This is a genomic window from Pectobacterium cacticida (assembly GCF_036885195.1).
Lineage (GTDB): Bacteria > Pseudomonadota > Gammaproteobacteria > Enterobacterales > Enterobacteriaceae > Pectobacterium > Pectobacterium cacticida.
In genome coordinates this window covers 3,114,261-4,037,006 of sequence record NZ_CP133656.1, presented here as the reverse complement: position 1 = coordinate 4,037,006, position 922,746 = coordinate 3,114,261, and the positions used below count along the sequence as shown (strand labels likewise).

The 922,746-nt window shown below is 51.8% G+C and carries 784 protein-coding genes, 10 tRNA genes, 6 rRNA genes, 1 other RNA gene, 11 pseudogenes, 1 CRISPR repeat array, 4 riboswitches and 1 other annotated feature (1 of these 818 cut by a window edge); of the genes and pseudogenes, 446 read left to right on the top strand and 366 right to left on the bottom strand.

The genetic code is table 11. The features are described 5' to 3' along the window. Positions 1-95: 95 nt before the first annotated feature. From RFN81_RS18335 to rrf (RFN81_RS18280), 12 genes are all read left to right on the top strand, one after another. A complete protein-coding gene (locus RFN81_RS18335; protein WP_264497175.1) occupies positions 96-494 on the top strand; it encodes a YgiW/YdeI family stress tolerance OB fold protein in 399 nt (132 codons plus the stop codon). Positions 495-1,138: 644 nt separating this feature from the next. Continuing rightward, positions 1,139-1,975: a hypothetical protein gene (locus RFN81_RS18330; protein ID WP_264497174.1), complete on the top strand. Its 837-nt coding sequence runs from the start codon at positions 1,139-1,141 to the stop codon at positions 1,973-1,975. 359 nt (positions 1,976-2,334) lie between these two features. Then, the gene (gene rbsD, locus RFN81_RS18325; protein WP_264497173.1) at positions 2,335-2,754 is read left to right on the top strand and encodes a D-ribose pyranase; all 420 of its coding nucleotides are present in this window, start codon (positions 2,335-2,337) and stop codon (positions 2,752-2,754) included. Positions 2,755-2,761: 7 nt separating this feature from the next. Beyond that, entirely contained in the window at positions 2,762-4,267 is a 1,506-nt protein-coding gene (gene rbsA, locus RFN81_RS18320) for a ribose ABC transporter ATP-binding protein RbsA (RefSeq protein ID WP_264497172.1), read from the top strand. Positions 4,268-4,274: 7 nt separating this feature from the next. After that, positions 4,275-5,243, top strand: a complete 969-nt coding sequence (gene rbsC / locus RFN81_RS18315) for a ribose ABC transporter permease (protein ID WP_264497171.1) — start codon at positions 4,275-4,277, stop codon at positions 5,241-5,243. 25 nt (positions 5,244-5,268) lie between these two features. Next, complete coding sequence (gene rbsB / locus RFN81_RS18310; protein WP_264497170.1) at positions 5,269-6,156, top strand: ribose ABC transporter substrate-binding protein RbsB; 888 nt, start codon at positions 5,269-5,271, stop codon at positions 6,154-6,156. A 198-nt stretch (positions 6,157-6,354) separates the two neighbouring features. Further along, positions 6,355-7,281 (top strand): ribokinase, encoded by a 927-nt coding sequence (gene rbsK, locus RFN81_RS18305; RefSeq protein WP_264497169.1) that lies wholly within the window; start codon positions 6,355-6,357, stop codon positions 7,279-7,281. Between the two features lie 3 nt (positions 7,282-7,284). Further along, the gene (rbsR, locus tag RFN81_RS18300) at positions 7,285-8,280 is read left to right on the top strand and encodes a ribose operon transcriptional repressor RbsR (protein WP_264497168.1); all 996 of its coding nucleotides are present in this window, start codon (positions 7,285-7,287) and stop codon (positions 8,278-8,280) included. A gap of 428 nt (positions 8,281-8,708) precedes the next feature. After that, positions 8,709-10,248: ribosomal RNA gene (locus RFN81_RS18295) — 16S ribosomal RNA — on the top strand. A gap of 141 nt (positions 10,249-10,389) precedes the next feature. Further along, positions 10,390-10,465: transfer RNA gene (locus tag RFN81_RS18290), tRNA-Glu, on the top strand. Positions 10,466-10,706: 241 nt separating this feature from the next. Continuing rightward, positions 10,707-13,612: ribosomal RNA gene (locus tag RFN81_RS18285) — 23S ribosomal RNA — on the top strand. 215 nt (positions 13,613-13,827) lie between these two features. Then, a 5S ribosomal RNA gene (gene rrf, locus RFN81_RS18280) occupies positions 13,828-13,943 on the top strand. The 16S, 23S and 5S rRNA genes sit together here with 1 tRNA gene alongside, the layout of an rRNA operon. Positions 13,944-14,051: 108 nt before the next feature. Here the strand turns inward: rrf (RFN81_RS18280) and mobB are convergent. Next, positions 14,052-14,573: a molybdopterin-guanine dinucleotide biosynthesis protein MobB gene (gene mobB, locus RFN81_RS18275; protein ID WP_264497167.1), complete on the bottom strand. Its 522-nt coding sequence runs from the start codon at positions 14,571-14,573 to the stop codon at positions 14,052-14,054. Then, positions 14,563-15,141, bottom strand: coding sequence for a molybdenum cofactor guanylyltransferase MobA (gene mobA, locus RFN81_RS18270; RefSeq protein ID WP_264497166.1), 579 nt, complete (start codon positions 15,139-15,141; stop codon positions 14,563-14,565). Before mobA ends, mobB begins: the two co-directional genes overlap by 11 nt. A gap of 204 nt (positions 15,142-15,345) precedes the next feature. Here mobA and RFN81_RS18265 point away from each other — a divergent pair, with 204 nt between their 5' ends. The 4 genes from RFN81_RS18265 to polA all read left to right on the top strand — a co-directional run bounded on the left by RFN81_RS18265 (position 15,346) and on the right by polA (position 20,489). Then, positions 15,346-15,615 (top strand): YihD family protein, encoded by a 270-nt coding sequence (locus RFN81_RS18265; RefSeq protein ID WP_264497165.1) that lies wholly within the window; start codon positions 15,346-15,348, stop codon positions 15,613-15,615. Between the two features lie 78 nt (positions 15,616-15,693). Continuing rightward, on the top strand, positions 15,694-16,680 hold the full coding sequence (locus RFN81_RS18260) for a serine/threonine protein kinase (protein WP_264497164.1): 987 nt from the start codon (positions 15,694-15,696) through the stop codon (positions 16,678-16,680). A gap of 24 nt (positions 16,681-16,704) precedes the next feature. Further along, positions 16,705-17,328: a thiol:disulfide interchange protein DsbA gene (gene dsbA / locus RFN81_RS18255; RefSeq protein ID WP_264497163.1), complete on the top strand. Its 624-nt coding sequence runs from the start codon at positions 16,705-16,707 to the stop codon at positions 17,326-17,328. A gap of 371 nt (positions 17,329-17,699) precedes the next feature. Further along, the gene (gene polA, locus RFN81_RS18250) at positions 17,700-20,489 is read left to right on the top strand and encodes a DNA polymerase I (RefSeq protein WP_264497162.1); all 2,790 of its coding nucleotides are present in this window, start codon (positions 17,700-17,702) and stop codon (positions 20,487-20,489) included. 399 nt (positions 20,490-20,888) lie between these two features. Here polA and yihA read toward each other — a convergent pair whose 3' ends face one another. After that, entirely contained in the window at positions 20,889-21,524 is a 636-nt protein-coding gene (yihA, locus tag RFN81_RS18245; protein ID WP_264497161.1) for a ribosome biogenesis GTP-binding protein YihA/YsxC, read from the bottom strand. Positions 21,525-21,727: 203 nt separating this feature from the next. Between yihA and yihI the strand changes: the two genes are divergently transcribed. Both yihI and hemN read left to right on the top strand, forming a co-directional pair. Then, positions 21,728-22,267, top strand: a complete 540-nt coding sequence (gene yihI, locus RFN81_RS18240; protein ID WP_264497160.1) for a Der GTPase-activating protein YihI — start codon at positions 21,728-21,730, stop codon at positions 22,265-22,267. 241 nt (positions 22,268-22,508) lie between these two features. Next, positions 22,509-23,882 (top strand): oxygen-independent coproporphyrinogen III oxidase, encoded by a 1,374-nt coding sequence (hemN, locus tag RFN81_RS18235; RefSeq protein WP_264497159.1) that lies wholly within the window; start codon positions 22,509-22,511, stop codon positions 23,880-23,882. 56 nt (positions 23,883-23,938) lie between these two features. On the opposite strand, the gene RFN81_RS18230 is transcribed toward hemN, so the two are convergent. The 4 genes from RFN81_RS18230 to glnA form a co-directional block, all read right to left on the bottom strand. Further along, positions 23,939-24,076 (bottom strand): YshB family small membrane protein, encoded by a 138-nt coding sequence (locus RFN81_RS18230; RefSeq protein WP_010281646.1) that lies wholly within the window; start codon positions 24,074-24,076, stop codon positions 23,939-23,941. Between the two features lie 143 nt (positions 24,077-24,219). Beyond that, positions 24,220-25,632, bottom strand: coding sequence for a nitrogen regulation protein NR(I) (gene glnG, locus RFN81_RS18225; RefSeq protein WP_264497158.1), 1,413 nt, complete (start codon positions 25,630-25,632; stop codon positions 24,220-24,222). 8 nt (positions 25,633-25,640) lie between these two features. Further along, positions 25,641-26,690: a nitrogen regulation protein NR(II) gene (gene glnL / locus RFN81_RS18220; protein WP_264497157.1), complete on the bottom strand. Its 1,050-nt coding sequence runs from the start codon at positions 26,688-26,690 to the stop codon at positions 25,641-25,643. A gap of 214 nt (positions 26,691-26,904) precedes the next feature. Continuing rightward, positions 26,905-28,314 (bottom strand): glutamate--ammonia ligase, encoded by a 1,410-nt coding sequence (glnA, locus tag RFN81_RS18215; protein WP_264497156.1) that lies wholly within the window; start codon positions 28,312-28,314, stop codon positions 26,905-26,907. A gap of 369 nt (positions 28,315-28,683) precedes the next feature. Here glnA and typA point away from each other — a divergent pair, with 369 nt between their 5' ends. The 4 genes from typA (at position 28,684) to fabY (ending at position 32,829) form a co-directional block, all read left to right on the top strand. Continuing rightward, a complete protein-coding gene (typA, locus tag RFN81_RS18210; RefSeq protein WP_264497155.1) occupies positions 28,684-30,507 on the top strand; it encodes a ribosome-dependent GTPase TypA in 1,824 nt (607 codons plus the stop codon). A 161-nt stretch (positions 30,508-30,668) separates the two neighbouring features. Further along, entirely contained in the window at positions 30,669-31,277 is a 609-nt protein-coding gene (gene yihX, locus RFN81_RS18205) for a glucose-1-phosphatase (protein WP_264497154.1), read from the top strand. A gap of 64 nt (positions 31,278-31,341) precedes the next feature. Beyond that, positions 31,342-31,779, top strand: coding sequence for a D-aminoacyl-tRNA deacylase (gene dtd, locus RFN81_RS18200; protein WP_264497153.1), 438 nt, complete (start codon positions 31,342-31,344; stop codon positions 31,777-31,779). Between the two features lie 108 nt (positions 31,780-31,887). After that, positions 31,888-32,829: a fatty acid biosynthesis protein FabY gene (fabY, locus tag RFN81_RS18195; protein ID WP_264497152.1), complete on the top strand. Its 942-nt coding sequence runs from the start codon at positions 31,888-31,890 to the stop codon at positions 32,827-32,829. A gap of 115 nt (positions 32,830-32,944) precedes the next feature. On the opposite strand, the gene RFN81_RS18190 is transcribed toward fabY, so the two are convergent. From RFN81_RS18190 to gmk, 6 genes are all read right to left on the bottom strand, one after another. Continuing rightward, positions 32,945-34,636, bottom strand: a complete 1,692-nt coding sequence (locus tag RFN81_RS18190; protein ID WP_264497151.1) for an AsmA family protein — start codon at positions 34,634-34,636, stop codon at positions 32,945-32,947. A gap of 157 nt (positions 34,637-34,793) precedes the next feature. After that, positions 34,794-36,182: a uracil-xanthine permease family protein gene (locus RFN81_RS18185; RefSeq protein WP_264497150.1), complete on the bottom strand. Its 1,389-nt coding sequence runs from the start codon at positions 36,180-36,182 to the stop codon at positions 34,794-34,796. A 211-nt stretch (positions 36,183-36,393) separates the two neighbouring features. Next, on the bottom strand, positions 36,394-38,475 hold the full coding sequence (gene recG, locus RFN81_RS18180) for an ATP-dependent DNA helicase RecG (RefSeq protein WP_264497149.1): 2,082 nt from the start codon (positions 38,473-38,475) through the stop codon (positions 36,394-36,396). Positions 38,476-38,677: 202 nt separating this feature from the next. Beyond that, positions 38,678-40,777: a bifunctional GTP diphosphokinase/guanosine-3',5'-bis pyrophosphate 3'-pyrophosphohydrolase gene (spoT, locus tag RFN81_RS18175; protein ID WP_264497148.1), complete on the bottom strand. Its 2,100-nt coding sequence runs from the start codon at positions 40,775-40,777 to the stop codon at positions 38,678-38,680. A gap of 18 nt (positions 40,778-40,795) precedes the next feature. After that, positions 40,796-41,071: a DNA-directed RNA polymerase subunit omega gene (gene rpoZ, locus RFN81_RS18170; RefSeq protein ID WP_264497147.1), complete on the bottom strand. Its 276-nt coding sequence runs from the start codon at positions 41,069-41,071 to the stop codon at positions 40,796-40,798. Positions 41,072-41,124: 53 nt separating this feature from the next. Further along, positions 41,125-41,748: a guanylate kinase gene (gene gmk / locus RFN81_RS18165; protein WP_264497146.1), complete on the bottom strand. Its 624-nt coding sequence runs from the start codon at positions 41,746-41,748 to the stop codon at positions 41,125-41,127. 318 nt (positions 41,749-42,066) lie between these two features. On the opposite strand from gmk, the gene ligB reads away from it, so the two are divergent. The 3 genes from ligB (at position 42,067) to RFN81_RS18150 (ending at position 45,898) form a co-directional block, all read left to right on the top strand. Next, positions 42,067-43,755: an NAD-dependent DNA ligase LigB gene (ligB, locus tag RFN81_RS18160; protein ID WP_264497145.1), complete on the top strand. Its 1,689-nt coding sequence runs from the start codon at positions 42,067-42,069 to the stop codon at positions 43,753-43,755. Between the two features lie 245 nt (positions 43,756-44,000). Beyond that, complete coding sequence (gene eptB / locus RFN81_RS18155) at positions 44,001-45,674, top strand: kdo(2)-lipid A phosphoethanolamine 7''-transferase (RefSeq protein ID WP_264497144.1); 1,674 nt, start codon at positions 44,001-44,003, stop codon at positions 45,672-45,674. A 147-nt stretch (positions 45,675-45,821) separates the two neighbouring features. After that, a tRNA-Pro gene (locus RFN81_RS18150) sits at positions 45,822-45,898 on the top strand. Between the two features lie 294 nt (positions 45,899-46,192). On the opposite strand, the gene RFN81_RS18145 is transcribed toward RFN81_RS18150, so the two are convergent. Continuing rightward, a complete protein-coding gene (locus RFN81_RS18145) occupies positions 46,193-47,428 on the bottom strand; it encodes an NAD(P)/FAD-dependent oxidoreductase (RefSeq protein WP_264497143.1) in 1,236 nt (411 codons plus the stop codon). A gap of 268 nt (positions 47,429-47,696) precedes the next feature. Here RFN81_RS18145 and pitA point away from each other — a divergent pair, with 268 nt between their 5' ends. Next, a complete protein-coding gene (pitA, locus tag RFN81_RS18140) occupies positions 47,697-49,202 on the top strand; it encodes an inorganic phosphate transporter PitA (RefSeq protein ID WP_264497142.1) in 1,506 nt (501 codons plus the stop codon). 85 nt (positions 49,203-49,287) lie between these two features. On the opposite strand, the gene uspB is transcribed toward pitA, so the two are convergent. Next, positions 49,288-49,623 (bottom strand): universal stress protein UspB, encoded by a 336-nt coding sequence (gene uspB, locus RFN81_RS18135; protein ID WP_264497141.1) that lies wholly within the window; start codon positions 49,621-49,623, stop codon positions 49,288-49,290. A gap of 664 nt (positions 49,624-50,287) precedes the next feature. On the opposite strand from uspB, the gene uspA reads away from it, so the two are divergent. Then, positions 50,288-50,725 (top strand): universal stress protein UspA, encoded by a 438-nt coding sequence (gene uspA, locus RFN81_RS18130; protein WP_264497140.1) that lies wholly within the window; start codon positions 50,288-50,290, stop codon positions 50,723-50,725. Positions 50,726-51,015: 290 nt separating this feature from the next. Then, a complete protein-coding gene (gene gdhA / locus RFN81_RS18125) occupies positions 51,016-52,359 on the top strand; it encodes an NADP-specific glutamate dehydrogenase (protein ID WP_264497139.1) in 1,344 nt (447 codons plus the stop codon). A gap of 83 nt (positions 52,360-52,442) precedes the next feature. On the opposite strand, the gene rsmJ is transcribed toward gdhA, so the two are convergent. Then, a complete protein-coding gene (gene rsmJ / locus RFN81_RS18120) occupies positions 52,443-53,189 on the bottom strand; it encodes a 16S rRNA (guanine(1516)-N(2))-methyltransferase RsmJ (RefSeq protein WP_264497138.1) in 747 nt (248 codons plus the stop codon). Next, complete coding sequence (prlC, locus tag RFN81_RS18115) at positions 53,186-55,228, bottom strand: oligopeptidase A (protein WP_264497137.1); 2,043 nt, start codon at positions 55,226-55,228, stop codon at positions 53,186-53,188. Before prlC ends, rsmJ begins: the two co-directional genes overlap by 4 nt. A gap of 252 nt (positions 55,229-55,480) precedes the next feature. Here prlC and RFN81_RS18110 point away from each other — a divergent pair, with 252 nt between their 5' ends. The 12 genes from RFN81_RS18110 (at position 55,481) to mdcH (ending at position 68,077) form a co-directional block, all read left to right on the top strand. Then, positions 55,481-58,015, top strand: a complete 2,535-nt coding sequence (locus tag RFN81_RS18110; protein WP_264497136.1) for a TonB-dependent receptor — start codon at positions 55,481-55,483, stop codon at positions 58,013-58,015. A gap of 172 nt (positions 58,016-58,187) precedes the next feature. Then, complete coding sequence (locus tag RFN81_RS18105) at positions 58,188-58,700, top strand: sigma-70 family RNA polymerase sigma factor (protein WP_264497135.1); 513 nt, start codon at positions 58,188-58,190, stop codon at positions 58,698-58,700. Then, positions 58,697-59,689 carry a FecR domain-containing protein gene (locus tag RFN81_RS18100; RefSeq protein WP_264497134.1) on the top strand — a complete coding sequence of 331 codons (993 nt, stop codon included), beginning with the start codon at positions 58,697-58,699 and terminating at the stop codon, positions 59,687-59,689. The genes RFN81_RS18105 and RFN81_RS18100 overlap by 4 nt, the downstream gene beginning before the upstream one ends. 214 nt (positions 59,690-59,903) lie before the next feature. Beyond that, a complete protein-coding gene (locus RFN81_RS18095) occupies positions 59,904-60,731 on the top strand; it encodes an energy transducer TonB (RefSeq protein ID WP_338539434.1) in 828 nt (275 codons plus the stop codon). Positions 60,732-60,967: 236 nt separating this feature from the next. Then, a complete protein-coding gene (gene mdcA, locus RFN81_RS18090) occupies positions 60,968-62,623 on the top strand; it encodes a malonate decarboxylase subunit alpha (RefSeq protein WP_264497132.1) in 1,656 nt (551 codons plus the stop codon). Then, positions 62,623-63,507 carry a triphosphoribosyl-dephospho-CoA synthase gene (locus tag RFN81_RS18085; RefSeq protein ID WP_264497131.1) on the top strand — a complete coding sequence of 295 codons (885 nt, stop codon included), beginning with the start codon at positions 62,623-62,625 and terminating at the stop codon, positions 63,505-63,507. Before mdcA ends, RFN81_RS18085 begins: the two co-directional genes overlap by 1 nt. 9 nt (positions 63,508-63,516) lie before the next feature. Continuing rightward, positions 63,517-63,816, top strand: a complete 300-nt coding sequence (mdcC, locus tag RFN81_RS18080; RefSeq protein WP_264497130.1) for a malonate decarboxylase acyl carrier protein — start codon at positions 63,517-63,519, stop codon at positions 63,814-63,816. Continuing rightward, complete coding sequence (locus RFN81_RS18075) at positions 63,809-64,642, top strand: biotin-independent malonate decarboxylase subunit beta (protein ID WP_264497129.1); 834 nt, start codon at positions 63,809-63,811, stop codon at positions 64,640-64,642. The genes mdcC and RFN81_RS18075 overlap by 8 nt, the downstream gene beginning before the upstream one ends. Next, positions 64,639-65,439 (top strand): biotin-independent malonate decarboxylase subunit gamma, encoded by an 801-nt coding sequence (gene mdcE / locus RFN81_RS18070; RefSeq protein WP_264497128.1) that lies wholly within the window; start codon positions 64,639-64,641, stop codon positions 65,437-65,439. The genes RFN81_RS18075 and mdcE overlap by 4 nt, the downstream gene beginning before the upstream one ends. A gap of 151 nt (positions 65,440-65,590) precedes the next feature. Further along, positions 65,591-66,550 (top strand): AEC family transporter, encoded by a 960-nt coding sequence (locus RFN81_RS18065; RefSeq protein ID WP_264497127.1) that lies wholly within the window; start codon positions 65,591-65,593, stop codon positions 66,548-66,550. Between the two features lies 1 nt (position 66,551). Next, complete coding sequence (locus tag RFN81_RS18060) at positions 66,552-67,172, top strand: malonate decarboxylase holo-ACP synthase (RefSeq protein ID WP_264497126.1); 621 nt, start codon at positions 66,552-66,554, stop codon at positions 67,170-67,172. After that, positions 67,169-68,077: a malonate decarboxylase subunit epsilon gene (mdcH, locus tag RFN81_RS18055; RefSeq protein ID WP_264497125.1), complete on the top strand. Its 909-nt coding sequence runs from the start codon at positions 67,169-67,171 to the stop codon at positions 68,075-68,077. The genes RFN81_RS18060 and mdcH overlap by 4 nt, the downstream gene beginning before the upstream one ends. On the opposite strand, the gene RFN81_RS18050 is transcribed toward mdcH, so the two are convergent. Together RFN81_RS18050 and RFN81_RS18045 are read right to left on the bottom strand one after the other, a co-directional pair. Further along, positions 68,061-68,999, bottom strand: a complete 939-nt coding sequence (locus RFN81_RS18050) for a LysR family transcriptional regulator (RefSeq protein ID WP_264497124.1) — start codon at positions 68,997-68,999, stop codon at positions 68,061-68,063. The genes mdcH and RFN81_RS18050 overlap by 17 nt on opposite strands. A gap of 105 nt (positions 69,000-69,104) precedes the next feature. Beyond that, positions 69,105-69,407 carry a DUF2623 domain-containing protein gene (locus tag RFN81_RS18045; RefSeq protein ID WP_264497123.1) on the bottom strand — a complete coding sequence of 101 codons (303 nt, stop codon included), beginning with the start codon at positions 69,405-69,407 and terminating at the stop codon, positions 69,105-69,107. A 262-nt stretch (positions 69,408-69,669) separates the two neighbouring features. Here RFN81_RS18045 and RFN81_RS18040 point away from each other — a divergent pair, with 262 nt between their 5' ends. Continuing rightward, positions 69,670-71,361 carry a molecular chaperone HscC gene (locus RFN81_RS18040; RefSeq protein WP_264497122.1) on the top strand — a complete coding sequence of 564 codons (1,692 nt, stop codon included), beginning with the start codon at positions 69,670-69,672 and terminating at the stop codon, positions 71,359-71,361. A 39-nt stretch (positions 71,362-71,400) separates the two neighbouring features. Here the strand turns inward: RFN81_RS18040 and RFN81_RS18035 are convergent, their stop codons facing one another. The 9 genes from RFN81_RS18035 to fecI all read right to left on the bottom strand — a co-directional run bounded on the left by RFN81_RS18035 (position 71,401) and on the right by fecI (position 82,562). After that, positions 71,401-74,124 (bottom strand): J domain-containing protein, encoded by a 2,724-nt coding sequence (locus RFN81_RS18035; RefSeq protein ID WP_264497121.1) that lies wholly within the window; start codon positions 74,122-74,124, stop codon positions 71,401-71,403. Next, entirely contained in the window at positions 74,124-74,828 is a 705-nt protein-coding gene (locus RFN81_RS18030) for a DUF1266 domain-containing protein (protein ID WP_264497120.1), read from the bottom strand. The genes RFN81_RS18035 and RFN81_RS18030 overlap by 1 nt, the downstream gene beginning before the upstream one ends. A gap of 171 nt (positions 74,829-74,999) precedes the next feature. Continuing rightward, positions 75,000-75,767 (bottom strand): Fe(3+) dicitrate ABC transporter ATP-binding protein FecE, encoded by a 768-nt coding sequence (gene fecE, locus RFN81_RS18025; RefSeq protein WP_264497119.1) that lies wholly within the window; start codon positions 75,765-75,767, stop codon positions 75,000-75,002. Beyond that, positions 75,768-76,724, bottom strand: coding sequence for a Fe(3+) dicitrate ABC transporter permease subunit FecD (gene fecD / locus RFN81_RS18020; protein WP_264497118.1), 957 nt, complete (start codon positions 76,722-76,724; stop codon positions 75,768-75,770). Beyond that, positions 76,721-77,719 (bottom strand): iron-dicitrate ABC transporter permease FecC, encoded by a 999-nt coding sequence (fecC, locus tag RFN81_RS18015; RefSeq protein ID WP_264497117.1) that lies wholly within the window; start codon positions 77,717-77,719, stop codon positions 76,721-76,723. The genes fecD and fecC overlap by 4 nt, the downstream gene beginning before the upstream one ends. Beyond that, positions 77,716-78,618: a Fe(3+) dicitrate ABC transporter substrate-binding protein FecB gene (locus RFN81_RS18010; protein WP_264497116.1), complete on the bottom strand. Its 903-nt coding sequence runs from the start codon at positions 78,616-78,618 to the stop codon at positions 77,716-77,718. Before RFN81_RS18010 ends, fecC begins: the two co-directional genes overlap by 4 nt. Positions 78,619-78,679: 61 nt before the next feature. Continuing rightward, a complete protein-coding gene (gene fecA / locus RFN81_RS18005; protein ID WP_264497115.1) occupies positions 78,680-81,004 on the bottom strand; it encodes a TonB-dependent Fe(3+) dicitrate receptor FecA in 2,325 nt (774 codons plus the stop codon). An 86-nt stretch (positions 81,005-81,090) separates the two neighbouring features. Beyond that, a complete protein-coding gene (fecR, locus tag RFN81_RS18000) occupies positions 81,091-82,044 on the bottom strand; it encodes a ferric citrate uptake sigma factor regulator FecR (protein ID WP_264497114.1) in 954 nt (317 codons plus the stop codon). Continuing rightward, the gene (fecI, locus tag RFN81_RS17995; RefSeq protein WP_264497113.1) at positions 82,041-82,562 is read right to left on the bottom strand and encodes a ferric citrate uptake sigma factor FecI; all 522 of its coding nucleotides are present in this window, start codon (positions 82,560-82,562) and stop codon (positions 82,041-82,043) included. Before fecI ends, fecR begins: the two co-directional genes overlap by 4 nt. Before the next feature lie 347 nt (positions 82,563-82,909). Between fecI and RFN81_RS17990 the strand changes: the two genes are divergently transcribed. The 3 genes from RFN81_RS17990 to RFN81_RS17980 all read left to right on the top strand — a co-directional run bounded on the left by RFN81_RS17990 (position 82,910) and on the right by RFN81_RS17980 (position 86,078). Then, positions 82,910-83,752 (top strand): 23S rRNA (adenine(2030)-N(6))-methyltransferase RlmJ, encoded by an 843-nt coding sequence (locus RFN81_RS17990; RefSeq protein WP_264497112.1) that lies wholly within the window; start codon positions 82,910-82,912, stop codon positions 83,750-83,752. Positions 83,753-83,865: 113 nt separating this feature from the next. Continuing rightward, a complete protein-coding gene (gene gorA, locus RFN81_RS17985) occupies positions 83,866-85,218 on the top strand; it encodes a glutathione-disulfide reductase (protein WP_264497111.1) in 1,353 nt (450 codons plus the stop codon). A 470-nt stretch (positions 85,219-85,688) separates the two neighbouring features. Continuing rightward, a complete protein-coding gene (locus RFN81_RS17980; protein WP_264497110.1) occupies positions 85,689-86,078 on the top strand; it encodes a helix-turn-helix domain-containing protein in 390 nt (129 codons plus the stop codon). A gap of 72 nt (positions 86,079-86,150) precedes the next feature. Here RFN81_RS17980 and RFN81_RS17975 read toward each other — a convergent pair whose 3' ends face one another. From RFN81_RS17975 to RFN81_RS17965, 3 genes and pseudogenes are all read right to left on the bottom strand, one after another. After that, on the bottom strand, positions 86,151-86,390 hold the full coding sequence (locus tag RFN81_RS17975; protein ID WP_264497109.1) for a hypothetical protein: 240 nt from the start codon (positions 86,388-86,390) through the stop codon (positions 86,151-86,153). A 182-nt stretch (positions 86,391-86,572) separates the two neighbouring features. Next, positions 86,573-87,175, bottom strand: coding sequence for a RhiA (locus RFN81_RS17970; protein WP_264497108.1), 603 nt, complete (start codon positions 87,173-87,175; stop codon positions 86,573-86,575). Positions 87,176-87,668: 493 nt separating this feature from the next. After that, a pseudogene (locus tag RFN81_RS17965) lies at positions 87,669-87,785 on the bottom strand (AAA family ATPase); the annotation flags it as partial. Positions 87,786-87,894: 109 nt separating this feature from the next. Between RFN81_RS17965 and RFN81_RS17960 the strand changes: the two are divergent. Continuing rightward, complete coding sequence (locus RFN81_RS17960; RefSeq protein WP_264497107.1) at positions 87,895-88,800, top strand: siderophore-interacting protein; 906 nt, start codon at positions 87,895-87,897, stop codon at positions 88,798-88,800. A 178-nt stretch (positions 88,801-88,978) separates the two neighbouring features. Here RFN81_RS17960 and RFN81_RS17955 read toward each other — a convergent pair whose 3' ends face one another. The 3 genes and pseudogenes from RFN81_RS17955 to ghrB form a co-directional block, all read right to left on the bottom strand. Continuing rightward, positions 88,979-89,881 (bottom strand): ParB/Srx family N-terminal domain-containing protein, encoded by a 903-nt coding sequence (locus RFN81_RS17955; RefSeq protein WP_264497106.1) that lies wholly within the window; start codon positions 89,879-89,881, stop codon positions 88,979-88,981. Positions 89,882-89,890: 9 nt separating this feature from the next. After that, entirely contained in the window at positions 89,891-91,195 is a 1,305-nt protein-coding gene (locus tag RFN81_RS17950) for an OprO/OprP family phosphate-selective porin (protein ID WP_264497105.1), read from the bottom strand. A 476-nt stretch (positions 91,196-91,671) separates the two neighbouring features. Continuing rightward, positions 91,672-92,631: pseudogene (gene ghrB, locus RFN81_RS17945) on the bottom strand (glyoxylate/hydroxypyruvate reductase GhrB). 402 nt (positions 92,632-93,033) lie between these two features. Between ghrB and RFN81_RS17940 the strand changes: the two are divergent. Beyond that, on the top strand, positions 93,034-94,995 hold the full coding sequence (locus tag RFN81_RS17940; RefSeq protein ID WP_264497104.1) for a methyl-accepting chemotaxis protein: 1,962 nt from the start codon (positions 93,034-93,036) through the stop codon (positions 94,993-94,995). Positions 94,996-95,064: 69 nt separating this feature from the next. Here the strand turns inward: RFN81_RS17940 and RFN81_RS17935 are convergent, their stop codons facing one another. After that, positions 95,065-95,493, bottom strand: a complete 429-nt coding sequence (locus RFN81_RS17935) for an N-acetyltransferase (protein WP_264497103.1) — start codon at positions 95,491-95,493, stop codon at positions 95,065-95,067. Next, positions 95,490-96,053 carry a DNA-3-methyladenine glycosylase I gene (locus RFN81_RS17930; protein ID WP_264497102.1) on the bottom strand — a complete coding sequence of 188 codons (564 nt, stop codon included), beginning with the start codon at positions 96,051-96,053 and terminating at the stop codon, positions 95,490-95,492. The genes RFN81_RS17935 and RFN81_RS17930 overlap by 4 nt, the downstream gene beginning before the upstream one ends. 334 nt (positions 96,054-96,387) lie before the next feature. On the opposite strand from RFN81_RS17930, the gene glyQ reads away from it, so the two are divergent. Further along, complete coding sequence (gene glyQ / locus RFN81_RS17925) at positions 96,388-97,317, top strand: glycine--tRNA ligase subunit alpha (RefSeq protein WP_264497101.1); 930 nt, start codon at positions 96,388-96,390, stop codon at positions 97,315-97,317. 9 nt (positions 97,318-97,326) lie between these two features. Beyond that, entirely contained in the window at positions 97,327-99,396 is a 2,070-nt protein-coding gene (gene glyS, locus RFN81_RS17920) for a glycine--tRNA ligase subunit beta (protein ID WP_264497100.1), read from the top strand. A gap of 84 nt (positions 99,397-99,480) precedes the next feature. Here glyS and RFN81_RS17915 read toward each other — a convergent pair whose 3' ends face one another. From RFN81_RS17915 to RFN81_RS17875, 9 genes are all read right to left on the bottom strand, one after another. Continuing rightward, positions 99,481-100,926, bottom strand: coding sequence for an N-acyl-D-amino-acid deacylase family protein (locus RFN81_RS17915; RefSeq protein ID WP_264497099.1), 1,446 nt, complete (start codon positions 100,924-100,926; stop codon positions 99,481-99,483). A 14-nt stretch (positions 100,927-100,940) separates the two neighbouring features. After that, on the bottom strand, positions 100,941-101,726 hold the full coding sequence (locus RFN81_RS17910) for an SDR family oxidoreductase (RefSeq protein ID WP_264497098.1): 786 nt from the start codon (positions 101,724-101,726) through the stop codon (positions 100,941-100,943). Then, on the bottom strand, positions 101,726-102,664 hold the full coding sequence (locus tag RFN81_RS17905; RefSeq protein WP_264497097.1) for a dihydrodipicolinate synthase family protein: 939 nt from the start codon (positions 102,662-102,664) through the stop codon (positions 101,726-101,728). The genes RFN81_RS17910 and RFN81_RS17905 overlap by 1 nt, the downstream gene beginning before the upstream one ends. 15 nt (positions 102,665-102,679) lie before the next feature. Continuing rightward, positions 102,680-103,357 carry a GntR family transcriptional regulator gene (locus RFN81_RS17900; protein WP_264497096.1) on the bottom strand — a complete coding sequence of 226 codons (678 nt, stop codon included), beginning with the start codon at positions 103,355-103,357 and terminating at the stop codon, positions 102,680-102,682. Next, positions 103,354-104,313, bottom strand: coding sequence for a biotin-dependent carboxyltransferase family protein (locus tag RFN81_RS17895; protein WP_264497095.1), 960 nt, complete (start codon positions 104,311-104,313; stop codon positions 103,354-103,356). The genes RFN81_RS17900 and RFN81_RS17895 overlap by 4 nt, the downstream gene beginning before the upstream one ends. Then, positions 104,313-105,029: a 5-oxoprolinase subunit PxpB gene (gene pxpB / locus RFN81_RS17890; protein ID WP_264497094.1), complete on the bottom strand. Its 717-nt coding sequence runs from the start codon at positions 105,027-105,029 to the stop codon at positions 104,313-104,315. The genes RFN81_RS17895 and pxpB overlap by 1 nt, the downstream gene beginning before the upstream one ends. Beyond that, positions 105,026-106,027, bottom strand: a complete 1,002-nt coding sequence (locus RFN81_RS17885; protein WP_264497093.1) for an ABC transporter ATP-binding protein — start codon at positions 106,025-106,027, stop codon at positions 105,026-105,028. Before RFN81_RS17885 ends, pxpB begins: the two co-directional genes overlap by 4 nt. Further along, the gene (locus RFN81_RS17880) at positions 106,008-107,717 is read right to left on the bottom strand and encodes an ABC transporter permease (protein WP_264497092.1); all 1,710 of its coding nucleotides are present in this window, start codon (positions 107,715-107,717) and stop codon (positions 106,008-106,010) included. The genes RFN81_RS17885 and RFN81_RS17880 overlap by 20 nt, the downstream gene beginning before the upstream one ends. An 85-nt stretch (positions 107,718-107,802) precedes the next feature. Beyond that, on the bottom strand, positions 107,803-108,852 hold the full coding sequence (locus RFN81_RS17875) for an ABC transporter substrate-binding protein (RefSeq protein ID WP_264497091.1): 1,050 nt from the start codon (positions 108,850-108,852) through the stop codon (positions 107,803-107,805). A gap of 125 nt (positions 108,853-108,977) precedes the next feature. Between RFN81_RS17875 and RFN81_RS17870 the strand changes: the two genes are divergently transcribed. The 3 genes from RFN81_RS17870 to RFN81_RS17860 all read left to right on the top strand — a co-directional run bounded on the left by RFN81_RS17870 (position 108,978) and on the right by RFN81_RS17860 (position 112,078). Continuing rightward, complete coding sequence (locus RFN81_RS17870; protein ID WP_264497090.1) at positions 108,978-109,754, top strand: LamB/YcsF family protein; 777 nt, start codon at positions 108,978-108,980, stop codon at positions 109,752-109,754. Between the two features lie 129 nt (positions 109,755-109,883). Continuing rightward, positions 109,884-110,807 (top strand): dihydrodipicolinate synthase family protein, encoded by a 924-nt coding sequence (locus RFN81_RS17865; protein ID WP_264497089.1) that lies wholly within the window; start codon positions 109,884-109,886, stop codon positions 110,805-110,807. A 62-nt stretch (positions 110,808-110,869) separates the two neighbouring features. Next, positions 110,870-112,078: a pyridoxal phosphate-dependent aminotransferase gene (locus RFN81_RS17860; protein ID WP_264497088.1), complete on the top strand. Its 1,209-nt coding sequence runs from the start codon at positions 110,870-110,872 to the stop codon at positions 112,076-112,078. Between the two features lie 46 nt (positions 112,079-112,124). On the opposite strand, the pseudogene RFN81_RS17855 reads toward RFN81_RS17860, so the two are convergent. Continuing rightward, positions 112,125-112,394, bottom strand: a pseudogene (locus RFN81_RS17855) (hypothetical protein); the annotation flags it as partial. Between the two features lie 156 nt (positions 112,395-112,550). Here RFN81_RS17855 and RFN81_RS17850 point away from each other — a divergent pair. The 5 genes from RFN81_RS17850 (at position 112,551) to RFN81_RS17830 (ending at position 118,104) form a co-directional block, all read left to right on the top strand. Next, entirely contained in the window at positions 112,551-113,264 is a 714-nt protein-coding gene (locus RFN81_RS17850) for a DUF3053 domain-containing protein (protein ID WP_264497087.1), read from the top strand. A 534-nt stretch (positions 113,265-113,798) separates the two neighbouring features. Then, a complete protein-coding gene (locus RFN81_RS17845) occupies positions 113,799-115,706 on the top strand; it encodes a PTS mannitol transporter subunit IICBA (protein WP_264497086.1) in 1,908 nt (635 codons plus the stop codon). Positions 115,707-115,766: 60 nt separating this feature from the next. Continuing rightward, on the top strand, positions 115,767-116,915 hold the full coding sequence (locus tag RFN81_RS17840) for a mannitol-1-phosphate 5-dehydrogenase (RefSeq protein WP_264497085.1): 1,149 nt from the start codon (positions 115,767-115,769) through the stop codon (positions 116,913-116,915). A gap of 102 nt (positions 116,916-117,017) precedes the next feature. After that, positions 117,018-117,584, top strand: coding sequence for an MltR family transcriptional regulator (locus RFN81_RS17835; protein ID WP_264497084.1), 567 nt, complete (start codon positions 117,018-117,020; stop codon positions 117,582-117,584). A gap of 157 nt (positions 117,585-117,741) precedes the next feature. Beyond that, entirely contained in the window at positions 117,742-118,104 is a 363-nt protein-coding gene (locus RFN81_RS17830; RefSeq protein ID WP_264497083.1) for a YibL family ribosome-associated protein, read from the top strand. A 126-nt stretch (positions 118,105-118,230) separates the two neighbouring features. Here RFN81_RS17830 and RFN81_RS17825 read toward each other — a convergent pair whose 3' ends face one another. The 3 genes from RFN81_RS17825 to fdhD form a co-directional block, all read right to left on the bottom strand. Continuing rightward, the gene (locus RFN81_RS17825; protein WP_264497082.1) at positions 118,231-120,120 is read right to left on the bottom strand and encodes a methyl-accepting chemotaxis protein; all 1,890 of its coding nucleotides are present in this window, start codon (positions 120,118-120,120) and stop codon (positions 118,231-118,233) included. Between the two features lie 364 nt (positions 120,121-120,484). Next, entirely contained in the window at positions 120,485-121,111 is a 627-nt protein-coding gene (gene sodA / locus RFN81_RS17820; RefSeq protein ID WP_264497081.1) for a superoxide dismutase [Mn], read from the bottom strand. Between the two features lie 236 nt (positions 121,112-121,347). After that, positions 121,348-122,181 carry a formate dehydrogenase accessory sulfurtransferase FdhD gene (gene fdhD / locus RFN81_RS17815; RefSeq protein WP_264499038.1) on the bottom strand — a complete coding sequence of 278 codons (834 nt, stop codon included), beginning with the start codon at positions 122,179-122,181 and terminating at the stop codon, positions 121,348-121,350. Between the two features lie 80 nt (positions 122,182-122,261). Here fdhD and RFN81_RS17810 point away from each other — a divergent pair, with 80 nt between their 5' ends. After that, positions 122,262-123,254 carry an acyltransferase gene (locus tag RFN81_RS17810; protein ID WP_264497080.1) on the top strand — a complete coding sequence of 331 codons (993 nt, stop codon included), beginning with the start codon at positions 122,262-122,264 and terminating at the stop codon, positions 123,252-123,254. A gap of 143 nt (positions 123,255-123,397) precedes the next feature. Here the strand turns inward: RFN81_RS17810 and RFN81_RS17805 are convergent, their stop codons facing one another. After that, a complete protein-coding gene (locus tag RFN81_RS17805; protein WP_264497079.1) occupies positions 123,398-123,973 on the bottom strand; it encodes a DJ-1/PfpI family protein in 576 nt (191 codons plus the stop codon). A 412-nt stretch (positions 123,974-124,385) separates the two neighbouring features. Here RFN81_RS17805 and argG point away from each other — a divergent pair, with 412 nt between their 5' ends. Both argG and RFN81_RS17795 read left to right on the top strand, forming a co-directional pair. Next, on the top strand, positions 124,386-125,732 hold the full coding sequence (gene argG / locus RFN81_RS17800) for an argininosuccinate synthase (protein WP_264497078.1): 1,347 nt from the start codon (positions 124,386-124,388) through the stop codon (positions 125,730-125,732). Between the two features lie 266 nt (positions 125,733-125,998). Further along, positions 125,999-126,652, top strand: a complete 654-nt coding sequence (locus RFN81_RS17795) for an acyl-homoserine-lactone synthase (protein WP_264497077.1) — start codon at positions 125,999-126,001, stop codon at positions 126,650-126,652. Here RFN81_RS17795 and RFN81_RS17790 read toward each other — a convergent pair. Together RFN81_RS17790 and RFN81_RS17785 are read right to left on the bottom strand one after the other, a co-directional pair. Continuing rightward, positions 126,636-127,367 (bottom strand): helix-turn-helix transcriptional regulator, encoded by a 732-nt coding sequence (locus tag RFN81_RS17790; protein ID WP_264497076.1) that lies wholly within the window; start codon positions 127,365-127,367, stop codon positions 126,636-126,638. The two genes, RFN81_RS17795 and RFN81_RS17790, sit on opposite strands and share 17 nt — an antisense overlap. Positions 127,368-127,764: 397 nt before the next feature. Continuing rightward, positions 127,765-127,977 (bottom strand): hypothetical protein, encoded by a 213-nt coding sequence (locus tag RFN81_RS17785; protein ID WP_264497075.1) that lies wholly within the window; start codon positions 127,975-127,977, stop codon positions 127,765-127,767. Here RFN81_RS17785 and aldA point away from each other — a divergent pair. The 3 genes from aldA (at position 127,976) to RFN81_RS17770 (ending at position 132,042) form a co-directional block, all read left to right on the top strand. Continuing rightward, the gene (aldA, locus tag RFN81_RS17780) at positions 127,976-129,415 is read left to right on the top strand and encodes an aldehyde dehydrogenase (protein ID WP_264497074.1); all 1,440 of its coding nucleotides are present in this window, start codon (positions 127,976-127,978) and stop codon (positions 129,413-129,415) included. The two genes, RFN81_RS17785 and aldA, sit on opposite strands and share 2 nt — an antisense overlap. An 87-nt stretch (positions 129,416-129,502) precedes the next feature. Next, a complete protein-coding gene (lldD, locus tag RFN81_RS17775; protein ID WP_264497073.1) occupies positions 129,503-130,660 on the top strand; it encodes an FMN-dependent L-lactate dehydrogenase LldD in 1,158 nt (385 codons plus the stop codon). Between the two features lie 182 nt (positions 130,661-130,842). After that, the gene (locus RFN81_RS17770; protein WP_264497072.1) at positions 130,843-132,042 is read left to right on the top strand and encodes an AI-2E family transporter; all 1,200 of its coding nucleotides are present in this window, start codon (positions 130,843-130,845) and stop codon (positions 132,040-132,042) included. A 106-nt stretch (positions 132,043-132,148) separates the two neighbouring features. On the opposite strand, the gene zapB is transcribed toward RFN81_RS17770, so the two are convergent. Next, positions 132,149-132,391, bottom strand: a complete 243-nt coding sequence (gene zapB / locus RFN81_RS17765) for a cell division protein ZapB (protein WP_264497071.1) — start codon at positions 132,389-132,391, stop codon at positions 132,149-132,151. A gap of 523 nt (positions 132,392-132,914) precedes the next feature. On the opposite strand from zapB, the gene RFN81_RS17760 reads away from it, so the two are divergent. The 9 genes from RFN81_RS17760 to RFN81_RS17720 all read left to right on the top strand — a co-directional run bounded on the left by RFN81_RS17760 (position 132,915) and on the right by RFN81_RS17720 (position 143,431). After that, entirely contained in the window at positions 132,915-133,754 is an 840-nt protein-coding gene (locus tag RFN81_RS17760) for an MIP/aquaporin family protein (RefSeq protein WP_264497070.1), read from the top strand. Between the two features lie 53 nt (positions 133,755-133,807). After that, positions 133,808-135,319, top strand: coding sequence for a glycerol kinase GlpK (gene glpK / locus RFN81_RS17755; RefSeq protein WP_264497069.1), 1,512 nt, complete (start codon positions 133,808-133,810; stop codon positions 135,317-135,319). A 122-nt stretch (positions 135,320-135,441) separates the two neighbouring features. Further along, the gene (gene glpX, locus RFN81_RS17750) at positions 135,442-136,452 is read left to right on the top strand and encodes a class II fructose-bisphosphatase (RefSeq protein ID WP_264497068.1); all 1,011 of its coding nucleotides are present in this window, start codon (positions 135,442-135,444) and stop codon (positions 136,450-136,452) included. A gap of 104 nt (positions 136,453-136,556) precedes the next feature. Further along, a complete protein-coding gene (fpr, locus tag RFN81_RS17745) occupies positions 136,557-137,303 on the top strand; it encodes a ferredoxin--NADP(+) reductase (protein ID WP_264497067.1) in 747 nt (248 codons plus the stop codon). A 217-nt stretch (positions 137,304-137,520) separates the two neighbouring features. Continuing rightward, positions 137,521-138,117 carry a YiiQ family protein gene (locus RFN81_RS17740; RefSeq protein WP_264497066.1) on the top strand — a complete coding sequence of 199 codons (597 nt, stop codon included), beginning with the start codon at positions 137,521-137,523 and terminating at the stop codon, positions 138,115-138,117. Positions 138,118-138,296: 179 nt separating this feature from the next. After that, entirely contained in the window at positions 138,297-139,064 is a 768-nt protein-coding gene (gene tpiA, locus RFN81_RS17735) for a triose-phosphate isomerase (RefSeq protein WP_264497065.1), read from the top strand. A 266-nt stretch (positions 139,065-139,330) separates the two neighbouring features. Next, positions 139,331-140,716, top strand: coding sequence for a PTS transporter subunit EIIC (locus tag RFN81_RS17730; RefSeq protein ID WP_264497064.1), 1,386 nt, complete (start codon positions 139,331-139,333; stop codon positions 140,714-140,716). Between the two features lie 34 nt (positions 140,717-140,750). Then, complete coding sequence (locus RFN81_RS17725) at positions 140,751-142,193, top strand: 6-phospho-beta-glucosidase (protein ID WP_264497063.1); 1,443 nt, start codon at positions 140,751-140,753, stop codon at positions 142,191-142,193. Between the two features lie 224 nt (positions 142,194-142,417). Then, positions 142,418-143,431, top strand: coding sequence for a LacI family DNA-binding transcriptional regulator (locus tag RFN81_RS17720; protein WP_264497062.1), 1,014 nt, complete (start codon positions 142,418-142,420; stop codon positions 143,429-143,431). 47 nt (positions 143,432-143,478) lie between these two features. Here RFN81_RS17720 and aguA read toward each other — a convergent pair whose 3' ends face one another. The 7 genes from aguA to RFN81_RS17685 form a co-directional block, all read right to left on the bottom strand. Next, a complete protein-coding gene (gene aguA / locus RFN81_RS17715) occupies positions 143,479-144,597 on the bottom strand; it encodes an agmatine deiminase (protein ID WP_264497061.1) in 1,119 nt (372 codons plus the stop codon). A 3-nt stretch (positions 144,598-144,600) separates the two neighbouring features. Beyond that, positions 144,601-145,485 (bottom strand): N-carbamoylputrescine amidase, encoded by an 885-nt coding sequence (gene aguB / locus RFN81_RS17710; protein ID WP_264497060.1) that lies wholly within the window; start codon positions 145,483-145,485, stop codon positions 144,601-144,603. Between the two features lie 320 nt (positions 145,486-145,805). Further along, positions 145,806-146,564, bottom strand: coding sequence for an ABC transporter ATP-binding protein (locus RFN81_RS17705; protein WP_264497059.1), 759 nt, complete (start codon positions 146,562-146,564; stop codon positions 145,806-145,808). Positions 146,565-146,584: 20 nt separating this feature from the next. Then, a complete protein-coding gene (locus RFN81_RS17700) occupies positions 146,585-148,183 on the bottom strand; it encodes an ABC transporter permease (protein WP_264499037.1) in 1,599 nt (532 codons plus the stop codon). 18 nt (positions 148,184-148,201) lie between these two features. Next, positions 148,202-148,603, bottom strand: a complete 402-nt coding sequence (locus RFN81_RS17695) for an ExbD/TolR family protein (protein ID WP_264497058.1) — start codon at positions 148,601-148,603, stop codon at positions 148,202-148,204. Position 148,604: 1 nt separating this feature from the next. After that, positions 148,605-149,321: a MotA/TolQ/ExbB proton channel family protein gene (locus tag RFN81_RS17690; protein WP_264497057.1), complete on the bottom strand. Its 717-nt coding sequence runs from the start codon at positions 149,319-149,321 to the stop codon at positions 148,605-148,607. A gap of 10 nt (positions 149,322-149,331) precedes the next feature. Beyond that, positions 149,332-150,195: an energy transducer TonB gene (locus tag RFN81_RS17685; RefSeq protein ID WP_264497056.1), complete on the bottom strand. Its 864-nt coding sequence runs from the start codon at positions 150,193-150,195 to the stop codon at positions 149,332-149,334. A 450-nt stretch (positions 150,196-150,645) separates the two neighbouring features. Here RFN81_RS17685 and RFN81_RS17680 point away from each other — a divergent pair, with 450 nt between their 5' ends. From RFN81_RS17680 to RFN81_RS17665, 4 genes are all read left to right on the top strand, one after another. Further along, positions 150,646-151,653: an ABC transporter substrate-binding protein gene (locus RFN81_RS17680; RefSeq protein WP_264497055.1), complete on the top strand. Its 1,008-nt coding sequence runs from the start codon at positions 150,646-150,648 to the stop codon at positions 151,651-151,653. A gap of 84 nt (positions 151,654-151,737) precedes the next feature. Beyond that, positions 151,738-154,005 (top strand): TonB-dependent receptor, encoded by a 2,268-nt coding sequence (locus RFN81_RS17675; RefSeq protein ID WP_264497054.1) that lies wholly within the window; start codon positions 151,738-151,740, stop codon positions 154,003-154,005. A 4-nt stretch (positions 154,006-154,009) separates the two neighbouring features. Next, on the top strand, positions 154,010-156,778 hold the full coding sequence (locus RFN81_RS17670) for a Tat pathway signal sequence domain protein (protein WP_264497053.1): 2,769 nt from the start codon (positions 154,010-154,012) through the stop codon (positions 156,776-156,778). Next, complete coding sequence (locus tag RFN81_RS17665) at positions 156,778-157,506, top strand: DUF6250 domain-containing protein (protein ID WP_264497052.1); 729 nt, start codon at positions 156,778-156,780, stop codon at positions 157,504-157,506. Before RFN81_RS17670 ends, RFN81_RS17665 begins: the two co-directional genes overlap by 1 nt. Here the strand turns inward: RFN81_RS17665 and RFN81_RS17660 are convergent. The 5 genes from RFN81_RS17660 to cpxP all read right to left on the bottom strand — a co-directional run bounded on the left by RFN81_RS17660 (position 157,493) and on the right by cpxP (position 163,016). Next, the gene (locus RFN81_RS17660) at positions 157,493-158,422 is read right to left on the bottom strand and encodes a LysR family transcriptional regulator (protein WP_264497051.1); all 930 of its coding nucleotides are present in this window, start codon (positions 158,420-158,422) and stop codon (positions 157,493-157,495) included. The genes RFN81_RS17665 and RFN81_RS17660 overlap by 14 nt on opposite strands. A gap of 496 nt (positions 158,423-158,918) precedes the next feature. Next, the gene (gene pfkA / locus RFN81_RS17655; RefSeq protein ID WP_264497050.1) at positions 158,919-159,881 is read right to left on the bottom strand and encodes a 6-phosphofructokinase; all 963 of its coding nucleotides are present in this window, start codon (positions 159,879-159,881) and stop codon (positions 158,919-158,921) included. A 202-nt stretch (positions 159,882-160,083) separates the two neighbouring features. After that, the gene (fieF, locus tag RFN81_RS17650; protein WP_264497049.1) at positions 160,084-160,986 is read right to left on the bottom strand and encodes a CDF family cation-efflux transporter FieF; all 903 of its coding nucleotides are present in this window, start codon (positions 160,984-160,986) and stop codon (positions 160,084-160,086) included. Positions 160,987-161,020: 34 nt separating this feature from the next. Beyond that, entirely contained in the window at positions 161,021-162,208 is a 1,188-nt protein-coding gene (locus tag RFN81_RS17645) for a sugar transporter (RefSeq protein WP_264497048.1), read from the bottom strand. 286 nt (positions 162,209-162,494) lie between these two features. Next, entirely contained in the window at positions 162,495-163,016 is a 522-nt protein-coding gene (gene cpxP, locus RFN81_RS17640; protein WP_264497047.1) for a cell-envelope stress modulator CpxP, read from the bottom strand. Between the two features lie 152 nt (positions 163,017-163,168). Here cpxP and cpxR point away from each other — a divergent pair, with 152 nt between their 5' ends. Next, positions 163,169-163,867, top strand: a complete 699-nt coding sequence (gene cpxR / locus RFN81_RS17635; RefSeq protein WP_264497046.1) for an envelope stress response regulator transcription factor CpxR — start codon at positions 163,169-163,171, stop codon at positions 163,865-163,867. Next, positions 163,864-165,234: an envelope stress sensor histidine kinase CpxA gene (cpxA, locus tag RFN81_RS17630; protein WP_264497045.1), complete on the top strand. Its 1,371-nt coding sequence runs from the start codon at positions 163,864-163,866 to the stop codon at positions 165,232-165,234. The genes cpxR and cpxA overlap by 4 nt, the downstream gene beginning before the upstream one ends. Positions 165,235-165,244: 10 nt before the next feature. On the opposite strand, the gene RFN81_RS17625 is transcribed toward cpxA, so the two are convergent. Further along, positions 165,245-165,709: a tRNA (cytidine(34)-2'-O)-methyltransferase gene (locus RFN81_RS17625; protein WP_264497044.1), complete on the bottom strand. Its 465-nt coding sequence runs from the start codon at positions 165,707-165,709 to the stop codon at positions 165,245-165,247. A 196-nt stretch (positions 165,710-165,905) separates the two neighbouring features. Between RFN81_RS17625 and RFN81_RS17620 the strand changes: the two genes are divergently transcribed. Continuing rightward, positions 165,906-166,202, top strand: coding sequence for a hypothetical protein (locus tag RFN81_RS17620; RefSeq protein WP_264497043.1), 297 nt, complete (start codon positions 165,906-165,908; stop codon positions 166,200-166,202). A gap of 13 nt (positions 166,203-166,215) precedes the next feature. On the opposite strand, the gene RFN81_RS17615 is transcribed toward RFN81_RS17620, so the two are convergent. The 6 genes from RFN81_RS17615 to ugpB form a co-directional block, all read right to left on the bottom strand. Then, positions 166,216-167,172: an AEC family transporter gene (locus RFN81_RS17615; protein WP_264497042.1), complete on the bottom strand. Its 957-nt coding sequence runs from the start codon at positions 167,170-167,172 to the stop codon at positions 166,216-166,218. Positions 167,173-167,309: 137 nt separating this feature from the next. Continuing rightward, positions 167,310-168,059: a glycerophosphodiester phosphodiesterase gene (ugpQ, locus tag RFN81_RS17610; RefSeq protein WP_264497041.1), complete on the bottom strand. Its 750-nt coding sequence runs from the start codon at positions 168,057-168,059 to the stop codon at positions 167,310-167,312. Continuing rightward, the gene (locus tag RFN81_RS17605; RefSeq protein WP_264497040.1) at positions 168,059-169,132 is read right to left on the bottom strand and encodes a sn-glycerol-3-phosphate import ATP-binding protein UgpC; all 1,074 of its coding nucleotides are present in this window, start codon (positions 169,130-169,132) and stop codon (positions 168,059-168,061) included. The genes ugpQ and RFN81_RS17605 overlap by 1 nt, the downstream gene beginning before the upstream one ends. 25 nt (positions 169,133-169,157) lie before the next feature. Further along, entirely contained in the window at positions 169,158-170,003 is an 846-nt protein-coding gene (ugpE, locus tag RFN81_RS17600) for a sn-glycerol-3-phosphate ABC transporter permease UgpE (RefSeq protein ID WP_264499036.1), read from the bottom strand. A 26-nt stretch (positions 170,004-170,029) separates the two neighbouring features. Then, complete coding sequence (gene ugpA / locus RFN81_RS17595; protein ID WP_264497039.1) at positions 170,030-170,917, bottom strand: sn-glycerol-3-phosphate ABC transporter permease UgpA; 888 nt, start codon at positions 170,915-170,917, stop codon at positions 170,030-170,032. 72 nt (positions 170,918-170,989) lie between these two features. Next, a complete protein-coding gene (gene ugpB / locus RFN81_RS17590; protein ID WP_264497038.1) occupies positions 170,990-172,324 on the bottom strand; it encodes a sn-glycerol-3-phosphate ABC transporter substrate-binding protein UgpB in 1,335 nt (444 codons plus the stop codon). A gap of 197 nt (positions 172,325-172,521) precedes the next feature. On the opposite strand from ugpB, the gene RFN81_RS17585 reads away from it, so the two are divergent. Continuing rightward, positions 172,522-172,764, top strand: a complete 243-nt coding sequence (locus RFN81_RS17585) for a type II toxin-antitoxin system ParD family antitoxin (RefSeq protein WP_264497037.1) — start codon at positions 172,522-172,524, stop codon at positions 172,762-172,764. After that, positions 172,757-173,050, top strand: a complete 294-nt coding sequence (locus tag RFN81_RS17580) for a type II toxin-antitoxin system RelE/ParE family toxin (RefSeq protein WP_264497036.1) — start codon at positions 172,757-172,759, stop codon at positions 173,048-173,050. Before RFN81_RS17585 ends, RFN81_RS17580 begins: the two co-directional genes overlap by 8 nt. 75 nt (positions 173,051-173,125) lie before the next feature. On the opposite strand, the pseudogene RFN81_RS17575 reads toward RFN81_RS17580, so the two are convergent. The 4 genes and pseudogenes from RFN81_RS17575 to ygbI all read right to left on the bottom strand — a co-directional run bounded on the left by RFN81_RS17575 (position 173,126) and on the right by ygbI (position 175,481). Next, positions 173,126-173,391, bottom strand: a pseudogene (locus RFN81_RS17575) (DUF1778 domain-containing protein). Positions 173,392-173,493: 102 nt separating this feature from the next. Beyond that, the gene (locus tag RFN81_RS17570) at positions 173,494-173,910 is read right to left on the bottom strand and encodes a hypothetical protein (RefSeq protein ID WP_319800206.1); all 417 of its coding nucleotides are present in this window, start codon (positions 173,908-173,910) and stop codon (positions 173,494-173,496) included. A gap of 1 nt (position 173,911) precedes the next feature. After that, positions 173,912-174,607, bottom strand: a complete 696-nt coding sequence (locus RFN81_RS17565) for a hypothetical protein (RefSeq protein ID WP_264497034.1) — start codon at positions 174,605-174,607, stop codon at positions 173,912-173,914. Between the two features lie 115 nt (positions 174,608-174,722). Then, entirely contained in the window at positions 174,723-175,481 is a 759-nt protein-coding gene (ygbI, locus tag RFN81_RS17560; RefSeq protein ID WP_264497033.1) for a DNA-binding transcriptional repressor YgbI, read from the bottom strand. Between the two features lie 326 nt (positions 175,482-175,807). Here ygbI and ltnD point away from each other — a divergent pair, with 326 nt between their 5' ends. The 5 genes from ltnD to RFN81_RS17535 all read left to right on the top strand — a co-directional run bounded on the left by ltnD (position 175,808) and on the right by RFN81_RS17535 (position 181,136). Continuing rightward, entirely contained in the window at positions 175,808-176,722 is a 915-nt protein-coding gene (gene ltnD, locus RFN81_RS17555; RefSeq protein WP_264497032.1) for an L-threonate dehydrogenase, read from the top strand. After that, the gene (gene otnK / locus RFN81_RS17550; RefSeq protein ID WP_264497031.1) at positions 176,719-177,993 is read left to right on the top strand and encodes a 3-oxo-tetronate kinase; all 1,275 of its coding nucleotides are present in this window, start codon (positions 176,719-176,721) and stop codon (positions 177,991-177,993) included. The genes ltnD and otnK overlap by 4 nt, the downstream gene beginning before the upstream one ends. After that, the gene (otnC, locus tag RFN81_RS17545; RefSeq protein WP_264497030.1) at positions 177,990-178,646 is read left to right on the top strand and encodes a 3-oxo-tetronate 4-phosphate decarboxylase; all 657 of its coding nucleotides are present in this window, start codon (positions 177,990-177,992) and stop codon (positions 178,644-178,646) included. Before otnK ends, otnC begins: the two co-directional genes overlap by 4 nt. Before the next feature lie 33 nt (positions 178,647-178,679). After that, positions 178,680-179,462: a 2-oxo-tetronate isomerase gene (gene otnI, locus RFN81_RS17540; RefSeq protein WP_264497029.1), complete on the top strand. Its 783-nt coding sequence runs from the start codon at positions 178,680-178,682 to the stop codon at positions 179,460-179,462. A gap of 315 nt (positions 179,463-179,777) precedes the next feature. Further along, complete coding sequence (locus RFN81_RS17535) at positions 179,778-181,136, top strand: GntP family transporter (protein WP_264497028.1); 1,359 nt, start codon at positions 179,778-179,780, stop codon at positions 181,134-181,136. Positions 181,137-181,213: 77 nt separating this feature from the next. On the opposite strand, the gene RFN81_RS17530 is transcribed toward RFN81_RS17535, so the two are convergent. The 6 genes from RFN81_RS17530 to bioH all read right to left on the bottom strand — a co-directional run bounded on the left by RFN81_RS17530 (position 181,214) and on the right by bioH (position 189,845). Further along, the gene (locus RFN81_RS17530; RefSeq protein WP_264497027.1) at positions 181,214-182,692 is read right to left on the bottom strand and encodes an FtsX-like permease family protein; all 1,479 of its coding nucleotides are present in this window, start codon (positions 182,690-182,692) and stop codon (positions 181,214-181,216) included. Continuing rightward, positions 182,689-183,381: an ABC transporter ATP-binding protein gene (locus RFN81_RS17525; protein ID WP_264497026.1), complete on the bottom strand. Its 693-nt coding sequence runs from the start codon at positions 183,379-183,381 to the stop codon at positions 182,689-182,691. The genes RFN81_RS17530 and RFN81_RS17525 overlap by 4 nt, the downstream gene beginning before the upstream one ends. An 8-nt stretch (positions 183,382-183,389) precedes the next feature. Continuing rightward, positions 183,390-183,869 carry a hypothetical protein gene (locus tag RFN81_RS17520; protein WP_264497025.1) on the bottom strand — a complete coding sequence of 160 codons (480 nt, stop codon included), beginning with the start codon at positions 183,867-183,869 and terminating at the stop codon, positions 183,390-183,392. 12 nt (positions 183,870-183,881) lie between these two features. After that, entirely contained in the window at positions 183,882-185,627 is a 1,746-nt protein-coding gene (locus RFN81_RS17515) for an alkaline phosphatase (protein ID WP_264497024.1), read from the bottom strand. 114 nt (positions 185,628-185,741) lie between these two features. After that, complete coding sequence (acrD, locus tag RFN81_RS17510) at positions 185,742-188,855, bottom strand: multidrug efflux RND transporter permease AcrD (protein ID WP_264497023.1); 3,114 nt, start codon at positions 188,853-188,855, stop codon at positions 185,742-185,744. Between the two features lie 222 nt (positions 188,856-189,077). Beyond that, positions 189,078-189,845, bottom strand: a complete 768-nt coding sequence (gene bioH, locus RFN81_RS17505; protein ID WP_264497022.1) for a pimeloyl-ACP methyl ester esterase BioH — start codon at positions 189,843-189,845, stop codon at positions 189,078-189,080. 79 nt (positions 189,846-189,924) lie between these two features. On the opposite strand from bioH, the gene gntX reads away from it, so the two are divergent. Next, positions 189,925-190,626 carry a DNA utilization protein GntX gene (gene gntX, locus RFN81_RS17500; RefSeq protein WP_264497021.1) on the top strand — a complete coding sequence of 234 codons (702 nt, stop codon included), beginning with the start codon at positions 189,925-189,927 and terminating at the stop codon, positions 190,624-190,626. A gap of 60 nt (positions 190,627-190,686) precedes the next feature. Then, entirely contained in the window at positions 190,687-191,262 is a 576-nt protein-coding gene (gene nfuA / locus RFN81_RS17495) for a Fe-S biogenesis protein NfuA (RefSeq protein ID WP_264497020.1), read from the top strand. Between the two features lie 77 nt (positions 191,263-191,339). Here the strand turns inward: nfuA and malQ are convergent, their stop codons facing one another. From malQ to glpE, 5 genes and pseudogenes are all read right to left on the bottom strand, one after another. After that, positions 191,340-193,421: a 4-alpha-glucanotransferase gene (malQ, locus tag RFN81_RS17490; RefSeq protein ID WP_264497019.1), complete on the bottom strand. Its 2,082-nt coding sequence runs from the start codon at positions 193,419-193,421 to the stop codon at positions 191,340-191,342. Positions 193,422-193,521: 100 nt separating this feature from the next. After that, positions 193,522-193,898: pseudogene (locus RFN81_RS17485) on the bottom strand (glycogen/starch/alpha-glucan phosphorylase); the annotation flags it as partial. Between the two features lie 135 nt (positions 193,899-194,033). Next, complete coding sequence (locus tag RFN81_RS17480) at positions 194,034-194,792, bottom strand: DeoR/GlpR family transcriptional regulator (RefSeq protein ID WP_264497018.1); 759 nt, start codon at positions 194,790-194,792, stop codon at positions 194,034-194,036. A gap of 23 nt (positions 194,793-194,815) precedes the next feature. After that, a complete protein-coding gene (glpG, locus tag RFN81_RS17475) occupies positions 194,816-195,646 on the bottom strand; it encodes a rhomboid family intramembrane serine protease GlpG (protein ID WP_264497017.1) in 831 nt (276 codons plus the stop codon). 65 nt (positions 195,647-195,711) lie between these two features. Next, positions 195,712-196,035, bottom strand: a complete 324-nt coding sequence (gene glpE / locus RFN81_RS17470) for a thiosulfate sulfurtransferase GlpE (RefSeq protein WP_264497016.1) — start codon at positions 196,033-196,035, stop codon at positions 195,712-195,714. 284 nt (positions 196,036-196,319) lie between these two features. On the opposite strand from glpE, the gene glpD reads away from it, so the two are divergent. The 10 genes from glpD (at position 196,320) to RFN81_RS17420 (ending at position 207,778) form a co-directional block, all read left to right on the top strand. Beyond that, positions 196,320-197,822 (top strand): glycerol-3-phosphate dehydrogenase, encoded by a 1,503-nt coding sequence (gene glpD / locus RFN81_RS17465; protein WP_264497015.1) that lies wholly within the window; start codon positions 196,320-196,322, stop codon positions 197,820-197,822. A gap of 463 nt (positions 197,823-198,285) precedes the next feature. Next, positions 198,286-200,253 (top strand): type VI secretion system tip protein VgrG, encoded by a 1,968-nt coding sequence (locus tag RFN81_RS17460; RefSeq protein WP_264497014.1) that lies wholly within the window; start codon positions 198,286-198,288, stop codon positions 200,251-200,253. Position 200,254: 1 nt separating this feature from the next. Next, complete coding sequence (locus tag RFN81_RS17455; protein ID WP_264499035.1) at positions 200,255-201,142, top strand: DUF4123 domain-containing protein; 888 nt, start codon at positions 200,255-200,257, stop codon at positions 201,140-201,142. Positions 201,143-201,153: 11 nt separating this feature from the next. Further along, entirely contained in the window at positions 201,154-202,668 is a 1,515-nt protein-coding gene (locus RFN81_RS17450; RefSeq protein ID WP_264497013.1) for a hypothetical protein, read from the top strand. Between the two features lie 48 nt (positions 202,669-202,716). Continuing rightward, on the top strand, positions 202,717-203,739 hold the full coding sequence (locus tag RFN81_RS17445) for a hypothetical protein (RefSeq protein WP_264497012.1): 1,023 nt from the start codon (positions 202,717-202,719) through the stop codon (positions 203,737-203,739). 176 nt (positions 203,740-203,915) lie between these two features. Then, positions 203,916-204,944, top strand: coding sequence for a hypothetical protein (locus RFN81_RS17440; RefSeq protein ID WP_264497011.1), 1,029 nt, complete (start codon positions 203,916-203,918; stop codon positions 204,942-204,944). 15 nt (positions 204,945-204,959) lie between these two features. After that, on the top strand, positions 204,960-205,097 hold the full coding sequence (locus RFN81_RS17435) for a hypothetical protein (RefSeq protein ID WP_264497010.1): 138 nt from the start codon (positions 204,960-204,962) through the stop codon (positions 205,095-205,097). A 53-nt stretch (positions 205,098-205,150) separates the two neighbouring features. Continuing rightward, positions 205,151-206,164: a hypothetical protein gene (locus RFN81_RS17430; RefSeq protein WP_264497009.1), complete on the top strand. Its 1,014-nt coding sequence runs from the start codon at positions 205,151-205,153 to the stop codon at positions 206,162-206,164. A gap of 176 nt (positions 206,165-206,340) precedes the next feature. Beyond that, on the top strand, positions 206,341-207,363 hold the full coding sequence (locus RFN81_RS17425; RefSeq protein WP_264497008.1) for a hypothetical protein: 1,023 nt from the start codon (positions 206,341-206,343) through the stop codon (positions 207,361-207,363). Between the two features lie 148 nt (positions 207,364-207,511). Further along, positions 207,512-207,778, top strand: a complete 267-nt coding sequence (locus RFN81_RS17420; protein ID WP_264497007.1) for a type VI secretion system PAAR protein — start codon at positions 207,512-207,514, stop codon at positions 207,776-207,778. 73 nt (positions 207,779-207,851) lie between these two features. On the opposite strand, the gene glgP is transcribed toward RFN81_RS17420, so the two are convergent. The 5 genes from glgP to glgB form a co-directional block, all read right to left on the bottom strand. After that, positions 207,852-210,299, bottom strand: a complete 2,448-nt coding sequence (gene glgP, locus RFN81_RS17415) for a glycogen phosphorylase (protein ID WP_264497006.1) — start codon at positions 210,297-210,299, stop codon at positions 207,852-207,854. Positions 210,300-210,375: 76 nt separating this feature from the next. Next, positions 210,376-211,815 (bottom strand): glycogen synthase GlgA, encoded by a 1,440-nt coding sequence (glgA, locus tag RFN81_RS17410; RefSeq protein ID WP_264497005.1) that lies wholly within the window; start codon positions 211,813-211,815, stop codon positions 210,376-210,378. A 27-nt stretch (positions 211,816-211,842) separates the two neighbouring features. Beyond that, a complete protein-coding gene (gene glgC, locus RFN81_RS17405) occupies positions 211,843-213,120 on the bottom strand; it encodes a glucose-1-phosphate adenylyltransferase (protein WP_264497004.1) in 1,278 nt (425 codons plus the stop codon). Between the two features lie 35 nt (positions 213,121-213,155). Beyond that, positions 213,156-215,132, bottom strand: coding sequence for a glycogen debranching protein GlgX (gene glgX / locus RFN81_RS17400; protein ID WP_264497003.1), 1,977 nt, complete (start codon positions 215,130-215,132; stop codon positions 213,156-213,158). Beyond that, on the bottom strand, positions 215,133-217,310 hold the full coding sequence (gene glgB / locus RFN81_RS17395; protein WP_264497002.1) for a 1,4-alpha-glucan branching enzyme: 2,178 nt from the start codon (positions 217,308-217,310) through the stop codon (positions 215,133-215,135). A gap of 364 nt (positions 217,311-217,674) precedes the next feature. Between glgB and RFN81_RS17390 the strand changes: the two genes are divergently transcribed. Further along, positions 217,675-219,393, top strand: a complete 1,719-nt coding sequence (locus RFN81_RS17390; RefSeq protein ID WP_264497001.1) for a sensor histidine kinase — start codon at positions 217,675-217,677, stop codon at positions 219,391-219,393. Positions 219,394-219,491: 98 nt separating this feature from the next. On the opposite strand, the gene asd (RFN81_RS17385) is transcribed toward RFN81_RS17390, so the two are convergent. Beyond that, positions 219,492-220,595 carry an aspartate-semialdehyde dehydrogenase gene (gene asd, locus RFN81_RS17385; RefSeq protein WP_264497000.1) on the bottom strand — a complete coding sequence of 368 codons (1,104 nt, stop codon included), beginning with the start codon at positions 220,593-220,595 and terminating at the stop codon, positions 219,492-219,494. Between the two features lie 281 nt (positions 220,596-220,876). Between asd (RFN81_RS17385) and RFN81_RS17380 the strand changes: the two genes are divergently transcribed. Beyond that, a complete protein-coding gene (locus RFN81_RS17380; protein ID WP_264496999.1) occupies positions 220,877-221,470 on the top strand; it encodes a YhgN family NAAT transporter in 594 nt (197 codons plus the stop codon). 57 nt (positions 221,471-221,527) lie between these two features. Here RFN81_RS17380 and RFN81_RS17375 read toward each other — a convergent pair whose 3' ends face one another. Continuing rightward, the gene (locus RFN81_RS17375; protein ID WP_264499034.1) at positions 221,528-222,904 is read right to left on the bottom strand and encodes a GntP family permease; all 1,377 of its coding nucleotides are present in this window, start codon (positions 222,902-222,904) and stop codon (positions 221,528-221,530) included. A gap of 158 nt (positions 222,905-223,062) precedes the next feature. Here RFN81_RS17375 and RFN81_RS17370 point away from each other — a divergent pair, with 158 nt between their 5' ends. Then, positions 223,063-223,575, top strand: coding sequence for a gluconokinase (locus RFN81_RS17370; RefSeq protein WP_264496998.1), 513 nt, complete (start codon positions 223,063-223,065; stop codon positions 223,573-223,575). Between the two features lie 9 nt (positions 223,576-223,584). On the opposite strand, the gene gntR is transcribed toward RFN81_RS17370, so the two are convergent. The 5 genes from gntR to glpA all read right to left on the bottom strand — a co-directional run bounded on the left by gntR (position 223,585) and on the right by glpA (position 229,836). After that, the gene (gntR, locus tag RFN81_RS17365) at positions 223,585-224,580 is read right to left on the bottom strand and encodes a gluconate operon transcriptional repressor GntR (RefSeq protein ID WP_264496997.1); all 996 of its coding nucleotides are present in this window, start codon (positions 224,578-224,580) and stop codon (positions 223,585-223,587) included. Between the two features lie 58 nt (positions 224,581-224,638). After that, positions 224,639-225,334: a pirin family protein gene (locus RFN81_RS17360; protein ID WP_264496996.1), complete on the bottom strand. Its 696-nt coding sequence runs from the start codon at positions 225,332-225,334 to the stop codon at positions 224,639-224,641. Positions 225,335-225,706: 372 nt separating this feature from the next. Then, a complete protein-coding gene (gene glpC, locus RFN81_RS17355) occupies positions 225,707-226,918 on the bottom strand; it encodes an anaerobic glycerol-3-phosphate dehydrogenase subunit GlpC (RefSeq protein ID WP_264496995.1) in 1,212 nt (403 codons plus the stop codon). Then, a complete protein-coding gene (gene glpB, locus RFN81_RS17350; protein WP_264496994.1) occupies positions 226,905-228,176 on the bottom strand; it encodes a glycerol-3-phosphate dehydrogenase subunit GlpB in 1,272 nt (423 codons plus the stop codon). The genes glpC and glpB overlap by 14 nt, the downstream gene beginning before the upstream one ends. After that, a complete protein-coding gene (gene glpA, locus RFN81_RS17345) occupies positions 228,166-229,836 on the bottom strand; it encodes an anaerobic glycerol-3-phosphate dehydrogenase subunit A (protein WP_264496993.1) in 1,671 nt (556 codons plus the stop codon). Before glpA ends, glpB begins: the two co-directional genes overlap by 11 nt. A 308-nt stretch (positions 229,837-230,144) precedes the next feature. On the opposite strand from glpA, the gene glpT reads away from it, so the two are divergent. After that, a complete protein-coding gene (gene glpT, locus RFN81_RS17340; protein ID WP_264496992.1) occupies positions 230,145-231,494 on the top strand; it encodes a glycerol-3-phosphate transporter in 1,350 nt (449 codons plus the stop codon). A 78-nt stretch (positions 231,495-231,572) separates the two neighbouring features. On the opposite strand, the gene yigL is transcribed toward glpT, so the two are convergent. Both yigL and pldB read right to left on the bottom strand, forming a co-directional pair. Beyond that, positions 231,573-232,373, bottom strand: a complete 801-nt coding sequence (gene yigL / locus RFN81_RS17335; RefSeq protein ID WP_264496991.1) for a sugar/pyridoxal phosphate phosphatase YigL — start codon at positions 232,371-232,373, stop codon at positions 231,573-231,575. A 53-nt stretch (positions 232,374-232,426) separates the two neighbouring features. Further along, the gene (pldB, locus tag RFN81_RS17330; RefSeq protein WP_264496990.1) at positions 232,427-233,464 is read right to left on the bottom strand and encodes a lysophospholipase L2; all 1,038 of its coding nucleotides are present in this window, start codon (positions 233,462-233,464) and stop codon (positions 232,427-232,429) included. Between the two features lie 130 nt (positions 233,465-233,594). Between pldB and rhtB the strand changes: the two genes are divergently transcribed. Next, a complete protein-coding gene (gene rhtB / locus RFN81_RS17325; protein WP_264496989.1) occupies positions 233,595-234,215 on the top strand; it encodes a homoserine/homoserine lactone efflux protein in 621 nt (206 codons plus the stop codon). Here the strand turns inward: rhtB and recQ are convergent. Next, the gene (gene recQ / locus RFN81_RS17320) at positions 234,212-236,035 is read right to left on the bottom strand and encodes an ATP-dependent DNA helicase RecQ (protein WP_264496988.1); all 1,824 of its coding nucleotides are present in this window, start codon (positions 236,033-236,035) and stop codon (positions 234,212-234,214) included. The genes rhtB and recQ overlap by 4 nt on opposite strands. Before the next feature lie 245 nt (positions 236,036-236,280). Between recQ and rfaD the strand changes: the two genes are divergently transcribed. The 14 genes from rfaD (at position 236,281) to RFN81_RS17250 (ending at position 250,465) form a co-directional block, all read left to right on the top strand. Continuing rightward, entirely contained in the window at positions 236,281-237,213 is a 933-nt protein-coding gene (rfaD, locus tag RFN81_RS17315) for an ADP-glyceromanno-heptose 6-epimerase (RefSeq protein WP_264496987.1), read from the top strand. A gap of 23 nt (positions 237,214-237,236) precedes the next feature. Next, entirely contained in the window at positions 237,237-238,322 is a 1,086-nt protein-coding gene (gene rfaF, locus RFN81_RS17310) for an ADP-heptose--LPS heptosyltransferase RfaF (protein WP_264496986.1), read from the top strand. Beyond that, a complete protein-coding gene (gene rfaC, locus RFN81_RS17305; RefSeq protein WP_264496985.1) occupies positions 238,319-239,302 on the top strand; it encodes a lipopolysaccharide heptosyltransferase RfaC in 984 nt (327 codons plus the stop codon). The genes rfaF and rfaC overlap by 4 nt, the downstream gene beginning before the upstream one ends. Positions 239,303-239,388: 86 nt before the next feature. Next, entirely contained in the window at positions 239,389-240,582 is a 1,194-nt protein-coding gene (locus RFN81_RS17300) for an O-antigen ligase family protein (protein ID WP_264496984.1), read from the top strand. A gap of 212 nt (positions 240,583-240,794) precedes the next feature. Then, positions 240,795-241,874: a lipopolysaccharide core heptosyltransferase RfaQ gene (gene rfaQ, locus RFN81_RS17295; protein ID WP_264496983.1), complete on the top strand. Its 1,080-nt coding sequence runs from the start codon at positions 240,795-240,797 to the stop codon at positions 241,872-241,874. Continuing rightward, on the top strand, positions 241,874-242,995 hold the full coding sequence (locus tag RFN81_RS17290) for a glycosyltransferase family 4 protein (protein WP_264496982.1): 1,122 nt from the start codon (positions 241,874-241,876) through the stop codon (positions 242,993-242,995). The genes rfaQ and RFN81_RS17290 overlap by 1 nt, the downstream gene beginning before the upstream one ends. Continuing rightward, positions 242,992-243,792: a lipopolysaccharide core heptose(I) kinase RfaP gene (rfaP, locus tag RFN81_RS17285; protein ID WP_264496981.1), complete on the top strand. Its 801-nt coding sequence runs from the start codon at positions 242,992-242,994 to the stop codon at positions 243,790-243,792. The genes RFN81_RS17290 and rfaP overlap by 4 nt, the downstream gene beginning before the upstream one ends. Positions 243,793-243,808: 16 nt before the next feature. Next, on the top strand, positions 243,809-244,903 hold the full coding sequence (waaB, locus tag RFN81_RS17280) for a lipopolysaccharide 1,6-galactosyltransferase (protein WP_264496980.1): 1,095 nt from the start codon (positions 243,809-243,811) through the stop codon (positions 244,901-244,903). An 18-nt stretch (positions 244,904-244,921) separates the two neighbouring features. After that, entirely contained in the window at positions 244,922-245,968 is a 1,047-nt protein-coding gene (locus RFN81_RS17275) for a glycosyltransferase (protein ID WP_264496979.1), read from the top strand. Then, positions 245,947-246,867 carry a sugar glycosyltransferase gene (locus RFN81_RS17270; protein ID WP_264496978.1) on the top strand — a complete coding sequence of 307 codons (921 nt, stop codon included), beginning with the start codon at positions 245,947-245,949 and terminating at the stop codon, positions 246,865-246,867. The genes RFN81_RS17275 and RFN81_RS17270 overlap by 22 nt, the downstream gene beginning before the upstream one ends. 16 nt (positions 246,868-246,883) lie before the next feature. Continuing rightward, entirely contained in the window at positions 246,884-247,825 is a 942-nt protein-coding gene (locus RFN81_RS17265; RefSeq protein ID WP_264496977.1) for a lipopolysaccharide biosynthesis protein, read from the top strand. Between the two features lie 57 nt (positions 247,826-247,882). Beyond that, positions 247,883-249,160: a lipid IV(A) 3-deoxy-D-manno-octulosonic acid transferase gene (gene waaA, locus RFN81_RS17260; protein WP_264496976.1), complete on the top strand. Its 1,278-nt coding sequence runs from the start codon at positions 247,883-247,885 to the stop codon at positions 249,158-249,160. 38 nt (positions 249,161-249,198) lie between these two features. Then, on the top strand, positions 249,199-249,684 hold the full coding sequence (gene coaD / locus RFN81_RS17255) for a pantetheine-phosphate adenylyltransferase (RefSeq protein WP_264499033.1): 486 nt from the start codon (positions 249,199-249,201) through the stop codon (positions 249,682-249,684). Between the two features lie 79 nt (positions 249,685-249,763). After that, entirely contained in the window at positions 249,764-250,465 is a 702-nt protein-coding gene (locus RFN81_RS17250) for a lipopolysaccharide core heptose(II) kinase RfaY (protein WP_264496975.1), read from the top strand. Positions 250,466-250,477: 12 nt separating this feature from the next. Here the strand turns inward: RFN81_RS17250 and mutM are convergent, their stop codons facing one another. From mutM to radC, 4 genes are all read right to left on the bottom strand, one after another. After that, on the bottom strand, positions 250,478-251,287 hold the full coding sequence (gene mutM / locus RFN81_RS17245; protein ID WP_264496974.1) for a bifunctional DNA-formamidopyrimidine glycosylase/DNA-(apurinic or apyrimidinic site) lyase: 810 nt from the start codon (positions 251,285-251,287) through the stop codon (positions 250,478-250,480). Positions 251,288-251,507: 220 nt separating this feature from the next. Further along, positions 251,508-251,675, bottom strand: coding sequence for a 50S ribosomal protein L33 (gene rpmG, locus RFN81_RS17240; RefSeq protein WP_002442576.1), 168 nt, complete (start codon positions 251,673-251,675; stop codon positions 251,508-251,510). A gap of 11 nt (positions 251,676-251,686) precedes the next feature. Then, positions 251,687-251,923: a 50S ribosomal protein L28 gene (rpmB, locus tag RFN81_RS17235; RefSeq protein ID WP_264496973.1), complete on the bottom strand. Its 237-nt coding sequence runs from the start codon at positions 251,921-251,923 to the stop codon at positions 251,687-251,689. Between the two features lie 237 nt (positions 251,924-252,160). Beyond that, complete coding sequence (gene radC / locus RFN81_RS17230; protein ID WP_264496972.1) at positions 252,161-252,826, bottom strand: RadC family protein; 666 nt, start codon at positions 252,824-252,826, stop codon at positions 252,161-252,163. A gap of 153 nt (positions 252,827-252,979) precedes the next feature. Between radC and coaBC the strand changes: the two genes are divergently transcribed. The 3 genes from coaBC to slmA all read left to right on the top strand — a co-directional run bounded on the left by coaBC (position 252,980) and on the right by slmA (position 255,416). Then, entirely contained in the window at positions 252,980-254,257 is a 1,278-nt protein-coding gene (gene coaBC / locus RFN81_RS17225) for a bifunctional phosphopantothenoylcysteine decarboxylase/phosphopantothenate--cysteine ligase CoaBC (protein ID WP_378928762.1), read from the top strand. Next, positions 254,235-254,693: a dUTP diphosphatase gene (gene dut, locus RFN81_RS17220; protein ID WP_264496971.1), complete on the top strand. Its 459-nt coding sequence runs from the start codon at positions 254,235-254,237 to the stop codon at positions 254,691-254,693. Before coaBC ends, dut begins: the two co-directional genes overlap by 23 nt. 126 nt (positions 254,694-254,819) lie before the next feature. Further along, the gene (gene slmA, locus RFN81_RS17215; RefSeq protein WP_264496970.1) at positions 254,820-255,416 is read left to right on the top strand and encodes a nucleoid occlusion factor SlmA; all 597 of its coding nucleotides are present in this window, start codon (positions 254,820-254,822) and stop codon (positions 255,414-255,416) included. Positions 255,417-255,484: 68 nt separating this feature from the next. Here slmA and pyrE read toward each other — a convergent pair whose 3' ends face one another. Further along, positions 255,485-256,126 (bottom strand): orotate phosphoribosyltransferase, encoded by a 642-nt coding sequence (gene pyrE, locus RFN81_RS17210; RefSeq protein ID WP_264496969.1) that lies wholly within the window; start codon positions 256,124-256,126, stop codon positions 255,485-255,487. Positions 256,127-256,232: 106 nt separating this feature from the next. Then, the gene (gene rph, locus RFN81_RS17205) at positions 256,233-256,949 is read right to left on the bottom strand and encodes a ribonuclease PH (RefSeq protein ID WP_264496968.1); all 717 of its coding nucleotides are present in this window, start codon (positions 256,947-256,949) and stop codon (positions 256,233-256,235) included. Positions 256,950-257,216: 267 nt separating this feature from the next. Here rph and ycjG point away from each other — a divergent pair, with 267 nt between their 5' ends. From ycjG to RFN81_RS17140, 12 genes are all read left to right on the top strand, one after another. Continuing rightward, the gene (gene ycjG, locus RFN81_RS17200; protein ID WP_264499031.1) at positions 257,217-258,182 is read left to right on the top strand and encodes an L-Ala-D/L-Glu epimerase; all 966 of its coding nucleotides are present in this window, start codon (positions 257,217-257,219) and stop codon (positions 258,180-258,182) included. 44 nt (positions 258,183-258,226) lie between these two features. Next, positions 258,227-260,101, top strand: a complete 1,875-nt coding sequence (locus tag RFN81_RS17195) for an ABC transporter ATP-binding protein (protein WP_264496967.1) — start codon at positions 258,227-258,229, stop codon at positions 260,099-260,101. 100 nt (positions 260,102-260,201) lie between these two features. After that, positions 260,202-261,743 carry a glutathione ABC transporter substrate-binding protein gene (locus RFN81_RS17190; protein ID WP_264496966.1) on the top strand — a complete coding sequence of 514 codons (1,542 nt, stop codon included), beginning with the start codon at positions 260,202-260,204 and terminating at the stop codon, positions 261,741-261,743. An 18-nt stretch (positions 261,744-261,761) separates the two neighbouring features. Continuing rightward, positions 261,762-262,682, top strand: coding sequence for an ABC transporter permease (locus RFN81_RS17185; RefSeq protein ID WP_264496965.1), 921 nt, complete (start codon positions 261,762-261,764; stop codon positions 262,680-262,682). Positions 262,683-262,690: 8 nt separating this feature from the next. Further along, on the top strand, positions 262,691-263,590 hold the full coding sequence (locus RFN81_RS17180) for an ABC transporter permease subunit (RefSeq protein WP_264496964.1): 900 nt from the start codon (positions 262,691-262,693) through the stop codon (positions 263,588-263,590). A gap of 8 nt (positions 263,591-263,598) precedes the next feature. Continuing rightward, a complete protein-coding gene (locus RFN81_RS17175; protein ID WP_264496963.1) occupies positions 263,599-264,657 on the top strand; it encodes a P1 family peptidase in 1,059 nt (352 codons plus the stop codon). A 26-nt stretch (positions 264,658-264,683) separates the two neighbouring features. Continuing rightward, complete coding sequence (locus RFN81_RS17170) at positions 264,684-265,505, top strand: M55 family metallopeptidase (RefSeq protein WP_264496962.1); 822 nt, start codon at positions 264,684-264,686, stop codon at positions 265,503-265,505. Positions 265,506-265,564: 59 nt separating this feature from the next. Next, the gene (locus RFN81_RS17165; protein ID WP_264496961.1) at positions 265,565-266,512 is read left to right on the top strand and encodes an isoaspartyl peptidase/L-asparaginase family protein; all 948 of its coding nucleotides are present in this window, start codon (positions 265,565-265,567) and stop codon (positions 266,510-266,512) included. Positions 266,513-266,724: 212 nt separating this feature from the next. Continuing rightward, entirely contained in the window at positions 266,725-267,633 is a 909-nt protein-coding gene (locus RFN81_RS17160) for a LysR family transcriptional regulator (protein WP_264496960.1), read from the top strand. A 91-nt stretch (positions 267,634-267,724) separates the two neighbouring features. Further along, positions 267,725-268,588 carry a YicC/YloC family endoribonuclease gene (locus RFN81_RS17155; protein ID WP_264496959.1) on the top strand — a complete coding sequence of 288 codons (864 nt, stop codon included), beginning with the start codon at positions 267,725-267,727 and terminating at the stop codon, positions 268,586-268,588. A 269-nt stretch (positions 268,589-268,857) separates the two neighbouring features. Next, positions 268,858-269,544: a hypothetical protein gene (locus tag RFN81_RS17150; protein ID WP_264496958.1), complete on the top strand. Its 687-nt coding sequence runs from the start codon at positions 268,858-268,860 to the stop codon at positions 269,542-269,544. 463 nt (positions 269,545-270,007) lie between these two features. Further along, a complete protein-coding gene (locus RFN81_RS17140) occupies positions 270,008-270,694 on the top strand; it encodes a hypothetical protein (protein WP_264496957.1) in 687 nt (228 codons plus the stop codon). Positions 270,695-271,087: 393 nt separating this feature from the next. On the opposite strand, the pseudogene tssD reads toward RFN81_RS17140, so the two are convergent. The 7 genes and pseudogenes from tssD to RFN81_RS17105 form a co-directional block, all read right to left on the bottom strand. After that, a pseudogene (gene tssD / locus RFN81_RS17135) lies at positions 271,088-271,306 on the bottom strand (type VI secretion system tube protein TssD); the annotation flags it as partial. A 143-nt stretch (positions 271,307-271,449) separates the two neighbouring features. Beyond that, a complete protein-coding gene (locus RFN81_RS17130; protein WP_264496956.1) occupies positions 271,450-272,640 on the bottom strand; it encodes an MFS transporter in 1,191 nt (396 codons plus the stop codon). A 50-nt stretch (positions 272,641-272,690) separates the two neighbouring features. Continuing rightward, positions 272,691-274,052 (bottom strand): RidA family protein, encoded by a 1,362-nt coding sequence (locus RFN81_RS17125; protein ID WP_264496955.1) that lies wholly within the window; start codon positions 274,050-274,052, stop codon positions 272,691-272,693. A gap of 22 nt (positions 274,053-274,074) precedes the next feature. Next, a complete protein-coding gene (locus tag RFN81_RS17120) occupies positions 274,075-275,598 on the bottom strand; it encodes a sugar ABC transporter ATP-binding protein (protein WP_264496954.1) in 1,524 nt (507 codons plus the stop codon). A gap of 47 nt (positions 275,599-275,645) precedes the next feature. Further along, positions 275,646-276,695, bottom strand: a complete 1,050-nt coding sequence (locus RFN81_RS17115; protein WP_264496953.1) for a sugar ABC transporter substrate-binding protein — start codon at positions 276,693-276,695, stop codon at positions 275,646-275,648. A gap of 29 nt (positions 276,696-276,724) precedes the next feature. Further along, positions 276,725-277,750: an ABC transporter permease gene (locus RFN81_RS17110; RefSeq protein ID WP_264496952.1), complete on the bottom strand. Its 1,026-nt coding sequence runs from the start codon at positions 277,748-277,750 to the stop codon at positions 276,725-276,727. Positions 277,751-277,904: 154 nt separating this feature from the next. Continuing rightward, entirely contained in the window at positions 277,905-278,567 is a 663-nt protein-coding gene (locus tag RFN81_RS17105) for a TetR/AcrR family transcriptional regulator (RefSeq protein WP_264496951.1), read from the bottom strand. A 1,319-nt stretch (positions 278,568-279,886) separates the two neighbouring features. Between RFN81_RS17105 and RFN81_RS17095 the strand changes: the two genes are divergently transcribed. The 9 genes from RFN81_RS17095 (at position 279,887) to RFN81_RS17055 (ending at position 287,299) form a co-directional block, all read left to right on the top strand. Beyond that, on the top strand, positions 279,887-280,621 hold the full coding sequence (locus RFN81_RS17095; RefSeq protein ID WP_264496950.1) for a helix-turn-helix transcriptional regulator: 735 nt from the start codon (positions 279,887-279,889) through the stop codon (positions 280,619-280,621). Positions 280,622-280,799: 178 nt separating this feature from the next. Further along, the gene (carA, locus tag RFN81_RS17090) at positions 280,800-282,311 is read left to right on the top strand and encodes a carbapenam-3-carboxylate synthase (protein WP_264496949.1); all 1,512 of its coding nucleotides are present in this window, start codon (positions 280,800-280,802) and stop codon (positions 282,309-282,311) included. A gap of 2 nt (positions 282,312-282,313) precedes the next feature. Next, positions 282,314-283,066 (top strand): carboxymethylproline synthase, encoded by a 753-nt coding sequence (carB, locus tag RFN81_RS17085; protein WP_264496948.1) that lies wholly within the window; start codon positions 282,314-282,316, stop codon positions 283,064-283,066. Between the two features lie 14 nt (positions 283,067-283,080). Continuing rightward, positions 283,081-283,902, top strand: coding sequence for a TauD/TfdA dioxygenase family protein (locus RFN81_RS17080; RefSeq protein ID WP_264496947.1), 822 nt, complete (start codon positions 283,081-283,083; stop codon positions 283,900-283,902). 54 nt (positions 283,903-283,956) lie between these two features. Next, entirely contained in the window at positions 283,957-285,087 is a 1,131-nt protein-coding gene (gene carD / locus RFN81_RS17075; protein ID WP_264496946.1) for a carbapenem biosynthesis protein CarD, read from the top strand. Further along, complete coding sequence (locus RFN81_RS17070) at positions 285,087-285,365, top strand: 2Fe-2S iron-sulfur cluster-binding protein (protein WP_264496945.1); 279 nt, start codon at positions 285,087-285,089, stop codon at positions 285,363-285,365. The genes carD and RFN81_RS17070 overlap by 1 nt, the downstream gene beginning before the upstream one ends. Next, positions 285,359-286,225 (top strand): formylglycine-generating enzyme family protein, encoded by an 867-nt coding sequence (locus RFN81_RS17065; protein WP_264496944.1) that lies wholly within the window; start codon positions 285,359-285,361, stop codon positions 286,223-286,225. Before RFN81_RS17070 ends, RFN81_RS17065 begins: the two co-directional genes overlap by 7 nt. Next, entirely contained in the window at positions 286,215-286,748 is a 534-nt protein-coding gene (locus tag RFN81_RS17060) for a carbapenem self-resistance protein CarG family protein (RefSeq protein ID WP_264496943.1), read from the top strand. The genes RFN81_RS17065 and RFN81_RS17060 overlap by 11 nt, the downstream gene beginning before the upstream one ends. Then, positions 286,745-287,299, top strand: coding sequence for a carbapenem biosynthesis protein CpmH (locus tag RFN81_RS17055; RefSeq protein WP_264496942.1), 555 nt, complete (start codon positions 286,745-286,747; stop codon positions 287,297-287,299). Before RFN81_RS17060 ends, RFN81_RS17055 begins: the two co-directional genes overlap by 4 nt. Positions 287,300-287,455: 156 nt before the next feature. Here the strand turns inward: RFN81_RS17055 and kduI are convergent, their stop codons facing one another. The 4 genes from kduI to RFN81_RS17035 form a co-directional block, all read right to left on the bottom strand. Further along, positions 287,456-288,292 (bottom strand): 5-dehydro-4-deoxy-D-glucuronate isomerase, encoded by an 837-nt coding sequence (gene kduI / locus RFN81_RS17050; protein WP_264496941.1) that lies wholly within the window; start codon positions 288,290-288,292, stop codon positions 287,456-287,458. 12 nt (positions 288,293-288,304) lie between these two features. Continuing rightward, on the bottom strand, positions 288,305-289,261 hold the full coding sequence (gene kdgT, locus RFN81_RS17045) for a 2-keto-3-deoxygluconate transporter (RefSeq protein WP_264496940.1): 957 nt from the start codon (positions 289,259-289,261) through the stop codon (positions 288,305-288,307). 328 nt (positions 289,262-289,589) lie between these two features. After that, a complete protein-coding gene (locus RFN81_RS17040; protein ID WP_264496939.1) occupies positions 289,590-290,381 on the bottom strand; it encodes an IclR family transcriptional regulator in 792 nt (263 codons plus the stop codon). 229 nt (positions 290,382-290,610) lie between these two features. Then, on the bottom strand, positions 290,611-292,938 hold the full coding sequence (locus RFN81_RS17035) for a Tex family protein (RefSeq protein WP_264496938.1): 2,328 nt from the start codon (positions 292,936-292,938) through the stop codon (positions 290,611-290,613). Between the two features lie 290 nt (positions 292,939-293,228). Between RFN81_RS17035 and RFN81_RS17030 the strand changes: the two genes are divergently transcribed. Further along, a complete protein-coding gene (locus RFN81_RS17030) occupies positions 293,229-294,509 on the top strand; it encodes a citrate synthase (protein ID WP_264496937.1) in 1,281 nt (426 codons plus the stop codon). Between the two features lie 171 nt (positions 294,510-294,680). Here the strand turns inward: RFN81_RS17030 and RFN81_RS17025 are convergent, their stop codons facing one another. Both RFN81_RS17025 and RFN81_RS17020 read right to left on the bottom strand, forming a co-directional pair. Then, complete coding sequence (locus tag RFN81_RS17025; protein ID WP_264496936.1) at positions 294,681-296,348, bottom strand: methyl-accepting chemotaxis protein; 1,668 nt, start codon at positions 296,346-296,348, stop codon at positions 294,681-294,683. A gap of 321 nt (positions 296,349-296,669) precedes the next feature. Continuing rightward, the gene (locus tag RFN81_RS17020; RefSeq protein ID WP_264496935.1) at positions 296,670-298,385 is read right to left on the bottom strand and encodes a lysophospholipid acyltransferase family protein; all 1,716 of its coding nucleotides are present in this window, start codon (positions 298,383-298,385) and stop codon (positions 296,670-296,672) included. 180 nt (positions 298,386-298,565) lie between these two features. Here RFN81_RS17020 and greB point away from each other — a divergent pair, with 180 nt between their 5' ends. From greB to envZ, 3 genes are all read left to right on the top strand, one after another. Then, positions 298,566-299,057, top strand: a complete 492-nt coding sequence (gene greB, locus RFN81_RS17015) for a transcription elongation factor GreB (RefSeq protein WP_264499030.1) — start codon at positions 298,566-298,568, stop codon at positions 299,055-299,057. A 129-nt stretch (positions 299,058-299,186) separates the two neighbouring features. Further along, positions 299,187-299,906, top strand: a complete 720-nt coding sequence (ompR, locus tag RFN81_RS17010; protein ID WP_005969424.1) for a two-component system response regulator OmpR — start codon at positions 299,187-299,189, stop codon at positions 299,904-299,906. Then, complete coding sequence (envZ, locus tag RFN81_RS17005) at positions 299,903-301,267, top strand: two-component system sensor histidine kinase EnvZ (RefSeq protein ID WP_264496934.1); 1,365 nt, start codon at positions 299,903-299,905, stop codon at positions 301,265-301,267. Before ompR ends, envZ begins: the two co-directional genes overlap by 4 nt. A gap of 49 nt (positions 301,268-301,316) precedes the next feature. On the opposite strand, the gene pckA is transcribed toward envZ, so the two are convergent. From pckA to yrfG, 4 genes are all read right to left on the bottom strand, one after another. Further along, a complete protein-coding gene (gene pckA, locus RFN81_RS17000; protein ID WP_264496933.1) occupies positions 301,317-302,936 on the bottom strand; it encodes a phosphoenolpyruvate carboxykinase (ATP) in 1,620 nt (539 codons plus the stop codon). A gap of 194 nt (positions 302,937-303,130) precedes the next feature. Further along, positions 303,131-304,000, bottom strand: coding sequence for an Hsp33 family molecular chaperone HslO (gene hslO, locus RFN81_RS16995; RefSeq protein ID WP_264496932.1), 870 nt, complete (start codon positions 303,998-304,000; stop codon positions 303,131-303,133). 117 nt (positions 304,001-304,117) lie between these two features. Next, complete coding sequence (gene hslR, locus RFN81_RS16990) at positions 304,118-304,528, bottom strand: ribosome-associated heat shock protein Hsp15 (RefSeq protein ID WP_264496931.1); 411 nt, start codon at positions 304,526-304,528, stop codon at positions 304,118-304,120. Beyond that, on the bottom strand, positions 304,503-305,219 hold the full coding sequence (yrfG, locus tag RFN81_RS16985) for a GMP/IMP nucleotidase (RefSeq protein WP_264496930.1): 717 nt from the start codon (positions 305,217-305,219) through the stop codon (positions 304,503-304,505). Before yrfG ends, hslR begins: the two co-directional genes overlap by 26 nt. On the opposite strand from yrfG, the gene RFN81_RS16980 reads away from it, so the two are divergent. Further along, on the top strand, positions 305,170-305,349 hold the full coding sequence (locus RFN81_RS16980) for a hypothetical protein (protein WP_264499050.1): 180 nt from the start codon (positions 305,170-305,172) through the stop codon (positions 305,347-305,349). The genes yrfG and RFN81_RS16980 overlap by 50 nt on opposite strands. 8 nt (positions 305,350-305,357) lie before the next feature. Here RFN81_RS16980 and RFN81_RS16975 read toward each other — a convergent pair whose 3' ends face one another. After that, positions 305,358-307,499 carry an intracellular growth attenuator family protein gene (locus RFN81_RS16975; RefSeq protein ID WP_264496929.1) on the bottom strand — a complete coding sequence of 714 codons (2,142 nt, stop codon included), beginning with the start codon at positions 307,497-307,499 and terminating at the stop codon, positions 305,358-305,360. Between the two features lie 440 nt (positions 307,500-307,939). On the opposite strand from RFN81_RS16975, the gene nudE reads away from it, so the two are divergent. Next, a complete protein-coding gene (nudE, locus tag RFN81_RS16970; RefSeq protein WP_264496928.1) occupies positions 307,940-308,497 on the top strand; it encodes an ADP compounds hydrolase NudE in 558 nt (185 codons plus the stop codon). Positions 308,498-308,664: 167 nt separating this feature from the next. Here nudE and mrcA read toward each other — a convergent pair whose 3' ends face one another. Next, a complete protein-coding gene (gene mrcA, locus RFN81_RS16965) occupies positions 308,665-311,220 on the bottom strand; it encodes a peptidoglycan glycosyltransferase/peptidoglycan DD-transpeptidase MrcA (RefSeq protein ID WP_264496927.1) in 2,556 nt (851 codons plus the stop codon). Between the two features lie 110 nt (positions 311,221-311,330). Between mrcA and pilM the strand changes: the two genes are divergently transcribed. The 12 genes from pilM to trpS all read left to right on the top strand — a co-directional run bounded on the left by pilM (position 311,331) and on the right by trpS (position 321,603). Further along, the gene (gene pilM / locus RFN81_RS16960; protein ID WP_264496926.1) at positions 311,331-312,182 is read left to right on the top strand and encodes a type IV pilus biogenesis protein PilM; all 852 of its coding nucleotides are present in this window, start codon (positions 311,331-311,333) and stop codon (positions 312,180-312,182) included. Positions 312,183-312,184: 2 nt separating this feature from the next. Then, positions 312,185-312,751 carry a PilN domain-containing protein gene (locus RFN81_RS16955; protein ID WP_264496925.1) on the top strand — a complete coding sequence of 189 codons (567 nt, stop codon included), beginning with the start codon at positions 312,185-312,187 and terminating at the stop codon, positions 312,749-312,751. Further along, positions 312,744-313,349: a hypothetical protein gene (locus RFN81_RS16950; protein ID WP_264496924.1), complete on the top strand. Its 606-nt coding sequence runs from the start codon at positions 312,744-312,746 to the stop codon at positions 313,347-313,349. Before RFN81_RS16955 ends, RFN81_RS16950 begins: the two co-directional genes overlap by 8 nt. After that, on the top strand, positions 313,327-313,704 hold the full coding sequence (locus RFN81_RS16945) for a DUF2531 family protein (protein WP_264496923.1): 378 nt from the start codon (positions 313,327-313,329) through the stop codon (positions 313,702-313,704). Before RFN81_RS16950 ends, RFN81_RS16945 begins: the two co-directional genes overlap by 23 nt. Before the next feature lie 110 nt (positions 313,705-313,814). Next, the gene (gene hofQ / locus RFN81_RS16940) at positions 313,815-315,065 is read left to right on the top strand and encodes a DNA uptake porin HofQ (protein WP_264496922.1); all 1,251 of its coding nucleotides are present in this window, start codon (positions 313,815-313,817) and stop codon (positions 315,063-315,065) included. A 348-nt stretch (positions 315,066-315,413) separates the two neighbouring features. Further along, positions 315,414-315,935: a shikimate kinase AroK gene (aroK, locus tag RFN81_RS16935; RefSeq protein WP_264496921.1), complete on the top strand. Its 522-nt coding sequence runs from the start codon at positions 315,414-315,416 to the stop codon at positions 315,933-315,935. 52 nt (positions 315,936-315,987) lie between these two features. Next, positions 315,988-317,073 (top strand): 3-dehydroquinate synthase, encoded by a 1,086-nt coding sequence (aroB, locus tag RFN81_RS16930; protein ID WP_264496920.1) that lies wholly within the window; start codon positions 315,988-315,990, stop codon positions 317,071-317,073. 150 nt (positions 317,074-317,223) lie between these two features. Beyond that, a complete protein-coding gene (locus tag RFN81_RS16925) occupies positions 317,224-318,216 on the top strand; it encodes an SPOR domain-containing protein (RefSeq protein WP_264496919.1) in 993 nt (330 codons plus the stop codon). 79 nt (positions 318,217-318,295) lie between these two features. Beyond that, positions 318,296-319,108, top strand: coding sequence for an adenine-specific DNA-methyltransferase (gene dam, locus RFN81_RS16920; protein ID WP_264496918.1), 813 nt, complete (start codon positions 318,296-318,298; stop codon positions 319,106-319,108). A 119-nt stretch (positions 319,109-319,227) separates the two neighbouring features. Further along, positions 319,228-319,905 (top strand): ribulose-phosphate 3-epimerase, encoded by a 678-nt coding sequence (gene rpe, locus RFN81_RS16915; RefSeq protein WP_264496917.1) that lies wholly within the window; start codon positions 319,228-319,230, stop codon positions 319,903-319,905. Beyond that, a complete protein-coding gene (locus RFN81_RS16910; RefSeq protein WP_264496916.1) occupies positions 319,898-320,602 on the top strand; it encodes a phosphoglycolate phosphatase in 705 nt (234 codons plus the stop codon). The genes rpe and RFN81_RS16910 overlap by 8 nt, the downstream gene beginning before the upstream one ends. After that, positions 320,599-321,603, top strand: coding sequence for a tryptophan--tRNA ligase (gene trpS / locus RFN81_RS16905; protein WP_264496915.1), 1,005 nt, complete (start codon positions 320,599-320,601; stop codon positions 321,601-321,603). Before RFN81_RS16910 ends, trpS begins: the two co-directional genes overlap by 4 nt. A 95-nt stretch (positions 321,604-321,698) precedes the next feature. Here the strand turns inward: trpS and RFN81_RS16900 are convergent, their stop codons facing one another. From RFN81_RS16900 to nirB, 8 genes are all read right to left on the bottom strand, one after another. Next, a complete protein-coding gene (locus tag RFN81_RS16900; protein ID WP_264496914.1) occupies positions 321,699-323,156 on the bottom strand; it encodes a M20 family metallopeptidase in 1,458 nt (485 codons plus the stop codon). Positions 323,157-323,275: 119 nt separating this feature from the next. After that, positions 323,276-324,115 carry a transporter substrate-binding domain-containing protein gene (locus tag RFN81_RS16895; protein WP_264496913.1) on the bottom strand — a complete coding sequence of 280 codons (840 nt, stop codon included), beginning with the start codon at positions 324,113-324,115 and terminating at the stop codon, positions 323,276-323,278. A 105-nt stretch (positions 324,116-324,220) separates the two neighbouring features. Next, positions 324,221-324,985, bottom strand: a complete 765-nt coding sequence (locus RFN81_RS16890; protein WP_264496912.1) for an ABC transporter ATP-binding protein — start codon at positions 324,983-324,985, stop codon at positions 324,221-324,223. Next, entirely contained in the window at positions 324,982-325,716 is a 735-nt protein-coding gene (locus RFN81_RS16885; RefSeq protein WP_264496911.1) for an ABC transporter permease, read from the bottom strand. Before RFN81_RS16885 ends, RFN81_RS16890 begins: the two co-directional genes overlap by 4 nt. After that, positions 325,716-326,432, bottom strand: coding sequence for an ABC transporter permease (locus RFN81_RS16880; RefSeq protein ID WP_264496910.1), 717 nt, complete (start codon positions 326,430-326,432; stop codon positions 325,716-325,718). The genes RFN81_RS16885 and RFN81_RS16880 overlap by 1 nt, the downstream gene beginning before the upstream one ends. Positions 326,433-326,963: 531 nt before the next feature. Next, a complete protein-coding gene (cysG, locus tag RFN81_RS16875) occupies positions 326,964-328,343 on the bottom strand; it encodes a siroheme synthase CysG (RefSeq protein WP_264496909.1) in 1,380 nt (459 codons plus the stop codon). 83 nt (positions 328,344-328,426) lie between these two features. Then, positions 328,427-328,789 (bottom strand): nitrite reductase small subunit NirD, encoded by a 363-nt coding sequence (gene nirD, locus RFN81_RS16870; RefSeq protein ID WP_264496908.1) that lies wholly within the window; start codon positions 328,787-328,789, stop codon positions 328,427-328,429. After that, the gene (gene nirB, locus RFN81_RS16865; protein ID WP_264496907.1) at positions 328,786-331,338 is read right to left on the bottom strand and encodes a nitrite reductase large subunit NirB; all 2,553 of its coding nucleotides are present in this window, start codon (positions 331,336-331,338) and stop codon (positions 328,786-328,788) included. The genes nirD and nirB overlap by 4 nt, the downstream gene beginning before the upstream one ends. Positions 331,339-331,975: 637 nt before the next feature. On the opposite strand from nirB, the gene RFN81_RS16860 reads away from it, so the two are divergent. From RFN81_RS16860 to ppiA, 7 genes are all read left to right on the top strand, one after another. Beyond that, the gene (locus tag RFN81_RS16860) at positions 331,976-333,130 is read left to right on the top strand and encodes a mandelate racemase family protein (protein WP_264496906.1); all 1,155 of its coding nucleotides are present in this window, start codon (positions 331,976-331,978) and stop codon (positions 333,128-333,130) included. Positions 333,131-333,224: 94 nt separating this feature from the next. Next, a complete protein-coding gene (locus tag RFN81_RS16855; RefSeq protein ID WP_264496905.1) occupies positions 333,225-334,835 on the top strand; it encodes an ABC transporter substrate-binding protein in 1,611 nt (536 codons plus the stop codon). Positions 334,836-334,955: 120 nt separating this feature from the next. Next, positions 334,956-335,996: an ABC transporter permease gene (locus RFN81_RS16850; protein ID WP_264496904.1), complete on the top strand. Its 1,041-nt coding sequence runs from the start codon at positions 334,956-334,958 to the stop codon at positions 335,994-335,996. A 38-nt stretch (positions 335,997-336,034) separates the two neighbouring features. Next, on the top strand, positions 336,035-336,916 hold the full coding sequence (locus tag RFN81_RS16845) for an ABC transporter permease (protein WP_264499029.1): 882 nt from the start codon (positions 336,035-336,037) through the stop codon (positions 336,914-336,916). Continuing rightward, the gene (locus tag RFN81_RS16840; RefSeq protein ID WP_378928741.1) at positions 336,888-337,775 is read left to right on the top strand and encodes an ABC transporter ATP-binding protein; all 888 of its coding nucleotides are present in this window, start codon (positions 336,888-336,890) and stop codon (positions 337,773-337,775) included. Before RFN81_RS16845 ends, RFN81_RS16840 begins: the two co-directional genes overlap by 29 nt. Positions 337,776-337,818: 43 nt before the next feature. Next, positions 337,819-338,595 carry an ABC transporter ATP-binding protein gene (locus RFN81_RS16835; RefSeq protein ID WP_264499027.1) on the top strand — a complete coding sequence of 259 codons (777 nt, stop codon included), beginning with the start codon at positions 337,819-337,821 and terminating at the stop codon, positions 338,593-338,595. 238 nt (positions 338,596-338,833) lie between these two features. Beyond that, the gene (gene ppiA, locus RFN81_RS16830) at positions 338,834-339,406 is read left to right on the top strand and encodes a peptidylprolyl isomerase A (RefSeq protein WP_264496903.1); all 573 of its coding nucleotides are present in this window, start codon (positions 338,834-338,836) and stop codon (positions 339,404-339,406) included. A 169-nt stretch (positions 339,407-339,575) separates the two neighbouring features. Here the strand turns inward: ppiA and RFN81_RS16825 are convergent, their stop codons facing one another. Both RFN81_RS16825 and RFN81_RS16820 read right to left on the bottom strand, forming a co-directional pair. Then, a complete protein-coding gene (locus RFN81_RS16825; protein WP_264496902.1) occupies positions 339,576-340,703 on the bottom strand; it encodes a polysaccharide lyase in 1,128 nt (375 codons plus the stop codon). Between the two features lie 544 nt (positions 340,704-341,247). After that, positions 341,248-342,372 (bottom strand): polysaccharide lyase, encoded by a 1,125-nt coding sequence (locus tag RFN81_RS16820; protein WP_264496901.1) that lies wholly within the window; start codon positions 342,370-342,372, stop codon positions 341,248-341,250. Between the two features lie 827 nt (positions 342,373-343,199). Between RFN81_RS16820 and RFN81_RS16815 the strand changes: the two genes are divergently transcribed. The 4 genes from RFN81_RS16815 (at position 343,200) to birA (ending at position 347,283) form a co-directional block, all read left to right on the top strand. Next, entirely contained in the window at positions 343,200-343,775 is a 576-nt protein-coding gene (locus tag RFN81_RS16815) for an aminodeoxychorismate synthase component II (RefSeq protein WP_264496900.1), read from the top strand. A gap of 119 nt (positions 343,776-343,894) precedes the next feature. Continuing rightward, positions 343,895-345,121: a bifunctional acetylornithine/succinyldiaminopimelate transaminase gene (gene argD / locus RFN81_RS16810; protein ID WP_264496899.1), complete on the top strand. Its 1,227-nt coding sequence runs from the start codon at positions 343,895-343,897 to the stop codon at positions 345,119-345,121. A gap of 168 nt (positions 345,122-345,289) precedes the next feature. Beyond that, positions 345,290-346,327: a UDP-N-acetylmuramate dehydrogenase gene (murB, locus tag RFN81_RS16805; RefSeq protein WP_264496898.1), complete on the top strand. Its 1,038-nt coding sequence runs from the start codon at positions 345,290-345,292 to the stop codon at positions 346,325-346,327. Then, positions 346,324-347,283 carry a bifunctional biotin--[acetyl-CoA-carboxylase] ligase/biotin operon repressor BirA gene (gene birA / locus RFN81_RS16800; RefSeq protein ID WP_264496897.1) on the top strand — a complete coding sequence of 320 codons (960 nt, stop codon included), beginning with the start codon at positions 346,324-346,326 and terminating at the stop codon, positions 347,281-347,283. Before murB ends, birA begins: the two co-directional genes overlap by 4 nt. A gap of 32 nt (positions 347,284-347,315) precedes the next feature. On the opposite strand, the gene coaA is transcribed toward birA, so the two are convergent. After that, positions 347,316-348,257, bottom strand: a complete 942-nt coding sequence (coaA, locus tag RFN81_RS16795; RefSeq protein WP_264499026.1) for a type I pantothenate kinase — start codon at positions 348,255-348,257, stop codon at positions 347,316-347,318. Positions 348,258-348,913: 656 nt separating this feature from the next. On the opposite strand from coaA, the gene RFN81_RS16790 reads away from it, so the two are divergent. The 14 genes from RFN81_RS16790 to shiA all read left to right on the top strand — a co-directional run bounded on the left by RFN81_RS16790 (position 348,914) and on the right by shiA (position 364,666). Beyond that, positions 348,914-348,989 (top strand) — tRNA-Thr (locus RFN81_RS16790). 27 nt (positions 348,990-349,016) lie between these two features. Then, positions 349,017-349,101, top strand: a tRNA-Tyr gene (locus RFN81_RS16785). A 134-nt stretch (positions 349,102-349,235) separates the two neighbouring features. Next, positions 349,236-349,310 (top strand) — tRNA-Gly (locus RFN81_RS16780). Positions 349,311-349,316: 6 nt separating this feature from the next. Continuing rightward, a tRNA-Thr gene (locus RFN81_RS16775) sits at positions 349,317-349,392 on the top strand. Positions 349,393-349,499: 107 nt separating this feature from the next. Then, positions 349,500-350,684: an elongation factor Tu gene (gene tuf / locus RFN81_RS16770; protein WP_264496896.1), complete on the top strand. Its 1,185-nt coding sequence runs from the start codon at positions 349,500-349,502 to the stop codon at positions 350,682-350,684. 241 nt (positions 350,685-350,925) lie between these two features. Then, the gene (secE, locus tag RFN81_RS16765) at positions 350,926-351,309 is read left to right on the top strand and encodes a preprotein translocase subunit SecE (protein ID WP_264496895.1); all 384 of its coding nucleotides are present in this window, start codon (positions 350,926-350,928) and stop codon (positions 351,307-351,309) included. 1 nt (position 351,310) lies between these two features. Next, positions 351,311-351,856, top strand: coding sequence for a transcription termination/antitermination protein NusG (gene nusG, locus RFN81_RS16760; RefSeq protein ID WP_264496894.1), 546 nt, complete (start codon positions 351,311-351,313; stop codon positions 351,854-351,856). Between the two features lie 162 nt (positions 351,857-352,018). Beyond that, on the top strand, positions 352,019-352,447 hold the full coding sequence (gene rplK / locus RFN81_RS16755; protein ID WP_264496893.1) for a 50S ribosomal protein L11: 429 nt from the start codon (positions 352,019-352,021) through the stop codon (positions 352,445-352,447). Between the two features lie 3 nt (positions 352,448-352,450). Next, positions 352,451-353,155: a 50S ribosomal protein L1 gene (gene rplA, locus RFN81_RS16750; RefSeq protein WP_264496892.1), complete on the top strand. Its 705-nt coding sequence runs from the start codon at positions 352,451-352,453 to the stop codon at positions 353,153-353,155. 330 nt (positions 353,156-353,485) lie between these two features. Next, positions 353,486-353,983: a 50S ribosomal protein L10 gene (rplJ, locus tag RFN81_RS16745; protein ID WP_137714957.1), complete on the top strand. Its 498-nt coding sequence runs from the start codon at positions 353,486-353,488 to the stop codon at positions 353,981-353,983. Positions 353,984-354,049: 66 nt separating this feature from the next. Continuing rightward, positions 354,050-354,415, top strand: coding sequence for a 50S ribosomal protein L7/L12 (gene rplL, locus RFN81_RS16740; RefSeq protein WP_264496891.1), 366 nt, complete (start codon positions 354,050-354,052; stop codon positions 354,413-354,415). Between the two features lie 327 nt (positions 354,416-354,742). Then, on the top strand, positions 354,743-358,771 hold the full coding sequence (gene rpoB / locus RFN81_RS16735) for a DNA-directed RNA polymerase subunit beta (RefSeq protein ID WP_264496890.1): 4,029 nt from the start codon (positions 354,743-354,745) through the stop codon (positions 358,769-358,771). Between the two features lie 122 nt (positions 358,772-358,893). After that, on the top strand, positions 358,894-363,117 hold the full coding sequence (rpoC, locus tag RFN81_RS16730) for a DNA-directed RNA polymerase subunit beta' (RefSeq protein ID WP_264496889.1): 4,224 nt from the start codon (positions 358,894-358,896) through the stop codon (positions 363,115-363,117). Between the two features lie 151 nt (positions 363,118-363,268). After that, positions 363,269-364,666, top strand: a complete 1,398-nt coding sequence (gene shiA, locus RFN81_RS16725) for a shikimate transporter (RefSeq protein ID WP_264496888.1) — start codon at positions 363,269-363,271, stop codon at positions 364,664-364,666. 66 nt (positions 364,667-364,732) lie between these two features. Here shiA and RFN81_RS16720 read toward each other — a convergent pair whose 3' ends face one another. After that, on the bottom strand, positions 364,733-364,924 hold the full coding sequence (locus RFN81_RS16720; protein ID WP_264496887.1) for a DUF1127 domain-containing protein: 192 nt from the start codon (positions 364,922-364,924) through the stop codon (positions 364,733-364,735). A 168-nt stretch (positions 364,925-365,092) separates the two neighbouring features. Here RFN81_RS16720 and RFN81_RS16715 point away from each other — a divergent pair, with 168 nt between their 5' ends. The 10 genes from RFN81_RS16715 to argE all read left to right on the top strand — a co-directional run bounded on the left by RFN81_RS16715 (position 365,093) and on the right by argE (position 375,054). Continuing rightward, positions 365,093-366,511 (top strand): PLP-dependent aminotransferase family protein, encoded by a 1,419-nt coding sequence (locus tag RFN81_RS16715; RefSeq protein WP_264496886.1) that lies wholly within the window; start codon positions 365,093-365,095, stop codon positions 366,509-366,511. A 594-nt stretch (positions 366,512-367,105) separates the two neighbouring features. After that, the gene (locus RFN81_RS16710) at positions 367,106-367,981 is read left to right on the top strand and encodes a MurR/RpiR family transcriptional regulator (RefSeq protein ID WP_264496885.1); all 876 of its coding nucleotides are present in this window, start codon (positions 367,106-367,108) and stop codon (positions 367,979-367,981) included. 57 nt (positions 367,982-368,038) lie between these two features. Further along, positions 368,039-369,007 (top strand): agmatinase, encoded by a 969-nt coding sequence (locus RFN81_RS16705; RefSeq protein WP_264496884.1) that lies wholly within the window; start codon positions 368,039-368,041, stop codon positions 369,005-369,007. A 78-nt stretch (positions 369,008-369,085) separates the two neighbouring features. Then, positions 369,086-369,871, top strand: coding sequence for a transporter substrate-binding domain-containing protein (locus RFN81_RS16700; protein ID WP_264496883.1), 786 nt, complete (start codon positions 369,086-369,088; stop codon positions 369,869-369,871). A gap of 24 nt (positions 369,872-369,895) precedes the next feature. After that, positions 369,896-371,260, top strand: coding sequence for an MmgE/PrpD family protein (locus RFN81_RS16695; protein WP_264496882.1), 1,365 nt, complete (start codon positions 369,896-369,898; stop codon positions 371,258-371,260). A gap of 50 nt (positions 371,261-371,310) precedes the next feature. Continuing rightward, entirely contained in the window at positions 371,311-371,967 is a 657-nt protein-coding gene (locus RFN81_RS16690) for an amino acid ABC transporter permease (protein WP_264496881.1), read from the top strand. A 15-nt stretch (positions 371,968-371,982) separates the two neighbouring features. Then, complete coding sequence (locus RFN81_RS16685; protein WP_264496880.1) at positions 371,983-372,645, top strand: amino acid ABC transporter permease; 663 nt, start codon at positions 371,983-371,985, stop codon at positions 372,643-372,645. Further along, positions 372,638-373,390 (top strand): amino acid ABC transporter ATP-binding protein, encoded by a 753-nt coding sequence (locus RFN81_RS16680; protein WP_264496879.1) that lies wholly within the window; start codon positions 372,638-372,640, stop codon positions 373,388-373,390. Before RFN81_RS16685 ends, RFN81_RS16680 begins: the two co-directional genes overlap by 8 nt. Before the next feature lie 88 nt (positions 373,391-373,478). Continuing rightward, positions 373,479-373,889, top strand: coding sequence for a RidA family protein (locus RFN81_RS16675; RefSeq protein WP_264499025.1), 411 nt, complete (start codon positions 373,479-373,481; stop codon positions 373,887-373,889). A gap of 7 nt (positions 373,890-373,896) precedes the next feature. After that, on the top strand, positions 373,897-375,054 hold the full coding sequence (argE, locus tag RFN81_RS16670; RefSeq protein WP_264496878.1) for an acetylornithine deacetylase: 1,158 nt from the start codon (positions 373,897-373,899) through the stop codon (positions 375,052-375,054). Between the two features lie 65 nt (positions 375,055-375,119). Here argE and thiH read toward each other — a convergent pair whose 3' ends face one another. From thiH to rsd, 7 genes are all read right to left on the bottom strand, one after another. Continuing rightward, positions 375,120-376,256 (bottom strand): 2-iminoacetate synthase ThiH, encoded by a 1,137-nt coding sequence (gene thiH / locus RFN81_RS16665; RefSeq protein ID WP_264496877.1) that lies wholly within the window; start codon positions 376,254-376,256, stop codon positions 375,120-375,122. Further along, positions 376,253-377,038, bottom strand: a complete 786-nt coding sequence (locus RFN81_RS16660) for a thiazole synthase (RefSeq protein WP_264496876.1) — start codon at positions 377,036-377,038, stop codon at positions 376,253-376,255. Before RFN81_RS16660 ends, thiH begins: the two co-directional genes overlap by 4 nt. Before the next feature lies 1 nt (position 377,039). Then, on the bottom strand, positions 377,040-377,240 hold the full coding sequence (gene thiS, locus RFN81_RS16655) for a sulfur carrier protein ThiS (protein WP_264496875.1): 201 nt from the start codon (positions 377,238-377,240) through the stop codon (positions 377,040-377,042). Then, positions 377,225-378,016, bottom strand: a complete 792-nt coding sequence (locus tag RFN81_RS16650; RefSeq protein WP_264499024.1) for a HesA/MoeB/ThiF family protein — start codon at positions 378,014-378,016, stop codon at positions 377,225-377,227. Before RFN81_RS16650 ends, thiS begins: the two co-directional genes overlap by 16 nt. A 7-nt stretch (positions 378,017-378,023) precedes the next feature. After that, entirely contained in the window at positions 378,024-378,674 is a 651-nt protein-coding gene (gene thiE, locus RFN81_RS16645; RefSeq protein WP_264496874.1) for a thiamine phosphate synthase, read from the bottom strand. Then, entirely contained in the window at positions 378,671-380,614 is a 1,944-nt protein-coding gene (gene thiC, locus RFN81_RS16640; RefSeq protein ID WP_319800185.1) for a phosphomethylpyrimidine synthase ThiC, read from the bottom strand. Before thiC ends, thiE begins: the two co-directional genes overlap by 4 nt. A gap of 119 nt (positions 380,615-380,733) precedes the next feature. Then, a riboswitch (TPP riboswitch) is annotated at positions 380,734-380,867 on the bottom strand. A 109-nt stretch (positions 380,868-380,976) separates the two neighbouring features. Next, entirely contained in the window at positions 380,977-381,438 is a 462-nt protein-coding gene (gene rsd / locus RFN81_RS16635) for a sigma D regulator (protein WP_264496873.1), read from the bottom strand. A gap of 106 nt (positions 381,439-381,544) precedes the next feature. On the opposite strand from rsd, the gene nudC reads away from it, so the two are divergent. The 6 genes from nudC to RFN81_RS16605 all read left to right on the top strand — a co-directional run bounded on the left by nudC (position 381,545) and on the right by RFN81_RS16605 (position 386,061). After that, positions 381,545-382,327 carry an NAD(+) diphosphatase gene (gene nudC / locus RFN81_RS16630; RefSeq protein ID WP_264496872.1) on the top strand — a complete coding sequence of 261 codons (783 nt, stop codon included), beginning with the start codon at positions 381,545-381,547 and terminating at the stop codon, positions 382,325-382,327. A 132-nt stretch (positions 382,328-382,459) separates the two neighbouring features. Next, complete coding sequence (gene hemE / locus RFN81_RS16625; RefSeq protein WP_264496871.1) at positions 382,460-383,524, top strand: uroporphyrinogen decarboxylase; 1,065 nt, start codon at positions 382,460-382,462, stop codon at positions 383,522-383,524. A gap of 15 nt (positions 383,525-383,539) precedes the next feature. Beyond that, positions 383,540-384,229 (top strand): deoxyribonuclease V, encoded by a 690-nt coding sequence (nfi, locus tag RFN81_RS16620; protein ID WP_264496870.1) that lies wholly within the window; start codon positions 383,540-383,542, stop codon positions 384,227-384,229. A gap of 77 nt (positions 384,230-384,306) precedes the next feature. After that, the gene (locus RFN81_RS16615) at positions 384,307-384,897 is read left to right on the top strand and encodes a YjaG family protein (RefSeq protein WP_264496869.1); all 591 of its coding nucleotides are present in this window, start codon (positions 384,307-384,309) and stop codon (positions 384,895-384,897) included. Between the two features lie 204 nt (positions 384,898-385,101). After that, complete coding sequence (gene hupA, locus RFN81_RS16610) at positions 385,102-385,374, top strand: nucleoid-associated protein HU-alpha (protein WP_011091875.1); 273 nt, start codon at positions 385,102-385,104, stop codon at positions 385,372-385,374. A 6-nt stretch (positions 385,375-385,380) separates the two neighbouring features. Continuing rightward, positions 385,381-386,061, top strand: coding sequence for a DUF1481 domain-containing protein (locus tag RFN81_RS16605; RefSeq protein ID WP_264496868.1), 681 nt, complete (start codon positions 385,381-385,383; stop codon positions 386,059-386,061). A 69-nt stretch (positions 386,062-386,130) separates the two neighbouring features. Here the strand turns inward: RFN81_RS16605 and purD are convergent, their stop codons facing one another. Both purD and purH read right to left on the bottom strand, forming a co-directional pair. Beyond that, positions 386,131-387,417, bottom strand: coding sequence for a phosphoribosylamine--glycine ligase (gene purD / locus RFN81_RS16600; RefSeq protein ID WP_264496867.1), 1,287 nt, complete (start codon positions 387,415-387,417; stop codon positions 386,131-386,133). Between the two features lie 18 nt (positions 387,418-387,435). Beyond that, positions 387,436-389,025 (bottom strand): bifunctional phosphoribosylaminoimidazolecarboxamide formyltransferase/IMP cyclohydrolase, encoded by a 1,590-nt coding sequence (purH, locus tag RFN81_RS16595; protein WP_264496866.1) that lies wholly within the window; start codon positions 389,023-389,025, stop codon positions 387,436-387,438. A gap of 604 nt (positions 389,026-389,629) precedes the next feature. Here purH and RFN81_RS16590 point away from each other — a divergent pair. From RFN81_RS16590 to foxA, 9 genes are all read left to right on the top strand, one after another. After that, positions 389,630-391,169 (top strand): 16S ribosomal RNA (locus RFN81_RS16590). Between the two features lie 72 nt (positions 391,170-391,241). Continuing rightward, positions 391,242-391,318: transfer RNA gene (locus tag RFN81_RS16585), tRNA-Ile, on the top strand. Between the two features lie 42 nt (positions 391,319-391,360). Further along, positions 391,361-391,436 (top strand) — tRNA-Ala (locus RFN81_RS16580). Positions 391,437-391,654: 218 nt separating this feature from the next. Next, positions 391,655-394,560, top strand: a 23S ribosomal RNA gene (locus tag RFN81_RS16575). A gap of 214 nt (positions 394,561-394,774) precedes the next feature. Next, a 5S ribosomal RNA gene (gene rrf / locus RFN81_RS16570) occupies positions 394,775-394,890 on the top strand. A 355-nt stretch (positions 394,891-395,245) separates the two neighbouring features. Beyond that, a complete protein-coding gene (gene metA / locus RFN81_RS16565; RefSeq protein ID WP_264496865.1) occupies positions 395,246-396,175 on the top strand; it encodes a homoserine O-acetyltransferase MetA in 930 nt (309 codons plus the stop codon). Positions 396,176-396,444: 269 nt separating this feature from the next. Further along, positions 396,445-400,128 (top strand): methionine synthase, encoded by a 3,684-nt coding sequence (gene metH / locus RFN81_RS16560; RefSeq protein ID WP_264496864.1) that lies wholly within the window; start codon positions 396,445-396,447, stop codon positions 400,126-400,128. Between the two features lie 548 nt (positions 400,129-400,676). Further along, on the top strand, positions 400,677-401,633 hold the full coding sequence (locus RFN81_RS16555; protein WP_264499022.1) for an AraC family transcriptional regulator: 957 nt from the start codon (positions 400,677-400,679) through the stop codon (positions 401,631-401,633). Between the two features lie 190 nt (positions 401,634-401,823). Next, positions 401,824-403,935 carry a ferrioxamine B receptor FoxA gene (foxA, locus tag RFN81_RS16550; protein WP_264496863.1) on the top strand — a complete coding sequence of 704 codons (2,112 nt, stop codon included), beginning with the start codon at positions 401,824-401,826 and terminating at the stop codon, positions 403,933-403,935. Between the two features lie 135 nt (positions 403,936-404,070). Here the strand turns inward: foxA and lysC are convergent, their stop codons facing one another. Next, positions 404,071-405,447: a lysine-sensitive aspartokinase 3 gene (lysC, locus tag RFN81_RS16545; RefSeq protein ID WP_264496862.1), complete on the bottom strand. Its 1,377-nt coding sequence runs from the start codon at positions 405,445-405,447 to the stop codon at positions 404,071-404,073. 114 nt (positions 405,448-405,561) lie between these two features. Further along, positions 405,562-405,755: riboswitch (Lysine riboswitch) on the bottom strand. A 167-nt stretch (positions 405,756-405,922) separates the two neighbouring features. Between lysC and pgi the strand changes: the two genes are divergently transcribed. Then, positions 405,923-407,572, top strand: a complete 1,650-nt coding sequence (gene pgi, locus RFN81_RS16540) for a glucose-6-phosphate isomerase (RefSeq protein WP_264496861.1) — start codon at positions 405,923-405,925, stop codon at positions 407,570-407,572. Between the two features lie 81 nt (positions 407,573-407,653). Here pgi and RFN81_RS16535 read toward each other — a convergent pair whose 3' ends face one another. Further along, a complete protein-coding gene (locus RFN81_RS16535) occupies positions 407,654-409,084 on the bottom strand; it encodes a capsule assembly Wzi family protein (protein ID WP_264496860.1) in 1,431 nt (476 codons plus the stop codon). A 437-nt stretch (positions 409,085-409,521) separates the two neighbouring features. On the opposite strand from RFN81_RS16535, the gene RFN81_RS16530 reads away from it, so the two are divergent. Next, positions 409,522-409,866, top strand: coding sequence for a DUF4156 domain-containing protein (locus tag RFN81_RS16530; protein WP_264496859.1), 345 nt, complete (start codon positions 409,522-409,524; stop codon positions 409,864-409,866). An 84-nt stretch (positions 409,867-409,950) separates the two neighbouring features. Here the strand turns inward: RFN81_RS16530 and epmB are convergent, their stop codons facing one another. After that, complete coding sequence (epmB, locus tag RFN81_RS16525; protein WP_264496858.1) at positions 409,951-410,979, bottom strand: EF-P beta-lysylation protein EpmB; 1,029 nt, start codon at positions 410,977-410,979, stop codon at positions 409,951-409,953. Between the two features lie 40 nt (positions 410,980-411,019). Here epmB and efp point away from each other — a divergent pair, with 40 nt between their 5' ends. The 3 genes from efp to RFN81_RS16510 all read left to right on the top strand — a co-directional run bounded on the left by efp (position 411,020) and on the right by RFN81_RS16510 (position 412,364). Next, positions 411,020-411,586, top strand: coding sequence for an elongation factor P (efp, locus tag RFN81_RS16520; RefSeq protein WP_264496857.1), 567 nt, complete (start codon positions 411,020-411,022; stop codon positions 411,584-411,586). A gap of 174 nt (positions 411,587-411,760) precedes the next feature. After that, positions 411,761-411,892: an entericidin A/B family lipoprotein gene (locus RFN81_RS16515; RefSeq protein WP_264496856.1), complete on the top strand. Its 132-nt coding sequence runs from the start codon at positions 411,761-411,763 to the stop codon at positions 411,890-411,892. Positions 411,893-412,010: 118 nt separating this feature from the next. After that, positions 412,011-412,364: a DMT family protein gene (locus RFN81_RS16510; protein ID WP_264496855.1), complete on the top strand. Its 354-nt coding sequence runs from the start codon at positions 412,011-412,013 to the stop codon at positions 412,362-412,364. A gap of 54 nt (positions 412,365-412,418) precedes the next feature. On the opposite strand, the gene blc is transcribed toward RFN81_RS16510, so the two are convergent. From blc to frdA, 5 genes are all read right to left on the bottom strand, one after another. Further along, positions 412,419-412,943, bottom strand: a complete 525-nt coding sequence (gene blc, locus RFN81_RS16505; RefSeq protein ID WP_264499021.1) for an outer membrane lipoprotein Blc — start codon at positions 412,941-412,943, stop codon at positions 412,419-412,421. A gap of 139 nt (positions 412,944-413,082) precedes the next feature. Next, entirely contained in the window at positions 413,083-413,439 is a 357-nt protein-coding gene (gene frdD / locus RFN81_RS16500) for a fumarate reductase subunit FrdD (RefSeq protein ID WP_264496854.1), read from the bottom strand. Positions 413,440-413,453: 14 nt separating this feature from the next. Next, a complete protein-coding gene (gene frdC / locus RFN81_RS16495; protein WP_264499020.1) occupies positions 413,454-413,849 on the bottom strand; it encodes a fumarate reductase subunit FrdC in 396 nt (131 codons plus the stop codon). A gap of 13 nt (positions 413,850-413,862) precedes the next feature. Next, positions 413,863-414,597, bottom strand: a complete 735-nt coding sequence (locus RFN81_RS16490; RefSeq protein ID WP_264496853.1) for a succinate dehydrogenase/fumarate reductase iron-sulfur subunit — start codon at positions 414,595-414,597, stop codon at positions 413,863-413,865. Further along, the gene (frdA, locus tag RFN81_RS16485; RefSeq protein ID WP_264496852.1) at positions 414,590-416,386 is read right to left on the bottom strand and encodes a fumarate reductase (quinol) flavoprotein subunit; all 1,797 of its coding nucleotides are present in this window, start codon (positions 416,384-416,386) and stop codon (positions 414,590-414,592) included. Before frdA ends, RFN81_RS16490 begins: the two co-directional genes overlap by 8 nt. 447 nt (positions 416,387-416,833) lie before the next feature. On the opposite strand from frdA, the gene epmA reads away from it, so the two are divergent. Continuing rightward, the gene (gene epmA, locus RFN81_RS16480) at positions 416,834-417,811 is read left to right on the top strand and encodes an elongation factor P--(R)-beta-lysine ligase (protein ID WP_264496851.1); all 978 of its coding nucleotides are present in this window, start codon (positions 416,834-416,836) and stop codon (positions 417,809-417,811) included. A gap of 69 nt (positions 417,812-417,880) precedes the next feature. Here the strand turns inward: epmA and mscM are convergent, their stop codons facing one another. From mscM to rsgA, 3 genes are all read right to left on the bottom strand, one after another. Next, a complete protein-coding gene (mscM, locus tag RFN81_RS16475) occupies positions 417,881-421,204 on the bottom strand; it encodes a miniconductance mechanosensitive channel MscM (RefSeq protein WP_264496850.1) in 3,324 nt (1,107 codons plus the stop codon). Between the two features lie 56 nt (positions 421,205-421,260). Further along, positions 421,261-422,289: an archaetidylserine decarboxylase gene (asd, locus tag RFN81_RS16470; protein WP_264499019.1), complete on the bottom strand. Its 1,029-nt coding sequence runs from the start codon at positions 422,287-422,289 to the stop codon at positions 421,261-421,263. Positions 422,290-422,445: 156 nt separating this feature from the next. Next, entirely contained in the window at positions 422,446-423,495 is a 1,050-nt protein-coding gene (gene rsgA, locus RFN81_RS16465) for a small ribosomal subunit biogenesis GTPase RsgA (RefSeq protein WP_264496849.1), read from the bottom strand. Between the two features lie 185 nt (positions 423,496-423,680). On the opposite strand from rsgA, the gene orn reads away from it, so the two are divergent. From orn to RFN81_RS16450, 3 genes are all read left to right on the top strand, one after another. Next, positions 423,681-424,226, top strand: a complete 546-nt coding sequence (orn, locus tag RFN81_RS16460) for an oligoribonuclease (RefSeq protein ID WP_264496848.1) — start codon at positions 423,681-423,683, stop codon at positions 424,224-424,226. 213 nt (positions 424,227-424,439) lie between these two features. Next, positions 424,440-424,515: transfer RNA gene (locus tag RFN81_RS16455), tRNA-Gly, on the top strand. A gap of 72 nt (positions 424,516-424,587) precedes the next feature. Then, positions 424,588-424,663, top strand: a tRNA-Gly gene (locus RFN81_RS16450). A 341-nt stretch (positions 424,664-425,004) separates the two neighbouring features. Here the strand turns inward: RFN81_RS16450 and RFN81_RS16445 are convergent. Further along, the gene (locus RFN81_RS16445) at positions 425,005-425,307 is read right to left on the bottom strand and encodes a helix-turn-helix domain-containing protein (RefSeq protein WP_406626423.1); all 303 of its coding nucleotides are present in this window, start codon (positions 425,305-425,307) and stop codon (positions 425,005-425,007) included. 65 nt (positions 425,308-425,372) lie between these two features. Beyond that, positions 425,373-425,636, bottom strand: coding sequence for a helix-turn-helix domain-containing protein (locus tag RFN81_RS16440; protein ID WP_264496847.1), 264 nt, complete (start codon positions 425,634-425,636; stop codon positions 425,373-425,375). A gap of 105 nt (positions 425,637-425,741) precedes the next feature. Between RFN81_RS16440 and RFN81_RS16435 the strand changes: the two genes are divergently transcribed. After that, complete coding sequence (locus RFN81_RS16435) at positions 425,742-425,987, top strand: helix-turn-helix domain-containing protein (RefSeq protein WP_264496846.1); 246 nt, start codon at positions 425,742-425,744, stop codon at positions 425,985-425,987. Positions 425,988-426,319: 332 nt separating this feature from the next. Here the strand turns inward: RFN81_RS16435 and RFN81_RS16430 are convergent, their stop codons facing one another. Next, positions 426,320-427,306, bottom strand: a complete 987-nt coding sequence (locus tag RFN81_RS16430; RefSeq protein WP_334584197.1) for a GlxA family transcriptional regulator — start codon at positions 427,304-427,306, stop codon at positions 426,320-426,322. Positions 427,307-427,573: 267 nt separating this feature from the next. Here RFN81_RS16430 and RFN81_RS16425 point away from each other — a divergent pair, with 267 nt between their 5' ends. Further along, positions 427,574-428,410, top strand: coding sequence for an alpha/beta fold hydrolase (locus tag RFN81_RS16425; protein WP_264499017.1), 837 nt, complete (start codon positions 427,574-427,576; stop codon positions 428,408-428,410). A gap of 461 nt (positions 428,411-428,871) precedes the next feature. Here the strand turns inward: RFN81_RS16425 and RFN81_RS16420 are convergent, their stop codons facing one another. After that, on the bottom strand, positions 428,872-429,252 hold the full coding sequence (locus tag RFN81_RS16420) for a winged helix-turn-helix transcriptional regulator (protein ID WP_264496844.1): 381 nt from the start codon (positions 429,250-429,252) through the stop codon (positions 428,872-428,874). 154 nt (positions 429,253-429,406) lie between these two features. On the opposite strand from RFN81_RS16420, the gene RFN81_RS16415 reads away from it, so the two are divergent. From RFN81_RS16415 to RFN81_RS16395, 5 genes are all read left to right on the top strand, one after another. After that, positions 429,407-430,018 carry an NAD(P)-dependent oxidoreductase gene (locus RFN81_RS16415; protein WP_264496843.1) on the top strand — a complete coding sequence of 204 codons (612 nt, stop codon included), beginning with the start codon at positions 429,407-429,409 and terminating at the stop codon, positions 430,016-430,018. 498 nt (positions 430,019-430,516) lie between these two features. Then, positions 430,517-431,473, top strand: a complete 957-nt coding sequence (locus tag RFN81_RS16410; RefSeq protein ID WP_264496842.1) for a LysR family transcriptional regulator — start codon at positions 430,517-430,519, stop codon at positions 431,471-431,473. Between the two features lie 196 nt (positions 431,474-431,669). Next, positions 431,670-433,073, top strand: a complete 1,404-nt coding sequence (locus RFN81_RS16405; protein WP_264499016.1) for an amino acid permease — start codon at positions 431,670-431,672, stop codon at positions 433,071-433,073. A 19-nt stretch (positions 433,074-433,092) separates the two neighbouring features. After that, on the top strand, positions 433,093-434,739 hold the full coding sequence (locus RFN81_RS16400) for a thiamine pyrophosphate-dependent enzyme (RefSeq protein ID WP_264496841.1): 1,647 nt from the start codon (positions 433,093-433,095) through the stop codon (positions 434,737-434,739). Between the two features lie 14 nt (positions 434,740-434,753). After that, complete coding sequence (locus RFN81_RS16395) at positions 434,754-435,941, top strand: aromatic amino acid transaminase (protein ID WP_264496840.1); 1,188 nt, start codon at positions 434,754-434,756, stop codon at positions 435,939-435,941. A 161-nt stretch (positions 435,942-436,102) separates the two neighbouring features. Here the strand turns inward: RFN81_RS16395 and RFN81_RS16390 are convergent, their stop codons facing one another. Then, a complete protein-coding gene (locus tag RFN81_RS16390) occupies positions 436,103-437,413 on the bottom strand; it encodes an MFS transporter (RefSeq protein WP_264496839.1) in 1,311 nt (436 codons plus the stop codon). A 73-nt stretch (positions 437,414-437,486) separates the two neighbouring features. Beyond that, positions 437,487-438,683 (bottom strand): L-talarate/galactarate dehydratase, encoded by a 1,197-nt coding sequence (locus tag RFN81_RS16385; protein ID WP_264496838.1) that lies wholly within the window; start codon positions 438,681-438,683, stop codon positions 437,487-437,489. A 315-nt stretch (positions 438,684-438,998) separates the two neighbouring features. On the opposite strand from RFN81_RS16385, the gene RFN81_RS16380 reads away from it, so the two are divergent. Both RFN81_RS16380 and RFN81_RS16375 read left to right on the top strand, forming a co-directional pair. Continuing rightward, positions 438,999-440,003 (top strand): LacI family DNA-binding transcriptional regulator, encoded by a 1,005-nt coding sequence (locus RFN81_RS16380; protein ID WP_264496837.1) that lies wholly within the window; start codon positions 438,999-439,001, stop codon positions 440,001-440,003. Between the two features lie 532 nt (positions 440,004-440,535). Further along, on the top strand, positions 440,536-440,937 hold the full coding sequence (locus RFN81_RS16375) for an H-NS family nucleoid-associated regulatory protein (protein ID WP_264496836.1): 402 nt from the start codon (positions 440,536-440,538) through the stop codon (positions 440,935-440,937). Between the two features lie 230 nt (positions 440,938-441,167). Here the strand turns inward: RFN81_RS16375 and RFN81_RS16370 are convergent, their stop codons facing one another. After that, entirely contained in the window at positions 441,168-441,359 is a 192-nt protein-coding gene (locus RFN81_RS16370) for a hypothetical protein (protein WP_264496835.1), read from the bottom strand. 171 nt (positions 441,360-441,530) lie between these two features. Between RFN81_RS16370 and RFN81_RS16365 the strand changes: the two genes are divergently transcribed. The 5 genes from RFN81_RS16365 (at position 441,531) to RFN81_RS16345 (ending at position 446,776) form a co-directional block, all read left to right on the top strand. Next, positions 441,531-442,550 carry an ABC transporter substrate-binding protein gene (locus tag RFN81_RS16365; RefSeq protein WP_264496834.1) on the top strand — a complete coding sequence of 340 codons (1,020 nt, stop codon included), beginning with the start codon at positions 441,531-441,533 and terminating at the stop codon, positions 442,548-442,550. Between the two features lie 16 nt (positions 442,551-442,566). Further along, entirely contained in the window at positions 442,567-443,331 is a 765-nt protein-coding gene (locus RFN81_RS16360) for an ABC transporter permease (protein ID WP_264496833.1), read from the top strand. After that, positions 443,328-444,146 (top strand): ABC transporter ATP-binding protein, encoded by an 819-nt coding sequence (locus RFN81_RS16355; protein WP_378928721.1) that lies wholly within the window; start codon positions 443,328-443,330, stop codon positions 444,144-444,146. Before RFN81_RS16360 ends, RFN81_RS16355 begins: the two co-directional genes overlap by 4 nt. A gap of 260 nt (positions 444,147-444,406) precedes the next feature. After that, on the top strand, positions 444,407-445,456 hold the full coding sequence (locus RFN81_RS16350) for an NAD(P)-dependent alcohol dehydrogenase (protein ID WP_264496832.1): 1,050 nt from the start codon (positions 444,407-444,409) through the stop codon (positions 445,454-445,456). A 129-nt stretch (positions 445,457-445,585) separates the two neighbouring features. Continuing rightward, on the top strand, positions 445,586-446,776 hold the full coding sequence (locus RFN81_RS16345; protein ID WP_264496831.1) for a serine hydrolase domain-containing protein: 1,191 nt from the start codon (positions 445,586-445,588) through the stop codon (positions 446,774-446,776). Positions 446,777-446,943: 167 nt separating this feature from the next. On the opposite strand, the gene RFN81_RS16340 is transcribed toward RFN81_RS16345, so the two are convergent. The 6 genes from RFN81_RS16340 to rhaB form a co-directional block, all read right to left on the bottom strand. Then, positions 446,944-447,789, bottom strand: coding sequence for an MBL fold metallo-hydrolase (locus tag RFN81_RS16340; RefSeq protein WP_319800184.1), 846 nt, complete (start codon positions 447,787-447,789; stop codon positions 446,944-446,946). Positions 447,790-448,067: 278 nt separating this feature from the next. Continuing rightward, positions 448,068-450,017 (bottom strand): methyl-accepting chemotaxis protein, encoded by a 1,950-nt coding sequence (locus RFN81_RS16335; protein ID WP_264496830.1) that lies wholly within the window; start codon positions 450,015-450,017, stop codon positions 448,068-448,070. A gap of 525 nt (positions 450,018-450,542) precedes the next feature. Then, entirely contained in the window at positions 450,543-450,857 is a 315-nt protein-coding gene (gene rhaM, locus RFN81_RS16330; RefSeq protein WP_264496829.1) for an L-rhamnose mutarotase, read from the bottom strand. 78 nt (positions 450,858-450,935) lie between these two features. Further along, positions 450,936-451,760, bottom strand: coding sequence for a rhamnulose-1-phosphate aldolase (gene rhaD / locus RFN81_RS16325; protein ID WP_264496828.1), 825 nt, complete (start codon positions 451,758-451,760; stop codon positions 450,936-450,938). Between the two features lie 4 nt (positions 451,761-451,764). Continuing rightward, positions 451,765-453,027, bottom strand: a complete 1,263-nt coding sequence (locus RFN81_RS16320) for an L-rhamnose isomerase (RefSeq protein ID WP_264496827.1) — start codon at positions 453,025-453,027, stop codon at positions 451,765-451,767. Then, positions 453,024-454,514 carry a rhamnulokinase gene (gene rhaB / locus RFN81_RS16315; protein ID WP_264496826.1) on the bottom strand — a complete coding sequence of 497 codons (1,491 nt, stop codon included), beginning with the start codon at positions 454,512-454,514 and terminating at the stop codon, positions 453,024-453,026. Before rhaB ends, RFN81_RS16320 begins: the two co-directional genes overlap by 4 nt. Positions 454,515-454,848: 334 nt before the next feature. On the opposite strand from rhaB, the gene rhaS reads away from it, so the two are divergent. The 3 genes from rhaS (at position 454,849) to RFN81_RS16300 (ending at position 457,642) form a co-directional block, all read left to right on the top strand. Then, positions 454,849-455,688, top strand: a complete 840-nt coding sequence (gene rhaS, locus RFN81_RS16310; protein WP_264496825.1) for an HTH-type transcriptional activator RhaS — start codon at positions 454,849-454,851, stop codon at positions 455,686-455,688. Between the two features lie 23 nt (positions 455,689-455,711). Continuing rightward, on the top strand, positions 455,712-456,566 hold the full coding sequence (locus tag RFN81_RS16305; RefSeq protein ID WP_264496824.1) for a helix-turn-helix domain-containing protein: 855 nt from the start codon (positions 455,712-455,714) through the stop codon (positions 456,564-456,566). A gap of 461 nt (positions 456,567-457,027) precedes the next feature. Beyond that, the gene (locus tag RFN81_RS16300; protein ID WP_264496823.1) at positions 457,028-457,642 is read left to right on the top strand and encodes a YagU family protein; all 615 of its coding nucleotides are present in this window, start codon (positions 457,028-457,030) and stop codon (positions 457,640-457,642) included. Between the two features lie 248 nt (positions 457,643-457,890). On the opposite strand, the gene rhaT is transcribed toward RFN81_RS16300, so the two are convergent. Then, positions 457,891-458,925 carry an L-rhamnose/proton symporter RhaT gene (gene rhaT, locus RFN81_RS16295; protein WP_264496822.1) on the bottom strand — a complete coding sequence of 345 codons (1,035 nt, stop codon included), beginning with the start codon at positions 458,923-458,925 and terminating at the stop codon, positions 457,891-457,893. A gap of 324 nt (positions 458,926-459,249) precedes the next feature. Between rhaT and RFN81_RS16290 the strand changes: the two genes are divergently transcribed. Further along, complete coding sequence (locus RFN81_RS16290) at positions 459,250-459,756, top strand: TIGR00645 family protein (protein WP_264496821.1); 507 nt, start codon at positions 459,250-459,252, stop codon at positions 459,754-459,756. 94 nt (positions 459,757-459,850) lie between these two features. Then, a complete protein-coding gene (locus RFN81_RS16285) occupies positions 459,851-460,888 on the top strand; it encodes an NADP-dependent oxidoreductase (protein ID WP_264496820.1) in 1,038 nt (345 codons plus the stop codon). Between the two features lie 46 nt (positions 460,889-460,934). Here RFN81_RS16285 and ubiI read toward each other — a convergent pair whose 3' ends face one another. The 4 genes from ubiI to RFN81_RS16265 all read right to left on the bottom strand — a co-directional run bounded on the left by ubiI (position 460,935) and on the right by RFN81_RS16265 (position 465,404). Then, the gene (gene ubiI, locus RFN81_RS16280; RefSeq protein WP_264496819.1) at positions 460,935-462,152 is read right to left on the bottom strand and encodes an FAD-dependent 2-octaprenylphenol hydroxylase; all 1,218 of its coding nucleotides are present in this window, start codon (positions 462,150-462,152) and stop codon (positions 460,935-460,937) included. 28 nt (positions 462,153-462,180) lie between these two features. Next, positions 462,181-463,359 (bottom strand): 2-octaprenyl-6-methoxyphenyl hydroxylase, encoded by a 1,179-nt coding sequence (gene ubiH, locus RFN81_RS16275; protein WP_264496818.1) that lies wholly within the window; start codon positions 463,357-463,359, stop codon positions 462,181-462,183. 24 nt (positions 463,360-463,383) lie between these two features. Then, complete coding sequence (pepP, locus tag RFN81_RS16270; RefSeq protein WP_264496817.1) at positions 463,384-464,709, bottom strand: Xaa-Pro aminopeptidase; 1,326 nt, start codon at positions 464,707-464,709, stop codon at positions 463,384-463,386. Positions 464,710-464,816: 107 nt separating this feature from the next. Continuing rightward, on the bottom strand, positions 464,817-465,404 hold the full coding sequence (locus RFN81_RS16265) for a YecA family protein (RefSeq protein WP_264496816.1): 588 nt from the start codon (positions 465,402-465,404) through the stop codon (positions 464,817-464,819). 192 nt (positions 465,405-465,596) lie between these two features. On the opposite strand from RFN81_RS16265, the gene zapA reads away from it, so the two are divergent. The 3 genes from zapA (at position 465,597) to RFN81_RS16250 (ending at position 466,875) form a co-directional block, all read left to right on the top strand. After that, positions 465,597-465,926 (top strand): cell division protein ZapA, encoded by a 330-nt coding sequence (gene zapA / locus RFN81_RS16260; protein ID WP_010284667.1) that lies wholly within the window; start codon positions 465,597-465,599, stop codon positions 465,924-465,926. 74 nt (positions 465,927-466,000) lie between these two features. Continuing rightward, positions 466,001-466,184: non-coding RNA, 6S RNA (gene ssrS, locus RFN81_RS16255), on the top strand. Positions 466,185-466,224: 40 nt separating this feature from the next. Beyond that, positions 466,225-466,875 carry a 5-formyltetrahydrofolate cyclo-ligase gene (locus RFN81_RS16250; RefSeq protein WP_264496815.1) on the top strand — a complete coding sequence of 217 codons (651 nt, stop codon included), beginning with the start codon at positions 466,225-466,227 and terminating at the stop codon, positions 466,873-466,875. On the opposite strand, the gene nadR is transcribed toward RFN81_RS16250, so the two are convergent. From nadR to serB, 3 genes are read right to left on the bottom strand one after another with little or no spacing between them, the layout of a single operon-like run. Beyond that, positions 466,865-468,118, bottom strand: coding sequence for a multifunctional transcriptional regulator/nicotinamide-nucleotide adenylyltransferase/ribosylnicotinamide kinase NadR (nadR, locus tag RFN81_RS16245; protein WP_264496814.1), 1,254 nt, complete (start codon positions 468,116-468,118; stop codon positions 466,865-466,867). The genes RFN81_RS16250 and nadR overlap by 11 nt on opposite strands. Positions 468,119-468,134: 16 nt before the next feature. After that, entirely contained in the window at positions 468,135-469,517 is a 1,383-nt protein-coding gene (gene radA / locus RFN81_RS16240) for a DNA repair protein RadA (RefSeq protein ID WP_264496813.1), read from the bottom strand. Positions 469,518-469,534: 17 nt separating this feature from the next. Then, complete coding sequence (gene serB, locus RFN81_RS16235; RefSeq protein WP_264496812.1) at positions 469,535-470,512, bottom strand: phosphoserine phosphatase; 978 nt, start codon at positions 470,510-470,512, stop codon at positions 469,535-469,537. Between the two features lie 161 nt (positions 470,513-470,673). Here serB and RFN81_RS16230 point away from each other — a divergent pair, with 161 nt between their 5' ends. The 14 genes and pseudogenes from RFN81_RS16230 (at position 470,674) to ubiA (ending at position 488,350) form a co-directional block, all read left to right on the top strand. Continuing rightward, entirely contained in the window at positions 470,674-471,372 is a 699-nt protein-coding gene (locus RFN81_RS16230; protein WP_264496811.1) for a YtjB family periplasmic protein, read from the top strand. Between the two features lie 411 nt (positions 471,373-471,783). After that, positions 471,784-473,373, top strand: coding sequence for a peptide chain release factor 3 (gene prfC / locus RFN81_RS16225; protein ID WP_264496810.1), 1,590 nt, complete (start codon positions 471,784-471,786; stop codon positions 473,371-473,373). A 453-nt stretch (positions 473,374-473,826) separates the two neighbouring features. Continuing rightward, positions 473,827-474,435 (top strand): molecular chaperone OsmY, encoded by a 609-nt coding sequence (osmY, locus tag RFN81_RS16220; protein WP_264496809.1) that lies wholly within the window; start codon positions 473,827-473,829, stop codon positions 474,433-474,435. A gap of 115 nt (positions 474,436-474,550) precedes the next feature. Then, positions 474,551-474,712 carry a DUF1328 domain-containing protein gene (locus RFN81_RS16215; RefSeq protein ID WP_264496808.1) on the top strand — a complete coding sequence of 54 codons (162 nt, stop codon included), beginning with the start codon at positions 474,551-474,553 and terminating at the stop codon, positions 474,710-474,712. 139 nt (positions 474,713-474,851) lie between these two features. Then, entirely contained in the window at positions 474,852-475,040 is a 189-nt protein-coding gene (locus RFN81_RS16210) for a CsbD family protein (RefSeq protein ID WP_264499013.1), read from the top strand. Between the two features lie 114 nt (positions 475,041-475,154). Next, positions 475,155-475,952: a TatD family hydrolase gene (locus RFN81_RS16205; RefSeq protein WP_264496807.1), complete on the top strand. Its 798-nt coding sequence runs from the start codon at positions 475,155-475,157 to the stop codon at positions 475,950-475,952. Between the two features lie 408 nt (positions 475,953-476,360). Then, positions 476,361-477,638: a NupC/NupG family nucleoside CNT transporter gene (locus tag RFN81_RS16200; protein WP_264496806.1), complete on the top strand. Its 1,278-nt coding sequence runs from the start codon at positions 476,361-476,363 to the stop codon at positions 477,636-477,638. Between the two features lie 224 nt (positions 477,639-477,862). Continuing rightward, positions 477,863-480,115: a TonB-dependent receptor domain-containing protein gene (locus tag RFN81_RS16195; RefSeq protein WP_264496805.1), complete on the top strand. Its 2,253-nt coding sequence runs from the start codon at positions 477,863-477,865 to the stop codon at positions 480,113-480,115. 425 nt (positions 480,116-480,540) lie between these two features. After that, complete coding sequence (locus tag RFN81_RS16190; RefSeq protein WP_264496804.1) at positions 480,541-481,011, top strand: FxsA family protein; 471 nt, start codon at positions 480,541-480,543, stop codon at positions 481,009-481,011. Between the two features lie 275 nt (positions 481,012-481,286). After that, a complete protein-coding gene (locus RFN81_RS16185; RefSeq protein WP_039279307.1) occupies positions 481,287-481,580 on the top strand; it encodes a co-chaperone GroES in 294 nt (97 codons plus the stop codon). A gap of 45 nt (positions 481,581-481,625) precedes the next feature. Then, on the top strand, positions 481,626-483,272 hold the full coding sequence (gene groL / locus RFN81_RS16180) for a chaperonin GroEL (protein ID WP_264496803.1): 1,647 nt from the start codon (positions 481,626-481,628) through the stop codon (positions 483,270-483,272). A gap of 1,112 nt (positions 483,273-484,384) precedes the next feature. Continuing rightward, positions 484,385-486,044: pseudogene (gene ltrA / locus RFN81_RS16175) on the top strand (group II intron reverse transcriptase/maturase). Positions 486,045-486,942: 898 nt separating this feature from the next. Next, the gene (gene ubiC, locus RFN81_RS16170; RefSeq protein ID WP_264496802.1) at positions 486,943-487,452 is read left to right on the top strand and encodes a chorismate lyase; all 510 of its coding nucleotides are present in this window, start codon (positions 486,943-486,945) and stop codon (positions 487,450-487,452) included. A gap of 34 nt (positions 487,453-487,486) precedes the next feature. Further along, positions 487,487-488,350 carry a 4-hydroxybenzoate octaprenyltransferase gene (ubiA, locus tag RFN81_RS16165; protein ID WP_264496801.1) on the top strand — a complete coding sequence of 288 codons (864 nt, stop codon included), beginning with the start codon at positions 487,487-487,489 and terminating at the stop codon, positions 488,348-488,350. Between the two features lie 153 nt (positions 488,351-488,503). Here the strand turns inward: ubiA and plsB are convergent, their stop codons facing one another. Next, entirely contained in the window at positions 488,504-490,945 is a 2,442-nt protein-coding gene (gene plsB / locus RFN81_RS16160) for a glycerol-3-phosphate 1-O-acyltransferase PlsB (RefSeq protein WP_264496800.1), read from the bottom strand. A gap of 127 nt (positions 490,946-491,072) precedes the next feature. Between plsB and RFN81_RS16155 the strand changes: the two genes are divergently transcribed. Continuing rightward, positions 491,073-491,438, top strand: a complete 366-nt coding sequence (locus RFN81_RS16155) for a diacylglycerol kinase (RefSeq protein WP_264496799.1) — start codon at positions 491,073-491,075, stop codon at positions 491,436-491,438. A 109-nt stretch (positions 491,439-491,547) separates the two neighbouring features. Next, a complete protein-coding gene (lexA, locus tag RFN81_RS16150; RefSeq protein WP_264496798.1) occupies positions 491,548-492,156 on the top strand; it encodes a transcriptional repressor LexA in 609 nt (202 codons plus the stop codon). A gap of 49 nt (positions 492,157-492,205) precedes the next feature. Here the strand turns inward: lexA and zur are convergent, their stop codons facing one another. Continuing rightward, positions 492,206-492,715: a zinc uptake transcriptional repressor Zur gene (gene zur, locus RFN81_RS16145; protein ID WP_264496797.1), complete on the bottom strand. Its 510-nt coding sequence runs from the start codon at positions 492,713-492,715 to the stop codon at positions 492,206-492,208. Positions 492,716-492,811: 96 nt separating this feature from the next. Further along, a complete protein-coding gene (locus tag RFN81_RS16140; RefSeq protein WP_264496796.1) occupies positions 492,812-493,510 on the bottom strand; it encodes a pirin family protein in 699 nt (232 codons plus the stop codon). A 110-nt stretch (positions 493,511-493,620) separates the two neighbouring features. Here RFN81_RS16140 and RFN81_RS16135 point away from each other — a divergent pair, with 110 nt between their 5' ends. Next, entirely contained in the window at positions 493,621-494,517 is an 897-nt protein-coding gene (locus RFN81_RS16135; RefSeq protein ID WP_264496795.1) for a LysR family transcriptional regulator, read from the top strand. Positions 494,518-494,590: 73 nt separating this feature from the next. Here the strand turns inward: RFN81_RS16135 and RFN81_RS16130 are convergent, their stop codons facing one another. The 10 genes from RFN81_RS16130 to RFN81_RS16085 form a co-directional block, all read right to left on the bottom strand. Beyond that, on the bottom strand, positions 494,591-495,580 hold the full coding sequence (locus tag RFN81_RS16130) for a glutathione S-transferase family protein (protein ID WP_264496794.1): 990 nt from the start codon (positions 495,578-495,580) through the stop codon (positions 494,591-494,593). A gap of 97 nt (positions 495,581-495,677) precedes the next feature. Next, on the bottom strand, positions 495,678-496,073 hold the full coding sequence (locus RFN81_RS16125; RefSeq protein ID WP_264499012.1) for a DoxX family protein: 396 nt from the start codon (positions 496,071-496,073) through the stop codon (positions 495,678-495,680). Between the two features lie 260 nt (positions 496,074-496,333). Further along, a complete protein-coding gene (locus tag RFN81_RS16120; RefSeq protein ID WP_264496793.1) occupies positions 496,334-496,627 on the bottom strand; it encodes a YqjK-like family protein in 294 nt (97 codons plus the stop codon). After that, complete coding sequence (locus RFN81_RS16115; protein ID WP_264496792.1) at positions 496,624-497,016, bottom strand: phage holin family protein; 393 nt, start codon at positions 497,014-497,016, stop codon at positions 496,624-496,626. The genes RFN81_RS16120 and RFN81_RS16115 overlap by 4 nt, the downstream gene beginning before the upstream one ends. 12 nt (positions 497,017-497,028) lie before the next feature. Beyond that, positions 497,029-497,334: a DUF883 family protein gene (locus RFN81_RS16110; RefSeq protein WP_264496791.1), complete on the bottom strand. Its 306-nt coding sequence runs from the start codon at positions 497,332-497,334 to the stop codon at positions 497,029-497,031. A gap of 176 nt (positions 497,335-497,510) precedes the next feature. Then, positions 497,511-497,900: a DUF1090 domain-containing protein gene (locus tag RFN81_RS16105; protein WP_264496790.1), complete on the bottom strand. Its 390-nt coding sequence runs from the start codon at positions 497,898-497,900 to the stop codon at positions 497,511-497,513. A 5-nt stretch (positions 497,901-497,905) separates the two neighbouring features. Beyond that, entirely contained in the window at positions 497,906-498,250 is a 345-nt protein-coding gene (gene mzrA, locus RFN81_RS16100; RefSeq protein ID WP_378929242.1) for an EnvZ/OmpR regulon moderator MzrA, read from the bottom strand. Positions 498,251-498,303: 53 nt separating this feature from the next. Beyond that, entirely contained in the window at positions 498,304-498,987 is a 684-nt protein-coding gene (locus RFN81_RS16095; protein ID WP_264496788.1) for a DedA family protein, read from the bottom strand. 623 nt (positions 498,988-499,610) lie between these two features. After that, on the bottom strand, positions 499,611-500,387 hold the full coding sequence (gene exuR, locus RFN81_RS16090; RefSeq protein ID WP_264496787.1) for a transcriptional regulator ExuR: 777 nt from the start codon (positions 500,385-500,387) through the stop codon (positions 499,611-499,613). Between the two features lie 202 nt (positions 500,388-500,589). Continuing rightward, positions 500,590-501,891, bottom strand: a complete 1,302-nt coding sequence (locus RFN81_RS16085) for an MFS transporter (protein WP_264496786.1) — start codon at positions 501,889-501,891, stop codon at positions 500,590-500,592. 411 nt (positions 501,892-502,302) lie between these two features. Between RFN81_RS16085 and uxaC the strand changes: the two genes are divergently transcribed. The 4 genes from uxaC to RFN81_RS16065 all read left to right on the top strand — a co-directional run bounded on the left by uxaC (position 502,303) and on the right by RFN81_RS16065 (position 507,509). Further along, complete coding sequence (gene uxaC, locus RFN81_RS16080; RefSeq protein WP_264496785.1) at positions 502,303-503,712, top strand: glucuronate isomerase; 1,410 nt, start codon at positions 502,303-502,305, stop codon at positions 503,710-503,712. Between the two features lie 204 nt (positions 503,713-503,916). Next, complete coding sequence (locus tag RFN81_RS16075) at positions 503,917-505,383, top strand: tagaturonate reductase (RefSeq protein WP_264496784.1); 1,467 nt, start codon at positions 503,917-503,919, stop codon at positions 505,381-505,383. A gap of 19 nt (positions 505,384-505,402) precedes the next feature. Further along, positions 505,403-506,893 carry a UxaA family hydrolase gene (locus RFN81_RS16070; RefSeq protein ID WP_264496783.1) on the top strand — a complete coding sequence of 497 codons (1,491 nt, stop codon included), beginning with the start codon at positions 505,403-505,405 and terminating at the stop codon, positions 506,891-506,893. A gap of 85 nt (positions 506,894-506,978) precedes the next feature. Next, a complete protein-coding gene (locus tag RFN81_RS16065; RefSeq protein ID WP_264496782.1) occupies positions 506,979-507,509 on the top strand; it encodes a YgjV family protein in 531 nt (176 codons plus the stop codon). Positions 507,510-507,630: 121 nt separating this feature from the next. Here the strand turns inward: RFN81_RS16065 and sstT are convergent, their stop codons facing one another. Next, entirely contained in the window at positions 507,631-508,866 is a 1,236-nt protein-coding gene (sstT, locus tag RFN81_RS16060) for a serine/threonine transporter SstT (protein ID WP_264496781.1), read from the bottom strand. A 262-nt stretch (positions 508,867-509,128) separates the two neighbouring features. Continuing rightward, on the bottom strand, positions 509,129-510,082 hold the full coding sequence (locus tag RFN81_RS16055; RefSeq protein WP_264496780.1) for a TerC family protein: 954 nt from the start codon (positions 510,080-510,082) through the stop codon (positions 509,129-509,131). 426 nt (positions 510,083-510,508) lie between these two features. Between RFN81_RS16055 and rlmG the strand changes: the two genes are divergently transcribed. The 6 genes from rlmG to RFN81_RS16025 all read left to right on the top strand — a co-directional run bounded on the left by rlmG (position 510,509) and on the right by RFN81_RS16025 (position 519,110). Further along, on the top strand, positions 510,509-511,645 hold the full coding sequence (gene rlmG / locus RFN81_RS16050; protein ID WP_264496779.1) for a 23S rRNA (guanine(1835)-N(2))-methyltransferase RlmG: 1,137 nt from the start codon (positions 510,509-510,511) through the stop codon (positions 511,643-511,645). Positions 511,646-511,864: 219 nt separating this feature from the next. Beyond that, positions 511,865-512,149, top strand: a complete 285-nt coding sequence (locus RFN81_RS16045) for a hypothetical protein (RefSeq protein ID WP_264496778.1) — start codon at positions 511,865-511,867, stop codon at positions 512,147-512,149. Between the two features lie 436 nt (positions 512,150-512,585). Further along, positions 512,586-514,514, top strand: coding sequence for a beta-glucoside-specific PTS transporter subunit IIABC (locus RFN81_RS16040; protein WP_264496777.1), 1,929 nt, complete (start codon positions 512,586-512,588; stop codon positions 514,512-514,514). Positions 514,515-514,860: 346 nt separating this feature from the next. Next, positions 514,861-516,084, top strand: a complete 1,224-nt coding sequence (locus tag RFN81_RS16035; RefSeq protein WP_264496776.1) for an anaerobic sulfatase maturase — start codon at positions 514,861-514,863, stop codon at positions 516,082-516,084. Positions 516,085-516,263: 179 nt separating this feature from the next. Continuing rightward, positions 516,264-517,346, top strand: coding sequence for a porin (locus RFN81_RS16030; protein ID WP_264496775.1), 1,083 nt, complete (start codon positions 516,264-516,266; stop codon positions 517,344-517,346). Between the two features lie 84 nt (positions 517,347-517,430). Then, positions 517,431-519,110: a sulfatase family protein gene (locus RFN81_RS16025; RefSeq protein ID WP_264496774.1), complete on the top strand. Its 1,680-nt coding sequence runs from the start codon at positions 517,431-517,433 to the stop codon at positions 519,108-519,110. A gap of 173 nt (positions 519,111-519,283) precedes the next feature. Here RFN81_RS16025 and RFN81_RS16020 read toward each other — a convergent pair whose 3' ends face one another. The 6 genes from RFN81_RS16020 to RFN81_RS15995 all read right to left on the bottom strand — a co-directional run bounded on the left by RFN81_RS16020 (position 519,284) and on the right by RFN81_RS15995 (position 528,402). Beyond that, positions 519,284-520,774 carry a carbohydrate porin gene (locus tag RFN81_RS16020; RefSeq protein WP_264496773.1) on the bottom strand — a complete coding sequence of 497 codons (1,491 nt, stop codon included), beginning with the start codon at positions 520,772-520,774 and terminating at the stop codon, positions 519,284-519,286. Between the two features lie 66 nt (positions 520,775-520,840). Next, positions 520,841-521,512 carry a beta-phosphoglucomutase gene (gene pgmB, locus RFN81_RS16015; protein ID WP_264496772.1) on the bottom strand — a complete coding sequence of 224 codons (672 nt, stop codon included), beginning with the start codon at positions 521,510-521,512 and terminating at the stop codon, positions 520,841-520,843. After that, complete coding sequence (locus tag RFN81_RS16010) at positions 521,512-524,232, bottom strand: glycoside hydrolase family 65 protein (RefSeq protein ID WP_264496771.1); 2,721 nt, start codon at positions 524,230-524,232, stop codon at positions 521,512-521,514. The genes pgmB and RFN81_RS16010 overlap by 1 nt, the downstream gene beginning before the upstream one ends. 25 nt (positions 524,233-524,257) lie before the next feature. Beyond that, positions 524,258-525,682, bottom strand: coding sequence for a PTS trehalose transporter subunit IIBC (gene treB, locus RFN81_RS16005; RefSeq protein WP_264496770.1), 1,425 nt, complete (start codon positions 525,680-525,682; stop codon positions 524,258-524,260). A gap of 130 nt (positions 525,683-525,812) precedes the next feature. Further along, positions 525,813-526,754, bottom strand: coding sequence for a trehalose operon repressor TreR (gene treR, locus RFN81_RS16000; protein WP_264496769.1), 942 nt, complete (start codon positions 526,752-526,754; stop codon positions 525,813-525,815). A gap of 259 nt (positions 526,755-527,013) precedes the next feature. Next, a complete protein-coding gene (locus RFN81_RS15995; RefSeq protein WP_264496768.1) occupies positions 527,014-528,402 on the bottom strand; it encodes a glycoside hydrolase family 1 protein in 1,389 nt (462 codons plus the stop codon). Positions 528,403-528,998: 596 nt separating this feature from the next. Between RFN81_RS15995 and RFN81_RS15990 the strand changes: the two genes are divergently transcribed. Next, complete coding sequence (locus RFN81_RS15990; RefSeq protein ID WP_264496767.1) at positions 528,999-533,228, top strand: sulfite reductase subunit alpha; 4,230 nt, start codon at positions 528,999-529,001, stop codon at positions 533,226-533,228. Between the two features lie 12 nt (positions 533,229-533,240). On the opposite strand, the gene RFN81_RS15985 is transcribed toward RFN81_RS15990, so the two are convergent. Beyond that, positions 533,241-533,696: a YaiI/YqxD family protein gene (locus tag RFN81_RS15985; RefSeq protein ID WP_264496766.1), complete on the bottom strand. Its 456-nt coding sequence runs from the start codon at positions 533,694-533,696 to the stop codon at positions 533,241-533,243. Positions 533,697-533,699: 3 nt separating this feature from the next. Continuing rightward, positions 533,700-534,632 (bottom strand): oxygen-dependent coproporphyrinogen oxidase, encoded by a 933-nt coding sequence (gene hemF, locus RFN81_RS15980; RefSeq protein ID WP_264499011.1) that lies wholly within the window; start codon positions 534,630-534,632, stop codon positions 533,700-533,702. A gap of 180 nt (positions 534,633-534,812) precedes the next feature. Between hemF and RFN81_RS15975 the strand changes: the two genes are divergently transcribed. The 8 genes from RFN81_RS15975 (at position 534,813) to cysM (ending at position 546,587) form a co-directional block, all read left to right on the top strand. Then, complete coding sequence (locus tag RFN81_RS15975) at positions 534,813-535,238, top strand: GNAT family acetyltransferase (protein ID WP_264496765.1); 426 nt, start codon at positions 534,813-534,815, stop codon at positions 535,236-535,238. A gap of 353 nt (positions 535,239-535,591) precedes the next feature. After that, positions 535,592-536,500 (top strand): TonB family protein, encoded by a 909-nt coding sequence (locus RFN81_RS15970; protein WP_264496764.1) that lies wholly within the window; start codon positions 535,592-535,594, stop codon positions 536,498-536,500. 77 nt (positions 536,501-536,577) lie between these two features. Then, on the top strand, positions 536,578-539,175 hold the full coding sequence (locus tag RFN81_RS15965; protein ID WP_264496763.1) for a TonB-dependent receptor plug domain-containing protein: 2,598 nt from the start codon (positions 536,578-536,580) through the stop codon (positions 539,173-539,175). 103 nt (positions 539,176-539,278) lie between these two features. Continuing rightward, a complete protein-coding gene (locus RFN81_RS15960) occupies positions 539,279-542,053 on the top strand; it encodes a M16 family metallopeptidase (protein WP_264496762.1) in 2,775 nt (924 codons plus the stop codon). Beyond that, positions 542,050-543,723 carry an ABC transporter ATP-binding protein/permease gene (locus RFN81_RS15955; protein WP_264496761.1) on the top strand — a complete coding sequence of 558 codons (1,674 nt, stop codon included), beginning with the start codon at positions 542,050-542,052 and terminating at the stop codon, positions 543,721-543,723. The genes RFN81_RS15960 and RFN81_RS15955 overlap by 4 nt, the downstream gene beginning before the upstream one ends. A gap of 286 nt (positions 543,724-544,009) precedes the next feature. Continuing rightward, positions 544,010-544,609 carry an RpoE-regulated lipoprotein gene (locus RFN81_RS15950; protein WP_264496760.1) on the top strand — a complete coding sequence of 200 codons (600 nt, stop codon included), beginning with the start codon at positions 544,010-544,012 and terminating at the stop codon, positions 544,607-544,609. Positions 544,610-544,764: 155 nt separating this feature from the next. Beyond that, positions 544,765-545,664, top strand: a complete 900-nt coding sequence (locus RFN81_RS15945) for a Dyp-type peroxidase (protein WP_264496759.1) — start codon at positions 544,765-544,767, stop codon at positions 545,662-545,664. A 41-nt stretch (positions 545,665-545,705) separates the two neighbouring features. Beyond that, positions 545,706-546,587 (top strand): cysteine synthase CysM, encoded by an 882-nt coding sequence (gene cysM, locus RFN81_RS15940; RefSeq protein ID WP_264496758.1) that lies wholly within the window; start codon positions 545,706-545,708, stop codon positions 546,585-546,587. A gap of 141 nt (positions 546,588-546,728) precedes the next feature. Here the strand turns inward: cysM and crr are convergent, their stop codons facing one another. The 5 genes from crr to cysZ form a co-directional block, all read right to left on the bottom strand. Next, positions 546,729-547,238, bottom strand: a complete 510-nt coding sequence (gene crr / locus RFN81_RS15935) for a PTS glucose transporter subunit IIA (protein WP_264496757.1) — start codon at positions 547,236-547,238, stop codon at positions 546,729-546,731. Between the two features lie 145 nt (positions 547,239-547,383). Continuing rightward, positions 547,384-549,111: a phosphoenolpyruvate-protein phosphotransferase PtsI gene (gene ptsI, locus RFN81_RS15930; protein WP_264496756.1), complete on the bottom strand. Its 1,728-nt coding sequence runs from the start codon at positions 549,109-549,111 to the stop codon at positions 547,384-547,386. Positions 549,112-549,157: 46 nt separating this feature from the next. Further along, complete coding sequence (gene ptsH, locus RFN81_RS15925; protein ID WP_264496755.1) at positions 549,158-549,415, bottom strand: phosphocarrier protein Hpr; 258 nt, start codon at positions 549,413-549,415, stop codon at positions 549,158-549,160. A 428-nt stretch (positions 549,416-549,843) separates the two neighbouring features. Then, positions 549,844-550,812: a cysteine synthase A gene (cysK, locus tag RFN81_RS15920; protein WP_264496754.1), complete on the bottom strand. Its 969-nt coding sequence runs from the start codon at positions 550,810-550,812 to the stop codon at positions 549,844-549,846. A 161-nt stretch (positions 550,813-550,973) separates the two neighbouring features. After that, positions 550,974-551,765 (bottom strand): sulfate transporter CysZ, encoded by a 792-nt coding sequence (gene cysZ / locus RFN81_RS15915; RefSeq protein WP_264496753.1) that lies wholly within the window; start codon positions 551,763-551,765, stop codon positions 550,974-550,976. A 224-nt stretch (positions 551,766-551,989) separates the two neighbouring features. Between cysZ and zipA the strand changes: the two genes are divergently transcribed. Together zipA and yjeH are read left to right on the top strand one after the other, a co-directional pair. After that, on the top strand, positions 551,990-552,907 hold the full coding sequence (gene zipA, locus RFN81_RS15910) for a cell division protein ZipA (RefSeq protein WP_264496752.1): 918 nt from the start codon (positions 551,990-551,992) through the stop codon (positions 552,905-552,907). A gap of 129 nt (positions 552,908-553,036) precedes the next feature. Further along, positions 553,037-554,290 (top strand): annotated as a pseudogene (yjeH, locus tag RFN81_RS15905) (L-methionine/branched-chain amino acid transporter). A 64-nt stretch (positions 554,291-554,354) separates the two neighbouring features. Here the strand turns inward: yjeH and ubiK are convergent. Then, a complete protein-coding gene (gene ubiK, locus RFN81_RS15900; protein ID WP_264496751.1) occupies positions 554,355-554,636 on the bottom strand; it encodes a ubiquinone biosynthesis accessory factor UbiK in 282 nt (93 codons plus the stop codon). A 187-nt stretch (positions 554,637-554,823) separates the two neighbouring features. Next, a riboswitch (FMN riboswitch) is annotated at positions 554,824-555,022 on the top strand. Between the two features lie 127 nt (positions 555,023-555,149). On the opposite strand from ubiK, the gene ribB reads away from it, so the two are divergent. Further along, entirely contained in the window at positions 555,150-555,803 is a 654-nt protein-coding gene (gene ribB / locus RFN81_RS15895; RefSeq protein WP_264496750.1) for a 3,4-dihydroxy-2-butanone-4-phosphate synthase, read from the top strand. Positions 555,804-555,869: 66 nt separating this feature from the next. Here ribB and RFN81_RS15890 read toward each other — a convergent pair whose 3' ends face one another. The 6 genes and pseudogenes from RFN81_RS15890 to norV all read right to left on the bottom strand — a co-directional run bounded on the left by RFN81_RS15890 (position 555,870) and on the right by norV (position 562,286). Then, positions 555,870-557,135, bottom strand: a complete 1,266-nt coding sequence (locus tag RFN81_RS15890; RefSeq protein WP_264496749.1) for a glycosyltransferase — start codon at positions 557,133-557,135, stop codon at positions 555,870-555,872. A gap of 18 nt (positions 557,136-557,153) precedes the next feature. Then, complete coding sequence (locus tag RFN81_RS15885) at positions 557,154-557,975, bottom strand: alpha/beta fold hydrolase (RefSeq protein ID WP_264496748.1); 822 nt, start codon at positions 557,973-557,975, stop codon at positions 557,154-557,156. A gap of 106 nt (positions 557,976-558,081) precedes the next feature. Further along, positions 558,082-558,403, bottom strand: a pseudogene (locus tag RFN81_RS15880) (transposase); the annotation flags it as partial. Positions 558,404-558,644: 241 nt separating this feature from the next. Then, positions 558,645-559,505 carry an SAM-dependent methyltransferase TehB gene (gene tehB / locus RFN81_RS15875; protein ID WP_264496747.1) on the bottom strand — a complete coding sequence of 287 codons (861 nt, stop codon included), beginning with the start codon at positions 559,503-559,505 and terminating at the stop codon, positions 558,645-558,647. Positions 559,506-559,609: 104 nt separating this feature from the next. Then, entirely contained in the window at positions 559,610-560,749 is a 1,140-nt protein-coding gene (gene norW / locus RFN81_RS15870; RefSeq protein WP_264496746.1) for an NADH:flavorubredoxin reductase NorW, read from the bottom strand. A 7-nt stretch (positions 560,750-560,756) separates the two neighbouring features. Beyond that, positions 560,757-562,286 carry an anaerobic nitric oxide reductase flavorubredoxin gene (gene norV / locus RFN81_RS15865; protein ID WP_264496745.1) on the bottom strand — a complete coding sequence of 510 codons (1,530 nt, stop codon included), beginning with the start codon at positions 562,284-562,286 and terminating at the stop codon, positions 560,757-560,759. A 147-nt stretch (positions 562,287-562,433) separates the two neighbouring features. On the opposite strand from norV, the gene norR reads away from it, so the two are divergent. Further along, complete coding sequence (gene norR / locus RFN81_RS15860; RefSeq protein ID WP_264496744.1) at positions 562,434-563,990, top strand: nitric oxide reductase transcriptional regulator NorR; 1,557 nt, start codon at positions 562,434-562,436, stop codon at positions 563,988-563,990. Between the two features lie 143 nt (positions 563,991-564,133). On the opposite strand, the gene fumA is transcribed toward norR, so the two are convergent. Continuing rightward, positions 564,134-565,777 carry a class I fumarate hydratase FumA gene (fumA, locus tag RFN81_RS15855; RefSeq protein WP_264496743.1) on the bottom strand — a complete coding sequence of 548 codons (1,644 nt, stop codon included), beginning with the start codon at positions 565,775-565,777 and terminating at the stop codon, positions 564,134-564,136. A 240-nt stretch (positions 565,778-566,017) separates the two neighbouring features. Next, entirely contained in the window at positions 566,018-566,899 is an 882-nt protein-coding gene (locus RFN81_RS15850; RefSeq protein WP_264496742.1) for a LysR family transcriptional regulator, read from the bottom strand. 134 nt (positions 566,900-567,033) lie between these two features. Between RFN81_RS15850 and RFN81_RS15845 the strand changes: the two genes are divergently transcribed. Then, positions 567,034-567,504 (top strand): multidrug/biocide efflux PACE transporter, encoded by a 471-nt coding sequence (locus RFN81_RS15845; RefSeq protein WP_264496741.1) that lies wholly within the window; start codon positions 567,034-567,036, stop codon positions 567,502-567,504. A gap of 103 nt (positions 567,505-567,607) precedes the next feature. On the opposite strand, the gene RFN81_RS15840 is transcribed toward RFN81_RS15845, so the two are convergent. Beyond that, positions 567,608-568,819 (bottom strand): multidrug efflux MFS transporter, encoded by a 1,212-nt coding sequence (locus RFN81_RS15840; RefSeq protein WP_264496740.1) that lies wholly within the window; start codon positions 568,817-568,819, stop codon positions 567,608-567,610. 368 nt (positions 568,820-569,187) lie between these two features. On the opposite strand from RFN81_RS15840, the gene azuC reads away from it, so the two are divergent. Both azuC and lpxP read left to right on the top strand, forming a co-directional pair. Further along, positions 569,188-569,274 (top strand): stress response protein AzuC, encoded by an 87-nt coding sequence (gene azuC, locus RFN81_RS18785; RefSeq protein ID WP_349875164.1) that lies wholly within the window; start codon positions 569,188-569,190, stop codon positions 569,272-569,274. 347 nt (positions 569,275-569,621) lie between these two features. Beyond that, the gene (gene lpxP, locus RFN81_RS15835; protein ID WP_264496739.1) at positions 569,622-570,545 is read left to right on the top strand and encodes a kdo(2)-lipid IV(A) palmitoleoyltransferase; all 924 of its coding nucleotides are present in this window, start codon (positions 569,622-569,624) and stop codon (positions 570,543-570,545) included. A 39-nt stretch (positions 570,546-570,584) separates the two neighbouring features. On the opposite strand, the gene RFN81_RS15830 is transcribed toward lpxP, so the two are convergent. Continuing rightward, positions 570,585-572,069: an NCS1 family nucleobase:cation symporter-1 gene (locus tag RFN81_RS15830; protein ID WP_264496738.1), complete on the bottom strand. Its 1,485-nt coding sequence runs from the start codon at positions 572,067-572,069 to the stop codon at positions 570,585-570,587. A gap of 148 nt (positions 572,070-572,217) precedes the next feature. Between RFN81_RS15830 and RFN81_RS15825 the strand changes: the two genes are divergently transcribed. From RFN81_RS15825 to RFN81_RS15700, 26 genes are all read left to right on the top strand, one after another. Further along, positions 572,218-572,940, top strand: a complete 723-nt coding sequence (locus RFN81_RS15825; RefSeq protein WP_264496737.1) for a GntR family transcriptional regulator — start codon at positions 572,218-572,220, stop codon at positions 572,938-572,940. After that, positions 572,937-573,674, top strand: coding sequence for an aspartate/glutamate racemase family protein (locus RFN81_RS15820; RefSeq protein WP_264496736.1), 738 nt, complete (start codon positions 572,937-572,939; stop codon positions 573,672-573,674). Before RFN81_RS15825 ends, RFN81_RS15820 begins: the two co-directional genes overlap by 4 nt. 10 nt (positions 573,675-573,684) lie before the next feature. Further along, positions 573,685-574,641 carry an allantoinase PuuE gene (gene puuE / locus RFN81_RS15815; RefSeq protein ID WP_264496735.1) on the top strand — a complete coding sequence of 319 codons (957 nt, stop codon included), beginning with the start codon at positions 573,685-573,687 and terminating at the stop codon, positions 574,639-574,641. A gap of 791 nt (positions 574,642-575,432) precedes the next feature. Then, positions 575,433-576,788, top strand: coding sequence for an NCS2 family permease (locus tag RFN81_RS15810; protein WP_264496734.1), 1,356 nt, complete (start codon positions 575,433-575,435; stop codon positions 576,786-576,788). Positions 576,789-577,070: 282 nt separating this feature from the next. Beyond that, positions 577,071-578,717 carry a Na+/H+ antiporter gene (locus RFN81_RS15805; protein WP_264496733.1) on the top strand — a complete coding sequence of 549 codons (1,647 nt, stop codon included), beginning with the start codon at positions 577,071-577,073 and terminating at the stop codon, positions 578,715-578,717. Between the two features lie 353 nt (positions 578,718-579,070). Continuing rightward, a complete protein-coding gene (locus RFN81_RS15800) occupies positions 579,071-579,781 on the top strand; it encodes a response regulator transcription factor (protein ID WP_264496732.1) in 711 nt (236 codons plus the stop codon). After that, positions 579,759-581,297 carry a sensor histidine kinase gene (locus RFN81_RS15795; RefSeq protein WP_264496731.1) on the top strand — a complete coding sequence of 513 codons (1,539 nt, stop codon included), beginning with the start codon at positions 579,759-579,761 and terminating at the stop codon, positions 581,295-581,297. Before RFN81_RS15800 ends, RFN81_RS15795 begins: the two co-directional genes overlap by 23 nt. A gap of 382 nt (positions 581,298-581,679) precedes the next feature. After that, positions 581,680-581,907, top strand: a complete 228-nt coding sequence (locus RFN81_RS15790; RefSeq protein WP_264496730.1) for a Flp family type IVb pilin — start codon at positions 581,680-581,682, stop codon at positions 581,905-581,907. Between the two features lie 7 nt (positions 581,908-581,914). Continuing rightward, positions 581,915-582,466 carry an A24 family peptidase gene (locus RFN81_RS15785; protein ID WP_264496729.1) on the top strand — a complete coding sequence of 184 codons (552 nt, stop codon included), beginning with the start codon at positions 581,915-581,917 and terminating at the stop codon, positions 582,464-582,466. Between the two features lie 39 nt (positions 582,467-582,505). After that, complete coding sequence (gene cpaB / locus RFN81_RS15780; protein WP_264496728.1) at positions 582,506-583,540, top strand: Flp pilus assembly protein CpaB; 1,035 nt, start codon at positions 582,506-582,508, stop codon at positions 583,538-583,540. 84 nt (positions 583,541-583,624) lie between these two features. Beyond that, the gene (locus RFN81_RS15775; protein WP_264496727.1) at positions 583,625-585,067 is read left to right on the top strand and encodes a type II and III secretion system protein family protein; all 1,443 of its coding nucleotides are present in this window, start codon (positions 583,625-583,627) and stop codon (positions 585,065-585,067) included. Between the two features lie 21 nt (positions 585,068-585,088). Beyond that, positions 585,089-585,778, top strand: coding sequence for a CpaD family pilus assembly lipoprotein (locus RFN81_RS15770; protein WP_264496726.1), 690 nt, complete (start codon positions 585,089-585,091; stop codon positions 585,776-585,778). Positions 585,779-585,792: 14 nt separating this feature from the next. Next, complete coding sequence (locus RFN81_RS15765) at positions 585,793-587,004, top strand: AAA family ATPase (protein WP_264496725.1); 1,212 nt, start codon at positions 585,793-585,795, stop codon at positions 587,002-587,004. 67 nt (positions 587,005-587,071) lie between these two features. Beyond that, a complete protein-coding gene (locus tag RFN81_RS15760) occupies positions 587,072-588,469 on the top strand; it encodes a CpaF family protein (protein WP_264496724.1) in 1,398 nt (465 codons plus the stop codon). Between the two features lie 17 nt (positions 588,470-588,486). Further along, a complete protein-coding gene (locus RFN81_RS15755) occupies positions 588,487-589,467 on the top strand; it encodes a type II secretion system F family protein (protein ID WP_264496723.1) in 981 nt (326 codons plus the stop codon). Positions 589,468-589,477: 10 nt separating this feature from the next. Further along, a complete protein-coding gene (locus tag RFN81_RS15750; RefSeq protein ID WP_319800205.1) occupies positions 589,478-590,437 on the top strand; it encodes a type II secretion system F family protein in 960 nt (319 codons plus the stop codon). Between the two features lie 44 nt (positions 590,438-590,481). Then, positions 590,482-591,354, top strand: a complete 873-nt coding sequence (locus RFN81_RS15745; RefSeq protein ID WP_264496721.1) for a tetratricopeptide repeat protein — start codon at positions 590,482-590,484, stop codon at positions 591,352-591,354. Between the two features lie 11 nt (positions 591,355-591,365). Next, entirely contained in the window at positions 591,366-591,893 is a 528-nt protein-coding gene (locus RFN81_RS15740; RefSeq protein ID WP_264496720.1) for a TadE/TadG family type IV pilus assembly protein, read from the top strand. Beyond that, the gene (locus tag RFN81_RS15735; RefSeq protein WP_264496719.1) at positions 591,877-592,485 is read left to right on the top strand and encodes a TadE/TadG family type IV pilus assembly protein; all 609 of its coding nucleotides are present in this window, start codon (positions 591,877-591,879) and stop codon (positions 592,483-592,485) included. Before RFN81_RS15740 ends, RFN81_RS15735 begins: the two co-directional genes overlap by 17 nt. Continuing rightward, on the top strand, positions 592,466-594,082 hold the full coding sequence (locus RFN81_RS15730) for a TadE/TadG family type IV pilus assembly protein (protein WP_264496718.1): 1,617 nt from the start codon (positions 592,466-592,468) through the stop codon (positions 594,080-594,082). The genes RFN81_RS15735 and RFN81_RS15730 overlap by 20 nt, the downstream gene beginning before the upstream one ends. 68 nt (positions 594,083-594,150) lie before the next feature. Then, entirely contained in the window at positions 594,151-599,817 is a 5,667-nt protein-coding gene (locus RFN81_RS15725; protein WP_264496717.1) for a putative Ig domain-containing protein, read from the top strand. A 62-nt stretch (positions 599,818-599,879) separates the two neighbouring features. Beyond that, positions 599,880-601,604, top strand: coding sequence for a TolC family protein (locus tag RFN81_RS15720; RefSeq protein ID WP_378928686.1), 1,725 nt, complete (start codon positions 599,880-599,882; stop codon positions 601,602-601,604). After that, entirely contained in the window at positions 601,604-602,377 is a 774-nt protein-coding gene (locus RFN81_RS15715) for an efflux RND transporter periplasmic adaptor subunit (protein ID WP_264496716.1), read from the top strand. Before RFN81_RS15720 ends, RFN81_RS15715 begins: the two co-directional genes overlap by 1 nt. Next, the gene (locus tag RFN81_RS15710) at positions 602,374-603,729 is read left to right on the top strand and encodes an efflux RND transporter periplasmic adaptor subunit (protein ID WP_264496715.1); all 1,356 of its coding nucleotides are present in this window, start codon (positions 602,374-602,376) and stop codon (positions 603,727-603,729) included. The genes RFN81_RS15715 and RFN81_RS15710 overlap by 4 nt, the downstream gene beginning before the upstream one ends. A gap of 2 nt (positions 603,730-603,731) precedes the next feature. Continuing rightward, entirely contained in the window at positions 603,732-605,858 is a 2,127-nt protein-coding gene (locus RFN81_RS15705) for an HlyD family efflux transporter periplasmic adaptor subunit (protein WP_264496714.1), read from the top strand. A gap of 415 nt (positions 605,859-606,273) precedes the next feature. Further along, complete coding sequence (locus tag RFN81_RS15700) at positions 606,274-606,609, top strand: type I toxin-antitoxin system SymE family toxin (RefSeq protein ID WP_264496713.1); 336 nt, start codon at positions 606,274-606,276, stop codon at positions 606,607-606,609. Positions 606,610-606,634: 25 nt separating this feature from the next. On the opposite strand, the gene RFN81_RS15695 is transcribed toward RFN81_RS15700, so the two are convergent. The 6 genes from RFN81_RS15695 to RFN81_RS15670 form a co-directional block, all read right to left on the bottom strand. Beyond that, positions 606,635-607,843, bottom strand: coding sequence for an IS256 family transposase (locus RFN81_RS15695; protein WP_264496712.1), 1,209 nt, complete (start codon positions 607,841-607,843; stop codon positions 606,635-606,637). A 158-nt stretch (positions 607,844-608,001) separates the two neighbouring features. Next, a complete protein-coding gene (locus RFN81_RS15690) occupies positions 608,002-608,331 on the bottom strand; it encodes a hypothetical protein (protein ID WP_264496711.1) in 330 nt (109 codons plus the stop codon). After that, positions 608,328-608,708: a type IV secretion protein Rhs gene (locus RFN81_RS15685; protein WP_264496710.1), complete on the bottom strand. Its 381-nt coding sequence runs from the start codon at positions 608,706-608,708 to the stop codon at positions 608,328-608,330. Before RFN81_RS15685 ends, RFN81_RS15690 begins: the two co-directional genes overlap by 4 nt. A gap of 168 nt (positions 608,709-608,876) precedes the next feature. After that, positions 608,877-609,362, bottom strand: coding sequence for a hypothetical protein (locus RFN81_RS15680; protein ID WP_264496709.1), 486 nt, complete (start codon positions 609,360-609,362; stop codon positions 608,877-608,879). A 237-nt stretch (positions 609,363-609,599) separates the two neighbouring features. After that, positions 609,600-610,571 (bottom strand): site-specific tyrosine recombinase XerC, encoded by a 972-nt coding sequence (xerC, locus tag RFN81_RS15675; protein WP_378928683.1) that lies wholly within the window; start codon positions 610,569-610,571, stop codon positions 609,600-609,602. Between the two features lie 113 nt (positions 610,572-610,684). Then, positions 610,685-613,579 (bottom strand): DNA primase, encoded by a 2,895-nt coding sequence (locus RFN81_RS15670; protein WP_264496708.1) that lies wholly within the window; start codon positions 613,577-613,579, stop codon positions 610,685-610,687. 101 nt (positions 613,580-613,680) lie between these two features. On the opposite strand from RFN81_RS15670, the gene RFN81_RS15665 reads away from it, so the two are divergent. Together RFN81_RS15665 and RFN81_RS15660 are read left to right on the top strand one after the other, a co-directional pair. Further along, on the top strand, positions 613,681-614,079 hold the full coding sequence (locus tag RFN81_RS15665) for a helix-turn-helix domain-containing protein (protein WP_039552385.1): 399 nt from the start codon (positions 613,681-613,683) through the stop codon (positions 614,077-614,079). Between the two features lie 71 nt (positions 614,080-614,150). Continuing rightward, positions 614,151-614,375 (top strand): type I toxin-antitoxin system SymE family toxin, encoded by a 225-nt coding sequence (locus RFN81_RS15660; RefSeq protein ID WP_264496707.1) that lies wholly within the window; start codon positions 614,151-614,153, stop codon positions 614,373-614,375. A gap of 67 nt (positions 614,376-614,442) precedes the next feature. On the opposite strand, the gene RFN81_RS15655 is transcribed toward RFN81_RS15660, so the two are convergent. The 4 genes from RFN81_RS15655 to RFN81_RS15640 all read right to left on the bottom strand — a co-directional run bounded on the left by RFN81_RS15655 (position 614,443) and on the right by RFN81_RS15640 (position 620,179). Further along, positions 614,443-614,793, bottom strand: a complete 351-nt coding sequence (locus RFN81_RS15655; protein ID WP_264496706.1) for a hypothetical protein — start codon at positions 614,791-614,793, stop codon at positions 614,443-614,445. 4 nt (positions 614,794-614,797) lie between these two features. Further along, positions 614,798-615,133: a hypothetical protein gene (locus tag RFN81_RS15650; RefSeq protein ID WP_264496705.1), complete on the bottom strand. Its 336-nt coding sequence runs from the start codon at positions 615,131-615,133 to the stop codon at positions 614,798-614,800. Between the two features lie 1,059 nt (positions 615,134-616,192). Then, positions 616,193-617,236, bottom strand: coding sequence for a site-specific tyrosine recombinase XerC (xerC, locus tag RFN81_RS15645; RefSeq protein WP_264496704.1), 1,044 nt, complete (start codon positions 617,234-617,236; stop codon positions 616,193-616,195). A 45-nt stretch (positions 617,237-617,281) separates the two neighbouring features. Next, a complete protein-coding gene (locus tag RFN81_RS15640) occupies positions 617,282-620,179 on the bottom strand; it encodes a DNA primase (RefSeq protein WP_264496703.1) in 2,898 nt (965 codons plus the stop codon). A gap of 101 nt (positions 620,180-620,280) precedes the next feature. Between RFN81_RS15640 and RFN81_RS15635 the strand changes: the two genes are divergently transcribed. After that, positions 620,281-620,679 (top strand): helix-turn-helix domain-containing protein, encoded by a 399-nt coding sequence (locus RFN81_RS15635; protein WP_039552385.1) that lies wholly within the window; start codon positions 620,281-620,283, stop codon positions 620,677-620,679. 71 nt (positions 620,680-620,750) lie between these two features. Continuing rightward, positions 620,751-620,975, top strand: a complete 225-nt coding sequence (locus tag RFN81_RS15630; RefSeq protein WP_264496702.1) for a type I toxin-antitoxin system SymE family toxin — start codon at positions 620,751-620,753, stop codon at positions 620,973-620,975. A 62-nt stretch (positions 620,976-621,037) separates the two neighbouring features. On the opposite strand, the gene RFN81_RS15625 is transcribed toward RFN81_RS15630, so the two are convergent. From RFN81_RS15625 to RFN81_RS15580, 10 genes are all read right to left on the bottom strand, one after another. Next, on the bottom strand, positions 621,038-621,460 hold the full coding sequence (locus tag RFN81_RS15625; protein WP_264496701.1) for a hypothetical protein: 423 nt from the start codon (positions 621,458-621,460) through the stop codon (positions 621,038-621,040). Beyond that, positions 621,435-626,303: an RHS repeat-associated core domain-containing protein gene (locus tag RFN81_RS15620; RefSeq protein WP_264496700.1), complete on the bottom strand. Its 4,869-nt coding sequence runs from the start codon at positions 626,301-626,303 to the stop codon at positions 621,435-621,437. Before RFN81_RS15620 ends, RFN81_RS15625 begins: the two co-directional genes overlap by 26 nt. Positions 626,304-626,323: 20 nt before the next feature. Further along, positions 626,324-627,241: a DUF4123 domain-containing protein gene (locus RFN81_RS15615; RefSeq protein ID WP_264496699.1), complete on the bottom strand. Its 918-nt coding sequence runs from the start codon at positions 627,239-627,241 to the stop codon at positions 626,324-626,326. Beyond that, positions 627,238-628,194, bottom strand: coding sequence for a DUF4123 domain-containing protein (locus tag RFN81_RS15610; protein ID WP_264496698.1), 957 nt, complete (start codon positions 628,192-628,194; stop codon positions 627,238-627,240). The genes RFN81_RS15615 and RFN81_RS15610 overlap by 4 nt, the downstream gene beginning before the upstream one ends. 135 nt (positions 628,195-628,329) lie before the next feature. Next, positions 628,330-629,109: an ankyrin repeat domain-containing protein gene (locus RFN81_RS15605; protein ID WP_264496697.1), complete on the bottom strand. Its 780-nt coding sequence runs from the start codon at positions 629,107-629,109 to the stop codon at positions 628,330-628,332. Positions 629,110-629,235: 126 nt separating this feature from the next. Then, positions 629,236-630,015: an ankyrin repeat domain-containing protein gene (locus RFN81_RS15600; protein WP_264496696.1), complete on the bottom strand. Its 780-nt coding sequence runs from the start codon at positions 630,013-630,015 to the stop codon at positions 629,236-629,238. A gap of 126 nt (positions 630,016-630,141) precedes the next feature. Further along, positions 630,142-630,840 carry an ankyrin repeat domain-containing protein gene (locus tag RFN81_RS15595; RefSeq protein ID WP_264499008.1) on the bottom strand — a complete coding sequence of 233 codons (699 nt, stop codon included), beginning with the start codon at positions 630,838-630,840 and terminating at the stop codon, positions 630,142-630,144. A 77-nt stretch (positions 630,841-630,917) separates the two neighbouring features. Further along, a complete protein-coding gene (locus tag RFN81_RS15590; protein WP_264496695.1) occupies positions 630,918-632,291 on the bottom strand; it encodes a PAAR domain-containing protein in 1,374 nt (457 codons plus the stop codon). 9 nt (positions 632,292-632,300) lie between these two features. Further along, the gene (locus RFN81_RS15585) at positions 632,301-634,337 is read right to left on the bottom strand and encodes a type VI secretion system tip protein VgrG (RefSeq protein WP_264496694.1); all 2,037 of its coding nucleotides are present in this window, start codon (positions 634,335-634,337) and stop codon (positions 632,301-632,303) included. 188 nt (positions 634,338-634,525) lie between these two features. After that, a complete protein-coding gene (locus tag RFN81_RS15580; protein ID WP_264496693.1) occupies positions 634,526-635,044 on the bottom strand; it encodes an Hcp family type VI secretion system effector in 519 nt (172 codons plus the stop codon). Between the two features lie 784 nt (positions 635,045-635,828). Between RFN81_RS15580 and ahpC the strand changes: the two genes are divergently transcribed. Together ahpC and ahpF are read left to right on the top strand one after the other, a co-directional pair. Beyond that, positions 635,829-636,392 (top strand): alkyl hydroperoxide reductase subunit C, encoded by a 564-nt coding sequence (ahpC, locus tag RFN81_RS15575; protein ID WP_264496692.1) that lies wholly within the window; start codon positions 635,829-635,831, stop codon positions 636,390-636,392. Positions 636,393-636,485: 93 nt separating this feature from the next. Further along, on the top strand, positions 636,486-638,048 hold the full coding sequence (gene ahpF, locus RFN81_RS15570; RefSeq protein ID WP_264496691.1) for an alkyl hydroperoxide reductase subunit F: 1,563 nt from the start codon (positions 636,486-636,488) through the stop codon (positions 638,046-638,048). Positions 638,049-638,538: 490 nt separating this feature from the next. Here ahpF and queG read toward each other — a convergent pair whose 3' ends face one another. After that, positions 638,539-639,678, bottom strand: a complete 1,140-nt coding sequence (gene queG, locus RFN81_RS15565) for a tRNA epoxyqueuosine(34) reductase QueG (protein WP_264496690.1) — start codon at positions 639,676-639,678, stop codon at positions 638,539-638,541. Between the two features lie 166 nt (positions 639,679-639,844). Here queG and RFN81_RS15560 point away from each other — a divergent pair, with 166 nt between their 5' ends. The 12 genes and pseudogenes from RFN81_RS15560 (at position 639,845) to RFN81_RS15505 (ending at position 653,433) form a co-directional block, all read left to right on the top strand. Then, positions 639,845-640,735 (top strand): hypothetical protein, encoded by an 891-nt coding sequence (locus RFN81_RS15560; RefSeq protein WP_264496689.1) that lies wholly within the window; start codon positions 639,845-639,847, stop codon positions 640,733-640,735. Positions 640,736-640,832: 97 nt separating this feature from the next. After that, a pseudogene (gene nnr, locus RFN81_RS15555) lies at positions 640,833-642,378 on the top strand (bifunctional ADP-dependent NAD(P)H-hydrate dehydratase/NAD(P)H-hydrate epimerase). A gap of 40 nt (positions 642,379-642,418) precedes the next feature. Next, positions 642,419-642,901, top strand: coding sequence for a tRNA (adenosine(37)-N6)-threonylcarbamoyltransferase complex ATPase subunit type 1 TsaE (gene tsaE, locus RFN81_RS15550; protein WP_264496688.1), 483 nt, complete (start codon positions 642,419-642,421; stop codon positions 642,899-642,901). Then, positions 642,898-644,565 (top strand): N-acetylmuramoyl-L-alanine amidase AmiB, encoded by a 1,668-nt coding sequence (gene amiB, locus RFN81_RS15545; protein ID WP_264496687.1) that lies wholly within the window; start codon positions 642,898-642,900, stop codon positions 644,563-644,565. Before tsaE ends, amiB begins: the two co-directional genes overlap by 4 nt. A gap of 51 nt (positions 644,566-644,616) precedes the next feature. Beyond that, on the top strand, positions 644,617-646,584 hold the full coding sequence (mutL, locus tag RFN81_RS15540; protein WP_264496686.1) for a DNA mismatch repair endonuclease MutL: 1,968 nt from the start codon (positions 644,617-644,619) through the stop codon (positions 646,582-646,584). After that, complete coding sequence (gene miaA, locus RFN81_RS15535) at positions 646,577-647,557, top strand: tRNA (adenosine(37)-N6)-dimethylallyltransferase MiaA (protein ID WP_264496685.1); 981 nt, start codon at positions 646,577-646,579, stop codon at positions 647,555-647,557. The genes mutL and miaA overlap by 8 nt, the downstream gene beginning before the upstream one ends. A gap of 138 nt (positions 647,558-647,695) precedes the next feature. Continuing rightward, positions 647,696-647,995, top strand: a complete 300-nt coding sequence (gene hfq, locus RFN81_RS15530; protein ID WP_264496684.1) for an RNA chaperone Hfq — start codon at positions 647,696-647,698, stop codon at positions 647,993-647,995. A 94-nt stretch (positions 647,996-648,089) separates the two neighbouring features. Then, positions 648,090-649,370, top strand: a complete 1,281-nt coding sequence (gene hflX, locus RFN81_RS15525; protein WP_264496683.1) for a ribosome rescue GTPase HflX — start codon at positions 648,090-648,092, stop codon at positions 649,368-649,370. A gap of 93 nt (positions 649,371-649,463) precedes the next feature. Then, positions 649,464-650,723 (top strand): FtsH protease activity modulator HflK, encoded by a 1,260-nt coding sequence (gene hflK / locus RFN81_RS15520; protein WP_264496682.1) that lies wholly within the window; start codon positions 649,464-649,466, stop codon positions 650,721-650,723. 3 nt (positions 650,724-650,726) lie between these two features. Continuing rightward, complete coding sequence (gene hflC, locus RFN81_RS15515) at positions 650,727-651,722, top strand: protease modulator HflC (protein WP_264496681.1); 996 nt, start codon at positions 650,727-650,729, stop codon at positions 651,720-651,722. Between the two features lie 111 nt (positions 651,723-651,833). After that, positions 651,834-652,034: a DUF2065 domain-containing protein gene (locus tag RFN81_RS15510; protein WP_264496680.1), complete on the top strand. Its 201-nt coding sequence runs from the start codon at positions 651,834-651,836 to the stop codon at positions 652,032-652,034. A 100-nt stretch (positions 652,035-652,134) separates the two neighbouring features. Continuing rightward, positions 652,135-653,433 carry an adenylosuccinate synthase gene (locus RFN81_RS15505; RefSeq protein WP_264496679.1) on the top strand — a complete coding sequence of 433 codons (1,299 nt, stop codon included), beginning with the start codon at positions 652,135-652,137 and terminating at the stop codon, positions 653,431-653,433. A 93-nt stretch (positions 653,434-653,526) separates the two neighbouring features. Here RFN81_RS15505 and mpl read toward each other — a convergent pair whose 3' ends face one another. Further along, a complete protein-coding gene (mpl, locus tag RFN81_RS15500; protein ID WP_264496678.1) occupies positions 653,527-654,903 on the bottom strand; it encodes a UDP-N-acetylmuramate:L-alanyl-gamma-D-glutamyl-meso-diaminopimelate ligase in 1,377 nt (458 codons plus the stop codon). A gap of 168 nt (positions 654,904-655,071) precedes the next feature. Here mpl and fbp point away from each other — a divergent pair, with 168 nt between their 5' ends. After that, a complete protein-coding gene (gene fbp / locus RFN81_RS15495; protein ID WP_264496677.1) occupies positions 655,072-656,076 on the top strand; it encodes a class 1 fructose-bisphosphatase in 1,005 nt (334 codons plus the stop codon). Between the two features lie 138 nt (positions 656,077-656,214). On the opposite strand, the gene ruvX is transcribed toward fbp, so the two are convergent. From ruvX to metK, 7 genes are all read right to left on the bottom strand, one after another. Then, positions 656,215-656,634, bottom strand: a complete 420-nt coding sequence (gene ruvX / locus RFN81_RS15490; protein WP_264496676.1) for a Holliday junction resolvase RuvX — start codon at positions 656,632-656,634, stop codon at positions 656,215-656,217. Further along, on the bottom strand, positions 656,634-657,197 hold the full coding sequence (locus RFN81_RS15485; protein WP_264496675.1) for a YqgE/AlgH family protein: 564 nt from the start codon (positions 657,195-657,197) through the stop codon (positions 656,634-656,636). The genes ruvX and RFN81_RS15485 overlap by 1 nt, the downstream gene beginning before the upstream one ends. An 82-nt stretch (positions 657,198-657,279) precedes the next feature. Then, on the bottom strand, positions 657,280-658,239 hold the full coding sequence (gene gshB / locus RFN81_RS15480) for a glutathione synthase (protein WP_264496674.1): 960 nt from the start codon (positions 658,237-658,239) through the stop codon (positions 657,280-657,282). Positions 658,240-658,252: 13 nt separating this feature from the next. Continuing rightward, entirely contained in the window at positions 658,253-658,987 is a 735-nt protein-coding gene (rsmE, locus tag RFN81_RS15475) for a 16S rRNA (uracil(1498)-N(3))-methyltransferase (protein WP_334584120.1), read from the bottom strand. Between the two features lie 118 nt (positions 658,988-659,105). Beyond that, complete coding sequence (gene endA / locus RFN81_RS15470) at positions 659,106-659,804, bottom strand: deoxyribonuclease I (RefSeq protein WP_264496672.1); 699 nt, start codon at positions 659,802-659,804, stop codon at positions 659,106-659,108. Positions 659,805-659,899: 95 nt separating this feature from the next. After that, positions 659,900-660,412: a SprT family zinc-dependent metalloprotease gene (locus RFN81_RS15465; RefSeq protein WP_264496671.1), complete on the bottom strand. Its 513-nt coding sequence runs from the start codon at positions 660,410-660,412 to the stop codon at positions 659,900-659,902. A 121-nt stretch (positions 660,413-660,533) separates the two neighbouring features. Continuing rightward, positions 660,534-661,685, bottom strand: coding sequence for a methionine adenosyltransferase (gene metK / locus RFN81_RS15460; RefSeq protein ID WP_264496670.1), 1,152 nt, complete (start codon positions 661,683-661,685; stop codon positions 660,534-660,536). A 359-nt stretch (positions 661,686-662,044) separates the two neighbouring features. Here metK and RFN81_RS15455 point away from each other — a divergent pair, with 359 nt between their 5' ends. After that, the gene (locus RFN81_RS15455; protein ID WP_264496669.1) at positions 662,045-662,191 is read left to right on the top strand and encodes a hypothetical protein; all 147 of its coding nucleotides are present in this window, start codon (positions 662,045-662,047) and stop codon (positions 662,189-662,191) included. After that, the gene (gene speA, locus RFN81_RS15450) at positions 662,184-664,166 is read left to right on the top strand and encodes a biosynthetic arginine decarboxylase (RefSeq protein ID WP_264496668.1); all 1,983 of its coding nucleotides are present in this window, start codon (positions 662,184-662,186) and stop codon (positions 664,164-664,166) included. Before RFN81_RS15455 ends, speA begins: the two co-directional genes overlap by 8 nt. Before the next feature lie 58 nt (positions 664,167-664,224). On the opposite strand, the gene RFN81_RS15445 is transcribed toward speA, so the two are convergent. Then, positions 664,225-664,764 (bottom strand): helix-turn-helix transcriptional regulator, encoded by a 540-nt coding sequence (locus tag RFN81_RS15445; RefSeq protein ID WP_264499007.1) that lies wholly within the window; start codon positions 664,762-664,764, stop codon positions 664,225-664,227. A 671-nt stretch (positions 664,765-665,435) separates the two neighbouring features. Then, positions 665,436-666,188, bottom strand: coding sequence for a M48 family metallopeptidase (locus tag RFN81_RS15440; RefSeq protein ID WP_338539432.1), 753 nt, complete (start codon positions 666,186-666,188; stop codon positions 665,436-665,438). A 400-nt stretch (positions 666,189-666,588) separates the two neighbouring features. Between RFN81_RS15440 and tkt the strand changes: the two genes are divergently transcribed. The 7 genes from tkt (at position 666,589) to RFN81_RS15405 (ending at position 675,062) form a co-directional block, all read left to right on the top strand. Continuing rightward, positions 666,589-668,583: a transketolase gene (tkt, locus tag RFN81_RS15435; RefSeq protein ID WP_264496666.1), complete on the top strand. Its 1,995-nt coding sequence runs from the start codon at positions 666,589-666,591 to the stop codon at positions 668,581-668,583. 303 nt (positions 668,584-668,886) lie between these two features. Further along, positions 668,887-669,903 carry an erythrose-4-phosphate dehydrogenase gene (epd, locus tag RFN81_RS15430; protein ID WP_264496665.1) on the top strand — a complete coding sequence of 339 codons (1,017 nt, stop codon included), beginning with the start codon at positions 668,887-668,889 and terminating at the stop codon, positions 669,901-669,903. A gap of 72 nt (positions 669,904-669,975) precedes the next feature. Continuing rightward, positions 669,976-671,139: a phosphoglycerate kinase gene (gene pgk / locus RFN81_RS15425; protein WP_264496664.1), complete on the top strand. Its 1,164-nt coding sequence runs from the start codon at positions 669,976-669,978 to the stop codon at positions 671,137-671,139. Positions 671,140-671,260: 121 nt separating this feature from the next. Continuing rightward, positions 671,261-672,337, top strand: coding sequence for a class II fructose-bisphosphate aldolase (fbaA, locus tag RFN81_RS15420; protein ID WP_264496663.1), 1,077 nt, complete (start codon positions 671,261-671,263; stop codon positions 672,335-672,337). 133 nt (positions 672,338-672,470) lie between these two features. After that, the gene (mscS, locus tag RFN81_RS15415) at positions 672,471-673,331 is read left to right on the top strand and encodes a small-conductance mechanosensitive channel MscS (protein WP_264496662.1); all 861 of its coding nucleotides are present in this window, start codon (positions 672,471-672,473) and stop codon (positions 673,329-673,331) included. 203 nt (positions 673,332-673,534) lie between these two features. After that, positions 673,535-674,149, top strand: coding sequence for an arginine exporter ArgO (argO, locus tag RFN81_RS15410; RefSeq protein WP_264496661.1), 615 nt, complete (start codon positions 673,535-673,537; stop codon positions 674,147-674,149). Between the two features lie 187 nt (positions 674,150-674,336). Then, on the top strand, positions 674,337-675,062 hold the full coding sequence (locus tag RFN81_RS15405) for an oxidative stress defense protein (RefSeq protein WP_264499006.1): 726 nt from the start codon (positions 674,337-674,339) through the stop codon (positions 675,060-675,062). Between the two features lie 108 nt (positions 675,063-675,170). Here the strand turns inward: RFN81_RS15405 and RFN81_RS15400 are convergent, their stop codons facing one another. Beyond that, positions 675,171-676,064, bottom strand: a complete 894-nt coding sequence (locus RFN81_RS15400; protein WP_264496660.1) for a LysR family transcriptional regulator ArgP — start codon at positions 676,062-676,064, stop codon at positions 675,171-675,173. Between the two features lie 252 nt (positions 676,065-676,316). Between RFN81_RS15400 and rpiA the strand changes: the two genes are divergently transcribed. Together rpiA and serA are read left to right on the top strand one after the other, a co-directional pair. After that, complete coding sequence (gene rpiA, locus RFN81_RS15395; RefSeq protein ID WP_264499005.1) at positions 676,317-676,976, top strand: ribose-5-phosphate isomerase RpiA; 660 nt, start codon at positions 676,317-676,319, stop codon at positions 676,974-676,976. 292 nt (positions 676,977-677,268) lie between these two features. Then, positions 677,269-678,501, top strand: a complete 1,233-nt coding sequence (gene serA, locus RFN81_RS15390) for a phosphoglycerate dehydrogenase (RefSeq protein WP_264496659.1) — start codon at positions 677,269-677,271, stop codon at positions 678,499-678,501. Between the two features lie 54 nt (positions 678,502-678,555). Here serA and RFN81_RS15385 read toward each other — a convergent pair whose 3' ends face one another. After that, positions 678,556-679,557 (bottom strand): zinc-binding alcohol dehydrogenase family protein, encoded by a 1,002-nt coding sequence (locus tag RFN81_RS15385; RefSeq protein ID WP_264496658.1) that lies wholly within the window; start codon positions 679,555-679,557, stop codon positions 678,556-678,558. A 153-nt stretch (positions 679,558-679,710) separates the two neighbouring features. On the opposite strand from RFN81_RS15385, the gene RFN81_RS15380 reads away from it, so the two are divergent. Both RFN81_RS15380 and RFN81_RS15375 read left to right on the top strand, forming a co-directional pair. Further along, positions 679,711-680,622, top strand: a complete 912-nt coding sequence (locus RFN81_RS15380) for a LysR family transcriptional regulator (protein ID WP_264496657.1) — start codon at positions 679,711-679,713, stop codon at positions 680,620-680,622. Positions 680,623-680,870: 248 nt separating this feature from the next. Beyond that, positions 680,871-682,574 (top strand): methyl-accepting chemotaxis protein, encoded by a 1,704-nt coding sequence (locus RFN81_RS15375; protein WP_264496656.1) that lies wholly within the window; start codon positions 680,871-680,873, stop codon positions 682,572-682,574. A gap of 77 nt (positions 682,575-682,651) precedes the next feature. Here the strand turns inward: RFN81_RS15375 and ettA are convergent, their stop codons facing one another. Then, positions 682,652-684,319 carry an energy-dependent translational throttle protein EttA gene (gene ettA / locus RFN81_RS15370; RefSeq protein ID WP_264496655.1) on the bottom strand — a complete coding sequence of 556 codons (1,668 nt, stop codon included), beginning with the start codon at positions 684,317-684,319 and terminating at the stop codon, positions 682,652-682,654. Positions 684,320-684,682: 363 nt separating this feature from the next. Here ettA and sltY point away from each other — a divergent pair, with 363 nt between their 5' ends. Next, a complete protein-coding gene (gene sltY, locus RFN81_RS15365; protein WP_264496654.1) occupies positions 684,683-686,611 on the top strand; it encodes a murein transglycosylase in 1,929 nt (642 codons plus the stop codon). A 70-nt stretch (positions 686,612-686,681) separates the two neighbouring features. Further along, positions 686,682-687,029: a trp operon repressor gene (gene trpR, locus RFN81_RS15360; RefSeq protein ID WP_264496653.1), complete on the top strand. Its 348-nt coding sequence runs from the start codon at positions 686,682-686,684 to the stop codon at positions 687,027-687,029. Positions 687,030-687,032: 3 nt separating this feature from the next. On the opposite strand, the gene yjjX is transcribed toward trpR, so the two are convergent. Beyond that, positions 687,033-687,572, bottom strand: coding sequence for an inosine/xanthosine triphosphatase (gene yjjX, locus RFN81_RS15355; RefSeq protein ID WP_264496652.1), 540 nt, complete (start codon positions 687,570-687,572; stop codon positions 687,033-687,035). A 50-nt stretch (positions 687,573-687,622) separates the two neighbouring features. Here yjjX and gpmB point away from each other — a divergent pair, with 50 nt between their 5' ends. Continuing rightward, the gene (gpmB, locus tag RFN81_RS15350) at positions 687,623-688,273 is read left to right on the top strand and encodes a 2,3-diphosphoglycerate-dependent phosphoglycerate mutase GpmB (RefSeq protein ID WP_264496651.1); all 651 of its coding nucleotides are present in this window, start codon (positions 687,623-687,625) and stop codon (positions 688,271-688,273) included. Here gpmB and robA read toward each other — a convergent pair. After that, on the bottom strand, positions 688,262-689,149 hold the full coding sequence (gene robA, locus RFN81_RS15345; protein WP_264496650.1) for an MDR efflux pump AcrAB transcriptional activator RobA: 888 nt from the start codon (positions 689,147-689,149) through the stop codon (positions 688,262-688,264). The genes gpmB and robA overlap by 12 nt on opposite strands. Positions 689,150-689,360: 211 nt before the next feature. Between robA and creA the strand changes: the two genes are divergently transcribed. Further along, entirely contained in the window at positions 689,361-689,843 is a 483-nt protein-coding gene (creA, locus tag RFN81_RS15340) for a protein CreA (protein WP_264496649.1), read from the top strand. A 54-nt stretch (positions 689,844-689,897) separates the two neighbouring features. Here the strand turns inward: creA and arcA are convergent, their stop codons facing one another. Then, a complete protein-coding gene (gene arcA, locus RFN81_RS15335; protein ID WP_264496648.1) occupies positions 689,898-690,614 on the bottom strand; it encodes a two-component system response regulator ArcA in 717 nt (238 codons plus the stop codon). A gap of 749 nt (positions 690,615-691,363) precedes the next feature. Between arcA and RFN81_RS15330 the strand changes: the two genes are divergently transcribed. From RFN81_RS15330 to thrC, 4 genes are all read left to right on the top strand, one after another. After that, positions 691,364-692,050, top strand: a complete 687-nt coding sequence (locus RFN81_RS15330; RefSeq protein ID WP_264496647.1) for a tRNA/rRNA methyltransferase — start codon at positions 691,364-691,366, stop codon at positions 692,048-692,050. A 231-nt stretch (positions 692,051-692,281) separates the two neighbouring features. Further along, positions 692,282-692,397, top strand: a sequence feature (Thr leader region). A gap of 89 nt (positions 692,398-692,486) precedes the next feature. Further along, positions 692,487-694,946, top strand: coding sequence for a bifunctional aspartate kinase/homoserine dehydrogenase I (gene thrA, locus RFN81_RS15325; RefSeq protein WP_264496646.1), 2,460 nt, complete (start codon positions 692,487-692,489; stop codon positions 694,944-694,946). Between the two features lie 2 nt (positions 694,947-694,948). Next, positions 694,949-695,878 carry a homoserine kinase gene (thrB, locus tag RFN81_RS15320; RefSeq protein ID WP_264496645.1) on the top strand — a complete coding sequence of 310 codons (930 nt, stop codon included), beginning with the start codon at positions 694,949-694,951 and terminating at the stop codon, positions 695,876-695,878. 3 nt (positions 695,879-695,881) lie between these two features. Next, positions 695,882-697,171, top strand: a complete 1,290-nt coding sequence (gene thrC / locus RFN81_RS15315) for a threonine synthase (protein WP_264496644.1) — start codon at positions 695,882-695,884, stop codon at positions 697,169-697,171. Between the two features lie 71 nt (positions 697,172-697,242). Here thrC and yaaA read toward each other — a convergent pair whose 3' ends face one another. Then, a complete protein-coding gene (gene yaaA, locus RFN81_RS15310) occupies positions 697,243-698,016 on the bottom strand; it encodes a peroxide stress protein YaaA (RefSeq protein WP_264496643.1) in 774 nt (257 codons plus the stop codon). Between the two features lie 294 nt (positions 698,017-698,310). Here yaaA and tal point away from each other — a divergent pair, with 294 nt between their 5' ends. The 3 genes from tal (at position 698,311) to RFN81_RS15295 (ending at position 701,368) form a co-directional block, all read left to right on the top strand. Next, complete coding sequence (tal, locus tag RFN81_RS15305; protein ID WP_264496642.1) at positions 698,311-699,264, top strand: transaldolase; 954 nt, start codon at positions 698,311-698,313, stop codon at positions 699,262-699,264. Positions 699,265-699,323: 59 nt separating this feature from the next. After that, positions 699,324-699,911, top strand: coding sequence for a molybdopterin adenylyltransferase (mog, locus tag RFN81_RS15300; RefSeq protein WP_264496641.1), 588 nt, complete (start codon positions 699,324-699,326; stop codon positions 699,909-699,911). Positions 699,912-700,030: 119 nt separating this feature from the next. Beyond that, positions 700,031-701,368, top strand: a complete 1,338-nt coding sequence (locus tag RFN81_RS15295) for an MFS transporter (protein ID WP_264496640.1) — start codon at positions 700,031-700,033, stop codon at positions 701,366-701,368. 99 nt (positions 701,369-701,467) lie between these two features. Here RFN81_RS15295 and satP read toward each other — a convergent pair whose 3' ends face one another. After that, the gene (satP, locus tag RFN81_RS15290) at positions 701,468-702,043 is read right to left on the bottom strand and encodes an acetate uptake transporter (RefSeq protein ID WP_264496639.1); all 576 of its coding nucleotides are present in this window, start codon (positions 702,041-702,043) and stop codon (positions 701,468-701,470) included. 467 nt (positions 702,044-702,510) lie between these two features. On the opposite strand from satP, the gene dnaK reads away from it, so the two are divergent. From dnaK to nhaA, 3 genes are all read left to right on the top strand, one after another. Further along, positions 702,511-704,418 carry a molecular chaperone DnaK gene (gene dnaK / locus RFN81_RS15285; RefSeq protein ID WP_264496638.1) on the top strand — a complete coding sequence of 636 codons (1,908 nt, stop codon included), beginning with the start codon at positions 702,511-702,513 and terminating at the stop codon, positions 704,416-704,418. A gap of 107 nt (positions 704,419-704,525) precedes the next feature. Continuing rightward, complete coding sequence (gene dnaJ, locus RFN81_RS15280; RefSeq protein ID WP_264496637.1) at positions 704,526-705,662, top strand: molecular chaperone DnaJ; 1,137 nt, start codon at positions 704,526-704,528, stop codon at positions 705,660-705,662. A gap of 205 nt (positions 705,663-705,867) precedes the next feature. Then, positions 705,868-707,064 carry a Na+/H+ antiporter NhaA gene (nhaA, locus tag RFN81_RS15275; protein ID WP_264496636.1) on the top strand — a complete coding sequence of 399 codons (1,197 nt, stop codon included), beginning with the start codon at positions 705,868-705,870 and terminating at the stop codon, positions 707,062-707,064. Between the two features lie 248 nt (positions 707,065-707,312). Here the strand turns inward: nhaA and rpsT are convergent, their stop codons facing one another. Then, entirely contained in the window at positions 707,313-707,576 is a 264-nt protein-coding gene (rpsT, locus tag RFN81_RS15270; RefSeq protein ID WP_264496635.1) for a 30S ribosomal protein S20, read from the bottom strand. 421 nt (positions 707,577-707,997) lie between these two features. On the opposite strand from rpsT, the gene ribF reads away from it, so the two are divergent. The 9 genes from ribF (at position 707,998) to carB (RFN81_RS15225) (ending at position 719,684) form a co-directional block, all read left to right on the top strand. Next, positions 707,998-708,939: a bifunctional riboflavin kinase/FAD synthetase gene (gene ribF, locus RFN81_RS15265; RefSeq protein WP_264496634.1), complete on the top strand. Its 942-nt coding sequence runs from the start codon at positions 707,998-708,000 to the stop codon at positions 708,937-708,939. Positions 708,940-708,970: 31 nt separating this feature from the next. Further along, positions 708,971-711,784: an isoleucine--tRNA ligase gene (gene ileS, locus RFN81_RS15260; RefSeq protein ID WP_264496633.1), complete on the top strand. Its 2,814-nt coding sequence runs from the start codon at positions 708,971-708,973 to the stop codon at positions 711,782-711,784. Further along, entirely contained in the window at positions 711,781-712,293 is a 513-nt protein-coding gene (gene lspA, locus RFN81_RS15255) for a signal peptidase II (RefSeq protein WP_264499004.1), read from the top strand. Before ileS ends, lspA begins: the two co-directional genes overlap by 4 nt. Continuing rightward, entirely contained in the window at positions 712,293-712,766 is a 474-nt protein-coding gene (fkpB, locus tag RFN81_RS15250; RefSeq protein WP_264496632.1) for an FKBP-type peptidyl-prolyl cis-trans isomerase, read from the top strand. The genes lspA and fkpB overlap by 1 nt, the downstream gene beginning before the upstream one ends. Next, complete coding sequence (gene ispH, locus RFN81_RS15245; protein WP_264496631.1) at positions 712,747-713,697, top strand: 4-hydroxy-3-methylbut-2-enyl diphosphate reductase; 951 nt, start codon at positions 712,747-712,749, stop codon at positions 713,695-713,697. The genes fkpB and ispH overlap by 20 nt, the downstream gene beginning before the upstream one ends. Positions 713,698-713,801: 104 nt before the next feature. Beyond that, a complete protein-coding gene (locus RFN81_RS15240; protein WP_334511944.1) occupies positions 713,802-713,990 on the top strand; it encodes a hypothetical protein in 189 nt (62 codons plus the stop codon). 48 nt (positions 713,991-714,038) lie between these two features. Continuing rightward, complete coding sequence (dapB, locus tag RFN81_RS15235) at positions 714,039-714,860, top strand: 4-hydroxy-tetrahydrodipicolinate reductase (protein ID WP_264496630.1); 822 nt, start codon at positions 714,039-714,041, stop codon at positions 714,858-714,860. Positions 714,861-715,296: 436 nt separating this feature from the next. Next, positions 715,297-716,445, top strand: coding sequence for a glutamine-hydrolyzing carbamoyl-phosphate synthase small subunit (carA, locus tag RFN81_RS15230; RefSeq protein ID WP_264496629.1), 1,149 nt, complete (start codon positions 715,297-715,299; stop codon positions 716,443-716,445). 14 nt (positions 716,446-716,459) lie between these two features. Next, positions 716,460-719,684: a carbamoyl-phosphate synthase large subunit gene (gene carB, locus RFN81_RS15225; protein ID WP_264496628.1), complete on the top strand. Its 3,225-nt coding sequence runs from the start codon at positions 716,460-716,462 to the stop codon at positions 719,682-719,684. 86 nt (positions 719,685-719,770) lie between these two features. On the opposite strand, the gene RFN81_RS15220 is transcribed toward carB (RFN81_RS15225), so the two are convergent. Further along, positions 719,771-720,385: a LysE family translocator gene (locus tag RFN81_RS15220; protein WP_264496627.1), complete on the bottom strand. Its 615-nt coding sequence runs from the start codon at positions 720,383-720,385 to the stop codon at positions 719,771-719,773. Positions 720,386-720,604: 219 nt separating this feature from the next. On the opposite strand from RFN81_RS15220, the gene RFN81_RS15215 reads away from it, so the two are divergent. The 3 genes from RFN81_RS15215 to folA all read left to right on the top strand — a co-directional run bounded on the left by RFN81_RS15215 (position 720,605) and on the right by folA (position 722,420). Then, complete coding sequence (locus RFN81_RS15215) at positions 720,605-721,378, top strand: threonine/serine exporter family protein (RefSeq protein WP_264499003.1); 774 nt, start codon at positions 720,605-720,607, stop codon at positions 721,376-721,378. Beyond that, complete coding sequence (locus RFN81_RS15210; RefSeq protein WP_264496626.1) at positions 721,369-721,839, top strand: threonine/serine exporter; 471 nt, start codon at positions 721,369-721,371, stop codon at positions 721,837-721,839. Before RFN81_RS15215 ends, RFN81_RS15210 begins: the two co-directional genes overlap by 10 nt. 98 nt (positions 721,840-721,937) lie before the next feature. Next, positions 721,938-722,420: a type 3 dihydrofolate reductase gene (folA, locus tag RFN81_RS15205; RefSeq protein WP_264496625.1), complete on the top strand. Its 483-nt coding sequence runs from the start codon at positions 721,938-721,940 to the stop codon at positions 722,418-722,420. 21 nt (positions 722,421-722,441) lie between these two features. Here the strand turns inward: folA and apaH are convergent, their stop codons facing one another. From apaH to lptD, 6 genes are all read right to left on the bottom strand, one after another. Continuing rightward, a complete protein-coding gene (gene apaH, locus RFN81_RS15200) occupies positions 722,442-723,287 on the bottom strand; it encodes a bis(5'-nucleosyl)-tetraphosphatase (symmetrical) ApaH (RefSeq protein WP_264496624.1) in 846 nt (281 codons plus the stop codon). A 2-nt stretch (positions 723,288-723,289) separates the two neighbouring features. Continuing rightward, positions 723,290-723,667, bottom strand: a complete 378-nt coding sequence (gene apaG / locus RFN81_RS15195) for a Co2+/Mg2+ efflux protein ApaG (protein ID WP_264496623.1) — start codon at positions 723,665-723,667, stop codon at positions 723,290-723,292. Between the two features lie 12 nt (positions 723,668-723,679). Next, entirely contained in the window at positions 723,680-724,498 is an 819-nt protein-coding gene (gene rsmA, locus RFN81_RS15190; protein ID WP_264496622.1) for a 16S rRNA (adenine(1518)-N(6)/adenine(1519)-N(6))-dimethyltransferase RsmA, read from the bottom strand. Then, entirely contained in the window at positions 724,491-725,492 is a 1,002-nt protein-coding gene (gene pdxA, locus RFN81_RS15185; protein WP_264496621.1) for a 4-hydroxythreonine-4-phosphate dehydrogenase PdxA, read from the bottom strand. The genes rsmA and pdxA overlap by 8 nt, the downstream gene beginning before the upstream one ends. Next, positions 725,492-726,784: a peptidylprolyl isomerase SurA gene (gene surA, locus RFN81_RS15180; protein WP_264496620.1), complete on the bottom strand. Its 1,293-nt coding sequence runs from the start codon at positions 726,782-726,784 to the stop codon at positions 725,492-725,494. The genes pdxA and surA overlap by 1 nt, the downstream gene beginning before the upstream one ends. 102 nt (positions 726,785-726,886) lie before the next feature. Continuing rightward, positions 726,887-729,292, bottom strand: a complete 2,406-nt coding sequence (gene lptD / locus RFN81_RS15175; RefSeq protein WP_264496619.1) for an LPS assembly protein LptD — start codon at positions 729,290-729,292, stop codon at positions 726,887-726,889. Positions 729,293-729,441: 149 nt separating this feature from the next. Here lptD and djlA point away from each other — a divergent pair, with 149 nt between their 5' ends. Then, a complete protein-coding gene (djlA, locus tag RFN81_RS15170; RefSeq protein ID WP_264496618.1) occupies positions 729,442-730,317 on the top strand; it encodes a co-chaperone DjlA in 876 nt (291 codons plus the stop codon). A gap of 72 nt (positions 730,318-730,389) precedes the next feature. Here djlA and rluA read toward each other — a convergent pair whose 3' ends face one another. The 3 genes from rluA to RFN81_RS15155 form a co-directional block, all read right to left on the bottom strand. Further along, positions 730,390-731,043, bottom strand: a complete 654-nt coding sequence (gene rluA / locus RFN81_RS15165) for a bifunctional tRNA pseudouridine(32) synthase/23S rRNA pseudouridine(746) synthase RluA (protein ID WP_264496617.1) — start codon at positions 731,041-731,043, stop codon at positions 730,390-730,392. A gap of 168 nt (positions 731,044-731,211) precedes the next feature. Continuing rightward, positions 731,212-734,115, bottom strand: coding sequence for an RNA polymerase-associated protein RapA (gene rapA / locus RFN81_RS15160; protein WP_264496616.1), 2,904 nt, complete (start codon positions 734,113-734,115; stop codon positions 731,212-731,214). A gap of 185 nt (positions 734,116-734,300) precedes the next feature. After that, positions 734,301-736,667, bottom strand: a complete 2,367-nt coding sequence (locus RFN81_RS15155; RefSeq protein ID WP_264496615.1) for a DNA polymerase II — start codon at positions 736,665-736,667, stop codon at positions 734,301-734,303. A gap of 334 nt (positions 736,668-737,001) precedes the next feature. Here RFN81_RS15155 and RFN81_RS15150 point away from each other — a divergent pair, with 334 nt between their 5' ends. Next, entirely contained in the window at positions 737,002-737,772 is a 771-nt protein-coding gene (locus RFN81_RS15150; RefSeq protein ID WP_264496614.1) for a DedA family protein, read from the top strand. A gap of 34 nt (positions 737,773-737,806) precedes the next feature. On the opposite strand, the gene ilvN (RFN81_RS15145) is transcribed toward RFN81_RS15150, so the two are convergent. From ilvN (RFN81_RS15145) to sgrR, 7 genes are all read right to left on the bottom strand, one after another. Beyond that, positions 737,807-738,100: an acetolactate synthase small subunit gene (gene ilvN, locus RFN81_RS15145; protein WP_264499002.1), complete on the bottom strand. Its 294-nt coding sequence runs from the start codon at positions 738,098-738,100 to the stop codon at positions 737,807-737,809. Between the two features lie 5 nt (positions 738,101-738,105). After that, positions 738,106-739,770 carry an acetolactate synthase large subunit gene (gene ilvB, locus RFN81_RS15140; protein WP_264496613.1) on the bottom strand — a complete coding sequence of 555 codons (1,665 nt, stop codon included), beginning with the start codon at positions 739,768-739,770 and terminating at the stop codon, positions 738,106-738,108. A gap of 108 nt (positions 739,771-739,878) precedes the next feature. Further along, the gene (locus RFN81_RS15135; RefSeq protein ID WP_264496612.1) at positions 739,879-739,986 is read right to left on the bottom strand and encodes an ilvB operon leader peptide IvbL; all 108 of its coding nucleotides are present in this window, start codon (positions 739,984-739,986) and stop codon (positions 739,879-739,881) included. Between the two features lie 208 nt (positions 739,987-740,194). Then, positions 740,195-740,905, bottom strand: coding sequence for a thiamine ABC transporter ATP-binding protein ThiQ (thiQ, locus tag RFN81_RS15130; RefSeq protein ID WP_264496611.1), 711 nt, complete (start codon positions 740,903-740,905; stop codon positions 740,195-740,197). Further along, positions 740,892-742,499, bottom strand: a complete 1,608-nt coding sequence (thiP, locus tag RFN81_RS15125) for a thiamine/thiamine pyrophosphate ABC transporter permease ThiP (protein WP_264496610.1) — start codon at positions 742,497-742,499, stop codon at positions 740,892-740,894. The genes thiQ and thiP overlap by 14 nt, the downstream gene beginning before the upstream one ends. After that, on the bottom strand, positions 742,475-743,458 hold the full coding sequence (gene thiB, locus RFN81_RS15120; protein WP_264499001.1) for a thiamine ABC transporter substrate binding subunit: 984 nt from the start codon (positions 743,456-743,458) through the stop codon (positions 742,475-742,477). The genes thiP and thiB overlap by 25 nt, the downstream gene beginning before the upstream one ends. An 85-nt stretch (positions 743,459-743,543) precedes the next feature. Then, positions 743,544-743,640, bottom strand: a riboswitch (TPP riboswitch). A gap of 37 nt (positions 743,641-743,677) precedes the next feature. Beyond that, on the bottom strand, positions 743,678-745,336 hold the full coding sequence (sgrR, locus tag RFN81_RS15115) for an HTH-type transcriptional regulator SgrR (RefSeq protein ID WP_264496609.1): 1,659 nt from the start codon (positions 745,334-745,336) through the stop codon (positions 743,678-743,680). A gap of 90 nt (positions 745,337-745,426) precedes the next feature. On the opposite strand from sgrR, the gene sgrT reads away from it, so the two are divergent. Further along, positions 745,427-745,591 (top strand): glucose uptake inhibitor SgrT, encoded by a 165-nt coding sequence (gene sgrT, locus RFN81_RS15110; RefSeq protein ID WP_264496608.1) that lies wholly within the window; start codon positions 745,427-745,429, stop codon positions 745,589-745,591. Between the two features lie 132 nt (positions 745,592-745,723). Here sgrT and RFN81_RS15105 read toward each other — a convergent pair whose 3' ends face one another. From RFN81_RS15105 to hutI, 3 genes are all read right to left on the bottom strand, one after another. Further along, entirely contained in the window at positions 745,724-746,269 is a 546-nt protein-coding gene (locus tag RFN81_RS15105; RefSeq protein WP_264496607.1) for an NADPH-dependent FMN reductase, read from the bottom strand. A 9-nt stretch (positions 746,270-746,278) separates the two neighbouring features. Further along, positions 746,279-747,670 carry an NAD-dependent succinate-semialdehyde dehydrogenase gene (locus RFN81_RS15100; protein ID WP_264496606.1) on the bottom strand — a complete coding sequence of 464 codons (1,392 nt, stop codon included), beginning with the start codon at positions 747,668-747,670 and terminating at the stop codon, positions 746,279-746,281. 210 nt (positions 747,671-747,880) lie between these two features. After that, complete coding sequence (gene hutI / locus RFN81_RS15095; protein WP_264496605.1) at positions 747,881-749,110, bottom strand: imidazolonepropionase; 1,230 nt, start codon at positions 749,108-749,110, stop codon at positions 747,881-747,883. 256 nt (positions 749,111-749,366) lie between these two features. On the opposite strand from hutI, the gene RFN81_RS15090 reads away from it, so the two are divergent. Next, positions 749,367-749,945 carry a HutD family protein gene (locus tag RFN81_RS15090; RefSeq protein ID WP_264496604.1) on the top strand — a complete coding sequence of 193 codons (579 nt, stop codon included), beginning with the start codon at positions 749,367-749,369 and terminating at the stop codon, positions 749,943-749,945. Positions 749,946-749,951: 6 nt separating this feature from the next. On the opposite strand, the gene hutC is transcribed toward RFN81_RS15090, so the two are convergent. Continuing rightward, complete coding sequence (hutC, locus tag RFN81_RS15085; protein WP_378928654.1) at positions 749,952-750,707, bottom strand: histidine utilization repressor; 756 nt, start codon at positions 750,705-750,707, stop codon at positions 749,952-749,954. A 403-nt stretch (positions 750,708-751,110) separates the two neighbouring features. Here hutC and RFN81_RS15080 point away from each other — a divergent pair, with 403 nt between their 5' ends. From RFN81_RS15080 to RFN81_RS15050, 7 genes are all read left to right on the top strand, one after another. Continuing rightward, entirely contained in the window at positions 751,111-752,052 is a 942-nt protein-coding gene (locus tag RFN81_RS15080) for an ABC transporter substrate-binding protein (protein WP_264498999.1), read from the top strand. A 10-nt stretch (positions 752,053-752,062) separates the two neighbouring features. Beyond that, positions 752,063-752,926: an ABC transporter permease gene (locus RFN81_RS15075; RefSeq protein WP_378928651.1), complete on the top strand. Its 864-nt coding sequence runs from the start codon at positions 752,063-752,065 to the stop codon at positions 752,924-752,926. Continuing rightward, positions 752,923-753,708 carry an ABC transporter ATP-binding protein gene (locus RFN81_RS15070; protein ID WP_264496603.1) on the top strand — a complete coding sequence of 262 codons (786 nt, stop codon included), beginning with the start codon at positions 752,923-752,925 and terminating at the stop codon, positions 753,706-753,708. Before RFN81_RS15075 ends, RFN81_RS15070 begins: the two co-directional genes overlap by 4 nt. Before the next feature lie 82 nt (positions 753,709-753,790). Beyond that, positions 753,791-755,335, top strand: a complete 1,545-nt coding sequence (hutH, locus tag RFN81_RS15065) for a histidine ammonia-lyase (protein ID WP_264496602.1) — start codon at positions 753,791-753,793, stop codon at positions 755,333-755,335. Between the two features lie 45 nt (positions 755,336-755,380). Next, on the top strand, positions 755,381-757,069 hold the full coding sequence (gene hutU / locus RFN81_RS15060) for a urocanate hydratase (RefSeq protein ID WP_264496601.1): 1,689 nt from the start codon (positions 755,381-755,383) through the stop codon (positions 757,067-757,069). Between the two features lie 23 nt (positions 757,070-757,092). Further along, positions 757,093-758,205 carry a histidinol-phosphate transaminase gene (gene hisC / locus RFN81_RS15055; protein WP_264496600.1) on the top strand — a complete coding sequence of 371 codons (1,113 nt, stop codon included), beginning with the start codon at positions 757,093-757,095 and terminating at the stop codon, positions 758,203-758,205. Positions 758,206-758,245: 40 nt separating this feature from the next. Then, positions 758,246-759,322 carry an iron-containing alcohol dehydrogenase family protein gene (locus tag RFN81_RS15050; RefSeq protein ID WP_264496599.1) on the top strand — a complete coding sequence of 359 codons (1,077 nt, stop codon included), beginning with the start codon at positions 758,246-758,248 and terminating at the stop codon, positions 759,320-759,322. A gap of 111 nt (positions 759,323-759,433) precedes the next feature. Here the strand turns inward: RFN81_RS15050 and leuD are convergent, their stop codons facing one another. From leuD to leuA, 4 genes are read right to left on the bottom strand one after another with little or no spacing between them, the layout of a single operon-like run. After that, positions 759,434-760,036: a 3-isopropylmalate dehydratase small subunit gene (gene leuD / locus RFN81_RS15045; protein ID WP_264496598.1), complete on the bottom strand. Its 603-nt coding sequence runs from the start codon at positions 760,034-760,036 to the stop codon at positions 759,434-759,436. 13 nt (positions 760,037-760,049) lie between these two features. Further along, the gene (gene leuC / locus RFN81_RS15040) at positions 760,050-761,450 is read right to left on the bottom strand and encodes a 3-isopropylmalate dehydratase large subunit (protein WP_264496597.1); all 1,401 of its coding nucleotides are present in this window, start codon (positions 761,448-761,450) and stop codon (positions 760,050-760,052) included. A gap of 2 nt (positions 761,451-761,452) precedes the next feature. Beyond that, positions 761,453-762,544 (bottom strand): 3-isopropylmalate dehydrogenase, encoded by a 1,092-nt coding sequence (gene leuB, locus RFN81_RS15035; protein WP_264496596.1) that lies wholly within the window; start codon positions 762,542-762,544, stop codon positions 761,453-761,455. Next, the gene (leuA, locus tag RFN81_RS15030; RefSeq protein ID WP_264496595.1) at positions 762,544-764,142 is read right to left on the bottom strand and encodes a 2-isopropylmalate synthase; all 1,599 of its coding nucleotides are present in this window, start codon (positions 764,140-764,142) and stop codon (positions 762,544-762,546) included. Before leuA ends, leuB begins: the two co-directional genes overlap by 1 nt. 421 nt (positions 764,143-764,563) lie before the next feature. Between leuA and RFN81_RS15025 the strand changes: the two genes are divergently transcribed. The 4 genes from RFN81_RS15025 to cra all read left to right on the top strand — a co-directional run bounded on the left by RFN81_RS15025 (position 764,564) and on the right by cra (position 770,216). Next, positions 764,564-766,366 (top strand): AMP-dependent synthetase/ligase, encoded by a 1,803-nt coding sequence (locus RFN81_RS15025; RefSeq protein ID WP_264496594.1) that lies wholly within the window; start codon positions 764,564-764,566, stop codon positions 766,364-766,366. Positions 766,367-766,721: 355 nt separating this feature from the next. Next, entirely contained in the window at positions 766,722-768,446 is a 1,725-nt protein-coding gene (ilvI, locus tag RFN81_RS15020) for an acetolactate synthase 3 large subunit (RefSeq protein WP_264496593.1), read from the top strand. A gap of 2 nt (positions 768,447-768,448) precedes the next feature. After that, on the top strand, positions 768,449-768,940 hold the full coding sequence (gene ilvN / locus RFN81_RS15015) for an acetolactate synthase small subunit (protein WP_264496592.1): 492 nt from the start codon (positions 768,449-768,451) through the stop codon (positions 768,938-768,940). Between the two features lie 271 nt (positions 768,941-769,211). Then, the gene (cra, locus tag RFN81_RS15010; RefSeq protein ID WP_264496591.1) at positions 769,212-770,216 is read left to right on the top strand and encodes a catabolite repressor/activator; all 1,005 of its coding nucleotides are present in this window, start codon (positions 769,212-769,214) and stop codon (positions 770,214-770,216) included. 70 nt (positions 770,217-770,286) lie between these two features. Here cra and RFN81_RS15005 read toward each other — a convergent pair whose 3' ends face one another. Next, positions 770,287-770,724, bottom strand: coding sequence for an L-alanine exporter AlaE (locus RFN81_RS15005; RefSeq protein ID WP_264496590.1), 438 nt, complete (start codon positions 770,722-770,724; stop codon positions 770,287-770,289). 837 nt (positions 770,725-771,561) lie between these two features. On the opposite strand from RFN81_RS15005, the gene mraZ reads away from it, so the two are divergent. The 16 genes from mraZ to lpxC all read left to right on the top strand — a co-directional run bounded on the left by mraZ (position 771,562) and on the right by lpxC (position 789,419). Beyond that, positions 771,562-772,020 (top strand): division/cell wall cluster transcriptional repressor MraZ, encoded by a 459-nt coding sequence (gene mraZ / locus RFN81_RS15000; RefSeq protein ID WP_264496589.1) that lies wholly within the window; start codon positions 771,562-771,564, stop codon positions 772,018-772,020. Positions 772,021-772,022: 2 nt separating this feature from the next. Beyond that, the gene (gene rsmH, locus RFN81_RS14995; RefSeq protein WP_264496588.1) at positions 772,023-772,967 is read left to right on the top strand and encodes a 16S rRNA (cytosine(1402)-N(4))-methyltransferase RsmH; all 945 of its coding nucleotides are present in this window, start codon (positions 772,023-772,025) and stop codon (positions 772,965-772,967) included. Then, a complete protein-coding gene (gene ftsL, locus RFN81_RS14990) occupies positions 772,964-773,284 on the top strand; it encodes a cell division protein FtsL (protein WP_264496587.1) in 321 nt (106 codons plus the stop codon). Before rsmH ends, ftsL begins: the two co-directional genes overlap by 4 nt. Before the next feature lie 23 nt (positions 773,285-773,307). Continuing rightward, entirely contained in the window at positions 773,308-775,071 is a 1,764-nt protein-coding gene (locus RFN81_RS14985) for a peptidoglycan glycosyltransferase FtsI (protein WP_264496586.1), read from the top strand. Continuing rightward, the gene (gene murE / locus RFN81_RS14980) at positions 775,058-776,545 is read left to right on the top strand and encodes a UDP-N-acetylmuramoyl-L-alanyl-D-glutamate--2,6-diaminopimelate ligase (protein ID WP_264496585.1); all 1,488 of its coding nucleotides are present in this window, start codon (positions 775,058-775,060) and stop codon (positions 776,543-776,545) included. Before RFN81_RS14985 ends, murE begins: the two co-directional genes overlap by 14 nt. Continuing rightward, positions 776,542-777,903 carry a UDP-N-acetylmuramoyl-tripeptide--D-alanyl-D-alanine ligase gene (gene murF, locus RFN81_RS14975; RefSeq protein WP_264496584.1) on the top strand — a complete coding sequence of 454 codons (1,362 nt, stop codon included), beginning with the start codon at positions 776,542-776,544 and terminating at the stop codon, positions 777,901-777,903. Before murE ends, murF begins: the two co-directional genes overlap by 4 nt. Further along, positions 777,897-778,979, top strand: a complete 1,083-nt coding sequence (mraY, locus tag RFN81_RS14970; RefSeq protein ID WP_264496583.1) for a phospho-N-acetylmuramoyl-pentapeptide-transferase — start codon at positions 777,897-777,899, stop codon at positions 778,977-778,979. The genes murF and mraY overlap by 7 nt, the downstream gene beginning before the upstream one ends. Before the next feature lie 3 nt (positions 778,980-778,982). After that, positions 778,983-780,299, top strand: coding sequence for a UDP-N-acetylmuramoyl-L-alanine--D-glutamate ligase (gene murD, locus RFN81_RS14965; RefSeq protein WP_264496582.1), 1,317 nt, complete (start codon positions 778,983-778,985; stop codon positions 780,297-780,299). Further along, complete coding sequence (gene ftsW, locus RFN81_RS14960) at positions 780,299-781,501, top strand: cell division protein FtsW (protein WP_264496581.1); 1,203 nt, start codon at positions 780,299-780,301, stop codon at positions 781,499-781,501. Before murD ends, ftsW begins: the two co-directional genes overlap by 1 nt. Next, positions 781,498-782,589: an undecaprenyldiphospho-muramoylpentapeptide beta-N-acetylglucosaminyltransferase gene (gene murG, locus RFN81_RS14955; protein ID WP_264496580.1), complete on the top strand. Its 1,092-nt coding sequence runs from the start codon at positions 781,498-781,500 to the stop codon at positions 782,587-782,589. The genes ftsW and murG overlap by 4 nt, the downstream gene beginning before the upstream one ends. Positions 782,590-782,651: 62 nt before the next feature. Continuing rightward, complete coding sequence (murC, locus tag RFN81_RS14950) at positions 782,652-784,112, top strand: UDP-N-acetylmuramate--L-alanine ligase (RefSeq protein WP_264496579.1); 1,461 nt, start codon at positions 782,652-782,654, stop codon at positions 784,110-784,112. Positions 784,113-784,120: 8 nt separating this feature from the next. Next, positions 784,121-785,041, top strand: a complete 921-nt coding sequence (locus RFN81_RS14945; RefSeq protein ID WP_264496578.1) for a D-alanine--D-alanine ligase — start codon at positions 784,121-784,123, stop codon at positions 785,039-785,041. A gap of 1 nt (position 785,042) precedes the next feature. Beyond that, on the top strand, positions 785,043-785,867 hold the full coding sequence (gene ftsQ / locus RFN81_RS14940) for a cell division protein FtsQ (protein ID WP_264496577.1): 825 nt from the start codon (positions 785,043-785,045) through the stop codon (positions 785,865-785,867). A 53-nt stretch (positions 785,868-785,920) separates the two neighbouring features. Beyond that, positions 785,921-787,177: a cell division protein FtsA gene (ftsA, locus tag RFN81_RS14935; protein ID WP_264496576.1), complete on the top strand. Its 1,257-nt coding sequence runs from the start codon at positions 785,921-785,923 to the stop codon at positions 787,175-787,177. A gap of 68 nt (positions 787,178-787,245) precedes the next feature. Continuing rightward, positions 787,246-788,397, top strand: coding sequence for a cell division protein FtsZ (ftsZ, locus tag RFN81_RS14930; protein WP_264496575.1), 1,152 nt, complete (start codon positions 787,246-787,248; stop codon positions 788,395-788,397). 104 nt (positions 788,398-788,501) lie between these two features. Then, the gene (gene lpxC, locus RFN81_RS14925) at positions 788,502-789,419 is read left to right on the top strand and encodes a UDP-3-O-acyl-N-acetylglucosamine deacetylase (RefSeq protein WP_264498997.1); all 918 of its coding nucleotides are present in this window, start codon (positions 788,502-788,504) and stop codon (positions 789,417-789,419) included. A gap of 12 nt (positions 789,420-789,431) precedes the next feature. Here lpxC and RFN81_RS14920 read toward each other — a convergent pair whose 3' ends face one another. Continuing rightward, entirely contained in the window at positions 789,432-789,959 is a 528-nt protein-coding gene (locus RFN81_RS14920; RefSeq protein ID WP_264496574.1) for a DUF721 domain-containing protein, read from the bottom strand. A 27-nt stretch (positions 789,960-789,986) separates the two neighbouring features. Between RFN81_RS14920 and secM the strand changes: the two genes are divergently transcribed. The 3 genes from secM to mutT all read left to right on the top strand — a co-directional run bounded on the left by secM (position 789,987) and on the right by mutT (position 793,803). Further along, a complete protein-coding gene (secM, locus tag RFN81_RS14915; protein ID WP_264496573.1) occupies positions 789,987-790,502 on the top strand; it encodes a secA translation cis-regulator SecM in 516 nt (171 codons plus the stop codon). Between the two features lie 111 nt (positions 790,503-790,613). After that, a complete protein-coding gene (gene secA / locus RFN81_RS14910; RefSeq protein WP_264496572.1) occupies positions 790,614-793,316 on the top strand; it encodes a preprotein translocase subunit SecA in 2,703 nt (900 codons plus the stop codon). A 91-nt stretch (positions 793,317-793,407) separates the two neighbouring features. Then, the gene (gene mutT / locus RFN81_RS14905; protein ID WP_264496571.1) at positions 793,408-793,803 is read left to right on the top strand and encodes an 8-oxo-dGTP diphosphatase MutT; all 396 of its coding nucleotides are present in this window, start codon (positions 793,408-793,410) and stop codon (positions 793,801-793,803) included. Positions 793,804-793,844: 41 nt separating this feature from the next. On the opposite strand, the gene yacG is transcribed toward mutT, so the two are convergent. Genes yacG through coaE form a run of 3 tightly spaced genes read right to left on the bottom strand, consistent with a single transcriptional unit; the run spans position 793,845 to position 795,462 of the window. Next, positions 793,845-794,036, bottom strand: coding sequence for a DNA gyrase inhibitor YacG (gene yacG / locus RFN81_RS14900; RefSeq protein WP_264496570.1), 192 nt, complete (start codon positions 794,034-794,036; stop codon positions 793,845-793,847). Between the two features lie 54 nt (positions 794,037-794,090). Then, positions 794,091-794,843 carry a cell division protein ZapD gene (zapD, locus tag RFN81_RS14895; RefSeq protein ID WP_264496569.1) on the bottom strand — a complete coding sequence of 251 codons (753 nt, stop codon included), beginning with the start codon at positions 794,841-794,843 and terminating at the stop codon, positions 794,091-794,093. Continuing rightward, positions 794,836-795,462: a dephospho-CoA kinase gene (gene coaE, locus RFN81_RS14890; RefSeq protein WP_264496568.1), complete on the bottom strand. Its 627-nt coding sequence runs from the start codon at positions 795,460-795,462 to the stop codon at positions 794,836-794,838. Before coaE ends, zapD begins: the two co-directional genes overlap by 8 nt. A 296-nt stretch (positions 795,463-795,758) precedes the next feature. Here coaE and RFN81_RS14885 point away from each other — a divergent pair, with 296 nt between their 5' ends. Further along, entirely contained in the window at positions 795,759-796,799 is a 1,041-nt protein-coding gene (locus tag RFN81_RS14885; RefSeq protein ID WP_264496567.1) for a GMP reductase, read from the top strand. A gap of 233 nt (positions 796,800-797,032) precedes the next feature. Here RFN81_RS14885 and hofC read toward each other — a convergent pair whose 3' ends face one another. From hofC to nadC, 4 genes are all read right to left on the bottom strand, one after another. After that, entirely contained in the window at positions 797,033-798,238 is a 1,206-nt protein-coding gene (gene hofC, locus RFN81_RS14880; protein ID WP_264496566.1) for a protein transport protein HofC, read from the bottom strand. Beyond that, complete coding sequence (gene gspE / locus RFN81_RS14875) at positions 798,235-799,707, bottom strand: type II secretion system protein GspE (RefSeq protein ID WP_264496565.1); 1,473 nt, start codon at positions 799,705-799,707, stop codon at positions 798,235-798,237. Before gspE ends, hofC begins: the two co-directional genes overlap by 4 nt. Before the next feature lie 2 nt (positions 799,708-799,709). Further along, complete coding sequence (ppdD, locus tag RFN81_RS14870; RefSeq protein WP_264496564.1) at positions 799,710-800,156, bottom strand: prepilin peptidase-dependent pilin; 447 nt, start codon at positions 800,154-800,156, stop codon at positions 799,710-799,712. Between the two features lie 301 nt (positions 800,157-800,457). Next, positions 800,458-801,348, bottom strand: coding sequence for a carboxylating nicotinate-nucleotide diphosphorylase (nadC, locus tag RFN81_RS14865; RefSeq protein WP_264496563.1), 891 nt, complete (start codon positions 801,346-801,348; stop codon positions 800,458-800,460). 422 nt (positions 801,349-801,770) lie between these two features. Here nadC and ampD point away from each other — a divergent pair, with 422 nt between their 5' ends. Then, complete coding sequence (gene ampD, locus RFN81_RS14860) at positions 801,771-802,346, top strand: 1,6-anhydro-N-acetylmuramyl-L-alanine amidase AmpD (protein WP_264496562.1); 576 nt, start codon at positions 801,771-801,773, stop codon at positions 802,344-802,346. Then, positions 802,343-803,197: a beta-lactamase regulator AmpE gene (gene ampE, locus RFN81_RS14855; protein ID WP_264496561.1), complete on the top strand. Its 855-nt coding sequence runs from the start codon at positions 802,343-802,345 to the stop codon at positions 803,195-803,197. Before ampD ends, ampE begins: the two co-directional genes overlap by 4 nt. Positions 803,198-803,281: 84 nt before the next feature. On the opposite strand, the gene RFN81_RS14850 is transcribed toward ampE, so the two are convergent. After that, a complete protein-coding gene (locus tag RFN81_RS14850; RefSeq protein WP_264496560.1) occupies positions 803,282-804,640 on the bottom strand; it encodes an amino acid permease in 1,359 nt (452 codons plus the stop codon). 659 nt (positions 804,641-805,299) lie between these two features. Here RFN81_RS14850 and pdhR point away from each other — a divergent pair. The 8 genes from pdhR (at position 805,300) to RFN81_RS14810 (ending at position 818,752) form a co-directional block, all read left to right on the top strand. After that, a complete protein-coding gene (gene pdhR, locus RFN81_RS14845) occupies positions 805,300-806,064 on the top strand; it encodes a pyruvate dehydrogenase complex transcriptional repressor PdhR (protein WP_264496559.1) in 765 nt (254 codons plus the stop codon). Between the two features lie 144 nt (positions 806,065-806,208). Next, a complete protein-coding gene (aceE, locus tag RFN81_RS14840; protein ID WP_264496558.1) occupies positions 806,209-808,872 on the top strand; it encodes a pyruvate dehydrogenase (acetyl-transferring), homodimeric type in 2,664 nt (887 codons plus the stop codon). Between the two features lie 14 nt (positions 808,873-808,886). Next, positions 808,887-810,767, top strand: coding sequence for a pyruvate dehydrogenase complex dihydrolipoyllysine-residue acetyltransferase (gene aceF / locus RFN81_RS14835; protein WP_264496557.1), 1,881 nt, complete (start codon positions 808,887-808,889; stop codon positions 810,765-810,767). Between the two features lie 235 nt (positions 810,768-811,002). After that, positions 811,003-812,427 carry a dihydrolipoyl dehydrogenase gene (lpdA, locus tag RFN81_RS14830; RefSeq protein WP_264498996.1) on the top strand — a complete coding sequence of 475 codons (1,425 nt, stop codon included), beginning with the start codon at positions 811,003-811,005 and terminating at the stop codon, positions 812,425-812,427. A gap of 365 nt (positions 812,428-812,792) precedes the next feature. Next, positions 812,793-814,703, top strand: a complete 1,911-nt coding sequence (locus RFN81_RS14825) for a rhamnogalacturonan lyase (protein WP_319800183.1) — start codon at positions 812,793-812,795, stop codon at positions 814,701-814,703. A gap of 159 nt (positions 814,704-814,862) precedes the next feature. Beyond that, positions 814,863-816,041, top strand: a complete 1,179-nt coding sequence (locus RFN81_RS14820; protein ID WP_264496556.1) for a dienelactone hydrolase family protein — start codon at positions 814,863-814,865, stop codon at positions 816,039-816,041. Between the two features lie 148 nt (positions 816,042-816,189). Further along, on the top strand, positions 816,190-817,470 hold the full coding sequence (locus tag RFN81_RS14815) for a mandelate racemase/muconate lactonizing enzyme family protein (protein WP_264496555.1): 1,281 nt from the start codon (positions 816,190-816,192) through the stop codon (positions 817,468-817,470). Continuing rightward, on the top strand, positions 817,457-818,752 hold the full coding sequence (locus RFN81_RS14810) for an MFS transporter (RefSeq protein ID WP_264496554.1): 1,296 nt from the start codon (positions 817,457-817,459) through the stop codon (positions 818,750-818,752). The genes RFN81_RS14815 and RFN81_RS14810 overlap by 14 nt, the downstream gene beginning before the upstream one ends. Positions 818,753-818,837: 85 nt before the next feature. Here the strand turns inward: RFN81_RS14810 and RFN81_RS14805 are convergent, their stop codons facing one another. Beyond that, the gene (locus tag RFN81_RS14805; protein WP_264496553.1) at positions 818,838-820,169 is read right to left on the bottom strand and encodes an MmgE/PrpD family protein; all 1,332 of its coding nucleotides are present in this window, start codon (positions 820,167-820,169) and stop codon (positions 818,838-818,840) included. Positions 820,170-820,274: 105 nt separating this feature from the next. Next, positions 820,275-821,258, bottom strand: coding sequence for a helix-turn-helix transcriptional regulator (locus tag RFN81_RS14800; RefSeq protein WP_264498994.1), 984 nt, complete (start codon positions 821,256-821,258; stop codon positions 820,275-820,277). A 267-nt stretch (positions 821,259-821,525) separates the two neighbouring features. Between RFN81_RS14800 and RFN81_RS14795 the strand changes: the two genes are divergently transcribed. After that, positions 821,526-823,793 (top strand): TonB-dependent siderophore receptor, encoded by a 2,268-nt coding sequence (locus RFN81_RS14795; protein ID WP_264496552.1) that lies wholly within the window; start codon positions 821,526-821,528, stop codon positions 823,791-823,793. A gap of 471 nt (positions 823,794-824,264) precedes the next feature. Beyond that, entirely contained in the window at positions 824,265-826,862 is a 2,598-nt protein-coding gene (gene acnB / locus RFN81_RS14790; protein WP_264496551.1) for a bifunctional aconitate hydratase 2/2-methylisocitrate dehydratase, read from the top strand. A gap of 82 nt (positions 826,863-826,944) precedes the next feature. On the opposite strand, the gene RFN81_RS14785 is transcribed toward acnB, so the two are convergent. Continuing rightward, positions 826,945-827,886: an alpha/beta hydrolase family protein gene (locus RFN81_RS14785; RefSeq protein WP_264496550.1), complete on the bottom strand. Its 942-nt coding sequence runs from the start codon at positions 827,884-827,886 to the stop codon at positions 826,945-826,947. 108 nt (positions 827,887-827,994) lie between these two features. Between RFN81_RS14785 and RFN81_RS14780 the strand changes: the two genes are divergently transcribed. Next, entirely contained in the window at positions 827,995-828,903 is a 909-nt protein-coding gene (locus RFN81_RS14780; RefSeq protein ID WP_264496549.1) for a LysR family transcriptional regulator, read from the top strand. An 81-nt stretch (positions 828,904-828,984) separates the two neighbouring features. Here RFN81_RS14780 and RFN81_RS14775 read toward each other — a convergent pair whose 3' ends face one another. Beyond that, positions 828,985-829,764 (bottom strand): SDR family oxidoreductase, encoded by a 780-nt coding sequence (locus tag RFN81_RS14775; RefSeq protein WP_264496548.1) that lies wholly within the window; start codon positions 829,762-829,764, stop codon positions 828,985-828,987. A gap of 102 nt (positions 829,765-829,866) precedes the next feature. On the opposite strand from RFN81_RS14775, the gene RFN81_RS14770 reads away from it, so the two are divergent. Next, the gene (locus RFN81_RS14770) at positions 829,867-830,316 is read left to right on the top strand and encodes a winged helix-turn-helix transcriptional regulator (RefSeq protein ID WP_264496547.1); all 450 of its coding nucleotides are present in this window, start codon (positions 829,867-829,869) and stop codon (positions 830,314-830,316) included. Positions 830,317-830,463: 147 nt separating this feature from the next. On the opposite strand, the gene RFN81_RS14765 is transcribed toward RFN81_RS14770, so the two are convergent. Continuing rightward, the gene (locus RFN81_RS14765) at positions 830,464-830,910 is read right to left on the bottom strand and encodes an ester cyclase (RefSeq protein WP_264496546.1); all 447 of its coding nucleotides are present in this window, start codon (positions 830,908-830,910) and stop codon (positions 830,464-830,466) included. A 96-nt stretch (positions 830,911-831,006) separates the two neighbouring features. On the opposite strand from RFN81_RS14765, the gene RFN81_RS14760 reads away from it, so the two are divergent. Continuing rightward, positions 831,007-831,918 carry a LysR family transcriptional regulator gene (locus tag RFN81_RS14760; RefSeq protein ID WP_264496545.1) on the top strand — a complete coding sequence of 304 codons (912 nt, stop codon included), beginning with the start codon at positions 831,007-831,009 and terminating at the stop codon, positions 831,916-831,918. Between the two features lie 364 nt (positions 831,919-832,282). Next, on the top strand, positions 832,283-832,651 hold the full coding sequence (gene yacL / locus RFN81_RS14755; protein ID WP_264496544.1) for a protein YacL: 369 nt from the start codon (positions 832,283-832,285) through the stop codon (positions 832,649-832,651). 110 nt (positions 832,652-832,761) lie between these two features. Here yacL and RFN81_RS14750 read toward each other — a convergent pair whose 3' ends face one another. The 3 genes from RFN81_RS14750 to RFN81_RS14740 are packed head-to-tail and all read right to left on the bottom strand — an operon-like array spanning position 832,762 to position 834,787. Next, entirely contained in the window at positions 832,762-834,021 is a 1,260-nt protein-coding gene (locus RFN81_RS14750) for a PTS ascorbate transporter subunit IIC (protein WP_264496543.1), read from the bottom strand. Positions 834,022-834,035: 14 nt separating this feature from the next. Beyond that, entirely contained in the window at positions 834,036-834,323 is a 288-nt protein-coding gene (locus tag RFN81_RS14745) for a PTS sugar transporter subunit IIB (RefSeq protein WP_264498993.1), read from the bottom strand. Between the two features lie 20 nt (positions 834,324-834,343). Continuing rightward, positions 834,344-834,787 carry a PTS sugar transporter subunit IIA gene (locus tag RFN81_RS14740; protein ID WP_264496542.1) on the bottom strand — a complete coding sequence of 148 codons (444 nt, stop codon included), beginning with the start codon at positions 834,785-834,787 and terminating at the stop codon, positions 834,344-834,346. A 293-nt stretch (positions 834,788-835,080) separates the two neighbouring features. On the opposite strand from RFN81_RS14740, the gene RFN81_RS14735 reads away from it, so the two are divergent. Beyond that, complete coding sequence (locus RFN81_RS14735) at positions 835,081-836,271, top strand: LacI family DNA-binding transcriptional regulator (protein WP_264496541.1); 1,191 nt, start codon at positions 835,081-835,083, stop codon at positions 836,269-836,271. A gap of 73 nt (positions 836,272-836,344) precedes the next feature. Here the strand turns inward: RFN81_RS14735 and RFN81_RS14730 are convergent, their stop codons facing one another. From RFN81_RS14730 to RFN81_RS14705, 6 genes are all read right to left on the bottom strand, one after another. Next, the gene (locus tag RFN81_RS14730) at positions 836,345-837,034 is read right to left on the bottom strand and encodes an SDR family NAD(P)-dependent oxidoreductase (RefSeq protein ID WP_264496540.1); all 690 of its coding nucleotides are present in this window, start codon (positions 837,032-837,034) and stop codon (positions 836,345-836,347) included. 26 nt (positions 837,035-837,060) lie between these two features. Further along, a complete protein-coding gene (locus tag RFN81_RS14725) occupies positions 837,061-837,528 on the bottom strand; it encodes a YhcH/YjgK/YiaL family protein (RefSeq protein ID WP_264496539.1) in 468 nt (155 codons plus the stop codon). Between the two features lie 238 nt (positions 837,529-837,766). Beyond that, positions 837,767-838,954 (bottom strand): sialidase family protein, encoded by a 1,188-nt coding sequence (locus RFN81_RS14720; RefSeq protein ID WP_264496538.1) that lies wholly within the window; start codon positions 838,952-838,954, stop codon positions 837,767-837,769. 3 nt (positions 838,955-838,957) lie between these two features. Next, entirely contained in the window at positions 838,958-840,373 is a 1,416-nt protein-coding gene (locus tag RFN81_RS14715; protein ID WP_264496537.1) for a sodium:solute symporter family protein, read from the bottom strand. 38 nt (positions 840,374-840,411) lie between these two features. After that, entirely contained in the window at positions 840,412-841,296 is an 885-nt protein-coding gene (locus RFN81_RS14710) for a dihydrodipicolinate synthase family protein (RefSeq protein ID WP_264496536.1), read from the bottom strand. A gap of 51 nt (positions 841,297-841,347) precedes the next feature. Next, positions 841,348-842,484 (bottom strand): iron-containing alcohol dehydrogenase, encoded by a 1,137-nt coding sequence (locus tag RFN81_RS14705; RefSeq protein ID WP_264496535.1) that lies wholly within the window; start codon positions 842,482-842,484, stop codon positions 841,348-841,350. A gap of 228 nt (positions 842,485-842,712) precedes the next feature. Here RFN81_RS14705 and dtnK point away from each other — a divergent pair, with 228 nt between their 5' ends. Both dtnK and RFN81_RS14695 read left to right on the top strand, forming a co-directional pair. Then, entirely contained in the window at positions 842,713-844,029 is a 1,317-nt protein-coding gene (dtnK, locus tag RFN81_RS14700; RefSeq protein ID WP_264496534.1) for a D-threonate kinase, read from the top strand. After that, positions 844,022-845,002 (top strand): D-threonate 4-phosphate dehydrogenase, encoded by a 981-nt coding sequence (locus RFN81_RS14695; RefSeq protein WP_264496533.1) that lies wholly within the window; start codon positions 844,022-844,024, stop codon positions 845,000-845,002. The genes dtnK and RFN81_RS14695 overlap by 8 nt, the downstream gene beginning before the upstream one ends. Before the next feature lie 51 nt (positions 845,003-845,053). Here the strand turns inward: RFN81_RS14695 and RFN81_RS14690 are convergent, their stop codons facing one another. Then, positions 845,054-845,239 (bottom strand): hypothetical protein, encoded by a 186-nt coding sequence (locus RFN81_RS14690; RefSeq protein ID WP_264496532.1) that lies wholly within the window; start codon positions 845,237-845,239, stop codon positions 845,054-845,056. A gap of 260 nt (positions 845,240-845,499) precedes the next feature. On the opposite strand from RFN81_RS14690, the gene RFN81_RS14685 reads away from it, so the two are divergent. From RFN81_RS14685 to RFN81_RS14675, 3 genes are all read left to right on the top strand, one after another. After that, positions 845,500-846,417 carry a dihydrodipicolinate synthase family protein gene (locus tag RFN81_RS14685; protein ID WP_264496531.1) on the top strand — a complete coding sequence of 306 codons (918 nt, stop codon included), beginning with the start codon at positions 845,500-845,502 and terminating at the stop codon, positions 846,415-846,417. A gap of 136 nt (positions 846,418-846,553) precedes the next feature. Beyond that, positions 846,554-848,524, top strand: coding sequence for a YjhG/YagF family D-xylonate dehydratase (locus RFN81_RS14680; RefSeq protein WP_264496530.1), 1,971 nt, complete (start codon positions 846,554-846,556; stop codon positions 848,522-848,524). A 301-nt stretch (positions 848,525-848,825) separates the two neighbouring features. Beyond that, positions 848,826-850,172 (top strand): gluconate:H+ symporter, encoded by a 1,347-nt coding sequence (locus RFN81_RS14675; RefSeq protein WP_264496529.1) that lies wholly within the window; start codon positions 848,826-848,828, stop codon positions 850,170-850,172. Positions 850,173-850,196: 24 nt separating this feature from the next. On the opposite strand, the gene RFN81_RS14670 is transcribed toward RFN81_RS14675, so the two are convergent. Further along, positions 850,197-850,982 (bottom strand): IclR family transcriptional regulator, encoded by a 786-nt coding sequence (locus tag RFN81_RS14670; RefSeq protein WP_264496528.1) that lies wholly within the window; start codon positions 850,980-850,982, stop codon positions 850,197-850,199. A 337-nt stretch (positions 850,983-851,319) separates the two neighbouring features. On the opposite strand from RFN81_RS14670, the gene RFN81_RS14665 reads away from it, so the two are divergent. Then, positions 851,320-852,135: a DeoR/GlpR family DNA-binding transcription regulator gene (locus RFN81_RS14665; protein WP_264496527.1), complete on the top strand. Its 816-nt coding sequence runs from the start codon at positions 851,320-851,322 to the stop codon at positions 852,133-852,135. Between the two features lie 140 nt (positions 852,136-852,275). On the opposite strand, the gene panS is transcribed toward RFN81_RS14665, so the two are convergent. The 5 genes from panS to RFN81_RS14640 all read right to left on the bottom strand — a co-directional run bounded on the left by panS (position 852,276) and on the right by RFN81_RS14640 (position 857,137). Further along, on the bottom strand, positions 852,276-853,193 hold the full coding sequence (gene panS, locus RFN81_RS14660) for a ketopantoate/pantoate/pantothenate transporter PanS (protein WP_264496526.1): 918 nt from the start codon (positions 853,191-853,193) through the stop codon (positions 852,276-852,278). Between the two features lie 300 nt (positions 853,194-853,493). Next, the gene (locus RFN81_RS14655; RefSeq protein ID WP_264496525.1) at positions 853,494-854,372 is read right to left on the bottom strand and encodes a metal ABC transporter substrate-binding protein; all 879 of its coding nucleotides are present in this window, start codon (positions 854,370-854,372) and stop codon (positions 853,494-853,496) included. A 40-nt stretch (positions 854,373-854,412) separates the two neighbouring features. Then, positions 854,413-855,267, bottom strand: coding sequence for a metal ABC transporter permease (locus RFN81_RS14650; protein ID WP_264496524.1), 855 nt, complete (start codon positions 855,265-855,267; stop codon positions 854,413-854,415). Beyond that, on the bottom strand, positions 855,264-855,974 hold the full coding sequence (locus tag RFN81_RS14645) for a metal ABC transporter ATP-binding protein (protein ID WP_264498992.1): 711 nt from the start codon (positions 855,972-855,974) through the stop codon (positions 855,264-855,266). The genes RFN81_RS14650 and RFN81_RS14645 overlap by 4 nt, the downstream gene beginning before the upstream one ends. 251 nt (positions 855,975-856,225) lie before the next feature. Beyond that, entirely contained in the window at positions 856,226-857,137 is a 912-nt protein-coding gene (locus RFN81_RS14640) for a LysR family transcriptional regulator (protein ID WP_264496523.1), read from the bottom strand. Positions 857,138-857,252: 115 nt separating this feature from the next. Between RFN81_RS14640 and speB the strand changes: the two genes are divergently transcribed. From speB to RFN81_RS14605, 7 genes are read left to right on the top strand one after another with little or no spacing between them, the layout of a single operon-like run. Continuing rightward, positions 857,253-858,203: an agmatinase gene (gene speB / locus RFN81_RS14635; RefSeq protein ID WP_264496522.1), complete on the top strand. Its 951-nt coding sequence runs from the start codon at positions 857,253-857,255 to the stop codon at positions 858,201-858,203. 10 nt (positions 858,204-858,213) lie between these two features. After that, positions 858,214-859,062 (top strand): sugar phosphate isomerase/epimerase family protein, encoded by an 849-nt coding sequence (locus RFN81_RS14630; protein ID WP_264496521.1) that lies wholly within the window; start codon positions 858,214-858,216, stop codon positions 859,060-859,062. Between the two features lie 12 nt (positions 859,063-859,074). Beyond that, positions 859,075-860,151, top strand: coding sequence for an isopenicillin N synthase family dioxygenase (locus RFN81_RS14625; protein WP_264496520.1), 1,077 nt, complete (start codon positions 859,075-859,077; stop codon positions 860,149-860,151). Positions 860,152-860,160: 9 nt separating this feature from the next. Then, positions 860,161-860,964, top strand: coding sequence for an ABC transporter substrate-binding protein (locus tag RFN81_RS14620; protein ID WP_264498991.1), 804 nt, complete (start codon positions 860,161-860,163; stop codon positions 860,962-860,964). Between the two features lie 24 nt (positions 860,965-860,988). Next, positions 860,989-862,509, top strand: coding sequence for an amino acid ABC transporter permease/ATP-binding protein (locus RFN81_RS14615; RefSeq protein ID WP_264496519.1), 1,521 nt, complete (start codon positions 860,989-860,991; stop codon positions 862,507-862,509). After that, positions 862,510-863,238 carry a class II aldolase/adducin family protein gene (locus tag RFN81_RS14610; protein WP_264496518.1) on the top strand — a complete coding sequence of 243 codons (729 nt, stop codon included), beginning with the start codon at positions 862,510-862,512 and terminating at the stop codon, positions 863,236-863,238. A gap of 5 nt (positions 863,239-863,243) precedes the next feature. Further along, positions 863,244-864,176 carry a 2-hydroxyacid dehydrogenase gene (locus tag RFN81_RS14605; protein ID WP_264496517.1) on the top strand — a complete coding sequence of 311 codons (933 nt, stop codon included), beginning with the start codon at positions 863,244-863,246 and terminating at the stop codon, positions 864,174-864,176. Positions 864,177-864,289: 113 nt separating this feature from the next. Here the strand turns inward: RFN81_RS14605 and RFN81_RS14600 are convergent, their stop codons facing one another. Continuing rightward, the gene (locus RFN81_RS14600; protein WP_264496516.1) at positions 864,290-864,763 is read right to left on the bottom strand and encodes a MarR family winged helix-turn-helix transcriptional regulator; all 474 of its coding nucleotides are present in this window, start codon (positions 864,761-864,763) and stop codon (positions 864,290-864,292) included. A gap of 198 nt (positions 864,764-864,961) precedes the next feature. Here RFN81_RS14600 and RFN81_RS14595 point away from each other — a divergent pair, with 198 nt between their 5' ends. The 3 genes from RFN81_RS14595 to rarD are packed head-to-tail and all read left to right on the top strand — an operon-like array spanning position 864,962 to position 867,829. Continuing rightward, positions 864,962-866,311 carry a uracil-xanthine permease family protein gene (locus RFN81_RS14595; RefSeq protein WP_264496515.1) on the top strand — a complete coding sequence of 450 codons (1,350 nt, stop codon included), beginning with the start codon at positions 864,962-864,964 and terminating at the stop codon, positions 866,309-866,311. Further along, complete coding sequence (locus RFN81_RS14590; RefSeq protein ID WP_264496514.1) at positions 866,304-866,942, top strand: cysteine hydrolase family protein; 639 nt, start codon at positions 866,304-866,306, stop codon at positions 866,940-866,942. Before RFN81_RS14595 ends, RFN81_RS14590 begins: the two co-directional genes overlap by 8 nt. Next, positions 866,939-867,829 carry an EamA family transporter RarD gene (rarD, locus tag RFN81_RS14585; RefSeq protein WP_264496513.1) on the top strand — a complete coding sequence of 297 codons (891 nt, stop codon included), beginning with the start codon at positions 866,939-866,941 and terminating at the stop codon, positions 867,827-867,829. The genes RFN81_RS14590 and rarD overlap by 4 nt, the downstream gene beginning before the upstream one ends. Positions 867,830-868,174: 345 nt before the next feature. Here the strand turns inward: rarD and RFN81_RS14580 are convergent. Further along, positions 868,175-868,225, bottom strand: a pseudogene (locus RFN81_RS14580) (hypothetical protein); the annotation flags it as partial. Between the two features lie 102 nt (positions 868,226-868,327). Then, on the bottom strand, positions 868,328-868,873 hold the full coding sequence (gene ssb1 / locus RFN81_RS14575) for a single-stranded DNA-binding protein SSB1 (RefSeq protein ID WP_264496512.1): 546 nt from the start codon (positions 868,871-868,873) through the stop codon (positions 868,328-868,330). A gap of 321 nt (positions 868,874-869,194) precedes the next feature. Here ssb1 and uvrA point away from each other — a divergent pair, with 321 nt between their 5' ends. The 11 genes from uvrA to RFN81_RS14520 all read left to right on the top strand — a co-directional run bounded on the left by uvrA (position 869,195) and on the right by RFN81_RS14520 (position 886,053). Continuing rightward, a complete protein-coding gene (gene uvrA / locus RFN81_RS14570) occupies positions 869,195-872,029 on the top strand; it encodes an excinuclease ABC subunit UvrA (protein WP_264496511.1) in 2,835 nt (944 codons plus the stop codon). A gap of 65 nt (positions 872,030-872,094) precedes the next feature. After that, positions 872,095-872,514 carry a secondary thiamine-phosphate synthase enzyme YjbQ gene (locus RFN81_RS14565; protein WP_264496510.1) on the top strand — a complete coding sequence of 140 codons (420 nt, stop codon included), beginning with the start codon at positions 872,095-872,097 and terminating at the stop codon, positions 872,512-872,514. Between the two features lie 14 nt (positions 872,515-872,528). Continuing rightward, positions 872,529-875,496: direct repeats of the CRISPR family, unit length 28 nt; unit sequence TTTCTAAGCTGCCTATACGGCAGTGAAC. Between the two features lie 293 nt (positions 875,497-875,789). Next, positions 875,790-876,770, top strand: a complete 981-nt coding sequence (cas1f, locus tag RFN81_RS14560) for a type I-F CRISPR-associated endonuclease Cas1f (protein ID WP_264498990.1) — start codon at positions 875,790-875,792, stop codon at positions 876,768-876,770. Next, entirely contained in the window at positions 876,767-880,063 is a 3,297-nt protein-coding gene (gene cas3f / locus RFN81_RS14555) for a type I-F CRISPR-associated helicase Cas3f (protein WP_264496509.1), read from the top strand. The genes cas1f and cas3f overlap by 4 nt, the downstream gene beginning before the upstream one ends. A 24-nt stretch (positions 880,064-880,087) precedes the next feature. Then, entirely contained in the window at positions 880,088-881,422 is a 1,335-nt protein-coding gene (gene csy1 / locus RFN81_RS14550) for a type I-F CRISPR-associated protein Csy1 (protein WP_264496508.1), read from the top strand. Next, positions 881,419-882,351 (top strand): type I-F CRISPR-associated protein Csy2, encoded by a 933-nt coding sequence (gene csy2, locus RFN81_RS14545; protein WP_264496507.1) that lies wholly within the window; start codon positions 881,419-881,421, stop codon positions 882,349-882,351. Before csy1 ends, csy2 begins: the two co-directional genes overlap by 4 nt. A 13-nt stretch (positions 882,352-882,364) precedes the next feature. After that, positions 882,365-883,375: a type I-F CRISPR-associated protein Csy3 gene (gene csy3 / locus RFN81_RS14540; protein ID WP_264496506.1), complete on the top strand. Its 1,011-nt coding sequence runs from the start codon at positions 882,365-882,367 to the stop codon at positions 883,373-883,375. Positions 883,376-883,384: 9 nt separating this feature from the next. Next, entirely contained in the window at positions 883,385-883,939 is a 555-nt protein-coding gene (cas6f, locus tag RFN81_RS14535) for a type I-F CRISPR-associated endoribonuclease Cas6/Csy4 (protein WP_264496505.1), read from the top strand. A 404-nt stretch (positions 883,940-884,343) separates the two neighbouring features. Continuing rightward, complete coding sequence (locus RFN81_RS14530; protein WP_264496504.1) at positions 884,344-885,201, top strand: hypothetical protein; 858 nt, start codon at positions 884,344-884,346, stop codon at positions 885,199-885,201. Further along, positions 885,194-885,601, top strand: coding sequence for a DUF1240 domain-containing protein (locus RFN81_RS14525; RefSeq protein ID WP_264496503.1), 408 nt, complete (start codon positions 885,194-885,196; stop codon positions 885,599-885,601). The genes RFN81_RS14530 and RFN81_RS14525 overlap by 8 nt, the downstream gene beginning before the upstream one ends. A 44-nt stretch (positions 885,602-885,645) precedes the next feature. Next, a complete protein-coding gene (locus RFN81_RS14520) occupies positions 885,646-886,053 on the top strand; it encodes a DUF1240 domain-containing protein (protein ID WP_264496502.1) in 408 nt (135 codons plus the stop codon). A 48-nt stretch (positions 886,054-886,101) separates the two neighbouring features. On the opposite strand, the gene RFN81_RS14515 is transcribed toward RFN81_RS14520, so the two are convergent. The 8 genes from RFN81_RS14515 to RFN81_RS14480 all read right to left on the bottom strand — a co-directional run bounded on the left by RFN81_RS14515 (position 886,102) and on the right by RFN81_RS14480 (position 892,642). Beyond that, on the bottom strand, positions 886,102-886,581 hold the full coding sequence (locus tag RFN81_RS14515) for an Hcp family type VI secretion system effector (RefSeq protein WP_264496501.1): 480 nt from the start codon (positions 886,579-886,581) through the stop codon (positions 886,102-886,104). 124 nt (positions 886,582-886,705) lie between these two features. Next, complete coding sequence (locus RFN81_RS14510; protein WP_264496500.1) at positions 886,706-887,203, bottom strand: M48 family metallopeptidase; 498 nt, start codon at positions 887,201-887,203, stop codon at positions 886,706-886,708. 162 nt (positions 887,204-887,365) lie between these two features. Next, positions 887,366-888,559 (bottom strand): aromatic amino acid transaminase, encoded by a 1,194-nt coding sequence (locus RFN81_RS14505; RefSeq protein ID WP_264496499.1) that lies wholly within the window; start codon positions 888,557-888,559, stop codon positions 887,366-887,368. Between the two features lie 62 nt (positions 888,560-888,621). After that, a complete protein-coding gene (locus RFN81_RS14500; RefSeq protein WP_264496498.1) occupies positions 888,622-889,236 on the bottom strand; it encodes a YitT family protein in 615 nt (204 codons plus the stop codon). A gap of 249 nt (positions 889,237-889,485) precedes the next feature. Then, positions 889,486-889,965, bottom strand: a complete 480-nt coding sequence (locus tag RFN81_RS14495; protein WP_264496497.1) for an Lrp/AsnC family transcriptional regulator — start codon at positions 889,963-889,965, stop codon at positions 889,486-889,488. Positions 889,966-890,039: 74 nt separating this feature from the next. Continuing rightward, positions 890,040-891,158, bottom strand: coding sequence for an ABC1 kinase family protein (locus RFN81_RS14490; protein WP_264496496.1), 1,119 nt, complete (start codon positions 891,156-891,158; stop codon positions 890,040-890,042). 112 nt (positions 891,159-891,270) lie between these two features. Further along, positions 891,271-891,972 (bottom strand): protein mom, encoded by a 702-nt coding sequence (locus RFN81_RS14485; RefSeq protein WP_264496495.1) that lies wholly within the window; start codon positions 891,970-891,972, stop codon positions 891,271-891,273. A gap of 115 nt (positions 891,973-892,087) precedes the next feature. Continuing rightward, positions 892,088-892,642: a recombinase family protein gene (locus RFN81_RS14480; RefSeq protein ID WP_264496494.1), complete on the bottom strand. Its 555-nt coding sequence runs from the start codon at positions 892,640-892,642 to the stop codon at positions 892,088-892,090. A 36-nt stretch (positions 892,643-892,678) separates the two neighbouring features. On the opposite strand from RFN81_RS14480, the gene RFN81_RS18780 reads away from it, so the two are divergent. Further along, on the top strand, positions 892,679-893,014 hold the full coding sequence (locus RFN81_RS18780; RefSeq protein WP_406626417.1) for a gp53-like domain-containing protein: 336 nt from the start codon (positions 892,679-892,681) through the stop codon (positions 893,012-893,014). A 937-nt stretch (positions 893,015-893,951) separates the two neighbouring features. On the opposite strand, the gene RFN81_RS14475 is transcribed toward RFN81_RS18780, so the two are convergent. From RFN81_RS14475 to RFN81_RS14280, 40 genes are all read right to left on the bottom strand, one after another. Continuing rightward, complete coding sequence (locus RFN81_RS14475; RefSeq protein WP_264496493.1) at positions 893,952-895,454, bottom strand: gp53-like domain-containing protein; 1,503 nt, start codon at positions 895,452-895,454, stop codon at positions 893,952-893,954. 2 nt (positions 895,455-895,456) lie between these two features. Continuing rightward, on the bottom strand, positions 895,457-896,026 hold the full coding sequence (locus RFN81_RS14470) for a YmfQ family protein (protein WP_264496492.1): 570 nt from the start codon (positions 896,024-896,026) through the stop codon (positions 895,457-895,459). Then, a complete protein-coding gene (locus tag RFN81_RS14465; protein ID WP_264496491.1) occupies positions 896,023-897,084 on the bottom strand; it encodes a baseplate J/gp47 family protein in 1,062 nt (353 codons plus the stop codon). Before RFN81_RS14465 ends, RFN81_RS14470 begins: the two co-directional genes overlap by 4 nt. Further along, complete coding sequence (locus tag RFN81_RS14460; protein WP_264496490.1) at positions 897,084-897,434, bottom strand: phage GP46 family protein; 351 nt, start codon at positions 897,432-897,434, stop codon at positions 897,084-897,086. Before RFN81_RS14460 ends, RFN81_RS14465 begins: the two co-directional genes overlap by 1 nt. A 56-nt stretch (positions 897,435-897,490) precedes the next feature. Beyond that, entirely contained in the window at positions 897,491-898,141 is a 651-nt protein-coding gene (locus RFN81_RS14455; RefSeq protein ID WP_264498989.1) for a phage baseplate assembly protein V, read from the bottom strand. Next, positions 898,131-899,315, bottom strand: a complete 1,185-nt coding sequence (locus tag RFN81_RS14450) for a phage baseplate assembly protein (RefSeq protein WP_264496489.1) — start codon at positions 899,313-899,315, stop codon at positions 898,131-898,133. Before RFN81_RS14450 ends, RFN81_RS14455 begins: the two co-directional genes overlap by 11 nt. Continuing rightward, the gene (locus RFN81_RS14445) at positions 899,299-900,768 is read right to left on the bottom strand and encodes a DNA circularization protein (protein ID WP_264496488.1); all 1,470 of its coding nucleotides are present in this window, start codon (positions 900,766-900,768) and stop codon (positions 899,299-899,301) included. Before RFN81_RS14445 ends, RFN81_RS14450 begins: the two co-directional genes overlap by 17 nt. Further along, positions 900,768-903,185: a phage tail tape measure protein gene (locus RFN81_RS14440; RefSeq protein ID WP_264496487.1), complete on the bottom strand. Its 2,418-nt coding sequence runs from the start codon at positions 903,183-903,185 to the stop codon at positions 900,768-900,770. Before RFN81_RS14440 ends, RFN81_RS14445 begins: the two co-directional genes overlap by 1 nt. A 3-nt stretch (positions 903,186-903,188) precedes the next feature. Then, the gene (locus RFN81_RS14435) at positions 903,189-903,335 is read right to left on the bottom strand and encodes a hypothetical protein (RefSeq protein ID WP_264496486.1); all 147 of its coding nucleotides are present in this window, start codon (positions 903,333-903,335) and stop codon (positions 903,189-903,191) included. A gap of 5 nt (positions 903,336-903,340) precedes the next feature. After that, positions 903,341-903,727, bottom strand: a complete 387-nt coding sequence (locus RFN81_RS14430; RefSeq protein WP_264496485.1) for a hypothetical protein — start codon at positions 903,725-903,727, stop codon at positions 903,341-903,343. A gap of 5 nt (positions 903,728-903,732) precedes the next feature. Next, complete coding sequence (locus RFN81_RS14425; protein ID WP_264496484.1) at positions 903,733-904,110, bottom strand: phage tail protein; 378 nt, start codon at positions 904,108-904,110, stop codon at positions 903,733-903,735. A gap of 13 nt (positions 904,111-904,123) precedes the next feature. Then, positions 904,124-905,545 (bottom strand): phage tail sheath subtilisin-like domain-containing protein, encoded by a 1,422-nt coding sequence (locus tag RFN81_RS14420; protein WP_264496483.1) that lies wholly within the window; start codon positions 905,543-905,545, stop codon positions 904,124-904,126. Beyond that, entirely contained in the window at positions 905,532-905,747 is a 216-nt protein-coding gene (locus tag RFN81_RS14415) for a DUF2635 domain-containing protein (protein ID WP_264496482.1), read from the bottom strand. The genes RFN81_RS14420 and RFN81_RS14415 overlap by 14 nt, the downstream gene beginning before the upstream one ends. After that, the gene (locus RFN81_RS14410; protein WP_264496481.1) at positions 905,728-906,393 is read right to left on the bottom strand and encodes a DUF1834 family protein; all 666 of its coding nucleotides are present in this window, start codon (positions 906,391-906,393) and stop codon (positions 905,728-905,730) included. Before RFN81_RS14410 ends, RFN81_RS14415 begins: the two co-directional genes overlap by 20 nt. Further along, positions 906,390-906,821 (bottom strand): gp436 family protein, encoded by a 432-nt coding sequence (locus RFN81_RS14405; RefSeq protein WP_264496480.1) that lies wholly within the window; start codon positions 906,819-906,821, stop codon positions 906,390-906,392. Before RFN81_RS14405 ends, RFN81_RS14410 begins: the two co-directional genes overlap by 4 nt. Beyond that, positions 906,821-907,213: an HI1506-related protein gene (locus tag RFN81_RS14400; RefSeq protein WP_264496479.1), complete on the bottom strand. Its 393-nt coding sequence runs from the start codon at positions 907,211-907,213 to the stop codon at positions 906,821-906,823. Before RFN81_RS14400 ends, RFN81_RS14405 begins: the two co-directional genes overlap by 1 nt. Next, entirely contained in the window at positions 907,213-908,121 is a 909-nt protein-coding gene (locus RFN81_RS14395; RefSeq protein WP_264496478.1) for a Mu-like prophage major head subunit gpT family protein, read from the bottom strand. Before RFN81_RS14395 ends, RFN81_RS14400 begins: the two co-directional genes overlap by 1 nt. An 11-nt stretch (positions 908,122-908,132) precedes the next feature. Beyond that, positions 908,133-908,528, bottom strand: a complete 396-nt coding sequence (locus RFN81_RS14390; protein WP_264496477.1) for a hypothetical protein — start codon at positions 908,526-908,528, stop codon at positions 908,133-908,135. Then, positions 908,521-909,660, bottom strand: coding sequence for a phage protease (locus RFN81_RS14385; RefSeq protein WP_264496476.1), 1,140 nt, complete (start codon positions 909,658-909,660; stop codon positions 908,521-908,523). The genes RFN81_RS14390 and RFN81_RS14385 overlap by 8 nt, the downstream gene beginning before the upstream one ends. Positions 909,661-910,286: 626 nt before the next feature. Next, entirely contained in the window at positions 910,287-910,841 is a 555-nt protein-coding gene (locus RFN81_RS14380; RefSeq protein WP_264496475.1) for a phage virion morphogenesis protein, read from the bottom strand. Between the two features lie 220 nt (positions 910,842-911,061). Next, complete coding sequence (locus RFN81_RS14375) at positions 911,062-912,306, bottom strand: phage minor head protein (protein WP_264496474.1); 1,245 nt, start codon at positions 912,304-912,306, stop codon at positions 911,062-911,064. Further along, on the bottom strand, positions 912,293-913,858 hold the full coding sequence (locus RFN81_RS14370; RefSeq protein WP_264496473.1) for a DUF935 domain-containing protein: 1,566 nt from the start codon (positions 913,856-913,858) through the stop codon (positions 912,293-912,295). Before RFN81_RS14370 ends, RFN81_RS14375 begins: the two co-directional genes overlap by 14 nt. 3 nt (positions 913,859-913,861) lie before the next feature. Beyond that, complete coding sequence (terL, locus tag RFN81_RS14365) at positions 913,862-915,523, bottom strand: phage terminase large subunit (RefSeq protein WP_264496472.1); 1,662 nt, start codon at positions 915,521-915,523, stop codon at positions 913,862-913,864. Continuing rightward, entirely contained in the window at positions 915,524-915,727 is a 204-nt protein-coding gene (locus RFN81_RS14360) for a hypothetical protein (protein WP_264496471.1), read from the bottom strand. Continuing rightward, positions 915,720-916,220, bottom strand: coding sequence for a DUF1804 family protein (locus RFN81_RS14355; RefSeq protein ID WP_264496470.1), 501 nt, complete (start codon positions 916,218-916,220; stop codon positions 915,720-915,722). Before RFN81_RS14355 ends, RFN81_RS14360 begins: the two co-directional genes overlap by 8 nt. Beyond that, on the bottom strand, positions 916,220-916,513 hold the full coding sequence (locus RFN81_RS14350; RefSeq protein ID WP_264496469.1) for a hypothetical protein: 294 nt from the start codon (positions 916,511-916,513) through the stop codon (positions 916,220-916,222). The genes RFN81_RS14355 and RFN81_RS14350 overlap by 1 nt, the downstream gene beginning before the upstream one ends. Continuing rightward, the gene (locus tag RFN81_RS14345) at positions 916,510-916,752 is read right to left on the bottom strand and encodes a hypothetical protein (protein WP_264496468.1); all 243 of its coding nucleotides are present in this window, start codon (positions 916,750-916,752) and stop codon (positions 916,510-916,512) included. Before RFN81_RS14345 ends, RFN81_RS14350 begins: the two co-directional genes overlap by 4 nt. Next, a complete protein-coding gene (locus RFN81_RS14340) occupies positions 916,749-917,375 on the bottom strand; it encodes a hypothetical protein (protein WP_264496467.1) in 627 nt (208 codons plus the stop codon). The genes RFN81_RS14345 and RFN81_RS14340 overlap by 4 nt, the downstream gene beginning before the upstream one ends. Next, on the bottom strand, positions 917,359-917,991 hold the full coding sequence (locus RFN81_RS14335) for a transglycosylase SLT domain-containing protein (RefSeq protein WP_264496466.1): 633 nt from the start codon (positions 917,989-917,991) through the stop codon (positions 917,359-917,361). Before RFN81_RS14335 ends, RFN81_RS14340 begins: the two co-directional genes overlap by 17 nt. 2 nt (positions 917,992-917,993) lie before the next feature. Next, positions 917,994-918,347, bottom strand: a complete 354-nt coding sequence (locus RFN81_RS14330; protein WP_264496465.1) for a putative holin — start codon at positions 918,345-918,347, stop codon at positions 917,994-917,996. Between the two features lie 85 nt (positions 918,348-918,432). Continuing rightward, entirely contained in the window at positions 918,433-918,783 is a 351-nt protein-coding gene (locus RFN81_RS14325; RefSeq protein WP_264496464.1) for a hypothetical protein, read from the bottom strand. A gap of 9 nt (positions 918,784-918,792) precedes the next feature. Then, the gene (locus tag RFN81_RS14320) at positions 918,793-919,227 is read right to left on the bottom strand and encodes a Mor transcription activator family protein (protein ID WP_264496463.1); all 435 of its coding nucleotides are present in this window, start codon (positions 919,225-919,227) and stop codon (positions 918,793-918,795) included. Positions 919,228-919,229: 2 nt separating this feature from the next. Continuing rightward, complete coding sequence (locus tag RFN81_RS14315; protein WP_264496462.1) at positions 919,230-919,643, bottom strand: gp16 family protein; 414 nt, start codon at positions 919,641-919,643, stop codon at positions 919,230-919,232. Continuing rightward, complete coding sequence (locus tag RFN81_RS14310) at positions 919,640-920,038, bottom strand: hypothetical protein (protein WP_264496461.1); 399 nt, start codon at positions 920,036-920,038, stop codon at positions 919,640-919,642. The genes RFN81_RS14315 and RFN81_RS14310 overlap by 4 nt, the downstream gene beginning before the upstream one ends. Then, on the bottom strand, positions 920,035-920,490 hold the full coding sequence (locus tag RFN81_RS14305; RefSeq protein ID WP_264496460.1) for a hypothetical protein: 456 nt from the start codon (positions 920,488-920,490) through the stop codon (positions 920,035-920,037). Before RFN81_RS14305 ends, RFN81_RS14310 begins: the two co-directional genes overlap by 4 nt. Next, on the bottom strand, positions 920,487-920,936 hold the full coding sequence (locus tag RFN81_RS14300) for a hypothetical protein (RefSeq protein ID WP_264496459.1): 450 nt from the start codon (positions 920,934-920,936) through the stop codon (positions 920,487-920,489). The genes RFN81_RS14305 and RFN81_RS14300 overlap by 4 nt, the downstream gene beginning before the upstream one ends. Then, positions 920,933-921,148, bottom strand: coding sequence for a hypothetical protein (locus RFN81_RS14295; protein WP_264496458.1), 216 nt, complete (start codon positions 921,146-921,148; stop codon positions 920,933-920,935). Before RFN81_RS14295 ends, RFN81_RS14300 begins: the two co-directional genes overlap by 4 nt. Before the next feature lies 1 nt (position 921,149). Then, on the bottom strand, positions 921,150-921,470 hold the full coding sequence (locus RFN81_RS14290; RefSeq protein WP_264496457.1) for a hypothetical protein: 321 nt from the start codon (positions 921,468-921,470) through the stop codon (positions 921,150-921,152). Then, positions 921,470-921,931: a hypothetical protein gene (locus RFN81_RS14285; RefSeq protein ID WP_264496456.1), complete on the bottom strand. Its 462-nt coding sequence runs from the start codon at positions 921,929-921,931 to the stop codon at positions 921,470-921,472. The genes RFN81_RS14290 and RFN81_RS14285 overlap by 1 nt, the downstream gene beginning before the upstream one ends. A gap of 272 nt (positions 921,932-922,203) precedes the next feature. Then, positions 922,204-922,746, bottom strand: the 3' portion of a protein-coding gene (locus tag RFN81_RS14280; RefSeq protein ID WP_205541119.1) for a DUF3164 family protein. Its footprint extends 96 nt past the window's final position; the window shows 543 of its 639 coding nt (coding positions 97-639); the start codon falls outside the window, past its right edge — the gene reads right to left on this strand; the stop codon is at positions 922,204-922,206.

Below are 922,746 nucleotides of genomic sequence, written 5' to 3'. Positions count from 1 at the left end.
TGTTTTAATCCTACTCGAAGACCGATTACTTCCGCAGGTTGACTGCGAAATTGTTGACTGTGAAACGACAGGCAAAACATTAAGGAAGGTAAAACATGAAAAAAGTAGCTGCATTACTCGCTATTACCGCTCTGGTTTCTGCCCCCGCATTTGCCGCACAAAGTGGCGGTGGTTTCGTCAACCCAGAAATGCCAGCCGTTGGTACACATAAAGGAGGATTTGTGGATTCCCAGAATGCCCTCACCACGGTAGCTAAGGCTAAAGATTTGCGTGATGACAGTTGGGTTACATTAAGCGGTAATATAGAAAAACGGATCGGTGATGAGAACTACCTATTCCGCGATGCAACAGGTACGATGGAAGTCGAAATCGATCACAAGCGTTGGAATGGGCTGATGATTTCCCCCACCGATAAAGTGGAAATTCAGGGGGAACTAGATAAAGATTTCAATTCCGTCGAACTAGATGTGAAGCAGATTCGTAAACTCGATTGAACCATTATTTACTCTCTACTGGCGGGGGATTCCCCCGCCATTTTTGATCATATCGATGCCATTCTATTATTACCAATCATCAGATATATCTGAATAATAAAATCGTTGATGTTAACAAACCCAATAATAACCATTATCTTTCTGTTTGTTTTTTATTGAAATATAAGAAAAACAACATGGTCGTCAAATAATGTATATTATTGTTAATTATGTTTTTTTATTTTTATGCAAATATATGCTATGTATTTTATTTGGTGGTTATAGTTAAAACTTAACCATTTTTTAACAAAAATAAAACAATAATTAAGGTTCGTAAAAATTAGGAATATTTAAAAACGTAGGCTAAATTTTATTCGCATGACCACATCTATATGGCCATGATGGCTATTTTATATTTAGCTATAATTTTTAACTATCTATCTATTCTTATACCCTAAATAATTCGAGTTGCAGGACGGCGGAAGAAAAGAGAAAAATCTTCGTGAACGAATTCGTCCAGCTACGACTGGGCTCCGGTGAGAGGTAGGATATCTCTCATTTCACCCTGATGAGTTTACTAAAATAAGTGATTCGGGGGAGTGAACGCAGCCAACATACATGCAGTTTGAAGTATTACGGGTATATACCATATTGGAGATGTGTGTATGGGGATCTTAAACAATGCTTTTTCTTCTTTCGGAAATGCACTGAATTTTGTTGGTGAAGTTGAATCGAAAACCGTTACAACAGTAGCTAATGTTATCAGTTCTACGGCCACAGGTATCCATGACGTTGTTAGTGGAACGACTGAGTTTATTTCTGATCTCACTGAACCGATGCCCGTCATTAATGGCGTAGTCGATGGGGCAGCTACCATCATTGATGATGCTGTGCATGGTACTGAAATAGTGGTTCATCACTTTGCAATGTGGGGAGCTGAATCAGGGCAAGCTATTGGTACTGTAGTTGGTTCAACTGGAGATGCTATTGATAGCCTTGGAAATGGTGATATTAGTGGAGTGTTATGTTCAATAAAAGATTGTATTGGCGAGATAGTCGAAAGAGATCAGCAATATATAACGGCCCATCTTCAACATGATGCCGAATTGATTCAAATCCCCATCAAAGCATTAACTGAGGGAGTTATCGATATTTTGAAACCAATATTTGGTGATAATTGTATTACTAATATCCCCAGTATTATTGACGATATTCAACATGGACTTATCGATGGTGTGATTCTTGATAATATTGCGCAACCTTTACTTGATTGCTGGGCAAAATTCAATGAAGACGTCTTTGGCGATCTAGTTGGTAACCTGTCGTCAAGCGATATGGGGATGGGATTCGGATCTGATGGAGATCATGGACATCATTCAGGTGAATATGAAGGCCATGATGATAACTCATGCGGACATGAACATCATGTGGACACCCCATGTGGGTTTAACGTTGAGCTCGTTGGTGTTGCCGATACTGAATTATTGGCATTGAGTATATAAGCGTTTTGATTTTTTTCCTATCATCCCTCGACCTATAACGGGGGATGATTTTTACAGTCATAAAGAAATAAGTAGTAGAGTTGAAAAGAAACAGTTCGGTTTGTCCGTGTTCATTTATCATATATTCCCATCATTCTTCTGGCTGAAGGCGTTGTTGCTACACGATTAGAAGCACTTGCGTGTACTTTTCCTCATTAGGCCGCTTACTAGCAACAGTCAAATCCTCCTCCTCTTTACGATTTTTTTGTTAGCGAAACGTTTCGATAACGATCACATTTTCTCAGTTTCTTCATTGCCTTTCTCCCTTCTTTTTCTAGAATGCCACGAGCGAAACGTTTCGCTCGTAGGGTAATAAGAAAATGAAAAAAGCAGCGTTATTGAATTCAGATATTTCTTCCGTGATTGCTCGACTCGGACATACCGATACTCTGGCTATTGGCGATGCGGGTTTGCCGATTCCTGCAACGACGGCGCGTATTGATCTGGCATTAACACATAATGTGCCGACGTTTTTGCAGGTAGTGAGTGTTGTCACCAGTGAAATGCAGGTCGAAGCCGCTATTCTGGCGGAAGAGATGGTTGAAAAAAACCCCGCAATTCATGACGCCTTACTTGAGCAATTGAAGCAACTAGAACAACACCAGGGAAACTCAATTGCATTGCACTATGTTAGCCATGAAGAATTTAAAACCCAAAGCGGCAAAAGTCGGGCCATCATTCGCAGCGGAGAGTGCTCTCCGTATGCCAATGTCATCCTTTGCGCTGGCGTAACGTTCTGAGGCATCCATGCAACCTTTACTGCAACTGCAAGGCATCACGAAATCTTTTCCCGGCGTTAAGGCGCTGTCCGGTGCGGCGCTCAACGTCTATCCGGGAAAAGTGATGGCGCTGGTGGGCGAGAATGGTGCGGGTAAATCCACCATGATGAAAGTCCTGACCGGGATCTATCGAAAAGAGGCTGGCAGCATCCATTTTCTGGGGCAAGAGGTGGATTTCAACGGGCCGAAAGCATCTCAGGAAGCTGGTATCGGTATTATCCATCAGGAGCTTAACCTGATTCCCCAACTGACGATTGCCGAAAATATTTTTCTTGGGCGTGAGTTTACCAACCGTTTTGGCCGCCTCGACTGGAATAAGATGTATGCGGAAGCTGATAAGCTGCTGAAGCGCCTTAATCTACACTACGACAGCCGCCGTCTGGTTGGAGATTTGTCGATTGGCGATCAGCAAATGGTAGAAATTGCCAAGGTGCTGAGCTTTGAGTCAAAAGTCATCATCATGGATGAACCCACTGATGCCCTGACGGATACCGAAACCGCTTCGCTATTCAGCGTGATTAAAGAGCTGCAATCTCAAGGATGCGGCATTGTCTATATTTCCCACCGCCTCAAAGAAATCTTTCAAATCTGCGATGACATTACCGTTTTCCGCGATGGTCAGTTTATCGGTGAGCGCCCGGTCAGTGACTTACAGGAAGATACGCTGATTGAAATGATGGTGGGTCGCAAGCTGGAAGATCAATACCCGCGTTCGAGTAAAGCGCCGGGAGAGGTTCGCCTTAAGGTGCAAAACCTGTCAGGGCCGGGAATCGACAGTGTCAGTTTTACCGTGCGGAAAGGTGAGATTCTTGGCGTCGCTGGGTTGATGGGCGCGGGCCGTACTGAACTGATGAAAATTCTCTATGGTGCTTTACCACGCACGGGAGGCTGCGTGGAGCTTGATGGTCGCGACGTAGTGGCGCGCAATCCCCAGGAGGGTTTAGCTAACGGCATCGTTTACATTTCCGAAGATCGTAAGCGTGATGGTTTGGTTCTAGGCATGTCGGTCAAAGAAAACATGTCATTAACCGCACTGCGTTATTTCAGCACTACGGGAGGCCGCCTTAAACATACTGAAGAACAGGTGGCGGTCGCCGATTTTATTCGTTTGTTTAACGTTAAAACACCGTCAATGGAACAGCCTATCGGCCTACTTTCCGGCGGCAATCAGCAGAAAGTGGCGATTGCCCGTGGGCTGATGACACGTCCGAATGTCCTGATCCTCGATGAACCGACGCGGGGTGTCGATGTCGGGGCAAAGAAAGAAATTTATCAGTTAATCAATCAATTCAAAGAAGAAGGGCTGAGTATCATATTGGTGTCATCCGAAATGCCCGAAGTATTAGGCATGAGCGATCGCATCATCGTGATGCATGAAGGGCGCTTGAGCGGTGATTTCCCGATTGAGCAAGCAACCCAGGAAGCACTGATGGCTGCGGCCGTTGGTAAGCAATACGGCGCAAAGCAGGAGTAAGTCAGACATGAGTTCTCAATCTATCGCGACAAAACGCTGGTTTAGCAAAGCGTGGTTACTGGAGCAAAAATCACTGATCGCGCTCCTGATCCTGATCGCAGTTGTTTCCGCCATGAGTCCTAACTTTTTCACCCTGAATAACCTGTTCAATATTCTTCAGCAGACGTCAGTGAACGCTATTATGGCCGTCGGAATGACGTTGGTGATTCTGACCTCGGGCATCGATTTGTCTGTGGGGTCGCTGCTAGCGCTGACCGGCGCGGTAGCGGCCTCTATCGTCGGGCTTGAGATCAATGCGCTGGCGGCGGTGTTTGGCGCGTTGGCGCTGGGGGCGTTGATTGGTGCGGGCACTGGCGTCATTGTTTCGAAAGGTAAAGTGCAGGCATTTATTGCCACGCTGGTCATGATGCTGTTGCTGCGCGGTGTGACAATGGTTTATACCAACGGTAGCCCGATTAATACCGGCTTTTCTGATGTGGCAGATACTTTTGGCTGGTTCGGCATCGGCCGTCCGCTGGGGATTCCGACGCCAATCTGGATCATGGCTATCGTGTTCGCAGCGGCCTGGTACATGCTGCATCATACGCGTCTGGGGCGTTATATCTATGCGCTGGGTGGCAATGAATCCGCCACCCGCTTATCCGGCATCAGCGTTGATAAAATCAAAATTATTGTCTATTCCCTGTGCGGGCTGCTGTCCGCTCTGGCGGGAATTATCGAAGTCGCGCGTTTGTCCTCGGCACAGCCTACGGCAGGTACGGGGTATGAACTGGATGCTATCGCAGCGGTGGTATTGGGTGGCACTAGCCTGGCTGGAGGTAAGGGGCGTATCGTTGGCACGTTGATCGGCGCATTGATCCTTGGCTTCCTCAACAATGGACTGAATTTATTAGGTGTTTCCTCTTACTACCAAATGATCGTCAAGGCAGTCGTCATTTTGCTGGCGGTTTTGGTAGATAACAAAAGCAGTAAATAACCTTCATTCACACAGGAATTAAGCTATGAATATGAAAAAGCTGGCTACTCTGGTTTCCGCCGTTGCGCTGAGCGCGACCATCAGTACTAATGCCTTGGCTAAAGATACCGTTGCTCTGGTAGTTTCTACGCTGAATAATCCGTTTTTTGTTTCCATGAAAGAGGGTGCACAGAAAGAAGCCGACAAACTGGGTTATGACCTGATTGTGCTGGATTCCCAAAATAATCCTGCGAAAGAACTCGCCAATGTGCAGGATTTGACGGTACGTGGAACCAAAGTTTTGCTGATCAACCCGACCGATTCTGATGCGGTCGGTAATGCGATTAAAATGGCGAACCAGGCCAAGATCCCTGTTATTACGCTGGACCGCGTTGCCAGCAGTGGTGAGGTGGTGAGCCACGTTGCTTCTGATAACGCTTTCGGTGGTAAAGTGGCTGGTGACTTCATTGCCAAGAAATTGGGTGAAGGCGCGAAAGTGATTCAACTGGAAGGGATTGCCGGAACCTCTGCCGCACGCGAACGTGGTGCGGGTTTCATGAAATCGGCTGAGAAACACAAATTTGCCATGCTGGCTAGCCAACCAGCTGATTTTGATCGTACTAAAGGGCTGAACGTGATGCAGAATCTACTGACTGCGCACCCTGATGTTCAGGCCGTATTTGCTCAGAATGATGAAATGGCATTAGGCGCTCTACGCGCCCTGCAAACAGCGGGTAAGACAGATGTACTGGTCGTTGGCTTTGACGGTACGCAGGATGGCGTGAAGGCTGTTGAATCAGGCAAGTTGGCGGCGACGGTGGCTCAGCGTCCCGATCAGATCGGTGTGATCGGCATCGAGACGGCGGCGAAAGTGCTGAAAGGCGAAAAAACGCAGGCCATCATTCCGGTTGACCTGAAACTGGTAGCTAAATAAGTAGAAATATACCCTAAATAATTCGAGTTGCATGAAGGCGGTAACCGCGTGAATCCCTAGGAGCTTACACCAGTAAGCGACTGGGGTGAGTAAGGGCAACCAACGCACAAGCAACTTGAAGTATGACGTGTATAAAGCAGGGCTCGCGCCACCCGTTTGTGGTGGCGCATTATTAACGTAGTAGCGGGATTCGATATAATGAAAACGGGTAAGCTGGTGGTGCTGGGCAGTATTAATGCTGACCATATTCTCAACCTTGAGCAATTTCCCCGCCCGGGTGAAACGGTGATCGGTGAGCAATATAGTGTCGCTTTTGGTGGAAAAGGTGCCAATCAAGCCGTTGCCGCTGGTCGCAGCGGTGCAGACATCGCCTTTATCGCCTGTGTCGGCGACGATGATATCGGCTCCCGTATTTGCCAACAGTTATCCAAGGATAATATTGATGTTTCCGCTGTTGAGGCTATTTCAGGGGAAACGACCGGCGTTGCGTTAATTTTTGTTAACGCTGATGCCGAGAACATGATCGCCATTAACGCCGGTGCGAATGCTGCGGTAACGCCCGACTACCTTCGTCGTCATCAGCAACACATTATTGAAGCCGATGCGCTACTGATGCAACTTGAGTCGCCTTTGGAAACGGTTATAGCCGCCGCTAAATTGGCGCATGAACATCATACGAAAGTCATTCTTAACCCTGCCCCCGCTCGCGAGCTGCCTGATGAACTTTTGTCCCTGGTCGATATGATCACGCCCAATGAAACTGAAGCACAGTTCCTGACGGGAATTACCGTCGAGACGGAAGACGATGCGGCTCGCGCAGCACAGGTTCTTCACGATAAAGGTATTGAAATGGTTCTCATCACATTGGGTAGTCGTGGCGTATGGTTAAGTGAAAACGGTCAAGGGCTGCGTATACCGGGGTATCGTGTAAAAGCCGTGGATACTATCGCCGCCGGAGACACGTTTAATGGCGCGCTCGTTACCGCATTGCTGGAAAATAAACCCCTGTCTTCCGCCGTAAAATTTGCCCATGCGGCAGCGGCAATAGCGGTTACTCGCCGAGGTGCTCAGCCTTCTGTTCCGTGGCGTGAAGAGATCGACGAATTTTTGCAAACGCAGGGGTGATTTTTGGCGACTATGAAAGATGTCGCTCGCCTGGCGGGCGTTTCTACCTCTACCGTATCTCACGTCATCAATAATAATCGTTTTGTCAGTGACATCATTCGCGAAAAGGTAGTGAAGGCCGTTGAGGATCTCAACTATGCGCCGTCGGCGTTGGCTAGAAGTCTGAAAATCAATCAGACGAATACTATCGGAATGTTGCTTACAGCCAGTAGTAACCCGTTTTATGCCGAAGTAGTGCGTGGCGTTGAGCGATCCTGTTACGAACGGGGCTATAGCCTTATCTTGTGCAACACTGAAGGCGATCGCGATAGAATGAGTCATAGCCTCGAAACGCTGTTGCAAAAGCGAGTCGATGGCGTCTTGCTAATGTGTACCGAAAGTCATCGGCCTTTACCTGAAATGATGAGTCGTTATCCCTCTATCCCTATGGTTATGATGGATTGGGCTCCTTTTGACGGAGTCATGGACGTTATTAAAGATAACTCTCTGCTTGGGGGCGAAATCGCAACGAATTATCTCATCTCTCGTGGTTATAAAAAGATAGCCTGTATAGCGGGTCCTAAAGATAAGACGACAGCTTATAACCGGTTAGAAGGGTATCGCCGGGCAATGCAATCGGCTGGATTATCCGTTCCCGCTGATTATGAAATTTTCGGTGATTTTGAATTCGCCGCAGGTTATCGCGCGATGCTGCAACTATTAGCGTTACAGGATAAGCCCGAAGCCGTATTCACCAGTAACGATGCGATGGCTGTCGGTGTTTATCGCGCGCTTTATCAGGCTGGACTGTCAATTCCGCAAGACATGGCTGTTATTGGTTACGATGATATTGAGCTGGCTCGCTATATGTCTCCGCCACTCACTACAGTTCATCAACCGAAGGATGAGCTTGGCGAATTGGCGGTTGATACACTTCTGTATCGTCTAAAACATCCCAATACGGAGCCGAATGTGTTGGTGCTGACGCCGGAATTAATGGTTCGTCAGTCTGTACGATGAAGTTTTAGCTAATAAAACGCCGAAAAATCCCGCATAACGGTGACTTTCACTGCGTTTTGTTGAAAAAAAACTCACTCGGAAATTATTCTGCATTTAGCGCTTGTCAGGCGGCGAGAAGTCCCTATAATGCGCCACCACTGACACGGCAACAGCGACACGCGGTTGTGGTGGAAAGGGAAAAGATTCAACGAAGGCAGTCAGTAATGACTTGACTTCACAGCGGAAACGCATAACATATGCGCCCGCGCCGCAGTACGCTGCGGCACTGCTCTTTAACAATTCAATCAGACAATCTGTGTGGGCACTCACAAGACCGTATCTTAACGATATAAAAAGTCTTGAAGAGTGAACAACAGTAAATTCATTACGAATAAACAGTTTTAATTCTTTGAGCATGGCTGACGAGTTCAGCAAATCAAACAAATCTTAAATTGAAGAGTTTGATCATGGCTCAGATTGAACGCTGGCGGCAGGCCTAACACATGCAAGTCGAGCGGTAACACAGAGAGCTTGCTCTCGGGTGACGAGCGGCGGACGGGTGAGTAATGTCTGGGAAACTGCCTGATGGAGGGGGATAACTACTGGAAACGGTAGCTAATACCGCATAATGTCGCAAGACCAAAGAGGGGGACCTTAGGGCCTCTTGCCATCGGATGTGCCCAGATGGGATTAGCTAGTAGGTGAGGTAAAGGCTCACCTAGGCGACGATCCCTAGCTGGTCTGAGAGGATGACCAGCCACACTGGAACTGAGACACGGTCCAGACTCCTACGGGAGGCAGCAGTGGGGAATATTGCACAATGGGCGCAAGCCTGATGCAGCCATGCCGCGTGTGTGAAGAAGGCCTTCGGGTTGTAAAGCACTTTCAGCGGGGAGGAAGGCGTGAGAGCGAATACCTTTCATGATTGACGTTACCCGCAGAAGAAGCACCGGCTAACTCCGTGCCAGCAGCCGCGGTAATACGGAGGGTGCAAGCGTTAATCGGAATGACTGGGCGTAAAGCGCACGCAGGCGGTTTGTTAAGTTGGATGTGAAATCCCCGGGCTTAACCTGGGAACTGCATTCAAAACTGACAGGCTAGAGTCTTGTAGAGGGGGGTAGAATTCCAGGTGTAGCGGTGAAATGCGTAGAGATCTGGAGGAATACCGGTGGCGAAGGCGGCCCCCTGGACAAAGACTGACGCTCAGGTGCGAAAGCGTGGGGAGCAAACAGGATTAGATACCCTGGTAGTCCACGCTGTAAACGATGTCGACTTGGAGGTTGTGCCCTAGAGGCGTGGCTTCCGGAGCTAACGCGTTAAGTCGACCGCCTGGGGAGTACGGCCGCAAGGTTAAAACTCAAATGAATTGACGGGGGCCCGCACAAGCGGTGGAGCATGTGGTTTAATTCGATGCAACGCGAAGAACCTTACCTACTCTTGACATCCACAGAATTTGGTAGAGATACCTTAGTGCCTTCGGGAACTGTGAGACAGGTGCTGCATGGCTGTCGTCAGCTCGTGTTGTGAAATGTTGGGTTAAGTCCCGCAACGAGCGCAACCCTTATCCTTTGTTGCCAGCGATTAGGTCGGGAACTCAAAGGAGACTGCCGGTGATAAACCGGAGGAAGGTGGGGATGACGTCAAGTCATCATGGCCCTTACGAGTAGGGCTACACACGTGCTACAATGGCGTATACAAAGAGAAGCGAGCCTGCGAGGGTGAGCGGACCTCATAAAGTACGTCGTAGTCCGGATTGGAGTCTGCAACTCGACTCCATGAAGTCGGAATCGCTAGTAATCGTAGATCAGAATGCTACGGTGAATACGTTCCCGGGCCTTGTACACACCGCCCGTCACACCATGGGAGTGGGTTGCAAAAGAAGTAGGTAGCTTAACCTTCGGGGGGGCGCTTACCACTTTGTGATTCATGACTGGGGTGAAGTCGTAACAAGGTAACCGTAGGGGAACCTGCGGTTGGATCACCTCCTTACCAAGAAAGATGTGCGTTGAGTGAAGTGCTCACACAGATTGTCTGATGAAAAAAATGAGCAAGCGCACCTGTTGATGTAATGAGTGTTAACTCATGCTGATGCGAGCGTGCCGGATGTCTGATTCGGTACGGAGTTTTCGTGTCCCCATCGTCTAGAGGCCTAGGACACCGCCCTTTCACGGCGGTAACAGGGGTTCGAATCCCCTTGGGGACGCCAATCCGATAATGAGTGAAAGACATTATCCTGAATATCGTAAAGATGACTTTGATAAGTCGTGTTTACGATATTGCTCTTTAACAATCTGGAACAAGCTGAAAATTGAAACATGACAGCGGAATAATCGTGAATACCTTGGCTATTTATGGGTAAACACGGTGAATTTGTCTGTCAATGAGTCTCTCAAATAATCACAGCGCGATGATGACTTTGGTTTATCAAAGACACCTTCGGGTTGTGAGGTTAAGCGACTAAGCGTACACGGTGGATGCCTAGGCAGTCAGAGGCGATGAAGGGCGTGCTAATCTGCGAAAAGCGTCGGTAAGCTGATATGAAGCGTTATACCCGACGATACCCGAATGGGGAAACCCAGTGTGTTTAGACACACTATCATGACATGAATCCATAGTGTCATGAGGCGAACCGGGGGAACTGAAACATCTCAGTACCCCGAGGAAAAGAAATCAACCGAGATTCCCCCAGTAGCGGCGAGCGAACGGGGAAGAGCCCAGAACCTGAATCAGTGTGTGTATTAGTGGAAGCGTCTGGAAAGTCGCACAGTAAAGGGTGATAGTCCCGTACACAAAAATGCACAGGCTGTGAGTTCGATGAGTAGGGCGGGACACGTGATATCCTGTCTGAAGATGGGGGGACCATCCTCCAAGGCTAAATACTCCTGACTGACCGATAGTGAACCAGTACCGTGAGGGAAAGGCGAAAAGAACCCCGGCGAGGGGAGTGAAATAGAACCTGAAACCGTGTACGTACAAGCAGTGGAAGCCCACTAGTTGGGTGACTGCGTACCTTTTGTATAATGGGTCAGCGACTTATATTCTGTAGCAAGGTTAACCGAATAGGGGAGCCGGAGGGAAACCGAGTCTTAACTGGGCGTTAAGTTGCAGGGTATAGACCCGAAACCCGGTGATCTAGCCATGGGCAGGTTGAAGGTTGGGTAACACTAACTGGAGGACCGAACCGACTAATGTTGAAAAATTAGCGGATGACTTGTGGCTGGGGGTGAAAGGCCAATCAAACCGGGAGATAGCTGGTTCTCCCCGAAAGCTATTTAGGTAGCGCCTCGTGAATTCATCTTGGGGGGTAGAGCACTGTTTCGGCTAGGGGGTCATCCCGACTTACCAACCCGATGCAAACTACGAATACCGAAGAATGTTATCACGGGAGACACACGGCGGGTGCTAACGTTCGTCGTGAAGAGGGAAACAACCCAGACCGCCAGCTAAGGTCCCAAAGTCATGGTTAAGTGGGAAACGATGTGGGAAGGCCTAGACAGCCAGGATGTTGGCTTAGAAGCAGCCATCATTTAAAGAAAGCGTAATAGCTCACTGGTCGAGTCGGCCTGCGCGGAAGATGTAACGGGGCTAAACCATGCACCGAAGCTGCGGCAGCGACACTAAGGTGTTGTTGGGTAGGGGAGCGTTCTGTAAGCCTGCGAAGGTGGCCTGTGAGGGCTGCTGGAGGTATCAGAAGTGCGAATGCTGACATAAGTAACGATAATGCGGGTGAAAAACCCGCACGCCGGAAGACCAAGGGTTCCTGTCCAACGTTAATCGGGGCAGGGTGAGTCGACCCCTAAGGCGAGGCCGAAAGGCGTAGTCGATGGGAAACAGGTTAATATTCCTGTACTGGGTGTGACTGCGAAGGGGGGACGGAGAAAGCTAGGTTATCCGGGCGACGGTTGTCCCGGTTTAAGCGTGAAGGTGGATGACTTAGGAAAATCCGGGTCATTGTTAACACTGAGGCGTGATGACGAGTCACTACGGTGATGAAGTAACCGATGCTACGCTTCCAGGAAAAGCCTCTAAGCACCAGGTCACATCGAATCGTACCCCAAACCGACACAGGTGGTCAGGTAGAGAATACTCAGGCGCTTGAGAGAACTCGGGTGAAGGAACTAGGCAAAATGGTGCCGTAACTTCGGGAGAAGGCACGCTGGAGTTGGTGAAGTCCCTGGCGGATGGAGCTAAGACCAGTCGAAGATACCAGCTGGCTGCAACTGTTTATTAAAAACACAGCACTGTGCAAACACGAAAGTGGACGTATACGGTGTGACGCCTGCCCGGTGCCGGAAGGTTAATTGATGGGGTAAGCTGTAAGGCGAAGCTCTTGATCGAAGCCCCGGTAAACGGCGGCCGTAACTATAACGGTCCTAAGGTAGCGAAATTCCTTGTCGGGTAAGTTCCGACCTGCACGAATGGCGTAATGATGGCCAGGCTGTCTCCACCCGAGACTCAGTGAAATTGAACTCGCTGTGAAGATGCAGTGTACCCGCGGCAAGACGGAAAGACCCCGTGAACCTTTACTATAGCTTGACACTGAACCTTGAGCCTTGATGTGTAGGATAGGTGGGAGGCTTTGAAGCGTGGACGCCAGTCTGCGTGGAGCCAACCTTGAAATACCACCCTTTAATGTTTGATGTTCTAACGTGGGCCCCTGAGCGGGGTTGCGGACAGTGTCTGGTGGGTAGTTTGACTGGGGCGGTCTCCTCCCAAAGCGTAACGGAGGAGCACGAAGGTTAGCTAATCCTGGTCGGACATCAGGAGGTTAGTGCAAAGGCATAAGCTAGCTTGACTGCGAGAGTGACAGCTCGAGCAGGTGCGAAAGCAGGTCTTAGTGATCCGGTGGTTCTGAATGGAAGGGCCATCGCTCAACGGATAAAAGGTACTCCGGGGATAACAGGCTGATACCGCCCAAGAGTTCATATCGACGGCGGTGTTTGGCACCTCGATGTCGGCTCATCACATCCTGGGGCTGAAGTAGGTCCCAAGGGTATGGCTGTTCGCCATTTAAAGTGGTACGCGAGCTGGGTTTAGAACGTCGTGAGACAGTTCGGTCCCTATCTGCCGTGGGCGTAGGAAGATTGAGAGGGGTTGCTCCTAGTACGAGAGGACCGGAGTGAACGCACCGCTGGTGTACGGGTTGTGATGCCAATTGCATTGCCCGGTAGCTACGTGCGGAAGAGATAACCGCTGAAAGCATCTAAGCGGGAAACTTGCCTCGAGATGAGTCTTCCCTGGGCACAAGATGCCCCTGAAGGGCCGTTGAAGACGACGACGTAGATAGGCTGGGTGTGTAAGCGTAGCGATACGTTGAGCTGACCAGTACTAATGACCCGAGAGGCTTAACCTTACAACACCGAAGGTGTTTTGAGAGATGAAAGACGCATAGAGAACGATATTCAGCTTGTTCGAAGATTGAAGATTAAATGTTTACGCGATGGCGTGGACATAAAACAGCGCGGAGCGCTGGCCTGAGAAGGGAGGAGACAAAATCGTCGGGAACGATTTTGTACGTCGCAGAGCGACGACCCGAAGGGCGAGTCTCAGGAAGAGACGAGAAATTTGCCTGGCGGCGATAGCGCGGTGGTCCCACCTGACCCCATGCCGAACTCAGAAGTGAAACGCCGTAGCGCCGATGGTAGTGTGGGGTCTCCCCATGTGAGAGTAGGGAACTGCCAGGCATCAAATAAGTGGAAAGCCCCTGTCGCAAGACAAGGGCTTTTTGCTGTGCACGTTGCTAAAACTATTGATTTACGCGTATCCGTGAAGAAAGACCACCGATAAGCAGGTTATCGGTGGTCGTTGTAGAGCCATTGGTGAATAAAATTAGCAACCTGTTCCGGCTGATTGATATCAAGTACCGGAAGCACTGTGTTTATCTCAGTATCCGTTGCGATCGCAATGACATATTTATCGATCAAGTCACTTAATTCTCTGCCCAATGATTGGCGAAATAAGGCTATTTTAGCGATCTTTTCATGTTTAAAACCCTCAACCAGTACCAGGTCGAGGGTCGAGGCATCCATTTTCCCTACCAACTCATAAATATTTGGTTCTTCCTGTTCTGGCGTCTCCGTCATTAATGCCCATCTCTGATTGCTGACAACGATGGTTTGCGCCGCGCCCGCTTTACGCAGTTCGTAGCTGTCTTTGCCGGGCGTATCAATATCCATTTGGTGATGCGTATGTTTAATTAATCCGATTCTAACGCCACGATTAATCAGCAGGGGGATGACGTGTTTAAGTAATGTTGTTTTACCTGTACCGCTATAAGCCGCAACAGAAAGTAATGGGAGATGATTAGAATGCACCGCGTTGATCCTCCCAATGGGATAAATCTTCAGGTGAATTCAGATTACGAAAGGCCTCGGGTTGATCGTTAAATGAGACGGCGTTTGCTCCAACCTGTTCCATAAACAGCATCACCTTACGATTTCCGACATGCAGATAGGTTTCTAGAGGTTCAATAAGGTTTTTATTGATTAAGAGCAGTGTGGGATGTGGTCGAACTCCATCGGTAGCATAAACGGCATCGACCTCCCCTCGCGCATGCCACAGTCGGTGTACTAGGTCGAGAGGGAACACAGGCACATCGCAAGGGACACAAACAACCCATTTGGATGTAGATGCCCTTAAACCGCTTAGAATGCCCGCCAGCGGGCCAGGAAAGCTTGTATCAAAGTCGCTAATAATTTGGCATCCACTTTGTGCATAGATAGCCTGATTGCGGTTGGCACTGATAATAATCTCATCGACCTGTGCTTTAAGCCGAGAGAGAACGTGTTGGTATAGCGGCACGCCGTTCAGTGCTATCAGACCTTTATCATGTCCGCCCATTCGTGTTGCCCGTCCGCCCGCGAGAATAACACCCGTAATCATTTGATTTACCAATTATCTATGTCCATTTTCTCTGTACTAAAAGTTTGTCAGGGATAAACCTGACGTTATTCTCTAAAAACTTTAACAGAAGACCAAGTCCTTTCCTCATACACATAAGGCTGTTATTTTTATCGCTATAGCCCAACAAGATGTTTTCTACTTCTTGAAATTTATTGAGCACAAATCGTCTTTAAGGAGAAAAAAATGAAATGTCATCGCGTTAATGAACTGGTTGAACTCTTACATCCAGCCTGGCAAAAAGAACCCGATTTAAATCTGGTACAATTTTTACAAAAACTTGCACAAGAGGCGGGGTTTGAGGGGCGGTTAAATGAACTAACTGATGATATCCTTATTTACCATCTGAAAATGCGTGATTCAGATAAAGAACAAGCCATTCCCGGTCTGAAGAAAGACTACGAGGAAGATTTTAAAACAGCGTTACTTCGTGCCCGCGGGGTTATTAAAGACTAGTGCAGAGGAATAACTCGTTCTCAATGTCAGCTATTGCGCCTCGTTATCGTATCCCATCTCTAAGCATCCGTGGCTGCGATGAGTAGTTCGGCATTTAATTTTAAGACGCTTGTCCCCGAACTGATCGTGGATGCCTTGCTGGATGTCGGTTTACGCATTGATTCCGGTCTGACGGCATTGAATAGTTATGAAAATCGGGTTTATCAGTTTGCGGATGAAGATCGTAAACGATTTGTGGTGAAATTTTATCGCCCCGAGCGGTGGAGTACGGCGCAGATTCAGGAAGAGCATATTTTTGCTCAGCAATTAGCAGAAGATGAAGTCCCAATTGTCGCGCCCATTTTGCTTAATGGGCAGACTCTAAACGTCTACGAAGGATTTCATTTTGCCGTATTCCCTAGCGTAGGCGGTCGGCAGTATGAAATGGATAATGAGGACCAGCTAGAGTGGGTTGGTCGTTTTCTTGGCCGGATTCACCAGACGGGTCAGAAATCATTATTCACTGAGCGCCCAACGATTGGAACCAATGAGTATCTGCACGAACCTTACCGACTGTTGGAGACATGTCCCTTAGTACCGAAAACACATCGACATGATTTTTTACAGGCAATCCGTCAACTGATTGATACAGTAGAAATTTATTGGCATAGCGACTGGCGACCATTACGTCTTCATGGGGATTGTCATCCAGGGAATATTTTGTGGCGTGATGGCCCGCTATTTGTTGACTTGGATGATGCGCGCAATGGCCCAGCAATACAGGATTTATGGATGCTATTGCACGGCGATCGCCGTGAACAACGCATTCAATTGGATATCTTGCTCGAAGCCTATAGCGAATTTGCAGAGTTTCAGGAGAAAGAGCTCGCACTGATTGAACCACTTCGTGCAATGCGGCAGGTTTATTACCTTGCTTGGGTTGCACGTCGTTGGGAAGATCCTGCTTTTCCGAGAAGTTTTCCCTGGATGATGGATGCGGATTTCTGGTTAAAGCAAACGGCAATATTTATTGGACAAACCCAGCTGTTGCAGGAGCCTCCTCTACAGCTAATGCCAATGTACTGAAATTAAATGGAGAGAGTGAAATTTATGAAAAGATTATGGCTTGCGCTGATTGGCATGGTTCTGGCGTTTAGTGCTTCTGCTGCAGAGTTTTCTGACGGCAAACAATATGTAGAGTTGGATAAACCTGCGACGCAAGAACCTCAGGTTCTCGAGTTTTTCTCATTCTATTGCCCGCACTGCTATCAATTTGAACAGGTCTACCATATTCCAGATGCAGTAAAGAAAGCGTTGCCAGAAGGGACGAAGATCACACGTTATCACGTGGACTTTCTGGGCCCATTGGGTAAAAACCTGACTCAAGCTTGGGCTGTGGCTATGGCGCTGGGCGTAGAAGATAAAATTACTCCTCTGATGTTTGATGCTGTTCAGAAAACACAGACCGTACAGAAGCCGGAAGATATTCGTGACGTCTTTGTGAAAGCCGGCGTTAGTGCGGAAGAGTTTGATGGTGCATTGAATAGTTTTGTTGTGAAATCTTTAGTTGCTCAACAGGAAAAAGCAGCGGCGGATTTGCAGTTACGCGGCGTTCCAGCCATGTTCGTTAACGGTAAATATATGATCAAAAATGATGGTCTTGATACCAGCTCAATGGATGGATATGTAAAACAGTACGCAGAAGTAGTGAAATACCTCCTTACCAAAAAGTAATCACGTAATAAGCCATGCGGTGAAATCGCATGGCTTTAAACGTTCTTCCTGTTCACCCTTTTATCTTTTATATCTCACAACAATCTCAATTAATCTTTTTATTTATATCCACAAATTAGATGACGGTTTCCTGTTTCTATAAAACAAAGGTGTATATTATAACTTACTGAAAATAATGGATATTAAAAATCACGCCTTAATAATAGTAAGAGCTGGTAATTAACGTGATAAATCTATACACAAACTTATCCACAAGAGAATCTCGCAAAAATCTATGCAAATCTAGCTAATATCCTACGTTAAAGATCGTCTCTTTCTCTGGCCTATGGCATGCTTAGTGCTATGACAGACAACAACGATCACGGCAGGTTATGGCTCAGATTGCAGAAAACCCTTTAATACTGGTAGATGGTTCATCCTATTTGTATCGTGCTTATCACGCTTTTCCACCGTTAACCAACAGCGCAGGGGAAGCCACGGGTGCAATGTATGGCGTACTGAATATGCTACGCAGTTTGTTGCTGCAATATCATCCCAGTCACATTGCCGTTGTTTTTGATGCCAAAGGGAAAACCTTTCGTGACAAACTGTTCGAAAGCTATAAAGCCAATCGTCCACCGATGCCGGAAGATTTACGCGAACAGATAGACCCTTTGCATAATATGGTGAAAGCGATGGGGCTACCACTTTTGGCGGTTCCTGGCGTAGAAGCTGACGATGTGATCGGCACGCTCGCTATTCAGGCGGAAAAAGCGGGTAAATCGGTGCTCATTAGTACTGGTGATAAAGATATGGCGCAGTTGGTGACACCGAACGTGACGCTCATCAACACCATGAATAACACCATTCTTGGCCCACAGGAAGTGTGTGATAAATACGGTATTCCGCCTGAGCTGATTATCGATTTCCTCGCGCTGATGGGTGATGCATCGGATAACATTCCCGGCGTACCCGGCGTGGGTGAAAAAACGGCGCAGGCGCTGTTACAAGGGATCGGTGGGCTAGATTCGCTGTATGCCAACCTGGATAAAATTGCCGAGCTCTCTTTCCGTGGGGCAAAAACGCTGGCACCAAAACTAGAACAACATAAAGATGTCGCCTACCTCTCCTATCAACTGGCCACCATTAAAACGGATGTTGAACTGGATCTTAGCTGCGATCAACTTACGGTTAAAGAACCGAACGTGGATGAGTTGTACCGCCTCTTTTCCCGTTATGAATTTAAACGCTGGTTATCCGATGTTGAATCCGGTACCTGGCTGGAAAGTAAGAAGAGCAACCAGCCTGTTCCGGCTGTGAATAAAGCAGTGGTGGAATCGTCTACTGAAGAGAGCAACGCGCCAGCGCTTTCTGCCGACGGTTATGTCACGATCCTTGATGAAGAAACGCTGTTGGATTGGGTAGAGCGTATAAAACAAGCTGGGGTTTTCGCTTTTGATACGGAGACCGATGGGCTTGATACGCTCACCGCCAATCTTATTGGTTTGTCATTTGCGATTAAGCCAGGTGAGGCGGCTTATTTACCATTAGCGCATGACTATCTGGATGCACCGGAACAATTGGATCGCGCCAAGGTACTGGCCTTGTTCAAGCCGTTGCTGGAAGATGAGAAGCTGCTGAAGATTGGTCAGAATCTCAAATTTGATAAAGGTGTGATGCAGCGGTATGACATCGATTTACGCGGTATCGCATTTGACACCATGTTGGAATCCTACGTACTCGACAGCGTGGCGGGCCGCCACGATATGGACAGCCTGGCCGAACGCTATCTGAAGCATAAAACCATTACCTTTGAAGAAATCGCGGGTAAGGGGAAAAATCAACTGACGTTTAATCAGATTGCACTGGAACAGGCTGGGCCTTATGCGGCCGAGGATGCGGATGTTACGCTGCATCTGCATCAGAAACTGTGGGGAAAACTGCAGCCGCACACTGACTTGTGTCAGGTTTTTCAAACCATTGATATGCCGCTGGTGCCGGTCTTATCCCGTATCGAGCGTACAGGCGTGCTGATCGATCCTGTGATTTTGGCGGAACACTCAAAAGAGCTGACAACCCGTTTGGCGGAGCTGGAAACACAAGCGTATGCGCTGGCGGGCGAAGAGTTCAATCTCTCATCGACCAAGCAGCTACAGGGGATTCTGTATGAAAAGCAAAAGTTGCCGATTCTGAAGAAAACGCCAAAAGGCGCACCGTCAACCAATGAAGAAGTGCTAGCCGAACTGGCGCTGGATTACCCTCTGCCGAAGCTGATCCTGGAATATCGGGGCTTGGCCAAGCTGAAATCGACTTACACCGATAAGCTACCGCTGATGATTAACCCAGCGACGAAGCGTGTGCATACGTCTTATCACCAGGCTGTCACTGCGACCGGGCGTTTGTCTTCCAGCGATCCGAACCTGCAAAACATCCCGGTGCGTAATGACGAAGGGCGCCGTATTCGTCAGGCATTTATTGCGCCGAAGGGCTACAGCATTGTGGCGGCGGACTACTCGCAAATCGAGTTGCGTATCATGGCGCACTTATCCGGTGATAAAGGACTGTTAAACGCGTTCGCAAATGGGTTGGATATCCACCGAGCAACGGCGTCAGAAGTGTTTGGCATTGCGCTGGATAAGGTGACATCGGAACAGCGTCGCAGTGCGAAAGCGATCAACTTTGGTTTGATTTACGGCATGAGCGCGTTTGGGCTGTCGCGTCAGTTGAATATTCCCCGTAGCGAATCGCAGAAATACATGAACCTGTATTTTGAGCGCTACCCAGGCGTGCAGGATTACATGGAGCGTACGCGCCAACAGGCGGCGGAACAGGGCTATGTGTCTACATTGGATGGGCGCCGCCTCTACCTGCCAGACATCCATTCCCGTAACGCGATCGCGCGTAAAGGCGCAGAGCGTGCGGCGATAAATGCGCCAATGCAGGGCACCGCTGCGGATATTATCAAGAAAGCGATGATCGCGATTGATGACTGGCTACAGCAAGATGAACCTAAGGTGAAGATGATTATGCAGGTTCATGATGAGCTGGTTTTCGAGATCCATGATTCGGTTATTGAAGAATCCATTAGTAAAATCAAAGTATTAATGGAAGGGTGCATGGAATTGAATGTTCCGTTGCAGGTCGATATTGGCACTGGCATGAATTGGGATGAGGCGCATTAAGGACCGATCCTTACGCTATTTCTGTAATTAAATAACAGTATTGTGTGACCTGGTTTAACTTTGTGTAAGCAATAACCATTTTTTATGAAAGTAAACAACAAAAAATCCTTTTTTCCCGCGAAAAAATAGGGTAGAGTTAAAGACGTAGGGTACAGAGGTAAGATGTTCTATCTTTCAGACCTTTTACTTCACGTAATCGGATTTGGCTGAATATTAGCCGCCCCGCTCAGTTTTGAGTGGGGCGTTTTTTATGGGCATTATCTGGAGTTTTACCCAAAATCACAGTGAGTAAACACACACTAACGCTTACAAATATGCAACATATTTTATGTTGCTGGGAATCGCCGAAGGATTTTAGTGTGTGATGCGAGTAATGATGTTCTGCACCACGCAAAGGAATTATTCTGCTTCTTGTTCTTCTCCTGCGTACTCCAATGTGCTGAACCAGTTATCCAATTTCTGCTGTAGTTTATCGACGCCGAGTTTTTTCAGTGAAGAAAACGCTTCGACCTGAATATCGCCCATAAATGGCAAGATGGCCTCGCGAACCTTATTCAACTGTGTTTTACGTGCCCCTGAAGCGAGCTTGTCGGCTTTGGTCAGCAGCACTAAGACGGGAAGCTCGACATCGACCGCCCATTGGATCATTTGCTGATCGAGATCTTTCAGCGGATGGCGGATATCCATTAGCACCACCAAACCCTTCAGGCTATTACGCTTCTGTAGGTATTCACCGAGCGCGCGTTGCCATTTAATTTTCATTTGCTCTGGCACTTCGGCATAGCCATAGCCGGGAAGGTCAACCAAACGCACGTTTTCAGCTACTTCAAACAGGTTGATCAACTGGGTACGCCCTGGCGTTTTACTGGTTCGAGCCAGGTTCTTCTGGTTAGTTAGCGTATTAAGTGCGCTGGATTTTCCGGCGTTAGAGCGCCCAGCAAAGGCTACCTCAATACCGCTATCTGTTGCCAGATGATGAATATCCGGGGCGCTGATGATAAAACGCGTCATATGATAGTTAAAATGCTGGGTCACGATGGTTATCTCTATCTGGATCTCTGTCTGGTTGGGGATTATACCTGTAACTGACGATAAAGGCGGCTTTATCTATTTTAATGTGCGGTCGGATGATACGAAAAGAAAAGCGCCTCCTCCTGACGTAGATGCTTTTTTATTTTGGGGCTTTCTGCTAGATTTCGCCGCACTTCTCTTATATCTGTATACCCGAGAGCCATCTTATGAACCGACCTGTCAAAGGGGCTGCGAATCAGGCAGAAAAACCCAAATTAAAAAGAAAAACCCGCGAAGAGCTGGATCGTGAAGCGCGTGAGCGAAAAAAAGAGAAAAAGCGTCGTGGTAACGCGGCTGGTAGCCGGGCGCAGGATAAATCTTCTACCGATAAACTTAGCGGTCAACGTAACATCGCCGATCCGCGCATTGGCAGTAAAAAGCCTATTCCGCTTGGCGTGGGCGAGATAGTGAAATCGAAGAAGAAGCCTTCAACGTCGGTAGAAAACGTGGTTGCTGTTAAGCCAACGATGTCGCCGGAAGAAGAACTAGAAATGTTGGAAAACGATGCTCGTTTGGACGCCTTGTTAGATCGTTTGGAGGGGGGAGAAACGCTGAGCGCCAAAGATCAATTATGGGTTGATGAAACACTGGATCGTATTGATGCTCTGATGGAGGAACTCGGTATCGAATTAAGTGATGACGAGCAAGATGAGCCAGAAGATATGTTACAGCTTTTGAAACGTAATCATCCGAAAAATGCGAACTGAGCAATGAAATGGCTGTTTTTGCTCCTGGTGCTGTTGGTCGCATTTTATGGGTTGTGTCTGCTTGGTAAATTGTGGCGATTGTCGAAGCGTAAACGTCGGCTGCATTGTGCTCTGTTTCGTGGGCGGGCCTCAGAGATGAGACGAATCACAAATCGTCGGGAGCGTTTTTGAAACGTCATTTAAGCGATCTTAAGGAGCGAGAAGTCACCCACCGAGTAAAAACAGGAAGGAGTGAGCGAATATGTCGATGCAGTCCGTTGACTGGGATTTGGCCCTGATTCAAAAATATAATTATTCCGGGCCACGTTATACGTCTTATCCCACAGCGTTAGAATTCAGTGAAGCTTACGATGAGCCAGCGTTTCAGCAGGCCATCGCCCGTTATCCTCAGCGACCGCTGTCACTGTACATCCACATCCCTTTTTGCCATCGGCTGTGCTATTTCTGTGGCTGTAATAAGCTGGTTACGCGTCAGCAGCATAAAGCGGATGAATACCTTGATGTGCTTGAACTGGAGATTCGCCAGCGCGCGCCGCTCTTTACTGGACGCACGGTGACGCAATTGCATTGGGGCGGCGGTACGCCGACTTACCTGAATAAAGTACAAATCAGCCGACTAATATCATTATTGCGTGAGCAGTTCTCTTTCTCTGCACAGGCGGAGCTGTCTCTTGAAGTCGATCCGCGAGAAATTGAGCTGGACGTCCTCGATCATTTGCGTGCCGAAGGGTTTAACCGCCTGAGTATGGGCGTGCAGGATTTTAATAAAGATGTGCAAAAGTTGGTTAATCGCGAGCAGGATGAAGACTTTATTTTTGCTCTTATTGAACGAGCAAAGGCGCTGGGCTTCACCTCAACGAATATCGATTTGATTTACGGCCTGCCGAAGCAAACGCCGGAAAGCTTCGCCTTTACGCTACAACGCGTTGCGGAATTAAGTCCGCATCGGCTAAGCGTCTTTAACTATGCGCATTTACCCAGTCTGTTTGCGGCACAGCGTAAGATTAAAGAAGCGGACTTACCGAGCTCGGAACAAAAGCTGGCTATTTTGCAACAGACGATTGCGTCGCTAACGCAATCGGGCTACCAGTTTATCGGTATGGATCACTTTGCTCGTCCGGACGATGAACTGGCGGTAGCGCAGCGAGAAGGGAAACTGCATCGCAATTTCCAGGGCTATACGACGCAAGGCGATAGCGATCTGCTTGGAATGGGCGTTTCGGCGATTAGTATGATCGGTGATAGTTATGCGCAGAACCAGAAAGTGTTGAAGCAGTATTATGCGCAGGTCAAGGATACAGGGAATGCCCTGTGGCGCGGGTTACAGCTGACGCGTGATGATTGTCTCCGCCGCGATGTGATTAAGGGGCTGATTTGTAATTTCCGACTCAGTTATGCGTCTATCGAAGCAGAATATTCGATCGATTTTAAAACCTATTTCGCGCAGGATTTGGCATTATTGGCACCGCTGGCGGCTGATGGGCTGGTAGATAGTCAGGAAGACGGGCTGGTGGTAACGCCGAAAGGGCGTCTGCTGATCCGTAATATCTGCATGTGCTTTGATGTCTATCTGCGTAACAAGCTCAGAACGCGGCAGTTTTCCCGCGTGATTTAAATAAGAACAGCCAGTCGATGTTATCACCGACTGGCTGTTTTCGAGCTTTTATAGGATCAACTAAAGAAGTTAATCAGTGCGGCGCATAAAACGGCGGCAATAGCCGCCTGCGGCGAATGGCTCGCCGCGGAGCCAATTTCAGCGCCATGTGTTGCAACTGAAAGTGTTGCCGCGGAAATCAATGAATCCAGCATGGTGTTCCTCCCGAATCAGCGACACGATCATACTGCTGGTTCGAGGCAAGTAAAGGACAAATTAATGACAATTCCGTGCGCCAGATTGTATTTTTTATCACCAGTTTGTTTATTGACAATTGAGCAATAAAAAAGCAATCTTGCTACTCCATTCCTAGCTCTTTCAATTTACGTGTCAGCGTATTTCTCCCCCATCCCAGCAACCTTGCCGCTTCCTGTTTATGCCCTTGCGTATGGCGTAGCGCCGTTGTCAGTAGCGTCCTTTCCATTTCTGGCTGGGCTTCCGCCAACAGATTTTGATGACCGGAGCGCAGCGCGCGATCCGCCCATTGCGCTAACAACGTAGCCCAGCTGTCCGGCAGCGTATGCACGGTAGAATCCGGTGCGGTGCTCTCGAACAGTTCTGGCGGCAAATCCTGAATGAGCACTTCCTGACCCGCGGCCATAACGGTTAACCAACGGCAGGTATTTTCCAGTTGACGCACGTTGCCAGGCCACGGTAAACGGGTGAGCGCCGTTTCTGTTTCCGGGTGCAAATTCTTTGGTTCAACGCCTAGCTCTTTGGCGGTCGCCTGTAAGAAATAACGTGCCAGACGGGGAATGTCTTCCCGTCGTTCACGCAGAGGTGGTAAGTGAACACGGATCACATTCAGGCGGTGAAACAGATCTTCACGGAATTTGCCTTCCTGCACGCGCTGTTCAAGATTTTGGTGCGTTGCCGCGATAATACGAACATCCACTTTTACCGCCGCATAGCCGCCAACGCGATAAAACTGTCCGTCTGCCAATACGCGTAACAGGCGGGTTTGCACGTCTAACGGCATGTCGCCGATTTCATCCAGAAACAGCGTTCCGCCGTCGGCCTGCTCAAAGCGGCCCTGACGGATCTGGTTCGCCCCCGTAAATGCGCCTTTTTCATGGCCGAAAAGCTCTGATTCAATCAGATCCTTAGGAATCGCAGCCATATTAAGGGCGATAAATGGGGCTTTAGTGCGTGGACTATGCCGATGCAAGGCATGCGCTACCAGTTCTTTACCGGTCCCCGACTCGCCATTGATCAGCACGCTGATCGACGAGCGGGACAGGCGGCCAATAATGCGGAAAACATCCTGCATCGCAGGGGCTTCACCGATAATATCCGTTGTCGGGCCATTCAGTGGCTGGCTGCGTACCGGCTGTTGCTGCTCCAGATAATGACTGATCGCGCGTTCAACCAGTGCCACGGCTTCATCGATATCAAACGGTTTGGGTAAATAATCGAATGCGCCCTGTTGATAAGCGCTGACGGCAGCATCTAAATCGGAATGCGCCGTCATGATGATGACCGGAAGCATGGGATGGCGTTGTTTGATTTGCTGTAAGAGCGCTAAGCCGTCCATGCCTGGCATGCGGATATCGGACAGCAAAACATCGGGGGTTTGTGTCGCTAATGCATGCAATACCTGATTTCCGTTTTCAAACGTTGCGCAGGTTAAACCTGCACCAGCAAGCGCGCGCTCAAGCACCCAACGGATGGAGCTATCGTCATCGACAATCCAGACTATCCCTCGTTGCATTGTGAACCTCACTGGCGAATGGGCAGGTAGACCGAAAATTCGGTGTGTCCTGGCCAACTGTTGAATTCAATTTTACCGGAGTGCTGGTCGATAAGATTGCGGGCGATGGAAAGTCCTAAACCCGTTCCCCCTTCACGCCCGCTGACCATCGGGTAAAACAGTGTGTCTTGCAGTTGCGCCGGTACGCCGGGGCCGTCATCTTCCACGTCAATACGTGCAGCAAGACGATAGCGCACACCGTGTAAAGTGAGCTGAAAAGCGGTGCGGGTGCGTATCGTAATCGTGCCCCCCTCCTCACCCAGCGCCTGTAGCGCGTTGCGGGTAATATTCAGCAGTACCTGTTCAATCTGGTCTGGGTCGTGTGTTAATTCCGGTAGGCTAGGATCATAATCTTTTACTAACGTCACATTGTCTGACTTTTCCAGAGAGACGAGCTGGCAAACGCGTTCTGCGACCTGATGAATACTTTGGGTGACGTGCAGGCCGGGCTGCTGAGGCCCAAGCAGGCGATCGACCAGATTACGCAGGCGATCCGCCTGTTCAATGATAACCTTAGTATATTCTGTCAATGCTGGATCGGGCAGCGCTTTGGCGAGTAACTGCGCCGCGCCGCGCAATCCGCCGAGCGGATTTTTTATCTCATGCGCCAGGCCTCGAACCAAATCACGGGCTGCCTGCTGTTGCGCATGTTGAAGCTGTTCCTGACTGAGGCGCCGCTGATTATCCATCGGTGCCATTTCCAGCAGGATAAAATTGTTTTGTACTCGCTGCGCGGTGAGCGACATGATGTGCGCTTTACCATCTACGACGAGAGTGACTTCGTTGTCCGTAAAACCTTGCCCAGAATCCAGGCTTTCACGTAGTAAATCGATATTCAGGGAAAAGTATCCCAGCAAATCCGGCAACGGCGTGCCAGACAATTTACGTGAGCTTTGCGCCAATAATTGCTGCGCTGCCGGATTGGAATAGTGAATCGCCAGATCGTTATCCAGCAATAAGATGCTGTTTATCAGAGAATTTAGGATCTGCCCAGCATCGGGCAGCGTGCCTGTTGCCATAACGCAGACTCCCGCACCGTCGTGGTGCATTGTAGTTTGGATGATGGATGTTTTATCGTATCGGCTAACGCCGATAGTGAAAAAAACCCATCCGAAGATGGGATGAAGCGCTCCTCGACAACAAGAATAAGCTGCTAACTCTATTGCTGGTTACCGATTATGGTTGGGTATCAAGATACCCAACCACGCTGGCGTAGAAATTACATGTTTGAGTTTAGACGCTGTAGTACAGCTCGAATTCAACAGGGTGCGGCGTCATGCGAACGCGATTCAACTCTGCTTTACGCAATTCGATGTAAGCATCAATTGCATCGTCAGTGAACACACCGCCACGAGTCAGGAATTCGCGATCTTCATTCAATGCATCCAACGCTTCTTCCAAAGAACCGGCCACTTTTGGAATCTCTGCTTCTTCTTCTGGCGGCAGGTCATAGAGGTTTTTATCCATCGCATCGCCAGGGTGGATTTTGTTGATGATGCCGTCGAGGCCAGCCATCAGCAGCGCGGCGAAACACAGGTACGGGTTGGCTGCTGGATCCGGGAAGCGCGCTTCGATACGACGTGCTTTCGGGCTGGCAACAACCGGGATACGGATTGAAGCGGAACGGTTACGGGCAGAGTAAGCCAGCATAACTGGGGCTTCGTAGCCTGGGACCAGACGCTTGTAGGAATTGGTGGTCGGGTTCGCCAAGGCGTTGATGGCTTTAGCATGTTTGATGACGCCGCCGATGTAGAACAGCGCAGTTTCAGACAGGCCGCCGTATTTGTCGCCGGCGAACAGGTTAGTACCGTCTTTAGACAGCGACATGTGGCAGTGCATACCAGAGCCGTTATCACCAAATATCGGTTTTGGCATGAAAGTCGCGGTTTTGCCGTAAGCATTTGCGACGTTATGCACGACATATTTGTAGATCTGAATTTCGTCAGCTTTTTTGGTCATCGTGTTGAAGCGAGTGGCTACTTCGTTCTGACCGGCTGTCGCAACTTCGTGGTGGTGAGCTTCAACAACCAGACCCATTTGCTCCATGGTCAGACACATAGCAGAACGGATGTCCTGTGATGAATCGACAGGGGGAACCGGGAAGTAACCGCCTTTCACACCAGGACGGTGGCCTTTGTTGCCGCCTTCGTATTCTTTACTGGAGTTCCAGCAGGCTTCGATATCGTCAATTGCCACATGAGAACCGGAAATGCTGCTGCCGAAACGGATATCGTCAAACAGGAAAAACTCGGGTTCAGGCCCGAACAGGACAGTATCGGCAATGCCTGAAGAACGCAGGAAATCTTCCGCACGTTTAGAGATTGAACGCGGGTCGCGGTCATAGCCCTGCATGGTGCCTGGCTCAAGAATGTCACAACGGATGATCAGTGTAGTGTCTTCATAGAAGGGATCGATCATCGCGGTGCTGGCATCGGGCATCAGAACCATGTCTGATTCATTAATTCCTTTCCAGCCGCCAATCGAAGAACCATCAAACATCTTACCTTCTTCAAAAAAGTCGGCATTAACTTGATGAGCCGGAATGGTGACGTGCTGTTCTTTACCTTTGGTATCCGTGAAGCGTAGGTCAACAAACTTCACTTCATGCTCATTCAGCATCGTCAAAACATGTTCTGCGGACATACTGGGTTCTCCCGATTGGTCATTTATCGTCTTGGAACGAATATCGTTGTGGATTGATGTTGTTGCCATGAGTAGACTAAAGCTAAAAGTGTGCCAACTTTTTAAAAACGTGCAATGTGTTGCTACTTGGGACTTTCTAACAAAAACGCATTGCACCATTGTAGCTTAAAGCACCAAAATGGTGCTCTGTATGTGAATGTTTGCACTAAATTAGTGCGTCAGTGTTCGCTCGTAGCGCTATTGCACCGTGAAAGGGATCACAAAGCAGGCAGCTCTAGGTTGTTTACCATAGAGGCTTGTGATCTTGTTTAGTCCCTCGCTTAATACGTGTACAATAGCGCGCTATTTCTAAATGCCTGAGGCAAAGCTGTGATCGAAAATTTGCGTAACATCGCCATTATTGCGCACGTTGACCATGGGAAAACCACCCTGGTTGACAAACTGTTGCAACAATCCGGAACGTTCGGTGAACGTGTCGAAGCAACTGAGCGTGTAATGGACTCCAACGATTTGGAGAAAGAGCGTGGAATTACCATCCTCGCAAAAAATACCGCCATTAATTGGAAAGATTACCGTATTAATATCGTCGATACCCCGGGGCACGCCGATTTCGGCGGCGAGGTCGAACGTGTTATGTCGATGGTGGACTCGGTACTGCTGGTTGTGGATGCGATGGATGGCCCAATGCCGCAAACGCGTTTCGTGACCAAAAAAGCCTTTGCCAACGGTCTGAAACCGATTGTGGTTATCAACAAAGTTGACCGGCCTGGCGCACGTCCTGACTGGGTTGTCGATCAGGTATTTGACCTGTTTGTTAACCTGGATGCGACCGATGAACAATTAGATTTCCCGATCATTTATGCGTCTGCGTTGAATGGTATCGCCGGTCTTGACCATAACGATATGGCGGAAGACATGACGCCGTTGTATCAGGCGATCGTCGATCACGTGTCTCCGCCTCAGGTTGAGATAGATGCGCCGTTCCAGATGCAGATCTCACAGTTGGATTACAACAACTACGTTGGCGTTATCGGTATTGGCCGTATTAAGCGTGGTAAAGTTAAACCGAACCAACAAGTGACTATTGTTGATAGCGAAGGCAAAACACGCAACGGTAAAGTTGGTAAAGTTCTGACCCACCTAGGGTTAGAGCGTATTGATGCAGCGGAAGCGGAAGCGGGCGATATCATCGCAATCACCGGTCTGGGTGAGTTGAATATTTCCGATACCATCTGCGATCCGCAGAATGTCGAAGCGTTGCCCGCGCTAAGCGTTGATGAACCTACCGTTACCATGTTTTTCAACGTCAATACGTCGCCATTTTGTGGTAAAGAAGGCAAGTTCGTTACATCACGCCAGATTCTGGAACGTTTGAAAAAAGAGCTGGTACACAATGTGGCGTTGCGCGTTGAAGAAACAGAAGATGCCGATGCATTTCGCGTTTCCGGTCGTGGTGAACTGCACCTGTCGGTTTTGATCGAAAACATGCGTCGTGAAGGGTTTGAGCTGGCCGTATCACGTCCGAAGGTCATTAACCGCGTTATCGATGGTCGTAATCAAGAACCATTTGAAAACGTGACGCTGGACATCGAAGAACAGCACCAGGGTGCGGTGATGCAAGCGATGGGTGAGCGTAAAGGGGATGTGAAAGATATGATCCCTGATGGCAAGGGTCGTATTCGTCTGGATTACCTGATCCCTGCTCGCGGTCTCATCGGTTTCCGTACTGAATTCATGACCATGACGTCAGGAACCGGTTTACTGTACTCCACGTTCAGCCACTACGATGACGTGCGTCCAGGTGAAATTGGCCAGCGTCAGAATGGCGTTCTGATTTCCAATGGTCAGGGTAAAGCGGTCGCGTTTGCGCTGTTCAGCCTGCAAGATCGCGGTAAGTTGTTCATCGGACATGGTGCTGAAGTGTATGAAGGCCAGATCATTGGTATTCACTCACGCTCTAACGACCTGACAGTAAACTGTCTGACCGGTAAAAAGCTGACCAACATGCGTGCATCGGGTACTGATGAAGCCACGACACTGGTTCCGCCGATCAAAATGTCTTTGGAGCAAGCGTTGGAGTTCATTGATGACGATGAGCTCGTTGAGGTTACGCCGCAGTCTATTCGTATTCGTAAACGTCATCTAACCGAAAACGATCGTAAACGCGCTAGCCGCGGCAGCAAAGACGTCTAATGTCAGACGGATTGATTTTTTGATGCAACAGGGCACTTTGGGTGCCCTGAGTTGTATGTCATTTCCCTCGGTTTAATCTTTCCTTTTTATCAGAAACCTGTTCAGTTTTGCCATTTCCCGCTACAGTGAAAATCCTAGGAAGACTTCTGGAGGTCGCTGCCATGCTGTATATCTTTGATTTGGGAAACGTCGTCATTGATATTGATTTTAAAAGGGTATTAGGCGTCTGGAGTCATCTGAGCCGCGTACCGCTCGCAACGTTGCAAGCGCGCTTTGTTATGGGTGAAGCGTTTGAACAGCATGAAAGGGGGGAAATTAGCGATGAAGAATTCAGCGCAAGACTGTGTCAGGAAATGGATATCACTCTGAGTTTCGAGCAATTTTCCACAGGTTGGCAGGCTATTTTTGTGGGGTTGCGTCCTGAGGTTATCGACATTATGCTGCGCTTGCGTCAGGAAGGGCATCGTGTCGTCATTCTCTCGAATACCAATCAGCTTCACTGTTCACACTGGCCGTCGCTTTTCCCTGAAGTGGAAGCCGCGGCTGACCGGCTTTATCTGTCACAAGAGATAGGCTTACGTAAGCCAGAGCTGGCGATCTATCAACATGTGCTGACGCAGGAGGGTGTGACGCCTGCACAGGCGGTATTTTTCGACGACAATACTGCGAACATTGACGCGGCGCAGCGTTTAGGCATTCACAGTATTCTGGTGACCGATCGCCAGGTGGTGCCGAATTTTTTTGCTACACAGGCGGCGGTTAAAGCATGATTTATATTGCAAAGGGGGAGACGACCCCAATTGGGAATGATGACATCGGGAGTCGTTGGGTTTTATGATTGCGTTAATTCAGCGTGTATCCAGCGCCAGCGTTACAGTAGCAGGCAGTGTAGTTGGGGAAATAGATAAAGGCTTGCTGATCTTTCTAGGGGTCGAACGGGGCGATGACGAGCAAAAAGCCACACGACTCTGCAAGCGCGTATTGGGTTACCGGGTTTTCAGCGACGATGACGGAAAAATGAATCTCAATGTTCGTCAGGCCGGCGGCAATGTGCTAGTGGTTTCGCAGTTTACGCTGGTGGCGGATACGCAACGTGGCATGCGGCCCGGTTTTTCTCGAGGAGCGCTTCCCGCTGAGGCCGATCGTCTCTATCAGTATTTTATCGGCCAGTGTCGTGAACAAGGGGTTCACACACAAACCGGCCAGTTTGCAGCGGATATGAAAGTGGCGCTGGTGAATGACGGCCCGGTGACGTTTTGGCTACAGGCCTAATGACGTATTGGCAAGTTCTAGCGAGGTTGCTGCGTTATGCAGAAATCTGTCAGCGGTCCGCTCTTATGAACCGGGATTTGTTCATGGTGTCAGTATGGAGGGAGGAGTATGTATCATCTGAGAGTGCCTGAAAGCCCGGAGGAACTGGATGCGTACTATCAATTCCGCTGGGAAATGCTGCGTAAACCTCTGCGTCAACCGCTTGGTTCCGAGCGCGATGCCTACGATGCTCTGGCACATCACCAAACCGTAGTGAATGAACACGGAAATCTGGTCGCTATTGGGCGTCTTTCTATCAATGCCGATAATGAAGCGGCAATTCGTTTTTTAGCGGTTCACCCCGATGTGCGAGGGAAAGGGTTAGGAACGTTGCTAGCGATGACCCTGGAGTCCGTTGCGCGTCAGGAAGGTGTTAAACGCGTGGTATGTAGCGCCCGCGAAGACACTATTGGCTTCTTCGCCAAACTGGGGTTCATTAATCAGGGAGAGATCGCCGCACCACAAACAACGCCTGTGCGGCATTTCCTGATGATTAAACCCGTGGCGACACTGGATGATATTTTGCATCGCCCCGACTGGTGCGGGCAATTGCAGCAGGCTTGGTACGATCATATCCCGTTGAGTGAGAAGATGGGGGTGCGTATAAACCAGTACACTGGAAAAAAATTTATCACTACCATGCCTGAAACGGGAAACCAGAACCTACACCATACGCTTTTTGCTGGTAGCTTATTTTCTCTCGCGACGCTGACCGGATGGGGATTAATCTGGCTATTACTGCGAGAACGGCATCTCGGCGGAACGATTGTTCTGGCGGATGCTCATATTCGATACAGTATGCCGATGAGTGGCCGCCCTAGCGCTGTTGCCGATTTAGGGTCACTAAGTGGCGACTTGGACCGCCTTGCTCGTGGGCGCAAGGCGCGAGTACAGCTTAACGTTGAACTCTTCGGTGATGATAATAAGGGAGCGCTATTTGACGGCGTTTATATTGTGTTGCCAGTCAAACCAGATACGCCGTTGGAAGACGGTGGCTCCGAAGTGAATTAACAGCCACGCCGCGCGATCAAGGTTTCCCATTAATTATGTTCCACATACAAAGCCGATCAACGTGGCGGTGAGTTTAACGTTCGTAATCTAACACGACCTTGTGCCAACCTGACACCTATGGAGTTTCTGTCACGACCCCCTGGCGCATTTGTTGTCTGACGGTCTGGCCATTGCTATCTACGCCTTGCAACGTACCGTTTAGCGTTGGTTTTAGCGGTGTATCGGCGGCAAGCCTTCCGGTCAACTGTAATTGCAGATTCATGTTATCTGTCGGTGCGGTTGAAGAAACTGGCCACCCCCAACGTGTCAGAACCTCCAGCGGTACGGCACGTCCTGTCAGTGACAGGGAGAAATTGCGTGCTGGTTGCTGGCTAATAGTCGCTTTCGCTTCCAGCAGGCCATTTTGGGTAAAAGCGCTGAGTTCGTTAATCGCGATCTGATTATTATCGGCGGCTAGCGCAATTGAGGGTCGGCGAACATCAGCCTTATTAAAGGTCGCATCGCTGGCATTAAAATTCAGCGATCCTGCCCATATTCCCCACTGATGGTCACGGGCTAAGAGCAAATCACTTCCGTAGCCATCCAACGCCGTGAGCTGGAAGGGAAAGTTCGGATTGATATCGATCAGTAGGTTACGATTCGCCGTAAATTTTTGTACATTGATTTCAGCCAACCATGATGGCAGCGTTGTTTGCCAGCGCTGACGCCAGTCACTTGGTAAGGTGTACTCCATACCGGCAATAACCAATTCATCCAGTTGCAATCGTCGATGGCTACGCTGCCAACTGCCGTTGGTTCGCAGTAAACCGCCTTCCCAGCGAGTGGAAAACTGCTTGATGTCAACGCCCTCCGGTGACAAATCAAGATTTACGATAGGGTCAATAAGATGCATGTTGCCGTTGACGATATCGGTTGCATTAAATGATAACGACCCGCCTTCGCTCTGCCAGTCATTCTGCTTAAATGTGACGTTTTGCAACGCAACATCAAGATCAATAAATGCCCACCCTGGCCCTTCAATTCGGGCATCGATGAGATCAAAGCGATTAACCGTTACGGAAGGTAGTTCGGTAATCGGTTGCCAGAATGCTGCGGGTGTTTTTTGTGTTTGCAAGCGCACATTACTGAGTCGGAGATTATCAATATTCCAACTACCGTCTTCTGCGCGGCTCGCGTTGCCGGTGAGCTGCCCCTGAGCGACATCGGCGCCAAAATTACTCAGAATCAATCGGCTATGGTCGATCTCCCCTTGAACCAAAACCTGGCTGGCGGGGATACCATTGAGTTCGAGTGAGCGGGCGCTGAGCTGAAACTGCCCTTGTTTGCCTAAGAGATAACCAGCTTCAGGTTGCCAGGGTACGATTCCGCCGCTGATCTGTTGACCGTTAAGATGCAAATCGCCATCTTTAGCCTGCAATGCCATAGTGCGCAGTTGCAACACATCGGCTTCGATAGGTAGCGTGGCGGCTTGTGAGGACAGATTTAGCGTGCCGCCTTCCAGTTCCAAGCTGGCAAAGTGACGCGGATTGGTTATTTGGCGCGCGCTGAATCCGGCTGAGATACGCTTCGCCGTGAGTGTAGGTGGCTGGTTTTTCTGGCCGAAACTGACGTCGGTAAGTTGGATATGATCGATTGATGACCAGTCATGATTAATTTTCCCCAGTGACAACTGGTAATGGGTGTTCTGATTAACCCAGTGACTCATCCAGCCCGCGGCCCAACGGGTTTGGAGTAAGACATAGAGGACTACCAGCACCAAGAAGGCCAGCAGTAGTAGAGTCAGCAATAATTTTCCGATAAATTTCATCGTATCAGTCCATGCCAATCGTCAGGGAGAACTGTTCTTATGCCGTAATTTGTCTGAAGGCTCAATAGATAATGCGGTTACTGATAGTAAAAAGCGGGCGAAAACGCAACATCGCCCGCGTTTACATAAACCGAACAGAAATTATTGCGAACCCGCGCTATTTTTCTTCACGCGGGAAGATCAAATTCAGCACAATCGCCGTAATCCCACCCGCAGCGATGCCGGAAGAGAGTAAGGTTTTAATCCACTCTGGCGCAAATTGTAGAATCAATGGTTGCTGCGATACGCCAAGGCCAATAGCCAGAGATAGCGCGATGATCATAATTGCGCGACGATTCAGGGGCTCGCTGGAAACAATACGCACGCCAGAAGCGGCGATCGTACCAAACATCACGATAGTCGCGCCGCCCAAAACCGGCTCTGGGATATGCTGTACAAATCCACTAACGGCAGGGAATAACCCTAGGGCGATTAGCATCAGTGACACCACGAAGCCAACGTAGCGGCTGGCTACCCCGGTAAGCTGAATCACGCCGTTATTTTGACCAAAGCAGGAATTAGGAAAGGTGTTGAATATGGCGGAAATGCAGGAGTTCAAGCCGTTCGCCAGTACGCCGCCTTTCAAGCGTTTCATGTACAGCGGGCCCCTGACCGGTTGCTCTGAAACGTCGGAGGTGGCAGTAATATCACCGATGGTTTCTAGCGATGTCACCATGAAAACCAGCATCAGTGGGATCAGCAAGTTCCAGTCAAATCCCAAACCGTAATACAGCGGTGTAGGCACCATGATGGTAGCACTGTGCTGTACCGACGTCTTTTCTGGCAGCATTCCCATCAACCAGGCACCCAGATAGCCCACAGCCATGGCGATCACCAGCGAGGCGACGCGTAAGTAAGGGTTGCGCTGGCGGTTAAGCAGAATAATGACCAACAGCACCATGCCTGCTAAGAGTAAATTCTTGGGGGCGCCGAAAGTATTGTTCCCCATCGCGGCATAGCCGCCGCCGATAGACGTCAGGCCAACCTGAATCAGCGAAAGACCAATGATCATCACCACAATACCGGAAACCAGCGGGGTAATGATGCGGCGAGTCAAGTGCAGGAAGCGTGAAAGTATGATTTCGGTGAACGACGCGACCATCAATGTACCGAACAGCGCAGCCATCATTGTGGGAATATCCGCGCCCCCGTTTTTCAGCGCTAATCCGCCCATTATCAACGGTGTTACAAAGTTGAAGCTCGTGCCTTGAATAGACAACAGACCAGAACCAACGGGACCCCAGGTTTTGATTTGTAAAATAGAGGCCAGACCGGAAGCGAAAAGCGACATGCTGATAATATGTTGCGTATCCTGAGCGGGGAGACCTAACGCCTGACAGATCAGCAACGCGGGGGTAATCACGGCGACAAACATGGCTAATAGGTGCTGGCTTGCGGCGAACAGCGTTTGTGGCAGAGGAGGCCTGTCTTCGAGGCGATAGATGAGTTCACTGCGCTGAGGTGTGGTAGCGGCTTCTGTTTGGGGCGTTTCCGTGGTGGTAGTCATGATGTTAGTTGGCGTTCCTGAAACGACAAAGTGCGCATTTTAATGATCTCTTTGTCGAAAGCAAACGTTTGCTAATTCAGCGCGTCGTAGTAAATCGCGCTTTGTGCATAAAAATCACCAATTCAAACGGTTAGGGTAAGAATGTCGCAAGTTGTCGGGGCGCTGGAGGCATAGATTATCGGCGCCGAAAATAAGCGCATCGTTGTGAGTATCAGGCATTAGAGTAACGAGTGCGCTCGGGTAGCCAGCGTTCGATGAGCGCGCGGGCACGATCGGGATAGTGTTGATGCAGGTGACGAGCAACCCGCTGCACCTGTGGAATCAATGCCCGATCGCGTAGGAGATCGGCGACCTTGAACTCCGCGTTGCCCGTTTGCCGCGTACCTAATAATTCCCCAGGGCCACGAATTTCCAGATCGCGCTGGGCGATGATAAAACCATCATTACTATCGCGTAGAACCTGAAGCCGCTTTTGCGCTGTTTTGCTCATCGGGGTTTTGTAGAGCAGCACACAGTGAGAGGCTATGGCGCCGCGCCCGACGCGCCCACGTAATTGGTGTAATTGCGCCAGACCCAAACGCTCCGGGTTTTCAATGATCATCAGGCTGGCATTGGGTACATCCACACCGACTTCGATAACGGTTGTTGCCACTAACAGTTGCAATTCGCCCTGTTTGAAAGCCTGCATCACCGCCTGTTTTTCTTGTGCTTTCATACGTCCATGAACCAAACCCACCTTGAGATTGGGCAGTGCCGCTTTCAGCTCTTCACAGGTGGCTTCTGCCGCCTGCGCTTCCAGAAGTTCTGATTCTTCAATCAGCGTACATACCCAATAAGCCTGTCGGCCCTCTTGCTGACAGGCATGATCCACGCGCACAATAACGTCGTTGCGGCGTGAGTCCGGTATAGCAACCGTGGTGATAGGCGTTCTGCCCGGCGGTAGCTCATCAATGACGGAAGTATCCAGATCGGCATAGGCAGTCATCGCGAGCGTTCTTGGTATGGGAGTCGCTGTCATAATCAACTGGTGCGGATGAAAGCCCTGTTCTTCCCCTTTTTCCCATAACGCTAAACGTTGATGCACGCCAAAACGGTGTTGCTCATCGATAATGACTAATGCTAATCCGTTAAATTTTACCTGGTGCTGGAAAATTGCGTGTGTCCCGACAACCATCGAAACCTCACCGCCTGCGATAGCCTCCTGCTGCGCCTGGCGTGCTTTCCCTTTTTGTTTGCCAGCCAACCAGCCTACTTCTAGCCCTAGCGGTTCAAACCATTGACGGAAATTATGGGCATGCTGTTCCGCGAGTAACTCTGTTGGTGCCATGAGCGCGACCTGCTTACCGTTGGCTATCGCACGTAATGCAGCCAGCGCGGCGACCAACGTTTTCCCCGATCCCACATCGCCCTGCACAAGGCGCATCATCGGAAAATCTTGCGCCATATCGGCTTCGATTTCAGCCACGACGCGCCGTTGTGCCTGCGTGGGGGTGAACGGCAAGGCGGCGAGCAGTTGCTGCTTCAGGCCATCTTGCGCGGGTAGTGGGAACGCTTTATGCCGCTGCTCTCCAGCCCGCACGGCGAGCATACTCAGGTTATGCGCCAACAGCTCTTCCATGATCAGCCGCTGTTGCGCCGGGTGTGTCCCGTGTTCGAGTTCGCTGAGTTGCATATCCGGCGGTGGGCGATGTAACGTGCGTAGCGCATCGGGCAGACTCATGAGCGATTGGCTCAGGGATTCTGGCAGTAACTCATCAATGGGGTTAGCGTCGAGCAATGCCAGCGCCTGATCGGTGAGTTTGCGTAGCGTAGCCTGACGAATACCTTCGGTTGAGGGGTAGACTGGCGTGAGCGATTCCTGTAACTCAATCGCCGTATTGTCTCCCTGTACGCGATATTCAGGATGAATGATCTCTGCACCGATTTTCCCGCGCTTAATTTCACCATAAGCGGTAACGCGTTGACCTGGTGCGAGACTGTTTTTCATTCCTGCGTTGAAATTAAAGAAACGCAGGGTCAACATGCCGCTACCGTCACTGATTTGACAGGTCAGCATACGGCGGCGGCCAAAAGAAATGTCGTTACGTAGAATCTCGCCTTCTACGGTGGCATACATACCAGGAAGCAAGTCGCCAATCGGGTAAAGATGCGTGCGATCTTCGTAGCGTAAAGGGAGATGCAGCAGGAGATCCTGCACGGTTTCCAATCCGAGTCGTGCGAGCTTCGCTGCCTGGTTTGCACTGACGCCAGTAAGAGTGCTTAGCGGTTGGGCATTGAGCAGGAGGCCTTTCATCAGCACACCGTCGATTGCATCATGGCCCACCGCGTGGTATCTGCAATAATTGGGCCTTGGTCGTTAACACTGGCGGTATTCGCAGCGTGGGCAATGGCAGACATCTTATGGCGTTTATGCACCCGATTCATGCAAACCATCAGGTCAGGTTGATGGCCGACCAACATTTTTTTAAGGTGTGCATGTTGAGGCGTCATGGCGGCTAATTTCGATTACGGGTAACTTTGATGACATCCGGCATGACGCGAATCTTGCGCATAATATTAGCAAGATGAATGCGATCGACGGTAGTTAGGCGAATAAAGGCGCTGTAGACGCGGCCGTCTTTCTCTTCCGTGTTAATACTCTGAATATTGGAATTAGCGGCATTAATCGCTGCCGTTAGATTCGCCAGCGCGCCTTGGTGGTTAAACATATCCACTTTAATTTCGGCGATGAACTCCTGTTCTGTTACCTTGTCCCATTCGACCGCCATGAATTTTTCCGGTTCTTTCTGATAGCCACGGATATTGCGACAGGATTCATGGTGTATCACCAGCCCTTTACCGGGGCTGACGTGGGCGATAATTGGATCGCCAGGGATGGGACGGCAGCATTTGGCAAAGGAAATCATCACGCCATCCGCGCCTTTAATCGGCAGCTTGCGTATCCCTGTAGTGCCCAGTTCAGCGTGCTCATTTAGCAGGTTTTTCGCCACCACGACGCTCATGGCATTACCCATACCAATTTCCGCCATCAGGTCGTCCAACGTCGCGAGTTTCATGCGATCGAGCTCAAGCTGAATCGACTTTTCTGGAATGTCAGAAAGTTTGTGGCCATTACCTAACGCGTGGTTGAGAAGGCGACGACCAAGGCTCACGGAATCATCACGCTTGAGATTTTTCAGCATCTGACGGATCTTGGAACGTGCTCTGGAGCTAACGACAAAATTAAGCCATGCGGCATTCGGCCTGGCACCCGGCGCGGTAATAATTTCAACGGTTTGCCCACTAGAAAGCGACTGGGATAGCGGATAAGGCTGATGATCGACGCGTGCGCCGACACAGGCGTGACCGATATCGGTATGTACCGCATAGGCGAAATCAACAGCCGTTGCACCCGCGGGGAGTTCTACGATGCGCCCTTCCGGCGTAAAGACATACATCTCGTCAGGAAAGAGGTCTGACTTCACGCTTTCGATAAATTCGAATGAACTGCCGGCACTTTGCTGAAGTTCCAACAGGCTTTGCATCCAGCGTTGAGCACGGACCTGCGCGGTAGTACTACTCTCGCCTTCTTTATAGGCCCAGTGCGCCGCTACGCCCATTTCCGCCATTTGATCCATGTCGTCGGTGCGAATCTGAACTTCGACCGGCACGCCATGCGGTCCAATCAGCGAGGTGTGCAATGATTGATAGCCATTGGCTTTAGGGATGGCGATATAGTCTTTGACTCGACCTGGACGCGGTTTATACAGGCTGTGAACCTGACCAAGCACGCGATAGCAGGTATCGACTTCTTTTACGATCACCCGAAACGCATAAATATCCATAATGGAATGGAAACGCTGTTCTTTCAGGTGCATTTTGCAGTAAATAGAATAGAGATGTTTCTCACGTCCACTGACGCGACTGGCAATTCCGGCTTCCTTTAAACGCCCTTCAATTTCCGACAGGATTTTCTGAATCATTTCCTTACGGTTACCGCGTGCGGCCTTGACGACCTCTTTAATGACGCGATAGCGATTCGGATACAACGCTTCGAACCCCAGCTCTTCCAACTCGGTTTTGAGGTGGTGAATACCGAGTCGATGCGCCAATGGGCTGTATATTTCCAGCGTTTCGCGCGCGATACGGCGGCGCTTATCCGGGCGTAATGAACCCAGCGTGCGCATGTTGTGAGTTCTGTCTGCGAGTTTGATCAAGATAACGCGAATGTCTTGTACCATCGCCATGATCATTTTGCGAAAGTTTTCAGCCTGCGCTTCTTTCTTATCGCGGAACTTCAGCTTGTCCAACTTAGACACGCCTTCTACCAGTTCAGCAACGCTTTTACCAAAAAGTTGCTCCATGTCCTGATAGGTGGCGGGGGTATCTTCGATAACATCATGCAGCAGCGCCGCCATCAGCGTTTCGTAATCGAGACGCATCTCCGCCAAAATACAGGCGACGGCCACAGGATGCGTGATATAGGGTTCACCGCTGGAGCGAGTCTGCCCCTCGTGAGCATCACGTGCAACCAAGTAAGCCTGCTGCAACCGTTTAATCTGGTCTTCAGGCAGATAACGCTGGATCAGCAGATTAAGGCTTTCAAAAATATACAAGGGCGACTCGTGGCGTGATTAACGACGACCTTCAGCAATCGCGGTAACCGCCTGAATCTCTGCGGCTTCTTGCTCTTGCTGTTCCTGACGATCGCGGACATCCAGAATCTGGTTGTTGATCAACCCTTCTTCGATTTCACGCAATGCGATCACGGTGTACTTATCGTTTTCTTCAGGAACTAACGGATCTTTGCCGCCGATCTGGATTTGACGGGCGCGACGAGCAGCGACCAACACCAGGTCAAAACGATTACCAATTTTCTCTACAGCGTCTTGAACAGTTACGCGTGCCATAATGTGCTACTCCACAGGAAATAAAATGACTGGGCATCATACTGAAAGAGGCCTCAGTCTGCCAATAGTTTGGTGATTAATGCATCATGCCGAACCTTTTGCCGATTTAGGCGTAAACGTTCGGCGCGGATAATTGTTTTCAGATCGAGTAATGCCAAATCGAAATCATCATTGACAATTAAGTAATCATACTCGCCGTAGTGCGTCATTTCAGCCACTGCCTGAGACATACGGCGGGCGATCACTTCATCACTGTCTTGCCCGCGACCACGCAGGCGGCGCACCAACTCTTCCTTTGACGGCGGCAGTATGAAAATACTGCGTGCGTGTGGCATTTTGGCCCGAATTTGTTTGGCACCTTGCCAGTCAATATCGAGAAAAACATCAACGCCAGTCGCTAATACCTGCTCAATTGCCAATCGAGAGGTGCCGTAGTAATTGCCAAAAACTTCGGCGTACTCCAAGAATTCATTATCCCGAATCATACGCTTAAATTCATCTTCTTCGACGAAGAAATAGTGCTCGCCGTGGTTCTCCCCCGGCCGTTTAGCTCGGGTAGTATGCGAAATCGACACCTGAGTGTCGTACAGCGGCTGGGTTTTTAATAACGCCTGAATCAGGCTGGATTTCCCAGCCCCGCTGGGAGCAGAAACGATATATAACGTGCCTTGAGCCATAGTGAAGTTTTATTAATGGTTACGATGATGAATGGTGATATGCGGCAGAAAATGCGCATTTCCCTGTATTATACACGCCTATATCCCATCAGTCGCGCTGCGATAAATTCTCCGCAAACCCCTTTTGTTATGTCATTGGGAAAACGTTTTGCCAACGTTTCCTTTTTAGATTGTGAAGCGCATTCCTGTCTTTTTTAATGCTGCTGCAAACAATGAATTATCTTGCAGTGTGTTTGGCATTTCCCTTTTTTTCGTCTCGTATTTTTCCCTCTACTCCTGTGTACTGCGGCCATTCTCGCATGGATGGTTGGAGGAACTATGTGGTTGAGAAACAGCATATTATGGATTGTTATCGTTGCTAGCGGTATCAGCCATTTTGCGGCGTTTGGCGCGTGTCCTGATTGGGACAACACGCGATCCCATAAAGAAATTGAAGCATTGCGTCAGCAATTAGAACGCTGGGATGACGCGTATTACGCCAAAGGTACAAGCCCGGTCGCGGACGATATTTACGATCAACTGCGAGAACAATTAAATCAATGGGTGAGCTGTTTTCAACCCCAAACGACGATCCCCATACCCTTACCGATTAATGGCAAACAACTTCACCCCGTCGCCCATACCGGATTGAAAAAAATGTCCGATCGCAGGCTACTGAAGTTATGGATTGATGCGCGTAAGGATGTCTGGATTCAGCCGAAAGTAGACGGTGTGGCCGTCACGCTGTTTTATCGGCATGGCAAACTTGTCTCAGCGGTTAGCCGGGGTAATGGCTTGCAGGGCGAAGATTGGACGGAAAAAGTTCGTCTAATTCCGGGAATTCCCCATTTGTTAACGGAGGCTCCTCGCTCTCTCATCTTACAAGGCGAGCTTTTCCTGAAGATGACCGATCATCGACAGAAGACTCAAGGCGGTGTTAATGCACGTTCGGTTGTGGCTGGAGAATTGCGTCGCCATCAACCATCGCCAGTATTATCGCAGATAGGCCTATTTGTCTGGGAGTGGCCCGATGGCCCAACGACGATGCCTGAAAGACTTGAGAAATTGACGAAAATGGGGTTTGCCGCGACGGCGGCTTATACACATGCTATTGCGTCATTTACAGACGCTGAGAAATGGCGACAACACTGGTATCGCAGTCCGCTACCATTTGTTACGGACGGCGTGGTAATCCGACAGGCAAAAGAACCGCAAGGGCGCTATTGGCGTGCCACATCAGCTGACTGGGCGATCGCCTGGAAATACCCACCCGTACATCACGTTACGGAAGTAGCCGATGTCGCGTTTTCTGTTGGGCGCACAGGCAAGATTGCGGTAGTGCTGAAACTGACCCCTATGAAATTGGATGACAAGTTGATCCGTCGTGTGAGTGTCGGTTCCCTGTCTCGTTGGAAGCAATGGGATGTGCTGCCCGGCGATAGGGTTAGCGTCAGCTTGGCAGGGCAAGGGATCCCTCGGTTGGATAACGTGGTATGGCGTAGCGCTGAGCGGCCTGACATCGCTTCTCCTGATGAACGTGATTTCCATGCGTTGAGTTGTTTTCACTATAGTATGGTTTGCCACCAGCAATTTCTGGCGCGCTTGGTTTGGCTAAGTGGAGAGCACGGACTCAATCTGGCCGGTGTGAGTGAAGGCGTATGGTCGCGTTTGTTGCAACATAATTTACTGGAAAACGTATTGTCGTGGTTATCGCTGACTAAAGCGCAGATTAATGCAATCAATGGCATAGGCGATAGGCGGGCAGAAGATATTTATAAGCGCTTGCAGTCAACACGACAGGTGCCGCTGTCCCAGTGGCTACTTGCGCTAGGCGTTCCGATTCCTCGTTCGGCAATTAGTGCGTTGGATCAGGTAGATTGGCTGGCATTACAGCAGCGGACGGCGCAACAGTGGAGACAATTTTCTGGTATTGGAGAACGGCGTGCCGAAGAAATTATGGCATTCATCAGGCACCCTATTATTATAGAATTCATCGCTCGCTTAGCGCGCGAGGGTATATATAACTGAGGAATGCGGTTTTCAAAATGGGTTGAGTCTGTGCCTTTGTGTTTTACGCTCGTTATCGGAAGGCTTTTTTACTATTTGCGTAGCGCGGTAATAGCGTGAATTTATAATTAGTCGGTCTGGATTTATCCATTGCGTTGCCTATAGCAGTAGTAAGTATACGTGATTATTTTTGTGGAACTCTATTGGTTCGGATGATGTCGTATAGCTTCAGAAAATAAGAAAGGCTGTTTGGGATACTTATCATAATGAAGTTCATGACTTCTTTTTCACAAACCTGGTTATCATTTTTCCTGGCACTTTATATTGGCCTTTTTCTAAATGGCTCAGTCTATTACCGACGATTTGATTATTTTTCACTCTCTGCTGGAGATCAGGTTCCAACGATTATTCCCGCTCTGGTTGAACTGACGGCAAGTGTTTTATTTACCTTTTTCCTCATGCGGGTCATTTCACTCGGAGGGCGTCGTTTTTATCAGATTATCGCTTCTCTGTTGGTGTTGATCTCTGTTGCTGCCAGTTATTACATGACATTTTTTAATGTCGTAATCGGCTATGGCATCATTGCTTCGGTCATGACTACCGATATTGACCTCTCAAAAGAAGTCGTTGGTTTCCGTTTTATTCTCTGGATGCTGGTGGTAAGCGCCTTGCCCCTGTTTTTAATTTGGACAAATTCGCTGCGCTACACCTTGCTCGAACAGATTAAATCGCCGGGAAAGCGATTAACCCCCTTTTTAGCTCTTGTCGTCGTGGTGGCGCTGGTATGGATGCCGCTCCGCTATATGGACAACATTCAGTCGAAATCCGAACGAGAATCTACTGTGGATTTGCCCAGTTATGGCGGCGTAGTTGCCCACTCTTATCTTCCCTCTAATTGGTTATCCGCATTAGGACTATTTGCATACACCAAGTATGACGAGAGTCAGGATTCTTCTAATCTCTTCGATCCGGTTCAGCATTTTACTTATGTTGCGCCCAAAGGCATCGATGATACCTACGTGATTTTTATTATTGGTGAAACAACCCGCTGGGATCATATGGGGCTGTTAGGCTATGAACGGGATACGACGCCGAAATTATCGCAAGAAAAAAATCTGGTCGCTTTCCGTGGCCAATCTTGTGATACCTCGACCAAGCTTTCCATGCGCTGTATGTTTGTGCGCGAAGGGGGGACGGAAGACAACCCACAGCGAACGTTAAAAGAACAAAATGTCTTTGCCGTCATGAAAGCGCTGGGTTTTACCTCTGAACTGTTTGCTATGCAAAGTGAAGTCTGGTTTTACAACAGCATTGAGGCCGATGATTACGCTTTCCGTGAAATGATTGCATCAGAAAAACGCAATGACGGTAAACCGGTGCAGGACATGTTGCTGGTTGATGAAGTGAAAGACTCGCTGGCACGCTACCCTAAAGGTAAGCATTTAATTGTGTTGCATACAAAGGGCTCTCATTATCTGTACTCTATGCGTTATCCCCGTAGCTATGCGCGCTATCAGCCGGAATGTATGGGGGTCGATGCCTCTTGTACGCGTGAGCAACTCATTAACGCTTTCGATAATAGCGTTCTCTATACCGATAGCTTTATTGATAGCGTGATCGATCAGGTGCGCGATAAGAAAGCGCTCGTATTTTATGCTTCCGATCATGGTGAATCGATTGATGATAATTACCATTTTCACGGCACTCCACGCCAAATGGCTCCGCCTGAGCAATTCCGCTCACCGATGATGGTATGGGCTTCGGATAAATTTCTTTCTACAAACGAGAATCTACAGGCATTTGCACAGTTGAAAGCGCAGCAGCGTGTTGGCAAGACACATCGCCACGTAGAGTTGTTTGACTCAATCCTTGGATGTTTGGGATACACATCACCTGACGGCGGCATCATCCCTAAAAATAATTGGTGCTATAGAATGTGAATCTCAAGGAAGGGGGCAGATTTTGGTTGCTCGTATAGAGATTTTGGTAACTCGTATAGAGAGTAATAACGTGATTTTGTGGTCGAAATCCTTTTGCCAAAAAGGGATTGACGCTTCAATTGGGGCGCAGTAATATGCGCCCGCATTCGGTGAGTGGCGCAGCCTGGTAGCGCACTTCGTTCGGGACGAAGGGGTCGGAGGTTCGAATCCTCTCTCACCGACCAAATCGGCTTTCGGTAGGTATCGAACATTGCCGGAAAAGAAGCTGTAAATCCTCCATTCAAGTGTTTTTTTATCGTAACGACACCCATCATCATAAAATAAACCACGTCATATCTGGTCTTCTAACCTCAGTGATGTCGTACACTTTTTTAGCAATCTGGTGAAAATCGGATACGACAACTTTTAGTACCGTATTATCTTTCCTGTATCCGTTTTTCAGCGAAAAGCCTGACGTGTAGAAAGATGGACCGCAGACTGATATGGCGATTTCTATTGATGTTTTCTAAATCTGGTTTTTAAATTTGCTTTACTTTATTTAGGTTACCCAGCGGTAGCGCCTGTGCGCAGGCCCACGCTGAGCTCCACGCCCATTGAAAGTTATAGCCGCCAAGCCAGCCAGTGACATCGACCACTTCACCGATAAAATACAACCCCGGCACGGCGGTGGCTTCCATGGTCTTGGAGGACAGTGCGCGGGTGTCAACGCCGCCAAGGGTTACCTCGGCGGTGCGGTAGCCTTCTGTGCCATTGGGTTGTACACGCCATTGTTGCAGGCTGTGTTCAATCCGTGTTCGCTGCGCGCCATTAAGCTGTTTGAGCGTGATATCCGGTAGTTGCCCTAATGCTTGCAGGCATTCGATCAGCCGTTTGGGTAACCACTGTGCCAACGTGTTTTTCAAACTCTGGTTAGGATGAGCGCTGCGTTCGTCGTTGAGGATCTGGGTGATATTGTGGTCGGGTAAAAGGTTAATAGTGACAAATTCACCTGCCTGCCAGTAACTGGAAATTTGTAAAATTGCAGGGCCGGAAAGTCCACGATGAGTAAAGAGAATGTTCTCACGGAAAGTTGTGCCGTTTTCTGCGGTAACTATGGCAGGCACGGAGACGCCGGAAAGCGTTTGCAGTTGTTCCAGCAGAGGCTTGTGCAGCGTGAATGGCACCAGAGCCGCACGGGTCGGCAGGACGTTGATGCCAAACTGTGCCGCAAGCTGGTAACCAAAGGGTGTCGCACCCAGTCCGGGCATCGACAGTCCACCGCTAGCGACAACCAGCGAGGTGCAGTGGAATGATGCCCCGTTGCTTAATCGGATGGAGAACCGTTCGCCGGTTTTTTCCACTGAAGCGACATCGCTGCGCAGACGAACCGTGACGTTAGCGCGTTCGCATTCTGTCTCCAACATAGCCACAATTTGCTGCGCAGAATCATCGCAAAAGAGTTGGCCGAGCGTTTTCTCGTGGTAGGCGATGTGATAACTGTCTACCAGGTTGAGGAAATCCCATTGGGTATAACGCGCCAATGCTGACTTACAAAAGTGAGGGTTGTCAGATAGATATGCTGATGGTTCGACATACTTATTGGTAAAATTGCAGCGACCGCCGCCGGACATCAATATTTTCCGACCCGCTTTTTTGCCGTTATCAAGCAGCAAAACACGTAACCCGCGTTGCCCCGCCTGTGCCGCACAAAACAGGCCCGCTGCGCCGGCGCCAATAATGACGGCGTCAAACCGTTCCTCTCTGCATTGATCCACTATGCATCGCTCCAATAGGTGATTAAATAGCCGCTGCTTGATGAGCCATAGGGCGGCAGATTGTAGTGTTGCTTGTTGTTCGATACCAGCGTAACCATTTGCATGTTTTAGTAAAAATATATAATCATTTGATTTTTATAGGTTAAGTGTTTTTGAAGACTATCGGAGACCTACAGTAAGTCAAAAAAATGTCATATTTCGCTTTTCCCAACCCCTGCTTGTCACCGATAATGCGCCGCGTTCATGACCACTAAATGGCCTAACGTTTATGCTACATTTATTTGCCGGACTGGATTACTACACCGGCCTGATGTTGATATTGGCTTTGTTGTTTGTACTAATGTACGAAGCCATAAATGGTTTTCACGATACGGCGAATGCCGTTGCCACTGTTATTTATACCCGCGCCATGCGCGCAGAGTTCGCTGTTGTGATGGCAGGTATCTTTAACTTTCTCGGTGTATTGCTGGGCGGCCTGAGCGTGGCCTATGCGATTGTTCACCTACTCCCCACCGATTTATTACTGAATGTGAGTTCAGCACACGGTCTGGTCATGGTGTTTTCCATGCTGCTGGCCGCCATTATCTGGAACCTCGGTACGTGGTATTTCGGTATACCTGCTTCCAGTTCTCATACATTGATCGGTTCCATTATCGGTATTGGTTTGACCAATGCGTTACTGACAAATACCTCCGTTGTTGACGCGTTGAATATCCCGAAAATGGTTAGCATTTTCCTCTCGTTATTACTCTCGCCGATAGTGGGGATGGTGATCGCCGGTTTAATGTTATTGCTGATGCGCCGATTCTGGAACAACAGTAAAAAACGTAAACGCGTGCATCTGACGCCAGTCGATCGTGAGAAACAGGATGGTAAACGAAAGCCGCCTTTCTGGACGCGTACCGCGCTGATTTTGTCGGCGGTTGGCGTGAGTTTCTCTCACGGTGCCAACGACGGTCAGAAAGGTATTGGCTTGATTATGCTGGTGTTGATTGGCGTTGCGCCTGCCGGTTTTATTGTCAACATGAATGCATCGGGTTATGACATTAGCCGCACCCGCGATGCCGTAATCAACTTGCAGGACTATTACAAGCAGCATGGAGAGGCGCTGGCGCACGTTATTGACCTGTCTCCACCGGTTATCCCTGCGACGGAAAACACGATTCCTGGTAGCAATCAAACTGAGTTCCACTGCGATAGTTCACGCGTGATGATAGCGATTGAACGTGCGCAAAATATGCTAAATAACCTGAAAAGTTATGACCAGTTGAACCCGGACGATCGTAGTCGCGCGCGCCGCCTGCTGATGTGCATCGCAGACACGATGGATCGGGTAATTAAACTGCCTGAAACGTCCGGTGATGATAAAAGCTATCTGAGCAATCTGCGTAAGGACATGCTACAGACGGTGGAGTATGCGCCTCTTTGGATTATCGTAGCGGTCGCGCTAGCGCTATCGATGGGGACGATGGTGGGCTGGAGACGCGTGGCGGTCACCATTGGCGAGAAGATTGGTAAAAAAGGGATGACCTACGCGCAAGGTGTGTCGGCACAGGTAACCGCGGCGCTATCGATTGGCGTTGCCAGCTACACGGGAATGCCGGTTTCCACTACGCACGTCTTGTCCTCGGCGGTGGCCGGTACGATGATTGCGGACGGCGGCGGCGTACAAAGCAAAACGATTAAAAGTATTCTGCTGGCCTGGGTATTGACACTGCCTGTTTCGATGCTGATGTCTGGTACGTTGTATTGGCTGGCGTTAAAGCTGATTTAGCCTCTGCCCCATTAGCACTATTTTACTTGCCAAAGAAAGGCGATTCCGTGGGGATCGCCTTTTTACGTTAGGGGCTGTACATGCCTCAATACCCGATGGCCATGGCGACCAGACTAATGACAATCAGGCCAAACAGGGCGGTTGTGAGCAAGAATTGTCCCCGTACCCGCTCACAGCGGCGGATAAATTCCGGGTCATGATGGTCAAGATAGCGCTGTGTGTAGAGGTAGCGCATCAATCGCATTTGTTTACTTGGTTGGCCGTGTGACGTAAAGAACCCGCCGCCATCGACGTATTGATAAAGTAAAGGGTCGCAGTCACGTAAGATTAGCAGTAACACGCGTAACGAAGAGTAGTATCTCGCCATGTTAATGATGCAGACAATACATAGGGCCCAGAAAAGTGCAAATGTACTAATCATGCTTCCCTCCCGGTCATTCTATTTGTCAGATAGGATCGCCATTGATTATCGTCACCCACTGTTGACCAGTGATAAACATTACGATTATCGATGATGATTATCTGCGGATGATTATGCCACGCGCTTGCGCTTGATTTTATTGTCATTCGGGTAACCATAACGTCATGGCTAGCCCCGCCCTTGCAGGGCGTAATGGATGAACCCACCACTCCCTGATTAATAGTGTAGAAGAAGATTGTTCGTTTGTGTCGGAACGGCTAACGCAGCCGATGGAAAGGACAATATGCAACAAGACCATGCCCTTTCCAGAAGGCGAAATGACACCTTCGGGCCTGAAAGACGCGGTTTCAACTACACTTAATAAGAGAATTAACTGGTTGAGCCAGAGAATCAACAGGTTTGAAAACGGGTTGTGATCGACTGAACAGTCCGATGATGTTAACGGATGCTATCGTATCTCCGTGATACATGAGGTGGCTTGAGGTTGGCATTGCCTGGCTCATTTCCGAGCCTGACCCTGAAACGTTAGCGTGTCTCATGGCGCTAAGCGCTAACTTTGTCATGCAATCCGACGCACTTAGGGTATACCATTTTCTTTTGAATAGCTGATTGGCAAGAGAAATCGCTGCCGACCCTTAATTAGTCTTACGGAAGGAGTCTTATTATGGCTTACAAACACATCCTTATTGCTGTTGATCTTTCCCCAGAAAGCAAAGTGTTAGTGGAAAAAGCCGTTTCAATGGCAAAACCGTACAACGCGAAGGTCTCGTTAATTCATGTTGATGTCAATTACTCCGACCTCTATACGGGGCTTATTGATGTTAATCTGGGCGACATGCAACAGCGTATTTCCGAAGAGACGCAGAATGCATTGAAGGATCTATCACAAAACGCCGGCTATCCCATCAGTGAGACGCTGAGTGGTAGTGGTGATTTAGGTCAGGTACTGGTTGATGCGATCAGGAAATATGATGTCGATCTTGTGATGTGTGGCCACCATCAGGACTTCTGGAGCAAACTGATGTCTTCGGCGCGCCAACTGATTAATACCGTCCATATTGATATGCTCATCGTGCCATTGCGTGATGATGAAGACGAATAAAAATTAGTTTTTTTTGCATTTTTTTTCAATGACGCAGGCATCGCTTTTAGGCGATGCCTTTTGTTATATAACAAAAACTTATGGCAGAATTTCCTTCTTAATTCCGTAAAAAACCACTCCTATCTCATTGGATTATAACGTTTATCTAGAAATAAAACGCTTGCTTAAATGCCCGGCGACAATGTTATAGTCCAAAGGACACAACATCATTTTCCCTATCCCATAAGCTTTTGCGTGTCTAAAAATAAAGAAGCAAAAAGGGAGCTTGTTCATTCAATCAGGAGCTGTTCATGGCACAAATCGTATCCCTGGCGAGTTTTCTTAACGCGGTTCAACAACGCGATCCGCATCAGCCCGAATTTCTGCAAGCCGTAAACGAAGTTTTTTCCACTCTATGGCCTTTCTTAGAACAAAACCCCCACTATGCGGATTACAGCCTGCTGGAACGATTGGTCGAACCTGAACGCGCTATTCAGTTCCGCGTGGCGTGGACTGATGATAAAGGCCATGTACAGGTGAACCGCGCCTGGCGTGTCCAGTTCAGTTCCGCGATCGGGCCATATAAGGGCGGGATGCGTTTCCATCCGTCCGTTAATCTGTCGATACTGAAGTTCCTTGGGTTTGAGCAGACGTTTAAAAATGCGTTGACGACACTCCCCATGGGCGGCGGCAAAGGTGGCTCGGACTTTGATCCGAAAGGGAAAAGTCAGGGCGAAATCATGCGGTTTTGTCAGGCGCTAATGACGGAGCTGTATCGTCACCTGGGCGCGGATACCGATGTTCCGGCGGGCGACATTGGCGTGGGCGGGCGCGAAGTGGGTTTCATGACCGGGATGATGAAAAAACTCACGAATAACACTGCCTGCGTCTTCACCGGAAAAGGGCTGTCGTTTGGCGGTAGCCTGATTCGTCCGGAAGCGACAGGCTACGGTCTGGTTTACTTCGCCGATGCGATGCTGAAGCGCCACGGTCTGGGCTTTGAAGGAATGCGTGTGGCGGTGTCCGGCTCGGGTAATGTGGCGCAATATGCGATTGAAAAAGCGATGGCGCTGGGCGCGCGGGTGATCACCGCGTCCGATTCTAACGGTACGGTCGTGGATGAAAGCGGGTTTACCCCGGAAAAACTGGCGCTACTGGAAGAGATTAAAAATCAACGCTATGGCCGTGTGGAAGATTATGCGCGTGAAGCAAAGCTCGCCTACCTGGCGGGTAAAACACCGTGGGATGTGCCGGTAGATATCGCGCTGCCATGCGCCACGCAGAATGAGCTGGATTTACCCGCGGCGCAGACGCTGATCGCTAACGGAGTCAAAGCGGTGGCCGAAGGCGCCAATATGCCGACCACGATCCCGGCAACTGACGCGTTTCTGGATGCGGGCGTGCTGTTCGCACCGGGGAAAGCGGCTAACGCCGGTGGCGTGGCGACATCTGGGTTGGAAATGGCGCAAAATGCCGCCCGCTTAAGTTGGGCGGCGGATAAGGTCGATGAAAGTTTGCGCCACATCATGCTAGAAATTCACAATGCCTGCGTGCAGTACGGCGGTGAAGGCAAACAGACGCACTACGTGCGCGGCGCCAATATTGCGGGGTTTGTCAAAGTGGCTGACGCGATGCTGGCGCAAGGCGTTGTATAATTTCCGCCTGTAGCCCGTCACTCGGTATGAGGTATCCCTGTCGCGCTATGGCGGCAGGGGCATCAGTTGCGTGAGTGACTACGTCAGAGGGGAAGGTAGAAATCGAAGCGGTGGTTCTTCGTTGCTAACATCGATTGGGCGGGTACGCCCGCCAGCGGCGGTGCGTAGTCAGGGCGTTTAACCACGACACGTTTTTTCGCCAGTGCGCGCGCGGGTGCCAGCAAGGCGTCGGCATCATCATCCGCGCCCACCAGCGATTGAAAAACCCGCATCTCTTTCTTTACCAGCGCTCGCTTTTGCTTATGTGGGAACATGGGATCGAGATAAACCACATCTGGCGGCGGCGTAATCTCACGCAGCGCGGTCACGCTTGACGCGTGCAACAAAACCAGCCGCTCCCGTAACCACGTGCCGATTTCTGTGTCCCGGTAGCCGCGTTGCAGCCCATCGTCTAATAATGCCGCCACCACCGGATTGCGCTCCACCATCCGTACCTTGCAACCTAATGCCGCCAATATAAAGGCATCGCGCCCTAACCCGGCTGTCGCATCCACGACATCCGGTAGATACGTTTTTTTGATCCCGACGGCTTTAGCGACGGCCTCGCCGCGTCCGCCGCCAAAGCGACGGCGGTGCGCCATTGTCCCGGCAACAAAATCAACACAGATAGCGCCGAGTTTGGGTTCGTCTCGCTTACGCAGTTCCAGACGTTCCGCGGTGAGCACCAGCGCCATCACCGCGGCGGGATCGGAAACCAATCCCCAGCGCGCGGCCAGTAAAGATAAGGCGCTTTCATCGGCGCCTTCTTCTGCGATTAAGCAGATGCTCATCCTTTGATGCCGTAATGCGCCAACATGGCATCCAACCGCGGTTCGCGGCCACGGAACCGTTTGAACAGTTCCATCGGTGCTTCGGAACCGCCACGCGTCAGGATGTTATCCAGGAATGACTGACCTGTCTCACGATTGAAGATGCCCTCTTCTTCAAAACGGGAGTACGCATCGGCCGCCAGCACGTCGGCCCACAGATAGCTGTAGTAACCTGCGGCATAGCCGCCCGCGAAGATGTGGCTGAAAGCGTGCGGGAAGCGGCCCCAGCTAGGGCTTGGCACCACGGCCACCTGTGCTTTGACTTCGGCCAGCGTTGGCAGAATCTGAGCGCCTTTTGCCGGATCAAACTCGGCATGTAGACGGAAATCGAACAGCGCGAACTCTAATTGGCGCAGAATGAACAACGCCGCCTGATAATTCTTCGCCGCCAGCATCTTATTGAGCAGTTCCTGCGGTAATGGTTCGCCAGTTTCGTAGTGACCGGAAATAAAGGCCAGCGCTTCAGGCTCCCAGCACCAGTTTTCCATAAACTGGCTCGGTAGTTCGACCGCATCCCACGGCACGCCATTGATGCCCGCGACACCAGCGGTATCGATTTGGGTCAGCATGTGGTGTAGGCCATGACCGAATTCGTGGAACAGCGTTGTGACTTCATCATGGGTGAACAGGGCCGGTTTCCCGTTGACGGGACGGTTGAAATTACACACCAGATAGGCAACCGGTTTTTGCAATTCGCCGTTCCCTTTGCGCAGTTTTCCTACGCAATCGTCCATCCAGGCTCCGCCGCGTTTATGTTCGCGCGCATACAAATCGAGGTAGAAACTGCCACGCAGCTCGCCACTGTCATCGAATAGGTCGAAGAAGCGAACCTCGGGATGCCAGACATCAATGTCTTTACGCTCTTTAGCGGTAATACCATAGATACGGTTAACCACTTCGAACAGACCGTTGATCACACGGTTCTCAGGGAAGTACGGGCGCAGTTGTTCATCACTGATGGAGTACAGATGTTGCTTCTGCAGTTCGCTGTAGTAAGTGATATCCCAAGGCTGCAACTCCTCCACGCCGTAATGTGCTTTAGCGAAGGCACGGAGTTGAGAAAGTTCTTCTTGCGCCTGCGGGCGGGCGCGTTTGGCCAAATCGGTCAGGAAGTCGAGAACCTGTTGTGGGTTTTCCGCCATTTTGGTCGCCAGGGATTTGTGTGCATAGCTATCAAAGCCCAGTAGCTGTGCCAGCTCATGGCGCAGTGCCAGTGCTTCCGCCATGATCTCGCTGTTGTCCCACTTGCCGGCGTTCGGGCCCTGATCGGAGGCGCGTGTGCCGTAGGCGCGATACATTTCTTCGCGCAGCGCCTGATTCGCGCAGTACGTCATAACGGGCAGATAGCTCGGAATATCCAGCGTCAACAGCCAGCCTTCTTGCCCTTTGGCTTCGGCCTGTGCTTTGGCCGCCGCCAGCGCGCTTTCCGGCATACCTTCCAGTTCGGTGACGTCGGTAATCAGTTTGCTCCAGCCCATGGTGGCATCCAGCACGTTGTTGCTGAACTGCGATCCCAACTCGGATAGACGCGCGGAAATTTCCCCATAGCGTTGTTGTTTTTCCTGCGATAGGCCGATACCGGACAGTTCAAAGTCGCGCAGCGCATTATCAACGGATTTCTTCTGTGCCACGCTCAGCGCGGCGTAATGCTCACCGTCACGCAGGCTGCGGTAAGCCTGATACAGGCCGGCATGTTGACCTACCCAGGTGTTGTGTTCGGAGAGTAATGGCAGACACTGTTCATAAGCGCTGCGCAATTCCGGGCTGTTTTTCACGGCGTTCAAGTGGCCGATAGGCGAGAAGATGCGACTAAGTCTATCGTCGCTGTCTGCCAGCGGTTGGCACAGATTGTCCCAGGTAAACGGCCCCTGTTGCGCGACCACACGTTCTACCGTCTCGCGGCAATCATCCAGCGCCGCTTTCACAGCCGGAACGATATCTTCCGTTTTGATGCGAGAGAACGGGGGAAGGGTAAATGGGGCCAGTAATGGATTCGTCATGGTGCCGTCCTGATAAGTGTAGGTGAACGCGCCGCCGAGCGGCGGAGCCGATGAATAACCGACAAAGCGGAGATTGATTGCGGATCGATTTTAATAAGATGAGGTCAAGCGCCATGAAAATCAATGGTCGAAAGGAATGATCTCCATCGTCACCCCTGTGTTTTGTCAAAAAATTTAGCGATTCATCTGCCCGATTTTGTTGTTCGCGTGACCTCCCTGATGTGCCTTTTTCAATCCTCTGGGGGAATCTTTATGACAATAAATACGCATGAGAGCGTACATAAGCCCGTTTTGACAGCCGCGCGAGCGGTTCATTGGGCGCTTAGCGTGGGCTTAAGTCTTGGAACGGTGGGAATGACGTCGGCGGCGGAGATGGCGAGCGCGGCGTCAGCACCAACAATACCTTTTGCTATTCCCGCAGGGCCGCTAGGGAACACATTGCAGGCTATCGCCAGCCGTGCCAACGTCATTCTCACTTTTTCTCCCGATCAAACGCAGAATAAAACCAGCGCTAACGTGCAAGGAACCTATACCGTTCAGGGAGCCTTCGCCGCCGCACTGGCGGGAACGGGGCTCAGCGCGATACCGACGGCTACGGGCTATCGGCTTGAAGCCACGTTAGTCGCTGAAGGAAATGACGGCAGCCTAACGATCCCAACGCTTTCGGTGGTCGGCGGCACGTCAGACAGCGCCGCAGCGGGGCGTTCCGTGTTGCGTCAGCGCGATATCGATCGCGTACAGGCGGACAATATCGCCGGACTGCTTGATAAACTGCCCGGCGTGGCGATGGCGGGATCGCCGCGTCCTGGCGGTCAAAGCCTGAACATCTGGGGGATGGGCGATATGGAAGATGTCAACGTCGTGCTGGACGGCGCGCCCAAAGGTTTTGAGAAATACCGCCAGGGCTCGGTGTTTATCGAACCTGAGCTAATCAAACGTATAGATGTTGATAAAGGGCCGCATGATATTCGCAGCGGCAACGGCGGTTTCGGCGGGACTATTCAGGTGGAAACCAAAGACGCGAGTGATTTGCTGCTGCCGGGTGAAAATTTCGGCGGTATGGCAAAGTACAGTTATCACACCAACGATCGGCAAAATGTCTACAGCGGTGCGTTGTATGGGCGTACTGAAGGCGGGATGGCTGACGGGCTGCTCTACATGAGTAAACGCGATGGTGACAACATTGAACGCCCTGACGGCACGCGCTTTGCCTACTCAACCAGTGATATGGCGTCTTACCTATTAAAGACTAACGTCTATTTAACGGATGAGCAGATGTTGACGCTCTCCGCCATGCGTTCCGAATCCAACGGCTGGCAGCCGTTTGCCGCTAAACGCGACGATATGACCGCGCCGTCACAAAGTGATGTAGACCGCTACGGCTGGGAAGAGGCGTGGCGACGTAAGCTGGTTTATCGTGATCAGGTGGATAAGAATTACTCGTTGAAATGGAATATCGCGCCGCAAGATCAACCCTGGCTGAACCTGACGGCCTCGTTCGCCACTTCAAAGACCGAACAGCATGACCGCCGTTCTGATTTGGCATCTCAAAGCAGCTATTTGGGAACGCTGGGTAACGAAAGTTGGATTAGCTATAAAGATCGGTTGGCGGAAATCAGTAATGAAAGCCAATTCACTACCGGCCCGCTCGATCATAAATTGCTGGTGGGGATGCGCTGGCACCAGCATAAGCGTAATACGCTCATGTATTACCCAAGAGAACGTACCAACGCCGAATACCATTATGGTTATTTCCAACCTTACTATATGCCATCGGGCGATCAGGAAACGCGTAGCTTTTATGTGCAGGATGCCATGACGCTCGGCAGCGTGACGATTACGCCGGGCGTGCGTTATGACCACGTAACTAATTCGGCGCAACCCAACATCGCCCCGCGTTATAACAGTAGCAACCCGGCGGCAGGGCATGACTACCGCAGTGTGACCTACACCGGCTGGTCGCCGCGCATTGGCGCGTTATGGAAGGCGACGGAGAATCTGTCACTGTTTGCCGATGTTAGCCGAACCTGGCGCGCGCCGGTCGTCGATGAACAATATGAAGTGCAGTCCGCTACGTCAAGCGTGCCGGGAACCAGTCGAGATCTGCAAGTGGAAAGCATCAAAGGGGTGCGTCTGGGCGCTATCCTGGATTTCAATCAGCTGATGCTGGAAGACGATAGCCTGCAAATCCGCACCACGCTGTTCCGCAACCGTGGCAAAAATGAAATCTTCAAACGCACGGGGGTTTATTGCAAGGCATCTTCCCAAACGGGCAGCAATTCATCCTGCGCCGGGCCGTTGTCGGTTTATCGCAACCTGCCGGGATATACAATCGAAGGGGTTGAAATCGAATCTTTCTATGACAGCCGTTGGCTGTTTGGCAGCCTGTCATTCTCCTCAATGCGGGGCGAACGCGATGCATCGCCGCGTGACCCGTGGGGCAATAAAACCTGGCTAGCTGACATCCCGCCAACCACGGCGCACGCGACGCTGGGCACCAAAATTCCGCGTCTGGATATGGCGGTAGGTTGGACGGGCGACTTTGTACGCAAGCAGGATAGGTCGCCAACTGATGGCGACCCGAAAGCGTCAGGTTGGGCGTTGCCGAAAACGAAAGGCTATGTGTTGCATGGTCTATTCGCCAGTTGGCAACCACAGTCGATAAAAGGCTTTGAGGCACGGGTGACGGTCGATAACCTGCTGAACACCGATTATCACCCGTATCTGGGCGAATCTGTATCCGGTGTGGGGCGTAATGTAAAAATCAGTGTGTTGCAACGTTTTTGATGGTCGTTCACGGGGGGCGTCCCCCCGTGAGCCTGATGATGTTACACAAGCGTAATGTAAATTCAGCAAATTTGAATAATTTCCATTTCAGAACTTGACAGTCAGAGGGAAAAAACATAAATAAGAACGATTATCATTCTTATGTTTAGCGGGTGCTCTGGGGTAAAGTGTGATGGTGAGGAAAGCAACGGCCAGCGTGAATGACTTTGCCCAGCAACTCTATTTCGAGCATCACCGCTGGCTGTATAATTGGCTACGCCATAAACTGGGCTGCCCTCAGCACGCAGAGGATTTGGCGCAGGATACCTTCCTTAACGTGTTGATGAATCCGCAACTACTCACGATTCGCCAGCCGCGTCCGTTTCTGGCTACCGTGGCGCGCCGTTTGGTCGCTAATCATTACCGCCGTAAAAAGATTGAAGAGGCTTATCTGGATGTGCTGAGCGCACAGCCTGATGCCTGCATGCCCTCCCCAGAAACACGTCTGCTTACCCTCGAAATTCTTGAACAGCTTGATGCCGCGCTGGACGGCCTGCCCGCACCGGTTAGAGAAGCCTTCCTGCTCGCGCATTTGCACGGTATGCGCTACAGCGATATTGCTGAACGTTTACGCGTTTCCAGCAGTTCGGTGAAACAGTATTTGCAACGCGCCAACCTCCAATGTTTCTTTGCGCTGCCGCTATGAACGAGCGCACTTTTTATCGTGACAGGCAGGGGCAGTCGATTCAGCCAGATAGCGCGCGTGAAGCGGTAGCCTGGCTGACCCAGTTAATGTCTGACAACGTGACGGAACAGGATCGCCGCGAGTGGCTGTGTTGGCGGGAATCTTCGACAGATAACGAACAGGCGTGGCAGCACATCGAATCTGTGTGCGCCAATTTAGGGAAATTGAACGCGCGAGCAGCGCACCAGAGCCTCTCGACGCTTAATGACAACATACCGCGCCGTAGCGTGCTCAAGGCACTCGCTGTTCTCTGTGTGGTCGGAGGCGCTGGCGTGGCTGGCGCGCGCACCGATCTCTGGCAGTCATTGACGGCGGATTATCACACGCAAGTGGGTGAACAGCGGCAAGTGGCGCTAAACGATGGCACGTTGTTGCTACTAAATACCCAAACGGCACTGAACGTGGCCTATGGCGATGATCTACGTCAGCTTGCGTTGATTCGCGGTGAAGTGCTGATCGAAACCGGTCAGGCAGAGAAAGCGACAAAGCATCCACGTCCCTTTATGGTCATAACGCCGCAAGGAAAGGTTGAGGCGCTAGGCACGCGTTTCAGCCTACGCGTAGAGGATGACCATACTCAGGTCGCGGTATATGACGGCGCAGTAAGGCTGTATCCGCAGTTGGCCGATAAGGATGATCGCGTGGTAAAACGGGGGCAAACAGCGCTATTTACCGCGCAACGCTGTGGTCAGGTGGCAACGGTGCAGGCTGAGCCCGCGTGGGTGAAAGGGCAACTGCTGGCAGATAATCAACGTTTGGCGGATTTTGTTAATGAACTGAGCCGCTATCGTCATGGCGTGATTCATTGTCAGTCGGAGGTTGCAAACCTGCGATTTTCCGGCGTTTTCCCGCTGTCGGATACCGATAATATTTTAGCTGCGCTCGTAGAGGCGCTTCCTGTGCAAGTACGTTATTTTTCTCGCTACTGGGTTCAGATTGCTGCGCGATAAAATATCCTGTTAAAAACCAATAACACTACTATTTATGCCGTTTTGACTTTTTTCCTGCCCGATCCTCATAGACAAGTGACCTATCATTATCGGTAGCTTTTTATCGGCAACAATTTTATCGCTAACAGTGTGAAGAATAACGCATGATGATTTTCTCGGAATCCTATACATTGAAATGGCGGCGTCTTTCCCGGCAACGAGGGGAGTGATGTTAATGACAGCCCAGACGTCGAAATACGATACGATTAAACCCGCTACGTCAATGCGTTGGGGAAGCGCCTCACTGCTGGCGCTGGCGTTACACGCTGCTCTGGTTATCTGGATGAGTTACCGGACTCGGGATCCCTCAGTAGCGGCCCCACCGACTGCGATAATGTTAATGGTTGCGGATAGCGTGCAATCTACTCTCAATCATCAGGATGTGCCTGTTGGCCCGCAGCAGATGTTGTCTATGCCGCAGGACGCGGCGGTTCAACCGGAAAAAATGACACAAGATGCGCCGCCGCTTGCGCCCGCGCCGCGGCCGATTATTTCGGCGGCGCACAACGAAAAACCCCAGAAAAAAGTACCGAAAATAAAGCCGAAGGAAAGGCAAAAACCGGTGCAACAGGCGACGCCGCAGGAAGCGGTTGCGCCGTTGGAAAAACCGCCGGCTCCTGCCACCAGCGCTCCGTTATCGGGCAACAGCTCAAAAGTTGCCGCACCGTATAACAGCGATGCGGCGCAGATGCGTCACGGCGTCGCCGACTGGAGCAGTCAGCTACTGGCGCATCTGAGCCGCTATAAGCGCTACCCTGTACGGGCGATTCAGCAGAGATTGCAGGGCGTTGCTCAGGTTCGCGTGACGTTGGATCGCGCGGGGAATGTGCTAGCCGTCTCGTTAGCCAGCAGTAGCGGCGCGATGCCGTTGGATAAGGAGTCGGTCTCTTTGCCGCAACGCGCCCAACCTCTGCCTGCGCCGCCAGCAGAGGTGATAGGAGACAATGCGCAACTCACTCTCACCATTCCCATTCGTTTTGATTTACGCGACGTGCGTCGCTAATCGGTCTCCTCAGGTCTGGCGCCGATAATCGTTGACGTCAGCCTCATCCGTCCATTGCCCCCCACTAGCCCATCATGATTAATCTGCCTTCTACCTGGATCACAAAACGTTAAATTGATTGTTACCCTGAGGCTAATGAACCTGCTCCGAGCTTAATTGATGCCCTGGCGAGGCGAGCGCACAATTTAACCAGACTTAAGCGAATCAAAACGATTAGCTGAATCAGGAGGTTAATAATGAAGGCTAGCCAAACTCCAGCACCTGTCTGGAATAAGCGCCGCACAGAGAAACAGCGGCGCATGGCGTCTACCCAGCTACAAGGCAAAGTGATCCCCACCGATGACCTTGTTGAGATGCTTGAAAAGTTGATTGCGCCTGGCGACCGCGTGGTACTGGAAGGTAACAACCAGAAGCAGGCGGATTTTCTTTCCCGCATGCTTGCGCAAGTCCGCCCGGCAAAAATCCATGATTTGCATATGATTATGCCGAGCGTAGGGCGCAGTGAGCACCTGGATATCTTTGAAAAAGGTATCGCCCGTAAGCTCGATTTCTCCTTCTCTGGGACGCAAAGTCTGCGCATCTCCCAGTTGCTGGAAGATGGTCAGTTAGAGATCGGCGCTATCCACACCTATATTGAACTCTATTCTCGTCTCTATGTCGATCTGGCGCCGAACGTGGCGTTGATTGCCGGCTACAAAGCAGACCGTAACGGTAATCTTTACACCGGGCCGAGTACCGAAGATACCCCGGCGCTGGTTGAAGCCGCCGCGTTCCATGACGGTATTGTCATCGCGCAAGTCAATGAACTGGTGGATGAGGATAGCGACCTGCCGCGCGTAGATATTCCCGGTTCCTGGATCGACTATGTCGTGGTGGCCGACCAGCCGTTCTTTATCGAGCCGCTCTTTACCCGCGATCCGCGTCTGATCAAACAGGAACATATCCTGATGGCGATGATGGCGATTAAAGGCATTTACGCCGAGCATCAGGTTCAGTCTTTAAACCACGGTATCGGCTTTAATACCGCCGCCATCGAACTGTTACTGCCAACCTACGGCGAACAGCTTGGACTGAAAGGGAAAATCTGTAAACACTGGACGCTGAACCCGCACCCGACGCTGATTCCGGCGATTGAAAGCGGCTGGGTCGAGAGTGTTCACTGTTTTGGCGGCGAATTAGGGATGGAAGAATACATCCGCGCTCGCCCCGACGTCTTCTTTACCGGCGCAGACGGTTCGATGCGCTCAAACCGCGCATTCTGTCAGTTAGCCGGCCAGTATGCGGTAGATATGTTTATCGGTTCCACTTTGCAGGTTGATGGCCTGGCGAACTCCTCTACGGTGACGCGCGGTCGTCTGTCCGGTTTTGGCGGCGCGCCTAACATGGGCCATGACCCGCACGGTCGTCGTCATGCTACTGCCGCCTGGCTTGCCATGAAAAATCAGCCCGATCCGCTGGAGCGTGGCCGCAAGTTGGTTGTCCAGATGGTGGAAACCTTCCAGGCAGGCGTGAAACCGACTTTCGTTGAGAAACTTGATGCGGTTGATGTCGCGCAGGCCGCCGGAATGCCGTTGGCCCCTGTCATGATCTACGGCGATGATGTCACGCACGTGCTCACCGAAGAGGGGATCGCCTATCTCTATCGTGCGGAAAGTCTCGAAGAGCGTCGGGCAATGGTCGCCGCCGTAGCGGGGATTACCGATATCGGGCTGGGTGTGGATGCGAAGCGTGTCGCGCAACTGCGGCAGAGCGGCAAAGTGGTGTTCCCTGAAGATATCGGTATTCGCCGCAGCGATGCCACGCGATCCCTACTGGCCGCCAGCAGCGTGGCGGATCTGGTTGAATGGTCCGACGGTCTTTATAACCCACCCGCTAAATTCCGGAGCTGGTAATGAAATTACAGCCACAGATCGGTGAGGAAAGGGGCGCTCGATGGCTTGCCAGGGTCGCGACCCTCAGCCTGATCGAAGAAGCGTGCTTAAGCCCGAAACCCGGTCTGGTGGATAGCCGGGGAAACGGCGCGCATCACGACCTTACGCTAAGCCTGATGATCCGCTCCGCTCAAAGCCTCACCCCAACATTTCAGGCACTGGCATTACAAAGCTGGGGACGTCCGGCGGATATCGCGCTGCGTCAGACTATCGGACGTCTGGGTCGCGAGGGCGAGCGGCAGATGATGGCGGCCACCGGCGGAGTAAACACCCACCGTGGCGCTATTTGGGCGTTGGGGCTGCTAGTTTGCGCCGCCGCCATGCTGGCCAATTCTGGGGACAGCCTGGCGATTGCCGCCGAGGCCGCCCGACTCGCCAACTTGCCGGACAGCGCGGCGCCGAAGGTTTTTAGTAAGGGGTTACGCGCGACGCATCGCTACCGCGTTCCCGGTGCGCGGGAAGAGGCGCAACAAGGGTTCCCGCATGTGATGAAACTGGCGTTGCCGCAGCTTCGTCGTAGCCGCGAACGGGGCGCGACAGAAGCGCAGGCGAGGCTGGATGCGCTGATGGCTATCATGACCTCGCTCTCCGACACCTGCGTGTTATCCCGCGCCGGTCTGGAGGGGCTGGAGACGATGCAATACGGCGCCCGTAGCGTGCTGGACGCAGGCGGCACGGCTGAGGCGGCAGGTCGGGCAGCGCTGGCCGCACTCGATAAGCAGATGCTGGCGCTCAACGCCTCACCGGGTGGCGCGGCCGATCTGCTGGCGGCCACGCTATTGGTTGACTGCATCGCCTGCGACGCGCCGTCAGTTACCCCACTTATGCAACATACATTAATTTAAGAGGGCGTTATGGAACACATTACGTTGTCATTTCCGGCAACCCGTACCGTCAGCGGTAAATCGCTGGCCGGCGTGGTTGGTTCCGGCGATATGGAAGTGCTGTTTACCGCCGATGAAGGGAAGACGTTGGCTATCGATATCACCACCTCCGTCGATAATAGTCAGCGCCGCTGGCAGTCGCTTTTCGACCGACTAAGCGCGCTCAACGGCTTGCCTGCCGGGAAACTACAGATCCACGATTTCGGTGCGACGCCGGGCGTGGCGCGCATTCGTATTGAACAGGTGTTTGAGGAGGTGAGTCATGCGTGACGATCGTAGCTTTATCGAACTGAAAGCACGCGAACGTGCCCGCTGGTTACTGGATGACGGCAGCTACCGTGAACTGCTCGACCCCTTTGACGGCATTATTTCACCGTGGTTAGGGCCGCAGGGCATCGTCCCGCAGTCTGATGACGGCATGGTGGTCGCCAAAGGCACGATCAACGGTCAGCCTGCCGTTGTGATTGCGATCGAAGGCGCTTTTCAGGGCGGTAGCATGGGGGAAGTCTCCGGGGCGAAGATGGCCGCCGCGCTTGAACTGGCGGCTGAAGATAACCGCAACGGCATTCCGACTCAGGCGGTGCTCTGCCTGGAAACCGGCGGCGTGCGCTTGCAGGAAGCCAACCTCGGCCTGGCGGCCATCGCCGATATTCACGCCGCGATCGTCGATCTCCGGCGTTACACACCGGTGATTGGCGTTGTGGCAGGCACCGTCGGCTGCTTTGGCGGGATGTCCATCGCCGCCGCGCTGTGCAGCTACCTGATCGTAACCCGCGAAGCGCGCCTTGGCTTAAACGGCCCGCAGGTTATCGAACAGGAAGCAGGGGTTGAAGAGTATGACTCCCGCGATCGCCCCTTTATCTGGAGCATGACCGGCGGTGAAGTGCGTTATCAGAGTGGTCTGGTGGATGCGCTGGTGGGTGATGGCGTCAACGCCGTCAAACAAGCGGTCAATGCGGCGATCGCGCAAGGCGTACCGCACAAGCATCGTACCGATAACTACGCCTGGTATCTGGAACGACTGACTAGATTCGACACCAGCAAGCAGGCCGATGCCGAACAGATTAAACAACTTTTCGGGGAGGATCGCTCATGAGCCAGAAACTGAGCCGTGGTGCCGTATGGCTGGAAAAATTAACCGCAAATGCGCCACGTCTGCCGGGACTATGCCCGTCGGTGCAGGTGGCAGACGGGACTATTGAGGGTAAACCGGTACGATTTATCGCCGTGGTGCCGGATGAACACAACCACTACCCACGTGCCGCACGGGGCGAAGTCGGTTTGTTAGAAGGCTGGACGCTGGCAAAAGTGGTCAACGAAACCATCGCCGAAGATAGCGACAAGGCAGAGAAACGCGCCATTGTGGCGGTGATCGATGTGCCAAGTCAGGCCTATGGTCGGCGGGAAGAGGCTTTCGGTATTCATCAGTCGCTGGCGGGCGCGGTAGGCGCTTACGCCAACGCCCGCCTTGCTGGTCATCCGATTGTTGGTCTTATTGTCGGCAAGGCGATGTCCGGGGCGTTTCTGGCGCATGGCTACCAGGCTAACCGCTTGATCGCCTTTAACGATCGCGGCGTGACGATCCACGCAATGGGGAAAGCGTCCGCGGCACGTATCACCCTACGTTCCGTAGAAGCGCTAGAGAAACTGGCAGCCACCATTCCGCCGATGGCTTATGACGTCAGCAATTATGCAACGCTGGGCCTGCTTTCCGCCTTACTGGACATCGCTAACCCGGATGCGCCGGGCGATGATGATCTGAAGACCGTGAATGCGGCATTAGTGACGGCAATCCATGAGGCTCGTACCGATCCTTCGCTGAAAAGTCGGCTGAAAGCGCCAAATCGCCATAGTTCAGCCCTTGTTCGCGAACGTATGCGCGCCAGTTGGTAAAGAAAACAAACAGTCTGCCAGACGATATGGGCACAGGATTCTGTGCCCAATAATAATGCGCGTCCTAACAATAGGCGCCTGAAAATCATCCTCGCATCGGTACTGGCTCTCTTTTAACTACCAGTGATAACTACAAACTACAGGTGATGTTATGGCTTATGTCATTGTTCATGCTCTCGCGCCCATTTTCGTCATCATGCTGCTAGGCTTTTTCGCCGGCAAAGCGAAAATGGTCGACAACAACAATGTTGCGTTACTCAATATTTTCGTCATGGATTTCGCGCTGCCCGCTGCGCTATTCAGCGCCACGGTTCAAACACCGTGGGCAGGTATCGTCCAGCAGTCGCCGCTGATTGTGGTGCTGGTGCTGGCAATGTGGATTACCTATGCGGCCATCTACTTTATGGCGACCACCCTCTTTAAAAAATCGCCACAGGATGCCGCCGTGCTGACTTTAACGGTCGCCCTGCCAAACTATGCGGCGCTGGGCCTGCCGATTCTGGGCAGCGTTCTGGGGGAAGGCGCTTCGACTTCGCTTTCTGTCGCGGTTTCTATCGCCTGCGGCTCCGTACTCATGACCCCGTTCTGTCTCCTGATTCTAGAGCGTGAAAAAGCGCGGGCGGCGGGAGAAGCGACAGGGTCTACCCTGACGATGCTTCCGGTGCTGATGTGGCGTTCGGTGAAAAAACCGATTGTCTGGGGGCCGCTGTTAGGGGTTGTGCTGTCTGCGCTGGGTGTTCATATGCCGGATCTACTGCTGGCTTCGATCAAACCGCTGGGTCTGTCTGCTACCGCCACAGCCCTGTTCCTTACCGGCGTAATTTTGTCGGCGCGTAAATTGCAGATCAACACCATGGTGATCACGTCGACTATCACCAAGTTGCTGATTCAACCTTTTATCGCCTGGGGGATCGTACTGGCGCTGGGCCTAAGCGGCTCCGTGGCGATTACCGCTATTCTGATGATTGCGTTGGCCGCAGGCTTCTTTGGCGTGGTCTTTGGCAACCGTTTTGGTGTGCAATCTCCGGATGCAGAAGCGGTGTTGCTGCTGAGTTCCGTGCTCTCTATTCTGTCATTACCGCTATTTATCACACTGACGTCGGGGATCTGATATGAACATGCCGCGCCCACATGACCTGCTTTGGCTTACCGACCGCGAGGCGTTGGAAGGCATCAGCGAAACATGGGTCGCTAGCCTGTGGCAACCGACTTTACCGGTAGTGGTGCGGCGCGATACTTACCCCGACGGACGCGTTCCTGTTGGGGTACGAGGACGGCGGCGCGACCAGCGCGCGGCAGGTTGGGTACGCGTGGAACATATTACCCGCGTCATCACGCCGGAATCGCTGGCTCACCATAGCCTGCTGCTGCGCTCGCCGTTCGCCGCCATGTCGCCGGTTCAGGGGGCCATTCTCCTGGCGAATCGTGCGTGGCCCTGGGATTGGGGGATTACCGGCAGTGTAGGATACGCTTTGGCGACGGGCGTGCCGGTGCTCCATGCCGACAGCGATTTGGATCTCACTCTGCGCTGCCCTCGACCACTCGATCGTGAAGCGCTACAGGTGTGGCAGACGGCAGTCAGCCAACTCCCGTGCCGCGCCGATACGCAAGTTGACGTGCCCGGCGGTGCCTTTGCGCTGACGGAATGGCTGCGTGCCGGGCGCGTGTTGTTAAAAACTAACCACGGCCCACGACTCGTCCGCGATCCGTGGCATATCGAGGGGGCAGCATGAAAATTCTTTTTACCTTTCCTGGTCAGGGGACACAGCGGCCCGGTATGTTGCAGTCGTTACCTGCTGATAGCGATATTATGCGTCGGGCTCGCGCCATACTCGGTGATGAAGTCGATACGCTGGATGCGCCGGCAGCTTTGCAACACACCAGAGCGGTTCAGCTCTGCCTACTGATTAAAGGGGTTGCTGCCGCCTGTGAACTAGAGCAAAACGGCATCAAGCCGGATATGGTTAGCGGCCTTTCTATCGGGGCGTTTCCCGCCGCCGTCATCGCTGGCGCGCTGAGGTTTGAAGATGCGTTGCGTCTGGTCGCGCTACGTGGGGATCTCATGGAGCAGGCCTGGCCCCACGGCTATGGGTTGACGGCTATTACCGGCCTGCAACTGGGGCAGGTAGAGACGTTGATGGCGGGGAGCGGCACCTATATTGCCAATATTAACGCCGAGCAGCAGATAGTCATTGCGGGTCGGGATGAGGATATGGCTCAGGTGGCGTGTAAGGCGCTGGAGAAAGGGGCGCAAAAAGTGAAGCGGCTGGATGTGAGCGTGCCTTCCCACTGTGAACTACTCAATGAACCGGCTAAAGCGCTTTTTGCGGCGTTTAACGATGTCACGCTATCTCGCCCACAGTGTGCCTATCTCAGCGGCAGCACCGCTCGGGTACTCTGGCGACCTGAGCAGATTGCCGACGATCTGGCTTTCAACATGGCGCGAACCGTCCACTGGCATGATGCCATGCTCGCGGCCAACGAACGCGATGTGCGGCTGGCGATTGAAATGCCACCCGGCAGTGTGCTGACCGGGCTAACCCGACAGGCCTTCCGCGAAGGCGATATGCTCTGTGTCGAGCGCAATAGCGTGGCGGTCATCAAACGCCTGGCGGATCGTACTATAGCGGCGCGTTAGGGGTATCGATAAAAGTACGGGCGTACATGCGCCCCTCGGCGACCAGCGCCAGCAGATTAGGGTCGAGCTCGCGGTTGCGGGCAAAGACGATAGCGATGGTCTGCTTCATCTGGTATCGCTCCGCCAGCTTTAACAGTTGAACGGAATTTTCATAGACTTTCTTCATGCGTCCTGGCATCAACGATAATCCCACGCCCGCCTGTACCAGGCTTAACATCGAAAAAATGTCGTTCACGCGAGTCACAATCTCTGGCTCAAACCCGGCGATATGAAAGGCCTCTCGAAAGCCCGCATAGGTAGCGAAACCTTCCGCCAGCGAGACAAACTTCTCATGGCGAAAATCTCGCAGATCCGCACTACGGCTAGTGTCGAGTGGGAAGGTAGCGGGGGTAGCCAGAAAAATGTCATCCTGAAAAAGCGGTAAAACCTCAAGATGGGTGAGATCCACGTCGCTGTCGGAAACCGAAATCAGGATGGCATCAAGCACATCATCTTCCAGCATATTGAGCAGCATCTGGTTAGATCCCATTGTGAGATCCATCTCCAGTTCGGGCCGCCGAAGTTTCATTCCCATGATCAGGCGGGGCACGGTCTCAAGGGTAAGGGAGTACAGCGTGCCGATACGCAATCTGCCCTGACCGACCCCCGCCGCCTGCCGTGTCTCTTCGATGCCGCGTTCCATTAGCGTCACCGCCTCCTGACTGTATTCAAGCAGGGTCCAGGCGGACTGGAGCGGAACAAGATTGCGGCCTTTATGGATAAACAGTGGGCAGCGTACGCCCTCTTCAAGCGTGTGCAGCGCCCGGTGAACGCTCACGCCGCTAATTCCCAGTGCCTCGGCTGTACGGGCGATATTTCCCTTTTCCATAAACACGATAAATATTTCAAGTTTGCGGAAGGTGATCTCTGCATCTATTTTCATGGGCTGCCTGGCGATCCTGCTGCGGTAAGCGTTTCCAATAACTTACCCCAAAATGGCCCAATATCACATTTTCCGCTCGCGATTATGCCGCGCGTTTAATGCATCTCACGTTGATTGGCGCGACGTGTGTGCGTCAAAGCCGGCATAAAAGAACCGAATTGTGTAAGGGTTACCTTGTTCGGTAAAGAACTCGGCGACGCGCTCTCGCTCTAACCCATAACGGCGCGACAATAACCCGGCTTCAAAGGCTGCCTGCTGGCGGTCTCCCTTAGTTTCCGCCAAATTATGCGCATAGCCGCAAATATAGCCGCGCCGATAATCGTAACAGTAAGGATGGATATCATCGGTGGATTTGGGGTTAGCGGCTTGTAGGCCAGCGAGGACGCCGCGCGCGAAGTGGTTTCTCATGGCAATGCTCCGTAAATCAACGTTATGCATTTTATAATATAACGCTTATTTATCACTCACCAGATCGCGTGAAAAAAAATCTTGGCCTGCCAAGGGGCTTGCCTTAGGCGTGTTATCTGTCAAACCGCATGTAGGTTGGCTGCGCGGCCCAGTGGGTTTAGCGTAAGATATGTCTGCTCGCTGAAGGGGTTAGCGATCGACATCAGTTGAGCTTTGGGATTACTTTTTCGTTTGAAGGATATGATTAACAAGGAATAACAGCATGATGCATTCGCAACACGCATCCCCGGCAATTGGTATCGATCTGGGCACAACGAACAGCCTGATTAGCGTTTGGCAAAATGGCGAAGCGCACCTGATACCCAATGCGCTAAATGACAATTTCACGCCCTCTGCCATCAGTATTGATGACGACGGGAGTATTCTGGTAGGTAAACCCGCTATTTCCCGTCTGACGACGCACCCGGATAGATCAACATCGCTGTTTAAGCGCTACATGGGGAGCAAGAAAACGTTCAGACTCGGCGACAATACGTTCTCTCCTGCCGAATTATCGGCAATGGTGTTGAAATCACTCAAGGCCGATGCGGAGAGTTACCTTGGCCACGCTATCAAGGATGTGGTGATCTCCGTTCCCGCCTATTTTAGCGATGAACAGCGTAAACAGACGCGTTTTGCGGCAGAGCTGGCAGAGCTGAATGCGGTACGTTTAATCAATGAGCCCACGGCGGCCTCCATGGCTTATGGCTTACACACGCAGGCGCTGGGGCGTACGCTGGTTTTTGATTTAGGCGGCGGGACTTTCGATGTCAGCGTACTGGAATATGCGTTCCCGCTGATCGAAGTACACAGTTCGGCGGGTGACAACTATCTGGGAGGCGAAGATTTTACCCAGGCGATAGTGCAAGCCTGTTTGAAGGCGTGGAAGCTTGAAGATTCGGGGATCCCCGCGACGGATTTGGCGCGTCTTTATAGTCAGGCTGAAGGACTGAAATGTCGTCCCGGTTTTCCTGCTCAATCGAATGAGTTGATATGGCACTGGCGCGAGGAAGAGTGGCGTGTCGTACTGGATGCGGAAGAGATTGACGCGGCCTGGCTACCGTTGATGAACCGCATTCGTGCCCCGATAGAGCAGGCGCTACACGATGCTCGCTTGAGGCCGGAGCAGTTAGACCACGTGGTGCTGGTCGGCGGGGCATCTAAGATGTCGATCGTGCAGAAACTGGTGGTCAGGCTATTTGGCAAATTACCTTATCAGCATTTGGATGCGGATACTGTCGTCGCTAAAGGCGCAGCGGTACAAGCCGCTTGCCGGTTACGAGAACAGGATATTGAAGAAGTGATCCTAACCGATGTATGTCCTTATACACTTGGGATCAGAGTGGCTGATGATAAACGTGAAGGGCTTTTCTCTCCGATACTGGAACGCAATACGGTGGTGCCGACGTCGCGCGTAAAGGACTTCTCCACCGAGTCACCGGGGCAGGAGGGCATCTGCATTGCGATCTATCAGGGCGAAAGCCCTTATGTTGATAACAACGTGTTTATTGATGAATTCACCATGCCGATAAAAGCGAAACCGTATAAGCAATCTATCGAGGTGCGCTTTAGCTATGACATCAATGGGCTATTGGAAGTCGATGTTAACCTACCGGATAGCGGCGATAAGTTCACGAAAGTTATCGATCGCAGCCCGATGGGGCTGAGTGATGAGCAACAGCAAATAAGCCGTCAGAGATTACAAGCGTTGAAGATTCATCCCAGAGACAATCTGGTCAACCGTAATCTATTGGCGAGACTAGAAAAAGCCTGGGCGCAATCGCGTCTGGACACGCGCGAACAGGTGGGATTCTGGCTGCGTGATTTCGAACAGGCGCTGGCAGAACAACACGCGCCGACGATTGACGAAGTACGGCAACGTGTTGAGCAATATCTGGATGAACTGGCTTACTAATTATTGACAGCGCGGCGGTAGGTGCGCCGCGCTATCTCATCAGGCCAGTGGGGTGTCTGCTTTCTTATCGTGTGGCGGCGGCCCAAACTGATTCCAGCGGTTAATGCCCGGCGCCAACAGTGGGAGCAGCAGAAAGAGTGGGATGAGTAAGCTAAAGATGCTCATCCCCCACGGCGCATTCATGCCAATATCGTTATAACGCCGACGGGCGGCAATGAGCAGATTAAGCGCCAGCAGCGCGAGCAGCGCCCCCTCAACATAAGGAGGAGGCGATCCTAACCACTCACTTGCTCGGTAAAGGGCATAACTCCCCAGACCACCCTGCACCAGAAAGCCGAGACGACCCATACGCGCATTCGTGCGCCAAAATTGCCACCAGTAGCGCGTTTTCGGCGCGAGGCGCTTAAACTGGCGTTCACGTTGATCCATGCACTGCAGCAGCACCTTCGTCACTAATCGCAACGTAATATCCTCATGCGGGTAAGCAACCTGCTCGGTGAGGAAATCTTGATCGCTATTATTCAACAGGAACGCATCATTATTGGCACAGCTTTGGATCAGTCCACCGACAAGCGTGATCCGCTTGTCATCGGAGAACTGCTTTAGCTGTTTTTCCAACGCATCCGACCCTTCGATCAAGGCGTTGCGGACAGCGTCTTCCTGTTCCGTCTCGACGGGGAGCGAGGCCAGACGTTCGCGGTGTTGCTCAACCAGATCGTCGTCTCCCATAAGGGCATAGAACGCGTGGAAAAAGATCTGGTAGATCATAGGCGACGCCGCTAACGCCGTCTGCCAGCGCTCATCGGTCAGATAAAAATGACCCGCCGCGGACTCGCTGTAGATTTCGCCGCCGCTGAGATACTCATCAATAGTGACGGGAAAGTTCATCCAGCAGTGATAGTGCAGTGGGTCGGTGAGAACGAAACGTTTCTTGAGCGGTGTTACCGCATCACCCTGGTGGCATTCCGCTGTGCGAAAGCGCCGAGAGAGCAAATTGGCAGGGTGGGGTAAAGGTAATTCAGGCAGCACCGACTGGCGTGGTAAGCCCAGGCAAGAGGTGGGGTCGGTCATCATTAATGCGATCAGAATCGCCTGTCTTAGCTCCTCTTTGGCACTGATATGCTGCGGTTTCTCTTCCTCTGGCGAGGCCAGAGAGGCATCGAGGTCGTAGCGAGTAGACAGCATGATCAGACAATCATTGATTGGGTCGATTCCCTCTGCGTATACACCGCTGTTATACAGCTTATTTAACTGACTCAGCGACAGCGGGCGCCATTGCTGCAGCCAGGTTTGTGCTTGTCGCCCGGCGGCCGAATCAGTGTCAGTGAACGGACTGGGCAATGCTGTTTCTGATGGCGAATATAGCCACTCCGTGAAAGCCTGAATCGCGCTAGAGGTATTCAGCCAGGCCAGGCGCTGTGCCGCCTGAAACTGCAATCCCTGCAAGATCAACGCATTCAGCGGTTCGTTGGGCAACGGTTGCGCCAAAATATCCTGTAGTAGGCGCTCATTACCCACGGTTAACATGCAGGCGTGCCAATACAGACGATCCTGAATCGCATCGCCACAGTGCAGCAGTAAGTGCTGATAGACGGTTTGCAGATCCTGTTTGCCGAGTTTCCAACGGGCGTAGCTTTCCGCCATCGGCGACAGCGGCAGTTTCAGCGCCTCTCCCCAACGAATCAGCATCTGGGGATTGTGCTGTGAAATGAAGAACTGTTGGCGCGGGTCGTCCAGCGCTAACCCTGTTAAATCCGGCGCTGGCGTGTTGTTTATGGATTGAATCAGTAAAGGAAGCGCATCCGGCTGGTGCTGTTTACACCAATCGATCAGCCACTGTTCCGCCTGTGCATGGTGAGTCTGCTGATAAAGCGTGAGCCATAGCGTGAAGGCGCGTTCGTCCTCTCCTGTTAAGGAACAGAGGTTGGCGCTAAGCGTGAGCCATTCCACATCGTCCGGCGCTGTTTCTAACTGTTGCAGACAGTAATCACGCAATGTGGCGTTAGGTACGCCGGCGTGGCTGTGCCAGCGTGCCATTTTTTGCATTAATGTCGGGCTGTCGGGCCAGACAATAACCGTTGGGCTACTTAACAACGTGTTCAGCATGGACGCCGGACGGTTCCAGAAGGTCCAACTCACCTGTTGAAAATAAAAGAGAGTATCTAACTGCGCAGGCAGGCTAAGGTGTGATAGCAGCGAAAACTCAAACAGATCCTCATTGTCGAGTGAGTCTAGGAAGTGATGGACCTCTTCTAGGCCATCGCCAGACAATTCTCCTTGCCGCTGCTGCCAGCGTAAGCGATCGGCCAGCGTGCGAATACAGAGATTTGATAGGCCGGGTTCGCGCATTAAGCGTTGGAGTAGCGGCCAGCGAAGACGGTCGATGACATCGAAAGTATGCTCATTCAACCGCTGAATATAACGCTCCCAGTACAGCGGCACGACGCGTTCAGATGGCGTAGTGAGTAGCCGCTCAAACTCAGCGATAAGCGCCGCCATTTCGGGGTCTGCTGCTTCGGCAGACGCCGCCTCGCTTGCCGCGGTTGCGTGCCGCGATTCCGTAGCTGTAGCGGCGTTTTCACCCGAGAGCGTGCCGTTTTCCGCCAGCCTGCAAGCGGTATCGTACGCTTCACGCAGTTGCTTAAAACCTTCAGGGTCCGTTTCTGGGTGAAATTGCGGTATTTTCTGGCGGTAAGCTTGGCGGATGCTATCCAGATCTTGCGTCGGTTCAATGCCCAAATATTGCCAGCAACGTGTTTCCATTATATGTCCGCCTCTGCTAAGGAGTCCGGCTTAGCCATTGCTATGGGTTCGACATCCCAGTCAAGGTCATGAATAGGGCTTCTGGGGTGGGTATAGAGCGTGGCGATCTGGTGAATGTAATTGGGTTTTTCGCTACAGTGACTGAAAAGGTAGCGCTGGCATTCCGGATCTTCTTCATCCAGGGAAAGCCAATAGGTTCGACCGCTTAGAAAGGCGGCGTAATAATTTTCCCAACTACGATAATAATAACGTGCTCTGTCGGCGAGCCGGGTGTGGATCCATAGGCTCTCTTTTTCGCTGAACCAGCCGCGTAACACGCCGATACGGCTAAGGAATCCCATTCGCCCCAGATCCCAGGCGCGGATGCCGCCTTCTCCGCAGAGAGCCGCCGTTTCTGTTATCCACATCAACATACCTTGTCTTTCATCGGGCTGCGCCGCGCAGTAGCGTTGCCATTCTGCTATCGGTAGGTGATGCCAGAGGTGATAACCGTACGCTAAGCGTTCAGCGTGGCCGTCGTCCGTCATATCGTTAATCATCGAGATAAGTTCTTGCCGGGAGGTAATGCCCCAACTTTCTGTCAGGTCGAACGTCTCGCCGGGGTCGAGAAAGGTGTGTTGGTCAAAGTGGGCGCCGCAGCGGATATTCAGCGCGACCATCGGAGCGGAAAGCGCCATGAGCCAGCGCTGGTATTCAGGTTCCATCAGAATAACGTCCAAATCCATCATCAGTAGCGTGCGATCGTACTTTATCTCCCTGAATATCGGTAGCCTTCAATCGAGTAAAAAGCGGTCACATTCGACGATTTACTGATTTAAATCGATAAACATGGTCGACCTTAGTTTCCGCCAAATTATGCGCATAACCGCAACAATCTATAGCACCACACACATCGGTTTGCCAGATATTGGCTCTGGATGAATTTCTGCTTCCACATGAAACACTGTCCTCAGTAACTCCGGCTGCATGATCTTTTCCGGTGTGCCTTGTGCCATCACGCGCCCGTTAGCCAATATCACCAGATGATCACAATATCGGCTGGCTTGATTCAGGTCATGTAGCACTGCAACCACCGTTTTCCCCTGCGCTTTGAGTTTCCCTATGAGTTGCATCAGTTCAACCTGATGGTTGATATCAAGATAGGTCGTTGGTTCATCAAGAAGAACGATCGGAGTATCTTGTGCCAATACCATCGCCAGAAATACACGCTGTCGCTGACCTCCTGAAAGTTCGGTTAAGCGGCGGTCGGCTAGATAGTCAGTCTGGGTCTGATTCATTGCCAGCTCGACTTTCATGTTGTCTTCCTCGCAGAGCCGTCCCCAAAGCGATAGCCATGGGCTACGACCATAGGAAACCAGCTCACGCACCGTGATACCTTCTGGAATTAAATGATGTTGTGGCAGTAGCGACAGGCGGCGAGCCAACTGACGAGAGGTATAGCCAGCGATCGGTTTCTCGTTAAGCATCACCGCGCCTGCTTTTGGTGCCAACTGGCGTGAAAAACATTTTAGTAGCGTCGATTTCCCACAACCATTAGGGCCAAGTAAGGCAGTAATTTTTCCCACAGGTAGTGTGAGCGAAAGATCTTCCAGTACCGTTTGTGCACCGTAGCTGACGATTAGGTTTTCAGTTCGTAATGTCATTTATCGCATTCTCGCAAGTAACCAGACAAACCATGGAGCGCCGATAAGAGCGGTCATCACCCCTGCTGGAAGCTCCAACGGAGGATGAATAACTCGCGCTAGCAAATCGGCCGAGACCAATAGTAATGCCCCCGTAAGCGCTGAAACAGGCAGCAACCAGCGGTGACGTCCACCGATAATCTTGCGCACGATATGTGGTACGACCAAGCCGATAAAGCTTATTGGGCCGCAGACGGCTACGCCAATTGCTGTCATGGTAACGGCTAATAGCAAGCCTTGAAGCTGAGTACGTTTAACCGATACGCCCAGCGTTGCGGCACGTGCATCGCCAAGCGCCAGCAGGTCGAGATCGCGACAAAAGCGCAGGCTCAGCGGCAGGAACAAAATGAGCAGCGGCACGGCGATCTTCACAAAGGTCCAGTCCCGTCCCCATAAGCTGCCGGTCAGCCACAATAGGGCACTGTTTACATCCTGAGGACGTGAGAGCATCACATAATCCGTCAGGCTTGCCCAACAAGCGGAAAGCGCCACGCCAGTAAGCGCCAATTTCATTGGTTGCGTCGTATTCGCAAGTAACCTCAGTAACATTAAACCCGCCATTCCGCCCGCAAAAGCTAGCAGCGGTAGCACAATAACAGGCAGAGAAGGTAGCAGAAGTAGTGCGCCTACCGAGGCAAGACTCGCCGCATGATTTACGCCAAGAATATCCGGCGAGGCCAACGGATTACGCACGATCCCTTGGACTAATACGCCTGCCACCGCGAGTGCAGCACCGACAAACAGCGCCAGCAGTAGTCTTGGCAGGCGATAGTCCATCAGTACATAATAATGTTCGCTTCCAACCTGCCAATCGGTTAACAGGGCGCGCCACGGTACTGAAGTTACGCCCATGTGGAGCGATATTAGCGCTAGTAACGCGAGCGCGAGGATGATGAACATGACGATTGCGATTTTCATCCGCGCCTCCTGACCAGCCAGACGAAACAGGGGGCGCCAATCAGCGCCAGCACTGCACCAGCAGGCAGATCGCCGGGGAAGGCAAGCGCTCGCGCTAACACATCCGCCAGCAGCATCAGTGTGGCGCCCAGCAACATGCTCATTGGTAAAGCCTGCCGCTGATCGAACCCAATCCAGAAGCGTGCCAGGTGAGGCATCAGCAAGCCGATGAAGGCTACCGGACCCGCCACGCTGACGCAGGCACCTACCAGAACCAGCACCAGGAGGTTAATTCCCAAACGCAGTTTCGGCAAATTCACGCCCAGTGTGTGAGCGGTACTGTCACTGACATTAAGCAGGTTCAACTGATTTGCTAGTATTAACACGACTGGGGTCGCACCTATCACCACTGGGAAAAGCTGCCAGAATGCTTGCCACCCGACATTAGAAATGCCGCCCGCTAGCCAGTAAAAAATACCGTAAGCGTGATCTTCCGCCAGAAGTAGAACGATGCGGGTCAGCGCCATACAAAAGGCTGATAGGGCGATACCGGCAAGGATCAATTTGTTCCTCTCCTGGTTATGATGGAATCCGCCCCCTGCGCTCATCACCAAAAGCCAGCTTACACCGCCTCCGCAGGCAGCGATAAACGTAATGGAGTAACCCGCAATGGGCGTTGGGCTAAACGCGCTGGTCAACGCCATGGCGAGCGTTGCACCACTGTTGATGCCGAGTAAAGATGGGGAGGCCATCGGATTGTGGGTTAACGTTTGTAGCAGCGAGCCTGCCAGTGCCAGACTCGCGCCAATCAATATCGCAACCAAACTTCGTGGCAGACGGAGGTTTTGTACCAGCGCTTCGGGGAGCGTTGGCGTATGGCCTGGCAGTAAAGCATGAAATGCGTCAGCTCCGGAAATAGCAATGGCTGAATAGCAGAACAAGCTCAGCCAGAAGATGAGGAAAAGCGCAACGATAGGTAGTCCCCACAGCAGCGCCGGATGCCTGAGGTATCTCATTTCACATCGTTAATCGTCTGATGGTGAAATATGTTTACTGTGTCGCTGGCAATACGTTCAGCGGCAAAAATGCCGCGCATCCGCGCCCAGGCATTACTGTCGACGGAAGCCACTTGCTGTTTTTGCGCAGCGGTTAACATCTGCCACAGCGGGTCTTGTTGCCAACGCTTAACAATGCTTTCTTCGCGGTAGTGGGCAACCAGTAACCACGCCGGATTTAGCGCCAGTAGTTGCTCCAGACCAATGGACGGCATTGGCGTACCCGCCATTGCGGGTGGAACAGTCAGTCCCAGTGCTTGTAGTACGCCGCCAGTGTAAGTCTCTTGCGTATGCAGGTTGAACTGTTGTTCGCGAGACGTACCAAATGCCACTAGAGTGCCTTTTGGAAGCTGACTTGCCCACTGTGCCATTTTCTTTTTATGTTGTTCTAAACGCGCCTGCATTTGCGTTTTTTTACCAACCACTTCACCGATGATTGCCGCAGAATGCAGGTTCTCAGCGTATGTTTCGTTGCGGGACTTGAGCAGAAGCACTGGCGCGATTTGCCTCAATGCGTTGTAAATGCCGGCATGACGGCTACTGTCGGCAATAATCAGATCCGGATTTAACGCACTGATGGCTTCAAGACTTGGTTGGGCACGGGTGCCGACGCTGTGCCAGGGTTTCAGATGCGCGCGGACATCAGGCAAGATGCGCGTGGCATCGTTGTCGTCGGCAATCCCGACAGGGCTGACATCCACGGCGGCTAGCGCATCCGCGAATGACAGCTCCAGTACCACGATTCGTTGCGGCAGCGTATCAAGCGTAAATGTGCCATGTTCATCCTGAACTGTGATGGCAAAGGCGTGGCAAGCAACCAGTAGTAGGCCTGCGAAAAGAGCGCGGAAAAATGTGAACATAAATACTCCTGAAAGCCGGGTAGCGCAGTGCGTACCCGGCCTACAAATCGTTTGTCGTCGATCAGAACTTCAATGACCCCTGTATATACAGCGTGCGCGGCTGGCCCGCGTAGAGGCCTTTATTGTTATCGTCGTAAGAACGAGTAAAGTACTCTTGATCGAAGATATTTTTTACGCCGAATGCGAGGTTAAGATTTGCCATCTGCGGGCCGAAGTCATACGCCACGCGAGCACCCCATAACATGAAACCAGGAATGCGTCCGGTACTGCCGTCAGCGCTCTCTTTCACCGTGTTGGCATTATCCGCAAACTGGCTGGATTGAAATTCACTGTTCAGATTGAACGTCCAGTTGCCCGGTTTATAGTCTATGCCCAACGTGCCTTTGTGTTTCGGAGAGAATGGCACCTGGTTGCCGTAGGTATCGCCTTTTTCACGGATTTTTGCGTTCACATAGGCATAGCTGGCGTAAACAGAGACGTTATTGAACGTAGGCGTTAGCGTACCAAGATCATAACGTGCCTGTGTTTCCAGCCCGGTATGACGCGTTTTTCCCCGAGCGGTGACCGTGTCATTCGTCTGGTTGGAGTCGTACTGATTATTGAAGTTAATCAGGAATACCCCCATTTCCGCGGTCAGAGCGCCATCGTCGTATCGGGTTCCGAATTCCCAGGTTCGCGCTTTTTCCGGTTCCACATTGCCGCTTTGTACAGCCTTGCCAATTTGGCTGTACTGCACGGTGCCGAATGAACCTTCAGTGTTAGCATAAAGATTCCAACTGTCGGTCAGATGATAGAGCGCGCTCAACGCTGGAAGCGGGGCGTTATAGCTCAATTCTTCGTGCGTACCTTTGATGTTGTTATTCTGGTATGACTTGATATGTTCAAAACGCATACCGGGAGTGATGGTCCAGTTGCCAATATCGATTTTGTCATCCAAATACCATGCGTGAGCCTCGGTGCCGGAGCGGGTGTCGCGGTCATATGGGCTAGCGCTGGACGGCAATTGGCCACTGCTGGTGTCAGTGTAGTAACGTATTTCATGGGTTGATTCATTCACATAGCGGTAGCCAATGCCCACTTCATGCGCGGACGGGCCAATCATAAAGCTTTGGCTGTAGCGCGGTTCAATGCCGCGCACCCAGTATTTACGCGGAGAAAGAGTGGTTCGTTTCCCCTGTTCCAGGTATCCGCTACGCAGAGTTTCAGTGTAAAAACCCTGAATGTTAAATTTATGCTGGCTGTCCGGCTGAAATTGATAACCAAGGCTTGCTAGTTTGCGGCGGCCCCAGAAGCGGTCATAGGGTCGTGTGGACTGCCAGCGGTCGGCATTGTAATCGGCGCGGGACAGTCCGCCAGGCATATCGGCTTCTCCGTCGTAGTACTGCATCAGGCTGTTAAAGGTATGCACCTCGTTCGGCGCATATTTGCTTTTTAACATCAGATCGTCTATGCGGGTGGCGCTGTGCTCGCGCCAGTCGCTGCCACGAGTACCTGAATAGAGCAGCGCGGAGCCAAAACCATTATCTGCCGTACCGCCTACCATTAGGTTGTGAGTTTCTTTGGGATTGTTTTGCGAAGAGGTTGGGCTGAGCTGACCCTCAACTCCCGCGGCTATCCCAAAATCTTGTGGGATAGCGCGGGTGACGAAGTTTACCACGCCGCCCACACTCTGTGGCCCATAGCGTACTGCTCCGCCGCCGCGTACGACATCAATGGCGTCCATGTTGCCAAGCGACACCGGTGCAAGCGAGAGTTGGGGCTGGCCGTACGGCGCGAACGGTACCGGAATGCCGTCCATCAACACGGTAGAGCGGCTGGCGAGACGCGGGTTCAGGCCACGGATACCGAAGTTCATCGCCAGATCGTGGCTACCTGTACCGTTGTTTTCGGGCGCCAGAACGCCGGGAATGCGGTTAAGCACGTCACGCATTGTCGTTGCGCCGGTTTTGGCGAAATCCTCACGGCGGATCACGTCGCGGGCACCGGCATGTTCGAACACGTCGTTCTCACGCGCAGCGCCCAACCAGTCACCCACGACAGTCAAGGCATCTTCCTGCTGAGTTGGAACCGGTTCCAGCGTCCAACTATTCTTTCCCAATGGCTTGACCTGCAGGCCGCTACCATTCAGTAATTGTCGTAAGCCAGTTTCAACATCATAGTCGCCGTGCAGACCCTGACTTTGCTTGCCGCGCGTCAGGCTGGAATCCGCAGATAAAGTGATCCCACTGTGGGTGGCATACTGGTTGAGCGCTTTGTCTAGCGGGCCAGCAGCGATGTTCACTGTTTCCGCAACAGCGGATAACGAGAGACCAACTAACGGCAGCAGGCTCAGGCGAATGGCGTTAACCAAAGGCGTCGTTCTACGAAAAACGCGTAAACTCATCATACCTTCTCCATCATCATCTTTGTAACCTTCAGCTATGAGTCGAACGAGAGGGATAAAAGGGACAATAGAAATGAGAATTATTTTTCTTACAGCGGTAATATATTTATCCAGTACCGAGTAACTGATTGAATTTTCACAGGTAGAGTTTGGGCAATGACATTTAGGATTGCATCGATATTTTGCAGTGGGAAGGTTCCACTCAGGCGTAATTCCGCAACGGCCGGAGCGCAGCGCAGCACGCCGTTACGGTAACGACCAAGGGTTGCTATTATCTCTGACAGAGGTTTATCGCTAAAGCTTAGGACTCCCTGAGTCCAGCTTACACTCTCATCATCCAACGGTGTCACCGTGCCAAATGCAGAAGCGCTGAACTCCAGGCTTTCTCCGGCTTTTAGGATAAATTTTTGTAAGGGATCATCGGCCAGAATGATTTCAACGGCATGCTGCCGTACGGCAAGATGTGTGACGTTGTCTTGCTGTCGAACGGAAAATTCCGTCCCTAATGCGGTAAGCTGGCCCTGACGGGTAATAACGCGAAAAGGGCGTCGCTGTGCGTCTTTGGCTGTGGTAATGGCTATTTCGCCATAACATAGCTGAACAATGCGCTGGTGCGCATCAAAACGTACATTCACAGCACTTTGCGTATTAAGCGCCAGCAATGAACCATCTTCCAGACGCTGATGGCTGACCGCACCTTTCGCGGTACGGTAGTCTGCCCGTAGCCCTTCTCCGGATTCGGAACGCCAGAACTGCCATCCTCCTCCAACGCCAAGTAATAGTAGTAGCCCTTTCATCACATGGCGACGGGTGAGCCGCGAATCGTGCAGCGCTCGGCTAGCGATACCGCCGGGTACCTGGCTGAGCTGGCTGCGTAGGTTTTCAACCTGTTGCCAGGCCCACTGGTTATCCGGATCCTGTTCATACCACTGCTGCCAGCGTGCTTCCTGCTGCGGGCTGAGACGCTCCCCGCTTAGTACCGCGTACCAGTGCGACGCCGATCGTAGTGCCTGACGGCGGGCGTCGGTTAATAATGGATTCATAATCCGTGCTCCAGACGAAACAACAGACAATGCTCAACGGCTTTGGCGACATACTTTTTCACGGAACTAACAGAAACACAGAGATGCAAAGCGATCTCGCGATAAGTAAGACCTTCTAATTGTGAAAGCAGGAAAGCTTGGCGGGTTTTGTTATTTAACCCATCAAGCATGTTGTCGATAAGTTGCAAGGTTTCCAACTGGCTCTCGCGTTCTTCGGGGGAAGAGGCCAGTGCCTCGGGCATAAGTGTGAGCATCTCAAAGTACGCCTTTTCCAGCGCGTTGCGACGGAAAAGGTCAACCATCACCCGTTTGGCGATTGTACACAGAAAGGAACGAGGATCGTGAATGGTTGACAACGTATCGCTGCCCATCACCCTCAGGAAAGTGTCCTGAGCAATATCGTCGGCATCAAACGCCGACTGGAGCTTGTGAGTGAGCCAGTTCTTCAGCCAGCAATGATGTGCGCCGTAAAGCGATTCGAGCGTAAAAGAAGCTGTAATAGCGGCGCGGTCAGACATACGGAATGTATCAACAATTAATTATCACACCGCCATACTATTATGAGAATGGTTCTCATTACAATTAAAAATTGATGCTAATACACTCTTTTCAGCAGTTACAAGTGAGGAACGGATTTCTGTTTTTATTAAGATGCAAAATTAAGTATACCTCTAAGCAATAGGAAACGGTCGACTGCTCATGCGGCCTTTTTTATTCATCGCGTTTCTGCCGTATACTCTCCGTATTCGTTCCCAGGCTTTCATGACCGTGCAAAAAGCTGTGGGGTAATCTGTGGGGTAATCAATGCATTTTCATGAAATTATCACAGGTTAAAATCATTATAAATCAATATGGTATGTGAAATATGCTAAGTTACCGCCACAGTTTTCATGCCGGCAACCATGCCGACGTGCTGAAACACACCGTTCAGAGCCTGATCATCACCGCCCTGAAAGAAAAAGAGAAACCTTTCCTGTATCTGGATACCCACGCGGGGGCTGGCCGCTATCAACTGAGCGGTGAACATGCTGAGCGCACCGGTGAGTATCTGAGCGGTATCGCGAAAATTTGGCAGCGAGACGATATCCCGGCTGAACTCGCGCCCTATATGCAGGCTGTGCGGACCTATAACCATAATGGTCAGCTACGCTATTATCCCGGTTCCCCGCTGATTGCGCGTCAATTGCTGCGCGATCAGGACAAACTTCATCTGACCGAGCTGCACCCGAGTGATTTTCCGCTGCTGCGCAATGAATTCCAAAAAGATCCGCGTGCTAAAGTGCTGCGCGAAGATGGTTATCAGCAATTGAAGTCGCAGTTGCCCCCGCTTTCTCGGCGTGGTTTGGTATTGATCGACCCACCGTATGAGCTGAAGACAGACTATCAGGCGGTGGTGACAGGCATTCAGGAAGGGCATAAACGCTTCGCGACCGGTGTCTTTGCATTGTGGTATCCGGTAGTTCTGCGCCAGCATAGTAAACGTCTGCTGAAGGCGCTGGAGGCCACGGGCATTCGCAACATCCTGCAAATTGAGCTGGCGGTATTGCCGGACAGCGATCGCTACGGCATGACGGCGTCCGGTATGATCGTGATTAACCCGCCGTGGAAACTGGCGGCGCAAATGAAGGCGGTGCTGCCATGGCTGCACAGCGTCATGGTGCCAGAAGGCACGGGACATACGCTAGTAGAGCAGATCGTACCAGAGTGATGCATCGCTGCGGCCGGCTTCTGCTATCACAACCATAGGCGAAACCTTTATTAGGCATAAGGCTCTGGCGTTACACTCTAGGCAATTTCACTCATTTAAGCTGGGATATACCGATGACCAAACACTATGACTACCTTGCTATCGGCGGCGGCAGCGGCGGTATTGCGTCTATTAATCGCGCGGCGATGTATGGGCAAAAATGCGCGTTGATTGAGGCCAAATATCTGGGCGGCACTTGCGTTAATGTCGGTTGCGTGCCGAAGAAAGTAATGTGGCATGCGGCGCAGATTGCCGAAGCGATCCATCAGTATGGGCCGGACTACGGGTTCGATACCACGGTGAACCAGTTTGACTGGGGTACGCTGGTCAAGAACCGTAGCGCCTACATCGATCGTATCCACCAGTCGTACGATAACGTGCTGGGCAAAAATAAAGTCGACGTTATCCAGGGTTTTGCACGCTTTGTCGATGCGCACACGGTGGAAGTGAATGGCGAAAAAATTACGGCTGACCATATCCTGATCGCGACGGGCGGTCGTCCGGTTCATCCTGAGATTCCCGGTGCGGAGTACGGTATTGATTCCGATGGTTTCTTCGAACTGGATGCGCTGCCAAAACGCACTGCTATCGTTGGCGCAGGCTACATTGCGGTAGAGATTGCCGGCGTGCTGAATGCGTTAGGTTCTGAAACCCATCTGTTTGTCCGCAAACATGCGCCGTTGCGCAGCTTTGATCCGCTGATTGTGGAGACGCTGGTGGAGGTGATGAACACCGAAGGGCCGACGCTACACACCGAGTCGATCCCGCAATCGGTAGTAAAAAATGCAGACGGTAGCCTGACGCTGGCGCTGGAAAATGGTCAGTCATACACCGTCGATTGCCTGATTTGGGCGATTGGTCGCGAACCGGCGACCGATAACCTGAACCTGAGCGTCACCGGCGTGGCGTTGAACGACAAAGGTTACATCAATGTCGATAAATTCCAGAACACCTCTGTCCCGGGTATTTACGCGGTTGGCGATAATACTGGCGCTGTCGAACTGACGCCGGTAGCCGTCGCGGCGGGGCGTCGTTTGTCTGAACGGCTGTTTAACAATAAGCCGGACGAGCACCTGGATTACAGCAACATTCCCACCGTCGTCTTCAGCCATCCGCCGATTGGCACCGTTGGGCTGACCGAGCCACAGGCGCGTGAGCAGTACGGCGACGATCAGGTGAAAGTGTATAAGTCTGCCTTCACCGCGATGTACACCGCCGTGACGCAGCACCGTCAGCCGTGTCGTATGAAGCTGGTCTGCGTGGGCAAAGAAGAAAAAATCGTCGGCATCCACGGCATCGGTTTTGGTATGGACGAAATGCTGCAAGGCTTTGCCGTCGCTGTCAAAATGGGCGCGACCAAAAAAGACTTCGACAACACCGTCGCCATTCATCCGACTGCGGCGGAAGAGTTTGTGACGATGCGTTAATGGCGTAGGGAAGCGGGCCTGATGGCTTTTCTGACAATAAGCAAGCTGGCCAACGGGTGAACCCGTTGGTCAGCTTTTTTGTATGTGAGGAAACACATGGTCTAATTGATTTGTTCATATGTCACTTGCTCTGTTAGCGTAGTGAGCGGAGTGAGTCTTTGTTTTTTCTCAATAAATAGATAACACATTGTTCTAAAAGCGATTGAATGGAATTAAAAAAATACTTATCTAATAATTCATAGTATATTAATTTAATGCTAATAAAATTTTATCTCTAAGTAGTTTTTTTTCATTCATCGTTTTTTGCAGTAATAGTATGTTTTATCATTTTCTCGTCACTGAATAAGACTGTAGTGCGGTCTCTTGTCTTAAATCTAAAAGTAATCTATAGCATGAATTGTTTCCCCATCGTTTGATTGTTGTAAATGTGATGTCATCGAAATTACAGGAACAACACAAGGATTGATTCTATGAGCTATAAAGAAAGTTCAGCACTTAATGACTTTTTCTACGGACTTGATGTAAAGAAATTACCTGATCAATTTCAGATGTTAATTGATATCATGGGATTGGAGGATGCCTATATTTTTTCAAAATTATTTGGTGGTCAATGTAAATATATTCCGAAGTCACCAAAGTGTTTCTGTTTAGATCTCAATGAGGATTCTGTCGAGAAATTATGTCGTGAATTTGGTGGTTTAAGTATTGATGTCCCTCATGCAAAAAATATTGACAGACAGTTACGCAACCGTGAAATTATCAATTTATTAGATAGAGGAAAATCTCGAACGGAAGTTGCTAAAATATACAATCTTGGCGTAAGACAAGTGGCTAATATCAAGAAGGCAATGTGTAAATAAAACCCCATGAATATCATCGATAAATAAAAAGCATCCATCCCATATTGGATGCTTTTTATTTATTACTTCTTGTTAAAGACTAATGGTTTTACCGAATTCTAAATCTCCGGATTTTTGTCCAAAATCACTTAACAGATAAGTCCTTGCGATTATATGCTCTCCCATTGCGATCAAATAATCACCTGTATCGGTATGGTAGAAAAAGATACTTACGCTTTTTTGATTATTGCCAGAAGAGGCATGTAGCACGGAATGACCATCATAGACATAATTGCCCGTCGCTTTTCCTATTCCAGATGTAATATCATTCATTGCTTGCTTCATATTGGCGTAGCGGTTCTTTTCAAGATAGCCTTCTAATTATTTTCTGCCTGAGCCTGATTAAAAGGACCGCTTTGTACACCTTGATCAATGATATAAATATCAGACATATTATTTCTCCAAAAGATAGGGAATGAGGAAGGCAGGAATCTATCTGCCTTCCGATTTCTGGATCAGGAAATAGTCCAGGTGTTATTTTGCTGCAGTGTAGCGACAACATCGTAAATGTTGGGTTCGAACACTAATTCAACGGCATCGCTGATTTGCTCAATATCCAAAATTTCACCTTCTTCATAGTTACCAAATACAATCCAGTAAGAGGGGTGTGGGATAAACTCAATATGTAGATTTGGCTGTGCCGCCTGTACGAAAGTCCCTGCGTTACTCATTCCGATACCGACAGCGGCCTGCTTGAGAGGAACATTACCGCTTTCATCAATATAGAGTGAACCCGCTTGACCTGTGAATGATGTCGGGCCAAAGAAATATCCTCCATTATAGTCCAATGTGATGGTGTTAGCTGACTGAAGGTTGGCAGGAATTTCTTCACCTCCTTCAAAAATAACACCTGGTTTGACTTCCCCAGTATCTGACCAAACAAAAGAGTAATCAATGTTCCAACGGAAGGTTTCATGCACATTTGGATTCACGAACTTGCTGAACCACGCCAGTGAGAAAATATTTCTTGCCTTCTGGTCAGGCGCTTTTTGGAAGATTGCTACATTACCTGAATTACTTGAATGGTTGATGAATTCAACGCTGTATTGATTAGCCATAATGTATTCCTCTTTATTATGAACCCAGTATTAGGCTCAATTTCTATTATCCATGTGTCTATTTTTAAAATAACGGGGAAGTAAGTCCTGTTAATTTTTTTCATTTTTTTGATACTAAAATTTATTTCTTTTAATTAAAATAATTATGATGATCAGTAATCTTATAAGACATGAAATGATAAGTAATCGATATACCGTAGCTGTTTATTAAAAAAAATGTAGCTTAATGCTAACTCTCACACACTCGTACATATAAAGCGTAGTGAGTTACAAGCAGAAGTCAGAGGATGAGATTGGGTCGATAATACAGCGAGGACTAACGTAGAACCTATCCCATTAAAGCTATTTTACTTGCCATTTTGGCCCTGGGTAGTGTTCGAAATCTTCACGTACTCTGTATACGCGCCAGTTTCTGCGCGCTGGCCGTGACCACATTGACTGCGATAATGACGCCTGCTGGGATAGGTTCTAAAAACGGTTAAGGCACACATCCTAGCTGGCACTCCAGACGATTTTCCAGCTTTACTTTCATTAACGTCGCTACCCGCCTGTCCAGCGGCATGAACAACCCCCAATAGGCCGCATCCACTGCTTTTACTACGACAACCACCTACAGACTGATAATGATTATCGTTAATGTTTTTTTATGGTAAGTTGCAGCGTGTTGGGTGTGATCCCGCTGACCGATTTTTCCTTACAAAACATATGGCTTTCTCACTATGTCTTTAGTTAACCGCGCAACGTCTTCAGCCTATCGATTGTTTACCTTACGCCTGGAGAGTAAGACGTTACTCTCGCCTTCATTTGCCCGCTGTATCTTTACTGGCCCGGAAGTGCGCCAGATGAAACTGGATGCGCCGGATCAACGCATTAAGCTGCTGTTCGCCAGTGAAAGCGGGGAACTGACGCCGATGACCATGAGCGATAATTGGTATCAGGATTATCTGGCGTTGCCACGTGAACGTCGTCCGATTTTGCGTACCTATACGTTACGCTCAGTCTCACAGGAATCGCAGCAGGCCGTGATCGATTTTGTGCTGCACGGCGATAGCGGGCCTGCTTCAAGCTGGGCAAGCCATGCAAAGCCGGGTGATGCGCTACAGATTGTTGCGCCTAATGCGGAGGCGGATAGCGACAGCGGCGGCTATGAATGGGCGCCGCACGATGGCGTTGAGCAGGTGTTGCTGATTGCGGATGAAACGGCACTACCTGCGGCAATGGGCATTCTTGAACAGTTAGCGACCCAGCCTTCTCCGCCGTCGGTGCAGGCCTTTTTTGAAGTACCGAAAGCGGCTGATTGCGTAACCTCGGGCGATTTCCCGTTTGCACAGATTCACTGGCTACCGCGTGAGGATACCGACAGTAAAGTATGGGGTGAGCGCCTGCTGGCAGCGGTGCAACAGGGCGTGAAAATCCCCGCCAGCGCCTGTACTAACCGCAATGAAATCGCGCAGGAGACGCCGGAAGATGAGCTGCTGTGGGAGCGAGCAACGGCGCATCGCCCATTTTATGCCTGGGCGGCCGGGGAGTCTTCCGCCATCAAACGGCTGCGTCGTTACCTACTCGACGAGCGCCACCTCGATAAAGAGACGATCAACTTTATGGCGTACTGGTCGCATCGTTAGAAAAACGCCAGAAGGGCAAACTCCTTCTGGGACTACTTTTCCGTTACTGACTCAGCCAGTGGCCTTCCTGCTGATTTTCCTGCGAAGAGATTGACGCGCGATTGCCACGCGTCGATCATTTGATAATGAGGCTATATAGGACGTTTTTTCGGCGATGCTAGCCTCACTACGGCTCAACCTACTGTGCAAAAGCGTAAGTCAGCTTGCCTGTCGCGGAGACTAATTTACGCATTTCCTTTTTATTAACAGAGGGGAGTTTGCCCAATGCCTGTGCTGTTAAGGGGCCGGAACCAATCTGGGCAATTACCGTTTCTGCCGGGAGTTCTGTCATCTTGCTCGCTACTTTTTCCACCGCGTCAGCGTAATTGTGGCGATTGTTCAAATCGGAAGCGGAGAACGATATCTGAGTGGCTAGCCATTTACCCCAGTAAAATTCAAGGAAAGGAGGAGAATTACTACGTTTGGTGAAGCCAATCCCCCGTGCAAAATAGACCAGAGAACGATATTCATCATTTATCATATGATTGCGTCCTAATTCGCGGGGTAATGCGTCAGGCTGGATTTCACCTTTCGGTGTACCTAGCCAAACTAGATGCTCCTCTTTCATTTTATCCCAAAATGCGTCCATGGATTTTTGATCGCGAAAATCATCCGTAATACGGACATATACTTGTGTGTTAAGTCCGGCCAACGCAGCAAAATTCGTAAAGGTGTGGTGACCGTCCGTCAAATACAGATTGTTATCTGGGGCAATGACGGCCGTTTTCATCGCGCCAGGATCGCTGCCAACAGTCGCTTTGCAGGTAAAGCTGCTAGTGAGGTCGATACGAGATTGCGCATTATATGTTTTTACGCCTTTCTGTCCGGCACTTTCACAATAATCATCGAATAGCTTTTTTGGATCGGCTTTATAGCGATTGAGTTTGTAATCTAGCTGGCGATAGCCTATTGCTGCCTGGGTCGGGTGTAGTTGAGAAATCTCTACTTTTATACTCTGCCCGGCTCCTAAGTCAGCGGGTAAGGCGGCCAATGCTTGTTCTACCGACAATAATAAACCTAGAAGTATTAATGTCCTCTTCATCGTCCTTCCTTAAAATGCAAACTGCAAACGAGCAACAATGGCATTACTGTCATCTTTTACTTGTCGTCCATCAATTGATTCTGATGTATCAATATTGCTAATCTCGTAGGTAATATAGTTCAACGAGGCGCGAATGTTTTCATTTGGGAAGTAGTTCACCCCAAGGGTAAAGGCGTCGACATCATGTTTGTCGCCGCGGTTAAGCGCAAAAATGCCATCAATGTTGTTATTGATATTTTTCTTAGTAGCGGTCTTATTCGCGTCAATTACTGTATTTTCATAACGCGCAAAGATTTCCCAAGAATTAAAGTCGCGTGGTTTTTTCCATTTACCCTCTCCTGCGTCATAACCGCGAGAGGTGCCAAAGAGATAAGATAGTTGCGTATAAAAGCCATTGACATCGGCTTTAGCTGCTTCACCGTCATTATCGCCGCGAATTTGGCGTGCATAGTATTCGCTCTGCAAACGTAAGCTACCGAGTTGGTAAGCCGCCTCTAATGCGTATTCATGATCTTTGGTTGTATCGGTAATTTCCGCAAAGCGCATGCGGTCATCAGCATCGCTACGGATACCAAAACGTGAGCGGAGTTGTGTTTCATTGTGATCGGGATTGGCATCATGGTAGTTAGCGCCAAGATGTAAAATCTGGTTTGGTTGCAAGATCGGGGCCCAGGTGGCACGTAACGTATAGCCGTAAATATCGTTATTACCGTCGTTAGGTTTATCTCCCGCGGTAGCGACCTGAGCCATTAGGCTGTAATTATCACCTGCATGCGATATATTAATGCCAAAATCAGTATCGTCACTGCCCGAAAGGAAATCATACATCGCCGGGCGTTCCATTGCGGTAATCCATGATGAGCTAGTGGCATTATCCAAACCGTAGTTAACTTTATATTTCCCTATTGTTACCTTAGCGAAATCAAAAATATTGTCTCTTGCAACCCATACACGATCAACATCCGTATTTCCTTCAGTGCCGTCATAACTAAAACGAATACCGTAAAGCCAGTCTGTAAATGCGGCACCTTCTAGAGAAAGCTGCCCTCGGCGGACAAATGCGTCGCTACTCGAAGCAAAATGTTTATTCTGGCTAGCGGCGGATAACCCACGGAACGATGTTACATCATACTGAATTTTACCGCCGATGTTGAATTTGAATTCATCATCAACGGTTTTAATTTCTAGTCCACCTTTAGTATTAATGACCAGGTCTTCTCCTTCCGTAGTAACCGTGCCTGCCCATGCGCTACAGGTTGTAGATGCGACAATTAATACAAGAAGTTTGGGAGCCGTTGGCAATTTAAAAAACATATTTTTTCCTTTGAAAGCGGTAACACAGTTGTCGAAAGACTAGAGCGTCGGTAAAAAAAATTTAAAAGAGGCGGTAAATTAGCATGGCTTTATTAACGCATTATTACAGAGAGAATTTTATTTTAAAGGAAATAGCCTTTCGATATATTACCTATTGTCAAGCATTCAATACTTAAGCCATTCTTAATATAATTCGGAGTTTACTTTCTTAAATGATGAATTTTTATTCGAATATATTTAGCTAATTTTAAGTATGGTTTGTTTACACCGGTTATCATATAGTGTGCAGTTTCAAATATAGCTCAGCAGAGATACTAAATTAAGTATCCGAAGGATACCTGATATATTTACCCGGTAACGGTTAGCGTTTAGCACGACATGTCAAATATGTCGGCACAAGAATTCATGTAACATAGCGATATTGGGTAAACTGCACTGCGAACGTCTCTCGCAGTGCTAAGATCGGTTGAGAGCTACTATAAAACCTGTGGATTTACGCAGTTTTCTTTGACCTGGCCGCTCAGCGCGGCAATCAGATTGTCAACAGCGCAGGCGGCCATGCCGTAACGGGTTTCGTGCGTAGCAGAGCCGATATGCGGTAACGCTACCACATTAGGCAGCGCCAGAAGTGGCGAGTCTACGGGCAGTGGCTCTTTGGTAAAGACATCCAGCCCTGCGCCCTGAATGGTCCCCTTCGTCAGGGCATCCACCAGCGCTTCTTCGTCTACAACGGCACCACGACCGATATTGATCAAAATGGCGTTGGATTTCATTTGCGCCAGTTGCTTGCGCCCAATCAGGTGGTGAGTTTCCGCCGTGAGCGGCAGTGTGATACAGAGGAAATCGGACTCGGCTAATAGTGTATCCAGATCGCAGTAACGGGCATTAAAGCGTTGTTCCGCTTCGGCATGGTGGCGACGCGCGTTGTACAGAACGGGCATGCTGAAACCAAAATGCGCGCGTTGTGCGACGGCCAGACCGATACGACCCATCCCCAGAATGCCGATAGTTTTATGATGAACGTCGGTGCCAAACCAGTCGCTACCAATCCCCTCTTTTCATTCACCCGCTTTTACCCGTTCAGCCACTTCCACAACCCGTCGGGCGCTGGCGAGCATCAGTGCCAATACGGTATCCGCTACGGTTTCCGTCAACACCGTTGGAGTGTGCATAAGAATCACTCCTTTTTCATTCAGCGCATCGACGTTGAAGTTGTCGTAGCCGACAGAAATGGTGGATGCCGCACGTAAACGCGGTGCATGCTTCAGGAATTCGGCATCGACTTTCCCCCCAGAACCAATGATACCTTCAGCGGTCGCCAATGCCGGGTGGTCGAGAGCGGGAAAGGTATCGAGTTCAGTGACGGCGAAGTGTTGATCTAAACGCGCGCGTAGATCGTCAGCGATTTTTTTATACAGGATAACGCTAGGTTTCATTACAAACTCCAGCAGTAGTAAGGGACGTTAACATAGAGATAGCTCACTCAATAATTGCGTAGCAGGCGGGAGACTGCAAGCGATAACACCTGCGTATTTGCCCAAGGTTTTCCGCGCTTCATGGGGAATATGCACAAGCTATACGAGGGTAGCATTGTGGACGCGAGCATACTTTTATCGGGTACGCCGTAAAACCCCAGTCTTCAGGGTGATATCGGAATACGTTATGGTATTGATTGCCAATGAAGTATTACAGTTTGATTAAAATAATTCGTAATTAATCGTAATTACTCATTTTCTCATAAAGCATTACAGCTAAAAACCGATAAACCTCTTTACGGCGATATTTTTAGAAATCACGCCGTCATTTATAGAGACACGATGCGGTTAACAGGAGCGGAAATGCACTTTTTTACCAGGATTATGAGTAATTTTAAGGTTTCTCATAAATTATATGGCGGCTTTGGTATTGTCCTGCTGCTAGTGATGCTAGCGTCAGCCGTAGGCGCGATACGGTTTTTTATTATCCATGATCTGTACGTGAAAACGACCATTCTGAATGAAATGAATCACCAGGTCGATCAGTCGAAAATGGCGCGAGTCAAATATTCATTCACCTTTGCAGACGAACATATTACAAATCTAACCAAGTATATCGACCAAGCCAGAGCCGACAAGGAAAAGGCGAAAGCACTCTCATGGGAAGATGAATATCTATCTGATTTCAAAAAACTTGATGAGGATTTTACCGATTATGATACCGACCTTAACACGCTGAAAAGCGCTGTGAACTCTGTGGTTGCAACAACCAGTAAAATCGGTCAGATGGATGCCGACGACGCGCTAACGGCATTTATGAATCACTTCCCCGTCAGTGCGGATGAAAATACGCTGGCAACGCAGAAAGAAACGCTCTCGCTGTTGTTTCTAAAACTGGTTAATCGCACGTATATTTTACAAAAAGAGAATAGTGAAGCGGCGTTTAACGCACAGAAACAAACTTATGCCGAATCGCAAGCCGCCTACGCGGCACTATCATCATTACTCAACGACGAGCGTCGCCAGGCGGCGGATTCATTTTGGCAAAATTTTGCCAATTACCATCAAATAGCGGAGCAATATTACGCGCAATTGAGCCAGCTAAAAGCCGCTGATATTAAATTCCGAGCCACTGGCGACCAGATGACGAGTGATATCGGCAATATTGTGCAAAAGCTAAGCGCAAGAAATGATGACATCATCAACAGTTCGGTATTACAAACGCTCATGTTGGGGGCGATCGCTATCGTATTTGGATTACTGATCGCGTGGTCTGTTACCCGACAGGTTACCCGCCCCATTATTACTAACCTGCAGCTGGCGGAAAGGATTGCCGGTGGCGATCTGTCGGCGAATGTCACGGTAGAACGCCATGATGAGTTAGGGCAATTGACAACGGCTATGATGGTGATGACGGAGAAATTACGTCATTTAATGACCGATATTCGTCAAAGTGTACACAGTGTTGAGCGTGCCGCGTCCGATATCGCATCGGGCAATCATGATTTGTCATCGCGTACCGAGCAGCAATCAGCGGCAATTGTAGAAACGGCAGCCAGCATGGAAGAGTTAACAGCCACCGTGAAGAACAATGCGGATAACGCCCGACATGCTAGCAAAATCGCCGGAGAGGCTTCAAACAACGCCAATCGCGGTGGAGATATTATTCATCGCGTGGTCACCACGATGAGTGATATCTCCGGCAGCTCGAAGAAGATCTCCGATATTACGAGTGTCATTAATAGCATTGCGTTTCAGACCAATATTTTGGCATTGAATGCGGCAGTGGAAGCGGCGCGAGCAGGTGAACAAGGCCGCGGATTTGCGGTAGTTGCCAGCGAAGTTCGTAGCCTTGCCCAGCGTAGTTCACAGGCAGCAAAAGAGATCGAAAGCTTAATTTCAGAGTCGGTTTCTCGCGTGGATGCCGGAACAGAGCTGGTTTCTCAGGCAGGAACCACAATGGATGATATCGTGACATCCGTCAGTCGCGTGAATGACATCATGGGTGAAATCGCCTCGGCATCGGATGAACAGAGTCGAGGCATTGCGCAAATTGGCAATGCGGTCGCTGAAATGGACACCACTATTCAACAGAATGCCTCAATGGTGAGTGAATCGGCGGTGGCGGCGAGCGCGTTGCAAGAACAGGCGTCGAGGTTGGCAAAACTGATGTCGATCTTCCGCATCTCCGATGCAGATATCGCGGCTCGACCTGCATTATCTAGAGCAAGCGTCAATAATGAGAACGTAGGCAATAATCCAACTGCTCGTCTACCCACACTGGCATCACGTGATAACGGCAGCGATAACTGGACAACGTTCTGATATCTCGCGAGCTTCATCACATCTCGTAGGAAACGTTTAGTTTACCCGGGGGGCGTCACTGCCCCTCTACTATTTCGCCCACTGCATGATCAGCGCAGTCGCTTGTGTCTCCTGATTGAAGTTTTCCTCCACGACGACGAAACCCTGCCTCCGGTAGAAGCGGCAGGCGCGTGTATTCTGCTGGTATACCTCCAGACTAAGTAATGAAAACCGCGCCTGAACATGCTGAATCAGTGCCGCGCCAATCTGTTTGCCATAATAGTGTTGTTCAACAAATAACGCGCCGATAAACCGACCTTCCAGTATGCTGATGAAGCCGATAATGCTCCCTTGCTCTTCATAGACCCACGTTTGTGACTGAGGAATATAGCTGTTGCGTACCGTACTGACGCTTTCGCGCCAGTAATCTTCATGAATAAACGGATGAGCCAGAATGGTGCTCTCTAACCAGAGGCGCATAAGTGGGTCGAGATCGCTGTCGTAGTAGGGGCGGATCATGACGCATTTTCCTGATGACAAAAACAGTCGATGACATGGTCGTTGACCAACCCTCCCGCTTGCATAAAGGCATAACAGATGGTTGACCCGATAAATTTGAAGCCGCGTTTCTTCAGGGCTTTGGACATCGCATCTGAAATATCAGTTTTAGCGGGCACCTCTGCCAGAGACACCGGATGATTGAGGCGCGGCTGGTGCCCGACAAAAGACCAAATGAAATCCACAACGCTCTCACCCTGGCGCTCCATCGCCACCCATACTTTTGCGTTGGTGATAATGGCCTCGATTTTCCCACGATGGCGGATAATGCCGCTGTCCTGCACCAGCCGATCGACGTCAGCCGGCGTCATCTGCGCCACTTTTTCGGGGTTGAATTGGTGAAAGCAACGTCGATAGTGTTCGCGTTTTTTCAGTACGGTAATCCAGGAAAGACCGGCCTGCTGCCCTTCCAGACACAAGAGCTCAAACAGTTTATGGCTATCAGTACAAGGTTTTCCCCACTCATTATCATGGTAGTCCTGATATAACGTGTCTTGTGTTACCCAGCCGCAGCGTTGCATCCCCGTCTCCTCCGTTCAGCGTTCAGGCGTCTCCGCGTGTAGTGCGATCATGGCATCCTTGATGCTGTATAAGCAACCAGCGTTTTGCGAGCCTGCCCGCAGAGATGAAAATCCGTTTTCCGATGGGGCAGAAAACGGGGGCGTCAGGGGGCATAATCAATAACGGTCAGGTCGCCCAATTTTTGTGTCGGCAATGGGTTTCCGGCCGAAGCGGAAAGGTGAAAGAGAGCGGGCGGATTTGCACTTGTTGCCGCATTCTGGCTGTATATCTCGCAGTCAGAGGGTATACTGGCGCATTCCTTATTCATCCACTTGTATCGTGCGCGAATCCAACATGCAAAAGTTTGATACCAAGACCTTCCAGGGCCTGATCCTGACATTACAGGACTATTGGGCGCGCCAGGGCTGCACCATCGTTCAACCATTGGACATGGAAGTCGGCGCAGGCACCTCACATCCTATGACTTGTTTGCGAGCACTCGGGCCTGAGCCGATGGCTACCGCTTATGTTCAACCTTCTCGTCGCCCGACCGATGGGCGTTATGGCGAAAATCCCAATCGCTTACAGCACTATTACCAGTTTCAGGTCGTCATTAAGCCCTCGCCGGACAACATTCAAGAGCTCTATCTCGGTTCTCTGAAAGCGTTGGGTATGGATCCGACCATTCACGATATTCGTTTCGTGGAAGACAACTGGGAAAACCCGACGCTGGGCGCCTGGGGATTGGGTTGGGAAGTGTGGTTAAACGGAATGGAAGTCACGCAGTTTACCTACTTCCAGCAGGTTGGCGGGTTGGAGTGTAAACCGGTGACGGGTGAGATCACTTACGGCTTGGAACGCCTGGCGATGTACATTCAGGGCGTTGATAGCGTTTACGATCTGGTCTGGAGCGATGGGCCGCTGGGGAAAACCACCTATGGCGATGTGTTCCATCAAAACGAAGTCGAGCAATCGACCTACAATTTTGAATATGCGGATGTTGACTTCCTATTCCGTTGCTTCGAGCAATATGAGAAAGAAGCCCAGCACCTGCTGGCGTTGGAAAAACCGCTGCCTTTACCGGCTTATGAACGCATTTTGAAGGCGGCGCACAGCTTTAACCTGCTGGATGCGCGCAAAGCGATCTCAGTGACCGAGCGCCAGCGTTACATTCTGCGTATTCGCACCCTGACCAAAGCGGTGGCGGAAGCCTACTACGCCTCGCGCGAAGCGCTAGGCTTCCCCCTGTGTCACAAAAACGTGAGCAATAAGAAAGAGAGCTAAGAGGCAGCCATGACTGACAAGACTTTTCTGGTGGAAATTGGCACGGAAGAACTGCCGCCGAAGGCTCTCCGTAATCTGGCAGAATCCTTTGCCGCTAATTTTACGGCGGAACTGGATGCCGCTAATCTGGCGCACGGCGAGGTAAGCTGGTATGCCGCGCCGCGCCGTCTGGCGCTGAAAGTGGCGCGTTTACGCGCGGCTCAACCCGATCGCGAAGTAGAAAAACGCGGTCCGGCAATTGCACAAGCTTTTGATGCCGAAGGGAAACCGACCAAAGCGGCTGAAGGTTGGGCGCGTGGCTGCGGTATCACCGTCGAGCAGGCCGAACGCCTGACGACCGATAAAGGCGAGTGGTTGTTGTATCGCGCCCACGTGAAAGGCGCGCAGGCGCAGGCGTTGCTGGCCGATATGGTAAGCACGGCATTATCAAAACTTCCTATTCCAAAATTGATGCGCTGGGGTGATAAAGACACGCAGTTTGTGCGCCCGGTACACACCGTAACCTTGCTGTTGGGTGAAGAGTTGATTCCTGGACGGATATTAGGAATCGATTCCGCGCGTACCCTGCGTGGCCACCGTTTTATGGGTGAGGCTGAATTCACCATCGAGAACGCTGACCAGTACCCGCAGATTTTGTTGGAACGTGGCAAAGTCGTTGCCGACTATGAGGTGCGCAAGGCTAAAATTAAAGCCGATGCAGAGGCCGCCGCGCGTAAGATTGGCGGCAAGGCCGATCTGAGCGATAGCCTGTTAGAAGAAGTCACCTCGCTGGTGGAATGGCCTGTGGTGCTGACCGCGAAATTCGAAGAGAAATTCCTTGCGGTGCCCTCCGAAGCGCTGGTTTACACCATGAAAGGCGACCAGAAATATTTTCCGGTCTACGACAACAGCGGCAATCTGCTGCCGAACTTCATCTTTGTCGCCAACATCGACTCCAAGGATCCACAGCAGATTATTTCCGGTAATGAGAAAGTGGTGCGTCCGCGTCTGGCGGATGCCGAATTCTTCTTCAATACCGACCGCAAAAAGCGTCTGGAAGATCACTTGCCGCGTCTGGAAACCGTGTTGTTCCAGCAGCAGTTGGGGACGCTACGTGATAAAACCGACCGTATTCAGGCATTGGCGGGATGGGTGGCAGGTCAGATTGGCGCCGATGTGAATCACGCGACGCGTGCAGGTCTGCTGTCCAAGTGCGACCTGATGACCAACATGGTGTTCGAATTCACCGATACGCAGGGCGTGATGGGAATGCATTATGCGCGTCACGATGGTGAAGCGGAGGATGTCGCCATCGCGCTGAACGAACAGTATCAGCCGCGCTTTGCGGGTGACGCTCTGCCATCATCTGCGGTGTCTTGTGCGTTGGCAATTGCCGATAAGATGGACACGCTGGCTGGGATTTTTGGCATCGGCCAGCATCCCAAAGGCGACAAAGATCCGTTTGCGTTGCGCCGTGCTGCCCTCGGTGTGCTGCGTATCATTGTTGAAAGACGTCTGCCGCTGGATTTGCAGACGTTGACGGAAGAGGCCGTGCGTTTATATGGCGCTAAACTGACCAACGCCAAGGTTGTGGATGACGTGATTGATTTCATGCTCGGTCGCTTCCGCGCCTGGTATCAGGAAGAAGGTCACAGTGTCGATACCATTCAGGCGGTATTGGCGCGTCGCCCAACCCGCCCGGCGGATTTCGATGCCAGGGTAAAAGCCGTTAGCCACTTCCGTTCGCTGGATGCCGCTACGGCGCTGGCGGCGGCTAACAAACGGGTTTCCAACATTTTGGCGAAGTCTTCCGATGTGCTGAATGAGAGCGTCGATGCGTCCGTATTGAAAGAATCGGCGGAAATTACGCTGGCAACCCACCTTGTCGTGCTACGCGATAAACTGACGCCGCTGTTCGCGGAAGGCCGTTATCAGGAAGCGCTGGTGGAGCTGGCTTCATTGCGTGAGCCTGTCGATGCGTTCTTTGATCAGGTGATGGTCATGTCTGAAGACGCGTCAGTACGCGCAAACCGCTTAACGCTGCTAAGTCAACTACGTGAACTGTTCCTACAGGTTGCGGACATCTCTGTCTTGCAGTAACGGCGTCATGGTTTCCCTGGGCCGGTAGTCGGCTCAGGGAAAGCGTAGTCCGTTCGCGACGGGGGCATATTCGAGCGAATAATGTCAGCGCCGAATAACGTGTCCCGCTGTGGGGTGGCAGATATTGCCGTCGGCATAGGCCAGTTGACCGTTAACCCACACGTTTTTAATTCCCTCTGCTCGGGTACGCGGCTGCGCAAATGTGGCGCTGTCCTGCACCGTCTGTGGGTCAAATAGCACCAGATCGGCGTAATGACCGACGGTGATACGCCCTCGTCGCGCTATTCCCAATTCGTCAGCGGGTAGACCGCTCATCTTATGTACCGCCGTATGCAGCGGGAACAGCCCCAGGTCGCGGCTGTAATGGCCCAGCACGCGGGGGAACGTGCTCCATAAGCGCGGATGCGGATGCTCATCATGCGGCATGCCGTCCGAGCCAATCATCGTTGGCGGGAAAGCTAGAATGCGCTGAACATCATCCTCATCCATCATGAAGTAGATCGCCCCGGCGGGCATCAGCCGCTGTGCTGCTGCTTCATCGCTGATGCCCCAGTCGGCGGCAATATCGGCCAGTAACCGCCCGGCAAGCTGCGGATGCGGGGTTGACCAACTTATCAGTACTTTTGCCGCTCTGGCGATGAATGCCGGGTTCAAGGTCGTGGATGAGGCGTTATAAGGATAGCAATCCAGCGATACCGGTTGGCGGGCGCGAGCCGCCGCAATACTCGCCAGCGTTTCCCGTGAGCGCCCGTGATTTTTCACCCCGGCTAATTTATGGTGAGAAATCAGCACTCTTACGCCCAGTCGCCGACCAATTTCATAGGTTTCATCGAGCGAATGCAGTACCGCCTCCGCTTCATTACGCATATGTGTTGCGTAGATCGCCCCGTAGCGCGCTAACGGTTCAGCCACGGCGACAATCTCATCGATGGTGGCGGCTCGCGCGGGCGGATAGAACGTTCCGGTCGAAAAACCAAACGCCCCGGCGTCCAGAGACGCTTCAAGCTGTTCCCGCATCTGGGAACACTCATCCGCGCTGGCACGACGATCCAAAGCATCGCCCATTACGCTGGCGCGTAATGTGGTATGCCCCACCATACAGGCGGCGTTAACGGCAATACCACGGGCGGTTAATTCCGCCAGATAATCGGCAAAATGCGGGAAACGCAGCCACTCGGGCGTTGCGATCAGATCCAGCGGTGCAGGAACATGCTTCATTTGCGCAGGAGCCAGACTCAGTCCGCAGTTGCCGGTAATCACCGTTGTGACGCCCTGTGATAATTTGGCGGTCATCATCCCTGGTATCAATAACGCCCGGTCATCATGGGTATGGACATCAATAAACCCCGGCGCCAACGCGAGACCGCGTGCCTCAATAACCTGTTCGCCGACCAGCGAACCTGGCGCACCAATCGCCATAATCGCTTCACCCGCAATGGCTACATCCGCAGATATCGGCATGTCATCACTGCCATCAAAAACTAACGCGTCGCGAATGACAAGCGTTGCGCTGTGTGGAACGTTGTTCATCGACAATATCTTCGCTAGAGAGAGGGGATCATGCCGCCGTCAACCCGCAGCACGCTGCCGGTGATAAACGACGCCTGCTGGCTGGCGAGGAACGCTGCTGCCGCGCCATACTCTTCCGGGCGACCGTAACGCCCGACAGGGATTGTCTGCTGGCTATTGCGGCGCACGGTCTCAACGCTTACGCCTTCGCGTTTGGCGCGTGCGGTATCAAGCTGGCCGACACGATCGGTGGCGATACGCCCCGGCACAAGTACGTTCGCCGTAATCCCGCTGGCGGCGACTTCCGCTGCCAACGTTTTCGACCACCCTACCAACGCCATACGCAGGGTATTCGACACGCCTAAATTAGCAATCGGCGTCACTACGCCGGAAGACGTACTGGTAATAATGCGTCCCCAGCCCTCCGCACGCATATCGGGAAGTACCTTGTCAGTCAACTGAATCAACGAGCTAACCATGGCGCTAAACTGCTGTTGCCACACTATCGGCTCGACGCCGGAGGCACCAGATGGCGCAGGGCCACCCGAGTTATTCACCAGGATGGTAATGGCACCGAGGTACTGACGGATCTCGGCGAGGACGGCATCAAAGGTTTGTGGATTGGCCAGATCCAGCCGCCATGCTCGCGCTTTCCCCCCCGCCTGAGTAATGAGCGCTACGGTTTCCATCAGCTTCTCTTCGTTACGTCCGGTTACCGCCACATGTACGCCTTCAGCGGCCAGCGCCTGAGCAATGGCGCGCCCCAAGCCGCTCCCTGCGCCGCAAACCAGCGCCGTTTTCCCTTCAATCATTAGATCCATTAGTTCAGCCCCTTTTCTGTGAGTTTGCGTTCCAGCCGGGTCATCAACCCAGTTAGCTCTTGCTGGTCAATACGGTCCAGAACCGGCCCCGGTTGGCGAACCGTGGCGCTCTTTATCGCCCCGCGTCGACGCAGCGCCTCTTTACGTAGCCCCAGCCCAATGCCGTACTGAAATTCATGGCGCAATAGTGGCAGATAACAATCGAAAATATCCTCGCCGCGCGCCGGGTCGCCCTCGGCATAGGCCTGACATACCTGTACCAGCATTTCCGGCCAGGCGAAGCCGGTCATCGCGCCATCGGCCCCACGTGCCAGTTCCTGTGGTAAAAACAGTCCGCCATTCCCTACGAGCACGCTGATGCGCCGTAGTCCCAACGCTTCACTTTGGCTGCGGAGTTGGCTAAGTTTGCGCATCCCCGGCAGATCTTCATGCTTGAGCATTACGATTTGCGGCAGCGCTTCAATTAAGCGCAGCATGACCGGAACGGAGGTGTGAACTTTGGTCGATTGCGGGAAATCCTGTAGGCAAATGGGTATCTCATCGCCGAGCAGTTGCGCCACACTAAGAAAGTAATTTTCTACCTGTGGATCGGTAACCAGATTCGGGCCCGGTGCCAGCATGACACCAGCCGCGCCCTTATCCATCGCCGTTTTCGCCAGACGTACTACGTGGCGGTGAGAAGCATGGCTAACGCCAACCACCACCGGTACTCGTCCATTCACGCGCGCCAGTACCCGTTGCATAAAGCTTAGCGCTTCCTCCTCGGTGAGCTTGTGCGCTTCCCCCATCATGCCGAGGATAGTGATACCGCTGACGCCTTTTTCGAGATAGAAGTCGGTCAGGCTGTCCGCGCTGGCCAGATCCAGCTCACCGCTGTCGGTAAACGGTGTAGCGGAAATAATGTAAACGCCGTTCGCTTGTTCATTCAGTTTGTTCATTATTCTGGTTCCTACTTAGATTGCGGTAAATCGCGCCACGATGCCGGCCCGCGCCTGGCTCAGATGAAAGACCATCGCTTCCCTCGCGCCCGGTGCATCACCGGCGTGAATACGTTCCATTAGCGCAATATGTTCCTGGCAGCCGGGCTCAAAGCGAGCGACGGTGCCATTCTGGTCAAAAGTGCGTGCTTTGATGCGTAAATCGAAAATCATGCGCTCAAGCATGGCGTTACCGCCGTGGGCGGCAATGGTCTGGTGAACCAGATTATCGATACGGTGATTCTCGGCAGCGGAAAAATCCCGCGCCTGACGGTGAGCGTTGAGGGCGTTAATCACGGATTGCGCCTGTGCCGTCGGCATGCGGGTCGCGGCAGCGAATGCCGCTTCACCTTCAAGGAGAATGCGCAGTTGCAGGATTTCCAGATATTCGCGCAGCGTGGGTTCTTTCACGATAAGCTGTCCGCGCCCAACCCGCGTTGCGAAACCGCCGCCGACCAAACGGCTGAACGCTTCACGCAAAGGGGTGCGCGACACGCCTAACGCTGCCGCCAGCGTCCGTTCCTGTAGCGGCACATTGGTGGGGATCCGTCCCAGTTGGATCATTTCCAGTAGCTGCCGATAGGTCGCCTCTGTCAGATCTTCGCTGTCCGGCGTGAGGAAAATAGGATCTATATCATTCTGTGGTTCACTCATAACCAGCTCGCTTGCGTTGATTGAATATGCTGTAAACAGGCGGCGATGCCTTCTTGCAAACGCCGCCAGTGGGCAACGCCTTCTTGTGCTGTGACAGCGCGAAATGCCACACTCTGCCCTGGGCGCAGTTGCCCGACTCGCGGCAGATCCGCACCAATTAAGGTGGCAATTTTCGGATATCCTCCGGTAGTTTGGCGATCGTGAAGTGCAATAATCGGTTGACCGTTGCCCGGAACCTGAATGCTTCCCGGTACGACCGCATCGGAAACCATGTCGGCGCCGTGCGTATGCGCTAATGCCGGGCCTGCCATACGATATCCCATTCGGTCCGCATGGACGCTAACCCGATAGCGTTCATGCAAAAACGTGAGTAACGAGGCCGCGGTAAACGCCTCCTGTTGTGGCCCCATCACGACGGACAGCGGGCCGCAGCGATAGAGCGATGTCAGAAGCGCATGCGAACAGTGGCGGCGTCCGGTATCCGTTTGTTCCGCCAACGGTAAGCGGTCGCCTTTACGTAAAGCCCGTCCTTGCCAACCGCCCAGCGAGGCGCGCGTCAGCGTGGCGCGACTTCCCAGCACGGGTTGTGCCTCTATTCCGCCTGACAATGCCAGATAGGCGCGTAAGCCACGCTGTATGCGCCCAATAATCAGTTCGCTGCCCTCCGCCAATCGATGACCGACCCAGGGTTCCAGCTTGCGGCCTGCCACCTGCGCCTCAACCGCGCCGCCAAGGCACAGAATACACTCGCCGCCCATCACCCGATAACGTCCGCCCAGCGCGGTTAGCTCCAACGCGGCGCACTCCGGCCCGTTTCCGACAATGGCATTCGCTAACCGAAACGCAATCATGTCCATTGGCCCCGAAGCCGGTACGCCCAAATGCGCGTAGCCGTAGCGGCCTGCATCCTGTACGGTAGTGAATAATCCCGGCGAAATGACATCCAGCCAGCGCATTACGCTACCTCCGGCGCAGGATACCCATTCGCCGTGCGGCATTCGTCGCTTAGCCGAACGAATTCGGCGGGGGTAATCGGTGAAAAGCGGATTTCGTCTCCCGCCTGAAACAAAAATGGTCGTTGCCGCAGGGGGTCAAACGAGCGCCATGGCGTCCGGCCAATGAGGTGCCAGCCGCTGGGGCCGGCAACCGAACTGATAGCCGTTTGTTGCCCGCCAATGTTGATGCTGAATGCTGGCGTCATCGCACGTGGCGAGGCGCGACGTGGCGTGTGTAATATTTCAGGTAATCCGCCGAGGTAGGCGAACCCTGGCATAAATCCCACCATGTAAACGCGATAGCGCGCAGTACTGTGTAAATCAATCACTTGTTCTTGGCTCAGGCCGTGCGCTTGGGCCAGTGCAGACAGATCTTCGCCATATTCGCCGCCGTAGCACACTGGCACGTGCCAGCGACGACAGGGTGGCAGTGCGGCGGAACATTGACTGAGAGACTGCGCAACCTGTTGACTGAGCTCGGCATAGTTCACGATGAACGGGTCAAACATGATGGTCAGGGAACGATAAGTGGGAATGATTTCTCTGACGCCATGCAGCCCATTGAGCGCGGCCGCCAGCGCCAACACCTGAGCATTGATCCGGTCGTCGATGCTATCGCCAAATTCGACTAATAGCGCCTGTTCACCTACCGCAATAAAACGAGGGTAATGGTTCATGCGGATTCCCTGAACGTCATCGCCTGTTCCGGCTGAAAACCAAAACTGATGATTTGCCCTGACTGGCGTTCCTGCTCCGGGAGATCCACTGGCGCATAGGCCATGAGCACTTGCCCCTGATGTTTAATCAAGAGTTTCCAGTGCAGGCCGCAAAAAGTCGCCATGACGACATGGCCCTGATAGCGACAGGCCGCTTTCGCACTTTCCCGTCCAACCAGCATATGTTCAGGCCGTACGCCTAACGTATTGGCATCGTTGCCGGGAAGGAAGTTACATTCCCCCAGAAAACCGGCGACAAAGCGGCTCTTTGGCTGATGATAAAGGCCCTGTGGCGTGCCATCGCCGACAATCTCCCCCTTATCCATGATGATGATGCGATCGGAGAGGTTCATCGCTTCTTCCTGATCGTGGGTGACAAATACCACCGTCAGCCCTAATTCCTGGTGTAGTTGCTTAATTTGTATTTGAATCGACTGGCGTAGATTTTTATCTAGTGCGCCGAGTGGTTCGTCCATTAATAGAATATCTGGATTAAAGACCAGCGCACGGGCCAATGCCGCGCGCTGCTGCTGCCCGCCGGAAAGCTCGCCAGGGAGACGTTTGTCTAATGTCTGTAGGCTCACCAGCGCCAGCGCCTCGTTGACCCGACGCTCAATATCGACCTTCGCTAGACGGCGCATACGCAACGGAAACGCGACATTCTCGAAGACGGACATATGCGGAAAGAGCGCATAGTTCTGAAACACCATGCCGATGTTGCGGTTGGCAATCGGTTCGCGCGTCACATCTTTACCGGCAATCTGTACGCGACCACTGTCTGGCCGTTCAAATCCGGCAATCACTTTCAGCAACGTCGTTTTGCCGGAACCGGAGGCACCCAGTAGTGTACAGAACTCGCCACGCGCAACCTGTAGATCGATACACGGTAGCGCCGTTGTCGCACCATAGGTTTTGCGAATGCCATTAAGTGCCACATCTTTACCCTGCATTTGTCGCATGTTTGCCCCCGTTGCGTTTTATTAGGCTCTGGAAAATCAAGATCCCCGCTGTCGCTGCGATCAGTATGCAGGACGCTGAAATCACCGTTGGGTCGAAATCGAATGCCAGCCCTTCATACATCAGCTTCGGCAGGGTTCGATTACGGATAGTGGTGAGAAAGAGCGACATCACCACATCGTCAAACGAGGTGACAAAGGCAAACACCGCACCGCCCATCATGCCGGGGAGCAGCATCGGCAGCATCACCCGGCGAAACATCTGCCAGGGTTTCGCCCCGAGGCTGTAGGCTGCCAGTTCAAGGCTGGGATCGAACCCTTTGAGCGCCGCACGTAACGTAATGAAGGTATAAGGCGTGGCCAGTACGGTGTGCCCGAGGATCAGCGCGACCGAGTTGTTGATCAAACCCAAGGGGCCGCATAAATAATAAAGCGAGACGGCAGTAATGATAGCGGGCACCGACATCGGAACAATAAACAGCGTCTCCAACCAGCTTTTGCGTGGTGAACGCAGCTTATGAATGCCTATCGCGGCGGTAGCGCCCAACACCATCGACAGCACGGTGACGATCAGCCCAATGCGCACGCTTTCGCCCAGCGCCAGCATCCATTTACGGTCGGTAAAAAAGTTAATGTACCAACGCACGCCATACTCGGCGGGCGGAAAGGTAGGAAAACTGGTCGTGCCAAAACTCATCGGGATAACGATCACAATCGGTAGGATAAGGAACAGCGCCACCAGCACACCAGCGCCAGCGCTGATGCGCCCGCCGCCGCTGCGTTGCGCCACGATGGTCGACTGGCTACCTTTCCCGCTGGAACCTTCCATCAGTTTGTCCAGACCGAACAGGCGATTAAACAGCCACAGTGCGAGCAGGGTGGTGACCAGCAATACACAGGCCAGCGCGGCGGCGATGCCCCAGTTCAGTTCATCGGTAATATTGTGTGAAATTAGCTCTGCAATCATGCGTTGTGCCGGCCCGCCCATCAGCGATGGCGTGATGTAGTAACCTACGGCGTTCATGAACACGATAACCGCGCCTGCGACAACGCCGGGACGGGTCAGCGGCAGGATGATACGGGTAAAAACGCTGAGCGAATCCGCGCCTAAACTCTGTGCCGCTTGCAGTAATGTGCTGTCCAGTGAGCGAAATGAGGCGTACAACGGCAATACGACGAAAGGCATCAGGACGTGTACCATGCCAATCAGCACGCCGATAAAGTTATAGAGGAAAGCAACCGGCTGTGACGTTATCTGTAGGGTCATCAACAGGTTATTCAGGGGGCCATTTTGTTGCAGCAACGCAATCCATGCAGACGTTCGTACCAATGCGCTCGACCAGAATGGCAGTAAGACGGCAAAAAAGAGCAGTTTCGCCGTCGCAGGCCGCACCGAGGCCATTAGCCAGGCTAGCGGATAGCTCATGACAATGCAGCCCAGCGTCACCGCCACCGCAATAACAAAGGTATTTTCCAGCACGATGCGGTAAATAGGGGTATCCCACAGGTGGAGATAATTTTCGAGGCTAAAGTGCCCTTGCACTAGAAACCCCTGTTTCAGCAGCCCGGCAATCGGCCAGACAAAAAACAGCAGTAAAAACAGCAGCAACGGGAGCGTTGCTACCAGAGCCAGCCCAGGCCAGCGGATCCGCCGGGATGGGGTAAGATTGTCAGTCAATATCGTTGCCGCCATAACACACTCCGTTCTGGACGAGGCACCGTTGAAGGCACCTCGTCCGCCCAGTGACTCACTAAATCAACTTATGCTTCATATGTCGTTATTGCGCCCGCACCTGGTTGTAGCGCTCGATGATGGCCGGGCCATTTTTTTCCCACCATTCGGCATCCATAAATAAGGTGTGCTGCAACCGTTCCGGCGTAGACGGCAAACGTTGCTGGCGGGCGCTATCGATATACTGCATGGCCTCGCTGGTGGTTGGGCCATAGGCGATATACTTACTGAACTCCGCCTGATGCTGCGGCGAAATAATATAGTTAAGCAGCTTCAGCGCGGCGTCACGGTTATTTGCCCCTTTGACCAGTGCGAAGTACCCGACCTGTGCGACGGAATCGTCCCAGGACATTTTGATCGGTACGCCCGCGTCGATGCCCGACTGGAAGCGGCCATTCCAGCCCAGCGCCATCACGACCTCACCGCTGGAAAGCGCTTGTACCGGTTCCGCGCCGCTTTTCCACCATTTCGCCACGTAAGGCTTAATTTTCTTAATCTGATTCATCGCCCGATCGACCCCTTCCGGAGTACTTAACGTCTTATAGATATCTGCCGGTTTAACGCCGTCAGCCATCAGCGCCGCTTCAATCACCGTGGCGGGTTCGTCCTGCAAGGTACGTTGTCCGGGGAATTTCTTCACGTCCCAAAAGTCAGCGAAGGTTTTCGGCTGTGGTTTGCCTTCTGGAAAGGCCTGAGTTGAGAAACCAATTAGCGTGGAGAATATCTCGGACGGGACACCATAATCGTTACGGGCGCCGGGGATAACATGTTGTTGGTTGACCATGTCCGGGGTGATTTTTTCAAATACGCCCAGTTTAATGCCACGCGCCAGACGAGAGCTGTTTTCCGTCACGACATCCCATGACACGGTGTTGGTATCCAGCATTGCTTTCAGTTTGCTGACCTGCGGGTCGGTATCTTCAACGACACTAATACCGGTTTCTTTACTGAAGGGTTTTAACCAAGCCTCACGGATCGCATCCTGATAGGCGCCGCCCCAACTGGCAAAGTAAAGTTCTTCCGCATGGGTGGATAAGCTGTAGCTCATGGTCAACAGGCCCAATGTCAGACAGCCTGCTTTTATCGATGGTTTCATCTGCTCACTCTCTCCTGGTTAAACATTCTCTTATCGGCGCGTGCGCCAGCGGCGTAATGTGGGTTTTTATGCCTTGGCATTCTCATTGCATGCATTTGGTATACCAAGTGTGTCGAGGAGCAATCATGCAAGAAGTAGACCTGAATTCAGATCTGGGTGAAAGTTTTGGTCAATTCACCGTGGGTGATGATGAAGCGATGTTGGATGTCGTGACGTCGGCCAATGTCGCCTGCGGCTTTCACGCGGGGGATGCGTTAGTTATGCATCGCACCGTCACCCACGCGAAAGCGCGTGGGCTGGACGTCGGTGCGCATCCGGGTTTTCTTGATCTATGGGGGTTTGGCCGCCGGACTATTACCGGCGATAGCCCTGCGGATGTCGGCAAGATGGTGGTGTACCAGTTAGGCGCCATGCAGGCGGTGGCGCGGGTCTGCGGCCACGCAATGACCCACGTGAAGTTACATGGCGCAATGGCAACGCAGGCCTTTAACGATGACGCCTTATCGGAAGCCATCGTCAGTGCCATTCTTGCTGTGGATCGCCAGCTACTGCTGGTCACGACGCCGCACAATGCGACAGAGCGCGCGGCGCGCAAGGCCGGGCTGCGCGTCGCCTGCGAAGTGTTCGCCGACCGCAGCTACGGTGAAAACGGGCTGACGCTACCGCGCCATCTCCCAGATGCCGTCATTCACGATCCCGAACGTGCCGCCAGCCGTGCGCTGCAAATGATTGAAGAGCAAGCAATTCGGACGATTAGCGGAATCAAAATCCCAATGCCCATTCACACCATTTGTGTTCACGGTGATAACCCGCAGGGCGTGGCTATCGCGCGTACGCTACGCGAACGCCTGACCGATGCTGGCGTGGCTATTCGTCCACTCAGTCAGTTACATCATCTCTAGGCCGTTGCAACATGCGTGAACAAAGGATGCGCAATTATCGTGCGCGATTGCACCATCGGCAGGCAAATGCCCGAAGCAATACCCCAACATCGTCGTACCGGATCGGTGCGGCTTATAAAGGAGAGAAAGATGAAAGACACGATTGAATGTCGTGAAAGATTGCGCGGTATTTTTAATATCACCGTGACCCCTTTTACCGCGCAAGGCGATATTGATTTCGCCGGGCTAGCCGCCAATATCGAGCGGGTCATTGGGCTGGGCTATGACGGTATCCTGATTGGTGGAACCTATGGCGAATTCCCGGCGTTGAGTGTGGAAGAACGTGCCGCGATTTTCCGCCATGTCATGCAGGTGGTGGGCGATCGCGTTCCGGTCATGCTGTGCAGCGCGGGTTCGGATGTTCGCGTGGTGCGCGAACTCACCGTACTGGCTGGCGATCTCGGCGGCTTGCCGATGGTTACGCCGCCCTTTGTTTCTGAAGTTACCGATGCGCAAATCGTGAGCTTTTTCCAGCAAATGGCGCCGTTATCTAAAACCGGGATTCTGGTCTACAACGCGCCGGGCATCGGTATTACCTTACCCCCCGTGCTTCTGGAACAACTGGCGGATATCCCACAGGTGGTAGGGATCAAACAGGGCGACCTGAACCCTACCGTGATTGACCAAATCGCTAATCGGTTGTCCGGCCGTCTGCGCCTATTCTGCGCCTCCGATTTGGCATTTTTAGGGCCGATGATGTGTGGCTTCGATGGGATTAGCACCACCAACAGCGGAGCGTTACCGGAACTGGTATTAGCCAGCTTCCGCGCGCTTGAGCGCGGCGATGCCACCACAGCCAGAGAGCTACACCGCTTATGGTATGGATTCCGCGCCCTCGCGCGTCGCCACGGTCAACCGCAATTGGTGAAGGCCGCTATGAATCTGCGCGGCTTTAACGGCGGTCATGTCCGTTCGCCGCTGATTGACGTCACGCCAGCGGTGATGGCCGAAACCCAGGCAGAACTTCGCCGCATCGCCGCCGACGTGCGCAGCGGCATCACGTTAGCGGCCTGAATTCCCTGAAACAAACGGATACGCCGCTCAATTTAACGCGGCGTTTAACGCAAGAGAGCACTATGTCAGCACAATTTCTCGCGCCGCGTATGCAGCGCGTCCGCCCATCGCCAACGGCCGCCATTGCCGATCGGGTTCGAGCCCTACAGCAGCAGGGGGCCGACATTATTAGCCTTGGCTTAGGCGAACTAGACTTTGCCACGCCAGCGACGATTAATCAGGCGGGGATCGATGCCATCAAGCGAGGCGAAACAAAGTACACCGCGGTTGGCGGGACCGCCGCACTGAAGACGGCTATTATCAATAAATTCGCTGGCGACAATGGCCTAAACTTCACTCCCCAGGAGATTGTTGCCGGTACGGGGGCAAAACAACTGATTTTTAATGCACTCCAGGCCACATTAAGTCGTGGGTTGGAAGCGATTATTCCCGCTCCATATTGGGTTTCCTATCCTGATATGGTTGCGTTGGCCGAAGGTGAACCGGTAATCGTTTCAACGCAAGAAGACGATGGATGGAAGCTGACGCCGCAGTCACTGGCCGCCGCCATCACGCCGCGTACCCGCTGGCTGATCCTCAACTCGCCTTCCAACCCGACAGGCGCGCTGTACAGCCGTGAAGAATTACGGGCGCTGGCAGAAGTCCTTCTGACCGCCCCGCAGGTACTGGTGCTCGCAGACGATATCTATGAAAAGCTACGCTATGACGATGCGCCTTTCTACACGCTAGCGCAGATTGCCCCCGCGTTGCGTGAGCGCATCCTGACGGTGAATGGGTTCTCGAAAGGGTTTTCCATGACCGGCTGGCGTCTGGGCTATGCGGCCGGGCCAGCCTGGTTAATTTCGGCGATGACTATTCTTCAATCACAAAGCACATCCAACCCGTGTTCGCTGGCGCAGGCGGCGGGCGTTGCCGCGCTCACCCAACCCGCTGATTTCTTGCCGCAATGGCTGGCCAGCCTCGATAAACGTCGCCGTCGGGTGATGGCGCTGATCGAACAGGTCGATGGGTTAAGCGCCATATCGCCACAGGCGGCGTTTTATGTCTTCGCAAATTGTTCCGGCCTTATCGGTCAATCTACCCCCGAGGGGATTCGACTCAATGATGACGCTGCCGTTGCGAATTACCTGTTAACGGCGGCTCATGTCGCCACATTACCGGGAACGGCATTTGGCACGCCGGGCTACCTGCGTTTAGCCTATGCGCTGGATGATGCACGGTTGGCGTTAGCTTGCCAAAACATTGCCGAGGCCTGTAAGCGCCTTTGCTGACGTGAAGCAAGAGGGCACTTTCGACGTGAGGTTATCTTTGGTTGATTTATCGACAAAGTGGAATCTCGCCCTGATTCGTGGTGACCTTCACGCCCATAAACTGGCGGATACGTTGTAGCGCTGGGGCCTCATTATTTGCGCAAATCTCCTCTGGAGACGCGCTCGCCTGAATGCGGCCCTGTTCCATGAAGACTATCCGGTCGGAAACCGCCAGCGCGAACTCCATCTCATGGGTGACAATCAGCATCGTCATGCCTTCACGAGCCAGTTCCCCTATTACATTCAATACCTCGCCGACTAATTCCGGGTCGAGCGCGCGTTTTCGCGCGATGAATTAGCCTTTCCTGCACCGCAGGCCTGATTCGACTATGCTTATGGCGTAGAAAACTGTGTCATGGAAAATCCTTCACCAGCGTGCTTCTGTCCGAATAAAACGCGGTTGGCGGGGTAATAAATAGACTAGGAGTAGGGAATGAGAAAGTTGATGGCATTTCGTTCACGCTGGCTGCTGCCGGTGTTGGTTATTGTGGCGGCAATGCAGCTTGCTGCCTGTGGTGATAATGAGGCCGAGCAGCGAAAGGCATTCATCGCTTTTCTGCAAAATGTGCCGTCGCAGCAGGGTGTACTGCCCGCGTTAACGGAAGAGCAGAAGAAAAGTTTTGGCAATTTTTCCAATGATTACAATATATTAACGACTTTTTCTCAGCAGTTTAACCAGGCCGTTTCCGGTAGTTTGACGCCGTTGCTGGAGCAAATATCCCGTATTCGTATTCCACAAGACTATCTGACACAGCGTGATGCTCTGCAGCAATCTATCGGGACGATGAATCTGTTAAGCCAGCATGTGCAGGCGGCAAAGGCGCAGGCAGACAGCGCTTATCGACAGTTAAAACAGCCTGAAGAGGTGAAGATCCCGTATGCGCGACTATATGCACGCACGGTGACGCAGCCGACGAATGCCTTGTTGCCGGCGATTCCGAATGCTATCGCATTTACGCAACGTTTAATTCAGGTGGGCGATTTCCTTCAGGCCCAGGGCGATCAAGCCATATTCAATGGCGCATCAGTGCAATTTCGAACCTCGCAGCAGGTTGCGCACTATAACGGCATCGTGGCGGCATTACCGGTACAACAACAAAATCTCATGAACGCGCTCAGCGGAATAGAGGGTGTGAATCTCCCTTAATCGGGTGGTTCCCCATCGATTAGCGACGTGTGCTTATCGCCAGCTTTAGCAATAGGAACGTTGGACTGGCGGGAGAGTGAAAAATAAATTGTGATCATCATCACATAAATAAAACAAACCCTTAGTAATAAAATGTGATGAAAGTCACATATACGGGGCTGCTCTGGGTAAGAAATAGCGAGGCGTTTTCATTTTTGGTGTCTTTTTGTGAAGTAAATCACCTATTTGTATCGTTGATGTAGGGTAGTTGTGTGATTCTTGTCACGTTTATGCGGTGGAGTTGCGGTATGAAAACGGCGTGATAGAGTCCGCGCTGCATACAGTAATTCTGACGGACATATTGATGTGGTAATCAGTGTCTTAATGACCGAGCGCCGATAATAGCCGGGTGTCAGATTACCGCTGATATCTCGGTAAAAAGAAGGCGGTTTGTCGTTGCTGCTAATTCCTGCGGCTAACACAGGTTGCCACGCCGTCTCACGATAATGACCACGCGCTCTTATTGTCAGCGCGTTTCAATAGGGGTGTGTTTTTATGCTATCACCAGACATTAAGATCAAAGTGCAAAACTTTGGCCGCTTCCTCAGCAACATGGTAATGCCCAATATCGGCGCGTTTATCGCCTGGGGTATTATCACCGCGCTGTTTATTCCTACCGGCTGGGTTCCCAATGAGGCGTTGGCGAAACTCGTCGGCCCGATGATCTCCTATTTGCTGCCATTGCTGATTGGTTATACCGGTGGGCGCCTGGTATTTGGTGAGCGCGGCGGCGTGGTCGGCGCGATTACGACGATGGGCGTCATCGCCGGGGCCGATATCCCGATGTTCATGGGGGCGATGATTGTCGGCCCGTTGGGCGGCTGGGCGATTAAGCGTTTTGACCAGTTGGTGGACGGCAAAATCAAGAGCGGCTTTGAAATGCTGGTCAACAACTTCTCTGCCGGTATTATCGGTATGTTGTTGGCTATCCTGGCCTTCTTGGCGATTGGCCCGCTGGTTGAAATCTTCTCCCACGTGTTGGCCTCCGGCGTGAATCTCATGGTGCAGAATAATTTGCTGCCGTTGACGTCTATCTTCGTTGAGCCAGCAAAAATTCTGTTCCTGAACAACGCAATTAACCACGGTATCTTCTCGCCGCTGGGCATTCAGCAGGCGACGGAGACCGGTAAATCCATCTTCTTCCTGATTGAAGCGAATCCTGGACCGGGCATGGGCGTGCTGATGGCTTATATGTTCTTTGGCCGAGGCAACGCGAAAGAGTCTGCGCCTGGCGCGGCGATTATCCACTTCCTGGGCGGGATCCATGAAATCTACTTCCCGTATGTCCTGATGAATCCGCGTCTGATTATTGCGGTGATTTTGGGCGGGATGACGGGCGTGTTTACGCTGGGCTTATTGGGCGGCGGGTTGGTTTCCCCTGCGTCTCCTGGTTCCATTCTGGCGGTGTTGGCGATGACGCCAAAAGGCGCGTATTTCGCTAACCTGGCGGCGATTGCGGCAGCGTTTGCCGTGTCTTTCATCGTTTCGGCGATCCTACTCAAGAGTACGAAGCAAAAAGAAGACGATTTGAGCGACGCGACGCGTCGGGTGCAGGAAATGAAAGCCTCTGCCAAGGGCGTAGCGACTCACGCTGGCGTCAGTGGGGATATGAGCACCGTGCGTAAAATCATCGTCGCCTGTGATGCGGGAATGGGATCTAGCGCGATGGGCGCGGGCGTACTGCGCAAGAAAGTGCAGGATGCCGGGCTGAGCCAGATTTCGGTGACCAACTGTGCGATTAATAATCTGCCGGAAGATGTCGATCTGGTGATTACGCACCGCGATCTGACCGAGCGCGCGATGCGTCACGCGCCGCAGGCGCAGCACATTTCGTTGACTAATTTCCTTGATAGCGGACTCTACAGCGATCTGGTGGCTCGTCTGGCGGCGGCGCAGGAGGCGGTGAAGCCTGAAACCGTTGCGACACCCGCACCGGCTGTCGCCGATACCCAGACGAATCTGTTCCAGCTCGGCGCGGGCAATATCTTTTTGAATCAGCACGCGACAGACAAAGAACAGGCTATCCGTTTTGCCGGTGAGCAACTGGTGAAAGGCGGCTACGTCGAACCAGAGTATGTGGAAGCGATGCTGGAACGCGAAAAGCTCACGTCTACCTATCTGGGTGAATCGATCGCCGTACCTCATGGAACGATTGAGGCCAAAGATCGCGTGCTCAAGACGGGCGTGGTTTTTTGCCAATACCCTGAAGGCGTCCGTTTCGGCGATGAAGAGGATGAGGTAGCACGCCTGGTTATCGGTATCGCGGCGCGTAACAACGAACATATTCAGGTGATTACCAGCCTGACCAATGCGCTGGATGATGAGGCCGTCATCGAACGGTTGGCCCAGACTCAGGATGTTCAGGACGTGCTCGACTTACTTTCCGGTAAACCGCGTGCCTGATAGATCTGGCGAGTGCCGCCTGCGGGCGGCCCCTTTTTAGGTATTTTAAGGTTATGTCTCATGAAAGCATTACATTTTGGCGCAGGTAATATTGGACGTGGGTTTATTGGTAAATTATTGGCGGATGCCAATGTCGAATTGACATTCGCGGATGTCAATCAACCGTTATTGGATGCCCTGAACAGTCGTAAAGGTTATACGGTACGGATTGTAGGCGATGACACGCGGTTAGACACCGTCGCAGGCGTTAGCGCCGTTCATAGCGGCAGTCAGGAGGCGATTGCGTTGGTTGCCACTGTCGATCTGGTGACGACCGCGGTCGGGCCGCAGATTTTGGAAAAAATCGCCGGGACTCTCGCTCAGGGGTTGAGTCAACGCTATGACAACGGTAATACCCGTCCGCTAAACATTATTGCCTGTGAAAATATGGTGCGGGGCACCAGCCAATTGAAACAACATGTCTTGAAACTGTTGCCGGAAGGCCAGCAGGCATGGGTCGCCGAGCATGTGGGATTCGTCGATTCCGCCGTGGATCGTATCGTTCCGCCTGCCGAAGCCAATAGCGATGATGAGCTAGCGGTAACGGTTGAAACCTTTAGCGAATGGATCGTCGATCAAACCCAGTTCTGCGGCGCACCGCCAGCAATCCCCGGTATGGAACTCACGGACAACCTGATGGCGTTTGTTGAACGTAAGCTCTTTACGCTGAATACCGGCCATGCGATTACGGCTTATCTCGGCCAGCAGGCGCATCACCAAACGATTCGCGATGCGATTCTCGATCCGCAGGTGAGGGCCGTGGTTAAAGGCGCGATGGAAGAGAGCGGCGCGGTGCTCATTAAACGCTACGGTTTTGACGCTGAAAAGCACGCGGCCTATATCAATAAGATCCTTAGCCGCTTTGAAAACCCCCATCTGCACGATGACGTGGAGCGCGTCGGCCGCCAGCCGTTACGTAAATTGAGTGCTGGCGACCGACTGATCAAGCCGCTGCTGGGAACACTTGAGTACCAATTGCCGCATGACAACCTGATTACCGGCATTGCTGCCGCGATGCACTACCGCAGTGAACAGGATCCGCAGGCGCAGGAGTTGGCCGAGCTCATTCGTACGCAGGGACCACAGGCAGCGTTAGCGCAGATTTCTGGTCTGGATGTTAACAGCGCGGTTGTCGCGCAAGCAGTGAATGTGTATAACGCCATGCAGTAATCGGCGAGCCTTGTCACCGAAGCGATACACGGTAAGGACTATGGGCGGCGTCGTGAATAGGATGTCGCCACGCCCGTCGGTAAGCAGACTACCGAGCCAGGGATGCGGTGTGCGAGGCTAAAGGGTCGAGAAGTGACGATGTTAGAAACACAGGCGTTTGAAAATCGGGTTCTTGAAGCGCTGAACGCAGAAAATACGGTACGTGATTTTATGCTTTGTGCCGTGGAACTGTTGGTTGAAGCGGTCGATATCCTCATGTCGCAGGTGTTTCGTAAAGACGACTATGCGGTAAAGTATGCCGTTGAACCTTTGATGACGGGCACAGGCCCGTTGAGCGACCTCTCCGTGCGCCTGAAATTGATTTATGGCCTGGGGATGATCGACCGGGGTGAGTATGAAGACGCAGAACTGCTAATCGCGTTGGGTGAAGAACTGGCGCAGGATGAAAGGCAGTACTGTTTTACCGATGATGAAATTCTGGGGTCCGTCGGCGAACTGCACTGTGTCGCCGCTTTACCCGCCGATCCAGCTCTGCCGCCGGGCACCGATAGCGCCGATCCGCTTCTAGTGAGCATGAAGCAGCAGCGTTATCAGCAAATGGTGCGTTCTACGCTGGTGTTATCCCTGACGACATTGATTGCACAGATGAGTTTAAAAAAGGCATTCTAATCCCCGTCATTCGCATGATTCATGGTGTCAATCTGGCCTTGCTACCCGATAGACTCTCGATGATAGAGCGGTAGGCTGGCCTTCCCACGGCTCGAATTATTTCGCGTATCGTGTATGCTGTGCTGCGCATTATTCTTCCGTTTACGGGTTATCTGTTATGAAAGAGCAGGAAAAAGTAGAGATTAAACGTCTTAGCGACCAGTTGGATAAGCTGAAGCATAAGCAGGACGCCTTGTTGGCACAAGGTGATGCCGATGCGCTCGCCCTGAACACGGAGACATGTGAGAAGCTAGCGGCTGAAATTGAGCGTCTGCGTAACGTGAGAGAACATAAGCTCAGTAAAGAAGCGCAGAAACTGGCCAACCTGCCTTTTAGTCGCGCTATTACGAAAAAAGAGCAGGCCAATATGGGTGCATTAAAGAAAAGCGTGCGTGGTTTGGTGGTTGTGCATCCGATGACCGCATTAGGGCGTGAGATGCAATTAAACGTCATGACAGGTTACGCGCCGAAACCCTTCTGAGGTTTCCTAACGTGAGCCGTTGCCTGCGTCAGACACGTTAACGAGATAGGTTTTTGAGTGAAGCCCCTGTTGACCAGGGGCTTCGTCGTTTTTGGTAGCCGCAGCGCAGAGGCTAGCGTTGGGAGGTTATCGCGGGGCGCTAAGGCTAGGCGTTTGCTCGGTAAAGGCGATGCTGGCGGGTGTTTCCTCCTGCTGAGAGTTAGCCAGACGGAAAACAGAGACCGCCTGTTTTAACAGTTTCGCCTGTTCTTCCAGCGAATCAGCCGCGGCTGCCGATTGCTCAACCAACGCGGCATTTTGCTGCGTCGTGCTGTCCATTTCAACGATCGCCTGGCTAATCTGACTGATTCCCCGGCTTTGCTCATCTGATGCGCTGGCGATTTCGCCCATAATGTCATGGACCTGCGTGATTGAGGTGACGATATCATGCATGGTTTTACCTGCATTGCCGACCAATACCGCACCGTTAGAAACCTGATTAACCGATTCAGAGATCAGGCCCTCGATTTCCTTCGCGGCCTGGGAACTGCGCTGCGCCAGATTGCGGACTTCACTGGCGACAACGGCAAAGCCTCGGCCTTGTTCGCCCGCACGAGCGGCTTCCACCGCGGCGTTTAATGCCAGGATGTTGGTCTGGAAGGCGATACTATTAATAACGGAGGTAATTTCTGCGATACGCTTAGAACTGTTTTCAATTGCGGTCATGGTTTGCACCACGTCATTGACCTGTTCGCCGCCCTGTTTTGCTGTTTGAGATGCGCTGATTGCCAGCTTGTTGGCGTGGTGCGCGTTATCCGCATTTTGTTTCACCGTTGCGGTCAATTGTTCCATGCTGGCAGCGGTTTCTTCAACGGCGGCGGCCTGTTGTTCGGTACGTGATGAAAGGTCTGTATTACCGGCGACAATCTCGCTTGACGCGTTAGATATTTGGCTGACGCCGACGCGAATGTCATCGATCATATCGTGCAGGTTGCCATTCATTTTCGCCATGGCGCTCATCAACTTGCCCAGTTCATCCTTACGCGTGGTGTTGATGGACTGGGTGAGGTCGCCCGTCGCGATTCTTTCTGCCATACGCAGTGTATTACCGAGTGGGATGGTAATCTGGCGTGAAATAAGCCAGGAAATCAGCATACCGAGCAGTAACGTAATCAGCGCCGTAACGCTCATTTGCAATGTGGCTTTCTGAATTTCTGTCTGCGATTCGATTAACTGATCGTCGAGCAGGGATTTAATCACGCCGTTTAACTTATCGGCGACAACCTGCATTTGATCCGCTTGCGCCATCTCTTCCTGATAGGCGGGCGCATAGGCCAGAACCTGCTCTTCATAATTATTTACGATCGACAACACCGGAGCCAGCGTCTCACGCTGTTCGGCAGACAGGCTCTGGTACAGGAAGGTCAATGCCGTTTGTGCCGCATTGATCGCCTCCGTCAGGTTTTCTTCGGAAGCTTTAGTGGTAGAAAGCAATAATCCACGTGCGCTATGGCGGACGGCGGTCAGTTTTTGGTTCAGATCAGAGAGTAATAATTGAAGATTAGCGCTATTGTCTGTTTTTAATTGATCGTTAAGCGCTTGCAGATGCGTTTCCATTGCTGACATATTCCAGCTTTTTTTAACGTCATCTTTCTTCTTTACAGCGTTAACGTAATTATTTTGTTTTTCCTGATAGCTGGAAATTAATGAAGGGATACTGGCTATTTTCGTGGCATCTTTTTCCTGCCAGTGAAATGCTTTCGCTTTTTCCGCAAGCTTGCTTATATTGACGATGTGCTCAATATTCTTTTCCATATCACCCGGATTATAGGTGGTGCCATATAATGCACGATAATATTTAGCCTGATTAATTTCATCATTGATATTATTGCTTAAATTTATTTTATTAATATTATCTTGCAGCGCGCTAATATGCATGATGCCCGCCCCCGCAATCGCCAGGGTCATCAGCAGAATCAGGAAAAACCCCAGACCTAATTTTTTGCCGACGTTTAGATTGTCAAAATTCATTGCCATCACATTCCACCACCAAATTGTATTGAGTCAAATTCACTATCCTGATGCGCGCTTGAGGCGCGGTGTCAGCATCTCGGATTACCCCGCTTGCCAAGCCTATCCTTGCTAAATACATGATAAAAAGACGCGGTAGGTATCGGCACATGACTCTGAAACTTTATGAATGATCCATGGTTTTCGATTGAAGTTGCCGGAATGTGAATAAATATGGCTAAAGTGCACAGAATTGAATGGTGAAAATGGATAGTGGAAAGAGAGGCGAAATTCACAGAAAAAATGCAATAAAAAACTGGAATAGCCCAAGACTATTCCAGTTTCGATATCACTACAAACGGAGCCTAATAAGGATTAGCCACCGTCGGTTTTATTTTTTCGCACTAGCGAAGCGAGCCGCGGCTTCGTCCCAGTTAACGACATTCCAGAATGCTTTGGCATAATCTGGACGGCGGTTCTGATATTTCAGGTAGTAGGCGTGCTCCCACACGTCGAGACCGATAATAGGATAGCCAGAAACGCCGGAAATGGCTTCTCCCATCAGCGGGCTGTCCTGGTTTGCTGTAGAGACGACAGCCAGTTTGCCGTCATCCTTCAGTACCAGCCAGGCCCAACCAGAGCCAAAGCGGGTTGCCGCCGCTTGTTCGAATTTTTCTTTAAATGCTTCGACGCTGCCAAAATCACGCTCGATGGCGGCTTTCAGATCGCCCGTCAGCGTAGTACCTAATTTCAGGCCTTTCCAGAACAGGCTGTGGTTAGCGTGGCCACCCGCGTTGTTACGCAGCGCGGTTCTTTTCTCGGCAGGGACTTTATCCAATTGAGCGATCAGCTCTTCAACAGACAATTTTGCCAGCTCAGGCAGAGATTCCAGCGCGGCATTGGCATTGTTGACATACGCTTGATGGTGTTTTGAATGATGGATTTCCATCGTTTCTTTGTCGAAATGCGGTTCCAGTGCGTCATAAGCATATGGCAGCGATGGCAGTGAGTAACTCATGTTTTGCATCTCCATGGTAAAAAAAATGTTAAGGCACTGTTCTTATGAGTGCCGTCTAAGCAATACGTTCATTATAGTTAATTAAATGATATTGAAAATGATTATTCTCGGGCGGATGCCGATAATCATAAAGCTTCACCATATGATAACAAACGCTTATGCCATAAGCGCACGTCGTAGAAACAAATTAATCTATACACTCTCGGAGAAACCGCCGCGACGAATTACGGTCGTGCTCATTGATACAACCGTTGCGGATGTGTGTAGATTGTCGCCTGTCCTGGTCGGCAAAAACCGACCAGCGTCAGGTTGCAGCGTTGGGCGACTTCTATGGCGAGCGATGTGGCGGCTGACACGGCAAAGAGGATTTCCACGCCGCACATGGCCGATTTTTGCACCATTTCATAGCTAGCACGGCTGGACACCAGTGCGGCACCTTGTTGCCATCCCTGTTTTGCCCGTGCGCCAAGCAATTTATCTAGCGCGACGTGGCGGCCAACATCCTCGCTTCCGCCTGATAAGCCGCCGTCGGGTGTGATCCAGGCCGCAGCGTGCGTGCAGCCGGTTATCTGCCCTATCTGCTGCACATCACGCAAGCGCGTCAGCGCGTTTGCCAGTTTGCCGAGGGAGAAGGTTTGCGTAAAAGGGAGGGGCGTTATCGGTTTGCCAATTTCCGCGAGCTGTTCCACGCCACATACTCCGCAGCCCGTGCGGCCATCCATCGCCCGACGTTGCGCTTTTAACCCGGCAAAACGTCGGCTCGAAAGTTCAATTTGCACTTCGATGCCGTTGCAGACGGGCAGAACATCAATCCCGTAGATATCGGCCGGTGATTGAATAATGCCTTCCGACAAAGAAAACCCAAGCGCAAAGTATTCCAGTTCTTTCGGTGAGGCCATCATGACCACATGCGATATGCCGTTATAGACTAGCGCGACAGGCACCTCTTCCGCCAGCCAGTCAGGCTGTGACTGATGTAGCGAGTCAGGATGGTAAACCGGAAATTGTGTTGCGCCCTCTAGGGCGGCATTCGCGTCTACATGCACCTTTTCCACCTGAAATACCTGTATGTTAACGATCTGAGAAAGTAACAGTATTATTTCATCGCCGTAAAAGGGATGCGAATTTTTCTGGTGAGAAGAGGTTGTGCATGGCGGAGAAGATTGGTTGGATTGATAACCTACGGGCGTTGGCCTGCATAATGGTTGTCCTGATTCACAGTACAACTTACACGATTACGGCGGGCGGTGTGCCGGGCGATGTAGCCTGGGAGGTAGCGAATATTCTGAACGCGGCATCGCGCGCCTGTGTGCCGCTGTTTTTTATGATCTCTGGTTATTTATTCTTTGGTGAACGCCGTGCGCGGAAGAAACATTTTTTGCGTATTGGTGCCTGTGTGTTTTTTTACAGTGTGGTTGCGCTGATCTATATTGCGACGCTCACGCCGATTAACGGCCTGAATGCACTGCGCGACGCGCTGCAAAAGCCGATCTTTTATCATTTGTGGTTTTTCTACGCGCTTATGGTGATTTACCTGCTCTCTCCCCTGATGACCATCAAGCCGGTATCGGGCAAATATGTTGCGATTTTGATCGTCTTGCTGGGTGTTATCGCCAATCCGAATATGGGGCAGGTGGAATTCGGGGGAGTGACGTTATTACCGGTGAATCTCTATATTTATGGCGATACATTTTACTACATACTTTATGCCGTACTGGGGCGAGCGTTAGGTCAGCTGGTTATACCGAAGAAAGTCGCCTATGGCGCCACCCCCTTCTTTTTCGTCTGTGTCGCACTGATCGCACTAGGGACGAAGCGGCAAACATTATTGAATGATGCGTTTACCCAGACGTTTTACCTTTACAGCGGGCCATTGGTGTTTCTGGCGGCGGTCAGCCTCTTGTTGGTGTTCAAACATTACTTTAGCCAGCGGGTTTTGCCCGGTTTTGCCGCCATTTCACGTCATTCTCTGGCGATCTATGGGTTCCATGCGCCGATCGTCCACTTTCTGCGTACGCATGAGGTGATGCCGCCAGATCATCCGGTTCTAAGCCTATTTTTTATTTTTGCCATCGCGCTGGCGACCAGCTTGCTGCTTTCGATGGCGTTGCAGAAAATCGATACGCGGCGCTGGGTGAGTTGATGGATTCGCTGCGTAGCGTGCTGATAGCAATCTCACTAACGAGCGGTGAAATGCGCGAATAGGACGGTTGGCCACCCACCCAGACAGGCGTGGGCAGACGCGCTAGCCATTGCGGTTGTTACCATGTTGGCGCTGGTCCGTGGTTATGTCGGCACGCGCCAGTAATCGTAGTCGATGTGCTCAACCTGGAAATTGGCATTCTCTTTATCGCCAGTCAAACGAGTGGCAATGGTAAAGGCAAAATCGAATGACACGCCCAGCCCTTTACCGCTGATCAAATTGCCATCTTCTACGACCTTCTCATTGACATAAACACCATCGGTTACGTCCTGCCATAAATCGCCGGAGCAGACATAACGGCGGCCTTTTAGCAGTTTGTTTCCCCCCAGAACGCGGGCGGCGGCGGAGCACAGTGGACAGATGAGTTTCCCCGCCTCGTCATGGCGGCGGATAAACTCGACAACCATCGGGTTTGCGGCCAGATTTACCGTGCCCTGTGGGCCGCCGGGGATGACCACGGCATCAAATAATGTGTTTTGATTTCTTTCCAGAAGAGCATCGGCAAACAGTCGAATATGGTGATAACTACTCAGTTCCAGTCTGTCATGGCAGGACAACATGGTGACTTCTATCTTCATACGGTGCAGTACATCAATCACCATAATCGCTTCTGCTTCTTCAAATCCGGGAGCCAGCAGAACGGCGACTTTCTTAGACATAGCATCTCCAACGATAGGCAAGGAAAAACATTAACGGTAGAACAATAGCAAAGAAATAACATAAAAATGAAACGATGTTTTATTAATGTCGAGCGGGTCGCGTAAACGATGTTTACTGTTTAGCTTAAGAAGAAGATAGCGCTATAATCGTCGGCTTGGCTGTGAACCAGCTATGCATTTTTTTACACGAAAGCCTGTCTCTTCTCTTCCTGTACCGCTAAAAAGATGTTTAAATTATCACTCATTTATTTTGCATAAATATTCATTATGAGCGTGTTGATGAGTGGTCACTGATCGGTACGCTTGCCATGAGAGATGCACGGGTCACGGACGTTCATTAATATATGGCGTAACATAATGGTGTGAGCGACGACGCTCCTATCCATAGATCTTTCGAGCAGGGATTACATTTATGACAACGATTCTCAAGCACCTTCCGGTTGGTCAACGTATTGGTATTGCATTTTCCGGGGGGCTGGATACCAGCGCCGCGCTGCTTTGGATGCGTCAAAAGGGCGCGGTACCTTATGCTTATACCGCGAATCTGGGTCAGCCAGATGAAGATGACTACGAAGAAATCCCGCGTCGGGCTATGGAATATGGCGCGGAGAACGCTCGCCTGATTGATTGCCGTAAGCAACTCGTGGCTGAAGGTATCGCGGCGATCCAGTGCGGCGCCTTTCACAATACCACGGCGGGCGTGACCTATTTCAACACCACGCCGCTAGGCCGCGCGGTTACCGGGACGATGCTGGTTGCAGCGATGAAAGAAGATGGTGTGAACATCTGGGGCGATGGGAGTACTTACAAAGGCAACGATATTGAGCGTTTCTATCGCTACGGCCTGCTGACCAATGCTGAATTAAAGATTTACAAGCCGTGGCTGGATACCGATTTTATTGATGAATTGGGCGGCCGTCAGGAAATGTCCGAATTCATGGCGCAGGCCGGGTTCGGTTATAAAATGTCTGCCGAGAAAGCCTATTCTACTGATTCCAATATTTTGGGCGCGACGCATGAAGCGAAGGATTTGGAATTTCTGAATTCCAGCATCAAAATCGTTAACCCTATTATGGGGGTGAAGTTTTGGGACGAAAACGTTAGCGTTCCTGCCGAAGAGGTGACCATCCGTTTTGAGCGCGGCTACCCGGTTGCGCTGAATGGCAAGACCTTTACCGATGATGTCGAGCTAATGCTGGAAGCGAATCGCATTGGCGGCCGTCACGGGCTGGGTATGAGCGATCAGATCGAAAACCGTATTATCGAAGCGAAAAGTCGTGGCATTTATGAGGCGCCGGGTATGGCATTGCTGCATATTGCCTATGAGCGCCTGGTAACGGGTATCCACAATGAGGATACCATTGAGCAATACCATGCGAATGGTCGCCAATTGGGTCGTTTCCTGTATCAGGGACGCTGGTTTGATTCCCAGGCGCTGATGCTACGTGATGCGTCACAGCGCTGGATCGCCAGTGCTATCACCGGTGAGGTGACATTAGAATTACGGCGTGGCAATGATTATTCGATCATGAATACCGTGTCTGACAATCTGACCTACAAACCGGAGCGTCTGACCATGGAGAAAGGCGATTCTGTCTTCTCGCCAGATGACCGTATTGGTCAATTGACCATGCGCAATCTGGATATCACCGACACGCGCGAAAAACTGTTTAGCTATGTTGAAACGGGTTTACTGTCTTCCTCCGCCAGCACGGGTTTACCGCAGGTTGGTCAGCTACAGGATAAAGCAGAGAAATAATACCCAACCAAGTAATAAAGTCATCCGGAACCGTTCGCGCTTCCGGATTTTTTATATGTCACGTAACCCATCGGGAATGATTTACCTGCGATATTCCCTGGCATATGAACTCTTGCTGACAGTGTAGTTTGCATCTGTACAACGGTCGTAGAAAGCGACAGAATACAACAACAATACGCTGATAGTGTTACTCAAGGGCGAAAAGATGTAGTGGATGATGTATCTGTTTTTGTGATGTCTTGATAAAGATTTTTAATGGAGGAAAAATGTTAGAAATATTCGATGTAAGTTACGCTCAATTGTCAGAAAAAAAATCACAAGAGCTATTTACCCTAAGGAAAGAGACGTTTAAAGATAGACTTGATTGGGCAGTACAGTGTACTAACGGGATGGAGTTTGATCAGTATGATAATGAGAACGCAACCTATCTTTTTGGTGTCGAAGATAACAAGGTGATCTGTAGCTCTCGATTAATCGAAACAAGATTCCCTAATATGATTACAGGTACGTTTTTTTCCTATTTTAATAGAATTGATATCCCTGAGGGAAATTATATTGAGTCAAGTCGTTTTTTTGTTGATAAAGCACGATCTAAAACTATTCTAGGAAATTCTTATCCCATAAGTATGATGTTTTTTCTAGCGACGGTCAATTATTCAAGAAGTAAAGGTTATGATGGCGTTTACACGATTGTCAGTCATCCCATGTTTACCATATTGAAACGTTCTGGCTGGAAAATTTCTATTGCCGAGCAGGGACTGTCAGAAAAACAAGAAAAAATTTATCTATTGCATCTACCTGTCGACAAAGAAAGCCAGGATACACTAATCCATCGTATAAATCATAAACAAGAATTTGTAGAAAGTAACTTGCGAAAGTGGCCACTATCTTTCGAACCTGTGATTAAATCGGTCTTATAAGTTGTAATTCAATGCCAAGCCTAATTGCATGTTTGGCGTTTAACACTCCAAGTTTCTTTACAACATTACCAATATGGAATTTAACAGTACCTGTTTTAATTCCTAAGATTAGCCCTATTTCTTGATAAGTTTTTCCCATGCTGGCCCAGTAGAGGATTTCGTTTTCCCGTTGAGAAAATATATCTTTATTGTTCGATCTTTCGTCTTCTTTGTTCTTTACCATCTCTCTATGCAGAGAGATGGTTTCAGCATGAATATTCATTAGCATCATTTGTAATTTGTCTTTATTACTTTCTATAACTTCGTCGATATTAATTACATTAGACTCATCTATCATAATAGATAACATCACTAAATTATTAGTGTGATCATGGAGAACAAAGGTATAACCATTGGTAATGTTATGTTCTCTCGATAAACTGAATATCTTTGACATTTTCAGTTTTGAGCTGATCAGTAAATCTTCATTCCAAGGGAACGGGGTTATTTTATTGAGCGCGGCAATGACAACAGGATCAATGTGCTGATAGTTATTGGCACGGTATATTTCTCGCCACTTGTCATGATGATTAGAGATGATAAGTATCTCTGTGGGCTTCTTTTTGTTTAATACCATATAGGAGTATTTTATGTCGCCGTAGCGGCTTAATTCAGTATCAAATCTATTTTTTATTATCCTGCTTATAGTTTCATTGTTGGAAAATAATTGCGACATCTCATAACCTCAGCCTAAAAATTCAACGTCCTGTAATGGAAAAAGTATATACCTATCACTGTAAGCATATCTATAGGAACCTATATCGATAGTAATAACTATACCTTAGTATAGCTTTTATCTGGGCTGAAAAAACATACAATCACTTGACAACATTAAGAGCGTAAAGCAAGAAAATAAGCCAGCGCTTGAGTAAACGTGATGATTAGCTAACACCAGGGAATGCTAATTAAACGACTATTATCAATAGCATAATAATATTTATCTCCTTTACGGCCTGCGCAATGTTGCAGGCCGATTTGTTTCCAGTGGCGATCCTCGTATCAGGATAATGGATTCACCTGTCGTGGCCCCCCGGCCTTGTCTATCGTGCCTTCCCCCAGCATCCTACGCTTTTTCAATACCCCATACCGATTGCATCTTCCCACTGTTCAGCAATATTTTGCAAAACTGTTACATCCAATGTCCTCAGTATGATTTTTTTGCCATTTGCTAGACTGAATTGGCAATCATGAAAAGGTAAATGCGGCGCAGATCGCACAGCATGGTAAAATTCACAAAAAAGACGTGTTTTTTTAACAATTCGTTTATCTATGGAGACGCCTGCCATGAACACCCTACAGAAAAAGATGTACATCAACGGTGAATTTGTTGAAAACAGAAGCGGAAAGTGGATCGATGTCATTAACCCGGCGACGGAACAGGTTATTTCGCAAATCCCAGAAGGTTCCACTGACGATGCAAAGCGTGCAATTGATGCGGCGGAAGCAGCGCAGCCAGGTTGGGAGGCGCTGCCAGCCGTTGAGCGAGGCATCTGGCTGCACAAGATAGCTGATGGTATTCGCGCGCGGGAAGCCGAACTGACTGACACTATTATTGCGGAAGGTGGTAAGACGTATGGTTTAGCACGCACGGAGGTGCTTTTCACCGCAGACTACCTCGACTATATGGCGGAATGGGCGCGTCGTTATGAAGGCGAAATCATTCAAAGTGACCGCCCGAATGAAAATATTTTCGTCTTCCGTAAAGCCATTGGCGTTACGACCGGTATTTTGCCGTGGAACTTCCCCTTCTTTTTGATTGCGCGTAAAGCGGCTCCGGCGCTGATCACCGGTAATACCATCGTGATTAAGCCAAGCGAGATTACGCCCAATAATGCGGTGATTTTCGCCGAAATCATCCACCGTATTGGCCTGCCGAAAGGCGTGATCAACATTGTTACCGGTTACGGCCCGACGGTTGGGCAGGAGCTGGCGGCTAACCCGAAAGTTGGTATGGTCAGCCTGACCGGTAGTGTGGCGGCGGGGATCGCTACCATGACGGCAGCGGCGCAGAATATTACCAAAGTGTCACTCGAACTGGGCGGCAAGGCTCCGGCTATTGTGATGGACGACGCCGATCTCGATCTGGCGGTCAAAGCGATTGTCAGTTCCCGCGTGATCAATAGCGGGCAAGTCTGTAACTGTGCCGAGCGCGTCTATGTACAAAAAGGGATTTACGACGACTTTATCACCCGGATCAAAGCCGCGATGGAGCAGGTAACTTTTGGTAACACGGCGGAAGACGATGCACTGGATATGGGGCCGCTGATTAGCGCAGCGGCGCGCCAGCGTGTCGAAGATAAAGTGGCGAAGGCGGTCGCGCAGGGGGCCAAAGTACTGCTTGGCGGTCAGCGTACCAGCGGTACGGGGTATTTCTATCCGCCCACGCTGCTGGTGAACGTCAGGCAAGACATGCCGATTATGCACGAGGAAGTGTTTGGGCCAGTGCTGCCCGTCGCGACGTTCGACACGCTGGATGAAGCGATCGCGATGGCGAATGACAGCGACTATGGCCTGACATCGTCGATCTATACGCAAAATATTAATACCGCGATGAAGGCGCTAAAAGGATTGAAGTTCGGTGAAACCTACATCAACCGTGAGAACTTCGAGGCGATGCAGGGCTTCCATGCCGGGTGGCGTAAATCTGGCGTGGGCGGCGCCGATGGCAAACACGGTTTGCAGGAATATCTGCAAACACATGTGGCGTATCTTCAATTTCACTAAAGGCAGTTTGACTAAAAGGCAATGCGATTTGGCGGTCATTCGTTCGACCGTCAGTCGCACATACAAATAGAAGGATGGAAAAGGACAATGATCATCTCAGCTTCAACGGACTACCGGGCGGCGGCGCAGCGTAAGCTGCCGCCATTTCTTTTCCACTATATTGACGGCGGGGCGTACAACGAGCACACCCTCCGGCGCAATACCGCCGATCTGGCCGATATCGCGTTGCGCCAGCGTATTCTGAAAAATATGTCTGACCTCAGTCTGGAAACGACACTGTTTGGTGAGAAACTGGCGATGCCGGTGGCGCTGGCGCCTGTTGGTCTGACCGGGATGTATGCCCGGCGCGGCGAGGTGCAGGCTGCCCGTGCCGCGGCGCGGAAGGGGATCCCCTTTACGCTGTCTACGGTGTCGGTTTGCCCGATAGAGGAAGTCGCGCCGGCTATCGACCGCCCGATGTGGTTCCAACTCTATGTATTAAAAGATCGTGGCTTTATGCGCAACGTGTTAGAACGCGCACAGGCGGCTGGGGTTAAGACGCTGGTGTTTACCGTGGATATGCCGACGCCGGGGGCACGCTATCGCGATGCTCATTCCGGTATGAGCGGCCCTTATGCGTCGGTACGCCGTATTTTGCAGGCGATGGTGCATCCACAGTGGGCATGGGATGTCGGCCTGAATGGTAAGCCGCACGACTTAGGCAACGTGTCCGCCTATCGTGGTAAGCCAACAACGCTGGAGAATTACATCGGCTGGCTGGCGGAAAATTTTGATGCTTCTATTTCCTGGCAGGATCTGGCGTGGATCCGTGAGATGTGGAAAGGGTCGATGATTATTAAAGGTATCCTCGACCCGGAAGACGCCAAAGACGCGGTTAGGTTTGGCGCAGACGGCATTGTCGTTTCCAACCACGGTGGTCGCCAGTTGGATGGTGTACTGTCGACAGCGCATGCGCTGCCCGCTATCGCTGAGGCGGTGAAGGGCGATATCACCATTTTGGTCGATTCCGGCATACGCACCGGCCTGGATGTGGTACGGATGCTTGCGCTAGGCGCAGATAGTGTGTTGCTCGGGCGGGCATTTGTCTATGCACTGGCGGCCGCGGGTGAGGCAGGCGTGGTTAACCTGCTGGATCTGATCGAAAAAGAAATGCGCGTGGCGATGACGCTCACCGGGGCTAAATCGATTGCGGATATCACCACTGACTCACTGGTGCAAGCCACTCAGCAGCGCTTAGCTGGCTGATAACCGCAGATGGCGCGGCGGCAGGCGCTATTTATGTGCCGCTTTCCGTCGCGTATTCCCCGTCTACCGTCAACAGAGCGTCATTTCTTCACTTTATTCAGCGATCCGCGCTTTTTGCGTTATTGCAAATACCCCTCTTCGTTCTATATTTCTAGGGCTGATTAAACGAAGGGGAAATCGTTGTGAATAGTAAAGCGCTTACGAAGGGATTCTTTATCCTTATCTTGTTAGCCGTTACGCTGGCATTCTTTGGCATCTTGTCGCCGTATTATTCCGCCATTTTATGGGCGGCCGTGCTGGCGATTATCTTCCATCCGCTGAAAAGCAAAATTCGGCAAAAGTTGAACGATCGCAACGGTGTTGCTTCGTTACTGACTGTCGCAATTATCTTCCTTATCGTCTTCATTCCTTTAGGGGGAATTGTTTCCTCGCTGGTGGTTGAAATCAACGGGGTGTATACCCGATTACAAGATAACAACACGCAATTTCCCGTCGTAGTGGCCGATATGCTTCAGCATCTGCCAGGGTGGGCGCGGCATTTTCTGGCCGAGCACGGTTTAGATAACGCGGCCAAAATTCAGCAGGCGCTTTCTCAGGTTGCGCTGAGAGGCGGGCAATATCTGGCCGGGAGCGTGCTGTTAATTGGTAAAGGGACATTCACCTTTTTTATCGGTTTCGGGGTGATGCTTTATCTGCTTTTCTTCCTTCTGAAAGAAGGTTCCTATCTGGTGAACCTGATTCTGGAATCACTACCGCTTTCTACCCATGTGAAGCACCACCTGCTGGTTAAGTTTGCCGCAGTGTCGCGGGCGACGGTAAAGGGCACCGTGGTTGTCGCGCTGGTTCAGGGGACGCTAGGCGGTATTGCATTTTCCATCGCCGGAATAGAAGGCAGCCTGTTGTGGGGCGCTTTAATGGCCTTTCTGTCGCTCATCCCGGCGGTAGGATCGGCGATAATCTGGGTGCCAGCCGCCGCCTATCTGTTTGCCACGAATATGATCTGGCAGGCTATTTTCATCGTCGCCTTCTTCGTGTTGGTTGTGGGGCTGGTCGATAATATTCTGCGCCCGCTCTTGGTAGGAAAAGATACCAAAATGCCGGATTACCTGATTTTGATCGCAACGCTGGGCGGGATGGAAATCTACGGGATCAACGGTTTTGTCATCGGCCCGCTGATTGCGGCGCTGTTCATCGCCTGTTGGAACATCCTATCTGGACGGGATAATCAGGATAATATTGAAAGCATCGACGAGGATTTTATTGAGGAAGGCCGCCTGCATGCGAATGCCGTCAATGCCGAAGGTAGCGGAGCGACGGTAAACCAGACGGCGAAGTCGGCTGAGGGAAATCAGGAAGCGGAGGATAAACAGGAGAAGTGTTAGCGCCTAACCCATGTTATCCGTCAGGCTTCTGACCCGGTGCGCCGCGCAGGGGAGTCTCATTCCTGAAACTCCCCTGCGAAGTCGTCGGTCGTGACGTGCAAACCGTTTATTGAACTTCTTCCATTTTACCTAGCAGCGCGCGCAGGCGCTCTTGCCATACGACTTGTTCTTCTTTTAGCTGTTCGTTCTCGCGCACCAGCGCTTCACGTGCGGCCGCTGCCGCCTGAGCATCCTGCGACAGCGTGTTGTTCTGCTCTTTCAGCTCTTCAATTTCCATTTGCAACAGCGTGATAGTATCAATCGCCTGCTGAACTTTTGCTTCCAGCTTTTCAAACACTTCAAATGACATTCTGCAAACCCCTTTTAATCGCAACAAGGCAAAGATCGGTTAACGCTGGCTTTCAGACACTGTAACCAACACCCTACGCCACCCGCCCGTAATAAAATCCTGACAGCGGGACGGTTGGCAAGACAGACCATAGCGAAATTGTATGTAGCCAATGGTTCCCTGTCTAGCGTACATCCCCCATCAGACGAGTGTGGCAGCTTTTCTTACTTAACACTATCAATACAAACCGAAAAACCGTCAGGAAAAGCGAAAAACAGCCCCCATTCGCGTCTTCATGATACCGATCGTGTTAATAAATTTAACCCGGTTGTTACCTTCAATCGCGAGGGAAAAACGATTTCCAGTCATTTTATAAGCGAATTCGCGCATTTTTTTGACGAACAACACACATTTGTATTTCGATATTTCTCGTTTCCGCGCATTAACGATAAATTCACATCATAAATACATTTAAATCAGAGGATGCAACCAGACGGTATCCTTAATAACACCCACTCTGTTCCTTACCCAGCAGGAAAAAATTATGAGCCAAACAGAACGTTCAACGTTAAAAGGTCAGTGTATCGCCGAATTTCTTGGCACGGGCCTCTTGATCTTCTTCGGCGCTGGCTGTGTCGCCGCGTTGAAACTGGCAGGCGCCAGCTTCGGACAATGGGAAATCAGTATCATTTGGGGACTGGGCGTTGCGCTGGCCATCTACCTGACCGCCGCGATTTCTGGTGCTCATCTCAACCCGGCCGTCACAATTGCCCTCTGGCTGTTTGCCTGCTTCGAGAGGCGTAAAGTTGTGCCTTATATTCTGGCGCAAATTGCCGGGGCTTTTTGTACCGCCGCGCTGGTGTACGGTCTGTATTACAATCTGTTTGTGGATTTTGAACAGGCCAATAACGTGGTGCGTGGCAGTACGGAGAGCCTGAATTTAGCGAGTATTTTCTCAACGTATCCGAATCCGCATATTTCCGTTATACAGGCGCTGCTGGTGGAGACGGTAATCACCGCTATTCTCATGTGTCTGATTCTGGCGCTGACCGATGACGGTAATGGTATTCCGCGCGGGCCGCTTGCGCCGCTGCTCATCGGTATTCTAATTGCCGTGATTGGCGCGTCCATGGGGCCGTTGACGGGATTCGCGCTTAACCCGGCGCGTGATTTTGGCCCTAAACTCTTCGCCTCTCTGGCGGGTTGGGGCAGCATCGCCTTCACTGGCGCGCGGGAGATCCCTTATTTTCTGGTGCCTATTTTCGGCCCCATCATTGGCGCCTGCCTGGGCGCTTTCGGCTATCGCGCATTGATTGGTCGTCATCTGCCCTGCGATGTATGCGAGTCCGAGGCAGAAGCTAACACGCGTCGTGAAAGCCGTTAAACTTAACGCCACGACCCTCCTCTTTCACGGTTAATTATTTCAGGATGGGATTTATGACTCCGGATAAAAAATACATTGTCGCGCTTGATCAAGGCACCACCAGCTCTCGTGCTATCGTATTGGATCACGATGCCAACATCGTTAGCATTTCACAGCGTGAATTCACCCAGATCTATCCCAAGGCGGGCTGGGTGGAGCATGACCCAATGGAAATATGGGCCACCCAAAGCTCGACGCTGGTTGAGGTGCTGGCTAAGGCCGACATCAATTCAGATGAGGTCGCGGGCATTGGTATCACCAACCAGCGTGAAACCACCGTCGTATGGGAAAAAAAGAGCGGTAAGCCAATTTATAACGCCATCGTCTGGCAGTGTCGCCGTACGGCGGAAATCTGTGAGAAGCTGAAGAAAGACGGTCTGGAAGAGTACGTGCGTAATACCACCGGGTTGGTCGTCGATCCCTATTTCTCCGGCACTAAGGTGAAATGGATTCTGGATCATGTGGAGGGTGCGCGTGAGCGCGCTAAACGCGGTGAACTGCTGTTTGGCACTATCGATACCTGGCTGATCTGGAAAATGACGCAAGGGCGTGTTCACGTCACGGATTATACCAATGCGTCTCGCACCATGCTGTTTAACATTCATACGCTGGAATGGGATACCCGCATGCTGGACGTGCTGGATATTCCACGGGAGATGCTGCCGGATGTGCGCGCCTCTTCCGAAGTCTACGGTCAGACTAACATCGGTGGTAAAGGCGGCACCCGTATTCCGATCGCCGGTATCGCGGGTGACCAACAGGCGGCGCTGTATGGTCAGCTTTGCGTCAACCCCGGCATGGCGAAAAACACCTATGGCACCGGCTGCTTCTTATTAATGAATACGGGTAACGACGCCGTGCTGTCGAAACACGGTTTGCTGACGACCATAGCCTGCGGCCCGCGCGGCGAAGTGAATTACGCGCTGGAAGGTTCGGTGTTTGTTGGCGGCGCGTCTATCCAATGGCTGCGTGACGAATTGAAAATCATCGGCGATTCCATGGATTCCGAATACTTCGCGACGAAAGTGAAGGATTCAAATGGCGTCTATGTTGTCCCCGCCTTTACCGGATTGGGCGCCCCTTATTGGGATCCCTATGCGCGTGGCGCTATCTTTGGCTTGACCCGCGGCGTAAATGCCAACCACATCATTCGTGCGACGCTGGAATCCATCGCCTTCCAGACGCGTGATGTGCTGGATGCCATGCAGGCCGATGCGAATACGCGTCTGAAGGCGCTGCGTGTTGACGGCGGCGCCGTAGCCAACAACTTCCTGATGCAATTCCAGTCCGATATTCTCGGGACACGTGTGGAACGCCCGGAAGTCCGTGAATCCACCGCGCTGGGCGCCGCATTTCTGGCTGGTCTGGCGACGGGCTTTTGGGACAATCTGGATGAAGTGAAAAGTAAGGCCAGGATCGAGCGTGAATTCCACCCCAGCATCGAGACGGTGGAGCGCAACGTGCGTTATCGCGGCTGGCAGAAAGCGGTTGCCCGCGCCCGTAACTGGGAAGAGCACGACACCTGATCCTTCATTTTGGGCGCGTTTATCGCGCCCGTTTTCTCCTTCCGCCCAACCGCGTTCCTCGCTCGTTGTGATACTATTCCACGCCATATCATTCCCTCCCGATCGATAACAGACAGGTATTTATGAAACGTGAATTAGCCATCGAATTCTCGCGCGTGACCGAGGCTGCGGCGCTGGCCGGCTATAAATGGCTGGGCCGCGGCGACAAGAACGCCGCCGATAATGCCGCCGTACAGGCGATGCGGATTGTGTTGAATCAGGTCAATATCGACGGGCAGATTGTCATTGGCGAAGGGGAAATTGACGACGCGCCCATGCTGTTCATTGGCGAGCGAGTGGGCGCGGGGCAGGGCGAAACTGTGGACATTGCTGTTGACCCGATTGAAGGCACGCGGATGACGGCAATGGGGCAGGCGAATGCGCTGGCCGTACTGGCCGTCGGCGAAGAAGGCGCGTTTCTGCACGCGCCGGATATGTATATGGAAAAGCTGATCGTTGGGCCAGAGGCTAAAGGAGTGATTGATCTCAACCTTCCGCTGGCGGACAACCTGTCCAATATTGCGCAGAAACTGGGTAAGTCGCTTAGCGAGCTCACTGTCACTACGCTGGCTAAACCGCGCCATGAGGCCTGCATTGCGGAGATGCAGCGGTTAGGCGTAAAAGTGTTTGCCATTCCTGACGGCGATGTCGCCGCTTCCATTCTCACTTGTATGCCGGACAGCGAAGTTGACGTGCTATATGGTATTGGTGGGGCGCCAGAAGGCGTGATTTCGGCCGCCGTTATCCGCGCGCTGGATGGCGACATGCAGGGGCGCTTACTGGCTCGTCATCAGGTTAAAGGCGATAGTGCTGAGAATCGCCGTATCGGTGAAGAAGAACTGATCCGTTGCCGACAAATGGGGATCGATGCCGGTGTCGTGCTTAAACTCGATGATATGGCGCGTAATGACAATGTGGTGTTCTCTGCGACCGGAATTACTAAAGGCGATCTGCTGGACGGGATCGTGCGCAAGGGCAACATCGCCACCACGGAAACGCTGCTGATTCGCGGTAAATCACGCACGATCCGCCGGATTCGCTCGACGCACTATCTGGATCGTAAAGATCGCAAATTGCACGAGTTCCTCCTGTAGCAGGCCGCCGTTCGACCAACTGGTTGTTTCACAGTTGTTAATAAATGGCGTATCCTAGCGGCATAAAAATCGGCGTCAAACGCAAGTAATAGGAGCAGAAAATTATGGCTGAATGGGTGACTGGCAAGGTGGTTCACGTGGAGAACTGGACAGAAAATCTGTTTAGCATTCGAGTTCATGCTCCCACCGATACATTCACTGCCGGACAGTATGGCAAGCTGGCGCTGGAGATTGACGGTGAAAAAGTGCAGCGTGCCTATTCCTATGTGAATGCGCCCAGCGAACCTACGCTTGAGTTCTATCTGGTAACCGTGCCAGAGGGTAAACTCAGCCCCCATCTGCATGCGCTACAACCTGGCTCGGAAGTCCTGGTCGTTAAAGAAGCTGCCGGTTTCTTCGTGTTGGAAGAGATTCCTGATTGTGAAACCCTGTGGATGCTGGCGACAGGTACGGGCATTGGGCCTTATTTGTCTATCCTTCAGGAAGGTAAAGATCTGGATCGCTTCAGCAACATCGTGCTGGTACATGCTGCGCGGTTCTCCCGCGATCTGAGCTATCTTCCTTTGATGCAGCAATTACAGCAGCGCTATCAGGGTAAGCTACGTATTCAAACGGTTGTCAGCCGGGAAGAAGCCGCAGGTTCGCTAACCGGCCGTATTCCGCAGCTTATCAGCAACGGTGCGCTGGAAGCTGCGGTCGGTCTACCCATGGATGTCGCGACCAGCCATGTCATGCTGTGTGGCAACCCGCAAATGGTGCGTGACACCCAGCTATTGCTGAAGGAAGAACGGAAAATGGCCAAACATCTGCGCCGCAGGCCTGGCCATATGACAGCCGAAAACTATTGGTAAACGGCGGCCAATATCGGTCTGTGTTGAAAACGCCACCGCTGCATTGTCATTAACGATAATGTCCTGAACTGCCGCGCCAACGAGCCGTAGGGCGCGACATGTTATCGTCACTAATGTCACCACGATTTTTGACAATAGCCTATAAATACCGCTTTAATCGAAGGTATTCCGCCGTTATTGGCCTGGCTGTTTTCTTATGTGGCTGACCCGAATCCCTATGACACGAAAATGCATCGCTTTACTTTTTCTCTCCTCGCTCGCGCTGTACCAGGCCAGTGCAGGAGCCGATCCGACGTTCCCGCCTGATACGTCAGCCAATGCGCCGTATCTGCTGGCCGGCGCCCCCACCTTCGATCAAACCATTTCGCAATTTCGTTCCCGTTATAATTTGAGCAACCCGACGTTGCCCATTGGTGAGTTTCGGATTGTCGACAGCGGCAATATCGCCGATGCGTTGACCCGCGCCGCCAGCCGGATTAACGATTCTCTCTATGCCTCAACGGCGTTGGAAAAGGGCACCGGGAAAATCAAGACGCTGCAAATTACCTGGCTACCGCAGTCGCAGAACGAACAGGAAACGGCAGCAAGCCGTCAACAGGCCGTTAACTACATGGCGGCATTGGCGCGTGCGTTTGCGCCTTCACTGACGGAAGCGCAAAGCGTGAAGAAAGTGGCTGAACTGCTGGAAAAAGGCAAGGGGCAGCGTTTCTATCAGCAATCAGAGGGCGCCTTGCGCTTTGTGGTTGCAGATAATGGGGAAAAGGGGCTAACTTTTGCTGTTGAACCGATTAAGCTCACGCTATCTGAACCGTGATCGGGGCGGTAATTCATAACGAAAAACAGAGCCACGGTCATATTTCGTCTCTATACTGTGGGCAAGTTATTTTGACAGGCGGCGGTGAAAAGGGTACGGGAATTCACTAACGCCTTGTTTAAAATTTATTTTCAAATAAACCGAGTGATTTATTCGCGATTCCGTCTGGAGGAAAAAAGATGCGACATCCATTAGTTATGGGTAACTGGAAGTTGAACGGCAGCACTCACATGGTTAACGAACTGATTGCGGGTCTGCGTAACGAACTCAGCGCCGTTGACGGCTGTGGTGTAGCGATCGCCCCCCCGACAATTTACCTCGATCAGGCTCATCGCCAGCTGGCAGGTAGCCGTATTGCGCTGGGCGCGCAGAACGTTGACGTAAACCTTTCTGGCGCATTCACGGGGGAAACGTCTGCCGAAATGCTGAAAGATATCGGCGCGAAATACATCATCATCGGCCACTCTGAGCGCCGCACTTACCACAAAGAAAGTGACGAATTCATTGCGAAGAAATTTGGCGTGCTGAAAGACGCTGGCCTGATTCCGGTGTTGTGTATTGGTGAAAGCGAAGCCGAAAACGAAGCAGGTCAGACGGAAGCCGTCTGTGCTCGCCAATTGGACGCCGTGCTGAATACGCTCGGCGCGAAAGCGTTTGAAAACGCTGTCATCGCCTACGAACCTATTTGGGCTATCGGTACAGGTAAGTCCGCCACCCCAGCACAGGCGCAGGCCGTTCACAAATTCATCCGCGATCACATCGCTAAACAGGATGCGGCGGTTGCTGAGCAAGTGATCATCCAGTACGGCGGTTCGGTTAACGCGACGAATGCCGCAGAGTTGTTCACCCAGCCGGACATCGACGGCGCACTGGTTGGCGGCGCCTCACTGAAAGCCGACGCCTTTGCCGTTATCGTGAAGGCCGCTGCCGACGCCAAACGCGGCTAAGTTTGCATCGAAAATGGACGAACCCCGTGGTTCGTCTGATAAAAAACCGGTTTGCGCTATCACGCCAACCGGTTTTTTTGTTTTAGGCATAGCGTATTGCACTCCTCTGATTCTTCTCACGACGCCCGCCGCATCATCCCGATTTTGTGAATCACTACACACATCTATATGAAACCGGTTGCAGATAAAAGTTGTCTGACGGCATTCTGCAACCGGTTACAGATTGACGCTGACAATAAAAATAACGCGTAGATAGAGGTGGAAAGATGGCCGAAATCAGAGATTACACGAAGCTGGCGGGAGACATCCTGCGAGAAGTGGGCGGAGAACAGAACATCACCAATTTTTCGCGCTGCGCCACCCGGTTGCGGTTGGTATTGAACCAAACGCCGAGTGAGGCCAAGGCCAATATCCAGAAAATGCCGGGTGTTATTGCGGTGGTGGAGAGTAGCGGCCAGTTCCAGGTGGTCATTGGTACGCATGTATCGGAGGTGTTCAACGCCATGTCGTCGCTGATCAATAGCGGCAACTTGTCGAATGACACGCAGAAAACGCGTTGGCTGGACGCGGTGATCGCTACCATGTCAGCGGTGTTCGCGCCATTTGTCTATATTCTGGCGGCGGCCGGTATTCTGCAAGGGCTGCTGATCGTGCTCACGCTGCTCGCACCCGCGTTCAAGGAAACCGGCACCTATAGCGTGCTGAATTTTATGTCCTGGACGCCGTTCAGTTTCCTGCCCGTATTTATCGCCATTACCGCGGCTCGCCATTTCAAATGCAACACGTACATTGCAGTACTGTGCTGCTGTGCGTTGATTAACCCAGAGTGGGCGGCGCTCGCCGGCAAAATCGCGGCGGGCGAAAGCATTCGCTTCTTAGGGTTACCGCTGGCGGAAACCGTATATACCTCAACGGTACTACCGCCGCTGTTTCTGGTATGGGTGCTGTCCCTGGTGGAACGGCGGGTGGAGAACTGGGTGCCGCAGGTCGTTAGCGCGTTGTTTACCCCTCTGATTTGTTTCCTGATTATCGTGCCGTTGACGCTGATCGTCATCGGGCCAGTGACCAACGCGGTGGCGATGGCGGTCGCTGGCAGCTATAACGCGTTGTTCGATGCCGCGCCAGCGCTGGCGGCGGCTGTGATTGGCGGGCTATGGCAGGTGCTGGTGATCTTCGGCGTCCACTGGGGCATCACGCCAGTAGTGATGGCTAACTACGCCACCAACGGCTTCGATTCCTTTCAGGCTTACCAGACGATGGCGGTCGTGGCGCAGATGGCCGCGGTGTTTGGCTGTTTTTTGAAAAGCCGTAACACGAAACTGAAAGCGACCGCGCTGTCGGCAGGTGCGACGGCGATTTTCGGTATCACGGAGCCTGCGATTTATGGTGTGACACTGCGTTTTAAAAAGCCGTTCGTGTGTGGCTGCATCGGCGGGGCGATCGGTGCAGTGGTTGCGAGTTTTTTTGGCTCGCTGTATTACGCCTTCGCCGCGCTACCTGGTTTGTTCACGCTGGTGAACGCCATCAGCCCGCAAGCGCCGATGTCGTTTATTGGCGAGCTGGTGGGGTGCGGTGTAACGATTGTGGTAACGATTGCGCTGGTATGGGTGGTAGGTTTTGACGACCCCAAGCCTGACAACCACGCGCTATGATTAATTAATTTATTGAAATACAGGTGGAGAAAATATGAGTGGTCAGTTTCCGGATAATTTCCTTTGGGGCGGTGCAGTTGCGGCTCATCAGTTGGAAGGGGGATGGAATCAGGGAGGAAAAGGGGTGAGTGTGGCGGACGTGCTGACCGCCGGGGCGCACGGCGTGCAGCGCCGCATCACCGACGGGGTGATCGATGGGGTGTCCTATCCGAACCATGACGCTATCGATTTTTATCGTCGCTATCGAGAAGACATCAAACTGTTCGCGGAAATGGGCTTCAAATGCTTCCGTACCAGCATCAACTGGACGCGGATCTTCCCGTTGGGGGATGAAAGCGAACCGAATGAAGAGGGGTTGAAATTCTACGACGATCTGATCGATGAACTGCTGAAATACAACATCGAGCCGGTGCTGACCCTCAGCCATTTTGAAATGCCGTATCATCTGGCGAAAGAATATGACGGTTGGATGAACCGCAAGACTATCGACTTTTTCGTCAAGTTCTCGCTGACGGTCATTGAGCGCTATAAATACAAAGTGAAATACTGGATGACGTTCAATGAAATCAATAACCAGAAGAACGTTGACGCCGAAATTTTCGGCTGGATGAATTCCGGCGTGAAATTCCCGGAGAAGGAGAAACCGGAAGAGGCGATGTATCAGGCGGCGCATCACCAATTCGTCGCCAGCGCGCTGGTGGTGAAAAAGGCTCACGAGATAAATCCTGCATTAAAAGTAGGCTGTATGTGTTCCTTTGTGCCCTACTACCCTTATTCCTGCAATCCTGCCGATGTCATGCTGGCGGCGGAATCCATGCACGACCGTTTCTATTTCTCCGATGTACATATTCGCGGCCATTATCCTTCTTATGCCCGGCGGGAATGGGCAGCGAAGGGGTATCATATCCATATGGAACCGGAGGACGAGCGGATATTGCAAGAAGGTAAAGCCGACTACCTGGGGTTCAGCTACTACATGACCAACGTGGTGAAAGCGGACACGGCGCACACCAACACTGCGGAAAGCATGGATGGCAGTTCGCAACATTCGGTGAAAAATCCTTATTTGCAAGCCAGCGACTGGGGCTGGCAGATTGACCCTATCGGGCTGCGCTATGCGCTGGTAACACTCTACGAACGCTATGAAGTGCCGTTATTTATTGTGGAGAATGGCCTGGGAGCACGGGATGTGCCGGACGCCAGTGGCAACATTCAGGATGATTACCGCATTGATTATCTCCGTGCCCATATCCAGGAAATGAAGAAAGCGGTGACCATCGACGGCGTAGATTTAATGGGCTATACCCCGTGGGGCTGTATCGATCTGGTGTCGTTTACCACAGGGGAAATGGCGAAACGCTACGGCTTCATTTACGTAGATAAACACGACGACGGCACGGGGACGCTCAATCGTTCGCCAAAGAAATCCTTCTACTGGTATCAGCGGGTCATCGCCTCTAACGGCGAAGCATTATAGGTTTTACGCGTTTGCGCTCCGTCAGATGGCGGAGCGCGCCTATTTCAACTGGATTGCTGAGTGAAAGAAGAAACTGGCCGAACGTGGTAGCCGACAGCGTTGGCATCCCGCTAGGGCTCTCTGCTTTTGTCACGGGACTGTAGCGAGTAACGGCTCAAGGCTGTCAAAGGTGCGCTGATGAGATAGAATTCTTTGGTAACGGAGACTATCAGGAACAGCGAACTATGACGACCATGTTGGATGTGGCAAAAAAAGCGGGCGTGTCGAAAGCGACCGTGTCCCGCGTGCTGACGGGTAATAACTACGTCAGCCAAGCCACCCGTGAGCGGGTGTTCAGGGCGATAGCGGAAACTGATTATCACCCCAACCTACTGGCACGCAACCTGGCCACGCGCAAATCGCAGAGCATCGGCTTAGTCATCACCAATACGCTGTACAGCGGCCCCTACTTCAGCGAGCTATTGTTCCAGACCGCCACCATGACGGAACAGCATGGTCGCCAGTTGATCCTTGCCGACGGCAAGCATAGCGCGGAAGAAGAACGGCAGGCCATCCGCTTCCTGCTCGACCTGCGCTGCGATGCGCTTATCGTCTATCCCCGTTATCTCTCTACCGATGAACTGGAAAACATCATCGAACGTCATTCGCAGCCCATCATGGTGGTGAACCGTAGCCTGGCGCGTCACGAAGGCAACTGCGTCTGTACCGATCATCAGCGGCACTGTTTTACCGCGATGAACTACCTGATCGAGCAAGGCCATCGTGAGATCGCTTTTGTCAGTGGCGCTCACGGTTCCCCCACCGGTGAAAGTCGATTGGCAGGCTATCGGCAGGCGCTGGAGGCTAATGGTATCGCCTTCGATCCCGTGCGCGTGGCGCAGGGCGATTGGACTGCCGAAAGCGGATACCGCGCGGTGGCGATGCTGGCCGAACGCCACGCGTCTTTCAGTGCGCTGGTGGCCAGTAATGATGATATGGCGATTGGCGCAGCGGCGGCTTTCCGCGAGCGGGGTATGGCGATTCCCCATGACGTCTCGTTGCTGGGCTTCGACGATTTACCGATGGCGCGCTGGTTTAATCCGCCTTTGACCACCGTGCACGTTCCTGTCGCGGAGATGATCAAAGAGACGTTGGAAAAACTGTTGGGCCTTCTGGCTGGGGAGACGGTAACGCCGCAGGAACCTTGTGAAGGGCGGCTGATTATCCGTGAATCGGTTGCCAGAAGGCCGGTAGTGTAACCGGAGATGGCGTCTGCTTCCCCGCGACGCGCCTTGTCAGCCGCCGGTTAACGGCGTAACAGTGGCTTTACCGCCGGGATTTGCTGCGTGATGCAGTGGATATTTCCACCACCCAGCAGGATTTCCCGTGCGGGAACGCCGCTAATCAGGTAGTTGGGGAACATCTGTTGCAGCAGATCGCGTGCGGCGTCATCCGTTTTCTCATCTAGCAGCGGGAAAATGATTTGCTGATTGCTGATTAGAAAGTTCACATAAGACCCCGCCAGACGAGAACCGGCAAGGCGTTCAACCGCATCGCCGCTGTCCACGCCCTGCGCTTCCTCTTTGGTCGCATAAAGCGGGCCGGGGGCTGGCAACTTCCAGATTTTCAGCTCACGCCCTTGCGCATCCCGCGCGGCCGATAGCACCTCATAGGCCGCAACGGAGCGGGCATACTGCGGATCGTTTTCGTCATCCGTCCAGTGCAGCGCCACTTCGCCGGGACGCACGAAACAGCACATATTATCGATATGGCCGTCGGTTTCATCGTTGTACACGCCTTGTTCCAGCCAGATAATCGTCGAGACGCCAAGGTAATCACGCATCAGCCGTTCGATGTCTGCCTTACTGAGGTGTGGGTTACGGTTCGGATTGAGCAAACATTCCGCCGTAGTCAGCAATGTGCCTTCACCATCGACATGGATCGAACCGCCTTCCAGAATCAGCGGCGCGGCGTAACGCGCAGCCTGATGATAGTCCAGCACCTGGGCCGCGACTTTCTCATCCTGACGCCAATCTTCATACAGGCCGCCAAGTTTGCCGCCCCAGGCGTTGAACTGCCAGTCGATACCCCGACGTTCACCCGCCTGATTTAGCACGATGGTTGGGCCGGTATCGCGCATCCAGGCATCGTCGCTTTCCATTTCCACCAGCGTGACGTTCACCGGCATGATCTGTTGCGCATGCGCCATAAAGCGCGCAGGTACGCCCATGATAACCGGCGTATTTCGAGCAATGGCTTCGGCGACACGCGCGAAGGTTTTCTGTGCCGGAATACCCTGTTCGCGCCAGTTGTCAGTGCGATAGGGCCAGAGCATCCACACGGCGTCATGCGGCGCCCACTCGGCAGGCATCGCAAAACCATCCTGACGTGGCGTGGTAAGAGAAGGAGTGGCTGGCTGTGACATGACTTATCTCCAGGTCTTACCGTCAGAAGTGGCGAGGGCGCCGTACATGTCCGGGCGACGGTCGCGGAACAGGCCCCATGACGCACGCTGGGCAGCAATGGCTTCTAAATCAAATTGATGCACCAGAATCGCTTCATCCGTCTTATTGGCCTGTGCCAGCAACGCACCGGTTTGGTCGGCAATGAAGGACGAGCCGTAGAACGTCATTTCCAGACCGTCGATATATTTGCTGGCTTCTGTCCCAATACGGTTGGAGGCGATCACCGGCACCAGATTCGCCGCAGCATGCCCTTGCTGAACGCGAGTCCAGTGCGGCTGGCTGTCGATATCCGGGTAAGCTGGTTCGGAACCAATCGCGGTCGGATAGAAAATCAGCTCCGCACCCTGCAACGCCAGGCTGCGTGCGGTTTCCGGGAACCACTGATCCCAGCAAATACCCACGCCGACCTTCGCGTAGCGCGTCTGCCAGACTTTAAAGCCGGTATCGCCCGGAATGAAGAATTGCTTCTCCTGATACGCCGGACCATTCGGAATATGTGTTTTGCGGTAAACGTCCAGCACGGCACCGTCCGCATCAATCATCACCAGCGAGTTGTAATAGGCGTTATTGGCACGCTCAAAGAAGCTCAACGGCAGCACCACATTCAGTTCCGCCGCCAGCGCGGAAAAATGCTGAATCAGCGGGCTGGTTTCCAGCTCCTGCGCCAGCGCATAGTGTTCCGGGCTTTGATCGATACAGAAATAGGGCGTAGCAAACAGTTCCTGGATCAGGATAATCTGCGCGCCTTGTGCATGTGCTTGTCGCACCAATTTTTCGGCGTTGGCGATATTCTTGGGCAGATCCCAGGAACACGCCATTTGTGTTGCGGCAACGGTCACTTTTTTCATGTGGAAACCTCAGTAATAACGACAAATACCCGCCTATTTTCCGGCACGTATCGGTAAGACGTCTTCTCTTGGCTACAATGGTGCCTCGGTGCCAACCACGACGATCTTCACGAGTGTAGGCTAACACGCCAGCGCCTGCCCAATAGGAATATCCTGTTAACGTGTTGAGCGAGAATGGCATGCGCATTATGCCAGTTAATGACGAGACTTCACTATGCTGAAAATGCATGATCTCGCGTGACCAGCAGAAAAGAAAAACCGCCTTTTCATGGCGGTTGCTATCGATGATTAAGATTGAGAGAAAGCGGTAGGCAGCAGCATCAGGCTGCGACAGTATCCGCCTGATGTAGCGCCTGACTGACCACTTGTCGTTGTTCCAACAATGCAGTGCTGGTTCGGTCGCGAGGGTAAGTGAGTTTTATCGGCAAAATCCTGCTAATTCGACCGGGGCGAGGCGACATCACTACCACCCTGTCCGCCAGAAAAACGGCTTCTTCCACATCGTGCGTCACCAGTAGGATCGCCAAATCCGTTTGCTGGCGTATCTCTGCCAAGCGCGTCTGCAACTGCTGCTTAGTCAGCGCATCCAGTGCGCCGAAAGGTTCATCAAGCAAGAGAATACGCGGCGTCGACACCAGCCCACGGGCAATCGCCACCCGCTGCGCCATGCCGCCCGACAACTGATGCGGCCATGCGTCGGCAAAGCCTTCCAGCCCCATCATCTGGAGATAGTGCGTAATACGGCGCGCTACTTCAACAGGAGAAAGATTGAGGTTGAGCATACCGAGGCGAATATTGCCCGTCACGGTGAGCCACGGAAATAGGCGCGGTTCCTGAAACACCAGGCTGACATCGTCGGGAATACCGCGCACAGGCCGCTCGCCAATCAGAATGCGTCCACGTTCCGTGGTATCAATCCCGGCGGCCAAACGCAACAGCGTCGATTTACCACAGCCACTGGCACCGATGATGGCAACCAGTTCACCCGCATGCAGCGACAGATCGATGTCCTGCAACACGGTCAGTGGCGTGTCGTTGACGATAAAGTGTTTAGTAATATGTTGAAAATGCAGTGACATAGTTTCTCCGTTGTTAACGGTCACGCAAAGCGCCAGCGGGTCAACCGCCGCTCGGATAAGGTCATCAGTCGGGAAAATAGCGCGGCGACGACAGCAATTAACACCACGCCCGCCATGATGCGATCGGATTCAAGCAACTGCTGTGCGCGAATCATCATGCCGCCCAGTCCTTCTCCCGATGGCATGAAATACTCAGCGCCAATCGCGCCTGTCCACGCATGCATCAACGCCAGCCGCAGTCCGGAAAACAGCGGCGGCAATACGCTGGGCAGTATCAGTGTGCGGAGCGTCTGAACTGGCGTCAGACGCAGCACCTGCGCCACTTCCGACAGCGCAGGGGGAAGCTGGGCAATCCCCTGACGAGTTGCCAGCATCACGGGAAAGAATGCCGCCACGGCGATAAACACGATTTTGGCGCTCTCGCCTAAGCCGAACCAGGCGGTGATCAGCGGTAGCCAGGCGAATAGCGCCACGCAGCGCAACGCGGACAGTGCCGGATTAAATAGCCTGTCGACGAGTCGCCAGCCGCCAAGCAGGGCACCAACCAGCATCCCGACCGCACTCCCCAGCGTAAAGCCCTGTAGCGCCCGTAGCAGGCTGGCATGGAGATCGAGCAACAGGCTCCCCTGAATCAGCCCCGTCCACAGCGCGCCGATCACGTGGCTCGGCGCAGGAAGGAACGCCGCGTTCACCCACTCGTGCACGCTGCTCACCTGCCACAGCACAATCAGTACCAGTGGCACTAGCCAGGGCGTCAGCGACAGGCTCGGTAGTGCATAGCCCAAGCTATCGCGCCCCAGCACCGGTGCTGGCCAGTGAATCCAGCGACGCTCCAGCTTCAGCAGCACACGCTCTCCGGCGAATCCCAGGATGCCAATGGTCAGAATGCAGACGAACACGAAATCCAACATGAACAGCTGGCGACTCTGTACCAGCAGATAGCCCAACCCTTCGCTGGATGCCAGCAACTCGACCGCAATCAACGTGACCCATCCGGTAGAAAATGCCAGCCGCGCGCCGGTCATCACATACGGCAACATAGCGGGCAGAATTAAGTAGCGTAGGAAGGCCACCGGGGGTAAACGCAAGCTACGCGCCATTTCGTGTAGTTTTTGCGGCGTTTGTTGAATCCCGGCACAGGTGTAGAGCGTCATCGGTACGGTCACCGATTTCACCAGCACCACCAGCTTCAGTGCCTCGCCGATGCCCAGCGACAGCATCAAAAGCGGGATCCAGGCCAACGTCGGGATCTGCGCGATAACGGTGAACAACGGCATAAATAGCGCATTCAGCCGCCGATTCAGGCCGAACAGGCAGCCGAGCACCAGACCGAGCGCGATTCCTCCGCTAAAACCAATCGCCAGCCGCAGCAGGCTGATGGGCAACTGATGGACCAGTTCTTCGGGGATAAAAGCCCGTGCGCTATCGATGACCGTCAGTGGCGAAGGCAGGATTTGTTCAGACATCCAGCCGTGACGGCTGGCAAGCCACCAGCCTGCAAGCACGAGCAGTGGCACAACCAGAAACACAACTAAGGCAGAATATCCCGCCGACAGCGCGGCGGTAGTCAGCGAAGCATCAGGGGCGGCGTGTATCCGCAGTGGGGATTTTGGCATCATCATCGGTATCCGGCGAGGTTACTTTTGCGTCAGCAGGGACAGGCGAGTAATCCCCGCCTGCTCGACATCGGCCAGCAATGCGGCAACATCGCCATAACTCGCCTCTTTATCCGCCTGTACCTGCACGGTCAGATCCGCATTACCCGCTTTAGCCTGTTGCAGGCGCGGCACCAATTGTTCGCGCGCCAGATTTTCTTTGTTGATGAATACGCGTTGATCGCCATCGAGACTAATCACCAGCGGATCGACGCGATCGGCCGGAGCGACTGCTGCCGTCTTGGGGAGCTGAATTGGAATAGCATTAGTCAACATCGGCGCGGTTACAATAAACACCACCAGCAGCACTAGCATGACGTCTACAAGCGGTGTGATATTCATTTCACTCATGATGTCGTCATCATTACGCGAGGTAAACGCCATATCAGACTACCTCTCTCAGGTTCTTTACGGAGAAGGCGGCAGAGGATGATTCCGTTCTGGTATCAAGTATGGTGACCTGAAAATCGTGTGCCTGCATGACGCTGTAAACATCATGAGCGAAGTCATCCATGTCCGCGACGGCCAGCTTGAGGCGGCGTAAAAAGTAGTTGTAGATCAGCACGGCAGGCACTGCGACGGCAATCCCGATGCCGGTCGCAATCAGCGCGTTACCAATTGGCCCCGCAACGGTATCGAGACTGGCGGAACCCGAAAGCCCGATCTCCCGTAACGCCGCCATAATCCCCCACACGGTGCCGAACAGGCCGATAAACGGTGATGTACTGCCGATGCTGGCCAGCACCGCCAAACCGCTTTCCAGCGCCCGGCGTTCGCGCTGAATTTGCTGTTGCAGCGCACGCTCAACCCGATCGGGCAGATGAATCTTCAGCGCAAGCTGCCCACTCATCTGTTCCGGCGCTTTGACCGCCGCTAACGCCAGATTGGCAAGTGAACCAGGCTGTTGGGCGCTGGTTTCTGGCGTTTCGCTGACGTCATTCTGCTGCCAGAACGCCGCGCGAAAGCGCCGATCCCGCCGCTGCGCGCGCCAGAATTGAGCGAGCTTCAATAAACCTAGCCCCCATGTCACGAGAGAAAACAGCAGCAGTAACAGGATGACTGCGCCTTCAGCAGAAAAGAGTTCAATGTGTCCAAGCGTCATAATCAATACCTCATGAGTTCAGCGAAAAATCGACAGGCACAACCACCCAGCCGCTCACCGGTTGGGTGCCGCGGCGCGCCGGAACGAAAGACCAGTGCAACACCGTGTCTCTGGCGGCCTCATCAAGTGACGGATAACCGCTTGATTGTTTAATACGAATAGTCTGTACCTTACCGTCGGCGCGTACCTGCACGTTCAATAGCACGGTGCCTTCATAACCGCGGCTAATGGCCACGTCGGGATAAGACGGTGCCGGATTATGCAGGTAGTCCGCATTCGCCAGCGGGGGCGTTAATGGGGCGTCTACGGGTTGTGAGACGGCCCGTTGCGCCACCGGATTTGGTGTTGTCGGGGTGCTTGCCGATACTGTTTCAGCCTGCGGTTTTGGCGTCGGCGCGGGTGGGGTCTTTTTCACCGCGGCCTTTTTCGGCACTGGCTCAGGCTTCTTCTTGGACGCTTTTCTCTCCGGTGCTTTTTTTTCAGGTTCCGGCGGCAATAGCGCATTGTCATCTATCGGTTTTTCCACAACGGGCGGGGTGGGCTCTGGCGGAGAGGCGACGGCTTCAGGTTCAGCCGGTTGCGCTTGCACTACCGGATCGGCAACCGTCGCAACCAGTTCGACGCTGACAGGCTGTGGCCGGGCTGGCACCGTAACGGGCGGTGTCGACGCGCTGCTAAACAACGCCAGCACCGCCGCGTGCAACAGCAATGTCGCTATCACCGCCAGCCAGCGTTCCGATCTGGACGAAACCGTCATATTCAACGCCGGTACGCGCGGCTGCACGACGCCCTTCACCCGACTGGCGTGTGAAGGGGGTTCCGGCGAATAGGACCGGGAGCCTGACACGGTTCCCGCATAGAGTAATTCCGTCATGGTTAGTGCTCCTGACCGTGTTTATTGATACCCGCGATGCTTCAACGCGCAGGTAACATTGAGAGGTAACCTAAAATAGCGCTGGAATAAGTCATTTTTTCTGAGTGATTAATAAAGTCAACGTATGTATCTGCATATCGTTATTCATTTAAACTGATTTAATTTTTTCTTTCAGCGTAAGGTGATGAATCACCGTCTGCTGACAAATTAAAGGCAATAAACCTACATAATCTAATGCATAGTTGACATAGTTTTTTTTCATCTCTTGCATAGCGATGAAATAAGCGGTGAATGCTGATTTAGCGATTTATTAACAATAATAATGCTTTTTTTATATTAGCCAGTTTATTGCCGAGCCGTTAAATGTGGGGCTGCACACGATATGGCGTCTTTCGGAATAGGCGCAATAACATGATACTTATTCATCAATTTTATTTGGCAGGTAAAATAATGACGACATCTGGGCGAAAATGGTTAGTAACTGGCTTATTGGCAATGGGGATGGCCTGGTCAGGTATTGCATCAGCGATTACGGAAATTCGTATTGCCGCGCCAGACATCGGCGCAGGCACCAAACCCAGTGGCGGTGGTCTGCTCGACGTCATTCACAGCCAGAAGCTGCTGGAGCGCGAGTTTGGCAAAGACGGGATTGGTGTCCGCTGGATGTTTATTAAAGGCGCTGGCCCCGCCATTAACGAGGCGTTTGGCAACCATCAGGTTGACGTGGCCTATCTGGGGGATTTAGCCAGCATTATCGGTCGCTCACGCGGTCTGGATACGCGAGTGATCGCCGTGGCCTCACGCGGTATCAATCACTATCTGGCGGTAGCGAAAGGTTCCGGTATCAAGACGATCGCCGATTTGAAGGGCAAACGCGTCGGGCTCTTTCGTGGCACGGCGGCCGAGCTATCTTTCGTTAGCGCGCTTGATTCTCAAGGTCTGAAGCCCTCTGACGTTAAGCTGATTAACCTCGATTTCGCGGCGGCCAGCGCGGCATTAGCCGCCGGGCAGATTGATGCCACCTGGGGCGGCAGCAATACGCTTTCGCTGCGAGATAAAAATCTGGCGGACATCCCACTGTCTAGCCGTGATTTAAACGGGGCGGGTCAACTTAGCGGTTTCCTGTTGGTGGATGAGAAATTTGCCCAAGGTAACGAGGATATTCTGCGCCGGTTGGTCAAAGTACAACGGGAAGCCGCCGCATGGGCCAGCGACGATAAAAATAAAGATACGTTTATTCAGTTATTAGCGAGCCAATCGGGCTACCCGGAAAATATATTACGCGTCGAATGGGACACATTACCGCCATTAACCGAGCGCCTTTCGCCTAAATTAGATCCCGGCTTTGTGACCAAATTAAAACGCGCTGTCACGTTAGCTTATGAATCACGCCTTATTCGGCAACCTTTCGATGTCGATAAATGGCTGGATAATACATATTTAAAAGCCACTAAGTAATGTGTTCCTTTAAGAAATTATAACCTGGTAATTGCCACGAAATACGCGGCAATGATTGGCCTGTTGACGATATTGGGAAGACGTATGCCTTTAAAAAAACATCAAGCGTATTTAAAAAAACACCAACGCCAATTAACGTCGGGACTTTTAATGGGCTGCATTTTAACGTTCCCCACGTCGACTCGCGCCGCCGATCCACAAATCACCACGGATGATCGTCCCGGCGCTGAGACAACGGTTGCGCCCGTTCAGTTAAAACGTGTGAAAGTACGCGCCCAGCGGGAACCTGTTCAGCCGCCCACAACGCTAGCATCGGTGGTCGACGGCAAAACGCTCGAAGAAGAACGGGTATATCGCTTCGAAGATTTGTTACAATTGGTGACAGGGTTGGATGTCGATACCGTCGATGTGATGGATACCACCGTGACTATTCGCGGGATTGGCGATGGCGGCGAGAGCGGTACGAATATCGGTATGCCTGGCAGCGTGGGGCTATTTGTCGATGGTGTTTATTTGTCTCGCCCCGGTGTCATCTCAAACGATCTACTGGATATTGATAGTACACGCGTATTGAAAGGCCCGCAGGGGGCCGCCTACGGTTTTAATACCACCGGCGGGGCGATTGACATTCGCACCCGCAAACCCACCTTCACCCCCGAATATTCACTGGAACAATCATTCGCACAACGCGGTTATCTGCAATCCAAACTGATGGCCTCGGGGCCGCTTAGCGACCATTGGGCGGGACGTATCAATCTGTCGCGCACAGAACGCGGCGGCAATGTCACCAATATCGAAAACGGCCATAAGCTGGGAGGCAGCAAGAATAATGGCGTGCGCGGCCAGTTGCTGTATCAACCCAACGACAGCTTTAGCCTGAGAATCACCGGAGATTATAGCGATGCAACTCAACGCCCTGTATCGGTGTTGGTGAGCGCCACCGACGCATTTCGCACCCGCGCGGCGCAGACCGGCCTCAAGATCGTGGACGGTCGTCAGGTCGCTATGGATGACGAAAACGTTATTCGTGTGGCGCAAGGCGGTGGCTCGGTAGAGGCCAATTGGAAGCTGAAGAGCGGCTATAGCCTCAACTCTCTGTCATCACTGCGCTATTTCCGCGTGTTGCCGAGCACGGCCGATAACTGGAATATTCCTCTCTATCGCGACAGCGGCGCCGATGTGCGCGATCGCGTCTGGTCACAAAGCTTCTGGTTGGATTCGCCTAAAGGCAATACGTTCGATTATTCACTGGGAGTCGATTACTGGGGAGAAAACCTCGATACCGAAGCGAACAGTCGCTACTACGACGATAACCGCGTACTGACGTGGGTAGGGAAAAACTATCAGGGCATTAACGTTCAACGTTTCGGTACGTTGGACGACACCGTTTATTCCGTCTTTGGCCGCGGAACCTGGCACGCGACCGATAAACTGGATGTTATTGTCGGGCTGCGTCAGACCTATGAAAAAAAGGAAGGGACGTTCGTGCGTAAAAACCGCGCGGCTTTTGATTCTGGCCCACTCTCGCAAACCAACCGCCTGCCTTCGGGCTCCATCAGTCTGAACTGGTTCGCCACACCGAATATTACGCCTTACGCTACGCTGGGATACGGAGAAAAATCAGGGGGGCTAAATGTTTCAGCCGGGGCGGCCAAACAGTTAGGAATCGATTCGCTGTACGTCGATCCTGAGAAAACCCGTTCCGCGGAACTGGGGGTTAAAACCCACTGGCTACAGCGCAAAGTGGAATGGAATACCGCGCTATTCTGGAGCGTGGTGGAAGATTTTCAGAATAAGGCTTATGACGAGGAAACGGATACCAGCTATCTGATTAACGCCGGGAAATTCCGTTCGCGCGGCGGCGAAACGCAACTGACGTTGCGCCCGATTGACGGTCTGAGTGTCAGTCTGGCGGCTACCGTTCTCGATGTGCGCTACCTGAATTTCCCTAACGCTCGTTGCCCGGCTGACATCGCCGCCGTTACGTGCGACTTGTCTGGAAAGCGCGTCTTTAAGTCCCCGACGCTGAGCTATAACACGCGTGTGCGCTATCAATGGGATACACCGAATAATCTACAAGCCTCGGTTTCCGGGCAATGGTCATGGCGAAGCTGGGCTTACGGTACGCTCGATGATGCTGAGAGCAATCGTATTCCCGCCTATGGCGTCCTAAATCTGTCTAGCGGACTGAGCGGCAAGCAGGGCGATAACCGCTGGAACGTATCGCTGTGGGTGAAGAATGCGCTGGATAAAAACTACTATCGCTCCGTCCGTGGCTCTAGCGCCACAACGGGTGTGATTGGCGAACCGCGCATGGTCGGAATATCGGTCGGCTACGACTTCAAGGGCTAACGCTATGAACAAAATGCCTTATTCACGCCGACGGTTCCTGCGCGACAGCACACTGCTAGCGCTGTCGGCCCCGTTCTGGACATCGGCGCGCGCCACCGCGCCGCGTGCCGCTGCCTACGCAGGAGAATCCGCACCGCAGGTCAGCCTGCGCTGGTTGGACGGACAGCGGCCCCGTGCGTTCACTGGCGTGACCTGGGGCGTCCCCTGGCCGCAAGGCGCCGTGCGCAGCGGCAGCAGCTTCCAACTGCGTGATGCGCAACAGCGCGCTTATGACCTGCAAAGCTGGCCTCTGGCGCGCTGGCCGGACGGCTCGATTAAATGGTCGGCTCATGCGTTGGGGGGAGACACGCCGCCGGAAAACGGACTGACGCTGCGGCCGATTCCCGCGAAGGACAGCTCGACGAGTTCGGCAATGGTTCGCGAGCATGAGCACGGCTGGACGGTGGAGACGGGCCACCTTCGCTACGAGATCCCACACGCCGGCACCCGTTTGATCTCAGAAATATGGCGGGATAATCGGTTGGTGTTAACCAACGGCCGATTGGTGTTGCATATGCAACGGGGAGCCGAGACAGACAGTACCCTGACGCAGGATACCTATCAGGGAGAGATCGAGACAGTGACGGTCGAGCAAAACGGGCCGCAGCGGACGGTGATTGCGCTACGCGGTATGCACCATGCGCCGCTGCAAAGGGTTAAGCGTATACCCTTTATTATTCGGCTGTATAGCTATGCGAACACCGACTCGCTGCGCGTGGTACACACGCTGATCTATGACAACGACGATGAGCAACTCTGCCTGAAAGGACTTGGGCTAGCGTTCGACGTTCCGCTACAAGGGGAATTGCACGATCGCCATGTCCGTTTCGTCTCCGATCGGGGCGGGATATTCCGTGAGGCGGTACGCGGCCTTAGTGGTCTGCGTCGCGATCCCGGCGCGGCCGTTGTTGCGGCACAGTTGGCCGGGCAGGCCACGCCGCCGATCGCGGATTTTTCACCGGAGGTTGGCAAACGGCTGGATTACATTCCCGCGTTTGGCAGTTATCGCCTGACGCAGCACCATCCCGACGGGTTCCAGATCCATAAACGCACCGCGGCCGGACAGGGCTGGCTACTTTCCGCCACGGGTGAACGGGCGGCAGGGGTCGGCTATCTCGGTACGCCTAAAGGCGGCGTGGCGTTTGGGATACGCCATTTCTGGCAGAGTTACCCGGCCTGTCTGGAAATTGACAATGCTCATACCGACGTGGCGACCGTCACGCTCTGGTTATGGTCACCCTGGGCGGAACCGATGGATATGCGTTTCTATCACGACGGGCTAGGCCAGGATACCCATGAGAAACAGCGCGAAGGGCTGGCCATTACCTATGAAGATTACGAACCGGGCTTCGGTTCGGCGGTCGGCGTAGCACGTACCAGCGAACTGTTTATCGATGTCCTGCCCGCGACGCCAGACGCGGAAGATCTGGTAAATCGAGCTCGACGCATGCAGCAACCGCCACAACTGGTGGCGGATGCTCAGGACTTGCACCGTGCGCGCGTATTTGGATCGATGTGGGCTCCCGCCGCGACCACGACACCGGCTCGCTCTCGTCTGGAAAAGCAATTGGCGGCATATTTCGATGCCTATCGGCAGGAGGTTGAACAGCGAAAATGGTACGGCTTCTGGGATTTCGGCGACGTGATGCATACCTATGATAGCGACCGCCACGTCTGGCGCTACGATGTGGGCGGCTATGCGTGGGATAACTCGGAGCTCAGCACCGATCTGTGGCTCTGGTATTACTTTCTGCACTGCGGGCGCGCCGAGGCGTTTCGCATGGCGGAAGCCATGACGCGGCACACGGGCGAAGTGGACGTACACCATCTGGGACGCTTTAGCCCGTTAGGTTCGCGGCACAATGTCCGCCACTGGGGGGATAGCGCCAAACAGTTGCGTATTTCTACTGTCGCCAACCGCCGTTTTCTCTACTACCTCACCGCCGATGAGCGTATCGGTGAACTGATGGATGAACAGGTTGAGGCACTGCGTACGCTAAGCGTGGTACTGCCCGGTCGCAAAATCGGCCAGACGCATCCCGATAACCCAAACCATATTAGTCTGGGTTTCGGCACCGACTGGGGGGCGGTCGCGGCTGCCTGGCTAACTGCCTGGGAACGCTATGATGATCCAGCGATGCGCGACCGTTTACTTAACAGCATGCAGACGCTGGCCGCTCAACCGCACGGTTTTTTCACTGGCAGCGCCGCTATCGACCCCGATACCGGTAAATTTCTTCCAGCTCAGGCGGATCAGGTAGAAATTTCACATTTGAGTGCCGTTTTTGGCCTGACGGAAATCTGTAGCGAACTGGTTGAGGTTCTGCCCGATCCCGCCTTTAGACGCGCGTGGCTCGACTACTGTCGACTGTATAACGACCCTGTCGCGCTGAGCGCCGTGGTTGGCGTAAAGGTGAAAAAACTCAATCTGGCGCAGGGGCATGCCCGACTAACCGCCTTTGCCGCGAAGCAACTGAACGATCGCACGCTGGCGCAACGCGCCTGGGCAGAATTTATCGCGGGCAGCGGCGGCATTGTAAACCCAACGCTTGCGCAGCGACGGCTAATGCCTCCGGACGTCCTTTATCCCATTGATGAGCCGGTGATTGATTCCACCATTGATCAACATTCCGACAGCACCACGGGAACTAACCTGGCGACCAACGCCGTCGCCCAGTGGGGATTAACGGCCATCGCTCTACTGGCGTTGCTGGATGACATTCCCTCTTCTTAATGCCGCCGCCCGGCGGTACGCTACAGGACATTACCATGATTGACCCAGGCTGTACTGAGAACATGCTTCTTCTGTCGCCGCAGATAGACGGAACGTGTGACATTATTGATTCTCCTCACCGTTCAACGTTTATCTGGTCCACCGGTTATGCTGGCCAGTCGCTACATTGGCGGGTGGAGCAGGAAGAGCCCGATCGCACGGCGATCCAAACTACGTCTGAGCGCTTGACGCTGGAGAGCGCCGCTGGGCTAACGCTCTGGCTGGATGCTCCGCTATCAGGCACGTATCGCATCGCTTTCACGCGGGAGATTTTGGTTGCGGGTCGTCCCTATGACCGTGTATCCGATCTGAATCAATTCTGGGCTGCACGCGATCTGCACCACCCGAATCTGTTTACCCGCAATGGCAAACTCAGCGAATATGACAACCTGAACCTGTACTATGTTGGCATGGGCGGCAACTGGAACAGCACCACGCGCTTCCGCTATTACAATGGCCACGGTGAGCGCCTCCTGCTCGGCGAATACACCGATGCCGCGCATCTGCTGCGCCCTAATCGTCGCTATCGCATCGTGATTGAGGTGGATCGACGAGAAACGCGGTTTTGGGTCGATGATGTGCTCTATTTTCACGCCAGCTACCCGAACACGCCTGCCCCCGGCTATTTTGGCTTTCGGACGGTTTTTTCACGTCAGGATATCAGCGAGTTCAGCGTTACTCCGCTGTAGGCGATACGGGCGTGCCGTGCAGGTCGTTATCGACCTGCACGAAGGTGTCGATCAGCTTACGCGTCAGCAGAGGTAGACGGGCATCCGCCAAATAAATGATACCGTAGTGGGTATAAAACTCGTCGGTTTTGTCGTCCAGACCCCTAATCTTCAGCATATGAATACCGTGCCGCTCAGGTTCGGTGAAATGGTTGGTTGTTCCGATAGCATCCGAATGACGTATTACGTCCAGCAGGCTGTAGCCATTTTCACACTCAATGCTGGTACGAATATCCAGTTTACCGCTAAGTTGCACCAGCGCGCGGTGCAGGTTAGGAGGACGGATCGTTGCCGCCAGTGGATAGGAAAAGAATTGCTCGACGGTGATCTCTTCCTGCGCCGCCAGCGGGTGCCCGCTGCGACAGCAAAATCCCCAATGGTGCTGGCTTAGCGGCTGAACCCGATAGCGGGTATCAAATTCAAAGTTGCGCATGTCTGCCACGATGAAATCCAGCTCTTCTGCCATGAGCCGATGGCCTAGCGCCTGCCAGTTATCGACGCGAAAGACCATTCTCGCCTTTGGGTACTGTCGCGAGAAAGCCCCGATCACCTGCGGCATCAGCCAGGCCGCGGGGGCCGGGCCACAGCCAAAATTCACTTCGCCCGCTTCTTTCTCGTTGAATTGCTGGATATCGTTAAACAATTCATGTGTCTGATTAATCAAACGACGCGCGTGTTCCAGCACCACTAGCCCTTTAGGTGTCGGTTCCAACTGATTCATGCGATCGATCAGACGCGCGCCGATGGCCTGTTCCAACGACTGAATGCTACGGCTGAAGGCGGATTGGGACAGCTTCATCGCCTGCGCCGCCGACGTAAAATTTCGATGTTCAATCAGGGCAATAAAGTGGCGCAGTTGGCGAAGATCGATGTTCATAGCAACAATCAGCGTGTCATCAGGATGGAAGGAATAGGCAGGCTAGCAGGTCTATTCCTGCAGAAAAAATAATAAAACCGATTTTTATATTTCCACCGGTTATATACCTACAACGGTGGATATGATAGGGGAGAAACCCATCTCCACTTAATAGTTGTCTCCTGATCATAGATTTTATGTAATCCAGGAGATAGTTTCGTGCGCGGTAATGACGTTATTTTCATGCTACCTTGTAGCACGCGCCCGACACGGGACGGCTCAGACGCCGCTCGCCCCGTGACCCCAGGCTTTCGGCGGAAATTATGCCGCTGACGCGGTGCCTTCGTCGATATCTGGCTTAACGGACCGCTTGCGACACGCTCCAGGCGTGGCGCAAGCTTTCGCCGCGTCCATGCGGCTCATCCTAAGCTAGCTATCTCCTCAGCATAATTTTTTACGCCGAATAACGGCAAGATTGGTGTAGCCGTCAATTAGCGAAAGCATCAGCTTTAGGGAATCAGAACAATTTTTTCGCGGTTTCCAGCCAGTCGCCTTTGAATGGACGCTTCATGTTTTCAATGGCATCGATGATGTCATGGTGAACCATTTTTTCGTTCTGAATTCCCACGCAACGACCACCGTAGCCCTGCAAAAGTAGCTCAATCGCGTAGGCCCCCATGCGCGAAGCCAGGATACGGTCATAGGCTACCGGCGAGCCGCCGCGCTGAATGTGGCCGAGTACGGTAGCGCGGGTTTCGCGCCCCGTTTCTTTTTCAATGTATTTCGCCAATTCGCCGACATCGCACACGAGTTCGGTGATGGCCACAATGGCGTGTTTTTTCCCTTTTTCGATACCGGCTTTGATTTCGCTGACCAGATCTTCCGGGCTGAAGGGCACTTCCGGCAGGACGATAAATTCACAGCCGCCAGCAATCGCCGCCGCCAGCGTCAGATCGCCGCAGTGTCGCCCCATCACTTCAACAATGGAGATACGCTGGTGTGAAGAAGAGGTGTCGCGCAGGCGGTCAATCGCTTCCAGCACGGTTTCCAGCGCGGTGAAATAACCAATGGTGTAATCTGTTCCCGCGACATCGTTATCGATCGTACCTGGCAGCCCGATACACGGGAAACCCATTTCCGTCAAACGCATGGCCCCCATGTAGGAACCGTCACCGCCAATGACCACCAGTGCATCCAGGCCGCGTTTTTTCATGTTTTCCACACAGACCTGACGTATCGCTTCGTCGCGGAACTGCGGGAAACGCGCCGAACCCAGAAACGTACCGCCACGATTTATTACATCCGATACGCTGTAGCGATCCAACTGCTCCATGCGATCCTCGTACAAGCCCTGATAGCCATCATGAATGCCGTAAACTTCCAACCCTTCCGTTAATGCGCAGCGAACCACGCCACGAATTGCCGCATTCATACCTGGTGCATCGCCACCGCTCGTCAACACGCCGATTCTTCTAATCATGACAACCTCTGGACTTGTAGATGTAATATTGTAGGATTCTTCCGTAAATTCGCTGCCGCAGTTTACTGCAGCAACGTCTTGTTCTTTTACTAACATAGTATAACAAACACCCGAAGCTGAATTGATTCAGGTCAGGGTAAATTGTGCATATATTCTGACGATCTGGCGCATTCCTGACATAACATGCTAAAAACCTGGACAGCTATACGGTTAACCTGTCGCGCTGATCTTCCGGCACGGCGGAAACCGGGTCCTGGTGAATGATGATATCGGCACCAGGAAACTGTGTACGCAATGCTTGCTCCAACCCATCGGCGATGTGGTGTGCTTGCACCAGCGGCAGAGCGTCATCCATTTCCAGATGCAGTTGAATAAAGCGCGTAGGGCCAGCTCGCCGGGTACGTAGCGCATGCGCGCCCCGAATGCCCGGCCAGTGCACGATCGCGTTAGCGATCGCACGATGTTCGTCATCCGGCAACGCCCGATCTAATAGCGACTGTACTGCGTCATACCCCATTCGCAATGCGCTATATAAAATATACGCGCCGATACCCAACGCAAACAGCGCATCGGCGCGTGTAACGCCGTACCAACTGAGCGCTAGCGCCACCAGAATAGCGCCATTCATTAACAAGTCGGACTGATAATGCAGCATATCCGCCCGTACGGCCTGACTGTGCGTACGCTTGACGACCCAGCGCTGAAACGACACCAGCAGCAGGGTGGCGGCCAGCGCAATGAGTGTCACCCAGATGCCCACTTCCGGTGCGTGCAGTGTTTGCGGTGCCAGCGAATGCTGCAACCCGGTCAGAATAAGAAACAATGCCGAACCGGAGATAAACATACTCTGCGCCAGCGCGGCCAGCGATTCCGCCTTACCGTGGCCGAAGGCGTGTTCCGTATCCGCCGGCTGTAATGAATAGCGCACCACCAACAGGTTCACTAGCGATGCGGCGATATCGACTAAGGAGTCGACCAGCGATGCCAGCAGGCTCACGGAACCGGTATGCCACCAGGCAAACACCTTCATGATGAAGAGCCCCAGCGCTATGGCGGTTGCACATAGGGCGGCTAGCGTGACCAGACGTGCATAGTGTGGCGTCATGGTACCCCCAAATAGCCTGGGTTAAGGCTGATATTCAACTCGTTAAGGATGTTTTTAACACGCTGGCATAGCGGACAAACGTGAAAATACAGCACAATGTCGCCAGTATTGCCAGCGCTGATCCGATGAAACCGACGTCGGGCAGGCCAAGATAAACAATCACCTGATGACCCAGCAGCGCGCCGCCGCCGATCCCAACATTATAAATGCCAGAGTAGAGCGCCATTGCCACATCGGTGGCGTCTGATGCCAGCGTCAAGACCTTGACCTGCATCGCCAGACTTAGCGCCATAATCGCCATCCCCCAGACGATACATAGCGCTGCCAGGGTCCAGTCGCTGAATGACACGGGCAGCAGTAACAATAAACATGCCGCTAAAAATGCAAATGACGCAATCGGAAAACCCGCCGGATACCGGCTACTGTAGCGGCTGAATAGCATGCTGCCAATAATTCCGGCACCGCCGAAAATTAACAACAACAAGGTGGTGAAATTTTCACCTAATAATGCCACGTTCTGGATGAATGGTTCAATGTAACTGTAGGCGGTAAAATGCGCCGTCACTATCATTACCGTCAATCCATAAACGCACAACAATGCCGGGCGTTTCAGTAGCAGAGGTAAACTCTTCAGTGAACCCGAATTGCTGCTCGGTAATACTGGCAGCAATGTCATCAGCCCCAGCATAATCGCCACGGCTATCAGGCCAATAAGGCCAAATGTTACGCGCCAGCCCAAGTACTGGCCGACCAATCGGCCCAAAGGCAGCCCTAACACTAACGCCAGCGCCGTTCCGGTCGCCAGCAGGCTTAGTGCCTGGGCTTTTTTATCCGCAGGCGCCACGCGGACGACTAATGATGCCGTAATTGACCAGAACACCGCATGAGCCAGCGCGACGCCAATACGTGCAGCGACCAGTATCCAATAATTCCAGGCCAGAGCGGACAACAGGTTACTGGCAGCGAACAGAATAAAGAGTTTAATCAGCAGGCTACGCCGCTCCATATCACTGGATAACAGCATACAAGGGAGCGACATTAGGCCAACGACCCAGGCATAAATCGTAATGATCAGCCCAACCTGTGCGGCACTCATGGAAAAGCTGGCGGCGATATCTGACAGTAGCGCGACGGGAGCAAACTCAGCAGTATTAAAGATAAACGCCGCCAGAGATAGGCTGACAACACGTAACCAGGCGGTCGAACGGGGAGAACGAGTCATGGTATTAGTATCAAAAGTTAAAATAAAATTATGTGCGTCTGTGCCATACAGAGGCTAACGCGATAGGACAATGATACAGGGAAAGTATGACATCGGCACGCGTCGCGATCTCCCGCTCCGGCGTGTTTTCTATTGGTTCACGCTAACCTGCGATGAACCAAAAAAAAGCCCTCCGTCATGGAGGGCAAAAAGACAGGGATGGTGTCTATGGCAAGGAAAACAGGGTGTACCTACTACATATAACTACTCGGACTACACTACGCTTACTACATACTGCTTACTACAATCAGGGGGACAACTCGGAATGACCTGTTGCACCTGGAGATGGCGTGGCCATCTGGTTAAACATGGATATCTGCTGCTGAATCGCCTTTAAGCGCTGCTGGTGCTTTACTTCTAACGTCGCTTTTTGCTCTGGCGTCAGCAGGTTGTACATCTGGTTACGTACTCGAGCCATCTGAATCTGACGCTCAATTTGTACATTCATCATTCGCGTTATTTGCGCCCGTACTGCCGGTTCATCGAACGTTTTCGCCGTTACCAGCTTGTGCAGGGCTTTAACTTCTTCGGCATCAAATGCAGGTTTGTCCTGACGACTCAGTTGCATTAAATCCCGCATTTGTTGGCGCTGTTGCTCAGTCAGCCTTACGCCATTGAACATACCTTGCTGATTGGGTACGCCATTGATAACGGAATCATCAATAGGCCAACCGCTGGCCACCGGAGTCGCAACGCTCTCTGCTGCACAGGCCGTAAACGTGCCTAGCATGAGCAGTGACGCAAGAGATAAGGTTGCAAACGATGGCATCTATACTCTCCAGAGCAGTAGGTTATGTTGTCAATCAATGGTTAGGAGTCTACGCACCCTGCTGCAAACATGCGTCAGAGGATGTAAAACTACGTAAAGTCATGGAATAGCGGTAATCTATATCGTATTTTGCCTTTGGAGGTAGAGAAAACATGAATAAAATTCTACTGGTTGATGACGATAGAGAGCTAACGGCGTTACTAAAAGAATTGCTCGAAATGGAAGGTTTTGAAGTCGTTGTCGCCTACGATGGCGAACAGGCATTACAGGTGTTAGATAGCTCGATCGACCTGTTATTACTGGATGTGATGATGCCGAAGAAAAACGGTATCGATACCCTAAAAGAACTGCGGCAGCAGCATCAAACGCCAGTCATTATGTTGACCGCGCGCGGCAGTGAATTAGACCGCGTTCTCGGTCTGGAACTGGGTGCGGATGATTATCTGCCGAAGCCGTTTAACGACAGAGAATTAGTCGCACGTATTCGCGCTATTTTACGCCGATCTCATTGGACTGACCAACAACAGGCTGATGATAACGCTTCGCCAACGCTGGAAGTCGATGGGTTGCGTTTGAATCCGGGACGGCAGGAAGCGAGTTTTGACAATATCGTGCTGGACCTGACAGGCACTGAGTTTACGTTATTGTATCTTCTGGCCCAACGGTTGGGGCAGGTCGTCTCTCGCGAACATTTAAGCCTGGAAGTGCTGGGAAAACGATTAACGCCGTTTGACCGCGCGATCGATATGCATATCTCTAACCTACGGCGCAAATTGCCAGAACGTAAGGATGGCTTACCCTGGTTTAAAACGTTGCGCGGGCGAGGCTATCTGATGGTATCGGTGGCATGATCAACAGTTTGACCGCCCGTATTTTTGCCATATTCTGGCTAACGCTGGCGCTGGTACTCATGCTGGTTTTAATGTTACCTAAGCTGGATTCCCGTCAGCTTACAGGCCTGCTGGAAAATGAGCTACGGCAGGGGATTATACTGGAACAGCACATTGAAGCGGACCTCGCTAACACACCCGCAAATGATCTGCGCTGGTGGTTACGCTTGTTCTGGGTATTGGAGAAGTGGTCTCCGCCGGGGCAACGCCTTTTTCTGGTCACCAGCGAGGGGCGTATTTTCGGCATCGAGAAACATGAAACGCAGATTGTGCGTAATTTTATCGGGTTATCGGATAATGCCGACCACCCGCAAAAGAAAAATTATGGTCGTGTTGAGCTTTTAGGCCCTTTTGCGATCCGCGATGGTGATGACAATTACCAACTTTATATCATTCGTCCGGCCAACAGCCCGCAGTCGGATTTTATCAGCCTATTGTTTGATCGCCCATTGTTGCTGCTGATCGTTACTATGTTGATCAGCTCACCGTTATTGCTTTGGCTGGCCTGGAGTCTGGCAAAACCCGCCCGCAAGCTCAAATATGCCGCGGACGAAGTGGCTAAGGGCAACTTACGCCAACACCCGGAATTGGAATCCGGCCCACAAGAGTTTTTGGCCACCGGCGCCAGCTTCAACCAAATGGTTAGCGCATTAGAACGCATGGTTACCGCACAGCAACGTCTTCTATCGGATATCTCTCATGAATTACGCACACCGCTAACGCGTTTGCAACTTGCGACGGCGCTGTTGCGTCGACGCCAGGGCGAAGGTAATGAGCTGAATCGCATTGAGACGGAAACGCAGCGGCTTGACAGCATGATCAACGATTTGTTGGTGCTTTCACGTAACCAACATAAGAATGAATTGACGCGCGAGTTCCTGCGAGCCGATGAGCTATGGGGCAATGTACTGGATGACGCCGCTTTTGAAGCCGAGCAGATGGGAAAAACGCTGGAAGTCCCTTATCCGCCTGGGCCATGGACGATCTTCGGCAATCCGGCGTCGCTTGACAGTGCGCTGGAAAATATCGTGCGTAACGCGCTGCGCTACTCGCATAGCCATATCGAAGTCGCCTTTTCGGTGGATAATCGGGGAATCACCATCAAAGTGGACGATGATGGCCCCGGTGTGAGCCCGGAAGATCGCGAACAGATATTCCGCCCCTTCTATCGGACGGATGAAGCGCGCGATCGCGAATCCGGCGGCAGCGGTTTAGGGCTGGCTATCGTAGAAACCGCCATTACGCAACACAAAGGCTGGGTAAAAGCGGAAGACAGCCCACTAGGTGGGTTGCGTTTAGTTATCTGGCTGCCATTGCATCAACGGTAAAATCAGGCGGCTATCGGCAACCGCCGAAGCCGTTTTGCCGCCAGGCTTCATAGCTGATGATCGCTACCGCATTCGACAGGTTCAGGCTGCGATTGTTGGCTTGCATGGGAATGCGGATACGGAAGTCTGACGCAAAGCCATTACGAATTTCATCCGGTAACCCCGACGTTTCCGAGCCAAATAACAAGACATCACCTGGACGGTAGGCTGGCTGGTCATAAGGGCGACTGCCTTTAGTCGTACAGGCGAAGATGCGTTTGCCGGGAACGGCAGCCAGAAAATCCTGATAATTTTTATGACGGCTGACGCTCGCCAGATCGTGGTAATCCAGCCCCGCCCGGCGTAGTTTTTTCTCTTCAAAATCAAACCCCAATGGTTCAATCACATGAAGCGTACAGCCGTTGTTAGCCGCCAGTCGAATAATATTGCCGGTGTTTGGTGCAATTTGAGGCGCATAGAGCGCGATATGGAACATGAGATAGCGTCAACCACAAAGGAAAATTCCGCCGCAGTATAGCGCATTCCAACAGGGCAACCCAAAACCTGTGCATGTAGGATTGCGGATTACTCTGCACGACGTTTTCCTCTACAGCGATTACACTTAAGGAAAAACATTAGGCTAATGTACTGATGAGAACACGATGCAGGCATACAGCCTGTGTGGAGGTTTAATGAAACACCCTACGACATTATTGGCCTGTGCTGTGCTGCTCGGTCTGCCGCTTCTAGCAACCGCTAACACGCCGCCAGCGCCCACGCCTCAGCAGCAGTTTGAGAGCGGTATCAGCAGCCAGAAACAGTTGCAGCAGACTATGCAGCAGAGCCAGAAATTACAGCAACGGCAGTTGAATCAGCAGCTCCAGCAGCGCAACCAGCAGTTGCAGCAACAGCGCCAACAGCAGATCCAACAGGATTTACAACGGTCACAGAGTGCCACACCGCCGCCGCCGATTAAACAGAACCCCTGAGACTACTGCGGCCTTATAACCGCACACCCATCAGCGTCAGAATCAACGGCGTGGTTAGCGCCGCCAGCGCCGTTGATAGCAACAGGCTTGATGCCACCGGGCCACCCAGCACATCAAACTGGCGCGACATCAGATAGACGTTAACGCCCACCGCCATCGACCCCAGCAGCACAACCGCACGCGTTTCCATTTCCGGCAGGCCAAGTGCAATCGCAATCCCCCAGATCGCTAGCGGCTGTACCAGCAGCTTGATCGTGCAAATCGCCGTACTGATCTGCCAGCCGTCACGCACACGGTATTCCGCCAGCCCCATCCCCAGTGCTACCAGCGACAGCGGTGCGGCAATCTGCCCCAGCATGGCAAGCGGCTGATCGATATATGACGGCAGCGGCAAACCGGTCAGGCTAAACGCCGTACCGGACAAGATGCCGATAATCAGCGGGTTCTTCAGCACGCCCAGCGCGGTTTTGGTGAAACCCTGTAGCGACAACGCCCCGTTACGCGCCCACTCCACCGACACCGTCACCAGCGTCCACAAAATAAGCCCGTTAAACACGACGACCAGCGCGACAGACGGGATGGCCTCTTCACCCAGCATCAGCGTGGCAATCGGCAGCCCCAGCATCACGTTGTTGGAGAAGATGCCGCTCAGCGCAAACAGCGAGCCGGAGACACCATCGAGGTGAAAGACCTTACGTGCCACGATGCGGCCTAAGACAAACACCAGCAGGCAGCCGCCGAAAAAGGCGATCAGCAGCCGGGCATCCACCACCGGACGTTTGGAGAAATCAGCCATCAGGCGGAACAGCATGGCGGGCATGGCGACGGAGAAGACAAAGCGCGTCATGCCGTCGGTCACGGTGGTCGGCCATTTACCGTAGCGAATCAGGCTATAGCCGAGCGCAATCAGAACAAAGAGGGGTAACGACAGAAAAATCTGGTGCCAAAGCGAAACAATAAATGCGGGCATGAAGCTATTTCCTTGCCTTATTACCGGCACCAAGTCAGAAAGAAGGCCCCCCCGCATTATATTTTCTTGCGACGATATCAACATCGCCGCGGCGTGCTATGACAAGATAACGCAGGATGACGGGTGAAAGGCAGACTTCAGCCGGTCGCGAAGTCTGCCCCGATTAAATCTATCCGGTCAGTACAGATACAGTCAACGCCCCAATCCAGCAAAGTTTGTGCGCGATCGGGTTGGTTAACGGTATAAACCAGAATGCGTAAACCCGCGGCTTTCAGCGTCGCAACGCGTTCTGCCGTCAGCAATTGGTGATTCAGGTGGATAGACACGCACCCCAGACGCCGCGTTAGCGTCAGCCAGTTCTCGTTCCATTCATCCAGCAATAACCCACGCGGGAGTTCCGGTGCAGCCTGCTGAGCGGCTTCCAGCGCGTCGATAGAGAACGAAGATAGCAGCGGTGCAACCGGATGATCGGCCCACAGCTGACGCGCTGCCAGCGCAATCACCCGCCCAGTTTCGGTTTCATATCCGGTCGTGGGTTTAATTTCGATATTGGCCGCCATGCCGTACTGCATGCAGCGTTTTGCCACTTCCGATAGCAGCGGCAGGCGTTCACCCACAAATTGATGACCGTACCAGCCGCCGACATCCAGCCTGACCAGCGTGTCCCACGGCAGTTCACCAGCAATGCCCCAGCCATTGCTGGTGCGCTCAAGCGTGTCGTCGTGTAGGAGGAAAATCTGGCCGTCCTGCGACAGCTTGGCGTCAAATTCAATCATCTTGTGACCGAGACTGGCGCCGACATCAATCGCTGCCAGCGTGTTTTCCGGTGCCAGTGAACCCCCGCCGCGATGGGCGACAATGGGCGGGTAGGGCCAGGTTGTTTCCATTATTCCATCCGTAATCCGCTTTGCGAATCAAACAGGTGCCATGATGCCGTTGGTAAATGCAGCCAGAGCGTCGAACCGATAGCGGGGCAGTGCTCATAAGAGAGTCGCGCGATCACGTTTTGTCCGCCCCACTTACCGTGCGCTAGATTATCCGCGCCCAGCAGTTCGAGTGTGGACACGTGCAATGGGATGCCGCCGGTTTCGCGCGTCGCTAATTGAATATGCTCCGGTCGTACCCCCAGCGTCAATGCCTTGCCGCGCCACTGCGGCTTTGGTTCGGGCAGTGCCAGCGTGATGTCGTCGCCAATTTCAAAGCGGCAGCCATCATCGCTAATGCGGCCCGTCCACAGATTCATGGCCGGTGAGCCAATGAAACTGGCGACAAACAGCGATGCCGGGCGGCGATAAATATCAGCCGGCGCGCCGATTTGCTCGGCAATGCCTTTATTCATGACGATGACGCGCTGGGCCAGCGTCATCGCTTCGACCTGATCGTGCGTGACGTACAGGCTGGTAGTTTTCAGGCGTTGGTGCAGTTGCTGTAATTCCAGCCGCATCTGTACGCGCAGTTTGGCATCGAGATTTGATAGCGGCTCATCAAACAGGAACACCGCCGGTTCACGCACGATCGCTCGCCCCATCGCCACGCGCTGACGCTGTCCGCCTGATAGCTCACGCGGTTTGCGTTGCAGCAGCGGCATCAGCTCCAGAATTCGCGCCGCATCTTCCACGCGTTCACGAATCTGCGCCTTGCCGAAACCACGAATTTTCAGGCCGTAAGCCATATTGTCGAATACGTTCATATGGGGGTAAAGCGCATAATTCTGGAACACCATCGCAATTCCGCGATCTTTCGGTTCCAGATCGGTGACCCGCTGGTTATCAATATAGATATCGCCGCTGGTGGTGCGTTCGAGGCCTGCCACCATGCGCAGCAGCGTCGATTTACCGCAGCCCGATGGCCCCACCATCACCACGAATTCGCCGTCTGCGACATCCAGATCGATGGGGTGGATAACCTGCGTTTTGCCATCGTAAGACTTGGTGACGGCCTGAAGTTTTAAACTTGCCATAAGCGTTTCCGAAATTCGTCTCAAGTTATTTTTCGCTGTCCACCAGACCGCGCACGAACCAGCGCTGCATCAGTAACACCACCAGCAGCGGCGGCAGCATGGTCAGCAGCATCGCGGCCATCACCTGATTCCACTGGGTCGCTCCGTCACCGGAAGCAATCATGCTTTTAATCCCGGCGACCGCCGTACCCAGATTGGCATCGCTGATAATCAGCAGCGGCCACAGGTACTGGTTCCAGCCGTAGATGAATGTGATCACGAACAGCGCCGCCAGATTAGTTTTCGATAGCGGTAACACCATGTCGAAGAAGAAACGCATCGGGCTGGCGCCGTCGATACGCGCCGCTTCCATTAGCTCATCCGGCAGCGTCATAAAGAATTGGCGAAACAGGAAGGTTGCGGTCGCCGAGGCCATCAGCGGCAGCGTTAAACCGGTGTAACTGTCCATCATGTCCAGCCTGGCGATCACTTCCACCGTCGGGAAAATACGCACTTCCACCGGCAGCATCAGCGTCAGAAAAATCATCCAGAAGAACAGGCTGCGCAGCGGAAAACGGAAATAGACGATGGCGTAAGCGGACAGAATCGATACGGTGATTTTCCCCACCGTAATCGTCAGTGCCATGACGAAGCTGTTCAGTAGCATGAGCCCGAATGGCGTACCGTTGTTGCCCGCGCCGTGTAACCAAATGTGGCGCAGATTTTCCCATAGATGAGTACCGGGGATGAGCGTCATGGGGGCCTGAAAGACCTCCTGATTATCCAGCGTAGCGGCCACAAACCCCACGTACAGCGGAAATAAGACGGCGAGAATACCGACGATCAGCATGACGTGGCTGAAAATAGTTAACCCGCGACGATTCTCAATCATTGTCATTGGCCTTCATTGATTCACCTTCATTGATAATTCACTCTCCGTTCTACAAAACGGAACTGAATAACGGTCAACCCGATCACCAGCAGCATCAAGATCACCGATTGCGCCGCAGAGCTAGACAGATCAAGCCCGGCAAACCCTTCGCGATAGATTTTGTAGATCAGCGTGGTCGTCGACTGCACGGGGCCTCCGGCCGTCGCGGCATCGATAATGGGGAAGGTGTCGAAAAAGGCGTACACCAGATTGACGACTAGCAGGAAGAAGCTCACTGGCGAGATCATCGGCAGTACCAGATTGAAGAATCGTCGTACCGGCCCGGCACCATCAATCGCGCCCGCTTCCACCAGTGAACGAGGGATAGATTGCAGCGCCGCAAGGAAAAATAGGAAATTATAACTGATCTGCTTCCACACCGACGCCAGCACCACTAAAAACATCGCCTGACCGCTGTGCTGCGCGTGGTTCCACGTGTAGCCCATCAGCCCGAGAAAATGGGTAATCAGCCCCAGACCGGGGTTAAACAGGAACATCCACAATACGGCAGCGACGGCGGGGGCGACGGCATAGGGCAGGATAATCAACGTCTGGTACAGGCGGCTGGCGCGAATAACATGATCCACCAGTGCGGCCAGAAAGAGCGAAATTAACATGCCAAACCCGGCTACCATAAAGCTGAAGATCAGCGTGGTGTAAAATGAATCAAGGTAATAGGGGTTATTGAACAGTTGCTTGAAGTTTTCCATACCGACAAACTCGCTGGATAACCCAAACGGATCTAAGTTCTGTACCGAATACCACAGCGCCTGACCTGCGGGCCAGATAAAGAAAATCACGGTAATCAGCAATTGGGGTAACACCAGCACGTAAGGCAACCAACTGCTGCGAAAAACGGGGCGGGATGATGTCATGCGCTAACTCGTTGCAAACAGAAAAGAAACAGGCCGATTCCCTTCGGCCCGGTATTGCTCAACAGAAGCGTATTACTTCGTCGATTGCTCAAAGCGACGCAGCAGCGCGTTACCGCGTTCCACAGCGCTATCCAACGCCTGTTGCGGCGTCTTCTTACCTGTCCATACGCTTTCTAATTCTTCATCCACGACGGTACGAATTTGCGGCATGTTGCCCAAACGCAAGCCTTTGGTGAATGGCAACGGCGGCTTGTTCAGCATCTGACGCGTGGCGATATCCGCGCCGGGGTTTTTTTCATAGAAACCCTGCTTCTGCGTCAGTTCATACGCGGCGGTGGTGATTGGCAGATAACCGGTTTTCTGGTGCCATTCGGCGGCATTTTCCGGTTCGGCCAGGAACTTCATAAACTCAGCGACGCCTTTGTAGGTCGCGGCATCTTTTCCTCCCATCACCCACAGGCTGGCGCCGCCGATAATGGCGTTTTGCGGTGCGCCTTCCACATCGGCGTCATACGGCATCATGCCAACGCCGTAATTAAACTTGGCATGCTGACGAATATCCGCCAGCGATCCAGAAGATGCCGTCGTGATGGCGCAGTCGCCGTTATAGAATTTTTCGGTTGGCTCATCTTTACGGCCGAAATAGGTAAAGTCACCCTTCTTGTTCATGTCCTGCAATAGTTGGATATGCTTGACCTGCGTCGGCTTGTTGAATTCCAGCACCGCATCGGTGCCATCAAAGCCATTATTTTTACTCGCAACGGGCAAACCGTGCCAGGCGCTGAAGTTTTCAATCTGAATCCAACCCTGCCAGCCGCTGGCATAGCCGCACTTCATCCCGGCTGCACGCAATTTGGCGGTGTAGTCGGCCACTTGCTGCCAGGTTTTCGGGGGTTGTTCGGGATCTAATCCCGCCTTCTTGAAGGCATCTTTGTTGTAATACAGCACAGGGGTTGAGCTGTTAAACGGCTGCGACAGCAGGTGACCGCTCTTTGCATCGGTGTAATAACCGGAAACGGTCGGTACAAACACCGATTCGTCGAATTGAATGCCAGCGTCTTTGAACACTTCATAAACGGGCTTGATAGCTTTACTTGCCATCATGGTCGCCGTACCCACTTCATAAACCTGCAAAATGGCGGGCGCATTTCCCGCGCGGTAGGCCGCAATCCCGGCAGCCAGATTCTGTTCATAGTTGCCTTTGTAGACCGGCACAATTTTTACATCGCTGTGTGCCTTGTTAAAACGGTCAGCCAGAGAATTCACTTCTTTCCCTAGCTCGCCTTCCATAGAGTGCCAGAAAGGAATTTCTGTCGCGGCCTGCGCACTGGCGCTCATCAGCGCTAATGCCACACACGCCGCGGCGGTGCGAATAGCATGTGTTTTACGAATTGTGTTGTTGAACATGCCTGTCTCCTGCAATCAATTAGGATCGCCATCATCACGGCGTTTTTTATGCGAAGGTAAACATGACATGAGCACATGACAGAAAAATAACTGGAAGATGACGGGAAAGTGACAGAGGAAAGAAGGTCTTCTTATTGGCTACTAAGTAGGCTTTTCTGTGCTACCATTTGTGTTAATAGATAACACAGGAGGTTTTTATGCCTAGAACGACAAGTATTACGATCGGCGAACAACTGGATGATTTTGTCTCCAAATTAATAGATAGCGGTCGCTATAGTTCAACCAGTGAAGTCATCAGGTCAGCACTTCGTCTTCTTGAACAACAAGAATCCAAAACAGAGGCTCTGAAAAAAGCGATTTATGCGGGGGAGCAAAGTGGAGAAAGTTCGTTGACGCTGCGTGAAATTGCGGCAAAAAAGAAGCGCGAACTGAATGTATAAACTCTCTAATCTTGCAGTAGAAGATTTCGCAGGCATCTTTGAGTACACATTGATCAACTACGGCATCAGTCAGGCTGACAATTATACAGAGTCGCTAGAGAATACGCTGATTCTGCTAGCAGAATCCCCTTATATAGGCCAAGAGTACCCTGAAATTAGCCAAGGTGTGCGCCGATTCGATCATAGGCAACACGCTATTTTCTACCGCATACGAGAAGAAGATCTTCTTATCATCCGAATCCTGCATCAGCAAATGGAACCTATGTGCCACTTTTTTGATATTTAAAAAGTGGCTAAATAAGGATGTATTTAATCAATAGCATGCCACCAAGAGCAATTATCAGTAATGACTCTGGCGCAGTTATTCCCATGGCGATTTGCGGCTCATTAGATCGTTAATGCGAGCCTGACGCTCTGCGGTGATGCATCCAACTCGGCCAAAAATTCGCCAAACTGTTCGTTATCCAAAATCAACAAACGTTGATCCAACAAAATGTCCTGCGCCTCACGGCAGGTAGCTTCAAGCATAAAATCGGTACGCGATTTTGACACAAGGTTTGCAGCCATATCGATCAAATCCCGTTGGGAGGCTTTGGCCCGAATATTGATTGGCGCTTTCATCATCATGCCCGTGTAGTGAATCTCTATACAACTGTACATGACGTGTACAAAATGCTACGCACCGGAACATCACCATACATTCAAACGCGCTTGCTGCTTTATTCAGGGCTACTTTCGTATGACATCAACGATAACGATTTTAGGATCGTTGATGATTCCTATATGTATCGTTTTATCTGAATCCGTAGACTTCCAATACTCACCCGTCGTGTCTGTGTAGCTCGGCATAAAACCAAGCGACGCTAGATAGCTGCGTATGCTTGTCGCGTTATTGGTGTTTTGAAACGTAATATTGCTGACTTCCAATGCAGGGCCATCAACCGTGGCATAGCCAAAATCATAGATAGAAGAAATACGCGGGCAATTTTTAATAATATCGTCCGTCAGCATTTCATATCGTCGGGTGTCCTGTTCCGTGTAGCGAGAACTCCCCTCCGTCAGAATAACTATGGCAGGCCAATAATAGATAAGCGGCAAGACAATTAGGATCGATATGACGAGTGATATAATTATCTTTTTTTTCATGTTATTTAAAGAAATTTGTTGTGAGTTCAGTACCATCGTAGGATGCAATACCTACATTTCCTGACTCAAAGTCATTATAAGGATATATTGTTTGCATAAAAGATGGGAGAAACCCTAACCGAGGTTGAGCATAGGACCTGAGCTCAGGATCCGGAAATAAAATAGGTCGGAATCCTATATTTTTAAAATTTCCGATAGGGCCATAGAAATCCCATCGTTTTAATGCTTCTTCTTTACTCACTGGCCGTAATAAATAAAAAGGGTTAGGAGTAGAAACCACTCGGTAGAAACCTAATAAATCTGAAACAAGATCTTCCCCACTAAACCCACTATCTGTAACTAAATTGAATAGAAAAGAGGCCTGCATAGATTCAAACCGTTTCGCTACGGTGAGAATCATAGCAAGAGCAATGCTATGTCTTTCTTGAAGAGACCTTCCTTTTTTTATCCGCCATTTAATAAATCGGTTGATAGTGACGCTTCTTCTGAGTCCAATCATGCCTTGTTTATAGGTAACATCGTAGTATGGCATTCCGTCTTCAGTATTCTCTCCGACATACATTTGTTGAATAATATCCTTAATGTCGTCCCCTTTCGCATGGCCTAAATCAATCCAACCTAGCACCTCAGTATAAATCAAGCCATATGTCACACCAGAGGCTTGCCGGCCATCAATAATTTCACTACGCACACTCATTATTTACATTCCTTTTTTTCATGAGTTTATTTAATTAACGACATCGCGATAATACGTTTATTTCCACATTGGGCTCAAGGCGAGAGTTAGGCCGTCCCAGTTTGGCTATCCCCCCTCACGCCACCAGCACCTCTACCCCCATTTTGCTCAAGGCTTCTTTGGCGGCGGCAGGTAAGCCGTCGTCGGTGATAATACTGTCGAATACGCTGAGCGGCGTGGCAAGGTGGGTGGCGATGCGACCATATTTCGAGGTGTCGCATAGCAGGACGCGTTTTCTGCTGGCTTCTACCACCGCGCGTTTCACAACCACTTTGTCTTCGTTTGGCGTGGACAACCCGCGCAGGCTCCAGGAGGACGCGGAGATAAAGGCGATGTCGATAAACAGGTTGCGCAGCGCCTGCGCTACCGCCTCCCCAACGCAGGAGCGGTTTTCCCGACACAGCGTGCCGCCGGTGTGGATCATGCGGCACTGGCTGGAGTCAATCAGAAAGGCTGCGATAACAAAGTCGTTGGTGACAATCAGGAGATCGTCGCGTTCCGCCAACTCGCGCGCCAGCGATAGCGTCGTGGTGCCTGCATCCAGATAAATGCAGCTATTCAACGGAATGTGCTGCGCCGCCAGTTTGCCAATTGCTTCTTTCTGCTGGCTGAACATCACGGATTTAACCTGATGCGACGGCTCAATCGCCAGACGTTCGGGCGAGCGCACGCCGCCGGAGACACTCAGCAGCAGACCGTCCTGCTCCAGCTTTTGCACATCGCGCCGAACCGTCATGTGCGACACGCCCAGTCGCTCTGTCAATTCATTGATACTCACCACGCCGCGTTCGGCGATCAGCGCCAGAATTTGTTGATGACGTTCTACTGGAATCACGCTGTTCGTTCCCTGTTTGTTTGAGAGTGCTGGTTTGATAAATATTGTGAGAGATACCCCGTTTGATGACGATAATTATCATAAATTCACGTCATACACCACGCCAGACATGATGGTGTTCACCGTTACACAGCGCGAAATTATATTTAATTGCATGATATATAAAGAAAATTAAGACTATATCTTTCTCGGTGGTGTTCAGCGAGCCTGAGTCATTGCGATCTGAATGTTAATTTATGTGATAAAAATCACCATAATTTGTTCTGATAGTCCTTATATTTAACACCAGAGAACAAATAATCACTAATTTTAACAAGGCAACCACGATGAAAAAGACTTCTGATTATGCTGTCGCCGTTATCGGTCTGGGTTCCATGGGTTTTGGCGCTGCGGCATCTTGCATTAACGCTGGCCTGACGACATATGGTGTCGATATCAATCCGCAGGCGCTGGAACGCTTACGTCAGGCGGGGGCGGCGCAGGCCGACACGCGTATTGATGCTTTCGCTGACAAGCTGGATGCCGTGGTGCTGCTGGTCGTAAACGCCGCACAGGTGAACGGCATTTTGTTCGGTGAATCGCAGGTCGCCGCGAAACTCAAGCCCGGCACCGTGGTCATGGTGTCTTCCACCATCTCCGCGCAGGATGCCAAAAACATTGAACAGCGTCTGGCTGAGCATCAGTTGATCATGCTGGATGCGCCGGTGTCCGGCGGGGCGGCAAAAGCCGCCGCAGGCGACATGACGGTCATGGCCTCCGGTTCCGATCTGGCTTTTGAGAAACTGAAGCCCGTGCTGGATGCCGTCGCGGGCAAGGTCTACCGCATCGGTGCAGAAATCGGGCTGGGCGCAACGGTTAAAATTATTCACCAGTTGCTGGCAGGCGTACACATCGCCGCTGGCGCGGAAGCAATGGCGCTAGCCGCCCGTGCCGATATCCCGCTGGATATCATGTATGACGTGGTGACCAACGCTGCCGGGAATTCCTGGATGTTTGAAAACCGCATGCGTCACGTTGTCGATGGCGATTACACGCCAAAGTCCGCCGTTGATATTTTCGTGAAAGATCTGGGGCTGGTTACCGACACTGCCAAATCACTCCATTTCCCACTGCCGCTGGCCTCTACCGCGTTCAACATGTTTACCGCCGCCAGCAACGCCGGATTTGGTAAAGAAGACGACAGTGCGGTCATCAAGATATTTAACGGCATTACGCTACCGGAAAAGAAGGAGGCGCCATGATCAAGCTAGGTGTGATCGCCGATGATTTTACCGGCGCCACGGATATCGCCAGCTTTCTGGTCAACAACGGGCTGCCGACCGTACAACTCAACGGTGTACCGCCGTCCGATTTTAAAGTCGACACGCAGGCCGTGGTCATTAGCCTGAAATCGCGCTCCTGTCCGGCGGAACAGGCGGTGGCGGATTCGCTCAAGGCGCTGGCATGGCTGCAACAACAGGGCTGCCGGCAGTTCTACTTTAAATATTGTTCCACCTTCGACAGCACAGCAAAAGGCAACATCGGCCCGGTAACCGATGCGCTGTTGCAACAGCTCGGTGAAACGCAGACCATCATCTCTCCAGCGCTGCCGGTAAACGGCAGAACCGTCTATCAGGGTCACCTGTTCGTGATGGATCAACTGCTGTCCGAATCCGGGATGCGCCACCATCCGGTTACGCCGATGACAGACAGCAACCTGATGCGCGTCATGGAACAGCAGGCCGCCGGACACTGCGGGCTGGTGCCGTATGCCGTGATGGAGCAGGGCGCAGAGGCCGTCAAACAGCGGCTGGCGCAGTTGAAAGAACAGGGTATCCGCTATGTAGTGCTGGATACGTTGAACGAACAACACCTGCTAACACAGGGTGAAGCACTGCGCGACATGAAACTGGTCACCGGCGGTTCCGGCCTGGCGATGGGGCTGGCACGTCAGTTGGCAGACGCAACAAAACATACCGGTTCCGCCACCGAGGCAGGCAAGCCACAATCTGGCGCAGGCGTTGTGCTATCCGGTTCCTGCTCAGTGATGACCAACAGGCAGGTCGCTCACTACCTGAAACAGGCAGCGGGGCGCGCGATTGACGTCGCTCGCTGTCTGGAAAGCGATGAGGTTCTACAATCCTACGCGCAGGAACTGGCCGATTGGGTTAAAGCACATCGTGACGACGCACTTGCGCCACTGCTATATGCCACGTCATCACCCGACGAACTGGCGCAGATTCAGCAGCGCTGGGGCGCAGAGGCCAGTAGTCAGGCGGTGGAGAAACTGTTTGCCGCCGTCGCCCGCCAGCTTCAGCAGGACGGCTTCCAGCGTTTCATCATCGCGGGCGGGGAAACCTCCAGCATCGTGGTGCAAACGCTGGGCATTCACGCGTTCCATATCGGGCCGTCCATCTCTCCCGGCGTGCCGTGGGTACGTTCCACCAATCATCCGCTTTCGCTGGCGTTGAAATCCGGCAATTTCGGTGATGAAGACTTTTTTGCCCGCGCTCAAAAGGAGTTTGCCGCATGAGTGAAAAACACCACAACACCGAAGCCGCGCTGAGCAGCGAGCAGCGCGCACGCGCGGAAATGGTCAAACTGGGTGCGTCCTTTTTCCAGCGCGGCTACGCCACCGGCTCAGCGGGCAACCTGTCGTTACTATTAGATGATGGCACGCTGTTGGCAACGCCAACCGGCTCTTGTCTCGGCGATCTGGATGCCGAGCGGTTATCCAAGGTCAGCCTGAGCGGCGAATGGATCTCCGGGGATAAGCCGTCGAAAGAGGTCAGCTTTCACCTGTCGATTTACCGTAACGACCCCGAATGCAAAGCGATCGTCCACCTGCACAGCACCTACCTGACGGCGCTCTCATGTCTGGAAGGGCTGGATACGCGGGATGCCATCAGGCCGTTCACGCCCTATGTAGTGATGCGCGTCGGTAAAGTGCCCGTCGTCCCTTATTACCGTCCCGGCGATGCGCGGCTCGGTGAAGACCTGGCGAAGCTGGCCTCGCGCTACAAGGCGTTCTTATTGGCTAACCACGGCCCGGTTGTTACCGGCAAGGATCTGCGTGCGGCGGCGGACAACATGGAAGAGCTGGAAGAAACCGCCAAGCTGATTTTTATTCTCGGTGATCGAAAAATTCGCTACCTCACCGCAGACGATATTGCAGAGCTCTCTTGATGAGCCATTTTTTGCTGAACCGAGGAGTTAACCATGCCTAAGTTTGCTGCCAATCTTTCTATGCTGTTTACCGACTTACCATTTCTCGATCGTTTTAAAGCCGCTGCCGATGCGGGTTTTACCTCGGTCGAGTATCTGTTTCCTTATGAATATCCGGCACCGCTGCTGGCGGAAAAGCTGCGGGAAAATGGCCTGAAGCAAGTGTTGTTCAATACCGCGCCCGGCAATATCGCCGCAGGCGAATGGGGGGTCTCCGCGCTGCCAGACCGTATTGAGGATGCTCGCCGGGATATCGATAACGCGCTGGAATATGCGCTGGCGCTTAACTGCCCATCGGTACTGGTGATGGGCGGGGTCGTCCCGCCCGGTGAAGACCGCGCAGCCTATCAGCAAACCTTTATTGATAACCTGCGCTACGCCGCCGATAAATTTGCGCCGCACGGCATCAATATCATGATTGAAGCGCTGAGTGCGAAAGTGAAACCGAATTATCTGTTTGCCAGTCAGTATCAGGCACTGGAATTAGCCAATCTGATCGATCGGCCGAACGTCTATATCCAGCTGGATTTCTTCCACGCGCAGATTGTCGATGGCAACCTGACACAAATTATTCACGATTTGGCTGGACGCATCGGACATATTCAAATTGCCTCGGTGCCTGCACGGCATGAACCCGATGAAGGAGAAATTAATTATCCGTTTATCTTTGCTGAATTGGATCGCGTGAATTATGCCGGCTGGGTTGGCTGTGAATATAATCCGCGCGGCAAAACGGAAGACGGGCTGGAATGGGCTAAACCCTGGCTGAAGAAATAAATTATCGCCGTAATGCATGACTATACCCTAAATAATTCGAGTTTCAGGAAGGCGGCAAGAGAAGGAATCCCGATGAGCTTACTCAGGTAAGTGATTCGGGTGACTGAACGTAGCCAACGCACATGCAACTTGAAGTATGACGGGTATATTTTATAAAAAAATAAACACCAGAGACACCTTTATAAAATACGAGAAAAGGTCAGATTCCCGCATTATTTCACTGCGGGAGTCGGGTCACCCTTTTCTTCAAATAAAACCATAACCCAATACCGTTGCAGCCTCTGAATGGCAAAATGGGTCAATGAGGATAAGAACATGGCCACCTCGCTCTTACTCTGCATCGCTATCGCCGGGGTATTACTCCTGCTGCTGATGGTCATTAAATTTAAAATTCAGCCCTTTGTCGCCCTGCTGGTCGTCAGCTTACTCGTTGCATTGGCTACGGGTATTCCCACCGGCGACGTGATGAAAGTGATTACCTCCGGTATGGGCGGTATTCTCGGTTCAGTGGCAATTATTATCGGCCTCGGTGCCATGCTGGGCAGAATGATCGAAGTGTCCGGCGGCGCGGAATCCTTAGCGCACCGCTTTGCCCAATTGATGGGGCCAGGATTAATGGTGGCAGCATTAACCATTGCCGCTTTTATTCTGGGTATTCCGGTTTTTTTCGACGTCGGCTTTATTATCCTCGCCCCCATTATTTACGGCTTTGCGAAAGTCGCGAAAGTCTCCCCGATTAAATTCGGCTTGCCCGTCGCGGGCGTGATGCTGACGGTGCACGTCGCGCTGCCGCCCCACCCTGGCCCTGTCGCCGCCGCTGGCCTGCTAAATGCGGATATCGGCTGGCTGACCATCATTGGCCTGCTGGTATCGATTCCTGTCGGCATCATCAGCTACTGGGCTGCCAAGGCAATGAACCGCCGCAAGTATGCGCTTTCCGTCGAAGTATTAGAGCAGCTACAGCTGGCGAAGCCGGAAGATGCCACGCCGTATACGGCTCCCTTCACTGCCCCCTCGGCCGGGCTGATTGCCGCGTTGATTGCGATTCCGATTGCCATCATTATGCTCGGCACCGTCTCTGCGACCATTCTGCCTGCCGGACATCCGGTGTGTAATGTGATGTCGCTGGTCGGTTCCCCTGCCGTGGCGTTGCTGATTGCACTGGCCTTAGCGTTTTGGCTGATTGCTCTGCGTCGCGGCTGGTCGTTGGAGAAAGCCAGCGGTGTGATGGGCGATGCCATGCCTGCCGCGGCGATGGTCATTATGGTGACCGGTGCCGGTGGCGTGTTCGGTAAAGTGCTGGTGGAATCGGGCATCGGCAGAGCGCTGGCGGATACGCTGACCAGCATCCACCTGCCACTGGTGCCTGCCGCGTTCCTTCTGTCGCTAGCGCTGAGAGCCTCACAAGGTTCCGCCACTGTCGCCATTCTCACCACCTGCGGCCTGCTGAGCGAAGCCGTCAGCGGTCTGAATCAGATGCAGTTGGTGTTGGTGACGCTCTCTGCCTGCTTTGGTGGACTGGGTCTATCACACGTCAATGACTCGGGGTTCTGGATCGTCACCAAATATCTGGGGCTGTCCGTCGCTGATGGCCTGCGTACCTGGACGGTACTCACCACTCTCCTTGGGGTATCTGGATTCCTCTTCACTTGGGCGTTGTGGCTGGTGATGTAGATCCTTAAAACCGATGACAATATCGGGAGGGCGATTGCAGCCGGGCTGCGAAGGGGCGCTGCGGCGCCCCGTTACATTCACTCCCCACGCAGCGCCATAGCCGGAGATTGTCGGTAAGACAGCATGGCTGGGATCGTGAGGACGACAGCGGCGACCAACAGCAAGAGCAGGACAAAGTGGATGTCTTCCCATTCCAGCGTCACGGGCAGAACAAAACCACTTTTTTCGCTCATTATGACCGCAATCGCACGGGCAGCGAAGTAGCCGAGGCCAACGCCCAAGAGTACGCCGACGCTCACCAACGACATCAGCCCGCTCCAAATCAGGGTGAAAATACCGTAACGCGGCGCGCCAAATGCGCGTAGTGCGCCGATCTGCTTCTGCCGTTGCCGCAGGTGGATCACCGCTACCATCGCCACCGCGATGCCGACCAATCCCTGCGTGCCCAACGAGATATAGGACAGTAGTTCACGAATGTCGCCCAGAATCGAGTACAATTTCACCAATACTTCACCGGGGAATACCGCCAGTGTGGTGTTGCTGCGATACAGCGAGCGCAGTTGATAAGCGCCTGCAATGGTTTTCGGTTTCACGACAATTGCGGGTAATCCCGCCTGATGTGTGTGTCCGTGTGCTTCTTCCTGACCATGTTCATCGGCATGCGAGGCCGTTGCCGGTTGGGTGGCATCAGCATGACGATCATCACTTGCGACACCTTCCGTAGCATGGGCTTCATTGTGATGTTCATCAGCGTGCTGTTCGCCGTCCGCCTGCGTGGTTTCATCGTGTGCATGCCCATCATGTTCACCTTCGTGTTTATGAGTACGCTGCTCATGCTCATGCTCATGCTCATGCTCATGCTCATGCTCATGCTCATGCTCATGCTCATGCTCATGCTCATGCTCATGCTCATGGTGCGCATTCTCCGCGTCATGCGGTGGATGAATGCCATGCACTCGCCATACGGCGTTTACCGGCACCAGGATAGCTTTATCCCACGCGCTGCCGTCGGCAGGCAGCACACCGACCACGGTGTAGGTGACATCATCATGCGCGTGTGCGCCTTCCGTCCCCACCTGACCATGTACCGGGCTGAAGGTATCGCCTACCGTTAACCCGGTTTGCGCTCCGACGACCGCTTCAAAGCCATCGTGGAACATACGCCCGGTGGTCAGTTGCCGTTTGCCATCATCCGTGACCAGCGGCGGGGTAGTGCCGACAATTGGCATCCCTTGATAGAAATCGCCAAACGCCACCGGCGCTGCCCAGGCGACCAGCGGGTTCTTTTCCAAATCGGTTAATACTTGCGCGGGAATCAAGGTCAGCGCAGACGGTTGCAGGAAGACGGACGACAGCACCAGTTGCGTTTCGCTTCCCGGTGCGCCAATCACCAGATCGAAACGGTCGGCGGCTTTAGCGCTGCCCATGCGTAGCGCTCTTTCCTGCAAACTCACTGAAACACTTAGCGCGGTCGCCATTGCGATGAGCAATACCACAACCAACACTCCCGGCCAGAGCCGACGCCAGTCGACCCAGATAAGACGCCATGGAATCATTGTCGATCCTCTTGATAGGATTGGTCCGCCACGAGGCGACCTTTTTCCAACTGAATGCAGCGCGACATCTGCGAAGCCAGACGGGCATCGTGTGTAATCGCGATCAGCGTGGCGTGGCTGTCGCGCGCCAGCGTCACCAGCAGATCGGCGATCTGCTCACCGCTGCGCGCATCCAGACTTGCCGTCGGCTCATCGGCGACGATAATGTCCGGTCTGTTGAGTAAGGCTCTTGCCACCGCCACGCGCTGCTTCTCTCCGCGTGATAAGACGTCAATCGGGCGCGTCCCGGTTTCCAGCCCGACCTGCGCGAGCAGATCCGCCGCCCGTTGCCTGAGTGCTGCGGGGATGCGCCAATAGCGAAACTGCGCGGGTAATAGGACGTTCTCTATCGCATTAAGACCGGGAAAAAGGTGGAAATCTTGCATAACCAGCCCAATGTGTCGCGCTCGCCACCGATCTCGTTCGGCTTCGTTCATCTGCCAGATATCCTGCTTTTTCCATTGCACACAGCCTGTACCGCTGTGATCCATCCCGGTAATCGCGTTGACCAGCGTGGTTTTACCGGAACCGGAAGGCCCCATTACCGCTACCCGCTCGCCAGAACGGATCGACAACATGGGAATATCCAGCACCGGCTCTGACGTATCGGGGAAGGTCACACTCAGGTGTTGAATCAATAACTTTGCCATCAGCGCTCCTAAAGGGTATCGAACGTGGCTTCACGTAGCCGCAGCAGGCTGACAAAACCCGTTTCAGGATCGGTCCACGATCCATGCTCCAATATGCCTTCGACCTCAATCATGGTGTTGTTCTGTACGAAGGTCTGGCGTTTGGCCAGATAGACAACAACAATATCTTCCGGCCAATCGGCGTCGGATGAGCAGAACGGGCATAGCGCCATTGGCATTTTGGTGAGGACAAAGAATTGGGACTCAGCCTTGAGTGGGGGGGCCATAAAACCGCGCATTGTTACCCGTTGACCGGAAAACGCCTTGACGTCATCGGAAAATTCCAGGCCCAGCACGCTGTAAGACGCGTACAGTTTGTCGAATGAGAGTTCAGGCTGTGCTGCGTTAACGGATGTCCCCCCGGTGAGGAAGAACACCAGCAGCAGGCTATGCAGCCAAGAGAATAAAAGCGGGGTGGCCCCCGCTTTGCTACATGTCGCTTTATTCATCGCGTCGTAGAATTACTGTTTGTCTTGTGGTTTGACGGCCAGCGCATCAACAATCACGCGGAACAGTTCGGTGTTTTCCATGTAGCCACGAATGCGTTCAGCACCGGGGCCACTAGCCTGGATCACCATATCGTCAACGGCATGAACGCCGGTATCGGTAGAGCGTGGCAGGATCCCTTCACGGAAGACCGCGCCCGGTACGTTCTCGTAGGCCTTATTGGCAACATATTCGTCTTTTTCGTTCTTGATAGCCGGGACGAACTGGCCATCCAGTTTCGGACGGAAGGTTTCGTAGTAGTCAGGATAGTTGTTGAAGAACACCGCCAGACGCTTGGAGACGTTCAAATCATCTGGGTAGCCGTCATTATTGGCATCTTTATAGTTGGGATAGCCAGCATCTTCATAGACGCCAACCTTCTCACGCATGTCGGTGCCAGGCTTGTTGTCATCAACTGTACCGATGATCGACAGGCCGTGCGTATGGTCACCGGTCACGATGATCATAGTATCGGGATTTTTCTCCGCGAATTTCTTGGCGATAGCGACAGACTGATCCAGCATGATGGTATTGGTAAACGCACGCTCCCAATCCAGCGGGTGAGAGGCTTTGTCGATCAGTGCGGATTCGACCATCAGGAAGAAGCCGTCCTGATTTTTGGACAACACATCCAGCGCGGCCTGCGTCATGTCCGTGAGATCCGGTTGGTTAGGGAATTTCTTAGTCACATCGTTTTTCAGGAAGCGACGATCCATCACGCCATCCATATTACCGGTGTGGAACAGCCCCAACAGCTTGGTCGCTTGTGCCGCGTTCTTCTTCAGTGAATCTGCATCGGTCACCAGGGTGTAACCTGCCTGCTGGAATTTTTCGACGTAGTTGGTTTCATCTTTACGTTTCGAACCCGGCGTGCTTTTCGGCAGGAAGTAAGCCGAGCCGCCGCCCAGCATAACGGTGGGTTTCACGTTGTAGAACATCTCGACGATTTCGGCTTTGTCGGCGCGACGGCGAGTATGAGAAACCACGGCGGCCGGTGTGGCATCTTCCAGTTCAGCGTCGCTGACGACGCCAATCGACATCTTGGTCGAGCGGGTCAGCAACTCACCCAACGTTTCCTGCTTCGGGTGATCCAGCGAGTTTTTGCTACGGCTGACATACACGCCCAGCGCGTTCACCCCGGATTTGTGCCCGGTCATATAGGCGCTCATGGTATTGGCGCTGTCGGCGGCAATCGAATCGGTACTGGATGTCCCACCAAACGCCATGTATTGCAGGTCATCCATAGCCAGACGGCCATCCGCTTTCCCTTCCGTTATCCCTTTGGAAAGGATACGTGCGCCGGTACGGTGTGCGACAGATAAGCCATCGCCGATAAACAGAATGACGTTCTTGGCTTTACGTGTGCCAGTCGTCGAATAAACTTCCCAGTTTACCTGGGTCTTTTTGCCTTTGGCTTGCGCTTCTACCACGTACTTGCCTGCTTCTGGCAGTGTTACGTCGCGCACCCAAATCGTGGAGGCATTCCCGCCATCCTCACGTTCGACAAACGAAGCCGTTTTTCCCAGCACCTCTTGGTAATCTTTGCCGTTGATCAGGATACGGACATCTTGTGGCTTGAGCACTTCATCAAATTCAACTTTAAAATCGAATTTCCCACCTGCCAACATGGTTGCGCGATCAATGGGGTAAATAGCCTGAGCCTGCGCTATTCCCGGCAGCGCGGCTGAAATCAGTAAAGGTAGTAACCAGCGAGCGTTCATTGTTATGTCCTTGGTTGCGTAGTTTAGCAGAACATAACGTAGTTACCTTTTCTTACAGTTTGATGACCTTCATTCTAAATTATTGCATCTGTACATAGTTCTAGTGACATAGTTCTAGTGCGCCTTATCCTTCAACGGAAACCGGCGGCGTACCACGACAAAAAATAGCGGTACGAAGAAGATGGCGAGAAAGGTGGCGGCTAACATGCCGCCGATCACGCCCGTTCCCACCGCATGCTGGCTGGCAGAGCCGGCGCCGCTGCTGGTCGCCATCGGTAGCACGCCGAAAATAAAGGCCAGCGACGTCATTAAAATGGGTCGTAACCGCTGACGCGAGGCCTCCAGCGTGGCGTCAACCAGGTCTTTCCCTTTCTGGTTCATCTCGTTGGCGAATTCCACAATTAGAATGGCGTTCTTCGCCGAGAGCCCCACCACCGTCAATAGCCCAACCTGGAAATAGACATCGTTCTCTAACCCGCGCGCCAGAGTTGCCGCCAGCGCGCCCAGCACGCCCATAGGCACCACCAGCATGACGGAAAACGGCACCGTCCAGCTTTCATACAATGCCGCCAAACACAGGAACACCACCAGCAGCGAAATGGCATAGAGCGCTGGTGCTTGCGCTCCGCTCAAGCGTTCCTGCAACGACATCCCCGTCCACTCTAAACCAAAACCTTGTGGTAGCTTGGCCACCAGCGATTCCATCACCGCCATCGCCGTTCCGGTACTCACGCCCGGCATTGCTTCACCGACAATCTCCAGTGATGAATAACCGTTGTAACGCTCAAGACGCGGCGATCCGGTTTCCCAGTCGGTTTGTGCAAAGGCGCTAAACGGCACCATGCCGCCGCGGTTGTTACGCACGTACCACTTACTGATATCATCCGGCAGCATACGGAATTTCGCTGCCGCCTGAACATAGACTTTTTTCACACGACCACGATCCAGGAAATCATTGACATAGGTTGATCCCCATCCCGTTTTTAACGTGTTATTAATGTCATCCACCGAGACACCCAGCGCTTGAGCCTTGCGCTGATCGATATGAATCCGCAGTTGTGCGCCGTCATCCAGCCCATTGTGACGCACGCGTGTCAGTTCAGGGTTGCCGTCGGCCATGCTCAACAGTTGATCCCGTGCCGCCATCAGCGCATCGTGCCCCAACCCGCCGCGATCCTGCAATCGCATAGCAAAACCCGCCGCACTCCCTAGTCCATTAATGGACGGCGGGCTACTGGCGAATACGCGGGCTTCCTTAATATGGCGAAATGCTTTGGTGGCGCGTTCGATCACGGCAAACGACGAACTCTCTGGCGTGGTGCGTTCACTCCAGTCTTTGAGCCGCACGAACAGCCGCGCCACATTCTGCCCATTGCCCCCCGGCCCAGATCCAATGGTGGAGAACACCGATGTCACCGTGTCTTTTTCCTGCGTGAGATAGTACTGCTCAATCTTGTTGACCACCTGTAAGGTCTGCTGTTGTGTTGAACCGGGCGGTAGCTGGACTTGCGTGGTGAATATGCCCCGATCTTCCTGCGGCAGAAATGACGTCGGCAGGCGGAAAAATAAAAAAATCATTACGCCGATGATGCCCATGTACAACAGTAGCCAGCGCCCGCTATGAAGCAAAATCTTGCCTACACCGCGTTCGTATTTCAGCGATGTACGGGTGAAGCTTCGGTTAAACCAGCCGAAGAACCCCTTACGGTCATGGTGCTGTCCTTTAGCCAGCGGCTTGAGTAGTGTCGCGCACAGCGCAGGCGTCAGGATCATTGCAACCAGCACTGACAGAATCATCGATGTCACGATCGTGATGGAAAACTGGCGGTAAATGGCTCCCGTCGTGCCGCCAAAGAAGGCCATGGGCACAAATACAGCGGACAGCACCAGTGCAATCCCGATCAGCGCTCCCTGCACCTGGCCCATTGATTTGCGCGTTGCCTCTCGTGGCGAGAGCCCTTCCTCACTCATGACTCGCTCTACGTTCTCTACCACCACAATGGCGTCGTCCACTAGCAAGCCAATCGCCAGCACCATCGCGAACATGGTTAGCGTATTGAGGCTGAATCCGCAGAGGTATAGCACGGCAAATGTCCCGAGTAATACCACCGGTACGGCAATCGTAGGAATGAGTGTGGCGCGAAAATTCTGCAAAAACAGATACATCACTAAAAAGACTAACAGCACCGCTTCAAACAGCGTTTTCACGACATCCGTAATTGACGCTTTAACAAAGGGAGAGGTTTCGAAGGCGATTTTGGCTTCCAGCCCATGAGGAAAGAACGGCGCCAGTTCTGCAATACGCTCTCTGACGCGCGTATCGGTTTCCAGTTCATTCGCGCCGGATGCCAGTTTCACTCCCAGACCGGACGCAGGCTGACCGTTGAAACGGCTGAGAAAATCGTAACGTTCGGCGCCAAGTTCCACTTGTGCGACATTGCCCAGCGTGACGGCAGAGCCGTCTTGATTGACGCGCAGCGTGATATCACGAAACTGCTGCGGCGTTTGTAACAGCGATTGCGCGTTGATGGTGGCGTTAAGTGCCTGATTGTCTACCGAAGGTACACCGCCGACCTGCCCCACGGAAACCTGGCTGTTCTGTGATTCGATCGCCTGCACCACGTCGCTGGTCGTTAGCGCATATTCCATTAACTTGGCCGGATCCAGCCAGATGCGCATCGCATACTGCGAGCCGTAAGCATCTACTTCGCCCACACCGCTGATACGACTAATTGGTTCCTGAATATTCGTGGCGACATAATCGGCGATGTCCTGTTTATCCATGCTGCCATCGGTAGAGACAAACGCCACCATGAGGATATTGGTGTCGCCGGTTTTACTGACGGTGACGCCCTGCTGCTGCACGTCCTGCGGTAGTTTGCGGATGGCAGATTGAAGCTGATTCTGTACCTGCTGACGAGCTTCATCGGGATCGGTGCCCGCCTCGAAGGTGAGCATGATGCGGGCTTGCCCGTTATTGCTGCTGTTGGAGGACATGTACATCAGGTTATCCAGCCCGGTCATGCTCTGCTCGATAACCTGTGTCACGGTATTTTCTACCGTCTGCGCCGATGCGCCAGGGTAGTTTGCCGTGATCCGCACGCTCGGCGGCGCCAGGTCGGGATATTGTTCCAGCGGCAATGATGTAACCGCCAATATGCCGCCCAGGCTGAGAAGTATAGCCAGCACCCACGCAAAAATAGGACGGTCGACAAAGAAATTCGCCATCGCTTCTATACTCCTCAGCCATGTTTAGATGTAGCCGTTTTACGGACAGCCTACTTATTAATTAGGCGCGATCACAACAGATGTTCGATCGCAATAGGATGCGCTCGACCCAGAGATAGCCTGCATCCAGAGATTACCTGCATATAGGTTGCCAGATTACCTTACCTGCCAACGGCGGCTAAATCGTGGAGAAATTGAGGAGAAAATGTAAATTATCGTCGGCTATGCTGCTGCAAACGCGATGACCCGCTCGGTAAAAATATCGGGATGCGAAATAAACGGCGCATGCGCGGCCTTGGGCACGATGACCGATATCGAATTCGGCCATTGGACATCCAGCAATCCGGCGACCTTACGCGGCACCAGACCGTCTAAGGCACCATAGAGGCGCAGGAAGGGTATGGTCAGGTCGGTTAACGGCTGGCGTAAATCTGTTTCGCGCAAGATTGTCAGCCCACCGTTTAATACCGCGACGGTCGGCATCGGCTGCTCCAGCACCACGCTTTTTAAGCGTCGGGCATCCTGACGCGCACTCGCCGTTCCTAGCGTTTGCAGCGCCAGAAACCGCTCGATCGTGCGTTGAAAATCCTCGCTGAGCTGCTGCTGAAAGCCTTGTAATACGCTCGGTTTAATACCGGGCCAGCCGTCCTGCGCGCTAAAACAGGGCGATGATGCCACGGTAATCAGCTTTTGCACCCGCTCAGGTGCGCGCAGCGCAATCTGACTGGCAACGAGTCCACCCAGTGACCACCCCAGCCACACGGCGCATTCCGGCGCTGACCGCAGCACCTGCTCGGCCATATCACCCAGCGACATCGGCCCAAATCCCTGACTCCTGCCATACCCCGGCAAATCGACCCGATGCAGACGAAAATGCGGGGCGAGTCGCGGCACCAGGCTCTGCCATACTTGTGCATTCAGTCCCCATCCGTGCAGCAACACAAGATCTCTCTTTCCTGAACCTTCAGTCTGCCAATACAATGCTGCCATCCGCTATCTTCCTTTCTCAGCTCCTTGACGCTCGCATCCAGGAGAATATTTCAATGAAACCCCTATTGAGGGAAAAACTATGTTAACCATCGCCGCACGTTGCTGGCTATGCTTATTGCCGCTTCACCTCAGCCAACAGGGCATTTGTACCTATTGTCAGCGCCATTTACCGCGTGTTCCGCTTTGCTGCCCGCGCTGTGGCTTGCCCGCCGGCGATCCGACACGCCAATGCGGACGGTGTTTGCTCAATCCGCCGCCCTGGCAATCAATGACTTTTATCAGCGACTATGCGCCGCCGTTCAACACATTATTGAAGCAGTTTAAATTCCACGCGAGAACCGAACTGGCGGCGGTACTTGCGCGGCAACTGTTATTGCGCTGGCAGACGGCCTACCGCGAGCGAAAATGCGCCGTTCCCAATCTGCTGTTTCGCCCTGACCACCTGTTCACTGTCCCTTTGCACCGAGATCGCCAATGGCGGCGGGGCTTCAATCAGACCGAACTGCTCGCTCGTCCTCTTGCCCGGTGGTTACACTGTGCTTACGATCCACGTGAGTTGCGGCGTACCCGACGCACGCCGTTACAGCAAACGCTCAGCGCTGGTGCGCGGCGGCGCAACCTGCGAGGCGCTTTTTCTTGTGATGTTTCGCTGTCAGGGCAGCAGGTGGTTGTGGTGGATGATGTGGTCACGACAGGCAGCACCGTCGCAGAGATCAGCCGCCTGCTGCTGGCGCAGGGCGCGGCTGGCGTCCAAATCTGGTGCGTATGCCGCACCTTGTAGTCGAAGGGAGGATGGGCGTATTATAACCGACAAGTACAGTCAACTATTGAGCTTACTATTATGATCCATATTACCGATGCTGCTCAGGAGCATTTCCTGAAACTGTTGGCAAAACAGGAAGAAGGCACACAGATCCGCGTATTTGTGATCAACCCTGGTACGCCAAATGCCGAGTGCGGCGTCTCGTATTGCCCACCGGATGCCGTAGAGGCCAGCGATACCGAACTGAAGTTCGATAAGATCTCCGCTTACGTGGACGAACTCAGCGCGCCGTATCTGGAAGATGCTGAAATCGATTTCGTTACCGACCAATTAGGGTCTCAGCTTACGCTGAAAGCGCCGAACGCGAAAATGCGTAAAGTTGATGACGATGCGCCGCTGATTGAGCGCGTCGAGTATGTGTTGCAATCACAGATCAACCCGCAGTTAGCCGGTCACGGTGGCCGCGTTACGCTGATGGAGATTACCGATGACGGTTTGGCGATTCTGCAATTTGGCGGCGGTTGTAATGGCTGCTCTATGGTGGATTACACCCTGAAAGAGGGGATTGAGAAAGAATTGTTGGAAAAATTCCCTGAACTGAAAGGCGTGAGGGATCTCACCGAACATCAGCGCGGCGAACACTCCTACTATTAATCCTTTTCTCTTAATTTTTTCCTCAGTTGATTGACCTTGTTCCTCCCCGATGTCGGGGAGGCGTGGTACGTGATACTTTAGGTCTTCTGCGCTTTTAGCGGTACGCCACGACGCAAATCCACATCCCTCACCAACCGTTCAAGACAGCGATCGGTGAAGATCGACTCCAGTGGGCGCGTAAGTTTACGACGCCAGTTGGGGTATTCGCGGTGGGTGCCTGGTACATTGACTGGCGTAGCCATATCCAGCCAATCCTCCAACTGGAACGCCACTAATGCACTCGCGCTATCGGCAATATAGCGATGGACTCCGCGGCTCAACGGTGCGCCCATCGTCGTCAGCGCCGAGTTGCGACCAACGCGCTGCGGTAATAATCCGAACGCGTGTAAGGCGTCGAGCAGCCCCTGTTTTGCTTTTTCGCGTTGTTGCATCTGCTCCCGTAATAGCGCTTCCTCCGGGTATAGTCCTAATTCTCGTCCAAGCGATAAATCTACCGCCTGCCAGTAACCGCGTAGCGTCGGAAGATCGTGTGTCGTAATGGTTGCCATCGACTGACGCGGATAATCCTCCGGAGAGCGGAAATGGTTTTCTTCGTCCTTTTCAAAAAACAGTACTTTGTAGGAATAAATGCCGAAGTTCTGCAATTTGCGGACGAGTTCTGGCGGTACCGTGCCTAAATCCTCGCCGATAATCAGGCAACGATGGCGCTGGCTTTCCAACGCCAGTACCGCCAGGAGATCGTCGATTGGGTAATAAACATAAGCGCCATTATCCGCTGGCTCGGCCTTAGGTATCCACCACAGACGAAAAAGCGACATCACATGATCGAGGCGCAATGCGCCACAGTGCGCCATGTTGCTACGCAGAACGTCGATAAAAGGTTGATAGCCTCGGAGCTGCATCATCGTGGGGTTCATCGGAGCAAGCTGCCAATTTTGCCCCTGTGGCCCCAACGGATCCGGCGGCGCCCCGATAGAGGCGTCCAGACAGTATAACTGTCGCTCGTCCCAGGTTTCCGCCCCACCTTGTGAGACGCCTACGGCTAAATCACGATATAGCCCTAGCGGCAAGCCAAGCTGTTTACTGTGCGCATAGCAATCCGCTAATTGTTCATGGGCTACCCATTGCAACCAGCTATAAAAGGTAATCTCCTCGCTATGTGCACGCCGGAATGCGATGACCGTTTCGCTGTGAACGTCATGATAGCGGGCGGGCCACTGGTGCCAGTCCGCATAATTCTCGCCCTGTTTTTTCAGGTAAGCCTGTAGTGCATCGAATGTCGCCTGACGTTGCAGGCTCTGCCCGCCGCTCACCACAAATTGGCGAAAGGCGCTAATCCGCGGATCCAATGCACTGCGCGTCGAGAAATAGCGGTAAGCCAGCCGCAAGGCGGCTAACTTAAGCTCTGTTACCGGTCCATAATCGACCCAGCGCCCCGCCCGCAGCGTGGTAATCGCGCTTTGTGTCTCTTCACGACGCCACCATTCCTGTGCTTCCTCGCTCTGTTGAAAATCATCGACACGGTTAACATCGATATAGATCATGTTCAGCCAGTGGCGTGATGATGGGCTGTAAGGGCTAGCCGCATCTGGCAGCGCCGGATACAGTGAATGCAGCGGGTTTAGTCCCACAAATGCGCCACCGCGCCGGGCGACCTGTTCCACCAACTGACGCAGATCGCCAAAATCGCCCACGCCCCAGTTGTGCTGTGAGCGTAAGGTGTAAAGCTGGACGGTAACGCCCCACCAGCGTTTCCCCTGCTGCAAGGCTTCAGGCTCGTAGCAGCGGTGCGGTGCGACAATAATCCGACAGCTCCAACGCTGGTCGGCCTGCGTTAGCGTCAGATAGTGATAACCCAGTGGCAGCACACCCGGTAGTGCTAACGTTGAACCGCCTGTGATCTGCCCTTGAATTTGGCCGCCGTTTTCATACATCAGCGTCCAGAGGAATTCGCCATTACCAGCAAGCTCAATGAGTGCATCCCGGCCTTGTAAAAAGACGCAAACCGGCGGCAAAGGCGCACGGCCGCCGTCAACATCCATCATTGCCTGAATGCGGTTTCTGATCGCGGCTACAACAATGTGCTCTTTGCCATAGGCATCGGTATAGCTCTCCGCGATACCCGTCTGCTGGCTTGCCAGTTTATCCACCTTGAACACCCCCTCCTTACTCCTAACGATACGCATTGCCAAATGCGCGTCTGATAATCATGAATCGCCCTATCCGTGCTAAACATCCCCATTCAGGCGTTATTCAGCACAGCACCCCGTTCGGCGCCAGTTTCATATTGCCGGTGCCAGATGCTTTTGTATCCGCCGTTGAAATCTGCTTGGACATCGCTGCGGCAGGAATGATCTGCGCAGCCAGCGAGACGCGATAATCAGGTGGAAAATAACCTTCAGACGATCGTTCATACGACGATCTGGATTAATGACCGCTGTAACCCGATTCATGGCATTAATGCTGTTTTTCGCTAGTGCATCGCCCGGCACCGCTTTGTCGCCGAACAAAAAGACGTGCGGCACTATATCCAGATGCGGATTGTCGCGCAATTGACGATATAGCGTGGGGATATGAAGCAGATTCAAATGCTGGCGTTTATATTCATGACATCGCTCGATTTGCACATTAAAGACGATAAAGGAGGGAAGGGAGGAAATCAGCGACATGAGAGCGTCTGGCTTTTTCGCCGCTGATGAATAGGTTAACGACCCTGTTATTTTTGCAGAACCTGACATCGCGCCCTCCCCTTATAAAAAGGCACGCCGGGCTCAACATAACTCCAGCTGTACCTTATAGTGTTCGATAATTTTCAGTACGCTGGGTGGAGGTGATTGATCGGTAAACAGATAATCGATCAAATCCATGTTGCCCAGGTTCACCATTGCATTGCGGCCAAACTTGGAGTGATCCGTCACCAACATAACGCAGCGGGAATTTTCAATAATCGCCCGCTTTGTACGCACCTCGTGGTAATCAAACTCCAGTAATGACCCATCCATGTCAATACCACTAATCCCCAAAATGCCGTAATCCAGACGAAACTGGGAAATAAAATCCAGTGTTGCTTCTCCCATAATGCCGCCGTCCCTGGTACGTACTTCTCCGCCTGCCAGAATCAGCCGAAAGTCCTCTTTGGCGGTCAACAACGTAGCCACATTCAGGTTATTGGTGACCACACGCAGATCCTTATGCTGCATTAGCGCATAAGCCACCGCTTCTGGCGTGGTGCCAATGTCGATAAACAATGTGGCGCCGTCGGGAATCTGGCTGGCGACCTGCCGGGCAATACGCGCTTTCTCATCAGACCACATCATTTTACGGTCATGGTAAGCGGTGTTCACCGAGCTGGATGGCAAAGCGGCCCCCCCATGATGGCGATGGATTTTATTCTGTTCGGCCAAATCGTTCAGGTCGCGACGGATGGTCTGCGGGCTCACCGCAAAATGTTCCACCAACTCTTCAGTGCTGACATACCCCTGCCGACGCACCAGTTCAATAATGGCGTCATGCCGTTGTGTCTGTTTCACATTAATCCCCTAAGGCCCCCGATTTATCGGGGATTTTTATTATAGGTGTCCCAAAAGGCCATCAATAGCCCGGTCACCAGCCCAGCCACATGCGCCGCATTCGCGATCGACATGCCTAAAATATCGAAATATCCGGCGACCAGCCACAGTAACGCGAAAACCATCAGACTACGAGGCATCGATAGGATACCATCAGGCTCCCGCTCGCCTCGTAGCCAGACATATCCCATCAGGGCATAAACCACACCAGAAAGGCCGCCAAAATCCGCACCGCTAAACCAGGACTGCGCCCAGCCGCTGACCAGAGCAGACACCAACGTAATGGTCAGCAGTTTGCCGCTCCCCAGCCCTTTTTCAACTGGCCCGCCCAAATACCACCACCACATCAGATTGAACAAAATATGCAGTAAGGAAAAGTGCAACAAAGCATGACTAAACCAGCGCCACAACTCGAATTGCTGCCCTGCTGCCGGGAATGCCAGCCACGCCATCACTGGCCCATAGCCTGAAATTTGCATCAGGATGAATACCGCTATGGTGACGACCATCACGGACAAGGTCAGCGGCCCGGCCTTTTGTTTCAGCGTTTGCAGGTAAGAATAGCGTTGGTAACGAATACCCGTATCCATCGAACCAGTTTGCCAACTGGCGGCCTGATAACGCGGATGGGTCGGATCTTGTAAAAAAACCGCCAGCGCTTCCTGAACCTTGCCCAGTTGCGTTTCATCCTCCAGCCACAGCTCGGCGTCGTGTCCCTTGCGTTGCATTTCCAGGTGAATCTGCTGCGTATGCATATAATCGACAAATGCCTGCGCCACACGCGGGTTGGAAAGCGTAATCACACGAATCATCATAAGGAAAGCGCCAGTCAGTGGATTAAGTGAGGAACATAATAATAAAAAGACGAATCATTATGCGATCAAGTTTGTGTCTGTGTGTCTTGCGGATAGTGAGTTTGCCAAGCCTCGAAACCGCCATCGATACTGTACACGGAATCAAAACCCAGGCTAATCAGGTACTGCGCCGCATTGCGACTGCTAATGCCGTGGTAGCACATGACCATAATCGGTTCGTTAACGTCAGTGTTGTGCACAAAATCGGAGAGTGTCTCGTTGGTCAGATGCATGGCTCCGGGAACATGTGCCGTCGCAAAGCTCTGTGGATCGCGAATATCAACGATAACGGCACCCTCTTGCCAACGAGAACGGGCTTGCTCAATGCTAATCGCTTCAAATTGTTCCATTGAAAGTGACAACCTTGTTAATAATGGATAACTGGTCTCATTGTAACCCGCCTTATGCCGCATAAAACCCAGAGGATTATAAGGTTATTTATCCTATCAGTAGGCCGGTAAACGGGTAAAGCGCCGTAATACATCGGCTTTTCATGTAACAATTTCATTACATTGTTAACTCTATCACGCATAAATGTTTTTATCTGGTTAATCATTGGCTGGTTTGTTGGTTTTCGATTATCATAATGCTCGAAAACGAACATTATGATTTATTCGAGGCTGGAGGAAAAAGCGTGGAAACCAAAGATCTCATCGTTATCGGCGGCGGAATAAATGGGGCGGGTATCGCCGCAGATGCGGCTGGGCGTGGGTTGTCCGTTTTGCTGTTAGAGGCGCAGGATCTCGCTTGCGCTACCTCCTCTGCCAGCTCTAAGTTGATTCACGGCGGCCTGCGTTACCTTGAACACTATGAATTTCGTCTGGTCAGCGAAGCGCTATCCGAACGAGAAACGCTGCTGAAAATGGCCCCGCACATTATTTTCCCGATGCGTTTTCGTTTACCTCATCAGCCGCATCTGCGCCCGGCCTGGATGATTCGTATCGGCCTGTTCATGTACGATAACCTCGGCAAACGCGTTAGTCTGCCAGCCAGTAAAGGGCTGAAATTCGGCGCCGACTCCGTACTTAAACCTGAGTTAAAGCAAGGCTTCGAATATTCGGATTGCTGGGTAGACGATGCGCGTCTGGTGGTGTTAAACGCGCAGGAAGTCATAAAACGCGGCGGGGACGTTCGCACCCGCACCAAAGTCACCCGCGCTCGCCGAGAGCAGGGCGTCTGGGTTGTCGATGCCGTTGATTCATTGACCGGCGAAACGCTGACCTGGCGCGCGAAAGGGCTGGTCAATGCCACTGGCCCGTGGGTCAAAGAATTCTTTGATGATGGCCTGCAATTGAAATCACCGTATGGCATTCGGTTGATTAAGGGCAGCCACATTGTGGTGCCAAAAGTCCACAACCAGCCGCAGGCCTATATTCTGCAAAACAAAGATCATCGTATTGTCTTTGTGATTCCGTGGCAGGATGACTACTCAATCATCGGTACCACTGACGTCGAATATAAAGGCGACCCACGCGCAGTGAAGATCGATGACAGCGAAGTGAGCTACCTGCTGGATGTGTATAACGACCACTTCAAGCGGCAACTCACGCGTGACGATATCGTCTGGACATACTCCGGCGTGCGTCCGCTCTGTGATGATGAGTCCGACTCGCCGCAGGCGATCACCCGCGATTACACGTTATCGGTGGAGGATGAGCACGGCCAGGCTCCGCTGCTTTCCGTGTTTGGCGGCAAACTGACGACGTACCGTAAGCTGGCGGAACACGCGCTGGACAAGCTGCACAAATATTATCCGCAGGCGGGGAAAGCCTGGACCAAAAACGCCGTCTTGCCGGGCGGCGACATTGCCGGCACGCGTGACGACTACGCGGCTGCGTTACGCCGACGCTTCAATTTACCAGAATCCCTGGCGCGTCGTTATAGCCGCACCTATGGGTCAAACAGCGAATTGATCCTGGCAAACGCGCAAAGTGTCGGCGATCTGGGCGAGGATTTCGGTCATGGCCTGTACGAAGCGGAACTGCGTTATCTGGTCGAAAAAGAGTGGGCCTGTACGTTAGACGACATCATCTGGCGCCGCACCAAACTGGGTATGCGCCTCGATAGCGCGCAAAAACAACGTATTAGCGACTGGCTAACCCGCTACCGCCAGCCGCAAAAGGCAAACGCGGATTAACCCTCCTCGCCTTAACTTCTTCCCGATTAGGCCGACTGATTGGGAAGCCTCCATCTGCTTATCCTTACCTGTCTATCCACGATAGGATTTACGCTTTTCTCCCTTCAAATCATTACGCCATAATTTATCCACCAAATTAATAGCTAATTAATTATTTTATTATTAATCAATCGGTTTGCTTGTTTTTAGCCCTTTTTTTACGTTATTAACACCGGGAACCCCTTGCTATGCTTTCTTCCCACATAGACAGGTAGGCTCGCCGATCAGGCTCAATCCTCTACGCGTTTTTCCACGGCGGAATTTACCGAGGCTGGCGTGTCGGCAACTCGCGGCTTTATCAGAGCAATAGGATGAGCAAACCTACATAAACACGCCGATTTCATCATGACAATCAACGTGCCGCGCCGGAAAGCGCGGCACGTGCGGTAGCCATGGTTATAGCGAGGGGAAAAGGAGAGGACAGGTGGCAAACAGTACAGGATTACAGTTCACGGTTAAGGTCGGCGCCCTGCCCGAAAGCACGTTTGTCGTGGTGGATTTTCAGCTCAGCGAAGCGCTGAATCGCCCGTTCGGCCTGTCGCTTAGTCTGGCCAGCGCGTTACCGGATGTAGATTTCGGCGCGGTACTCGACCAGCCGTGCGAGTTGCTCATCTGGTATGAGGGCGAACTTAAACGCCGGGTCAGCGGTATCGTCAGCGGCTTTACGCAGGGTGATACCGGCTTTCGCCGCACCCGCTATCAGGCCGAGGTGCGCCCGGCGCTGTGGCGACTGGGGTTACGCACCAATGCCCGCATTTTTCAGGCGCACAAACCCGAAGCCATCATCGCCACATTGCTGGAAGAGTCCGGCATTACCGATTATGCCTTTGCCTTACGCCATGACCACGCCTCGCGTGAATACTGCGTGCAATACCGGGAAAGCGATTTAGCCTTTATCACCCGACTGGCCGCCGAGGAAGGGCTGTATTTCTTCCACGAATTTGAAGCGGGCAAGCACCGCGTGGTCTTTGCCGACGATGCCGGGGCGTTGGCCAAAGGCCCCGAACTGTTCTTCAACCTCGCCACGCAGGGCCTGAGCGAAGGCGAGTACGTCCGTCGCTTCCGCTACGCCGAGCAGGTCAGCACGGCAGAGGTGGCCCTCAAGGATTACAGCTTCAAAACCCCGGCCTACGGCCTGCTGCACCGTAAGATGAGCAACGACCTGGCGCATCAGCGGGAGAGCTATCAGCACTTCGACTACCCCGGCCGCTTCAAGCAAGACCCGAGTGGCAAGGCGTTTACCGGCTATCGGCTGGACGCGTTAAGGGCGGGCGCGATGGGCGGCGCGGGCGAATCCAATGCCGCCATGCTGATGCCGGGCAGCACCTTTCAACTGACCGAACACCCCAACCCGACACTCAATACCGGCTGGCAACTGGTCGCCATCACACACAGCGGGCAACAGCCGCAGGCGCTGGAAGAGGAAAGCGGCGGCGAACCGACCACCTACAGCAATAGCTTCGAGGTTATCAGCGCCAAACGCACCTGGCGCGCCGACCTGCCGTACAAGCCGATGGTGGATGGCCCGCAAATCGCCACCGTGGTCGGCCCGGCGGGAGAAGAAATCTACTGCGACGAACATGGGCGGGTGAAGCTGCAATTCCCGTGGGACCGCTACGGCGCCAGCAATGACCAAAGCTCCTGCTGGGTACGGGTCAGCCAGGGTTGGGCGGGCGGCCAGTACGGTCTGATCGCCATCCCGCGCATCGGCCACGAAGTCATCGTCAGCTTCCTGGAAGGCGACCCGGACCAGCCGATTGTGACAGGGTGCACCTTTCACGCCGCCAATAGGCCGCCGTACCCGCTGCCCGCCAACAAGACGCGCACCACGCTGCGCTCTCAAACGCATAAAGGGAAAGGTTTTAATGAACTGAGTTTTGAGGATGCGACCGACAACGAAGAAATCTTTCTTCATGCGCAGAAAAACATGGCGGTGCGGGTACTGAACTCCAAAGATGAACGGGTGGACTATAACCGGACGATAAGTATCGGACATGATGATGAACTGGTGGTGGCCCATGACCGTAAGATTACGGTGGAAGGCGATCAACACCATAAAATCACCGGTAATAGCCAGTCGCTAACGGAAGGGGATTGGGGAGTACAGGTTAAGGGCGATCTGGCGCAGAAAATCAGCGGCGTCTTCAGCGTGGATAGCAACGGCGATCTCACGTTGCAAAGCGGCAGCAAGTTAACGCTCAGAGTGGGAGGGAGTTTTGTCGTTGTTCATGCCGGCGGCGTTGATATCAAGGGGCCAGCAATCAACCTGAACTCAGGCGGTAGTCCGGGCGATGTCGCGCTTCCTGCCGACCCGGCGCTATTGAAAGCGGCGGCTGCCGCAGGGGCGATGTTTGTGGCGCACTGCCCGCCAAAGGAGCAACAAGGTGAGTGAGATGGTGCGATATGCCGTTATCGACGGGGCAATTGAAGAGCGGTTGTTGGATTTTCTAACCGAGCAGGATGCGCCGCACTGTTGTTTATATGCGGAACCCTTACAGCAGGAATTTATTCCATTAGCCCCTTATTTGGTGGAAGTCACCCATGAGGTTTCGTCCTGGCTGGGGACTAAAACATCCCCATGGGGAATCTATTTAGCGACCTCAGCCAGGATGAAAGATCTACGCCAACATTTACGTAAATATTTACAGGTCATCCTGCCTTCAGAAGAGAAGCCGGTATTTTTCCGCTTTTATGATCCCAGGAATATCTGGAATTTATGTCATGTTCTGAGTGAATGGGAACTGCATTGTTTTATGGGGCCGATCGAAAAAATAATGACCGTCCATAATGGCATCAGCCATGAAGAAAATTTTCATTCCATTCGCGCACAATTTCCGCCAACGGCGAAGAGTCGCGCGAAATTATTCAAAATTAACCAGTCACAGCTTGATCTACTGAATCAGTATGCGGAAGGGATTTATCTCGCGGAGTTAACAACGAAAATCGTGACGGAGTACGCGGAGAAAATACACTATACCGTACCGCATGTCCCTGAATGGAGGGCGCACCGATCGGAGAATATTTATCCTGAGTCAGAAGATACGCCAGTGCGCCTCATGGTCACAGAGACGGTTAGTGATTGTTATTATTTTTGTAAAGAGAAAGGTATCGAAGATGACCGCGCTATTCGCGGATTACTGCATTTATTAGTAAAAGAAAACAGATATTCAGTCAAAAAAATGCCGGCGCCATGGCTGGATTTATTAAGTAATGAAGATTTGCCCGGCCATTACCGGGTTGAACGTTTGCTTAAAAGCACGCTGGGATATATCCCTCGCTAAAGGAACAGCCGATGTCTGAAGGAAAAGTCTCATTGAGCGCAGGTAGTGCCTGCGCAACCTGCCACTATCCCGATCCCTGTACTTATGAAATCACCCTTGCCGCATTTGATGGAAACTCGCATCTCTGGCCTGCTGAGCAACACATTCATTTAGACGTCCTGGACGGCGGTACTGGGAGCCAGGGCACGATCGCTATAGAAGGAAAATGCGAGCAACCTACTTGCCCGCACGCCACGTTGGAAAGTGGCAATGAGATTATTGCATTAACCAACGGCGCGCCGAACGCCGTCACGCTCTATTATCGGCGGCCCGCGGAGGCCGCGCGGTATGATCCGCCCATCGAACCTATATGGTCTTATTTCAATCGTATTCACCAGCCTTCCGACGCCATCGCCTCCCCCCACCGTTATCAATTGGTCACGCAGGGTTGCACGGGGAAAGCAACGTATGCCGATATTGATGTCTATCCCGAGGTGGAATTACGCGCCGTTATCGGTTTTAGCTACCAGTTGACCGGCAGAGAAAGGACATGGAAAGAGCGGCGGGATGAACAGCGCGCCGCGCGGACAAAAATGGAGAACACCCAGCCTAAAAACGGCAATAAGTTACGGGCGGGCTGGACGTTGCAAACCGATCGGTTCCAAATCACGCAGGAGCAGAAACTGAATATTGAGTACGGGCTAAAAATCGGCGGTACAGAATATTCGGCGGAGTTCGCCAGGGTGACGCGTAATAACGTTAAAACGGTCAAAACTCTGGCGCAGATTGGTAAAGTGGAGCGCTTCCTATCGAATATCAATCAATATCTTCTGCCCGACCCCGATCCTAAGAAAAAGGGGGCGCGCGCCTATCGTGTATTCGATTACGCCGTCGCACCAATAACGATGGGGGTTTCGTACGCCTATCAGCGCACAGATAGCGTTGCTGACGCCACGCATTTCATGGGGCTTTATGCCGCGCCCTTCCTTAGCATGAGTATGAAAATAGACCTCATACAACTGTTGGCGACCTACTGCAAAGTAGAAAGCATCGCCGCGAAGTGTCGCGAATATATTGCGAAGGGCGGCAGCGCCCTTGAGTGCTATATACAACTGACAACAGCGCTACACTTTTCTATTGGCGCAGCCTATAAGCAGGCGCAATGGACCTTCGCCCCGGAGGATGAAAACAATAAGCTGGCTTTAGTTTTGGAAGGCGTGGTCAGCGCAGCCTTTGAAACCAAAGTATTATTTGTCGAAATCGCGTTAAAGGCGGAAGGGAAACTCAAAACAGAAGCGGGAATGAAGCTCGATCCGCATGATAATGGCATCGACCTGGTGGGATACCATGATGGGATTAAGGCCGAAGTGGCCTTGGTTGGTGACTTTAAATCATCACCAGGACGAGGTATGAAAAGTAATGGAGGTTACTCATATAAATCAACAATGGAATTGGCCGGGCCATTAAATGCAGATGAATCGGCCGTGAGAATTAACCTGTTTGGTCAGGAGCGCGTTATCGCTCAACCTGACGCGATCCCCGCCTAGTGGCGGATTGAGCGTCCAATCCGGAACGACGGGAACACAAGGAAAGAAATGATGGGAAAGATTGTTCAATGGAAATGCCTACTACTAGCAGGAGCACTGATGATGTCTACCGCTAACGCCGCCGAGGAACCGCTACGTATTCGCAACGTGTTTGATATTAATTCGGCGTTCTGTGCCATTAAAACCAACGGCGTTCTGGGGATGGACAACCGGGATTCGGCAGTGGCCGGAAGAGGTTTTGGCACCGCCAGCACCAATGCTCTAATGGTATTAGAAAATGGTGAAAACGAGATTACCGTTGAGATCGGCGCCCTGGACTGGTTCTTACCGGGCAACGATAGCGACAACGCTCACAAAGCCTTTGCGCCGGATGCCCGTTGTAAAGTGGCGCTCACCGCGTTTAAGGGGAAAGAGACGTCAGTGTTGACGCAGTTCACCATTGCTATCGGTCAGGACGGTATTCCTTACGTGCAATCGGGCGGGGAAGCCGAGCCCGGAAAAATGAGCAAGGTCACGGTAAAGAAAATTCGCGCGCAACAGGTTGAAAAAGGGCATTTCCCTTCAGATTATTTTATAGACAACTATTTCCCGGCGGGAATGGATCTCTACCAGTTTACGCAAAAAATCTACCTGAAGAATATTCCGGAATGGAAATGGACAACCGCGACGCCATTTACCGGCACGCCGGAGCAAGTGCATGCGTTACAAATGGCCTACCTTGAACTCTGGCATTATATTAAGAATAAGAATAAAACGGAGATAAGAAAGTATCTTAGTGAATCGTCGAAAGCATGGGCAATGGCTACTGGTGATAATGTTGATGATATTTACGAAAGTAATGCATTCTTAGAAGATTTGAATAAGACAGATTTCAAAATACTGGACGTCAACTGGAATAATTATGATCTTGAAGTGATGAATGATAATAGAATGGTGCGATTCATTAATAAATCAGATCCCACTTTTTCACCTATAACCTATTTAATCGCGGATGAAAGTGGGAATAAAGTTATTAGGGGGTACTCACCAATATTTTCTTTTATAAAAGGAAAGGTTATGCTAGTGATTTGATATCGCGATCATTTAATGATTTTTCTCTGGAGGAAAATTAACTCTAGAGAATTACTCTTCTAATAATGCGAATGTGTTACCCATAAAAACGTAATAACACAACGGCCGAATGGTGTTTTTTTAATCTTAAGTTGGCGGTGTTTATTACAATCGCCAACCACCATCAGGGAGAATAGATGAGTCAGTATTGGATCAAATGGACATCGCTCGTTTTCCTGGGCTTAGTTGCCATCGCTACCGCTAACGCTAACGCCGCCGAGGAACCGCTACGTATTCGCAGCGTGTTTGATGTTCATTCGGCGTTTTGCGCCATTAAAACCAACGGTGTTCTGGGGATGGACAACCGTCACTCAGCAGTGGCCGGAAGAGGTTTTGGCACCGCTAGCACCAATGCTCTAATGATGTTAGAAAACGGCGAAAACGAGATTACCGTTGAAATCGGCGCCCTGGACTGGTTCTTACCGGGCAACAATAGCGACAACGCTCACAAAGCCTTTGCGCCGGATGCCCGTTGTAAAGTGGCGCTCACCGCGTTTAAGGGGAAAGAGACGTCAGTGTTGACTCAGTTCACCATTGCTATCGGTCAAGACGGTATTCCTTACGTGCAATCGGGCGGGGAAGCCGAGCCCGGAAAAATGGGAAAGGTCACGGTAAAGAAAATCCGAGCACAACAGGTTGAAAAAGGGCATTTTCCTTCAGATTATTTTATCGACAACTATTTCCCGGCGGGAATGGAGCTCTACCAGTTTACGCAAAAAATCTACCTGAAGAATATTCCGGAATGGAAATGGACAACGGCGACGCCATTTACCGGCACGCCGGAGCAAGTTCATGCGTTACAAATGGCATACCTTGAGCTTTGGGGGCATTTTGCGAATAAAGATGATGTAAAAATAAAGAAATACATTAGTGAATCGTTGGAGCCATGGGCGAAAACAACCGGAAGTTCTATTGATGAGATATATAATGACAGTGGCTTCAAAAGATTTTTAAAAAGCAAATCATTTAAAATGCACCCAATTAACTGGAGTGATTACACAATCGAATCCATGAACAAGAACAGAATGGTCCGATTTGTTAATAAATCGGACCCCACTATATCCCCCCTCTCTTATTCGGTTAAGGATGAGGATGGAGATGATAGTTTAGGAGACTACGCCCCAATATTTTCCCTCATTAACGGAAAATTCATCCCTGTCATTTAAGGGATGATAATTAGCATGCTGGAGAATAAGAATAACGTACTCCAGTCTTATCGTCATCGTCATCGTCATCGTCATCGTCATCGTCATCGTCAAAATGACGATACTATTATCGATAAGCATGGAAACACCGCAATCGAACAGTGTATTTCTTAAATTTTGGGTTGGCGATATTCACTATAATCGCCAACCACCATCAGGGAGAATAGATGAGTCAGTATTGGTTCAAATGGACATCGCTCGTTTTTCTGGGCTTAGTTGCCATCGCTACCGCTAACGCCGCCGAAGAACCGCTACGTATTCGCAGCGTGTTTGATATTAATTCGGCGTTCTGTGCCATTAAAACCAATGGTGTTATCGGTCTAGACAACCGTCACTCAGCAGTGGCTGGAAGAGGTTTTGGTTCATCCAGTACCAACGCGCTATTATTTCTGGAAAATGGCGAAAACGAGATTACCGTTGAAATCGGCGCCCTGGACTGGTTCTTACCGGGCAACAATAGCGACAACGCTCACAAAGCCTTTGCGCCGGATGCCCGTTGTAAAGTGGCGCTCACCGCGTTTAAGGGGAAAGAGACGTCAGTGTTGACGCAGTTCACCATTGCTATCGGTCAAGACGGTATTCCTTACGTGCAATCGGGTGGGGAAGCCGAGCCCGGAAAAATGGGCAAGGTCACGGTAAAGAAAATCCTAGCTCAACAGGTTGAAAAAGGGCATATCCCTGACAACTACTTCAGGGAGAATGATTTCCCTGTGGGAATGGAACTCTACCAGTTTACGCAAAAAATCTACCTGAAAAGTATTCCGAAATGGAAATGGACAACCGCGACGCCATTTACCGGTACGCCGGAGCAGGTTCATGCGTTACAAATGGCTTACCTAGACCTGCGGTATATTTTAGCTAAAAAAAATGATGTGGAGATAAAAAAATTCTTTAATGAATCATTGCGAGCATGGTCAGTAACTACTGGCGAAAATGTTAATGATATATACTCCGATCTTTTCTTTGATCTAAAAAACTCGTCATTTGAAACAATACCTATTAAATGGGATGACTATAAAATAGAAACAATGAATGGTCGTAGAATAGTTCGGTTTGTCAATAAATCAGACCCTACCTTTTCACCTATTTCTTATTTCATTGATGAAGATGGAAAGACATTCATGGGATCTTTTTCTCCAATATTTTCCCTCATTAACGGGAAATTCATCCCTGTCATTTAAGGGATAATAATTAGCATGCTGGAGAATAATAATAACGTACTCCAGTCTTATCGTCATCGTCAAAGTGGCGATACTATTTTCGATAAGCATGGAAACACCGCAATCGAACAGTGTATTTCTTAAATTTTGGGTTGGCGATATTCACTATAATCGCCAACCACCATCAGGGAGAACAGATGAGTCAGTATTGGTTAAAATGGACATCGCTCGTTTTTCTGGGCTTAGTTGCCATCGCTACCGCTAACGCCGCCGAGGAACCGCTACGTATTCGCAGCGTGTTTGATATTCATTCGGCGTTTTGTGCCATTAAAACCAACGGTGTTCTGGGGATGGACAACCGTCACTCAGCAGTGGCCGGAAGAGGTTTTGGCACCGCCAGCACCAATGCTCTAATGATGTTAGAAAACGGCGAAAACGAAATTACCGTTGAAATCGGCGCCCTGGACTGGTTCTTACCGGGCAACGATAGCGACAACGCTCACAAAGCCTTTGCGCCGGATGCCCGTTGTAAAGTGGCGCTCACCGCGTTTAAGGGTAAAGAGACGTCAGTGTTGACTCAGTTCACCATTGCTATCGGTCAGGACGGCATTCCTTACGTGCAATCGGGCGGGGAAGCCGAGCCCGGAAAAATGGGCAAGGTTACGGTAAAGAAAATCCGCGCACAACAGGTTGAAAAAGGGCACATCCCTAGTGATTATTTTAGAGAAAATAATTTTCCGGCGGGAATGGAGCTCTACCAGTTTACGCAAAAAATCTACCTGAAAAGTATTCCGGAATGGAAATGGACAACGGCGACGCCATTTACCGGCACGCCGGAGCAAGTTCATGCGTTACAAATGGCCTATATTGAACTCTGGCAACTATTTGCTGAAAAAAATCAAGCGGCAATAAAAGCATATCTTAGAGAGTCTCTACAAGCGTGGTCGGTAACTACTGGCGAAAGTGTGGACGAAATATACCAAAATGAAGTTTTTTCCAATGCGCTAAAAGATCCCACATTTAAAATGATAGTGATTAATTGGAACGATTTTGAAATCGAAGAATTAAACAACGGGAAAATGGTACGATTCATCAACAAATCAAACCCCAAATATTCACCTATATCTTATTTTATTGGGGAAAGTGAAGATGTTAAAAGAATTGGATATTTTTCCCCAATATTTTCCCTCATTAACGGAAGATTCATCCCTGTCATTTAAGGGATAATAATTGGTATGCTGGAGAATAATAATAACGTACTCCAGTCTTATCGTTATCGTCAAAGTGGCGATACTATTATCGATAATCATGGAAACACCGCAATCGAACAGTGTATTTCTGAAATTTATTTGCTAACAAGGATAGAAAATGGGCAATGCCGTTAAATTGGGCGATAGCGACACCGGGCACGGTAGCTTTCCTCCCACGCCTGTCACTGCGGGCTCCTCCACCGTTAAGGCTGATGGCCTACCTATGGCGCGGCAGGGCGATCCGCTGGCGCCCCACGGCCATGAGCGGCGCATTAGCGGTGGCTCGGCCAGTGTTTTTATCGAAGGTCAACCCGCAGCACGAACGGGTGATGCGGTAAGCTGTGGTGGCGTGATGGTGGGCGGAGGCAGTGTCAACATAGGTTGAGATACATCGTGGCGCTCCGTTTACTGACACAGGCCATGAAGCTTACGACCTGTGTCACACCGGCAATGTGCGATTACAGCCGTATCGGTTTGATATTCCAGATATCTCTCGCGTATTCCGCGATAGTACGGTCAGATGAGAAATAACCCATGTTGGCGATATTCTGGATAGTACATCGCGCCCATTCATCCTGGTTTTGATACAACTCGTCAACCCGATCCTGCGTGTCGACATAGCTGCGATAATCTGCCAACAGTTGGTAGTGATCGCCAAGATTCACCAATGAATCAAAAAGATCGCTATAACGTCGGTTATCATCCGGGCTGAAATAACCCGTGGCGATTTGCGTCAATACGCGATGCAACTCGTCGTCTTGTTCGAAAAATTGCCGGGGGTTATAGCCATTTTGCCGTAATGCTTCCACCTGATCCGCCGTATTACCGAAGATAAACATATTTTCTTCGCCAATATGTTCCAGCATCTCGACATTCGCACCATCCAATGTGCCAATCGTCAGCGCGCCATTTAACGCAAATTTCATGTTACTGGTTCCAGAGGCTTCCGTCCCCGCCAGCGAGATCTGTTCCGAGAGGTCGGCGGCTGGGATAATGATCTGCGCCAGACTCACGCCGTAGTTAGGAATGAAAACCACCTTTAGCCGATCGTGCAACGCCGGATCGTGATTGATTACCTGCGCGACATCGTTGATCAAATGAATAATGTGCTTCGCCATGTAATAGGCCGAGGCGGCTTTGCCCGCGAAGATGGCGACTCGCGGGACGCGTTCCGTGTCCGGGTTATCCTTGAGACGGTTGTAGAGCGTGATGATGTGCAATACATTCAGCAATTGTCGTTTATATTCATGAATACGCTTGATTTGCACGTCAAACAGCGATGCAGGATTAACCACAATATTGAGGTTTTGCGCTATGTAATTGGCCAAACGCACCTTATTTTGCCGCTTCACCTTACGAATTTTCTCGACGAACGCCGGATAATCAATGTGCTGTTTCAATTCGCTCAATTGGCTCAGATCGGTACGCCATGTTTGCCCAATGGTGTCATCCAGAAGTTTAGAGAGCGGTGGATTGGCTAACGCCAGCCAGCGCCGTGGCGTTACGCCATTGGTTTTATTACAGAACCGGTTAGGAAAGAGACGAGCGAAGTCCGCAAACAGAGATTTCACCATGAGATCCGAGTGCAATTCCGATACGCCATTCACTTTATGGCTGGCGACCACGGCCAGCCACGCCATCCGTACTTTACGTTCATTGTTTTCATCGATCAGCGAAACCCGCGCCAGCAGCTCGCTGTCGCCAGGCACCTCCTTTTGAACGTATTCCAGAAAGTGGTCATTAATTTCGAAAATCAATTGCAAATGGCGCGGTAGGATTTTACCCAACATATCGACAGGCCAGGTTTCCAGCGCTTCCTGCATCAGCGTATGGTTGGTGTAGGAGAACACGTTTCTCACCACCTCCCATGCGTCATTCCACTGAAATTGATGCTCATCAATCAACAGCCGCATCAACTCAGGAATGGCTAGCACGGGGTGCGTATCATTGAGGTGGATAGCAAATTTTTCCGCGAGATTGGCGTAAGTTTTATGCATCATCCAATGACGATGCAGGATGTCCTGCACCGTGGCGGAAACCAGAAAGTATTCCTGTCGCAGGCGTAGCTCGCGCCCAGAGTAGGTGGAATCATCGGGATACAGCACGCGAGACACATTTTCCGAGTGGTTTTTATCCTCTACAGCGGCAAAATAGTCGCCCTGATTGAATTTACCCAGATTGATTTCGTTACTCGCCTGCGCGCCCCACAGACGTAGCGTATTGGTAGCATCGGTGTCGAAACCGGGAATAATTTGATCGTAAGCACAAGCGATAACCTCTTCGGTTTCCAGCCAGCGCATTTTGCTGCCTTCCTGCTGAATGCGGCCGCCAAAACGCACTTTGTAGCGCGTGCTATGGCGCGGGAATTCCCATACGTTACCGTATTCCAACCAGTAGTCCGGTGATTCCGCCTGTTTACCGTCAACGATATTCTGTTTAAACATACCGTATTCATAGCGGATCCCGTAGCCGCGCCCCGGTAGCGCCAGCGTCGCCAGCGAATCTAAAAAGCAGGCCGCCAAGCGTCCCAAACCGCCGTTCCCTAACCCTGGGTCATTTTCTTCCACGAGCAGATCGTCCAACTCCAGCCCCATCCCGTCCAGCGCCGCTTTCAAATCGTCATATAGCCCCATCGCCAGCAGCGCGTTTGATAGCGTCCGACCCAGCAAAAACTCCATCGACAGGTAATAGACCTGCCGTACATCTTGAGAAAGCTGGGCACGATTCGAGCGTAACCAGCGTTCCACCATGCGGTCACGCACGGCCAGCAATGTGGCATTCAGCCAGTCATGCTTATCCGCGATGGAAGGATCTTTGCCCACGGTAAACATGAGCTTGTAAGCGATAGAGTGTTTCAGCGCTTCCACACTGCGCGTCGGAGACGTATAGATAAACGGAGAGTTCATGATAGTCATTCCCAAGTGAGAGTTCATCGTACCCTGTCGTTTTCAGATTGCACGAGGGTGACGCGCAGCAGAAAAGCTAGTGGGTATACACGCGTTGATAGAGCGCGCCATAGGCCTGAGCTGACGCCTGCCAACCAAAGTCCATCGCCATCGCCTGACGCTGTACATAGCGCCATAGCGTGGGTCGGGACCACAACACAAACGCACGGCGGATCGCGCGGGACAGCGATCCTACACTGCAATCGTTAAAGACAAACCCGCTTGCCAGCCCGTCAGCCAGGTTCTCCAGCGAACAGTCTGCCACCGTATCCGCCAGCCCGCCCGTGCGGCGCACCAGCGGCAGTGTGCCGTATTTCAAACCATAAAGTTGCGTTAACCCGCAAGGCTCAAACCGACTGGGCACCATGATGACATCGGCGCCGCCAATGATGCGGTGCGAGAACGCTTCATGGTAGCCAATCTGCACGCCGACCTGACCATGATATTCCGCCGCCGCCGCCAGAAAACCCTGCTGCAAATCGGCATCTCCGGCGCCCAGCACAACTAATTGCCCGCCTTGCTCCAAGAGATCCGGGATGGCGGCTAACGCGATGTCGAGCCCTTTTTGGTGCGTTAGGCGACTGACGATGGCGAACACCGGTGCCTTATCGTTAATTTCCAGCCCCATCGCCGTTTGTAGCCGCCGTTTATTTTCTGCTTTGTTCGCCAGCGTTTCGCGGCTGTAATGGCGCGTGAGTAACGGATCATGTTCCGGATCCCAGATCGTGTCGTCCACGCCATTCAGGATGCCAGAGAGTCGCCCCTCATCGGCGCGAGTCTTCAACAAACCTTCCATGCCGTAGCCGTAAGCCGACAATGTAATCTCATGCGCATAGGTTGGACTCACGGTCGTGATATGATCAGCGTAGTACAATCCTGCCTTGAGATAGGAAATTTGACCGTAAAATTCCATCCCATAGACCTGAAAGAAATTGCCCGGTAGCTGGATTTCTGCCAGATGCTGGGCGTCAAATAGCCCCTGAAAGGCCAGGTTGTGGACGGTAAAAACCGATTTTGCCGGACGATGACGCGCCGCCAGATAGGCGCAGGTCAGCCCCGCGTGCCAGTCATGGGCATGAACAATATCGGGCCGCCAATAGGGGTCCAGGCCGCACGCCATTTCACATCCCATCCAGCCTAGCAACGCGAACCGCAGATAGTTATCGGCGTAGGCGTAAAGCGCCGGATCGTGATAAGGGCTGCCCGCGCGATCGAACAACGCTGGCACATCAATTAAGTAAATCCCAACGCCGTTAAAATGGCCAAACAGCAACGCCGCATGCCCGGCAAACGTGTCCAGCTCGCGCACGACCTGCACGTCGGCGATGCCGCTTTTCAGAGCGGGGAAAGCAGGCAGGATCACGCGGGCATCCATTCCTGCCGCGATCTGCGCGCCGGGCAACGCCCCTGCCACATCCGCCAGCCCGCCGGTTTTCAAGAGTGGAAATAGCTCTGAACAAACATGTAAGACCCGCATGATGACTCCCTTATGTTTCTATGGTATTTACTGCGTTTCCAACATTGAGCGCGTAACCAGCACGACGCCGTCCTCCGACCGATAAAAGCGGCGGCTATCCTCTTCCGCGTTTTCGCCAATCACCGTGCCTTCCGGCAAGTGGCAGGCGCGATCGATCACGCAGCGGCGTAAACGGCAGGAACGCCCCACGTTGACATCCGGCAAGATCACGGTGGAATCAATGCTGCAGAATGAATTGATCCGCACTCGTGGAAACAGTACCGAATGTGTGACGACGGAACCTGACACGATGCAGCCTCCCGATACCAGCGAGTTCATGGTCATGCCGTGGCTACCGGAACGATCCTGCACGAATTTGGCGGGCGGCAACGATTCGATTGCGGAACGTATCGGCCAGAGCCGATCGTAAACGTCCAATTCCGGCGTCACCGACGCCAGATCGAGATTAGCGCGCCAATAGGCATCCAGCGTGCCGACATCCCGCCAATAATGGCATTCATCTTCGCCGGAGGTCACACAGGACAAATTGAACGGGTGCGCCCAGGCCTGACGCTGCGAGACAATCTTTGGAATCAGATCCTGCCCGAAGTCATGGTTGGAATCTGGTGCATAGCGATCCTTCTCCAGTAACTGATAAAGATAGTCTGCATTAAATACATAAACCCCCATACTCACGAGTGCCAGGTCAGGGTTATCCGGTAGCGGTATCGGGTTATCCGGTTTTTCGGCGAAATCGAGGATACGATGCTGTTTGTCCACGCTCATGACGCCAAAGGCGCGCGCTTCTTCCCGTGGTACGGAGAGGCAAGCGACCGTACATTCGGCGCCCTTCTCCACGTGATCGATGAGCATACGGGAGTAATCCATCTTGTAGATGTGATCGCCCGCGAGGATCACTACATACTCCGCGCGATAGCGTCGAATAATGTCGAGATTCTGGCACACGGCGTCTGCCGTTCCCCGATACCAATCATCGGCGGCCTGGCGCTGCTGCGCAGGCAGCAAATCGACAAACTCGTTCATCTCCGCATTCAAAAATGACCAGCCGCGCTGGATATGCTGTACCAGCGTATGCGACTGATATTGGGTAATGACGCCAATACGATGGATGCCGGAATTCAGGCAGTTAGAAAGGGCGAAATCGATAATGCGAAATTTGCCGCCAAAATGAACGGCCGGCTTGGCGCGCAGCGCCGTCAACCCTTTTAACCGTGTGCCTCGTCCTCCAGCCAAAATAAGTGCCACGGATTTCAACGGGAGCTGTCTTGCCAACATCAGAGGATCATGTTTGTCATTATTCACCATGGCTATCTCCTGATTATTTTTTTAATGGCGTGCCCTTAGGTGCTCTGTTTGATTAAGACGCAGACTGCCTGTGGCGATCCGTGCCACACGCCGTCTTCCGGCGGATCCGTCTCACTAAATGGCGGAGAAAGTCGCCAGTGGCCTGCGGGTAACGTAAAGGCATCGGCATGCAGGCTGGCGTTGATCAACAGAAGCCAACGGTCGGAAAGTAAAATCTGTAATTGATGCTCTCCTTGTTCCCACTGTTGCGGTGTCAGCGGGTGTCCTTCTCTGTTGAGCCATTGCACCGTGCCGTCCCCTTCTTGCCACCACGTCTCCTGCTGCAATGCCGGGATAGAGCGGCGCAGTTGGATCAGCCCGGCGACAAAGTCATGCAACGCGCGATCCGCGTTTTCCCAGTGCAGCCAGGTCAATTCATTGTCCTGACAGTAGGCGTTATTGTTGCCCTGCTGGCTATGTCCCAACTCATCGCCAGCCAGTAGCATCGGCGTGCCCTGCGAGAGCAATAGCGTCGTGAGTAATGCTCTCTGGCTGGCTTGTCGGCGTTGGCGCGTGTCGTCATCCGCATCCAACCCTTCCGTACCATGATTATTGCTGAAATTACTGTCCGTACCGTCGCGATTGTCTTCACCGTTAGCGTCATTGTGCTTGTGGTTAAAGCTCACCAGATCGCGCAGCGTAAAGCCGTCGTGTGCCGTGAGCTTATTAATGGAGGCGTAGGGTAAGCGGTCGCCGTACTGGAAGATGTCACTCGAAGCGGCAAAGCGGCGTGCAAATACGCCGAGAGAGATATCGCCGTGTAGCCAAAAGCGGCGCATGTCATCACGATAGCGGTCACTCCACTCGGCGAACGGCGCCGGGAACTGACCTAACTGATAACCGCCATAACCGATGTCCCAGGGTTCGGCAATCAGCTTGCAGCCCTGTAAGCGACTATCGTTTTTCATCGCGCACAGCAACGGGGCGGCAGCGGTAAAATCTGGCGTGCGCCCCAGTACTGTCGCCAGATCGAAGCGGAAACCATCCACATGGCAGACGTTGCGCCAGAAGCGCAGGCAATCCATAACCCAATCCACCACGGCCGGATGATTCAGGCGCAATACGTTGCCGCAGCCGGTCCAGTTAGGGTAGTCGCCATTGTCATCCAGCCAGTAGTAGCTGCGGTTATCGATACCGCGCTGGCATAGCGTGGGGCCTGCGACACCCTGTTCGGCACTGTGGTTAAATACCACATCCAGAATGACCTCGATCCCTGCGCGGTGCAGCGCTTTTACCGCATCCCGAAATTCATTTAACGCCTCCTCTCCCGCAGACAGACTATTATCTACGGCAAACGGCAGTAGCACGTTATACCCCCAATAATTACGTAACCCCATCTGTTGAAGATGCGGTTCGTCGGCATGTTGCTGCACCGGCAACAGTTCCAATGCGGTAATCCCCAGCGATGTCAGATAGTCAATCATCACCGGATGCCCTAGCGCGGCATAACTACCGCGAATAGCTGTGGGAATAGCGGGGTGCAGTCGCGTTAATCCGCGCACGTGCGCTTCATAAATCACTGTCTGGTTCCAGGGTGTTTGCGGATACTCGTCACCCTGCCAGTCATACTCTTCTGCCGTGACCACGCACTTCGGCATGACATCGGCGCTGTCGCGTTCATCACGCTGATCAACACCACCTTGCAGACAGGCGTCATCCACCACCCAGCCGTCAAGCTGACGGGCGCACGGATCTAATAGCAGTTTATGCGGGTTGAAGCGTAACCCCTGCGACGGCACGAACGGCCCATCGACACGATAACCGTAGCGTAGCCCAGGTCGTGCATTCGGAAGATAGCCGTGCCAGATATCGCCACTGCGTGCGGTTAGTTCGATGCGCTGCTCCTGCTGGCGTGCATCAAACACACAGAGTTCGACGCGCTCGGCATGCGCTGAAAACAGCGCGAAATTTACCCCGTTGCCATCGAAACTGGCGCCCAGCGGCGTCGGCTTACCGGTCTGCAATTGCGCCATTTATACCTCCTTGATCAGGTACAGCGTGGCAAGCGGCGGAAGCGTCAGCGCCAGGGAATGCTGACGCTGATGGCTCTCCCATTCTTCGCTGTAAATCGTGCCCAGATTGCCGAGATTGCTACCGTGGTAATAGCTCGAATCGGTATTAATCACCTCCCGCCAGCCGCCGGGCTGATTAATCCCGATGCGATAGCCATAGCGTGGAATGGGCGTAAAGTTGCTGACCACCAGCACTTCATTGCCCTGTTCGTCGCGCCGCACAAAGGCAAAGACCGAATTTTCCCGGTCGTCCACCACCAGCCATTCAAAGCCCTGTGGCTGAAAATCCAACTGATACAACGGCGGTTGTTGGCGGTAGCAATGGTTGAGATCGCGCACCAGCGTCTGCACGCCGCGGTGCCATCCTTCCGGTTCATTCAATAAATGCCAATCCAGACTGGCGTCGTGGTTCCATTCACGCCCCTGCGCAAATTCCCCGCCCATAAACAGCAGCTTCTTACCGGGATAAGCCCACATAAAGCCGTAGTACGCGCGTAGATTGGCAAATTTCTGCCAGGTATCGCCGGGCATCCGATCCAATAATGAGCGCTTACCGTGCACTACCTCATCGTGGGACAACGGCAACACAAAATTCTCGCTATAGGCGTACAACATACCGAACGTCAGCAAATCATGATGGTATTGGCGATGGATGGGATCGAGTTGCATGTAGGCGAGCGTGTCGTGCATCCACCCCATATTCCACTTATAGTGAAACCCCAAGCCGTTGCAGTCCGGCGGTAGGGTGACGCCGGGATAATCGGTGGACTCTTCAGCCACGGTGATCGCCGCCGGCGCGGCATGGCCCAACATGTGGTTGGTATAGCGCAGAAATGTTAGTGCTTCGAGGTTCTCTTTACCGCCGTACTGGTTCGGCACCCACTCGCCCTCACGGCGACTGTAATCGCGGTAAATCATGGAAGCGACGGCATCAACCCGTAGCCCGTCGATGCCGTAGCGTTCCATCCAGAACAACGCATTACCCGCCAGGTAATTACGCACTTCATGACGGCCGTAGTTGTAAATTAGCGTGTTCCAGTCCTGATGATAGCCTTCCCGCGGGTCGGCGTATTCATACAGCGCGGTGCCGTCAAACTGCGCCAAACCATATTCATCGCTGGGGAAATGCCCCGGCACCCAGTCGAGCAGGACATTGATGCCAGCCTCATGGAGCGCATCAACAAACGCGCGAAATTCGAATGCCGTACCGAAACGTCGCGTTGGCGCATATAGCCCTAACGGTTGATAACCCCAGCTACCATCAAAGGGATGTTCATTAATTGGCATCAGTTCCACATGGGTGAAACCCATATACTGCACATAATCAATCAGTTGTTTTGCCAGTTCCTGATAACTTAACCAGAAATTGTTCTCGGTATGTCGCCGCCACGAACCGAGATGAACCTCATAGATAGCAATCGGGGAACGCAGGCCATTCGCCTCGCGTCGAACATCGCTGGTCGGCACTTTTTCCGGTAATGGCGTGATTAGCGAGGCGGTATCGGGGCGCATCTGCGCCTCAAAAGCATAGGGATCGGCCTTGAGCCGAAGGTTGCTATGGCTATCAATCACTTCATATTTGTAGAGCTGACCGGCTTTCACATCGGGCAGGAATAGCTCCCAAATGCCGTTTTCCTTGCGCAGCCGCATTGGGTGCCGCCGACCGTCCCAGAAGTTGAACTCCCCCACGACGGAAACGCGCTGGGCGTTTGGCGCCCAGACGGCAAAACGCGTGCCCTCAACGCCATCCAGCGTCGCCAGATGTGCGCCTAATTGTTCGTAAGGCCGCAGATGCGTTCCTTCGGAGAGTAGCCAAATATCCATATCCTGTAGCAGCGTGCCAAAACGATAAGGATCCTCAATCACTTTAGTTTCACCCTGCCAGGTGACGGCTAATTGATAACGCAGTGGTGTTTTGCGATGCGGCAGCAGACCACAAAAGAAACCGCGCTCGTCGATACGCGCGAGTTCGACGAGTTGACGTCCATTACTGGCATCTACCAGCCAGACAGACTGTGCATCCGGCAATAGCGCACGCACTTCAACGCCGTTGGCACCGCGATGCATACCTAACAGCGAAAACGGGTCGGCATAATGCCCGTTAATCAGTGAATTAATCGCCTCAGAAAACGCTGACATGGTATCCATCCTCTGATTCATCATTTGAATGAAATCATTAATATAAAAACGCACCGTGCGACGCTGATATTTTTCATTGTTACTTGCAAAATAAAATTCAGTTAAATAAATACGTTATTGTGTTATTAACGGTCGGCGGCACGATGTAAAAATAATGAAAATGCCTAAAATATTTTGAGTCCTATTGTTTAATTAAGGGTAGTCAAAGAACGGGACAATATCTGAGAAGTGATGCAATTTTCCCGTTTATATTGATATGAATAAGTGGTAAATCGGGATAGCCAGCATCTTTTACGTAAAGTTCGGTTCCTCCCCTGACGAAAAGCAGTACAATTTTCCGGATTGAATACGATGAGATATCCCTATGGTTAGCCAGATTGATCTGATTCTTTCCCTGCTACAGCAAATGTGTATTTATCTGGTCATTGCCTATTTGCTCAGTAAAACACCGCTGTTTATCCCATTGATGCAGGTCACCATTCGTCTGCCGCACAAGCTCGTGTGTTATTTGGTGTTCTCCATGTTTTGTATTATGGGAACCTATCTCGGCCTGCATATAGACGATTCTATCGCCAACACCCGTGCGACGGGTGCCGTGCTGGGGGGCATGCTGGGCGGCCCTTCTGTCGGGTTTCTCGTTGGATTAACGGGGGGATTGCATCGCTATTCTATGGGGGGTATGACCGCGCTGGCCTGTATGCTATCAACGATCGCCGAAGGGTTGATCGGCGGGCTGTTACACCGCTATTTGACACGCCGCAACCGTATCGATTTGCTCTTTCAACCGTTGGTTGTCGGCCTGACCGCACTGGTGGCGGAAGCCCTGCAAATGGCGATTATTCTGTTGGTGTCCCGCCCGTTTGATAATGCCCTCGAACTGGTCAGTGATATTGCGTTGCCGATGATGATCACCAATAGCGTCGGTTCCGCCATGTTTATGCGTATTCTGCTCGATAGGCGCGCCATTTTTGAAAAATATACCTCCGCGTTTTCCGCCAAGGCACTGCAAATCGCCGCCCGCGCCGAAGGGGCGCTGCGCCAAGGGTTCAACCCGCAGAACAGTATGCGCGTGGCCCGTATTTTGTATGAAGAACTGGGGGTCGGCGCCGTAGCGATTACCGATCGCGACAAGTTATTGGCTTTTATCGGATTGGGCGACGACCATCACATCGTCGGTTCGCCCATTACGTCGTCACATACGCACCGGGCGATAGACAATAATCAGGTGGTATATGCGGATGGGAACGAAGTGTCGTATACCTGTTCGGTGTCGCCACACTGTAAACTCGGTTCGACGCTGGTGATCCCGTTGCGTGGTGAAGATCAGCGCGTTGTCGGGACGATCAAACTGTATGAACCCAAGAATAAGCTGTTTTCCAGCATCAACCGCACGCTGGGGGAGGGGATCGCTCACTTGCTTTCCGCTCAGATTTTAACCGGGCGCTTTGAACAGCAAAAACAGCTACTGGCGCAGTCGGAAATCAAGCTATTGCACGCGCAGGTCAACCCACATTTTCTGTTCAATGCGTTGAATACGTTGTCCGCCGTCATTCGACGTAATCCCGATCACGCCCGCCAACTGGTGCTATCGCTGTCAACGTTTTTCCGCAAAAACCTCAAGCGCAGCAACGATGAAGTCTCGCTGAATGATGAGCTGGAGCATGTTAACGCCTATCTGGAAATTGAGAAGGCGCGCTTCGCCGATCACCTCACGGTCGACATCTCACTGCCGGAGGAATTGCTGGAGGCGAAATTACCGGCGTTTTCTCTACAACCTATTGTCGAGAATGCGATTAAGCATGGGACGTCGCAGATGATTGAACACGGACATATCCACATCAGCGGACGCCTGCATGCGAATACGCTGGAGCTGACAGTGGAAGATAACGCGGGGGCCTATCAACCCCGCAGCGGCGGCGATGGGCTTGGCATGAATTTGGTCGATCGGCGCATTAAGGCCCGCTACGGTAATCGCTACGGAATAACGGTAGTCAGTGAAGCCGATAAATTCACTCGGGTTGAAGTGCGCGTACCGCTCATTACCGCGCGTAAGGCACTGGAAAAACTGGATAGTGTGGCGTGACAGGGATGAGCGTTAAGCCGTTAGTAAGATCGTCACAACAACATGCTGGCCCTAACCCGACGCAACATCCATCGATGTTGCGTCAGAAAGCAGGATAATTACAGCAGGATGCGTAGCATACGGCGCAGCGGTTCAGCGGCTCCCCACAGCAACTGATCGCCGACCGTGAAGGCGGACAGGTATTCCGGCCCCATATTTAGCTTACGCAAACGACCAACCGGCGTGGCGAGTGTGCCCGTTACCGCCGCTGGCGTCAGCTCTCGCATAGTGATGTCACGATCGTTCGGCACCACTTTCACCCAGTCATTGTGGGTCGCCAGCAGTTGTTCAATTTCCGGCAGCGCGACGTCTTTTTTCAGTTTGATCGTGAATGCCTGGCTGTGGCAACGCAGCGCGCCAACGCGCACGCAGAGACCATCAACAGGAATAACGCTGCGAGTCGCCAGAATTTTGTTGGTTTCCGCCTGACCTTTCCACTCTTCACGGCTCTGACCATTGTCGAGCTGCTTGTCAATCCACGGAATCAGACTCCCCGCCAGCGGCACACCGAAGTTATCCGTCGGCAGCGAACCGCTACGCGTCAGCGCGGTAACTTTCCGCTCAATATCCAGGATTGCAGAAGCAGGATTCTCCAGCGCCGTCGCGACTTCACCGTACAGCGCACCCATCTGCGCCAGCAGTTCACGCATGTGACGTGCGCCACCGCCTGAAGCCGCCTGATAGGTAGCGACAGAAGCCCACTCCACCAGATTGTTGGCAAACAGGCCGCCCAATGACATTAGCATCAGGCTGACAGTGCAGTTACCGCCGACAAAGGTTTTGATACCGTTATTCAGACCCTGTTGAATCACCCCGTGATTCACCGGATCCAGAATAATAATCGCGTCATCCTTCATTCTCAGTGACGATGCGGCGTCGATCCAATAACCCTGCCAGCCACTTTCACGCAGCTTTGGATAAATTTCATTGGTGTAATCGCCGCCCTGACAGGTAATAATGATATCCAGCGCATGCAGGGCTTCAATATTATAGGCATCCTGCAATACGCCTTGATGACCGCCCAGCGCCGGAGCAGGGTCGCCGTGCTGAGAGGTGGAAAAGAATACCGGATGAATCACATCAAAGTCGTGCTCTTCCACCATGCGCTGCATGAGAACCGAGCCGACCATACCGCGCCAGCCAATAAAACCAACATTTTTCATGGTAACTGTCCTGCTTTGGGGGAAATAAAAAGAATTGCGGCTAACGTCGATAGCGCTGAATTATTGCTGCCGCAGAGGTCGCGCGCGTCGTGTCGTAAACCTGTCAATTATCGCATTGCTCAACCTTACAAAATGTACGTAAAGTCGCAAGTGAATTTATTCGATAGCGCGCCATTTTTCAGCAATCGTGCTTATAACGTCGGGTAGAGACAAATAATAGCGCGGATTGGTTCGCAAACGGTCTCCATCAGAAAATACGGTTTCAGGAGTAGAAAACCAACATGACAGAAATGATCTCCGCAACGGTGCTGCTGTTGCTCATTATGGATCCACTCGGTAACCTGCCGATCTTTATGTCCGTGCTTAAGCATCTCGATCCCAAGCGCCGCCGCGTGGTGCTGATCCGTGAAATGTTGATCGCGCTTGGGTTGATGCTGATTTTCCTGTTCGCGGGCGAACGTATTCTGGCGATCCTCAATTTACGCACTGAAACCGTCTCTATTTCTGGCGGTATTGTGTTGTTTCTCATCGCGATTCGTATGATTTTCCCCTCGCAGGAAGGCAACAGCAGCGGCCTCCCCGCTGGTGAGGAACCGTTTCTGGTGCCGATGGCCATCCCGCTGGTGGCAGGGCCATCGATCCTGGCGGCGCTGATGCTGCTTTCCCACCAATACCCGAATCAGTTGCCACAATTGACGCTTTCCCTCTTTATCGCCTGGACGATCTCCTTCGTCATCCTACTGATGTCAGATGTGTTTTTACGGATGCTGGGCGAGAAAGGCGTGAGTGCGCTGGAAAAATTGATGGGGCTGATTCTGGTGATGCTGTCGACGCAAATGTTCCTCGACGGTGTACGCGCTTATATGAAGTTATAGCCGCATCGTTGCTCTCAGTGTCTCATAGTCCCCCTCCGCAAGGAGGGGGTAAACACATCAGAGGAAAATACTTCCCACCAGTGCTATCAGAAACGCGATGGTGCCGAGTAGCGTTTCCATTACCGTCCAGGTTTTCAGCGTCGTTTTTTCATCCATTTCGAGGAAACGACCAACCAGCCAGAAGCCTGAATCGTTCACATGTGACAACACGGTCGCACCGCCCGCAATCGCCACCACGATGAAGCAGAGATCGAACTGACTCAGACCTGGGGTCGCCGCTACCGCCGGGGCCATCAGTGCCGCGGTTGTCGTTAGAGCTACCGTCGCTGACCCTTGAGCAACGCGCAGAGCGGCAGACACCACAAATGCCGCTACAATCACCGGCATGCCCGTATCGGCCAGGGCTCCCGCCAACGCGTTACCGATTCCGCTGGCGCGTAGTACACCGCCGAACATTCCGCCTGCGCCAGTGACCAAAATGATCGAGCACACTGGCCCTAGTGCACCCTCACATATTTTCTCCAGGTGTTTCCGGCTATGCTGGCCGCTAAACATAATCATGGCGAACAAAACCGTAATCAACAGCGCAATGGGCGTTTTCCCTAACATCCTCAGGAATTGCACCAGATCGCTATCGCCGCCGATGACTCCCATTACTGTTAGGGTATTCAACCCGGTATCAAGGAAGATCAAGATCAGTGGCAGTAGCAGCACCCACATGACGACACCAAATGTGGGCGGCGTATGCTGTTCGTCTGCTTTGACTTCCGTCAGGAAGGTTGACGGCAATGGTAAATGAAATTTTTTACCTGCCCACAGGCCAAACAGATAACCGCCAAGATACCAGGTGGGGTAAGCAATCACTGCGCCTACCAGCACCAATAGACCAATGTTGGCACCCAGCAATTCACTGGCCGCCACCGGACCAGGATGTGGCGGCAGCAAGGCGTGCATAACAGCAAAGGCACCTGCCGCAGGGAACGCATAGGTTAACGTGGAGCCGCCGAAACGCTTCGCCACGCTGAAAATAATCGGCAACATCACGATCAATCCAGCATCAAAAAAGATCGGGAAACCAAACAACAACGAGGCAAGCCCCAGCGCGAAAGGCGCTCGCTTCTCACCGAATTTATTGATGAGCGTATCGGCCAACACATTCGCCCCTCCGGTCACCTCCAGCAAGCGGCCGATCATCGCGCCCAGACCAACCAGCAAGGCGACGGATGCCAGCGTGCCGCCAAACCCGCTCAACAACGTGGGGACTATTTTTTCATAGGGCGTTTTCGTCACCAGCGCTGTGGCCAGACTGACCAACGTGAGGGCCAGAAAAGCGTGCACTTTAAAGCGCATAATCAACACCAGTAACAGTGCGACTGCGCCCACAGCGATGGTTAATAGCACACTGGCGCTATAGGCGGATGTTATTTCTATCATCATTAATCATCTCTTTTAGACACCGGGCCAGAATTGGCGGATTGTTTGTGAGGTGTATCACATCATGATTTGATACCGGTAACATGATACGGGTAACATGTTAAAATCTGGAACTATTAAGTATCATTTAATTTACAGTTTGGGATAGAGATCAAATTATGTCAGGTCGAAGCATTATTTTGATGGGCGTATCGGGCAGTGGGAAATCTTCGGTTGGCGCAGCACTTGCCCGCGCTATTCAGGCGAAATTTATTGATGGCGACGATCTGCATCCCCGCGCCAACATTCAGAAAATGGCCAGCGGCACGCCGCTTAACGATGATGACCGCGCACCGTGGCTGGAACGGCTCAGCGATGTCGCCTATAGTCTGGCGCACAAAAACGAGACTGGCATCATCGTCTGTTCCGCCCTGAAAAAGCGCTATCGCGACCGTCTGCGTGAAGGGAATGAAAAGATGGTGTTTCTCTATTTGAAAGGGAGTTTTGAGCTGGTTTTGGCTCGTCATCAAGCCAGAGCGGGCCATTTCATGCCGACGGAGCTGTTAAAAAGCCAGTTCGATACGCTGGAAGAACCAGGTCGTGATGAACCTGATGTTCTGAAGATCGATATCGATGGCACGCCGGAAGAGGTCGTGCAGCGCTGTGTTGACGCGCTGCGCACCGCTGGTTAATGCCGAGGATCAAAGGCTCTCACCGTCCAGTACGGTGAAGCCGACATCAATGATGTTCGGTTCTACCGACTCGCCCCGCAGTCGGGCCAGCAAGTGTTCGGTGCCGACGCGTCCCATATGCTCACGCGGCGTCAGGACGCTAGCCAGTTTCGGCACCATCGCCTGCCCGATGTCGTGCCCGTGGAAACCCGCAACGCCGATGTCTTCCGGCACCCGTAATCCCTGCCGCTGACATTCAAACATCGCGCCCACGGCCAGGTCATCATTGGTGCAGAATACGCTATCGACCAGTGGGTATTCCGCTTGCGCCTGTCGCAACAGTTCCCCTCCGAGCGAATAAGACGACGCCCGCGCACTCATCACGCAATAACTATCGAGGCCGCTTTCCCGCATCGCTTGCTCATAGCCGCGGCAGCGCATCAGGGTACGCTCATCCTGGCGCGCACCGAGATAGACGATATGACGATGCCCTAATGTGACCATACGTAGCGTCATCTGTCGGGCCGCATCAACGTTATCAAACCCAACGGCCATATCCAGACAAGGTGAGGCGGAATCCATGAGTTCTACGACCGGAATACCCGCGACATCCAGCATTTGGCGCGTTCGTGGCGTGTGGGCGCGTTCGGCGAGGATAAGTCCATCGATGTGATAGGACAGCAGTGAGGTTAAGCGTTGTTCTTCTTTGTCGGGGTGATAACCATAGTGGGCCAGCATGGTCTGATAGCCGTGCGCCTCAGCCGTGCGCTCTATCCCGCGCAGTACTTCGGCAAACACCTGATTCGTTAATGACGGCAGCAGCACGCCAATCGCCCGGCTGGTCGCACTCGCTAGCATATTGGGTGCGAGATTCGGGATATAGCCCAGCTCATCCAAGGCAACGGCAATTTTTTTCTGCAACGCGGCTGAAACCTGTGCGGGGTTACGTAAATAGCGGCTTACCGTCATTTTAGTCACCCCGACACGGTCGGCTACATCTTGGAGAACGGGTCTTTTTTTCTTCATCGTCAACTAAAAATGCCTGCAAAACAGTCGACTGAGTCTAGCAAAAAATGCGCCATTCTTATACTGGTGGCAAATCAAACAGCAGAATCTCGCTATCCTCGCTGGCGTGTACCGTCACCGCGGTTTCGTCCCAGATCGCAAGCGCATCGCTAGTGCCCGCATGTTGCCCGTTAACCTCGACCGTACCACGCACCACCTGAATCCAGATACGGCGTGCAGCCTGAATCTGATACACCGCGTGCTCCTGCGCCTTCAGCGCCCAACGCCACAGTGTCATGTCCTGAAAAACCTTCAGCGAGCCGTCACGCGCATCTGGTGACAACACCAACTGACGCCCTTGCTGCACATCAAAGCGCTTCTGCTCGTAGCGCGGCGTCAACCCGGTCTTTTCTGGAATAATCCAGATTTGATACAGATGCAGCGGCTCATGCTCGCTGGCATTGTATTCCGAATGACGGATTCCCGTTCCCGCACTCATGATCTGAAATTCACCCGCCGGCACCCGTTCTTTATTGCCCATGCTGTCCTGATGCTCAACCGTACCGGATAAAACATAGGTCAGAATTTCCATATCTTTGTGCGGATGCGTGCCAAAGCCCTGGCCGCCTGCGATAACGTCTTCATTGATCACGCGCAGCGCCGAAAACCCCATAAAGTCAGGATCGTAGTAATCGGCAAATGAAAACGTATGCCAACTATCGAGCCAACCGTGATTCGCATGCTCGCGTTCGTGCGCCTGACGTAAATAGATCATGTTATTTCCTCCCACGTTTTTGATAAGGAAAGTGTAATGGGCAGGGGAGAATAAGATAGCGGAAAAAACTCATCGCACTGTTCGAAAAATCAGAACAGGATAGGTAAAACGCAGGAAAAACAGATAAAAAAAAGCCAGCACCCGAGCTGGCTAAATAATACTGGAAGCAATGTGAGCAATGTCATGCCTTCACGGGGTAACGGGATAAACGCGAACACCATTGATAGCTAACACAGGTACACGGCACCGTTCCCCCAGAATGCATAGCAATAATAATCATTATCATTCGCGTCTGTAAAGTGATTTTTGCGATAAATTCTTATTCGCAATACGGGATGGAATTAGGCTCATTTCTCCCCTATTTTTTGTGGGTTACGGTGGCGATGCCAATGCGCTCGCCAGCAGCGTGATCGGATGTTCGCACGGTTTGCTGGTGGACATCTCGATCTGCCATTTACAGGTTTCGCAATCGGTGACGACGATATCGGCACCGCTCGCTTCAATCTGACGAAACAGCGGTGCGCCAATGCCTTGCGAGGTGGCGTAATTCTCTTTTTTGAAGCCGTAAGTGCCCGCGATACCGCAGCATTGGGAATCCAACATTATCAATTGTAGGCCGGGAATACGTTGTAGCAATGCCAGCGTGTAGGCCGTCCAGCCCATCCGTTCCAAATGGCAGGGCGTATGGTACGCCACCCGAAGTGGTACTTGACGCAACGCCAGCGTTTTCCCTTCGTCTTCCAACAGTCGATAGAGTTTACGCGTGACCAGTTCAACGCCATCGCGCACGTGGCCGTTATCCACGCCCAGCAGATGTGGATATTCGTCCCGTAATGTGAACGTACAGCTCGAAGACGTTGCAACGACCGCCAGCGATTTCTGATTGATCGCCTCATCCAGCGAGGCAATGTTGGCACGCGCCTGTTTTCTGGCTCTGTCATGAAAACCATTGGCGATCAGCGGCACACCGCAACATTTCTCTTTATTCAGCAACTGAACGCCAATACCTAGCGCGTTAAAAACCCGCACCAGATCTTTACCCAATTGTGGATGGTTATAATTCACATAGCAGCCGTGGAAATAAGCGATCTGTTCATCATAAGCGCGCTGCTTTGCCGCCTGTCGGCGATACCAGCGGCGAAAGGTGCCGAACGAATAGGTCGGTAATTGGCGACGATGGTCGATCTTTAACGCTTTATCCAGCAGTTGGCGCACGGGTTTAAGACCGGTCGCCGTATTAACCAGCGGCGCAAACGGCGTCGCCACCGACCCCATGAAATCGGTATGGCTCAGAATCGCGTCGCGCAGCGTTGGCTTATGGTTACTGTGCGCCGCTTTCGCACGCTGAATAATGTCGCCGATGTTGACGTCCGACGGGCAGGCGACCTCACAGCGTTTGCAGTTAGTACAATATTTCAGCGCCTCATCGTACAGCGCCGGATCTTTGCGCCGCAGACGTTCGCCATCCGGCCCAGCCTGTTTCGGGCCGGGATAAAGCGGGTTAACGCGCGACACCGGGCAATATGTGGTGCAAACCGTACATTTGATGCAATCTTCAAAGCGGTTATCGTCAAGCAGGTTCATGGGTTGCCCCCTTTAAAATCTGTTCGGCAACATGGATCGCGCTGAGTAAGGAAACACCCGCTCCGCATCCCTGCGCAATAGGGTCGAAGCCTTCCAGCACTGCGCCAATCGCGTACAGATTGTTGACCGTTTTTCCCCCGATACGCGGGTGCAGGCGTTCATCGACGATCGCCCCAAATTGCCTATAGGGCTGCGGCGCAAACACATCCTGCTGGCTCCAGCCTTCGCGTTGCTCTGCGAACCGAACATCCAGCCCAAAGACCGGTTCAGTCACCCGATCGAACTGCGCCACCAGCCCGCTACTGAAGAAGCTGCCGCTTGCCAGCACCACGTGCTGCGCGCGCAGTGGAATATCGCCGTGATGATGGCTATAGACCGCGATCTCCTGGGGGGAAAACGCGGCACGCGTCGCGCGATCGCCCGGCATCACCATGCCGCCTAGTTGGCAAAAGCGGCGCGCCAGCGCCTGATGCAAACGCAATCCGAGAACTGACGGCGGTAAGGTTGGCAGCAACTGCACCGGCTTACCCAACGCCACGGTGAGTTCACCGATGATCTCAGGGCGATCTAACCCCAAACAGGCGGGCATGATGATGGCGTCGTTACCGTTGGCCAAGCGCGTCAACTCTTCCACCAGCGCCGCGTAATTCTCTGGCCGATCGAGCACGCGGGCAATATTGACCGCACGGAATTCACTGGGGTTTTGGCGTAGCCGATCCAGCACCGGTAGCTTGAGTTCATCACTGCGTGCCGCGATACCCCGTGCCTGAAGCGTACCGGCAACAATACGGGACTGAAAATCCAGAAAGCCGTCGATACCGGCAATGAGCGGGTTGTCGCCAAAATGGGACTCCGGCAGGCCACGCGTTACGCCATCAGCCGGACTTAGCCAACATGCGCGAAACTGGCCTAATGGCGTCATACGCCAGTGATTCTGTTGATGATGGCCTAACAGAGCGATATTGCTGCGCTGCAACAGCGCCTCAACCTGCGGTAACAGTGCGGCGACCGTCGCCGCCCCGATCCGGGAATAGGGGTGACGAGGGGATTGATGCGCCAATGCCTCCAGCGCCTCCAGCGGATGGCTCACCGGCTGCCCATCAGGAAGATGAGAGAGTAAATCCAACGCGCCGGAAGAAAAATGCAGCGCATTCTGTCCGGCGCTAACCATTGCGCAGCGTTTTCCCTGTTCCGCCAGACGAATCCCACAGGTCAACCCTGCCAGCCCGCCGCCGATGATCACGACGTCATAGCGCATGGCGATCCTCCTGATTGTCGCTGGTCGTCAGGCCGCACAGCCCCTGATAAACCCAACTGGTAAATTCGCTTTCGCGCAGGGCGTTGCCCCACGCGATCGGGCGAATGCCTTTCCAGCGTTCATTTAAAAATTCGCTGAGCTGCGTGAGCGATTGCGCTGGCGTCGCGGTGCCCAGACGACACAACAGGCCCGCCGCACGACAGGCGCACAATTCTCCCTGGCAGGTGCCCATGCCCACACGCGTGCGCCGACGTAAATCAATCAGGTTATTCACCTGTAATGTTTCTACCGCGTAGCGCACTTCGCCCGCCGTCACGGCTTCACACTCGCACACCAGACTGCGATCCAGGCGGTCACCGGACAGCATTCTTCCGGCTCGTTCACCGTGACGGTAAATCGCTGAACCGCGCAGCGGCGCAGAGAGTGGTTTCGCTGCGGGGTAAGCTGACAGGGCGTGAGTCGCGGTTTTCATTTCATCCTGCGATTCAGAGCCGGGCAATGGCGTCTGCGCCGTCGAGCAGGCTACGTCATGGCCCAGTTTTTCGCAGATAGCGTCCGTCACCCACTCCGCCATTAGACGGTAGGTCATTAGTTTGCCGCCCGTAATGGTCAGAAACCCTTCCAGCCCGTCGCGGCTGGCATGGTCGAGCAGCACAATGCCGCGGCTCACGCTACGCCCACTCGGGTCACTATCGTTGGCGACCAAAGGACGGACACCGGCATAAGCACGCAGAATTCGCGTACTCGCGAGCGCAGGGGCTAGCATGGATCCTTCCCGCATCAGCGTTTCCACCTCGGCAGGCGTCACCTGCATTGCATCGATTTGATCGTAGTCGATGTGGGTCGACGTGGTGCCAATCAGCGAAATGGTATCGCCCGGCACCAGAATATCGGCATCCGCCGGTTTGCGGCAGCGGTTGATCACCATGTTGTTGATGCGATGCCCCAGAATCAGTAGCGCGCCTTTCGCCGGAAACATGCGTACGCATAAATCGGCATATTCTGCGATACGTTGTCCCCAGATTCCCCCCGCGTTGACCACCACTTGCGCGTATATTTCTGTCTCTCTTCCTTTTTTATGGTCGAAAACGCGCACGCCGGTGACTCGATCGCCTTGGCGAATCAACCCAATGACTTCGTGATAGGTCAGCACTTCAGCACCGTGCTCACAGGCGTCGATCATGTTAGCCGCCGTCAGGCGGAAAGGATCGACAGAGCCATCCGGCACTCGCACCGCGCCGATCAGCGCCGGATTGGCCGCGGGTTCCAGCCGCAGCGCCTCCTGCGGGTCCAGCGCTTGGGCGCGGATACCTGCCCGCTGGCAGGAGGCAATAAACTGCGCCTGCCAGCCAAGATCGTCTTCCGGCAAGGTGATAAACAGGCCGTCTGTCGGTTCTATGCAATGGCGGGCAATGCGACGGAGAATCTGGTTTTCTTGAATACATTCGCGGGCAGACTCGCCATCGGTTACCGCATAGCGGGCGCCGCTGTGTAATAAGCCGTGATTACGGCCGGTCGCGCCAGTCGCAATATCATAACGTTCCAGCAACAGGCAACGCAGTCCGCGCAGGGCGCAATCGCGTGCCGTTCCCGCGCCTGTCGCACCGCCGCCGATGACAACCACGTCAGTTTCGCGCCAGTTACCCGCATTTTGTCTCATCTTTTCGCTCCAGCGGAGGGATGTCTGCTGTTATAGAGGCACAAAAAGCAGAATAAATGTTTGATAGAGAGCAAAAACGAACAAAAAACGAAATTAAATTGGCGTGAAAACGCTCTTAACGTGATTTATCTCACCAAAATCCCGTCGGGAAATTTTCCAATTTTGCTAACATGAGCGCAAAAATCGTCACATGTTCATAAAAATGAAACATTATTGTCATGAGTCACACTCATCAACAGACGAACCCTTTACACTTGCCTTCGTAATAGAACAAAAATCTCTCGTTTTTTTTCGCATTGGAGATATCTATGCTGAGCATTTTTAAGCCTGCGGCCCACCAGGCGCGCGTATCATCGGATCGTGTGGACCCCCTCTATCGTCGTCTACGCTGGCAAATATTCATGGGGATTTTTTTTGGCTATGCCGCCTATTATCTGGTACGCAAAAATTTCACGCTGGCGATGCCTTACCTGATTGAACAAGGCTTCTCACGCGGCGATCTTGGTTTTGCGCTGTCTGGTATCTCCATCGCCTATGGCTTTTCCAAATTCATTATGGGTTCGGTCTCCGATCGTTCCAATCCACGCGTGTTTCTGCCTGCGGGCCTGATTCTGGCGGCTGCCGTCATGTTATTCATGGGTTTTGTGCCGTGGGCAACGTCTAGCATTGCCGTGATGTTTGTCTTGCTGTTTCTGTGCGGTTGGTTTCAGGGCATGGGATGGCCGCCGTGCGGGCGCACTATGGTTCACTGGTGGTCACAAAAAGAACGCGGCGGTATCGTGTCGATCTGGAATTGCGCCCATAACGTCGGTGGCGGTATTCCTCCTCTGCTGTTCCTGCTGGGCATGGCCTGGTTCAATGATTGGAAAGCCGCGCTTTATATGCCGGCGTTCGCCGCGATTCTGGTTGCCCTGATTGCGTTTGCGCTGATGCGAGACACCCCGCAATCCTGTGGCTTGCCGCCAATTGAAGAGTACAAAAATGATTATCCGGTTGATTATAACGAGAAACTAGAAGAAGAACTGACGGCTAAGCAGATTTTCATGCAGTACGTTTTCCCGAACAAACTGCTTTGGTACATCGCTATCGCTAACGTTTTCGTTTACCTGTTGCGTTACGGCATCCTCGACTGGTCACCGACTTACCTGAAGGAAGTGAAACACTTCGCACTGGATAAATCGTCCTGGGCCTACTTCTTATACGAGTACGCGGGCATTCCGGGCACGCTACTGTGCGGGTGGATGTCTGATAAGGTCTTCAAAGGTAACCGCGGTGCAACCGGCGTGTTCTTCATGACGCTAGTGACGTTGGCAACCCTCGTTTACTGGCTGAATCCGGCCGGTAATCCGGGGGTAGACATGGCCTGTATGATTATTATCGGCTTTCTAATTTATGGTCCGGTAATGCTGATTGGCCTGCACGCGCTGGAATTAGCACCGAAAAAGGCGGCGGGGACGGCGGCGGGGTTCACCGGACTGTTCGGTTACCTCGGCGGATCCGTCGCCGCCAGCGCCATCGTCGGCTATACCGTTGACTTCTTCGGTTGGGACGGCGGCTTTATGGTGATGATTGGCGGCAGTATTTTGGCGGTACTTCTGTTGATTATTGTGATGTTGAATGAGAAAAAACATAAAGCCGAATTAGCTAAGCGCGCGTAACGCGGGAGCTATGCCTGCTGTGCGGCGAGCGTGCAACGCCGCACAGCATCCCACCACATGACGGCACGCCAACAGAGATTATTGCAGAAACAGTTCGCGTAGGTAGCGTGGCACCGCGCCATCCGCGTTAGAACCGATTACCTCGCAATTCGGCAGCAAGTCTTTCAGCCGCTGATGTGCGTTTTGCATGATGCAGCCTTTTCCGGCCATCGACAACATTTCGTAGTCGTTCATGCCGTCGCCAAATGCCACGCATTCCTTAAGCGAAAAGCCGATGAGTTTGGCTACCTGCTCCAACGCATGCCCTTTAGACACGCCGCCGGCCATTACCTCCAGACAGGTGAGGGCTGAAAAGCTCACGTTGACGCGATCGCCCCAACGCGCGTTGATCGCGTCTTCAAGCGGCAGCAACTGTTCGTGGGAATCGCAGGTAAAGAACACCTTGCTGACGCCATCAGTCTCAAGCAACCCCGGCTCAAACAGGGAGTATTTAAAGATCGATTCTTTGAAAAATCGCTCTTCCTCTGGACGGGCGCGGTTCATAAACCACTCATCATCGCGGTAAACATGCGTCAGTATCGCGGGGTTATGATGTACGACACCGTAGAGGTCGCGAGCGATGTCCTGATCCAGATTGTGGCTAAAAATTAGCTCGCCTTGCGTGTTGTGCACGCGCGCCCCATTCGACGTAATCATAAATGCGCTGATATCGAGGTTATCGCGGATCTGCGCCACATCCAGGTGATGCCGTCCGGTAGCGAAAACGAAGTGGATCCCTTTTTCCGTCAGCAACTTGAGGGTGTCTTTTGCATAGGGAGAGAGCGTATGGTCAGGTGACAATAGGGTGCCGTCTAAATCGGAAGCAACAACATGATACATAACGATGAGATCTCACTTCTGGGATGTTGCCGCAGCGGGTGCCGCGGTAAAATTCAATGATAACGCGCAAAGTACGCCAGAATTAGCGCAAATGCCTGGGCACGGAGATTATCCGTTTCAAATAGGATCTCATGCCGTGCCCCGTGAATAATCTGTAAAACATGACTCAAATCTGTGTTATCTCGCTGTGCCAATGCCTGACAAAACGCTTTCTGGCTGTGATTATCCACCACGCAATCTTCTTCGGCCTGAAGTAGCAGCAGTGGCGTCGTCACGCGCGTCGCGTTAGCCAGTAACTGTTCTCCCACCTGTATCGCTTCACGTACCCAGTGGTAGGTGGGGCCGCCGATGCGCAAATCCGGCCAGTCCGCATAAAATCGGACACTACGCTGGTAGCGTTCACGACTGTGCGTCAGTACATTCATCCGATAAGGCAAGGGACGCCAGGGGCCGGTGCCGATAGCATAATAATCGCGTATTGCCGGGAATCGCTCTGCCACATCGACAATCCACTTAGCGATGCGGTGAGGCAGCGGTAAGTGAATGCCAAACATTGGCGCACACAACACCACCGCGTCAAACCGTGTCGGCTGGCGAATCAACAACTGGGTGAGGATCGCGCCTCCCATTGAATGCGCCAACGCAAAGCGGTGGGTATAGCGCGTTACATCCAGATATTGCTGGCATAACGTTTCGGCGTCATCGACATAATCACTAAAGCGCAGCACATGTCCACGGTGCCGATCTGGCAGCAGTCGACCAGAAAACCCTTGCCCACGGTGATCCATGATGAGCACATCATAGCCGCGATGAAAGAGGTCGTAAGCCACTTCGCTATATTTGACGTAGCTTTCGATGCGGCCTGAAAAGATGACGACAATCTTGTCGTGCTGTGGCGCGGTAAAACGAACGAACCGGATCGGCACCTCATCGACGCCCAGGTATTCGCCCTCTTCACGCTGGCGCCAGAAATCCAGTAATGCGCCGGTGGCAAACGCGGCATATTGCGCTTCTCGTGTTAACAGGTCCGACGTTAACCGTTTTGACGTTAACCGTTTTGACGTTAACAACGTCGTGTGGCGTTGAATCATCTGACTTCTCCGGTGACGCGGTAAAACAAAGCTAACGAGAAAACATGACAAGCCGTAGAGCACAAGCGTATTGTGACACAAAAAACAGACAGACTCTCGTTATACAACGGGTGATTCAGGAGCACGTTTCATGACATGGGATTGGTGGTTAACCTATCTGCTTACAACGCTTATTCTCAGCCTGTCGCCCGGTTCTGGCGCGATTAATACCATGAGCACCGGAATTAGCCACGGCTATCGTGGGGCGGTAGCGTCAATTTGTGGTTTACAAGTTGGGCTGACGATCCATATCGTATTGGTGGGTATTGGGCTAGGCGCATTGCTTAGCCAGTCGGTACTGGCTTTTGATGTGTTGAAATGGCTGGGCGCCGCCTACCTGATTTGGCTAGGGATTCAGCAGTGGCGCTCGGCGGGAGCGCTCGATCTCCAGGCCGTCGCCAATATCATGCCCCGTCGCAAACTCTTTAAACGCGCCATATTGGTGAACCTGACTAATCCGAAAAGCATCGTGTTTCTGGCGGCGCTATTCCCGCAGTTCATTATTCCTCACCAGCCGCAGGCCGCGCAGTATCTGGTGTTGGGGGCCACTACCGTGGTGGTGGATATTATCGTGATGATTGGCTACGCCACGTTGGCCACACGCATCGCCGGGTGGCTAAAAGGCCCGCGGCAGATGAAAACGCTCAACCGGACGTTCGGTTCACTGTTTGTGCTCGTTGGCGCGTTACTTGCCACGGCGAGAAAAGCCTAATCACCATTATCAACATGATCGCGGATCACGTTCATGAAGGGCGCGCCGAAGCGTTCGAGTTTACGGTGACCAACGCCGTTGATCGTCAGTAGCTCACCTGCGGTGATCGGCATTGATTCCGCCATCTCTAGCAACGTCGCGTCGCTGAACACCACGTAAGGTGGGATATTGTTATCATCCGCGATGGATTTGCGCAATTTACGCAATTTGGCAAACAGCTTACGGTCGTAATTGCCGCCGTAAGACTTCTGCATGATGCGGGGTTTTAAATTGATGACGCGCGGCACGGCCAGTTGCAGCGCGACCTCTCCCCGCAATACCGGACGCGCTGCTTCGGTCAGTTGTAAGGCGGAATGCAGGGTGATGTTCTGGCTCAGTAAACCCAGATGAATCAATTGGCGCAGCACGCTGACCCAATGCTCTTGCGATTTGTCTTTGCCTATACCGTAAACCGGCAACTTATCATGGCCAAATTCCCGAATACGTTGGTTATTCGCCCCGCGTAACACCTCGACAACATACCCTAAACCAAAACGCTGGCCGACGCGGTACACGCAGGAGAGCGCCTTTTGCGCCTCTATCAGCCCGTCATAACGTTTCGGTGGATCGAGACAAATATCGCAGTTACCGCAGGGTTGCTGGCGTCCTTCGCCGAAATAGTTGAGTAGCACCAGACGGCGACAGGTTTGCGCTTCGGCAAACGCGCCCATGGCATTGAGCTTATGGCGCTCGATCTCTAACTGCGGGCCGGCGGGTTTCTCTTCCAGGCAGCGACGTAGCCATGCCATATCCGCCGGATCGTAGAACAGCGCGGCTTCGGCGGCCAGGCCGTCACGCCCGGCGCGCCCCGTTTCCTGATAGTAGGACTCAATGTTACGCGGGATATCAAAATGCACCACAAATCGCACGTTTGGTTTGTTGATCCCCATACCAAAGGCCACGGTCGCCACCACTACCTGAAGATCGTCACGCAGAAACGCTTCTTGCACCTGCGCCCGCCGTTCGTTATCCAGCCCGGCGTGATACGCCCCGGCGCTCAGCCCGCGAGCCTGCAAACGTGCGCAAATGTCCTCCACGCGAGAGCGGCTGTTACAATAAATAATGCCGCTTTTCCCCCTCTGCCCTTGTACAAACATCCACAGTTGATCGAGCGGTTTGAACTTCTCCACCAGCGTATAGCGAATATTCGGGCGATCGAAACTGCTAATCTGAATCAGCGGCGATCGGAGATCCAACAGACGAACGATATCGTTACGCGTGGTTTCATCGGCCGTCGCCGTCAGTGCGATAAAAGGAAGATGGGGAAAACGCTGTTTAATCTGGCCTAACGCGCGATACTCGGGGCGGAAATCGTGCCCCCATTGGGAAATGCAGTGCGCTTCATCCACCGCAATCAGCGAAATCTGCCAGTGGGCGAGATGATCGAGAAAACTGTCCGTTGTCAGACGTTCCGGCGCAATATAAAGCAGCTTGATCTGACCGCTACGGCAGCCCGCCATCACCTCAAACTGCTGTTCGCGCGTCTGCGTAGAATTAAGACACGCCGCCGCAACACCGTAAGCCTGGAGTTGGTCGACCTGATCTTTCATCAGTGAAATCAGTGGGGACACCACCAGCGTCAGCCCATCCATCACCAACGCGGGAATTTGGTAGCACAGCGATTTACCGCCGCCCGTTGGCATAATCACCAGACAATCCTGCCCACTGAGCGTCGCGCTGATAATTTCCTGCTGGCCCGGTCGGAACTGCTGGTAGCCGAACGTGTCCCGTAGAACCTGAACCGCCAGCGTTTCCTTATTCACTACTTCCGCCGTAGACACGCCTTCCCCAATTCAATGAAATCAAACAGGCGCTATTTTCAGCGCCGCTGGCTAAAACTGCAATGGTTAGTTTGGTCATGTGGCAGATACGGCAGGGGTGTTGTCCCCGAAACCTGCCTGACAACGCAGCCGCCAGCGGGGTAGATGAAGCTCTGGCTGCTCGCGACAAAATGAAATGCTATTATAGCCGTCATAACAGTGTGGGGCGCGGTGCCTCACCATCAAGATGAACAAAGGTCGCGCCCATGATTATCGTTACTGGCGGTGCCGGTTTTATCGGCAGCAACATCGTAAAATCTCTGAATGATAGCGGTTATCGGGACATTCTGGTGGTTGATAACCTGAAAGACGGCACCAAATTCGCCAATTTGGTCGATCTGGATATCGCTGACTATATGGATAAGGAAGACTTCATCGCCAATATCGTTGCGGGCGATGATCTGGGCGATATCGATGCCATATTCCATGAAGGCGCCTGCTCTTCCACCACCGAGTGGGATGGTAAATACATGATGGATAACAACTATCAGTATTCCAAAGAGGTGCTGCATTATTGCCTCGATCGCAACATTCCTTTCCTGTATGCCTCTTCCGCCGCTACTTACGGCGGTCGCAGCGATAACTTCATCGAAGAACGGCAGTATGAACAACCGCTGAATGTCTATGGCTACTCCAAATTCCTGTTCGATCAATACGTGCGTGAAATTCTCCCAGAGGCGGAATCGCAGATCTGTGGTTTCCGCTACTTTAACGTTTATGGCCCGCGCGAAGGGCATAAAGGCAGTATGGCGAGCGTCGCGTTTCATCTGAACAAGCAGATTAATCAGGGCGAAAATCCGAAGCTGTTCTCCGGTAGCGAGAACTTCAAACGTGACTTCGTCTACGTCGGCGATGTTGCCGCAGTTAACCTGTGGTTCTGGCAGCACGGCGTTTCCGGCATCTTCAACTGCGGTACAGGCCGCGCCGAATCCTTCCAGGCGGTCGCTGATGCTACGCTGGCGTTCCATAAGAAAGGCAGCGTGGAATACATCGAATTTCCTGAAAAGCTGAAAGGCCGCTATCAGGCCTATACTCAGGCTGACCTTACCAAATTACGCGCCGCCGGTTATGACAAGCCGTTCAAAACCGTTGCCGAGGGCGTGGCGGAATACATGGCCTGGCTGAACCGTACCGTGTGATCGGATAAAGGTTGATAAGCGGTATGAAAATTTTGGTCATTGGCCCTTCCTGGGTCGGCGATATGATGATGTCGCACAGCCTGTATCGTACGCTGAAGGCTGAACACCCCGAAGCGGCCATTGACGTGATGGCGCCAGCCTGGTGCCGTCCACTGCTCGCCCGCATGCCAGAAGTCAATCAGGCGCTGGCGATGCCGCTGGGTCATGGCGCACTGGCGCTGGGCGAACGTCGTCGTCTGGGCCTGTCGTTGCGTGCGACGGGCTACGAACGTGCTTACGTGCTGCCTAACTCGTTTAAATCCGCGCTGGTGCCTTTCTTTGCCAACGTTCCGCAGCGCACAGGCTGGCGTGGTGAAATGCGTTATGGCTTACTGAATGACTTACGCGTGTTGGATAAGTCGGCATTTCCGCTGATGGTGCAGCGTTACGTCGCGCTAGCCTATGATCGTCATCATATTCATCGCGCCGACGATCTCCCGCAACCTCTCCTGTGGCCGCAGTTACGGGTCAATCCGACCGAAGTCGCGGAGATGAGCCGGGCCTTCAGTCTCAACGATGCGCGCCCCATCATCGGCTTTTGTCCCGGTGCCGAATTCGGCCCTGCCAAACGGTGGCCGCATTATCACTATGCTGCGCTGGCGCAATCGCTGATTGAGCGTGGCTACCAGATCGCGCTGTTTGGTTCCGCCAATGACCGTTCGGCCTGTGACGATATTTTGCACGGATTGACGGAAGACGCACGACAACATTGCGCCAATCTGGCGGGGAAAACCTCGCTGGAGCAGGCCGTGGTGCTGATTGCCGCCTGCCGCGCCGTCGTCAGCAATGACTCCGGGCTGATGCACGTTGCCGCGGCCTTGCATCGTCCGCTGGTGGCGCTTTATGGACCGAGTAGCCCCGATTTCACGCCGCCGCTGTCCCATCAGGCCGAGGTGATTCGGCTGATTACCGGCTATCATCGGGTGCGCAAAGGGGATGCCGAACAAGGCTATCATCAGAGTTTGATCGACATTCAGCCCGAGCGCGTGCTCAGTGCGCTCGACAACTTTTTCACGCAGAATGCAAACCATGTCGCTCAGAAAAACCCGCGGTCAGGGGCAGACGCATGAGGGTGCTGATCGTCAAAACATCATCTATGGGCGATGTGCTGCATACGCTGCCCGCCTTGACCGATGCGATGCGGATTATTCCCGGCATTCAATTCGATTGGGTGGTTGAAGAAGGTTTCGCACAGATCCCCAGTTGGCACCCGGCGGTTTCCCGCGTGATTCCGGTAGCGATACGCCGCTGGCGCAAAAGCTGGTTCAGCGCCCCGACACGCCAGGAACGAGCAGCATTTAAACGTCAGCTACGCCAGCACCGCTATGATGCCGTCATTGATGCACAAGGGCTGATTAAAAGCGCACTGCTGGTAACGCGGCTCGCCAATGGCAAGAAACACGGATTGGATTGCCAGAGTGCCCGTGAGCCGCTGGCAAGCTGGTTTTATAACTACCGCCACCCGATAAGCCGTCAACAACATGCCGTCGAGCGTATACGCGCGCTGTTCGCCGCTAGCCTAGGCTATCGCAGGCCAATTGAGCGTGGCGACTATGCCATTGCCTCACGCTTTCTTGCTCCGCCTATCGTTGACGATAGCCGCTATCTGGTGTTTCTCCACGCCACAACGCGCGATGAAAAACACTGGCCGGAAGAAAATTGGCGCGAATTGATTGCGCGACTGGCAGAGAGTGGATTACGCATTAAACTCCCCTGGGGAGCGGAACATGAGCGCCAGCGCGCATTGCGACTGGCTGACGGTTTCCCTTATGTTGATGTCTTACCGCGCCTCACGTTGCAACAGGTCGCCGAGGTTCTCGCTGGCGCCGAGGCTGTTATTTCCGTCGACACCGGGCTCAGCCATCTGGCAGCGGCGCTGGATCGTCCCAATATCACTTTATATGGGCCAACCGATCCTGGGCTGATTGGTGGCTACGGGATGAATCAGGTAGCGGAAATATCTGAAAACCAGCAAATGGCAGCCATTTCCGCAAGCCTCATCCATCAAAAACTGGAAAAGCTGATAGCATTGCCCGCCTCAGGCGAGTGATATCGCTCCCGACCGTGAACAATTACATGCTTAATGAATCAAGGTACGAACTGGGAAAAACACTTGGTATAAGTTCGGTCGCCGTGATGAATACCATTTTTCCTGGCTGTTTACTCACATTGGCCATCATGCCATTTAGCAGCATTCTTGCTGGCTGGATTTTTTATCTCACCGGTACATTATCGGTTTTCTATATCTCGACGCATTTAAGAACCGTCATTGCCGCTAAGCGATTATTGCTGTTGCCGCTCTGTCTGCTTGCCGTCGGCTTCACCAACCTCATGTGGTATCACCGCTATTATCAGCCCGATAGCCTTTTCCCTTATGTATATAACGCCTATAGAACCGCCGGCCACGCCAGCATCTTAGGCGCATTTATCCTGCTGGCCGTGTTGCATCTCGCGCGAGAAAAGCGCAACCAACCGCTGCTTAGCCTCATTACGCTCTGTGCGCTAACGCTGGGATACGTGTTTTATCAGGCGGGGTTCAGCGGTATGCACCGTATCGGGCTGGTATTCGGTACCGCCACCAGCGCAGCCTATTTTCTGACCTTTATTGGCGCGATAAGCGCACAGGCATTGCTGAAACTCGACGCCGCCTATAAATATTATCTCTATTTAGGGCACTTCCTGTTAGTCATGAGCGCGATTTTACTCACGGAAACCCGTGCCGCCATCGTCGTTTATCCCATTGTCGGCGCAACCATTTTATTGTCAGAAGTTAGGCATAACCCGCGTTTGTTTATCAAAGCGTTCATTGGAGCATCAGCCACGCTGCTGCTGTGTTTATGCCTTTTCCAAGACACCCTTCACCAGCGCGTTAACGATCTGATTAATGATGTACAAAGCTATAATATGAACAATAGCAGAACCTCGGTTGGCGCCCGCATCGCCATGTATCAGTCGGGGGTTGAAGCAGGAGAAGCGGCATTATTGGGGCAGTCCGCTGAACAGCGTGCAGACCGGATTGTGGCACAAGCGGCGCAACAGCCAAACTTGGCAGGCGCGGTTGAGTATTTGAACGTCCACCTGCATAACGAGCTGATTGACGCCTTTTCCCTTAAGGGCGTGCCAGGGGCAATATTGATCGTCGTATTCTATGCTTCGCTATTTTATTTTTCTTTTTTTGTACTACGTAGTCACCTGTCCGCGGCATTACTCTTCGCTTTGGTGATGTATGGGTTGAGCGACGTGATTCTTTACTCGCGGGATATGCTGATTGCCTGGCTAATGGCGTTTTGCCTCGGTACAACGTTGACGGGAAAATGGGTGAAGAATTAGCCCTGTTATAATTAGCATGTGGCAGTAGCATTTACCTCTGTGAGAGGGATGTGGGTTTTAGTACCATACCTCGTCTGGATACGTGCGCGATAAATTTGCGCACGCCAATTGCCGTGAAGTTTCGGGTCACCCAGTCCGCTGGTAGCTGTCGAGCCAGGGGCGGTAGCGTGCCTATAAAAATCATAAGTTTTTGATTACATTAAGGAAAATGAGTGAGTCAACGCATCATCTCTTATCGCCGGATTCTCGTGGTCAAGCTCAGATATCATGGCGATATGCTGCTAACCACTCCGCTTATCAGCACACTGAAAGCCAATTACCCTGACGCGAAGATCGATGTATTGCTGTATCAGGATACCATGCCGATTCTCTCCGCCAACCCAGAGATAAATGCGCTTTATGGGCTTAAAAGAAAGACTCGCACGCTTTGGGAAAAAATCCGTAATTTCAAAGAAATCGGGCAGAAACTGAAGAGAAATCATTACGACCTGATCGTTAATCTGGCTGACCAATGGCCTATCGCCCTATTGGTAAAATCATTAGGGGGACGTAGCATTGCCATCGATCGGGGCGATCGTCTGAAAGGAAAGATGTGGCGCTTATTTTTTAGCGATTGTGTGCGCCCTCTGGGGCAGCACGTCATTGAGCAAAATAGATCTTTACTCTCTCCGCTCCGGTTATCCGCGCAATCAGCCGATCGAATGTCGCTCTATTATCGCCTTGAAGATGCAGAACGCGTCTTCGGCGCACAACCGCAGCTTCGTGAACAACCTTATGTCGTCATCCAACCGACCGCCAGGCAATATTTTAAATGCTGGGACAATGATAAATTCGCCGCCGTCATTGATGCGTTGCATGATAAAGGGGTAGAGATTGTCCTCACCTGCGGCCCCTCGCCAGACGATCTACGCGATGTGCATGATATTTATGCTCAAAGCCACCATAAGCCGATTGTCTCGCTCGCCGGTAAAACCAGCTTTCTAGAGTTGGCGGCATTGATCGATAAGGCCGTGCTTTATATTGGCGTAGATTCTGCGCCGATGCACATGGCGGCCGCGCTGGGTACACCGCTAGTTTGCCTGTTTGGGCCAACCGACCATAAAAAATGGCGCCCCTGGTCTGGTAATAGCATCGTTATCTGGGCCGGGGACTACCAGCCGATGCCGGAAAGAACGTCTCTTGATAGAAATAAAAAATACCTATCTTGCATACCGTCGCGGGATGTCATTCAGGCGGCGGATTCCCTGTTGAAAGATCGGCTTAATGACAAAATGACAGGCAAGGAAGAATAATGAATATTGCTATCTGCCTGTATAAATATTTCCCCTTTGGCGGCTTACAGCGTGATTTTCTCAATATTGCGCAGGCGTGTGTCAAACGGGGTCATTCAGTGCGGGTTTATGTACTGTCGTGGCAGGGTGATAGGCCCGATAATATGGAGATTATTCTCGTTCCTACCTCCGGTCTGAGTAATCATACTCGCCATGCGCGCTACGTTGAGTGGGTGCAGTGCCATCTTGCAGCGCATCCCGTCGATCGGGTGGTCGGTTTTAATAAAATGCCGGGATTGGATTTCTATTACGCCGCTGACGTGTGTTATGCAGAAAAGGTTGAACGAGAGAAAGGTTTTTTTTATCGACTCACGCCACGCTATAAACACTATGCCGCATTTGAAACCGCGGTTTTCAAACCGACCAGCCAAACTCACATGCTAATGCTAACGCGGCGACAAATCGCGGATTTCAAAAAACATTATGGTACTCAAGACGATCGTTTCCACATCCTCCCGCCAGGCATTGCGTTAGATAGAAAATACGATCGCCATTCTCCTACGATCCGACAAACCTTTAGGCAGTCGCAGGGAATTGACCAGGATGCCATGGTTTTGCTCCAGGTGGGTTCTGATTTTAAACGCAAGGGAGTGGAACGCAGCATCATCGCGATTGCCAGTCTGCCCGCACGTTTACGCCATAATCTGATATTTCTGGTCGTCGGTCAGGATAAACCGCAATATTTCCACTCGGTCGCCGAAAAGCAAGGTATAGGGAAACAGGTGCGATTCTTCGCCGGTCGCAATGATATCGCCGATTTTATGGCCGCGGCGGATTTGCTCATGCATCCGGCACATCAGGAAGCGGCGGGCATTGTTTTGCTTGAAGCCATCGCGGCGGGGTTACCGGTATGTGTCACCGATGTCTGCGGTTATGCTTTTTATATTGATCAAGCGCAAGCCGGGCGTGTTATCCCGTCTCCTTTTAGCCAGGACGAACTAAATCTCGCTTTGCGTGATACGCTAAGTCAGCCGGATACGCTGGCGCACTGGGCGGAAAATGCCCGCCGTTTTGCCGACACGGCGGATATCTACAGCCTGCCGGAAAAGGCTGCCGCATTGATAACAGGTGAGCAAAGATGATCGAATTACGCGAACCTTTCGCCTCTCTGTGGAAGGATAAAGATCCTTTTGTTGAGGTCGAAAAATTGGATGGCGAGGTATTTCGCGCTCTGGAAAGCCGCCGCACGCTACGTTTTACGTTAGACGACCGTTCCTATTTTATCAAAATACATCGCGGCACGGCGTTGAAAGAAGCGCTAAAAAATATCGTGTCATTCAGGCTCCCTGTACTCGGTGCCGATCGGGAGTGGAAGGCTATTCATCGCCTGACTGAATTAGGGGTAAATACCATGCACGGCGTCGGCTTCGGACAACGCGGTATTAACCCCTTGCGCCGCCATTCTTTTATTATCACAGAAGATCTCAATCCAACGATCAGCCTGGAAGATTACTGTGCGACCTGGGCCAAAAATCCTCCAAGAGTAAAAGAGAAGCGGCGTCTTATCCGCCGGGTCGCGGAGATGGTGCGGGGGATGCATGCGGGTGGTATTAATCACCGCGATTGCTATATCTGCCATTTTTTATTGCATCTACCTTATGAACCGACCGATACCACATTTACGCTCTCGGTTATTGATCTACACCGCGCACAAATTCGCGATCGCGTTCCGCTGCGCTGGCGTAATAAAGATCTTATCGGACTTTATTTTTCATCATTAGACATCGGATTGACGAACAGAGATCGCTTATATTTTTTGCGGATTTATTTCGATCATCAGTCGTTACATACCACATTGCATCAGGAACAAGCATTATTCCGCGACGCCAATATTAAAGCAGAAAAAATTCGCGAGAGAACGCAACGCAAAGCGTTATAACCAGAGCCATACTATTATGAATATACTTTTTGTTGGTGAGGCGACCTCTGGGTTCGGTGGTATCGAGACCGTACTCAAAAAAGTAACCAGCTTTCTTGAAAACGATGCTGAAACGCCAAACGACTACACCTTGTATTTCTTATGTCGTGATGATCGTATGGATAAAGCCTGGCTGATGGGGAAAAAATTCGTTTGCCACCGTTCAGGTATAAAAATTTCATGTTTACGCCGCCGGTTTCATGCCAACGCGCTCGCGTCTTATATCAAAAGGAACCAGCCAGATGCTGTCATTGCCTTTGATGCCCCCACCTGTCGAGTTGCCGCACAAGCGATCCGATATAGTAAAAAAAAGCTGCCGTTAATATCCTGGCTGCATTATTCTCTCGATCATAAGAAACATGCCGAACAGGCATTGGTGGCAGATCATCATTTAGCAATCAGCTCAGGTATTAAGCAGCAATTAATCACGCGTGGCGTACCTCCCGAACGAATCTCTGTTATTTTCAATCCGGTTACTCCGCAAACGGCGGTTATTCCACGACCCACCGAAACAGAAAAGGCCGTGTTTATCTACGTCGGGCGGCTAAAATTTGAAGGGCAAAAACGTCTCAAAGATATGCTGGACGCGCTTTCCCGGCTAAAGGGTGAGTGGGAATGCCACTTTATTGGCGATGGTTCTGATTCCCAAGTCTGTCAGGACTATGCTAAAAAACTGGGCATTGCTGCGCAAGTCAATTGGCACGGTTGGCAGGCAACACCATGGGAATACATACAAAATAATATTAAGTATGTTTCAGCATTCATTATGAGTTCTGCCTTCGAAGGACTTCCCATGACATTACTTGAGGCTATGTCGTATGGTATATATTGCGTGAGTAGTGACTGTCCCTCTGGACCGGCAGATATCATCCAGAATGGCATCAATGGGCAACTGTATCCGATGGGAGATATCGATGCTCTGCGCATTGCGCTACAAGAAATTATCGATCAAGAATGCTTGCCGCCAACAGAACAGATAAAATCGTCGATACAAGCGTTTTATGATGATGTTTATTATCAGTCGATAAAGAACTGCATTAGCGCTGTCATCAAACATCAGATTATCTGCTAACTTTCGGCTGGGCCTACTATGTATTTTAAAAAAGATGAAGTGATTAAAAAGGTTGTTGAATTATCTTACTCATCTTCACATCACAGTAAGGATGCTCTGAATATTGCATTTGGTACGGATGAAAATTTTCTATTCGGCTGCGCAATTTCTATTACCTCAGTTTTACTAAAAAATCCCAACCAAGCATTGGCTTTTCATATTTTCACAGATACCCTTGATAGCGAGAATTATAATAGATTTAAGTCACTGGCTAAACAATATAATACGTCAATCACACTATATGTTGTTAATTGTCACTGGTTGAAATCACTACCAAATACTAAGAATTGGTCATACGCCATTTATTTTCGTTTTATCGCTATTGATTATTTCCATCACTATATTGATAGAATTATCTACCTTGACTCAGACATCGTTTGTAACGGTTCCTTGCAAGAGTTATCAGAGCTAAATCTAAAAGATTATATTATCGCTGCCGTCGCTGAAGGAGAAAGCCCCTGGTGGGAGAAATGCGCTAAACGGTTGGCTGTCTCTAAAATAAAGAATGGATATTTTAACTCTGGCGTTCTATTGATTAACTTAGAAAATTGGCATCGTAACAACATCACGACTAAAACAATGATGATGCTGATAGACAAGGATATTACAAACAGGATCTCATATCCTGACCAAGATATTCTTAATATGCTCTTACCAGAACACATCTTCTTCCTTGATAAGAAATACAATACACAATTCAGTATTAATTATGAACTAAAATGTAAGCGCGGCGAAACCTATCCACATCCGATCAATGATAAGACGGTTTTCATTCATTACATCGGACCAACAAAACCCTGGCACGAATGGGCCATCTACCCAAGTTCGGGTTATTTTTATGAAGCAAAAGCCAAATCTCCTTGGCGAGATGTACCCCTTGAGAAAGCCAATTCAGCCAATCAACTTCGTTATAGTTCCAAACATTTTTTTCATAAAGGAAAATCATTCCTGGCAATAATTAATCAAAATAAATATTTAATAAAAAAATTAAAGGAAATATGTAAATGGGAATTTTTGAGAAAATAAAAAAAGAATTCTATAAAGTTCTATACAAAGTCACACACTCAAAAAAATACCACCATAATAGAAAGCTATGGCCGGATGTAAAAATAACAAGAAATAAAGATCATGAAATCATCGAGTTATTATATAAAGGAGAGAAGATTCCGTTGTTAGGAATTGATAGAATAAAGAGAGGCCAAGGAGGTCCAATATTATTAATTGCATCAGGCCCATCTATTAATGATATTAAATTCGACAAAAAATTAGATATTCCTATCATGGGGGTAAATGGAGCATATTCCCTGAATGGCGTAATAAATTTCTCTTTTTATGTTATAACAGATATTTATTTTCCAGATCATCGTCCTAACATCATAAAAGAAATCATAAGCGATAAAAATTTAATTCTATTTACAACTGTCGGAGTTATTATAAAGATAATTAAAAAACATAGTATCGACTTTTTAAAGTGTTCAATATTTATAATAGAGGATGTCTACGAAAGAACCTATCTTCCGAAATATAACTTCCATGACTTATATATTAGTAATAAAGAGAATCTGAGTTTTCACTTTGATAAAATTAATAATATCGGTTTCTCGACCGACATAAACGAAGGATTATTTCCAGGGAAAACTGTCATATATTGGGCATTACAAATCATATCCTATCTTGGGTTTGAGAAAGTTTATATATTAGGCATGGATATGAATAATTTTGAAAAACCGAGATTTTATGAAAATAAAAATGACAAAGTTCATACTCAATTAGATATAGATATGGATTCTATAATGCTTTCTTTAAAACAGGCATCTTATGTCTTAGAACAAAAATTGGGAGTCAAAGTAATAAATCTTTCACCTAATAGTTCTGTTCCAGAAACCATTTTTAAAAAATCAGAGTTCAAAAAATATTTTAGTTAAAAATATTGGGGGCAATATGATATATTTTGCTGATTGGAATGATGATTATGAAAGGGTAATGATTACATATTTAAAAAGAGAATATGAAATTGCCGATATAAAAATAGCATCAAAGAGAATTTACTCGATTAATAAGAGAATAAAAAATAATGAGATGTTGAATTTTTTGGTTGGGAAATATATAAAATCTAAATATAAAAATCTATCAAATGACGATATTTTGATATTTAAAGAGTCCCTGTTCTATAAATATATCGACATAATAAAACATATTGAGTGCAGAAAAATACTTCTGCTACGAAGTAGTTTGGCAGAGAGCAAGGATGTATCTTTCTCTGTCGCGAAAAGAGTATTTGAAAGAATATATAGTTTCGACAAGCAAGACTGTAAAAAAGAAGACTTGTTCTATTTGAACCAGTTTTTCCCCTTCGGTTTTAAGGAAGTAGAAGAAATAAGGAAGGGAATCATAATACATCCCAAACAGTGTTTCTTTCTCGGAAGGGATAAAGGAAGGATAGAGGATATAGAATATATAGCTAAAAGATTGGAAGAAAATTCCCTGACAATAAATTTTCATGTGGTAAAAGATAAAACTTCGTTCAAAAAATCAAAATATTATGTGAGTGATTATTTAACTTATGATGATAATATAAAAAAATCATTAGAATCTGAGGTGTTATTGGAAATAAATAGAGAGGGGCAGTCGGGGCTGACTTTGAGAACGTTAGAAGCGATATTTTTTGATAAAAAAATAATAACCAATAACACGGATATTGAAAAATATGATTTTTACTCTCCTAATCAATTTTTTATTTTAGGAAGAGACTCTCTTAGTGAAATAAATTATTTTTTAGATGCGCCGGTTACTCCTGTAAAAAAATCTATATTATATCAGTATAGTCCTGATTGTATGTTAAATAATATCATTAGAGATTTTAACTATTCGGAAATAAAATAGCCATATCCCCACAAACCCGATAAAATCCCCCGGCGATAACCGATAACAGTAGATATTATGTTACAAACCCTCTACACCTTTATTCTGTACCTCATCCAGCCGTTGATTTGGTTGCGCCTGTGGCTTCGTGGCCGTAAGGCCCCAGCCTATCGTCGGCGTTGGGGTGAGCGTTATGGCTTTTGTGCGGAGAAGGTCAAGCCTGACGGTATCATGTTGCATTCCGTTTCCGTGGGTGAAACTCTCGCCGCCATTCCTTTAGTCAGAGCGCTGCGCCACCGTTACCCTCATCTGCCCATCACGGTGACAACGATGACGCCAACTGGCTCTGAGCGCGTGCGATCCGCTTTTGGCGATACGGTTTACCATGTTTATCTCCCTTACGATTTGCCCTGCGCGTTAAAACGTTTTTTCGATCAGGTGCGCCCCAAAATTGTCATCATTATGGAAACTGAACTGTGGCCAAACCTGATCGCGGAACTGCATAAGCGCGATATTCCATTGGTTGTCGCAAACGCCCGGCTCTCCGCGCGCTCTGCGGCGGGTTATAAGAAGATTGGGAAATTAATGCGTCATATGTTGCGGCAGGTTACGCTCGTCGCCGCACAGAATCAGGAAGATGGTGATCGATTTATCGAACTTGGCTTGAAGCGCTCAAGCTTAAAAGTCACCGGCAGCCTAAAATTCGATATCTCCGTAACGCCAGAATTGGCGGCCCGAGCCATTACTTTGCGTCGACAATGGGCACCGCATCGTCCGGTATGGATCGCCACCAGTACGCACGAAGGTGAGGAAGCGATCGTTCTGGCTGCTCACCGGCAGTTGCTTGGCACTTACCCAAACTTATTATTAATTTTGGTGCCCCGCCATCCGGAGCGTTTCTCCACGACTCAGGCATTGGCAGAAAATCTGGGGTTTGCTTATACGCTGCGTAGCAGTGGCGAAACACCTTCTCCGCACACGCAGGTCGTGATTGGCGATACCATGGGCGAACTCATGCTGTTATATGGCATCGCCGATCTTGCTTTCGTGGGAGGGAGTCTGGTTGAGCGAGGCGGGCATAACCCGCTAGAAGCTGCCGCCCATGCGATCCCGGTATTGATGGGGCCACACACGTTCAATTTCAAAGATATCTGCAATAAGCTAGAGCAGGCTGATGGCTTGATTACCGTCACTGATGCAGACTCACTTGGAAAAGAGGTTGGGAAACTGCTCGCTGATGAAGACTATCGTCTCTACTATGGTCGACATGCTGTGGAGGTATTACACCAAAATCAGGGCGCGTTACAGATGCTATTGACGTTATTGGAACCTTATTTACCTCAGCGGACGCAGTAAAGCAGTCGCTACCATACATTGAATGAAGGGCTGGCGTGATGACAACCAAAGCGATTTATCCTGGAACGTTCGATCCCTTAACCTATGGCCATTTGGATCTGTTAACGCGCGCAGCGCGACTGTTCGATCATGTTATACTGGCTATCGCCGCCAGCCCGAGCAAGCATACGCTTTTTACTCTGGATGAACGCGTCGCGCTGGCAAAGGGGGCGACACAACATTTATCAAATGTCGATGTTATCGGTTTTAGCGATCTCATGGCGCATTTTGCACAGCAGCAAAATGCGACTATTCTTGTCCGTGGTTTGCGAGCCGTAGCCGATTTCGAATATGAGCTCCAGCTCGCGAAAATGAATCACCATTTGATGCCTACGCTCGAAAGCGTATTCCTAATGCCATCAGAAAAATGGTCGTTTATTTCTTCTTCTCTAGTTAAAGAAGTGGCACGACATGGTGGCGATGTATCACATTTTTTACCTGCCGACATTTCAGCGGCGCTGAGAAAAAAACTGAGAATGTCTTAAATAAAGGTATCCCCGTAGCATGAAGCAACGGGCCATTAGTCACTTCAAAATGGAGTTGTAGATTTATCTGGACAGCGTCATGACAATAAAAAAAATAAATAGTGAAGGATTTTCAATTTATATCAAGGATGACGGCACTGACTATCTTGCGCTGTTGCATGCGTTTTTAGCCGGCAAACTTGATTACAAGCTGCTAAACAGTGGCAATGCAGATCGCTCGGTTGCATTGGTGCGATCTCAAGGGAAAAAATACGTCATTAAACGCGATCGGGAGATTGATAGCCGTATCGAAAAGAAAATTATGAATTTTATTTTCGGACCGTTCTTCTCGCGCCTAATTGTTGATATTGATCGTGCTATTGCTCGCGGTTGTACGGTAACGGCGGATCTTTATCTGGTGATGGAGAAAACGCATTTTCGGATGGTCACTGATGTATATACCATTCATGAATATATTGATGGCACGCCGCTTGCCAATCTTCGTCAATTGAAGAAATATATTCCTGCGATACGTTCTTGCGTCCTATCCTTACACGCGGCAGGTTTAGCGTCGAATGATATTCATGCCGGTAATTTTATTCTGACACCGCATGGCGATATCCGAATTATCGATCTTTCTGCCAAAGGCAGCCATAAGGTTTGTCAGGCGAATGATCTACTGGCATTGCACCGCCAATTTAATATTGACGTTGATTCGACAGGATGGGTTTATCATCTCATTCGGTTAAAAGAACAATTTCGTTTTTTTTCCCGCAAGCTACGACATCGCGACTGTCATTAACGGCAACGATAATTACTTCTGACATCGGCGGCAGAAAAACGTGCTGCGCTGCCCATGTTTTGCGATTTCGATCGGTGTTCCACATGTTCGGCAGGGTTCGCCGTTACGGCCATAAACGCGTAGTTCCTGCGCGAAATAGCCGGGCTTACCATCGGATTGCAAAAAGTCGCGCAGCGTCGTGCCGCCCTGTTCAATCGAAAGTAGTAGTACCTGTTTAATCACGCTCACCAACACAGCCGCCTCACTTTCCGTTAACGACCCGGCGGCCCTGTCAGGGTGGATACCCGCAGCAAACAGCGATTCGCTCGCGTAAATATTCCCTACGCCAACCACCACTTTGTTATCCATAATCCACTGTTTTATTGCCGTCCTTTTACCGCGAGACGCCTGATAGAGATAACTTGCCGAGAATTCTGCTTCTAGTGGTTCAGGCCCCAGATGCGCCAGGACCGAGCAGGTTTCTGGATTATCCGTCCATAGCCAGGCGCCAAAACGCCGAGGATCGGTGTAGCGCAGCACTTTGCCGCTGTCCATCACCAAATCAACGTGATCGTGCTTCGCTGGCTCGCTATATTCTGGCAATATCCGTAGGCTACCAGACATGCCAAGATGCACAATAATCCAGCCGTGTTTCAGTTCAATTAAGAGGTACTTTGCTCGCCGACTCACACTCCGTACCGGCTCATCACTCAGCGCAAGGATTTCAGGCGATACCGGCCAGCGCAGGCGCGGATTCCTGACTTCAGCGTAGAGAATGGTGTGATCGACAAGATACGGTAGAATCCCCCGACGACTGGTTTCGACCTCAGGCAATTCAGGCATGCGCGTCTCCTGATAAAGGTGGCTACATTAGCATAAACAACAGGATACCCTCTGTGACAATCCGCAAGACAGGGATACGATGGGAAACGGGATCTCTGCTGGCGTATTTTAATTTTACCCGCAGTATTTACCACATAACAGTTAAACCAAATCGACACGCTGGCTGGCACATGACGAAAAAAAACCCGACCAAAGCCGGGTTTTTATCAAGAAACCAAAATTATTTAATTTTGGCTTCTTTGTAGACAACGTGCTGACGGACAACCGGATCGAATTTCTTCAGTTCCAATTTTTCCGGTTTAGTACGCTTGTTCTTCGTGGTGGTATAAAAGTGACCAGTACCAGCAGAAGAAACCAGCTTGATCTTCTCGCGAACACCCTTAGCCATGATTCAGTTCCTTAGTACTTTTCGCCACGGGCACGCAGATCGGCCAGAACCGTCTCAATACCCTTTTTATCAATAACGCGCATACCTTTAGCAGATACACGCAGCGTTACAAAGCGCTTCTCGCCTTCAACCCAAAAACGGTGTGAATGCAGGTTCGGCAGAAAACGGCGTTTGGTCGCATTCAGTGCGTGGGAACGGTTATTACCGGTCACCGGACGCTTGCCAGTAACTTGGCAAATTCGGGACATGTCTATTCTCCAAAAATCAAATCAGCTCGAGCTTCGTATAGGGTTTGGCCGCCTCGTCAGGCTTTAGAGCCCATCTCAGCAACTTCACTGGAAAGACTCTGTCATCAGGATAAACCTGCTGAGATAGGCTCTTAACGCCACACCCAAGATTCTCAAAGGTGGCGTAGTATACGCTTTGAAGTCTAAGCGCTCAAGTCCCGAACAGCTAAAGATCCCCTTGGATCGCGGAAATCTCGGTCAAATCCAGCCGCGTTCGGCAAAAGAAACATATTCTCCTTGCCCGATAACCAAATGATCGAGCACACGGATTTCCATCAACTGGCACGCTTTGACAATCTGTTCGGTTATCGCGCGGTCAGCCTGACTCGGCTCCGCTTTCCCCGACGGATGATTATGCGCCAGTATTAGCGCTGCCGCATTCGCCTTTAGCGCTTCACGCACAATTTCACGTGGATGTACCTCTACGCTACTGATTGTCCCCACAAACATCTCCTGATGGCGAATAACGTGGTGCTGGTTATCTAAAAACAAGACGAGGAAGACTTCGCGTTCACGTCTCGATAGCAAGAGTTGCAAATATTGTCCCGTCGCTTCTGGGTTCCGCATCGCATCCTCTTTCGCCAAACGGGAGAAAAATAGCCGTCGCGATAGCTCCGCGATGGCCCTAAGCTGCGCATATTTTGCGAGCCCCACGCCTTTGGCCGCGTGGAAGGCTGTCTGGTCAGCCGTCATTAGCTGGTATAACGACCCAAACTGGGCCAACAATCCCTCGGCCAATTGCATCACATGCACGCCGGGTAACCCGGTACGTAAAAAAATCGCCAGCAATTCGGCATCCGTCAACGACTCCACACCAAGACGCACCAGCTTTTCACGCGGCGCCAAACCCTTTTCCCACCCCATTACACTCCCCCTGTACCGCTCGACAGCATCATGTCACGCCCGCAGAAATAGAACGACATCGGTGATAAAGAGCTGCGAAGCGTCCCGCAATCTGCTTAGGGAAATCGCACTGACAGCCTTAAGGTTCCTCTCTGAACGTGAGGTTATGGTAAAATGGCGGTTCTTCTGACTTTCACTCGGACCATGATGATGACGGAATTTTCCAGTCTGAACGCTCTCTCTGGCAAACGAATCTTGCTGGGCATCAGCGGTGGTATTGCCGCGTACAAGTGCCCGGAACTGGTGCGGCGTCTGCGCGATGCGGGAGCCGATGTGCGGGTAGTCATGACCCCTGCCGCCAAAGCGTTCATCACGCCACTGACGCTGCAAGCCGTCTCCGGCTATCCCGTATCCGATGACCTGTTTGACCCTGCGGCAGAGGCGTCAATGGGCCACATCGAGTTAGGGAAATGGGCGGATTTAGTCATTCTCGCGCCTGCCACCGCCGATCTCATTGCTCGTATCACCGCTGGCATGGCGAACGACCTACTGACCACGCTGTGTCTGGCGACACCCGCGCCTGTCGCTGTCGTCCCGGCAATGAATCAGCAGATGTACCGTGCCGTGCCCACACAAGACAACCTGCGCACGCTGGCGGCTCGCGGTTTACCTATTTGGGGGCCGGATAGCGGCAGCCAGGCATGTGGCGACGTTGGGCCGGGCCGTATGATCGACCCGCAGGAGATTGTCGGGTTAGCGCAGCGTCATTTTTCTGCCATCAACGATCTGCACCATCTGAACATTCTGGTCACCGCTGGGCCAACGAGAGAAGCGCTGGACCCGGTTCGCTTTATCTCCAATCATAGCTCCGGAAAAATGGGCTTTGCTATCGCGCAGGCCGCGGCAGCCCGTGGCGCGAATGTCACACTGGTCAGCGGCCCGGTTTCGCTCGCCACGCCGCAGGGCGTCACACGTATTGACGTCGGCAGCGCGCTGGAGATGGCGCAGGCGGTGATGGCACACGCGCCCCAGCAGCACATTGTGATCGGTTGCGCTGCGGTTGCCGACTATCGCGCCAAACAGATTGCCGATGAGAAAATTAAAAAACAGCACCAGCAAGGTGAAGAAATGACGCTCACTCTGGTCAAAAATCCGGATATTATCGCCGATGTTGCCGCGATGGTGAATAATCGTCCTTATGTTGTCGGGTTTGCCGCTGAAACCCAGAATGTGGAAGAATACGCCCGGCAGAAACTGGCGCGTAAAAAATTGGATCTGATTTGCGCGAACAACGTCTCGCTTTCCGGGCATGGTTTTAATAGTGAAACCAATGCATTACACCTTTTTTGGCAAGACGGGGACGCGGTGTTGCCGCAGTGCGACAAGCGTCTTCTTGGCCAAAGATTAATCGACGAGATTATCAGCCGTTATGATGAAAAAAATCGACGTTAAGATTGTTGACCCACGCGTTGGGCAGCAGTTCCCGCTACCGACCTATGCTACGCCGGGTTCTGCCGGGCTTGATCTACGCGCTTGCTTGGATCAGCCAGTAGAACTTAACGCAGGGGAGACGACGCTGATCCCCACCGGGCTGGCGATTCATATTGCCGATACCGGGCTGGCGGCGGTTATCCTTCCGCGTTCTGGGTTAGGTCATAAACATGGCGTGGTGCTGGGGAATTTGGTTGGACTGATTGATTCGGATTATCAGGGGCAACTGATGGTCTCCGTTTGGAATCGTGGTCAACAGGCGTTTACCATTGAACCGGGCGAGCGCATCGCGCAGATGGTTTTTGTCCCCGTCGTGCAGGCCGAATTCAACCTGGTCGACGATTTCGTTAGTAGCGAACGCGGAGAAGGCGGCTTCGGCCACTCAGGCCGCCGCTAACGCACGCCACCCACCTCGTCGTGTAACAATACCTATAAGCCACAGCGCCCGTTAATTCCTGGAAAATAGCGACTGTGGCGCCACGGGGTGCTTGTCAGCCACTATTTAGCAAGGGTCTTTTCAGACATGGCAGAAAAAGAAAGTACGAAGAGGAATCGCCGCGAGGAGATTTTGCAGGCGCTGGCGCAGATGCTGGAGTCCAGCGATGGCAGCCAACGTATCACCACGGCAAAACTGGCGGCAAACGTCGGCGTGTCTGAAGCGGCGCTCTACCGGCATTTCCCGAGTAAAACGCGGATGTTCGATAGCCTGATTGAATTTATTGAGGATAGTCTGACTACCCGCATTAATCTGATTCTGCAAGACGAGAAAGAAACATTTAATCGTCTTCGTCTGATTCTACTGCTAATTTTAGGATTCGCGGAGCGCAATCCAGGCCTGACTCGCATCATGACTGGTCATGCGCTGATGTTTGAACAAGATCGCCTGCAAGGGCGAATTAACCAACTGTTTGAGCGTATCGAATCACAGCTACGCCAAGTTTTACGCGAACATAAGCTACGCGACGGCAAAGGTTTCCAGCATGATGAAACGTTGTTAGCCAGCCAGTTGCTCGCATTTTGCGAAGGGATGTTGTCACGCTTTATTCGTTCGGAGTTTCGCTATCGGCCGACCCAGGAATTCGCTACCCGCTGGCCGCTGCTCGCCGCACAATTGAACTAAACAGCACTTTTCATTGAAATGGTGAGGATATCGCTAGCTATTTTGGGCGATATCCTGCCCCTATCACCTTAGATTCCGTACTGCTGGCGATAGGTTTCCACCGCCGCCAGATGCGTCGCCATCTCTGGTTTTTCCGCCAGATAAGCAATCAAATCCTTTAGCGTAATAATCGAAATCACCCTGCACTGATAATCCCGTTCCACTTCCTGAATCGCAGACAGATCGGCACGGCCACGTTCCTGACGATCTAACGCAATCATCACCCCCGCCAGCGTCGCGCTATGGGCACGAATGATCGCCATCGATTCCCGAATCGCCGTGCCCGCTGTAATCACGTCATCTACCAGCATCACGCGGCCCTGTAACGGACTACCGACCAGGCTGCCGCCTTCGCCGTGGTCTTTTGCCTCCTTACGGTTGAAGCAATAGGGAAGATCGCGATCGTGATGTTCAGCTAACGCTACCGCAGTGGTCGTGGCAATCGGAATGCCTTTGTACGCCGGCCCAAACAGCAGGTCGAACGCTACGCCGGAATCGACCAGCGCTTCCGCATAAAAACGCCCCAGTAAGGCCAGATCGCGCCCGGTATTAAACAATCCGGCATTGAAGAAATAGGGGCTGATACGCCCGGATTTCAAGGTAAACTCGCCGAACTTCAATACCTGCTTGCTGAGCGCAAACTCAATAAACTGGCGCTGGTAGGCTTTCATTACGGCATCTCCTCATATTACGGATTAATCAGGTGATTAATGGTTAATTAAAACGGAGGGTTAAACATAAAAAAAGCGACCATGTGGCCGCTCCTGCGCTAACAAATCAATCGATTAAGGCCGCTTTCTGCGCCTGAATAATCGTATCAATGCCCTCTCGGGCTAAGGCCAGCAGGGCAAGTAATTCTTCGTGGCTAAACGGCTCGCCCTCGGCGGTGCCTTGCACTTCAATCATGCGCCCGTCTTCGGTCATGACGACATTCATGTCGGTTTCTGCGGCGGAATCTTCCACGTATTCCAGATCGCACAGCGCTTCGCCGTTGACAATACCGACGGAAACCGCGGCGACCATGCCTTTCATCGGGTTCTTTTTCAGCTTGCCGCTGGCGACCATGTTATTTAACGCATCGGCTAACGCCACACAGGCGCCAGTGATGGAGGCGGTGCGCGTGCCGCCGTCGGCCTGCAATACATCGCAGTCGAGCGTAATGGTGTATTCGCCAAGCACTTTCAGGTCGATTGCCGCACGCAGCGAGCGCGCGATCAGGCGCTGGATCTCCAACGTCCGTCCGCCCTGTTTGCCTTTAGCCGCCTCACGGGCATTACGGCTATGCGTGGCGCGTGGCAGCATACCGTATTCAGCAGTAACCCATCCTTTCCCCTGGCCCTTCAGGAAACGCGGAACGCCTTCTTCCACGGTGGCATTGCATAGCACTTTGGTATCGCCAAATTCGACTAAAACGGAACCTTCAGCGTGTTTCGTATAATGGCGGGTCAATTTAAGGGGGCGTACTTGCTGTGCACTTCGGCCTGTTAGGCGCATGGCTCATCTCCGGCGGGTCAATGAAAACTGGCGCGCATTATACACGAAATCATTCGCATTGTTTGGTTGGGCTGGGCCAGGTTTGAGCGGCCCATGACGAATCTTTGGCGGGCGGCGGGATATCGCGTTTGCCAACGCATAACCAGTCATACCTTATGCTTATGCTATAACTTCAGGTTATACCCCACGGATGAAGAAGTATTCGTCAGTGCTGGTGCATCATGAAATAGTTTATTCATTCCCTGAGTGTGAATGAGAAGAATGATGATGCGGCATATGCAAATTGAAACCGTCAATCTGCCACTCGCCCGCCCTATGGCGACGGAGAACGGTAGGCGTCACGCGGTTACCGTTATTCGCGTCGCGTTAGAAGAGAAAGGATTTATTGGACAAGGTGAATGTACGCCGGTTGCCCAATATGGCGAGTCTGCCGCCAGCGTATGTCACCAGCTCGCGGTGATCCAAGAGGCGATAGAAACCGGCCTTAGCATCGAACAACTTCAACTGCATTTATCGCCGGGGGCCGCCAGAAATGCGTTGGACTGTGCGCTGTGGCGGTTGAACGCCGCCTTAGAAAAACAGACGCTGTGGCAACGCGTTGGGATCCATCCACCCCAATCCATGATCTGTGCGCAAACATTGGCGCTCGATAGCGTAGATAACATGGCGGCGGCGGCCTCCGACGCCGTTTCCCACGGCGCACTGCTGTTGAAAATCAAACTCGATCGCGAACTCATTCTGGAAAAAGTCGCCGCTATTCGTGCCGCCGCGCCCGACGCCAGATTAATTATTGATGCCAGAGCAAGCTGGAGCGGGCTGGATTTACAGAGTCTATCCACCGCGCTACTGCCTTACCAGGTCGCGATGATTGAGCAACCGCTGCCTGTCGATAAAGACGAGGATTTGCAGCGTTTCGCCCATCCGATTCCTATCTGCGCGGATGAAAGTTGTCGCCATCGCGGAGATATTATCGGGCTGCGTCGTCGTTACGACGTCATTAACGTCAAACTCGATAAATGCGGCGGGCTGACTGAGGCGTTGACCATGGTGCGTGAAGCGCAATTTCACGGCCTGCGTATCATGGTGGGGTGCAGGCTAGGCTCGTCGATGGCAATGGAAGCGGCTCTGCCGATCGCCGCCGATGCCGAGCATGTCGATCTCGATGGCCCGATTTGGCTGGCCGCCGACAGTTCGCCTTACCTCACTTATAACCTTGGACGAATTTGGCTATGACGCCTTCAAGCGCGGCCCTATTAACACATTCAACCGGAGTGACCATGACGGATATCATGCGCACGGGTGCCGCCACCGCACCTGGTAACGCCTCCCGACCTGTGCTGGAGATCGACGATCTGAGCATCAGTTTTCGTGGCCGTTCCGGCACGCATCAGGCGCTAAAGGGTATTTCCTTTACTGTGAACAAAGGTGAAGTGGTCGCCGTAGTCGGTGAAAGTGGCTCAGGAAAATCGGTCACGTCACTGGCCGTGATGGGATTGCTGGCGGAGTCGGCCAACATTGAACGTGGCGCGCTCCGTTTTACCGCCCACGACGGTCAGCAGCACGATCTGTTGAGCATGAAAACAGAAGCCCGACGCAAGCTGCGCGGTCGCGATCTCGCGATGATTTTTCAGGAACCGATGACCTCGCTCAATCCGGTGCTGAAAGTCGGCGACCAACTTACCGAAGCGCTGCTTGACCATAAAATCTGCGATGCCGCCAGCGCGGACAAAAAAGCCCGTGAACTACTCCATAAAGTGCGTATCGCCGATGTCGACCGTGTGATGAAGAGCTACCCGCACTCGCTGTCCGGCGGTATGCGTCAGCGCGTGATGATCGCTCAGGCGCTGGCCTGCGATCCGCAACTGTTGATCGCCGACGAACCGACTACCGCGCTGGATGTCACCGTGCAGGCACGCATTCTGCAAATCCTGCGCGATCTACAACAGCAGAGCGACATGGCGGTGCTGTTTATTACCCACGATATGGGGGTGGTGGCGGAAATCGCCGACCGCGTGGTGGTGATGTATCGCGGCGAAATCGTAGAGCAGGGCACCGTCGAACAGATTTTCGCCGCACCGCAACACCCGTATACCCAATCACTGCTGGCCGCCGTACCCAAACTGGGCGATATGCGCGATAGCCTGTGGCCAAAGCGCTTTCCATTATTGGGGCAAGAAGCGGGCGACTCGGAAGACAGTGAGCAGGTGACCGCCCGTTATGACACTGCGCCACTGCTGGATATTCGCGGGCTGAGCGTCTACTACCCGATGCGCAGCGGGATTTTGTCTACCGTCACCCACTATGTTCACGCGGTAGAACAAATCGATTTCAACGTTTGGCCGGGCGAAACGCTGGCTATTGTCGGCGAAAGCGGCTGCGGAAAATCCACCACCGGACGTGCGCTACTGCGCCTGGTACAGAGCGACGCGGAGAGCATTCGTTTTCAGGGCAACGAAATATCTCATATGAAAGAGCGTGATTTTCAGCCGCTGCGCCGAAAAATGCAGATGGTATTTCAAGATCCGTATGCTTCGCTCAACCCTCGTCTGACGGTTGGTTTTACCATCGCCGAACCGCTGATGCTCCACGGGCTGGTGAAATCGCTGGAAGAAGCGACGCCGCAGGTGCAGGCGTTGTTGAAAAGCGTTGGCCTGCTGCCTGAGCACGCGCGCCGTTATCCGCACGAGTTTTCCGGCGGACAGCGTCAGCGTATCGCCATCGCTCGCGCGATGGCGCTCCAACCACAGGTCATCATTGCTGATGAAGCGGTGTCGGCGCTGGATGTGTCGATTCAGGCGCAGGTGGTCAATCTGATGATGGATCTCCAGAAAAATACCGGTGTGTCGTGGATTTTCATCTCGCACGATATGGCCGTGGTCGAACGCATCGCCAACCGCGTCGCGGTGATGTATCTCGGCCAGATTGTGGAGATCGGCCCGCGCCAGTCAGTGTTTAACGATCCCCAGCATCCATATACCCGCCGTCTATTGGCTTCGGTGCCGATTGCCGACCCAACGCGCCGCGGTGCGCGCCAGTTTGACGACAGCGAAATCCCTTCACCTTTGCGTAAAGCCGGTGAGACCGTCGCCAAAACGCGCTATCGCGAGGTTGCGCCGCACCACTGGGTCGCCGACAACGAATCGGCCGCCTGAAACGTGACGTCATGACAAGAAAATAGCCATAAAACACCGTTTATTTATAAAAAACAACGTATTCACAACACACATTCATTACTGACCAAGAGAGATAACCATGAAGCCATTTGTTCGTCACTCTGCCGTTGCCCTCGGGCTTTCACTGTGTCTGGCGGCGGTTGCCCAGGCACAAGATCTTCGCATTTCTATCTATGCCGATATCACCGGGCTTGACCCGCATGACACGTCAGATACGCTGAGCTATTCCATTCAGAGTGGCATCTTCGAGCGCCTGTTCCAGTTCGATAACAAAATGAAGCTGGTGCCACGTCTGGCGACCGGTTATACCAGTAACGACACCGCCACCGAGTTTGTCGTGACGCTGCGTGAAGGTATCACCTTCCAGGATGGCGCGCCGTTCAACGCTGACGCCGTTAAGGCCAACCTTGATCGTCTGGCCGACCAAAGCAAAGGCCTGAAGCGCAACAGCCTGTTTAACATGGTGCAAAGCGTCACCGTGCTGTCGCCGACGCAGGTTAAAATTACGCTGAACAAATCCTTTGGCGCCTTTGTGAACACGCTGGCGCACCCATCTGCCGTCATGCACAGCCCGGAAGCGCTAAAAAAATACCCGGACGAAGCGCAATTACGCGTACACCCAGTCGGTACTGGCCCATTCAAATTCACCGAATGGCAGCAGGGTAAAGATGTGAAGCTGGTGAAATTCGACAATTACTGGCAGAAAGGGTGGCCCAAAGTCGACAGCGTCACCTTCTACCCGACGCCGGAAGACTCCACCCGCGTCGCATCACTGAAGTCCGGCCAGGTCGATGCCGTGTATCCGCTGCCTTCCGACCTGATCGGCACCGTACAAAACGACAGCAAGCTGGCGATTCAGCGTGACTCAAGTATTTATCAATTCTGGCTGGCGATGAATAACCTGCGTCCGCCGCTGAACGATGTCCGCGTGCGTCAGGCGCTTAACTACGCCATCAATCGCGACATTTGGCTGAAAGTCGGCTTTGCCGGCATGGGCGTTCCTGCGTCTTCGCCGATGGCGCCAGACGTGCAGTTCTTTGCCCGCCAAAGTTCACCTAACTACACTTACAACCCGGAAAAAGCCAAGGCATTGCTAAAAGAAGCGGGCTATGCCAATGGTCTGAACCTGAAGCTGTGGACAACGAACCGCACTGACTACATCCGTAGCGCGCAGTTCTTCAAACAACAGTTAGAACAGGTCGGCGTCAAGGTCACCGTTACTCCGATGGATTCCGGGATGCGTAACGCTAAGCTGTTCGGCGTCAAAGATCCTAAAAAAGCAGAGTTTGATCTGTTCTATAACGGCTGGTCACCGTCTACGGGTGACGCGGACTGGGCGCTGCGTCCTCTGTTCGCTACTGAATCCTGGGTTCCGGTTGCCTATAACGTCTCTTACTACAGCAATCCGCTCACGGATAAGGCGATTACCGCCGGGTTAGCCACTGCCGATACCAGCAAGCGTGCTGCCGCTTACGCCGATGCGCAGCGCCAGATTTGGCAGGATGCGCCCGTGGTCTTCCTGGGGTCGCCGGACAATATTGTCGGCAAAGTCAAGAACCTCGACGGCGTCTACATGCTGGCTGATGGCTCACTGATCTTCGATCAGGCTGAATTTAAGTAATCGATCAGGGAGAACGCCATGTTTGCTTATATCGTCCGACGTTTGCTGGAAATGATCCCGGTTCTGCTGGTGGTCTCCCTGTTAGTGTTCGGTTTTATCAAGCTGTTGCCGGGGGACCCGGCACGTATTTACGCCGGTGCCGACGCCACCATCGAGGCTGTAGAAGCCGCTCGCCAGCAATTAGGGCTGAATGACCCACTGCCGCAGCAGTATGTAAATTGGCTCGGCGGCTTGTTCAGCGGCGATCTGGGCGTGACATACCGTACGCAGCAACCGGTCCTCGACGTCATCAGTAAGAGTTTTATGCCTACCCTGTGGCTGGCGCTGGCGGGCTTCGTCTGGTCGGTACTGCTTGGCTTGTTAATTGGGGTAGTGTCAGCGCTAAAGCGGGGAAAATGGCAGGACTGGACGCTGATGAGTTTCGCCGTCGGCGGCATTTCTATGCCGCCATTCTGGCTCGGCTTGCTTCTGATCCAGTTTGTAGCCATGCCGTTCGGCGTCTTTTCCGTCAGCGGCTTTAACCAGCCCAGCGATATTATTTTGCCCGCGCTGACGCTTGGGGCATCGGTTGCCGCCGTTATGGCGCGCTTTACGCGATCTGCGTTTTTGGAAGTCGCACAGGAAGATTACGTACGTACCGCACGATCCAAGGGGCTACGCAATCGGCTAGTCACCTGGAAACACGTGATGCGTAACGCGCTGATTCCCGTCATCACCATGCTGGGGCTGCAATTCGGCTTCCTGCTTGGTGGCTCGATTGTGGTCGAGAGCGTGTTTAGCTGGCCAGGGCTGGGTTGGCTGCTGATTGAATCGATCAAGACGCAGGATCAGCCGGTCATTCAGGCGCTGGTCATGCTGTTTGTGTTTGAATTTATTGTCATTAATCTGTTGGTAGACCTGCTGTACGCGGTGGTCAATCCGGCGATTCGCCTACGTTAGGAGAAACGATGAACCTCCCTTCTGAACCCGCCGTGGCCGTTGCCACGCTTGATGAAGAAACGATACGTTCGCCGTGGCGCGATTTCGTTCAGGTCTTTATCCGTAACCCGATGGCGTTGGTTTCCAGCAGTTTCGTCCTGTTATTGGTATTAGTCGCTATTTTCGCGCCCTGGCTGGCACCGTGGGATCCGATGCAGCCTGACTGGATGGCGCTGGCTTCACCGCCTTCAGCGGCTCACTGGATGGGCACCGACGATCTGGGGCGTGATGTGATGAGCCGTATTATCTACGGCGCGCGCATCTCGTTATACATCGGTATCTTTTCCGTTACGCTCGGCATGCTAGTCGGTATCGCTCTCGGCCTGCTGGCGGGGTATTACGGCCGTTGGGTGGATACGCTGATCATGCGCGCTGCCGACGTGCTGTTCGCCTTCCCCGGCATGCTGCTGGCGATTGCGGTCGTCGCCATCCTCGGCCCAGGCCTGAATAATGTGATCATCGCCGTGGCGGTTTTCAGCGTGCCGGTCTTCGCGCGTATTGTACGCGCCTCCACGCTGTCGCTGAAACAGGCAGCCTATGTGGAAGCGGTACGCTGCGCTGGCGCGGCGGATCGCATCATACTGATGCGCCACATCCTGCCCGGCACGCTGCCTAACGTGATCGTCTATTTCACCATGCGTATCGGCACCAGTATCCTCACTGCGGCAGGGCTGAGTTTCATCGGCCTTGGCCCTGAACCGGACGTACCGGAATGGGGCAACATTCTGGCGATGAGTCGTAGCCTGATGATGGCGGGGGCGTGGCACGTCAGCGTGTTTCCTGGGCTAGCGATTTTCTTTACCGTGCTGGCGTTTAACCTGCTCGGGGATGCGCTGCGCGATACGCTCGATCCCAAATTAAAAAGCTGAGGAAAGCGATGCACGATTATCAACTGCAACAGCAAGCGCTGTTGCTTCAACGCTGGCAAACCACGCGGCAACTGGGTACGCCGCGCTCGGCCAGCGGGTCGCATAACAGCATTAGCGATGTGGCAGGCGTGCGCGTCGGTCACTACACGCTGGCGGCAGGGGAAGTGCAAACCGGCGTGACCGCAATTGTGCCGCCTGGCGACAACCTATTTACCCAACCGTTGCCCTGCGGCGCGGCGGTGCTAAACGGCTTCGCCAAACCCGTCGGATTGGTGCAGATTGACGAGTTGGGGCTACTGCAAACCCCGATATTGCTCAGTAATACATTGGCAACCGGCACGCTGTTTACCACGCTGGTGCGCGACGCTATCGCCCGTAATCCTGAACTGGGGCGCACGCTGCCGACGGTTAACCCGTTGGCGTTGGAGTGCAATGATGGCTGGCTAAACGACATTCAGGCGCTGGCTGTGACGGAAGCGATGGCATGGCAAGCGCTGGAGAATGCAACGGACAACGTTGCACGCGGTAGCGTCGGCGCTGGACGCGGGATGAGTTGCTTTAGCCTGAAAGGCGGCATCGGCACCTCATCACGCCTGATCCCCGAATTGAACGCCACGCTTGGCGTACTGGTGCTGGCAAACTTTGGCACGCTTGCCGCACTGACGCTGGACGGCGTGCAGATGGGAAGCGCCATTGCGCCCATTCTGCCGGAGCTCGCGCCGCAGCAGGACGCCGGTTCGATCATTATTATCATGGCCACAGATGCCCCGCTCGACGCCCGCCAGCTCAGACGCATCGCCAAACGTGCCGGCGCAGGGCTTGGGCGACTTGGCAGTTATTGGGGACACGGTTCCGGCGATATCGCCGTCGCGTTCTCTACCTGCCCGCAACCACAGCCGCCGGAGGATGCACAGCTAGAACCGCTGTTAAGCGCCGCCGCCGACGCCACCGAACACGCGGTACTCGACGCCATGCTTCAGGCTGACGCCGTGACCGGTTTTCGCGGTCATCATCGCCCGACGCTGCCACAGGCGCTGGATCGGCTGGCCGCAGCGCTTTATCCATAAGCCAAATTTTGCGTAGGGAACTGATTATGAAAGTGTTTATTTCTGCTGATATCGAAGGGATCGCGGGCGTCATGCGCCCAGAGCAATGCAGCCCTGGCACCGCGGAATACCAGTTGGCACGCGGCCTGATGGAGCAGGAGGTGAATGCCGCGATTGACGGTGCGTTCGCGGGTGGCGCAACAGACGTCGTCGTTGCCGACAGCCACGCGGCGATGGTCAACCTGCGCGCGGAGAATATCGATCCGCGTGCCCGGTTGGTACAGGGCAAACCGCGCGGCTATTCGATGGTTGAAGGGCTGGAACAGCAGCAATTCGACGGCCTGATGTTTATCGGTTATCACAGCGCGGCAGGTGAGTTTGGTGTGCTATCGCATACCATCAACGGCCGGGCCTTCTACCGCGTGCGCATCAACGGTGAAGTCATGGGCGAGAGCGATATCTACGCTGCCGCTGGTGTGGAACAAAAGACGCCGCTCTGGCTGGTTAGCGGTGATGACACACTGCAACGTTGGATCGCCCGCTACTATCCCGCTACCGGTTATGCCTGTGTCAAACGTGCGATCTCGCAGCACGCGGCTGAGTCTCTCAGCACCGAACAGGCGCGACAGGTCATTCGTGATGCGGCAAAAGCGGCGGTGGAAAAAGCCCACCGGACGTTGAATTCGCGGATTCAGGCCCCTTACCATCTCGAACTGATGGTGGCAAAACCGGTACTGGCCGATCTATTCTGTTTGCTGCCGAATGTGGAACGTGTGGATGCCATAACCGTAGGTTATACGGCGCAGAGCATGCGGGAAATCACTAGCCTGCTGGGTGCGTTTTCCTATCTGGCGACAACGCAAAACTGATTCCGGTCTATCCGTCTCGGTTAGAGAGGCGTAAACCGACTGAAAAGAGAATTTATCGCATGACGAAACCCGTGATTGTGATCCACGGTGGCGCTGGCGCGCTGACCCGCTCGGCCATGAGCCCTGAGAAAGAAAGGCGCTATTTGGCCGCGCTGACCGAGATTGTCTCCAGCGGACAACGCATTCTGGCCGAAAACGGCAGCGCGCTGGATGCCGTGACGGAGGCCGTCCGTCTACTGGAAGAGTGCCCGCTGTTCAACGCCGGACATGGCTCAGTCTTCACCCACGCGGAAACCCACGAACTGGACGCCAGCATCATGGATGGTCGTTCGCTGGATGCTGGGGCGGTAAGCTGCGTCAGCCATATCCGTAACCCGATTCTGGCAGCTCGCACCGTTCTCGAAGCAAGTCCGCACGTGATGTTTACCGCTGACGGCGCGGAAGCCTTTGCACAGCAGCATGGTTTGGAACGGGTCGATCCCGATTTTTTCTCCACCGACGAACGCCGCCAACAGTTGCATAACGCGCTGGCAGGTTCAGACGGTGCAATCCTCGATCATGATGGCCAGAGCGACCCGATCGATCCTGACCGCAAATTTGGTACTGTCGGCGCGGTCGCGCTCGACAGCGCAGGTAACCTTGCGGCCGCTACCTCAACGGGCGGCATGACCAACAAACAGGCTGGGCGCGTGGGTGATAGCCCGATTATCGGCGCAGGCTGCTACGCTAATAATCAGACAGTTGCGGTTTCCTGCACCGGCACGGGCGAAGTCTTTATGCGCGCCGTCGCCGCTTATGATGTTTCAGCGCTGATGGAATATGCCGGGCTAACGCTACAACAGGCCAGCGATCGCGTAGTGATGGAGAAACTGGTGCGGATGGACGGCAGTGGCGGGATGATTGCCGTCGATAAAGCGGGCAATATTGCTCTACCGTTTAACAGTGAAGGCATGTACCGCGGCTACGGCTACGTGGGAGAAGCCCCTATCGCCAGTATCTATCGTTAAGCGCATTCGGCAAAAAAGATCATGACGCCAACTCATGAAGCACAACAATAGTGCGGTAGCGCCATTGTCGTGCTTCATGGTGGTGCATATGTTGTCCTTACCTTATACCAAGTCTGTGAACCGTGGTCTTATTAGCTGGCGTAATAATTGCAAGTGATTTGGTTGTTTGTTATACGGTATTCACCAAACAGCATTCGCCGGAGCCTGCAATCATGCGATTACGCCATATTGAAATCTTTCAAGCCATTGTTCAGGCTGGCACCATCAGCGGCGCGGCCCGTTTACTCAACGTCTCACAACCTAATGTCAGCAGGGTGCTGAGTCACGCCGAGCAACAACTGGGATTTTCTTTGTTTGAACGGCGCACTCAGGGCATGGTCGCGACCGAAGAAGGACGACGCCTTATCCCCAAAGTCCAGGAACTTTTCAGCCATCTGCAAAGCATCAGTTCCCTCACAGAGCAAATCAAAACCAGTAAAGCGCTTTCGGTGCGGCTAGGTGCCGCGCACGCGTTCGGACAGATGATTGTGGCCCCGACGCTGGTAGAGTTTCATAAGCAGGCGGCATCGGTTAACGTCGAGCTTGTCACCGAACACTTCAGCACGCTGTGCCAGAACATCTTGCAAAACCAGCTCGACTTTGCCCTGATCTTTGGCCAGCAGGTGCCGTCCGAGCTGCTGGCGGAACCGTTATTCCAGTCTACGATGGTGGCGCTGCTGCCGAAAAATAGCACAGTGAACGCTCCGGTATCGCTGGAATGGCTATGTGAAAATAATCTGTTAATGATGCAGCATCAGGATCCGCTCGGTCAGGTTGTCCACCGGGCGTTACGTGATAAGGCATTGCAACCCGCGGCTTCGCTCTACATCAAAACTTACTCCGTCATTGCAGATATGGTGCTGGCGGGCGGCGGTGCGGGCATCGTCGATCTCTTCACCGCCTGTCGTTATGCCGACCAGCTCAAAATCGTCCCTATCGACCAGCCGTTGCCCTTTGAAGTCACGCTCATTAGCCGCCGTGATAACCCACAGTCACAGGCGACACTGCAACTAAAGCAAATGATGAAAAACCGCTGTCGGGAAATTGTCAGACAAAATGAGGCGTTGCTTAACGCGGCCTGATTCACGAAAGATGCCACGGACGGTTTTTTCTATCCCCTGCGGGAGCCCAACGCTATAATCCCTTCATCATTTGCTTTACAGGTATGCACCAATGATTCGCAGCATGACCGCTTACGCCCGCCGAGAAATCAAGGGCAACTGGGGAAGCGCAGCCTGGGAACTGCGCTCTGTTAACCAGCGCTATCTGGAAACCTATCTTCGTTTACCGGAGCAATTTCGCAGCCTCGAACCCGTTGCTCGTGAACGCATTCGCGCCCGTTTAACGCGTGGCAAAATTGAATGCAATCTGCGTTTCGAACTCGATCCGAGCGCGCAAAGTGCGTTGATCCTGAACGAAAAACTGGCGAAGCAACTGGTTACTGCCGCCAACTGGGTCAAAATGCAGAGCGATGAGGGGGAAATTAACCCGCTTGATATTCTTCGCTGGCCTGGCGTGATGCTGGCAGAGGAGCAGGATCTGGACACTATCAGTGCAGAACTGCTGAACGCGTTGGAAGGCGCTTTAGATGATTTCGTCGCCGCACGAGAAAGCGAAGGCAATGCGCTGAAAGCAATGATCGAACAGCGGCTAGCGGGGGTGAGCGCCGAAGTCGCCAAAGTCCGCGCCCAGATGCCGAATGTCCTGCAATGGCAGCGTGAACGCCTGCAAAGCAAGCTGGAAGAGGCGCAGGTACAGTTGGAGAATAACCGTCTGGAGCAGGAACTGGTATTGCTAGCACAGCGCGTCGACGTTGCAGAAGAACTCGACCGCCTAGACGCCCACGTCAAAGAAACCTACAAAATCCTGAAAAAAGAAGAAGCCGTCGGCCGCCGACTCGACTTCATGATGCAGGAATTCAACCGCGAATCGAACACGCTGGCCTCGAAATCCATCAACGCCGACATCACCGCCTCAGCCATTGAACTGAAAGTGCTGATCGAGCAAATGCGGGAGCAGATTCAGAATATTGAGTAGTGTTTCACGCGATCTCGCGTTGTCTCACTAAGTCTCGTCAGGATAAAAAGGCCATTATAAATAATGGCCTTTTTATCATCAAAATAAATAACCACGAAATTTCATTTATGTAAGGATATATTATTGTCTTTTCTAAAAAAACGATACTTTTACGCTTTAATGAGTGGGATATAAATTACCAGACCAGCAAATACATTGAACTGTTGTCAGTTGTTCGGATAAACTACCTGCATAAAGGGAGAAGAACAGTCTAATAAAAAGGATGTAATATGCGATTATCAGAATATTTAAAATACAAAATGGAATCTGATAGAGTTCTCTCTACCCACCTGGATAGTATGGCAGATAAAATTAAAGATAATACACTAAAAATCGGTGATGATTTATACAGTGATATAGAAAGAGCAACATTGTATTCATCCTGTTTTATAGAAAAATATAATTCTGACTGCCAACAACTAAAATCTGAAAATGAAAGAATGTATTTGGCTATCAAACAGATATACAAAAGGAAAGATGCAATAATAGATATGCTAATAGAGTATCTTAAAATACTGTTGAAAGATACTGATGAAAGAGAGCAAAAATTAATAGCTAAAGCCATATTAGGCGTATCGGTTGCATCAGAGTTCGCAACAAGCCGGGCAGTAAAAATGTCAGTTGCTTATCTGCTTGCAAAGCATATTGCAACTTCGTTGAATTTTTCATTATCTATTCGCAGAAATATTAATAAATACTCGCTGATAGGGCTGAGTGCTCTCACATTTCATGGGAAAGTTCAGAAGGCGGCAATGTCTGCACGACATCTGCACGACATCTGCATGACGTATGTCCAGAACTATACTGGTCTCTCTATGCTATGCAGGTTGAGATGTTATACTTCGTATTTGAAGATCGTCTGTCTCCCTACGTTCCCAAAAATCCCTATGACAAAATCGACATCACAGAAGCAATAAACGGAATTCTAAAAAAATGAGCTTAAAAAAAATAATGTCTTATGCCGTTAAGGAGTTTATTAACACCTATACCACGATGGCATTTATGATTGTTTTGGGGATTTTATTCTACGAATTCATCCCTGACCATTGGGGTAAGCTGACTATTCTTTCGATTGTTATTATCGTTTATGTAGACATAAAATTCCTTTCCAAAAAATCAGGCCGAAAGTAAATCGGCCTTTAGCCTAATATCAATAGGCTACATTTTGCCAAAGCATGTAAGCGCTTGTTCTTGCAATAACATGCTCTCATTCAATAGAAGCAAATTTGAATGATACGCTTTCCTGTGGCTGAACTTCATTGTGTGTCAGTGAGTTAGGGTAGAAAAACGGATATCAGCAAATACATTGAAATGTTGTCAGCTATTCGGATAAACTACCTGCATAAAGGGAAAAGAGCAGTCTAATAAAAAGGATATAATATGCGATTATCAGAATATTTAAAATACAAAATGGAATCTGATAGAGTTCTCGCTACCCATTTAGATGACATAACAAAAAAATTAAAGAGCAATACAATAAGCTTAACAACCGATCTCTTCAATGGTATTGAAAGAACAAGCTGGTATGCATCATGTCTCTTTGAGAAATATAACGATGTATGCGAAGAACTTAAATTTGAAGACCGGCGCATGTTCTTTGCAATAGTAGAAATATATAAAAGAGAGGATGTTATCCTTGACATGGTAAAGATATATGCTGATATCTTAATGAAGAACTTTGATGAACATCAGCAGTTGATGATTGCTAAATCTGTCTTGGGAACAACATCAGAGATGATAACGAATAGAGCAATAAAAGAGTCGATTTCCTATCTATTAGCAAAATCAATTGCGTATTCATTTAGTTTTGGAATTTTTGTTCGAAAAAAGATCAACAAATATTCTCTGCATGGCATGACTTTAACAGCATTCTATGGCAAAGTGCAGCAGGCTTCTATGTCTGCCCGCCATTTACGTGATATCAATCCACCACTTTACTGGACTTTTTATTCTATGAAGGTTGAAATGCTGTATTTTCTGATCGAACCAGCCTTACCAGCTTACATGCTAATTGTACAGAATAATGAGACAGAGGTTATCTATTTTATTAATGGAGTTATAAAATAATGAATTTCATTAAATATATAATAAAAGATTTTTTTTCCACCTGCATCGTGCTGGTTTTGATTGCCGGTCTGTGGTTCTTTTATCTCTTTTTTATTCCTGAACATAGCGTTAAGTTGATATTGATTTCTATCGTCACCATTATTTATATTGATGTGAAGTTCTTTTCAAAAAAATCCAGAAAAAATAAAGCAATAATGAAAAGCATAATGAAAACTCTCATAATCACTGAGGTTTTAGTTCTTATAACCATAGCATTATGGTTTTTTTATGTCTCATTTATTCCAGAGCACTGGATGAAACTGATGTTGCTTTCAATTGTAATAATCATATTTATCAACATAAAATATGGATTAAAAAAACCAGGCTAAAAATAATTCGGCCTTTAGCCTAATATCAATAGTCTACATTTTGCCAAAGCATGTAAGCGCTTGTTCTTGCAATAACATGCTCCCATTCAATAGAAGCAAATTTGAATGATACGCTTTCCTGTGGCTGAACTTCATTGTGTGTCTGTGAGTTAGGATAGAAAAAACGGATATTGCTGATAAGTGCATCCCGAAGTTTTATCTTAAAATAAAGTTCATTTCCACCAGACTGCGCCGTTCGGTAGAAAGAACGCACTCCAGTTTTGGCGAGTGAAAGAAGCTTTCTGCACACTCGTTATCGTAGCAGCATACTTTTGCGCCCATACTCCCATGCAGGTTATTCCGTTTAGCCTTGCCCAGTAACCAGAACAAACAACATGCTGCTGACAGTTACGATTGAGCAATATGACGTGGGAGCGCGATTTTGTGCCGTGGACGCGACCATTCCAGCGCTATCAGTATACATGCCAGAATAACGCCAAAACTACAGACGGCAAACCATCCCCAGTACATTAACAGGCGAGTTGCCACCAGGATTCCTACCGCCCCGCCAATAAAATAGCCACACATGTAAATACTGTTAATACGTCCCCGTGCCTGCGAATCCAGTGCAAAAGCTGCATTCTGGTTAGCAGAATGACTTAGCCCAGCCCCGCTATCTAATAATAAAAGTCCTATAACCATAAATATCAGGCTGTTATCTGCTGCGAATAGACATAAAAAACCGGCTAACATTAAAAGGCTGGCCAGTAATTGCGTTCGACGAAACTGTCCCCTGTCGATGGCCTTACCCGCCAATGATGCGGCAAAAGCACCTGCCATCCCAGCCAGGCCAAACAGCCCGGCAATATCCGGTCCGTAATGGAATTTTTGCTGCAACCAGACGGCATAGGTTCCCCAGAATGCCATAAACAGAGCAAAGGTGATCCCACCATTCATTGTATGGCGACGTAAAGCCGGTAATTGATAAGCCATGCGAATACTCGAAGCCAGCAAGGCCGGATAAGAGTAGGGGGATTCTTGTCGGCTTTTGGGCAATACCCAGCGTAGGTATATAGCCAGTAACACCATAAGTGTGGCCGCCGCGAAATAGAGAGTACGCCAGTCCGATGCCGTAGCAACCAGACCCGCGAGAACTTTTGATAATAATACACCGCTCAATACGCCCGACAACACCAGCCCGGAGGCTTGTCCTGCCCGACCAGCGGGTGCCAACAGAGAGGCAAAAGGGATTAACAACTGGGGCACCACTCCCCATAAGCCCAACAAAAAGCCGCCACTCAATAGCCAAAGTGGTGTGGCAGCAAGTCCTTGCAACAATAATGCGGCACTGACCAACAATAATAAAATAACGATGAGCCTGCGTCGTTCAAATCGATCGGAAAGCGGTAGTAGAAAGAAAATGCCCAAAGCAAAACCAATCTGTGTCAGTGCCGGGAGCCAGCCAATGTTAACCAGCGACACCTGGAGAGAGGCTGCAATGGACGGCAGCAGGGGCTGAGAATAGTGTAAATTTGCCGCCCCTAACCCTGCGGCAATAGCCATCATCCAGATCACAACGGGCATTTTTGTCGATGACATAACATCTCCATTAATAAACAGGCGTTGTTATAACAACGCCTGTAACGGAATTACGGTACCCAGGCGATCAGGTCAAGTAAGGTATGGGCCCCTGGGACAACCAATGGCCCACCTAATACCATCGTGGTTGAACAGGGTTTTAAACCAGGAAAGTGTGCAGCCCACTCTTCTATCGTTTCAGCAAAGTGTTTACCGTCATCATGGAAACAGGCACGGCGGACGATATTCTCCAGGGATGTCCCACCGGCTTCACAGATCGCCGCTACGTTCTTCATCATGTAGCGCATCTGATCCCGGGCTGGCATACCGTAGTATGGGAAGTCAGGATTACGCGCAAGACCCGGGGCAAGGACCCCATCACTGTCACATGGCAATTGCTGGCTAAAGAACAAGAAAGGTCCTGCTTTAACTGCCTGTGGCTCATGACCGAACGGTTTAGGTGCCTTATCGGTTTCAATCGTCTCAATGGTCAGTTCACTGTCATTAGCCAGTAGTGTCAGAGCAATTTCAATTCGACTCCCTTTCCCCCCCAGGCCCATATAGGGGATCACACAACGAGCGGGTGGATTTTCCGGGAACCAGCGTTTCCAGACTTTTTCCATACCTTCAAAATCGGAGGGGTCGCCAATATACACATCGGCTTTCACCACGCGGGACAGCGAGGTGCCTGCAGACTCCGCGGTTTTTTGTAGCTTCCACAACGTGTATTCGGTCTGTTTTTCAATCTCAGAGCCATACCAGACATAGGGGTTGACCCTTGCCTCTCTCGCCAGGGCGCTAGGTTCACCTAAATTAACACTGCTACCAAAGTCGCCCTGCCAGTCTACGGGGATCTCACCCGCGAGGAACACCCAGTCACCACGACGAATGGCTGGTGAATAGCCTGCCAGTGGTGCCGGAACGCCTTCCGGTACCGGATAACCTATATTTTTACCATCGTCATCAGCCAGGATAAGGTCTACTTCAATCAGCGTATCTTTTACCAGCAGTTCATGAACCCCCATCCCCGTTGATGCTGGGCGTGGCTCTTGAATAAATTTATCCCGTTCATCCAGATAAGGGGTAATCGTCATGCGCGGCCATGTGTTGCCTTGCTTAAACTCTTCCAGAGTCGGAAAAGGTGACACATACCATTGCCAGATACGCATGGCATCTTTATTAATATCACGTCCAGCCGCGGCAACGGTTTTAGCAATATTGCCGAGTAAATAGCGCGACTGAAGCGCCATATCATTACCCAGGTTGGGATTAGGTGATGTGGCTTCTGGTGCCAGTGCTGTTTTATAGTCACTGGCTAAATGACCAGAGACGAATAACCACCCCCCGGCTTTGATGGCTGGCGTGTAGGGCATTAGCGGTTTTGGCGTACCATCAGGCCAAACAGCTTCCGGTTTCTTTGTCATGTTCTTCATACAATTTCCTCACATTGGGGACTCAGGATAGGGCGTGTTCAAGAATCGTTTTATAGCTGGCCTCCTGGCCAGTTAACTCCTTCACTAGTCGGCCGGACTGCATCACATAGATGCGATCCGCCAGACCAATCAGCTCTTCGAACTCTGATGAAGCGATGACCAGTGTGCAGTCGTTATGCCAGGCGGCCTGACGCAATAATGCATGGATTTCAGCTTTGGCCCGTACATCCACGCCTTGTGTCGGTTCTTCAATGAGTAGTAGACGTGCCTTGCTCTCCAGGGCCCGGGCCAGAACGACTTTTTGCTGGTTCCCGCCGGATAGTGTGCCAATCGGTGTGTCAGCACTGCCCGGACGAATGGTTAAATCATCAACGTATTGCTGCGCCATGTTCCATTCAGCCTTATGCCAACGCAGGCCCCAGCGACGAACCTGTTGGCGAACACGGGCGCTAAGTGCAATATTGGCGCGAATAGAGAGATTCGGGATGATGGCTGCCCCACGCCGATCGGCGGGAACCAGAAGAATGCCCTGGTTCAGAGCATTCCTACTGGTCAGGGGAAACAGGGTACGGCTGTCTAACAGCACGTCCCCCTGATGATGGGGATCTGCTCCAGCGATAGTGCGTAACAGGTTGCCATGACCAGCCCCCTGTACCCCCGCAATACCCACAATTTCACCGGGTAAGGCGTACATCGACACGTCGCTAAACTGTTGACCAGAAAGTTGGGTGACTTTCAATCGCGGAAAAGTATTGCTATTAAGGGGTTTGGTGCGGGCTGGAACGTCGGCGACCGCGGTGCCGCCAGGTTTCGCCATGCACTCAACAATACCGGGTCGATCAATCTGATTACGTCGAAAATAGCCGACATTTTTTCCATCGCGCAGGATAGTAAAACAGTCTGCCATACGCATCACCTCCCCAAGGCGATGGGTGACATAGAGGATTGATTTACCCTGATCGCGCAGTTGCTCAAGGCGATCCAATAGTTGTTCAGCATCGTGTTCAGAGAGCACGGCTGTCGGTTCATCCAGGATCAAAAGATCTCCTGGATTCAGCAGCGCACGCGCGATTTGCGCCAGCCGTAAATGTGGAACGGATAATTCGCAGGTTAACGTATGTGGTGAAAAGGTCGCGCCAACACGACTCAGCGCTAGTGCTACTCTATCCGCTTCCTCTGCACTGAGACGATCTTTACGGGTATTGAGCCCCTCACTTCCTAGCAGGATATTGCGTCCGATAGAAAAGTTCGGCACCATCAGAATATCCTGCGGCACGAGGCTGACTCCTAGCCGCTGAGCCATTTGCGGATTTTCCATGCGAACGGCCTCGCCATTCAGCAAATAATTGCCGGAATCCGCACGATGAATACCCGTAAGAATTCGGATCAGCGTCGACTTCCCTGCACCATTCTCACCCAGTAAGGCATGGATTTCCCCCCGTCGAAGAGTGAGGTCGATATTGTCGAGTGCAATCACACCAGGAAAGCGTTTTCCCACACCCTCCAGGCGTAACAGGGCCGTGCCGTCAGTCTGTACATTCAGCATGAATCGCTCCGCAAGTCGATGGGCAGGTTTACTGCCCGGATAAAGAGTTAGTCGAGGGGTTTGAAGTCGCTGGGCAGGATGCTACTTTTTGACCAGACAGGATCGCTGAGGTCACTGACGGTCATGGCTGCGACAGGGGCACAGATACGTTTCAACGGCGGACGTTTTTCCAGAATATCGATGGCCATTTTTACGCCGTAGTAGCCGGTGGCTATGGGAAAGTCAGGTAACACTGCAGTAATTTTATTTTGTCTTAGGGCATCCTCGGTGACATTCGTCAATCCCCCGGCGACATACACGGCATTTTGATATTCAACAGGGATGGATTGTGGTGCCAACAGAAACGACCCTGTTGCGTAGATCCAACCGAATTGCGGGTTTGCTTGCGCGGCATTCACAAATTTGGTCAACCCCTGTTGCGGATCAATATCAGAGCTAACCACGGCGGCAATGTGCAGATTAGGGTACTTTTGCAGTGTATCCATAAAACCCGCGACACGGCGACGAGCCCAACTGGCATTCGCTGGCCCCCCCATAATAATCCCTTTACCATTAGCGAGATTCTGCTTTGCCAGTGCCTCTGCCGCCATGACGCCTTGTGTATAATCATCTTGTACCAGTTTCCAGGATTGCTCGCTGTTTGAGAGCGTGCCTACATCGATCACCGGTGTGCCATTTTCGATAATCTCATCAATTGTCTGCGCTAACCCATCAGGGTCTGATGGGTTGATCAAGACCGCATCAGGCCGGCGTGATAATGCATTTTCCAGTTGTGTGATTTGTGATGCGGGATCCATAAAACCCTTACCCGCCGTCACACTGAGTTTTACCCCGGCCTCATTGGCTGCCTGCTGAGCCCCATATAACAGCGCCTGAACATAAGGGTTAGCGTAAGAAGGAACAGAAAAGGCCAGAGTGTAAGGCTTACTGGATTTAGCTATTTTGGTCTGGGCAAGATGATTGACATCCAGTGTGATATCACAAGTCATCGGGGTATGTTCTTCCGGCGTCAGCGATAACTCATCAGCCAGCAATGGTGCAGAACTGATTAATAACACAGCGGGTATTAACAGTGATGGCAGGCTTACTTTTTTCATGTTTTTTTCTCCCGGTGAATAGCCAACCATCAAGGGCGGGCCGGCATAAAAAAGCGTTTAAAGGCAGCGAAACCCATCCCACGTGCACGGGAGATAATCACTGCAACCACGAGTACAGCGCCGGTAATCATCTGTTGAATAAAGGGGTTAACGCCGGCGATATCTAATCCGGTTGTTAGCAGTGTGATAAATACAACCCCAAGGACAACACCGGTAAAACGACCGATACCTCCACCAATAACGACGCCCCCAATGACAGCCGTTGCAATTGATAGCAAATCGTAACCTTGACCCAAACTTCCCTGAGCAACGGAAACACGGGAGGTCAGCATGATCCCCGCCATACCCGCAAAGGTACCGCACAATACATAAGCGAGCATTTCATAAGCTTTTACGGCGACGCCCGCCACGCGGGCCGTTTCACGGCTCCCACCAATCGCGTAGATATATAGACCAATGCGGGTTCGTTGCATTAAAAACCAGGCAACCAGTAGCACAATGATGGCAATCGCAGCGGCACTGGGAATACTTCCCCAGTTACTGCGTCCCAACATGGAAAGCGCACGAGGTAAACCGATAATCGTGCCGCCGTTAGCCAGCTGATTGGCCAGGCCACTTGTGATTGTCAGTACACCTAAAGTCATAACAAACGGGGTAACGCGGAATAAAGCAATACCGATACCATTAATTAGCCCCACAACTGTTCCCGCCAGCACCCCTAGCAAGGCGGCCATGGGGACATCAACACCTTGTTTCATCAGCAGCGCACCTACCACACTCGCTAACCCCATGATGGCGCCAACGGATATATCAAATCCCCCGACAATTAAGGCAAAACTTTGCCCAATGGAGACCACAGCAAGAATACCCGCAACGCGCGCCATATTATTGGCCGTCGTCATGGTGGCAAAACTCTCGGGAAACAACAGAGAAAATAAAATGGCTAAAAAAGCAATCGCGAACAAAATTTGTAATTCGGTCGTTGTCAGCCACTGATGCTGTGGCTTCAATGGATGCACTGTATTCACAGATGGAGCAGGTATACTTTTCGCCATAAACAACCTCTCAATAACCTGAATAACACGCTCTCTGGTTGGGATAGGATAAGTTAGAACGTTCGTACTAACTATGTCAATCGATCGCGTAATAGCATTTTTATATGATTAAGAAGGCGTTATTGGAGGGGCAGCCTGGCTGCCCTAAAAAGCGTTATTCAGCGATGGTAGTGGAGGGGGCGCGTAATGCGGCTGAAAAGGTATGAATCATATAGTGAATCGACTCTTCACTATTAACTGGTGAACAAATACCGCCGGAGCTTTCCTCAAGTTGGCCAAAATCTGACATGGTATAGATCATTGAACCAACTAAAAAATGGAATCGCCAATATATATCTTTTAGTGAAAGATGGGGCAGCGCACCTGCCAGCGCTTCAATAAATAATCGGTCGTTATCGTCATAGGCTTCGCGGAGTGTTGCATGGGAGTCAGGCGAAGCATCAGCCACTAGGCGGGCGCGCATCTTGTTAAAAAGATCATTCTTGTCGCCCGGTTGCACGTTAAAAACAGGGCGGATAAACGCCTCGATGATCGCTTCAATGTCTTTTTCGCGCCCCTCTCTCTTTAGCTGCTCAAGATAGGCCAAACGACGCTCTGTCTGGATACGGGCACGACGCAGAAAAATCTGGCGAAATAGTGCCTGTCGTGTGCCAAAATGGTAATTTATCGCAGATAGGCTGACTCCAGCGGCGCTGGCTAAATCACGGAAACTTACTAACTCGGGGTTTCGCTCGGCAAACAAGGGTTCGGCAGCTTCAAGTATGCGCTGGTAGGCTTCTCCTTGTGACAAGCGCTCACCTCTCTTTTTGACCATCATTCATCCTTATGTACGAACGTTCTTACTAAAATAAAAATACAGGAAACATGATGCGCCTTCGTGTGTACAGCGGTCACGACTGATATTAAGGTGCCCGTTTACGCTGAACCACCCCTGAACCGATATTGGTGAATAAATAAACCCGATACAGGTGTCGATATTTATACCACCATCCTGATATCTCAATGAATAGTGTTAGTGGCACTGGTGCTAAATATCTCCCTAGGTCCAAGCGTAGTGACAGTGATAATATCATTATCACTCAAGCCAGGCGCAGAATCGGAAGTGATTATACATCCACCTGACTCAATAAATCCTGCTTCATTCTCACGATTAATAACCAGAACCTATGACTAGACTTTTCGGGGAACCTTTAGGATTCTCTCTGAAAATGAATGGCTACTGTAATAAGGGGACAGCCGACCAGAGCAATGCCACTGATTTTGATAAAAAATAGTAATGCAATCTATGGGCTTCGGTGGGGAAGGAGCATGAGGTTAAAAAGCATACCAATTAGGCCCTTTCGTTAACAATAGCTGGACGTAACTCAATAGATATGGCACCAGGAATACACTCTCATTTGTGACCGTCACCCTAACGATAGCGGCGTTTTTCCCGCCTAAGATGCTTATCCGACTCGCCCGCAACGCTTATCCGTATAAATATGCTGGTAGATCCACGCATGGCTTACGGTAAGACCAATATGCGACCTACCGTACTTACTTGTTCAAGACTTCACTTTATTCTCCAGAGAAAACATAACGAAATCCACGGCGCATCAATATCGGGTATCGTTGCCCCTCGGCTGGTTGCTGGTAGAGCATGGTTACTCGCTCATCTTTGGTCGGAAAAGCTGGATAGCTTATTAGCAGCTAGCCGTACTCCCATCATTATGACCGACCGTTGCACTTAGACCCTATCCCATTAGGGTTATTTTACTTGCCATTTTGCCCTGGGCAGTGCTCGGAATTCTCACGTACTCCGTGTACGCTCCGGTTTCTGCGCGCTGTCCGTGACCAAACTGACTGCGCCAATGACGCCTACTGGAATAGGCTCTAAGCATAGTTATAAAGCTGAAATTCGGTGGTAATCAAAATTATTTTTCTACAAAATATTTGTAATAATTATAATTATAATTATACAGATTACCAAGGCTTCAGATAATGTATATAAAATGTTGACCGATTTTGTCTTAATTGATAACCTTCGATCTTGCTAAATATTATTTATTGTATTTTATATAACGTGAATGGTTATGTTTACTCTCTGGGGAAAAGTTGGTTTTTAAATCACTTAGCAATCCGGCAAGAGGGATTAATATGGATCACGAAATCCGTTCGTTTATAAAAAGGAAGTTAGAATGGGTTGGCGATGTCTGGTTTTCTTATTTTATGATAAGTAAAACTTCCACCAGCCAACCTTATATAATATCGAATTATCCAGAAGCATGGATGAATGAATATCTTAATAGACAAATGTGTCAGAATGACCCTGTAATTGTTGCTTCATTAGTGAGAATTACGCCGTTTTCCTGGGATGATAACGACTTGGTTACGCTTAGAGCCCAGAATCAGGACGTATTTATTTCTTCCATGCAGCATGACATAAGTTCAGGATATACTTTTGTTTTGCATGATCATAATAATAATGTGGCGACGCTGAGTATCGCAAACCATTTCGAAGATGCAAACTTTGAAGGATGTATGAAGAGTCATGAAAATGGTTTACAGATGTTGCTAGTGAACATACATGAAAAGGTAATGGCCTATCGCCGAGCCATTGAAAATAAAGAAAAAAATAACGGTAACTCAATGGAATCATTGCTTTCTCCGCGTGAGACCGAAGTGCTTTTCCTCGTTAGTAGTGGACGAACTTACAAAGAAATTTCTCGTATATTAGGTATTAGTGAGGTCACCGTCAAATTCCACATTAACAACTCAGTCCGTAAATTGGATGTTGTCAATTCCCGCCATGCTATAACTAAAGCATGTGAGTTAAATCTTTTTCGCTCTCATTGTGAGCCTGTAATGATGAAGCATATAGATGCTCGTTAGTCTGTATTAATCATTACCCATAGGGAGGAACCTGTCCAAAAGAATAGTTACTCCCTATCTAAAAGAAATTCTTTAGCTAAACTTTTTCATGGTTAATATTTGCCTTTGATTTTTCTATGATATGTAACGAGTTAAAACGTTATTTTATCATGTGGTTATTAAGGTAAGGATTATTACTGTGAGCAATAGTTTTTGCGTTGTTTATAAAGGTTCTTATGCCGACATAAATAATATTCAACACGACTTTGACGGAAAGGGCGAGGAATTATCTAACGGCTATCTTTTTATCGAACAGAATGGTCATTACCAGAAGTGTGAGATGGAAAGGGGGACGGCCTACTTGATGGGGTCGCTATATAATCGGACGTTTCTGATCGGATTAGCCGGAGTGTGGGAAGGCGGGGCTTATCTGGCGAATGATGCTGAGCTGCTGGCGTTGCTGTTTACTCGTCTGGGGGCGAATGCGCTGGCGTTAGCTGAAGGTGATTTTTGCTTTTTCATTGATGAACCCAACGGTGAATGGACAGTCATTACCGATTCGCGTGGTTTCTCGCCGGTTCATGTCGTTCAGGGTAAAAAAACCTGGTTCACTAACAGTTTAAAACTGGTGACTGCGGCAGAAGGTGAGAGTGCGCTGTGGTTTGAAAGTGAGGAGTCGGTGTGCCAGTCGCTGATGCGTGCGGATACGTATACGCCAGTGAAAAATGCGCAGCGCCTGAAGCCAGGGGCGGTACATGTCCTTACGCACGACAGTGAAGGTTATCCCTTTGTTGAAAGCCATACGCTGACCGCGCCTGCCAGCAACCAACTGCTAGCGCTCCCGCGTGAACCGCTGTTGGCGTTGATTGAGCGTTATCTGAATGCACCGCTTGAAGATTTAACGCCACGCTTTGATACGGTGGGGATTCCGCTGTCCGGCGGTCTGGATTCCAGCCTGGTAACGGCGCTCGCCAGTCGTCATTTCAAGCAACTGAATACGTACTCGATTGGTACGGAAATCAGCAATGAGTTTGAGTTTTCTCAGCAGGTTGCTGAGGCCCTCGGGACGCACCATCAAGTGAAAATTTTGTCCGAAACCGAGGTCATTAACGGCATCATCGAATCCATCTATTACAACGAAATATTTGACGGCCTATCTGCTGAAATCCAATCAGGGTTATTCAACGTCTATCGTCAGGCTGAGGGACAGGTGTCCTGTATGCTTACTGGCTACGGTTCCGATCTGCTCTTTGGCGGCATTCTGAAGCCGGGAGCGCACTATGACAATCCGAATCAGCTGCTTGCCGAGCAAGTATACCGTACACGTTGGACGGGGGAGTTTGCCACACATGGAGCTTCCCGCTATGGCATTGATATTCGTCACCCCTTCTGGAGCCATTCTTTAATCACGCTGTGTCATGCGCTACATCCGGATTACAAAATTTTCGACAACGAAGTCAAAAACATCCTGCGTGAATACGCCGATACGCTTCAACTGCTTCCGAAAGAGATTGTCTGGCGTAAGAAAATTGGCATTCATGAAGGTTCCTCTGTTAATCAAGCCTTCGCGAATGTTCTCGGCTCAACGGTTGATAACTACCAGACCAAAAGTCGCTTCACCTACCGTGTTTATCAAGCCTTTCTCCGTGGCCGTCTCTCGATTGCAAATGTAACGCCATCTCAGCTTAAAGGGCTGATTAAAAAGGACTAAATATGATTTTGGAAGAGAATGTCGGTGAGGTTAGGGTGATCACGCTGGATCATCCTAACAAGCATAACCCCTTTAGCCGCTCACTGGAAACCAGCGTGAAAGACGCATTAGCGCGTGCCAATGCTGACGACAGCGTACATGCTGTCGTGGTGTACGGAGGATCAGAGCGTTCCTTTTCCGCTGGCGGAGATTTCAACGAGGTGAAGCAGCTTTCACGCAGCGAAGACATCGAAGAGTGGATCGACCGCGTGATTGATCTGTATCAGGCCGTACTCAATGTAGATAAACCGACGATCGCCGCAGTAGATGGCTATGCGATCGGTATGGGATTTCAGTTTGCTCTCATGTTCGACCAACGGCTGATGGCCTCGACAGCAAATTTTGTGATGCCTGAACTCAAGCATGGCATTGGCTGCTCGGTCGGTGCAGCCATCCTGCGCTTCACCCACGGATTCAGCCTGATGCAGGAGATTATTTACCAATGCCAGTCGCTTGATGCCCCCCGCTGTATGGATTATCGGCTGGTTAATCAGGTGGTGGAGAGTACCTCGTTGTTGGATGCTGCCATCACACAGGCACACGTGATGGCCAGTTATCCGACTTCTGCATTTATCAATACGAAACGGGCGGTCAACAAGCCGTTTATCCAACTACTGGAACAAACCCGTGACGCTTCTAAAGCTGTCCATAAGGCCGCGTTTCAGACTCGCGACGCTCAGGGACATTTCAAAAATGTCCTTGGCAAAAAATACTGAGGATAAGGAAGAAAATGAGCGAAATAGTGAAGTTTAATCCGATCATGGCGTCGGGTTTTGGCGCGTATATCGATCGTCGGGACTTTCTCGAAGCCAAGACAGAAACGATTAAAAACTTACTGATGCGTCAGGGATTTGTCGTTGTTAAGCGTCTCGATATTGACGGCGACACCTTCCGTGATATCTACTCGGCGTACGGTAAGATCGTGGAGTATGCAGATGAAAAAATCGGCGTAGGTTTTGGCTACCGCGATACCTTAAAGCTGGAAGGGGAGAAAGGAAAAATAGTTACAGGCCGTGGTCAACTTCCTTTCCATGCTGACGGTGGTTTGCTGTTGTCTCAAGTAGATCAGGTTTTCCTCTACGCCGCTGAAATTAAAAACGTCAAATTTCGCGGAGCGACGACAATATGTGACCATGCTCTGGCCTGTCAGGAAATGCCTGCTCACCTGCTGCGCGTACTGGAAGAAGAGACATTTGAAGTCCGTGTACTGGAGAAGGGCTATTATGTTGATGTTTCTCCAGACGGCTGGTTCGAAGTGCCGGTCTTCACCGATCTGGGATGGGTCAGAAAGATGCTGATTTATTTCCCATTTGATGAGGGGCAACCAGCCAGTTGGGAACCACGGATTGTGGGGTTCACCGTTCGCGAGACCCATGCGTTCTTCCAGGAACTCGGGACGTTTTTGAAACAGCCTCGCTACTACTACAAACATTTCTGGGAAGATGGTGATCTACTGATTATGGACAATCGTCGTGTCATTCATGAACGTGAAGAGTTTAACGATGATGGCATCGTCCGTCGTCTGTATCGCGGACAAACCGCCGACATCTAACTTTCATGACTCCGGCGCGAAAACGTGCCGGATTGATATGGATCTGGAACCATCATGCCTAACGATCTTTACGCTATTTACAATCGTTATACGTCAAGAACTCTGTTTTTTAAATATTGCGCGACAGCAACGTTAACACACAGGCTGACACGTCGGCTGTCACTTTTTACGTTGAAAAAATGTCTTACTCGGCCACAGGGACGTATTTTTTCTCTGGTTAATAGCATTTATTTTGGCGGAGAAACGCTGGAGGAGGTAAAGAGTACGGTAACTTTTCTGGCGCGCTCTGGCATTGGTTGCGTACTGGACTATGCCGTGGAAGGGGAAAATGAAGAGGTGCAGTTCGATAAGGCGGTGGAAAATACGCTGCGCCTTATCGAGATGTCGCAACAAACGGATAGCCTGCCTTTTGTTGTGATCAAACCGTCATCGCTAGGTAGTGTTGCCGTATATGCTCGGCAAAGTGAAGAATCCCTGCTGGATGAGGCATCTGCCAGCGCGTGGTCACGTATTGTTGCGCGTTTCTCACATCTGTTCGACTATGCCTGCTCCCATGGCGTGCGTGTGATGGTCGACGCGGAGCAAACCGCGATTCAGCCTGCGGTAGATCGTTTGGTTCTGGACATGATGCGTGAATTTAACCGCGATAGCGCGGTGATTACGCTGACGCTTCAATTTTATCTGAAGGATCAACTGCGTTTTCTCGACGAGTGCTATCAGCGAGCCTGTCAGGATAACTTCGTGCTTGGCGTGAAAGTGGTGCGCGGGGCTTATCTGGAAGAAGAAAAAAGAGTGAACGGGGGTGAGCGCTGTTTTGCGACCAAGGAGGAAACAGATCGTAGTTATAACGCGGCGGTGGACTATATTGCGCAGCGTCTGGATCGAATCTCTCCGTTTTTCGCCACTCACAATGAGGAAAGTCTCGCTTTGATTATGAAGATTGAGTCGTTACGGGCGGGATGCACCTGGATAGGTCAGCTTTATGGGCTGGGCGATCATATTACTTATTCGCTGCTGCAAACCGGTTTTCGCGTTTGCAAATACCTGCCTTATGGTCCGCTCGACAAGTCGTTACCCTATTTACTCCGCAGGATTGAAGAGAATGCGATTGCTTCGGCAACCTTCAAAAAGGAAAATAAACTCCTGCAGAAGGAGTTGCTGCGTCGCCTTGTGGGAGGGCGGTAATGTCAAAATTTCACTGTCATATTCGCGATACTCATATCGATTTTCCTGTGTCGGAGAACGAAAGCGTGCTCAGTTCGGCCTACGAGGCTGGTGTAGAACTGCCTTATCGCTGCGCTTCCGGCTACTGCGGCGTATGTAAAGTGCGTCTGACGTCTGGCAACGTCAATATGGATCATTCGGGTGGGATCTCACGTAAAGATATTGCTGATGGTTACATTCTGCCTTGTTGTTCCGTACCACGCTCTAACCTCGAAATTGAACCGGTATCGCCATGTTGAAGAAGACGGTAATCGTTGGGCTGTGCTGTGTTTTTCCCATCTTGACGGCCCAAGGAGCGAATATTGTCCCCGATGAGGTAGTTGTCAACGGTGGCAATTTCTATGTTGGATCGGTCTTCGGCTCGGAGAACTATGCCGCCCATGCCAATACCTCTGTGGCATCTTTTGCTATGACGAAAACGGAAATCACCTATCAGCAGTACCATGCGCAGCAAGAGTGGGCGGAAGCGCATGGCTATCAGCTCAGCGGCGGTTGCAATGGCGCCACCTTCGAGGATTGCCTGTCGCCTGAACAGGATGGCGGCCTTCATCCCGCCACGAATGTGTCGTGGTGGGATGCGGTGATTTTTGCCAATGTGCTCAGTGAACGACAGAGGCTGCAACCCTATTATCTTACGATCGATGGTAAGACGTTGAAGCGTGTGCCGGAAGAAGATAATAGTAAACTCATACGCGAGAATCCGCAGGCATCGGGTTACCGTTTGCCTACGCTAGCTGAATGGCAAATTGCCGCCAGAGGCGGAAAGAAGGGACTGACGGAGGGGACTTACGGACAGCGCTATGCGGGTAGCGAACAGCCGGAGAGTGTGGCGCATTTCCCCTCTGATTCATCCTCGTTCGGTACGGTGCCAGTGGCATCCAAGCGCCCTAACGCGCTGGGGCTTTACGACATGAGTGGTAATGTATCCGAGTGGCTGAACGAGTCTTATGCTGTGGAGGGCGGCAAAACGATGTACTACTTTTGCGGCGGAAGTTATCTCGAACGAACGCACAGTCTGGCAAGCTGCGATCTGCACACGCCCGGTTTTTTCATGCCAGATATTGGTTTTCGATTAGTAAGGACACTTGATGCGGAATAAATTTATAGGGTGGTTGGCGCTCTGTGCTATCAGCAGTACGGCCGCTGCGTTATCTCCAGTGGCGTTGAAAGACGGCATCAATCGCGTGGATCTCAATCAGGACGGCGAGAAGGATTATGTCGTCGTTGCCCAGTTTGACAACAATACGTCTCACCCTAATCTTGGGATGACTTTTTTTGTCCGACGCCCAGACGGTGGGCATAGCATCATGCCGGTAGCCAACAGCAATACATTTACCTGGTTTGACTATCGACTATCCGCCGCGGCGGATTTTCTGGTGCAGGATAATCGACTGTTCCTATCTGGAAAGCATTACTTTCTGGTGACGGCAAGGAAGCAAGGGGAAAACGTCTTTGATGCAACAAAAGTTATTTTGACGATCTATGATTTTAAAGCCTCGCGTGACGATCCCGGTGTGCCGCTCTATGAATGGTCGGAACGCAAGCGTGTGGTAACGCAAAATGCCTACCAATCGGTCGATGCGGCCTACAAGGAAGTGGATGAGGCATTGCTTGCAAAATGAAAACATCGTTATTAATCGCCTTAGGACTATTGGCTCCCTTTGGTGCGTGGGCGCAGCTCAGTGAGCAGGATTATCAGCAGCGCATACAGGAATTTTTTGATGCGGAGCCGCCTCTGTGTCTGGGGGAGAAACAGTGGCCGGTTCACAGTCCTAAAGGTGATTCGCCCTGGAACAGTGGACGTTTATATGCACTGGTGGAGGCGGGGTTGGCACAGGGGGCGCCTAAAGGTGCTGGCACGGTATACCATTTATCGCCTGCCGGTGAGAAGAATTGGCGTCAATATGGCGACTTGTGTTACGGCCGCATGCAGGTGAGTCGCATTGAGAAAATCGATCGGGTAAATCAGGAATTGACGGTGGTGTATTTCACTTATCATCTGACACCGTTGGAAAAGTGGGCTCACAATCGTTCATTACGTTTTGCCTTCAGTGAGTTGGATAATCTCGTCGGTGGGATGGAAACCACGCGCTATTCCGCCACGATTCGCGAGACGTTAGGCGGGGCTGCTAAATTGCAGGATTACCCTATACCGGTAGATTTGGATTATTAACTCGGACCATATGAGTTCATTAGGGCGAGGCTATTTCGCCCTTTTTGCCGACGGTATTGGCGCTTTGCTCGCGGGTTTTTGACCTGAAATGATATCAAGAAGCAGGGTGAAGCAGATTCACCCTGTTGTGTTTACCGATCGTGATTAAGGTCTGGGTTAACGTAAATCCAGCATGGCGATATGGTCCATATCATCGAATGTCAGGTTCTCGCCAATCATGCCCCAAATAAAGGCATAGTTTTTGGTGCCAACCCCCGTATGAATCGACCAGCTTGGCGAGATGACTGCCTGCTCATTATGCAGCACCAGATGGCGCGTTTCGTGCGGTTCGCCCATCATATGGAAAATAATGGTGTCTTCCGCCATGTCGAAATAGAAGTAAACCTCCATTCTGCGTTCATGCGTATGTGTCGGCATGGAATTCCAGTTACTGCCTTCCGCCAGACGCGTTAACCCCATGCTTAATTGGCAGGTATCCACTACTTCAGGCACCAGGTATTTGCAAATGGTGCGTTTGTTGCAGGTCTTGCTATCTCCCAATGGCGCCTTGATCGCCTCATTCTGCGTGATAAGACGTGTTGGGTAAGTGGCATGCGCAGGGGCGCTGTTATAATACAATTTTGCGGGTTTCGTGCTGTCGAGGCTGCTAAATGTCAAGGCTCTGGCGCCTTTGCCGACGTAGAGCGCTTCCTCGTGGCCTACCTCATAGCGTGTTCCGTCGATAACGATGTTTGCCGGGCCGCCGATGTTGATCAGCCCCAGTTCACGCCGTTCAAGAAAGTAGTTCACGCCAAATTGCTTACCGATGTCGTCATCAAAGGTTATCTCGCCATCTATGGGCATGATCCCACCGACTACAATACGGTCGATGTGGCTATAAGTCATGGTATAGCGGTTTGGCGTAAATATTGTCTCAATGAGAAATTTCTTTCTCAGTTCGGTAGTATCCAGCGTTTTCGCATGTTCACTGTGCACACTTTGTCGTACGTCCATTTTGTTACCTTCTTATGCGTTGTTAGGTGAAAAGCGTTTTGCCCATAATGCCGTGATAATGGGCACCAGTATTGACGTCACGATGACACTTGTGGCGACCAACGCCGTCGCTTGTTGAGCGACGGGCGCGAACTCCGGGGCCATATTGGCGATCAGGAGCGGTGTAGCGACAGCGGCACCGGCGCTGCTGGAAGCGGCCACGCCAGCGGTGCCATTACCGCCACCGATGAATTTATCCGCTAATATCAATGGGATGCCTGTGACTACAATGACAAATATTCCGAGGAAGATACCCGCGAAGCCCGTTTGCAGGATCACCGATAGATTAATGGTATTACCCAGGGCGAAGGCGAAAAAAGGAATCAGAGTTTGTACCGCACCGCCGAACAACTTTCTCAGGTCAGGATCCAGGTTGCCTAATGCGAAACCGATCAGAAAAGGCAGCACCGCACCAAGGAACAACTGAGGTTCAAAGGTGGCGATACCGCTGGCTCCCAGAATCACCATTGTCATCAATGGGCCGGATTCCAGAGACATGAGTACGAATGCTCCCGCTTCTTCTTTTGAACCGTATTGATTCATGAGGGCAGCATACAAACCGCCATTGGTCATGTCCATTGCCGCAACCAGCGCCAGAACGGAAATACCAGCCAGCAACCCGTTTTGAATACCATCACCTGGTAAGAAAGCACCCACGAGCAGCGCCACGACCCAGGCGGTGGCGATCTTGGTCACTACCAGAACGCCTGATTTTCTCAACATGGTGCCTGTGGCTTTAAATTCAATGGATGCGCCCATACAGAAAAACCAGACTGCCAGAATTGGGATGGTTCCTGTAATTAACCCGTTGCTAAACGATCCTAAAAATTTTCCTGCTCCTGGCGTAAAGGTATTACAGAACGCACCCAGAAAGAGCGGAACCAGCATTAATCCCCCAGGGATTTTATCAATAGCATGTTTGATTTTCATAAAGACCTCGCTGTAAAAATAAAAATGTCTTCCGCCCCTTCTAATGTAGGAACGTCGTGTATTGGTATTCGTGCCCAATAAAGGGAAATTTAAATTAAAGACTATTACCTGATATCGTTAATATTTAGAGGCGGTTCGACTTATCGAAATTGATAATAAATAATCTTATCCACCGCGGCGGTTATATTGTTTTTTTTTGCCACAGGCGGACTCCCCATAATGCCGGTAAGGACTTATGGTTATTTTTCTGTTATATAAGTATCGCGCTTCGCACCGATTGTTAAATGCTGTTCACCAAGTTGTGAATTATCCTTTTTTAGGGTTAACGCTATAATCCAATAGTAATATCCCGGCTATGAATATGGGCGGTAATCGCTTTACTGGTTTTCAGTAAGCTCGCTAAATGCTTTTCTTTTTTTCCATTAGCATATTGTGATTGCATACCGTTAACGCCAATGGCGGCAATGACTTCGCCATTTTTATTGAATATCGGTGCCGCCATACAGCAAATCTCCGCTATGTCTTCGCCATCATCAATGGCCCAACCCTGTTCTTTGACGATCTTCAGATGTTGCAGGAAATCTTCCTTATTGGTAATGGTTCTGGGGGTGTAATAGTCAAAGGTACAATTAGCAATCAGCGCCTCAATTCTTTCCTGTGGTAGCCAGGCTAAGAGAACTTTCCCCAGAGACATCCGATTAAAAACAATTTTCTTCCCTTCCCAGGAGGTTTTTACGATGGCTTTTGGCGACTCTACTTTACTCAGGAAAAAACCATTATCGCCATCCAGAATACCCAGATGGCAGGTTAATTCCGTTTCTTTAACCAGTTCATGCATAAAGTTAATCGTATCTTTACGCAGGTCGATATTTTTTATTGCCAGACCGCCTAATTCGAATAGCCTTAACCCCAATACATAACGGCCGTCGGCACGCTGGCGTAATAACTGTGTTACCACCAACACCTCTAAAAGATGGTGTACGCTACTTTTGGGGATGGATAAATCGGTACAAATTTCAGTGAAACTCGCTTCATCACGTTGGGCGATATAATCAATAATCATCACTAAGCGGACTGCCGCTGGTGCTTTACTGTGTTCGAGTTGTCGAAATATAGTCATAATGGTGTTCTATATATAAAACTATTGTTTCCTATATAGAACAATAATAACGTAAGGGTAATTTATTTACCTAGAGCGAGATCACAAAAAAACCATAAACCGGTTGAATATTTCAATAAAAATAAAACGTAGTTTTATTGGTGAAACAAGAATGACGATTTTGCGCGGAAAATTGTCTGGCCTTGTTTTTACAAGACCAGATATTTTTTGCATCAGGGAAAAATAATAATTACCGTTTCTTTAATGCCGCGGCTAATGCATCGCCCATCGCGCTATTGCCGACGGTAGGGGCGGGAGTTGGACGGGCGCGTGGTTTACCCGTTGGCTGACGCGGCGAGGTGGAGCTATCGCTCCGCGCATTGCCACGGCGCGTGGCGGCATCGCCTGGTTGCTCATCAAGACGCATAGTGAGCGCGATGCGTTTGCGTTGCAGATCCACGTCCATCACTTTTACTTTAACGATATCGCCCGTTTTAACGACCTTATGCGGGTCATCGACGAAGTGGTCGGCGAGCGATGAAATGTGCACTAAACCGTCCTGGTGGACGCCGATATCCACAAAGGCGCCAAAGTTGGTGACATTAGTGACCGCCCCTTCCAGAATCATGCCCGGTAACAGATCGTTTAAGGTTTCTACGCCATCGGCGAAGCTCGCGGTTTTGAATTCAGGGCGCGGATCGCGCCCCGGCTTTTCCAGCTCTTTGATGATGTCACTCACGGTTGGCACGCCGAAACGGTCATCGGTGAAATCTGCCGGTCTCAGGTTACGCAGTGCGGTTGGGTTCCCCATGAGTTCCTGCAATGCCTGCTCGGTCGCTGCCAGAATGCGTTCCACGACCGGATAGGCTTCCGGGTGAACCGTGGAGGCATCCAGCGGATTGTCGCCGTGGTTGATGCGTAAGAAACCCGCACACTGTTCAAAGGCTTTTGGCCCCAGACGGCTGACTTTCAGCAACTGCTCGCGGTTGCGAAAGCGCCCATTCTCATCACGCCATGCCACGATATTTTGCGCCATCATGCGCGTCAGCCCGGCTACGCGCGTTAACAGCGCGACGGACGCCGTATTGAGGTCAACGCCGACAGCGTTTACGCAGTCTTCGACGACAGCATCCAATTTCTTCGCCAGCAGGTTTTGGCTAACATCATGCTGATACTGGCCGACGCCGATGGATTTCGGGTCGATCTTTACCAGCTCCGCCAGGGGATCCTGCAAACGGCGGGCGATAGACACCGCACCGCGTAGCGATACATCCAGATTAGGGAACTCCTGCGCGGCTAACTCGGACGCGGAGTACACCGATGCGCCGGCCTCGCTGACGATCACTTTCTGCGCTTTAATCTCCGGGTACTGTTTCTGTGCGTCGAGGAAGAAACGCTCGGTTTCACGCGAGGCGGTGCCATTGCCAATGGCAACCAGTTCAACCTGATATTTACGGCATAAGGCCGCTACAGCCGCAGCGGCTTTCGCTGCCTGACCGGTATGCGGATAAAGCGTGTCGGTCGCGACCAATTTGCCGGTGGCATCCACCACCGCGACTTTTACGCCGGTGCGCAGACCAGGATCGAGCCCCATGGTGGTGCGCATGCCCGCTGGAGCGGCCATCAACAGGTCGTGCATATTGCGGGCGAAAACGTTAATCGCCTCGTCTTCGGCCCGTTCGCGCACGCTGCCCATTAATTCGGTTTCGAGATGCAGTAGCACTTTAATGCGCCACGTCCAACTAATGACGGTGCGCCGCCAACCGTCGGCGGCGGCATTACCCAGACGGAGATTCAGGTGGTCGATAATAATCTGTTCGCAATAGCTCTCACGCGGTGTTTCTTCGTGCTGCGGATCGGCGTTAAGCGCCAATTGCAGGACGCCTTCATTACGGCCGCGGAACATCGCCAATGCACGATGTGAAGGCACGTGTGCAATCGGTTCGTGATGGTCGAAATAGTCGCGGAACTTTGCACCTTCTTCCTCTTTTCCTTCGACGACGCGCGAAACCAGGTGCGCGTTTTTCCAGAGGTAGTTACGCACTTTGGCCAGTAGCGCGGCATCTTCGGCAAAGCGTTCCATCAGAATGTAACGCGCGCCGTCCAGCGCGGCCTTCACGTCGGTCACCCCTTTATCGGCATCAATATAAGCCTGTGCCGCCAGTTCTGGTACCTGACTTGGATCTTGCCACAGGCTGTCGGCCAGCGGCGCCAGCCCGGCTTCGATCGCGATCTGCCCGCGCGTGCGGCGTTTGGGTTTATACGGCAGGTAGAGATCTTCCAGCTCGGTTTTGCTCAGCGTGCCGTTAATGGCGGAAGCAAGCTGCGGGGTTAATTTCCCCTGTTCATCAATAGATTTCAGGATAGTCTGGCGCCTATCCTCCAGTTCACGCAGGTAGCCGAGCCGGGTTTCGAGCTGGCGCAACTGGGTATCATCCAGCCCGCCGGTGACTTCTTTGCGGTATCGGGCGATAAAGGGGACGGTATTTCCCTCATCCAGCAGGCGGATTGCCGCGTCAACCTGTTCCGTGCGCGCCTGCAATTCGCTGGCGATAATATGGCTTAATGCATCATTCATGAGTCTGATATCAATCGTCATTAGGTGAGTGGGATAAATAAGTCAGGACAGTTATACGGATTGAGCGTGCAAAATACCAGCCGATGCCGTCTGGAAAACGCGCCCGGATCGCCATAACTGGATTTAACCAAATCACGATTCCGACAGAATTTTGCAACCCATTCGCGATGCTGCGGTATGACATAAACGGGACTAGTGTCGCAATAATCTGGCGGTGAGCACATAATGGCCTTTCCAGAAGCCCCTGGGCGGGCGAGAACAACCTTATCACTCAGGCAGGAGAAAGCTTCATGACAGTCAAAACGTTCACGTTGACGGCGGAAGGACAGGCGGACATTGTGCTGAAACGACATACCGGCGTGCTGGGAAAAGCGGCGGTAGATATCCGGCCACTCGCAGAACACCGGCTCTGTAGCTATGACCCCGGTTTTGCCAATACCGCAGGGTGTGAATCGTCGATTACCTATATTGATGCGGTGAATAGCGTATTACTGCATCGCGGCTTTCCGGTCGAACAACTTGCTGAGCAGTGCGATTTTACCGAAGTTTGTTACATCCTGCTGCATGGTGACGTGCCGTCGGCGCAGGCGTATGCGTCATTCGCCGACAATATTACCCGCCATACGCTGGTTCACGAGCAAATTACCCGCATGTTCAGCGGTTTTCGTCGCGATGCGCACCCGATGGCGCTGATGTGTGCGGTGGTGGGCGCGCTTGCGGCGTTTTATCATGATGTCTTGGATATTCATAACGCGGAGCACCGTGAATTGGCCGCAGTGCGGCTATTGTCGAAGATGCCGACGCTGGCGGCAATGTGCTACAAATATTCTATCGAACAGCCGTCGGTCTACCCGCGGAATGCGTTGTCCTATACCGGTAACTTCCTGCACATGCTGTTTTCAATTCCGGCCGAGGATTATGTCGTCAATCCGGTGCTGGAGCGGGCGATGAATCGCATCTTGATCCTGCACGCCGATCATGGGCAATGCCCGTCTACGATGGCGGTCAGAGCGGCGGGGTCTTCTGGCGCAAACCCATTTGCCTGTATTGCGGCAGGGTTGGCATCGATGTGGGGGCCGCTGCACGGCGGGGCGAATGAAGCCTGCATGCGTATGCTGGAAGAGATTAAAACGGTCGATCGCGTGCCTGAGTTCGTACGGCGCGCGAAGGATCGTCGCGATTCGTTCCGCCTGTTGGGGTTTGGTAACTCGGTCTACCAGCACTTCGATCCGCGAGCGGCCATCCTGCGTAAAACCTGCCATGAAGTGCTCAATGAGCTCGGCATGGAGGATAGCCTGTTGCAGGTAGCGATGGAATTGGAACATATCGCCATGACCGACACTTATTTTCTTGAGAATAGGCTTTACCCGAGCGTCGATTTCTATACGTCCGTCATTCTCAAAGCGATGGGGCTACCGCCGTCCATGTTCACCGTGATCTCCACCGTCGGCAGGACGGTCGGCTGGATTGCGCATTGGGATGAGATTCATAAGCAGCAGGAGATCACTATCTATCGTCCGCGCCAAATTTATACCGGTCAGCCGCGCCGAGACTATATTCCGCGTCAGTAGGATCGCGCACCAGCAGCGTTATTCATCACAAGATGAGGTTTCCTAAAAATAACGTAAAGTTTCCATAAGTGCCGTATTGGTTTCTTTATTTATTCCAAATAACCGCCCTGATACTATGTGTCCTTCGATGCCACCGCGATGGCATCGAAGGGAACATCGCGCAGGGTTACACTAGAATTTTTCCCAATTATCGTGTGTATCGCCAGCTGGCGCGAGTGCTAGACGAGTAGAAGAGGCTTCCTTTGCGCTCGGCGCCGGGCGGTCTGTCGGGGTATCCGGCAGATGGAAATGGCGCATGAGCGTCACCAGATTCGATGACTGTTCGCGCAAGCTGGCTGCCGCGCTGGCGGACTCTTCCACCAGCGCTGCGTTTTGCTGCGTGACCTGATCGAGTTGGTTGACCGCATCATGGATTTGAGAAATTCCAGATTCCTGCTCCTGCGTTGTCGTGCCGATCTCGCCGATGAGATTCGCTACGCTGCTGGCCTGATGTACCAGTTCTTCAATCGTACTGCCGGTCTCCTCGACCAGCCGATTACCTGCTTCGACTTTTTCGACGCTGGTGTTGATTAGCACGGCAATTTCTTTAGCCGCAGAGGCTGAACGCTGCGCCAGTGAGCGTACTTCCCCCGCGACGACGGCGAAGCCGCGGCCTTGTTCGCCCGCGCGTGCGGCTTCGACCGCCGCATTGAGCGCCAGGATGTTGGTTTGAAAGGCAATGCCGTCAATAACGCCAATAATATCGCGAATTTTGTGCGAGCTGTCGGAGATCTCTTTCATGGTGATCACCATGTTGTTGACCGCATCGCCGCCTTTCTTCGCCGTTTCGCTTGCCTCGCTGGCTAACTGAGTCACGCTACGCACGGTATGCGCATTCTGGCGGATCGCCTGACTCATCTGTTCCATTGAGGCCGCCGTTTGTTGCAAACTGGCGGCTTGTTCTTCCGTGCGTTGGCTCAGGTTTTCGCTACCGGCGGCAATTTGGCTGGAGCCAGAGGCGATAGCTTCGCTACTCTCCCTAACCTGCCCGACAATATGGCTCAGGTTATGGCTCATGTGACGCATGGCGGCCAACAGGCTGCGCTGGTCATTCGGCTTGATGTCGATATCAACGTCCAGTTGGCCCTCGGCGACGCGCTGGGCAATGGATGTCGCGTAGGTCGGTTCACCGCCCAGTTGGTTTTTCAAGGTGCGGGTAATCAGCCAGGCGACGATGGCGGCGACTACGGCAGCGGCTAGCGCGAGAATAAGCATGATCACGCTGCCGGACTGCGCCTGATGTTGGGCGTGGCTGACAATGTCGTTAGTGTCCCGCTGCTGTGACGCCATCATGGCATCCAGTACCTTAAACAGCGCATCTTGTGCCGTCTGCATCTCGTGGAGAATAATGGCGTTCCCCTGGAGACGCTGTTGGGGATCGGTGGATTGCACCAGTGCCATGGCTTTTAAAAAAGCGGAGAGATACGGTGGACGAGTATCCTGAAACTGTTGCAGTAGTGCACGGGTACCTTCGGTATCCAACTGTTGCTCCAGCTTTTTCAGATTGGCCGTGTTACGGGCGATTTGCTCATCGACGAACTGTTTTTCCTGCCTGATTTGCTCTGCATCGGTGCTGAGTGCAATATTGCGAATTAAGCGGGCGTTGGCGTCGAAACCAGCTTTCACTTCCTGAATCAGTAACATATTGGCTAATGTTGTGCCGGAAAGCCGGTCGATGTCGTTACCCAGTCCCACCAGTTGCAGTCGCCCGAAGAAGGCCACCATCAGGCTGATGACAATAACCAGAGAAAACCCCATACCCAGCATCTTGCTGAGTTTGAATCTATTCAGCATATTCATAAATATCCTTAATTTTTTGACATGCTATGAAGGCATAACGGCGTGGGCTTGCGAGTGTAATCGATGCAAGTAATGAGAAGGTGTTATCGCTACGTTTCGTTTTTTCGGGATACATCGGACACTCCCGTATTCAAAACATGATAGATAAGAATATCTTTAATATCGGCAGCGAAGGCGTTCAGTTGATCACGTAAATTAGGGCAAGTCGAATTTCGTATGAAAAATGTGATCGTATAGACAAAAACGCATTGTATTGATGCTTTCGGGGCAGAGGGGGCGTCCTGGTGCGTTAGTTTATGACGACGCTAACGCACCGAACCTTTAAAGGGCCTTATCGTTGACAAAGGGGGCGATGTAACGCTGGTAGCGCGATGCTTTCACCTGTTGTAAGTCAACCAGCACCAGACCATCAATACAATTATTAAAATCGGGGTCAATGCCGAAATCAACAAACCGCACACCTCCCGGCTCACATAGCTCAGAATATTGCTTGTAGAGCGTCGGGATGGCGCATCCCATATTGTTTAACATACTTTTCAACCGCGTGAGATCCTGCTGATAGTCTGTTCCCTCAAACTGTTTTAGCACATCGGGCAGCGACGCTGGATAAGGGCGACGTGACGTTGCCAGTGGTTGGGCAGGCGTAAAGTACAGGCGATAAAAGGCAACCAGTAAATCGCGAGCATGCGGCGGCAATGTATTGGAAAGTGACACCGGGCCGAACAGATAGCGGTGTTCTGGATAGCGAGCCAGATAGGCGCCGATGCCTAACCAGAGGTAATCCAGCCCGCGCTTCCCCCAATATTTAGGCTGAATGAAGCTGCGCCCCAGCTCGATACCGGACGCCAGAATCGGATCCATTTCGTCGCCGTATTGGAACAGGCTGTGGCTGTAGAGGCCGCTTTTCCCTTTCTCGGCGATCAGGCTGGCTGTTGAAACAAAGCGATAGGCGCCGACAATCTCCAGCTCGCGTTCATCCCATAGGATCAGGTGTAGATAATCATCATCATAGCTATCCAGATCGCGACGCTGGCCGGAGCCCTCGCCGACGGCGCGGAAGGCGATTTCGCGCAGGCGTCCAAGCTCACGTAGCAGCGGCACATAATCTTCTTCACCGCGCCGGTACAGATAGACGACTTTGCCATCTGGGGTCGTCCCCAGCGTTTCACACGCTGATAATGCCCGCTTAAGTAGCACGCGGTCTTCAGCCAACGCGATGGGTTTTTCGCCAGAAAAGCAGCCGGGCTTTCCCTGGCCTAACCGGTATACATGTCGCCGAAAGCGCGCCGCTAAATCATTCGCGTTCCATTCACCCTGACTCCAGGACGCATAGGGAATTCTGGCGCCAATGCGTAGTTTGAGCGTTTGCCCTTGTTGACCAAACATCTCTCTCACCAGTAAGAGGGTGGAGAGTGGGCGATAAATCATCGAGGAGAGGTAGAACAGCGTGCTGTTGCGTCCGCTGATATGGATGGGCACCACGGGCGCACGGGCTTTGCTTGCCATGCGGATAAATCCGTTGTGCCAGTGACCATCGCGAATCCCTTGTAGACTGACACGCGACACTTCGCCTGCCGGGAAGACAATAATCGCGCCGTCGCCTTCCAGATGCTGTTGAATGGCGTTGATTTGCTGACGCTTGGTACGGTTATTAAAGTTATCGACGGAAAAAAAGAGACTTTTGAGTGGCGCGACATAAGAAAGCAGTTGGCTGGCGACAATGCGAACATCGGGTCTGACGCTGGCAACGGTGCGCAACAATGCCAGACCGTCCAGGGAGCCGATGGGGTGGTTGGCTACCAGCACCACCGGCCCCTGGCTGGGGATATTCTCTAAATCCCCATCGACCATTTCACAATTGAGGTTAAAGTAATCGAGAATCTGTTCGACCAGATCCAATCCTTTCAAATGTGGATACCGTCGCGCAAATTGCTGCATTTCATTTTCAAACAACAGAGAGCGTAAAACCGTTTTCTGCCAGAGCGGCGTATGGCGGTGCGGGGCAAGATCTTGCAGAATGGCGTCTAAGCTAAACATAAATCATTCTCCGTAGCTTTCCGTGGCTAAAACTACGGGAGTGAAATGACAAATTTATGTCGATTGATATGTTTTTAGCAAAAACAGTAAATCGATGTAACCACAACCACGATGTGATTTTGAGTATGTGTGCGTCTTGAAGAACGATGAATGCACTACGAGCCTAACGGAGCGGCTGATGTGAAAACCAATCTGATTACCCGTGAAGGGTACGACAAACTGCGGGCGGAGCATGACCATCTCTGGAAGGTAAAGCGTCCGGAAATTACCAAAATTGTCGCCTGGGCGGCCAGTTTGGGCGATCGCTCGGAAAATGCGGACTATACCTACAATAAGCGTTTATTACGTCAGATCGATCGTCGTGTACGCTACCTAAGAAAATGTTTAACGGAATTGAAAATCGTCGATTATTCGCCGCAGCAGGATGGCTGCGTTTTTTTTGGCGCCTGGGTAGAGATCGAAAATGAACAGGGCGTGGTGAAACGCCTGCGTATTGTCGGCCCGGATGAGATCTACGGCGACAACAAGGACTACATCTCGATCGATTCCCCGATGGCGCGGGCGATGTTGAGAAAAACGGTGGATGAAGCGTTCACCGTGAACACGCCAGACGGCCCGCGCGAGTGGTTCGTCAATGCGATCGAGTATCAGCGGCGACCTGGTGATAATTGATTGATTTAATTGGTTTTAAAATGCTTTGTAACAATTTCGTCTAGAATATATACCAGAAACAACTGTCAGTGATTCGTGTGTTTCTGAACAATAGCAGCGTCGGCGCGATTACGCCTTTGGAGAAAGAGAATGCAAGAAAACTATAAAATTCTGGTTGTCGATGACGACATGCGTTTACGCGCGCTCTTAGAGCGTTATCTGACCGAACAGGGTTTTCAGGTACGTAGCGTAGCCAATGCAGAACAGATGGATCGTTTATTGACCCGCGAATCCTTTCATCTCATGGTGTTGGATCTTATGCTGCCGGGCGAAGATGGGCTCTCTATCTGCCGCCGTTTACGTAGTCAGAGCAACCCGATGCCGATCATCATGGTCACGGCGAAAGGGGAAGAGGTGGATCGTATTGTCGGGTTGGAAATCGGTGCGGATGATTACATCCCGAAACCGTTTAACCCGCGCGAATTGCTGGCTCGCATCCGCGCTGTGTTGCGCCGCCAGGCAAACGAATTGCCGGGCGCGCCGTCACAGGAAGAAGCCATTATTGCGTTTGGTAAGTTCAAGCTGAATTTGGGCACCCGCGAAATGTTCCGCGATGATGAACCGATGCCGCTGACCAGCGGCGAATTTGCCGTGCTTAAGGCGTTGGTGAGTCACCCACGGGAACCATTGTCTCGTGATAAATTGATGAACCTGGCGCGTGGTCGCGAATACAGCGCGATGGAACGCTCCATCGATGTACAGATTTCCCGCTTGCGCCGTATGGTGGAAGAAGATCCGGCGCACCCGCGTTACATTCAGACCGTATGGGGCCTTGGCTACGTGTTTGTTCCGGACGGCAGTAAGGCATGAGGCGATGGCGCTTTTCTCCGCGTAGCGCATTTGCACGGACGCTGCTGCTGATTGTCACGCTATTGTTTGTCAGTTTAGTCACTACTTATCTGGTCGTGCTTAATTTCGCTATTTTACCGAGTTTGCAGCAATTCAATAAAGTGCTGGCATACGAAGTGAGAATGCTGATGACAGACAGACTGCAATTGGAAGACGGTTCCACGCTTGAGGTGCCGCCCGCGTTCCGACGTGAAATTTATCGTGAGCTGGGCATTTCGCTGTACACCAATACGGCGGCGGAGGAGAGTGGCCTGCGCTGGGCGCAACACTATAAGTTTCTGAGCGACCAGATGGCGCAACAACTGGGCGGCCCAACGGATGTACGGGTTGAGGTCAGTAAAAATACGCCAGTGGTGTGGCTGAAAACCTGGTTGTCGCCGGATATCTGGGTACGTGTCCCTTTAACTGAAATTCACCAAGGCGATTTCTCGCCGCTCTTTCGCTATACGTTGGCCATCATGTTGCTGGTGATTGGCGGCGCGTGGCTATTTATCCGCGTGCAAAACCGGCCTTTGGTCGAGCTGGAGCACGCGGCTTTGCAGGTCGGTAAAGGCATTATTCCGCCGCCGCTACGCGAATATGGCGCCTCCGAGGTTCGCTCGGTGACACGTGCCTTTAATCAAATAGCCTCTGGCGTGAAGCTGTTGGCCGACGATCGCACGTTGTTAATGGCGGGCGTTAGTCACGATCTCCGTACACCGCTGACGCGTATTCGGCTGGCGACCGAGATGATGGGCAAGGAAGACGACTATTTAGCGGAGTCGATCAATAAGGATATTGAAGAGTGTAATGCGATTATTGAGCAGTTTCTCGACTACCTGCGCACCGGTCAGGAAATGCAGACGGAAGTGGCCGATTTGAACGCCATTATGGGCGAGGTCGTGGCATCGGAGAGCGGCTATGAGCGCCAGATAGACAGCGAGTTTGCAAGCGGTGAGCTGTGGGTGCGTGTCAGTTCCCTTTCGATAAAACGCGCAGCGCTCAATTTGGTCGTCAATGCGGCGCGTTACGGTAATGGCTGGATAAAAGTCAGTACGGGATGTGAACTACAGCGCGTCTGGTTTCAGGTGGAAGATGATGGCGAAGGTATTGCCCCCGATAAATTGCAGCACTTATTTCAACCGTTTGTGCGTGGCGACAGCGCACGAACCACCAGTGGAACCGGGTTGGGACTGGCGATTGTGCAACGTATTATTGATGCGCACAATGGTGTGCTGGATGTTGGCGTCAGCGAACGCGGCGGGCTTTGCGTGCGCGCCTATCTGCCGCTGTTAGCGGACGTCACCGCGATGGATAAAGAGGCGGTAAAAGGGTCAACATAATAAGGGGCGCGGGATTCGCGCCTTTTTTGTGATGTTGTTTCTCGATGTCTTAGCGCTTTGGCCCGGCGTTTACCAGCGCCGCGCCGGCTGGCGTATCGGTATATTGATCGAAGTTAGCAATGAAGCGCTGTGCCAAATTATCGGCTTTTTCTTGCCACTGCTCGACGCTGGCGTAAGTGGCGCGCGGGTCGAGAATGTCAGGATTTACCCCCGGCAGTGAGGTTGGCATCGCCAAATCGAAGATCGGTAGCGTCTGCATTTCCGCCTCCTCTATACTGCCGTTCAGGATCGCGTCAATAATGCCACGCGTATCCTTAATGGAGATGCGTTTACCGCTCCCATTCCAACCCGTATTCACCAGATAAGCCTGCGCCCCCGCCGCCTTCATGCGTTTTACCAGCACCTCAGCGTACTGTGTTGGGTGCAGCATCAGGAATGCCGCGCCGAAGCAGGCGGAGAAGGTCGGCGTCGGTTCCGTTATGCCGCGTTCCGTTCCTGCCAACTTTGCCGTAAAGCCGGACAGAAAGTGATACTGCGTCTGGTCGGATGTCAGACGGGCCACGGGGGGCAATACGCCGAAAGCATCGGCTGTCAGGAAGATCACTTTGCGCGCATGGCCTGCCTTAGAAACGGGTTTGACGATATTCTGAATGTGGTAGATCGGGTAAGAGACGCGGGTGTTCTCGGTCTTGGCGTTATCGCTGAAATCGACCGTCCCATCGGCCAACACGGTGACATTTTCCAACAGTGCGTCGCGTTTGATTGCGCCGTAGATATCCGGTTCTGCTTCTTGAGAAAGGTTAATGGTTTTGGCGTAGCAACCGCCTTCGAAGTTGAAGATGCCATCATCATCCCAACCGTGCTCGTCATCGCCAATCAACAGCCGTTTTGGATCGGTGGACAGCGTGGTTTTCCCCGTGCCTGACAGACCAAAGAAGACCGCCACATCGCCTTTTTCGCCGACGTTGGCCGAGCAATGCATTGACGCGATGCCTTTCAGCGGCAGCAGGTAGTTCATAATGGAGAACATCCCTTTTTTCATTTCGCCGCCGTACCAGGTGCCGCCAATCAGTTGAATTCGTTCTGTCAGGTTGAACGCGACAAAGTTCTCGGAGTGTAGCCCTTGTTCTTTCCAGTTAGGGTTTGTGCATTTTGCTCCGTTCATCACGACGAAATCCGGTGTAAAGCCCTGCAACTCTTCCTCGCTAGGGCGGATAAACATGTTTTTAACGAAATGCGCCTGCCAGGCCACTTCCGTGACAAAACGCACGCTGAGGCGGCTGTCTGGATTGGCGCCGCAGAAGGCATCGACAATGAACAGGCGTTTGCCGGACAGCTGCGTTGTCACGAGGCGCTTGAGGTGTGTCCAGATTTCCTGGCTCAGGGGGTGATTATCATTCTTCCCTTTGCCTTGGTCGGACCACCATACGGTGTCGCGGGTGACGTCATCGCGCACGATGTATTTGTCTTGCGGGGAACGGCCGGTAAAGATGCCGGTATCAACGGCTACCGCCCCAAATTGGGTTTCGACGCCACGTTCATAGCCCTGTAGGGTAGGCGAGATCTCTTCTTTAAAAAGCCGTTCATAGCTGGGGTTGTAGACAATATCGCGGACATCATGGATTCCATACGCGTCTAGCGCTTGCGGGGTAATACCGTTGATCTGCATGTCGCTACTCCTCAGGTTAGAGTCATACAACTACTCATTGTAGGGAGTGAGCTTTTTTTAACCGGGACAACAATCATAAAACGCAATAAATGCATTAATAACTTTACTTATTCAAGTGGGAAGAGACTCAGTCCACCGGTTGGTCGGGGGTGAATAAGCACAAGAAAATGGGCACTATCGTGCCCATAAAAGCGTTAATGTAGCTGATGAGCCGAGGCATCCTGGCGAATAGCGCGGATGTCCAGCGAATTAAACTGATAGTGCGAACCGCAATAGTCACAGTGCATATCGATCTCGCCGTCCTGCTCTATCATCTCATTGATTTCCTGCTCTGGCAGCGTCATTAAGGCATCTGCGCAGCGATCGCGCGAACAATGGCAGCGGAATTCGACAGCTTGCGGCTCATACACGGTCACCTCTTCCTGATGGTAGAGACGATACAGCACCTCGTTGGCTGGCAGGCTAAAGAGCTCTTCGGCCTTAACGGTAGCGGTAAGCTGTGCCAGGTGTTCAAAATCGTGACGATCGGCGTCCTGAGCAGGCAATATCTGGAGCAGCATACCGGCCGCAGCTGGCGCGCCCGCGTGTTGCCCGGTTCGGATAAACAACCGTGTCGGCAATTGCTCTGACTGTTGGAAATAGTTCTCCAGACACTCGGCAATGGTGTCACCTTCTAAACCGACGACGCCCTGATAGCGTTCGCCGTCGGTCGGCGTAATGGTAATCACCAGATAGCCATTGCCGACCATCTCTTTCAGCGAACTCCCCGGTACGATATCTCCTTGCAGACGGGCCACGCCGCGCATGTGCTGCTGGTGATCGCCATTAATCACCGCCAATTTCAATGGGCCATCGCCTTGAAGCTGTACGGTAATATCGCCACTGAATTTCAGCGTAGCCGTCAACAGGCTGGTGGCCACCAGCATTTCACCCAGTAGCGATTGAATTTCCGCTGGGTAATCATGGTGGGTCAGAATATGTTGATACGTTTCGCTAACGGTGACTAACTCACCGCGAACAGCATAATTTTCAAACAAATAGCGATGTAGCTGGTCATGAACCATAATATTTTCTCGTCGTTGTTCGGCGCTAGGGGGCGCGGCGGCTGCCGGGTTTCATCCCCATTGTCGGCAAGTTATCTGCCAATGCCGTGGCGTAATTTGCGAATAGTCTGCGGGGCGTTATTCCCGATCGCGGTATTTAAATTTAATGAGATCGCGTCGCTCTTTTTTATCAGGGCGGCGATCCGGGTGTGGCATCGTTAGCGCGTTCATTTTCCGCGCCTGCGCCAATTTTTCTCGTTTCTCAATGCTTTCTGCCGTTTCCTGATACAGCGCCTGCGCCTCTGCCGCGCTCCTGCGCTGCCCACTAACGGCCAGTACGATCACGGTGCGCTCATCATTTCCCTGGCGCAATTTTACCTCAGCATGCCGTTCCACGGGTTTGCTTGGCTTACCACGTTGCCCGTTATAATGCACTTTGCCGCCGTCGATCATCTCGCGCGCCATAGCTCGGGTTTTATAGAAACGGGCAGCCCACAACCATTTATCTAAACGGACGACCTCATCAGCTTGTTCGGTCGCTTTCATCATTAATCTCTCCTGATGCGGCTGCGTGACGTAATGCGGGTAGCAGCACAAGATAATCATTTATTGACGGATGTTGCAGAAAGACTTTCTCCTGTTGACCGGAATCGGGATTACGCACCCCCAGGCAGTCGTGAATGCCAAACGTTTTTGCCGCATTCAAAATCGGTTCACTATCATCCACAAATAATGTTCTGGTGGGGTCGAAGCCCGTTTGCTGTTGTACGGCCTGCCACAAGCACTGATTCTCTTTGGGATACCCATAAGTATGGGTGGAAAGCAATAAATCAAGGTGCCTGTCCAGCCCGGTATGGGCGATTTTCACTGACAGCCCATGCGGGTGCGCATTGGTCAATAGGATGGTGGCCTTGCCGCATTCGCGCAACGCCGTTAAAAACGGAATGGCATCATCACGCAATCGGGCACGGGGGCCGATATTTGTCGTCATTTGATAGATATCCAGATCGAGACGCGCGGACCAGTAATCGAAACAGTACCAGTTTAGCGTATGCTGAACTGCCTGGTACTCTTGGTCGATAAATCGGCGTGCCTGTTCCAGACTGATATGACGTTTTTCACTGAGCGATTGGGGCACCCATTGAAGCCAGAAATAGCGGTCAAACGCCAGATCGAGCAGCGTGCCATCCATGTCTAGTATCACCGTGTCGATATTGCGCCAGTTAATGTGGGGGATCAAAACGACTCCAGATATCGCATCGCGCCGTAGCGAGGATGAAGCAGGATACGCGCGATGCAATAGTGATGAGAAACCGATCGCGCTAGATTACCATAACCGCAGAATGGGGACGATGCCGTTAGCGGGATAATGGAGCCACTAGCGAGGCAATAAAGTACGGTTGTCCAGCAATGAATCGGTCATCATATTGAACCTAGCTGCGTAATAACGCTGGATGTCGGCGGCTCGCTTACGGCTCTTATGAATTTTAACGCCGGTTAGCACGGCATTAACGATAAATGTTGTGGAAAATAGCAACAGCAGTAGACAACTGCCGAGATAACGCCAGACGGTAATAACATCAGGTTCGCTGTGCAGGCTGATACGCTGTGTCCCATTGGCATCGGTGCTGAGCTGGGTAATAACGCCCGTGGCTGTAAAAGGGGTGTGCAACAGCATAGCCGAGAGTCGCTGGAGTTCTTGCCACTGCTCCGAGGGAAGGTACTCGTTGATTGGCCTAGGAGGAAGGGCGTGGTTCACTAACTGACGCCCTTCATCGCTGCGAATCAGGAACCCGCCGGGAGGCGGGCTGTTCAATAAATCTGCTGCGCTGTTGATTTCTTGATAGAAGAACTGATTGGCGGAACTATTGACCAATGACTCCAGCGCCTCGGCACTGACCGCGGGCAGCACGACGTTCATACCTTTTAGTGCGCCGGAATTGGCATTTCTGACCAGCGCTCTCCAGTTTTTGGCATTACTGAGGTTCACCAGCGCGTTCTTCAACCGGATGCAATCGTTTTCCTGTTGGCACAAATCTTGGGTTTTCAGGACGACATCAGCGAAATTTTTCATCAGAATTAACCCTGATTTCTGAATCGTCGTTGCTAGTTGAGCACTAATCTGTGCTTCCTGACCCGCTTGCGAATGGAGCTGGCGGTTGACTGAATTGAGTAGCGCGGTGGCTTTTTCGATCGTTTCAGATTCTGGTAACGGCAACGGTACGGCGTTGTTCCAATAAATCGCGGAACAGTCAAATGGACTGAATGCATAAGGCGATGGCGCCGAAACAGGGCGAATATCTGTCGGAATAGAACACATACCTTTGCCGCGAACGACGAGTGAATCGCCAATGTGAAGCGGTATTTTTTCCAACTCGCTGACCTGCGTGACCTGAATGTTCTGCGCCCCTTGGAGCCAGGCCAGGCTTAGCTTAAGTGGCAGTTCAAGCTGCACGTTTACGATAAGTAAAATCAGACTTAGCAATGAACCTAGAGCCAGAAGCAGATTTTTCCCCCAACGCTGTAACGGGAAATTTTTCACCTCATCGTGGAGGGATAAATGTTCCCCTTGGCGAATGACCTGACGGTTAAGATAGATATCTATGTTCGTTTTGCGCCCTAGCTCCTGTGTGATATAGGGCTGCCAATGAGGGGGGTAAATCAGGTCAATATTACCAAGTGAAATAGTGCCGAGCTGACCTTGATTCGATTCTCCGAACAAACCCAAGCCCTGAGGCGTACCGCTGAGGCAGTGTACATCTTGCAATTCTCTGGTGGAGGGCGAACGAAAAAGTTGCCACAGGCTCCAACCCGCTAATAATAAGGCGAGACCGATCAGCCAGGGGAGCAGGGCGATCGGGCTATTTAAGCTAACAAATAAGAGTAGGAAAGACAGGCAGAGTATGGCCGTTTCCTTCATGTTCCCGGAATGGTGTACGGCATGTTCTTCCCGCGTTTCCTTACGAATGGTAAGCAATTCGGCATGTTCACTGTTTTGCTGACGGATAGATGCAGGCGTGGCCGACGTCGTGCGCGGTAGTAGAGCTGGTGCTCTATCGTCGATGCACTCGGCAAGCGAATGTCCGTTCAGGGAAATCACTAACGGAATCGTTCGCGTCTTAATCAATTCGACGGTGTTATTTTCGGTAATGAACTGTTCCCAGCGAGGCGGCAGGTGGATCTCTTGGGTATCAATGTAGTAACGCCACTGATTTTGCGCATCGGTACTCAGGCCGTAGCGTGTAATCGTATGGGTGATGGAGTAAACCCGATTACTCAGTAGGGAGAAGGGTGGCCTTGACTGCGCAGTAGCAACATCATTCCGGCGCTCAATTTTTAGGTCGTTTCCCTGCGCCAGATAACGTTCAACCGCGATCCGTTCATCTTCCGTTAGCCGCCGAGGCTGTGCGGGTGAAACGGATAATGCCGGGGTGGAAAAGAAACGGTGACGCATACGATAACCGACAACACCGCACAGACAGGCAAGCAATATCGCCAATAGGGTAAATATTGTGCTCATGTCCTCTCCCTTACAAAACGCAAGGCTCCCTGTTTTCGTCGAAGTGTAACAAAATTATGCAATCGATAATAACCCGTATGATGCCGTATGGCATTGTTTTATCAGATTAATCACATAATCATGTGTCAAATCCGCCGCATAAGGCTGTGATGATAACAAGCAAAAAACATGGATTAAATGAGGATATTCTTATTTTTGCGCTCTTCATTTTCCGCGGCGTGATGTCATTGCGCTAGTATCCCTGTTTGTTGTTGCCAGGTAAATTCTCCGTTACGAGAGTTGCAGCAACGGTGGCTGTTAACGCACAATGTGATCTAAATCAAAAGAATAGTTACGATCCCTTCTTGTCCACCGTACGTTATTTTTAGGTTGCAACGCAGGTTGCTTTTCATGCACGTTGGATTAAGGCGCTGTGTGGGTCGTAAGTCTCTGGGGGATCAATGAGCCATATCCTGCAAAAACCTAAAATCCTCAAGGTAGAAACGGTTGCGCGTTCGCGTTTGTTTAATGTAGAAGCCGTCGATCTTGAGTTTAGCAATGGGGTACGTCGGGTCTATGAAAGGATGCGATCGAGTGGTCGGCAAGCGGTGATGATTGTTCCGATCTTAGAGGATGCACTGGTATTAATCCGTGAATATGCCGTCGGTATTGAAGAATACGAGTTAGGATTTCCCAAAGGCGTGATCGATCCCGGAGAAACGATTTTTTCAGCCGCCAACCGTGAGCTGATGGAGGAAGTCGGTTTTGGCGCACAGCGACTGGATCTGTTGGCGACGTTAACCATGGCGCCTTCCTATTTTTCCAGCCAAATGAATATTGTGGTGGCGCGTGATCTATATCCGCAAAGTCTGGAAGGGGATGAGCCGGAACCGATGCCACAAGTTCGCTGGCCGGTGGATAATATGATGTCGCTACTGCAAGAACCCGATTTCCGTGAAGCACGGAATGTTAGCGCATTGTTTCTCGCCCATGACTGGCTGCGCCGCACCTCTCGCTAACCGAGCCGACTAACCGCCATTTAGGTTATCGCTATCATATGTTGCCATGGTTTTTCGCAATAATGGGTAATAAACAACGGATAAGGATAATAAAAGTAAGGCGCCAATCGGCGCCTTACTTATCTCTGATAAATCATTGAGTTTTCATTTAACACAGCAAGCACTGGCTAGAATAACTCTTCGCTTTGTCCATTATCCATCAGCGTCGTGCCGACTTCATGCACCTCATATTCTTGCGGTTGCGTCCCCTCAATAAAGTACTCAGTGCGGCTATTTGGACCGCCGTTAGACAGTTTGCCCGTGCTGCGGTCGATAACCACGCTAACAATGCCCGGCGGCGGTGTCAGTGGCTGTTCCGGTACGCCCTCTAACGCGACTTTCATAAAGTCATCCCACGCGGGTTGCGCCGATTTTGCGCCGCCTTCATAACCGGAGATCTGATCTTTTATGACGCCGGACGCGCTGGTGGCCCCCAAATTGCGGCGATGATCGTCAAAGCCGATCCAAACCGTTGTTACCAGATTCGGCCCGTAGCCAGAGAACCAGGCGTCTTTGGCGCTATTGGTTGTGCCGGTTTTACCGCCAATATCACGACGTTTTAAATCACGTCCCGCACGCCAGCCCGTACCCATCCAGCCCGGTTCGCCAAAAATATTACTGTTCAATGCGTCTTTAATCAGAAACGCCAACGGTGTGCTGATAACGTGCGGCGCGTAGGGTTGTGTGGCGTTTTTCTGTACGGCCTCTGGCGTTATGGGCTCCAATTCAGGCTGTGGCAAACCTTGACGCGGCGCCTCTTGCGAGGTCGCGACATCCTCTACGTTAGTGGCTGCTAACACCGGAGAACGCGGCGTCTCACCATACACTAAGGGTAGATTACAGGTATCGCAGACCACTTTCGGTGTAGCCGTAAAGACTGTGCCACCGGTCTCGCTTTCAATCCTGGTGATTAAATAGGGATCGACCAGATAGCCGCCGTTGGCGATAACAGAATAACCTCGTACGACCTGTAGCGGTGTAAACGAGGCCGCTCCCAGCGCCAACGATTCGGTATGGACGATATTCTGTGCCGGGAAACCGAAACGTTGCAGATAATCCGCCGCATAATCGACTCCCATCGCTCGCATGGCCCGCACCATTACCACATTTTTGGACTGGCCGAGTCCTTGACGTAGGCGAATTGGACCGTCGTAAGTGGCGGGTGAATTTTTCGGCCGCCAGTCCGAGCCCGCACCGGCATCCCAGCGAGTGATCGGGACATCGTTGAGAATTGTGGCCAACGTTAAGCCTTTATCCAGTGCCGCGGTGTACAGGAAAGGCTTAATATTGGAACCAATTTGGCGTAGCGCCTGCGTCGCACGGTTGAATTTACTTTGGTTAAAGTCAAAACCGCCGACCAACGCCTCTATTGCGCCATCTTTCGGGTTGAGCGAAACGATAGCCGAGTTAACGTTTGGCACCTGCGCCAGCCACCAGTCGTTATTCACTTTACGTACCCAAATCTGCTGGCCGGTTTGCACCACATCCGTAACGCGCTTCGGGGTTGGCCCCTGGCGCGTATCGGAGAGATATGGACGCGCCCAGCGCATGCCCGCCATCGGCAAAGCAATGTTGCTGCCGTCAGACAGAATAGCGATCGCATTGTCTGCCGTCGTACTGGTGACGATGGCGGGATAGAGTGGGCCATAGACTGGCAATGCTTTCAGGGCAGCAAGCATTTTTGCTCGATCCCATACGCCTTCACCGATTTTCCATAGTACTTTGCCTGGGCCGCGATAGCCGTGGCGCATGTCGTAGGCCATGACGTTATTACGCAGGGCTTCCTGCGCGGCCATTTGTAATTTCTTGCTGACGGTCGTGTAAACTTTATAACCATCGTTATAAGCGTCTTCACCGTAACGTTTCACCATCTCTTGTCGAGCCATCTCCGCCACATAAGGCGCAGAGAATGAAATCTTCGGCGCGTGATAATTCGCGACCAGCGTTTCGTTACGGGCCGTATCGTATTGCGCCTGTGTGATGTAGTTTTCATCTCTCATCCGCGCAAGTACCACGTTGCGGCGAGCAACGGCGCGATCATGCGAATAGAGCGGGTTAAACGTTGATGGCGCTTTCGGCAAGCCAGCGATCATCGCCATTTCACTGAGGGTCAATTGGTCAACCGGGCGACCAAAATAAACCTGTGCCGCCGCGCCGACGCCATAGGCGCGATAGCCGAGATAAATCTTGTTCAAATAGAGTTCAAGGATTTCATCTTTAGTGAGCAATTGTTCAATGCGAATAGCCAAAAACACCTCTTTGACCTTCCGACTCAAGGTGCGCTCCGGGCTCAGGAAAAAGTTCCTGGCGAGTTGCTGCGTAATGGTGCTCGCACCCTGAGACGCGTGACCAGAGGTAAGCGCGATTGACGTAGCGCGGATAATCCCGATGGGATCGACACCGTGGTGTTCGTAAAAACGGCTATCTTCGGTCGCGATAAAAGCATGTACCAAATCAGGAGGAATTTGCGCCATCGTGAGCGGGATACGGCGTTTTTCACCAAATTGGGCGATCAGTTCACCATCGGCGCTGTAGACCTGCATAGGCGTTTGCAGTTGAACGTCTTTCAGCGCGGTGACATCGGGCAGTTGGGGTTCGATATAGCGGTACAAACCGTAAATCGAGGCAGCTCCCAGCAGAATGCAAGAGACTGCAAGGATAAATAAATACTTTACGAACTTCACCTGGGATTTTCCATTCAGTAGCGTTTGGACAGTTTATAAACACTCGACGCTAGTATAAAGGTAAGCCAGCACTGTGGATATGTTTATTGGATAAGGAAATAGGGTTGAACATGGCTTATCACATCTGGCGGATTGGATTAGATATACAAAATGGCTTCATGCATGCGCTGGCAGTTCAGCGTCGCCGCGATGGCTGGCGGCTGCGCCACTGGTGGCAGTGTCCGTTACCGGACGATACCTTACGCGCGGGTAGTCTACACCATACCGAGGCGCTTTGTGAGGCTTTGCGCACATGGCGTCGTTGGTTGCCAGAGCATATTTCGTTACGCGTCGGGTTTCCCGTTCAACGCATTTTACAGCAGCGCCTACCCATGCCGGATCCACGTTTGCGCGAGCCGGAGCGCAGTCTCTATATTGAAAACCAGGCGGCACGTAAGCTGCCGGTAAGTAGTGAATCGTTAGCGATAGACTATCGGGAAGACCCACGGGATCCGGGGGGATTACAGGTGACGGCAGCGCGCCGACAGGAAATCGATATCTTGCTGACGTGCTTGAATAGCGTGGGGCTGCGTCCCGATGTCATTGAGGTTTCAACCTGCGCGCTCCGCAGAATGGCGCATTTGGCCGGGCTTGAAGCACAGGGGCTGTTGTTGCATCGATTGTTAGAAGGGTGGCTATGGACGTCCCCATGGGATCACGCTTTTTGCTCAGGCGTTATACACCTTGATGAGATGAAGGATGAAATGGATGTCTTATCAGTAGTGAGGACTCGCTATCACTGTGATGACGATAAAGTAGTCTATTGTTCAAGCGTTTCGCCAGATTTATCCAGTCAGAACAGCGATCGACTACGACCATGGTCGCCATTAACGGCATTTAGCCATTGGCAGCCGCCGTTACCACGTTTCCCTTCTGCCTTTGCGATCGCCGGCGGGCTGGCATTACGCCCTGAGGATATCTGACGATGCTGATTAACCTTTTACCCTGGCGGGAAACGCAAATGCGTCGGCGGGCACACCGTTGGTTGCTGCTGCTGTGGCTACAGGCAGGCATGATGTTCTGCTTCATAGCGGCGCTCTATCTGCTTTGGTATGGCCGACAACAGCGTGCGCAGGAAACGCTTGATGCGGTTCAGATCCAGCAACAGCAACTGGTAGCACGCTACCAGCAGACGCACCTGGCACAAGAAACCTTACGTCGTCATCAAGTGCAGGAACACGCAGAGGCGATCGTCCGCCAGGACAATCGACGCAATCTGCGCTTATTCGAGCAACTTGCCAGCATTATGCCTGCACGTTTATGGCTGACGGAAATGGCCGACGGCGGATCGCACTTATTGCTTTCCGGCGTGGGAGAAAGCTATCACGATATTGTGATGCTACAGCATGCATTATTACGCCATATTTCTGTTGAGCGAGTGCGACTGTTGCATACGTTTCGCAATCGTGATGCGAACGCCTGGCTGCATTTTTCTTTTCAGGTCGACTGGCGTGACAGTATCGTATCCCCAGCAGGGGACGCCCATGATTAGCCACACGAGTGCCACTAATATCGTGCTGAATTGTCCGCGACTCATTAGTAAGCCGCTATGGCATCAGCTAGCGCTTCAATTGACATTTGTCACCACCGTTGGGTTGCTTTCGGCTTGGTTTCTCGTCGGAGACGTGCGGCGAACCGCTATTGATGACGAAGCGCGAACCGTTCAGACGCGTATGGATATCCAGTCAATACAACAAAAACTAGACGCGATGCCGTTATTGTCCATGTTACTTACGCAATTAGCGGAGAAAACTGCGTACGTTGCCCCCTTCAAGCCTGATAGGTTGGCACAGTTGATTGTTGCGCCGTTGTCACAAGCCAATGCCTCTTTACTGTCATGGAAACCCGTTTTACCCCACGCAGGTGAACCTCCTCAGGAACAGTGGCGATTGGCGTTTAGCGCCGATTACGCCAGCGTGCTGTTGGTGCTGCGCGAGTTGACCGAATTACCCTATGTATTGCGAATCGCGCAACTGACCGTAAAGCCAGATAGTGTCCAAACGGCGCTGCCATTAGAAACGCGACGTTTACAGGTTGAGCTATCACTCATCAGGCCGGGGGTGGGGCATGAACCACATTATGCTCAGTAGCACACTGCTATGGTTATCCCTCTTGACCAGCGCGCAGGCAGAAAGGCGCGCAGTGCGCACTGACCCCTTTCAACCGCTAGCGGCACCTCGCTGCTTGACGACGGCTATGCAATCCGCCTGGCGACTTAAGGGTGTGATTGGTACAGGCGATCGCTGGACGGGATGGCTGGCGCGCGCTGACGCTGAATGGCTCAAGTTGACAAGCGGTGAGACGATCCCTCCGGGGGATTGGTTAGTTAGCCAACTGGATAGATCGGGAGCCAAACTGGTACCCACGGTGCGTGAAACTGGCTGTGATGGCTCTTCCGAGGCGCTGTTGTTGGTTTCTCCATTTATCAATAAGCCAGCGAAATAGATGGAACCTACGCCGGTGAGGCGGGTTTAAATGCGATTAAGGATCGCTATTTTATGAAGAGACGTATTTCTCTAACAAGGAACGTGTTGAATATGAGGATGTTATGTCAAATGGCGGTGTGGTTCGGGCTGCTTTTATTTGTTGCGCCATACCAGGTCAGTGCGCAAAGCTCCGTCTCTATGGCTTTTGAAGATTCGCCGATACCTCGCGTGTTACAGGCTTTAGCCGATCATCAACAACTTAATATTGTCATTGCACCGGGAGTGGAAGGTAATCTGAGCTTAAGACTATCAGCGGTACCTTGGCAGCAAGCCTTGGATATTGTTTTACGCATGGGAAAACTTAGCGCAGAACGCCACGGTAACGTGCTGCTCGTGTTTCCAGCTGGTCATCTTGAATCCTTACAAAAGGAACGGGACGAGCGTGCGGCGGAGCAGGCGCAAAAATTGCCGTTACGCAATATTTCTGTGGCGTTGCAGTATGCTGACGCGTCGGACATGGCGACCAGCGTCCAGGCTCAGCGCGGGACTTTGCTCTCTTCACGCGGCAGCGTCACCGTCGATAAACGAACGAATACCTTACTGATTCGTGATACGGAAGATGCGTTGTCTCAGCTAGAACCTTGGGTAAACGCGCTCGATCTGCCGCTAGCTCAGGTGCAGTTGGCGGCACACATTGTCACCATCAGCAGTGAGCATTTACAGGCGTTGGGGGTGAACTGGGGGTTGGGTGGGGAGGATGTGGCGAATAAAGCGCTCAGGCTGAATAATTTTAATGTTGGCTTACCAGTGGATACGCCAGCGGTTAGTGCCGGATTCCATATCGCGCGATTGAATGGGCGTTTACTGGATCTGGAATTGATGGCTCTGGAGCAGGAACGTGAAGTCGAAATCATCGCCAGCCCGCGTTTATTTACCGCACACCAGCAAACCGCCAGTATTAAACAAGGCACAGAAATTCCATATCAGGTTTCCAGCGGCGCCAGCGGATCGACGTCTATCGAATTTAAAGAAGCGGTGCTCGGCATGGAAGTCACGCCTGCTATTTTGCGTGGCGGACGAATTACGCTGAATCTGAAAATTAGCCAGAATATGCCTGGGCAGGCAATCAAACAGGGAGATAACGGCGAAGCGTTAGCGATCGATAAGCAGGAGATCCAGACCCAGGTAACGGTCGCCGATGGCGAAACGATTGTGTTAGGGGGGATTTTCCAGCAGCAAAAGAATAACGCCGATAGGCAGGTGCCCATTTTGGGTGATGTCCCCCTATTGGGACATCTGTTCAGAAATCATACTCAGCAGCATACGCGACGGGAATTGGTCATTTTCATTACACCGACGTTGATTTCCGCTTCATCGTGAGTAAATCCGGTAACACGCTGATGCCACACAGTGTTTTTTTCTGACAGGGCGCAATATTTTGTCGTGTTCGCGCTTATGCGTTTGACGCTGCGACGGATTTAGCTTACAAGGGTTAGCGAATTGAGCACTAAGGCGTTGTTCCACCGAAAATGTTGATAAAACGTACAGCATCGACCACTCGTGGTTGGTGTGACATTTTATTCGGTTGCCAAACTACCCTGAGTCTTGAGATAATTTTTTGTCTGATTCTCGCACTATCGCTCATGAGGTTTCAGTTTAGGTCCCGCCGCTGGGTCGATTGGCGGGGCGGGTTATCATTAACGAATTGTCTTAGTAATACCAAAAAACATGGCAGAGAAACGCAATATCTTTCTGGTTGGGCCTATGGGTGCCGGCAAAAGTACTATTGGCCGTCAGTTAGCTCAGCAACTCAATATGGAGTTTTTCGACTCCGATCAAGAGATTGAGCGACGTACTGGCGCTGATGTGGGCTGGGTGTTCGATGTGGAAGGCGAAGAAGGCTTTCGCGATCGTGAAGAGAAAGTCATTAATGAATTGACGGAAAAACAGGGCATCGTACTGGCGACAGGCGGCGGCTCAGTCAAATCACGCGAGACGCGTAATCGTCTTTCCGCGCGTGGGGTTGTCGTTTATTTAGAAACGACAATTGAAAAGCAGCTGGCTCGCACGCAGCGTGACAAAAAGCGTCCGTTACTTCAGGTTGAAACCCCTCCGCGTGAAGTGTTGGAAGCGTTGGCGAAAGAGCGGAACCCGCTTTATGAAGAGATCGCCGACGTTACCATTCGTACTGACGAGCAAAGTGCTAAGGTTGTTGCTAACCAGATTATTGCGATGCTGGAAAACAACTAAGAGCATGCCTCAATCCGCCTTGGGCGGATCCTGAACGGGTTATTAAACGAGCATGGAAAGAATTACCGTAACACTCGGGAAGCGCAGCTATCCCATTACGATAGCCGCCGGATTATTCGATGATTCGGCTTCTTTTATGCCGTTGAGCGCCGGGGATCAGGCCATGTTGGTTACGAACCAAACGTTGGCGCCTCTGTATCTCGATCGCGTTCGTGGCGTGTTGGAAAACAATGGCATACATGTCGATCAGGTTATTCTTCCTGACGGTGAGCAGTACAAATCGCTGACGGTGTTGGATCAGGTTTTCACCGCGCTGTTGGCGAAACCGCATGGTCGTGATACGACGATCGTGGCCTTAGGGGGCGGTGTCATTGGCGATTTAGCCGGTTTTGCCGCCGCCAGCTATCAGCGTGGCGTCCGATTTATTCAGGTGCCTACGACGCTGTTAGCGCAGGTAGATTCCTCCGTTGGTGGTAAAACTGCCGTCAATCACCCGCTGGGTAAAAACATGATCGGCGCATTCTATCAGCCCGCGTCGGTGGTGATCGATCTGGACTGTCTGAAATCGTTACCGGCACGCGAATTGTCATCCGGATTAGCGGAAGTCATTAAATACGGCGTCATTCTGGATCGCGATTTCTTCGTTTGGCTTGAAGAAAACATTGAAGCGGTGCGTGGGCTACAGTCTGAAGCATTGGCTTATTGCATCCGACGTTGCTGCGAAATCAAGGCGGCAGTGGTCGCGGCAGATGAACATGAACGTGGTATGCGCGCATTGCTCAATTTGGGCCATACTTATGGACATGCGATTGAAACAGAAATGGGCTACGGCAACTGGCTCCATGGTGAAGCCGTTGCGGCAGGTATGGTAATGGCTGCGCATATGTCACGTCGTTTGGGGTTGCTCTCCATAGTAGACGTCGAGCGGATCAAATCTCTGCTGGTTCGTGCCGATCTACCCGTGAGGGGCCCGGCGCAAATGGCGCCTGAAGCCTATCTTCCCCATATGATGCGTGACAAAAAAGTGTTGGCGGGTGCGTTGCGTTTGGTACTGCCAACGGCAATTGGTCAGTCGGAAGTCCGTGGCGATATAGCGCATGACAAGGTACTGGCATCGATAGCCGATTGCTGTGCCTAACGTGACACGCTGTCGTGCGATGAAAAGCGAGTATTAACGACAGACAAGCCCCGATGGGTTATGGTTAATAAAATACAATGCGTTACGATTCAATGATTCGCTGTGACGGCTGCATGGCGAATTCGAGTTCTTTAGCGGGGGAGATGTTAAATGGATGAGTTTAAGCCGGAAGATGAGCTGAAGCCTGATACCAGTGACCGTCGACCTACTCGTCAGCAAAAAAGCCGCAATTTTACGGTACCTAAAATCGCAATTTCCAGACAACACCTGATGATAGGGACCGGGATCGCCGTTCTGGTGCTGTTGATTGTGGGCATTGGCTCGGCTTTGCAGGCACCGTCTCAACCGCAAACGCAAGGCCAAACCAGTGGCGAGAGGAGTATCGATCTTTCGTCCTCCGTGGCACAAAGCGTACCGGCCTCCTCGCCGAGTGGCGATGCGGCAACCGCTTCCGGCCAGGGTCAAATACCCGCTCCAACGACTTCTCAGATGCCGACGTCGCCTCAGACATTGAGTGCGCCGCCGGTTTCCGCTACGCCGACTGAGGCGCAGATTCAGCCGCCGGTGGCGGGCCAGCAGCGTATCGAGTTACCGGGTAATATCACCGATGCATTATCACAGCAGCAATCGCGCGTTAGTGAGTTTTCTCAACGCGCGACAGGCGATTCGACGTTGCCGACGGCACCTGCGACCGTTGCGCCAGTGAAAAAAACGCCCGTAGCGCCCTCTGCAAAAAATACGCACAATACGGCGCCGACGCAGGCTCATCAGGCCAAGCCTGCCGCGAATAACGCAGCAAAATCGTCAGTCGCCAGTAAGCCAGCAACTCACGCGAAAGCGACGCCGGCGCCGATAGGGCAGAATGTCTCTATACAAAACGCGCCTGCCAGCCATTTTACTCTGCAACTGAGCGGTGCGTCGCGCCCAGATACGCTGAGGGCCTACGCGAAACAACACAACCTCACGCATTCGTGGGTGTATGAAACCAAACGAGATGGGAAATCCTGGTATGTGTTAGTGAACGGAGTCTATGCTTCTTCGGCGCAAGCAAAGCGCGCGATTGCCGCGTTACCCGCCGACGTACAAGCGAAAAAACCCTGGGTTAAGCCGATCCGTCAGGTGAAGCAGGACTTGAATAAGTAACACTAATTTTAGCCCTGATGTGCTGTCTGACACAGAGTACAATCCGCGGCTCTGAAACGTATGAGTAACTAACGACGGCATGAAGAAGAACCGCGCTTTTTTAAAATGGGCAGGTGGCAAATATCCGCTGATAGAAGAGATTCGCCGCTATTTACCCGCGGGAGACTGTCTTATTGAGCCTTTTGTTGGTGCGGGTTCTGTATTCCTGAATACGGAGTACGAGCGCTACATTTTGGCGGATATTAATAGCGACCTGATTAATCTGTACAATATCGTCAAATCAAATGCCGATGAGTTTGTCATTGACGCCCGTAGGCTTTTTACGGATGAAGTTAATACATCTGAGGCATTTTATCTGCTACGTGATGAATTTAACCTGTGTAACGATGCCTATCGGCGTGCGTTGCTCTTTCTCTATTTGAATCGCCACTGCTATAACGGTTTGTGCCGTTACAACATGCGCGGTGAGTTCAATGTCCCTTTCGGACGCTACAAAAAGCCTTACTTTCCTGAAGAAGAGATTCGCTGGTTTGCTTACAAAGCGCAAAATGCCACTTTCGTATGCGAACATTATCAGGACACGCTGGAAAAAGCAGAGAAAGGGTCAGTGATCTATTGCGATCCACCTTATGCGCCGCTGTCTGCGACCGCCAATTTTACCGCTTATCACACCAATAATTTCAGTCGCGCCGATCAGCAAAGCCTGGCGCGACTGGCGCGGCGACTGTCGGCAGAAAACCAGATCCCGGTACTGATTTCCAATCATGACACATCGTTAACGCGGGAATGGTACCAGGAAGCCGTGCTGTATGTTGTTAAAGCGCGTAGAACGATTAGCCGTAACATTTTAGGGCGGAGTAAAGTCAACGAGCTATTGGCACTCTATCGGTGATCTCTCTTTGTCTACAGGGCAGGGCAAATAGAGCGTATAAATCGGCGAATGGCGTTAATCGTCATTCGCCGGAAATCAGTTGCCCGCAGGCATTCAGACTTTACCGTTTGGAGAAATGAATGAAACCATTTTTAATCGCGCCATCCATTTTATCGGCTGATTTCGCTCGTCTTGGTGAGGATACCGCCAACGCTTTGGCTGCGGGAGCCGATGTGGTTCATTTTGATGTCATGGATAACCACTATGTGCCCAATTTGACGATTGGCCCGTTGGTGCTGAAGTCTCTACGCGATTACGGTATTACCGCGCCGATTGACGTGCACCTGATGGTAAAACCCGTTGATCGCATCATCCCCGATTTCGCCAACGCGGGAGCCAGTTTTATCACTTTTCACCCTGAAGCGACCGATCATCTCGACCGTTCGCTGCAACTGATCAAAGATCACGGCTGTAAGGCTGGGCTGGTGTTTAACCCGGCTACCCCGCTAAGTTATCTTGATTACGTCATGGATAAGCTGGACATTATCCTGTTGATGTCGGTTAACCCTGGATTTGGCGGTCAGTCCTTTATTCCCAGCACGTTGGATAAGCTGCGTCAGGTGCGTCGTTTAATCGACGATGGCGGTTACGATATTCGGCTGGAAGTTGATGGCGGGGTAAAAGTCGAGAATATCGGCGCGATTGCGCAAGCCGGCGCGGATATGTTTGTGGCGGGATCGGCTATTTTTGGTCATCTTGATTACCGTGCCGTCATCGATCAAATGCGTAATGAAATTTCAAGGACGAAACATGACTGAATTAACCGCGATTCGCGGGGTAGCGTTTGATTTGGATGGTACGCTGATTCATAGCGCGCCAGGTTTAGCGGCGGCGATCGATCGCGCGTTAGTGGCGCAGTCATTGCCTGCGGCAGGAGAGGCGCGCGTCGCAACGTGGATTGGCAACGGGGCTGACGTCATGGTTGAGCGAGCGCTGCGCTGGGCGGGAATTGAACCCAGCGCGGAACGCCTGCAGGAAACCCGGAAGCAATTCGATAGCTATTATGCGCAGACGGTAGATAGCGGTAGTACACTGTTCCCACAGGTAAAAGAGACGCTGGCGCAGTTGGCTCAGCAGGGGGTTCCAATGGCGGTGGTGACCAATAAACCCACGCCGTTTGTTGCTCCGTTGCTGGCAGGGCTAGAGATTGGCGGCTATTTTTCACTCATCATCGGTGGCGATGATGTCGTTGTGAAAAAGCCGCACCCCGCGCCGCTCTATCTAGTGCTTGGTAAACTGGGGCTGCGAGCCAGCGAGCTTTTGTTTGTCGGCGATTCCCGTAATGATATTCAGGCGGCACGGGCGGCAGGCTGCCGTAGCGTCGGTATGACGTATGGTTATAATTACGGCGAAGCGATCGCGCTGAGTCAACCCGATATTGTTCTGGATCACTTTGCCGATATTCCGCCCCTCATCGGGCAATCTTTTTCACACAATCAGGAACCCTTAGCATGAGCAAGCCCATTGTATTTAGCGGTGCGCAACCGTCTGGCGAATTGACCATTGGTAACTACATGGGGGCGTTACGTCAGTGGGTCAACATGCAGGACGATTACGACTGCATCTATTGCATCGTAGATTTGCATGCCATCACGGTACGTCAGGATCCACAGGCGCTGAGAAAAGCGACGTTGGATACGTTGGCACTGTACCTGGCCTGCGGTATCGATCCGAAAAAGAGCACTATCTTCGTTCAATCCCATGTGCCGGAACATAGCCAACTGAGCTGGGTTCTGAACTGCTATTCCTATTTTGGTGAACTGAACCGTATGACGCAGTTTAAAGATAAGTCAGCGCGTTATGCCGATAATATTACGGCCGGATTGTTCGACTACCCGGTCCTAATGGTTGCTGACATCTTGTTATATCAAACTGCACAAGTACCCGTGGGCGAAGATCAGAAACAACATTTAGAACTGAGTCGAGACATTGCTCAGCGTTTCAATAATCTCTATGGCGATATCTTCAAGGTGCCGGAGCCGTTCATTCCGAAGTCGGGCGCGCGCGTGATGTCTTTGCTGGAACCGACTAAGAAAATGTCCAAATCTGACGATAACCGCAATAACGTCATCGGGTTGCTGGAAGATCCGGCGGCGGTGGTGAAGAAGATCAAGCGCGCGGTGACGGATTCTGACGAGCCGCCTGTCGTGCGTTATGATGTGGTGAATAAAGCCGGGGTATCGAATCTATTAGACATTTTGTCCGGCGTGACGGGAAAAAGCATTCCGGAACTTGAACAGGAATTCAGTGGCCAGATGTATGGTCATTTAAAAGGTGCCGTGGCGGAAGCGGTATCCGGCATGCTGTCTGAACTGCAAGCCCGCTATCATCGCTTCCGTAACGATGAAGCTTTTTTGCAACAGGTCATGCGGGAAGGCGCTGAGAATGCCAGTGTTCGCGCTCAGGAAACGCTGAAGAAGGTCTACGACGCCGTTGGCTTTGTTGCCCGTCCGTAGTTTTCATTACCGTCAGGAGAGTGCCTCCTGACGGTTTTGTCACGGCGTTTACTAATCGTTAAGATCGGGTTTTTACCAATCTTTAAGATCAATCGTTATCGCCGAGGGATTGGCGGGAGCACGCCGTCTGGAATTGGATTTTCAAACGGTGTCCGCTGCAATCTTTCCCGATGATCGTTTTTTGCCTGCGCCACCAACTCCGGCGTGACTAGCAGGTCAACAGCCAGCGATGCCATGGCTTTTGCCGCATACTCCATCCCTTTATGTGCCGCTGCCGTTTTCCCTTGGGCAACTAATTGCCATGAGTGCGCGGGTGTACCGATCGCATAGGTCGCACTACGGATCTGTACCGTCGGCACGACCCAACTCACCGTCCCCACATCGGTAGAACCGATGAAGGCTTCATTGGGGCTATAAAGCGGATAAATATCGTCGTGTAACGTTAAGCCAGGCTGCGGTTTTACGCCGAAACGGGCATAGGATTCCGCGATGTCATCCTCGCTTAGCGCCGTCTGAAACATCGCCGCTATTTTGCGGTCTTCATCATCGAAGGGGACTGGGCCGAGCGCTAGCAGATGTTCGTGCATACGCGCTTCCAGCGGCGGATTTGCCAGCAGATTGGCATCGCCGCTCAATACTTCGCTGTGGACTTCGGTTTCTGTCATCAACGCGGCGCCTTCGGCGATCTTTTTCACCCGTTTGACTAATTGGTGAAGCTCCGGTAACTCGCGCGCCCGCACAAGGTAACGCACGGTCGCGTTGGCCTGGACCACATTGGGTGCCTGACCGCCGCTGTCGGTGATCGCATAGTGAACACGCGCGGAAGAAGGCATGTGTTCGCGCATATAGTTCACGCCCACGTTCATCAGTTCGACGGCGTCGAGCGCGCTGCGGCCCAGATGTGGACTGGACGCCGCATGGGCGGCACGGCCTTTAAAATAAAAATTCAGTTCGTTACAGGCCAATGATACCGGGCTGTTGACGCCAGTGAAGGTCGCCGGATGCCAGCAGATGGCGATATCGACATCATCAAAGACGCCTTCCTTGACCATGAACCCTTTGGATGACCCGCCTTCTTCCGCGGGGCAGCCGTAAAAACGCACGGTTCCGGGGAGTGCGTGTTCTTGCAGATAATCTTTTACCGCCGTTGCCGCCTGTAGCGCCGCAGTGCCGAGGAGATTATGCCCGCAGCCGTGCCCATTTCCACCGTTTTCCAGTGGTTTGGGTTCTGCGACATTCGCTTGCTGGCTCAGTCCCGGCAGCGCGTCATATTCACCTAAAATGGCAATAATTGGCAAACCTTCGCCGAATTCTCCCAGCAGCGCGGTGGGCATACCAGCGATGCCTCTCGTCAGGCGGAAGCCTTCGGCTTTCAGGACGGCCTCATGCTGTGCGGCTGAACGATATTCTTCATAATTCAGTTCCGGCGTATCCCAGATACTGTCGCTTAAGGCACAGAACTGCTGCCGTTTGGCCGCAATTAAGCCGCAAATTTCCTCTACGGTGTGGCGATCGAGAGAAGGCAGGGTGCCTTCATTGTGTGTTGCATTCATGCGTGATGTGCTCGTTTGATGGCTCTGATACATTTGCGCGGGCGTGCCATGGCCAGATGACGATGGCACGTGATTCAACTAGGGCTTCACACTCAAAGTGGCGTAGTGTCCATGCCGAACTATTTTTCGCTCAGTTTCCTGATCGTACCGTCTTTTTTAGCCTGATCGATGGCTTTATCGAACATGGCTTTTAGCTCAGGATCGCTTTTTCGTAAACCAACGGAAGAGCCACTCCCTAAGATGCCACCGATGAACTGCGGCCCAGGCGTGACGATCTCATTACCCGATTTTTCCGCCACGCTTTTTAGGTAAGGCGCAGAAGCGATAACCAAATCAACACGCCCTGCCTTCAGATCCAGGTCGTGTTCCTGCATGGTTTTATATTCGCGTACTTTCATCACCCCTTTCAGATAGTTATCTAAAAAGGTACTGGCGATAGAAGCGGACTGCACACCGATGGTTTTGCCTTTCAGCAACGGTTTCAGTTTTTCAATCTCGGCCAATGCGCTAGCTTCATTGGCGGGATCGATAGAGAAACGCACGCCCGCATCAGGGAAATCTTTGGCCAGAGGGCTGGACTTTAGCACGGCGAAAGTCTGCCCTGCCTGTGTGTACGGTTGACTGAAATCAATCACCTGACGGCGTTTCTCCGTTGCGGACATCCCAGAAATGATCGCGTCGAACTTCCCTGCATTTAACGCAGGAATGGTACTGGTGAACGGCTGAACCATGATCTCACAGGTTACCTGCATGTTGTGACACAGGACCTTGTACAGATCGATCTCCATACCATCTAATGTGCCGTCTGGCTTAGTAAAGTTATACGGATAGTAAGCGCCTTCGGTGGCTACGCGAACCGTCGTCCATTTTTTCTCCTCCGCCGACGCGGTAAATGCCGTAGCCAGCGTTCCTGCGATACACAGCGAACAGGCAAGTAGTGTGAATTTTGCTTTGATCATCCTATTTCTCTCCCGGTATTCTCTATCGTTATGTGTTATTTATTTCCTGTGGATTTCACGCTGTAGCTGAAGATAGCCGGAAGCGTGAAATACGCAGGATGGCATTTACCAACTGGCAATAAACTGCCGAAAGCGCGCCGATTGGCTGGCGGTGAACACCTGCTCGGGCGTTCCCTGCTCTTCGATTTCCCCCTGATGCAGAAAGATGACGCGGTGAGAAACCTCACGGGCAAAGTCCATTTCGTGGGTCACGACCAGCATCGTCATCCCCTCGTCGGCCAGCGTGTGCATGACACGCAGCACTTCGCCGACCAATTCCGGGTCAAGAGCCGAAGTCGGTTCATCAAACAGCATGACTTTGGGTTCCATAGCCAGTGCGCGGGCAATGGCGGCGCGCTGTTGCTGGCCCCCTGACAAATGCGCGGGATAGTAGTGACGCTTATCGGCCAGACCAACTTTTTCTAATAACTGTTCGGCGTGTTCGACACAAGCCGCCTGGGGACGTTTTAAGACGTGTACGGGGGCTTCGATAATGTTTTCCAGCACGGTCTTATGTGACCAAAGGTTAAAATTCTGGAATACCATGCCCAGTTGGGTACGAATTCTGTCGATCTGTTTAGGGTTCGACGGTCGGTTCTGCCCTTTGCGATTCGGCTTCATTTCAATCGTCTCCCCGCCGACGATGATTTCGCCTCGATCGGGAAGTTCCAGTAGGTTACTGCAACGCAGCAGCGTCGATTTACCTGACCCGGACGAGCCTAAAATGGAGATCACTTCCCCTGGATTTGCTTCGATCGAAATCCCTTTCAGGACGTCCAATGAGCCGAAACTTTTGTGAATGTTGCGCAGGCTAATGGCGGATGTCGTCATTGCAGGTCTCCTAATTTTTTCATTTTTTTCGCGGGTGGTTGCGCACCCGGTGCTCGGAGATGCGGTGTTAGCGTAAATTCTGCCCACATCAACAAACGTGTCAAAATAAGATTAATAAATAAATAGATGGCGCCAGCCACTAAAAATACTTCGAGTGGACGGTATGTTTCTGCAATGAGTCGTGCGGCGATCCCGGTGATTTCCATCAGCGTGATGATGGAAGCCAGTGAAGTCGATTTCACCATCGAGATCAGCTCGTTGCCGTAAGCAGGGAGCGCCTGGCGAATCGCCAGCGGGAAAATGATGCGCTTGAAAATCATGAAGGAAGGCATGCCGCAGGCGCGCGCGGATTCGATTTGGCCTGTGGGAACCGACAGCAATCCGCCCCGAATAATTTCGCAAGCATAAGCGCCGGTACACAGGCTGAGCGACAGTAGGGCGCACCAGTGTGGTTCGCGCAGGAATGGCCACAGTACGCTTTCCCGAATCCATTGAAATTGCCCTAGCCCGTAGTAAATCAGGAACAGTTGCACCAGCAGCGGCGTACCGCGGAAAAACAGCACGTAGGTTCGTGAAATTGATCGCAGCACGGTAAACGAAGACTGTTGCATCAATGCCAGCCCTAGTGCCAGAAAGAAGCCCAGGAATACGGAGCTGGCGGCAAGTTGCAGCGTCAGCGGAATGCCGGGAATAATTTCCAGAAACGTGTCGTACAGAAAAGAGAGGTCCATCAGCGTTTCACACCTCGGGAATAATGAGACTCGGCACGGCGCATCACCCAGCCGGAAACGATAGAAATAAACAGATAGAGCAGCGCGGCCGCCATAAAGAAATCAAAGGGTTTTCCGGTCGAACCGGCCCCGGTTTGCGACTGCGTCATCAACTCGGCGACGCCAGTAACGGAAACCAACGCGGAGGTTTTCAATACCAATTGCCATACGTTGCCGAGCGGAGGGATCGCGTGGCGCAGCAGGAGCGGCATAATGATGCGGCGCAGACGTAGCAAGGTTGGCATACCGCAGGCTTTGGCGGCTTCTATTTCCCCTTTTGATACGGCGTAGAATGCGCCGCGATAGACTTCTGTTTGCTGCGCGCCGGAAGAAATTCCAACGGCTAGCACACCGGCGAGGAAGCCGGGAAAGCCAAAAAATGCATCACTGCCAAATAGTTTGGCGACCAGCGTTAACGCGGTGCTGCCGCCAAAGTAAAGCAGATAGATGATGAGCAGATCAGGAATTCCCCGGATGAGCGTGGTATAGCCATCGGCCAGATAACGTATGGGGCGATTGCCGCAGATTTTAGACCAGGCGCCAATGGCACCGATTGCGGCCCCCAGCAAGAAACCGCAGATAGCCAGCGCGATCGTCATGCCTGTCCCAATGAGTAATAATTTTCCCCAGCCATGTTCACCAAAACTGATGAGCTGCCAGAAAGTTAAGTCTTCCACAAATGGCTCCAAACTGCTTACTTAGTGTTCTGTCGTACAGAACAGTTTTTGTGATGAAAGCACGACAACATCAACCCCGTTCAGGGATGAGAGCGGAAAGGCGTAATGATGCGATGTATCACATCGTTAATGTGTACTTACATCAACGGTGTGCTGACGCGATGACGTACGGATTCGATGAAACACCGATTTTATGAACACGATGATTTGACGATGAAACGATCCGGTATGAACGGTTCTGAGATCGTGTTGTGAATCGTAAGAACGTAAAGCATTCGCCTATCCACGCTTTGCGAAAGCGGTGATTAGTTATTCATACATTTTACTTATTAATAGCCTGCTTATTAACTGGGTTGTTGCAGCCAAAATAAGCCAGATAGCGCCTGTGGTAAAGCATTAAAGTGATATTTTATTTGGAAGTGAGGATGAATTAGTGAATTGTTATGCTGATTTATAGAATATTACTTCATCGTAGTAAAAAACCTGCCATCTGACGTGAGATGACAGGTTAATAACGCGATGGGAAGAAGATTATGCTGTTTGCTCAGAGAACCAGCTTAATTTTTCCCGTAATTCGACGACATCGCCGATGATGATCAAACTCGGGCTGCTGGCCTGTTGCGCTAATTCACTCAATTGGCCAAGCTGACCACTCAGAACGCGTTGCTTCGTTGAGGTGCCGTTTTCGATAATGGCGACGGGCACGGTTTCCGGTAGTTGCTGTTCGATGAGTCGAGTTTGAATGTATTCCGCCTGTTGCAGCCCCATATAAAAAACCAGCGTTTGCTTTTCCGCCGCCAGACTCGACCAGTCTAAATCGGTGTCGTGTTTGACGTGCCCGGTGATCAACCTGACGCCCTGTGAGCGATCGCGATGCGTTAGCGGGATACCGCTGTAAGCCGAACAGCCCGATGCGGCAGTAATACCGGGCACCACAGAGAACGGGATCCCCGCCTGTTGCAGGTGCTCCAACTCTTCACCGCCACGCCCAAAGATAAAGGGATCGCCGCCTTTCAGCCTAACGACGCGATAGCCCGCTCGCGCTTTTTCTACCAGTAGTTGATTGATTTGTTCCTGGGGGACGCTGTGAAAGCCGGACGATTTGCCGACAAAGAGTCGTTCAGCGTCGCGACGGGCCAGATTGAGAACCTCCTTTGAGACCAAACGATCGTAAACAATAATGTCGGCCTGTTGGAGTTGTTGCAGGCCTTTCAACGTTAATAATCCGGCATCGCCCGGCCCGGCGCCGACCAGGGTCACCTCGCCCCGATCATCAAGCGGCGCGGAAAATAGCTGCTCCGTTAATTGTTGGATGCGTTGACTGTCCTCATTGGCTAACGCCTGTGCCAGCCGATCGTGTATGAAGAGTTTTTCCCAGAAGCGGCGGCGTGCGCTCATATTGCGGAACCGATTTTTCACTCGGTGACGCAATTCACCAGCAAATTTCGCTAATTTACCGAGGTGCTGCGGAAGAATACCTTCCAGCTTTTCTCGCAATAGTCGAGCCAAGACGGGGGCGGCGCCACCCGAAGACACGGCAACCATCAGTGGGGAACGGTCAATGATCGACGGCATAATGAAGCTGGCGCGCTCCGGTGAATCGACCACATTGCAGAAAATCTGTCGTTCGCTGGCATGGGCAAAGACCTGCCGGTTCACGTCCTCATCATCCGTTGCGGCAATCACCAGCCATACGCCGTCCAGTAATACCGGATCAAAAGCACCGTGCGCTAGCGTGAGCTGATTGTCCCGTGCCCATGCGCGGAATTGATCGTTAATGTCGAGCGCATTGACGGTAATATTTGCGCCCGCGTCCAGTAATAGACGGGCTTTACGTTCGGCTATTTCGCCACCCCCTACCAATAGACAAGATTTATCGCGGAGCTGACAGAATATTGGCAGGTAATCCATGTAACGCCTCTTAAAAACGTAGATTGTCTTGAGAAACCAGATCGTAGTGTCCCGCGTGGCACGCGGGACTCGGCCCGTAAAGGTTATGGTTGGGGATTAGCAACCGGCATATCCCGCGGCGTGAGGGAGACTTGCACATCACCGTTTATCACTCGCGCTTCATAGGCGGCAATCGAATAGGCGTCATCCTCCAGGCAGAAGCCATCATAAAGGCGGAAATGTTGTTTTTTCAATGGGCTGACTGCCCACAACTCCCCATGATGCTCTGCCAATATGCCACGACTTAATACGCTAGCCTGTGCGAAAGGATCGATATTACTGATGGCGTAAACCTGTTCGTCGTGACGCGGCCTAAATACGGCAACCTGCTGCTGCCCGACGAGCGCACACACGCCGGTGCCGGGCAGGATATCATCTAACTTACATACGGTCGTCCACTGGCTCATGCGTCTTCCTCCTCCAGAGCGATCTGTTTCACCGGAATGCGTTCAGCGGGGCGTGCTGGACGATGTTGTTGGCGTTCACTGACCATTTGTACATTCGGGTCGCGTTCCGGGCTGTTGATGAAGTGGGCAAAGCGGCGCTGTGCTTCCGGGTTTGCCAACGTCGCCTGCCATTCGCACACGTAACTTGCGCGCAGTTGCGCGATATCGGCTTCAAGCCGCTCGTTAATACCCAATTTATCTTTCACGATCACGCTACGCAGGTAGTCGATGCCGCCTTCGAGATTCTCCAGCCAGACGGAGGTGCGCTGAAGTTTATCGGCGGTGCGGATATAGAACATCATGAAGCGGTCCAGATAGCGGATTAAGGTGTCGCGATCTAAGTCGGCTTCCAGCAGGTCGGCGTGGCGTGGTTTCATCCCGCCGTTGCCGCAGACATAGAGATTCCAGCCTTTCTCGGTGGCGATGATTCCCACATCTTTCCCTTGTGCTTCGGCGCATTCCCGCGTACAGCCGGAGACGCCAAACTTCATTTTGTGCGGCGTGCGGATGCCTTTATAACGGTTTTCCAGTTCGACGCCCAAGCCTACGCTGTCGCCAACCCCAAAGCGGCACCAGCTACTGCCGACACAGGTTTTTGCCATGCGCAACGCCTTAGCGTAGGCGTGACCCGTCTCGAACCCGGCGTCGATAAGCTGCGCCCACACATCGGGCAGATCGTCTTTCTGCACGCCAAATAGCGCCATGCGTTGGGAACCGGTCATTTTGGTGTACAGGTTATATTGCTTCGCGATGCGACCAATAGCGATCAGACCATCCGGCGTGATTTCCCCGCCTGCGGAGCGCGGGATCACTGAGTATGTGCCGTCTTTTTGAATATTGCCGAGGAAGTTATCGTTGGAATCCTGTAGCGGCGTGTGCTGGGGTTTGAGCACGTATTCGTTCCAGCAGGAGGCCAGCAGGGATGCCACAGTCGGTTTACAGACTTCGCAGCCATAGCCCGAACCGTGCTTTTCCAATAGTTGATCGAAGGTTTTAATTTGTTCTATTTGAATCAGGTGAAACAGCTCCTGACGGGAATAGGCGAAGTGTTCGCATAGGTGGTTATTAACCTCAATTCCCTGTTTGCTGAGCTCTGCGTTCAGTACCTGGGTAATTAGCGGCACGCAGCCGCCGCAGCCCGTACCCGCTTTGGTGGCGTCTTTGATCGCTGCGACGGTGTGACAGCCGCTATTAATCGCCTTAATAATGTCGCCTTTGGAGACATCAAAACAGGAGCAAATTTGCGCGCTTTCCGGTAAGGCATCCACCCCTAATGCGGGTTTTGCGCTGCCTGCCGAGGCGGGAAGAATGAGTACCTCAGGAGAATCCGGCAACGGAATCTTATTCAGCATGAATTGCAGCAGATTGCCGTAATCCCGAGTGTCGCCGACCAAAACGGCGCCGAGCAGCGTTTTGTTGTCGGCGCTGACGATCAGGCGTTTGTAGGTTTCTTTGTTTTCATCCAACCACATGTAGCTACGGGAGCCAGGCGTGCGGCCATGCGCGTCGCCAATGCCGCCGACGTCGACGCCCATGAGTTTGAGCTTGGCGCTCATGTCGGCCCCCTGAAAGCGGTTTTCGCGACCTAACAGATGATCGGCGGCTACCTGCGCCATCTTGTAGCCGGGCGCGACCAGACCGAAGGGCCTGCCTTGCCAGGCGGCACATTCGCCGATGGCGTAGATATCCGGATCGGACGTCTGGCACATATCGTTGATGGCGATACCACCACGCGGGCCAATCTCCAACGCACACTGGCGGGCCAATTTGTCCTGGGCACGAATACCGGTCGAGAACACCACAAAGTCGACTTCCAACGTGCTGCCGTCGGCAAATACCATCGTCTTACGACTTTCCTGACCGATAGGCTGAATCGCCTGCGTATTCTTACGGGTATGCACATGCACACCGATATTTTCTATCTTGCGCTGTAGCAGCGCGCCGCCCTGTGCATCTAGCTGTTCAGCCATCAGCACTGGCGCGAATTCAATGACGTGCGTTTCTACGCCGAGGTGTTTTAGCGCCCCGGCCGCTTCCAGACCCAATAATCCTCCGCCAACGACCGCACCACGCTTACTTCTGCGCGCGCAACTTTCAATGGCGTTCAGATCTTCGATTGTGCGGTAGACGAAACAGTCTTGCCCGTTTGAGCCCTTAATCTCAGGGATCCATGGGTAGGAGCCGGTTGCCAGAATGAGTTTGTCATAATGCACGGAGCGACCGGTATTGGAGTGAATCACCTTTTCACTACGGTTAATCGTGATAGCACGCTCACCGAGCAGGATATTTACCCCATTTTTCTCATAATAGCCTTCGCGTACCAAAGAGAGCTCTTCTACCGTGTGATGGGCAAAGTAAGAAGACAAATGGACACGATCGTAGGCGACGCGGGGCTCTTCACAGAAAACGGTGATCTCGTAGGTGGATGCGGGGGCCTTTTCCAGCAACTCTTCGATAAAACGGTGGCCTACCATCCCGTTACCGATGACAGCGAGTCTGACTTTGTTCATTTTTGCCTCAAAATTGCTTCTTCCGAGGCTACCTTATCGCGCCACAGAGGGCGCTTATTGATGTACGTCAAATTGTCTTTTATATACTACTTTATGAGTATGTTCATGATTTTACTTGTTTTTTGTTAAGCCTTGGTTTTTGTTGGGATTTTACTTGCAGGTGAAAATGAGATCTATAGCACGCTTTTGGTCTAACGCGGAGTGATTAGCGCAATATCCGTTATCGCGGTCATTGTCACCTTATTCATTATTGAGTTTTTCCCAAACGGCTAAAAAATAAACCCAAGGGGTTATCCATTTATCCTATATAGATAGGGGGTTTTCTAGTGATAATGCTCACAATTTTATGTGCACTTGCACAGTTATCAGCAACATAATTTCTTTATATGAAAGAAATTGCCTAATGACTAACGGCATCACAACCTTAATAATTGAAAATAAAACGCCATTTTCTTTAAATTAACACGCTATTTCTATTATGTGACGCCGATCAACTTATTCGATCACCGCTAAAGGAAAGGCGTTTTGAGCCAACCCGTCACGTCGCCGTTAATGGCGTTATGCTTTAGTGCATTTGGGGAGGGCGATTCGCGAGGTTTGTGTATGAATTGTGTTAAACATCAAGGCAGGTAATAACGTGAAAATAGAATCAATTGATGTCACCGTCTTTACTTACCCCACTCGCCGGGTTTCCGACAGTGCGGGCCATTCCCACCCCGGCGCCGAGAACCAAGCCCGGATGGCGTTATTAACGATCGCGGCGGATGACGGCCAGAAAGGTTACGCCTTCGCGCCGCCGGAAGTGATTCGTCCCCATATCGTTAATGCGTTTTTCCGCAAGGTGCTAATCGGGCAAAATCCGTTTGACCGTGAGCGCCTTTGGCAGGATCTGGTGCACTGGCAACGCGGTAGCGCCAACCAGTTGACCGATCGCGCATTGTCAATTGTGGAATCCGCGCTATGGGATTTGCAGGGGCGCATACTAAATATGCCCGTGCATAAGCTGCTCGGCGGTTACCGTGAAAAGGTTCCTGCCTACGGCAGTACCATGTGCGGCGATGAACTGGCTGGGGGGCTATCCACGCCGGAAGAATATGGTCAGTTTGCAGAGAAACTGGTGCAACGCGGCTATAAGGCCATCAAATTGCACACCTGGATGCCACCGGTGTCGTTCGCGCCCAGTCCGAAGATGGATGTGAAGGCCTGTGCGGCGGTGCGTGAAGCGGTTGGCCCGGATATTTGCCTGATGCTAGATGGCTACCACTGGTACAGCCGCAGCGATGCGCTGTATATCGGCCGTGAGCTGCAAAAGCTTGGTTTCACCTGGTTCGAAGAGCCGATGGAAGAGCAGAGCATGGCATCTTATAGCTGGCTGACGAAGAATTTGGATATCGATGTTATTGGGCCGGAAAGTCTTTCAGGTAAATACTTCAGCCGCGCCGACTGGGTGAAGGAAGGCGCATGCGATATTTTACGTGCGGGCGTGCAGGGCGTTGGCGGTCTGTGGCCGTGCCTGAAAGTCGCGAGCCTGGCAGAATCCTTTGGCATGGATTGTGAAATCCACGGCAACGGCGCCCCCAATCTTAATGTGGTTGGCGCCATTAAGAACTGTCGCTGGTATGAGCGCGGCCTGCTGCACCCTTTCCTCAATTATGACGAACCTGCCGCCTATCTGAATGCTATCGTCGACCCGATGGATGACGACGGGTTTGTGCATCTACCGCAGCGCCCTGGGCTGGGAGAAGATATTAATTTTGACTGGATAGAGGAGCATACCCTAAGCAAAGAATAACGTTATAGACACCGTTTTTTATTCGATTCGAAAGATAGCCTTACCCAAAATAAAAAGTTGTCGTCTTCCATGTTCCCATATCTGGAGAATAATAATGAAAGCACGAGCAATACTCCGTACCCTACTGTTAAGTTCACTCTGTATGGTTGCCACACCGGCCATCCTCTCGGCCAAAACGCCTGACGATCAGCTGATCGTCGGGATGAATATGAATAACATGCTGTCACTCGATCCGGCCGCGATGACCGGTAACGAAGTGGTGGGCATTATCGTTAACCTTTATGACTCGCTGGTAGTGCTCGATCCGGCTAACCTGAGTCACATCCTGCCTTCTCTGGCGAAAAGCTGGAGCGTCAACGAAGCGGGCAACATCATTACCTTCAATCTGGTGGACAACGCCAAATTCCATTCCGGCAATCCCGTGACGGCGCAGGATTTCGCCTGGTCGATGGAACGGCTGCTTAACCTCAACATGGCGCAAGCCACCACTTGGAAGTCTTACGGTTTCACCGCGCAAAACGTGGGGAAAATGATCCGTGCCAAAGACGCTCACACCGTTGAAATCGAACTGCCGAAACCGAACGATCCCAAGCTGGTGATCTATTCTCTGGCGACATTGGGCAGCGGCTCGGTGCTGGACAGCAAAACCGTCATGCAGCATGAGAAAAACGGCGACTGGGGCAATGGCTGGCTGACCACCAACGAAGCGGGTTCCGGCCCGTTCAAGCTGGACGTGTGGCAGGCGAAAGACGTGCTACGCATCAGTAGAGCCGAAAATTATTGGCAGGGCGATGCGAAAATGCGGCGTGTCATTTTTCGTCATATGACCGAATCGCAGGCGCTACGTTTGATGATTGAAAAAGGCGACATTGATGTCGCTTCCGGGATGTCGGTGCCGGATATCAACGCATTGAAAAAAGACCCGGATGTTGTGGTCGACGAGGTGAAAAAAGGCACGCTGTACTACGTTGCCATGAGCTTGAAAAATGAGTACTTCGCCAAACCGAAAGTGCGCGAAGCGGTGCGTTACCTAATCGATTACGATGGCGTGAATAAAACGGTGATGCCGGGTTATGGCTTCTATCATCAGCGCCCTATTCAGCAAGGGATGGAGGCCACGTTGCCGAATCCTGGTTACAAGCTGGATGTGCCTCGCGCCAAAGCATTACTGGCCGAAGCGGGCTACCCGAATGGGTTTGAAACCACGCTGCGTGTTTTGTCCGATCAGCCGTTCCTGAATCTGGCAACGTCGGTGCAGTCCACGCTGGCGCAGGCGGGCATCAAAGCCAAAATCATCTCCGGCACCGGTAATCAGGTTTACGGCGCGATGCGCGATCGTAACTTCGATATGCTGGTTGGCCGTGGTGGTGGTGGTGTCGATCCGCACCCTCACTCTAGCCTGCGTTCTATTGCCTATAACCCAGATAACCGCGACGAAGCCAAATTGACAAACTTCCAAGGTTGGCGCACCTCTTTCTATGACAAACCGTTAAACGACCTGATCGATCAGGCGCTGTTAGAGAAAGATCCCCAGAAACAGAAGCAAATGTATATCACTATCCAGAATCGTTATGAGGAACTGTTCCCGGCCATTATTCCGGTGTCGCAGATGATCGATTCTGTGGTGTTGCGTAAGGATGTGAAAGGTTATGTGCCGCATCCATCCTCTACAACGCATCTGCGGGGCGTGTACAAACAGCGCTAGTGTCCATCCTTTCGCCGGATGAATCGCTGATGAAATCATCCGGACGGAGACGTCAAAAAGAGATAACCGCGTGAGTGGGGATTCATCGTCGCCGCACACCGGGATATCGGGAGAAAGAATATGGTTTTCTCTGATTGGATCAAACCGGGTGGGATAGTACGTCGTTTGGCAAAACGTTTGTTTCAAGTGATCGTCACGCTGTTCGGGTTGTTAATCCTGACCTTCGTGATCGGCCGCGTGATGCCCATCGATCCGGTTCTGGCTATTGTCGGACAGGATGCCGACCAAAGTACCTATCAACAGGTTTACCAACAGTTAGGGTTGGATAAACCCCTCTATGTGCAATTCTTTATTTATTTCACTTCACTGCTGCATGGCGATTTGGGCAATGCGCTCCTGACGGGGCGTCCGGTCGTGGATGACATTATCCGCGTCTTCCCCGCGACTATTGAGCTGGCGACGATGGCGATTATCGTCGGTGCCGGCCTGGGTGTGCCGCTGGGGGTGTTAGCCGCGGCGCGGCGCGGCAAGTGGGCCGATTATGTGGTGCGTTTTATCAGTCTGGCCGGTTATTCCACGCCAATATTTTGGGTCGGGATGATGGGGCTACTGGTGTTTTATGCCTGGCTGAACTGGGTTGGCGGCGCCGGACGGGTGGATATGGCTTACGATGGTCTGGTAGAGACCCGTACCGGCTTGCTATTAGTGGATTCACTATTGGCAGGTGAATGGGAGGTCTTCCGGAGCACATTGAATCATCTGGTCTTGCCCGCGACGATCCTCGGTTTTCACTCGCTAGCCTATATCAGCCGTATGACGCGCAGCTTCATGCTGGCGCAACTTTCGCAGGAATACATCATTACCGCACGCGTCAAGGGGCTGTCGGAGTTCCGTGTTGTCTGGGCGCACGCGTTCCGCAATATTCTGGTCCAGCTTCTGACGGTGGTGGCGTTGGCCTATGGCTCCCTGCTGGAAGGCGCCGTACTGATCGAAACCGTCTTCTCATGGCCGGGTTTTGGTTCCTATTTGACCGGTAGTTTGTTGCTGGGCGATATGAACGCGGTGATGGGCTGTGTGTTGTTAGTCGGATTAATCTTTGTGACGCTTAATCTGCTATCGGACATGTTGTATCAACTCTTTGATCCGAGGACGAACGCATGAATATTTCCTCTGAGCCGCCGGTCAGCCGCCTATCGGTAATGCGGACACCGCCGGAAAAACGGGTGAGCCGTCTGCGGTTGCGCATTGCGCGCGTGGGCGGATTTATTGTAACGATGCTGCGTAACCCGCTGACGGCGATTGGTTCAGCTATCGTGCTAATGTTGATGTTGATTGCTCTCTTTGCGCCGTGGATAGCCACGCACGATCCGCTGGTACAGGATTTGAGTAATGCGTTACAGGCACCGAGCGCGACGCACTATTTTGGCACCGACGAGTTCGGGCGCGATGTGTTTAGCCGCTTGGTTTATGGCTCGCGTATCACGCTATACATCGTTGCGCTGGTGTCGGTCACCGTGGGGCCTATCGGACTGGCACTGGGCGTGGTAGCGGGGTACTACGGCGGCATCGTCGATACTATTCTGATGCGTATTACCGACATTTTCATCTCCTTCCCTAGCCTGGTACTGGCGCTGGCGTTCGTCGCAGCGCTTGGCCCCGGTTTGGAACATGTGGTGATCGCGATTACCTTGACGGCCTGGCCGCCGATTGCCCGTCTGGCACGGGCGGAGACGCTATCGTTGCGTCACGCGGATTTTGTTTCCGCCGTGAAGTTACAAGGCGCGTCGTCGATCCGCATCATGCTGCATCATATTGTGCCGCTGTGCCTGCCATCGGTGATTATCCGTATCACTATGAATATGGCGGGCATCATTCTGACGGCGGCAGGCCTGGGATTCCTTGGGCTGGGCGCACAGCCGCCCGATCCCGAGTGGGGCGCGATGATCTCTGCGGGTCGTCGTTACATGATGGAATGCTGGTGGTTAGTAACTATTCCGGGGCTGGCGATTTTGATTAACAGCCTGGCGTTCAACTTCCTTGGAGACGGCCTACGTGACATCCTCGATCCCAGAACTGAATAAATCTTCTCGACGTGCAGCGGACCGTTCTCCGCTGATGGAAGTGGAGAACCTGCGCGTGAGCTTCGTGAACGGTGGCGCGGTGACCGATGCCGTGCGCGGCGTATCTTTTCGGCTTGGTTGTGAAAAGCTGGCCATTGTCGGTGAATCCGGTTCCGGCAAGTCGACGGTGGGGCGTGCATTGCTGCAACTGCATCCGCATAGCGCAAGAGTGACCGCCGACACGCTACGTTTCGGCGATATCGATCTGCTGAAGGCGGATGAGGCACGGATGCGCCAGATTCGCGGCAAACGGATTTCCATGATTATGCAGGACCCAAAATATTCGCTAAACCCGGTAGTTTGCGTCGGCGACCAGATTGCTGAAGCGTATCTGGCGCACCATAAGGTGTCGCATCGTGAAGCAAAGGAAAAGGTCATGGCGATGCTGGAGGTCGTGCGTATTCGTCAGCCGGAGCGCGTCTATCATTTATATCCTCATGAAATATCAGGCGGACAAGGGCAGCGTATCATGATCGCGATGATGCTGATCACTGAACCCGAAATTGTCATTGCCGATGAACCGACCTCGGCGCTGGATGTGTCCGTGCGTTTACAGGTGCTGGCAATGCTGGACGATCTGGTGAGCGAGCGCGGTTTGGGGCTGATTTTTATCAGTCATGACATCAATCTGGTACGCAGCTTTTGCGATCGCGTGCTGGTGATGTATGCCGGACGCGTGGTGGAGTCCATTGCCGCCGCCGATCTGGACAACGCGCAGCACCCGTATACGCGGGGTTTACTGAATTCGCTGCCGGATATCGACAATCGACGGCCACGCCTGCCGGTCATGCATCGCGATCCGGCCTGGATCAATGGGTAAGGAGGGCATCATGGTAAACGAAGCAAAGCGTCAACCTAAGCCGATGATCGAAATCAATAACCTGAATCTCTCTTTTGGTTATGGCAGCACGGCGAATCAGGTGTTGTACGATGTGAACCTGACGGTTAACGATGGTGATATCTTTGGTTTGGTGGGGGAATCCGGTTCGGGTAAAACCACGGTGCTTAAGTGTCTGGCTGGGTTGTTTAATCATTGGGAAGGGACGTTATCGATTGACGGGCAGAAGCTGGCTCATCGTATCGAACCGGCCCGCTGTCGGCAGGTGCAGATGGTGTTTCAGGATCCCTATGGGTCGCTGCATCCGCGTCATACGGTGGAATCCATTCTGGAAGAACCGCTGTCGATCCACCGTTTTGACGATCGCGACAATCGTATTGATAGTCTGCTGGAAAAAGTAGGATTAGGAACACACTTTCGTCGTCGCTACCCACATCAGCTTTCGGGCGGCCAGCGGCAGCGCGTGGCGATAGCTCGTGCGCTCATTCTGGAACCGAGGGTACTGCTGCTGGATGAGCCGACATCGGCGCTGGATGTCTCGGTACAAGCGGAGATCCTTAATCTGCTCGCAGAATTGCAGCAGCAGGAAAAGCTAACCTATCTGATGGTGACGCATGATTTAGGCGTGATATCCCATCTGTGCCATAACGTCGCGGTGATGCAATACGGCAAGATACTGGAGACGTTGGAAACCGACGATCTGACCCGCGATGTGCCGAAAAACGCTTATACCACGATGCTAGTGGACGCCAGCCGCCAGTACAGCCGCGATCTGGCGGTGCGTTCGGAGCGCATGGGGTAAGCCCCACGCTACAACAATCAACATGAGGGCCGGGCAATCGGCCTTTTTTTATATCAGGTGCGCCGTAAAACCCCATCCTTTAGGGCGGGGAGGATGTCAAATCCCTTCCGATTTTCGCTTACTGAAAGTGGTGAATAGACACCTCTACGTAAAAAAAAGTAAATGGGTAGCGTTGACGAGTGCGGATACATACAATCATTACGCTTTCTGTAGTCGGCCTCTTCAAAAAGGAATTCTCATGTTAAAACGTGCTCTGGTTGCTGCGGCAGCCTTGATTTCACTGACGGCATTTTCCCCCGCCTTTGCCGCTTCCAGCGCTACAACCCATGTGCTGTTGACGACGACCGCGGGCAATATCGAACTCTCTTTAGATAATCAAAAAGCGCCGGTGTCGGTAAAAAATTTCGTTGAGTACGTTAACAGCGGTTTTTATAACGGGACGACCTTTCATCGGGTCATTCCTGGATTCATGGTGCAGGGTGGCGGATTCACCGCCGAGATGAGCCAAAAAGCAACCAATGCGCCGATTAAGAATGAGGCCGATAACGGTCTGCGTAATCAGCGCGGTACGATCGCTATGGCGAGAACCTCAGACAAAGACAGTGCGACCAGCCAGTTCTTTATCAACGTGGCGGACAATGCGTTCCTCGATCACGGTCAGCGGGATTTTGGCTATGCCGTATTTGGTAAAGTGGTAAAAGGCATGGACGTCGTGGATAAGATATCCCATGTGCCAACGAAAAATTTCGGGCCTTACCAGAATGTGCCGACTACACCTATCGTGATTCAATCTGCCAAAGTGCTGCCCTGATAGGTCGGACAATGCAGAACCGAGAGCACGAGAAAGGCCACGAATGTGGCCTTAAACCTGGCTACGACTACAGGTGGGTGAGATATTGCTACGCGTGCTTACGGGCATAGAGCCGAAATGATTAAGCCATAACCGAAGTCACTTAGTAACATTCACTTATGACCCGTATCTACGCGTTACAATCTGCTGCTGTCAGCTCCGCAAGATTTTTATTCACGCCCGCGTAGTTCTCCAATTTGTCCTTCACGCACTGTGCCGAAACGGGAGAGTAGCGGTACGGGACAGCCGGGAACGTGCCGGTGCTTTTCCAATCTTCGGCGTTCACATAAGGCTTGGAATCCTTATTCCAAGTAATGTTGTATTTAGCGAAATCAGCCGGGCTCATAATATTGTTATTCCGGAGATCCCAAGTGCCGAAGTTGGAGCCGTCGTAACGCGAGGTGACCGGGTTTTTCGCATTTTCGAACCAGTTGCGTTCGATAAGCGCGATCCCCTTCTGACGCACGTTCAAACCAGAACTGGTGACCTCAGTATACAAGTTGTTGTAGGCATGGACTTTACCCCCTCGTTGCAGCGGAAGGCGGGCGTTAACATCGCGATAGACATTGTGGTGGTAAGTTAGGTCGCGTCCGGTATCGCTGCTACTGAATCCGCTTAACCCTACTTTCTTGATACCGTGAATGTAGTTATATGACACCGTGACATTGGTAGAGGCTTTCTTGATGTCAACGGCGGCTTCAAATGTAGTATCACCGTCTTTAGTACCTGGACATTCGAAATTTTTAGCAAAGATCTCGTTGTGGTCGATCCAGACGTTTGGCGTATTATCGATACGAATCGCGTCGCCATCTTGTGCGCCGCCAGGCATGTAACCAAAACGCATGTTACGAATGACGATATCGGAGGATTTTATCAGCCAAAGGCCAAAATTGGCGGATGAACCATTGGTGCCGATGATGGTAATCCCTTTGGTAAATTCTTTAATTTGTACACCACGGGCATCTTTCTTCCACTGGCTACAAATATCTTTCTCTGCGGCGTTAATCAGCGCATCTTCATTACCGTTATAGGTAATCACGAGCGGGTAAGCCCCGCCTTTAACTTTCTTACCTTTGGAATCCAGCCTCGCTTCCGCAATGATATCAATGATATCTTGCATAGATCGTGCTGTTTTATGTACGGCACCGGCGACATTACCTCCATCCGTAGTCGCATAACCGCCTGTGTATGCTGCCAGAGCTGGTTGCGTCGCAAGTAATAACAACCCAGCGGTTGCAGAAGGTAGTAGATATTTCATTCTGGTACTCTCCTTGAAATAGAATTATTGTCGGTTATTAATAATCCCCATAACCCAGTTGTAGTGCGAGTGGTTTCAATAAAATTGAAATTCAACCTTATCGGAATCACGATCAAGTGTTATCATAAAAAAAAGATAATTCAATATTTGTCAGGAAATATATCGTTAAATGGCGAGAGAACGGTTTAAATGTATAGCGTTCTATTCAAGGTATGATTGTTCCTGTTTTATAAAAAACAAGTGGCTGTTTTTTATGAAGGAGAGTTATATTTTTAGTTAAGATTTAATTGTGACTAATATCAAGTGAAATGGATTTTTATAGGCGTGATATAAATATTGGGATATGGAATTAATTAAATAATTAGCATGATTATTATTTATCCTTTTGGGGATTTTATTTATGCTATATCTACTCTCTTTTGGCGAAATGAGCGGGCCTTTAGCACCCGCTCGGATCGATTTTCTTGCTTAGTGATGAATCACCACTGGGATATTTCAGGTGAATGACTTCCTGTCGTCACCTGTAGGAAATGCCTGTAGGCATTTATTTGCAGCTGGCGGCGGTCAATACTGCCAGGTTTTTACCTACACCGGCATAGTTAGCCAGTTTATCTTTCACGCATTGTGCAGAAACCGGCGTGTATTTATATGGGATTGCAGGGAATTTACCGGTGCTCTTCCAGTCATCCGCATTAATGTGAGGAGAGGAAGGACGGCCCCAGGTGATGTTATATTTGGCGAAGTCGGCCGGTTTGGTGATATTGTTGTTACGCAATTCCCAGGTGCCGAAGTTGGAGCTGTCGTTGCGTGCCGTTACCGGGTTTTTCGCATTTTGGAACCAGTTGCTTTCGATCAGCGCGATCCCTTTCTGACGGACGTTAAAGCCTGAACCGGTGATGCCATCATACAAGTTGTTGTACGCGTGAACCTGGCCACCACGCTGTAGCGGCAGACGTGAGTTTACATCGCGATAGATATTGTGATGATAGGTAAGATTACGGCCCGTGTCTGAGTTGCTTGCGCCGCTTAACCCGACCTTTTTCACGCCATGAATATAGTTATATGACACCGTGACGTTAGTCGACCCTTTCTTGATATCAACGGCTGCTTCAAACGTAGTGTCATTATCCGGTGTACCTTCACACTCAAAATTCTTGGCGAAGATTTCATTATGGTCAATCCAGACGTTCGGTGAATTATCGATACGAATCGCATCACCGTCTTGCGCGCCGCCTGGCATATAGCCAAAACGCATATTACGTACGACAACATTAGATGAATTGATGACCCAGATACCGAAATTGGCAGACGAACCATTAGTGCCCTGAATCGTTATCCCTTTGGTAAATTCTTTAATTTGTACGCCGCGGGCATCCTTGCTCCACTGACCGCAGATATTCTTCTCGGCCGCTTTGATTAATGCATCCTCATTGCCGTTATAGGTAATAATGAGTGGATATGCGCCACCTTTAACCTTTTTACCTTTTGAATCCACTTTTGCGGCTTCAATAATATTGATAATGTCTTGCATTGAACGCGCGGTTTTTTTTACGGCACCGGAGATTTCACCACCATCCGTAGTAGCATAACCACCCGTGTTAGCAGCCATTACTGGCTGCGTTGAGAGTAATAACAATCCGACGGCGGTCGTAGGCAATAGGTATTTCATTATGACTGTCTCCTTGGAATAGCATCTCATAGGCATTTATTACTCCGTATGCCCGATGTAATAGGTACACGTCGTTTCCCAACAGAAATGAATCCCCGATTCCTGATGAAAAACCAAATAGAGTGTGATTAAAAAATAAGAACACTTCAAGGGTGAAATGTTAAATGTATTGAGCTTGAAACATTTTGTAATGTTGATGATTGAAAAATGGAAATTTATAAGAAACCGCTTTCTTTTAAAACCATGTTAGATCATGGAGTTGTTTTTTATTGGGTGAAAAACATGGTTTGGTTTCGCTATTATTAAAATTTATTTCTCTATTTTATATTATTACATGCGTAGCATGCGGAAAATTTTCCTTAAGTAAAAATAAAATATGCCGGGCATATTTACTATCTTTTTTACTTAAGGACAACACTATGTTGAGCTTACTCTTGTTTGATAAAATATTCTGCATAGGTATACCGAAAATTCCTGAAATGTCGCGATCGATGATGTGAGAGGCGCTAACGCCAGCTTGCCCCTACTTTAAACGTATGAGTGAAAAATGAGTGGTTCACAGTGGAGACGATGACGATCTTCAAAAGGGCGATAAGCATATGACGGCAATGGTGGCATGACGTATGGATTTTGCTTAGGCTTTTATTACCTATTGTCATCATCTCACTGATTATAAAAAGTATAAACGCCAAGCCATCCCTTGTGTGCCAAAGACGGGTACAATGGCTCGTGTCGCTTTGGTCCACAAGACGGTATCGGAACAATTGCGTGTATGAAAAGAAAAACCAAATAATATGTTTACTATATATCAATAAGTTAACTTATTTATGCTGCTAATTATCGATAACTATGATTCCTTTACCTACAACCTTTACCAGTACTTTTGTGAGCTTGGTGCACAGGTCGTGGTAAAGCGTAATGATGAATTGACGCTGCGTGAGATTGAACAGCTTGCGCCTGAGCGATTAGTCATTTCACCAGGCCCTTGTACGCCGGATGAGGCGGGGATTTCACTGGCCGCAATCCGGTATTTTGCTGATAAGTTGCCTATTTTGGGTGTGTGCCTTGGCCATCAGGCGATGGGTCAGGCGTTTGGCGCGCGCGTGGTGCGGGCGCGACAGGTGATGCATGGAAAAACTTCTGCGATTACGCACAGTAATATAGGCGTTTTTACGGGGCTAACTCGGCCCTTGACGGTGACTCGCTATCATTCACTCATTATTGACGATGCCTCACTACCCGATTGTTTTGAGATTACGGCCTGGAGTGAATATGAAGGAAAGCGGGACGAAATAATGGGGATTCGCCATCGTACATTACCGCTGGAAGGGGTGCAGTTTCATCCAGAAAGCATCCTCAGCCAACAAGGTCACCAACTTTTGGATAATTTCCTTAAGATTTAAAGAGATAGAAAGTTACTCACTCCAAGGGCTGATTTAATATTGCCTGTAATTGATTTTTTATGCATATTTATTGATTATATTTTCATTACGACATGATGAACGGTTGAGTGAGGCAGCAAATGGCAGCAGAGCAGAAAGCAGTAACACGGGATACTCACGATAAGGTGATTTTGCCGGTTTATGCCCCCGCAAAGTTTGTTCCTGTAAAAGGCAAAGGGAGCCGCGTCTGGGATCAGGACGGCCGAGAGTATATCGATTTTTCCGGCGGTATCGCGGTAACGGCGCTGGGCCACTGCCATCCTGCTCTGGTTCGCGCCTTGCAGCAACAGGGAGAAACGTTGTGGCATACCAGCAATATTTTTACTAATGAGCCTGCGCTGCGCCTCGCCAGTAAACTCATTAATGCCACGTTCGCCGATCGCGTGTTCTTTGTTAACTCTGGTGCGGAGGCTAATGAAGCCGCGTTTAAGCTGGCGCGTCACTATGCGGTTAAACGCCATAGTCCTTATAAAACCAAGATCATCGCCTTCTACAACGCGTTCCATGGCCGAACGTTATTTACCGTTTCCGTTGGCGGGCAGCCCAAATATGCTGATGGCTTCGGGCCTAAACCCGCGGATATCGTTCATGTTCCTTTTAACGATCTGGCGGCGGTAAAAGCGGTCATGGACGATCATACCTGTGCAGTTGTGTTGGAGCCGGTTCAGGGTGAGGGGGGGATCACACCTGCTACGCCTGAGTTCTTGCAAGGCGTTCGCGATCTGTGCGATCGGTTCAACGCGCTGCTGGTATTCGATGAAGTACAGTGCGGGATGGGGCGTACGGGTAAGTTATTCAGCTATATGCATTACGGTATCACGCCGGATATTCTCACTACGGCTAAAGCGCTGGGCGGTGGTTTTCCGATTAGCGCGATGCTGACGACGGAAGAGATCGCCTCTGTGATGACGGTTGGGGTTCATGGCACCACTTATGGTGGCAATCCACTGGCCTGTGCTGTAGCAGAAGCTGCGCTGGACATTATCAACACACCGGAAGTGCTGTCAGGCGTGGCTGAGCGTCACGAACACTTTGTGAGTGAGCTTGAGAAGATTAACCAACAGTACAATGTCTTTGAGCAAGTTCGCGGTATGGGGTTATTGCTGGGGGCCGAGTTAAAAGCGCAATGGCATGGTCGGGCAGGTGAGTTTTTGTCCGCGGCAGCGGCTGAAGGGCTTATGGTGTTGATGGCTGGGCCAAACGTGATTCGCTTTGTGCCATCGCTAATCATTGATGCAGAGGATATCAGATTGGGAATGGAAAAATTCGCCAGGGCAGTCGCGCAGGTTGTTAACGCCAAAAACTGATTAGCTACCTAAATAAAAAGTATGGTTTGAAAAACGGCGTGGGGTTAAGACCTCACGCTTTTTTTGTGCATAGCGCGTGGTTGTACACTTGCCATTGCGTAAGCGCCTCGGATATCTTGCCTGAATCGGGTAAACTAAGCGGCATCCGAATTAGTAGGCATGGTTATTATGGCGTCGAGCGTTATTTCATTAAGATCACACAACTCTTTCGCATTACCTGTTACTGCATCTTGTCTCCGTATTGCGGCAAATCAGGAGCAATTGATTGAAGGGTGGCGCGCTGCGAATGCCTCGCAAGAACCGGTCTTAATACTAGGCGAAGGGAGCAATGTCCTTTTCCTGGAAGATTTTTCCGGCATGATTTTGCTGAACCAACTCAAGGGTATCAGCGTTAGTGAAAAACACGACGGCTGGCATCTGCATGTCGGCGCGGGTGAAAATTGGCATCACTTAGTGGAGTATACGCTCAAGAAGGGTATCGCTGGATTAGAAAATCTGGCGTTAATTCCTGGCTGTGTAGGCTCAGCGCCGATACAGAATATCGGTGCCTACGGTAACGAATTTCAACACGTTTGTGATTATGTCGATTTATTGGATCTGACTACAGGTAACGTCATCCGTTTTAGCGCTGAAGAATGTCAGTTCGGGTACCGAGAAAGCATATTTAAACATCAATATCGCACTGGTTTCGTGATTATTGCTGTCGGGTTATTTTTAACTAAAGTATGGCGTCCGATACTAAGCTATGGCGAATTAGCCAAATTGGATCCTATCACCGTCACACCTCGGCAGATTTTTGATGCTGTTTGTCATCTGCGCCGAAGCAAACTTCCCGATCCTGCCGTAATCGGCAACGCGGGGAGTTTCTTCAAAAATCCAATTATTACTATGTTGCACGCCGAACAGATTTTACGGGAATATCCCAATGCGCCTCATTATATACAGGCGGATGACAGCGTTAAATTGGCAGCAGGGTGGCTGATAGACCAATGCAAACTTAAAGGGTTTCAACTGGGTGGCGCCGGCGTCCATGAAAAACAGGCATTGGTATTGATAAATAAGAATAATGCCAAAAGTTCAGATATTGTCGAATTAGCGCGTTATGTCCGTGATCGGGTGGCAAAAAAATTCAATCTCTATTTGGAGCCTGAAGTCCGTTTTATTGCAGCTCACGGAGAAGTTAATGCTAGCGAGATTTTATCATGAGGGATATTTCGGTTCCGCTTAAACTCATTAATATCCTCTCTGACGGTGAATTTTATTCCGGTGAGTTACTGGGTGAAATGATGGGGATGAGTCGGGCCGCCATTAATAAACATATTCAGACGATACGTGATTGGGGCATCGACGTTTTTACTGTAACAGGGAAGGGATATGCTTTACCTGCACCGATGCAGTTATTAGATGAAAGCGCAATTCTTGAGCACCTTCCGGAAGGGGGGGTCACGGTGTTACCGATCGTAGATTCTACGAATCAGTACCTTTTAGACCGTCTTGATACCTTATCCTCCGGTCATGCATGCCTTGCTGAATATCAGCAATCTGGACGTGGCCGCCGTGGTCGACAATGGTTTTCCCCCTTTGGCGCCAATCTTTATTTATCCTTATATTGGCGCCTGGAACAGGGGCCCGCCGCGGCTGTAGGTGTAAGTTTGGTCATTGGCATTGTTATGGCGGAAGTTTTACATCAACTAGGTGCTGATGGTGTGCGAGTAAAATGGCCCAATGACTTATACCTGAAGGATAGAAAACTCGCGGGTATTCTTGTGGAACTTACCGGAAAGACGGGCGATGCCGCGAACTTGGTCATTGGCGCGGGGATTAATTTACGGATGCGGGATCCGGCGCCAGATACAATTAGTCAAGGTTGGATAAACTTGCAAGAGGCGGGGATTAATATTAATCGTAATACGCTCGCTTCGACGCTTATTAGTGAATTGAGATCTGCATTGGCCGTTTTTGAATTACATGGTCTTACGCCTTTTGTTTCAAGATGGAAAGCATTAGATAATTATTATAACCGCACTGTCCGTTTGATTATCGGCAATCGTGAAATATATGGAATTGATCGAGGGATCGACCATCAGGGTGCCTTGTTATTAGAGAAAGATGGAAAAATCACGTCCTATATTGGTGGGGAGATCTCTCTACGTGGAGAATAAAAAGGGGCTGCTAGCCCCTTTCATTCCTTAATTTATTTTCTCAGCCTAACATATTCAACCGCATGGTCAGCACTTTTGGTTAAAATAAGGCTAGCTCTTTCTCTTGTGGGGAGAATATTTTCTTTTAGATTAAGCCCGTTAATCTCTTTCCATAGTTGAGAAGCGATACCGATGGCCTCTTCTTCAGACAATTTTGCGTAATTATGGAAATATGAGTGTGGATTTGAGAATGCACTCATTCTGAATTTCAGAAAACGATTAATATACCATGTCTGTAGTAGTGTTTCAGGTGCATCAACATAGATTGAGAAATCAACGAAATCGGAAACGAAGACCCGATGCGGATCGTGTGGATAGTCCATTCCACTCTGCAGAACATTCAGACCTTCTAATATTAGGATGTCAGGTTGTTCTAAAACCTTATTATTGCCAGGCACGATATCATATGTCAGATGAGAATAGGTCGGCGCAGTGACCCTTGGCGTCCCTGATTTGATATCAGAGACAAATTTCACCAGGCTACGCATATCATATGATTGCGGGAAACCTTTTTTCTTCATCAAATCACGTTCTTTTAACACCTTGTTAGGATGGAGAAATCCATCAGTTGTTATCAGTTCTACGCTACGATGTTCCGGCCAGCGGCTTAAAAGCGCCTGAAGTACTCGAGCTGTAGTACTTTTCCCCACGGCCACGCTGCCTGCAATACCGATGATGTAGGGGATTTTCTGACCATCGGTTCCTAGAAATTGCTCAAGCACAGCCTGCCGTCTCAAATTAGAGCTGATATAAAAATTGAGTAGACGGGATAGCGGCAGATAAATTTCTGCGACTTCGTCTAACGAAAGGTCTTCATTGATTCCTTTGAGCTTAGCGATTTCTTCTTCTGTTAGCGTTAATGGAACAGAATCGCGCAAGGCGGCCCATTGACTGCGGTTGAACTGTAGATATGGCGTCGTGGCTATTTTGCTCATAAGTTGTGTTCTGCCTGCTTCACAGGTAAGAAAAGGGACTATCAGCCAGCGAGTAAAACGAGCTGTGACGTAAGCCAACGTGATAATCGCGGCACCTTTCTTATGTAATAAATTTTTGATAAGGGGCAGGTTAACACTATGCCGATAGAAAAAAGAAGAGAAAATAGGTGCAGCATCTAAAGTGTAAACAATGAGGCATCGCGTACCTGCTAGCGGGTAATTCATATCTCACTGAATCGTATTTATCCGGGTTCTAATTTTAGGCGGGGCGCGTTTAACGTCACTCCGCTCAAGTAAAGCGGGCAAAAAAAGATTATGCTGGAGGCCGACATCATTTTTATGAAATCTTCAGAAATTGATTAATCAGGCTAAAGGCATGCCAAGCTTGCCTCCTATGAAAAATGAGCCGCCACTATTAGTCTTATTGCATACGTTACACCTGACGTGTTGAAGGCATCTCTGATACAGAGAATCAACGGTGTGTTGATGACGTTACCGCCTCTTTAATTGTGTTTTGCCGGTGGTTCTTTGCGCTAATTTTTTTTAACGTCCTGGATTTATGACTAAATTTGGATAAAATCTAAGCGATAGCGCGTTTTAGGCAATTTTTTTGTTGCATCGCGCGTTCTGTCTACCTAGAATGCGCAGCACTTGAGGCCGGCTTAGCTCAGTAGGTAGAGCAACTGACTTGTAATCAGTAGGTCACCAGTTCGATTCCGGTAGCCGGCACCATCAAGTAATTAGTAAACAAATAGTTAAGGTGGGGTTCCCGAGCGGCCAAAGGGAGCAGACTGTAAATCTGCCGTCACAGACTTCGAAGGTTCGAATCCTTCCCCCACCACCAAATTCAATCCTGGAAACAGGATATTCGATACGGTTAGTAACACTAAGCCGGATCGACGAAGGCGGGGTCAACAGTGAAGTCATGTTCCCCGACTTCAAAATCTACAGAAAAATTAGGTAGCCGAGTTCCAGGATGCGGGCATCGTATAATGGCTATTACCTCAGCCTTCCAAGCTGATGATGTGGGTTCGATTCCCACTGCCCGCTCCAAGATGTGCTGATATAGCTCAGTTGGTAGAGCGCACCCTTGGTAAGGGTGAGGTCGGCAGTTCGAATCTGCCTATCAGCACCACTTCCTTTTCCTCCTCCTGATTTTCTTTCTGTGAATAAATTCAGCAAGCTATTGCTTGGTTGATGTGGTGATACCACCGATTTATCCGTGTCTTAGAGGGACAATCGATGTCTAAAGAAAAATTTGAACGTACAAAACCGCACGTCAACGTCGGTACTATCGGCCACGTTGACCATGGTAAAACGACGCTGACCGCTGCAATCACTACCGTCCTGGCTAAAACTTACGGTGGTGCCGCCCGTGCATTCGATCAGATTGATAATGCGCCGGAAGAAAAAGCGCGTGGTATCACCATCAACACGTCTCACGTTGAATATGACACCCCGACACGCCACTACGCACACGTAGACTGCCCGGGACACGCCGACTATGTGAAAAACATGATCACCGGTGCGGCGCAGATGGATGGCGCAATCCTGGTTGTTGCCGCGACTGACGGCCCGATGCCGCAAACGCGTGAACACATCCTGTTGGGCCGTCAGGTAGGCGTTCCGTACATCATCGTGTTCCTGAACAAATGCGACATGGTTGATGACGAAGAGCTGCTGGAACTGGTTGAGATGGAAGTGCGTGAACTGCTGTCTCAATATGACTTCCCAGGCGATGACACGCCGATCGTGCGTGGCTCTGCATTGAAAGCGCTGGAAGGCGAAGCCCAGTGGGAAGAAAAAATCATTGAACTGGCTGGCTACCTGGATTCCTATATCCCAGAACCAGAACGTGCGATTGACAAACCTTTCCTGTTGCCAATCGAAGACGTTTTCTCCATTTCTGGTCGCGGTACTGTGGTAACGGGTCGTGTAGAGCGCGGTGTTATCAAAGTTGGCGAAGAAGTAGAGATCGTGGGTATCAAGGACACCGCGAAGTCTACCTGTACTGGCGTAGAAATGTTCCGCAAACTGCTGGACGAAGGCCGTGCTGGTGAGAACGTGGGTGTTCTGCTGCGTGGTATTAAACGTGAAGAAATCGAACGTGGTCAGGTACTGGCTAAGCCGGGTTCTATCAAGCCGCATACGCAGTTCGAATCAGAAGTGTATATCCTGAGCAAGGATGAAGGTGGTCGTCATACGCCGTTCTTCAAAGGCTATCGTCCGCAGTTCTACTTCCGTACCACTGACGTAACGGGCACCATCGAACTGCCAGAAGGCGTAGAGATGGTAATGCCGGGCGACAACATCAAAATGGTTGTTACTCTGATCCACCCAATCGCGATGGATGACGGTTTGCGTTTCGCCATCCGTGAAGGCGGTCGTACTGTAGGTGCGGGCGTTGTTTCTAAAGTTATCGCTTAATTGCTGATAACGTTTGACGCGCCACGCGATAAAAGGGCATCATTTGATGCCCTTTTTCTACGCTGCCATGATAGAACCTATCTTATCAGTGATTGTGAGAGGATAATCCTTGGTGAGATAGGCTCTGTAGATACGGCGTAAATACCGAATTATTCGTTTTACAGAACATCTTTCGGTTTGGTTGCCCCATAATAATGATGGGGCAAAGTTATTTGTCTGAATCATTGTGACAGGTTGGTTTATGAGTGCGAATACCGAAGCTCAGGATAGTGGGCGTGGCCTGGAAGTGATTAAGTGGCTGGTAGTAGGTGCTTTACTGATTATTGCAATTGTCGGTAATTATTATTACCGGGAATTTAGCCTCCCTCTGCGTGCATTGGCCGTTGTTATCCTGATCGCCGCCGCTGGCGGTGTGGCGCTGCTGACTACAAAAGGTAAAGCAACGGTAGCGTTTGCCCGTGAGGCGCGAACAGAAGTGCGCAAAGTCATTTGGCCGACTCGTCAGGAAACGTTGCACACCACGTTAATCGTTGCCGCAGTGACTGCCGTGATGTCGCTGATTTTGTGGGGGCTGGATGGTATTCTGGTCCGTTTGGTATCGTTTATCACTGGCCTGAGGTTCTAAGATGTCTGAAGCTCCAAAAAAACGTTGGTACGTCGTTCAGGCGTTTTCTGGTTTTGAAGGCCGCGTGGCGCAATCACTGCGTGAGCATATCAAACTTCACAATATGGAAGACCTGTTTGGCGAAGTTATGGTGCCGACTGAAGAAGTCGTTGAGATCCGTGGTGGGCAGCGCCGTAAGAGCGAACGCAAGTTTTTTCCCGGTTATGTTTTGGTACAAATGGTGATGGAGGATGCTAGCTGGCATCTTGTTCGCAGTGTGCCACGTGTTATGGGATTCATTGGCGGCACCTCTGATCGCCCTGCGCCAATCAGTGATAAAGAAGTGGATGCGATTATGAATCGTCTCCAGCAGGTCGGTGATAAACCTCGGCCGAAAACGTTGTTCGAACCAGGAGAAATGGTCCGCGTTAACGATGGTCCGTTTGCTGATTTTAATGGCGTTGTCGAAGAAGTTGACTATGAGAAAAGCCGTCTGAAGGTGTCCGTTTCTATTTTTGGTCGTGCAACACCTGTTGAGTTGGACTTTGCCCAAGTCGAAAAGGGCTAATCGCTAGCGCGATATTTACTGAAAATAGCGACTTGCCTATGGCGCGAAATTAACCTACAATTTCGCGCCTTTTGTTTTCAGTGGCCTTAATGGCGCCTGAAATGTAATACAAACCACGGGGAGCCTTTTACTAGGCGTTACTACCCGATAGAGGAAAGCTAAATGGCCAAGAAAGTACAAGCCTATGTCAAGCTGCAAGTTGCAGCGGGTATGGCTAACCCAAGTCCACCAGTCGGCCCGGCGCTGGGTCAGCAAGGTGTGAACATCATGGAATTTTGTAAGGCATTCAATGCTAAAACTGAAAGCGTTGAAAAAGGCTTACCAATCCCGGTTGTTATCACCGTTTATTCCGATCGCTCTTTTACCTTTGTTACCAAGACGCCTCCCGCAGCCGTTCTGCTGAAAAAAGCGGCCGGCATCAAGTCTGGTTCTGGCAAGCCGAACAAAGACAAGGTCGGTAAAATAACGAGCGCGCAGGTTCGTGAAATCGCAGAAACTAAAGCTGCGGATATGACGGGTGCTGATATAGACGCCATGGTGCGTTCTATTGCAGGTACTGCTCGTTCCATGGGCCTGGTAGTGGAGGATTAATAAATGGCTAAGCTGACCAAGCGCATGCGCGTGATCCGTGACAAAGTTGATGCAACTAAACAGTACGATATCAACGAAGCTGTTGCTCTGCTCAAAGAGCTAGCCACTGCTAAATTTGTAGAAAGTGTAGACGTAGCCGTTAATCTCGGCATCGATGCACGTAAGTCAGACCAAAACGTTCGTGGTGCAACCGTTCTGCCTCACGGCACTGGTCGTTCTGTTCGCGTAGCAGTCTTCACCCAGGGCGCAAATGCAGAAGCAGCTAAAGCGGCTGGCGCTGAATTTGTGGGTATGGAAGATCTGGCTGACCAGATTAAGAAAGGCGAAATGGGCTTTGACGTGGTTATTGCGTCTCCAGATGCAATGCGCGTTGTAGGTCAATTAGGTCAGGTTCTGGGGCCGCGTGGCCTGATGCCGAACCCGAAAGTGGGTACTGTAACCCCTAATGTTGCTGAAGCGGTTAATAATGCTAAGGCAGGCCAGGTTCGTTATCGTAACGACAAGAACGGGATCATCCATACCACCATCGGTAAGGTTGACTTCGATTCTAATAAATTGAGAGAAAACCTTGAAGCTCTGTTGGTTGCGTTGAAAAAAGCGAAACCGTCTCAGTCGAAGGGTGTCTATATCAAGAAAATTAGCCTGTCTACCACTATGGGCGCTGGCGTTGCCATCGACCAAAGCGGTTTGAACGCAAGTGCTAACTAATAGTGCCGTTTTGCTTTACTCGGGTGTGGGATTTACCTATAATCTTACGCCCGTTGTTCCGTTAGTGGAACGGACGAAGAATTTTCGGTTGGAGCCTGGCCTATCCAGGCCTCCGTCCAAGACCGCAGGTGTTTCGTCAGAGACTTAATCTTTCCTGCGTAGACGGTGACAGAGCCTGAAGAACATTTTTCTCTATAAAGAAGAATCGTCTTTATAAAAAATAGTCTTTGCTGGATTCTGCTCACCGTGTTTCAACGCCTATTTCCGTTTTGGCGATAGGTGAAGTGAGTTCCGGAGGTTTCCTCCGGCTAAATCCAGGAGCAAAAGCTAATGGCATTAAATCTTCAAGACAAACAAGCAATTGTTGCTGAAGTCAGCGAAGTAGCCAAAGGTGCGCTGTCTGCGGTAGTTGCGGATTCACGTGGCGTTACCGTAGATAAAATGACCGAACTGCGTAAAGCAGGTCGTGAAGCTGGCGTTTACATGCGTGTTGTCCGTAACACCTTGTTGCGCCGCGTCGTTGAAGGCACTCAATTCGAATGCCTGAAAGACACGTTTGTTGGTCCGACTCTGATTGCATACTCTTTAGAACATCCGGGCGCCGCTGCTCGTCTGTTTAAAGAATTCGCTAAGGCGAATGCAAAATTTGAAGTCAAAGCTGCAGCCTTTGAAGGTGAGCTGATCCCGGCGGCTCAAATTGACCGTCTGGCAACGCTGCCGACTTACGAAGAAGCACTGGCACGTTTGATGTCGACCATGAAAGAAGCTGCCGCAGGCAAATTGGTCCGCACTCTGGCTGCCGTACGCGATCAGAAAGAAGCGGCTTAATTGCCTCTTTCTCTCTAACGCACTTGCTAACGTATAAACTATTTCTGATTCTTAGGAACAATTGTTATGTCTATCACTAAAGATCAAATTTTGGAAGCCGTAGCAGCGATGTCTGTCATGGATGTTGTTGAACTGGTTTCTGCTATGGAAGAAAAATTCGGTGTTTCTGCTGCTGCTGCTGTCGCTGTTGCCGTTGGCCCGGTTGAAGCTGCTGAAGAAAAAACCGAATTTGACGTTGTACTGAAAGCTATCGGCGCTAACAAAGTTGCCGTAATCAAAGCCGTTCGTGGCGCAACTGGTCTGGGCCTGAAAGAAGCCAAGGATCTGGTTGAATCTGCTCCGGCGGCTCTGAAAGAAGGCATCAGCAAAGATGACGCTGAAGCCCTGAAGAAAGCACTGGAAGAAGCTGGCGCAGAAGTTGAAGTTAAATAAGCCAACCTTTCAGGTTGCAGCCTGAGTTATTGGGCTGATGGCTGGTGACTTAGTAGTCACCAGCCTTTTTGCGCTGTAGGATGTCAATGGTCTTTCGCACTATTTACCCATTGATATCGCAAATATTTTTTTCTATTGACGACTTAATATACTGCTTTCCAGAACGGGTTCCATGCCTGGGCAAAAGCAATGAAATGGTTTAAGAGTAATAGAAAGACGTATTACGGAAAGTTTCCCATTTTCCGACCGAAATAAAATAGTGTTGCATGAACTGTCCTTCTTAGGGCAGACAGAGTGGTTCGACTTGTCAGCTAGCTGAGGAACCCTATGGTTTACTCCTATACCGAGAAAAAACGCATTCGTAAGGATTTTGGCAAACGTCCACAGGTTTTGGATGTGCCTTATCTCCTTTCTATCCAACTTGACTCGTTCCAGAAATTTATCGAGCAAGATCCGGAAGGTCAGTACGGTTTGGAAGCTGCATTCCGTTCTGTTTTCCCCATAAAAAGCTATAGCGGTAATTCAGAGCTGCAATACGTTAGCTATCGCTTAGGCGAACCGGTATTTGACGTTAAAGAATGTCAGATCCGTGGTGTAACGTTTTCTGCGCCGCTACGCGTTAAATTGCGTCTGGTGATCTACGAGCGTGAAGCGCCGGAAGGCACCGTTAAAGACATTAAAGAACAAGAAGTTTACATGGGCGAAATTCCGCTCATGACTGACAACGGTACCTTCGTGATCAACGGCACTGAGCGCGTTATCGTTTCTCAGCTGCATCGTAGTCCGGGTGTGTTCTTCGATAGCGACAAAGGTAAAACTCACTCTTCTGGTAAGGTACTGTATAACGCACGTATTATTCCTTACCGTGGTTCCTGGTTGGATTTCGAGTTTGATCCGAAGGATAACTTGTTTGTCCGTATTGACCGTCGCCGCAAGTTGCCTGCAACCATCATCCTACGTGCGTTGGGTTACACTACCGAGCAGATCCTCGATCTTTTCTTCGATAAAATTGTCTATGAAATTAATGGCAATAAATTGCAGATGGATCTGATTCCCGAGCGCCTGCGTGGGGAAACGGCATCGTTTGATATTGAAGCAAACGGTAAAGTTTATATTGAAAAAGGGCGTCGTATCACCGCACGCCACATCCGTCAGTTAGAGAAAGACGGCATCGAGCGAATTGAAGTGCCCGTTGAATACATTGCTGGCAAGGTATTGGCCAGGGATTACATTGACGAGAGCACGGGTGAACTGATCGGCGCAGCCAATATGGAACTGTCGCTGGATCTGCTGGCGAAGTTGAGCCAGTCTGGTCACAAACGTATTGAGACATTGTTCACCAACGACCTTGACCACGGCGCCTACATGTCTGAAACCCTGCGCGTCGATCCGTCAAGCGATCGTTTGAGCGCGCTGGTTGAAATCTATCGCATGATGCGCCCTGGTGAACCGCCAACGCGTGAAGCCGCTGAAACCTTATTCGAAAATCTGTTCTTCTCTGAAGACCGCTACGACTTGTCTGCAGTTGGTCGTATGAAGTTCAACCGCTCTCTCCTGCGTGATGAGATCGAAGGTTCCGGTATCCTGAGCAAAGATGACATCATCGATGTGATGAAGAAGCTCATTGATATCCGTAACGGCAAAGGCGAGGTGGATGATATCGACCACCTTGGTAACCGACGTATCCGTTCCGTTGGCGAAATGGCGGAAAACCAGTTCCGTGTAGGGTTGGTGCGCGTTGAACGTGCAGTGAAAGAGCGCCTTTCGTTGGGCGATCTCGACACATTGATGCCGCAGGATATGATCAACGCCAAGCCGATTTCCGCAGCCGTGAAAGAGTTCTTCGGGTCGAGCCAACTGTCACAGTTTATGGACCAGAACAACCCGCTGTCTGAGATTACCCATAAGCGTCGTATCTCGGCATTGGGCCCAGGTGGTCTGACGCGTGAACGCGCTGGTTTTGAAGTCCGTGACGTACACCCAACGCACTACGGTCGTGTTTGTCCTATCGAGACGCCGGAAGGTCCGAACATCGGTCTGATCAACTCCCTGTCTGTTTATGCACAAACGAACGAGTATGGTTTCCTTGAAACCCCATATCGTCGTGTGCGTGACAACGTGGTGACGGATGAGATCCATTATCTGTCTGCAATCGAAGAAGGTAACTTCGTGATTGCGCAGGCGAACACCAATTTGGACGAAGAAGGCCGTTTCATCGACGAACTGGTTACCTGCCGTAACAAGGGCGAGTCCAGCTTGTTCAGCCGCGATCAGGTTGAATACATGGACGTTTCCACACAGCAGGTCGTTTCCGTCGGTGCGTCTCTGATTCCGTTCCTGGAGCACGATGATGCCAACCGCGCCTTGATGGGTGCGAACATGCAACGTCAGGCCGTCCCTACCCTGCGCGCTGATAAGCCGCTGGTGGGAACGGGTATGGAACGCGCTGTTGCGGTTGACTCCGGTGTTACTGCCGTAGCCAAACGCGGTGGTACCGTACAGTACGTCGATGCCTCACGTATTGTTATCCGTGTTAATGATGATGAGATGTATCCTGGTGAAGCAGGGATCGACATCTATAACCTGACCAAATATACCCGTTCGAACCAGAATACCTGCATCAACCAGATGCCGTGTGTCTCTCTGGGGGAACCGGTTGAGCGTGGCGATGTTTTGGCAGATGGTCCGTCCACCGATCTGGGTGAATTGGCGCTAGGTCAGAACATGCGCGTGGCGTTCATGCCATGGAATGGTTACAACTTTGAAGACTCCATTCTTGTTTCCGAGCGCGTGGTTCAGGAAGATCGGTTCACGACTATTCATATTCAGGAACTTGCCTGTGTGTCTCGTGATACCAAGTTAGGGCCTGAAGAGATTACTGCGGACATCCCGAACGTAGGTGAAGCTGCGCTTTCCAAATTGGATGAGTCCGGTATTGTTTACATCGGTGCGGAAGTGACCGGGGGCGACATTCTGGTTGGTAAGGTTACGCCGAAAGGTGAAACCCAACTGACGCCAGAAGAGAAGCTGCTGCGTGCGATCTTCGGTGAGAAAGCGTCTGACGTTAAAGACTCTTCTCTGCGTGTGCCAAATGGTGTTTCTGGTACGATTATTGATGTGCAGGTCTTTACCCGCGACGGCGTGGAAAAAGACAAACGCGCATTAGAAATCGAAGAGATGCAACTGAAGCAGGTGAAGAAAGACCTGACCGAAGAGTTGCAGATTCTGGAAGCGGGCCTGTTTGCACGTATCCACGCGGTGCTGGTTTCCGGCGGCGTAGAAGCTGAAAAGCTGGATAAACTGCCGCGTGAACGCTGGTTGGAACTAGGCCTGACCGATGAAGATAAACAGAATCAGTTGGAGCAGTTGGCCGAGCAGTATGATGAGCTGAAGCACGAGTTTGAGAAAAAACTCGACGCTAAGCGCCGTAAAATCACCCAGGGCGATGATCTGGCACCAGGCGTGCTGAAAATCGTCAAGGTATATCTGGCGGTTAAACGTCAGATCCAACCGGGTGATAAAATGGCCGGTCGTCACGGGAACAAAGGGGTCATCTCCAAGATTAACCCGATCGAAGATATGCCTTACGATGAGAACGGTACGCCGGTCGATATCGTACTAAACCCGCTTGGCGTACCTTCACGTATGAACATCGGTCAGATTCTGGAAACCCACCTGGGTATGGCGGCAAAGGGCATCGGCGAAAAAATCAACGCCATGCTCAAGCAGCACGAAGAAGTGACTAAGCTGCGTGAATTTATCCAGAAAGCCTACGATTTAGGCGACGATGTGCGTCAAAAAGTCGACCTGAATACTTTCTCCGACGAAGAAGTCTTGCGTTTGGCTGAAAACCTGAAGAAGGGGATGCCAATTGCGACGCCGGTATTCGACGGTGCCAAAGAGAAAGAAATCAAGGAACTGTTACAGATGGGCGGTATCCCCACCTCCGGTCAAATTACACTGTACGATGGACGTACCGGTGAGCAATTTGAGCGTCAGGTTACCGTGGGCTACATGTACATGCTGAAACTGAACCACTTGGTTGACGATAAGATGCATGCTCGTTCCACCGGTTCCTATAGTCTGGTTACTCAGCAGCCGCTGGGTGGTAAGGCGCAATTCGGTGGTCAGCGCTTCGGGGAGATGGAAGTATGGGCGCTGGAAGCTTATGGTGCTGCATATACCCTGCAAGAAATGTTGACCGTTAAATCTGATGACGTGAACGGCCGTACCAAGATGTATAAGAACATCGTGGATGGCAATCATCAGATGGAACCGGGCATGCCGGAATCCTTCAACGTATTGTTGAAAGAAATCCGCTCGCTGGGTATCAACATCGAGCTGGAAGAAGAGTAATCCCAGCTCGTTGTATCGCTGGCATTCGTCATAGGGACACCTGAGCGCCGTTTTGAACGGTACGCCGTTTTTAACAGAAGGTTCAGGTGTCTATCAGGTCTAACTCCGACAGGAGCCAATCCGTGAAAGACTTATTAAAGTTTCTGAAAGCGCAAACTAAAACCGAAGAGTTTGATGCGATCAAAATTGCGCTGGCCTCGCCAGACATGATCCGTTCCTGGTCTTTTGGTGAAGTCAAAAAACCAGAAACCATCAATTACCGTACGTTCAAGCCTGAACGTGACGGCCTTTTTTGCGCCCGTATCTTTGGGCCAGTAAAAGACTATGAGTGCCTGTGCGGTAAATACAAGCGCTTGAAACACCGCGGTGTCATTTGTGAAAAGTGCGGTGTTGAAGTTACCCAAACTAAAGTACGCCGTGAGCGTATGGGCCACATCGAACTGGCCTCCCCGACTGCGCACATCTGGTTCCTGAAGTCGCTGCCATCGCGTATCGGTTTACTGCTGGATATGCCGCTGCGTGATATCGAGCGGGTGCTGTATTTTGAATCTTATGTTGTGATTGAAGGCGGCATGACCAACCTTGAGCGCCGTCAGATCCTGACTGAAGAGCAGTATCTGGATGCGCTGGAAGAGTTCGGTGATGAATTCGACGCAAAAATGGGTGCCGAAGCCATCCAAGCCCTGCTGAAGAATATGGACCTGGAGCAGGAATGCGAGCAGTTGCGCGAGGAGCTGACCGAAACCAACTCCGAAACCAAACGTAAGAAGCTGACAAAGCGCATTAAGCTACTGGAAGCGTTCGTTCAATCTGGTAACAAGCCGGAATGGATGATCTTGACCGTTTTGCCAGTGCTGCCACCCGATCTGCGTCCATTAGTTCCGCTGGATGGTGGTCGTTTTGCAACGTCTGACCTGAACGATCTGTATCGTCGCGTAATTAACCGTAACAACCGTTTGAAACGTCTGCTGGATCTGGCGGCGCCGGATATCATTGTCCGTAACGAAAAGCGTATGTTGCAGGAAGCGGTTGATGCACTGTTAGATAATGGTCGTCGCGGTCGTGCGATCACCGGTTCTAACAAACGTCCCCTGAAATCCTTAGCCGATATGATTAAGGGTAAGCAGGGTCGTTTCCGTCAGAACCTGCTCGGTAAGCGTGTTGACTACTCCGGTCGTTCTGTCATCACCGTTGGTCCATACCTGCGTCTGCACCAGTGTGGTTTGCCGAAGAAAATGGCCCTGGAACTGTTCAAACCATTCATCTACGGCAAGCTGGAGCTGCGTGGTCTTGCTACCACGATTAAAGCCGCCAAGAAAATGGTTGAGCGTGAAGAAGCCGTCGTATGGGATATCCTGGACGAAGTCATCCGTGAACATCCAGTATTACTGAACCGTGCACCAACACTGCACCGTTTGGGTATTCAGGCATTTGAACCGGTACTGATCGAAGGTAAAGCTATCCAGTTGCACCCACTGGTTTGTGCGGCCTATAACGCCGACTTCGACGGTGACCAGATGGCTGTGCACGTACCGCTGACGTTGGAAGCCCAGTTGGAAGCGCGTGCGTTAATGATGTCGACCAACAACATCCTGTCTCCGGCGAATGGTGAGCCAATCATCGTTCCTTCTCAGGACGTAGTATTAGGTCTGTACTACATGACGCGTGACTGTGTTAACGCCAAGGGCGAAGGCATGGTGCTTACGGGGCCGAAGGAAGCTGAACGTGTCTATCGTGCTGGTCTGGCTTCACTGCATGCGCGCGTCAAAGTGCGAATCACCGAAGAAATCAAGACCATCGAAGGTGAGGTCACTCACCGTACATCGCTGATTGATACGACGGTCGGTCGCGCCATTCTCTGGATGATCGTGCCGAAGGGGTTGCCATTTTCAATCGTCAACCAGCCGCTGGGCAAGAAAGCGATCTCCAAAATGCTCAATACCTGTTACCGCATTTTGGGCTTGAAACCAACGGTTATCTTTGCCGACCAGATCATGTACACCGGCTTTGCTTACGCCGCGCGCTCTGGCGCTTCCGTCGGTATCGATGACATGGTTATCCCAGCTAAGAAGGCGGGGATCATCGAAGAAGCCGAAACCGAGGTCGCTGAGATCCAGGAGCAGTTCCAATCTGGTTTGGTGACGGCGGGTGAACGTTATAACAAAGTGATCGATATTTGGGCGGCGGCGAACGAACGTGTTGCTAAAGCGATGATGGAAAACCTGTCCGTTGAGGATGTGGTTAACCGTGATGGCGTTGTTGAGCAACAGGTGTCTTTCAACAGTATCTTTATGATGGCTGACTCCGGCGCGCGTGGTTCTGCGGCACAGATACGTCAGTTGGCCGGGATGCGTGGTTTGATGGCGAAACCCGATGGTTCCATCATCGAAACGCCGATTACCGCGAACTTCCGTGAAGGTCTGAACGTACTCCAGTACTTCATCTCGACGCACGGTGCGCGTAAAGGTTTGGCGGATACGGCACTGAAAACGGCGAACTCCGGTTATCTGACGCGCCGTCTGGTTGACGTTGCGCAGGATCTTGTCGTTACCGAAGACGATTGTGGTACCCACGAAGGTATTATGATGACGCCAGTGATCGAGGGTGGTGATGTTAAAGAACCACTGCGTGAGCGTGTTCTGGGGCGTGTGACGGCTGAAGACGTCATCAAACCGGGTACAGCGGACATTCTGGTGCCACGTAACACCTTGCTGAATGAACAGTGGTGTGACTTGCTGGAAGAGAATTCCGTTGACGCCGTCAAAGTGCGTTCAGTAGTGAGTTGCGAAACGGACTTCGGCGTTTGTGCCAAATGTTACGGGCGTGACCTGGCTCGTGGCCATATCATCAACAAGGGTGAGGCCATCGGGGTCATCGCGGCACAGTCCATCGGTGAACCGGGTACACAGTTAACCATGCGTACGTTCCACATCGGTGGTGCGGCATCGCGTGCGGCGGCTGAATCCAGCATTCAGGTGAAGAACAAGGGTAGCCTGAAACTGATAAACGCCAAATTCGTTATGAACAGCAACAATAAATTGGTGATTACTTCACGTAATACCGAATTGAAACTGATTGATGAATTTGGGCGTACGAAAGAAAGCTATAAAGTTCCTTACGGTGCGGTTATGGCCAAAGGCGATGGTGCCGAGGTTAACGGCGGTGAAACCGTCGCTAACTGGGATCCGCATACCATGCCTGTCATCACGGAAGTGAGCGGTAACATTCGTTTCACCGACATGATCGATGGCCAGACGATTACGCGTCAGACCGATGAACTGACCGGCTTGTCTTCTATCGTGGTTCTGGATAGCGCAGAGCGTACCGGTAGTGGTAAAGACCTGCGCCCGGCGCTGAAAATCGTTGATGATAAAGGCGAAGATGTTCTGATCCCTGGTACTGACATGCCAGCGCAGTACTTCCTGCCGGGTAAAGCGATCGTCCAATTGGAAGATGGCGTGAAAATCAGCAGCGGTGATACGTTGGCGCGTATTCCTCAGGAATCTGGCGGTACCAAGGATATTACCGGTGGTCTGCCACGCGTAGCCGATCTGTTCGAAGCGCGTCGTCCGAAAGAGCCGGCTATTCTGGCAGAGATCAGCGGTATCATTTCCTTCGGTAAGGAAACTAAGGGCAAACGTCGTCTGGTGATCACCCCGGTTGACGGTAGTGAGCCTTACGAAGAGATGATTCCAAAATGGCGTCAGCTCAACGTGTTCGAAGGTGAAATGGTCGAGCGCGGCGATGTGGTTTCCGATGGTCCAGAGTCTCCGCACGATATTCTGCGTCTGCGTGGTGTACATGCGGTTACGCGTTATATCACCAACGAAGTGCAGGAAGTCTACCGTCTGCAAGGCGTTAAGATTAACGATAAGCACATCGAGGTCATCGTTCGCCAGATGCTGCGTAAAGGGACTATCGTTAGCGCAGGCAGCACGGAATTCCTCGAAGGCGAACAGGCGGAAGTGTCTCGTATCAAGATCGCCAACCGTCAGTTGGAAGCGGAAGGTAAGATCCCGGCAACGTACAGTCGCGATCTGCTGGGGATTACCAAAGCGTCTCTGGCGACCGAGTCCTTCATTTCTGCGGCATCGTTCCAGGAAACCACGCGCGTATTGACCGAAGCGGCGGTAGCCGGTAAACGTGATGAGCTGAGAGGCTTGAAAGAGAACGTTATCGTAGGTCGTCTGATCCCTGCGGGTACGGGTTATGCGTATCATCAGGATCGCATGCGTCGTCGTCAGTCCGGGGAAACGCCAGTCGCACCTCAGGTGAGTGCCGATGAAGCGTCTGCTAACCTGGCTGAGCTGTTGAACGCAGGTTTTGGTAGCAGTGACGACAAGTAAGTGATTTGAGGTCGCGCGCTATGCGTTAAATCATCACCGTATGTGATAAGACATAAACCCCGGCTACCATAGTCGGGGTTTTTTTATAGCACAATGTCTTCCTGAGACTTTTTATTGTACAGTGGTGTAAAGTAAATAGAACGGAACCAACATGAACTCTTCAATTACGCCAGCATGCACTCAGCCCGATGGTTTATTACCGCATCAGGGTAACGCTGATATATCTAGTGAAATCAATAATAAACAGTTGGCTATAAATTTACGTCGTCGGGCGCGCCGCGCCGCATGGGGAAGTTTTGTTGGCGCAGTTGTTGATTGGTATGATTTTCTACTGTACGGAATTGTTGCCGCTCTGGTTTTTAATAGTGAATTTTTCCCTCAGGTTAGCCCAACAATGGGAACGCTAGCGGCATTTGCTACGTTCGGCGTCGGGTTTTTGTTCCGTCCGCTTGGTGGAATGGTATTTGGGCATTTCGGGGACAAACTGGGCCGTAAACGGATGTTGATGATTACGGTTTGGATGATGGGGATTTCCACTGCGCTGATTGGACTATTGCCGTCGTTTGATTCTATTGGCTGGTGGGCGCCAGTGCTGCTGGTCACGCTGCGAGCCATTCAGGGATTCGCGGTCGGCGGGGAATGGGGCGGAGCGGCGCTATTGGCGGTAGAAAGCGCGCCTAAGAAAAAAAAGGCCTTTTACAGCAGTGGCGTACAGGTGGGGTTTGGTGTCGGGCTATTGCTGGCTACCGGGTCGGTATCGGTAGTAAGCCATCTGACTACCAATGAGGAATTCATCCAATGGGGATGGCGTTTGCCGTTCTTATTTAGCCTGATATTGGTTGCCATCGCCTGGTGGGTGCGCAATGGGATGGATGAATCTCAGGAGTTTGAGGCGAATAAAACCCAGACAGAAAAGGCGCAAAAACGGCGTTCGCTTCCCATTATGGATGCACTGCGCCAGAATCCGAAAGCTTTCCTACTGATTATTGCGCTACGATTAGGCGAGTTGCTGACGATGTATATCGTTACCGCGTTTGCCCTCAATTATTCGACAACGCACCTTGGTCTATCGCGCGATATTTTTCTGAATATCGGGCTTCTGGTAGGGGCGATAAGCTGCGTGTCGATTCCTTTTTTTGCTTATTTGGCCGACAGCTTTGGCCGGCGTCGCATCTATGTAACGGGCGCGTTGATTGGCGCAATGAGTGCGGTGCCATTCTTTTTGGCGCTAGAAAGCCATAACACGCTCATGATTCTGTTCTTTGCCATCATGCTGGCGAATATAGCCCACGATATGATCGTAAGCGTACAACAGCCGATGTTTACCGAGCTATTTGGTACGGCGTATCGCTATAGTGGAGCGGGTGTGGGTTATCAGGTGGCCAGCGTGGTCGGCGGTGGATTTACGCCGTTTATCGCGGTTCTGCTGGTACAGTATATGGATGGGGCGTGGTATGCGGTAGCGGCGTATCTGACTGTTGGCTGCTTATTGTCGGCGATAGTCGGTATGCGGATGACGGTAAAATCGACGGATGCCTTGTCTGATTAACCTTTAAACGCCCTCCCTTTGTTATGCCGATACGGGCGCAATGTCCGTATCGGCGGCGTTGGCGCTCTACCTAAATTGGTCGAGATCGCTACGATTCAGGCCGATATCTTTTAGTCGTTCATCACTCATATTTCGTAGCATTTTTACTGTATGCATCCTTATTCGCCAGGCTTTCCACCGACGGAACGGAAAGGTAAGACTGCGCCAAAGTGCTGACTTGCGAAACGGTTTTTGTGATCGATTCTCGTGAGATTGCATATGTATCCCTCGCCAGTGAATGGGCGTTATGATGCGGCGAAAGCGGTTTGCAATACAGATTCAGAAAATTGATTTTTTTAGCATACAGAATAGGTAGTATTGCATCTGAATGGCGATTTTCAGTGGCATCTGTATGGGCTGTCGGCGAATCAGGGGGAGGAGGAAAGGATGACGCGTTATCAACATCTCGCTGAACTGCTGGCGCAGCGAATCGAGCAGGGGTTATACCGAAGCGGAGAGCGCCTGCCTTCCGTTCGGGCATTGAGCACAGAACATGGCGTGAGTATCAGTACCGTACAGCAAGCTTACCACCTGCTGGAAACCCGACGGTTGGTTATGCCACAGCCGCGTTCGGGGTATTTTGTCGCGCCGCGTAAAGCGACGCCGCCCGTGCCCGCGTTGACGCGTCCGGCTCAGCGGCCGGTTGAAGTCACTCATTGGGATTCGGTTTTGGAGCTGTTTAATTCTCGTCTCAGTCCCACGTTGTGTAATCTTGGCGGCGGGATGCCAGATGTGGATCAATCGTCACTTACGCCATTGTGGCGATCGATGAGTCGCTTATGCCAGCGTCGAGATCCACGCGTGCTGAGTTATGGTGATATGTATGGTGCGAGAGAGCTGCGTGAACAGGTAGCGAGAATGGCGGTGGACAGCGGCTGTCAATTAACCGAAGACGACATCGTAATGACAACCGGATGTCAGGAAGCGCTATTTGTTGCGGTGCGATCGATTTGTCAATCGGGTGATATCGTAGCGGTAGAATCGCCCACGTTTCCTGGGACTTTGCAGTTACTACGTGGTTTAGGGATCAAACTGATCGAGATTCCAACCGATGCCGTAACGGGGATCAGCTTAGAAGCACTGGCGCTGGCGCTGGAACAATGGCCGGTTAAAGCGCTGCTGCTCGTGCCGAACTGCAATAATCCGCTGGGTTTTATCATGCCAGAGACGCGTAAAAAGGCTTTGCTGACTCTGGCGCAACAATACGATTTAGCGATTATTGAGGATGATGCCTATGGTGAGCTAGTCTACGATTATCCACGCCCAAGGACGTTAAAATCATTCGATAACGAAGGCCGCGTACTGTTATGCAGCTCATTTTCCAAAACGATTGCACCTGGCTTGCGTGTCGGCTGGATAGCGCCAGGCCGTTATCTGGCTCGTGTTCTGCACATGAAATATACCAGCACGGGCTATGCCGTGACGCATACGCAATTGGCAGCCGCCGAGTTCCTCGCTCAAGGACATTATCAACCGCACCGGCGACGTATGTGCGCGGCCTATAAAGCCAACATGGAGATGTTTATCTGCCATATCAGGGAATATTTCCCGTGTGGCATTTGCGTCAGTCGCCCACAGGGGGGATTTTTACTGTGGGTAGAATTTCCTGAACCGTTTGATGCTTTACGTCTAAATGCTATCGTGCGCCAATCTGGGATTCAGGTTGCAGCGGGCTCACTCTTTTCGGCCGCGGGAAAATATCGCAACTGTATGCGTATGAATTATGCATTGCCGCTAACAGAAGAAAAGAAGCGTATTTTGTCGGTGGTTGGCTGTGCCGCGCAACAACTGCTCGACGAGGCATAAACCAAGCTGATTGAAGAGACGCGCATTTTGACTTCTCTGTGTATGAGGGGTAAGCATGGAAGGGCCGATACGGATAAGGATAAGTCCCGTATCGGCGGGGTGGCGTGCGGAGCCGATAAGTGGCAAATGGCTCCGATCGACAAGCGGCAAAATACGCGGGCTTGCCAACGACGCCACTGTATTCTTCACCTTAGGTCATGGCGATAGGCCGAATGACATATTGCGCGGCGCAACCCTGAGAATATTTCTTTATTTGTGATTCTCATCCCGACCTGTGAGCCGTCTCCCAAATCAGTCACATCTTCATCCTATCTGCTTATCATCAGAATGCACTCCATTGGAGCATGACTTGCACCTTCCGCGTGCGCCCTGTCAACGCCCTTTATCTGATCATTTTATCGCCACTGGTTGCCCGAAAAAATATTTGCGGCTGGATCTGAATCAGATGAATCAATTCATTTTCCTGTATCACGCTATCGGCCGCGCATAAAACGACCAGAGGTTGTGTAATTTGAATCAAATGAATCAGAGTGAATCGTTTCTGGCACGGTGGTTGCAATTTTGCAGATGTCACCTTCACTGTGGAATGTGTTTATGGATCATCTTGCGCTATGCCAGCAATTAAAGCAGACCTTCGATGCGTTACCGAAGCAGGAACGTCTGGCGGCGAGCTTTGTGCTGGATCATCCGCAAGAAGTCGCGGTGATGTCAATGCGTGAACAAGCACGGTTGGCAGGGATTCCGCCGTCGACGATGACCCGTCTGGCGAAACGGTTGGGGTTGTCGGGCTACGATGAAATTCGCCAGATTTTCGCCAACGCGATTCAGGTGAAAGGGTATGAATATGGCTCCCGTGTCCCTGCATTGGTGGAAATGAAGCGAAAGATGGGGGAAAGCTCTCTGGTGCTGGATTTAGCCAACGCCACAATATCGCATATTCAAACACTGTGTCAGGATGAGAATCTGGCGTCGATTGTGCGTGCAGCGAAGATTTTAGCAGAAGGACGAATTATTTATTGTCTTGGGTTGCGTTCATCTTTCGCCGTGGTATTTCATTTCACGCATATCTCTGCCTATTTTCAGGAAAATATTCATTTAATTGATGGTGCTGGAGAAAGTGGCGCCATGTCATTGATGAGAAATATTGGCGCTAAAGATGTTTTATTAGTCTGTAGCTTATCGCCCTATTCCCGTCGAGCGGTATCCATCAGTCGGTATTTAGCAAAACAAAAAGTTAAAATTATTGCCATTACTGATAATGCCAGTTCACCGGTAGCGCGCATTGCCAGCGAAACCATTTTAGTAAAAAAACAAACTACGTCATTTTTCGATACGATTACGCCTGCATTTTTAGTGAGTGAATTACTCGTGGCGTTATTAGCCGCTAGCGCAAAAGTGAATGTGCGAGAATCTGTTAATCGTACCGAAGATACATTATGGGAAATGGGTGAGTGGTGGAGTCTGAATTAATTACCGCCTTTTCCTGTTTACCACGTTGATTAAATAGAATTATCACCGGAGAACAATATGGTTGCCTATAAACCTGAATTAACGACACCGCCAAAACATGGTCATAAGAGTTTGCTGTATTCTGACGTAGTGACCGATTTATCGACGCTCGATAGCGTGGATATTGTTGTGCTGGGAATCCCGTATGGATCGCCCTATTCCATTGACGAGGTTAGCAATGATCAGAGCAATGGGCCAACGGCGGTTCGCCAGGCAACGGATCGCGCGGTTCGCAGCATTGAGCGTTATGACTTTGATATCGGCGGCCCACTTATGGATAACCAACCTATCCGTATGGTGGATGTGGGCGACATCGCAGGTGATGCCCGCGATTTAGGCCAGCATTATGCGGCGGCTGAAGCGGTCGTACGTAAAATCATCGCGCTGGGAGGAATGCCGTTAGTTATCGGCGGCGATCATGGTGTCCCGATTCCGGTACTGCGCGCGTTAGACACGCTTGGCCCGATCACCTTGATTCATATTGATGCACACCTTGACTGGCGTGAAGAGGTCAATGGCGTAACCGATGGGTATTCCAGCCCGATTCGACGGGCGTCGGAAATGGCGCATATCGGCGAAATTTTTCAGATTGGCCTTCGCGCCAATGGATCGGCTCGCCAGGAGGAAGTTGATGCGGCGCTGGCATATGGTGCGCATCTGATTCCGGCTCATCAGCTTCATGACGAAGGGGTAGAAGCGATTTTGAGTCGTATTCCCGATGGCGGAAATTATTACATTACCATGGATGCCGACGGTATCGACCCAACGATAATGCCTGCCGTTAATGGCCCGGCTTTAGGCGGCGTCACTTACGGAGAAGCGAGAAAAATAATCCATGGCCTGGTTAAAAAAGGTCGGGTTGTGGGTATGGATATTGTCGAAATTACACCTAAAAAAGATGTGAACAATATTACTGCGATTACCGCATGCCGTTTTTTCGTCAATTTAATTGGAATGGCAGTTCGCGCTGGATATTTCAAAAAATAATTTTTTCCAACACCAGGGTAATTTTCGCCGCGTGAAATCTGCGCATTGATTTATCATGAAATAATACAGGTGACCGTAATGAAAAAACACACGCTAGCAGCGATGTTTATTGGTGCCATAGCCACTTTCTCGGTAATAACGGCGAATGCCGCCAATGTTCTTGATACCATTTTGAGTCAGAAAAATCTTCGCGTAGCCGTGCCGGTTGATTACCCGCCATATGGCTATGTCGGCAGCGATATGAAACCACAAGGCGTGGATATCGATATTGCTAACCTAATAGGTGAAAAACTCGGCGTTAAAGTGACATTAATTCCCGTGACGGGCCCCAATCGGGTGCCTTATTTGCAAACGGGTAAAGCCGATATGACGATTTCATCACTGGGGAAAACGCCAGAACGCGCTAAGGTGATTGATTACAGTATCGCTTATGCCCCTTTTTTTGATGCGGTATTTGGTCGCAGCAATGTAAAAGCCAGCTCGCTTGATGAATTGAGTGGCAAAACCGTTTCCGTGACCCGTGGTTCCATGCAGGATGAAGAATTGACGCAACTGGCACCCAAGGCCATCGCCAAACGCTTCGAAGATAACAACAGCACCATTACTGCATTCCTTTCCGGCCAGACCGAGTTAGTCGCTATTGGTACGACCGTCGCGGGAGCGATGCGTCAGAAGAATCCGGCGCTGGATCTTGAACTGAAGGTGATCTTATCGAATTCACCCTGTTATGTCGGCATGCCAAAGGGGCAACCAGAATTGGTTAATCGGGTTAATGAAATCTTACGGGCCGCTAAAGCCGATGGGACGCTGGATAAAATTTCCCAAAAATGGTTGGGCGCTCCCGCGGGCGATCTGCCGGAGTAATTGAGGGCAAGGTGGAGAGCAATCATGACGGAACTTTACGGCACCCAAGTACTGGCTGACTGGACGGCCACGCTGACTCTTGACGTAGTGCCAGCAGCAGTACGGCAGGTCGCGGTACGCAGCCTGATCGATACGCTTGGTGTGATGTTGGCCGGTGTGAGCCAGCCTCCGGCCGTACAGGCGCGGGCGCTGGTGCGTATGACCGGGGGCACGGGGCGCGCTAACGTGGTCGGTAGCGCGTGGCGCAAGGCGGCGCCCGCCGCCACGTTTGCCAATGCCGTTGCCGCGCACGCCTGGGATTTTGACGATAACTGTTATGCCGGTTTCGTGCATGGTTCCGCAGTCATTGTTCCTGCCGCCTTAGCCGTTGCTCAGCAGAGCGGCGCGACAGGCGAACAGTTGCTTACCGCTTTGGTGGCCGGGGCGGAATGCCAGTACCGGCTTGGCATGGCGCTGGGCCAAACACTTTATGACCACGGGTGGTGGACGACCAGTGTTCTGGGAACCGTCGGTGCCTGCGCCGCCGCCGCTAGGTTGCTCGGACTCGATAGTACGGCAACGGCGAATGCGCTGGCGCTGGCGATCGGCGGCACTGGTGGAATGAAAAGTGTGTTTGGCTGTGACGCTAAACCGTTGCTGGCGGGCAAAGCAGCAGAAGCGGGTGTCCTTGCGGCGCTACTGGCGCAACACGGGGCGCGCGGGCCGCTGGATACGTTAGAGCATCGCTATGGTCTGGCAACGTTATATAACGAGGGAAAGCTCAGCCCCGCGTGGTTATCCGCGCCGCAGGATGACTGGTGCTTACTGTCTCCAGGCATCGATATCAAGCGTATCCCGGTATGCCTGTCGTCACATGCGGCGGTGGATGCCGTGATGGCGATAGTTATCGAGCATTGTCTCAGCCCCGAGGATATCGCTCACATCAGTTGTGATGTTCCACCGCTGGTGATTGCCAATTTGATTTATTCTCGGCCGCAAAATAGCCAACAGGCACAGTTCAGTATGCCCTTCGCCATTGCCGCGTCGCTGTGCTTTGGCGAACTGACATTGGCACACCTTGAGCGCGCGACGCTGAGCGATTCGCGGGTGATGGCAATCATGTCCACGGTATCCGTCTGTTCCGGTTCTCGCTGGCATGATGCCGATTTATTACGCCGAGCCCCGGAAGGGGCATGGGTGGAAGTCACCACGCGCGATGGCAGTACCTATCGTGATTTCAGGATTAAAGCGCATGGCTCTGCGCTATCTCCGCTGAGTGACGATGAACTCGGACGCAAATTTTTACAGTGCGCCGGGCGGGTGCTGGATGCGCGTTCTGTTTGCAAGGTATTGGACCGCTTGTGGAAGGTGTCGGCGCTACCTACGTTGGACGCCATACTCGATTGCTGAGCGGGTAAGGGTGAGTTAATGCTGATTCACATGAGTAAGGAGTCCTGAAAATGGTGTTTGATTTTATGACGGTGCTCCAGCAGTGGCCACTCTTGCTGTTTGGGACGCTAATGACGCTAGTAATGACGATTATTGCCACACTCTTCGGTTTGCTATTGGGGATCGCTGGCGGCTGGGCGCGGGCAAATGGCCCGCTCTGGTTAAGCATTGTGGTGGGTGGGTATGTGGAACTGTTTCGTAACACCCCCTATATCGTGCAACTGTTTTTTATTTTTTTTGGGTTGCCCGCTATTGGCCTGCAATTGTCAGCGGTCTCGGCCAGTGTATTGTCGCTGGTATTGAATCTGGGCGCTTATGCGGCAGAAATTACCCGCGCCGGTATCGAAACGACACCGCGAGGGCAAATTGAAGCCGCGCAGAGCCTGGCATTAAACCGTTGGCAGATCTTTACCCGAGTCATTCTGCCGCCGTCGCTGTCTCGCGTATGGCCGTCGCTGATCGGCCAGGTCATTATCATCATGCTGGGCTCTGCGGTATGCAGCCAGATTTCCACCGAGGAGTTGTCGTTCAGCGCCAATCTGATCGCCAGCCGGTCGTTTCGCAATTTTGAATCTTACATCATTGCGGCAGTGATCTACCTGGCTCTCGCCGTGGCGGTACGCCAATTTCTGAGCTGGTTAGGACCACGTTTTATTTTTGGCCGTTGATGGCAGGAATACGCTATGAGTGATTTTACGTTGTGGGATATCTACCGCAATTTGCTGTTGGCACTGCGCTGGACCGTGGGATTGTCGGCTATTGCCTTTATCGGCGGAGGCATCGTTGGCGGTATCTTACTGGTTTTACGCCTCTCTAAACGCGCCTGGTTACAGCGGTTTGTGGTGCTTTACATCAACCTCTTTCAGGGAACGCCGTTGCTACTGCAATTGTTCCTGACCTATTTCGGATTAGGGCTATTCGGCATTGAAACGTCACCGCTGTTTGCCGCCAGTATCTGTCTGACGCTGTATGCCAGCGCATTTTTGACCGAAATTTGGCGCGGTAGCGTCAACGCGATCGCTCGCCAACAATGGGAGGCGGCTGCCAGTCTGGCGTTGTCTTTCGGTGAACAATTACGTTATGTGATCCTGCCGCAGGCGCTGCGGATCGCTATCGCTCCCACCGTCGGGTTTATGGTGCAGGCCGTCAAGGCAACCGCGCTGGCCTCGGTGATTGGCTTTGTCGAACTCACGCGTTCCGGGCAAATTATTGCCAACGCAACATTTTCGCCTTTTTTGGTCTACGGCAGCGTGGCCATCTTGTATTTCATCTTGTGCTTTCCGCTCTCGTGGTGGAGTCGGCACTTAGAGAAACGGTTAAACCGGGGAGGTCAGCGCCATGACTGATATCAGCCAGACACCAGACAACTTTTCATTAGTACGTATTCACGGCCTGCATAAACGCTTTGGCGACAATGAAGTGTTGAAGGGGATCGACTTACAGGTGAAACGCCGTGAAGTGGTATGCATCATCGGTAAAAGCGGGTCGGGGAAAAGTACCCTACTACGCTGTATCAATGGGTTGGAGGCGTTTCAACAGGGAACGTTGACCGTTGATGGGCAGGCCATTCAGCAGGATAACCCGGCAGCCATGCGCGAATTACGTCAAAACGTCGGCATGATTTTCCAAAGCTTTAACTTATTTCCGCATCTGACGGTAAGTCGAAATATCATGCTGGCCCCCACGCTGGTGAAAAAAATGCAGACGGGGGAGGCGGAACGGATTACGCGTCAGCTTCTGGAGCGCGTTGGGCTAGCGGAGAAATTTGATTTCTGGCCGGATAGCCTTTCTGGCGGCCAGCAGCAGCGAGTGGCGATAGCACGGGCATTGGCGATGAATCCAGAGGTGTTGCTGTGTGACGAGATAACCTCGGCGCTGGATCCCGAATTGGTCGGCGAGGTACTGCAAGTCGTGGAGAAACTGGCACAGGAAGGCATGACGATCATTATGGTCACGCATGAGATGAACTTCGCCCGTAAGGTCAGCGATCGGGTGGTCTTTATGCATCAAGGCAAGGTGCATGAAGTCGGTTCGCCGGAGGATATATTCGATAACCCTCAAACCGATGAATTAAAACAGTTTTTATCCTAATTTCACGCAGTAAATATTCTTCTACCTCGTCGGGCGTACCCCGACGGTCATTCAGCGCAATTAAAGACAGGTTTACCAGGAGAGAAAGATCATGGTTCATACTCGCATTCGGCCGTTTAATACTCAAGAGACCTACCCAGAGCAAAACCTCAATAATGACCTCTGTCAGGCGGTTGTCGCCGGAAATATGGTCTTCCTACGTGGTCAGATTGGTCAGAATCTCGATACACGGGAATCGGTAGGAATTGGCGATGTTGCCGCACAGACCGAGCAGGCGATGTTTAACATTAATATGCTGTTGGAAGAATCAGGCAGCAAACTGGAAGATATCTGTAAAATTACGGTTTACCTGACGGATGTGCGTTATCGTGAAACGGTATACAACATCATGGGTCGTTGGCTGAAGGGCGTCTTTCCGGTATCCACTGGGTTGATGATCACCTCGCTGGCGCGCCCGGAATGGTGGGTTGAGATTGATGTGATCGCTGTTAAACCCTGAGGATAATATGATGCCTTCCGCCACGGATATTCTGGCGACCCTGGTGGGGTTCCCCACCCTGAGTCGCCAGTCTAATCTGCCACTAATTGATTATGTTGAATCCTATTTCGCCGACTACGCCATTCCGGTACGCCGGGTATATAGTGAGGATGGTCGATGCGCCAACCTTTATGCCACTATCGGGCCGCAGGATCGGGGCGGGATTTGTCTTTCCGGGCATTCGGATGTCGTGCCGGTGGCCGGACAACCCTGGACCAGCGATCCCTTCACGTTGACCCGTCGGGGCGATCGACTGTATGGGCGCGGTACGGCGGATATGAAAGGGTTTATCGCCTGCGTATTGGCTTCGGTTCCTGAGTTTATCCATGCTACACGCAAGCGTGATGCCTGTCCGGTGCATATCGCCATCAGTTATGATGAGGAAGTAGGGTGTGTCGGGGTCAGGGGATTGTTGTCGCAACTAAAGGAGGACGGCGCGCGGCCAACGGGGTGCATCATTGGTGAGCCGACCTTGATGCGGGTTGCCACCGCTCACAAGGGGAAAAGCGCCTGGCGTTGTCATATTCATGGTCAGGCGGCGCATTCTTCTCACCCGCAGGCCGGTGTTAATGCCATTGAATATGCTGCCGAACTGGTATTATTTTTACGACAACGCAGTCGCGACTGGCAACGCGGCGAACAGAATGCGTCATATCATCCATCGTGGTCGACCGTACAGGTTGGTGTGATGTCTGGTGGCACGGCAGTAAATGTGGTGCCGGATTATTGTCAGTTTGATTTTGAAATTCGTCCATTACCCGGTACTCATCACCACCTTCTCGCTGATGAACTGGCGGTTTTTGCGCAGGAACAACTGGTGCCGGAAATGCGCCGGGTGGCGGCGCAGGGCGATATCCATTTAGAACCACTCGCGGCTTATCCTGGGTTACAAGATGATGGTTCGTTACAGGCGTTAAAAGCACTATGCAGTGCGGCGCTTGGTCGGCATACTTCCTTTGATACGTTGTCGTTTGGTACGGAAGCGGGTTTGTTCCAGCAGGCGGGGATCCCGGCTATCGTTTGCGGCCCAGGGTCTATTACTGAGGCGCACAAAGCCGACGAGTTTATCGCGCTCGACCAGTTGGCCCAGTGCCAAACCTTCTTGCAGCGTGTCGTCGGCGGTTAAGTTATTGCCTTATGCGATGTGGCACGGTGACCCGGAAGGGGAGACGGCGGGTCACCGTGTGTTTCTTATATAGATTCGTTGACGCGTCCCAAATAGCCGTCCCAATCTTTCCACACCGGCTGTAAGCCCGCCTGAATAATTGCCTGCGCCACGTCGTCGGGGCGTCGGGCATCGTGCGGGGAAAACTGTTCCAGCTCGGGGTGGTCGTCGGCGTAGCCCCCCGGCTGGGTTTTGGAGAACGCGCTGACATTGTTGATTGCGATTGGAACCGCATGATCGCGGAAGTAAGGGGATTCGCGTGTGGACAGCGATAGTTCAATATCCGGTGCCAGCAAACGGAATGCGCAAATCACCTGCATAAGCTGCGCTTCATCCATGATTGATGCCGGTTCAATGCCGCCGGCACAAGGGCGTAAACGTGGAAACGAGATCGAATAACGGCTCTGCCAGTAGTGTTGCTGCAAGTGCAGCAGATGCTCCGCAACCATGTAGCAGTCGGTGCGCCAACTGTTGGACAGGCCGATTAACGCACCCAGTCCGATCTTATCGATCCCCGCTCGCCCCAGCCGATCGGGGGTCGCAAGCCGCCAGTGGAAATCCTGTTTTTGTCCTCTGAGATGGTGTAACTGATAGGTCGCCGGGTGATAGGTTTCCTGATAGACCATCACGCCATCCAGCCCTAGCGTTTTCAGCTCGGCGTAGTCCTCTTGCGACAAGGGTTGAACTTCGATCATCAACGAACTGAACAGTGGACGAATGAGTGGAAAGACGCGGCGAAAATAATCCATTCCCACTTTACGTTGGTGTTCGCCAGTCACCAAGAGCAGGTGCTCGAAACCGAGTTGCTTGATCGCGGCGCATTCACGGAGGATCTCGGCGTCGTCCAGCGTTTTGCGCTTAATGTGGTTGCTCATCGAAAAGCCACAATAGGTACAGTCGTTTGAGCACAGGTTGGACAAATACAGTGGCACATAGAAACCCACCGTATTGCCGAAACGCTGGCGGGTAAGCTGTTGCGCCCGCTGGGCGAGAGGTTCCAGATAGGCGCTCGCGGCAGGTGAAATGAGCGCCATGAAATCGTCACGCGTCAGGTGCGGCGTAGCTAGCGCGCGTTCAACATCGCGTGTGGTTTTTCCATTGATACGTAGCGTCAAATCATCCCAGTCGAGCTGCTGCCAGACGGTTGCAAAATCAACATTCATTGTGCTGCTCCTTCCGTCTGCTGGTGTAAAAAGCCGGTCAGTGGGCTGGTAGCGCTGGCGGCAAACTGTTTACTTCCCAAACCTGCCTGACGAGCAAGTGAACCAGCATCGACCGCCAGTCGGAAAGCGTTGGCCATTGCAACGGGATCGCGGGCAACGGCGATAGCCGTATTGACCAATACGGCGTCGGCCCCCATTTCCAGCGCCTCGGTGGCTTGACTGGGCGCACCAATGCCCGCATCGACAATCACCGGAATGCGAGCCTGCTCGATGATAATACGTAGAAAATCACGCGTTTGTAGCCCTTGATTGGAGCCAATAGGCGCACCGAGCGGCATCACCGCCGAGCAACCAACCTCTTCCAGTCGCTTGCACAGCACCGGGTCGGCGCCGCAATAGGGCAGTACCGTGAATCCCTCTTTGACTAACCGTTCGGCGGCTTTCAGTGTTTCAATGGGGTCGGGTAATAGGTATTTGACATCAGGGTGGATTTCCAGCTTCAACCAATGCGTACCCAAGGCTTCACGTGCCAGTCGAGCGGCAAAAATGGCCTCTTCCGCGGTTTTGGCCCCTGATGTATTGGGCAGCAATTGAATACCGAGCTGGCGTAACGGGGCGAGAATGGCGTCGTTGCCGCTATTCAGATCTACCCGTTTCATCGCCATGGTGACTAACTGCGAACCGGAGGCTTTCAGTGCCGCCAGCATTAGCGCTGGCGTAGCGAATTTCCCTGTGCCAGTGAGTAGCCGTGACGTAAATGATGTATCGGCAATGTGTAGCATGTCATCCTCCTGCTATTGCCTGAAAAAGCAAAATATCATCACCGTCCTGCACCTGATGTTGTGACCAGGTGTCACGCGGGATAATGGTTTGATTGATGGCCAGCGCGGTGCCTGGCTGGAGTCGGTCCATCTGATGTAATAGCGCCTCGACCGTGAGCGTTTCCGGGACGTCAAAGGGTTCATCATTCAGTGTGATGCGCACGGCGTCCCTCCACATACCGGGCAATGGGAGGCTCGCGTGAGCTGGAGCGTGTTCCAGCTCTGCTGTTTGCCGTTAAACATCTTTAGCTTACCGTCCAGCGCAGACGGCATGCCTGCCAGCAGTTTGATTGCTTCCAGCGCCTGAAGGGCGCCAATTACTCCGACGACCGGCCCGAGTACGCCAGCGGTACGACAGTTGCGTTGTATCTCGGTCGTATCAGGATACAGACAGGCGTAGCAGCCAGAGAGATAAGGCGGCATGAATACCGCAAGCTGGCCGCTGAAACCGACGGCGCTTCCGCTGATGAGCGGTTTACCTGCGTTCACGCAGGCAGCGTTAACCGCATGGCGCGTGGCCATGTTGTCGCTGCAATCCAGTACCAAGTCGACACGGCTAACGGCGCTATCTAATGCGGCGCCGCTGAGCCGTTCGGTCAGTGCGAGCGCTTGCGAATAGGGATTTAGCGCCTGTAGCTGACGCTGTGCTAACACGGCTTTGGGCGTATCGGTGTCACGGGTACGATATAAAATTTGGCGTTGCAGATTGCTGATATGCAGTGTGTCATCGTCGGCAAGCAACAGTGTGCCGACCCCAGCGGCGGACAGATAGAGCGCGGCTGGCGAGCCTAGTCCACCTAACCCCACCAGCAGAACACGGGCGGCTTTGAGTTTCCCTTGGCCTTCCGGGCCGATCTCTTCCAGCATGAGCTGACGGCTGTAACGCATGAATTCGCTGTCGCTTAACGTGTCTGGCGCAGGGAGAGGATTCATTACCATGACCATGTTATGCCTCCCGCCCTTCGATCATGTTGAGCAGCGTCGCGGTCGCCAGTCGCCAGTCGGGTGCTTGTGTGATGGCGCTGACGACGGCAATGCTGCCGACGCCCGTTGCCAGCACCGCGGGAACGCGATCGATGCCGATCCCGCCGATCGCCACCGTAGGAAAACGGCCCTGCAGCTCGGCGATATGTCGCGTCAGTTCGGCCAGCCCCTGTGGCGCGGAAGGCATCTCTTTCGTTTTTGTAGGGAAAATATGTCCAAGCGCGATGTAAGAGGGGGTTATCGCCACCGCGCGCGCTAATTCACGATCATCGTGTGTAGAAACGCCTAAGCGTAGGCCCGCGCGCTTAATCGCGGTCAGGTCGGCGGTATCCAGATCTTCCTGACCCAGATGAATGCCATAGGCTTGATGTTTAATGGCTAATTGCCAGTAATCGTTGATGAACAGCCGAGCCTCATAATGGCGACCTAACGCTATTGCCTGAACGATATCGTCTTCGACCTGTTCATCGGGTAGGTCCTTGATTCGTAGCTGAATTGTTTTTACCCCAACGCGCAATAAGCGCTCAATCCATTCCACGCTGTCCACAACAGGATAGAGGCCAAGCCGTTGTTCGGTTGGGGGAAAAGGCATCGCGGTGTGAGAGAAGGTCATTTATTGTCCTCCGTTTGCAGGCTGATGGCGCTGTGGTAGATCTCCCCGCCTCGGGAGCGGAATTCTCGCGACATCTGCGCCATGCCGACGTCAATCGGCTTAGCCTCCGCTTCCTGTTTCGCCGCGTAATCACGCACTTCCTGCGAGATTTTCATGGAACAGAATTTAGGGCCGCACATCGAGCAGAAATGGGCGATTTTACCGGATTCCTGCGGCAGGGTTTCATCGTGGTAGGCGCGCGCCGTTTGAGGATCGAGTGCCAGATTAAACTGATCTTCCCAACGGAATTCGAAACGCGCCTTGGACATCGCATTGTCGCGGATCTGCGCGCCGGGGTGCCCTTTCGCCAGGTCGGCCGCGTGGGCGGCGATCTTGTAGGTAATCAACCCCTGCTTGACATCTTCTTTATTTGGCAAACCGAGATGCTCTTTCGGTGTAACGTAGCAAAGCATGGCGCAACCGAACCAGCCGATCATCGCCGCGCCAATACCCGATGTAAAATGATCGTAACCCGGCGCGATATCGGTAGTCAGTGGGCCAAGCGTATAGAATGGCGCTTCGTGACAGTGCTCCAGCTCTTCCGTCATATTGTGGCGGATCATCTGCATCGGGACGTGGCCGGGGCCTTCGATCATGACCTGTACGTCGTATTCCCAGGCAATTTTGGTCAGTTCACCCAGCGTATGTAGCTCGGCAAATTGGGCTTCATCGTTGGCGTCCTGAATGGAGCCGGGACGCAATCCGTCTCCTAGCGATAGCGCGACGTCATAAGCGGCGCAGATTTCACAGATTTCACGGAAGTGTTCGTACAGGAAGCTCTCTTTGTGATGTGACAGACACCATTTCGCCATAATCGAGCCACCGCGTGAGACAATGCCGGTCAGGCGTTTGGCCGTCATCGGCACGTAGCGTAGCAATACGCCCGCATGGATGGTGAAATAGTCCACGCCCTGTTCCGCTTGCTCTAGCAACGTATCGCGAAACATCTCCCAGTTCAGGTTTTCCGCTACCCCATTCACTTTTTCCAGCGCCTGATAGATAGGGACTGTCCCAATAGGCACCGGGCTGTTACGTAGAATCCATTCGCGGGTTTCATGAATATAACGCCCGGTCGAGAGATCCATCACCGTATCCGCGCCCCAGCGGGTGGACCAGACCAGTTTTTCCACTTCCTCTTCAATGGAAGACGTGACGGCGGAGTTACCGATATTCGCGTTTACTTTCACCAGAAAGTTTCTGCCGATTATCATCGGTTCCGATTCCGGATGGTTGATGTTGCAAGGAATAATCGCACGTCCGGCGGCCACTTCCTGACGGACGAACTCCGGTGTAATGTTTTCCGGCAAATGAGCGCCAAAACTTTGTCCCGGATGTTGCTGGCGTAATACATCACCGTGAATGCGCTCACGCCCCATATTTTCACGAATGGCGATAAATTCCATTTCTGGCGTAATGATGCCCTGCCGCGCATAGTGGAGTTGTGTGACGCATTTACCCGCTTTGGCACGTAATGGTCGAGGTAGGTGCTCAAAGCGTAGATGATCCAGCCCGGCATCAGCCAGACGCTGTTGAGTGAAATTGGAACTGACGCTGGAGAGCGCTTCGGTGTCATGACGTTCGGCAATCCAACTAGCGCGTCGTTTTGTTAGGCCAACGCGGACATCAAGCTGGGCAGCGGGATCGCCATAAGGTCCTGATGTGTCGTAAACCGGAATAGGTTCATTGGCTTCGTACTGAGGATTATCTTTGTTGCCGCCAAGTAGCGTCGGGCTGAGCTGAATTTCTCGCATCGGTACGGCAATGTCGTCACGTGAGCCCGCAAGGTAAATGCGCTTGGAATTGGGGAAAGCCATTCCCTGCAACGTATCGATAAACTGCTGGGCGGCGGCGCGCCGCTCGCGGCGACCCGATGTTGGCAATGCGGTTGGTTCTGTAGACATAGCAAGTTCCTGTATACGTGATAGGGAAGATTGCTTGTCTGGAGTTCGGAGGGAGTAATTATGATTCGAACAGCAAGAGGAGTCAGTGGCGACTCGCCGTGCTGGCGTCGATCTCAATGAGGTGCATTACTCTTGTTCCCTTCGCAGGTATTAACCCGATCAGGTTCCGCGGATCCCGAATTAACGGTCTCAGCCTGTGTGCTCAAGGTTTCTAAAGGAAACACCAGCACGCTAGGCACTCCGACAAGATTGTCCGTCTATTAAACGGACGAATAAAACCCTCACACTGTATGACGGTAAAACGCGGATGTCAAAGCGAGCCTTGTTGTCAGCGCCGGTAATGAAACCCGTTTGGTTGGTGGCTAGCTGTCGTAAACCAGACGAATCATGTTGTCTTCTAACGTAAAGCGCGTTTCCAATGCTTCTCCGACGCAGGAGAGTGCCCGCTGGAATTCAAGATAGTTATCATGGTCGATAGAAGTCATTAGATGACTATCGTAAAACGTCATAATGTGCTGTGTGTTATTTTGCAGGGCAATATCGAGTTGGGTTGAATGTGCTAAAAGTGATTCGCTGTGGGTCGCTGCTTCATGCAGCATCTTTTCGTATAAATGGAAGTGTCCAGTGGAAAGATAATCCACCAAATTATGGCAAAAGTTATCCAATGCCGTGTCGTCCAGAGCAGACAATGCCTCTCTTTTCGGTTTGATACCGACCAGATGATAATAAGCCACGAGAAGCTGTTTCCGCGCTTGTAGCCATTGGTCGATTAACGCATTATTGCCACCAACGTGTTCAGTCAGACTTTGTAGCTGGTTTAGCATGGTTGACTCCGTGAAGGTAAGAATAACTGCAATTCCAGTTATATAACTTAGGTAATCACTCCAAATGTAAAATGCCAGTGAAGTGGCGGTGGAGCAATAAAAAGATATGGAACAGACGCTGAAAGGTGATGAAACCGGCTGGTGGGTCGTAAGCGACGCGGTACAGGTTTGGCTGCCTCAAGGGGAATTACCGTGCGGAACGGCGATGGCGTGGTCGTTGCAGGGGCAACGCGCCCGCCAAATCGGCGAATGGCATGCTCAGCCTGTCTGGCTGGTGTGTCAGGCGCGGGAGGCCGATATGGTATCGGTTCGCCAGTTACTCGATCAGGACGTGAATTTATTCCAGCTAGTGGGGCGAGGCGTACAGTTGGCAGAGTTCTACCGCTCTCATCGTTTTTGCGGTTACTGCGGTCATCAAATGGTGCGGAGCAACACGGAACTGGCCTGTTTATGCCGTCACTGTAAAGAACGCTATTATCCGCAGATTGCGCCTTGTGTCATCGTTGCGATTCGTCGTGGAGAGGAAATTTTGCTGGCGCAGCATCATCGGCATCGTGGAAATATGTATACCGTACTGGCTGGGTTTGTGGAAGTGGGCGAAACGCTGGAGCAAACGTTGGCGCGTGAGGTGATGGAAGAGAGCCAAATTCAGATAAAAAATCTGCGCTACGTGAGTTCGCAGCCCTGGCCATTTCCGCATTCATTAATGATGGCATTTATGGCTGATTATGCGGGAGGAGAGGTTAAGCACGATCCGAAAGAGCTGCGCGATGCTGCCTGGTTCCGTTATGACCAACTTCCCCTGCTGCCACCTCCGGGTACCGTAGCGCGTCGACTTATTGAGGACACGGTGGTGTTATGTCGTGCTCATCATGAAAACGCAGACTGAGGTGAGATTATCTGCCCCATAAATGATGTGGATACAGACTGTACTCACGTCATAAAACGTTGGCCTTATTGTGACGCTATTCCACCGCATCTTTAGGTGATGTGAACGGCATAAGGCTGAAAGGAAAAGAACATGACCTACCTGAAAAACGATCGCTATCTACGGGCGTTATTGCGCCAACCTGTGGATGTTACCCCCGTGTGGATGATGCGCCAGGCGGGGCGCTATCTGCCGGAGTACAAAGCAACCCGCGCACTGGCCGGGGATTTTATGGCGCTGTGTAAAAATGCAGAGCTAGCCTGTGAAGTCACGCTACAACCGTTACGACGCTATGCGCTGGATGCGGCCATTCTTTTTTCCGATATCCTGACTATTCCTGACGCGATGGGCTTAGGGTTGTACTTTGAAGCAGGGGAAGGCCCGCGTTTTCAATCTCCGATTACATCTCATGCCGCAGTGGTGAATCTGCCGATTCCCGATCCTGAGCAGGAGCTCGGTTATGTGATGAACGCAGTGCGGACGATCCGTAAAAACCTCGCTGGTGAAGTGCCGTTGATCGGTTTCTCGGGCAGCCCCTGGACGCTGGCGACCTATATGGTTGAAGGCGGCAGCAGTAAAGCCTTTACCGTCATCAAGAAAATGCTGTTCGCCGAGCCTAAAACATTACATCTGCTGCTCGATAAGTTGGCCGATAGCGTCATTCTTTATCTCAACGCACAGATTCGCGCAGGCGCGCAGGCGGTCATGGTTTTTGATACCTGGGGCGGTGTGTTGAGCGGGCGAGACTACCGTGAGTTCTCTCTGAATTATATGCGTAAGATTGTTGATGGGTTACAGCGCGAGAGTGAAGGCCGCCGCGTGCCAGTGACGCTCTTTACCAAAGGCGGCGGTCAGTGGCTGGAGGCAATGGCAGAAACGGGTTGTGACGCGCTGGGGCTGGACTGGACAAGCGATATGGCCGATGCGCGCCGTCGAGTCGGCGATAAAGTGGCCCTACAGGGAAATATGGATCCATCTATGCTCTATGCCGATCCTGCTCGGATCGAACAAGAAGTCGCATCGATCCTGGCCGAATTTGGGGCAGGTAGCGGGCATGTTTTTAACCTGGGTCACGGCATTCATCAGGACGTGCCGCCGGAGCACGCTGGCGTCTTTGTTGAAGCGGTGCACCGGTTGTCTCGTCCTTATCACGTATGATTCACTGGAGGTGAGGTGATTGATACACAACGATTACGAGCCGAACAACTGGCCCGCGCATCAGAAATCATCCGATACGATGATTTGCCTTTTGGGCAGCCTGCATTCATCGCCGGGGCCGATGTGGGTTTTGAGCAGGAAGGGGCGGTAACGCGCGCTGCAATCGCGGTAATGCGTTATCCTTCGTTGGAGCTGGTAGAATACAAGATTGCGCGTATCAGCACGACGATGCCCTACATCCCCGGTTTTCTTTCGTTTCGCGAATGCCCTGGGCTGTTAGCTGCATGGGCATTGCTTGAGCAAAAGCCCGATCTGTTGTTTGTCGATGGGCATGGGATTTCCCATCCCCGCCGTCTCGGTGTCGCCAGCCATTTTGGCCTATTGATTGATGTCCCCACGATTGGCGTAGCGAAAAGTCGGCTGTGTGGCCGTTTTGAACCGTTGGCGGAGAGCGTCGGCAGCCAGCAGCCGCTACTGGATAAAGGCGAGCAGATTGGCTGGGTATGGCGCAGCAAGGCGCGCTGTAATCCGCTATTTGTGGCGACGGGGCATCGAGTCAGTCAGGATAGTGCATTGCGCTGGGTACAATCCTGTATGCGCGGCTACCGTTTACCGGAGCCGACTCGTTGGGCAGATGCTGTCGCGTCAAATCGTCCCGCATTTGTGCGTTGGCAACGGCAGAAAGCCGCTAACGTGTTGTCGTAAAACTTTAGGAATTCAGGCATAGGGCGTCACTATGATTTCAGGTACACTGCCGTCCGTCGCCGTTAATGAGCATAAAAATGTTACGTAATCCCATTCATTTACGTCTGGAAAAGCTGACGAGCTGGCAGCATGTCACATTTATGGCATGCCTTTGTGAGCGTATGTATCCCAACTACCACGAGTTCTGTCGTCAAACGGGCTTTGGCGATGCGATGGTCTACCGTCGCATCCTCGATTTGATATGGGAAACACTGGTCGTTAAAGAGGCGAAGGTTAATTTCGATAGCCAGTTGGAAAAGTTGGAAGAAGCGGTTCCTACGGCTGAAGACTACGATATTTATGGCGTCTATCCCGCTATTGATGCCTGTATTGCGTTGGGTGAGCTCATTCATTCTCGTTTAAGTGGTGCTACACTCGAACATGCGATAGCAATTAGCGAAGTGTCTATTCGCACGGTTGCGATGTTGGAAATGACGCAAGCGGGCAAAGAAATGACAGACGATGAGCTCAAGGTTTTGCCTGCAGTTGAAGAAGAATGGGACATCCAATGGGAGATTTTTCGCCTATTGGCGGCTTGTGAAGAACGTGATATTGAGCTGATTAAAGGGCTCCGTTCCGATCTGCGCGAGGCAGGGAGTAGTAACATCGGGATAAATTTGCATCAATAACGTGATAAAACGTGATTTAAGGCCGTAAATGGCCTGTCTAAAGGCTTCACATTCGCACCCCGTCTGGTCTACATTTGGGGAGGCGTAAAAAAAAGTGGCTGTCGGTGCGTGTATGCAGGAGAGTGCTACCATACCCTAAATGGGAAGGGCATATCCCTCGCACTCGATGCTTAGCAAGCGATAAACACACTGTAAGGATAACTTATGAATAAGACTCAACTGATTGATGTAATTGCGGACAAAGCTGATCTGTCAAAAACTCAGGCTAAAGCAGCCTTGGAATCAACGCTGGCGGCAATTACCGAGTCTCTGAAAGAAGGTGATGCAGTACAATTAGTTGGTTTTGGTACGTTTAAGGTCAACCATCGCAATGAGCGCACGGGCCGCAATCCACAAACCGGTAAAGAAATCAAAATTGCTGCTGCCAATGTGCCAGCGTTTGTGTCTGGTAAAGCGTTGAAAGACGCTGTTAAATAAGCAGCCATGCTGGTTAAGCGTTTAGGGGCGTTATCGCCCCTTTTGTTTTTACGACGTTGGTGTGGGGCGGGCGTCGTGCTGGTCGCCGTGGTGGCATGTAGTAACCACACCCCACCGCCCGAATTTTTCGCCAGCGGTTACGTTGCCGATCGCGGTATTGTGCGGTTATGGCGTAAAGATGATGCGCAGAATACGACGTCGCTGACTACCGTGTATAGCCCCTTGCAGGGCAATGCCCTGGTGGTGACTCGCTACACGTTCCAACAGGATAAGCTACGTGAAATACAGCGTAATCAGCTCGGTACACAAAAGGAAGATATGCGTTTGCGCTTTGCTGAAGATGGAACCGTCAGCTTTATGCAGCGGCAACTGGCTGAAAGACGAGAGTCGCTTTCCGATGATGATGTTGCGCTCTATCAGTTCGATGCAAAACGGATGTTGGAATTGAGTGATGTCCTGCGTGCAGGCAAGGTAATACTGAAACAAGGGAAATGGCTGGAAGGGCAAGTTCAGTCTTGTGATGGTAAGGTCGTTCGCCCTGATTTCGACAGAGACTCGCGTGAATGGATTGCACAGCAAAAATCGCATACGGCGCGTCCGCTGAACGTTGCATGGCTAGAAGCACCCGAAGGGATTCAGCTATTGCTGGTGGTGGAAGATGACGTCTGCCAGTGGCAGCCTAAATAGCGATTAAAAAACCCGGATTTCTCCGGGCTTCAGTATTGATCAGATAATCGTTTATCGGAGCATCAGTTATCAGGCTTGCTCGCGCTCAATGGCACGGTAGCCGATGTCTTTGCGACAGAATACTCCTTGCCACTGAATACCTGCGGCTATTTCATAAGCGCGTTGCTGCGCTTCGGCCACGGTATTACCCAATGCGGTGACGCACAGTACGCGGCCGCCGTTGGTAACGACATTAACACCGTTCAGCTTAGTACCCGCATGAAAGACCTTGCCATCTTCGGCATCCTGCAGCGGTAAACCGGAAATCACATCGCCCGTGTTGTAGTCAGCCGGGTAGCCGCCTGCGGCCAAAACCACACCCAGAGACGGACGCTCATCCCAGACGGAATCTTTCTGATCCAGCGTTCCGTCACAGGCTGCCAGACACAGCTCCACCAGATCTGAGCGCAGGCGCAGCATAATTGGCTGTGTTTCAGGATCGCCAAAGCGACAGTTGAATTCGATCACTTTTGGCTGGCCATCGGCAGAAATCATCAGTCCTGCATACAGGAAACCGACGTAGGTATTTCCCTCTGCGGCCATGCCATTTACGGTCGGCCAAATCACCTGATCCATCACGCGCTGATGAATTTCGTCGGTCACGACTGGTGCAGGTGAATACGCGCCCATACCGCCAGTATTTGGGCCGGTATCTTTATCCCCCACACGCTTATGATCTTGGCTGGTTGCCATCGGCAATACATGTTTACCGTCCACCATAACGATGAAACTGGCTTCTTCGCCATCAAGAAACTCTTCCACCACGATACGGTGTCCGGCATCGCCAAATGCATTGCCCGCCAACATATCCTGAATGGCATTTTCTGCTTCTTGTAATGTCATGGCGACAATGACGCCTTTGCCCGCGGCTAATCCGTCCGCCTTGATAACAATAGGAGCCCCTTTACTGCGAACATAGGCTAGCGCGGGTTCAATTTCGGTAAAGTTCTGGTATTCCGCCGTTGGGATGTTATGGCGTGCCAGAAAATCTTTTGTAAAGGCTTTAGAACCTTCTAACTGGGCTGCGCTCTGTGTTGGGCCAAAGATTTTTAGGCCTGCACTCTGAAACGCATCTACAACACCAAGAACTAACGGTGTTTCTGGGCCAACGATGGTTAAATCGATGTGGTTTTCCTGTGCAAAGGCGACTAACGCAGGAATATCGGTTGCGGCGATATCGACGTTGGTCAGCGCCGGTTCAAGTGCGGTGCCCGCGTTGCCTGGAGCAACATAAACGCGCTTAGCCAGCGGCGATTGCGCCGTTTTCCAGGCCAACGCGTGTTCGCGTCCACCACTGCCAATGATTAAAATGTTCATTTCAGTCAAGCTCCAGAATTAATGGCGGAAATGGCGCATACCGGTAAAGATCATCGCAATGCCATGTTCGTTGGCGGCAGCAATAACTTCATCATCACGAATGGACCCCCCCGGTTGGATCACGCAAGTAATGCCAACGGCCGCGGCAGCATCAATGCCATCGCGGAATGGGAAGAAGGCATCAGAAGCCATTGCGGAACCTTTTACTTCCAGCCCTTCATCTTCCGCTTTTATTCCGGCTATTTTCGCAGAGTAAACGCGGCTCATCTGACCGGCGCCTATCCCGATAGTCATGTTGTCGCGGGCATAGACGATCGCGTTGGATTTAACGAATTTAGCCACTTTCCAACAGAAGAGTGCATCGCGTAATTCCTGCTCGTTCGGCTGGCGTTCAGTCACGACGCGCAGTTGAGACGCGTCAACCATACCCAAATCACGATCCTGTACCAGCAAACCGCCGTTGACACGTTTGAAATCCAGGCCAGGAATACGTTGCTGCCAGCTACCACTGGTCAGGACACGTACGTTTTGTTTGGCGGCTGTCACTTTCAATACCGCCTCACTGACGGATGGCGCAATAATCACTTCGACAAACTGGCGGCTGAGGATGGCTTGTGCAGTTTCTTCATCCAATTCTCGGTTGAAAGCGATAATGCCGCCGAATGCAGATGTCGGGTCGGTTTTATAGGCGCGTTCATAGGCATCAAGAATTGAGCCGCCAATGGCGACGCCACAAGGATTCGCGTGTTTAACGATAACGCAGGCGGGTTCGGCGAATTCTTTCACACACTCCAGCGCTGCATCGGTATCGGCGATGTTGTTATAAGACAGCGCCTTTCCTTGTAACTGTGTAGACGTGGCGACAGATGCCTCGTGAATATTCTCTTCTATATAGAAGGCAGCTTGCTGATGGCTGTTCTCGCCGTAGCGCATATCCTGCTTTTTGATGTAGTTCAGGTTCAATGTGCGTGGGAAGTGGCCAGATGGCTTATCGGTATCGCCGTGGTAAGGCGGAACCAGTGCGCCAAAGTAGTTGGCAATCATACTGTCGTACGCGGCAGTATGCTCGAAGGCTTTAATCGCTAAATCGAAACGGGTTTCGTAGGTTAGCGAACCCTCGTTGGCGTCGATTTCATTAATAATAGCGCTGTAGTCGCTGCTCTTGACCACAATAGCCACATCCTTATGGTTCTTAGCCGCGGAGCGAACCATAGTCGGGCCGCCGATATCGATGTTTTCAACGGCATCTTCTAATGTGCAGTTCTCACGCGCGACGGTCTGGGCAAACGGATACAGATTCACAACGACGATATCAATCGGCTTGATGTCGTGCTGCGCCATGATCGCATCATCTTGATCGCGTCGTCCCAGAATGCCGCCGTGTACTTTCGGGTGCAGGGTCTTTACTCGCCCATCCATCATTTCCGGGAAACCGGTATAGTCAGAGACTTCTGTCACCGCTAAGCCAGCATCGGCCAGCAAACGGGCGGTTCCTCCGGTTGAAAGGAGCTCGACGCCACGGTGGGACAGAGCTTGAGCAAATTCGACAATACCTGCTTTGTCAGAAACGCTGAGCAGAGCGCGGCGAATTGGACGGCGTTGTTGCATGATGATGTTATCCCCTGGATTTGGGTAGTCAGTAAAGAACGGTATGTGAATATCGTCTTTGTCAGAGCAATAATTGCGGAATAAAGAGAAATATTCAGTTAGCGTTCGCAAAAACACGACGATTTTGAACGGGGTGAATTGTAGCGAAAACGTTTGCGTGATGCTCGTCAATTTTTGAGTAGAATGCTTTCTGTGGATAAGTTTGTGCAGAAAAAGGTATAAGGCGGGGTTTTGCTGTGGAATGCAGCAAACAGTCATTTTTCTTTAAAATACTTATTGCGGCAGGGCGAGAAGTCCCTATAATGCGCCACCACTGACACGGCAACAGCGACACGCGGTTGTGGTGGAAAGGGAAAAGATTCAACGAAGGCAGTCAGTCATGACTTGACTTCACAGCGGAAACGCATAACATATGCGCCCGCGCCGCAGTACGCTGCGGCACTGCTCTTTAACAATTCAATCAGACAATCTGTGTGGGCACTCACAAGACCGTATCTTAACGATATAAAAAGTCTTGAAGAGTGAACAACAGTAAATTCATTACGAATAAACAGTTTTAATTCTTTGAGCATGGCTGACGAGTTCAGCAAATCAAACAAATCTTAAATTGAAGAGTTTGATCATGGCTCAGATTGAACGCTGGCGGCAGGCCTAACACATGCAAGTCGAGCGGTAACACAGAGAGCTTGCTCTCGGGTGACGAGCGGCGGACGGGTGAGTAATGTCTGGGAAACTGCCTGATGGAGGGGGATAACTACTGGAAACGGTAGCTAATACCGCATAATGTCGCAAGACCAAAGAGGGGGACCTTAGGGCCTCTTGCCATCGGATGTGCCCAGATGGGATTAGCTAGTAGGTGAGGTAAAGGCTCACCTAGGCGACGATCCCTAGCTGGTCTGAGAGGATGACCAGCCACACTGGAACTGAGACACGGTCCAGACTCCTACGGGAGGCAGCAGTGGGGAATATTGCACAATGGGCGCAAGCCTGATGCAGCCATGCCGCGTGTGTGAAGAAGGCCTTCGGGTTGTAAAGCACTTTCAGCGGGGAGGAAGGCGTGAGAGCGAATACCTTTCATGATTGACGTTACCCGCAGAAGAAGCACCGGCTAACTCCGTGCCAGCAGCCGCGGTAATACGGAGGGTGCAAGCGTTAATCGGAATGACTGGGCGTAAAGCGCACGCAGGCGGTTTGTTAAGTTGGATGTGAAATCCCCGGGCTTAACCTGGGAACTGCATTCAAAACTGACAGGCTAGAGTCTTGTAGAGGGGGGTAGAATTCCAGGTGTAGCGGTGAAATGCGTAGAGATCTGGAGGAATACCGGTGGCGAAGGCGGCCCCCTGGACAAAGACTGACGCTCAGGTGCGAAAGCGTGGGGAGCAAACAGGATTAGATACCCTGGTAGTCCACGCTGTAAACGATGTCGACTTGGAGGTTGTGCCCTAGAGGCGTGGCTTCCGGAGCTAACGCGTTAAGTCGACCGCCTGGGGAGTACGGCCGCAAGGTTAAAACTCAAATGAATTGACGGGGGCCCGCACAAGCGGTGGAGCATGTGGTTTAATTCGATGCAACGCGAAGAACCTTACCTACTCTTGACATCCACAGAATTTGGTAGAGATACCTTAGTGCCTTCGGGAACTGTGAGACAGGTGCTGCATGGCTGTCGTCAGCTCGTGTTGTGAAATGTTGGGTTAAGTCCCGCAACGAGCGCAACCCTTATCCTTTGTTGCCAGCGATTAGGTCGGGAACTCAAAGGAGACTGCCGGTGATAAACCGGAGGAAGGTGGGGATGACGTCAAGTCATCATGGCCCTTACGAGTAGGGCTACACACGTGCTACAATGGCGTATACAAAGAGAAGCGAGCCTGCGAGGGTGAGCGGACCTCATAAAGTACGTCGTAGTCCGGATTGGAGTCTGCAACTCGACTCCATGAAGTCGGAATCGCTAGTAATCGTAGATCAGAATGCTACGGTGAATACGTTCCCGGGCCTTGTACACACCGCCCGTCACACCATGGGAGTGGGTTGCAAAAGAAGTAGGTAGCTTAACCTTCGGGGGGGCGCTTACCACTTTGTGATTCATGACTGGGGTGAAGTCGTAACAAGGTAACCGTAGGGGAACCTGCGGTTGGATCACCTCCTTAGCAAGAAGATATGGATTGAGTGAAGTGCTCACACAGATTGTCTGATGAAGATAGCGAGCAGAATACCTTAATAGGCTTGTAGCTCAGGTGGTTAGAGCGCACCCCTGATAAGGGTGAGGTCGGTGGTTCAAGTCCACTCAGGCCTACCAACTCTTCCATGAGTGGTAATTAGGGTGACTGCGAGTAGCGATGGGGCTATAGCTCAGCTGGGAGAGCGCCTGCTTTGCACGCAGGAGGTCTGCGGTTCGATCCCGCATAGCTCCACCATTAAAAAGACTTCAGAGTGTATTGGAAACAGTATGCTGCGAAGTATTTTGCTCTTTAACAATCTGGAACAAGCTGAAAATTGAAACATGACAGCGGAATAATCGTGAATACCTTGGCTATTTATGGGTAAACACGGTGAATTTGTCTGTCAATGAGTCTCTCAAATAATCACAGCGCGATGATGACTTTGGTTTATCAAAGACACCTTCGGGTTGTGAGGTTAAGCGACTAAGCGTACACGGTGGATGCCTAGGCAGTCAGAGGCGATGAAGGGCGTGCTAATCTGCGAAAAGCGTCGGTAAGCTGATATGAAGCGTTATACCCGACGATACCCGAATGGGGAAACCCAGTGTGTTTAGACACACTATCATGACATGAATCCATAGTGTCATGAGGCGAACCGGGGGAACTGAAACATCTCAGTACCCCGAGGAAAAGAAATCAACCGAGATTCCCCCAGTAGCGGCGAGCGAACGGGGAAGAGCCCAGAACCTGAATCAGTGTGTGTATTAGTGGAAGCGTCTGGAAAGTCGCACAGTAAAGGGTGATAGTCCCGTACACAAAAATGCACAGGCTGTGAGTTCGATGAGTAGGGCGGGACACGTGATATCCTGTCTGAAGATGGGGGGACCATCCTCCAAGGCTAAATACTCCTGACTGACCGATAGTGAACCAGTACCGTGAGGGAAAGGCGAAAAGAACCCCGGCGAGGGGAGTGAAATAGAACCTGAAACCGTGTACGTACAAGCAGTGGAAGCCCACTAGTTGGGTGACTGCGTACCTTTTGTATAATGGGTCAGCGACTTATATTCTGTAGCAAGGTTAACCGAATAGGGGAGCCGGAGGGAAACCGAGTCTTAACTGGGCGTTAAGTTGCAGGGTATAGACCCGAAACCCGGTGATCTAGCCATGGGCAGGTTGAAGGTTGGGTAACACTAACTGGAGGACCGAACCGACTAATGTTGAAAAATTAGCGGATGACTTGTGGCTGGGGGTGAAAGGCCAATCAAACCGGGAGATAGCTGGTTCTCCCCGAAAGCTATTTAGGTAGCGCCTCGTGAATTCATCTTGGGGGGTAGAGCACTGTTTCGGCTAGGGGGTCATCCCGACTTACCAACCCGATGCAAACTACGAATACCGAAGAATGTTATCACGGGAGACACACGGCGGGTGCTAACGTTCGTCGTGAAGAGGGAAACAACCCAGACCGCCAGCTAAGGTCCCAAAGTCATGGTTAAGTGGGAAACGATGTGGGAAGGCCTAGACAGCCAGGATGTTGGCTTAGAAGCAGCCATCATTTAAAGAAAGCGTAATAGCTCACTGGTCGAGTCGGCCTGCGCGGAAGATGTAACGGGGCTAAACCATGCACCGAAGCTGCGGCAGCGACACTAAGGTGTTGTTGGGTAGGGGAGCGTTCTGTAAGCCTGCGAAGGTGGCCTGTGAGGGCTGCTGGAGGTATCAGAAGTGCGAATGCTGACATAAGTAACGATAATGCGGGTGAAAAACCCGCACGCCGGAAGACCAAGGGTTCCTGTCCAACGTTAATCGGGGCAGGGTGAGTCGACCCCTAAGGCGAGGCCGAAAGGCGTAGTCGATGGGAAACAGGTTAATATTCCTGTACTGGGTGTGACTGCGAAGGGGGGACGGAGAAAGCTAGGTTATCCGGGCGACGGTTGTCCCGGTTTAAGCGTGAAGGTGGATGACTTAGGAAAATCCGGGTCATTGTTAACACTGAGGCGTGATGACGAGTCACTACGGTGATGAAGTAACCGATGCTACGCTTCCAGGAAAAGCCTCTAAGCACCAGGTCACATCGAATCGTACCCCAAACCGACACAGGTGGTCAGGTAGAGAATACTCAGGCGCTTGAGAGAACTCGGGTGAAGGAACTAGGCAAAATGGTGCCGTAACTTCGGGAGAAGGCACGCTGGAGTTGGTGAAGTCCCTGGCGGATGGAGCTAAGACCAGTCGAAGATACCAGCTGGCTGCAACTGTTTATTAAAAACACAGCACTGTGCAAACACGAAAGTGGACGTATACGGTGTGACGCCTGCCCGGTGCCGGAAGGTTAATTGATGGGGTAAGCCGCAAGGCGAAGCTCTTGATCGAAGCCCCGGTAAACGGCGGCCGTAACTATAACGGTCCTAAGGTAGCGAAATTCCTTGTCGGGTAAGTTCCGACCTGCACGAATGGCGTAATGATGGCCAGGCTGTCTCCACCCGAGACTCAGTGAAATTGAACTCGCTGTGAAGATGCAGTGTACCCGCGGCAAGACGGAAAGACCCCGTGAACCTTTACTATAGCTTGACACTGAACCTTGAGCCTTGATGTGTAGGATAGGTGGGAGGCTTTGAAGCGTGGACGCCAGTCTGCGTGGAGCCAACCTTGAAATACCACCCTTTAATGTTTGATGTTCTAACGTGGGCCCCTGAGCGGGGTTGCGGACAGTGTCTGGTGGGTAGTTTGACTGGGGCGGTCTCCTCCCAAAGCGTAACGGAGGAGCACGAAGGTTAGCTAATCCTGGTCGGACATCAGGAGGTTAGTGCAAAGGCATAAGCTAGCTTGACTGCGAGAGTGACAGCTCGAGCAGGTGCGAAAGCAGGTCTTAGTGATCCGGTGGTTCTGAATGGAAGGGCCATCGCTCAACGGATAAAAGGTACTCCGGGGATAACAGGCTGATACCGCCCAAGAGTTCATATCGACGGCGGTGTTTGGCACCTCGATGTCGGCTCATCACATCCTGGGGCTGAAGTAGGTCCCAAGGGTATGGCTGTTCGCCATTTAAAGTGGTACGCGAGCTGGGTTTAGAACGTCGTGAGACAGTTCGGTCCCTATCTGCCGTGGGCGTAGGAAGATTGAGAGGGGTTGCTCCTAGTACGAGAGGACCGGAGTGAACGCACCGCTGGTGTACGGGTTGTGATGCCAATTGCATTGCCCGGTAGCTACGTGCGGAAGAGATAACCGCTGAAAGCATCTAAGCGGGAAACTTGCCTCGAGATGAGTCTTCCCTGGGCACAAGATGCCCCTGAAGGGCCGTTGAAGACGACGACGTAGATAGGCTGGGTGTGTAAGCGTAGCGATACGTTGAGCTGACCAGTACTAATGACCCGAGAGGCTTAACCTTACAACACCGAAGGTGTTTTGAGAGATGAAAGACGCATAGAGAACGATATTCAGCTTGTTCGAAGATTGAAGATTAAATGTTTGCGCGATGGCGTGGACATAAAACAGCGCGGAGCGCTGGCCTGAGAAGGGAGGAGACAAATCGTCTGGAACGATTTTGTGCGTCGCAAAGCGACGACCCGAAGGGCGAGTCTCAGGAAGAGACGAGAAATTTGCCTGGCGGCGATAGCGCGGTGGTCCCACCTGACCCCATGCCGAACTCAGAAGTGAAACGCCGTAGCGCCGATGGTAGTGTGGGGTCTCCCCATGTGAGAGTAGGGAACTGCCAGGCTTCAAATAAGTGGAAAGCCCCTGTCGCAAGACAGGGGCTTTTTGCTGTGCTGCGCCCAGCATGAGCACATTCCTGCGGGGGAAAGTCCTGCCATAAGTTGATCACAACGATGAAGCACGTGAGGGTGCCGTTTACGTTCGCGGTGGTCGGGCGAGCGGACGGGTGATGGGATCATTGCAGCGGCTTATCGTGCGCGTTGTTCCTTTCAAAATCAAAGTTGGATAGACAGCAAATACTGTGTTCGTGAAACATTTTCACCTTATGCGTTGCACTCTCGACATCAATACAAAAACTCGCTATCTTCAGGCATCTGGATGTCTAAACGTTTAAACGTATGCTTTGAGGATATAAGGTTATGCCAATTCGGGTTCCTGATGAGTTGCCAGCTGTTAATTTTCTGCGTAATGAAAATGTTTTTGTGATGACATCATCGCGCGCTAAAACTCAGGAAATTCGTCCGCTCAAGGTGCTGATTCTGAACCTGATGCCAAAAAAGATTGAGACTGAAAACCAGTTTCTCCGTTTGTTATCTAATTCCCCCTTGCAAATAGATATTCAATTACTGCGTATTGATAGCCGTGAATCAAAGAATACGCCATCCGAGCATTTGAATAACTTCTACTGCAATTTTGATGATATTCAGGATGAAAATTTTGATGGCTTAATTGTTACAGGTGCCCCACTGGGACTCGTTGATTTCTGTGATGTTGTTTATTGGCCGCAAATTGCTCGGGTCATTGAATGGGCAACAGAGCACGTTACATCCACTTTATTCGTGTGTTGGGCCGTACAGGCTGCTCTTAATATCCTCTACGGTATTCCCAAGATGACTAGAAAGGAGAAATTATCGGGAGTTTATATGCATCAAACGTTGCAGCCCCATGCTTTGCTGACTCGCGGCTTTGATGAAACGTTCCTGGCCCCACATTCACGCTATGCAGATTTTCCGGTCGATGTCATTCGGCAGCATACGGATTTAGAGATGTTGGTTGAGTCTGAAGAGGCTGGTGCCTATTTGTTTGCTAGTAAAGATAAACGTCTCGCGTTTGTTACCGGGCACCCGGAATATGATGCCTTGACGCTAGCAAATGAGTTCTTGCGCGATCGCGCTGCTGGACTAGGCCCTGCAATTCCCGTTAATTATTTTCCTGACGACAATCCTGAAGTGGTACCGAAGGCGACCTGGCGTAGCCACGGTCACCTGTTGTTCGTTAACTGGCTGAATTACTATGTTTACCAGATTACGCCTTATGATTTACGCCAGATGAATCCGACGTTGGACTAGCGCGAGCTGAAGTCAAATCTTGCAGTAGCTTTGGGAAACAAATCGAGTGACGGTTCCTGCTAACTTACTTTCAGCGGCTTCCAAGCGGTTTATGCGAGCCATTGCCGACTGTCACCATGCTTTTGCTATGCTGACGGACTCAGGTTGCTCGGAGAATTCGCTGGTCAAGTAACGACGTAACTTGACGGATTCTTAACTAAGCGCGTTCCTAACTTATGTTAGGGTAGACGCAATATATAGCGAATTTATCAGTGGATAATGGGGTTCACGTGAGTAATCGGGTAGACGGATTGAAGCGTCAGTTGGCGCAACGCATCATGGTGCTGGATGGTGGTATGGGTACCATGATCCAGGGTTATCGCCTGCAGGAAGCAGATTATCGCGGCGAGCGTTTTGCCGACTGGCCTAGCGATGTGAAGGGCAATAACGATCTACTGGTGCTCACAAAGCCACAGGTGATCAGCGAAATCCATGAGGCTTATCTGGAAGCCGGTGCCGACATTCTTGAAACCAACACCTTCAACGCCACCACGATTGCAATGGCCGACTATGGTATGGAATCGCTGTCGGCGGAAATTAATACCGTCGCCGCACAGCTTGCGCGTGCCTGTGCGGATAAATGGACGGCGTTAACGCCGGATAAACCGCGTTATGTTGCGGGTGTGCTTGGCCCGACGAACCGCACTGCCTCGATCTCTCCCGATGTTAACGATCCTGCGTTTCGCAACGTGAGTTTTGATCAACTGGTAGATGCGTATCGCGAATCGACACGTGCACTGATTGCGGGTGGTGTCGATCTGATTATGATCGAAACCATCTTCGATACCTTAAATGCTAAAGCGGCGAGCTTCGCGGTCGAAAGCGAATTTGAGGCACTAGGAATCGTCCTGCCAGTGATGATTTCCGGCACGATCACGGATGCGTCAGGGCGTACGCTATCCGGTCAGACAACCGAAGCGTTTTACAACTCTCTACGCCATTCTCGTCCGCTCTCGTTCGGTTTGAACTGTGCGCTGGGGCCGGATGAGCTGCGCCAGTATGTCGCCGAGTTATCACGTATTGCAGAATGCTATGTGAGCGCGCACCCCAATGCAGGGTTGCCCAATGCCTTCGGGGAGTATGATTTAGATCCGGCCGATATGGCGAAACATATTGGCGAATGGGCGCGATCTGGATTTCTGAATATCGTCGGCGGCTGCTGTGGGTCGACACCCGCGCATATTGCCGCGATAGCGAAAGTGGTTGAGGGTGTACCACCGCGTCAGCTGCCGGAGATCCCGGTCGCCTGCCGTTTATCCGGCCTGGAACCATTGAATATCGATGCCAATACCCTGTTTGTTAACGTCGGAGAGCGGACCAATGTTACCGGCTCTGCGCGTTTTAAGCGCCTGATTAAAGAAGAAAAATACAACGAAGCACTGGATGTCGCCCGTCAGCAGGTGGAAAGCGGCGCGCAGATTATCGATATCAACATGGATGAAGGCATGCTGGATGCGGAAGCGGCGATGATTCGTTTCCTGAACCTCATTGCTGGCGAACCGGATATCGCCCGTGTGCCGATCATGATCGACTCCTCAAAATGGAATGTAGTTGAGAAAGGGCTTAAATGCATTCAGGGCAAGGGGATTGTTAACTCGATCTCCATGAAGGAAGGCGTGGAAGCCTTTGTCCACCATGCCAAACTTGTGCGGCGCTACGGTGCCGCCGTGGTGGTCATGGCCTTTGATGAGGTCGGCCAGGCAGATACCCGCGCACGTAAAATTGAAATTTGTCGCCGAGCCTACCGTATCCTGACGGAAGAAGTCGGTTTTCCACCGGAAGATATTATCTTCGATCCGAACATTTTCGCTGTGGCAACGGGGATCGACGAGCATAACAACTATGCGGTGGATTTCATCGAGGCCTGTGCGGACATCAAGGCGCAACTGCCGCATGCGATGATTTCCGGCGGTGTGTCCAACGTGTCGTTCTCATTCCGTGGCAACGATCTGGTGCGTGAGGCGATCCATGCTGTCTTTCTCTATCACGCCATCCGTAACGGCATGGACATGGGGATTGTAAATGCCGGGCAATTGGCGATCTATGACGATCTCCCTGCGGAACTACGCGATGCAGTGGAGGATGTGATCCTGAACCGCCGCAGCGATGCCACCGAACGCATGCTTGAGTTGGCGGAAAAATATCGCGGCAGTAAAACGGAAGATGAAGGCAGTAAAACGCAGGCGGAATGGCGCGGCTGGGATGTGAAGAAGCGTCTGGAATATTCGCTGGTGAAAGGCATTACCGAATTTATTGAACTGGATACGGAAGAAGCGCGTCAGCAGGCCGCACGGCCAATAGAGGTGATTGAAGGCCCGTTGATGGATGGGATGAACGTTGTCGGCGACCTGTTCGGTGCAGGGAAAATGTTTTTGCCACAGGTTGTGAAATCCGCGCGTGTCATGAAGCAGGCAGTGGCCTACCTCGAACCCTACATTGAAGCCAGTAAAGCCAAAGGTACGTCAGCCGGAAAGATCCTGCTGGCGACGGTAAAAGGCGACGTTCACGATATTGGTAAAAATATCGTCGGCGTGGTGCTGCAATGTAACAACTACGAGATTATCGATCTGGGTGTGATGGTGCCGACGGACAAGATTCTGAAGACCGCGCGTGAAGAGAAAGTCGATATTATCGGGCTATCTGGGCTGATCACGCCGTCGCTGGATGAAATGGTCAATGTGGCGAAAGAGATGGAGCGTCAGGGCTTTACGCTGCCGTTGCTGATCGGTGGTGCGACGACCTCCAAAGCGCACACCGCCGTGAAGATTGAACAAAACTATAGCGGCCCGACGGTCTACGTACAGAATGCGTCCCGCTCTGTCGGCGTGGTCTCGGCGCTGCTGTCCAACACGCAATATGATGACTTTGTAGCGCGTACCCGTAAAGAGTACGAAACCGTGCGTATTCAGCACGCGCGTAAAAAGCCGAGAACGCCGCCAGTGACGTTAGACGCGGCGCGCGCTAATGCCTCAGTACTGGATTGGGAAAATTACTCGCCCCCGATTCCTCATCGTCTGGGTGTTCAGGAAGTGGTCGCCAGCATTGAAACGCTGCGCCACTACATCGACTGGACGCCGTTCTTTATGACCTGGTCGCTGGCGGGGAAATATCCCCACATTCTGGAAGATGAGGTGGTGGGAGAAGAAGCTCAGCGTCTGTTTGCCGATGCCAATGCGATGCTGGATGACCTATCCGCTCGTGGGGCGCTGAATCCTCGTGGGGTGGTGGGATTATTCCCGGCGAATCGCGTTGGGGATGACGTCGTGATTTATACCGATGAACGACGCGACACGGTGCTGTCAGTCAGTCACCATCTGCGCCAACAGACGGAGAAAACCGATTTTCCTAACTATTGCCTGTCCGACTTCGTGGCGCCGAAGTCCAGCGGTAAACCAGATTATCTCGGTGCCTTCGCGGTCACTGGCGGGCTGGAAGAAGATACGTTGGCTGACCAGTGGGAAGCCCAGCATGATGATTACAATAAGATCATGGTGAAGGCGATCTCTGACCGTCTGGCGGAAGCCTTTGCGGAATATCTGCATGAGCGTGTGCGTAAAGTCTACTGGGGCTATGCGCCGAATGAGAACCTCAGTAATGCGCTGTTGATTCGAGAAAATTATCAGGGGATTCGTCCTGCGCCGGGCTATCCTGCTTGCCCGGATCACACGGAGAAAGTGCAAATCTGGCAGTTGCTGGATGTGGAAAAGCATACCGGTATGAAGCTCACCGAGTCCTATGCCATGTGGCCGGGCGCATCGGTATCCGGTTGGTACTTCAGCCATCCCGACAGCAAATATTTCGCGGTCGCGCAAATCCAACGCGATCAGGTCGAGGATTACGCGGTGCGCAAAGGTATGAAAGTGAGTGACGTTGAGCGCTGGTTAGCGCCAAATTTGGGCTATGATGCGGACTAGGATGTGAGTAAAGAAATTAACATCTGTGGGTTAACACGTTTTGGTTTTCAGTTGGCGTCAAAAATTCTGCTGAGGTGGGCGTGACCACAGGGTGAGCCGCACGGACGCGGCGAAAGTCAGTGCCGCGTCTGGAACGCGTCACTGGCGGCCCTGACCGCGGGCACGAACGCCGAAGGCACCGCGTAGCGGCAGAATTTCCGCCAAAAAAGCCTGGGTTCTCAGGGCGGCGGCGATTGAGCGCCCTGAGTCGGGCGTGGTGCTGATGGCACAGAGAAATACTCGGCTTACCACGCACGAAACGTCTGCTTTTTTGCATAGATGTACTGGTTTCGTGATTGAGCCATGCAATACCTTCCCCCGCTGATGATCCTGTGTTACGCGAATACCATTTCAATGAGAATAGTTATCAGTCTTATTGATGCGTCTGTCTCGCAATGATAAGGTGATTAACAATCTCTGCGGCGAATATGTCGCGGCGTCTCACGCTATGTTCGTTAACTGCAGGCCTGATTCTGGGCGTTAAACAGGATGAAGGTATCTTCCCGCTCATGCTAAAACGACTCTTTTCCATTGAGGATTTCTTCGACATCGGTGAACGTTACGGGATTGATTACCACTTCCCGCAGCTGTCGTCTTGCCGTGACCGCGCGAAAGAAAAGCGTATCGTTGTGCAGGGGGATGTCGAAGAGATAACGTTATCTTCCGGTATTTGTCTGACGAATTCCAATGTGCGCGTGTTGCAACCTTACGAATCGACCTCTTTGCACTGCTGCCCGTTTTATACGCTGGTGGTGCTGGAAGGGTGCGTCGCGCTGCGCCTGAACGGTAAGGAATTTGTTGTGCGATCGGGCATGGCATTTAGTACCCGACTGGGTGACCCGTTAGTCATGAACGCCAGCCACCTTGCGGATTGTCATCTTCGCACCGTATCACTCGGTATTTTTCCTGCCACTTTCGCTTTGAATCCACTGCTAGGCTCGCTGCTGAGCGAGTGGGAACAAGGGGGAAATCCGACGTTTTTATGGCAGGTTCCCGGCTACTTATTATCTGGGTTGCAGAACGTGCTGGAAAACACCACGCTGGGGTTATCGCGTCAGATGATGTTGGAAGGCGTGATGCTACAACTGCTGGGACAAGGCCTGTCATTCGGGCAGCGTGGCGGAGAACGGCGCGTATTACCTCCGCCCGGTGAACAGGAGCGGCTGGAGAACGTTCGACGACGTCTGGCACAACAGCCTGAAAAAAATTACACCCTAAATGAACTGGCGCAGCTGGCCGCGATGAGCAGTAGCAGCCTGCGTACCAAGTTTCGTCAGGCATATGGTCATTCGGTCTTTGACTACCTGCGCGACTGCCGGCTGGAATTGGCCCGATGCTATCTGGCACAGGGATACAGCGTGCAGCAGGCGGCCTGGATGTCGGGTTACCAGCATGCAACCAACTTTGCTACGGCTTTCCGGCGACGCTATGGTATGGCACCGAGCGATGCACGCATCGTTAGCTAATGTTTTTCTTCATCACTCTCCTGCATTCTCCTGAACTTTATTTATGTCAGATGTTGTGCCCGTCTGACGTTTCTCCACTGAGTTCCCGTTTTGTCATTACGCATACGCAAACCGTCACTGCGCATAGCTACTGCAAGACTAAAAACGGTAATAATTCTTATTTACAAAAATAAGATCTGTGGAGATTCCCATGTTCAGAAAAACGCGGCTGGCGCTGGTGGTTGGCTGCCTTACCAGTGGATTTACGGTGTCGGCATTGGCACAGGACACGCCATCGTCTTCTTCTCAGGGTGATACACTCGTCGTGACGTCCCAAACGCAACGTGGCGCCACTAAGCTGGAGACGCCGGATATTGAGACGCCTCAAGCCGTTTCTATCATTACGCGCGATCAGATTCAGGAACAAGGTGCGATCAGCGTTCGGCAGGCGGTGGGATATACGCCGGGCGTATTCAATAACCAGATCGGCGCGTCTAATCGCTTTGATTACATGGTGTTGCGCGGTTTTTCCGACGGCAGTCTGGATAACGTCTATCTTGATGGTCTGAAAATGATGGGCGATACCAACTCCCACAGTTCACTGGTTATCGACCCCTGGTTTCTTGACAGTATCGAAGTCGTCAGAGGCCCGGCCTCTGTGCTCTATGGGCGCGCTTCTCCGGGCGGAATTGTGGCGCTGAATTCCCGTCAGCCGTCGTTCGATCGCAGCGGGCAGATCAAACTGTTTGCCGGCAATAATGCGCAGCGTGGTGCAGCCTTTGATGTCACCGGCCCGCTGGATGATGATGAGCGTTTGGCGTTCCGTCTGGGCGGAATTGTGCGTGAAGCCGATACGCAGTTCAAAAAGACCAAAGAAGAACGCTACGCGATTGCGCCGAGTCTACTATGGCGGATTTCCGATAAGACGCGTCTGGAGCTAATGGCTTACCTGCAACGCGATCCTGAAGGCGGTAGTCATTCAGGTTTGCCGTATGACGGTACTGTGGTGGCGCATAACGGGCGGAAAATCTCGAACACCTTCTATGAGGGGGAAGAGAATGATGAGAAATACGACCGTAAGCAAAACATGGTGGGCTACAACTTTGAGCATGGTTTCGATAACGGCTGGGCGGTGCGTCAAAAGCTACGTTATCTGCGAACCAAAGTGCATTTGGATCAGGTGTACGCCTACGGCTGGACGCAGCCGAGCGCCGATACGCTGACGCGTTATTACTCGGGTTCCCGTGAGTCGCTGTCCGCATTAACGTTAGATAACCAGCTTGATGGCAGCGTGGATACAGGGGCCGTGAACCATCGTCTGCTGGTGGGGATCGACTATCAGCAACGCCATAATGATGTGGATTGGCCTTCCGGGTCATTTCCAGCCATTGATGCCTTTAATCCTGTCTATGGTGCGCTGCCGTTAACAATGTCTTCCGGTGTGCTGGAAAAGCATAAGCTGCAACAGACCGGCATCTATCTACAAGATCAGATGAGCTGGGAGCGCTGGCGTTTAACGCTGGGCGGTCGCCACGATCGGGTGAAAATCACCAATATCAGTAAAAACAGCGGAAGCCGTGGTGAGCTGGATAAGAAAAATTTCAGCTCGCGTGCCGCGTTGCTCTACCTGTTTGATAATGGGATTGCACCTTATATGAGCTATTCCACGGCGTTCACACCAACCAGCTTTGCTGATGCGGATGGCAACATTCTTGAGCCGATGAAAGGCAAGCAGTGGGAAGCCGGGATGAAATATCAGCCAGAAGGCTCGCAAAACCAATATAGTCTGTCGGTATTCCGTATTAATCAGAAAAATGTTGCCACGAAGAACCAGCCCAGCGATCCATATCGTTCCATCGGCGAAATCGAGTCGGAAGGCGTGGAGCTAGAGGCCGTGAGCCACATTACTGACAACCTGCGTTTGCAAGCGGCGTATACCTATACGGATATCCGTTATAAGAAAAGCGATGACGTAAGCGAGCAGGGAAAACGGGCAGTGTACGCGCCACGTAATCAGGCTAGCGCCTGGGCCAGCTATGATGTGAAAAGCGGATTACTGAACGGTGTGACGCTGGGCGCCGGCGTGCGTTATGTGAACGGCATAACCTCCGATCGCGCGAATACTCACTCGTTGCCTTCCTATACGCTGGTGGATATGGCGCTAGGATACGATCTTTCAAAGATTGGGCTGAAGGGGCTAAGCGCACAGATAAATGTTAATAATTTGACCGATAAACGCTATGTTGCAGCCTGTAACTCGCTGGAGTACTGCTATTTCGGCGCCGAGCGTAGTGTAGTTGGTAGCGTCTCTTATTCGTTCTGATTACTGGCGTAAAAAGATAGCCGTGCAGTTGCTCGGCTATCTTATCCTGCTAATGATCGGCACTCATGCGGCTTTCACCAAAAGCCGCCACCTGCAAAGCGTGTGTGGGAATAAATTGCAGGCGCATTACCGAAATTACTCGAACAGGCTGCGGTGCAGCGTTTGCACCACTCGTTCGGCGTCGTCGCCGGGTACCAGAAAACAGAGATTATTGCTGCTGGCGCCGTAACAGATCAGGCGAATACGGAAGGGTTCGAGTACGCCAAACACTTCTTTCCCTACGCCACAGGCGTGAGACAGTTTATTACCGATCAGCGCGACTAGCGACAGATTCTCTTCAACCTCAACCCGACACAGTGATGAGAGTTCAGTGAGCAGAGCGCTGGAAATCAGACTACCACCTGTTGAGGTCGACCCCGTGGTGTCGAGCGTCAAGGCAACGTTGACTTCTGAAGTAGTAATCAGGTCAACGGATATGTTGTTACGCGCCAAAATACTGAACACCTCAGCCAGGAAGCCGCGGGTATGCAGCATATTAAGGCTATGCAAGGTAAGCAACGTTTGTTTACGGCGTAGAGCCAATGCGCGGAATAGCGGCGGATTCTCTGTTTTATTGCACACCAACGTACCGCCTGCGGCGGGATCTTTACTGGAGCCGACGAATACCGGAATGCCACTACGCACCGCGGGCACCAGCGTGGCAGGATGGAGAACTTTCGCGCCAAACGTCGCCATTTCAGCGGCTTCTTCAAACATGATATGGTCGATGCGTTTTGCTGTCGGCACTACGCGTGGATCGGTGGTATAGATGCCGGGAACATCGGTCCAGATATCAATCCGCCCGACGTTAAGCGCCTCGCCCAGCAACGCTGCGGTATAGTCGCTACCACCGCGACCTAACGTAGTCGTCCGGCCTTTTGCTTCACTGCCGATAAAACCTTGGGTAATCACTACACTTTTTTCAAGTCGTGGCTGCAACTGGCTGCGGGTCAGTTTGCCTAAAATGTCGCAGTCCGGTTGTGCCCGGCCAAAGTTATCGTCGGTGCGCATGATCTTACGTACATCGAACCATTCAGCGGGGACATCACGCTGGCGCAGGATCTCAACAAACAGCAGGGTAGACATGAGTTCGCCATGGCTGACCAACTCATCGGTCAGCGCGTTGGATGTGGCGAGCGCAGCCGCTTCCGACAGGGTGGTCACATTATCCAACATACGATCGATTTCATCGCGAATAACGCTGGGATCAGCCAACTTATCAATGATGGCATATTGGATCTGACGGATCTTTGCCAGATTTTCCGCCCGCGTTTCTGCCGTTTGGCCTTCAGCGAGTGCGACCAGCAAATTGGTGACGCCTGCCGATGCCGACAGTACGACGACGCTGACGTTAGGATGGGATAACACGATATCGGCGCTGCGATTCATGGCGTCAAAGTCCGCCACGCTGGTGCCGCCAAATTTGGCAATAACGATAGAACTCGCGTTTGCGGATACTTCAGTTGCAGACATGTCAAAAACCTCGTGTCAGGAAGCATGCTGTTTGCAGTGAGCAGCATTCCATTAATCAGCTTTGGCACAAGGGGGAGAGCATAAGTCAGGGCAGGCGTAGATCATCGCTACGATACACCCAGAAGCGCTCCACCTTGCTGAACGTCCAAAAGGACGCATCCGGTGACAACCCAGAGGATTCAGCCTCTGTAGTCGATAGGGTAAATACCGTGTTTCACCCGATCTCGGCGTCGCTCCCCCTCAGGATATCATCAGTGGATTACGGATCCTCCGATACCTTACCTGGGCGACGCGCCTCTTCTGGCTTACACACCGAGTGTGCAAGTACGGTGTTACAAATAACGGGTTATGCGGTCGCTGTCAATAAACAAAAGCGCGTGGACCGCTTTTCGCAAGAAAAGGGATCTCAATCGGGATTTTACGGGATACAATCGGGTCAGTCACTTTGAACTCATGCTTAGAGAGAAGTCTCGTTATGAAAAATATCAACCCAAGCCAAACTGCCGCCTGGCAGGCATTACAAACCCATTTCGACACCATGAAAGAGGTGAAAATTAGCGAGCTATTCGCGCAAGATAGCGACCGCTTCACCCATTTTTCAGCGACGTTCGATGATCTGATGCTGGTGGATTACTCCAAAAACCGTATCACGCTGGAAACCATGGACAAATTGTATGCGCTGGCCAGAGAAACCGACCTGCCCGCTGCGATCCGCGCCATGTTTGCCGGAGAGAAAATCAACCGTACAGAAGACCGCGCCGTTCTGCATGTCGCTCTGCGTAACCGCAGCAATACGCCGATTTTGGTGGATGGCAAGGATGTGATGCCAGATGTCAACGCGGTGCTGGCGAAGATGAAAGATTTTAGCGAGCGTGTGATTGGCGGTGAGTGGAAAGGTTATACCGGAAAGGCGATCACCGATGTCGTTAACATCGGGATCGGTGGCTCTGATCTGGGGCCATTCATGGTAACGGAAGCGCTGAAGCCTTATAAGAATCACTTGAATATGCACTTTGTCTCCAATGTCGACGGCACCCATATCGCTGAAACATTGAAGCCGCTGAACCCGGAAACGACGCTGTTCCTGGTCGCGTCGAAAACCTTTACCACGCAGGAAACCATGACCAATGCGCATAGCGCTCGCGACTGGTTCCTGAAAACGGCGCAAGACGAGAAACATGTCGCTAAGCACTTTGCTGCGTTGTCCACCAATGCGAAAGCCGTTGGCGAATTTGGTATTGATACTCGCAACATGTTTGAATTTTGGGACTGGGTCGGGGGGCGTTACTCTTTATGGTCGGCGATTGGGCTGTCGATCGTTCTTTCAGTAGGATTTGATAACTTCGAAAAACTGCTCAGCGGGGCGCATGCGATGGATAAGCACTTCGCTTCCACCCCCATAGAGCAAAACCTGCCCGTACAACTGGCGCTGATTGGCATTTGGTATAACAATTTCTTCGGTGCCGAAACTGAAGCGATCCTGCCATATGACCAGTATATGCACCGTTTCGCGGCCTATTTCCAGCAGGGTAATATGGAATCTAACGGGAAGTCGGTCGATCGCAACGGCAACCCGGTGGATTATCAAACCGGGCCGATTATCTGGGGTGAACCGGGAACGAACGGTCAACACGCGTTCTACCAGTTGATCCATCAGGGCACCAAGCTGGTTCCATGTGATTTCATTGCGCCAGCGATTAGCCATAATCCTTTGAGCGATCATCACAGCAAGCTGCTGTCGAACTTCTTTGCCCAGACAGAAGCGTTGGCGTTTGGTAAGCCCCGTAGTGTGGTTGAAGCGGAGTTTGCAGCGGCAGGCAAAAGCGCAAAAGAAGTAGAGCACATCGTGCCGTTTAAGGTTTTTGACGGTAACCGCCCGACGAACTCCATCCTGCTACGTGAAATCACGCCGTATAGCCTGGGAGCATTGATTGCGTTGTATGAGCATAAGATCTTTACGCAGGGCGCAATCCTGAACATCTTCACGTTCGATCAGTGGGGTGTTGAACTGGGTAAACAACTGGCTAACCGTATTCTGCCGGAGCTGGAAAATGACAGCACGATCGACAGCCATGACAGCTCGACAAATGGGCTGATCAACCGTTTCAAGGCATGGCGTCGTTGATTGTGAGTGAGAGATAAACGGCTCAACGTAAAAAAGTGAGGGAAATACACCTCACTTTTTTTTGGCATTTCTCGGTGACTGTTACAGGTTGATGGGAATTTCTACACCGATACCCGCGCCAACGTCATCATTGGCGCTATGGTTGCTGTCGGTATACCAGACAGAAGTATCCAGCTTAATGTGTGAAGAAAAGTCATATCCCCAGCCTATTTCAATGCCCTTTAAGGTATCTGCGCGTGGAAACGCCTTATTGATGCTCTGGCTGTTTGGGTTCACTTTGGCGTACATAACGCGGGTTTTCCAACGTTGTCCATCATCTAGCACCAGTTCCACTCGACCAGAAAGCACTTGGGCATCGCCGCCTGCAGCATAGGCTAGCGGATACCCTTGTTGATAATAGCCATCGCGGTAAATGTGATGGTTGTAAGTATAGTTTTTGGCGTCGCCATTGGTACGCGTATCTGAGTGTTCAATATTCCAATTGATCGTCGATGTCCCCCATTCCGGATGGCCTTCAATACCTAGCAAATAAAAGTTTTTCGATGGCAGCATCCCGGCTTCATCTTCGCCCACTAATTGACCATACAAACTGATGGGGACGTCGACAAGCGATGCCATCTTCAGTTTAAAATCAAACCCGGCAAGCTGGTTGCCCGGTTCGTTAGCCGTGCCTGTATTATCCCGTCCTGCTACGCCATCCCAAAATGAACCCCATGAACGCGGGCGTCCTTCTCCCCCCCACTGCATGATGCGAGAGGCGCCAAGTTCAAAAAACGCCGTTGGCTGGATTGACAGGCGGCCACCAATAATTTTGGCATCCGGCACGGCAGAATATTGATCCAATTGCCCGGCAGAGAGTTGGTATTGCCAGCGGCCCAGCCAAGATAGCCAGGGCGTGGCAAACGGTGATTGATCCGCACGTTGTAATAAGAACCCCGTTACCGGGCGGGCGGCGTCGGAGCGTATCAGGCTACCCTCGTAGCCCGGCCCCCACCATTGCGAGACTTTCCCGAACGATAACCACTGATTAAAAATTTTTACCGCGGCGTAAGAGCCGTCTACATTTCCATTGGAGCGATCTTGAATATTCTGATTACCTTCAAGCGTGCCTTTAAGGTTGATGTCCCAATAGTCGCCGCTGGTTGCGACACCGATTGACAAGGCATGATCGCTAGCGTGTCGACTTGCAAAGCCTTGCGGCAGGCCAGGGCGGTCAGTAGACGTATATCCTGTGATGCGTACGGGGGATTTGATTTGCTGAATTCGTTGCTTAACGCGCGTAATAACGGCTTCTTCAGTATTGCTGGTTGGTTTCGCCCGGCGCAGAGCGGACTCAATTTCCTCCTGGCTAAGTGGCCAGGTTGTCAGGCTGGTTTCAATCACGCCGCGATCGGATAGCCAAGTGAGATCGTGGCGAAGTGCGGTGTCCGGCGCGAGCAGTCCCGCGGCCTGACTGGTCGAGGCGCAGACAAAGAAACCGAGAAGGGCGACTACGCGTTGCTGGATGGACATACTTGTATTTCCTTTCCCTAATTACATTATATTAATTGTAGTTTCGCCTGCGGTTTTTGCGTCGTTTGACACCTCATCCGTTTCCGGTGGTGGAGACAGAAAACGTTAGCACCCTCGCGGCATATTGACTGTTGACTCATCATTACTGGCGGCGGCTCAGTGATCGGTAGCCTCTTGCGGAATGATCGAATGAATAATCTACTAAGGCGTGGGAAGCGTCATTCAGATAATACTGAATTTTTTCTTATTGATTTGGTGAAGAAAAATACCGTTATCGCTATTACCGTTATCACCATTACTGACAGGTGATTCCACTGTTAGTGATTTGTTATAGGTAAATATTGAGGTAAATAAGGTGCAATATTGGCCGCTAGCGTGATGAACATCGTATGATGTAGGGAAAATAGCGGCGTTTTTTCAATCACGAGGAGAAATACATGCACGTTCGTATTTTATTGGGGTTAACAGCGGTGGCATTGCTGGCAGGGTGCAGCAGCGGTAGTCAACTCAGTGCCGCAGGGGAAGCGGTGACGTTTACGGATACCAAGCCAGGAAGCGAATGCCAGCTCTTGGGGCAGGCCAGCGGTAGCCAATCTAATTGGCTGGCAGGCAACCATAGCGACGGTAGCGCCATGCGCGGTGCGGCGAACGATCTGCGTAATAAAGCAGCGGCGATGGGCGGGAATACGATCTATGGCGCGACGAGCCCCAGTGAAACTTTCTGGTCAAGCTTTGCGCCGCTCGACAGTAAAATGACCGGCAGCGTTTATAAATGCCCTTAGGCGAAGCCCGGTGGAGGCAGATATTCTGTCTTCACTTCCTTTTATTTATTCGCAGTAGCGTTCACGTAATGGCCCGGCGTCGTCTTAATATTGCTTCATCCCTAAATCCAACGGTGTTTTACTGGCTTCCCCACCAATTTCTCGTGCCAGACGCGGCACCAGATAACCAGAGATTTTCTTCATCAGCGCTTTAACCAAAAGACGGGCCTCATGGTCGCTCACCAGAAAATGCGCCGCGCCCTGAACTTTATCCAATACATGGAGATAATAAGGCAAGATCCCCGCGTCAAATAGCGCATTACTCAGCCGAGCAAGCGTCTCAACATTGTCGTTCACCCCGCGCAGCAGCACACTTTGGTTGAGTAGCGTCACACCGGCGTGGCGTAAACGCGCCATACTTTGTGTTACATCATGATCAATTTCCTGCGGGTGGTTAATATGCGTCACGAGTAACACTTGCAGTGGGCTGCGCGACAGGCGTTCGCACAGGGCGTCGGTAATCCTGGCGGGTATCACTACCGGTAGGCGGCTATGGATGCGCAAGCGCTGGATGTGTGGGATGAGCTCCAGTTCGGTGATCAACCAGTCAAGCTCATGATCTTTTGCCATTAACGGATCGCCGCCGGAAAAAATAATTTCATCCAGTTCGGGGTGCTGGCGAATGTAATCCAGCGCCTGACGCCAGTTTGCTTTGTTGCCCTGATTCTCCTGGTATGGGAAGTGGCGGCGAAAGCAATAGCGGCAGTTTACCGCACAGCCGCCCTTGACTAACAGCAGGGCGCGGTTGTGATATTTGTGCAGGAGTCCCGGCACCACGCTGTGCTGTTCATCGAGAGGATCATGGCTGAAACCTGGCGTGGCGATAAATTCCTCACGCGCGGTTAAGACCTGGCGTAACAATGGGTCGTCAGGATCGCCTTTTTGCATTCTTGCAGCGAAAACACGCGGTACGCGCAACGCAAAAAGTCGGCGTGCATCATGGCCTTGCCTGAGCGCTGTGCGATCGTCCAGGGCTAAAAGGCGCAGTAATTCCTCGGGATCGGTAATTACGTCCGCAAGTTGCTGCAACCAATCTTCTCTGGAAGGTATATTTAGGGTTACAATGTGTGCCATTTTTTGGCTTCGTATCAGTATCAAATTGTAGAGGGCCTTTATGGCGACTTATTCTAGCAACGATTTTCGTTCCGGTCTTAAAATCATGTTCGAAGGTGAGCCTTATGCCATCGAATCCAGTGAATTTGTGAAACCGGGTAAAGGTCAGGCTTTTGCCCGTGTAAAAATGCGCCGCCTGCTAACCGGGTCTCGCGTTGAAAAGACCTTTAAATCGACCGATTCCGCTGAAGGCGCAGATGTCGTCGACACGAATATGAACTACCTGTACAACGATGGCGAGTTCTACCATTTCATGCACCCTGAAACGTTTGAACAACATCAGGTCGAAGGGAAAACGGTTGGTGACGCCGCTAAATGGTTGCAGGATAACGCGGAATGTATCATTACGCTGTGGAACGGTAGCCCCATTGCCGTACAGCCGCCGAATTTCATTGAAGCTGAAATCGTCGATACCGATCCCGGCCTGAAAGGCGACACCGCTGGAACAGGGGGTAAACCTGCTACGCTGAGCACGGGCGCGGTCGTTAAAGTGCCGTTGTTTGTGCAGATTGGCGAAGTGGTGCGTGTTGACACGCGCTCCGGTGAATACGTCTCACGCGTGAAGTAATCCATTCTAGCAAGGCCGCCTTCCGTGAGGGCGGCTTTTTGCGGAATGTCATTTCCCCCATTCCCGTTTCCTCTCTGGTTCGAAAAAATCCCCACCACCATCAAAATTGGCTACGCTTAAAAAGCAGTGATTTTTCTATTGCTGATACCTGACATTCATAAAAAGGAACAGATTATGTTGAAAAAAACATTTGTTGCCATTTTCTCTCTGGTTATTCTCTCGGCCGTGGTTGGGTGTAATACCACCCGAGGCGTAGGGGAAGATGTGGAGGCAGGCGGTAAAGCTATACAGCGTAGCGTCCAATAATTTTACGCAGGAAGAGAAACAGATTTTAATCGCTTTTCCGAGTGGAAGAAAATACCGAGATGGTATTTTCTTCCCTGCGGCGAGATAATGCGAACGTCATTCACTCGGAGAAGTAATAATGTCGCCTATTTTCATCACTGTCGGCATGCTGACGTTAAGCAATATATTTATGACATTCGCCTGGTACGGGCATTTACGCTATTTCAGCGGGCGTGCCTGGATAATCGCTGCATTAGTCAGTTGGGGCATCGCGTTATTTGAATATCTCTTACAGGTGCCGGCAAATCGGATTGGCTATCAGGTGGCATCTGCTGGTCAATTGAAAATATTGCAGGAAGTCATCAGCCTGACGGTGTTTATCCCCTTCTCGATGATTATTTTAAAAGAACCTTTTCGTACCGATTATATCTGGGCCGGGTTATGTCTATTAGGCGCGGTATTTTTTATGTTTCGCGATAAAATTATGGGGTAATAAAGGCCACCCGCACGTTATCTTGTGGCCAACATCGTGGTTTTTTTTATCAAACTATTGCTTGACCCAAATAAGCGCTTCCGTCGGGAAACCGTAGCGTTTAGCCGTGGCGACCAGCCTGTCGCGGGTCGCTGCTTCTAACGTCGGCGTGCGTGAGAGAATCCACAGGTAATCTCTGTTTGGCCCACAAACCAGAGCGTAGCGATAGTTATCATCCAATGCAATAATGTTGTAACCGCCATAAAATGGCCCGAAAAACGATACTTTAAGTGCGCCTTGCTGCGGCGACCCTGTGAAATACGCTTTCCCGATACTTTCTTTCCATTCCTGTTTCTCGACGTTAAAGCCCCGGTTGATAACCTTGATACCACCATCCTCGCGCGGGCTATAGTTGGCCGTCACACGATCCATATTACGCTCAAACCGATGGTCGAGACGCGCAATCTCATACCATGTGCCGAGATATCGATTAACATCAAAATTATCCACGACCTTGACGCCGTTGGGTGGCGTTACGCTACAGGCGACGGAAAAGAGGGCAACGACAGCGGCAAGGCATGCCTTTACGCCTCGTTTCATCATGACTAACGACGTACTTGAGGAGCGAATCTGCATTTTGCGGTATCTCATCTTTTCAACTTCGTTTTAGTGTAGACGATGGGCGTGGTTGCGCGGGGAAAATAAAGCGGCCTGCGACATCGCACAGGCCGAAGCGGTATTACAGCGTAACGACACCGATCACGGTCACCACGCTCAGAATGGCTGCCAGTCCGTAGAACACCCATTTCCCGGCAGGAACGTGGACCTTCAGATCGTGCATTGCGTGGTGGATACGGTGCAGGCCACACCAGAGCGGCAGCACAATCATCAGCAGTAAAAAGATGCGCCCGATAACACTTTGACTAAATGCTGCGATGCGCTCATAGGTTAACGCGTCTGGAAACCAGCCGAGGGGGAGCATGATGCCGACTAACAGAATCATTACCGGCGCGAAAAATGCGCTCCACATCCCACCTGCACCGAATAGACCCCAGAAAGGGGGTTCGTCAGAGCGTTTTGGCGTTGGATTAATCACGTTTTTTCTCCTGTTCAAAATAGCAGAGCAATCGCCAGAATAGCCACGGTGACGACCACGGTGACAACCCAAAGCCCTTTAACGATTGGCTCTGGCCCCATTTTTTCATCTTTAATCACGATAATGCTGGCCTTTGGAGCCAGTTCGAACCAGGTTTTGGTATGCAGCGCGGCCGCCAGTAACGCCACGATATTGATCAGCAGTACCAGCGGATTTTGCAGAAAGCTAACGAAATTAGCCCAGCCTTCCGGCCCGTTTTTTAGCGCGAACACGCCATACAACAGTATGATGCTAAACCAAACGGCAGGGACGGCAGTGCCTTCTCGTAGCATATAAAAACGATAGAATCCTAGTTTTTTCCACCAGGTTGGCGACATGCTGCGAACATAGGCCTTACGTTTAGATGTCATCATTGTCCCTCCCTTATTGTGGTTTCAGCATGGCGATCATAAAGTCTTTGGCGCTTTCGACCTTACCTTGCTGGATGGCCGCCGCAGGATCGACATGCTTTGGACACACCTCTGAGCAGTAGCCCACGAATGTGCAGCTCCAAACGCCGTTATTACCGTTCAACTGTGGCATTCGCACTTTTTTACCGCGATCGCGACTATCCAGGTTATAGCGGTGCGCCAGCGTAATCGCTGCCGGGCCGATAAACTCTGGGTTCAGGCCGAACTGCGGACATGCCGCATAGCACAGGCCACAGTTAATACAGCCAGAAAACTGGTGATACTTCGCCATTTGTGCCGGCGTCTGTACGTTCGGCCCATCGGCGGGTTTACGATCGTTGCCGATGATGTATGGCTTGATGGCTTCCAGACTCTCGATAAAGTGCGTCATATCGACGACTAAATCACGTTCGATAGGGAAGTTGCCCAGCGCTTCTACCTTCAGGCCGCGTGTGTAATCACGCAAAAAAGTTTTGCAGGCTAATTTGGGGACGTTATTTACCATCATGCCGCAGGAGCCACAGATCGCCATGCGACAGGACCAACGGTAAGACAGATCCGGTGCCAGGTTATCCTTGATATAACCCAACGCATCCAGTAGGGAAGTCTGCGTGTTGTACGGGACATCGAATGTTTCAAAATAGGGTTCGCGGTCCCGTTCAGGGTTATAGCGCATGACGTCCATTTTCAGGGTTGTTGTCTCAGCCATTCGCCTGCTCCTTCTTGCTACCTTCCTGCGTGTCGCCTTCTGCGCCGTATACGCGCTTCGCGGGGGGAAGTTTGGTGATCTTCACATCGCTGTATTCAAGGTGGGGCGCGCCTTCCGGGTTATAGAATGCCAGCGTATGCTTCAGGAAGTTGACATCATCACGTTCGATGCACCCTTCATCCAGACGCTGGTGCGCACCACGGGATTCTTTACGGTTGAGCGCCGAGTGTGCCATACATTCCGCCACATCCAGGCTATGTCCCAGCTCAACGGCATAAAGCAGATCGGTGTTGAATACGCTGGAACGATCGGTGATTTTCACGCGCTTAAAGCGCTCTTTGAGTTCCGTCAGTTTATCGACGGTTTTTTGCATCAGTTCGGTGGTGCGGTAAATCCCACAGCCTTCTTCCATTGACATACCCAGCTCGTCGCGGATTTTCGCCCAGTTTTCAGTACCTTCTTGGTTCATCATCCCCTGTAAGCGTTGTTCGATGTCGCGCGTTTGTGCATCCAGCGCCGCGCCATTGGCTGGTGCCGCCGCCTGTGCGCGTTGTACCGCGAATTCACCCGCGACACGCCCAAAGACCACTAACTCAGCCAATGAATTAGAACCCAGTCGGTTCGCGCCATGCAGACCCACGGAAGAGCATTCCCCCACCGCAAACAGGCCTTTGATGCGAGTTTCGCAGTTTTGATCGGTTTCAATCCCCCCCATTGTGTAATGAGCGGTCGGGCGGATGGGAATTGGCTCTTTCACCGGGTCGACGCCAACATACGCTTTTGCCAGTTCGCAGATGAAAGGCAGACGTTCCTTGAGCTTTTTTTCGCCGAGGTGGCGCAGATCGAGGTACACCACATCGCCTAATGGGGTTGATACGGTGCGGCCTGCACGCCATTCGTGCCAGAATGCCTGTGACACTTTATCGCGCGGCCCCAGTTCCATGTACTTGTTCTTCGGCTGACCAAGTGGCGTTTCCGGGCCCATGCCGTAGTCCTGTAGATAACGGTAACCGTCTTTATTAACCATAATGCCGCCTTCGCCGCGACAGCCTTCGGTCATCAGAATACCGGAACCGGGCAAACCAGTCGGATGGTATTGCACAAATTCCATATCGCGCAGCGGCACGCCATGGCGGAACGCCATCCCCATTCCGTCACCGGTAACAATGCCACCGTTGGTGTTGTAGCGGTATACGCGGCCTGCGCCGCCCGTGGCCAGCACCACCGCGTTAGCGCGGATCTGGATCAGTGTCCCTTCCATCATATTGATGGCGACGAGACCACGCGCTTGGCCATCATCGACCAGAACGTCGAGGACAAAATGTTCATCGAAACGTTGGATTTGCGGGTATTTAAGCGACGTTTGAAACAGCGTATGCAGCATGTGGAAGCCCGTCTTATCGGCGGCAAACCAGGTACGTTCAATCTTCATCCCGCCAAAGCGGCGAACGTTGACTGAGCCATCCGGTTTGCGGCTCCACGGGCAACCCCATTGTTCCAGTTGAATCATCTCCGTCGGGCAGTGTTTAACAAAGTACTCAACCACATCTTGTTCACATAGCCAGTCGCCACCGGACACGGTGTCGTTGAAGTGATAATCGAAGCTATCGTGATCCTGAGTCACTGCTGCTGACCCACCCTCGGCGGCTACGGTATGGCTACGCATGGGGTAGACTTTTGAGATCAGAGCAATTTTCAGTTGAGGGTTGGCTTCTGCGGCAGCAATTGCCGCCCGAAGTCCAGCACCCCCGGCCCCGATAATGGCTAAATCGGCGTTAAAGGTTTGCAATGCATTCCCTCCAGTTATTTAAGTTAATTAAGTTAAAATAAAAAATAATCGTTATATGTTTCTAACTTTATATCCGGGCCTGATATTCATTTCGCTAAAATTAGGTGATAGCTATGTAATGAATCGATAAATCTATAATTTTTTTATTTGAATAATCATACCGAATTATAGGTAGGTGAAATTTGATGTAATCCCGTGTTTTGTCGTTTTTTCGGCAGGATGAGTATTTAATGATAAAAACGTGATCGAAAGACTTATTTAGCGTGGAATAATTTGCTTATTTTTTTAATACCCCGTCGTGTGGGATATAAGAAAATGATCCACAGGATATAATTTACCGATGCTATCCTGACGCCTTTCGGTACGGGGTACACCGATGTTTTTCCGCTGGAAATTTGGACGGATACGGGTAGACTGCACCCCCTGTTTGACATTGGAGTAAGAACCATGAGCGAGACGACAAGCTGGCAACCTAGTGCCTCCGTCGCTAATTTGTTAAAACGGGCGTCTATCATTGCTGCTGTCCGAGGTTTTTTCACCGATCGGGGGGTTTTAGAGGTCGAAACGCCAGCGATGAGCCAGGCCACGGTAACGGATGTTTTCTTATCTCCATTCCAGACTCGCTTCGTTGGTCCCGGCGCGGCGGATGGCATGACGCTCTATCTGATGACCAGCCCGGAATACCATATGAAACGCCTGCTGGCGGCGGGTAGCGGGCCAATCTTTCAGCTGTGCCGTAGTTTCCGCAATGAAGAAGCGGGCCGACATCACAACCCCGAATTTACTATGCTGGAATGGTATCGTCCTCACTACGATATGTATCGTCTGATGAATGAAGTCGATGATCTTCTACAGCAGATATTGGACTGTGAAGGCGCGGAGATGCTTTCTTATCAGCAGGCGTTCTTACGCCATTTGGAGATCGACCCGCTGTCTGTTGATAAAACGCAATTGCGTGAAGCGGCAGAAAAGCTGGGGTTGGGCGATATGGCCAACCGTGAAGACGATCGCGATGCGCTGGTGCAGATGTTATTTACCTTCGGCGTCGAGCCGAATATTGGGCGTGATAAGCCTGCTTTTGTTTACCACTTCCCGGCAACGCAGGCGTCGTTAGCTGAAATCAGTTCGGAAGATCATCGCGTTGCCGAGCGTTTTGAGGTCTATTTCAAAGGGATTGAACTGGCGAATGGTTTTCGCGAATTGACCGATGCCGATGAACAACGCCAGCGCTTTGAACAAGATAACCGTAAGCGTGCCGCGCGTGGTTTGCCCCAGCAGCCGATTGATGAAAACCTACTGGCGGCGCTAAGGCACGGTTTGCCGGAGTGCGCCGGCGTGGCGCTTGGCATCGATCGTTTGATCATGCTCGCACTGGGCGCTGAAACGTTGGGGGATGTGATAGCGTTCACTGTCGATCGTGCTTAGCGATCTCGATGCCACCGTAGCGCAATCCTTGTGATTACGCGTGGAGCACTGGCTCACCTATTGCTTTTCTTATAATCCCCCCGGCGTTCGATGCTGCGGCGCTAGCGTTTTGCCACGGCGTGACAGATTGTCCATTCTCACCTGGAAGGGGGGGAATGGCAGTTCCAGATGGTGTTTGCGGTAGTTTTCCAGAATCAACCGATGCAGTTCATGGCGCAACGGCATACGGTGCCCCATTTCGGCAGCGAAAACGCGTAACTCAAAAATTTGGATACCCTGTTGCAGATCAACCAGGAAAGCCTCGGGTTCAGGCGTATCCAGAATCAACGAACAGCCTTTCACCGCATCCATCAGCAATTCCGTCACCTCTTGGGTGTTCGCCTCCGCAGGCGCAGGCACCGTTAGCACGACGCGGGTAACCGAATCAGACAGCGACCAGTTGATAAACTGCTCGGTAATAAAGGCCTTGTTCGGCACGATAATTTCTTTGCGATCCCAGTCGGAAATCGTGGTGGCGCGCGTATTAATGCGCATGACGCTCCCCGTGAGATCGCGGATTGTCACCGTATCGCCAATACGGATTGGTTTTTCAAACAGAATGATTAGGCCAGAGATAAAGTTGGCGAAGATCTCCTGCAAGCCGAATCCAAGCCCGACGCCGAGTGCCGCGACCAGCCATTGCAACTTCGACCATTCGATCCCGATAAGTGAGAACCCCATCAGGCTGCCAATCAGCATCAAAATATATTTGCTGATGGTCGTTATGGCGTAACCACTGCCCGGCGACAGATCCAGATGCTGTAAAATTGCCAGTTCCAATAGCGCGGGCAGATTACGTACGAGCTGTGCGGTAATGATGAAGACCAGAATCGCGATTAGCACCGAGCCAAGGGTAATCGGCTGGACGCTTTCTACCCCTTGAACCGTGCTGGACACATCCCACAGGCTAATATTTTCCATGAAGGCGAAGGCGGAATGAATTTCAGACCACAGCGCGATAACGGAAACCAGTGCGACCAACGTCAGGAGCGAACGCACTAACTGCAATGATTTAGCGCTGATAGCGTCCAGATCGACAACGGGTTCTTCTACCGCGTCAGAACTACTTTCATGGGATGACGTAGACGGCGCATCATCCTCGCCTTTCGCACGCTGTGCCAAAATTTCAGAGCGCCGTTGTTTAGCGCGATCGAAGGCTATACGCCGTCGCTGAATTAGCATCCAGCGGCGAATAATGTGGTAAACCACTAACAGGAAAAACCAGATAGAAACGGACGTTTCCAGACGTGCCAGTAGCGCCTGAGCCGTCGTCAGATAGCCGATGCAGGAGGCGAGGGCGGCAACGAGCGGTACACCGATCAGAATGTTCCACATCGCGTGATTAATCGAATTTTCCCCAGAGCCAGATTTATCCAGATAGAGCGGAATACCGGCGCGTTTCAATCCGGTCGTCACCAGACTCAACGCCATACAGAGCAGAACGAAACAGAGTCGGCCCAGCGTGCTGGAGAATTCACGATCGTTAAGCTTATCGAAGGTAATCAGCGCCATAATCAGCGGCACGATAAAGGCGATAGAAAGACGGTAATAGCGCATTGCTCTGGCTACACGATCCGGCGACCAGCGGAAGTGTGCAATGAACAAGCCCTGCGGATGTGCAAATGAGGCACTGATCATCACCAGCCACATCAATGGCACGGTGGCGGTTACGCTGTCGCCGATAGCGACAGCGATTGGGTAAGGCCAGGCGTTTTGCAGCCCGTATCCTAGCGCTGCCCAGAGTACGGGCAGCGGTAGCGCGGCAAGGATAGACCAAAATACGGTGCGCAACGTCAGCATAAAATGGTCGAGCGTGACCTTGCCTACACGGCTGCTCGCACGTTCCATAAACGCATGATAATGGCGTCGCGAGCTGATGCTAAAACCTACCAGCAGCAAGGCACCCAGTAGCGGTAGAACGGTTTCCTGGCTGGTCACCATCATGACCAATGCGCTCCCCAACTGCGTCAGCGTATCTAACGACAATAGCCGCGTCAGATCCTGTACCAATTTGAGCGGATAAGCGAATGTCACTGGTTCAACATCGGCAACCCAGAACAGATCGCGATGGGCGGCTTCCCGCGTTTCTGTTAAGGCATCCGCCAATTGGTTGTTAGCCACCTTAAGTTTGGTTAATTCTAAAATTTGCGCGTCGCAACCGGAAATCAGCGATGTCAGCAAGTCACGCTGAGTTCGCATCTGGTCGGCTAAAATACGCTGTTGCGCGCTGGTTAGCGGTTCCCCGTTATCCTGTTTAGCGTTATCAATATCCTGTGATTTATTGATGAGGTCTTCGAAGTGCAGGCGCTGTACGCGCAATTTTGCCATGTCGCTGTCGAGCAACTGGGGTTTGGGCATGTCCGGCAGGCGCGCGATTTGCGCCCGTAATGTTTCACCTAATATTGGCGAGATACCAAGCCATTGTGCCTGTTCACGAATGGTACTGAGCGCCTGACGCACCTGAATCGTGTGCGTTGCGGCCTGACGCTGTTGCGAAGCGATAAGATCCATACGCTGCGCCTGTTGGTTCAAGGCTACGGATAGCTCACGGTTAACCTGGAGTTGTTTACTGATGACGCTAGGTAAATCCCCACTCTGTTCCGCCAACAATTCCGTACGCTCTAATGCTTTTTCAGCCTCGCGCTGGCGCAGATTATTGAGCCTACTGCGTAAATCCTGTTGCAGCAGATCCAGCCTGTCATGACGTTTTCTATACAGTTCGACACGCAGCCGAGATAATTCCTGGCGATTACTGGCTGAAAGCTGTGCCAACTCCAGTTCGTCTACCCGGCTTTTGCGCAGTGCGGATTCAGCCTGAAGCGCGACAAGCTGCGCTTGCCCCAGCGGTGTGGTCGGTGTGCCTAGCGACTGAATTCGGCGTTCCGCATCGTTTTGCATGCGGCTGGCTTCCGTTTGCTGTTGCGGAAGCTGACTGAGTGAATCACTGATTTCCCGCAGCCGATCCTGCTCTTGCTGAAGCTCACGAGCCTGCTCTAACAACTGGCTGCTCGTTTGTAGCAGTTGCTGTTCAAGATCGTTGCTGGAGAGGTTATCCGGTATTGGCGCAGGTTTACCGTCTTCGGCGCTAATCTGACGCCGCAGTTCCCGAACTAACTTGGGGAAATCATCGATGACACGTTGATACTGCGCCGCACGCTCCAGTGACGCTTTACGATCCTGTAGCGTGTTAAGCGCAGTTTGGTATTCTTCGACGATCCTGGCTTGGTCGGGCGAGCCGTTGGCCGCTTCCGCTAACTGTAGCTGCTGGCGAAGCTGTGCCTCATCAGGTACGGTAGCCGCCAACGCGGCCGTTGATAATAAACATCCCAAAAGAAAAGTCAGAATCAGACGCACGTTAGCCACCTTTATGACCAGCAACCCGTTCACCAACGACAAGAGTCAGACGCGATTTACGGCACGTCGGGTTTGTGGCCCGTTTGATCGGGAACATCAGCCGCAGGATATTGTTCTTCGGACTGAGCCGCTTCAGACACCGTTGTGACAGACGACACGCCGTCTCCGTTGGCTGCCAGCTCGGTTCCTTCCGCAAATACGATGGGCGTTGATTCACACTGACGGACCTCAACGAAAGGTTCACCAACTCGGGTCACACTTAGCGTGCTGAGGTGCGCGGCAAATTGAAGATTATTACCAGCGGCAAACAGGTTAATCACGGTTGAGCCTAGTTTGAAACGCCCCATCTCCTCGCCTTTCGCCAGTACAACGGCACCTTCCTGGCCCGCCGATGGGTAAGTCCAACGTTTAACGATACCTTCACGCGGCGGCGTCACCACGCCCGCCCATACAGTTTCGATGCTACCGACAATGGTTGCGCCGACCAGAATCTGTGCCAAGGGGCCGAATTCGGTATCAAACAGGCAAATGACGCGTTCGTTACGGGCAAACAGATTCGGCACGTTATCGGCTGTCAGCAGATTGACGGAGAACAAATCACCCGGTACGTAAATCATTTCGCGCAGCACGCCGTCACATGGCATGTGCAGCCGGTGATAATCACGCGGCGAGAGATAAATCGTGGCGAATAAACCATCACGGAATAACTCAGCCATCATATAGTTACCGGCAAGCAGCGCTTCCAGCGTGTAATCGTGACGCTTCGCCTGAATCAGCTTGCCGTCGGTAATTGCGCCAAACTGCGACAGCACACCGTCGGCGGGTTGCACTAGCCGGTGCACATGTGGATCGATCGGGCGAATATCAGGTCGCAGTGGGCGAACGAAAAATTCATTAAACGTGCGGTAGGAGGCGATATCCGGTTGCAATGCTTCCTGCATGTTGACCTTATAATGACGGACAAATAAAGCGATCACCCACTGAGTGAGTTTCCCCGCTTGCTTATTTGCTCCCCAACCCGCTAATCGGGTCAGCCAGATCTTAGGAAGCCAATACTGTAACTTGATTTTGAGATTATCCAGCACGGTGAGCCTCTTGAATGAATAGTGCGTAATATACTGCGTCATGAAATACGTTGTCTGCGGAACGCCCTTGGCGCTGCCAACGGCAGCTCAAAAAGAAAGCCAGTAAACCCACGTTCGCGTAAAGAGGGCGCATTGTAACGATGAGCATGCGCAATGTCAGTTATCTGTATCTGAAAAACCTTTTTGTGATTTTATTTGCGCCATGCTTTCCAGGATGCGGTGATAATTATCAAAGCGCTCAGCGGCTATCTCTCCACGTGCAAGCGCGGCGTTAATGGCGCAGCCGGGGTCATTTTCATGTTTACAGTCGCGGAACTTGCACGAGCCGATATATTTCCGCAACTCAATAAAACCACTGGTGATTTGTTCAGGCTCTAAATGCCATAAACCAAATTCCCGCACGCCCGGCGAGTCAATAACGTCGCCGCCATGTGGGAAATGGTAGAGCCGTGAAGCGGTCGTCGTATGCTGCCCCAGACCTGAGTTATCGGACACCTCATTCACCAGAATGCGTTCTTCGCCCAACGCGAGCAGCGTATTGAGCAGACTGGATTTTCCCACGCCCGACTGTCCGGCGAAGATACTAATACGGTCAGTGAGCGCTTGCTCCAATTCGAGGATGCCTTGCTGCGTATGGCTGGAAACCATTAAAACTCGATACTTGAGTGCACGGTAGATGTTCATCAATCCATCGACAAACTGGCGAGATTCCTCATCCAAAAGGTCAACTTTGTTCAGCACGATCAGTGGCTCAATCTCTAGCGTTTCGCAGGCAACCAAATAACGGTCGATAATATTCAGCGACAGTTCAGGCAGGATCGCGGAGACGATCACGATCTGATCGATATTGGCGGCGATCGGTTTAATGCCATCGTAATAGTCTGGACGAGTCAGAACGGAATGACGAGGATGAACGGCTTCTACAATGCCACTGATCCCCGCGAGTGATTCGTGGCCGGGTCGCCAGACAACACGGTCGCCGGTGACGAGTGATGAAATAGTCCGGCGAATGTTGCAGCGGTGTACCACGCCATCACTGGCTTCTACATCGGCGTGCATACCAAATCGGCTAATAATGATCCCCTCCTGCGCTTCGCCCAGTTGGCTATCTTCCCATTCGACTTTGCTTTCTGTTTTTCTCAGGCGGCGCTGGTGGTTTGCGCTAACCCGACGCTGCTGACCTTTCGACAGTTTCTTTTTGCTCACTAAGCCTCACTTAATACGAATGCAATGTATCGATCCTGGCAGTACGTTATGCCCGTCACGCTAGAAGCGGCTATAATACACGCTATTTGATTTTAATTAACCGGTAGCCCTATGCCGGTATCAGCCTTGGGTAAGATGCTGGTATCCTTGCATTGATGGCAGGACACATTGCAACAGGAAACCTCATGATGGTAGATGAAAATAACCTGATCTGGATCGATCTTGAAATGACCGGCCTGGATCCGGAGCGCGATCGCATTATTGAGATCGCAACGCTGGTGACGGATGCCAATTTAAATGTGTTGGCTGAAGGCCCGGTGCTGGCGGTGCACCAACCGGATAGTCAACTGGCGCTGATGGATGACTGGAATGTGCGCACGCACGGCGCCAGTGGCCTGACAGAGCGCGTTAAAGCCAGCACGATAGATGAGCGCGCAGCTGAACTTGAAACGTTAGCCTTTCTACGAAAATGGGTGCCACCAGGTAAATCGCCAATCTGCGGCAACAGCATTGGCCAGGATCGTCGCTTTCTGTTCCGCTATATGCCCGAGCTTGAAGCCTATTTCCACTATCGTTATCTCGATGTCAGCACGCTCAAAGAACTTGCGCGGCGCTGGAAGCCGGAAATTCTGGCTGGCTTCAAGAAGCAGGGTACGCATCAGGCGATGGATGATATTCGTGAGTCGCTAGCGGAGTTGGTTTATTATCGCGAAAACTTTCTGCGGCTATAGGTGAGGTGGTGTAAACGCTGGCGCGATGTGCCGTCAACAGCGTCGCTTTATGCCAGAATGTTTGTTTTGTCGGCGCATTGTTTTTTTTATCGGCAGTTAGATGATTTTTCATTTTTTGGGGCTTGCGGTTAAACGGATTTCTCGTATAATGCGCACCCCATAGCGGCGATGAATTTTAATTGAAAAACTTCATTGCGCATATAAGTTTTCCGGGCGGGAATAGCTCAGTTGGTAGAGCACGACCTTGCCAAGGTCGGGGTCGCGAGTTCGAGTCTCGTTTCCCGCTCCAAATTTGTTACTGTTCATGATGTTGTGAACAGAGTGTAGTTAAGACATAACGCCAGTTATCGTCTTTTGATATGCGGGAATAGCTCAGTTGGTAGAGCACGACCTTGCCAAGGTCGGGGTCGCGAGTTCGAGTCTCGTTTCCCGCTCCAATTCTTCATCTATAGACGTCCACCAACGTCTGTAGCTCTCCGATTAAACAGGCTAATTCTTCTGTTGAGCCTCCAGTAAAATCCACTGAAAACCACCGTCAACTACGCCGAAGTAGTGCATAAATTAGTACACGAAAATCGGGTGCGTTGCGGGTGCTGATTATCTGCTGAGTCGCTTCCCTGTGCGCGGTACACCTCTCTTCAACCTTGAAGGCGGCAAACCCTATGGCGGAAACCGCAGCGACGCAAGGCGTCGGCGCGTTTCACACGGCGGTGAACAGTCGGCTATGGCCTGCTGAGGGCGCGCCGTTGTTACGCGAGGTTATTTTGCGCTGAGCGGCTTATCCCTTTTCCCACTGAACGGCTTCGCCTTCATATAATTTCAGAATGAGTTCTGCGAAGCCGTCATCAACGGTGTAAAAGTAGCTTTCAGGCACATTAAGAACGCGGGCAAAGGCGCACATCATTTCGAAAGTCGGGCGGTGTGTGCCGCTTTCATACTGAGAAACGCGCGATCGTGCGGTCGCTTCTTCAATGCCCGCAAGCACGCCTAATTTTTCCTGCGTCATTTTGGCACGTAAACGGGCCACTTTAAGGCGAGTAGGTAACATACTGGCACCATTAATCATCCGTAGTGGTGCCATGTTTAGCATTGCTTTACATATGAGTTGCTTAGAGTCCCTGAACAGGCATGGTTTACCAAGAAAGATCAGAAGGTGTGCGTTTTATATTGGCGATAAATATCGAGTAGTATTTCCGCAAATTTGTCGTCGACGGTATAAAAATAGCCTTCCGGTACATTCAGCACTTTCGCAAAGGCGCACATCGTTTCAAATGTCGGGCGATGTATCCCGTTTTCATATTGCGAGACGCGCGAACGCGCAGTTTCCTCTTCGATTCCCGCCAGTATTCCCAGTTTTTCTTGAGTAAGGCGTGCATTAAGCCGCGCGGATTTAAGCCGTACAGGAAGCATAGTCAACACCGTGGCTGGATATTGACTTACTGTTTAGCATTACTTAACATCGTAGTTGTTTAGAGATACTGAACATTTGGCGATAACGGCATAGGGGAAGGGAAGATGGACGGTAATGACTGGCATCCGGCGGATATTATTGCGAGTTTAAGAAAGCAGGGAACAACATTGTCGGCGATTTCCCGAGAGGCGGGGCTGGCGTCGTCCACGTTAGCAAACGCACTGACGCGGCACTGGCCGAAGGGCGAGCGCCTGATCGCCGAAGCGCTGAATAAACGCCCGGAAGAGATCTGGCCTTCGCGCTACCCAAGTACCGGGCGTGGGCAGAGTGGGGCAGGGGAGTCGGAGTAAAAGCCCACCCGTCGTAAATTCACAAATGGTTATAATTTGCACGGGTGGATTTCAGCGCTCTCTAGCGGATTTCCATTCCATTGAAATCCGCTAGAGAGCCAACCAGCGCGGCGCGCTAGCCGCTTGATGCGGGAAAGCTGGCGCAACCGTCCGCTGCCTCATCAAGATTTATCCATGAGGCAGTGGCGTTACTTCAAACGGCGCAAAGCCGTTGCCAGTGACGCCGCTGTCGATTTCGTTCGGTACAGTATTTTGCGCCACTATAAACGGTAGGCGAACCTCGCCCAGTGGTTATCAGGCTGGCCGTCCTGGATTGAAACAAGAACATCAAATTATTCGGTACTAAAACGTTTGCGGTACTGGCTGGGCGTTACTCCCATAATTTTGCGGAAGATTTTGCGGAAGGCGGAAGGGTCTGCGTATCCGACTTCCCACGCAATTGCATCGATGGGACGCCCTGTAAGCTCCAGCGCGTCACGCGCTTTCATTATCCTGACCTGTTGCAAGTAATCCGTTGGCCTTAATCCGGTCGCTTTCTGGAAATGACGGAGAAAGGTCCGTGGTGACAGGGACACCCGTGCGGCCATTGTCTCAATACTGTGCTGCTCGGCATAGCAGGCATGTAGGTGGTGTTGGACAAGCAAAATCTTGCTGTCACCATGCTCAAAATTAGGGATAAATACGGAATAGGAACTTTGTTCACGCCTTGGGGGATCGACTAGCAAAAATCGGGCGGCGGCAAGCATTGTGCCCGTTCCTAATATTTTCTCGATCAACGTTAGCCCCAAATCTATCCACGCAAGAATGCCGCCGGCGGTAATAATATCGCCATCGTCGATAACCATTTTTTCCGCAACAACGTCTATCTTTGGAAAACGATCTGCTAACGTTTGTGCAAAGGCCCAGTGCGTTGTTGCACGGCGGTGGTTAATCAACCCGGTTTCGGCCAGAACAAATGCACCTGCGCAGACCGAACATAGAGTGACGCCCTCGTTGTAGCGTGTATTCATCCAGTCAGCAGGCACCTTCATTGAGGTCATCATTGCTGGCATCACCAAACTGGGCGGCGCAATCAGGTAGCTCATGCGATGGGGTTCATCTGGGTGACTGTCCCAGACACATTCCACCGTATCAGCTCCTTCATTTACCTGCCAATGCGAAACGCGTATTGCCAGTTTGCGCTCCTCTCCGGAAATGCTCATAGCCCAATCAGCGGCTATCCTGAACATGTCGCTCAGGCCATAAACGGCGGCGAGTTGGCAGTCCCGGTAAATCAACAGGCCAATCTCGGCGACGACCGTACTTTTAGCAGAATTCATATTTGTCATTTTTAACACACATAATGTCATATATGACAAGTGTATTCGCTTAGGTATTGCCTGACAATATGTTCAACAAGTCATCACTGCGATGGCCTGAAAAACTGTAAAGGAGCGCGTATGTCAGGCGCAGAAATTGAAAAGTTAACTATTTCAAGGCGTAACCTGTTGATCCTTGGCAGTACACTGTTGGCAAGTATTGGGCTCTCTCACTCATCCTTCGCCCAAGGTATAACATTATTATCATCATCTTCAGGAGATATCCCTATGAGTAACGGCATCATTACTACCAAAGATGGCACCCGGATTTTCTACAAAGACTGGGGCCCGAAGAGTGCACAACCTGTCGTCTTTCACCACGGCTGGCCGTTAAGTGCTGATGACTGGGACAATCAGATGTTGTTCTTCTTATCTGAGGGTTTTCGCGTGATCGCTCATGACCGTCGTGGTCACGGACGTTCCGATCAGACCGATACAGGTAACGATATGACGACTTACGCAGCTGACGTGGCGGAACTTGTCAAGGCGCTGAATTTGAAGGATGCCATTCATATCGGCCACTCTACCGGCGGCGGCGAAGTGGCTCGTTATGTCGCACATGCTGAGAAAGGCAGGGTAGCAAAGGCTGTTTTGATAGGGGCTGTACCCCCAATTATGCTTAGAACCCCCGCCAATCCGCAAGGTTTGCCATTAACAGTATTTGACGGGTTCCGTTCTGCTCTGGCAACTAACCGCGCACAATTTTACATCGACGTGCCAGCAGGGCCATTTTATGGCTTCAATCGCCCTGGCGCGAAAGTCATCCAGGGATTGATAAACAACTGGTGGCGGCAGGGCATGGCTGGCGGTGCCAAAGCGCATTATGACTGTATTGCTGCTTTTTCAGAAACTGACTTTACGGAAGACTTGAAAGCTATCACCGTGCCTGTATTGGTGATGCATGGCGAAGATGACCAGATCGTGCCCATTGATGATTCCGCGCATAAGTCAGTCAAATTGTTGAAGCATGGCACCCTGAAAACTTATCCGGGGTTGCCGCATGGAATGTTTGCGACCCATCCTGAAAAAATTAACCCTGATTTGCTGGCTTTCGCCAGGAGTTAACGCTCAGGACCGGTGAATAAGTGGCAATGACCTGATAGAACCAGCGGGTGATTCAACTGTTGCCGGTCATAAGGAATTCGAAAGTGCAGTTCGTTACCCAGGCATTGTGGTCAATGACGCATTGGAGATATCTGAGTCAATTGAACTCTGAGCTTCCAGGGCTGCAATAGCAGCCCTGTGGCAAAGCTGACATCGCCAATATCGGTGTGTTAATCAATAGGAAGAGGGTCACGAGTGTTCGTTTGGGAAAACGCGGAAATTGAACGGTTCGCAGATTCCTGGTTTCAACGGCCGCCAGAGGTTCAGATTTTTTCTCGTTAATGCCAATAATGTGAAGCCCCCCCGACAAAAATACTAAATTTCCCCAAGGGTAAAGGATCGCTCATGTGTCGTGAATTGCCGTGCGACTGCGCTCGGCGATGGTTTCTGTGACTCTACATGTCAGGGTTGCACTTACCAGTTCACGTATTGTTGTCTCGACTTGAACGTTGACGAGCCATGCAGATGGCGGGGTGATTATCTTTGGCCCACTGAACCAACGCCTGCATGGGATTGAGGAACGATCTGCCGAGTTCGGTCAATTCGTACTCAACTCGGGGCGGGACTTCCGCATAGACCGTTCGTCTGACATAACCATCGCTTTCGAGCCGCTTGAGCGTGCGGGATAGCGTCTGACGCGAGACATCACCGATCCCTCGATGAAGCTCATTGAAACGCATAATCCGTCGCGCCAGCGCGTTAAGAATTAACAAACTCCATTGATCGCCGATCCGGTCGAGAACATCGCGAATGGGGCAGGACTGTTTGGATGTAACGGTTTGTTCGGGGAGATTTGTCGACATGGGTTTCTCTCGTGTTCGTTCATGGTCACGTGTAGATGACTGGGTCATCATTAGGTGACTTCTTGTTTGAGATGCAAGACGACTGTAGCATTACAAATCTCAAGAGTCTATTTTTGAGACTGGGTTTGGTTATTCACTCAATAAGGAGTATTACATGGCACATATCGCATTAATTGGCGCTTCGGGGCGGGTCGGCTCGCGTATTGTTAAGGAGCTTTCCGATCGTGGACACACCGTCACGGCGATCGCGCGCCACCCGGAAAAAATCCTGGCACTTGCTGGCGTTACGGCCAAAGCTGGCGATGTCAACGATCGGGACACGCTGGTCAAACTGCTCGCCGGACATGATGCCGTGGTCAGCGCTGTTAATTTCCGCAACGCGGATCCTCACTCGCTGATCGAGACCGTGCGCGCGTCTGGCGTTAAACGTTATCTCGTGGTGGGCGGTGCCGGTGGCCTAAAAGTAGCCTCAGGCGAGCGCCTGTTCGATCAGCCCGATTTTCCTGATGCGTACCGGCCCGAAGCCAGCAAAGGCATCGAATTTTACGCAGCACTGCGTGAGGAAAAGGAACTGGACTGGGTGTTTCTATCGCCGTCGGCCGAATTCGTGCCGGGCGAACGCACCGGTAAATTCCGCGTAGGTAGTGACCAGTTGCTGACGAACGAGCAGGGTAGTCGCATCTCCTTCGAGGATTACGCCGTCGCTATGGTTGATGAAATCGAGAAACCCGCGCATTCGCGTCAGCGCTTCACGGTCGGCTACTAATAAACACCGTGATGAACCACTTTCTGAAAAACGCGCACTGATCCGATCGACGCGTTGCTGGTGTTAGGATCAGTCATGGTTGCGCACCGGTGTCATCATACGATCTGGCGGTCGTAGAAGCCCACAACTCACGGGTTGTCGACTTCTACGACCGCATCCCCGACGGCGATGAGTCTGTCCTGCTGACCCAATAAAATGCATGAAACAGGCCATCCTTTTATTCGAAATTCATATGTTAAGGTTGCCAGTTCCGCATAGCTATGCGGTTTGGACGAGTGATATAGTCGATCTGGCTTGCTTCAACGGCGCTTAATTCGCCTTCAGCAAGGAGCATTTATGAGCATGTTACCTACACCATTGGGATCTTCAGTCGACGGGTGCTGAAACCGTGTAATCCTCAGATATCAATCCGTTGTTGACCATAGCAACTACTGGTCTCTGCAGTACTCAATATTCAGCCGCCGATGATGACTATCTAGATGAGTTGAGTGTTTCCCCATGACTTCCGCTTTCAGTAACCTGAGCATCTCGCAGTTAGCAACGCTGGTTGCGGTTCTTGAAGCTCGCAATCAAAGCCATGCCGCCGCCCAACTTGGTACTAGCCAGCCAGCGCTGAGCCGACATCTGGCCCAGTTTCGTGAGGCGTTTGGCGATCCACTACTGGTACGACAAGGGCGCGAATATATTCTGACTGAACGTGGCGCTACATTGCTTGAGCCGATCAAGATGGTGCTCGAACAGTTGCAGAATATAAATACGCCTGAACAATTTTTACCCGCGACCTGTAAACGCCGCTTTTCAATGGCCGGTTCAGATCATGTTGCGCAGTACATTCTGCCGCAGCTGATTAACGATCTGGCGCGTATTGCGCCTGGTGTAAGTATCGATTTCCGTCCTTGGCAGGCAAACCGCTTTGACTGGTTGTCTAGCGGCGAGATTGATCTGGCCACCAGTATGATTGAGGACACGCCGGCCGATTATTATGGCCGTGTGATTGGCGAGGATATGGCCGTTTGCTGTATGCATTGTCATCATCCCTTAGCGAAGGAACAGGATCTGACAATAGACGAATTCATGCGCTGGCCGCATTTGAAGATAAGCAGCGGTGGAGATAAAGACAGCTTCGTGGATACCTATCTGCGTAAGCATAATTTGCAACGCAATATAAAACTTACCGTCCCTTATTATTCGGTTGCGTTTGGCATGATAAAAGGGGGCAGCGATATGCTCCTCATGCTGCCTGAACATATTGCGCGTAAATGGGCAGAGCAGGCTGACGTTTGCTGGCGGCCGCTTGCATTCATTCATCATCTATTTCGATACTGGGTGGTATGGCACAGTCGTACCCATCATTCCGCCGAACAAAAATGGTTCAGGCAGTTCGTCTATTCGCACTGTCGCGGTTCGCAATTTTTAAGTCCCGGCAACTATCCCCCACATTTACTCCCTGATTAATTCAATATTTGCATAGCTGCTATTCACTTCCCGTTACTGTGCATGAGTGCGGTGAGTGATAGTTTGTCAATGAAAGGCATCGGGCATATTCATCCGTATGCTTATAAAAATAACGATCACGCTGAATTGATATCTGCCAAACCCTCATCGAGTGTCGCGTAAATACAATGCTAGAAATAACATAGGGAGAGTAATGATGAGCAGAGCTAATGAGCCAGACCATGCGTTGGCGCGAGGTTTATCAAACCGCCATATCCAAATGATTGGTTTGGGCGGCGCGATTGGCACAGGGCTGTTTCTTGGAAGTGCTGGCGTGATGAAACTGGCGGGGCCCAGTCTTCTTATCGGCTATGCTCTGGCAGGCATTGTCGCCTTTCTTATTATGCGTCAGTTGGGGGAGATGCTGGTAGATGAACCTGTATCGGGATCGCTAAGTCATTTTGCTAATAAATACTGTGGGGGGTTTTTAGGTTATTTGACGGGCTGGAATTATACAGCTGTTTATATTCTGGTAGGCATGGCTGAACTTACCGCCGTCGGTAAATATATTCAGTTCTGGTGGCCGGATATTCCAAGCTGGGCCTGCGCTGGATTTTTCTTTCTGCTGATAAATGGTTTGAACTTACTCAACGTTAAGATGTTCGGTGAGGCGGAGTTTTGGTTTTCGACAATTAAAGTCGTGGCTGTCATCATGATGATTGGTCTTGGTGGTTGGTTACTTTTCGGCCCCCATCCCGCTGAAGGCGCGGCAGTCAGTAATCTTTGGCGCCACGGTGGTTTCTTCCCCAACGGCGTCAGTGGATTAGTCATGGCTATTCCACTCATTATGTTCGCATTCGGCGGGTTGGAAATGATCGGGTTTACTGCTGGCGAAGCAAAGGATCCAGAGAAGACCATCCCAGTAGCGATTAATCGAGTCCTCTATCGTATTGGTATTTTCTACATTGCGGCATTGGCTGTTCTCTTGGCGCTGAGCCCATGGGATACGCTCGTCGCGTCGATGTCTGCTGGCGGTGATCCATATAGCGTTAGCCCCTTTGTCATGATTTTACAGCAACTGGATGTCACCGTTGCGGCGCATCTTCTGAACGTTGTGGTCTTAACCGCCGCACTCTCTGTATATAACGGTAGCGTTTATTGTACCGTCAGGCAGCTACATGCGATGGCCAGCCAAAAGAACGCACCGTCTGCGCTCCTAAAGCTCAATGGTCACAATATGCCAGTGAATGCGCTGTTGGTGACGGCTGCTGTTACGGGAGTGGCGGTGTTGCTCAATTGGCTTTCGCCCAATGGCACGCTAGGTATGTTGATGTCTCTGGTTGTCGCAGCGACTGTGCTCAACTGGATGTTGACAAGTTACACTCACTTAAAATTCAGGCGCGCCAAGCAGGCTGCCCGTAAGTCGACAATCTACAAGTCGCCATTATTTCCTCTGACTAACTACTTATGCATCGTGTTTATTCTCGCGCTCCTCGCCGTGATGGCATTGACCCCTGAGATGCGTATTTCAGTCTGGTTGATTCCTCTTTGGTTATTGGTCATATACGCCGGCTATCAAAGAATTCAGACACGTAAGCTCGCCGCACTCAACGTTGAATAACGGATAAATGGGGATTTTTATGAAAACCGATTATGAGGCTGTCCAACAGCTTACGGGTGGAGACGCCGTGGTAAAAAGTCTCAGGGTACACGGCGTAGACACGGTTTTTGCGCTCCCCGGCGCGCAAATCTATGGCCTGACTGACGCGTTGGCGCGTCATAGCGAGGCTATTCGTACCCTTGGCGCTCGTCATGAGCAAACTACTGCCTATATGGCATTTGGGTATGCGCGCTCTACAGGTCGGCCGGGGGTTTTCACCGTCGTACCCGGTCCCGGTATTCTTAATGCGAGTGCGGCGATGCTAACAGCTCACGGCTGTAACACGCCGGTATTAGCGCTCACCGGCGATGTGATGAGCGGATTCAAAGACCGAGGCAGAGGGCAACTTCATGAGATGCCTCGGCAGTTGGACGTTCTTCAACATATCGGCAAGTGGGCTGCTCACATTGAACAGCCAACCGATGCGCCCTGGCAGATCGCGCAGGCATTCCAAAAAATGCAGTCCGGTCGACCCGGCGTAGTCTCTCTTCAAGCATCATGGGACTATTTCACACGTGTTTCCGCCGTCAGGTTGCAGCCGCCTCTGGCTTTACAGCCAACGCCACCTATCGACTGTGACGCCGTGGAACAGGCGGCAAAATTGCTGGCTAGCGCGCGGGCGCCGATGATTTTCGTCGGCTCCGGCGCGCTTGAGGCCAGTGCCGAAGTTAGCCAACTGGCGGAAGTACTCTGCGCGCCTGTAGTCAGCTTTCGCGGAGGTCGCGGCGTGGTCTCCGATGAGCATCCTCTTGGCTTTACTGTCGCGGCTGGCGCTAAATTATGGCCGCATACTGATGTGGCCGTCGTCATAGGCTCGCGTTTCGAGTTGCTGGATATTCGCTGGCGGTACGTGCCAGCAGGGCTCAAACTCATTCGCATCGATATTGATCCGGCTGAAGTGCGCCGTATCCCGGCGCAGATCAACGTGATCGCCGATGCCGCCGAAGGGGCTAATGCGCTAGTTGAAGCGGTTCTGCGTGTGGGTTCACCAAAGTGTCGTGACGCTGCGATCGCCGAGGCCAAGGCGGCGGCCGAACGTGAAATACAATCGGTACAACCACAACTTGATTACTTGCGGGTAATTCGCGACGTATTGCCACGCGACGGTTTTTTTATTGAGGAAATTTCCCAGGTTGGTTTTACCTCGATCTTCGGTTTTCCCGTATACAAGCCCCGCACGCTGGTGACGTCTGGACATCAGGGGACATTGGGCTTCGGTTTCCCGACCGCGCTGGGCGTTAAGGCCGCCCATCCCGATAAAGCGGTAGTATCGATCTGTGGGGATGGTGGTTTTATGTTTGCGGCTCAGGAGCTGGCGACTGCCGTACAGTACAAATTGAATTTGGTCACTATCGTTTTCAATAACAATGCGTTTGGCAACGTTTATCGCGATCAGCAGGAGAGCTTCGACGGGCGTTTTCTTGGATCGGAGCTGGTCAACCCTGATTTCGTGAAATTCGCTGAATCTTTTGGCGTGCAGGCCTCGCGGGTTAGTACCCCTGCGCAATTACGCCCTGTGATGGAACAAGCGTTGGCAGCCGATCGACCCGTGTTGATTGAAGTGACTATGCCGCGAGGTATCGAAGCGAGCCCCTGGAAATTCCTGCATCCGACCTTTCCCCATTGATAGAGACTACTTTCATGTTTGAACACGTCGAGAATTATCCCGGAGATCCGATCCTATCTTTAATGGATGACTATCAGCGCGATGAGCGCGCGCAAAAAGTTAACCTCAGTATCGGCTTCTACTACGACGAGCGGGGCCAGGTGCCCGTGCTCAATTCGGTCAGGCGAGCTAAAGCGCTGGTCGATATGCAGCCTGCCATGGCTAACTTGTACCTACCGATGGAGGGGCATCCAGGATTCCGTAAAGCCGTTCAGACCTATCTTTTCGGCGAACGAGAGGCGATGGATGACGCGCGTATCTGCACCATCCAATCTCTCGGAGGGTCTGGCGCATTACGTGTCGGGGCTGATTTTCTCAAACGCTACTATCCAACCTCTCAAGTTTGGGTCAGCGATCCAACATGGGATAACCACGTAGCCATCTTCGCCAATGCCGGTTTTCAGGTGAACCGTTATCCGTATTTAGATGAGTGTGGCAAAGACATTGATTTCGTGCGCATGATCAACGTTTTTGATTCCTTGCCCGCTAACAGTATCGTGCTGCTACACGCGTGTTGCCATAATCCAACGGGCATGGATCTTTCAGCACAGCAATGGGATACGCTTTACGCCTTGTTCCGTAAGCGTTCGATTATTCCATTTCTTGATGCCGCCTATCTGGGCCTCGGTAGTGGTTTACCCGAAGACGTTTATTCCATTCGCGCATTGGCGCGTTCCGGAATCGCCGGTCTTGTGAGCAATTCTTTTTCCAAGGTGTTTTCGCTATACGGCGAACGTGTTGGCTCACTTTCGGTCATTTGTGAAAGCGTGGACATCGCACAACGGGTTATGGGGCAGTTAAAAGGCACCGTGCGTGCAAACTATTCCAATCCGCCTCGACATGGGGCCGAGCTGGTAGCCACAATTTTTTCTAATGCCGACCTGAGCGCGTCCTGGCGCGAGGAGCTCGACGCTATGCGCACACGCATGCTTCAGATGCGGCAGGCATTGTTCGATAAGGTGAAAGCGCTAAATCCTACGCTAGACGTAGGTTATCTGCTGAAGCAAAAAGGCATGTTTAGTTACACTGGGCTACATGCAGAAGCGGTCGACCGTATTCGTGAGCGACATGGCGTGTACCTGATCCGCAGTGGGCGTATGTGCGTGGCGGGTTTGAACGACTCGAATCTGGAGGCCGTTGCCGAGGCGCTTTCCGATCTTTGAGGCCGACATTCAGGCGAACATCTCAAAACCGGTCATCAGGCAATTTAAATGACGGTTGTAACCCTGGATATCGGGTGAGGCACACACGAATTTTGTTATAAAAAAGCTGTTCCGAGGGAGTTCAAACCCGGAACAGCGAGGCGAATCGTGTTGCCAAATAATCAGGCCGCGGAAGGCGTTAGCGTGATACGCTCCAGCGGCCCAACGATAAACAGGTAAGAAATCAAGCCAGTCAGCCCCATTGCGCCAACGTATAGGATGGCAAAGTCAAAGGACTGCGTATTGGCCAGGATGATGCCAATGACCAACGGGGTAACAATACTTGCCATGTTGCCGCACATATTGAACACACCGCCAGCAATACCCAGAACCTCTTTGGGGGAGGTATCGCTCAATATGCACCAGCCCAAATTGCCAAAACCTTTAGCAAAGAAAGCCAGGCTCATCGCGGCAATGACAACAAATTCAGAAGAGGTGTAGTTGGCGATAATAATGATGCAAGAAAGTAACATGCCACAGATAACCGGCAATTTACGCGCGATGGTCAGGCTGTAGCCGCGTTTTAATAAAAAATCAGAGAACACGCCGCCAAGCAAGCCGCCGATGAATCCTGCAATCGCTGGGATACTGGCGACAAAGCCCACTTTAAGAATAGACATGCCCTTTGCCTGATAGAGATATGTCGGAAACCATGTCAGGAAGAACCAGGTGATGGAGGTGACGCAAAACTGGCCGATATAAACGCCAATCATCATTCGATTCAGACAAACACTCTTAAATTGTGAGAGCGTAATTTTCTGGGGTTCCTTTTTACTTCCCAGCGAGGGTTCACCGCCGCCGTCGCGAATATAATCAATTTCTTGCTGGTTGACCTTGGGGTGATGCATCGGATCTTTGACTTTAGTGAGCCAAAATATTCCAAGTACTATTCCAATCGCGCCAATATAATAAAAAACGAAGTGCCAACTTAGGTTATGAAGAATAATAGTCATCAGTGGCGTTACAATTCCCAGGGAAATATATTGCGCCGCCTGATAAACCGAAGTGACGAATCCACGTTCATTATTTGGAAACCATTGTACACTCAGCCGACTATTAGCGGGGAAAGCCGGTGCTTCGATTGCTCCCATTAGCAGACGCAGGATAACTAATACTAATAATGGGCTGGCATACAGATAAATAGTCCCCTGGAGCATGGTTATCAGCGACCAGCCAATGAGTGCGCAGCCATAAACCAACCGGGAGCCATACCTGTCTAGCAGCCAGCCTCCTGGCAGTTGCATGATAACGTATGCGATACCGAATGAAGAAAAGGCTAACCCCATTGCCTCTGGATCGAAGTTTAACTCTTTACTCATTATTGGCGCGACGACAGATAACGTTGCGCGGTCGGCATAATTAAATACGGTAGCAAGAAATAAAAATACGAGAATACTGTAGCGCACTTTAGTGCGCTTTATTATTGTGTTCATTATCTACTCCTGGAATAAGGGCAGAATGATTTCTGTAGGGTAAGAGGGCGGGAATAGATCCCGCCAACGATGATTAAGGTCGTTTGCCAAACTCACAGCTTAATTGCGTCCAGCTACGCGCCTGTTCACTAAGCGTGAATCCCAGGCCGTGGCGATCGGATACCCACATGCGGCCATTACGTAATTCAAGTTGCTCATTAAATAGCGGGTTCAGCCATTCGAAATGTTCCAGCCATGGCTCAAGCGGGTAAGCCGCTGCGAGATGCAGATGGACTTCCATCGCAAAATGCGGGGCTAGTTTGCGCCCATGTTTTGCGGCGAGATCCATAATTTTCAGGAAGGGAGAGATACCTCCGACGCGCGGCGCATCCGGTTGTACATAGTCGCTGGCGTTCCCCAGGATAAGCTGTTCGTGTTCACGAAAACTGGTCAGCATTTCGCCGGTTGCGATAGGGGTGTCGAGCGCTGCGGCAAGCTGGGCGTGCCCTTCAACGTCATAGGCGTCGAGCGGTTCTTCAATCCAGATCAGATTAAACTGTTCCATCTTACGCCCCATGCGAATGGCCGTTTCACGATCCCACTGCTGGTTGGCATCGACCATTAATGGGAAATCGTCACCCAGTGCTTCGCGAACCGCGGTGAGGCGGCGAATATCTTCGGCGCAGTTGGGTTGCCCCACTTTCAGTTTGATGCCGCCGATGCCGTTTTCGCGCGAAATCACGACATTCTTTAGCACCTGATCGAGCGGAGTATGCAGGAAACCGCCTGAGGTGTTGTAACACTGTACAGAATCGCGGTGAGCGCCTAGCAGTTTTGCCAGCGGCAGTCCCGCACGCTTGGCCTTCATATCCCAAAGTGCGATATCAATGGGGGAAATAGCCTGAACTGCCATGCCGCTACGCCCGACGGAAGCACCCGCCCAAAGCAGTTTTGTATAGATCTTGTCTATATCGTTCGGGTCTTCTCCGAGTAAATTGTCGGCAATTTCTTTCGCATGCGCATAAATACCTTGGCCACCGGCACGCTTGGAATAGCTGAAACCTACGCCTTCAAACCCGTCACGCGTGCGAATTTCCGCAATGATAATTGCCACTTCTGTTAACGGTTTTTGCCGTCCGGTTAATACTTTTGCGTCGCTGACCGGTGTACCAAGCGGTAAGAAAGCGAGTGATAGTTTTACCCACACGATACGGTCGCCTGTTTCGGCGGCGGTTTTGGCGTTTTCTACCTTGGCGTATGACACGGTTTCGGAATTAGCGCTTAAAGACATGATGCCTCCTAATAATTATTAAATGATTGCGCTAACATTAATATTTAAATGCACCTGTTTTTACTAGCTTTATGATGAAAAATTGAACGATGAGTCACAGATTCAGTGCGGTAATTCGCGGATTTTGTAAGATATCTCACGTTACAACGAATTTTGGGCAGATGTATATACCATAATGTTTGCGCAAACATTTATGCCGAGAGTTCACAAGAAAACGCCTAGTAATGAGAGGCTTAAATGGAGATAACTGGCAATAGCCCAAGGCATGATGAATAATGCACGGAAGGACAAGCTTCAATTTACAGGTAATTTACGGTGAAGAGCCCCAAACCGCCGCGCGCCCCTACGCTGGAAGATGTTGCCCGTAGTGCAGGGCTATCGCCTATGACGGTGAGCCGTGCGCTCAACACGCCACAGCTTGTACGGCCGAAGACCGTTGAGAAAGTGATGCTCGCCGTGCGCGCGACGGGCTATATTCCTAATGCGTTGGCGGGAGGGCTTGCTACCCGGCGCAGCAAGTTGATCGCGGTTGTTGTTCCTCAAATCAACAATAATATGTTTGTCGACACCATCCAGTCGCTTAGCGATGAGCTTGCCCTGCGTGGGTATCATATTTTGCTCTGCGTGGCGGGGTATACAGAACAAACGGAAGCAGAGCTGGTTGCCACCTTACTATCGCGTCGTCCTGATGGCGTGGTGCTGACGGGCATCCATCATTCGGCTGAACTTAAGAAAATCATTCTTAATGCGGCGATCCCGGTCATTGAAATTTGGGATCTTACGCCGACGCCCCTTGATATGTTAGTGGGTTTCTCTCATGAAAAGGTTGGGCAAACCATTGGGGAATTTATCTTGCGCAAAGGCTATCGTCGTCCCGGATTGATTTGGACGGGAGATCGGCGTGCAGCCCAACGTAAACAGGGATTATGCGGAGTGTTGACGCACCAAGGCATTAGCCTGGTTGCCCAAGTTGATGTTCCGCTACCGGCCTCGCTTTCTATGGGGCGAGAAGGGCTGGCGAAAATCTTTGCAGAAAGTGACGTTGATGTTGTTGTGTGTAGCTCAGATACCTTGGCGCAGGGCGCCATCATGGAAGCCGAAAGCCGAGGTTACCAGGTTCCAAAGCATGTGGCGGTAATTGGCTTTGGCGATCTTGATTTTTCAGCCAGTAACCGCCCGGCGATCACAACCGTCAATGTTGACCGACGCGCCATTGGGCAGCGAGCGGCAGCCCTATTAGCGGACAAGATCGAACACCTTACTAACAATGACGTGATTATCGATGTAGGTTTCCGTTTGATTGAACGGGAATCGACTTAGAACCTATCCCATTAGCCAATGGCAGCGCTGCCGTTTATTCATCAGAATGCCTCCGGGAAACCTCGGCCTTCAGGCCGGGGAACAGTCAATACGGCAGTGTTTAGTTCCTTATTACGCCAGAAACCGGTTCCGAAAAATGGTCGATATAGATTATTAGCCTGCGTTTCAACATATTTTTAGCCAACATATCGTTCAGCCAACGGCATTGCCAATGATCCATCAGGTTTATCAGAAACATGGTTTAGCGTTGGTTTCAGTATGGTAGCGCCAATGTGTGATAGGGAATATGTCAATAAATTACCGTCTACCGTAGCGCCTGAAAACGCCGTATGCTGATAGCGTTTTCCCTAAGAAGTAACCGCATTACTTTACTGCAAGGCATAATCTATCCTGAAATATTTATCTATATTTCGACGATAATTGACTTATTTCCTGCCCGTTGGCTGATATCGGGGATATTATTTTTAATGTTGCTAATTTAAGGTACGCATCTTATGATTAAACGGATAAATAACCACCAGGATAATAAACCATGAGCGAAGCGTTAAAAGTATTAAACAATATTCGGACTCTGCGTGCTCAGGCGCGTGAAACCGATCTGGCCACCTTAGAAGAAATGCTGGAAAAGCTCACTGCCGTTGTAGAAGATCGCCGTGAAGAAGAGGCCAGTGTACAGCAACAAAATGCTGCACGTCAGGCCAAGATTGAAGCGCTTCGTGCTCAGCTTCTTGAAGATGGTATCGATCCATCTGAATTGCTTGGCGCAGTCTCTACTGTCAAGTTAGGGAAATCTAAACGTGCGCCTCGTCCTGCGAAATATAAATATGTCGATGAAAACGGCAATGAAAAGTTTTGGACGGGCCAGGGCCGCACGCCGAAAGCGATTGCTGTTGCGATTGAGAACGGTAAAAAGCTGGAAGATTTCGAGATCTGACAGATATATAACTGGCAGCTTCCTCGGTTCTTAAGCTGCCAAAATTTAATATGTACCGTGTTATCCCCAAATTAGATTATCCGGCACCAGTTATTAAAATCGGCCAGGTTGAAAAATCTGGTATTAATGCGACAAACCACGCGTCGCACCCTAATATCCTAAAGCCATCGCCTCTACACGGGCCATGTACGATAATTAGGGACGATAGTTCCTGACATTCTCCCCTCTTATCAGAAAAACCGCTTTTTAAGAAATAGCGGCAAAGAAAGCGTCGTTCCCCCTTCTTTCGCCTGTTGCGTCAAATTCCCTTTCAGCGATTTTATTATCGGTAGCCATGTGGATTCGCGGGTAATCCCCACACCATTGACTTCTGCATCACACATAATGCAACGCTGCCCATATTTTGCTTTTTTTTGGTGCATTGATGTCCCGGCTCCGTTGATTTAGGCGGTTTTTAGCGGGCAACCAACCTGGCACGCCCTGTGCTTAGGCTTATATACCGTCTTGTGTACAAGATGGTTTGGCTTAGGCCACGATTTTTTCAGGCTGGCAATGATCGGCCGCCGCTCGGGTATCGTTGAAGGGGAAACATAATGAAAAACAACAATGACAAGATCGATCGTAAACGTCGGCAATTAATGGCGTGGTCAGCGGTTAGTGCCGGGGCGATAACGCTAAACAGTCTATTGCCCGGCATTGCTTTCGCCTCCGGGGAGGAGGAGATCCGAATTGGTTATTGGCCAATTGTCGGCGGTTTACCTCTCTATGTCGGCGTTGAGCGCGGCTTTTTCAAAGACGCGGGGTTGAACGTACGCGCCGTGAAATTCGCCAGCCCGCAGCAGATTGTAGAAGGGATGATTACCGGGCGGATACACGGCTGCGCCAATGGTACGGCTACAGGCGCATTAGGGTTAGGGGCGATAACGTCCCCTGACTTGTTCAAGATCATTTGCTCGAATCCGTCTAACCACCGGATGGTATTGGATGAATTTCTGGTGCCGCTAAATAGCGAGGTAAAAAGCATTGCCGAGCTGAAGGGGAAACGTATTGCTTGTGGGCCGGGTATTCAGAATGTGGTGATGACCAAAATCATTCTGGAGAAAAATGGTTTTACGGCAGATGAGCTGCGCGTAACAGAACTGCCAGTGGGCCAACATGTCGCGGCGCTGGCCGCCGGTCAGATTGATGGTGTTTACACGCTGGAACCTACCGGGACGGTCGGGCGGCTGAAAGGGCTATCACGCACGTTGGAGACGGGCGTCATCTCACGCTATGTGCTCGGCGATGCAGAAGCGCCATGGTTTGGGGGGGCGGCGGCGTTAAATAGTGGGTTCATCGAAAGCCGAGCGGCTGAGGCGAAGGCTTTCACACAGGCTTATGCCAAGTCGGTGCAATTTATTCAGCAAAATCCAGAAGCGGCGCGCGAGAACATTACCGGGTACACCAGTATTGAAGCCGATCTGAGTAAAGAGGTGCCGCTACCCGGGTTTGTGATGTATGACGAACTAAAAGGCGACAATCTGGCGTGGTTCCAGCGGTTTTATGATGTGTTCACCGAAAGAAAGATCTTCCGGCAGCCAGTAGATGTTAGCCGCCTGATTTATCAACCTTAAGAGAGGAGATGCGGTTATGCGTCAGCATTGGACGTCTAAATTATTACCCGCCGTCGGCCCGATTCTGCTTTTTCTCTTTTGGCAATTGGCGGTTAGCGCGAAATGGTTAAATCCCATTTTATTACCTTCACCAATCGACACGTTGAGCTATCTGTTCCAGTCCTTTGCCGATGCCAGCATGCGGACGGATATTGGCGCAACGCTCTACCGCACGCTGGCCGCTTTTGGCTTTGCTGCGCTGATCGGCGTGCCGCTGGGTGTTATTTTGGGCAGCAATGAAAAGATCTACCGTAGTCTGGAGTTTCTGATCGACTTCTTCCGATCTACGCCATCATCAGCGCTCATCCCGTTATTTTTGCTGATTTTTGGCATCACCGACGCAAATAAAATTGCCATCTCGGCCTTTGCCGCCGTTCTGGTGATTCTATTCAACAGCGCTTATGGTGTTATGAACGCCAAAAAAACCCGTCTGATGGCGGCCCAGGTGATGGGGATCTCCCGCTGGCATATTTTTAAGGACATCATGCTATTGGAAAGTCTGGCGCAAACCTTTGTCGGGTTGCGTACCGGCGTTTCAATGGCGCTGGTGATCGTGATCGTCGCAGAGATGTTTATCGGTTCCGAAACGGGGTTAGGGCACCGCATCATCGATGCTCAGCAGGTGTTCAATATTCGGGATATGTACGCGTCTATTCTGATTACTGGCGCACTGGGATATCTACTTAACGTGCTGTTTTTAATCGCAGAAAAACGCATTGTTCACTGGAGTGGCAAGGCATGATGACATCGCATAACGCGCCAGTGGAAAAACTGGCGATACCGTTGCCGCCTTACCCGGCACCGAACACTCACGTAACCATCCGTGGTTTAAACAAGTCGTTTGCAGGGCAGCCGCTCTATACCGACTTAAATCTGGATTTGCCACGCGGCAAGATCGTGTCGATCTTCGGGCCGAACGGTTGCGGTAAGTCGACGCTAATGAACATGATTGCCGGGCTGATCCCCGTTGATAGCGGCGATATCCTGTTCGATGGCAAAACGCTGGCAGAAACCAGAATTGGCTATGTGTTTCAGAATTATCGTGATGCGCTTTTTCCCTGGATGAGCGCCTGGAAGAATATTGCATACCCGCTGGTGCGCAGCGGCATGCGCAAACAGGATGTTCAGACACGGATGGACGAACTGACGGCGATGTTTGATATTCGTTTCGACCTGCAACGCTACCCTTATGAACTGTCGGGCGGACAGCAGCAGACGGTGTGTATTATGCGGGCGCTGGCAACGGGGCCGGAGGTGATGTTTCTGGATGAGCCATTCTCCGCGCTGGATTTTGAAATGACGTTGTTCATCCGCGACAAACTGCAAGAAGTGCAGTTGGCGACCGGTGTAACGATGGTTATTGTTTCGCACGATTTGGAAGACGCTGTGTTTCTGGCGGACGAAATTCTGCTGCTAACGCGCCGGCCCACGACGGTGTCGGAGATCGTGCCATTTAACTTAGCACGTCCACGCGGTGCGGAAGCGATGAGCGATCCTGAATTTATCCGCGTCAAGGCGCATACGCTGGAAGTCTTCAAACGCGAAATGGCCGGATAAAAAAGGATCAACCCGATCGTTCCAGAAAGAACATAGTGGTCATTACACGGGATATAACAAGCTGGGGTGGGTAATAGGATAGCGCGGGCAAGTAAAAATGGAGAATTGGGCAAGAAAACAGGGGAAATGTTATATCTGTTTACTCTGGCATTAAGGAAAATATCCTGTTTCTTCGCGTCATCGATTCTTCTACACGGTCGGTTACACAACGCGATCGCTGTTTTATACGATCGGTTTCTCAACAGAAAAGGAAAATAGCCATGCTTGTACACGCCTATGGAGCCCATGCGGGCGACAAACCTCTTGAGCCATTGCAGATCGTCCGACGTACGCCAGGCGCGCACGATGTTCAAATCGAGATTGCGTATTGCGGTATCTGTCATTCGGACCTGCATCAGGTGCGTGCTGAATGGGCAGGAACGCATTTTCCCTGCGTTCCCGGCCACGAAATTGTCGGACGGGTGTCTGCGGTAGGGCCACATGTGTCTGCCTTTAAGACCGGCGATCTGGTTGGCGTTGGCTGTATCGTGGACAGTTGTCGCCACTGTAAAGAGTGTGACGATGGTTTGGAAAACTATTGCGACGGGATGGTCGGCACGTATAACGGCCCGACAACCGATGAGCCTGGCTGGACGTTCGGCGGTTATTCTCAGCACATCGTCGTGCATGAACGCTATGTGTTACATGTCCGTCATCCCGAGGCGGACTTAGCCGCCGTCGCGCCGCTGTTGTGTGCGGGAATTACCACGTATTCACCACTGCGCCACTGGAATGCCGGGCCGGGTAAGAAAGTCGGCGTGGTGGGTATCGGTGGGTTAGGTCACATGGGAATCAAATTGGCGCATGCCATGGGGGCCTATGTTGTCGCGTTCACCACCTCTGAATCTAAACGCGAAGATGCAAAAGCGCTGGGCGCCAATGAGGTGGTGGTTTCTCGTAATGCGGAAGAAATGGCGGCGCATGCCGGCAGTTTTGACCTTATCCTCAACACCGTTGCCGCGCCGCACGACCTGGATGCGTTTTTAGTTCTGTTGAAGCGCGATGGCGCACTCACGCTGGTAGGCGCGCCTGCATCACCCCATCCTTCGCCTAATGTGTTCAACCTGATCATGAAGCGCCGTACGCTGGCTGGCTCGATGATTGGCGGTATTCCTGAGACGCAGGAGATGTTGGATTTCTGCGCCGAGCACGGGATCGTTGCAGATATCGAGCTGATTCGCGCGGATGAAATCAATCATGCCTACGAGCGGATGCTCAAGGGTGATGTGAAATACCGCTTTGTCATTGATAACGCGACGCTGAGCGCCTAATTGGCTTTTCCCTCACCGTACCGACGTTTGGTACGGTGTATCTTGGTTCAGGCGATGCGCAATTTTTATTTCAATAGAAAGCTCTCTATTATTTATTGAGGCGTGACTCATTAAATCGAGGTGTTTGCTATGGCGCGTTCCCTATTTCCGCTGCGTCGAGGTGCCCCACCTGCGCACTTGTCCGAACGTATCCAGGCCGTTGTGCAACAGGCGCTGGATGACCAGCGGTTGGTCGGTACTGTCATCCTCGTGGCGCGCGATGGCCACTTGATCCACCAGCAGGCGGCGGGTCTTGCCGATCGTGAAAGCAAACGACCGATGAGCGCTGAAACGGTGTTTCGCTTGGCTTCGGTAAGCAAGCCCATCGTTTCCACTGCGGCAATGATGCTGGTAGCGCAAGGGCGACTCGGTCTGGATGCGAGTATCGAACGCTGGCTACCAGAATTTCAGCCGCGGCTGGCGGATGGCAGCCCGGCGCGCATTACCGTACGGCAGTTGCTTAGCCATACGGCGGGTCTTGGCTACCGCTTCCTTACCGCCGACGATACCGACGCTTACGCCCGCGCTGGCGTGTCGGACGGCATAGATAAGTCTGATATCAGTTTGGCGGAAAATCTACGCCGCCTCGCCAGCGTACCGCTGTTGTATAAACCCGGCACGTCTTGGGCTTATTCACTGGCGACGGACGTGCTGGGCGCGCTCATCGCGCGCGTTCACGGCACGACGTTGGACGACGCCGTACGCCAACTCGTGACTGGCCCCCTGGGCATGATCGATACCGATTTTGTCGCTCGCGATCCCCAGCGCGTGGCGACGGCCTATGTCAACGACACGCCGCAGCCGCACCCGTTGGCCGAGGGGGAGACGGTTTCAGCTTCCGAGGACGCAATGGGGATAACTTACAGCCCGTCGCGTATCTTCGATCCGCAAGCCTTTCCTTCGGGTGGTGGGGGCATGGCGGGGACGGCGCCCGATTTTTTGCGTCTGCTGGAAGCTTTGCGTCAGGGGAATGGCGCGTTACTGCCCAACGCACTGATTGAGGAGATGGCGCGGGATCAGACAGCCGGACATGGCGTGCCTGATGCGCCGGGATTCGGTTTCGGGCTGGGATTCTCGGTCTTGCTCGATCCGACATTGGCCGCCTCTCCCGAATCGGTAGGCACCTGGCGCTGGGGCGGCGTCTACGGCCATTCCTGGTTTGTGGATCGAGCTCAAGCGCTGAGCGTCGTCGCCCTCACCAATACGCTGTATGAAGGCATGTCTGGACGCTTCGTCACCGACCTGCGCGATGCCATTTATGGCGCACTGGAGGCGCGATGATGAAGACTCTACCCGCACGCATGGCGGCTGTCGCGTGTCGCCGCGGTTCCTCGCTGGACGATCCCTCCTGACCCACATCGACACCGAATGCCTAGCACCCGAGAGGCACGCGACCTGTTGGCGGCGTTAATCGAACGACTGGCCTATTTGCGCCGGTTTTTGCCGATTTAAACCTCGTAAAGGATCTCGTAGCGCCCGCTCGTCCGGCCGATATGCGCGAATCCGAGTTCACCGAGGTGCATACCAGCAATCAGGATCTTGTCGGCACTCACGATATCCAACAGTTTCGATCGCGTAGCGACGGCAAGGGTTGGGTCTTGGTCGAAGGCGATCGATGCCGAGGGGTGAGCGATCTGGATTTGAGGGAAATGCACGATATCACCCCAAATTAATGCGCGATGACCATTCGATTCGAGGTGATAACCCGAATGTCCGGCGGTATGGCCTGGAAGCGGCATCGCGCTGATACCGGGTAGCACGTCACCTTGCGTATAGAGGCGGAGCCTTTCCCGATAGCCTGCAAACACCTGCCGGGCCAGTAGGAAGCTACCACGCGTGCGTTCGTTTGCCCGGCTGAGATGGGCGTCATCCTCCCAGAAGGAAACTTCATGCTGGTGGACGACCAACTCGGCATTGGGGAAGATAGCTTGCCCCGTTGAATCCAGTAAACCGCCGATATGATCGGGGTGCGCATGGGTCAGGAGGAGAGTATCAATGTCGGATGGGTGCACGCCTGCCGCCGCAAGATTGGCGATGAGTTTGCCGCTCAATGGCCTGGCGCTACCCGCGCCAGCATCAATAAGTATCGTGTGGCCGTTTCCTCTGATCAGATAACAGTTGATGTGGATTGCGGCGGGATCGCGGATCCCCGCGTCCTCTTGCAACCTGATCGCTTCCTGCGGATCTATGTTGGTCAGTAGGTCGAGGCTTGCGGAAAGGTATCCGTCACTGATAGCGGTGATCGACCATTCTCCGATCTGCTGGTAGGGAAGTTTCGCGTTGTTCATCATCATATTCCTGGGCAATCAGTGCTGAGTTCAGGGTGGTAAAGGGCACATGCATGAACGATGTGCGAATTAAGAGTAACCTACTGCAAAAAACAGAGAGAATGTTTATTCGTAAGAAAATCTTTACCCAGAATATCTAGGCTGATAATGGGTTTAGTGCGGCATGGGTAAATCTGTGCGGACAACATTGCGCGTGGCTGAAGGCGCCATCAGCCGCCTGGGAGGCGTAGATGGCGTCGTGATTTCATGGCGAAACGGTGGTTAGCGTGACTTCTTGGTTAATGCTATCTGGATAACAGCGCGTGCTGTGACGGCGACACGACCGCGCTGTCATCAACCTTGAAGCGGCTCACCAGTGACTCCATCTCAATCGCCTGTTCATCCAGTAGTTGACTGGCGACAGAAGCCTGCGAAACCAGCGTGGCATTTTGTTGAGTTACCATTTCCAGTTGGCTAAGCGCTTCGTTAATTTGCGCGATACCCAGCGATTGTTCATCAGCCGCGACGGCGATTTCATTAACCAGATCGCGTACTTTGCGTGTGCCATTGACGATCTCATTAATTCCCTGATTGGATTGGTTCACCAGCTTCGACCCTTCACTGACGCTAGCAATACTGTCGGCGATGAGCGTACGGATTTTACCCGCTTCGTCGGCGCTACGCTGCGATAACTGGCGAACTTCCGCGGCGACAACCGAAAATCCGCGACCATGTTGCCCCGCTCGCGCAGCCTCTACGGCGGCGTTTAGCGCCAGGAGGTTAGTCTGGAAGGCAATGGCGTCGATGGCGGTAACGACCGCCGTTACGCGTTGACTGGCATTTTGAATACTTTCCATCGCGGCGCTGGCCGCTTCGGTGATGGTTCCAACACGGCGAGCTTGATCGTCGACTTCCGTGGTCAATTGGCGCGCCTGCCCGGCAAAATCGGCGGTTTGTTTTACCGTGACGGTAATCTCCTCCATGCTGCTGGCCGTTTGTACCAGCGAGGCGGATTGTTCTTCGGTACGCTGGGCGAGATCCTGATTGCCGTTGGCGATCTCGCTGCTGGCGCGACCAATGGTTTGTGAACTCTGTTTAACACTCACCACCATGTTGGCGATATTTTCCAGCGCGGCGTTATAGGCCTGATTCAGTTGCGAAAGTTCGTCAGTTCCCGGCACGCGCAGGCGGCGCGTCAGATCGCCGCCCATTTCGCGAATGGTGATCAGTGTGTTCTGAAGTTGATCGCTGATACTGCGCATAATCATTGATGCTAAACCGAACGCCATGAGTAAAGAAATCAGGGCGCCCGCCAGATAGCTCATCCAGGAACGGCGTGCATCGGCGGATAAAGCGCTCACCTGAGTGGCCAGATCGAGGGCGGCAAGCTGCTCAATCTTTTTCAACTCATCGATTTTCGCCGTTTGCTGGTTAAACCACTCACTGGCGTCGATATTGAAATTGCCATCGGGAGAAGCGATGGCCTTATCGCGCATTTGGCGCGCGAGCTGGACGGAAGGAGTGGCCAGTGCTTGTTCAAACGCCTGACGCAGGTCGGGGTTGGCGAACATGTTGTAGGCGGCGGTATACGCTTCCCCTTTACCGACCATTTGGTTCAGCCGTTCAAACATGCCGTCAGTAAAACGATTGGCTGAGAATGCGTTGGAGAGCACGGCGCGTTCGAGGCCGGCCTGCTCCTTAACGTTCAACAAGCTGTAATAAGCGGCCAGCCGCTGGGCGATACCACCGTCGCTGACCAGGTGGGTCATATCCCCGACAATATTCAGCAGATAACTAACGGAATCGGAATAGTAGCCAAGCGCCTGTGTAACGGATATCGACAGGTTATCGACATTGCGGCGATATTCGTCAATTTGCTGCGCATTCTGCATGATGTTATCGAGATCTTTGCTAACCGCCGATCCCAGTTCATCCTGGGTCAGGCCTGCGGTAGTGCGCGCCAGTACCTGTTGCGCGCGATCGGTCTCCTGGCGCTGAGTGGTGAGTTCCGCACCAAAGTTTTTCCCCTGGCTGCCAAAATATCCGGCGCTTAATCCGCGCTCCCGCTGTAGCTGGTGGGCAAATTCGCCCGCATCACGCGCCAGCGCAATGAGTTTCGCCATACGGATCATCTCATTTTCGGTGTCGCGACGCTCCATAACGCCAGACAAGCTGAACCATAACAAGGCAAGGAGAGGAGGAAGAAGCGCAAGAATGAGCTTACTACGGATCGAGATGTGATGAAGGGATTTCATGAGCGTGCTCCATAAGCTGCAAACGGTCCGTTCCTGACAGGTGCAGTTTGTAAAAATAAACAGTGAGTTATTGTAGTTTCGGCTTCATGAAGCAATGGTTTAGCGCTGACTTCAGCATTCTCTGTAAAAAAAGTTCGCTTTATTTTGTCTACCACCTGGTAACTTAATAAATAAATTCAATTATTCAATGAGTTATAAGCGTATCAATCATTACTTTGCAATAACATTGTTAACGATTAATACACATTAAGAGGTATTAATTTTTACCTTCATGGAGACAACGTGCGGTGGCGCTAGACAGGATTCGGCGAGATCGGGGCAGTAAAATGTTGGCAGGGTGTCACTGCGTCGGCGCTCATAGATATGAATGCCGATGTTATGAATGCCGATCGCTTAGGGATCGCGAGGTCGGGGCTACCACGGCGTAAGGCATCTCTACGGGAACCTCATCGCCGTGTTCCCCTAGATCCATGCGTTAAGTGACGCCGACTTGTTCATTGAAACATGCGGCTCAAGGGGCCTTCTTCAATCAAGATAAAATACGGGTTCCAACGTATCACTGACCGGGCTGTTATCGGGGTTAGAGGGCATTACGTCGCTCATATGCTTCCACCAGCGCTGGCAGACTTCCGTTTGTGCAATAGCATCCCAGCGCGCTTCTGATTCGACTTCCACATAGGCGAATAGCAGATTACGCGACTTGTCCAGAAAAATGCTGTAGTGGTGTGCGCCGTGGCTTTTTAGCACTTCGGCCAATTCCGGCCAGATGGGGTTATGGCGCTGCTGATATTCGTCGTGGCAGTCGGGGAAAACCGACATTACAAAAGCCTTCCGCAGCATGGTTGAGCTCCTCTATTCTTCTATCGTCGTTAGCTGTGCGCCACGACACGCTTGTCGTGGCGATTTTAGCAGTATGCGCTATACGTGCAGCGCGGCTTCCAGCGGGGTGACGCCGAAACGTTTACCCAATGCAATCAGCTCTTCGGTTGAGATGGTTTGCTTCTTACCGCCCATCGATCTGACTTTTACCATCACTTCGGCGGATTTTTCTGCGGTATCGATCAAGCCAAAGGTTTCATCCAACGTCGGGCCAGAACCGAAGATACCGTGGAAGGGCCACAGCACCAGCGAATGGCGTTTCATTTGCTCCGCAGTGGCGTCGCCAATGGCATCGGTGCCCGGTACCATCCATGGCACTATTCCCACGCCGTCCGGGAAGACGACCAGGCACTCCGTGCTGCCTTCCCACAGTTCGCGGGTAAAGGCCGCGGTATTTAGCTCCAACACATAGCTCAACGCGATCAGATTGGTTGCATGGCAGTGCATGATGATGCGATCGCGCCCGTCGGTCACGCCCATGCGGACAATGTGCGACTGAAAATGCGAGGCCAGTTCAGAGGTCGGCAGGCCGCCGTTGGTCAGCCCCCAGAAGATGCGGTAGCCTTTGCCATCGTTATCGACCTGTAACACCACCAGTGAATCGGCCGGGTCCAGTTGGACATTGCGGAAGAATTTGCCGGAACCGGTGACGATGAACCAGCAGTTTGCCAGTTCTGGCATGGGCTGTGAGAGTGCCTCATGACGCGGCTGCGGGTAGAAATCGCTTTCATAGGGTGCCACATCCTCTGCCGTCAACCGCAGACTGACGTTGCCGCCATTACGTTCATCCCAGCCTTTGAGCCACATGTCGCTGGTGGCTTTAATCATTCCCTGTACAAACCAGGAAGCGTGAATTGCTTGCATAATCTTACCCTTGACGTTGAGTGAGGATGGTTTCTTCATACTGACGCACCTGTTGCAGCCATTCGCTGCCCGGTATCACGTCATGACGCTGGCAGTAATGCTCCCAGACGGCCTGCCACGGCAGTGATTTCTGTTCTTCCAGCAGGGCCAGACGCGCCGTGTAATCGCCGTTTTGTTCCAATTGGCGTAGCGTTTCCGTGGGCTCCAGCAGGGCGCGCAGCAAGGCTTTTTTCATATTACGGGTGCCGATGACCCAGGCGGCGATACGGTTGATCGAGGCATCAAAGAAATCGAGCCCGATATGCACGCGGTTAAGCAACTTATGCCGTACGATTTCGTGAGCGATAGCCTGCGTTTCATCATCCAGCAACACGACATGGTCGCTGTCCCAGCGTACCGGGCGGCTAACGTGCAGCAGTAGACGGGGGACGTACAGAATGGCACTGGAGATCTTGTCGGAAATCACTTCTGTCGGGTGGAAGTGACCCGCGTCCAAACAGAGCGCGGTGCCGCGACTGGCGGCATAGCCAAGATAGAATTCGTTGGAGCCGACGGTAAAGCTTTCTGCGCCGATCCCGAATAGCTTACTTTCCACCGCGTCAATATGGTGCGCCTGATCGAGTGGTTCAGCGATAATCTCATCCAGGGCGTTAAGCAGCCGCTGACGGAATGCCAAACGGTCGATAGTCAAATCTTTCATACCATCTGGTACCCAGATGTTCATCACGGAAGGCGTACCGAGCTCGCGGCCGAAGTAGGCTGAAATCCGGCGGCTGGCCTGGCAGTGCTCAATCCAGAAACGGCGTACCTTTTCGTCAGGATGCGATAGGGTAAAACCATCGGCGCTCAGCGGATGCGAGAAGCAGGTTGGGTTGAAATCCAGCCCTAGCTGGTGGCGTTTAGCCCAGGCAACCCACTGGCTGAAATGTTCAGGGGCAATTTCGTTGCGGGCGACAGGCTGCGCGGATTCGAGATAGATGGCGTGTAAGTTAAGCCGTTTAGGACCGGGAATCAGTGCAAAGGCCTGTTCCAGATCGGCGCGCAGTTCCTCTGGCGTGTTTGCCTTGCCTGGGTAGTTGCCCGTGGCTTGAATGCCGCCGGTTAATGGCCCGCCGGTTTGCTCAAACCCAGCCACATCGTCACCCTGCCAGCAGTGCATTGACACCGGTATCTGATCGAGCTGATTCAGCGCGGCCTCAACATCAACATTCAGGCTGGCATAGCGCGCTTTTGCCAACTGCCAGGCGGTTTCAATTGGTGTACTCATTGCGTAGTCTCCTTTTTGCCCTTTGGGGCGGTTTCTGGCTGGCTGAGCGCCTGAAAACGACGCCAGTGCCCGGCAAAATCACTCTCCGCACGGGGGGTAAAGCGTTGCAGAGGGAAGTTATGCGTTAGCAAACGGCGGAAGGCGGCAAGGTCGGTGACGGCGTCCAGCGCCATCAGTTGGCAACCGATGTTGCCAAGCGTTGAGGCTTCGACCGGCCCGGCCAGCACCGGAATCTGGCACACATCGGCGCACAGTTGGTTCAAAAACGTGTTCTGGCAACCGCCGCCGACAATGTGCAATTGGCGGATTGGCGCATGGCGCAGATCGCCCAACTCCAACACGACCTGGCGGTAAAGCAACGCGAGGCTGTCGAAAATGCAACGCGCCAGTTCGGCATCGGTTCGGGGAACAGGTTGGTTATGCTCGCGGCAATAGTCGCGGATCGCTTCCTGCATGGAGGGCGGATTGATAAAACGCTCGTCATTGGGATTAATCAAGCTGACGAAGCCGGGCAGGGCGGCGGCGGATTGAATGAGTGCGCTTAAATCCGTAATGTCGCGCTCCCGACAAAGGCGCTGTAGTAGCCACAGGCCCATAATATTCTTCAGCACCCGATAGGTGCCGTCCACGCCGCCTTCGTTAGTGATATTTGCCGCCAACGCCTGAGGGCCATTAAAGGGGATGTCGCTCTCAATACCCATCAGCGACCAGGTGCCGGAACTGAGGTAAGCGCTGTCGCGGTTCTGTAATGGCGTGCCGACCACCGCGCTGGCCGTGTCGTGCGTGGCAACGGCTGTGACGGGGATCTTGCGCCCGCTTGGTGCGATCCAGCTTCCCACGGTGTGCCCCGGCTGTACCGGTTCGCTTAACCAATGACGCGGGATATCCAGATAGCGCAGCAGTTCGCGATCCCAGCTTTTATTATGCAGATTAAGTAGTTGGGTCGTGCTGGCGTTGGTGTATTCGCAGACGATATTCCCGGTGAGACGATAGTGAAAATAGTCTGGGATCATCAGCAAATGCGCCACCTGCTGCCAATAATCGGGTTGTGCATCGCGTAAGGCTTTGAGCTGATACAGGGTGTTAAATGGCAGAAACTGAATGCCGGTACGCTGGTAGATGGCCTCACGCCCTAACTCTGCGGTCACCGTCGCCATTACGCCGTCAGTGCGATGGTCACGATAGGAATACGGTAGGCCGAGACGCCGACCATTTTTATCAAGCAACACATAATCCACCGCCCAACTATCAACCCCAATACTATCCGGGGCGATACCCATGGCATCGATTTGGTGTAACCCAATGAGGATGTCGCGCTCCAGCGCGGCAAGATCCCACTGGTGATGACCGTCCTGAAAAACCAGCGTATTGCTGAATCGGTGAATTTCTTTCAGCGTCAGATGCTGCGTCGCAGTGTGTAAGGTTGCCAGCATCACCCGACCGCTGGAAGCGCCTAAATCCACTGCCACGATATTTTTCACCGCCATAGCCACAACTCCTTATTGTTAGATGTGTTGCAGTGTAATGAGCGGTAATGCGGGCTGCCTTCCTATGAGTGCCATCTACGACTGGCGTCTGGCAAAATGACAAAGCTGACTGTGAAAGGGGTCACAGTCTGGCAAGTTTGCTCGATGGTAACCATGAAAAAGCAAGGGATAAGGCGGTGTGATCCTGACCACAGTTCAATCAATTGAGGGGCGGAATCTTAAAAAAAGAGCAATAAGGTAACGCGTGGGTGACGGTATTTTAAGGTCGATGGTGCCGCTTCTGGCTACTCTTTTTCAAAGACTCGTTTTGGCAAAAGCTGAATGGAGAACTGAAATGACGTTACTTCGTGCTGATGATTTTTTCACTTCGCGTGCTGTTACTGTCGCGGTAGAGCCGCGCACGCCACAAACGGCCTTTCCCGAACATTATCATGATTTCTGGGAAATCGTGCTGGTGGAACAGGGCGCGGGTGTCCACGTGTTCAACGATCAACCCTATGCGCTATGCAGTGGCTCGGTGTTCTTTGTCCGCGATAACGATCGGCATATGTTTGAAGACGTCGAGGGATTATGCCTGACGAACATGTTGTACCGCTCGCCGCGTGGGTTCCGCTTTCTTTCCGATATCGCCGCATTTTTACCCTATGGCCCCAATGGCGAGTGGCAAGGACAATGGCAAGTCAATGCGGTGGGGATGCAACAGCTAAAGCATTCGCTTAATAGCCTGGCGGAACTTTCCCAGAGCGACACACCGGAAGCGATTGCCGCTAGCGAGAGTCTGTTTCTACACATTCTGGTGCAATTGCGTCAGCATTGTTTTCAAACACAGGGCACGGGGTCCGAACGTCAGGGCGTGCAGGCCTTGCTGGGGTGGCTGCAAAATAACTATAGCGAAGAGGTGAACTGGGGCTGTTTGGCCGATCGGTTTGCGTTGCCGCTACGTACGTTGCACCGCCAGATCAAACAACACACGGGTATGACGCCACAACGTTATCTAAATCGGTTAAGATTATTAGAGGCTCGGCGGCGCTTGCAGCAAAGTGACGACTCTATCACGACCATTGCTCACGCTTGTGGATTTAGCGACAGCAATCATTTTTCGACGCAATTCCGTAAGGCATTCTCGCAAGCGCCCAAATCACTACGCCATCAGGCGTTTTCTCATGAAGAGTAAGTCATACCAGCACGGGTGAGGAAATGGCGGCAGTAATTCGGGGGTTGAAATTACAGACAGAAGATTATTTTCTGACTGAGAAAAATGCCGTTATGGTCGCCGATCGGCGACCGCAGTCGGCGTTTCCCCTACATCATCATGATTTTGAGGAACTGGTTATTGTCTGGCGCGGCAATGGCCTGCATCTTTGGAATGATGTGCCTTATCGTATTACTCGTGGTGATATGTTCTATGTCTCTGCGAACGATCGTCACAGCTATGAATCCGTTCATGGGCTTGAACTCGATAATATCCTTTATGTCCGCAATCGACTGACGCTCGCTGCGGACTGGCAAACATTACTACCGGGCGGCGAGCTCCCACAACGTCAGCGCCATTGGTGTTTAGGTTCCGAAGGTCTGGACACCCTGCGTGAGAAGGTCGATGCGTTAATGCAGGAGTGCATGAAATCGGATCCATTATCGTTGCAGTTGAGCGAAGCATTATTGTTGCAGATTGCCTTGCTGGCGGCGCGCTATCGCCACACGCCGGATAATCCCCAACTCGCCGATGCACATCAGTTAGATATGTTGATGAATGCGCTGCGTGCCAGCATTGCCGCGCCGTTTCGCTTTGAGGCCTTTTGCGAACAGCATCGCTTTAGCGCCCGCGGTTTGCGCTCGCGCTTTAAAGCGCAAACGGGCATGAGCGTGCCACATTATTTGCGCCAATTGCGGTTGTGCAAAGCGATGGAATTGTTGCGCTACGATCAGCAAACCATTGGTGATGTTGCCGCGCTATGTGGCTTTGAAGACAGCAATTACTTTTCCGTCGTGTTCCATCAGGCATTTGGCGTCTCGCCCAGCGCCTATCGCCAGCGTTTTGTTAATGTGGAGTGAACTTGCTCGTCAGTAAGGCGTTAAAGCATAGCTTGGTTATCATTACGTTGACGGGTGATGGTAATGTGAATGATTGTATTATGAATGATTGTATTGGGAATGATTGTATTGTGAATGATTGTATTGGGAATGATTGTATTGGGAATGATTGTATTGTGAATGATTGTATTGTGAATGATTGTATTGTGAATGATTGTATTGCGGATGCCGGGCGCTATTAACCACGCGTTATTTCTCTGCGTGAAGCGATGTTCTATTCATTAATTCAACGTGAATTCATTATTTTTTAAATAAAAATCCCACAAAAAATCAGTGAAATTACCATTATAAGCCGCAATGAAAAAACCGTATTTCACTAATAACAAAATAGACTAGAGCGACATTCCAATATAGCAATTAATCCGTTTATTGCTATTAGATGCCTATGTAGAATAGTTTTTTTATATACATGGTAGGTGAAAATGAACTTTTTTGAACAAACATCTCCATCCCGGAGACGCTATGGATTAGCGGCTTTTATTGGTTTGATTGCAGGAATTGTTTCCTCTTTCGTCAAATGGGGAGCAGAAAACCCGCTTCCTCCGCGCAGCCCTACGGATATTTTTAGTAGTGCTTGCGCACCTGAATCGCTAATTAGGGCCGCCGAGCATATTGATTGTTCACGTAATTTCCTTAACCCGCCCTATGTGTTCTTACGCGATTGGCTTGGGGTCGTTGATCCTAATGCGGCGGTTTATACCTTTGCGGGACATGTGTTTAATTGGGTAGGCGTAACGCATATTGTTTTTTCTATCGTGTTTGCCGTCGGTTATTGTGTTATTGCCGAGGTGTTTCCTAAAATCAAGTTATGGCAAGGTTTATTGGCCGGGGCACTGGCTCAGATTTTTGTCCATATGATTTCATTTCCCTTGATGGGGCTGACGCCTCCTCTTTTTGCTTTGCCGTGGTATGAGCATGTTTCTGAAATTTTTGGCCACCTTATTTGGTTCTGGTCAATTGAAATTATTCGCCGTGATTTACGTAATCGTATTACTCATGAACCGGATCCGGAAATTCCATTGAATGCTTCACGCTAGAGGGGGGGGGATATAAACTCCGCTTGTTTTATACCTTCTCGTGCTTATATCATTTTAGCGTGAACGGGGAATTTTCTATAAAAATAATTAGCAATAGAATAATATTTTTGTAGGCTTTGCGCTATTCCAAAATATCTCAATTTACTATCGAGGTGTTTGCTTTATCTGACAAATAAAAATCTATTTAACAAACTTTTATTATCGCGTTTGGTACGCATTCTGTCGCATCAAACGCGGTAATGAAATCTTTATACGGCCATGCCCAAGCCGACAATATTGGCCGCCAGAATGATCACCAAACAACCGAGAACCAGCGTCCGTACGGGCTTCTGGCCGACGGCTTTCCATTCTTTAAACAGTAAACCGACGATACCGCCGCACAATACATAGAAGCTCATGTGCAGCATCCAGCTCATATAGGTGTAATCGGCTGGAATGTTCGCATGCCCCCAGGCATAAAAGAAGAACTGAAAATACCACATTACGCCGCCCAGAATAGCGAACAGCGCATTAGCGATCAGTAATGGTTTCGCCTGTGCCAGATCGGCTTTTAGTGAAATGCCTTTGCAGGTAGCCAAACGAATGAAGCAGAAGCCCAGATTGACGATGGCGCCGCCGCCCATAATCACGACATAGCTGGGAAGCGCCACATAGAGCGCATTGATCCCCAGCGCCTGCGCGGCGGCGTGCATGGGTTTTGCCGCGTCCATGGCAAACGACATACCCGCGGAGAAGATCCCGCACATTACCGCCAGAATAAGCCCTTTTTTCAGGTTGAACTCCTCGGCGCGAATGCCGAGAGCGCGTTCTTTTAGCAAACCAGCATAGCTAACAATGGCAACGCCAATGACGGCAACCAGTACCCCCAGTAATGTCATCTGGCCCCCTGTCGAACTAAACAGGATGAAGAATTTGCCCTGTAAGACCGGTGTCATCAGCGTGCCAATAATTAGCGTCACGCCGATGGCGATGCCGATGCCCATCGACATGCCCAAGTAGCGCATCGTCAGGCCGTAGTTAATGTTGCCGATGCCCCACATGGCGCCAAAGAGAAAGACGGGAAGTAGGGTCGCCATATCGAATGAGGCGTAATAGCGCCAAAAATCTGGAAGTAGCCACCAACTGATACTCCAGGGCAGGATAATCCATGAAAAAAAACCGCCGAGTGACCACATGGTTTCCCACGACCAGTTTTTGACCTGCTTAAACGGCGCATAGAAGCAGGCGGCGCTGGCTGCGCCGATGAGATGCCAGAAAATACCAAGAAAGATAGGATTGCTCATGCGTAACCCCTTGTTTTTACTTTGAAGTAGGCCTGTTTCCGGCCTTGAACGTAGAGTGAGGTGTATTGAGGTTGCCAGACCTGCTGGCGCTAACCAGTGTAGGAAGGCGGAGAAATACGCACCTTCAGATGTGTGCCATGACGAACAGAAAAGCGGCATCGATTGGAAGGTTGATGCTGGCAGGATCACAAAATGGGGAATCGCTCTCTGAAGGCGCTTCTGCAGAGCAGTTTGCCTATCGGTATGACGAACAATAATTGATTAACACTGAAACAGAACTTTTCGCTATTATTTCCCTCTTTTCCCACCTGCATATAGTGAATTATGGAACGTTTTATTGAGAATCTGATGTATACCTCGCGCTGGCTGCTAGCCCCCGTTTACCTTGGACTATCACTGGGCTTGCTGGCGCTGGCGATCAAGTTTTTCCAGGAGGTGTTCCACGTCCTACCTGCTATCTTTGATATAGCGGAAGCGGATTTGATACTGGTATTGTTGTCGTTGATTGATATGACGTTGGTCGGCGGACTGCTAGTGATGGTCATGCTGTCCGGTTACGAAAACTTTGTGTCGGCATTAGATATTACCGAGGGCAGAGAAAAGTTGAGCTGGCTCGGTAAGATGGATTCAGGCTCGCTAAAAAATAAAGTTGCAGCTTCAATTGTCGCTATCTCGTCGATCCATCTGCTGCGAGTGTTCATGGATGCCCGTAATGTTCCAGATAACAAGCTGATGTGGTATGTGATTATCCATTTGACGTTTGTTCTGTCTGCGCTCGTTATGGGCTATCTGGATCGCATGTCGCGTTACGAAAAGAGTAAAGCCGCATAATCAATGCCGCACGGTTTGCATAGCTGGAAGAAAAAACTGATCCTATTGTTAACAAAGTGATTTCATCAATACGCTTTGTCTAATGGGGGATATTATGCCGCAAACCAATCGTATAAACCGCCGTGTGGTTTTGGCTCAACGCCCGCACGGCGCGCCGACGCAAGATAATTTTCGTCTGGAACAGCAGCCTGTTCCATCCATAAATGCGGGGCAAGTATTACTGCGCACCGTGTTTCTTTCCCTCGATCCCTACATGCGTGGCCGCATGAGCGACGCCCCTTCTTATGCTAAACCGATCGAACTGAACGACGTAATGGTGGGGGGAACCATTAGCCGCGTAGTTGAATCCGATCATCCAGATTATCAGGTAGGTGACTGGGTTTTGTCTTACAGTGGTTGGCAGGATTATGCGGTTTCTGACGGTAAAGGATTAACAACTTTGGGGCAATCGCCTGCCCACCCTTCCTACGCGCTGGGCGTGCTGGGGATGCCCGGTTTTACCGCGTACATGGGGCTGATGGATATCGGCCAACCGAAAGCGGGTGAAACGCTGGTGGTGGCCGCTGCGACCGGCCCGGTCGGCGCGACGGTCGGGCAAATTGGAAAATTGCAAGGTTGCCGCGTCGTTGGTGTCGCCGGTGGGGCGGAAAAATGCCGTTACGCCGTTGAGACACTAGGATTTGATGCTTGTCTCGATCACCGGGCGGATGATTTTGCCGAACAACTAAAACAGGCTTGTCCACAGGGCATCGATATCTATTTTGAAAACGTCGGCGGGAAAGTTTTTGATGCGGTATTGCCGTTGCTGAATACTTCAGCGCGTATTCCGGTGTGCGGATTAGTCTCTGGCTACAATGCGACTGGCTTGCCAGATGGCCCAGACCGCTTACCGCTACTGACGGGGACTATCCTGAAAAAACGTATTCGCATGCAGGGCTTCATCATCTTCGATGATTATGGCCATCGCTTTGATGAGTTCTGGAAGGCGGTTTCCCCGTGGGTGGCCGAAGGTAAGATCAAATATCGTGAAGACATTGTCGACGGCTTGGAAAATGCCCCAGAAGCCTTCATCGGCCTGCTACAAGGCCGCAATTTTGGCAAATTAGTGATCAGAGTCGGGCCGGATGCGTAGCGACAGACTCGCCATTACGGATATAACAAGGCTACGATTCTGAACGCTACGGTAATTTCTCTGTGCGAAGCCAGTCCGGCAGATCGTGTAACCCCATGGCCTGACGCACCAGCGTTGGCTTGATGCCGGGCAGCTTGTCGGCCAGCATCAGGCCAACGTCACGCAGTAATTTTTTCGCTGGATTGTCACCGTCAAACAATTCGCGGAAACCTTGCATGCTGGCAAGCATCACCGCAGCGCGATGTTTGCGACGACGTTCATAGCGCCGTAGATAAAGGTGTTGACCGATATCTTTCCCTTGTGATTGTAAGCGTTTTAATTCCGCAATGAGTTCGGCGACGTCCATAAAACCCAGATTAACGCCTTGTCCCGCCAGCGGGTGTACGGTGTGTGCGGCGTCGCCGACCAGCACCAGTCGATGTGCGGCAAAACTCCGCGCATAGCGTGCCATCAGCGGGAAAGTCTGGCGGTCGCTCTCCAGTTCACATAGCCCCAGGCGCATATCAAATGCTATCGCGACCTGACGATTGAATTCCTCCGCTGGCGCACTTTGCATCGCCAGAGCCTGCTCCGGCGGAAGTGACCAGACAATCGAACAGAGATGTGGATCGTCCAGCGGAAGGAAGGCCAGAATCCCGTCACCGTGAAACGCCTGACGCGCAATGGATTGGTGAGGCTGTACGGTACGAATGTTGGCAATCAGCGCGTGATGACCGTAATCCCAAAAGGTGAGTGGGATATCCGCATGTTGACGTAACCACGAATGCGCCCCATCCGCGCCAACCACTAAGCGAGCCGTCAGCATGCTGTCATCCTGCAAGGTGATAAAGGCGTCGTTTTCACCCCAGGCGACCTGCTTTAACGACGCTGAAGGGAGCAGGGTAATATCGCTAAGTTGGGCGGCGCGTTGCCATAGCGCCTGCTGAATCACCGCGTTTTCGATGATATGACCGAGGTGGGAAAAGCCAAACTCTTCGCCGCTGAAGCGGATTTTGCCAAAACTGTCGTTGTCCCAGACGAGCATGTCGTTATAAGGACTGACGCGTTGCGCGACGAGGTTATCCCAGACGCCGAGATGTCGCAGCAGGGATTCGCTGGCGGCATTAATCGCGGAGACCCGCAGTGCGCGGCTTTTTTCTGTGAGTTGAGGTTCGGCGGTCTGCTTCTCCAGCACGGCAATACGCAGGCCGTTACCTTGTAGACCACAGGCGAGCGCCAGACCGACCATACCGCCCCCGGTAATAACGACGTCGAATGATTGCATTTTTATATTTTCCTGTTGGCACGCCTAATTAACGTTCTACCCAACCTAATGTGCGACGGGCGAAAGCATCACGCAGCAGCGGTAGGTTATTCATGGCTATCAGGCCCAGATTACGACCGACCGCTAGTGCGGTATAGCGGTTAGCAAACAGCCTGACCAGTCCGTCGGTGATCGCGACGGTAGTCTGTTGGTCGTGTTCTCGTCGTTGCTGATAGCGACGGAGTACGCGGTAATGGCCGATATCTTGCTGGTTTTTTGCCGCTTCGACGAGCGTTTCCGCTAGCGACATCACATCGCGAATGCCTAGATTGAAGCCCTGCCCGGCAATCGGATGAAGGGTTTGGGCCGCGTTGCCGACTAACGCCAGTCGATGGCTAATGTGCTGGCTGGCGATGAGCAGGCGCAATGGATAGCGATGGCGTTCGCCGACGTGAGTGAATCGCCCTAGTCGCCAGCCAAAAGCTTGTTGTAGCTGGCGGCAGAATTCTGCTTCACCCCACCCATCGACCAGGTGTTGGTGGTGTTTATCGTGGCACCAGACCAGTGAGCTGCGGCCATGGCTCATTGGCAATAGCGCCAGCGGGCCGTGTGGAGTAAACCGCTCGAAGGCACGGCCACGATGGGGTTCGGCGGTGGTGACGTTCGCCACCGTTGCGATTTGTTCATACTCATGCTGTTGCCATTGAACTCCGCAGGCATGCGACAGCATGGAATGCGAACCATCGGCGGCCACCAGCAGTTGGCCGGTTAGCGTGGTGTTATCGTCCAGCGTGAGCGTCGCGTTTTCCTGCGTTCTTTCGACGGAAATCACGCTCGCGGGGCAATGCAACCGTACGCCTGGCGCCTGTTGTAGTAGGGAAAACAGACGTTGTCCTACGTCATACAGTTCAACCACATGGCCTAATGCCTGAACAGGGTAGTCTGAGGCGTTTAAATTCACCACGCTGGCATGGCCACGTTCGCTGACGTGAATATCGGTGATCGCCGTCGCATAATCTGACAGTGCTTGCCAAATGCCTAACGCCGCGAGTTGCTGACGTGTGCCATCCGCCAAGGCGATCGCCCGTGCGTCAAAACCTGGATGTTCCTTGTCGCACGGCGCGTGAGCTTCTATAAGGTCAACCGAAATAGTACCTTGTGAAAGCCGCGATATTGCCAGCGCCAGCGTCGCGCCTGCCATTCCGCCACCGACAATCATGACCGTCATGTTACTGTCCTTTGCGAGAATCGCTTAGTGTTGCCTGACATGCCGTTGCGCCATCAGCGCTTCGATGGCATCGGCGTCTTTAACGACGCCTGCTGTCAGGTTTTCATTGCCGTTTTCAGCGATCACGATGTTGTCTTCAATGCGGATACCGATTCCCCGATACTGCTGTGGCACATTCGCGTCGGGCGCGATGTAAATGCCGGGCTCGATGGTGAGTACCATACCGGGCTCAAGTAGACGGCCTCGATCGGTCGTACCGTAATCTCCCACGTCATGGACATCCAGCCCCAACCAGTGGCTGAGGCCGTGCATAAAGAACTCACGATGTGCTTGTTGGGCGATCAGTTCTTCGACTTGACCCTTCATCACACCCAGAGTGACAAGGCCATTCACCATGATTCTGACCACCTCATCGTTCACCTCACGAATGCTGCGACCAGGCCCGAAAAGTTCCAGCGCGCGCAGTTGCGAGCGTAACACGATGTCGTAAATGGCACGTTGTGGCGCGGTGAATTTACCATTAACAGGAAAGGTACGGGTAATATCGCCCGCGTAGTTTTGGTACTCACAACCCGCGTCGATCAGCACCAGGTCGCCGTCGCGCATTTGCGCTTCATTTTCGGTGTAATGCAGGATGCAGGCGTTGTCACCGCTGCCGACGATGGTGTTATAAGACGGATAGCGTGCGCCGTGACGAGTAAACTCGTGATGAATCTCGCCTTCAAGTTGGTATTCATACATGCCAGGGCGACACTTTTGCATTGCGCGCGTGTGCGCCTGTGCCGTTATGTCGCAGGCGCGGCGTATTACCCGGATTTCCTCTGGCGATTTGATCAGGCGCATCTCATGTACCCAAGGGCGCCAGTCGGTTAGCGTGGCAGGGGCGGAAAACCCCCGGCGAGCGCCGTTGCGCAGGGTATCCAGCGCGGTGAAGACGAGCTTATCGGCGTAATCGTATTGCCCCTGCGCGTGGTACACCACATCCAGACCATTTAACAATAGCGGTAGCTGTGTGCTGATTTCGTCGAACGGCAGAGCGCGGTCAACGCCGAGTTTAACCGGTGCCGCTTCCTGACCAAGACGCCGCCCAAACCATATTTCGGCGGTCAGATCGCGCACGCGGTTGAAGAGCACGCTGTGATGGTGTTTAGCATCACTTTTTACCAGCAGTAGAACGGCCTCTGGCTCATTAAAACCGGTGAAATACCAGAAATCGCTGTTTTGACGATAAGGGTAATCACAGTCAGCATTGCGCTGCGCTTCCGGCGCAGAAAAAATAATCGCTGCGCTCCCCGACGCCATTTTTCCTAATAATGTCTGGCGACGACGAAGAAATTCTTGTGGGTTCATCAGCTGCTCCTCAAAATGATCCGTGCGGTTGCTTTTTTCCTTCCGCCTGCATTAGCCCTGCTTTTTATAAGATAACGTTTCTCACCCGATCACCCCGCATAAAAAAATTAATGCAGTGTCGGATTTTGTTGCTCAGGGGCGCTAGCAATGCTTTGGTGAGTAAATTCGTTATGGCATAAAATGGCAGAAATGCGAACGTACTCAATCACTTCTTCCAGAGATTGTTCCAGCTCTTCCTGATCTTCCTCTTCGTCGTAGCCAAGCTGTGCGATATTGCGCAGATCTTCAATGGCTTCCTTGAGTTCGCCTTGTGCTTTGTTCAGCGTAGGCTGGACTACGCCTATGCCAAGTAAGAAGTGGTTGACCCAACCGGCCAGTGCATCGGCGCGATCGAAGACCGTGACGTTATCCTGCGCATCGTCAGGCAGAAAGAGCTGAAATAGGAAACCATCATCTTCCAGCATTTCACGCGTAGTCTGGTAGAGATTTTGCAGCGGCTGCGACAGCGTTTGGGTAAACGCCATGCCGTCATTCGTCAGCTCAAAAACCAGCGTTCTCCAACTGTCGTCATGGTTTCCACCACACAACATCCCACAGATCAAACCGTGCATCTCTGCTGCGGTTAACGCGACTTGTTGCCGATTAAGCAGTTGGTTAAGGTCTTCATAGGCGGGGAACGTGTTTTCTATAGACATGCGGATTCGTCATCGTTGACTGGATTGGTTCGTGCTATGCTACCACCAAGCTCCCATTCGATTCCAGAAAGGGCTTGTATCTTCGATCTCGGCTATATATAGTTGCGCCCGCTTTAACGAGCCCAATGTAACGGCTGATGCCCCTATCATGCGGGGCGCAGGCGCATGAATGACAAAAGGCAGGAAGGTGGTATGTCTGCACAACCAGTAGATATTCAGATTTTTGGTCGTTCGTTAAGAGTGAATTGCCCGCCAGAACAACAGGATGCGTTGAATCAGGCGGCGGAAGATCTTAACCAGCGGTTGCAAGATCTTAAGGTTCGCACGAGAGTCACCAACACCGAGCAACTGGTGTTTATTGCGGCGCTGAATGTGTGCCATGAATTAGCGCAGGAGCGGGGGAAAACCCGTGATTATGCGTCGAATATGGAACAGCGTATTCGTATGTTGCAGCAGACTATCGAACAGGCGTTGCTGGAACAGGGTAAAATTACTGAACGTCAGGGTGCGCAGTTTGAATAACGTCGTATTTTGACAAAAGTACGGTGTTTTTACGCGATAAGACGTGTTAAGGTTTATCGCAAGTAACGGATAAAATTTCTCTGGGATGTTTGTCAGCGGGCCAGTCCCCTGAGCCGATATTTCATACCAACAGAATGTAACGCTCCGTGGTCGGTGAGCATGCTCGGTTCGTCCGAGAAGCCTTAAGACTGCGACGCTACATTCACCTTGAACCAAGGGTTCAAGGGTTACAGCCTGCGGCGGCATCCTGGAGATCCCCTCTTTTTTATACTTTTCTTGACCTGTGGCGATGCGGCCGATGTCATTTTCTGATTCATCAACGATTCCTAATATCTCATCTCTTTCTACTGCGGCATTGCGTCAGCAGATCCGCCAGATTGTACGCCAAAAGCGGCGTTTACTGACGTCGGAGCAGCAGGCGTATTTTGCGCAGCGGGTATGCGATCGCGCCCTGACTCACCAGAAAATCATGCAGGCAGAGAATATAGCGGTATTTTTGTCATTTGATGGCGAGCTCGATACTTCTCCATTGATTCAGCAACTGTGGCAACAGGGAAAGCGTGTTTATTTACCGGTTTTGCATCCCTTTAGCGTCGGGCATCTGTTGTTCCTGCGCTATGCGCCGGAAACCGAGCTGGTGCGCAATCGCCTGAAGATCATGGAACCGCGTCTGGACGTGCGACAGATATTGCCGTTATCCCGGTTAGATATCTTGCTGACGCCGCTGGTGGCGTTTGATAGCCAGGGGCAGCGGTTGGGCATGGGGGGCGGCTTTTATGATCGAACGTTGCAGTATCGTCAATCGATGTCCCATGGGCCCTATCCGATTGGTCTGGCTCACGACTGTCAACGGGTTGATGCACTGCCAGTGGAAAGCTGGGATATTCCACTGCCGGAAATTATCACGCCCTCTTGCCACTGGCAGTGGGATGCGCCAGCTAGCTTTTAAGCGTTTCGAGGGCGCGATCGTGGCCCAGCATCTGTTGTACCAATTCCACACAGCGTAAAAAGCGCGAATCGTAGTCCGATTCTTTGATGTAAATATATTGGATGTGATTACTCGCCAACATCGTTTTCAACAGATTTTGAAACTCTGCACGGGCAGCGGCGCTGCCTAAACTTCGCAGTCCGTCGGCGACCCACGGCGTGTTATTTTCCAGCAAAATCACCAGATCGAAGCGATATTCATCAATGAGCGCCTGAACGAACGGATGTTCTCGGCCTTCGTATTGCTTGCAGAACGCCTGTGTAGTGACAAAATCAGTATCGATAAAAGCTACTTTATTCGCGTATTTGACAGCGAAATCGATGTACTGAGCCTGACCTAGCGCGATCTTGTCATAGTCGGAATATTGCAAAGCCATCTCATCGCCGCCCAGGTGAGAAAACACGTAGTCGCGGCCATATTCCCAGGCGCTGGTGGTATTGAAGATATTGGCCAGCTTGTTTACTAACGTCGATTTACCGCTGGATTCGCCACCCAAAATAGCAACGGTACGTACAAAAAACGGCTTCACTTCGGTAGGGATATAGTCCCAGTAACGAAAGGGATCATGGCGGATCTGCGAACCGCTGATGTTCATGAAAGATCGCTGCGGATCGATTAATACGGCCTCGATGCCCAGATGCTCACGATACTGTGGGGCATCTTGCTCTTCACTGGTGTAGACGAAATGAGGCGTGATACCTTTTTCCTGCATAAATGCCTGAATCCCTTTACTCCATACATCCCAGCCGTGCGGATAAGGTTCCATCCCTTGCTCATTAAAGGCATGAATATGAATATTCTTTTGGTACTTAAAGGTTTGCAATAACCAGCGCAGGCGATCGCTGACGGTAGGCTGCTGTGACATTGAGCTATTTTCAAACAGCAGACGATCGCGAGGTTCGTCGTAACCTAAAATGACATGCAGCTCATCGACCTGGCTGCACGCGCGCTGAATCAGATAAATATGACCCGTATGTAATGGATAGAACTTGCCGAAAACGACGCCAATACTTTTTTCGTCGTGTGGAAATTCCAGCCCAAGAAAGCGGTGCAAGGCTTCCAGCTTCTGTGCGCTGGGGCTTTTGATTTTGGCGTTCAGTAATTGACTAAGATAGCCTTTGGTCATACCGGTCGCATCGGCAACCTGCTGTAGAGTAAAGCCCTTCTGCCGGATGGCAGATTTCAAATAAGCAAATGATGACATGGCGCAGGAACCTTATTCAGAGATCGTCGAGGATCGACAAGGCGTCGGTCAGTTTTTTTACCCCAAATACCTGCATATTGGCTGGCGTTTTCTTCGGCATGTTGGCATAAGGAACGATGGCGCGTTTGAAGCCGTGCTTGGCGGCTTCGGCGATCCGCTCTTGTCCGCTGGGAACCGGGCGGATTTCACCTGCCAGACCGACTTCACCGAAAATAACGAGGTCCTGCGGTAATGGGCGATCGCGAAAGCTGGAGACCAGCGATAGCAGTAGCGCCAGATCGGCGCTGGTTTCGGTCACTTTGACGCCGCCGACGACATTCACAAACACATCCTGATCCGACATCTGCAAGCCGCCGTGGCGGTGCAGGACGGCCAGTAGAATGGCCAAGCGGTTTTGCTCCAGCCCAACCGCAACGCGACGCGGGTTTGACATCATCGATTGGTCTACCAACGCCTGAATTTCTACCAGTAACGGGCGCGTGCCTTCCCAGACCACCATGACGGAACTGCCTGACGTGATCTCGTCCCCGCGGCTGAGGAATATTGCCGACGGGTTACTGACTTCGCGTAGCCCTTGCTCCGTCATAGCGAAGACGCCCAACTCGTTAACGGCACCGAAGCGATTTTTATGACTGCGTAGGGTACGGAAGCGGGAATCCGCATCGCCATCCAGCAGCACAGAACAGTCAATACAGTGTTCTAACACTTTCGGCCCGGCGAGTGAGCCGTCTTTTGTAACGTGGCCCACCATAATGATGGCGACGCCGCGCGTTTTGGCAAAACGTGTCAGGTAGGCGGCGGTTTCTCGCACCTGCGCTACGCTTCCGGGAGAAGATTGAATATCGGCGAGATGCATGACCTGAATGGAGTCGATCACCATGAGCTGCGGCTGTTCCTGCTCGGCAATCAGGCAAATCTGTTCAATGCTGGTTTCCGACAGCATGTTGAGATTGTGAGCCGGTAAATTGAGGCGATGCGCTCGCATCGCCACCTGTTGTAATGATTCTTCCCCGGTGACATACAGGGTCTTCATTGTTTCTGACAGTTTGCAGAGCGTTTGCAGTAGTAGCGTGCTTTTCCCCGCGCCGGGGTTACCGCCGATCAATATCGCGCTGCCTGGAACGACGCCGCCGCCCAGAACGCGGTCAAACTCTTGAAAACCGGTAGAAAATCGGGGCAGCGCTTCAAGGCTGATGGCTGACAGTTTTTGTACCCGGCTGACGCCAGCGCTTTCGCCCGCATAACCGGTGAGCCTATCGGAACGTGATACTGACGCTGCCGCCAGACGTACTTCGGTAATGGTGTTCCAGGCATGGCAGGCGCTGCACTGCCCTTGCCAGCGCGGATAGTCCGCCCCGCATTCATTACATACAAACGCCCGTTTGACCGCTTTCGCCATGTATTACCTCCAGCAAATTAGCGTTTTTCGTGTCTCATGCTGCCGCTAAGAATGCACAATACGCCAGTAAGATCGGCGTGGCGGATGGTCACTGCAGATTGCTCATTAACTTTCGGCTTAGCGTGATAGGCAATGCCCAGGCCGGCAGCCTTGATCATTGGCAGATCGTTTGCACCGTCGCCAATCGCTACGGTTTGTTGCATTGGAATGCCGAATTTTTCTGCCAGTTTCCGCAATGTCGCCGCCTTATATTTTGCATCGACAATCGGCCCTACGACTTCACCCGTCAACTTGCCGTCTTTCATGCCTAATTCATTGGCAACGGCGGCGATCAGGTTTAGTTCGTCACGCAAATACTCAGCAAAGTAGGTAAACCCGCCGGATGCGATGGCAATGTGCCAACCGGCTTTCTGAAGCTGGCTCACCATATTACGTAGACCTGGCATTAGCGGCAGCGTTTTACGCACCGTCGGTAAAATCGCGGCGTCGGCGCCTTTTAGCGTGCCTACCCGTTGGCGCAGGCTGGCGGCGAAATCCAACTCGCCACGCATGGCGCGTTCGGTCACTGCAGCAACCTGCTCGCCTGTGCCAGCCAGTTTGGCGATTTCATCAATGCATTCGATCTGAATAGCGGTGGAATCCATGTCCATCACCAATAAACCTGGCGAGCGCAGCGTTGGCGAGTTACTCATGGCGGCGACATCAATTCCCAGATCGTGTGCCAGCTTGGTGGCGCGCGGCGTCAGCGCCCCGGCCAAACGCACGACCTGATAATCGCCTACGTTCCAGGCGCTGACGATCACCATCGCGCTTCCGAGCTTACGCTGGTAGAGCGAAATCAGATTTTTATCGAGTACGTCGCTATAAATCAGCCAGCCGGTATCACCAGCACGGTAGTCAAGCGGCATCACCTCGTCGCCGCTGAGCGATAGTGGCAGTCCCGGCCAACAGTTAATCTCGGTTGGGAGATCACAATAGGTCAGACTATTCGACATGGGGAAATCCTCTGCTGGCGGTGTGGTAAAAAATCAGTGATAAAAAATCAACAATGAAGCGGCATCGATTAAATCGCTGCCAGCTAAAAACTGGGCAACAAGCTATCCTATCGTCGGCGCTTCTGGCAACATGAAAGTCTCCAAATCGTATGAGGATGGTCATGGTTCGCGCCCATATGAAGTTTCGTCTGCACCGCACGGCAATTGTGCTGATTTGCCTTGCCTTACTGGTGGTTTTAATGCAAGGCGCATCCTATTTCACTTTAAGCCATCAGATGGCGCGATCTGAACAGGTTGACGAATTGGCGCGTACGTTGTCCCAGCAGGTAGCTTACCGCCTTTCGCCACTGATGGGCAGCGTGGATGATAATAGCCAAAAGATTAATATCACCCTGAAACAGCTTACCGAACACAGCCGTATTTTGGATGCCAGCGTATACCAGCAGGATGGTTCTCTGGTGGCGCATGCGGGTGAAGCGGTGCCGCTACGCGATCGGCTGGCGCTGGATGGAAACCGTGTCGGGAGCTATTTTAACCATCAACTGGTCCAGCCGATTGAGGGAAAAGACGGGCCTATCGGTTTCCTTCGTCTTACTTTAGATACCCACGTGTTGGCCACTGAAGCCCGGCAAGTGGATAACACCACAAATCTTCTGCGTCTGATGATGTTGCTTTCGCTGGCTATCGGCATCATTCTGGCTCGAACGTTGTTGCAAAACCGCCGTACTCACTGGCAACAGTCGCCTTACCTGCTTACCGCAAGTACGCCCGTGGAAGAGGAAGGAGATAGCGCGGCGAGCGACTCGCTGTCAGACGGCAGTGTGGTTGCGGAAAAAAACGGGGCAGAGAAACATCACTGACACACCCGCCGTTGTCCCCACAAACCTGAGTACAAATTTCGTTTAAGCGGCCTAAAGCGATGTTGCCAGAAAAGTTGGTGTTAGATGCCGTCAGGCCAACTGTGGCAGACTTCCATGAAGTATGGGCAAAAGAAAACGCTCACTAAATCAATGCGTGAAGCAAATTAGGCGCACTTGCGTAGCATACCACTTCGCTACATGTCGAGTGGGTAAAGCGCGACAACTGAGCATCGGCGCATGCTGAGGATAAAGGGTAACCGACTAGATAACCGTTGATTGTTTATCACATCAATATCGGTGAAAATAGCGGCCAATTTCGATTAACACGACGAGTTTGGCACGCGGAGCGCTGAAAAGAGAGTACTTCCACAAGTGTGTACAAATCCGTGAACAAACTAAAAGAATTTATACATGGCAAACCAAGATTTTCTAAATGAAATCAATAAACGGCGGACCTTCGCTATCATCTCGCACCCTGATGCGGGTAAAACCACGATTACTGAAAAAGTTCTGCTGTTCGGACAGGCGATCCAGACGGCCGGTACGGTGAAAGGACGAGGGTCGAGTCAGCATGCAAAATCCGACTGGATGGAGATGGAAAAACAGCGCGGTATTTCTATCACTACCTCCGTTATGCAGTTCCCCTACGGCGAGTGCCTGGTCAATCTGTTGGATACCCCAGGGCATGAAGATTTCTCCGAAGATACCTACCGTACGCTGACGGCCGTGGACTGCTGCCTGATGGTGATCGACGCCGCAAAAGGGGTTGAAGATCGTACCCGCAAGCTGATGGAAGTGACTCGCCTGCGCGACACGCCGATTCTGACGTTTATGAACAAGCTTGACCGTGATATTCGCGATCCGATGGAAGTGCTGGATGAGGTCGAGAATGAGCTTAAGATTGCCTGTGCGCCGATTACCTGGCCTATCGGCTGCGGTAAGTTGTTCAAAGGCGTGTATCACCTCTATAAAGATGAAATTTATCTGTATCAGAGTGGTAAAGGCCATACGATTCAGGAAGCGCGCATTGTTAAAGGGTTGAATAACCCAGAGTTGGACGGCGCAGTGGGCGAAGAACTGGCAGCGCAATTGCGTGAGGAATTAGAATTAGTGCAGGGTGCATCGCATGAATTCGAGCTCGATGCATTTCTATCCGGGGAACTGACTCCCGTCTTCTTTGGTACAGCGCTGGGCAATTTTGGCGTTGATCACATGCTGGATGGCTTAGTGGCTTGGGCGCCAGCGCCAATGCCGCGTAAAACAGACACCCGTGACGTTGCGGCAACGGAAGAAAAATTTACCGGCTTTGTGTTTAAAATTCAGGCGAACATGGATCCGAAACACCGTGACCGTGTGGCATTTATGCGCATTGTGTCAGGAAAATATGAAAAAGGCATGAAGCTGCGCCAGGTTCGAACCGGCAAGGATGTGGTGATTTCAGATGCGCTGACTTTTATGGCAGGCGATCGTTCCCATATTGAAGAAGCTTATGCTGGCGATATCATTGGGTTACACAATCACGGTACTATCCAGATCGGCGATACCTTTACGCAGGGTGAAGACATGAAATTCACTGGCATCCCTAACTTTGCGCCGGAGCTGTTCCGTCGTATCCGCTTGCGCGATCCGCTCAAGCAGAAGCAATTGCTGAAAGGGTTGGTACAGTTATCCGAAGAAGGTGCCGTGCAGGTCTTCCGACCACTAACAAACAACGATCTGATCGTGGGGGCTGTCGGGATTTTGCAGTTTGATGTTGTGGTCGCCCGTCTGAAAACGGAATACAACGTGGAGGCGATTTACGAATCGGTAAATGTGTCTACTGCGCGCTGGGTTGAATGCAGCGATGTGAAGAAGTTCGAGGAGTTTAAGCGTAAGAACGAACAACATCTGGCGTTGGATGGCGGGGACAATCTGGCTTATGTGGCTCCAACGATGGTAAACCTAAACCTGACGCGGGAACGCTATCCCGACGTGACATTCCACCAAACGCGCGAGCACTGATACTGATATTGATGACGCCGCACATCCACGTGAAACGGCGTGGCAGCGGCGGTGAAGTGATCAGAATGCCTCCAGGAAACCCCGTCCTTCAGGGCGGGGAGCAGTCAATACGGTGTAACAGACAAATCCGAATTACTGTGCTGCCCTCTATGTTTCCCGCCGATCGTCCATTCCGTACGCTATAGTTGACGGTACGTTAACTATTTTAGCTTGTTCAACTGCTAGCGGTGTTTAAATCGAATCATTGTTTTAATTTGTGTGAATTTATTAATTTAATATTCTGATTTTTACGTTAATCACTGCTGAGCGTTTATGGATCGAGATACCGGGCTACCACGGCGTGAGGTATCCCTATGGGAGGTTCATCACCGTGTTTCCCTCAACGCCACTCTTAAGTGACCATCATTCGGTTAATCGTCGGGTTTATAGAAGAGCATTAGAAGGAAGGGATCGATGAAAAAGAGCACATTGACACAATCGCTGATCGCCGTCGCTCTAGGCACCATGCTGGCTGGCGGCGCTTTGGCTGAAGAAACGTTAGGGCAGAAGGTTGAACGTATCGCGACGACTACGGGTGAAAAAATTGATCATTCAGCCAATAAAGCGTCCAGCTACATGAGTGACAGCGCCATCACGGCCAGAGTGAAAAGCGCTTTGCTGGCCGATAAATCGGTCACCAGCAGTGATATTTCTGTTGAAACCTCAAACGGTATTGTTACGTTGAGCGGTTTCGTCGGTAGTCAAGCGCTTAGCGCACACGCGGTGGACATCGCCACTCGGGTTGAAGGCGTGCGCTCCGTTAGCGATAAATTACAGGTGAAAGATACGCCGTCGCAATCCATAGGTGCCTATGCCGATGATGCTGTGATTACCAGTACGATTAAGGCCAAACTGCTGGCGGATGATATCGTTCCCTCGCGCAAAGTGAGCGTTGAAACGCAAGATGGGGTTGTGCTACTAAGTGGCGAGGTTGATAACAAGTCCCAGTCTGACCGCGCCGAAAGCATCGCGAAAGCCGTCGATGGCGTGAAAAGCGTCAAAAATAATCTGACAATTAAATAACCCACATATTTCTTATCGGGTTATCCGAACGGTGGATAACCCAATCTCATACCCTCTGTGATAGATCATCAGAGCGGCCGCCACGATTTTCACGCTTATCAGGAAAGGAGGACGTATGTTCCGTTGGGGAATTATATTCTTAGTTATTGCGCTTATTGCCGCAGCACTGGGCTTTGGTGGCCTAGCGGGTACAGCCGCAGGCGCAGCGAAAATCGTTTTTGTCGTCGGAATTATTCTGTTTCTGATTAGCTGGTTTGCGGGTAAAAAAAGACCTTAACGCCGTGCATGATAGTGGGACATGATATAAAGTAAAAGATGTCATGTAGAGCACACAGCCGCGCCATGCGGCTGTCACATTCTCTTGACACACTGTCCGCGTATTTACTGCATTTCGACAGTTTATCAGGAGGTTAATGATGAATAGCGATATCGTCGTTGGCAAATGGAAACAGTGGAAAGGGAATTTCCTGGCGCTGTGGGCCGATTGGTTTGACAGCGATTGCGCCTGGTTGGAAGGGAGTAACAATTACTTGTCTGGCGTTTTACAAGAGGGCTATGGTAAAGCGCATGAAGAAGTATCCTCGGAGAAAACCACGTTACACTGAGGCTCTCCATTAACGGCAAGCTCGGTTCTGCCAGCGTAATTTGGCGGGATGTCGTTTGTTTGGCGATTAGATTGCCTTATTCTGACGGGGTCAATCTTATCGGAGACGCGCGACATGCTGTCTGCACATTACCGTTTTATCGATACCCACTGTCATTTCGATTTTCCCTTGTTTTACGATGAATTACCCGAAAGTTTGAGGTTAGCACAGGCGGCCGGTGTTGAAAGCATCATTATTCCAGCCGTGGCATCATCGTATTTTGCGCGCGTATTGACGCTCGCTCGCACTACCCCTTCGCTGTATGCTGCGCTTGGCCTTCATCCGCTTTATATTGCTGAACATCATGAAAGCGATCTGTCCCGTCTGGAAGAGGCATTGCGTCGTTTACCGGCGAAGCTGGTGGCAGTTGGAGAGATAGGGTTGGATGGTTATATGGCTGAACCACAGTTAGAACGGCAGCTTACTTTCCTCACGGCACAACTTCGGCTGGCAAAAGAGCACGATCTCCCGGTAATCCTGCACTCGCGGCGCAGCCACGATAAACTTGCACAATTGCTTCGTCGCATGAATATGCCTCGCACTGGTGTCATTCATGGGTTTGCCGGTAGTCTGGCACAGGCGCAGGCCTTTATTCGATTGGGCTATTACATTGGCGTCGGCGGGACAATAACTTATGCCAGGGCGAACAAAACGCGTCGGGCCATCGCACAATTGCCGTTAGATCGCCTGCTTTTGGAAACTGATGCCCCTGACATGCCGATGTATGGCTATCAAGGTCAGCCCAATCGGCCTGAGCGTATTGCGTGTGTGTTTCACGCGCTATGTGAGTTGCGCCCAGAATCACCAGCGGAGATTGCAAAAGCACTTTGGCAGAATTCGTATCGCCTATTTGGACGGCTTACGCCGACGTAACGCGCGGATCACACCCGCCAATAAAAATATGTTTATGCCGTCTTCCTACTATTGTTGCCTGCATTGGTAGCCATATCTGCCACTCCGATTTGCCATATTGTGCCTGTAATTGTGATCTAGATCACTTTTTTGTGTGTTTGTGCATTCGACGTTGCCAATATTTGTGACATAAATTAGCGACCTTGATCGACCTATCTTTATACTCGGCATACTTCAAGTTGCATGTTTACTGGCTATGTCAGATATCCTCAATCATCTGTTGATACAAGCGTGTTGAGTTATCTCCCCGTCGTCTGCCTGAAACTTGAATTTATTAGCGTATAGGATTCGTTCGCCAGCGCGTAATAATTACCCAGGCAGAACAATCTTTTATTATGTTTTCTTCTTACGCATTATAGGGAACTGTACATGCAACTCGTGATGAGTCTTATCGGCATGCTTGTTCTGATCTTATGCGCGGTTACGCTGTCCAGTAATCGTAAAGCGATCAGATTACGCACCGTAGTAGGGGCTTTAATAATTCAGATTAGTATTGGTGCGTTGGTGCTATACGTGCCCGTTGGGCGTAATATTCTGGAAAGTATGACGAGCGGTGTCGCAAATGTTATCGCCTACGGAAATCAGGGGGTCTCTTTCATATTTGGCGGTCTGGTTTCTGACAAAATGTTTGACGTGTTCGGCGGCGGTGGGTTCGTTTTCGCATTCCGCGTCTTACCTATCATCGTCTTTTTCTCTTCACTTATCGCTGTGCTGTATTACATCGGCGTGATGCAGTGGGTCATCCGGTTATTAGGCGGCGGATTGCAAAAGCTGTTGGGGACGTCTCGTACCGAATCACTTTCTGCTACCGCGAATATCTTTGTAGGGCAAACAGAAGCGCCGCTGGTGGTGCGTCCGTATATCGCCAACATGACACGTTCAGAACTGTTTGCCGTGATGTGTGGCGGATTGGCCTCCATTGCGGGATCGGTGATGGCGGGCTATGCACAAATGGGCGTGCCGTTGGATTATCTGATAGCCGCTTCCTTTATGGCGGCGCCAGGCGGATTGCTATTCGCCAAACTGATGATGCCGGAAACAGAAATAACGCGCGACCATGATGAGGTGGTCGGCTTTGTTGGTGAAGATGATCGTCCGGCTAATGTTATTGATGCGGCGGCGAGCGGCGCAGCATCCGGTATGCAATTAGCATTGAATGTGGGGGCGATGCTACTGGCGTTTGTCGCCTTGATTGCTTTGCTTAATGGCATTTTGGGCGGTATCGGCGGGTGGTTTGACTATCCGAACCTGTCAATGGAACTCATCCTGGGGTGGATATTCGCACCTGTCGCGTTTTTAATTGGTGTACCGTGGAATGAAGCAGCCGTAGCAGGATCTTTTATTGGGCAAAAACTGATCGTCAATGAATTCGTGGCTTATATGAATTTTAGCCAATACCTAAAAGCGGACGATCTGGTTTCCGCTGCGGGGTTGCAGGTGCTGTCGGATCACACTAAAGCGGTGATTTCGTTTGCGCTATGCGGTTTTGCCAACCTTTCGTCTATTGCCATCCTCATTGGCGGCTTGGGTAGTATGGCACCGAGCCGACGCCAGGATATCGCCCGTCTGGGGTTAAAGGCGGTGGCGGCGGGTACGCTTTCTAATCTGATGAGCGCCTGCATTGCCGGATTCTTTCTGGCGCTGTAGTGCGCTGATACCTTCGCGTTAGTGAGAAAATGGGCGACTCAAGTGGCCCGTTTTCGTTTACATGACGTGCTTTAAGGGGTGGTGCCTGTTCTGGGCATACGCTGTCACCTCATCTCCTTGTTGCTAAAAGCACACGCCTTCGCCTGCGCAATTTATGAAATTGACTAAATAGCCATATATTTTACCGCTTCGAAACATTTAGATACTAAATATTGAAAATGGTAATGGTTGCTATTATCATTCTTATTTTTACGTTTCAAGGATGTAAAGTGAATCTCAAAAAATGTTCCATCGTAGCGGGCAAGGTGGCTTATTTACCTCTTTTGTTAGCGCCTGCAGTGAGTTTTGCCGCTCAAGATGACGCCTATGAAGATACAATGGTGGTCACCGCATCAGGTATTGAACAGACCATAAAAAATGCGCCGGCAAGTGTTTCTGTCATCACAGCGGAAGAATTACAGTCGAATGTCGCCAAGTCAGCCACCGATCTGGCTGATATTCTGTCGCAAGCGGCGGGGGTATCGAAAGCAATCGGTAATGACGTCGGATCGGGAATTCAGATTCGTGGTATGCCTGCGGCCTATACGTTGCTTCTTGTTGATGGAAAGCGTGTCGGTTCCAGCAACGGTATTAAAACCACGCAGCAAAACTATTTTGATGACATTAACTGGATTCCTATTGAATCCATCGAACGTATCGAAATTGTCCGTGGCCCAATGTCCTCACTGTATGGGTCTGATGCGATGGGCGGCGTGGTTAACATCATAACGAAAAAAAACGTTAAAGAATGGAATGGCTCTTTAACGATGGGAACGGAAATACCACAGGAATCTAAGCATGGTGAAACCAACACTTATACCGCGGTGTTGGGAGGGCCTTTAGGTAATGGATTCTCGGTCAAGATGAACGGCTCCTGGAGCAAAAGAGCCGCAGATGAAAGTAACGCTGCCGATTTTGATAACAAAGGCAATGCGATCAATGGGCTCCGTTGGGGAAGAGGGCGGGAAGGTAAAAAACGTACTAATTTTGGTGCGGATTTAGCCTGGCAAATGAACGATAACCATCGGATGACAATCGGGTTCATGCGCGGTAAAGAGGAAGGGCTTGAGGGGACAGTCTCTGAGAATGGTCGTAAATATAGCGTTCCTCTACGTGGTATTAGTGAGCTGGAACGTAAAAATTACTCCTTCGACTATCAGGGGCTTCTCAATTTCGGCACCGTAAAATTCGCCGCCTATCAAAATAAATATGAGAACTTCTCAGAAGGTATTCCTGTTATATCCAATAACGCTATTTCGGGCGAGCGTAGTGGGATGCTATGGAGCAAGGACACCGTTGTTGAGGGGGACATCAATATTCCCTTCGATCTTTTACTTCCTCATAGTCTGACGCTGGGGGCACAGTGGAAAAAGGAAGAACTGGATAACCCATCGTCCATGGGGGCAGAACCTAGATCGGGTACGCTCGGGCAGACCTATGGAAAGGTTAAAAGCCAAGGACTGTTCTTGGAGGACCAGATTAGCCTGCTTGATGATCTCACCTTGACGCTAGGCCTGCGTTATGACGATACGGACTATGGTGAAGCGACGACGCCGCGCGCTTATCTGGTGTATCAACCTACGGACAGCTGGACTTTCAAAGGCGGCTATTCCGAAGGCTTCAAAGTCCCTACCATTCGGCAAGCTAGCTTATCATTTGTCGAGACATCCAGAGGCACATCCTGCCAGCCGTTTGACGGTTACCTCGGGAAGTCTACTCCTGAGCGAGAAAACATTGTTGACTGTTTCACCCGAGGCAACGCCAATCTTAAACCGGAGAAATCTCAGAATTGGGAAATCGGCGGGTTATATGATAATAGCGGCTGGCAGGTCGGTCTGACGTTCTTTGACAGCCGTTTCAAAGACAAGATCGCCACATCCGCTTTGGGGTATCTGTATGGTCAGACGGGTAATGACCCTGATGATATCTTCTGGCTGCAAAGAACTAATTTGGATACCGCGCGTACGCAAGGGATCGAGGCGACGCTGAATATTCCCCTTATTCAAGAAAGACAAGGGCCTTGGCTGAATAAGCTGACATTACGTAATAACTTTACGCGCATGACGAAAGCGGAAGACTCTTCGGGGAATAACCTGACGACCAGCTCCAAATTCACGAGTTACTCGTCGCTTGATTGGGACATCAATGAAAAGGCCACTGCCTCGCTGAATGCTCAGTATTATGGAAGAATGCTGGGGGGCTGTGATGTCGTTGGGAGAAATACAGGAACGGCAAGGATCTGCAATCCTTATATGATTTGGGGGCTAAATGGTCAATATAAAGCAACCAAGAATGTAAGACTCAATGCAGGTATCGACAATTTATTCGATAAAAATCCGACTAAGACTACCTCTTCCGGAGGGTACAGCTCCACAACCGGTAACAACTATTTCGTACCAGGACGAACCTTCTTTGGTTCTGTAACGGTTTCTTTCTAATCCGGTTAGCGCGCACTCCTTTGTGAGTGCGCGTTTCACATAGACGTCGTAGCCGATCGTTATTACCTTGCATCAACGTCTTCCATTCCAATCGGTTGGCGTCAACGCACAATCGCTTCCGGTTCGCTCAAGATTTGGCTGATAGCGCCAGTGTCGTTACCCCATCGCAGACCACCGCGGTGAGCATGACACCGATACCGAGCCTTTCCTCTGCTAAAGTGAAATTTATTCAATCAAGCCTTGAAAATGAGCAATCCCGCGCCCATTTTATTCAGTTATGGTGTGCAGAATGGTTGGAATGTGCGAGCAATTTACTTACCCCATGGATAATGTCGCACATAACATTTTCAATCGCGTTGGCTTAACTCATTTTATTCACACGCGTTTTATTACAGGCAGTACGCATAAAAACAGAGGAGAACCGGGTGCGCTGGTTACCGTTATTACTGATTTTTCTTTTGGCATACATCGAGATATCGCTATTTATTCAGGTAGCCGAGGTGCTTGGTGTCGCCATGACTTTATTACTGGTTGTTTTCACGTCTTGCGTGGGGGTCTCCCTGGTACGTAATCAGGGAATGAAGACACTGATTCAGATGCAGCAAAAAATGGCCGCGGGTGAAAGTCCAGCGGCGGAAATGGTAAAAAGCGTGTCATTGGTGCTGGCCGGTTTTCTGTTACTGATACCGGGTTTCCTGACGGATTTTCTCGGGCTACTGCTGTTGTTACCGCCAGTGCAAAAGAGGCTGACGCTCAAATTGATGCCCCATCTGCATATTTGGCGCTCTGGTTCAAGTGCGTCGCCTTCTGGTGGTAACACTTTTGAAGGAGAGTATCAGCGTAAGGATGGCAATAGTAGGAATATTGAGCACCAGAATGACCGTGAAGATCGCTGATGCCAGAGGTGAATCGAAATGCAGTAAATGGTTATCTCATTGATAATTATTGTTTTTTTATCATTCCTCAGTGAGGCGCTATCCCCTAACGCAAAAAAAGTGAATTTCCTCCCTTGAAGGGCAGAAAAACGCCCCCACTTAGAACACCACAAGGCCGGTTATGAACGCATAGTGGTTATGAACGCGTAACGGTTGTTATGTAGGCAGAAGCATTATGAGGGTGTAGTCGGCGTTTAACCTAAACCGATATGGACTTTCTCAAAGGAGAGCTATCAATGAATATTCGTCCATTGCATGACCGCGTGATCGTCAAGCGCAAAGAAGTCGAGTCAAAATCTGCTGGCGGTATCGTACTGACTGGTTCCGCTGCTGGTAAGTCTACCCGTGGTGAAGTTCTGGCCGTAGGTCATGGACGTATCTTGGAAAATGGCGAAGTCAAACCGCTGGATGTGAAAATTGGCGATATCGTTATTTTCAATGATGGCTATGGCGTCAAGGCAGAGAAGATCGATAACGAAGAAGTGTTGATCATGTCTGAGAGCGATATTCTGGCAATTGTTGAAGCGTAATTGCGCGTAATCATCTGAACTGAACGAATTTAAGGGAAATACACCATGGCAGCTAAAGACGTAAAATTCGGTAATGACGCTCGCGTAAAAATGCTGCGCGGCGTAAATGTACTTGCTGATGCAGTAAAAGTGACTTTGGGCCCTAAAGGCCGTAACGTTGTTTTGGATAAGTCCTTTGGCGCACCAACGATTACTAAAGACGGTGTATCTGTTGCGCGTGAAATCGAACTGGAAGATAAGTTTGAAAACATGGGCGCGCAGATGGTGAAAGAAGTTGCCTCAAAAGCGAATGATGCAGCAGGCGACGGCACCACGACCGCTACCGTATTGGCGCAGGCTATTATCACTGAAGGCCTCAAAGCTGTTGCTGCTGGCATGAACCCTATGGATCTGAAGCGCGGTATCGATAAAGCGGTAATCGCCGCTGTTGAAGAACTGAAAGCGCTGTCTGTGCCATGCTCTGACTCTAAAGCTATCGCTCAGGTTGGTACCATCTCTGCTAACTCCGACGAAACCGTAGGTAAGATGATTGCCGAAGCAATGGATAAAGTCGGTAAAGAAGGCGTCATTACGGTTGAGGAAGGTACAGGCCTGCAAGATGAACTGGATGTGGTTGAAGGTATGCAGTTTGACCGTGGCTACCTGTCACCCTACTTCATCAATAAGCCAGAAACCGGTGTCGTTGAACTGGAAACACCGTTCATTCTGCTGGCTGACAAGAAAATCTCTAATATCCGCGAAATGCTGCCAGTATTGGAAGCCGTAGCGAAAGCCGGTAAACCACTGGTTATCATTGCTGAAGATGTTGAAGGCGAAGCGCTGGCGACGCTGGTGGTTAACACCATGCGCGGTATTGTGAAAGTTGCTGCGGTGAAAGCGCCGGGCTTCGGCGATCGTCGTAAAGCGATGCTGCAAGATATCGCCACGCTGACAGGGGGTACCGTTATCTCTGAAGAGATCGGCCTGGAGCTGGAAAAAACCACGCTGGAAGACCTGGGTCAGGCAAAACGCGTTGTGATCAACAAAGACACGACTACCATCATTGATGGTATGGGCGAAGAAGCCGCGATTCAGGGGCGTGTAGCTCAGATCCGTCAGCAGGTTGAAGAAGCCACCTCCGATTACGACCGCGAAAAACTGCAAGAGCGTGTTGCTAAACTGGCTGGCGGTGTTGCTGTCATCAAAGTTGGCGCAGCAACTGAAGTTGAAATGAAAGAGAAAAAAGCACGCGTTGAAGACGCTCTGGCCGCGACCCGCGCCGCAGTGGAAGAAGGTGTGGTTGCTGGTGGTGGCGTGGCGCTGGTTCGCGTGGCGGCCAAATTGGCTTCTCTGTCTGGTCAGAACGAAGAGCAGAATGTGGGCATCAAGGTTGCGCTGCGCGCAATGGAAGCACCGCTGCGTCAAATCGTTTCTAACGCAGGCGAAGAACCGTCAGTGGTTGCTAACAAGGTTAAGGCTGGCGAAGGTAACTACGGTTACAACGCGGCAACCGAAGAATACGGCAACATGCTTGACTTCGGTATCCTGGATCCAACCAAAGTAACGCGTTCTGCATTGCAATTCGCCGCTTCCGTTGCGGGTCTGATGATCACCACAGAATGTATGGTAACCGACCTGCCGAAAAGCGATGCGCCTGACTTAGGTGCTGCTGGCGGCATGGGCGGTATGGGTGGAATGGGCGGCATGATGTAATGCGACGAGAGTCGCGTAGGTAGCTAGCCTAGCGGGCTACGTCGATAGTGAACACTAACTTCGGTTGTGTTCACTATATCCCGCATTAAGTAGCATAAATGTAATAAATGTCCGATGTTCCGGACTTTAAATGCCTCCGGAACATCGGCGCTTCGCTTAGCGAAGCCCTAACTTCCGGATATGGCTTTAAAGTCAGAGTTCCTTAAAACTTACAAATGTATTAACTGTTATAACTATTTGAAATTTATCAAATATATTAACTTTTATAACTATTGTAACGTCTCAATAGATTCACGCTGAAGCAAGTTGCTGTTATGACTTGTGATGTAGCGGGGAAAACATCGTCTTTATTAATGTTATGTACGCTAGCACCTACCGGTGTGAAGCTGTACGCATGATTGTCTGACTGTATTGCTGTTTGATACAGAGCCAGACCTGTTATGTAACTAGCAGTAGCCTAGGAGCAGCGCGTCGCCAGTAATGGTGAGGTGTGAGAGCGCTCTGACAATGTACTCCCCGATGTTTGGGTGCTGTTTTATCGTGAGATAAGCAGTGGATTTTGCCAGTAGCAGGCAAATGAGAGGCTAGGCTGGATCATAGGGTTAACGTTAAGTGAACTGTCCGTAAGCACCGTCAGCCGCAAGCAGCAAAAGCTACTGATATGCTGTGACCAAAAGGTACAAGGTCGGTTATTCCTTTTACATCTGGGAATACGTTACCAACAGACCTTCGGTGTATAGGCAGAACCTAAGTGATTCGTGTCATGGGTACGGAACTCGGTAAGCCCGTATCTTCGCCACAATGTGGCAGGTGAGTCGCAAGACAAGCTGTTGAGGGTGCGGGTAGAGGAGGTTGGAGAAAGCGAATGCCATTCTGTAATGGAATGGATAGGGGGTTAAAGGTTCCTCCACCGGAAACGGGGCAGACTTCCGACTGGTCTTTAATTGTGTGCAGTACTGTAAAGCAATCTAACGTGGCAGAAAGCTGGCTAAGGTGGTTCATACCCACCCTAACCAGACCCTTGCGGGAGCATAAGATAACTCCCGTAAGGGGGTTGTCCGTCTGCTATTCGCTCGGGGCTTTCTAACCAAAGCACTGAGGAGGGTAGCAAGTTGAGTACGTTAATAAAAGTACCTGCGCTTTCCGGCAGGGCGGAAAATTGGCACCAGATTAACTGGCGTCAGGTACACCGTCAGGTCAGAGGGCTACAGATACGAATCGCAAAGGCAACGGAGCAGAAGCGCTGGCGTAGAGTGAAAGTCCTGCAAAGGATGCTGACGCGCTCGTTTGCAGCTAAAGCACTGGCTGTCAGGCGAGTTACCGAAAATCGAGGCAAAAAGACAGCCGGAGTGGATCGCCAGTTGTGGAACACTCCTGGAAGTAAGTGGCAGGCGATCGACCAGCTAAAACGGATGGGTTACAAACCGTCTCCGTTAAGGCGTATTTACATTCCTAAGAGCAACAGCAAACGTCGTCCTCTGGGCATACCGACGATGAAGGACAGAGCGATGCAGTCATTATATCTGCTGGCACTTGACCCCATCTCGGAAACTACGGCAGATCGCAACAGCTATGGATTCCGTCCGGCACGTTCGGTGGCAGATGCGATTGAGCAGTGTTTCGTTAATCTCAGTCGTAAAAGCTCTGCTGAATGGGTACTGGAAGGCGATATAAAAGGGTGTTTTGACAATATCAGCCATAACTGGTTACTTGCCAACATTCCGTTGGATAAACAGGTACTCGGGAAATGGCTTAAAGCGGGATTCATGGAGTCCGGTCGGTTACACCCAACGGAGGCTGGTACACCACAGGGAGGTATTATTTCCCCTGTACTGGCTAATATGGCACTGGATGGGCTGGAAGCGGTGTTAGAAACCCATTTTGGGAAGAAAAACACCAAAGCTAGTTACAAAACCAAGGTCAATTATGTGCGCTATGCAGATGATTTCATCATCACTGGCATCTCTCAGGAGTTGCTGGAAAATGAAGTCAAACCCCTTGTCGAGGCCTTTATGGCGGAGCGAGGGCTGCAATTATCACCCGAAAAAACAGTGATAACGCATATCTCCGGAGGGTTTGATTTTCTGGGGCAGAACGTGCGCAAGTACCATGGCAAAATGCTGATAAAGCCTGCTGCTAAGGGATTGCGTAACCACCTTCAGAAAGTCCGGCAAATAGTGAAACGCAATGCGGCATCAAAACAAGGGGATTTGATAAGGCAACTTAATCCGGTACTTCGGGGTTGGGCAAATTATCATCGTCATATTGTCGCCAAAGAGACGTTTAGCTATATCGACTATCGCGTCTGGAAGTTGCTCTGGCGCTGGTCATGCCGTCGGCACGGTAATCGCAACAAATACTGGGTGAAACATAAGTATTTTCACTCTGTAGGTCGCGAAAACTGGGTATTCCAGAGTGTCGATGCGGATAGATGCGGATAACGGCCTGCAAAGGCTGTTCTCCTGCAAAGATATCCCTATAAAACGCCACATTAAAATCAGGTCTGAGGCTAATCCATACGATCCGGTTGACGAGTTGTACTTCGAACAGCGGCAGGTTAAGCGTTGGAAAGAAGGTAAAATGCAGCGTGGAAAACTGAGATTAATTTGGGAGCGACAGGGCCATCGATGTCCGGTCTGCCACCAGATATTCAGAGATAATGATGATTGGGATATCCATCACATTATCAGACGAGTAGACGGCGGCGGTGATGAAATCGATAACTTAATGATGTTGCATCCTAACTGTCATCGGTTGGTGCACAGTAATTGATAGTAAATAGGATGTTTATTATGATGAGCATTCAACCCTTTACGGGAAATTCAAGGAGGTGTATTTTGACCAAACTTTTGAATTTCCCCAAATTGCACTTGGCGTAGGCGCGCTGAGGCTTGGTCGAGAGGGGAGAATACGAGAGCTAGCAGGAAAAGGTTGCCCAGAGGGCTGGCAAAGAAGAGAGTGATTCAAATCTTAGCTCAATCCTTTACCTTGAGCGCCTACTCAAGGTTAGACTGTGATGGAGTTGGAGTAAGACCAAGATAGCGTATTCCCCGCGTATGCGGGGACTAGCGTGAATGCAAAATCTTCGCTCCGCTCTCACCTCTATCAACATAGGATAGTTGTTAGATTCATCATATAGACTCGCGTTACTGGCACTAGCTAACTCTAACGTTGTCGGCCCAAACAATAGTGCGGGCTTATAAAGGCTTGAGCCGTATGCGGGGAAACTTGCATGTACGGTTCTTAGGGGGCGGCGGCGCAGTAATGCGCCGCTGCTACCCGACATGTGATGCGGTGGTCGCCGGAAGAGACTTCCGGCGATGAGCATCAGGTTACAAAAGCGCGTCTTTCTACACGCTAAAAAGCACCATTTGGTTACGATGCCAAATGGTGCTTTTTTATGCGCGCTACTCTCCTGATTGATGTCATAAGTGCTTGTTGTACTCTGAAATTTGCCTATTCTCTGCCTGGTTGTGTACCTGATTCGGAGTATAACCATCCTTGTCGTCATTGCCGTATCTCCAAGTACCTTATTGAAATAGGGTTACATCGGGGATGAATTGGCGTGTACATGTTTTCAGGGCAGGATTCTGCGCTACAATAGGAGCGCTTACTTTATTTACGAATGCTTCATCGTGATGATGGGGCAATCCAGTTCGGAGCAGGGGCTATGTCTGGCGATGCGGCTAAGTTATTGCGCACCATTACCTGGCGTACTGAACGTTCTTCGGTTATGCCCGTGCATATTGGCGACTGGATGATGGAAACGCAATCCATGACGCAGCGGCTTAAACATTATTGTACCCAATTGAAGGTAGTACTTTGCCATGAAGGGTTCATCACGCCGCAAGCGCTGGGGGAAGAGGGCGAGCAACTCCCCCCTGATGAGCGTTATTGGCTACGCGAAGTCGTGCTGTATGGCGACGGCCGCCCTTGGCTATTTGGCCGCAGTATTGTTCCGCAACGAACGCTTAACGCGACGGATTCGGCACTCATGAAAATTGGCGCTGAGCCACTGGGTCGTTATCTATTTGCACAGGAATCGCTAACGCGTGACTATATTCACATCGGATGCGGTGAAGGCGTGTGGGCGCGACGTTCCCGACTGTGTCTTTCCGGTTATCCATTACTGTTGACTGAGCTTTTCTTACCGGAATCGCCGGTATACATCAACCAGTAATGAAGATTAGCAGGCAATTTGAGGAGATGAATCCTTGGAAACAAGTGTGACAACAGGGAAATGGCTGGCCTATTGCCGCTTAATGCGAATTGATAAACCGGTAGGTTCTCTGTTGCTATTATGGCCAACGCTATGGGCGTTATGGCTGGCAGGGAGGGGCGCGCCGGCGCCATGGACACTATTTGTTTTTGTCGCTGGCGTTTTCTTAATGCGTGCGGCAGGGTGTGTCATTAATGATTATGCCGATCGTCATTTTGACGGCCATGTAAAACGCACGGCCTCTCGTCCGCTACCCAGTGGTGAAGTGAGTGAGCAAGCGGCTAAAGTATTGTTTGTCGCGCTGGTCTTGCTGGCATTTGGTTTGGTGCTAACGCTGAACAAGATGACGATCTTGCTGTCCGTGGCGGGGTTAATCCTGGCTTGGGTCTATCCGTTTATGAAACGGATCAGCCATCTTCCCCAGTTTGTACTGGGTGCCGCGTTTGGTTGGTCAATTCCTATGGCGTATGCCGCCGTCAGCGAAAGCCTTCCGGCAACTTGCTGGATGTTGTTTTTAGCATATATCTGTTGGACGGTCGCTTACGATACGCAATATGCGATGGTGGATCGTGATGACGATCTCAAGATTGGCGTAAAGTCTACGGCGATATTGTTTGGTCGTTTTGACAATATCATCATTGGTGGATTGCAGTTAGCCATGTTGATAATACTGTTGATTTTAGGAAACGTTGTTGGATTAGGCAAGACGTACTACATTGCTTTATTGGCCGCGGCTGGCATGTTTGTTTATCAGCAAAGACTCACGGCCGGGCGCGAGCGCGACGCCTGTTTTAAGGCGTTCCATAATAATAAATATGCCGGGATGGTCATATTTATTGGTGTGCTGTTGGGGCTGTAAGGCGTCTCGGCAGGGATAAAAAACAGCGAGCAATCGCTGTTTTTTGTCATGTAACCCGTGAGTTTATTCTGCGAAATGCCCATCTTGATAGCGATGTGTCATTCGCTATTTCACGGTTTCTCACGGGCTACTTTCCATAGCGCCGCCTACTGTCTAATTCTCGACGTCTATTTCAGAGGCGATACTGGCGCTTTCGATCGTCAGCCTCACTTCCGGGGTGATGAGATCGCTGAGGATAGTGTAGAGCGCGACGATATCATTTTGCACCGTTTCCACGCTATCAGTGATATACCCTTCTGTGCGTAAAGTGGCGACCAATGTTGAGAACACCGCCTTATCGAAAAATTCGGGCGCGTTGATGCCGTGCAGTACGGACAGGCGCTGCGCCATGTTGCGGCTTTCCTTCTCCAGCGCGCCACGGCTAATGTCTGGATTTGCGCATAACAGAGACAAGGTAATCGCATAGCGTTGTAACGTCTCTCGCACGCCTGCCGAGAGGAGTTGCAAGGTACGAATACGCGATGGATTAATCGTAAGTTCGCCGTCAAGACGGCACAGCAACTGCTGTCTCACCAGTTCGTTAGCCAACATTTCCAGTACATCCGGTAAGCGTTCCCGAGAATAATGTAGGAACAATTCAGATTGCAGGAGCGGATAGATCAACGTAATTTGTCGAACCGCTTCGGCAGGCGTAATCCGGCGATGGTGCATGACGATACTGGCAAGTAACGACGGCAAGACCAATAGGTGCTGAATGTTATTGCGATAGTATGTCATTAGAACCGCCTGCTCACGCGGTAGAATGATAATATCGCCAACGCTATCCTTCTCAACTTCGAATTTGCCCAGACTTAGCGCGTGTTCCAATAATTCATCCGCTGTTTTTTGGGGGACGGTAATATCTTCATGATAAGGAACTTGACGTAAGAGTTGCAGGTAGCACTCTAGTTGTTCGCGCATTTGTTCGCGCGTCAATGAACGCTGGCGCGATGCCAATAACGCGGTAGAACACAGGTTCATCGCGTTTGCCGCTGCAGAATTATTAATGCGTGCCATGACATCCATCGCAATATTCTGCACCGTCGGTGTCAACCAATTTGGCCGTGGCGTTTCGATCGGGTCAATAGCCTCACGCCACTGCGGCACATGTTGGTTTAGATAGCTCATCAACGGCAACGGTTCGCCGAAATTCACGTATCCCAGGCCGAGGTTACGCAGTTTGCGCAAACCGCGTACCATTTGCATAAAGCCTTCTTTTTCCTTCACCGCGCCGCGGAGCTCTTTCGCATAAGTACCGACCTCCATCACATGCTCGTAGCCGACATAAATCGGTACCAGCGTGATAGGCCGCGTACCGCCTCTAAGCATCGCCTGAATGGTCATCGCCAAGGTTCCGGTCTTGGGCTCCAGCAGGCGCCCCGTACGCGAGCGCCCGCCCTCCATGAAATATTCAACGGAATAGCCGCGGGCAAATAACTCCCCCAGATATTCGCGAAAAATGGTTGAATACAGTTTGTTGCCTTTAAAGGTTCGCCGAATGAAAAACGCACCAAGACGGCGGAATATCGGCCCCGCTGGCCAGAAGTTAAGATTGATTCCCGCGGCGATGTGCGGCGGCACCAGCCCCTGGTGATACAAGACATAAGACAGGAGCAGGTAGTCCATATGACTACGGTGACAAGGCACATAAACGATGCCGTGACCATCCTCTGCCAGTTGGCGAACACGCTCAGCGTTATGAACATTGATCCCCTGATAAAGGCGGTTCCATGTCCAACTTAATACGCGATCCGACAGACGCACCGCCTCGTAGGAAAAGTTGGCGGCGATCTCTTCCAGTAATTCAATGGCATTCTGTTGCGCTTTTTCATGAGAGATCTTCTTACTGCGTGCTTCGTCCTCGATGGCTTTCTTGATCGCTTTGGAGCCCAACAGTTTGTTAAACAGCTCCTGACGCACCGGCAAGCGCGGGCCAACAGCCGCCAAACGTTGGCGAGAGAAGTGCATACGTGCGACACGCGCCAGTTTGTGGGCTATCGTCTTATCGGTGCCATGCTCGGTCGCCATATAGCGCAGAGACACCGGGCTGGAGAAGCGGACAAAACTGTCACGACCTAGCCACAGGACGGCGAAAAATTTCTCAATGCCATTAAGTAACCGTAAATGAGGTGTTGATTGAGCGTGGCCTTCGCGTCCTGGAGAACGCCCAAACATGACGGAAACGGGAACCATCTGTACATCCAGATCTGGATTGGCACGATGCAAATCCAGATAGTCGTGGAACAGCTTGACGGATTCCTGTTTGGGAACGTAATAGTGAAAGACGCGTGGGCCGTCATTGATAAAAACGTAACTAGGGAGTTCGATGCCGTTAAAGTCGAATGATTGCAAAGGGTCGGGTAACCCCAATGCCAGACATTTCGCCTGTAGCGTCAACAGATCCGCCTGAGAGTTGTAGGGCAGAACATAGAGTATGGGACGTGAAGGATCTAACCCCAACTCAGCCACGGGATCTGCAGGAATTACTTTGCTTTTCACCAGCAGTTTCAGCGGGAAACTCAATAGCTTGTAGTAAATTTTACGCCAGCCTGACATAACAACTTGGAGCCTCTTGTTAGCGATGCGCGGCAAGGATACCAGAAACTGCGCCGGAGATCTGTGGTGATGAGACAACACCAGCGCGTTAAAATGCGAACTATTTTATATAAAAAGTGGAGGATAAATGAATAAAGCGACGGGAGTAACCCGGATTATTAAGGCGACTGGTTATTCCCTTAATGGGCTGAAACAGGCGTGGCGGCACGAAGCGGCATTTCGTCAGGAAACTCTACTGACGAGTGTCGGCATCATCGTTGCGTGTTTATTGCCCGTTACGCTAGTCGAAAAACTATTACTGATTGGATCTGTCGTCTTGATTATGCTCTTCGAGTTAGCCAATAGTGCCATTGAAGCGGTTGTCGATCGCATTGGCTGCGAACACCATGAATTATCGGGTCGAGCTAAAGATATGGGCTCCGCGGCCGTTTTCATCGCTTTCCTGTTTGCTGCTGTTGTCTGGGGAGGCATTCTCTGGCAGTGTTTTGCCTGACGTTACGCATAAGCAAATAAAAGTCAGGGCTTTGCCTACATCGGCATTCCCAATGTTGACTTACCTGTATATACTCACGGAAAGACTGTATAAACAACCAGGGGGCGGGATGAAAGTATTAACGGCAAGGCAGCAGCAGGTGTATGACTTAATCCGCGATCATATTGCGCAGACTGGAATGCCGCCAACGCGTGCGGAAATTGCTCAACAATTGGGGTTCCGCTCACCCAATGCGGCGGAAGAGCACCTAAAGGCATTGGCGCGTAAAGGCGTAATTGAAATTGTCTCAGGCGCTTCGCGTGGCATTCGCCTTCTGATGGAAGAAGAGACGGGGATCCCCTTGGTGGGGCGCGTCGCCGCAGGTGAGCCGCTGCTCGCGCAGGAACATATCGAATGTCATTATCAGGTCGATCCTGCAATGTTCAAACCCAGCGCTGATTTTTTGCTGCGAGTAAGCGGCATGTCGATGAAAAATATTGGCATTATGGATGGCGATTTACTCGCTGTGCACAAAACCGAAGATGTTCGCAACGGGCAAATCGTTGTCGCACGTATCGAAGATGAAGTGACGGTAAAACGCCTGAAGAAACAAGGTAATACGGTGTATTTGCTCGCTGAGAATGAAGAGTTTGCCCCCATTGTTGTCGATCTGCGCCAGCAAAATTTTTCGGTAGAAGGCTTAGCGGTTGGCATCATTCGTAACAGCGACTGGAGCTAACAGTTTGTGGCTACGCACGGCTAGTGGCTGGAAGTTGCGTCTTTAGGCATTAACGTTTTTTTATCGGCACGCTATGGTCATGATCGCAATGATCCGGCTGTTTGCATGATGCTATTTCCTGGCAGTCGCTGCATAGCCCGTGTGCTTCCACAACGCTGTGACGCAGCGTAAATCCTGACTGTTGCGCCAAATTGCGTAGCGTTTCCTCCACCCCTTCGGTTTGACGTTCTGTCACCTGCCCACAGCGATCGCAGATGAAGAGGGCGGAGGTATGGCTTTGGTCTTCGATATGGTGACACAGTACGTAACTGTTGTTGGATTCGACTCGATGAATGAAGCCCTGCTCCAGCAGAAAATCCAGCGCACGATAGACCGTCGGCGGTTTGGCCTGAGGCTCGGAAACCCGCAGCAGATCGAGCAGATCATATGCGCTGATCGCGCCGGGTTGTTGGGCCATAAGGCGTAAAACTTCTAACCGCTGGGGCGTGAGACGCACAGCGCGTTGCTGACAAATTTGTTCAGCCTGGGCAAGCAGTTTGTCCTGTTGGGTTGAATTCATTGCCATATCACCCTGACGCATTGAGAATTAAGGCGGATATCTTATCACGATTGCGTAAAAACGCCGAACTGGCGGCATTATCCTGCGATAATAGCGTTATACCACCAGATCGATAAGCAAGGCTCGTACCGGCGATCCAGCCCGTAGCGTCAGTGACGGTTCTTGTTTAATAAATGCGCCGTCTCCACAGTGTAAGACCTCGCTGTTATGGTCGCCCTTTACTATCATTGAACCACGGATCAGCTGCAGGTAGGCCTGGTTGCCCTGTAGGGTGATTGCGCTTTGCGCATCTTGCTGGAGATCGACATGATGGACCCAAACTTGCTGTCGCAGTTGCAGGCTCTGATCTTCACCTTCGGGCGAAGCAAGCAGCGTGTGACTTGATGAATTTAATGCCATACGCTGTAGCGGGCTGTTTTCCCGCGTCTGGCAAGCGTTCAGCCATAATTGCAGGCGAGTCAACGGAGCACTGGCGCTGGGGTTGTGTTCGCTATAACTGACGTTTGGCTGAGTGGCGAGCAACAATACCTCTCCAGCTTTAGCGTGAACATGTGCGCCGTTGCTGTCGCGATATTCGGCCTCACCCTGCAGAATAATATTCAGGATATCTACCCGTGGGTAGCTCCGTGGCTGGAACGATGCCCCCGGCGCTAGCACTTCCTGATTAAGCACGCGTAGAGAAGCATAGCCCAGCAACTGTGGATCAAAATAGTGACCGAAAGAGAAGGTATAGCGCGCCTGCAACCAGCCATAGTCGGCCTGACCGCATTGTCCTACCGCTCTTCGTGTGATCATAACCGTAATCCTCGGATAATTATTTATTAAACCGATAGTAATTGTGTGGACGTTGGATTGTTAGCTAGTTAATCTGGTGGGTATATTCAAAATTCCTGAATGAGAAAACGATGGCGAGAGAACGAGCACTGACGCTGGAAGCCTTGAGGGTGATGGATGCGATCGATCGCCGCGGCAGTTTTGCGGCGGCCGCTGACGAACTGGGCAGGGTGCCCTCCGCGCTGAGCTATACCATGCAAAAACTGGAAGAAGAGTTAGATGTGGTGTTGTTCGATCGTTCCGGGCATCGCACCAAATTCACTAACGTCGGGCGTATGCTGCTGGAGCGCGGTCGTATATTGCTGGAGGCGGCAGATAAACTGACCGCGGATGCGGAAGCACTGGCGCGCGGTTGGGAAACGCACCTGACGATTGTGACGGAAGCGCTGATTCCTACCCAGCGGCTTTTTCCCTTAATCGATAAACTGGCGCTCAAGGCGAACACGCAGGTATCGATTCTGACGGAAGTGCTGGCAGGCGCGTGGGAACGCCTTGAACAAGGGCGTGCCGATATCGTTATCGCGCCGGATATGCACTTTCGCGCGTCATCAGAAATGAATACTCGCAAACTGTACACAACGAATAATGTTTATGTCGCCAGCCCGGATCATCCTATCCATCAGGAGCCTGAGCCGCTGTCAGATGCAACTCGGGTAAAGTACCGTGGGATTGCCGTCGCCGATACCGCACGCGAACGCCCGGTGCTTACCGTGCAACTGCTTGATAAGCAGCAGCGTCTGACGGTGAGTTCGCTGGAGGATAAGCGTCTTGCGTTACTCGCAGGATTAGGCGTCGCCACGATGCCTTACCCCATGGTGGAGGAGGATATTGCCGAAGGGCGTTTACGGGTGGTTGGGCCGGAGTATCACATAGAAAGCCAGATAATTATGGCGTGGCGACGGGACAGCATGGGTGAGGCAAAATCCTGGTTCCTGCGCGAAATTCCAAAATTGCTGAACAAACCCTAGTGTTGTCGAGCCTCAAGTGTTGTGCCGTATAGCGGCAAGACGTCGCGCCTTGCCATCATGTTAACTTGCGCTATTAATGGGAAAATCTCTTATCACGCTGGTGAGGTTGATGCAGATCTTGCTCTGGACCTAGGGAGATTACACCGTGTGGATTAATGGTGCTGTGGCTACGGTAGTAGTGGTGACGGATATGCATCATATCAACGGTATCAGCGATGCCAGGCATCTGATAAATATCACGCAGAAAACCGAACAGATTGGGGTAATCGCTGAGACGATATTTATCACATTTAAAATGCGTGTGATAAACCGGATCGAAACGAATTAATGTTGTCCATAGCCGTAGATCGGCTTCGGTTAACCGAGCGCCAGTGAGGTAACGCTGCTGCGCAAGAATGGCTTCCAGATCGGATAATGCGGCAAAAACGGCCGTCGCCGCCTCATTGTAGGCTGTCTGGCTGGTCGCAAAACCTGCTTTGTAAACGCCATTATTGACGTTGTCATAAATCCAGCCGTTCAATTCATCAATTTGAGCGCGTAGCGCCTGCGGGTAATAATCTCCCTCCGAGGCGCCTACGCCATCAAACGCACTGTTCAGCATACGGATGATATCAGCGGATTCGTTGCTCACGATGGTATGCCGCTCGGTGTCCCACAGGACAGGCACGGTCACCCGCCCGCTGTAATCTGGTTTGGCGTGTAAATAGAGTTGATAAAGAAACTCATGCTGATAAAGCGAATCTCCTGTTGCACCCGGAAAATCTGTACTAAATGTCCAACCATGATCGAGCATGAGCGGATGTACCACCGATACCGCGATGTGATCGACTAATCCTTTCAACTGCCGCATGAGTAATGTGCGATGTGCCCAGGGGCAGGCGAGTGAGACGTAGAGATGATAACGGCCGGGCTGTGCGGGAAAACCGCTTTCGCCAGTGGGGCCGGGGGCGCCGTCGGGCGTTACCCAGTGGCGGAATGCGGATTCTGAGCGTGTGAAGCGCCCGCCGGTAGATTTTGTTTCATACCAGGTATCGTGCCATACGCCGTCAATCAGTTGTCCCATACATCTTCCCTCGAATGAATAATGATAGACTGACGGCAGGCCTTGTATTCCTGCCGTCTAATGCATTAAGTGTAGTACAGGCCGGAGGCGGCTCGTTTTACCACTTTTTACCCAACAGACGATCGACGCTGAAAGCACCTGGTCCGGTGACTGCCAGTAAGAGATAGCCGCCCGCGATGGTCAGATTTTTCATGAACATCAGTTGGTTCACCCCTTCGGCAAAATTAGAGTGGAAAATGATCGCCGTCAGCAGGGTAAAGCCAGCGGTAAACAGGGCGACGGTACGAGTCAATAATCCAAACAGTACGGCCAGGCCCCCGCCTAATTCCAGCAGAATGGTGAGCGGCAGAAGGAAGGTTGGTACGCCCATGGCTTGCATGTATTGCTGGGTTCCTGCGTAGGCATCGCCCAGCTTGCCGTAACCCGCGGTGATAAACAGAATTGGCATTAAAATTCGTGCGACCAACAGTGCGGTACTTTCTAAATTTTTCATCATCTTTTCCATTAATGTTAGTTATTGCTAGCAGCCCTATCGTGTTCGCGGTAGCAGGCGCTGTCTGAAACCTTGGCTGTTACGAGGTTATGGGCTGATAATATAGAGAGATGATTTGTGCTGCCAGCGAGTATAATTGTTGTTTTTTTTCAGAAAAATTGATGTTTTATGCGGTGGAAGAGAACGCGCTATATAGCCTTAGCGCGTTAAATAATACGGGTTGGTGACATGTGGAGGGGGAAGCCTGTGTGATAAAAGGGTTAGCGGCGGCGTGAAATAAACGTTTTGCGCACAAACCTAAATGCCCCCCAGAGTCCAACCAGACGACGCCCCCAGAGGATCATTCGTCGGGGATGGCGCACACCATAAAGCGCGATAAGGCCGGAACCAACGATCCAGAATTTACGCCACTGCATCAGGTTTCTCCAGCCACGATCGTAACGGGCAGTGGTTGCCAGCCAATGTCTTTTCGCCGCCGCCAGATCCAATCGCTGCTGTTGTATGTGGCGCAGTAACTGGGCTTTTTCTCGTTCGCGCGACTGGCGCTGGCTCATTTATCTTCCTCCAGCAGCACTTTATCAATTTCGAGCTCTTTACGTGTCGCCTTGAGCAAGGTGGAACGGCGCACTTTTATCAGCGTCCATATTCCCCCTATCACTGCCAGACCTAATAACACCACGGTTATCCAACCGACGGTATAGAGACGATACGCAGGATCTATGCCCAAAATGAGCAATGCCACCAGACTCATGATGCCGAACATCGTAAAGAGTAGCGTTAAGCCAACCAAAAGGAGTAGCTGGATAAGGTTGGCTTTTTCTTCCTCAAGTTCAATGACCACTAGCCGCAAACGGCTTTCGACCATCTTAACCAAGAGGGTCACGATGCGTTTGGCTGAGCCGATGACCCCGCTAGCGGGGCCTTGCTGATATTTATCCGTCATAACGATCAGCTATCAGCGGCGAGATAGCAGAACGCCAAGCACGACGCCGATAGCGGCACCAATACCAACGCCTGTCCATGGGTTATCACGAACATAATCGTCGGCGGATTCAACCGCGTCTTTGGTGTGAGAAGCGATACGCTCACCCGCTTCACTAAGGCGGCTACGCGTATCTTTGAGTGCGCTTTCTGCCTTGCTGCGGAGTTTATCCAATTCTTCTTTTGATTTTTCGCTCGATGAACTGAGAACTTCCTCTAGCGTATCAGCCAGTGTTTTGAGCTCGGTGCGCAGGTACTCAGAATTTTGATCTTTAGCCATTCTATTAACCCTTTTATGTTTATGTCGGAAACCTGGATTTAACTATAGCCGAAGATAAAAATTATGCTGCCTTTGTAAATGCGGACAATCGTGGATACGGATAATTCCGATAACGGGTTAGAAGTACGGCAATTTGTCTTCAGCGGAAGGATGTCGCATGCACAACAGAAGCGCCATTAATGCGATGCGCCGCCTTCCTCTGCCCGCAATGCCTGCTCGGCTTCAGCCAGTTTTCTCTCACGTTTAAGGATCTTGTCTGCGTCGTCGCCTTTTTGCCGACTCTCGTTAAGTTCTTGCTGCCGTTCGGCAACCTTTTGCCGTTTTTCCGCGAGGGATTCCTGATGTTTCTGCGCCAGGCCAACATCCGTACAATGGCTTTTGACACCGTCCAGCGCTTTCTCTAGCCCTCGGATGCGATGCTGATTTCCCTGTTTACGCGCTTCATCAAGCTGGTGCTGAATATTTTGTGCCTTCTGTTGGCAGGTTTCGACCTGATTGGCGTCATCGGCCAATGTGTGACCGGAAAATAGGAGCGTTAATGCAATAATACACGGAGATAATTTCATATTTATCACCCCAGTTTAGATTGTTTTTGGGTTAATTTATGCTGCCAGAAGGGCGTTGGAGCTGTCGTCAACTGCGCCGTAATGGAGACTTTAGGCAGGGACAGCCGCAAAATATCTCTGGCTGCGATACTTTGCTCTGGTGATACAAGACGAACGACCAGACTGTCTTGTTCTGGCGTAATACTTTTTATCTCGATCCCCTTTTCGTTTAGCCGCTGATAGACATAAAAGCCATCTGGCAATGCTGCGCCAGCATAAGGCTTAATGTGTAACATGGCATCATCATGGGCATGACGTGGTGATAGGGACTGCGTTAAAACTATCGTCAGTAAGGCAAGCAATAGCAGCATTCGACCGATATGCCTGAATGTGAATTTAGAGGATAGCCAATGGATTGACACGATTATCTCCCTTTTTCAGCATTATTTGCTTTCGTATCTTGTTTTTTACGCCATAGGACAAAAAGCGAACCAAACAGCCCGATGAACAGCAGCACCAGCGGTAGCATCATGAGGCAGAGCATTAACTCATCTTCGTATTTCAGGAAGAAGGTTGTATTCCCCAAGGCAAAACCCAGCGTGACTAAAATAAACACCCACAGGAACCCGCTCATCCAATTAAAGAACTGAAAGCGCGCATTGTTCAGGCCAGACAGACCGGCGATGGTGGGTAATAAGGTTCTGACAAACGCCAGAAAGCGGCCCACTAATAGCGCGGACAGACCATGGCGATGAAAGAGTTGGTGTGCGCGTTGGTGGTAGTGTGCCGGTAAATGTGAAAGCCACCCCTGAACGACACCCGTGTTACCGAGCCATTTACCCTGAATGTAGCTGGCCCAGCAACCGAGGCTGGCAGCTGTTGTCAGTAAAAAGAGGGTAAACGGGTAATTCATGGTACCTTTGGCGACAAGGACACCAACCAAAATGAGCAAGCTATCGCCGGGCAAGAAAGCGGCAGGAAGAAGGCCGTTTTCAAGAAAAATAATTAAAAACAGTAAGATATATACAGTCCATACCAGCTTGGGATCGGCTAAAATATCGAAATCCTGATGCCACAGCGCGTTCAACAGTTCTTTAATTAATTCCATCCGGTATTCCTAATACTTCTGATTCATTTAGCCTTGGCAATAATCACGCGTTTAAACATGACAAGAGTGAATACACTGTTATCCCCGACACTTTCATGTACATCGTCGGCGCGATTCAACACACCTATATGTACCCCATGCTATGGCTAGCACAACAAGCTACAGATTTGTCAGCCACTGGCATGACTTCCCTGCGTAAATTTACGGGGTTGCTTTTCTCGCCGCCTGCCTGAAGCTTGAATGATTTAGGGTATATCAGGAGGCTGGGTGATGATTTTTTCGACGCTGTCTGTTTTGCCCCACCTGATAGTGACGCTAGTGTCTGACCTGATACCCGATGGTGCTGCAAACCCGATAAACGTACGGGGTGGGATTGTGTGGTCTTGGCTGACTTTGCATCCAAAGCGACGAATTAAGCGTAAAAAAGACACATCAACTGTAACAAAATAGGGGCTACTGAGACAGGGAAATATTACGACAACTCGGGAGATTAAGGGGCATTTTTCGAGGAAGAGTCGGCGTTTCCAGGATATTTTACACACGCTGACAGAAATCAACGTTTTTTGACCTTTACTCTAATCTTTAAAAGCGATTTCCCCTGGCTTAAGGCAAGGGGAAAGCGATCAGGGCTTACCCATATTTTTCTCATCGAGGTGTACGACGGGGTTATCCGCAAACATATAGCGATCGACATTGAACTCAAAATCATCCGTCGTAGCGCGAAACAACATTTGCTTGGTGTTTTCCAGGTGCCGCCACATCGCCAGCTTGGCAGCATGCGGATCTTTGCGAATCAGAGCCTTAAGTATGCCGTCGTGATCTTCGTACCAGCCTTCTATCGACTTGTCGTCAATGTGCTCATGTAGTTTGCGCCAGTAGGGGTTATGGATCCGTTGACTCCACATTTTTTCAACGATGGTGGCCATCGCCGAGTTTTGTGTCGCCAGTGCGACTTGAACATGAAATTTGAGATCCCATTCGGAATCACGAAAGCGATCTTCCTGGCGTGCATGTTCCTGAATTTCCAGCAATTGAATGATGTCCTGGCGTGTGACCTGCGTCGCAGCAAATTCGGCAATATTACTTTCGATAAGCTGGCGCGCCTGAAGCAGTTCAAACGGACCCGCCGTAACAAAATCAGCATCGCTGCTAGTGATAAACGACGTCTTCTGCTGGTTGGCAATAACATGAATGCCTGAGCCTTTACGTACTTCAACGTATCCTTCAACTTCCAGCATGATAATCGCTTCGCGCACTACGGTGCGGCTAACGTTCATCTCTTCTGAAATAGAACGTTCTGCCGGTAATTTTTCGCCGACCTGATACCGACCACTTTCGATGCGCTGTTTTAATTCTGCGGCTAACTGCTGGTATAGCCGTCGAGGTTCAGTGAGTGCCATGATGATGTCTACTCTCGATAGATGACGATCCGTGTGCCACGTCAGGGCATGAGTGCCTTTCTTGTTAATCTTTGAAAGATAATTTGTTATACCACTTAATCATAGCAGCAACCAATATTATGGTCACAGTTATCAGAGTACGTACTTATAAGCGGGCAACTCATCCGATAATACCGGATGAGCTAGAATAATGCAGGATTTATCAGTGTTGGCTGGCTGGTTTACTGGGTTCAGGTACTGAGTCGACTTCCGACGCTGGCTGGTTTTTCAACACCGTCCAAATGACGACTGCGCCTAGCAAGTCGAAGACTGACAGTGCGGCAAATAACGGGCTAAAGCCCAGCGTGTCGGCCAATGCGCCGACCACCAATGCAAACAGCGTGCTCGCCATCCAGGCCGCCATGCCGGTCAGGCCATTCGCCGTAGCGACTTCATTGCGGCCAAACACGTCGGATGACAACGTAATCAACGCGCCTGACAAGGCTTGATGCGCGAATCCGCCGACGCACAGCAGAGCGATAGCAACATAAGGGCTGGAGAACAGACCAATCATCCCTGGGGCTATCATTAATATCGCACCCAGTGTGACAACTAACTTACGAGAAACAATCAGATTAACATTGAAATATTTTTGGAAAAGCATTGGCATGTAGCCACCGAGAATACAACCAATGTCGGCGAACAGCATTGGCATCCAGGCGAACATCGCAATTTCTTTTAAGTTAAAACCATAGGCTTTAAACATAAACAATGGAATCCAGGCATTAAATGTTCCCCAGGCGGGTTCAGCCAGAAAGCGCGGTAGCGCGATACCCCAAAATTGGCGGTTACGCAGGATCTGCCAGGCAGACATCCTTTTCTTATTATTGGTTTGGTGTTGTGCTTCCTGCCCGTTAAGAATGTAGTCGCGCTCTTCATCGCTAAGTTTCTTTTGATCTTTCGGATGCTTATAGAAAACGAGCCAACTGATGGCCCAGATAAGACTTAGTGCACCCGTAATGATGAAGGCCATTTCCCAACTGTGCGCCACGATTGCCCACACGACCAGCGGCGGCGCAATCATCGCCCCAATGGATGACCCGACGTTGAAATAGCCAACCGCAACGGATCGCTCTTTTGCTGGGAACCACTCGCTACTGGCTTTTAACCCCGCAGGGATCATCGCGGCTTCCGCCATACCGACGGCGCCGCGGGCGATAGCCAGCCCTCCCCAACTATTCGCCAGCGCGGTTCCCATGCAAAAGACGGCCCAGACTATAGCGAACAAGGCATAGCCAATCTTGGTACCGAGCACATCCAGCACATAGCCGGCGATCGGTTGCATAATGGTATAACAAGCTGAGTAAGCCGCGATAATGTACGAATATTGCTGTGTGGTGATGTGTAATTGTTCCTGAAGCGTAGGCGCGGCGACAGAAACCGCATTACGTGTGAGATATCCCAGCACGGTGCCGATGGTCACCAGTCCGATCATGTACCAGCGTAACCCTTTAATTTTACGCATTTAATTTCTTCTCCGAGTCAATAAAAACACAGCGATGACCTTGATTCTTGCCAGGGCTTGATGTGCCATATCGTGTGCGATGACACGATTTGTTGTGCTGAACAGGGGATCCCTTCTCTTTATGAGATAGCGATTGAATCCTTACTTAAAGCAGGGTTACAATAATTTGTCATACAACTTCAAAAGTTGAGTGATATCACAAAACCATTATTTTTATGTGGAAATACATAAATCGTACATAAATCACGTCTATCAGATGATTTATGACGGAGTTTGGTGCGTTATTGTACAGGTTGTGACATTTTTGCGATCATCACCTCACAAATGCTGTGAGATATTGCGCATAATTGGTGTGATATCTTTTAACGGTCAACTAACATGGTGCACAAAAAGCACGGTAAGGAAGAAAGTATGTCCCAGTTCCTGAGTGAAGATTTTTTGTTAGACAGTGAATTTGCTCGTCGCCTCTATTACGACTATGCCGTCGACCAGCCGATATTTGACTACCACTGCCATTTGCCGCCTGAACAAATTGCGGAAAATTACCGTTTCAAAAACCTGTATGACATCTGGCTGAAAGGCGATCACTACAAATGGCGTGCAATGCGTACTAATGGTGTGCCTGAGCGTCTGTGTACGGGGGATGCCAGCGATTGGGAAAAATTTGAAGCCTGGGCTGCTACTGTGCCGCACACGATTGGTAATCCACTGTATCACTGGACACATCTGGAACTGCGCCGCCCGTTCGGCATAACGGGGACGCTGCTGTCACCGAGTACGGCAAAAGACATCTGGAACCGCTGTAATGCCATGCTGGAGCGCGATGAATTCACCGCACGCGGCATCATGCAGCAGATGAACGTAAAAATGGTCGGTACGACAGACGATCCGATTGACGATTTGCGCCACCATAAAGCGGTAGCCCAGGATCCCAGTTTCTCGATTAAAGTCTTGCCAAGCTGGCGCCCGGATAAAGCGTTTAATATAGAACTGGCGACATTTAACGACTACATGGCGAAGCTGGGTGAAGTCGCGGATACCGATATCCGCCGCTTCAGCGATCTGCAAGCGGCGCTGAGTAAACGTCTGGATCACTTCGCCGCGCACGGTTGTAAAGTCTCCGATCATGCTCTGGATGTGGTGGTATTCGCCGAAGCGGATGAGGCTACGCTGGACGCTATTCTGGCTCGTCGCCTCTCCGGTGAAACGCTGAGCGAGCATGAGGTCGCACAATTCAAGACCGCTGTTCTGGTGTGGTTAGGCGCGGAATATGCACGTCGCGGCTGGGTTCAGCAATATCACATCGGCGCGTTACGCAACAATAACCTGCGTCAGTTTAAGTTATTAGGGCCAGATGTGGGCTTCGACTCGATTAACGATCGGCCTCTGGCTCAGGAACTATCCCGCCTGCTCAGTAAGCAAAATGAAGAAAACCTACTGCCAAAAACGATCCTTTATTGCCTGAATCCACGCGATAACGAAGTGATCGGCACCATGGTGGGTAACTTCCAGGGTGAGGGGATGCCGGGCAAGATGCAGTTTGGCGCGGGCTGGTGGTTCAATGACCAAAAAGACGGTATGCAACGCCAAATGACACAGCTTGCCCAGCTCGGTTTGCTCAGCCGTTTCGTTGGTATGCTGACCGATAGCCGCAGCTTCCTGTCTTATACCCGCCATGAATATTTCCGTCGCATCCTATGCCAAATGATCGGGCGTTGGGTGGAAGATGGCGAAGCGCCGGCTGATCTGCCTTTACTGGGCGAAATGGTGAAAAACATCTGTTTCGATAACGCGAAAAACTATTTCGCCATCGAGCTGTAACGTATTCACGGCGTTAAACCGTGAAAAGGGCGGGAGTGTCGGCGTGAAGATTGTAAAAGCATTTACGCTGTAGCTCTCGTCATCTCGGTTTTTTAATCATTGGCGCCTGTGGTAATGCGGCGTTGGTGAATATTAATGTAGGGCAAGGATGGCGGTGGCTATCACGTGCCCTGAATATGGGATTCGTCCTGAGGTAGCCTGTTAATGCAAACGTTAAATCGTCACAATTTCCCCGGTCGCCAACACCCGGATCGCGTTATTCAGTTTGGTGAAGGCAACTTCCTACGTGCCTTTATCGACTGGCAGTTGGACTTGTTGAATGAGCACACCGATCTGGATGCAGGCATCGTGGTGGTTCGCCCTATTGATTCCGATTTCCCGCCTTCGCTGAACACGCAAGATGGGTTGTACACCACGATTATTCGTGGTCTGAACGAACGGGGTGAAGCGGTGCGAGAACCCCGATTGATCCGTTCGGTCAACCGAGAAATCAACATATACCATCAGTTCGATGACTACCTGGCGTTGGCGCACGATCCCAACATTCGCTTCGTATTTTCCAATACGACTGAAGCCGGTATCAGCTATCACGCCGATGACCGTCTGAGTGATGCGCCGCCCGTCAGCTTCCCCGCTAAATTAACCCGTCTACTGTATGAACGTTTCCGTCATTTTAACGGTGCGGCGGATAAAGGTTGGGTGTTACTGCCGTGTGAGCTGATTGATTACAATGGCGTAGCGCTGAAGGAGTTGGTGTTGCGCTATGCCGCACAGTGGGAATTAACGCCCGCATTTACCGCCTGGCTGAACGATCATAATACCTTCTGCTCAACGCTGGTAGACCGTATTGTGACAGGCTATCCGCGTGCCGAGGTCGAGGCGTTAGAACAGGAAATGGGCTATCAGGATACCTTTTGGGACACGGCGGAATATTTCTACCTGTTTGTTATCCAGGGGCCGCAGTGGCTGGCGCAAGAACTACGCCTGAACAAACTGGATCTGAACGTTCGTATCGTTGATGACATCAAACCGTATAAAGAACGTAAGGTGGCGATCCTTAATGGTGCCCACACCGCGCTGGTGCCGGTGGCCTTTCTTGCGGGACTGGATACCGTTGGCGAATCGATGAACGATGCGCAGATTAGCCAGTTTGTCGAAAAGACCATCGCTGAAGAAATCGTGCCGGTACTGGATTTGCCGCATGACGAATTGACATCGTTTGCTCAAGCCGTGCTAGGCCGCTTTCGTAATCCTTTCATTCAGCATCAGTTACTGTCTATCTCGCTCAATGGCATGACTAAATTCCGTACTCGAATCTTGCCGCAGTTGCTGACTTATCGTGAACGCCACGGCAAGTTACCTGTGCGTCTGACGTTTGCATTGGCGGCGTTGATCGCGTTCTATCGCGGCGAACGTAGCGGAGAGGGGGCAGCACGACAAACCTATCCATTACAGGATGATGCCCATTGGCTGGAACGTTACGCCACGCTGTGGGCAGGTGTAAATGCAGATACCGTCAGCTTGGCGGAATTGGTGAATACCGTCCTACGCGATGCTGAACATTGGGGGCAGGATCTCACGCAGGTTCCTGGCTTAGCGACACAGGTGACGGAGCAATTACAGGCCATCGTTGATCGCGGTATGCGCGCCGCCGTGGCAGGCTATTGCTAATTAGCAAGAAGGGTTATCCATGCAAAGTATTATAAAAATTCATTCTCTGGACAATGTGGCTGTCGCCTTGCGTGATATTGAGCAAGGCGAAACGGTGTCGGTGGATAGCCATACGGTGACACTTCAGCAACCTGTCGTGCGCGGGCATAAGTTCGCGCTGAAAAACATCGCACCCGGTGACATGATTATCAAGTATGGCCTGCCGATTGGCCATGCGCTGGTCGCTATTGCTCCCGGAGAACATATCCACTCTCAGAATGCGAAGACCAATCTCAGCGATCTGGATGAGTATCAGTATCAGCCTGAGTTTATCGATCTGCCGCCACAAATGGGCGATCGGGACGTACAGCTCTATCGGCGTAAAAATGGCGACGTAGGCGTTCGTAACGAACTGTGGATTCTGCCCACCGTCGGCTGTGTGAATGGGATTGCGCGCCAGATCCAGCAGCGTTTCCTGAAAGAAACACATGATGCAGAGGGAATCGATGGCGTTTATCTGTTTAGCCATACGTTTGGCTGTTCACAGCTTGGTCAGGATCACGAAAACACGCGCACCATGTTGCAAAACATGGTACGGCACCCGAATGCCGGGGCCGTGCTGGTGATTGGGCTGGGGTGTGAAAACAATCAAGTTGATGCGTTCCGCAGTACATTGGGTGAAGTAGATTCTGACCGTGTGATGTTCATGGTGTGCCAGCAGCAGGACGATGAAATCGAAGCGGGCCTGGAGCGGTTGCATATGCTTTATGAGGCGATGCGCCATGATAAACGTGAGCCGGGTAAGCTAAGCGAACTGAAATTTGGTTTGGAATGTGGTGGTTCTGATGGGTTATCCGGTATTACAGCCAACCCATTGTTAGGTCGTTTCTCTGACTATCTGATCGCTAACGGCGGCACTACGGTGCTGACTGAAGTCCCTGAAATGTTTGGAGCGGAGCGAATTCTGATGAGTCGCTGTCGTGATGAAGCCACGTTTGAAAAAACGGTGCACATGGTGAATGACTTTAAACAGTACTTCATTGCGCACAATCAGCCGATATATGAGAACCCCTCACCGGGCAACAAAGCCGGCGGGATCACCACGCTGGAAGAAAAATCATTAGGCTGTACGCAAAAAGCGGGGCAGAGTAAGGTAGTGGACGTGCTGAAATATGGTGAGCGCTTACACACGCCGGGGCTTAACCTGCTTAGCGCACCGGGGAATGATGCGGTTGCCACCAGCGCGCTGGCGGGGGCCGGTTGCCACATGGTACTGTTTAGTACTGGGCGTGGTACACCCTATGGCGGGTTTGTGCCGACGGTAAAATTGGCGACCAACAGCGAGCTAGCGAAGAAGAAACCGCACTGGATTGATTTCGATGCCGGGCGTCTGATTCACGGGATGCCAATGGAAGCGCTGTTAAGCCAGTTTGTCGATCTGATTGTCGAGATTGTTAACGGTAAACAGACCAAAAATGAGATTAATGACTTCCGTGAATTAGCGATCTTTAAGAGTGGTGTGACATTGTAAGTTTCGCTCATTCCAACTAAAATAAAACGGCGTTTCATTTTTAATGACGCCGTTTTTTCGCTTTAATTTTATAGAGGCAGGGATCATGACACAGTATTGGATTGCCCAGTCTGTTGGTGTGCTGGCGTTTCTGGTCGGCATTACCATGTTCTTTAACCGTAACGACCAAAAATTCAAAATACAGCTCTCGGCATACAGCGCCGTCATTGGGTTACATTTCTTCCTAATGGGGGCCAATGCGGCAGGCGCCAGCGCCTTATTGAATTCGGCGAGAACACTCATCTCGCTGAAAACACATAATATTCTTGTGATGTTTGTGTTTATTGCGCTGACGCTGTTCTTTGGTTTATCGGGCATGCACCATGCGATGGAATTGCTGCCGATAGTCGGCACCGTTGCCAGTACCTGGGCGCTATTTCGTACTTCTGGGCTAACGACGCGTTGTGTGATGTGGTGCTCAACCGCCTGCTGGGTCGCTCATAACATCTGGCTAGGGTCGATTGGCGGATCGCTGATCGAAGGCAGCTTCCTGCTAATGAACGGCTTTAATATCATTCGCTTCTGGCGCATGCAGCGGCGCGGCATCGACCCCTTCAGCGCCGAAAAGAGAGCGTAATGGCGTGAATGCTATGGGCTATATGAAATAGCAATATAGGGTGCACGAAACTGTCTCTGCGTCTGCATAATAAAGGTGACTAAGAGACAGCTTAAGGGAAAAACTTCGGGTTACAGCAGATTTAAGCGCTCTTTTCAGCCAGTTTGGCATCCTCTGCATGACACACGGCGGCGATAAACATGACATCCGTCGATGAGTTTACCGCGGTTTCGGCGGAATCCTGCAACACTCCGATGATAAAGCCTACCGCGACCACTTGCATGGCGATATCGTTAGAAATACCAAACATACTACATGCCAGCGGAATCAGTAGTAACGATCCCCCCGCCACGCCCGATGCGCCACAGGCACACAGCGATGCCACAATGCTGAGCAGCAGCGCGGTCGGTACATCAATCGGAATACCTAATGTATGCGCAGCGGCTAGCGTCAGTACGGTGATGGTAATTGCTGCGCCAGCCATATTGATGGTGGCGCCGAGTGGGATGGCAACAGAATAGGTGTCTTCATCCAGATTCAGCTTGCGGCATAGCTCCATATTGACCGGAATATTGGCAGCGGAACTGCGGGTAAAGAACGCCGTCACGCCACTTTCGCGCAGACAGCGCAGTACCAATGGATACGGGTTACGTCGGATCTTCGAGAATACAATTAGCGGATTGACTACCAATGCTACCATCAGCATGCCGCCGATTAGCACCATTAGCAAATGCGCGTATCCCCACAGCGCGCCGAAACCGGTTTTTGCTAGCGTAGATGCCACCAGACCGAAAATCCCCAGCGGTGCGAAGCGGATCACCACGCGTACAATCAGAGTAACTGCATTAGACGCATCGTTGATCATGCTCTTTGTGCTGTCCGAACCGTGGCGGAAGGCCATGCCCAGCCCTACGGCCCAGACCAGAATGCCAATGTAATTAGCATTCAGCAACGCGTGAATCGGGTTAGCGATGATGCTCATCAGCAGGCCTTCCAATACCTCGACAATGCCTGACGGTGGCGTGATGTCGGTGGCATGCGCGTTAAGTGCCAGCGTAGAAGGGAAGAGGACACTGAGTACTACCGCAATCAACGCCGCAGAGAAGGTGCCGATGAGGTAGAGGAACAAAATCGGACGGATATTGGTTTTCTGCCCTTGCTGATGGTTAGCGATAGACGCCATTACCAGCACCAACACCAGAACGGGAGCGACCGCTTTCAACGCGCCGACGAATAGCGTTCCCAATAAACCGGCTGCTAATGCGGCCTGCGTAGACAGAGAGGCCAAAATAATACCGGCGAAAAGCCCCAGAAGAATCTGTTTAACCAGGCTTCCATGCATAAAGTACTGCAAAAGACGAGAATGTTGAGTTGCCATATTTTTGACGGGATAACCGTTCCGCTAATGTAGTTATAAGTCAGGATCAGACACCTTTGACCTATGTCGGGGCCTTTTTTCCGTTACGAGATGTGCTTGCGCGTATCAGTATATGAATATTTGTTTTTGAGGAAAGCGATGATGTCATTTTTACGACTAAGCGTCGATTTCGCATCGCCGCAATTTGCGGGTGATGACGCGCAGAAAAAGTAGGCTAATCCCGCTATTGCCGTACCCTAATCAGGTACGGCGAGGAGGGAAATTAACGCGCGGCGCGGTTGTTCAGCCAAATATTAATCAGCATGGTGATCGCCAGAATGCCGACGACAACCCCCAGAGAGATAGCCACCGGAATATGGAAAATCTCGATCAGCATCATCTTGGCACCAATGAACACCAGAATAACCGCCAGCCCGTATTTCAACAGTGAGAAGCGCTCGGCCACGCCAGCCAGCAGGAAGAACATTGCCCGCAGGCCGAGGATGGCGAACAGGTTTGACGTCAGAACGATAAAAGGATCGGTGGTGACGGCGAAAATCGCCGGGATGCTGTCTACCGCGAAAATAACATCGCTGATTTCAACCATAATCAGCACCAGAAACAGCGGTGTGGCATACAGGATGCCGTTACGACGGACGAAGAATTTCTCATCTTCAATGCGATCCGTCATCCGCAGATGGTTACGTAGCCAGCGCACCAGCGGTTTGTCGCCGACATTTTCGTCTTCCTCTTTCGCCAGAGCCATTTTCAGGCCGGTAAACAGTAGAAATGCGCCGAATACATAGAGCACCCACTGGAACTGCGTGACCAGCCAGCTACCGCCAAATACCATCAACGTTCTCAGCACGATAGCGCCTAATACGCCATAAATTAGCACGCGACGTTGATATTGTGGGGGGACGGCAAAATAGCCGAATAGCATCAGCCAGACAAAGACGTTATCAACGGCAAGGGCTTTCTCAATCAAATAACCGGTCAGGAACGCCAGCGCTTGAGTGTTGGCAACCTCGCGGCCCATCGCGCCATCCAGATACCACCAAAAGCCGGCGTTAAACAGTAGCGTGAGCGTCACCCAGATGATAGACCAGACCGCGGCCTGTTTGAACGTCATGACCATCGCGCCTTTGCGCCCTTGATAGAGCAGATCGATGGTCAGCATCACGATAACAATGGCAGCGAAGCTGCCCCACAACCAGGGCGTGCCGATAGAGTGCATAGCGGTATCCTTAAAAAGAAACAAAAAGGCCAACATCGGAAGGACGTTGGCCGTTTGTGATTAACGCTGCAAATGCACCTCGCCTTCTTCCGGCAAGGTCTCACTTACAACGCTAATGAAGCTGTTTCATTAGGAATGATGCTATTTCATCAACGCTGCCCAGTAACCGGATGCGGTACGCATCGTAATGACGATTAGCTGGCGGAAAAGTTACTCCCCTTTGCCTGACAGAAGATAGGTGAAAAGGTATTCATGGTCAAATGAATATCGGCGTCTTTTGCTGCATTCCATGGTATTGCCCGGAACCGCCATATCTGTTTGGATCCGTTTTTTCTGTTGTAGACGAACGGTTGGTGGCGAAAAGCATTTACTGACGCGGTAATTTAAGGGATAAACAGCGCAAATTTTATAATACAGGAGAGGCCAATGAGCCAACTGGAATTGGAAACACGCGTCCTGACGTTGGTACGTTACCCTCAGGTCGACGAAACCTCGGCGCTACAGGCATGGGATGCCGCCGATGAGTACCTACTACGGGAGCTGGCTACGCTAGACATCGCACCGGGGCCGTGCCTGATTTTCAATGATACCTTCGGCGCACTGGCGTGCGGCTTGCAGGCGCAATCGCCCGTTAGTGTCAGCGACTCCTATCTCAGCCAACTGGCGACGCGACATAATCTGGAACTGAACGGTTATGCCCCCGATGCGGTAACGCTATTGGATAGCCTGGCGGATCTGCCCGATGCGCCTACGCTGGTGGTAATGAAAATTCCCAAAACGATGGCGTTGTTGGAACACCAGTTGAGAATGTTACGTAAGGTCGTCACGCCGCAAACACGGATTATTGCCGGAGCGAAAGCGCGTGATATTCATACCTCCACTCTGCAATTGTTTGAGCGTGTGATGGGGCCGACCACAACCTCGCTGGCCTGGAAAAAGGCGCGACTGGTTCACTGCCAATGGGCGGAGCGGAATGTGAGTGAGCAATCACTTATTAACGAGTGGTCGTTAGAAGGCTACGGTTATCGCATCCACAATCATGCCAATGTATTTTCACGTAATGGGTTGGATATCGGTGCGCGTTTCTTTATGCAGCATTTGCCCGCGCGCCTGGACGGTAAAATTATCGATCTCGGCTGCGGCAATGGGGTGATTGGCTTGGCGGCGCTGGACGCTAATCCGGACGCTACCGTCGGTTTCTTTGATGAATCGTATATGGCGGTGGCATCAAGCCAGATGAACGTTGCAACCAACCGCCCACAGGATATAGATCGTTGTAGCTTCGTGGTGAACCACGGGCTGTCACGCGTAGGACGCGATACATTGCAGGCGGTGCTGTGTAATCCGCCCTTTCATCAGCTACAGGCCGTGACCGATGAAATCGCCTGGCAGATGTTTATGGATGCCCGTCGTTGCCTTCAGCCTGGCGGAGAATTGCGCATTGTAGGTAATCGTCACCTGAGTTACTTCCATAAACTGAAGCGTCTCTTCGGTAACGTGGAAACCCTCGCCAGCAACACCAAGTTTGTCGTGCTACGCGCGATCAAAACGCCGGCGCGGTGACGATAAGCAGAGTATCAAGACGTCTTCCCGTTTCCAGTTAGCTGGCTTGATGTACGATGTGTTTCCTCCGGCGGTAAAATACCGGTGTTTTTAGGGTGGCCTATATCATGGCAAATCAGAGGGGAATTGGCAGGTAGCCATCGGAGCGTCTTTGAACGTGTTTGTTGTCGGGGGCGTGTGACATTATAATCCGCGGGTTTATCGAGCAAAGGTGTCGTTATGCGGGTGGAAGAATGGAAATGTCGATTGGATAGCGCGCTCGAGGCGTTGGAGCAAAGCATTCAGCGTCAACAGCAGGAACATCGGGTCCTCCAACAGCAGTTGCTTCAGGCAAAGGAACGCGACGCTTACCTGTGTACCCAGATTGAACGGCTTTCTGCGCAATTGAGTGCGCTGGACGGTTCACCTGCGCAGAATCCTTTGTTGCAGACCATCAGGGTCATATATGCTCAACTTGATGTGTTAGCGCACGAGGCTGCGGCATTTAAGCGTTCACTCCGGTAAATTTCCTTATTTAATCCGGAGTAATAATTTAATCAGGTGTAATGCCGTATAGCCGTAATTCGCCGGTTTTCTTACCCAATGTCTTCCGTCTCCACTTTCTGCGTAAATGTGGAGTCAACGTTTGTCGAGCGGAGTGGTTCGTCATTCTGCATGCCATGTTTATGCCGCTATCGCATAGGCAATGTCGCTAAACGGATAAAAATTTAGTGACTTTTTTCACAGAATAAAACGTAGCGATAGCTTTCTCCGTCTGAACTTGTTAGAAAATAAGAAAGGACGTCACCAGAAATATCTGGGCGAAACCTGGATAAAGCCACGTATCTAGCACGTGGCTTTATCCAGGTTTTTTTTTGCTTATTTTCCAGCTGGCCAGCGGGCAACAAGCGAGACGACGTGTATTAGGTCATTGCAGCCATTGACGAAACGGGAAGTCATTATGAATAGCAAAGTGCTAGCTGAAAATATTCTGAGGTTGGTCGGAGGGGAAACAAACGTTTCCACTCTGGTGCATTGTGCAACGCGCTTGCGCTTTAAGATTGTTGATCATGGTAAGGTGGATGTGGCTGCGCTTGAGGCGCTGGATGGCGTGATTACGGTCGTCAATGCCTCAGGACAATTACAGGTGGTGATTGGAAACCGGGTGCCGGAGGTGTATCGCGCCTTTGGTTCGATCTCCAAACTGCTGGAGGAGGGCGACGGGAAACGCCAGACCGCGGAAAGCGATCAATCGACCTCTGCCATGGGGCGACTGATCGATCTGGTCGCTGGGATCTTTACCCCCTTACTTGGCGCGATGGCGGCGGCCGGGGTACTAAAAGGGGCGCTGGCAATTGTGATTGCGCTCGGGTGGCTCAGTACCAAAGAAAGCACTTATATCATCTTACATGCGGCATCTGACAGCCTGTTCTATTTTCTACCGATGTTATTGGCGATTACCGCCGCGCGTAAATTCGAAACTAATGTTTTTGTGGCGGTATCGATCGCGGGGGCGCTGGTTTACCCAACGATCCAGGCGCTGTTTGATGCTGGTCAGCCCGTGACGTTCTTCGGTCTGCCTGTCGTGATGATGAAATACACCGCTTCGGTCATTCCAATTATCTTCAGCGTGTGGCTGATGTCGTATTTTGAGCGTTTCCTGAATCGCCATATTCACGAAAGCGTGCGCAATATTCTGACTCCGTTCTTCCTGTTGGTTCTGATGGTGCCGCTGACGCTGATGACCATCGGGCCGATTGGGATTTCGGCCAGTAAACTCATTGCATCGGTGTTTGTCAGTATCTATGAATTTAACCCGATTATTGCGGGTGCTCTGATGGCGGCTTCATGGCAGGTCTTGGTGATATTTGGCGTTCATTGGGGCTTTGTGACCGTATTCATTAACGATCTTTCTGTCATGGGACACAGTTACCTTAAAGCCGCCTCTAGCCCGTCGATCTTTGCCCAGTCTGGCGCATTACTGGGGGTTATGGTACGAACTAAAGATAAAAAGCTTAAGACATTGGCGGGCAGTACTTTTATTGCATCGCTATTTGGTATTACGGAACCCGGTGTTTATGGGGTTACGCTGAAACTAAAGAAACCGTTTATCTGCGCCGTTGTCGCCGCGGCCTTTGGGGGGGCTATTGTCGGCTATGCAAAAAGTTCGGCGGTTTCTATGGGGATGCCTGGGTTACTGACGTTGCCGATTTTTTACGGAGAAGGGTTCGCTGGGTTCCTCATCGGTTGTGCGGTTGCCTTCGTTGCGAGTTTTGTTCTGACGGTGATTGTAGGGTTTGACGATCCTGCGCTACCTACTGAAAACGCGCCAGCCCCCACGCATTCACCAGCAACGTCTGCGACACCTACGGCGTCGATCTCCCATCGGTCTGCCAATACGGCACTATCGTTTCGGCCGCTAAAAGACGCGCCTGCGACGGCGGAACGGCTGGGGTCGCCGGTAAAAGGCGAACTGATCTCGCTCAACGACGTGGACGATAAGGTGTTCTCTTCCGGTGTTGTTGGTCAAGGCATTGCCATTCAGCCTCAGGAAGGCCGTCTTTATTCTCCGGTAGATGGTGTTATTGCGAGTACATTCACCAGCGGCCATGCTGTTGGTATCCTTGCGCAAAATGGCGCGGAAATTCTGATTCATATCGGTATCGACACGGTGCAGTTGGAGGGAAAGCACTACAAGATGCACGTCGCGGAAGGCGAATCGGTGAAGAAAGGTCAGTTGCTAATAGAGTTCGATTTGGTTGCCATACAACAGGCAGGCTACGACACGGTAACGCCGATGGTGGTGACGAATGCGGAGGAGTACCGTATTTTTAGTCAAAGCGCTTCGCATCAATTAATGGCAGGGGATACGGTGCTTGCACTCGCGTAACGCTGAATACGTTGTCGGTAGTCATCAGGTAACACAGGTATGTGAATCTGTTCACATACCTTGATGATGTTGTTTGTATGTCGTCTCGAAAGTGGGTAAAACTATATTCAGGACATGACCATGAAGCATGATACAAAACATGTTATTTATGGGTGGAACCTGATTGGTAAGCGGCTTTTGTGCCGTTTGGCGATCGGGTTTTTTTTTGCGTTGAGAAAATGTGCTCAACACCGAAATGTTCCAAATTTACGCGTAGACAGCAAAAAATTCGCCGGCAAGGACGTTTTGGCGTTTCTCTCTTACGGAAGGAAGATGATTGTGACCGTAAGTTTAGCCGAGGGTACCTATGAGTCAATCCATTGCCAATTTTCAACTGATGGCTAAGCCTTCAGGATCCGTGTGCAATATCGATTGCTCATACTGTTTTTATCTGGAGAAGGAACATCTATACCCAGAGCGAAAAAGCCGCTGGAAGATGGATGGCAATACGCTGGAAAACTATATCCGAAAGAACATCAGTAGCCAGCAAGCGCCAGTCGTTGATTTTTTGTGGCAAGGCGGTGAACCGACGCTATTGGGCATTGATTTCTTCCGCGAAGCTGTTCGTTTACAGAATCAATACCGTGGCGCAAAACAGATTAACAATTTCTTTCAGACCAATGGCATCAATATTGACGATTCGTGGGCCTGCTTTCTGAAAGAGAATCGGTTTTTGGTAGGGTTGTCCATTGACGGTGACCGTATCAGCAATGATGCATATCGCCTTACGCGATCGGGGAAAAGCACGTTTGATGACGTGATGAAAGGGCTGGAGGCGCTAAAACGCCATCATGTTGAATTTAATACGTTAACGGTGGTGAACGCAGAAAATGTGAAACGCCCACTGGATGTTTACCGGTTTCTTAAGCGTATCGGTAGCCGCTATATGCAGTTTATTCCACTCGTGGAACGCCGTGCGGCCGAGCCGGACGCGAATGGATTATTACTGATTCAGCCGGATTTCTCGGGGCAGTGCGGTGTGACAGAATGGTCAGTGCCGGCTAAAGCCTATGGCCGTTTCCTGAATACGATTTTTGACCACTGGATTCAGCACGATCTGGGCAATATATTTGTCATGAATTTTGAGCAAACGATGGCCAAAATGACTGGGCAGCCCAGTGCCTGTGTTATCAATGAAACCTGCGGGGGCAACCTGATTGTTGAAGCGAATGGTGATGTATATTCCTGTGACCATTTCGTCTATCCAGAAAATAAGCTCGGCAATATTAATCAGGACGATTTAGCGTCGCTGGTGAATTCTCCGCAGAACCTCGCCTTTGGTGCGAATAAGAAGAAAAATATCAGTAAGGATTGTCTGAATTGTGCAGTAAAACCAGTGTGTCATGGCGGTTGCCCGAAGCATCGCTTTGAAATTTCCAGTGATGGACGACCAAATAAAAACTATTTCTGTGATGGATTTAAAACGCATTTATTTCATGTCGTACCACGCATGAATTATCTGCTTTCTCAGTTAACGAGTCAGGTATCGATGAAGCATATAAGGAGGAATATAAAAACAGAGTTTTATTAATCCAAGACGATCATTATCAGAGCACTGAATAAACCGGGTTCTGAATGATTTCCTGCTTAAAATAGTTGTTTTAAGCAGGCGGCATAATAACGCCAAACACCAGGGATCTTACAATAATGTCAAATAGACATTGGGAGCCTATTTGTCTTTTTCAATAATCCTAAAAATAGGTCATAAACATGAATAATAAAAAACTGAAGCTGGGACTCTTCTGTACTCTACTTTTATCTTGTCTCACTGTCACGGAAGCGGCCCTGCTATATAATAAAGACGGTAATAAGTTATACCTCGATGGACGCGTCATCTCACGTAGGATTATTAGTGATAACGAGAATATGGATGGCGATAAAGTCCGATTCAGGATGAACCTGCATGGGGAAACGAAAATAACGGAAACGCTATATGGGTTCGGTCGCTTCGAACATGATTTTAATGCCTTTGAAACCGAAAGCGCTCCGTCGAAAGACTACACTCGTTATGCTTATGCCGGCTTGAATAACAAATATTGGGGGAGTCTCAGTTACGGGCGTAATGATGGGGTATTAGCATACCCCCAATATACTACAAGGATTTTCCCGGTAAATGGCGGAGGAACCTATGCGCCGGACACGTTTATGGGGAAACGTGGAACTGGCATATTGACCTGGCGGAATAACGATCTGTTTGGATTTGTTCCCGGACTCGACCTGCGGTTGCAATACCAAGGAAAGAATGAAGGAAGCCGCGCTATCAAGACGCAAAATGGTAACGGTTATGGTATCGCGTTAGGGTATGCCATTCCGTCTACCATGTTGGAATTCAGTGCGGCGTGGGCATCGTCGCAGCGAACGCCAAACCAGCAACTGGCGGATTATGGGCAAGGTCACAGAGCCAATGGCTGGATGGTAGGGGCAGCCTGGCAGCCAGAAAATTGGTTTATCGGTGCGTTTTATGGTGAAACGGAAAATATGCAGTTTGTTAACAATCAGCGTAACAAACGCACCGGATTCGCAGACAAGGCGCAAAATCTGGAAGCGGGAATACGCTATCGATTTCCCTCACTATTAACCACAGGCGTAGGGTATCGGGAATCAAAAGCGAAAAACCTGGATGGTATTGGCGATGCGTTGCTGATCCGCAATGCGCTTTTGCTCGTCTCTTACCCGCTCAATGCGCATTTCAGCCTTTCCGCCGAGCATAGCATTAATTTATTAAAAGAAAATAATCCGCTGGGGCTACATACAGATGATGCCACCTGGCTGACGGCATCATTTATTTTCTGATATGGCGTTCATGTGGTGAACACGGTCTTAATGATGTAACGCCTTTCACCGAGTACGAAAGAAAGGCATAAAAGAGGAAGGAATATGAAAAAAAACAAACTATTGGCAGCGATCGCACTGGCCTGTATACAAGCAGCCGGAGGACACGCTGTCGCCGCGTCATCATCTGCGGCTGCAATGCCATCGGCGGGGGGGACGCAACCCAATGTGGTTTATATCCTGCTCGACGATCAGCGTTATGATGCTTTTGGCTTTCTGAATCCGGCGATCCATACGCCGAATATGGATCGTATCGCTAAAGAAGGAACCTACTTCAAAAATGCATTCGTTACTACCTCGCTGTGCTCCCCTAGTCGCGCCAGTATTCTCACGGGGATGTACGCGCATAATCATGGCGTATCGGATAACAATCCGTCCGATCTCTCTAACCTGAGCTATTTCCCCGAACGATTGCGTGAGAAAGGCTATCAGACCGGATTTTTTGGCAAATGGCACTTCGGCGGCGCGGATAAAACAGCGACGAAAGGTTTTGCTGGCTTCGATCGTTGGGTTGGGCTACTAGGCCAAGGGAACTATTATCCGATTGATAACTATGGCAAACCTTCAATGCTTAATATTGATGGTAAAATGGTGCCGCAAAAAGGTTACATCACCGATGAGCTGACGGATTATGCGGTTGACTGGCTGAATACGCTCGATAAGAAAAAACCGTTCATGATGTATCTGTCCCATAAAGGCGTGCATTCTGATTTTCTGCCCGCTAAGCGCCACCGCGGCAGTATGAAAGAGGTCACCTTCCCGGTGCCTGATACGTATGCCGATACACCAGAAAACTATGCCGGTAAGCCTATGTGGGTGAAAAATCAGCGTAATAGCTGGCACGGCGTAGATTATCCCTATAACACAGATATGAACCTCCAGCAGTATCAGCGTGATTATTATGAAACACTACGCTCTGTAGATGACAGCGTGGGCCGCGTGCGTGATTGGTTGCAGAAACAGGGGCTGGACAAAAATACGATCATTATGGTCATGGGGGACAACGGTTTCATGTTCGGCGAACATGGGTTGATCGATAAGCGTAATGCTTACGAAGAGTCGATCCGAGTACCGTTGATTGCTTCCGGGCCGGGCTTTGCTAAAGACAAAGTGGTGGAAGAGATCGTCAGAAATATCGACGTAGCACCAACCATTCTGGAAGCCGCAGGCATTGCCGCGCCGAAGCATTACGACGGGCAGAGTTTCTGGCGATTGGGTATGGATGGCTATAATGTGCCGAAGCGTAAAGATTACTTCGTCTACGAATACTTCTGGGAATACAGCTTCCCGCAAACGCCAACCACGTTTGCGATCCGTACGCCGGAATACAAATACATCCAATATTACGGCGTGTGGGATAAAGAAGAGCTTTACGACATGCAAAACGATCGGGAAGAGAAGCACAACCTGATCGATTCAACTGATGAAAATATCGTCAAAACCAAGATCGCATTACGTAAAAAATTGTATGAAGAATTACGCGATCATCAGGGTAAAAACGTGATCCCATATAACCAGCGGCTTGGGCAAGGGCAAGTTTATCGCTATGAGAAGACGGGGGAGCAGTTAGCACCATTCCCGCGTGAATGGCTGAAAGGGTATAACCATGATGAGATACTCGCTGGGTTTATTCCCGATCAGGTAGGTAAAGAAGAGAGAGTAAAATCGTCTAACGAAGCCGTGGAAAAGAGCAAACCGTTGCTAAAAGCGCTGATGGATAAATAATAGTCCTGTAGTTAATCAGACGGCATAGAGAAATATTGCCGTCTGATTTTTTTAACAACGACAGCTAGCCTAAGATGTCGCTCGGTTGTGGTTATTAGCACAAATAACGATTTGGCTTAATTTTTTATCGGAAAATTTATCTTGAACCGTACGGTTAATACTATTTATAAGGTTTAGAAAAAGTATTTAAACCGAACGCGTGCGCCATAGCGATCTTTGTCGCTATCATTTATTGATGTCATCTCTCCTCGGCCATGGATAGTCGAGTAATAAGCACCTAGATACGTTTTAAAATTATCTATTTCTAAAATATTTGGTAGTTCATAAGAGGTAAATAATGTGTGAATGTCATATTTACCAGGGTGTAATGCGTCATTCTGTCCCGCATTGCTATCACCGCCACGTTGGTAGGATTTAATATCATTATGCGCAAAAATATACCCCACCTCTAATTTACGCCACAAAATATTACCGCCAATAGAAAAGTCGGTTTCATTTTTCGCATCTAAATAGGCGGTGCTTAGGTTAGCTACAATGCCATTTTCGCTGTTATTTTTTAAGCCGACCCAGTTAAGATTAAGACCATAGCCAGTTCTGCGTGATTGATCCTCAAATTTCCCATCGGCATTTTGAAAGCCATACGCATTACGAATAACATTGGCATCCATTGCGCCCGCTATGGTGAGGTTATCTTTTTTCCAGGCAACAACAGGACGAACGTAGACTACATTTTTACGATTATCTAATTTCCTACCATGATACTGTTCATTCTTAAAGACTTTACTGCCATCTTCAATAAGGGTATTAACCTCGAAATACCAATCATTGTAGGTGCTGCTCAGATTCATCGCACCGCCGTTATCGCTCCGCCCGCGCCCTTCTTTCATCATATAGACATAGCCAAATCCGTCCGCATAGAGATCGTTGGCGCTGTTGCCTGAATGCTCAACAAAGGTATCCTGGTTTAGCGGGAACATATCATAAGCTTCATATCGGCCGATTTTATAGTTCCATTGGTTATTTTTACCAAAATAGAACACGGCATCATCAAGCCCCATCGAACCAGACATATTCGCCAGAGGTTGCACCTTAAATCCTGCATAGTTGCCATTGGCCAGTGCTCGTTCGCCATCGAAACCGATTAAAATGCGCCCGTTGAGATCCCAGCGTTCTTTATCTTTAAAATTATCGGCGTCTTGTCCGGCCTGCGTATGTATGGAGGTGATTTGGCCTTTGCGGCTTGCAGCGTCAATGTTATATTCAACATCGCCGTAAAGCTTGAGTTTTCCCCATTCGCTATTATTCACCACAAAACTATTGGGTGTAGCGCCAGCGTCTTGTCGCTTCTCTAATTGGCTGACCTTTTCTTGGGCTAATATTGCGTTTGCCTGCGCCCGATCGCTGTTTTTTTCAAGTGTAGCAAGGCGATCTTCGATATTCACCGTATGCGTTTTTGGGGAAGATGTAGCGGTCTTTGTCATTAACTGTTCGAGCCTCGCCGCTTTTTGTTCCGCAGCGGCTGCCCTTGATTCTGCTTCTAACGCGCGTTTTTCAAGCGCATTTAAACGCGCTTCAAAGCGACTTAACGAATTTTCAGCATGAGCGAACAAGGGGGCGGCGCTAAGGAAAATCCCTATCGCTAAGGTTAATTTTTTTATTCTCACTGTTTATTCCTCTTCGTTTATACAGTTTCACCAGTAAAGGGTTAATAATAGATAAGGATAATAGAATTAATTGTCTTTTTTATTTATCCGCAGCAATACCGTCTCAGGTGTTATATCTTCAAATGAGGATATAACTAAATCTGCCCCAATAAGATTGTTTTGGGCCGACGTAATACCGACAGAGAATATTTTTGCTTGATTTAAGGCGATAATGCCTGCCTGTGCATCTTCAAACCCCACAGCGTATTGAGGTTCGACATCGATGAATTTTGCCGCCTGTAAGAATATCTCTGGATCGGGCTTCCCTTTCTTCAGCGTGCCTGGATCGACAATGGATTGGAAATAATTACCAATTTTTAATTTTTCTACTATGAATGGGGAATTCTTCGATGCCGATGCGATCGCACATGGGATGCCTAGCGCTTTTGCTTTTTTTAGAAAACAACGTACGCCGGGGAGAATATCATTCTCCGTCAGATTCTTAAGTAAACTGACGTAGTAGGTATTTTTCTCTTTTGCGAGTCGACTTTTTTCATCGTTGCTAAACTCACATGATTTGCCGCCATGTTTAAGTATCCGCTCCAGTGATTCTTCACGGCTAATACCCTTTAGCGTCTCGTTAAACTTTTCATCGATAGCAATATCTATCTTTTCAGCCAGGTTCTTCCATGCGAGGAAGTGATAATGAGCGGTATCGACGATTACACCGTCTAAATCGAAGATAAATCCGTTTTTCATTATTGATACCCCTCATTATAGTGATAGGAGAAATTCGCTCCGGACATGATGAAATAGGTTCTGTTATTAATTTCAACTTGTGTGTCGTCGCTAACGGAAACGATAATCTCGTTATGCGAGATATTGAAGAAATACTGGATTCCATTATGTTGAAGATTAAATTTAATATTCTCCCATTTATCAGGAAGGGTAGGTGTAATACGTAAATAGAGATGTCTAATGTCAACACCGGCATAAGCCATGATTGTTGTATTTAACGTAGCAGCCATGACGCCAGTATGGATACCCTCAGCCGTAGTGCCACCTTGGATATCGTAGTAGTCTGAAGAGAGCGCTTCGCGATAAAGCGTCCATGATAATTCAGGCAAATCGATATCATTAGCGAGTTGCGCATGGACGACACGTGATAATGTGGAACCATGAGAGGTACGAGAAAGATAATAATGCAAATTCTTTTTCGCGTAATCCTCACTGAGGTGATATCCCAGTTTTTTCAATATAGTTGAAACATCATCCTCTGAAAAATTATTGAATATCATTAACGTATCTGCCTGCTTGGCTACTTTATAATGATCCGCGCTTTTCCCTTCCGCTCGCAATATCCGATCCATGCGATAAATGTTTTTATATTTTTTTCGATAGTTATCCCAATCAATTTCTTCTAAATCAAAATATCCATCGAACTGTGAAATGATGTCATCATCGATAATGATAGAAAGGTTTTCCCCTACATGATGAATTTCATTCCAGAAATTTATATTATCGTTAATTCCGCTGTTGATATTTCCTATGATTTCATCGCCGAATTCTTGACGTAGCGACGTCAACTGAGAAAAAAGCCATGAAACCATCAGGTTGGTATAGGCATTATCTTTTAGCCCGCCGGCTTCATTACCGGGAGTATGCTCGTGGAATTCATCCGGCCCCATAACTCCGTGAATAGAATAGCGCTGCGTTTTTTCATCCCACTGCGATTTACTGAGCCAGAAATGCGCAATCTCTAACATCATTTCTATGCCATAGGACACCATAAACGCGTTGTCTTGAGTATTAATCCAATACAGCCAAATGTTGTAAGCGATCGCTAATGAAACATGCCGTTGTAAACGGCTATAATCCGGATCCCACTGACCATTAAGGGGATTGAGATGCACTATTTGCGTTTGTTCGCTGCCATCATATCCCGATTGCCATGGGAACATGGCGCCCTGTAAACCCTCTTTTTGTGCCGCATGACGTGCCATAGGGAGACGGTTATATCGGTACATGAGTAATTGGCGGGCGGTTTGGGGGAAATGCATGATGTAAAAAGGCAGGATGAAAATTTCATCCCAAAAAATATGCCCCCTGTAGGCTTCGCCATGTAATCCTCTCGCGGTTACTGAAACATCCAGTTGATAGTTTTCATTACTGAAGGGCGAGCAGGAACATAGTAAATGATAAGTATGAAGGCGTAAGAGCTTTTGAGACAGTAAATCGCCGGTAATAACAATATCAGCCTTTTCCCAAAGTGATTGCCAGGCTCGTTCGGTTGATGCCAATTGCGTAGAAAAGTCAACCAATACGGCGTCATCCGCAATATGCCAATCCGTTGGAAATACCGTCGATAGCCGAATATTGACGCTTTTTTCTAATTGATACGTTTTACCCTGGATTACCGGGCAGGTGATTGATTGGGTCACTTTATTAGGATCGACCTGAATATGGATGTCATCTTCTGTGAAGAAATCTCCACGTATCAGGGAAGAGAACCCTAATCCAATCTCTGATTGCAACGTTTTGGCATTTAAATAGGCATACGAGCCTTTAGCTCGGCACGATAATACCTGATAGTGAGTGGCCGTGAGGCTACGGTAGCGCTCTACGCCATAATTACGGGTATCGCCATCAATATGGGTACTGATGGTAATATCCCCCTCAAAATTCAGTGGCGTGAAGCAATACTCAATCGCAAAACGAGTTGGATGCGACATATCTGCAAGCATTCGGCTACGGATTTGCAACTGGCGTTGTTGTTCATCTTCGACTTGCCAATGATGTTCTAAGACACCATTTTTAAGCGAAAGGGAGCGATAAAGTACGGTGTTTTTACAGGTGTCTGGCGTTAGCCAATCGCCTTTGCCGATCCTAATACGGATTGCTCGTGCGTCTGGTGCATTAACAAAATCTTCATTGGTCACCGTATGACCCGCAATAGTGGATTGAGCCTGGTTATAACACCCGGCAAGGTAAGTGGCGGGATAAGTGGCCTCATTTGCCTGCATATCAGGCATCGCGCCACGTACCCCTAAATAACCGTTTGCGACGGTTAATAGTGATTCAATGGCATATTCCTTTTTACCAGCACTAAAACCGCAATAATCTATTCCCCAGGTCAATACGCTATATTGCTGCTCAATCGCGGCTTTCAGATCGTCTGAAGATAGTAAGCCGGCATTTTCTTTGGCAATAAATGGAACATTAAATACTTCTGAAATGGTTTTCTCTAAATCAACAACCTCGCCTTTAGAAATCGTTACACAGAAGGGCGCGTAGTGCGGAAGTCGCTCTCCACTAATGATTCCGCCGTGTACCAAAGGGAAAGCGGATTTTATTTTCTTTAATATGTCTAAATACGCTTCAAAGGATAAAATATCCCATTCTATATTATAGTGATGTTTCATTTCTTCTAAAGAAACATTGAGTCCACTTTTATTCACCGAAATAGAAAGGTAATGCATAATAAACTCTTTTAGATAATAGGGATTAAAGAGATGTTATCAGTGTGCCTTTGCGCTGCTGGTAGCGATAAATTATCATCGTCAGAATAAGCGGAATAATAATGGCGACCAGCATGGCGACAAGATAAATACTCCAGAAACTGGGCTGAATGGAAAGAATCCCAGGGATACCGCCAACGCCTATACCGTTAGAAAGTACTCGTGCATAACCGCAAATCAGTCCCGCTAAGGCCGCCCCAATCATTGCACAGAGCATTGGGAAGCGATAATGCAAGTTGACTCCGTACATCGCGGGTTCAGTCACACCCAGATAAGCAGATATTGCCGCGGGTATAGTAATTTCACGCTCATTTTGTTTTTTGCTAATGAGAATGATGCCGACAACCGCAGAAGCCTGGGCAATATTTGAGAGCGCAATGATCGGCCAGATCGGCGTTCCTCCTACGGTCTGCGTTAATTGCATATCAATTGCTAATGTTGTGTGATGCAGACCTGTGATGACTAAAGGAGAGTAGAAAAAGCCAAAGATCATTGACCCAATGGGGGCGAAATCGCCAAGCATTAAATAGCGTACCCCTTCAGAGATGCCATTACCGATCAAACGACCAAGTGGTCCGAGAATGGCATGCGCAATGGCAACGGAAATTAATAAGGTAACAACCGGAACGATAACTAACGTTAAATAGCTAGGTATAAATTTACGTAATTTAACCTCAAGCCAGCCTAGAAACAGTCCAGCCAAAATTGAAGGGATCACTTGAGCCTGGTAGCCTACTTTTTGAATTGAAAATAAATTGAAATCCCAGGTATCAGGAATTTGGCTTCCTATACTGTAGGCATTCATCAATTGCGGCGACACCAGCGTAATACCTAATACAATACCCAGGATAGGCGAACCGCCCATTTTTTTGACGGTAGACCAACAAATGGCGACGGGCAGGAAATGGAAAATGGCTTCGCAGGGCAGCCATAAAAAATCATAGATTGGTTGAAGCCATGGATGCAATGAAACGAGGGTTGCATCATCATAAACTGGCATTTCGCCAATAACGTTACGTAAACCAAGTAATAAACCGCCGCAAATGAGAGCGGGTAATAGTGGTACAAAGATTTCAGCCAAACAGGAAATTAATCTCTCCCAGAATTTCATGTTCTGCTTGGCCGCCGCTTTTGTCTCTTCCTTACTCGACTCGGCGATGTTGATCTTCTTTATCAATTCCTTATAGTAAAGGTCGACATCGGTTCCTATTATTATTTGAAACTGACCGGCGTTATTAAAACATCCTTTTACTTTAGGGAGGGCTTTAATGCCATCAATGTCGGCTACTTCAGGTTTATTCAATACGAAACGCAATCTTGTTAAACAATGAGAAACAGTGCTGATATTTTCTCTACCACCGACTAACGTAATTATCTGATCTATCAGATCAGAAGTTATAGATTTATTCATGTGGTTCGTCTCTAGTTTTTATCTCCTTTTTTAAGATAGGTTAGGTCTGCTTCCCTCTCAATGGGAACGTTCCCAAATATTGACGAATATCACACAAATTTTATTTTAAAAATAATTTATATTAGTTAAATCAATTAGATGTGATTATGTGCGTTTTGGGTGAGAAATTATTGTTCATCATGTCGATTAATAAGCGTACCGAAAGCTCGCCACTTTCCCGGAAGCCCAATCGATACGTTTTTGTTTCAGGGAATAAAAACGTCAACAGGTCATTACGTCCGATACAGGCGACAGAAATATCACGAATGTTATGAATTTTTAAGTATTTTTGTACCCCAAAGGCCAGAGAATCCGTAGCACATAAAATGGCTTGGGGGCGTCTGGAAACCACGCTGTGGGCAAGTTGATAACCGCTTTGATAATCGAGTTGGCCTAATTCGGCATTCATGGTTAATTGATGTTGCTGGCAGTAACTTTCATAAGCTTGAAAGCGTTGTAATCCCGTAGTTTCATCGGTTAACGCAATTCCTACATAGCCAATGTCGTTGAATCCTTTTTCCTGATGCAGGAAGGTCATCAAATAATGCACGGCGCCAATATCATCGTTACAAACGCAGGTGTATCCCGCAAAGGAACGGGCCGTAATCACGATGCGTTGCTGCCAGGATGCTAACTGTTCAGTGGTGATGCCAGTGAAAGCGAAGAGGATAACACCATCGATTTTTCTCCGTTCCAACATGGTTAGGTGTTCATCAATTTTTTGCGGATTAAATTGGCTTTCCAGAATAATGGGGTCAATGCCATTAGCGTATAAAAGCGGGAGCATTGCGCTGACTGTCTGGTTTTCTGCATAAGAATCAAGACGAGTCACGATGATGCCGCAAGTACGCCCCGCCAGCCCACGCATGGCTCTTGCTGACGTAGACGGCGTGAACTGATACTGCTCGATTACCGCAAGGACTTTCTGGCGCGTCATTTCATTGACGTTAGGGTCATTGTTGATTACCCGAGAAACCGTCGACTTTCCTACATTGCAGAGAGCAGCTATATCTTTTATTGTTAATTTACGCACGTTTGCTGTGTTCCAAATAATAAGTCTCTACAACTCGTGATGTTAATATAGTTCTTTCTCCATAACAATTTCGCTTCTGCGGTGTTATTCGGTTGAGCATACTACGCCATAGGCTGATGAGTGTTTGTCTGGCGGACAAGGATATTCACGCTGCAGCGAATCAGAAGGCCACATCCTCGCGTACCTTCTGATTTTGCTGGGTTACGTTCCAAGCATAAGGTTAAACCGCCAGCCAATATCCTGACTTACCGTCAGCCCGTCACAGCGAGCTTCCATTGCTGCTAATCACTTTCTGATACCAGTAGAAGCTGTCTTTGCGCCGACGCTCCAGCGTGCCTTCGCCATCATCATCACGATCGACATAAATAAAACCATAGCGTTTTGACATCTGCGCCGTCCCCGCGCTGACCAGGTCGATCGGCCCCCAACTGGTGTAGCCCAGTAGCTCGACGCCATCGTCGATGGCTTCACGCACCTGAAACAGGTGACGGCGTAGGTAATCAATGCGGTAGCTGTCGTGAATGCTGCCGTCTTCTTCCACCACATCGCGTGCGCCCAGTCCGTTTTCTACGATGAACAGCGGTTTCTGATAACGATCATACAGCTCGTTCAGCAGGAAACGCAGGCCTTCTGGGTCGATCTGCCAGCCCCATTCGGACGCTTCAAGGTGTGGGTTAGGAATTAGGCGGATGATGTTGCCGCGTGAGGACTGATATTTCTCCGGCTCGAAGGTCGCGCAGCCGCTCATGTAATAGCTGAAAGAGACAAAGTCTACGGTGTGGCCCAGATCGTCTTTGTCCTGCGCGGTAATGGTGAGTTCGATGCCATTTTCCCGGAAATAGCGCTGGATCCAGGCCGGATAGGCACCACGTACCTGCACATCACCGAAGAACAGCCATTCACGATTCTTGTTTTGCGCTTCCAGGACATCTTTCGGATGGCAGGTCATGGGGTAGCGTACCGCGCCCAATAGCATGTTGCCGATTTTGGCGTCGGGGATGAGGTCATGGCAGGCTTTTACCGCGCGTGCGCTGGCAACCAGTTGGTGGTGGATAGCCTGATATATCTCCTGCTTCGAGGGTTCGCCGATCAGCCCGATGCCTGTAAAGGGCGAGTGCAGCGCCATATTGATTTCGTTAAAAGTCAGCCAGTACTTCACTTTGTCTTTGTAGCGGCTGAAAACGGTACGCGCATACTTCTCAAAATGATCGATGATGACGCGGTTACCCCAGCCTCCCAGCTTTTTCACCAGGCCGTAAGGCATTTCATAATGCGACAGCGTAATTAACGGTTGAATTTGATACTTCGCCATCTCATCAAACAGGCGATCGTAAAAAGCCAGTCCGGCCTCGCAAGGCTCGGCTTCGTCTCCTTCGGGATAAATACGCGTCCAGGCGATAGAGGTGCGTAAAACCTTGAACCCCATTTCGGCGAATAGACGAATGTCTTGCGGGTAGCGATGATAAAAATCGATAGCCAAGTCTTTGATGCTACTGCTTTTTTTATCGCGTTCCGTGATCGGGCCATGGACGCCCTGTAATTGTAGATCGGAAGTGGACACACCCTTACCGTCCTTATTCCATGCCCCTTCAACCTGGTTTGCTGCCACTGAACCGCCCCATAAAAATCCATCAGGGAATGCTTTCATGGTATTTCTCCTCATCGTTTGCTACATCATTTCGCCGCACTGGCCTATATTTCGCTGCGCTGGAAATCAGCGGATAACAGGCAAAAAAAAACTTGGGCAGAAGCGGGTATCACTACCCGCTTCTGCCCAAGTTTCGCCCGCCATTGGCGGTAACGTCCTATACGAACACTACACAATTATGAATTGCTGCGGCAATGTCACCGTCTGGTTATGTGACGCCGGTCACGGCATCTCTGTGGGGAGACATCAGCACGGTAACCGAAAATGCACTGTCGCCCTGTTAACCTGCACCACCATGATGCAGTCAGGGGGCGCGGGGTTCCATTGTTTGATGTTCCTCCTCACTATATCCGGTGGTACGCAGTGGTGGCATGCAATTTGCTTAGTTATTGTTAGGTATTATTAACGCATAACAATTCCGCAGGCTTACCTCAATGGTGAGTGAAGCCTCGGTCAGGGCAACGGCGTCCACATCATCATGCTTTTCGCATCACGGCGAGAGCAGGAGGATGTGGACGTTTTTTTATGTCTGGATTTGCCTGCCACAGCACTGCCTCCGCGCGGTTGTGACACGCTAATCCGATTGGGAACCGGCTATGAATGCTAAATCCGCAACGTGTGTGAAGAGCGTCTGCCCCTATTGCGGGGTCGGCTGCGGTGTAGTGATGGAAGTGAAAGACAATCGTGTGATCAAGGTGTCAGGCGACAAGACGCATCCCACCAACGTTGGGCGATTGTGCACGAAGGGAAATACCAGTGGTCAGGCGCTTGCCGAATCAGGACGGCTGAAACATGCCTACTTGCGGGCGGATCGTCAGCACGAATCCGTCAGGGTTGATGTGGATAAGGCGATTAAGGAAACCGCACGGCGGCTACGGACGATCATTGATACTCACGGCCCTGATGCGGTGTCGCTGTATGTCTCCGGTCAGATGTCGCTGGAGTCGCAATATCTGGCGAATAAGCTCGCCAAGGGTTTTATCGGTACCAATAACATTGAATCGAACTCTCGCCTCTGTATGGCCAGCGCGGGGAGCGGCTACAAGCTCTCTCTGGGGTCGGATGGGCCACCGGGTTCTTATCAGGATTTTGACCACGCCGATGTCTTTTTTGTCATTGGGGCGAACATGGCCGACTGCCACCCTATCCTGTTCCTACGGATGATGGATCGCGTTAAGGCAGGGGCTAAGCTCATCGTGGTCGACCCGCGCCGGAATGCCACCGCGGACAAAGCGAACCTGTTCCTGCAGATCAAGCCCGGCACGGATTTGGCGTTGCTCAACGGCTTGCTCTATCTGCTGGTTCAGAACGGGCACACCGATCCTACGTTTATCGCCGAGTTTACCGAAGGGTGGGAAGCGATGCCCGCGTTCCTTGACGACTATCGTCCTGAGACAGTGGCGGAGATAACCGGGTTGCCGGAAGCGGATATCCGTAAGGCGGCAGCATGGATCGGCACCGCGTCGGCGTGGATGAGTTGCTGGACGATGGGGCTTAACCAGAGCACGCACGGTACCTGGAATACCAATGCGATCTGTAACCTGCATTTGGCCACCGGGGCGATTTGCCGCCTCGGCAGTGGCCCGTTTTCTCTGACGGGGCAGCCTAATGCGATGGGCGGACGCGAAATGGGCTATATGGGGATGGGGTTACCGGGGCAACGCTCGGTATGGGTGGAGAAAGATCGTGCGGCGATTGAAGCGCTCTGGAACGTACCCGCTGGCACCTTACGCACCGAGCTGGGGGGGGGCACCGTAGCCATGTTTAACGACATGGTGGCGGGCAAGATCAAGGCATGCTGGATTATCTGCACCAATCCGGTTGCGACGGTGCCTAATCGCAAGAATGTGATTGCCGCGTTGCAAGCCGCCGAGCTGGTCATCACACAGGACGCCTTCCTCGATACCGAAACCAATCGTTATGCCGATATTCTGCTGCCCGGCGCGCTGTGGGCTGAAGCGGAAGGCGTGATGATTAACTCCGAGCGGAATTTGACGCTGATGCAAAAGGCCGTTGATCCCCCCGGCGAAGCGATGGCTGACTGGCAAATCATTGCTAAAGTCGCCTGCGAGATGGGCTATGCGCATGGGTTTAGCTACGGATCGGCCGCTGAGGTGTTTGAAGAAATTAAGCAAGCCTGGAACCCAAAAACCGGTTATGACATTCGTGGCGCCAGTTACGAGCGCTTGCGGCAGGCACCGTTGCAGTGGCCTTGTCCGCCAGATGATGACCGCCGCCGTCATCCCGTTCGCTACCTCAACGACGGCGTGAGTCAAACGCTAAAAGTGTTACCAGACGGCACGCGGCCGCGGCTTGTTTTTGCGACCGACAGCGGTAAAGGGGTATTTTTCCCCCGGCCGCATATGTCGCCCGCCGAGATGCCGGATAACGACTTTCAGTTTGTGTTGAATACCGGGCGCTTGCAGCACCAGTGGCACACGATGACGAAAACCGGAAAGATCTCGACGCTTAATAAGCTCAATCCGGGCCCTTTCATTGAAATACATCCCGAAGACGCCGTTACGCTCGGCATTCAGGATAAGGATCGGGTAGAAGTACGATCACGCCGCGGGCGCGCGATACTTCCCGCCGTTATCAGCGATCGCGTACGACCCGGAAACTGCTTTGCGCCTTTCCACTGGAATGATGTCTTTGGTGACAATCTGGCCATTAATGCGGTCACCAGCGATGCTATTGATCCTATTTCCCAGCAGCCTGAATTCAAATTCTGCGCCGTATCATTAACCCGGATCGCGCAACCGACCGCATCTATTTCTTCAGAGTGGGAGAGCCATGCGGCTGCGTTGCCCGTATCGAAACAGGCTGAAGCGAGTACGCCGAACAACACGATTAGGGAGCTCGACATGAAAAACATCGATGCGCTGGCCACCCTACTGGGTTTGGATATGTTACCGCCGCTAACGTTGAGCGCGCACGAACAGCATTACCTGCAAGGATACATTGCCGCGTTGCGTACCGATGCATCACGGTTGGCAGGCGGCGTGCCCGTGCTGCCTGCCACGGCGCCATTGGAACCCTCCAGACGCCTGATGCTCGATGGCATGCTGGCAGGGCTTTTTGCCCGCACCTGGTTGCCCGATGGCGGTATTGCTGCTCTGCCAACGACGTCTCCTGTCGTGCCCGCGGTTCCAGCCTCATCATCGCTACCTATTTGGATTTTATGGGCATCGTCGACCGGCAATGCGGAATGTTTCGCGGCGCAGTGCGCTGAGCGTCTGAAAGCCGAGGGGCATACCGTGACGCTGTCTGAAATGGACAGCGTCAGCATTGCCGATTTACCTGCGATACCGCGTGTACTCTTTATCGCCAGCACGTTTGGCGACGGCGATCCTCCCGACAACGGTATGAATTTTTGGACGGCTTTACAGGCGGAAACGGCCCCCAGTCTGATGGAAATGGCGTTCGCCGTGTTGGCATTGGGGGATTCAAACTACGATCGGTTTTGCGGTTTTGGTCGCCAGCTTGATGCGCGGCTGGAAGGGCTGGGGGCGCGGCGTATGGTGGCGCGAATCGACTGTGAGCCGGATTATCAGGAGGCGGCAACCGTCTGGCTGGGTAGTGTGGTCAACGCGCTTTCCGAAGTACCTGCGTCAGTGGCGAATCAGGCCGCTACCGCTGCAATGGCGACGGTGGCTGACGAGAATGACGTTGCCGCGCCGATGCTAAACGTCGCAGAGATTGCCGGATTCAGCAGGAATGCGCCGCTGCCCGCCCGCCTTGTTATCAACCAGCGGCTTAATGCGCAGGGCGCGGAAAAAGAGACCCGGCAATTCGCCTTTGATATTGCAGGCAGCAATATGCGCTACGAAGCGGGCGATGCGCTCGGCATCTGGCCGACGAACAATCCTGAACTGGTGACTGAGATACTTTCAGCACTCAAACTCTCGCCTGCTACTGTCGTTACCGTTAAGGATAAAGGCGATATGACGCTGGCGGAGGCGTTAGCCCAGCATGTCGAGATTGCCCGTATCACGCCGGAGTTTTTGCAGTTTGTTCGTCAACGCACGAACAAGCCTGCGCTGGCCGATTTGTTGCAAGAGGAACGTAAGGAAGCGCTTAAACAGTGGCTGTGGGGACGGCAGATTGTTGATGTGCTACAGGCGTTTCCGATTCAGGTTCAGGCTGACGAATTGCTCAGCGTGCTCAAGCGCATGCAGCCGCGTTTATACTCGATTTCGTCTAGCCCAAAAGTTACTCCGCATCAGATCCACCTGACGGTCTCGACGGTACGTTATGGTGTGGAAGGGCAATTGCGTGGCGGCGTGTGCTCAACCTTTCTGGCTGATCGTGCGGCAGAGTCAGGTACGGTGCCTATTTTCATCCAAAAGTCTGCCCATTTTCGCCCCCCGCAACACCCGGATACGCCCATGATCATGGTGGGGGCTGGTACAGGGATCGCACCTTTCCGGGCTTTTCTGCAAGAACGACAGGCGACGAAGGCTCAAGGTAAAAATTGGCTATTTTTTGGTGAGCAGCGTGCAGCGACCGATTTCTACTATCGTAATGAACTGGAGAAACTACAGCGAGAGGGCTATCTGCATCGGTTGGATACGGCCTTTTCTCGTGACCAACACGAGAAAATTTACGTTCAGCACCGTATGCGTGAGCAAGGGGCCGAGCTATGGCGCTGGCTGGAGGAGGGCGCGCATTTCTACGTGTGCGGCGACGCCAGCCGTATGGCGAAGGATGTAGACGCGGCGCTCCGACAGATTGCACAGAGGTACGGCGGTATGTGTGGCGAAGACGCGGCTGACTATGTGGCTAAATTGGCGCAGGACAAACGCTATGTACGGGATGTGTATTGATCGCGGTGATGTTCATGATGGTTTTTTAACCTGCTGCAACCATTTGTCCAGTTCATTAGCAAATTGCTGACGATCGCGCTGATTCAGGGCGCTGGGGCCGCCGGTTTGTATCCCGCTGGCGCGCATGGTGTCCATAAAATCCCGCATGTTCAGCCGTTCCCGGATGGTGCCCGGCGTATAGCGCTCGCCGCGTGGATTCAATGCAATACCGCCTTTTTCTATCACTTCTGCGGCGAGTGGGATATCGGCGGTAATCACCAGATCGCCAGCCTCTACACGGCGGACAATCTCATTGTCGGCAACGTCAAAACCTGCCGCGACGCGTAGCGTGCGAATGAAACGGGAAGGCGGTACTTTTATCGTCTGGTTGGCGACCAGCGTCACCTGCATGTGCGTGCGCTCCGCCGCGCGAAATAGCACATCTTTAATCACATTAGGACAGGCATCGGCGTCGACCCAAATTTGCATGATTTATGTCTCCTCTTTATGGCTATGGCCTTCTGCCAGCCAATCTCTGACGGGCAAGAAATCTCGGTAAAGTGCGGCTTCCGGGCTATCAGGCTCAGGCTGATACTGGTATTCCCAGCGAGCCAGCGGCGGCATGGACATTAAAATTGCCTCAGTGCGTCCGCCGCTTTGCAGGCCAAATAACGTACCGCGATCCCAAATCAGGTTGAATTCGACGTAGCGCCCACGACGATAAAGCTGGAATTCGCGTTCGCGTTCTCCCCACGTGAGATCTCTACGCCGCTCGACGATGGGCAGATAGCCATCGAGAAACCCGTTGCCGACGGCACGCATAAAGGCGAAACAGGTAGCAAAATCGGGCGTATTCAGGTCGTCAAAAAACAGCCCGCCGATGCCACGGGCTTCATTACGGTGTTTGAGGAAGAAGTAATCGTCGCACCATTTTTTATAGCGTGGGTACACATCGTCACCGAACGGCTGGCACAGATCGTGTGCGGTCTGGTGCCAGTGCACGGCGTCTTCGTGAAAACCATAATAGGGCGTCAAATCAAACCCGCCGCCAAACCACCATACTGGCGCTTCCTCCGGTTTCTCGGCAATAAACAGGCGCACGTTAGCGTGGCTGGTGGGAATATAGGGGTTCAGTGGATGGATTACTAGCGATACGCCCATCGCCTGAAAGCGACGACCGGCCAGCTCGGGGCGATGAATGCTAGCTGAGGGGGGCAATGATTTACCGGTCACGTGGGAAAAATTTACGCCGGCACGTTCAAAAATGCGCCCACCTGACAGCACGCGACTGCGTCCGCCACCGCCTTCGGCGCGTTGCCATTCCTCTTCAACGAAATCGGCTTTGCCATCGATCGCCGCAAGCTGGCGGCAAATATCTTCCTGTAAGCTAAGCAAAAAATGTTTTACCGCGTTGACGTCTACCATAATGGGCATCACGTTTCCATAGTGAGGGGGCTCGATAATCAGATGCCGCAGTATACCATCAATGAAATCGATCCTCGGTGAGCCGTTTTATGATTCCTGATGGCGGCGTGCAATTTGCGATTGCGTCTGCTAAAAATCACGCGATAATCAGGGTTACCTTACTGCAAAATGGCGACTGTGATGGAAATCCGCATATTCAGGCAGGATGATTTTGAAGCCGTGATCACCCTCTGGGAACGCTGTGATTTATTGCGCCCGTGGAACGATCCTGAAATGGACATCGAACGTAAGCTTAACCACGATCCCGACCTATTTTTGGTGGCAGACGTGAACGGCGAAATCGTGGGCTCGGTGATGGGGGGATACGATGGTCATCGTGGTTCCGCATACTATCTGGGCGTACACCCCGATTTTCGCGGGCGCGGCATTGCCAATGCGTTGATTAGCCGATTGGAGAAAAAACTCATCGCCCGCGGCTGTCCGAAGATCCACCTGATGGTGCGTGAGGACAACGATGCCGTCATTGGGATGTATGAAAAACTCGACTATGAGATTGTCGATTGCATCACGTTGGGCAAACGCTTGATTGAAGATCGGGAATATTGATCGCCCGCTGGCCTAATCGGTTGTTGATGCCCCTAGCGCTTTTACCCATTCCTTGTCCGCCTTCCTCAATACTTTCAATTTCTCGGTGCGCCTGCATTAGCGCGCCGTCGCGTTTTAATCTCAAGTATTACCTACAGTTATAAGGGGATTGCAGGAAGGCAATCCGTCTTTATAAGTAATCGGTTTCATTTGTAAAATGATAATCATTTGTATTATTATTCGTTAATGTTACCCATTCGGCCTTGACAAATTTTCACATGTGTCGAATTTGCTTACCTTTTTATTGTCGCCTGGAAGTGAAAGATGGTGATCGCACTACTGACGCCAGGACGTTTGAGAGACGGAGCTGAATCGTGAGTAGTGATAACTTTCAGGGGGCTTTTCTGGGCGCTACTGGCGCTCGTCCTCGTGCTTTCGATCATCCCTATTCAGCGACCGATACACCCAACTGGCGTTCTTTGGCTTTTTTTGTGTTGTCCTGCGTCGTACACGCGGCGTTAGCGGCTTTTCTACTGTGGCACGCTCCCGTGAAGGATAACACTGAACCTATGGCGGGCAACGCCGGTGGCAGTATGCAGGTGACGATGATGTCCGCTGCGGTGTCACAGGTCGCCGCGGCGACGCAACAATCCGTTGCTAAAAACTCCGCTACTCAGCCTACGCCAGTGGTCATGCCGATGTTAACGCCCTTACTCGAACACCCTGCGCCTGTTATTAAACAGCCTGTTATTGAACGTAAAGCTATTCGATCTGCTGTAGAGAAGAAACCGCCGGTGCATGAAAGAAAGCGGCCGGAAAAAACGGCAAAAGCGCAGCAAGAGACTCCCCGGCAGGCGGAAAAAAACAGCGAATTTCCCGTGGAGACCCGGCAGAAGGGCGACGCGCCATCGCCTATAACATCCTCTGCCGGTGTGTCCGGTAGTGCGGCAACGGCTAAGGCAGGAGAGAGCGACCGTGGGCAGGCGAACCGTGGTGCAGGAAAAAGTCATAGTCAAAATTTCAAGGCGCTGCATCGGCGCGTGAATTATCCCGCACGGGCAAAGGCGCTGGGTGTTGAAGGCAGCGTGCGCGTCAAATTTGATATTACCGGCAGCGGTACGGTCACCAATATACGGATTTTGTCTGAAACGCCAGACGGCGTCTTTGGTGATGATGTGATGAAAGACATGGCGCGTTGGCGCTATCGGACAGAGGCACCGGTTGAGAATCAGGTGGTCTCTGTCGTTTTCAAACTGAGTGGTCATATTCAGCTTGATGATTAGCAATACGTGTTACATGCGGTCATTAAAAAAATAATTTTATTTTTTACTTAATAAGGTTCACTGGGGATTTTGCGTAAATGAATAAGAACGTCTATTTAATGATGCTATTGTCATTATTATCAGGGCCTGCGTTTGCACAGCAAAGTGGCGTTTCTGGCGATGACAATTCGCAGAAGAAAAAAGCACAACCTGAAGAGGAACAGCTCGACGCTTCTACGGGAAAAAACGAAGATACGATTATAGTGCGCTCGACGCCGACCAGTCAGTCGATGGGTACGCAAATTATTAATGCTGAACAGATTAAAAAGATGCCAACCGGTAATGGTTCGGTTTCCGAATTGTTGAAAAATAATCCGAATGTGCAGTTTTCCAACACGGCAAATAGCAGCAATATTCCTGGTGAATTAGCGCCTGAAAATGTCTCATTCCACGGCGAGAAATTCTATAACAATAACTTTATGATCGATGGGTTATCGAATAACAGCAATATCAACCCTGGCGCTAATAATGGAGAATTGGATCAGCAACCTGATGGTTATAGTCCAGCTGACCTTCCTGCGGGGGGCACGCAATCGTTTTGGATTAATTCGGAGCTCATTGAGTCTCTAGAGGTTTTTGACAGCAATGTGTCTGCTAAGTATGGCAATTTCACCGGCGGTGTGGTGGATGCCAGACTGATGGATCCCAACTTAGAGAAGAACTTCGGTAAGATCTCTTATCGCACTACCCGCGACAGCTGGACGCGTTACCATATTGATGGATCTATTAGAGATGAATTCAATTCTGCTACTAATCTGTACTATCAACCCAAATTTAAAAAGCATTTTTACTCGGCGACGTTTAATCAGCCATTAAGTGATAAGGCCGGATTTATTTTTGCTTATAATCGCCAGCAATCGGATATACCTTATTACCATGAGTTTTTGCAACAGTGGGACGATCAGGAACGCATTAGTGAAACCTATTTGTTAAAAGGGGTTTATCTGACGGATAACGGCGACATTATTCGCATGACAGGGATGTATTCCCCGCATGAGTCGAAATTTTATAAGAAAAATATAAAGGACGGGGCGTTTACTAACCACGGTGGCGGTTACCGTTTTAATATGGAATGGGAACATAACGCTAACTGGGGAAAAATGACCAGTCTAGTGGGGTATCAGTTTGAACAAAATAAGATTGAGCATGAATCGAATGAATTCATCTCGTGGGTTTATCGATCCTCGAAATTAAAATTTATCTCGCCGTCACTTGATTGGCAATCGTCGAGTACCTCTTCACAGCGTGGGGGATATGGAACATTCGCGACGGAAAAAAGTTCCACTACATTAAAGCAGGATTACCAACTCAACCCGATCTCCTGGCTTGGCATAAACCATCAGATCGATTTTGGCTGGGAGACCGATTTTTATAACGCGCAATATCGCCGTTCTCAGGATGCTTACGCCGGCAATGTTGCTCCGTCTGCTACCTATGTTAATCCCGGAGTGGTATGTCTCCCCGGTGATTCTATGTGTATTCCGGGTGAGCAATTCGCTGGCACGCGTACCTTATATCCCGCACGATCCATAGCGGAGAATTACTCCAGCTATGCCGCCTATCTGCAAAACAGCATGAGCTATGGTCGTTTAGAGATCACCCCTGGGGTTCGTATCGATTACGATGATTTCCTGGAAAATATGAATATCGCGCCGCGCTTTTCTGCGTCCTATGATGTGTTCGGCGATCGATCAACGCGCCTATTCGGTGGGGCTAACCGCTATTATGCGGGGAATTTGATCTCGTACAAATTACGTCAAGGTATTGGGACGAACATCGTACAAAGGCGTTCATCGTCTTCAGAACCCTGGTCTTCCAATCCGGCAAGAATTACAGGCAATAACTATGATGTGTCAGATTTAAAAACACCTTATAGCGATGAGATTGTATTGGGTTTATCGCAGCGCGTCATGAATACCGTGTGGACGGCAAAGTGGGTAAACCGTCAAGGGAAGGAACAGTTCGGCGGAGAAACGATCACCGCAGCGGATGGTAAAAAGCGGCGAGTCATGAATAACGATGGTCGAACAGAAGGCGATTCATTTTCTCTAGAAGTGGAACCTATTAGTCCCCATCGTTTTCGTTTTGCCGAAGTAAACTGGAAGTTAGGGGCGAGCATTACAAAAAATAAATCTAACTCAATTTATTACTACGATGATACTAACATGGATGAGTCGCGTGTGATTTTCGACGGCAGGCTCATGTACCGGGGCGATATCGATGCTATGAACTTCAATACGCCATGGCGCGCCTTTTTGAATGTGAATACTTACTTCCCGGCCGCTCGCCTTAATTGGGAACAGCGTGTGGGTTATACCGCAGGTTATAAAGGCTATATCACTGCCGCGTTACAGGCTCAGTGTCCAGGTGGGAACAGCGCTTGCAATGATGATCCGACCTTTAAGGGAAGTGCCGCAGAGTATCTCCCCGCGCAATATGACGATTTCATTTCTTATGATTGGCGCTTCTCATACTCGCAGCCCATTTATAAAACGCAGACGCTGGACATTACGCTCGATGTGCTGAATGTACTCGATAATGTGGTGGAAACGCAGCGTAAAGGAACCTCAAACAGTTCCGTTATCACCTACAAACCCGGCCGTCAGTTCTGGCTTGGCGTCGCTTACACCTGGTAAATCCAATGCCCCACTCTGCGTTATGGTCTGCGCAGGGTGGGGCATTTTGCATTTTTTACGCAACGCGTTGCCTTTTGGGCAAAAATAAAAAAGAAAGGTTGTTATGAACTGGAAGAAATGTTGTTGGTTGTCGCTCACGGCGTTCGGTCTGTTAGCCACAAGCGTGATGAGCCAGGCGGAAGAAGTAAAAAGCCCGTTACCGGTGATGGAAGAAGGAACGCTGGCGAATGGCTTTCGTTACACGCTCGTGCCGTTGGAAGGGCAAAAAGAGCGCATAGACATTCGTTTAATCGTTGAGGCCGGATCGATTGATGAGAAAGACAACGAATCCGGCGTGGCGCATATGGTCGAGCATATGGTTTTTCGCGCCAGCGATGCGTTTCCTGAGGGCGTGAGTACGGCATTACACAAACAAGGGTGGATTCGTGCACAACACTACAACGCGGTGACTAACTACGAACGCACCATGTATATGATGAGCCCACCGCGAGGGAATCGCGATCTGGGGGCGGCGTTGCAGGCGTTGAGCCAGATGGTGGGACATGCCCGGTTACTGCAAAGCGATCTCGATGATGAACGCAAAATCATTCTGGAAGAATGGCGCGGCAAACTGGGCGTAGCGGAACGCATGAATCAACAGCGCATACAGGCGCTCCGCCATGACTCTCGCTATCCTTCGCGTCCGGTGATGGGTACGGAGGCGTCAATTAATCACACGCCTGCCAACATGTTGCAGGATTTCTACCAACGTTGGTATCACCCGTCAAACATGCGCTTGATGATTGTTGGCGATATTACGCCAGCGCAAGCGGAGCGTGAAATTCAACGTTATTTTGCGCCTCTGCCCGCAATTGCGGTTCCTCATCGTGACTACTATGAACCCGTGCTGAAACCGCAGCTTAAGGTTGTCCGCTTGCAGGATAGTCAAAGCGGCAGTAGCCAAGTGTCGTTTGTTTACCGTTTCAACGACAAGAATGTTCCCGGTCAAACCGGTTTCCGTGACCGTTTACTCACGCAAATTACCTTGTCTACGGTCACGCGCCAGGTACGCCGGCAACAGGCGGAGCTACCGCAAGACGCCAGTAGTCTCGTGGTACGTAAATCGGATATCGGTAAAACGACCGCCGCGCTGGGCTTTTTTGCCAATGTCATGCCGGGAGGACATGACGTCGCTATTTCTGCCGTACTGAAAGAAATCGAGCGGTTAAAACGTTATCCGTTAAGCGAGCAGGACATCGCGGCGGTGATGGCTGATATCCGCGACGTTGCACAGCGGATGCGGGATACCCCAGAAAAACGAGAGTTTGCGGATTGGGTTCAGCAACTGACGCCGATTTGGCAAAAGGATCGCCCTTATATCGGTAGCCAGCAGCGGGGGAAAGATGCGCTGGAGGCACTGGATACCATCAAACCGGAAGACGTGAATCGCCATCTACAACGTTGGCTAGCGTCGTCAGATACATTAGCGCAGTTTAGTGCGCCGGGCGCGACGCCGTTTACTCTGCCTACGCCGGAGGCGATTCGTAAGATACAGGCACACTGGGCGGCAGCGCCGCTGGCCCCGTTGCTGGTAGAAAAGGCGAAGGTCATCCCAGAGCTTCCTTCGGTAACACAACGTGGAAAACGGACGGCAACGAAAGTCTTTGCCGCACAGAAGGTTGAGCAATGGCAGTTAAGCAATGGCGACCGCGTGGTGTGGCTGCGTGCGCCAGAGGCGGGTAAACGAGTCTATCTGACCGCCGTCAGTCAGGCCGGATATTTGGCAACATCCCTGAATCCCTGGCAGGCACAACTGGCCAGTCAATTGGTCAATCAAAGTGGGCCTGCAACCTGGAGCGGTGAGGCGCTTAGTAATTGGAAACAAGAGAAAGCGCTGTCGCTGAATATCGATCAGGACGCCGATCAACTGACAGTAAGCGGAAGTGCGCCGCTGGAGCAGGCGGCAAATTTGTTGGGATTGTACCGCGAGCTGAATGTCGCGCCAGGTATCGATCCTGCGGTGATGAAAGAGAGCATGATGGGGCTTGCGCGTCGTAAAGCCAACGATGATCAATCGGTTTCAGGAAAACGCGTTAGCGAGATAGCGGCGCTGCGTTTTGGCGAACCCGCCTGGCAGCAACCTGATATCACAACGTTGAAGCGTATCACGGCACCAGCCTTACTGTCACAGTGGCATAAAACCGTTTTGGCGCCGGTTACTTACTATTTGGTGGCCGATAAACCACCGGCACAGTTTTTGCCTCAGGTTGAACGCTACCTTGCGACCATTCCGCGTCAGACCGCCAGCGAGGTAAAATCCTATCTGGCGTTGCCCGGTCGACGTGAAAAGACATCGGCTATCAGTATCGAACCTCGTGCCGATATCCGTGCCTGGAGTTTCACGCCGTACGGGTGGACGCCACAAGCGGCTGTGCAGGTCAGTATTGCCCGCAATATTGCGAACAAATATCTCAAGATGCGTCTGCGCGATGATGCGCTAGGGATTTATCGCATGCGTGTCGATAGCATTTTGGAGGATAAAAAGCAGCGTATTGAAACGGAAGTCAGTTTCACTAGCGCCCCTGAACGCGCGCAAGAGTTATGGAAACTGGCCGAGCATGTCTTTACTAATTTGCCGACGACAATAACCCAGCAGGATGTGGATGAGCAAAAAGCACAGTTTGTCAGAGCGGAAAAAGTGCGCCAGCGCGATCTGGACACAATACAGCGCCGCCTGATGCTGAGTTATCGCCATTATGACGACCCGCGCTACCTGAGTCAGACATCCACACTGGCAGACAGCATTACGTTGGAAGGCGTACGGGCGATGTCGGCCAGATTGTATAACCAGGATAACCGCGTGCTTTACATCACCTTGCCGCAAGAGGCCAAAGAGTGAAAACGTTTGTGGCGCAATTTATCGATCTCTGTCGCCCTTTTTGGCGAGGAAGGCAAGGCCTGTTAGCGCTTTTACTCCTTATTATCGCCGCCAGTATGGGGTGGGCTATCGTCTATCTTAACGTGTTGCTCAATGCGTGGAGTAAAACGTTTTATGATGCGTTAGGGTCATTCGATAGCAGCTTGCTGCTCTCGCTCATGAAAGAATATGGCATCTATATTCTGATTTATATCGCGGTATTTGTGCATCAGGACTGGTTTACCCGCTGGTTAATCATCCGTTGGCGCAGTGCCATGACGGAAGAGTTGGTGACAAGCTGGTTAGCAAAACGCGCATTCTATCGGATGTCGGTAACGGGAAACATCGATAACCCCGATCAGCGTATCGCCGAAGATATCAACTTATTTGTCGATAAAACGGTGAGTCTGGTGGTGTCGTTTTTCGTCGTTACGGCACAACTGTCTTCCTTTGTCATTATTCTCTGGGAGTTATCAGGCATACAGCGCTTTACCCTGTTCGGCGAAGAGTGGGTAATCAAGGGGTATCTGGTCTGGGTCGTTATTCTCTATACCGTGTTTGGCACCGCGATCACGCATCTTATTGGTAAAAGGTTGCACGCCATTAACTATGAGAAACAGCGTGCCGAAGCGAATTTTCGTGCTTCGTTATTGCGTAAGCATGATAATGCCGAGCAAATTGCGCTCTATGGTGGTGAACAGCAGGAAAAAAGCCATCTTCAGCGACAATTTTCTGCAATTGTCGTTAACTGGTGGCGTTCAATGAATGCGGAACGTAATCTGGGGTTTTTTACCACAGGTTACATGCGTGTTAGCCTGATCGTCCCTATCTTTGCCGCCTTGCCAGCTTTTCTCAGCAAGACGGTGACGCTTGGTGGGTTGATGCAGATCCGTGGCGCGTTTTCCCAGGTGCATGGCGCGTTGAGCTGGTTTATTCGCATGTATCGTGAATTCATGGCGCTTTCTGCGAGTATGGAGCGTCTTAGCCAGTTCAAGCAGGAGATTAAGCGTCATCAGTCTGAGCAGGAAGTGCATTCAGCAGGGAAACGCTTGCAGGTGGATCAACTTTCTTTTTCCACCCCGCAAGGCGCTCCGTTATTGCAAAATGTCGATCTGCGCTGCGAGGCAGGAAGTTGGAGTAAGCTGTCTGGTCGCAGCGGATTGGGCAAATCAACGCTGCTGCGCACGTTAAATGGCCTGTGGCCGTATTACGATGGTCGCTGGCAGTCGCCTGAAGGTCGCAGCCTGCTGTTGCCGCAGCAAAGCTATTTAGGACAGGGAACGTTGGCGGAAATTCTCTGCTATCCCCATCCGCCATTGGCCGACAGCGAGATACTGCGTCAGACGCTGGATAGCGTTGGGCTGAGCGAGTGGCGCGATCGTCTGGACGAGCAACTAAACTGGGATCGCGTGTTCTCCGGCGGCGAGCGGCAACGTGTTGCCTTTGCCCGTGCGCTAATTGCCAAGCCAGATACGCTCTATCTTGATGAGGCAACCAGTAATCTGGATCACGATGCCGCCAGACAACTTCTGGCGCTAATTAAACTGGCGCTGCCAGCGTGCACCGTGATAGCCATTACGCATCAGACGGAACTCGATGATTTATTCCCGCACCGCTATGACTTGACGGATTTTGCCTCACCGCAACATTAACGCGGTCCGCAGTCCCCCCTTTTCTTAGAGGGGGCTGCGATTCCACGGGTTTCTTTGCAACAGCTTCTTATCATCTTCAGCAAGATTGTCTCGCGTTGATCGTTCAATGACTGAGATAACGTGTAAGGCATGCCTGCGGGGTACGCCGTGTTCCATAGGCGCGTTAACGGCGTGACATCAACGTTATTTCGTTTTTTACGGCGCTTCTCGTTGCTCACGGACGCCAATTTCTCTACTTTACTTGGAGGTTAATGACGGGGCCGTCCAATTTTGAGGAGTACATACCATGAAATTTCGCTCACTAGGGTTACCGTTGGTGTTGAGTTTACCGCTGTTGCTAAGCGGGTGCGGCACATTTTCCCATTTCTCGTGGTCTAGCCTGTCGCCATTTAACTGGTTTGGCAGCGCGCTGGAAGTTACCGATGCGGTAGTAGGGGGGATCAATGCTGGAACTCCCTTGTCCGAAGGAGCGTTGCAACGCGCATTAGAGGGAAATTATATACTGCGTAGCGGGATGGGGATGAGCAACGGTCAACTGGTTGCGTTTTACCAGGCGCTGGATGGTGATGCCGTAAAGATGGTCATCAGCGGCCCGCCAAAGGGTAGCGTGCGTAAAGTGGAGGTGATGGATTCAACGGTGAGTAGCGCAGGCGGCGTGAAGATCGGTGATGCATTTAGCCAAACCTACAATAAAGCGTTTGAATCCTGCCAGCTAGGGCAAGGCGATGATGCGCGGAGCGTTGAGTGTAGCGCGCCGCAGAGTCGACATATTAGCTATATCTATTCCGGTGAGTGGGGTGGCCCGGAGGGATTGATGCCACCCGACGATATTCTGAAAACCTGGACGGTGAGTAAGATTGTGTGGCATGCACAGGCACGAAGCTAGTTTAGTGATAACGTACAAGATGACGTTGTGTTTACGCAACGTTAGCGTCAAGTGGCTTGCTGTATAATACCGACGCTACTGCAACATTCGTTTGCCATCATTCTCGTCGTAGACCATAACAACAACAGAACGCACTGTTACTTGAGGAAGCAGAAATGACACCAATTCAAAGCGGTATTTTAATGGAACATCGCCGTTTTGCCATTTTTATGGAAGCAATGATTCAGGGGGAGTTTGACGCAATCCGGCAGGGATGCAAAAAATTCTGTCAGTCGTTACATGAACTCCAGCAGCAGTATCCCGATGCTGGATTAGGCGCGGTGTTGGCATTTGGCAGCGATGTTTGGCGCGATCTGGATAGCCACAACGGTGCCAGGGAGTTGAAACCCTTTACCGCGCTGGGCAATGGACTTGCGCCTGCGACGCAGCGCGATCTGTTGATCCACATTCAATCGCTCCGCCATGATGTGAATTTCACGCTGGCGCAGGCGGCGTTGGCCGCATTTGGTAGCGCAATTCGTATCGAAGAAGAAACACATGGTTTCCGCTGGGTGGAAGAACGCGATCTCAGCGGTTTTGTCGATGGCACGGAAAATCCGCAGGGCGATGACCGTCATGCCGTAGCGATTATTCCTGAAGGTCAACCGGATGCAGGCGGCAGTTATGTGTTTACCCAACGTTGGGAACACAACCTGAAGCAGTTGCAGCGCCTGAGTGTGGAACAACAAGAACAGATGATTGGGCGCACGAAGCAGGAGAATGAGGAACTGCCATCCGATCGGCGTCCCGATACGTCGCATCTTAGCCGCGTGGACTTGAAAGAAGAGGGTAAAGGTCTGAAAATTTTGCGTCAGAGCCTGCCTTATGGTTTAGCCAGCGGAAAGAACGGGCTTTATTTTGTCGCTTACTGCGCGCGGCTACACAATATTGAACAGCAGTTATTGAGTATGTTTGGCGATCGTGACGGTAAACGTGATGATATGTTGCGCTTTACGCGCGCGGTCAGTGGAAGTTACTTTTTTGCCCCTTCTCTGGACCAGTTATTGTCGTTATAAGATCGTAGGTGCCCTATCGGTAGATTTTTAGGACGTAATTTGTGACAACGCTTGAACAGTATATTGGTAATACCCCACTGGTAAAATTGCAGCGCATGCCACAAGGGCTGCACAGTGAGATCTGGCTGAAGCTGGAGGGAAATAACCCCGCTGGCTCGGTTAAGGATCGGGCGGTTTTCTCCATGATCCGTCAAGCGGAACTACGCGGTGATATCGCGCCTGGCGATAGACTGATCGAGGCGACCAGCGGGAATACGGGCATTGCGCTGGCAATGATGGCGGCAGTAAAGGGCTATCGGCTACGCTTGCTGATGCCAGATAATATGAGCTATGAACGTCAGGCCGCAATGCACGCGTATGGGGCAGAACTGGTTCTGGTTAATCGCCAGTTAGGGATGGAAGGGGCACGCGATCGTGCGAAACAGATGGTGCTGGCGGGAGAAGGGAAAACGCTCGATCAGTTTAATAATCCTGACAATGCGTTGGCACATTTTTGCACCACTGGCCCTGAAATTTGGCAGCAAACAGCGGGTAAACTGACACACTTTATTTCCAGTATGGGGACGACAGGTACCATTTCCGGTGTTAGCCGCTACCTGAAACAGCAGAATCCGGCAATCTGTACGGTCGGATTACAGCCTGCTGAGGGAAGCCACATCCCCGGTATTCGTCGTTGGACATCAGGCTATATGCCGGGAATTTTTCGCGCCGATCTGGTCGACCGTATTCTGGATATTACGCAGATGGACGCCGAGCAGACATTGCGACAGTTAGCGCGTCAGGAAGGTATTTTCTGTGGCGTGAGTTCCGGTGCCGCCGTGGCGGGCGCGTTGCAGATAGCGGCAGAAAATCCCGGCAGTATCATCGTGGCGATTGCCTGCGATCGCGGCGATCGTTATTTATCTACCGGCGTCTTTGACTAATAGCATCCGGCGCAAGGCTGGATGATAACGATAATGCGAAGACGAGATTGGACTAGGTCGGCTCTGAAAAGTAGAAACGAAAACGGCGCCATCCGGGCGCCGCTTCGTGCAAACGTCATAAACCATCCGTAGCCTGGTGGTTTACTTCTTAATACGGATAACCGGTGTTTCACCGACGACAACCGTACCACTCAGTTTGATCAGTTCCTTGATTTCATCCATGTTGGAAATAACCACTGGTGTCAGCGTAGACTTCGCTTTTTCTTCCAGTAAAGCCAGGTCAAACTCAATAACGAGATCGCCTTTCTTCACGCGTTGGCCTTCTTCGGCGATGCGTTTGAAGCCCTCGCCCTTTAATTCAACGGTATCAATACCAAAGTGCACAAACAGCTCAATACCGCTGTCTGACTCGATGGAAAACGCATGGTTAGTTTCAAAAATTTTACCGATGGTGCCGTCTACCGGGGCGACAATTTTGTTGCCGGTTGGTTTGATAGCAATACCATCACCGACGATTTTTTCTGCAAATACAACATCGGGAACATCTTCAATATTGACGATTTCACCGGACAACGGCGCAATGATTTCGATGCTGCCAGCGTCTTTTTTGTCGTCAGAAACCAGAGATTTCAGTTTATCGAACAACCCCATGATTCTCTCCTAAGCATTAATATTGGGCCAGCATATACCCTAATCTTCCAAGTCGTTGTGGCATTCATATTTTCGCTCCCCGGTTGCAGTACCTTGCTGGCCGGGGTACTGATTGCCACCTTGAAACCGATTAGGTAAAGCAGCATCAGCAGAGCGTTTTTTCTTTAATAAAGCAGCTCACTAGATCGCTTAACTCTTGTGCTGTCGGTTGTGCTAATGCTTGCTCCGCCAGCGCCTTCGCATCTTCGTAATTCGCATTACGGATGATTTTCTTGATGCTCGGGATAGAGATCGCACTCATGCTGAATTCGTCCAGACCCATTCCCAATAACAGTAGTGTAGCACGTTCGTCTCCGGCGAGCTCACCACACATCCCTGTCCATTTGCCTTCGGCATGGGACGCGTCAATAACCTGCTTAATCAGGGTAAGGACGGCAGGGGACATCGGGTTATAGAGATGAGAAATCAGCTCATTACCGCGATCAACAGCAAGAGTATACTGGGTTAAGTCATTTGTCCCAATACTAAAGAAGTCGACTTCTTTGGCTAAATGAGGCGCGATGGCGGCGGCGGCGGGCGTTTCAACCATCACGCCGACTTCAATGCTTTCATCAAAGGCCTTGCCTTCTTCTCTCAGTTGCGCCTTCAGCATTTCCAGTTCGGCTTTTAACTCACGCACTTCTTCCACAGAGATAATCATCGGGAACATGATGCGTAGCTTGCCAAAGCTGGACGCGCGCAGGATGGCACGCAACTGAGCATGGAGAATTTCTTTACGATCGAGGCAGATACGAATAGCGCGCCAACCGAGGAACGGGTTTTCTTCCTTTGGCAGATTCATGTAAGGCAGATCTTTGTCGCCGCCAATATCCATGGTACGCACGATAACCGCCTGAGCGCCTACGGCTTCAGCAACGGCCTTGTATGCCTGAAATTGTTCTTCTTCGGTCGGTAGCGTATCGCGATCCATGAACAGGAACTCGGTACGATAGAGGCCAACGCCTTCCGAACCATTGCGCTCGGCGCCAGCGACATCACGTACGGTGCCGATGTTGGCGCAAACCTCAACCTGATGACCATCCAGCGTGATGGCTGGCAGGTCTTTCAGTTTTGCCAGCTCGTACTTTTCTGCGTTGTACTGCTGCTGAACGGCTTTTAATTCATCAATCTTCTCAGCGGTTGGATTCAGGTAGATATGGTTGTTTACCGCATCGAGGATCAAGTAATCGCCGTTTTTGACTTGCTGGGTCGCATTGGTTGTGCCGACAATCGCTGGCAGTTCCAGTGAACGCGCCATAATGGAGGTGTGAGAGGTACGGCCACCGAGATCGGTAATGAAGCCTAACACTTTATCCAGGTTCAACTGCGCGGTTTCTGACGGCGTCATATCGGCGGCCACCAGAATGACCTCATCCTGAATATCGCCCAGATCGATGATGGGCATATTAAGAATGTTGCGCAGCAAACGTTTCCCAATATCACGCATGTCCGCCGCGCGTTCTTTCAGATATTCGTCATCAAGCTCTTCCAGCGCTTTGGCTTGGTTTTCGATAACGGAAAACGCTGCGGCATCGGCGGAAGCATGTTCATCTTTAATTAGGGCTATGATTTCCTGCTCGAATTCTTCATCCTCCAGCAACATGATGTGGCCTTCGAAGATGGCTTCTTTCTCTGCGCCCAGTGTCTTGCCCGCTTTTTTCTTGATCGCTTCCAACTGCGCGGATGCTTTGGAACGACCAGTCAGAAAACGTTCGATTTCCTGTTCCACCTGATCCGCAGAGATTTTTTTCCGGTTGATGATTATTTCATCTTCTTTCAGTAACAGTGCCTTACCAAAAGCAATTCCCGGTGATACTAATATGCCTGAAATCATAACCCTACCTTACTCGATTCTGATGTTCGCTAAAAAGACCCGTTTATTATTCGAGCTCGGCCATCAGTTTAACCAAATGTTCAACCGCCTTTTGTTCGTCTTCGCCTTCTGCTGCGATAGTGACGACCGTTCCCTGTGTCAGGCCCAGCGTTTGCAATTTGAACAGGCTTTTGGCGCTGGCGCTCTTACCGTTGGACGTTACGGTGATTTCTGAGGCGAAACTTTTGGCTTCTTTGACGAACTGAGCAGCGGGACGAGTGTGCAGGCCATTCGGTGCGGTGATTGTCACTTCTTGCTGGAACATGCTTTTTCCCCAACTTATGGTTTAGATTGATGTTGTGGAACTAAAGTTTAGCCGATCCGCTGAACTTTAGCCTGTTTGGTTAGCGCCTGAGGTATGTACAGGAGCGGGCCGCGATGCGACAGAAAAACCGTCAAACGAATTTCCTGGATAAAATACCACCAAACATTACGGATTCCGCACCGATTATTTTAACCGCGATCGCAAAACGGCAATGTTGCCATTATGCGCAGGGAATAAACAATCCGCGAGGTGTGATGCTGGTCGGTGATTAATTTCACGCATCAAAATAATTGACCGGTTAAATACTAAACCTGATGTAGAAAAGCAATATTTATGTGGTGAAAAGTTTGATGTATGCCACAAAAAAGCACCAAAATAGGTGCTTTTTTAACATGTCATTTACTTATTGAGCGGGTAAAACCGGGCTACTATTGTTGCAGTTCTTGCTCGGTAAAGAGGTCCGCAAACAATGCCGTGCTCAGGTAGCGTTCACCGGAAGAAGGCAGAATAACGACGATTGTTTTATCCTCAAATTCCTTCTCTTTAAGCAAATTCAGCGCGGCGGCAACGGCGGCCCCGGAAGAAATCCCTGCTAAAATGCCCTCTTCTTCCATCAAGCGACGCGCGGTGCTGATGGCCTCTTCATTCGTCACTTTCTCTACGCGATCGACTAATTTCAGGTCCAGGTTATCTGGGATGAAACCGGCACCAATACCCTGAATTTTGTGCGGGCCCGGTTTTAATTCTTCGCCTGCTAGCGCCTGAGAGATGACCGGCGAATCGGCTGGTTCAACCGCCACACTGATGATTGCTTTGCCTTTGGTGTTCTTGATGTAGCGGCTAACGCCAGTTAACGTACCGCCAGTGCCCACACCTGAGATAAAGACGTCAACCTGACCGTCGGTATCTTCCCAGATTTCAGGCCCGGTGGTCTTTTCATGGATCTCTGGGTTTGCAGGGTTGCTGAACTGCTGCAACAACAGATATCGGCTCGGGTCACTAGCGACAATTTCTTCTGCTTTAGCAATCGCGCCCTTCATGCCTTTCGCGCCTTCGGTTAACACCAGATTGGCGCCGAGTGCTTTCAGCAATTTACGACGCTCAATACTCATTGTTTCCGGCATGGTCAGTGTGAGCTTATAGCCGCGCGCCGCCGCAACGTATGCCAGTGCGATCCCCGTGTTTCCGCTGGTGGGTTCAACCAGTTCGATGCCCGGTTTGAGGACGCCACGTTTTTCCGCATCCCAAATTAGGTTAGAGCCGATACGGCATTTGACGCTGAAACTGGGATTGCGGGATTCCACTTTAGCCAGAATGCGTCCATTACCGATACGGTTTAGGCGAACCAGCGGCGTATGGCCGATTGTGAAAGAATTGTCTTCGTAGATCTTGCTCATAGCCTGTCCTTATAACTGTATGAAATTTTTGCCAACGTAGAGAGAATACTCGTTCACACCTGTCCGTGAAGTAAAGAATTGCTATATCGTTATGTTCTTAAGAAATATCTTTTCATTACATATACAAAGCACGGCGCTGTAAAACAACGGCTTATCACCAGTTATGGCGTTTTTTTCGGTAGTGTGGTGGACAGATCACGATAACGGTCTACCCACAGTTGGGTTGCGCCGCATACCGCAACCGGCATAATAACCAAGTTTAACAGTGGCACTAGCGTGAATAGACTGACCAGCGCGCCAAATTGCATATTCGCGATGCTATGGCGACGTAATGCCCGCCGCATGGTTGGAAAGTCTACTTTGTGATTATCAAAAGGATAATCGCAATATTGAATCGCCATCATCCAGGCGCCGAATAGGAACCATAGAATTGGCGCGACGGTTTGCCCAATGCCGGGAATAAAATAGAGGATCAATAATACCAACGCGCGGGGCAGGTAGTATGCCAGTTTCTGAATCTCACGTTTCATTACCCGCGGGATATCTTTGGCGATGCCAAGTATGCCGCTATCCGACAACGTTTGGCCGGTTAATATGGCTTCTAGCTGTTCCGCCAGCAAACCGTTAAAGGGCGCGGCAATGATATTAGCGATAGTGCTGAATAGGTAGCTAAATACCAGCAAGATAGAGAGTACAGCAAGCGGCCAAACGAGATAGCTGAGCCATTGCAGCCAACTCGGAATATAGCTCATGATCTGGGGGATCCAGTCGCTTAATTGATGGAACAGCCACCAAAAAGCGCCTCCCATTAGTATGATATTCATGAGTAAGGGGAGAATAACGAAGCGCCGAATACCCGGTCGTGAGATTAAACGCCATCCGGCAAAAAAATAGTGTACGCCGCTGCGAACCTGGTCTGTGGTGTTGCTGAGAGACGGTTTTGCGAAAGACATAGTGGCAATAGACCCATTCATGTAGTTGTCAGGGCATCATATCGGGATGATCTTATGCTGACCAGACTACATTTGAATGAAAAAACAGCAAAAAAGTGCGTTATATCTATCTTTATTGTCATAAAGTACCGTGCAGACTTGCACTTGTGTACTCAGGCAAATAGAGTTAGTGGTATAAGTATTTGCCGTAGTGGCAATGTATTGTTGGAACAATTGGGATTGCAATGATGCAGGACTTGCGTCTGATATTAATCGTCGTTGGCGCGATCGCGATAATAGCGCTTCTACTGCACGGCTTGTGGACTAGCCGCAAAGAGCGCTCGTCCCTTTTTCGTGACCCCCCGCCTAAACTGAAACGCGCTAAGAAAGTTCGTGATGAAACGCCGTTTGAGGCGTTGGATGACGGTGTTGGCGAAGTCCGCGTTAAGGGCGCGCGTGCGCAGCAGAGCGATCCCCCGCTTGGCAATACTGCTTTTGACCATGCCTCGGAACGTGAAGATGCGGGGGCAGAGGCGAAATCACCGTTTGCTGATGTGTCCCCTGTTTCTTCTTACGATCCTTTACTTGATGAATCGACGCCAGTGGATGATACGCCGCCGCGTGTCCTCGCCTCCGATGATGATTCCATCTCAGAGGTGAATAATACAGACACGCCACGTAGGCCACCTGAACAGGATGTGTCGTCGTCCGTTTCCCAACAGCCCGACGAGTCCTCCGCTGCGAAAGAAGCGGTTTTAGTGCTGCATGTTGTGGCGCACCAGGGGAGCGTCATAGGTGGTGAACTGCTGTTGCAAAGCTTGCTTCAGGCGGGCTTCCAGTTTGGAGAAATGAGCATTTTCCATCGTCACGTGAACCCCGCTGGTGGTGGGCCGGTGCTGTTCAGTCTGGCAAATATGGTGAAACCAGGCTCGTTTAATGTGGATGAAATGGCCGAATTTACCACGCCGGGTGTGTCCATTTTCATGATGGTGCCGTCTTATGGCGACGCCAGTCAGAATTTTAAACTGATGTTACAGTCTGCACAGCGTATCGCTGATGATGTCGGTGGTGTAGTGCAGGATGATGAGCGCCGCATGTTGACGCCGCAGAAAGTTGAATCCTACAAGGCTCGCATTCGGGATGTGTTGAAAGCGAATGCCTGATAGAGCGGTGTCTTTTTTGATGCCAGGTATGTGAGTTCAGAAAGCGAATGAGGGGCCTCCGTGAGTTCATGGAGGCTTTTTTTATTTTTCTTTCTGGCGTAGGGGTAGAAAAATAGCAAGGCGAATGCAGTGAGCGATGAAAAAAAATTAAAACAAGATCTAGGTCTGATTCAGGGAGTAGGGCTGCTTTCTACTTCTTTACTGGGTACTGGCGTGTTTGCCGTCCCCGCATTGGTCGCTCAGCTGGCACAGCAGGATAGTCTGTGGGCGTGGCCGATCTTAATTCTGTTTGTTTTCCCTATTGCCATTGGCTTTGCTGCGTTAGGGCAACATTTTCCCCATGCAGGCGGCGCTGCCCATTTTGTTAACCTCGCCTTTGGGCCGCGCATGGCGCGCGTAACGAGTTGGCTGTTCCTTTCCGTTATTCCTCTCGGCCTGCCTGCCGCTTTGCAGATTGCCGCTGGGTTCTGGCAGGCGGCGTTTGGCTGGAGCAACCTGGGTTTACTCTGCGTACAGCTATTAACGCTGTGTGGTATTTGGCTACTGGGCCTGCGCAGCGCCGGATCTAGCGCCAATATTCAGATCGTCATCGCAATGTTGGTCGTGGGCCTAGTCGTGGCTATCTGGTGGCAGGGCGATATTACACCCGCGCATATCCCCTGGCCGTCGATGAGTGAATTATCCTAGTCTAATACTTTTAGCGCCCTATCCGTTATGTTCTGGTGTTTTGTCGGCCTGGAAGCTTTTGCTCATATGGCGACGGAATTCCGCGAACCGGAGCGGGATTTTCCTCGGGCTTTACTCATCGGCATGCTGGTTGCCGGAGCGGTTTATTGGGGATGTACGGTGGCGGTATTGCATTTTGCCGCCTATGGTGAGGGGATGGCGGCAACGGCGTCTCTGCCGGGTATCGTTGTGCAACTGTTTGGCAAACATGCGCTGTGGATCGCCTGTATTGTTGGGTATTTGGCCTGTTTTGCCAGCGTGAATATCTACACGCAGGGTTTTGCTCGTTTAGTGTGGTCACAGGCGCCGAAAGGCAGTACGCTCGCAACGTTGTCTACAGGACAAACGCCAGTGAACGCCCTGTCGATGGTGGTGCTTTGTTGTCTGGTGTGCTGTCTGTTGATTTACTGGCTCGGCCTGCCGCTGGATATGCTGATAGTTTATGCCAACGGTATCTTCGTACTAATTTACCTACTATGTATGCTGGCGGGATGGCGTTTGCTGACAGGGCGAGCGAGGGTGATGGCAGCCATTGGTGGTATGCTTTGCTGCGCACTGTTGCTGATGATAGGTTGGAAATCGCTTTATGCGCTCATTATGCTGGGCGTGCTGTGGCTGTTTCTACCGCGTAAACAGGTTGAGTTAGCTTCTCGCTGAAGTGTTTATGCCGAATGCGGTGCGAATCGGTAAACGCCCTGAGCAGGGCGTCTTATGGTGGGGATTAGTCGTTTTCTGGCGTACCGATTGGCTTTTCCTCGGTAGGCCATTTGGCCTCCAGTTCGGTCAGTCGTTGCTCCAGACGAGCTATCTTCTCGCGTGTGCGTAGCAGAACCTGCGTCTGAATATCGAATTCTTCACGGTTCACCACATCTAATCGGGTCAATTGAGCCTGTAAGATCTGACGGATTTTTTTTTCTACATCATCACCCAATTCCCGAATACTTTTTGGCATTGATTCATGCACTTGGCGGGCGATTTGTTCAATCTTCTTTGGGTCAATCATGTCGCTTTCCTGATATAGGTTATGTAATTAATGATTATAGCAAGAGCAAGTGTAATGCCTAGGAACGAAATCCGACATCTGCTTTGTACAAATTCAGCATAATTTTACCGTATTTCTACTGACGTTTTGCCTGATTCCGCGTGGCGGATCAATTGCCCTGATGAGGTATTAGCGCTATAGTAACCCTGCTTATTCTCAGGGCGGGGTGTGATTCCCCACCGGCGGTAAACCAGTGAACGTATGAATGAATAAGGTTCTACGTATTGGAAGCCCGCGAGCGCTCACGTGATGTTTTCGCTGTTTATTATCGATTTCGCGACGTGGGGTCAGCAGATCCGGTGTAATTCCGGGGCCGACGGTTAAAGTCCGGATGGGAGAGAGTAACGGCATCTGTCGGGCTTTACGCTCGCTCGCGTTATTTTTGTTAACCATGGCTATGCAATCCGTAGTCGCGGTTACTCCTCAAGCTCGCCCTGATTCTGGTAATCGATAATTACATTGAGGTTTTTTACCATGAATCAGACATTACTTTCTGAATTTGGCAATCCAACCGCACGCGTAGAACGCGCACTTGATGCATTGCGTCATGGGCGAGGGGTGCTGGTGTTGGACGATGAAGATCGTGAGAACGAAGGTGACATGATCTTTTCCGCTGAAAATATGACCGTTGAACAAATGGCGCTGATGATTCGTCATGGCAGCGGCATTGTGTGCCTCTGCCTGACGGAAGAGCGTCGTCAACAGTTAGCTCTGCCGATGATGGTGGAAAATAATTCCAGCCATTTTCAAACCGCGTTTACCGTAACGATTGAAGCGGCTAAAGGCGTAACGACAGGGGTTTCCGCAGCCGATCGTCTGACAACTATTCGCGCTGCGATTGCGGATAACGCAAAACCAAGCGATCTCAATCATCCCGGCCATGTGTTCCCATTGCGCGCGCAACCCGGCGGCGTATTAACGCGCGGTGGTCATACTGAAGCGACGGTGGATCTCATGACGCTGGCAGGCCTGAAGCCATTTGGTGTTTTGTGTGAACTGACGAATGATGATGGTTCTATGGCGCATGCGCCGGAAGTCATCGCATTTGCCAAACAACACGACATGCCCGTGTTAACGATTGAAGATCTGGTGGCTTACCGTATAGCGGTTGAGCGCAAAGCCAGCTGATATAGAAGTATGATAAAGGGCCGATTTAGTGGCCCTTTACTTATATCGATGAATTTATAGTGATGATTAGGCCGTGGCAATGGGGTCTATTGTCAATTGATGCTGATGATGAGCCTGTTCCAGTGTGGTGCGAATACTTTCCATACAATGATTTTTCTCGCCGTATTTCTCCTGCGCCCAACGGCAGCGTTCACGGATGCAGCCTTCGTTTATAACCCGCTCAAGCGCTTGGTTAATCGCCTTCGAATACCGCTTGGTTAACGTAATTCCGCATCCTAATTGCTCAACACGACGCGCATTGTCGAATTGATCGAATGCACTAGGGAAGATGAGCTGTGGAACGGCATGGTAGAAGCACAGCGATACTGTCCCAATTCCCCCGTGATGTATTGCCGCACAGCAGGCATTCAGGCAGTAATCCAGATCGACCTCTTTTCGCACCAGTACGCCATCTTGTTGCGGTAATGCATTTGGGTCTACGCCTACTAGTAGGCACTGTTTCCTTAAACGAAGTATTTCGTTAATGATTCGCCGCAACAGATTCTCGTCTTGTTGAAGCGCCCAGCCAGGGCAAAACAGCACCGTCTCCTGCGCAAAGAAGTCGGGTGGTACATTGCGGTTATCTGACGGTGTAGAAGCTTTGAAAAGCGGAAATCCGACTAACGTTGCGTTATGTGGCCAGTCTGCTTGAACAGGGGCAAACCAATCTGGAAACAGGCAAACTAAACCATCATCTGAATGATGTGTCCAATGTGTCAGAATTCTTGTTATAGGCGGCAAGTTTATTTTTTGCCGGAAAGCATTAACGCCAGCAGCGAGCCGTCTGTCTAGCACCTGTTTTTCATACACACGGATAAGATACTTGCGCAGTGGTCGGGGGAGCAAATTGAGCCAACTGAGCTTGGCATGTTGCGGCAGCTTATCCTGTGATAGAAAAGTCGACGGGCCAACGCGCATGGGGATGACACAGCATTTTTTTACTTCTGCTAGTGATTTAGCGGCAAAAGACCAAAGTGAGGTGACCATGATATCAGCGGCATCGACTCTACTTACGAGTTGGTCATACATCGTTTCTTGCTGCGTCAGCATATAGCGGCATAAGGTATCCAGCGCTGTTCTTTTGTGCCACAGTTCTGGCGAAGTAATGGTTTTCTGATATTCGTGTGCTGAGCCGATACTAATAAAATTCATCCCCCGAGATTCCGCGAGCGCTTTAAAAAAGGGATTGGCGCACAGGTAAACGCAATGACCCGATTTTACTAAGTGATCGCCAACTAAAATGAATGGGTAGACATCGCCAGCCGATCCAAGTGCGGCTAAATATACATTCATATTTTAATTCCTTTAATCTTAAGGGATAACGTTTTCGAAAATATCTTTCAGCGCAAGTGATGCCTGCTTATTCTCTAAATCAAGGAAGTGACCGGCATGACTAACAGTATAAAACTCACTATTAGGAAGGTAATTTTTTAAGTATTTAACGTCTTCACAGGTCGTATACTCATCACGTTCCCCATTGATAAAAATGACGGGGATAGATGTCTTACTGATTAGACGCTTATAATCAAAATCTTTTAGCTTGATGATTTGTTCCAAGTGAAAACAAGCCTGATGATACTCATGAATATCCAGATTGGCGATGTGTTTATAGTTGGTTCGTTTGAGTGCGCGTGGCAAATACTTTCCTACCTCATCGTTTAGCAACATACCTAACTCGGAAAATTTATTGGCATAAACATAGTCACGCGCTTTAAGAATATACCGCTCCATTTTCTCATTAATAGTGATTGAGAACGAGGCAATTACGGCTTTCTTAATAATGTCCGTATTTTGGTTTGCCGCCATAAGTGCAGCTAACCCGCCCCAGGAAACGGACATAATAATCTCAGGTTCATAGTGACGAATCAGATGATTGATGATCTCGACTTCCTGCTCTTTGGTGATGATACTGAGTGACTTATTCATGGGTTTGGATTTCCCTGCGAAGGGTAAATCGAAAAGAATGGTATTCACTCGACCTTCTAAATGCTTAACCCAATGTAAAAATGACGAAGATGTCGCCAACGCACCATTAACCAGAATTGCAGATTGTAATTTACTACTATAAATATGACGTTCAACATTGATTTTATAACCGTTATAAACAACTATTTCTTGTTTAAATACCATCATTAGCCTCCTAAGGCTTTTCCCTCATGATTAGGTTAGTGAGAACTCCATCAATGCTATTGAAGGTGAATATATATATATATTACCGTATTTTCCATATAATTATTTTTTACCCCCGAATCTCGGGAAATTTAAGAAGACGTTGAGGCATCGGTGCGGTTTGAACACTTGAATTAATCAATTGTTCAAACACCTTATTCTAAATAAAATCGTCGATTAAACCTAAAACAAAACTCAGCGAGATAACGCAGTAAATATTTGTTAGCGATCGCATGATATGTTCCATACATTAATTTTTCACCATTGATTATCATGGTATTAATCCACTTAAAATAAGGCAATGTTTCACGTTCTGCGCCGACGCCCGTCACGACGGCATAATGAACGCTTTTCGCCTCTTTGACCCCGAGAAAACAAATCAGAGCCTCAGTTCCATATGCTTTCATAAACTGATGAATAGAAATTATTTTTGGAAATTGAACGTGATTATCAGCCATGATGTTATCCTTATGAACCCACTGATATTAGGTATAGCTCATGAGGATGAGTATTAAGGGTAAACAAGAGTATTCTTATTATTCCCTTAAAAAGAGAAGTGAATAATGACAAATGGCGTGGATAACGCAGTGGGTATAGCGTATTCACGCTGGCAATGAAACCAGCGTGGTATGATTAGGGTTTTCTCGCCAGTAGGGTAGCGAAACGTAGCTTAATACGGTTACCCTGCGCATCGGTTTTGTGTAGTTCCCCCATATCCTCGTTATATTTGAGGATTTCCCAATCGGCATAATAGTCCTTCAGTTCGCCTTCTTTAAAAGTAAACGAGAAGGGCATTGGGCATGGACAATCTTCCGTGGACATCGCGGCAATAATCAGGTTATAGCCGCCGTTAACGGTACTTTCCTGCATATTGCTAATAATGTGCGGAATGCGATCTCGTTCCAGGAACATCAGTACGACAGTTGACAGGATGAAATCGTATTGTGCTTTTATTTCCGCAAGGTTGATATTGTAAACGCCTGCTCGGATGTTCTCCAGCGCTTCGCTTTTAATGATGTTATTTAGCGAATCAATACTGGGTTCGTGTTTATCACAGGCGGTAACGTCAAATCCGCGCAGGTTCAAATACAGAGCGTTTCGTCCGCCGCCACAGCCTAAATCGAGTGCTTTACCCGGTTTAACGTACTGCATCGCCTTGATCACTTCGGAATGGGTACGCGTCAGACCATATTTTTTATGATAGAAATCCTCGGGCGAACAATAAAAGCTGAGTTGACATTCCAGATCGTCAGAACACGAAACAATGCGGTGCCAGGCCTGTGGTTCCACAAAAGGCGGCTGGTTGTGCTCGGAAAAATGATACGTCTCCAGCGTATCGCCATCTTCGGTTAACATGGCGAAGGTCATTTCCCCGCGCAACACGGTCAATTTTGCCCAGGTGCCTGCTTGCGTATTGTGCTTTTCCTTAAATGCCTCGGGCAGCGTCAGGTGGTTCCACTGTGGCATTTTTTTATAACAAATGAGATCTTGCATCGTTACCTCGGTCCATAAATGCTGAAAGCGATGACTATATTCTATGAATCCCCACACGGTCTGACCAGAAATATGTATTTTATATGCATATTTATTTTGCGGTATCAGGTAGTGGCAGAAAGCTGTCGTAGCAGTGGGAAGGCGTCCTTCATTCTGGCACCGCCGACCACAAAGGCACGTAGCTTGTGTTGGCTATCCCGTGCTTGCGCCACCATACCCTGTTCGTCCCATTCCTGTTGCCAGTGTAAATCGCTACCGGCGGCATCGCCTGCCATCTGCAAAGGAAACAGCGGCGTCTTGATTTTTACCAGCATTGGCGGCAGCGTCAGCATTTCATTGCCGCCTAGCAGATTTTTCGCCAGTGGCATTGCGGCCAACTGGATAGCCTGCAGGAAGGGCAGGAGCCTACCGTTAATCTCCGCACAGTCGCCTAGCGCATAAATCTGCGGATCGCTGGTCTGTAACTGCGCATTGGTCTGGGTGCCTTTCCGCACAGCCAACCCTGCTGTTTGCGCTAGCGGTGTGTTAGGCTGCAAACCGATAGCGGCGATGATTTCATCGACCTCAATAGTCCGCCCATCGATAAATGTCGCCCGCACGCCAGTTTCGGTTTTCTCTAGCTGTTGCAGGGTGGTATTCAGATGCAGTGAGACCCCTTGCTGCGTCAGCGTGAATTGCAGACGTGCGCTGACTTCGGGCGGCATCAACGCGGGTAGAATGCTACTGGCGCAGTCAGCTAGGGTGACACGTTTTCCCGCGCGGCGTAAATCCATCGCCAGTTCGGTGCCAATCAACCCGGCACCGAGTACAAGTATACGTTCGGCCTGCCAGAGCCGACTTTCGTGAGTACGGTATTCCTGCTGGCTATTGAGCGTTAGCATATGTTCATGCCCTGGAATTGGTGGCACCCTTGCGCTGGCTCCTGTCGCCAGTACTAGCTTCTGGTAATCATAACGATCCGTGCCGCAAGCAACCTGTTGCGCCTGGCGATCAATCGCGGTGACGCGCGTGTTTGCCAGTAGCGTAATGCGGTTTTCCTCCGCGAATTCTGCGGCTTGCATTTTCGTCAGATCGTCGGCGCGTTGCTGTTGGCTCATCACATGGCTTAAATCCGGCTTGTTGTACTCATCGCCGTTGTCGGCAGCGATCATACGGATAGGACAATGAGCATCCAGCCTACGTAGCTGCCGAATAAGCTGGCGGGCGGCAAAGCCCGCGCCAATAATCACGATATCTTTCATCATCCTCGCCTCAACGCATTGGATTGAAAACGTCTTTACCCAGCCCGCATTCCGGGCAGAGGAAGCTGTCTGGCACGTCTGACCAGACGGTGCCGGGGGCGACATCCTGCATCGGTTCACCCAGCGCCGGATCGTATATCCACTGGCAGACGCTGCACTGCATACGGCCACTGTCTGATAGCGCCGCGGGCGGTACGGTTGACTCTGACGCGGTGACTTCATTACACCCACAAGCGCTGGTAGCGGGGGCACTTGCGGCGAGTGGTGTGACGGGAGATTGTGGTATGGCGGTCGTCGGTTTTACCGGTGAGATAACGCGACGAGCCGGCGTATTATCCAACGGATGCAGCGCCCACTGACGTGCGATTTCGCGGCCGTGTTCACGGCAAATCTCCAATGCGCTGCCATCAGGACGCCACTTGGTTTTCAACGCCAGCGTGGTTTCAAAACCGGCGTCCATCAGGCGAGTTTGCACGCGATCGACCGCGCCCCCGTTCCAGCCGTAGCTACCGAATGCGGACGCTTTCTTGTTTTGAAAACGCAGGCCGGTAATCTCCTCCAACATTGCGGCAACTTTCGGCATCATTACATTATTCATCGTCGATGAACCGACCAATACGCCTTTCGACCGGAAGACCTGCGTTAGGATCTCATTCTTGTCATGGCGGGCGACGTTATAAATTTTCACCGCGACACCGGGATCGACATCGTTGATACCCTGCGCGATGGCGTCGGCCATCATGCGGGTATTGTTAGACATGGTGTCGTAAAACAGCGTGATGCGATCTTCCTGATAGCTATCGGCCCACTTCAGATACAGGTGGATGATCTGGGCCGGATCGTCACGCCATACCACGCCGTGTGAGGTGGCGACCATCGACAGCGGCAGGTTAAAGCCCAGCACTTCGTGGATCTTGGCGGTCACTAAGCGGCTGAATGGCGTCAGAATGTTGGCGAAATAGCGCTGGCACTGCTCGAATAGCTCGGTTTGATCTACCTCATCGTTAAACAAGTGTTCATCACAGTAGTGCTGGCCGAACGCGTCGTTACTGAATAATACGGCATCCTCGGTCAGGTAAGTCATCATACTGTCCGGCCAGTGCAGCATCGGTGTTTCGATAAAGATCAATTGTTTGCCATTGCCGATGTCCAGCGTATCGCCGGTTTTGACCGTGTGAAAATTCCATTCGGGATGATGATGATGGCCGGTAATGGAATCGATCGCATTGAAAGTGCAATAGATCGGTGTATGGGGAATGTGCGCCATTAGCTCACTGAGTGCGCCAGCGTGATCTTCTTCGGCGTGGTTGATCACGATGTAATCGATGGCGTTTAGATCCACTTCCGCCATCAGGTTCTGCACAAACTCACGGCTGAATTTATGATCGACGGTGTCGATCAGCACGGTCTTCTCTTCGCGGATGAGATAGCTATTGTAGCTGCTGCCTTTCAGCGTTTTGTATTCCGTACCGTGGAAGTCACGGACTTCCCAGTCGCGTTGTCCAACCCAGTGAATATTATTCTTAACGTGAATTGCCATGTTCTGAGACCTCAATGGTAACAATCAGGAGAGTTGTCATTGAGATTGCAGAAACCGTGCCAATTTTTAATTAATTGATTTTAATGAATTAATTAATCGACATTGTCATAATGACATTATTGGGTTAGTGTCGTAATGACAATGATAATGTCATTAGGACACACCCAAATGCTTTCTATCAACGCCCTGGCCCGTATCGCTATCGAGTTGCAAATGGGGCTATCAAATCAAGATCGTTTTCAGCGGTTGATTAATAGCCTACGCCAGCTATTACGCTGTGATGCATCGGCGTTGCTACGTTATGAGAACCAGCTATTTCGACCGTTGGCGATAGACGGTCTGGCACCGGATGTGCTGGGACGACGTTTTCGTCTGTCCGATCATCCGCGGCTGGAAGCGATCGCCCGTGCGGGCGATGTGGTACGTTTCCCGGCGGATAGTCAGCTTCCTGATCCTTATGATGGCCTGATCCCCAGCCAGGAAGATCTTAAAGTGCACGCGTGTGTTGGCCTGCCGCTGTTTGCGAATCAGAATTTGATCGGTGCGCTAACGGTGGATGGTATGGATCCGCGCCAGTTTGATCATTTTAGCGATGAAGAGCTGCGATTAGTGGGGGCAATGGCGGCCGCGGCGCTAAGTAATGCTCTGCTAATGGAGCGTCTTGAACGGCAATTGCCTGCGCCGGTGCGTGCCGAAAGCCCGGCGGTGGAAAGCGCGGAGGAAATGGTCGGGCTGTCTGAAGCGATGCAGCGGCTAAAGAAAGAAGTCGATATTGTGGCGGGGTCTGACCTGAATGTGCTGATCATGGGGGAGACGGGCGTCGGCAAAGAGCTGGTGGCGCGAGCGATCCATCGTGGTTCGCATCGGGCTGATCATCCGTTGGTCTATCTTAATTGCGCTGCGCTGCCGGAATCGGTCGCGGAGAGCGAATTATTTGGCCATGTAAAAGGGGCGTTTACCGGAGCGATTCACCACCGTACCGGTAAATTTGAAATGGCGGATAACGGCACGCTATTTCTGGATGAGATTGGTGAACTGTCGCTGACGCTACAGGCGAAGTTACTGCGCGTATTGCAATATGGCGATCTCCAGCGCGTGGGCGATGATAGCACGTTGAAAGTGAACGTACGTGTACTGGCGGCAACCAATCGTGATTTGCGTCAGGCGGTGCTGGATGGTGTTTTTCGCGCCGATTTATTCCATCGTCTGAGCGTTTTTCCCTTATCCGTACCGCCGCTGCGTGAGCGTCGTCAGGATATAGCACTGTTGGCTGGGTTTTTCTGCGAACGTAGCCGTGTTCAACTGGGGTTGGCGCGTTTGGCCTTAACCGTGCAGGCGGGAGCGCTGCTGGAACAGTACGATTGGCCGGGGAATGTGCGCGAGTTAGAGCATGCCATATACCGCGCGACTGTGCTGGCAAGAGCGGGACAGGAATCGGGTGAAGTGCTGTTAGGCCCAGAGCATTTCAATCTTGAGCTTCCCTCCCAGCCCGTTCATGCTTTTGCAGGGGAACCGAGTGCCACTGGCAGCACACCAGATTATTTCATCAGCGGCGGCTTGCGAGAGGCCACGGACGGCTATCAGCGTCGGATCATCCAGCAAACGCTGGCGCGTCATGGGGGCAACTGGTCATCCTGCGCGAGAGAACTGGAAATAGACAGCGGCAACCTACACCGTTTGGCGAAACGTCTGGGCATCAAATAAAAGCGCCCCGAAAATCGGGGCGCTGAGGTTGCTGATAAAGCCCATTTTCATTCGGCAAATAGGTTTGTCAACGGTCTGGACGCCCCGAAAATAGGGGCATCGGCACACGAGATCTCTCCTAACTTCTCTATCGCGTATTTAACTTAACCGCATTTCACGCACTTGGCGCTCTGGATCATCTGGAAGAAATCGTTGCCTTTATCGTCTACCAGAATAAAGGCCGGAAAATCTTCTACCTCAATCCGCCAGATGGCTTCCATCCCTAATTCCGGGTATTCCACACAGGTTAGGCTCTTAATGCTGTTCTGCGCCAGGATTGCCGCTGGCCCGCCGATGCTGCCAAGGTAAAAGCCGCCGTGTTTCTTACAGGCGTCGGTCACCTGCTGGCTGCGGTTACCTTTTGCCAGCATGATCATGCTGCCGCCGTTGGCCTGTAGTAAATCGACGTAGGAATCCATGCGGCCTGCGGTTGTCGGCCCTAGTGAACCGGACGGATAGCCTTCGGGCGTTTTTGCCGGGCCGGCATAATAGATCGGGTGGTCTTTAATGTACTGCGGGAGTTCCTCGCCGTTATCCAGTCGTTCCTTCAGCTTGGCGTGAGCAATGTCACGGCCGACGATGATGGTGCCGGTCAGCGAGAGTCGGGTAGATACCGGGTATTGCGACAGCGTTTTCAAGATCTCGGCCATCGGACGGTTCAGGTCTATTTTTACCGCATCGCCCTCGCCCGCTTCGCGCAGATGTTCAGGAATGTATTTCCCCGGGTTTTGTTCCAACTGTTCCAGCCAAATGCCTTTGCGGTTGATCTTCCCTTTAATATTACGGTCAGCGGAACAAGACACCCCCATACCGACGGGGCAGGATGCGCCATGACGCGGTAGGCGGATGATCCGCACATCGTGGGCAAAGTATTTCCCACCAAACTGCGCGCCCAGACCCAGATCGCGCGCCGCTTCCAGAATCTCCTGCTCCAGGGCGATATCACGGAACGCCTGACCGTGCTCGTTGCCTTCTGTCGGCAATTCATCGTAGTACTTGGTTGACGCCAACTTGACGGTTTTCAGCGTTGTTTCCGCCGACGTGCCGCCAATCACGAATGCGATGTGATACGGCGGGCAGGCGGCGGTGCCTAATGAACGCATTTTCTCAATCAAAAAGCTTTTCAATTTACCTGGCGTCAGTAGCGCTTTGGTTTCCTGATACAGATAGGTTTTATTGGCAGACCCGCCGCCTTTAGTGACAAACAGGAATTTATACTCTTCACCTTCGGTGCTATAGAGGTCAATTTGCGCGGGCAGATTGGTGCCGGTATTGACCTCTTGGTACATATCCAAAGGCGCGTTTTGCGAGTAGCGCAGGTTGTCTTCAATAAAGGTATTGTAGACGCCTCTGGACAGCGCTTCGGCATCGTTAGCGCCAGTCCACACGCGCTGCCCCTTTTTACCGACGATAATAGCGGTACCTGTATCCTGGCAGGTTGGCAGGATACCTTTGGCAGCAATTTCAGAATTACGTAGGAATTGCAGCGCCACGTATTTATCGTTTTCGCTAGCCTCGGGGTCGTGAAGAATATCGGCTACCTGCTGCTGGTGAGCGGGGCGGAGCATGAAAGAAGCATCATGGAAGGCTTGCTGCGCCAGAAGCGTTAATGCTGCTGGCTCGATTTTCAGGATGTCCTGACCTTCGAATTGCGCGATAGAAACAAAATCGCTGCTCAGCAGGCGATACTCGGTGTCATCCTTACTGAGTGGGAAAGGATCTTGGTAATAGAAGGGTTTATTCGACATTTTGTTCTCACTTGCAATCGTATGAATGAGTGAATTTTCACCTTATCGTATGCAACATCTTATTATTAAGGCGCACGATTGCGGCATCTGCGGGGGTGCCGCGAATACTCAAGTAGTAATCCCTTTCATAGTAGGGTTTTTCATTGGGAAGTACTACTTTGGTGCGTCACAATAATGGGTGTTTTTGCAAGGTGACGCGGAGGGAAAGCATCAGGCGTCCTATGCTGGGAAAACCTATTCTCATCCAGAGAAGATGTTTTCCTGCTGTTCAAGAAGGTGGTCAATCATCCACAGTCCGGCTGGGCCGGGCGGATGGGGTTTAGACCAGACAATGTCCACGTCAATCCACTGCGGCCAGCCCGCGACCGGCAATTCCACCAGCTTATTCTGGTCGTATTGCGCCACTAACCAGCGCGGCAGAATGCTCCAGCCATGCCCCTGCTGCGCCATTTCCAGTAGCATAAGGTAGGACGGCGCAGACCAGACTATTCCTTGCGGTTGTGGCTGGTCGCTACGTTTATAGGTATTGAGATAGAGCTGGCGGACTGTCGCCAGTTGGCTGCGGGTCACGCTTTTTTCTTTGGCTAGGGGGTGGAATACCGACACAAAGACGGCCATTTCCGTTTTAATCTGCAAGCGTGCCGCGGCTATATCGGGCGGATAATCTGCCTGCGCGCGCAATATACCGACATGCGCACGATGCGTTTGCAGTAGATCGATGACATCATCGCCTTCCGCTATCAGGCATTCAAATTCAATATCGGGAAAATGGTGAGCGAACCGCTTGAGTACCGGTTCGTAATGCGCAGCTTGCCAGATATCGGATAACACAAACGTCAGACGTGGCTCGATATGGTCGGCCAAACGGATCGCCAACTCATCCAGGGCTTCACTGGCCGACAGGATCGCCTGTACATGAGAAAGTACCTTTTCGCCTGCTAGCGTGAGTACAGGCTGATGACCCGATCGATCAAATAGCACTAACCCCAGATCGGCTTCCAAATTGGCAATAGCGGCACTAATGGTGGATTGGCTTTTATGCAATCGCCGTGCGGCGGCGGAAAACGATCCCGCATCGACGGTCGTCACAAAGGCTAACAGGGATTCGGGTGAATAACGCATCCTACCTCTATCGGTTTTATCGATGGAAACTAACTTTATTCTATCATTTTATACGATGATAATCGGGCCGTAATACAGTGTCATCCATGATAATGGTCAGAACACATCCGCAATAAAGATAGAGTGAATAGGCTATGCAGAACAAAACCAATAAAACCTTACGTGAACGCTGGTACCATGCCATAGGCTTTGAGCTGATTGCATTAGCGATCTGCGCGCCAGTCGGTGCCTGGTTGTTGAATAAACCGCTCTTTGATATGGGTGCATTGGCGGTTATGCTATCCAGCATTGCGATGATATGGAACATGATCTATAACGCGATATTCGATCGCCTATGGCCTGCCGATCGCGTACAACGCCGACTCGCTGTGCGTATCGGCCACGCACTGGGATTTGAAGGCGGTTTCATTCTGATTGGGTTACCGCTGGCGGCGTGGATGCTGAACATCACCTTATGGCAGGCACTCAAAGTGGAGATCGGTTTCTTTCTGTTTTTCCTGCCGTATACCGTGCTGTATAACTGGGCCTATGATGCGCTACGGGAACGTATGATCGCTCGCCGTCGTCACACTCGCCAGATAGCGGGCCATTCCCGTCTACGCTGATTCCGGGTGTTAGCGTAGGCAGGTTTAGTGCCCTAATACGCATGTTGCCGGAATCACCACTATGATATGGCGCAGCATCAGGATGTTATGTTGATGCTGCTTCCTATTTGCCTCGCTGAGATTTCTTTGCCGTGGGGAGCTTCCTAAAGGCGAAAAAGAGTTGCACGGTGTTACACAGTACCAGGAAGGCCGTGACGATAAAAACCCAGCGGAAGCCCATCATCGCGGATACGCCGGAACCGACTAACGGCCCCAGCACGTTGCCCATATACATAAATGATTGGTTATAACCAAAGATGCGTCCCGTCACCTGCTGACTACTGTACTTGACCAACAGCGCCTGTACGGTTGGCATTAATGCACCATCGGCAAAGCCCAATATAAAGCGCAGAAGGCCAAGCTGCGTGGGGGTTTTTACCATCGCCATCACCAGAAACAGTAGTACGCTGATCGCCAGTGCGGCGATCAGGATGCGATGCGCGCCGATCCTGTCGCCTAATCGGCCGAGACGGGGAGCGGATAGCAGGGCGGAAACGCCAGGAATGGAAGCAATAACGCCGCTAATGAAGGCAATATTATCCGAACCAGGTGTGAGATCGCGGATGAATAGCGTGAGGATTGGGCTAATTGAACCGTTCGCCATCTGGATCATCATTGTCGTAATGAATAGGCAGATAATCAGCGTTGGATAGGGTAATGAAGCAAAAACCGCTTTCCCGCTGAGTCGATTTTCTTTGGTAACCCTAACCACACTTTCTTTAATCGCGAAGAGCGTAATAAGAAAGCAGATGAACAACATGCCGCCCGTAATGAAAAAGACGAAGCGTAACCCAATATAATCGGCCATAAAGCCGCCAAATAAGGGGCCGAGGATCACGCCGGCAATCTGCCCGGTCGATAACATACCCAGCGCCCAGCCGCTTTTTTCGCGCGGAACCTGCGAGGCGATCAGCGCCATCGCATTGGGAATATATCCAGAGGTCAACCCCATTAATGCGCGCAGAATAAACAACTGCCATACGTTGGTCGCTAATCCTTGCAACGACATAACGATCGCCATGCCGAGTGCGGCACGCAACAGCATAAGCTTGCGGCCTTTACGATCGGCGAGGCTCCCCCACAGTGGGGCAACGATGGCGGAGATGATAAAGGAGGAACTAAAGATCAAACCGGACCACAGGCTTAGCGACTCGTGCGAATGAACGCCAAGCTGCTCAATGTACAGCGGCAAAAAGGGCAATATCTGGCTCATTGCCAGCCCGGTGAAAAAACATCCCAGCCAGGCGGAGAAAAGGTTAAGTTTCCAGGTTTCCATGGGGGTCGTAAGAGGCCTTCAGCAGCGAATAACCAGTGACGAAATGCGTGGTCGTGTGCGTATAAAGTGCGCTAACCGAAAACGAGTAGCATTCAACTAATAACGAACGGTGACTAAAGTTTCGCCTTTTACCCAGAGCATAGCATAGCTAACGATAGCGTGATCACTGGTGGTAATGATTCGCAACAAAAGAAATTGGCCTAAGGAGCGGCTCTGGTTCAATGCTATTTTTTTGTGATGTGCATCACAAAAAAATAGCATTTACCGTACCGAGGTTGTAATATTTATCGCCGTAAGGCGGATTCCGCCAGGTAAGACAAAATCGTTACTCCATCGCGTTGTTCAATCAATGAGTAAGTAGAATCAAGATGAAAAAAGTGCGTAATATCTTCAAAAAAATGCTGACGGCTTATCTGAATACGTATAAAAACGTACCGCCCGGCGCACAGTTTTAAGTCATGTGCTATGCATGATATCGGTCATCGTATTGGTGGCCGATATCATTTAATGACTGCCTTCTGTTAAGAAAAGCCTGTTTTGATAAGTACGCTTACAGATTTTTCTTATGCCTCTACTCCTTAATTCAACGCGAATCCGGTACAATTCCCCTGACCGTTGGTCGTTCACCGGCTGTTCAAGATTCCCTCTGTGTTGTCCGCATGCTAATCCCGCGTTTGGCCTCATGCGTGATGAAGGTCAGAAGTCGTTTTCCACACAGCTGAAACGATTACTATAAATAAGTGTCATGATAGGTGTAGCGCGTTTTATGCGGTGCACTGTTAATCACTTAAAGACAATCATCATGAAAATTAAGCAAACTTTTACCAGGGCATTACTTCATCCTCGCTATTGGACGACATGGTTCGGACTTGGCGTACTGTTTTTACTCGTTCAACTTCCTTATCCCTTACTGATGAGAATCGGCCGTAGTGCCGGTCGGCTATCTCGTCTCTTTCTTAAACGCCGGGTAGCGATTGCCAGGCGCAATCTGGAATTGTGCTTCCCGACGATCTCAGACAAGGAAATAGAAAAGCTGATCGACGGTAATTTTGCTTCTCTCGGAATGGCATTAGTCGAAACTGGCATGGCCTGGTTCTGGCCCGATCGTCGGGTGCGTCGCTGGTTTGATGTTTCAGGGCTTGAGCATTTACATAGGGCTAGCGCAGAGGGCAGAGGCGTGATGGTAATCGGTATTCACTTTATGTCGCTGGAACTCGGCGGGAGGGCGATGGGATTATGCCAACCGATGATGGCAATGTATCGCCCGCACAATAATAAAGTGATGGAAATGGTGCAAACCTGGGGTCGTTCACGATCGAATAAGGCGATGATTGATCGCAGGGATCTGCGTGGTATGGTGCACGCGTTGAAACGGGGCGAAGCGGTATGGTTTGCTCCCGATCAGGACTATGGCCCTAAAGGTAGTATTTTTGCCCCATTTTTCGCGGTAAAAAATGCAGCGACTACAAATGGGACATATACAATCAGTCGGTTAGCGAAACCCGCGATGATGACCACGGTGCTGATTCGTAAATCGGATGCTTCTGGCTACCAACTGGTCATACAGCCTGAATTACAGGATTATCCGTATCATGATGAACAGGCAGCCGCGTGTTATATGAATAAAGTCATTGAAAAAGAAATCATGCGTGCGCCTGAACAGTATCTTTGGCTGCACCGCCGTTTTAAGACGCGCCCGGTTGGCGAAGTGTCGCTCTATGCATAACGCGGTAGCGCCGTATGAACAGTACGGCGCTCGCGGCATTTACTCTTTCTCTAATAGCATTCCACGTGCGGCAAAGGGTTTTCCGGTTGCGCCGACACGTTCGTGGCGTGCCAAGTAACGGTAGCAGCCTGCGGACAGGGCTGCGCCGATGAACCAACTGAAGTTGGCCGCATCACGCCATTGTGGGATAAAGCTGATGATAAGCCCGATAGCCACGGCGGGAATGAGCGCCATTAGCGCGTTCGGGTTGAAGCCGTTTCGATACCAGTAACGCCCTTTTGGCGTTGCGTCGAAGAGATCGTCCACATAGACTTTCCCGCCTTTGATAACATAGAAATCCATTAGCAGAATACCGAAGAGCGGGCCAATAAAAGCGCCAAGCACATCCAACGTGTAGTGAATCAATTCTGGTGAATTAAACAGGTTCCAGGGCGTAAGCAGGACGGAACCGACGGCGGCGATCATACCGCCAGTGCGGAAACTAATATGCTGTGGCGAACAGTTTGAAAAATCAAAGGCTGGTGACACAAAGTTGGCGACGATATTGATCCCGATGGTGGCGATGATCATCGTCAGTACGCCAAGCGCAACAGCGACGCCACTACCGATGTGTGTGACGGTTTCGATAGGGTCGGTAATCATGCGGCCAAATAACGATTGGGTTCCTGACACGATAATGACGGTGATAATGGAAAACAGCAGGAAATTAAAGGGAAGCCCCCAGCGATTGCCACGGCGGATTTCCTGCATACTTTTACCGTAGCGGGAGAAATCGCCAAAGTTCAACAGCGGGCCGGAAAAATAGGAAACGACCAGCGCCGTGGCGGTAAGCATTTGCCAGGTTTGTTCTCCTGTCGTCAGCGTTTTGCTACTGAGTGTAAATGAGATATTTTCCCAACCGGTCTGGTAAATAATCCAGGCGGCCAGCAGCGTCATCACGATATAAACTGCCGGGCCGGCGAAATCAATAAAGCGTTTAATCGCGTTCATACCGTGCCAAAACACCATGGCCTGTAAGAACCACATGATGCCAAAGCAAATCCATCCAAGCGTTGACAGGCCGAGCCAGTGACTCTGCGTTAGCGGTGCAAGGTTCGGATAAAATTTCAGCAATACCAACATGAGGGCATGAGCGGCCAGGTAGGTTTGGATTCCGTACCATGCAAAGGCGATTAGGCCGCGGATCACTGCGGGTACATTGGCGCCAAACACGCCAAAGGCCTGGCGGCAAATGACCGCATAAGGCACACCACTCATCTGACTGGGTTTGGCGACGAGGTTGGCAAAAATTTGCACAATACAGATCCCCACCAGAAGGCACAGCAGCACCTGCCAGCTTGCTAACCCCAAGGTGAAAAAGCTGGCTGCGACTACGTAGCCTCCCATGCTATGCACGTCTGACATCCAGAAGGAAAAAATGTTGTACCAAGACCAGGTTTGAACGCGGGTCGGCGCCAAATCCGCATTACAGAGTCTGGGGCTGTACGTATTATTGTCATTACCTGTGTTGATATGTTCTGGCATGGAATCTGCTCCTTTTACCTTGGTCGTAAAGCGAATGACGTTGTTGGTAAAAGACGTTGCACGAATCAGGCCAAAATTCATTTTTTTGTATACATAATCAATAAATGGTGTGTACGATTTATGGAAATATTGATGACGAGAAGGTGAGATGAATTACACATACGGGTTTGAAAATGCGCCATTCCCTCAGCAAAAAGATGATGTTATTTATCAGGCGCTGGTGGATGCCATTGTGGAACATCAACTGTTGCCGGGAACAAAATTGCCGGAAGAAGCGCTGGCTGAAGTATTTTCTGTAAGCAGAACGGGGATCAGAAAGGTCTTACAACGCCTCGCCGTGGTGCAAATGGTCACCTTAACGCCTAAACGTGGTGCACAGGTGTCGACACCATCGGTTGAAGAGGCACAAGAAATTTTTCAAACTCGCCGCTTAATCGAATGTGCCAATCTGCCAGCAGTGGTCGCACACTGCCGCTCTCCCCATCTAACGGCATTGAATAAGCTGGTCGCGGCAGAACAGCAGGCGCACGCCGATCAACACGGGGCGGAAGCTATCCGATTGTCTGCCGCTTTTCATATTCAGCTACAGGCGATTTCTGGCAATACGGTATTAACCGGGATGGTTTCACAATTAACGCTGCGCTCATCGCTGGTTATCGCCGCTTACGGCGCGCCGTGGCAGCAAGGGTGCCGCTGCCACGACCACCACCATCTTCTCATGCATCTACGGAATAAAAACGTTCCGGCGTTATCAGAGACGTTAACGCAGCACTTCGATGATATTGTTGCGAGCCTGCGCTTTGACAGAGATGAAAACGCCGAGCCTGACTTCAGCCGCCTGTTCGGCCATATGAAGGAGAAGCTTGCGTGAAACCGCTTTTAATTCAGGTTATTAACCCTAATACCAGTATTGCCATGACGGAAACGATCGGAATGGCCGCACGTGCGGCGGCGGCGCCAGGGACGGAAATCATGGCGGTGTCTCCTTCTCAGGGCGTGCCTTCTATTGAAGGGCATTTTGATGAGGCGATAGCGGCGATTGGCGTGTTGGAACAGATCAAGCAGGGGAAAACACAGGGCGTCGACGGACATATTATTGCCTGTTTTGGCGATCCTGGTTTGCTTGCGGCCCGTGAAGTTGCCTGCAAGCCAGTTATCGGTATTGCTGAAGCCGCTTTTCATATGGCGACACTGGTCGCTACCCGCTTCTCCATTGTGACTACGCTACCGCGCACTGTGATTATCGCGCGCCATTTATTACAGCGTTATGGTTTTGAACACCATTGTGCCGCGCTGCATGCTATCGATTTACCCGTGCTGGCGCTCGAACAGGATAGCGGCATTGCCCAACGGAAAGTAAGGGAATATTGTATACAATCCCTGCGTCAGGATGGTGTCGGCGCAGTCGTATTGGGTTGCGGTGGCATGGCCGATCTGGCGCAGTCGCTGACCCAGGAATTGGCCGTCCCAATCATTGACGGCGTTAGCGCGGCCGTCAAACTGGTTGAATCTTTATCCGCGCTGGGGTTGACGACCAGTAAGCATGGCGATCTGGATTATCCAATCGCTAAACCGTTGAGCGGCATGTTTAGCCCCCTACGTTAAGGAAAAAACGATGAGAAGTGATTCTACTGTGTTGAGCGATGGGGGGGATTATCCCCGCGATCTCATTGGCTATGCGGGCCAGCCGCCGCAGGCTAACTGGCCTGGTAATGCTCGCATCGCGGTTCAGTTTGTGCTGAATTATGAAGAAGGCGCGGAAAATAATGTTTTGCATGGTGATGCCGGGTCTGAACAGTTTCTCTCCGATATTATTGGTGCGGAAAGTTATCCTGCCCGTCACATGTCAATGGATTCGCTGTATGAATATGGCTCGCGCGTTGGGTTTTGGCGCATCCACCGGGAATTTCAGCGACGTGGCCTGCCGTTCACGGTATTTGGCGTGGCGATGGCGCTGGCGCGTAACCCAGCGGTCGTAGAGGCGATTAAGTCGGCTGAGTATGATGTGGTGAGTCACGGATGGCGCTGGATTCATTACCAGAATATGGATATTGCTACAGAACGTGAGCACCTGAATAAGGCGATAGAGGTGCATACGGCGTTATTTGGAAAACCACCGCTAGGCTGGTATACCGGTCGGGATAGTCCGAATACCCGCCAGCTGGTCGTCGACCATGGTGGTTTTTGGTATGACAGCGACTATTATGGCGATGATTTACCTTTCTGGATGCCGGTGAAAAAAAGTGACGGTGGTGTACATCCTCACCTTATTATCCCTTATACGCTTGATGCAAACGACATGCGTTTTGCTTCACCGCAGGGCTTTAACTGTGGTGAACAGTTTTATAGTTACCTGAAAGACAGTTTTGATGTGCTTTACGAGGAAGGTGAAACGTCGCCGAAAATGTTATCGATCGGCATGCACTGCCGTTTGCTGGGGAGGCCGGGTCGGTTCCGTGCCTTGCAGCGCTTTCTGGATTATATTCAGCAGCACGATAACGTTTGGGTTTGTCGCCGTCAGGATATTGCCGAGCACTGGCGTGAGCATCATCCGTATGTAGCGCGTCGATAGATCAGAAACAAAAATGGCCGCCCTAAGTAAGGCAGCCATTTTTTAGTTGTTAACGTACTGGGTACGATTAACGGAAGAAAGCGTAGGGGTTAACACCGCGATAGGTGGTGCCCAACGCTTTTAATAGTTGATTGATTTTGCGGACAACACGCATCTTTTTATCCCCCACGATACGTAAATAATTATTGGTTGAAAGTACCAAAGTTGATGTTAACGTTTTCGAACACGGCGATGATTTTTTTCAGCAGTTTCATGGTCTTTCCCTCATTGTTGATTAGTCAGTTTTCTGTGACGCTGTTCACGTTTTTAAGAATACCCGCCCTGATACGACGGGTCAACTTTTTTGTGATGAGAATCACAAAAAAATAAACAGAGAGTTTGCATGAAATAAACTGTCGTTTTGATTTCAGCCAAGTGTCCGATCTGGATATTTTTTATACCGATGTGCTTTCAACACGGTGCTGGTTGGGGCTGTATCTGAACGAGTGAGCAACATCCTTCAATATGAGAGGTGAAGGAATAGGTAAATTGTCTTGATTAGCGGTTGAAATAAGCGCGGGGGAAGCGGGATAATTGTGCGCTCCATATTGTCTCGGTTCTGAGACAGCAACGTCTTGATTTTATATTTGATTATAGTTTCTGCGGCAAGATTATAGTTTCTACGGCAAGTTAATCGTTTGCGCATGTCCAGGCGATTAAATATTCATAATTGCACTGGTGCGCTCGCGTTTCACTACCGCGCAAACTGACCAATTTATCTTAATACTCATGGCACTTCAGGGGATTACACCATGGCAAATACCCTCCGTCAGACAGGCTCACAGAGCGCGCTTGACGATTTTTTCAAAATTAAACAGCGCGGCAGTAATGTGCGTCAGGAAGTATTAGCGGGTTTGACGACATTCCTGGCGATGGTTTACTCGGTTATTGTGGTGCCGAGTATGCTAGGTAAGGCGGGTTTCCCGCCAACGGCGGTGTTTGTGGCAACCTGTTTGGTTGCCGGAGTGGGATCGCTATTAATGGGTTTATGGGCTAATTTGCCGATGGCAATTGGCTGTGCGATTTCGCTAACGGCGTTCACCGCATTCAGTCTGGTGTTAGGGCAGCAAATCAGTATTCCTGTGGCGTTGGGCGCGATCTTTCTGATGGGGGTGCTGTTCACCGTTATTTCTGTTACGGGTATCCGATCTTGGATCTTACGTAACCTGCCGATGGGTGTGGCGCACGGCACGGGAATTGGTATTGGTCTGTTCCTACTGATTATTGCCTCTAATAGCGTCGGGCTGGTGATAAAAAACCCGTTGGATGGCCTGCCGGTGGCGCTGGGTGATTTCACCTCTTTTCCCGTCATGATGTCCCTGTTGGGGTTGGCGGCGACGATTGGTCTGGAAAAGCGACGCGTGCCGGGCGGCATTTTGCTGGTCATCATCGTCATCTCTATCCTCGGACTGATTTTTGACCCGAGTGTAAAATACGCCGGTTTCTTCGCCTTGCCGAGTTTGACGGCGGCTGACGGGTCGTCATTGATCTTCAGTCTGGATATCGCGGGCGCGTTACAGCCGCTGGTTTTGCCGAGTGTATTGGCGCTGGTGATGACCGCCGTATTCGATGCTACCGGGACGATTCGTGCCGTAGCCGGACAGGCCAACTTATTGGATAAAGACGGACAAATTATCAGCGGCGGGAAGGCTCTGACGGCGGACTCCGTAAGCAGCATTTTCTCCAGTCTGGTCGGGACGTCGCCAGCGGCGGTCTATATTGAATCCGCTGCGGGGACGGCCGCGGGTGGTAAAACCGGCTTAACGGCGACCGTCGTCGGTGTGCTGTTTCTACTCTTGCTGTTTGTGTCGCCGCTGGCGTATCTGGTGCCGGGTTATGCGACCGCGCCCGCGTTGATGTACGTCGGTCTGCTGATGCTCAGTAATGTATCCAAACTGAATTTTGATGATTTTGTGGATGCGATGTCTGGCTTAGTCTGCGCCGTGTTTATCATCCTGACCTGTAATATCGTGACGGGCATCATGCTTGGCTTTGGTACGCTGGTACTAGGCCGTATCTGTGCCGGTGAATGGCGAAAACTGAATGTCGGCACCGTCATTATCGCTATCGTGCTGGTGATATTCTACGCGGGCGGTTGGGCGCTCTAACCTCTCTCTTTACAGACCTTCAGGGGCCGTCCTGAAGGTCTGTCATTTCCCACCCGATCTTTTTTCCTCTAAACCTAGTTTGGTGTGATGTTATGCGCCTTTTATTGGCGTTGGATTGATGTCACTTCAGTGATAATCAATAAGGTGACTGTCCGTCATGCATTACCTAGAAATCCATTTTCATACCGGGCTAAATGCGTTAAATATGTAAGGGTAGTTTTATCGGCATTTGGCTTACGAACAGGCAGAATTTTTTGATTGAGGAGCGCGTCTAAGGAAAGCATGGAAATATTTTTTACGATTCTGATTTTAACCCTGATGGTGTCATTATCAGGTGTGGTTACACGCATTTTACCTTTTCAAATTCCTCTGCCTTTGATGCAAATCGCGCTGGGTGCCATCCTCGCCTGGCCTCAATTCGGTTTGCACGTTGATTTCAACCCTGAACTATTTATGGTGCTTTTCATTCCGCCGTTGCTGTTTGCCGATGGTTGGAAAACGCCGACGCGGGAATTTTTGAAGCATGGTCGGGAGATCATTGGCCTGGCGCTGATACTGGTTCTGATAACCGTGGTGGGCATTGGTTATTTCATCTACTGGATGGTGCCTGGTATGCCACTGATTGCGGCCTTTGCGCTGGCGGCGGTGTTGTCGCCGACGGACGCCGTGGCGTTGTCCGGCATCGTGGGTGAAGATCGTATTCCGAAAAAGTTGATGGGTATTTTGCAGGGCGAAGCGTTAATGAACGACGCCTCCGGCCTGGTGTCATTGAAATTCGCCATCGCGATAGCGATGGGAACGATGGTGTTTACGGTTTCCGGTGCGGCGCTGGAATTCACGCAGGTTGCACTAGGCGGGCTGTTAGCGGGCGTCGCAGTCACCTGGCTATTTGGGAAATCGCTGCGCCTTATCAATCGCTGGAGCGGTGATGATGCCGCGACGCAAATTGTGCTACTGCTGTTGCTGCCCTTCGCGTCATACCTGATCGCGGAGCATATCGGCGTGTCGGGCATTTTGGCGGCGGTCGCGGCGGGGATGACGATCGGTCAGTCCGGCGTCATTCGTAGTGCGCCATTGACGATGAGAATGCGTGCGAACGGCGTGTGGTCGATGCTGGAATTTGTGTTTAACGGCATGGTGTTCATCATGCTGGGCTTACAATTACCCGGTATTCTGGAAACCTCGATTACTCAGGCGGAGCTGGACCCAACGGTGGAAACCTGGATGTTATTCACCGACATCGCGATTATCTATGGCGCGCTGCTGCTGCTGCGGTTCTGCTGGCTATGGGGAATGAAAAGATTCAGCGTGCACATCCAGAAAAAGCGGCCAATGGTTTTCGCCGAATTTTCCACTCGCGAGCTGTGGATTGCCTCTTTTGCCGGGGTACGAGGCGCAATAACGTTGGCGGGTGTGCTATCGATCCCGCTATTGCTGACCGACGGCACGGCGTTCCCCTCACGCTATCAGTTGGTATTCATCGCTACGGGCGTCATTTTGTTTTCGCTACTCTGTGGGGTATTGGCGTTGCCGCTGCTACTGCGTGGCGTTGTCGTCGGCGACAAAGCGGCGCAGGCCAAGGAAATCCGCATGGCGCGTGTCGCGGTGGCTGAGGTCGCGATCAAAAGCATACACAAAATGGAGGAGCGTCTGGCGGCCGATCGCGAAGAAAATATCGACGAACAGGTGCTTAAGGAGGTCAGCGCGCGCGTGATCGGCAACCTGCGTCGACGGCTCATTGGTAAAGATGATCCCGATAACGGTTTGCTGATTGAGAATCTGGAACGACGCTTTCGTCTGACGGCGCTGAATTCGGAACGTGCGGAGCTGTATCACCTGCGCGCTACGCAGCAGATCAGCAATGAGACGCTGCAAAAAATGCTGCGTGATCTCGATCTTATGGAAGCGCTCTTGATAGAAAATGACTGAAACCGGGTAACTTATTTCCTGCTATCACGTTGATTTTCTAATTATTTACTTTAATTAACATCCCTATTGCGAGAGCGATAGGGATGTTTTTTTATGGGCGCCGGTGAGGAATGCCGGTGGGGAAGGGCAAACTACTTGTCACTAAATGATAATGATTGTTATTATCCGTGAGATTTATCTGAGAAGAAGCGCTGTCAGTAAAAAGCGCGGCAGCAAACACGTGCAATAAATAAATATAGCTCACACAGTCTCGACATCGTGTGGGCAGCGTGGCTGTTTAAAGGAACTGATAAAAAACCAACGGATATTAACCTGGATTCATTCGGTAGCACTTCATATTTATAGGGGAAATTATGCGTGTATTAGTGGTTGATGATGATTCTGTGCTGTGCCATTGGCTCGGGTCTAAATTACATTCCCACGGCCACTCTTGCCGCATGGTGCACGATGGCGCACATGCATTAAAAGCGATCAAAGATGAAGTTTACGATGTTGTCCTATTGGACAGGATGTTGCCCATTATGGATGGATTTACGGTATTACGCGAATTACAAGGATCGCGCCACCCGCCAATCATGCTGCTCTCCGCGCTGGATCGCGATGTCGATCGCGTGATGGGGCTGGAGCTTGGCGCGGAAGATTACCTTGGCAAGCCGTTTAATTTTAATGAGCTTCGCTTGCGTCTGGATATTATGGCGCGACGTGGCAAACGTCATGCCGATAGCCCCTCCATGTTGACTTTTGAAGACTTACAGCTTGATCGTTTACAACGCGTTGCCTGGCGTGGCGGTAAGCGTATCGATTTAACGGATAAAGAAATCAAACTATTAATTATCTTGATGGAAAATCCAGGCCAAGCGATTACGCGCACCATGCTATTAGAGCGGGTGTGGGGTTACAATTTTGATCCACAAACCAACCTGATTGACGTGCATATGTCAAAGCTGCGGGCAAAAATTGATAAGGGCTTTCCGCGTCCATTAATTAAAACATTGAGAGCGATGGGGTATGCGCTAGGCCCGGTAGAAAAGGATAAAACCGATGTTAGCAGCCACGCTGAATAAAATAACGAGGCTAGGGCAGCGCGGGCAGATAAAAATTAAATACTGGCGATTACTCGGGGCGAGTCGGTATCCGGGGTTTTTATGTACTTCTAATTTTCGTCAGGCAATAACCCTTGTTTTTTTGTTCTTATTAATGGCGTTAGTGTGTATTGTCGGCTTTAGTTCATTAAGTGAAACATTACTCAGAACACACGTCCGAGAAGTGATTCTGGGCAATATTTATGACTACTCGATGCAGTCAGGGTTAACTAATGCCGATAGCCTGATTATGCAATTACGGCGAGACAATCAGGCAAAAGGAGATGAACTTCCGCTGTTTCTGGTGATGAATAAAGACGGCACTATTATGTATCATAATCATCCCCTGAGATTGCATTCGTTAAATGTGGACGCCCTTGACTCATCGAAAATGGAAGCGCGCCACTATACCCATTGTCGGATGAATGTCCGGTGCCTTAAGGCCGAAATCTCAGACCCGGACGATCCTAACCTGATTGGCTTATCCGTCATGCTGGATGATGGCGGTGTGCTATTCACGGCTTACAACATTCGACCCATGTTAGAGCGGGTGAGAACGATCCCCTTGGCAGCCGGTGGTGGGCTATTTATCGTGCTGCTTTTCTGCCTATTTGTCAGTCGCCATTTTAGTTTACGTACGCTAAGGAGCGTAGAACGGATACGCAGCGCATTACACCGTTATAGCGCGGGGGAGCAGCACGTGAGAATGCCGCTTTCAACCAACGGCGATGATTTCGACAGCCTGAGCGCCGATATCAATCAGAATCTGGAGCGTATTGAACGGCTAATGGACCAAGTCCGTAATACGTCAAGCCATGTCGCTCATGAACTTCGCACCCCGCTGACGCACTTGCAAAATCGGTTATATAACCTGATTGAACGTCATGGTCTGGAAAAAGACGTGCGCCAGGAATTAAACCTTGCGGTGTGTGAGGTGGATAAAATACTGGGGTTGTTCCGCACGGTGATGCGTATTGGCGAGATCGAAAGCGGACGATGTATTCATCAGTTTTCATGGATTGAGGCCAGGGCACTATTGGAAGAATTAGTGGAATATTATCAACCGCTGGCGGAAGAACGCGGCTGCCAACTCAATGTTGCCACTTATGCGGATGAACCGTTATTTGGCGATAGGGCGCTGCTCTTTCAGGCGTTAGCGAATTTGGTTGAAAATGCGCTGAAATATGCGGCTCAAGGGAAAGTGATCCTCGTAGGCGTAAAGCGTCACCGAGGGTGGATGGCGCTATTCGTTGCCGATCGTGGCCCCGGTATTCCTGAGACATCGCATGAAAAAGCCGTGCAGCGTTTTCAGCGTCTGGATGTTCGTTCATCTTCTGGATATGGACTGGGGCTGTCGCTGGTCAATGCTATTGTGGAATTACATGGTGGCAGATTATATATGGAATCGTCGCAGCCAGGCCTACGCGTTTATTTATGCTTGAATAAACGAATGGCGCCTAAGATGATGAATAAGTACGTTGACGATATACCTGACTAACCATTAATCAATGTAATGAATAATTAGTGCATCGAATAACGTGAAGGGCGCTCGTTATTAATTACACCCGCTAAGCGCTAATTACACCGCGAATATTCCTTAGTCTATTAAGGGGTATTTTGTACGCCTCATTATTGTCCATTGATAGTGTGTGGATGCCATAGATGTTTTCTCGAAACCCGTAATGAAACTCTGGTTTTTGAACGGGTTAAATTAATCTTACCTATTGTTTTAAAATGCTATTTTTTTAAATAAAAAGATTAACGAATATTAATGTTCTGCCCCTTGTTGTTTTTGATAATAAGTCTCATTATTGCCACCGTTATCATCGTGACGACATAAGCGTTACGATCCTGTTGACAATAACAAGGGGTTTCCCTCCATGAATAAGATGACATTGAAACTGCGTTCTTTTTGGCGTGATGAGAGCGGTGTAACGGCAATCGAATACGGCATCCTTGCTGCCGCGATGGCAGCGGCAATCGGTGCAATTTTTGGCGGTGACGGCATCTTTGTTAAAGCGTTGAATGAGAAATTCACACAAATCGCCGATCAAATTACCGGAACGGGTACCAGTGGATCCGGCAGCGCAGCAGGCGTAGCGAAGTAACACGGCAATGGTGTTTTATGCGCATGCACTGGCTCTCGTGTTACTGGTCGCTTGCCTTTGTTGGTGCATCAGTACCGATCTGCTAGCAAGGCGCATACCCAATCTCGCCATTGTACTGTTGCTAGCCGTGTGGGGGGTATTGAGCGCGATCGATATCCTGCATGCCGGATCGATCGATAGGCCGATACTGTATCAAACCCTTAAGGCGTTGCCTGGGGCGGGCGCGGTGTTGGTTATTGGTTTTCTGTTGTTTCTCACCGGGCGTCTTGGTGCGGGTGATGTCAAATTAATGAGCGTGCTATGCCTGTGGGTCGGCAGCAAGCAACAGATTACCTTCGTGATGATTACGGCACTGGCCGGTGGGGTATTGGCATTAGGCCTGCCGCTGCTAAATGCCATTCCGGTTGCCGTCGGTTTAGGGATAGAACGAATAAACCAAGTGTTGAAATGTCGGCTCCCCCTACCGCCACCGTTGCCGACTGAACTTTCTCAGGGCATTCCTTACGGTATCGCCATTGCGTTTGGCGCGATGTATGTCCTGATTTTTCCGCTGTTTTAGTACAGCGTTGAAGACGCACACTAGGGTAATCATGCTGAAATGAAAGTGAATTCTACCTATCTGCTCTCCGGGGCATGCATCGTTGCGGGTATCGTGGCGCTAGCGGTGCGCAGTCATCTGGCCTCCCCGCCGCCTCCGCCTCCGGCACCCGTTGTGGTTAAGGCACCGGAAAAAGTGCAAATACTGGTCGCAAGAAAAGTATTACGCCCCGGTGATTTTATCGATCCCTCTTATTTTGACTGGCGTGAACCCACGGATGAGGAAAAACCTATATGGCGCGAATTTACCTTTGTCAAAAATAAGGATCGGGAAAGGCTGCAATCTTTGCTCGGCGCAACCGTGCGTGAAACGGTCGCCCAAGGTCAGGCGTTGACCAGTAATGTGGTGGTGCAAAAAGACGATCCTGGTTTTGTTTCCGCCGTATTACATAAAGGAATGCGCGCGATCTCCGTGCCGACCAACGCGGTTGCCAGCAATGCCGGTTTGGTCGCCGCAGGCGATCGGGTCGATATTATTCTTAGTCTCAGAAAAGACGAACAGCCCGAACTGGTGCGTGGACAAATGCCATCCTCATGGGTCGTTCCTCCTTCGATGACAACGATATCGGTGGCCAAGCCTTTTCTGGCTTCAGAATCTATTGTTTGCGACTTAAGGGTGCTGGCCCTTAATAATCAGACCTATACCGACGTTCGCCCTCGTCAGGATGTGATAGCGGAAGAACAGCTTAATGCTGTAGAGAAGAGTCGCCTTCCGGCGTCGGCTCCATCCCGCTCGCGCTCGACCAGTTACCAAACCGTTACGCTCGAAGTCACGCCGAAACAGGCAGAAATTTTAGCGGTGGCAAAAGAAGTGGGCATGTTGCATTTAGCCATCCGTAGCGCTTCAGATGATACGGATAACACCTGTAAACCGACAAATGATGCGCTGGCGTCGGCTCCATCCGCACATTCCGGCGTAACGTCGCTCTCCCAGAGCACCGATATTTATAACAGCATGTCCGGTATCCCTGCGGGGCGCCAAGTCAAGATATATCGCGGTGGACAAAAAGAAGTGCAGACGTTTTCTCCACGATAAACCGGCCATGCGTCTGCTGATGTTCGGCAGCGCTGGGAAAAATAGATCCTGTTACGGAATCAGTCCTGTTACGGAAATAAGTAGATGACGATGTTCTCCCTGTTTTTTAGTGCGGCGTTGTGGCGTCGAGGTAATCGGTTGCTTCGCTATGGCGCACTCTCTCTCGCCTTGACGCCACTGGCGGTGAATGCTGCCAACGTAGCCAAAGTGTCAGTAACCAACGAAGTGCATTTAACCGTGCATCAGGGGCAGCTATTGAAACTGGATGGCATGCCAGACAGCGTGCTGGTTGCCGATCCCAATATTGCCAGCTTTGAATTGCCTTCGCCGGGCAACCTGTTTGTTTATGCTAAAAATGTCGGCACCACCACGCTCTATGCGATGGATGAGAATGGTCATGTCATTAACGCTATCCGCATAATTTCCGAACATGATTTAAAAGCGCTGAAAGAACGTCTGAAACGTGAATTTCCTCATGCTGATATCCAATTGGAAGCGGCGATACCGAGTGGCGTCATTGTACGCGGTAGCGTTGATACCCCACAGGATGCCAAGCACGTCATCGACAGCGTGCAGGCATATATCAGCGCCTCATCGTCCAGCGGCGGTTCCGGCGGCGGTAGCAGTAGCGATATGCCGGGCAGTAGCGAAACGTCTAGCAAGGTCGTTAATCAGCTAAAAATCAAAACCCCTTCACAAATCAACATTCAGGTTCGCGTGGTGGAAGTGTCGCGCAAATTGACCCACGAACTGGGTTTTAACTGGCAAGCCTCGATGAATGGTCGCCTTGGTTGGGATAACGGCAGCTACGTCGGCGGTGTTGGCGGCGCGATAGGGTCTCAGGGGTTCTTTGATTCGGCCACGGGCGCTATCACTAATCCGGCGGGGAATTCAATAGGATTTGGCTTCTCAGGCAGAGATGGTTCCCTCGGTACCCTGCTCTCCGCCATGAATTCTCAGGGAATGGCCACCGTATTGGCGGAACCAAACCTGACGGCCATGTCGGGGGAAACCGCAGCGTTTGCCGCTGGCGGTGAAGTTCCCATCGTGATTATCACCAACAACAACGTCAACATCGATTACAAATCTTACGGGGTGATTTTACGCATCACGCCGACGCTGCTGTCCGCTAACCGCATTAGCTTACATATCGCGCCGGAAGTAAGTGAGCTGACGGATGTCGGTGCCGTTCAAATTCCTGGTGGTTCGGTCGTACCTGCGATGAAAGTGCGCCGCGCCGATACCACGGTGGAGCTGGCCAGCGGGCAGAGTTTCGCGCTGGCGGGGATGCTGCGCAGCGCCAACGATCAAACGATCAATGGCGTACCGGGTTTAAGCGATATTCCCATGTTCGGACGCCTGTTTGAGAGTGAAGCCTCTCGCCATGAAGAAACGGAACTGGTCATTATCGCCACCGCCTATGTGGTGGAACCCGTGAACGCGGGCGAACTTCAGACGCCGGGGCAGGGGGCGAGAATGCTGGACAGATCGATGCCAACTTCCGCTTCCATTGGTTATCTCTACTGAGTCCGTGAGGGGCAACAAAACATGCAAACGATCAACCTAATCACCCCTGCGTTTCGCCCGCTGAGCTTCCGAGTCGCGATGCTGGCCTCCCTCTTTCTGCTGGCAGGATGCGGATGGAATAAGCCGGTCAACGATATGCGTATGCAGCGCTATGACCAGCCAGCGTTGCAACCGATCGCGGTTCAGCCGATGTCAGTGTCAGTGTCGTTACGGGTGGCCTCAAATGGTCGAGGGTTCCAGCCTGAATCGCTGAAGAAACTCAATACCATGCTTAAGGATCAGGGCAGACTTTCCGCGCAGACGCTTACGCTGATTCCCCATAGCGTGAATGGAGAAAAGATGGCTGAGCGGCTGGCTACTGCGCTGAGAAACGCCGGCGCCAAGGCGCAAAATGTGAAACAACTGCGTCGTGCTACGGGCGGTGCGCAATCCGGCGATGTCGAAGTGGTGTCTCAGGCGCTGGTGGTTAAAACCACCCGCTGCGCGATTAACGATCCCAATCTCCTGATGGTGAAGCCATTTGAGGCTGTGGGCTATATGGGCTGCGCCACGCAAAACAATTTGGCGATGATGGTCGCGGAGCCTTGCGATTTGATTCAGGCAAAAACGCTGGACGGCGCGGACGGCGTAGCCGCGGTTAACAGCATCGAACGCTACCAGAAAGACGACGTGAAAGAACTCATCGACATTAACTTTGATGAAGACAACTAACAGGACAGCGTGACATGAGCGAAGTAACCCTATCCTCCCCTGTTGACGGCGATGATCTGCCTGCTCAGCCGCTGGTGGCGTTTGTTTATGCCGAGTCGGAAGTGGCGCACTTACAGGATTTTATCGGCCGCTTGAATCACCCTGATGCGCCGGTTATGCCCGGTGGTATCGCGGCGGCGAAACAGTGGTGCGAGTTGAATGTGCCGCCGCATATCCTGTTGGTTGATTTGGAAGGCGTTGCCTGGCCGTTGCCGGAACTCGAAGCGCTGCTGAACGTCTGTGGCCCTGCAACTCAGGTCATTACGCTAGGGAAAACACAGGATGTCGGCCTGTATCGCGCGCTGTTGCAACTGGGGGTAACGGATTATCTGGTGAAGCCGTTTACGTTGGATCTGCTTGCCGTCACCCTCGCGAAATGCGAAGGGCAGCAATCTGGGCCGGAATATGCACGAATGGGACGCACCGTTGCCGTTGTTGGAGCGAGTGGCGGTAGCGGCGCCAGCACGGTGGCGATGGGATTGAGTCGATTGCTTTCCGGTGAACGTCATCTGCCGGTGGCACTGGTGGATTTCGACCGGCGCAATGGCGACCAACTGTTGCTGCAAGGGCAGGATCAGGACGCCGGACTGGCGGCGGTGCTGGAGACGCAGGATCTAGACGCCCGGTTGTTGCAACGCGCCATGCTGCGTGTTGATACCCGTTTGCACCTGTTAGCGCAGAAGCCGACGTTGGGCGAATTGGCACCGGTTGAGGTGGACAGCGTGCTCAACCTTGGCGGTTCATTATGTCGCATGTTCAATCAGGTGATTTGGGATCTGCCAAACAGTTATCCCACCGGCGCGCTGGATGTTCTCACTTACGCCGATTTGCGCATCATCGTGACCGAATTGACGCTACAGGACGCGCGCAACATTCGCCGCGTATTGCATGAGATCGGGGATGAAAGCGAAGGGCAGCGCCTACTGTTGGTGCACAATCAGAGCCGCTTCACTGGGGCGCCGCCGCTTGCGCGCGAACAGTTTGAGCATCTGGCGGGGCGCAAGATCGACGTGACGTTGCCTCACGCCGGGCAGGGGATGGCGCAGAGTCTGGCGTTAGGCGCGCTCAACTTTTCAGCCTCGCCGGCCTTTGTGCAAGGGCTACGTCAACTGGTGGATTTAGCCTGCGGCGAGCAACCTAAACCGCCGATCGAGCGTTGGTATACGCGCTGGCTGAAACGCAAGTAAGCGCCATCTGCGCAGGCTGATACGACATAAAGATACAGATACCCGGTGTTATCAGGGGCGAGAAAAAATGCTGATTCGTAAAAATACCGCGCCAAAAAATGATGCGCAGAAACGAGCGCCGCAGGCTGCAACGCCAGCGGCGAATAACACAGAATTGAAATCACGATCCGCGCCGGAAACGCACACCGCATCGCCGATTCCGGCAGCGCCAGCGGCGGTGCGCCAGTCGGATAATCGTAATCACCAGCGGCGTGTCATCCGGGCGCAGCTTTACGATCAGATTGATGCTGGCAAAGCGGCAATGATGGAGCGCGATAAGCTGCTGGTGCAGATTGAAACCGTTATCCGGCGGATTTGCGATGAACAACGCCTCCAGCTCTCTCGCCCGGAAGAAGAAGCCATCGCCGCGGAAATGCTGGATGAAATGACTGGTATCGGCCCGATCCAACCGCTACTGGCGGACGACACCGTGAACGATATTTTGGTCAATGGCGCGGGCCAGGTCTTTGTGGAGCGTTTTGGCAAACTGGAGTTGTCGCCCATCACTTTTATCGATGAAGAGCACGTTTTCAACACCGCGCAGCGCATCGCCGCGGCGGTGGGGCGTCGCATTGATGAGGCCAGCCCCATGGTGGATGCGCGTTTACCGGACGGTAGCCGCGTCAACGTTATTACTTACCCGTTAGCGATCGACGGCACCACCATCTCAATCCGTAAATTTATGCGTCGCAACCTGTCGCTGGAAATGCTGGCGGAACGGCATTGCTTGTCTTATGCGATGGCCGATGTGCTGAATAAAGCGATGAAAGCGCGGGTAAATGTGATCGTTTCCGGCGGTACCGGCGCGGGGAAAACGACACTGTTGAACGCGCTTTCGCAGAAGATCGGCAGCGATGAACGCATCATTACCATCGAAGATGCCGCCGAACTGCAATTGCAGCAGGAACACGTCGTCCGGCTGGAAACTCGCCCGATGAGTGCGGAAGGCTCAGGCCGCGTCGATCAGCGTGATTTAGTGAAGAATGCGCTGCGCATGCGCCCAGACCGCATCATTCTGGGGGAAGTCCGTGGCGGAGAGTGTTTCGACATGCTTCAGGCGATGAACACGGGTCACGATGGATCGCTGTGTACCGTTCACGCCAACACCTCGCGCGATGCGATCCAGCGGCTGGAAAATATGGTCATGATGGCCAACATGCAATTGCCGCTGATGGCGATCCGCCGCCAGATCGCCAGCGCCGTACATTTGATCGTGCAGATCGAACGTATGCGCGATGGGGTACGCCGCGTGGTATCCATCACGGAACTGTGCGGCATGGAAAACGAAGTGATCCAGCTACAGGATCTGTTTACTTTCCAGATCCAAGGGACGGATGCGCAGGGCTTGCTGACGGGGGAATACATTCAACACGTACAGCGTCCGCAGTTTTACAGCGACAGAACATACCTGTTCGACGCGCAATAACGCCGGGAGGATTGAGTATGACGTCACTAGCATTGAACCTCATCACCCTGTCGGTCTTTGGCTGTGTGCTATTGCTGCTTCTGGCGTTCGATGTCTGGCGTAAACAACGCCAGCGTCGCCAGCAACAGGCGCGGCGCTTACAGCGGATTCTGGCTGATGTAGACCCCGCGCGTGAAGACACGCCCATCGACTCGATACTCCGCGATGAAATTACTACGCCGCTAAGAAATGTGCCGGTGCTGGGGCGTTGGCTAGCGCAGTGGTGGGGGCAACTGGCGTTTATCGGCTGGAAAAAGAACCTCTCGCGACGGGCGCTATTGCTCTCCTTACCGTGCCTGCTGTTGGGGATGGCGGTAGGGTTGCGTACCGCCGCGCCGCTGATATTGGGCGTTCTATTCTCTATTATCGCGTTTGTGGCGGTGGGGACGTTTTTATTTCGTTCGACGTTACAAAAGCATCTTAAGGCTCTGCGAGAAAGCCTGCCTGAGGCGATTGACGCGATTACACGCAGTTGTCGCGCTGGCGTGCCGGTGGCAAACACGTTTGCCATTGTCGCTGAGCATATGACCGGGCCGTTAGCGGAGGAGTTTCGCACCGTCGATCATTGGTTAAAACTGGGCATTCCGCTACGACAGGTGATTCAAACATCGGCGCAGCGTGTACCGATGGCGGAATACCGCTTCTTCGTGGTGATTCTCATCATCAACCAGGAAGCGGGCGGTCGCCTGGGAGAAACGTTGGAACGTCTGTCGGCGACACTACGTGACCGGCGGGAATTGCAGCTCAAAGTGATGTCAAAAACCTCCGAAGCGCGGGCGTCCGCTAAAATCGTGGCGACGCTGTTTCCCGGCTGCCTGACGTATCAGTACCTGAAATCCCCCGAAGATTTTACCTTCCTGTTCTCTGATCCCGTGGGCACCAGTGTGCTGATTTACGCGCTGTGCAGCGTCTCGGTGGGATTATTGATTACGCACTTCATGGTTAAACGGATCAGATAGGAAAACAATGATGGCATGGTTAGGCGATCCTTTATTGCTACTGGCTTTCGCGCTGCTCGGCGGCGGGGTGTATTTAACGTATCGCCAGCAGCGGCAAACGTTCCGACAGTTGGAACAGCGCATGCGTGCGCACATTCCCGACACGTCTATAGACGTGTCCTCGCAAGAGGGAAACATCTTGCGAGGACAAGGAAAACAACTCTCTCCCTGGCTCGAAAACCTGCTAACTCCCGTTGCCGCGCAAGGCGAACGTCTGGCAGGGGCGGAACGCGATCGCGTTAATCTGCGCCGCCAACTGGATCTGGCAGGGTTTCGTCGTAGCGAAGCCGTTGGCTGGTTGGTTATCGGCAAGATGCTGTGCGGCGTTGTGGCGGCCCTGTTGCTGATTTTCGGCTGGCTTCCTCCGTCCGATCGGTTCGGTCTGACTGGTCTGGCGGGCGGGCTGGTCGGCTATTTCGTCGGCGCGCTCGTGCCGGAATGGTGGCTGCGCTGGCGCGCCGCCAGCCGGGGCGAAAAACTGGCGCGTGCCGTGCCGGACGCACTCGATCTCATGGTGGTATGCGCGGAAGCGGGCCTGCCTATCGGCCGTGTCCTTCTGGTGGTGTCGCGTGAATTGGGGCTGTCGTCGCCGGAGATGGCCGATGAGCTGGGCTATACCGCCGCAGAATTGCAAATTCTCTCCGATCGCATGCTGGCGATGCAACACCTTGCCGAGCGCACGCGCGTGCCTGAAATCGAAAGCCTGGTCGCAACCTTGATTCAGGCCGAACGCTACGGCACGCCGTTATCACAGGCGCTGCGTACCATCGCCGATGAAAGTCGTAAAACGCTGATTTTGAGCCTGGAAGAGAAAGCCGGGAAACTGCCGGCGCAGCTAAGCGTACCGCTGATGGGGCTTATTCTGCCGCCCATCATTGCCATTATGGCGTCGCCTTCGCTGATTCGGGTGGTGCGACTGCTGGCCCAATAACTCACATGGCGTTCGCCGTAGGAACGACAAGTCTGGATAACAAAATGAATATATTGAAAAAAATCATGATTAATCGGCAAGAAATACGGCCTGGGCGCGCCGTGCGTCGTATCGGCTGGGTCGTGGCCTGCCTGCTGCTGGCGGGATGTAGCGGCACTGGCGCGATTCAAGGCTCGAAGAGCGAAGGGATGAAACTGGCGCGGCTATTACGCGATCAGGGGCGGCTGGAAGCCGCCAGTGAAGTCTATGCCCGATTAGATGGCCGTGGCCTGCTGAACGGTGCGGAAATATTGGAGTATGCCACGGTAGCCGCTCCGGTGCGTCCACCGCAACAGGCGTTGGCGCTCTATGGCCGGGCGCGCCAGGCGTTGGGGGGTGAGGCGAGCATGGCGCCGCAAGAGGCGCTGGCCATTTGTTTAGGTATGGGGCGAGCGCAGTTGGCGCTGGGGCGCAACGCCTTGGCGCAGCAGGATTTTAGCTGCGCGCTCAAGGCACAACCAGACAACGCGGGCGCGTTAAATGGGATGGGCGTCGTGCTGGACGCCGCGGGCAAACACGCCGAAGCGCGTGCGTTGTTTGACCGCGCACTCCACATTAACCCGGCGGATACGGCGGCGATGAACAATCTGGCTTTGTCCTGGCTGGCCGAGGGGGATGCGAATAAAGCGATTGAATTGCTCCGTACGACCGATGCGTCTAACCCGACCAGTCGCTTGAATCTGGCGCTGGCCTATCTGTATCGCGACGATCGCGATGACGCGCGTGACGCGCTGGCATCTATCGCCGGGGAACAGCGCATTGACGCGTTGCTGGACGAATTGGCGGCGCGTGCGCAAAAAATGAAAACCGACGCCATGCGTGCCGAAACCCTGCTGTTATCCAGTCGTCAGCCCTTACAACTGAATAACCCGGAATAATGGTGCGCGGCATGCTGGAGTGGCGAAGAATCCGTGACTGGCGCGGTACGCAAGGGGTTGCCGCGACCGAGGTAGCGTTTCTGGTGCCGGTGATCCTGGTCGGCGTGATGATGTTATTTGAATTGGCGCGCATCGGTCTGGTGATCGCTATCGGTAGCGCGGCGCTGGACAACGCGGTGCAATCATTTCGGCTGGATGATCTGGAGACGGAAAGCGAAGAGCAGATGGCCGATGACCTGAAAAAACGCATGGTTGAAGCGTCTTACGGCTATTTACAGAGCGGTGATTTAACCGTCAGCGTACTGCATTTCGATAACCTGAATCGGCTTGGCGGGTTGATGACGGATGAGGTCGATGGCGCGCAGGGCGAAGATCAAAATGAAGGAATCGCCAGCATGCTGCCGGTTTGGGCGGTAACCGTACAACTACGTAAAGCGTTCATTTCGCCGCTGCCTGAAGTGCTGAAATTGGGCGATACCTTTGGTTATCAGTACAAGCACGTGTTCAGTACCGAGGTGCGTGATGACAAAGACGAGTAGTGCGGCGACGACGCTGCGTCGCTTCTGGCGGGCGCAACGGGCTTCCATTGCCGTGGAGACCGCGCTGGCGTTACCGATTGTGCTGGCCGCGGGCATGCTGTTTGCCGATTTCTACAGTATTAACCTAGAGCGCTCGCGCATGGAGCAACGCGTAGGGGCGTTGGCATCCGTGCTGGCCTTGCAAAAATCCCTCACCACAGACGGGCTATCGGGGTTGTTAAATAGCGTGTTGCCAGACGCCAACCTGGGCGATTACCAGTTGTTGATCAGTAATGTGCGCCAGACCGGCATGGTGAACTGGCAGTTAAGTCGCGGTAATACTCCGGGGCTATGTGCCGGGAGTGAAACACCGCCTGGGGAATCCTATGTTCCTGACTTACCGGAAAGGGATGTGGAAAAAGGGAGCGAAAACACCACGATGCTGTTGGTGGAGTGGTGCCGGGAAGGGAAAGATCTTGGTTTACTCGGCGGAATGGCGTTGGGCGGCCTGTTGCATGTTTCGGCGGTAAATCGCGTTGCCATTGGCGCGATTGAACTGGATGAAACGCTGGCAAAAGAAGCCGGTATCGCAAATGAAGACGAAGGTAGGTAACGGCAACATGGCAAAACAGACCAACGGCAAGAACAGATGCTCCGCCGCGCTTACCCGCTTCTGGCGGCAGGAACGCGGAGCGGGAACGGCCTTTTATGTACTGGGAATGATGGCGCTGCTAGTTACCGGCGCGTTTATCGTGGACACCATGAGTGCTACCGGCGATGCCGCGCAGATCAAACGTGCGACCGATGCCGCAGCGCTGGCGGTCGGGCATCAGGCCACGATCCTCAGTGAGCAGCACTACGATCCCACCCAGATAAGAGAACTGGCTTTTGAGTATGTCAAAAATAATCTCGGTCTGAACAGCGCATTAGTCGATGTGTTGACGGTGGATGCTATCACGGTGAGCGAAAGTCGTAGCGGCAGTACGCGCCGACGTTTCACCGTGACCGTTAATTTTGACACCACGCCTAACCTGATGGATCTGGGAGCAAAGCGGCAAGCGATCTACTCCACCGCAGAAGTGGTAAGCCGCCCGACGGAAATCGCCATGATGATGCCCGTGGTCGTTGGCATGACAGGGGACGATATTCGCGTCTTGCAGAATGTGACGCGCACGTTTGCCAAACGCATGCTCGGCGATTCGGACGCTACGCGTGACAACCTGTGGATTTCGTTAGTGCCCTACAGTCAGTCGGTTAACGTGTATGACGCTAACGATCCGGATCGTATCCGCCGCTGGGCGGAGCCGGGCGCGTTGAATCCGCCCGAACTCGCGGCGTTATTTCGTTCTGGTTACGCCAGCCTGGCCGACCGGCGTATTCCCGATCGACGGGCGAATCTGCTGTGTATGTATCGTGGTCTGGGGGATGAGGAAAACTTCTTCTGGGACGAACCGCCGGTAGGCCAGTTCCGGATTTACTACCGGGAAGATTTGCCAGCCAATGGCAGCCCCGGCGCGCCGCCGATTCCCTGGACTGGCCCGAATCCCGGTTTTGATGATACCAGCGCGGTGGATACCCGCTGGATGGTGGCAGACAGAGGTTGCCCTAATGCGGCGCTGCTACCGCTCACGAATGATGAATCCAAGCTGGAGGCGCGCATCCAGGAATTTACCCCGCGTTTTAACGTCAATTACGCCATTGCCATGTCATGGGCCGGTGCAGCGCTATCGCCCAATATGCGCGGTACTGACGGTTGGGGCGATTCAAAATTACCGCTTGATTTCAGTACCAACGGCAATAACGACGGGCAGAAAGTGATCGTGATGCTGGCCGATACCGCCGGTGACTGGTTCGACACCGATACGTACAACTTTAATCGTAACCAGTTCAGTGGTCAGCTCGGCGGATTGGGGGCCAGGGATTTCGCCAAGAAGCGGTTTCATGATTTATGTGAAAGCTTCCGCGCCCGCGATATCAAGCTCTATTTTGTTGGCGTTCGCCCCGGTGATGCGGAGAGCTTTGGGCGGGGGCTGTTCGATCAGGACGCCACGCCGGGGCTAATGGTATGCACCGAAGGCAAAAAGCGGATGAGTTTTATCGATGGCGCTGGATTTGGCGATAGGGGCGTAGAAAAACAATTACTTCAGCGTCTGGATCGCATCGCCGATCAAATTGAAACCGAAGGAGGATACGTGCGGCTGGTGGAATAGTCAGCATGTAAGCCCTGAATAGCGTGATTTTCTTTAATTTTGCCCCTTTAACGACAGGACATGACCCGATGACTTTTTCTCGCTCAAAAGCTGGTTCAGCGTTAGCTCGCGCACCACGTCAGGCCTGGGTATTGGAACCGCGCATGATGTTTGACGCCGCCGCCGTGGCCACCGCGGCGGAGGCCGCGACGCATGTTGCGGCAACGGATACCGCATCCGGTGTTGACGCCACACCGGTCAAGGCGACGCTCGCCATCACTGATACCAGTGACCGCTTTGAACCGATCGATCTGTTCAGCGATGTCCGGGTGTCGGCGGATAAAAGCGGGCAGGAATTGAAAGATCAGTTACCAAAGGTAGGGGCCGAGGCTGGATCCGTTAGTTATGACGATCTACTCAAGCAAATGGATGATGCTGGTAATGACCAATATGCGGGAATCCAAGGGGTTACCGCCATCGGCGATAGGGTTTACGCGGTTCGTGGCAACAATACGCTGATGATTTTCCAGCATGATGAAAACGGCGCCTTATCCCTTTCGGAAAGCAAACCGCTTAGTGGCATCACTGACGCTAGCGAAGTACGGGCATCGAATGACGGCAAGACTCTCTATGTCATTGGCACCGATGGCGCAGTCCTACTCGATGTCGAAAACTTACAACAGATCGGTAGCATCGATTCTAATCAGAATCTGATACGCGACGTATTGACACACGCCGACAACGTCTATGTCAGCGTCGGCAACAGCGTTCAGGTATACAGCCACGAGGGTTCTACTCTGACGTTGGAACAAACGCTAGAGGACGCGGGCGAAACCGGGGTTCAACTTGATGGCGCGAATGCATTGGCTATTTCGGCAGACGGCAAAACGCTTTACGTTGCGACATCCGGCGGAGATACGCTGGTCAGCACATTTGCTATCGCTGCCGATGGTCAACTCAGCTTCAATACAGCCGTCACGCCCAACATGAGTTCCGAATATGGCTACTATGCTTCATCACTTAGTCTGGCCGCGGATGGCAAATCACTCTATGTCATTAATGAGAAAAATCTGCATATATTCACAATCGCCGCAGATGGCAGCCTTAGCGCCGGAGAGTCGATAGACCTTGGCGATGGTGCCGACATGGTCAGAAGTGTCATCACTTCGCCGGATGGTAAGAATGTCGCCGTGATCGGTAAGTTAGGACGAAGTGAAAATTTTAACACCTATGGTGTTTTTCTGTATGTGCGCGCAGAAGATGGCTCACTCACTCTTTCTCAGAAGGTCGAAAGGGTGAGCAACAGCGAGAACCTATCCGATACCACGTTCCAGGAGCTAAGCCACGCGGCCTTCAGCGCTGATGGTAAACAGCTCTATCTGACGGGAACATTTAACTACGGCACCTCGGGGCTGTTAGTGCTCGCTCTTGTACCTGCTACGGTTAATTTCAGCGAAAAGGGCGAACCAGCCGCTCTGCTGCCTGGGGGGGTGCTGGCCTCACCTGATCTAGATGTTATGAACGACGGCGCCGGGGATTATAACGGTGCGTCCATTACTATAGAGCGCAATGGCGGTGCTAATGCCGATGATATTTTCACTTTCATTGATAGTGATAAATTTAAGCTGGATGTGGAAAGTAGCACTCTCCTCTTAGATGGCAAACCTATCGCCACCTTCACATCGGCCGACGGTAAACTTACGCTAACGTTTATAGCCACGGTAACGCAGGCTAATGCGCAGAATGTGCTGCGCCATATCGCCTACGAGAATAGCAGCAAAGATCCAACTAAAGATGGCGCTAATGTGGCTTTTGACCTGGTTCTGAGTGACGGCAACAGCCATAGCGATGCCTTCGTTATTCATGTCGGTCTTGAAGGCGTCAACGATCCGCCGGTAATCGAATCCACGCCGCTGACGCCTTCCTACACGGCTGAAAGCGAACGCGTCAAGCTGTTTGAAAACACCCATATTGATACGATTGAACGTGGCCAGAAACTCTGGCAAGTCATCGTGACAGTAGATGCGGTTAACAAAGGCGATGTGCTAGGCGCAGGAGGGGGGAAAATCCTGCTTGATAGCGACAACAATAGCGGCAAAACGGGGACTGGGCTGGAATACCGGATAACCAAAGACGCCGAAAACGGCAAAACCACCGTCATATTGTATGTTACGTCTATGTCTGTCGCCGAGGTGGAAACGTTAATCGATGGGCTTACTTATGGCAATACCGGCAATGAGCTAACCGGCGCCCGTAGTATCGGATTGGGCGTTAAGGAGTCTGTTGAATTCGACGCGAAAAGCATTGGTGACATCACGATGCTTGACGCGGTGTCAGTCGTTACGTTGACAAAGGCGGCTACAGAAAATACCGCGCCAAATTTGAGCGGTGGCGCAATGGTGGATTACACCGAGTTGGGCGATCCTGTCATTATCGCTCCAGGCGTGACGATTTCCGATGCGCAGATGGATGTGTTCAATGGCGGCGCTGGCAACTACGACGACGCGGTATTAACGATAACGCTAGGCCAAGGCAAGAGTGGCGCGGATGTACTGGGTTTCAAGGCGGACAAAGGGCTTGAGCTTAAAGACGGTGCATTACTTAAAGGCGGTAAAGCGATCGGCGCGGTCAGCCTTGCCGAGGGGGTGATGACCATTCGCTTTAGCGACGGCGCTGGAGAAATCCCCACCACGGAAGATGTACAGAATACCCTCCGTCAAATTACTTATGCTAATACCAGCCATGTACCGCCAGAAAGCGTAGCGCTGAGCATCACGCTAGCCGATCAGCGTGGGCTTACGTCGGCCACGTTGGCGCAATCGATCGCCATTGCCGCGGTTAACGATGCTCCCTCGATTGGGGTTGATCCTGTCCTGTCATTGGGCGATTTAGAACATGTGCAGGATATTACCGATATTCCGGGACTCGGAATGCCCAAAGCCAGCGTAGCGTCTTCAGACGGTAGCCGCATTTATATCGCGGATGCACAAGGGAATATCGCCCTGTTCAACCAGAATGCGGACAGCGGTGAACTGAATTATGTAGCGACCTACTCCGCCGAGGATGGCGCGGATGGCATTAAAAACATGGTGCTCTCTGCCGATGGGAAGAACCTCTACGCCTTACATGCGGACGGTAATGCACTTCTGTGCTTTAACACCGATGCAGAGGGTGTGCTCACCTACCAAACCACATTGGTCAGTGATTTTAATGTGGATAATAGCAATCTCACTAATATGCAAAGCATGGCCTTGTCGGAGGATGGCAAGAATCTCTATGTCGTTAATGGCTATAACGTAGTTTATTTCGCCCGGAATACGGAAACGGGCACGTTGGCTTATACCAGTGTACTAGAAGGTAGCATGTGGGATGCACCCTACCTATGGCAACCCATGGATATCGTCAGCCAAGGTAATTTGGTTTATGTCGTCACGAATGCCTCTGATGGTTCTTCGCTGATTGTCTATCAGCGCGATGAGAGCGGTAAGCTTGATTTATTAGGGTATACCCGTATGGGCGATGAGGCGTTAGCAAATCTTCAGCATATTGCTGTCAGTGATGACGGGAGCATGATTTTCGTCGCCAACAGTAGAACGAGCACCTACATTGTCTGGAATGATGAAACCATTATCCATAACCACCCGCAGAAAGTTTATGCCTTTAGTCTGGATGCCCAATCCGGTGCGTTGACATATCTGAGAACGATCAAGGGTGAACAAACCGTAGAAGATATTGCACTGTCTGCTGACGGCAAGGCGCTATTCGTTACCCTTGCCGACGGGACGCTGAACTATTACGCCGCCACCACGGGCGAACTGAAAGGCACACTGTCGGGCATTACCGACGCAGGGCAGATTTCACTGACGCCGGATGGCGGGGTGATCGTAGCCGGAGAGGCGATCAACGTGTCGCAGGCGCCGCAGGTTTCCGGGCCGCAGATCAGTAATAACGGCGAGATGGTGCCAGTGATACCGGTAACACATATCGCCGACGTTGAGCTGGACGCCGCAGCTAACGGCAATGGCAACTATGGCGGCGCGTCCATTCGTATCGCTGGCGATGCCGACAGCCGGTTTGGTTTTATTTCAGGGAATGGATATACGCTGGCTAATAATGAAATTGCCCACGATGGCAATGTATTAGCGCAATGGGCAGCGACGAGCGATGGTGTTTTGACTGTCACGTTTAAAGATGGCGTCACCACGGTTCAGGCTAATGAGACTATCCGGCAAATTGCCTATGGTTGGGCTGGTGCGTCAGTGCCGCAAACAAACACCATCGCGCTGACAGTGACATTCAACGACGGTGATTTGGATTCTGTTGCACAGCATGTCTCAGTAGCGATCAACGCGATACCTGTCTCGGGGACGGGAGAATTTATAGTACCGCCATTAATGGTGGGTATCAGTCCCGATGCCTCGTCATTGCAATTGCCGGAAAATCTGTTTACCGACCCGGACGGCGATACATTGAGCTGGCGAGTGGATGGATTACCTAAAGGCATGCGATTTGATGCTGAAACGCGCCAAATTGTGGGGACACCGAGCGAAGCGGGCGCGTTCGCGATCGACGTTATCGTCAACGATGGCAAAGCCGAGTCGAGTCGCTCATTTTCCTTGACGGTCGAGGCTAATACGCCTCCCACGCGGAATGATGCTGCGGCGGAAACGGTGAGGCTGGCGTTGGAACCGACATTGCGGGGAGGGGAACGCTTCGATTATGTTCTGCCGCAAGATTTATTTACGGATAGCGATATCGCCAAAGGCGATATTCTGCATTGGCAAATTGAGGGGCTCCCTGCCGGGCTGAGCTTTGATCCGGCGACGTTAACCATCAGCGGTACGCCAATAGAAGAGGGAACCTTTACGCTGACGATGACCGCTCAGGATAGCGCACAGGGTAGCGCTACATTGACGGTGACGTTAACTGTTGAAAATGAAATGACATTTGTCCCGATTCAGAGGGCCGTAATACCGCAAGAGCAGGACGATCGCAACGACGTGCAATTACGCGCCAGCGACTATGACAGCTCCAGAGCGGCAACGGACCGGGCAGCGCATTCAACCACTCAGGCGGTATTGGATTCGCTTAATGAGGCCGAGCGCGCGCGCTCAAGGGAATGGGGAATCGATCCCATCATGCCATCCCTGATGCCTGATTTAGAACCGGTTAATTTCTCCTCCCGCGATCGCGGTACGCCGGTTACCGAGGCGACATCTACGCTATTCCAGACCGTTCGTGGTCAGGCGACGGCCATCGAATCGTCGTTCAGCGCATTACAGGGCTCGCTGCTGCCAGACAGCACCGGCGCGCTGGCGTTTACGCTGCCGCAACGCCTTTTCACCACGCGTGATGGTCACGTCGCACTGACGCTGCAACTGGCGAATGGCAACCCGTTGCCTTCATGGGTTCACTTCGATAGCCGTCATGGTGTCGTACGCATCGTCGATGCGGGCGCGTTGCAGGTCAACCAGATTCAGCTCTCTCTGAAAGCACAGGCTGCCGACGGTTCCAGCCGGATCTTGCCTATTACTTTACGCGTTGCCCCAGTGGTAGAAAGCGTCGCGCCGTCCGTCCCGTTAACGCAGTGGCGTGAACCGGCCGCGGCCGATCTACCGGTGTCGGATCGTCAGGATGCCATGACGGAACTGGCGCACCACGATGGTAAACCGGCGTTTAGCGAGCAGATCGAAGCACGCCACGAACACGATGAATTACTTAACGCCTTGGCGCAGTTAGCAGGGACGGCGTCGTAATGGCGCCATGTGAATTCTATTCAATCAATAATGACTCAATCGATAACATGGGGAGCACCCTGGTGAATCAGCACATAGCGAAACTTTGGGATAATAATAAGCAACACTCTGCCGGTTCCCGGGCGTTAAAAATAGCGGTCACGCTGGCCTGTCTGGGGCTAGCAGGTTGCGCCGTCAAACCGGAGCCGGTTACGACTGAGCAGCAGGTCGCGCAGGCGTTAAGTGATAGAACACAGATGTTCGCCAATCAGGAGCCGGTGCGCGGCACCATTACCCTGGATGAGGCGATCGCGCGGGCGCTGAAATATAACCTGCAACAGCGGGTCGCGCTGATGGAGCAGGCGATGGAAGACGACCTCCTAGGCGTACAGAATTGGGATATGCTCTTGCCGAAGTTGACCGCACGCGCCGGGCTGCAAACCCGAGACAACGTGGCAGGTTCCAGCAGCGAGTCGGTGACCACAGGTCGGCAATCGCTGGAAGCATCCACTAGCCAGGATCAAACCTCACGTAATGCCGATTTGTCGTTAAGCTGGAATGTATTGGATTTCGGTATCAGCTATTTTAACGCCAAGGTTCAGGCCAACAAGGCGTTGGCGGCGGAAGAACGCCGCCGTCGCGTGGTCGCCGATATTACCCGTCAGGTGCGTACCGCCTACTGGGAAGCCGCTACGGCACAGCGTTTGCAGCCGGAAGTGACAACCGCGCTGGCGCAGGCGCGTCAGGCGCTGGATTACGCGCGCCAGACCGAGCGACAACGCTTACTGGCACCGGTTGAAGCACTGCGTTTCCAGAAAAATATGCTGGAAATGGTACGACAACTGGAAATCGTCGATAGCGATCTGGTGGTAGCGAAATCCCGTCTGGCGGCGCTGATGAATTTACCGCCCTCCAGCAAATACGACGTCGTCGTACCGAGTGAAAGCAGTCTGGTCGCGCCCAAAATGGCCTACTCGCTCGACGACCTGGAAAATTTCTCGATGGTGAAACGCCCGGAAGTCCGTGAAGAGAGCTATCTGGCGCGTAATAGCGTACTGGAAACCCGGAAATCGCTGCTGCGTCTGCTGCCGGGCGTGTCGCTGTTTGCCGGTATCAACGGCGATAGCAACAGCTATCTGGTCAATCACCAGTGGGCCAACGCGGGCGTACAGGTCAGCGGCAACTTGCTGAATGTGCTGTCATGGTCATCGGTAAAACGTGCCGGACAAGCGAATGAAGATCTGGCGGAAGTACGTCGTCAGGCGTTGCGTATGGCGGTGCTGACGCAGGTAAACGTCGCCTGGCAGGAATACCAGCAGAGTACGCGCATGTTTAATCGTTATCAGGAGCTGGCGCGAATTCAGCGCGGTATCCTGAATCAAACAACACTGAGCGTACAACATCGCGCCGAAACGCAGATGGAACAGGTTCGCGTCAGTACAGAAACGATCCTGACCACCCGCGCGCGCGATCGGAGTTTCGCCGATGTGCAAAATGCGCTCGGCGCGGTATATCAGGCGGCGGGGCTGGATGTCTTACCGGATAACGTCAATGATGTCAGCCTGGCCGCGTTGAGCAATACCATTGCCCGAACCACCAGCAACCTCGCGCAAGGCGGAGTGCCGGTGCCACGTCTTTCTCTGGCGACACTCGCCGCGCCGTCAGTGGCGGCAAAGGCAACCGCGACGCCCGTTTTAAATAAACCGGTCGCGACCGCGATGACGACAATCGCGGGCAAACCGTACAGCATGGTGAACACCGACATGTGGGATAACCTGCAATCGTTACAGGCAGGAGGTTCGCGGTAATGGTCGTCGGCATGTTGCGTCCAATGTTACTGGTAAGTGCATTGAGCCTGCCCCTGTGGGGGCAGGCTGCGCCGACGGGCGATATTCGCGTACAGCTTAGCGCGCAGCGTTACACCGTGTTATCCAGCGAGATCGCCGCCAAAGTCACCGATATTGCGGTAAAAGAAGGTGAACACTTCAAGCAGGGCGATACGTTGGTGACGTTTGACTGTACCGTGCTACGCGAAAAGCTGAACTACGCAAACGCCGCAGAGAATGCGGCGCGTAAGAAGTTGGCGATCGCTAATCGGTTAGACAAACTCAATTCGATCAGCCTGTCGGATGTCGATCAGGCGCGATCGGCGGTATCAATGGCGCAGGCGGAAAGCGGGGTGAATCGCGCCATGCTGCAACGCTGTGTTATTAAGGCCCCGTTTTCCGGCCGCGTGACGGAAACCAAGGTGAAGCGTTGGGAATCGGTGCCGGAAGGGAAAGAGCTATTGGCGATCTACGACGATAGCGCGTTCGAACTGGAAATGATCGTGCCGTCACGCTGGCTTACATGGTTAAAACAGGGCAGCGCTTTTCAGGTTAAGCTGGATGAAACCGGGCTGACATACCCGGCGGAAATCAGCCGCATTTCTTCGGCGGTCGATCCGGTCAGCCAATCGGTGAAAGTGTTTGGCCGCATCACACAATCCACCGCCGGGCTGCTGCCAGGGATGAGCGGCGTGGCGCAAATCAGTGACGCCACGGACAGAACCGCGCCTGATACGGGCAGCGTGTCGCCATGACCGAACGACATACGACAACGGCCCAAACCGAGCAAGATAGCCGACTGACGTTGCTGGCCGAACTGTTACAGTTGCAAAGCCGCGCCAGAGCGCGTGAAACCCAGGATGAGCTGGCCTTTTTTATCGTCAACGAGACGCACAATCTGGTGAAGTATCGGCAGGCGCTACTGTGGGATTGTGATAAACGGCGTTTGCAAGCGGCGTCTGGGTTGGCCCTGCTCGACCCTAACGCGCCATTTTGTACTGAGTTTAGTCGTCTCTGTCGCCAGTGGCAGGAGGAAGGGCGTCAAACGCAGAGGCTGCAATGTCGGGAACTACCTGCCGACGATCGGGCGCTGTGGCAGGAGCATTTGCCGGAATTTTTACTCTGGCTACCGCTGCGTTTACCGCAGGGAGAAACGCCGTTAGTGTTGATTTTGGCGCGAGACGACGCCTGGCAGCCTGCCGAGATGGTCTTGCTGGAGAAATTAGCGGAAGCGTATGCGCACGCCTGGTCGAGTTTACTCAAGTCGCGTCGTCGGCAGACGCACGTCAACCCGAAGAAACGGCGTTGGCTGTTGGCGGGGATCGTAGCGCTGATGTTGATCTTATTGATTCCGGTGCGGCAATCGGTACTGGCGCCGGCGGAGATCGTCGCGCATCGGCCGGTTATCGTGCGTGCACCGGTAGCGGGCGTCATCGATGATATTCTGGTTCGCCCTAATCAGGTGGTTAGCGCCAATCAGCCGCTGGTGCGCCTGGATGTGCGCGAGCTGCAAAATCGGCTGGAATCGGCGCGACAGGCGTTTGCCAGCGCCGATGCGCAATACCGTCAGGCGCAGCAACAGGCGCTGTTCGATGCCAATAGCAAAGCCAGTCTGGCGGTGCTGCAGAGTCGCCGTGAGCAGGCGCAAAGCGACATGGATTTCCTGCAACAGCAGTTGGCTCGCATGCAACTGGTCTCGCCACGCGACGGCATCGCTATTTTCGATGACGCCAGCGACTTAATTGGTCGCTCTGTGGCGGTAGGGGAGAGGATCATGATGATCGCCAATCCACATGACATTGAATTGGAGATCCAGCTTCCGGCCGCCGATGCCATTGCCTTGGAGAACGGTGCCGATGTGCGGTTGTTTCTCAACGTGGCGCCGAATGCGGCGCAGGATGCGCGGTTGGTGCAGATCGGCTATCGCGCCGCGCCGACGCCGGATAATGTGATGGCCTATCGGCTGCGCGCGCGTTTCACGCAGGACGATCCGCAGTTGCGCGTGGGGCTGAAAGGGACGGCGAAGCTGTATGGGGAGCGCACGGTGCTGTTCGTTTATCTGCTGCGTAAACCGCTGGCCTCCCTGCGTGTCTGGCTGGGGGTGTAGCGGTGGTCGGTGGTAACGCGGCTGCCGGGCTTAGCCCGCTGCGCGATGAACTGATCCTACATGCTGGGCCGGCAAACCGCGACGGATCGCCTAGTTGGACACTGGAGGATCCGCTGCGTGGCCTCTATTTCCGTATTGGATGGGCCGAGATGGCGATGCTTTCGCGCTGGTCGCTGGGCGATGCGGCGCACATCGTCGCCGAGGTGAATCGGGCTTCCACGCTGACGCTGGATGACAGCGATGTGCACTATTTCAATCAGTTCTTACGGGCCAACAGCCTGACGCGCGTGTCCGGTGACGATGCGCTGGCGCAGTTTTCTCGTCAGGTGGCGCAATCGCGGGTTTCGATCTGGCGCAAGCTGCTCAAGAATTATCTGTTTTTTCGTATTCCCTTATGGCATCCCGATCGTTTTTTGCGAGCGACGCTACCGTGGGTCGAACCGTTTTTCAGCCGGGCTTTTCTCCATCTGACGCTCTTGGCTGGCGCGCTGGGGCTATTTCTCGCCGGGCGTCAGTGGGAAACGTTCAAGCATACGTTTTTACATTTTTTCACGCTAGAGGGGGCCGCGCTGGCGGGGCTGACGCTCTGTTTGACTAAAATCCTGCATGAATTCGGTCATGCCTATACCTGCAAGCGTTTTGGCGCGCGAGTCGCCACGATGGGCATCGCGTTTCTGGTGATGATGCCGGTGCTGTATACCGATACGTCTGGGTCATGGAAGCTCCCCCGTCGCCGACAGCGCATGGCAATTGGCGCCGCGGGTATGATGACCGAACTGGCGCTGGCGGCGTGGGCAACGCTGGCGTGGAGTTTCCTGCCAGACGGTATGCTGCGTAGCGCCGCCTTTATGCTGGCGACAACCACCTGGATCATGACGCTGGCGATTAACCTGAGTCCCTTGATGCGTTTCGACGGGTATTTCCTGCTTTCCGATGGGTTACAGGTGCCGAACCTGCAACAGCGGGGTTTTGCCATGGGGCGTTGGCAGATGCGGGAATGGCTATTCGGTTTAGGGGATGCGCCGCCGGAGCTCTTTCCGCGTTGGCTACAGCGCACGCTGGTGGGCTATGCCTTTGCCGTCTGGGTATACCGCTTCTTCCTGTTTACCGGTATCGCGATCCTGGTGTACCACATGGCGTTCAAGCTATTGGGGATGGTGCTTTTCGCTATTGAGATCGGCTACTTCGTGGTAATGCCTGTCGTGAATGAAGTGCGCGAATGGAGTAAACGCCGTAAGGATTATCGAATGAACCGTAATAGGGTGATAACGCTGACCGTCAGCACTGTGTTTTTGCTTTTGTTGATCGTTCCCTGGCAGCACAGAGTATATGCGCCAGCGCTGCTGCGCGCGGAACAGCAAGGCCGTTTGTATATGCCGGTGTCGGCGATGGTACAGCGCATTGAGGTACAAGTCGGTCAGCCAATACGCGCCGGACAACCGCTATTTACGCTGTCGTCTGATTCGCTGGCGCATGAACAACAGCAGTTGGAACGCCAGATCGCCACCCTGGACTGGCAAAGAACCTTTCAGGTCTTCAACAAAGACGCAGCTGACGATCATCAGCGCGTCAAACAAGAATACGACGCTGCGCTGCAAAGATTACAGGTATTAAAGCGGCAATCTGAACAGTTGACCGTGCGCGCGCCGCTAGACGGCGTGGTGGCAGATATGGCGACACCGCTGGAAACGGGCGAGTGGCTGGCGCAGGGCGAATGGCTGGCTGTGGTAATCAAACCCACCGGTGGGCTGGTAGAAGCTTTCGTGTCGGAAAAAGACTGGCAGCGCTTGCATATTGGCGCAAAGGGTACGTTTTATTTACAGGATGTCAGCCGATCGTCATTGCCGCTCACGCTGGTGGATATGGCCAATACGGCGACCCGCGATCTTAACGCCGTCCCCGAACTGGCCTCGGTTTACGGCGGCGACATCGCGACGCTGAGCGACGCGCAGCGTAAACTGCACCCTGAACAGGCGGTCTATCGCGTATTACTCCGTCTGCCTGATGGTGAACGCACCGCCCCGCAGGTGTTGCGGGGCACGGTAGTGATAGACGGCGAGGCGCAAAGCCTAGTAATTCGCGGTTGGAAGGCCATCTCTGCGATATTAATCCGCGAACTGGCGTTTTAATGCAGGGTGAACCCTGGCGCTCATTAATCCAACTCAACAGCGCTGGTACCAGAGCTTGACTATCTACTGCCTTGATAATATTGGCGATACAATAATGTCTGGGAAGCCATTAGCAAAAGAAGAATGCTGTCTTAGCCATGTCAGTTGGCACTCACCGAACTTAGGATCACTTATTTAGTCTGGAATTTAATTCCATTGGACAGGCTCTTAGCCAGACTTTTCAACCGTGCTCGACTTTGCGTTTGCCACGCTTCTGGCCGAACAGCACACGATGCCGAGCACAATCAGTACCAGCGTAATGATGTGGTAAGCTTTGGCAAAACCTGCACGCCCTGAGCATTGCGCCATTCGATGAGTATGCCGTCACCCACTGGCTCAACCATTTTCCCGGCGGGCTGAACATGGAGAGCGCACGATGAGTATTCGATACGCTTTTCAGAACGGTGGCCTGCCGGAACTGACGCTGACGGGCCACGCATTGCAACAGTCGGGATTTGTCGCCGAGACGCTGTTTCGTATCAGTCTCTACCGCAACGGGCTGATACTGACGCGGCTGAATGAGGACACCGATATCGCGGCGCTGCTGACTAAACTGGACGGCAGCGAGACGGAAGGTGCGGACTGGGTAAGTGACAAAGGCGAACTGACGCTGGCAGGGGACTGGCTCACCCTGAGCGGGTTACCCGGCCAGCCGTTAATGATTGAGGTGCTGCCCGGTAAAATAACCATTCGGGCAGAACAGACCCTGTAAATAATTCTGTGTAACTGCCACCGTATTAAAGGTGATCGCTCAGGCGGTCACCGAACTCGATAATAAAACGGCTCATCGCCAGCCGCCAGTTCTGTATCGGCATGCTCCATTTTTTCGAGGCCGACTCGATTGCCAGATAAATAACTTTCCGCACCGAATCGTCCGTTGGGAACACTTTGCGTTTCTTTATCGCCTGACGGATGACGCTGTTCAACGATTCGATGGCATTCGTCGTATAGATGGCCTTACGGATATCGGGCGGGTAGCCAAAGAACGTATTGAGATTTTCCCAGTGCGTGCGCCAACTCTTGCTGATTTGCGGGTATTTTTCATCCCACATACCGGAGAATTTATCCAACGCCATCAACGCCGCTTCCTCTGTCGGCGCCTGATACACGGCTTTCAACCCGCTGGTGACCGCTTTGTGATCCTTCCATGAGACGTATTTCAGGCTGTTGCGCACCATGTGGATAATGCATAACTGAATATGGGTCTGCGGATAGACGCTGTTGATGGCTTCCGGGAAGCCCTTCAGACCGTCCACGCAGGCAATGAGAATGTCCTGAAGCCCCCGGTTCTTAAGCTCTGTCAGCACGTTCAACCAGAACTTCGCCCCTTCATTTTCCGCCAGCCACATGCCCAGCAGTTCTTTCTGGCCGTCGGTGTTGATGCCCAGCGCAAGGAACACCGATTTATTGATGACACTGCCGCCATGACGAACTTTCACCACAATACAGTCAAGATAAACAATGGGATACAGTGAGTCTAACGGACGGTTTTGCCATTCAGTGACTTGCTCTTTAACGGCGTCGGTCACTTTAGATATCAGCGCAGGAGAGACATCGGCATCGTACATTTCTTTGAACGTGGCGACGATTTCCCGCGTGGTCATGCCCTTGGCATAGAGGGATAAAATCTGGCTGTCCATCTGCGTGATGCGAGTCTGATTTTTCTTTATTAACTGCGGTTCAAAGGTGCTTTCACGGTCACGTGGCGTGTTGATTTCAAGCTCGCCGTCATCGCACAGCAGGGTTTTAGATGAATAGCCGTTGCGGGTATTCGAGCCTGATTTTGGGGCATTTTTCTCGTGCCCGAGGTGCTCGGTTAACTCAGCATTGAGTGCTGTTTCGACGGTAAGCTTTGTCAGCATACGAGAAAACGCATTCAGGTCAGCTTCGGTTTTAAGGCCTTTAGCCAGTTCAGCAGCGAGTGCTTTGAGTTTCTTTTCGTCCATAATTAGCCTGTCTCTGTTGTTGGAGTGAACATATCAAAAACAGGCAGATACACAATCTAAATTACAGTCTCGCAGAACAGGGGAATATGCTGGCGTAATAATATCAACCGCTAAAAATAAAAGGCCGGAAGGATCGTTGGATCGCTTCCGGATATTATTTATTTCTCTTCAATCTTATAATGGTCTGGATCTGACCAAGATATAACCTTGTATTTACCTATATAATCATTTTTTTCTTTATAAAAATCCATAACCTCTGACGGATACCATCCATAACCAAATAAAAAAAAGGCATCTATCTTAACCAAGGATTTAATGAGATCTAATTTCTCACCTTCATCTTTTACAGTTTTAACCATGAACTCTTCAGAAGCCGAAAAACCAAGATCTTCGACTTCTCTCATTGAAAGTTCACCTTTAACCCGAAGCTTTACTGTATTAGTTGCAATATCGCTTACAACAATAGAGTTATCAGGAATCACATTCATAATACATTCACCCTTAACATAACCGGAGTCGATGTAGGAACAGAGTTGATAACCATTTCGGGAGCTCCTCCGGGCAGATGCTGTCCCGGCCCAAGGAAGTAATCATTACCACCTAATGGACTTCGAGGCTGCATATTTGTTATCCCTTCTATTTTTCTGACATTAAATCCATCTTTTAGGGATCCAGGATTTAACCCCATGTCTTTCTCAATTCTTTCTGCCATAGATCTTGATATTGAAGTTTCATTTCCTTGAACACCCTCAAAATATTTAAGTGCGCCTTCTTTATCCGTAATAAAAGTTCCATCTCTACCTATTGACGGATATTCATCCCAGCTTGTAGGACTAATGTTATATCCAACATCATCCTCTAACATTTTAGCTTGCCGAGCTCTTGCATTTGCTACTTGAGTAGGACATCCACTCAATCCAAGGGGGTCTACCCAACTGAGAGGATTTTTTACATAACCATATGCCCTTTTGCCTCCCGCCAACCCTATCGGGTCATAGGGACGATCCTGATGCAGTCGTACTTTTTAACGCACTTAACCTATTGAAGCAACAGCCTTTTCAGACGGCGTTTTCGTCCTATTTAACATCACCGTAACCCGAACACCCCGACGCGCACTTTTACCCCCGGACACGCTACCGCCACGCTGTGACTTCCCTGTCTGCCTGCCCCACATCATAGCAGCGGCGACAGCCGCTGCCATTAGTCGTTGTGTTAATGAACCGGGGTTTATCGCGGCGCGAGCCGGGCGCAGCCAGTGCAGCGGGGTTGGGGCGGGGGCGAGGTGAAGCCCTTCAGCGCCGTGACGCAGGAACGGCTTCTTCTGTGGGGTTGACGTCGATGTTGGCCGAGGATTGACGCCGGAGCCAGTGCCGGCAGGGAGGGCGGCCACAACGTGGAAGCCGAAGAACGGGCGCGATGTTCGCAGCAGAGGGCGCAGCCCTGTGCGCCACACCGTGCCAAGGACCCAACCCCGGCGGCCAGCCGCACGCCGATGTGGAAGTAACCGCAGTGCGCCCATTACCCAACCGGCGCCGACATAATGTGTGTTGCGCGTGGGTTGCGTTCAGCAACTTGCGCGTAATGCCACATTATGTTGAATGACGACAGGCCAGCAACGATTGTTGCAGAGAGTGATGACGGTGAGCGCTGGCCGGGCGACATTTACCGCCGGGGCACCTTAGCTGAACAAGGCAGTAAGCCCGCAGGGACGAGGGCTTGCTGCCCTGCACCGTCCTGCGATGTTGAAGCGAGGGCGCTACTTTTTCGGGCTGTCCGGCTGCGGTGTGGTGTCCGGTTTGCGCTTCTTCCTGCGTCGGGCTTTTGGCTTCCGCTCTGCCGGATGCGTCTTCTCATGCACCTGTTTCAGATGGCCGATTGCCACTTTGGTGTAGACCTGCGTGGTTTCCAGCTTCTCATGGCCGAGTATCGCTTGTATGTGTCGCGTGTCTGCGCCGTTCTCCAGCATCTGTGTCGCCATCGAATGCCGGAACACATGACACGCCCCCGCCTTTTTCAGGTACGCCTGTTCGCGGATAGCGCTTCCCGCCAGTATCGTCAGCGTTGACCGGGCCAGCCGTTTGCCCCATATCGTCACGAACAGAGTGCCGCTGTCGTGCTTCGTCGTCAGCCGTGGCCGCACCGCGTCCAGATAGCGCTGCACCCAGACCAGCGCCCGCAGCCCCACCGGAACAACCCGGTCTTTGTTCCCTTTGCCCTGTCGCACCACCAGAACCCCGCGCCCCACGTCCACATCGGCCAGCATCAGGTTAGCCAGTTCGCTGCGCCTCAGCCCCGTGCTCCACAGCATTTCCAACACGGCGCGGTTACGTAGTCCGGTTAACGTCTCGGTGTCCTGTGCGTCCATCACCGCTTCCGTTTCTTCCTCGCTCAGTATCTGCGCCGGAAGCCGCTTCTCCGCTTTCGGCAGCGTCATCTGCTCCGCCGGGTTGTACAGGATATGATGCCGTTGCAGCAGCCAGCGGAACAGCCCACGTATCGCTGACAGGCGGTTAAGTTGTCCCCCTTGTGCCAGCGGTTTGCCGTCGGCTTTGCGGTAGCCGTGCAGATGGCGCTGATAGGCTTCCAGCACCGACAGGCTCACCTGTGCCGCCTGCGTCAGCCCCCGCTCTTCACACCACGTCACGAACGGGCGCAGCCGTTCGCCGTACCCTTCTACCGTGCGCGGGCTGTGGTTCGTGGCTGTCAGGTGCGCAAGGTACGCGCTCATGTACTGGCGCAGCGTCTGTGACAGGCTGCTAAGGTAAAGGTCTTCCAGTGTCGGGGATTATTTGGTCATGGCGGCGCGTCCTGCGGAGTGAGGGGGAGAAGCGGATAAGGGAACTACGGTACGATGGGTTTATTGTGTGCTGCCGGAACCGTGCTTTTGCCGTTAACCCGACCGGATGGCACAGAACCCTTGCCAGCACTGGCCTTAGTGGTGATAGTCTTATCCGACCGACCACCGACTGCACCCCGACCAGTGGCCGACCGCTTTTCACTTACCCCCGACCGGGCGGAGTCGTACTGACCTTTCTCTGTTATTTCTATCGCTTCCGGCACGTCGATAAGCCCGCACAGATGCGTGTTATCCGCCTGGGCATCGCCATCGAACAGCAGTTCATAGCAGAACGTCAGACCTCGCTTATGCAGCAGCAGGTATTCCAGTTCAACCAGCCGGGCAAGGTGGATTTTCAGTTGTGTGTCGCCCCACTGCACCGCATCCCGTAGCTGTTTGCGGGTAAAGTGGTATTCAGCTTTCGGCTGACCACTGTCTTTTACCCAGCCCTGTATCAGCAGCAACAGCTTTCTGGTCTGTGGCGGCATTTCGTCCAGCGTCCGGCCAAGGATTTCATGGGCTAACCGATTCGCCAGCACGATATCGGAACGCGCTACCTCGATGTATTCGATAACCTGCCCACGGTGCGAGACGGTTTTAACTTCCCGCTGGTACTGGTGCAGCAGCGCGATGGACTGGATTAACGTCAGGTATTTCATATGGTCGCGGCGAGTTCTTGTTTTGTCGCTCAGGAACGTAAGCTGTGACGCATAGGGATTGACCACCTTAAGCGGACGTAACAGGCGCTGCGCATTCTGGTGCAGCTCGGTCAGATAGCCTTTCTCGTTCTCCATCAGCAACCCTGCCAGCGTCTGCTTGTGCCGCTGCAAGGCGTGTATCGCTTCGGTCTGTTCGCGACTCTCATTCACCGTCAGCACCAGACAGCGGTTTAACAGCTCTTCATCCACGTCGATGGCCGTGGTGGTTAACATCAGCATCACCGGGCCTTTCACCGTGTACTGCTTGGTGACCAGATTGCCTGTGGCATCATCCTTACCGGTACTGGCGATGGTCAGTTCTCCGTCACTCTGCAACAGTTTCAGCGCATAGGCGGCTTGCCGCACGCCTTCCTCTTCCGCTATCGCCAGTATCTTGTGCTGTAAGTTCGTTTCACCCAGATAGAACAGGCTTTGTCCCGTCATGGCGCTGTACTGCAACCGTTCTTCCGCTGGTATCAGGTTCAGCACCGCATCCATCAGGCTGGATTTACCCGCCGCCGAACTGCTCTGGATTAACACCGCTAACGGCCTGTCCAGCTTGCGCGACACCGCCGCCAGATACCCCGCCACTAAGTTGGTCGATTCCCCGACCACGCCGCAGGCCGCAAGGTCATCCGTCAGCCTGCTAATCAGGTTCGGGTCACGCAGCAGCGCCAGCGCCTCATCCCGCTGTACATCGGTAATATCCTGCGTAGTTTCACCGTGGGTTTCCGGCTGGCTCAGATGCGCCTCCAGTGCCAGCAGCACATGGCCTAAGCTGCGTTTAAGGTCGCTTTCCGCTAACCCCAGCTCTGATGCAGCCAGCCGCGCGTAACCCGCCCGACTCCGCGCGCTCATCATGTCCACGCTGTCCGCGAACACCACACCGCTTTGCGTATCCAGTACCTGCGCGTTCACCTTCATTACGCCGCTACCCGTTTTCACTGACGCCATCCCACGGATGCGCCATTGCTGGCCGGACAGCGCGATATCAAGCTCACCGTTCGGCAAGGCTTCAACCACCACACCCGCCGCTAAGGAAGCAGCAGGTTGAGACGGTTTTTCAGGCTGTGACGCAGCTTTCCGTTGTGGCGCGGGTTCAGGTTCCGCACTGACCGCTTCCCCCATCGCCATTGCCCCCTCAACCACCGCACGGAACGCCTGCTCTGGCTCGGAGACTTTGCACAGGTACTCGTTCGCATCCATCCCGGCCGGGAACACCACCCGGAACGGCACGATACCGTCAGCCGCTAACGCAGCAGCCAGTTTCACCGCGCCTTCATCGCCTGCCGTATCGTTATCAAACGCGATAAGCACCTGTTTCACGCCGTGGCGGATAAAGGCTTGTCGCATCTCATCGGTGAAGCCATTTACTCCATAGGCCGCCGTCACATTGCGATACCCCGCTACCCAGAACGACATCGCATCGAGTAGCGATTCACATAAGATGACCGACTTACTCGCCGCTAGCGCCTGCTCGTTCCACACCCCGCCGTGTGGCCCCGGCAGGTACAGGTGCTTTGGCGTCCCGGCACGCAGACGCTCACCCACTTTGCGCCCATATAACTCCCGCACCTGACCGTTAAAGTCGATAACCGGAACGACTAATGAACCCGCCAGATGCTCATGGCCGGATGAACGCATCACCCCGATGGCCTGCAACTGGCTGCGAACGGTTGCCCCGTCTTTTAGTTTGCTCGACGGCAGACGATAGCCCAGCGTCCGGTTGGCGAACCCTAAGCGGAACTGCGCGACTAACTCAGGATGATTGAGGCGGCGCTTTTCCAGATAGGCGATGGCGTCCGGCGCATTGAGTAAGGTGTGATGATAGAACTCGGTAACACGATGCAGTAACGCCTGTCTTTCCTGTTCATTAGCGATATCACTAACAGGCGGCAACGGCTCAGCGGCGGGCACGCTCCCCAACTCACGCCGCAGCTTATCGACCGCGTGCGGCAGGCTTAAGCCCTCCGTTTTCATCACCCAGTCCAGCACCGAGCCGCCTGCATCGCAGCCGAAGCAGTGATAGAGGTTCTTGTCCGGCGAGATAACCATTGAAGGGGTTTTCTCCTGATGGAACGGACACAGCACCACAACGTCTTTACCGCACTTCACCACCTTGCGTCCTTGACCACGCACCACCTCAACCAGTGACACGGCGGCTTTCAGGTGCTGCAACTCAGATTCGGGGATGCGTGCCATAAAATCTACTCCGTCAAAATCTTGTCAATGGACTATATAGTAGATTATAATATTCACATATTAATTCATTTGCAACAGGCAGCTAAAAAGGAGGCAGTACAATGAGTGACATTAATTCATTGTGTGCAGGTATGGATATGTCAGCATTTGCCGAACGCCTCCGCTTGTTGCGTGAAGCCCGTAATCTGAGTCAGGTCAGGCTCGCCGAACTCCTTGGCGTTGATCCGCGTGTCTACAACCGCTGGGAAAAAGGCGTGAGCGCCCCGCACCTTGAGACGGTGGTTAACATCGCTGACGTGCTTCAGGTTTCGATGGATGAACTGGTTGGCCGTAAGTCAGTATCGGATGAAGTGAAGGTACGCAACCACACGCTACATGCGCTGTGGCAGAAGGCGGATCTGTTACCAGACTCCGATCAACAGGCGCTGATCGCCGTTCTGGACAGTTTCGTTAAGAAGGCAATGATGGAACAGGTGATGAACATCACCAGTAAACGATAAATAGCGCGACGTTACCGTGCTACCAACACGATAACGCCGCTCACCACAAGCAACTAAACGAGGTAGTTACTATGGCTAAGGCACATTCTAAGTCAGGCGTCACCGTTAATAAAGCAACCAAAACAGAGCGTTACTACACCGTGGGATACGCGTCGCATAATGGTAAATCCAACCCGCCCTCCGCCATCAACCTTAAAGGCCGCTGGCTGGAAGAGTGTGGCTTTATCACCGGCATGCCGGTGACCGTCACGGTGGAGCGGGGCAGGATTATTATTGAGACGCAGATTAATTTTTAGCGGCTGAGCAACGACTAAAAATAATAAAGCCGGAAGGATCGTTGGATCACTTCCGGCTTTTTATTTTTTAATTATAAATACCCTTATCCTCTGCCTTTTCAATGAATAGATCCTGTAAATCTCCTTGGATCTCTTCATCACCATAAATCAATTTAAAATCATCATCTATTCCAGGAGGAAAATGAGAACCATCAATAGTCCCTAGTATTATTGACGCTGTATCTGTAATAGTTATTTTAAAAAAATCAAAAACAGCCTCTTTATCCTCATCACTAAGTGATGATAAAGCTCTTCTAGCTTTTGCATAAACATCAACACCTTCATCAGGTGCCTTTGTTAAGATATTCTTATAACGAAGAAAATTATCTTCGAGCGCTTCATTAAAGATTGAATCAACAAATTTCTCATTACCAGACATAAAATCACCTCCCAAAGTTTTTATATCTCACTTCCGGATACATTGATTTATTCAAATCAATCAACTCACGTAGTTTAGCATTTGGGACATCAGGATAAACTCTTCTAAGCTCTTTAATATCTCTAGCGATAACATCCCTAGCGGAGCTAAATGGTTGCCCTGTCGTCGGATTTATTTTACTTCTTGATACTATTCCAACACCCTCTTTAGAAAGAGTATGACCTTCTTTGGGAACTAACATTGAGGGAGCTGTTTTAGGATCGTAATCTTTTACTAAATCTTTCATTATTGCCTTTTGACCAACGTGGTGGACATCTAATTCAAGATTTTTTCCTTTCACTGAATTTCGCAGATCCTCATAACTTCCTACGTCCCATTTTTCAGGACACTTAGATAGACCAAGAGGATCGACCCAACAGAAGGGATTCGGTACATACCCTTGCGGCCGGATACCCCCAAGCAACCCTATCGGGTCATAGGGACGATCCTGATGCAGTCGTACTTTTTAACGCACTTAACCTATTGAAGCAACAGCCTTTTCAGACGGCGTTTTCGTCCTATTTAACATCACCGTAACCCGAACACCCCGACGCGCACTTTTACCCCCGGACACGCTACCGCCACGCTGTGACTTCCCTGTCTGCCTGCCCCACATCATAGCAGCGGCGGCAGCCGCTGCCATTAGTCGTTGTGTTAATGAACCGGGGTTTATCGCGGCGCGAGCCGTTCCGCAGCTCGCTGTGGGACGGGGAAGTGTCTGCCGGGTGCGGGCTGGCGAAGCCCGCAAGACAAGACGTTAAGCAGGGAGGCCCCGGCGGGGGCCGCACGGGGCGGAGATGGCGAGCACGGGAACGAGCGAGGAGCGGGCGACTGCGAGCCGGGCGCAGCCAGTGCAGCGGGGTTGGGGCGGGGGCGAGGTAACGCCGTTTAGCGCCGTGACGAAGGAGCGGCTTCTGCTGTGGGGTTGACCTTGATGTTGACGTTGCCTGAAGGCTGACGCCGGAGCCTGCGCCGCCAGGGAGGGCGGCCACACCGTGAGAGCGGAAGAACGATTACCGTTGCCGACAGCAGAGGGCGCAGCCCTGTGCGCCACACCGCACCACAGGGCTGAACCCCGGCGGCCAGCCGCACGCCGATGTGGAAGTAACCGCAGTGCGCCCATTACCCAACCGGCGCCGACATAATGTGTGTTGCGCGTGGGTTGCGTTCAGCAACTTGCGCGTAATGCCACATTATGTTGAATGACGAACGGCCAGCAACGTTAAGAGCAGAGTGTGATGACGGTGAGCGCTGGCCGGGCGACATTTACCGCCGGGGCACCTTAGCTGAACAAGGCAGTAAGCCCGCAGGGACGAGGGCTTGCTGCCCTGCACCGTCCTGCGATGTTGAAGAGAGCGAGCTACTTTTGCGGGCTGTCCGACTGCGGCGGGGTGTCCGGTTTGCGCTTCTTCCTGCGTCGGGCTTTTGGCTTGCGCTCTGCCGGATGGGTCTTCTCATGCACCTGTTTCAGATGCCCGATTGCCACTTTGGTGTAGACCTGCGTGGTTTCCAGCTTCTCATGGCCGAGTATCGCTTGTATGTGTCGCGTGTCTGCGCCGTTCTCCAGCATCTGTGTCGCCATCGAATGCCGGAACACATGACACGCCCCCGCCTTTTTCAGGTGCGCCTGTTCGCGGATAGCGCTTCCCGCCAGTATCGTCAGCGTTGACCGCGCCAGCCGTTTGCCCCATATCGTCACGAACAGGTAACCGCTGTCGTGCTTCGTCGTCAGCCGTGGCCGCACCGCGTCCAGATAGCGCTGCACCCAGACCAGCGCCCGCATTCCTACTGGCACCACTCTGTCTTTGTTGCCTTTACCCTGCCTGACGACAAGCACACCACGTCCCACGTCCACATCGGCCAGCATCAGCCCGGCCAGCTCTGAACGCCGTAGCCCCGTGCTCCACAGCATTTCCAGCACCGCGCGGTTACGCAGTCCGGTTAACGTCTCCGTATCCTGCGCGTCCATCACCGCTTCGGTTTCCTCCTCGCTCAGTATCTGCGCCGGTAATCGCTTCTCGGCTTTCGGCAGCGTCATCTGTTCGGCCGGGTTGTACAGGATATGATGCCGTTGCAGCAGCCAGCGGAACAGCATCCTGATAGCCGTCAGGCGGTTAAGCTGCCCGCCCTGTACCAGTAGTTTTCCGTCCGCCTTGCGGTAGCCGTGCAGATGCCGCTGATACGCTTCCAGCACCGACAGGCTCACCTGTGCCGCCTGCATGATACCTCGCTCTTCGCACCACGTTACGAACGGGCGCAGCCGTTCACCGTACCCTTCTACCGTGCGCGGGCTGTGGTTCGTTGCGCTCAGGTGCGCAAGGTACGCACTCATGTACTGGCGCAGCGTCTGTGACAGGCTGCTAAGGTAAAGGGCTTCCAGTGTCGGGGATTTGGGTTTGGTCATGGCGGCGCGTCCTGCGAGGTAAGGGGGAAGAAGCGGATAAGGGAACTACGGTACGATGGGTTTATTGTGTGCTGCCGGAACCGTGCTTTTGCCGTTAACCCGACTTGTAGCAGGTGAACCCTTATCGGCTGCGGCTTGGCGCGGTTTTCCCGACCCAGACTTGGCCCCGACTTGGGGCAGACTTGACCCCGACTTGCTATTACCAGACCCAGACTTGCGCAAGTCGTACCCGTCTTTTTCACTGACTTCCGGCTCGATTAACCCGCACAGGTGCGCCCCTTCTGGCACGGTGCCATCCCACAGCAGTTCGTACTGCAACAAGTGTCCCCGGCTCCCGCCATGAACCAGCAGGTATTCCATTTCAGCCAGTCGCAGGCAGTGCAGCTTGAGCTGGCTGTCACTCCACTGCGTCGTGTTGCGGATATCCCGGCGGGTAAAGCGCACCTCACACGGTTTTTTGTTCTGTGCATGCGCTAACTGATTCACCATCCCCTGTATCAGCAGCAACAGCTTGCGTGTCTGTGGCGGCATTTCGTCCAGCGTCCGGCCAAGGATTTCATGCGCCAGTTGGTTGGCCAGCACGATGTCCGAACGCTCGACTTCAATATACTCGATAACCGTGCCACGGTGTTCAACCTGTTTCACTTCCCGCTGGTACTGGTGCAACAGCGCGATTGACTGGATAAGCGTGAGGTATTTCATATGGTCGCGGCGGGTGCGGGTTTTATCGCTCAGGAACGTGAGCTGACTGGCGAACGGGTTCACCACTTTTAACGGCTTGAGTAACCGTTGCGCGTTCTGGTGCAGCTCAGTGAGATAGCCTTTTTCGTTCTCCATCAGTAAGCCTTCCAGCGTTTGCTTGTGCCGCTGCAAGGCGTGTATCGCTTCGGTCTGTTCGCGACTCTCATTCACCGTCAGCACCAGACAGCGGTTTAACAGCTCTTCATCCACGTCGATGGCCGTGGTGGTTAACATCAGCATCACCGGGCCTTTCACCGTGTACTGCTTGGTGACCAGATTGCCTGTGGCATCATCCTTACCGGTACTGGCGATGGTCAGTTCTCCGTCACTCTGCAACAGTTTCAGCGCATAGGCGGCTTGCCGCACGCCTTCCTCTTCCGCTATCGCCAGTATCTTGTGCTGTAAGTTCGTTTCACCCAGATAGAACAGGCTTTGTCCCGTCATGGCGCTGTACTGCAACCGTTCTTCCGCTGGTATCAGGTTCAGCACCGCATCCATCAGGCTGGATTTACCCGCCGCCGAACTGCTCTGGATTAACACCGCTAACGGCCTGTCCAGCTTGCGCGACACCGCCGCCAGATACCCCGCCACTAAGTTGGTCGATTCCCCGACCACGCCGCAGGCCGCAAGGTCATCCGTCAGCCTGCTAATCAGGTTCGGGTCACGCAGCAGCGCCAGCGCCTCATCCCGCTGTACATCGGTAATATCCTGCGTAGTTTCACCGTGGGTTTCCGGCTGGCTCAGATGCGCCTCCAGTGCCAGCAGCACATAGCCCAAGCTGCGTTTAAGGTCGCTTTCCGCTAACCCCAGCTCTGATGCAGCCAGCCGCGCGTAACCCGCCCGACTCCGCGCGCTCATCATGTCCACGCTGTCCGCGAACACCACACCGCTTTGCGTATCCAGTACCTGCGCGTTCACCTTCATCACGCCGCTACCCGCTTTCACCGATGCCATGCCCCGGATGCGCCATTGCTGGCCGGATAACGCGATTTCAAGCTCACCGTTCGGCAACGCGTCAACCACAACCCCGGCCGCTAAAGAGGCGGCAGGTTGAGAAGTTTTCTCTGGCTGTGGTACAGCGGCGATTTCAGGCTCGGATTCAGGTTCAGCGCTGACCGCTTCCCCCATCGCCATTGCCCCCTCAACCACCGCACGGAACGCCTGCTCTGGCTCGGAGACTTTGCACAGGTACTCGTTCGCATCCATCCCGGCCGGGAACACCACCCGGAACGGCACGATACCGTCAGCCGCTAACGCAGCAGCCAGTTTCACCGCGCCTTCATCGCCTGCCGTATCGTTATCAAACGCGATAAGCACCTGTTTCACGCCGTGGCGGATAAAGGCTTGTCGCATCTCATCGGTGAAGCCATTTACTCCATAGGCCGCCGTCACGTTCCGGTAGCCCGCTACCCAGAACGACATCGCATCGATAAGCGATTCACATAAGATGACCGACTTACTCGCCGCTAGCGCCTGCTCGTTCCACACCCCGCCGTGTGGCCCCGGCAGGTACAGGTGCTTTGGCGTCCCGGCACGCAGACGGTCACCCACCTTGCGGCCATATAACTCCCGCACCTGACCGTTAAGGTCGATAACCGGAACGACTAATGAACCCGCCAGATGCTCATGGCCGGATGAACGCATCACCCCGATGGCCTGCAACTGGCTGCGAACGGTTGCCCCGTCTTTTAGTTTGCTCGACGGCAGACGATAGCCCAGCGTCCGGTTGGCGAACCCTAAGCGGAACTGCGCGACTAACTCAGGATGATTGAGGCGGCGCTTTTCCAGATAGGCGATGGCGTCCGGCGCATTGAGTAAGGTGTGATGATAGAACTCGGTAACACGATGCAGTAACGCCTGTCTTTCCTGTTCATTAGCGATATCACTAACAGGCGGCAACGGCTCAGCGGCGGGCACGCTCCCCAACTCACGCCGCAGCTTATCGACCGCGTGCGGCAGGCTTAAGCCCTCCGTTTTCATCACCCAGTCCAGCACCGAGCCGCCTGCATCGCAGCCGAAGCAGTGATAGAGGTTCTTGTCCGGCGAGATAACCATTGAAGGGGTTTTCTCCTGATGGAACGGACACAGCACCACAACGTCTTTACCGCACTTCACCACCTTGCGTCCTTGACCACGCACCACCTCAACCAGTGACACGGCGGCTTTCAGGTGCTGCAACTCAGATTCGGGGATGCGTGCCATAAAATCTACTCCGTCAAAATCTTGTCAATGGACTATATAGTAGATTATAATATTCACATATTAATTCATTTGCAACAGGCAGCTAAAAAGGAGGCAGTACAATGAGTGACATTAATTCATTGTGTGCAGGTATGGATATGTCAGCATTTGCCGAACGCCTCCGCTTGTTGCGTGAAGCCCGTAATCTGAGTCAGGTCAGGCTCGCCGAACTCCTTGGCGTTGATCCGCGTGTCTACAACCGCTGGGAAAAAGGCGTGAGCGCCCCGCACCTTGAGACGGTGGTTAACATCGCTGACGTGCTTCAGGTTTCGATGGATGAACTGGTTGGCCGTAAGTCAGTATCGGATGAAGTGAAGGTACGCAACCACACGCTACATGCGCTGTGGCAGAAGGCGGATCTGTTACCAGACTCCGATCAACAGGCGCTGATCGCCGTTCTGGACAGTTTCGTTAAGAAGGCAATGATGGAACAGGTGATGAACATCACCAGTAAACGATAAATAGCGCGACGTTACCGTGCTACCAACACGATAACGCCGCTCACCACAAGCAACTAAACGAGGTAGTTACTATGGCTAAGGCACATTCTAAGTCAGGCGCCACCGTTAATAAAGCAGGCAAAACAGAGCGTTACTACACCGTGGGATATGCTTCGCATAATGGCAAGCCTAACCCGCCCTCTGCCATCAACCTTAAAGGCCGCTGGCTGGAAGAGTCGGGTTTTATCACCGGGATGCCCGTCACCGTCACGGTGGAGCGCGGCAGGATTATTATCGAGACGCAGATTAATTTTTAGCGACTGACCAACGACTAAAAATAATAAAGCCGGAAGGATCGTTGGATCACTTCCGGCTTTTACTACTTAATGTTCCAAGATACATCTTCCAAAAATTTAATCGGACAAGCTATATATTTTTCATAGCCAACAAAAGATGCAAGATATTTAAAATCACTCTTCTTACCATAAAAAAAAGAGTAACATTCTGATGAATATTTCATTAAATCACTAAACTTACTGGGTGGAACATAATAGCCATGCTGAATAGCTAGTATTTTATGCATATCCTGTATAGATAAACGGCATATATTTAAATCTTCATTTAAATATATTGGTGATGATTGAACCAGATCAGTCTCTATATACACTGTCAATTCATCATCATCTGACGTTATTAAATCAACAGTCAATCTTTGCTCACTAAAGCTCCATCCTTTCAGAAAGGACTCTGATGCGATCGTCAATAACTCATTATTTTCATTTGAAAGCGTTTGAGAAGTCATCCCATTGGCCTCTGTTAATTATTTTATCTCTTAAGAAAAGATGCCCTTTTTCCCCATTGATATTTATATTCAAGTGAGGATATGTTGACTTACCAACACCTTTACCCCAGTCATTATGCCCCCAATAAACTGAGTCACCTGCTTTATTCTGCCAACCTATCCACTTACCATTACTATCATACATCCTTGTTTTTCCTGGGCCTAATTTCTCTGCAGCCCAGTTTTTTGCATCATTTGAGTTCTCAAATAACGTGTCAACTTTCACGTTACCTTTTTTGGACACAGTTCTTTCAAGTTCAACACCATTTTTGCCAAGAGGGGAATCCTTTAAAGGACACCCAACAAGCCCCAGCGGATCAACCCACTCCAGCGGATTATGCACATAACCCTGCGGCCTCAGCCCTCCCGCCAGCCCTATCGGGTCGGGCGATAGGTACTGTCCGCTTTCCGTATCATAGTAACGATGGCGGTTGTAGTAAAGCCCGGTTTCCGCATCGTACAATTGCCCCTGATAGCGCAGTTCGCAGTACACTTCCTCGTTCGCCGCGTCTCCCAGGTAGCGCCGCAGCGGGATAGGTCGCCGCTCCTCGCGGTATCCGCCCCACAGCGCCTGTTCGCCGCGCCAGTGGATTTCGCCTTCCTCGCTGCACAGCTCCCGCGCCGTGCCCGTCAGGTCGGTCACGATATAGTGCAGGCGCGTGCTCCCGCCTTTTGCCTCCACCTGCGCCAGCGGCCGGAAGCTCCCCGGCTCGTATACCCACTGCACTTCCCGTGCCGCCGACCCGTCGGCCCGGTACTGCTGCTGACCGGTCAGTTGGTCGCCGTCCCAGCGGTACGCCACGCGCGTGACCGCCTGCGCCGACGGGGATTGCCCCTCGCGGACCTTGTTGATTCTGCGCCCGAACGCATCGTAGCGATAGCGCCAGCGCGCCCCGTCCGGCAGGCTCACCCGTACCAGCCGGTCCTGCGCGTCCCAGTCGAAATAGGTCTCCTTCGGCCTGAACCCCGGCCGCGTTTCCCGCTTCACAATCAGACGCCCACAGTCGTCATAGCGGTACTGCGTATGGCCCCGCTCGACCACCCGGCCCGCCGCATCGTACCGTGCCGATGCCTGTACCACCGCATCCTGTACCTTCAGCGTCTCACCCAGACCCGGCGCTATCTGCGCCACCTCGCACAGGTTCTGTTCGCTGTCGTAGCCAAACAGCCGCGCCTGACGCCGTCGTCCTTGGTCACGGCGCTCTGCCGTCACCAGCCCGGCGCCGTTCAGCCGGAACGCCTGTTCGCCCCAGTGGCTGTCTGTGATACCCGTCAGACGGTCCAGCACATCGTACTGGTAGCGCCGCTCCAGCACGTCATTCACCCGACCATCCGCCCCTTCCAGCGCCTGACGTTGCAACAGGCCCGTCGGGCTCCAGTCATGACGTAACGAGAACCCGTTGCCGTTGGTACGCCGCTGCTCTTCGCCCGCGGCCGTATGGCTGAACTGCAACGGTGCGTGTGCGCCAATTGCCAGCGACGCCAGCCGCCCAGACTGCCACGCCAGGTGCAGCGGGGCAAGCAGGCCATCGACTCTGGCACGCTGACCGCCTGCGTCATAATCGCTCTGCACCGCCTCGCCGTTAAGGGTTTCCGCCACCACCTGCCCGGCGCGGTTATAGGCGTATTCCACCACGGCGTCCGGGTTGGCGGCCCGGATTAAGCGGCCCGCCGCGTCGTAGTTCAAGGCCGTGACGCTGTCGGTTTCCCCGTCCGCGTTACGGGCGGTGATAGTAATGATGCGTCCGGCGGCATCATGCGCATAATGCAGCGTGCTGCCATCCGGTGCGATGCGCTGCACCAGCCGGTCGGCCACATCGTACTGATACTGGTACACCCGACCGTCGTAATGGCGCTCTTCGCTCAGTCGACCGCTGTGGTCAAAGCCGTAGGTCCAGTCGCGTCCCTGACTGTTCGTCACCCCGGCGAACTCGGCCTCGGCATTGTAGTGGTAGCGCACCGTTGCCCCCAGCGGGTCGGTCGCGTCCAGCAGGTTATCGAACGCCCCGTAGCGGAACTGGTAGCGCTGCCCCAGCGCATCCGTCACCGCCGTCAGGTTGCCCTCCACATCGTAGCCAAAGCGCGTCTCGCTGCCGTCTTCGTACACCACTTTAGCCGGTGAGGCGCGCCCGCCGTCATATTCCCAGCGGCGCACCTGTACGCCCGCCTCGTGCTCAATGTGTCGTTCGGTCAGACGGTCAAAGTCGTCATAGCGGAACCGGACCGTTGGCGCCGCATCCCGCTCCAGGCGGCTGAGCAGGCCGCGGGCGTTGTAGTGATAGCGCTGCAATACGCCGTCCGGGCTTATCACCGTCGATAACAGCCCCGCGTCATCATAGCGGTACAGCCACTCGCGCCCTTCCGGGTCGTTCACCTCGACAACCTGCCCGGCGTCGTTACGCTGATAGTGCCAGACGTTGCCCAGCGGGTCGGTGTAGGCCAGCAGGTGTCCGTCATCGTCATACGTATAGTGATGGATGGCGCCATCAGGCAGCGTTACCGCGGTGACCTGCCCCCAGTCATTGCGCTGGTACACCGTGCGACCGCCCAGCGGGTCGGTCTCGGCCATCAACTGGTTATCGACCCACTCGAAGCGGGTCTCACCGCCGTCGGGGGTACGTTTGAGCAAGATATTATTACGTGCATCGCGCACGTAGCTGAATATTCCGCCAAACCCGCTATGATAGTGGCTGGTCAGGGTGTCATCGTCGTATTCAAAATGACCCGGCCAGTAGCCTTCTGCGGTTCTGTCGCGGATGGCGCGGCCTTTTTTATCGTAGTCGTGTTCAACCCAGGTCGACCCCAAATCCGACCAGCGCAGCAGCCAGCCTTCCGGTGAGTAGCGATAGTCAAAATTACGCCCCTCCTCCGCACGCACGCTCAGCAGGTAGCCGTGTTCGTCATAGGTATAACGGGCCAGCGTTTTGAGGGGCTGACGCTGCGGGGTACACAGCGTCAGTGCCGTCATCCTCTGGTGTTCCGTTGTGACGTGAATCAAACGCCCGTCAGACAACGTCACCCAGCGGAGTTCGCCCAGCATCCATTCGAACGTCACCCGGTTGCCGACGGCATCGTCAATCGATGTCAGACAAAGCTGGAGGCCGAGGGCATATGCAAAGCGATAGCGCAGGCCACCGACATGGTGAAGGACGAGTTCCCCCTGCTGGCGGGTTAATCGCCATTGTGGATTCGACGGTGCGCGACTGAACGCCCCTTCGTCGGGCAGGGCGAAGAAGGCCTGATTAAATTCCCCGTCCATAAGCATCGCGACGCCCTCGTTCAGCGTCAGGCTGATATCCCAGTTGGTACGCCACACGGTGCCTAATAAACCAGGTTTTCGCTCACCACCAGAACGGTAATAGCGTTTCATCGGCAGAGGTAAAATACCCGATAGCTGGAAATCAGTACGCCAATCAATCACATAACCCGTGGCCATATCGACGGGTTCACCTTCGCTTTGGCAGTGGTTTGATGTAGAACAGCTCTTTCCATCGGCTTTCTGAGCTTGAGACGATGAATGACCGGGCGTACCACCAACGTCTGATGGGGTTTTATCGGCTACCTTAATTTCCGGTTTTGTCGCTGCCCCTTTACCTACCGTTGATCCAGATTTTCTGGTAATTATTTTTCCAATAAACTCATTTACTTTCTCTTTGATTTTATTGATGATCTCTTTAAATTTATCAATGAGTTTTTTAATGACGCCACAAATTGCAGAAAAACTATTTTTTGTAAATGCAACAATCCAGCTTTTTGCTGAACTTGTGGCATTATTTATCATCCCTTCAATGGCCGTAATGATTTTATTGAGCAGGTTGATGGCTTCTTTAGCCACTTCATTTATTTTTCTCGCGAAATCCTTTAACCATCGAACAATATTACCATTAGATAGATATCTAATTTCACGAACAGCAAGTTGAATGGCCTGATTATCCAACGCATTCTTTTCTAATACTTTCATTGCACGAACAACAGATTTACCCGCAATTTTTAGCGCGTGCCCGGGGCCAGGAATTACGCCGATGATGTTCAATGCACCTTCAGCAAGGAAATAGTTATCCTCCAGATTATCTGGTTTTTTATAAGCAGCCCAACACCATTCACTAATAAAATAAACATCGGGTGCTTGACCTACAACTGGGAAAAAACCAAGAATAATTTGACTAAGCAATAAAACTGAAGTTTCTGTTGTCTGATCGGCGACTTCTGCCGACAAGCTATGATGAATTTTATTAATTGCTTGCTTTAATTCACGATCGCCTGCGTTAATCTGTTTTTTTAATTCTTGAAAACGGTCATAGGCCAGCTGATACTTATCTTCGACATTAGAAAATAATAGTCCGCCAAAGGTACTATCATCAACATTTACTTCATCATAACGCTCACTGTCTTCAGCATCGTATTCAATAATCCCTTTTTCATGTAGTAGTAAATACAGAGTGAAATATTCTCCAGCCAAGACAGCATAGGTGGGATTTTTTTGCAGAACGGGGTTATTTTCTACGGTATCCTGGGGATTAAAATCATCCGAACCTTCGTGAATATCAAGTTGGTAATTACCACAAGCCATATCGTGAATTTTAAAAAAACCATTATCATCGGTTTCCCCATCGATTTCATTACCCCTACTATCAGTCAAAATAAAGGGTGCATTTGCCACAGGCTCCCCTGATGAGTAGACATACTGAACAAAAGTCTCGCAGCCACAGGTTGTACATCCCCCTGAAATATTATTATCCGTAGAAAAACTTTCATTCGCGGCCTCTCCGCTGGCAGATAACGCGCTGCTTTTATCCTGATTCATGAAATGACGTCCTTTTTATTTTATGCGTCGTCCAGATGGTCAATCGCGGCTTGATACAGGCGATCCATGCGGCTTTGCGTGCCGATAAATTCCGACTGTCCCAGAATATCCTTTGCCCAGGGCTGATGAAGGAATGTGGGCGAGAGTTCTGTCGCCAATGCCAGCCAGCGCACGATATCGCGGTCGTTGTTAAAGCCGTTGCTTTTCGCCTGCTCCGCCTGCTGACAGATAAACGCCTGGAGTTCATCGTCAGACGCGTCTTGCCAGTTAGCATGATAAGTGCGCAGGTGTTCCATATAACGAGACAGATGTTGATGTTCGGATGGTGTCATGATGGCGTGCCATTGTTCGGTGCTTAGTTGGCGCGGCAGGCTATCGGGAATGGCGTGCGGTTCGCGAGTAGTGAGGTTTAAGGCACGTATCGCACCTTCAGGAGAAATGTCGCAGAAACGGGCTATCGGGCCATAAAACGCACAAGCCTCTTGTGCGGAACTGGCGGATAACAGTTGGTTCACCACCTGCCAGTCCCCTACGCGCAGGATGGCATTTTCCCCCGAAGGTGAGGTCACCAGACTCCACTGCCGTAGATGCTTCGTGACCTCAATCAATTGATCGAGCGGTGAATAGGCCAGCATAAACCACGCCAGTTGTAGACCCATTCCCCAACCCGGTTGCGTGACCACGTGTTCTTTCACCTGAGGCCAGTTAGCGACATTAAGCGGAATGCAATAAGGCGATACCGAGGCATGAACACGACCGGCTTCTCCCCAGTACAACGAGGTTTGTTCCAGACTGCCTCCCCAGCGTTCGGCCAGCCAGGGGACAGCGTCGTTCATCGACGCTTCTGCGATAACAAAACAGCCTCCCTGAGCGAGACGTGTTTGCCAGGCAGCGTCATCTTCCGTCATCGATTCAAGGAAAGGGGGCGCGATAGTCATGGCGTGACCTCCGTTATGTCAGGTAATTCCCCCCGCATCCAGCCGGGGCGATGGTAATGAAGCCGTACGTTGTCAATACGATCAGGCTCTGATTTAAATATCCGAATGCTGTCCGCCAGCGAATAATGTTCCGTCAAATACATAAAGGTCGGATGTCGGTAGAATTCACTGCCGAGAATCCAGCGGTGAGCGGACCAGGCCTCACATTCTGCTTCTCTGGCTTTGGGGTAATATTTTTGGGCTAGGGTAATGCCGCTAATAAAACGCGCTTTGACGATTTCAATATCCAGCGGAAATACGCAGTGCGTACTGACAAAAAGAAAAAGTTCATTCGCTAAACGGTGCAAGCGATTATCCTGGGCGAGAAGGTAATATTGGTCGTGCGTTAGCTGAATTTGATATGGTTTACTAATGTCAGACGTATTTTCGAGACCTTTTTCCTGCTGCGAAAATAATTGATATTCCCCGCGTTCACTTTCGATTATCGGGAGGTACAGTGTATTCAGGGGACCAAGGAAAGCCCTTTGTGCACCGGAAGATAACGTCGGCCACCAAGCTGATAATACCTCAGGCGCATAGCTACGAAACAGCGCTCTCGTACCGTCGGGCCATAAACAAAATATACGCTGCTGCCAAAAATCGGCCATTTGTGACAACGTTAGTTCACCCTGTGTGAGGATTACGCCGTTATGCCGCGTCGGCTGCGTTTCATTCAGCCAGTACAGTAAGGTTTCTCCGGGTTTGCCTTCTTCTACTTTCACCACGATGGGCGCCCATCTTTGCCAATTTCCGGCCTGTTTTCCGAAATACAGCGACTGCCCGATATTCGCCGCCGCGGGCTGGAAAGCCTGCCAATATTCCGGCAGGGTGGGGTATTCCAGCGGCGAGATTATCGCGTACAGCGGCGCGCCCAATTGGCTGATTTCAAACAACGTATAGCCATTTGCCTTCATCGTTATTGACCTGTCAATAAAGAAGAGAATATTTACTACGATGCGAGTGCATTAATTGCGCCGGTAATAATGCGAGCGATCGGCGCGGGAGAGGTTTTTGAAAAATAGTAGAAATCGATACGGTGAATTAAAAAATCACAGCGGTAATCCTTGTTCCCAACGCGCCCGGACTTCCGCTGGAGATAGTGGCGGGAATTTAACGCCACGATCCTGCAATAATTGTTTGACCTTCAATGCCCACGGATAGTGCGGCGATTTAGGGGACATAATGGATAAGCTGTCTTCGACACTCCAGGCTAAACTGGCCCCCGTCGCCGAATAGGTATTAACCTCAGCACCTTTTTCAATCAGCCAATAGACGATTTCGTATTTATTCAGATAAGCGGCATAGTGGGCGCTATTGGTTTTTTGCCCATCAGTTAAATTTACGTCAGCCCCACGTGCTACCAGTAGTTTAATATCGGCCCAGCGCTCTTCGCCAATCGCGCCAAATATCGCGGGCTGTCCACGGCGTCCAATGGCATTGGGATCGCCACCAGCGTCCAGAATAATACGCAGCCAGTCGGGATCTTTAAAACCAGACACCCGGTTTACCGCACTATCGCCAGATCCATCTTTATAATTCGGATCGGCTCCCAACTTTAGCGCCAACGTAACGGCCTTTTTATTCTGCGTTTCATAAATCAGCCACACCAGCGGCGTCACGCCTTCTTTGCCCTGGATATTCAGATTAACGCCCTGCGACAGTAACTCACGCGCTGCCGCTTCGTCACCTTTTTGAATGTTTTCCAACACCGCCACCACTGGCGGTGCAAAAAGTTCACTGGCCTGCATACGCTGCCCTCCTGCCTGACACGCGGTTAATAATCCCAGAATAACGACGCCTACCCATTTTATACGTGCTAACCATTTCATGTTATTCCCCTGAAACTGTGGGTTATCGTGTTCCTGTCACATCAAAGACTATTCGCAGGGATGACGTAGTTCCAATAACCCGGAGGGAGACGCCATTAGCCATTTCCACCGAATCAGAGAGAAAAATCACAGCGGTAATCCTTGTTCCCAACGCGCCCGGACTTCCGCTGGAGACAGCGGCGGGAATTTAACGCCACGATCCTGCAATAATTGTTTGACCTTCAATGCCCACGGATAGTGCGGTGAATTAGGAGACATAATGGATAAGCTGTCTTCGACACTCCAGGCTAAACTGGCCCCCGTCGCCGAATAGGTATTAACCTCAGCACCTTGTTCAATCAGCCAATAGACGATTTCGTATTTATTCAGATAAGCGGCATAGTGGGCGCTATTCCTTCTTTGTCCATCAATTAAATTTACGTCAGCCCCACGCGCTACCAGTAGTTTAATATCGGCCCAGCGCTCTTCGCCAATTGCGCCAAATATCGCGGGCTGTCCACGGCGTCCAATGGCATTGGGATCGCCACCAGCGTCCAGAATAATACGCAGCCAGTCGGGATCTTTAAAACCAGACACCCGGTTTACCGCACTATCGCCAGATCCATCTTTATAATTCGGATCGGCTCCCAACTTTAGCGCCAACGTAACGGCCTTTTTATTCTGCGTTTCATAAATCAGCCACACCAGCGGCGTCACGCCCTCTTTGCCCTGGATATTCAGATTTACTCCCTGCGACAGTAACTCACGTGCTGCCGCTTCGTCACCTTTTTGAATGCTTTCCAACACCGCCACCACTGGCGGTGCAAAAAGTTCACTGGCCTGCATACGCTGCCCTCCTGCCTGACATGCGGTTAATAATCCCAGAATAACGACGCCAGCCCATTTTATACGTGCTAACCATTGCATATAATTCCCCTGAAACTGTGGGTTATCGTGTTCCTGTCACATCAAAGACTATTCGCAGGGATGACGTAGTTCCAATAACCCGGAGGGAGACGCCATTAGCCATTTCCACCGAATCAGAGAGAAAAATCACAGCGGTAATCCTTGTTCCCAACGCGCCCGGACTTCCGCTGGAGACAGCGGCGAGAATTTAACGCCACGATCCTGCAATAATTGTTTGACCTTCAATGCCCACGGATAGTGCGGCGATTTAGGGGACATAATGGATAAGCTGTCTTCGACGGTAAAAGCGAGGTTACTGCCGGTCTCATCATAAATATTGATATCCGCCCCTTGTTCAATCAGCCAATAGGCGATTTCGTATTTATTCAGATAAGCCGCATAGTGGGCGCTATTGACTTTGGTGCCATCAACGAGATTCAAATCAGCGCCCCGTTCTACCAGTAGTTTAATATCGGCCCAGCGCTCTTCGCCAATCGCGCCAAATATCGCGGGCTGACCAAGCCGTCCAATGGCATTGGGATCTCCCCCGGCATCCAGAATAATACGCAGCCAGTCGGGATCTTTCGCTCCTGCCACGGAATTAACGGCACTGTCGCCAAAGCCGTCCTTATAATTCGGATCGGCTCCCAACTTTAGCGCCAACGTAACGGCCTTTTTATTCTGCGTTTCATAAATCAGCCATAACAGCGGCGTCACGCCCTCTTTGCCCTGGATATTCAGATTAACGCCCTGCGACAGTAACTCACGCGCTGCTGCTTCGTCACCTTTTTGAATGCTTTCCAACACCGCCACCACTGGCGGTGCAAAAAGTTCACTGGCCTGCATACGCTGCCCTCCTGCCTGACATGCGGTTAATAATCCCAGAATAACGACGCCAGCCCATTTTATACGTGCTAACCATTTCATGTTATTCCCCTGAAGGTAGTGGTTATCTTCCCGATATCGTCCTTTTTCTGGCTTTCAATCCCGGCAATCACCTGGTCCATACCGTGGCGCGCAATCGGTGAACCGCCTACGGCGGGAAGCGCCATCATCTCACCGCTGGCTTTCGGTAGCCCGCCCTCTAGCAGTTTGGCGATACCGACAGCGCCCCCAAGCGCCGCACCGGCGACGCCGCCGATCAATGCGCCCGCCCCGGACAGCAGGCCGGGGATCAACGCCTTGCCATAGGTTTGCGCCAGAGTTAACACCTCGCCGTCGACCGCCTGCGTCTTGATTAACGTGCTGGTTTTCGCCAGGTCGGCGCCACCGGCACGCGACAGCGTCTTGGTATGCAACCCTGCGGCATTAAAGGTATAACCGGGTAACCCGGTGACGCCGACCGCCGCCGATGCCAGGCCGCCGCCCAATGAATGCCCGACGATAACGGGAGGTGGCGAGATCGCTTCCTTTACTTGCTTAGCTAAATCCATCGCCTGATTATATTGATCCGTCTCAAAGCCCATCGCTTGTCCGACATTGGTTAACCAATCTTTCACCCCGGTTACTGCATTATTGGTTCCCCGATAGGTCAGCATGGTTTCGCCGTTAATGGCAGATTTGAACAAAGCAGAACCAAACCCTGAATCGGTATCCATAAATTTTGCCTCTTTAAGGCTCGGTAATAGGCTAGTATCCACAATATCCAACCCCACCGGCGCTTTGGGCAACGTATCTAACACGCCGCGTCGGAATTCATCGACCGTATACACATACTGTGCCGCTTCCGCGCGCAAGATATTGTCGTTATTAAACGCCAGTCGTTTCGCCGCCTCTGCCAGCCCTGGCAACGCGGCTCCTTCCGCGGCCAGTTTGGCGCGCGCCAGATAGCGTTCCTGACGCTGTAGCCGAGTCAGCGCTTCATCTAGCACCGGCAGCTCCGCGACTTGCGCCCATGCCATGGGCATCGGTGTCAGCATCGGGGTTAGCGCTAAAAGCGGCGCGTGATCCCTCGATGCCTGTTCGGCGCAGGCTTTAACTGGCGACTGGTATGGCGTGTCGCCAATAATTACATTGCCACTGCCCGCTATGACCGAGCCGCCGCAGCCAATGGCATCGCCAATACGCGCCGCCGGCTTGCCATTGATGATGACTGTACCGGAGCCTGCGGATATCGCCCGATTATGGACGCCGTGCGGCATATTTGGACAAGGGCAGGCATGGAGTAACACCGCGTCACCTTGGCGGGCCGCTGGTTTACCATTGATGATAACATCACCGCTGCCTGCAATAATCGGGGTAGAGGGGAAACAACCGTGACCCGCGCAGCTATCTCCTAAACGTGCGGCACCTGGCATCGTTCCTCCTTAACGCCGATCTGGCGCATCGGGTAGTGTGGGTTTTGCCGGATCGTCCGGCGTAATCGATACCGGTGCCGTTCCGACGCCCGCCGCACCGCCGTCGTTGATTTTCACCACGGTGCCGGAAATGGTAACGCCCGCGCTGTCAATCTTGATAAAACCGCCTGGTGCTTTAATGGTTAACGCTTGTCCGGCTTCCAGCACGATATCTGCGGCTTTCAGGTAACTGTCCGTATTGACCAGAATGCGTTGGTGCGCGCCGATCAGTGTCTCTTCCGAGCCGGACATTGTCGTCTGGCGGCTCCCCTCGATGCGAGTGATTTCTCCCCCGCCGATGAAGCGCTTAAGCGACGCGCCGATCTTCTGGATCATGTTTCGGCCAATATCCTGATGATGATCCTGACCAATGCGCTCAAAGTCGTCCTGCCCTATCGTTCGGTGACGATGGCGTTCGACCCGTTGGAACTGATCTTGTGCCACGCTGAGGTGCTGATCGCGCCCCACGCTCTGGCGGTGGATATTATTGATGACCCCGTCCATATCTTTCTGGGCGTGGTAATAAATTTGTTCTCGCGTCGCCTCATCTTCAAACCGTAATTCATTAAAACCTTTACCTTTATGGGTATCGGTACGCAATGTGGTACGTGTCTTATGTGCCGGTAACACATACGGTGTCGGGTTAGTCGCATGAAAGGTTCTGCCCGTTACAATCGGCTGGTCCGGGTCGCCTTCCAGGAAGCTGACGATGACTTCGTGGCCGATGCGCGGGATGGCGATCAGCCCGTACTGGCCGCCCGCCCAACCCTGACTGACCCGTACCCAGCAGGAGCTTTGGTCATTGCTGGCGCCGTAGCGGTCCCACGGAAATTGCAGTTTGATGCGGCCGTGCTCGTCGCAGTAGATTTCTTCTCCCGCCGGGCCGACTACGGTGGCGATTTGTGGGCCATCCACCATCGGCTTGTACGGCAGGTCGGCGCGCCAGGTGCGTTTGGCGCTGATAACCTCAAAACTGTTGCTGTAGGTGGTCGGTTCGCCGCCGCTTTCCTCTTCCAGTGCCTGCGGTTGTTGCCCGCTGTGTGTGATGGCGACCAGTTGCCAGCCGGTATTGAGTGTCGGGTTGGGGTGTTCGGTCAGTTGAAAGGTGCTGCCCGGCATCAGCATGGCGGCATTGGATTCGCCCGCGCCGCCCATCGCGCCCGCCCTTAACGCGTCCAGCCGATAGCCGGTAAACGCCTTGCCGCTCGGGTCTTGCTTGAAGCGGCCGGGGTAGTCGAAGTGCTGATAGCTCTCCCGCTGATGCGCCAGGTCGTTGCTCATCTTACGGTGCAGCAGGCCGTAGGCCGGGGTTTTGAAGCTGTAATCCTTGAGGGCCACCTCTGCCGTGCTGACCTGCTCGGCGTAGCGGAAGCGACGGACGTACTCGCCTTCGCTCAGGCCCTGCGTGGCGAGGTTGAAGAACAGTTCGGGGCCTTTGGCCAGCGCCCCGGCATCGTCGGCAAAGACCACGCGGTGCTTGCCCGCTTCAAATTCGTGGAAGAAATACAGCCCTTCCTCGGCGGCCAGTCGGGTGATAAAGGCTAAATCGCTTTCCCGGTATTGCACGCAGTATTCACGCGAGGCGTGGTCATGGCGTAAGGCAAAGGCATAATCGGTAATGCCGGACTCTTCCAGCAATGTGGCGATGATGGCTTCGGGTTTGTGCGCCTGAAAAATGCGGGCGTTGGTGCGTAGCCCCAGTCGCCACAGCGCCGGGCGCACCTCGGCCTGATAGCGGGTGCGGCGAAAACCGGTGTCGCCCTGCGTAAAACCGCTGACGATACCGCTGACCCGGCGTTTGAGTTCGCCCTCATACCAGATGAGCAACTCGCACGGCTGGTCGAGTACCGCGCCAAAATCCACATCCGGTAATGCGCTGGCCAGACTGAGCGACAGGCCGAACGGGCGATTCAGCGCTTCGTTGAGCTGAAAATCCACCACGACAAACGTGCTTTCGGGCAGGGCGCCGACCTTAACCGTGAACTGTAATCCTGTACTGTTTGCCACCTGTCCTCTCCTTTTCCCCTCGCTATAACCATGGCTACCGCACGTGCCGCGCTTTCCGGCGCGGCACGAGTCAACCCTGATGACACCTGCACATGGGGCTGAGTCTGCTCACCCCCATGCGTAGACGGGCTACATACTGTTTCAACGAAAAATGTGAAAAACCCGGGCACGCCCGGGTTGGGTATCAATTACGCTTCAACCGGCGCACGCCAGTCGTCAGAGCCGGAGGTGCCGGCCACGGTGTGCTCCCAGTCGATTTTGCGGTAGGCCAGCGAGACTTCGAGTAACTGGGTGTAGTCCAGTTTCGCCGGGTCCTGGCAGTGCGGCATCTGGCAGTTGATATCGACGATGGTGGCGTCGGTCAGGATGGTGGAAAAGAAATGCTCCTGTTTGCCTTCCACCGAAGTGCGATACCACTTCAGTGTCACGGTCGGCAGCATTTCACCGGTAGAGAGCGCGTTGTACAGCAGCGGCACGGCCTTGTTGAGCGCGACGGTGAATTTGAAGGGTTTATGAACGCGTTGGCCGGACGGCTGACCGGATTGCGGGTCGGTCGGAACGGTAACGATGTGTTTGAATTCCTGCACCAGCATCTCATCTTCGTGGCCCTGCACGTAGATGTTGCCGACGGACTCGGCGGTGAATGCGCCCGCGGTGATGTTGCCCTGCGTTTTCCCTTCAATGCTGATATAGCATGGAGTTGGCATGGTCTTGCTCCTTGTTGTTGAACGAGTTGAATAACGTCGCGTTCTGTATAGCAACTCCTGTGCCAATTTATATGTTATTGTTATTATTAAACAATCACTTAAGTCAAATTTTCCCTAAGCAAAATTTGAGCAAAAAGTTGCGCAGACCTCGTGAAAAAACGGCATCCATTGCGCAAAAAGTGATATCCACTGGGAAGTGAGCAAGAAGTTGCGCAGAATGCGCATTTATGCTGAAAATTGGCGTTAGGGATCAATTTAATCAAGGTATTGGCTATCAATTTCGATGGGATTCATTGCTAATGACCGAAAAAAGGCGATAAATTATTCACTCGATATCAGGTAAAAAGTGAGTGCTTACTTCTATGTTGATGCAAAAAAGACGAATCAATAAGGGCGACGGCGATGTGCGCAAATCTGGCGAAATATTCCACTGCAACGGCGTTTGTGTCGAATTTCATGCGTTCCTCACCAATTACTTGAAGGGCGTAGGTGTTCAAATCCGCTGACAATCGCTCATTCAGTAAATTGCCGTTAAAATGTTCACGTTGATGGAATCTACCTGGTAAAGGGGCACTCGTCGCCATGATGGGGGCGGACGCTTTTGTTAAAATTATTCTGAACGCTCAATTCGCTTAGAAGCGGGGACGATGTTAGATCGATTGATGTTTGGCAGAACTGCATCAATGTAAGGTATGACTTATTGATTCGATAAAGACAACGGATTGGTCATCGTTGCCACCTTTCTGTATTTTAGTCCCATACAAACACACATGAGGATAAAGTGATGTCAGTAATCAATACTAAGGTTAAACCCTTTAAAAACATGGCGTTTAAAGACGGAAAATTCATTGAAGTGACCGAGAAGGATATCGAAGGGAAATGGAGTGTTTTCTTCTTCTATCCGGCCGACTTCACGTTTGTTTGCCCGACAGAGCTTGGTGATGTCGCAGACTATTACGACGAATTCCAACAGCGTGGCGTAGAAATCTACTCGGTTTCAACCGATACCCACTTTACGCACAAAGCATGGCACAGTAGCTCCGAAACGATTGGTAAAATCAAATACACCATGATTGGTGATCCTACTGGTCAATTGACGCGTAACTTCGAAAACTTGCGCGAAGCGGAAGGCTTGGCCGATCGCGGTACGTTCATTGTCGATCCACAAGGCATTATCCAGGCGGTGGAAATCACGGCTGAAGGGATTGGTCGCGATGCGTCAGACCTGCTGCGTAAGGTGAAAGCAGCGCAGTATGTAGCTTCGCACCCTGGCGAAGTGTGCCCGGCTAAATGGAAAGAAGGCGAAGCTACGCTTTCTCCATCTCTGGATCTGGTTGGCAAAATCTAAGCGAATACAGCAAGAAGCAATGTCGTTATCAGCTATCGGGTGCGTTGCACCCGATTTTGCCTTTGTACCCACTTGCCGACTTAAGGATGACCAATGCTCGACAATACGATGAAAGTCCAGTTGAAAGCCTATCTGGAAAAATTAACCAAACCTGTTGAGTTGATTGCGACTCTGGATGACTCTGCTAAATCTTCTGAAGTCAGAACGTTGCTGACTGAGATCGCGGAATTATCCGATCGGGTGAGTTTTGTTGAAAAGAACGATCTGCCTGTGCGCAAGCCGTCGTTCCTGATTACTAACCCAGGCAGTCAAAGCGGCCCCCGTTTTGCTGGCGCCCCCATGGGACATGAATTTACCTCTTTGGTTCTGGCGTTATTGCAGGTGGGTGGGCATCCGTCGAAAGAAGCGAAAGAATTACTCGATCAAATCCGCCATCTTGACGGTTCGTTTCATTTCGAAACCTATTACTCGTTATCCTGCCACAACTGTCCAGATGTGGTGCAGGCGCTGAATTTAATGGCGGTGCTGAATCCGAATATCACCCACACTGCGATCGATGGTGGCGTATTCCAGGATGAGATTGAACGTCGTAATATCATGGGCGTTCCCACGGTTTTCCTGAACGGAGAACACTTTAGCCAAGGTCGGATGAGCCTGGCTGAGATTGTGACGAAAATCGATACTGGCGCAGGCGCTAAACAGGTCGAAGCGTTGAATCAGCGTGATGTTTACGATGTGTTGATTATCGGCAGCGGCCCGGCAGGGGCGGCGGCAGCGGTCTATGCGGCGCGTAAAGGGATTCGTACCGGTTTGCTGGGCGAGCGTTTTGGCGGCCAGATATTAGATACTGTCGATATTGAAAATTACATTTCGGTTCCAAAAACTGAAGGGGCCAAATTGGCCGTCGCACTGAAGAACCATGTTGACGACTACGATGTAGATGTGATCGATGCGCAAAGTGCGGAAGCCTTGATTCCCGCTGGTGAGCCGGGTAAACCGCATCAGGTCATTACTGTCTCCGGCGCAACGCTGAAAGCGCGTAGCGTGATTATTGCAACCGGTGCGCGCTGGCGGAATATGAATGTCCCCGGCGAAGAGCAGTACCGCACGCGGGGCGTAACCTATTGCCCACACTGCGATGGTCCGTTGTTTAAAGGCAAGCATGTAGCGGTGATTGGCGGCGGGAATTCCGGAGTGGAAGCGGCCATCGATCTGGCTGGCGTAGTGAAACACGTTACGTTGTTAGAGTTCGCGCCGGAATTAAAAGCGGATTCGGTATTGCAGGATAAGGTAAGAAGTCTGCCGAACGTGGACATCATTCTAAATGCGCAAACCACCGAAGTGAAGGGCGATGGACAGAAGGTCACGGGGCTGAGCTATAAGGATCGCGTCACTGATACGACGCATGAGCTAGCACTGGAAGGGATCTTTGTGCAGATTGGTCTATTGCCTAACACGCAGTGGTTAGAAGGGACGGTAGCCAGAAACCGTATCGGTGAGATCGAGATCGATGCCAAATGTGAAACCAGCGTGAAAGGGGTCTTTGCGGCGGGCGACTGTACAACAGTGCCGTATAAGCAGATCATTATTGCGACGGGCGAGGGCGCAAAAGCCTCTTTGAGTGCGTTTGATTATCTGATCCGTTCGGGGACGTAATAGCCTTTAGAAGGCGGGCTCCGTCTTATTTCTGTCGTGTTAGTCACTGTCTTTATGACGTTACGCGGCGATGTCGGTTAATAAGAGACATCGCCGCGTTTTGGTATATTGAGATCGAAAAAATGAGTATTTTGCGCTTGCCAAGCCGGAGCAACGAATTCATAATGCTGCCCGTTTTGTGCCATTGTTGTTGGCTCAGTTGAGCATGAGTACAGGCTTCATTCATCTCTTTTCCCCACTCGTTTTATTAGTCAATATAAAAATACATATTGTTGTTAACAGACTTATCCACAGGATGCGCGCCGAGTATTTCTTCGTCGTGAAATATTTCTGCCAAAATGATATGAATTATCTGTTTGAAATTTAATAAAAAATTTTTTTTAAAAATGTTACAGCAATCGCTTGTGCTTTTTTTGCTGATTGATTGGCAACGTTTTTTTTTATTTATTCACAGCGTATGCGACAAATGGGTGACAAATAATCCAGAAGCTCACGCATCGCGCGGCAACCCTTTCTCTATTGCACGAACAAGTCGTTTTTTCTGTGTCGACTGGACATCGATAGCTTGCGACGCGCGGCGTTCTAACTGCTGACGAATCGCCCAGTGGATATGTTCATCCAACAGTTCGCTCTCACCCAGACGGGTTTGCAATGCCAGCACGATACTATCCTGATAGGGCGCGTTTCCCAGTGCGACGGCAATATTGCGTAGCCAGCGGAGATGACCGATGCGCCGGATCGGCGATCCCTCCGTAATCCGTAGAAATTTCTCTTCACTCCAACTAAATAGCGTCAGCAACGCTGGCGCGTGCAGCGCAGCGCGCGGGCTGAAATCAGCTTCGTCGGTGAGCTGTGAAAATCGGTTCCATGGACAAATGAGCTGGCAGTCGTCGCAGCCATAAATGCGATTGCCCATCAGCGGGCGAAATTCTTCAGGAATCGGGCCTTCCAATTCGATGGTCAGATAGGAAATACAGCGGCGGGCATCGACGGTATACGGTGCGACAATGGCCCCCGTTGGACAGGTGGTCATGCACGCCACACATCGACCGCATTGTTCTTCCTGTGGCTGATCGACGGGCAGGGGTAAATCGATTAATAGTTCACCGAGAAAGAACCAGGAGCCCGCTTCTCTATTCATAATTAGTGAGTGTTTACCAACCCAACCTAACCCGGCTTTTGCCGCTAAGGGGCGTTCCATAATAGGAGCGGAATCCACAAACGGGCGAAAGTTTAATGCTCCGCAGTATTCCTGGATCCGATCGCCCAGTTTTTTCAGCCGCTGGCGGAGCAACTTGTGATAATCGCGCCCCAGTGCATAACGGCTTACATAGCCGAGTTCCGGGTTTTTTAAGGTACTGGCGAAGGCAGCCTTAGCTGGGAGATAATTCATGCGTACACTGATGACGCGCAGTGTGCCAGGCAGCAGTTCATGCGGGCGCGCCCGCAGCATGCCATGGCGTGCCATCCAGTCCATTTCTCCGTGGTATTGCTTATCCAGCCAAGCCTGAAGCCGGGGCTCTTCAGCGGATAAATCGGTGTCGCAGATACCCACCTGCTGGAATCCTAATGCTAGCCCCCATTGCTTGATATGTTGCGCTAATTCGTGGAGATCGTAGGGGTATGACATGGGGAACCGTTAAAAGTGCTGTGTTTCCCTGATTTTATCACAACGTACTAATATCACCGTTGAACAGAAGAAGCCTGTCGATAAAAAGTACAGGTAAAGATTTTAAGACTACCGTCGATATTTTAAAGTACCGCATCGCGCTAATTATAAAACTCTGGGGGTCTACATGGAAATGGCGCCATTATCTTTATCTTTTTATCGCCCCATGCTTCACGGCATGGATCTCAGTATTGATGTTAACCAGCGGCAGGCTGTCCAGCAGTCCAACGTGGATAAATCGGCGATGACCTTTGATGTTGACCCGGTACAAATCAGTCAGGAAGGGCGAAAACAGTTACAAGACGATATTATATCGCAGCCAGCCCCCCGTTTTTTCTCCTCCGATATCGACAAGGCGTTGTCACAGGCGCTAGCCGATCTGCCCGAGCAGGTGTCTCAGGCGGTTTACCATATTATTGATGAAAATTTCATGAACAGCACCGCTGTCAGCGGGGAACAACGTCAAGCCTCATTAGCACTGGGGATTTCTCAGGCTACCTATCTGGCTGAACACTATATCAGTGACGCTCAGAAACAATCCTTTCTGGATACGATGAAACAAATTGCCGCCATTTCGCAAACGCGGTCGACTGACCCAACAGGCAATGTCTCTTATTACAACCCTCCTTCATATATACCTGGAACGACTGAATACAAGGTAGATTGGAGTGCGATTATGAAAGAGAAAGAGCCGGAGAGATATGCGAAATATTTTGAAGCTCTCGAATCCGGCAATGCGGTAAAAGGATTAGAGGAATTGGTAAGTTTCGTTAGTGATGCTGCGATCAAGCACCCTGACTGGGGACGCGAGTATCAGAGTAATTTAGCTAAACAGGTTAACGAGTTGGAACAGACCGAAATAAGTAATCCATTTGCCGATATTGATGTGTCCACTCCATCGAACTTTATATCGGGTGCGGTTGATGTGTTAAAAAGCGCTTTTAGCGAACAAACGCTGCAATACTCGCTAAAGCGGATTGAACAGTTCTTCGCCTCTCTCCCTCCTCTTTCCAGCTAGTTCGCCTGAACGTCTACTCGTTCTCTCTGGCGAACACGGGTAGATCTTGCTAACTTGGAATGCATGTTCAATGCCCATACGACTGATGGATAACAACATGCATAACGCCAGTGAGCCTTGTCGATTCGATGCGGCAAAAACGATGTTACCTGATTCGGTGTTTTATGCCGAATGGGTGCGCCATGAAGAAGCCAGAGCGGCTAGCGAGTCAGGGCTTTCGCTATGGACGCTCATGCAGCGAGCGGGAGACGCCGCATTTCAGGTCGCTCGGCAATGCTATCCTTTAACCAAACGCTGGCGGGTGCTGGTTGGCCATGGCAACAATGGTGGTGATGGATATGTGGTCGCCAGTTTGGCGGCTGCGGCGGGTATTGACGTGGAGGTGATTGCCTGCGCCAGCGATAAGCCGTTGCCTGAAGAGGCGAGTCTTGCCCGTCAGCGTTGGCTAGAGCAAGGAGGGCGTGTTCAGGATATCACTGCGCAGAATGCGGATATTCCCTGGCCCGAAGGGATCGAACTTATTATTGACGGCCTACTGGGAACCGGTCTTTCGGCTGCGCCGCGGGGCCCTTACGCTACGCTAATTACCCAGGCTAATGCTTATCCTGCCCCTATTGTATCACTGGATATTCCTTCTGGTTTACACGCTGAGACTGGCGCCTGTGCGGGCGTTGCAATTCGTGCGGCGCAGACAGTGACGTTTATTGCGCTGAAACCGGGGTTGTTGACTGGCTGCGCTCGCGAGTGTGTAGGGAAACTACACTATCATTCATTAGGTTTGCAAACGTGGTTGGATGAGCAAAGCGCGCCGATACAACGGCTAACGGCCGCACATTTGCCTCAATGGTTGACGCCGCGCCCTGCTGGACAACATAAGGGCGATAACGGTCGGCTGCTCCTTATCGGCGGTAACGCTGGATTAGGGGGGGGCCGTATTCATGGCTGCTAATGCGGCCTTACATAGCGGTGCGGGGTTGGTGCGAGTACTTACTCACAAACAGTATCAAGCGGCGTTTGTGGCGGCACGGCCTGAGCTAATGGTACAAGAATTGACGTCAGAAACGCTGCAACGCGGGCTGGCGTGGGCAAACGTCATCGTCATTGGACCCGGTTTAGGGCAGGATGAATGGAGTAAAAATGCGCTAAATCTGGCAGAAAATTGTAACAAATCCATGTTATGGGATGCAGATGCACTTAACCTGCTGGCAATCAATCCACATAAGCGGCAGAATCGCGTGCTAACACCCCACCCAGGAGAGGCGGCGCGTTTACTCCATTGCCGTGTATCTGATATTGAAAGCGATCGTTTGCTCGCAGCCAAAGAATTGGCGAAACGTTATGGCGGCGTGGTGGTGTTAAAAGGGGCGGGCACGGTGATTGCCAGCGAACAAGACGACATTGCGATTGCCGATGTGGGAAATCCCGGCATGGCGACCGGCGGCATGGGCGATGTGTTATCCGGTATTATCGGTGGTTTGCTGGCGCAAAAGCTCTCACTCTATGATGCTGCCTGTGCCGGTTGTGTGGTGCATGGCGCAGCGGCCGATGAAATAGCCGCGCAGCGCGGCACCCGAGGCATACTGGCAACCGATTTATTGCCTGTGTTGTTCCGATATGTGAATCCCGAACGGGTATTTTTTTAACGCAGCGGTTTTTAGCACTGATTTCACGTAGAACTCAAGAATGAAAAAAATAGCCTTACTACTGCCGGATGAAGCAGCCACGCTTGCATTAGGCTCGGCACTGGCGCAAGCCTGCGACCGCGCTTGTGTCATTCATTTATATGGCGATCTCGGCGCAGGGAAAACGACGTTCAGTCGCGGGTTCTTACAGGCGCGAGGGCATCAAGGCAATGTTAAAAGCCCGACTTATACGTTAGTCGAACCTTATGCATTATCGCCATTGTCCGTCTATCATTTTGACCTTTATCGACTTTCCGATCCAGAAGAGTTGGAGTTTATGGGAATTCGCGATTACCTGACACAGGATGCCATTTGTCTCATTGAATGGCCGCAACAGGGCGCAGGCCTGCTGCCCGACGCAGATATCGAACTGTATCTACACTATCAGGAGCAAGGGCGGCAAGCGGAACTGTCTGCGGTCTCTATGGCAGGAGACACGATATTAAAACAATTTACTCTTCTGCCAGGAATATCGGAATTATGATAAGTCGCATAGCTAAGCTGTTAATCGGTATAGGATTGATGCTGATAGGGACGGCGTGGGCGGCTAATCTGTCGGATATTAAGGTGGATAACGCATCGGGCCAAGCTACGGTACGCCTGAGCTTTAGCGGCCAACCTATTTATGCTTTTTTTCCCCTGACTAATCCTGACCGGGTGGTTATCGACATTCGGCAGAGTGCCGTTATTCAAGGGCTACCATTGAATTTCAGCGGGAAAAACCTGATCAAGCGTGTACGCACCAGCAAGCCAAAGGATGCGCAAAGTTTACGCCTGGTGTTGGATCTGACCCAAGCGGCTAAAACACGGGCGGTGACACACAAACAAGGTTCAGGCTACGACGTGGTGTTCACGATCGCCAGTAATAAAGCCAAAACAGTAACCGCTTCGGCGCCTCCGCCGTCACGACAGCAGCGTAACACGTCGGTAGAACCGGCCAAAAATCCATTTACTAATAACGCAGCGTCTGTCGCAAATAATCGAACGTCATCGAATCGCGTAGCAACTCGGCGAGGTAATGAACGCATTATTGTGGCGATTGATGCCGGTCACGGCGGGCAGGATCCGGGAGCGATTGGCGCTGGTGGGCTGAAGGAGAAAAATGTCACCATTTCTATTGCGCGTAAATTGCAAGTTTTGCTGAATAGGGATCCTGCCTTTAAAGGCGTGCTGACACGCAACGGTGACTACTTTATCTCCGTGATGGGCCGTTCGGATGTGGCACGTAAGCAGGGCGCGAACTTGCTGGTGTCGATCCATGCGGACGCCGCACCGAATCGCAATGCCAAAGGCGCATCGGTTTGGGTGTTATCCAACCGTAGAGCGAATAGTGAAATGGCAAATTGGTTGGAGCAACACGAGAAGCAATCCGAGTTATTGGGAGGGGCTGGCGATCTATTAGCAAACAGTGGTGACGATCCTTATCTCAGTCAGGCGGTATTGGATCTGCAATTTGGCCATTCTCAACGTGTGGGATACGACGTGGCGACCAAGGTATTGCGTGAACTTCAGCGCGTTGGCGGGTTGCACAAACGACTCCCGGAACATGCCAGCCTTGGGGTGTTACGTTCGCCAGATATTCCTTCTCTGCTGGTAGAAACCGGGTTTATCAGTAATGCTACGGAAGAGCGTCTATTGGGCAGTGACAGTTATCAGGAAAAGATTGCCAATGCGATTTATCGTGGGCTGAGGGGATACTTCCAGACGCATCCGTTGCAATCAACACCGCAAAATAGACTCCCCAAACGGGCATCCGCGGCAAGTAGTGCTGTGCCGTCGAGCGATATCACTGCGGCTGCGGCGCGTGGCAGCAGTACGCGGCATGTCGTTAAACGCGGCGAAACGCTTTCTTCTATTGCGCGGCGTTATGGCGTCAGCCTCGCGGCTATACGCGGTGCCAATAAAATTAATAAGGACATTGTTTGGGTGGGACAGCGTTTGACGATTCCGGTGACGGGTACGCGACAGGCAACATCCGCGCCTGGCGCTAACAAGCCAATCGCAATGAAGCATAAGGTCGTAAGGGGCGATAGCCTCAGTGCGATTGCCGCCCATTACGGCGTCAGCATGAAAGACATTCAACAGGCGAATAATATGCGTTCCGGCACGGTTCAATTGGGTCAAACGCTGATTATTCCGTCTTCCTGAGCCACCATGCTGACGATGTTGATAGTTTAAGGATTGCAAGGGAGATACGCCATGCCGATTCAGGTGTTACCACCGCAGTTGGCTAACCAGATCGCTGCCGGAGAAGTGGTTGAGCGTCCGGCATCGGTCGTGAAAGAATTGGTGGAAAACAGCCTGGATGCAGGGGCGACCCGGATTGATATCGATATTGAACGCGGTGGTGCGAAGTTAATTCGCATTCGCGACAATGGATCTGGTATCGGAAAGGAAGAATTAACGTTGGCGCTAGCGCGCCATGCGACCAGTAAAATTGCTTCGCTAGACGACCTTGAAGCGATCGTCAGCATGGGGTTTCGCGGCGAAGCGCTGGCAAGTATCAGTTCGGTTTCCCGCCTAACCTTGACATCACGCACTGCCGAACAGACCGAGGCTTGGCAGGCTTATGCCGAAGGGCGCGAGATGGCGGTGGTGGTTAAACCTGCCGCGCATCCGGTGGGCACGACGCTGGAAGTCCTGGATCTATTTTATAATACGCCTGCTCGCCGTAAATTTATGCGCACAGAAAAGACGGAGTTCACGCACATTGACGAGGTGGTGCGGCGCATCGCGTTGGCGCGTTTTGATGTCGACATCACGCTACATCATAACGGTAAGCGGGTACGACAATATCGCGCCGCATCAGATCCCAGTCAGCATGAGCGTCGTTTGGGCAATATCTGTGGTGTGACATTCTTGCAGCATGCGTTAGCGGTGTCATGGCACCACGACGATCTCACTATTCATGGCTGGGTCGCCGATCCCGTCGGGGCACAGCAACTGCCTGATATGCAGTATTGCTATGTGAATCAGCGTATGATGCGCGACCGGCTTATTAATCACGCGATTCGGCAAGCATATCAGGACCAACTCAGCGGCGATCAGCAGCCCGCCTATGTGTTATATCTAGAGATCGACCCGCACCAAGTGGATGTCAATGTGCATCCTGCCAAACATGAGGTGCGTTTCCATCAAGCGCGTTTGGTGCATGATTTTATTTATCAGGCGGTAATGTCTGTTCTGCAACAGGCTGCTTCGCCAACACTAGGCATTATCGAACCGGCGACGGGGAAACCCGCGCAGTGGCAACAGGAGAATCGCCTTGCCGCAGGCGAGAATCATTTTGCGCAACCGCCGCGTACTGAACCATCCTCGCAAGAGAAGCCAGCTCCGCGTGCTGTTCGGGCGCGGGGATCTGCGTATTCCGGTTACCAGCCGGAGAATCCGTACCAGAAAAAGCAGGGTGAACTGTATAAGGCGCTGTTAAGTCCGACTGATAACGTTGCCGAGATACCGTCACAAAATGGTGTTGCGCCAGTGGATATCGTGTCGCCTACGGCGTTGCATGACTCCCTTCCGACCCGCGTCGCGCGCGATAATACGGCCAGTTATAATGCGCCGGATTCCTCCGTAGAGCCGCCGCTGGAAAGCCAATCGAACGGTTTTGGTCGGGTATTGACGGTATATCCGCCGTGTTATGCGTTGTTGGAATACCATAAGGGGCTAGCGATGTTATCGCTCCCCGTTGCGGAACGTTATCTGAAAGCGGCACAGTTGACACCGCCGCCTGAAGGGTTGCGGGCGCAGCCGTTATTAATTCCTCAACGTCTGACGCTGAGCAGACAGGAATTAGATACCTTATCTGCTCACCACGATTTACTGAAGCATTTTGGTATTGATGTGGTGGTTGAGTCACCGCGTGCCACGCTGCACGCCGTACCTTTACCGTTGCGCCAACAAAATTTACAAAACTTGATCTCTGAACTGATAGGCTATCTGGCCGACTTTCAGGGCCGTGAGACGCAGCAGATAACACCTGGCGAAGTGGCGTCGTGGATAGCGACACGCTTGCAGAGTGCGCAGGAAAACTGGAGCCATTCTCAGGCGATACAGTTATTGGCCGATGTCGAGCGGCTTTGTCCACAGTTGGCGAAAACGCCGCCGTCCGAACTTTTATATATGATGGATATTCAAATTGCCATCAAGGCGTTAAAGCATGGTTGATGTTGAACAGGCGGCGTTGCCGCCGGCTATTTTTATCATGGGGCCAACGGCATCAGGGAAGACCGCGCTGGCAATGGCATTACGAGAATATGTGCCAGTAGAGTTGATTAGTGTAGATTCCGCCCTCATTTACAAAGGGATGGATATCGGGACGGCGAAACCGAATGCGCAAGAATTAGCTCGGGCACCGCATCGGTTAATCGATATTCTCGATCCAGCGCAAGCCTATTCCGCAGCCGACTTTCGCCGCGATGCGTTACGAGAAATGGCGGAAATTACCGCTGCCGGGCGTATTCCTTTGCTGGTCGGGGGAACTATGCTGTATTTTAAAGCGCTGTTGGAAGGGCTTTCGCCTTTGCCATCCGCTAATGCCGCCGTACGTCAACGCATTGAAGCACAAGCAAAAGAGATCGGCTGGGACGCGCTGCATCGACAGCTTAGTGAGATCGATCCGGTTGCCGCCGCTCGGATTCATCCAAATGATCCACAGAGACTCTTACGGGCACTGGAAGTTTTTTTCGTTTCAGGTAACACTTTAACTGAACTGACAAAAACGTCTGGCGCTATGTTGCCCTATCAGGTTTATCAGTTTGCTATCGCTCCGTCGACGCGCGAATTGTTACATCGACGGATTGAACAGCGTTTTCACCAGATGTTGGCGGCAGGTTTTGAGGCGGAAGTTCGGACATTGTTTGCCCGGCCCGATCTTCATACGGATTTACCCGCTATTCGTTGCGTTGGTTATCGCCAGATGTGGTCATATTTATCCGGTGACATCAATTACGACGAGATGGTTTATCGTGGAATTTGCGCGACGCGTCAGTTAGCGAAGCGGCAAATGACTTGGCTACGTGGCTGGGATGACGTTTGCTGGCTGGATAGCGAGAAGCCGGATGAGGCACTGGATGAGGTCATGCGCACGTTAATGCGCTCGCGTTTCATACAGCCAACGTATATACAACGTGACGTTTGACGAGAATACAGGTTGTTAGTGCATAGGTTGGGTGATTGTGTACAATCGGTGAGTCTCAGCATGCAGTATTTTTACACCGTTATTTTAGAACCCTAGGGTTCTTTGTTACAAACAACATACAAATAAGGAAAATATAGAATGGCTAAGGGGCAATCTTTGCAAGATCCGTTCTTGAACGCTTTGCGGCGTGAACGTGTTCCTGTTTCGATTTATTTGGTGAACGGTATTAAGTTGCAAGGTCAGATCGAATCTTTCGATCAATTCGTGATTTTGTTGAAAAACACGGTAAGTCAGATGGTTTATAAGCACGCTATCTCTACTGTTGTTCCCTCTCGCCCAGTGTCTCATCATAGCAATAACCCCGGCGGCGGCAGCAATTATCATAGTAATAATTCGTCGGTTCAGCAGCCGTCGCAGGACGCTGATGACGCCGAATAAGGCGTATTGTCAATTCACCACGGTGCGTAAGAACTGGATGCTTCGCTCGGTTCCTGTGCCGTGGTGTTTTTTGCTTGTTTAAGGGGTTACTCGCTTGTTTGACCGTTATGAATCAGGTGAACGGGCCATATTAGTTCATATTTACTTCTCGCAAGATAGAGATGCGGAAGATTTGCAGGAATTCGAATCACTGGTTTCTTCTGCTGGTATTGAATCCTTGCAGGTTGTGACTGGTAGCCGTAAAGCGCCTCATCCCAAATATTTTGTTGGGGAAGGTAAGGCTGAAGAAATTGCTCAGGCAGTAAAAGAAACCGGTGCATTTGTCGTGCTGTTTGATCATGCATTAACGCCCGCCCAGGAACGTAATCTGGAGCGTCTATGCGAGTGCCGAGTGATCGATCGCACCGGACTGATTTTAGATATCTTTGCCCAGCGTGCGCGCACGCATGAGGGGAAATTACAGGTGGAACTGGCGCAGTTGCGCCACCTTGCGACCCGATTGGTTCGCGGTTGGACGCACCTGGAACGTCAGAAAGGTGGTATCGGTTTGCGCGGCCCAGGGGAAACCCAGCTGGAAACCGACCGCCGTCTATTACGCAACCGTATCAGCCAAATACTATCGCGTTTAGAACGGGTAGAAAAACAGCGTGAACAAGGGCGTCGGGCGCGGGTTCGCGCCGATGTTCCCACCGTTTCGCTGGTGGGCTACACCAACGCGGGTAAATCCACGTTGTTTAACACGATGACATCGGCAGGTGTTTATGCCGCCGATCAATTATTTGCCACGCTGGACCCAACATTGCGCCGCATTCAAGTGGACGATGTCGGTGATACAGTGCTGGCGGATACCGTAGGTTTTATCCGACAGCTACCCCATGATTTGGTCGCTGCGTTTAAGGCTACATTACAGGAAACACGTCAGGCTTCGTTGTTGCTACACGTTGTTGATGCCGCCGATCCTCGTCTTGACGAGAATATCGAGGCGGTTAATGACGTTCTGGCGGAAATTGAGGCGGACGAGGTGCCTGCGTTGTTGGTCATGAACAAGATTGATATGCTGGACGGTTTTGTTCCGCGTATCGATCGCAACGAAGAGAATCTACCGGTACGAGTCTGGCTTTCAGCCCAGACCGGTGACGGTATTCCGTTGCTATTTCAGGCATTAACTGAGCGGCTTTCCGGGGAAATCGCAGAATATACCTTGCATCTTCCCCCGCAGGCAGGACGCTTGCGTAGTCGTTTTTACCAGCTTCAGGCAATAGAAAAAGAATGGATTGAAGAGGATGGGAAAATTGGCTTGGTGATTCGGATGCCAATAGCTGATTGGCACCGCCTCTGCAAAAAAGAGCAGGAACTGATGGACTATATTGCCTAACTGGCAGAAACCGTCTGAGTGGCGAAAAAATAGTCTACGGACTCTGGGATATTGAACCTGAAGAACACCTATCATAAAGAATGGAGCTAAGACATGGCGTGGAATCAGCCCGGTAATAACGGACAAGACCGCGACCCGTGGGGGAGCAGCAATAATAGCGGCAACTCTGGCGGAAATAACAATAAAGGTGGCCGAGATCAGGGGCCGCCTGATCTGGACGACATCTTCCGAAAACTGAGCAAAAAGCTCAGTGAACTGGGGGGAAGAAAAGGTTCAGGATCAAGCAACAGTGGGAATTCTGGCGGCCCGGTATTGGGCGGTCGGATCGTCGGTATCGCTGCCGTCGCTGCGGTTGTCATTTGGGCCGCTTCGGGCTTCTATACCATTAAAGAGGCGGAACGCGGTGTCGTAACCCGTTTTGGTAAGTTCAGCCATTTGGTTGGCCCTGGTTTGAACTGGAAACCAACTTTCATTGATTCTGTTCGCGCGGTGAACGTTGAATCGGTACGTGAGCTAGCGACATCGGGTGTGATGCTGACGTCGGATGAGAACGTCGTGCGTGTTGAAATGAACGTGCAGTATCGTGTGACTCAGCCAGAGCAGTATCTATTTAGTGTCACCAATGCAGACGACAGCCTACGTCAGGCAACTGACAGCGCGCTGCGCGGCGTGATTGGTAAGTACACGATGGATAAAATTTTGACTGAAGGCCGCACCATTGTGCGTACGGATACTCAGCGTGTACTGGAAGAAACCGTTCGTCCGTATAACATGGGTATCACGTTGCTGGACGTCAACTTCCAGACCGCCCGCCCGCCGGAAGAGGTGAAGGCCGCATTCGATGATGCGATTGCCGCGCGTGAAAACGAACAGCAATATATTCGGGAAGCAGAAGCCTACGCGAACGAAGTACAACCGCGTGCCAACGGTCAGGCTCAGCGTATTCTGGAAGAGTCCCGCGCGTACAAAACCCGTACCATTCTGGAAGCACAGGGTGAAGTCGCGCGGTTTGCCAAGGTATTACCGGAATATAAAGCGGCACCGGAAATTACTCGTGAACGTTTGTATATCGAGACGATGGAACGCGTGTTGAGCCATACCCGTAAAGTGCTGGTCAACGACAAAGGGGGCAACCTGATGGTGCTGCCATTGGATCAGATGCTACGTGGGCAAGGTCAAGCTAGCGGAAATACGTCAAGCAACAGTAATAGCAGCGCGAGCCCACTGCGTTTACCTACTAGCAGCAGCGCGGCGAATAGCAACGCAACGCGCAGTAGTAATAATGGAAATATCATGGATCAACGCAAAGCCAACGCGCAGCGTGATGACTTCACTCGGATAGGGAGAGAATAATCGATGCGTAAGCCCTTACTAATTATCCTCGCCCTGGTACTGATGGTGGTGTATGCGTCGCTATTCGTGGTGCAGGAAGGCCAGCGTGGTATTGTTATGCGCTTTGGCAAAGTATTGCGTGATGATGACAATAAGCCGCTGATCTATGCGCCTGGATTGCAGTTCAAAATCCCTTTCATCGATTCTGTGAAAATGCTGGATGCACGTATCCAGACGATGGAGAATCAGGCCGATCGCTTTATCACTAAAGAGCAGAAAGACCTGATTGTTGATTCTTATATTAAGTGGCGCATTAGCGATTTCAGTCGATACTATCTGGCGACGGGTGGCGGCGACATCTCCCAGGCCGAAGTTCTGTTGAAACGGAAATTCAGTGACCGTCTGCGTTCTGAGATCGGTCGTTTGGATGTGAAAGGCATCGTTACTGACTCGCGTGGTCAACTGATGTCGGACGTCCGCGAAGCGTTGAATACCGGCACGGGTGAAACCTCCGAGGCCGATGATGCTATCGCTTCTGCTGCAGCGCGTGTTGAGCAAGAAACCACGACGAAAGAACCGCATATCAACCCGAACAGCATGGCGGCGTTGGGTATTGAAGTTATCGATGTGCGGATTAAGCAAATCAACTTGCCTACAGAAGTGTCTGACGCCATTTACCAACGTATGCGTGCAGAGCGTGAAGCGGTCGCGCGTCGTCATCGCTCTCAAGGTCAGGAAGAAGCTGAGAAGCTGAAAGCCGCTGCGGATTATGAAGTGACCCGCACGCTGGCTGAAGCCGAGCGCCAAGGACGAATTATTCGAGGTGAAGGTGATGCCGAAACCGCGAAGCTGTTTGCTGACGCATTCAGTAAAGATCCTGATTTCTACTCTTTCGTTCGCAGCCTGCGTGCGTATGAGAGCAGTTTCAGTAATAACCAAGATGTGATGGTGCTTAGTCCGGATAGCGATTTCTTCCGTTACATGAAGTCACCGGATAGCAGTTTGGCGCCACGCCGCTGACCGTTATTAACGAATGACTGTTATCAAGCCCGGTTGATTATTCCGGGCTTTTTTTTGGGGTAAAGAACAGTAGTGAGGGCGATTTGCTCTTATGTAGTTAAAGGGACGATTATGAATTCAACAATTTGGTTGGCACTTGGGTTGGTTCTGGTGCTTGAAGGATTGGGGCCGCTACTATTCCCCCGTCTTTGGCGGCGGATGATAGTGAGTATTGCGCAGTTCCCGGATACCATTTTGCGTCGTTTTGGCGGGGGAATAGTTGTAGCAGGTTGCGTGATCTACTACATGTTGCATCGCCGAATGGGCGGTTAAATTTAAGTGGAAAAATGTGCGCAATCGTGTGCTAAAAAGTACTGAAAGCATCCAAGTGAGATGTTAGAATCCTTTTTTAAGCAACCTGGTGATTCTTGAAATGGGTAAGAACGTCGTCGTACTGGGCACCCAATGGGGTGACGAAGGTAAAGGCAAGGTCGTTGACCTGCTGACTGAACGGGCTAAATATGTTGTGCGCTATCAGGGTGGTCACAACGCGGGCCACACACTGGTGATCAACGGTGAAAAAACCGTCCTTCATTTAATTCCTTCTGGCATTCTGCGTGAAAATGTTGTCAGTATCATTGCAAACGGTGTTGTACTGGCGCCTGACGCATTGATGAAAGAAATGACGGCGCTTGAAGCGCGTGGCGTCCCGGTACGCGAACGTCTGTTACTTTCCGAAGCCTGCCCGTTAATCCTCCCTTATCACGTCGCGCTGGATAATGCGCGTGAAAAAGCGCGCGGCGCAAAAGCCATTGGTACGACAGGCCGGGGTATCGGGCCGGCGTACGAAGACAAAGTGGCACGCCGTGGCCTGCGTGTTGGTGATTTGTTTGATAAAGCAACCTTTGCCGTCAAACTGAAAGAGATCGTTGAATACCACAATTTTCAACTGGTTAACTACTATAAAGTCGAGGCCGTTGACTACCAGAAAGTGCTGGATGAGGTGTTAGCGATAGCCGATATCCTGACCGCGATGGTTGTTGACGTTTCCGATCTCTTGTACAAAGCACATCAGCGCGGCGATTTCGTGATGTTCGAAGGCGCTCAGGGAACGTTGCTGGATATCGATCATGGCACATATCCGTATGTGACGTCCTCAAATACCACTGCCGGTGGCGTGGCTACTGGCTCAGGTTTGGGGCCGCGTTACGTAGATTACGTCTTGGGAATCGTTAAGGCTTACTCCACGCGAGTGGGCGCTGGCCCCTTCCCGACGGAACTGTTTGACGACGTGGGCGAGCGCCTGTCTCAGAAGGGCAATGAGTTTGGCGCGACCACCGGGCGCCGTCGCCGTACCGGTTGGCTGGATGCGGTTGCGGTGCGTCGTGCGGTGCAGATCAATTCGCTATCGGGTTTCTGTCTGACTAAGCTGGATGTGTTGGATGGCCTGAAAGAAATCAAGATCTGTGTCGGCTATCGTTTGCCGAATGGCCATGAAGTGGATACCACGCCGCTGGCTGCGGAAGGATGGGAAGGCCTTGAGCCGATTTACGAAACGATGCCAGGCTGGTCTGAAAGCACGTTTGGTGTGAAAGACTACAGTAAACTGCCACAGGCTGCGTTGAACTACATTAAACGTATCGAAGAGGTCACAGGTGTGCCGGTTGATATTATTTCCACCGGCCCAGATCGCAGTGAAACCATGGTGCTACGCGATCCGTTTGATGCCTGATTTCTCCTTTAATGGAAAATATCGCGAGAAAAGGACGGAGCCCCGTCCTTTTTTGTATCTTTAACCGTTACAGGTGGCGATACTCCCGGCCTGCTATTCCTTTGCCTTCAGCGCTTTCTGTTTCAGACCATTCAGCAGCTTATTATGGATGTCGCTGAACCCACCGTTGCTCATGACCAGAATGTGATCGCCAGGCTGCGCCGTTTTGAGGATGTTTTCTACTAAGGTGTCGATATCAGCGCTCCAGTGTGCAGGTTGAACGCAAGCTTCCGCGACATCGACGACCTGCCATGGAATATGTGCTGGCTGAAAGAGGAAGACTTCATCGGCGCGGCCTAATGAGGGCGCCAGCTCATTTTTGCACACCCCTAACTTCATGGTGTTAGATCGGGGTTCTAATACGGCTAAAATGCGAGCCGTACCGCCGACCTTGCTGCGCAGCGCCGATAGCGTTGCCAGAATAGCGGTCGGGTGATGTGCAAAATCGTCATAGACCGTCACACCATATTCCGTACCGCGTAATTCCAGACGACGGCGTGCGTTGATGAATCCGCCCAGTGCGCGGCAGGCATCCGCAGGTAATATCCCAACGTGGCGAGCGGCGGCAATCGCCATTAACCCATTGTGCATATTATGTTCGCCCACTAATTGCCAGTGGACTTCACCGACGAGCTCATTATTTAGATACACCTGATATTGGCTAGCATCGGTCGCCACTTTTTGTGCCCGCCAAACGCCGTCTTCGCCGACCAGTTCCTGTTCACTCCAACATCCCATGCCCATCACCTGTTTGAGGTTAATATCATGAGAGGGCAAGATAATCTTCCCACTACCGGGAACTAGCCGCACAAGATGGTGAAACTGTTTCTGAATGGCTTTTAGATCGTCGAAGATATCGGCATGATCGAACTCAAGGTTGTTAAGCACCAGCGTGCGCGGGCAATAATGAACAAATTTGGAACGTTTGTCGAAGAATGCGCAATCGTATTCATCGGCTTCAAGTACGATAAACGGGCGGTTGCCCAAGCGTGCGGACACCGAAAAGTTGCCGGGAACGCCGCCGATGACAAAACCGGGCTGATAGCCACAATCTTCCAATATCCAAGCGATCATGCCCGCCGTGGTCGTCTTTCCATGTGTTCCTGCGACGGCGATGACCCAGCGATCGCGCAGCACATAATCATGTAGCCACTGTGGGCCTGAGACATAGGGTAATCCTTGCTCCAGAACGGCTTCGACGCAGGGATTACCACGCGTCATTGCATTACCGATGATGACTAAATCGGGCGCAGGGGTTAACTGTATCGGATCGTATCCTTCAATCAATGTGATTCCCTGCTCTTCCAGTAAGGTACTCATGGGGGGATAAACATTAGCATCCGAGCCAGTCACGTCATGCCCCAGCGAGCGGGCAAGTAGGGCAAGGCCGCCCATAAAAGTGCCGCAGATACCTAAAATATGAATACGCATGCATTTTCCATCTTCACAGTGAGCCTGCGCACATTCTACCGCTATGAATCCACCATAAGAAATGGATTTGACTAGGTACTCACTTTCTCTTTGGGCTACACTGCATGCGCAAACGTTGGCGGTGCAGAAATGAAACCGCTTTTCATCCGTAGATTTTGGAATAGTGTTATGAAAACGTTAGGCGAATTTATCGTCGAAAAACAGCACGATTTCTCTCACGCCACAGGTGAGCTTACCGCGCTGCTGTCTGCTATTAAACTGGGTGCCAAGATTATCCACCGCGATATCAATAAAGCGGGTCTGGTTGATATCCTGGGCACCAGCGGGATTTCTAATGTTCAAGGCGAAGTACAGATGAAGCTCGATCTGTATGCCAATGAGAAACTGAAAGCGGCGTTAAAAGCGCGGGGCGAAGTGGCTGGCATCGCCTCGGAAGAAGAAGACGAAATCGTTATTTTCGAAGGCGATAAGGCGGAAAACGCGAAATATGTCGTGCTGATGGATCCACTAGACGGTTCGTCGAATATTGATGTTAACGTCTCCGTCGGGACGATTTTTTCTATTTATCGCCGTATTACCCCGTTGGGGACCTCCGTCACCGAAGCGGATTTCTTGCAGCCGGGTAGCCAGCAGGTAGCGGCGGGCTACATTGTCTATGGTTCTTCAACCATGCTGGTGTACACCACGGGTCACGGCGTTCACGCTTTTACCTACGATCCATCGCTGGGGGTATTCTGCCTTTCGCATGAGAGGGTTCATTTCCCAGAAAAAGGGAATATGTACTCTATTAACGAAGGGAATTACATCAAATTCCCTACTGGCGTAAAGAAATACATCAAATACTGCCAGGAACAGGATGAAGAGACGCAGCGTCCTTATACCTCGCGTTATGTTGGTTCTCTGGTGGCGGATTTCCATCGCAACTTGCTGAAAGGCGGTATTTACCTGTACCCGAGCACGGCGAGTTATCCGCAAGGCAAACTGCGTTTATTATACGAATGCAATCCGATGGCGTTTCTGGCTGAACAGGCTGGCGGTAAGGCGAGTGATGGTAAAAACCGCATCCTTGATATCAAGCCGGAAAAACTGCACCAGCGAGCTCCCTTCTTTGTCGGGACAAAATCGATGGTAAATGACGTTGAACGCTTTATCCGTGAATACCCCGATGACTAATTAGCGTCATGCCGTGTTGCCAGAGGTTTTGCCAACACGGGATTTCCATTTTGCGCGGAATGACCTTTAAGCGTGATTCCGCTTGCTTTTTGTGACCCACCGCGCGTGGTGGAACTTTCTTAAAGCGCCCTCTGCATTTTAACGCTGAGCATTGAACCAGCTTTCTAGAATAACAACCGCAGAGGCGGCGTCTACGCTTCCCTTGTCCAACGCGCTAAAGCCGCCGTGCGCGAAAAGATCGGCACGAGCTTCAACGGTGCTTAACCGCTCATCGTGCAATGCAATCGCGACGCCGAAACGCCCATGCAATCGATTAGCAAATTTCCGCGCTCGTGCTGTTATCGGTTGCTCAGTACCATCCATGTTGAGCGGCAGGCCGACGACCACCAGATCAGGCTGCCATTCCGCCAATAGCTTCTCTACTTTTTGCCAGTCGGGTATGCCATCCTGGGCCTTAAACGCGGTCAATGCGCGTGCCGTTCTGGTGATCTCTTGACCGATGGCGACGCCGATGCTTTTCGTCCCATAATCAAATGCTAGAAGGGTTCTGCCGGCCATCAGGCATGTCCTGCTTCAGTGGAAATATTGTGAATATCAACACCGAGTTTTCTTGCCGCCGCGCGCCAGCGCTCCGGGATAGGCGTGTGAAACAGAATATCCTTATCGGCTGGCGTAGTTAACCAAGCATTTTCTAACAGTTCTTCTTCTAATTGACCATTTTCCCAGGCGGAATAACCTAACGCTACCAGCGTATTTTTCGGCTGCTGTGGCGTCCCTAACGTTTCCAATACGTCTTTTGACGTGGTGATCATAGTCTCCTCAGAAATACTAATACTGGAACCAAAACCGGGGCAGGGGGTGTGCAGGATAAACCCCCGATCGTTGGCCAAAGGACCTCCCATAAAGACTGGTTTATCCAATCGAATATCCGGGTCACGCGGCGTGGGATCTATTTTTAGCTTTTCCAGCACATTTTCCACGGAAAACTGATCCATAGGCTTATTGATGATCAGTCCCATCGCCCCGTCTTCATTATGTTCGCAGATATAAACCACCGAACGTTTAAAGACAGAGTCCTGTAGTGCTGGTATAGCAATGAGGAAATGATGCTGTAAATTCATTGTGTATTTTTATTGATATCCGTCAGCGTTAGAAAGGCGGCCCGAGCTACCGGGCCAGGCGGCAAATTTATTGCCTTGAGTCTTAGCGAGAGCGTGCTGCCAGTCGTTTTTCAATGGCGTTCATCAGCATACCAGTGATGGAAACGTCAGGGTAAGCCGCCTCGATTTCACGTACACAGGTCGGGCTGGTCACGTTAATTTCTGTCAGTCGGTCGCCAATGATGTCCAGACCAACAAAAATCAGGCCCTTGGCTTTTAACGTTGGTGCCACGTCGCGGGCAATTTTCCAATCGCTTTCGGACAGCGGGCGAGCTTCGCCACGTCCGCCAGCGGCCAGATTGCCGCGTGTCTCACCATTTTTCGGGATACGCGCCAGACAGTAAGGCACGGGCTCACCATCGACCACTAATACGCGTTTGTCGCCATCTTTAATTGCAGGCAGGTAGTTTTGTGCCATGCAGTAGCGCGTGGCGTGCTCGGTCAGCGTCTCGATGATGACTGAAACGTTAGCATCATCCTGCTTTAAACGGAAAATAGAAGCGCCGCCCATGCCATCCAGCGGTTTGAGAATGACGTCGCCATGCTTGGCGTGGAACTGACGCAGTTTATCGGCGCGACGCGTGACAAGCGTATCCGGCGTCAGATGCGCAAACCAGGCGGTAAACAGTTTCTCATTGCAATCACGCAGGCTTTGCGGTTTGTTGACGATTAGCGTGCCTTTCTCTTCTGCGCGTTCCAGCATATAGGTAGCGTAAATAAATTCCGTATCGAACGGCGGATCTTTACGCATTAGCACCACATCTAATTCCTCCAACGCGATGTCCTGCTCTTCGGCGAAATCGTACCAGCCATCGTAATCGTATTGGACGTTCAGGCGGCGCGTTGTGGCGCGCGCGATACCAGCCTGCATATAGAGATCGTTCATCTCCATATAGTACAGTTCCCAGCCACGCCGCTGTGCTTCCAACAACATGGCGAAACTGGTGTCTTTTTTAATATTGATGGTGTCTATCGGATCCATCACGATACCGAGCTTGATCATTCTTTTTCTCCTTTTACCCCAAATCGCCGAAACGTACCTGTAAGGCGGTTATGGCGGTAAGTGCAGTGGTTTCTGTGCGCAGGACGCGTGGCCCCAACAGGATATCAGTGAATCCATGATCTGAGGTCATGGTAATTTCATCGGCGGTGAGCCCGCCTTCCGGGCCGATAAGTAGCCTGACGCGATCGACCGGCAGCGGCAGGGTATTGATACGCTGGGTCGCGCGTGGATGCAGGTTTAGTTTCAATGCGTTGTCTTGTTCTGAGCACCAGGCATCCACCGTCATGACGGGGCGTATGAGCGGCACACGGTTACGGCCAGACTGCTCACAGGCGGCGATTGCTATCTTCCGCCACTGGGCAATTTTTTTGTCCAGCCGCTCAGGATCCAATTTTACGCCGCAGCGTTCAGACAGGAGCGGTGTAATGACATTGACGCCCAGTTCAATGGATTTCTGAATGGTAAACTCCATTTTTTCGCCGCGCGACATCACCTGTCCCAAATGTAAATGTAAAGGCGATTCTTTATCTTCCAACCTACCGGCTGCGAAGCGAACGCGTACCCGCTTTTTATCCGCCGCCGTGATTACGGCATCGAAGACATGGTTGCTGCCATCAAACAGTTGCAATGGCTGGCCCGTATTCATGCGTAATACACGGCCAACATGGTTGGCGGCATCTTCGCTCAGTTCGACTTCCCCCCCCTTCAGCGGGAGCGTGTCGGGATGAAAAATGCGTGGTATTCGCATGCTGAATTAAAACCCTTGAATGAAATGAAGCGGCATAGGAACGCCGGAAATAACCACAAACCACCGTCATCTGGCGGCGGTTTTATGGTTAACCGTGTCGCTATAGTAGGTAGACGGGCTAGCGCTGACAAGCCCGTTGAACGTAGGGATTCGAGTTTCCCTGTTTGGCGGCGATACGCTGATTGCGAGTGCATTCCCACTGCGTGACCGGATACTGTTTATCCCAGGCTTCGAATAACTGCGTTTGCTGTCTGGAAAGACGTAACTGATAGCGGTCACGCATGTAGAAGTAGGTACGGGCGATCTGACCGCGTGCGCGGGCGGGCGGTTCCGCCAGATTATTTTTGAAATCGACTTTCATCTCACATTGGCCATATCGAGATGCGCCACCGTTCCACTGTCCATACATGGCATTGCCGCGATCGCCGTTGACCTCGCCGATAGCGGGTTGCAGGTTATGCAAATCGGTTTCCATCTCACGATAGACCGGGTCTCGGCTACAGTTTTTCCTACCGCCTTCCTGCCAGCACTGGCGTTGGTGACCAAACTGCCAGGCCGGTACGACGTGTTCCCACTCGATACGGCTAGCGCGCTGTGCATTTTTCCTGACCTGATAGCCGCAGGAAGCAAGATCGGGCGTGCCCTTTTTACCTTGCCATGTCACCTTGCAGCCGCAGTAAAAAGATCCCGGTGCGTCCCGGTTAATGTTAACGGCGGCGGCTTTTGCCTGTGAGAAGTTATTAATATTCTGGCTGAGTGCGTTAGCCGAAAATAACGCCGTGCTAAGTGCGGCGATAGCGAAAATTTTGCGTAGCATGTTCCAAATCATCCACGACGATAAAGTTGGCAGACTACCGGATGTCTTGTTGGCAGGCAAATGTAAAAATAGTTTTTAAAACTGAAAATTTTCTTTTAAACAGAACTTGTTACATCGAGGCGTAAAATTTTTCCACAACGGCGGCAACGATATTCTGTTTCTCCTCGCTGTACCCGATTGTGTCGGCGAATCGTCAGTTCATGTTGTTGGCAATCACAACGGTAAATGAAGGTTTTCCCCTGTACAGACTGTATTGCAAAACGATGCGTACGCTTTGCAGCAACCTCCAGAACGTTTTCCATCATCCAACGCCACTCCTTACCATGAGGCGCGACGCGGCCGAAACGGGCGAAAACCAGTAAATGGGCGAGTTCATGCGGGACGACTTCATCGATAAACGCTTGCTGATTTTCCTGCAATAAAACAGGGTTCAGTCGAATTTCCCACTGTTGCAGCCAGGCCGTACCTGCGATCGAACCTCGTTGCTGGTAATTGATGGTTGGTTCTGGGTAATTCGTTTGCAAAACGAGATTCGCTTGCTGCAATTTAGCACGTAGACAGCGCATCACAGCCTGATGGTTGGCAATAGGAATTCGGGATGTGTTCATGCCTGTCAGCATAAATTGAGTAGCAGGGAGACGCAATAGAGGCTTCAGGAGATAAGGAGAGAAACCGTAATGAAAGACGGCGAATAAACATTCGCCGTAACATGTTGAGTGGAGCGCCCGATTACAGGCCCGCCGCCTCACGCAGCGGTGCCGCTTTGTCCGTTTTTTCCCATGGGAAATGTTCGCGGCCAAAGTGGCCATAAGCGGCCGTTTCCTGATAAATCGGATGCAGCAAATCCAGCATTTGGATTAACCCATAAGGCCGTAGATCGAAGAATTCACGTACCAGTAGCGTCAGTTGCTCGGTAGGGACTTTCTCTGTGCCAAAAGTTTCGATCATGATGGAGGTAGGTTCCGCTACGCCGATAGCATAGGACACCTGAATTTCGCAGCGATCGGCCAGGCCGGCGGCAACGATATTCTTAGCAACATAGCGTGCGGCATAGGCGGCAGAACGGTCAACTTTTGAGGGATCTTTACCAGAAAATGCCCCGCCGCCGTGACGCGCCGCGCCGCCGTAAGTATCAACGATGATTTTACGTCCGGTTAAACCGCAGTCGCCCATTGGGCCGCCGATAACAAAGCGTCCGGTCGGGTTGATGAAGTATTTGGTATTGGCAGACAGCCATTCTGTAGGCAGGACGGGTTTAATGATCTCTTCCATCACCGCTTCATGCAGATCTTTTTGGCTGATATCTTCTGAATGCTGGGTAGATAATACTACTGCATCAATACCGGCAATCTTGCCATTGTCGTACAGGAAGGTAACCTGGCTTTTGGCATCCGGGCGCAGCCACGGTAGCGCACCATTTTTACGGACTTCAGACTGACGTTGAACCAGTCGATGGGCGTAGGTCACCGGCGCGGGCATCAGTACATCAGTTTCATTGGTCGCATAACCGAACATTAAGCCCTGATCGCCAGCGCCTTGCTCCAGCGGATCGTGGCGGTCAACGCCCTGGTTGATGTCAGGGGACTGCTTGCCAATCGCACTCAGTACGGCGCAAGAGTTGGCGTCAAAACCCATTTCAGAATTAACGTAACCGATATTGCGCACGGTACGACGGGTAATTTCTTCAATATCGACCCAGGCGCTGGTAGTAATTTCACCACCCACTAACACCATTCCGGTCTTTACATAAGTCTCACAAGCGACACGCGCTTTGGGATCTTGCGCCAGAATGGCGTCGAGAACTGCATCAGAAATCTGGTCAGCAATCTTATCAGGATGCCCTTCAGAGACTGACTCGGATGTAAAAAGATGTTTAGCCATGAGTTTCTTTACCTTAAAATCAAAGCCGTTAAGCGGTGTATCAGTTAATCAGTATAGATGGATTAACATCTGGATGGCTATTCTAGGTCACCTTTTACTCTCTGTGCCAGTAGTTTTTCGCATTAGCGTCCCAACGTCCTTTTGCCGTTGAGTATTTTTCTTTTACAAGAATGATGACTGGCGGCAATTTTCGTTCCCGACGATATGTCGTTAAATTCGACAGAGGATTCCAGTGCGGGTTAACCTGCTGGTTGTCTATTTCGCTAAAGACGCATGGCATTCTGAGTGACGTCTGCCAGTGGTTTTCATTACCAGTGTTATCGACCTGTAACACGGAGCGTGACAACGTGTTTTACACTATGAAGAGTAATAAAGTGGCGGCATCCTTCGTTATGCCGATTTTTTCACTGTCAACGCCGTATGTTACCGGTGTACTCGTTTGGGCAATCTGTTCGGGTATTGATATTTCCAGCGGTCTAGAAAAGGAAGAGGTTCGTTATGTCTGACGACATGATCCATCACGGCGCGTCAGCGACGGGTAAACATGAAAATTTGCGCTCAATGCAAGAGGTTGCCATGAATAACCGGAATGCCAGCGAAATGCTTCGTACATACAATATTGCCTGGTGGGGGAATAATTATTACGACGTCAACGAGCTTGGGCACATTAGCGTGTGCCCGGATCCCGATGTCCCGACCGCGCGTGTCGATCTGGCCAGGCTAGTTAAAAAGATGCAGAAAGAGAACCATCAACGGTTGCCTGCTCTGTTCTGCTTTCCGCAAATCCTTCAGCATCGCTTGCGTTCCATTAATGCGGCGTTTAAACAGGCGCGCGAATCGTTTGGCTATGAAGGCGGCTATTTTCTGGTCTACCCAATCAAGGTTAACCAACATCGCCGCGTCATTGAATCACTGGTTAATTCCGGCGAACCATTAGGCCTGGAAGCGGGTTCAAAGGCCGAATTAATGGCGGTATTAGGTCATGCGGGCATGACACGCACCGTGATCGTGTGTAATGGCTACAAAGATCGCGAGTATATTCGTCTGGCGCTTATTGGCGAAAAGTTGGGTCATAAAGTCTACCTCGTCATCGAGAAAATGTCTGAAATCCGGCTGGTGCTGGAAGAAGCTGAGCGTTTAAATGTAGTGCCGCGCCTCGGCGTACGCGCTCGCCTGGCTTCTCAGGGGTCTGGCAAGTGGCAATCCAGCGGCGGAGAAAAATCCAAGTTCGGGCTGGCGGCGGTTCAGGTGTTGCAACTGGTGGAGATGCTGCGTGATGCGGGGCGACTGGATAGCCTGCAATTACTGCATTTTCATCTGGGTTCGCAACTGGCTAATATTCGCGATATCGCGACGGGCGTGCGTGAATCCGCGCGCTTTTACGTCGAACTACACAAGCTGGGTGTGAATATCCAATGCTTTGATGTTGGTGGCGGTTTGGGCGTGGATTATGAAGGAACCCGCTCTCAATCTGATTGTTCGGTTAACTATGGCCTGAATGAGTACGCGAACAACGTGATTTGGGGGATTGGCGACGCCTGTAACGAGAATGGTTTGCCGCATCCGACGGTAATTACCGAGTCTGGGCGGGCGGTGACCGCGCATCATACCGTGTTGGTCTCCAATATTATCGGTGTTGAACGCAACGAGTTCAGTGATCCGACTGAGCCGGAAGCGGGGGCGCCGCGGGCGCTTGAGAGTTTGTGGTCAACCTGGCAGGAAATCAAGCAGCCGGGTAAACGTCGTTCGCTACGTGAGTGGCTGCATGATAGTCAGATGGACTTGCACGACGTGCATACGCAATACACACACGGTATGTTAGATCTGACGGATCGTGCGAAAGCGGAGCAGCTTTATCTGAGTATCTGTCAGATGATTCAAGCTCAGCTAGATCCGAGTAACCGAGCACACCGTCCGGTGATTGATGAATTGCAGGAGCGCATGGCCGACAAGCTGTATGTGAACTTTTCGCTGTTCCAATCCATGCCGGATGCCTGGGGGATTGATCAACTGTTCCCGGTGTTGCCGTTGGAAGGCCTGGATAAACCGCCAGAGCGCCGTGCGGTACTACTGGATATTACTTGTGATTCCGACGGAACGATCGATCATTATGTGGATGGCGACGGGATCGCAACGACAATGCCGATGCCGCCTTACGATCCAGAGAATCCGCCACTTTTGGGCTTTTTTATGATCGGCGCTTACCAGGAAATCCTGGGGAACATGCATAATCTGTTCGGGGATACATCAACCGTAGATGTGTTTGTTTTCCAGGATGGCACCGTTGAGACTGAAGAATCCGATGAAGGCAATACGGTTGCCGAAATGCTGGAATATGTTCAGCTGGATCCTAAAGTGTTAATGACTCGGTTCCGCGATCAGGTCAATGCGACCGATCTGGATGCTGAACTTCAGGCGCAGTTTATGGAAGAATTTGAAACCGGATTATACGGCTATACCTATCTGGAAGATGAGGAATAACGGCGTCGTATTGAGTAAAAAGGGATGCCAATGTGCATCCCTTTCTTTTGCCGATCTATCAGAAATGTGAGCGACTCATAGCGATTGCTGAGTTGGAACGGGATTCGAATCCGTCGATAACGCTGTCCTTGAAGATAATTTTAGCAATGAGCAGTAAAGAGTTTTTATCCTGGACACCATATTTATTCAGTAATCGTGATTTGCTGTTTAGTACTGATTTCTTATTTAACCCGATAAGATCGGCGATGGTATCGGCCGAGTAACCTGAGCACCAATACTGGAATACGGCATATTCGGACTTAGATAGCCTGACAGGCGTGAATAAACGGCGATCGTGGCGGTGGATGGAATCCAATAATGTATAAAAGGAATCGATGGCCGCTGACTTTGAGATAAGAAGCGTTTTTTCATCAATACACACTGGAGGATGATTAGGCGAGTTATTGATGATAACGAACGATGCCGCCATATTAAAAAAGTGCGTTCTTATTGATTCGAAGTACTCCTCAAAGCCCTCGCTACTTCCATCAATGATAAATATACATTTTTTCTTTCCTTGTTGCAGCGTAAACCGATTAACGGGTTTTATCGAGAGCATAGGGATCTCGGATAGGATTTCCCGTAATCCTACTGTGGTAAAATTGCATTTGCTGAAAATTCTCACATCCATGATTTTTAACACATATGAGTTTATCGTCTGAAAGTGGCCACAGCTCAATAATCGCTGCTGATAGTGTCCGGTTATTATAAATCGCGATCGAGACATGCTTTTCAATCGCTAAAACATGAGGCCAATAAAGAAATCTGTGTGAACGACAACAGGTATTATCATCTATCTCTATGATCAAGCAGGATTTTTTTTACGGATTTATCATAGTATGCTTGATTTATGAGTTTATTTCTATCTTTAAATACAGAGGGTTACCCAAGACTCCTCCATCTTTGCGCTGAACTAACCATGACGCTTTATTTCATCGCCTTGTGCTAAATTTATCACCGTTGCTTTCTGGTGTCTGGAAACCCGTTGGGTAATGTTTCTTAAAAAAAGAACGTTATGGTATTTAAATTGAAAAAAACTATCTTTTTATTATCTATTAATTATTAAATCCTATCGTCATGGTGATGGATAACGTAATCAAAGGTAACTGTAACACGCTAGTTTAACGTGAAAAAGTATAACAAGATGAGAGTGGAGGAATGGCTAGCGGGTAGTCGCGCTTTTTCGCTATCCCGCTAGATGTATGCGTTATTCGTTGTCAACTAACAACGTTATTTTTCGGCGGCGATGCGTTCACGAATGTGTTTGGCGCGCCCTTCCGATGACGGGTGGGAATCAAACAGACTGCTTTCGCGACCGGCATCTAACTTGGCGAGTTTCTCAAAACTGGTTGCCAGACCTTCCAGGTTAATACCGCGTTTCTTCAATAAATCGAAAGAGTAGTCATCGGCCTGCGATTCTTGGGTTTGCGAAAATTGTGAATTAACCAGTGCTTCTCCCAGATCGGCTAACTGAGATTGTGACAGGGACTGTGCAACACCGCCGGCAGAAGCGATAGCGGTCCGCGCGGCGGTCGTTGCGTAGGCAACCTGCATCGCCTTACGAGTATGTCCAAGCGCAACGTGACCCATTTCGTGGCCGAGAACGCCTTCCACCTCATTGTCATTCATCATGTCCATCAGCCCGCTGTATACCCGGATACAACCGTTGGCCATAGCCCACGCGTTAACTTCTTTTTCCAGATAAACTTTGTAATTTGCTGGCGTACCATTGATATCGTGGCCCAGCGCATCGGCGATCTTATTCAGACGCTTGGTGTATTTACTATCGGCTGGGGCAATAGTCGCCTCTTTATCCATTTGCTCACAGGATTGATCGCTGAGGGTTTTAACCTGCGCATCGCTGAGCGTTGCCGCCTGAAACGCTTGGGCGCCGGATTGCATTAAGGCATTGGTGTTTAAATTCTGACAGCCAGTCAGCATGGCGGCGGCACAGAGCGCCAGAACAGAATAACGAATTGCCATAAAAATCATCTCCCTACGATTGTGTTTGTTTTTTGATACAATTTAAAAGCAGCGGTAAATTACCCGAAAAGAACATAAAGGAATAGCTCGAAAGCGCAAATCTATGCTTTTTTGATTGTTGTCGATAAAGTATTCCGTTGCGACAGTACTGCGAAAGGTGAAAAACCGTGAAGGTGAATTTGTCAGACAGTATGGCGTAACGCTATCGGCGGCATAATTGGATACAATCACCTCGATTTGTTAGTCAACAAATCCCTCTTATTTGCTCACGGTTCCATGTGCATTCACCGCATTTTTCATGTACATTTGTAAGCATAATTATTTTGTCATTTCTGTTTAACTTATTGATTTTATTTGTTTTTCAGGAAAGGCATTCGTTCAATCCGATCTGGAGTCAAGCATGTCCTCTCGTAAAGAACTTGCCAATGCTATCCGTGCGTTAAGTATGGATGGCGTGCAGAAAGCCAAATCCGGCCACCCAGGCGCACCGATGGGCATGGCCGATATCGCCGAAGTACTGTGGCGCGATTACCTCAACCATAACCCAGCCAACCCGAATTGGGTCAACCGCGACCGCTTCGTACTGTCCAACGGCCATGCTTCCATGCTGATTTACAGCCTGTTGCATCTCTCCGGCTACGATCTGCCGATTGAAGAACTGAAAAACTTCCGTCAACTACATTCTAAAACACCGGGTCATCCTGAGTACGGCTATACCGTGGGTGTGGAAACGACGACGGGCCCGTTGGGGCAGGGGATAGCCAACGCGGTTGGGATGGCGATTGCCGAGCGCACGCTGGCGGCGCAGTTCAACCGTCCGGGGCACGACATTGTCGATCACCACACCTACGCATTCCTGGGCGATGGCTGCATGATGGAAGGGATTTCCCACGAAGTCTGCTCACTGGCAGGAACCATGAAGCTTGGTAAGCTGATCGCGTTTTATGACGACAATGGCATCTCCATTGATGGTCACGTGGAAGGCTGGTTTACCGACGATACCGCAGCGCGCTTTGAAGCATACGGCTGGCACGTAGTACGCGGTGTGGACGGTCATGATGCGGACGCGATTAAACGCGCTATCGACGAGGCACAACGCGTAACCGACAAACCATCGCTGTTAATGTGTAAAACCGTAATTGGTTTTGGTTCGCCAAATAAGGCGGGTACGCATGACTCCCATGGTGCGCCGTTGGGTGAGGCGGAAGTCGCGGCTTCCCGCGAACAACTGGGCTGGACGCACGCACCGTTTGAGATCCCGGCGGATATTTATGCCGCCTGGGATGCGAAACCGGCTGGGCAACGTAAGGAAGCTGCGTGGAATGACGCGTTTGCCGCTTATGCCAGCGCGTATCCTGAACTGGCTGCTGAATTCAAACGCCGCACGACGGGCGAATTGCCAGTGAACTGGCAGGCGGATGCACAGCAATTCATCGAGGGATTGCAAGCCAATCCGGCAAAAATCGCCAGCCGCAAAGCGTCACAGAATGCGTTAGAAGCCTATGGCAAACTGCTGCCGGAATTCCTGGGGGGATCTGCCGATCTGGCGCCAAGCAATCTAACCATTTGGTCCGGTTCGGTCTCGTTGGATAAAGATCACGCAGGCAATTATATCCACTACGGCGTGCGCGAGTTCGGTATGACGGCGATTGCCAATGGGATTGCGTTACACGGCGGTTTTATTCCTTACACTGCGACCTTCCTGATGTTTGTGGAATATGCGCGTAACGCCGTGCGTATGGCGGCGTTGATGAAAATTCGCAGCATCTATGTCTATACCCATGATTCCATCGGTTTGGGCGAAGATGGTCCGACACACCAACCGGTTGAGCAATTGGCAAGCCTGCGCATGACGCCGAACATGAGCAACTGGCGTCCGGCCGATCAGGTGGAAACCGCCGTCGCATGGAAATACGCGATTGAACGTCAGGATGGACCGACATCATTGATCCTGTCGCGTCAGAACCTGGCTCAGCAGACGCGTACCGCCGAACAATTGGCGAACGTGGCAAAAGGTGGCTACGTGCTGAAAGACAGCGATGGTCAGCCGGAGTTGATCCTGATTGCAACCGGTTCTGAAGTTGAACTGGCCGTTGGGGCATATGAAAAACTCACTGCCGCAGGTCGCAAGGTGCGTGTGGTATCTATGCCTTCCACTGATGTGTTCGACAAGCAGGATGAAGCCTACCGCGAAGCGGTGCTGCCTAAAGCGGTATCGGCGCGCGTAGCGATTGAAGCGGGTATTGCGGACTATTGGTTTAAATATGTTGGCCTGAACGGCGCGATTATCGGCATGACAAGCTTCGGTGAATCCGCTCCGGCTGAATTGTTATTCGAAGAATTTGGTTTCACCGTAGATAATGTGGTGGAAAAAGCACAGACGCTGCTGAAATAATTACACTTTCATAACGTCGATATGATAAGCCGCTAGCGCAAGCTGGCGGCTTTTTTTAACTTGAATTTAACTCTCCTTTCGATGCGCGTTGCCCGCTTCCCAGATCCGGTTTTTTCATTTTTTATGACGCAGGTCACTCTTCTGGCGTGTGCCAGACGAGAATATTTCTTTTATACGCTAATTCGTTTATTCTAGCTGAAGCGTTTCAGTTGTTGTGATGACCGCGTTTTGTCGGGGGTTCTCTGGTGTCTAAGAAGGGTATATTCTATCCGCTGAGTTATCCGCAATGATACAAGGAACGCCATGACGACTCGTATTGCGATAAACGGTTTTGGCCGTATTGGCCGCAGTGTGTTACGCGCGTTGTATGAATCAGGCCACCGGGCTGAATTGGCCGTTGTGGCGGTGAATGAGCTAGCGAGTGCGGAAGGTATGGCGCATTTGCTCAAATATGATACCAGCCATGGTCGCTTTTCATGGGATGTTCGTCAGGAGTGCGATCGGCTTTATGTCGGTGATGATTGTATCCGCCTATTACATCAGGCTGAGATTCATCCATTGCCCTGGCGGGAACTGAGTATCGATGTTGTACTGGATTGCAGCGGTATCTATGGCAGTCGGGAGGATGGCGCAGCCCACCTGACGGCGGGCGCGAAGAAAGTGTTGTTTTCTCATCCCGGAGCGGCGGATCTGGATGCCACGGTGGTGTTTGGCGTCAATCATCATCAGTTGGAGCGCGGGCACCGCATGGTTTCCAATGCGTCCTGTACGACTAACTGCATTATTCCAGTGATTAAGCTGTTGGATGAAGCCTTCGGCATCGAGAATGGCACGGTGACGACGATTCATTCATCCATGAACGATCAACCGGTGATCGATGCTTATCATCACGACCTGCGGCGCACTCGCGCTGCCAGCCAGTCGATCATCCCGGTAGATACCAAACTGTCGGCGGGGATAACCCGCATTTTCCCGCAGTTTGTCGATCGTTTTGAGGCGATATCGGTGCGGGTGCCGACGATTAACGTCACGGCAATTGACTTGAGTGTAAGTGTCAGAAAAGCCGTAAACGTGAATGAAATTAATGGGCTATTGCAAAAATCAGCGCATGAGTCGTTTCGTGGTATAGTTGATTATACTGAATTGCCACTCGTGTCAGCGGATTTTAACCACGATCCGCATAGCGCTATCGTCGACGGTACGCAAACTCGGGTCAGTGGTCAGCATCTGATTAAAATGTTGGTCTGGTGCGATAACGAATGGGGCTTTGCCAACCGGATGTTGGATACAACACGGGCGATGGCGGCCTGCGGTTTCTAGTACGATGATAGCGATCAGGGGTTGCTATCTCGCTCAAGCAACTTTAAAAGAGAATCAACAAGAGGATTCACCATGTCTGTAATTAAGATGACCGATCTGGATCTGGCTGGTAAACGTGTTCTTATTCGTGCGGATCTGAACGTACCGGTAAAAGAAGGGAAAGTGACGTCCGATGCTCGCATCCGTGCCTCTCTGCCGACCATCGAAATCGCCTTGAAACAAGGTGCTCGCGTTATGGTCACTTCCCATCTGGGACGCCCGACTGAAGGCGAATATAATGAAGAATTTTCCCTGCTACCCGTTGTCAACTATCTGAAAGAGAAGCTCTCTTCTCCTGTGCGTCTGGCAAAAGACTATCTTGATGGTGTTGATGTCGCTGAAGGCGAACTGGTTGTATTGGAAAACGTTCGCTTTAACAAAGGTGAGAAGAAAGACGACGAAATCCTGTCCAAGAAGTACGCTGCGCTATGCGATGTGTTCGTGATGGACGCCTTTGGTACGGCACACCGCGCGCAGGCCTCAACGCATGGTGTGGGTAAATTTGCCCCTATTGCCTGTGCGGGTCCCCTGTTGTCAGATGAACTGGAAGCCTTGGGTAAAGCGCTGAAGGAACCCGCTCGGCCAATGGTCGCTATCGTGGGGGGGTCTAAAGTGTCCACCAAGCTGACGGTGCTGGATTCTTTGTCTAAGATCGCCGATCAGCTGATCGTCGGTGGCGGTATCGCTAATACCTTCGTTGCGGCACAGGGTCACAATGTTGGGAAATCCCTGTATGAAGCAGACCTGATTCCTGAAGCGAAAAAGCTGCTGGAAACCTGTGACATTCCTGTACCGAGCGATGTGCGTGTCGCATCTGAGTTCTCTGAAACGGCGACCGCAACGTTGAAATCCGTGACAGCAATCAAAGATGACGAGCAGATTCTGGATCTAGGCGATGTTTCCGCTGAACGTTTGGCTGAAATTTTGAAGAATGCCAAGACCATTCTGTGGAATGGTCCGGTTGGCGTATTTGAGTTCCCCAATTTCCGTAAAGGAACCGAGACAATCGCGCGCGCTATCGCCGATAGCGACGCATTTTCTATCGCAGGTGGCGGCGATACGCTGGCGGCGATCGATCTGTTTGGTATCGCTGACAAAATTTCCTATATTTCTACTGGCGGTGGCGCATTCCTGGAATTCGTTGAAGGGAAAAAGCTGCCTGCAGTGGTGATGCTGGAAGAACGTGCAAAGCAATAATTTAAGATAAAGGGTTCTGACCCTTTCCGTGGCCATCTTGACATATGGGTGTCGAGATGGCCTGTCGATTTAACATCGATCTCTCTAACCCCTCTACGGCCAATGAAACGGGACACGTAACATGTCTAAAATTTTTGATTTCGTAAAACCCGGTGTCATCACTGGTGATGACGTTCAGAAAGTTTTCGCAGTAGCAAAAGAAAACCACTTCGCCCTGCCAGCAGTGAACTGTGTCGGCAGCGACTCAATCAATGCGGCGTTGGAAGCCGCTGCTAAAGTGCGTGCGCCTATCATCGTTCAGTTTTCTAACGGTGGCGCGGCATTTATCGCCGGTAAAGGTTTGAAAGCGGAAGGCCAGCAGGCCGCGATTCTGGGGGCAATTTCTGGCGCTCATCATGTGCACCAAATGGCTGAACATTATGGCGTTCCGGTTATTCTGCATACCGACCACTGCGCGAAAAAATTGTTGCCGTGGATCGATGGCCTGCTAGATGCGGGAGAAAAACACTTTGCGGCAACGGGTAAACCCCTGTTTTCTTCCCACATGATTGACCTGTCTGAAGAGTCTCTGGAAGAAAACGTCGAAATTTGTTCTAAATATTTGGCGCGTATGGCCAAAATCGATATGACGCTGGAAATCGAACTGGGCTGCACCGGTGGTGAAGAGGATGGGGTGGATAATAGCCACATGGACGCCTCGGCACTGTACACTCAACCGGCGGATGTTGATTATGCGTACACTAAGCTGAACGCGATCAGCCCACGTTTCACCATCGCGGCCTCTTTTGGTAATGTGCATGGCGTCTACAAGCCCGGTAATGTGAAGCTGACACCGACCATCTTGCGTGATTCTCAGGAGTACGTTTCTAAGAAACATAATTTACCGCACAACAGCCTGAATTTTGTCTTCCACGGGGGATCGGGTTCCAGCGCTCAGGAAATCAAAGATTCTGTTAGCTATGGTGTTGTGAAAATGAACATCGATACCGATACCCAGTGGGCAACATGGGAAGGTATCCTGAAGTATTACCAGGCAAACGAAGCGTATCTGCAAAGCCAGTTGGGAAACCCGAAGGGCGAAGATCAGCCGAACAAAAAATACTATGACCCGCGTGTGTGGCTACGTTCAGCCCAGGCGAGCATGGTGGCGCGCCTGGAACAGGCCTTCAAAGAACTTAATGCGGTTGATGTGCTGTAATTAATAAAAATCAGACATATTTGATGCTAAGGCTCCTTCGGGAGCCTTAATTTTGTATGGTGAGAGGCCGCCATGTTGCGGTTTTAGTTGTGGACGCTATGCTTTGCTAATAATTAAAAACAGGAGCTCTTAAATGGAAGAACTTAATACAGGTTTGGATCAGGCAGGAAACTGGCTGGTAGCGCATCAGAACTTGTTTTTGCAGTATGCGGTAAACATTGTCGCAGCCGTTGTGATCCTTATCGTCGGTTTGGTGATCGCTCGGATCGTCTCCAGTACACTCAATAAACTGATGATTAGCCGTGCTATCGATTCAACCGTGGCCGATTTCCTCTCTGCGCTGGTGCGCTATGGCATTATCGCGTTTACTCTAATTGCCGTATTGAGTCGCATTGGGGTACAAACGGCATCGGTGATCGCCGTGTTGGGCGCCGCGGGCCTGGCTGTAGGTTTGGCATTGCAAGGGTCGTTGGCCAACTTTGCTGCAGGGGTTTTGCTGGTGATTTTTCGACCGTTTCGTACGGGCGAATGGGTGGATTTGGGGGGCGTATCCGGTTCAGTTACCCAGGTACAAATATTTTCGACAACGCTGCGAACCGCGGATGGCAAGATCATCGTTGTGCCCAATGGTAAGATCATTGCGGGTAATATTATCAACAGTTCGCGTGAACCGGATCGCCGTACCGAAATTATTGTCGGCGTGGCCTATGATGCCGATATCGACGTGGTGAAAAAGCTGTTGGGGGATATTGTTGCCGCCGATGCGCGCATCCTGCATGACAAGGGCGTGACAATTCGTCTTAATGAAATGGCGGCGTCATCGTTGAATTTTGTCGTGTGGGTATGGACAACTAACGGTAACGCGCAGGCAGTATATTGGGATCTGCTGGAAAACTTTAAACGTGTGCTGGATGAGCACCGTATTGGTATTCCTTATCCGCAAATGGATGTACACCTGCATAATGTACAGCCTGTAGCAAAACAGCCGGAATAAATGTGTTGAGATAAGCAACGCATATGCACCCTGTTCCTTTGACAGGGTGCACTGTCGGAAACACCGTTCCATGTAGACTTGGCTTTCTCTCGTCGCCTGTGCATTAGTTTAACTAATGTTGCGTTAGAATATTCAATTTCACTTATCTCATTGGCTTCCCTAGACTCCCCCCGCAATAACAAAAAATGGGGGGGGAGATCCAGATGTGGGCAATATATTTGCAGGGCGTGTTGTTAGGGGCGGCTATGATTTTGCCGCTGGGGCCGCAAAACGTCTTTGTGATGAATCAGGGAATCCGTCGACAATATCCTCTGATGGTAGCGTCATTCTGCACGTTGAGCGACATTGTGTTGATCGGTGCGGGTGTTTTTGGCGGTAGTGCGTTGCTTAGCCAGTCTTCGTGGCTACTCGGCGTAGTGACCTGGGGTGGCGTGGCGTTTTTGCTTTGGTTTGGCTGGGGAGCGATGAAAACGGCCTTTAGTCAAAATATTATGCTGGCAAACGCTGAGACGATGAAGCAAAGCAGGGGACATATAATCGCCACCATGCTGGCGGTGACCTGGCTTAATCCGCATGTCTATCTGGACACTTTTGTTGTACTGGGGAGTTTGGGGAGCCAGTTGAGGGACGATGCCCGACGCTGGTTTGCGTTGGGGACGATGACCGCGTCTTTCATTTGGTTCTTTATGTTGGCGTTATTATCTTCCTGGTTGGCGCCGTGGCTAAATACAGCACGGGTACAACGTGTCATTAATTTTCTTGTTGGTGTGGTGATGTGGGCTATTGCCGTACAGTTGGCGTGTCACGGTGGGAAATAAATACTCCCGCTATACGCGCTGTTTCAGAAATTCTCCTATATTGTGTGGAGTCGGTAATACGTTATGTTATCTGGTAATAGATACTCTTTTGGTATCTTCCATCCTGAACGTGCTGTGCCAGAGCAAGAAAAGCGACTGAGTCACAGACGTAACGAAACATAAGTAAGGAGAGAGAGTGAAGCGTGGAATGAAGCTCAAAGCACTGGCGTTTGCCGCCGCGGTAGGATTAAGCGGTACATCTATTACGTCACAGGCTGCGGAACTGCCGGAGGGTCCGCATATTGTGACGTCGGGGACATCAAGCGTAGATGCCACACCGGATATCGCACGTTTAGCGATTGAGGTGAGCGTGTCCTCGAAGGATGCGGCGGAAGCGAAAAAACAGGTTGACGCCAGAGTTGCACAATACTTTGATTTCCTTAATAAAAATGGCATTGAGAAAAAAGATATCAATGCGGCCAATTTACGCACACAGCCAGAATATGACTACCTCAAATCGGGTAGCTCGGTATTGAAAGGTTATCGTGCTGTACGCCAGGTGGAAGTCACGGTGCGCCAGTTAGACAAGCTGAACGAGTTGCTGGATGGCGCGTTAAAATCGGGATTAAACGAGATCCGTACCGTGGAATTAGGCGTGGCTAATCCGGAAACCTATCGGGAGGAAGCGCGTAAGAAGGCTATTGAACAGGCGACGAGTCAGGCGGCATCGCTCGCGCAAGGGTTCAACGCCAAATTGGGGCCAATCTATAGCATTCGCTACCACGTTGCCAATTATCAGCCAATGCCGATGGCTCGCATGTTCAAAGCGGCAGATGCGGCGCCGCAGAGTGAAGTTGCACAAACTTATGAACAGCAAACCATTCACTTTGACGATCAGGTGGATGTTGTATTTGAGTTGCAGCCTACGCCTTAACTCACTGTGCGTAAGTATGAACGCGCTGTATGAGCATTGAAAAACCCAACAGGTCTGCTACTCAGGGCTGTTGGGTTTTGTCACGATGTCAGCAGTATCTTCTGTATGCTAAGACTGTCTTAATACCTGATGACCGTGTGAAAGCAGCGCGTCCGTAACTTTTCTCATCATCCGGCTTTCTGGCGCAAAGCGGTGCCAGTAGAGCATCCGACGTTGAAATAGTCCTGGCGTCAGATCGATTAACTCATTGTTGGCAAGCTCTTTCTCGATTTGTAGATGCGGGATCATGCAGCAGGTTGTCCCTTGACGCGCCAGTTGAACAAACGCTTCTGACGAGTTCACGATATGACACGGAACGCTACCCGGCGATAAATCGAAATTTTGCTGCAAAAAAGCTTGGTGCATATCGTCCAGATGGTCGAAAGCGACGGCGGGCGCGCGTAGTAGCGCCGAACGCGTTACACCATGAGAAAAATAGCGAGCGGCGAAGGTTGGTGATGCCACAAACAGGTAATCCAGCGCGCCCAGTTTATCGACCAGACAGCTTGGCAGTGGCTGGGATTGGATACTCACCGCGCCTACCACTTCGCCGCGGCGTAGCCGTTCCTGAGTGCGCGTTTCATCTTCCACCTGCAAATTCAGCCGGATGGGGGAATCCACCAGAACCGGTTGTAACGCGGGCAGCAACCAGGTTGCCAGGCTATCGGCATTCACTGCCAGCGATAGCAATAAAGGCGTATCGCTGCTGGTTTCATTGCCTAGCCACTCTTCTTCCAGTAACTCGACTTGGTGAAGCAGCGCTAGCAGCCTTTGCCCTTGCTCCGTCGGACGGGGAGGAATGGTTCTGACTAAGAGTGGCTGACCGAACAGGTTTTCCAACTGTTTAATACGCTGGGAAACGGCCGATTGAGTAATACATAATTTTTGGGCGGCACGTTCAAAACCACGCTCACGGATGACGGCATCCAGAGCCTGAAGCGTTCGATAGTCCGGGCGTTTCATGAAAATCTACATCCTCTGAATGAGTCAGGTTTCTTTCACTATGCCATATTTTACGGCTTTGCCATGCAGAAATCTTATTTTGGCGATGATATGGCGTCATGTCGCAATGCGACGTGAGTGAACGGCACAGATGAAATAATGCATTGACGAAATATTGCATTGTAGGTGCAGTGAATCGCACGCTTTCCCTGACAGGCATGTTCTATAATATGCGCACGTTTTCGTATATCGATGTTACAGGTCAAAAAAATGATGACGCAAGATGAATTGAAAAAAGCTGTAGGATGGGCCGCGCTTGATTACGTTCGCCCGGATACCATTGTCGGCGTGGGTACTGGCTCAACTGCCGCACACTTTATTGATGCGCTAGGGTCAATAAAACATAAAATAAAAGGCGCAGTTTCCAGTTCCGATGCCTCAACGGCAAAGCTGAAAAGCTTGGGGATCCCCGTTTTTGACGCCAACGAGGTCGATTCATTGGATATTTATGTTGATGGCGCCGATGAAATCAATGGCCACATGCAGATGATTAAAGGGGGAGGCGCGGCGTTAACCCGTGAGAAAATCATCGCGGCGCTGTCGCGCCAATTCATCTGCATCGTGGATGAATCAAAGCAGGTTGACATACTGGGTAAATTCCCATTGCCCGTTGAAGTGATTCCGATGGCGCGTTCCTATGTGGCGCGGGAGTTGGTGAAGCTAGGCGGGCAGCCAGTATATCGTCAGGGTATCGTGACGGATAACGGTAACGTCATCCTGGATGTCCATAACCTGAATATCATGGATGCGATTGCGGTGGAAAACCACATTAATGGTATTCCTGGCGTCGTAACCGTTGGCTTATTCGCTAATCGTGGTGCAGATGTGGTATTAATTGGCACGGCTGAAGGGGTTAAAACGCGGGTTAAATAAGGGCCGGCTTGCTTTGACAGGGCGCGTGTCCACGCCAAAAATTTTTCGCTAAAAAATCTATTTGGTTAACGGCCCTATTTTAGTACTTAATATCACATTTTCTTATTTCATTCGTTGTCGATATGGCGATATCGCTCTTTGGCAATATTTCTGGCCACAAATCGGGGGCGTACCTCTTTTGTGTGAGCTGAGTAAAGCAATCGTTTGTATTGCTGAGCGCGTAATTTTTGTTATGTTGACAGAGGCTATTTGGCACTCTGCCGCATGTGAAGTCTGAAAATAAGGTCGGGAAATGGCAAAGGTATCACTGGAAAAAGATAAGATTAAATTTCTGTTGGTGGAAGGCGTACACCAGAGCGCGCTAAATAACCTGCGTGCTGCCGGTTACACTAACATTGAGTTTCACAAGGGCGCGCTGGATCCAGAAGCGTTGAAAGCTTCCATTCGTGATGCGCACTTCGTGGGAATTCGCTCGCGTACCCAATTGACAGAAGACATTTTTGCGGCGGCAGAAAAGCTGATCGCAGTAGGGTGTTTTTGTATTGGCACGAATCAGGTTGCATTGTCTGCCGCAACCAAACGTGGTATCCCGGTTTTTAACGCGCCGTTTTCCAATACCCGCTCTGTCGCGGAAATGGTGATTGGCGAAATGCTGCTGATGCTGCGTGGTATCCCCGCTGCAAATGCAAAAGCACATCGCGGCGTCTGGCACAAACTGGCGGTAGGATCGTTTGAAGCGCGCGGTAAAAAGCTAGGAATTATCGGTTATGGCCATATCGGCATGCAACTGGGTATTCTGGCTGAGAGCCTGGGGATGCATGTTTATTTTTACGATATTGAAAGTAAATTACCGCTAGGTAATGCCCAGCAGGTGCGCCATCTGTCCGAACTGCTGAACATGAGCGACGTGGTCAGTCTTCATGTGCCGGAAAATAACAGTACACAAAACATGATAGGCGCAGAAGAACTGGCGCTGATGAAGCCTGGCTCCATCCTGATTAACGCCGCTCGTGGTACGGTTGTTGATATTCCGGCGCTGTGTGACGCGCTAAGCAGCAAACATCTTTCTGGCGCGGCCATCGACGTATTTCCACGAGAACCGGCAACCAACAATGATCCCTTTGTGTCGCCGCTGTGCGAATTTGATAATGTGCTGTTGACGCCACATATTGGGGGATCTACACAGGAAGCGCAGGAAAATATCGGTGAAGAAGTCGCTGGCAAATTGGTGAAATATTCCGACAATGGTTCTACATTGTCGGCGGTGAATTTCCCGGAAGTGTCACTGCCTGTTCCGGGCGCGCATGCCAGTCGACTACTGCATATTCACGAAAATCGCCCCGGTATTATTAATCAAATCAACCAGATATTCGCCGAGCAAGGAATCAACATTGCCGCACAGTATCTGCAAACGACGCCCGAAATTGGCTATGTCGTGATTGATGTTGAAACCAAAGGGGCGGAAACCGCATTGCAACTGATGAAAGCGATTCCCGGCACCATTCGCGCGCGTCTGTTGTTCTAATCCGCCAAGCGTAAATCGAACGTTCAATCAGCCCCAAAGGGGCTGATTGCGTCATCAGAGCGCAATAACGATTTTTCCGCGCATATGCCCTTCCAGTACTTTGTCATGCGCCTGTTTTAGCGTGTCTACCGTTAATCCTTGTAATGTTTCGCTAGCGGTTCCCTGAAGCTTGCCCGCATCGACCCATTGTGCAACTTCGTGCAGAATTTTTCCCTGCTCTGCCATATCTGGCGTGTTGAACATACTGCGAGTAAACATGAATTCCCAATGTAATGCTGCGCTTTTAGATTTCAACGCAGTCTGGTCGAGGGGGTGTTCATTCTCGACGATCGTGCAAATGTTCCCCATCGGAGCGATCAATTTACCGATGGCTTCCCAGTGACCATCGGTGTCATTCAAGCAGAAAATATAGTCGACCTGACTGATACCCTCTTGCGCCAGTGCGTCGACCAGATTACGGTAATCTACGACTTTATGCGCACCGCGCTGGCGGCACCATTCAGCCGAATCAGGTCGAGAAGCCGTAGCGACGATCTGAACTGAACTGCGTAATGCGGCCAGAGAAATCGCCAGCGAACCGACGCCGCCCGCACCGCCAATGATCAACAGTGTTTTATCGCTGCTTGCCTGTTGTATTTTCAGGTGTTCAAACAAACCTTCCCAGGCGGTAAGCGCTGTAAGCGGGAGCGCCGCGGCCGTTGCCCAATCCAGCGATTTTGGCTTATGTGCCACGATACGCGAATCAATGAGTTGGTGAGTGGTATTGCTACCGGGGCGGGTAATATCGCCCGCGTACCAGACCTCATCGCCGATCTGAAAGCCACTAACGGCATTGCCTATGTTTAACACCACGCCACTGGCATCCCAGCCGAGGATTCGTGGAGAGGATAATCCGTTTTGGCGTAATCCGGCATGAACTTTGGTATCTACAGGGTTGATGGAAATGGCCTTTACGCCAACCAATAAATCGTATTCGCCGGGCTTAGGGATGGGCTGCGTGATGGCGATGAAATTTTCTGGCTGTTGTGGATTAACGGCTATCGCATGAGCGGTCATATTCTGTTCCTCAGTATTTTCAGCGTGTGGTTTTGTGCATAAAGACTCGTTTCGAGTAGTGTGCTTTTTTGCCTAAGAACCAGTGTAGAACACGGAGATAAGGCTGATAAGATGGACAATAAAGAACGCAGCGTTCGTTTAAGGTAAACAATCATGTTTAAACAATTGCAGGATATGGCGCTGTTCGCGATGGTGGCCGAGTGCGGCAGTTTTACGCAGGCTGCACGCAAAGCAGGGCTGGCAAAATCCAGCCTGAGCTTGCGTATTAGCCAGCTAGAACAGCAAATTGGCCTGCGGCTGTTGAATCGGACGACGCGCCAGCTCAATCTGACGTTTGCGGGGGAGCGCTACCTGATCCACTGTCAGGAAATGCTACAAGCCAGTGAGCGCGCCGATCTTGCCATACAGCGCTTGCGTGATAATCCCAGCGGACGGTTGCGCATCACCAGTCCGGCAGGCTTGGGTTCCACATTGGTGGCGCGGATTACGACCGAATTTCAGCAACGTTTTCCTGCGGTATCGCTGGATGTGTTGATTTCAGATGAGGTGATCGATCTGGTTCAGGAAGGTTTAGATGTCGCTTTTCGTACTGGTAAACCGCACGATTCTTCTTTGATTGGGCGCCCGCTTGGACAGACTGCCCGCTATTTGCTGGCATCGCCTGACTATCTGGCGCGGTATCCAGCATTGCTCCACCCACAGCAACTCCAGCAGCACCGCTGTATTGCACATCATGCCTGGCCGGAATGGTTGCTTCATCGCGGCTCTGAGCTTTATCGTTGGTTACTGCCTGAAGCGCATATCACGGATAACCTACTTTACGCCCGTGAGTGCGCCATTGCGGGAGCGGGCATTACGCTATTGCCGGATTTCCTCTGTCTGAATGAGGTGGTCTCCGCGAAGCTGGTTAGAGTCTTGCCGGATTGGCAGGTGGAAGCAAACGAGCTTTATCTGGTGTATCCCAGTCGCAAACTGAATTCGCCTGCGCTGGCGTGCTTTATCGACTTTGTTTTACAACATCGTGCGTTGGGCGATGACTCAACATTTTTGAATAATCAGCCGTGAGGCTATGCCTATAATGTTTCGTTTCATTTTTATTGTTTTTATTCAATTTTTATTGAAACGCGATTTCTATCAACTTATTTTAGGTAAGTTTTTGATTGGAAATGCCGATAACACTCTTGGTTTCTTGTGACTTATGTACGAAAGGTGTGCCTGCGTGGCGTGATTATCGCAGTGATTTCTGGGATCTGCCAGATCGCTAATGGCAGGGGGGAGTTAGGCCAGTGATGGTGAAAATGAGAATGCAGCCGATGTCTATTCAAAAAGATAAGTTAAGTTACATCCATAATATACGTCTCGTTTCGTTATTTATTACCCTTTTTTCAATTGTGCTGATTTTATTTGCGCTTTCTATTGGCACAGCAAGCTATTTCTTAAAGCAAAGTAATGATTCCCTGAATAGAGTGAATGAATTGTCCGATATTCGCGCGGGCATCGGCAGTAGCCTCGATCAATTGCGGGCTGCACGATTACTGTTAATTCAGGCCGGTGCTGCCAATCGTATTGGCGATAGTGAGGTGTTTAAAATCGGTCTAGATAAGGCTGCGGGTCGTATCAAAGCCTCGCAGAAGCGTCTGAATGAATACCTTGCACGTCCAGGTAAACTGGATAGCGAAAGCGCATTGGATAACGAAATTCTTAAGAGCTATGCCAACTATCGCGATAACGCGATTCTGGCGATGCAGAAAGCGACAAGTAACGGGGAATTTGAAGAAACTATCACGTTGGAGAGTACGCTGGCGCGTCAGTTAGATGAAGAATTTAGCGTTCCCGTGCGTAAAAAAGTCACTGAGTTGACGCAAGCAGCACAGGATATTAATCAGCGTGCGGCGGAGAATGCCAAATTGGGCTATTGGACGATGGCAGGATCGTTCGTGCTGTCCGTCATAATGGCGATTATGGCCTATATCATGGTACGCAATGTGATTCTGGCGCCAATCAACAGGCTGGTTGAACGCATCCAGAAGATTGCCGCAGGCGATCTAACGCAGCCGCCGATGGCGATGGGGCGTAATGAAATCGGCATACTTGGAACGAATATCCAGAATATGCAATCGGAGCTGACCAATACGGTAACGATTGTACGTGAAGGCGCGGAGTCAATTTATCAAGGTTCGTCGGAAATTACGGCGGGTAACGTCGATCTCTCATCACGTACCGAGCAGCAGGCCGCCGCGCTGGAAGAAACCGCTGCGAGCATGGAACAACTAACCGCAACGGTGAAGCAGAACTCTGACAATGCGCATCATGCCAGCCAACTGGCGAAAAACGCGTCTGAAAAAGCGGAGAAGGGCGGGCAAATTGTGCAAGGCGTGGTGGACACCATGCAGGATATTTCTACTAGCTCAAAGCGCATTTCCGAGATCACTTCCGTAATCAATAGCATTGCTTTCCAGACGAATATTCTGGCGTTAAACGCGGCGGTAGAAGCGGCGCGCGCCGGTGAACAAGGGCGGGGTTTTGCCGTCGTAGCGGGAGAAGTTCGAAATCTGGCGCAGCGTAGTGCGCAGGCGGCGAAGGAGATTGAAACATTGATTGCCGAGTCCGGTCGATTGGTGGAAACCGGGGCGGGGCTTGTGTCTCAGGCAGGAACTACCATGGGTGAGATCGTTCGTGCGGTTGTCAGTGTGACTGACATCATGGGCGAAATCGCTTCCGCTTCTGACGAGCAGAGCCGAGGGATTGGGCAGGTGAGCCAGGCGGTGTCTGAAATGGATGGCGCAACGCAGCAGAATGCGGCATTAGTGCAGGAAGCCTCGGCTGCGGCGGTTTCGCTTGAAGAACAGGCCGCACGCCTGACGCAGGCTGTGGCGGTGTTCAAGTTGGCTGGGGTGGCGCAGAAGCTGAAAGCATCATTGCCAAAAGGCGCGCCGCAACCGCGTTTAGCTCCAACGATGGCGATTGCCGGAAGCAGTGGCAAAGGCAGCGATAATCAGAATTGGGAAACGTTTTGATCGCAGCGCGTAAATAATAGTCATCAGCAAAAGAAGTGGCCCGCGATGCGGGCCACTGGTTTATCAAGGCTGGCGGCTTATTTGGCGATCTTCTTGTATTTGATTCGGTGTGGTTCCAGTGCATCGGCACCAAGAGTCCGTTTTTTGTACTCTTCGTATTCGCTAAAGTTACCCTCGAAGAATTCCACCTTGCCTTCATCTTGGTAATCCAGGATGTGGGTTGCTATACGGTCAAGGAACCAGCGGTCATGCGAGATCACCATGGCGCAGCCGGGGAATTCCAGCAGGGCATTTTCCAGCGCGCGCAAGGTTTCGATATCCAAATCGTTGGTGGGTTCATCGAGCAGTAGTACGTTGCCGCCAACCTGCAACAATTTTGCCAGATGCAGACGACCACGTTCACCGCCGGATAGCTCGCCAACGCGTTTGCCCTGATCGACGCCTTTGAAATTGAAACGACCAACGTAGGCGCGGCTTGGCATTTCAGTGTTGCCGATGCGCATAATGTCCTGACCACCGGAGACTTCTTCCCAGACGGTTTTGCTATTGTCCATCGCATCGCGGAACTGATCGACGGATGCCAGCTTCACCGTCTCGCCCAGCTCAATTGTGCCGCTATCCGGCTGTTCCTGACCAGACATCATACGGAACAGCGTGGATTTACCCGCGCCGTTGGGGCCAATAATGCCGACAATAGCGCCTTTGGGCACGGAGAAAGACAGTCCATCGATGAGTTGGCGCTCGCCGTAAGACTTACAGAGGTTGGTGACTTCCACTACTTTATCACCGAGGCGCGGACCAGGTGGAATAAACAGTTCGTTAGTTTCGTTACGTTTTTGGTATTCCGTGTTATTCAACTCTTCAAAGCGTGCCAAACGCGCCTTACCTTTGGACTGACGGCCCTTAGCGCCTTGGCGCACCCACTCCAACTCTTTCTCAATAGACTTACGACGGGCCGCTTCCTGAGAAGCTTCCTGCGCCAGACGCTGATCTTTCTGTTCTAGCCAGGAAGAGTAGTTGCCTTCCCACGGAATGCCTTCGCCACGGTCCAGTTCCAGAATCCAGCCTGCGACGTTATCGAGGAAGTAGCGGTCGTGGGTAATCGCCACCACGGTGCCCTCGAAATCGTGCAGGAAGCGTTCCAGCCAGGCGACCGACTCGGCATCAAGGTGGTTGGTGGGTTCATCGAGCAGCAGCATGTCTGGTTTTTCCAGCAGCAGGCGGCACAACGCCACGCGGCGACGCTCCCCGCCGGACAGGTTAGCGATTTTCGCTTCCCAATCGGGTAAGCGGAGCGCATCGGCAGCGCGTTCCAACTGATTGTTCAGGTTATGACCATCGTGCGCCTGAATAATTTCTTCCAGCTTACCTTGTTCAGCCGCCAGTTTATCGAAATCAGCATCGGGGTCGGCATAAAGCGCATAGACTTCATCAAGACGCTTGAGCGCGGTGACAACTTCAGACACCGCCTCTTCTACGGATTCACGTACGGTATGTTCCGGGTTTAGCTGCGGTTCCTGCGGTAAATAGCCGATCTTGATTCCAGGTTGCGGGCGTGCTTCGCCCTCGATGTCCGTGTCAATGCCAGCCATAATACGCAACAGCGTTGATTTACCGGCTCCGTTCAGACCCAATACGCCGATCTTGGCGCCGGGGAAAAAACTGAGGGAGATGTTTTTCAGAATGTGACGCTTCGGCGGGACGACCTTACCGACGCGATGCATGGTATAAACATATTGAGCCACGTTGCGACTTCGCCTCTCTCTTATCTCTATGATTTGTCACCAAAACGGGTGACGATGTGTAGCACTGGGCCACTGAATACCACATTGCGCTGCTAAGGAAACGCCTTTGCAGCGGATCGATTATTCTAAGCGCACTGCCCTGAATACGAAGTGTAGCGGGTTTCAACGTGCGATCCCAGCTATCCGGCGATCCGCCCTGATCGATCTGAGACACGCTCCCACTTAATGATTTCAACATCGACTTACGGATCGACATACCGTTGTTTGACACGATGTGCCACACTGGATCTGTCTAATAGGCTAAGGGTATCGACACGATGAAGGATACCGATAGTAAGTTTAATAACGGATAAGGTTGATACAATGATGAGAGCGGGTCATTGGTGGTATGCCGTGGTGGCAATATGTCTGGCTGGCGCTTCCGGTTATGTACTGGCAGATTCTCTCGATGAGCAGCGGCAGCGCTATCAGCAGGTAAAGCAGGCATGGGACAACAACCAGATGGACACGGTAGCGCAACTGATGCCGACGCTACGTGGTTACCCGCTTTACCCTTACCTTGAATACCGCTCGCTGACGCAGAATCTGAGTGAAGTCAGTGCGACACAGGTAAAACGGTTTATAGCGACGCATCCGACGTTGCCCCCTGCCCGCAATCTTACCACCAGTTTCGTCAATGAACTGGCGCGTCGGCAGGATTGGATCGGCCTGCTGGCATTTAGCCCGCAGCCGCCGAAGCCAGTCAGCGCCCGCTGTAATTTTTATTATGCCAAGTGGGCCACGGGACAGCGTGAAGGCGTATGGCAAGCCACGCGTGATATCTGGCTGACTGGGCGTTCGCTTCCTAACGCATGCGATAAGCTCTTCGCCGTCTGGCAGCAGGCCGGTGAACAGACGGCGCTAACGACGCTGGAACGGGTGCGTTTGGCGATGGATGAAGGCAGTGACGGTTTAGTGCGCTATCTCATCAAGCAACTGCCCGACAATTACCAAACAATGGGTAATGCGCTACTGAAACTCCAAAGTAATCCGAATACGCTTGAGAGCTTCGCTCGTACCGTTGGACCAACCGAGTTTACCCGTAAAGTGACGTTGGCGATGTTTGCGCGCACGGCACGTCAGGATACGGATAATGCACGTTCGATGCTGCCAGTCATTGTACGCTTGCAGAAAATGAGCGCCGCTGAACGCCAAATCATGGAGGAGACTATCGCCTGGCGCTTGATGAGTAATGATATTACGCCAGAGCAGGCTCGATGGCGGGATGAGGTGGTGCGGCGGAGCACATCAACGTCATTATTGGAGCGTCGCGTGCGTATGGCGCTGGGGGCTGGCGATCGTCAGGGGCTGGCAAGCTGGATGGCGCGCTTACCCACAGAGGCATTAAAGAAAGACGAATGGCGCTATTGGGGGGCGCTTATGCTCTTGGAACAGGGCAAACGTCAGGAAGGTGAAGCACAGTTACGTAGCCTGATGCAGGCACGAGGTTTCTACCCTATGGTGGCGGCGCAAAAGCTGAATGAGCGTTACCCCATGACTATCATGACGGCCGTAAAGCCCGATCCCGCATTGTCTCAGCTACCGGAAATCGCTCGTATTCGGGAACTGATGTTCTGGCAGATGGATAATCTGGCACGCAGCGAGTGGGTTGGACTCGTTGCGAATCGAAGTAGACCGCAACAGGAAGCGCTGGCGCGCTATGCGTTTGAACAGCGCTGGGCAGATTTGAGCGTGCAGGCGACTATTGTCGCTAAGCTGTGGGATCATCTGGAGGAGCGTTTCCCGCTGGCCTGGAATGACGAATTTCGCCGTGAAACGCAGGGGAAAGGAATTAGCCAAAGCTATGCGATGGCGATAGCCCGTCAGGAGAGCGCCTGGAATCCGAAAGCGCGTTCCCCCGTCGGCGCTTCCGGGCTGATGCAGTTGATGCCGGCAACGGCGAAGCATACCGCTGAAATGAGTAATATCGCATCCTATACCAATAGCAGTCAGTTGTTCGATCCTGAGACGAATATTCTGTTGGGAACGCGTTATCTGGAGTACGTCTACCAGATGTTCGATCGTAACCGGATTTTGTCTTCTGCGGCTTATAATGCCGGCCCGTCGCGCGTGAATACCTGGTTGAAGAACAGCGCAGGGCGTATCGATCCTATTGCGTTTATCGAAAGTATTCCCTTCTCCGAGACGCGGGGGTACGTGAAAAATGTGCTGGCTTATGATGTCTTCTATCGCTATTTCCTGCATCAGCCAGCTAACGTGCTAACCGATGCCGAGTGGCAGCGGCGTTATTAAGAGGACATTGCGATCGTCGTTTGAAACTGTGTTATGCTGCCGTACTAGTTAAATAGTATGGTAGCCCGTTATGACTTCGTTATCGCTTATCGATCCAGCACTTTCAGAACAAGACAATGAGCATTGGTTACTTTTTGTCAAACTCTTGCAGCAGTCCATCGAAGAGGATCTGCAATTGCCGTTGCTTCAATTGTTACTCACGCCGGATGAACGCGTTGCGTTAGGAACGCGAGTGCGTATTGTGCAGGAATTGATGCGGGGTGAAATGAGTCAACGCGAGCTGAAGAGCGAGCTAGGGGCAGGTATCGCCACGATTACCCGCGGTTCAAATAGTCTGAAAACCGCGCCCCCCGCATTAAAAAGCTGGCTAGAAGCGCAGTTGCTGTCGGCTGAGACACCATCGATAGACAAAGCGTAATGGTTACTGCTTTGCTGTCTGAACGGGAATCTGGTAGATCGGATTATGAAAGGGCACCAGGGCCAGCAGCAAGGCCTGGTGGTAAACGCTGGTTCGTGACAACTTGCCATCGGTGAAGACGCCGATAGCTCCGCCTTTATGTTTGATATTTTGAACGCCGGTTAAACGTTCCATTTCATCACCTAATTCCCGCCCTTCACGAATACCGTGTAATATACTTTCAGGAAGCACCAGGCTTGCAGAACGGGATTCGCCGCGCAGATGTGCATTTTCGATTACCATCCAGGCGAACGTCATACTTTCTTCAATGCCGGCTTCGACGCCCACCCAAAAATCTGCTTCCGGGCGTACCTGCCGTGCCATCATAACGCGGTTTCTGGCACCGGTACGGGTTTCAATCGATCCAAGAGGTTGACGTGGGACGCCGCTATCGACGTCAACGCCTTCGATGCGGCAATTTTCCGCACCAAAGACATCGGTGAAGGCCTGGGTAATAGCCTTAATTTTGGCCGGATTAGTAGTTGCAGCAACAACGTGATACATAACGGTTTCGTACCTTTAGTTAATTTGACGCAGTATAACGGAAAATAACCATGTTACAGGTATATCTTGTTCGCCATGGCGAAACAGAGTGGAATGTGGCCCGACGTATTCAAGGTCAATCGGATAGCGCGCTGACGCCAAGAGGTGAGCAACAGGCACGGCAAGTTGCTGAACGGATCAGGACGTTAGGGATCACGCATATTTTTACCAGCGATCTCGGAAGAACGCGTCAGACGACAGAAATCATCGCTAAATCCTGTCGTGATTGCCAGATAATCCTGGCGCCGGGGTTGCGTGAATTGAACATGGGCGTATTGGAAGCCCGAGACCTGGACTCCCTGACGACAGAAGAAGAAGGGTGGCGTAAAAAGATCGTGGATGGTACGCCCGATGGCCGCATACCAGGCGGCGAATCAATGGAGGAGGTCGCATCGCGGATGCATGGCGTATTAGCGAGTTGTCTGGCGTTGCCGACAGGGAGTCGCCCTCTGCTGGTGAGTCACGGTATGGCCTTAGGCTGCCTGCTGAGTACGGTTTTAGGGCTACCCGCGTCGGCTGAACGGCGTTTGCGTCTACGTAATTGCTCCCTGTCGCGGATCGATTATCAGGATAGCCCGTGGTTAGCGCCGGGTTGGGTGGTGGAAACGGCTGGCGATACCGCACATTTGGATACGCCAGCACTGGATGAGTTACAACGTTGAAGACGGCTCGGTATGTTGAATAGGGATAAAATATTCGCAGCGGATGATGGCGGGAATCTCGCTACCCGCGTCGCAATTAGGGTGAAAACGCTCGGCGTCACACCCTTTGCGGCGCGTGAGTTGCAACGTTGGCAGGCAAGTGTCATACAGTGTAATAATGAAATCCTGTAGCCCGTCTTTTGGCCCTTCATAAACAAACATCGCGTAGTCACCGCCTGGCAGCGTGATGGGGTCGCCAGTATGGACACCATTGGGAAGATACTGCGGTTCAAGCGCGGTGGTGCAGAGCATTTCGATCTCGTCGTCCTTATCCTTGCTTGGTCGTGAATAGTGTAATCCATAGAGCACGGGGGGAATGCAAGAGGTTTCCCCTAAAAACTGCTTCCAATAATGGACACGAATTTCCGTGCGAAAGCTCCCAATTTGCTCCAGACGGCAGTTATACGTTTGCGTTAGCCCAAGAAGCGGCGTATCTGGCAACGTGACAAACTGCGGTTTAGGCAAGGTAAACGGCTTGAGACGAATAGGCGGACGAATGCCAACGGTGTTCCAATTATCGGCGCGACGATAAGACGCGGGCGTTTGGGCAAATTGCTTTTTGAATGCGCGAGTGAATGTCTGTTGTGAATCAAAACGGTATTGCAAGGCAATATCGAGGATAGGGCGGCTGGTGAGACAAAGTGCAACCGCCGCTTTGGTCAATCTTCGCGCTCGGATATAGGAACCGATGGCATGCCCCGTCACGTCTTTGAACATTCTTTGCAGATGCCACTTGGAATAACCCGCTTTTGCCGCCACGTTATCCAGTGATAGCGGTTGGTCGAGATGGCTTTCCAGCCAGTTAAGCAAATCACGTATGATACTGGCTTGATCCATAATCTTCCTCATCAAACACATTGGGCACGAACGTATTGCGCTTGCGCATCATAGCAATATTTTCATGTTGGTACTGCCGAAGATTTTTGAAAATATTCCTCAGCTAATTCGGATGAAACGGGGTGGATATCATGGTTGATTTTGTGCATCCTCCTTTTTATTTTATTGTGATGGCGAATCCTTTGTCATCGGTTGTTACGGGATCTGAAATATGAATGTAAAGGGCATCATGGCTGCAAGTTTGCTATTGCTATCCACCGCTGGCGTCGTTAACGCGGAAGAAGTCGGCTCGGTCGATACTGCTTTCAAACTGCTGGGGCCGGACCATAAGATTGTTGTGGAAGCGTTTGACGATCCAGATGTATCCAATGTGACCTGTTACGTTAGCCGCGCTAAAACCGGCGGAATTAAAGGTGGGTTAGGGTTAGCGGAAGATACCTCAGATGCGGCTATTTCTTGTCAGCAGGTTGGGCCAGTTACGCTATCCGATAAAATCAAAAAAGCGGCCGATCGTGGTGAGGTGGTATTCCAGAAGCGAACCTCGCTGGTTTTCAAGAAATTGCAGGTCGTCCGATTTTACGATCCAAAACGTAACGCACTCATTTATTTAGCCTACTCCGATCGTCTGGTCGATGGTTCGCCGAAAAACGCGCTTAGCGCTGTGCCGGTTATCCCGTGGGGTAAGAGTGAATAACCGAGAGTTGGAGAGGAAAACAGCCGGAGCAGATGTTCGCTCCGGCTGCGGAAATTAATTTTCCAGATCGCCACAGAAGCGATAACCTTCACCGTGGATTGTTGCGATAATTTCCGGCGTATCGGCAGTTGATTCAAAGTGCTTACGGATACGGCGGATGGTGACGTCTACGGTACGGTCGTGCGGCTTAAGCTCACGCCCCGTCATTTTCTTTAACAGTTCTGCTCGTGACTGAATCTTGCCTGGGTTTTCGCAGAAATGCAGCATCGCGCGGAATTCACTGCGCGGCAGTTTGTATTGTTCACCTGCCGGGCTAATCAGAGAACGGCTGTTGATATCCAATTCCCAACCGTTAAAGCGGTAACTTTCCACCAATCGACGCTCTTCCGTGCCACTGCCCAAATTCATGGTTCGTGACAACAGGTTACGCGCGCGGATCGTCAATTCTCGTGGGTTAAACGGCTTGGTGATGTAATCATCTGCACCAATTTCCAGTCCGAGGATTTTATCAACTTCATTGTCACGGCCAGTAAGGAACATTAGCGCAACGGCTGCTTGCTCACGCAGTTCCCGCGCTAATAATAGACCGTTTTTCCCTGGCAAATTGATGTCCATAATCACCAGATTAATGTCATTCTCGGACAAAATATGGTGCATTTCTGCGCCATCAGTGGCTTCGTGAACAACGTATCCTTCCGCCTCAAAAATGCTTTTGAGGGTATTACGAGTGACTAACTCGTCTTCAACAATAAGAATGTGCGGCGTCTGCATGTTTGCTACCTAAAATTGCCAACGTAAATTATAGAAATCGGAAGTACGGAAGTCGCTGTCATACCCTGCTGGCTCGCTGGCTTCAATGCCAGCTATTTCGGGTATTTCCCTGGAGCTTATCGAGGTAAACTACGCTCTCGCTCAACATCAGACTCAAGTACGTAAATGCGTTACTGGTGTTTACGCTCTACCTGCTTAGAGGTACCGCTAGCGGGTGAGTGTGGCGCTAACTTAACGGCGCGCAAAGTGGCGCACAGTTTAACCTTATTAACAGCAACATAACAGTAAGCGCGGATTTTGCCTGCTGATAAATCTACGGTTCTGTTGACATATATCAAATTTCATTTTAGCACGTTAACGATTTTGTGATAAACCCTCATAAGATTGCTAGGTTACGTCACAATTTATCACTTTTTATGAACGCATAAACATAGCAAATGCCAATAGCCATCATGGCGACTGAGTAGATGATATAATTTTTATAATTTATTGAAATAAAGTCGCTTACCTTATTTTTCTCAGGGTTTTTGTTGTTAGCCTACGGGGAAATCTCTGAGGTTTTCAACCAAGAATCATGCCGCTCCCAGAATTTTGTTGGCTTATTGTTAATTTACCACGGTAATAGTAGGCACACTAACGCTATCAATTCAGCGTGTTTATCGATCGCGTGTTATTTGCGAATCGCCATGAGTAATGTGCTCTTTTATAGCATTATGGGTGGAATGCAGGTAATCCATATTGAGGAGTTTATGCAGTTTCATATTATTTTAGTTGAACCCGTTCGGGCGGAGAATGTCGGTGCGGCAGCACGGGCGATGAAAACGATGGGTTTCAGTAGCCTGCGCCTTGTCGGTAGTTCACTGCATCAAGACCCCGCAGCACGATGGGTAGCGCATGGATCGGGCGATATTCTGGATAATGCGCAGGCGTTTTCAACACTGGACGACGCTCTGGCTGATGTTGACTTTACGGTGGCGACTACCGCGCGTCATCGTGCCAAGTATCACTATTATTGTACGCCAGCAGAACTGACAGGGGTATTGCAGGAGAAGACCCACTGGATGAACACTGCGGCGCTGGTATTTGGGCGGGAAGATAAGGGACTGACCAATGCCGAGCTAGCACGTGCGGATGTATTGACCGGTGTGCCGATGCAAGCCAGTTACCCCTCGCTGAATCTTGGTCAGGCAGTGATGGTGTATTGTTATCAACTGGCGGAACTCATGGCGGTCAAAGCCGAAAGGATGCCGCAAGCCGATAGCGGACAATTGTCGGCATTACGCCATCGTTTGGAGCAGCTACTGGTTACTTTGGACGTTGATAATGATGAAAATCTGCGCGACTGGTTACAACAGCGGTTAGGGCGTTTAGAGCAGCGTGATACAGCGATGTTGCATAGGCTGCTACATGACATTGAGAAAAAACTGTTGGCGTAAGAGAGTAAAAATGACGTTATAAGTAGCCGAAGATTTTTTTCCTGTCGTTTAGACGATGTTTTATCTGGTTTGTTTTTATTTTTTCAGCGGTTTTTGCGGGTGCTTTTATTCGTTCGGTGAGAAGCATGTGAGAAGAAAAAAAGAAATCCGTTGACTTCAGGGGGCGATTAGCCTAACTAATAGGGCAGATAAACCTGCTTCAAAGAATGAGACTTGATTTTACTATGCGCATTGTCGGCCTGATTACCACAATTATTACCTTCACCGGTACAACCAGTAACGGTGCGGGCTGACGCATTTAAAGATTCCAGAAAAAGCCCGCACCGAAACGTGCGGGCTTTTTTTTTAGCAGATTATCGCTTAACGCCGTCTACAGGTGGCACACAAAAAACGCTCTTAGCGTTTGGTTGGTAAAAATTCAGGAGAAAACATAAAAATGCGAGTATTGAAATTTGGCGGGACTTCAGTCGCAAATGCGGAGCGTTTTGCGCGCGTTGCTGACATTATTGAAAACAACGCGCGCCAGGGACAGGTCGCTACCGTGTTGTCTGCGCCAGCGAAAATTACCAACCACCTGGTTGCCATGATTGAAAAAACCGTTGCCGGGCAAGATATCCAACCTCATCTCAACGACGCCGAAGCGATCTTTTCTTCCCTGCTACAGGGGCTTGCCGCGTCTCAGCCCAGATTTGACCTTGCTCGCCTGAAGGCCCTTGTGAATCAGGAGTTTGCACAGCTCAAACATGTGCTACATGGTATTGCGCTGCTGGGGCAGTGCCCTGACAGTGTCAATGCGGCGATTATCTGTCGGGGAGAAAAACTGTCGATTGCCATCATGGAGGCTGTTTTTCATGCGCGTGGTTACGGCGTTTCTGTCATTAATCCGGTCGAGAAACTGCTGGCGCAGGGGCATTATCTTGAATCGACCGTGGATATCACGGAATCCACCCGTCGCATCGCGGAAAGCGCTATTCCGAAAGAAAATGTGATTCTGATGGCTGGCTTTACTGCCGGAAATGAAAAAGGCGAGTTGGTAGTGTTGGGCCGCAACGGCTCCGACTATTCCGCCGCCGTGCTTGCCGCGTGTTTGCGCGCGGATTGTTGTGAAATTTGGACCGATGTCGATGGCGTTTATACCTGCGATCCGCGGCAGGTGCCTGATGCCCGATTATTGAAATCGATGTCCTATCAGGAGGCGATGGAACTGTCCTATTTCGGCGCCAAAGTTCTCCACCCTCGCACCATCGCTCCTATCGCTCAGTTTCAAATTCCCTGTCTTATTAAAAACACTGAAAACCCTCAGGCTCCCGGCACACTCATCGGCATGGACAGCACGGATAAGCAGTATCCGGTGAAAGGCATTACCAACCTGAATAATATGGCGATGATTAATGTTTCCGGTCCCGGAATGAAAGGCATGGTCGGCATGGCGGCGCGCGTGTTTGCTGCGATGTCGCGGGCGGGTATCTCGGTAGTGCTAATCACGCAATCATCTTCTGAATACAGTATCAGTTTCTGCGTTTCACAGAGTGAATTGGCGCGAGCCAGAAAAACGCTGGAAGACGAGTTCTATTTGGAGTTGAAAGAAGGGGTACTAGAGCCGTTGGATGTGATGGAACGTCTGGCGATCCTCTCCGTCGTGGGCGATGGCATGCGCACGCTGCGTGGTTTGTCGGCTCGCCTGTTTTCCGCACTGGCGTCGGCTAATATCAATATCGTGGCTATTGCGCAGGGGTCATCTGAACGTTCTATTTCCGTCGTGGTTAACAATGATGAGGCGACGACCGGCGTACGTGTGGCTCACCAGATGCTCTTTAATACCGATCAGGTCATCGATGTATTTGTAATTGGCGTAGGCGGCGTTGGTGGCGCGCTACTGGAGCAGATTCATCGCCAGCAGCCGTGGCTGAAAAACAAGCATATCGACTTGCGAGTGTGTGGGATCGCGAATTCAAAGGCGCTCCTCACCAATATTAACGGTATCTCGATGGACAACTGGCGCGACGAATTAGAGAAAGCGCGCGAGCCCTTTAATCTGGGTCGATTGATCCGTCTGGTAAAAGAGTATCACTTGCTGAACCCGGTGATCGTTGACTGTACCTCAAATCAGGCGGTGGCCGATCAGTACGTTGATTTTCTGGCCGACGGTTTCCACGTGGTGACGCCGAATAAGAAAGCCAACACCGGGTCGATGAATTATTATCGTCAATTGCGCAGCGCCGCAGCAAAATCTCGCCGTCGTTTCCTGTATGACACCAACGTTGGCGCCGGTCTACCGGTGATTGAAAACCTGCAAAACCTGCTGAATGCGGGCGATGAGCTGATCCGGTTTACGGGGATTCTCTCTGGTTCGTTATCCTTTATTTTCGGTAAACTGGATGAAGGGATGTCGCTATCGGAAGCGACTATGCAGGCGAAAGAAAAAGGGTATACCGAACCGGATCCGCGCGACGATCTCTCCGGCATGGACGTGGCGCGTAAATTATTGATTTTGGCACGCGAAGCGGGTTATCAACTGGAACTGGGCGATATTGAGGTGGAAGCGGTTCTGCCCGTCGATTTTGATGCTTCCGGCGAAGTCGCCCAGTTTATGCAACGCCTGCCCGCGGTAGACGAGGCGTTTGCTCGCCGGGTTGCACAAGCGCGCGAGGCAGGTAAAGTGTTGCGCTATGTCGGCGTCATTGAAGATGGGCGCTGTAAGGTTAAAATTAGCGCCGTTGGTAGCGACGATCCGCTGTTTAAGGTGAAAGATGGCGAGAATGCGCTGGCATTCTACAGCCGTTATTATCAGCCACTGCCGCTGGTGTTGCGCGGCTATGGCGCGGGTAACGATGTTACCGCTGCTGGTGTGTTCGCAGATTTGCTGCGCACCTTGTCATGGAAGTTGGGAGCATAATTATGGTTAAGGTGTATGCGCCTGCATCAATCGGTAACGTCAGCGTTGGGTTTGATGTGTTGGGTGCGGCGGTTTCGCCGGTTGACGGCACACTGCTGGGGGATTGCGTTTCTGTTGAAGCCGCCGAATCGTTTAGCCTGCGTAATGAAGGGCGTTTTGTCAGCAAGCTGCCAGATAACCCAAAAGAGAATATTGTGTATCAATGCTGGGAACGGTTTTGTCAGGAAATGGGTAAAACCGTGCCGGTGGCGATGACGCTCGAAAAGAATATGCCGATCGGTTCAGGGCTGGGTTCCAGCGCCTGTTCCGTCGTCGCCGGTCTGATGGCGATGAATGAATTTTGTGGTAAACCGCTGGATGAAACCCACCTGTTGACGCTGATGGGCGAGTTGGAAGGACGCATTTCCGGTAGCGTCCATTACGATAACGTCGCCCCGTGTTTCCTCGGCGGCATCCAGTTGATGCTGGAAGAAAACGGTATTATCAGCCAGCCGGTGCCATCGTTCGATGACTGGCTGTGGGTCATGGCGTATCCGGGAATTAAGGTCTCTACCGCCGAAGCGCGCGCGATTCTGCCAGCGCAATATCGTCGTCAGGATTGCATCAGCCATGGTCGTTATCTGGCCGGTTTTATTCACGCTTGCCATACCGGGCAGGCTGCGCTGGCAGCGAAGCTGATGAAGGATGTCATCGCGGAACCTTATCGAACGAAACTGCTGCCCGGTTTTGCTGCCGCGCGTCAGGCTGCCGAAGAATTTGGCGCGTTGGCTTGCGGCATTTCCGGTTCCGGCCCGACGTTATTCTCCGTTTGCAACGATATGGCGAGCGCACAGCGTTTGGCCGACTGGCTACGGGATAACTATTTGCAGAACGATGAAGGTTTTGTTCATATTTGCCGTCTTGATACGACGGGCGCACGACAACTGGGATAACGCATGAAACTGTACAACCTTAAAGATCATAACGAGCAGGTCAGCTTTGCTCAAGCTATCAAGCAAGGGCTGGGTAGCCAGCAAGGGCTGTTTTTCCCGCTGGATCTGCCGGAATTTGAACGCACCGAGATCGATGCGCTGCTGGATTTGGATTTCGTTACCCGCAGCAGCCGTATTCTGTCTGCGTATATCGGTGATGAAATGGCGGCTGAAACCGTGTTCGAGCGCGTAAAAGCCGCATTTGCGTTCCCTGCGCCAGTTGCGCCGGTAGCGGAAGATATCGCCGCGCTGGAACTGTTCCACGGCCCGACGCTGGCCTTTAAAGACTTCGGCGGCCGCTTTATGGCGCAAATGCTGACGGAAGTGTCTGGCGACGAGAAAATTACTATTCTGACCGCGACCTCTGGCGACACCGGTGCAGCCGTGGCGCATGCCTTCTACGGTCTGGAAAATGTCCGTGTGGTGATTTTGTACCCGCAGGGCAAGATCAGTCCGTTGCAGGAAAAATTGTTCTGTACGTTGGGTGGCAACATCCACACCATCGCGGTCGACAGTGACTTTGATGCCTGTCAGGCATTGGTGAAACAGGCATTTGATGACGAGGAACTGAAAAAGGCGATTGGCCTGAACTCGGCAAACTCCATCAATATCAGCCGTCTATTGGCGCAAATTTGTTATTACTTTGAAGCGGTTGCTCAGTTACCGCAAGAAGCGCGTAATCAATTAGTCATTTCTGTACCGAGCGGTAACTTCGGCGATCTGACCGCTGGCTTGCTGGCAAAATCGCTAGGGTTGCCGATTAAACGTTTTATTGCCGCCACCAATGCCAATGACACCGTGCCACGTTTCTTAAGTAGTGGAAAGTGGGAACCACATAAAACGGTAGCGACGTTATCTAATGCGATGGATGTGAGTCAGCCGAACAACTGGCCGCGTGTGGAAGAGCTGTTCCGACGTAAAAACTGGCCGTTAAATACGCTGGGCTTTGGCGCGGTAAGCGATGAGACCACGAAAGAAACTCTGCATGAGCTGGATGCCTTAGGCTACGTCTCTGAGCCGCATGCGGCGATTGCTTATCGTTTGCTGCGCGATCAATTGCAAGCGGGTGAGTTCGGCCTATTCCTGGGGACGGCGCACCCGGCGAAATTTAAGGAAAGCGTAGAAACCATTTTGGGCAAAGCACTGGACCTGCCGAAAGCGCTAGCTGAACGTGCCGATCTGGAGCTACTATCGCACAACTTCCCGGATGATTTTGCGAAGCTGCGTGAATTTCTGCTGTCGCTGCCGAAGTAATGCTGTTGTAAGACATAGCGATAAAGGCTGAAGGCTAAGGGCGGAATTTCCGCCCTTTTTACGTTCTCGGCTTACTGCTCGTGACGCTTGAACACCAGTTCATCAGCCGAAGAGTCCGCAGCCTCGAAGACGTAACCTTCCAAATTAAACGCTTTCAACTGTTCCGGTTGCGTCAGGCGATTTTGGATAATGAAACGGCTCATCAGGCCGCGCGCTTTCTTGGCGTAGAAACTGATGACCTTGAATTTGCCATTTTTTTCATCCAGAAAAATGGGTTTGATCAAATGGGCATTGAGCTTTTTCGGTTTGACGGCTTTGAAATATTCGTCTGATGCCAGATTAATCAGCACGTCGTCACCTTGCTCACGCAACGCCTGATTCAGTTTTTCCGTAATGATGTCGCCCCAGAAACTGTAGAGATCGTTACCTGCCTTATTCTCCAGTTTGGTGCCCATTTCCAGCCGATAGGGTTGCATCAAGTCCAGCGGGCGTAACACGCCATACAGGCCTGACAGTATACGCAGATGCTGCTGGGCGAAATCGAAGTCATCCTCGCTGAAATCATTGGCGGCCAACCCGGTATAGACATCGCCCTTAAATGCCAGCAGCGCCTGCCGCGCATTTTCCGGTGTAAACTTTGGGTGCCAGTCGCTAAAGCGACCGGCATTTAGGTCAGCGAGTTTATCGCTGATGTGCATTAGCGAGGCGATTTGCGCTGGCGTCAGCGTTTTACATACATCAATCAATTGGCTGGAATAATCCAGAAGTTCCGGTTGGGTATAACGCGTCGTTGCCAACGGACTGGTGTAGTCGAGTGTTTTTGCGGGGGAAAGCGTAATAAGCATGCGCCATGTCCTATCGTTCAGTTTTTCTATACTGCCACTATAACAACAACGCCGTAAAAAAACGGCGATAGCAATAATCCGCATTATCTTTTGTGCTTCGGTCTAACAGCAAGGAAAAGGACTCCTGTGCCATCGCAAGTATGGGCAAGGTAAGGCTGGCTTGCGCCGGAAAGTGCGCGTGTTATTATCAGGTTTCGGTACGAAACAGATGGCCTCCAAATTAGATAACAGATCGTTCACCGATGCGTTATTTTCATTCACGAGCTCCACGTATAAACAACGAGACATGCCAACATGACGGATAAACTGACTTCCCTACGCCAATTGACCACGGTTGTCGCCGATACTGGCGATATTGCGGCAATGAAACTGTACCAACCGCAAGATGCGACTACCAACCCTTCATTGATTCTTAACGCGGCGCAGATCCCTGAATACCGTAAGCTGATTGACGAGGCGATAGCCTGGGCGCGTGAGCAGAGTAGCGATCGTCAACAGCAGGTGGTCGATGCTACGGACAAACTAGCCGTTAATATAGGTCTCGAAATTTTAAAATTGATCCCAGGCCGCATCTCAACCGAGGTGGACGCGCGTTTGTCTTATGACACCGCCGCCAGCGTGGCAAAGGCCAAACACCTGATCAAATTGTATAACGATGCGGGCATTGGCAACGAACGTATCTTGATTAAACTGGCGTCAACCTGGCAAGGCATCCGTGCGGCGGAACAACTGGAAAAAGAAGGCATCAACTGTAATCTGACGCTGCTGTTCTCCTTTGCTCAAGCGCGTGCCTGTGCGGAGGCTGGCGTGTTCCTGATTTCGCCGTTCGTTGGTCGTATCCTTGATTGGTATAAAGCCAATGGCGATAAGAAAGAATTTGCGCCGCACGAGGATCCCGGCGTGGTTTCCGTTAGCGAGATTTACAATTACTACAAACAACACGGCTATGAAACCGTCGTGATGGGGGCAAGCTTCCGTAACGTCGACGAGATTCTTGAACTGGCAGGGTGTGACCGTCTGACGATCGCGCCAGCGTTGCTGAAAGCGCTGTCAGAAAGCCAAGGCGAAGTGGTGCGTAAACTCTCTTACACCGGCGAGATAAAAGTCCGTCCGGCGAAAATGACCGAAGCCGAATTCTACTGGCAGCACAATCAGGATCCTATGGCGGTTGATAAACTGGCTGAAGGGATTCGCAAGTTTGCTATCGATCAGGAAAAGCTGGAAAAGATGATTGCCGATTTACTGTAAGTCATTCTGCCGATAAAAATAGCCGGGATTCCCGGCTATTTTTTTATAGTGAGGTGCTCATGAACGTATTGCGTATTGGTTTGGTCTCCGTATCCGATCGTGCTTCCAACGGCGTTTATCAGGATAAAGGCATCCCGGAACTGGAATCCTGGTTCCGCGCTGCCTTAACGACGCCTTTTGAAGTGGAGACGCGGTTAGTGCCTGACGAACAAGCGATTATTGAACAAACGCTGTGTGAACTGGTCGATGAACGCGGCTGTCATCTGGTGTTGACAACCGGGGGGACCGGGCCTGCGCGTCGTGACGTCACACCCGATGCTACGCTGGCCGTTGCCGATAGGGAAATGCCGGGGTTTGGCGAGCAAATGCGCCAGATTAGCCTGCGCTTTGTTCCTACTGCGATTCTTTCGCGACAGGTTGGTGTGTTACGCAAACAGGCGCTGATTCTTAACTTGCCAGGGCAGCCCAAGTCAATTAAGGAAACGCTGGAGGGTTTAAAAGACGCCGAGGGGAAGGTGATAGTCGCCGGTATTTTTGCCAGCGTGCCGTATTGTATTCAATTGCTGGAAGGCCCCTATATTGAAACCAACCCGGATGTAGTAGCAGCTTTTCGTCCTAAAAATGCCGTGCGCGAAATAAAAAACTAAAGTTGAGCGATTTGAAACATAAGATTCAGTTTTGCTGGTGTATACGAATTTTTCCAATATAGTAATTATTACTTTACACTCTGTGGTGAATTTTTCACTCTGGCAATGCACGGTGTCTCATGATTCAAGCTCAACACGTCGGCCCTCGTCGGTTAAACCGACAGGACTATAAAACATTGTCTCTGGCTGCGCTGGGTGGCGCGTTAGAGTTCTATGACTTTATTATTTTCGTCTTTTTTGCTGCGATAATTGGCGATCTGTTCTTTCCGCCGGATATGCCGGAATGGCTACGTCAGGTGCAAACATTCGGTATTTTCGCGGCGGGTTATCTGGCGCGGCCGCTTGGGGGCATCATTATGGCCCATTTTGGCGATAAGCGCGGGCGCAAGCGAATGTTTAGCCTCAGTATATTGCTGATGGCATTACCGACGCTGGGAATGGGGCTACTGCCGACGTATGAGGCGATTGGTATTGCCGCACCGCTACTGTTGCTATTAATGCGGGTGTTACAAGGCGCAGCAATTGGTGGAGAAGTTCCCGGCGCATGGGTCTTCGTTGCTGAGCATGTGCCGCGTGGTCGCATCGGTTTTGCCTGCGGTACGCTAACGTCCGGGCTGACGATGGGCATCCTACTTGGGTCATTAATCGCGACACTACTCACCACTGTGCTTACGCCGGAGCAACTGTTGGCTGGCGGTTGGCGTGTGCCATTCTTTATTGGTGGGGGATTCGGTCTTGTTGCAATGTATTTACGACGCTGGTTGCAAGAAACGCCTATCTTTACGGCAATGCAGGCGCAGAAGAAACTGGAAGAAGACCTGCCGTTAAAATCGGTGGTTTTAAACCATAAACGGGCGGTCGTGGTATCAATGCTACTCACCTGGCTGCTGTCTGCGTGTATCGTCGTTGTCATTCTGATGGCGCCTACTTACCTGCAAAAGATCCACGGCATTCCTGCCGCGCTCGCCTTGCAGGCGAACTGTCTGGCGACTATCGCGTTAATGATCGGCTGTATTGGTGCAGGGCTGATGGTTGACCGTTGGGGGGCCAGCAAGCTATTTATTGTAGGGAGTCTGGCGTTGGCCGCCTGTAGTTGGTTTTTCTACAGTTCGGCAGCGGATAGCACGACACTGCTCTTTGTGAGCTATGCGCTTGTCGGGCTCAGCGTTGGCGTGGTGGGCGGTGTGCCATATGTCATGGTGAGAGCGTTTCCGGCAGCCGTGCGGTTCTCTGGCATTTCCTTTTCCTATAACGTCTCTTATGCCATTTTCGGCGGGTTGACTCCCGTCTTTGTCACGTTAATCATGGCGGTGACACCATTGGCACCTGCATTCTATGTTTTGGCGCTGGCAGCGGTAGGGCTACTGTTAGGTCTATATTTGCAGCGCGACCTGGATGCGGACGCGCGAGATTTATCCGTCAATGGTGCGCACGATCGTCCGCTTATTAACGTGTAAGCCTTATCCAGAAGTAAACGGATAAATTGATCAGAAAAACGCGCCCGACCGGTTGGCTGGGCGCGTTGAGGTTTAACGCAGGATGGTGCTATGGGGCAATTAGTGAGATGCGCCACGTGCGCCAATGGGGAGTACCGTGCGGCCAAATTTTTCGTTCAGCACTTCAGCCATTGCCAGATAAACTGCGCTAGCACCGCAGATAATGCCTTCATAACCGGCGAAGGTTAGCAATGCGTGATTGCCGGTAATGTTCCCTATCGCCAGTAAGGCGAACAGCACGGTCAGGCTGCCGAAAACAAATTGCAGCGCACGGTTAGTCCCGAATGTCCCAAAGAACATAAATAGAGTGAAGACACCCCATAGACAGAGGAAGACGCCAAGAAATGTTGCATCACTGGCTTCCGCCAGACCCATTTTAGGCAGAACGAGAATTGCAACCAGCGTCAGCCAGAACGCGCCGTAAGACGTGAATGCCGTTACGCCGAAGGTATTGCCTTTTTTGTATTCCAGCAGGCCCGCGAGAATTTGGGCAATGCCGCCGTAGAAAATGCCCATACTGAGAATGATAGAAGAGAGGGGAAAAAAGCCTGCATTATGCAGGTTCAACAGAATAGTAGTCATCCCGAAGCCCATTAGCCCTAGCGGACCCGGATTTGCCAACGTGTTCGTGCTCATAAATCCTCTGCGATAACAGATTAATTAATTATTTATAGCCCCTTGCTTTGACGAATTATTCCGTTTAACGAATAAGCCAGTCATGTGGGGATAGCTATTTTTTTAAGTATTATTGCTCGTCATTACGCAGGGAAATACCCTCATATCACAGCGAGCGCGGCATTATATCGGGCGTTGAAAAGGGAAACAATATGCAAAAAGAGGAATAGTTTGATCGCACCGGGGATAAGAGGCATTTTTTTTCATTGCCCCCCTTGATGAAATAAATGTTGTCCCCATCTTATTTGCAACCGAAACAGTTTGACCTGCCGTAAAGGCTGTCGGGCCGTTACATCGGTGGTTAGCATGAAAGCTGAGAAATGTGTGCTGCTGATGAAAACGAGGGGGTGTCGTTGAAAAATGACATTTCGCCCGCACAATAGGTTTAACCACCACACCGAATATGACTTTTTAGTGGAGATGTTTAGATGGGTAAGATTATTGGTATCGACCTGGGTACAACCAACTCTTGTGTCGCGATTATGGACGGTACGCAGGTCAAAGTACTGGAAAATGCTGAAGGTGAACGCACCACACCTTCAATTATTGCTTATACGCAAGAGGGAGAGACTCTGGTTGGCCAACCTGCTAAACGTCAGGCAGTGACCAACCCACAAAATACCCTTTTTGCTATTAAACGTTTGATTGGCCGTCGTTTCACCGATGAAGAAGTTCAGCGCGATGCTAACATCATGCCGTACAAAATTATCGCCGCTGATAATGGTGATGCCTGGTTGCAAGTGAAAGATCAGAAAATGGCGCCACCGCAGATTTCGGCTGAAGTGTTGAAAAAAATGAAGAAAACGGCCGAAGATTATTTGGGCGAAACCGTTTCCGAAGCAGTGATCACTGTTCCTGCTTACTTCAATGATGCTCAGCGTCAGGCAACGAAAGATGCAGGCCGTATCGCTGGGCTGGAAGTTAAACGTATCATTAACGAACCGACGGCTGCCGCGTTGGCATATGGCTTGGATAAAGAAGTCGGTAACCGCACTATCGCCGTTTACGACCTGGGTGGCGGTACGTTCGATATTTCTATTATTGAGATCGACGAAGTTGATGGTGAAAAAACCTTCGAAGTTCTGGCGACCAACGGTGATACCCATCTGGGTGGGGAAGACTTCGACAGCCGCATGATCAACTACCTGGTTGACGAATTCAAGAAAGAGCAAGGGTTTGACCTGCGTAACGATCCGTTGGCCATGCAGCGTCTGAAAGAAGCGGCAGAAAAAGCCAAGATTGAACTGTCTTCTGCTCAGCAAACCGACGTGAACCTGCCGTACATCACGGCGGACGCTACCGGACCTAAGCATCTGAATATCAAAGTGACGCGCGCGAAGTTGGAGTCGCTGGTCGAAGATCTGGTGAACCGTTCGTTGGAACCGCTGAAAGTCGCGTTGAAGGATGCGGGCCTATCGGTTTCAGATATTAAGGACGTGATTCTGGTCGGCGGTCAAACGCGTATGCCTCTGGTGCAGAAGAAAGTCGCAGAGTTCTTCGGTAAAGAGCCGCGTAAAGACGTGAACCCGGACGAAGCCGTTGCTATTGGCGCTGCGGTTCAAGGCGGTGTTCTGTCTGGTGATGTGAAAGATGTTCTGCTGCTGGATGTTACGCCATTGTCTCTGGGGATCGAAACCATGGGTGGCGTAATGACTCCGTTAATCGCGAAGAACACGACTATCCCGACGAAACACAGTCAGGTATTTTCGACAGCAGAAGATAATCAGTCTGCGGTAACGATCCATGTTCTGCAGGGTGAACGTAAACGTGCGCAAGATAACAAATCTCTGGGGCAGTTTAACCTGGATGGTATTCAGCCTGCGCCGCGCGGTATGCCGCAGATCGAAGTCACTTTTGATATCGACGCCGATGGTATTTTGCACGTTTCGGCGAAAGATAAAAACAGTGGTCGCGAACAGAAAATCACCATCAAGGCTTCTTCTGGTCTGAATGAAGAAGAAATCCAGAAGATGGTGCGCGATGCGGAAGCGAACGCTGAAGCTGACCGTAAGTTTGAAGAGCTGGTTCAGGCCCGTAACCAGGGCGATCATCTGCTGCACAGTACGCGTAAGCAACTGGAAGAAGTGGGTGATAAACTGGCGGCTAATGACAAAACTGCCATTGAGGACGCACTTAAGGCACTTGAAAGTGCGCTGAAAGGCGAAGATAAGGCAGAAATCGAAGCGAAAATTCAGGCGCTGGTGCAGGTTTCCGGCAAGTTGCTGGAAGCGTCTCAACCACAGCAGGGGGCGGAGAATGCCGCGGATGATGCCGCTGCTCGCCGCGATGATGATGTCGTCGATGCTGAGTTTGAAGAAGTCAAAGATAAAAAGTAATCGCCCTTGAGCGGGCGCAGTAGCAGTCATTAGGCTATTGCTGGCAATCAGCACGGGCGTCGAGGAAACTCTGCGCCCGTGCACGCATGTTGAGGGCAGGAAAAGAGATGGCGAAGAAAGATTATTATGAAAGCCTGGGCGTTGCCAGAAGCGCAGATGAGCGCGAGATAAAGAAGGCTTACAAGCGCTTGGCAATGAAATATCACCCGGATCGCAATCCTGGTGATAGCGGGGCTGAAGCCAAATTCAAAGAGATCAAAGAAGCCTACGAGGTGCTTACCGACGCGCAAAAGCGTGCCGCCTATGATCAATACGGCCACGCGGCGTTTGAACAGGGTGGTATGGGCGGTGGCGGTGGTGGCTTTAGCGGCGGTGCCGCCGATTTTGGTGATATTTTTGGCGACGTGTTCGGGGACATTTTTGGTGGTGGGCGCCGCCAACGGGCGAGTCGTGGCTCCGATTTACGCTACAACATGGAGTTGACGCTAGAGGAGGCGGTTCGCGGCGTTACCAAAGAGATCCGTATTCCTGCGCTGGAGGAGTGTGATGTCTGCCACGGCAGCGGCGCCAAACCGGGTAGCTCACCGGTCACTTGTCCAACCTGTCATGGTAATGGCCAGGTGCAGATGCGTCAGGGCTTCTTTACCGTACAGCAAGCGTGCCCACACTGTCATGGTCGCGGCAAGATCATCCAGGATCCGTGCGTTAAATGTCACGGTCATGGTCGCGTAGAGAAGAGTAAAACACTGTCGGTGAAGATTCCCGCCGGTGTGGACACGGGCGACCGTATTCGTTTGTCTGGTGAAGGCGAAGCGGGTGAACACGGTGCACCATCAGGCGATTTGTATGTGCAGGTGCAGGTTAAAGCGCATCCGATTTTCCAGCGTGAAGAAAACAATCTGTACTGTGAGGTGCCGATCAACTTTGCGATGGCGGCGTTAGGCGGCGAAATTGAAGTGCCGACACTGGATGGACGCGTGAAGCTGAAGGTGCCGGCCGAAACGCAAACCGGAAAACTATTCCGTATGCGGGGCAAAGGTGTCAAATCGGTGCGTGGCGGCGCGCAGGGCGATCTGTTGTGTCGTGTCGTGGTAGAAACGCCGGTTAATTTAAACGAGCGTCAGAGGCAACTACTGCAAGAACTCAATGAGAGCTTCGGTGGCCCGTCGGGTGAAAGAAATAGCCCGCGCTCGAAAAGCTTTTTCGATGGCGTTAAGAAATTTTTTGACGATCTGACCCGTTAATCGTTAAGTATTAAGGCGTAACAAAAAGGCCGATAGGGTAAACCTACCGGCCTTTTTGTCTTTCTGCACTTAACCTAACTATTCGGTTTTACGAAAAATAATCCAGATTTAATCTGCTTTTAACGAATTGTTGGATTGTGTAACCTTGCCGACAATAATGCGGACACTGCGTATTGGCGTCCGCGCCTAATGGGAGATTAAGTGAATGATAACAATGATTCGGCGCTTTATTCGGCTGGATGCGGCGGCTGGCGTGATGCTAATGATGACCACGGTTTTAGCCATTGTATTTGCCAATTGGTCGGTGACGGCGGCGGGTTATCAGCAGTTTCTGATGATGCCTGTGGAGATGCGGTTTGGCGCACTGGAAATCAACAAGAATCTACTATTGTGGATTAACGATGGCCTGATGGCGATTTTCTTCCTGCTGATTGGTCTGGAAGTCAAACGCGAGTTAATAGAGGGAACGTTAGCCAGTCGTCAGCAGGCGATGTTGCCTCTGGCTGCGGCAATGGGGGGAATGATTTTCCCTGCTTTACTCTTTTTGCTTTTTAATGCAAATGATGAGATTACACGCGTTGGCTGGGCGATTCCCACGGCGACAGATATTGCATTCGCCATCGGCGTGCTCACATTATTGGGTAGACGCGTGCCCGCCGGGCTAAAAGTCTTCTTGTTAGCACTGGCTATCATTGATGATCTCGGCGCGATCCTGATTATCGCGTTGTTTTATACCAAGCAAATCTTTTGGCCGGCGCTGTACGGCGCACTAGTCGCGATTGCGGTGCTCGCTTACCTAAACAGGCAACAAGTGAGGACAACCTCGGCTTATTTACTCGTCGGAATTGTCCTCTGGGTCTGTATTCTGAAATGCGGGGTTCACGCGACGTTGGCTGGCGTGATTGTCGGGTTCTTCATTCCTTTGCGGACATCTGACGGGGAACCCTCTCCTGCGACTACGTTGGAACATGGCTTACAGGCATGGGTCGCCTTTCTGATTATTCCCCTATTTGCCTTCGTCAACGCGGGTATCGTATTACAGGGAATTCTCCTGGAGAAACTATTTTCCCCTTTGAGCCTGGGGATTGCAGCCGGGTTATTACTTGGTAAGCCATTGGGCATAACCTTGCTCAGTTGGTTAACTTTACGGCTGGGATACGCGCGGTTGCCTGCTGGTGTGCGCTTTCGCCAGATCGCGGCAGTATCCGTGTTATGCGGTATCGGTTTTACCATGTCGATATTTATTACGCTGTTGGCATTTTCTGACAGTGACGCAGAATTAATTATCTATGCCAAATTAGGGATCTTACTGGCGTCGGGGCTGGCGGCACTGCTGGGCTATATGGCATTACGCGGGGTGTTGCCTAAGTCAGCCACCGTGATTCAGTCGTGTAAGCGGTAGCGCTCTGCCAGCAGTATGAAGATGAGACAAATGTGTCTCACTTAAATTTTAATCATCGCTATTATTTCTGGCAGGTTTATCAGTCAGGTTCCCTTGCCGACGGTACAGCACGTGTGTCATGCGTATTTCTCCGCGCTTTTCGCTGAAAGCACGGGGAGGTAATGGTAACTCACATTTATTTGTAATCTACAGGCGCAAAAAAACCGGCCTAGGCCGGTTTTTCTTAGCAAGAATACGCGAAAGCGTAATTATTGCATGGCGTTGATGCGCGCAACCAGATTGGATTTATGACGTGCAGCTTTATTTTTATGGATCAGGCCTTTACTTGCCTGGCGATCCACGATCGGTTGCATATCATTAAACGCTTTCTGTGCCGCTTCTTTATCACCAGTCGCGATCGCCGCATATACTTTCTTGATGAAAGTACGCATCATAGAGCGACGGCTTGCGTTATGCTTACGGCGCTTCTCGGATTGTACGGCGCGTTTCTTAGCTGATTTGATATTAGCCAAGGTCCAACTCCCAAATATATTCAATCGAGGACAATTCAAAGGCCGTGGAATATGCTCGTTTAGCCTTCGTTTGTCAATGGATTTGTGCAAATAAGCGTCGTTTGTACGTCGACGCCTGTTACGTTGTGATGGCGCAGGATTTTAACAGCTTCACGCGGTGGAATACAGTCTTTCGCATCATAAATTCATTCTGAATTTGATAAAACGCTAACGATCGTTGGTAAAAATCGCCCTCCCAAGGGCCTCGTTATTACGATATTCAGCGCATCACCACGCTCGGTGGATGGTTTGGCTAAATAACGTACAAATATCGTGCGCTTCTTAAGGGGTGTAAAAGGCGCGAATCGCGGGTTAACCTTATTCGCTGTACAAGGTATAATCCGCCGATTTCCATAATATTAACCCTCTGTTTGGGCCAGCCATGCAGCTAATTCGCGGTATACACAATCTTCGGGCACAGCATTACGGTTGTGTGCTCACTATTGGTAATTTTGACGGCGTGCACCTTGGACACCAAATGCTACTTGAACGGTTAAAGCAGGAAGGGCACGCTCGTGGGTTGCCGGTGATGGTGATGATTTTTGAGCCACAACCGTTGGAACTTTTCGCTGCGGAAAGAGCGCCGGCACGATTGACGCGCTTGCGTGACAAGGTGAAATATCTGGCGCAGGCAGGCGTGGATTTTCTGCTCTGTGTTCGGTTTGATGCACGTTTTGCTGCTAATGACGCCGAGACGTTTGTCGCTTCACTGTTGGTAAAGGCATTGGGTGTGAAGTTTCTGGTTGTCGGGGATGACTTCCGTTTTGGGGCTGGTCGTCAGGGCGATTTCCTGTTATTACAGAAGGCTGGTCAAGCGGCGGGATTTGATGTCATCAGCACTGATTCATTTTGTAATGGCGGTAAACGGGTGAGTAGTACCGCCGTGCGGGAGGCGCTCAGCCATGATGAGCTTGAACTTGCGGAGAGTCTTCTCGGTCACCCGTATTCCATTTCGGGGCGGGTGGAGCATGGTAAAGAGTTGGGGCGGACGATTGGGTTCCCGACTGCCAACTTGCCGCTGAAACGTCAGGTTTCTCCTGTGAGTGGCGTCTATGCCGTCTGTGTTTACGGGGTGGCGCAAGAACCGTTACCGGGCGTGGCTAATATTGGCACGCGTCCGACCGTAAACGGCGACAAACGCCAACAGCTCGAAGTGCATTTACTGGATGTGACGATGGACTTGTATGGTCGTCATATTGAAGTCGTATTGCGTAAAAAGATCCGTAATGAGCAGCGTTTTGCTTCGCTTGAGGCGTTAAAACAGCAAATCGCCGATGATGTGGTGACGGCCCGGACGTTTTTTGGGCTAAAGACACCAGTTTAATTTTTCTAGCCGAAACGAAATCGAGAATCTAATGAGTGACTATAAGACAACCCTGAATTTACCGGAAACAGGGTTCCCGATGCGTGGCGATCTGGCCAAGCGCGAACCTGGCATGTTGAAACGCTGGTATGAGCAGGATTTATACGGGATTATTCGCCGTGCCAAAAAGGGTAAAAAAACGTTCATTCTGCACGATGGCCCTCCCTATGCGAATGGCAGTATTCACATTGGTCACTCAGTTAACAAGATTCTGAAAGATATTATCGTTAAATCTAAGGGGTTGTCTGGTTACGATTCGCCCTATGTACCGGGCTGGGACTGCCACGGCCTGCCGATTGAGCTAAAGGTTGAGCAGTTGATCGGCAAGCCGGGTGAGAAAGTCAGCGCCGCCGAATTTCGCGCTGAGTGCCGTAAATATGCGGCAGAGCAGGTTGCGGGTCAGAAAGCCGACTTTATTCGTCTAGGCGTACTGGGCGATTGGGATCATCCTTACCTGACGATGGACTTCAAGACCGAAGCCAATATTATTCGCGCGTTGGGTCGCATCATTGAGAACGGGCATCTGCATAAAGGGGCTAAACCGGTTCATTGGTGCGCCGACTGTGGTTCCGCGCTGGCGGAAGCGGAAGTGGAATACTACGATAAAACGTCTCCTTCCATTGATGTCGCGTTTAACGCCAGCGATGTTGCAGCGGTTTTAGCCAAATTTGGCGTACTTAGCGTTGAAGGCCCGGTTTCGCTGGTGATTTGGACGACGACCCCGTGGACGCTGCCAGCAAACCGTGCGATCTCGTTAAATGCGGCGTTTGATTATCAACTGGTGCAAATTGACGGGCAAGCGCTGATTCTGGCAGCCGATCTGGTTGAAAGCGTAATGCAACGCATTGGCGTGACTCAGTGGGCAGTCTTGGGTGATTGCAAGGGAGCCGATCTTGAGTTACTGCGTTTCAAACATCCGTTCCTGGATTTTGACGTGCCGGCGATTCTGGGCGACCATGTGACGCTGGATGCGGGTACTGGTGCAGTACACACCGCCGGTGGCCACGGCCCTGACGACTATGTAATTAGCCAAAAATACAATCTGGAAATTGCCAACCCCGTGGGGCCGAACGGCTGCTACCTGAGCGGCACCTATCCTGAACTGGATGGCAAGTTCGTTTTCAAGGCGAACGACCAGATTGTCGATATTCTGCGTGAAAAAGGCGCCCTGCTACATGTAGAGAAATTACAGCACAGTTACCCGTGCTGCTGGCGTCATAAATCGCCGATCATTTTTCGCGCCACGCCGCAATGGTTTATCAGTATGGATCAACGAGGTCTGCGCAAGCAGTCCTTGGCAGAAATTAAAGGCGTACAGTGGATCCCGGATTGGGGTCAGGCGCGTATCGAAGCGATGGTTGCCAACCGTCCAGATTGGTGTATCTCCCGCCAGCGTACCTGGGGGGTGCCAATGTCACTGTTTGTCCACAAAGAGACAGAAGAACTGCATCCGCGTACTGCCGAACTGATTGAAGCGGTGGCAAAACGTGTTGAAGTCGACGGTATTCAGGCATGGTGGGATCTCGATCCGGCGGAGGTACTAGGTGCCGATGCGGATAACTACGTTAAAGTGCCGGATACGCTGGATGTGTGGTTCGATTCGGGATCGACGCATGCGTCCGTCGTGGATGTTCGTCCCGAATTCGGCGGCCACGCGGCGGATATGTACTTGGAGGGGTCGGATCAGCATCGCGGCTGGTTTATGTCTTCTTTAATGATCTCCACGGCGATTAAAGGCAAAGCGCCTTATCGTCAGGTGCTGACTCACGGTTTCACCGTTGATGGTCAGGGCCGCAAGATGTCCAAGTCGATTGGCAACACCGTAAGCCCGCAGGACGTGATGAACAAACTGGGGGCAGACATTTTACGCCTGTGGATTGGTTCAACAGATTACTCCGGTGAAATTGCCGTCTCCGATGAGATTCTGAAGCGCTCCGCCGATGCCTATCGTCGCATACGTAACACCGCGCGTTTCCTATTGGCGAACCTGAATGGCTTTGATCCACGCAAAGACAGCGTGAAACCTGAAGACATGGTGGTATTGGATCGCTGGGCGGTGGGCTGTGCAAAAGCGGCGCAGGACGAAATCCTCGACGCGTATGAAAGCTATGATTTCCATCGTGTGGTACAGCGTCTGATGCAGTTCTGCTCGGTAGAAATGGGGTCGTTCTATCTGGATATCATTAAAGACCGCCAGTACACAGCAAAAAGCGACAGCGTTGCGCGCCGTAGCTGCCAGACTGCGCTATACCATATCTCAGAAGCGCTGGTGCGTTGGATGGCGCCGATTATGTCCTTCACCGCCGATGAGATTTGGAGCTATCTACCGGGCGAACGTGCGCCGTACGTATTTACCGAAGAGTGGTATGACGGCCTGTTTGCGCTGGATGCTGCGGAAACCATGAACGATGCGTTCTGGGCTGATATCCTGAAAGTCCGTGGCGAAGTAAACAAAGTTATCGAGCAGGCACGAAATGATAAACGCATCGGTGGTTCGCTGGAGGCTTCCGTCACGCTGTATGCCGACGCTAACCTGGCAGGGAAATTGAACCAGTTACGCCAAGAATTGCATTTTGCGCTGTTAACCTCAAAAGCGCAGGTGGATCGTTATGAAAATGCGCCGCAAAGCGCACAGGCGACGGAACTCGACGGATTGAAAATTGCCTTAAGTGAGGCGGAAGGGCACAAGTGTCCTCGCTGCTGGCATTACGAAACGGATATCGGTAGCCATACTGACTATCCTGAAGTGTGTGGTCGCTGTGCGACTAACATCGGCGGCGATGGCGAAGAGCGTAAATTTGTCTGATGAATAACATCTGTTCGAGTGGATTGCGCTGGCTCTGGCTAGCGCTACTGGTTTTAGTGATTGACCTTGGCAGTAAGCAGTGGATCCTCGCGCACTTTGCGCTGGGGGAGACGGTGCCGGTCATGCCTTCTCTGAATCTGCACTATGCGCGTAACTACGGTGCGGCATTTAGCTTTCTGGCGGATAAGGGCGGTTGGCAACGCTGGTTCTTCGCCGGTATCGCCATTGCGATAGTGGTTGCCCTGCTGGTGATGATGTACCGAGGCAGCGCAAAACAGTGGTTAAATAACATGGCGTACTCACTCATTATCGGTGGCGCGTTGGGTAATCTATTCGACCGGACATGGCACGGATTTGTCGTCGATTTTATCGACTTCTATGTCGGTGACTGGCACTTTGCCACGTTTAATCTTGCCGATACCGCCATCTGTATTGGTGCGGCGCTTATCGTTTTGGAAGGGTTCCTTGGTAAGCAGGACACGGATACCGTTAAGCAAAAGGGGCGTTGATGTCTGAGATTGTGCAGCATAACAGCGCGTTGCTAGTGCATTTTATTCTCACGCTGGCGGATGGTTCGACGGCAGAATCTACGCGTGAGCGCGGGAAACCCGCCCTGTTTCGCCTTGGCGACGGTAGTCTGTCTGACGCATTGGAACAACACCTGCTGGGATTAAAGCGTGGTGATAAGCGCACGTTTACGCTACCGCCTGAGTCGGCTTTTGGCGCGACTAACCCGGACCTGATCCAGTTCTTCTTGCGGCGCGATTTTGCGCAAACCGGTGTGCCGGATGTGGGGACGATTATGTTGTTCAGCGGCGTTGGCGGGAATGATATGCCCGGGATTATCCGTGATGTGACCGAAGAGTCGGTGACGGTAGATTTCAATCACCCGCTATCCGGTCAGGCCATTACCTTCGATCTTGAGGTGCTAGATATCGATCCCGTACAACAGGAGGCTTCCTATGCAGATCCTGCTAGCTAATCCGCGCGGCTTCTGTGCCGGCGTCGATCGTGCGATCAGCATTGTAGAGCGTGCGCTAGAGCTTTTTGGTACGCCAATCTACGTTCGCCATGAAGTGGTACATAATCGCTATGTGGTCAATGGATTACGTGAACGCGGCGCGATTTTCATTGAGCAGATTGAAGAGGTGCCCGATGGCGCAATTCTGATCTTCTCCGCGCATGGTGTTTCGCAAGCGGTACGTAATGAAGCCAAAAACCGTGACCTGACGGTTTTTGATGCGACCTGTCCACTGGTGACTAAAGTGCACATGGAAGTAGCCAGAGCCAGTAAGAAAGGGGTTGAAGCCATCCTTATCGGGCATGCCGGGCACCCTGAAGTTGAAGGGACGATGGGGCAGTACAGCAATGCGAAGGGCGGTATGTATCTGGTCGAGTCCCCAGAGGATGTCTGGCAGTTGCAGGTAAAAGATGAAAGTAATCTGTGCTTTATGACGCAAACCACGCTTTCTGTCGATGACACCTATGCGGTGATTGATGCCTTGCGTGAGCGTTTCCCACAGATTGTTGGGCCGCGTAAAGATGACATCTGTTATGCCACGACTAATCGTCAGGAGGCCGTTCGCTACCTGTCAGATAAAGCGGATGTTGTGTTTGTTGTGGGATCTAAAAATTCCTCAAACTCCAATCGTCTTGCTGAACTGGCGCAAAGAGCGGGTAAAGCGGCTTATCTGATAGATTCAGCGGATGATATTCAGGAGTCCTGGGTTGAAGGCGCTTCGCATGTCGGCGTTACCGCTGGCGCATCGGCGCCGGATATCTTAGTGCAACAGGTGATTCAACGTTTAAAAGCGTTAGGCGGTGAGGTTGCGGTTGAAATGCAGGGCCGTGAAGAAAACATTGTTTTTGAAGTGCCGAAAGAACTGCGTGTTGAAGTTAAACAGCTCGATTAGGGCTGTTTCTTGCGATAGGGCTTCAGCGCTATTGCTGTTATTCCCTTCCGCTTTATCTGCTTGTATTCACCCATGACAGTATTAATGCATAAAAATGAATTTTTATGCATTACGGTGTGTGGTTTATTTTTGACCTTCCTTGTCTGTTTTCAAATGCCTTACGGCTTTTCATCGCTTTCAAACGCCATTCTGCCGGTTATAGTGAGGCCGTTTTACTGATTTTCTGTGGTTTCAAACCGTATTTTCTCATCTGGCGGCAAATCCCGCTGGCGATAGTGCGCAACGCCCGTTAACCTGATGTCATTATTATGTCGTCAGGATTAAAAGAAGAGAGAGACTTTATGAAGGATTCAACCATCCGTATAGCGGTTGTAGGGGCTGGCGGTCGTATGGGACGCCAGCTAATTCAGGCTATTGAGCAAACAGACGGCGTGGTATTGGGCGCCGCGCTGGAGCGTTCTGGTTCGTCCCTGATTGGGAGCGATGCCGGTGAGCTCTCCGGGTTGGCTAAAAGCGGCATTATTGTGAAGGAAAGCCTTGATACCGTAGAGCATGATTTCGATGTATTAATCGATTTCACACGCCCGGAAGGCACATTGGCGCATCTGGCATTCTGCCGTCAGCATCGTAAGAGCATGATTATTGGAACAACCGGTTTTGATGACGCTGGCAAAGCGGCGATTAAGCAGGCGGCGCAGGATATCGGGATTGTGTTTGCTGCGAACTTCAGTGTCGGCGTCAATGTCATGCTGAAGCTGCTGGAAAAAGCCGCCAAGGTCATGGGCGACTATACCGATATCGAGATCATTGAAGCACACCATCGCCACAAAGTCGATGCGCCGTCTGGCACCGCGCTGGCGATGGGGGAAGCGATTGCCGATGCGCTGGGGCGCGATCTGAAGTCTTGCGCCGTGTACGCGCGTGAAGGTCATACCGGCGAACGCGATCCGAAAAGCATTGGATTTGCAACCGTACGAGCAGGCGATATTGTCGGTGAGCATACGGCGATGTTTGCTGATATCGGCGAGCGCGTCGAGATTACCCACAAGGCATCCAGTCGTATGACCTTTGCAAAAGGTGCAGTAAGAGCCGCTATCTGGGTTAGCTCGAAAGAAAGTGGGCTCTTTGATATGAGAGATGTGCTTTCTCTGGCTGATTTGTAGTTTTTTTTAATATCGTATATTTATGATAAAGGTGGTTATTTTTTTAATCACCTTTGTTTTTATCGGTTATAGATAATGTTTTTAACATTATTTGTTTTTATCTTATTTTTGTTCGTATTTTTAGCGGTAATTCTCTCCCTTTACCCCAGTCACGCCCTCTACTGACGATTTATTATCCGTATTTTAACGATATTATCTCGCAACCGTTTACTTATTAGAGTTAATCGGGGTTTTTACGTCTGTGGACGATTATTTATTTCGGAAAGCATAAAAATAAGAGAAAAAAAACGGTTTGAGTAGACAATCGGCCAGACCATCATTAAAATGCGCCCAATTTGCCAAAAATTGGCCTTACAGGTAGTTTTTGCATTGATTTAGTGGCGCCAATCTGAATTAATATGCAAATAACGTGATTGTTTATTCCTTGGAGGGTGTTTTGATTAAGTCAGCGCTATTGGTTCTGGAAGACGGAACCCAATTCCACGGTCGGGCCATTGGGGCAGAAGGGTCGGCAGTGGGGGAAGTGGTCTTCAATACGTCGATGACCGGTTATCAAGAAATCCTTACTGATCCTTCCTATTCCCGCCAGATTGTCACTCTCACTTATCCCCATATCGGTAATGTCGGCGCCAATGCCAACGATGAAGAATCCTCCTCTGTACAGGCTCAAGGTTTGGTTATTCGCGATTTACCTTTGATTGCCAGCAACTACCGCAGTGAAGAAAGTCTATCTGAATACCTCAAACGCAATAACATTGTCGCCATTGCTGACATCGATACCCGTAAACTGACCCGTCTGCTGCGTGAAAAAGGCGCACAGAATGGCTGCATCATCGCTGGCGATGCGCCGGATGCCGCTGTCGCGCTGGAGAAAGCGCAAGCGTTCCCTGGGCTGAAAGGGATGGATCTGGCAAAAGAAGTGACGACGGCGCAAAGCTACAGCTGGTTACAGGGAAGCTGGACGCTGGACGGTGAATTGCCTGCGGCGAAAAACGAAAGCGAACTGCCTTACCACGTCGTGGCCTATGACTACGGTGTGAAACGCAACATTTTGCGTATGCTGGTGGATCGCGGCTGCCGTCTGACGGTCGTTCCTGCGCAGACACCCGCCGAAGAGGTGCTGAAACTGAATCCGGACGGTATTTTCCTCTCTAACGGCCCAGGCGATCCGGAACCTTGTGACTACGCCATTCGCGCAATTAAAACCTTCCTGGATACCGATATTCCGGTATTTGGCATCTGCCTGGGTCACCAACTGCTGGCGCTGGCGAGCGGTGCGAAAACCCTTAAAATGAAGTTGGGGCATCACGGCGGTAACCATCCGGTAAAAGATTTGGACCACAACACGGTGATGATCACCGCGCAGAATCATGGCTTTGCCGTTGACGAAGACAACCTGCCCGACACGCTACGCGTGACGCATAAATCCTTGTTTGACCATACGGTTCAGGGGATTCATCGTACCGACAAACCGGCGTTCAGCTTTCAGGGGCACCCTGAAGCCAGCCCCGGCCCGCACGACGCCGCGCCGTTTTTCGACCATTTTATTGACTTGATTCAGACTTACCGTTCTTCAGCGAAATAATCAGGAGCGAGAAAATGCCAAAACGTACAGATATTAAAAGCATCCTGATTCTGGGCGCAGGTCCAATTGTTATCGGCCAGGCGTGCGAGTTCGATTATTCAGGCGCGCAAGCTTGTAAAGCGCTGCGTGAAGAGGGCTACCGCGTTATTCTGGTGAACTCTAACCCCGCCACCATCATGACCGACCCGGAAATGGCCGACGCTACTTACATTGAGCCGATTCATTGGGAAGTGGTACGCAAAATTATTGAAAAAGAACGTCCGGACGCGGTGCTGCCCACGATGGGGGGGCAGACGGCACTGAATTGTGCGCTGGAGCTGGAACGTCAGGGCGTGCTGGCCGAGTTCGGCGTCACCATGATCGGCGCCACAGCGGATGCCATTGATAAAGCAGAAGATCGCCGCCGTTTCGACGTCGCGATGAAGAAGATCGGTCTGGATACCGCGCGTTCCGGTATTGCGCATAACATGGAAGAAGCGCTGGCTGTCGCGGCTGACGTCGGTTTCCCATGCATTATCCGTCCTTCCTTTACGATGGGAGGCACCGGTGGCGGTATTGCTTATAACCGTGAAGAGTTTGAAGAGATCTGCGAACGCGGGTTAGATCTTTCGCCAACCAAAGAGCTGCTGATTGATGAATCGCTGATTGGTTGGAAAGAGTATGAGATGGAAGTGGTGCGTGATAAGAACGACAACTGCATCATCGTCTGCTCAATCGAAAACTTTGATGCGATGGGGATCCACACTGGTGACTCCATCACCGTCGCGCCCGCACAAACGCTGACGGATAAGGAATACCAAATCATGCGTAACGCCTCAATGGCGGTGCTGCGTGAAATTGGCGTAGAAACGGGCGGTTCTAACGTTCAGTTCTCGGTGAACCCGAAAACCGGTCGTCTGATCGTGATTGAAATGAATCCACGCGTCTCACGATCTTCCGCGCTGGCATCGAAAGCGACGGGTTTCCCGATTGCGAAAGTGGCGGCTAAACTGGCGGTGGGTTACACGCTCGATGAACTGATGAACGACATCACGGGCGGCCGCACGCCGGCGTCTTTCGAACCCGCGCTCGACTACGTCGTTACCAAGATCCCGCGTTTCAATTTTGAAAAATTCGCCGGCGCCAACGACCGCCTAACCACGCAGATGAAGTCCGTCGGTGAAGTGATGGCGATTGGCCGCACGCAACAAGAGTCTTTGCAGAAGGCGCTACGCGGTCTGGAGGTCGGCGCAACGGGCTTCGATCCGAAAGTTGATTTAGATGACCCGGAAGCGTTGACTAAAATTCGCCGCGAGCTGAAAGATGCCGGTGCCGAGCGTATCTGGTATATCGCGGATGCGTTCCGTGCGGGGATGTCCGTTGATGGCGTATTTAACCTGACCAACATCGATCGTTGGTTCCTGGTACAGATTGAAGAATTGGTGCGTCTGGAAGAGCTGGTCGCCGAAAAAGGCGCTACCGCGCTGGATGCCGACTTCCTGCGCATGCTGAAGCGTAAAGGCTTTGCCGATGCGCGTCTGGCGAAGCTGGCTGGCGTAGCGGAAAGCGAGATTCGCAAACTGCGCGATAAGTTCGACTTGCATCCGGTCTATAAGCGGGTCGATACCTGTGCGGCCGAATTCTCCACCGATACGGCCTATATGTACTCCACGTACGAAGAAGAGTGTGAATCAAACCCGACTCAGGATCGTGACAAAATCATGGTACTGGGCGGCGGGCCTAACCGTATCGGCCAGGGGATTGAATTTGACTACTGCTGCGTCCATGCTTCGCTGGCGCTGCGTGAAGATGGCTATGAAACCATCATGGTCAACTGTAACCCGGAAACCGTTTCAACCGACTATGATACATCTGACCGCCTGTACTTCGAGCCGGTCACCTTTGAAGACGTGCTGGAAATCGTCCGTATTGAGAAGCCAAAAGGCGTTATCGTGCAATACGGCGGCCAGACGCCGCTAAAACTGGCGCGGGCGCTGGAAGCGGCGGGCGTACCGGTTATCGGCACCAGCCCGGATGCGATTGACCGCGCGGAAGATCGCGAGCGTTTCCAACAGGCAGTAAATCGTCTGGGGCTGAAACAGCCTGCGAACGCCACGGTTGCGACCATTGAGCAGGCGGTAGAAAAAGCGCGCGGCATTGGCTATCCGTTGGTCGTTCGTCCTTCTTATGTGTTGGGGGGGCGCGCGATGGAAATCGTGTATGACGAAATCGACCTGCGTCGCTACTTCCAAAACGCGGTGAACGTGTCTAACGATGCGCCAGTTCTGCTAGATCACTTCCTTGATGATGCGATCGAAGTCGATGTCGATGCGATTTGCGACGGTGAGCGCGTGCTGATTGGCGGTATTATGGAACACATTGAGCAGGCGGGCGTGCATTCCGGCGACTCGGCTTGCTCACTGCCTGCTTACACGTTAAGCAAAGAAATTCAGGATGTGATGCGTCAGCAGGTTGAAAAACTGGCGTTCGAACTGTGTGTTCGTGGCCTGATGAACGTGCAGTTTGCGGTGAAGAATAACGAAGTCTATCTGATTGAAGTGAACCCGCGTGCAGCACGTACCGTACCGTTTGTGTCGAAAGCGACCGGCGTTCCGTTGGCAAAGGTTGCGGCGCGCGTGATGGCTGGCAAAACGTTAGCCGAGCAGGGCGTGACTAAAGAAACTATCCCGCCGTATTACTCAGTGAAAGAAGTGGTGCTGCCGTTTAACAAATTCCCTGGCGTTGACCCTATTCTGGGGCCAGAAATGCGATCGACAGGGGAAGTGATGGGTGTCGGTCGTACGTTTGCCGAAGCGTTTGCCAAGGCGATGCTGGGCAGCAACTCGCACATGAAGAAAACCGGGCGCGCCCTGCTGTCTGTACGCGAAGGCGACAAAGCGCGCGTGGTGGATCTGGCGGCTAAGTTGCTGAAGCACGGCTTCGAGCTGGATGCGACTCACGGCACGGCGGTTGAGCTGGGCGAAGCGGGCATTAATCCACGCCTGGTCAACAAGGTGCATGAAGGCCGTCCGCACATTCAGGATCGTATTAAGAACGGCGAGTACACCTACATCGTCAACACCACCGCAGGGCGTCAGGCGATTGAGGATTCCAAGCTAATTCGCCGTAGCGCGCTGCAATACAAGGTGCATTACGACACCACACTGAACGGTGGTTTCGCGACGGCAATGTCATTGACGGCAGATCCAACGGAGAAGGTCACTTCCGTACAGGAAATGCATGCGATGATTAAAGGCTGATTAACCGGTTTCAGTCAGCGGGAAATGAAGGGGAAAAGCCAGCGCTGGCGACAGTGCTGGCTTTTCTATTGATAAAGCGGCGAATTTTATCCCAGCGCCACTTTGATACCCAATGCAATCAACACTGTGCCTAGCACTTTATCCACCCCCTTCTGTGCTTTAGCCAGCCCACGTCGGACCGGCGCGCTTTGGAATAGCATAACCAGCAGTGGCCACCAGATGGCCGATAACAGCCAGATAATCATGGCATACCAGAGCTTTTCGCCAATGCCGGAGTGAATGTTCAGAACTTGTGTAAACACCGCCAGGAAGAATAATGTGGCCTTGGGGTTAAGTAGGTTACAAAAGTAACCTTGCAGAAAGGCTTTTTTCAGGCTGACGTCCTGTTTTTCCTGCGGTGAAACCTCCATTTTGCTGCCGCCGCGTGCGCATAATGCCTGAATACCGATCCAGATCAGATAGGCGGCACCAGCATATTTCAGTACATTAAATAGCCACGGCGTGGTGGTAATGACGACAGCCAGCCCGGCGACACAGTACGCCATATGGGTTGCTACCCCGCAGATAACGCCAAATGCGGTCGTTAACGCGGTAATACGCGGATAGCGTGTGGCGTTTTTAATGACGAGAAAAAAATCGGGGCCGGGGGAAATCATGCCCAGCGTGGCGATAGTGGCGACAAATAATGAGGTTTCCAGCATGGTTATTCCAAGGCGTGAACGTCGTAATAATGGCTGAGATGATAGCGCCGGAACCATTAATTCGCATCACTCTTATTGGTTATTCGGCGGCGATATGTTAACAAGTAGCCTTTCATTTTTTATGGTTGCTTCTGGGTAGGTTGAGATAACGACATGGTCAGTGAAAGTGAGAACCGTGAACGATTATGTAATGTAGAAAAAGTCAGCTGTGTAAAGCCACTGGGGGAAGCGCCACAGCAGCGGGAAATTACTCGGCTATGCATCCAGTGTGCATTGCTATTGTTACAGCACGGCGCAGAGAGTGCTGTTGTGGAACAGCTATCGTCACGGTTAGGCATGGCGCTCGGCGCGGATAGTGTGGAGAGCTCAATTTCAGCGAATGCGATTGTCCTGACGACCATCATGCAGGGGCATTGCCTGACATCGACGCGCAAGAATGTGGATCGTGGCATTAATATGCATGTTGTCATTGAAGTGCAGCATGCCGTCATTATGGCCGAGCATAAACTGCTGGATGTCGCGGGAGTGGAAAAGCGTCTGGGCAATATCAAACCTCTGCGCTATCCGCGTTGGCTGATGGTTTCTGTCGTCGCGCTCTCCTGTGGTTGTTTCAGTCGCTTGAACGGGGGCGGATGGGATGCGTTTATTGTCACGTTAATTGCCAGCGGCTTCGCGATGTACGTCCGGCAGATCCTCACGGCCCGGCAGTTGAACCCATTGATCAACTTCTGTATGACGGCATTTGTCGCGACATCGGTATCTGGACTGTTGATGCGTTTACCGGCGTTTTCTCAAACCTCGACGGTGGCGATGGCGGCAAGTGTGCTGCTGCTGGTGCCGGGGTTCCCGCTGATTAACGCCGTGGCGGATATGTTTAAAGGGCATGTGAATACCGGCATGGCTCGCTGGACGGTGGCGAGTTTACTGACGCTGGCGACCTGTATTGGAGTCGTGATGGCAATGTCGCTGTGGGGGCTGCGCGGATGGGCGTAAGTTTATTATGGGCGCTTGTGCAGGACATGGTGTTGGCGGCGATTCCTGCGTTGGGGTTTGCGATGGTCTTCAACGTGCCGCGGAAAGCGCTGCCTTATTGTGCGCTGCTAGGAGGGGTTGGGCACGGCGCCAGATTTCTGGCGATGCATTTTGGTATGAACATCGAATGGGCCTCGTTTCTGACGGCAATCCTCATTGGTACTATCGGTATACGCTGGTCGCGTTGGCTATTGGCGCATCCCAAAGTCTTCACCGTCGCGGCGGTCATCCCAATGTTTCCGGGTATTCCCGCCTATACCGCGATGATTTCAGTCGTGGAAATTTCGCACCTTGGCTACAGTGAAGCGCTGATGAAGATCATGATGACGCAGTTTCTGAAGGCAAGCTTTATCGTCGGTGCACTCTCTATCGGGTTATCTCTGCCGGGGATCTGGCTCTACCGTAAACGCCCCGGGGTCTAAAATTCCTATATTACATTTCCGCTGGGTCTTCGTATCGACGAGAGAAAGGGCTTTCCGTATAGTGTCTGCAATTTTCTGACCTATAGGGTTTTTTTACCATGGTGATTAGTTTGATTGCGGCGCTGGCAGTAGATCGTGTGATTGGCAGAGAAAATTCAATGCCGTGGCATTTGCCGGCCGATCTGGCATGGTTTAAGCGTCATACGCTTAACAAGCCGATTATTATGGGGCGCAATACTTTTCGTTCTATTGGCCAGCCGCTGCCGGGACGTTTGAACATTGTCGTTAGCAGCCGTCCCGGTGATGACGACCGCGTCACCTGGGTATCCACGCTGGAAGCGGCGCTCGCGGCGGCGAGAGACGCAGAAGAAGTCATGGTGATTGGTGGTGGCAACGTGTATCGACAAATGTTGGCGCAGGCCAATCGCCTCTACCTGACGCATATCGATGCTGAGGTAGAAGGTGATACACATTTCCCTGACTATGCGCCGGATGAGTGGCAGTCTGTTTTCAGCGAATTTCATGATGCCGACGAGCGCAACTCACATGCTTACTGCTTTGAAATTCTGGAACGCCGCTAAGCGGCGTATTCTTGCGATAACTTAGGATAGGTTCTCGCCAGCGCATTCGGTTCCCAATGAGAGCGATGGTTGGGTGAAATAGCGCTTATCATCCCATCGCAGCATCGTCAGCGCTCCTCCCCAGCAGCATCCGGTGTCTAGCGCATAGATGTTTTCCGGTGTGCCTTTTCCTTCTAATGATGCCCAATGTCCAAACACAATCGCATATTCTCCGGCTATCTTGCTGGGTAAATCAAACCACGGTTTTAGCAGTGAGGGAGCATGACTTGGTGGTGCTTTACACAGCATATCCAATTGCCCGCCGGAGAAGCAGTAGCGCATACGGGTAAAAACGTTGGTACTAAAACGTAAACGTGCCAGCCCGCTCAGTTCCGGGCTCCAGTGGTTTGGCATATCGCCATACATGGCATCAAGGAACAACGGATAGCTATCGCTGCTCAGGATAGACTCAACTTCACGGGCGCACATCATTGCCGTCGGCAGATCCCACTGTGGCGTAATCCCCGCGTGCGCCATAACCAGTTTTAGATTCTCATCGACTTGTAGGAGCGGCTGACGACGTAGCCAATTGATGAGCTCATCCGCATCTGGTGCAGAAAGGAGATCGCCAATGCGATCTTTGGGTTTGCTGCGGCTGATGCCAGCATAGACGGCTAACAGATGAAGATCGTGATTACCCAACACTATACGGACAGAGGAACCCAGGGAGCGGACGAAGCGTAGTACCTGGAGTGAATCTGGCCCGCGCGCAACGAGATCGCCGGTTAACCACAGCGTGTCGTGCTCAGGATTAAAGGAAACTTGCGCTAACAGCGCGTTGAGTTCGGCGAAACAGCCGTGAACATCGCCAATTAAATAAGTAGACATAATTAATGTATCAGTGAAGGGATAGCCAGACGAAATACGGGAATTGCAACCTGAAACGCGTTGCCCTGATGGTCAATCATATGGTAGTGGCCTTCCATTGTGCCGAGAGGCGTTTCTATAACGGCACCGCTGGTATATTGGAATTCGCCGCCAGGGAGGATGATAGGTTGTTCACCGACCACCCCTTCACCCTGCACTTCGGTCTGGCGACCATTCCCGTTGGTGATCAACCAATAGCGCCCGATAAGCTGTATCTCATGGCGCCCCAGGTTACGCACCGTCATGGTGTAAGCAAAGACGAAACGTTCCTCGCTTGGGTTCGATTGTGATTCCACGTAGAAACTCTGAGTTTGTACACAAACGCGGGGCGCATTGATCATGGTGAACTCCCGTTATTCCTGTTTTGCCGAATGCTCGCTTAACCAGTTCGCCAATTGGCAGTATTGCTCAACGGGCACATTCTCTGCGCGGCAGGTCGCATCGATCCCCAACTCAACGAGAATCTCCGTGGTGAACAGGTTACTTAGACTATTGCGCAGTGTCTTGCGGCGCTGGTTAAACGCTTCCGTTGTGATGCGGCTTAGCACGCGAATATCGCTGACCGGGTGGGGGATCACGTCATGAGGCACAAGGCGCACGACGGCGGAGTCCACTTTAGGCGCGGGTTTAAATGCCTCCGGCGGCACTTCAAGCACCGGAATCACCTGGCAATAATACTGCGCCATGACGCTCAGACGGCCAAACGCTTTACTATTCGGCCCCGCGACCAGGCGATTAACCACTTCTTTCTGCAACATAAAGTGCATGTCACGAATAGCTTGAGTATAGGTGAATAAGTGGAACATCAGTGGCGTGGAAATATTGTATGGCAGGTTGCCAAAAACACGCAGCGGCTGCCCGGCTTGCTCAGCGAGCGCAGCGAAATCGACCGTCATGGCGTCTTGCTGAATAATCGTCAATTTGTCTTTTAGTGTTGGGTGCGTCGCCAGCCGTGCCGCCAGATCTCTATCCAGCTCAATGACGGTAAAACGATCCACCTGTTCACCGATAGGTGCCGTTAGTGCGCCGAGGCCGGGGCCGATCTCGACAATGGCCTGATCGCGCTGCGGGTGAATGGCTGAAACGATGCTATCGATTACGAAGCGATCGTTTAAAAAATTTTGCCCAAAACGTTTACGGGCAAGGTGACCTTGGTGTACGCGATTATTCATTACTGTGTTTTATCATTTTAATGGCAAGATTTAATGCCGTGATGAAGCTGCCGGGATCGGCACTGCCGGTTGCGGCTAGCTCAAGGGCGGTGCCATGGTCAACGGATGTGCGAATGAAAGGTAACCCCAGCGTGATATTGACGGCGCGCCCGAAGCCCTGATATTTCAGCACCGGAAGCCCTTGATCGTGATACATCGCCAACACCGCGTCAGCGTGCTGGAGATATTTGGGCTGGAACAGTGTATCGGCGGGCAGCGGGCCAATCAGCGTGATGCCTTGTTGCCGCAATTCGTCCAGGGCCGGGGTAATAACATCCAGCTCCTCACGGCCCATATGCCCGCCTTCACCGGCATGCGGGTTCAATCCACAAACATAAATCTGCGGTTGCGCAATGCCGAATTTTGCCCGCAAATCATGGTGCAAAATCGTGATGACTTCGTGCAGGCTCTGGCGGGTAATGGCCGCAGGAACGGCTGCAAGCGGCAGATGCGTTGTCGCTAACGCCACACGCAGTTCTTCCGTCGCCAGCATCATGACCACTCGTGGACAACCGCTGCGAGCGGCGAAAAACTCAGTGTGCCCGCTGAAGGAAACGCCGCCATCATTGATGATGCCTTTATGCACCGGGCCAGTGATCAATGCGGCGAACTCACCGTTCAGACAGCCGTCACAGGCACGCGCAAGGGTTTCCACCACATAAGTGCTGTTGGTGACGCTTAATTTACCAGGGATCGCGGTCACTGGGGCGGCGATAGGCAGAATAGTGAGGCTGCCGGCCTGCTGTGGCCGTGCGGGCTGGTCGTATTGATAGTTGCGTAATGTCAGCGGCATCGCTAATTGCAATGCCCGCAAGAGTAACAGGTCAGGATCTGCGCAGCAAACCAGCTCTACAGGCCAGCTCCGCTGCGCCAGAGCGATAACCAAATCGGGGCCAATCCCGGCGGGTTCGCCGGGGGTGATCACAACGCGTGGCGTATTGCTCTCAATTTGCATCAGTTCGCGCCATCAATCACTTTGACATAGGCTGCGGCACGCTGCTCCTGCATCCAGGTCTGCGCTTCTTCAGCAAATTTACGATTAAAAATCATGCGATAAGCCTGCTCTTTTTGCACGGCGTCAGTTTTATCGACCTGACGGGTATCGAGCAACTGTATCAGGTGCCAACCAAATGCGGAGTGAATTGGCTGACTGATTTCCCCTTTTTTCAGTTTCAATAGCGCATCGCGGAAGGCCGGATCGTACATATCGGGAGAAGCCCAGCCCAGGTCGCCCCCTTGGTTTGCTGAACCAGGATCCTGAGAGAGCAATTTGGCCTGAGTGGCGAAGTCAGTGCTGCCATTTTTAATTTGCTGCGCCACTTCGGCCAGCTTGGCTTGCGTTTGACTATCTGTCATAACGACGGAGGGCCTGATCAAAATATGACGCGCATGAACCTCAGTGACCGATACGCTTTTGTTGCCGCCGCGAATATCGTTCACCTTCAAAATGTGGAAACCCACGCCAGAACGAATCGGGCCGACGATTTGACCTTTATGCGCCTGGGTTAAGCGTTCGGCGAACAATGTTGGGATCTCCTGTAATCTGCCCCAGCCCATTTGACCGCCTTTCAATGCCTGAGAGTCCGCCGAGTAGGTGATAGCCAATTTGGCAAAATCTGCTCCATCGTTGATTTGTTTCACCAGCGACGTCGCCAGATTTTCCGCCTCATCAACCTGCTGTTGCGTCGGATTCTCCGGCAATGGGATCAGAATATGGCTCAGGTTAAGCTCGTCATTTTCACCGGTCTGGTTGGCGATTTGTTTCGCCAGCGTATCGACTTCCTGTGGTAGAACCGTCACGCGGCGACGCACCTCGTTATTACGTACTTCCGCGATCAGCATCTCTTTACGAATTTGGTTACGATAGGTGTTGTAGTTCAGCCCTTCATAAGCCAACTGACTTTTTAATTGTTCCAGCGACATCCGGTTCTGGGCGGCAATATTAGCAATAGCCTGATCCAGTTGCTCATCCGTCACCTGAATCCCCATTTTCTGCGCCATTTGCAGAATGATGTTATCCATGATCAAACGGTCAATAATCTGATGACGCAGCGTGGCATCATCCGGCAATGACTGCCCGGCTTGCTGAGCGTTCAGTTTTACCGACTGCAAGAGACCGTTTACATCACTTTCCAATACGACGCTGTTATCTACCACGGCAGCGACTTTATCAACCACCTGTGGTGCTGCGAACGCGGTAGAGGCACTCAGTGCCAATCCGAGAATAAGCGTTCTCCAGTTCTTCATACCTTTCCCATTATTTCATCCGCCAGGCGGGTTAAAAGTTACGACATTGCATAGAGATAATCTGATTCCGAACTACCGATCGGCTCAGCACTCCGCGTGATATCAGAATGCGCGCTGGTAGGGCATAATCCCCGAGCGCAGCATTTTTTCGGAACCCAGACCATAATTGCTGCTTAAACCACGTAATTCGATATTAAACGACACTTTGTTGTCGTATTCACTGCTGTGGCTGGCGCTGTTCCAATCGGTAATTTTACGTTCGTAACCGACACTCACAGCCCAGCAGCACGTATTGTATTGTAAGCCAATAAGCTGGTTTGCTGGCTGATTGGCTTTGGTGTCGTAGTAATATGCGCCCACGACGGCCCAACGATCGACAATCGGCCAGCTTGCGGTAACGCCGACCTGCGAAATACCTTGCTGGAAGCCAGGGTTCGTAACATTCGGGATCATATCCCGTATATATTCAGGGCTGGCGTATCGATAGTTCAACTGTACCAGGCGCTCGGCATCGCGACGATACTCTAACACGGCGTCACCCAGCGCCACTTCGTTCTGGCGATTATCGTACTGAAGCCCTCCGCGAACCCCCCAGCGATCATCGATTTTCAGGAAGGCGTCACCCGCCCACACCTGGCTGCCATTATTATTATTTTTATCGAGCGAGGTGTTACGATCGCCGGTGCGCGGGCGATCGAAGTAATAGATTTGACCAATAGAAGCGTTAAAACGTTCAACCAGCGCATCATCGTAAATACGCGTAGTGATACCGGTCACCAATTGATTGGCGGAAGCGATGCGATCCAGCCCGCTGTAGCTACGGTCACGGAATAAACCCGAGTAGTCCGTTTGCAGTAGCGTGGAGTCATAGGTATGGATACTGCTCTGATCGCGATAAGGTACGTATAGATACTGTGCACGGGGTTCCAGCGTCTGGGTATAGGCCTGTGACCAGTCCATTTCGCGCTCAAAGACCATTTTTCCATCAATTTTATACTGCGGAATTACCCTATTCACAGAACCTTTTAGTGCATCTTTAGTATTCTGGGCGATGTTAGGCGTTGAAGCGGCGCGATAACGATCCAGGTTGTCTTGCTGATAGTGCGTCGCTAATAGCTTGGCCTCGGTATTCAGGCTGGCCCAGCGGTTTGCCAGCGGGAGATTTAGCGTGGGTTCAAGGTGCAAACGGGTTGCTTCCGGCCGGTCATCGTTAACGTTGGTAAATTTTACCGCCTGGCCATAAAGGTGCATATCAACCGGGCCGATATCATTCTGGTAATAATTGAAATCAAGCTGTGGCTCAGCGCGGTAAACATCACGGCTGGTCGCATTGGAAAAGACCTGGAATTGTCGGGTGGACAGCGTGGTGTTCCAATTTTGGTTCGCATAGCCTGCGCTTAATTTTTGGGTGACGTAGCCATCGGTGGTTGAACCGTAATGCGAGTCCAGATCGGTGAAATAGCGATCGTCGCTGACTTTGGTGTAGTCGGCTTCAAATCGCCACACCTGATCCATTACGCCGTTGTGGCCCCAATGGAACAGCCAGCGGGTATCGTTATCGTCCTTTGGTGCGATCTTGGCGTATTCACGATCGTCAGGCAGCCAGTCGAACTGAATAAGGCCAAGGCCCGGCGCGGACAGGTAGCGGAATTCGTTCTGCCATTGCACGCCGCGTTTGGTTTGCAAATGCGGTGTGATGGTGGCGTCAAAATTAGGCGCGATGTTCCAGTAATAGGGCGTCAGCAACTCAAAGCCATTGTTGCTACCATATTTCGCATTGGGGATCAGGAAACCGGAGCGGCGCTTATCGCCGATAGGAAGTTGCAAATACGGACTATAGAATACGGGCACGCCAGCGATCTTGAAGCGTGCGTTCCAGATCTCGGCGACCTGCTCTTCCCGGTCCTGAATCACTTCCGAACCGACGACACTCCAGCTATCATCTCCCGGCAGACAGGACGTGAAAGACCCATTTTCCAAAATGGTGTAGCGATTGTTATCACGCATTTTCATTTTGTCGGCGGACCCTCGCCCCTGACGGCCCACCATCTGATAGTCGCCTTCATAGACGTCGGTATCTTTCGTATCCAGGTTAGCCCAGGCTTTCGGGCCTTTCAGGATGACCTGATTGTCGTCATAGTGGACGTTGCCCGTTGCGGTAATGGTTCGCATGGGCGTGCTGCCCTGGGTCGTCGGATTCAACTGATTCAGTTGCACTTGCTCGGCAGTCAAGACGCTATTACCCTGCTGAATATTCACATTACCAATGAATGTCGCGTTGTTCGGGTAGTTGGCTTCGGTTTTGTCGGCCTGAATATTGACCGGCAGCTGATTGGGATCGCCCGTAACCAGTGGCCGATTGTACGTAGGTACACCCAGCATGCACTGTTCAGCGAGATCGGCCAGCGCGTGCTGACTGTAGAGCGCCGACCAAACCAACGTGGCCAGCAGCGTGGGGAAACTTTTTTTCATACGCAGTATCAGGTGTTCCGTCATCAGAGGCATCATGTCGGTAAACGGTCAGAGACTATATCACTCGCTAGCGTTGCGCCAGTGTTAAATCCCCGCCGCCTATACGCACCGCCGTTAGGTGCAAAGATAAATGACAGGTATGATAAAGCAATTTTTGGCTGACGGCATGAGGATTTGAGGAGTATATGCGGTATTGGGGAAAGTTGCTGGGGCTGGCGTTAGGGATCGCCTCAAGTGCTGGCATCTGGGGAATGATCATGGGATTACTGATGGGGCATTGGATCGACAAAGCTCGGGCATCGCGTCGCCGTGATTATTTCTCTGCTCAATCTACGCGTCAGTCATTGTTCTTCCTTACGACTTTTCAGGCCATGGGGCACCTGACTAAATCCAAAGGGCGGGTAACGGAAGCCGACATCAGGATTGCGACCAAAATGATGGATCGTCTTGAATTGTTTGGTGAAGCCAGAATCGCCGCCCAGCGGGCTTTCCGTGAAGGCAAGGCGGTGCATTTTCCGCTGCGGCTAAAATTACGCAAATTGCGTGATGCCTGCCTGGGGCGTTTTGATTTGATTAAAATGTTTTTGGAAATACAACTTCAGGTCGCGTTTGTCGATGGCGTTCTACATCCGAATGAACGACGGGTATTGTATGTTATCGCGGATGAATTGGGGGTAACGCGCGAGCAGTTCGAATACTTTCTACGCAACATGGAAAGGCCCGCAGGGCAGCAGTCTCGCCAGAATCAGTCACGACAAAATGGAAAATCATACCAGTGGCGTAATAATGATGGTGCTAATGGCCACTCTTATCATGGTCAGCGTCCGGTTTCACCGCCGCGTGGGCCCACGATCGAGAGCGCTTGCCGCACGCTGGGGGTTCGTCGCGGCGATGACGCCGCGACAATTAAACGGGCCTATCGCAAGCTCATGAGCGAACATCACCCCGATAAATTAGTCGCTAAGAAGCTATCGCCCAGGATGATGGAATTAGCCAAGCGTAAAGCGCAGGATATTCAGGCCGCTTATGAACTGCTAAAGAGTATGAACCAGACCAAATAATCGGCCTCCTTCCCCTCTCTACACTTCCTGGGTTCGACTAAACCCGACTCGACGCTATGGTCGCCCCTTATTTCAGAATTCCGCTTCGCAACGAAAATGCATTGATGTGTTGAATGCTGGGTGCGTGATGGCTAATTCCTGTGCGTGCAATAATAGACGGGGCGCCATTGCTTTGGCGTCAGAGTGTGCATAAAAGCCATCACCGAGAATAGGATGGCCGAGCGCCAACAGGTGAACGCGTAATTGATGAGAACGCCCGGTAATGGGCATCAGTTTGACACGCGTTGTCCCGTCTTCGTCGCGCGAGAGTACCTGATACGCTGTTTGCGCCGACTTCCCCGTCTCAAAACAGACTTTTTGCTTTGGACGGTTAGGCCAATCGCAAATCAGCGGTAGATCGATAATGCCATCATCTTGAGCCATGTGTCCCCAGACGCGGGCAAGGTAAGACTTCTTCGGTTCGCGTTCGCGAAACTGACGTTTCAATTCGCGCTCGGCGGCTTTCGTCAGAGCAACCACCATGACGCCGCTGGTCGCCATGTCCAAACGATGGACGGATTCGGCAGTGGGGTAGTCGGCCTGAATGCGGCTCATGACGCTGTCTCTGTGTTCTGGCGCACGGCCAGGAACCGACAGTAATCCGCTGGGTTTATTCACCACCATGATGTGCCGATCCTGGTAAAGAATATGCAACCAGGGATCGGTAGGCTGATTATAGGGTTCCATTCACGCTCCAAAATACGCAAAAGACAGAGACGTCGTCGCTGTTTGATCGAGATACACGAGCCTATCACGGGGTGAGGTATTCCTACGGAAACCTCATCCCCGAGCTTTCCCTAATATGATGCTATCCCTGTGCTGGAAAGTCTGACTAGCTAACGCGCGGGCGGCACATTACTGATGTGTTACCACCACCAAGCGGATTGCATCCAAACGCCAGTTGGCTTCGTGCAGGTTACTCAGCACCTGCTCACGTTGGTTTTCCAATGCGGTCAGCTCATCTTCACGGATGTTCGGGTTGACGGCTTTCAGCGCTTCCAAACGTTCCAACTCGCGGCGCAATTGCAGGTCGGCCTGCTCCTGAGCTTCAGTAATGAGCTGACGTGCCTGCGTTTCTACCAACGTTTCCGCCTGTTGCAACATAGCGTGAACATCGGGCTGTACCGCGTTCACCAGCTTGCTAGACATATGGCGATTTATCGCGTTGAGCTGGCGGTTAAAACTCTCGAATTCGACGTGTTCGGCCAAATTGTTGCCTTTACTATCCATTAATAATCGCACTGGCGTTGGCGGTAGAAAACGGGTCAGTTGCAGGTGTTTCGGCGCCTGTGCTTCGACGACATAAATCAGTTCCGCCAGCAGCGTGCCGACGGGTAACGCCTTATTTTTCAACAAAGAAACCGCACAACTTCCGGTATCACCGGACAGAATAAGATCGAGCCCGTTACGAATGAGCGGATGTTCCCAACTGATAAACTGGGCGTCTTCGCGGGAAAGCGCCTGATCGCGATCGAAGGTGATGGTACACCCGTCCTGCGGTAAGCCAGGAAAATCAGGCACCAGCATATGATCGGAAGGCGTCAGAATGATGAGGTTATCGCTGCGATCTTCCTGATTAATACCCACAATATCAAACAGGTTTAGCGCGAATGTGACTAAATTGACGTCATTATCCTGCTCGGCAATGGCCTGCGCCAACCGCTGAGCCTGTTCACCGCCATGAGAATGCATTTCCAGCAGACGATCGCGTCCCTGTTCGAGTTGCTGCTTGAGGCTGTCGTGCTGTTGGCGGCACGCCTGAATAAAGTCGTCTAACCCTTGCTGCTCACCGACCGTCGTTAATCGCTCAAGCAACGACGTATGATGCGCATCATAGATGGTACGCCCGGTTGGGCAGGTGTGTTCAAACGAGTCTAATCCTTCATGATACCAGCGCACCAGTAAGGCCTGCGCCGTATTTTCCAAATAGGGCACCAGAATCTGGATTTCTTTCGCCTGACCGATACGATCCAGGCGACCGATACGCTGCTCTAGCAAATCGGGATTGAATGGCAGATCGAACATGATTAAATGGCTGGCAAACTGGAAGTTACGGCCTTCTGAGCCAATCTCTGAACAGATCAGCACCTGCGCGCCTTCTTCTTCGGAGGCGAAATAAGCGGCGGCACGGTCGCGTTCCAGAATTGAGAGCCCTTCATGGAAGACGGCGGCGCGGATGGCTTCACGCGTGCGCAGCACCTGCTCTAGCTGGAGCGCGGTGGTCGCCTGCGCACAGATAACCAGCACTTTTTCATCGCGGTTGGCAGTCAGGTAGTTCAGCAGCCATTCCACGCGAGGATCGAAATTCCACCAGGTGGCGTCATCTCCTTCGAACTGCTGATAAATTTGTTCTGGATACAACATGTCGCGTGCGCGCGATTCCAGCGGCTTATTGGCATTCATAATGCCGGCCACTTTAATGGCCGTTTGGTATTGCGCCGGCAACGGCAGACGGATTTGATGCAGGATGCGCTGCGGGAAACCTTTCACCCCCTGACGCGTGTTCCTGAACAGCACGCGGCTGGTGCCGTGGCGGTCCATTAACATAGTGATCAGTTCCTGGCGCGCTTTCAGGTTGTCATCGCTATCGCTATTAATGGCTTTTAGCAGCGGTTCGATATCCTGTTCGCCGAGCAGGTCGCTAAGGGCATTCAATTCAGCCGCTTGGGCCTTTTCCCCCGCCAATAGCAGGGTGACGGCATCGGCGACCGGACGATACTGCTGCTGTTCGGCAACAAATTCCTGATAGTCGTGGAAGCGATTGGGATCGAGCAGGCGCAATCGCGCAAAGTGGCTTTGCTGGCCGAGCTGCTCTGGCGTCGCGGTTAATAACAAGACGGCGGGCGTCGCGCGAGCCAGCGCTTCAATAGCCTGATATTCCGGGCTGGGATTCTCTTCGCTCCAGGCCAGATGATGGGCTTCATCCACGACCAGAAGATCCCAGTCGGCATTGACGAGTTGAGAAAAACGCGGGGCGCTACGTTGCACGAACCCCAGTGAGCAGATCACCAGTTGTTCGGTTTCGAAGGGATTACTGCTGTCTTGCTTGGCTTCGGCATAGCGCTCGTCGTCAAACAGTGAGAACAACAGGTTAAAGCGGCGCAGCATTTCGACCAACCACTGATGTTGCAGGGTTTCCGGTACGATAATCAACACGCGACTGGCCCGTCCGGCGAGCAGTTGCTGGTGGATGATCATCCCGGCTTCAATCGTTTTCCCCAAACCAACTTCATCTGCCAGCAACACGCGTGGCGCATGACGTTGGCCGACCTCATGCGCGATGTGAAGCTGATGGGGGATCAGGCTGGCACGCATGCCGCGCAGGCCGCTCCACTGTTGCTGCGCCTGTTCATGCTGATGTTTACGCGCGCGATAACGCAGGGCAAAGCGATCCATGCGGTCGATCTGCCCGGCAAACAGGCGATCCTGGGGTTTATTAAATGTCAGTTTGCTGTCCAGAAAGACTTCACGGAGTTCCGTCGGTGTATCATCGTCCAGACGCCGACCGCAATAGATTAGTAACCCGTTTTCTTCCCGCACCTCGTCCACTTTTAGCTGCCAGCCTTCATGGCTGGTGACCGTATCGCCGGAATTAAACATCACACGGGTGATGGGCGCGTCACTGCGGGAATAAAGCCGATTTTCGCCGCTGGCGGGAAAAAGCAGCGTGACCATTCGTGTATCGACGGCAACGACCGTTCCCAATCCAAGTTCGCTTTCCGTATCGCTGATCCAGCGCTGACCAAGTGTAAAAGGCATAAATTCTTAGCTCGATGTTCGTCTGTGTCGGGGGAATGTCTGATTGCATTATCGGGTGGCGATAATGCTGCTGATGTCAATTCAGAAAGGGCATTATGGTAAAGGATGACGGCGCGTTCGTCACCTCTCAAACCGATAGTCCCGTGAATTAACCGCTTTCATTGAATTTCATGCCCGCCGGACAGTTAAAATAGCCCCATTTGCCCAGTCACCTGCGTAGTGAAATCGTCATGCAGGAAAGGAAGAATGGCGTCGGCGACTGGCTGGAGCTGACGTTCTACATAATGCTGGTAATCCAGCGGTGAATGTCGGGTTTCCAGCGGCTCCGGGCCGTTAACGGTCATGACATAGCTGATCCAACCGCCGTTCTGGTATTGCAACGGCCTCCCCTGCTGGCGATTATAGTCATCGGCGATTTTAGCCGCTCTGGCGTGGGGCGGCACGTTGCGTTGGTAATCATCAAGCTTGCGGCGTAGCCGTTTACGGTAGATCAATAGATCGTCAAAATCACCGTTTAGCGTCCGTTTAACATAGTCTCGCAACCACGCCTGATAAGGTTGTTGTTTAAAAATGAGCCGATAGAGCTGTTGCTGAAACTGCTGCGCTAGCGGTGTCCAGTCGGTACGTACGGTTTCCAGCCCTTTGAATACCATTTTTTCGCCCTGTGGCGTGTCGATAAGCCCCGCGTAACGCTTTTTACTGCCTTGTTCTGCGCCGCGAATGGTCGGCATCAGGAAGCGGCGAAAATGCGTCTCAAACTCCAGCTCCAGCGCGCTGGTTAATTGCAGGGTGTCTTGCAGATGGTGTTTCCACCACTGGTTAATGTGTTGAACCAGTGCGTTACCAATCGTTGTCGCCTCCTGTTCGCTATGCGTATGTTTCAGCCAGACGAATGTGGAGTCGGTATCGCCATAAATCACTGGATAACCTTGTTCCTCGATCAGTTCGCGCGTTTTGCGCATGATGTCATGGCCACGAAGGGTGATTGATGAGGCCAGACGCGGATCGAAGAAGCGACAGCCCGTAGCGCCTAGCACACCGTAAAAGGCATTCATGATGATCTTCAACGCCTGGGACAGGGGTTTGTTATTGGCCCGTTTCGCCGCTTCACGACCTTGCCAGATTTGCGCGACAATCGCCGGTAGGCAGTGCTGTTCGCGGGAGAACCACGCGCCGCGAAAGCCGGGAACAGCCTGTTTTTCGTCAGGGTGCAGCATTCCCACCGCCAGCCCAACGGGGTCAATCAGGAACGTACGAATGATGGAGGGGTAGAGGCTTTTGTAATCCAGCACGAGCACCGAATCGTACAAACCGGGGCGCGAATCCATCACGAAACCGCCAGGGCTGGCTTCGAGTGCGACCTCGCCCAGATTCGGGGCGACATAACCCATGCGATGCATCCGTGGCAGATAAAGGTGGGAAAATGCCGCGACGGAGCCGCCGCTGCGATCTGCCGCTAAACCGGTAACGCTGGCGCGTTCCAGTAAAAACGACAGTAGCTCGGTTTTATCGAAAATACGCGTCACCAGTTCGCAGTCTTTCAGGTTATAGCGGGCGAGCGCGGGTTTATCTTCGGCAAAGAGGCGGTCGATTTCATCCATCCGCTGATAGGGCGTATCGATGGCTTTGCCTTCACCCAGCAGCGATTGCGCGACAAATTCCAGGCTAAATGAGGCAAAATTCCACGTGGCGGATTTCAGCGCTTCGATACCATCGATTATCAGGCGGCCAGGCGCGCTGGCAAAGAAATGCCCTTGTTTAAAGCCGTGCTCCCGCCATTCCAGCGCCTGACCGCCGCGCCCCAGCGTGAGCGGCATGTTGTAGCGTTCAGCATGCTTTTGCAAAACGCGCAGATCAAACTGCACCAGATTCCAACCGATAATGGCATCGGGGTCGTGCTGTTGCATCCAGGTATTCAGCCTTTCCAGCAGCAGCGGACGGCTAGCGACGTACTCAAGGGAAAACTCCTCGTCGGTCACAGGCGTACCGTTCGGCGGGCCAAGCATATAAACCTGACGTTGTCCGCAGCCTTCCAGCCCGATGCAGTAAAGTTCACCGTGGCGGTTTGTTTCGATATCCAGTGACGCCAGTCGCAGCATTGGGCGGTAATCGGGAGCGGGCTTCATGCGGACATCCGTCAGCAGTCCTTCCGACGCAACCGTACCACTCAGCCACACGGGCGCGGTGATAAAGCGCTCCATAAGAAAGCGCTCCGGCGGACGGATATCTGCTTCGTAAACCTGAATGCCTCCCTCGCGCAGCAACTTTTCCAGCCGTAGCAGTTGCCGATATTGCGCGCAATAAAGCCCCAGTAGCGGCTGATGGTGAAAATCTTGCAGGGCGAGCGGTTTCAACTGCCAGCGTTTTTCCTGACGTAAAAGCGTTCTTGCACGAGATTCCTGCGGCGCGGGAATAAAGGCGACGGCCTGCTGTGGCGGCAAACGCGCCAACAGCGGGCCTTCATCGGTGGCCAACCAAAATTCAACCTGCGTACCTGCTGGTGTATCGTTCCAGTGGCGGGTGAGTAGGAAACCCTGACGGACCTGAGTCACTAAGCGGCCTTTTATCGCGAACAAGAGAAAAAAAGAGATAGGATTAAGTATGGTTATTTATACAGTTTCTGTCTAGCGCGATGGTATTGATGCCGCCTCATCCGCTCCGACGTCAGCGATTAACGGCTTCTGCTATGATCCAATAATCCTGGTTTCAGACTGTTGGCAAACTTATGTATGGAACGGAAACGGCGATAATGGGGTAGAAGAGTGAAGCGTTGCGGTCCGATTTTACATCTCGCAACGTACTTGCAACCTCTTTACGATCTACTCATTATTACCGCGCAACATCTTTTGTCGGCAGACACCGTCTTTATCAATATGGGTAGGTTTTATGGAAGCATGGCTGGATCATTTGGTGACCCAATCACTCGCGTATTCGTTGATTGCCGTCATGCTGGTTGCTTTTCTGGAATCCCTGGCCTTGGTCGGACTGCTACTGCCGGGGACGGTGATGATGGCAACGCTAGGGGCGCTGATTGGCAGTGGACAAATGGGGCTTTATCCGGCCTGGGCGGCGGGTATTATCGGTTGTTTGCTAGGCGATTGGATATCCTATTTTATTGGCGTGTATTTCAAAGTACCGCTGCATCGTTGGTCTTTCCTGAAAAAGCACCAAACACTGCTGAAAAAGACGGAATACGCCTTACACCGGCACCCGATGCCGACGATATTAATCGGGCGTTTTATCGGCCCGACTCGCCCTTTAATCCCAATGGCTGCGGGGATGCTGGGATTGTCACCGTACAAATTTGCCGTGCCGGCGACTATCGGTTGTTTAGTGTGGCCGCTGGCCTACTTTTTCCCTGGCATTCTGGCGGGTGTGGCGATTGATATCCCTTCAGGGACGAACAGTGCGCAATTTAAGTGGTTGCTGCTGGCGACCGCTGTGACCGTGTGGGTCGCAGGCTGGTTACTTTGGCGCTGGTGGCGTAGTAATAAACGCACATCCCATGATTGGTTTAGCCGTAAGGTATCGATTAAACAGCTACGCTGGGCCGCGCTGGCGATGTCTGTCGCGGCCATTGCATCGTTGATTATGTTGATTCAGCACCCATTAATGCCGATTTATTACAATCTACTATGGCAGGTATTACATGGATGAAGCGGGGCAGGCCGGGGAACCCCGACCCGACCATCTAGCAATAAAACTCGGCAACCTGCCTGAAAATGGGCATCTCCTCACCGTGGCGGCGGACCTGAAGCACATCCTCCAATTTTTCCACCTGACTGATCATCTGTTGCAGGCGCTGGTCATCTTTGACCAGTAGCCAGATTCGGCTTTCCTTACCGTTTGCCAGCGGCATACATAAAATGCCTTCCACGTTGAATGCGCGGCGGGCAAATAGCCCGCAAACGTGTGACATGACCCCGGGGTGATTGCGTACTGAGAGTTCCAGCGTAACCTGATTAGAAGTGGGTTGAGTTGGCATAGTCATTAGTCTCCGATCATATCGATGTTGGCTGCACCTGGCGGCACGATAGGCAAAACTTTCTCATTGGTATCGATGCGTACATGGATTAGCGTTGGCCCTGGCTGATTGAGAGCCTCTTGCAGCGCAGCCTGCGGGTCGTTCGCCGCGTTTAGATCGCAAGTTGCAAAGCCGAAGCCTGCGGCAATGGCGATAAAATGCGTGTTATAGCGGTAATCGGCGGCAAAGATCCGCTGCTGGAAAAACATGGACTGCTGCTGATGAACCAGACCAAGCGACTGGTTGTTCATCAGGACGATTTTAACGTTGAGCCCTTCTTCGGCAGCCGTTGCCATTTCCTGAATATTCATCATCAGGCTACCGTCACCGGAGAAGCACACCACGGTGCGTTCCGGCTCGGCCAGCGCGGCGCCAATCGCCGCAGGCAGGCCAAAGCCCATCGTGCCAAACCCGCCGGATGTCAGCCACTGGCGCGGACGGCGCAGTGGATAAGACTGGGCGACCCACATCTGATGCTGGCCGACATCGGTGGTGATGATGGCTTCGTCCGTCAGTGAGCGGGCCACAGTCTGAATGAGGCCATAATGGCTTAACGGATCGTCAGCATTCGGCATGTTGAACGGAAATTCCTGTTGCAGCTCACGAACGGCGGCACGCCATACGCTGCGTTGCTGCGCAACAATATGCGGCAGCAACTGCTCCAGCGCCTGCGCGACATCGGCGTTAATTGCCACATGCGGCTGACGGATCTTGCCTAATTCGGCGGGATCGATATCGATGTGAATAATGTTGGCCTGCGGGCAAAATTGTTCCGCCTTACCAATCGCGCGATCGTCAAAACGCGCACCCAGCACAATTAACAAATCCGCCTGTTCTAGGATCAGATTGGTTGATCGTGCGGCGTGCATACCGAGCATACCCAGCGACAGGGGATGATCGACGGGCATGGCACCCAGCGCCATCAGCGTCATGGTGGTCGGTAGACTGGACCGTTCCGCCAGTTGCAGCGCTTGTTTATGCGCGCTGCTGCTAATGATCCCGCCCCCCAGATAAAGAACCGGACGTTGAGCCGCATTAATCATAGCGGCTGCCCGCTCGATGTCCTGCTGGAGGGGGGCAGGCGGCGTAGCGAGGGGCAGGACACCAGGGAGTTCGCTCAACTCAAGGGTTGCGTTCTGAATGTCTTTGGGAATATCGATCCACACCGGTCCGGGGCGGCCCGATTGGGCGATGCGAAAGGCTTCTGGGATCACGCGTGGGAGTTCGTTGACGTCTCGCACCAGGTAGTTATGTTTAGTCACGGGAATGGAGATGCCGTACGTGTCGACTTCCTGAAAGGCGTCGGTGCCGATCATACAGGAAGGCACCTGGCCGGTGATGCACACCAGTGGAATCGAATCCAGTTTGGCATCGGCAATGGCGGTGAGCAGGTTAGTCGCCCCCGGCCCGCTGGAAGCCATGCAAACGGCGGCACGCCCGCTGGCTCGCGCCATACCCTGTGCCATAAACCCCGCACCTTGTTCGTGTCGCGCCAGAATGTGGCGAATAGTTTTACTTTGACTCAGTGCATCATATAACGGCAGCGCCGCGCCGCCGGGGATACCCGATACGGTGGTGATGCCCTGCTGTTCGAGCAGTCGGACAATTAACTGAGCGCCTGTGTAACGCATGCTTACATCCTTCATTAGGGCCGGCGCGGTGTCGGAGCGGGAGATAAAAATAAGAAACCCCGCTCGGCTGGCGCCGGCGGGGTTTGAGAATCTTCGATTCGGAACCCGTTACGGCGCGTTGCCGACGACCACCACGACGACCACACGCACGACGACGACCGCGTCAACATGCGCGGTGCTTAGTAGTGCTGAAGTGGCAGAAGAGTAGTGCGTCACGGGAATCCTAATTCAAGTTTGGGTTATATGCGGCCGAGCTATTTGTCGTCAAAAGCCCGATATCATCAAGAGCTCGTTCCCATTACGGGTGAGGCTCAATGTGCCTCCGTCATATAAGCACGGTAGGAGAAAAAGACACAATACCTACAAGGGATAAAAACGCAATATGTTGCACGGATCACAAAATATTAACGAATTACGCGGTCGTTTACCCAGCAGGCGTATGCGAAATTCCCAGTACGGTGGCCGCGGCCGCGCTGCCGTCCTGTAGCGCCTGCGTCGAACCATCGTAATAAATCTGCCCATCCACGATCAGCACCGTACGCTTTGCGATCCGCTGGGCATCATCCAGATTGTGGGACACCATTAGCAGGGTGAACTCACGCTCCTGACATACGCTTTCCACCAGATCGAGCATCTCCTGACGCAGCGCCGGATCAAGCGCTGAGAATGGCTCATCCAGCAGCAGAATAGGCTGGTGGCGCACCAGACAGCGTGCCAGAGCCGCGCGCTGGCGTTGCCCGCCGGAAACCTGCGACGGTAGACGATCCAGAAGATCCGCCAGGCCGACCCGAGCGGCGATCTGCCGTAGCGTTTCACGCTGTGCGGCACTGAGCCGCAGACCGGGGTGCAATCCCAGCGCGATGTTTTGCCCAATCGTCAGATGCGGAAACAGGTTATTTTCCTGAAACAGAATCGAAACCGGCCGTTTAGCGGGAGGTGTCTCGCGGTGAGGCTCACCGTTAAGCCACAACTCGCCGCTGTCCGCCATCAGGAAACCGGCAATCAGATTCAGCAGCGTACTTTTCCCTGCGCCGCTGGGGCCGAGGATAGCAACGCGTTCACCCGGTTTGACGTGAAAATCAAAACGCATGGGCAAGTGCTGATAGAAGTAGGTCAATTTCTCAAGCGCGATCATGACGGCCCGCCAGTTTCTCAATCAGGGTAAATAACATAAAGCACAGCAGCATCAACAGCAGTGCTGTCACTGCACCGTCAGCGCTGCGATAGGAACCAATTTGCTGGTACAGATAGAACGGCAGCGTGCGGAACTGCTCATTGCCAAACAGCGCGATGACGCCGAAATCACCGAGCGATAGCACGCAGGCAAAGGCTAACGCCTGTGCTAGCGGCTGCTTCAGTGCAGCCATCTCGATGATCTTCAGCCGCTGCCAGCCGCGAATATCCAGAGACGCACAGAGCCGATTATAGCGCTCGGCAACGTCCAGCATCGGGTTTTCCAACACTTTGATCGCGTACGGAATTGCCATCAGCGCGTTGGTGAACACCACCAGCGCGTAAGGGGATTGCGGTAAGCCAATGCTGTTATTCAGCAGTAGGAAAAAGCCGGTTGCCAGCACAATGCCGGGCATGGCGAGGATGAGCATACCGCTCAGATTCATCAACTGCCCATAGAGCGGCTTCTGGCGTAACGTGAGCTCGCGGCTGCTCCAGAGCAGCATCATGGTCAACGCCAGACATAAAAGCCCCGCGCCCAGAGCGATGCGCAGCGAGGTCAACAGCGTTTGCCAGAGCACGGGCTGTTGCAGCACGCTAACCAGCGAGCGGTTCACGCCATCCACCACCACGGCCAGCAAGGGAGGAACGACCAGTAGCAACAGCGCGCCAATCATCATGCCATCGGTGAGACGGCTTAACGCGCTATCCTGCGGGTTGCGCCAGGCGAGTTGCTGTGTGCTGCCGACGGGCAGAATGCGCCCAAGCCGCTGGCTTAACAGCACCAAACCGAGACAACAAACCATCTGAATTAACGCCAGCAGTGCCGCGCGCGCCGGATCGTAATCAAAGCTTAATGCCTGATAGATAGCCAGCTCAATGGTGGTCGCCCGCGGGCCGCCGCCCAGCGACAGCACCGTAGCAAAGCTGGCAAAACAGAGCATAAAAATCAGCGCGCCGGTCGGCAAAATTTGTCGGCGCAGGACGGGCCATTCCAGCAGGCGGAAATGTTGCCAGCCGTTCATGCCGAGATTCGCAGCCAGTTGGCGTTGCTCGGTAGCTATCCCCTCCAGCGACTGCAACAGCAATCGGGTCGCCAGCGGCAGATTGAAGAACACATGCGCCAGCAGAATGCCTTGCAATCCATAGAGTGAAAACGTGTATTTCAGGTCAAACCAGCCTAATGCAGAGGCCAGCCAGCCCTGACGCCCATACACGCTGAGTAGGCCAAAAATGGCCACCAGCACGGGCAGCACCAGCGTCATCGCGCACAGGCGCAACAGCCAACGGTGGCCGGGAAAACGCCGTCGATACAGCGCTCTGGCGAGAAAAATGGCTGGCACGGTAGAAAACAGCGCGGAGAGAAAGGCTTGCCAGAAGGTGAACCGAATAACATGCCAGAGATAGCTGTCATGCCATAGCGTGCGCCACTGGCTGCCCGGCGCCTGTAGCCACAAGGCGCCGAAAGCCAGTACGGCAACGGAAATTAACAGCGTGGTAGCCAGTAGCCCTGGCCACAAACGTCCGCCGATCAGTGGCTGACGGCGCGTTGCCATGCCTGAATCCACTGCGTCCGGTGAGTGGCGACGTCCTGTGCGCTGAACTGCATGGCTTTTTCCGGCACCTTGAGCGTGGCGAAGCCCGCAGGCAGGTCGGTTTTAACGGCTGGGTACATCCAGTTCGTGGTAGGGATCGCCTGCTGGAAGGTTGGACTGAGGATGAACTGCATAAAGCGTTTTGCCAGTTCGGGATTTTTGCTGGAAGCCAGTTGCCCGGCGATTTCGATTTGCAGATAGTGCCCTTCGCTGAAGGTTGCGGCGGCGTAATTGTCTTTCTTCTCTTCAATAATGTGGTAGGCCGGAGACGTGGTGTAGCTCAGCACCAGATCGGCTTCCCCTTTCAGGAACAGGCCATAGGCTTCGCTCCAGCCTTTGGTGACGGTAACGGTTTTCTTCGCCAGCTTCTGCCAGGCTTGCGGTGCCTCATCGCCATATACTTTTTGCATCCATAGCAGCAGTCCCAGTCCCGGTGTGCTGGTACGAGGATCCTGATAGATCACTTTCCACGGCGTGTCGCTGTCTACCAGCTCATGCAGGCTTTTCGGCGGATTTTTCAGCGTCTCTTTGTTATAGACAAAAGCGAAATAGCCGTAGTCGTAAGGCACGAAGGTCTTATTGTTCCAGCCGCCCGGCACCGTAACGGCGCTGGTGTCGAGATGGTGTGGGGCAAACAGGCCGGTTTGCTCCGCTGCCTGCAACAGGTTGTTGTCCAGCCCCAGAATGATGTCCGCTTTGCTGTTTTTACCTTCCATTCGCAGCCGGTTCAATAGCGATGCGCCATCTTCCAACGCGACGAAATTCAGTTCGCACTCGCACGCTTTCTCAAAAGCGGTTTTGATGACGGGCCCCGGACCCCATTCGGAAGCGAATGAGTCATAGGTATAAACGGTTAGCGTAGGCTTGGCGAACGCCGAAGCAGAGAGCAGTAACAGGCAAGGCAGGCTGATTTTCAGCACGGCGGCTGAACGATGTAGTAATTGATTGAACACTTTGCACTCCTGAGCATCATAGGGTGGCAAAGGATTTTGAGGCAGCAAAGCAATGAGCCGCACTCTCAAATCCCTTCGCCGGTATTAACCGGATCAGGTTCGACGGGTATTTTCTCAGCGAAAAATCTTCCGCACCCCGTTGAGAACGGCTCATTGTAAAGGGTTATGTTGGGTAGTGAAAGGCTCTCAGCGCTCCGGCGGCAAGAACCAGGCGGATTTAAAATCAAACCAGCCCAGCATATTCATCCTGACGCCGCGCATACTGCGTTGCCCCTGAAGTTGCAGCCAGTGATGTAATAGCGGATGCAATTGGCCGCTTTGGATGAGCCTTTCACACCATTCAGCTAAGAGCAGTGTGCCATTGCGCCACCGCTGCGCGTCCGCGTGCAAATCGTCATTCAGGCAGAGTTGTACCAGCGGCAGCTCGTAGAGCGTAGCAAACAGGGAAAATTCGAGGGGTAAATAGCAGTTTACGCTGCCAAACCAGATATCGCTTTCCGCATTGCCCTGGTGCCAGTCTTCGTAGCTGACCGTCTGAATATGCAGCGTGACGCCGTGCTGTGCCAGCAGCGTGCGCATAATCTCACTTAATATCCGGTATTCAGGATGTGCCTGATAGAACGTGAGCGTAACGTCCGTCAGCCCTTTCGGAATGGATTGCGGTATCTCAGGATGGTGATGGTGCCAGCGCGGCAGCAGACTGTAGGCGGGCGACCAGTCACGCTGGTTGCTGGTATTCGCCTGGTTGAGTAGCGAAATGGGGTTAAATATCTGCCTGAGCCATCGTTGAGCTTCCGGCCGTGATGCTAACGGCGAACGCTTATCGAACAGCAGGAAATAGCCGCCTTCTTCCATCCGGCTTTCTAGCTGCTCGTGACGAGAATTGTCAAACTGGAGTTGGATAGATACCGGCGTTTCCTCTGGTTCATCGGGCAGAACCCAGATATTGACCTCATCGATCAGCGCCCGATAGCCAAAATAGTCATCGAAGGCGCGGATTTTCAATTGATTACTGTTATTACGTACCACGGCATAAGGGCCGGTACCAATTGGGTGCTGGGCAAAATCGGGTAGCGTTTGCCACTCTTGCGGCAAAATCATGGCGTGCACGCTGCCTAATAACCACGGTAGCCAGTTATCCGGGCTGTCTAGCCGAATATCAATCACGAAGGGCATTGGCGAGGTGACGCTTTCAATATGAGAAAAGAGCGGGAGCGGAATAAGACGAGAGAGCGAGGTGGTGATGTCATCCATCGTGAGTTCTCGTCCGTGATGAAAACGGATAGCCGGGCGCAGATAGAAGCGCCAGTGCAGGGCGGAGACTCTCTGCCAGTGATGAGCCAGATCGGGTTCAACTTCCCCATTTTCCTCATTTATCTTGGTGAGCCCACTGAAAATTTGCCGTGCGATGTGCATTTCCGAACGCCGCAGCGCCGATCCGGGCTGTAAGTTGCGTAATGGCCGATAATAGAGAATGCGCAAAATATGCTTTCCCTGCCGGAAACTCCGTCCCAGATGTGCCAGCAGCATCTGGCGTACCGCTTCTTTGTCGCCCACCAACTGAACCAGTTGCTCAATGCGATCCTGCTCTAACAGATCCTCCGCACGCTGCTGTTGTAGGGCCAATCCGGTATAGATAAAGGAGAGTTGTGAGCGTTTTCCTCGTCCAGCCTCAGCCTGCCAGACGAGCCAGCCTTCTTGCTGCATCGCATTCAGCAATGAGCGGATATGACGTCGGGAACAGTTTAATACCCCGGTTAACTCTTGCAGTGTGGTAGCAGCGGTTTTCCCCTGAAAGTGCTGCCATAGGCGAATGAACTGTTGTTGCAGTCGAGTGGAAGGCATAAAAGAGGAACTCCCTGCACTAAAGTCATCAATTTATCTTTCCCTATATTACGTCGATACTTTCGAACAAGGGAAGAGAGGAGGTGGCTTATGGCAATTTCTCGCTTGTACCGGTTCTATCAAACCTACTTATTGACCTGTAAGGCAAAGTGGTTGCGATGGATGCCTGCCCAACAGCGCGTTGCATTATTGCAACAGGCAACGCAGTGGCACCTGAACGACATGTCTGATGAAGCGTACCGCCATTGGCTCTAGGCGCTGCGAAACAATGTATTCTGAGTAATGGTGATGTTTCACCAGCCAGCGAATATTTTCGCTGGCTTTTTTTTATGGTGTGCGCCGGTATCAACGCTATTCATGATAATACCGGCGTGTGTTGGTTAACGATTAACGCGAGGCATTAATTGCCGCAACCAGCGCGTTCATTTGTTCGCCGATGAGCGTCGCAATTTTTTCGTCATGCAAATTGCCCTGATCGTCAAAGCCGCCCGCGAACGCATTGGCGAAGACTTCCGGTTTGTTGAGCGGTTGGAGATTCAGAAATACCGCGCTCTGACGTAGGTGATACTGCGCACGTGAAGTGCCCATACCGCCGCCCGCGCCCATCAGCGCTACCGGCTTACCGCTCAGCGGCTGGCTGTCCGGTAAGCGTGAAAGCCAGTCGAGAATGTTCTTCAGCGCAGGAGCCATGGAGTAATTGTACTCGGTACAGGCAAACACGAAACCGTCGGCCTGTTGTGCCTGGCGCGCGATACGCTGTACGCTGGCGGGGATTTCAGTCAAATCAGCATTGTAGAAAGGCACATCTGACAGATCGGCAATCTCAAGTGTGGTATTGGTGGGCAGCGCTGCCTGTGCGGCGCGCAACAGCCCTTTATTTGTCGAGGCTTGGCGTAAACTGCCTGCAATGCCTAATAGATGTAGGGTGCTCATGATGTTTCCTTAGAATTCAGCATCAATATCAACAATTGAAATCAGCTTATGGTTCACAAACTCTTTAATGCCGAGTCCGGTAAGCTCGCGTCCGTAGCCGGAACGGCGAACGCCGCCGAACGGTAGATCGGCTTTAACACGAGTTGGGTGATTAACGAACACCATCCCAGTGGAGATTCGAGCGGCGACCTCCGCTCCGTGTTGGCTGTCTTGTGTGAATACAGAACCACCGAGGCCAAAAGGAGAATCGTTGGCAATGCGTACCGCGTCATCTTCATCTTTGGCACGGAACAACATGGAGACCGGGCCAAAAAATTCCATATAATAGGCGGGGTTATCCGGCGTGATATTCGTGAGGATAGTCGGTTGCACAAACGCACCCTGCGCTGGCACCTTAGGGCCGACTTCCAGCGCCGTAGCGCCGTGAGACACCGCCAGTTTGATCTTTTCTTTCACTTCATCGGCAGCCTGTTGGGATGAGAGTGGCGCCAATGTGGTGTTTTCATCCAACGGGTCGCCCGCCCGTAACGCGGCAACGCCCTGCGTATAGCGCTCAAGAAATGCATCATACACCGCGTCATCAATGATCATGCGTTTAGAAGAGACACAGACTTGCCCGCCATTCCAGTGGCGACCAAATACCGCCCATTTGACGGTTTTTTCCAAATCCGCATCTTTCAACACCACAAAGGCATCCGCGCCGCCCAATTCCAACGTCGATTTTTTCAGCGCTTTCGCGGCCTGTTGCGCCACCGAAGCGCCTGCGCCTTCCGAACCCGTCAAGGCGACGCCCTGTACACGCGGATCGTTGAGGATCATTTCGATATGCTTGCGGGTGGCATAGAGGTTGGTAAATCCCCCTTTCGGTAATCCGGCGTCGTGCATCAGCTTCTCAAATCGCGCAGCGCTCTGCGGTACGTTTGAGGCATGTTTCAGGAGAATGGTATTACCGGCGGAGAGTTGCGGCGCGATGATGCGTGCGATCTGGTAATAAGGAAAATTCCACGGCTCAATCGCGAGCAATACGCCCAGCGGATCGTGCACGATTTGTGCGGTAGCTTCCTGCGGGTTCTCTACCGGCAGCGTTTCGGGGGCTAATAATGTTTCGGCGTGTTTAACGTAATATTCAAAAATTTGTGCGGATAGTTCGACTTCTGCCCGCGCTTCACTGACCAGCTTACCCATCTCCAGCGTCAGTAGCCGCGCCATTTCTTCTTTATCCTGGCGCAGGAGCGTGGCGGCTTTTTGCAGAATGGCGCTTCGGGTAGAAAATGGCGTTGTTTTCCATGCCAGGAAAGCGTTGTGAGCTTGATTGATGGCGTCAGTGACTTCGGCGTCAGTGGCGTCGGGGAACGTTTTAACGACTTCACCCGTGTACGGGTTGATAGTGGCATATCCCACGGTAAACCTCCTGAAAATTGACGATGTAAGATGCCTGCGATCATTAACGTGTACGTGAGTTGATAGCGTATTAGTTGATGATCCACGCTATTTCAGAGTACTCCAAGATAGCCGTTCGCTCCAGTCAACATAGTGGTAGCTTGACATCTCCCTGAAACGGGTCAGATAGCTTTCCTGTATCTTTTCTCATGCTGGTTACCGTTTTTAAAATTAATGATTTACATGGCGAACGTGCCCACGATAAATGGTGGTACAAGGCAATTGCCCCCCCAACCAATAGACGAGTTCTGCCGGACGAGCAACGGGCCAGTGTACAAAATCGGCGACCTTACCGGCCTCAAGCGATCCGTGGCTGGCTCGCAGCCCCAGTGCTTTCGCGGCGTGATAGGTGACACCGGCCAACGCTTCTTCCGGCGTGAGCCGAAACAGGGTGCATGCCATGTTGAGCATCAGGCGTAGAGAGAGGGCGGGTGAGGTGCCGGGATTGGCATCGCTGGCGATGGCCATGGGCACGCCGTACTGGCGTAGCAGTTCCACCGGCGGCCGCTGCGTTTCGCGCAGCAGGTAGAAAGCACCCGGTAACAGCACGGCGACCGTGCCGCTGGCGGCCATCGCCCGAACGTCCTCTTCCGTCAGGTATTCCAGGTGATCCGCAGAGAGCGCATGGTAGCGTGCCGCCAAGGAACTACCGCCCAGTGCGGAGAGCTGCTCTGCGTGCAATTTCACTGGCAACCCGAGTTTTGTTGCGGTGTTAAACAGTGTTTCAACCTGCGCGGGTGAAAATGCCAAATGCTCGCAGAACGCATCTACCGCATCCGCCAATTGTTCTTGCGCGACCTGCGGCAGTAAGCGATCGCAAAGTGTGGCAATCCACGCGTCGGCGCGTCCTGCGTATTCCGGTGGAACGGCGTGGGCCGCCAGGCAGGTAGCAATCACCTGCGCGGGCACCTGCGCAGCCAACTCACGTATGGCGCGGAGCATTTTTATTTCGCTATCGATATCCAGCCCATAGCCGGATTTGATTTCGACGGTGGTGACGCCTTCGGCTAACAGCAAGGCTAATCGTTGTCGTGCGCTGTCGACCAACTGCTGTTCTGTTGCGGCACGCGTGGCCCGAACGGTAGAGAGAATCCCGCCACCGTTGGCGGCGATGTCGGCATAGCTAACGCCATTGAGGCGTTGTTCGAATTCGTCACTGCGATTGCCACCGAACATCAGGTGAGTGTGGCAATCGATAAAACCGGGCGTAATGATACCGCCATCGAAGTAGGTGGTGGTGACGGCATCATAGTCGGGTAACTGCGCTTGCGGCCCAACCCAGGCAAGCTTGCCTGCGGCGACGGCCAGTGCGCCATCATGAATGATCTGGTAGCGTCCATCGCGCAGGGTGACAAGATCGGCGCCGAGCCACAGGCTGTCGCAGGATAATCGTTGAGTCATGGTATCGCTCTTATTGTATATACAACCAAAGACAAGCTAACTTACCTACGTTGGCACGACAAGAGGAGCAGGATAGCTTTTTCTTATTGTGATCATAATAATTCACTATGGCTAAGTGGGAATAAGCTAGTGTATGTATAGGTATAGACAACTAAAAAGATCGCTTAGACTGAGATGCTGTTGTCACTGACGGCAGTGGCGTGCTACTGATTCGCGAGCGGTTTGTCATTGCGATAAATTCGTTGAGGAACCCTTGATGCCATTTTTTGATGTGAATACCTTACCGGTTAGCCGTTGGCGCAACGGCGGCGGAGAAACACGGGAAATCATCAGCGCGCCGGCGGTGGCGGGGGAAGGGTTTGCCTGGCGTGCCAGCATTGCCACCATTGCGCATGCCGGTGACTTTTCTGCCTTTCCGGGCATTGATCGCATTATTACCTTGCTGGAAGGTTCGGGGGTTTCCCTGGTTTTTCCAGCGTTTTCGCACCGTTTGCGGCGCGGCGAACCGCTGTTTTTTGCCGGTGAGACGCCGCTTTCCGCCACGCCGATCGTGACGCATGGCGGGGAGGCTGCCAACCGGGATTTTAATATCATGACCCGGCGTGACAGCCATTATGCCACCGTGATGGCGGTGCGTGATGCGATGCAACTGGGCGCGCAGGAAGCGGGCGTACTCTATGTGATGGACGGCTGCTGGCGTATTGGTGAGGAAACCTGTCAGGCGGGACAAGGCGTGTGGTGGACAAGTCAACAACCCCAACGCGACCTCACGCCACTGACCGAGGATGCCTGGCTGCTCTACACTGCGGTATTTCGTCGCGAGAGCCAGCCCTGACAGCCATCAGCCGTTGGTCTTGAAACGGCCCAACAGACGATAGCGTGAACCGGGATAAATCAGGCGAGCAACGGTAACAATACGAGCGTCGTGCCAGGTGCGACGGCGGATCATCAGGCACGGCTCCTGCGGATCGAGTGCCAACACCTGCCGCTGGTGGTCGTCTGGAATAAAGGCTTCCACGATGTGTTCACCGGCGGTAAGTGGGGCGACCTGACTGAGATAGGTGTAAGGCGTGCGGCGGGTGAAATCCTGTTGCAGATAGTCCGGTGCTTCCACGGGATTGACGTAGCGATCTTCCAACTGGACCGGAAGATCGTTTTCGTAATGGACGATCTGCGAGTGGAACAGCGTTTGCCCGGGAGAAATATCAAACTGTTCCGCCAGTTCCCCCTCTGCTTTCAGACTTTGCAGCGCTAACACGCGGCTGCTGTGGCGATGTCCACGTTCGGCAATCTCTTCGGCGATATTACGCACTTCCAGCATAGCCGCGTAGGCCTTGATCTCGGCGACAAACGTACCAACCCCCTGCATACGCAGCAAAAAGCCTTCACTGGTCAGCTCGCGCAGCGCGCGGTTAATCGTCATACGGCTCACGCCGAGTTCGTTGACCAACTCGCTCTCTGACGGGATACGTTGGTGCGGCTGCCAGGCACCCGTGCGAATCTGGCTGATAATCGCCTGCTTGACCCGTTGATAGATAGGGGCGGGTATATCGCTCATGGCGCCTGCGAGTTGTGAGGCGCGCTGCTGTGTTACCACGGTGTTCTCCTTAACCTTACGCTTTTGTGCAGTGTAGCGAATTTCATTCGCGTATGTATATGTATAGACAATAGAGAAAAAACGGTGCCGTGCTGCTGACAGCCGATTGTTCAGAGCAGGCGGCGTGTTTTTACGCGCTACCTCGTTAATCGCGAGTCATCATGGTGCGCCAAACCGGAGCAATGCACTATTCTGGAACCTGTTTTCCTACAGGGTACTTTCATACTCTTCCCGCCAATAAAGGGCCAAACGACGATTCTGTGGCATTGGCACATTGCTTGCTTTGGTTGTCTATACAAGATTATACCCATTTAGGGTATCGACAATAACGTTGGCGCAGTTTGCCGCATGGGTAATGACTTCTCTCACAGGAGCGGAACGAATGAACAAAGCACGAGGTAACATGGGCTGGAAAGCGACCCTGATAGCGCTTTGCATGGTATCGGCAGGCGTAGCGCAGGCGGCAGATACGTCGGTAGCGATCGGTATTTCTGGCTGGACCGGCTTTGCGCCGCTGACGCTGGCCGATAAAGCGGGCATCTTCAAGAAGCACGGGCTGGACGTGTCGATCAAAATGATCCCACAAAAAGATCGTCATCTGGCCGTAGCCTCTGGTTCGATTCAATGTGCCGCTACCACGGTAGAAACCTATGTCGCCTGGAACGCCAACGGTGTGCCGATCAAGCAAATTGTGCAGTTGGATAAATCCTACGGCGCTGACGGTCTGGCGGTTCGTGGCCCGATCAATGATATCAAGGCATTGAAAGGGAAAACCATTGGTGTCGATGCACCGGGGACTTCCCCCTACTTTGCGCTGGCGTGGATTCTGGATAAAAACGGCATGACGCTTAAAGACGTGAAGACGGTAACCCTCTCGCCACAGGCCGCCGCGCAGGCGCTGCTCGCCGGGCGTAATGATGCGGCTATGACTTACGAACCCTACCTCTCCACGGTGCGTGAAAAACCGGAAAGCGGCAAGATCATCGCCACCACGCTCGATTACCCGATGGTAATGGACACGCTTGGCTGTACGCCTGATTTCCTTGCAGAACATCCGCAGGCCGCCAAGGCATTGGTGGAAAGCTATTTCGATGCGCTGGAGATGATCAAGGCCGAGCCGGACAAATCCTATGAGATCATGGGCGCCGCGGTGAAATCAAGCGGGGCGGATTTTGCTAAATCTGCCAGCTATCTGCGTTGGCAGGACAGAGAACAGAACCGCAAATTCTTCAGCGGTGAGATCGAAACCTTTAGCAACGAAGCGGCCAAACTGCTGTTGGAAATGGGCGTGATTCGCAAGATCCCGGATATCAGCACCTTGTATGACGCCAGCTACGTGAAATAAGGATATTGGCATGATGAGTGATTCTCGCGCGACTGACAAACTGCCTCAGCCGCCTGCGGCGTTACCTGACGCTGCACCGCGCTGGCACAACCCGTTGATGGTGCCGCTACGGCCTGTCGCCGTGCGGTTGCGCGTGGCACTTGGGGTGGCCTTTTTTGTCCTGTTTTTTGCCCTGTGGGCAATGGTGACGTTCAGCGGTTCGGTATCACCGACTTTTTTGGCCGATCCGCTGACCATGCTGCGTGAAGGGGCGATCCTCTTTACCCAGTATAACTTTTCCGAGGATATCGCCATGACGGTGATGCGCGTGCTGGCAGGGTTCCTGCTGGCCGCGATCATCGGTGTTCCTCTCGGCATTCTGATGGGCGCGTACAAACTGTGCGAGGCGTTTTTCGAACCCTTTGTGTCGTTTTGCCGCTATTTACCGGCATCCGCGTTTATTCCGCTACTGATCCTATGGGCAGGCATCGGTGAGATGCAGAAGATTCTGGTGATCTTTATAGGCTCCTTCTTTCAAATTGTGTTGATGGTGGCGGTAGCGGTAGGGGCGGCGCGTCGCGATCTGGTGGAGGCGGCCTACACGTTGGGGTGCAGCAACGGTAGCGTGGTGCGTCGCGTGCTGATCCCCGGCGCGGCACCGGAAATTGCCGAACTGCTGCGGTTGGTGCTCGGATGGGCGTGGACTTACGTGATTGTGGCTGAGCTGATTGGCTCGTCGAGCGGTATCGGCCACATGATTGTGGACAGTCAGGCACTGCTGAATACCGGACAGATCATCTTCGGCATTATCGTCATCGGGGTGATCGGTTTGCTGTCAGATTTTCTGTTTAAGGCGATGAACCGACGCCTGTTTTCCTGGAGCTTATTGTCATGACCTACAGCAAAGTCGCCGTGCGTCAGGTCGAGCGCATCTTTACCGGCCCGCGTGGCGAGCAGACTCAGGCGCTGCTGCCCGTTAATTATCAGGTACAAGAGAATGACTTTATTACCATTCTTGGGCCGTCGGGGTGTGGTAAATCCACCTTGTTGCGCATTATTGCCGGGTTGGATTCGCCCACCCGTGGCGAAGTGTGGCTCGATGGCGCGCTGGTGGAAGGGCCGGGTGCGGATCGCGGTATGGTGTTTCAAAGTTATACGCTGTTTCCCTGGCTGACCGTGGCGCAGAACATCTGTTTCGGTTTGCAGGAGCGCGGCATCAGCAAGGCGCAGCAGCAAGAGCGCTGCGACTACTACATTCATCAGGTCGGCCTGAAAGGTTTTGAGCATCACTATCCGCGTCAGCTTTCTGGCGGCATGCAGCAACGCACCGCGATTGCGCGCGCATTGGCGAACGACCCTAAAGTGTTGTTAATGGATGAACCTTTTGGCGCGCTGGATAACCAGACGCGCGTCATGATGCAGGAACTTTTACTTTCGGTGTGGGAAGCGTCACGAAAGACAGTGATGTTTGTCACGCACGATATTGATGAAGCTATCTTTATGGGTAACCGAGTCGCGATTTTTAGTGCTCGCCCAGGACGTATCAAAACCGAAATTGCGGTGGCTTTTGATGGGCATCGTGATTACACCCTGAAAACCTCGCCGGAATTCATGGCGCTTAAGGCTAGGGTGACCGAAGAGATTCGCGCCGAAACGCTCCAGGCGTTGGCGCATTAGTCAGTCACATCGACGCAGAACAAGACCAAAAACGCCTATGGCGTTTTTACTTTAGCTCAACTTGTATATACAGGAATAGATTATGACGACAACACCCTCGTCGATTTGCCTCACTCCCGGCGCGGTCGATCTGGCGACGCTGCGGGCGATTTATCACGGTGGCGTCACGCTGACGCTCGCCGAAGAGGCCTGGGCTGACGTGGATGCCGCGTGCCAGCAGGTGGCAGATATCGTGCGGCAGAATCGGGTGGTCTACGGCATCAATACCGGGTTTGGCAAGCTTGTGAGCACCTCGATTCCTGCCGATCGTCTGGCAGAGTTACAACGCAATCTGGTGCTGTCGCACAGTGTTGGCGTCGGTGAGCTGCTGCCCGATAACGTGCTGCGTTTAGTGATGGCGACCAAAGTGGTCAGTTTGGCTCGCGGTCATTCCGGCGTACGCCGTCAGGTGATTGAAACCTTGCTGGCGCTGTTCAACGCCGGCGTTATGCCGTGTGTGCCGGAAAAAGGATCGGTCGGGGCGTCGGGTGATTTAGCGCCATTGGCTCATATGTCGCTGATGCTGCTGGGAGAAGGGCAGGTCAGAATCAATGGCGAACTACTGCCAGCGCGAGAAGGGTTGGCGTTGGCTGGCGTCGAGCCGCTAGTGCTGGGGCCGAAAGAAGGGCTGGCGCTGCTTAACGGGACGCAGGTTTCCACCTCGCTTGCCCTGCGCGGCTTGTTTGGTGCAGAACAGGTGCTGGGGGCGGGTTTGGTCGCCGGTGCGCTTTCGCTGGAGGCCATTCGTGGTTCGGCCAAACCGTTCGATGCGCGTATTCACAACGCGCGCGGCCAGATAGGTCAGATTGCGGTGGCGGCGGCAATGGATGCACTGCTCAAAGGCAGTGGCATCATGGAGTCGCATATTCATTGTGGCCGGGTGCAGGACCCCTATTCCATCCGCTGTATTCCGCAAGTGATGGGCGCCTGTCTGGATAACCTGACGCATGCGGCGCGCATTCTGCAAATTGAAGCCAACGCGGCGTCTGACAACCCACTGGTGTTTACCGACAACGGCGATGTGATTTCTGGCGGTAACTTCCATGCCGAACCGGTGGCATTCGCCGCTGACATTATCGCCCTTGCCGTCGCGGAAATCGGTGCGATTTCTGAACGCCGTTTGGCGCTGCTGCTCGATACCGGCCTGTCGGCACTGCCGCCTTTCCTAGTGGCCGATGGCGGTGTGAACTCCGGCTTTATGATCGCCCAGGTGACCGCCGCCGCGTTGGCGTCAGAAAACAAATCGCTGGCGCATCCTGGCAGCGTTGACAGTTTACCTACCTCTGCCAATCAGGAAGACCACGTCTCCATGGCCACTTACGCGGCCCGCCGTCTAGGTGCAATGTGTGACAACACCGCAGCCGTCGTGGGAATTGAGGCGATGGCGGCGGCACAGGGTATCGACTTCCACCGCCCGCTACGCAGTTCTACCTTGCTGGAACAGGAGTTAACGCGCATTCGTCAGGCGGTGCCTTTCCTCGACAAAGATCGCTATCTGGCACCGGATATTGCCGCCATGTGTCGCTGGGCAAGTCAGGCCGACTGGCCGGAACCGGTGGCGGCGTTGCTGCCCACTTATGCGCAATAACCCGACAGGGTACGGACATTAACCGACTATCAAAGGAACAGCATTATGACTTCATCTGTGGAACAGGCGGGTGCGCGAGAAGTGAGAGCACCCCACGGCAGTGAACTGCATTGTGAAAACTGGCTGATCGAAGCGGCGTACCGCATGATCCAGAATAACCTGGATCCAGACGTTGCCGAACGGCCCGAGGATTTGGTGGTGTACGGCGGGATTGGCAAGGCGGCACGCAACTGGGCCTGTTTCGACGCGATACTCGCCTCTCTGCGTGCCCTTAAAGGGGATGAAACGCTGTTGGTGCAGTCCGGTAAACCGGTGGGCGTGTTTCGTACCCATGAAAATGCGCCGCGCGTGCTGATCGCCAACTCGAATCTGGTGCCGCACTGGGCCAACTGGGATCACTTTAATAAGCTGGATCGCGATGGGCTGATGATGTACGGCCAGATGACGGCAGGTTCATGGATCTATATTGGTGCGCAGGGCATTGTGCAGGGCACCTACGAAACCTTTGCCGAAGCAGGGCGACAGCACTACAACGGCGATTTGCGCGGGCGTTGGATCCTAACGGCGGGCCTGGGCGGTATGGGCGGCGCGCAGCCGTTGGCGGGCGTGCTGGCCGGCGCCAGCGTGCTGGCGATCGAGTGCCAGGAGTCACGTATTGATTTTCGCTTGCGCACACGTTATCTCGATTACAAGGCCACCGATCTGGACGAAGCGCTGGCAATGATCGACGCAGCGTGCAAAGCGGGACGCGCCATTTCGGTGGGTCTGTTGGGTAACGCGGCGGATGTGGTGCCTGAACTGGTGAAACGCGCCAAGGCGGGAGGTATGCGCCCGGATATCGTGACCGATCAAACCTCGGCGCACGATCCGATTAACGGTTATCTGCCGCAAGGGTGGGATGCAGCGCGCTGGGCAGAGATGCGCACTCGCGATCCAAAAACGGTGGAAAAAGCGGCCAAAGCCTCGATGGCGGTGCATGTGCAGGCGATGCTGGAATTTCACCATATGGGTATCCCGACGGTGGATTACGGTAACAACATCCGCCAGATGGCACTGGAAGAGGGCGTAGCTAACGCGTTCGATTTCCCCGGCTTTGTGCCTGCCTATATTCGCCCCTTGTTCTGTCAGGGCAAAGGCCCGTTCCGCTGGGTGGCGTTGTCCGGCGACCCGGAGGATATCGCGCGTACCGATGCCAAGCTCAAGGAACTGTTCCCTGAGAACACGTCGTTACTCCGCTGGCTGGATATGGCGCAAGAGCGCATCGCTTTCCAAGGGTTACCCGCGCGTATTTGCTGGTTAGGATTGGGCGAGCGCCATCTGGCAGGGCTGGCGTTCAATGAGATGGTACGCAAGGGTGAACTGAAAGCGCCGATTGTGATTGGCCGCGATCATCTGGACTGCGGATCGGTTGCCTCACCGAATCGGGAAACCGAAGCGATGCGCGATGGCTCGGACGCGGTATCCGACTGGCCGCTGCTCAATGCGTTGTTAAACACGGCGGGTGGCGCAACCTGGGTCAGCCTGCATCACGGTGGCGGTGTGGGTATGGGCTTCTCACAGCATGCTGGCACGGTGATCGTGTGTGATGGCAGCGAACAGGCCGATGAACGTCTGGCGCGCGTGCTGTGGAACGACCCGGCAACGGGCGTAATGCGCCATGCGGATGCCGGGTATGAGAGCGCTATCGCATGCGCCGCACACCATGGGTTGAACTTGCCGATGGTTAAGGGTTAACGGAGCGCGCCGCTGAGGTCATCATGAAAGAAACGATTGAACGACTGGCGCGGCGCGAAGCCCGCCAACTGGGACGCTATAACTCTGGGTTATCTGATGATGCAGTGCGCCAGCGTTTTGCTGTGACGGATATTGCCCGCCTCGCCAGCAATGAAAACCCACTGGGCATGAGTCCGCTGGCCGATGCGGCGCTGCGGGCCGAAGTGACGCGCACGGCCTGTTATCCCGACCCGTCGAGTCTCCAACTGCGCGCGGTCATTGCCGCACGCACCGGAGTGACGCCGGAGCAGGTAGTGATGGGCAATGGCTCGGAAAACCTGTTGGAAATGCTGTGCCTGGCTTTTCTCAATCCGGGCGATCGGGTTGTTACGCTGCTGCCCTCTTTTGGGTTGCATCACCTGTATCCCAAAATGTTAGGGGCAGAGGTGACGCTGGTGCCGGTGAACGCGCAGATGGAGTACGACCTGGATGCCTGGGCGCAGGCGTTGGCACAACCGGCCAAAATGGTGGTGTTCAGTAACCCTTCCAACCCCGTGGGCTGCATGCTGGGGCGTGAGGGATTCGAACGCCTGATTGCCATGACGCCGCCGGACTGCGTATTGGTGATTGATGAAGCATATTATGAGTACTGTGCCACGCATCCCGATTATCCCGATAGCCTCTCCGTATTACGTCAGCAGGCGCGACCGTGGATTGTGTTGCGCACCTTTTCCAAGGCATACGGTCTGGCTGGCTTGCGTGTAGGGTATGGTTTAGCGTGTCATGCCGAGATGGTGGAATTGCTCGATCGCGTACGTACACCGTTCAATATCAACCGTATGGCGCAAGCGGCGGCACAGGCGGCACTGTTGGATGTGGCGCACGTGGCACGCAGTGTCACTCATGTCGCGCAGCAACGGGCCTGGCTCAGAGATCAACTACACGCTTTAGGATGGTGTGTAGCGCCGTCGCAGGCCAATTTTCTGTTTGTGAATGTTGAGCAGGATAGCGCTGCGTTAGCCGAGCGTTTATTGCATTTCGGGGTTATTGTGAAGCCCTGGCTGGAAGCCGGATACACTCAATGGCTACGGATCTCGGTGGGGTCTGAGGCCGCCAATCAACAATGTATTGCAGCGTTGCGCCGGTGTGTACAGTAATCCCGCTTCGGCCCATAAACTGAATACTGACGGAGAACACATGCAACAGGTCTATTTTCCCGCGCGCGTGGTGCGCGGCGCTGGCGCGATTAACCAGTTAGGCGCCATTGTTTCAGCACTGGGTAAGCGTGCTTTGGTTTTGGGGGGCAAGCATGCGCTGAAAGCGGCGTCAGCCTTGATCGACGCACAGTTGGCCGCAGCTGGTGTGAGCAAATGTGCCGACATCTGGTACGGCGGCGAGTGCAGCGAAACACAAATTTCACGTCTGGCACAAGAGGTACGCACTCAGGCCGCCGATGTGATTATCGCGGTGGGCGGCGGGAAGGCATTAGATACCGGCAAGGCCGTCGGGCTGGAAACCTCCCGTCCGGTTATCACTCTGCCAACCATCGCGGCAACCTGTGCCGCGGTGACGCCGCTGACGATTCGCTATCATGACGATGGCCATTTTCGCGACCTTTATCATCTTCCCGTCGCGCCGGCTGCGGTGATTATCGATTCTGATATTCTGGCTAACGCGCCGCTGCGCTGGTTAGCGGCGGGGCTGGGTGATACGCTGGCAAAATGGTATGAATTACGAGCGATTAGCGGTAATAAGGATGTCACCGGTTTTGGCGCGTCCTCCATGGCAAACAGCCAGCTCTGCTATCAACAAATTGCCCGGTTTGGTGCCGCCGCCTGTGAGGCTGTCCGGCAACGGCAGGCAACACCGGCGTTGGATCAGGTGCTTGATGCCATCTTTTTGTTTGCCGGGTTGACCTCGTTGATGAGCAATGGCGCCCATGCGGCGGCGGCTCATGCGCTCTACGAGGGCTTTACCGTATGCGATAAGACGCGTGCTTACGGGCATGGCCTGCTGGTGGGGTTTGGCAATCTCTGTTTACTGGCACAAGAAGGGCGTAGCGATGCGGAATTGCTTGAAGCCATTGCGTTGGCGAAGGATTGTGCCATCCCGACATCACTGGCAGCGATTGCACCTACCCTGACGGCTGAGGAACAGGCGGCCATATTGAAAGCGGCCGTGACGGCACCGGATATGAGCAATATGCCTCATACTGTCACCGTTGAACGGTTACGTGAAGCAATCCAGCGTGTAGAAGCGCTCGCGATGGAATAATGCCACGAGTTAGATAATAAGGCGCGAGCGGTAGCCTTCAGGCGCAGAAGAACGGTGAAAGCAACCGCCCGCAGCGACACCTGCGGGCTTTGCGCTATCTGCCGCCCTTAATTATCTCAGAAAGGCTGGCTGATTCTTTTCATACTCGGTGATAGACGCTTCGTGTTGCAGCGTCAGACCGATGCTATCTAACCCGTTAATCATGCAGTGCCGACGGAAGCTATCGATTTCAAATGGATAGCGCTTATCACCCGCCAGAACAACCTGATTTTCTAGGTCGACCGTGAAGGTTATCCCTTCTTTGCCCTCAACCAGTTTGAACAGTTCATCCACTTCCTCGTCGCTTAATTTTACTGGCAGCAGTTGGTTGTTAAACGCGTTGCCATAGAAAATATCGGCGAAACTGGGAGCGATCACCACGCTAAAGCCATAATCGGTCAGCGCCCACGGCGCGTGTTCACGAGACGACCCGCAGCCGAAGTTTTCGCGCGCCAGCAGGATACTCGCGCCTTGGTATTGCGGTTTATTCAGGACGAAATCAGGGTTGGGTTGTTGGCCCGCATCGTCCAGAAAGCGCCAGTCGTGGAACAGATGTTGGCCAAAACCGGTGCGCGTTACCTTTTGCAGAAACTGTTTGGGAATAATAGCGTCGGTATCGACATTAGCGGCATCCAGAGGAACCACCAGCCCCGTATGTTGGGTAAATTTATCCATGTTGGTTTCCCTCTTAATTTAACTCGCGAACGTCGGCGAAGCGGCCCGTCACCGCCGCCGCTGCCGCCATTGCCGGGCTAACCAGATGCGTGCGGCCTGCGCGCCCCTGACGGCCTTCAAAGTTGCGATTACTGGTCGATGCGCAGCGTTCGCCGGGGTTCAGGCGGTCATTATTCATCGCCAGACACATGGAGCACCCCGGTAAGCGCCACTCAAAACCGGCTTCGATAAACACTTTATCCAGCCCTTCCAGCTCCGCCATGGTTTTTACCGGGCCAGAACCAGGTACGACGATAGCCTGAACACCTGCGGCGACTTTGCGCCCTTTGGCGATTTCTGCCGCGGCGCGCAAATCTTCGATACGTGAGTTGGTGCAGGAACCAATAAAGACTTTATCAATCTTCACGTCGGTCAGTTTAATGCCGGGTTGCAGATCCATATAGGCCAGCGCCTTGGCGGCGGAGGCGCGTTCTACCGGATCGCTGAAAGAATCGGGGTTAGGAATTTCCTGGTTTACGGCGATAACCTGACCGGGGTTGGTGCCCCAGGTGACCTGCGGGGCAATCTGTGCGGCGTCCAACGTGACCACCGCATCGAACTGCGCGTCGTCATCGGATTTCAATGTGCGCCAGTAGGCTACGGCGGCATCCCAATTAGCGCCTTTCGGGGCAAATTGGCGACCTTGCAAATAGCTGAACGTCGTCTCGTCCGGTGCGACCAGACCCGCCTTCGCGCCCATTTCAATCGCCATGTTGCACAGTGTCATGCGGCCTTCCATGCTCAGCGCACGAATGGCTTGACCACAAAATTCAACCACATGACCGGTGCCGCCCGCGCTGCCCGTTTTACCGATGATCGCCAGCACAATATCTTTGGCCGTGATACCGAGAGGCGCCTCACCGGTAACTTCAATTTTCATGGTTTTGGCGCGGCCCTGTTTCAGCGTTTGCGTCGCCAGCACGTGCTCCACTTCGGATGTACCGATTCCAAAGGCCAATGAGCCAAACGCGCCGTGCGTCGCCGTGTGTGAATCACCGCAGACGATGGTCATACCGGGCAGGGTCATGCCTTGTTCCGGGCCAATAACGTGAACAATCCCCTGATTCGGATGGTTCAGGTCATACAGTTGAACGCCGAATTCCGCACAGTTTTTGATTAATTCCTGCATCTGAATACGGGCCATTTCGCCGCTGGCATTGATGTCTTTGGTTTGCGTGGACACATTGTGGTCCATCGTGGCGAAGGTTTTCCCCGGTTGGCGAACTTTACGCCCCTTGGCCCTCAGGCCGTCAAAGGCCTGAGGCGAGGTCACTTCGTGCACCAGATGCCTGTCAATGTACAGCAGCGGCGTTTCGTTCGGCGCTTCACGAACGACATGCGCATCGAACAGTTTTTGATATAACGTCTCACCCATGGTTATGCTCCTTGCGCGACAAAACGCGCAATCACGTCGCCCATCTCATTAGTCCCGATCGCGTTGCTTGCGCTGGCCAGATCGGCGGTACGGTAGCCTTCAGCCAACGCGGTATTAACGGCTTTCTCGATCGCGCCCGCCGCCTCATCGGCCCCCAGGCTGTAGCGTAACAGCAGCGCCAGCGACAGAATTTGCGCAATCGGGTTGGCGATGTCTTTACCGGCGATATCCGGCGCAGAACCCCCGGCGGGTTCATACAGGCCAAAGCCCTGCTCGTTCAGGCTGGCAGAAGGCAGCATGCCCATTGAGCCAGTGATCATGGCGCACTCGTCGGACAGAATGTCACCGAACAGGTTAGAGCACAGCATGACGTCAAACTGCGCCGGATCTTTAATCAACTGCATTGTCGCGTTGTCGATATACAGGTGGGACAGCGTGACATCAGGATAGTCTTTGGCGACTTCTGTGACGATCTCGCGCCACAAAATGGAACTTTGCAGCACGTTGGCTTTATCAATAGACGTGACGATGCTGCGGCGCTTACGTGCGGATTCAAACGCGATGTGCGCAATGCGCTCAATTTCGAAACGGTGGTATACCTCGGTATCGAAAGCGCGTTCGTGCTGACCGCTACCTTCGCGCCCTTTGGGCTGACCGAAGTAAATGCCGCCCGTCAATTCACGGACGCATAGGATATCGAAGCCTTTCTCCGCGATGTCGCTACGCAGTGGGCAAAACGCTTCCAGCCCCTGATACAGTTTTGCCGGGCGCAGATTGCTGAACAGTTTGAAATGCTTACGTAACGGCAATAATGCACCGCGTTCCGGTTGTTCTGCCGGCGGCAGGTGTTCCCACTTCGGGCCGCCCACGGATCCGAACAAAATCGCGTCGGCTTGCTCACAGCCTGTGACGGTTGTCGGTGGCAACGGTGTGCCCTGACGGTCAATGGCGATACCGCCAACGTCATACTCGCTGGTGGTAATTTGGATGCCAAAACGCTGACGAACGGCGTCCAGTACTTTGTGGGCCTGTTGCATTACTTCCGGGCCAATGCCGTCTCCGGGTAAAACGGCGATATGGTAGCTCTTTGTCATCACAAGGTTTCCTGACTATTCTGTTGTTTGCTATCGTTTTGTTGTTGATTATTATGCTGTTGCAGACGTTGAACTTCTTTTTCAACCTGCTGAGCACGTTTGATGTTGTTTAATACATTTACCATTGCCTGCGCGGAAGCTTCAACGATATCTGTTGCCAACCCTACGCCGTGGAAACGTCGCCCTTGATAGTCGGCGACAATATCAACTTGCCCCAATGCATCCCGGCCATGTCCTTTGGCGGTCAATTGGTATTTGACCAACGAGATCTGATAGCCCGTGATGCGGTTGATGGCCTGATAGACGGCATCCACCGGGCCATTTCCCGTTGCGGCTTCAGATTGGGTTTCTTTGCCGCACACCAATTTGACTGATGCCGTGGCAATAACGCTGGAGCCGGATTGTACGCTGAAATAATCCAGGCTGTAGAATTCCGGTTCTTCCTGCTGACGGTTGATAAAGGCCAGGGCTTCCAGATCATAGTCAAATACCTGTCCTTTCTTATCCGCTAATTTCAGGAAAGCGGTGTACAGATCGTCCAGATTGTAATCGCTATCCTGATAGCCCATTTCTTCCATGCGATGTTTCACCGCCGCACGGCCAGAACGAGATGTCAGATTCAACTGAACCTCTTTTAAGCCGATGGATTCTGGCGTCATGATTTCGTAGTTTTCACGGTTTTTCAGCACGCCATCCTGATGAATGCCGGAAGAATGAGCGAAGGCGTTAGCCCCCACAACCGCTTTGTTCGCGGGAATGGGCATATTACAAATCTGGCTGACCAATTGGCTGGTACGGTAGATTTCCTGATGATTGATATCCGTGTGCAGATTCAGGATGTTATGGCGGGTCTTTATCGCCATGATGACTTCTTCCAATGCACAGTTACCGGCACGTTCGCCAATACCGTTCAGCGTGCCTTCAACCTGACGCGCGCCGGCATGCACCGCCGCCATGGCGTTGCCTACCGCCAACCCCAGATCGTCATGCGTGTGAACGGAAATAATGGCCTTATCAATATTAGGAACATGTTGGTACAGAGAGGCGATAATATTGCCGAACTCATGTGGCAGGGTATAGCCAACGGTGTCCGGAATATTAATGGTGTTGGCCCCGGCGTTGATGGCGGCTTCAACCACGCGACACAGATCCGGGATGGGTGTGCGGCCAGCATCTTCACAGGAAAACTCAACGTCATCCGTGTAGTTCCGCGCCCGCTTGATCATAAAAATAGCGCGTTCAATGACGTCATCCAGCGTGCTGCGCAATTTGGTGGCGATGTGCATCGGCGAGGTGGCGATAAAAGTATGGATGCGGAAGGCGTCGGCGACACGCAGCGCTTCAGCGGCGACATCGATATCCTTTTCGACACAGCGTGTCAGCCCACAGACGCGACTGTTTTTGATGTTGCGGGCAATCGTTTGTACCGATTCGAAGTCACCGGGTGATGACACGGGGAAACCCACTTCCATCACATCCACGCCCATACGCTCCAGGGCAAAGGCAATTTGCAATTTTTCTTTTACGCTCAGGCTTGCCTGTAAAGCCTGTTCACCATCGCGTAATGTGGTATCAAAAATTATGACTTGCTCGCTCATCGGTTTGGTTCCTTGTCGTGTCTGCTATGTACGTGGCGCTCGGCGAGTAAAAAAAAACCCGCGCATCGGCGCGGGTTTTTGTATCTTGTGGCGAGAAACTTAGTGTTGAACTCTGTCCACAAACCTACCGCGCATGAAGGATGCGTTTAGTAGTAGGCCTAGTAGGACGATAAAGTTGAACATAGTGTTTGTGTCTCGCCAGCTAAAATTCGGTGTTGCTCTATTGGTACGCGATTATCAGGGGTATGTCAACTTTTCATTGGTGTGATGTGCGTCAAGTAAACCAGCCATGGTCAATGGCAAATACGAGAAAGATCGTTGCGGTTTTGGGCAATGGCGGTAGACTGCACGCAAAAATAGTATACAGCTGTACGCTGAAACACCGTCACATTCATCATTCCCTTGATAAACACGTTTACCGATGACTAATCATTTACAGCCATATCATGTAGTGCACCGGGTTCAACATCAGATCAACCAGTGCGCTGGGCGTATAGCACTGCGTGAATGGACGCCAGAAGGCGAACAGCAACTGACCTGGACCCAAGCTGGGCAACGCATTCGACGTATTGCCAGCGCGCTATTGGCACTCGGTCTGGATGTTCAGGAACGAGTGGCGATTTTCTCGCATAACTCAATAAATTGGTCGCTGGTCGATTTAGCATTGTTGCATTTGCGGGCGATCAGTGTGCCGATTTACGCCACCAATACGGCGGCACAGGCGGCATTCATTATCAACGATGCAGATATTCGTACCATTTTCGTCAGCGGTCAGGCGTCGTTAGATGCCTTGCTGGCGTTACGAGATACCTGCCCACAGTTACGCAATATTATTGTCATGGATGAAGGCCTTAATCTGCACGGCAGCGACAGCGTACGCTCCCTGAGTGAGTTTGAAGCACAAGCTGTGGACGACTTCTGGCGCGATGAATGGCAGGCGCGTATTGATAGTCGCGATCTCAACGATCTGTTTACTCTGATTTATACCTCCGGCACGACGGGAGAGCCGAAAGGGGTTATGTTGGATTACGCTAGCCTGGCGATGCAGCTTAAGTTACATGAGACGCGTTTAAGTCTGTCGGAAAACGATGTGTCGCTGAGTTTCTTGCCGCTTTCCCATGTCTTTGAGCGCGCCTGGAGTTTCTTTGTCATGCATTGCGGAGCACAGAATGTGTATCTTGGTGATACGCAATTGGTTCGTAGCGCGATGCAGGCCATCAAGCCGACGGTCATGTGTGCGGTGCCGCGTTTCTATGAAAAAGTGTATAGCGCAATCCATGAAAAAGTGGCGCAGGCGCCGTGGTATCGCCAGCGGCTCTTCGCGTGGGCGATAGCGCAGGGGCGATATGTTTTCACCAAATCGTCAGGAAAAAAGGAGAGTCTCTTCCGTCGCATTATGCGCCATTACGCCGATCGCCTGGTGCTAGGAAGGCTACGTCAGCTTCTGGGTGGACAGATTCGCTTTATGCCAGCGGCGGGGGCGCGACTGGACGACAACATTATTCTGTTTTTCCACGCCATCGGGGTTCGTATTATTTATGGTTATGGGATGACAGAAACCTGTGCGACAGTTTCCTGTTGGGAAGATCGTCAGTTTCCTTTAGGGTCGATTGGTACGCCACTGCCGGGTATTGATGTTCGCATAGGTGAGAAAAATGAAATTCAGGTGCGAGGCGCGACCCTGATGCGGGGCTATTTCCGCCGCCCGCAGGAAACCGCAGAAGTCTTTACCAAAGACGGCTGGTTAAAAACCGGCGATGCGGGCGCGCTGGATGCCAGCGGTAACCTGTATATTACTGAACGATTGAAAGATTTGATGAAAACATCGGGAGGGAAATACATTGCACCGCAGCATTTGGAAGGTACGCTAGGGCAGGATCGTTTCATCGAACAGGTCGCGATTATTGCTGACACGCGTCACTACGTTTCTGCATTGATTGTTCCCTGCTTCGAGGCGTTAGAAGAATACGCGCATTCCATCAACCTGAAGTATCACGATCGTCTGGATCTGTTGCGCCATAGCCACATCATAGCGCTGTTTGAGCAGCGTTTACGGGACATGCAGAAAGGGCTGTCTCGTGTTGAACAAGTGAAGAAATTTACACTGTTGCCTGTGCCATTTTCGATGGCTAAAGGGGAGTTGACGCCAACACTTAAGCTGCGCAGGAAAATCATCAACCAGCGTTATCGGTCGGAGATCGAGGCAATGTACGCGGAATCGTGACAAAGTCAGGCCGAAATGCGTTTCAAGGAGCGAAATCGTGTTTTGCGCCTAAAAATTTTACGCTGTAGTTAGGGGCGGTTTAGACGATCTGTCAGGATTAACGCTGATGAAAGAGTATGTTATTGCGGCGATACTTTCCCTGACGTCCGATTCCTCTTTGCACGAATGAAATATGATGGTTTTTTGCCGTTTGTCTGCGTCATAATCTGGCGCTATGTTAACGGGTTATCTGTAATCCGTATAATTTCTCGTATTCTTGTACTAAAAATTAACAGTATTAACACAACGTGAACGCGGGGATTTCCCCAGTCAACACAGAAGCGGCTACCGCTTTCTGAACAGAAGAGGCAAACCCATGGAGATGTTGTCAGGCGCCGAAATGGTGGTTCGATCGTTGATCGATCAGGGCGTAAAACATGTTTTCGGTTATCCGGGTGGTGCGGTGCTGGATATTTACGATGCCCTGCATACGGTCGGCGGTATTGAGCATGTCCTGGTGCGGCATGAGCAAGGCGCGGTACATATGGCTGATGGCTATGCGCGTGCGACAGGTGATGTCGGCGTGGTGCTGGTGACGTCAGGCCCCGGCGCGACGAATGCCATTACCGGTATCGCCACGGCGTATATGGACTCCATTCCTATGGTGGTGTTGTCCGGTCAGGTAGCCACATCGCTGATCGGTTACGACGCTTTTCAGGAATGTGACATGGTGGGCATTTCCCGTCCTATTGTGAAACACAGTTTTCTCGTCAAAAAAGCAGAAGATGTTCCGACGATCTTGAAAAAAGCGTTCTATCTTGCCTCAACTGGGCGTCCTGGCCCGGTAGTCGTCGATCTGCCGAAAGATGTTATGAACCCGGCAAATAAATTGCCTTATGTCTATCCCGAAAGTGTCAGCATGCGCTCCTATAATCCGACTGTTCAAGGGCATAAAGGCCAGATCCGTCGTGCGCTGCAAACCTTACTGGCGGCCGAAAAACCGATTATTTACAGTGGCGGTGGCGTAATTAACGCGGGATGTCATGAAGAACTGCTGGCATTGGCGGAAAAACTTAACTTACCCGTTACCACTTCCCTGATGGGGTTGGGCGGGTTTCCCGGAACGCATCGACAATGTCTCGGTATGTTGGGGATGCACGGCACGTATGAAGCCAATATGGCCATGCATCATGCCGATGTGATTTTTGCTGTTGGGGTGCGCTTTGATGATCGCACCACGAACAACCTAGCGAAATATTGCCCGAATGCGACGGTGTTGCATATTGATATCGATCCCGCATCGATTTCTAAAACGGTCAATGCGGATATCCCAATCGTTGGCGATGCTAAACACGTGTTAACCCTCATGTTGGGGTTACTGGCGCAGGAATCAGATGGCGCGCCGCAGCAGTTTGATGCGTTACGTGATTGGTGGCAGTCCATTGAGCAATGGCGAGGGCGCCACTGCCTGAAATACAGCACGGAAGGCGACAAGATTAAACCGCAGGCGGTGATTGAAACCTTGTATCGCCTGACGGAAGGGAAAGCCTATGTGGCATCGGACGTTGGTCAGCATCAGATGTTTGCCGCGCTGTATTATCCATTTGATTTGCCACGCCGCTGGGTGAATTCCGGCGGGTTGGGTACCATGGGGTTTGGGCTGCCGGCGGCGCTAGGCATTAAGCTCGCATTGCCGCAAGAAACGGTGATTTGTGTGACAGGCGACGGCAGTATTCAGATGAATATCCAAGAGCTGTCTACGGCGCTGCAATATGATTTGCCCATTGTGGTCATTAACCTGAACAACCGTTTCCTCGGTATGGTGAAGCAGTGGCAGGATATGATTTACTCTGGCCGCCATTCCAGCTCTTACATGGAATCACTGCCTGATTTCGTCAAGTTGGCGCAAGCGTATGGTCATATCGGGATTTCTATCGACACGCCAGACGAATTAGAAGAGAAGTTGGCACAAGCGCTGGCGCAAAAAGATCGGCTGGTGTTCGTAGATATCAACATCGACAGTAGCGAGCATGTGTATCCCATGCAGATCCGCGGCGGAGCGATGGATGAAATGTGGTTGAGCAAAACGGAGAGGACCTGATCATGCGGCGAATTTTATCGGTATTACTTGAGAATGAATCAGGTGCTCTTTCGCGTGTCGTCGGCCTGTTTTCGCAGCGCGGCTATAATATCGAAAGCCTGACGGTGGCGCCGACGGAAGACCCTACGCTTTCTCGTATGACGATCCAAACAGTAGGCGATGAGAAAGCGCTTGAGCAGATCGAGAAACAACTGCATAAGTTAGTGGATGTTCTGCGTGTGAGCGAATTGGGGCAAGGCGCGCACGTTGAACGTGAGATCATGCTGGTTAAGCTACAGGCTACCGGTTATGGCCGGGAAGAAGCGAAACGCTGCGCCGATATTTTTCGCGGTCAGATTGTTGATGTTACGGCTTCGCTTTATACCGTACAGCTCGCTGGTACCAGCGATAAATTAGATGCATTTCTTAATGCCGTGCGTGAAGTGGCAGAAATCGTGGAAGTCGCCCGTTCTGGGATTGTCGGTGTATCACGCGGCGATAAAATTATGCGTTGATCGGCTTTTTGCTGCGTTTTACGTTAAGAGGCCCGATAATAGCATCGGGTCTTTTTATTTCTCTTCACCTAATAGAAGCGATAGACGCAATATATTCAAGGTGAAATATGTCCATTATTCGCGAGCCAGCTTGCAATAATTGGATACGTGATAAAAGCAGTTGCCGAACAAATACTTCTGCTGTTAGATCTACCTTATATCCATGATGATTTTATGGTCATCGCACTTTTTATCCGGCCTATCGATTTTCTGGCCTACTAAGGGGTTACCAGTGAAACTGGATGAAATCGCGCGTCTTGCGGGTGTTTCGCGCACGACAGCCAGCTATGTGATAAACGGGAAAGCAAAGCAATATCGCGTGAGCGATAAGACCGTTGAGAAAGTCATGGCTGTGGTGAGGGAGCACAATTATCATCCCAATGCTGTCGCTGCCGGTTTACGTGCAGGGCGCACTCGTTCAATCGGTTTAGTCATTCCCGATCTGGAAAATACCAGCTACACACGTATCGCCAATTATCTGGAGCGTCAGGCCAGACAGCGCGGTTATCAATTATTAATTGCGTGTTCCGAAGATCAGCCGGACAACGAGATGCGTTGTATCGAGCATCTTTTACAGCGTCAGGTGGACGCGATTATCGTTTCTACGGCATTGCCGCCGGAGCACCCTTTTTATCAGCGCTGGATCAACGGCAACCCACCGATTATTGCGCTGGACAGAGCATTGGATCGCGAGCACTTTACCAGCGTGGTTGGGGCCGATCTTGAGGACGCGGAAATGCTGGCACAGGAATTAAGAAAAGTGCCTGTTCAATCTGTACTTTATCTCGGCGCATTGCCTGAGCTTTCAGTTAGTTTTCTGCGGGAACAAGGGTTCCGTCAGGCGTGGGCGGGCGATCCGCGTGAAGTGAGTTACCTCTATTCTAATAGTTATGAACGCGCGGCGGCCGCGGCCGCCTTCATGGCGTACTTACAAAATAATCCTATGCCAGAAGCGTTGTTTACGACCTCATTTCCTTTATTGCAAGGTGTAATGGACGTCAACCTGAAGATAAACGGTCGTCTGCCGAATAATTTGGCCATCGCGACATTTGGCGATAATGAACTATTAGACTATCTGGAATGCCCGGTGCTATCTGTTGCTCAGCGTCATCGCGAGGTTGCGGAGCGTGTGCTGGAACTGGTGTTGGCTAGTCTGGATGAGCCCAAAAGGCCGAAACCCGGTTTAAACCGGATCAGACGTAACCTCTATCGCCGTGGCTCATTGAGCCGCGCGTAATTTTAATTTTCCGCATTTCTACGCCATAGCTGGCTATGGCGCCCCTTTATAACGCCAGGTTCATCTCCTTTTAGGGTAAGGCGACCCGGAATAGTCGGCGACAATATTCTAGGAAATAACCATAAGCCACCCCCATCACCATCGATACCACCAGGTTACTGGTGACGGCAGTCAGGATTTGCGCGGAATTTGCGCCAATAACCCAGAGAATAATGGCGTAAACCGGCGATTGAAAACTCACGTAGGCGAAGAGATCGGCTACGCTACGTACCAGGAAATGCTGGCCTGCATAGCGACTGGCTAACTTCAACACGCGATCGCGATAAAGCCCATAGGGCCAGGCAATGGCGATATTCACAGGAATAGACAATAAACGTGAAGACAGCGATTGTTCGACGCTCATACCAGAAAGCATAATTTCTATAGCCATACCGGTAATAAAGCAATAGACCACCAGTGCAACTGTATCCGCAGTCGCACTACGCAATCGCGATGTCGGGGAAAACATACTTTCCGCTCCACTTTCAGGTTAGATAAACTAGTTTGGTTTGTTTAATTGGTTTTTTATTGTGCTTTGTTTGGCGTGTGTAGTTTACATCACTATATGTAAGCCAATAAACTAGTTAAAAATATTTATTTTGGCGTTGTTTTTTTACTTTTACGCTACTTTATTTTTATCTAGTGAATTTCTCGTTTTTTTATCGTGACAATGAATTGAATATTTTGGGAAACAATAGGTTGAGTTTTTCTGAGGGACATCGCCTTTATGATGGGACGTTTTAATGGTCGTAGGCCAATGGCAAATAACACGGGATCGCGCTTTCGTGCTTTGTGGTATTGATACGCAAGCTATTTAAACCGTGTTCTTTTAAGGCGCTGCGTACCTTGATTAAGGAAAGTCAACGAGAGGAAATAGGTTGCTTAATAAAACGGCGGTAGTGCTAACAATAGGAGATTGAGCCGTTACCATCCACCGCGGTAAGATCCTCCCTGTTCGCTTGGGCCTTGGTATTCAAGACATCCAAGGGCCTAAGACTATTCCTAAAGCGATTATTTTTAATTTCAGTATGTGACGGTAAAAATAATTGAGAAGCCAAGTTAGAAGACAATATATTGATGATACTTACGCTACGGTATAAATTTTTCTTAAATTATCATGATGTTAATCTTCGTTAGTTTCGACGCTTTATTCTATTTTCCTCTATGCCTCTCTGCATTCATTCAGGAATAATCCCTGAGCACGTCCGCTCTGGCTTGACAAGGTTTTCATCCCCTCCGTACACTCTTAAAAGTGGGATTTTGTGGGATAAAGTGGTGAAAAAGGTGATGAAGGGGTAACTCAGTTATGTTTCGTGGGGCTACGCTGGTTAACCTCGACAGCAAAGGGCGCCTCGCCGTGCCTACCCGATACCGGGAAATGCTGAGCGGGGAATCGCAAGGTCAAATGGTTTGCACCATTGATTTGCATCAGCCATGCCTGCTGCTTTATCCCTTACCCGAGTGGGAAATCATTGAACAAAAGCTGTCTCGCCTGTCAAGCATGAACCCTACAGAACGCCGCATTCAACGGCTGTTATTAGGCCATGCCAGCGAGTGCCAAATGGATAGTGCGGGGCGTTTATTGATTGCGAATACGTTAAGGCAGCATGCGAATCTTAAAAAAGAAGTGATGCTAGTCGGGCAGTTCAACAAGTTTGAACTGTGGGATGAACAGACTTGGTATCAACAGGTCAGGGACGATATTGACGCTGAACAATCGACTCAGGAACCTTTATCTGATCGGTTGCAGGACCTATCGCTATAGCCATGCTGGAAAATTATAAACATACCACCGTCTTGTTGGATGAAGCCGTCAACGGGCTAAATATTCGCAGTGACGGCATTTACATCGACGGCACATTTGGCCGTGGCGGTCATTCTCGCCTCATCCTTTCTCAGTTAGGGCCGGAAGGCCGCCTGTTGGCTATCGATCGCGATCCTCAGGCGATTGAAGCGGCCAAGGCAATTAACGATCCTCGCTTTTCTATCATTCATGGGACGTTCTCCGCTATGGCGGAGTATGTCGCGGAACGCGAGCTCACCGGGCGGATTGATGGCGTGCTGCTCGACCTTGGCGTGTCTTCTCCACAGCTTGACGACCCTGAACGCGGGTTTTCATTTATGCGTGATGGCCCGTTGGATATGCGCATGGATCCGACGCAGGGGGTATCTGCGGCCGAGTGGCTGATGAAAGCAGAAGCTGACGATATCGCCTGGGTGTTGAAAACCTTTGGCGAAGAACGTTTTGCTAAGCGTATTGCCCGAGCGATTGTGGAGCGCAATCGTACTGAGCCCATGACGCGGACAAAAGAGCTTGCGGAATTGATCGCGGCAGCCAGCCCGGTGAGAGAAAAACATAAACACCCGGCGACGCGCAGTTTCCAGGCAATCCGTATTTACATAAATAGTGAACTGGAAGAGATCGAGCGAGCTTTAGAGGGCGCGCTAAGCATACTGGCCCCGCGGGGGCGTCTGTCAGTGATCAGCTTCCACTCGTTAGAAGATCGTATTGTTAAACGATTTATCCGCCATCAGAGCCGTGGGCCACAGGTGCCAGCAGGTTTGCCGTTGACGGAAGCGCAGTTACGCAGCCAGGGCGGGCAGACGTTAAAGGCCGTTGGAAAGAAGCTGATGCCAACAGAAGCCGAGATTGCAGAAAACCCCCGCGCGCGCAGCTCGGTGCTGCGCTTTGCTGAGAGGCTGCCTGCATGATTGGCAATGAGCGTCACACGCTGGTTGGCGTTATCGGCGACGATTTGCTGCGCAATGCAAAGTTTCCGCTATTGCTGATGGTCGCAGTGCTGGTTTCAGCGGTCTTTGTTGTCACGACGGCTCATCGGACGCGCTTACTGACCGCGGAGCGTGAGCAACTGTTGTTGGAGCGCGATGCGTTAGATATCGAATGGCGAAATCTGATCCTGGAGGAGAATTCACTTGGGGATCATAGCCGCGTTGAGCGGATCGCGACGGAAAAACTGCAAATGACGCATGTCGATCCGTCACAGGAAAATATTGTGGTTAAGCAATGAACTAAATAGGTAGCCCGAGAAGAATGAAAGCAGCCCGACCAGGAAAGTTAAAGCGCCAGGAAGATCAAGCCAGCTTTGTTAGCTGGCGTTTTGCGTTGCTTTGCGGCTGCATTTTTTTTGCGATGGCTGGATTAATGGCGCGGGCAGCCTATCTCCAGGTAATTAACCCGGATAAGCTGGTGCGCGAGGGCGATATGCGTTCCCTGCGTGTACAAAAAGTGCCAACGGCGCGCGGTATGATCAGTGACCGTGCCGGGCGCCCACTGGCCGTTAGCGTACCGGTAAATGCGGTCTGGGCGGACCCGAAAGAAGTTAACGATCGCGGTGGGATTACGCTGGATACCCGTTGGAAAGCGCTGGCTGACGCGCTCGGCATCCCGTTGGATCAGTTAGCCACCAAGATTAATGCTAACCCTAAAGGGCGCTTCGTTTATCTGGCGCGACAGGTGAACCCTGCCATCGGTGAATACGTCCACAAACTGAAGCTGCCGGGTATTAATCTGCGGCAGGAATCCCGCCGGTATTATCCTTCTGGTCAAGTGACCTCCCATCTCATTGGTTTCACTAACATTGATGGGCAAGGCATTGAAGGCGTAGAGAAAAGTTTTGATCGTTGGTTAACCGGGCACCCGGGTGAACGTATCGTGCGTAAAGATCGGTTTGGCCGTGTGATTGAAGACATCTCGTCTGTTGACAGTCAGGCTGCACATAATTTGGTGCTCAGTATTGATGAGCGCTTGCAGGCGCTGGTCTACCGCGAACTGAATAATGCGGTGGCTTTTAACAAAGCCGAGTCAGGAACGGCCGTGCTGGTAGATGTGAATACCGGTGAAGTGCTGGCGATGGCGAATAGCCCTTCTTATAACCCAAATAATCTGGCAGGTACGCCGCAAGAGATCATGCGCAACCGCGCTATCACCGATATTTTCGAGCCTGGTTCTACCGTGAAACCGATGGTAGTAATGACGGCATTACAGCGTGGCGTTGTTAAGGAAAATAGCGTCCTCAACACGTTGCCATACTACATTAATGGCCATGAAATCAAAGACGTGGCGCGCTACAGTGAACTGACCCTGACAGGGGTGCTGCAAAAGTCGAGTAACGTCGGCGTTTCCAGACTGGCGTTGGCAATGCCTTCCTCCGCATTGGTCGATACCTACTCGCGATTTGGACTAGGAAAAGCGACCAATTTAGGATTAGTCGGCGAAAGTAGCGGCTTATACCCTCAGCGGCAGCGGTGGTCCGACATAGAGAGGGCCACCTTTGCCTTTGGCTACGGTCTGATGGTAACGCCATTACAGTTAGCGCGTGTTTACGCCACGATCGGCAGTTTTGGCATTTACCGTCCATTGTCGATCACGAAAGTCGATCCCCCGGTGCCCGGCGAACGCGTTTTCCCGGAGGCGCTGGTGCGTACTGTCGTGCATATGATGGAAAGCGTGGCGCTACCGGGCGGCGGCGGTACTAAAGCGGCTATCAAAGGTTATCGCATCGCGATCAAAACCGGTACGGCGAAGAAAGTCGGGCCGGACGGCAAATATATTAACAAATATATCGCCTATACGGCCGGTGTTGCGCCAGCCAGTAATCCACGCTTTGCCCTGGTTGTCGTCATTAACGATCCACAGGCAGGGAAGTACTACGGCGGCGCAGTTTCTGCGCCAATCTTTGGCGCCATTATGGGAGGCGTGCTGCGTACGATGAATGTTGAACCAGATGCGTTACCGACTGGCGACAAAAACGAGTTTGTCATAAATAGAAAAGAGGGTTCAGGTGGCCGATCGTAATTTGCGCGATTTACTTGCGCCGTGGGTGCATGGCACTCCGGCGTGCGCGCTGCGGGAGATGACATTGGACAGCCGCGTCGCGGCTGCCGGAGATCTGTTTGTTGCCGTTGTCGGACATGAAACGGACGGACGGCGCTATATTCCGCAGGCGATTGCGCAGGGCGTAGCCGCGATTGTGGCTGACGCAGAGGGGGAAGCCGCTGATGGCACTATTCGTGAAATACACGGTGTGCCCGTCGTCTATCTCGACAAGTTGAATCAACGGCTTTCCGCGCTGGCTGGTCGTTTTTATCAGCAGCCAGCGGAAAAGCTACAGCTTATCGGCGTGACAGGGACCAATGGAAAAACGACAACGACTCAACTTTTGGCGCAGTGGAGTCAGGCTTTAGGTGAAACGAGCGCGGTAATGGGGACTGTCGGTAATGGCCTATTGGGTCAGGCGGTTCCGACAAAAAATACCACGGGATCCGCCATTGATGTGCAACGCGCGTTAAGCCAGTTAGTCGATCAGGGCGCGACCTTTGCTGCGATGGAAGTTTCCTCCCACGGGCTAATACAGCACCGCGTCGCTGCATTGCCATTCGCGGCGGCAGTATTCACTAATCTGAGTCGAGATCATCTTGATTACCACGGCAATATGGAAAGCTATGAAGCAGCCAAATGGGCGCTGTTCGCCGATCATCGCGTAGGGCAGATGATTATCAATGCCGATGATGAGGTTGGGCTGCGCTGGTTGGCAACGTTGCCGGATGCGGTTGCTGTTACGATGGAAAACAATCTGGTCCCTGGTCGCCGTGGCCGCTGGTTGAAAGCAACGCAGATTAATTACCATGATAATGGGGCCTCAATTGTATTCGATTCAAGCTGGGGGAGCGGCGAGATAGAAAGTCGGCTTATGGGGGCATTTAACGTCAGTAATATGTTGCTGGCGTTGGCAACACTGCTGTCTCTCGGTTATCCCCTTGATAAATTGGTTGTTACTGCGGCGCAATTACAGCCGGTATGTGGCCGTATGGAAGTGTTTCAGGCGGCAGGAAAACCCACGGTCGTCGTTGATTACGCGCACACGCCGGATGCGCTCGAAAAAGCGCTTGAAGCGGTGCGTTTGCATTGTCAAGGCAAACTCTGGTGTGTGTTTGGCTGTGGCGGCGATCGCGATACGGGTAAACGACCACTGATGGGGGGCATAGCAGAACAATTGGCCGACCGCGTGATAGTGACAGACGATAATCCGCGTAGCGAAACGCCGCAGGCCATTGTCGCCGATATTCTTTCCGGTTTGCTGGATGCTGGCCGTGTTCAGGTAATTCACGGGCGTGCAGAGGCGGTCACCAGCGCAATTCTGCAAGCGCAGGAAAATGACGTGGTACTGATCGCGGGTAAAGGGCACGAAGATTACCAACTGGTGGGGCATCAGCGCCTGGATTATTCCGATCGTCTCACCGTGGCACGTCTGTTGGGGGTAATCGCATGATTCGCGCCTCCCTGCAACAGCTTGCCACAGTGCTGAATGCGAAGCTGATTGGTGAAAGCATTGATATTGAAAATGTTTCAACCGATACGCGTAAGCTGTCTCCCAACTGCTTATTTGTTGCCTTGAAAGGCAACAAATTCGATGCCCATGATTACGCTGCGGATGCGGTTAAAGGCGGTGCGGCGGCTCTATTGGTTAGTAAGCGCTTACCTGTTGATGTGCCCCAACTACTGGTGAGCGATACCCGTCTGGCGCTGGGCCAATTAGCTGCCTGGGTACGCCAGCAGTCGGCAGCGCGCGTTGTTGCGCTGACGGGGTCTTCTGGGAAAACCTCGGTTAAAGAAATGACGGCGGCGATTCTGCGCCAGTGTGGTTCCGTCCTGTATACCGCCGGCAACTTCAACAATGATATCGGCGTGCCGCTCACGTTGTTACGTTTGACACCGGAACATCAGTTTGCCGTGATTGAACTAGGGGCAAATCATCTTGGTGAAATCGCCTATACGACCAATCTGGTTCGGCCAGAAAGTGCGTTGGTCAATAATTTGGCCGCCGCACATCTGGAAGGTTTTGGTTCGTTAGCGGGAGTGGCGCAGGCGAAAGGCGAGATTTTTGCTGGTTTACCTGCCGATGGCGTGGCGATCCTGAATGCCGACAGTCATGATTTTTCGCATTGGCAGGGCATGTTGAGTCATAAAACCGTTTGGCGTTTCTCACCTCAGGCTGCTGGCGATATTGATTTTTTTGCTAGTGATGTAGAGATGCTGGCGCAGGGGGCGCGTTTTACATTGCACACGCCGTTTGGCAAGACGCCGATTTTGTTGCCTTTACCGGGGCGCCATAATATTGCCAATGCGCTTGCGGCGACGGCGTTGGCCATGTCCGTCGGCGCGACGCTGGACGCCGTTAAATCTGGCTTATCTCAGCTTCAGGCGGTGCCAGGGCGGCTATTTCCGATCGTTTTGTCGGAAGGAAAGTTGCTGTTGGATGATAGCTACAATGCCAATGTCGGCTCGATGACGGCGGCAGCACAAGTACTGGCCGAGATGCCGGGTTACCGTGTGATGGTCGTGGGTGATATGGGCGAACTGGGGGATGGCGCTGCCGAGTGTCATCGTCAGGTTGGCGAGGCGGCGCGCGTCGCTGGTATCGATCGCGTATTGAGCGTCGGGACACTAAGTGAATTGATCGGCATTGCCAGTGGTAATGGTGAGCATTTTCAGAATAAAGATGCGCTGGTTTCACGGTTGCGGGAGCTTTTGGCAGAACATAACGTCATTAGCGTATTGATTAAAGGTTCACGCAGCGCTGCGATGGAGCAGGTTGTACAAGCATTACAGGAGAATGCGCAATGTTAGTCTGGCTGGCTGAGCATTTGGCCAAATTTTATACCGGCTTTAACGTCTTTTCCTATTTGACGTTCCGCGCCATCGTCAGTCTGCTGACCGCATTGGTTATTTCTTTATGGATGGGGCCGCACATGATCGCCTGGTTGCAGCGGTTGCAAATTGGTCAGGTGGTGCGTAACGAGGGGCCTGAATCGCATTTCAGCAAGCGGGGAACCCCAACGATGGGGGGCGTGATGATCCTGGCGGCGATCATCATTTCCGTTTTGATGTGGACAAACCTGTCTAATCCGTATGTCTGGTGTGTGCTTCTGGTATTAGTGGGTTACGGTGCGGTCGGTTTTGTTGATGATTACCGCAAAGTGGTGCGTAAGGATACTAAAGGGTTGATCGCTCGCTGGAAATATTTCTGGCAGTCGGTTATTGCACTCGTCGTGGCTTTTGCTCTGTATGCCATTGGAAAAGATACGCCGGCCACACAGCTTGTGGTGCCGTTTTTCAAAGACGTGATGCCGCAACTGGGCCTGATTTATATTGCATTGGCCTACTTTGTCATTGTCGGCACCAGCAACGCCGTTAATCTGACCGACGGCCTGGATGGTCTGGCCATTATGCCGACGGTGTTTGTCGCGGCGGGTTTTGCGCTGGTGGCGTGGGCAACCGGGAACATGAATTTTGCCGGTTATTTGCACATACCATATATCCGCCATGCCAGTGAGTTGGTGATCGTCTGTACTGCGATTGTCGGTGCCGGGCTTGGGTTTCTGTGGTTTAACACTTACCCCGCGCAAGTTTTCATGGGGGATGTCGGTTCGCTCGCGCTGGGGGGAGCTCTTGGCACCATCGCCGTTCTACTGCGCCAGGAGTTTTTGTTGGTAATTATGGGCGGTGTTTTCGTGGTCGAAACACTGTCAGTGATCCTGCAGGTCGGGTCCTTTAAGTTACGCGGGCAGCGCATTTTCCGTATGGCACCGATTCATCATCATTATGAACTTAAGGGCTGGCCGGAACCGCGCGTGATTGTACGTTTCTGGATTATTTCGTTAATGCTGGTGCTGATTGGCCTGGCAACGTTGAAGGTGCGATAAGACATGGTGGACTATCAGGGTAAAAAGGTCGTCATTATCGGGTTGGGTCTGACCGGCCTCTCTTGTGTCGATTTCTTTCTCGCGCGTGGCGTTGTACCGCGCGTGGTGGATACCCGTATCAGTCCGCCGGGGCTGGATAAGTTGCCGGAGCAGGTAGAGCGTCATCTCGGTAGCCTGAATGAAGATTGGTTGATGGGCGCGGATTTGATTGTCGCCAGTCCCGGTATCGCGTTAGCAACGCCAATTTTGTGCGACGCTGCTGATGCAGGCATTGAGATTGTCGGTGATATCGAATTGTTCTGCCGTGAAGCCCAAGCGCCGATTGTGGCAATTACCGGCTCGAACGGCAAAAGCACGGTGACGACTCTGGTGGGTGAAATGGCGCACGCCGCGGGCTGGCAGGTGGGCGTTGGCGGTAATATTGGCCTACCCGCGCTGCAACTGTTGGCGCAACCCGCCCAGCTTTATGTGCTGGAACTGTCGAGTTTCCAGTTGGAAACGACGAGTAGCCTGCATGCCGCTGCGGCAACCATTCTGAACGTGACGGAAGATCACACCAACCGTTACCCGTTAGGGTTGCAGCAATATCGGGCGGCGAAATTGCGTATTTATGAGCATGCAGCGGTGTGTGTTGTGAACGCGGATGACGCGCTGACCATGCCGATTCGTGGAGCAGATGCGCGCTGCCGTAGTTTTGGCGTCGATGTAGGCGATTATCACCTGAATCGGCAGCAGGGAGAAACCTGGCTGCGAGTGAACGGTGAACGCGTGCTTAACGTCCGCGAAATCCAGCTTGTCGGGCAGCATAATTATACGAACGCTTTAGCGGCGCTGGCGCTGGCGGATGCTGTAGGGATCCCACGCGCATCCGCGCTGACGGCGTTAACGTCGTTTACCGGTTTGCCGCATCGCTTTCAACAAGTGTTTGAGCGTAATGGCGTGCGGTGGATCAATGACTCTAAAGCCACCAATGTGGGCAGTACAGAGGCGGCACTGAGCGGTTTACAGGTTGAAGGCACACTACATTTGTTATTAGGCGGCGATGGTAAATCGGCCGACTTTTCGCCGTTGCTGCCGTATATACAGGGCGAGCATATCCGTTTGTATTGTTTTGGTCGCGACGGGCAACAGCTAGCAGCGCTGCGTCCGGAGATCGCTGAACAGACGGAAACCATGGAACACGCAATGCAACTCATCGCCAAACGCGTTAATCCAGGCGATATGGTGTTGCTGTCGCCAGCTTGTGCCAGCCTGGATCAGTTCCGTAGTTTTGAGCAGCGGGGCGATGAATTCGCTCGTTTGGCGGAGGAGTTAGGCTAATGCGATTCTCCGGGCTGGCGTTGATTGAGCGTCTAAAGCATTGGGTTATGGGAACGCGTGAGAGCGATACGCTAAGCGTGATTCTGTACGACAGGACGCTGGTGTGGTTAACGTTTGGGCTGGCCGTAATGGGTTTTGTGATGGTGACGTCGGCTTCTATGCCTGTTGGTCAGCGTCTTGCGAGTGATCCGTTTTTGTTTGCAAAACGTGATGCGATATATCTCGGATTAGCATTTGGTCTGTCATTAATTACGCTGCGTATTCCAATGGAAATATGGCAGCGTTATAGCCCGGTATTACTATTGGTCGCCATGGTTATGCTACTGGTTGTGCTGGTGGTGGGAAGCTCGGTCAACGGCGCTTCTCGTTGGATTTCGCTGGGGCCGTTACGTATTCAACCTGCGGAATTATCCAAGCTGGCGCTGTTTTGTTATCTGTCCAGTTATATGGTGCGCAAGGTTGAAGAAGTAAGAAATAACTTTTGGGGTTTTTGTAAACCGATGGGCGTGATGGTGGTATTGGCGGTATTGCTGTTGGCGCAACCCGATTTGGGTACGGTAGTGGTGCTGTTTGTAACGACATTGGCCATGTTGTTTCTGGCAGGCGCTAAATTGTGGCAATTTCTGGCGATCATTGGTTGCGGCATGTTCGCCGTTGGCCTACTGATTGTGGCAGAACCTTATCGTATACGACGTGTCACCTCTTTTCTCGACCCATGGGATGATCCGTTTGGCAGCGGCTACCAGTTGACACAATCCTTAATGGCGTTTGGGCGTGGTGAATTCTGGGGTCAAGGGTTAGGTAATTCAATCCAGAAATTGGAATATTTGCCGGAAGCGCATACCGATTTCATTTTCTCTATTTTAGGCGAAGAACTCGGCTATATCGGTGTGGTTTTAGCGCTGTTAATGATATTCTTCGTCGCTTTTCGTGCGATGTCCATCGGGAAGCGGGCGTTAGAGATCAATCAGCGCTTTTCAGGCTTTCTGGCGTGCTCGATTGGCGTATGGTTCAGCTTTCAGACGCTGGTTAATGTTGGCGCGGCGGCGGGAATGTTACCGACGAAAGGGTTAACCTTACCGCTAATTAGTTACGGTGGTTCTAGTCTGCTGATTATGTCGACGGCAATTGTTTTGTTGTTACGAATAGATTTTGAAACGCGTCTGACAAAAGCGCAGGCGTTTACGAGAGGTGCCCGATGAGTGGCGAAGCTAAGCGTTTGATGGTGATGGCGGGCGGCACGGGGGGGCATGTCTTCCCTGGGCTGGCCGTTGCGCACCATTTGATGGCGCAGGGCTGGCAGGTTCGCTGGTTAGGTACAGCGGATCGCATGGAAGCCGATTTGGTGCCTAAGCATGGCATTGACATTGATTTTATCCGTATTTCTGGCTTACGGGGTAAAGGCATTTGGGCGCAGCTAAGCGCCCCAGTACGTATTTTTCATGCTGTGCGTCAGGCAAGGGCGATTATGCGTCGCTATCAGCCTGATGTGGTGCTGGGAATGGGCGGCTATGTTTCCGGCCCTGGAGGGCTGGCTGCCTGGCTATGCGGTATTCCGGTTGTCCTGCATGAGCAAAACGGGATCGCGGGGCTAACGAATCGCTGGTTATCCCATATCGCGAAGAAGGTGTTACAGGCGTTTCCGGGCGCATTTCCCCACGCGGACGTAGTAGGAAATCCGGTAAGAACCGATGTACTGGCGCTACCGATGCCGGAAACACGGTTTGCTGACCGTACAGGACCGGTGAGGGTGTTGGTCGTGGGGGGAAGTCAGGGCGCAAGAATATTGAATCAAACGTTACCCGGCGTGGCGGCACAGTTGGGGCAACGTATTACGATCTGGCATCAGGTTGGCAAAGGCGCGCTATCAAGCGTTCAGCAAGCCTATCTGGAAGCGGGGCAAGCGCAGCACAAGATTACCGAGTTTATCGATGATATGGCTGCGGCTTACGCCTGGGCGGATGTGGTGGTGTGCCGTTCTGGTGCACTGACCGTGAGTGAGATTGCGGCAGCAGGCCTACCGGCGCTGTTTGTGCCATTTCAGCATAAAGATCGACAACAGTACTGGAATGCATTGCCGCTGGAAAAAGCAGGCGCAGCAAAAATCATTGAGCAGCCACAGTTTAACGTGGCGACCGTTAGCGAGGTGCTATCCGGTTGGGATCGCGTGACTTTGCTGACCATGGCGCGAAAAGCCCGCGCCGTGGCGATTCCGGATGCGACCGAGCGCGTGGCGGCGGAAGTCAGCGCAGCGGCAGGTAGTCGAGCCACGCATGTGGCTCATGGTTAATTAATACAACGTTGTCGGACATAAGGCAGTGCGATGACGTTACAAGGTAGCGATAAAATAAAGTGAATACTCAACAATTGGCGAAAATACGTTCAATCGTGCCGGAGATGCATCGCGTCCGACACATACACTTTGTCGGCATCGGCGGTGCTGGCATGGGTGGTATCGCCGAAGTGTTGGCCAACGAAGGTTATGAAATCAGCGGTTCTGATTTGGCGCCGAATGCGGTGACCCAGCAGTTGGCTGAGCTTGGCGCACAGATTTATTTTCACCACCGTGCGGAGAACGTGCTGAACGCCAGTGTAGTGGTAGTGTCTAGCGCGATTACGGCGGATAACCCTGAGATTGTCGCCGCGCATGATGCACGTATTCCAGTGATACGCCGGGCCGAGATGTTGGCGGAATTGATGCGTTTTCGTCATGGAATTGCGATCGCGGGGACGCACGGCAAGACGACTACGACGGCGATGGTCACCAGTATTTATGCGGAAGCAGGCTTGGATCCGACGTTTGTGAACGGTGGGTTGGTGAAGGCGGCAGGCACGCATGCGCGTTTGGGATTGAGCCGTTATTTAATTGCAGAAGCCGATGAAAGCGACGCGTCTTTCCTGCATTTGCAACCGATGGTGGCGATTGTGACCAATATTGAAGCCGACCATATGGATACCTATCACGGGGATTTTGAGAACCTGAAGCAAACGTTCATCAATTTCCTGCACAATTTGCCGTTTTATGGGCAGGCGGTGATGTGTATCGATGATGTGGTAATTCGCGAATTATTGCCTCGCGTAGGGCGTCACATTATTACATACGGCTTTAGCGAGGATGCCGATATTCGCGTTGTCGGTTATCGGCAGACTGGCGCGCAAGGGCACTTTACGCTAGAGCGGAAAGATAAACCGCAACTGAATGTTACGCTGAATGCGCCGGGGCGTCACAATGCGCTCAACGCCGCGGCGGCGGTGGCGGTCGCCAGCGATGAAGGTATTGATGATGAGGCGATCCTGCGGGCGCTTGAGCGCTTTCAAGGCACCGGTCGTCGCTTTGATTTCCTCGGCGAATATCCGCTTGAACTGGTGAATGGGCAAAGTGGTACGGCAATGCTGATCGATGATTACGGCCACCATCCGACAGAGGTCGATGCCACGATTAAGGCTGCTCGTGCAGGGTGGCCGAATAAGCGACTGGTCATGATTTTTCAGCCGCATCGCTATACGCGAACCCGCGATTTATATGACGATTTCGCGCACGTATTATCACAAGTTGACGTGCTGTTGATGCTGGAGGTGTATCCCGCAGGAGAGTCGCCGATTCCAGGAGCAGATAGCCGTTCGCTGTGCCGCACGATTCGCGGCAGAGGTAAGATTGATCCGATTCTGGTCACCGATGTGGATACCTTGCCGGAACTGTTGTCACAGGCGCTACAAGGTGAAGACCTGATTTTGGTTCAGGGTGCCGGTAATATCGGCAAACTGGCGCGTAAACTGGCTGATTCCAGATTGCAGCCGCAAATAAGCGAATGAGGAGCATCATGACTGAAAAAGTTGCGGTATTGCTTGGTGGCACCTCTGCTGAACGTGATGTGTCGTTACTTTCCGGTCAGGCCGTTTTGGCTGGGCTGAAAGAAGCGGGTATTGATGCGTATGCGGTTGACCCTCGTGATTTTTGTGTAACGACGTTAAAGGAACAGGGGTTTTCTACTGTCTTCATCGCATTACATGGACGCGGCGGTGAGGATGGCACATTGCAGGGCGTTCTGGAGTTCCTGGGGTTGCCGTATACCGGTAGCGGCGTTATGGCATCCGCATTGACGATGGATAAACTCCGCACCAAACAGGTGTGGCAAGCGGTCGGATTACCCGTATCGCCCTACGTTGCGCTGGAGCGTCGTCAGTATTCGCAAACGACGATAGACACGCTGTTGGCTAAGTTCACTCATCTCGGGTTGCCGTTGATCGTCAAGCCCAGCCGCGAAGGTTCCAGCGTTGGTATGAGTAAAGTAGACACTTTCAGCGAACTGCCTGCCGCATTGGAAGAAGCTTTCCGCCACGATGATGATGTCCTGGTTGAGAAATGGCTAAGTGGCCCCGAATATACGGTTGCTATTCTGGGGGATGAGGTATTGCCTTCCATTCGCATTCAGCCGGCAGGCACATTTTACGATTATGAAGCGAAATATTTATCAGATGATACACAGTATTTTTGTCCGAGCGGCTTGCCGGATGAGCAAGAACGGTCGTTAGCCGATCTGGCGATAGCCGCCTATCGCGCGGTAGGTTGCCGCGGATGGGGACGCGTCGATTTTATGCAGGATAACGATGGCGTTTTTTATTTGCTGGAGGTAAATACGTCGCCGGGGATGACTAATCACAGTCTGGTTCCGATGGCCGCACGTCAACATGGGCTGACTTTCTCGCAACTGGTTGTGAAAATTCTGGAGCTCGCTGGCTGATATGTCGCAGGCAGCGTTGAATACACGCGGACGAGAACCAGAGACCAAAGGAACTCGCCGCAGTAACGGAGGCCAATTGGCAGGGATGATTTTCCTGCTAATGGTGGTAGGAACGATCGTCTGGGGAAGCTGGATGGTCGTTGGGTGGATGAAAGATGCGAGCCGACTGCCCCTCTCTCGTATGACGATTACCGGAGAGAGACAGTTCACCACTAACGACGATATCCGTCAGGCTATTTTATCATTGGGGGCGCCGGGAACGTTCATGACACAAGACGTGAATGTGCTTCAACAGCAGATCGAACATCTGCCGTGGATAAAACAGGCGAGTGTACGTAAGCAGTGGCCGGACGAATTAAAGATTCATCTGGTTGAATATGTTCCGGTTGCGCGGTGGAATGACCAGCTACTGATTGATGCGGAAGGCAATTCGTTCAGTGTTCCTGCCGAACGTATCAGTAATCGCAGGATGCCGCTACTGTATGGCCCGGACGGTAGCGAGTCTGAAGTGCTGGAAAGCTATCATACGATGCGTCAGACGCTAGCCGCCGGGAAGTTTACGTTAAAAATGGTTGCGATGAGTGCGCGCCATTCGTGGCAGCTAGGATTAGAAGATGATACGCGTCTTGAATTAGGGCGCGACGATAGGGCCAAACGTCTGCAACGCTTTATCGAGTTGTATCCGCTGTTGCAGCGACAGGCTCAAAGCGAGAACAAACGTATCAGCTATGTGGACTTGCGGTATGACAGCGGGGCCGCGGTAGGCTGGTCTCCAGCCTTGCTAGATCATCAGAGCGGCGATCGGCAACGAGTTGGTCAGCAATAAGACATTGATCAGCAACATAACAGTAACCAGAAACAGGCACAGGCTAAACAACAATGATCAAGTCGACGGACAGAAAACTGGTAGTTGGGCTGGAAATCGGTACAGCAAAAGTGGCTGCGCTGGTGGGGGAAGTTCTGCCCGATGGCATGGTCAATATTATTGGCGTAGGCAGTTGCCCGTCGCGCGGAATGGATAAAGGCGGCGTAAACGATCTGGAATCGGTCGTTAAGTGTGTTCAGCGCGCTATTGATCAGGCCGAGTTGATGGCAGACTGCCAGATCTCTTCCGTATATCTGGCGCTGTCTGGAAAGCACATTAGTTGCCAGAATGAAATAGGGATGGTGCCTATTTCAGAAGAAGAGGTTACGCAGGACGATGTGGAAAGCGTGGTGCATACCGCTAAATCTGTGCGTGTGCGTGATGAGCACCGCGTTCTTCATGTGATTCCGCAGGAATATGCGATCGATTATCAGGAAGGAATTAAAAATCCGGTAGGCTTGTCTGGCGTGCGTATGCAGGCGAAAGTCCACCTGATAACCTGCCATAATGATATGGCTAAGAATATTGTTAAAGCCGTTGAACGTTGCGGCTTAAAGGTTGATCAACTGATTTTCGCCGGACTGGCGTCCAGCTATGCGGTACTGACGGAAGATGAACGCGAGTTGGGCGTGTGCGTCGTCGATATCGGCGGCGGCACTATGGATATCGCTGTTTATACCGGTGGCGCATTGCGACACACAAAAGTCATCCCTTATGCGGGCAATGTGGTTACGAGCGATATCGCCTATGCGTTTGGCACGCCGCCGACGGATGCCGAAGCCATCAAGGTTCGCTATGGCTGTGCCCTGGGATCGATTGTCGGCAAGGATGAAAATGTGGAGGTTCCAAGCGTTGGCGGACGTCCACCCCGCAGTTTGCAAAGGCAGACACTGGCCGAAGTGATTGAACCGCGTTACACCGAGTTATTGAATCTGGTGAACGATGAACTTTTACAGTTGCAGGAGCAGTTGCGTCAACAAGGCGTGAAACACCATCTGGCGGCAGGCATTGTGCTGACAGGGGGTGCCGCGCAAATAGACGGTCTGGCGGCCTGTGCGCAACGCGTGTTTCACACACAGGTGCGTATTGGTCAGCCAATGAATATAACAGGGCTGACGGATTACGCCCAAGAGCCTTATTACTCAACGGCGGTTGGATTGCTGCACTATGGAAAAGAATCTCACCTAGGTGGTGAGCATGAAGTCGAAAAACGCGCCTCAGTAAGTAACTGGTTCAAGCGAATCAATAGCTGGTTGAGGAAAGAATTTTAATTTTATCAAAGAGATCACCTGGCACAGTTTTATGATCTCGCGGTTACAGGCACAAACGGAGAGAAATTATGTTTGAACCAATGGAATTAACCAACGACGCGGTGATTAAAGTCATCGGCGTCGGTGGCGGCGGTGGCAATGCCGTCGAACATATGGTGCGCGAGCGCATCGAAGGCGTCGAATTCTTTGCCGTCAACACGGATGCGCAGGCATTACGTAAAACGGCAGTTGGTCAGACGATCCAGATCGGCAGTGGCATTACTAAAGGTCTTGGTGCTGGCGCTAACCCGGAAGTAGGACGTAATTCGGCTGAAGAAGATCGCGAATTATTGCGTTCAGCGCTTGAGGGCGCAGACATGGTGTTCATCGCCGCGGGTATGGGCGGCGGTACAGGAACCGGTGCTGCGCCTGTTGTGGCTGAAGTAGCCAAAGATTTAGGGATTTTGACCGTTGCCGTGGTGACCAAACCCTTCAATTTTGAAGGAAAGAAACGTATGGCGTTTGCGGAGCAAGGTATCGCAGAGCTGTCTAAGCACGTCGATTCGTTGATCACTATTCCAAACGATAAATTGCTGAAAGTGCTGGGACGCGGAATTTCCCTGCTGGATGCCTTCGGTGCAGCAAACGATGTACTAAAAGGCGCCGTGCAGGGTATTGCCGAACTGATCACGCGGCCTGGCCTGATGAATGTCGACTTTGCTGACGTACGTACTGTGATGTCTGAAATGGGCTATGCCATGATGGGTTCTGGCGTGGCGCGTGGAGAGGACCGTGCTGAAGAAGCGGCGGAAATGGCGATCTCCAGTCCGCTATTGGAAGATATCGATCTGTCCGGCGCACGTGGCGTACTGGTCAATATCACGGCGGGCTTTGACCTGCGTCTGGATGAGTTCGAGACGGTCGGTAACACTATCCGCGCCTTTGCGTCCGACAATGCGACCGTGGTTATCGGTACGTCGCTCGACCCCGAAATGAATGACGAATTACGTGTTACGGTCGTAGCGACAGGTATTGGCATGGACAAACGACCAGAGATTACTTTAGTCACCAATAAGCAGGCCAGCCAGCCTGTGATGGATCACCGTTATCAGCAACACGGTATGACGCCGCTGGCGCAAGAGAAACCGACCGCTAAGGTGGTAAACGATCCAAATCCACAAACGAATAAAGAGCCCGATTATTTGGATATTCCAGCTTTTCTACGCAAGCAGGCAGACTAATTTACTGCTGGATGGCGTTGGAATCTCCGCTCTTTGTGCTAAACTGTGCCGCTAGGCTTGGTGTACACTAAGTCGGTAGGTTCAGTAACATGCGAGATAAAATGATGATCAAACAACGTACATTAAAACGTATTGTTCAGGCGACTGGTGTCGGTTTGCATACCGGCAAGAAGGTCACATTGACCATGCGTCCTGCACCGGCAAATACCGGGGTCATCTATCGTCGCACAGACTTGAATCCCCCGGTTGATTTTCCGGCTGATGCAAAATCCGTGCGTGACACCATGCTCTGCACTTGCCTGGTGAATGAGCATGATGTGCGTATTTCTACGGTGGAACATTTAAACGCAGCGCTCGCGGGGTTGGGCATTGACAATATTGTCATTGATGTCGACGCTCCAGAAATTCCCATCATGGATGGCAGCGCCAGTCCGTTTGTTTACCTGTTGTTAGATGCGGGTATTGAAGAACTGAACAGCGCTAAGAAATTTGTGCGCATTAAACAACCCGTTCGTGTTGAAGACGGTGATAAATGGGCTGAAATGAAACCCTTTAATGGCTTCAGTCTGGATTTCACTATTGATTTCAATCATCCGGCGATTGACGCGGGTAACCAGCGCTATTGTTTGAATTTTTCCGCCGAAGCGTTTGTTCGTCAAATTAGCCGAGCACGGACCTTCGGTTTCATGCGCGATATAGAATACTTGCAGTCTCGAGGTTTGTGCCTGGGCGGCAGTATGGATTGTGCCATCGTCGTTGACGATTATCGTGTACTGAATGAAGATGGTTTGCGTTTTGAAGATGAGTTTGTTCGTCATAAAATGCTGGATGCAATCGGTGACTTGTTTATGTGCGGCCACAATATTATCGGCGCATTTACCGCGTTCAAATCTGGTCATGCATTGAATAACAAACTGTTACAGGCTGTGCTTGCTAATCAGGAAGCATGGGAATACGTGACCTTTGAAGACGAAGCAGAAATGCCTTTGGTATTTAGCGCTCCAACGAGCGTGCTGGCATAGCGCCTAACGTTATTATTTCTTATCACGACTGGTTTTACTGGTACTCTCTCCGGCCAGCGAAGCCAGTCGTTTTAATATCTTCTTAAGTTTCTCTGGACTGTTGTCCGCTAATGCCCTCAATGTTTCCGCACTTTGCTCACTCAACTGGCGCAATGGTTTATCACCGACGTTTTCTATCGCCGATATATCGCTATTTTTCATAATTTCATGGCCTTTTGCGGCAAGCGTTGGATTAATCCTGATGTCGATTGATGCCAATGATGGTAGTATTTGTGCGCGTAATGCGGAGAGCAGCGCGGGTTGTTCATATCGTAACCGCATTAGCCAACTGGCGTTGGCGGTTTCTAATATCAGCAAACCTTGCCGGTAATTAGCGACACGGCACCAAAGGTGTAACGGGGCCGGGAGTAAGCTACGTACAGCCCGATTAAGTTTTAATAAGGCGATAGCGCGTTGTTGCACATCGCGTAGCGGGCCTTGACCCGATGCGGATGCGTTATCAAACAGAGATTCCAGTGATTGTGGCCGACTATCACGCATAGATCAGGTTCCGGTGAACGTTAACTCATGATGGGTATTCTAAATCGTTGGCGACAATTTGGCAGACGTTATTTCTGGCCGCATCTCTTATTTGGGATGGTCGCGGCAAGCCTTGGCCTGCCGATAAGCCTAAACGGTTCACAGGACATTCCTTCTCTCCCCAATTCAAGCTCCAGCGTGAGTGGTCAGAACAACGTCTCGTTAAGCCTTACCGACTTAGTCATGCTGAAAGATGCACACCGCCGTTCATCTTATGGTGTGGATTATTGGCATCAGCATGCAATTCGTACCGTCATTCGCCATCTTTCCTTTGCGTTAACGGTGCCGCAGACGGCCAATGCTCAACAGAGCGACGAATTACAACCCCATTCTCTGGTTTTACTGGATACGCTCAATGCGTTGCTGACGCAAGGTTTTCAGTATCCTCTCGCGGTTCTTTCTTCTGCGCGACGGGTCGCTTCTGATTCTCAGGCATGTCACCAGATCGGCATCTGGCTTGCCCAAACTTGCGGCATCCGTGCCGGGCCACTTCTTCTTAGCTGAAAGAGTAATGAATAGCTAGCTGAAGAAATTTCCCTTTTTTCTCTGAGTTTCTCAGTTTCTTGATGTCGTGTTGCCACTGGATATGTGGTGCTAGTGAGATAAAAAATTATTATGGTCATGAATATATTAACCAAAATTTTTGGTAGCCGTAACGATCGTACATTGCGCCGTATGCGTAAAAATGTTGATGTTATCAATCGCTTAGAGCCAGAAATGGAAAAGCTATCGGATGCAGAACTACAAGCAAAAACGCTGGAGTTTCGTGCCCGGCTAGAAAAGGGCGAGACGTTAGAAAGCCTGCTGCCTGAGGCGTTTGCGGTAGTGAGAGAATCCAGTAAACGCGTGTTTGGGATGCGCCATTTCGATGTGCAGCTTATCGGCGGTATGGTACTGAATGAACGGTGTATCGCAGAGATGCGTACTGGTGAGGGTAAGACACTGACGGCAACGCTGCCAGCTTATCTGAATGCGCTGACTGGCCGTGGCGTACATGTGGTGACCGTGAATGATTATCTGGCGCAGCGTGATGCCGAAAACAATCGGCCACTATTTGAATTTCTGGGGCTGAGTGTTGGAATCAACTTACCAGGCATGCCAGCGCCAGCAAAACGTGAGGCTTATGCTGCGGATATTACCTACGGTACTAATAACGAATTTGGTTTTGACTACCTGCGCGACAATATGGCATTCAGCCCAGAAGAGCGCGTACAGCGGAAATTATACTACGCGCTGGTGGATGAAGTTGACTCTATCCTTATCGATGAAGCACGCACGCCGCTGATCATATCCGGCCCGGCTGAAGACAGCTCCGAGCTTTATATTCGCGTTAACAAAATTATTCCTCACCTCATCCGTCAGGAAAAAGAAGATTCGGATACGTTCCACGGCGAAGGTCATTTCTCTGTGGATGAAAAATCTCGTCAGGTTAACCTTACCGAGCGTGGTCTGATCCTGGTAGAAGAACTATTGGTGAAGGAAGGCATTATGGAAGAGGGCGAATCACTTTATTCCCCTGCTAACATTATGCTAATGCACCATGTTACAGCAGCATTGCGAGCGCATGTGCTGTTTACCCGCGATGTGGACTACATTGTGAAGGATGGCGAAGTAATCATCGTGGATGAGCATACTGGCCGTACTATGCAAGGGCGTCGCTGGTCTGATGGCCTGCATCAGGCGGTCGAAGCGAAAGAGAACGTGGCCATTCAGAATGAAAACCAAACGCTGGCTTCTATTACTTTCCAGAATTACTTCCGCTTGTATGAAAAATTGGCGGGCATGACAGGTACTGCGGATACCGAGGCATTCGAATTCAGCTCTATCTATAAGCTGGATACGATTGTGGTGCCGACTAACCGCCCGATGATTCGTAAAGACTTACCTGATTTAGTCTACATGACCGAACAGGAAAAAATCGATGCCATCATTGAAGACATCAAAGAACGTTCCGCAAAAGGCCAGCCTATTTTGGTCGGTACGATCTCTATCGAAAAATCCGAAGTGGTCTCTCAGGCGTTGGAAAAAGCAGGTATCAAACATAACGTGCTGAATGCGAAATTCCACGCCATGGAAGCCGATATTGTTGCCCAGGCCGGACAGGCGGGTGCGGTGACCATCGCAACAAACATGGCAGGTCGTGGTACGGACATCGTATTGGGAGGGAGTTGGCAGGCAGAGGTCGCACATCTCGAAAATCCGGATGAGGAGCAAATTGCCAAGATAAAAGCAGACTGGCAGGTCCGCCATGATGCCGTCCTCGCGGCGGGAGGGCTACACATTATTGGTACAGAGCGTCATGAATCGCGCCGTATTGATAACCAGTTGCGTGGTCGCTCCGGTCGTCAGGGTGATGCAGGCTCATCCCGTTTCTATCTGTCGATGGAAGATGCGCTGATGCGTATTTTTGCCTCCGATCGCGTCTCTAACATGATGCGCAAGCTGGGTATGAAACCGGGCGAAGCCATTGAGCACCCATGGGTCACCAAAGCGATAGCTAACGCTCAACGCAAGGTGGAAAGCCGCAACTTCGATATTCGCAAACAATTGCTGGAATACGATGATGTGGCCAACGATCAACGACGAGCCATTTATACACAGCGTAATGAATTGCTAGATGCGTCCGATATCAGTGAAACCATCGCGAGTATTCGTGAGGACGTATTTAAAACGACCATCGACAACTATATTCCGCCGCAATCACTGGAAGAAATGTGGGATACAGAAGGCTTGGAGCAGCGTCTGAAGAATGATTTCGATCTGGATATGCCGATCAAAGCCTGGTTGGATAAAGAGCCCGAACTGCACGAAGAAACGCTGCGTGAGCGTATTCTTCAACAGGCGCTTGAGGTTTATCAGCGCAAAGAAGATGTGGTTGGTAGCGAGGTCATGCGCAATTTCGAAAAAGGTGTGATGTTACAGACGCTAGATTCCCTGTGGAAAGAGCATCTGGCCGCAATGGACTACCTGCGCCAAGGTATCCACTTGCGTGGCTACGCGCAGAAAGATCCTAAGCAAGAATATAAGCGTGAGTCATTCGCTATGTTTTCCGCCATGCTGGAATCACTAAAATACGAAGTGATCAGCACGCTGAGCAAAGTTCAGGTAAGAATGCCGGAAGAAATTGAGGCATTGGAACAGCAGCGTCGTGAGGAAGCTGAACGTTTGGCACGGCAGCAGCAATTGAGCCATCAAGATGAAGGAAGCCTGAATACAGGATCTCCAGAGCAGACAGGACGTAAAATTGGGCGTAACGATCCTTGCCCGTGTGGTTCAGGCAAAAAATATAAGCAGTGCCACGGTCGTTTGCAAAAATAACCAACCGTAGGTATCAGCGGGTAATATGAAATAAGTGCCAAGGGCGGTCATTGACCGCCTTTTACTTAATGAAAACCAGATAAGGAGCGTTATGACGCAACAACCGTTATCCGTTGCGGTGGGCATCATCCGCAATACGGAACAGCATTATTTCATTGCCCGTCGCCCTGATGGCGTGCATATGGCCGGGATGTGGGAATTTCCTGGTGGAAAAGTTGAAGAGAAAGAAACGCCAGAGCAGGCTTTGATTCGTGAATTGCGTGAAGAAACGGGTATTGAGGCGAAAACGCCGCAGAGATTAACCGATAAAACGTTTTCCACTCCAGAGAGAACGATCACGCTTCATTTCTTCCTGGTTGAAACGTGGCTGGGAGAGCCCTATGGGCGGGAAGGACAGGAAACCTGCTGGGTGAATGTGGACGCCCTGCGGGAAGAGTTATTTCCGCCAGCGAATGCAGAGGTCATCCGCTGGCTGAAATCGCGTTAAGTTCGCGTAGTTTATGTGAGCCGTATGGCGAAACGCGACCGTTACCGCGTTTCGCTCCAGTCTTCACTATCAGAAATCATGTCATCGCTCGGAATGCGCTTTTCTTCGTCGGCCCATTCGCCTAAATCGATTAACTGACAGCGTTTACTGCAAAAGGGGCGATAGGGACTGGTCTCATTCCAGATGACCGCCCGCTTGCAGGTGGGACACTTCACTGTGGTAATTTCTGTCATATCTTCTCTTCACTCTATTGGTACCTGACGCATTTTCGCTTGTCTGAGCTAAACCTAGCAACAGGCTAGTTCAAATGTTAAACGAGGCGGCGTGTGGCCGTTTTCACTATCCAGCGGCAGAAAACGTATGGCATAGCGTGTTTTATGGCCAGATATTTGCGGGTAAATTTGATGAACTTGTTCAAGACGCAAACGTAATAGATCGGTATCGGAGGCGTTGTCTTGAAAGAATCCATTAAGGCTAGTTTGTGGGCGAAATGTGCCAGAATGGCGAATCAATTCCAGGATCATATCTAGTGCTTGTTTGAGCGGAGATAAAGAATTAAGCCAGCCAGAGACCCACTGTTCTCGCAACGCCTGTGGCTGATGCAGCCAGCTATGTAGCGTTGGTAGATCGAAACTACAGCACCCGCCGGGAATACTCAGGCGCTGACGTACCATGCTAATCAGGCGATCTTCGCGTAACACCTGCCCCATACGTGGTGCAGATATCAATGTACTGGCTCGATCTTTCAATTGCTGTCGTAGGATGTGAATACGTTCCATATCGACGCCCGGCACATCGCTCCATTGCAGCAATTTTTTCTGCTGACGCTCAAGTTCTTTCAATAATTCGGTACGCACATCACCGCGTTCTAGTACATCAAGTAACTCGGCGATGGCGCGAAAAAATGTCAGAGCGCTTCCCATATCGGTTAATGTGTGGTTTCGCAGTAATTGCTGTAGTAATGACTCAATGCGTAACCAGGTACGTGTTTTTTCATTCAGCGGATATTCAAATAAAATGGTTGAGGGTGCGTCACTCATTGTTAGTTTTCCTGTCAGCGGCGGAGGCTGCAAGCGCGAGATAATGGCGGTGTAGTTTTATCACCTGTGGTGCCAGCGCATCAGAACCGCGACTGTTATCAATAATATCATCGGCATAAGCCAGGCGCTGTTCTCGGGTAGCCTGTGCTGCCAGTATGTTTTCAGCTTGCTGTCGAGTGATACCGTCACGGGCCATTGTGCGTTCAAGCTGTGTGGCGCTGTCCACATCAACGACCAAAACACGTTGTGCTTGCTGTTGTAACCCGTTTTCCACTAGCAAAGGGACGACCCATAGAATGTACGGTGTAGATGCAGCCTGAAACTGGGCCTGTGTTTCCTGATGAATCAACGGATGAAGTAAGCTATTTAGCCACTGTTTTTCCTCCGGAGAGGAAAAGATCCGCTGGCGTAGCGCGGCACGGTCCAATGAACCATCGGCAGTAAGTATCCTGTTACCAAATCGGAGCTTGATGGCATCCAGTGAGGGCTTCCCCGGTTCGACGAGTTGACGCGCGATAATATCCGCATCAACGATAGTCGCCCCTAATTTGGCAAATTCATTGGCTACGGTAGTCTTCCCGCTGCCGATACCGCCCGTTAGGGCTATGATGTATGTCATGGTATCCGAATTGAGATGCTAATATTTTGCTTATTGCGAGGATGAAGAAAATGTTCTCGCCCCTCTGCAGTTGTCCAGATATTAACTGGCGTTTCTCTCTCGCTATCACTCTGCTGAAAGATAGGTAAACTCTTCCGAGTTTATCCCAAATAAAGTAAAAATCGCAGTCTTGCTGCAGGAATATTCCCGCGTATGATAACGTCACTGGTAAAGGGCATTATTTTTTAGCCATGGTTATGCTCAGTCGAGTAGAAATACTGAGCGTTTCGCCGTCACTCACCAGGAGCACGAACCTCATGCGTATTGAAGAAGATTTAAAGTTAGGCTTTAAAGACGTACTCATCCGACCAAAGCGTTCGACGTTAAAAAGCCGCTCCGACGTTGAACTGGAACGACAGTTCACCTTTCTCCATACTCGCGCAGACTGGTCGGGTATCCCCATCATCGCCGCTAATATGGACACAGTGGGGACGTTTAGTATGGCGGAAGCTCTGGCCTCTTTTGATGTTTTGACTGCCGTTCATAAACACTATTCCGTCGAACAATGGTCCCAGTTCGTGCAACGGGTTCCGGCATCGGTACTCTGTCATGTCATGGTGTCGACTGGGACTTCTGACGCTGACTTCATCAAATTAAAGCAAATTCTGGCGCTGTCGTCTGAGCTGAAATTTATTTGTATCGATGTGGCTAATGGTTATTCAGAGCATTTTGTGACTTTCCTGCAAAAAGCGCGTGAGGCCTGTCCAGACAGCGTTATCTGTGCGGGAAACGTGGTGACGGGCGAAATGGTAGAAGAACTCATCCTTTCCGGGGCCGACATCGTTAAAGTTGGCATTGGCCCAGGCTCTGTTTGTACGACACGGGTTAAAACAGGCGTTGGCTACCCTCAGCTTTCCGCCGTGATTGAATGTGCCGATGCGGCACACGGCCTCGGAGGGCAAATTGTCAGCGACGGCGGTTGCACCATGCCAGGTGATGTTGCAAAAGCTTTTGGTGGCGGAGCCGATTTTGTCATGCTTGGGGGGATGCTGGCCGGGCATGATGAATGCGAGGGAACCATTGTGGAAGAAAACGGCGAGAAAATGATGCTGTTTTACGGTATGAGCTCCGCATCTGCAATGGAACGCCACGTCGGTGGCGTGGCGGGATATCGAGCGGCGGAAGGGAAAACGGTAAAATTACCGCTGCGTGGTCCGGTCGATAATACCGTGCGCGACATACTCGGCGGTCTGCGTTCGGCTTGTACCTATGTTGGCGCATCCCGCTTGAAAGAACTCACGAAGCGTACAACGTTTATCCGCGTGGCTGAGCAAGAAAACCGCATTTTTAACGGGTAATTGCCCCGCCTGCGGGGAGAGTTTCCCTTTACGCCAGAATAAGACCCTATCCCATTAGGGCTATTTTACTTGCCATTTTGGCCCTGGTCAGTGCTCGAAATCCTCATGCACTACGTGTACGCTCCGGTTTCTGCGCGCTGTCCGTGACCAAACTGACTGCGACGATGACGCCTACTGGGATAGGCTCTAAATACGGCGCCATTGGTTATATTGGCGAAATGATCTTGCCAGGTTCAGGTACTCGCCAGGACACTCCCTAACTGGAAGATTGGCAGATACATGCCAATCACCAGTGCACCGACCATGCTCCCGACGATCATCATGAGTAACGGTTCCAATGTTTGTGTGATTCTCTCGGCCTGCAACTGTATGCGCCCTTCGTGCCATGCTGCCAATTGCGTGAAAATGGCATCCAGCTCACCCGTTTCCTCGCCAACGCGAATCAACTGCGGGCAAGGGGCAGGAAACAGTGTGGCGTGTTGCAACAGGGCATGATGCAACGATCTGCCCTGATGCAATTGCGCCTGTATCTGTTGGAGTGCGTCCCGGTATAGCGGGTGATGGATGGTTGCCGCTGCATCCAGCCCCTCAGGCAATGTCAACCCGGCATGTTGTGTCATGGCCAGAATATTGAATATCTGATTCAGTGATTTGCCGCGTAGCAGGCCGGAAATAATAGGCAATCGCAGCAGCCATATTTGTTCTCTGGTTTTCCATAAGGGATTTTTCTGCCTTAAGCGGCTATAGCCGGCTATTAGGCCGCCGAGAGACAACACCCCTAGCCCGCCGTAGTCAGTGATGAGCTTTGCCAGCTTGAGTAGTTGTCGGGTAAACCAAGGTAACGGTGTATCAAATGCAGAATACAACGTGGCGAACTCGGGTAAGACCAGCGTTAGCATCATCACGCTGACTAATAGAGCAATGGCGATAACAAAACAGGGATAACGTAACGCTTTCATGACCTTTTGTTGCAGTTTCGACTGTTTTTCTTGTTGTTGGGCGAGCTGTAGACAACACCTATCCAGTTTCCCGGTAAGCTCGCCGACGGCAATAAGGGAACGATATAGCACAGGGAAGATATGGGGGTAGGTGTATAACGCCTCAGATAGCGCATTTCCCTGAGCAATGTGAGCGCACACCTCGCGTAATACACAGCGCCAGCCGGGGCGGTCATGTTGCTCAGACAAGACGCTTAATGCTTCCAGCAGTGGTAATCCTGCCTGTAGCAGGGCCGCGAGCTGTTTTATGAGCTCGCCGAGTTGTTCGCGTTTCCAGTAGCGGGGCGAAAGATAATGGGCGCTCTTTACAACGAGGGGCTGGTAGCCCTGGGCAATCAGACGGGCGTAGGCCTGCTGACGGTGTGTGCTAATGAGTTCTCCATCAATAAATTCCCCTTCGGGCGCTATTGCCTGCCAGCGATATAAACGCTCTAACCTCATCGTGCCTCCTGATCTATTGCCCGTTCATCACCAACAACACGATAGACTTCAGCGAGGGAGGTCAGGCCGTCATTAACCCGCTCTAGCCCTGCGTTCAGCAGGGTCGGAAAACCCGAATGGCGAGATAAGGCGGATAATTCCCCGGCGCTGGCGTTGCCTGCTAATATCGCCTGAAGGTCCGGGGTGATAGGCAGTAATTCATAGAGTGCTATACGGCCATAATAGCCAGAGAAACAGTGACTACAGCCATTGGCTCGCCATTGGCGCAGCGGCCCTTGCCATACATCGTCAGGTAGCGAGAGCAGGGGTTCTCCTGGCGTTTTACAGTGTGGGCACAGTCGGCGAACAAGGCGCTGGGCGATGATGAGTTTTAGCGCTGCGGCTAACAGATAACCGGGAATACCCAGGTGGTTGAGGCGAGTTAACGTTTCTACCGCTGAGTTGGTATGCAGTGTGGACATAACCAGGTGGCCAGTCTGTGCAGCTTTAACCGCGATCTCAGCGGTTTCGGCATCGCGAATTTCACCAATCATAATGATGTCGGGATCTTGTCGCAGTAGCGCTCGCAAAATCCGACTAAAGCCCAGTTCGGCTTTGGGATTGATAGCGGTTTGGTTAATCCCAGACAAGGGGATCTCGACCGGATCTTCCACGCTACAGATATTGCGGCTGCTGTCATTTAGCCAGCGTATCGCACTATAAAGCGTGACGGTTTTCCCACTGCCAGTGGGGCCGGTGACTAACAGCATCCCTTGCGAGCTGCTCAATACACCAATTATCTGCTGTAATGCCTTTGCAGAAAGTCCGAGCTTATCCAACGCTAACTCTTGTTGATGCGTTTGCAAAATACGCAGTACGATCTTTTCTCCCTGCTGTACGGGAAGCGTTGCGATGCGCAGTGAATAGGTTTGTTGATCCAGTATCAAACTAAATTGGCCGTCTTGCGGCAATCGTCGCTCGGCGATATTCAATTTGCCCATGATTTTTAGCCGAGCGGTAATCCGGTTCGCCAACTCAGGCGGTGGAGCGGAAATGGCTTGTAGCATGCCGTCAATGCGCAATCGTACGCGATAGTTGTCCGGTAACGGTTCAAAGTGAATATCGGAGGCACGACGTTGAACCGCGAGGCGCAGCGTTTGCTGGATAAATAGCACGACGGGCGAGTCATCGTCTTGCTCCCTTTGCCCCCTATCGGCATGCTGTGCATCGGCATGATAGGTTTCAGCCGGCTCGGCGACGGCTTTTAACGGGTTGAGCTGTTGTTCCATTCTGGCCTGCGGCCATTGTTCAACCATAATTCGACGATTGCTGGCAAAACGCAGCGCGGCAATCATCTCTGGAGACGGTGGCGCAGTGACGGCAACTGACAGCGTTTGTTCATCGATGTTCAGCAGTAATGCTTGATAACGTCGGCACAGTGTCCGTAGTTCGTTGAATATATGCTCAGAGGAGAAGGAATCATCCGTCATGATCAGCCCGCCGTGTTATCGAAACGGAAGACGTCCTGACAGGCGGATTGCAGACTCTCTGCGCTGCCGTCCGTGGCGCAATTTTTCGTCCAACGCGACGTGCCCGTCTCTGCATCCCATGTTGGCGTTAGAATAACGCTCAACCCTTGCAGAGTGGATTGTCCTGTTAGTGTAATGACCCCCTGGACGACGCTAATCGAGCTGACGTAGCGAGATGGTTTGCTGACGGGTATTCCCTGATTACCGGTATTGCACACGGTAAATGCGGCATTTTCCAGGCCGCAGAGATCGACCGGCGTTTTATAAGACACCATCGTTTGCAGCATATCCGTCAGCGCCGCCTTTTGCAGATAGCCCTGATAAGCGGGTACCCCAATGGCACTGAGGATGGCGATGATCGCAATGACGATCATTAGCTCAATCAGTGTGAATCCTTGTTGTGTTGTCATGTTGATTTCCCTGTTGTGGCGCGAAAATGCTGTTATGCAAAAAATACCGTGGTGCATAAATCCATTCGAATACGGGCAGCATAGAAAAGGGCGCCACGCCTGGCGAGTAGAGAGCATCAGAATAGGAAAGCGCAACGATATGTTTTTGGTAATTTGCTGAACATGGAAAAATTTTTGCGAACTAACACGCAATGTTCTGCGATGGGAAACGAAAATCGGGGCATGGCAGTGATGCGGAGATAGGATTCGGTGGTGAGAATGAGGTGCAGATAAGCACCTCGTCAATATCAAAGAAGGAGGATTAGATAAAACGCATCGATAAATCCAGCGCCCGTACGTGTTTGGTTAATGCGCCCACCGAGATATAGTCCACGCCGGTTTCCGCATAGCTACGCAGCGTATCCAGCGTGACGTTGCCGGATATCTCCAATAACGCTTGGCCATGAGTAAGATGAACGGCTTGCCGAATATTATCCAGACTGAAATTATCCAGCATAATGATATCTGCGCCAGCGTTTAGCGCTTGTTGTAATTCATCCAGCGATTCCACTTCAACTTCTATCGGCACATCGCTGCGTAAAACCTGCGCTTTTTCTACTGCGTTTTTAATGGAGCCTGCGGCAATGATGTGGTTTTCTTTGATCAGAAAAGCATCGGATAAACCGATCCGGTGGTTGTCGCCGCCACCGCAAAATACGGCATATTTCAGTGCCGTTCTCAGGCCCGGCAAGGTTTTACGCGTGTCCAATAGTCGTGTCCGCGTGCCCTGCAAAACAGCAACATAGCGACTAACTTCCGTTGCGACGCCAGACAGCGTCTGCAGGAAATTCAGCGCCGTGCGCTCGCCCGTCAGGAGTTGTTTAGCGGGCCCGCTAATATCACACAGCGTTTGATTCGGAACGATGGCTTCGCCGTCGGCGACGTGCCAGACAATGGTAGTTGCAGCGCCTAATTGAGAAAAAACGGCTTCAAGCCAGCGCGTGCCGCAGAATACGCCTGCTTCACGCGTGATAATGCGCGCGCTAGCGGCTTCGTTGTCGGGTAAGAGGCGCGCCGTTATGTCCTGATGAGCATCCAGGGTGCCGCCCAAATCTTCACGTAAGGCCAGTTGCACGCTGGCAGGGATATCTTGTGCAATACGAGCGAGTAAGAGGTTGTGACGCTGTTCCTGGCTATAGCGACGAGTCGGCATAACAAAACTCCGAAGATAGAATTCGGAGGTCTATGCTACCGGGTTTGTTTCTGGATATCCATATTGATTTATCTTTATAATTCAATTCATTACTGAGTCTTATTATGTAGTTGGCATCAGACGTCATATCGTGTTCGCCGGGTATACAGGGCGATACCGTGTACTTCCGAGCGTCAACGCCATTTTAATCGGGGTGAGGCATCATCCGATGTTCGTTATTTCTGGCGAAAGCGGCGCTTAATATTGACGGATAACAGTAGGGTGATGTTGATATCAAAAAACGAGCGGTAAGGCCGATGGAAATAAACGGTTTCATAGATAGGGCGGTGCGAAACATGGTATCTTGGAAAGCGACATTTTAGGCTACCAACGATGTTACGCTTGATTCAGCCGGCAAACGATACGATGCGAGGTTATCGCCAATGCTTTTGGAAAATGGCTGGTTATCTGATGTTATCTATGTGCCTTCACCGCATTATGATGATCGCCCGAATGGTGAGGCGCCATCTCTTCTGGTTATCCACAATATCAGTTTGCCGCCCGGTGAATTTGGCGGTCCCTATATCGATCGGTTGTTTACGGCGACGTTAGATCCCGCTGCGCATCCGTATTTCGCTACAATTTCTCATTTACGCGTCTCGGCGCACTGCCTGATTCGGCGCGATGGACAGATTACGCAATATGTATCGTTCGACCAACGTGCCTGGCATGCTGGCGTTTCCGTGTTTGCGGGACGCGAACGCTGTAATGATTTCTCTATTGGCATTGAATTGGAAGGGACCGACACATTGCCTTTTACTTCGCAACAATATCGCTCCCTGGTGGCGATTACGCGCCTATTAATGCGCGCTTACCCCATCACGCCTTTGCGGATTACCGGGCATAGCGACATCGCTCCGGGTCGTAAAACCGATCCCGGCCCTGCATTTGACTGGGACGGATACCGTCGTCAGCTACAAGAATGTGGGGCGGAGAATATAGAGGGCCAGGATAAATGACGCTATTTACACTGCTGCTTACACTCGCGTGGGAACGCTTGTTCAAACAGGGTGATCATTGGCAACTCGACCATCGGCTTGAGTTCGTTTTTCGGCATATTTCGCCCCCTTCCTTATTTCAGACCCTTTTCCTGTTGCTCTGTAGCATGGGGATCGTGGCAAGTCTGTTATGGGTGGCGAGCGGCATTCTGTTTGGACTGATATCTCTGCTGTTATGGATTGTCATCGGATTGATGTGCATTGGCGCGGGCGAGATCCGCCAGCATTATCGGCGCTATTTGCAGGCAGCGCAGCGCGGCGAAGCGGATGCCTGTCGAGAAATGGCGGCAGAGTTGGCGCTGATACATGGTCTGCCGGTAGGTACAAGTGAAAGTGAGCGCTTGAAGGAGTTACAAAATGCGCTGTTATGGATCAATTTCCGGTTTTATTTAGCTCCGCTTTTCTGGTTTATCGTTGCCGGGTCGTATGGGCCGGTAGCGCTGGTGGGGTATGCATTTCTACGCGCCAGGCAGACATGGCTGGCCCGGCATAACACGCCGCTGGAGCGTGCTCAGTCTGGCGTTGATCGTTTACTGCACTGGCTGGATTGGATTCCCGTTCGTTTGGTCGGCGTCGCTTATGCGCTACTGGGGCATGGTGAAAAAGCGCTGCCCGCTTGGTTTGCCTCGCTAGGCGATTTCCGCAGTTCGCAATACTGGGTGTTAACGCAACTGGCACAATTTTCACTGGCACGTGAAGCTCACATTGAGCCTCTAGAAACGCCTAAAGCCGCCGTAGCGCTGGCAAAAAGGGTAACGCTGGTGTTAGTCGTGGTCGTCGCAATCCTGACAATATACGGCGCGCTGGTTTGATTCTCCCGATGAGATGAGTATAAAAATGGCCGACGGAGTCGGCCATGGGGGAAACAGCAAGAAAAGAGTAGCGAGTATTGAGGGTTATTTCGCTTGCTGTTTCTTTTTGAAGAAATAGCCTACGCCCAGAATAACCAGCCAGACCGGAATTAACGTGACAGAGATCCTTATGGCAGGCGTCAGGAACATAATGACTAGTATACCGATCAGGAAGAGTAGGCAGAGGTAGTTACCTAGCGGGTATAACAGCGCTTTGAATTTAGTTACCGTGCCTTCCCTGTCTTTTTGTGCCCTGAACTTCAGGTGTGCCAGGCTAATCATCGCCCAATTAATGACTAAGGCGGATACAACGAGCGCCATCAGCAGTTCAAAAGCTTTACCCGGAATCAGGTAGTTAAGCAGTACGCAAAGCGCCGTTGCCAATGCGGAGATACCGATAGCGACGATCGGTACGCCACGACGATCGACAGATGCCAGAACTTTTGGGCCATTTCCCTGCTTTGCCAGACCGAATAACATGCGGCTATTGCAATAAACGCAGCTATTGTAAACGGATAGCGCTGCGGTAAGCACCACGATATTCAATACGGTAGCCACGGCGTTGCTGTTAAGCTCATGGAAAATCAGGACAAAAGGGCTACCCCCCTCCACAACCTTACCCCACGGATACAGTGACAGCAGAATGGCGAGTGAGCCGATGTAGAAAATCAGAATACGGTAAATCACTTGATTAGTTGCGCGTGGGATACTCTTGTCTGGGTTATCCGCTTCCGCTGCCGTAATCCCTACCAGTTCTAAACCGCCAAATGAAAACATGATAACCGCCATCGCCATAACCAGGCCAAGCACACCGTTGGGGAAGAACCCGCCCTGTGCCCACAGGTTTGTCACGGTCGCTTCCGGCCCGCCTGTACCACTTAACAGTAGCCAGGCCCCGAAAACAATCATGCCAATAATCGCAGAGACTTTGATGATGGCAAACCAGAATTCCATCTCGCCATAGACTTTGACGTTTGCCAGATTAATCGCGTTGATCAGCAGGAAGAAAACGGCGGCAGATACCCAGGTTGGAATGTCTGGCCACCAATATTGGACGTAAATGCCTACGGCACTGAGCTCGGCCATGGCGACTAGCACGTACAATACCCAATAATTCCATCCCGAGGCGAAACCCGCAAAATCGCCCCAATATTTATACGCAAAATGGCTAAATGACCCTGCCACCGGTTCTTCAACAACCATCTCGCCTAACTGGCGCATAATGAGAAACGCAATCAGGCCGCCAATTGCATAGCCTAGTAGAACCGATGGCCCGGCCATTTTGATGGTTTGCGCGATACCCAGAAAGAGGCCGGTACCTACCGCGCCACCCAGGGCAATCAACTGAATGTGTCGGTTTTTCAAACCACGCTTAAGCGTGCCGTCTGTATGTTGATTATCCATCAACGTTAATCCTCTGCCAGTGCAAGCAAAACACAATATGAATACACAACCGTATTGGTTACGGTACGTTTGTGTCATTTTAATTTTACGGTAGGCTATTGCTAAACATAAAAATCGCTCTACCGTTTGCCAGAGAATAGTGATAAGTGCGCGAGATTGCACTGATTTCTTATAGGCCGATAATTAAAAGCTATCTCTCCTATTCATTTTTATCTTTTGGGATTGCGTCTCCGTGTTTGAGAAATTGCAAAGAGAAAAGTGCCACTCTTTGGGATTACTTCATGGTGCTTACACTACCCCCTCGGATATCAATCGTTTGTTGACCCTGGTGATGAATCACAAGAGTAACGTAGCTCTTGTGGAATAAAAAATCATTAAATTTGATTTTTTATTCATTTTTCGCGCGTTTAAACGGTTCAGCAATGACTGTTTTACGTTTCATAAAAGTTAAAATATACAGGCAAGGGATTAATGGTCTTACCACTGCCGGGCTAACACATTGCCAAAAGGTTCTCGTGCATATGTTAAAATCTGGGGGGATTGATGATTTAGCTCAAGGTCCTTATGGACAGAAGGTGAATACTTTGTTACTTTAACGTCACGTTTTTGAAATTGGTATTACCAATTGACTCCGCGCCATTCGCAGAGAAGAATTCACTATGGCATACAGCAAGATTCGTCAGCCCAAACTGTCAGATGTGATTGAACAGCAGCTGGAGTTTCTGATCCTTGAGGGAAGCTTACGCCCTGGCGAGAAGCTCCCGCCGGAGCGCGAACTGGCAAAGCAGTTTGATGTTTCCCGCCCTTCTCTGAGAGAAGCCATTCAACGCCTGGAAGCTAAAGGCCTTCTTTTGCGGCGCCAGGGTGGTGGTACTTTTGTTCAGGCCAATCTATGGCAGAGCGTCAGCGATCCGCTGACGGAGCTACTGAGCACTCATCCTGAATCACAGTTCGATCTTCTGGAAACGCGACATGCGTTAGAAGGCATTGCCGCCTATTACGCGGCCTTGCGCGGCACGGCGTCAGATCTGCAACACATACGGCAGTGTCATGCCGAAATCGAGAAGGCAAGAGACGCAGGCGATTTAGACGCCGAGTCGGAAGCCGTCATGCAATATCAAGTTGCCGTAACAGAAGCCACGCATAATGTGGTTTTGTTGCATTTGGTGCGCTGTATGGGGCCGATGCTCGAACAAAACGTAAGGCAAAATTTCGAATTGCTCTATTTGAGTCGTGAAGTATTGGCTCAGGTGAGCATTCATCGCGCCAGCATCTTTGAGGCGATTGTTGCTCGTGAGCCGGAGAAGGCGCGCGAAGCATCACATCGCCATCTGGCGTTTATTGAGGAAGTATTGCTGGATCTTAACCGGGAACATAGTCGGCGCGAGAGATCGTTGCGTCGGCTCCAGCAACGCAGGGATTGAACGCCCGTTTTTGAGGCGTTCTCAATGCGGTAGTCACGACGATGAGCCTGTCTTCGTGCATTTTTTTCTAGGGTTAACGCTAGGTCAGAATGCAGGAAGACAGGCTCCAACAAACTAACTTATTAGAGAAGATAAGGAATAACCATGTCAGATCGTTTAAATAATGACGTGGATCCGATCGAAACCCGCGACTGGCTGCAGGCGATCGAATCGGTCATCCGTGAAGAGGGTGTTGAACGCGCCCAGTTCCTGATTGATCAGGTATTGGGTGAAGCACGTAAAGGCGGTCTTAGTGTTGCCGCTGGTACGACGGCAAGCCAATACATCAACACCATCGCAGTGGAAGACGAGCCGGAGTATCCTGGTAATCTGGATCTGGAACGTCGTATTCGCTCAGCAATTCGCTGGAACGCGATCATGACAGTATTGCGCGCGTCTAAAAAAGATCTGGAATTGGGTGGCCACATGGCATCTTACCAGTCTTCAGCGACCATCTATGAAGTGTGCTTTAACCACTTCTTCCGTGCCCGCAACGAGCAAGACGGCGGCGATCTGGTTTATTTCCAGGGCCACATTTCTCCCGGTATTTATGCCCGCGCTTTCCTTGAAGGACGTCTGACAGAAGAGCAAATGAACAACTTCCGCCAGGAAGTTCATGGCAACGGGCTTTCTTCTTACCCACACCCGAAATTGATGCCGACGTTCTGGCAGTTCCCGACAGTCTCCATGGGGCTGGGGCCAGTTGGCGCGATTTATCAGGCGAAATTTCTGAAGTATTTGGAAAATCGGGGTCTGAAAGACACCTCCAAGCAAACCGTTTATGCTTTCTTGGGCGACGGTGAAATGGATGAACCGGAATCCAAAGGCGCAATCACTATCGCCACGCGTGAGAAACTGGATAACCTGGTGTTTGTGATCAACTGTAACTTGCAACGTTTGGATGGCCCAGTTACTGGTAACGGTAAGATCGTCAACGAGCTGGAAGGTATCTTCAGCGGCGCTGGCTGGGATGTTATCAAGGTCATGTGGGGCGATCGTTGGGATGAACTGCTGCGCAAAGACACCAGCGGTAAACTGATCCAACTGATGAACGAAACCGTGGATGGCGACTATCAGACGTTCAAATCCAAAAACGGCGCCTACGTGCGTGAACACTTCTTTGGGAAATATCCAGAAACGGCCGCGCTGGTTAAGGACTGGACTGACGACCAAATTTGGGCGCTCAACCGCGGTGGTCACGACCCGAAAAAAATCTACGCTGCACTAAAAAGAGCACAGGATACCAAAGGTAAACCTACCGTTATTCTGGCGCATACCATCAAAGGTTATGGTATGGGCGACGCGGCGGAAGGCAAGAACATCGCTCACCAGGTTAAGAAAGTTAACATGGACGGCGTGCGTTACTTCCGTGATCGTTTCAACGTGCCGGTTAGCGATGAAAATATCGAAAAATTGCCGTATATCACTTTCGATAAAGATTCTGAAGAGTACAAATACCTGCACGAACGTCGCCAGGCCCTGGGCGGTTATCTACCGTCTCGCCAGCAGCGTTTTGACGAGAAGTTGGAACTGCCGACGCTGGAAGACTTCAAATCATTGCTGGAAGAGCAAACCAAAGAAATTTCCACCACCATTGCCTTTGTGCGTGCACTGAACGTGATGCTGAAGAATGCTTCGATCAAAGATCGTTTGGTTCCGATCATTGCCGATGAAGCCCGTACTTTCGGTATGGAAGGCTTGTTCCGCCAGATTGGTATTTATAGCCCGAACGGCCAGCAGTACACCCCGCAGGACCGTGAGCAAGTCGCCTACTACAAAGAAGACCAGAAAGGTCAGATTTTGCAGGAAGGCATCAACGAACTGGGCGCGGGTTCATCCTGGCTGGCAGCGGCAACGTCTTACAGCACTAACAACCTGCCGATGATTCCGTTCTACATCTACTATTCAATGTTCGGTTTCCAACGTATCGGCGATCTGTGCTGGGCAGCGGGTGATCAGCAGGCGCGCGGTTTCCTGATCGGCGGTACTTCAGGCCGTACGACACTGAACGGTGAAGGCCTACAACACGAAGATGGTCACAGCCACATCCAGTCGCTGACTATCCCGAACTGCATTTCTTACGATCCTGCATTTGCCTATGAAGTAGCGGTAATCATGCATGATGGCTTGCACCGTATGTACGGTGAAGCACAAGAAAACGTTTACTACTACATCACCACGCTGAACGAAAACTACCACATGCCTGCGATGCTGCAGGGTGCGGAAGAGGGTATCCGCAAGGGTATCTACAAGCTAGAAACGGTTGAGGGTAGCAAAGGTAAAGTGCAACTGCTGGGTTCAGGTTCTATCCTGCGTCACGTGCGTGAAGCCGCTCAGATTCTGGCGAAAGACTACGGCATCGGTTCTGACGTATTCAGCGTAACCTCCTTCACCGAACTGGCGCGCGAAGGCCAGGATTGTGAACGTTGGAACATGCTGCATCCGACAGAAACGCCGCGCGTTCCTTACGTGGCACAGGTGTTGAGCGATGCGCCAGCGGTTGCATCGACTGATTACATGAAGCTGTTTGCTGAGCAAATCCGTAGCTTCATCCCGGCTAGCGATTACCGCGTACTGGGGACTGATGGTTTTGGTCGTTCTGACAGCCGTGAGAACCTGCGTCATCATTTTGAAGTGGATGCGTCTTACGTTGTGGTTGCGGCTCTGGGTGAACTGGCTAAACGCGGTGAAATCGATAAGAAAGTGGTTGCTGATGCCATCACGAAATTCAACATCGATGCAGATAAAGTTAACCCGCGTCTGGCATAAGAGGTAAAGATTACATGGCTATCGAAATCAACGTACCGGACATCGGTGCAGATGAAGTTGAAGTCACCGAAGTGCTGGTGAAGGTTGGCGACAAAGTGGAAGCAGAACAGTCGCTGATCACGGTGGAAGGGGATAAAGCTTCCATGGAAGTCCCTTCGCCGCAGGCCGGTATCGTGAAAGAGATTAAAGTCTCTGTTGGCGATAAAGTCGAAACGGGCAAACTGATCATGATTTTCGATTCCGCCGAAGGTGCCGCTGCACCTGCCAAGGCAGAAGAGAAGAAAGACGCGGCCCCGGCTGCGGCCCCAACGGCCTCTGCGACGAAAGAAGTCAATGTGCCCGATATTGGCGGTGATGAAGTTGAAGTGACCGAAGTCCTGGTTAAGGTCGGTGATACCGTTGCCGCTGAGCAATCTTTGATCACCGTGGAAGGCGACAAGGCTTCAATGGAAGTCCCTGCGCCATTCGCGGGGACGGTTAAAGAGATCAAAATCAGTACCGGCGATAAAGTCTCTACCGGTTCTCTGATTATGGTATTCGAAGTGGCGGGTGCTGCACCCGCTGCCGCTCCGGCACAAGCCGCAGCTCCAACGGCTGCTGCGCCAACGGCATCGGCTGTGAAAGAGGTTAACGTACCGGATATCGGCGGCGACGAAGTTGAAGTGACGGAAGTGATGGTGAAAGTCGGCGATAAAATCGCGGCAGAACAGTCGCTGATTACCGTCGAAGGTGACAAAGCGTCAATGGAAGTTCCGGCGCCGTTCGCGGGTACGGTTAAAGAAATTAAAATCAGCACCGGCGACAAAGTAAAAACCGGCTCACCGATCATGGTCTTCGAAGTGGAAGGCGCTGCGCCTGCTGCGGCCCCGGCTGCGAAGCAGGAAGCGGCTGCCGCACCGGCACCGGCTGCAAAATCTGCTGCGCCAGCACCCGCGGCGAAAGCGGAAGGCAAGAGCGAATTCGCTGAAAATGACGCGTATGTTCACGCTACCCCGCTGATTCGCCGTCTGGCACGCGAATTCGGCGTGAATCTGGCAAAAGTGAAGGGTTCTGGTCGTAAAGGTCGTATCCTGCGTGAAGACGTTCAGGCCTATGTGAAAGAAGCGGTGAAACGCGCCGAATCTGCGCCGGCTGCCGCCGGTGGTGGGTTGCCTGGCATGTTGCCGTGGCCGAAAGTTGATTTCAGCAAGTTTGGTGAAGTAGAAGAAGTTGAACTAGGCCGCATCCAGAAAATCTCTGGTGCCAACCTGAGCCGTAACTGGGTAGTCATTCCACACGTTACGCATTTCGACAAAACTGACATCACTGAACTGGAAGCATTCCGCAAACAACAGAATGCCGAAGCGGAAAAACGCAAACTGGACGTGAAATTCACCCCGGTCGTTTTCATTATGAAAGCCGTTGCTGCTGCTCTTGAACAAATGCCGCGCTTCAACAGTTCACTGTCCGAAGACGGTCAGCGCCTGACATTGAAGAAATATATCAATATCGGCGTGGCGGTTGATACGCCGAACGGCCTGGTCGTTCCTGTGTTCAAAGATGTGAACAAGAAAGGTATTATCGAGCTGTCTCGTGAACTGACGGCGATCTCCAAGAAAGCCCGAGACGGTAAACTGACCGCGGGTGAAATGCAGGGCGGATGCTTCACTATCTCCAGTATTGGCGGCCTCGGCACCACGCATTTCGCGCCGATCGTCAATGCACCGGAAGTGGCCATCCTGGGCGTGTCCAAGTCTGCGATGGAACCCGTCTGGAATGGTAAAGAGTTTGTTCCGCGTCTGATGATGCCGATCTCATTGTCCTTCGACCACCGAGTCATTGACGGTGCTGATGGTGCACGCTTCATTACCATCATTAACAACATGTTGTCTGACATCCGCCGTCTGGTGATGTAATTGAAAAGCCGGCCTGACGGCCGGTTTTTTTCTGATAATCTGTTGTTTGCTAAGGCAATCGGTGATTAAAGACAAATCGTCAGTCGCTTATTGTTTCAAAATTGTTAACGATTTTGTAGACTACGGTGGCAAAGACGCGTCCCGGTGGAAGAGGACGTTATTAAAAATGCGCCCCAATCGGCATGATGACGGGTGTAACGTCACAGACCCGCCGGAAATTAATTAAGAGGTCATGATGAGTACTGAAATTAAAGCTCAGGTAGTGGTGCTTGGCGCCGGCCCCGCAGGTTATTCCGCCGCATTCCGTTGCGCGGACTTAGGCCTGGAAACTGTACTGGTAGAGCGTTACTCCACGCTGGGTGGGGTGTGTCTGAACGTTGGCTGTATTCCTTCCAAAGCGCTGTTACATGTTGCTAAAGTTATTGAAGAAGCCAAAGCGCTGGCGCAGCACGGTATCGTGTTTGGCGAGCCAAAAACCGACATTGATAAGATCCGCTTGTGGAAAGAAAAAGTCATTACCCAATTGACCGGTGGTCTGGCGGGGATGGCAAAAGGTCGGAAAGTCAAAGTTGTGAACGGTTTGGGTAAATTCACCGGTGCCAATACGCTGGAAGTTGACGGTGAAAATGGCAAGACGATCGTTAACTTCGACAACGCGATTATCGCCGCGGGTTCCCGCCCGATCCAATTGCCTTTCATTCCTCATGATGACCCGCGCGTTTGGGATTCTACCGATGCGCTGGAATTAAAAAACGTCCCTGGGCGTCTGCTGGTCATGGGCGGAGGGATTATCGGCCTGGAAATGGGTACCGTTTACCACGCTTTGGGGTCACAGATCGATGTTGTCGAAATGTTCGATCAGGTGATTCCGGCGGCTGACAAAGATATCGTTAAGGTCTTCACCAAACGTATCAGCAAGCAGTTTAACCTGATGCTGGAAACTAAGGTAACGGCGGTAGAAGCCAAAGAAGACGGCATCTATGTGACCATGGAAGGCAAAAACGCGCCAACTGAACCACAGCGCTATGATGCGGTTCTGGTGGCGATCGGTCGCGTGCCTAATGGCAAAAGTTTGGATGCGGGTAAAGCGGGTGTTGAAGTTGACGATCGCGGCTTTATCCATGTTGATAAGCAAATGCGTACCAATGTGCCGCATATCTACGCTATCGGTGATATCGTCGGCCAACCTATGCTGGCGCACAAAGGGGTGCATGAAGGTCACGTTGCTGCCGAAGTTATCGCCGGTAAGAAACACTACTTCGATCCGAAAGTTATCCCTTCTATCGCTTATACCGAGCCAGAAGTGGCGTGGGTAGGGCTGACAGAGAAAGAAGCCAAAGAGAAAGGTATCAGCTACGAAACCGCAACTTTCCCGTGGGCCGCATCGGGTCGCGCTATCGCCTCCGACTGCTCGGACGGTATGACCAAACTGATTTTCGACAAAGAAACGCATCGTGTTATTGGTGGGGCGATTGTCGGTACTAATGGTGGCGAACTGTTAGGTGAAATCGGTCTGGCGATCGAAATGGGTTGTGACGCGGAAGATATCGCACTTACTATCCATGCTCACCCGACGCTGCATGAATCTGTTGGTCTGGCCGCCGAAATCTTTGAAGGCAGCATCACCGACCTGCCGAACCCGAAAGCAAAGAAGAAGTAATTTTTAGCTTCGAGTCGTGTGAATACTCCCCCGCACAGGCAAAGAAGCCATGTGCGGATTATAAGAAAACCTCATGCTTTGGCATGGGGTTTTTTATTTTTATCAGATATCCCAATAGGGATATCTGATAAAAGTTTCTCCTTATTTCTAGGATATATCCCGCTAAATATTATTATCAATAATATATATAAAGCTAATTATTTATTGTCCATGATTTTATAGATGACCGCTTTCCACAAATAATACTTGTTTTAATGAGTGACATTTATTTTAATAAATAACCGCTATGCTGTAGTGATTTGATACAGATAGACATATACGTGGTTTTTATTTTTAAGGATATTTCACCTTCTCAAGGAGAGAAAATGAAACGTTATTTATGCAGAACTCCACGAGCAAGCGCTATTGCTCTCGCTTTGTTTACACCACTGATGGTTGGGGGGCTGAGTGGGCTGATGACACCGGCCCATGCGGCAGAAAAAAGTAAGCAAATTGAATCGCTGGATCGCGGGCTATTTGCATTTAAATCATCGGATCATGTTTTTTTGAGTTGGCGACTCTTTGCTACCGACCCTGAGAACATTGCGTTTAACCTCTATCGAGATGGCCAGCGAATTAATACTTCACCTCTGAGAACAACGACTAATTTTATCGATCCCGACGGTAAAGCTGACTCGGTTTATGCAGTACGCCCGGTCATTAAAGGCGTTGAAGGAAAAGAGGATGTGGCTAAATCGGTACTGAGCGGTCAACGTTATCAGTCCATCCCTTTAAAAAAGCCCGCTAACGGTGTGACGCCAAATGGTGAAACCTATTCCTATAGCGTGAGCGATGGCTCGGTAGGTGATTTAGATGGCGATCGCGAATATGAATATATCATCAAATGGGCGCCGAGCAATGCCAAAGACAATGCGCAATCTGGGTATACCGGCAATGTGTATATTGATGCTTATAAGCAGAATGGAACGCGATTGTGGCGGATTAATTTAGGTAAGAACATTCGTTCCGGGGCGCATTACAACGGTTTCGTTGTGTATGATCTGGACGGTGACGGCAAAGCAGAGTTGATGATGAGAACGGCTGACGGTACCGTAGATGGTACTGGCAAAGTTATCGGCAATAGCCAAGCCGATTATCGCAACACCGATGGGCGCATTCTTAGCGGCCCTGAATACATTACGGTATTTAATGGTCAAACCGGTAAAGCGATGGCAACGGCGGACTATGTGCCAGAGCGGGGCGATGTATGCGAGTGGGGGGATTGTTACGGTAACCGTGTCGACCGTTTCCTGGCTGGGGTAGCTTATCTTGATGGTGAACGGCCTAGCGCCATCTTCTCGCGTGGCTATTATGAGCGTGCTGTCGTGGTCGCGTGGGATTGGCGCAACGGCAAGCTGACAAAACGCTGGACGTATGACAGTGGCACCAGTGGCGATATGCTGAATACCGCGTATGGCCAAGGCGCACATCATCTTCGAACCGGTGATGCGGATGGCGATGGTAAAGACGACATCATCTTTGGGGCCGCAACAATCGGCAGTAACGGCAAATTATTGAATTCGACAGGATTAGGCCATGGAGATGCGTTGCATTTCGGTGTTCTTGATCCAACGCTTTCCGGTAAGCAGGTATTCATGGTGCATGAATCCGCCAACCTTTATGGTAATAATGCAATGGAGATGCACGACGCCGCCACGGGCAGGATCCTCTGGGGATACAGCAACGGTTCGGGGAGTGATAATGGGCGAGGCATCTGTATGGATGTCGATCCGGCCTATTTAGGCGCCGAATGTTGGTCTTCGCAGGGCGGATTGTTCAGCGCGAAAGGCGAAAAGATTTCCGACAAGAAACCATCGAAAATCAATTTTGGTATCTGGTGGGATGGTGACCTCCTGCGTGAGACATGGGATCGCGCGACCATTGATAAATGGAATCCTGCCCAAGAAATCACTCAGCGGGTGTTCACTGCATATAGCTTTAACTCGGGAATGTCTATCAATGGCACAAAAGCGACGCCTGTGCTCAGTGCTGACCTTTTTGGCGACTGGCGTGAAGAATTTATCATTCCCAAATCTGACAGTAGCGAGCTGCAAATTTTCAGCACGACAACAGAAACCGCATACCGGATACCCACACTGATGCACGATCCTGCCTATCGTACCCAGGTTGCGGCACAGAACGCGGGTTATAACCAACCTCCTCATACCAGTTTCTATCTTGGTGAAGGAATGGCGTTTCCGGTGAAATGGGCGCGCGTACATACCGCAACGAAATAAGTAGCATTAGCCATCGGCACGATAATTATCGTGCCGACTTTCCTCAAGGAACCATTTTTTAGAGCCGCTTCGCAGAATACGCACTCTATCCGTTTATTTTTACCCATCTCAATTACAATCAATTGCAAAAAGAAACGATGTTTTACTTTTGAGATTGTGATGAATCCTACTATGTTACGTTCTTCTTTCTGGCTACTGCTAGCTTTACTGACCAGTCCTTCACTGATGGCTAATGATATGAAAACCCTCATTAAATCAGAAGAGAATCAATCAGTTACTGATGACGGGTTGCCTTCGTTTTATCTACAGCTTAAACAGCAGATGACCTATCCAAACTCCTGGTTGTCGGGGAATTTTACGGATTTTAGCCAATGGCAAGCTCAGGCGAGGAAAACGTTGCGCGCGCGACTATTGACGCCAGATTCGAGCCGCGCCTTTGCACCGCACGTTATTGACCAGCAGGATCGCGGTAGTTACACGGCAGAAAAGGTTGCCTTCAATCTGACGGATGAAAGCCGGGTTGACGCATTGCTTCTGACTCCCAAAAAGGCGGGGCCGCATCCCGCAGTCATCCTGCTGCACGATCATGGCGCGAAGTTTGATATCGGCAAAGAAAAGATGATTATGCCGTGGGGCGATGATGATCGGCTTGCCTCCGCGCAGGCATGGGCGGACAAATTCTTCACTGGCCGCTTTGTAGGGGATGAACTCGCGAAGCGAGGCTATGTGGTGCTTGCGGTGGATGCGCTAGGTTGGGGATCGCGTGGGCCAATCAAATATGAGCAACAGCAGGCGCTGGCGAGTAATTTCTTTAATCTTGGCCGCTCGCTTGCGGGGTTGATGGCCTACGAAGACGTGCGGGCAACGGACTTTCTGGCATCCCTTAAATCCGTTGATAAACGGCGTATTGGTGTTGTGGGGTTTTCAATGGGAGCCTACCGGGCCTGGCAGCTTGCGGCACTGTCTGACAACGTGGCGGCAACGGCGGCAATATCCTGGATGGGAACGTATGACGGCCTGATGACGCCGGGCAACAATGTGCTAAGGGGGCAGTCAGCATACTATATGTTGCATCCTGGCTTACCGGCACTTCTCGATTTCCCCGATGTCGCGAGCATTGCAGCACCAAAACCGATGCTAATCTTTAACGGTGGCAAGGACAAACTGTTCCCGACGAAATCGGTTGAAGATGCTTATGCCAAAATGCACCAGGTATGGCGATCCCAACAAGCGGAAAGCAAGTTACAAACCAAGATTTGGCCTGAACTGGGGCACGTTTTCTATCAGGAACAGCAGGAAGAGGTATTTCGTTTTCTTGATCGCTGGTTAGGACTATAAGAGCCTGTATAAAACTACTCTAAATAGTTGGGTTGGCGTCGAGAAAAATATCCCTTCTCAACTATTTTATTGTGATTGAATTCACATGCGCCTATTCATATGCCTAAAAAATAGATTTTTAATTTAGACAAAGCTATGCCTTTTAACAATGTCTCCTATTTTTCCTCTCCATATACTACTCAAGTACCTACAAATAAATTCACATTATGAACAATTAAATAAATCCATTTTATATGTTCATGAAGTGATTCTTGAGAGAAGAAAAATGATAATTTCTACAATAGAAGTCATTCGTCTCGCTATTCCTTTTAGTTCGGGAAGGCACGAGGGAAATAATATTGGTAATGATGTTTATAATGCAGCTTCGCCAGCGCTAAAAAGAATGGAAACATTATTGGTACGGATCACCACTGACGATGGGATTCATGGATGGGGGGAAGGGTTTGGGCACCTCTGTAATCCAGTAACCTTTAGCGCGTTACAAGGTATTGTCGGAAATTTCTTTTTAGGAAAAGAGATAGGCGATTCTCCTAATGATATTCAGGCATTAATAACGGAAGCCGATAAAGCGCTACATGCTTTCGGCCGTTCGGGACCCATTGTTTATGCGCTATCAGCCATCGATATTGCATTATGGGATATCGTGGCTAAGCGACATAATATGCCGCTTTATCGATTTCTCGGTTCTAACCGTAGCCAAATCGGCGTATATGCCAGTTTGGTGAGTTATAGTGAGCCTACGTTGGCGGTGACGAATGCATTACGTGCCAGCCAGGCGGGGTTTAAAGCTATAAAATTGCATGAAACTGTTTATGAAACTATCGCAGCGGTACGGGACGCATTGCCACAAGATATCGAGTTGATGGTAGATGTGAACTGCCCCTGGAATGTTGGGGAGGCTGTAGAGAATGCGCAAGCATTACGTGAGTTATCATTAACCTGGCTGGAGGAACCCGTCTATCCGCCGGATAATATTACGGGATTGGCTCAGGTAAAAGCGGTCGGGGTTCCGATTGCGGCCGGTGAAAATGCCAATGGGGTGCAAGGGTTTGTTCAACATTTTATTGCTGATGCAATCTCTGTCGCACAGCCTAGTGTGGCGAAAGTTGGTGGAATTAGCGCTGCACTTCAGATTATTAAATTAGCAGATGATTATAAAATAAAAGTTGTGCCCCATTGTTTTTATTATGGTGCAGGGTTGATGGCGACGGCACATTTGGTTGCGACCTTACCTGAGAATATTTCGCTGGAAGTGCCTTATATCCAATGGGCCGATAATCTCTATCCGCAATTAGCATTTTCCCCTTATATGCAATTACCGGATTTACCCGGTCTGGGGTTTGAACCGGATAGCGCATTGATAAATAAATATTGTATTGCACGCGCGACGTTAAGGCTTAGCGAGGAGGTTGCTCATGTTAAAGCATAACTATCGCTGGCTTATCGCACTCTTATTATTTCTTGCCGGCATGCTTAATTATCTTGATCGCGCGGCCTTATCAGTAATGGCGCCATTAATCAAACAAGATCTTCACATTGATGATGCGCAAATGGGCATTCTGTTTAGTTGTTTTTTCGTCGGTTACTGCCTTTTTTGTTTCATTGGCGGTTGGGGGGCAGATCGATACGGGCCGCGCAAAGTGTTTGCCTGGGCTGCCGGCTTATGGTCTATTTTCTGTGGAGCCACGGCTATCGTCACCGGATTTGCTCATCTTCTGGTCGTTCGGGTGTTGTTTGGTATTGGTGAAGGGCCAATGGGCACCACGACCAATAAATCCATTTCCAACTGGTTTCCAAAACGGGAAGTCGGTCGGGCCGTGGGGCTAACCAATGCGGGTCAACCGCTAGGTGCTGCATTAGCCGCGCCCATCGTCGGTTTGGTCGGGTTAAGCTTTGGCTGGCGAATTTCCTTTATCGTCATCGCCCTACTGGGATTTGTGTGGCTCGCATTCTGGTTGCTATTTTTCCGTGATAAACCCGAATTACATCGGCGGGTGAGTGCAGAAGAAACCGCGCTTATTGTTAGCCAGCGTCCCGCCGCCTCATCAAATAATGTCGTTGAAGAGGGCGCATCCCATCGGCATAGCATTTTTTATTATGTGCTATCTATGCCAGTCCTTGGCGTCGCCGCTGCCTTTTTTTGCTTTAACTATATCCAGTTCTTCTTTCTTTCCTGGCTGCCAAGTTATCTCACCGATTTTCAACACCTTGACATCAAGAGTATGAGCATTATCGGCGTGTTACCTTGGTTAGGGGCTACCTGTGGCTTTATCGGCGGGGGAATTATTTGCGATTGGTTATACCGGATTACGGGGAGCTTTTTGTTCTCACGAAAACTGGTGATTTTTTGCGGCCTGGCCGTGGCCGCAGTGTGTGTCATGCTAACGGCGTATGCAGCTAATGTAACCATGGCCGTTGGATTAATTACTGTGGCAAGCCTCTTTGCGTATATGACGCCGCAAGCCTGCTGGTCATTGTTGCAGGATATTGTTCCTGCAACGCGTATCGGTTCCGCAGGCGGTTTTGTCCACTTGCTGGCAAATTTGGCAGGCATCCTTTCTCCCGGTATTACTGGCTTCCTGATTCAGTATGGCGGTGGATATCAGTCTGCCTTTATGTTGGCGAGCCTCTTAGCCGTATTAGGAATTATCGTACTGGTGCTATTTGTTCGAAAGGGAAAAGTGGATTTGTTAAGATCCCAAGCAGCATAAGTGGCAGATGAATAAACGCCGGGAACGGTATAACCGTACCCGGCGAGATCGTCTGTGAGAAAAGACGATTTAATGTAAATAGTGCTTATGGAAACAGTATTTTTAGCAAATAATCCAAATCGCCGTTCTGTCGTAATGCGCAACGATCGGCGATCTGATTACTGTCGAGGTGCGTTAATGACCCGACGGTCTGCTGTAATTTTGTCCTTAGATCGGTGGGGCGCGCCGAGGTTTCTTTACGGGTAATGCGCTGGGTTAACCTGCTGCCGTTACGTAAGTGTAGTGTAACTTCATGAAAACGCGCTTCCGGGTCAAGCTCATCGGGTGGGGCGGTTTCATCGGCGCGGCGTATGACGCGGTCCGCCAGCGCGGCGATCCCAGCGTCAACCGGGGCTTCCGAGAAATGTGCCAGCTTCAGTTCCCCTTCCATCAACGCCGCCGCAATCACATATTCCAGACTGAACCGCGCCTCTACGCCGTTCGTGGCGTGGCGGATAAACGGCGCCACATCGCCACCCGGCGGGAAAGTCACCGTGATCTGTTCGATGGCGTCAGCCAAATCGGCATCGGCACCATTCTGTTGATACCACTGTTCCCGCAGGGCAAAGGCCGCCTCGGCGGCGCTGTGTGTTCCGCCACAGGTCGGGTAGCGCTTGAACTCCAGACCGGGAGACAGTATGCGCCACGGTGAACCCCAGTTTGCGACCAGCAGCTCTGGCAGTTGCTTGCGATCGCCATGTGCAGCAAGAAAGGCCTCAATCACCCGTTGTTTATTACCCTCGAAGCCCGCGAGCCCCAGCTTGACGGCGGTGAGCCCTGCTTTGGCGGCGAGCCCGGCATGGAGTGGTTTAACTGCTGAACCAAATTGCGCCCGTAACCCGGCGGCCTGTGTTGCGGCAATGCCAAGCATGGTCTGCGTTTGTTCTAGCGTCGCGCCCGCCAGACGCGCCGCCGCCGCCGCGGCAGCAATGGCGCCGAGCGTGGCTGTGTTGTGGTAACCGAGACTATAATGACGTGGGCCGCCCGCCAGCCCGACTCTGCCAGCCGTTTCTACGCCGATGACATAAGCGACTAAAAATGCAGTTTCCGTCACCGAGGAATCTTCTGCGGCAAGGGCGAACAGCGCGGGCAGAATAACGGTGCTGGGGTGGCCACGGAATGCCGGATGATAATCATCGAAATCCAGGACATGGCCGGCATAGCCCAGAATCAGACTCCGCGTCAGGCTATCTGTCCCGTTGAACACCTGTTTTAGCGGCGCGAGACCGCTGTCGACAATCGCGCCTTGTACGATCGGGAGCGCGGTGGAGATAAAGTCAGTTACGCCCTCTCTGGCGGCCTCAATGGCGTCCTGGCTAGGTTCGCTATGGATAACGAGGTGGGCAAGGTGTGCGGTGATATCTGTCTGATTAGTCATGGCGATCATCGATGCTGAGATAAAAGTAGTAATTTACTGCGCATCGCTTACACGCCATTAATAACTAAAATGAATAAAGAATGCATTTTAGTTATTAATGGCGAATCAGAAGCGATCTTTAAGCTGCTTCGGGGTGATACCGAAGGCGCGCCGCAGAGCCGTAGCAAAATTGGCGGGGCTGTTGTAACCCGCAATGCTGGCCGCCTGCGCAATACTGATGCCATCTTTCTGCAAGGCCAGCATGGCGCGCTGTAAGCGGCAGTTACGCAGATATTCAAACACGCTCATTTTGAACGTCTGGCGGAAGTGGCGCTGTAGCGTGCTTTCACTCATGTTGACGCTTTTGGCGATTTCGCACAGCGAAAGGTGATCGGCGCGGCCGCTTTCCAGCATCTCGCGAATCTGCTCAATACGGTGATAGCTACGCAGAGTCATGCCGCTACGCTTCTCCTGTGCCGCACTCGCGATCAGTGACGTAAACGCTTCGATAATCAGGTGGGTGCACTGGGTTTCGAGATAGAGGCGTTGCAGTGGCGTTTGGCAAGGCTCCGCATTCAACGTTTGTAACGCTATCGCCCGCGCCTGCTGGGACGGCTTCCAGAGGTGTGTTGCCAGGTGCGTTTGTGTGAAATCGTAGATAGCCTGCCAGTCGCTAACCGTATCCAGCATATTGCCGTACAGCCATTCTCGATCGAACGTTAGCGTTATGGTTCGTTCATATTCATCTCGCTTGCCGATACGGGTAAACATTGTCGGTTCCGTCAGTGCAATCAGCGAGGCTGGCTGGCCCTCACCTAAATGCAATTCCCGATGACCAAAAGAGATATGTGCATTACCGCTTACCACAATCGCAAGTTTGATCCCGTCATCCAGCATGTTTTGGCTCTTCATATTATGGCGATTCACCACATCCGCTGTATGCAGGATCAGATAGGGATTGAGTTGCACGACGCTGAACGACCCGAATAGCACGGGTACATTATCGATCAGCCGAGGGCCGATAAACCGGTAATTATTCGCGACCAAACTTGATTGCTGAACAATATGATCTTTGTAGATCGGCTTTGATGACCGAGTGAAGTTGCGCACGTGATGACCTACCTGATTGAACTCCGCGACCTGCGCCTTCCATTTTGATGCTTTGGCAAAACATTTTGCTGCTAGAGCAAACCCCGTCCTGAATGACCAATGTAACAATGACCGCGCCAGAATGGTAATGCAAATACTTCTCAATAGCATTTTTCGTTGGCGTCGCCAGATCGCAAGATAAAAGCATTACCGGTTTTCGGCAATACGGAGAAACAGGCGACGCATTCACATACTCGCATTCACATACTACAGGGCAGGATGATTTTGATGAAACTACCACAATCGCGCCATTATCTGGCGACGCTTATTGGCGTTGGCTGCGGAATGACGTCGTTCCTGAGTGCGGCGCAGACCTCGACCATTCCTTCAGCAGAACCTGCCTCTCAGGCGCAAAATCAGGCCGCCAGCAGTGCGGCGGGCGATACGATGGTCGTGACAGCCGCAGAGCAAACTCGTCAGGCACCGGGCGTGTCGGTAATCACTGCGGAAGATATCAGCAAACGCCCGCCCGCTAACGACCTGTCGGCGCTGATTCGCACCATGCCCGGCGTCAACTTATCCGGTAACTCAACCAGCGGTTCTCGCGGTAATAATCGACAGATCGATATCCGCGGTATGGGGCCGGAAAATACGCTGATTCTGGTGGATGGCAAGCCGGTTTCCAGCCGCAATGCTGTACGCTATGGCTGGCGCGGCGAGCGCGATACCCGTGGCGACACTAACTGGGTGCCCGCCGATATGGTCGAACGTATTGAAGTGCTGCGTGGCCCTGCGGCGGCACGTTATGGGAATGGTGCCGCGGGCGGCGTGGTCAATATCATCACCAAACAGCCGACGCAGGAGTGGCACGGCGCGTGGAATAGTTATATGAATGCGCCTGAGCACCGTGCTGAGGGGGCGACTAAGCGCACAGATTTCAACCTGATGGGAGGGTTAACGGATAACCTAAGTTTCCGCTTGTTCGGTAATGTTAATAAAACGCAGGCCGATGCTTGGGATATCAACGACGGTCATCAACTGAATCCTGCGGTGGTCACTGTCCCGGCAGGGCGAGAAGGTGTGCGTAATAAAGATATCAACGGTCTATTGCGTTGGGAATTTATGCCGCAGCAGACGCTGGACTTTGAAGCGGGTTTCAGTCGTCAGGGCAATATTTATGCAGGAGACACTGAGAACAATAATGGCAAGGAAGATACGCTGGCGAACTACGGTCAGGAAACGAACCGCATGTATCGACAAAATTTTTCCGTTACCCATCGCGGTTATTGGGACAGCGGCATTAATACGCTTTCCTATGTTCAGTATGAAAATACACATAATACGCGTATTTTCGAGCAGTTATCGGGGGGGCCGGCTGGCAGACCCGTAGGAAATGACTACAAAACGATTACGCTCAATGCCTATACCGCGCATAGTGAGGTGAATCTTCCGTTTGAAGCACTGTTTAATCAGACTGCGACTATTGGTGCCGAATGGGTTGAACAGAAGATGCGCGATCCGGCGTCTAATACGCAGGGAACCTCGGAAGGTGGCAGCATCGGTTCAATCGCAGATGTGAATCGTGGCGATAAAATGTCAGCACGCATTGCGTCTATTTTTATCGAAGACAATATCGAAGTGACTAACAGTACGATGCTGACACCCGCATTACGTTTTGATCATCACAGCATCGTTGGTAATAACTGGAGCCCGTCACTGAACCTGTCGCAACAACTGGGCGACGATTTCACGTTGAAAATGGGGATTGCCCGTGCTTATAAAGCGCCAAACCTCTATCAGTTGAATCCAAACTATCTGCTATATAGCCGCGGTAACGGCTGTTATGGCGGCGGTTCGTGCTATCTGATGGGAACCCATGACCTGAATGCGGAAACCAGCATTAATAAGGAAGTCGGTATTGAATTTAACCGTGACGGTTATCAGGCTGGCATCACCTATTTCCGTAACGATTACCGCAACAAAATTGAGTCGGGTATGACCTTGAGAGGGAATGCGGTTGGCGGAACAGGAAACTATACCAATTCTAATATTTATCAGTGGGAAAATATTCCTAAAGCGCTGGTGGAAGGGTTGGAAGGTACGGTAAACATCCCAGTGACAGAGACGATTAGTTGGAATAACAATCTCACCTGGATGTTGCGTTCGGAAAATAAAACCACAGGCGATCGTCTGTCGATCACGCCGGAATTCACACTGAATTCCTCTGTCAGTTGGCAAGCAACTGACAATCTCTCCTTCCTGACAGACGTGACGTGGTATGGACGGCAACAGCCGAAAAAACTGAACTATAAAGGAGAGCCCACCAGCGGTTACGACCGACATGAGGTTAGCCCCTATGCTATTTTCGGCTTGAGTACGACTTATGACGTTAACAAGTACGCTAGCGTTACGGCTGGTGTGGAGAATCTGTTCGATAAACGTCAATTCCGTGCCGGTAATGCGCAGAGCCTTAATAACAATGGCGCGGGCGCGGGTGCCGCGACCTACAACGAACCGGGGCGGACTTTCTTTATTAGCGTAAATACCTCGTTCTAACGATACCGTTTATGCTGGTGATAACGCCACGGTGTAAGCTCACCGTGGCGTTTTTTTTAGTGCGAACGGGGAAAACAGGCGTTTTAAGGTAGCGATATCTCGCCCAGATTGATGAGGCAATAGTAGGACATACATGCGTCCAACGCGTCTTCATACGCTAACAACATGGTCAACGCTGCCTGGCGCGTAAACCCAATATCCAGGCATAGATAGTGTGCGCCAGCGGGGACATGTTATCCTGCAAGCGCCGGTATTTTTCAGTGATGGCAAATTTGGGCATGTGATGTTGTTAAATAATAATGTTGCTATTATGTGAACGAATTAACAATCAATTCAAATCCTGATATGCTGGCGAGGCTGGACCGGGCACTCTACTACCTTACATCCACACGCTGACACCCAGGCATGGACATCATAAGCGGGAACCAGAGCGCCGGGCAAAATGAAGACAATGAGAGCGAGGAGAACGTCGTGCTAGAAGAATATCGTAAGCACGTGGCCGACCGGGCTGCACTGGGGATTGTTCCTAAACCGTTAGATGCCACGCAGATGGCCGCGCTGGTTGAATTACTCAAGCATCCTCCGGCGGGCGAAGAAGAAGTGTTGCTAGATCTGTTGATTAACCGCGTCCCCCCCGGCGTTGATGAAGCCGCATATGTAAAAGCCGGTTTCTTGGCTGCCGTTGCCAAAGGTGAAGCCACTTCCCCGCTGGTCACCCCGGAAAAAGCGATCGAGCTACTGGGCACCATGCAGGGGGGCTATAACATCCATCCACTGATTGATGCGCTTGATAACGACACGCTGGCGCCTATTGCCGCCGAGGCGTTGTCTCATACGTTGCTGATGTTTGACAACTTCTATGATGTAGAAGAAAAAGCGAAAGCGGGCAATGCGTATGCCAAACAAGTGATTCAATCCTGGGCCGACGCCGAGTGGTTCCTGTCCCGCCCGCAACTGGCGGAAAAAATTACCGTAACCGTGTTTAAAGTCACCGGTGAAACGAACACGGATGACCTATCTCCGGCTCCTGATGCCTGGTCGCGCCCGGATATTCCGCTGCACGCACTGGCAATGCTGAAAAATGCCCGCGAAGGTATTGAGCCCGATCAGCCGGGCGTTGTCGGGCCGATCAAACAGATTGAAGCACTGAACCAGAAAGGCTTCCCGCTGGCTTACGTTGGCGACGTCGTAGGGACGGGGTCATCGCGTAAATCGGCGACCAACTCGGTGCTGTGGTTCATGGGCGATGATATCCCCCATGTGCCGAACAAACGCGGTGGCGGTGTGGTGCTGGGTGGTAAAATCGCCCCTATTTTCTTTAATACCATGGAAGACGCGGGTGCGCTGCCGATCGAAGTGGATGTTAGTGCGCTAAATATGGGCGATGTGATTGATATCTACCCCTATAAAGGCGAAGTGCGTCGTCATGACACCGATGAGGTGTTGGCGACATTCGCGCTGAAGACCGATGTCTTGCTAGATGAAGTTCGCGCGGGGGGCCGTATTCCCCTGATCATCGGTCGTGGGCTAACGTCAAAAGCGCGTGAGTCGCTTGGCTTGCCGCATAGCGACGTCTTCCGTATTTCCAAGGCGGTTGAGGCCAGTAATAAAGGCTTCTCTCTGGCGCAGAAAATGGTGGGACGTGCCTGTGGCGTTGCCGGGATCCGTCCGAACGAATATTGTGAACCGAAGATGACCTCTGTCGGCTCACAGGACACCACCGGGCCTATGACCCGCGATGAGCTGAAAGACTTGGCCTGTCTGGGGTTCTCCGCCGATCTGGTGATGCAGTCATTCTGTCATACCGCCGCTTATCCAAAACCTGTCGATGTGACCACGCACCATACGCTGCCTGATTTCATCATGAATCGCGGCGGTGTTTCGCTGCGACCGGGCGACGGCGTGATTCATTCTTGGCTTAACCGTATGCTGCTGCCGGATACCGTAGGAACCGGCGGCGATTCTCATACGCGTTTCCCGATTGGCATCTCCTTCCCGGCAGGCTCTGGGCTGGTGGCGTTTGCTGCCGCGACAGGCGTAATGCCGCTGGATATGCCGGAATCCGTTCTGGTGCGCTTCAAAGGCAAAATGCAGCCGGGCATTACGCTACGCGATCTGGTTCACGCCATTCCGTTGTATGCAATTAAGCAAGGTCTGCTGACCGTTGAGAAGAAAGGCAAAAAGAACATCTTCTCCGGTCGTATTCTGGAGATCGAAGGCCTGCCGGATCTGAAAGTTGAACAAGCGTTTGAACTGACGGATGCCTCGGCGGAACGTTCGGCGGCGGGGTGTACCATCAAGCTGGATAAAGCGCCGATTATCGAATATTTGAACTCCAACATCGTGCTGCTGAAGTGGATGATCTCCGAAGGTTACGGCGATCGCCGTACCTTGGAACGCCGTATTCAGGGGATGGAAAAATGGCTGGCCGATCCACAACTGCTGGAAGCGGATGCCGATGCGGAATACGCCGCGGTGATCGATATCGATCTGGCCGATATTAAAGAGCCGATTCTGTGTGCGCCGAACGATCCTGATGACGCTCGCTGGCTGTCTGACGTGCAGGGCGAGAAGATTGATGAAGTCTTCATCGGTTCCTGTATGACTAACATTGGGCACTTCCGCGCCGCGGGTAAACTGCTTGATAGTCACAAAGGCCAACTGCCGACCCGCCTGTGGGTTGCGCCGCCAACCAAAATGGATGCGGCGCAGTTGACGGAAGAGGGCTACTACAGCGTGTTTGGTAAGAGTGGGGCGCGCATCGAGATCCCCGGCTGCTCGCTGTGCATGGGGAACCAGGCGCGAGTGGCTGATGGTGCCACGGTCGTTTCTACCTCGACGCGTAACTTCCCGAATCGCTTGGGTACGGGCGCCAATGTCTATTTGGCCTCTGCCGAACTGGCGGCTGTCGCGTCACTGCTGGGGCGGTTACCCACACCGCAAGAGTATCAGGCCTATATGGAGCAGGTGGATAAAACCGCGCAGGACACCTATCGCTATTTGAATTTTGACCAGTTAAGTCAATATACGGAAAAAGCCGATAGCGTGATTTTCCAGACTGCCGTCTAACGCCCTTTAGTTATACGAAATTAGTTATACGAAAACCGAAGGAGGCCTCGCGCCTCCTTTTTTTTATGTGATGAACCTGTTCTCAGACGACAAAGCGCCCAAACCAGTCGAGCATCGGCGTGGGGTTACCAGATAAGTAGTTGTAGCCATCGAAGCGTCGGTTGGTGCCATCGATCCAGATGAGGTCTTTCTGCTCCGTTGGCATGGCGTCGTACATCGCTTGCACATCGGCAGGGGTCGTCAGCGTGTCGTTGCGAACCTGTAGCAGCAGCGTCGGGATATCCACCGCAGTGGCATATTGTGGCATGTCCATATCCTTCAGTTCCATGCTTGTCGTTCGGCGCAAGGCGTCGGCCACGTCGGGGAGCGCTTCCGGCATGCCCATATGGCCGAGGATCGTGCGATAAAAGGAACTGAGCGAGATCGGTTGCGGCGCGACGATGGCGCGAACGTTGTCGAACGCCTCACGATGCCTGGCCATGGCGACCATAGTCGCGTTCATGCCGCAGCAGCGGCTGAGCAGACCGATCTTCATGTTCTGGAGATCGGGACGGGAGCGGACATAGTGTAGCGAGCCGATCACGTCGCGATATTCACGGATTCCGTTGCCGATCACGCCGCCGCTGCCAGCCGCGCTCTGGCCGAAATTGCGCAGGTCGTAGGCGAGAATGTTGTAGCCAGCCTCGTGCAGGTGCTTGTAGTCCGGCATGAAGTTGACTTCAATGTTGTTACCGCTGGCCTCCCAGGTGTCGCTGTAAGGCTTCAGATGACCGGGATAGCCGTAGCGGTTGGCCCAGATCGGGTGATTGGCGATGATTAAGCGATCGCTGTCGCCTGGGATAAACCAGCCTTCGAGCGTCACGCCGTCCATCGCCGGAAAGAAGATCTCCGAGAACGCGATGCCGTCATCCGCCGGCGAGCGCAAAATGGGCGAGCGCACCGGGTTTGCCATGGAAGAAACCAGGCCGGCGATGAGCTCGGCGCGGGTGGGGTGTGCAGTTGTCGCTTCTGGTGTCTGGGTCATGTTATGTCCTCTCAACGTTCAGCCGGGGTGGCTGAGCGTTAATTTATCCTTTGGTGATTACTTTGATAATCCGGTATTATTCGTACAGACTGTACGGATAACGGGACAATGACTGCAAACCTCAACGATTTAACGGCCTTTGTGGCGGTTGCGACGGCGCGGGGTTTCCGCGAAGCAGGGCGCGTGTTGGGCGTAAGCCCGACGACGCTCAGTGAAACCGTCCGCCGCCTGGAGGCGCGTCTGGGTGTGCGTCTGTTTCATCGCACGACCCGCAGCGTCTCTCCGACCGAAGCAGGCGCGCACCTCCTTGAGCGGCTGGCTCCCCTCTTGGCGGAAATGGATGCGGCGCTGGCGAGCCTTAATAATCTTCGAGACACGCCGACAGGTACACTCCGTCTGAACGTGCCAGTGGGTGTCGCGCGTCTGGTCTTGCCGACAATCCTACCTGCATTTTTGGCGTGCTATCCCGAGATCCAAGTAGAGGTGGTGGCTGAGGACAGCGTCGTCGATGTGCTTGCCGCCGGTGCCGATGCCGGGATCCGCTACGGCGAGAAGCTGGAGCAGGACATGATTGCCGTGCCGATCGGCCCTCGGATGCAGCGCTTCGCCATCGCCGCCGCGCCCTCCTACCTCGCGCAAGCGGGCAATCTAGAACATCCACGAGACCTGCTGTTGCACCGATGCCTGCTCGGTCGGTTCAGCAACGGTTCATTGTTCAGCCCCTGGGAGTTTGAGCGCGGAGACGAGACGATCCGGATCGCGCCGCAGGGGCCGCTGACGGTTAGCATCAGTGGTGCGATGGATCTGGCCGTTGATATGGCGGTTGCTGGTGTTGGGATTATCGGCCTGTTCGAGGAATGGCTGCGACCGCATATCGAAGCCGGTCGTCTTGTGCCTGTGCTTCCCGATTGGTGGGTCGCCTTCCCTGGCCCCTTTCTCTACTATTCTGACCGCCGTCTGGTGCCGCCGCCGCTGCGTGCCTTTCTCGACTTCATCAGGTCGGCCGAGCCGCGCTAGCAGGATCAGGTTTCGAGGATCTCAGGGCTGGGATGAGTGGTTGTCCACCCGGAGATGGGCGTCGTCAGATCACGTCGATGCTCACTGCACCGAGCCGGAAGAAGCTTCGACGGCTCGGTTCAGACCGTTTAATGTGACCAGCGTTTCATCAAACCGGTTCTCGGCTTCTGCGAACCGCAGAAAACCGACCCGCTCGACCAAGATCTCAGGCGGTGTGGGTTCGCAAGCAAACAGTGTCATCACCTCGTCGGCAAAGTCATTTAAGGGGAGGAACGTGGAATTACTCTCTTGCCCCGGAGTGAGCTGGGTCTGCACCCCTGGCGGCGCTAGTTCAATCACTTCCACCTTACCGCGAAGTGCTTCGCGCAGCGCGATAGTGTAAGAATGGATTGCGGCCTTGGTCGCGCTGTAAGTAGGGCTGGCAATGAGGGGGACAAAGGCGAGGCCGGAACTGACATTGACGATCGTTGCATCGTTCTGACGTGTCAGATGATCAATCAGGGCATTCGTCAGTCGGATCGGGCCCAGCAGGTTAGTGGTGATCGTCATCTCAGCATCGGTGAGATCTCGCTGCCGGTCGAGTGGTTCAGATAACATGACGCCAGCGTTATTGATGAGGACGTTAAGTTGTGGATGCGCGGCCAGCACCGCTTCGGCGAATAGGGCGATGCCATCTGCGTCTTCGACGTCGAATGTCATGGCATGCATGTTGGGTCGCCCTGCGATGGCCTGCTCCAGCGCCTCGCGTCTCCGCCCTGCGATGATGACGGTATTGCCGAGATCATGGAAGCGATGCGCAAGCGCCTCGCCAATGCCGGAGCCGCCGCCCGTTATCAGAATGGTATTATTGGTGAGTTTCATGAAATATCTCCTTCACTGTTGGAGGCTTTCAATCTACGCAGCTACAATCTTTTGTAAAGAAGGCACCCAAAAGATTGATACTTACCTAAAAGAGAGTGAGCAATGAAGAACCTACCGTTTGATGAGGCGACCGTGCGCCGTGCGCAGCGCATTGCGGAACTGTCGCCGCCGGATGATATCGATCCCAGGGTCGAAGCGCTGGTCAACGACTTGATTGGACGCGTCGCTGACAAATGGACGATGCTGGTGCTTGAGGTATTGGTCGAAAAAGGCGAGTTGCGCTTTACTCAACTGGCCCGGCAGGTCACCGGAATCAGTCAAAAAATGCTCACCCAGACGCTGCGGCAGATGGAACGCGACGGGATGGTCACGCGAAAAGTACACGCCGTGGTGCCGCCACGCGTCGACTACAGCCTAACCGATCTTGGACTAAGCCTCGGCGCAGCGTTCTGTGGCGTTTGGATCTGGGCGGAGGAGAATCTGGCGCGAGTGGAGGCGGCGCGGCAAGCGTTCGACCATAAATCAGCCAAACCCAGCTCAGGAAAGGCCTAAGCGGGATCGACCATCGCTCGTACGCGAGCTTCGGGAGACTCTTGCATGTTACTGCGCGTCATTTATCAGTGCCAATGACGGCGGTGATATGCAAAAGCCGCCGACCATTGATCCATTCGGTTTTCGTCGAGGTTTCTCTGGGGCAGTTCAGGCTTGCGGTGGGAACTGTCCAAGTTGCAGGAACAGACCGAACCAGTCCTCCATGTGCCAGGTCGTCGTTACACGGCCATCCTCCAGCAAATGAAACTCATGAAGCCGGAAGCTAACCGCCTTCCCTGTCGGTGCGATGCCGAAGAGTTCACCCTGATGCGTACCGCTGATCTCCGCGCGCACACCGATTCGACCAGGCTCCTGAACCACGTCGTGGAGCGTGATGATAACGTCAGGGAACGCCTGCAGGATGCCGCGGATGATGGGTTTAATGCCAGCGGGGCCGGGTTCCTGGCCTGGTGCCAGAGGAATGTCATCCCAATTCGGCGCAAGAACCTCATCCACGAGATCTGGATTCTTGTCGGTGAATGCCCGATAGAAGGTTTCCACAGCCTGGCGCTCAGTGCGAAGGCGCTCGGAGAGAGATGTGTTGGAGGTACTCATTGATTTCACCATTCCTGTTTTTTGCTGATGGTGAAATGGTCGGGGCTACGGTAAAATTTGTCTAACAAATAAATAGTATATTTCTTTATTCATAAAATGAATTTTCATGGTATCGATCTCAATTTGTTAGTGGCCTTCGACGCGTTAATGAGCGAGCGGAACGTAACGCGCGCCGCCATCCTGGTTGGCGTCAGTCAGCCTGCGATGAGTGCGGCACTTTCGCGGTTACGTAAGCTCTTCGGCGATCCGTTATTCTTGCGCAGCGCAGATGGCCTGTTGCCCACGGCACGAGCAAGGGATCTGTCTGAACCGATTGCTGAAGCCTTGCGGCAGATCGAATTCACCCTTGTGAAAAAAACCGAGTTCGTGCCTGAGAATGCATCGTTGTCGTTCAAGCTGGGCCTGTCTGACTATCCGGCTTTCGTCTTGCTACCTGCCTTGCTGCAGGCGCTAGGGCTAAAGGCGCCAGGCGTAACATTGAATGTGCAAGCTTTCAATGACCGAGACCATGCGGTTGATCTGTTGGATTCCGGTGCTATCGATGCGGCCATCGGTGTCCCTCCCACGCATGCCGACAGCCGAATATTGACGCGTCCTATACTTCAAGACGAATTCGTTACGATCCTCGCTAGCGACCATCCGGAAGCCTTGCGCGGAATGAGCATAGAGAACTATCTGGCGTTGCCGCACGTCCTCGTTTCTCCCGAAGGCGAGCTGTACGGCATCGTGGATCAGGTGTTGGCGCAACAGGGCAAGAAACGCAAGTTAGGGCTGACTTTGCCGCAGATGTTTGCGGTGCCGACCATCGTGGCGCAAACGAGAATGACCGCTACAGTCATGAAGCGAGTCGCCCATCACTCACTGGTCGGCAACCAGTTGGCGCTCTTTCCTCCCCCGGTAACATTGCCCGAAGTGGTATTCGACCTGATTTGGCATCGGCGCAGTGACGCCAATCCTGCCCAACGTTGGTTCAGAGAATTTATCGCAGAACGTGCTGCAACGCAGTGATCGGCTTGTCTTCCATCCGGCGCGCCACGCTCAGATCCTTCATCGCTTGGGTAAGGCTTACCACAGTGATAGAGAACAATCTCATCGGCGTTTTTTTGACCAGATGATTGGCTTGGGCGTCTACTAATGCGTTATGACAACTTGAACTATCACTAGAGACCCTATTCCGTATACGCCAGGCTTGACGTTGGCCATTTTTCAAGGCATGTGTATTGCCCATTATTTTGGCTCTCTGCTGCGCCATGTTGAAATATTTACCGTTTGACGGTCAATCATGTTGGCGGCCTCAAGGATATTACGAGATGGTCGTTATGTTAATAGAGGGTTGTAACGTTAATAAAAGTCATATCACTGAGGATGGCGCATGGACTATGAATTTTTACGGGATGTAACGGGCCGGATCATCGTCCGTATGTCGATGGGGCATGAGGCGGTCGGACACTGGTTCAATGAAGAAGTGAAGGGCCAACTGTCAGTGCTGGATGATGTTGAAGAGGCGGCGCGAGCCCTCGTCGGTAGCGAACGGCAATGGCAGCACGTCGGCCATGAATATACGCTGTCGCTTGATGAAGACGCGGTGATGGTGCAGGCTAATTCACTCTCTTTCATTACGGATGAACTTGAGGATGGCATGAGCTACTACGATGAGGAGAGCCTATCTTTCTGTGGGCTAGACGACTTTCTGGCGCTGATAGCAAAGTACCGAGAGTTTGTTCAGCATGGGGCGATTTGACCGCGCTATTGTCTTGGCAACCCCACCGACGAGCCGGTGGGGTTTTCTCCATCATACACGGTTATGACTTATCGCTTTGTCTCGCGCTCCGATTGCGATCTACCGGGCACTTAGCGCACGATGATGCCTAACAGAATCCCTACCGCACCGAAATCGGAATCGCTGAACGTGGTGTTGGCCAACCCGATGCTGCCCAACACCGGCAGCAGGAAAACGGGCAGGAAGGTGATCAACAGCCCGTTGGCGAAAGCGCCGACTATTGCGCCGCGCCGTCCTCCGGTGGCGTTACCGAATACGCCGGCGGATGCACCGACAAAAAAATGCGGCACGACGCCAGGAATAATAACCGTCATCCCCAGCAGATAGAGCAACACCATACCGACCACGCCAGCCGCAAAACTACTCAGGAAACCAACCAGAACGGCATTCGGCGCATAGGGGAAGACGACCGGACAATCCAATGCCGGTTTGGCGTTGGGCACCAGTTTGTCAGAGATCCCCTTGAACGCGGGAACGATCTCCGCAATGACCATACGCACACCTTGCAGCACGATATACACCCCGGCGGCAAAGGTAATGGATTGAATCAGCGAAAACATGAACCAGTTTTTTCCACCGGCATTCATTGTTTTCACCGTTTCCGGGCCAGCGAACAGGCAGGTGAAAATGAAGATAAAAAACATGGTAAAGGCGATGGCGACCGGCGTGTCGCGCAGGAAGAGTAGGCTTTTCGGGACTTCCATATCTTCGGTCGATTTCTCTTTGTTGCCCAATTTGCTGCCAATAAACGCCGACAGCAACTGCGAAAGCGCAGAGAAGTGACCAAACGCGACATCATCCGACCCCGTCACCTTCTTCATGTACGGGTGAATAATGGCGGGGAATAACACCATCGAAACTCCGACCACCAGCGACCCTACGGTAATCAGCAACACGCCTTTCATGCCTGCCGTTGCCAGGATCACCGCCACCATCATCGACATAAATAGCGTGTGATGTCCCGTCAGAAAAATATATTTCCACGGTGTAAAGCGGGCGATAGCGATATTAATGACCATCGCGAAGAACATAATCATCGCCATCTCCGTGCCGAAGTTCTCTTGCGCAACGGCGACGATGGCCTCGTTGTTCGGTACTACGCCGGCGATACCAAACGCGTGGTGGAAAATTTCGGCGAAGTCCCCCAGCGATGACACAATCAGGCTGGCGCCCGCACCGAGGATCAAGAACCCCATTACGGTTTTTACGGTGCCTTTAATGCATTCTGTGGCGGGTTTTTTCTGGGCGATCAAGCCAATAAGCGCAATCAAACCAACCAATATCGACGGTTCGGCCAGCACATCATTCATTAAAAAACGGAAGAATTCCATGGTGGACTCCTCGCTTATAAGGCGCCAAGTTCTTTCAGAGCGACCGATAGGCGCTCTTTCATCGCCGCTTTATCGATCATATTATTCAGGGAAACGATTTTTCCGCCTACCGCCTGCGCGATGAGCTGATCGGCGATATCTTTGGTGCCGACAAAAATGTCGCTATTCGTTCCTTTTGCCGAGCCTAAATCCACATGATCCACCTCGGCGACCACGCCGAGATCTTTCACGATGTTTTTAATGCTCATTTCCATCATCAGGCTGGTTCCCAGGCCGTTACCGCATACCACTGTAATTTTCATCATTGATGTCCTCTGGTGCGTTAATAACGAGAAATAACGGAAAGAATCTGTTCTCTCTCCGTCGCTTGAAGCAGTGCGGTGACGTCATCCGGAGTGTCGAACAACTGAGCGAGCTGTGAAATAATATCGATGTGGCTATTGCTATCCGTTGCGGCGAGAACGATGAGTAAATACACCGGATCGTTTTCTTCGGAATGGAAAATAACGCCATTACGAATGAGCGTCAGACTCACGGCGAGTCGGTTGACGCCATCTTCCGGGCGAGCGTGTGGCATCGCAATCCCTGGGCCGACAACGTAGTAAGGGCCGATGGCCTCATGGGATCGATAGATTGCCTCAACGTAGCGTGGTTCAATCGCGCCGTTATCCAATAAAGGCTGACAAGATAAAGCGATAGCGTGCCGCCAATCGTCACAGTCCGGTAAAATCTGTACCACTTCAGGTGTAAGTAAAGTGTTAAGCATTCGTGTCACCTCGGTATCATTTGCACGCAGGATAGTCGGTCGTAGGGGAAGATAATGTGATTGAGATCTAAAAAGATAGCGCTAACTGATACGCTTATCATTAACTGTGACCGACTTATCACCAGCAACCTCATGGCATGTTCTCTGCGTGCCGCTATCGGTACACTGTTAGCGCGTGGCACGCGGTGCGGCGTGCAGGGCGTTGTCTTGTCATCACATTGTGGAAATAATGGTTCAATAAACGGTAATTGTAGTTGAGCCTTGAGAAAATAGTGGATGAAGAGGAAGTGAGCATGGGCAAGCGTCGCAGTACCGGTAAGGTTACGCTACAGGATGTCGCGGACTACGCGGGTGTAGGGACGATGACGGTATCGCGCGTCATGCGTAAGCCCGATCTGGTTTCTGAGAAACTCCGCCGCAAAGTGGAACACGCGGCCAGAATTTTGGGCTATGAACCCAATCAGGAGGCCAGCCAGCTTACTGAAAGTAGGCACCACGTGACGTTACAGGACGTTGCGAGTCTGGCGGGCGTCGGCGCGATGACGGTTTCTCGCGCCTTAAGAGAGCCGGGGCTTGTGTCCGATGCGACACAACAGAAAATTCATGATGCGATAAAAACGCTGGGCTATGTGCCGAACCACGCCGCTGGCGCGCTGGCATCCTCTCATCAGGCCGCGATCGCGGTGCTTTATCCTTTCCCGCAAGAGCGCGCCAGCGTGCGGTTTGTTCAAGCATTACAGCAGAGGCTTGGTAAACATCACGTTTCGTTAATTATGGGCTGTCACGAATATCGCCAGCATACCGAAGCGGGAATCGTTGAAAAACTGGTGCAGCAGCGGCCCGCGGCATTGGTGTTATTGGGCGCACAGCTTTCGCCGAGGACCCAGAATCTCTTGCAAAACAGTAATATCATGACGATTAATGTCTCCGGCGCAACCGCGCTGCGTACAGCGATCAATATTGATATCGCCCTTGCCGATGCGGCGGAACAATTGACGATGTCGCTATTGGCGAAGGGGTATCGTCACATCGCCTATATTGGTGCGCATTCGGATAATCGTTTGCAAAAGCAGCCGCTGAACGGCTGGAATAAAGCCATGCTGGCGCATTATCACAATGCGGATTTAAAGCTGACCATCCCGGAAGCGCCCAGCCTGCAATTTGGCCGCTATGCGCTGGCAGAATTGCTGCAAAATCAGTCGGATCTGGATGCGGTTATCTGTAGCCATGAGGAAATCGCGCTAGGCGTGCTCTTTGAATGCCAGCGTCGTTTGATGAAGATTCCTCAGGATCTGGCGATTGCCTGTCTGAACGGATCTGAACAGTGCGAACACACCTTTCCCACGCTAACTGCGATGCGGCTCGATTACGAAACGCTAGCGGAAGAGGTAGGGAATGTGGTGCTCGCCATGCTGAATCACGAGTCACTTCCGTTAGTGCCGAAAGAGATAAAATACGTTTTCACCCCCCGCGCCAGCACTTAGTAAGGAAACGGTCGTTCAGGCGACGACCGTCGTCAGACTTCCCTTAAAGTGATTTACTATGTTTGCAAAGCATTTAAAGTGAAGCGCCACCGCATATGACTAACTGCTGGCCAGTAATGGCGGCGGCAGAGGGGGAAAGCAGGTAACCTACTAGATCGGCGACTTCCTGCGGTTGGATGAAGCGCCCAATGGGCGGCAGCTTGGGAGGAGAACTCTGGCGACCCGGCATCGTCAGCATCGGGGTTGCCGTTGCGCCGGGGGCGACAATATTTACCGTAATGCCGCGCGGCGCCAGCTCTGCCGCCCAGCTTCTTACCATGCCAATCATCGCGGATTTGGTGGTGACGTATTGGCTGCGCCCTGCTGAACCGCTAGAAGTACGGCTACCCAGCAACACAATTCTTCCCCCTTGCGGCAGCTTGTTGACCAAACGATCGGCAAGTACTTGCGCTGCGTGGATATGTAACCGCCACAGGGTTTCACCATCTTCCAGTGAAAGCTGGCCGAGCGGGGCTGCCTTCATGATTCCTGCCGCGTGGATGATAGCATCAACTTGTTCGACTCCCTCCAGAATGGCGATCAATGCTGATGTGTCCATGATATCCACCGCACGATGAATAAATTGTGGGTGTGAATGATTACCTGGATTGCGTGACAGGCCAGTTACCTGCCAACCTTCCGCTAGCAATTTTTGCGTGATAGCGGCACCTATTCCGGAGCTGCTGCCAGTAACCAGGGCATGTTTAGGGGCTGTAACTGACATGTTGTGTGTCTCCTTAACCGTGTTAATCACAACATCGTGACAGGGATTTTAAACACGGCTTTTTTAACGGAAGCCGGGCTGTCATTAATGGCACACAGCGCTTGGTGGGGTTCTCCTGGATAGAAAGTGACGAAGTCACCCGCCCGCAAATGGATCTGATGCGGCACTTGCGGATTATCCAGAATATAGAGATCTGGCTTACGTTCGAACGCGGGTTGACCATGCACATCATTCAGACCGTAACCAATAATCTCCTCACCTTCCAGGATCAGTTGGATATCGAGATAGTTGCTGTGAAATTCGGTATGTCGTGTGGCGCGAGGCGCGGTGTTTACCGTACCGATGTTGTAAAACCATTCAGCACCATCCGGCTGATAGCGACCTTCTGGCAGCATATTCAGTTCAGCTAACGACATGCCAGGTGAGGACAGAATGGCCAATAGCGCATCAGGCAGCGTAGCAAGTTTAAGGGCGTTAAGGTTTCCTGCAATCATAATGGTATCCTGAAGATAATAGGGAATAGGGGAACGCGAAGATGCTGTAACCCCATCCTTTGTAAGATTTAGCGTGTGACATTAGAACGTAATCTCATCCCTGAGATTCACTATTCGGGCCACCACTGACAATGTTAAAAATGTTCCTAACGTTTATATTTCTGATGAGAACGCCTGATTTTTCTCTCGCATTATTACCGTGTCGTTCTTTAACCGTCGCCAATGGCGGAGACGTGGTTTAGTTCGCCTTAACCCAGGCTTCATCTATCACGACGTGCTTGATTGCCTGCCGGAAGTAGGTGAATGCCACATGCAACTTACCGTCTCGCGCCTGCTTAATGCTGGGATAAGAGAACTCGCGATTCAGTTTTTCCGTGGAGTTATTGGTCATGCAATAACCGTCACCGACTTCGATATTGCGCTGCCATGGCCAACTTTTACCGCCGTCTTCCGAAATCGCTATCGTCATTGGCGCTCGTGGAGCTCCCCAGAAGGCGCTACGACCCCCAGCCTTAACGTCCGGCATTGCAGCGTTGCTGGTTTTGTCTTCTTCATCTTCGATCTCATCGTACAGAGACAGACGGCGCTCGGTGGCATTGGCGGCGCTCATATGATTAAACACCAGCGCTAAATGTCCGTTTTTTAGCGTTGTCACCTGAATGGACGAATTATTGTTTGGCAAATCGGTCGCTACCGGTTCTGACCAGGTTTTCCCTCCATCCGTTGAACGGCTTTGATAGATAAAATCCGCCCAACGGCTACGATACAGTGCCAGCAGCGTACCATCCTGCAACGGGGTGATGTTCATATGCACACAGCCAGTGCTGTTTGGCACCGGGTATTCCTGCCAGGTTTTGCCTTGGTCGCTGGAGATTTTCACCGCGCTATCATCATAGTTGCCGACCCATTTTTCCCCCGGTTGCACGCGACAGTAGAATACAGGCAATAGCCAGTCGCCATTCTCCAGTACGGTAATGGGCTGACGAATAAAGGTGCCCGGCTGATCGAGCAAGGTTTCGATCTTGCCCCAGGTGGCGCCAAAATCAGTGGATTGGCGGTAACGCACAATGGCGGTGTCCTGGTTACCGGATTTCTGCGCGGTATACAGAAGCCACAACACATTATCTGGCGCGAGGAACAGTACGGGGTTCTGTTCGGAACGTGTAGCATCCTCCGAGAGCTTAATGGCTTTGCTCCAGCAATCGCTGCCCCGCGCAAGGCGAGACAGATAGATAGAAATATCCGCAATCCCTTCTTGCGTGCCGCCGAACCAGGCGCACAAAACATCGCCATTGGGCAAATGCAGTAGGTTGGCCGCATGATTCTGCGGGCATTCCGATGGAATGTAGGCATCCAGACGCGCGTCATCCCCTGCTGCGTGATGCATTTTCCCACTACGTTCCACGGTAATGATTTCGCTACTCATGACTTAGGCTCCTGGTTGCTTTTCAGTTTGAGAAAGTTTGATCTTGGTTGCTTTATTCGGAATCAGGCGATCGATCAGCATGACAATAGCTGGGGTAACCAACGCGATATACATGTTATCGATACCGTACGGGTTGCCGAGGATATACCAGACGGAGGTGAGCACGCAGGCTGCAATCAGGCTAGCGTTTGCTCCGCGTGCGCTGTTAAAAAACGGCAGATAGAATGCGATCACAGCAACGACTGAAATGGATAGGCGAATAGCGCGAGTAAAAAACGATAGCTTTAGAACTTCCGGCACCAGCAGGACGAAAATTAACGGCAAGAATCCAATAATGAGCGAGAATACTCGTGTCATTTTCATCTCTTTTTCTGGCGTCGGATTGTAGTATGGGACGTAGAAATCTTTCACGATCAGTGACGCAATCGCCAACGCCACGGTACTTACACTAATGAAGATCGATGCGACCAGAGAGGTTGTCACTAACCCTGCAAGCCATGGGTTCATATCTTGAAGGAAGATTGGCATCGCATACAGGCTGTTGATCTCTGGATGAGCGAACTTCGCCGCGACGCCGATAACCGCAATTGCAATCGCAATCGGCATGCAGAAGATGAAGGCGATCCAGGTAGCTCGTTTGGCGCTGGCCGCATTTCTTGTTGATGAAATGGCCTGAATAACGAATTGCGTACAGAAAATGGAGCCAATGGTGCCAATAAGCCATGCAAAAATAGTGCTGGCCCCGATTTTACCATCCCACGTCCAGTAATAATCTGGCATTTTTTCGACCATTGGCGTAATACCACCAGTCATTTTCAGCGCCACGTATAAAATGATCATTACGCCGATGTATTTTATTGCGCTATGAATTAACGTCACGTAAGCAACGCCTTTCAAGCCACCAAAATAAAAGTAAAACGTACTGACGATAGCCGTAATCAAGGCCGCAACGGGCAGAGAAATTTTCAACACAGTCGATATGGCCGCTGCGCCGCTAACGTAATTACCTACGTTTACCAGTAGCAACGCGTAGATCATAATGATCGAAATAATATTCTTGGTCGATGTGCCATATTTTTCTGCAATAGCGCCGGAAATAGTAACTTTACCCGTGTTATAGATCTTTTTGACTAAAATCATCCCGAACAGCAGGAAACCGATGGCTGCGCCAATGACCGACCACGACGCGGCAATCCCATTTTCGAATGCGGACTGTGCTGTTCCTATAGTGGATTTGGCCCCAATGAATTCAGTCATCAATAGAATTCCGACGATAAAAGCCGGTAGCGCACGGGAGCCTTCCATAAATTCTGAATTGGATTTACTGCGTAATTTAAGCGTCACCCATGAGGTGAATGCGATATAAAACACTATCATCCCAATGATAATGAGGGTGTCGGTAAAATTAAAATGGTTCATATCTTCTCGGCCTATAGATGGAAATTGAGATTTCTCTGTTACTGCGAGAATTGATTAAGTATGCGGCGGATGTTGTCTTCATCCTGAGTTGAGAATTGGATCGGATAACGGCTGACGCCGACATCATGTCCCATCAGGGTGAGCGCTTTTTTCACCACCGCCGGTGAGAACGCGATGGCGTATAACGTCTTACGTAGTTCGGCGACCTGTTCTTGCGCCTGACGAGAACCTTCGATGTCGCCGGCGTGAAAACGATGCCAGATCTGGCTGATGGGTTCCGGCGCTACGTTGGCCAGCCCGGAAATGCAGGCGGAACAACCGTCAACAAATCCCTGATGGATCAACGAATCCGGGCCATTCAACACATCAAAACCATCAACGTCTTTCACGGCGTGTAAATAACCGCTGAGGCTTTCATAGCTGCCTGCGCTGTCTTTGATACCGATGATGTTTGGATGATCCGCCAGCGTGCGGACGGTTTCTGGCGCCAGCGTATTCCCCGTGCGGGCTGGAATATTATAGAGAAACACTGGCACGGTCAGCGCATCGGCTACGGCGGTGTAGTGGGCGATCAGTTCTTCCTGTTTGAGGGGAATAAAATACGGTGTGATAACCGAAACGGCATCGACGCCCAGCGCGGCGATACGTTTGCCGAGCTTGATGGTTTCGCGCGTGGAAATTTCACCAATGTGACCGACAACGGGCACCTTTCGGCCCACTTCATCGACGCAGGTCTCGGTAACGGCGACTTTTTCATCGGTGTGCAGCACAAAAAACTCACCGTTGGTGCCGTTGCAAAAAATACCGTTGCCGTAGCGCATCTGGCGCTGGATTTGAAGCCGCAGCGCGGCGGGGTTAAATTCACCTTGGTGATCAAACGGTGTAACGATGGCGGTCAGGACGCCGGTAATGTTTTTACTCATTGGGGTTCCTCGTACACATGATTGAAAGAGGGAAACGCGGCGCGGTTTGGCTTAAAACAGCGTCAGGTAAACCTCACGGACATCGTCGGCACAGACCTGTGTCGGCACATTTTTCATCAGGCGCTGAACCTGCAAGGCCGCATCAACCAGATAGGGCAGATGCGCCTTTTCCACGCCAAGTTGCTGTAGGGTGTTAGGTAGGTTGAGGCGTTTAACCAACGCGCTGAAATACGTCACCAGCGCCTGCGCTTTTTCCGCTGTCGCGAGCGTTAGATCGGCATCTGGCAGCAGGTCATAGGCTTGAGCGAATTTTTCCTGCGCGGCGTTCTGCACGAAACGCATGCAAGGGGCGAGCAGGATGGCGTTCGCCACGCCGTGGGGAATGTGGTATTTGCCGCCCAGCGGGTAAGACATGGCGTGAACCAGATGCGTACCAGCGTGGGCAATCGCGGCGCCGCCATAATAAGAGGCCCACAACATATTGAGCTTGGCGTCCAGATTGCCGGGTTCGCGTACCGAGGTTTCGAGGTGGGCAAACAGCTTTTTCAGCCCAATCAGCGCGTAGTTGTCGCTGACCGGGTTAGCGCTTGTTGAGGTAAAGCACTCAATCAGATGGCAAAGCGCATCGATACCCGTCGACGCGGCGATGTGCGGAGGCATGCTAGTGGTCAGTTCCGGCACCAGCGCGACGTAATCCGGTAGCATCACCGGGGTAATAATACCGACTTTGGTCTCTTTCTCCGGGATTGCCAGAATAGCATTTGGCGTCGCTTCCGAGCCGGTGCCCGCCGTGGTCGGAATGAGCAGAGAGGTTGTGCGGCGCGTCGGTTTTTCTCCCGCCAGCAGGCTATCCAGCGTAACGGTTTCATCACCCGCGCACAGGACAGAAAGCAGCTTGGCGACGTCCAGGACGCTGCCGCCGCCGATGCCAATCACCAGATCGGTTTGGGGTTGTGTGAGCTGGCCCAGTATCTTTGCGACGTCATGTTGACTGGGTTCGGCAGGCACATTATCAACGAACAGAAGCTGCGGAACGGCTTGCTTAACGTGTGCGATCAGCGTCTGAACGTCAGGTAGCCCAACGATGTTTTGGTCAGTAACCAATAAAACGTGCTGTTTCCCTGTTAACAGGTAACGGATGTCCTGAAGTACCCGGTGACCGCTGAGGATCGTGCTATTGATATTCATGCCTATTACCTTGCCTTTTTCTCTTTTCTCGTCTTTGCCAGATCGTTAACACGGAAATGATTGATTTCAGTCATATCGCGTGATGTATTCACTTACGAACATGCTGTGCTGCATTGTGGTGACAATTTATAGGTGAAATGGCTGTTAAATAATTTGAGATTGCTCACATATAATCAAATATGATTTAATATAATCAAATATCAGGTAATCATGGAGTGGGAACGCACTATGCCAAACGTGCAGCAGTCAGCAGAACAGGTCTTGGTGGTTGCTGATGATTTTACAGGGGCTAATGATGCAGGCGTCGGTCTGGCGCAGCATGGCGCGCAGGTTAACGTCATTTTTGACGCGAACAAACTCCATGCCGATTTGCTGGGCGACGCGGTCGTTATCAATACCAATAGTCGTGCCGAGCGTAGCGACGTGGCGTCTTTGCGTATCGGCGACGCCATCGCCGCCTGGCGTGCGGCCGGGGGGCAAGGCTGGATTATCAAGAAAATCGACTCGACGCTGCGTGGAAATGTGGGCGCGGAAGTGGCCGCCGCGCTGTCTGCGGCTGCGGCGCCTATCGCACTGATTGCAGCGGCGTCGCCAACGTTGGGGCGTGTTACCCGACAAGGCGACGTCTGGGTTAATGGTCGTCTGCTTACCGACACGGAGTTCGCCAGCGATCCAATGACGCCGGTGGCCTCGTCTTCTATCGCCACTCGTCTGGCGGAACAAACCGCATTACCCAGTGCTGAGATTCATCTTGAAGAAGTGCGCCAGCCCCATTTAGCCCGCCGTTTGCAACAACTGGCAGAGGCGGGTGTCCGTCTGATTATTTTGGATACCGAAGTACAGGACGATCTGCGGCATATCATTGACGCGGCGAAGTCATTGCCGTTCCGTCCGCTGTTGGTCGGCTCTGCCGGGTTGAGCGATGCGCTGGCGGCCGCATTGGGTTTCACGCGTAACGACAACATGCCGCTGCTGGCAGTCGTTGGATCGATGAGTGATATCGCTCAAAAACAGATTGCCTTTGCGCAGCGGCATCGCGATGTCGTCATAGTGGACATCGACATCAACACGTTCTTCTCTCCCGATTGCGACGCCACGATGAACTCGTTATGTCAGGAAGCGGTAAGCGCGCTGGTAAACGGGCGACACTGCATTATGCGTCCTCGCCACAATCCGGAGCAGCGCTTCAAGATTGATGCGCGTTGCCGGGCGCTAGGGCTTAGCCGCCAGCAATTAGGCGAAACCATCAGCCACGGGCTGGGAGAACTGACGTGCCGCGTGGTTCAGGCGCTGGATCGCCGCGAGGCGCAACGCTTACCGGGAGGGTTGTATTTATCTGGTGGCGACATTGCGATTGCCGTAGCCACCGCTTTGGGCGCGACGGGCTTTCAGATTAAGGGGCAAATCGCATCCTGTGTACCTTGGGGATATCTGCTGAACAGCATGGTCGGCACGACTCCTGTCATGACTAAGGCCGGGGGTTTTGGCAACGACGCTACCCTGCTCGACATTTTGCGTTTTATTGAGGAGAGAATCAGTGAGTAAAATTATTGCGGTAACGATGGGGGATCCTGCCGGGATTGGGCCGGAAATTATTATCAAGGCGCTGGCCGACGGCGAGCTGTCCGGCGCACCTGCCGTGGTGGTGGGCTGTGTCCAGACGATGCGCCGTATTCTGGCGCTTAATGTGGCGCCATCCGTCACGCTGAATGTGATTGATAAACCCGCCGACGCGGCGTTCGCGCCTGGTGTGATCAACATCATTGATGAGCCGTTAGCGCGACCGCAAGCGCTAAAGCCGGGGTTGGTTCAGGCTCAGGCCGGGGATCTCGCCTACCGCTGTATTAAAAAAGCGACCGAACTGGCACTAGGGGGGGAAGTCCATGCGATCGCGACTGCGCCGCTGAATAAAGAAGCCCTATACTCTGCTGGGCATCATTATCCTGGCCACACTGAGTTGCTGGCGGAACTGACTCACAGCCGTGACTATGCGATGGTGTTGTACACAGAGAAACTAAAGGTAATTCACGTCTCAACGCATATTGCGCTGCGTAAATTCCTGGATACGCTTAACCGTGAGCGTGTGGAAACAGTGATCAACATAGCGGATACCTTCCTTAAGCGCGTCGGTTTTGCACACCCCCGCATCGCGGTGGCTGGCGTTAATCCGCATGCGGGAGAGAACGGCCTATTTGGTGACGAAGAGATCAACATCGTAACGCCAGCGGTCGACGCGATGAAAGCCAAAGGCATTGATGTGTCTGGCCCATGCCCGCCGGATACGGTTTACTTACAGGCGTATGAAGGCCAGTACGACATGGTGGTTGCGATGTATCACGATCAGGGGCACATTCCGCTCAAGCTGCTGGGCTTCTACGATGGGGTAAATATCACCGCTGGATTACCGTTTATTCGTACTTCTGCCGACCACGGCACCGCGTTTGACATTGCCTGGACGGGAAAAGCCAAATCCGAAAGTATGGCAATTTCGATCCAACTCGCGCTGCAACTCGCCTGATTGCCGTCCTTCGCCCCCGCAGTCGGCGTGGTGTTTTCAGCGACGTAGATATCAGGTAATGAATTTCCCGCCCTCGGGCGGGTTTGAGTATCCTGCCATTAGGAATAGAGTGAACGTCATCGCGTTACACCCGTTTGCGCTATTTTTTTCCATCTTCCATCTTCCATCTTCCATCTTCCATCTTCCATCTTCCATCTTCCATCTTCCATCTTCCATCTTCCATCTTCCATCTTCCATCTTCCATCTCCGATTCAGGATTCCATGCCGCTAGGTATTACTGCTTCCCTTTTTACCTTCACTTCTAGGTTTTGTGATCCAGTGACCAATTCTTAATGTTGCACTCAGTTGGTTATTTACGCACCACAAGTTGTGGTGCTAGCATTTTGTTATGAAATATAGAACTTAGTTTTATAATGTAAAACAAAATGACTTGGCCGATTAAATATGGATCGCGAGCTCGTTTCTTTTTGGTTATCTAGTGCTGTAAGGAGAATTGAATGGGGTGTATCACAGCGTTTACGGGAATTATCCCGCCGGTGTCATCAATCTTTACGGATGACGGCCTTTTGGATGTAGCGGGTATGCAGCGCGTGATTGATCGCTTGATCGCTGCGGGGGTGGATGGGCTGTTTTTCCTCGGTACGGGAGGTGAATTTTCACAGATGTCGACGGCGGAGCGTATGGCTCTGGCGGAAGCAGTAGTGCCTATGGTGGATCGCCGAGTTCCAGTATTGATTGGCGTGGGCAGTACCAACACGCGTGAAGCTGTTGCGTTGAGCCAACATGCTGAGGCCATTGGCGCCGATGCGGTGGTCGCCATTAATCCCTATTACTGGCATATTACCGAAGAGAACCTAATGGAATATTACAGGGCTATCGCCACTGCCGTTTCGCTCCCAGTAATTTTGTATAATTTCCCCACGCTCACTGGTCAGGATCTTTATCCCGCGCTAGTGAAACGTCTGGCTGATGCACATCACAACATTGTCGGTATAAAAGACACCATCGATTCTGTGGCGCATTTGCGCGATATGATCGTCACGGTGAAGCCTGCCCATCCCAATTTCTCAGTGTTCTGCGGTTTTGACGATCACTTATTGAATACCCTGCTAATGGGAGGCGATGGCGCAATTTCCGCCAGTGCCAATTTTGCACCGGAGTTGTCTGTTGGTATCTACCAGGCACTCCGTCAAGGGCAATTAGCGGAGGCACTGGCGATGCATAAAACTATTTTGCAATTACCGCGCCTTTATCAAATAGACAGCCCATTTGTGAATGTAGTGAAAGAAGCTATGGTGCTGGTGGGAATGGATATTTCTACTACCTGTTTAGCGCCGACCCAGCCATTAAATAGTGAGCAGAAAGCGCAGGTCCGGCAAACGCTCGTTGATGCCGGCGTGTTACCAAAAAAATAACCACAGTGTTATCTGGTTTCGGGACGCGAGCATATTACGCGCGGCCCGAAACCGGAATTCAGTGAGTAGTGATGTTGTGCATGCTGTTTTCTAAAAGAAAACAGCGCGTTTTATTCTAAAAATAAGTGGATAAGCCATGTCTATAAATACGATTTATCATCAGGACAATGCGCAGATTTATGATATTCAGACGCATGCGGAAGGGCCACAGGGAGCATTGCCGCTGACACCGGAAATGCTGATTGACTCACCGAGTGGCCATATATTTGGTTTGACTCTCAATGCCGGTATGGGGTGGGACCCAAATAAATTATTGGGCAGCGAAGTCTTAATTTTAGGAACGCAAGGCGGGATCCGCGACACGGATGGTAAACCCGTGGCATTAGGGTATCACACGGGGCATTGGGAAATTGGCCTGCAAATGCGTGCAGCGGCGGAAGAAGTTGCTCTTCACCGTGGAATCCCCTTCGCTGGTTATATCAGCGATCCTTGCGACGGTCGTTCTCAGGGAACTACCGGCATGTTTGATTCATTGCCCTATCGGAATGATGCGGCGGTTGTTTTTCGCCGCCTGATTCGCTCGCTTCCGACCCGCAAAGCCGTCATCGGCGTCGCTACCTGTGATAAAGGGCTACCCGCGATGATGATCGCACTATCTTCCATGCATTCCCTGCCGACGATCATCGTCCCTGGTGGGGCGACGTTGCCGCCAACTCAGGGCGAAGATGCCGGGAAAGTTCAGACCATCGGTGCGCGTTTTGCCAATCACGATATTACGCTGGAAGAAGCAGCGATGCTCGGCTGTCGTGCATGTGCATCGCCCGGTGGCGGTTGCCAGTTTCTTGGTACGGCAGGAACCTCTCAAGTGGTTGCCGAGGCGCTAGGGTTGGCGTTACCCCATTCGGCGCTGGCACCTTCTGGACAGGCGGTCTGGCTGGAAATCGCCCGTCAATCCGCTCGCGCGGTGCTGATATTGGAACGTAAGGGGTTAAGCACCAAAGATATTCTAACTGATGATGCTATTGAGAATGCGATGACGGTACATGCCGCATTCGGTGGATCAACCAATTTATTATTGCATATTCCGGCCATTGCACATGCTGCGGGGTGTCGAATCCCCAGCGTCGATGACTGGACTAAGATCAATCGGCGCGTGCCGCGTCTGGTGAGTGTCTTACCCAACGGCCCTGTCTATCATCCTACCGTGCGTGCGTTTTTGGCTGGCGGCGTGCCGGAAGTCATGTTGCACCTGCGCGATCTCGGGCTATTGCACGAAGATGCGCTGACGGTAACAGGGGAATGCGTGGGCGACAATCTCGCCTGGTGGGAAACCTCTGAACGACGGAAGGTATTCCGTGAGCGTTTGTGGGAATTGGATGGCATCCGTCCCGATGACGTCATTATGAACCCGGATCAGGCGCGCGAAAGAGGGTTGACGTCAACCATCACGTTCCCGATGGGGAACATTGCGCCAGAAGGGTCGGTGATTAAATCCACGGCCATAGATGCTTCCGTAGTCGGCGATGATGGCGTCTATCGTCATACCGGCAAAGCGCGAGTCTTTACCTCTGAAGCACTAGCGATCCATGCGATTAAGCATGGGCAGATTCATCAAGGCGATATCATGGTCATCATTGGCGGTGGGCCATCAGGTACGGGGATGGAAGAGACGTATCAGGTTACCTCGGCGCTGAAGCATTTACCTTATGGGAAGCATGTTTCTCTTATTACAGATGCCCGTTTTTCTGGTGTATCCACGGGCGCTTGTATCGGTCATGTCGGCCCTGAAGCCTTAGTCGGCGGCCCCATAGGCAAACTACGCGATGGCGATATTATTGAGATCATCATCGATAGGCAGAAATTGTCTGGTTCCATTAATTTTATCGGTACCTCCGATCAGCCATTGACGCCGGAAGAGGGCGCAGAAGCGTTGGCTGCGCGTAAGGTACATCCCGATTTACGTCCCCACGCAGAGCTACCCGATGACACCCGACTATGGGCGGCATTGCAGGCTGCAAGTGGTGGAACCTGGAAGGGGTGTATTTATGATGCTGACAAAATTATCGATGCCTTACATGCAGGTATGAAAGTATTAAATGATCAATGATAATTATTTTTTTGCGGTAAATACTCTTCAAGCGGAATGTTAAATTGCATATTACTTTCTGCATTCACTTTTTAGTCAGTAATATGCAAAGAAGGTTTTTATCCGCATCCATTAAAAGGAGTTCTTCATGAAATAAAAAAGCCATCACCAGGGAAACTATAAATATATTCATTCTCTTTTATGCTGAAAATTGGCAGGGCTGACTATAAATATTTACTGTCGAAGTGATTTTTTGTCTTATAAAAAGAAGAGTGAATAAGAATAAATCTTACCGTAAAATATAAAATCCGGAGTTATTCAAATGCCTCTGTTTATTGTCTGTATCGGTATATTTTTTCTTCTTATATTCATCATGAAGTTAAAACTAAATACCTTTGTATCCTTACTTATTATTGCTTTTGGCGTGGCGTTAGCACTCGGTATTCCTCTTAATGGTGTTGTTAAATCCATTGAAAAAGGATTGGGGAGTACACTCGGTCATATCGCATTAATTTTTGGCGTAGGTGCCATGCTGGGTCGATTGATAGCTGATGCTGGAGGTGCGCATCGTATCGCTGTAACATTAATTACTCGTTTTGGCGCTCGTCGTATTGAGTGGGCTGTCGTTATTGCCTCATTCATTGTCGGCATTGCCTTATTTTTCGAGGTGGGGTTAGTGCTATTAGTCCCTATCTTATTTACGATGTCGCGCCAATTAAATGTATCGATTCTTCATCTTGGAATCCCGATGGCTTCTGCATTATTGGTTACTCACGGTTTCCTCCCTCCCCACCCCGGTCCAACGATGATTGCCGGGGAATACGGTGCTGATATCGGAACCGTATTGTTCTATGGTGTTATCGTTGGCGCACCAACGGTGGTGATATGTGGCCCATTGTTTAATAAAGTGGCTAAACGCATCGTTCCTGAAGGATTCAACAAAGTAGGTAATATAGAATCGCTGGGCGCGCAGAAAACTTTTTTGTTAGAGGATACGCCAGGATTTGGTATTAGTTTATTTACCGCCATGCTTCCCGTTATTCTGATGTCAATCGCCACCTTAATATCAATGATTCAGCAGTCGCTAGGCATGCCAGATAATATACTCATTGATATTATAAAACTTTTGGGTGACGCATCGGTTGCGATGGTGATCTCCTTATTATTTGCTATTTGTTCAATGGGGCTGCAACGAAATATTGAAATAAAAACATTAATGGCATCTTGTAGCTCTGCTGCCGCGGGCATTGGGATGATGCTATTAATTATCGGCGGCGGTGGCGCGTTCAAGCAAGTCTTGATCGACGGTGGCGTCGGAAACTATGTGGCAGAGTTATTTGCTGGCACATCAGCATCGCCGATTCTTTTAGCGTGGTGTGTCGCCGCGATCCTACGCATTTCGCTGGGCTCAGCGACCGTGGCGGCTATCTCCACTGCGGGGCTTGTTATCCCAACGTTGGCGCAAAGTGATGCCAATCTGGCGCTAGTAACGTTGGCGACGGGAGCAGGAAGCGCCATTGCATCCCACGTTAACGATGCTGGTTTTTGGATGATTAAAGAATATTTTGGCTTAACCATGAAAGAAACGTTTGCAACCTGGACGCTACTTTCTACGCTAGTTTCTGTTTTTGGTCTGATCTTTATTTTGTTACTTAATATGGCGATTTGAGGTTGTCGCGCTCTGGGGGATGGCTCATTCAGCCAGGGCGCGCTCTTCCTTCCAGCCCTCATAGCCAAGTTGCTGTGACAAAGCTTGTGAGGCTGCTTTCAGCAACAAAATGTAGTCTTTAATGTCGTCGTCCGATACGCGATTGGTCAATGTGGACATACTAATTGCAGCGATGATGCGGCGAGCGTGATTCCAAATAGGCACAGAAATACAGCGAACGCCTTGCTCATTCTCTTGGTTATCGATGGCGTAACCCTGTTGGCGTACAGAGGCCAATTCTTTCAGGTAGGCTTCCTTATCGACAAGTGTATTAGATGTTTGACGAGTAAAATCATAATCTTGCAGGAGCGCGTTGACTTCATCTTCCGATGAGAAAGCCATAAGAACCTTACCTATCGCTGTTGAATGAAGGGGGAGACGACGCCCGATACGGGAAAACGTGATGACTGCCAGTTTCCCTTCGACTTTATCGATATACACGGCTTCTTTGCCATCAAGAAGGGCTAAGTGAGTGGTCTGGCCGGTTTGCGATGCCAAATCTAACAAATAGCTACGGGCTTTCTCGCGGATATCAATGGAATTTACTACTAAATTACCGCGCTCAACCAGTTTCATACCTAGGCGGTATTTGCCATTTTCTTTGTTTTGATCGATGTAGCCAGCAACCTGAAGTGTTTTCAACAGGGAATGCAGGGTACTTTTGTGTAGCCCTATCTGTGTACTGATATCGGTAATCTTGATCTCTACATTATATTCATCAAAGAGATCCAGAATACGTAACGCGCGTTCCACCGATTGGATAATTGGCATAGGGAAACCAAATGGTTATGAGGAATAGGGAGAGTACCAGATGTTACTACGTCAGTCGGGGCAAATCAATTTTTAGCAGAGTTTGCATCATCGGGAGATCGTCACTATCCTTTTAATTTATATAATAAATTACTTCAACAGCAGCGTTTGTTGGACGATAAAGAGCATCTGGGTTTCCTAACGAGATCGTACTATCAAGGGGCTGGAAATGTCAGGGAAAGTGGACTTAAACGCGATACGGTACGCAATGCGGAATATCTCCCTTCCCGTATTCGGGAAGGTTTCTGGTATTCTGTTACCGAACACCAACAACAGTAAATAATGTTACGACAGCAAGATGGGTATCGCCGTGGATCCTACATTAACCGATGCGTCCCGCATGAGCGGGGAGAGAGTCAGAGGGCAGAGTCGCCTTGATCAGATCATGGATTATCTGAAAAGTCATAATCTGGTGACGGTCGATGAGTTGGTTTCCGTGATCGACGCTTCCCCGGCGACGATTCGGCGAGATTTAATCAAGCTGGACGAGCAGGGTGTGATTAGTCGTAGTCACGGCGGCGTGACGCTTAATCGTTTTATTCCTTCTCAGCCGACCACCAATGAGAAACTGCATCGTAATCTTCAGGAAAAACAGGCCATCGCTCGCTATGCCGCCACGCTGGTGAAACCGGGCAGTGCGGTGGTGCTGGATGCGGGAACAACCATGCTGGAACTGGCGCGAAATCTGACGCACCTGCCGCTGCGGGTGATTACCGCAGATTTACAAATTGCGCTGTTTCTGTCCGAATTCAGGCAAATTGAAGTGACGATCATCGGCGGGCGGATTGATGACAGCAGTCAGTCCTGTATTGGTGAGCATGGTCGCCGCCTATTACGCAGTATTTATCCCGACATCGCGTTCATTAGCTGCAACTCGTGGAGTCTGGATAAAGGCATCACCACGCCGACGGAAGAGAAAGCGGGGGTAAAGCAAGACCTTGCCGCAAATGCCCGCCGCCGCATATTGCTCGCAGATAGCAGTAAATATGGCGCCTATTCGCTGTTTTGCGTTACGCCGCTTGCCGATTTGACGGATATTGTTACCGATGCGGGGTTAGCTGAGGACGTACAGGCGCAGCTTAAGGCGCAGCCATTTACTCTGACGCTGGTATAGAGCCTATCCCAGTAGGCGTTAGCTACGTGGGCGGTAAATCTGGTCGTTAATCGCTTGCGGTGGTGGGAGACCAGCCCCACCACCGCTTTTTACGCGCCCGGCGCTAAGAATTCCGGCTTCAGGCGTGTGAAACGAGTGTGTCAGTCCTTCTTAACGGCTTTACCGGACCAGTAGCCCGCCAGCAGCGACCCGGACAGGTTATGCCATACCGAGAACAAGGCGCCAGGCAGTGCAGCCAGCGGCGAGAAATAGAGTTTGCCAAGTGTCGCCGCCAGACCAGAGTTTTGCATACCGACTTCGAGCGCCAGCGTGCGACAGGTTGACTCATCGAAACCAAATAGCTTGCCTCCCCAATACCCACTGAGCAGGCCGATGCCGTTGTGCAGGATAACCGCCGCCACGACGATCAGGCCAACAGAGCCGATAAAGCCCTGGCTACCCGCGACCACGGCGCTAATAATGAGCAGAATACAGATCATGGAAAAGGCGGGTAGATAAGGTTCGACGCGCTTCACCACCGCATTCATCGAATGATGGATAATCAGTCCTAGCCCGATAGGAATGATGACGATTTTCACGATGCTGAGCAGCATCCCCACCACATCGACCTGAATATGCGTATCGACATAGAAGCGAGTCAGCAATGGTGTGGCAAATACGCCGACCAGCGCCGATACCGAAGAGATCGTCACTGACAGAGCGACGTCGCCTTTGGCTAAATAGATCATGACATTCGATGCGGTGCCACTGGCCACGCTACCGACCAGGATCATTCCGGCGGAGAGGTCGGGCGGCATATGAAACAGTTTAGCCAGCGCCCATGCCGCGAGCGGCATCACCAGATAGTGCAGGAAGGTGCCCGCAATCACGGGGGCAGGCCGGATCAGCACGCGTTTGAAATCCGCGATATTTAGCGTTACGCCCATACCGAACATAATCAGCATCAATAGCCAGCTAACCCATGGGCTAATGCCGATAAAGGTGGTGGGAGAATAATAAGCGGCAACAGAGAGCAAGACGGCCCACAGCGGGAACAGTCGGGTAATTGTGGCGAGCATAGCCGGATTTCCTTATAACATCGTTGTGTTTTACGTGAGTGTCAGCAGACACGTTGCTAATGACCCGGAACGAGGGCAAATAACAGACGGCGCATAATACATGAACCTGGAGCAAAAGAAGGCCCGATCAGTGCAATCGATCGTGAATAGCGGGTGAAATAGGAAGCGAAATAGATAGTGGGATGTGGTGGTGGCAAGGGAAAAATGCCTCTCAGATCGCATTGCCGCAATACCACGTTGGGAGAGGGATTCGCGCGCAAGCTGTCTCCCCATCGACCTATTGGTCGATGGGGCTGGCGCCTATTTCATACTGGCGGCAAGGGTATCGACGTTGTGTTTAAACGCGGCGGTATAAGTTGCGGCGGGGCCATTAGCGTCGGTTAACGCCTCTGGATATAACTCTCCACCGGGCTGCGCGCCGCTGGCATTGGCGATTTGTTTCACCAGACGGCTATCGGTCTGGTTTTCAATGAAGTAGCTTTTTACTTTCTCTTGTTTGATTTGCGTAATCAGCGAGGCCACTTTTTTGCTGCTGGCTTCAGATTCGGTGGAGTAGCCCACTGGCGACAGGAATGTCACGCCGTAAGCCTGGCCGAAGTAGCCGAAGGCATCATGGCTGGTTAACACCTTGCGTTTTTCCGCGGGAATAGCGGCAAAGGTTTTCTTCGCGTAGCGATCTAATGCCTGTAACTGTTTAATATAAGCCTCACCTTGCTGGCGATAATAATCGGCATTGGCGGGATCGGCCTTTACCAGCGCATTAACGATATTTTGCGCGTAAACGACACCGTTGCTCATGCTATTCCAGGCATGGGGATCGGTTTCCGTTTTGCCATCTTCCACCATGGTGCGGGTTTCAATCCCATTTGAGGCCGTAATCACATCGCCTTGATAGCCGGATGCCGTGACCAGGCGGTCGATCCAGCCTTCCAGCCCCAGGCCGTTAACGAAAACCAGATCGGCGTTAGCCAGTGTTTTGCTGTCTTTCGGCGACGGTTCGAACTCATGGGGATCGCCATTCGGCTTGACGAGGTCGGTCACGGTAACGCGATCGCCGCCAATGTGGTCGACCATATCGCCAAGCACGGAAAAACTGGCGACGACATTAAGATTTTTTGCCATCGCCAATGGGCTAAGCAGTAGACCAGATAACACAACAGCGATTAATGAACGTTTCATTTTTTTCCTCACAGAAGATTGAGATAACGACTGGTATTAATCAACGGCGCAGGCGTAACAGCCCACCGTGGTGACCCACACAGACAGAGAAACAGAAAAACAGTGTCATCGTCAGAATGATGGCGGGGCCGGCGGGCAGCTCGGTATAGTAAGACCACAGCAGCCCGATGAGGCTGCTAAGCGCCCCTTGTAGCACGGCAACACCAAGCATTACGGGCAGGCGCTGCGTCCAGAATCGGGCGCTGGCGGCGGGCAGCATCATCATGCCGACCGTCATCAGCGTGCCCAATAGCTGAAACCCCGCGACCAGATTGAGCACCACCAGCGACAAAAACAGGCCGTGGATTAATGCCCGATAGCGACCCGCCCCGATGCGCAGAAAAGTGACGTCAAACGATTCAATGACCAGCGCGCGATAAATCACCGCCAACGCCAGCAAAGAACTGGATCCGATCAACGCAATATCGATCAGCGCATAGCGATCTACCGCCAAAATCGATCCAAATAACACATGCAGCAGATCGATACTGGAACCGCGTAGTGAAACCAGTGTGACGCCGAGCGCTAACGAACCGAGGTAAAACCCGGCAAAGCTGGCATCCTCTTTAAGTTCCGTATGGCGGGTGACGAAGCCAGAGAGCATGGCGACGGACAATCCGGCGATAAAGCCGCCGATGCCCATCGCCAGTAGCGACATCCCGGAGATGAGATAGCCGATGGCGACGCCGGGTAAGACCGCGTGCGACAGCGCATCGCCAATCAGACTCATGCGTCGCAGCAGCAGAAAACAGCCCAGCGGCGCGGCGCTCAGTGTGATGACCAGACAGCCGACCAGCGCCCGACGCATAAAACCGAATTCGGTAAAGGGTGAAGTCATCAGGTGAAGGAACATCATGATGCAACGACCCTGAGGGTTGGCCTATCACCGTTAACCTGGCGCGGCTCATGTAATAGCGCGAGCGCCTCACCCCAACGGTGGCCGCCAGGGCTAAGATGTAAAATGGCTGGAAAATGTTGTTCGACCATCGTCAGATCGTGCAATACGGCCAGTATGGTTCTGCCTTCGGCATTAAGTTGCTTAATCACGCGCAAGAGCGTCTGCGTGGTGTGTTCATCAATGCCAGTAAAAGGTTCATCCAACAGGATGATCGGCGCTTGCGTGAGCAACAGCCGTGCGAAGAGCACACGCTGTAGCTGCCCGCCAGACAGGACGCCAATATATCGGTCCGCGAAATCCGCCATGGCGACGGCGCCGAGCGCATCGGTCGCTTTTCGATGCCAGTTGGCGTTGATACTCCGCAGCAAGCCGCGATGGGGTAGTGACCCCATGAGAACCAGATCGCGAACATTGATAGGAAAGCGTCGATCAAATTCGGAGATCTGGGGTAAATAGCCTACAGCGCGCTCTTGGTTGTCAACGTCGAGGCGGAACGAACCGGAAATCGGCGGCAGCAACCCCGCCAGGGTTTTCAACAGCGTTGATTTCCCTGTGCCATTCGCACCAATAATCGCGGTTAGCGAACCTTGATGGAAACAGCCGTTGAGCGTACCCAATGGTGGCTGACCGTGATAGCCAAAAGCCAATTCTTGTAAAGCAATCATGGCAATATCACCGCCCATCCAACGAGCAGCCATAATGGCACCAATAGCAAGGAAACCAGCAACACGCGTCGTAGCGCGGAGAGAGAGTAAAAACTTGTCATCATCATCGGCAAAAATTTGAATTGTTATAATATAACATATCATTTTTGAGCGATGACGCTAGAGGTAATCGGTAAAAAAGTATGTAAGTTGGTATGGGGAAATTGCGGGGGATGACGAAACGAGTAAACCTGCTATTCCCGGTCTGGATGTCATTCACTCCACTTCGGTCTGGCCACGGTATTCTTCTTCAGAAGATTGCGAAACGCCTTCAGGTAAGGTTCATTGCTGCGCCCGCGCTTACAGATCGCCGAGAAGGGGGATTGAAAGCCAAACTCATTAGGCAACAGTACGCGCAGGCGATTCTCCTTAATCCATGGCCAGGCGTAGTGCTCAGGAAGGTAGCCGATGTATTTCCCGGACAGGATGAGCAGCAGTTGCGCATCGACGGTTTCAACCGTGGCGCTGCCTTTGCTGAACCCACGCCGCCGCAGGTCGCTGGTGTTCCAGTAGCTGCGTGTCACCAACGGGCACTGGCTTATCCGATCTTTGTCGAGCTGACGGCTAAAGAACATCGGGTGTAAATCGCTACAGTAGAGCCAGTGCTGCTCACGGTAGAGCGGTTCGCTGATGATGTTATGCACCCGCGAGTTATAGCTGCCGATGGCGAGATCGATATGATTATTCAGTACGCCGTGAAGCTGTTCCGTCGGGGTGCGGATAATCAGCTTGATATGCACATTGGGAAACTGATCGCTAAAACTGCGCAGCACCACCGGCAGCGACAGTGCGGTTTCTGTCTCGATGGAGTCGAGAACTGAAATGCATATCGTGCCGCTATGTTCGCCTTTCAGCAGCGCCGACTGGCGTTCCAGTTCATTGAACTCACTCAGTACGCGGATCGCCTGTTGTAAAAAATGCTGCCCTTTCTCCGTTAACGCAAAGCCGCCGCGCCCGCGCTGGCACAGGATAAAGCCAAGCTGACCTTCCAGTTGTGACATCGCATTGCTGATGGCGGAAACCGAAATTCCCAACTCTTGCTGGGCTTGGCTAAAGCTCTCAAGGCGAGCAACCGCCTCGAAAACCTGGAGTTGTCGAATATTAAGCGTCGCGTCGTTAAGCATGGCAGTTAGTTCACTAAAAAATGAACTAAGTATTTACAGCAGACGATGTAAAGTCCAGCACATCTTGCGCACTATCCCTGCTGTTGAGTTTTGAATATCAGATTCAGGAGCAGAAATGGATAACGTCTTTCATCAACCGCAGGGCGGCAACGAGATGCCGCGTTTTGGTGGCCGCGCCACGATGATGCGCCTGCCATTTATTGAGGATTTACAGGATCTTGATGCAGCCTTTGTCGGCATCCCACTGGATATCGGAACCTCCCAGCGTTCCGGCACGCGCTACGGACCACGCTATATTCGTACTGAATCGGTGATGATTCGCCCGCACAATATGGCCACCGGCGCGGCGCCTTTTGCGTCGCTGTCGGTGGGGGATATCGGCGATGTGCCAATTAATACCTACAGCCTGCTCAAATCGGTGCAGATTATTGAGGATTACTACACCAGTTTAAATAGTTTCCCGCTTATCCCGCTGACGCTGGGAGGCGATCACACCATTACTTTACCGATCTTGCGCGCGCTGACCAAAAAGCACGGCCCGGTTGGGCTGATTCACGTCGATGCCCACACCGATACCAACGATGAGATGTTCGGCGAAAAGATTGCCCACGGCACCACCTTCCGCCGCGCCGTCGAAGAGGGGCTGCTGGATCTTAAACGCGTCGTCCAGATTGGCCAGCGCGCGCAGGGCTACGCCGCCGGTGACTTCCAGTGGGGCGTCGATCGCGGTTTTCGTCTGGTTCAGGCCGAGCAGTGCTGGCACAAATCTTTAATCCCGCTAATGGCCGAAGTGCGCCAGCAAATGGGGGCTGGCCCGGTTTATCTCAGCTTCGATATTGATAGCCTCGACCCGATCTGGGCCCCCGGCACCGGAACCCCGGAAGTGGGCGGACTGACGTCGATTCAGGCGCTGGAAATCGTGCGCGGCTGCCGCGGTCTGAACCTGATTGGCTGCGACCTGGTCGAGGTCTCGCCCCCCTATGACGTCAGCGGCAACACGGCCCAGCTGGCCGCCAACCTGCTGTATGAAATGCTCTGCGTTCTCCCAGGCGTGAAATATCCATAGAGGAAAAACCATGCAGCTTAACGTCTTTCGCACGCTGTGGGGCGTCACCACCCCGTGGCAGCAAACTGTCAGCGAACTCCGGAGCGTCGGCTGCTGCGGCATTGAAGCGCGGGTTCCGCTGACGCCAGAAGAGCAGCGGACGCTGGCCCAACGCATCGAAGCGTCCGCGCTGGAGTATATCGCCATTGTGTTCAGCGGCGGCGGCGTTATTCCGGCCCAGGCCGAGACGCCCGCGCAACATCTGGAGCGCTTAAAAGAACGTTTTGCGGCGGCAAAAGCGCTTAATCCGCGCTTCGTCAATCTGCTGGCCGGTAACGACCGCTGGCCGCTGGCGCAGCAGGTGGATTTTCTCGGCAGAGCGCATGAGCTCGCCGCCGAATATGAGCTGTTCTGCAGTTTTGAAACCCATCGCGCCACGTCGCTGTATAGCCCGTGGCTGACGCTGGAGATAATTCAACAACTGCCGCAGCTGCGCTTTACCGCCGATATCAGCCACTGGATCGTGGTAAGCGAACGCCTGTTGGATGACCCCTGCGATGAATTCAGCGCCTTTATCGAACGGGTCCACCATATTCAGGCCCGCGCCGGGTACGACCAGGGGCCGCAGGTGCCGCACCCCGCCGCGCCGGAATATCGGGCGGCCCTGCGGTTTCAGCAGCGCTTCTGGGAACAGATCTGGCAATCGCAGCGCCGGCGCGGCTACCAGCACACCACGCTTACGCCGGAATTTGGCCCCGATGGCTACCTGCATCACCTGCCGTTTACCAACGTTCCGGTCGCCGACCTGTGGTCGCTGAACGCCTGGATGGCCCAGCGTGAACAGCAGCATTTTGTTGAATTCACCTCGCAAACTGAATAAGGAACGGAAGAGATGACCGCTGCAAAAAGTTCGTTTACTGAATTACCGACCATCGATATCAGCGACCTGGCCTGCGACGATCTCGTCCGACGCCAGGCGGTGGCCGACGCCATCGGCCAGGCAGCCCGCGAAGTTGGCTTTTTCTACGTTACCGGCCACGGCATCGCGCCTGAACTGATTGCCGGGATCCGCGCGGCGGCCAAAGAGATTTTCGCCCTGCCGATGGAGCGCAAGATGGCGTACTACATCGGACAGTCGAAAAGCCATAAGGGCTACGTTCCCGAAGGGGAAGAGATTTACGGCTCCGGCAAGCCCGATCACAAAGAGGCGTTTGATATCGGCTTTCAGGCCGCCGACGACCACCCGTTCGTCGTGGCGAAAACGCCGCTGATTGGCGCCAACGAGTGGCCGGACGTGCCGGAATTTCAATCCCGCGTGCTGGCCTACTATGACGCGGTCTTCGCCCTTGGGCATCGTCTGTTTGACGCCTTCGCTCTCGCCCTTGGCCTGCCGGAGGGCTATTTCAGGTCGATGGTTACCTGCCCGCCGTCAAAGCTGCGCCTGATCCACTACCCCTTTGACGCCAGCGCCGAAGATGTTCCCGGTATTGGTGCACACACCGACTATGAGTGCTTCACTCTGCTGCTCGCCGACCAGCCGGGCCTTGAAGTGCTGAACGAAGATAGCGCCTGGATCGACGCCCCGCCGCTGAAGAACGCGACCGGAGAAGAGGCTTTCGTGATTAATATCGGCGACATGCTGGAAGTCCTGAGCGCTGGCACATTTGTTGCAACCGCACACCGCGTACGCAAGGTGCCGCAGGAACGCTACTCCTTCCCGCTGTTTTTCGCCTGCGACTACCACACGCTGATTCGCCCCCTGCCGGGCTTCCTTAAGGCGGGCGAAGCCAGCGAGTATCAAGAACTGAGCATTGGTGAACATATGTGGAGCCAGGCGTTACAGACCTATCGCTACCTGCGCGAGAAAGTCACGCGCGGCGAGCTCCAGCTCCCCGAACGCGCCCGCGGCACTAACACCTTTGGCCATCTGAAAAAACAAGCACAGCAAAAAACCGTAAATAACCCGTGAGGATAAATGATGAACAAAACGCTAAAAAAACTCTCGCGCCGTGTGGCTTTATCCATCGCCGTCACCGCTTGTTTTTCACCGCTGGCTCAGGCCGCAGAGCTGCTGACCGAGGGCGTCTTTAAGGTCGGGATGGAGGTGACCTATCCGCCGTTTGAGTCCTACGACAGCAATAATAATATCGTCGGCATCGACCCGGAATTTGCAGCGCTGATCGCCGAACAGCTGAAAGCCAAACCGCAGCTTATCGACACGAAATTCACCAGCCTGATTTTAGGTATCGGTAAAAAATACGATGCGGTGATTTCCGGAATGTACGTGACTCCCGAGCGTCAGAAGCAGGCGGATGCGATTCCTTACGCCCTGTCCGGCGCGTCCATTATTGCGCTGAAAAGCAGCGCCATTCAGCCAAAAACGGAAGACGAACTATGCGGCGTGAAGGTAGGTCTGCAGGCGGGTACCGCCTGGGTTTCCAGTCTGAAAACGCACTCCGACGAGTACTGCCTGAAAAACGGCAAACCGGCCATTAGTATTCAGGAATTCCCGACCGCGCCGGAAGCCTCTCAGGCCCTGCTGTCGAAAAATATCAACGCCCAGTTAGAAATCGCCCCGGCGGCGCAAATTATCGTCGAGAAAAGCCGCGGTCGCCTGGCCATTAGCTCGAACCGCCTGGTCTATCCGCTGCCGCTGGGAATTTACGTCGCCAAAGGCAACACCGAGCTGGCCGAGGCCATTAAATCAACGTTAGCCACCCTTAAAGCCAACGGCAAATATGACGCCATCATCAAGAAATACAGCTTAGAAAGCATCAATTAATACAATAATTAAACGGGAGTCGCTATGGAGTTCGATTGGGGATATTTTTTCTCATTATTTAGCGTTGGGGCATTCTGGCAGGCGTGTGTCACCGTGGTTGTCGTCAGTTCATTGTCCTGGTTTATTGGCCTGATATTAGGTTTTCTTTTAGCCTGCGCGAAGCTCTCCGGCCCGCGCTGGCTGAAGGTTCCCGTCGAACTCTATATTTGGTTTTTCCGCAGCGTACCGCTGATGGTCCTGCTGGTCTTTGTCTATAACCTGCCGCAGCTATTTCCGGCCACCCAACCGCTGCTCGGCGTTCCGTTTATTGCCGGGCTGGTCTCTATGACGGTGACCGAAGCGGCCTACATGGCGGAAATCCATCGCAGCGGCCTGCTGTCGGTCGCCAGGGGGCAAAGCGAAGCTGGGCATGCCTTAAGCTTTAGCTTTATCGGGATTCAGCGCTTAATTATTATCCCGCAGGCGTTTCGTATTTCCCTGCCCACGCTGATTAACGAATACATCACCATCATCAAGCTCAGCTCGATTCTGTCGGTTATTTCGCTGCCGGAGCTGCTGCTGACCGGCCAGCGCCTGTACGCGCAGAATTTTCTCGTCATGGAGACGCTGCTGGCGGTCGCCGTCTATTACGTGATGATTGTCACGGTGTTTAGCTGGCTGTTTCAGGCGCTGGAAAATCGGCTAGATATTCGACGCAAACCTCCGCAAACGCTCAACGAGCGTGAATGCGAAACCCTGCGCCAGAACCTGAAGCCGCCGGTACAGACGCAAAAAGCGCAGGCCGCCAGCGGCAACCCGCCGGCGCTGGATCTGCACGCCATCGAAAAATCCTGGGGCCAGCACCACGTGCTGAAAGGCATCGACCTGAAAGTGGAAAACGGCGAGGTAATCAGCATCATCGGCCCGTCCGGCTCCGGCAAGACCACCCTGATCCGCACCATTAACGCCCTTGAAAGCATCGACGGCGGGGAGATCATTCTTTACGGCGAGGATTACCTGAAGGGCGCCTCCATTGTTGATAAACAGCAAATGCGCGCGGGCGTACGCCGCATCGGCATGGTGTTCCAGGGCTTCAACCTGTTTCCCCACCGCACGGTGCTGGATAACGTGATGCTCGCCCCGCTCTATCACAAGCTGCTCGACCGCGCCGCCGCCAGAGAGCAGGCGCTGTGGCTGCTAGATCGCGTCGGTCTGCTGGCGCACGCCGAAAAGTACCCGTACCAGCTCTCCGGCGGCCAGCAGCAGCGCGTGGCCATCGCCCGCGCCCTGGCGCTGAAACCGGACATCATGCTGTTTGATGAACCCACGTCGGCGCTGGACCCTGAACTGGTTGGCGAAGTGCTGAAGGTCATTCAGTCCCTCGCCCGCGAAGGCATGACGATGATTATCGTGACCCATGAGATGGACTTCGCCTTATCAATTTCTGACCGGATCGTGATGATGGAAGACGGCGTCGTGCAGAGCGATATGCCGCCGCAGCGCATTCGCAGCGATGCAGCCGATCCGACCCTCACCCGCATTCGTGAATTTATGGGAGTGCAATAAATGGCAACTGAACGGGAACTACGCCAGCAGCTGGCCGCCGCCTATCGTCTGGCGGCGCTCTTCGGCTGGGAAGACACGCTGTATACCCACTTCTCCGTGCGCCTGCCCGGTGACGGCGAGCCGCGGTTTTTGATTAACCCCTTTGGCATGATGTTTGACGAAGTCACCGCCAGCAACTTAATTGTGGTCGATATGCAGGGCAAGGTCGTCGAGGGCAGCGCCCCGGCAAACTCGGCGGGATTTACCATTCATAGCGCGGTCCATATGGCCCGGGAAGACGCCCACTGCGTGATCCACACCCACACGCTGCCGGGGATGGCGGTCGCCGCCTGTGCGGAAGGGCTGCTGCAACTTAACCAGATCAGCACCGAGTTTTATCAACGCGTCGGCTACCATCCTTATGAAGGCGTGGCGTTCGATCTCGATGAACGCGAGCGCATCCAGCGCTCGCTCGGCGCGAACATCGCCCTGATCCTGCAAAGCCACGGGCTGCTGTCGGTCGGTCGCACCGTCGCCGATGCGTTTTACATCATGTACTACCTGAATCGTGCCTGTGAGATCCAAATGGCTGCCGCGCAGTTGGCTTCGCTCGGCTCCATTCATACGATCCCCGATCGCCTGAGCCAGCACGCCTGCGAGCAGCTGAAGGGAGTCGAACATGAACGCCAGCTGGTGTGGCAGGCGTGGCTGCGTCGCCTCGACCGTCTTGATACGTCTTATAAGAGTTAACGCCTATGACTCCGTTCACTATCGTCGTGGATTGTAACGATCTTCAATATGCCCAGGAGATTTGCGCCGCTTTCGCGCCATTTCCGCAGGCAAAAGCGGTCCTGCCTGACCACCCCGCCGCTCGCGAGGCGCAATACGCCTGCTGCTGGTTTCCCGATCCGCAGATCCTGGCGCGATCGCCGCAGCTAAAGCTGATCCAGGCAGCGTCCGCCGGCGTCGATCATCTCCCGGCCAGCATTTTCGCCAGCGATGTTCCGCTCTGCCGGGTGGTTGACGATGATTTTCGCCACGGCATGTTTGAATACGCGCTGTGGGGCGTGCTGTGGTTTCAGCGCCGCTTTGACCGGGCGCTGGCGCACCAGCGCAAGCGCATCTGGAAGATGTATCCGCAGCGCGCGGCGGCCGATTATCACGTTGGCGTCATGGGCCTCGGTGAAATTGGCGGCTATATCGCCTCGCAGCTCGCGGGGCTGGGGTATCGGGTTTCCGGCTGGGCGCGGAGCGAGAAATCCCTGGCAGGCGTGCGCTGCTTTCACGGCGACGCGCAGGCCGATGAATTTCTTGCCCCATTGGATGTGTTGATCAACGTCCTGCCGTTAACCGAGCAGACACGAGGTATCCTCGCCTACCCTTTACTGGAGCGGCTCCCTAACGGCGCGGCGTTGATAAACTGTGGCCGCGGCGAGCATATGGTGAACCAGGATGTGATCCGGGCGCTGGATAGCGGCAAGTTATCCGGCGCAGTGCTGGATGTATTCCCCGTCGAGCCTCTACCGCAGGAAAACCCGCTGTGGCAACACCCGCAAGTGGTTATCACCCCGCATATGGCCTCAAGCGCGCAAATTGAGGTGATTGCCCGCCAACTGCTGGACAACATCCAGCGGCTGCGGCAGGCGCTGCCGCTGAAAAATGAAGTTAACAAATCGCGCGGTTATTGACCCTAAAGGCATTAGCCTCGCACTCGGCCGCACCGTTCTACGCGATGTAGCGGATTTGGCCTATCCGGCGCGCGAGCGATGCGAGTCACGCGGTGGGCTGGGCTACCGAATACTCATTCAAAATGTTTTACCGGGACGCTGGCGATGTGATTGTTCCCTTCAACAAGTTGCTTCATCAGGCTCAGGAACTGTTGCCGCTCATGGGCTGACAGCGGGGCCAGGAGCCGAAGTTGCGCCTCATGCATTTGTTGCTGCGTCTTCGTCAGCAGACGCCTGCCTTTAAGAGTAATGTTGACGACTTTGCGCCTTTTATCGCTGTAATGCATTTCCCTCTTCAGCAATTGACGCTTTTCCAGTAGTTCGATCGTCGCGGCCAGCGTCGTTCGATCTGCCCCTAATTCTTCGGAGAGCGCCGTTTGATCAAGCCCACTCTGCGTGTTCAATACGGTGAGTAGACCATACTGTAGCGGCGTGATTTCTCCCTTAAGCATATCGTAGAAAATAGCGTGATGGACCTGATTCAGCCGACGTATCAGGAAACCGGGGCGCTGCCATAGAATTTCAGTATTTATTTCTTCGTCACACATGTTTCATCCTGGTGCATGGGGCGCACTGTGACAGTGCGATAGCGTATTCAAATTGTTTTAAGTATAAATTAAATAAAAAATAATACATATTTTTCATATAAATATAAGATAATGATCAGTATACGGCATACTTATTGCAACATCATAAATTCTTGGAACATAACACCGAATAGATGCACTCAATTAATGGGTATTGCCATGATCAACACACCCCAAACACTGTCTGTTGGTATAGAAGATAAGCTACCACGCCTGCAAACGATCATGTTTGCATTGCAGCATTTATTGGCGCTTACCGGAATCTGGGTTTTCCCTGTGGTTATTGGTTCAGCCCTCAATCTGAGTAGTCAGCAAACGGGTATGATGGTGCAAGCCTGTTTTTTTACCACAGGTATCGTCACGATCCTACAATCAGGGCGTTTGCTGCGTTTGCCCGTCGTGCAGGGGCCGACCGCCGCGTTCATGGTCGCCGTTTTAGGGTCTGCGCATAGCGTCGGTTTGGGCACGACATTTGGCTCTATGTTTATCGCCGCCTTGATTTTTGCCGTGATGTCCATCCCGCTTAAGCGGTTCGGCATGATGGGATTGCTCATTCGCTTCATATCGCCCCCCATCGTTTTTGGCAGCCTTTTAGTGATTATCGGTGCACAGTTGGCAAGTATTGGCCCCGGCGGCTGGTTTAGCACGGCGAGCGGCGGGACGCTTGGCACGAGCTTTCTGGCGGCGCTCGTCACGATTGTGACAGTGATTGGATGCATGGTATTCGGGCGTTATGACGTGATTAAACGCGGCGCTTTACTCTGGGGGATCGTGGCAGGCGTCATCGTTTTTAAACTCGTGACGCCGTGGCACTTTCCCGACTTGAGCGAGACGCCATTTGTGTCCTTGCCGACAATATTTGCCTTCGGGTTTGGCGTCTCTTTTCCCGTCGTACTGCTCATGATGCTCGCTTTTCTTCAGGCTTCCGCGGAAGCAATGGGTATGTATTCCCTGCTGGCTGAATGGGGCGGGCAAACGCTGACTACACAGCGTGTTAATCGCGGGCTCTTTACGGAATTTTTAGGTTGTGCCGTAGGGGCGGCAGCGGGCGGGTTGGGAACAACGTCTTATCCCGAAAATGTGGGGATTATTCGCGTTTCAGGCGTAGCCAGCCGTTTTGTCACACTAACGGCTGGCGTGTTTTCCTTGGCGTTAGGCGTGTTGCCGCAGGTTGGACTATTACTAGCCAGCCTTCCTGAGCCTGTTCTTTCCGCCGCATCCTCAATACTTTTCGGCATTATTGCGCTCAGCGGCATTCAGATGTTGGCCCGCGTTCAGTGGGATGAACTCAATCTAGCGGTAGCCGCGCCAGCTTTCATACTTTCCATGGGCAGCATGTACCTTCCTGACAATGTTCTGGCGCTTTTGCCGGATGCGGCAAAAGGGATCCTGACGCAGCCAATGATGCTTGGAGTGATTTTGCTGATTTTTCTTAATGTGGTGGTCAATGTATTGGTGCGTAAATCGCGTGAAAATTTATTAGCAAACGGAGTCGTAGGAAATGATTAAAAAAACCACGTGGAATATTAATGTCGCGCGTACGGCGCTTATTATCGTGGATATGCAGAAAGTATTTTGTGTCGAAGGGGAAGGGCTGTACGTGCCTGAAACAGTAAATATTATCGAGAAGATTGCTTCGCTGAGTACTTTAATGCGTGAACGCAATATGCCGGTTATCTATTTACGTCACGTCGTGCGCGGAGACGGCAGCGATACAGGGCGTATGCAAGATTTATATCCTAATGTGAATACGCTTCTGGGACGGGATAATCCCGCCGTAGAGATTATTGATGAGCTCTATCCACAGTCGGGCGATATTGTCGTAGATAAATTATTTTACAGTGGTTTTCACAATACTGATTTGGATGCCATTCTACGGATGAAAGATATCGATACGCTAATCGTCTGCGGCACGGTGACCAATGTTTGCTGTGAAACGACGATTCGCGACGGGGTACACCGCGAATATAAAATGATCGCCCTAAGCGATGCGAATGCCGCCATGCCTTACCCCGATATGGGCTTCGGCGCCGTGACCGCAGCAGAAGTGCAGCGTATCGCACTGACCGCGATGGCCTATGAGTTTGCCGAAGTGACCGATACCGCTGATGTTATGGATCGTATCAGGAGAGCTGTGTGAAGCAAGGGATTGTCCTGTCGCTGATGTCATCCGCGTTGTTTGCGTTATTGCTTTATTATACCGCGTGGCTGGCACCGCTTCAGGGGCAGGATATTTTTGCCTGGCGAGTGATAGCTAGCCTGCCATTTTATATGCTTATTCTGTTATTACAGAAAAACATTAGGCGCTTTATCGATGAGACGGTCGGTTTATTGCGTAACAGGCGGCACGTGATGATTATCGTGACCTGCACGTTATTGGTTGGCCTTCAGATTGGCGTGTTTGGTTGGGCGCCGGTGCATAACCAAAGTCGGGAATTAGCAATGGGGTATTTTATGTTGCCGCTAATGATGGTATTAGTGGGGCGCATCGGTTTCGGTGAACGCCTCTCTTTTTTCCAGAAACTCGCGGTAGCTAGCGCTATAGTCGGCGTGTTGCTTGCATTGCTTTTTAATGGCGCGTTATCACTGGTTTCCGCCATCGTGATATTTGGCTATCCTCCCTATTTCATATTAAAACGGCAGCTTAAACAAAATGCCTTTAACAGTGTCATTCTGGAAAGTATTCTGCTTTTGCCCCTCGCGCTAGGGATTGTGATAACCAGTGAAAGCACACATACGCTTGCCACATTTAATTCAGCTATGTTGCTTATTGGGTTGGGGATAATTAGCGGAACGGCATTAATCGGTTATTTGATGGCGAGCCAAAGGCTAACGTTCACATTGTTTGGCATGATGAGTTATGTCGAACCCTTATTGCTGTTCATGGTTTCATTACTTTTACCGGGCGACGGGCTATCCATGACGGGCTTACTGACTTATATACCGATATGGCTGGCCGTGGCGTTTCTGGTGGTTGATGGTTTAGCCAAGCAGAAAAACGCATCGACCCTGTTAGTCAAAAACTGATTTTCCCTCGCGTAAAAGCGGCCAGGTTGTCAAATCAATCGATAACAACCTGGCTGCGACCCGTCGCCCACTCTTATGTTGACGCACGGATGAGTAGCGGACAAGGCAGTTGCTGACAACCGCGGTTTTCGCGCTGTTCAATAAGGTAGCGAGTCGCTTGATACTACGCGGCATACTTACTTGGGATGTAAGACGGAAGTGTGCAAATATGTCAACCGAAAACGGCGTGGTGGCCGTATCCTGCGCCAGGATAGCGGTTGTCGATGCGTTATTCCGCTGGGTGCGTATTTTCCGCGCAGAATGGTCAGGGATATAATTCAGCGCTTGTACCGCGGCCATGACCCGCTTTCTGGTCTCAGGGCTAACGGCATCGGGATAGTTGTTTACCCGCGACATCTTTCAGGGATGCCATATTTTTTCCAGAGTTAGAAACAAAAGCCCCCTGCTTTAACAGGGGGGATACTCGTAAATTCTTTACATTTTTTTCTAAGGTCAATCTCAGAACGGAATGTCGTCGTCGAAATCCATTGGCGGTTCGTTGCTTTGCGCTGGGGCGTTATTGGGTGTAGGGGCGGCGTTTTGCGCGGGACGTTGCTGCGCCTGCGCCCCGCCGCTGAACTGGTTGCCACCCTGTGGTTGCTGCGGCTGGCCCCAGCCGCCTGGTTGCCCGCCGCCTGCGGGCGCACCGCCACTCTGGCGACCGCCTAACATCTGCATTGTACCGCCGACGTTAACAACGACTTCGGTGGTGTAGCGATCGGCGCCTGACTGATCGGTCCACTTACGTGTTTGTAATGAACCTTCAATATAAACTTGAGAACCCTTGCGCAGGTATTCGCCCGCCACTTCCGCCAATTTGCCGAATAGCACCACACGGTGCCATTCGGTCTTCTCTTTTTGTTCACCGGTTTGCTTGTCGCGCCAGCTTTCCGATGTCGCCAGCGTGATGTTGGCAACTGCACCGCCGTTTGGCATGTAGCGGACTTCCGGGTCTTGCCCCAGATTCCCGACAAGAATCACTTTATTAACGCCTCTGCTGGCCATGCTCGTGTCTCCTGATGAATACGTCTATTTAAGTCTAAACGATCGATTTTATCATGATAAACATTTGTATCATATCTGCGAAATGACGTCAGAAATGAAGGGCGCGTTTGCCGCGGTTACATGAAAAATGGAACCGGTACTGGATATCCATTCAGTTTTTTTTATGGCAAGCTATTCACTGTCTGCTCTCTCTTCAGGCACGAGCAAGCGACGCTAAAAAACGCGTCCGGCGTTTTATTTATGCCATAATGGCTGGTTTCGTACCGGTTCTCTTCGCGTGAGAGGCGATCGCAAACCGTTTTTATTCCGGGAAGTGTGTGAATGGATAAGATAGAAATTCGTGGTGCCCGCACCCATAATCTCAAGAACATCAACCTAATAATTCCCCGTGACAAACTGATCGTCATTACCGGCCTGTCGGGGTCGGGGAAGTCATCACTGGCGTTTGACACGCTGTATGCCGAAGGGCAACGGCGCTATGTGGAATCGTTGTCTGCCTATGCGCGTCAGTTCTTGTCGCTGATGGAAAAACCGGATGTCGATCATATCGAAGGGTTGTCCCCCGCGATCTCTATTGAGCAGAAATCCACTTCACACAACCCGCGCTCCACGGTCGGGACGATTACCGAAATTCATGATTACCTGCGCCTGCTGTTTGCGCGCGTGGGTGAACCGCGCTGTCCAGAACATGATGTGACACTGGATGCGCAGACGGTTAGCCAAATGGTAGACAATGTACTGGCGCAACCGGAAGGCAAACGCCTGATGCTGCTGGCGCCGATTGTGAAAGATCGCAAGGGCGAGCACAGCAAGACGCTGGAAAACCTGGCATCACAGGGCTATATCCGTGCCCGTATCGACGGCGAAGTGTGCGATCTGTCCGATCCGCCAAAGCTGGAATTACAGAAAAAGCACACCATTGAAGTCGTCGTCGATCGTTTTAAAGTCCGTGAGGATCTGGCTCAGCGGCTGGCTGAGTCTTTTGAAACAGCGTTGGAGCTGTCTGGCGGCAGCGTGGTGGTGGCGGATATGGACGATCCTACGCAGCCTGAACTGCTGTTCTCGGCAAATTTTGCCTGCCCGATATGCGGCTATAGCATGCATGAGCTGGAACCGCGCATGTTCTCATTTAATAACCCGGCGGGCGCGTGCCCAACCTGTGATGGGCTGGGCGTGCAGCAATTCTTTGATCCGGTGCGTGTGGTGCAAAATGCGGAACTGTCGCTGGCTGGCGGCGCGATTCGTGGTTGGGATCGGCGCAACTTCTACTATTTCCAGATGCTGCGCTCGCTGGCGGAGCATTACAAATTTGACATTGATGCTCCGTTTGAAAGCCTGAGCGCGACGCTGCAAAACGTGATTTTGTACGGCTCCGGTAAAGAAAATATTGAATTCAAATATATCAACGATCGCGGTGATACGTCGGTACGCCGCCATCCGTTCGAAGGGGTACTGCACAACATGGAACGCCGTTATAAAGAAACGGAATCCACGGCGGTGCGGGAAGAATTAGCGAAATTTATCAGCAATCGTCCCTGTGCCAGTTGCGGGGGAACGCGATTGCGTGAAGAAGCGCGCCATGTGTTTGTCGAACAAACAACGCTGCCGCAGATTTCTGATATGAGCATTGGTCATGCGATGGCGTTCTTCCAAAACATGAAGCTCAGCGGGCAACGTGCTCAGATCGCTGAGAAAGTGCTGAAAGAAATTGGCGATCGCCTGAAATTTCTGGTGAATGTCGGGCTTAACTATTTGTCACTTTCTCGCTCGGCGGAAACGCTGTCCGGCGGCGAGGCGCAGCGTATTCGTCTGGCCAGCCAGATTGGCGCCGGGCTGGTGGGGGTGATGTACGTGCTGGATGAACCCTCCATCGGCCTGCATCAGCGCGACAACGAACGTCTGCTGGAAACATTGATTCATCTGCGTAATCTGGGCAATACCGTGATTGTCGTAGAGCATGATGAAGATGCGATTCGCGCGGCGGACTATGTCGTGGATATCGGCCCCGGTGCGGGCGTACACGGCGGACGCATCGTCGCGGAAGGCACGGTCGACGAGATCATGGCGGTGCCGGATTCGCTAACGGGGCAGTTTCTTAGCGGCAAACGCAGGATTGAAATCCCGCCGCAGCGGGTGCCTGCCGATCCAACGAAAGTGCTCAAGCTGATTGGCGCGAAGGGGAATAACCTGAAAGACGTCACGCTAACGCTGCCGGTTGGGCTATTTACCTGTATCACTGGCGTGTCGGGGTCGGGCAAATCCACGCTCATTAACGATACCTTATTCCCGCTGGCGCAGCGCCAGTTGAATGGCGCCACGCTGGCGGAACCCGCGGCCTACCGTGACATTCAGGGATTGGAACATTTCGATAAGGTGATTGATATCGACCAAAGCCCGATCGGTCGTACGCCGCGCTCAAACCCGGCGACGTACACCGGTATTTTTACCCCGATTCGCGAGTTATTTGCTGGCGTGCCGGAAGCACGGACCCGCGGCTACAACCCTGGGCGTTTCAGCTTTAACGTGCGCGGCGGCCGTTGCGAAGCCTGTCAGGGCGATGGTGTGATCAAAGTCGAGATGCACTTCCTGCCGGATGTTTATGTGCCGTGTGACCAGTGCAAAGGCAAACGTTATAACCGTGAAACGCTGGAAATAAAATACAAAGGCAAAAGCATTCATGAAGTGCTGGACATGACTATCGAAGAGGCTCGCGAGTTTTTTGACGCCATTCCTGCGCTGGCGCGGAAACTGCAAACGCTGATCGATGTCGGCCTGTCTTATATTCGTCTTGGACAGTCGGCAACCACGCTGTCCGGCGGGGAGGCACAGCGTGTGAAACTGTCACGCGAACTGTCAAAGCGCGGAACCGGACAGACGCTGTATATCCTTGATGAACCCACGACGGGCCTGCACTTTGCTGACATCCAGCAGCTTTTGGCCGTACTACATCAGCTGCGCGATCAGGGTAATACTATTGTGGTGATTGAACACAATCTGGATGTGATTAAAACAGCAGACTGGATTGTCGATTTAGGCCCCGAAGGCGGCAGCGGCGGTGGTGAAATTCTGGTTTCCGGCACGCCGGAAACGGTAGCAAAGTGTGAACAGTCACATACGGCCCGTTTCCTGCGGCCTATTTTGGCGCGTAAAAGTTGATTTATCAGGTGCGCCGTAAAACCCCATCCTTTAGGGCGGGGAGGATGCCAACGTGAGGGATTGGGATGTGGGCACAATATGAAATCCGTTTGAAACCGAAAGTGAGAGGTTTTCATCTGGTGACCGAAGAAATTTTGGCGCAGGTCACAGCATTGCGCCAGCTAAAAGTCGGGGTGATGCAGGTGTTCATTAAACACACCTCGGCTGCACTCACTATTAATGAAAATGCCGACCCCACGGTGCGGCAGGATTGCGAAAGCTTTTTTAACCGATTGGTGCCGGAAGATGAACCGTATTACCGCCATACTTATGAAGGCAGCGACGATATGCCTGCGCATCTGAAAAGTAGCCTATTGGGGAGCAGCCTGACGATCCCTATCACCAACGGGCGCCTGAACATCGGTATCTGGCAGGGAATCTATCTGTGTGAACACCGTAATCACGGCGGCAGCCGCGCCTTGGTTGTCACGCTAAATGGGGAATAAGCTGGCGATCCCTATTTCTAAGCTGCCTGAGCGGCAGTGAACAAACTGCATGCCTGCAATTCCTGCAAGTGGGTTTTCTAAGCTGCCTATGCGGCAGTGAACACGAGTTTAAGGCGGAGTGGGTTAGTGCCAATTTTCTAAGCTGCCTATGCGGCAGTGAACCTCAGCGACATGTTACAACGCGCCAACGATGATTTCTAAGCTGCCTATACGGCAGTGAACTGTATTTAACGTTTGCGGCATTGCGATATTTCTTTCTAAGCTGCCTATACGGCAGTGAACTACGGCATTTACCTGTAAATACTGGTGGAGCATTTCTAAGCTGCCTATACGGCAGTGAACGCGTACAGCGCACTGAGTCTGGTGCTATTGCTTTTCTAAGCTGCCTATACGGCAGTGAACGAGGAGAAGTTGTTGATGCTCGGCCCTGTGTTTTTCTAAGCTGCCTATACGGCAGTGAACTCCGCCCAATGCGACTGTTAGCGTTTTTGGTATTTCTAAGCTGCCTATACGGCAGTGAACTTTCTACACTCTCTCTAACTGTGATTGTCGCTTTTCTAAGCTGCCTATACGGCAGTGAACATAGTCGGTGCAGAACATGATCTACAGCCAAATTTCTAAGCTGCCTATACGGCAGTGAACGCGCGCTCTGCATACCATCCCTTTTGATGCCATTTCTAAGCTGCCTATACGGCAGTGAACTCAGGAGATTCAGCAGCAAGAAGGCTGGGAATTTTCTAAGCTGCCTATACGGCAGTGAACATATTGATGCTGACAAGATGAACCGCGTCACCTTTCTAAGCTGCCTATACGGCAGTGAACCGCAGTCGCATTCCCCATCAAGACCCCACGCTTTTCTAAGCTGCCTATACGGCAGTGAACATAGTCGGTGCAGAACATGATCTACAGCCAAATTTCTAAGCTGCCTATACGGCAGTGAACATGTTCGAATTTGAGAAAGATGTTATCAGAAATTTCTAAGCTGCCTATACGGCAGTGAACAGCTGACGTTGATAACGAACGTTACTGACCGTTTTCTAAGCTGCCTATACGGCAGTGAACTATCGGTTACAGGCCGCCAACTATGACACTCATTTCTAAGCTGCCTATACGGCAGTGAACCGATATTCTTTTCCATCTTTATTTTTACGAATTTTCTAAGCTGCCTATACGGCAGTGAACATATTGATGCTGACAAGATGAACCGCGTCACCTTTCTAAGCTGCCTATACGGCAGTGAACCGCAGTCGCATTCCCCATCAAGACCCCACGCTTTTCTAAGCTGCCTATACGGCAGTGAACGTCATGCCGCAGCTCTCCGCATGCAGTATTCTTTTCTAAGCTGCCTATACGGCAGTGAACCATAAAAACATCAGCATCACGCGCTGATTCGTTTTCTAAGCTGCCTATACGGCAGTGAACGCGCGCTCTGCATACCATCCCTTTTGATGCCATTTCTAAGCTGCCTATACGGCAGTGAACTCAGGAGATTCAGCAGCAAGAAGGCTGGGAATTTTCTAAGCTGCCTATACGGCAGTGAACATATTGATGCTGACAAGATGAACCGCGTCACCTTTCTAAGCTGCCTATACGGCAGTGAACCGCAGTCGCATTCCCCATCAAGACCCCACGCTTTTCTAAGCTGCCTATACGGCAGTGAACGTCATGCCGCAGCTCTCCGCATGCAGTATTCTTTTCTAAGCTGCCTATACGGCAGTGAACATGTTCGAATTTGAGAAAGATGTTATCAGAAATTTCTAAGCTGCCTATACGGCAGTGAACAGCTGACGTTGATAACGAACGTTACTGACCGTTTTCTAAGCTGCCTATACGGCAGTGAACTATCGGTTACAGGCCGCCAACTATGACACTCATTTCTAAGCTGCCTATACGGCAGTGAACCGATATTCTTTTCCATCTTTATTTTTACGAATTTTCTAAGCTGCCTATACGGCAGTGAACCTGAGCGAACGGCGTTTGGTGTGCCGGTCATTTTTCTAAGCTGCCTATACGGCAGTGAACTCGCCAGTGCGTTCCTGATGATGTTGCTGATCTTTCTAAGCTGCCTATACGGCAGTGAACGCGTATTTTAACGATGCGGCCACGATCGTCACTTTCTAAGCTGCCTATACGGCAGTGAACTGGCCGCCAGCGCAGAAATCATTGTTGCTCGCTTTCTAAGCTGCCTATACGGCAGTGAACGATATGGCATCCAAACTCCCTTCGATTTCGCGTTTCTAAGCTGCCTATACGGCAGTGAACGTTATAATTCCGTGCCACATACGGTGCTGCGTTTTCTAAGCTGCCTATACGGCAGTGAACAGCCCATTCGAAACATTGGGTTGCGTAATTCATTTCTAAGCTGCCTATACGGCAGTGAACTTCCGCCGCGCTGACGAAAGAGCGGGAGATTTTTTCTAAGCTGCCTATACGGCAGTGAACAAGTACCTGCCAGTATCGATCGAGTTGCAACATTTCTAAGCTGCCTATACGGCAGTGAACGAAATTGATCACCGAAACTGATGCCAAAAACATTTCTAAGCTGCCTATACGGCAGTGAACTAATGGTGGCCGCAATGGGATTGAAGATCGTCTTTCTAAGCTGCCTATACGGCAGTGAACTGCCTCTTTGACGGTTATACCGGCTGCGCGGATTTCTAAGCTGCCTATACGGCAGTGAACTAATCGCTTAACCAGAGTCACTAAGTTGCCCATTTCTAAGCTGCCTATACGGCAGTGAACTAGCGACGAGCGGCACTAGAATTTACGTTCGATTTCTAAGCTGCCTATACGGCAGTGAACCAACAATCACAGCCGGTTCATCGATTCGTCCATTTCTAAGCTGCCTATACGGCAGTGAACGATACATTGAAGATCAGTAACTTTCACATCCCTTTCTAAGCTGCCTATACGGCAGTGAACGCCGTTTGATAGCGTTCGAGTGTTGCCATCCGTTTCTAAGCTGCCTATACGGCAGTGAACTGTAGCGCAATCACTCTAACGGTTTGTTTTGTTGGCGGCAATCGCTGCTTTTTCCGAAAAAACCCTTTTTTTTAGCTTAATGCTAACCCATTGATTATTAATACTGTGGATTGGGCTAAATAAAAAGGGTAGGCATTTGGGTAATATTTCCTTCAGTCTCTATTTTTTCTCCATATCGCTGTGATAGCCTGATTTTTATCAGGTTTCCTGATCGTTTCTTTAATCTCATATAGTTAGCCTGCGATTTATTTCGTTGGCGTCACTGCGACGACTGATTACGGCAGATATACATGATGGATAACGCTTTTAGCCCTTCAGACTTAAAAACGATTCTGCATTCCAAACGCGCGAATGTTTATTACCTTCAGTATTGCCGTATTCTCGTCAACGGTGGTCGTGTCGAATATGTCACGGAGGAAGGAAACCAGTCGCTGTACTGGAACATTCCTATCGCGAATACTAGCGTGGTGATGTTGGGTACGGGCACTTCCGTTACCCAGGCAGCGATGCGCGAATTCGCCAGGGCGGGTGTGATGATTGGTTTCTGTGGCGGTGGCGGTACACCGCTGTTTGCCGCCAACGAGGCAGAGGTCGCCGTCTCCTGGCTTTCGCCGCAGAGCGAGTATCGGCCAACTGAGTATTTGCAGGATTGGGTCAGCTTTTGGTTTGATGATGAAAAAAGGCTGTCTGCCGCTATTGCCTTTCAACAGGTGCGGATCACGCAAATTCGTCAGCACTGGCTAGGGCCGCGTCTGTCACGGGAATCACATTTTACCTTTAAGCCTGACCATCTCCAGGCGCTGTTGGATCGTTATGAAAAAGGGTTAGCCGATTGCCGTACCAGCAACGACGTGTTGGTACAGGAGGCGATGATGACCAAAGCCCTGTACAAGCTGGCCGCCAATGCCGTGAGCTATGGCGATTTTACCCGTGCTAAACGTGGCGGCGGCACCGATTTGGCTAATCGATTTCTCGATCATGGCAATTATCTGGCTTATGGGCTCGCCGCCGTCTCGACATGGGTGTTGGGCCTGCCGCATGGGTTGGCGGTGTTACACGGTAAAACCCGCCGTGGCGGGTTGGTGTTTGACGTCGCCGATTTAATTAAGGATGCCCTTATATTGCCGCAGGCGTTTATTGCGGCGATGGAAGGCGAAGATGAGCAAGAATTTCGTCAGCGCTGCCTGACCGCGTTTCAACAATCCGACGCGCTGGATGTCATGATAAGCAGCTTGCAGGATGTCGCCAGCAAGCTGAGCCAGGTCGGCCGATGAATATCCTGCTCATTTCGGAATGTAATAAACGCGCGCTGGTCGAAACCCGCCGGATATTGGATCAGTTCGCTGAGCGCAAAGGCGAGCGCAGTTGGCAAACCGCTATCACACAAGACGGACTGAACACGCTTCGCAAGCTGCTGCGTAAAACAGCGCGCCGTAATACTGCCGTCGCCTGTCACTGGGTGCGTAGTGCCAATCATACGGAGTTATTGTGGATTGTCGGCAATCTGCGGCGTTTTAATGCACAAGGCAGTGTGCCTACTAACGTTACCCGCCGCGATATTCTGCGTGCAAAAGACGAAAATCCGTGGCATAGCGCCGAGACGTTCAGTCTGTTAGCCGCCATCGCCGGGTTATTTCACGATGTAGGCAAAGCCAATGCATTATTTCAGGCGGGGCTCAGTGGCGCAGGCCCACGCAGCCAGCCTTATCGGCATGAATGGGTGTCGCTGCGGTTGTTTCAGGCGTTTGTGGGGAAGCAGGATGACAACGGCTGGTTAACTGCCCTCAGCGTTATTACCCCGGAAACGGAAACGGCGCTGCTGGCGGCGTTGCTACGGGATACGCCGACATTCTGCGAGAACCCCTTTCGTACGCTGCCGCCGCTGGCGCAAACGGTCGCCTGGCTGATTATGTCCCATCATCGGTTGCCGGTGTTTAATGAATCTCCGCAGCTCGCGCCGAACCGAATGCCGCCGCAGTTAAGTTTTGCTGAGACCTGGTTAACCGATCATCTTTCTGCGCAGTGGAATGCATTGAACCATTGTGAAACTGACCGGACGCCACAGGAGCGTGAGCAAAACTGGCAGTTTCCTAACGGCACGCCGTTGCGTAGCGGCGTTTGGTGTGAAAAAGCACGTAAATTTGCCGGGCGTGCGCTGGCGCTCCCCACATTGATGCATTTCGGTCAGCTAGATCAACGATTGACCGTTCACCTGGCACGTCTCGCGCTAATGCTAGCCGACCACCACTATTCGGCGGGGGCGGCAACGATAGGCTGGCAGGATGTGACGTATCCGGTTTGGGCCAATACCGATCGACAGACAGGGGAACATAAACAGCGGTTGGATGAACACTGTATCGGTGTCGGGCAAAATGCTTTGTTGCTGGGGCGAAGCTTGCCGCGTTTACGCGATACGCTTCCCGCCATTACCCGCCACAAAGGGTTTCGCCAGCGTAGTACGCACTCGTGTTTTCGCTGGCAAGATCGCGCGTTTGACCTTGCCTGCTCTGTTCGAGAAGCCAGCAAGCAACACGGTTTCTTCGGCGTGAACATGGCTTCGACGGGGCGAGGGAAAACTTTTGCCAACGCGCGAATTATGTATGGGTTGGCAGATGAGGCGCTCGGCTGTCGCTTCTCCGTTGCGTTGGGATTGCGCACGTTGACGCTACAAACCGGCGATGCCCTGAGACAGCGTTTGACGTTGGATGAAGATGACTTAGCTGTGCTGATTGGCTCACAGGCCGTGCAAGATCTCCACCAAATGCGACAGGAAAATGCCCATCACCAGCGGAACACTGCGTTAACCGGAAGTGAATCCGCCGAGCCGTTATTCTCTGAGCATCAATACGTTCGCTATGACGGTTCGCTGGATGATGGTCGGTTAAAAACGTGGCTGGAACGTAGCCCCACGCTACATCAATTACTGAGCGCGCCCGTTTTAGTCACCACCATCGATCACTTGATGCCGGCCACGGAGGGGTTACGCGGCGGCCATCAGATTGCCCCGATGTTACGGCTACTGACCTCCGATCTGGTGCTGGATGAACCGGATGATTTTGGCCTGGACGATCTTCCGGCGCTGTGTCGGTTGGTCAACTGGGCGGGGATGCTAGGCTCACGCGTGCTGCTGTCGTCTGCCACCTTGCCGCCGACGTTAATACGCACGCTGTTCAGTGCCTATCTTGATGGTCGTGCCGCCTGGCAACAGGCTTACGGTACGCCAAATATGCCACTGAATGTGTGCTGCGGCTGGTTTGATGAGTTTGGCTGCCAACATGCGCAATATAGTGATGTGAAGCATTTTGTGGTCAGGCATGATGCCTTCGTGCAACAGCGGCTGAAAAATCTCACACGGGATGCGCTCCCGCTGCGTTTCGCCGCTATCGTCCCGATACAAACGCCCAGCAAGCAGGCGGATGATGTGCATTTGGCTGTCGCTCAGGCGATCCATTCACAGATAGTAACGTTGCATACGCAGCATCACCAACAGCATGAGAACGGGAAAACCGTCTCGCTGGGGCTGGTCAGAATGGCGAATATCAACCCGCTGGTTGCCGTTGCTCGTCAGTTGCTGGCGATGCCGTCTCCGCCGGAATTCTGTATTCATTACTGCGTTTATCACAGCCAACATCCGTTGGCGATGCGTTCCTATATTGAGCAACGGCTTGATGCTGCGCTGATGCGTAACGATGCCGATGCGTTGTGGCAGGTAGCGGAAATTCGTCAGGCGGTAGAAACCGCGCCGCAACGGCATCATGTTTTTGTGGTGCTGGCGACCGCCGTCGCCGAGGTGGGCAGGGATCACGATTATGATTGGGCCATTGTCGAACCCAGCTCGATGCGTTCGCTGATCCAGCTTGCCGGACGCGTTTTACGCCATCGGCAGGCGGCGCAGTATGTGCCTAAAACACCTAATATCGCGTTACTTAGCCACAATATTCGTGCGCTAAGAGGTGAAACGGTGGCGTACTGCAAGCCAGGGTTCGAATCGAAAGATGAACGGCTCGATACGCACGATCTGCGCGAGCTATTGCCGGAAGCTGCCTATAGCCACCCCAGCGCCGAACCGCGTATTGTACAGCCCACCCCGCTGAGCAAACCGTTTTCTCTGGTGGCGTTAGAGCATGCCGTGTTAGGGAAGACGCTGCTTGGCCTAAAAAATCAACGGCTCGATGACTTGAAATGCCCACCCGCCGCGTTCTGGTGGCGCGCGCATCCCCACTGGAATGGCGAGCTCCAGCGGCGCACGCCTTTCCGCCGTTCGCAGAGCGATGAGGCGTACTATCTGTGGATCGCCGATGAAGATGAAGCACCGGTATTCATGGTGGAGGACGATGGCCCGCGCGGCTGGAAACAAAGCGATATTGTTCGCCCGGTTACATTGAACATGGCTGAGGGCGTCTGTGCATGGGTTAACCCCGACTACCACGCCTTATACCAACGTCTGGCAGACGAGAAACAGTGGGAACTGCACTGGGTGAGCGCCCGATTCGGCGAGATTCGCCTGCGGGAAGACGAGGAAACAGACTGGCTCTGGCACCCCTTGCTGGGGGTGTTTGCGCATTGACAAGAATAACAACAGGAGGGGGGTATGGAAGAAAATGAGCTGACACCGTTCATCGTGTCCTACATCAATACGCGAAAGCAGGCCAAGCTGGAGGCGTTCGATAAAGAGGCGGAGAAGCAGCGGTCGGCGCTCAGCGGCGAAGCGTTGGCGGCGGTGGAGTTGGAACTGGCCGAGAAACGGCGGGAGATCGAGCAGAAGCATGAGGTTCGCGCGTGGCTAACCGATGCCGCCAGCCGCGCTGGACAAATCAGCCTGGTCACTCACGCGCTGAAATTTACTCATAGCGATGCCAAAGGCACCAGCGTCTTTAGCACCGGAACGGTAACGGAGGCTAAAACGCTTTCGACCGCAACACTGGCACAACCCGCTATCGATGCCGTGGGAAACGCCGCCGCCCTCGATGTCGCCAAACTGCTCCAGACCGAGCACGACGGGGATTCGCTGGTGGCTGCCTTACAGCGCGGCGACCACAGCGCATTAGAGGCACTGGCAGAAAATTCGGAACAATTGGCACACTGGCTGGCGGGGTTTAAGCAAGTCTTCACCGATCGCCAGCCGAGTTCGCATAAACTGGCCAAGCAGATCTATTTTCCCCTGGCAAACGGTGAGTACCATCTGCTCAGCCCGCTTTATGCTTCTTCGCTGGCGCAGGCGCTCTATCAGCGGATTAATGCCGTGCGCTTTGGCGAAGAGGCCAAAGCGATTCGTCAGGCGCAAAAAGATAAACAATGGCATGATCGGCCGTTGATCAGCTATCCCAACTTGGCAGTGCAGAAGATGGGCGGCACTAAGCCGCAAAATATTTCCTCACTCAATAGCAGTAGAAGTGGCCGTTCCTATCTGCTCAGTTGCGCCCCGCCACAGTGGAATAGCGTGGAAAAACCGCCGCAGCAGCATGAGTCCATTTTCCGACCGCGCGGCGAGGTGGACTACCATACTCGCGCCACGTTAGCCCAGATGCAGGGCTTTCTGCTTAACGTCAAGGGCGTAGAAAACAATCGCGATATTCGCCAGCAGCGCCTGCGTTATCTCGATCAATTGATCGACCAGCTCTTCTTCTATGTTGCGAGTGTGCAAAATCTCCCTGCGGGCTGGAGCGCCGCATCTGAACTGAAGCGCACCCAGCAGCTGTGGCTCGATCCTTATCGTGCAGAAACGGATACGGTTTTCCGCCGCGAGCGTGAAGCGGGGGACTGGCAGCAGGCCATCGCCTATGATTTTGGTCGCTGGCTGAATCGGCGGCTCAAGCATGAGACCCTGATTTTCGGTGAAGTTGAACGTCGCGAATGGTCTACCTCGGCGCTGTTCAAGCGGCGGATGCGAGACATGGAAAGCGCACTGAAGGAGGATCTGGCATGAGCACGTTAATTATTCTGCGTCGTATCCAGGTCGAAAATGCCAACGCCATCGCCGGGCTGACCTATGGCTTCCCTGCAATTACGCACTTTCTTGGTTTTACCCATGCGCTGTCCCGCAAGCTACAAATTAGCTACGGACTAACGTTGGATGGCTGTGGCGTGGTGAGCCATCAACATCAGCTACACGCCTACGGTTCTCGCTGGGAACGGAGTTTCGCGCTGACTCGTAATCCGCTGACGAAAGAGGCGAAAACGGCGGCTTTCAACGAGGAAGGTCGCATGCATATGACCGTCTCGTTGTTAATTCGCTGCAATGGGCCAATCCCGGCGGATACGGCCGCGTTGTGCGACTATTTGCGACAGCAGGCGCAGTGCCAGCGGCTGGCGGGCGGCACGGTTATGGATATCGAGCGAGTTAGCATCCAGCCTTTACCGGTAGACGAAGCAAAAACGCGTGTCGTGATGCGCCGCTTGTTACCCGGCTTTGTGTTACGCGATCGCACTTCGCTATTGCAACGTCATTTCCAGACATTGCAGCAGGTTAATCCACAGGCGGGAATGATGGATGCCTGGCTGGATTTCGCCGCACTGAAAATGCAGGCGGAGCGCAACCCCAGCGATAACACCGTACAGTGGAAAGCCTTGCCCAAGCCCGGCGATGGCGGTTTTCTCACGCCGTTAATGATTGGCTATCAGGCTATTTCGCCACTTTATGCGCCCGGCGACGTCGATAAAACCCGCGATACCCACACGCCGTTCTGCTTTGCCGAAGCCGCCTACGGTATCGGCGAATGGCAAGGGGCGCACCGTATCCGCGACATACGCGATATTCTCTGGCAATACCAGCAGCAGGGTGGGGATTATCACTGTCGCCAAGTCGCGGACAACGATGCAGCAGCAGAAGATACGTCTTACGAATTCGATGACTAAAAAGGATTGGATCATGGCAAAAGCAGCAACACAGTTAAAGACGGCCTCAGTACTGGCTTTTGAACGTAAATTAGCGAACTCGGATGCATTGATGTATGCCGGTAACTGGGGGCAGACGGATCATTGGGCGCCCATCGCCATTCAGGAGAAATCGGTACGTGGAACCATCTCCAACCGCCTGAAAAACGCCCTCGCCAGCGATCCGTCCAAGCTGGATGCGGAGATTCAGAAAGCCAACCTGCAAAAAGTTGACGTCGCAGCCCTCCCGTTCGGTGCCGATACGTTAAAAGTTGTGTTTACCCTGCGGGTACTGGGCAATCTGGCGCAGCCCTCCGTCTGTAACGACCAGGATTATCAAACCGCGTTGGGTAACATCATCACGGGATACGCGCGAGAACACGGTTTTGGCACATTAGCGGCACGCTATGCGGAAAACATCGCCAACGGCCGTTTTTTGTGGCGCAACCGTGTAGGGGCAGAAGCCATTCGCGTCGTCGTTACCACCGGTGAGCAGCGCTGGGAATTTAACGGCGAGGACTATTCGCTGCGTGCGTTTAGCCAACCCGCGGGTGACCTTGCCGCCCTGACGCAAGCCATTGAGCAGGGGCTTGCGGGCGACGCATCTGTGCTTTTTAGCGTGGAAGCCTACGTGCAGTTAGGCAATGGGCAGGAAGTTTTCCCTTCTCAGGAACTGGTGCTTGACGACAAAGCACGCAACGGCAAGAGCAAGATCCTCTATCAGGTCAATGAGGTTGCCGCGATTCACTCGCAAAAAATCGGTAACGCGCTACGCACAATTGATGACTGGTATCCGGCCGCGGATGAAGCGGGCCCGATTGCCGTTGAACCCTATGGTTCCGTTACTAGCCGCGGTAAGGCTTATCGTCAGCCCAAAGAGAAAATGGATTTTTACACGCTATTGGATAATTGGGTGATTAAAGGCGATGTTCCTTCGATTGAGCAGCAGCATTATGTGATGGCTACGCTGATTCGCGGCGGCGTGTTTGGTGAAAAAAGCGAATAAGGTGGCGGTATGGATCACTATATTGATATTCGCGTCCTGCCCGATCCCGAGTTTACCGCGCCGCAACTCATGAATGCGCTGTTTGCCAAGCTGCATCGGGCGCTCGGGCAACGGGCGGAGGGCGACATTGGCATCAGCTTTCCAGACGTCGGTAAAACGCTGGGAGCATGCCTGCGGCTACATGGCACGGCGGCGGCGCTCTCTGCCCTGGAGCAAACGGCGTGGTTGAAAGGGCTGCGTGATTATACGCAGGTATCGGCGTGTCATCCCGTACCCGATGGCGTGAAGTTTCGCACCGTGCGCCGGGTTCAGGTCAAGAGTAGCGCCGAGCGATTACGACGGCGCTCGGTAAAGAAAGGGTGGCTGACGGAGGCGGAAGCGGCGGCTCGCATCCCCGATGCGGTGGAAAAACGCAGCGCCTTGCCGTTTGTGCAAATCAAAAGCCTGTCTAATGGGCAGATGTTTTTGGTGTTGATAGAACATGGCCCGTTACAGGAAACGCCCGTAGCGGGGCGTTTCTCTTCCTACGGTTTAAGCGCCCAGGCTACTATTCCGTGGTTCTAACCTTTTGCGGCCCACGCAATGTCTTAGCGCCTATCCCATTAGGGCTATTTTACTTGCCATTTTGGCCCTGGGCAGTGCTCGAAATCCTCACGTACTCCGTGTACGCTCCGGTTTCTGCGCGCTGTCCGTGACCAAACTGACGGCGACAATGACGCCTACTGGGATAGACTCTTAATTTTTTATTGCCGTGGGCTGTAGCGCGATATTATAACAGCCTAATCGACACCATTACTCTGTGCTATCCGCGCTAATGTTTGTAACGGCCTCAACTAACGTGTTTATTCACAGGATAAAAATAACGGCTGAAGCGTTATTCATATTTAAAAAACGCTCTCGTTACGCTAAAGTGCCCTTATAAGGATGTTCTATGTTGGCTTAAGTCAAATTCAAGGGAGTGAGTGACGATGAAATACGATCCGATATTGAAAACCTGGGTTGATGATAACTACCGCTTAGAAGATCATCTTGATTTTAAACAGCAGCATGCCGATATTAACGCACAGAAATTACATGCTCAACTCAATGAAATCCATAACGAAAATATTCATGCCTTGTTGACCGTGCAGGAAGCGACGTATTTTTTACAGACGTTGTGCACACCTAACCCCAATCAATCATGGAAAACGGCAATCTTTGGCTGTACCGACCCGGTGTCATCGTTTGCCGGGAACATTGCAGAAGCGGTGTCTGTAAGCCGAATTGTCATGGAGATTAAAGGATTCGGCGTCACGGCAACGGAATATCGCGGGAAAAATGGCAGTAAATATATAAAATTGTCTGGTTACCCCGGCGTAAGAAAATATTTAAATGCCACCCGATATGTCGTTAATAACCCGAAAATCGTGGATATCGGCATCGGCACCAAGGGTATTGAGAGCGGGATTGCGACAGGGGCAAGGTTCTGTATTGTGTTTTCAGGCGCTTATCGCGCCATTGAGTTGATAGTGAAAGATGAATACGCGCTCACCGATTTCTTTGTGAATTTAACGATGGATGCGGCAAAACTGGCAATATCGGTTGGGTTTGCCTGGGGAGCGAAAATAGCTGCGACGGGGTTTATGGTTACTGGAGCCAGTATTATTGTTATTTCAGGGGGGATATTTATTGTGGGTTTTATTGTTAGTTTTACATTATTTTGGTTAGATAATAAATATAAAATTAGTGAAACAATAATAAAGCACTTAAAAACGCATAGAAAACACGATACCCCCTATCATCCCGACCAATTCTTTCATGCTTGGGGGAGAATCAGTCATGGTTAAAATAAACAGAGCATTACTTGGTGCATTTGCCATTTTACTTTTTTTTCTCTCATGTTTCGTTAGTTGGGTTTCTTTGAGTGCATATTTGTCATTTTTTGAACTAAATGAGGTGATTGTTTTTTCATGGAGGATTGGGTTCGCTATTTTTGGTATACCATTGTCATTCTATTTTTCGTATTTTTGTTTTTTGTCTGCAATAAGAAATGAATACGTAAAAATAAACAATAGATTAGGCGAGTGGTTGGTCAAGGCTCTTTTTTTTGGTGCTGTGCTTGCCCTTTTATTATCAATATATATATCACATGATCTTAGAAAACAGAGGTATATAACCTGCCCTAAGCACACCTGGGTGGATCCCAATAAGTATGTAAAAGATATTGCACTTTGTGATGAAGGGTAAAGAATCAATTCCAGGTTGTTGTTTTTATCTGTAGAGGACGATTCGTGGTTAAAATAAATAGGCCATTTTATTTCATATATTCAATACTTGTTTTCTTTATAACATGTTTTGTTAGTTGGCTTTCTTTGAGAGGATATGTGGCTTTCTTTCAATTAAGCGATGTCGTGTTTTTTTCATGGAAGTTGGGTCTGGTTGTGTTCGGTGCTCCTTTAGTCTTTCAGATTTCTTACTTTTGCTTTTTCTCTGCGATAAAAAACCAACCTATAAAAATGAATAATAAGGTTTCAAATATATTGGTGTTATTGGCTCTATCGGGAGTAGTGATAAGTTTTTTTTCATCTCTCTATATATCGCATAGTTTAAATGAACAAGGCTATACCACTTGTCCTAAGCACTCCTGGATGGATCCCAATAAGTATGTAAAAGATATTGCACTTTGTAATGAATGGTGAATAACGAGCACATCAAATAAAGTGTGCTCATTATTAAAAATATTAATCTTACAGGCTCATTTCCTCCCAGATACTGTAACCTGAAGTGCCTGCTAATTTGTGGCTCCATGCGATGGTTTTGTATTTTAGCTGGACTTTTTCATACGGCATGATGTCGTTATTATCGATGACGTGTGGGTAGACACAGGTGACATCTACGATGCTGGCATCGGTTAAGGCCACTTCATAATAAAGCGCGAGTTGCCCGGCGGAATTGACGCGATAAAAATAAAAGGTGACATCGACTTTTTCATTATATGAAATTGCCATTCCTAATAACGGAGATGACTTATCGATTGGCTTGGTGAAATGAATAGGATGGTGCGCGACATGTTGATCGCGACTGATGCTATGGTTTAAGCTTAAGATCTGTATTTGGTCTTCATGACCGGCTTGATAACGATTGCCAATGGAATCCAGCGTGGAGCAACCGGATGATATCAACCCCTGTTTTTGACCGTTAATGCTGGCATAAATCAAATTAGCCATATCAAATCCTTATGAAATAAGAGACAAACGAACGTAGAATCCGTATTTCGCTTTTCAGCATGGAAAGAATACGATGAAGATATTTTCAGCGCAAAAAAGACTTCTCAAAAAATCGCGTTTAGGCTCACGCGGGGTTTATTTCTCGCCAGTTTAGCCAGAGGCGCATAGCAAATTCCAACTGGTGATAATCAGGCTCCATATGGCAGCAGAGCTGGTAGAAGGCTTTATTATGATCCCGCTCTTTGAGGTGTGCGAGTTCGTGGACTACTATCATGCGCAGAAAGGCTTCCGGCCCGTGGCGAAACAGCGTCGCAATTCTGATTTCATTGTTGGACTTTACTTTTCCACCTTGAACACGGGCGATCAGGGTATTGGTGCCTAGCGTCCCTTTTATCGGATTCTGTTTATTGTCGTACAGCACTTTGGAAAGCGTAGGCGCATTTTTCAGATAGCGTTGCTTGAACTCGGCGACGTAATGATAAAGTGATTTATCACTTTGGATCTGATGCTGGCCTGGATAGTTTTTTTCCAGCCATAGGCCGAGTTTGCCTTGATCAAGCAGCGTTTGGGCCTGTGCAATCATCGTTGGCGGGTAGCCATTCAGGTAGCGTAGTTGGGTCATCGGTTTATGGGATCATTCTGGTAAGCGCCTGGCGACGGTGTTGGCTTACCGTCGCTGTGCAAAACTACAGGCGAAGCGCCTGGTTGAGAGACATCGTTGGCGATGTCAGCCGCTGAATTAACGCTATATATAGTGATAACACAGCGGCCTGGCGTTGTCTGTTTACTGAACCGCCGCGAAGGCGGCCGCAACGCGCTGAACGTTGTCAGAATTCAGCCCTGCGACACACATACGGCCGCTGGCAATCAGGTAAACGCCAAATTCTTCACGTAGGCGATCCACCTGCTCCGGGCTGAAACCGGTATAGCTGAACATACCGCGTTGGGTGAGCAAATAGTCGAAGTTACGCTGTGGCAGGGCGTTTTTCAATGCTGATACCAGCGCCTGGCGCATACTCAGAATACGGGTGCGCATCTCTTCGACTTCCGCTTTCCACTCGGCGTTTAACGACGCATCGTTCAATACGTGAGAAACCACCTGAGCGCCGAAATTCGGTGGGGAAGAATAGTTGCGACGGACGGTCGCTTTTAACTGGCCCAGCACGCGCTGCGCGCTGTCGGCGTCGTCACACACCACGGAAAGACCGCCGACACGTTCGCAGTATAGTGAAAAAATCTTGGAGAACGAGTTGGCGATCAACGCCGGAATACCCGCGCGCGCAACGGCGCGAATCGCATAGGCATCCTGCTCGATGCCGAGACCAAAGCCCTGATAGGCGATATCCATAAACGGGATCAGTTCGCGCTGGATGAGAACCTCGATGACGCGATCCCACTGTTCTGTGGTGAGGTCGGAACCCGTTGGGTTGTGACAACAAGGATGCAGCAGCACAATGCTGCGTGCTGGCAGCGTTTGCAGCGTGGCCAGCATGGCGTCAAATTTCACGCCCAGGCTTTCGCTATCGAAATAGGGATAGGTGTGAACGTTGAAACCGGCGCCCTCAAAGATCGCAATATGATTTTCCCAAGTGGGATCGCTAACCCATACCTCTGAATGCGGAAAGTAGCGTTTCAGAAAATCCGCCCCAACTTTCAACGCGCCGGAACCGCCCAGCGTCTGAATAGTGGCGATGCGGCCTGCTTCCAACGCCGGGTGGTTTGCGCCAAACAGCAGTTGTTGGATCGCGGTGCGGTAAGGCTGTAACCCCTCCATCGGCAGATAAGAGCTGGCGCTCTGAGTCGGCTGACGCAGGTGGCTTTCCGCGGCGCTAACGGATCGCAATTGCGGAACAATCGCCTGCTCATTGTAGTAGAGTCCAATACTCAGATTGATCTTGCCCGCTCTGGGATCCTGTTTGAATGTCTCCATCAGAGACAGGATAGGATCTCCGGCGTAGGTATCAACGTTTTGAAACACGGTGTAGCTCTCCTGAATGTGTTTTTTAGGGGGTATCACAATCCTGACGATGGTGAGGGCAATCAGGCCGTATAACGGCCGGGACGATGGTTCATCGCGATAATCAGGTTCAGAATGGTAGCTCCCAGTATCGAAGCCACCAACATGGGTATGCTTACCACGAACAGGGAAGTCAGCACAATCACTACGTCGACGCCCATCTGGAGTTTTCCTGCCCGCAGGCCATAGTGGTCCTGAAGATACAGCGCCAGAATATTCACGCCGCCGAGGCTGGCCTTATGGCGGAACAGTACAACGAACCCTATGCCGATGATGATATTGCCAAACAGCGTGGCGTAGAACGGGTTCAGTTGGTCGAAGTGCACGAATAGCGGGTGCAGGTCAGAAAATAACGAAACCAGCCCGACGGCGCAGAACGTTTTCAGCGTAAATTCCCATCCCATGCGGCGCACGGCCAGATAATAGAAAGGGAGATTCAGCAGGAAAAATGCGACGCCGAAGGAGACATCGGTCAAATAGTGGATAAGGAAAGCCATACCGGCGGTGCCACCGGTGAGCGCGCCAGCCTGACGCAGCAGAATGACGCCAAACGACACCATTAGCGTGCCGATCACGATGGCCAGAATATCTTCCAACCGCGTGTGTGATATTTTTTGTGTGGGGATAACGTTGTCCATGTTAAACGCTCATCATGAGTCATAAAAACGTCTGCGAACCGAAGCAAAGATCACGCCAGAATAGGGCTTTAGCAGCCGATCTGTGCGCCGATTCGCCTGTGATAGATGCAACGTATTGAATTTTATATTTCAATGAATGCAAGATCCACGCAATTTATCCTGCCAATGTGATTGTTTTGTGCGTAATTTCGATTTTTATGCCTATTTCGTTCCTTTTTTTGCCCTAAAAAAGGGCATGCGCTTTCCATATTAAGGCAGTACAGGGAGTTCGGACATCATCAAACCGTTTTCTTTGAGTCGGTTCAGTACCACGGAGGTTTTCAGGTGAGCGACGCTCTTGTTTTGCGCCAGGATATGACTAATTAATGTACTAAGCCCTGCTAGATCCGCTACCGCGACTTTTAGCAGGTAATCGGCATCGCCCGTGGTCTTATAGGCGTCGATAATGGCATCGACTTCTCCCAACATTTGGTGAAAGCGCTCTACGTATTCACTGGTGTGATTAATCAACCGTACTTCAATGAGCCCCAGACATTCCAAACCAACCGCATTCGGCGCGAGGCGCGCATGATAACCGAGGATCCATTGTGCCTGCTCCAGCGCGATACGACGGCGAGAGCATTGTGAAGCGGAAAGCCCGACCAGTTCGCTGAGTTCCTGATTGGTTAAACGGCCGTTAGTCTGGAGTAGCTTCAGGATTTTCAGATCGAAATCATCAATGGTGTACATCGCGTTCCTAAACCGTATCAGTGAGTGGGTTCAACAGACTACCAGTTTTTGGGGGCGTGTTGCCTATGCGTTTTTTATCGCTGGCGTTGATGCTGCCAAATCAGCCAGCCGATACCGACCGTTAACCCAAGCCCGCTAAGGATAGGCAGGACGGGGATATCGGCAAGACGAATGTCTTGCTGGATGAACCATTCGCCAAGAATCAGTGCGAAGATCGCGGTCAGCAACGCGACGGCCAGCGTCATTGCCGATCGTTCCAGCGCGTTCCCCAGTTTTTCCAGGTTAGTCAATGCAATGTCCGCCTGGAATCGACCATGTTGTATACGCCGCAGGACCAGACGTAGCGTCTGTGGCAGTGATGAACCTGCATGTAGCAGTTGTTGCCCTAGCCGAATCAGGCTGCGTTGATTGAGTGGGCTTGTCGCGTTGTGGCTTAATTGCTCATGAATAACAGGACGTAATGTCTCGATGATGTCTATATTCGGGTCAAGCCGATGCAAAACCCCGTCTGCTGTAATTAACGCTTTGAATAATAGAATCAAGTCAGGCGGCAGCGTGAGTTTAAATTCACGCGCGGTAGTGAAAATGTCAGTTAAGGCTTTATGGAGTTGCAACGGCATATTGCCTTGTCGATCGAGAAAAAAAGAGGCTGCTAACTCTAACTCCGCGATGTTCAGCGTTTCAGGGGAACACCAGCCAATCAATACATCGACCATGCCGAGACTATCGCGCTCGCTAATGGCGTAGACGAGGGATAACAATTCATTACGCCGGGATTCACTGAGCCTTCCCACCATGCCAAAGTCGATAAAGGCCACCTTATTTCCCGGCAACGCCATGACGTTCCCCGGATGGGGATCGGCATGGTAAAAACGGTGCTCAAACACCATCTTAATAAATGCGTCAGCCCCGATCTGGGCGAGGCGAGGGCCATCATAACCGTGCTGGGACAGCGAGTCCGGCTTTAGCGGAGAATGACCGGGCAAATAATCCTGTATTAGGAGTGTAGACGTGCTCCATTCCCCATAGACTCTGGGAATAATCACCTGTGGATTATCGCTAAAATTGCGCCTGGCCTGCTCACCGTTGGCGGCTTCATAACAGAAATCCAGTTCCTGGAGCAGTACCGTTTCCAGAAAGAGGATGAGTTGTACCGGACGAAAGCGTGCGATGTGATGGTTTTGTTGTTCCATCGTTTCCGCGAGTGTAGCGCGGCGAATTTTTCTGCATAGAATAACGAATCATTTTGCACGCCAATAAACGCTATTAAATCGGGATTTAGCATTGTGCAAAATGATTCGCTGATTACTGCTGAGGCTTCGGATATGGCTGGACTTTGAATAATTTGGAGTTAAGCCGCTTTTTTGCGTTTTTGTGCAGGAATCTTATGTATCTGAATTGTTTAAAACGATGTGTTGAGGCCCTTGCTCGATGTTCACGCAAGTAACGCCCGCGTTCTCCTCCTCGTGCTATCGCGTTCATTGCGATAGAGTGATACCACTCTCCATCCAACTCATAGAATGTCGATTCGTGAAATCCCACATAGTCAAAATTACTTGCTTGATAAACTACGCCTAACTTGCCACAACGTTCATCTGCGAATGATTGCACCCACTGTACATCTGGGAATAACTGTTTAATCGTCTTTAACGCATAGCTAATCGCTCGTGATTCAGAATTTCTCGGCATATCATCATGCAACCATAGCCTGTTCAACTCCATGTATTGCCTGTTTGTGGTGCCAGTGACAACACGAGAACCGGAGCTTGGATTTAGTGCATACCCCCACTGCATCACACCCACCAATTCCCGTTCAGAGAACACACCAAGATGGAGATATGAATTGTTAACAAATCGCCCGCTATAGTGTTTGCTTGAGACGATAACCCTTGCCAGCCAACAAGGTATTGTCTCAACCCTTAACTCATGTGAGCCGTAGCCAACTGTCACCCCCTTATATTTGATTACTTCTGGTTTTGTCAGTATCCGCGATGTGTTTTTATGCATTCTTGAGGTGCCTGTAGTTATGTTTATGATCGATACAACAGATCAATTCTTATGAATTGATTAGTTATGCCGATCATTTTTGCGCCTAAATTTATGCAAAAATAGAAGAAGATATTCAGTTGGTTGCGGGAAAGTGCTTATAGATAGTAGAGACACCGACATCATAAATAATTGCTAATTGAACTCGGTTATAACCGTTATCCAACAACTGCTTAATCACATCCCTGTCTTCCTGTGTGAATGCTTGCGGTCTTCCACCTACTCGCCCCTTAGCTCTAGCTGCAGCCAACCCAGCTCTTGTGCGTTCAACTATCAATTCACGCTCCATTTCAGCTAATGCACTCATGACATGAAAAAAGAAGCGCCCCATTGCCGTTCCGGTATCAATGCTGTCAGTTAATGATTGGAACTGAATCCCCCGATCATGTAGCTCAGATATCAATGTGACTAGATTTTTTACACTGCGCCCCAACCGATCTAGTTTCCAAACGACCAATGTGTCACCAGCATCCAATCGCCTTAACGCACGTTTTAGTCCTGGCCGATTTGCTACTCTTCCGCTCATTTTATCATCAAAAAGTTGCTCACATCCTGCACTAACCAATGCATTACGCTGCAAATCACTGTTTTGGTCATTTGTTGACACTCTCATATAGCCAATTTTTGCCATTTTTAGCGAATTCCTATTCATTACAAAAATGGGATTGTGGCAAAACAGAGATGCTCTATCACTACAGTAAACGTCGGTTTTGGAAAAGTGCGTCTTCAAGAGAATGGTTATCAGAAACTGCCGAGCGGGTTGGTTATTCAGTGGGGGATTGTGGAGAACGTGTCATTTTCTAATCGACAGCAGAACATCACATTCCCAATATCGTTTCCAACTGCGGTTGTTTTTGTTCGTCCTACAATTTTGGGAAATATAGATTTAGTCGATGACACCGCATCAATTGAGTGTTACTCAATGACAACAAGCGGTTTTGTGGCATACAACATTGGGGACAGAAACCCCGCTAGTTATATGTGGATGGCAATGGGATATTGATGTGTAATATGATAAAAGCGGCCCATATGGGCCGTAAGTTATGCAGATTTGGCAACCAAATGGTAGCAAAGCAATTTTGTGTTCCCGATGCCATTTTCGTTAAATCTGTCCCAAGATACAGAAAAGCCAATGTTTGTAACATTAGAAACCCGAACGGTGTACGCGTTTGGGCCTGAGTATCCCCCAATGTCATTAGCCACAATAAAAATCACACCATTCGTTTTCACAGGAAAAAGAACGTCTTTCCCCACACCTATTACTACATCCACATTAGCAAAAATCTCAATCAACCCGTCTGCATATTTTCGCCAGTAATACCCCTCGCCAGACCTTGTCTCAACGATTTCCTTAAAACCGACATTAGTTAGAGTCCGCCAAACACACAGAAATCGATTATATTCGAGTCGGCATATGTATCAGAATTGTTATCAAGAATCCGAATATCAAATCCGGTAGTTGTACCAATACGAGTACCAAAAACACGAGCCAGTGCGGAACCGTCGGATTGATCGTTAAATGCTGTACCAATCACAATATATTTATTGCTACTCATTGCGTTAGTAAATATCACACTATATCGACCGGCGGCGGTTTTGCTTATGCTGGCAATGTTATACGACGATATTATGGTAGGTGATGATGTGGCACCATTAAACCGAGCCCACGCAGTTGCTACACGTTCTCCAAAACCGAGGTTATTCAATCCGCTGAAATAGCGTAATACGCCGAGAACCTGACTCAGCGCTTGGCAGTCGCCCCAAGCAACGCCACACGCCGGACAGCACACTAGATGATGAAATGGTAATACCCGCAGCGTTACTTGGCGTCAGATGCCCCCCATCTACTGATACACCAAATTCAATTATCCCAGCAGATACATTGCAATGCGCAAACGTTAGCGAACCGATTTCTCCTGCCTCTGCAAAACCGACGTTATTTAACAACCTATTGCGATCCAAAATGCGTCAGTGTTCGTCCACAATGTGGCCCCCGTTCTTGATGCTGTATGTATTTTTATTGCATATTGGAAGTCCTTTCCCGATGCTTCTGATATGTACGTTCCAGACATATTCAAACACACGCGCAAGAATTGAATCGGAAATACAATTTCATGTTCCCCGCCACCAATCACTTTCCCCCACTGAATAACCATCCCGCCCGGCAGTTTCTGATAACCATTCTCAGAAAAACTGGCATCCATAAAACCGAGGTTTTCTGGAGTAAGGGTGATATCTTTTGTCCCATCGAATAGGACACCATTGATTTTGCGTGCTGTCGCTAGTTTTCCCGCTGCTGCTGACGTCCCTGCCGCTATCGCGGCTTTAACATGCGCCGTCGTCGCAATCTGCGTGTTGTTCGTGCCAGCGGCAGCTGTCGGTGCTGTTGGTGTCCCTGTGAACTGTGGTGATACCAGACCAGCTTTACCCGCAATCAGGTTTGTCACAGTGACAGAAAAATTAGGATCGTCGCCAATCGCAGCAGCAAGCTCATTTAACGTATCTAGCGCCCCAGGAGCTGAATCCACAAGTGATGCGATAGCGGCTTTAACAAATGCAGTAGTGGCAATTTGTGTGTTACTGGTTGCTGTAGCTGCCGTCGGCGCTGTGGGTGTTCCAGTGAATGCCGGTGATGCTAAATTAGCTTTTAACGCAACCAGAGCGGTGACGAACGCTGTTGTCGCAATCTGCGTCGTGTTCGTGCCAGCGGCAGCGGTCGGTGCGGTTGGCGTTCCTGTGAACCGCGGTGATGCCAGTGAGGCTTTTAATGCCGTAACGGCATTAACAAAGGCTGTCGTCGCAATTTGCGTCGTATTCGTACCAGCGGTAGCGGTCGGGGCGGTCGGCGTTCCTGTCAGTGCCGGGGACGCTAACGGCGCTTTAGCAGCTAGCGCCGCATTCATCGTCGCCGCGAAATTCGGATCGTCGCCGAGCGCGGCGGCCAGCTCGTTTAACGTGTCCAGAGCGCCGGGAGACGAATCAACGAGTGCAGCAACGACAGCTTTAACAAACGCTGTTGTCGCAATTTGTGTGTTGTTTGTACCCACGGCCGCCGTCGGTGCTGTTGGCGTTCCTGCAAGTGCTGGGGAGGATTTGGGTGCGTAATCAGCAACGACAGATTTAACATGCGCTGTCGTCGCTATTTTCGTGCTGTTATCCGTTTTCGCTTGGGTTGGAGCCGTTGGATTACCCGTTAGTACAGGACTATTGTTCAACGCAAACGTCGTTTTTAACGCAGCCAACAGTTGATCCGATTCACCTGCGTCAGCGGCAATGCCTGCATCGGCGAGCACGGCCAGCATTTCCGCCTGTGCATTTCTAATCGCAGCCTGAACGTTATTCATAAATAACGCCGTGACAATCGTTCCTAATTCGCCAGTCAATGGATTGCCGTCGTGAAACGTATTATCAGGCGATTCAATGGGGGGCATAAGGTTTTGCATGATTAACTGTCCTGATACGAAAAATAACAGAATGTATGAGCAGGTTTTAAATCGTTAAATACCGATTCAATAACGGTGTCGCCAAATGTCATTAAGCGTTCGCCGACAGCCGATAAACCCGCTCTGAAATAATATCTTTTGGCCGATGCGCCAAACACATTCACACGCCACGTCCAGATAGCGTCATGCACCATCAGGCGCTCACCACAGCGGCCAGTGCCGGTTCTGAAGGGATGCAGTTCATCAATTGTGATGGCATACCCCAACCGGGACGCCAGCCGGATAAAATACGGAATACTTAGACCGCCGGTTTCAGCAATTTTTATCAGCACATTTCCCAGGCGCTGCTGATAATTACTGTCTGCTGCGGGTGTGATGTCGAGGACGCGTTCCCAGTCGGTCAGCAGGCTTTGTGCATAAATGGGTGTGATAGCCCCCCAAACACGGTCAGATAACTGCTGTGCCGCATCAAGTACAGCCCCTTCAGCAGCCAGTTCTGCGGCAAGACGAGGCTGTGCTGTGTCGTAGGCAACAGGCGGAAGCAATAATCCCAGCAGTGTTTTGGCACTCATAACGGCACCACCGTGATAGTTCCGGCGCGTATCCACTCAACTTTGTTTTCATTTGTGACCGGATAGACGTTACCTGCCGGGAGTGTGATATTACGGTCAATGACTCCAGCCACTTGAGAAATAATCATTTCTGCCTGGCTACGAATAAACGGATCGCCGGGAGCCAGCGTTTTGATATAGTCATTCAGTGCCGCGATAATGGCGGTGGTGGCATCTGCCAGCGAAACACCATTTAATAAAACACCGACGGTAATATCGATAGTTTTAATCGTGGGGCCGAGTACCATTGTATTTTTTGCCGTCACCGGGCGGACATCATCAATATAGGCTTGCACTGCGCTAATGATGTCAGCAGAGGGCAGGCCATCCGCTGAGGTGATCACCACGTCCACCGTACCCAGCCCGCGACGCAACGGATAGACATAAGCCGAGGTCACGCCGGTGACACTCAGCGCCCAGCGTTTGTAGTCATATTTATTGCCTCCGGCGGGCGGACGCCTGATCAACTCAAGAAGACGAGAAAGCATTTCAGCATCCGTCTCCCTGTCGGTTCCGCCCGCCATCACACTGACCGTGACGGTACTGTCAAAGCCGAACGGCGCACTGGCGAATGTCCCAACCGCTGCGGCCGTCGTGTTGCCTGTTGCGCCACTGGCAGAAGCAATGGCCGGAATAACCACCGTGCCATCCGCGCCGACCGTTCCCGCTGCTGTTGTCGTATAGGACAGACTGCCAACAGTGATAACCAGTCCCGCCGCCGCAGGCGCACCCACATTACCGGTTGCAGTGATGATGCCGGTGGCCGTCGTCGCCGCCTTACGTGAAATATCACGTAACCGGCAATGCATTTCGAGAAATTCGGTGTCGGCGGTATCGGGGAAAATCTGTCTGACAATCCAGCCTTGGTGCTGATAAATGCCAGTGATGACGCTGGCAACCGACGAGGCCCGGACATAGTAATCGCTGTCCTTGTCGATATCGGCAGCGGGTAACATGTTACGGATATCACGTAATATCCGGGTGCGGGTTTCATCAAAGGCGGGGGTGATGTGCGGCATCAGCTCACCCTCACCGGATGTTTAAAGGACTGCTTTTGTCCCGTAGCATCAACAACACTAATCAGCAGAATGGCCCAGCCGGGATTCCCGGCAGAGACAGAGACGGAAACCGACGTGGCGCGGCCAGCATCAATAAGCGGTTGCAATGCCTCTTCGGCGTATTGCCGGGCCAGTTTGTACACGCGGGGAACGTCTTTTTCCCGCGCCAGCAGGTGTAGTCGGGAGCCCAGCAAGGGGTCTGCCCACCATGAGCCTAATGGCGTCGTAAGGCGCAGGTAAACGGCATTGGCTAATGTCGTTGTCGTCGTTCCGGTGTAATCACCGGTTGTCGGGTTCAGTAAATTATCCATGCCGCCAGAATGGCAGCATGGATGCAAGGGAGGCAGTGGAAGAGGTTCAGTGGGTTTTAAGGTTTGGCGGGGCCGGTCTTCCCGCCCGAATCGCCATTATGATGATGGCCTGTCAGGCTAATGTTACCTGCCTTGACGTCTCCATCCGTCGAATAATTACCGCCGTTCTGCGTGACATTACCAGTAAATGCGGCACCGTCGCCACCTTGGATCGCCATGCCGCCGTTGCCGGTGATTTTGTCCTGAGCCGTGACCTGTTCGCTGGCCGTGACCATTGGGGTATTAAAATCGGCTTTTTCTTCGGCGTTGACAACAAATTGTTTGCAGTTAACCCGGAACTCATCGCAGTCCGTCTCTATCAACCGCCCGCGTTTAAGCACAATTCTTGCACCTTCATCGGTATAGAGTGCCACTTCGCCCGACTTGAGCGCCTGCAAACGATAGGCGGCGTGTTCTGTCGCAATCACGATGCTGTGCGACGTTCGCCCGCCCAGCGGCAACACCACAGCCATCGTTCCAGGCAACGGGTTTGAGGTAAAGCCGTAGTGCTGAAACAGTTCACTGTCCTGCAAGGACTCTACGGCCAGCCCCTTAGCCTGGAAGGTCTGCACCGGGCCATCACTGTTTACTCGCGTTAAACGGGTTCGGAACGCCAGGCGAATGCGGTTTAACGCCCCGTTAATACGCCTTTCAATATCAGGCCACATCGACAATTGCGGTTTCTCCTTTGCCTTTGCGCTTGCGCTTTTTCTTCTTCTTTGGATAGGCGTCGGGTATCCAGACACCATCCTCTTTGAGCCTGAGCGTGGTGGTTGTGCCGTTCGGACGCCCACCGTTAAACTCGCGTCCCATCAGAAAATACACGGCATCGATACCGTGATACTCGCTGATAACGTGAATGCGCTGCCCTGGCTCCCATAACACGCCGTCCGAGGTGCGGTGGCCGTGCACAATGGCGGTCAGGCTGTAACCAGACAACCGCGCGTCTGACAGCGCCTTGCGGGCGCGGTAGTTGATTTGTTCCTGGTTATCCGCATCCCCCACGACCATCACCTGGGGTCTGTAGTAATTAACGCTCGGGTCTTTTACTACCGCCTTCATACCGTGCTGGCCGGTCTCGGCAACGCCGGTACTCAGTTCAATGTCGCTGTCTGCATCATCCCCCACATCGACAATCGTGGTTTGCTTCGTGGACGAGTGCGCGTGGCTTTGGGCCAATACCGTCAGCTCTGAAAATGATTTGTCGATTGAGCTGGCATCAGCCAAAGACAGCACGTTATTGCCTTTACCATCCATGCGCATGATGAGTGAGGCTACCGGGGGTTTGGTGTAATCCGGGCCACCGATGACCAGTGTCCCGTCCGGGGCGAACCACGGCCACAAACCACGTGCCGCACAGGCACGCAGCAGCATGTCCCAGGCTCGTTCGCCAGGCTCTGCGCTGATTTTGTCACTGCGGATCGTTCCCTCGGACTCAATGCGGATCTTCGTGATACCCAGCGGGCGCACAATTTGGGCTACCACATCTGCCAATTCCATCTGGCGTGCAGTGAGTATCGGTGCGGCGCAATCGACCAGAACGGCTGCACTGTCACGCCCGGAGAGCGACAAGGTAACACCGCCACGCGCTACAGCACGCTGAACGCTGTCAATGCGCCCGGTCAGCACGGTGTCATTACCCACCTTGACCATGACCGGCACACCGCGCACTACGTCGGACGGAAATTTCCCTTCGGGCAATCCCAGGCTAACGCTCCAGGCATCAGCGGGGGTAAGGAAATCAGAATCAATCTGGTAGCGTGACCAATCCGTATGGGCCTTGCCGTTGATAATAACGGACACCGCCGCGTTATCGGTCGCGGGGTTATTCTGCGTAAGCATTCAGCACGTCCCCCATCCCCAGGTTATTCGGATCACGTAATTGCGGGTTGAGGCGTTGCAGCTCTGCCGCGCGGGAATAGTCGCTGTACCAGCGGTGAGCCATGAGGTGAAGGTTGCCGGGGGCGGTGACGGTTTTTTGCATCAGTTGGGGTTTTTCGTTGATCACTGCTTCGGCCAGCGTCTGCACCGTCAACGCAATAGTGGCTAACTGGTCGATAACCGGCTGGTACAACAAACCTGTTGGCTGTGGGCTGTTGCTGATTTCATTCATCGCTGGTGAGTAGGTTGTCCGGGTGATATCGATGGCGTTCTGTATCATCTGCCGCGTTTCGTTGGCGATCTTCTCGATATCTACCGGCGTTAATACTGCCGTCAACGCGCTATCACTGAGAATGGCGCTCGCTTCATCAACGGCTTCCAGTGCCACGGCCACAGCAACAATCGTTATCAGTTCGACAATATCGCTGGCGACAAGGTTCTGCGGCATATCAACCGGCATATCGATACGCCCGGTCATCAGATTGACCGGCATAGTCTGGACGGTCTGCAACGTTGAATAGGCGCTCGTCCAGTCAGCCATGATGACCGCGGGAGCGGCGGTGTAATTGGCGGTGGCAATCTGCTGCTGAGTGACCGCCGTTGATACGCTGCCCGATGGGGTTGAAGCTGAATTATCGGACGAACTGCCACCCGACGAACCGCCTCCAGAGGTGCTGCCGCTGGACAATGTCGCCCCGGCCAATACAGTACCGCCGCCAGTGTTAACATAGGTTGCGTGCAGCGAACTTTTTGATGCTCCCATTTTTAACGACAACGCGGAGCGCAGGTCGCTGAAAAACGCAGCCGGGAAATTAATAAAATCAGACGTGCTGCTGATAAAACCGCTTATGTCGCTGCGGAAAATGGTGATCATGTTGAGCGCGGCTGTTGCAAGACCTCGCACTTTATTCATCGTCTTTCTGGCCGAGCGCAACGGTTGCGTGATGTTATCCATCATGACATTGGTACTGTCTATCGCTGCCTGTACCTGGTTAAAAATCTCGTCAGCTTTAGATAATGGGGAGTCTTTAACGAAAAAAGGGTTGCCAGTCTTTGACTGCACAAACTGAATATCCAGCGCGCAATAGTCCACATACTCGGCATCATGATTGACCTGAAACACACCGACCAGCATGTTTGGCATTGAACCAAAAATCGGGTGTATCAACTCACCCGATCCGGGCTTTCTTAACGCTTCAAGCAACGATTGAAGACGTGACTCGTAATCATCACCCCAGATGACAGCCTGAATCTGAGAACTGTGTGGCTTTAATCCCAAATCCTGAATGTCTGCGCCATCCAGGTTCGGGTATTCGTGCTGAGCCATATCACGCTGCGCACTGTCGCGAGCGTTGATCACATCAAACTTAACGCCCCGGAAAGAGGCATCTTGTAACGAATCTTCCCAGGCCATTATTGATATACTCCGTTTGACCCGCGCGTGGCCTGCTGACTGTTAATTTCATTGACGGTTTCGGCAAGCACGCGACCATCAACCTCAAGACGAATCGTGGCCTGTATCGGGCGCTCGTGTTGTTTTGGCTGAACCGGTGCAGGTGTAGGGCGCATCCAGTCAGGCAAACCGAGCGCGGCAGGCGGTAAACCACTGCCGATACTGGTTGGCTTGCTCCACCAGGCTGAACTGTCATCTTTTTTATCGGTTGATACTGTAAGCGGGTCGATACGAACAACCGGAACAGGGCGAACGCCCCCGACATTATCCGCTGACACGACAGGAACGGGCGGCGGGCGAATGCCAATGTTCTGGTTAGCAGCTATATCTGTGACATACCCAGGCAGGCCGTAGCTCATCGGTTTTGGCATTTCAATAGAACGGGGTTTATTCCACCATGCCTTGATTTCGTCCCAGGCATCCAGTGCGCCAGGCTGCGCTCGCATTGAATCCTGTAGCCGTTCGGTCTCGTTCGCATACTGATTCGTAGACAAACGCTGGCGAGCCTGGCTATCACCGCGCTCAACCTGCACCAGTGGTGCATCTTGCGTTGCTTGATAGACTGCAAGGGGAGTCAACACTTTCCCAGCCACGCGCCCAACGCGCCCCAGCAGATTAGGCATACGTGTGCCAGGGGGCGTCACTGTCGGCGCGTTAGTGCCTGGCGGAACGGGAGTAACCGACGGCGGATTTATCCCGTTACCTGAGAGTAATTTCCATGCAGCAAGAACGCCTCCGGCGGTTACTGCACCGGCCCCTAGCGCTTTGATACCTATTGTTGCCCCTGCAATAGCTGTTGTCAGTCCAGGGTATTCATTTGCATAACCAGTCAGCAGATCAGACAAGCGCCCGATCACATCAGATAGTGGTTTAATTGAATCTACTTGCCCAAAATCAGCCGTATTCTTCATCTGCTCGGCTTTGAAATCGTTAGTCTCGGCAATAAGCTGATAGTTAATATCGCCAGCAGTCTTTCCAGCCTCTAAATCACGCTGTTCGTTCGCCCCTTTGACAACGTCACGGGCATACTGTCGATTACTGCGATAGCCGATTAATGCCATCAGTGCTTGCCTATCCGCAATCACTTGCCCAACGGCAGAACCTTCAAGGATTTTAGCCTGGGACTGCATAATTTGACGTCGTTCATCCCCCTTAGCTGTAGCCAGCTTCGCATCCAGTTTTTTATATGCCGGATTGGTTGCAACAACCTTGTCTATAATGGCAACAAAAGCATCTAAGGAGTTCATTCCCTTGCCTTGTGCATTGGCTAAACTTCCTGGTAAATCGATGCCTTTGCCGTTTACTTTTATTCTGGATGCCGCATTTGCAGCATCTTGACTGGTAATTTTTCCTAAAAGGTTGACAACATTATTGCCCGCTTCGTCGCTATTGCCTGCTGTTATTGCCGCGCTTTGATTGAGTCCCAACAGTACCGCAAAATCATTTAAGCCTTTCATCCCGTTATTACTGGCTGCGGCAAGTTGTTGTGGCAACCACTTCGCCATATCAGCGAGTTCAAATGAACCAGCTTGCCCCGCAGAAATAGCCATATTGAGTGCCTTACTGACATCTTTATCCTCGATACCAAATGTTTGCTTTAATCGAATGGCTATCTGGGCTAAGTCTGTGGGTGCGGCTCCGGTCGCGGTTGAATAACGCTGTAGTTGCGGCAATAAGGTATCGGCAGATTTCATATCGACAGCGCCGGAAGCCAGCAACGCATCAAGCGTATCCGCTGCGGATTCTTTAGTCCCACCACCTTCTTTGACAGAACGGCGGATCAACGCATCCATACTCGCCATGCCAGCCTTTCTGCCATCAACGCCTTGCTCCGCGTAAGCGGTATTCGCCATTGACGCTAGTCGCCGTTCATAACTCATCTGGTTACGCACAGGCTGCGCGACAACAGCCGTCATGGCCGCCGCGCCACCCGCAATGGCCATCGCTCCAGCGCCACCGGCACGCAGCTTGTCCATGCGGCTCATCGAGTGAGCTGCACCACTTAACTCAGTACGTAACCGGCTGACGCGGTCCGTCATCGCACTGAATGCCCGTGATTGCTCGCTAGCTGACATCACACCCATGCGGGTCAGGCGACTATAAGCGGCGATGGTCTGCTGGATCTCTCGCTGGATCTCGCGCTCGGAACGGATACCGAGCGTTGAGCGGGCGCTGTTGGCACGTTTAAACTCTTCGCTCAATGTGCGGGATGCTCGGATGCCTTGCTGACTGTTCTGCTGCTGGGATTTCGCCAATTCATCACCGGCTTTTTCTGCCGCTTTGGTCTGTGCGACGGCATCCTGCATTGCTTTGCGCAGAACCTTTGAGCCAGTATCTCGGGCCGACAGCGTCAGGGCCAGTTGCAGATTGCGAGCCATTGCTTACTTTCTCCCTTTCTTGGTGGGTTTTCTCGGGCGTTTCTGGCGCAGTGACTTCACGCGGCGGGTTGACCGTTCCCCGGCTGACAGGTTTTTACCGTGCAACCGGGCCAGTGCCTGGATGTAGCCGTCCAGCTCTGAACGGCTCATCGCTTCTATTTGCTGTCGGGTGATACCATATTTTCCGAGGGCAAGGACGACGCTGCGGTATCCGGCGAGGGCGGTCTCAATGCCGTCAGCTTTTTTTTAAGTGCTGAGACCTGCGCGTCGATGAGATCAAAACCATCGTCGGACAACTGGTTAAGCAACAGTTCTGTCGTCACGTTCTCTGCATCAATACCCTCAATCGTCACCACACGCGCCAGAATGCCGACGCGGTAATGCATCCCTGCTGCGGCACCTTCCGTAGTGCCTTTTTCATCCTGAGTTTCTTCCAAAGCCGCGATGGTATCCCCAACCACCGGCAGGCGAACTGAGAACGTAAAATAACGCTTACCATCCAGCTCAACGCCATACAGTAATGAACCTTGTTCAGTCACCATTATTCCTATTCCTCCACCCGACGCAGCGCCTGAAACGTGATATCCCGTTTGGCTTCGTTATCAACTGTATACTGCGCACCGACTTGAGTAGTGTACGCATCCAAAAACGACACCTTTTTACCGCCACTGCCGGAGAGCGGGTATTGCGTGATTTTCACGCCCTCCATGCCCTCCCAGTCCAGATCGCCGCTCAGGGGGATCACTACCGAGGCCGTGACCTGATATTCCCGGATACCGCGTGAAAACCCTTTCGAACGCCCGGTCTTGTTCATCGTCTTGACCGGTTTACGCCCGGTCTGCGTGTCTTCTTTCAGGTCGGTGCACTCGATTTCCTGTCCGTTGATCTCGAGGATGATGGCACCGACATACTCTTCTAAGGCCATGCTATGGGCTCCTTTACAGCAACAGGTCGATACGACCGGCGAAAATATGCAACCCGTTCACTACGTCCGCCGGGATGCGGCCATTAAGTCGGTTGCTATCCTGCGAATCACGCTCGATGATGAGCGCCGCTTTGTTCGCGTCCACCTCTTCGATGATCTCCAACTCTTCGAGCTTGTAGAGCACATCCAGCAACTCGCTGCGTACCCGGTCTGGGGTACGGGAACTCAGCTTGTCGCGCGGAAAACGCAACGAGATACGCTCACGACACGCCTTGCGCACATAGTCGAGTGTACGAATGGTGGTGATATCCAGCAGCGACACGTCATCAACACCGTCGGCATTCTTGGTGTAGGTACTGATCGCGCGGACAATCTGCACCGCGTCACCGGGGCCGACTTCAAACGGCGTCAGGCCGTTATACAAGGCGCTCTCCTGCTCATTACGCCCTGGGCGATCAGCAAGCGCGGTCACATCCAGCGTACTCATTGCAAGCGTGTTTAACGGGCGGGCAGGATCTTCTTCACTAGCGATAATGGCGGCATACGCTGCCGCAATCTGCGCCGGGGTCTTCACCGAGCCGTTATGCCAACCAACGGTAATGCGTCCGCTGTTGATGCTGGCCGTCATCGTCGTCCCGGTTGACAGCGATTTAGGCCAGCCCGCTACGCCGATTGCGCCGCGCTGTTCCATCGGGCCGCTCGCTTTGTCCAGGTGTGTGCGCAGGGTGCGCAACGCGTCAGACGTGGCAAACGGGCTGACGATAATGTTATGACCCGCCGCGAATACAGCCGCCAGTGCCAGCGCGATATCAGGATCGATTTCTCCGCCGGTCATAGCCGTTGCCGCCACCGTGACACCGACCGCTGTCGTGCTGGCGCGGAGCTGGATGTCGTTACCCGCCGCGCCCTTATTTTTGGCTGTCAGCGTGACTACGCCAGCCGCAGCCGTGGCCGTGACTGGCAACACTGCTTTCTGCGCGATAGCCGCAGCCAGCGCCAGCGCGATATCAGCGGCGGTATCGTCAGCAGATACCGCAACGTCAACGCGTGTCGAACCAATCCATACGCTCAACGTTCCCGCCGTCGTAGCCGCGCCAGTCACCGTAAATGTTCCGGTTGCAGCTACGGCGGCACTGTCGTCGCTGATACCGATGATTTGCAACTGCAAATAGCTGTTGCTGCCGATAGCCTCGACGGCCATCATGTGCGCCATTGATCCACGACCGAACAGCATCGCTGCCTCATCGTCAGAGAACACACTGACCGCCTGCAGCGGCTCCGCCGTGCCGGTATCTAACATCTGTGCCAACATCAGGACGGTCTGCTGGTTGCCGGGCAGCGTACGCACGGCCAACCTAGTATTAAATTCAAAATATTTACCCGGTTTGCGAATGCTGCTGCCGATGTCGTAAAACTCAATGTTAGGACTGGCCACTATTCACCTCCGTTTTGTCCTTTTTGCCCGCCACTTTTAGCGGCTCGACGGTAACGTCAATCAAATCGCCATCAGCAATACGACGCAGGTAGTACGCTGTGCGCTCCACCTCAACCAGCGTATCGCTGGTGATATAGCGACGGGCGTTATCCTCGCGCGGCACACTAACGCCGGGCAGCGCTTTAACCTTGATTTTGTTCATGATTAATCATGTCCTCTGCATCCGGGCTGGCCGGAGTTTGCGGAATGTCATAACTAAGACGGGTACGTAACCAGGCCGGATCATCGGGACTGGTTTCACCGTGATAGCCGTTAAAAATGCTGTCAGGGTGGAAGGCTGACGGGCCGTCAAGCGGGTATTTGCCGTTTTCCAATGCGGTTTCAAACCACTTGGTGTCGAACTCGCAGGCGAAAACTGACAGCGCCTGATGTTCCAGGCTGGTGTTAAACAACGAGCGCACCCGGCCAGGCATCAGAAAATCGACCTTCAGCCCGAACTCGGCCAGGTCTTGCCCGGACAACAACCGGCGCACCGCACTGACCAGACGATAAGTGCCCACCTCATTGAGGTTTGCACCGCCGTGGCGTGAGGCTTCTTCGCTGCGGACACTGTACTCACCGACAATCACCACAAACCGCCCGACAACCTCATACTTGCGTTTGCCGATATTGGCATTTTTGGTGTTCTGGATACCGCCGAACGTCACCCAAACGGCAGGTAAAGCGCGGGCAACGTCTCCCGGTTCGCCGTCCAGTTCGCCGCCGTAAGAGCACACGTTCGCGGCCATACGGCCCATGCCTTTTTTAAGACGCGCGATCATGGAATTTTCAATATCGCGGATAATCAAAATGCACCTCCCCCGGTGGCGTCCCGGTCAAACGCGCGACCCGATGACTGAAAACGTGCGCCAGAGCTGGTCTGCTGAATCACCTGGCCGTCAGGCATTTTGCCCAGCGAGACTTTCCCAGCGGCGACTTGCTCCAGATAACGCACTGCATCCTCATAGCGCGCCCGGATTTGCTCTGTCGATTGCACGCTTGCGCCACACAGGAAGTAACGGGCCATATCACAGCAACGACCAACCAGCACGCCGGGTGTATCCGGCCACGGCACCGGATAGCGACCGACAAGATAGCTGTCGATTTCGGCACTGGCGCGGGTCAACGCGCCAGAAATCACCTCATCATCAATGTCCCCGGTGTACTTACGGTCAGTGAGCGAAACACATTCCTTCTCACCGAACGCGTGCACCATATCGTCACGGGTCGCGTACATTATTTTTTCGCCTTCGCCGCGTCAGTCGCGGCCAACTGCGCCTGAAGCGCATCACGCTCAGAGGTCAGCGCCGTGTTGCTTTCTTTCAGCGCATGGCATTCACCGGAGAGGGCATCGAGGCGTTCGTTAAGCGATGTGATCTGCTCGACGTACTTCAGTTCATTGGCCTCAAGCGTTGCAATGCAGCCGCGTGCCTTAGCCAGCACGGCTTCGGCGTCAACATCATCCACGGCATCACCACTGACGCGAACGACGATCAACTGCGGCTCGCGCTCCAGCATCGCCAGCTCTGCGGCGGTAAAACGGTCATCGGGGTAGGTCTGGGTTTTGGCGCTGTGCGCCATGCCGCAGCGACGGAAACCGTCAGCACGGGCAGTGATTTGGATCGGCATTATGCAGCCTCCCCGGTGGAGCCATAGGCCATCTGCCAGAACGCGTAGCCGCCGTTGGCACGGGCTTCTGCACCAAAACGGAACTTCTTACGCATAAAGACGTTGTCGTTGTTGTAGTCCGTCTGTTCAACGAAATCCGGCTTTTTACGCTCCTGGTAGATAATGGGTTTCACCGGCTTGCTGATATCGAACAGGAACCACTCGGTATCGGTTTTCAGCTCAGGAACGACCAGCACTTCCGCCGTGCCTTTGTACGGGTTCGGTGTGTTATCCGGGAAGCGGTCGGCAGTCATCAGATAGTTGGCTTCATCCTCCAGGGCCGGAGGAACAACCAGCAGACCGGGCAGGATTTTGAGTGACGCGCCTTCTTCATCCTTCATGCTGCGCAGGGCTTTACGTGCCGCACCATAGCTGGCCTGTGCGGCGGCAAGACTGGCCGTGGACAGCTTTTTCGTGCCTTTGTTCGACACAGACTTCCCTTTGACGGGGTGGTCAGTATCAAAGAACGGCTGGCCGTCATAACACAGGTTGGTAAAGCCATCGCTGACCAGCGCAAACACAATGTCGGCGGGCAGCTCTGCGGCAGACTGGCCCGCCGACTGCGCCTGGATGGCATAGCCCATCAATTGATCGTCTTCGATATCGTTGCGATCCACTTCGACGGTGGCTTCCCAGTCCTTGTTGCGGATGGTGTAATTAAACGCGGCAAGCGATTTAATGACCTTGTCGCCCACCCATTCACGCATTTTGGGAAAGCGCGACAACCAGGAATAATCGTTTTCTTTACCCGTTGATGGCACGACCATTGCCACCTTTTTCCAGTCAGACGGCGTTTGGGTAAACGCATTCTGAAAGGTGGTTTTCAGGTTAACGAAAATCGCTTTAACAACTTTTACATTCACTAACACGGTATTTCTCCTTAAATCAAAACCCAGACGCCATCGCTGCCAACGGCCTGAACTTTTCCGGCAACCGGGCGGGCATCGGCGTTGCTGGTCTTGGCGACGGTCTGACTGTCAACGACATAGCAGTCTTTGCCGATGTCAGCCTGCGTCACTGCGTCTGCGCCATGATTGGCAAACTGCCATGCCCGGCCACGTCGCAGCAGTGCATCCACGCCGCCATTGGCGCCCGCGTGGTTATCCACCCAGCCATCACTGACGCCGAGGGTGATTTGAGCCGCAGTGGCTGTCGCGGGAACGGCATATCCGCCTGCATTGGCGGCGATGATATGCCCGCCAAAAATCTCCGTTGCCGCCGCGACAGGAACGGGGAACAGCAGCCCATCGCGGTGAGGCGTATTGCGATCACTCATTGCCTTCTCCTTTTATGAATTTGGTAACGTCAGCCGGATCAACACCCATCATGTTGCAGAGGGCGACATTAACTTCACCGTCATCCTCGGGGGTATCAGTTTTGGGTTTAACGCCAGCGGGCGGCTGGCCCCCGGTCTGAGTGGTGGTCAGCGCGGCAATTTTGGGCGCACTGTCCAGAAACGCTTTCAGACTGTCCGGGGAAGATTGCGCCAGGGATTCCGCCCAGGCTTTTTGTGCCGGGAGCAAACGGCCATCCGACAACGCAGCGGTGATAAGCTCGGCACTCTGCTGCTGCGCCAGTGCCGCCACGTTGTTGTTTGCGGTTTCCAGCGCCTGGGTGACAGATTGCTGCATTACCTCAACCGGCACCCATTTTGCCGGGTCGGGGGTGGCAACCTGAGCGGTGAGTGCGGCAACGTTTGCAGCATCCGCCGTCAGTTTTTCAATCAGATTGAACGGGGTGGCCGACAGCGTCTGAAAGGATGCTGCTGCCGTTCCGGCGCTCGCCGATGCCAGTTGGTCAATGAGCTTGTTTAGCTCGGCGGTAATGTCTTCTGCCGTTGCCGTGATCGGCAAATTCAGCATCCAGCGCAGACGCTCCAGTAATTCGTCCATAGTGTCCTCTTGGGTTGATGATGTGACGGCCAGGAGTGAGGCAGCGGCAAGCATGACCTCATCCATGCCGTCAACAGCGGGGGTGTTGGTGAGCGCGGCGTGCAGGAGCTGCAAGACGCGGCCTGATTTGTCGTAAGAAAAAACAGGGGAAATAAAACGGTAGGCGCCTTCGGCGATCATCTTCGCGGCGCTGTCTGTCCAGATAACATCGACCGCAAACAGACCGTCACCCTCACGCCATTCCAGCGTTTTGAACCACCCGGCCGCAGGCGCAGGCAAACCATTCTTGGCCGCCCGTAGGGTCTGGTGTTCAAAGTCGATAACGAAAGGGGTTTGCTGTGCGTTAGCCGCTGCGATCAATGTCTGCGCGACCTCGGCGGTCATTATCCAGGCGGCGCATTCTGTTGGACGACCATCACGCGCCCGGAACTCACCAGCGGGGAACAACTGGATGATGCCGAGAGAGGCTTTATTGATTTCTGCCGACAGAGCGGCGACAAGCGGTTTTAGTTTCATGCCGCCAGATTACGAGCGACGGCGACAGGCGATCAGTGGAAGGGGTTCAGTGGGTAATAAAGCGGCTTGTTTTTATCTTGCCACGCCAAACGGGGTGATGACAATCGGTGTAACCCCTTTTAAACCCCGTTTAAATCGTGTTGTAAGCCCCTTAATGATATAAGGGGCTGCAACGCTATAGACTTCACAAAAAATCACGGCTGAGACGTTTGACGTAGGTCTGTGTTAGCCGATGTGAATTTTCGTGTGTGCTGCATCAGACACGGATAGGAACAGACGATCAAGTTTACCAGGGGCAATAGAGGTTATAATGGTGGTGATTACCTCTGCAAACTTATCTTTCGCTTTATCTATCTCTTTCTCCAGGTCCGTATAGCGATCATCGAATGTGATTCTTTTTTGCCCTGCGTAAAAATTGTAGGGTAGTGCATCCTCTTCAATATTCGTGTCTCTGCTATAACCTTCAGCTTCAATAGCCTGCTCTATTTGTTTATAGACACTCTTATCATCAGCAGTGCCCGTTAAATCGAAAGTTACATAATAAATCAGCGTTGCTTCTTGTTTATGAAACGCATCGTCAAGGACTTATCTTAATCGACTCATAGTGGTTCCCATAGGTAGTGTAGTCATGAACCCAGCACTTGCCGCAAATACTCCTGTGCCGTGTTCTCCATTCCCTCAACATCCGATTCAGTAAGATGCAAAAACGGACGCGCAGGAATAGTTATCTTATACTCCCCCATAGTGTTCCACTGCGAGAAGTTCGATTTGGATTTTTTCACGAACCGATGACCAACGCTGCCGTCTTTGTGCTGTTTGTAGTAAGCCCGCTGACTGCGGGCGGGCATATTGATGGTGCCGCCCTCCTGGTGGATACGGGCATACACCACATTGGTGCCCACGGTGGCGCTGTCGTTGTCGTGATACTCGCTAATGCTGCTGGCTAATCGCCCTGATTTTTGCAGAATTTTACCGCCCCGGCGTTTTGCCCAGTAAGCGTTGCTTTTCCACCCCGCCCATGAAGGGCGACCTTCCTGGGCGAAATTCTCCTCGACCGCTTCATGCATGGCCGCTGTCAGTTCGCGCATTAGCGGCTGGCGTTGTTCCAGGCGGTTAATCAGTTCGCCCAGGCCTTTCTCAAAGTCGCTAATGTCATATTTGATTTCGTAACTACCGCTCATAAATTACCCGGTGTATACTGAAAGTGCGGTGGATGGAGAGTTGTTTCCAATGGGTAACGGTTGCTGCTACGCCTTGAGCGTTTGAGCATGATCCGGTTCGAGTCCGGCGCTGTTCATCCCACCGCCTAATCAAGACTGCCCCACAGCACTTCGTTAATCCCTTTGTTTTTCAGTGATTCATCATTCGCCAGGATTTTTCCTGTTCGTATCAGATTGGTTTTTATCCGTTCTTTCCCCCCCCCTCTGGCGGTCGGGCCTTTAGCTCGCGATCAATGAACACAACCAGCTTGCCGGACATATCGGGTAAATCCAGCACATAGGTTAAGGCTGCATCCACTTTCTGCGTGTTATAGAGAATGGCTCTGGGGTTCAGGATGAACTCAGGCAGACGCTGCCAGAGTGGGGCCGGAAGTTGCGCGTCTTTGCTGTCACGTATGGCGTGTAACAGGTTTTCATCAGTCAGGGTGATCACCGCCGATTCCACCGCCACGCCTTTCTCGGAAAGCCGATCCACCACCTGCGGCGGCAGTGCGCCAACGTGCCGGAGCTGGCCGCGTGCCTGTTTGTTCAGCAGCGTGTTATTGACGAACGCGTTAACGTCGGTTGAAACGGCCTTTAACAGCGTCTCGTTACCCAGCGTCTGGCGAACGGCCAGCGATGCCAACTGCGGTTCGGCGACGGCAGAACGCTCAAGCAGCCGCTGACCGAGGGCGGCAAGATATCCCTCGCCGGGGTTGTGACCAAAACCCGCATCCGGCGTATATAACTGGCCGTTCCACTTAATCGCACTGACCATGCGTGAATCATTCGGCCCCCAGGCTTGTTCGACCTCGACGATTTCGCTGTGCTGGATTGTGATGTTCAGGCGTTCAACATCGGCCTGGGAACGCGCCCGGATACGGCAACGGCACCCATAACCATCTGGTGGGTACATAAACTGCCAGACCGGATCATCAATCCTTGCGGTGTAGCCATGTAACGCGGCGTGGCTTGGGCGGATATGGGTATCCATGATCCCCACGCGCTGCAAGTAGGGACGAAACTCTGCGTTAGCGAGCTGCTCCTCGTAACGGCCAGCGTTATACGCCGCCTGCATATTGGTTTCAAAAATGGTTTTCAGACGGCGCGGGGTAAGTTTTTTCCCTTCAAGCACGCCGTCTTCATCGGCTTTCAGCCCCGTACCCAGCCAACCCTTTTGCGCAAGAACGGGATGTAACCGACGCCTGAACTGCTCCAGCGTTTCGCCATTTTTCAGCGCGGTATTGAGACCGCCCCGGATATCCTCTAACACATCCTGCTTGAGAACACCGGCGACAGTGAAGGCGGTGGCGTGCGCACGGGCTTCGACGTCATGCCAGTTAAAACCAATGGCGTACCCCTTCGACTCAAAATAGCGGATCGCTTCTTCGGGTTTCAGACCAATGGCATACGCCAGATTGACGTCGCTGGAGTTAGCTGTCGGCATTCAGTCGCCCCCACACATCCGCGACAAACAGCGCCTGTTTCAGCAACTGCTGGAGCTGTGCGTCATCAAGCAAAGGATAGCTGGCCGCGATGGTATCCAGCGCATCATCCGGCGTTTGTCCCTGCTGCAACGCCGCGACCAGTGGCACAATCAGCGCCTGCATGGCATCGTTTATCGCTTCCGGCGTTGAGCGGGCGCTGTCGAGTGCCACCTGTGCCGGGTCGCTGATTTCTTCCGGCACCGTACTGAGTGCGGCAAAGGCGCGGTACGGGGAAACGGATAATCCGGCCATCGGTGTCGGTGCGCCTTCGAGCACCGGCTCGTCATTCTGCGGCACAGGGATACCGACTTTTTTGTGTACCCATGAGGTCGGGATGGTTTTCAATCCGGCCTGGACGAGCGTAGACACACCGGTAGAGAACGAACCGATATCCTCTAGTTCGCTGGTATCAAACACGAACTTGGGCAACCGGCGGCGGCTGACCTGATAGCCGTTAATGGATAACAGCATGTGAATCATGCCCTGGAAGAAGCCGTGCAACTGCTTCGCATCGGCGACCAGAATGTCGTGGCGCACTTCATTGTGGACATTTCCCAGGGCGTTGGTTGAGGTTTTGCCGTCTGCCTGGCTGGTGAGTGTTCCCCCGAGTACCGCTTTTGAGACCGTCCGTTCGCACCAGTCGATCATCGCCATGAAGGGGTCGGACTGCCCCTCTGCTGCCGCTTCAAACGAAATTTCACTCCCCATCGGGATAATACCGGCGGCGTTGTGGCCGAGTGTCACCAGAGCGTGCAACAGCGCGTTTTTTTGTTCGTCAGATGAGCCTTCCATGTACTTGCCAACGCGGGCGGGCAAGCCGTAAATCTCCAGAAACTCGGCAAAATCACGCACGCTGTAATTCTTAAACAGGTACGGCCATACCAGCACGCGGTATAACCCGGACTGCGCCACATAGCCCGATTTGGCATTGTGGGTATGCACCAGCCAGCCGAACGGCCACAGCTCGGCACCGTTCATGCTGCCATCTGACAGGCGCACCGTGTCGTCAATCTCGGGGTTAGTACAGAACCAACGGTGCGGGCGCAGCGTGATTTTGTCAGGCAACCAGACATTCTCCTCAAACTCCCAATGTTCAATCTCCTGCGCCGAGAAACCGTGGCCGATAGCTTCCGCTGCGTTGAGGATAATATCTTCAAAATTGGCAATATCATCCATCCACTCGCGGATCATCGCCGTGAGGTTTTTCTCTTCGGCTGTCGCGTTGCGCGGCGGTTCGATACTCCAGTCCAGCCCCAGTAGGGCATTTTTGCGTTTGGACATCTCCGAAAAGATATGCCCGTCCTTCTCAATCATGTCCTCAAACAAATCCGCCTGAGCGGATAAATCCCCGCGCTCTGCGGCCTCAAGGATACGCGGCAGACGACGGATCGACAGGCCGCGCGAGGGATGTTCGGGAAAGTGCCGGGTTATCTGTGCGACACGCGCGGTCTGCGGGTTTTTCAGTACCTCGCGGTTAAGTGGGCGACCGTGTAGATCCACAATCTGAGCCATAAACTACCAGCCTCCAGAGCCAAAACGACTGCCCCGGTCATCAGAATCAGAATGACGGGGCGCAGGGGTAAATGAAAATGCACCAAATCCAGACACGGCCAGCGCCCACAGCATATGTAAGGCATCCGGGCCGTCGTCATGGTCAGCCATCGGGAAGTGTCGTAACTGGTCAATCAATGTAGATTGGCTCGGATGTAATCGAATTAATCCGTTTGCCATATGTGGCTGCAAGGACTCGATGCGCAGCAACTTATCGCTGTTTGGTGTTACCGGACGGGCTGGAACGGGGATGCCCAATATAGCACTACGTTTTACCAGTTCTGCGCGGAGGAACTCCTGGAACTGGACTGCTTCAAACGACCATACCAAACAGCAATAGACTTTCTGAAACTCGACAATGTCGGAAATGATTTTGTCAGGAACGCGCTTACGGATAGAGGCTTCCACAACATCTAAGATGCCGGTGTGGCGGTTAAAACCGCCGACCAGTATTGCGGCTGGGTCACGTTTTTTCCCATGCAACCCCAGACTGGGGTCACATGAACCAAAGAAAAGCCACTCGTTAAGCCTGTTTACCCAGAATGTAATGCAGTTAGCAAAGGGGGCATCTTCGCCGCTGACCGGGTCATTCTGGTACTCGGAATCAAAGGTACTGTGACCGTCGCGTGCGCGGATCAACATCAGCGTCAGTATCGGACGGGCAGACCAGGACACCACTGCGCCCTCGTCCATTTCGAGCTTGTGGTTCTGGTAAAACGCGTTCGCCATCCATTCGCCGTTACTGTCGTTATTACGCAGGATCTCTTCCCATTCGTCCCACAACGACATATTGACCGGCCATTGAATAACGGCTTTAAAGCGTGCCGATTTCCACAGGGGATTTTTCAGGGTGCGCGACAGGACTGAATCGTAATGCAGGATGGTGCCGATATAGATAACGTCGAACTTCGCGCCCGCGCCACCGAGCGGCAGGATGGTTTTTTTCAGCCAGTTATCCAGCTTGTCGCGCTGTTCCGGGCTGCGCACCTGCTCGTCGTTTTCGATATCATCCAACACCACTAAATCAGGGCGGTACGGGCCGTGGCGCAGGCCACGCAGCTTTTTACCGCTGCCCGCTACCTGCACCTTGATATCGTTGTGCGTGACGATGGTTCCGGCCTGCCAGACACGGCCACCGCCTGCCACCTCGGGGAAATCCATATCAATGCGGGGGTTAAACGCCAGTTCGGCCTTGATGGCTTCAAGCATCGGATAGGCCTGATCAATGGAGTCCATCACGATGACCAGGTAATGTTTAAAGCCACAGATGATGCACCACAGCGAGAACAACTGGCTGACCAACGTTGATTTAGCCTCGCCACGCGGTGCGGCTATGGCATCATTTTCGCCTTTGGTACTGGCGATAATCTCCGGCAGGCGCGTAAACAAGTATTTATGCAGCTCGCTTTTATCGGTGTGGCGCACATAGTGCGGGAAGTAGTGCTCAACAAAATAGTCATACCCGCTGACCGGATCGAATACGCAGGCGCGTCGCTCAGCAATGGCCGCCGCTGACGGATCAAAGCCGACACATTCGGCCTCGATAGTCCGGCGTAGCGTTGCCGCCAGTTCTTCAAGCTCTTTGGCAAAGTCTTTGGCGGTCAGCTTGTTGGATTTACGCGCCATTTAATCCCCACTTAATGCCGCGTTAATCTCATTGATAATGCGCGTCTCGGCCTGATAGCAGGCTTCGCCGTAGCCCGGTAGCAGAGTGTGTTTTACGCCATCGGCCCAGACGAAAACATCGCCGTAGCAGCCCCGCTCTATACGGGTTATCTGACTTGCCATTACGGCGTTTTCATTGTTAATGCGAATTAATTTGTCAGCCATAACGTTTTCCTATCTCTTCACCAAAGCCATCAAGGATGCTGACGAACGCCTCCAGGTGTTTGGGGTGACGCTCACGGATGAACGTTGACAGCAACTGGATAACCTCAAGCGCGACGGACAGCTCACTGGTTTCCGGCAGGATCTTCTTGCTGGCCGACGTTGCCTTGTTAAAAGCATCTGCCAGGCTTGCCAGCAGTTCGACGCGCTCACGCGCTGGGATACCTGCCTCGCCGTTGAGCATTTCAAGCGTGGTCTGGTACTGCGTTACCAGCCCGGTTAAGACCGCGCGGCCAATATCTTCAAGACCACCGCCCGCCATCACATGAGCCGCCCGCAGCTTGTCCCAGTCATCGCCCGCATCCTGCGCCTCTTTCTTCCAGCGCCGCGCCGTTCCGAACGCAACGCCCGATTGCGCGGCGGCAATCTCAAGGGACATCTGCCCGAAAATATAGGCCCGTCGCAGCTTGTCGCGGATTTCCTGCGGGTGTGCCATTACAGCCCCATTCGTGCTTTGATTAATAAAATTGTGGTGGTGATAAGCCCACCGGCGACACCGCCCGCGACGCCACCGGCAATCGCACCCTGGCGAACGGCGGCGGCTTCGATGCTGTCCATGCGATGCTCAATGCGATCAAGCTGACCGGCGATCGCCGAGAGGTCAGATGCTGGAAATGTCTGAGCTTGTAGCGCCGCCAGGCGGTTTTTAATGGTGTTCAGGGTTTGGGTATCAATGCCTTCGACTACCGCACTGACGCGGCGCACACGGCGTTTTTGCCTTGCCTTCATTTATCTGCTTTCCTGTCCAGTTTGTTATCGATACGTTCAATCGTTTTTTTCAGGTCGCGCAAGGCGTCCATGACGGAATCCTGATCGCGCCGTGCATCCTCACGACGCTGGTAATCGTTTTTGATGCGCTCAACGTCGGCCCGCAGCGATTTCAGTGTCTCGCTGAGGCCGCGCACTACCAGGCCAAACAGCATTGAGATCAAGGTCATTGCGACACCGAGCGTCCATTCAGGGCTCACTTGCTGCGCTCCTTGTTGTCGTTATAAAACTTGTTGAGTTGCTCAAGCTTGCCGCGTAGCGTCAGGCACCATTCGCCGTAGTCGCCGCTGTGGCCGAGGAGTCCGGCTGGGGAGAGTCCGCCTCGGGTGCGGGTGGCATCGGCGGAATATAAAGCAGCTCCGCCGGGGGCTTGTCCGGTGCCGGACAAGCTGTAATCGGTATAGCCGAGGTTGGCACGGTAGAGGCGCAGGCTGTCAGGGCCAATGCCGGTAAAAGCATGACCATCATTTTTAATTGCATGGGGGATGTCCTTTTTACGCTGTTCATTGGCCTGGGAAAGTTCAGCCTGGGTTTGCAGCAGTTCAGCGGCGAGTTGGTCTGCGCGTGCTCGCTGTGCCGCCGTATCCTCCTTGGCTTTTTGCAAGGCGGCAGCGTGTTGCTCGGCAGCCTGGCGCTTGTCCTGCTCATACGCCAGAATCTGCGCGGTTTTCTTATCGATGCTATCCCGCAGGGTTTTGATGGTTGCTTGCAGATCGGCTTGCTGGGCGTGTTTGCCCACGTCATGTCCGAATTTGTAGCCAAATGCGGTGACGGCGGCGAGTATCAGCAGGTGCGGCCAGTAGGTTTTAAATAGCGCTATCACAGCTACGGCCTCCCCAGGTTAGGTAACGCGGGGCTAACTCATGCAAAATGCGCTGCGGATAGTGGCGATTCTCGCGCCAGTTGGCCGCAGTTCGTCCGGCGTTAACCGTGGCGACATGACCAAACCAGCGCTGACGGTCTAACCCTCTCTGTGCTGCCAGTGCCTGATCGCGCTGCACCCAACCCAATCCGCCGTTGTATGACGCTAAAGTCATTGCCATTCGCTCACACTCGTTGCGAGCACTGACACGCTCCCACAGCCAGCGGTCATAACGCGTTAAGGCTCGAATAGCCCAGGCGGGATTAAACGGTTGGTTCGTCTTTAACTCAGGGATGATGCGGCTGAACCAATCGGAGGTGGCGGGCATAAACTGCGCCAGTCCCTGAGCACCCACAGGGGAGACGGCACGAGGATTCCAGCCGCTTTCTTGATGAAACTGGGCGGCAAAATCAGCAACCGGGGCATTGATACCCCAATCCAACCGTGCGCTGCGGATCACATCATTACGGTACTGTTGAGCGGTGGTAGGAGGCTGTGCGGCGTGGGCATGACCGAAAAAACCGCCAGCCCACATCAGCCATGCAATCACAAACCAGGTAATTTGCGGCCAGCCCATGATTACAGCCCCATTGCCACAGCCAGGCAAACAGCAGCAACGATGATTGCACGTCGAATGAGTGCAGCGGCAAAGACCCGCTCGCAACCTGATTTAACCGGATAGATAGCGGTTTTCATTAGTTCGGGGTTGTGTTCCAGATATTGCGCTAACCCGGCCTTCGGGAACAACGAACGATCAAGCCAGTAGCCCAGCACTGCCGCTAATGTGATGAGTGAGATTTTGTAAATGACAACGGGAAGTTGCTGCGGTGAAACCAGGCCGATCAGAACCAGCAGCAGAACGGCCGTCAACTGCCAGCCCAGCAGGCGTTTAAGACGGGCAATACGAAAGATTTTGTTATTGAAAATGTTCATGAAACCACCTCGTTATGTGAGGTGGTCAGTATTGAATTACGCGGGGAGGTGAGTCAGTGGAAGGGGTTCAGTGGTAAGGTTGTTATTACTTGTTCATTTTTTGTAAGATGCCGAAAACCAGTGACCAAACGTCCTTATTTTCTGTCGGATGGACATTCTTGCAGTCAATAGATTCATTGCTGTAATCGTTATCATCGATTTTGTCCGTATTGGTAAGCAAGATTATTTTGCGCCACGCACAAGCATGAATAGGGCTTTTTGGGAAAAAATCAACATCACCTTTCGCCCCCCATCCGTTGCTGTAGCTAAAGGCTAAATTTCGCTGAGTCTGATAGTCACCAGTTAATGCTTTGTTTACAGTTTCCAATTGGCTCATGTCGTTAGCTGACGCAGTGAAACCAATGCACATCAGAAGTATAAAAAGTGATTTTCTCATTATTTTTTCTCAAAAAAGATTTTGTTGTGAGTGTGTTACCGCCGTTTTACTTTCCCGCACCAATTTCCACGCGAACCGGTCAGAAAACCCGTATTTGGGGCAGAGCTGCGTCATAACCATCAGGGATGATGTACCACCGTTCCGCAGTTCTGCGAACTCAGTAAGAAAGCGCTGGTTACGCAGTTCGCGCAAAGCACGGTCGCAACGCGGGAGATAAAGCACTTCACCGCCAAAATTCTTAACCAGCAGCAAGGCATTATCTTCACCAACCGTATCACGCAGTAGCTCCGCACGATGTGCGCCCAGCGCCCGCAACCCTTTTCCGATAGGGAACGTCGTACCGCCGAATTTCTCCAAAAGCTGGGCGGTTGCCGGAAAACCGATGAGGTCGGCTATTTGCAGGACTACATCGGGCAGCAGCCCGGCAACACGTTCCAGTTCCATGATTAACCCTCGGTTTTGTCTCGACGTTTGGCGTCGATGATCAACGCCTGCATGAGTTTGGTTAACTGCTGTATATCCAGCCAGTCAACATATCGTACACCAAACATATGCTGCGCCATAGTCTCGGCATACTGCCACGGGCGCTTAGCATCAGCCAACAGCGCCTCAATTTTGCTGAGTACGTTTTTTTTGCTGGCAGGAACGCTCGGCTTGCGACCACGCTTTTTCGCCTTACGTGGGTAGCCCTGCTGGTGCATATACTCCTTAACCTGCTCCAGTTCTGTTATTGTGCAAATGGTCGATGAGGACTTGCCCGTCAAGCGAGCTAACACGCTACGGTAGGTCACATCATCCCACCCGAGCGCGGCTTGACCCGCTTTAATCGCGCCAATCATGCGGCGTTGCTGAATATTCATAACTGTTGCTCCCCACACTCATCACTTAATTGTGCGTGACCGGTCACACCTGTTAGATTCAAACGCCGAAAATCACGCGTAAACCAACATGCCGCTTCGCCCTTGAACAATCTATTACAGCCCGCAGGCAGTGTCTCATGACAACGTGGACAAACGCCCAGTGCGGCTTCCTGCCGCGCCAGACGCTCGTTATCGCAAAGTATCAGCAGAGAGACATAATCGGCTTTACTGTAAGGCTCCCGGCCCGGATTACGGCGATTGCAGTTCTCTTCCAGCATCTGCCACTCGCTATCCGACAATTGAAGCTCTAGCCGATGCTGGCCGAACAGTGAAGACTGACGGGCGCGTTGGCGGCGCTTACGCGCCGCTGCCTGCTGCTGGATTGCACTTGTCATGCGTCACCGTCCTTACGTACTAGATGAAGCATTGCGGTGCGATAGGCATTCCAGCCGTCAGTTTTCCCCTTATTGTAGGCATCGATCTCTGCGTCTTCGTCTGGTGTTTCTAGCATCTCATCCGGCACCACGTAAGGCTGGCTTGCAACTGATGGAACGGGGCGGCAAAACAACTCAACAACGGAATAAAGAGGATCGCCATCTTCCAGATCGTCATTTAGCCTTGCTACTTCATCACCCATCAAGCCCGCATCGCCGACACAGCACTCATCAAAATATGCATTACCATCTGGATCTGCGATTCCGTACATAAATACATCTTGCCCTCGCAGCTCTGCCAATTGTGTGCGCAGTGATATCAATTCACGCGCCATTTCTCGCTGTTCGTCCACGCCGGCAGGAACTGAACCAAAGCCAATTACTTCCAGCCGTGTATCATTAATGGTTTTCATTCTGTCAGCGCCTCCAATCGTTGTTCTGTAACAGCATCAATCCGGGCAGCAAGGCCGAGGCGCATTAGCCAGTCAGAGAGCTTAAACAGTGCACCCGCGGGGGATTCAGTATCGGGGAATTCATCCAGGGCAATAACAGCCTGCCAACGGCCACAATGTGCGGTCAACGTGACATCCTGCTCCAGAACTTGACCATCCAGCGTGTGGTGCAAGGTTAGCGTGAGGGTTTCATTATCCCCACTCAACTCATACCGATTGATGAAACAGCCCACGGACTGATTGCCGACATGGCCGAGAATCTGTTGGTCAGGATTGGGACTTTGCTTACGCAGATCCAGCAGCTCGTCACGACAATTAGCCAACATATCCAGAAACCGATCACCCAAATCGGGGTTATGGGCAATAAAACCATCCAGCAAATGTAAATCAGCGCGAACATTATTCATGACACTCTCCAAAATTTTTTATGACGTTCAATGGCCTGTTTCATTTCCCGCTGTGTCGCAGGTTTGTAAATGCGATTGCCGCGTGCGTCGTAAAACTCAAAACGGGACTTCCCAGGTAGTGCTGGACGCTCTTTTACGAGCGTGCCATCGTTCAGGCGGTAAAGGCGCTTTGCGCCGTTTTCCAGATATTCACAACTGTTAACGATTGCCATATCACACCCCACCTTCCGCGCAGCGGCTGCACAAATCACTCTCAACCCAATGGCAGCCGCCTTCACATGCGTGCTCAAACACGCAGTTGCACACTCGGCAAGATTGGTAGGGGTCAGGGGAAATAATGAAATGGCCTTTTTCATTAAAAGATGCTGGTTTTATTTGCGCAACAATCAGCTTTTGCGGGTTGCCGAACAGCTTTTTACCGACGCTATTTACAGCAACTTCGGCGCTGTATGTACATGATGCAGTTTTGCCGTTTGCCCTGGCGAAATACGCGCCGCTGGTATATCTAACGGAAACATTAATTGAGACGGACATTATTCAACCCTCCCACCTAATACGAGCGTAATGCCATCACGTTTCGCGACTTTGTGGGGGGCGCACCATTTCAACCATGTTTCTAAGGCCTTAATAGCCGCATCCCCATCGGGGGCCTCTGGCACACCAGGAACCAGCAATTTCCCCTCGCTGGCTCCTTTGCCATGCCGCGCGACGACATTAAGGAACATTTCCAATGCATACTTAGGCCCGGTGGCGATCAGAATGGCTCCAGAATCATCAACAGGTGATGTATCACCGATTTCAATCAGGCCGCTTGCCCAACACCATGCAAAGTTCGGTGTTGAATCGTAATAGCTTTTGCAGCCACAGCGCGGGCAGGTCGAATTATATGTGATGAAATATTTAGCCTTGGGGTCGAATACATCTACCCGTTCAGATTTCAGATGGTTATTTCTGCAACGAGTGCATTTCACCTGCATATCTTGTTTATCTGACATAATTCAATTCTCCTGATTTTGGCGTAAGCCAACCCTGGCGGGTTTACGCCATTTTTAAAGAAGTTTTAATTTCGGTTTAAATCAGCTTGCGGGTTTTAACGTATTAATTTTGACGAAATAAGGCTCAAGATTAATTTCAACAATCGCACCGCAATTAAAAGTCACGCGCGATATCGACCGTTTTAACCATTCGTCCTGGGCGTAGAGGAGGGGCGCGATGAAAAAACGCCGTCACAACCTTATGCTTTTTATTAAACTCGCCAGCGTTCACATCACACCCCTGCGATATCTAACGAAATAGGTTGATACTGGTCAGAGTCGCCGATCCGCTCATAGACGCGAATATAAGAACGACTACCAACGACTTGTACCGCTTCGCCGATTGCATCCATCGCCCGATTCCAGCGCTCGTCCGCAATCTCAAGTCGACGCAAGGCCAGCACCGCACCGGTGTTAACCTCACCTGATTTCTCAGACTGAAACGCGCGATTGATAATGGCATGAACCTCTGGACGTGCACCTTCTACCCAATCCGCCAGACACTCATCAATCAACGCTTTAGCAGCTTGTAGGCGCTCATCAAAATCAATGCGATCTTGCATAGCTCGCTGAATCTTGTAACGGCCATCGTAGCTATACAGAGTGACATTGCCTTTTTTTCCACCCAAGTTAACGCCGTACTCATCGCCAGAAAGCGCTACGAACGCGGCGATATCAGCAAAGCCAGACAACTTAAACTCAGTCAGCGCTTTATTGACAACCAACGCACGACCAATAAGTTCCGCAACCAGCGCATCACGCGCAGTATCAATCGG

Excerpts from the sequence above, each read along its gene's own strand:
- RFN81_RS18335 (WP_264497175.1), top strand. The coding sequence starts at position 96 with ATGAAAAAAGTAGCTGCATTACTCGCTATTACCGCTCTGGTTTCTGCC.
- RFN81_RS18330 (WP_264497174.1), top strand. The coding sequence starts at position 1,139 with ATGGGGATCTTAAACAATGCTTTTTCTTCTTTCGGAAATGCACTGAAT.
- rbsD (WP_264497173.1), top strand. The coding sequence starts at position 2,335 with ATGAAAAAAGCAGCGTTATTGAATTCAGATATTTCTTCCGTGATTGCT.
- rbsA (WP_264497172.1), top strand. The coding sequence starts at position 2,762 with ATGCAACCTTTACTGCAACTGCAAGGCATCACGAAATCTTTTCCCGGC.
- rbsC (WP_264497171.1), top strand. The coding sequence starts at position 4,275 with ATGAGTTCTCAATCTATCGCGACAAAACGCTGGTTTAGCAAAGCGTGG.
- rbsB (WP_264497170.1), top strand. The coding sequence starts at position 5,269 with ATGAATATGAAAAAGCTGGCTACTCTGGTTTCCGCCGTTGCGCTGAGC.
- rbsK (WP_264497169.1), top strand. The coding sequence starts at position 6,355 with ATGAAAACGGGTAAGCTGGTGGTGCTGGGCAGTATTAATGCTGACCAT.
- mobA (WP_264497166.1), bottom strand. The coding sequence starts at position 15,141 with ATGATTACGGGTGTTATTCTCGCGGGCGGACGGGCAACACGAATGGGC.
- RFN81_RS18265 (WP_264497165.1), top strand. The coding sequence starts at position 15,346 with ATGAAATGTCATCGCGTTAATGAACTGGTTGAACTCTTACATCCAGCC.
- RFN81_RS18260 (WP_264497164.1), top strand. The coding sequence starts at position 15,694 with ATGAGTAGTTCGGCATTTAATTTTAAGACGCTTGTCCCCGAACTGATC.
- dsbA (WP_264497163.1), top strand. The coding sequence starts at position 16,705 with ATGAAAAGATTATGGCTTGCGCTGATTGGCATGGTTCTGGCGTTTAGT.
- polA (WP_264497162.1), top strand. The coding sequence starts at position 17,700 with ATGGCTCAGATTGCAGAAAACCCTTTAATACTGGTAGATGGTTCATCC.
- yihI (WP_264497160.1), top strand. The coding sequence starts at position 21,728 with ATGAACCGACCTGTCAAAGGGGCTGCGAATCAGGCAGAAAAACCCAAA.
- hemN (WP_264497159.1), top strand. The coding sequence starts at position 22,509 with ATGTCGATGCAGTCCGTTGACTGGGATTTGGCCCTGATTCAAAAATAT.
- RFN81_RS18230 (WP_010281646.1), bottom strand. The coding sequence starts at position 24,076 with ATGCTGGATTCATTGATTTCCGCGGCAACACTTTCAGTTGCAACACAT.
- glnG (WP_264497158.1), bottom strand. The coding sequence starts at position 25,632 with ATGCAACGAGGGATAGTCTGGATTGTCGATGACGATAGCTCCATCCGT.
- glnL (WP_264497157.1), bottom strand. The coding sequence starts at position 26,690 with ATGGCAACAGGCACGCTGCCCGATGCTGGGCAGATCCTAAATTCTCTG.
- glnA (WP_264497156.1), bottom strand. The coding sequence starts at position 28,314 with ATGTCCGCAGAACATGTTTTGACGATGCTGAATGAGCATGAAGTGAAG.
- yihX (WP_264497154.1), top strand. The coding sequence starts at position 30,669 with ATGCTGTATATCTTTGATTTGGGAAACGTCGTCATTGATATTGATTTT.
- dtd (WP_264497153.1), top strand. The coding sequence starts at position 31,342 with ATGATTGCGTTAATTCAGCGTGTATCCAGCGCCAGCGTTACAGTAGCA.
- fabY (WP_264497152.1), top strand. The coding sequence starts at position 31,888 with ATGTATCATCTGAGAGTGCCTGAAAGCCCGGAGGAACTGGATGCGTAC.
- RFN81_RS18190 (WP_264497151.1), bottom strand. The coding sequence starts at position 34,636 with ATGAAATTTATCGGAAAATTATTGCTGACTCTACTACTGCTGGCCTTC.
- RFN81_RS18185 (WP_264497150.1), bottom strand. The coding sequence starts at position 36,182 with ATGACTACCACCACGGAAACGCCCCAAACAGAAGCCGCTACCACACCT.
- recG (WP_264497149.1), bottom strand. The coding sequence starts at position 38,475 with ATGAAAGGCCTCCTGCTCAATGCCCAACCGCTAAGCACTCTTACTGGC.
- rpoZ (WP_264497147.1), bottom strand. The coding sequence starts at position 41,071 with ATGGCACGCGTAACTGTTCAAGACGCTGTAGAGAAAATTGGTAATCGT.
- gmk (WP_264497146.1), bottom strand. The coding sequence starts at position 41,748 with ATGGCTCAAGGCACGTTATATATCGTTTCTGCTCCCAGCGGGGCTGGG.
- ligB (WP_264497145.1), top strand. The coding sequence starts at position 42,067 with ATGTGGTTGAGAAACAGCATATTATGGATTGTTATCGTTGCTAGCGGT.
- eptB (WP_264497144.1), top strand. The coding sequence starts at position 44,001 with ATGAAGTTCATGACTTCTTTTTCACAAACCTGGTTATCATTTTTCCTG.
- pitA (WP_264497142.1), top strand. The coding sequence starts at position 47,697 with ATGCTACATTTATTTGCCGGACTGGATTACTACACCGGCCTGATGTTG.
- uspB (WP_264497141.1), bottom strand. The coding sequence starts at position 49,623 with ATGATTAGTACATTTGCACTTTTCTGGGCCCTATGTATTGTCTGCATC.
- uspA (WP_264497140.1), top strand. The coding sequence starts at position 50,288 with ATGGCTTACAAACACATCCTTATTGCTGTTGATCTTTCCCCAGAAAGC.
- gdhA (WP_264497139.1), top strand. The coding sequence starts at position 51,016 with ATGGCACAAATCGTATCCCTGGCGAGTTTTCTTAACGCGGTTCAACAA.
- rsmJ (WP_264497138.1), bottom strand. The coding sequence starts at position 53,189 with ATGAGCATCTGCTTAATCGCAGAAGAAGGCGCCGATGAAAGCGCCTTA.
- prlC (WP_264497137.1), bottom strand. The coding sequence starts at position 55,228 with ATGACGAATCCATTACTGGCCCCATTTACCCTTCCCCCGTTCTCTCGC.
- RFN81_RS18110 (WP_264497136.1), top strand. The coding sequence starts at position 55,481 with ATGACAATAAATACGCATGAGAGCGTACATAAGCCCGTTTTGACAGCC.
- RFN81_RS18105 (WP_264497135.1), top strand. The coding sequence starts at position 58,188 with ATGGTGAGGAAAGCAACGGCCAGCGTGAATGACTTTGCCCAGCAACTC.
- RFN81_RS18100 (WP_264497134.1), top strand. The coding sequence starts at position 58,697 with ATGAACGAGCGCACTTTTTATCGTGACAGGCAGGGGCAGTCGATTCAG.
- RFN81_RS18095 (WP_338539434.1), top strand. The coding sequence starts at position 59,904 with ATGACAGCCCAGACGTCGAAATACGATACGATTAAACCCGCTACGTCA.
- mdcA (WP_264497132.1), top strand. The coding sequence starts at position 60,968 with ATGAAGGCTAGCCAAACTCCAGCACCTGTCTGGAATAAGCGCCGCACA.
- RFN81_RS18085 (WP_264497131.1), top strand. The coding sequence starts at position 62,623 with ATGAAATTACAGCCACAGATCGGTGAGGAAAGGGGCGCTCGATGGCTT.
- mdcC (WP_264497130.1), top strand. The coding sequence starts at position 63,517 with ATGGAACACATTACGTTGTCATTTCCGGCAACCCGTACCGTCAGCGGT.
- RFN81_RS18075 (WP_264497129.1), top strand. The coding sequence starts at position 63,809 with ATGCGTGACGATCGTAGCTTTATCGAACTGAAAGCACGCGAACGTGCC.
- mdcE (WP_264497128.1), top strand. The coding sequence starts at position 64,639 with ATGAGCCAGAAACTGAGCCGTGGTGCCGTATGGCTGGAAAAATTAACC.
- RFN81_RS18065 (WP_264497127.1), top strand. The coding sequence starts at position 65,591 with ATGGCTTATGTCATTGTTCATGCTCTCGCGCCCATTTTCGTCATCATG.
- RFN81_RS18060 (WP_264497126.1), top strand. The coding sequence starts at position 66,552 with ATGAACATGCCGCGCCCACATGACCTGCTTTGGCTTACCGACCGCGAG.
- mdcH (WP_264497125.1), top strand. The coding sequence starts at position 67,169 with ATGAAAATTCTTTTTACCTTTCCTGGTCAGGGGACACAGCGGCCCGGT.
- RFN81_RS18050 (WP_264497124.1), bottom strand. The coding sequence starts at position 68,999 with ATGAAAATAGATGCAGAGATCACCTTCCGCAAACTTGAAATATTTATC.
- RFN81_RS18045 (WP_264497123.1), bottom strand. The coding sequence starts at position 69,407 with ATGAGAAACCACTTCGCGCGCGGCGTCCTCGCTGGCCTACAAGCCGCT.
- RFN81_RS18040 (WP_264497122.1), top strand. The coding sequence starts at position 69,670 with ATGATGCATTCGCAACACGCATCCCCGGCAATTGGTATCGATCTGGGC.
- RFN81_RS18035 (WP_264497121.1), bottom strand. The coding sequence starts at position 74,124 with ATGGAAACACGTTGCTGGCAATATTTGGGCATTGAACCGACGCAAGAT.
- RFN81_RS18030 (WP_264497120.1), bottom strand. The coding sequence starts at position 74,828 with ATGGAACCTGAATACCAGCGCTGGCTCATGGCGCTTTCCGCTCCGATG.
- fecE (WP_264497119.1), bottom strand. The coding sequence starts at position 75,767 with ATGACATTACGAACTGAAAACCTAATCGTCAGCTACGGTGCACAAACG.
- fecD (WP_264497118.1), bottom strand. The coding sequence starts at position 76,724 with ATGAAAATCGCAATCGTCATGTTCATCATCCTCGCGCTCGCGTTACTA.
- fecC (WP_264497117.1), bottom strand. The coding sequence starts at position 77,719 with ATGAGATACCTCAGGCATCCGGCGCTGCTGTGGGGACTACCTATCGTT.
- RFN81_RS18010 (WP_264497116.1), bottom strand. The coding sequence starts at position 78,618 with ATGTTCACATTTTTCCGCGCTCTTTTCGCAGGCCTACTACTGGTTGCT.
- fecA (WP_264497115.1), bottom strand. The coding sequence starts at position 81,004 with ATGATGAGTTTACGCGTTTTTCGTAGAACGACGCCTTTGGTTAACGCC.
- fecR (WP_264497114.1), bottom strand. The coding sequence starts at position 82,044 with ATGAATCCATTATTAACCGACGCCCGCCGTCAGGCACTACGATCGGCG.
- fecI (WP_264497113.1), bottom strand. The coding sequence starts at position 82,562 with ATGTCTGACCGCGCCGCTATTACAGCTTCTTTTACGCTCGAATCGCTT.
- RFN81_RS17990 (WP_264497112.1), top strand. The coding sequence starts at position 82,910 with ATGCTAAGTTACCGCCACAGTTTTCATGCCGGCAACCATGCCGACGTG.
- gorA (WP_264497111.1), top strand. The coding sequence starts at position 83,866 with ATGACCAAACACTATGACTACCTTGCTATCGGCGGCGGCAGCGGCGGT.
- RFN81_RS17980 (WP_264497110.1), top strand. The coding sequence starts at position 85,689 with ATGAGCTATAAAGAAAGTTCAGCACTTAATGACTTTTTCTACGGACTT.
- RFN81_RS17975 (WP_264497109.1), bottom strand. The coding sequence starts at position 86,390 with ATGAATGATATTACATCTGGAATAGGAAAAGCGACGGGCAATTATGTC.
- RFN81_RS17970 (WP_264497108.1), bottom strand. The coding sequence starts at position 87,175 with ATGGCTAATCAATACAGCGTTGAATTCATCAACCATTCAAGTAATTCA.
- RFN81_RS17960 (WP_264497107.1), top strand. The coding sequence starts at position 87,895 with ATGTCTTTAGTTAACCGCGCAACGTCTTCAGCCTATCGATTGTTTACC.
- RFN81_RS17955 (WP_264497106.1), bottom strand. The coding sequence starts at position 89,881 with ATGAAGAGGACATTAATACTTCTAGGTTTATTATTGTCGGTAGAACAA.
- RFN81_RS17950 (WP_264497105.1), bottom strand. The coding sequence starts at position 91,195 with ATGTTTTTTAAATTGCCAACGGCTCCCAAACTTCTTGTATTAATTGTC.
- RFN81_RS17940 (WP_264497104.1), top strand. The coding sequence starts at position 93,034 with ATGCACTTTTTTACCAGGATTATGAGTAATTTTAAGGTTTCTCATAAA.
- RFN81_RS17935 (WP_264497103.1), bottom strand. The coding sequence starts at position 95,493 with ATGATCCGCCCCTACTACGACAGCGATCTCGACCCACTTATGCGCCTC.
- RFN81_RS17930 (WP_264497102.1), bottom strand. The coding sequence starts at position 96,053 with ATGCAACGCTGCGGCTGGGTAACACAAGACACGTTATATCAGGACTAC.
- glyQ (WP_264497101.1), top strand. The coding sequence starts at position 96,388 with ATGCAAAAGTTTGATACCAAGACCTTCCAGGGCCTGATCCTGACATTA.
- glyS (WP_264497100.1), top strand. The coding sequence starts at position 97,327 with ATGACTGACAAGACTTTTCTGGTGGAAATTGGCACGGAAGAACTGCCG.
- RFN81_RS17915 (WP_264497099.1), bottom strand. The coding sequence starts at position 100,926 with ATGAACAACGTTCCACACAGCGCAACGCTTGTCATTCGCGACGCGTTA.
- RFN81_RS17910 (WP_264497098.1), bottom strand. The coding sequence starts at position 101,726 with ATGGATCTAATGATTGAAGGGAAAACGGCGCTGGTTTGCGGCGCAGGG.
- RFN81_RS17905 (WP_264497097.1), bottom strand. The coding sequence starts at position 102,664 with ATGAACAAACTGAATGAACAAGCGAACGGCGTTTACATTATTTCCGCT.
- RFN81_RS17900 (WP_264497096.1), bottom strand. The coding sequence starts at position 103,357 with ATGAGTGAACCACAGAATGATATAGATCCTATTTTCCTCACGCCGGAC.
- RFN81_RS17895 (WP_264497095.1), bottom strand. The coding sequence starts at position 104,313 with ATGCGCTGGCTGGATGTCATTTCGCCGGGATTATTCACTACCGTACAG.
- pxpB (WP_264497094.1), bottom strand. The coding sequence starts at position 105,029 with ATGAACCATTACCCTCGTTTTATTGCGGTAGGTGAACAGGCGCTATTA.
- RFN81_RS17885 (WP_264497093.1), bottom strand. The coding sequence starts at position 106,027 with ATGCGACAAATGCAGGGTAAAGATGTGGCACTTAATGGCATTCGCAAA.
- RFN81_RS17880 (WP_264497092.1), bottom strand. The coding sequence starts at position 107,717 with ATGGCGGCAACGATATTGACTGACAATCTTACCCCATCCCGGCGGATC.
- RFN81_RS17875 (WP_264497091.1), bottom strand. The coding sequence starts at position 108,852 with ATGAAACCATCGATAAAAGCAGGCTGTCTGACATTGGGCCTGTTGACC.
- RFN81_RS17870 (WP_264497090.1), top strand. The coding sequence starts at position 108,978 with ATGCAAGAAGTAGACCTGAATTCAGATCTGGGTGAAAGTTTTGGTCAA.
- RFN81_RS17865 (WP_264497089.1), top strand. The coding sequence starts at position 109,884 with ATGAAAGACACGATTGAATGTCGTGAAAGATTGCGCGGTATTTTTAAT.
- RFN81_RS17860 (WP_264497088.1), top strand. The coding sequence starts at position 110,870 with ATGTCAGCACAATTTCTCGCGCCGCGTATGCAGCGCGTCCGCCCATCG.
- RFN81_RS17850 (WP_264497087.1), top strand. The coding sequence starts at position 112,551 with ATGAGAAAGTTGATGGCATTTCGTTCACGCTGGCTGCTGCCGGTGTTG.
- RFN81_RS17845 (WP_264497086.1), top strand. The coding sequence starts at position 113,799 with ATGCTATCACCAGACATTAAGATCAAAGTGCAAAACTTTGGCCGCTTC.
- RFN81_RS17840 (WP_264497085.1), top strand. The coding sequence starts at position 115,767 with ATGAAAGCATTACATTTTGGCGCAGGTAATATTGGACGTGGGTTTATT.
- RFN81_RS17835 (WP_264497084.1), top strand. The coding sequence starts at position 117,018 with ATGCGGTGTGCGAGGCTAAAGGGTCGAGAAGTGACGATGTTAGAAACA.
- RFN81_RS17830 (WP_264497083.1), top strand. The coding sequence starts at position 117,742 with ATGAAAGAGCAGGAAAAAGTAGAGATTAAACGTCTTAGCGACCAGTTG.
- RFN81_RS17825 (WP_264497082.1), bottom strand. The coding sequence starts at position 120,120 with ATGGCAATGAATTTTGACAATCTAAACGTCGGCAAAAAATTAGGTCTG.
- sodA (WP_264497081.1), bottom strand. The coding sequence starts at position 121,111 with ATGAGTTACTCACTGCCATCGCTGCCATATGCTTATGACGCACTGGAA.
- RFN81_RS17810 (WP_264497080.1), top strand. The coding sequence starts at position 122,262 with ATGGCGGAGAAGATTGGTTGGATTGATAACCTACGGGCGTTGGCCTGC.
- RFN81_RS17805 (WP_264497079.1), bottom strand. The coding sequence starts at position 123,973 with ATGTCTAAGAAAGTCGCCGTTCTGCTGGCTCCCGGATTTGAAGAAGCA.
- argG (WP_264497078.1), top strand. The coding sequence starts at position 124,386 with ATGACAACGATTCTCAAGCACCTTCCGGTTGGTCAACGTATTGGTATT.
- RFN81_RS17795 (WP_264497077.1), top strand. The coding sequence starts at position 125,999 with ATGTTAGAAATATTCGATGTAAGTTACGCTCAATTGTCAGAAAAAAAA.
- RFN81_RS17790 (WP_264497076.1), bottom strand. The coding sequence starts at position 127,367 with ATGTCGCAATTATTTTCCAACAATGAAACTATAAGCAGGATAATAAAA.
- aldA (WP_264497074.1), top strand. The coding sequence starts at position 127,976 with ATGAACACCCTACAGAAAAAGATGTACATCAACGGTGAATTTGTTGAA.
- RFN81_RS17785 (WP_264497075.1), bottom strand. The coding sequence starts at position 127,977 with ATGGCAGGCGTCTCCATAGATAAACGAATTGTTAAAAAAACACGTCTT.
- lldD (WP_264497073.1), top strand. The coding sequence starts at position 129,503 with ATGATCATCTCAGCTTCAACGGACTACCGGGCGGCGGCGCAGCGTAAG.
- zapB (WP_264497071.1), bottom strand. The coding sequence starts at position 132,391 with ATGTCATTTGAAGTGTTTGAAAAGCTGGAAGCAAAAGTTCAGCAGGCG.
- RFN81_RS17760 (WP_264497070.1), top strand. The coding sequence starts at position 132,915 with ATGAGCCAAACAGAACGTTCAACGTTAAAAGGTCAGTGTATCGCCGAA.
- glpK (WP_264497069.1), top strand. The coding sequence starts at position 133,808 with ATGACTCCGGATAAAAAATACATTGTCGCGCTTGATCAAGGCACCACC.
- glpX (WP_264497068.1), top strand. The coding sequence starts at position 135,442 with ATGAAACGTGAATTAGCCATCGAATTCTCGCGCGTGACCGAGGCTGCG.
- fpr (WP_264497067.1), top strand. The coding sequence starts at position 136,557 with ATGGCTGAATGGGTGACTGGCAAGGTGGTTCACGTGGAGAACTGGACA.
- RFN81_RS17740 (WP_264497066.1), top strand. The coding sequence starts at position 137,521 with ATGACACGAAAATGCATCGCTTTACTTTTTCTCTCCTCGCTCGCGCTG.
- tpiA (WP_264497065.1), top strand. The coding sequence starts at position 138,297 with ATGCGACATCCATTAGTTATGGGTAACTGGAAGTTGAACGGCAGCACT.
- RFN81_RS17730 (WP_264497064.1), top strand. The coding sequence starts at position 139,331 with ATGGCCGAAATCAGAGATTACACGAAGCTGGCGGGAGACATCCTGCGA.
- RFN81_RS17725 (WP_264497063.1), top strand. The coding sequence starts at position 140,751 with ATGAGTGGTCAGTTTCCGGATAATTTCCTTTGGGGCGGTGCAGTTGCG.
- RFN81_RS17720 (WP_264497062.1), top strand. The coding sequence starts at position 142,418 with ATGACGACCATGTTGGATGTGGCAAAAAAAGCGGGCGTGTCGAAAGCG.
- aguA (WP_264497061.1), bottom strand. The coding sequence starts at position 144,597 with ATGTCACAGCCAGCCACTCCTTCTCTTACCACGCCACGTCAGGATGGT.
- aguB (WP_264497060.1), bottom strand. The coding sequence starts at position 145,485 with ATGAAAAAAGTGACCGTTGCCGCAACACAAATGGCGTGTTCCTGGGAT.
- RFN81_RS17705 (WP_264497059.1), bottom strand. The coding sequence starts at position 146,564 with ATGTCACTGCATTTTCAACATATTACTAAACACTTTATCGTCAACGAC.
- RFN81_RS17700 (WP_264499037.1), bottom strand. The coding sequence starts at position 148,183 with ATGATGCCAAAATCCCCACTGCGGATACACGCCGCCCCTGATGCTTCG.
- RFN81_RS17695 (WP_264497058.1), bottom strand. The coding sequence starts at position 148,603 with ATGGCGTTTACCTCGCGTAATGATGACGACATCATGAGTGAAATGAAT.
- RFN81_RS17690 (WP_264497057.1), bottom strand. The coding sequence starts at position 149,321 with ATGACGCTTGGACACATTGAACTCTTTTCTGCTGAAGGCGCAGTCATC.
- RFN81_RS17685 (WP_264497056.1), bottom strand. The coding sequence starts at position 150,195 with ATGACGGAATTACTCTATGCGGGAACCGTGTCAGGCTCCCGGTCCTAT.
- RFN81_RS17680 (WP_264497055.1), top strand. The coding sequence starts at position 150,646 with ATGACGACATCTGGGCGAAAATGGTTAGTAACTGGCTTATTGGCAATG.
- RFN81_RS17675 (WP_264497054.1), top strand. The coding sequence starts at position 151,738 with ATGCCTTTAAAAAAACATCAAGCGTATTTAAAAAAACACCAACGCCAA.
- RFN81_RS17670 (WP_264497053.1), top strand. The coding sequence starts at position 154,010 with ATGAACAAAATGCCTTATTCACGCCGACGGTTCCTGCGCGACAGCACA.
- RFN81_RS17665 (WP_264497052.1), top strand. The coding sequence starts at position 156,778 with ATGCCGCCGCCCGGCGGTACGCTACAGGACATTACCATGATTGACCCA.
- RFN81_RS17660 (WP_264497051.1), bottom strand. The coding sequence starts at position 158,422 with ATGAACATCGATCTTCGCCAACTGCGCCACTTTATTGCCCTGATTGAA.
- pfkA (WP_264497050.1), bottom strand. The coding sequence starts at position 159,881 with ATGATTAGAAGAATCGGCGTGTTGACGAGCGGTGGCGATGCACCAGGT.
- fieF (WP_264497049.1), bottom strand. The coding sequence starts at position 160,986 with ATGACGCCACACTATGCACGTCTGGTCACGCTAGCCGCCCTATGTGCA.
- RFN81_RS17645 (WP_264497048.1), bottom strand. The coding sequence starts at position 162,208 with ATGACTCGTTCTCCCCGTTCGACCGCCTGGTTACGTGTTGTCAGCCTA.
- cpxP (WP_264497047.1), bottom strand. The coding sequence starts at position 163,016 with ATGCCATCGTTTGCAACCTTATCTCTTGCGTCACTGCTCATGCTAGGC.
- cpxR (WP_264497046.1), top strand. The coding sequence starts at position 163,169 with ATGAATAAAATTCTACTGGTTGATGACGATAGAGAGCTAACGGCGTTA.
- cpxA (WP_264497045.1), top strand. The coding sequence starts at position 163,864 with ATGATCAACAGTTTGACCGCCCGTATTTTTGCCATATTCTGGCTAACG.
- RFN81_RS17625 (WP_264497044.1), bottom strand. The coding sequence starts at position 165,709 with ATGTTCCATATCGCGCTCTATGCGCCTCAAATTGCACCAAACACCGGC.
- RFN81_RS17620 (WP_264497043.1), top strand. The coding sequence starts at position 165,906 with ATGAAACACCCTACGACATTATTGGCCTGTGCTGTGCTGCTCGGTCTG.
- RFN81_RS17615 (WP_264497042.1), bottom strand. The coding sequence starts at position 167,172 with ATGCCCGCATTTATTGTTTCGCTTTGGCACCAGATTTTTCTGTCGTTA.
- ugpQ (WP_264497041.1), bottom strand. The coding sequence starts at position 168,059 with ATGGAAACAACCTGGCCCTACCCGCCCATTGTCGCCCATCGCGGCGGG.
- RFN81_RS17605 (WP_264497040.1), bottom strand. The coding sequence starts at position 169,132 with ATGGCAAGTTTAAAACTTCAGGCCGTCACCAAGTCTTACGATGGCAAA.
- ugpE (WP_264499036.1), bottom strand. The coding sequence starts at position 170,003 with ATGATTGAGAATCGTCGCGGGTTAACTATTTTCAGCCACGTCATGCTG.
- ugpA (WP_264497039.1), bottom strand. The coding sequence starts at position 170,917 with ATGACATCATCCCGCCCCGTTTTTCGCAGCAGTTGGTTGCCTTACGTG.
- ugpB (WP_264497038.1), bottom strand. The coding sequence starts at position 172,324 with ATGTTCAACAACACAATTCGTAAAACACATGCTATTCGCACCGCCGCG.
- RFN81_RS17585 (WP_264497037.1), top strand. The coding sequence starts at position 172,522 with ATGCCTAGAACGACAAGTATTACGATCGGCGAACAACTGGATGATTTT.
- RFN81_RS17580 (WP_264497036.1), top strand. The coding sequence starts at position 172,757 with ATGTATAAACTCTCTAATCTTGCAGTAGAAGATTTCGCAGGCATCTTT.
- RFN81_RS17570 (WP_319800206.1), bottom strand. The coding sequence starts at position 173,910 with ATGAAAAAAAAGATAATTATATCACTCGTCATATCGATCCTAATTGTC.
- RFN81_RS17565 (WP_264497034.1), bottom strand. The coding sequence starts at position 174,607 with ATGAGTGTGCGTAGTGAAATTATTGATGGCCGGCAAGCCTCTGGTGTG.
- ltnD (WP_264497032.1), top strand. The coding sequence starts at position 175,808 with ATGAAAAAGACTTCTGATTATGCTGTCGCCGTTATCGGTCTGGGTTCC.
- otnK (WP_264497031.1), top strand. The coding sequence starts at position 176,719 with ATGATCAAGCTAGGTGTGATCGCCGATGATTTTACCGGCGCCACGGAT.
- otnC (WP_264497030.1), top strand. The coding sequence starts at position 177,990 with ATGAGTGAAAAACACCACAACACCGAAGCCGCGCTGAGCAGCGAGCAG.
- otnI (WP_264497029.1), top strand. The coding sequence starts at position 178,680 with ATGCCTAAGTTTGCTGCCAATCTTTCTATGCTGTTTACCGACTTACCA.
- RFN81_RS17535 (WP_264497028.1), top strand. The coding sequence starts at position 179,778 with ATGGCCACCTCGCTCTTACTCTGCATCGCTATCGCCGGGGTATTACTC.
- RFN81_RS17530 (WP_264497027.1), bottom strand. The coding sequence starts at position 182,692 with ATGATTCCATGGCGTCTTATCTGGGTCGACTGGCGTCGGCTCTGGCCG.
- RFN81_RS17525 (WP_264497026.1), bottom strand. The coding sequence starts at position 183,381 with ATGGCAAAGTTATTGATTCAACACCTGAGTGTGACCTTCCCCGATACG.
- RFN81_RS17520 (WP_264497025.1), bottom strand. The coding sequence starts at position 183,869 with ATGAATAAAGCGACATGTAGCAAAGCGGGGGCCACCCCGCTTTTATTC.
- RFN81_RS17515 (WP_264497024.1), bottom strand. The coding sequence starts at position 185,627 with ATGAACGCTCGCTGGTTACTACCTTTACTGATTTCAGCCGCGCTGCCG.
- acrD (WP_264497023.1), bottom strand. The coding sequence starts at position 188,855 with ATGGCGAATTTCTTTGTCGACCGTCCTATTTTTGCGTGGGTGCTGGCT.
- bioH (WP_264497022.1), bottom strand. The coding sequence starts at position 189,845 with ATGGCAGCATTGTATTGGCAGACTGAAGGTTCAGGAAAGAGAGATCTT.
- gntX (WP_264497021.1), top strand. The coding sequence starts at position 189,925 with ATGTTAACCATCGCCGCACGTTGCTGGCTATGCTTATTGCCGCTTCAC.
- nfuA (WP_264497020.1), top strand. The coding sequence starts at position 190,687 with ATGATCCATATTACCGATGCTGCTCAGGAGCATTTCCTGAAACTGTTG.
- glpG (WP_264497017.1), bottom strand. The coding sequence starts at position 195,646 with ATGATGATTCGTGTGATTACGCTTTCCAACCCGCGTGTGGCGCAGGCA.
- glpE (WP_264497016.1), bottom strand. The coding sequence starts at position 196,035 with ATGGAACAATTTGAAGCGATTAGCATTGAGCAAGCCCGTTCTCGTTGG.
- RFN81_RS17455 (WP_264499035.1), top strand. The coding sequence starts at position 200,255 with ATGGTGCGATATGCCGTTATCGACGGGGCAATTGAAGAGCGGTTGTTG.
- RFN81_RS17450 (WP_264497013.1), top strand. The coding sequence starts at position 201,154 with ATGTCTGAAGGAAAAGTCTCATTGAGCGCAGGTAGTGCCTGCGCAACC.
- RFN81_RS17445 (WP_264497012.1), top strand. The coding sequence starts at position 202,717 with ATGATGGGAAAGATTGTTCAATGGAAATGCCTACTACTAGCAGGAGCA.
- RFN81_RS17440 (WP_264497011.1), top strand. The coding sequence starts at position 203,916 with ATGAGTCAGTATTGGATCAAATGGACATCGCTCGTTTTCCTGGGCTTA.
- RFN81_RS17435 (WP_264497010.1), top strand. The coding sequence starts at position 204,960 with ATGCTGGAGAATAAGAATAACGTACTCCAGTCTTATCGTCATCGTCAT.
- RFN81_RS17430 (WP_264497009.1), top strand. The coding sequence starts at position 205,151 with ATGAGTCAGTATTGGTTCAAATGGACATCGCTCGTTTTTCTGGGCTTA.
- RFN81_RS17425 (WP_264497008.1), top strand. The coding sequence starts at position 206,341 with ATGAGTCAGTATTGGTTAAAATGGACATCGCTCGTTTTTCTGGGCTTA.
- RFN81_RS17420 (WP_264497007.1), top strand. The coding sequence starts at position 207,512 with ATGGGCAATGCCGTTAAATTGGGCGATAGCGACACCGGGCACGGTAGC.
- glgP (WP_264497006.1), bottom strand. The coding sequence starts at position 210,299 with ATGAACTCTCCGTTTATCTATACGTCTCCGACGCGCAGTGTGGAAGCG.
- glgA (WP_264497005.1), bottom strand. The coding sequence starts at position 211,815 with ATGCGGGTCTTACATGTTTGTTCAGAGCTATTTCCACTCTTGAAAACC.
- glgC (WP_264497004.1), bottom strand. The coding sequence starts at position 213,120 with ATGGTGAATAATGACAAACATGATCCTCTGATGTTGGCAAGACAGCTC.
- glgX (WP_264497003.1), bottom strand. The coding sequence starts at position 215,132 with ATGGCGCAATTGCAGACCGGTAAGCCGACGCCGCTGGGCGCCAGTTTC.
- glgB (WP_264497002.1), bottom strand. The coding sequence starts at position 217,310 with ATGTCAGCGTTTTCTGAGGCGATTAATTCACTGATTAACGGGCATTAT.
- RFN81_RS17390 (WP_264497001.1), top strand. The coding sequence starts at position 217,675 with ATGGTTAGCCAGATTGATCTGATTCTTTCCCTGCTACAGCAAATGTGT.
- asd (WP_264497000.1), bottom strand. The coding sequence starts at position 220,595 with ATGAAAAATGTTGGTTTTATTGGCTGGCGCGGTATGGTCGGCTCGGTT.
- RFN81_RS17380 (WP_264496999.1), top strand. The coding sequence starts at position 220,877 with ATGACAGAAATGATCTCCGCAACGGTGCTGCTGTTGCTCATTATGGAT.
- RFN81_RS17375 (WP_264499034.1), bottom strand. The coding sequence starts at position 222,904 with ATGATAGAAATAACATCCGCCTATAGCGCCAGTGTGCTATTAACCATC.
- RFN81_RS17370 (WP_264496998.1), top strand. The coding sequence starts at position 223,063 with ATGTCAGGTCGAAGCATTATTTTGATGGGCGTATCGGGCAGTGGGAAA.
- gntR (WP_264496997.1), bottom strand. The coding sequence starts at position 224,580 with ATGAAGAAAAAAAGACCCGTTCTCCAAGATGTAGCCGACCGTGTCGGG.
- RFN81_RS17360 (WP_264496996.1), bottom strand. The coding sequence starts at position 225,334 with ATGATCTATTTACGTCAGGCGCACGAACGCGAGCATGCGAATCACGGT.
- glpC (WP_264496995.1), bottom strand. The coding sequence starts at position 226,918 with ATGAACCTGCTTGACGATAACCGCTTTGAAGATTGCATCAAATGTACG.
- glpB (WP_264496994.1), bottom strand. The coding sequence starts at position 228,176 with ATGCGCTATGACGTCGTGATCATCGGCGGCGGGCTGGCAGGGTTGACC.
- glpA (WP_264496993.1), bottom strand. The coding sequence starts at position 229,836 with ATGAGACAAAATGCGGGTAACTGGCGCGAAACTGACGTGGTTGTCATC.
- glpT (WP_264496992.1), top strand. The coding sequence starts at position 230,145 with ATGCTGAGCATTTTTAAGCCTGCGGCCCACCAGGCGCGCGTATCATCG.
- yigL (WP_264496991.1), bottom strand. The coding sequence starts at position 232,373 with ATGTATCATGTTGTTGCTTCCGATTTAGACGGCACCCTATTGTCACCT.
- pldB (WP_264496990.1), bottom strand. The coding sequence starts at position 233,464 with ATGATTCAACGCCACACGACGTTGTTAACGTCAAAACGGTTAACGTCA.
- rhtB (WP_264496989.1), top strand. The coding sequence starts at position 233,595 with ATGACATGGGATTGGTGGTTAACCTATCTGCTTACAACGCTTATTCTC.
- rfaD (WP_264496987.1), top strand. The coding sequence starts at position 236,281 with ATGATTATCGTTACTGGCGGTGCCGGTTTTATCGGCAGCAACATCGTA.
- rfaF (WP_264496986.1), top strand. The coding sequence starts at position 237,237 with ATGAAAATTTTGGTCATTGGCCCTTCCTGGGTCGGCGATATGATGATG.
- rfaC (WP_264496985.1), top strand. The coding sequence starts at position 238,319 with ATGAGGGTGCTGATCGTCAAAACATCATCTATGGGCGATGTGCTGCAT.
- RFN81_RS17300 (WP_264496984.1), top strand. The coding sequence starts at position 239,389 with ATGAATACCATTTTTCCTGGCTGTTTACTCACATTGGCCATCATGCCA.
- RFN81_RS17290 (WP_264496982.1), top strand. The coding sequence starts at position 241,874 with ATGAATATTGCTATCTGCCTGTATAAATATTTCCCCTTTGGCGGCTTA.
- rfaP (WP_264496981.1), top strand. The coding sequence starts at position 242,992 with ATGATCGAATTACGCGAACCTTTCGCCTCTCTGTGGAAGGATAAAGAT.
- waaB (WP_264496980.1), top strand. The coding sequence starts at position 243,809 with ATGAATATACTTTTTGTTGGTGAGGCGACCTCTGGGTTCGGTGGTATC.
- RFN81_RS17275 (WP_264496979.1), top strand. The coding sequence starts at position 244,922 with ATGTATTTTAAAAAAGATGAAGTGATTAAAAAGGTTGTTGAATTATCT.
- RFN81_RS17270 (WP_264496978.1), top strand. The coding sequence starts at position 245,947 with ATGGGAATTTTTGAGAAAATAAAAAAAGAATTCTATAAAGTTCTATAC.
- RFN81_RS17265 (WP_264496977.1), top strand. The coding sequence starts at position 246,884 with ATGATATATTTTGCTGATTGGAATGATGATTATGAAAGGGTAATGATT.
- waaA (WP_264496976.1), top strand. The coding sequence starts at position 247,883 with ATGTTACAAACCCTCTACACCTTTATTCTGTACCTCATCCAGCCGTTG.
- coaD (WP_264499033.1), top strand. The coding sequence starts at position 249,199 with ATGACAACCAAAGCGATTTATCCTGGAACGTTCGATCCCTTAACCTAT.
- RFN81_RS17250 (WP_264496975.1), top strand. The coding sequence starts at position 249,764 with ATGACAATAAAAAAAATAAATAGTGAAGGATTTTCAATTTATATCAAG.
- mutM (WP_264496974.1), bottom strand. The coding sequence starts at position 251,287 with ATGCCTGAATTGCCTGAGGTCGAAACCAGTCGTCGGGGGATTCTACCG.
- rpmG (WP_002442576.1), bottom strand. The coding sequence starts at position 251,675 with ATGGCTAAGGGTGTTCGCGAGAAGATCAAGCTGGTTTCTTCTGCTGGT.
- rpmB (WP_264496973.1), bottom strand. The coding sequence starts at position 251,923 with ATGTCCCGAATTTGCCAAGTTACTGGCAAGCGTCCGGTGACCGGTAAT.
- radC (WP_264496972.1), bottom strand. The coding sequence starts at position 252,826 with ATGGGGTGGGAAAAGGGTTTGGCGCCGCGTGAAAAGCTGGTGCGTCTT.
- coaBC (WP_378928762.1), top strand. The coding sequence starts at position 252,980 with ATGGCGGTTCTTCTGACTTTCACTCGGACCATGATGATGACGGAATTT.
- dut (WP_264496971.1), top strand. The coding sequence starts at position 254,235 with ATGATGAAAAAAATCGACGTTAAGATTGTTGACCCACGCGTTGGGCAG.
- slmA (WP_264496970.1), top strand. The coding sequence starts at position 254,820 with ATGGCAGAAAAAGAAAGTACGAAGAGGAATCGCCGCGAGGAGATTTTG.
- pyrE (WP_264496969.1), bottom strand. The coding sequence starts at position 256,126 with ATGAAAGCCTACCAGCGCCAGTTTATTGAGTTTGCGCTCAGCAAGCAG.
- rph (WP_264496968.1), bottom strand. The coding sequence starts at position 256,949 with ATGCGCCTAACAGGCCGAAGTGCACAGCAAGTACGCCCCCTTAAATTG.
- ycjG (WP_264499031.1), top strand. The coding sequence starts at position 257,217 with ATGCGGCATATGCAAATTGAAACCGTCAATCTGCCACTCGCCCGCCCT.
- RFN81_RS17195 (WP_264496967.1), top strand. The coding sequence starts at position 258,227 with ATGACGGATATCATGCGCACGGGTGCCGCCACCGCACCTGGTAACGCC.
- RFN81_RS17190 (WP_264496966.1), top strand. The coding sequence starts at position 260,202 with ATGAAGCCATTTGTTCGTCACTCTGCCGTTGCCCTCGGGCTTTCACTG.
- RFN81_RS17185 (WP_264496965.1), top strand. The coding sequence starts at position 261,762 with ATGTTTGCTTATATCGTCCGACGTTTGCTGGAAATGATCCCGGTTCTG.
- RFN81_RS17180 (WP_264496964.1), top strand. The coding sequence starts at position 262,691 with ATGAACCTCCCTTCTGAACCCGCCGTGGCCGTTGCCACGCTTGATGAA.
- RFN81_RS17175 (WP_264496963.1), top strand. The coding sequence starts at position 263,599 with ATGCACGATTATCAACTGCAACAGCAAGCGCTGTTGCTTCAACGCTGG.
- RFN81_RS17170 (WP_264496962.1), top strand. The coding sequence starts at position 264,684 with ATGAAAGTGTTTATTTCTGCTGATATCGAAGGGATCGCGGGCGTCATG.
- RFN81_RS17165 (WP_264496961.1), top strand. The coding sequence starts at position 265,565 with ATGACGAAACCCGTGATTGTGATCCACGGTGGCGCTGGCGCGCTGACC.
- RFN81_RS17160 (WP_264496960.1), top strand. The coding sequence starts at position 266,725 with ATGCGATTACGCCATATTGAAATCTTTCAAGCCATTGTTCAGGCTGGC.
- RFN81_RS17155 (WP_264496959.1), top strand. The coding sequence starts at position 267,725 with ATGATTCGCAGCATGACCGCTTACGCCCGCCGAGAAATCAAGGGCAAC.
- RFN81_RS17150 (WP_264496958.1), top strand. The coding sequence starts at position 268,858 with ATGCGATTATCAGAATATTTAAAATACAAAATGGAATCTGATAGAGTT.
- RFN81_RS17140 (WP_264496957.1), top strand. The coding sequence starts at position 270,008 with ATGCGATTATCAGAATATTTAAAATACAAAATGGAATCTGATAGAGTT.
- RFN81_RS17130 (WP_264496956.1), bottom strand. The coding sequence starts at position 272,640 with ATGTCATCGACAAAAATGCCCGTTGTGATCTGGATGATGGCTATTGCC.
- RFN81_RS17125 (WP_264496955.1), bottom strand. The coding sequence starts at position 274,052 with ATGAAGAACATGACAAAGAAACCGGAAGCTGTTTGGCCTGATGGTACG.
- RFN81_RS17120 (WP_264496954.1), bottom strand. The coding sequence starts at position 275,598 with ATGCTGAATGTACAGACTGACGGCACGGCCCTGTTACGCCTGGAGGGT.
- RFN81_RS17115 (WP_264496953.1), bottom strand. The coding sequence starts at position 276,695 with ATGAAAAAAGTAAGCCTGCCATCACTGTTAATACCCGCTGTGTTATTA.
- RFN81_RS17110 (WP_264496952.1), bottom strand. The coding sequence starts at position 277,750 with ATGGCGAAAAGTATACCTGCTCCATCTGTGAATACAGTGCATCCATTG.
- RFN81_RS17105 (WP_264496951.1), bottom strand. The coding sequence starts at position 278,567 with ATGATGGTCAAAAAGAGAGGTGAGCGCTTGTCACAAGGAGAAGCCTAC.
- RFN81_RS17095 (WP_264496950.1), top strand. The coding sequence starts at position 279,887 with ATGGATCACGAAATCCGTTCGTTTATAAAAAGGAAGTTAGAATGGGTT.
- carB (WP_264496948.1), top strand. The coding sequence starts at position 282,314 with ATGATTTTGGAAGAGAATGTCGGTGAGGTTAGGGTGATCACGCTGGAT.
- RFN81_RS17080 (WP_264496947.1), top strand. The coding sequence starts at position 283,081 with ATGAGCGAAATAGTGAAGTTTAATCCGATCATGGCGTCGGGTTTTGGC.
- carD (WP_264496946.1), top strand. The coding sequence starts at position 283,957 with ATGCCTAACGATCTTTACGCTATTTACAATCGTTATACGTCAAGAACT.
- RFN81_RS17070 (WP_264496945.1), top strand. The coding sequence starts at position 285,087 with ATGTCAAAATTTCACTGTCATATTCGCGATACTCATATCGATTTTCCT.
- RFN81_RS17065 (WP_264496944.1), top strand. The coding sequence starts at position 285,359 with ATGTTGAAGAAGACGGTAATCGTTGGGCTGTGCTGTGTTTTTCCCATC.
- RFN81_RS17060 (WP_264496943.1), top strand. The coding sequence starts at position 286,215 with ATGCGGAATAAATTTATAGGGTGGTTGGCGCTCTGTGCTATCAGCAGT.
- RFN81_RS17055 (WP_264496942.1), top strand. The coding sequence starts at position 286,745 with ATGAAAACATCGTTATTAATCGCCTTAGGACTATTGGCTCCCTTTGGT.
- kduI (WP_264496941.1), bottom strand. The coding sequence starts at position 288,292 with ATGGACGTACGACAAAGTGTGCACAGTGAACATGCGAAAACGCTGGAT.
- kdgT (WP_264496940.1), bottom strand. The coding sequence starts at position 289,261 with ATGAAAATCAAACATGCTATTGATAAAATCCCTGGGGGATTAATGCTG.
- RFN81_RS17040 (WP_264496939.1), bottom strand. The coding sequence starts at position 290,381 with ATGACTATATTTCGACAACTCGAACACAGTAAAGCACCAGCGGCAGTC.
- RFN81_RS17035 (WP_264496938.1), bottom strand. The coding sequence starts at position 292,938 with ATGAATGATGCATTAAGCCATATTATCGCCAGCGAATTGCAGGCGCGC.
- RFN81_RS17030 (WP_264496937.1), top strand. The coding sequence starts at position 293,229 with ATGACAGTCAAAACGTTCACGTTGACGGCGGAAGGACAGGCGGACATT.
- RFN81_RS17025 (WP_264496936.1), bottom strand. The coding sequence starts at position 296,348 with ATGAATATGCTGAATAGATTCAAACTCAGCAAGATGCTGGGTATGGGG.
- RFN81_RS17020 (WP_264496935.1), bottom strand. The coding sequence starts at position 298,385 with ATGTTTAGCTTAGACGCCATTCTGCAAGATCTTGCCCCGCACCGCCAT.
- ompR (WP_005969424.1), top strand. The coding sequence starts at position 299,187 with ATGCAAGAAAACTATAAAATTCTGGTTGTCGATGACGACATGCGTTTA.
- envZ (WP_264496934.1), top strand. The coding sequence starts at position 299,903 with ATGAGGCGATGGCGCTTTTCTCCGCGTAGCGCATTTGCACGGACGCTG.
- pckA (WP_264496933.1), bottom strand. The coding sequence starts at position 302,936 with ATGCAGATCAACGGTATTACCCCGCAAGCGCTAGACGCGTATGGAATC.
- hslO (WP_264496932.1), bottom strand. The coding sequence starts at position 304,000 with ATGGTTCATGACCAGCTACATCGCTATTTGTTTGAAAATTATGCTGTT.
- hslR (WP_264496931.1), bottom strand. The coding sequence starts at position 304,528 with ATGATGAAAGCGACCGAACAAGCTGATGAGGTCGTCCGTTTAGATAAA.
- RFN81_RS16980 (WP_264499050.1), top strand. The coding sequence starts at position 305,170 with ATGTCTAGTATCACCGTGTCGATATTGCGCCAGTTAATGTGGGGGATC.
- RFN81_RS16975 (WP_264496929.1), bottom strand. The coding sequence starts at position 307,499 with ATGAGCACAATATTTACCCTATTGGCGATATTGCTTGCCTGTCTGTGC.
- nudE (WP_264496928.1), top strand. The coding sequence starts at position 307,940 with ATGAGCCATATCCTGCAAAAACCTAAAATCCTCAAGGTAGAAACGGTT.
- pilM (WP_264496926.1), top strand. The coding sequence starts at position 311,331 with ATGGCTTATCACATCTGGCGGATTGGATTAGATATACAAAATGGCTTC.
- RFN81_RS16955 (WP_264496925.1), top strand. The coding sequence starts at position 312,185 with ATGCTGATTAACCTTTTACCCTGGCGGGAAACGCAAATGCGTCGGCGG.
- RFN81_RS16950 (WP_264496924.1), top strand. The coding sequence starts at position 312,744 with ATGATTAGCCACACGAGTGCCACTAATATCGTGCTGAATTGTCCGCGA.
- RFN81_RS16945 (WP_264496923.1), top strand. The coding sequence starts at position 313,327 with ATGAACCACATTATGCTCAGTAGCACACTGCTATGGTTATCCCTCTTG.
- hofQ (WP_264496922.1), top strand. The coding sequence starts at position 313,815 with ATGGCGGTGTGGTTCGGGCTGCTTTTATTTGTTGCGCCATACCAGGTC.
- aroK (WP_264496921.1), top strand. The coding sequence starts at position 315,414 with ATGGCAGAGAAACGCAATATCTTTCTGGTTGGGCCTATGGGTGCCGGC.
- aroB (WP_264496920.1), top strand. The coding sequence starts at position 315,988 with ATGGAAAGAATTACCGTAACACTCGGGAAGCGCAGCTATCCCATTACG.
- RFN81_RS16925 (WP_264496919.1), top strand. The coding sequence starts at position 317,224 with ATGGATGAGTTTAAGCCGGAAGATGAGCTGAAGCCTGATACCAGTGAC.
- dam (WP_264496918.1), top strand. The coding sequence starts at position 318,296 with ATGAAGAAGAACCGCGCTTTTTTAAAATGGGCAGGTGGCAAATATCCG.
- rpe (WP_264496917.1), top strand. The coding sequence starts at position 319,228 with ATGAAACCATTTTTAATCGCGCCATCCATTTTATCGGCTGATTTCGCT.
- RFN81_RS16910 (WP_264496916.1), top strand. The coding sequence starts at position 319,898 with ATGACTGAATTAACCGCGATTCGCGGGGTAGCGTTTGATTTGGATGGT.
- trpS (WP_264496915.1), top strand. The coding sequence starts at position 320,599 with ATGAGCAAGCCCATTGTATTTAGCGGTGCGCAACCGTCTGGCGAATTG.
- RFN81_RS16900 (WP_264496914.1), bottom strand. The coding sequence starts at position 323,156 with ATGAATGCAACACACAATGAAGGCACCCTGCCTTCTCTCGATCGCCAC.
- RFN81_RS16895 (WP_264496913.1), bottom strand. The coding sequence starts at position 324,115 with ATGATCAAAGCAAAATTCACACTACTTGCCTGTTCGCTGTGTATCGCA.
- RFN81_RS16890 (WP_264496912.1), bottom strand. The coding sequence starts at position 324,985 with ATGACGACATCCGCCATTAGCCTGCGCAACATTCACAAAAGTTTCGGC.
- RFN81_RS16885 (WP_264496911.1), bottom strand. The coding sequence starts at position 325,716 with ATGGACCTCTCTTTTCTGTACGACACGTTTCTGGAAATTATTCCCGGC.
- cysG (WP_264496909.1), bottom strand. The coding sequence starts at position 328,343 with ATGGATTACCTGCCAATATTCTGTCAGCTCCGCGATAAATCTTGTCTA.
- nirD (WP_264496908.1), bottom strand. The coding sequence starts at position 328,789 with ATGAGCCAGTGGACGACCGTATGTAAGTTAGATGATATCCTGCCCGGC.
- nirB (WP_264496907.1), bottom strand. The coding sequence starts at position 331,338 with ATGAACAAAGTCAGACTCGCTGTCATCGGTAACGGGATGGTAGGCCAC.
- RFN81_RS16855 (WP_264496905.1), top strand. The coding sequence starts at position 333,225 with ATGAAAGCACGAGCAATACTCCGTACCCTACTGTTAAGTTCACTCTGT.
- RFN81_RS16850 (WP_264496904.1), top strand. The coding sequence starts at position 334,956 with ATGGTTTTCTCTGATTGGATCAAACCGGGTGGGATAGTACGTCGTTTG.
- RFN81_RS16845 (WP_264499029.1), top strand. The coding sequence starts at position 336,035 with ATGCGGACACCGCCGGAAAAACGGGTGAGCCGTCTGCGGTTGCGCATT.
- RFN81_RS16835 (WP_264499027.1), top strand. The coding sequence starts at position 337,819 with ATGATCGAAATCAATAACCTGAATCTCTCTTTTGGTTATGGCAGCACG.
- ppiA (WP_264496903.1), top strand. The coding sequence starts at position 338,834 with ATGTTAAAACGTGCTCTGGTTGCTGCGGCAGCCTTGATTTCACTGACG.
- RFN81_RS16825 (WP_264496902.1), bottom strand. The coding sequence starts at position 340,703 with ATGAAATATCTACTACCTTCTGCAACCGCTGGGTTGTTATTACTTGCG.
- RFN81_RS16820 (WP_264496901.1), bottom strand. The coding sequence starts at position 342,372 with ATGAAATACCTATTGCCTACGACCGCCGTCGGATTGTTATTACTCTCA.
- RFN81_RS16815 (WP_264496900.1), top strand. The coding sequence starts at position 343,200 with ATGCTGCTAATTATCGATAACTATGATTCCTTTACCTACAACCTTTAC.
- argD (WP_264496899.1), top strand. The coding sequence starts at position 343,895 with ATGGCAGCAGAGCAGAAAGCAGTAACACGGGATACTCACGATAAGGTG.
- murB (WP_264496898.1), top strand. The coding sequence starts at position 345,290 with ATGGCGTCGAGCGTTATTTCATTAAGATCACACAACTCTTTCGCATTA.
- birA (WP_264496897.1), top strand. The coding sequence starts at position 346,324 with ATGAGGGATATTTCGGTTCCGCTTAAACTCATTAATATCCTCTCTGAC.
- coaA (WP_264499026.1), bottom strand. The coding sequence starts at position 348,257 with ATGAGCAAAATAGCCACGACGCCATATCTACAGTTCAACCGCAGTCAA.
- tuf (WP_264496896.1), top strand. The coding sequence starts at position 349,500 with ATGTCTAAAGAAAAATTTGAACGTACAAAACCGCACGTCAACGTCGGT.
- secE (WP_264496895.1), top strand. The coding sequence starts at position 350,926 with ATGAGTGCGAATACCGAAGCTCAGGATAGTGGGCGTGGCCTGGAAGTG.
- nusG (WP_264496894.1), top strand. The coding sequence starts at position 351,311 with ATGTCTGAAGCTCCAAAAAAACGTTGGTACGTCGTTCAGGCGTTTTCT.
- rplK (WP_264496893.1), top strand. The coding sequence starts at position 352,019 with ATGGCCAAGAAAGTACAAGCCTATGTCAAGCTGCAAGTTGCAGCGGGT.
- rplA (WP_264496892.1), top strand. The coding sequence starts at position 352,451 with ATGGCTAAGCTGACCAAGCGCATGCGCGTGATCCGTGACAAAGTTGAT.
- rplJ (WP_137714957.1), top strand. The coding sequence starts at position 353,486 with ATGGCATTAAATCTTCAAGACAAACAAGCAATTGTTGCTGAAGTCAGC.
- rplL (WP_264496891.1), top strand. The coding sequence starts at position 354,050 with ATGTCTATCACTAAAGATCAAATTTTGGAAGCCGTAGCAGCGATGTCT.
- rpoB (WP_264496890.1), top strand. The coding sequence starts at position 354,743 with ATGGTTTACTCCTATACCGAGAAAAAACGCATTCGTAAGGATTTTGGC.
- shiA (WP_264496888.1), top strand. The coding sequence starts at position 363,269 with ATGAACTCTTCAATTACGCCAGCATGCACTCAGCCCGATGGTTTATTA.
- RFN81_RS16720 (WP_264496887.1), bottom strand. The coding sequence starts at position 364,924 with ATGCAATCTCACGAGAATCGATCACAAAAACCGTTTCGCAAGTCAGCA.
- RFN81_RS16715 (WP_264496886.1), top strand. The coding sequence starts at position 365,093 with ATGACGCGTTATCAACATCTCGCTGAACTGCTGGCGCAGCGAATCGAG.
- RFN81_RS16710 (WP_264496885.1), top strand. The coding sequence starts at position 367,106 with ATGGATCATCTTGCGCTATGCCAGCAATTAAAGCAGACCTTCGATGCG.
- RFN81_RS16705 (WP_264496884.1), top strand. The coding sequence starts at position 368,039 with ATGGTTGCCTATAAACCTGAATTAACGACACCGCCAAAACATGGTCAT.
- RFN81_RS16700 (WP_264496883.1), top strand. The coding sequence starts at position 369,086 with ATGAAAAAACACACGCTAGCAGCGATGTTTATTGGTGCCATAGCCACT.
- RFN81_RS16695 (WP_264496882.1), top strand. The coding sequence starts at position 369,896 with ATGACGGAACTTTACGGCACCCAAGTACTGGCTGACTGGACGGCCACG.
- RFN81_RS16690 (WP_264496881.1), top strand. The coding sequence starts at position 371,311 with ATGGTGTTTGATTTTATGACGGTGCTCCAGCAGTGGCCACTCTTGCTG.
- RFN81_RS16685 (WP_264496880.1), top strand. The coding sequence starts at position 371,983 with ATGAGTGATTTTACGTTGTGGGATATCTACCGCAATTTGCTGTTGGCA.
- RFN81_RS16680 (WP_264496879.1), top strand. The coding sequence starts at position 372,638 with ATGACTGATATCAGCCAGACACCAGACAACTTTTCATTAGTACGTATT.
- argE (WP_264496878.1), top strand. The coding sequence starts at position 373,897 with ATGATGCCTTCCGCCACGGATATTCTGGCGACCCTGGTGGGGTTCCCC.
- thiH (WP_264496877.1), bottom strand. The coding sequence starts at position 376,256 with ATGAATGTTGATTTTGCAACCGTCTGGCAGCAGCTCGACTGGGATGAT.
- RFN81_RS16660 (WP_264496876.1), bottom strand. The coding sequence starts at position 377,038 with ATGCTACACATTGCCGATACATCATTTACGTCACGGCTACTCACTGGC.
- RFN81_RS16650 (WP_264499024.1), bottom strand. The coding sequence starts at position 378,016 with ATGGTAATGAATCCTCTCCCTGCGCCAGACACGTTAAGCGACAGCGAA.
- thiE (WP_264496874.1), bottom strand. The coding sequence starts at position 378,674 with ATGACCTTCTCTCACACCGCGATGCCTTTTCCCCCAACCGAACAACGG.
- thiC (WP_319800185.1), bottom strand. The coding sequence starts at position 380,614 with ATGTCTACAGAACCAACCGCATTGCCAACATCGGGTCGCCGCGAGCGG.
- rsd (WP_264496873.1), bottom strand. The coding sequence starts at position 381,438 with ATGCTAAACCAGCTACAAAGTCTGACTGAACACGTTGGTGGCAATAAT.
- nudC (WP_264496872.1), top strand. The coding sequence starts at position 381,545 with ATGGAACAGACGCTGAAAGGTGATGAAACCGGCTGGTGGGTCGTAAGC.
- hemE (WP_264496871.1), top strand. The coding sequence starts at position 382,460 with ATGACCTACCTGAAAAACGATCGCTATCTACGGGCGTTATTGCGCCAA.
- RFN81_RS16615 (WP_264496869.1), top strand. The coding sequence starts at position 384,307 with ATGTTACGTAATCCCATTCATTTACGTCTGGAAAAGCTGACGAGCTGG.
- hupA (WP_011091875.1), top strand. The coding sequence starts at position 385,102 with ATGAATAAGACTCAACTGATTGATGTAATTGCGGACAAAGCTGATCTG.
- RFN81_RS16605 (WP_264496868.1), top strand. The coding sequence starts at position 385,381 with ATGCTGGTTAAGCGTTTAGGGGCGTTATCGCCCCTTTTGTTTTTACGA.
- purD (WP_264496867.1), bottom strand. The coding sequence starts at position 387,417 with ATGAACATTTTAATCATTGGCAGTGGTGGACGCGAACACGCGTTGGCC.
- purH (WP_264496866.1), bottom strand. The coding sequence starts at position 389,025 with ATGCAACAACGCCGTCCAATTCGCCGCGCTCTGCTCAGCGTTTCTGAC.
- metA (WP_264496865.1), top strand. The coding sequence starts at position 395,246 with ATGCCAATTCGGGTTCCTGATGAGTTGCCAGCTGTTAATTTTCTGCGT.
- RFN81_RS16555 (WP_264499022.1), top strand. The coding sequence starts at position 400,677 with ATGCTAAAACGACTCTTTTCCATTGAGGATTTCTTCGACATCGGTGAA.
- foxA (WP_264496863.1), top strand. The coding sequence starts at position 401,824 with ATGTTCAGAAAAACGCGGCTGGCGCTGGTGGTTGGCTGCCTTACCAGT.
- lysC (WP_264496862.1), bottom strand. The coding sequence starts at position 405,447 with ATGTCTGCAACTGAAGTATCCGCAAACGCGAGTTCTATCGTTATTGCC.
- pgi (WP_264496861.1), top strand. The coding sequence starts at position 405,923 with ATGAAAAATATCAACCCAAGCCAAACTGCCGCCTGGCAGGCATTACAA.
- RFN81_RS16535 (WP_264496860.1), bottom strand. The coding sequence starts at position 409,084 with ATGTCCATCCAGCAACGCGTAGTCGCCCTTCTCGGTTTCTTTGTCTGC.
- RFN81_RS16530 (WP_264496859.1), top strand. The coding sequence starts at position 409,522 with ATGCACGTTCGTATTTTATTGGGGTTAACAGCGGTGGCATTGCTGGCA.
- epmB (WP_264496858.1), bottom strand. The coding sequence starts at position 410,979 with ATGGCACACATTGTAACCCTAAATATACCTTCCAGAGAAGATTGGTTG.
- efp (WP_264496857.1), top strand. The coding sequence starts at position 411,020 with ATGGCGACTTATTCTAGCAACGATTTTCGTTCCGGTCTTAAAATCATG.
- RFN81_RS16515 (WP_264496856.1), top strand. The coding sequence starts at position 411,761 with ATGTTGAAAAAAACATTTGTTGCCATTTTCTCTCTGGTTATTCTCTCG.
- RFN81_RS16510 (WP_264496855.1), top strand. The coding sequence starts at position 412,011 with ATGTCGCCTATTTTCATCACTGTCGGCATGCTGACGTTAAGCAATATA.
- blc (WP_264499021.1), bottom strand. The coding sequence starts at position 412,943 with ATGAAACGAGGCGTAAAGGCATGCCTTGCCGCTGTCGTTGCCCTCTTT.
- frdC (WP_264499020.1), bottom strand. The coding sequence starts at position 413,849 with ATGACATCTAAACGTAAGGCCTATGTTCGCAGCATGTCGCCAACCTGG.
- RFN81_RS16490 (WP_264496853.1), bottom strand. The coding sequence starts at position 414,597 with ATGGCTGAGACAACAACCCTGAAAATGGACGTCATGCGCTATAACCCT.
- epmA (WP_264496851.1), top strand. The coding sequence starts at position 416,834 with ATGAGCGAGACGACAAGCTGGCAACCTAGTGCCTCCGTCGCTAATTTG.
- orn (WP_264496848.1), top strand. The coding sequence starts at position 423,681 with ATGATGGTAGATGAAAATAACCTGATCTGGATCGATCTTGAAATGACC.
- RFN81_RS16445 (WP_406626423.1), bottom strand. The coding sequence starts at position 425,307 with ATGGCACCACTACGGATGATTAATGGTGCCAGTATGTTACCTACTCGC.
- RFN81_RS16440 (WP_264496847.1), bottom strand. The coding sequence starts at position 425,636 with ATGCTTCCTGTACGGCTTAAATCCGCGCGGCTTAATGCACGCCTTACT.
- RFN81_RS16435 (WP_264496846.1), top strand. The coding sequence starts at position 425,742 with ATGGACGGTAATGACTGGCATCCGGCGGATATTATTGCGAGTTTAAGA.
- RFN81_RS16430 (WP_334584197.1), bottom strand. The coding sequence starts at position 427,306 with ATGAATTCTGCTAAAAGTACGGTCGTCGCCGAGATTGGCCTGTTGATT.
- RFN81_RS16425 (WP_264499017.1), top strand. The coding sequence starts at position 427,574 with ATGAGTAACGGCATCATTACTACCAAAGATGGCACCCGGATTTTCTAC.
- RFN81_RS16420 (WP_264496844.1), bottom strand. The coding sequence starts at position 429,252 with ATGTCGACAAATCTCCCCGAACAAACCGTTACATCCAAACAGTCCTGC.
- RFN81_RS16415 (WP_264496843.1), top strand. The coding sequence starts at position 429,407 with ATGGCACATATCGCATTAATTGGCGCTTCGGGGCGGGTCGGCTCGCGT.
- RFN81_RS16410 (WP_264496842.1), top strand. The coding sequence starts at position 430,517 with ATGACTTCCGCTTTCAGTAACCTGAGCATCTCGCAGTTAGCAACGCTG.
- RFN81_RS16405 (WP_264499016.1), top strand. The coding sequence starts at position 431,670 with ATGAGCAGAGCTAATGAGCCAGACCATGCGTTGGCGCGAGGTTTATCA.
- RFN81_RS16400 (WP_264496841.1), top strand. The coding sequence starts at position 433,093 with ATGAAAACCGATTATGAGGCTGTCCAACAGCTTACGGGTGGAGACGCC.
- RFN81_RS16395 (WP_264496840.1), top strand. The coding sequence starts at position 434,754 with ATGTTTGAACACGTCGAGAATTATCCCGGAGATCCGATCCTATCTTTA.
- RFN81_RS16390 (WP_264496839.1), bottom strand. The coding sequence starts at position 437,413 with ATGAACACAATAATAAAGCGCACTAAAGTGCGCTACAGTATTCTCGTA.
- RFN81_RS16385 (WP_264496838.1), bottom strand. The coding sequence starts at position 438,683 with ATGTCTTTAAGCGCTAATTCCGAAACCGTGTCATACGCCAAGGTAGAA.
- RFN81_RS16375 (WP_264496836.1), top strand. The coding sequence starts at position 440,536 with ATGAGCGAAGCGTTAAAAGTATTAAACAATATTCGGACTCTGCGTGCT.
- RFN81_RS16370 (WP_264496835.1), bottom strand. The coding sequence starts at position 441,359 with ATGCACCAAAAAAAAGCAAAATATGGGCAGCGTTGCATTATGTGTGAT.
- RFN81_RS16365 (WP_264496834.1), top strand. The coding sequence starts at position 441,531 with ATGAAAAACAACAATGACAAGATCGATCGTAAACGTCGGCAATTAATG.
- RFN81_RS16360 (WP_264496833.1), top strand. The coding sequence starts at position 442,567 with ATGCGTCAGCATTGGACGTCTAAATTATTACCCGCCGTCGGCCCGATT.
- RFN81_RS16355 (WP_378928721.1), top strand. The coding sequence starts at position 443,328 with ATGATGACATCGCATAACGCGCCAGTGGAAAAACTGGCGATACCGTTG.
- RFN81_RS16350 (WP_264496832.1), top strand. The coding sequence starts at position 444,407 with ATGCTTGTACACGCCTATGGAGCCCATGCGGGCGACAAACCTCTTGAG.
- RFN81_RS16345 (WP_264496831.1), top strand. The coding sequence starts at position 445,586 with ATGGCGCGTTCCCTATTTCCGCTGCGTCGAGGTGCCCCACCTGCGCAC.
- RFN81_RS16340 (WP_319800184.1), bottom strand. The coding sequence starts at position 447,789 with ATGATGATGAACAACGCGAAACTTCCCTACCAGCAGATCGGAGAATGG.
- RFN81_RS16335 (WP_264496830.1), bottom strand. The coding sequence starts at position 450,017 with ATGAAATCCCTTCATCACATCTCGATCCGTAGTAAGCTCATTCTTGCG.
- rhaM (WP_264496829.1), bottom strand. The coding sequence starts at position 450,857 with ATGCTGCGGAAGGCTTTTGTAATGTCGGTTTTCCCCGACTGCCACGAC.
- rhaD (WP_264496828.1), bottom strand. The coding sequence starts at position 451,760 with ATGCAAGCAATTCACGCTTCCTGGTTTGTACAGGGAATGATTAAAGCC.
- RFN81_RS16320 (WP_264496827.1), bottom strand. The coding sequence starts at position 453,027 with ATGAGTACACCAATTGAAACCGCCTGGCAGTTGGCAAAAGCGCGCTAT.
- rhaB (WP_264496826.1), bottom strand. The coding sequence starts at position 454,514 with ATGGCGGTGAAAAATATCGTGGCAGTGGATTTAGGCGCTTCCAGCGGT.
- rhaS (WP_264496825.1), top strand. The coding sequence starts at position 454,849 with ATGACGTTACTTCGTGCTGATGATTTTTTCACTTCGCGTGCTGTTACT.
- RFN81_RS16305 (WP_264496824.1), top strand. The coding sequence starts at position 455,712 with ATGGCGGCAGTAATTCGGGGGTTGAAATTACAGACAGAAGATTATTTT.
- RFN81_RS16300 (WP_264496823.1), top strand. The coding sequence starts at position 457,028 with ATGAACTTTTTTGAACAAACATCTCCATCCCGGAGACGCTATGGATTA.
- rhaT (WP_264496822.1), bottom strand. The coding sequence starts at position 458,925 with ATGAGCAATCCTATCTTTCTTGGTATTTTCTGGCATCTCATCGGCGCA.
- RFN81_RS16290 (WP_264496821.1), top strand. The coding sequence starts at position 459,250 with ATGGAACGTTTTATTGAGAATCTGATGTATACCTCGCGCTGGCTGCTA.
- RFN81_RS16285 (WP_264496820.1), top strand. The coding sequence starts at position 459,851 with ATGCCGCAAACCAATCGTATAAACCGCCGTGTGGTTTTGGCTCAACGC.
- ubiI (WP_264496819.1), bottom strand. The coding sequence starts at position 462,152 with ATGCAATCATTCGACGTCGTTATTACCGGGGGCGGTATGGTCGGTCTG.
- ubiH (WP_264496818.1), bottom strand. The coding sequence starts at position 463,359 with ATGACGGTCATGATTGTCGGTGGCGGAATGGCAGGCGCGACGCTGGCG.
- pepP (WP_264496817.1), bottom strand. The coding sequence starts at position 464,709 with ATGAACCCACAAGAATTTCTTCGTCGTCGCCAGACATTATTAGGAAAA.
- RFN81_RS16265 (WP_264496816.1), bottom strand. The coding sequence starts at position 465,404 with ATGTCTATAGAAAACACGTTCCCCGCCTATGAAGACCTTAACCAACTG.
- zapA (WP_010284667.1), top strand. The coding sequence starts at position 465,597 with ATGTCTGCACAACCAGTAGATATTCAGATTTTTGGTCGTTCGTTAAGA.
- RFN81_RS16250 (WP_264496815.1), top strand. The coding sequence starts at position 466,225 with ATGTCATTTTCTGATTCATCAACGATTCCTAATATCTCATCTCTTTCT.
- nadR (WP_264496814.1), bottom strand. The coding sequence starts at position 468,118 with ATGTCATCATTTGCTTATTTGAAATCTGCCATCCGGCAGAAGGGCTTT.
- radA (WP_264496813.1), bottom strand. The coding sequence starts at position 469,517 with ATGGCGAAAGCGGTCAAACGGGCGTTTGTATGTAATGAATGCGGGGCG.
- serB (WP_264496812.1), bottom strand. The coding sequence starts at position 470,512 with ATGTCGAATAGTCTGACCTATTGTGATCTCCCAACCGAGATTAACTGT.
- RFN81_RS16230 (WP_264496811.1), top strand. The coding sequence starts at position 470,674 with ATGGTTCGCGCCCATATGAAGTTTCGTCTGCACCGCACGGCAATTGTG.
- prfC (WP_264496810.1), top strand. The coding sequence starts at position 471,784 with ATGGCAAACCAAGATTTTCTAAATGAAATCAATAAACGGCGGACCTTC.
- osmY (WP_264496809.1), top strand. The coding sequence starts at position 473,827 with ATGAAAAAGAGCACATTGACACAATCGCTGATCGCCGTCGCTCTAGGC.
- RFN81_RS16215 (WP_264496808.1), top strand. The coding sequence starts at position 474,551 with ATGTTCCGTTGGGGAATTATATTCTTAGTTATTGCGCTTATTGCCGCA.
- RFN81_RS16210 (WP_264499013.1), top strand. The coding sequence starts at position 474,852 with ATGAATAGCGATATCGTCGTTGGCAAATGGAAACAGTGGAAAGGGAAT.
- RFN81_RS16205 (WP_264496807.1), top strand. The coding sequence starts at position 475,155 with ATGCTGTCTGCACATTACCGTTTTATCGATACCCACTGTCATTTCGAT.
- RFN81_RS16200 (WP_264496806.1), top strand. The coding sequence starts at position 476,361 with ATGCAACTCGTGATGAGTCTTATCGGCATGCTTGTTCTGATCTTATGC.
- RFN81_RS16195 (WP_264496805.1), top strand. The coding sequence starts at position 477,863 with ATGGTTGCTATTATCATTCTTATTTTTACGTTTCAAGGATGTAAAGTG.
- RFN81_RS16185 (WP_039279307.1), top strand. The coding sequence starts at position 481,287 with ATGAATATTCGTCCATTGCATGACCGCGTGATCGTCAAGCGCAAAGAA.
- groL (WP_264496803.1), top strand. The coding sequence starts at position 481,626 with ATGGCAGCTAAAGACGTAAAATTCGGTAATGACGCTCGCGTAAAAATG.
- ubiC (WP_264496802.1), top strand. The coding sequence starts at position 486,943 with ATGTCTGGCGATGCGGCTAAGTTATTGCGCACCATTACCTGGCGTACT.
- plsB (WP_264496800.1), bottom strand. The coding sequence starts at position 490,945 with ATGTCAGGCTGGCGTAAAATTTACTACAAGCTATTGAGTTTCCCGCTG.
- RFN81_RS16155 (WP_264496799.1), top strand. The coding sequence starts at position 491,073 with ATGAATAAAGCGACGGGAGTAACCCGGATTATTAAGGCGACTGGTTAT.
- lexA (WP_264496798.1), top strand. The coding sequence starts at position 491,548 with ATGAAAGTATTAACGGCAAGGCAGCAGCAGGTGTATGACTTAATCCGC.
- zur (WP_264496797.1), bottom strand. The coding sequence starts at position 492,715 with ATGAATTCAACCCAACAGGACAAACTGCTTGCCCAGGCTGAACAAATT.
- RFN81_RS16140 (WP_264496796.1), bottom strand. The coding sequence starts at position 493,510 with ATGATCACACGAAGAGCGGTAGGACAATGCGGTCAGGCCGACTATGGC.
- RFN81_RS16135 (WP_264496795.1), top strand. The coding sequence starts at position 493,621 with ATGGCGAGAGAACGAGCACTGACGCTGGAAGCCTTGAGGGTGATGGAT.
- RFN81_RS16130 (WP_264496794.1), bottom strand. The coding sequence starts at position 495,580 with ATGGGACAACTGATTGACGGCGTATGGCACGATACCTGGTATGAAACA.
- RFN81_RS16125 (WP_264499012.1), bottom strand. The coding sequence starts at position 496,073 with ATGAAAAATTTAGAAAGTACCGCACTGTTGGTCGCACGAATTTTAATG.
- RFN81_RS16120 (WP_264496793.1), bottom strand. The coding sequence starts at position 496,627 with ATGAGCCAGCGCCAGTCGCGCGAACGAGAAAAAGCCCAGTTACTGCGC.
- RFN81_RS16115 (WP_264496792.1), bottom strand. The coding sequence starts at position 497,016 with ATGACGGATAAATATCAGCAAGGCCCCGCTAGCGGGGTCATCGGCTCA.
- RFN81_RS16110 (WP_264496791.1), bottom strand. The coding sequence starts at position 497,334 with ATGGCTAAAGATCAAAATTCTGAGTACCTGCGCACCGAGCTCAAAACA.
- RFN81_RS16105 (WP_264496790.1), bottom strand. The coding sequence starts at position 497,900 with ATGAAATTATCTCCGTGTATTATTGCATTAACGCTCCTATTTTCCGGT.
- mzrA (WP_378929242.1), bottom strand. The coding sequence starts at position 498,250 with ATGCTGCTATTGCTTGCCTTACTGACGATAGTTTTAACGCAGTCCCTA.
- RFN81_RS16095 (WP_264496788.1), bottom strand. The coding sequence starts at position 498,987 with ATGGAATTAATTAAAGAACTGTTGAACGCGCTGTGGCATCAGGATTTC.
- exuR (WP_264496787.1), bottom strand. The coding sequence starts at position 500,387 with ATGGCACTCACTGAACCTCGACGGCTATACCAGCAGTTAGCCGCAGAA.
- RFN81_RS16085 (WP_264496786.1), bottom strand. The coding sequence starts at position 501,891 with ATGCGTAAAATTAAAGGGTTACGCTGGTACATGATCGGACTGGTGACC.
- uxaC (WP_264496785.1), top strand. The coding sequence starts at position 502,303 with ATGTCCCAGTTCCTGAGTGAAGATTTTTTGTTAGACAGTGAATTTGCT.
- RFN81_RS16075 (WP_264496784.1), top strand. The coding sequence starts at position 503,917 with ATGCAAACGTTAAATCGTCACAATTTCCCCGGTCGCCAACACCCGGAT.
- RFN81_RS16070 (WP_264496783.1), top strand. The coding sequence starts at position 505,403 with ATGCAAAGTATTATAAAAATTCATTCTCTGGACAATGTGGCTGTCGCC.
- RFN81_RS16065 (WP_264496782.1), top strand. The coding sequence starts at position 506,979 with ATGACACAGTATTGGATTGCCCAGTCTGTTGGTGTGCTGGCGTTTCTG.
- sstT (WP_264496781.1), bottom strand. The coding sequence starts at position 508,866 with ATGGCAACTCAACATTCTCGTCTTTTGCAGTACTTTATGCATGGAAGC.
- RFN81_RS16055 (WP_264496780.1), bottom strand. The coding sequence starts at position 510,082 with ATGCACTCTATCGGCACGCCCTGGTTGTGGGGCAGCTTCGCTGCCATT.
- rlmG (WP_264496779.1), top strand. The coding sequence starts at position 510,509 with ATGAGCCAACTGGAATTGGAAACACGCGTCCTGACGTTGGTACGTTAC.
- RFN81_RS16045 (WP_264496778.1), top strand. The coding sequence starts at position 511,865 with ATGCGGGTGGAAGAATGGAAATGTCGATTGGATAGCGCGCTCGAGGCG.
- RFN81_RS16040 (WP_264496777.1), top strand. The coding sequence starts at position 512,586 with ATGAATAGCAAAGTGCTAGCTGAAAATATTCTGAGGTTGGTCGGAGGG.
- RFN81_RS16035 (WP_264496776.1), top strand. The coding sequence starts at position 514,861 with ATGAGTCAATCCATTGCCAATTTTCAACTGATGGCTAAGCCTTCAGGA.
- RFN81_RS16030 (WP_264496775.1), top strand. The coding sequence starts at position 516,264 with ATGAATAATAAAAAACTGAAGCTGGGACTCTTCTGTACTCTACTTTTA.
- RFN81_RS16025 (WP_264496774.1), top strand. The coding sequence starts at position 517,431 with ATGAAAAAAAACAAACTATTGGCAGCGATCGCACTGGCCTGTATACAA.
- pgmB (WP_264496772.1), bottom strand. The coding sequence starts at position 521,512 with ATGAAAAACGGATTTATCTTCGATTTAGACGGTGTAATCGTCGATACC.
- RFN81_RS16010 (WP_264496771.1), bottom strand. The coding sequence starts at position 524,232 with ATGCATTACCTTTCTATTTCGGTGAATAAAAGTGGACTCAATGTTTCT.
- treB (WP_264496770.1), bottom strand. The coding sequence starts at position 525,682 with ATGAATAAATCTATAACTTCTGATCTGATAGATCAGATAATTACGTTA.
- RFN81_RS15995 (WP_264496768.1), bottom strand. The coding sequence starts at position 528,402 with ATGAAAGCATTCCCTGATGGATTTTTATGGGGCGGTTCAGTGGCAGCA.
- RFN81_RS15990 (WP_264496767.1), top strand. The coding sequence starts at position 528,999 with ATGAATGCTAAATCCGCAACGTGTGTGAAGAGCGTCTGCCCCTATTGC.
- RFN81_RS15985 (WP_264496766.1), bottom strand. The coding sequence starts at position 533,696 with ATGCAAATTTGGGTCGACGCCGATGCCTGTCCTAATGTGATTAAAGAT.
- hemF (WP_264499011.1), bottom strand. The coding sequence starts at position 534,632 with ATGGTAGACGTCAACGCGGTAAAACATTTTTTGCTTAGCTTACAGGAA.
- RFN81_RS15975 (WP_264496765.1), top strand. The coding sequence starts at position 534,813 with ATGGAAATCCGCATATTCAGGCAGGATGATTTTGAAGCCGTGATCACC.
- RFN81_RS15965 (WP_264496763.1), top strand. The coding sequence starts at position 536,578 with ATGAATAAGAACGTCTATTTAATGATGCTATTGTCATTATTATCAGGG.
- RFN81_RS15960 (WP_264496762.1), top strand. The coding sequence starts at position 539,279 with ATGAACTGGAAGAAATGTTGTTGGTTGTCGCTCACGGCGTTCGGTCTG.
- RFN81_RS15950 (WP_264496760.1), top strand. The coding sequence starts at position 544,010 with ATGAAATTTCGCTCACTAGGGTTACCGTTGGTGTTGAGTTTACCGCTG.
- RFN81_RS15945 (WP_264496759.1), top strand. The coding sequence starts at position 544,765 with ATGACACCAATTCAAAGCGGTATTTTAATGGAACATCGCCGTTTTGCC.
- crr (WP_264496757.1), bottom strand. The coding sequence starts at position 547,238 with ATGGGGTTGTTCGATAAACTGAAATCTCTGGTTTCTGACGACAAAAAA.
- ptsI (WP_264496756.1), bottom strand. The coding sequence starts at position 549,111 with ATGATTTCAGGCATATTAGTATCACCGGGAATTGCTTTTGGTAAGGCA.
- ptsH (WP_264496755.1), bottom strand. The coding sequence starts at position 549,415 with ATGTTCCAGCAAGAAGTGACAATCACCGCACCGAATGGCCTGCACACT.
- cysK (WP_264496754.1), bottom strand. The coding sequence starts at position 550,812 with ATGAGCAAGATCTACGAAGACAATTCTTTCACAATCGGCCATACGCCG.
- cysZ (WP_264496753.1), bottom strand. The coding sequence starts at position 551,765 with ATGTCTTTCGCAAAACCGTCTCTCAGCAACACCACAGACCAGGTTCGC.
- zipA (WP_264496752.1), top strand. The coding sequence starts at position 551,990 with ATGATGCAGGACTTGCGTCTGATATTAATCGTCGTTGGCGCGATCGCG.
- ubiK (WP_264496751.1), bottom strand. The coding sequence starts at position 554,636 with ATGATTGACCCAAAGAAGATTGAACAAATCGCCCGCCAAGTGCATGAA.
- ribB (WP_264496750.1), top strand. The coding sequence starts at position 555,150 with ATGAATCAGACATTACTTTCTGAATTTGGCAATCCAACCGCACGCGTA.
- RFN81_RS15890 (WP_264496749.1), bottom strand. The coding sequence starts at position 557,135 with ATGAATGTATATTTAGCCGCACTTGGATCGGCTGGCGATGTCTACCCA.
- RFN81_RS15885 (WP_264496748.1), bottom strand. The coding sequence starts at position 557,975 with ATGATGGTATTTAAACAAGAAATAGTTGTTTATAACGGTTATAAAATC.
- tehB (WP_264496747.1), bottom strand. The coding sequence starts at position 559,505 with ATGCAAGATCTCATTTGTTATAAAAAAATGCCACAGTGGAACCACCTG.
- norW (WP_264496746.1), bottom strand. The coding sequence starts at position 560,749 with ATGATGAAAGATATCGTGATTATTGGCGCGGGCTTTGCCGCCCGCCAG.
- norV (WP_264496745.1), bottom strand. The coding sequence starts at position 562,286 with ATGGCAATTCACGTTAAGAATAATATTCACTGGGTTGGACAACGCGAC.
- norR (WP_264496744.1), top strand. The coding sequence starts at position 562,434 with ATGTCATTAGGACACACCCAAATGCTTTCTATCAACGCCCTGGCCCGT.
- fumA (WP_264496743.1), bottom strand. The coding sequence starts at position 565,777 with ATGTCGAATAAACCCTTCTATTACCAAGATCCTTTCCCACTCAGTAAG.
- RFN81_RS15850 (WP_264496742.1), bottom strand. The coding sequence starts at position 566,899 with ATGCGTTATTCACCCGAATCCCTGTTAGCCTTTGTGACGACCGTCGAT.
- RFN81_RS15845 (WP_264496741.1), top strand. The coding sequence starts at position 567,034 with ATGCAGAACAAAACCAATAAAACCTTACGTGAACGCTGGTACCATGCC.
- RFN81_RS15840 (WP_264496740.1), bottom strand. The coding sequence starts at position 568,819 with ATGGAAACCTGGAAACTTAACCTTTTCTCCGCCTGGCTGGGATGTTTT.
- azuC (WP_349875164.1), top strand. The coding sequence starts at position 569,188 with ATGAAAAAAGTGCGTAATATCTTCAAAAAAATGCTGACGGCTTATCTG.
- lpxP (WP_264496739.1), top strand. The coding sequence starts at position 569,622 with ATGAAAATTAAGCAAACTTTTACCAGGGCATTACTTCATCCTCGCTAT.
- RFN81_RS15830 (WP_264496738.1), bottom strand. The coding sequence starts at position 572,069 with ATGCCAGAACATATCAACACAGGTAATGACAATAATACGTACAGCCCC.
- RFN81_RS15825 (WP_264496737.1), top strand. The coding sequence starts at position 572,218 with ATGAATTACACATACGGGTTTGAAAATGCGCCATTCCCTCAGCAAAAA.
- puuE (WP_264496735.1), top strand. The coding sequence starts at position 573,685 with ATGAGAAGTGATTCTACTGTGTTGAGCGATGGGGGGGATTATCCCCGC.
- RFN81_RS15810 (WP_264496734.1), top strand. The coding sequence starts at position 575,433 with ATGGCAAATACCCTCCGTCAGACAGGCTCACAGAGCGCGCTTGACGAT.
- RFN81_RS15805 (WP_264496733.1), top strand. The coding sequence starts at position 577,071 with ATGGAAATATTTTTTACGATTCTGATTTTAACCCTGATGGTGTCATTA.
- RFN81_RS15800 (WP_264496732.1), top strand. The coding sequence starts at position 579,071 with ATGCGTGTATTAGTGGTTGATGATGATTCTGTGCTGTGCCATTGGCTC.
- RFN81_RS15795 (WP_264496731.1), top strand. The coding sequence starts at position 579,759 with ATGTTAGCAGCCACGCTGAATAAAATAACGAGGCTAGGGCAGCGCGGG.
- RFN81_RS15790 (WP_264496730.1), top strand. The coding sequence starts at position 581,680 with ATGAATAAGATGACATTGAAACTGCGTTCTTTTTGGCGTGATGAGAGC.
- RFN81_RS15785 (WP_264496729.1), top strand. The coding sequence starts at position 581,915 with ATGGTGTTTTATGCGCATGCACTGGCTCTCGTGTTACTGGTCGCTTGC.
- cpaB (WP_264496728.1), top strand. The coding sequence starts at position 582,506 with ATGAAAGTGAATTCTACCTATCTGCTCTCCGGGGCATGCATCGTTGCG.
- RFN81_RS15775 (WP_264496727.1), top strand. The coding sequence starts at position 583,625 with ATGACGATGTTCTCCCTGTTTTTTAGTGCGGCGTTGTGGCGTCGAGGT.
- RFN81_RS15770 (WP_264496726.1), top strand. The coding sequence starts at position 585,089 with ATGCAAACGATCAACCTAATCACCCCTGCGTTTCGCCCGCTGAGCTTC.
- RFN81_RS15765 (WP_264496725.1), top strand. The coding sequence starts at position 585,793 with ATGAGCGAAGTAACCCTATCCTCCCCTGTTGACGGCGATGATCTGCCT.
- RFN81_RS15760 (WP_264496724.1), top strand. The coding sequence starts at position 587,072 with ATGCTGATTCGTAAAAATACCGCGCCAAAAAATGATGCGCAGAAACGA.
- RFN81_RS15755 (WP_264496723.1), top strand. The coding sequence starts at position 588,487 with ATGACGTCACTAGCATTGAACCTCATCACCCTGTCGGTCTTTGGCTGT.
- RFN81_RS15750 (WP_319800205.1), top strand. The coding sequence starts at position 589,478 with ATGGCATGGTTAGGCGATCCTTTATTGCTACTGGCTTTCGCGCTGCTC.
- RFN81_RS15745 (WP_264496721.1), top strand. The coding sequence starts at position 590,482 with ATGAATATATTGAAAAAAATCATGATTAATCGGCAAGAAATACGGCCT.
- RFN81_RS15740 (WP_264496720.1), top strand. The coding sequence starts at position 591,366 with ATGCTGGAGTGGCGAAGAATCCGTGACTGGCGCGGTACGCAAGGGGTT.
- RFN81_RS15735 (WP_264496719.1), top strand. The coding sequence starts at position 591,877 with ATGACAAAGACGAGTAGTGCGGCGACGACGCTGCGTCGCTTCTGGCGG.
- RFN81_RS15730 (WP_264496718.1), top strand. The coding sequence starts at position 592,466 with ATGAAGACGAAGGTAGGTAACGGCAACATGGCAAAACAGACCAACGGC.
- RFN81_RS15725 (WP_264496717.1), top strand. The coding sequence starts at position 594,151 with ATGACTTTTTCTCGCTCAAAAGCTGGTTCAGCGTTAGCTCGCGCACCA.
- RFN81_RS15715 (WP_264496716.1), top strand. The coding sequence starts at position 601,604 with ATGGTCGTCGGCATGTTGCGTCCAATGTTACTGGTAAGTGCATTGAGC.
- RFN81_RS15710 (WP_264496715.1), top strand. The coding sequence starts at position 602,374 with ATGACCGAACGACATACGACAACGGCCCAAACCGAGCAAGATAGCCGA.
- RFN81_RS15700 (WP_264496713.1), top strand. The coding sequence starts at position 606,274 with ATGAGTATTCGATACGCTTTTCAGAACGGTGGCCTGCCGGAACTGACG.
- RFN81_RS15695 (WP_264496712.1), bottom strand. The coding sequence starts at position 607,843 with ATGGACGAAAAGAAACTCAAAGCACTCGCTGCTGAACTGGCTAAAGGC.
- RFN81_RS15690 (WP_264496711.1), bottom strand. The coding sequence starts at position 608,331 with ATGAATGTGATTCCTGATAACTCTATTGTTGTAAGCGATATTGCAACT.
- RFN81_RS15685 (WP_264496710.1), bottom strand. The coding sequence starts at position 608,708 with ATGTTAGAGGATGATGTTGGATATAACATTAGTCCTACAAGCTGGGAT.
- RFN81_RS15680 (WP_264496709.1), bottom strand. The coding sequence starts at position 609,362 with ATGGGCGCACTGCGGTTACTTCCACATCGGCGTGCGGCTGGCCGCCGG.
- xerC (WP_378928683.1), bottom strand. The coding sequence starts at position 610,571 with ATGAGCGCGTACCTTGCGCACCTGACAGCCACGAACCACAGCCCGCGC.
- RFN81_RS15670 (WP_264496708.1), bottom strand. The coding sequence starts at position 613,579 with ATGGCACGCATCCCCGAATCTGAGTTGCAGCACCTGAAAGCCGCCGTG.
- RFN81_RS15665 (WP_039552385.1), top strand. The coding sequence starts at position 613,681 with ATGAGTGACATTAATTCATTGTGTGCAGGTATGGATATGTCAGCATTT.
- RFN81_RS15660 (WP_264496707.1), top strand. The coding sequence starts at position 614,151 with ATGGCTAAGGCACATTCTAAGTCAGGCGTCACCGTTAATAAAGCAACC.
- RFN81_RS15655 (WP_264496706.1), bottom strand. The coding sequence starts at position 614,793 with ATGTCTGGTAATGAGAAATTTGTTGATTCAATCTTTAATGAAGCGCTC.
- xerC (WP_264496704.1), bottom strand. The coding sequence starts at position 617,236 with ATGACCAAACCCAAATCCCCGACACTGGAAGCCCTTTACCTTAGCAGC.
- RFN81_RS15640 (WP_264496703.1), bottom strand. The coding sequence starts at position 620,179 with ATGGCACGCATCCCCGAATCTGAGTTGCAGCACCTGAAAGCCGCCGTG.
- RFN81_RS15635 (WP_039552385.1), top strand. The coding sequence starts at position 620,281 with ATGAGTGACATTAATTCATTGTGTGCAGGTATGGATATGTCAGCATTT.
- RFN81_RS15630 (WP_264496702.1), top strand. The coding sequence starts at position 620,751 with ATGGCTAAGGCACATTCTAAGTCAGGCGCCACCGTTAATAAAGCAGGC.
- RFN81_RS15625 (WP_264496701.1), bottom strand. The coding sequence starts at position 621,460 with ATGACTTCTCAAACGCTTTCAAATGAAAATAATGAGTTATTGACGATC.
- RFN81_RS15620 (WP_264496700.1), bottom strand. The coding sequence starts at position 626,303 with ATGAATCAGGATAAAAGCAGCGCGTTATCTGCCAGCGGAGAGGCCGCG.
- RFN81_RS15615 (WP_264496699.1), bottom strand. The coding sequence starts at position 627,241 with ATGACTATCGCGCCCCCTTTCCTTGAATCGATGACGGAAGATGACGCT.
- RFN81_RS15610 (WP_264496698.1), bottom strand. The coding sequence starts at position 628,194 with ATGAAGGCAAATGGCTATACGTTGTTTGAAATCAGCCAATTGGGCGCG.
- RFN81_RS15605 (WP_264496697.1), bottom strand. The coding sequence starts at position 629,109 with ATGAAATGGTTAGCACGTATAAAATGGGTAGGCGTCGTTATTCTGGGA.
- RFN81_RS15600 (WP_264496696.1), bottom strand. The coding sequence starts at position 630,015 with ATGCAATGGTTAGCACGTATAAAATGGGCTGGCGTCGTTATTCTGGGA.
- RFN81_RS15595 (WP_264499008.1), bottom strand. The coding sequence starts at position 630,840 with ATGCAGGCCAGTGAACTTTTTGCACCGCCAGTGGTGGCGGTGTTGGAA.
- RFN81_RS15590 (WP_264496695.1), bottom strand. The coding sequence starts at position 632,291 with ATGCCAGGTGCCGCACGTTTAGGAGATAGCTGCGCGGGTCACGGTTGT.
- RFN81_RS15580 (WP_264496693.1), bottom strand. The coding sequence starts at position 635,044 with ATGCCAACTCCATGCTATATCAGCATTGAAGGGAAAACGCAGGGCAAC.
- ahpC (WP_264496692.1), top strand. The coding sequence starts at position 635,829 with ATGTCAGTAATCAATACTAAGGTTAAACCCTTTAAAAACATGGCGTTT.
- ahpF (WP_264496691.1), top strand. The coding sequence starts at position 636,486 with ATGCTCGACAATACGATGAAAGTCCAGTTGAAAGCCTATCTGGAAAAA.
- queG (WP_264496690.1), bottom strand. The coding sequence starts at position 639,678 with ATGTCATACCCCTACGATCTCCACGAATTAGCGCAACATATCAAGCAA.
- RFN81_RS15560 (WP_264496689.1), top strand. The coding sequence starts at position 639,845 with ATGGAAATGGCGCCATTATCTTTATCTTTTTATCGCCCCATGCTTCAC.
- tsaE (WP_264496688.1), top strand. The coding sequence starts at position 642,419 with ATGAAAAAAATAGCCTTACTACTGCCGGATGAAGCAGCCACGCTTGCA.
- amiB (WP_264496687.1), top strand. The coding sequence starts at position 642,898 with ATGATAAGTCGCATAGCTAAGCTGTTAATCGGTATAGGATTGATGCTG.
- mutL (WP_264496686.1), top strand. The coding sequence starts at position 644,617 with ATGCCGATTCAGGTGTTACCACCGCAGTTGGCTAACCAGATCGCTGCC.
- miaA (WP_264496685.1), top strand. The coding sequence starts at position 646,577 with ATGGTTGATGTTGAACAGGCGGCGTTGCCGCCGGCTATTTTTATCATG.
- hfq (WP_264496684.1), top strand. The coding sequence starts at position 647,696 with ATGGCTAAGGGGCAATCTTTGCAAGATCCGTTCTTGAACGCTTTGCGG.
- hflK (WP_264496682.1), top strand. The coding sequence starts at position 649,464 with ATGGCGTGGAATCAGCCCGGTAATAACGGACAAGACCGCGACCCGTGG.
- hflC (WP_264496681.1), top strand. The coding sequence starts at position 650,727 with ATGCGTAAGCCCTTACTAATTATCCTCGCCCTGGTACTGATGGTGGTG.
- RFN81_RS15510 (WP_264496680.1), top strand. The coding sequence starts at position 651,834 with ATGAATTCAACAATTTGGTTGGCACTTGGGTTGGTTCTGGTGCTTGAA.
- RFN81_RS15505 (WP_264496679.1), top strand. The coding sequence starts at position 652,135 with ATGGGTAAGAACGTCGTCGTACTGGGCACCCAATGGGGTGACGAAGGT.
- mpl (WP_264496678.1), bottom strand. The coding sequence starts at position 654,903 with ATGCGTATTCATATTTTAGGTATCTGCGGCACTTTTATGGGCGGCCTT.
- fbp (WP_264496677.1), top strand. The coding sequence starts at position 655,072 with ATGAAAACGTTAGGCGAATTTATCGTCGAAAAACAGCACGATTTCTCT.
- ruvX (WP_264496676.1), bottom strand. The coding sequence starts at position 656,634 with ATGGCCGGCAGAACCCTTCTAGCATTTGATTATGGGACGAAAAGCATC.
- RFN81_RS15485 (WP_264496675.1), bottom strand. The coding sequence starts at position 657,197 with ATGAATTTACAGCATCATTTCCTCATTGCTATACCAGCACTACAGGAC.
- gshB (WP_264496674.1), bottom strand. The coding sequence starts at position 658,239 with ATGATCAAGCTCGGTATCGTGATGGATCCGATAGACACCATCAATATT.
- rsmE (WP_334584120.1), bottom strand. The coding sequence starts at position 658,987 with ATGCGAATACCACGCATTTTTCATCCCGACACGCTCCCGCTGAAGGGG.
- endA (WP_264496672.1), bottom strand. The coding sequence starts at position 659,804 with ATGCTACGCAAAATTTTCGCTATCGCCGCACTTAGCACGGCGTTATTT.
- RFN81_RS15465 (WP_264496671.1), bottom strand. The coding sequence starts at position 660,412 with ATGAACACATCCCGAATTCCTATTGCCAACCATCAGGCTGTGATGCGC.
- metK (WP_264496670.1), bottom strand. The coding sequence starts at position 661,685 with ATGGCTAAACATCTTTTTACATCCGAGTCAGTCTCTGAAGGGCATCCT.
- RFN81_RS15455 (WP_264496669.1), top strand. The coding sequence starts at position 662,045 with ATGAAGAGTAATAAAGTGGCGGCATCCTTCGTTATGCCGATTTTTTCA.
- speA (WP_264496668.1), top strand. The coding sequence starts at position 662,184 with ATGTCTGACGACATGATCCATCACGGCGCGTCAGCGACGGGTAAACAT.
- RFN81_RS15445 (WP_264499007.1), bottom strand. The coding sequence starts at position 664,764 with ATGCTCTCGATAAAACCCGTTAATCGGTTTACGCTGCAACAAGGAAAG.
- RFN81_RS15440 (WP_338539432.1), bottom strand. The coding sequence starts at position 666,188 with ATGGCAATTCGTTATTCTGTTCTGGCGCTCTGTGCCGCCGCCATGCTG.
- tkt (WP_264496666.1), top strand. The coding sequence starts at position 666,589 with ATGTCCTCTCGTAAAGAACTTGCCAATGCTATCCGTGCGTTAAGTATG.
- epd (WP_264496665.1), top strand. The coding sequence starts at position 668,887 with ATGACGACTCGTATTGCGATAAACGGTTTTGGCCGTATTGGCCGCAGT.
- pgk (WP_264496664.1), top strand. The coding sequence starts at position 669,976 with ATGTCTGTAATTAAGATGACCGATCTGGATCTGGCTGGTAAACGTGTT.
- fbaA (WP_264496663.1), top strand. The coding sequence starts at position 671,261 with ATGTCTAAAATTTTTGATTTCGTAAAACCCGGTGTCATCACTGGTGAT.
- mscS (WP_264496662.1), top strand. The coding sequence starts at position 672,471 with ATGGAAGAACTTAATACAGGTTTGGATCAGGCAGGAAACTGGCTGGTA.
- argO (WP_264496661.1), top strand. The coding sequence starts at position 673,535 with ATGTGGGCAATATATTTGCAGGGCGTGTTGTTAGGGGCGGCTATGATT.
- RFN81_RS15405 (WP_264499006.1), top strand. The coding sequence starts at position 674,337 with ATGAAGCTCAAAGCACTGGCGTTTGCCGCCGCGGTAGGATTAAGCGGT.
- RFN81_RS15400 (WP_264496660.1), bottom strand. The coding sequence starts at position 676,064 with ATGAAACGCCCGGACTATCGAACGCTTCAGGCTCTGGATGCCGTCATC.
- rpiA (WP_264499005.1), top strand. The coding sequence starts at position 676,317 with ATGACGCAAGATGAATTGAAAAAAGCTGTAGGATGGGCCGCGCTTGAT.
- serA (WP_264496659.1), top strand. The coding sequence starts at position 677,269 with ATGGCAAAGGTATCACTGGAAAAAGATAAGATTAAATTTCTGTTGGTG.
- RFN81_RS15385 (WP_264496658.1), bottom strand. The coding sequence starts at position 679,557 with ATGACCGCTCATGCGATAGCCGTTAATCCACAACAGCCAGAAAATTTC.
- RFN81_RS15380 (WP_264496657.1), top strand. The coding sequence starts at position 679,711 with ATGTTTAAACAATTGCAGGATATGGCGCTGTTCGCGATGGTGGCCGAG.
- RFN81_RS15375 (WP_264496656.1), top strand. The coding sequence starts at position 680,871 with ATGTCTATTCAAAAAGATAAGTTAAGTTACATCCATAATATACGTCTC.
- sltY (WP_264496654.1), top strand. The coding sequence starts at position 684,683 with ATGATGAGAGCGGGTCATTGGTGGTATGCCGTGGTGGCAATATGTCTG.
- trpR (WP_264496653.1), top strand. The coding sequence starts at position 686,682 with ATGACTTCGTTATCGCTTATCGATCCAGCACTTTCAGAACAAGACAAT.
- yjjX (WP_264496652.1), bottom strand. The coding sequence starts at position 687,572 with ATGTATCACGTTGTTGCTGCAACTACTAATCCGGCCAAAATTAAGGCT.
- gpmB (WP_264496651.1), top strand. The coding sequence starts at position 687,623 with ATGTTACAGGTATATCTTGTTCGCCATGGCGAAACAGAGTGGAATGTG.
- robA (WP_264496650.1), bottom strand. The coding sequence starts at position 689,149 with ATGGATCAAGCCAGTATCATACGTGATTTGCTTAACTGGCTGGAAAGC.
- creA (WP_264496649.1), top strand. The coding sequence starts at position 689,361 with ATGAATGTAAAGGGCATCATGGCTGCAAGTTTGCTATTGCTATCCACC.
- arcA (WP_264496648.1), bottom strand. The coding sequence starts at position 690,614 with ATGCAGACGCCGCACATTCTTATTGTTGAAGACGAGTTAGTCACTCGT.
- RFN81_RS15330 (WP_264496647.1), top strand. The coding sequence starts at position 691,364 with ATGCAGTTTCATATTATTTTAGTTGAACCCGTTCGGGCGGAGAATGTC.
- thrA (WP_264496646.1), top strand. The coding sequence starts at position 692,487 with ATGCGAGTATTGAAATTTGGCGGGACTTCAGTCGCAAATGCGGAGCGT.
- thrB (WP_264496645.1), top strand. The coding sequence starts at position 694,949 with ATGGTTAAGGTGTATGCGCCTGCATCAATCGGTAACGTCAGCGTTGGG.
- thrC (WP_264496644.1), top strand. The coding sequence starts at position 695,882 with ATGAAACTGTACAACCTTAAAGATCATAACGAGCAGGTCAGCTTTGCT.
- yaaA (WP_264496643.1), bottom strand. The coding sequence starts at position 698,016 with ATGCTTATTACGCTTTCCCCCGCAAAAACACTCGACTACACCAGTCCG.
- tal (WP_264496642.1), top strand. The coding sequence starts at position 698,311 with ATGACGGATAAACTGACTTCCCTACGCCAATTGACCACGGTTGTCGCC.
- mog (WP_264496641.1), top strand. The coding sequence starts at position 699,324 with ATGAACGTATTGCGTATTGGTTTGGTCTCCGTATCCGATCGTGCTTCC.
- RFN81_RS15295 (WP_264496640.1), top strand. The coding sequence starts at position 700,031 with ATGATTCAAGCTCAACACGTCGGCCCTCGTCGGTTAAACCGACAGGAC.
- satP (WP_264496639.1), bottom strand. The coding sequence starts at position 702,043 with ATGAGCACGAACACGTTGGCAAATCCGGGTCCGCTAGGGCTAATGGGC.
- dnaK (WP_264496638.1), top strand. The coding sequence starts at position 702,511 with ATGGGTAAGATTATTGGTATCGACCTGGGTACAACCAACTCTTGTGTC.
- dnaJ (WP_264496637.1), top strand. The coding sequence starts at position 704,526 with ATGGCGAAGAAAGATTATTATGAAAGCCTGGGCGTTGCCAGAAGCGCA.
- nhaA (WP_264496636.1), top strand. The coding sequence starts at position 705,868 with ATGATAACAATGATTCGGCGCTTTATTCGGCTGGATGCGGCGGCTGGC.
- ribF (WP_264496634.1), top strand. The coding sequence starts at position 707,998 with ATGCAGCTAATTCGCGGTATACACAATCTTCGGGCACAGCATTACGGT.
- ileS (WP_264496633.1), top strand. The coding sequence starts at position 708,971 with ATGAGTGACTATAAGACAACCCTGAATTTACCGGAAACAGGGTTCCCG.
- fkpB (WP_264496632.1), top strand. The coding sequence starts at position 712,293 with ATGTCTGAGATTGTGCAGCATAACAGCGCGTTGCTAGTGCATTTTATT.
- ispH (WP_264496631.1), top strand. The coding sequence starts at position 712,747 with ATGCAGATCCTGCTAGCTAATCCGCGCGGCTTCTGTGCCGGCGTCGAT.
- RFN81_RS15240 (WP_334511944.1), top strand. The coding sequence starts at position 713,802 with ATGCATTACGGTGTGTGGTTTATTTTTGACCTTCCTTGTCTGTTTTCA.
- dapB (WP_264496630.1), top strand. The coding sequence starts at position 714,039 with ATGAAGGATTCAACCATCCGTATAGCGGTTGTAGGGGCTGGCGGTCGT.
- carB (WP_264496628.1), top strand. The coding sequence starts at position 716,460 with ATGCCAAAACGTACAGATATTAAAAGCATCCTGATTCTGGGCGCAGGT.
- RFN81_RS15220 (WP_264496627.1), bottom strand. The coding sequence starts at position 720,385 with ATGCTGGAAACCTCATTATTTGTCGCCACTATCGCCACGCTGGGCATG.
- RFN81_RS15210 (WP_264496626.1), top strand. The coding sequence starts at position 721,369 with ATGGGCGTAAGTTTATTATGGGCGCTTGTGCAGGACATGGTGTTGGCG.
- folA (WP_264496625.1), top strand. The coding sequence starts at position 721,938 with ATGGTGATTAGTTTGATTGCGGCGCTGGCAGTAGATCGTGTGATTGGC.
- apaH (WP_264496624.1), bottom strand. The coding sequence starts at position 723,287 with ATGTCTACTTATTTAATTGGCGATGTTCACGGCTGTTTCGCCGAACTC.
- apaG (WP_264496623.1), bottom strand. The coding sequence starts at position 723,667 with ATGATCAATGCGCCCCGCGTTTGTGTACAAACTCAGAGTTTCTACGTG.
- rsmA (WP_264496622.1), bottom strand. The coding sequence starts at position 724,498 with ATGAATAATCGCGTACACCAAGGTCACCTTGCCCGTAAACGTTTTGGG.
- pdxA (WP_264496621.1), bottom strand. The coding sequence starts at position 725,492 with ATGCAAATTGAGAGCAATACGCCACGCGTTGTGATCACCCCCGGCGAA.
- surA (WP_264496620.1), bottom strand. The coding sequence starts at position 726,784 with ATGAAGAACTGGAGAACGCTTATTCTCGGATTGGCACTGAGTGCCTCT.
- lptD (WP_264496619.1), bottom strand. The coding sequence starts at position 729,292 with ATGATGCCTCTGATGACGGAACACCTGATACTGCGTATGAAAAAAAGT.
- djlA (WP_264496618.1), top strand. The coding sequence starts at position 729,442 with ATGCGGTATTGGGGAAAGTTGCTGGGGCTGGCGTTAGGGATCGCCTCA.
- rluA (WP_264496617.1), bottom strand. The coding sequence starts at position 731,043 with ATGGAACCCTATAATCAGCCTACCGATCCCTGGTTGCATATTCTTTAC.
- rapA (WP_264496616.1), bottom strand. The coding sequence starts at position 734,115 with ATGCCTTTTACACTTGGTCAGCGCTGGATCAGCGATACGGAAAGCGAA.
- RFN81_RS15150 (WP_264496614.1), top strand. The coding sequence starts at position 737,002 with ATGGAAGCATGGCTGGATCATTTGGTGACCCAATCACTCGCGTATTCG.
- ilvN (WP_264499002.1), bottom strand. The coding sequence starts at position 738,100 with ATGCCAACTCAACCCACTTCTAATCAGGTTACGCTGGAACTCTCAGTA.
- ilvB (WP_264496613.1), bottom strand. The coding sequence starts at position 739,770 with ATGCGTTACACAGGCGCTCAGTTAATTGTCCGACTGCTCGAACAGCAG.
- thiQ (WP_264496611.1), bottom strand. The coding sequence starts at position 740,905 with ATGATCGCGCTTGAGAAATTGACCTACTTCTATCAGCACTTGCCCATG.
- thiP (WP_264496610.1), bottom strand. The coding sequence starts at position 742,499 with ATGGCAACGCGCCGTCAGCCACTGATCGGCGGACGTTTGTGGCCAGGG.
- sgrR (WP_264496609.1), bottom strand. The coding sequence starts at position 745,336 with ATGCCTTCCACTCGACTGCAACAACAGTTCATTCGCCTATGGCAGCAC.
- sgrT (WP_264496608.1), top strand. The coding sequence starts at position 745,427 with ATGGCAATTTCTCGCTTGTACCGGTTCTATCAAACCTACTTATTGACC.
- RFN81_RS15105 (WP_264496607.1), bottom strand. The coding sequence starts at position 746,269 with ATGAGCACCCTACATCTATTAGGCATTGCAGGCAGTTTACGCCAAGCC.
- hutI (WP_264496605.1), bottom strand. The coding sequence starts at position 749,110 with ATGACTCAACGATTATCCTGCGACAGCCTGTGGCTCGGCGCCGATCTT.
- RFN81_RS15090 (WP_264496604.1), top strand. The coding sequence starts at position 749,367 with ATGCCATTTTTTGATGTGAATACCTTACCGGTTAGCCGTTGGCGCAAC.
- RFN81_RS15080 (WP_264498999.1), top strand. The coding sequence starts at position 751,111 with ATGGGCTGGAAAGCGACCCTGATAGCGCTTTGCATGGTATCGGCAGGC.
- RFN81_RS15075 (WP_378928651.1), top strand. The coding sequence starts at position 752,063 with ATGATGAGTGATTCTCGCGCGACTGACAAACTGCCTCAGCCGCCTGCG.
- RFN81_RS15070 (WP_264496603.1), top strand. The coding sequence starts at position 752,923 with ATGACCTACAGCAAAGTCGCCGTGCGTCAGGTCGAGCGCATCTTTACC.
- hutH (WP_264496602.1), top strand. The coding sequence starts at position 753,791 with ATGACGACAACACCCTCGTCGATTTGCCTCACTCCCGGCGCGGTCGAT.
- hutU (WP_264496601.1), top strand. The coding sequence starts at position 755,381 with ATGACTTCATCTGTGGAACAGGCGGGTGCGCGAGAAGTGAGAGCACCC.
- hisC (WP_264496600.1), top strand. The coding sequence starts at position 757,093 with ATGAAAGAAACGATTGAACGACTGGCGCGGCGCGAAGCCCGCCAACTG.
- RFN81_RS15050 (WP_264496599.1), top strand. The coding sequence starts at position 758,246 with ATGCAACAGGTCTATTTTCCCGCGCGCGTGGTGCGCGGCGCTGGCGCG.
- leuD (WP_264496598.1), bottom strand. The coding sequence starts at position 760,036 with ATGGATAAATTTACCCAACATACGGGGCTGGTGGTTCCTCTGGATGCC.
- leuC (WP_264496597.1), bottom strand. The coding sequence starts at position 761,450 with ATGGGTGAGACGTTATATCAAAAACTGTTCGATGCGCATGTCGTTCGT.
- leuB (WP_264496596.1), bottom strand. The coding sequence starts at position 762,544 with ATGACAAAGAGCTACCATATCGCCGTTTTACCCGGAGACGGCATTGGC.
- leuA (WP_264496595.1), bottom strand. The coding sequence starts at position 764,142 with ATGAGCGAGCAAGTCATAATTTTTGATACCACATTACGCGATGGTGAA.
- RFN81_RS15025 (WP_264496594.1), top strand. The coding sequence starts at position 764,564 with ATGACTAATCATTTACAGCCATATCATGTAGTGCACCGGGTTCAACAT.
- ilvI (WP_264496593.1), top strand. The coding sequence starts at position 766,722 with ATGGAGATGTTGTCAGGCGCCGAAATGGTGGTTCGATCGTTGATCGAT.
- ilvN (WP_264496592.1), top strand. The coding sequence starts at position 768,449 with ATGCGGCGAATTTTATCGGTATTACTTGAGAATGAATCAGGTGCTCTT.
- RFN81_RS15005 (WP_264496590.1), bottom strand. The coding sequence starts at position 770,724 with ATGTTTTCCCCGACATCGCGATTGCGTAGTGCGACTGCGGATACAGTT.
- mraZ (WP_264496589.1), top strand. The coding sequence starts at position 771,562 with ATGTTTCGTGGGGCTACGCTGGTTAACCTCGACAGCAAAGGGCGCCTC.
- rsmH (WP_264496588.1), top strand. The coding sequence starts at position 772,023 with ATGCTGGAAAATTATAAACATACCACCGTCTTGTTGGATGAAGCCGTC.
- ftsL (WP_264496587.1), top strand. The coding sequence starts at position 772,964 with ATGATTGGCAATGAGCGTCACACGCTGGTTGGCGTTATCGGCGACGAT.
- RFN81_RS14985 (WP_264496586.1), top strand. The coding sequence starts at position 773,308 with ATGAAAGCAGCCCGACCAGGAAAGTTAAAGCGCCAGGAAGATCAAGCC.
- murF (WP_264496584.1), top strand. The coding sequence starts at position 776,542 with ATGATTCGCGCCTCCCTGCAACAGCTTGCCACAGTGCTGAATGCGAAG.
- mraY (WP_264496583.1), top strand. The coding sequence starts at position 777,897 with ATGTTAGTCTGGCTGGCTGAGCATTTGGCCAAATTTTATACCGGCTTT.
- murD (WP_264496582.1), top strand. The coding sequence starts at position 778,983 with ATGGTGGACTATCAGGGTAAAAAGGTCGTCATTATCGGGTTGGGTCTG.
- ftsW (WP_264496581.1), top strand. The coding sequence starts at position 780,299 with ATGCGATTCTCCGGGCTGGCGTTGATTGAGCGTCTAAAGCATTGGGTT.
- murG (WP_264496580.1), top strand. The coding sequence starts at position 781,498 with ATGAGTGGCGAAGCTAAGCGTTTGATGGTGATGGCGGGCGGCACGGGG.
- RFN81_RS14945 (WP_264496578.1), top strand. The coding sequence starts at position 784,121 with ATGACTGAAAAAGTTGCGGTATTGCTTGGTGGCACCTCTGCTGAACGT.
- ftsQ (WP_264496577.1), top strand. The coding sequence starts at position 785,043 with ATGTCGCAGGCAGCGTTGAATACACGCGGACGAGAACCAGAGACCAAA.
- ftsA (WP_264496576.1), top strand. The coding sequence starts at position 785,921 with ATGATCAAGTCGACGGACAGAAAACTGGTAGTTGGGCTGGAAATCGGT.
- ftsZ (WP_264496575.1), top strand. The coding sequence starts at position 787,246 with ATGTTTGAACCAATGGAATTAACCAACGACGCGGTGATTAAAGTCATC.
- lpxC (WP_264498997.1), top strand. The coding sequence starts at position 788,502 with ATGATCAAACAACGTACATTAAAACGTATTGTTCAGGCGACTGGTGTC.
- RFN81_RS14920 (WP_264496574.1), bottom strand. The coding sequence starts at position 789,959 with ATGCGTGATAGTCGGCCACAATCACTGGAATCTCTGTTTGATAACGCA.
- secM (WP_264496573.1), top strand. The coding sequence starts at position 789,987 with ATGATGGGTATTCTAAATCGTTGGCGACAATTTGGCAGACGTTATTTC.
- secA (WP_264496572.1), top strand. The coding sequence starts at position 790,614 with ATGGTCATGAATATATTAACCAAAATTTTTGGTAGCCGTAACGATCGT.
- mutT (WP_264496571.1), top strand. The coding sequence starts at position 793,408 with ATGACGCAACAACCGTTATCCGTTGCGGTGGGCATCATCCGCAATACG.
- yacG (WP_264496570.1), bottom strand. The coding sequence starts at position 794,036 with ATGACAGAAATTACCACAGTGAAGTGTCCCACCTGCAAGCGGGCGGTC.
- zapD (WP_264496569.1), bottom strand. The coding sequence starts at position 794,843 with ATGAGTGACGCACCCTCAACCATTTTATTTGAATATCCGCTGAATGAA.
- coaE (WP_264496568.1), bottom strand. The coding sequence starts at position 795,462 with ATGACATACATCATAGCCCTAACGGGCGGTATCGGCAGCGGGAAGACT.
- RFN81_RS14885 (WP_264496567.1), top strand. The coding sequence starts at position 795,759 with ATGCGTATTGAAGAAGATTTAAAGTTAGGCTTTAAAGACGTACTCATC.
- hofC (WP_264496566.1), bottom strand. The coding sequence starts at position 798,238 with ATGAGGTTAGAGCGTTTATATCGCTGGCAGGCAATAGCGCCCGAAGGG.
- gspE (WP_264496565.1), bottom strand. The coding sequence starts at position 799,707 with ATGACGGATGATTCCTTCTCCTCTGAGCATATATTCAACGAACTACGG.
- ppdD (WP_264496564.1), bottom strand. The coding sequence starts at position 800,156 with ATGACAACACAACAAGGATTCACACTGATTGAGCTAATGATCGTCATT.
- nadC (WP_264496563.1), bottom strand. The coding sequence starts at position 801,348 with ATGCCGACTCGTCGCTATAGCCAGGAACAGCGTCACAACCTCTTACTC.
- ampD (WP_264496562.1), top strand. The coding sequence starts at position 801,771 with ATGCTTTTGGAAAATGGCTGGTTATCTGATGTTATCTATGTGCCTTCA.
- ampE (WP_264496561.1), top strand. The coding sequence starts at position 802,343 with ATGACGCTATTTACACTGCTGCTTACACTCGCGTGGGAACGCTTGTTC.
- RFN81_RS14850 (WP_264496560.1), bottom strand. The coding sequence starts at position 804,640 with ATGGATAATCAACATACAGACGGCACGCTTAAGCGTGGTTTGAAAAAC.
- pdhR (WP_264496559.1), top strand. The coding sequence starts at position 805,300 with ATGGCATACAGCAAGATTCGTCAGCCCAAACTGTCAGATGTGATTGAA.
- aceE (WP_264496558.1), top strand. The coding sequence starts at position 806,209 with ATGTCAGATCGTTTAAATAATGACGTGGATCCGATCGAAACCCGCGAC.
- aceF (WP_264496557.1), top strand. The coding sequence starts at position 808,887 with ATGGCTATCGAAATCAACGTACCGGACATCGGTGCAGATGAAGTTGAA.
- lpdA (WP_264498996.1), top strand. The coding sequence starts at position 811,003 with ATGAGTACTGAAATTAAAGCTCAGGTAGTGGTGCTTGGCGCCGGCCCC.
- RFN81_RS14825 (WP_319800183.1), top strand. The coding sequence starts at position 812,793 with ATGAAACGTTATTTATGCAGAACTCCACGAGCAAGCGCTATTGCTCTC.
- RFN81_RS14820 (WP_264496556.1), top strand. The coding sequence starts at position 814,863 with ATGAATCCTACTATGTTACGTTCTTCTTTCTGGCTACTGCTAGCTTTA.
- RFN81_RS14815 (WP_264496555.1), top strand. The coding sequence starts at position 816,190 with ATGTCTCCTATTTTTCCTCTCCATATACTACTCAAGTACCTACAAATA.
- RFN81_RS14810 (WP_264496554.1), top strand. The coding sequence starts at position 817,457 with ATGTTAAAGCATAACTATCGCTGGCTTATCGCACTCTTATTATTTCTT.
- RFN81_RS14805 (WP_264496553.1), bottom strand. The coding sequence starts at position 820,169 with ATGACTAATCAGACAGATATCACCGCACACCTTGCCCACCTCGTTATC.
- RFN81_RS14795 (WP_264496552.1), top strand. The coding sequence starts at position 821,526 with ATGAAACTACCACAATCGCGCCATTATCTGGCGACGCTTATTGGCGTT.
- RFN81_RS14785 (WP_264496550.1), bottom strand. The coding sequence starts at position 827,886 with ATGACCCAGACACCAGAAGCGACAACTGCACACCCCACCCGCGCCGAG.
- RFN81_RS14780 (WP_264496549.1), top strand. The coding sequence starts at position 827,995 with ATGACTGCAAACCTCAACGATTTAACGGCCTTTGTGGCGGTTGCGACG.
- RFN81_RS14775 (WP_264496548.1), bottom strand. The coding sequence starts at position 829,764 with ATGAAACTCACCAATAATACCATTCTGATAACGGGCGGCGGCTCCGGC.
- RFN81_RS14770 (WP_264496547.1), top strand. The coding sequence starts at position 829,867 with ATGAAGAACCTACCGTTTGATGAGGCGACCGTGCGCCGTGCGCAGCGC.
- RFN81_RS14765 (WP_264496546.1), bottom strand. The coding sequence starts at position 830,910 with ATGAGTACCTCCAACACATCTCTCTCCGAGCGCCTTCGCACTGAGCGC.
- RFN81_RS14760 (WP_264496545.1), top strand. The coding sequence starts at position 831,007 with ATGAATTTTCATGGTATCGATCTCAATTTGTTAGTGGCCTTCGACGCG.
- yacL (WP_264496544.1), top strand. The coding sequence starts at position 832,283 with ATGGACTATGAATTTTTACGGGATGTAACGGGCCGGATCATCGTCCGT.
- RFN81_RS14750 (WP_264496543.1), bottom strand. The coding sequence starts at position 834,021 with ATGGAATTCTTCCGTTTTTTAATGAATGATGTGCTGGCCGAACCGTCG.
- RFN81_RS14745 (WP_264498993.1), bottom strand. The coding sequence starts at position 834,323 with ATGAAAATTACAGTGGTATGCGGTAACGGCCTGGGAACCAGCCTGATG.
- RFN81_RS14740 (WP_264496542.1), bottom strand. The coding sequence starts at position 834,787 with ATGCTTAACACTTTACTTACACCTGAAGTGGTACAGATTTTACCGGAC.
- RFN81_RS14735 (WP_264496541.1), top strand. The coding sequence starts at position 835,081 with ATGGGCAAGCGTCGCAGTACCGGTAAGGTTACGCTACAGGATGTCGCG.
- RFN81_RS14730 (WP_264496540.1), bottom strand. The coding sequence starts at position 837,034 with ATGTCAGTTACAGCCCCTAAACATGCCCTGGTTACTGGCAGCAGCTCC.
- RFN81_RS14725 (WP_264496539.1), bottom strand. The coding sequence starts at position 837,528 with ATGATTGCAGGAAACCTTAACGCCCTTAAACTTGCTACGCTGCCTGAT.
- RFN81_RS14720 (WP_264496538.1), bottom strand. The coding sequence starts at position 838,954 with ATGAGTAGCGAAATCATTACCGTGGAACGTAGTGGGAAAATGCATCAC.
- RFN81_RS14715 (WP_264496537.1), bottom strand. The coding sequence starts at position 840,373 with ATGAACCATTTTAATTTTACCGACACCCTCATTATCATTGGGATGATA.
- RFN81_RS14710 (WP_264496536.1), bottom strand. The coding sequence starts at position 841,296 with ATGAGTAAAAACATTACCGGCGTCCTGACCGCCATCGTTACACCGTTT.
- RFN81_RS14705 (WP_264496535.1), bottom strand. The coding sequence starts at position 842,484 with ATGAATATCAATAGCACGATCCTCAGCGGTCACCGGGTACTTCAGGAC.
- dtnK (WP_264496534.1), top strand. The coding sequence starts at position 842,713 with ATGCCAAACGTGCAGCAGTCAGCAGAACAGGTCTTGGTGGTTGCTGAT.
- RFN81_RS14690 (WP_264496532.1), bottom strand. The coding sequence starts at position 845,239 with ATGGAAGATGGAAGATGGAAGATGGAAGATGGAAGATGGAAGATGGAA.
- RFN81_RS14685 (WP_264496531.1), top strand. The coding sequence starts at position 845,500 with ATGGGGTGTATCACAGCGTTTACGGGAATTATCCCGCCGGTGTCATCA.
- RFN81_RS14680 (WP_264496530.1), top strand. The coding sequence starts at position 846,554 with ATGTCTATAAATACGATTTATCATCAGGACAATGCGCAGATTTATGAT.
- RFN81_RS14675 (WP_264496529.1), top strand. The coding sequence starts at position 848,826 with ATGCCTCTGTTTATTGTCTGTATCGGTATATTTTTTCTTCTTATATTC.
- RFN81_RS14670 (WP_264496528.1), bottom strand. The coding sequence starts at position 850,982 with ATGCCAATTATCCAATCGGTGGAACGCGCGTTACGTATTCTGGATCTC.
- RFN81_RS14665 (WP_264496527.1), top strand. The coding sequence starts at position 851,320 with ATGGGTATCGCCGTGGATCCTACATTAACCGATGCGTCCCGCATGAGC.
- panS (WP_264496526.1), bottom strand. The coding sequence starts at position 853,193 with ATGCTCGCCACAATTACCCGACTGTTCCCGCTGTGGGCCGTCTTGCTC.
- RFN81_RS14655 (WP_264496525.1), bottom strand. The coding sequence starts at position 854,372 with ATGAAACGTTCATTAATCGCTGTTGTGTTATCTGGTCTACTGCTTAGC.
- RFN81_RS14650 (WP_264496524.1), bottom strand. The coding sequence starts at position 855,267 with ATGATGTTCCTTCACCTGATGACTTCACCCTTTACCGAATTCGGTTTT.
- RFN81_RS14645 (WP_264498992.1), bottom strand. The coding sequence starts at position 855,974 with ATGATTGCTTTACAAGAATTGGCTTTTGGCTATCACGGTCAGCCACCA.
- RFN81_RS14640 (WP_264496523.1), bottom strand. The coding sequence starts at position 857,137 with ATGCTTAACGACGCGACGCTTAATATTCGACAACTCCAGGTTTTCGAG.
- speB (WP_264496522.1), top strand. The coding sequence starts at position 857,253 with ATGGATAACGTCTTTCATCAACCGCAGGGCGGCAACGAGATGCCGCGT.
- RFN81_RS14630 (WP_264496521.1), top strand. The coding sequence starts at position 858,214 with ATGCAGCTTAACGTCTTTCGCACGCTGTGGGGCGTCACCACCCCGTGG.
- RFN81_RS14625 (WP_264496520.1), top strand. The coding sequence starts at position 859,075 with ATGACCGCTGCAAAAAGTTCGTTTACTGAATTACCGACCATCGATATC.
- RFN81_RS14620 (WP_264498991.1), top strand. The coding sequence starts at position 860,161 with ATGAACAAAACGCTAAAAAAACTCTCGCGCCGTGTGGCTTTATCCATC.
- RFN81_RS14615 (WP_264496519.1), top strand. The coding sequence starts at position 860,989 with ATGGAGTTCGATTGGGGATATTTTTTCTCATTATTTAGCGTTGGGGCA.
- RFN81_RS14610 (WP_264496518.1), top strand. The coding sequence starts at position 862,510 with ATGGCAACTGAACGGGAACTACGCCAGCAGCTGGCCGCCGCCTATCGT.
- RFN81_RS14605 (WP_264496517.1), top strand. The coding sequence starts at position 863,244 with ATGACTCCGTTCACTATCGTCGTGGATTGTAACGATCTTCAATATGCC.
- RFN81_RS14600 (WP_264496516.1), bottom strand. The coding sequence starts at position 864,763 with ATGTGTGACGAAGAAATAAATACTGAAATTCTATGGCAGCGCCCCGGT.
- RFN81_RS14595 (WP_264496515.1), top strand. The coding sequence starts at position 864,962 with ATGATCAACACACCCCAAACACTGTCTGTTGGTATAGAAGATAAGCTA.
- RFN81_RS14590 (WP_264496514.1), top strand. The coding sequence starts at position 866,304 with ATGATTAAAAAAACCACGTGGAATATTAATGTCGCGCGTACGGCGCTT.
- ssb1 (WP_264496512.1), bottom strand. The coding sequence starts at position 868,873 with ATGGCCAGCAGAGGCGTTAATAAAGTGATTCTTGTCGGGAATCTGGGG.
- uvrA (WP_264496511.1), top strand. The coding sequence starts at position 869,195 with ATGGATAAGATAGAAATTCGTGGTGCCCGCACCCATAATCTCAAGAAC.
- RFN81_RS14565 (WP_264496510.1), top strand. The coding sequence starts at position 872,095 with ATGTGGGCACAATATGAAATCCGTTTGAAACCGAAAGTGAGAGGTTTT.
- cas1f (WP_264498990.1), top strand. The coding sequence starts at position 875,790 with ATGGATAACGCTTTTAGCCCTTCAGACTTAAAAACGATTCTGCATTCC.
- cas3f (WP_264496509.1), top strand. The coding sequence starts at position 876,767 with ATGAATATCCTGCTCATTTCGGAATGTAATAAACGCGCGCTGGTCGAA.
- csy1 (WP_264496508.1), top strand. The coding sequence starts at position 880,088 with ATGGAAGAAAATGAGCTGACACCGTTCATCGTGTCCTACATCAATACG.
- csy2 (WP_264496507.1), top strand. The coding sequence starts at position 881,419 with ATGAGCACGTTAATTATTCTGCGTCGTATCCAGGTCGAAAATGCCAAC.
- csy3 (WP_264496506.1), top strand. The coding sequence starts at position 882,365 with ATGGCAAAAGCAGCAACACAGTTAAAGACGGCCTCAGTACTGGCTTTT.
- cas6f (WP_264496505.1), top strand. The coding sequence starts at position 883,385 with ATGGATCACTATATTGATATTCGCGTCCTGCCCGATCCCGAGTTTACC.
- RFN81_RS14530 (WP_264496504.1), top strand. The coding sequence starts at position 884,344 with ATGAAATACGATCCGATATTGAAAACCTGGGTTGATGATAACTACCGC.
- RFN81_RS14525 (WP_264496503.1), top strand. The coding sequence starts at position 885,194 with ATGGTTAAAATAAACAGAGCATTACTTGGTGCATTTGCCATTTTACTT.
- RFN81_RS14515 (WP_264496501.1), bottom strand. The coding sequence starts at position 886,581 with ATGGCTAATTTGATTTATGCCAGCATTAACGGTCAAAAACAGGGGTTG.
- RFN81_RS14510 (WP_264496500.1), bottom strand. The coding sequence starts at position 887,203 with ATGACCCAACTACGCTACCTGAATGGCTACCCGCCAACGATGATTGCA.
- RFN81_RS14500 (WP_264496498.1), bottom strand. The coding sequence starts at position 889,236 with ATGGACAACGTTATCCCCACACAAAAAATATCACACACGCGGTTGGAA.
- RFN81_RS14495 (WP_264496497.1), bottom strand. The coding sequence starts at position 889,965 with ATGTACACCATTGATGATTTCGATCTGAAAATCCTGAAGCTACTCCAG.
- RFN81_RS14490 (WP_264496496.1), bottom strand. The coding sequence starts at position 891,158 with ATGGAACAACAAAACCATCACATCGCACGCTTTCGTCCGGTACAACTC.
- RFN81_RS14485 (WP_264496495.1), bottom strand. The coding sequence starts at position 891,972 with ATGCATAAAAACACATCGCGGATACTGACAAAACCAGAAGTAATCAAA.
- RFN81_RS14480 (WP_264496494.1), bottom strand. The coding sequence starts at position 892,642 with ATGGCAAAAATTGGCTATATGAGAGTGTCAACAAATGACCAAAACAGT.
- RFN81_RS14475 (WP_264496493.1), bottom strand. The coding sequence starts at position 895,454 with ATGCAAAACCTTATGCCCCCCATTGAATCGCCTGATAATACGTTTCAC.
- RFN81_RS14470 (WP_264496492.1), bottom strand. The coding sequence starts at position 896,026 with ATGAGTGCCAAAACACTGCTGGGATTATTGCTTCCGCCTGTTGCCTAC.
- RFN81_RS14465 (WP_264496491.1), bottom strand. The coding sequence starts at position 897,084 with ATGCCGCACATCACCCCCGCCTTTGATGAAACCCGCACCCGGATATTA.
- RFN81_RS14460 (WP_264496490.1), bottom strand. The coding sequence starts at position 897,434 with ATGGATAATTTACTGAACCCGACAACCGGTGATTACACCGGAACGACG.
- RFN81_RS14455 (WP_264498989.1), bottom strand. The coding sequence starts at position 898,141 with ATGTGGCCTGATATTGAAAGGCGTATTAACGGGGCGTTAAACCGCATT.
- RFN81_RS14450 (WP_264496489.1), bottom strand. The coding sequence starts at position 899,315 with ATGCTTACGCAGAATAACCCCGCGACCGATAACGCGGCGGTGTCCGTT.
- RFN81_RS14445 (WP_264496488.1), bottom strand. The coding sequence starts at position 900,768 with ATGGCCTGGGAAGATTCGTTACAAGATGCCTCTTTCCGGGGCGTTAAG.
- RFN81_RS14440 (WP_264496487.1), bottom strand. The coding sequence starts at position 903,185 with ATGGCTCGCAATCTGCAACTGGCCCTGACGCTGTCGGCCCGAGATACT.
- RFN81_RS14435 (WP_264496486.1), bottom strand. The coding sequence starts at position 903,335 with ATGAGCCGTTCAGAGCTGGACGGCTACATCCAGGCACTGGCCCGGTTG.
- RFN81_RS14430 (WP_264496485.1), bottom strand. The coding sequence starts at position 903,727 with ATGGTGACTGAACAAGGTTCATTACTGTATGGCGTTGAGCTGGATGGT.
- RFN81_RS14425 (WP_264496484.1), bottom strand. The coding sequence starts at position 904,110 with ATGGCCTTAGAAGAGTATGTCGGTGCCATCATCCTCGAGATCAACGGA.
- RFN81_RS14415 (WP_264496482.1), bottom strand. The coding sequence starts at position 905,747 with ATGAACAAAATCAAGGTTAAAGCGCTGCCCGGCGTTAGTGTGCCGCGC.
- RFN81_RS14405 (WP_264496480.1), bottom strand. The coding sequence starts at position 906,821 with ATGTACGCGACCCGTGACGATATGGTGCACGCGTTCGGTGAGAAGGAA.
- RFN81_RS14400 (WP_264496479.1), bottom strand. The coding sequence starts at position 907,213 with ATGCCGATCCAAATCACTGCCCGTGCTGACGGTTTCCGTCGCTGCGGC.
- RFN81_RS14390 (WP_264496477.1), bottom strand. The coding sequence starts at position 908,528 with ATGAGTGATCGCAATACGCCTCACCGCGATGGGCTGCTGTTCCCCGTT.
- RFN81_RS14385 (WP_264496476.1), bottom strand. The coding sequence starts at position 909,660 with ATGAAACTAAAACCGCTTGTCGCCGCTCTGTCGGCAGAAATCAATAAA.
- RFN81_RS14380 (WP_264496475.1), bottom strand. The coding sequence starts at position 910,841 with ATGAGCGGTAGTTACGAAATCAAATATGACATTAGCGACTTTGAGAAA.
- RFN81_RS14375 (WP_264496474.1), bottom strand. The coding sequence starts at position 912,306 with ATGCCGACAGCTAACTCCAGCGACGTCAATCTGGCGTATGCCATTGGT.
- RFN81_RS14370 (WP_264496473.1), bottom strand. The coding sequence starts at position 913,858 with ATGGCTCAGATTGTGGATCTACACGGTCGCCCACTTAACCGCGAGGTA.
- terL (WP_264496472.1), bottom strand. The coding sequence starts at position 915,523 with ATGGCGCGTAAATCCAACAAGCTGACCGCCAAAGACTTTGCCAAAGAG.
- RFN81_RS14360 (WP_264496471.1), bottom strand. The coding sequence starts at position 915,727 with ATGGCTGACAAATTAATTCGCATTAACAATGAAAACGCCGTAATGGCA.
- RFN81_RS14355 (WP_264496470.1), bottom strand. The coding sequence starts at position 916,220 with ATGGCACACCCGCAGGAAATCCGCGACAAGCTGCGACGGGCCTATATT.
- RFN81_RS14350 (WP_264496469.1), bottom strand. The coding sequence starts at position 916,513 with ATGAAGGCAAGGCAAAAACGCCGTGTGCGCCGCGTCAGTGCGGTAGTC.
- RFN81_RS14335 (WP_264496466.1), bottom strand. The coding sequence starts at position 917,991 with ATGGGCTGGCCGCAAATTACCTGGTTTGTGATTGCATGGCTGATGTGG.
- RFN81_RS14330 (WP_264496465.1), bottom strand. The coding sequence starts at position 918,347 with ATGAACATTTTCAATAACAAAATCTTTCGTATTGCCCGTCTTAAACGC.
- RFN81_RS14325 (WP_264496464.1), bottom strand. The coding sequence starts at position 918,783 with ATGAGAAAATCACTTTTTATACTTCTGATGTGCATTGGTTTCACTGCG.
- RFN81_RS14320 (WP_264496463.1), bottom strand. The coding sequence starts at position 919,227 with ATGGAACTGGAACGTGTTGCCGGGCTGCTGCCCGATGTAGTCCTGCAA.
- RFN81_RS14315 (WP_264496462.1), bottom strand. The coding sequence starts at position 919,643 with ATGAATATTCAGCAACGCCGCATGATTGGCGCGATTAAAGCGGGTCAA.
- RFN81_RS14310 (WP_264496461.1), bottom strand. The coding sequence starts at position 920,038 with ATGACAAGTGCAATCCAGCAGCAGGCAGCGGCGCGTAAGCGCCGCCAA.
- RFN81_RS14305 (WP_264496460.1), bottom strand. The coding sequence starts at position 920,490 with ATGAAAACCATTAATGATACACGGCTGGAAGTAATTGGCTTTGGTTCA.
- RFN81_RS14300 (WP_264496459.1), bottom strand. The coding sequence starts at position 920,936 with ATGAATAATGTTCGCGCTGATTTACATTTGCTGGATGGTTTTATTGCC.
- RFN81_RS14295 (WP_264496458.1), bottom strand. The coding sequence starts at position 921,148 with ATGGCAATCGTTAACAGTTGTGAATATCTGGAAAACGGCGCAAAGCGC.
- RFN81_RS14290 (WP_264496457.1), bottom strand. The coding sequence starts at position 921,470 with ATGTCCGTCTCAATTAATGTTTCCGTTAGATATACCAGCGGCGCGTAT.
- RFN81_RS14285 (WP_264496456.1), bottom strand. The coding sequence starts at position 921,931 with ATGTCAGATAAACAAGATATGCAGGTGAAATGCACTCGTTGCAGAAAT.